857 protein-coding genes, 8 tRNA genes, 3 pseudogenes and 2 riboswitches (2 of these 870 running past the window's edge) are annotated in these 916,169 nt (G+C 71.1%); of the genes and pseudogenes, 508 read left to right on the forward strand and 360 right to left on the reverse strand.

Features of this window, described 5'->3' with window-relative positions:
• The 7 genes from DEI97_RS00805 to DEI97_RS00835 form a co-directional block, all read left to right on the forward strand.
• A protein-coding gene (locus DEI97_RS00805) for an oligopeptide/dipeptide ABC transporter ATP-binding protein (protein WP_111075242.1) crosses the window boundary here: on the forward strand, positions 1-829 show its 3' portion. 1,025 nt of this gene lie to the left of the window's left edge; only the last 829 of its 1,854 coding nucleotides appear in the window; its start codon lies off the left edge, out of view; its stop codon occupies positions 827-829.
• On the forward strand, positions 826-1,680 hold the full coding sequence (locus DEI97_RS00810) for an ABC transporter permease (RefSeq protein WP_111075240.1): 855 nt from the start codon (positions 826-828) through the stop codon (positions 1,678-1,680). The genes DEI97_RS00805 and DEI97_RS00810 overlap by 4 nt, the downstream gene beginning before the upstream one ends.
• Positions 1,681-1,684: 4 nt before the next feature.
• Positions 1,685-2,611, forward strand: a complete 927-nt coding sequence (locus tag DEI97_RS00815) for an ABC transporter permease (RefSeq protein ID WP_111075238.1) — start codon at positions 1,685-1,687, stop codon at positions 2,609-2,611.
• A 66-nt stretch (positions 2,612-2,677) separates the two neighbouring features.
• A complete protein-coding gene (locus DEI97_RS00820) occupies positions 2,678-4,267 on the forward strand; it encodes an ABC transporter substrate-binding protein (protein WP_111075237.1) in 1,590 nt (529 codons plus the stop codon).
• 90 nt (positions 4,268-4,357) lie between these two features.
• Entirely contained in the window at positions 4,358-5,014 is a 657-nt protein-coding gene (locus DEI97_RS00825; RefSeq protein WP_111075235.1) for a GntR family transcriptional regulator, read from the forward strand.
• A gap of 80 nt (positions 5,015-5,094) precedes the next feature.
• Positions 5,095-5,226: a hypothetical protein gene (locus DEI97_RS00830; RefSeq protein WP_258366217.1), complete on the forward strand. Its 132-nt coding sequence runs from the start codon at positions 5,095-5,097 to the stop codon at positions 5,224-5,226.
• Between the two features lie 357 nt (positions 5,227-5,583).
• Entirely contained in the window at positions 5,584-6,636 is a 1,053-nt protein-coding gene (locus DEI97_RS00835; RefSeq protein WP_111075233.1) for a sigma-70 family RNA polymerase sigma factor, read from the forward strand.
• A 108-nt stretch (positions 6,637-6,744) separates the two neighbouring features.
• Here the strand turns inward: DEI97_RS00835 and DEI97_RS00840 are convergent, their stop codons facing one another.
• The gene (locus DEI97_RS00840) at positions 6,745-7,677 is read right to left on the reverse strand and encodes an NAD(+)/NADH kinase (RefSeq protein ID WP_111075231.1); all 933 of its coding nucleotides are present in this window, start codon (positions 7,675-7,677) and stop codon (positions 6,745-6,747) included.
• Between the two features lie 87 nt (positions 7,678-7,764).
• Between DEI97_RS00840 and DEI97_RS00845 the strand changes: the two genes are divergently transcribed.
• Together DEI97_RS00845 and DEI97_RS00850 are read left to right on the forward strand one after the other, a co-directional pair.
• The gene (locus DEI97_RS00845; RefSeq protein WP_111075229.1) at positions 7,765-8,238 is read left to right on the forward strand and encodes a Clp protease N-terminal domain-containing protein; all 474 of its coding nucleotides are present in this window, start codon (positions 7,765-7,767) and stop codon (positions 8,236-8,238) included.
• Positions 8,239-8,390: 152 nt separating this feature from the next.
• Complete coding sequence (locus DEI97_RS00850) at positions 8,391-10,910, forward strand: ATP-dependent Clp protease ATP-binding subunit (RefSeq protein WP_111075227.1); 2,520 nt, start codon at positions 8,391-8,393, stop codon at positions 10,908-10,910.
• Positions 10,911-10,986: 76 nt separating this feature from the next.
• Here DEI97_RS00850 and DEI97_RS00855 read toward each other — a convergent pair whose 3' ends face one another.
• Entirely contained in the window at positions 10,987-11,439 is a 453-nt protein-coding gene (locus DEI97_RS00855) for an SRPBCC family protein (RefSeq protein ID WP_111075225.1), read from the reverse strand.
• 120 nt (positions 11,440-11,559) lie between these two features.
• Between DEI97_RS00855 and DEI97_RS00860 the strand changes: the two genes are divergently transcribed.
• A complete protein-coding gene (locus DEI97_RS00860) occupies positions 11,560-12,102 on the forward strand; it encodes an amino-acid N-acetyltransferase (RefSeq protein WP_181439282.1) in 543 nt (180 codons plus the stop codon).
• Between the two features lie 64 nt (positions 12,103-12,166).
• Positions 12,167-12,862: a hypothetical protein gene (locus tag DEI97_RS00865; RefSeq protein WP_111075223.1), complete on the forward strand. Its 696-nt coding sequence runs from the start codon at positions 12,167-12,169 to the stop codon at positions 12,860-12,862.
• Positions 12,863-12,975: 113 nt separating this feature from the next.
• On the opposite strand, the gene cspE is transcribed toward DEI97_RS00865, so the two are convergent.
• Positions 12,976-13,182, reverse strand: coding sequence for a transcription antiterminator/RNA stability regulator CspE (cspE, locus tag DEI97_RS00870; RefSeq protein WP_065963953.1), 207 nt, complete (start codon positions 13,180-13,182; stop codon positions 12,976-12,978).
• Positions 13,183-13,916: 734 nt separating this feature from the next.
• On the opposite strand from cspE, the gene DEI97_RS00875 reads away from it, so the two are divergent.
• Entirely contained in the window at positions 13,917-14,204 is a 288-nt protein-coding gene (locus DEI97_RS00875) for a hypothetical protein (RefSeq protein ID WP_111045024.1), read from the forward strand.
• 71 nt (positions 14,205-14,275) lie between these two features.
• The gene (locus DEI97_RS00880; protein ID WP_111075220.1) at positions 14,276-14,659 is read left to right on the forward strand and encodes an SseB family protein; all 384 of its coding nucleotides are present in this window, start codon (positions 14,276-14,278) and stop codon (positions 14,657-14,659) included.
• 86 nt (positions 14,660-14,745) lie between these two features.
• On the opposite strand, the gene radA is transcribed toward DEI97_RS00880, so the two are convergent.
• Both radA and DEI97_RS00890 read right to left on the reverse strand, forming a co-directional pair.
• Positions 14,746-16,107, reverse strand: a complete 1,362-nt coding sequence (gene radA, locus DEI97_RS00885) for a DNA repair protein RadA (RefSeq protein ID WP_111075219.1) — start codon at positions 16,105-16,107, stop codon at positions 14,746-14,748.
• Between the two features lie 9 nt (positions 16,108-16,116).
• Positions 16,117-17,085, reverse strand: a complete 969-nt coding sequence (locus tag DEI97_RS00890) for an SGNH/GDSL hydrolase family protein (RefSeq protein WP_111075218.1) — start codon at positions 17,083-17,085, stop codon at positions 16,117-16,119.
• Between the two features lie 142 nt (positions 17,086-17,227).
• Here DEI97_RS00890 and DEI97_RS00895 point away from each other — a divergent pair.
• Positions 17,228-17,317, forward strand: a tRNA-Ser gene (locus DEI97_RS00895).
• Between the two features lie 801 nt (positions 17,318-18,118).
• On the opposite strand, the gene DEI97_RS00900 is transcribed toward DEI97_RS00895, so the two are convergent.
• A complete protein-coding gene (locus DEI97_RS00900; RefSeq protein WP_111075217.1) occupies positions 18,119-19,474 on the reverse strand; it encodes a glycoside hydrolase domain-containing protein in 1,356 nt (451 codons plus the stop codon).
• 188 nt (positions 19,475-19,662) lie between these two features.
• Between DEI97_RS00900 and DEI97_RS00905 the strand changes: the two genes are divergently transcribed.
• From DEI97_RS00905 to DEI97_RS00915, 3 genes are all read left to right on the forward strand, one after another.
• Entirely contained in the window at positions 19,663-19,878 is a 216-nt protein-coding gene (locus DEI97_RS00905) for an HNH endonuclease (protein WP_111075216.1), read from the forward strand.
• A 77-nt stretch (positions 19,879-19,955) separates the two neighbouring features.
• Positions 19,956-20,183, forward strand: coding sequence for a hypothetical protein (locus tag DEI97_RS00910; RefSeq protein ID WP_146248160.1), 228 nt, complete (start codon positions 19,956-19,958; stop codon positions 20,181-20,183).
• Positions 20,184-20,345: 162 nt separating this feature from the next.
• Positions 20,346-22,196 carry an acid phosphatase gene (locus tag DEI97_RS00915; RefSeq protein WP_111075214.1) on the forward strand — a complete coding sequence of 617 codons (1,851 nt, stop codon included), beginning with the start codon at positions 20,346-20,348 and terminating at the stop codon, positions 22,194-22,196.
• A 131-nt stretch (positions 22,197-22,327) separates the two neighbouring features.
• Here the strand turns inward: DEI97_RS00915 and mtnN are convergent, their stop codons facing one another.
• Positions 22,328-23,065 carry a 5'-methylthioadenosine/S-adenosylhomocysteine nucleosidase gene (mtnN, locus tag DEI97_RS00920; protein WP_146248159.1) on the reverse strand — a complete coding sequence of 246 codons (738 nt, stop codon included), beginning with the start codon at positions 23,063-23,065 and terminating at the stop codon, positions 22,328-22,330.
• A 122-nt stretch (positions 23,066-23,187) separates the two neighbouring features.
• Between mtnN and DEI97_RS00925 the strand changes: the two genes are divergently transcribed.
• On the forward strand, positions 23,188-23,901 hold the full coding sequence (locus DEI97_RS00925) for an AmiS/UreI family transporter (RefSeq protein ID WP_111075212.1): 714 nt from the start codon (positions 23,188-23,190) through the stop codon (positions 23,899-23,901).
• Between the two features lie 32 nt (positions 23,902-23,933).
• Complete coding sequence (locus tag DEI97_RS00930; RefSeq protein ID WP_111075211.1) at positions 23,934-25,157, forward strand: acyl-CoA dehydrogenase family protein; 1,224 nt, start codon at positions 23,934-23,936, stop codon at positions 25,155-25,157.
• On the opposite strand, the gene DEI97_RS00935 is transcribed toward DEI97_RS00930, so the two are convergent.
• From DEI97_RS00935 to msrA (DEI97_RS00955), 5 genes are all read right to left on the reverse strand, one after another.
• A complete protein-coding gene (locus tag DEI97_RS00935) occupies positions 25,102-25,770 on the reverse strand; it encodes a signal peptidase I (protein ID WP_181439280.1) in 669 nt (222 codons plus the stop codon). The genes DEI97_RS00930 and DEI97_RS00935 overlap by 56 nt on opposite strands.
• Positions 25,767-27,056: an RICIN domain-containing protein gene (locus DEI97_RS00940; RefSeq protein ID WP_181439279.1), complete on the reverse strand. Its 1,290-nt coding sequence runs from the start codon at positions 27,054-27,056 to the stop codon at positions 25,767-25,769. The genes DEI97_RS00935 and DEI97_RS00940 overlap by 4 nt, the downstream gene beginning before the upstream one ends.
• Positions 27,053-27,634 (reverse strand): hypothetical protein, encoded by a 582-nt coding sequence (locus tag DEI97_RS00945; protein ID WP_111075209.1) that lies wholly within the window; start codon positions 27,632-27,634, stop codon positions 27,053-27,055. Before DEI97_RS00945 ends, DEI97_RS00940 begins: the two co-directional genes overlap by 4 nt.
• 23 nt (positions 27,635-27,657) lie before the next feature.
• The gene (locus DEI97_RS00950) at positions 27,658-28,227 is read right to left on the reverse strand and encodes an alternate-type signal peptide domain-containing protein (RefSeq protein WP_181439278.1); all 570 of its coding nucleotides are present in this window, start codon (positions 28,225-28,227) and stop codon (positions 27,658-27,660) included.
• 352 nt (positions 28,228-28,579) lie between these two features.
• Positions 28,580-29,101 carry a peptide-methionine (S)-S-oxide reductase MsrA gene (gene msrA, locus DEI97_RS00955; RefSeq protein ID WP_111075207.1) on the reverse strand — a complete coding sequence of 174 codons (522 nt, stop codon included), beginning with the start codon at positions 29,099-29,101 and terminating at the stop codon, positions 28,580-28,582.
• 130 nt (positions 29,102-29,231) lie between these two features.
• On the opposite strand from msrA (DEI97_RS00955), the gene DEI97_RS00960 reads away from it, so the two are divergent.
• Entirely contained in the window at positions 29,232-29,570 is a 339-nt protein-coding gene (locus tag DEI97_RS00960) for a hypothetical protein (RefSeq protein WP_111075206.1), read from the forward strand.
• 9 nt (positions 29,571-29,579) lie between these two features.
• Here DEI97_RS00960 and DEI97_RS00965 read toward each other — a convergent pair whose 3' ends face one another.
• Positions 29,580-30,572, reverse strand: a complete 993-nt coding sequence (locus DEI97_RS00965) for a helix-turn-helix transcriptional regulator (protein ID WP_111075205.1) — start codon at positions 30,570-30,572, stop codon at positions 29,580-29,582.
• 156 nt (positions 30,573-30,728) lie between these two features.
• Between DEI97_RS00965 and DEI97_RS00970 the strand changes: the two genes are divergently transcribed.
• The 3 genes from DEI97_RS00970 to DEI97_RS00980 all read left to right on the forward strand — a co-directional run bounded on the left by DEI97_RS00970 (position 30,729) and on the right by DEI97_RS00980 (position 33,245).
• Positions 30,729-32,456 carry an AMP-binding protein gene (locus DEI97_RS00970; RefSeq protein ID WP_111075204.1) on the forward strand — a complete coding sequence of 576 codons (1,728 nt, stop codon included), beginning with the start codon at positions 30,729-30,731 and terminating at the stop codon, positions 32,454-32,456.
• A gap of 35 nt (positions 32,457-32,491) precedes the next feature.
• A complete protein-coding gene (locus DEI97_RS00975) occupies positions 32,492-32,659 on the forward strand; it encodes a hypothetical protein (RefSeq protein ID WP_181439277.1) in 168 nt (55 codons plus the stop codon).
• Positions 32,660-32,783: 124 nt separating this feature from the next.
• On the forward strand, positions 32,784-33,245 hold the full coding sequence (locus DEI97_RS00980) for a BLUF domain-containing protein (protein WP_111075203.1): 462 nt from the start codon (positions 32,784-32,786) through the stop codon (positions 33,243-33,245).
• A 72-nt stretch (positions 33,246-33,317) separates the two neighbouring features.
• Here the strand turns inward: DEI97_RS00980 and DEI97_RS00985 are convergent, their stop codons facing one another.
• Together DEI97_RS00985 and DEI97_RS00990 are read right to left on the reverse strand one after the other, a co-directional pair.
• The gene (locus tag DEI97_RS00985; protein WP_111075202.1) at positions 33,318-34,529 is read right to left on the reverse strand and encodes an FAD-dependent oxidoreductase; all 1,212 of its coding nucleotides are present in this window, start codon (positions 34,527-34,529) and stop codon (positions 33,318-33,320) included.
• Positions 34,530-34,743: 214 nt separating this feature from the next.
• A complete protein-coding gene (locus DEI97_RS00990) occupies positions 34,744-35,043 on the reverse strand; it encodes a Dabb family protein (protein WP_111075201.1) in 300 nt (99 codons plus the stop codon).
• A 153-nt stretch (positions 35,044-35,196) separates the two neighbouring features.
• On the opposite strand from DEI97_RS00990, the gene DEI97_RS00995 reads away from it, so the two are divergent.
• Entirely contained in the window at positions 35,197-35,553 is a 357-nt protein-coding gene (locus DEI97_RS00995) for a VOC family protein (protein WP_111075200.1), read from the forward strand.
• 115 nt (positions 35,554-35,668) lie between these two features.
• Here DEI97_RS00995 and DEI97_RS01000 read toward each other — a convergent pair whose 3' ends face one another.
• Together DEI97_RS01000 and DEI97_RS01005 are read right to left on the reverse strand one after the other, a co-directional pair.
• The gene (locus DEI97_RS01000) at positions 35,669-36,127 is read right to left on the reverse strand and encodes a DUF4383 domain-containing protein (RefSeq protein WP_111075199.1); all 459 of its coding nucleotides are present in this window, start codon (positions 36,125-36,127) and stop codon (positions 35,669-35,671) included.
• A 117-nt stretch (positions 36,128-36,244) separates the two neighbouring features.
• On the reverse strand, positions 36,245-36,571 hold the full coding sequence (locus DEI97_RS01005) for a metal-sensitive transcriptional regulator (protein WP_111075198.1): 327 nt from the start codon (positions 36,569-36,571) through the stop codon (positions 36,245-36,247).
• Positions 36,572-36,667: 96 nt separating this feature from the next.
• Between DEI97_RS01005 and DEI97_RS01010 the strand changes: the two genes are divergently transcribed.
• From DEI97_RS01010 to DEI97_RS01020, 3 genes are read left to right on the forward strand one after another with little or no spacing between them, the layout of a single operon-like run.
• Complete coding sequence (locus DEI97_RS01010) at positions 36,668-36,895, forward strand: heavy-metal-associated domain-containing protein (RefSeq protein ID WP_111075197.1); 228 nt, start codon at positions 36,668-36,670, stop codon at positions 36,893-36,895.
• A gap of 5 nt (positions 36,896-36,900) precedes the next feature.
• On the forward strand, positions 36,901-39,129 hold the full coding sequence (locus DEI97_RS01015; RefSeq protein WP_111075196.1) for a heavy metal translocating P-type ATPase: 2,229 nt from the start codon (positions 36,901-36,903) through the stop codon (positions 39,127-39,129).
• A complete protein-coding gene (locus DEI97_RS01020) occupies positions 39,126-39,596 on the forward strand; it encodes a DUF4396 domain-containing protein (RefSeq protein WP_258376726.1) in 471 nt (156 codons plus the stop codon). The genes DEI97_RS01015 and DEI97_RS01020 overlap by 4 nt, the downstream gene beginning before the upstream one ends.
• A gap of 91 nt (positions 39,597-39,687) precedes the next feature.
• On the opposite strand, the gene DEI97_RS01025 is transcribed toward DEI97_RS01020, so the two are convergent.
• The 3 genes from DEI97_RS01025 to glgX (DEI97_RS01035) are packed head-to-tail and all read right to left on the reverse strand — an operon-like array spanning position 39,688 to position 42,846.
• A complete protein-coding gene (locus tag DEI97_RS01025) occupies positions 39,688-39,858 on the reverse strand; it encodes a hypothetical protein (protein WP_181439276.1) in 171 nt (56 codons plus the stop codon).
• 41 nt (positions 39,859-39,899) lie between these two features.
• On the reverse strand, positions 39,900-40,787 hold the full coding sequence (locus DEI97_RS01030; RefSeq protein WP_111075195.1) for an SDR family oxidoreductase: 888 nt from the start codon (positions 40,785-40,787) through the stop codon (positions 39,900-39,902).
• A 40-nt stretch (positions 40,788-40,827) separates the two neighbouring features.
• Positions 40,828-42,846: a glycogen debranching protein GlgX gene (gene glgX / locus DEI97_RS01035; RefSeq protein ID WP_111075194.1), complete on the reverse strand. Its 2,019-nt coding sequence runs from the start codon at positions 42,844-42,846 to the stop codon at positions 40,828-40,830.
• 126 nt (positions 42,847-42,972) lie between these two features.
• Between glgX (DEI97_RS01035) and DEI97_RS01040 the strand changes: the two genes are divergently transcribed.
• Entirely contained in the window at positions 42,973-43,929 is a 957-nt protein-coding gene (locus DEI97_RS01040) for a helix-turn-helix transcriptional regulator (RefSeq protein WP_146248158.1), read from the forward strand.
• A gap of 86 nt (positions 43,930-44,015) precedes the next feature.
• On the opposite strand, the gene DEI97_RS01045 is transcribed toward DEI97_RS01040, so the two are convergent.
• From DEI97_RS01045 to DEI97_RS01055, 3 genes are read right to left on the reverse strand one after another with little or no spacing between them, the layout of a single operon-like run.
• Positions 44,016-44,768 carry a copper homeostasis protein CutC gene (locus tag DEI97_RS01045; RefSeq protein WP_111075192.1) on the reverse strand — a complete coding sequence of 251 codons (753 nt, stop codon included), beginning with the start codon at positions 44,766-44,768 and terminating at the stop codon, positions 44,016-44,018.
• Positions 44,765-46,303, reverse strand: a complete 1,539-nt coding sequence (locus tag DEI97_RS01050) for a M81 family metallopeptidase (RefSeq protein WP_111075191.1) — start codon at positions 46,301-46,303, stop codon at positions 44,765-44,767. The genes DEI97_RS01045 and DEI97_RS01050 overlap by 4 nt, the downstream gene beginning before the upstream one ends.
• The gene (locus DEI97_RS01055) at positions 46,296-47,480 is read right to left on the reverse strand and encodes an ROK family protein (RefSeq protein ID WP_111075190.1); all 1,185 of its coding nucleotides are present in this window, start codon (positions 47,478-47,480) and stop codon (positions 46,296-46,298) included. Before DEI97_RS01055 ends, DEI97_RS01050 begins: the two co-directional genes overlap by 8 nt.
• A 238-nt stretch (positions 47,481-47,718) precedes the next feature.
• On the opposite strand from DEI97_RS01055, the gene DEI97_RS01060 reads away from it, so the two are divergent.
• The 7 genes from DEI97_RS01060 to DEI97_RS01090 all read left to right on the forward strand — a co-directional run bounded on the left by DEI97_RS01060 (position 47,719) and on the right by DEI97_RS01090 (position 55,485).
• A complete protein-coding gene (locus DEI97_RS01060) occupies positions 47,719-49,515 on the forward strand; it encodes a peptide ABC transporter substrate-binding protein (protein WP_111075189.1) in 1,797 nt (598 codons plus the stop codon).
• Between the two features lie 93 nt (positions 49,516-49,608).
• Positions 49,609-50,568 carry an ABC transporter permease gene (locus DEI97_RS01065; protein WP_111075188.1) on the forward strand — a complete coding sequence of 320 codons (960 nt, stop codon included), beginning with the start codon at positions 49,609-49,611 and terminating at the stop codon, positions 50,566-50,568.
• Between the two features lie 58 nt (positions 50,569-50,626).
• Positions 50,627-51,523 (forward strand): ABC transporter permease, encoded by an 897-nt coding sequence (locus tag DEI97_RS01070; RefSeq protein WP_111075187.1) that lies wholly within the window; start codon positions 50,627-50,629, stop codon positions 51,521-51,523.
• Complete coding sequence (locus DEI97_RS01075; protein WP_111075186.1) at positions 51,520-53,220, forward strand: dipeptide ABC transporter ATP-binding protein; 1,701 nt, start codon at positions 51,520-51,522, stop codon at positions 53,218-53,220. The genes DEI97_RS01070 and DEI97_RS01075 overlap by 4 nt, the downstream gene beginning before the upstream one ends.
• Entirely contained in the window at positions 53,217-54,134 is a 918-nt protein-coding gene (locus DEI97_RS01080; protein WP_111075185.1) for an ROK family protein, read from the forward strand. Before DEI97_RS01075 ends, DEI97_RS01080 begins: the two co-directional genes overlap by 4 nt.
• Before the next feature lie 82 nt (positions 54,135-54,216).
• Positions 54,217-54,963 carry a phosphatase PAP2 family protein gene (locus tag DEI97_RS01085; protein ID WP_111075184.1) on the forward strand — a complete coding sequence of 249 codons (747 nt, stop codon included), beginning with the start codon at positions 54,217-54,219 and terminating at the stop codon, positions 54,961-54,963.
• Between the two features lie 63 nt (positions 54,964-55,026).
• The gene (locus DEI97_RS01090; protein WP_111075183.1) at positions 55,027-55,485 is read left to right on the forward strand and encodes a MarR family winged helix-turn-helix transcriptional regulator; all 459 of its coding nucleotides are present in this window, start codon (positions 55,027-55,029) and stop codon (positions 55,483-55,485) included.
• Here the strand turns inward: DEI97_RS01090 and DEI97_RS01095 are convergent.
• The gene (locus DEI97_RS01095) at positions 55,463-55,921 is read right to left on the reverse strand and encodes an iron chaperone (RefSeq protein ID WP_111075182.1); all 459 of its coding nucleotides are present in this window, start codon (positions 55,919-55,921) and stop codon (positions 55,463-55,465) included. The two genes, DEI97_RS01090 and DEI97_RS01095, sit on opposite strands and share 23 nt — an antisense overlap.
• Before the next feature lie 54 nt (positions 55,922-55,975).
• Between DEI97_RS01095 and mgrA the strand changes: the two genes are divergently transcribed.
• Together mgrA and DEI97_RS01105 are read left to right on the forward strand one after the other, a co-directional pair.
• Positions 55,976-57,019, forward strand: a complete 1,044-nt coding sequence (gene mgrA, locus DEI97_RS01100; RefSeq protein ID WP_111075181.1) for an L-glyceraldehyde 3-phosphate reductase — start codon at positions 55,976-55,978, stop codon at positions 57,017-57,019.
• Positions 57,020-57,186: 167 nt separating this feature from the next.
• Positions 57,187-58,410, forward strand: a complete 1,224-nt coding sequence (locus DEI97_RS01105; RefSeq protein ID WP_111075180.1) for an MFS transporter — start codon at positions 57,187-57,189, stop codon at positions 58,408-58,410.
• A 12-nt stretch (positions 58,411-58,422) separates the two neighbouring features.
• On the opposite strand, the gene DEI97_RS01110 is transcribed toward DEI97_RS01105, so the two are convergent.
• The 8 genes from DEI97_RS01110 to DEI97_RS01145 all read right to left on the reverse strand — a co-directional run bounded on the left by DEI97_RS01110 (position 58,423) and on the right by DEI97_RS01145 (position 67,146).
• Positions 58,423-59,640 (reverse strand): ATP-binding protein, encoded by a 1,218-nt coding sequence (locus DEI97_RS01110; protein WP_111075179.1) that lies wholly within the window; start codon positions 59,638-59,640, stop codon positions 58,423-58,425.
• A 73-nt stretch (positions 59,641-59,713) separates the two neighbouring features.
• Positions 59,714-60,076: a monovalent cation/H(+) antiporter subunit G gene (mnhG, locus tag DEI97_RS01115; protein ID WP_111075178.1), complete on the reverse strand. Its 363-nt coding sequence runs from the start codon at positions 60,074-60,076 to the stop codon at positions 59,714-59,716.
• Positions 60,073-60,483, reverse strand: a complete 411-nt coding sequence (locus tag DEI97_RS01120; RefSeq protein WP_181439275.1) for an MrpF/PhaF family protein — start codon at positions 60,481-60,483, stop codon at positions 60,073-60,075. The genes mnhG and DEI97_RS01120 overlap by 4 nt, the downstream gene beginning before the upstream one ends.
• Entirely contained in the window at positions 60,480-61,061 is a 582-nt protein-coding gene (locus tag DEI97_RS01125) for a Na+/H+ antiporter subunit E (protein WP_111075177.1), read from the reverse strand. The genes DEI97_RS01120 and DEI97_RS01125 overlap by 4 nt, the downstream gene beginning before the upstream one ends.
• On the reverse strand, positions 61,058-62,791 hold the full coding sequence (locus DEI97_RS01130; RefSeq protein ID WP_111075176.1) for a Na+/H+ antiporter subunit D: 1,734 nt from the start codon (positions 62,789-62,791) through the stop codon (positions 61,058-61,060). Before DEI97_RS01130 ends, DEI97_RS01125 begins: the two co-directional genes overlap by 4 nt.
• A complete protein-coding gene (locus tag DEI97_RS01135; protein WP_111075175.1) occupies positions 62,788-63,297 on the reverse strand; it encodes a Na(+)/H(+) antiporter subunit C in 510 nt (169 codons plus the stop codon). Before DEI97_RS01135 ends, DEI97_RS01130 begins: the two co-directional genes overlap by 4 nt.
• On the reverse strand, positions 63,294-66,164 hold the full coding sequence (locus DEI97_RS01140) for a Na+/H+ antiporter subunit A (RefSeq protein WP_111075174.1): 2,871 nt from the start codon (positions 66,162-66,164) through the stop codon (positions 63,294-63,296). The genes DEI97_RS01135 and DEI97_RS01140 overlap by 4 nt, the downstream gene beginning before the upstream one ends.
• Positions 66,165-66,327: 163 nt before the next feature.
• On the reverse strand, positions 66,328-67,146 hold the full coding sequence (locus DEI97_RS01145; RefSeq protein WP_111075173.1) for an SDR family NAD(P)-dependent oxidoreductase: 819 nt from the start codon (positions 67,144-67,146) through the stop codon (positions 66,328-66,330).
• Between the two features lie 51 nt (positions 67,147-67,197).
• Here DEI97_RS01145 and DEI97_RS01150 point away from each other — a divergent pair, with 51 nt between their 5' ends.
• The 5 genes from DEI97_RS01150 to DEI97_RS01170 all read left to right on the forward strand — a co-directional run bounded on the left by DEI97_RS01150 (position 67,198) and on the right by DEI97_RS01170 (position 71,848).
• The gene (locus tag DEI97_RS01150; RefSeq protein WP_111075172.1) at positions 67,198-67,950 is read left to right on the forward strand and encodes an SDR family oxidoreductase; all 753 of its coding nucleotides are present in this window, start codon (positions 67,198-67,200) and stop codon (positions 67,948-67,950) included.
• 94 nt (positions 67,951-68,044) lie between these two features.
• Positions 68,045-68,668, forward strand: coding sequence for a DedA family protein (locus DEI97_RS01155; protein ID WP_111075171.1), 624 nt, complete (start codon positions 68,045-68,047; stop codon positions 68,666-68,668).
• 86 nt (positions 68,669-68,754) lie between these two features.
• A complete protein-coding gene (locus tag DEI97_RS01160) occupies positions 68,755-69,657 on the forward strand; it encodes an SMP-30/gluconolactonase/LRE family protein (protein ID WP_258376725.1) in 903 nt (300 codons plus the stop codon).
• 17 nt (positions 69,658-69,674) lie between these two features.
• Positions 69,675-70,826, forward strand: coding sequence for a 23S rRNA (uracil(747)-C(5))-methyltransferase RlmC (gene rlmC, locus DEI97_RS01165; protein WP_111075169.1), 1,152 nt, complete (start codon positions 69,675-69,677; stop codon positions 70,824-70,826).
• 335 nt (positions 70,827-71,161) lie between these two features.
• Positions 71,162-71,848: a LysM peptidoglycan-binding domain-containing protein gene (locus DEI97_RS01170; RefSeq protein WP_111075285.1), complete on the forward strand. Its 687-nt coding sequence runs from the start codon at positions 71,162-71,164 to the stop codon at positions 71,846-71,848.
• 57 nt (positions 71,849-71,905) lie between these two features.
• Here the strand turns inward: DEI97_RS01170 and DEI97_RS01175 are convergent, their stop codons facing one another.
• Positions 71,906-72,916, reverse strand: coding sequence for an LCP family protein (locus DEI97_RS01175; RefSeq protein ID WP_111075168.1), 1,011 nt, complete (start codon positions 72,914-72,916; stop codon positions 71,906-71,908).
• 55 nt (positions 72,917-72,971) lie between these two features.
• A complete protein-coding gene (locus DEI97_RS01180) occupies positions 72,972-73,409 on the reverse strand; it encodes a MarR family winged helix-turn-helix transcriptional regulator (RefSeq protein ID WP_111075167.1) in 438 nt (145 codons plus the stop codon).
• Positions 73,410-73,496: 87 nt separating this feature from the next.
• On the opposite strand from DEI97_RS01180, the gene DEI97_RS01185 reads away from it, so the two are divergent.
• Positions 73,497-75,641, forward strand: coding sequence for an MMPL family transporter (locus DEI97_RS01185; RefSeq protein WP_111075166.1), 2,145 nt, complete (start codon positions 73,497-73,499; stop codon positions 75,639-75,641).
• Between the two features lie 12 nt (positions 75,642-75,653).
• Positions 75,654-76,304: a GntR family transcriptional regulator gene (locus DEI97_RS01190; protein ID WP_111075165.1), complete on the forward strand. Its 651-nt coding sequence runs from the start codon at positions 75,654-75,656 to the stop codon at positions 76,302-76,304.
• A gap of 63 nt (positions 76,305-76,367) precedes the next feature.
• Here DEI97_RS01190 and DEI97_RS01195 read toward each other — a convergent pair whose 3' ends face one another.
• Positions 76,368-77,204: a YdcF family protein gene (locus DEI97_RS01195; protein ID WP_111075164.1), complete on the reverse strand. Its 837-nt coding sequence runs from the start codon at positions 77,202-77,204 to the stop codon at positions 76,368-76,370.
• Between the two features lie 138 nt (positions 77,205-77,342).
• Here DEI97_RS01195 and DEI97_RS01200 point away from each other — a divergent pair, with 138 nt between their 5' ends.
• From DEI97_RS01200 to DEI97_RS01210, 3 genes are all read left to right on the forward strand, one after another.
• Entirely contained in the window at positions 77,343-78,848 is a 1,506-nt protein-coding gene (locus DEI97_RS01200; protein ID WP_253466354.1) for an LCP family protein, read from the forward strand.
• Positions 78,849-78,909: 61 nt separating this feature from the next.
• Positions 78,910-79,524 carry a sigma-70 family RNA polymerase sigma factor gene (locus DEI97_RS01205; RefSeq protein WP_111075163.1) on the forward strand — a complete coding sequence of 205 codons (615 nt, stop codon included), beginning with the start codon at positions 78,910-78,912 and terminating at the stop codon, positions 79,522-79,524.
• Positions 79,521-80,303 carry an endonuclease/exonuclease/phosphatase family protein gene (locus tag DEI97_RS01210; RefSeq protein WP_111075162.1) on the forward strand — a complete coding sequence of 261 codons (783 nt, stop codon included), beginning with the start codon at positions 79,521-79,523 and terminating at the stop codon, positions 80,301-80,303. Before DEI97_RS01205 ends, DEI97_RS01210 begins: the two co-directional genes overlap by 4 nt.
• A gap of 20 nt (positions 80,304-80,323) precedes the next feature.
• On the opposite strand, the gene DEI97_RS01215 is transcribed toward DEI97_RS01210, so the two are convergent.
• Complete coding sequence (locus tag DEI97_RS01215; protein WP_146248157.1) at positions 80,324-81,118, reverse strand: hypothetical protein; 795 nt, start codon at positions 81,116-81,118, stop codon at positions 80,324-80,326.
• Between the two features lie 128 nt (positions 81,119-81,246).
• Between DEI97_RS01215 and DEI97_RS01220 the strand changes: the two genes are divergently transcribed.
• Together DEI97_RS01220 and DEI97_RS01225 are read left to right on the forward strand one after the other, a co-directional pair.
• Positions 81,247-81,453 (forward strand): hypothetical protein, encoded by a 207-nt coding sequence (locus DEI97_RS01220; protein ID WP_111075160.1) that lies wholly within the window; start codon positions 81,247-81,249, stop codon positions 81,451-81,453.
• Between the two features lie 99 nt (positions 81,454-81,552).
• Positions 81,553-82,464, forward strand: coding sequence for an SDR family oxidoreductase (locus tag DEI97_RS01225; protein ID WP_111075159.1), 912 nt, complete (start codon positions 81,553-81,555; stop codon positions 82,462-82,464).
• A 101-nt stretch (positions 82,465-82,565) separates the two neighbouring features.
• Here DEI97_RS01225 and DEI97_RS01230 read toward each other — a convergent pair whose 3' ends face one another.
• A complete protein-coding gene (locus DEI97_RS01230) occupies positions 82,566-82,886 on the reverse strand; it encodes a hypothetical protein (protein WP_111075158.1) in 321 nt (106 codons plus the stop codon).
• A gap of 204 nt (positions 82,887-83,090) precedes the next feature.
• On the opposite strand from DEI97_RS01230, the gene DEI97_RS01235 reads away from it, so the two are divergent.
• On the forward strand, positions 83,091-83,783 hold the full coding sequence (locus DEI97_RS01235) for a TetR/AcrR family transcriptional regulator (protein ID WP_111075157.1): 693 nt from the start codon (positions 83,091-83,093) through the stop codon (positions 83,781-83,783).
• 161 nt (positions 83,784-83,944) lie between these two features.
• The gene (locus DEI97_RS01240) at positions 83,945-84,139 is read left to right on the forward strand and encodes a DUF2795 domain-containing protein (protein WP_111075156.1); all 195 of its coding nucleotides are present in this window, start codon (positions 83,945-83,947) and stop codon (positions 84,137-84,139) included.
• Positions 84,140-84,257: 118 nt separating this feature from the next.
• On the opposite strand, the gene DEI97_RS01245 is transcribed toward DEI97_RS01240, so the two are convergent.
• Both DEI97_RS01245 and DEI97_RS01250 read right to left on the reverse strand, forming a co-directional pair.
• On the reverse strand, positions 84,258-85,760 hold the full coding sequence (locus tag DEI97_RS01245; RefSeq protein ID WP_111075155.1) for a threonine/serine exporter family protein: 1,503 nt from the start codon (positions 85,758-85,760) through the stop codon (positions 84,258-84,260).
• Positions 85,761-85,872: 112 nt separating this feature from the next.
• Complete coding sequence (locus DEI97_RS01250) at positions 85,873-86,310, reverse strand: OsmC family protein (protein ID WP_111075154.1); 438 nt, start codon at positions 86,308-86,310, stop codon at positions 85,873-85,875.
• Between the two features lie 195 nt (positions 86,311-86,505).
• On the opposite strand from DEI97_RS01250, the gene DEI97_RS01255 reads away from it, so the two are divergent.
• The 3 genes from DEI97_RS01255 (at position 86,506) to DEI97_RS01265 (ending at position 89,059) form a co-directional block, all read left to right on the forward strand.
• Positions 86,506-87,549 carry an NAD(P)-dependent alcohol dehydrogenase gene (locus DEI97_RS01255; RefSeq protein WP_111075153.1) on the forward strand — a complete coding sequence of 348 codons (1,044 nt, stop codon included), beginning with the start codon at positions 86,506-86,508 and terminating at the stop codon, positions 87,547-87,549.
• 35 nt (positions 87,550-87,584) lie between these two features.
• Positions 87,585-88,544, forward strand: coding sequence for a GNAT family N-acetyltransferase (locus DEI97_RS01260; protein ID WP_111075152.1), 960 nt, complete (start codon positions 87,585-87,587; stop codon positions 88,542-88,544).
• Positions 88,545-88,657: 113 nt separating this feature from the next.
• On the forward strand, positions 88,658-89,059 hold the full coding sequence (locus DEI97_RS01265) for a VOC family protein (RefSeq protein WP_111075151.1): 402 nt from the start codon (positions 88,658-88,660) through the stop codon (positions 89,057-89,059).
• Positions 89,060-89,138: 79 nt separating this feature from the next.
• Here DEI97_RS01265 and DEI97_RS01270 read toward each other — a convergent pair whose 3' ends face one another.
• The 6 genes from DEI97_RS01270 to DEI97_RS01295 all read right to left on the reverse strand — a co-directional run bounded on the left by DEI97_RS01270 (position 89,139) and on the right by DEI97_RS01295 (position 96,967).
• Positions 89,139-89,810, reverse strand: coding sequence for a GntR family transcriptional regulator (locus tag DEI97_RS01270; protein WP_258376724.1), 672 nt, complete (start codon positions 89,808-89,810; stop codon positions 89,139-89,141).
• Positions 89,811-89,845: 35 nt separating this feature from the next.
• Positions 89,846-91,495: a dipeptide ABC transporter ATP-binding protein gene (locus tag DEI97_RS01275; RefSeq protein ID WP_111075150.1), complete on the reverse strand. Its 1,650-nt coding sequence runs from the start codon at positions 91,493-91,495 to the stop codon at positions 89,846-89,848.
• A gap of 7 nt (positions 91,496-91,502) precedes the next feature.
• Positions 91,503-93,398, reverse strand: a complete 1,896-nt coding sequence (locus tag DEI97_RS01280; protein WP_111075280.1) for a gamma-glutamyltransferase family protein — start codon at positions 93,396-93,398, stop codon at positions 91,503-91,505.
• Positions 93,399-93,474: 76 nt separating this feature from the next.
• Positions 93,475-94,362, reverse strand: coding sequence for an ABC transporter permease (locus tag DEI97_RS01285; protein ID WP_111075149.1), 888 nt, complete (start codon positions 94,360-94,362; stop codon positions 93,475-93,477).
• Positions 94,359-95,312, reverse strand: coding sequence for an ABC transporter permease (locus DEI97_RS01290; RefSeq protein WP_111075148.1), 954 nt, complete (start codon positions 95,310-95,312; stop codon positions 94,359-94,361). Before DEI97_RS01290 ends, DEI97_RS01285 begins: the two co-directional genes overlap by 4 nt.
• Complete coding sequence (locus DEI97_RS01295; protein ID WP_111075147.1) at positions 95,309-96,967, reverse strand: ABC transporter substrate-binding protein; 1,659 nt, start codon at positions 96,965-96,967, stop codon at positions 95,309-95,311. Before DEI97_RS01295 ends, DEI97_RS01290 begins: the two co-directional genes overlap by 4 nt.
• A gap of 375 nt (positions 96,968-97,342) precedes the next feature.
• Here DEI97_RS01295 and DEI97_RS01300 point away from each other — a divergent pair, with 375 nt between their 5' ends.
• The 6 genes from DEI97_RS01300 to DEI97_RS01325 all read left to right on the forward strand — a co-directional run bounded on the left by DEI97_RS01300 (position 97,343) and on the right by DEI97_RS01325 (position 103,347).
• A complete protein-coding gene (locus DEI97_RS01300) occupies positions 97,343-98,503 on the forward strand; it encodes a peptidoglycan DD-metalloendopeptidase family protein (protein ID WP_111075146.1) in 1,161 nt (386 codons plus the stop codon).
• 37 nt (positions 98,504-98,540) lie between these two features.
• Positions 98,541-99,182 carry a DNA alkylation repair protein gene (locus DEI97_RS01305; protein WP_111075145.1) on the forward strand — a complete coding sequence of 214 codons (642 nt, stop codon included), beginning with the start codon at positions 98,541-98,543 and terminating at the stop codon, positions 99,180-99,182.
• A gap of 79 nt (positions 99,183-99,261) precedes the next feature.
• Complete coding sequence (locus tag DEI97_RS01310) at positions 99,262-100,092, forward strand: cytochrome c oxidase assembly protein (protein ID WP_146248156.1); 831 nt, start codon at positions 99,262-99,264, stop codon at positions 100,090-100,092.
• 189 nt (positions 100,093-100,281) lie between these two features.
• A complete protein-coding gene (locus DEI97_RS01315) occupies positions 100,282-101,481 on the forward strand; it encodes a zinc-dependent alcohol dehydrogenase (RefSeq protein ID WP_111075278.1) in 1,200 nt (399 codons plus the stop codon).
• Positions 101,478-102,503 (forward strand): NAD-dependent epimerase/dehydratase family protein, encoded by a 1,026-nt coding sequence (locus DEI97_RS01320; protein WP_111075143.1) that lies wholly within the window; start codon positions 101,478-101,480, stop codon positions 102,501-102,503. The genes DEI97_RS01315 and DEI97_RS01320 overlap by 4 nt, the downstream gene beginning before the upstream one ends.
• A 115-nt stretch (positions 102,504-102,618) precedes the next feature.
• Positions 102,619-103,347, forward strand: coding sequence for a S1 family peptidase (locus tag DEI97_RS01325; RefSeq protein ID WP_111075142.1), 729 nt, complete (start codon positions 102,619-102,621; stop codon positions 103,345-103,347).
• Between the two features lie 365 nt (positions 103,348-103,712).
• On the opposite strand, the gene DEI97_RS01330 is transcribed toward DEI97_RS01325, so the two are convergent.
• Complete coding sequence (locus DEI97_RS01330; RefSeq protein WP_284158303.1) at positions 103,713-104,180, reverse strand: MarR family winged helix-turn-helix transcriptional regulator; 468 nt, start codon at positions 104,178-104,180, stop codon at positions 103,713-103,715.
• Between the two features lie 207 nt (positions 104,181-104,387).
• Here DEI97_RS01330 and DEI97_RS01335 point away from each other — a divergent pair, with 207 nt between their 5' ends.
• From DEI97_RS01335 to DEI97_RS01370, 8 genes are all read left to right on the forward strand, one after another.
• Complete coding sequence (locus tag DEI97_RS01335; RefSeq protein ID WP_111075140.1) at positions 104,388-105,035, forward strand: COG1361 family protein; 648 nt, start codon at positions 104,388-104,390, stop codon at positions 105,033-105,035.
• Between the two features lie 95 nt (positions 105,036-105,130).
• Positions 105,131-106,015: a S26 family signal peptidase gene (locus DEI97_RS01340; RefSeq protein ID WP_111075139.1), complete on the forward strand. Its 885-nt coding sequence runs from the start codon at positions 105,131-105,133 to the stop codon at positions 106,013-106,015.
• Positions 106,012-106,863, forward strand: coding sequence for a LamG domain-containing protein (locus DEI97_RS01345; RefSeq protein ID WP_111075138.1), 852 nt, complete (start codon positions 106,012-106,014; stop codon positions 106,861-106,863). Before DEI97_RS01340 ends, DEI97_RS01345 begins: the two co-directional genes overlap by 4 nt.
• Positions 106,864-106,994: 131 nt before the next feature.
• Positions 106,995-107,651: a hypothetical protein gene (locus tag DEI97_RS01350; protein ID WP_181439274.1), complete on the forward strand. Its 657-nt coding sequence runs from the start codon at positions 106,995-106,997 to the stop codon at positions 107,649-107,651.
• Positions 107,652-107,729: 78 nt separating this feature from the next.
• Positions 107,730-108,395, forward strand: a complete 666-nt coding sequence (locus DEI97_RS01355) for a pentapeptide repeat-containing protein (RefSeq protein ID WP_111075136.1) — start codon at positions 107,730-107,732, stop codon at positions 108,393-108,395.
• Positions 108,392-108,832, forward strand: a complete 441-nt coding sequence (locus DEI97_RS01360) for a DUF6314 family protein (protein WP_111075135.1) — start codon at positions 108,392-108,394, stop codon at positions 108,830-108,832. The genes DEI97_RS01355 and DEI97_RS01360 overlap by 4 nt, the downstream gene beginning before the upstream one ends.
• 161 nt (positions 108,833-108,993) lie before the next feature.
• Positions 108,994-109,482 carry a fluoride efflux transporter FluC gene (locus tag DEI97_RS01365; protein WP_181439273.1) on the forward strand — a complete coding sequence of 163 codons (489 nt, stop codon included), beginning with the start codon at positions 108,994-108,996 and terminating at the stop codon, positions 109,480-109,482.
• Positions 109,479-109,850 carry a fluoride efflux transporter FluC gene (locus tag DEI97_RS01370; protein ID WP_111075134.1) on the forward strand — a complete coding sequence of 124 codons (372 nt, stop codon included), beginning with the start codon at positions 109,479-109,481 and terminating at the stop codon, positions 109,848-109,850. Before DEI97_RS01365 ends, DEI97_RS01370 begins: the two co-directional genes overlap by 4 nt.
• Here the strand turns inward: DEI97_RS01370 and DEI97_RS01375 are convergent.
• Complete coding sequence (locus tag DEI97_RS01375) at positions 109,843-110,841, reverse strand: NAD(P)/FAD-dependent oxidoreductase (protein ID WP_111075133.1); 999 nt, start codon at positions 110,839-110,841, stop codon at positions 109,843-109,845. The two genes, DEI97_RS01370 and DEI97_RS01375, sit on opposite strands and share 8 nt — an antisense overlap.
• Positions 110,842-110,908: 67 nt before the next feature.
• On the opposite strand from DEI97_RS01375, the gene DEI97_RS01380 reads away from it, so the two are divergent.
• Complete coding sequence (locus DEI97_RS01380; protein WP_111075132.1) at positions 110,909-111,514, forward strand: helix-turn-helix domain-containing protein; 606 nt, start codon at positions 110,909-110,911, stop codon at positions 111,512-111,514.
• 81 nt (positions 111,515-111,595) lie between these two features.
• Here DEI97_RS01380 and xylB read toward each other — a convergent pair whose 3' ends face one another.
• Both xylB and xylA read right to left on the reverse strand, forming a co-directional pair.
• Positions 111,596-113,104: a xylulokinase gene (gene xylB / locus DEI97_RS01385; RefSeq protein WP_111075131.1), complete on the reverse strand. Its 1,509-nt coding sequence runs from the start codon at positions 113,102-113,104 to the stop codon at positions 111,596-111,598.
• On the reverse strand, positions 113,097-114,290 hold the full coding sequence (xylA, locus tag DEI97_RS01390) for a xylose isomerase (protein ID WP_111075130.1): 1,194 nt from the start codon (positions 114,288-114,290) through the stop codon (positions 113,097-113,099). Before xylA ends, xylB begins: the two co-directional genes overlap by 8 nt.
• Positions 114,291-114,542: 252 nt before the next feature.
• On the opposite strand from xylA, the gene DEI97_RS01395 reads away from it, so the two are divergent.
• From DEI97_RS01395 to DEI97_RS01420, 5 genes are all read left to right on the forward strand, one after another.
• Positions 114,543-116,714 carry a phosphocholine-specific phospholipase C gene (locus DEI97_RS01395; protein WP_111075129.1) on the forward strand — a complete coding sequence of 724 codons (2,172 nt, stop codon included), beginning with the start codon at positions 114,543-114,545 and terminating at the stop codon, positions 116,712-116,714.
• 429 nt (positions 116,715-117,143) lie between these two features.
• On the forward strand, positions 117,144-117,542 hold the full coding sequence (locus tag DEI97_RS01400; RefSeq protein ID WP_111075128.1) for a hypothetical protein: 399 nt from the start codon (positions 117,144-117,146) through the stop codon (positions 117,540-117,542).
• Positions 117,543-117,625: 83 nt separating this feature from the next.
• On the forward strand, positions 117,626-119,329 hold the full coding sequence (locus DEI97_RS17700) for a GrpB family protein (protein WP_111075127.1): 1,704 nt from the start codon (positions 117,626-117,628) through the stop codon (positions 119,327-119,329).
• Positions 119,330-119,456: 127 nt separating this feature from the next.
• Positions 119,457-120,707: a Gfo/Idh/MocA family protein gene (locus tag DEI97_RS01415; RefSeq protein ID WP_111075126.1), complete on the forward strand. Its 1,251-nt coding sequence runs from the start codon at positions 119,457-119,459 to the stop codon at positions 120,705-120,707.
• Positions 120,708-120,771: 64 nt separating this feature from the next.
• Positions 120,772-121,809: a LacI family DNA-binding transcriptional regulator gene (locus tag DEI97_RS01420; protein WP_111075125.1), complete on the forward strand. Its 1,038-nt coding sequence runs from the start codon at positions 120,772-120,774 to the stop codon at positions 121,807-121,809.
• Positions 121,810-121,871: 62 nt separating this feature from the next.
• Here DEI97_RS01420 and aqpZ read toward each other — a convergent pair whose 3' ends face one another.
• From aqpZ to DEI97_RS01440, 4 genes are all read right to left on the reverse strand, one after another.
• Positions 121,872-122,663 carry an aquaporin Z gene (gene aqpZ / locus DEI97_RS01425; RefSeq protein ID WP_111075124.1) on the reverse strand — a complete coding sequence of 264 codons (792 nt, stop codon included), beginning with the start codon at positions 122,661-122,663 and terminating at the stop codon, positions 121,872-121,874.
• 58 nt (positions 122,664-122,721) lie between these two features.
• Complete coding sequence (locus DEI97_RS01430) at positions 122,722-122,922, reverse strand: hypothetical protein (RefSeq protein ID WP_111075123.1); 201 nt, start codon at positions 122,920-122,922, stop codon at positions 122,722-122,724.
• Positions 122,923-123,043: 121 nt separating this feature from the next.
• A complete protein-coding gene (locus DEI97_RS01435) occupies positions 123,044-123,499 on the reverse strand; it encodes an Asp23/Gls24 family envelope stress response protein (RefSeq protein ID WP_111075122.1) in 456 nt (151 codons plus the stop codon).
• Between the two features lie 222 nt (positions 123,500-123,721).
• Positions 123,722-123,976 carry a hypothetical protein gene (locus DEI97_RS01440; RefSeq protein WP_111075121.1) on the reverse strand — a complete coding sequence of 85 codons (255 nt, stop codon included), beginning with the start codon at positions 123,974-123,976 and terminating at the stop codon, positions 123,722-123,724.
• 175 nt (positions 123,977-124,151) lie between these two features.
• On the opposite strand from DEI97_RS01440, the gene DEI97_RS01445 reads away from it, so the two are divergent.
• The 7 genes from DEI97_RS01445 (at position 124,152) to DEI97_RS01475 (ending at position 129,774) form a co-directional block, all read left to right on the forward strand.
• Positions 124,152-124,709: an RNA polymerase sigma factor gene (locus tag DEI97_RS01445; protein WP_111075120.1), complete on the forward strand. Its 558-nt coding sequence runs from the start codon at positions 124,152-124,154 to the stop codon at positions 124,707-124,709.
• Complete coding sequence (locus DEI97_RS01450; RefSeq protein ID WP_146248154.1) at positions 124,706-125,308, forward strand: Asp23/Gls24 family envelope stress response protein; 603 nt, start codon at positions 124,706-124,708, stop codon at positions 125,306-125,308. The genes DEI97_RS01445 and DEI97_RS01450 overlap by 4 nt, the downstream gene beginning before the upstream one ends.
• An 8-nt stretch (positions 125,309-125,316) precedes the next feature.
• Positions 125,317-125,688, forward strand: a complete 372-nt coding sequence (locus tag DEI97_RS01455; RefSeq protein WP_111075118.1) for a hypothetical protein — start codon at positions 125,317-125,319, stop codon at positions 125,686-125,688.
• 60 nt (positions 125,689-125,748) lie between these two features.
• Positions 125,749-126,597: a class I SAM-dependent methyltransferase gene (locus tag DEI97_RS01460; protein ID WP_111075117.1), complete on the forward strand. Its 849-nt coding sequence runs from the start codon at positions 125,749-125,751 to the stop codon at positions 126,595-126,597.
• A 143-nt stretch (positions 126,598-126,740) separates the two neighbouring features.
• Complete coding sequence (locus tag DEI97_RS01465; RefSeq protein ID WP_111075116.1) at positions 126,741-127,934, forward strand: Gfo/Idh/MocA family protein; 1,194 nt, start codon at positions 126,741-126,743, stop codon at positions 127,932-127,934.
• On the forward strand, positions 127,931-128,662 hold the full coding sequence (locus DEI97_RS01470) for a ThuA domain-containing protein (protein WP_111075115.1): 732 nt from the start codon (positions 127,931-127,933) through the stop codon (positions 128,660-128,662). Before DEI97_RS01465 ends, DEI97_RS01470 begins: the two co-directional genes overlap by 4 nt.
• The gene (locus DEI97_RS01475; protein WP_111075273.1) at positions 128,659-129,774 is read left to right on the forward strand and encodes a Gfo/Idh/MocA family protein; all 1,116 of its coding nucleotides are present in this window, start codon (positions 128,659-128,661) and stop codon (positions 129,772-129,774) included. Before DEI97_RS01470 ends, DEI97_RS01475 begins: the two co-directional genes overlap by 4 nt.
• A gap of 167 nt (positions 129,775-129,941) precedes the next feature.
• Here DEI97_RS01475 and DEI97_RS01480 read toward each other — a convergent pair whose 3' ends face one another.
• The 3 genes from DEI97_RS01480 to DEI97_RS01490 form a co-directional block, all read right to left on the reverse strand.
• Positions 129,942-131,270 (reverse strand): cation:dicarboxylate symporter family transporter, encoded by a 1,329-nt coding sequence (locus tag DEI97_RS01480; protein WP_111075114.1) that lies wholly within the window; start codon positions 131,268-131,270, stop codon positions 129,942-129,944.
• Between the two features lie 125 nt (positions 131,271-131,395).
• Positions 131,396-131,815: a VOC family protein gene (locus tag DEI97_RS01485; protein WP_111075272.1), complete on the reverse strand. Its 420-nt coding sequence runs from the start codon at positions 131,813-131,815 to the stop codon at positions 131,396-131,398.
• Between the two features lie 117 nt (positions 131,816-131,932).
• Positions 131,933-132,628, reverse strand: a complete 696-nt coding sequence (locus DEI97_RS01490) for a helix-turn-helix transcriptional regulator (protein WP_111075271.1) — start codon at positions 132,626-132,628, stop codon at positions 131,933-131,935.
• A gap of 338 nt (positions 132,629-132,966) precedes the next feature.
• Between DEI97_RS01490 and DEI97_RS01495 the strand changes: the two genes are divergently transcribed.
• The 6 genes from DEI97_RS01495 (at position 132,967) to DEI97_RS01520 (ending at position 141,150) form a co-directional block, all read left to right on the forward strand.
• The gene (locus DEI97_RS01495; RefSeq protein WP_111076341.1) at positions 132,967-133,974 is read left to right on the forward strand and encodes a LacI family DNA-binding transcriptional regulator; all 1,008 of its coding nucleotides are present in this window, start codon (positions 132,967-132,969) and stop codon (positions 133,972-133,974) included.
• Between the two features lie 161 nt (positions 133,975-134,135).
• Positions 134,136-135,440 carry an ABC transporter substrate-binding protein gene (locus DEI97_RS01500; protein ID WP_111076342.1) on the forward strand — a complete coding sequence of 435 codons (1,305 nt, stop codon included), beginning with the start codon at positions 134,136-134,138 and terminating at the stop codon, positions 135,438-135,440.
• Between the two features lie 288 nt (positions 135,441-135,728).
• Positions 135,729-136,631, forward strand: coding sequence for a carbohydrate ABC transporter permease (locus DEI97_RS01505; RefSeq protein WP_181439372.1), 903 nt, complete (start codon positions 135,729-135,731; stop codon positions 136,629-136,631).
• The gene (locus tag DEI97_RS01510) at positions 136,628-137,551 is read left to right on the forward strand and encodes a carbohydrate ABC transporter permease (RefSeq protein ID WP_111076344.1); all 924 of its coding nucleotides are present in this window, start codon (positions 136,628-136,630) and stop codon (positions 137,549-137,551) included. Before DEI97_RS01505 ends, DEI97_RS01510 begins: the two co-directional genes overlap by 4 nt.
• On the forward strand, positions 137,551-139,818 hold the full coding sequence (gene yicI / locus DEI97_RS01515) for an alpha-xylosidase (RefSeq protein WP_111076345.1): 2,268 nt from the start codon (positions 137,551-137,553) through the stop codon (positions 139,816-139,818). Before DEI97_RS01510 ends, yicI begins: the two co-directional genes overlap by 1 nt.
• 144 nt (positions 139,819-139,962) lie before the next feature.
• Complete coding sequence (locus DEI97_RS01520) at positions 139,963-141,150, forward strand: ROK family transcriptional regulator (RefSeq protein WP_111076346.1); 1,188 nt, start codon at positions 139,963-139,965, stop codon at positions 141,148-141,150.
• Positions 141,151-141,186: 36 nt separating this feature from the next.
• On the opposite strand, the gene DEI97_RS01525 is transcribed toward DEI97_RS01520, so the two are convergent.
• From DEI97_RS01525 to DEI97_RS01535, 3 genes are all read right to left on the reverse strand, one after another.
• Positions 141,187-141,432, reverse strand: a complete 246-nt coding sequence (locus tag DEI97_RS01525; RefSeq protein WP_111076347.1) for a hypothetical protein — start codon at positions 141,430-141,432, stop codon at positions 141,187-141,189.
• Positions 141,429-141,755 (reverse strand): hypothetical protein, encoded by a 327-nt coding sequence (locus DEI97_RS01530; protein ID WP_111076348.1) that lies wholly within the window; start codon positions 141,753-141,755, stop codon positions 141,429-141,431. Before DEI97_RS01530 ends, DEI97_RS01525 begins: the two co-directional genes overlap by 4 nt.
• Before the next feature lie 379 nt (positions 141,756-142,134).
• Complete coding sequence (locus tag DEI97_RS01535; RefSeq protein ID WP_258376803.1) at positions 142,135-142,902, reverse strand: glycosyltransferase family 2 protein; 768 nt, start codon at positions 142,900-142,902, stop codon at positions 142,135-142,137.
• A gap of 190 nt (positions 142,903-143,092) precedes the next feature.
• Between DEI97_RS01535 and DEI97_RS01540 the strand changes: the two genes are divergently transcribed.
• The 7 genes from DEI97_RS01540 (at position 143,093) to DEI97_RS01570 (ending at position 148,778) form a co-directional block, all read left to right on the forward strand.
• Positions 143,093-143,938, forward strand: a complete 846-nt coding sequence (locus tag DEI97_RS01540) for a hypothetical protein (protein WP_111076349.1) — start codon at positions 143,093-143,095, stop codon at positions 143,936-143,938.
• A complete protein-coding gene (locus DEI97_RS01545; protein ID WP_181439370.1) occupies positions 143,935-144,384 on the forward strand; it encodes a phage holin family protein in 450 nt (149 codons plus the stop codon). Before DEI97_RS01540 ends, DEI97_RS01545 begins: the two co-directional genes overlap by 4 nt.
• Complete coding sequence (locus tag DEI97_RS01550) at positions 144,384-144,989, forward strand: DUF3618 domain-containing protein (RefSeq protein WP_258376804.1); 606 nt, start codon at positions 144,384-144,386, stop codon at positions 144,987-144,989. The genes DEI97_RS01545 and DEI97_RS01550 overlap by 1 nt, the downstream gene beginning before the upstream one ends.
• A gap of 145 nt (positions 144,990-145,134) precedes the next feature.
• Entirely contained in the window at positions 145,135-145,809 is a 675-nt protein-coding gene (locus DEI97_RS01555; RefSeq protein WP_111076350.1) for an HAD family hydrolase, read from the forward strand.
• Positions 145,810-145,894: 85 nt separating this feature from the next.
• Positions 145,895-146,377, forward strand: a complete 483-nt coding sequence (locus DEI97_RS01560; RefSeq protein WP_253466549.1) for a GNAT family N-acetyltransferase — start codon at positions 145,895-145,897, stop codon at positions 146,375-146,377.
• A gap of 68 nt (positions 146,378-146,445) precedes the next feature.
• Positions 146,446-147,069, forward strand: coding sequence for a TetR/AcrR family transcriptional regulator (locus tag DEI97_RS01565; protein WP_181439371.1), 624 nt, complete (start codon positions 146,446-146,448; stop codon positions 147,067-147,069).
• Positions 147,066-148,778: an MDR family MFS transporter gene (locus DEI97_RS01570; RefSeq protein WP_111076351.1), complete on the forward strand. Its 1,713-nt coding sequence runs from the start codon at positions 147,066-147,068 to the stop codon at positions 148,776-148,778. Before DEI97_RS01565 ends, DEI97_RS01570 begins: the two co-directional genes overlap by 4 nt.
• 72 nt (positions 148,779-148,850) lie before the next feature.
• Here DEI97_RS01570 and DEI97_RS01575 read toward each other — a convergent pair whose 3' ends face one another.
• The gene (locus DEI97_RS01575) at positions 148,851-149,861 is read right to left on the reverse strand and encodes a LacI family DNA-binding transcriptional regulator (RefSeq protein WP_253466551.1); all 1,011 of its coding nucleotides are present in this window, start codon (positions 149,859-149,861) and stop codon (positions 148,851-148,853) included.
• 244 nt (positions 149,862-150,105) lie between these two features.
• On the opposite strand from DEI97_RS01575, the gene uriH reads away from it, so the two are divergent.
• The 6 genes from uriH to DEI97_RS01605 all read left to right on the forward strand — a co-directional run bounded on the left by uriH (position 150,106) and on the right by DEI97_RS01605 (position 155,784).
• A complete protein-coding gene (gene uriH, locus DEI97_RS01580; protein ID WP_253468040.1) occupies positions 150,106-151,077 on the forward strand; it encodes a uridine-preferring nucleoside hydrolase UriH in 972 nt (323 codons plus the stop codon).
• Positions 151,074-152,495, forward strand: a complete 1,422-nt coding sequence (gene uriT, locus DEI97_RS01585; protein WP_111076352.1) for a uridine transporter UriT — start codon at positions 151,074-151,076, stop codon at positions 152,493-152,495. Before uriH ends, uriT begins: the two co-directional genes overlap by 4 nt.
• Complete coding sequence (locus tag DEI97_RS01590; protein WP_111076353.1) at positions 152,492-153,352, forward strand: ribokinase; 861 nt, start codon at positions 152,492-152,494, stop codon at positions 153,350-153,352. The genes uriT and DEI97_RS01590 overlap by 4 nt, the downstream gene beginning before the upstream one ends.
• 34 nt (positions 153,353-153,386) lie before the next feature.
• The gene (locus tag DEI97_RS01595; RefSeq protein WP_111076354.1) at positions 153,387-154,322 is read left to right on the forward strand and encodes a Ppx/GppA family phosphatase; all 936 of its coding nucleotides are present in this window, start codon (positions 153,387-153,389) and stop codon (positions 154,320-154,322) included.
• A 285-nt stretch (positions 154,323-154,607) separates the two neighbouring features.
• Positions 154,608-154,868, forward strand: coding sequence for a hypothetical protein (locus DEI97_RS01600; RefSeq protein ID WP_111076355.1), 261 nt, complete (start codon positions 154,608-154,610; stop codon positions 154,866-154,868).
• A gap of 97 nt (positions 154,869-154,965) precedes the next feature.
• Positions 154,966-155,784: a cupin domain-containing protein gene (locus DEI97_RS01605; RefSeq protein ID WP_111076356.1), complete on the forward strand. Its 819-nt coding sequence runs from the start codon at positions 154,966-154,968 to the stop codon at positions 155,782-155,784.
• A 95-nt stretch (positions 155,785-155,879) separates the two neighbouring features.
• Here DEI97_RS01605 and DEI97_RS01610 read toward each other — a convergent pair whose 3' ends face one another.
• Positions 155,880-156,422, reverse strand: a complete 543-nt coding sequence (locus tag DEI97_RS01610) for a putative antibiotic biosynthesis monooxygenase (protein WP_258376806.1) — start codon at positions 156,420-156,422, stop codon at positions 155,880-155,882.
• A gap of 203 nt (positions 156,423-156,625) precedes the next feature.
• Positions 156,626-157,660, reverse strand: coding sequence for a non-homologous end joining protein Ku (gene ku / locus DEI97_RS01615; protein ID WP_111076357.1), 1,035 nt, complete (start codon positions 157,658-157,660; stop codon positions 156,626-156,628).
• Between the two features lie 94 nt (positions 157,661-157,754).
• On the opposite strand from ku, the gene DEI97_RS01620 reads away from it, so the two are divergent.
• The 4 genes from DEI97_RS01620 (at position 157,755) to DEI97_RS01635 (ending at position 162,240) form a co-directional block, all read left to right on the forward strand.
• Entirely contained in the window at positions 157,755-158,312 is a 558-nt protein-coding gene (locus tag DEI97_RS01620) for a hypothetical protein (protein WP_111076358.1), read from the forward strand.
• A gap of 104 nt (positions 158,313-158,416) precedes the next feature.
• Complete coding sequence (locus DEI97_RS01625; protein ID WP_111076359.1) at positions 158,417-159,307, forward strand: SDR family oxidoreductase; 891 nt, start codon at positions 158,417-158,419, stop codon at positions 159,305-159,307.
• Positions 159,304-161,856, forward strand: a complete 2,553-nt coding sequence (locus DEI97_RS01630; RefSeq protein WP_111076360.1) for an ATP-dependent DNA ligase — start codon at positions 159,304-159,306, stop codon at positions 161,854-161,856. Before DEI97_RS01625 ends, DEI97_RS01630 begins: the two co-directional genes overlap by 4 nt.
• A 171-nt stretch (positions 161,857-162,027) precedes the next feature.
• The gene (locus tag DEI97_RS01635; protein WP_111076361.1) at positions 162,028-162,240 is read left to right on the forward strand and encodes a hypothetical protein; all 213 of its coding nucleotides are present in this window, start codon (positions 162,028-162,030) and stop codon (positions 162,238-162,240) included.
• A 94-nt stretch (positions 162,241-162,334) separates the two neighbouring features.
• On the opposite strand, the gene DEI97_RS01640 is transcribed toward DEI97_RS01635, so the two are convergent.
• From DEI97_RS01640 to DEI97_RS01660, 5 genes are all read right to left on the reverse strand, one after another.
• Complete coding sequence (locus DEI97_RS01640) at positions 162,335-162,514, reverse strand: hypothetical protein (protein ID WP_146248252.1); 180 nt, start codon at positions 162,512-162,514, stop codon at positions 162,335-162,337.
• Between the two features lie 10 nt (positions 162,515-162,524).
• A complete protein-coding gene (locus DEI97_RS01645) occupies positions 162,525-163,472 on the reverse strand; it encodes a sugar phosphate isomerase/epimerase family protein (RefSeq protein ID WP_146248253.1) in 948 nt (315 codons plus the stop codon).
• Between the two features lie 159 nt (positions 163,473-163,631).
• Positions 163,632-164,315, reverse strand: coding sequence for a fumarylacetoacetate hydrolase family protein (locus tag DEI97_RS01650; protein WP_111076364.1), 684 nt, complete (start codon positions 164,313-164,315; stop codon positions 163,632-163,634).
• On the reverse strand, positions 164,312-164,779 hold the full coding sequence (locus DEI97_RS01655) for a GtrA family protein (RefSeq protein WP_111076365.1): 468 nt from the start codon (positions 164,777-164,779) through the stop codon (positions 164,312-164,314). Before DEI97_RS01655 ends, DEI97_RS01650 begins: the two co-directional genes overlap by 4 nt.
• Positions 164,780-164,888: 109 nt before the next feature.
• Positions 164,889-167,363, reverse strand: a complete 2,475-nt coding sequence (locus DEI97_RS01660; protein ID WP_111076366.1) for a phosphoketolase family protein — start codon at positions 167,361-167,363, stop codon at positions 164,889-164,891.
• Positions 167,364-167,572: 209 nt separating this feature from the next.
• Between DEI97_RS01660 and DEI97_RS01665 the strand changes: the two genes are divergently transcribed.
• Complete coding sequence (locus tag DEI97_RS01665; RefSeq protein WP_111076503.1) at positions 167,573-168,256, forward strand: hypothetical protein; 684 nt, start codon at positions 167,573-167,575, stop codon at positions 168,254-168,256.
• Positions 168,257-168,373: 117 nt separating this feature from the next.
• Here the strand turns inward: DEI97_RS01665 and DEI97_RS01670 are convergent, their stop codons facing one another.
• Complete coding sequence (locus tag DEI97_RS01670) at positions 168,374-168,979, reverse strand: DnaJ family domain-containing protein (RefSeq protein WP_111076483.1); 606 nt, start codon at positions 168,977-168,979, stop codon at positions 168,374-168,376.
• A 92-nt stretch (positions 168,980-169,071) separates the two neighbouring features.
• Between DEI97_RS01670 and DEI97_RS01675 the strand changes: the two genes are divergently transcribed.
• Positions 169,072-170,133, forward strand: a complete 1,062-nt coding sequence (locus DEI97_RS01675) for a sodium:calcium antiporter (protein WP_111076484.1) — start codon at positions 169,072-169,074, stop codon at positions 170,131-170,133.
• A 3-nt stretch (positions 170,134-170,136) separates the two neighbouring features.
• On the opposite strand, the gene DEI97_RS01680 is transcribed toward DEI97_RS01675, so the two are convergent.
• The gene (locus DEI97_RS01680; RefSeq protein ID WP_111076485.1) at positions 170,137-171,969 is read right to left on the reverse strand and encodes a glycoside hydrolase family 15 protein; all 1,833 of its coding nucleotides are present in this window, start codon (positions 171,967-171,969) and stop codon (positions 170,137-170,139) included.
• Positions 171,970-172,191: 222 nt separating this feature from the next.
• On the opposite strand from DEI97_RS01680, the gene DEI97_RS01685 reads away from it, so the two are divergent.
• Entirely contained in the window at positions 172,192-173,358 is a 1,167-nt protein-coding gene (locus DEI97_RS01685; protein WP_111076486.1) for an RtcB family protein, read from the forward strand.
• Between the two features lie 84 nt (positions 173,359-173,442).
• Here the strand turns inward: DEI97_RS01685 and DEI97_RS01690 are convergent, their stop codons facing one another.
• A complete protein-coding gene (locus tag DEI97_RS01690; protein WP_111076487.1) occupies positions 173,443-173,865 on the reverse strand; it encodes a hypothetical protein in 423 nt (140 codons plus the stop codon).
• A 64-nt stretch (positions 173,866-173,929) separates the two neighbouring features.
• Positions 173,930-174,403, reverse strand: coding sequence for a hypothetical protein (locus DEI97_RS01695; RefSeq protein WP_111076077.1), 474 nt, complete (start codon positions 174,401-174,403; stop codon positions 173,930-173,932).
• A 144-nt stretch (positions 174,404-174,547) separates the two neighbouring features.
• Between DEI97_RS01695 and DEI97_RS01700 the strand changes: the two genes are divergently transcribed.
• From DEI97_RS01700 to DEI97_RS01720, 5 genes are all read left to right on the forward strand, one after another.
• On the forward strand, positions 174,548-175,405 hold the full coding sequence (locus DEI97_RS01700) for a DUF1206 domain-containing protein (protein WP_111076076.1): 858 nt from the start codon (positions 174,548-174,550) through the stop codon (positions 175,403-175,405).
• Between the two features lie 157 nt (positions 175,406-175,562).
• A complete protein-coding gene (locus DEI97_RS01705) occupies positions 175,563-177,110 on the forward strand; it encodes a protein kinase domain-containing protein (RefSeq protein WP_181439348.1) in 1,548 nt (515 codons plus the stop codon).
• A gap of 55 nt (positions 177,111-177,165) precedes the next feature.
• Entirely contained in the window at positions 177,166-179,511 is a 2,346-nt protein-coding gene (treS, locus tag DEI97_RS01710; RefSeq protein WP_111076074.1) for a maltose alpha-D-glucosyltransferase, read from the forward strand.
• Positions 179,512-179,515: 4 nt separating this feature from the next.
• Complete coding sequence (locus DEI97_RS01715) at positions 179,516-180,391, forward strand: SMP-30/gluconolactonase/LRE family protein (RefSeq protein WP_111076073.1); 876 nt, start codon at positions 179,516-179,518, stop codon at positions 180,389-180,391.
• Between the two features lie 91 nt (positions 180,392-180,482).
• Positions 180,483-181,589 carry an alpha/beta fold hydrolase gene (locus DEI97_RS01720; RefSeq protein ID WP_111076072.1) on the forward strand — a complete coding sequence of 369 codons (1,107 nt, stop codon included), beginning with the start codon at positions 180,483-180,485 and terminating at the stop codon, positions 181,587-181,589.
• Positions 181,590-181,726: 137 nt separating this feature from the next.
• Here the strand turns inward: DEI97_RS01720 and DEI97_RS01725 are convergent, their stop codons facing one another.
• The 5 genes from DEI97_RS01725 to DEI97_RS01745 all read right to left on the reverse strand — a co-directional run bounded on the left by DEI97_RS01725 (position 181,727) and on the right by DEI97_RS01745 (position 185,682).
• Complete coding sequence (locus DEI97_RS01725; protein WP_111076071.1) at positions 181,727-182,923, reverse strand: NAD(P)/FAD-dependent oxidoreductase; 1,197 nt, start codon at positions 182,921-182,923, stop codon at positions 181,727-181,729.
• A 10-nt stretch (positions 182,924-182,933) separates the two neighbouring features.
• The gene (locus DEI97_RS01730; RefSeq protein WP_111076070.1) at positions 182,934-183,734 is read right to left on the reverse strand and encodes an SDR family NAD(P)-dependent oxidoreductase; all 801 of its coding nucleotides are present in this window, start codon (positions 183,732-183,734) and stop codon (positions 182,934-182,936) included.
• 14 nt (positions 183,735-183,748) lie between these two features.
• The gene (locus DEI97_RS01735) at positions 183,749-184,255 is read right to left on the reverse strand and encodes a Dps family protein (RefSeq protein WP_111076069.1); all 507 of its coding nucleotides are present in this window, start codon (positions 184,253-184,255) and stop codon (positions 183,749-183,751) included.
• A 152-nt stretch (positions 184,256-184,407) separates the two neighbouring features.
• On the reverse strand, positions 184,408-184,923 hold the full coding sequence (locus tag DEI97_RS01740; RefSeq protein ID WP_111076068.1) for a MarR family winged helix-turn-helix transcriptional regulator: 516 nt from the start codon (positions 184,921-184,923) through the stop codon (positions 184,408-184,410).
• Positions 184,924-185,124: 201 nt separating this feature from the next.
• Positions 185,125-185,682, reverse strand: coding sequence for an NADPH-dependent FMN reductase (locus DEI97_RS01745; RefSeq protein ID WP_111076067.1), 558 nt, complete (start codon positions 185,680-185,682; stop codon positions 185,125-185,127).
• A gap of 128 nt (positions 185,683-185,810) precedes the next feature.
• Between DEI97_RS01745 and DEI97_RS01750 the strand changes: the two genes are divergently transcribed.
• The 5 genes from DEI97_RS01750 to DEI97_RS01770 all read left to right on the forward strand — a co-directional run bounded on the left by DEI97_RS01750 (position 185,811) and on the right by DEI97_RS01770 (position 192,220).
• A complete protein-coding gene (locus DEI97_RS01750) occupies positions 185,811-187,451 on the forward strand; it encodes a glycoside hydrolase family 13 protein (protein ID WP_258376784.1) in 1,641 nt (546 codons plus the stop codon).
• A 141-nt stretch (positions 187,452-187,592) separates the two neighbouring features.
• Positions 187,593-189,731: a DUF11 domain-containing protein gene (locus DEI97_RS01755; RefSeq protein WP_181439347.1), complete on the forward strand. Its 2,139-nt coding sequence runs from the start codon at positions 187,593-187,595 to the stop codon at positions 189,729-189,731.
• A gap of 116 nt (positions 189,732-189,847) precedes the next feature.
• The gene (locus tag DEI97_RS01760) at positions 189,848-190,489 is read left to right on the forward strand and encodes a DUF308 domain-containing protein (protein ID WP_258376783.1); all 642 of its coding nucleotides are present in this window, start codon (positions 189,848-189,850) and stop codon (positions 190,487-190,489) included.
• Positions 190,486-190,749, forward strand: coding sequence for a hypothetical protein (locus DEI97_RS01765; RefSeq protein WP_111076063.1), 264 nt, complete (start codon positions 190,486-190,488; stop codon positions 190,747-190,749). The genes DEI97_RS01760 and DEI97_RS01765 overlap by 4 nt, the downstream gene beginning before the upstream one ends.
• An 85-nt stretch (positions 190,750-190,834) precedes the next feature.
• On the forward strand, positions 190,835-192,220 hold the full coding sequence (locus DEI97_RS01770; protein WP_258376786.1) for a DHA2 family efflux MFS transporter permease subunit: 1,386 nt from the start codon (positions 190,835-190,837) through the stop codon (positions 192,218-192,220).
• A gap of 33 nt (positions 192,221-192,253) precedes the next feature.
• Here the strand turns inward: DEI97_RS01770 and DEI97_RS01775 are convergent, their stop codons facing one another.
• Positions 192,254-193,129: a LysR family transcriptional regulator gene (locus tag DEI97_RS01775; RefSeq protein WP_181439346.1), complete on the reverse strand. Its 876-nt coding sequence runs from the start codon at positions 193,127-193,129 to the stop codon at positions 192,254-192,256.
• A gap of 82 nt (positions 193,130-193,211) precedes the next feature.
• On the opposite strand from DEI97_RS01775, the gene DEI97_RS01780 reads away from it, so the two are divergent.
• Positions 193,212-194,471, forward strand: coding sequence for an MFS transporter (locus tag DEI97_RS01780; RefSeq protein ID WP_111076061.1), 1,260 nt, complete (start codon positions 193,212-193,214; stop codon positions 194,469-194,471).
• A 399-nt stretch (positions 194,472-194,870) separates the two neighbouring features.
• Complete coding sequence (locus DEI97_RS01785) at positions 194,871-195,521, forward strand: hypothetical protein (protein ID WP_111076060.1); 651 nt, start codon at positions 194,871-194,873, stop codon at positions 195,519-195,521.
• A gap of 49 nt (positions 195,522-195,570) precedes the next feature.
• Here the strand turns inward: DEI97_RS01785 and DEI97_RS01790 are convergent, their stop codons facing one another.
• Positions 195,571-196,485, reverse strand: coding sequence for a cation diffusion facilitator family transporter (locus DEI97_RS01790; protein ID WP_111076084.1), 915 nt, complete (start codon positions 196,483-196,485; stop codon positions 195,571-195,573).
• A gap of 48 nt (positions 196,486-196,533) precedes the next feature.
• Here DEI97_RS01790 and DEI97_RS01795 point away from each other — a divergent pair, with 48 nt between their 5' ends.
• The 4 genes and pseudogenes from DEI97_RS01795 to DEI97_RS01810 form a co-directional block, all read left to right on the forward strand.
• Positions 196,534-197,223, forward strand: a complete 690-nt coding sequence (locus DEI97_RS01795) for a DUF4166 domain-containing protein (RefSeq protein ID WP_111076059.1) — start codon at positions 196,534-196,536, stop codon at positions 197,221-197,223.
• A 19-nt stretch (positions 197,224-197,242) separates the two neighbouring features.
• Complete coding sequence (locus tag DEI97_RS01800) at positions 197,243-198,223, forward strand: epimerase (RefSeq protein WP_111076058.1); 981 nt, start codon at positions 197,243-197,245, stop codon at positions 198,221-198,223.
• A 420-nt stretch (positions 198,224-198,643) separates the two neighbouring features.
• Complete coding sequence (locus DEI97_RS01805) at positions 198,644-199,273, forward strand: glycosyltransferase (RefSeq protein WP_181439345.1); 630 nt, start codon at positions 198,644-198,646, stop codon at positions 199,271-199,273.
• 41 nt (positions 199,274-199,314) lie between these two features.
• A pseudogene (locus DEI97_RS01810) lies at positions 199,315-200,190 on the forward strand (acyltransferase family protein); the annotation flags it as partial.
• Here the strand turns inward: DEI97_RS01810 and DEI97_RS01815 are convergent.
• Entirely contained in the window at positions 200,124-201,143 is a 1,020-nt protein-coding gene (locus tag DEI97_RS01815; RefSeq protein WP_502866671.1) for an EamA family transporter, read from the reverse strand. The pseudogene DEI97_RS01810 and the gene DEI97_RS01815 sit on opposite strands and share 67 nt — an antisense overlap.
• Positions 201,144-201,215: 72 nt before the next feature.
• On the opposite strand from DEI97_RS01815, the gene DEI97_RS01820 reads away from it, so the two are divergent.
• Positions 201,216-202,130 carry a LysR family transcriptional regulator gene (locus tag DEI97_RS01820; protein ID WP_111076055.1) on the forward strand — a complete coding sequence of 305 codons (915 nt, stop codon included), beginning with the start codon at positions 201,216-201,218 and terminating at the stop codon, positions 202,128-202,130.
• A 296-nt stretch (positions 202,131-202,426) separates the two neighbouring features.
• Here the strand turns inward: DEI97_RS01820 and DEI97_RS01825 are convergent, their stop codons facing one another.
• The 3 genes from DEI97_RS01825 to DEI97_RS01835 are packed head-to-tail and all read right to left on the reverse strand — an operon-like array spanning position 202,427 to position 204,572.
• The gene (locus DEI97_RS01825; protein WP_111076054.1) at positions 202,427-202,873 is read right to left on the reverse strand and encodes a hypothetical protein; all 447 of its coding nucleotides are present in this window, start codon (positions 202,871-202,873) and stop codon (positions 202,427-202,429) included.
• A complete protein-coding gene (locus DEI97_RS01830; protein ID WP_111076053.1) occupies positions 202,870-204,021 on the reverse strand; it encodes a hypothetical protein in 1,152 nt (383 codons plus the stop codon). The genes DEI97_RS01825 and DEI97_RS01830 overlap by 4 nt, the downstream gene beginning before the upstream one ends.
• The gene (locus DEI97_RS01835; protein WP_146248231.1) at positions 204,018-204,572 is read right to left on the reverse strand and encodes a hypothetical protein; all 555 of its coding nucleotides are present in this window, start codon (positions 204,570-204,572) and stop codon (positions 204,018-204,020) included. The genes DEI97_RS01830 and DEI97_RS01835 overlap by 4 nt, the downstream gene beginning before the upstream one ends.
• Positions 204,573-204,680: 108 nt before the next feature.
• Here DEI97_RS01835 and DEI97_RS01840 point away from each other — a divergent pair, with 108 nt between their 5' ends.
• Positions 204,681-205,823, forward strand: coding sequence for a geranylgeranyl reductase family protein (locus DEI97_RS01840; RefSeq protein WP_111076051.1), 1,143 nt, complete (start codon positions 204,681-204,683; stop codon positions 205,821-205,823).
• Between the two features lie 95 nt (positions 205,824-205,918).
• On the opposite strand, the gene purB is transcribed toward DEI97_RS01840, so the two are convergent.
• From purB to DEI97_RS01855, 3 genes are read right to left on the reverse strand one after another with little or no spacing between them, the layout of a single operon-like run.
• A complete protein-coding gene (gene purB / locus DEI97_RS01845) occupies positions 205,919-207,304 on the reverse strand; it encodes an adenylosuccinate lyase (protein WP_111076050.1) in 1,386 nt (461 codons plus the stop codon).
• Positions 207,301-207,819 carry a low molecular weight protein-tyrosine-phosphatase gene (locus tag DEI97_RS01850; RefSeq protein ID WP_111076049.1) on the reverse strand — a complete coding sequence of 173 codons (519 nt, stop codon included), beginning with the start codon at positions 207,817-207,819 and terminating at the stop codon, positions 207,301-207,303. Before DEI97_RS01850 ends, purB begins: the two co-directional genes overlap by 4 nt.
• Positions 207,820-207,864: 45 nt before the next feature.
• Positions 207,865-208,266 (reverse strand): phage holin family protein, encoded by a 402-nt coding sequence (locus DEI97_RS01855; RefSeq protein WP_111076048.1) that lies wholly within the window; start codon positions 208,264-208,266, stop codon positions 207,865-207,867.
• Positions 208,267-208,319: 53 nt separating this feature from the next.
• Between DEI97_RS01855 and DEI97_RS01860 the strand changes: the two genes are divergently transcribed.
• From DEI97_RS01860 to DEI97_RS01885, 6 genes are all read left to right on the forward strand, one after another.
• Positions 208,320-209,426, forward strand: coding sequence for a histidinol-phosphate transaminase (locus tag DEI97_RS01860; RefSeq protein ID WP_258376781.1), 1,107 nt, complete (start codon positions 208,320-208,322; stop codon positions 209,424-209,426).
• Between the two features lie 5 nt (positions 209,427-209,431).
• A complete protein-coding gene (locus tag DEI97_RS01865) occupies positions 209,432-210,568 on the forward strand; it encodes a thiamine pyrophosphate-dependent dehydrogenase E1 component subunit alpha (protein WP_111076046.1) in 1,137 nt (378 codons plus the stop codon).
• An 86-nt stretch (positions 210,569-210,654) separates the two neighbouring features.
• Complete coding sequence (locus tag DEI97_RS01870) at positions 210,655-211,614, forward strand: alpha-ketoacid dehydrogenase subunit beta (RefSeq protein ID WP_111076083.1); 960 nt, start codon at positions 210,655-210,657, stop codon at positions 211,612-211,614.
• A 44-nt stretch (positions 211,615-211,658) separates the two neighbouring features.
• Entirely contained in the window at positions 211,659-213,248 is a 1,590-nt protein-coding gene (locus DEI97_RS01875; protein WP_111076045.1) for a dihydrolipoamide acetyltransferase family protein, read from the forward strand.
• Positions 213,249-213,367: 119 nt separating this feature from the next.
• Entirely contained in the window at positions 213,368-213,943 is a 576-nt protein-coding gene (locus tag DEI97_RS01880) for a GNAT family N-acetyltransferase (RefSeq protein WP_111076044.1), read from the forward strand.
• Between the two features lie 278 nt (positions 213,944-214,221).
• Positions 214,222-214,998, forward strand: a complete 777-nt coding sequence (locus tag DEI97_RS01885) for a GntR family transcriptional regulator (RefSeq protein WP_111076043.1) — start codon at positions 214,222-214,224, stop codon at positions 214,996-214,998.
• Positions 214,999-215,854: 856 nt separating this feature from the next.
• Here DEI97_RS01885 and DEI97_RS01890 read toward each other — a convergent pair.
• The 3 genes from DEI97_RS01890 to DEI97_RS01900 form a co-directional block, all read right to left on the reverse strand.
• Positions 215,855-216,082 (reverse strand): hypothetical protein, encoded by a 228-nt coding sequence (locus DEI97_RS01890; RefSeq protein ID WP_146248230.1) that lies wholly within the window; start codon positions 216,080-216,082, stop codon positions 215,855-215,857.
• A 672-nt stretch (positions 216,083-216,754) separates the two neighbouring features.
• Positions 216,755-217,207, reverse strand: a complete 453-nt coding sequence (locus DEI97_RS01895; RefSeq protein ID WP_111076042.1) for a PTS sugar transporter subunit IIA — start codon at positions 217,205-217,207, stop codon at positions 216,755-216,757.
• A complete protein-coding gene (locus DEI97_RS01900; protein WP_111076041.1) occupies positions 217,204-217,440 on the reverse strand; it encodes a PTS sugar transporter subunit IIB in 237 nt (78 codons plus the stop codon). Before DEI97_RS01900 ends, DEI97_RS01895 begins: the two co-directional genes overlap by 4 nt.
• Before the next feature lie 178 nt (positions 217,441-217,618).
• Here DEI97_RS01900 and DEI97_RS01905 point away from each other — a divergent pair, with 178 nt between their 5' ends.
• The 12 genes from DEI97_RS01905 to DEI97_RS01960 all read left to right on the forward strand — a co-directional run bounded on the left by DEI97_RS01905 (position 217,619) and on the right by DEI97_RS01960 (position 228,028).
• Positions 217,619-218,887: a PTS transporter subunit EIIC gene (locus tag DEI97_RS01905; protein WP_111076040.1), complete on the forward strand. Its 1,269-nt coding sequence runs from the start codon at positions 217,619-217,621 to the stop codon at positions 218,885-218,887.
• A 121-nt stretch (positions 218,888-219,008) separates the two neighbouring features.
• Complete coding sequence (locus DEI97_RS01910) at positions 219,009-219,917, forward strand: metal ABC transporter solute-binding protein, Zn/Mn family (RefSeq protein ID WP_111076039.1); 909 nt, start codon at positions 219,009-219,011, stop codon at positions 219,915-219,917.
• A gap of 59 nt (positions 219,918-219,976) precedes the next feature.
• Positions 219,977-220,810: a metal ABC transporter ATP-binding protein gene (locus tag DEI97_RS01915; protein WP_258376785.1), complete on the forward strand. Its 834-nt coding sequence runs from the start codon at positions 219,977-219,979 to the stop codon at positions 220,808-220,810.
• The gene (locus DEI97_RS01920; RefSeq protein ID WP_111076037.1) at positions 220,810-221,730 is read left to right on the forward strand and encodes a metal ABC transporter permease; all 921 of its coding nucleotides are present in this window, start codon (positions 220,810-220,812) and stop codon (positions 221,728-221,730) included. The genes DEI97_RS01915 and DEI97_RS01920 overlap by 1 nt, the downstream gene beginning before the upstream one ends.
• Positions 221,727-222,149: a Fur family transcriptional regulator gene (locus tag DEI97_RS01925; RefSeq protein ID WP_111076036.1), complete on the forward strand. Its 423-nt coding sequence runs from the start codon at positions 221,727-221,729 to the stop codon at positions 222,147-222,149. The genes DEI97_RS01920 and DEI97_RS01925 overlap by 4 nt, the downstream gene beginning before the upstream one ends.
• Positions 222,150-222,159: 10 nt before the next feature.
• The gene (locus DEI97_RS01930) at positions 222,160-222,846 is read left to right on the forward strand and encodes an alpha/beta fold hydrolase (RefSeq protein ID WP_111076082.1); all 687 of its coding nucleotides are present in this window, start codon (positions 222,160-222,162) and stop codon (positions 222,844-222,846) included.
• 382 nt (positions 222,847-223,228) lie between these two features.
• Positions 223,229-223,465 carry a 50S ribosomal protein L28 gene (gene rpmB / locus DEI97_RS01935; RefSeq protein WP_110905118.1) on the forward strand — a complete coding sequence of 79 codons (237 nt, stop codon included), beginning with the start codon at positions 223,229-223,231 and terminating at the stop codon, positions 223,463-223,465.
• Positions 223,465-223,635 carry a 50S ribosomal protein L33 gene (gene rpmG / locus DEI97_RS01940; protein ID WP_110905119.1) on the forward strand — a complete coding sequence of 57 codons (171 nt, stop codon included), beginning with the start codon at positions 223,465-223,467 and terminating at the stop codon, positions 223,633-223,635. The genes rpmB and rpmG overlap by 1 nt, the downstream gene beginning before the upstream one ends.
• 3 nt (positions 223,636-223,638) lie before the next feature.
• Positions 223,639-223,944 (forward strand): 30S ribosomal protein S14, encoded by a 306-nt coding sequence (gene rpsN, locus DEI97_RS01945; RefSeq protein WP_110823155.1) that lies wholly within the window; start codon positions 223,639-223,641, stop codon positions 223,942-223,944.
• Positions 223,945-224,251: 307 nt separating this feature from the next.
• The gene (locus DEI97_RS01950; protein WP_110823157.1) at positions 224,252-224,539 is read left to right on the forward strand and encodes an HU family DNA-binding protein; all 288 of its coding nucleotides are present in this window, start codon (positions 224,252-224,254) and stop codon (positions 224,537-224,539) included.
• Between the two features lie 130 nt (positions 224,540-224,669).
• Positions 224,670-226,706, forward strand: coding sequence for a bifunctional copper resistance protein CopD/cytochrome c oxidase assembly protein (locus DEI97_RS01955; RefSeq protein WP_111076035.1), 2,037 nt, complete (start codon positions 224,670-224,672; stop codon positions 226,704-226,706).
• Positions 226,703-228,028 carry an ATP-dependent DNA helicase gene (locus tag DEI97_RS01960; protein ID WP_111076034.1) on the forward strand — a complete coding sequence of 442 codons (1,326 nt, stop codon included), beginning with the start codon at positions 226,703-226,705 and terminating at the stop codon, positions 228,026-228,028. The genes DEI97_RS01955 and DEI97_RS01960 overlap by 4 nt, the downstream gene beginning before the upstream one ends.
• Before the next feature lie 549 nt (positions 228,029-228,577).
• On the opposite strand, the gene DEI97_RS01965 is transcribed toward DEI97_RS01960, so the two are convergent.
• Positions 228,578-229,219: a DUF4383 domain-containing protein gene (locus DEI97_RS01965; RefSeq protein WP_181439344.1), complete on the reverse strand. Its 642-nt coding sequence runs from the start codon at positions 229,217-229,219 to the stop codon at positions 228,578-228,580.
• An 88-nt stretch (positions 229,220-229,307) separates the two neighbouring features.
• Between DEI97_RS01965 and DEI97_RS01970 the strand changes: the two genes are divergently transcribed.
• Both DEI97_RS01970 and DEI97_RS01975 read left to right on the forward strand, forming a co-directional pair.
• Positions 229,308-230,222 carry a phosphatase PAP2 family protein gene (locus tag DEI97_RS01970; RefSeq protein WP_284158308.1) on the forward strand — a complete coding sequence of 305 codons (915 nt, stop codon included), beginning with the start codon at positions 229,308-229,310 and terminating at the stop codon, positions 230,220-230,222.
• Positions 230,223-230,460: 238 nt separating this feature from the next.
• A complete protein-coding gene (locus DEI97_RS01975) occupies positions 230,461-231,600 on the forward strand; it encodes a CE1758 family FMN-dependent luciferase-like monooxygenase (protein ID WP_111076032.1) in 1,140 nt (379 codons plus the stop codon).
• A 147-nt stretch (positions 231,601-231,747) separates the two neighbouring features.
• On the opposite strand, the gene DEI97_RS01980 is transcribed toward DEI97_RS01975, so the two are convergent.
• Positions 231,748-232,155, reverse strand: a complete 408-nt coding sequence (locus DEI97_RS01980) for a DMT family transporter (RefSeq protein WP_111076031.1) — start codon at positions 232,153-232,155, stop codon at positions 231,748-231,750.
• A complete protein-coding gene (locus DEI97_RS01985; RefSeq protein ID WP_111076030.1) occupies positions 232,155-232,469 on the reverse strand; it encodes a DMT family transporter in 315 nt (104 codons plus the stop codon). The genes DEI97_RS01980 and DEI97_RS01985 overlap by 1 nt, the downstream gene beginning before the upstream one ends.
• Before the next feature lie 89 nt (positions 232,470-232,558).
• On the opposite strand from DEI97_RS01985, the gene DEI97_RS01990 reads away from it, so the two are divergent.
• The 4 genes from DEI97_RS01990 (at position 232,559) to DEI97_RS02005 (ending at position 236,636) form a co-directional block, all read left to right on the forward strand.
• Positions 232,559-233,137: a TetR/AcrR family transcriptional regulator gene (locus DEI97_RS01990; RefSeq protein ID WP_111076029.1), complete on the forward strand. Its 579-nt coding sequence runs from the start codon at positions 232,559-232,561 to the stop codon at positions 233,135-233,137.
• A gap of 221 nt (positions 233,138-233,358) precedes the next feature.
• Positions 233,359-234,378 (forward strand): permease, encoded by a 1,020-nt coding sequence (locus DEI97_RS01995; RefSeq protein ID WP_181439342.1) that lies wholly within the window; start codon positions 233,359-233,361, stop codon positions 234,376-234,378.
• Positions 234,365-235,210 carry a TIGR03943 family putative permease subunit gene (locus DEI97_RS02000; RefSeq protein ID WP_111076028.1) on the forward strand — a complete coding sequence of 282 codons (846 nt, stop codon included), beginning with the start codon at positions 234,365-234,367 and terminating at the stop codon, positions 235,208-235,210. Before DEI97_RS01995 ends, DEI97_RS02000 begins: the two co-directional genes overlap by 14 nt.
• Positions 235,200-236,636, forward strand: a complete 1,437-nt coding sequence (locus tag DEI97_RS02005) for a hypothetical protein (protein WP_111076027.1) — start codon at positions 235,200-235,202, stop codon at positions 236,634-236,636. Before DEI97_RS02000 ends, DEI97_RS02005 begins: the two co-directional genes overlap by 11 nt.
• A gap of 54 nt (positions 236,637-236,690) precedes the next feature.
• Here the strand turns inward: DEI97_RS02005 and DEI97_RS02010 are convergent, their stop codons facing one another.
• From DEI97_RS02010 to DEI97_RS02020, 3 genes are all read right to left on the reverse strand, one after another.
• On the reverse strand, positions 236,691-237,653 hold the full coding sequence (locus DEI97_RS02010; protein ID WP_111076026.1) for a helix-turn-helix transcriptional regulator: 963 nt from the start codon (positions 237,651-237,653) through the stop codon (positions 236,691-236,693).
• Positions 237,654-237,897: 244 nt separating this feature from the next.
• Complete coding sequence (locus DEI97_RS02015; RefSeq protein ID WP_111076025.1) at positions 237,898-238,944, reverse strand: NAD(P)-dependent alcohol dehydrogenase; 1,047 nt, start codon at positions 238,942-238,944, stop codon at positions 237,898-237,900.
• A 241-nt stretch (positions 238,945-239,185) separates the two neighbouring features.
• Positions 239,186-240,283 carry a glycerate kinase gene (locus DEI97_RS02020; RefSeq protein ID WP_111076024.1) on the reverse strand — a complete coding sequence of 366 codons (1,098 nt, stop codon included), beginning with the start codon at positions 240,281-240,283 and terminating at the stop codon, positions 239,186-239,188.
• A 137-nt stretch (positions 240,284-240,420) separates the two neighbouring features.
• On the opposite strand from DEI97_RS02020, the gene DEI97_RS02025 reads away from it, so the two are divergent.
• Entirely contained in the window at positions 240,421-241,263 is an 843-nt protein-coding gene (locus tag DEI97_RS02025) for a formate/nitrite transporter family protein (protein WP_111076023.1), read from the forward strand.
• Between the two features lie 43 nt (positions 241,264-241,306).
• Here the strand turns inward: DEI97_RS02025 and DEI97_RS02030 are convergent, their stop codons facing one another.
• Positions 241,307-242,431 (reverse strand): FAD-dependent oxidoreductase, encoded by a 1,125-nt coding sequence (locus DEI97_RS02030; protein WP_111076022.1) that lies wholly within the window; start codon positions 242,429-242,431, stop codon positions 241,307-241,309.
• Positions 242,432-242,548: 117 nt separating this feature from the next.
• On the opposite strand from DEI97_RS02030, the gene DEI97_RS02035 reads away from it, so the two are divergent.
• A complete protein-coding gene (locus tag DEI97_RS02035) occupies positions 242,549-244,078 on the forward strand; it encodes an MFS transporter (protein WP_349814967.1) in 1,530 nt (509 codons plus the stop codon).
• On the forward strand, positions 244,071-245,066 hold the full coding sequence (locus tag DEI97_RS02040) for an alpha/beta hydrolase (protein ID WP_111076021.1): 996 nt from the start codon (positions 244,071-244,073) through the stop codon (positions 245,064-245,066). Before DEI97_RS02035 ends, DEI97_RS02040 begins: the two co-directional genes overlap by 8 nt.
• Positions 245,067-245,148: 82 nt before the next feature.
• On the opposite strand, the gene DEI97_RS02045 is transcribed toward DEI97_RS02040, so the two are convergent.
• The 3 genes from DEI97_RS02045 to DEI97_RS02055 form a co-directional block, all read right to left on the reverse strand.
• Positions 245,149-246,273 carry an SGNH/GDSL hydrolase family protein gene (locus tag DEI97_RS02045; protein WP_111076020.1) on the reverse strand — a complete coding sequence of 375 codons (1,125 nt, stop codon included), beginning with the start codon at positions 246,271-246,273 and terminating at the stop codon, positions 245,149-245,151.
• 146 nt (positions 246,274-246,419) lie between these two features.
• A complete protein-coding gene (locus DEI97_RS02050) occupies positions 246,420-246,857 on the reverse strand; it encodes a hypothetical protein (RefSeq protein ID WP_111076019.1) in 438 nt (145 codons plus the stop codon).
• Positions 246,858-246,995: 138 nt separating this feature from the next.
• A tRNA-Gly gene (locus DEI97_RS02055) sits at positions 246,996-247,066 on the reverse strand.
• A 205-nt stretch (positions 247,067-247,271) separates the two neighbouring features.
• Here DEI97_RS02055 and DEI97_RS02060 point away from each other — a divergent pair.
• Positions 247,272-248,345 carry a DUF6177 family protein gene (locus DEI97_RS02060; RefSeq protein WP_111076018.1) on the forward strand — a complete coding sequence of 358 codons (1,074 nt, stop codon included), beginning with the start codon at positions 247,272-247,274 and terminating at the stop codon, positions 248,343-248,345.
• On the forward strand, positions 248,335-248,682 hold the full coding sequence (locus DEI97_RS02065; protein WP_111076017.1) for a hypothetical protein: 348 nt from the start codon (positions 248,335-248,337) through the stop codon (positions 248,680-248,682). The genes DEI97_RS02060 and DEI97_RS02065 overlap by 11 nt, the downstream gene beginning before the upstream one ends.
• Before the next feature lie 70 nt (positions 248,683-248,752).
• Here the strand turns inward: DEI97_RS02065 and DEI97_RS02070 are convergent, their stop codons facing one another.
• From DEI97_RS02070 to dcd, 3 genes are all read right to left on the reverse strand, one after another.
• Entirely contained in the window at positions 248,753-249,082 is a 330-nt protein-coding gene (locus tag DEI97_RS02070) for a HepT-like ribonuclease domain-containing protein (protein ID WP_111076016.1), read from the reverse strand.
• Positions 249,079-249,603, reverse strand: coding sequence for a helix-turn-helix domain-containing protein (locus tag DEI97_RS02075; protein ID WP_111076015.1), 525 nt, complete (start codon positions 249,601-249,603; stop codon positions 249,079-249,081). Before DEI97_RS02075 ends, DEI97_RS02070 begins: the two co-directional genes overlap by 4 nt.
• Positions 249,604-249,680: 77 nt before the next feature.
• Complete coding sequence (dcd, locus tag DEI97_RS02080; RefSeq protein ID WP_111076014.1) at positions 249,681-250,268, reverse strand: dCTP deaminase; 588 nt, start codon at positions 250,266-250,268, stop codon at positions 249,681-249,683.
• A 139-nt stretch (positions 250,269-250,407) separates the two neighbouring features.
• Between dcd and DEI97_RS02085 the strand changes: the two genes are divergently transcribed.
• The 3 genes from DEI97_RS02085 (at position 250,408) to DEI97_RS02095 (ending at position 254,021) form a co-directional block, all read left to right on the forward strand.
• Positions 250,408-252,525 carry a bifunctional copper resistance protein CopD/cytochrome c oxidase assembly protein gene (locus DEI97_RS02085; protein ID WP_111076013.1) on the forward strand — a complete coding sequence of 706 codons (2,118 nt, stop codon included), beginning with the start codon at positions 250,408-250,410 and terminating at the stop codon, positions 252,523-252,525.
• A gap of 81 nt (positions 252,526-252,606) precedes the next feature.
• The gene (locus DEI97_RS02090) at positions 252,607-253,185 is read left to right on the forward strand and encodes an RNA polymerase sigma factor (protein WP_111076012.1); all 579 of its coding nucleotides are present in this window, start codon (positions 252,607-252,609) and stop codon (positions 253,183-253,185) included.
• The gene (locus DEI97_RS02095; protein WP_111076011.1) at positions 253,182-254,021 is read left to right on the forward strand and encodes a hypothetical protein; all 840 of its coding nucleotides are present in this window, start codon (positions 253,182-253,184) and stop codon (positions 254,019-254,021) included. The genes DEI97_RS02090 and DEI97_RS02095 overlap by 4 nt, the downstream gene beginning before the upstream one ends.
• Before the next feature lie 169 nt (positions 254,022-254,190).
• Here the strand turns inward: DEI97_RS02095 and DEI97_RS02100 are convergent, their stop codons facing one another.
• The 6 genes from DEI97_RS02100 to DEI97_RS02125 all read right to left on the reverse strand — a co-directional run bounded on the left by DEI97_RS02100 (position 254,191) and on the right by DEI97_RS02125 (position 263,072).
• On the reverse strand, positions 254,191-255,282 hold the full coding sequence (locus tag DEI97_RS02100; RefSeq protein WP_111076010.1) for a substrate-binding domain-containing protein: 1,092 nt from the start codon (positions 255,280-255,282) through the stop codon (positions 254,191-254,193).
• Positions 255,283-255,389: 107 nt separating this feature from the next.
• Entirely contained in the window at positions 255,390-256,682 is a 1,293-nt protein-coding gene (gene mmsB, locus DEI97_RS02105) for a multiple monosaccharide ABC transporter permease (RefSeq protein WP_111076009.1), read from the reverse strand.
• Complete coding sequence (gene mmsA, locus DEI97_RS02110) at positions 256,679-258,202, reverse strand: multiple monosaccharide ABC transporter ATP-binding protein (protein WP_181439349.1); 1,524 nt, start codon at positions 258,200-258,202, stop codon at positions 256,679-256,681. Before mmsA ends, mmsB begins: the two co-directional genes overlap by 4 nt.
• Positions 258,203-258,596: 394 nt before the next feature.
• On the reverse strand, positions 258,597-259,616 hold the full coding sequence (locus tag DEI97_RS02115) for a LacI family DNA-binding transcriptional regulator (RefSeq protein WP_111076008.1): 1,020 nt from the start codon (positions 259,614-259,616) through the stop codon (positions 258,597-258,599).
• A gap of 244 nt (positions 259,617-259,860) precedes the next feature.
• Complete coding sequence (locus tag DEI97_RS02120; protein ID WP_284158309.1) at positions 259,861-261,969, reverse strand: CLIPPER-2 domain-containing protein; 2,109 nt, start codon at positions 261,967-261,969, stop codon at positions 259,861-259,863.
• Positions 261,970-262,022: 53 nt separating this feature from the next.
• Entirely contained in the window at positions 262,023-263,072 is a 1,050-nt protein-coding gene (locus DEI97_RS02125) for a magnesium and cobalt transport protein CorA (protein ID WP_111075833.1), read from the reverse strand.
• Between the two features lie 349 nt (positions 263,073-263,421).
• Here DEI97_RS02125 and DEI97_RS02130 point away from each other — a divergent pair, with 349 nt between their 5' ends.
• Complete coding sequence (locus DEI97_RS02130; protein WP_111075834.1) at positions 263,422-263,916, forward strand: hypothetical protein; 495 nt, start codon at positions 263,422-263,424, stop codon at positions 263,914-263,916.
• 114 nt (positions 263,917-264,030) lie between these two features.
• Here the strand turns inward: DEI97_RS02130 and idi are convergent, their stop codons facing one another.
• Complete coding sequence (gene idi / locus DEI97_RS02135; RefSeq protein ID WP_111075835.1) at positions 264,031-264,582, reverse strand: isopentenyl-diphosphate Delta-isomerase; 552 nt, start codon at positions 264,580-264,582, stop codon at positions 264,031-264,033.
• A gap of 21 nt (positions 264,583-264,603) precedes the next feature.
• On the opposite strand from idi, the gene DEI97_RS02140 reads away from it, so the two are divergent.
• From DEI97_RS02140 to DEI97_RS02165, 6 genes are read left to right on the forward strand one after another with little or no spacing between them, the layout of a single operon-like run.
• Positions 264,604-265,662 (forward strand): polyprenyl synthetase family protein, encoded by a 1,059-nt coding sequence (locus DEI97_RS02140; RefSeq protein ID WP_181439327.1) that lies wholly within the window; start codon positions 264,604-264,606, stop codon positions 265,660-265,662.
• Entirely contained in the window at positions 265,659-266,582 is a 924-nt protein-coding gene (locus tag DEI97_RS02145; protein WP_111075836.1) for a phytoene/squalene synthase family protein, read from the forward strand. The genes DEI97_RS02140 and DEI97_RS02145 overlap by 4 nt, the downstream gene beginning before the upstream one ends.
• Positions 266,579-268,252 (forward strand): phytoene desaturase family protein, encoded by a 1,674-nt coding sequence (gene crtI / locus DEI97_RS02150; protein WP_111075837.1) that lies wholly within the window; start codon positions 266,579-266,581, stop codon positions 268,250-268,252. Before DEI97_RS02145 ends, crtI begins: the two co-directional genes overlap by 4 nt.
• A complete protein-coding gene (locus tag DEI97_RS02155) occupies positions 268,252-268,626 on the forward strand; it encodes a lycopene cyclase domain-containing protein (RefSeq protein ID WP_111075838.1) in 375 nt (124 codons plus the stop codon). Before crtI ends, DEI97_RS02155 begins: the two co-directional genes overlap by 1 nt.
• Positions 268,623-269,072 carry a lycopene cyclase domain-containing protein gene (locus DEI97_RS02160; protein ID WP_181439328.1) on the forward strand — a complete coding sequence of 150 codons (450 nt, stop codon included), beginning with the start codon at positions 268,623-268,625 and terminating at the stop codon, positions 269,070-269,072. Before DEI97_RS02155 ends, DEI97_RS02160 begins: the two co-directional genes overlap by 4 nt.
• A complete protein-coding gene (locus tag DEI97_RS02165; RefSeq protein WP_111075839.1) occupies positions 269,069-269,980 on the forward strand; it encodes a prenyltransferase in 912 nt (303 codons plus the stop codon). Before DEI97_RS02160 ends, DEI97_RS02165 begins: the two co-directional genes overlap by 4 nt.
• 394 nt (positions 269,981-270,374) lie before the next feature.
• Here DEI97_RS02165 and DEI97_RS02170 read toward each other — a convergent pair whose 3' ends face one another.
• Positions 270,375-271,115 carry an MBL fold metallo-hydrolase gene (locus tag DEI97_RS02170; RefSeq protein ID WP_111075840.1) on the reverse strand — a complete coding sequence of 247 codons (741 nt, stop codon included), beginning with the start codon at positions 271,113-271,115 and terminating at the stop codon, positions 270,375-270,377.
• Between the two features lie 57 nt (positions 271,116-271,172).
• Complete coding sequence (locus DEI97_RS02175) at positions 271,173-271,676, reverse strand: MarR family winged helix-turn-helix transcriptional regulator (RefSeq protein ID WP_111075841.1); 504 nt, start codon at positions 271,674-271,676, stop codon at positions 271,173-271,175.
• A 63-nt stretch (positions 271,677-271,739) separates the two neighbouring features.
• On the opposite strand from DEI97_RS02175, the gene DEI97_RS02180 reads away from it, so the two are divergent.
• The 5 genes from DEI97_RS02180 to DEI97_RS02200 all read left to right on the forward strand — a co-directional run bounded on the left by DEI97_RS02180 (position 271,740) and on the right by DEI97_RS02200 (position 275,524).
• The gene (locus DEI97_RS02180) at positions 271,740-272,267 is read left to right on the forward strand and encodes a phenolic acid decarboxylase (protein WP_111075842.1); all 528 of its coding nucleotides are present in this window, start codon (positions 271,740-271,742) and stop codon (positions 272,265-272,267) included.
• A gap of 1 nt (position 272,268) precedes the next feature.
• Positions 272,269-273,048 carry an alpha/beta fold hydrolase gene (locus tag DEI97_RS02185; RefSeq protein ID WP_111075843.1) on the forward strand — a complete coding sequence of 260 codons (780 nt, stop codon included), beginning with the start codon at positions 272,269-272,271 and terminating at the stop codon, positions 273,046-273,048.
• A 173-nt stretch (positions 273,049-273,221) separates the two neighbouring features.
• Complete coding sequence (locus DEI97_RS02190; protein ID WP_146248218.1) at positions 273,222-273,683, forward strand: hypothetical protein; 462 nt, start codon at positions 273,222-273,224, stop codon at positions 273,681-273,683.
• Positions 273,684-273,685: 2 nt separating this feature from the next.
• Entirely contained in the window at positions 273,686-274,729 is a 1,044-nt protein-coding gene (locus tag DEI97_RS02195; RefSeq protein ID WP_111075845.1) for a YihY/virulence factor BrkB family protein, read from the forward strand.
• A gap of 75 nt (positions 274,730-274,804) precedes the next feature.
• Positions 274,805-275,524 carry an SDR family oxidoreductase gene (locus DEI97_RS02200; RefSeq protein WP_111075846.1) on the forward strand — a complete coding sequence of 240 codons (720 nt, stop codon included), beginning with the start codon at positions 274,805-274,807 and terminating at the stop codon, positions 275,522-275,524.
• Between the two features lie 90 nt (positions 275,525-275,614).
• Here the strand turns inward: DEI97_RS02200 and DEI97_RS02205 are convergent, their stop codons facing one another.
• On the reverse strand, positions 275,615-277,261 hold the full coding sequence (locus DEI97_RS02205; RefSeq protein WP_111075847.1) for an ATP-binding cassette domain-containing protein: 1,647 nt from the start codon (positions 277,259-277,261) through the stop codon (positions 275,615-275,617).
• Between the two features lie 278 nt (positions 277,262-277,539).
• Between DEI97_RS02205 and DEI97_RS02210 the strand changes: the two genes are divergently transcribed.
• Positions 277,540-277,872, forward strand: coding sequence for a DUF3140 domain-containing protein (locus DEI97_RS02210; RefSeq protein ID WP_111075912.1), 333 nt, complete (start codon positions 277,540-277,542; stop codon positions 277,870-277,872).
• Between the two features lie 27 nt (positions 277,873-277,899).
• A complete protein-coding gene (locus DEI97_RS02215) occupies positions 277,900-278,322 on the forward strand; it encodes a DUF3151 domain-containing protein (protein WP_111075913.1) in 423 nt (140 codons plus the stop codon).
• Positions 278,323-278,525: 203 nt separating this feature from the next.
• On the opposite strand, the gene DEI97_RS02220 is transcribed toward DEI97_RS02215, so the two are convergent.
• From DEI97_RS02220 to DEI97_RS02240, 5 genes are all read right to left on the reverse strand, one after another.
• On the reverse strand, positions 278,526-281,600 hold the full coding sequence (locus DEI97_RS02220; protein WP_111075848.1) for a glycoside hydrolase family 2 TIM barrel-domain containing protein: 3,075 nt from the start codon (positions 281,598-281,600) through the stop codon (positions 278,526-278,528).
• Positions 281,597-282,532 (reverse strand): carbohydrate ABC transporter permease, encoded by a 936-nt coding sequence (locus tag DEI97_RS02225; RefSeq protein ID WP_111075849.1) that lies wholly within the window; start codon positions 282,530-282,532, stop codon positions 281,597-281,599. The genes DEI97_RS02220 and DEI97_RS02225 overlap by 4 nt, the downstream gene beginning before the upstream one ends.
• Positions 282,529-283,611, reverse strand: coding sequence for a carbohydrate ABC transporter permease (locus tag DEI97_RS02230; protein ID WP_111075850.1), 1,083 nt, complete (start codon positions 283,609-283,611; stop codon positions 282,529-282,531). The genes DEI97_RS02225 and DEI97_RS02230 overlap by 4 nt, the downstream gene beginning before the upstream one ends.
• Positions 283,608-284,966: an extracellular solute-binding protein gene (locus DEI97_RS02235; RefSeq protein WP_111075851.1), complete on the reverse strand. Its 1,359-nt coding sequence runs from the start codon at positions 284,964-284,966 to the stop codon at positions 283,608-283,610. Before DEI97_RS02235 ends, DEI97_RS02230 begins: the two co-directional genes overlap by 4 nt.
• A gap of 158 nt (positions 284,967-285,124) precedes the next feature.
• A complete protein-coding gene (locus DEI97_RS02240; protein ID WP_111075852.1) occupies positions 285,125-286,321 on the reverse strand; it encodes an MFS transporter in 1,197 nt (398 codons plus the stop codon).
• Positions 286,322-286,398: 77 nt separating this feature from the next.
• Here DEI97_RS02240 and DEI97_RS02245 point away from each other — a divergent pair, with 77 nt between their 5' ends.
• Positions 286,399-287,115: a GntR family transcriptional regulator gene (locus DEI97_RS02245; RefSeq protein WP_258376765.1), complete on the forward strand. Its 717-nt coding sequence runs from the start codon at positions 286,399-286,401 to the stop codon at positions 287,113-287,115.
• A gap of 109 nt (positions 287,116-287,224) precedes the next feature.
• On the opposite strand, the gene DEI97_RS02250 is transcribed toward DEI97_RS02245, so the two are convergent.
• The gene (locus DEI97_RS02250) at positions 287,225-287,383 is read right to left on the reverse strand and encodes a hypothetical protein (RefSeq protein ID WP_181439329.1); all 159 of its coding nucleotides are present in this window, start codon (positions 287,381-287,383) and stop codon (positions 287,225-287,227) included.
• A gap of 169 nt (positions 287,384-287,552) precedes the next feature.
• Here DEI97_RS02250 and DEI97_RS02255 point away from each other — a divergent pair, with 169 nt between their 5' ends.
• The 7 genes from DEI97_RS02255 (at position 287,553) to DEI97_RS02285 (ending at position 296,288) form a co-directional block, all read left to right on the forward strand.
• Positions 287,553-288,710 (forward strand): LacI family DNA-binding transcriptional regulator, encoded by a 1,158-nt coding sequence (locus tag DEI97_RS02255; protein ID WP_111075854.1) that lies wholly within the window; start codon positions 287,553-287,555, stop codon positions 288,708-288,710.
• Between the two features lie 92 nt (positions 288,711-288,802).
• Complete coding sequence (locus DEI97_RS02260) at positions 288,803-290,539, forward strand: ABC transporter substrate-binding protein (RefSeq protein ID WP_258376766.1); 1,737 nt, start codon at positions 288,803-288,805, stop codon at positions 290,537-290,539.
• On the forward strand, positions 290,536-291,516 hold the full coding sequence (locus tag DEI97_RS02265) for an ABC transporter permease (RefSeq protein ID WP_111075855.1): 981 nt from the start codon (positions 290,536-290,538) through the stop codon (positions 291,514-291,516). Before DEI97_RS02260 ends, DEI97_RS02265 begins: the two co-directional genes overlap by 4 nt.
• Complete coding sequence (locus DEI97_RS02270; protein WP_111075856.1) at positions 291,513-292,445, forward strand: ABC transporter permease; 933 nt, start codon at positions 291,513-291,515, stop codon at positions 292,443-292,445. The genes DEI97_RS02265 and DEI97_RS02270 overlap by 4 nt, the downstream gene beginning before the upstream one ends.
• Positions 292,442-294,232, forward strand: coding sequence for an ABC transporter ATP-binding protein (locus DEI97_RS02275; RefSeq protein WP_111075857.1), 1,791 nt, complete (start codon positions 292,442-292,444; stop codon positions 294,230-294,232). Before DEI97_RS02270 ends, DEI97_RS02275 begins: the two co-directional genes overlap by 4 nt.
• Complete coding sequence (locus tag DEI97_RS02280) at positions 294,229-295,098, forward strand: alpha/beta fold hydrolase (protein WP_111075858.1); 870 nt, start codon at positions 294,229-294,231, stop codon at positions 295,096-295,098. Before DEI97_RS02275 ends, DEI97_RS02280 begins: the two co-directional genes overlap by 4 nt.
• A 20-nt stretch (positions 295,099-295,118) precedes the next feature.
• Positions 295,119-296,288, forward strand: a complete 1,170-nt coding sequence (locus DEI97_RS02285; RefSeq protein WP_220039237.1) for a glycoside hydrolase family 1 protein — start codon at positions 295,119-295,121, stop codon at positions 296,286-296,288.
• A gap of 49 nt (positions 296,289-296,337) precedes the next feature.
• Here the strand turns inward: DEI97_RS02285 and DEI97_RS02290 are convergent, their stop codons facing one another.
• The 9 genes from DEI97_RS02290 to DEI97_RS02330 all read right to left on the reverse strand — a co-directional run bounded on the left by DEI97_RS02290 (position 296,338) and on the right by DEI97_RS02330 (position 307,913).
• A complete protein-coding gene (locus DEI97_RS02290) occupies positions 296,338-297,312 on the reverse strand; it encodes an ankyrin repeat domain-containing protein (protein ID WP_111075859.1) in 975 nt (324 codons plus the stop codon).
• Positions 297,313-297,426: 114 nt separating this feature from the next.
• Positions 297,427-298,905 carry a tyrosine-protein kinase domain-containing protein gene (locus DEI97_RS02295; protein WP_111075860.1) on the reverse strand — a complete coding sequence of 493 codons (1,479 nt, stop codon included), beginning with the start codon at positions 298,903-298,905 and terminating at the stop codon, positions 297,427-297,429.
• A gap of 72 nt (positions 298,906-298,977) precedes the next feature.
• Positions 298,978-300,243, reverse strand: coding sequence for an oligosaccharide flippase family protein (locus DEI97_RS02300; RefSeq protein ID WP_111075861.1), 1,266 nt, complete (start codon positions 300,241-300,243; stop codon positions 298,978-298,980).
• The gene (locus tag DEI97_RS02305) at positions 300,243-301,562 is read right to left on the reverse strand and encodes a hypothetical protein (RefSeq protein WP_111075862.1); all 1,320 of its coding nucleotides are present in this window, start codon (positions 301,560-301,562) and stop codon (positions 300,243-300,245) included. The genes DEI97_RS02300 and DEI97_RS02305 overlap by 1 nt, the downstream gene beginning before the upstream one ends.
• Positions 301,559-302,401, reverse strand: a complete 843-nt coding sequence (locus DEI97_RS02310) for a CgeB family protein (RefSeq protein WP_146248219.1) — start codon at positions 302,399-302,401, stop codon at positions 301,559-301,561. The genes DEI97_RS02305 and DEI97_RS02310 overlap by 4 nt, the downstream gene beginning before the upstream one ends.
• A 292-nt stretch (positions 302,402-302,693) precedes the next feature.
• A complete protein-coding gene (locus tag DEI97_RS02315) occupies positions 302,694-303,440 on the reverse strand; it encodes a hypothetical protein (protein ID WP_284158310.1) in 747 nt (248 codons plus the stop codon).
• Between the two features lie 131 nt (positions 303,441-303,571).
• A complete protein-coding gene (locus tag DEI97_RS02320) occupies positions 303,572-304,660 on the reverse strand; it encodes a glycosyltransferase (RefSeq protein ID WP_181439330.1) in 1,089 nt (362 codons plus the stop codon).
• Between the two features lie 145 nt (positions 304,661-304,805).
• Positions 304,806-305,252: a DUF3060 domain-containing protein gene (locus DEI97_RS02325; RefSeq protein WP_181439331.1), complete on the reverse strand. Its 447-nt coding sequence runs from the start codon at positions 305,250-305,252 to the stop codon at positions 304,806-304,808.
• Positions 305,253-305,342: 90 nt separating this feature from the next.
• Positions 305,343-307,913 (reverse strand): hypothetical protein, encoded by a 2,571-nt coding sequence (locus tag DEI97_RS02330; protein ID WP_284158311.1) that lies wholly within the window; start codon positions 307,911-307,913, stop codon positions 305,343-305,345.
• A gap of 167 nt (positions 307,914-308,080) precedes the next feature.
• Here DEI97_RS02330 and DEI97_RS02335 point away from each other — a divergent pair, with 167 nt between their 5' ends.
• Together DEI97_RS02335 and DEI97_RS02340 are read left to right on the forward strand one after the other, a co-directional pair.
• A complete protein-coding gene (locus DEI97_RS02335) occupies positions 308,081-310,015 on the forward strand; it encodes an Ig-like domain-containing protein (protein ID WP_111075868.1) in 1,935 nt (644 codons plus the stop codon).
• 109 nt (positions 310,016-310,124) lie between these two features.
• A complete protein-coding gene (locus tag DEI97_RS02340) occupies positions 310,125-310,958 on the forward strand; it encodes an aldo/keto reductase (protein WP_111075916.1) in 834 nt (277 codons plus the stop codon).
• Between the two features lie 64 nt (positions 310,959-311,022).
• On the opposite strand, the gene DEI97_RS02345 is transcribed toward DEI97_RS02340, so the two are convergent.
• A complete protein-coding gene (locus DEI97_RS02345) occupies positions 311,023-312,174 on the reverse strand; it encodes a class I SAM-dependent methyltransferase (protein WP_258376767.1) in 1,152 nt (383 codons plus the stop codon).
• A gap of 142 nt (positions 312,175-312,316) precedes the next feature.
• Here DEI97_RS02345 and DEI97_RS02350 point away from each other — a divergent pair, with 142 nt between their 5' ends.
• Positions 312,317-313,000 (forward strand): GntR family transcriptional regulator, encoded by a 684-nt coding sequence (locus DEI97_RS02350; protein WP_111075869.1) that lies wholly within the window; start codon positions 312,317-312,319, stop codon positions 312,998-313,000.
• Positions 313,001-313,028: 28 nt separating this feature from the next.
• Here DEI97_RS02350 and DEI97_RS02355 read toward each other — a convergent pair whose 3' ends face one another.
• From DEI97_RS02355 to DEI97_RS02375, 5 genes are all read right to left on the reverse strand, one after another.
• Positions 313,029-313,448 (reverse strand): heat shock protein transcriptional repressor HspR, encoded by a 420-nt coding sequence (locus DEI97_RS02355; RefSeq protein ID WP_111075870.1) that lies wholly within the window; start codon positions 313,446-313,448, stop codon positions 313,029-313,031.
• Between the two features lie 117 nt (positions 313,449-313,565).
• Complete coding sequence (locus DEI97_RS02360) at positions 313,566-314,570, reverse strand: DnaJ C-terminal domain-containing protein (RefSeq protein WP_111075871.1); 1,005 nt, start codon at positions 314,568-314,570, stop codon at positions 313,566-313,568.
• Positions 314,571-314,600: 30 nt separating this feature from the next.
• Positions 314,601-315,257 carry a nucleotide exchange factor GrpE gene (locus tag DEI97_RS02365; protein WP_111075872.1) on the reverse strand — a complete coding sequence of 219 codons (657 nt, stop codon included), beginning with the start codon at positions 315,255-315,257 and terminating at the stop codon, positions 314,601-314,603.
• A 3-nt stretch (positions 315,258-315,260) separates the two neighbouring features.
• Positions 315,261-317,126 (reverse strand): molecular chaperone DnaK, encoded by a 1,866-nt coding sequence (gene dnaK, locus DEI97_RS02370; RefSeq protein WP_111075873.1) that lies wholly within the window; start codon positions 317,124-317,126, stop codon positions 315,261-315,263.
• Positions 317,127-317,277: 151 nt separating this feature from the next.
• Positions 317,278-317,700, reverse strand: coding sequence for a pilus assembly protein CpaE (locus tag DEI97_RS02375; protein WP_111075918.1), 423 nt, complete (start codon positions 317,698-317,700; stop codon positions 317,278-317,280).
• Between the two features lie 296 nt (positions 317,701-317,996).
• On the opposite strand from DEI97_RS02375, the gene DEI97_RS02380 reads away from it, so the two are divergent.
• The 16 genes from DEI97_RS02380 (at position 317,997) to DEI97_RS02455 (ending at position 337,595) form a co-directional block, all read left to right on the forward strand.
• A complete protein-coding gene (locus DEI97_RS02380) occupies positions 317,997-320,639 on the forward strand; it encodes a glycoside hydrolase family 2 protein (protein WP_111075874.1) in 2,643 nt (880 codons plus the stop codon).
• 110 nt (positions 320,640-320,749) lie between these two features.
• On the forward strand, positions 320,750-322,237 hold the full coding sequence (locus DEI97_RS02385) for a sugar transferase (RefSeq protein ID WP_181439332.1): 1,488 nt from the start codon (positions 320,750-320,752) through the stop codon (positions 322,235-322,237).
• A 178-nt stretch (positions 322,238-322,415) separates the two neighbouring features.
• Positions 322,416-322,727: a twin-arginine translocase TatA/TatE family subunit gene (tatA, locus tag DEI97_RS02390; protein ID WP_111075876.1), complete on the forward strand. Its 312-nt coding sequence runs from the start codon at positions 322,416-322,418 to the stop codon at positions 322,725-322,727.
• Positions 322,728-322,869: 142 nt separating this feature from the next.
• Complete coding sequence (locus DEI97_RS02395) at positions 322,870-324,303, forward strand: MFS transporter (protein WP_111075877.1); 1,434 nt, start codon at positions 322,870-322,872, stop codon at positions 324,301-324,303.
• Between the two features lie 74 nt (positions 324,304-324,377).
• Positions 324,378-326,552: an ATP-dependent Clp protease ATP-binding subunit gene (locus DEI97_RS02400; RefSeq protein WP_111075878.1), complete on the forward strand. Its 2,175-nt coding sequence runs from the start codon at positions 324,378-324,380 to the stop codon at positions 326,550-326,552.
• 79 nt (positions 326,553-326,631) lie between these two features.
• A complete protein-coding gene (locus tag DEI97_RS02405; RefSeq protein WP_111075879.1) occupies positions 326,632-327,186 on the forward strand; it encodes a DUF2231 domain-containing protein in 555 nt (184 codons plus the stop codon).
• Positions 327,187-327,242: 56 nt separating this feature from the next.
• Positions 327,243-327,896, forward strand: coding sequence for a response regulator transcription factor (locus DEI97_RS02410; protein WP_111075880.1), 654 nt, complete (start codon positions 327,243-327,245; stop codon positions 327,894-327,896).
• Entirely contained in the window at positions 327,893-329,056 is a 1,164-nt protein-coding gene (locus DEI97_RS02415) for a sensor histidine kinase (RefSeq protein WP_111075881.1), read from the forward strand. Before DEI97_RS02410 ends, DEI97_RS02415 begins: the two co-directional genes overlap by 4 nt.
• Before the next feature lie 64 nt (positions 329,057-329,120).
• Positions 329,121-329,651: a hypothetical protein gene (locus DEI97_RS02420; RefSeq protein ID WP_111075882.1), complete on the forward strand. Its 531-nt coding sequence runs from the start codon at positions 329,121-329,123 to the stop codon at positions 329,649-329,651.
• Positions 329,652-329,692: 41 nt separating this feature from the next.
• Positions 329,693-330,193, forward strand: coding sequence for a hypothetical protein (locus DEI97_RS02425; protein WP_146248221.1), 501 nt, complete (start codon positions 329,693-329,695; stop codon positions 330,191-330,193).
• Positions 330,190-331,263 carry an efflux RND transporter periplasmic adaptor subunit gene (locus DEI97_RS02430; RefSeq protein ID WP_111075884.1) on the forward strand — a complete coding sequence of 358 codons (1,074 nt, stop codon included), beginning with the start codon at positions 330,190-330,192 and terminating at the stop codon, positions 331,261-331,263. Before DEI97_RS02425 ends, DEI97_RS02430 begins: the two co-directional genes overlap by 4 nt.
• Positions 331,260-332,027 carry an ABC transporter ATP-binding protein gene (locus DEI97_RS02435; RefSeq protein WP_258376768.1) on the forward strand — a complete coding sequence of 256 codons (768 nt, stop codon included), beginning with the start codon at positions 331,260-331,262 and terminating at the stop codon, positions 332,025-332,027. The genes DEI97_RS02430 and DEI97_RS02435 overlap by 4 nt, the downstream gene beginning before the upstream one ends.
• Complete coding sequence (locus tag DEI97_RS02440) at positions 332,024-333,211, forward strand: ABC transporter permease (RefSeq protein ID WP_220039235.1); 1,188 nt, start codon at positions 332,024-332,026, stop codon at positions 333,209-333,211. The genes DEI97_RS02435 and DEI97_RS02440 overlap by 4 nt, the downstream gene beginning before the upstream one ends.
• A 224-nt stretch (positions 333,212-333,435) precedes the next feature.
• Positions 333,436-334,224 carry a DeoR/GlpR family DNA-binding transcription regulator gene (locus tag DEI97_RS02445; protein ID WP_111075885.1) on the forward strand — a complete coding sequence of 263 codons (789 nt, stop codon included), beginning with the start codon at positions 333,436-333,438 and terminating at the stop codon, positions 334,222-334,224.
• Positions 334,221-335,321, forward strand: a complete 1,101-nt coding sequence (locus DEI97_RS02450; RefSeq protein WP_111075886.1) for a 1-phosphofructokinase family hexose kinase — start codon at positions 334,221-334,223, stop codon at positions 335,319-335,321. The genes DEI97_RS02445 and DEI97_RS02450 overlap by 4 nt, the downstream gene beginning before the upstream one ends.
• A gap of 114 nt (positions 335,322-335,435) precedes the next feature.
• Positions 335,436-337,595: a PTS fructose transporter subunit IIABC gene (locus DEI97_RS02455; protein WP_111075887.1), complete on the forward strand. Its 2,160-nt coding sequence runs from the start codon at positions 335,436-335,438 to the stop codon at positions 337,593-337,595.
• A 242-nt stretch (positions 337,596-337,837) separates the two neighbouring features.
• On the opposite strand, the gene DEI97_RS02460 is transcribed toward DEI97_RS02455, so the two are convergent.
• Entirely contained in the window at positions 337,838-339,523 is a 1,686-nt protein-coding gene (locus tag DEI97_RS02460; protein ID WP_111075888.1) for a beta-N-acetylhexosaminidase, read from the reverse strand.
• 62 nt (positions 339,524-339,585) lie between these two features.
• Here DEI97_RS02460 and DEI97_RS02465 point away from each other — a divergent pair, with 62 nt between their 5' ends.
• Together DEI97_RS02465 and DEI97_RS02470 are read left to right on the forward strand one after the other, a co-directional pair.
• The gene (locus DEI97_RS02465; RefSeq protein ID WP_284158312.1) at positions 339,586-340,746 is read left to right on the forward strand and encodes an ROK family protein; all 1,161 of its coding nucleotides are present in this window, start codon (positions 339,586-339,588) and stop codon (positions 340,744-340,746) included.
• Positions 340,747-340,827: 81 nt separating this feature from the next.
• On the forward strand, positions 340,828-341,541 hold the full coding sequence (locus DEI97_RS02470; protein WP_111075890.1) for a DedA family protein: 714 nt from the start codon (positions 340,828-340,830) through the stop codon (positions 341,539-341,541).
• A 28-nt stretch (positions 341,542-341,569) separates the two neighbouring features.
• On the opposite strand, the gene DEI97_RS02475 is transcribed toward DEI97_RS02470, so the two are convergent.
• Positions 341,570-341,767 carry a hypervirulence associated TUDOR domain-containing protein gene (locus DEI97_RS02475; protein WP_111075891.1) on the reverse strand — a complete coding sequence of 66 codons (198 nt, stop codon included), beginning with the start codon at positions 341,765-341,767 and terminating at the stop codon, positions 341,570-341,572.
• Between the two features lie 222 nt (positions 341,768-341,989).
• On the opposite strand from DEI97_RS02475, the gene DEI97_RS02480 reads away from it, so the two are divergent.
• Both DEI97_RS02480 and DEI97_RS02485 read left to right on the forward strand, forming a co-directional pair.
• On the forward strand, positions 341,990-343,045 hold the full coding sequence (locus DEI97_RS02480; protein WP_111075892.1) for a serine/threonine-protein kinase: 1,056 nt from the start codon (positions 341,990-341,992) through the stop codon (positions 343,043-343,045).
• Between the two features lie 101 nt (positions 343,046-343,146).
• Positions 343,147-343,770, forward strand: a complete 624-nt coding sequence (locus DEI97_RS02485; RefSeq protein ID WP_111075893.1) for a phosphoribosylanthranilate isomerase — start codon at positions 343,147-343,149, stop codon at positions 343,768-343,770.
• A 73-nt stretch (positions 343,771-343,843) separates the two neighbouring features.
• On the opposite strand, the gene DEI97_RS02490 is transcribed toward DEI97_RS02485, so the two are convergent.
• Both DEI97_RS02490 and DEI97_RS02495 read right to left on the reverse strand, forming a co-directional pair.
• Positions 343,844-344,605 carry an HAD-IIB family hydrolase gene (locus tag DEI97_RS02490; RefSeq protein WP_111075921.1) on the reverse strand — a complete coding sequence of 254 codons (762 nt, stop codon included), beginning with the start codon at positions 344,603-344,605 and terminating at the stop codon, positions 343,844-343,846.
• Positions 344,606-344,626: 21 nt separating this feature from the next.
• Positions 344,627-345,217 (reverse strand): nitroreductase family protein, encoded by a 591-nt coding sequence (locus DEI97_RS02495; protein ID WP_111075894.1) that lies wholly within the window; start codon positions 345,215-345,217, stop codon positions 344,627-344,629.
• A gap of 61 nt (positions 345,218-345,278) precedes the next feature.
• Between DEI97_RS02495 and DEI97_RS02500 the strand changes: the two genes are divergently transcribed.
• Positions 345,279-346,202, forward strand: coding sequence for an AEC family transporter (locus tag DEI97_RS02500; RefSeq protein WP_111075895.1), 924 nt, complete (start codon positions 345,279-345,281; stop codon positions 346,200-346,202).
• A 356-nt stretch (positions 346,203-346,558) separates the two neighbouring features.
• Here DEI97_RS02500 and DEI97_RS02505 read toward each other — a convergent pair whose 3' ends face one another.
• The 3 genes from DEI97_RS02505 to DEI97_RS02515 form a co-directional block, all read right to left on the reverse strand.
• Complete coding sequence (locus tag DEI97_RS02505; protein WP_111075896.1) at positions 346,559-348,319, reverse strand: hypothetical protein; 1,761 nt, start codon at positions 348,317-348,319, stop codon at positions 346,559-346,561.
• A gap of 43 nt (positions 348,320-348,362) precedes the next feature.
• Positions 348,363-350,204: a hypothetical protein gene (locus DEI97_RS02510; RefSeq protein WP_111075897.1), complete on the reverse strand. Its 1,842-nt coding sequence runs from the start codon at positions 350,202-350,204 to the stop codon at positions 348,363-348,365.
• 97 nt (positions 350,205-350,301) lie between these two features.
• Positions 350,302-351,138, reverse strand: coding sequence for an exodeoxyribonuclease III (locus tag DEI97_RS02515; protein WP_111075898.1), 837 nt, complete (start codon positions 351,136-351,138; stop codon positions 350,302-350,304).
• A 146-nt stretch (positions 351,139-351,284) separates the two neighbouring features.
• Between DEI97_RS02515 and DEI97_RS02520 the strand changes: the two genes are divergently transcribed.
• Genes DEI97_RS02520 through DEI97_RS02545 form a run of 6 tightly spaced genes read left to right on the forward strand, consistent with a single transcriptional unit; the run spans position 351,285 to position 354,352 of the window.
• On the forward strand, positions 351,285-351,734 hold the full coding sequence (locus DEI97_RS02520; RefSeq protein WP_111075899.1) for an Asp23/Gls24 family envelope stress response protein: 450 nt from the start codon (positions 351,285-351,287) through the stop codon (positions 351,732-351,734).
• The gene (locus DEI97_RS02525; RefSeq protein ID WP_111075900.1) at positions 351,731-351,922 is read left to right on the forward strand and encodes a DUF2273 domain-containing protein; all 192 of its coding nucleotides are present in this window, start codon (positions 351,731-351,733) and stop codon (positions 351,920-351,922) included. The genes DEI97_RS02520 and DEI97_RS02525 overlap by 4 nt, the downstream gene beginning before the upstream one ends.
• Positions 351,919-352,260 (forward strand): hypothetical protein, encoded by a 342-nt coding sequence (locus DEI97_RS02530; protein ID WP_111075901.1) that lies wholly within the window; start codon positions 351,919-351,921, stop codon positions 352,258-352,260. Before DEI97_RS02525 ends, DEI97_RS02530 begins: the two co-directional genes overlap by 4 nt.
• Positions 352,261-352,286: 26 nt before the next feature.
• A complete protein-coding gene (locus DEI97_RS02535; protein ID WP_111075902.1) occupies positions 352,287-352,955 on the forward strand; it encodes a hypothetical protein in 669 nt (222 codons plus the stop codon).
• Entirely contained in the window at positions 352,952-353,533 is a 582-nt protein-coding gene (locus tag DEI97_RS02540) for a hypothetical protein (RefSeq protein WP_111075903.1), read from the forward strand. Before DEI97_RS02535 ends, DEI97_RS02540 begins: the two co-directional genes overlap by 4 nt.
• 3 nt (positions 353,534-353,536) lie before the next feature.
• Positions 353,537-354,352: an aminoglycoside 3'-phosphotransferase gene (locus DEI97_RS02545; RefSeq protein WP_181439334.1), complete on the forward strand. Its 816-nt coding sequence runs from the start codon at positions 353,537-353,539 to the stop codon at positions 354,350-354,352.
• Positions 354,353-354,490: 138 nt separating this feature from the next.
• Here the strand turns inward: DEI97_RS02545 and DEI97_RS02550 are convergent, their stop codons facing one another.
• Positions 354,491-355,849, reverse strand: coding sequence for a peptidoglycan DD-metalloendopeptidase family protein (locus DEI97_RS02550; protein WP_146248222.1), 1,359 nt, complete (start codon positions 355,847-355,849; stop codon positions 354,491-354,493).
• A gap of 126 nt (positions 355,850-355,975) precedes the next feature.
• Positions 355,976-357,661, reverse strand: a complete 1,686-nt coding sequence (locus tag DEI97_RS02555) for a hypothetical protein (protein WP_111075905.1) — start codon at positions 357,659-357,661, stop codon at positions 355,976-355,978.
• A gap of 111 nt (positions 357,662-357,772) precedes the next feature.
• Between DEI97_RS02555 and pyrE the strand changes: the two genes are divergently transcribed.
• Together pyrE and DEI97_RS02565 are read left to right on the forward strand one after the other, a co-directional pair.
• Positions 357,773-358,324, forward strand: a complete 552-nt coding sequence (gene pyrE, locus DEI97_RS02560) for an orotate phosphoribosyltransferase (protein WP_111075923.1) — start codon at positions 357,773-357,775, stop codon at positions 358,322-358,324.
• The gene (locus DEI97_RS02565; protein WP_111075906.1) at positions 358,321-360,264 is read left to right on the forward strand and encodes a hypothetical protein; all 1,944 of its coding nucleotides are present in this window, start codon (positions 358,321-358,323) and stop codon (positions 360,262-360,264) included. The genes pyrE and DEI97_RS02565 overlap by 4 nt, the downstream gene beginning before the upstream one ends.
• Before the next feature lie 98 nt (positions 360,265-360,362).
• Here DEI97_RS02565 and DEI97_RS02570 read toward each other — a convergent pair whose 3' ends face one another.
• A complete protein-coding gene (locus tag DEI97_RS02570; RefSeq protein WP_111075907.1) occupies positions 360,363-361,316 on the reverse strand; it encodes an aldo/keto reductase in 954 nt (317 codons plus the stop codon).
• A 90-nt stretch (positions 361,317-361,406) separates the two neighbouring features.
• On the opposite strand from DEI97_RS02570, the gene DEI97_RS02575 reads away from it, so the two are divergent.
• The gene (locus DEI97_RS02575) at positions 361,407-362,051 is read left to right on the forward strand and encodes a HEAT repeat domain-containing protein (protein WP_111075908.1); all 645 of its coding nucleotides are present in this window, start codon (positions 361,407-361,409) and stop codon (positions 362,049-362,051) included.
• A gap of 13 nt (positions 362,052-362,064) precedes the next feature.
• Here the strand turns inward: DEI97_RS02575 and DEI97_RS02580 are convergent, their stop codons facing one another.
• Positions 362,065-362,760 carry a metal-dependent transcriptional regulator gene (locus DEI97_RS02580; RefSeq protein ID WP_111075909.1) on the reverse strand — a complete coding sequence of 232 codons (696 nt, stop codon included), beginning with the start codon at positions 362,758-362,760 and terminating at the stop codon, positions 362,065-362,067.
• Between the two features lie 77 nt (positions 362,761-362,837).
• Between DEI97_RS02580 and DEI97_RS02585 the strand changes: the two genes are divergently transcribed.
• Positions 362,838-363,737: a CPBP family intramembrane glutamic endopeptidase gene (locus DEI97_RS02585; RefSeq protein ID WP_284158314.1), complete on the forward strand. Its 900-nt coding sequence runs from the start codon at positions 362,838-362,840 to the stop codon at positions 363,735-363,737.
• A 241-nt stretch (positions 363,738-363,978) separates the two neighbouring features.
• Here the strand turns inward: DEI97_RS02585 and DEI97_RS02590 are convergent, their stop codons facing one another.
• The 5 genes from DEI97_RS02590 to DEI97_RS02610 form a co-directional block, all read right to left on the reverse strand.
• Positions 363,979-365,910: a phospholipase C gene (locus DEI97_RS02590; protein ID WP_258376809.1), complete on the reverse strand. Its 1,932-nt coding sequence runs from the start codon at positions 365,908-365,910 to the stop codon at positions 363,979-363,981.
• Between the two features lie 61 nt (positions 365,911-365,971).
• Complete coding sequence (gene efeB, locus DEI97_RS02595) at positions 365,972-367,411, reverse strand: iron uptake transporter deferrochelatase/peroxidase subunit (protein ID WP_258376808.1); 1,440 nt, start codon at positions 367,409-367,411, stop codon at positions 365,972-365,974.
• Positions 367,408-368,598 (reverse strand): EfeM/EfeO family lipoprotein, encoded by a 1,191-nt coding sequence (locus DEI97_RS02600; protein WP_111076468.1) that lies wholly within the window; start codon positions 368,596-368,598, stop codon positions 367,408-367,410. The genes efeB and DEI97_RS02600 overlap by 4 nt, the downstream gene beginning before the upstream one ends.
• Positions 368,599-368,836: 238 nt before the next feature.
• Complete coding sequence (locus tag DEI97_RS02605) at positions 368,837-370,270, reverse strand: phytoene desaturase family protein (protein ID WP_111076466.1); 1,434 nt, start codon at positions 370,268-370,270, stop codon at positions 368,837-368,839.
• Entirely contained in the window at positions 370,267-371,163 is an 897-nt protein-coding gene (locus tag DEI97_RS02610; protein ID WP_258376807.1) for a UbiA family prenyltransferase, read from the reverse strand. The genes DEI97_RS02605 and DEI97_RS02610 overlap by 4 nt, the downstream gene beginning before the upstream one ends.
• A gap of 63 nt (positions 371,164-371,226) precedes the next feature.
• On the opposite strand from DEI97_RS02610, the gene DEI97_RS02615 reads away from it, so the two are divergent.
• Positions 371,227-372,423, forward strand: coding sequence for a glycosyltransferase (locus tag DEI97_RS02615; protein WP_111076464.1), 1,197 nt, complete (start codon positions 371,227-371,229; stop codon positions 372,421-372,423).
• Between the two features lie 6 nt (positions 372,424-372,429).
• On the opposite strand, the gene DEI97_RS02620 is transcribed toward DEI97_RS02615, so the two are convergent.
• A complete protein-coding gene (locus DEI97_RS02620) occupies positions 372,430-373,227 on the reverse strand; it encodes an HAD-IIA family hydrolase (RefSeq protein ID WP_111076463.1) in 798 nt (265 codons plus the stop codon).
• A 191-nt stretch (positions 373,228-373,418) separates the two neighbouring features.
• On the opposite strand from DEI97_RS02620, the gene DEI97_RS02625 reads away from it, so the two are divergent.
• Both DEI97_RS02625 and DEI97_RS02630 read left to right on the forward strand, forming a co-directional pair.
• A complete protein-coding gene (locus tag DEI97_RS02625) occupies positions 373,419-373,997 on the forward strand; it encodes a TetR/AcrR family transcriptional regulator C-terminal domain-containing protein (RefSeq protein ID WP_111076462.1) in 579 nt (192 codons plus the stop codon).
• 117 nt (positions 373,998-374,114) lie between these two features.
• Complete coding sequence (locus DEI97_RS02630; protein ID WP_374107140.1) at positions 374,115-374,789, forward strand: TrmH family RNA methyltransferase; 675 nt, start codon at positions 374,115-374,117, stop codon at positions 374,787-374,789.
• A 465-nt stretch (positions 374,790-375,254) separates the two neighbouring features.
• On the opposite strand, the gene DEI97_RS02635 is transcribed toward DEI97_RS02630, so the two are convergent.
• From DEI97_RS02635 to DEI97_RS02650, 4 genes are all read right to left on the reverse strand, one after another.
• Entirely contained in the window at positions 375,255-376,271 is a 1,017-nt protein-coding gene (locus tag DEI97_RS02635; RefSeq protein ID WP_111076495.1) for a LacI family DNA-binding transcriptional regulator, read from the reverse strand.
• Between the two features lie 904 nt (positions 376,272-377,175).
• Positions 377,176-379,257 (reverse strand): YhgE/Pip domain-containing protein, encoded by a 2,082-nt coding sequence (locus DEI97_RS02640; protein ID WP_111074830.1) that lies wholly within the window; start codon positions 379,255-379,257, stop codon positions 377,176-377,178.
• Positions 379,254-379,994, reverse strand: coding sequence for a hypothetical protein (locus DEI97_RS02645; protein ID WP_111074831.1), 741 nt, complete (start codon positions 379,992-379,994; stop codon positions 379,254-379,256). Before DEI97_RS02645 ends, DEI97_RS02640 begins: the two co-directional genes overlap by 4 nt.
• The gene (locus DEI97_RS02650; protein ID WP_111074832.1) at positions 379,991-380,632 is read right to left on the reverse strand and encodes a TetR/AcrR family transcriptional regulator; all 642 of its coding nucleotides are present in this window, start codon (positions 380,630-380,632) and stop codon (positions 379,991-379,993) included. The genes DEI97_RS02645 and DEI97_RS02650 overlap by 4 nt, the downstream gene beginning before the upstream one ends.
• A 148-nt stretch (positions 380,633-380,780) precedes the next feature.
• Between DEI97_RS02650 and DEI97_RS02655 the strand changes: the two genes are divergently transcribed.
• On the forward strand, positions 380,781-384,461 hold the full coding sequence (locus DEI97_RS02655; protein ID WP_146248134.1) for a S8 family serine peptidase: 3,681 nt from the start codon (positions 380,781-380,783) through the stop codon (positions 384,459-384,461).
• A gap of 153 nt (positions 384,462-384,614) precedes the next feature.
• Positions 384,615-384,782 (forward strand): hypothetical protein, encoded by a 168-nt coding sequence (locus DEI97_RS02660; RefSeq protein WP_181439236.1) that lies wholly within the window; start codon positions 384,615-384,617, stop codon positions 384,780-384,782.
• Positions 384,783-384,876: 94 nt separating this feature from the next.
• On the opposite strand, the gene DEI97_RS02665 is transcribed toward DEI97_RS02660, so the two are convergent.
• A complete protein-coding gene (locus DEI97_RS02665; protein ID WP_181439237.1) occupies positions 384,877-385,035 on the reverse strand; it encodes a hypothetical protein in 159 nt (52 codons plus the stop codon).
• Between the two features lie 171 nt (positions 385,036-385,206).
• On the opposite strand from DEI97_RS02665, the gene DEI97_RS02670 reads away from it, so the two are divergent.
• From DEI97_RS02670 to DEI97_RS02680, 3 genes are all read left to right on the forward strand, one after another.
• Positions 385,207-386,499: an adenylosuccinate synthase gene (locus tag DEI97_RS02670; RefSeq protein ID WP_111074834.1), complete on the forward strand. Its 1,293-nt coding sequence runs from the start codon at positions 385,207-385,209 to the stop codon at positions 386,497-386,499.
• A gap of 2 nt (positions 386,500-386,501) precedes the next feature.
• A complete protein-coding gene (locus DEI97_RS02675) occupies positions 386,502-387,059 on the forward strand; it encodes an arsenate reductase/protein-tyrosine-phosphatase family protein (protein ID WP_181439238.1) in 558 nt (185 codons plus the stop codon).
• Between the two features lie 328 nt (positions 387,060-387,387).
• Positions 387,388-387,720: a hypothetical protein gene (locus DEI97_RS02680; protein WP_111074836.1), complete on the forward strand. Its 333-nt coding sequence runs from the start codon at positions 387,388-387,390 to the stop codon at positions 387,718-387,720.
• 85 nt (positions 387,721-387,805) lie between these two features.
• Here the strand turns inward: DEI97_RS02680 and DEI97_RS02685 are convergent, their stop codons facing one another.
• Both DEI97_RS02685 and pip read right to left on the reverse strand, forming a co-directional pair.
• Positions 387,806-388,783 carry a hypothetical protein gene (locus DEI97_RS02685; RefSeq protein ID WP_111074837.1) on the reverse strand — a complete coding sequence of 326 codons (978 nt, stop codon included), beginning with the start codon at positions 388,781-388,783 and terminating at the stop codon, positions 387,806-387,808.
• A gap of 242 nt (positions 388,784-389,025) precedes the next feature.
• The gene (gene pip / locus DEI97_RS02690) at positions 389,026-390,021 is read right to left on the reverse strand and encodes a prolyl aminopeptidase (RefSeq protein WP_111074838.1); all 996 of its coding nucleotides are present in this window, start codon (positions 390,019-390,021) and stop codon (positions 389,026-389,028) included.
• Positions 390,022-390,199: 178 nt separating this feature from the next.
• On the opposite strand from pip, the gene DEI97_RS02695 reads away from it, so the two are divergent.
• A complete protein-coding gene (locus DEI97_RS02695) occupies positions 390,200-390,691 on the forward strand; it encodes an SRPBCC family protein (protein ID WP_111074839.1) in 492 nt (163 codons plus the stop codon).
• Between the two features lie 66 nt (positions 390,692-390,757).
• Here the strand turns inward: DEI97_RS02695 and DEI97_RS02700 are convergent, their stop codons facing one another.
• Positions 390,758-391,147 (reverse strand): hypothetical protein, encoded by a 390-nt coding sequence (locus DEI97_RS02700; protein ID WP_111074840.1) that lies wholly within the window; start codon positions 391,145-391,147, stop codon positions 390,758-390,760.
• Positions 391,148-391,279: 132 nt separating this feature from the next.
• Between DEI97_RS02700 and DEI97_RS02705 the strand changes: the two genes are divergently transcribed.
• From DEI97_RS02705 to DEI97_RS02720, 4 genes are all read left to right on the forward strand, one after another.
• On the forward strand, positions 391,280-392,260 hold the full coding sequence (locus DEI97_RS02705) for a type II CAAX endopeptidase family protein (RefSeq protein ID WP_111074841.1): 981 nt from the start codon (positions 391,280-391,282) through the stop codon (positions 392,258-392,260).
• Positions 392,247-393,647: a sensor histidine kinase gene (locus DEI97_RS02710; protein WP_111074842.1), complete on the forward strand. Its 1,401-nt coding sequence runs from the start codon at positions 392,247-392,249 to the stop codon at positions 393,645-393,647. The genes DEI97_RS02705 and DEI97_RS02710 overlap by 14 nt, the downstream gene beginning before the upstream one ends.
• Positions 393,644-394,345 (forward strand): response regulator, encoded by a 702-nt coding sequence (locus DEI97_RS02715; RefSeq protein ID WP_258376700.1) that lies wholly within the window; start codon positions 393,644-393,646, stop codon positions 394,343-394,345. The genes DEI97_RS02710 and DEI97_RS02715 overlap by 4 nt, the downstream gene beginning before the upstream one ends.
• A gap of 105 nt (positions 394,346-394,450) precedes the next feature.
• Entirely contained in the window at positions 394,451-396,481 is a 2,031-nt protein-coding gene (locus tag DEI97_RS02720) for a potassium transporter Kup (protein ID WP_111074843.1), read from the forward strand.
• Positions 396,482-396,589: 108 nt separating this feature from the next.
• On the opposite strand, the gene DEI97_RS02725 is transcribed toward DEI97_RS02720, so the two are convergent.
• Positions 396,590-396,928, reverse strand: a complete 339-nt coding sequence (locus DEI97_RS02725; protein ID WP_111074844.1) for a hypothetical protein — start codon at positions 396,926-396,928, stop codon at positions 396,590-396,592.
• Between the two features lie 402 nt (positions 396,929-397,330).
• Between DEI97_RS02725 and DEI97_RS02730 the strand changes: the two genes are divergently transcribed.
• Positions 397,331-397,873, forward strand: coding sequence for a hypothetical protein (locus DEI97_RS02730; RefSeq protein WP_111074845.1), 543 nt, complete (start codon positions 397,331-397,333; stop codon positions 397,871-397,873).
• Positions 397,874-397,979: 106 nt separating this feature from the next.
• On the opposite strand, the gene DEI97_RS02735 is transcribed toward DEI97_RS02730, so the two are convergent.
• The gene (locus DEI97_RS02735; protein WP_111074846.1) at positions 397,980-398,330 is read right to left on the reverse strand and encodes a hypothetical protein; all 351 of its coding nucleotides are present in this window, start codon (positions 398,328-398,330) and stop codon (positions 397,980-397,982) included.
• Between the two features lie 228 nt (positions 398,331-398,558).
• Between DEI97_RS02735 and DEI97_RS02740 the strand changes: the two genes are divergently transcribed.
• Entirely contained in the window at positions 398,559-399,968 is a 1,410-nt protein-coding gene (locus DEI97_RS02740; RefSeq protein WP_111074847.1) for a sensor histidine kinase, read from the forward strand.
• The gene (locus tag DEI97_RS02745) at positions 399,965-400,672 is read left to right on the forward strand and encodes a response regulator (RefSeq protein WP_258376701.1); all 708 of its coding nucleotides are present in this window, start codon (positions 399,965-399,967) and stop codon (positions 400,670-400,672) included. The genes DEI97_RS02740 and DEI97_RS02745 overlap by 4 nt, the downstream gene beginning before the upstream one ends.
• 689 nt (positions 400,673-401,361) lie before the next feature.
• Here DEI97_RS02745 and DEI97_RS02750 read toward each other — a convergent pair.
• The 3 genes from DEI97_RS02750 to DEI97_RS02760 form a co-directional block, all read right to left on the reverse strand.
• Positions 401,362-402,660: a PP2C family protein-serine/threonine phosphatase gene (locus DEI97_RS02750; RefSeq protein ID WP_111074849.1), complete on the reverse strand. Its 1,299-nt coding sequence runs from the start codon at positions 402,658-402,660 to the stop codon at positions 401,362-401,364.
• Positions 402,661-402,814: 154 nt separating this feature from the next.
• The gene (locus DEI97_RS02755; protein ID WP_220039198.1) at positions 402,815-406,660 is read right to left on the reverse strand and encodes a TIM-barrel domain-containing protein; all 3,846 of its coding nucleotides are present in this window, start codon (positions 406,658-406,660) and stop codon (positions 402,815-402,817) included.
• Positions 406,661-406,837: 177 nt separating this feature from the next.
• Positions 406,838-407,560: a CPBP family intramembrane glutamic endopeptidase gene (locus DEI97_RS02760; RefSeq protein WP_111074850.1), complete on the reverse strand. Its 723-nt coding sequence runs from the start codon at positions 407,558-407,560 to the stop codon at positions 406,838-406,840.
• Between the two features lie 156 nt (positions 407,561-407,716).
• On the opposite strand from DEI97_RS02760, the gene DEI97_RS02765 reads away from it, so the two are divergent.
• From DEI97_RS02765 to DEI97_RS02820, 12 genes are all read left to right on the forward strand, one after another.
• Positions 407,717-409,159 (forward strand): tyrosine-protein kinase domain-containing protein, encoded by a 1,443-nt coding sequence (locus tag DEI97_RS02765; protein ID WP_111074851.1) that lies wholly within the window; start codon positions 407,717-407,719, stop codon positions 409,157-409,159.
• Between the two features lie 16 nt (positions 409,160-409,175).
• Complete coding sequence (locus tag DEI97_RS02770; protein ID WP_146248135.1) at positions 409,176-410,120, forward strand: beta propeller repeat protein; 945 nt, start codon at positions 409,176-409,178, stop codon at positions 410,118-410,120.
• Positions 410,114-411,577 carry a sugar transferase gene (locus DEI97_RS02775; protein WP_258376702.1) on the forward strand — a complete coding sequence of 488 codons (1,464 nt, stop codon included), beginning with the start codon at positions 410,114-410,116 and terminating at the stop codon, positions 411,575-411,577. Before DEI97_RS02770 ends, DEI97_RS02775 begins: the two co-directional genes overlap by 7 nt.
• A gap of 55 nt (positions 411,578-411,632) precedes the next feature.
• Positions 411,633-412,463, forward strand: a complete 831-nt coding sequence (locus DEI97_RS02780; RefSeq protein ID WP_111074853.1) for a glycosyltransferase — start codon at positions 411,633-411,635, stop codon at positions 412,461-412,463.
• A complete protein-coding gene (locus tag DEI97_RS02785; protein ID WP_181439240.1) occupies positions 412,460-413,356 on the forward strand; it encodes a glycosyltransferase family 2 protein in 897 nt (298 codons plus the stop codon). The genes DEI97_RS02780 and DEI97_RS02785 overlap by 4 nt, the downstream gene beginning before the upstream one ends.
• A gap of 65 nt (positions 413,357-413,421) precedes the next feature.
• Positions 413,422-414,597, forward strand: coding sequence for a lipopolysaccharide biosynthesis protein (locus DEI97_RS02790; protein WP_181439241.1), 1,176 nt, complete (start codon positions 413,422-413,424; stop codon positions 414,595-414,597).
• Positions 414,594-415,472 carry a glycosyltransferase family protein gene (locus DEI97_RS02795; protein WP_146248136.1) on the forward strand — a complete coding sequence of 293 codons (879 nt, stop codon included), beginning with the start codon at positions 414,594-414,596 and terminating at the stop codon, positions 415,470-415,472. Before DEI97_RS02790 ends, DEI97_RS02795 begins: the two co-directional genes overlap by 4 nt.
• Positions 415,473-415,575: 103 nt before the next feature.
• Complete coding sequence (locus DEI97_RS02800; RefSeq protein ID WP_284158317.1) at positions 415,576-416,127, forward strand: CatB-related O-acetyltransferase; 552 nt, start codon at positions 415,576-415,578, stop codon at positions 416,125-416,127.
• Positions 416,128-416,129: 2 nt separating this feature from the next.
• Complete coding sequence (locus tag DEI97_RS02805) at positions 416,130-417,368, forward strand: hypothetical protein (RefSeq protein ID WP_111074857.1); 1,239 nt, start codon at positions 416,130-416,132, stop codon at positions 417,366-417,368.
• Positions 417,369-417,441: 73 nt separating this feature from the next.
• Positions 417,442-418,452, forward strand: a complete 1,011-nt coding sequence (locus DEI97_RS02810; RefSeq protein ID WP_181439242.1) for a glycosyltransferase family 2 protein — start codon at positions 417,442-417,444, stop codon at positions 418,450-418,452.
• Positions 418,453-418,749: 297 nt separating this feature from the next.
• Positions 418,750-420,570 carry a DUF4012 domain-containing protein gene (locus DEI97_RS02815; RefSeq protein WP_111074859.1) on the forward strand — a complete coding sequence of 607 codons (1,821 nt, stop codon included), beginning with the start codon at positions 418,750-418,752 and terminating at the stop codon, positions 420,568-420,570.
• Positions 420,571-421,020: 450 nt separating this feature from the next.
• Complete coding sequence (locus DEI97_RS02820) at positions 421,021-421,578, forward strand: hypothetical protein (protein WP_111074860.1); 558 nt, start codon at positions 421,021-421,023, stop codon at positions 421,576-421,578.
• Between the two features lie 538 nt (positions 421,579-422,116).
• On the opposite strand, the gene DEI97_RS02825 is transcribed toward DEI97_RS02820, so the two are convergent.
• Positions 422,117-422,458, reverse strand: a complete 342-nt coding sequence (locus tag DEI97_RS02825; protein WP_111074861.1) for a hypothetical protein — start codon at positions 422,456-422,458, stop codon at positions 422,117-422,119.
• Positions 422,455-423,615, reverse strand: coding sequence for a TRAFAC clade GTPase domain-containing protein (locus DEI97_RS02830; RefSeq protein WP_111074862.1), 1,161 nt, complete (start codon positions 423,613-423,615; stop codon positions 422,455-422,457). Before DEI97_RS02830 ends, DEI97_RS02825 begins: the two co-directional genes overlap by 4 nt.
• Positions 423,616-423,734: 119 nt before the next feature.
• Between DEI97_RS02830 and DEI97_RS02835 the strand changes: the two genes are divergently transcribed.
• Together DEI97_RS02835 and DEI97_RS02840 are read left to right on the forward strand one after the other, a co-directional pair.
• Positions 423,735-424,067, forward strand: a complete 333-nt coding sequence (locus DEI97_RS02835) for a DUF4333 domain-containing protein (RefSeq protein WP_111074863.1) — start codon at positions 423,735-423,737, stop codon at positions 424,065-424,067.
• The gene (locus tag DEI97_RS02840) at positions 424,064-424,417 is read left to right on the forward strand and encodes a hypothetical protein (protein ID WP_111074864.1); all 354 of its coding nucleotides are present in this window, start codon (positions 424,064-424,066) and stop codon (positions 424,415-424,417) included. Before DEI97_RS02835 ends, DEI97_RS02840 begins: the two co-directional genes overlap by 4 nt.
• A 42-nt stretch (positions 424,418-424,459) precedes the next feature.
• On the opposite strand, the gene DEI97_RS02845 is transcribed toward DEI97_RS02840, so the two are convergent.
• Positions 424,460-424,999 (reverse strand): VanZ family protein, encoded by a 540-nt coding sequence (locus DEI97_RS02845; RefSeq protein WP_111074865.1) that lies wholly within the window; start codon positions 424,997-424,999, stop codon positions 424,460-424,462.
• Positions 425,000-425,283: 284 nt separating this feature from the next.
• On the opposite strand from DEI97_RS02845, the gene DEI97_RS02850 reads away from it, so the two are divergent.
• Together DEI97_RS02850 and DEI97_RS02855 are read left to right on the forward strand one after the other, a co-directional pair.
• The gene (locus tag DEI97_RS02850; protein ID WP_110904938.1) at positions 425,284-425,607 is read left to right on the forward strand and encodes a hypothetical protein; all 324 of its coding nucleotides are present in this window, start codon (positions 425,284-425,286) and stop codon (positions 425,605-425,607) included.
• Between the two features lie 358 nt (positions 425,608-425,965).
• Entirely contained in the window at positions 425,966-432,787 is a 6,822-nt protein-coding gene (locus tag DEI97_RS02855) for an Ig-like domain-containing protein (protein WP_111074866.1), read from the forward strand.
• A gap of 103 nt (positions 432,788-432,890) precedes the next feature.
• Here the strand turns inward: DEI97_RS02855 and DEI97_RS02860 are convergent, their stop codons facing one another.
• Entirely contained in the window at positions 432,891-433,430 is a 540-nt protein-coding gene (locus DEI97_RS02860) for a hypothetical protein (RefSeq protein WP_111074867.1), read from the reverse strand.
• A gap of 83 nt (positions 433,431-433,513) precedes the next feature.
• Positions 433,514-434,362, reverse strand: coding sequence for a histidine phosphatase family protein (locus tag DEI97_RS02865; protein ID WP_111074868.1), 849 nt, complete (start codon positions 434,360-434,362; stop codon positions 433,514-433,516).
• A gap of 22 nt (positions 434,363-434,384) precedes the next feature.
• On the opposite strand from DEI97_RS02865, the gene DEI97_RS02870 reads away from it, so the two are divergent.
• Positions 434,385-434,864 (forward strand): GNAT family N-acetyltransferase, encoded by a 480-nt coding sequence (locus DEI97_RS02870; RefSeq protein ID WP_111074869.1) that lies wholly within the window; start codon positions 434,385-434,387, stop codon positions 434,862-434,864.
• 49 nt (positions 434,865-434,913) lie between these two features.
• On the opposite strand, the gene DEI97_RS02875 is transcribed toward DEI97_RS02870, so the two are convergent.
• From DEI97_RS02875 to DEI97_RS02900, 6 genes are all read right to left on the reverse strand, one after another.
• Complete coding sequence (locus DEI97_RS02875) at positions 434,914-436,140, reverse strand: MFS transporter (RefSeq protein ID WP_146248138.1); 1,227 nt, start codon at positions 436,138-436,140, stop codon at positions 434,914-434,916.
• A gap of 159 nt (positions 436,141-436,299) precedes the next feature.
• On the reverse strand, positions 436,300-436,878 hold the full coding sequence (locus DEI97_RS02880; RefSeq protein WP_111074871.1) for an NADPH-dependent FMN reductase: 579 nt from the start codon (positions 436,876-436,878) through the stop codon (positions 436,300-436,302).
• A 25-nt stretch (positions 436,879-436,903) separates the two neighbouring features.
• The gene (locus tag DEI97_RS02885; RefSeq protein ID WP_181439243.1) at positions 436,904-437,080 is read right to left on the reverse strand and encodes a hypothetical protein; all 177 of its coding nucleotides are present in this window, start codon (positions 437,078-437,080) and stop codon (positions 436,904-436,906) included.
• Positions 437,081-437,111: 31 nt separating this feature from the next.
• Positions 437,112-437,816: an HAD family hydrolase gene (locus DEI97_RS02890; protein ID WP_111074872.1), complete on the reverse strand. Its 705-nt coding sequence runs from the start codon at positions 437,814-437,816 to the stop codon at positions 437,112-437,114.
• Entirely contained in the window at positions 437,813-438,634 is an 822-nt protein-coding gene (locus DEI97_RS02895; protein ID WP_220039199.1) for an ornithine carbamoyltransferase, read from the reverse strand. The genes DEI97_RS02890 and DEI97_RS02895 overlap by 4 nt, the downstream gene beginning before the upstream one ends.
• 29 nt (positions 438,635-438,663) lie before the next feature.
• On the reverse strand, positions 438,664-439,344 hold the full coding sequence (locus tag DEI97_RS02900) for an SDR family oxidoreductase (protein WP_220039200.1): 681 nt from the start codon (positions 439,342-439,344) through the stop codon (positions 438,664-438,666).
• Between the two features lie 124 nt (positions 439,345-439,468).
• Between DEI97_RS02900 and DEI97_RS02905 the strand changes: the two genes are divergently transcribed.
• Complete coding sequence (locus tag DEI97_RS02905; protein ID WP_220039201.1) at positions 439,469-440,026, forward strand: TetR/AcrR family transcriptional regulator; 558 nt, start codon at positions 439,469-439,471, stop codon at positions 440,024-440,026.
• A gap of 33 nt (positions 440,027-440,059) precedes the next feature.
• On the opposite strand, the gene DEI97_RS02910 is transcribed toward DEI97_RS02905, so the two are convergent.
• Genes DEI97_RS02910 through DEI97_RS02920 form a run of 3 tightly spaced genes read right to left on the reverse strand, consistent with a single transcriptional unit; the run spans position 440,060 to position 442,199 of the window.
• A complete protein-coding gene (locus DEI97_RS02910; protein WP_111074876.1) occupies positions 440,060-440,791 on the reverse strand; it encodes an SOS response-associated peptidase in 732 nt (243 codons plus the stop codon).
• Between the two features lie 38 nt (positions 440,792-440,829).
• On the reverse strand, positions 440,830-441,477 hold the full coding sequence (locus tag DEI97_RS02915) for a maleylpyruvate isomerase N-terminal domain-containing protein (protein WP_111074877.1): 648 nt from the start codon (positions 441,475-441,477) through the stop codon (positions 440,830-440,832).
• A 47-nt stretch (positions 441,478-441,524) separates the two neighbouring features.
• Positions 441,525-442,199 carry a hypothetical protein gene (locus DEI97_RS02920; protein ID WP_111074878.1) on the reverse strand — a complete coding sequence of 225 codons (675 nt, stop codon included), beginning with the start codon at positions 442,197-442,199 and terminating at the stop codon, positions 441,525-441,527.
• 130 nt (positions 442,200-442,329) lie between these two features.
• On the opposite strand from DEI97_RS02920, the gene DEI97_RS02925 reads away from it, so the two are divergent.
• Positions 442,330-442,755: an organic hydroperoxide resistance protein gene (locus DEI97_RS02925; protein WP_111074879.1), complete on the forward strand. Its 426-nt coding sequence runs from the start codon at positions 442,330-442,332 to the stop codon at positions 442,753-442,755.
• A gap of 37 nt (positions 442,756-442,792) precedes the next feature.
• The gene (locus DEI97_RS02930; protein ID WP_111074880.1) at positions 442,793-443,173 is read left to right on the forward strand and encodes a YchJ family protein; all 381 of its coding nucleotides are present in this window, start codon (positions 442,793-442,795) and stop codon (positions 443,171-443,173) included.
• A gap of 159 nt (positions 443,174-443,332) precedes the next feature.
• Here the strand turns inward: DEI97_RS02930 and DEI97_RS02935 are convergent, their stop codons facing one another.
• Positions 443,333-444,205, reverse strand: a complete 873-nt coding sequence (locus DEI97_RS02935; RefSeq protein ID WP_111074881.1) for a shikimate dehydrogenase family protein — start codon at positions 444,203-444,205, stop codon at positions 443,333-443,335.
• A 69-nt stretch (positions 444,206-444,274) separates the two neighbouring features.
• Here DEI97_RS02935 and DEI97_RS02940 point away from each other — a divergent pair, with 69 nt between their 5' ends.
• On the forward strand, positions 444,275-445,288 hold the full coding sequence (locus DEI97_RS02940) for an iron-siderophore ABC transporter substrate-binding protein (protein ID WP_258376703.1): 1,014 nt from the start codon (positions 444,275-444,277) through the stop codon (positions 445,286-445,288).
• A 310-nt stretch (positions 445,289-445,598) separates the two neighbouring features.
• Here DEI97_RS02940 and DEI97_RS02945 read toward each other — a convergent pair whose 3' ends face one another.
• Positions 445,599-446,003, reverse strand: coding sequence for a DUF1304 domain-containing protein (locus tag DEI97_RS02945; RefSeq protein WP_181439244.1), 405 nt, complete (start codon positions 446,001-446,003; stop codon positions 445,599-445,601).
• Between the two features lie 78 nt (positions 446,004-446,081).
• On the opposite strand from DEI97_RS02945, the gene DEI97_RS02950 reads away from it, so the two are divergent.
• Together DEI97_RS02950 and DEI97_RS02955 are read left to right on the forward strand one after the other, a co-directional pair.
• On the forward strand, positions 446,082-446,399 hold the full coding sequence (locus tag DEI97_RS02950; protein WP_111074883.1) for a chorismate mutase: 318 nt from the start codon (positions 446,082-446,084) through the stop codon (positions 446,397-446,399).
• Positions 446,396-447,526 carry a lactonase family protein gene (locus tag DEI97_RS02955; protein ID WP_111074884.1) on the forward strand — a complete coding sequence of 377 codons (1,131 nt, stop codon included), beginning with the start codon at positions 446,396-446,398 and terminating at the stop codon, positions 447,524-447,526. The genes DEI97_RS02950 and DEI97_RS02955 overlap by 4 nt, the downstream gene beginning before the upstream one ends.
• An 89-nt stretch (positions 447,527-447,615) precedes the next feature.
• Here DEI97_RS02955 and DEI97_RS02960 read toward each other — a convergent pair whose 3' ends face one another.
• From DEI97_RS02960 to purS, 4 genes are read right to left on the reverse strand one after another with little or no spacing between them, the layout of a single operon-like run.
• Positions 447,616-448,551, reverse strand: a complete 936-nt coding sequence (locus DEI97_RS02960) for a 2-hydroxyacid dehydrogenase (protein ID WP_111074885.1) — start codon at positions 448,549-448,551, stop codon at positions 447,616-447,618.
• Positions 448,552-448,556: 5 nt separating this feature from the next.
• Positions 448,557-450,938: a phosphoribosylformylglycinamidine synthase subunit PurL gene (gene purL, locus DEI97_RS02965; RefSeq protein ID WP_258376704.1), complete on the reverse strand. Its 2,382-nt coding sequence runs from the start codon at positions 450,936-450,938 to the stop codon at positions 448,557-448,559.
• 47 nt (positions 450,939-450,985) lie between these two features.
• Positions 450,986-451,681, reverse strand: coding sequence for a phosphoribosylformylglycinamidine synthase subunit PurQ (gene purQ, locus DEI97_RS02970; protein ID WP_111074887.1), 696 nt, complete (start codon positions 451,679-451,681; stop codon positions 450,986-450,988).
• Positions 451,682-451,683: 2 nt separating this feature from the next.
• A complete protein-coding gene (gene purS / locus DEI97_RS02975) occupies positions 451,684-451,932 on the reverse strand; it encodes a phosphoribosylformylglycinamidine synthase subunit PurS (RefSeq protein WP_111074888.1) in 249 nt (82 codons plus the stop codon).
• A gap of 167 nt (positions 451,933-452,099) precedes the next feature.
• On the opposite strand from purS, the gene DEI97_RS02980 reads away from it, so the two are divergent.
• Both DEI97_RS02980 and DEI97_RS02985 read left to right on the forward strand, forming a co-directional pair.
• On the forward strand, positions 452,100-452,726 hold the full coding sequence (locus tag DEI97_RS02980; protein ID WP_111074889.1) for a PadR family transcriptional regulator: 627 nt from the start codon (positions 452,100-452,102) through the stop codon (positions 452,724-452,726).
• Positions 452,723-454,369 carry a DHA2 family efflux MFS transporter permease subunit gene (locus DEI97_RS02985; protein ID WP_253467221.1) on the forward strand — a complete coding sequence of 549 codons (1,647 nt, stop codon included), beginning with the start codon at positions 452,723-452,725 and terminating at the stop codon, positions 454,367-454,369. The genes DEI97_RS02980 and DEI97_RS02985 overlap by 4 nt, the downstream gene beginning before the upstream one ends.
• Before the next feature lie 521 nt (positions 454,370-454,890).
• Here the strand turns inward: DEI97_RS02985 and DEI97_RS02990 are convergent.
• Positions 454,891-455,721: a cytochrome c oxidase assembly protein gene (locus DEI97_RS02990; RefSeq protein WP_111074890.1), complete on the reverse strand. Its 831-nt coding sequence runs from the start codon at positions 455,719-455,721 to the stop codon at positions 454,891-454,893.
• A 127-nt stretch (positions 455,722-455,848) separates the two neighbouring features.
• Positions 455,849-457,153 carry an acyltransferase family protein gene (locus DEI97_RS02995; RefSeq protein WP_111074891.1) on the reverse strand — a complete coding sequence of 435 codons (1,305 nt, stop codon included), beginning with the start codon at positions 457,151-457,153 and terminating at the stop codon, positions 455,849-455,851.
• 162 nt (positions 457,154-457,315) lie between these two features.
• Here DEI97_RS02995 and DEI97_RS03000 point away from each other — a divergent pair, with 162 nt between their 5' ends.
• Both DEI97_RS03000 and DEI97_RS03005 read left to right on the forward strand, forming a co-directional pair.
• Positions 457,316-457,783 carry a Fur family transcriptional regulator gene (locus DEI97_RS03000; RefSeq protein WP_111074892.1) on the forward strand — a complete coding sequence of 156 codons (468 nt, stop codon included), beginning with the start codon at positions 457,316-457,318 and terminating at the stop codon, positions 457,781-457,783.
• 30 nt (positions 457,784-457,813) lie between these two features.
• Positions 457,814-459,319, forward strand: coding sequence for a catalase (locus DEI97_RS03005; protein WP_111074893.1), 1,506 nt, complete (start codon positions 457,814-457,816; stop codon positions 459,317-459,319).
• A 220-nt stretch (positions 459,320-459,539) separates the two neighbouring features.
• Here the strand turns inward: DEI97_RS03005 and DEI97_RS03010 are convergent, their stop codons facing one another.
• Positions 459,540-460,106, reverse strand: coding sequence for a GNAT family N-acetyltransferase (locus DEI97_RS03010; RefSeq protein WP_111074894.1), 567 nt, complete (start codon positions 460,104-460,106; stop codon positions 459,540-459,542).
• A 109-nt stretch (positions 460,107-460,215) separates the two neighbouring features.
• Here DEI97_RS03010 and DEI97_RS03015 point away from each other — a divergent pair, with 109 nt between their 5' ends.
• From DEI97_RS03015 to DEI97_RS03045, 7 genes are all read left to right on the forward strand, one after another.
• Positions 460,216-460,494: a hypothetical protein gene (locus DEI97_RS03015; protein WP_146248139.1), complete on the forward strand. Its 279-nt coding sequence runs from the start codon at positions 460,216-460,218 to the stop codon at positions 460,492-460,494.
• A 354-nt stretch (positions 460,495-460,848) separates the two neighbouring features.
• Positions 460,849-461,121, forward strand: a complete 273-nt coding sequence (locus tag DEI97_RS03020; RefSeq protein ID WP_111074896.1) for a hypothetical protein — start codon at positions 460,849-460,851, stop codon at positions 461,119-461,121.
• 245 nt (positions 461,122-461,366) lie between these two features.
• The gene (locus DEI97_RS03025; RefSeq protein ID WP_146248140.1) at positions 461,367-461,720 is read left to right on the forward strand and encodes a hypothetical protein; all 354 of its coding nucleotides are present in this window, start codon (positions 461,367-461,369) and stop codon (positions 461,718-461,720) included.
• 442 nt (positions 461,721-462,162) lie between these two features.
• Positions 462,163-462,573, forward strand: a complete 411-nt coding sequence (locus tag DEI97_RS03030; protein ID WP_146248141.1) for a hypothetical protein — start codon at positions 462,163-462,165, stop codon at positions 462,571-462,573.
• Positions 462,570-463,628 carry a peptidoglycan-binding domain-containing protein gene (locus tag DEI97_RS03035; protein ID WP_181439245.1) on the forward strand — a complete coding sequence of 353 codons (1,059 nt, stop codon included), beginning with the start codon at positions 462,570-462,572 and terminating at the stop codon, positions 463,626-463,628. The genes DEI97_RS03030 and DEI97_RS03035 overlap by 4 nt, the downstream gene beginning before the upstream one ends.
• Positions 463,619-464,221: an ABC transporter ATP-binding protein gene (locus DEI97_RS03040; RefSeq protein ID WP_111074900.1), complete on the forward strand. Its 603-nt coding sequence runs from the start codon at positions 463,619-463,621 to the stop codon at positions 464,219-464,221. The genes DEI97_RS03035 and DEI97_RS03040 overlap by 10 nt, the downstream gene beginning before the upstream one ends.
• A gap of 11 nt (positions 464,222-464,232) precedes the next feature.
• Positions 464,233-465,306, forward strand: coding sequence for a hypothetical protein (locus DEI97_RS03045; RefSeq protein WP_111074901.1), 1,074 nt, complete (start codon positions 464,233-464,235; stop codon positions 465,304-465,306).
• Between the two features lie 34 nt (positions 465,307-465,340).
• Here DEI97_RS03045 and DEI97_RS03050 read toward each other — a convergent pair whose 3' ends face one another.
• Together DEI97_RS03050 and DEI97_RS03055 are read right to left on the reverse strand one after the other, a co-directional pair.
• Positions 465,341-466,270 (reverse strand): VOC family protein, encoded by a 930-nt coding sequence (locus tag DEI97_RS03050; RefSeq protein ID WP_111074902.1) that lies wholly within the window; start codon positions 466,268-466,270, stop codon positions 465,341-465,343.
• Positions 466,271-466,333: 63 nt separating this feature from the next.
• Positions 466,334-467,113 carry an SDR family oxidoreductase gene (locus DEI97_RS03055; protein ID WP_111074973.1) on the reverse strand — a complete coding sequence of 260 codons (780 nt, stop codon included), beginning with the start codon at positions 467,111-467,113 and terminating at the stop codon, positions 466,334-466,336.
• Between the two features lie 106 nt (positions 467,114-467,219).
• Here DEI97_RS03055 and DEI97_RS03060 point away from each other — a divergent pair, with 106 nt between their 5' ends.
• Together DEI97_RS03060 and lepB are read left to right on the forward strand one after the other, a co-directional pair.
• On the forward strand, positions 467,220-467,753 hold the full coding sequence (locus DEI97_RS03060; RefSeq protein ID WP_146248142.1) for a hypothetical protein: 534 nt from the start codon (positions 467,220-467,222) through the stop codon (positions 467,751-467,753).
• Positions 467,750-468,382: a signal peptidase I gene (gene lepB, locus DEI97_RS03065; RefSeq protein ID WP_258376705.1), complete on the forward strand. Its 633-nt coding sequence runs from the start codon at positions 467,750-467,752 to the stop codon at positions 468,380-468,382. Before DEI97_RS03060 ends, lepB begins: the two co-directional genes overlap by 4 nt.
• 157 nt (positions 468,383-468,539) lie before the next feature.
• Here lepB and DEI97_RS03070 read toward each other — a convergent pair whose 3' ends face one another.
• Positions 468,540-468,860, reverse strand: a complete 321-nt coding sequence (locus tag DEI97_RS03070; RefSeq protein ID WP_111074904.1) for a hypothetical protein — start codon at positions 468,858-468,860, stop codon at positions 468,540-468,542.
• A gap of 103 nt (positions 468,861-468,963) precedes the next feature.
• Here DEI97_RS03070 and DEI97_RS03075 point away from each other — a divergent pair, with 103 nt between their 5' ends.
• Complete coding sequence (locus tag DEI97_RS03075) at positions 468,964-470,169, forward strand: SpoIIE family protein phosphatase (protein ID WP_111074905.1); 1,206 nt, start codon at positions 468,964-468,966, stop codon at positions 470,167-470,169.
• 6 nt (positions 470,170-470,175) lie between these two features.
• Here the strand turns inward: DEI97_RS03075 and DEI97_RS03080 are convergent, their stop codons facing one another.
• Entirely contained in the window at positions 470,176-471,054 is an 879-nt protein-coding gene (locus DEI97_RS03080) for a phosphoribosylaminoimidazolesuccinocarboxamide synthase (protein WP_111074906.1), read from the reverse strand.
• Complete coding sequence (purD, locus tag DEI97_RS03085) at positions 471,051-472,337, reverse strand: phosphoribosylamine--glycine ligase (RefSeq protein WP_111074907.1); 1,287 nt, start codon at positions 472,335-472,337, stop codon at positions 471,051-471,053. Before purD ends, DEI97_RS03080 begins: the two co-directional genes overlap by 4 nt.
• A gap of 57 nt (positions 472,338-472,394) precedes the next feature.
• Here purD and DEI97_RS03090 point away from each other — a divergent pair, with 57 nt between their 5' ends.
• Positions 472,395-472,754: a sterol carrier family protein gene (locus tag DEI97_RS03090; RefSeq protein ID WP_111074975.1), complete on the forward strand. Its 360-nt coding sequence runs from the start codon at positions 472,395-472,397 to the stop codon at positions 472,752-472,754.
• On the opposite strand, the gene DEI97_RS03095 is transcribed toward DEI97_RS03090, so the two are convergent.
• Positions 472,710-473,582 carry a DUF4184 family protein gene (locus tag DEI97_RS03095; RefSeq protein ID WP_181439246.1) on the reverse strand — a complete coding sequence of 291 codons (873 nt, stop codon included), beginning with the start codon at positions 473,580-473,582 and terminating at the stop codon, positions 472,710-472,712. The two genes, DEI97_RS03090 and DEI97_RS03095, sit on opposite strands and share 45 nt — an antisense overlap.
• A gap of 576 nt (positions 473,583-474,158) precedes the next feature.
• Positions 474,159-476,747, reverse strand: coding sequence for a helix-turn-helix transcriptional regulator (locus DEI97_RS03100; protein WP_111074909.1), 2,589 nt, complete (start codon positions 476,745-476,747; stop codon positions 474,159-474,161).
• Positions 476,748-476,851: 104 nt separating this feature from the next.
• Here DEI97_RS03100 and DEI97_RS03105 point away from each other — a divergent pair, with 104 nt between their 5' ends.
• Entirely contained in the window at positions 476,852-477,346 is a 495-nt protein-coding gene (locus DEI97_RS03105) for a hypothetical protein (protein ID WP_111074910.1), read from the forward strand.
• Between the two features lie 98 nt (positions 477,347-477,444).
• Here the strand turns inward: DEI97_RS03105 and purF are convergent, their stop codons facing one another.
• Positions 477,445-478,902 (reverse strand): amidophosphoribosyltransferase, encoded by a 1,458-nt coding sequence (gene purF, locus DEI97_RS03110; RefSeq protein ID WP_111074911.1) that lies wholly within the window; start codon positions 478,900-478,902, stop codon positions 477,445-477,447.
• 71 nt (positions 478,903-478,973) lie between these two features.
• Between purF and purM the strand changes: the two genes are divergently transcribed.
• On the forward strand, positions 478,974-480,068 hold the full coding sequence (gene purM / locus DEI97_RS03115; protein ID WP_111074912.1) for a phosphoribosylformylglycinamidine cyclo-ligase: 1,095 nt from the start codon (positions 478,974-478,976) through the stop codon (positions 480,066-480,068).
• A gap of 270 nt (positions 480,069-480,338) precedes the next feature.
• Here the strand turns inward: purM and DEI97_RS03120 are convergent, their stop codons facing one another.
• Positions 480,339-480,545, reverse strand: a complete 207-nt coding sequence (locus DEI97_RS03120) for a DUF3073 domain-containing protein (protein WP_111074913.1) — start codon at positions 480,543-480,545, stop codon at positions 480,339-480,341.
• Between the two features lie 162 nt (positions 480,546-480,707).
• Here DEI97_RS03120 and DEI97_RS03125 point away from each other — a divergent pair, with 162 nt between their 5' ends.
• On the forward strand, positions 480,708-481,913 hold the full coding sequence (locus DEI97_RS03125) for an FAD-dependent oxidoreductase (protein WP_111074914.1): 1,206 nt from the start codon (positions 480,708-480,710) through the stop codon (positions 481,911-481,913).
• A 37-nt stretch (positions 481,914-481,950) separates the two neighbouring features.
• Here DEI97_RS03125 and DEI97_RS03130 read toward each other — a convergent pair whose 3' ends face one another.
• Positions 481,951-482,934, reverse strand: coding sequence for an aldo/keto reductase (locus tag DEI97_RS03130; RefSeq protein ID WP_111074976.1), 984 nt, complete (start codon positions 482,932-482,934; stop codon positions 481,951-481,953).
• Between the two features lie 89 nt (positions 482,935-483,023).
• On the opposite strand from DEI97_RS03130, the gene DEI97_RS03135 reads away from it, so the two are divergent.
• Positions 483,024-483,413 (forward strand): MerR family transcriptional regulator, encoded by a 390-nt coding sequence (locus DEI97_RS03135; RefSeq protein WP_111074915.1) that lies wholly within the window; start codon positions 483,024-483,026, stop codon positions 483,411-483,413.
• A gap of 33 nt (positions 483,414-483,446) precedes the next feature.
• Here the strand turns inward: DEI97_RS03135 and DEI97_RS03140 are convergent, their stop codons facing one another.
• The 7 genes from DEI97_RS03140 to yczE all read right to left on the reverse strand — a co-directional run bounded on the left by DEI97_RS03140 (position 483,447) and on the right by yczE (position 489,887).
• Positions 483,447-483,887, reverse strand: a complete 441-nt coding sequence (locus DEI97_RS03140) for a DoxX family protein (protein ID WP_111074977.1) — start codon at positions 483,885-483,887, stop codon at positions 483,447-483,449.
• Positions 483,888-484,013: 126 nt separating this feature from the next.
• A complete protein-coding gene (locus DEI97_RS03145) occupies positions 484,014-484,262 on the reverse strand; it encodes a DUF3072 domain-containing protein (protein WP_111074916.1) in 249 nt (82 codons plus the stop codon).
• A gap of 102 nt (positions 484,263-484,364) precedes the next feature.
• Entirely contained in the window at positions 484,365-485,153 is a 789-nt protein-coding gene (locus DEI97_RS03150) for a hypothetical protein (RefSeq protein WP_111074917.1), read from the reverse strand.
• A 27-nt stretch (positions 485,154-485,180) separates the two neighbouring features.
• Positions 485,181-487,427: an APC family permease gene (locus tag DEI97_RS03155; protein ID WP_258376706.1), complete on the reverse strand. Its 2,247-nt coding sequence runs from the start codon at positions 487,425-487,427 to the stop codon at positions 485,181-485,183.
• A 218-nt stretch (positions 487,428-487,645) separates the two neighbouring features.
• Positions 487,646-488,242, reverse strand: coding sequence for a PadR family transcriptional regulator (locus DEI97_RS03160; protein WP_111074918.1), 597 nt, complete (start codon positions 488,240-488,242; stop codon positions 487,646-487,648).
• Entirely contained in the window at positions 488,239-489,144 is a 906-nt protein-coding gene (locus DEI97_RS03165; protein ID WP_111074919.1) for a DUF4097 family beta strand repeat-containing protein, read from the reverse strand. The genes DEI97_RS03160 and DEI97_RS03165 overlap by 4 nt, the downstream gene beginning before the upstream one ends.
• A 77-nt stretch (positions 489,145-489,221) precedes the next feature.
• Positions 489,222-489,887: a membrane protein YczE gene (gene yczE / locus DEI97_RS03170; RefSeq protein WP_111074920.1), complete on the reverse strand. Its 666-nt coding sequence runs from the start codon at positions 489,885-489,887 to the stop codon at positions 489,222-489,224.
• A 60-nt stretch (positions 489,888-489,947) separates the two neighbouring features.
• On the opposite strand from yczE, the gene yczR reads away from it, so the two are divergent.
• The 3 genes from yczR (at position 489,948) to DEI97_RS03185 (ending at position 495,759) form a co-directional block, all read left to right on the forward strand.
• Positions 489,948-491,387 carry a MocR-like transcription factor YczR gene (yczR, locus tag DEI97_RS03175; protein WP_111074921.1) on the forward strand — a complete coding sequence of 480 codons (1,440 nt, stop codon included), beginning with the start codon at positions 489,948-489,950 and terminating at the stop codon, positions 491,385-491,387.
• 115 nt (positions 491,388-491,502) lie between these two features.
• The gene (locus DEI97_RS03180) at positions 491,503-492,258 is read left to right on the forward strand and encodes a DUF6518 family protein (RefSeq protein ID WP_146248143.1); all 756 of its coding nucleotides are present in this window, start codon (positions 491,503-491,505) and stop codon (positions 492,256-492,258) included.
• Between the two features lie 96 nt (positions 492,259-492,354).
• Positions 492,355-495,759 carry an efflux RND transporter permease subunit gene (locus tag DEI97_RS03185; RefSeq protein WP_111074923.1) on the forward strand — a complete coding sequence of 1,135 codons (3,405 nt, stop codon included), beginning with the start codon at positions 492,355-492,357 and terminating at the stop codon, positions 495,757-495,759.
• Between the two features lie 19 nt (positions 495,760-495,778).
• Here the strand turns inward: DEI97_RS03185 and DEI97_RS03190 are convergent, their stop codons facing one another.
• Both DEI97_RS03190 and DEI97_RS03195 read right to left on the reverse strand, forming a co-directional pair.
• Positions 495,779-496,054: a hypothetical protein gene (locus DEI97_RS03190; protein WP_111074924.1), complete on the reverse strand. Its 276-nt coding sequence runs from the start codon at positions 496,052-496,054 to the stop codon at positions 495,779-495,781.
• 105 nt (positions 496,055-496,159) lie between these two features.
• Positions 496,160-497,167, reverse strand: coding sequence for an alpha/beta hydrolase (locus DEI97_RS03195; RefSeq protein WP_111074925.1), 1,008 nt, complete (start codon positions 497,165-497,167; stop codon positions 496,160-496,162).
• A gap of 66 nt (positions 497,168-497,233) precedes the next feature.
• On the opposite strand from DEI97_RS03195, the gene DEI97_RS03200 reads away from it, so the two are divergent.
• Complete coding sequence (locus DEI97_RS03200) at positions 497,234-498,088, forward strand: polyphosphate kinase 2 family protein (protein WP_258376707.1); 855 nt, start codon at positions 497,234-497,236, stop codon at positions 498,086-498,088.
• A gap of 308 nt (positions 498,089-498,396) precedes the next feature.
• Positions 498,397-500,571, forward strand: a complete 2,175-nt coding sequence (locus DEI97_RS03205) for a DEAD/DEAH box helicase (RefSeq protein ID WP_111074927.1) — start codon at positions 498,397-498,399, stop codon at positions 500,569-500,571.
• Between the two features lie 150 nt (positions 500,572-500,721).
• Here the strand turns inward: DEI97_RS03205 and DEI97_RS03210 are convergent, their stop codons facing one another.
• Both DEI97_RS03210 and DEI97_RS03215 read right to left on the reverse strand, forming a co-directional pair.
• Entirely contained in the window at positions 500,722-501,231 is a 510-nt protein-coding gene (locus tag DEI97_RS03210; protein ID WP_111074928.1) for a mycothiol transferase, read from the reverse strand.
• 26 nt (positions 501,232-501,257) lie between these two features.
• Positions 501,258-501,788 carry a MarR family winged helix-turn-helix transcriptional regulator gene (locus DEI97_RS03215; protein ID WP_111074929.1) on the reverse strand — a complete coding sequence of 177 codons (531 nt, stop codon included), beginning with the start codon at positions 501,786-501,788 and terminating at the stop codon, positions 501,258-501,260.
• A 259-nt stretch (positions 501,789-502,047) separates the two neighbouring features.
• Between DEI97_RS03215 and DEI97_RS03220 the strand changes: the two genes are divergently transcribed.
• The 4 genes from DEI97_RS03220 to DEI97_RS03235 all read left to right on the forward strand — a co-directional run bounded on the left by DEI97_RS03220 (position 502,048) and on the right by DEI97_RS03235 (position 508,316).
• Positions 502,048-502,641, forward strand: coding sequence for a hypothetical protein (locus DEI97_RS03220; protein ID WP_111074930.1), 594 nt, complete (start codon positions 502,048-502,050; stop codon positions 502,639-502,641).
• A 99-nt stretch (positions 502,642-502,740) separates the two neighbouring features.
• Positions 502,741-504,033, forward strand: coding sequence for a S24/S26 family peptidase (locus DEI97_RS03225; protein WP_181439247.1), 1,293 nt, complete (start codon positions 502,741-502,743; stop codon positions 504,031-504,033).
• Between the two features lie 63 nt (positions 504,034-504,096).
• Positions 504,097-505,266 (forward strand): exonuclease SbcCD subunit D, encoded by a 1,170-nt coding sequence (locus tag DEI97_RS03230; RefSeq protein WP_111074932.1) that lies wholly within the window; start codon positions 504,097-504,099, stop codon positions 505,264-505,266.
• Positions 505,266-508,316: an AAA family ATPase gene (locus DEI97_RS03235; protein WP_111074933.1), complete on the forward strand. Its 3,051-nt coding sequence runs from the start codon at positions 505,266-505,268 to the stop codon at positions 508,314-508,316. The genes DEI97_RS03230 and DEI97_RS03235 overlap by 1 nt, the downstream gene beginning before the upstream one ends.
• A 51-nt stretch (positions 508,317-508,367) precedes the next feature.
• On the opposite strand, the gene DEI97_RS03240 is transcribed toward DEI97_RS03235, so the two are convergent.
• Both DEI97_RS03240 and DEI97_RS03245 read right to left on the reverse strand, forming a co-directional pair.
• A complete protein-coding gene (locus DEI97_RS03240; RefSeq protein ID WP_181439253.1) occupies positions 508,368-508,544 on the reverse strand; it encodes a hypothetical protein in 177 nt (58 codons plus the stop codon).
• Positions 508,541-509,347 (reverse strand): class E sortase, encoded by an 807-nt coding sequence (locus tag DEI97_RS03245; RefSeq protein ID WP_258376708.1) that lies wholly within the window; start codon positions 509,345-509,347, stop codon positions 508,541-508,543. Before DEI97_RS03245 ends, DEI97_RS03240 begins: the two co-directional genes overlap by 4 nt.
• A gap of 134 nt (positions 509,348-509,481) precedes the next feature.
• Between DEI97_RS03245 and DEI97_RS03250 the strand changes: the two genes are divergently transcribed.
• Entirely contained in the window at positions 509,482-509,985 is a 504-nt protein-coding gene (locus tag DEI97_RS03250) for a GNAT family acetyltransferase (protein ID WP_111074935.1), read from the forward strand.
• Between the two features lie 48 nt (positions 509,986-510,033).
• Here the strand turns inward: DEI97_RS03250 and DEI97_RS03255 are convergent, their stop codons facing one another.
• A complete protein-coding gene (locus tag DEI97_RS03255; RefSeq protein WP_111074936.1) occupies positions 510,034-510,990 on the reverse strand; it encodes an EamA family transporter in 957 nt (318 codons plus the stop codon).
• 36 nt (positions 510,991-511,026) lie between these two features.
• On the opposite strand from DEI97_RS03255, the gene DEI97_RS03260 reads away from it, so the two are divergent.
• From DEI97_RS03260 to DEI97_RS03285, 6 genes are all read left to right on the forward strand, one after another.
• Positions 511,027-512,196: a CPBP family intramembrane glutamic endopeptidase gene (locus tag DEI97_RS03260; protein ID WP_146248144.1), complete on the forward strand. Its 1,170-nt coding sequence runs from the start codon at positions 511,027-511,029 to the stop codon at positions 512,194-512,196.
• Between the two features lie 9 nt (positions 512,197-512,205).
• The gene (recQ, locus tag DEI97_RS03265; RefSeq protein WP_111074938.1) at positions 512,206-514,065 is read left to right on the forward strand and encodes a DNA helicase RecQ; all 1,860 of its coding nucleotides are present in this window, start codon (positions 512,206-512,208) and stop codon (positions 514,063-514,065) included.
• Positions 514,066-514,138: 73 nt separating this feature from the next.
• Positions 514,139-514,879: a lysophospholipid acyltransferase family protein gene (locus DEI97_RS03270; RefSeq protein ID WP_111074939.1), complete on the forward strand. Its 741-nt coding sequence runs from the start codon at positions 514,139-514,141 to the stop codon at positions 514,877-514,879.
• Between the two features lie 100 nt (positions 514,880-514,979).
• Positions 514,980-515,411 carry a hypothetical protein gene (locus DEI97_RS03275; RefSeq protein WP_111074940.1) on the forward strand — a complete coding sequence of 144 codons (432 nt, stop codon included), beginning with the start codon at positions 514,980-514,982 and terminating at the stop codon, positions 515,409-515,411.
• A 237-nt stretch (positions 515,412-515,648) separates the two neighbouring features.
• Complete coding sequence (locus tag DEI97_RS03280) at positions 515,649-516,416, forward strand: M23 family metallopeptidase (RefSeq protein ID WP_111074941.1); 768 nt, start codon at positions 515,649-515,651, stop codon at positions 516,414-516,416.
• A 118-nt stretch (positions 516,417-516,534) separates the two neighbouring features.
• Positions 516,535-517,377: an NAD(P)-dependent oxidoreductase gene (locus tag DEI97_RS03285; protein WP_220039202.1), complete on the forward strand. Its 843-nt coding sequence runs from the start codon at positions 516,535-516,537 to the stop codon at positions 517,375-517,377.
• 109 nt (positions 517,378-517,486) lie between these two features.
• Here DEI97_RS03285 and DEI97_RS03290 read toward each other — a convergent pair whose 3' ends face one another.
• Positions 517,487-517,675, reverse strand: coding sequence for a hypothetical protein (locus tag DEI97_RS03290; RefSeq protein WP_111074942.1), 189 nt, complete (start codon positions 517,673-517,675; stop codon positions 517,487-517,489).
• Positions 517,676-517,734: 59 nt separating this feature from the next.
• Positions 517,735-518,241 carry a MarR family winged helix-turn-helix transcriptional regulator gene (locus tag DEI97_RS03295; protein WP_111074943.1) on the reverse strand — a complete coding sequence of 169 codons (507 nt, stop codon included), beginning with the start codon at positions 518,239-518,241 and terminating at the stop codon, positions 517,735-517,737.
• Between the two features lie 208 nt (positions 518,242-518,449).
• Between DEI97_RS03295 and DEI97_RS03300 the strand changes: the two genes are divergently transcribed.
• Positions 518,450-519,340 carry an alpha-E domain-containing protein gene (locus DEI97_RS03300; RefSeq protein ID WP_181439248.1) on the forward strand — a complete coding sequence of 297 codons (891 nt, stop codon included), beginning with the start codon at positions 518,450-518,452 and terminating at the stop codon, positions 519,338-519,340.
• Between the two features lie 54 nt (positions 519,341-519,394).
• Here the strand turns inward: DEI97_RS03300 and DEI97_RS03305 are convergent, their stop codons facing one another.
• A complete protein-coding gene (locus tag DEI97_RS03305; RefSeq protein WP_111074945.1) occupies positions 519,395-520,744 on the reverse strand; it encodes an MFS transporter in 1,350 nt (449 codons plus the stop codon).
• A 5-nt stretch (positions 520,745-520,749) separates the two neighbouring features.
• Complete coding sequence (locus tag DEI97_RS03310) at positions 520,750-521,214, reverse strand: MarR family winged helix-turn-helix transcriptional regulator (RefSeq protein ID WP_111074946.1); 465 nt, start codon at positions 521,212-521,214, stop codon at positions 520,750-520,752.
• A 172-nt stretch (positions 521,215-521,386) separates the two neighbouring features.
• Between DEI97_RS03310 and DEI97_RS03315 the strand changes: the two genes are divergently transcribed.
• Positions 521,387-522,139 (forward strand): SDR family NAD(P)-dependent oxidoreductase, encoded by a 753-nt coding sequence (locus tag DEI97_RS03315; protein ID WP_111074947.1) that lies wholly within the window; start codon positions 521,387-521,389, stop codon positions 522,137-522,139.
• Between the two features lie 118 nt (positions 522,140-522,257).
• On the opposite strand, the gene DEI97_RS03320 is transcribed toward DEI97_RS03315, so the two are convergent.
• The 3 genes from DEI97_RS03320 to DEI97_RS03330 all read right to left on the reverse strand — a co-directional run bounded on the left by DEI97_RS03320 (position 522,258) and on the right by DEI97_RS03330 (position 524,693).
• Positions 522,258-523,199 (reverse strand): acetamidase/formamidase family protein, encoded by a 942-nt coding sequence (locus tag DEI97_RS03320; protein WP_111074948.1) that lies wholly within the window; start codon positions 523,197-523,199, stop codon positions 522,258-522,260.
• A 70-nt stretch (positions 523,200-523,269) separates the two neighbouring features.
• A complete protein-coding gene (locus DEI97_RS03325) occupies positions 523,270-523,539 on the reverse strand; it encodes a hypothetical protein (RefSeq protein ID WP_111074949.1) in 270 nt (89 codons plus the stop codon).
• Between the two features lie 11 nt (positions 523,540-523,550).
• The gene (locus DEI97_RS03330; RefSeq protein ID WP_111074950.1) at positions 523,551-524,693 is read right to left on the reverse strand and encodes an inorganic phosphate transporter; all 1,143 of its coding nucleotides are present in this window, start codon (positions 524,691-524,693) and stop codon (positions 523,551-523,553) included.
• A gap of 79 nt (positions 524,694-524,772) precedes the next feature.
• Between DEI97_RS03330 and DEI97_RS03335 the strand changes: the two genes are divergently transcribed.
• The 3 genes from DEI97_RS03335 (at position 524,773) to DEI97_RS03345 (ending at position 527,318) form a co-directional block, all read left to right on the forward strand.
• The gene (locus DEI97_RS03335; RefSeq protein ID WP_258376709.1) at positions 524,773-525,645 is read left to right on the forward strand and encodes an alpha/beta hydrolase; all 873 of its coding nucleotides are present in this window, start codon (positions 524,773-524,775) and stop codon (positions 525,643-525,645) included.
• 85 nt (positions 525,646-525,730) lie between these two features.
• The gene (gene lplAB / locus DEI97_RS03340; RefSeq protein WP_111074952.1) at positions 525,731-526,780 is read left to right on the forward strand and encodes a lipoate-protein ligase LplAB; all 1,050 of its coding nucleotides are present in this window, start codon (positions 525,731-525,733) and stop codon (positions 526,778-526,780) included.
• Between the two features lie 211 nt (positions 526,781-526,991).
• Positions 526,992-527,318, forward strand: coding sequence for a hypothetical protein (locus tag DEI97_RS03345; RefSeq protein ID WP_111074953.1), 327 nt, complete (start codon positions 526,992-526,994; stop codon positions 527,316-527,318).
• Between the two features lie 61 nt (positions 527,319-527,379).
• On the opposite strand, the gene DEI97_RS03350 is transcribed toward DEI97_RS03345, so the two are convergent.
• The 10 genes from DEI97_RS03350 to DEI97_RS03395 all read right to left on the reverse strand — a co-directional run bounded on the left by DEI97_RS03350 (position 527,380) and on the right by DEI97_RS03395 (position 537,803).
• The gene (locus DEI97_RS03350; protein ID WP_111074954.1) at positions 527,380-527,664 is read right to left on the reverse strand and encodes a GNAT family N-acetyltransferase; all 285 of its coding nucleotides are present in this window, start codon (positions 527,662-527,664) and stop codon (positions 527,380-527,382) included.
• 104 nt (positions 527,665-527,768) lie between these two features.
• The gene (locus DEI97_RS03355; RefSeq protein ID WP_111074955.1) at positions 527,769-530,192 is read right to left on the reverse strand and encodes an MDR family MFS transporter; all 2,424 of its coding nucleotides are present in this window, start codon (positions 530,190-530,192) and stop codon (positions 527,769-527,771) included.
• A gap of 146 nt (positions 530,193-530,338) precedes the next feature.
• Positions 530,339-531,232, reverse strand: coding sequence for a hypothetical protein (locus DEI97_RS03360; protein ID WP_111074956.1), 894 nt, complete (start codon positions 531,230-531,232; stop codon positions 530,339-530,341).
• 32 nt (positions 531,233-531,264) lie between these two features.
• A complete protein-coding gene (pgm, locus tag DEI97_RS03365; RefSeq protein WP_111074957.1) occupies positions 531,265-532,884 on the reverse strand; it encodes a phosphoglucomutase (alpha-D-glucose-1,6-bisphosphate-dependent) in 1,620 nt (539 codons plus the stop codon).
• 256 nt (positions 532,885-533,140) lie between these two features.
• On the reverse strand, positions 533,141-533,389 hold the full coding sequence (locus tag DEI97_RS03370) for a hypothetical protein (protein ID WP_146248145.1): 249 nt from the start codon (positions 533,387-533,389) through the stop codon (positions 533,141-533,143).
• Between the two features lie 121 nt (positions 533,390-533,510).
• Positions 533,511-534,179, reverse strand: coding sequence for a class I SAM-dependent methyltransferase (locus DEI97_RS03375; protein ID WP_111074959.1), 669 nt, complete (start codon positions 534,177-534,179; stop codon positions 533,511-533,513).
• Positions 534,176-534,814, reverse strand: a complete 639-nt coding sequence (locus DEI97_RS03380) for a TIGR04282 family arsenosugar biosynthesis glycosyltransferase (protein ID WP_181439250.1) — start codon at positions 534,812-534,814, stop codon at positions 534,176-534,178. Before DEI97_RS03380 ends, DEI97_RS03375 begins: the two co-directional genes overlap by 4 nt.
• A complete protein-coding gene (locus tag DEI97_RS03385; RefSeq protein ID WP_308118890.1) occupies positions 534,811-535,566 on the reverse strand; it encodes a glycosyltransferase family 2 protein in 756 nt (251 codons plus the stop codon). Before DEI97_RS03385 ends, DEI97_RS03380 begins: the two co-directional genes overlap by 4 nt.
• A 288-nt stretch (positions 535,567-535,854) precedes the next feature.
• Positions 535,855-536,925 carry an NAD-dependent epimerase/dehydratase family protein gene (locus DEI97_RS03390; RefSeq protein ID WP_111074961.1) on the reverse strand — a complete coding sequence of 357 codons (1,071 nt, stop codon included), beginning with the start codon at positions 536,923-536,925 and terminating at the stop codon, positions 535,855-535,857.
• Complete coding sequence (locus DEI97_RS03395) at positions 536,922-537,803, reverse strand: MTAP family purine nucleoside phosphorylase (protein ID WP_111074962.1); 882 nt, start codon at positions 537,801-537,803, stop codon at positions 536,922-536,924. The genes DEI97_RS03390 and DEI97_RS03395 overlap by 4 nt, the downstream gene beginning before the upstream one ends.
• Positions 537,804-537,924: 121 nt before the next feature.
• Between DEI97_RS03395 and DEI97_RS03400 the strand changes: the two genes are divergently transcribed.
• From DEI97_RS03400 to DEI97_RS03435, 8 genes are all read left to right on the forward strand, one after another.
• Complete coding sequence (locus tag DEI97_RS03400; RefSeq protein WP_111074963.1) at positions 537,925-539,181, forward strand: molybdopterin molybdotransferase MoeA; 1,257 nt, start codon at positions 537,925-537,927, stop codon at positions 539,179-539,181.
• The gene (gene moaC / locus DEI97_RS03405) at positions 539,178-539,648 is read left to right on the forward strand and encodes a cyclic pyranopterin monophosphate synthase MoaC (RefSeq protein WP_111074964.1); all 471 of its coding nucleotides are present in this window, start codon (positions 539,178-539,180) and stop codon (positions 539,646-539,648) included. Before DEI97_RS03400 ends, moaC begins: the two co-directional genes overlap by 4 nt.
• A complete protein-coding gene (locus tag DEI97_RS03410) occupies positions 539,645-540,160 on the forward strand; it encodes a MogA/MoaB family molybdenum cofactor biosynthesis protein (protein ID WP_111074965.1) in 516 nt (171 codons plus the stop codon). Before moaC ends, DEI97_RS03410 begins: the two co-directional genes overlap by 4 nt.
• Positions 540,157-540,594 (forward strand): molybdenum cofactor biosynthesis protein MoaE, encoded by a 438-nt coding sequence (locus DEI97_RS03415; protein WP_111074966.1) that lies wholly within the window; start codon positions 540,157-540,159, stop codon positions 540,592-540,594. The genes DEI97_RS03410 and DEI97_RS03415 overlap by 4 nt, the downstream gene beginning before the upstream one ends.
• Before the next feature lie 50 nt (positions 540,595-540,644).
• Positions 540,645-541,283 (forward strand): hypothetical protein, encoded by a 639-nt coding sequence (locus DEI97_RS03420; RefSeq protein WP_111074967.1) that lies wholly within the window; start codon positions 540,645-540,647, stop codon positions 541,281-541,283.
• A gap of 91 nt (positions 541,284-541,374) precedes the next feature.
• Complete coding sequence (locus DEI97_RS03425; protein WP_181439251.1) at positions 541,375-541,773, forward strand: PLD nuclease N-terminal domain-containing protein; 399 nt, start codon at positions 541,375-541,377, stop codon at positions 541,771-541,773.
• Positions 541,770-542,432, forward strand: coding sequence for a hypothetical protein (locus tag DEI97_RS03430; protein ID WP_111074969.1), 663 nt, complete (start codon positions 541,770-541,772; stop codon positions 542,430-542,432). The genes DEI97_RS03425 and DEI97_RS03430 overlap by 4 nt, the downstream gene beginning before the upstream one ends.
• A gap of 554 nt (positions 542,433-542,986) precedes the next feature.
• Positions 542,987-544,840 carry an ABC-F family ATP-binding cassette domain-containing protein gene (locus DEI97_RS03435; protein ID WP_111076452.1) on the forward strand — a complete coding sequence of 618 codons (1,854 nt, stop codon included), beginning with the start codon at positions 542,987-542,989 and terminating at the stop codon, positions 544,838-544,840.
• 50 nt (positions 544,841-544,890) lie between these two features.
• On the opposite strand, the gene DEI97_RS03440 is transcribed toward DEI97_RS03435, so the two are convergent.
• Entirely contained in the window at positions 544,891-545,385 is a 495-nt protein-coding gene (locus DEI97_RS03440; protein ID WP_111076453.1) for a MarR family winged helix-turn-helix transcriptional regulator, read from the reverse strand.
• A 79-nt stretch (positions 545,386-545,464) separates the two neighbouring features.
• Here DEI97_RS03440 and DEI97_RS03445 point away from each other — a divergent pair.
• A tRNA-Gln gene (locus tag DEI97_RS03445) sits at positions 545,465-545,536 on the forward strand.
• A 240-nt stretch (positions 545,537-545,776) separates the two neighbouring features.
• Here DEI97_RS03445 and DEI97_RS03450 read toward each other — a convergent pair.
• Both DEI97_RS03450 and DEI97_RS03455 read right to left on the reverse strand, forming a co-directional pair.
• Positions 545,777-547,600 carry a hypothetical protein gene (locus DEI97_RS03450; protein ID WP_111076454.1) on the reverse strand — a complete coding sequence of 608 codons (1,824 nt, stop codon included), beginning with the start codon at positions 547,598-547,600 and terminating at the stop codon, positions 545,777-545,779.
• Positions 547,597-548,577, reverse strand: a complete 981-nt coding sequence (locus tag DEI97_RS03455) for a site-specific integrase (protein ID WP_146248259.1) — start codon at positions 548,575-548,577, stop codon at positions 547,597-547,599. Before DEI97_RS03455 ends, DEI97_RS03450 begins: the two co-directional genes overlap by 4 nt.
• A 373-nt stretch (positions 548,578-548,950) precedes the next feature.
• Here DEI97_RS03455 and DEI97_RS03460 point away from each other — a divergent pair, with 373 nt between their 5' ends.
• Positions 548,951-549,520: a helicase associated domain-containing protein gene (locus tag DEI97_RS03460; RefSeq protein WP_111076456.1), complete on the forward strand. Its 570-nt coding sequence runs from the start codon at positions 548,951-548,953 to the stop codon at positions 549,518-549,520.
• A 5-nt stretch (positions 549,521-549,525) separates the two neighbouring features.
• Here DEI97_RS03460 and DEI97_RS03465 read toward each other — a convergent pair whose 3' ends face one another.
• Positions 549,526-550,428, reverse strand: a complete 903-nt coding sequence (locus tag DEI97_RS03465; RefSeq protein ID WP_146248260.1) for a hypothetical protein — start codon at positions 550,426-550,428, stop codon at positions 549,526-549,528.
• A 439-nt stretch (positions 550,429-550,867) separates the two neighbouring features.
• Here DEI97_RS03465 and DEI97_RS03470 point away from each other — a divergent pair, with 439 nt between their 5' ends.
• Positions 550,868-551,434 (forward strand): DUF723 domain-containing protein, encoded by a 567-nt coding sequence (locus tag DEI97_RS03470; RefSeq protein ID WP_146248261.1) that lies wholly within the window; start codon positions 550,868-550,870, stop codon positions 551,432-551,434.
• Positions 551,435-551,947: 513 nt separating this feature from the next.
• Here DEI97_RS03470 and DEI97_RS03475 read toward each other — a convergent pair.
• A complete protein-coding gene (locus DEI97_RS03475) occupies positions 551,948-552,265 on the reverse strand; it encodes a hypothetical protein (protein WP_146248262.1) in 318 nt (105 codons plus the stop codon).
• 76 nt (positions 552,266-552,341) lie between these two features.
• Here DEI97_RS03475 and DEI97_RS03480 point away from each other — a divergent pair, with 76 nt between their 5' ends.
• A complete protein-coding gene (locus tag DEI97_RS03480) occupies positions 552,342-552,827 on the forward strand; it encodes a GNAT family N-acetyltransferase (RefSeq protein ID WP_181439382.1) in 486 nt (161 codons plus the stop codon).
• A gap of 8 nt (positions 552,828-552,835) precedes the next feature.
• Here the strand turns inward: DEI97_RS03480 and DEI97_RS03485 are convergent, their stop codons facing one another.
• From DEI97_RS03485 to DEI97_RS03510, 6 genes are all read right to left on the reverse strand, one after another.
• Positions 552,836-553,480: a hypothetical protein gene (locus DEI97_RS03485; RefSeq protein WP_284158322.1), complete on the reverse strand. Its 645-nt coding sequence runs from the start codon at positions 553,478-553,480 to the stop codon at positions 552,836-552,838.
• A gap of 230 nt (positions 553,481-553,710) precedes the next feature.
• Positions 553,711-554,286 (reverse strand): AAA family ATPase, encoded by a 576-nt coding sequence (locus DEI97_RS03490; protein ID WP_284158323.1) that lies wholly within the window; start codon positions 554,284-554,286, stop codon positions 553,711-553,713.
• Positions 554,279-555,136: an alpha/beta hydrolase gene (locus DEI97_RS03495; RefSeq protein WP_111076500.1), complete on the reverse strand. Its 858-nt coding sequence runs from the start codon at positions 555,134-555,136 to the stop codon at positions 554,279-554,281. The genes DEI97_RS03490 and DEI97_RS03495 overlap by 8 nt, the downstream gene beginning before the upstream one ends.
• Before the next feature lie 142 nt (positions 555,137-555,278).
• Positions 555,279-555,929: a GNAT family N-acetyltransferase gene (locus tag DEI97_RS03500; RefSeq protein ID WP_017885572.1), complete on the reverse strand. Its 651-nt coding sequence runs from the start codon at positions 555,927-555,929 to the stop codon at positions 555,279-555,281.
• A 230-nt stretch (positions 555,930-556,159) separates the two neighbouring features.
• The gene (locus tag DEI97_RS03505) at positions 556,160-558,643 is read right to left on the reverse strand and encodes a DEAD/DEAH box helicase family protein (RefSeq protein ID WP_111075736.1); all 2,484 of its coding nucleotides are present in this window, start codon (positions 558,641-558,643) and stop codon (positions 556,160-556,162) included.
• A gap of 264 nt (positions 558,644-558,907) precedes the next feature.
• Positions 558,908-560,070 (reverse strand): IS3 family transposase gene (locus DEI97_RS03510; protein ID WP_111075737.1). Its coding sequence is split into 2 segments (ribosomal slippage): positions 558,908-559,791 and positions 559,791-560,070, totalling 1,164 coding nucleotides; the frame shifts between segments, so codons are not numbered across the junction.
• A 755-nt stretch (positions 560,071-560,825) separates the two neighbouring features.
• On the opposite strand from DEI97_RS03510, the gene DEI97_RS03515 reads away from it, so the two are divergent.
• From DEI97_RS03515 to DEI97_RS03545, 7 genes are all read left to right on the forward strand, one after another.
• On the forward strand, positions 560,826-561,233 hold the full coding sequence (locus DEI97_RS03515) for a peptidase inhibitor family I36 protein (protein ID WP_111075738.1): 408 nt from the start codon (positions 560,826-560,828) through the stop codon (positions 561,231-561,233).
• A gap of 165 nt (positions 561,234-561,398) precedes the next feature.
• The gene (locus tag DEI97_RS03520) at positions 561,399-562,139 is read left to right on the forward strand and encodes a hypothetical protein (RefSeq protein ID WP_146248198.1); all 741 of its coding nucleotides are present in this window, start codon (positions 561,399-561,401) and stop codon (positions 562,137-562,139) included.
• 370 nt (positions 562,140-562,509) lie between these two features.
• Entirely contained in the window at positions 562,510-563,412 is a 903-nt protein-coding gene (locus DEI97_RS03525) for a peptidoglycan-binding domain-containing protein (RefSeq protein WP_181439318.1), read from the forward strand.
• The gene (locus DEI97_RS03530; protein ID WP_111075740.1) at positions 563,409-565,307 is read left to right on the forward strand and encodes an ABC transporter ATP-binding protein/permease; all 1,899 of its coding nucleotides are present in this window, start codon (positions 563,409-563,411) and stop codon (positions 565,305-565,307) included. The genes DEI97_RS03525 and DEI97_RS03530 overlap by 4 nt, the downstream gene beginning before the upstream one ends.
• A gap of 90 nt (positions 565,308-565,397) precedes the next feature.
• The gene (locus DEI97_RS03535) at positions 565,398-565,943 is read left to right on the forward strand and encodes a hypothetical protein (protein WP_111075741.1); all 546 of its coding nucleotides are present in this window, start codon (positions 565,398-565,400) and stop codon (positions 565,941-565,943) included.
• Between the two features lie 119 nt (positions 565,944-566,062).
• Positions 566,063-566,701 carry an AAA family ATPase gene (locus DEI97_RS03540; protein ID WP_181439319.1) on the forward strand — a complete coding sequence of 213 codons (639 nt, stop codon included), beginning with the start codon at positions 566,063-566,065 and terminating at the stop codon, positions 566,699-566,701.
• Positions 566,691-568,895 carry a hypothetical protein gene (locus DEI97_RS03545; RefSeq protein ID WP_146248199.1) on the forward strand — a complete coding sequence of 735 codons (2,205 nt, stop codon included), beginning with the start codon at positions 566,691-566,693 and terminating at the stop codon, positions 568,893-568,895. Before DEI97_RS03540 ends, DEI97_RS03545 begins: the two co-directional genes overlap by 11 nt.
• Positions 568,896-569,007: 112 nt before the next feature.
• On the opposite strand, the gene DEI97_RS03550 is transcribed toward DEI97_RS03545, so the two are convergent.
• Together DEI97_RS03550 and DEI97_RS03555 are read right to left on the reverse strand one after the other, a co-directional pair.
• Positions 569,008-569,982 (reverse strand): nucleotidyl transferase AbiEii/AbiGii toxin family protein, encoded by a 975-nt coding sequence (locus DEI97_RS03550; protein ID WP_111075745.1) that lies wholly within the window; start codon positions 569,980-569,982, stop codon positions 569,008-569,010.
• Positions 569,982-570,587 carry a hypothetical protein gene (locus DEI97_RS03555; protein WP_111075746.1) on the reverse strand — a complete coding sequence of 202 codons (606 nt, stop codon included), beginning with the start codon at positions 570,585-570,587 and terminating at the stop codon, positions 569,982-569,984. Before DEI97_RS03555 ends, DEI97_RS03550 begins: the two co-directional genes overlap by 1 nt.
• Before the next feature lie 349 nt (positions 570,588-570,936).
• Between DEI97_RS03555 and DEI97_RS03560 the strand changes: the two genes are divergently transcribed.
• Positions 570,937-572,066, forward strand: a protein-coding gene (locus DEI97_RS03560; RefSeq protein ID WP_111075747.1) for an IS3 family transposase whose coding sequence is annotated in 2 segments (ribosomal slippage) — positions 570,937-571,216 and positions 571,216-572,066 — 1,131 coding nt in all. Because the reading frame shifts where the segments join, the coding sequence is not laid out codon by codon here.
• Positions 572,067-572,128: 62 nt separating this feature from the next.
• Here DEI97_RS03560 and DEI97_RS03565 read toward each other — a convergent pair.
• Positions 572,129-573,109, reverse strand: a complete 981-nt coding sequence (locus DEI97_RS03565; RefSeq protein WP_111075748.1) for a LacI family DNA-binding transcriptional regulator — start codon at positions 573,107-573,109, stop codon at positions 572,129-572,131.
• Between the two features lie 90 nt (positions 573,110-573,199).
• Between DEI97_RS03565 and DEI97_RS03570 the strand changes: the two genes are divergently transcribed.
• The 8 genes from DEI97_RS03570 (at position 573,200) to DEI97_RS03605 (ending at position 584,295) form a co-directional block, all read left to right on the forward strand.
• Positions 573,200-574,459: a sugar ABC transporter substrate-binding protein gene (locus DEI97_RS03570; protein WP_111075749.1), complete on the forward strand. Its 1,260-nt coding sequence runs from the start codon at positions 573,200-573,202 to the stop codon at positions 574,457-574,459.
• Positions 574,460-574,463: 4 nt separating this feature from the next.
• Positions 574,464-575,504 (forward strand): carbohydrate ABC transporter permease, encoded by a 1,041-nt coding sequence (locus DEI97_RS03575; protein ID WP_258376761.1) that lies wholly within the window; start codon positions 574,464-574,466, stop codon positions 575,502-575,504.
• Entirely contained in the window at positions 575,501-576,412 is a 912-nt protein-coding gene (locus tag DEI97_RS03580; RefSeq protein WP_111075750.1) for a carbohydrate ABC transporter permease, read from the forward strand. Before DEI97_RS03575 ends, DEI97_RS03580 begins: the two co-directional genes overlap by 4 nt.
• A gap of 10 nt (positions 576,413-576,422) precedes the next feature.
• Positions 576,423-577,235, forward strand: coding sequence for a Type 1 glutamine amidotransferase-like domain-containing protein (locus DEI97_RS03585; RefSeq protein WP_111075827.1), 813 nt, complete (start codon positions 576,423-576,425; stop codon positions 577,233-577,235).
• Positions 577,232-579,142, forward strand: coding sequence for an amylo-alpha-1,6-glucosidase (locus DEI97_RS03590; RefSeq protein WP_111075751.1), 1,911 nt, complete (start codon positions 577,232-577,234; stop codon positions 579,140-579,142). Before DEI97_RS03585 ends, DEI97_RS03590 begins: the two co-directional genes overlap by 4 nt.
• Before the next feature lie 111 nt (positions 579,143-579,253).
• A complete protein-coding gene (locus DEI97_RS03595; protein ID WP_258376764.1) occupies positions 579,254-579,664 on the forward strand; it encodes a GNAT family N-acetyltransferase in 411 nt (136 codons plus the stop codon).
• Between the two features lie 314 nt (positions 579,665-579,978).
• The gene (locus DEI97_RS03600) at positions 579,979-582,489 is read left to right on the forward strand and encodes a glycoside hydrolase family 65 protein (RefSeq protein WP_111075753.1); all 2,511 of its coding nucleotides are present in this window, start codon (positions 579,979-579,981) and stop codon (positions 582,487-582,489) included.
• 396 nt (positions 582,490-582,885) lie between these two features.
• The gene (locus DEI97_RS03605; RefSeq protein ID WP_146248200.1) at positions 582,886-584,295 is read left to right on the forward strand and encodes a hypothetical protein; all 1,410 of its coding nucleotides are present in this window, start codon (positions 582,886-582,888) and stop codon (positions 584,293-584,295) included.
• Between the two features lie 72 nt (positions 584,296-584,367).
• On the opposite strand, the gene DEI97_RS03610 is transcribed toward DEI97_RS03605, so the two are convergent.
• From DEI97_RS03610 to DEI97_RS03620, 3 genes are all read right to left on the reverse strand, one after another.
• Positions 584,368-586,152, reverse strand: a complete 1,785-nt coding sequence (locus DEI97_RS03610; protein ID WP_258376762.1) for an IS30 family transposase — start codon at positions 586,150-586,152, stop codon at positions 584,368-584,370.
• A gap of 347 nt (positions 586,153-586,499) precedes the next feature.
• Complete coding sequence (locus DEI97_RS03615; protein WP_111075756.1) at positions 586,500-587,228, reverse strand: hypothetical protein; 729 nt, start codon at positions 587,226-587,228, stop codon at positions 586,500-586,502.
• 487 nt (positions 587,229-587,715) lie between these two features.
• Complete coding sequence (locus DEI97_RS03620) at positions 587,716-588,075, reverse strand: hypothetical protein (RefSeq protein ID WP_146248201.1); 360 nt, start codon at positions 588,073-588,075, stop codon at positions 587,716-587,718.
• 117 nt (positions 588,076-588,192) lie between these two features.
• On the opposite strand from DEI97_RS03620, the gene DEI97_RS03625 reads away from it, so the two are divergent.
• From DEI97_RS03625 to DEI97_RS03640, 4 genes are read left to right on the forward strand one after another with little or no spacing between them, the layout of a single operon-like run.
• Positions 588,193-588,720, forward strand: a complete 528-nt coding sequence (locus DEI97_RS03625) for a hypothetical protein (RefSeq protein WP_146248202.1) — start codon at positions 588,193-588,195, stop codon at positions 588,718-588,720.
• Between the two features lie 50 nt (positions 588,721-588,770).
• Positions 588,771-589,841 carry a peptidoglycan-binding domain-containing protein gene (locus DEI97_RS03630; RefSeq protein ID WP_146248203.1) on the forward strand — a complete coding sequence of 357 codons (1,071 nt, stop codon included), beginning with the start codon at positions 588,771-588,773 and terminating at the stop codon, positions 589,839-589,841.
• Complete coding sequence (locus DEI97_RS03635) at positions 589,832-590,449, forward strand: ATP-binding cassette domain-containing protein (protein WP_146248204.1); 618 nt, start codon at positions 589,832-589,834, stop codon at positions 590,447-590,449. Before DEI97_RS03630 ends, DEI97_RS03635 begins: the two co-directional genes overlap by 10 nt.
• A complete protein-coding gene (locus DEI97_RS03640; protein ID WP_111075761.1) occupies positions 590,446-591,492 on the forward strand; it encodes a hypothetical protein in 1,047 nt (348 codons plus the stop codon). The genes DEI97_RS03635 and DEI97_RS03640 overlap by 4 nt, the downstream gene beginning before the upstream one ends.
• A 1,179-nt stretch (positions 591,493-592,671) precedes the next feature.
• Here DEI97_RS03640 and DEI97_RS03645 read toward each other — a convergent pair.
• From DEI97_RS03645 to DEI97_RS03685, 9 genes are all read right to left on the reverse strand, one after another.
• A complete protein-coding gene (locus DEI97_RS03645) occupies positions 592,672-593,394 on the reverse strand; it encodes a hypothetical protein (protein WP_111075762.1) in 723 nt (240 codons plus the stop codon).
• On the reverse strand, positions 593,391-594,131 hold the full coding sequence (locus DEI97_RS03650; protein ID WP_146248205.1) for a hypothetical protein: 741 nt from the start codon (positions 594,129-594,131) through the stop codon (positions 593,391-593,393). Before DEI97_RS03650 ends, DEI97_RS03645 begins: the two co-directional genes overlap by 4 nt.
• A 968-nt stretch (positions 594,132-595,099) precedes the next feature.
• Complete coding sequence (locus DEI97_RS03655) at positions 595,100-596,203, reverse strand: hypothetical protein (protein WP_146248206.1); 1,104 nt, start codon at positions 596,201-596,203, stop codon at positions 595,100-595,102.
• A complete protein-coding gene (locus tag DEI97_RS03660; protein WP_146248207.1) occupies positions 596,125-596,373 on the reverse strand; it encodes a hypothetical protein in 249 nt (82 codons plus the stop codon). The genes DEI97_RS03655 and DEI97_RS03660 overlap by 79 nt, the downstream gene beginning before the upstream one ends.
• Positions 596,370-597,221 carry an antitoxin VbhA family protein gene (locus DEI97_RS03665; RefSeq protein ID WP_111075766.1) on the reverse strand — a complete coding sequence of 284 codons (852 nt, stop codon included), beginning with the start codon at positions 597,219-597,221 and terminating at the stop codon, positions 596,370-596,372. Before DEI97_RS03665 ends, DEI97_RS03660 begins: the two co-directional genes overlap by 4 nt.
• 52 nt (positions 597,222-597,273) lie before the next feature.
• Complete coding sequence (locus DEI97_RS03670; RefSeq protein ID WP_111075767.1) at positions 597,274-597,549, reverse strand: hypothetical protein; 276 nt, start codon at positions 597,547-597,549, stop codon at positions 597,274-597,276.
• Entirely contained in the window at positions 597,549-598,577 is a 1,029-nt protein-coding gene (locus DEI97_RS03675; protein WP_146248208.1) for a hypothetical protein, read from the reverse strand. The genes DEI97_RS03670 and DEI97_RS03675 overlap by 1 nt, the downstream gene beginning before the upstream one ends.
• Positions 598,570-598,887, reverse strand: a complete 318-nt coding sequence (locus tag DEI97_RS03680) for a hypothetical protein (protein ID WP_058741009.1) — start codon at positions 598,885-598,887, stop codon at positions 598,570-598,572. The genes DEI97_RS03675 and DEI97_RS03680 overlap by 8 nt, the downstream gene beginning before the upstream one ends.
• Positions 598,880-599,473 carry a hypothetical protein gene (locus DEI97_RS03685; protein WP_111075769.1) on the reverse strand — a complete coding sequence of 198 codons (594 nt, stop codon included), beginning with the start codon at positions 599,471-599,473 and terminating at the stop codon, positions 598,880-598,882. The genes DEI97_RS03680 and DEI97_RS03685 overlap by 8 nt, the downstream gene beginning before the upstream one ends.
• Positions 599,474-599,881: 408 nt before the next feature.
• Between DEI97_RS03685 and DEI97_RS03690 the strand changes: the two genes are divergently transcribed.
• Both DEI97_RS03690 and DEI97_RS03695 read left to right on the forward strand, forming a co-directional pair.
• The gene (locus DEI97_RS03690; RefSeq protein WP_111075770.1) at positions 599,882-600,682 is read left to right on the forward strand and encodes a hypothetical protein; all 801 of its coding nucleotides are present in this window, start codon (positions 599,882-599,884) and stop codon (positions 600,680-600,682) included.
• A 306-nt stretch (positions 600,683-600,988) separates the two neighbouring features.
• A complete protein-coding gene (locus tag DEI97_RS03695) occupies positions 600,989-601,141 on the forward strand; it encodes a hypothetical protein (RefSeq protein WP_181439321.1) in 153 nt (50 codons plus the stop codon).
• 315 nt (positions 601,142-601,456) lie between these two features.
• On the opposite strand, the gene DEI97_RS03700 is transcribed toward DEI97_RS03695, so the two are convergent.
• Complete coding sequence (locus tag DEI97_RS03700; RefSeq protein ID WP_111075771.1) at positions 601,457-605,047, reverse strand: NACHT domain-containing protein; 3,591 nt, start codon at positions 605,045-605,047, stop codon at positions 601,457-601,459.
• A 173-nt stretch (positions 605,048-605,220) separates the two neighbouring features.
• Between DEI97_RS03700 and DEI97_RS03705 the strand changes: the two genes are divergently transcribed.
• From DEI97_RS03705 to DEI97_RS03725, 5 genes are all read left to right on the forward strand, one after another.
• A complete protein-coding gene (locus DEI97_RS03705) occupies positions 605,221-606,999 on the forward strand; it encodes a hypothetical protein (protein ID WP_146248209.1) in 1,779 nt (592 codons plus the stop codon).
• A 227-nt stretch (positions 607,000-607,226) separates the two neighbouring features.
• Positions 607,227-608,270, forward strand: a complete 1,044-nt coding sequence (locus DEI97_RS03710; protein WP_111075773.1) for an SHOCT domain-containing protein — start codon at positions 607,227-607,229, stop codon at positions 608,268-608,270.
• A 68-nt stretch (positions 608,271-608,338) separates the two neighbouring features.
• Entirely contained in the window at positions 608,339-609,070 is a 732-nt protein-coding gene (locus tag DEI97_RS03715) for a hypothetical protein (RefSeq protein ID WP_146248210.1), read from the forward strand.
• A gap of 11 nt (positions 609,071-609,081) precedes the next feature.
• On the forward strand, positions 609,082-609,384 hold the full coding sequence (locus DEI97_RS03720) for a hypothetical protein (RefSeq protein ID WP_146248211.1): 303 nt from the start codon (positions 609,082-609,084) through the stop codon (positions 609,382-609,384).
• The gene (locus tag DEI97_RS03725; RefSeq protein ID WP_111075776.1) at positions 609,385-609,663 is read left to right on the forward strand and encodes a hypothetical protein; all 279 of its coding nucleotides are present in this window, start codon (positions 609,385-609,387) and stop codon (positions 609,661-609,663) included.
• A gap of 123 nt (positions 609,664-609,786) precedes the next feature.
• Here the strand turns inward: DEI97_RS03725 and DEI97_RS03730 are convergent, their stop codons facing one another.
• Positions 609,787-610,272 (reverse strand): hypothetical protein, encoded by a 486-nt coding sequence (locus DEI97_RS03730; RefSeq protein ID WP_146248212.1) that lies wholly within the window; start codon positions 610,270-610,272, stop codon positions 609,787-609,789.
• Positions 610,273-610,310: 38 nt separating this feature from the next.
• Between DEI97_RS03730 and DEI97_RS03735 the strand changes: the two genes are divergently transcribed.
• Complete coding sequence (locus DEI97_RS03735; RefSeq protein WP_146248213.1) at positions 610,311-610,829, forward strand: hypothetical protein; 519 nt, start codon at positions 610,311-610,313, stop codon at positions 610,827-610,829.
• A 79-nt stretch (positions 610,830-610,908) separates the two neighbouring features.
• Here DEI97_RS03735 and DEI97_RS03740 read toward each other — a convergent pair whose 3' ends face one another.
• Together DEI97_RS03740 and DEI97_RS03745 are read right to left on the reverse strand one after the other, a co-directional pair.
• Positions 610,909-612,429, reverse strand: a complete 1,521-nt coding sequence (locus DEI97_RS03740; protein ID WP_502866659.1) for a SulP family inorganic anion transporter — start codon at positions 612,427-612,429, stop codon at positions 610,909-610,911.
• A gap of 485 nt (positions 612,430-612,914) precedes the next feature.
• Entirely contained in the window at positions 612,915-613,484 is a 570-nt protein-coding gene (locus tag DEI97_RS03745; protein ID WP_111075780.1) for a TetR/AcrR family transcriptional regulator, read from the reverse strand.
• Positions 613,485-613,599: 115 nt separating this feature from the next.
• Here DEI97_RS03745 and DEI97_RS03750 point away from each other — a divergent pair, with 115 nt between their 5' ends.
• On the forward strand, positions 613,600-614,265 hold the full coding sequence (locus DEI97_RS03750) for an SDR family NAD(P)-dependent oxidoreductase (protein ID WP_111075781.1): 666 nt from the start codon (positions 613,600-613,602) through the stop codon (positions 614,263-614,265).
• A gap of 10 nt (positions 614,266-614,275) precedes the next feature.
• On the opposite strand, the gene DEI97_RS03755 is transcribed toward DEI97_RS03750, so the two are convergent.
• Positions 614,276-614,911, reverse strand: coding sequence for a TetR/AcrR family transcriptional regulator (locus tag DEI97_RS03755; RefSeq protein WP_111075782.1), 636 nt, complete (start codon positions 614,909-614,911; stop codon positions 614,276-614,278).
• A 78-nt stretch (positions 614,912-614,989) separates the two neighbouring features.
• On the opposite strand from DEI97_RS03755, the gene DEI97_RS03760 reads away from it, so the two are divergent.
• Both DEI97_RS03760 and DEI97_RS03765 read left to right on the forward strand, forming a co-directional pair.
• Positions 614,990-616,105: an ABC transporter permease gene (locus DEI97_RS03760; RefSeq protein WP_146248214.1), complete on the forward strand. Its 1,116-nt coding sequence runs from the start codon at positions 614,990-614,992 to the stop codon at positions 616,103-616,105.
• Between the two features lie 127 nt (positions 616,106-616,232).
• Positions 616,233-617,273 carry an amidohydrolase family protein gene (locus DEI97_RS03765; protein ID WP_111075784.1) on the forward strand — a complete coding sequence of 347 codons (1,041 nt, stop codon included), beginning with the start codon at positions 616,233-616,235 and terminating at the stop codon, positions 617,271-617,273.
• Between the two features lie 55 nt (positions 617,274-617,328).
• On the opposite strand, the gene DEI97_RS03770 is transcribed toward DEI97_RS03765, so the two are convergent.
• Complete coding sequence (locus DEI97_RS03770; protein WP_111075785.1) at positions 617,329-618,684, reverse strand: hypothetical protein; 1,356 nt, start codon at positions 618,682-618,684, stop codon at positions 617,329-617,331.
• A 171-nt stretch (positions 618,685-618,855) separates the two neighbouring features.
• On the opposite strand from DEI97_RS03770, the gene DEI97_RS03775 reads away from it, so the two are divergent.
• The 3 genes from DEI97_RS03775 to DEI97_RS03785 all read left to right on the forward strand — a co-directional run bounded on the left by DEI97_RS03775 (position 618,856) and on the right by DEI97_RS03785 (position 621,849).
• Positions 618,856-620,115 (forward strand): FAD-dependent monooxygenase, encoded by a 1,260-nt coding sequence (locus DEI97_RS03775; RefSeq protein ID WP_111075786.1) that lies wholly within the window; start codon positions 618,856-618,858, stop codon positions 620,113-620,115.
• A 34-nt stretch (positions 620,116-620,149) separates the two neighbouring features.
• Positions 620,150-620,617, forward strand: coding sequence for a MarR family winged helix-turn-helix transcriptional regulator (locus DEI97_RS03780; protein WP_220039233.1), 468 nt, complete (start codon positions 620,150-620,152; stop codon positions 620,615-620,617).
• A 119-nt stretch (positions 620,618-620,736) separates the two neighbouring features.
• Positions 620,737-621,849 carry a fatty acid desaturase family protein gene (locus tag DEI97_RS03785; RefSeq protein ID WP_111075787.1) on the forward strand — a complete coding sequence of 371 codons (1,113 nt, stop codon included), beginning with the start codon at positions 620,737-620,739 and terminating at the stop codon, positions 621,847-621,849.
• An 82-nt stretch (positions 621,850-621,931) separates the two neighbouring features.
• Here the strand turns inward: DEI97_RS03785 and DEI97_RS03790 are convergent, their stop codons facing one another.
• Complete coding sequence (locus DEI97_RS03790; RefSeq protein WP_111075788.1) at positions 621,932-622,567, reverse strand: MBL fold metallo-hydrolase; 636 nt, start codon at positions 622,565-622,567, stop codon at positions 621,932-621,934.
• 37 nt (positions 622,568-622,604) lie between these two features.
• Between DEI97_RS03790 and DEI97_RS03795 the strand changes: the two genes are divergently transcribed.
• Both DEI97_RS03795 and DEI97_RS03800 read left to right on the forward strand, forming a co-directional pair.
• On the forward strand, positions 622,605-623,048 hold the full coding sequence (locus DEI97_RS03795) for a MarR family winged helix-turn-helix transcriptional regulator (RefSeq protein ID WP_111075789.1): 444 nt from the start codon (positions 622,605-622,607) through the stop codon (positions 623,046-623,048).
• Between the two features lie 293 nt (positions 623,049-623,341).
• Positions 623,342-623,635, forward strand: a complete 294-nt coding sequence (locus DEI97_RS03800; RefSeq protein WP_111075790.1) for a hypothetical protein — start codon at positions 623,342-623,344, stop codon at positions 623,633-623,635.
• Between the two features lie 27 nt (positions 623,636-623,662).
• Here DEI97_RS03800 and DEI97_RS03805 read toward each other — a convergent pair whose 3' ends face one another.
• Together DEI97_RS03805 and DEI97_RS03810 are read right to left on the reverse strand one after the other, a co-directional pair.
• Entirely contained in the window at positions 623,663-623,980 is a 318-nt protein-coding gene (locus DEI97_RS03805) for a hypothetical protein (protein WP_146248215.1), read from the reverse strand.
• Positions 623,977-624,489 (reverse strand): DUF427 domain-containing protein, encoded by a 513-nt coding sequence (locus tag DEI97_RS03810; protein WP_111075792.1) that lies wholly within the window; start codon positions 624,487-624,489, stop codon positions 623,977-623,979. The genes DEI97_RS03805 and DEI97_RS03810 overlap by 4 nt, the downstream gene beginning before the upstream one ends.
• A gap of 197 nt (positions 624,490-624,686) precedes the next feature.
• On the opposite strand from DEI97_RS03810, the gene DEI97_RS03815 reads away from it, so the two are divergent.
• Positions 624,687-625,379, forward strand: a complete 693-nt coding sequence (locus tag DEI97_RS03815) for a TerD family protein (RefSeq protein WP_111075793.1) — start codon at positions 624,687-624,689, stop codon at positions 625,377-625,379.
• 42 nt (positions 625,380-625,421) lie between these two features.
• Here DEI97_RS03815 and DEI97_RS03820 read toward each other — a convergent pair whose 3' ends face one another.
• From DEI97_RS03820 to DEI97_RS03830, 3 genes are all read right to left on the reverse strand, one after another.
• Positions 625,422-626,444, reverse strand: coding sequence for a helix-turn-helix transcriptional regulator (locus DEI97_RS03820; RefSeq protein WP_284158324.1), 1,023 nt, complete (start codon positions 626,442-626,444; stop codon positions 625,422-625,424).
• A 192-nt stretch (positions 626,445-626,636) separates the two neighbouring features.
• Positions 626,637-628,226 (reverse strand): GMC family oxidoreductase, encoded by a 1,590-nt coding sequence (locus DEI97_RS03825; protein ID WP_111075796.1) that lies wholly within the window; start codon positions 628,224-628,226, stop codon positions 626,637-626,639.
• Positions 628,223-629,572: an alpha/beta fold hydrolase gene (locus DEI97_RS03830; protein ID WP_111075797.1), complete on the reverse strand. Its 1,350-nt coding sequence runs from the start codon at positions 629,570-629,572 to the stop codon at positions 628,223-628,225. Before DEI97_RS03830 ends, DEI97_RS03825 begins: the two co-directional genes overlap by 4 nt.
• A 342-nt stretch (positions 629,573-629,914) precedes the next feature.
• Between DEI97_RS03830 and DEI97_RS03835 the strand changes: the two genes are divergently transcribed.
• From DEI97_RS03835 to DEI97_RS03875, 9 genes are all read left to right on the forward strand, one after another.
• On the forward strand, positions 629,915-630,370 hold the full coding sequence (locus DEI97_RS03835) for an Asp23/Gls24 family envelope stress response protein (RefSeq protein WP_111075798.1): 456 nt from the start codon (positions 629,915-629,917) through the stop codon (positions 630,368-630,370).
• Positions 630,367-630,558, forward strand: a complete 192-nt coding sequence (locus tag DEI97_RS03840) for a DUF2273 domain-containing protein (protein ID WP_111075799.1) — start codon at positions 630,367-630,369, stop codon at positions 630,556-630,558. The genes DEI97_RS03835 and DEI97_RS03840 overlap by 4 nt, the downstream gene beginning before the upstream one ends.
• On the forward strand, positions 630,555-630,872 hold the full coding sequence (locus tag DEI97_RS03845) for a hypothetical protein (protein ID WP_111075800.1): 318 nt from the start codon (positions 630,555-630,557) through the stop codon (positions 630,870-630,872). Before DEI97_RS03840 ends, DEI97_RS03845 begins: the two co-directional genes overlap by 4 nt.
• Positions 630,873-630,884: 12 nt before the next feature.
• Positions 630,885-631,460: an Asp23/Gls24 family envelope stress response protein gene (locus tag DEI97_RS03850; protein ID WP_111075801.1), complete on the forward strand. Its 576-nt coding sequence runs from the start codon at positions 630,885-630,887 to the stop codon at positions 631,458-631,460.
• Positions 631,457-632,020 carry a hypothetical protein gene (locus tag DEI97_RS03855; RefSeq protein ID WP_111075802.1) on the forward strand — a complete coding sequence of 188 codons (564 nt, stop codon included), beginning with the start codon at positions 631,457-631,459 and terminating at the stop codon, positions 632,018-632,020. Before DEI97_RS03850 ends, DEI97_RS03855 begins: the two co-directional genes overlap by 4 nt.
• Before the next feature lie 110 nt (positions 632,021-632,130).
• Positions 632,131-632,304 (forward strand): CsbD family protein, encoded by a 174-nt coding sequence (locus tag DEI97_RS03860; protein WP_111075803.1) that lies wholly within the window; start codon positions 632,131-632,133, stop codon positions 632,302-632,304.
• 86 nt (positions 632,305-632,390) lie between these two features.
• Entirely contained in the window at positions 632,391-633,446 is a 1,056-nt protein-coding gene (locus DEI97_RS03865; RefSeq protein WP_146248216.1) for an Asp23/Gls24 family envelope stress response protein, read from the forward strand.
• Positions 633,443-633,865 carry an MFS transporter permease gene (locus DEI97_RS03870; RefSeq protein WP_253467488.1) on the forward strand — a complete coding sequence of 141 codons (423 nt, stop codon included), beginning with the start codon at positions 633,443-633,445 and terminating at the stop codon, positions 633,863-633,865. The genes DEI97_RS03865 and DEI97_RS03870 overlap by 4 nt, the downstream gene beginning before the upstream one ends.
• A gap of 360 nt (positions 633,866-634,225) precedes the next feature.
• A complete protein-coding gene (locus DEI97_RS03875) occupies positions 634,226-634,495 on the forward strand; it encodes a GlsB/YeaQ/YmgE family stress response membrane protein (RefSeq protein WP_111075805.1) in 270 nt (89 codons plus the stop codon).
• Between the two features lie 143 nt (positions 634,496-634,638).
• Here the strand turns inward: DEI97_RS03875 and DEI97_RS03880 are convergent, their stop codons facing one another.
• Complete coding sequence (locus DEI97_RS03880; protein WP_111075806.1) at positions 634,639-635,001, reverse strand: hypothetical protein; 363 nt, start codon at positions 634,999-635,001, stop codon at positions 634,639-634,641.
• A 108-nt stretch (positions 635,002-635,109) separates the two neighbouring features.
• On the opposite strand from DEI97_RS03880, the gene DEI97_RS03885 reads away from it, so the two are divergent.
• The 5 genes from DEI97_RS03885 (at position 635,110) to DEI97_RS03905 (ending at position 638,895) form a co-directional block, all read left to right on the forward strand.
• Positions 635,110-636,075 (forward strand): AraC family transcriptional regulator, encoded by a 966-nt coding sequence (locus tag DEI97_RS03885; RefSeq protein WP_111075807.1) that lies wholly within the window; start codon positions 635,110-635,112, stop codon positions 636,073-636,075.
• A 236-nt stretch (positions 636,076-636,311) separates the two neighbouring features.
• Complete coding sequence (locus DEI97_RS03890; RefSeq protein ID WP_181432932.1) at positions 636,312-636,479, forward strand: hypothetical protein; 168 nt, start codon at positions 636,312-636,314, stop codon at positions 636,477-636,479.
• 112 nt (positions 636,480-636,591) lie between these two features.
• Positions 636,592-636,852, forward strand: coding sequence for a hypothetical protein (locus DEI97_RS03895; protein WP_111075808.1), 261 nt, complete (start codon positions 636,592-636,594; stop codon positions 636,850-636,852).
• 65 nt (positions 636,853-636,917) lie between these two features.
• The gene (locus DEI97_RS03900) at positions 636,918-638,111 is read left to right on the forward strand and encodes a helix-turn-helix domain-containing protein (RefSeq protein WP_111075809.1); all 1,194 of its coding nucleotides are present in this window, start codon (positions 636,918-636,920) and stop codon (positions 638,109-638,111) included.
• Between the two features lie 145 nt (positions 638,112-638,256).
• The gene (locus tag DEI97_RS03905) at positions 638,257-638,895 is read left to right on the forward strand and encodes an LppP/LprE family lipoprotein (protein ID WP_111075810.1); all 639 of its coding nucleotides are present in this window, start codon (positions 638,257-638,259) and stop codon (positions 638,893-638,895) included.
• A 36-nt stretch (positions 638,896-638,931) separates the two neighbouring features.
• Here the strand turns inward: DEI97_RS03905 and DEI97_RS03910 are convergent, their stop codons facing one another.
• Positions 638,932-639,546 carry a TetR/AcrR family transcriptional regulator gene (locus tag DEI97_RS03910; RefSeq protein ID WP_111075811.1) on the reverse strand — a complete coding sequence of 205 codons (615 nt, stop codon included), beginning with the start codon at positions 639,544-639,546 and terminating at the stop codon, positions 638,932-638,934.
• Between the two features lie 85 nt (positions 639,547-639,631).
• Complete coding sequence (locus DEI97_RS03915) at positions 639,632-641,698, reverse strand: MDR family MFS transporter (RefSeq protein ID WP_111075812.1); 2,067 nt, start codon at positions 641,696-641,698, stop codon at positions 639,632-639,634.
• A gap of 247 nt (positions 641,699-641,945) precedes the next feature.
• Here DEI97_RS03915 and DEI97_RS03920 point away from each other — a divergent pair, with 247 nt between their 5' ends.
• The 9 genes from DEI97_RS03920 to DEI97_RS03960 all read left to right on the forward strand — a co-directional run bounded on the left by DEI97_RS03920 (position 641,946) and on the right by DEI97_RS03960 (position 656,753).
• Positions 641,946-642,485, forward strand: a complete 540-nt coding sequence (locus DEI97_RS03920) for a MarR family transcriptional regulator (RefSeq protein WP_181439325.1) — start codon at positions 641,946-641,948, stop codon at positions 642,483-642,485.
• 90 nt (positions 642,486-642,575) lie between these two features.
• A complete protein-coding gene (locus DEI97_RS03925; RefSeq protein ID WP_111075814.1) occupies positions 642,576-644,417 on the forward strand; it encodes a DEAD/DEAH box helicase in 1,842 nt (613 codons plus the stop codon).
• A 204-nt stretch (positions 644,418-644,621) separates the two neighbouring features.
• A complete protein-coding gene (locus DEI97_RS03930; RefSeq protein ID WP_111075815.1) occupies positions 644,622-644,903 on the forward strand; it encodes a pyrophosphorylase in 282 nt (93 codons plus the stop codon).
• Positions 644,904-645,081: 178 nt separating this feature from the next.
• The gene (locus tag DEI97_RS03935; protein WP_111075816.1) at positions 645,082-650,499 is read left to right on the forward strand and encodes a DUF6531 domain-containing protein; all 5,418 of its coding nucleotides are present in this window, start codon (positions 645,082-645,084) and stop codon (positions 650,497-650,499) included.
• Complete coding sequence (locus DEI97_RS03940) at positions 650,484-650,801, forward strand: hypothetical protein (protein ID WP_111075817.1); 318 nt, start codon at positions 650,484-650,486, stop codon at positions 650,799-650,801. The genes DEI97_RS03935 and DEI97_RS03940 overlap by 16 nt, the downstream gene beginning before the upstream one ends.
• A 186-nt stretch (positions 650,802-650,987) precedes the next feature.
• Entirely contained in the window at positions 650,988-651,353 is a 366-nt protein-coding gene (locus DEI97_RS03945) for a hypothetical protein (protein ID WP_111075819.1), read from the forward strand.
• A 422-nt stretch (positions 651,354-651,775) separates the two neighbouring features.
• Positions 651,776-653,800, forward strand: coding sequence for a glycosyltransferase (locus DEI97_RS03950; protein ID WP_111075820.1), 2,025 nt, complete (start codon positions 651,776-651,778; stop codon positions 653,798-653,800).
• Positions 653,797-654,207 carry an ATP-binding protein gene (locus DEI97_RS03955; RefSeq protein ID WP_111075821.1) on the forward strand — a complete coding sequence of 137 codons (411 nt, stop codon included), beginning with the start codon at positions 653,797-653,799 and terminating at the stop codon, positions 654,205-654,207. Before DEI97_RS03950 ends, DEI97_RS03955 begins: the two co-directional genes overlap by 4 nt.
• Positions 654,204-656,753 carry an OpgC family protein gene (locus DEI97_RS03960; protein ID WP_146248217.1) on the forward strand — a complete coding sequence of 850 codons (2,550 nt, stop codon included), beginning with the start codon at positions 654,204-654,206 and terminating at the stop codon, positions 656,751-656,753. Before DEI97_RS03955 ends, DEI97_RS03960 begins: the two co-directional genes overlap by 4 nt.
• 148 nt (positions 656,754-656,901) lie before the next feature.
• Here DEI97_RS03960 and DEI97_RS03965 read toward each other — a convergent pair whose 3' ends face one another.
• The 3 genes from DEI97_RS03965 to DEI97_RS03975 all read right to left on the reverse strand — a co-directional run bounded on the left by DEI97_RS03965 (position 656,902) and on the right by DEI97_RS03975 (position 659,456).
• A complete protein-coding gene (locus DEI97_RS03965; protein WP_111075831.1) occupies positions 656,902-658,452 on the reverse strand; it encodes an AMP-binding protein in 1,551 nt (516 codons plus the stop codon).
• Between the two features lie 238 nt (positions 658,453-658,690).
• Positions 658,691-658,840: a hypothetical protein gene (locus DEI97_RS03970; RefSeq protein WP_181421545.1), complete on the reverse strand. Its 150-nt coding sequence runs from the start codon at positions 658,838-658,840 to the stop codon at positions 658,691-658,693.
• Positions 658,841-659,006: 166 nt separating this feature from the next.
• Positions 659,007-659,456, reverse strand: a complete 450-nt coding sequence (locus tag DEI97_RS03975) for a MarR family winged helix-turn-helix transcriptional regulator (protein ID WP_111075823.1) — start codon at positions 659,454-659,456, stop codon at positions 659,007-659,009.
• Positions 659,457-659,560: 104 nt separating this feature from the next.
• On the opposite strand from DEI97_RS03975, the gene DEI97_RS03980 reads away from it, so the two are divergent.
• The 6 genes from DEI97_RS03980 to DEI97_RS04005 all read left to right on the forward strand — a co-directional run bounded on the left by DEI97_RS03980 (position 659,561) and on the right by DEI97_RS04005 (position 667,534).
• A complete protein-coding gene (locus DEI97_RS03980; protein ID WP_111075824.1) occupies positions 659,561-660,574 on the forward strand; it encodes a helix-turn-helix transcriptional regulator in 1,014 nt (337 codons plus the stop codon).
• A gap of 88 nt (positions 660,575-660,662) precedes the next feature.
• On the forward strand, positions 660,663-662,078 hold the full coding sequence (locus tag DEI97_RS03985) for an MFS transporter (RefSeq protein WP_111075825.1): 1,416 nt from the start codon (positions 660,663-660,665) through the stop codon (positions 662,076-662,078).
• A 718-nt stretch (positions 662,079-662,796) separates the two neighbouring features.
• Positions 662,797-664,023 (forward strand): alcohol dehydrogenase catalytic domain-containing protein, encoded by a 1,227-nt coding sequence (locus DEI97_RS03990; RefSeq protein ID WP_111076490.1) that lies wholly within the window; start codon positions 662,797-662,799, stop codon positions 664,021-664,023.
• A 197-nt stretch (positions 664,024-664,220) separates the two neighbouring features.
• A complete protein-coding gene (glmU, locus tag DEI97_RS03995; RefSeq protein ID WP_111076489.1) occupies positions 664,221-665,648 on the forward strand; it encodes a bifunctional UDP-N-acetylglucosamine diphosphorylase/glucosamine-1-phosphate N-acetyltransferase GlmU in 1,428 nt (475 codons plus the stop codon).
• A gap of 112 nt (positions 665,649-665,760) precedes the next feature.
• A complete protein-coding gene (locus tag DEI97_RS04000; RefSeq protein WP_111076488.1) occupies positions 665,761-666,738 on the forward strand; it encodes a ribose-phosphate diphosphokinase in 978 nt (325 codons plus the stop codon).
• A gap of 16 nt (positions 666,739-666,754) precedes the next feature.
• The gene (locus DEI97_RS04005; RefSeq protein WP_258376812.1) at positions 666,755-667,534 is read left to right on the forward strand and encodes a putative protein N(5)-glutamine methyltransferase; all 780 of its coding nucleotides are present in this window, start codon (positions 666,755-666,757) and stop codon (positions 667,532-667,534) included.
• A gap of 289 nt (positions 667,535-667,823) precedes the next feature.
• Here DEI97_RS04005 and DEI97_RS04010 read toward each other — a convergent pair whose 3' ends face one another.
• Positions 667,824-669,401 (reverse strand): molybdopterin-dependent oxidoreductase, encoded by a 1,578-nt coding sequence (locus tag DEI97_RS04010; protein WP_349814968.1) that lies wholly within the window; start codon positions 669,399-669,401, stop codon positions 667,824-667,826.
• Between the two features lie 117 nt (positions 669,402-669,518).
• On the opposite strand from DEI97_RS04010, the gene DEI97_RS04015 reads away from it, so the two are divergent.
• A complete protein-coding gene (locus DEI97_RS04015; protein WP_111076436.1) occupies positions 669,519-670,217 on the forward strand; it encodes a hypothetical protein in 699 nt (232 codons plus the stop codon).
• Positions 670,218-670,308: 91 nt separating this feature from the next.
• On the opposite strand, the gene gnd is transcribed toward DEI97_RS04015, so the two are convergent.
• Entirely contained in the window at positions 670,309-671,766 is a 1,458-nt protein-coding gene (gene gnd / locus DEI97_RS04020) for an NADP-dependent phosphogluconate dehydrogenase (protein ID WP_111076435.1), read from the reverse strand.
• A gap of 113 nt (positions 671,767-671,879) precedes the next feature.
• Between gnd and DEI97_RS04025 the strand changes: the two genes are divergently transcribed.
• The 8 genes from DEI97_RS04025 to mfd all read left to right on the forward strand — a co-directional run bounded on the left by DEI97_RS04025 (position 671,880) and on the right by mfd (position 681,672).
• Positions 671,880-672,407, forward strand: coding sequence for a gluconokinase (locus DEI97_RS04025; protein ID WP_111076434.1), 528 nt, complete (start codon positions 671,880-671,882; stop codon positions 672,405-672,407).
• Positions 672,408-672,468: 61 nt separating this feature from the next.
• A complete protein-coding gene (locus DEI97_RS04030; protein WP_181439379.1) occupies positions 672,469-673,464 on the forward strand; it encodes a hypothetical protein in 996 nt (331 codons plus the stop codon).
• A gap of 91 nt (positions 673,465-673,555) precedes the next feature.
• Positions 673,556-674,791 carry a sensor histidine kinase gene (locus DEI97_RS04035; protein WP_181439378.1) on the forward strand — a complete coding sequence of 412 codons (1,236 nt, stop codon included), beginning with the start codon at positions 673,556-673,558 and terminating at the stop codon, positions 674,789-674,791.
• The gene (locus tag DEI97_RS04040) at positions 674,788-675,444 is read left to right on the forward strand and encodes a response regulator transcription factor (protein WP_111076432.1); all 657 of its coding nucleotides are present in this window, start codon (positions 674,788-674,790) and stop codon (positions 675,442-675,444) included. The genes DEI97_RS04035 and DEI97_RS04040 overlap by 4 nt, the downstream gene beginning before the upstream one ends.
• An 8-nt stretch (positions 675,445-675,452) precedes the next feature.
• Positions 675,453-676,424, forward strand: coding sequence for a hypothetical protein (locus DEI97_RS04045; RefSeq protein WP_146248257.1), 972 nt, complete (start codon positions 675,453-675,455; stop codon positions 676,422-676,424).
• Positions 676,425-676,710: 286 nt separating this feature from the next.
• Complete coding sequence (locus DEI97_RS04050; RefSeq protein WP_111076430.1) at positions 676,711-677,343, forward strand: 50S ribosomal protein L25/general stress protein Ctc; 633 nt, start codon at positions 676,711-676,713, stop codon at positions 677,341-677,343.
• 33 nt (positions 677,344-677,376) lie between these two features.
• The gene (pth, locus tag DEI97_RS04055) at positions 677,377-677,961 is read left to right on the forward strand and encodes an aminoacyl-tRNA hydrolase (RefSeq protein ID WP_111076429.1); all 585 of its coding nucleotides are present in this window, start codon (positions 677,377-677,379) and stop codon (positions 677,959-677,961) included.
• A gap of 117 nt (positions 677,962-678,078) precedes the next feature.
• Positions 678,079-681,672, forward strand: a complete 3,594-nt coding sequence (mfd, locus tag DEI97_RS04060) for a transcription-repair coupling factor (protein ID WP_111076428.1) — start codon at positions 678,079-678,081, stop codon at positions 681,670-681,672.
• 89 nt (positions 681,673-681,761) lie between these two features.
• On the opposite strand, the gene nhaA is transcribed toward mfd, so the two are convergent.
• Positions 681,762-682,940 (reverse strand): Na+/H+ antiporter NhaA, encoded by a 1,179-nt coding sequence (nhaA, locus tag DEI97_RS04065; protein ID WP_111076427.1) that lies wholly within the window; start codon positions 682,938-682,940, stop codon positions 681,762-681,764.
• 147 nt (positions 682,941-683,087) lie between these two features.
• Between nhaA and DEI97_RS04070 the strand changes: the two genes are divergently transcribed.
• The 8 genes from DEI97_RS04070 (at position 683,088) to DEI97_RS04105 (ending at position 691,379) form a co-directional block, all read left to right on the forward strand.
• A complete protein-coding gene (locus DEI97_RS04070) occupies positions 683,088-683,861 on the forward strand; it encodes a MazG family protein (RefSeq protein ID WP_111076426.1) in 774 nt (257 codons plus the stop codon).
• 285 nt (positions 683,862-684,146) lie between these two features.
• A complete protein-coding gene (gene hisS, locus DEI97_RS04075; RefSeq protein ID WP_111076425.1) occupies positions 684,147-685,391 on the forward strand; it encodes a histidine--tRNA ligase in 1,245 nt (414 codons plus the stop codon).
• 97 nt (positions 685,392-685,488) lie between these two features.
• Positions 685,489-686,772: a phosphopyruvate hydratase gene (gene eno / locus DEI97_RS04080; RefSeq protein WP_111076424.1), complete on the forward strand. Its 1,284-nt coding sequence runs from the start codon at positions 685,489-685,491 to the stop codon at positions 686,770-686,772.
• 323 nt (positions 686,773-687,095) lie between these two features.
• Positions 687,096-687,653, forward strand: coding sequence for an FtsB family cell division protein (locus tag DEI97_RS04085; RefSeq protein WP_111076423.1), 558 nt, complete (start codon positions 687,096-687,098; stop codon positions 687,651-687,653).
• Positions 687,654-687,688: 35 nt separating this feature from the next.
• Complete coding sequence (locus DEI97_RS04090; RefSeq protein WP_111076422.1) at positions 687,689-688,237, forward strand: DUF501 domain-containing protein; 549 nt, start codon at positions 687,689-687,691, stop codon at positions 688,235-688,237.
• Between the two features lie 44 nt (positions 688,238-688,281).
• Positions 688,282-689,754, forward strand: a complete 1,473-nt coding sequence (locus DEI97_RS04095; protein ID WP_111076421.1) for an NAD(P)/FAD-dependent oxidoreductase — start codon at positions 688,282-688,284, stop codon at positions 689,752-689,754.
• Positions 689,755-689,864: 110 nt separating this feature from the next.
• Positions 689,865-689,938, forward strand: a tRNA-Leu gene (locus DEI97_RS04100).
• A 121-nt stretch (positions 689,939-690,059) separates the two neighbouring features.
• Entirely contained in the window at positions 690,060-691,379 is a 1,320-nt protein-coding gene (locus DEI97_RS04105; protein ID WP_181439377.1) for a threonine/serine exporter family protein, read from the forward strand.
• A gap of 328 nt (positions 691,380-691,707) precedes the next feature.
• On the opposite strand, the gene DEI97_RS04110 is transcribed toward DEI97_RS04105, so the two are convergent.
• Positions 691,708-694,182 carry an Ig-like domain-containing protein gene (locus tag DEI97_RS04110; RefSeq protein WP_284158326.1) on the reverse strand — a complete coding sequence of 825 codons (2,475 nt, stop codon included), beginning with the start codon at positions 694,180-694,182 and terminating at the stop codon, positions 691,708-691,710.
• 282 nt (positions 694,183-694,464) lie between these two features.
• On the opposite strand from DEI97_RS04110, the gene DEI97_RS04115 reads away from it, so the two are divergent.
• Positions 694,465-695,046, forward strand: a complete 582-nt coding sequence (locus DEI97_RS04115; RefSeq protein ID WP_111076449.1) for a LemA family protein — start codon at positions 694,465-694,467, stop codon at positions 695,044-695,046.
• Between the two features lie 45 nt (positions 695,047-695,091).
• Here the strand turns inward: DEI97_RS04115 and DEI97_RS04120 are convergent, their stop codons facing one another.
• Positions 695,092-696,315: a winged helix-turn-helix domain-containing protein gene (locus tag DEI97_RS04120; RefSeq protein WP_111076451.1), complete on the reverse strand. Its 1,224-nt coding sequence runs from the start codon at positions 696,313-696,315 to the stop codon at positions 695,092-695,094.
• Between the two features lie 106 nt (positions 696,316-696,421).
• On the opposite strand from DEI97_RS04120, the gene DEI97_RS04125 reads away from it, so the two are divergent.
• The 4 genes from DEI97_RS04125 to DEI97_RS04140 all read left to right on the forward strand — a co-directional run bounded on the left by DEI97_RS04125 (position 696,422) and on the right by DEI97_RS04140 (position 700,241).
• Complete coding sequence (locus DEI97_RS04125) at positions 696,422-697,675, forward strand: AI-2E family transporter (RefSeq protein WP_253467593.1); 1,254 nt, start codon at positions 696,422-696,424, stop codon at positions 697,673-697,675.
• A 46-nt stretch (positions 697,676-697,721) separates the two neighbouring features.
• Complete coding sequence (ilvA, locus tag DEI97_RS04130; protein WP_111076447.1) at positions 697,722-698,966, forward strand: threonine ammonia-lyase; 1,245 nt, start codon at positions 697,722-697,724, stop codon at positions 698,964-698,966.
• 196 nt (positions 698,967-699,162) lie between these two features.
• The gene (locus DEI97_RS04135; protein ID WP_111076446.1) at positions 699,163-699,744 is read left to right on the forward strand and encodes a hypothetical protein; all 582 of its coding nucleotides are present in this window, start codon (positions 699,163-699,165) and stop codon (positions 699,742-699,744) included.
• On the forward strand, positions 699,741-700,241 hold the full coding sequence (locus DEI97_RS04140; protein ID WP_111076445.1) for a DUF6611 family protein: 501 nt from the start codon (positions 699,741-699,743) through the stop codon (positions 700,239-700,241). The genes DEI97_RS04135 and DEI97_RS04140 overlap by 4 nt, the downstream gene beginning before the upstream one ends.
• 568 nt (positions 700,242-700,809) lie before the next feature.
• On the opposite strand, the gene greA is transcribed toward DEI97_RS04140, so the two are convergent.
• A complete protein-coding gene (greA, locus tag DEI97_RS04145; RefSeq protein ID WP_111076444.1) occupies positions 700,810-701,298 on the reverse strand; it encodes a transcription elongation factor GreA in 489 nt (162 codons plus the stop codon).
• A 102-nt stretch (positions 701,299-701,400) separates the two neighbouring features.
• On the reverse strand, positions 701,401-701,724 hold the full coding sequence (locus DEI97_RS04150; protein WP_181439381.1) for a DUF4307 domain-containing protein: 324 nt from the start codon (positions 701,722-701,724) through the stop codon (positions 701,401-701,403).
• Between the two features lie 231 nt (positions 701,725-701,955).
• On the opposite strand from DEI97_RS04150, the gene mca reads away from it, so the two are divergent.
• A complete protein-coding gene (mca, locus tag DEI97_RS04155; RefSeq protein ID WP_181439380.1) occupies positions 701,956-702,846 on the forward strand; it encodes a mycothiol conjugate amidase Mca in 891 nt (296 codons plus the stop codon).
• Entirely contained in the window at positions 702,843-703,151 is a 309-nt protein-coding gene (locus tag DEI97_RS04160) for a hypothetical protein (RefSeq protein WP_111076442.1), read from the forward strand. Before mca ends, DEI97_RS04160 begins: the two co-directional genes overlap by 4 nt.
• A 110-nt stretch (positions 703,152-703,261) precedes the next feature.
• Here the strand turns inward: DEI97_RS04160 and trhA are convergent, their stop codons facing one another.
• Positions 703,262-703,984 carry a PAQR family membrane homeostasis protein TrhA gene (trhA, locus tag DEI97_RS04165; protein ID WP_111076441.1) on the reverse strand — a complete coding sequence of 241 codons (723 nt, stop codon included), beginning with the start codon at positions 703,982-703,984 and terminating at the stop codon, positions 703,262-703,264.
• Positions 703,985-704,060: 76 nt separating this feature from the next.
• Here trhA and DEI97_RS04170 point away from each other — a divergent pair, with 76 nt between their 5' ends.
• From DEI97_RS04170 to phoH2, 3 genes are all read left to right on the forward strand, one after another.
• Positions 704,061-704,846 carry an isoprenyl transferase gene (locus DEI97_RS04170; protein WP_253467611.1) on the forward strand — a complete coding sequence of 262 codons (786 nt, stop codon included), beginning with the start codon at positions 704,061-704,063 and terminating at the stop codon, positions 704,844-704,846.
• A 232-nt stretch (positions 704,847-705,078) separates the two neighbouring features.
• Complete coding sequence (locus tag DEI97_RS04175) at positions 705,079-706,191, forward strand: aminotransferase class V-fold PLP-dependent enzyme (RefSeq protein WP_111076439.1); 1,113 nt, start codon at positions 705,079-705,081, stop codon at positions 706,189-706,191.
• Positions 706,192-706,733: 542 nt separating this feature from the next.
• A complete protein-coding gene (gene phoH2 / locus DEI97_RS04180) occupies positions 706,734-708,122 on the forward strand; it encodes an RNA 5'-3' helicase PhoH2 (RefSeq protein WP_502866660.1) in 1,389 nt (462 codons plus the stop codon).
• Between the two features lie 497 nt (positions 708,123-708,619).
• Here the strand turns inward: phoH2 and DEI97_RS04185 are convergent, their stop codons facing one another.
• The 5 genes from DEI97_RS04185 to xseA all read right to left on the reverse strand — a co-directional run bounded on the left by DEI97_RS04185 (position 708,620) and on the right by xseA (position 713,084).
• On the reverse strand, positions 708,620-710,032 hold the full coding sequence (locus tag DEI97_RS04185; RefSeq protein ID WP_111075735.1) for a class II fumarate hydratase: 1,413 nt from the start codon (positions 710,030-710,032) through the stop codon (positions 708,620-708,622).
• Between the two features lie 103 nt (positions 710,033-710,135).
• Positions 710,136-710,750, reverse strand: a complete 615-nt coding sequence (locus DEI97_RS04190; protein ID WP_111075720.1) for a carbonic anhydrase — start codon at positions 710,748-710,750, stop codon at positions 710,136-710,138.
• A 66-nt stretch (positions 710,751-710,816) separates the two neighbouring features.
• Entirely contained in the window at positions 710,817-711,455 is a 639-nt protein-coding gene (locus tag DEI97_RS04195; RefSeq protein WP_111075719.1) for a DUF4245 domain-containing protein, read from the reverse strand.
• Entirely contained in the window at positions 711,452-711,715 is a 264-nt protein-coding gene (locus DEI97_RS04200; protein WP_111075718.1) for an exodeoxyribonuclease VII small subunit, read from the reverse strand. Before DEI97_RS04200 ends, DEI97_RS04195 begins: the two co-directional genes overlap by 4 nt.
• A gap of 127 nt (positions 711,716-711,842) precedes the next feature.
• Positions 711,843-713,084 carry an exodeoxyribonuclease VII large subunit gene (gene xseA / locus DEI97_RS04205; RefSeq protein WP_111075717.1) on the reverse strand — a complete coding sequence of 414 codons (1,242 nt, stop codon included), beginning with the start codon at positions 713,082-713,084 and terminating at the stop codon, positions 711,843-711,845.
• Between the two features lie 124 nt (positions 713,085-713,208).
• On the opposite strand from xseA, the gene DEI97_RS04210 reads away from it, so the two are divergent.
• The gene (locus DEI97_RS04210) at positions 713,209-714,273 is read left to right on the forward strand and encodes a 4-hydroxy-3-methylbut-2-enyl diphosphate reductase (RefSeq protein ID WP_111075716.1); all 1,065 of its coding nucleotides are present in this window, start codon (positions 713,209-713,211) and stop codon (positions 714,271-714,273) included.
• The gene (locus tag DEI97_RS04215; RefSeq protein WP_111075715.1) at positions 714,270-715,070 is read left to right on the forward strand and encodes a DUF6264 family protein; all 801 of its coding nucleotides are present in this window, start codon (positions 714,270-714,272) and stop codon (positions 715,068-715,070) included. Before DEI97_RS04210 ends, DEI97_RS04215 begins: the two co-directional genes overlap by 4 nt.
• On the opposite strand, the gene DEI97_RS04220 is transcribed toward DEI97_RS04215, so the two are convergent.
• The 3 genes from DEI97_RS04220 to fbaA form a co-directional block, all read right to left on the reverse strand.
• On the reverse strand, positions 715,052-715,714 hold the full coding sequence (locus tag DEI97_RS04220; RefSeq protein ID WP_111075714.1) for a GNAT family N-acetyltransferase: 663 nt from the start codon (positions 715,712-715,714) through the stop codon (positions 715,052-715,054). The two genes, DEI97_RS04215 and DEI97_RS04220, sit on opposite strands and share 19 nt — an antisense overlap.
• Positions 715,715-715,741: 27 nt before the next feature.
• Positions 715,742-717,013 carry a M18 family aminopeptidase gene (locus tag DEI97_RS04225; RefSeq protein ID WP_111075713.1) on the reverse strand — a complete coding sequence of 424 codons (1,272 nt, stop codon included), beginning with the start codon at positions 717,011-717,013 and terminating at the stop codon, positions 715,742-715,744.
• Between the two features lie 162 nt (positions 717,014-717,175).
• A complete protein-coding gene (gene fbaA, locus DEI97_RS04230) occupies positions 717,176-718,204 on the reverse strand; it encodes a class II fructose-bisphosphate aldolase (protein WP_111075712.1) in 1,029 nt (342 codons plus the stop codon).
• A gap of 156 nt (positions 718,205-718,360) precedes the next feature.
• Between fbaA and glpX the strand changes: the two genes are divergently transcribed.
• Positions 718,361-719,350, forward strand: coding sequence for a class II fructose-bisphosphatase (glpX, locus tag DEI97_RS04235; RefSeq protein WP_111075711.1), 990 nt, complete (start codon positions 718,361-718,363; stop codon positions 719,348-719,350).
• Between the two features lie 142 nt (positions 719,351-719,492).
• Here the strand turns inward: glpX and DEI97_RS04240 are convergent, their stop codons facing one another.
• Entirely contained in the window at positions 719,493-720,752 is a 1,260-nt protein-coding gene (locus tag DEI97_RS04240) for a DNA recombination protein RmuC (RefSeq protein WP_111075734.1), read from the reverse strand.
• 174 nt (positions 720,753-720,926) lie between these two features.
• Between DEI97_RS04240 and iolC the strand changes: the two genes are divergently transcribed.
• From iolC to DEI97_RS04295, 11 genes are all read left to right on the forward strand, one after another.
• Entirely contained in the window at positions 720,927-721,964 is a 1,038-nt protein-coding gene (gene iolC, locus DEI97_RS04245; protein WP_111075710.1) for a 5-dehydro-2-deoxygluconokinase, read from the forward strand.
• Positions 721,957-722,946, forward strand: coding sequence for a class I fructose-bisphosphate aldolase (locus DEI97_RS04250; RefSeq protein WP_111075709.1), 990 nt, complete (start codon positions 721,957-721,959; stop codon positions 722,944-722,946). The genes iolC and DEI97_RS04250 overlap by 8 nt, the downstream gene beginning before the upstream one ends.
• Complete coding sequence (locus tag DEI97_RS04255) at positions 722,943-724,481, forward strand: CoA-acylating methylmalonate-semialdehyde dehydrogenase (protein WP_111075708.1); 1,539 nt, start codon at positions 722,943-722,945, stop codon at positions 724,479-724,481. Before DEI97_RS04250 ends, DEI97_RS04255 begins: the two co-directional genes overlap by 4 nt.
• 7 nt (positions 724,482-724,488) lie before the next feature.
• Positions 724,489-725,418, forward strand: coding sequence for a 5-deoxy-glucuronate isomerase (gene iolB, locus DEI97_RS04260; protein WP_111075707.1), 930 nt, complete (start codon positions 724,489-724,491; stop codon positions 725,416-725,418).
• Positions 725,419-725,438: 20 nt separating this feature from the next.
• Positions 725,439-727,328 (forward strand): 3D-(3,5/4)-trihydroxycyclohexane-1,2-dione acylhydrolase (decyclizing), encoded by a 1,890-nt coding sequence (gene iolD, locus DEI97_RS04265; protein WP_181439317.1) that lies wholly within the window; start codon positions 725,439-725,441, stop codon positions 727,326-727,328.
• 33 nt (positions 727,329-727,361) lie between these two features.
• Positions 727,362-728,315: a sugar phosphate isomerase/epimerase family protein gene (locus DEI97_RS04270; RefSeq protein ID WP_111075705.1), complete on the forward strand. Its 954-nt coding sequence runs from the start codon at positions 727,362-727,364 to the stop codon at positions 728,313-728,315.
• A 43-nt stretch (positions 728,316-728,358) separates the two neighbouring features.
• Positions 728,359-729,429 carry a Gfo/Idh/MocA family protein gene (locus DEI97_RS04275; protein WP_111075704.1) on the forward strand — a complete coding sequence of 357 codons (1,071 nt, stop codon included), beginning with the start codon at positions 728,359-728,361 and terminating at the stop codon, positions 729,427-729,429.
• A 3-nt stretch (positions 729,430-729,432) separates the two neighbouring features.
• Positions 729,433-730,302: a sugar phosphate isomerase/epimerase family protein gene (locus tag DEI97_RS04280; protein WP_111075703.1), complete on the forward strand. Its 870-nt coding sequence runs from the start codon at positions 729,433-729,435 to the stop codon at positions 730,300-730,302.
• Positions 730,299-731,411, forward strand: a complete 1,113-nt coding sequence (locus DEI97_RS04285; RefSeq protein WP_111075702.1) for a transaldolase family protein — start codon at positions 730,299-730,301, stop codon at positions 731,409-731,411. Before DEI97_RS04280 ends, DEI97_RS04285 begins: the two co-directional genes overlap by 4 nt.
• 16 nt (positions 731,412-731,427) lie before the next feature.
• Positions 731,428-732,621: a Gfo/Idh/MocA family protein gene (locus DEI97_RS04290; protein ID WP_220039232.1), complete on the forward strand. Its 1,194-nt coding sequence runs from the start codon at positions 731,428-731,430 to the stop codon at positions 732,619-732,621.
• Between the two features lie 165 nt (positions 732,622-732,786).
• A complete protein-coding gene (locus DEI97_RS04295) occupies positions 732,787-733,194 on the forward strand; it encodes a tautomerase family protein (protein WP_111075700.1) in 408 nt (135 codons plus the stop codon).
• A gap of 55 nt (positions 733,195-733,249) precedes the next feature.
• Here DEI97_RS04295 and DEI97_RS04300 read toward each other — a convergent pair whose 3' ends face one another.
• Both DEI97_RS04300 and DEI97_RS04305 read right to left on the reverse strand, forming a co-directional pair.
• On the reverse strand, positions 733,250-734,008 hold the full coding sequence (locus DEI97_RS04300) for a GntR family transcriptional regulator (RefSeq protein ID WP_111075699.1): 759 nt from the start codon (positions 734,006-734,008) through the stop codon (positions 733,250-733,252).
• A 110-nt stretch (positions 734,009-734,118) separates the two neighbouring features.
• A complete protein-coding gene (locus tag DEI97_RS04305; protein WP_111075698.1) occupies positions 734,119-734,781 on the reverse strand; it encodes an exonuclease domain-containing protein in 663 nt (220 codons plus the stop codon).
• Positions 734,782-734,828: 47 nt separating this feature from the next.
• On the opposite strand from DEI97_RS04305, the gene DEI97_RS04310 reads away from it, so the two are divergent.
• The 4 genes from DEI97_RS04310 (at position 734,829) to DEI97_RS04325 (ending at position 737,574) form a co-directional block, all read left to right on the forward strand.
• A complete protein-coding gene (locus DEI97_RS04310; protein ID WP_146248197.1) occupies positions 734,829-735,383 on the forward strand; it encodes a hypothetical protein in 555 nt (184 codons plus the stop codon).
• A 61-nt stretch (positions 735,384-735,444) separates the two neighbouring features.
• Complete coding sequence (gene ychF, locus DEI97_RS04315) at positions 735,445-736,518, forward strand: redox-regulated ATPase YchF (RefSeq protein ID WP_111075696.1); 1,074 nt, start codon at positions 735,445-735,447, stop codon at positions 736,516-736,518.
• 36 nt (positions 736,519-736,554) lie between these two features.
• Positions 736,555-736,848 carry a hypothetical protein gene (locus DEI97_RS04320; protein ID WP_111075695.1) on the forward strand — a complete coding sequence of 98 codons (294 nt, stop codon included), beginning with the start codon at positions 736,555-736,557 and terminating at the stop codon, positions 736,846-736,848.
• 384 nt (positions 736,849-737,232) lie between these two features.
• Positions 737,233-737,574: a hypothetical protein gene (locus DEI97_RS04325; RefSeq protein ID WP_111075733.1), complete on the forward strand. Its 342-nt coding sequence runs from the start codon at positions 737,233-737,235 to the stop codon at positions 737,572-737,574.
• Positions 737,575-737,635: 61 nt separating this feature from the next.
• Here DEI97_RS04325 and DEI97_RS04330 read toward each other — a convergent pair whose 3' ends face one another.
• Both DEI97_RS04330 and DEI97_RS04335 read right to left on the reverse strand, forming a co-directional pair.
• On the reverse strand, positions 737,636-737,923 hold the full coding sequence (locus tag DEI97_RS04330) for a hypothetical protein (protein WP_111075694.1): 288 nt from the start codon (positions 737,921-737,923) through the stop codon (positions 737,636-737,638).
• Between the two features lie 345 nt (positions 737,924-738,268).
• The gene (locus tag DEI97_RS04335; RefSeq protein WP_111075693.1) at positions 738,269-739,045 is read right to left on the reverse strand and encodes an isocitrate lyase/PEP mutase family protein; all 777 of its coding nucleotides are present in this window, start codon (positions 739,043-739,045) and stop codon (positions 738,269-738,271) included.
• A gap of 162 nt (positions 739,046-739,207) precedes the next feature.
• Between DEI97_RS04335 and DEI97_RS04340 the strand changes: the two genes are divergently transcribed.
• Positions 739,208-740,395 (forward strand): MalY/PatB family protein, encoded by a 1,188-nt coding sequence (locus tag DEI97_RS04340; protein ID WP_258376759.1) that lies wholly within the window; start codon positions 739,208-739,210, stop codon positions 740,393-740,395.
• Positions 740,396-740,801: 406 nt separating this feature from the next.
• On the forward strand, positions 740,802-741,179 hold the full coding sequence (locus DEI97_RS04345; RefSeq protein ID WP_146248196.1) for a hypothetical protein: 378 nt from the start codon (positions 740,802-740,804) through the stop codon (positions 741,177-741,179).
• A gap of 36 nt (positions 741,180-741,215) precedes the next feature.
• Here the strand turns inward: DEI97_RS04345 and DEI97_RS04350 are convergent, their stop codons facing one another.
• The 3 genes from DEI97_RS04350 to DEI97_RS04360 form a co-directional block, all read right to left on the reverse strand.
• On the reverse strand, positions 741,216-741,422 hold the full coding sequence (locus tag DEI97_RS04350; protein ID WP_110823655.1) for a hypothetical protein: 207 nt from the start codon (positions 741,420-741,422) through the stop codon (positions 741,216-741,218).
• A 44-nt stretch (positions 741,423-741,466) separates the two neighbouring features.
• Entirely contained in the window at positions 741,467-742,366 is a 900-nt protein-coding gene (locus DEI97_RS04355) for an SDR family oxidoreductase (RefSeq protein WP_111075690.1), read from the reverse strand.
• 80 nt (positions 742,367-742,446) lie between these two features.
• On the reverse strand, positions 742,447-742,944 hold the full coding sequence (locus tag DEI97_RS04360) for a GNAT family N-acetyltransferase (RefSeq protein WP_111075689.1): 498 nt from the start codon (positions 742,942-742,944) through the stop codon (positions 742,447-742,449).
• Between the two features lie 69 nt (positions 742,945-743,013).
• On the opposite strand from DEI97_RS04360, the gene DEI97_RS04365 reads away from it, so the two are divergent.
• Positions 743,014-743,898: a LysR substrate-binding domain-containing protein gene (locus tag DEI97_RS04365; protein ID WP_111075688.1), complete on the forward strand. Its 885-nt coding sequence runs from the start codon at positions 743,014-743,016 to the stop codon at positions 743,896-743,898.
• A 33-nt stretch (positions 743,899-743,931) separates the two neighbouring features.
• Here the strand turns inward: DEI97_RS04365 and DEI97_RS04370 are convergent, their stop codons facing one another.
• The 4 genes from DEI97_RS04370 to DEI97_RS04385 form a co-directional block, all read right to left on the reverse strand.
• Complete coding sequence (locus DEI97_RS04370) at positions 743,932-744,201, reverse strand: hypothetical protein (protein WP_111075687.1); 270 nt, start codon at positions 744,199-744,201, stop codon at positions 743,932-743,934.
• Entirely contained in the window at positions 744,198-744,680 is a 483-nt protein-coding gene (locus DEI97_RS04375) for an FBP domain-containing protein (protein ID WP_111075686.1), read from the reverse strand. Before DEI97_RS04375 ends, DEI97_RS04370 begins: the two co-directional genes overlap by 4 nt.
• 80 nt (positions 744,681-744,760) lie before the next feature.
• Positions 744,761-745,498 (reverse strand): M56 family metallopeptidase, encoded by a 738-nt coding sequence (locus DEI97_RS04380; RefSeq protein ID WP_181439315.1) that lies wholly within the window; start codon positions 745,496-745,498, stop codon positions 744,761-744,763.
• A gap of 13 nt (positions 745,499-745,511) precedes the next feature.
• A complete protein-coding gene (locus DEI97_RS04385) occupies positions 745,512-745,886 on the reverse strand; it encodes a BlaI/MecI/CopY family transcriptional regulator (protein WP_111075684.1) in 375 nt (124 codons plus the stop codon).
• Positions 745,887-745,998: 112 nt separating this feature from the next.
• A riboswitch (glycine riboswitch) is annotated at positions 745,999-746,106 on the forward strand.
• A gap of 177 nt (positions 746,107-746,283) precedes the next feature.
• Between DEI97_RS04385 and gcvT the strand changes: the two genes are divergently transcribed.
• The 7 genes from gcvT (at position 746,284) to DEI97_RS04420 (ending at position 756,614) form a co-directional block, all read left to right on the forward strand.
• Positions 746,284-747,399 (forward strand): glycine cleavage system aminomethyltransferase GcvT, encoded by a 1,116-nt coding sequence (gene gcvT / locus DEI97_RS04390; RefSeq protein ID WP_111075683.1) that lies wholly within the window; start codon positions 746,284-746,286, stop codon positions 747,397-747,399.
• A gap of 5 nt (positions 747,400-747,404) precedes the next feature.
• A complete protein-coding gene (gene gcvH / locus DEI97_RS04395) occupies positions 747,405-747,782 on the forward strand; it encodes a glycine cleavage system protein GcvH (RefSeq protein WP_111075682.1) in 378 nt (125 codons plus the stop codon).
• Entirely contained in the window at positions 747,779-750,712 is a 2,934-nt protein-coding gene (gene gcvP, locus DEI97_RS04400; protein ID WP_111075681.1) for an aminomethyl-transferring glycine dehydrogenase, read from the forward strand. The genes gcvH and gcvP overlap by 4 nt, the downstream gene beginning before the upstream one ends.
• A 422-nt stretch (positions 750,713-751,134) precedes the next feature.
• On the forward strand, positions 751,135-752,775 hold the full coding sequence (locus tag DEI97_RS04405; protein WP_111075732.1) for a peptide ABC transporter substrate-binding protein: 1,641 nt from the start codon (positions 751,135-751,137) through the stop codon (positions 752,773-752,775).
• 230 nt (positions 752,776-753,005) lie between these two features.
• Positions 753,006-753,935 carry an ABC transporter permease gene (locus DEI97_RS04410; RefSeq protein ID WP_111075680.1) on the forward strand — a complete coding sequence of 310 codons (930 nt, stop codon included), beginning with the start codon at positions 753,006-753,008 and terminating at the stop codon, positions 753,933-753,935.
• A complete protein-coding gene (locus DEI97_RS04415; RefSeq protein ID WP_111075679.1) occupies positions 753,925-754,875 on the forward strand; it encodes an ABC transporter permease in 951 nt (316 codons plus the stop codon). The genes DEI97_RS04410 and DEI97_RS04415 overlap by 11 nt, the downstream gene beginning before the upstream one ends.
• Complete coding sequence (locus DEI97_RS04420; RefSeq protein ID WP_111075678.1) at positions 754,872-756,614, forward strand: dipeptide ABC transporter ATP-binding protein; 1,743 nt, start codon at positions 754,872-754,874, stop codon at positions 756,612-756,614. The genes DEI97_RS04415 and DEI97_RS04420 overlap by 4 nt, the downstream gene beginning before the upstream one ends.
• A 209-nt stretch (positions 756,615-756,823) precedes the next feature.
• On the opposite strand, the gene DEI97_RS04425 is transcribed toward DEI97_RS04420, so the two are convergent.
• The 3 genes from DEI97_RS04425 to DEI97_RS04435 form a co-directional block, all read right to left on the reverse strand.
• Entirely contained in the window at positions 756,824-757,423 is a 600-nt protein-coding gene (locus tag DEI97_RS04425; protein WP_111075677.1) for a PH domain-containing protein, read from the reverse strand.
• 178 nt (positions 757,424-757,601) lie between these two features.
• Positions 757,602-758,081 (reverse strand): peroxiredoxin, encoded by a 480-nt coding sequence (locus DEI97_RS04430; protein ID WP_111075676.1) that lies wholly within the window; start codon positions 758,079-758,081, stop codon positions 757,602-757,604.
• 153 nt (positions 758,082-758,234) lie between these two features.
• On the reverse strand, positions 758,235-759,917 hold the full coding sequence (locus tag DEI97_RS04435; RefSeq protein WP_111075675.1) for an ABC transporter family substrate-binding protein: 1,683 nt from the start codon (positions 759,915-759,917) through the stop codon (positions 758,235-758,237).
• A gap of 144 nt (positions 759,918-760,061) precedes the next feature.
• Here DEI97_RS04435 and DEI97_RS04440 point away from each other — a divergent pair, with 144 nt between their 5' ends.
• The 3 genes from DEI97_RS04440 to DEI97_RS04450 are packed head-to-tail and all read left to right on the forward strand — an operon-like array spanning position 760,062 to position 764,317.
• The gene (locus tag DEI97_RS04440) at positions 760,062-761,045 is read left to right on the forward strand and encodes an ABC transporter permease (RefSeq protein WP_111075731.1); all 984 of its coding nucleotides are present in this window, start codon (positions 760,062-760,064) and stop codon (positions 761,043-761,045) included.
• 1 nt (position 761,046) lies between these two features.
• Positions 761,047-762,057: an ABC transporter permease gene (locus tag DEI97_RS04445; RefSeq protein ID WP_111075674.1), complete on the forward strand. Its 1,011-nt coding sequence runs from the start codon at positions 761,047-761,049 to the stop codon at positions 762,055-762,057.
• Between the two features lie 28 nt (positions 762,058-762,085).
• Positions 762,086-764,317: a dipeptide ABC transporter ATP-binding protein gene (locus DEI97_RS04450; RefSeq protein WP_111075673.1), complete on the forward strand. Its 2,232-nt coding sequence runs from the start codon at positions 762,086-762,088 to the stop codon at positions 764,315-764,317.
• 86 nt (positions 764,318-764,403) lie between these two features.
• On the opposite strand, the gene DEI97_RS04455 is transcribed toward DEI97_RS04450, so the two are convergent.
• From DEI97_RS04455 to DEI97_RS04465, 3 genes are all read right to left on the reverse strand, one after another.
• A complete protein-coding gene (locus DEI97_RS04455) occupies positions 764,404-764,991 on the reverse strand; it encodes a hypothetical protein (protein WP_146248195.1) in 588 nt (195 codons plus the stop codon).
• 86 nt (positions 764,992-765,077) lie between these two features.
• Positions 765,078-766,949, reverse strand: coding sequence for an alpha/beta hydrolase (locus tag DEI97_RS04460; RefSeq protein WP_111075671.1), 1,872 nt, complete (start codon positions 766,947-766,949; stop codon positions 765,078-765,080).
• A gap of 98 nt (positions 766,950-767,047) precedes the next feature.
• A complete protein-coding gene (locus DEI97_RS04465; RefSeq protein WP_111075670.1) occupies positions 767,048-767,797 on the reverse strand; it encodes a CPBP family intramembrane glutamic endopeptidase in 750 nt (249 codons plus the stop codon).
• Between the two features lie 192 nt (positions 767,798-767,989).
• On the opposite strand from DEI97_RS04465, the gene typA reads away from it, so the two are divergent.
• From typA to DEI97_RS04500, 7 genes are all read left to right on the forward strand, one after another.
• The gene (gene typA, locus DEI97_RS04470) at positions 767,990-769,912 is read left to right on the forward strand and encodes a translational GTPase TypA (RefSeq protein WP_111075669.1); all 1,923 of its coding nucleotides are present in this window, start codon (positions 767,990-767,992) and stop codon (positions 769,910-769,912) included.
• 103 nt (positions 769,913-770,015) lie between these two features.
• Positions 770,016-771,209, forward strand: a complete 1,194-nt coding sequence (locus tag DEI97_RS04475) for an amidohydrolase (protein ID WP_111075668.1) — start codon at positions 770,016-770,018, stop codon at positions 771,207-771,209.
• A 132-nt stretch (positions 771,210-771,341) separates the two neighbouring features.
• Positions 771,342-771,890: a hypothetical protein gene (locus DEI97_RS04480; protein WP_111075667.1), complete on the forward strand. Its 549-nt coding sequence runs from the start codon at positions 771,342-771,344 to the stop codon at positions 771,888-771,890.
• A gap of 75 nt (positions 771,891-771,965) precedes the next feature.
• The gene (locus DEI97_RS04485; protein WP_111075666.1) at positions 771,966-773,222 is read left to right on the forward strand and encodes a PIG-L family deacetylase; all 1,257 of its coding nucleotides are present in this window, start codon (positions 771,966-771,968) and stop codon (positions 773,220-773,222) included.
• Positions 773,223-773,261: 39 nt separating this feature from the next.
• The gene (gene fdxA, locus DEI97_RS04490) at positions 773,262-773,576 is read left to right on the forward strand and encodes a ferredoxin (protein WP_110903275.1); all 315 of its coding nucleotides are present in this window, start codon (positions 773,262-773,264) and stop codon (positions 773,574-773,576) included.
• A gap of 3 nt (positions 773,577-773,579) precedes the next feature.
• Positions 773,580-774,698, forward strand: coding sequence for a succinyldiaminopimelate transaminase (gene dapC / locus DEI97_RS04495; protein WP_111075665.1), 1,119 nt, complete (start codon positions 773,580-773,582; stop codon positions 774,696-774,698).
• 179 nt (positions 774,699-774,877) lie between these two features.
• On the forward strand, positions 774,878-776,176 hold the full coding sequence (locus DEI97_RS04500) for a citrate synthase (RefSeq protein ID WP_111075664.1): 1,299 nt from the start codon (positions 774,878-774,880) through the stop codon (positions 776,174-776,176).
• Between the two features lie 85 nt (positions 776,177-776,261).
• On the opposite strand, the gene DEI97_RS04505 is transcribed toward DEI97_RS04500, so the two are convergent.
• Both DEI97_RS04505 and dapD read right to left on the reverse strand, forming a co-directional pair.
• Positions 776,262-778,079, reverse strand: coding sequence for a M60 family metallopeptidase (locus DEI97_RS04505; RefSeq protein WP_111075663.1), 1,818 nt, complete (start codon positions 778,077-778,079; stop codon positions 776,262-776,264).
• Positions 778,080-778,837: 758 nt separating this feature from the next.
• Positions 778,838-779,812, reverse strand: coding sequence for a 2,3,4,5-tetrahydropyridine-2,6-dicarboxylate N-succinyltransferase (gene dapD / locus DEI97_RS04510; protein ID WP_111075662.1), 975 nt, complete (start codon positions 779,810-779,812; stop codon positions 778,838-778,840).
• A gap of 220 nt (positions 779,813-780,032) precedes the next feature.
• On the opposite strand from dapD, the gene dapE reads away from it, so the two are divergent.
• The 4 genes from dapE (at position 780,033) to DEI97_RS04530 (ending at position 783,559) form a co-directional block, all read left to right on the forward strand.
• Positions 780,033-781,115 carry a succinyl-diaminopimelate desuccinylase gene (gene dapE, locus DEI97_RS04515; protein WP_111075661.1) on the forward strand — a complete coding sequence of 361 codons (1,083 nt, stop codon included), beginning with the start codon at positions 780,033-780,035 and terminating at the stop codon, positions 781,113-781,115.
• Positions 781,112-782,359 carry a mannosyltransferase family protein gene (locus DEI97_RS04520; protein ID WP_258376758.1) on the forward strand — a complete coding sequence of 416 codons (1,248 nt, stop codon included), beginning with the start codon at positions 781,112-781,114 and terminating at the stop codon, positions 782,357-782,359. Before dapE ends, DEI97_RS04520 begins: the two co-directional genes overlap by 4 nt.
• A 106-nt stretch (positions 782,360-782,465) precedes the next feature.
• Positions 782,466-782,636: a DUF3117 domain-containing protein gene (locus tag DEI97_RS04525; protein ID WP_017887054.1), complete on the forward strand. Its 171-nt coding sequence runs from the start codon at positions 782,466-782,468 to the stop codon at positions 782,634-782,636.
• A gap of 251 nt (positions 782,637-782,887) precedes the next feature.
• Positions 782,888-783,559, forward strand: coding sequence for an AAA family ATPase (locus DEI97_RS04530; protein WP_253468073.1), 672 nt, complete (start codon positions 782,888-782,890; stop codon positions 783,557-783,559).
• A gap of 228 nt (positions 783,560-783,787) precedes the next feature.
• Here the strand turns inward: DEI97_RS04530 and DEI97_RS04535 are convergent, their stop codons facing one another.
• Positions 783,788-784,420 carry an O-methyltransferase gene (locus DEI97_RS04535; protein WP_111075728.1) on the reverse strand — a complete coding sequence of 211 codons (633 nt, stop codon included), beginning with the start codon at positions 784,418-784,420 and terminating at the stop codon, positions 783,788-783,790.
• 63 nt (positions 784,421-784,483) lie between these two features.
• Between DEI97_RS04535 and DEI97_RS04540 the strand changes: the two genes are divergently transcribed.
• Positions 784,484-784,858 (forward strand): twin-arginine translocase TatA/TatE family subunit, encoded by a 375-nt coding sequence (locus DEI97_RS04540; RefSeq protein ID WP_111075660.1) that lies wholly within the window; start codon positions 784,484-784,486, stop codon positions 784,856-784,858.
• A 45-nt stretch (positions 784,859-784,903) separates the two neighbouring features.
• Here DEI97_RS04540 and DEI97_RS04545 read toward each other — a convergent pair whose 3' ends face one another.
• The 3 genes from DEI97_RS04545 to DEI97_RS04555 are packed head-to-tail and all read right to left on the reverse strand — an operon-like array spanning position 784,904 to position 787,995.
• The gene (locus DEI97_RS04545; protein ID WP_111075659.1) at positions 784,904-786,064 is read right to left on the reverse strand and encodes an Mrp/NBP35 family ATP-binding protein; all 1,161 of its coding nucleotides are present in this window, start codon (positions 786,062-786,064) and stop codon (positions 784,904-784,906) included.
• Positions 786,057-786,617 carry a DUF1003 domain-containing protein gene (locus DEI97_RS04550; RefSeq protein ID WP_258376760.1) on the reverse strand — a complete coding sequence of 187 codons (561 nt, stop codon included), beginning with the start codon at positions 786,615-786,617 and terminating at the stop codon, positions 786,057-786,059. Before DEI97_RS04550 ends, DEI97_RS04545 begins: the two co-directional genes overlap by 8 nt.
• A gap of 46 nt (positions 786,618-786,663) precedes the next feature.
• Positions 786,664-787,995 (reverse strand): magnesium transporter MgtE N-terminal domain-containing protein, encoded by a 1,332-nt coding sequence (locus DEI97_RS04555; RefSeq protein WP_111075658.1) that lies wholly within the window; start codon positions 787,993-787,995, stop codon positions 786,664-786,666.
• Positions 787,996-788,087: 92 nt separating this feature from the next.
• On the opposite strand from DEI97_RS04555, the gene DEI97_RS04560 reads away from it, so the two are divergent.
• Positions 788,088-789,401 (forward strand): general stress protein, encoded by a 1,314-nt coding sequence (locus DEI97_RS04560; RefSeq protein ID WP_111075657.1) that lies wholly within the window; start codon positions 788,088-788,090, stop codon positions 789,399-789,401.
• A gap of 83 nt (positions 789,402-789,484) precedes the next feature.
• Here DEI97_RS04560 and DEI97_RS04565 read toward each other — a convergent pair whose 3' ends face one another.
• The 4 genes from DEI97_RS04565 to DEI97_RS04580 form a co-directional block, all read right to left on the reverse strand.
• Complete coding sequence (locus tag DEI97_RS04565) at positions 789,485-789,958, reverse strand: GNAT family N-acetyltransferase (protein WP_220039231.1); 474 nt, start codon at positions 789,956-789,958, stop codon at positions 789,485-789,487.
• 10 nt (positions 789,959-789,968) lie between these two features.
• Entirely contained in the window at positions 789,969-791,453 is a 1,485-nt protein-coding gene (locus tag DEI97_RS04570; RefSeq protein WP_111075656.1) for an aminopeptidase P family protein, read from the reverse strand.
• A gap of 49 nt (positions 791,454-791,502) precedes the next feature.
• Positions 791,503-791,967, reverse strand: coding sequence for a hypothetical protein (locus tag DEI97_RS04575; RefSeq protein WP_111075655.1), 465 nt, complete (start codon positions 791,965-791,967; stop codon positions 791,503-791,505).
• 110 nt (positions 791,968-792,077) lie between these two features.
• Complete coding sequence (locus tag DEI97_RS04580; protein ID WP_146248194.1) at positions 792,078-792,305, reverse strand: hypothetical protein; 228 nt, start codon at positions 792,303-792,305, stop codon at positions 792,078-792,080.
• Between the two features lie 427 nt (positions 792,306-792,732).
• Between DEI97_RS04580 and DEI97_RS04585 the strand changes: the two genes are divergently transcribed.
• Genes DEI97_RS04585 through DEI97_RS04595 form a run of 3 tightly spaced genes read left to right on the forward strand, consistent with a single transcriptional unit; the run spans position 792,733 to position 794,597 of the window.
• Positions 792,733-793,239: a hypothetical protein gene (locus DEI97_RS04585; protein WP_111075653.1), complete on the forward strand. Its 507-nt coding sequence runs from the start codon at positions 792,733-792,735 to the stop codon at positions 793,237-793,239.
• 11 nt (positions 793,240-793,250) lie between these two features.
• The gene (locus tag DEI97_RS04590) at positions 793,251-793,682 is read left to right on the forward strand and encodes a hypothetical protein (RefSeq protein WP_111075652.1); all 432 of its coding nucleotides are present in this window, start codon (positions 793,251-793,253) and stop codon (positions 793,680-793,682) included.
• A 42-nt stretch (positions 793,683-793,724) separates the two neighbouring features.
• Positions 793,725-794,597 (forward strand): PHP domain-containing protein, encoded by an 873-nt coding sequence (locus DEI97_RS04595; protein ID WP_111075651.1) that lies wholly within the window; start codon positions 793,725-793,727, stop codon positions 794,595-794,597.
• Positions 794,598-794,751: 154 nt separating this feature from the next.
• On the opposite strand, the gene DEI97_RS04600 is transcribed toward DEI97_RS04595, so the two are convergent.
• On the reverse strand, positions 794,752-796,332 hold the full coding sequence (locus tag DEI97_RS04600) for a DEAD/DEAH box helicase (protein WP_111075650.1): 1,581 nt from the start codon (positions 796,330-796,332) through the stop codon (positions 794,752-794,754).
• An 85-nt stretch (positions 796,333-796,417) separates the two neighbouring features.
• Between DEI97_RS04600 and DEI97_RS04605 the strand changes: the two genes are divergently transcribed.
• Complete coding sequence (locus DEI97_RS04605; protein ID WP_258376757.1) at positions 796,418-797,131, forward strand: ferritin-like fold-containing protein; 714 nt, start codon at positions 796,418-796,420, stop codon at positions 797,129-797,131.
• A 73-nt stretch (positions 797,132-797,204) separates the two neighbouring features.
• Here DEI97_RS04605 and DEI97_RS04610 read toward each other — a convergent pair whose 3' ends face one another.
• Positions 797,205-797,501 carry a hypothetical protein gene (locus DEI97_RS04610; protein ID WP_111075649.1) on the reverse strand — a complete coding sequence of 99 codons (297 nt, stop codon included), beginning with the start codon at positions 797,499-797,501 and terminating at the stop codon, positions 797,205-797,207.
• 10 nt (positions 797,502-797,511) lie between these two features.
• A complete protein-coding gene (locus DEI97_RS04615) occupies positions 797,512-797,736 on the reverse strand; it encodes a DUF3107 domain-containing protein (protein WP_111075648.1) in 225 nt (74 codons plus the stop codon).
• Positions 797,737-797,855: 119 nt separating this feature from the next.
• On the opposite strand from DEI97_RS04615, the gene DEI97_RS04620 reads away from it, so the two are divergent.
• Together DEI97_RS04620 and DEI97_RS04625 are read left to right on the forward strand one after the other, a co-directional pair.
• A complete protein-coding gene (locus DEI97_RS04620) occupies positions 797,856-801,032 on the forward strand; it encodes an ATP-dependent helicase (RefSeq protein WP_111075647.1) in 3,177 nt (1,058 codons plus the stop codon).
• Positions 801,029-804,328 (forward strand): ATP-dependent DNA helicase, encoded by a 3,300-nt coding sequence (locus DEI97_RS04625; protein WP_258376756.1) that lies wholly within the window; start codon positions 801,029-801,031, stop codon positions 804,326-804,328. The genes DEI97_RS04620 and DEI97_RS04625 overlap by 4 nt, the downstream gene beginning before the upstream one ends.
• 198 nt (positions 804,329-804,526) lie before the next feature.
• Here DEI97_RS04625 and DEI97_RS04630 read toward each other — a convergent pair whose 3' ends face one another.
• Complete coding sequence (locus DEI97_RS04630; protein ID WP_111075724.1) at positions 804,527-805,525, reverse strand: phosphotransferase; 999 nt, start codon at positions 805,523-805,525, stop codon at positions 804,527-804,529.
• A gap of 81 nt (positions 805,526-805,606) precedes the next feature.
• On the opposite strand from DEI97_RS04630, the gene nudC reads away from it, so the two are divergent.
• Together nudC and DEI97_RS04640 are read left to right on the forward strand one after the other, a co-directional pair.
• Positions 805,607-806,542, forward strand: a complete 936-nt coding sequence (nudC, locus tag DEI97_RS04635) for an NAD(+) diphosphatase (RefSeq protein WP_111075646.1) — start codon at positions 805,607-805,609, stop codon at positions 806,540-806,542.
• Positions 806,539-808,284, forward strand: coding sequence for an ATP-dependent helicase (locus tag DEI97_RS04640; protein ID WP_181439314.1), 1,746 nt, complete (start codon positions 806,539-806,541; stop codon positions 808,282-808,284). Before nudC ends, DEI97_RS04640 begins: the two co-directional genes overlap by 4 nt.
• Here the strand turns inward: DEI97_RS04640 and DEI97_RS17705 are convergent.
• Together DEI97_RS17705 and DEI97_RS04650 are read right to left on the reverse strand one after the other, a co-directional pair.
• Positions 808,238-809,032: pseudogene (locus DEI97_RS17705) on the reverse strand (TOMM precursor leader peptide-binding protein); the annotation flags it as partial. The gene DEI97_RS04640 and the pseudogene DEI97_RS17705 overlap by 47 nt on opposite strands.
• A gap of 119 nt (positions 809,033-809,151) precedes the next feature.
• On the reverse strand, positions 809,152-810,612 hold the full coding sequence (locus DEI97_RS04650) for a zinc-dependent metalloprotease (protein ID WP_111075644.1): 1,461 nt from the start codon (positions 810,610-810,612) through the stop codon (positions 809,152-809,154).
• A 103-nt stretch (positions 810,613-810,715) separates the two neighbouring features.
• Between DEI97_RS04650 and DEI97_RS04655 the strand changes: the two genes are divergently transcribed.
• The 4 genes from DEI97_RS04655 to DEI97_RS04670 all read left to right on the forward strand — a co-directional run bounded on the left by DEI97_RS04655 (position 810,716) and on the right by DEI97_RS04670 (position 816,110).
• Positions 810,716-811,825, forward strand: a complete 1,110-nt coding sequence (locus DEI97_RS04655) for a YlbL family protein (protein WP_253467785.1) — start codon at positions 810,716-810,718, stop codon at positions 811,823-811,825.
• A gap of 194 nt (positions 811,826-812,019) precedes the next feature.
• Positions 812,020-815,058: a UPF0182 family membrane protein gene (locus DEI97_RS04660; RefSeq protein WP_181439313.1), complete on the forward strand. Its 3,039-nt coding sequence runs from the start codon at positions 812,020-812,022 to the stop codon at positions 815,056-815,058.
• Between the two features lie 63 nt (positions 815,059-815,121).
• A tRNA-Met gene (locus tag DEI97_RS04665) sits at positions 815,122-815,198 on the forward strand.
• A gap of 99 nt (positions 815,199-815,297) precedes the next feature.
• The gene (locus DEI97_RS04670) at positions 815,298-816,110 is read left to right on the forward strand and encodes a carbon-nitrogen hydrolase family protein (protein WP_111075642.1); all 813 of its coding nucleotides are present in this window, start codon (positions 815,298-815,300) and stop codon (positions 816,108-816,110) included.
• A 59-nt stretch (positions 816,111-816,169) separates the two neighbouring features.
• Here the strand turns inward: DEI97_RS04670 and DEI97_RS04675 are convergent, their stop codons facing one another.
• Complete coding sequence (locus DEI97_RS04675) at positions 816,170-817,372, reverse strand: aminotransferase class I/II-fold pyridoxal phosphate-dependent enzyme (RefSeq protein ID WP_111075641.1); 1,203 nt, start codon at positions 817,370-817,372, stop codon at positions 816,170-816,172.
• Between the two features lie 260 nt (positions 817,373-817,632).
• On the opposite strand from DEI97_RS04675, the gene DEI97_RS04680 reads away from it, so the two are divergent.
• The 5 genes from DEI97_RS04680 (at position 817,633) to DEI97_RS04700 (ending at position 823,935) form a co-directional block, all read left to right on the forward strand.
• The gene (locus DEI97_RS04680) at positions 817,633-819,618 is read left to right on the forward strand and encodes a S1C family serine protease (protein ID WP_111075640.1); all 1,986 of its coding nucleotides are present in this window, start codon (positions 817,633-817,635) and stop codon (positions 819,616-819,618) included.
• Positions 819,619-819,804: 186 nt separating this feature from the next.
• Positions 819,805-820,848 carry a glycosyltransferase family 2 protein gene (locus DEI97_RS04685; RefSeq protein ID WP_111075639.1) on the forward strand — a complete coding sequence of 348 codons (1,044 nt, stop codon included), beginning with the start codon at positions 819,805-819,807 and terminating at the stop codon, positions 820,846-820,848.
• Between the two features lie 5 nt (positions 820,849-820,853).
• Positions 820,854-821,702 (forward strand): CDP-alcohol phosphatidyltransferase family protein, encoded by an 849-nt coding sequence (locus tag DEI97_RS04690; RefSeq protein ID WP_111075721.1) that lies wholly within the window; start codon positions 820,854-820,856, stop codon positions 821,700-821,702.
• Positions 821,699-822,607, forward strand: a complete 909-nt coding sequence (locus DEI97_RS04695) for a glycosyltransferase family 2 protein (protein ID WP_111075638.1) — start codon at positions 821,699-821,701, stop codon at positions 822,605-822,607. Before DEI97_RS04690 ends, DEI97_RS04695 begins: the two co-directional genes overlap by 4 nt.
• A 95-nt stretch (positions 822,608-822,702) precedes the next feature.
• A complete protein-coding gene (locus tag DEI97_RS04700) occupies positions 822,703-823,935 on the forward strand; it encodes a CDP-glycerol glycerophosphotransferase family protein (RefSeq protein ID WP_111075637.1) in 1,233 nt (410 codons plus the stop codon).
• A 20-nt stretch (positions 823,936-823,955) separates the two neighbouring features.
• Here the strand turns inward: DEI97_RS04700 and DEI97_RS04705 are convergent, their stop codons facing one another.
• The 4 genes from DEI97_RS04705 to DEI97_RS04720 form a co-directional block, all read right to left on the reverse strand.
• A complete protein-coding gene (locus DEI97_RS04705; RefSeq protein ID WP_111075636.1) occupies positions 823,956-824,258 on the reverse strand; it encodes a hypothetical protein in 303 nt (100 codons plus the stop codon).
• Between the two features lie 108 nt (positions 824,259-824,366).
• Positions 824,367-825,137: an ABC transporter ATP-binding protein gene (locus DEI97_RS04710; RefSeq protein WP_111076271.1), complete on the reverse strand. Its 771-nt coding sequence runs from the start codon at positions 825,135-825,137 to the stop codon at positions 824,367-824,369.
• On the reverse strand, positions 825,137-826,006 hold the full coding sequence (locus DEI97_RS04715) for an ABC transporter permease (RefSeq protein WP_111076270.1): 870 nt from the start codon (positions 826,004-826,006) through the stop codon (positions 825,137-825,139). The genes DEI97_RS04710 and DEI97_RS04715 overlap by 1 nt, the downstream gene beginning before the upstream one ends.
• 76 nt (positions 826,007-826,082) lie before the next feature.
• Positions 826,083-826,778, reverse strand: a complete 696-nt coding sequence (locus DEI97_RS04720) for a phosphocholine cytidylyltransferase family protein (protein ID WP_111076269.1) — start codon at positions 826,776-826,778, stop codon at positions 826,083-826,085.
• A 355-nt stretch (positions 826,779-827,133) separates the two neighbouring features.
• Here DEI97_RS04720 and DEI97_RS04725 point away from each other — a divergent pair, with 355 nt between their 5' ends.
• The 3 genes from DEI97_RS04725 to DEI97_RS04735 all read left to right on the forward strand — a co-directional run bounded on the left by DEI97_RS04725 (position 827,134) and on the right by DEI97_RS04735 (position 830,230).
• Positions 827,134-828,345, forward strand: coding sequence for an ABC transporter ATP-binding protein (locus DEI97_RS04725; RefSeq protein ID WP_258376801.1), 1,212 nt, complete (start codon positions 827,134-827,136; stop codon positions 828,343-828,345).
• Positions 828,321-829,892, forward strand: a complete 1,572-nt coding sequence (locus DEI97_RS04730; RefSeq protein WP_111076268.1) for an ABC transporter permease — start codon at positions 828,321-828,323, stop codon at positions 829,890-829,892. The genes DEI97_RS04725 and DEI97_RS04730 overlap by 25 nt, the downstream gene beginning before the upstream one ends.
• Positions 829,893-829,966: 74 nt before the next feature.
• On the forward strand, positions 829,967-830,230 hold the full coding sequence (locus tag DEI97_RS04735; RefSeq protein WP_110823714.1) for a DUF3039 domain-containing protein: 264 nt from the start codon (positions 829,967-829,969) through the stop codon (positions 830,228-830,230).
• Between the two features lie 16 nt (positions 830,231-830,246).
• Here the strand turns inward: DEI97_RS04735 and DEI97_RS04740 are convergent, their stop codons facing one another.
• Positions 830,247-831,533: a nicotinate phosphoribosyltransferase gene (locus tag DEI97_RS04740; protein WP_111076267.1), complete on the reverse strand. Its 1,287-nt coding sequence runs from the start codon at positions 831,531-831,533 to the stop codon at positions 830,247-830,249.
• 140 nt (positions 831,534-831,673) lie between these two features.
• Here DEI97_RS04740 and murI point away from each other — a divergent pair, with 140 nt between their 5' ends.
• From murI to rdgB, 3 genes are all read left to right on the forward strand, one after another.
• Complete coding sequence (murI, locus tag DEI97_RS04745) at positions 831,674-832,537, forward strand: glutamate racemase (protein WP_111076266.1); 864 nt, start codon at positions 831,674-831,676, stop codon at positions 832,535-832,537.
• A 101-nt stretch (positions 832,538-832,638) separates the two neighbouring features.
• Positions 832,639-833,385 carry a ribonuclease PH gene (rph, locus tag DEI97_RS04750; RefSeq protein WP_111076265.1) on the forward strand — a complete coding sequence of 249 codons (747 nt, stop codon included), beginning with the start codon at positions 832,639-832,641 and terminating at the stop codon, positions 833,383-833,385.
• Complete coding sequence (rdgB, locus tag DEI97_RS04755; RefSeq protein ID WP_111076264.1) at positions 833,382-833,993, forward strand: RdgB/HAM1 family non-canonical purine NTP pyrophosphatase; 612 nt, start codon at positions 833,382-833,384, stop codon at positions 833,991-833,993. Before rph ends, rdgB begins: the two co-directional genes overlap by 4 nt.
• 167 nt (positions 833,994-834,160) lie before the next feature.
• Here rdgB and DEI97_RS04760 read toward each other — a convergent pair whose 3' ends face one another.
• From DEI97_RS04760 to DEI97_RS04770, 3 genes are all read right to left on the reverse strand, one after another.
• Positions 834,161-834,838 carry a DedA family protein gene (locus DEI97_RS04760; protein WP_111076263.1) on the reverse strand — a complete coding sequence of 226 codons (678 nt, stop codon included), beginning with the start codon at positions 834,836-834,838 and terminating at the stop codon, positions 834,161-834,163.
• A 133-nt stretch (positions 834,839-834,971) separates the two neighbouring features.
• Positions 834,972-835,051: transfer RNA gene (locus tag DEI97_RS04765), tRNA-Leu, on the reverse strand.
• Positions 835,052-835,134: 83 nt separating this feature from the next.
• Positions 835,135-836,448 (reverse strand): MFS transporter, encoded by a 1,314-nt coding sequence (locus tag DEI97_RS04770; protein WP_111076262.1) that lies wholly within the window; start codon positions 836,446-836,448, stop codon positions 835,135-835,137.
• 41 nt (positions 836,449-836,489) lie between these two features.
• Here DEI97_RS04770 and mnmA point away from each other — a divergent pair, with 41 nt between their 5' ends.
• The 9 genes from mnmA to DEI97_RS04815 all read left to right on the forward strand — a co-directional run bounded on the left by mnmA (position 836,490) and on the right by DEI97_RS04815 (position 849,753).
• On the forward strand, positions 836,490-837,596 hold the full coding sequence (mnmA, locus tag DEI97_RS04775) for a tRNA 2-thiouridine(34) synthase MnmA (RefSeq protein WP_111076261.1): 1,107 nt from the start codon (positions 836,490-836,492) through the stop codon (positions 837,594-837,596).
• A gap of 74 nt (positions 837,597-837,670) precedes the next feature.
• Complete coding sequence (ligA, locus tag DEI97_RS04780) at positions 837,671-840,085, forward strand: NAD-dependent DNA ligase LigA (RefSeq protein WP_111076260.1); 2,415 nt, start codon at positions 837,671-837,673, stop codon at positions 840,083-840,085.
• A 310-nt stretch (positions 840,086-840,395) separates the two neighbouring features.
• The gene (locus tag DEI97_RS04785) at positions 840,396-841,604 is read left to right on the forward strand and encodes an alpha/beta hydrolase (RefSeq protein ID WP_146248246.1); all 1,209 of its coding nucleotides are present in this window, start codon (positions 840,396-840,398) and stop codon (positions 841,602-841,604) included.
• A 201-nt stretch (positions 841,605-841,805) separates the two neighbouring features.
• Positions 841,806-844,184: a transglycosylase domain-containing protein gene (locus DEI97_RS04790; protein ID WP_181439367.1), complete on the forward strand. Its 2,379-nt coding sequence runs from the start codon at positions 841,806-841,808 to the stop codon at positions 844,182-844,184.
• A gap of 176 nt (positions 844,185-844,360) precedes the next feature.
• The gene (gatC, locus tag DEI97_RS04795; RefSeq protein WP_111076257.1) at positions 844,361-844,660 is read left to right on the forward strand and encodes an Asp-tRNA(Asn)/Glu-tRNA(Gln) amidotransferase subunit GatC; all 300 of its coding nucleotides are present in this window, start codon (positions 844,361-844,363) and stop codon (positions 844,658-844,660) included.
• 11 nt (positions 844,661-844,671) lie between these two features.
• A complete protein-coding gene (gene gatA / locus DEI97_RS04800; RefSeq protein ID WP_111076256.1) occupies positions 844,672-846,219 on the forward strand; it encodes an Asp-tRNA(Asn)/Glu-tRNA(Gln) amidotransferase subunit GatA in 1,548 nt (515 codons plus the stop codon).
• Complete coding sequence (gatB, locus tag DEI97_RS04805) at positions 846,219-847,721, forward strand: Asp-tRNA(Asn)/Glu-tRNA(Gln) amidotransferase subunit GatB (protein ID WP_111076255.1); 1,503 nt, start codon at positions 846,219-846,221, stop codon at positions 847,719-847,721. Before gatA ends, gatB begins: the two co-directional genes overlap by 1 nt.
• A 131-nt stretch (positions 847,722-847,852) precedes the next feature.
• Positions 847,853-849,064, forward strand: coding sequence for a type III polyketide synthase (locus tag DEI97_RS04810; protein ID WP_111076254.1), 1,212 nt, complete (start codon positions 847,853-847,855; stop codon positions 849,062-849,064).
• Positions 849,061-849,753: a methyltransferase domain-containing protein gene (locus DEI97_RS04815; RefSeq protein ID WP_258376800.1), complete on the forward strand. Its 693-nt coding sequence runs from the start codon at positions 849,061-849,063 to the stop codon at positions 849,751-849,753. Before DEI97_RS04810 ends, DEI97_RS04815 begins: the two co-directional genes overlap by 4 nt.
• A gap of 108 nt (positions 849,754-849,861) precedes the next feature.
• Here DEI97_RS04815 and DEI97_RS04820 read toward each other — a convergent pair whose 3' ends face one another.
• A complete protein-coding gene (locus DEI97_RS04820) occupies positions 849,862-850,914 on the reverse strand; it encodes a zinc-binding dehydrogenase (protein WP_111076253.1) in 1,053 nt (350 codons plus the stop codon).
• An 80-nt stretch (positions 850,915-850,994) separates the two neighbouring features.
• On the opposite strand from DEI97_RS04820, the gene DEI97_RS04825 reads away from it, so the two are divergent.
• Positions 850,995-851,924, forward strand: a complete 930-nt coding sequence (locus tag DEI97_RS04825) for a DUF3097 domain-containing protein (RefSeq protein ID WP_111076252.1) — start codon at positions 850,995-850,997, stop codon at positions 851,922-851,924.
• A gap of 157 nt (positions 851,925-852,081) precedes the next feature.
• Positions 852,082-852,735, forward strand: coding sequence for a spermidine/putrescine ABC transporter substrate-binding protein (locus tag DEI97_RS04830; RefSeq protein WP_111076251.1), 654 nt, complete (start codon positions 852,082-852,084; stop codon positions 852,733-852,735).
• A gap of 48 nt (positions 852,736-852,783) precedes the next feature.
• Here DEI97_RS04830 and DEI97_RS04835 read toward each other — a convergent pair whose 3' ends face one another.
• The 3 genes from DEI97_RS04835 to DEI97_RS04845 are packed head-to-tail and all read right to left on the reverse strand — an operon-like array spanning position 852,784 to position 854,624.
• Positions 852,784-853,125: a hypothetical protein gene (locus DEI97_RS04835; protein ID WP_146248245.1), complete on the reverse strand. Its 342-nt coding sequence runs from the start codon at positions 853,123-853,125 to the stop codon at positions 852,784-852,786.
• Positions 853,126-853,134: 9 nt separating this feature from the next.
• The gene (locus tag DEI97_RS04840) at positions 853,135-853,572 is read right to left on the reverse strand and encodes a DUF3054 domain-containing protein (RefSeq protein WP_111076249.1); all 438 of its coding nucleotides are present in this window, start codon (positions 853,570-853,572) and stop codon (positions 853,135-853,137) included.
• A gap of 38 nt (positions 853,573-853,610) precedes the next feature.
• On the reverse strand, positions 853,611-854,624 hold the full coding sequence (locus DEI97_RS04845) for a LacI family DNA-binding transcriptional regulator (protein ID WP_111076248.1): 1,014 nt from the start codon (positions 854,622-854,624) through the stop codon (positions 853,611-853,613).
• Between the two features lie 243 nt (positions 854,625-854,867).
• Here DEI97_RS04845 and DEI97_RS04850 point away from each other — a divergent pair, with 243 nt between their 5' ends.
• From DEI97_RS04850 to DEI97_RS04885, 8 genes and pseudogenes are all read left to right on the forward strand, one after another.
• Positions 854,868-856,025 carry an extracellular solute-binding protein gene (locus tag DEI97_RS04850; RefSeq protein WP_111076247.1) on the forward strand — a complete coding sequence of 386 codons (1,158 nt, stop codon included), beginning with the start codon at positions 854,868-854,870 and terminating at the stop codon, positions 856,023-856,025.
• A complete protein-coding gene (locus DEI97_RS04855) occupies positions 856,022-857,047 on the forward strand; it encodes an ABC transporter permease (RefSeq protein ID WP_111076246.1) in 1,026 nt (341 codons plus the stop codon). The genes DEI97_RS04850 and DEI97_RS04855 overlap by 4 nt, the downstream gene beginning before the upstream one ends.
• A complete protein-coding gene (locus DEI97_RS04860) occupies positions 857,044-857,856 on the forward strand; it encodes an ABC transporter permease (protein WP_111076245.1) in 813 nt (270 codons plus the stop codon). The genes DEI97_RS04855 and DEI97_RS04860 overlap by 4 nt, the downstream gene beginning before the upstream one ends.
• Before the next feature lie 26 nt (positions 857,857-857,882).
• On the forward strand, positions 857,883-858,974 hold the full coding sequence (locus DEI97_RS04865; protein WP_258376799.1) for an ABC transporter ATP-binding protein: 1,092 nt from the start codon (positions 857,883-857,885) through the stop codon (positions 858,972-858,974).
• A complete protein-coding gene (locus DEI97_RS04870) occupies positions 858,971-860,596 on the forward strand; it encodes an inositol monophosphatase family protein (RefSeq protein ID WP_111076243.1) in 1,626 nt (541 codons plus the stop codon). The genes DEI97_RS04865 and DEI97_RS04870 overlap by 4 nt, the downstream gene beginning before the upstream one ends.
• Before the next feature lie 124 nt (positions 860,597-860,720).
• Entirely contained in the window at positions 860,721-861,488 is a 768-nt protein-coding gene (locus tag DEI97_RS04875; RefSeq protein ID WP_111076242.1) for a hypothetical protein, read from the forward strand.
• 90 nt (positions 861,489-861,578) lie between these two features.
• Positions 861,579-862,538, forward strand: a pseudogene (locus tag DEI97_RS04880) (ATP-binding cassette domain-containing protein); the annotation flags it as partial.
• Between the two features lie 109 nt (positions 862,539-862,647).
• Positions 862,648-863,514 (forward strand): ABC transporter permease, encoded by an 867-nt coding sequence (locus DEI97_RS04885; RefSeq protein ID WP_258376814.1) that lies wholly within the window; start codon positions 862,648-862,650, stop codon positions 863,512-863,514.
• An 83-nt stretch (positions 863,515-863,597) separates the two neighbouring features.
• Here DEI97_RS04885 and DEI97_RS04890 read toward each other — a convergent pair whose 3' ends face one another.
• Positions 863,598-865,283 (reverse strand): long-chain-fatty-acid--CoA ligase, encoded by a 1,686-nt coding sequence (locus tag DEI97_RS04890; RefSeq protein WP_111076497.1) that lies wholly within the window; start codon positions 865,281-865,283, stop codon positions 863,598-863,600.
• Positions 865,284-865,447: 164 nt separating this feature from the next.
• On the opposite strand from DEI97_RS04890, the gene DEI97_RS04895 reads away from it, so the two are divergent.
• Complete coding sequence (locus DEI97_RS04895; RefSeq protein WP_111076479.1) at positions 865,448-866,434, forward strand: oxygenase MpaB family protein; 987 nt, start codon at positions 865,448-865,450, stop codon at positions 866,432-866,434.
• 660 nt (positions 866,435-867,094) lie between these two features.
• Here the strand turns inward: DEI97_RS04895 and DEI97_RS04900 are convergent.
• The 5 genes from DEI97_RS04900 to DEI97_RS04920 all read right to left on the reverse strand — a co-directional run bounded on the left by DEI97_RS04900 (position 867,095) and on the right by DEI97_RS04920 (position 871,057).
• On the reverse strand, positions 867,095-868,096 hold the full coding sequence (locus DEI97_RS04900; protein ID WP_111076480.1) for an aldo/keto reductase: 1,002 nt from the start codon (positions 868,094-868,096) through the stop codon (positions 867,095-867,097).
• Between the two features lie 175 nt (positions 868,097-868,271).
• Positions 868,272-868,547, reverse strand: a complete 276-nt coding sequence (locus DEI97_RS04905) for a DinB family protein (protein ID WP_258376810.1) — start codon at positions 868,545-868,547, stop codon at positions 868,272-868,274.
• A gap of 141 nt (positions 868,548-868,688) precedes the next feature.
• Positions 868,689-868,838, reverse strand: a complete 150-nt coding sequence (locus DEI97_RS04910) for a maleylpyruvate isomerase N-terminal domain-containing protein (RefSeq protein ID WP_258376811.1) — start codon at positions 868,836-868,838, stop codon at positions 868,689-868,691.
• A gap of 614 nt (positions 868,839-869,452) precedes the next feature.
• Positions 869,453-870,013, reverse strand: a complete 561-nt coding sequence (locus DEI97_RS04915) for a YceI family protein (protein WP_111076481.1) — start codon at positions 870,011-870,013, stop codon at positions 869,453-869,455.
• A gap of 129 nt (positions 870,014-870,142) precedes the next feature.
• Entirely contained in the window at positions 870,143-871,057 is a 915-nt protein-coding gene (locus tag DEI97_RS04920) for a putative endonuclease domain-containing protein (protein WP_146248267.1), read from the reverse strand.
• Between the two features lie 616 nt (positions 871,058-871,673).
• Here DEI97_RS04920 and DEI97_RS04925 point away from each other — a divergent pair.
• Positions 871,674-872,678: an aldo/keto reductase family protein gene (locus tag DEI97_RS04925; protein ID WP_111075924.1), complete on the forward strand. Its 1,005-nt coding sequence runs from the start codon at positions 871,674-871,676 to the stop codon at positions 872,676-872,678.
• A gap of 79 nt (positions 872,679-872,757) precedes the next feature.
• Here the strand turns inward: DEI97_RS04925 and treZ are convergent, their stop codons facing one another.
• Genes treZ through glgX (DEI97_RS04940) form a run of 3 tightly spaced genes read right to left on the reverse strand, consistent with a single transcriptional unit; the run spans position 872,758 to position 879,430 of the window.
• Complete coding sequence (treZ, locus tag DEI97_RS04930) at positions 872,758-874,512, reverse strand: malto-oligosyltrehalose trehalohydrolase (RefSeq protein ID WP_111075925.1); 1,755 nt, start codon at positions 874,510-874,512, stop codon at positions 872,758-872,760.
• Positions 874,509-877,019 carry a malto-oligosyltrehalose synthase gene (treY, locus tag DEI97_RS04935; protein ID WP_111075926.1) on the reverse strand — a complete coding sequence of 837 codons (2,511 nt, stop codon included), beginning with the start codon at positions 877,017-877,019 and terminating at the stop codon, positions 874,509-874,511. Before treY ends, treZ begins: the two co-directional genes overlap by 4 nt.
• On the reverse strand, positions 877,016-879,430 hold the full coding sequence (glgX, locus tag DEI97_RS04940; RefSeq protein ID WP_111075927.1) for a glycogen debranching protein GlgX: 2,415 nt from the start codon (positions 879,428-879,430) through the stop codon (positions 877,016-877,018). Before glgX (DEI97_RS04940) ends, treY begins: the two co-directional genes overlap by 4 nt.
• Positions 879,431-879,642: 212 nt before the next feature.
• Here glgX (DEI97_RS04940) and DEI97_RS04945 point away from each other — a divergent pair, with 212 nt between their 5' ends.
• From DEI97_RS04945 to DEI97_RS04965, 5 genes are all read left to right on the forward strand, one after another.
• Entirely contained in the window at positions 879,643-879,972 is a 330-nt protein-coding gene (locus DEI97_RS04945) for a hypothetical protein (RefSeq protein WP_111075928.1), read from the forward strand.
• A 65-nt stretch (positions 879,973-880,037) separates the two neighbouring features.
• Positions 880,038-880,148: riboswitch (TPP riboswitch) on the forward strand.
• Positions 880,143-880,790, forward strand: coding sequence for an ECF transporter S component (locus DEI97_RS04950; protein ID WP_111075998.1), 648 nt, complete (start codon positions 880,143-880,145; stop codon positions 880,788-880,790). Its footprint overlaps the riboswitch before it by 6 nt.
• Positions 880,787-882,640, forward strand: coding sequence for an ABC transporter ATP-binding protein (locus tag DEI97_RS04955; RefSeq protein WP_258376769.1), 1,854 nt, complete (start codon positions 880,787-880,789; stop codon positions 882,638-882,640). The genes DEI97_RS04950 and DEI97_RS04955 overlap by 4 nt, the downstream gene beginning before the upstream one ends.
• Before the next feature lie 83 nt (positions 882,641-882,723).
• Positions 882,724-883,443: an energy-coupling factor transporter transmembrane component T family protein gene (locus DEI97_RS04960; RefSeq protein ID WP_258376770.1), complete on the forward strand. Its 720-nt coding sequence runs from the start codon at positions 882,724-882,726 to the stop codon at positions 883,441-883,443.
• On the forward strand, positions 883,436-884,071 hold the full coding sequence (locus tag DEI97_RS04965; protein ID WP_258376771.1) for a nucleoside/nucleotide kinase family protein: 636 nt from the start codon (positions 883,436-883,438) through the stop codon (positions 884,069-884,071). The genes DEI97_RS04960 and DEI97_RS04965 overlap by 8 nt, the downstream gene beginning before the upstream one ends.
• Here DEI97_RS04965 and DEI97_RS04970 read toward each other — a convergent pair.
• The 5 genes from DEI97_RS04970 to DEI97_RS04990 form a co-directional block, all read right to left on the reverse strand.
• Positions 884,026-884,370 (reverse strand): metallopeptidase family protein, encoded by a 345-nt coding sequence (locus DEI97_RS04970; protein WP_111075930.1) that lies wholly within the window; start codon positions 884,368-884,370, stop codon positions 884,026-884,028. The genes DEI97_RS04965 and DEI97_RS04970 overlap by 46 nt on opposite strands.
• Before the next feature lie 180 nt (positions 884,371-884,550).
• Positions 884,551-884,626 (reverse strand) — tRNA-His (locus tag DEI97_RS04975).
• Between the two features lie 73 nt (positions 884,627-884,699).
• A complete protein-coding gene (gene orn / locus DEI97_RS04980) occupies positions 884,700-885,386 on the reverse strand; it encodes an oligoribonuclease (RefSeq protein WP_111075931.1) in 687 nt (228 codons plus the stop codon).
• 964 nt (positions 885,387-886,350) lie between these two features.
• Positions 886,351-887,592, reverse strand: a complete 1,242-nt coding sequence (locus DEI97_RS04985) for an MFS transporter (RefSeq protein WP_253461954.1) — start codon at positions 887,590-887,592, stop codon at positions 886,351-886,353.
• Positions 887,589-888,023 (reverse strand): MarR family winged helix-turn-helix transcriptional regulator, encoded by a 435-nt coding sequence (locus tag DEI97_RS04990; RefSeq protein WP_181439338.1) that lies wholly within the window; start codon positions 888,021-888,023, stop codon positions 887,589-887,591. The genes DEI97_RS04985 and DEI97_RS04990 overlap by 4 nt, the downstream gene beginning before the upstream one ends.
• A gap of 129 nt (positions 888,024-888,152) precedes the next feature.
• Here DEI97_RS04990 and DEI97_RS04995 point away from each other — a divergent pair, with 129 nt between their 5' ends.
• Both DEI97_RS04995 and DEI97_RS05000 read left to right on the forward strand, forming a co-directional pair.
• A complete protein-coding gene (locus DEI97_RS04995; RefSeq protein WP_111075934.1) occupies positions 888,153-888,443 on the forward strand; it encodes a hypothetical protein in 291 nt (96 codons plus the stop codon).
• A 123-nt stretch (positions 888,444-888,566) separates the two neighbouring features.
• Positions 888,567-888,830 carry a YbbN family protein gene (locus DEI97_RS05000; RefSeq protein WP_111075935.1) on the forward strand — a complete coding sequence of 88 codons (264 nt, stop codon included), beginning with the start codon at positions 888,567-888,569 and terminating at the stop codon, positions 888,828-888,830.
• On the opposite strand, the gene DEI97_RS05005 is transcribed toward DEI97_RS05000, so the two are convergent.
• The 3 genes from DEI97_RS05005 to DEI97_RS05015 are packed head-to-tail and all read right to left on the reverse strand — an operon-like array spanning position 888,771 to position 891,948.
• Positions 888,771-890,174 (reverse strand): DUF6716 putative glycosyltransferase, encoded by a 1,404-nt coding sequence (locus DEI97_RS05005; protein WP_146248225.1) that lies wholly within the window; start codon positions 890,172-890,174, stop codon positions 888,771-888,773. The genes DEI97_RS05000 and DEI97_RS05005 overlap by 60 nt on opposite strands.
• Positions 890,171-891,049: an N-acetylneuraminate synthase family protein gene (locus DEI97_RS05010; protein WP_111075937.1), complete on the reverse strand. Its 879-nt coding sequence runs from the start codon at positions 891,047-891,049 to the stop codon at positions 890,171-890,173. The genes DEI97_RS05005 and DEI97_RS05010 overlap by 4 nt, the downstream gene beginning before the upstream one ends.
• Positions 891,046-891,948 carry an acylneuraminate cytidylyltransferase family protein gene (locus DEI97_RS05015; protein ID WP_146248226.1) on the reverse strand — a complete coding sequence of 301 codons (903 nt, stop codon included), beginning with the start codon at positions 891,946-891,948 and terminating at the stop codon, positions 891,046-891,048. The genes DEI97_RS05010 and DEI97_RS05015 overlap by 4 nt, the downstream gene beginning before the upstream one ends.
• A gap of 275 nt (positions 891,949-892,223) precedes the next feature.
• Here DEI97_RS05015 and DEI97_RS05020 point away from each other — a divergent pair, with 275 nt between their 5' ends.
• Together DEI97_RS05020 and DEI97_RS05025 are read left to right on the forward strand one after the other, a co-directional pair.
• On the forward strand, positions 892,224-892,784 hold the full coding sequence (locus DEI97_RS05020) for a P-loop NTPase family protein (RefSeq protein WP_111075938.1): 561 nt from the start codon (positions 892,224-892,226) through the stop codon (positions 892,782-892,784).
• 14 nt (positions 892,785-892,798) lie between these two features.
• Positions 892,799-892,871, forward strand: a tRNA-Arg gene (locus tag DEI97_RS05025).
• Positions 892,872-892,933: 62 nt separating this feature from the next.
• Here DEI97_RS05025 and DEI97_RS05030 read toward each other — a convergent pair.
• Together DEI97_RS05030 and DEI97_RS05035 are read right to left on the reverse strand one after the other, a co-directional pair.
• Positions 892,934-894,262, reverse strand: a complete 1,329-nt coding sequence (locus DEI97_RS05030; protein ID WP_111075939.1) for a hypothetical protein — start codon at positions 894,260-894,262, stop codon at positions 892,934-892,936.
• Positions 894,263-894,354: 92 nt separating this feature from the next.
• On the reverse strand, positions 894,355-894,621 hold the full coding sequence (locus tag DEI97_RS05035) for a hypothetical protein (protein WP_111075940.1): 267 nt from the start codon (positions 894,619-894,621) through the stop codon (positions 894,355-894,357).
• A 159-nt stretch (positions 894,622-894,780) separates the two neighbouring features.
• On the opposite strand from DEI97_RS05035, the gene msrA (DEI97_RS05040) reads away from it, so the two are divergent.
• From msrA (DEI97_RS05040) to DEI97_RS05060, 5 genes are all read left to right on the forward strand, one after another.
• Positions 894,781-895,308, forward strand: a complete 528-nt coding sequence (gene msrA / locus DEI97_RS05040) for a peptide-methionine (S)-S-oxide reductase MsrA (RefSeq protein ID WP_111075941.1) — start codon at positions 894,781-894,783, stop codon at positions 895,306-895,308.
• A gap of 39 nt (positions 895,309-895,347) precedes the next feature.
• Positions 895,348-895,575: a methyltransferase gene (locus DEI97_RS05045; protein WP_111075942.1), complete on the forward strand. Its 228-nt coding sequence runs from the start codon at positions 895,348-895,350 to the stop codon at positions 895,573-895,575.
• Between the two features lie 113 nt (positions 895,576-895,688).
• Positions 895,689-896,270: a single-stranded DNA-binding protein gene (locus DEI97_RS05050; RefSeq protein ID WP_111075943.1), complete on the forward strand. Its 582-nt coding sequence runs from the start codon at positions 895,689-895,691 to the stop codon at positions 896,268-896,270.
• Between the two features lie 52 nt (positions 896,271-896,322).
• Entirely contained in the window at positions 896,323-898,008 is a 1,686-nt protein-coding gene (gene ettA, locus DEI97_RS05055) for an energy-dependent translational throttle protein EttA (protein WP_111075944.1), read from the forward strand.
• Positions 898,009-898,013: 5 nt separating this feature from the next.
• On the forward strand, positions 898,014-898,496 hold the full coding sequence (locus tag DEI97_RS05060; RefSeq protein ID WP_111075945.1) for an acyl-CoA thioesterase: 483 nt from the start codon (positions 898,014-898,016) through the stop codon (positions 898,494-898,496).
• 178 nt (positions 898,497-898,674) lie between these two features.
• Here DEI97_RS05060 and DEI97_RS05065 read toward each other — a convergent pair whose 3' ends face one another.
• Positions 898,675-899,538, reverse strand: a complete 864-nt coding sequence (locus tag DEI97_RS05065) for an acyl-CoA thioesterase (protein ID WP_111075946.1) — start codon at positions 899,536-899,538, stop codon at positions 898,675-898,677.
• Positions 899,539-899,654: 116 nt separating this feature from the next.
• Here DEI97_RS05065 and DEI97_RS05070 point away from each other — a divergent pair, with 116 nt between their 5' ends.
• Together DEI97_RS05070 and DEI97_RS05075 are read left to right on the forward strand one after the other, a co-directional pair.
• Positions 899,655-900,356: a DUF8185 domain-containing protein gene (locus DEI97_RS05070; protein ID WP_111075947.1), complete on the forward strand. Its 702-nt coding sequence runs from the start codon at positions 899,655-899,657 to the stop codon at positions 900,354-900,356.
• 60 nt (positions 900,357-900,416) lie between these two features.
• Positions 900,417-901,313, forward strand: a complete 897-nt coding sequence (locus tag DEI97_RS05075) for an NAD-dependent epimerase/dehydratase family protein (RefSeq protein WP_111075948.1) — start codon at positions 900,417-900,419, stop codon at positions 901,311-901,313.
• A gap of 278 nt (positions 901,314-901,591) precedes the next feature.
• Here DEI97_RS05075 and DEI97_RS05080 read toward each other — a convergent pair whose 3' ends face one another.
• The 3 genes from DEI97_RS05080 to pepN form a co-directional block, all read right to left on the reverse strand.
• A complete protein-coding gene (locus DEI97_RS05080; protein ID WP_111075949.1) occupies positions 901,592-902,116 on the reverse strand; it encodes a globin in 525 nt (174 codons plus the stop codon).
• Positions 902,113-903,183, reverse strand: a complete 1,071-nt coding sequence (locus DEI97_RS05085) for a mechanosensitive ion channel family protein (RefSeq protein ID WP_258376773.1) — start codon at positions 903,181-903,183, stop codon at positions 902,113-902,115. Before DEI97_RS05085 ends, DEI97_RS05080 begins: the two co-directional genes overlap by 4 nt.
• Before the next feature lie 77 nt (positions 903,184-903,260).
• The gene (gene pepN, locus DEI97_RS05090; RefSeq protein ID WP_111075951.1) at positions 903,261-905,840 is read right to left on the reverse strand and encodes an aminopeptidase N; all 2,580 of its coding nucleotides are present in this window, start codon (positions 905,838-905,840) and stop codon (positions 903,261-903,263) included.
• A gap of 208 nt (positions 905,841-906,048) precedes the next feature.
• Between pepN and DEI97_RS05095 the strand changes: the two genes are divergently transcribed.
• Positions 906,049-906,612: a mycothiol-dependent nitroreductase Rv2466c family protein gene (locus DEI97_RS05095; protein ID WP_260497637.1), complete on the forward strand. Its 564-nt coding sequence runs from the start codon at positions 906,049-906,051 to the stop codon at positions 906,610-906,612.
• A gap of 154 nt (positions 906,613-906,766) precedes the next feature.
• On the opposite strand, the gene DEI97_RS05100 is transcribed toward DEI97_RS05095, so the two are convergent.
• Entirely contained in the window at positions 906,767-907,285 is a 519-nt protein-coding gene (locus tag DEI97_RS05100; RefSeq protein WP_111075952.1) for a GNAT family N-acetyltransferase, read from the reverse strand.
• On the opposite strand from DEI97_RS05100, the gene DEI97_RS05105 reads away from it, so the two are divergent.
• The 3 genes from DEI97_RS05105 to DEI97_RS05115 all read left to right on the forward strand — a co-directional run bounded on the left by DEI97_RS05105 (position 907,284) and on the right by DEI97_RS05115 (position 909,529).
• Positions 907,284-907,958 carry a helix-turn-helix domain-containing protein gene (locus tag DEI97_RS05105; RefSeq protein ID WP_111075953.1) on the forward strand — a complete coding sequence of 225 codons (675 nt, stop codon included), beginning with the start codon at positions 907,284-907,286 and terminating at the stop codon, positions 907,956-907,958. The genes DEI97_RS05100 and DEI97_RS05105 overlap by 2 nt on opposite strands.
• A 101-nt stretch (positions 907,959-908,059) precedes the next feature.
• Positions 908,060-908,548, forward strand: coding sequence for a ribose-5-phosphate isomerase (locus tag DEI97_RS05110; protein ID WP_111075954.1), 489 nt, complete (start codon positions 908,060-908,062; stop codon positions 908,546-908,548).
• Between the two features lie 51 nt (positions 908,549-908,599).
• Positions 908,600-909,529: an Fpg/Nei family DNA glycosylase gene (locus DEI97_RS05115; RefSeq protein WP_111075955.1), complete on the forward strand. Its 930-nt coding sequence runs from the start codon at positions 908,600-908,602 to the stop codon at positions 909,527-909,529.
• A gap of 7 nt (positions 909,530-909,536) precedes the next feature.
• Here the strand turns inward: DEI97_RS05115 and DEI97_RS05120 are convergent, their stop codons facing one another.
• Positions 909,537-911,033 carry an amidohydrolase gene (locus tag DEI97_RS05120; RefSeq protein WP_111075956.1) on the reverse strand — a complete coding sequence of 499 codons (1,497 nt, stop codon included), beginning with the start codon at positions 911,031-911,033 and terminating at the stop codon, positions 909,537-909,539.
• Positions 911,030-911,677 carry an FMN-binding negative transcriptional regulator gene (locus DEI97_RS05125; RefSeq protein WP_111075957.1) on the reverse strand — a complete coding sequence of 216 codons (648 nt, stop codon included), beginning with the start codon at positions 911,675-911,677 and terminating at the stop codon, positions 911,030-911,032. Before DEI97_RS05125 ends, DEI97_RS05120 begins: the two co-directional genes overlap by 4 nt.
• A gap of 33 nt (positions 911,678-911,710) precedes the next feature.
• Between DEI97_RS05125 and DEI97_RS05130 the strand changes: the two genes are divergently transcribed.
• Entirely contained in the window at positions 911,711-913,117 is a 1,407-nt protein-coding gene (locus DEI97_RS05130) for a serine hydrolase domain-containing protein (protein WP_111075958.1), read from the forward strand.
• Between the two features lie 44 nt (positions 913,118-913,161).
• On the opposite strand, the gene DEI97_RS05135 is transcribed toward DEI97_RS05130, so the two are convergent.
• Positions 913,162-913,821, reverse strand: coding sequence for a hypothetical protein (locus DEI97_RS05135; RefSeq protein WP_111075959.1), 660 nt, complete (start codon positions 913,819-913,821; stop codon positions 913,162-913,164).
• 233 nt (positions 913,822-914,054) lie between these two features.
• Between DEI97_RS05135 and DEI97_RS05140 the strand changes: the two genes are divergently transcribed.
• Entirely contained in the window at positions 914,055-915,659 is a 1,605-nt protein-coding gene (locus tag DEI97_RS05140) for a sensor histidine kinase (protein WP_111075960.1), read from the forward strand.
• Positions 915,660-915,688: 29 nt separating this feature from the next.
• On the forward strand, positions 915,689-916,169 hold the 5' portion of the coding sequence (locus DEI97_RS05145) for a response regulator transcription factor (protein ID WP_111075961.1). 197 nt of this gene lie beyond the right edge of the window; 481 of the gene's 678 nt are visible here — the first part of the coding sequence; it begins with the start codon at positions 915,689-915,691; its stop codon lies off the right edge, out of view.

A 916,169-nucleotide genomic window follows, 5' to 3' on the forward strand; every position in this document is an offset into this window, starting at 1 on the left:
CCGGCCGACAGTGGAGGACCGGCCCACGCAGGCAGACCGGCCCACCACCGTCGCGACCACCGCACCCGGCGCGACCGCCGCACCCACGCCCGCGGACGCGGTCGTCGTCGAGGACCTCGTCTGCACCTACACGACCGGCCGCGGACGCCGCGCCCGCACCGTGGAGGCCGTCCGCGGCGTCAGCTTCCGGGTGCCGGCCGGCCGGTCCCTCGCCATCGTCGGCGAGAGCGGATCGGGCAAGTCCACCGTCCTCCGCGCCGTCGCCGGACTCGTCCCGGCCCGCTCCGGGCGCATCACCGTCGCCGAGGGCGGCGCGCAGATGGTCTTCCAGGACGCCGGGTCCTCGCTCACCCCGTGGATGACGGTCGGCGAGACCCTCCGCGAACGACTCGTCCCCGCCCGCCTCGGCCGCACCGAGACCGACCGACGCGTCGCCGAGGCGCTCGACGCGATCGGCCTGCCCGCCACCGTCGCCCGCCTGCGCCCCGCCGACCTGTCCGGCGGCCAGCGGCAGCGGGTGGCCCTCGCCCGCGCGACCATCGTCCGGCCCGCGGTCCTGCTCTGCGACGAACCGACGAGCGCCCTCGACGCCTCGCTGGCCGCCGTGACCCTCAACACCATCCGTGACATGCGTCGGGAGCTCGCCATGACCGTCCTGTTCGTCACCCACGACCTGGCCGTCGCCCGGCTGATGGGCGACCACATCGCCGTCGTCGAACGCGGCCGGGTCATCGAGACCGGACCCGCCGACGCGGTGATCCACGACCCGCAGGAGCAGTACACCCGGACGCTCGTCGCGTCCGTGCCCGAGATCGCGGTGCCCGCATGAGCGCCGCCGTCGTCGCCCCGCGCTGGACGCTCCGGCCGACCGCGGGCGTGCACGCCGGTCGGCGCACGGCCCAGGCGCTCGTCGGGCTCCTGGTCGCGCTCACCGTCCTGGCGCTCGTCGCCCGGCTGATCGCACCCGACGACCCGATCCAGCCCGTCGCGATGGCCCAGCTGCCGATCGGCACCCCGGGGCACCTGTTCGGCACCGACTCGATCGGGCGGGACGTGCTCTCCCGCACGTTGTTCGGCCTGCAGACGTCGTGGCTGTCGGCGCTCGCCGTGGTGGCCGTCGGACTCGTCGTCGGCGGGGTCGTCGGCGCCACCGCGGGTGTCGCCGGCGGCTGGGTGGACAGCGTGCTCATGCGGGTCACCGACCTGTTCCTCGCACTGCCGTCGACCCTCGTGGCGATCGCGATCGTCGCGGCCCTCGGCCCGGGCCTGACGAACACCCTCGTCGGCATCTCGGTCGTCTGGTGGCCGTACTACGCCCGGATCATCCGGTCCGAGGTCCGCGCCACCGTCACCCGCCCGCACGTCGAGGCCGCCCGGCTCGCCGGTGTCGGTCGTGCCCGACTCGTCCTCCGGCACGTGTTGCCCGGCGCGGTCCCGACCGCGATCGTGACGGCGAGCCTGGACATCGGCAACGTCGTGCTGCTGCTCGCCGGGCTGTCGTTCCTGGGCCTCGGGCAGCCCGCACCCGCGGCGGAGCTCGGCGCGGACACGGCCGCCAACACGCAACTGCTGCTCAGCGCCTGGTGGGTCCCGGTCGTGCCGGGTGCCGCCGTGCTCCTCCTGAGCCTCGTGTCCAACCTCGCCGGCGACGGCGTCCGCACCCTGATCGCTCGGAGGTAGCGCCGTGGTCACGTACGCCCTCCGCCGCATCGGCTCGCTCGCCGTCGTGCTGCTCGTCCTCAGCGTCGTGGTGTTCCTGCTCCAGCAGGTCTCACCCGGGGACCCGGCCCGTGCAGCGCTCGGTGCCAACGCCTCCCGGTCCGCGGTCGACGCCGAACGGCAGCGGCTCGGGCTCGACGACCCGCTGCCCGTGCAGTTCCTGCGGTTCGTCGGAGGCGCCCTGCACGGGGACTTCGGCACCTCGTTCCGGACGCACCGCCCGGTCGCCACCGACCTGGCGTCCGCGGTGCCCGCCACCGTGCAGCTCGTGCTGGCGGCGTTCGCGATCGCCCTCGTGCTCGCCGGGCTGTTCGCCGCGTCGGGGGCCCTGCGCTGGCCGTTCTCCGGCGTGTACCGCGGTGTGCTGCTCGTCGGGGCGACCGCGCCGCCGTTCCTGCTCGCCCTCGGCGGGATCATCCTGTTCTACGCGCAGCTCGGGTGGCTGCCGGCCTCGGGGCAGGGCGACGGCGGAGTCGGGTCGGAGCTGTCGCACCTGGTCCTGCCCGCCACCGTGCTGGCGACCGCACCGGCCCTGGCGATCGGGCGGATCCTGCGCTCCGGGCTCGAGACCACCCTGGTCGCCGACCACGTCCGGACCGCCCGGTCGAAGGGGCTGGGCGAGGAGACGATCCTGGCGCGCCACGTCGTCCGGAACGCCGTCGGCCCGGCCCTGGCGATGTCCGGCCTGCAGCTCGGGTTCATGTTCGCCGGCGACGTCGTCGTCGAGCAGGTCTTCAGCTGGCCCGGCATGGGCAGCTACCTGGCGAACAGCATCCCGACATCGGACTACCCGGCGATCGCCGCGGTGACCCTCGTGCTCGGCGCGGTCTACGTCGTCGTGAACACCGTCGCGGACCTCCTGCAGACCGCCGCCGACCCGCGCCTCGCCTGACTTCCCCCCCCACCCCGCACCCTCACCTGCTCCACCTGTGCCCCACCGCCCTGAAGGAGATCCCCCGTGCAGCTCACCACCCTCCGGCGCCGCACCCGCGCCGCCCTGGTCGCCGCGGCCGCCGTGCCGTTGCTCGTCCTCACCGCCTGCTCCGGTGCCGGTGCCGCGGCCCCGAACGCCGCCCCGACCGACGGCACCCTGACCGTCGGCCTGCTCGGCGACATCGGTCAGCCGCCGGACCCCGACATCTACTACGCGAACAACGGCCTGGCCATCGTGCTCAACGCGTACGAGGGACTCGTGCAGTACGCGAACGACACGGACAAGGTGCAGATCGCACCGCGGCTCGCGACCTCGTGGCAGGTCAGCGACGACAACACCGAGTACACGTTCCACCTGCGGAAGGGCGTCACCTTCCACGACGGCACCCCGTTCACCTCGGCGGCCGTGCAGACGGCGTTCGACCGCCGGATCGCCGTCAAGGGCGGCGCGGCCTACATGGTCGAGGGCGTCAAGAGCGTCGCGACCCCGGACGCGCAGACCGCGGTCGTCACCCTGAAGAGCCCGAACTCGGCCTTCCTGGACTACCTGGCGTCACCGTTCGGCCCGAAGATGGAGTCGCCGACCGCGCTCCGTGCACACGCCGGCTCCGACGACGCCCAGACCTGGCTGCAGACCCACGACGCCGGCACCGGCCCCTACGAGATCAGCGCCGCCGACCCCGGCAGCTCGTGGAGGATGAAGCGGTACGACGGCTACTGGGGCAGCAAGTCGCCGTTCACCACCATCAAGCTGCCGATCTACTCGGACGTGTCCGCGCTGCAGCTCGCGTTCGACCGCGGCGACGTGTCGACGATCGTCGCGGCGCTGCCGTCGTCGAGCCTGTCGAAGTACCAGGACAGCAAGCAGTTCTCGAGCGCGATGCTGCCGACGCTGCAGTCCGCGCTGGTCACGGTGAACCCGACGAAGTCGTTCTTCGCCGCGAAGGAGGCCCGGATCGCCTTCCTGCAGAGCATCGACCAGAAGAAGATGGTGCAGCAGGTCCTCGGCAGCCGCTCCGAGCCGGCGACCACCCTGTACGCCAAGGGCATGCTCTCCGACGGCTCGGACAAGCAGCAGACCACCTACGAGCCCGGGGCGATGAAGGCCTACGCCAAGGGGCTGCCCGCCGGCACCACGATGACGATCGGCTACGCCAGCGGCAACACGAACGCGCAGCAGATGGCGAACATCCAGGCGGCGGCACTGCAGGGTCTCGGCATCAAGGCCACCGCGAAGTCGTACCCGACCTCGCAGGTCTTCGGGTGGATCAACGACCCGACGAGCGGACCGGACGCGTTCTTCGACGGCAACAACGGCCCGGACGGCGGCTCCCCGTACATGTGGGGTCACGTGTTCTGGGACAAGTCCGGCGGCATCAACTACTTCGGGTGCGACGTGCCCGCGGTCGACAAGACCCTGGACCAGGCGCTGCAGACCGGCGACGAGTCGCTCTACGGCAAGGCCGCGCAGCAGTACGCCGCGACCGGCTGCTACTACAACCTGTCCTACAACAAGGACTGGGTCGTCTCGCAGAAGTGGCTGACCGGCATCGCGGCAGCGCACAACATCGGCGCCAACGAGCTCGACTTCAGCAAGCTCGGACTCCAGAAGTGACACGCGGGGCACCGGGGAGCAGCCCCGGTGCCCCGTCCGGTCCCCGCGAACCCCGGTGGACCGCCGCCCGAGTCTGCGAAGGTTGACCCGATGACCACCACCGAGCCCGCACTGTCGCTCCCGCGGCAGATCCACGCGCGCCTCCGCGAAGCGATCATCCGCGGCGAGTACCCCCAGGGGCACAAGCTCGCCGAGACGCGGATCGCCGAGGAGCTCGCGGTGTCCCGTGTCCCCCTGCGCGAGGCCGTGCCGATGCTCGAGGTCGAGGGGTTCGTCACCAGCACACCGCGACGTGGGGCCGTGGTGTCGACCTGGACCTCCCGGCTCATCCACGAGCTGTTCGACCTGCGTGAGGTGCTCGAGGTCGGGGCCGCCGGGCACGCCGCCCGTGCGGTCGGTCGTGGGGTCTCGACGGACGAACTGGAGGCATCGCTCGCCTGGTCGCAGAGCGTCGTCGAGGACGGGGACCCGTACCGCATCGCCGAGGCGAGCACCCGGTTCCACGAGGCGATCGTGGCGATGACCGGCAACAGCCTGCTGCAGGCCTCGATGCGCTCGGTCTCCGGCCGCGTGCAGTGGCTCTTCTACCTGACCAGTGCCCTCGACGTGCACGACGCCTTCCACGACCACGTCGAGCTCGCCGCCGCGATCGCCCGGGGCGACGAGCGGATGGCCGAGGCGCTGGCCTACTCGCACATCGAGCGCGACCGCACCCCGTCGTTCGCGGTGCTGCACCCGCCGGCCTGACGAGGTCCCGGGTGGGGGCGACACCGAGCCGACAGCCCGTGTTCACCCCGCCGACGCCCGACGGTGTGACCATCGTCGGCATGTCCATCCTGCATCCCACCGCGTCCCGCAGCCTCGTCGGTGACATCGAGAGCGAGTACGACGAGTTCGACCGCGACCCGGACCTCGAGGTCTCGAAGAACCGCGACGGATGGCTCGAGCCGTCGTGGTGACAGCGGGGTCATGACCCCCGCACGGGTACTCCTTCGGGGTACGTCAGCTGGATCATCGGATCCGGTGCGACGTACCCCTTTTTCGTTGTCCGGAACGCGTTGCACCCCGGGGTACACGTGTCCCCCTCGGCGCGGAGCAGGAGTCACACCGTTGTGATTCCTCGCCGATCGGCAGCACAGTGCGGATCGAGCGCGAGAGCAGCCGGGGCGAGCTGTACCCCGCACCGATGTCCCCCGATGACGAAGCACGGAGAAGCCTGAGAATCGATCGTGGTGGTTTGTGGGGTACACCCCCGGCCCGCCAAACTCGGTCTCAGCCCACGAAGGACAACACCGTCACAGGCAGGGAGAGTCACCATGGCGATCGCAACGGCCGCACCCAGCACCACCTCGCGCCGCACCAAGAAGGCAGCGACCAAGACCACCTCCGCCGAGGCCACCACGCTCGACGCCGTCGCCGAGGTCGAGGCCGACGAGCAGCTCGCCGGTGTCCGCGGTGCGTCCGTCGACCAGGTCGGCGACTACCTCCGTCACATCGGCCGACTCGCCCTCCTCACGGCTGAGGAAGAGGCCGACATCGCCCGCCGCATCGAGGTCGGGCTGTTCGCCGAGGAGAAGCTCCACACCGAGACCGGCCTCGAGAAGTCGCTCGAGCGCGAACTCCGCTGGCTCGTCCGCGACGGTGAGCGTGCCAAGGAGCGCATGATCACCTCGAACCTCCGCCTGGTCGTGAGCATCGCCAAGCGCTACTCCCAGCGCGGCCTGCCGTTCATGGACGTCATCCAGGAGGGCAACCTCGGCCTGGTCCGTGCGGTCGAGAAGTTCGACTTCACCCAGGGCTACAAGTTCTCGACCTACGCCACCTGGTGGATCCGCCAGGCGATCTCGCGTGGTCTCGCCGACAAGGCACGCACGATCCGCATCCCGGTGCACACGGTCGAGCTGATCAACAAGATCTCGCGCACCGAGCGCGACCTCACCGTCGACCTCGGCCGTGCGCCGATGCCGGAGGAAGTGGCCGCCGAGCTGAGCATGAGCGTCGAGGAACTCGTCGACCTCAAGGGCCGCTCGCACGAGCCGGTCTCGATCCACACGGTCGTGGGCGACTCGGACGACAGCGAACTCGGTGACTTCATCGAGGACGAGGACGCCGCGAGCCCCAACGAGCTCACCGAGACGACGCTGCTGCACCGCGACATCCGCTCCATCGTCGCCGAGCTGCCGAGCGACGAAGCCAACGTGATCCGCATGCGCTACGGCCTGGACGACGACAAGCCGATGACGCTCGACGAGATCTCGAAGATCGTGCACACCACGCGTCAGGCCGTCAGCCGCGTCGAGTCGCGTGCGAAGCTCCGCCTGTTCGCGAAGGCCGTCTCGCAGGACATGCAGCTGTACCTGACCGAGTAGGTCACATGCGAAGGCCCGTCCGGTGTGAACCGGGCGGGCCTTCCGTCGTTCCACGGGCCTCCCGTCCGGCGGTGCGCGCGACGCGTCGGATGGGAGGCGCGGATCGCGTCAGTCCTCGGTCTCGCGGTGCAGCTTCTGCCGCAGGTCGTGCGGGATCAGCTCGATGAGCTGGTCCGGACGGAGCGGCAGGTCCAGGAGGCCGAGCTTGAGGCGGCCGGTCCGGCCGTGGCGTTCGGCGTCGAGACGGACCACGCTGCCGGCGTCCTTCCGGAGCCGGACCTCGAGCTGCGCGCCGGTGGCGACCTCGCCGACGACGAGTCCGTCGACCTCGAGTGCGGCGCTGCGGGTGCCCTCGGCGATGTCGAAGCGGTAGCGCTCCCGGGCGGCGAGGACCACGGAGCGGTCGATCCCGGCCATCGGCGCGACCGGGGTCACGACCGAGCCGGAGAGTGCGGGGGAGAGCACCGGGCCGCCGGCGGCGTAGTTGTACGCGGTGGAGCCCGCCGGGGTCGAGGCGACGATGGCGTCCGCGCGGTAGTAGCCGTACCCGAGCCCGCCGACGCTGAGGTCGGCGGAGACCTGGCCGGCGCCCGGGCGTCGGACGATCGTGATGTCGTTGAAGGCCAGGTAGTCCGTGCGGGATCCACCCCACGAGAGCCGGGCCTCCAGTGCGTGGTGCGGTTCGAGCTGGTACTCGCCGGCCGAGAGCCGTTCGAGCGCGGACTCGAGCTCGGGCGGTTCGATCTCGACCAGGAAGCCGACGTTGCCGTAGTTCACGCCGAGCACCGGCACCGGGCGGCGGGCCACGAGTCGCATGGCGCCGAGCATCGTGCCGTCGCCGCCGAGCGCCACGACCAGGTCGACGGTGTCGGTGAACTCGTCGTCGTCGACGGCGTCGATCGCGCTGCCCAGGCGTGCTGCGTCGATCCGCCGGGCGACCAGACGGCCGGCACCGGACGCGTTCCAACGGTCCAGGACCTCGACGGACTCCTGCACGTTCTTCGACGGGTGGACGACGAGGCCGACGACGGGCTGCTCCATGCACCGGATCGTACCGGTGGCCCCTCGGCGTCGGCGGATGTCCCCACCGCCCTTCCGTTTCGTACTCATATCTCGTATTCTGCATGGATGCAGACTGCCGTGCTCTCCGTCGCCGTGCCCGAAGTCCGACGCGGGCGGGAGATCGCCCTGCTGGCCGAGCACGAAGCCCGCGCCATCGGGTACGGCTTCGTCGACGCCGAGCACCTGCTCCTCGCCGCCGTCGCCCTGTGTGCCGGCATGCCGCGGTTCGGCGCGGTGCTGGCCGACCACGGGCTGTCCGTCGACGCGGTGCGCTGTGCCGCACGCGCGATCGTCGGGCCGCCGCCGGGCGACCGTCACGAGGACCGGATCAGCTGCACGCCCGCCGTCGCCCGGATCCTCGCGCACGCCGCCCAGATCGCCGGACCCCACGAACGGGTCCGACCGCACCACGTCCTGCTCGCCGTCCTGGACGGTGTCGACGACCCGCTGCTCGGTGGTGCCCACGAGGTGCTCGAAGCGGTCGGAGCCGACCCGCGCCGCCTCCGCCGAGCCCTCCGCCGGGCCGGGCGACGGGCGTGACGATCCGCGCAGTGCGCCGGACGACCCGAGGTCACGCCCACGGCGAACAGGGGCAGCCCTGACGGGAAGCGCTGGTTAGTCTCGATGTACGTGACCGGACTCACACGAGTCCGGCTGTCGGCCCCGGTTCGTTCGGGGCCAAGGGAGAGCACATGTTCGAGAGATTCACCGACCGGGCCCGTCGTGTTGTCGTCCTCGCTCAAGAAGAAGCGAAGATGCTCAACCACAACTACATCGGTACGGAGCACATCCTCCTCGGCCTCATCCACGAGGGCGAGGGCGTCGCCGCCAAGGCGCTGGAGTCGCTCGGTATCTCCCTCGATGCCGTCCGCGAGCAGGTGCAGGACATCATCGGGCAGGGCCAGCAGCAGCCGACCGGGCACATCCCGTTCACGCCGCGCGCCAAGAAGGTCCTCGAGCTGTCCCTGCGCGAAGCGCTGCAGCTCGGCCACAACTACATCGGGACCGAGCACATCCTGCTCGGCCTCATCCGCGAGGGCGAGGGTGTCGCAGCCCAGGTCCTCGTGAAGCTCGGCGCCGACCTCAACCGGGTCCGCCAGCAGGTCATCCAGCTCCTGTCCGGCTACCAGGGCAAGGAAGCGGTCGCCGTCGGCGGCGAGCAGCAGCAGAACGCGCAGCAGGGTTCGCAGGTCCTCGACCAGTTCGGTCGGAACCTCACCCAGGCAGCGCGCGACGGCAAGCTCGACCCGGTCATCGGGCGCGAGAAGGAGATGGAGCGGGTCATGCAGATCCTCTCCCGTCGCTCCAAGAACAACCCCGTCCTGATCGGTGAGCCCGGCGTCGGCAAGACCGCCGTCGTCGAGGGCCTCGCCCAGGCGATCGTCAAGGGCGACGTGCCCGAGACGCTGAAGGACAAGCAGCTCTACTCCCTCGACCTCGGGTCGCTCATCGCCGGGTCCCGCTACCGCGGTGACTTCGAGGAGCGCCTCAAGAAGGTCACGAAGGAGATCCGTACCCGCGGCGACATCATCGTCTTCATCGACGAGATCCACACGCTCGTCGGTGCCGGCGCTGCCGAGGGCGCGATCGACGCGGCCTCGATCCTCAAGCCGCTCCTCGCCCGCGGTGAGCTCCAGACCATCGGTGCCACCACGCTCGACGAGTACCGCAAGCACTTCGAGAAGGACGCAGCCCTCGAGCGTCGCTTCCAGTCGGTGCAGGTCAACGAGCCGTCGCTGCCGCACACGATCAACATCCTCAAGGGCCTCCGCGACAAGTACGAGGCGTTCCACAAGGTGTCCATCACCGACGGGGCGATCGTCTCCGCGGCGAACCTGGCGGACCGCTACGTGCAGGACCGCTTCCTGCCCGACAAGGCCATCGACCTGATCGACGAGGCCGGCGCCCGCCTGCGTCTGTCGATCCTGTCGGCGCCGCCCGAGCTCCGCGAGTTCGACGAGAAGATCTCGACCGTTCGCGGGTCGAAGGAAGCCGCCATCGAGGAGCAGGATTTCGAGAAGGCCGCCAGCCTGCGCGACGAGGAGAAGAAGCTCCTCGGCGAGCGTCTCCGACTCGAGAAGCAGTGGCGTGCCGGTGACGTCGCCGCGTCCGGCACCGTCGACGAGGGCATCATCGCCGAGGTCCTGGCCCAGGCCACGGGCATCCCGGTGTTCAAGCTCACCGAAGAGGAGACCTCGCGCCTCGTCTTCATGGAGAAGGCACTGCACCAGCGCGTCATCGGTCAGGAAGAGGCCATCTCGGCCCTCTCCAAGACCATCCGACGCACCCGTGCCGGCCTGAAGGACCCGAACCGTCCCTCCGGCTCGTTCATCTTCGCCGGCCCCACGGGCGTCGGGAAGACCGAGCTCGCCAAGGCCCTGGCCGAGTTCCTGTTCGACGACGAGGGTGCACTGATCTCCCTCGACATGTCGGAGTTCGGCGAGAAGCACACCGTCTCGCGTCTGTTCGGTGCCCCTCCCGGGTTCGTCGGGTTCGAAGAGGGCGGCCAGCTCACCGAGAAGGTGCGCCGCAAGCCGTTCTCCGTGGTCCTGTTCGACGAGATCGAGAAGGCCCACCCGGACATCTTCAACTCGCTGCTGCAGGTCCTCGAAGAGGGTCGTCTGACCGATGGTCAGGGCCGCGTGGTCGACTTCAAGAACACCGTCATCATCATGACCACGAACCTCGGTTCGCAGGGCATCGCGGGTGGCCCGGTGGGCTTCCAGGTCGAGGGCAACTCGGCCGTCGGCTACGACCGCATGCGCGGCAAGGTGAACGAGGAGCTGAAGAAGCACTTCAAGCCCGAGTTCCTGAACCGCGTCGACGACACGATCGTGTTCCCGCAGCTGTCGCAGCCCGAGCTGCTGCAGATCGTGGACCTGTTCGTGAAGCGTCTGGCCGACCGTCTGCTCGACCGCGACATGACCGTCGAGCTGTCGCTGCCGGCCAAGGAGCAGCTCATCAAGGTCGGGTTCGACCCGTCCCTCGGTGCTCGACCGCTGCGCCGCGCGATGCAGCACGAGGTCGAGGACCAGCTGTCCGAGCACATCCTGCAGGGTGAGCTCACCGCGGGCGACCACGTGAAGGTCGACTTCGTGGACGGTGCGTTCACCTTCGAGACCGGGCGTCAGCCGGGCCGCGAAGAGGTCCTCACCGGCGCTCCCTCGCTCGAGAAGGCGCCCGAGGCGCCCACCGGCGAGATCGAGGGCTAATCAGCCAGCCACACCACAGACGGGAGGCCCGGTACCAGCTGGTACCGGGCCTCCCGTCTGTGTGCGGTCCGGCGGATCAGGCCTGGACGTCGCCGCGCCAGCCGTCGGCCGTGGGGGCCGCCTCGACGCGCTCCTTGTAGTTCTGCAGGTCCTTCTTGACGGCGTGGCCGCCGACGCCCACCGCGGACCCGAGCTTCTCGAGGAAGCCGGAGGGCTCCCAGTCGATCTGCACGGTGACACGGGTCTCCGCGTCGGCGAGCTTGTGGAAGGTGACCACGCCGGCGTGCTCGGTGTCGCCGTCCTTGACGGTCCACGCGACGCGCTCGTCCGGGTGCTGCTCGGTGATGAGGGCACGGAACGAACGCTCCTGGCCGGCGACCTTCACGGTCCAGTCGGTCGTGGTGTCGTCGACCTGGACGATCTTCTCGACCTCGTCGAGGAACGTGGGGAACTCCTCGAAGCGGGTCCACTGGTCGTAGGCGGCGCGGACGGGGACGCTGACGTCGACGGTCTCGATGATCTGGGGCATGGTTGCTCCTCCTGCTCGTCGTGCTGGTGTGTCTCGGACGGTAGGCCGGTGCGCCTGTGCAGTGTCCTGGCTGATGTCCCCCGTGACGCCGTGTGACGGTGGCGACGTAGGCTGGGTCGGATGACTGAGCACGGACGGCACGCCTTCTCGGAACGGGACGACCACGGGATCCTGGTGCGCCCGGCGCTGGCGTCCGATGTGCCGCACATCCAGCGGCTCATCGCGCCGTACGTCGACCGGCGGATCCTGCTCGGCAAGGAGAACGTCGTCCTGTACGGGTCGATCCAGCAGTTCCGGATCGCCGAAGGACCGGACGGGACGCCGATCGGCTGTGGCGCCCTCGCCGTGTTCTGGGACGACATCGCCGAGGTCCGGACCCTGGCACTCGACCAGGACTGGATCCACAAGCGCGTCGGGCACCGGATGCTCGAAGCCCTCGAGCACGACGCCCGCGAGCTCGGCGTCGCCCGCATCTTCTGCCTGACGTTCGAGGTCGACTTCTTCGCCAAGCACGGGTACCTCGAGATCGGGGAGACCGTCGTCCCGCCCGAGGTGTACGCCGAACTGGTGCGGTCGTCGGACGAAGGGGTCGCGGAGTTCCTGGACCTCGCCCGGGTCAAGCCGAACACCCTCGGCAACACCCGCATGCTGAAGATCCTCTGACGGGTTGCCCGGCCGCCCGGCGAGGGACCTCGGCCGGTCCCGCACGGGTGTCTACCCTGTGCGCATGTCGTCGTTCCGCCATCCCGTCGGCCCCGAGCGTCCGGGGACCTACTGGCGCCGCCGAGCCCTGGTGCTCGGGGTGGTCCTGCTCGTCGTGGTCGTCGTCGTGCTCATCGTCGTCGGACGGGGCAACGGCGCCCCTGCGGCCGGTCCGACTCCCGGTGGTGGGGCGTCATCGGCAGCTGCTGATGCCGGTGCTGGTTCGGGCTCGGGGTCTGCGAGCTCCGGCGCGTCGGGGTCTGCCTCGGGCGCGCCGTCGAGCTCACCCACACCGTCGGCCGCCGCACGCAAGGACGGCGCGGCCTGCGCCACCGACCAGATCGCACTCACCCCGGTCCTCGACAAGCGCGTCTACGCCGCCGGCGAGGACCCGAAGATCGCGATGTCGATCAAGAACACCGGATCGAACTCCTGCCACATGGACCTCGGGTCCGCCCAGCAGGTGCTGACCATCACGTCCGGCAAGGAGCAGTACTGGTCGTCGAAGGACTGCCAGACCGGCGGCACCGACCAGGACGTCACGCTGAAGGCCGGCCAGCAGCTCACCACGCCCGCCATCGCCTGGGATCGCACCCGGTCCTCGGCGACGACGTGCGACGCCGCACGCGCCTCGGTGACGGCTGGGGGCGCGAGCTACCACCTGCAGGTCGCGGTGGGGGAGATCACGTCGGCGGAGTCGGTGCAGTTCGTCCTGAGCTGAGGGTGCGCTGCCGTCAGGTGCGCATCCGTCGGTGGTGGCTGTCCGACCCCGGGAACGACGAAGCGCCGGGGCCGAGGATTGCTCCTCAGACCCGGCGCTCGCGAAGACCGGTGTTAGCCGATGACGGTGATGTTCTCCGCCTGCGGGCCCTTGCGGCCCTCGGTGATCTCGAATTCGACCTTCTGGTTCTCCTCGAGCGACTTGTAGCCGTTGCCACCGATCGCGGAGAAGTGGGCGAAGACGTCAGCGCTGCCGTCGTCCGGCGCAATGAAGCCGAAGCCCTTTTCGTTGTTGAACCACTTGACAGTCCCAGTTGCCATTTCGGCGTTCCTTACTTTCTTACGTGCGCGGCGAGAGAATTCCACCACCGCGGGTTTCGACGGCATGGCCATCGAGCTTTGTGCGGCACCCGGCATCGAGCGGGGCGACGGAGATCAGAGGTTCAGTGCAATCGGAAGTGCACTCACCATCGGGCAGGTGAACGGGTCGCAGGCTACGAGATCGACCCGGCTGTGAAACCAGGCGACGATCCCGTCGGTGCGGAAGATTGGAGTCTTCGTGTACGGGACCCCGTGTTGTTCGCAATGCTCACACACGAGGGCCTTCGCACAACGCAGGATTGGCCACGCCATGCTCGGGAACAGGTGGAGATCTGCCTGGTGGTCGAGACCGCCCAGCAGGTGGTCCACCCACACGCCACCAGCGATGCTACGCGAAGATCGGCCCTGACGCGAGGGCGAATCCGTCTCGACCCCCTCGATGACGCTCGGAATCCCCGCTTCGGCGGGTGTGGATGAGCCTCCGGACGGGCCCCGCGCGGCCACCGTCCGGCCCGGGCGGAAGGCAGAACCGCGGCCCCAGAGGCATGGCGGCGACGGTGGAGCAGCCCGCGGAGGCCCTCGGCACCGACCGGATCGCACACGCGGTCACCCCTGGTGACGTTGTCTGGGACATCGCTCAGAGGTGCGCCCGCTGAGTGCGTCTACAGGACGACATGCGACTCCGGCACGGCGACCGCGGCGTAGCGTCACGGACATCGACGGAAGGCTGGGCCATGAAGTACCTCATCTACGGGGTCGCCTCGGTCATGACGAGCGACGAAGCGGCGTACGCCGTGCTCGACTACGCGACGGCACTGGCACAGTCCGGACTCGCTGACCGCGTGGACGTCCCTTCGGTCGACGACTACGGCATGGCCGCGACGTCGAGCTTCATCCTCGCCCCCGCGATCGGCGTCCTCGTGCAATCCGCTCCGGACGACGAGCTCGGTCCGGAGACCACCCAGTTCGCCGCCGACCTGCGCATCCGCACCCACGCCGTCCAGGCCGGCCGGGTCCACTGACCGGCACCGTGCCTCCCGTCTCGGCGCCCGACCGGAGCCGCACGCACGCGCGTGCTGCTTGACTAGGGGCGATGGCAGACAAGGAACAGCGCTTCCGGAGCGAACAGCTCGAGGAAGCCCTCGCGAAGCAGGACGTCGCTGCAGTGGCCTACGCGCTGCGCAACGACATCGTGATCGTCCCGCGGCTCGTCACCGGGAAGAAGGACATGCAGGTCCGGGTGTTCGGCCGTGAGGGCTCGGACAAGCGCATCCTGCTGCTGTTCTCGTCGGCGGACGCGTACACGGCGATGGTGCCGGGCGAGAAGCTCCGGCAGGTGATGGTCTACGACGCCGCGCGGCTGGAGGAGTTCCTGGCTGCGCACCTGGACTCGCTCGAGGGTGTGTTCTTCGACATCGCCGGTCCGCACACCATGCAGTCGGAGCCGGCGGACCTGCTGGCGGCGCTGCGCGCCTGACCGGCGCTGACCTGTGCTGTCTGGTGCTGACCGGCACCGACCGGCCTGGAGGCTGTGTCCGGTTCTCCGGGGTGTCGGTGCCTCCGTCAGAAGGCGGCGTCGAGCTCGCGCTCTCGTGGTGACCTCGTCATCGAGAACGCGACCCGCAGCGCTTCGCGCAGGTGCTCGGCGTCGGCGCCGAGGACGGTCGTGAACCCCAGGCGTCCGGCTTCGTTGGCCCGCTGCTTCGCCCCGGTCGCCGCACGGATCTCCCCGGCCAGACTGATCTCCCCGATCGCGGCGAGGGTGTGCGGGTACGGCCGGTCTCGTGCGGCACTGGCGAGGGCGAGCACGATCGCCAGGTCGGCGCCCGGTTCGGTCAGCTTCATGCCGCCGACCGTCGACACGTAGACGTCGGCGTCGGACAGCTTGATGCCGGCACGGCGTTCCAGCACCGCGAGGAGCATCGCCACCCGCGACGCGTCGACCCCGTTGACGACCCGGCGCGGCTGCGGTGCCGAGCTCGGGACGACGAGAGCCTGGATCTCCACCGGTAGGGCTCGGCGGCCTTCCATCGCAACGGTGATGCAGGTGCCCGACACCGGGGCGCCGTTGCGGGACATGAACAGGCCGCTGGGGTCGGGGACCTCGTGGATGCCGTCGCCGGCCATGTCGAAGCAGCCGACTTCATCGGTGGGACCGAACCGGTTCTTCAGGGCGCGGACGAAGCGGAGGGCGGTCTGCCGGTCGCCCTCGAAGTGACAGACGACGTCGACCAGGTGCTCGAGCAGGCGTGGGCCGGCGATGGTGCCGTCCTTCGTGACGTGTCCGACGATGAGGACCGGCAGTGCCGCCTGCTTGGCGACCCGGATCAGCGTCGAGGCGACCTCGCGCACCTGTGACGTGCCGCCCGCGATGCCGTCGACCGAGGCGGAGGAGATGGTCTGCACCGAGTCGGCGATGAGCAGGTCCGGCTGCACCTGCTCGATCTGGCCGAGGATGACGCCGAGGTCGACCTCGCTCGCCAGGTACAGGTCGTCGTGCATCGCCCCGGTGCGCTCGGCGCGGAGCCGGACCTGGTCGACCGACTCTTCGGCGCTGACGTAGAGGACCCGCTTGCCCATCGCGGCTGCCCGCGAGGCCACCTCGAGCAACAGGGTGGACTTGCCGACCCCGGGCTCACCGCTCAGCAGCACGGCCGCGCCGGGCACGATGCCGCCGCCGAGGACGCGGTCGAACTCGCCGATGCCGGTCTGCCAGCGCTGGAACGAACCGCTGCGGGCTTCGGTGATCGGCCGGGCGACGCGGTTGCCGGTGACGGCGATCGACGCGGTGCCACGGGTGCTCGCCGTCGCGGCGGAGGCGTCCTCCACCGTTCCCCACGACTGGCACTCACCGCAGCGGCCGACCCACTTGATGCTGGTCCAGCCGCACTCGGAGCAGCGGTAGGACGACTGGGGGCGGGCCATGGGACGAGGCTAGGCCGCTCCGCCGACATCGGTCGGCTCGCCGTCGTCGGTCCGGCCGGGCAGCGGGAGGGACCCGGTGACGCGCTGGCGCAGGCGGTCGAGCGAGCTCGGGCGGTTCGCGGTGTCGATCGTCTCAGCGCCGTCGGTGTCCTGCTCGGCCCGGGCGTGGGCGACGTCACCGGCCTGGCGTCCGAGGTCCTCGGCTTCCCGCGCGGACAGGTACCGCCGGATCGCCGCGACGGTGTCGACGCGGTTGTCGACCGCCGGCTCGAACGCGCTCGCCCAGATCTCGTACCCACGGTCGTTCGGGTGGAAGAGGTCGCCGTACGTGTTGAAGAAGGTGCGACGGATCCCGACGCGCTTCGTGATCTCGTGCAGCGGTGCCACGGTCAGTCCGAGTTCGCCGGCGACCCGGTGCACGATCTCGTTGGCGACGGCGACCTTGCGCTCACGGTCCGGCACGAACATGCACGGCAGCTCGGCGACGACCGCGTGGGAGGGCACCGCGCCGTAGATCGCCCGGATGTTCCGCTCGAACTTGTCCGGGTGGAAGTCGGCGATGTCGTTCGCCCCGATCGACACCGTGCAGATGTCCGGCGTGAAGTGCTGGAGCTTCGGCAGCTGGTCCTTCTTCGCACCCCACGTCGTCGATCCGGAGACGCTGAGGTTCACGACCCGCACGGTCATCCGCGAGCGGTGTCGGATCCGACGAGCGAGCAGCCCCACGTACCCGCGCCCGGGAGCGGTCGCGCCGACGCCCTGCGCGGCCGAGTCGCCGATCGCCACGTACGTGAGCTGGCCCTCGTGGTGCAGCCGCTCGCGCCACCAGTCGGCGTGCACCGGGAGCATGTCGACCACCCGTTGCGACGCGGCCCGCTGACCCCGGATCCCTGCCCGCGCACCGAAGCCCGCTGCTCCGCTGACGACGGCGGCGCCGGCGAGGGAGGACAGCAGGGCGACGAGGGTGCGCGTTCTCATGCCGGAGACGGTACGCGCGGACCCTCGGATCGAGGTCACCCGCGTGGCGTTCTGTGGACGGAGCGCCGGACGTGCCCACCTGTGGAGGGGGAGGTGTGCTGGGTGTCGCCGGGGGCCTCCCGGATCGTGTAAACTCTTTCCCGGTACCGTGTCCGAGCGGCCGAAGGATCATGTCTCGAAAACATGTGTGGGGGCAACTCCACCGTGGGTTCAAATCCCACCGGTACCGCCACAGAAAACCCCCGTTTACGCGGGGGTTTTCTTGCGTCCCATGCCTGCAACTCAGCTGGCCATCTCGCGGATAGCAAGGGCGAGCCACTGGCGAACGTTCCCGTCATGCCGGCAGGGAACGTCGAGTTGATGTGATGCGAGGACCGACAACGGCCCTTCCGCAGGACTGCGGGAGGGCCGTTCGCCGTTGAGGAGTGGTCGCCAGCACCCGAATCTCATAAGCGTTCGTAGACCCAAACCAGCACGTGACCGCCTCTCGTTCCCGCGAAGACAGACCGATTGCCGGCCGTGCCGCCGTCGATGCGCGTTGCTCCCCGGTTCGTCAACTCGGATGCCTCGGAGTCCGACGCTGGACGGGCTGCGTCCGCCCCCGCGAGTGAAAGCCAGTCGGACGGAGACGATCCCGGCGGGAAGTCGAGCACCGCTTGCACAGCCGCGTGAGCGCCGATTTGAGTGGACGGGTTCGCCTCGGCCGCAAGGAGGTCAACGCCGGGCGGGATGCTCCGCCCGAAGTGCTGCGCGATCGTTGCCGAGGGAACGTCCTTGCACGGCCATGGCAGGTGGTATCCGCACTGCCCGAACTGTTGACTACTCGGGCTCGCGATGGCGTGTGCACCGTCAGCGACGGTCTCGCCCAATCGGCGGACGCCGAGAGCGAAGAGGAGGATGAGGACAGCAAGAAGGGCTGCCACGAGCACGCCCGGCAAGACAGACTGCCAGCGTGCGCTCACGTGATGACGGAACGGCATCACCCGAGTCTCCTCGCTTGATGCCGTCCCGTCATCGATCTAAGGGCTGAGTTTTACTCCTTCGAGAGAAACGATGAGAAAACATCAGCGAAGGCTTTCGCAAAACGCTGAGCCTGCGCCTGCGTAAGCTTCGAATAGCTGCCCAGGAACTTTGCAATAAGCAGTTCGCGGAACCCAACCAGAACTGCGTTGGACGTGTCGAGCATCGCGGATTCAGCCACCTGCTGCAGTACCGTCGGGGTACCCCCGAAGCGCAGCTGGTAAGCAGCCACGAATCGATGTGATGCGTCGCTCGAGTAATAGTCGCGGAACAAGTCACTCGTGCGCGACGCCGGTGCAGATCGAATTCGTGCTCCGAGAACAAGGGCATCGATGTCCTCAAAAAAGTCATCGGTCTTGAAGTTCCGAGAGTCGGGCGTTCCAATTTGGGACACTGCCCAGTCGTAGGGGTCCCCCACAGAGCCGGTCTCCTTCTGCCACTGGCCGACGATGGAGTAGAGGTCGCCAGCCCACCCTCCGCCGTCGCCGATATTCGGCGTCAGGTGCTCTTCAATGCCAAACTTGCGCGCTGAGTCGGTCGATGCGGCGAGGTGCTGCGGATCCAGCTTCGCACCAAAATGACTTGGCTCAATGAAGGAGTCGATTCTTCCCACGCCCTGGTTCGAGGCGAATTCGATCCACTGCACATCGCTGACTCCAGCAACCAAATCCCATTCAAGCGCTTTCACCACGCCACCGTCGTTGCCGCCGACGGAGTCTCCGGCTCCGTAGCTCGGGAATCGCATGTACTGCAGCACCAGCTGACCTGTGGGCAAATCCAGGCTGCCCTGGCCGGACGCCACCCACTCTTCTGCGAGGGCTTGAATGGCATCGAGCCACGCAAAAAAGGGTGCCAACGGCCCGCTTGGCTGTGGAGCCGAGCTGACACCGACGTCCCGCCCCGAGGCGACGTTCTTGTCGACCTCGACGGCCCCGCTCCCAGAGCCGACGGTGAGTGTCTGGATCTGGTTGAACGCCCAGTTCGACGGCAGCGCGAAGCCGAGGTTCCCAGCGAAGCCTGTTGAGAGACCGGCGATGAAGCTAGCGCGGGCCAGGCCGGCAGCACTAATCAGGGAGCACACGTGGCACGCACCGTAGATGCCAACCGCGTACTTCCCACCAAGCTGGGCCATCCGCTGCGCGATGCCCCGGAAGTACGGGATGACAGTCGCGTTGGTCTGGTCGTCCGTGACATCGACGTCGACCGCGAAGTAGATGATTGTGCCGGCGGGGATGCCGAACCCGTTCGCAGCATCGTAGGCACGCTGGGCGTCCTTGGCACCCTGCGCTGCGGAGAACCACGAAGCCTCGTACCCACCTTCCTCGAAGATGGGGAACAGGCGCAGCTCCGCGTTGAAAATCGTCTGCAGCTCGCCGGGCTTGCCGGCGCCGGCGCCCGCGCCTCGGTCCGTTCCGGGATCGGGGGAGACCTCATCCCAGGCAGGTACCGCGACCGCGACGCGCTCCGGCTGGCTTCGGCGGCTGTTCGGGCGCGGCTCAGAAAGCGACCGGCGATGACGTACACACCGCGAGACCTGTTCTTGAGCGGGACGGCTGGGTGTGCCAGATCTGCGAGATCCCGCTCGACCGCCAAGCGCCGCCGTTCGACGATCGCGCGCCGGCGGTCGACCACATCGTTCGCGTGACCGACGGTGGGGGCGACGAACTCGACAACCTCCGCGCGACGCACCGGTGGTGCAATCTGCGGCGCGAGCACTTCCTCTTCGGCGAGGATGACCTCGTTGCGGAGGCCGCGCGAGCGCGCTTCGCGTGACTCGCCCAACCGGAGCTTGTCGATGAACACGACGCCCCGATCAACCCGGGCTTCTCTGAGCCAAAGGAATGAAGAAGATGACTGACTACTCATTCTTCCTCGCGAGCTTCGTCGGAGAGCGAGACGGTATGGCAGTGGAACTGCACGGCAGCGATGACGAGGTCGTTGCAGAGGTGTTTGAGGACGCTGAAAGCGGCGTGTGCATGTTCGCGATGCCGGATGGGGTTTCCGTGCCGGTGCCTCTCATATGGGAACTCCTGAGACGAGCTGTGTTGGAGTTCCCGGGAGCCGCGGGAGAGCTCTGATGATTAGGCCTCTTCTGCTTCCCGTCGCTCTCGGCTGAGAGACCCGCAGTAGGGCGTACGGCAGCGGTTCACGTCCGTGCCACCTCGGGTTCACGAGCCTCCGCAACCCTTCCTCTCTGTGTCACCGGTCCGTGTGACCACGCTCCGAGCGGAGAGGTACCCATGCGCCCGTTCCTGATCGCTGTCCCGAGACGTCGAGCCCGCACGGTGCTGAGCGTCCTGGCCGTGGCCTGCGCCGTGTCGTTGATCGCTCCCGCGGGAGCGTCGGCGGCACCATCGCGGACCGCGCCGCACCCCGGCGCCTACGGGTACTTCGTCGACACCTACAAGACGAACACCCCGGCTGCCACCACGCCGGAGGGGAACGCCGCGATCGGGGTGCTGTCGCAGTTCGGCAACCTGTGGCGCCCTGGATCGTCGTGGGACAACGGGGTCGCCGTCGATGCCGCAGCCCAGCGGATCCTGGACTCGAACATCGCGCAGGCAGCGAAGACCACGCGGACCCGCACGGAGGCGCAGGGGCACGAGGCGTACCTGATCGACCGACGGAACCAGAACTACTCGGCCATCGCGGGTTTCGGTGACCTGTCCGACAGGGTGAAGGCCGCGACGAACGCCGGCACCACGATCCCCGATGAGATCCCGGCGGACGCCACGACGAAGCAGTACGTCGACCAGGGCAACGCGAACGGCGCGTGGGCGGACACCGATTCGGACCTCGGCGACGTCGTGCAGCTGGTGAACACGCTGCGCGGCGACTACTCCTCGGCGAGCAACGCGAAGAAGTACTACCAGTACGCGCGGCCGTACCGGCAGAGCCGCGATGTGCAGGTCCTCCCGCAGCTCGTCCCGGAAGAGTCGCCGACCCCCGCGACCGACGGCGGATTCCCCAGCGGGCACACCAACGCCGGCTACCTCTCGTCCCTGGCCTTCGCGTACGCGTACCCGCAGAAGTACACCGAGCTCCTCACCGAGGGCTCGGAGATCGGCAACAGCCGGATCGTCGCGGGGATGCACTCGCCCCTCGACGTCATGGGAGGGCGGGTCCTCGCGACCGCGCTGGCGGCAGCGGTCCTGAACGACCCGGCCAACACGCAGCTCGAGCAGCAGGCCCACCAGCAGGCCGAGAAGGTGCTCGCCGCCGCCGCCGCCACCCCGACCGCGGTCGATGACGACGACTACGCGGCGGACAAGGCCGAGTACCGCAAGCGGTTGACGTACGGGTTCACGCGGTCCGGCGGGAAGGCGATCCCCGCCACCGTGCCGAAGGGTGCCGAAGCGCTCCTCCGTACCCGCCTGCCTTACCTCAGCGACGACCAGATCCGGGAGGTGCTCCGGACGACCGCACTGCCGTCGGGCTACCCGCTCCTGGACGACGCGGAAGGGTGGGGGCGACTCGACCTCTTCTCGGCAGCTTCCGGCTACGGAGCGTTCGACGGCCCGGTGACGGTCTCGATGGATGCCGCTGACAAGGGCCTGGACGCCGCCGACACCTGGCGCAACGACATCGGCGGCACCGGGTCGCTGACCAAGCGCGGCACCGGCGTCCTCGCGCTCGCCGGCACGAACCGCTTCACCGGTGGCACCACCGTGCGCGAGGGAACGCTGACGGCTGACTCCGCTGCCGCACTCGGCAAGGGGTCGGTGACGACCGTCTCCGGCACACTCGCCGACGCGAGCACGAGGACGGTCCGCATCGGCGGCGACCTGACGCAGCGCTCGCACGCCACGTTGTCGCTGAGCGTCGACGGGCGGCAACCAGCCCTGCGCGTCGACGGCACCGCGTCGCTCGGCGGGACGCTGCAGCTGCACGTCGCCGAGGGCACGGCGCTGGCGAACGACGTCGTCCTGATCAAGGCCGACCGCATCGCCAAGGGGACGGACTTCCGCACCGTCCGTGTCGACGGCCTGCCCGCCGGGTACAAGCCCGTGCTCCAGCGCCACGGCAACGAACTGCACCTGGTCAACGCCGACGCGACGGGACGTGGGCACCACCGGGGCCACGGCGCCTGAGGCACGAGCGGTCGGTCACGTGCTGCTCGCCGAACCGCGTTCCGCTTGCCGAGACACCAGCACGGACGTGAACGGGTCCGCCCACCCGTCCTGACGCCGCACCCGTGCCCGGATGCAGCGGCAGTAGCCGCTCACGCAGCGGGCAGCGAACCAGCCCCCGTCGCCAACCCCACGACGAGCCCGTGCACGACCCGGGCAGCACGTGCGGCCGCGTCGTCGAGGTGCTGCCGGAACTCGTCCCCGTCCGGCGCGCACAGGTCGCTGATGCCCCGGACCGACACGAACGGCATCGCGTGCACGTGTGCGAACTGGGCGACCGCCGCCGACTCCATGTCGACCGCCGCGACGGTCGGGAAGGCCTGACGGAAGTCGCGGGCACGGCCCTCGGTCACGAAGACCTCACTCGAGCCGATCGGCTCGAGCCGGACGACGTCGGGGGTCGGGACCGCCTGCGCGCGGCGGACCAGGTCGACGTCACCGGTGAACCCGGCGGGCATGCCCGGCACCTGGCCGAGCGCGTACCCGAAGGCGGTGGCGTCGGCGTTGAGGTTGACGTACCAGTCGCCGATGACGACGTCGCCGAGCTGGACGTGCCGGGCGAGTCCGCCCGCGGTCCCGACGCTGATGACGGGGATGCCGGAGCCGAAGTCGTGGAAGGCGTGGGCGACGGCAGCGGTGGCGTTCGTGAAGCCGATGCCGCTCCGGCGGACGGCGACCGTGGAACCGCCGACGTCGAGCAGGTGGTGCTCGTCGTGGCCGCCGGTCGGCCCGTCGAGGACCGGCTCGCCGCCGAGCAGGTCGGTGAACGCCGCGACCTCTTCGCTCATGGCGGCGATGACGACGGCTACGGGTCGTCGAGGGGCATCCACCGGACGATCTTCGCACAGCAGCGTGCACGATCCTGCGCCCCCTCGACCGTCACGGAGCGCAGCATTCCGTAAGGGACGGTCATGTTCCCCACCACGTCGACGCTGCGTGGCACCTTCTCGGCATGGCCTCCATCTGCTTGATCCTGTCCGCGGCCGCGCTGCTCCTCAACGGCCTCACCCTGCTCGGACGCGTCCCCGGACGTGACAGCGGGGTCTCCAACGTCCTCATCGGCGGGCTGCAACTGCTGCTCTGCACCGCCGTCGCGATCTCGGCCGACGGGTCCCTCCCGGCGCTGTTCGCGATCACCGGGACGTTCCTGTTCGGCCTGACGTACCTCTACGTCGGGGTAGATGCGCTCGCCGGCCTGGGATCGGCGGGGCTCGGCTGGTTCTGCGGCCTGGTCGCCGTCGCCGCGGTGGTGTTCGCCGGGGTGCACGTCGCGGACGACCCGGTGCTCGCGGTGCTGTGGGTCGGGTGGGCGGTGCTCTGGTCGCTGTTCTTCGTCCTCCTGGCCCTCGGTCGGACCTCGATCGCCACGTACACCGGCTGGGCGCTCGTGCTGGCGAGTCCGCTGACCGCCCTCGTGCCGGCGCTGCTCGCCCTCACCGGCCACTGGCCGACCGGACAGGCCGGGGCCGGTATCGCGGCCCTGGGCGAGGTGGTCGTGTTCGGCGGCGCAGCCGCCCTGACCCGCCGCAGCCCCCGGAACGCAGCCACCTCGCCCGCGGCCGCTCCCGCGCCCGCCGCGGCCACCTCGCCCGCGGCCGCTCCCGCGCCCGCCGCAGCCACCTCGCCCACCGCCGCTCCCGCGCCCGCCGCGACCACAGCCTCCTGACCGACCGCCCGCCACACGAGAACGGACGCACCATGACGACGAACACCGCCACGCACTCCGCACCGGACTACGAGACCCTCGCCGCCCGCTTCCGCCCGCTCTTCGACCGGATCGCCGCCGGCGCCTCCGAACGTGAGCGCACCCACACCCTCCCCGCCGCCGAGATCCGCGAACTCGCCGACGCCGGCTTCGGGGCCCTGCGGGTGCCGGTCGAGCACGGCGGTGCCGGCGCGACCCTGCCGCAGCTGTTCCGGCTGCTGACCGAGCTCGCCGCCGCCGACAGCAACATCCCGCAGGCCCTCCGCGGCCACTTCGCCCTGGTCGAGGACCGCCTGGTCGGCCGGTCCGGGGAGCGGACGCGCTGGCTCGACCGCTTCGGCCGCGGCGAGATCGCCGGCAACTCGTGGACCGAGGTCGGCGCCGTGCAGATCGGTGACGTCATCACGAAGGTCACCCCGCAACCTGACGGCACGTTCCGGATCAGCGGGCAGAAGTACTACTCCACGGGCAGCATCTTCGCGGACTGGATCGACACCTACGCCGAGCGCACCGACACCGGCGAGCGGGTGATCGCGATCGTCGACGCCCACCAGGACGGCGTCACGCACGGTGACGACTGGGACGGCTTCGGCCAGCAGACCACCGGCTCCGGCACGAGCACCTTCGTCGACGCGCGCGTCGAGGCGGACGCGGTGACCCGGTTCGACGACCGGTTCAAGTACCAGACCGCGTTCTACCAGGGGGTGCTGCTGGCGGTCCTGGCCGGCTCGGTCCTGGCCGCAGAACGGGAGGTCGCGCTCGCCGTCCGCACGCGCAACCGCGTCTTCTCGCACGGCAACGCCGACACCTTCGCCGCCGATCCGCAGATCCTGCAGGTCGTCGGCGAGGTCTCGTCCGCCGGCTTCGCCGCCACCGCGATCGTCGACCGGGCAGCGGAGGCGCTGCAGGCCGCGTACGAGGGGGCCGCCCTCGACGAGGCCGAGGACGAACGCCGCAACGACCGCGCCGAACTCGCGACCGCGCAGGCGCAGGTCGCGCTGACCTCACTGGCGACGCAGGCGACCTCGCACCTGTTCGACGCGCTCGCCGCCTCCGGCGTCAGCACGACGAAGAACCTGGACCGGCACTGGCGGAACGCCCGGACCGCGGGCAGTCACAACCCGTGGGTGTTCAAGGCGCGGATCGTCGGGGACCACGCCGTCAACGGCGCGCAGCCGCCACGTGTGTGGGCGATCGGGGCGACGCGGGCGCGGTAGACGCGACCGGTGACGGACGGGAGGCGCGGTGCCGGCTGGTGCCGTGCCTCCCGTCCGTCGCGCGCGCACGTCGCGCGCCGATCAGCGCACGGACCACGAGGACCAGGGCGTACCCGATCATGGCGATGCCCAGCGTCGGCACGAGCCAGGCCTTCGCGTGCCCGGCGACGAAGGTGTTGACGAAGCCGAGCCCGGGGATCGAGTACCAGACGCGCCCCATGACCTGGGCCGCGACCACACGGTCCGGGTCGGCGTCCGTGTTGTTGTCGCCCTTGAAGGTGAAGAGGCGTCGGCCGTCGGCGCCGACCGCGATCGCGATGACGCGGTGCGAGATGACGCCCGGCCGGTCGACGCGGATCTGGTAGGTGACGATGTCACCGACGCCGATGTCGTCCGGGTCGACCGGGCGGACCACTGCCAGGGTGCCGGGCGGCATGCCGGGCTCCATCGAGCTGGTGAGCACGGTCAGCGGGACGGAAGCGGTGAGCCTCGGCACGACGATCGCCAGGGCGGCGACGGCGATCACGGCGAGCAGCACCAGGACGGCGGCGGTCTGCCCCAGCAGGCGGGCGACCGCCGAGACACGCGTGTGGGCTGGGGCCGTGTTCGTCACGAGGTCGCCCGCAGGGTGAACAGCTGCAGCGTGGACGAGCCGCAGTCGGCCACGGTCATCGCGGCGCTCGCGGACGCGGACGACGACGCTGCCGCCGTCAGGCACAGGTCGTTCTTGTTGTGCAGTCGGAACAGGCCGGAGCCGGCACCGACCGCCTCGACGGACCACTTCTGCGCGCTGATGTCGTTGAGCGTCCGCAGCACCGCGGAGCGGTCGCTCGGCGCGTCCCAGTACAGCTGCGGGGCCGACGGCGACGCGATGCGCAACCAGTCGCCGTCGACGCTGAACTGCCAGGTCTGCGCGGTGCTCGTGGTGCACCCGGCGGCGGCGATCGGGCTGCCGGAGGTCGTGCCGCCCGCCGTCACACATGTCCCGGTGGCGGGGTTCCGCAGCGCGTAGCGGCCGGTGGTGGTGAACCAGCCGGTGGCGTGCTGGACGGTCGGCGAGACGGGGGAGGAGTGTCCGGCGGGGCCGGTGGGCACGGCCCGGACGGCGTACGCGTAGTAGGTGGAGACCTGCAGGCCGGTGTCGGTGAACGAGCGGGTCGACGCCGGCAGCGTGGCGATCGTGACGCCGTCGCGGGTGACCACGTAGGAGCCGATGCCGCTGGTGTCCGCGGGGGCGTTCCACGTGAGCGCGATGCTGCTGTCGGTCTCGCTGGTCTTCGTGGGCATGCCCGGTGTCACGGTGGCGGCGACGGCCTGGGTCGCCTGGGCGTGCGCGGTGCCGGTCCAGGATCCCTGGCGAGCGGTGACGAGCGCGTCGAGGGTGGTCGCGCCTCCCGACAGGTCGAAGCGCTGCCCCTGGGTGACGGACGTCCGCACGCAGGAGGTCGTGCTCGCGCCGGCGGCCAGGCTCGCGGTGACGTCGGGGATCGACGAGCCGGAGCCCGAGCGGGCGGTGCTGGACGGGGCGCCCGTGCAGGGGTTGCCGGCCGTCGTCTGCCACACGTCGACGCGCTGTGCGGTGGACAGGGACGCGCCGACGGAAGCGGTCAGGGCGAGCCGGACGTCGGCGGGGACCGTCCCGGAGTTGACGATCGTGACCGTCGCGGCGTGGGCCAGGGCACTCGACGTGTAGGTGCTCGTGAGGTCCTGGACGCCGGTGATCGTGACGGCGACCGAGCCGGTCGACGCGTGTGCACCCACGGTCTGGGCGGGCGCGGTCCACGTCGCCCGGGCGGTGCCGGCGGTGCCGATCCCGAGGGCGAGGAGCGCGACGGCGGTCGAGCCGAGGAGCACCAGGCGTCGACGATCGGTGGGGGCACGGTGTCTGCGTCCGGTCATGCGCTCGCCTGCGTCCCGGTGATCGTCGCGGTGAAGTCGGTGCTGAGGCCCTGCTGGGATGCGGGAGCACTCGACGGCATGGTGAGCCCGATGCAGAGGACCACGGCGACGCCCGGGCGGACGGAGATGCCAGCCGTCGTCGCGGTGTTCGAGTCGAGGGTGCCGGTCCACGTGGTGTGCATGACGCCGGAGCGGCAGGCGGCCGCCGAGGCGGACGTCCCGATCGCGACCCGCAGGTCGGCCGCAGCGGTCGTGCCGGTGCCGGCGGCGCTGGTCGTGCCGGTCGCGCTCGCCGGCGCGGTCCCGCGAGCGGTCGCGATGCTCAGGTCGAGCGGCACGTCCCCGGTGTTGCGCGCGGTCAGCACCCCGAACTCGGTGTCGCCGGGCCAGAGCGCCGTGCTCGGCAGCGCGATGCCGCTCAGGGACAGGTCGGCCGACCCGGCGGTGATGGTCACCGGATCGGTCGAGGCCTGGGCGCTGAGGAGTGCGAAGGTCCCACCGTCGGTGGCGACCGCGACCAGGGCCGCGACGCCGACCACGCCGGCGGCGAGCAGTGTCGCCGCCGGCCAGCTGGTCATCGCGGCACCTCGGCGCCCGCGCTTCACGCCTGGGTCAGGGTGACGGCGATGGCGTCGAGGTCGACGGAACCGTTCTGCGTGCCGTCCTCGACCCCGGCGGTGTCGCTCTTCGGGAAGGTGATGGTGACACCGACGCGGACGTCCTGCTCGTGGCCGGTCTGTCCGGTCACCGTGTAGGGCGCCGACGTCCCGGAGACGCCGTCACCGGTCGCCGTGAGGACGGCGTTCGTCGACAGGTACTTCGCCAGGGCGACGTCGGCGGGTGCGCTCGTGGAGGTCGCCTCGACCGAGGCCGGGTCGACGGCGAGCTTCGCGGTCAGCCCCTTGCCGTTCGCTGACACGATCATGTCCTGCGAGTAGGTGACGACGTCGCCGGGGACGATCGGGTACCCGTCGAGCGTCGACAGCGGGGAGCCGCCGTTCACGGTCCACGACGCCGCCTGGGTGGTGGGCTTGATGGCGAGGGCACCGGCGACGATCTTGCCCCCGGCGGTCTCGGCGCTGGAGTTCCAGAGCGCGAAGGTGCCCGCGCCGCCCAGGAGGAGTGCGACGCCGGCGGCGCCGATGACGGTGGCGGTGATGATCTTCTTCATGGTGTGCCCTCTACGACGTCGAACGTCGATCTGCGTCGACCGCGTCCGGGTCTGACAGCTCGAGGAGCTGACGGCAGCCTGGTCCCGTGGTTGCGGGACCGGCGCATCGACCGGTGGACGTGGTGCTCGACCTGCTGGGAGCGGCAAGTGCAGGAGACGAATCCCTGCGAGCAGTGGTCGGCCGGACGGCCGATCGGGCTGCTTCGCTGAGTATGACATGGGAATCGCCTCTGTGCGGACTGCATCCGCCAGCCAGGCACTCTGCCAGCTTCACCCTGGGCGGGACGACGGACGGGAGGCCCGGTACCACCTGGTACCGGGCCTCCCGTCTCGTCCGTGCTCGCGCTGGGCGTCAGGCCGTGGCGGCCGTCTCGCTGCGCTTCGGGAGCACCCAGTTCGGGCGCACGAAGTGGCACGTGTACCCGTAGGGGTCCTTCTCGAGGTAGTCCTGGTGCTCTTCCTCGGCCTCCCAGAACGGGCCGACCGGAGCGACCTCGGTGACGACCTTGCCGGGCCAGATGCCCGAGGCGTCGACGTCGGCGATGGTGTCGAGGGCGACGTCACGCTGCTCGTCCGAGGCGAAGAAGATCGCCGAACGGTAGCTGACGCCCACGTCGTTGCCCTGCCGGTCCTTGGTGGACGGGTCGTGGATCTGGAAGAAGAACTCCAGGAGCTCGCGGTACGAGATCACCGACGGGTCGAAGACGATCTCGACGGCCTCGGCGTGCGTGCCGTGGTTGCGGTAGGTGGCGTTGGGGACGTCACCGCCGGAGTAGCCGACGCGTGTGCTGATGACGCCCGGGCGTCGGCGGAGCAGCTGCTGTGCTCCCCAGAAACATCCGCCGGCGAGGATCGCGGTCTCGGTGGTGGTCATCGGTACCTCCGTGGTTCGTGACGCTGGCTGCGACAGTACCGGGTGCAACACCGAGGAACCCCTGCGTGTTCCACGACGGGTCGGCCCGAGTCTGGGACCGACCGCATCCGGTGCTGCGTTCACTGGGCCGGTGAAGGACATCCACTACGCCGGCCGGGCGATCCGGACCACCGACGGCGCTGCCGACGCCGTCATCCGGTACGCCGCCGTGCTCGGCGGGAACGGGAAGACCGACACCATCGACGTGCCGACCTTCGACGACGAGGGCCGGCCCGTCGTCGAGACGCTGCTGCTCGGTCCGGCCAGCCTGATCACCGTCGGGCCGGCGACCGACGACGACCGCGACGCGGGAGTCGACGACGCGGGCTTCATCGCGCAGGTACGGCGTCTGGCGGTGCTGGCCGGACCCGTCCGGCCGGTGCACGAGGACCCGGACCTGCAGGCCGAGGGGCTCGACGACTTCGACTGAGACGGGTCGTCAGCGGCGCAGGGTGTTCCGCGGGTACTCGCCGTACGCGTTCCGGTAGGCCGCCGAGAACCGACCGAGGTGCGCGAACCCCCACGCCCGTGCGATCGCCTGCACGGACACGGTGGTCGGGTCGGCCTGCAGCAGCTCCTGGCGGACCCGCTCGAGACGGACGTGCTGCAGGTAGCGGAGCGGGGTCATCCCGATGTGGCGCTGGAACGCCTCCTGGGTGGCGCGGACGCTGAGCCCCGCGGCCCCGGCGACGTCGGCGACGGTGAGGGGTTCGGCCGCGTGCGCGTGCACGTGCTCGACGGCGGCCCGGAGGCGCGCCCGCCTCGGCAGGAGCACGGCCGGCGGCAGGGCGGTCACGGTCGGCGGGTACATCCGGAGGAACGCCGCGGCGGTCTCACGGGTGAGCGTGTGCCACAGGAGGCTCTCCACACCGCCGGCACGCAGCTCACGCGAGAGCAGCGACAGACTGTTCCGCCACTGCGTCACGGCGGCGGGGTCGAGGGTGCGCAGGTGGTCGATGCCGAGGTCGGGGACCGGACCGGTGTGGAAGAGCTCGTCGGCGACCTCGTGCACCAGGCGGCGGGACATGTGCACCAGACGCTGGTCGTAGTCCTCGTACGCGAACACGAACTCGCGGGCGGTCGGGAAGAGCATCGGGACGTCGTCGACCATCGGCACGCGGTCGCGGACGACGTCGGGGATCCCGTTGCCGGCCGTCAGCCACTGCACGACGTAGTCGTCGGACACCGGGATCAGGCCGCGGATCGAGCCGGAGATCTGCGACCGCCGCAACGTGACGTCCGCGTCGCCGACGGCGGTGTAGCGGTACGAGAAGGGCCGGCCGGTGCTGCGCGCTGCCCAGTGTCGCCCGGCGTACAAGCCGCTGAGGTCCACGACGGCCGCGGCCGGGGACCCGCCGGCGGCCTCGAGCCGGACGGTGCTGCGGTCGTCGTCCGCCGCACGGTCGGGCGCGGTGTCGTCGATCGTGGTCATCCGCTTCCTCTCCGTCCGGGCGTGCAGACGGAGCACGCCATCGGAGACCGTACGGATGGCGACGGTCTGTCCGCGAGGGGTTGACTCACGACATCCCGATGCGCTATTCGAGGTGTCCTGCTGTGCATCACGAGCGGGATGGGGAAAGGTCAGAGGATGCGCACCGAACCCGCCTCCGCCTTCCGCGCCGCCCGAGACGTCCTGCTGCACGCCCGCTCCGACAGTGCGGCCGCGCGGCGTGACTTCCGCTGGCCCGACGTCGGCGAGACGTTCAACTGGGCGATCGACTGGTTCGACGTCATCGCGCAGGGCAACGACCGTGAAGCGCTCGCGATCGTCGAGGAGGACGGCCGCGAGTCGCACACCACCTACGCCGAGATGTCTGCCCGATCGGACCGGCTGGCGGCTCGGTTGCACGACCTGGGCGTCGGCAAGGGCGACCACGTCCTGCTCATGCTCGACAACCAGCTCGAGCTCTGGGAGTCGATGCTCGCCGTGATGAAGGTCGGCGCCGTGATCCTGCCGACCTCGACCATGCTCGGCGCCGCGGACCTGCAGGACCGCGTCGACCGCGGTCAGGTGGCCCACGTGGTGACCACGCTCCGCGAGACCCCGAAGTACGCCGGCGTCACGGGCGACTTCACGCGCATCGTCGTCGGCGGCAGCGCGGACGGCTGGACGACCTACCCGGACGACCTCGGCGAACCGGCACCGGCTGACGAATGGCGTCCGGAGGTCGTCACCGCGTCCGACGACCCCTGCCTGGTGTACTTCACGTCGGGGACGACCGACAAGCCGAAGATGGTCGTGCACACGCAGACCTCGTACCCGGTCGGGCACCTGACGACGATGTACTGGATCGGTCTGCGGCCCGGCGACGTGCACCTGGCGATCAGTTCGCCCGGCTGGGGCAAGCACGCCTGGAGCTGCTTCTTCGCCCCGTGGATCGCCGAGGCCACCGTCTTCGTGCACAACCAGGAGCGCTTCGACCCGGCCGCCCTGCTGCACCAGCTGGAGCGGGCCGAGGTCACCTCGTTCTGTGCCCCGCCGACCGTGTGGCGCCTGCTCATCCAGGCCGACCTCGGCGCCCGTCCGCGTGCGCTCCGTGAGGTCGTCTCCGCCGGCGAGCCCCTGAACCCCGAGGTGATCCGCCTGGTCGAGGAGGCCTGGGGTCGGACCATCCGTGACGGCTACGGGCAGACCGAGACCACCGCGATCGTGGGCAACGCCCCGGGCGACACCGTCCGTCCGGGGGCGATGGGCCACGGCCTGCCCGGCATCGCGATCGAGCTCCTCGACCCGGTCACGGGCGAGGCCGGCGTCACCGAGGGCGAGGTCTGCCTCGACCTGACGACCCGCCCCGTCAACCTGATGGCCGGGTACCTCGGCGCCCCGGAGCGGACCGACGACGCCCTGCGGGGTGGGTACTTCCACACCGGTGACGTCGCGACCCGGCACGAGGACGGCTCGCTGACCTTCGTCGGCCGGACCGACGACGTCTTCAAGTCCTCCGACTACAAGGTGTCGCCGTTCGAGGTGGAGAGCGCTCTGCTCCAGCACCCCGCGGTCGCCGAGTCCGCGGTCGTCCCGGCTCCGCACGAGTCCCGGCTCAACGTCGTCAAGGCGTACGTCACGCTCGCGGCCGGGTGGGAACCGACGGCCGAGACCGCGCGGAGCATCCTGGCCCATGCCCGCACCGCGATGCCCGCCTGGCAGCGCGTCCGCCGGCTGGAGTTCGGCGCGCTGCCGAAGACGGTGTCGGGGAAGATCCGCCGGGTCGAGCTCCGCGCCCGCGAGCAGGAGGCCGCCGGTGGTCCGCCGGTCGCGGGGGAGTGGCGCGACGACCAGTTCGACGGCCTGCGCACCGGCCGACGCGAGGACTGACCGGGCGTCCACCGGGTCGGCGTAGCGTCCCCGTCATGAGTGATGCACTGAGTGGAACCGGCCCGGACGGCGTGAGCGAAGAAGACGCACGACGCACGGAGGAGCTCCCCGACGGGTCCGCCTCGGGCAACGCCACCGAGGACCCCCAGCAGGACAGCGACGTGGACTCCGGCGGCGAGCCGGCGGAGCCCGAACAGAGCTGACCCACCGCCGCTCAGCGGACAGCGACGCCCGGCTCCCAGCCGCGCCGGAGTTCGCTGGCATCCGGTTCCTCACCCGTCCTCCGCGGGTGTGTCGGGCCTCCCCGACCGGAAGCGGTGCCCTCTGATGCTGTCGCTGATCTACTCGAGCGTCGCGACGGACTCGTTCGACGACGCCGACCTTGCCGGCCTGCTCTCGCAGAGCCGCACCGCCAACGAGCAGAACGACGTGACCGGGATGCTGCTGTTCCGGAACGGGTACTTCCTGCAGCTGCTCGAGGGCCCGGACGCCGCCGTGCGCGCCAAGATGGCCACGATCAAGACCGACCCGCGGCACACGAAGGTGACGATGCTGCTCGAGGACGTCATCGAGGAGCGGCAGTTCCCGCAGCGGACGATGGCGTTCGCGCCGACCTCCGAGACCGACCTGCAGGACGTGCCCGGCTACCGCTCCACGTTCGACGACGTCGAGTCGATCTCCGCCGAGACCCCCGCCCCGGACGCAGTACCCTCGAACGCCTCACCGGCACTCCGTGAGCTGATCCGGTGGTTCCAGGCGCGACCGGACCGGTTCCGCACCGCCGGCTGACCCGGCCACGGAGGGACGGGAGGCCCGTGGCGACACCGCCACGGGCCTCCCGTCCCTCGTCATCATGCCGGGTCAGGTCGACGGATCGAACCGGTACATCCACGCCGCCGGTCCCACGCGCGCTCGGCGTGCCGCCAACGCAGCGCCGGGCAGGACCAGCCGATCGCGGAGCGCCGACCCCACCACGCCGAGTGTCTTGCTCTTGTCCAGCAGCTCCCCCTGCCGTGTGATGGCATCGACACGGCGGCTCCGCAGCTCCTGCATCCGTATCGCGAGGGTCGTCGCCGGGGCTCCACCGGCGACCAGTGAACCGAGGACGACGGCGTCCTCGAGCGCCAGGGAAGCGCCTTGCCCCGCGGTCGGCGGGATCGCGTGCGCCGCGTCCCCGATCAGGACCACCCGACCGCGCCCCCACCGCACCGGACGCGGGGTGGTCCGGGACGCCCACACGTCGACGCTCCGCGAACCCGCCGACAGCGCCGCGAGCGGGAGGACGTCCCGCCCGACGAGCCGCGGGAGCTCCGCGACCCACTCCGGGCCGCTCATGCCCACGGCGACGTCCACGCCTCCGGCCACCGTGCTGAGGCGTGGGTTCGCGAACCACATGACGGTCGACGCGTCGACCCGCATCGTGCTGACGAAGCAGTCCCTGCCGAACCGGAACTGCAGCGTTCCGGTGGTCCCGGCCTCGGCGTCGGTGAGTCCGCTGCCGGAGTACGTGCCGCCGATGCTGACGACCGGGGCCAGGACCTCCCGCGACGTCGCGGCGTCCGGCCCGGGTCCGTGGCCTCCGAAGGTGCGTCGGACGGCAGAGCCGACACCGTCCGCACCGATGACGACGTCCGCCGTGAAGCGCTCGGACGTCTCGGTGAGCACGCTCGCCCGGTTCCCCTCGTCGACGGCGCTGAGCACACGTGCTCCGGTGACGATCGTGATGCCTCGCCGTTGCACCTCCGTGCGGAGTAGCCGGTAGAGATCGGCTCGGTCCAGCGAACGCGTCGTCGCTCCGTCGTCCTGCAGCCCGAGCGGGAGGTCCGCGGTCAGACGTCCGCGCGGGTCGAACGTCTGCAGTCGCGGCGTCGGGACCCCGATCGCCGACACGGCCGCTCCGAGACCGAGTTCGCGCAACGCTGCGACTCCGTTGCTGGCGACCTGCAACCACGATCCGACATCGTCCGCGAACCCGGCGGTGCGCTCCAGGACGATCGGGTCGGCCCCGGCTCGATGCAGGGCGACGGCGGCGGCGAAGCCGGCGATCCCGCCCCCGACGATGACTGCTTGCATGCGGTGAACCCGTTCGTGTCGGTGAGGGACCAGTCGATCAGCCGTGATCGCGTCGTCTCGCTGCGGCCTGCACACGACCTGCTCGATGCGTGACGCGGACGTTCCGGCAAGACGATCGTATGGCGAAGCGGGACCAGCCGCACTGAGAAGCCGGGCAGTCAGACGGGAGGCCCGTGGCGACACCGCCCCACGGGCCTCCCGTCCGTCCGCCTGGTCAGCCCGCGACGTCGAAGACGACCACCCGCGCACTCCGCGCCCCGATGTGGTCCGCCACCGGCTGGTGCGCCGGGTGGGGCAGGTAGGCGTCCCGGGCGGCGGCGTCGCGGAACCGGACGACGAGCGCCCAGTCGAAGCCGCCCTCGAGCCCCTCGGGGCTGACACTCGGCCCGGAGGTGACGGACACGACGCCGTCGATGGTCGGCAGGTGTTCGGCGACCAGGGCGCTCGCGCGTTCCGGCGCGGTGCCGTCCTCGCCGTCCCAGTCCACGAGCACCACGTGCACGATCTCGGTCATGGTCGTCCTCTCGTCGGGGTCGCGCACCGTCGGCGGCGATCACCCCGAGCCTCCGCCGCCGTGCTGGGCGTACCCCGAACCGGTGCGGGGCTGGGTCGTCGCGGGCACCCGGCGGCCTAGCGTCCAGGGCACACCACGACGAGAGGAAACACCATGGCAAGTGGAGTCGCAGCAGTCTGGGTCCCGGTCAGCGACATGGAGCGCGCCGTCGCGTTCTACCGCGACACGCTCGGTCTCACGGTCACGGACCAGTCCGACGACTGGAGCGAGATCGACGCCGGTGGGCTGATGATCGGCCTCAACGGACGCGAGTCTGCCAGCCAGTCGAGCGACGGCGGCGCGGTCGTCTCGTTCCAGCCGGACGGCAGCATCGAGGACGAGGTGGCCTCGCTCAAGGAGCGCGGTGCGGACATCCAGGGCGAGATCAGCGAGCACCCGTGGGGCAAGATCATCCCCTTCAAGGACAGCGAGGGCAACGACCTGCAGCTGTACTCGCCGCCGCAGGGCTGACGACGGACCGGCCGTGCGACGTCGCACGGTCGGACCGCATGACGGGAGGCCCGTGACCAGCTGGTCACGGGCCTCCCGTCATGCGGTCAGCGCGGTGCGCGGACCGTCACCGCACTCAGCGGGCGGTGCGGGCCCCGGCGCGCGGCAGGACGATGCCGAGCAGGATCATCGCGACGGCGAGGACCAGGTGCAGCACGTTGTCGGCGACGTTCAGCGGCACGAAGTTCGCGGCGCTGGCCATGCCGGCCGTGAACAGGCCGTAGATGAAGAGCACGGCGTAGACGATGCCGCCGATGAGCAGGTACTGGCGGGCGAAGCCGTGCGAGCGGGCGGCGAGCAGGCCGACGATGCCGAACAGCAGGTGGACGATGTTGTGCAGGACGGACACCTGGAAGATGCCGAGCAGCTTGGCCATCGAGTCGTTGCCGCCGACCGACATGGTGCCCATGTCCATCGTCAGGCCGGGGATGAAGCCGGCGATGCCGACGATGATGAAGACGACACCGAAGAGCAGCGCGCCCTTCTGGGTGAGCGTGGTGCCGTAGCCGGAGCGTGCGGATGCGTTGGTGGTCATCAGGGAAACCCTTCGTCAGGAGTCGACGCGGTCGGTTGCCATGCGCCTCGCAGGACATTCGGAGTGGACCAGCAGTCGGTTTGGTGGGAGAACCCAGCAGTACACGAGAAGGGGGTGTCAGGACCGGACCAGGCGCTTGATGGCCAGTGTGGCTTCCTGGATCTTCGCTTCGGCCTCGTCGCCACCCCGGGCGACCGCGTCGGTGACGCAGTGGCGCAGGTGGTCCTCGAGCAGCCCCATCGACACCGCCTGCAGTGCCTTCGTCATCGCGGACACCTGGGTGAGGATGTCGATGCAGTACTCCTCGTCCTCCACCATGCGCTGCAGCCCGCGGGCCTGGCCCTCGATCCGGCGCAGGCGCTTGCGGTAGTCGTCCTTCGCGGAGATGTAGCCGTGGTGGTGCGTGGGCTCGTGGTGCGCGGTCTCCGCTGTCTCTTCGCTCATCGGGAACAGATCCTCGTCGTCGGCGTTACGGTAGGGGTACCCCCTGAGGGTATGCGAGCAGCGTACCCGTCCGACGGGTGACACGAGGAGGACCGGATGACCGACCAGCAGACCGCGACCTACGGCATCGACGGCATGACGTGCGAGCACTGCGTCATGAGCATCGACGAAGCCTTCCGGGAGCTGCCGGGCGTCACCGACGTGCGGGTCGACCTGGTCGCCGGCGGCCGTTCCACCGCGACCGTGACGAGCACCGAGCCGCTGGACGACACCGCCGTGGACGCCGCGGTGGACGAGGCTGGCTACACCCTGGCGGAGCGCTGAGCCCGGTGGCGACGACGACCCCGGCTCCGGTCGAGCTCGCGATCGAGGGCATGACGTGCGCCTCGTGCGCGAACCGCATCGAGCGCAAGCTCAACCGGATGCCGGGCGTCTCCGCGACCGTGAACTACGCCACCGAGACCGCGACGGTCTCGCTGCCCGACGGCACCGCGGTCGACGACGCCATCGCCACCGTCGAGCAGGCCGGCTACGGCGCCCGCCGCCCCGAGCCCGCGCAGCCCGACGTGGACGCCCTGGCGCCGCTCCGCCGACGCCTGGTGGTCTCCACGGTCCTGGCGGTCCCGGTCGTCGCGCTGTCGATGGTGCCGGCGTTCCAGTTCCCGTGGTGGCAGTGGGTCGCACTCGTGCTCGCCGCCCCGGTGGCGACCTGGGGGGCCTGGCCGTTCCACCGCGCCGCAGCCCTGAACGCCCGCCACGGATCCGCGACGATGGACACCCTCGTCAGCCTGGGCATCGTTGCCGCCGGGCTCTGGTCCCTCTGGGCGCTGGTGTTCGGCGGTGCCGGCGGACCCGACATGCACATGACCTTCGCGTTCACCGCCCCCCGCGGTGCCGCCCCGGAGCCGTACCTCGAGGTCGCGGCCGCCGTGACGGTGTTCCTGCTCGCCGGCCGGTACGCCGAGGGCCGAGCGAAGACCCGGTCGAGCGCCGCCCTCCGCGCCCTGCTCGCCCTCGGTGCCAGCACGGCCCGGGTGCTCCGTGACGGCCGCGAGGTCGAGGTCCCGGCCGCGTCCCTCCGCGTCGGCGAGCGGTTCGTCGTCCGCCCCGGTGAACGCATCGCCACCGACGGCACCGTCGTCGACGGCACGAGCGCGGTCGACACCAGCGTCATGACCGGGGAGAGCGTCCCCGTCGAGGTCGGTCCGGGCACCGCGGTGACCGGTGCGACCGTCAACGTCGGCGGCCTGCTCACCGTCGAGGCCGTCCGGGTCGGCGCGGACACCGAGCTCGCCCGGATCGGCACGCTCGTGACCCAGGCGCAGACCGGCAAGGCCGACGTCCAGCGCCTGGCCGACCGGGTCTCCGGCGTCTTCGTCCCCGTCGTGCTCGGACTCGCCGCCCTGACCCTGGTCGGGTGGCTCGTGCTCACGGGCGACGTCGAGGCCGCCCTGACCGCCGCGGTCGCGACCCTCGTCATCGCCTGCCCCTGCGCGCTCGGGCTCGCGACGCCGACCGCGCTGCTGGTCGGCACCGGTCGTGGGTCGCAGCTCGGTATCCTGATCCGCGGGCCGCAGGTCCTCGAGGCCACCCGCCGCATCGACACCGTCCTGCTCGACAAGACCGGCACGGTCACCACCGGCACCATGCGCGTGACCGAGGTCCTGCCCGCCGCGGGCGAGGACGCCGACGCCGTCCTCCGTGCCGCGGCCGCCGCCGAGTCCGGGTCCGAGCACCCGATCGCCCGCGCGGTCGTCACCGCAGGCGCCGACCGCGCCGGCTCCGAGACCCGTCCCGAGTCGTTCGCGTCCACCGCCGGACTCGGTGTCCAGGCACTCGTGGACGGCATGCTGGTCCTGGTCGGCCGCCCGTCCTGGCTCCGCGACGCCTGGTCGGTCACCATGCCCGGGTCCCTGTCCACCGCGGCGACCGAGGCCGAGACCGCCGGACGGACCACCGTCGCCGTCGCCTGGGACGGCCGGGTCCGCGGGCTCGTCGTCGTCGAGGACACCGTCGCGCCCGGAGCCGCCGAAGCCGTCCGTCGGCTGCACGAGCTCGGCCTCGACACCATGCTCCTCACCGGGGACGCCGCCGGGGTCGCGGAGCGCGTCGCTGCCGAGGTCGGCATCGACCGGGTCACCGCCGGCGTCCGACCGGAGGACAAGTACCGGATCGTCACCGAGCTGCAGGCGGCCGGCCGGACCGTCGCGATGGTGGGCGACGGCGTGAACGACGCCGCCGCACTCGCCGCCGCGGACCTCGGCATCGCGATGGGCACCGGCACGGACGCCGCCGTCGAGGCCGCCGACATCACCCTGGTGCGTGCCGACCTGAGGGCCGCGGTGGACGCCGTCCGGCTGTCGCGCCGGACCCTCCGCACCATCCGGACGAACCTGTTCTGGGCCTTCGCCTACAACGTCGCCGCGATCCCGCTCGCGATGGCCGGGCTGATGAACCCCGTCATCGCCGGGGCAGCCATGGCGCTGTCGTCGGTCTTCGTGCTGACCAACAGCCTGCGGCTCCGCCGGTTCCGATCCGTCGACGCGAGCACCCGGTGAGCGGGCACAGCGACGACATGAGCGGCCACGGCACCACCACGTGGTCGATGGCAGCCCAGGCCACCCTGCACTGCCTGACCGGGTGCGCGATCGGCGAGGTCCTCGGCATGGTGATCGGCACCGCGACCGGGCTCCACAACGTCGGCACCGTGGTGCTGTCGATCGTGCTGGCGTTCGTCTTCGGCTACGCCCTGACCATGCGCGGGGTGCTCCGCTCCGGCCTGTCGCTCGGCGCCGCACTGCGGGTCGCGCTCGCCGCCGACACGGTGTCGATCGCGGTGATGGAGGTCATCGACAACACGGTCGTGGTCGCGATCCCGGGCGCCCTCGACGCGCAGCTCGACCAGTGGTTGTTCTGGGGCTCGCTCGCGCTGTCCCTCGCCCTGGCCTTCGTCGTCACGACGCCGGTCAACCGGGCGCTGATGCGCCGCGGGCTCGGCCACGCGAAGGTGCACGCGCACCACTGAGCGCACCACCGCACCGATGACATGACGGGAGGCCCGGTACCAGCTGGTACCGGGCCTCCCGTCATGCGGTCAGCGCGTGTGTGCCGTCCGGTCAGGCGTCGGAGTCGCCGTCGGCGGCGTCCTCTTCCGGGTTGAAGTGCGAGTCGTCACCGGTGAACCCGGCCGCCACACCGCCGGGCTCGTTGGGGACGGTCCCGTCGTCGCCGAGTCCGTCCGGCTTCGGCGTGCCCTCGGGGTCGTGCGCCGTGGTGTCGTTGCTCATCGTGTGCTCCTTCGCAAGTGCTGACCGGACTCGGATCGGGCTCAGAAGGCGGGCGTGCCGCCGGCGACCGTGATCGTGGAACCGGACTGGTAGCTCGATTCTGGACTGACCAGGTGGACGTACGCCGCGGCCAGCTCGGCCGGCTGACCCGGACGGCCGTACGGTGCCTGCTGTCCGAAGGTCGACACCGTCTCGGCGTCGTCCGAACCCGGCTGCAGCGGCGTCCACACCGGACCCGGGGCGACCGAGTTGACGCGGATGCCCTTCGGCGCGAGCTGCTGGGCGACCGCCTCGGTGAAGAGCTTGATCGCACCCTTCGAGACGGCGTAGTCGATCTTGTCCGGCGACGGGGTGGACGCCTGGATCGAGCCCGTCGTGACGATCGTCGAGCCGGGCTCCAGGTGCGGGACCGCGGCCTTCGTCAGCCAGAACAGCGAGTAGATGTTCGTCTTGAAGGTGGAGTCGAACATCGACGTGTCGAGGGTCAGGATGTCGTCGTTGCTGTCCATCCGACCGGCGACCATCACCAGGGTGTCCAGGCCGCCGAGCTCGTCGACGCCCGTCTGCACCAGGTCGATGCAGTACTGCTCGTCCGAGATGTCACCGGGGAACAGCACGATCTTCCGGCCCTCGCCCGCGAGCAGGTCGCGGACCTCCTCCGCGTCCTGCTGCTCGTCGGGCAGGTAGGACAGCACCAGGTCGGCACCCTCCCGGGCGAGACCGATGGCGGCGGCACGGCCGATGCCGGAGTCGGCGCCCGTGACGATGCCGCGGAAGCCCGCCAGCCGGCCGTGGCCGACGTAGCTCTCCTCGCCGTGGTCCGGCTTCGGGTCCATCTTCCAGGCGGCCCCGGGCAGCGACTGCTCCTGCTTCGGGAACGGCGGGACCGGGTACAGCGTGGTCGGATCGTGCTTCTCGTACTGGCTCATGCTCTCACTGTCCTCTCGGGGTGACTGGAGGCCTCTCGGGCTACTGCAGGGCCGTGAAGGAGGCGTCGCGGACGAGCAGCGTCGTCGCGTCGCCGTCCACGGCCTGGTCCTGGTCGCTCGACAGGCCGAGGGACCAGGTGCCGCCGCCCGGACGCTCCGGCAGCGTGAACTCGACGGTCGTCTCGGAGGCGTTGAGGAGCAGCGCGATGCTGTCGTCGCCCTGCGCGAGCACCAGGATCACGGCGCGGTTGCCGCCGTCGGTCCAGTCGCCGTCCTCGAAGCCGTTGGCGTCGGCGCGGAGCACCGACACGGTCGATGGCGAGTCACCGGGAGCGGTGCGGTACCACTCCGGGCGCAGCGCGACGTGCTGCTGGCGGAACGCGATCGCCGCGGTCGTGAACGCGAGCAGGTCCTGGTCCGCCGCGGCCCAGTCGAACCACGAGATCTCGTCGTCCTGGCAGTAGGCGTTGTTGTTGCCGCCCTGCGAGCGGGCGATCTCGTCACCACCCAGGATCATCGGCACACCGGCCGAGAGCAGCAGCGTGCCGAGGAAGTTCCGGCGCTGGCGGTCGCGGTAGTCGTTCACCGCGCCGTCGTCGGTCGGGCCCTCGATGCCGCCGTTGAACGAGGTGTTGTTGCTCTCGCCGTCGTTGTTGTCCTCGCCGTTCGCCTCGTTGTGCTTCTCGGCGTACATGGTGAGGTCGGCCAGCGTGAAGCCGTCGTGCGCGGTGACGAAGTCGACCGAGCAGAGCGGCGAGCGGCGGGAGCCCTCGTAGACGTCGGGGGAGCCGAGGACACGCTGCACGGCGTCACCGAGGGTGCCCTCGTCGCCGCGCCAGAACGAGCGGAGGTCGTCGCGGTACTTGCCGTTCCACTCGGACCAGTCGGCCGGGAAGCCACCGACCTGGTAGCCGGCGGTGTCCCAGGGCTCGGCGATCATCTTGACGTCGCGGAGCACCGGGTCCTGGTGGATGATGTCGAGGAACGCGGAGTGCTTCTCGGCCTCGCCGTCCTGACGGGTCAGGGTCGTGGCGAGGTCGAAGCGGAAGCCGTCGACGTGCATCTCCTCGACCCAGTAGCGGAGCGAGTCCGTGATGAGGCCGAGCGCCGTCGGGTGCGACACGTTGAGGCTGTTGCCCGTGCCGGTGGTGTCGAAGTAGTTCGCCTCGTCGCCCTCGACCAGCCGGTAGTACGACTGGTTGTCGAGGCCCTTGAAGGACAGCGTCGGGCCCATGTGGTTGCCCTCGGCGGTGTGGTTGTAGACGACGTCCAGGATGACCTCGAGGCCCGCGGCGTGCAGCGCCTTGACCATCTCCTTGAACTCCGCGACCTGCTGGCCGGCGGTGCCCGAGGCGGCGTACTCGTTGTGCGGGGCGAAGAAGCCGATGCTGTTGTAGCCCCAGTAGTTGCGGAGGCCCTTGTCCTCGAGCGTGGAGTCCTGCACGAACTGGTGGATCGGCAGCAGCTCGACCGCGGTGATGCCGAGGTCGGTGAGGTGCTTGATCGCGGCCGGGTGCGCCAGGCCCGCGTAGGTGCCGCGGATCTCCTCGGGCACGTCGGGGTGCTGCTTGGTGAAGCCCTTCACGTGGACCTCGTAGACGACGGTGTCGGCCAGCGGGGTCTCGAGGCGGGTGTCGCCGTCCCAGTCGAACGAGCGGTCGGCGACGACCGAGCGGGGCATGGCGGCGGCCGAGTCGGACTCGTCCATCTGCTCCGGCTCGTCCATGTCGTGGCCGAACAGTTCCTGGCCCCACTGGTACCCGCCGTCGATCGCGGTGGCGTAGGGGTCGAGCAGGAGCTTCGCCGGGTTGTGGCGCAGGCCGTTCGCCGGGTCCCAGGCGCCGTGCACGCGGAAGCCGTAGCGGGTGCCGACGATGACGTCCGGCACGACGTCGTGGAAGGTGTAGCCGGTGCGGTTCGTCAGCTCGGTCCGGTGCTCGGTGCCGTCGTCGTCGAACCGGCAGAACTCGATGCGCTCGGCGGTGCTGGAGAAGACGGCGACGTTGGCGCCGCCGTCGACGAGGGTGACGCCGAGGGGGTTCCGCGTGGAGGAGGTCATGACTCCTTCTACCGGTCGGCGACTGTGCCCGGCACCGATCGGCGTACCCCGGCGTCGCCCCCGGTGCCGCCCGACGCGACGCACCGGGTGCTCGCGCACGACGGACAGACATGGGAACATCAGGGCGTGACCCATCTGCGCCCGAGCTCGGGGACCCCCGACGGCTTCCGTGCCGTCCGGTTGGCGGGGACGAGTGCGACCCGACCCGCGAGTCTCAGCGACACGTACGGTACCGGCGGTGGCATCGGCGACGAGCGCTCGGCGTTCCGGTACACCGGCGCTGGTGACGCCGACCTGTCGCTCCGCGGATCCGCGGTCGAGGGCCGCCGGACCGGCACGATGGAGCCCCGCGCCGACCACATCGTCTTCTGGATCGGGGACGGCAGCGCGGTCATCACCGACCAGGACGGTGTCCGCACCACGGTCCGCCCCGGCCAGCCGTTCCTCATCGCCGCCGCGTTCCGCTACGACTTCGAGGCCGCCACCGGCCGTGTGTCGATGCTGCACCTGTCGGACCGGCTCCTGCGGTCGGCGCTCGCCGCCGAGGGCATCCAGGTCGCCGGCCCCCTGCGGTTCCGCCGGACCGAGTCCGACGCCGACCTCGCCGCACTGCGGTCGGTCCTGCAGGAGCTCGGTGCCGCGATCACGGACGAGTCGGTCGTCGGCCGCGAGCGCGCCGAACTGAACGCCCGCGTCGCCCGGACCGTGGTCGCCACGTTCCCGGTGGACGCCCCCGCGACCACGAGCAGCGAGCGACTCCGCGTCGCGCTGACGTACATCCAGGAGCACGCGCAGGGCGAGGTCACGCTCGCGGACATCGCCGCCGCCGCCGGGATGAGCCCGCGCGGGCTGCAGCAGTCGTTCAACCGGTCGGTCGGGGTGTCGCCGCTGGCGCACCTGCGGAACGTCCGGCTCGACGCCGTGCACGAGGCACTCCGGTCGGCCGATCCGTCGACCGCCGCGGTGGCCGAGGTCGCCCGGGAGTGGGGCTTCGCCCACCTCGGTCGGTTCTCCGGCGCGTACCGGGCACGGTTCGGCGAGCTGCCGAGTGCGACGCTGCGGAGCGGCGTGCACGCGGACTGACCGCGAGCTCGCTGCGCGGCCGGGCGCGGCCGGGCGCGACAGGGCGCGGCCGGGAGGCCCGGATCACCCCCGCCCCGCCGCCTCCGTCAGTCGCGGTGCGCGTCCACCGCAGCCCGCGCTGCCCGCACCACCTCGGCGTCGGTCTCGAAGTGCCCGCCCCCGGAGTCCCCGGCGCCCATCGGCACGCCCCCGTGCGCGGTGTCCGCCAGCCGCTTCGCCGAGAGGTGCACGGCGGCGGCCCCGGTCCCGAGCAGCACGGGCACGTCCGCGGGCGTGACGCCGGCGCCGGCCATCACCTGGACGGACCCCGAGGCCGCGACCATCCGTGCGATGGTGTCGGCGCCGGCGAGGGCGGTCGGGGCCCCGCCGGAGGTCAGGACGCGGGTGAACCCGAGCTCGGCGAGCGTGGCGGCGGCGGCGACGGGGTCGGCGGCGTGGTCGATCGCCCGGTGCAGGGTGACCTCGGCGTCGGACCGCTCGGTGCGGGCGGCGGCCACGAAGCGGGCGAGGGCGTCGGTGTCGAGCGTGCGGTCGGGGCGGAGGGCTCCGACCACGACACCGGTCGCCCCGGAGCGCAGCACGGCGACGAGTTCGCGTTCCATCAGGTCGAGTTCGTCCCGGTCGTGCACGAAGCCGCCCGGACGGCAGCGGACCAGGACGTGCACGGGCAGCCCGGTGGCGACGGCGGCCTCGACGAGCCCCTGCGACGGGGTGAGGCCGCCGAGCTCGAGCGCGCTGCAGAGTTCCACGCGGTCGGCGCCCCCGGCCAGGGCGGTCGCGGCTCCCGTCGCCGAGGTGACGGCGATCTCGAGCGACGGGGAGGTGCTGCGTCCGGTCATGCGTGGGCTCCGAGGGGTCGGTCGGACGCCGGGATGACCCGGGCGGTCAGGTCGGGCTCCGGGAAGGTCCGGTCGAAGGGGTACACCGGCCGTTCGATCCGGTGGTGGCCGAGGCGTTCGAGGTCCTGGTCGACACCGCCCGGGGTCAGCGCGAGCATCCAGTCGGCGGCCATGTCGTAGAGCTCCGGTTCGAGGTACCCGATCTTCACGACGACCAGGTCGGCGCTCCGCGGGTCGAGGTCCAGGTCGGTGAAGTCGTGCTCGTGGTGGTACGGCTTCCGCAGCTCGGTGAGGATCGCGAAGACGCTGCCGACCTGCAGCACGACCTCGGTCCGGGCGTCCCGGTCGCCGGTCTTCACCGCGTGCACACGTCCGGTCATGGTGAGCGGTCCGGCGTGCAGGTCGTCGACCTCGGCACCGGCGGTCACGGTGACGGTCGCGCCGACGCCGGCTGCGACGCACGCGGCGACCGCGGCGGGGCCGGGGACGCTGGCGTAGAGGACGACCGGGCCGTCGGCGCTCCGGAACTCGTCGCGCGCGAGCAGCTGCGTCAGTCCCCAGGTCATGTCGCCCGAGCCGCCGGCGGTCGGGTTGTCGCCCGAGTCCGAGACGAAGTAGGGGCGTGCGGCACCCGGGGCGAGGGCGGCGGCCAGGCACTCGTCGAACGAGCCGGCCGGGGCGACGAAGGCGAAGTCCTCGCGGGCGTCCCAGAACGACCGGGCCAGGCGTTCGGCACCGGCACGGACCGCATCCTCGTCCCAGCCGGTGACGACCGTGACGGCGCGGTTCCGCGGCTGGTCGGCCCAGGCGTAGCCGACCCAGATCGCGGCGTCGAGCACGCCGTCGGTCGACTCGACCTCGGCGACCTGCCCGTACACGGACGCGGCCGGCTCGATGCGGGTCGAGGTCTTCTCGCCGGGCAGCAGGACCGGCACCGGGATCCAGGCCATCACCGGGCGCTGTGCCCCGACCGGTCGGGTGGTGAGCACATCGACCAGGTTGCGGACGGCGCGCTCCTTCGTCTCGAGGGCGTCCTCGTGCGGGGCCAGCCGGTAGCAGGTGATGAGGTCGCACTGGTGGGCGAGGCCGCGCGAGACGTTGCCGTGCAGGTCCATCGACGCCGAGACGACGACGTCCGGGCCGATCACCGCGCGGATGCGTTCGAGCAGCGTGGTCTCGGCGTCGTCGAGTCCCTCGACCACCATCGCGCCGTGGATGTCGAACCACAGCCCGTCGATCGTGGTGTCGGCGGCGATCGCGGACAGCCGGTCGGTGATCTCGGCGCTGAGCTCCTCGAAGGCCTCCCGCAGGACGACCCCGCCGGGCAGTGCGTGGCCGATCAGGGCACCCCGGAAGTCGGCGCGCTCGGCGAGCGGTGCGAGGAAGTCGTACCGGGCGACGACCTCGTCGCCACGGTCCGGGTGGAAGGCGGCGGCCGGAGTGCGGGTCGGCGTGAACGTCGACGTCTCGATGGCCAGGCCGGCGATGGCGATGACCGGGCGGCGGGCCTCGGCGGTGGTTCCGGTGTCAGACACGGGTGCTCCTGTTCCTGGTGGTGCGCAGCGGGACGGGGGTGGACAGCTCCTCGAGCGATGCCGCCAGGCCGCGCTGCAGGGCGAACTGGCCGGCTCCGACCAGTCCGGCGTCGGCGCCGAGCGAGGCCCGCTCGATGACGAGGTGCTGCGTCACGAGCGGGTGGCAGCTCTCGTAGAGCTGGCTCCGCACGGCGGCGACGAACGGCTCGAGGGTGGACAGGATGCCGCCGAGGGAGACGGCGTCCGGGTTGAAGAAGTTCACGTTGGCGGCCAGGACCTCGCCCAGGTACCGCCCGGCCAGGCGGACCGCACGGGTGGTCTCCGGGTGCGCCTCGAGCGCCAGCCGGACCACGTCCTGGGTGGTGCTGACGTCGACGCCGGCCTCGCGGAGGATCCGGACGAGCGCCGCCCCGGACGCCACGGTCTCGAGGCAGCCGGTGTTGCCGCACGAGCACGGGGTGTCGCCGGCCGCGTCGATGCGCACGTGCGTGATGTCCCCGGCGGCTCCGGTCGACCCGCGGTACAGGTGACCGTCGATGATGATGCCCGCACCGATCGCCGATCCGGCCTTCACCGTGATCGCCTGGCGTCGGGTGGACGGCTGCACGGTCTGCTCGCCCGCGGCCATGCAGTTCGCGTCGTTGTCGATCGCGGCCGGCACCCCGAAGTGCTCGGTGAGCCACGCGGCGACCGGGAACCCGTTCCAGCCGGGCATCCGGCTCGGCAGGTCGACGACGCCCGCCTCGACGTCGACGGGACCCGGGAGGCTCAACCCGACCCCGCGCAGACCGTCGCGTCCGCGTTCGGTCACCAGGGCGTCGAGGAGCTCCGCCAGGGCGGCGAGGCCGGCCGTCGGACCGTCGGCGAGCGCGAACGGGACGGTCGAGACGGACTCGAGCGCGCCTCCCGGCAGGACGATGCCGATCCGGACGTGACCGCCACCGACGTCCGCGGCGACCGCGTACTCGTCCGAGCCGCCGATCCGCAGGACCTTGCGGGGCCGGCCGCCGGTGGAGACGTCGGTGCCCTCCTCGGCCAGGATGCCGTGGCCGAGGAGCTGTCCGACGACGTGCGACACCGTCGACGGCGCGGCACCGAGGAGCTGGGCGATCTCGGTCCGGCTCGAGGCCTGGCCACTGGCGATGAGTTCGAGCACGCGCGCACTGAGGTCCGGCACGACTTTCTCCAATCGGCGTCACCGGGCGCGATGGCCGCCCGATGTCACCGATCCTACGGGGCAGAAGGACCGGTCCGCGCTTTCCGCCGTTCCGCAGAAACAGACTATTTACACGAGAACGTTTGTTTTTCCAACGACTTCGGCCATTGACTGTGCACGTGCCACCGGGGCCTGGTCCTGGTCACACTCCCGTCCCTCCACCACGCCGACGATGGCGTCCTCGCGCAAGGAGTCACGCATGACCAAGCCCCGTCGCTGGGCCCTCCTCACCGGAGCCGCGCTCGCGGTGAGCGCCCTGCTCGCCGGCTGTTCCGGGGGCGGTTCCGCCACCACCGGCTCGTCGTCCGACGAGATCAACTACGCGCTGCCGGCGAACTTCACGCCGAACTGGATCCTGCCGATCGGCACCGCCGCGCACCTCAACACCAACAACGGCTCGATCGCGCAGTCGCTGTACGAGCGCCTCATCGCCTACGACGGCTCGACCGGCAAGATCGGGTGGGACAAGCCCGGCTCCGTCGCCACCGCCGCCGACTTCGCGTCGGACAGCAAGAGCGTCACGATCACGCTCGGCGACCGGCACTGGTCCGACGGCAAGCCGATCACCAGCCGCGACGTCGAGTTCTGGTTCAACCTGATCAAGGCGAACGCGAAGGACTGGGGCTCGTACTCGGCGGGCAAGGCGCCGGACAACTGGACGTCCTTCAAGACCGTCGACGACACGCACTTCACGATCACGTTCGACAAGGCGTACAACAAGGACTGGATGCTCGCGAACCAGCTGAGCTACATCATCCCGCTGCCGCAGCACGCCTGGGACAAGACCAGCGCCTCCGGCCAGGTGAGCGACGCCGACCGCACCACGACCGGGGCGAAGCAGGTCTGGAAGTACCTCAACACCGCCGCGGGCAAGATCGCCGACTACGACTCGGACGACCTGTGGAAGACGATCTCCGGCCCCTACGGCCTGTCGTCGTTCACGACCGCCGGCAAGGTCCAGCTGACCGCGAACCCGAAGTACGACGGCGGTGAGAAGGCGTCGATCAAGACCGTCAACCTGCTGCCCTTCACCACCGCGGACGCCGAGACGAACGCCCTGCGCTCCGGTGCGGTCGACTACGGCTACATCAACGCCACCGACCTCGACCAGAAGGACTCCTTCACGTCGAAGGGCTACGAGGTCGACCCCTGGACCGGCTGGGCGATCACGTACATGCCGTACAACTTCAACAACCCGGACATGGGCGCCGTCTTCAAGCAGCTGTACGCCCGCCAGGCCGTGCAGATGTCGATCGACCAGAAGTCGCTGTCGAAGGTCGTCTTCAACGGCACCGCCACCTCCACCTACGGTCCGATCCCGCAGGCGCAGGAGTCCGACTACGTCTCCGACGTGCAGAAGGACAACCCGTACCCGTTCAGCACGGAGAAGGCCGCGGCACTGCTGACGAGCCACGGTTGGACGAAGCAGGGCGGCACCATGGTCTGCACCGACCCGGGCACCTCGTCCAGCCAGTGCGGCGAGGGCGTCGCGGCGGGCACGAAGTTCGCCATGAAGGTGCTCTCGCAGTCCGGCTCGACCGTCACCGACAACATGATGAGCGCCATCCAGTCGTCGCTCGAGAAGACCGGCATCGGCTTCTCGATCAAGACGGCCCCGGTGTCGAGCGTCCTGTCGCAGACGCCGACCTGCACCGCCGACGAGTCCAGCTGCGACTGGGACCTGTCCTTCTTCGGCACCGCCGGCAGCTGGTACTTCCCGGCCTACCCGACCGGTGAGTCGCTGTTCTCCACCGGCGGCTCGGCGAACTTCGGCAGCTACTCGAACAAGCAGGTCGACTCGCTCATCGACGCGACGACCACCTCCACCGACGCGAGTGCCGTGCAGGACTACAGCGCCGCGGTCGCGAAGGACCTGCCGGTGATCTGGCTGCCCAGCCCGGACTACCAGATCTCCGTCAAGAAGAGCGGCCTGAGCGGGTTCGACCAGGACTCGCTCGCGAACTTCCACCCCGCGCAGTGGAAGTGGAGCAAGTAGCACCGTGACCACGGACGGCAGGCGCGGCGCGCGTCCGACGCGCACCGCGCCTCCCGTCCGCCCCACGTCCCGGACCCGACCATCGGAAGCAGCATGACCACTGCCCTCTACCTCACCCGCCGCGTCCTGCAGGCGCTCGCGGTGATCCTCATCGTCACGATCGTCGTGTTCTGCCTGCTGCACGCGCTGCCCGGCGGACCCGCCCGCGGCGTGCTCGGCGTCTCCGCGACCCCCGCCCAGATCGCCGCGTTCAACCAGGCGCAGGGCCTCGACCAGGCGCTGCCCGTGCAGTACCTCCGGTTCCTCGGACGGCTGCTCACCGGCGACCTCGGCACCTCGTACACGCTCAACGAACCGGTCTCGCAGCTCATCCAGGAGCGCATCCCGAAGACCCTCGTCCTCACCGGACTCTCCGCCGTGCTCGGGATCGTCATCGCGATCCCGGTCGGCATGTGGCAGGCAGCGCGACGCAACGGCGCGATCGACTACACCGCCACCGCCCTGGCGTTCGTCTTCTACTCGACGCCCGCGTTCTTCCTCGGCCTCGTGCTCATCATCGTCTTCAGCCAGCAGCTGCCGTGGCTGCCGTCGCAGGCACCGAGCGGCACCACCCTCGCCGAGGTGTTCCAGCAGCCGGCCGGCCTCGTCCTGCCGGTGCTCACCGGCGCCCTCGCGATGATCGCCGTCTTCAGCCGGTACATGCGCGCGGCGACGCTGGAGAACCTGCAGGAGGACTACGTCCGCACCGCCCGCGCCGGGGGCTCGTCGACGGCGACGATCCTCCGCCGGCACGTGTTCCGGAACTCGCTGACGCCCGTCGTCGCGATGCTCGGCTACTACCTGCCGGTGCTGTTCGGCGGTGCGCTCGTCACCGAGCAGCTGTTCAACTACCCCGGCATGGGGCTGCTCTTCTGGAACGCGGCGCAGACGTCGGACTACCCGACGCTCCTCGGCTGCGTGCTCGTCATCTCCGTCGCCACCGTCGTCGGCACCCTGCTCGCCGACGTGGCACAGTCCCTGATCGACCCGCGAGTGAAGGCAGGCCGCGCATGACCACCGTCCAGTCCCTCATCGACACGTACCGGACGAGCACCGTGAAGGCAGGCCGCGCATGACCACCGTCCAACTCGCCCCCGAGACGCCCGGCGCACCGGTCACGGTCGCCGCCACCGGCTTCCGGCTGGCCGCCCGCCGCTTCCGGCACAACACCCTCGCCGTCATCGGCCTGGTCGTGCTCGTCGTCATCGTGCTGTTCTGCTTCGTCGGTCCGTTCCTGTACCCGACCGACCAGACGCACACCATGCTCCAGCAGGCGAACCAGAGCCCCGGCGGCGCCCACCTGCTCGGCACCGACGCCGTCGGCCACGACGTCCTCGGCCGGCTGATGTACGGCGGCAAGGTGTCGCTCATGGTCGGCATCGCCGCCGGGATCCTGGCGACCGTCGTCGGCACGCTCTGGGGCTCGGTCGCCGGGTACGTCGGCGGCTGGGTCGACGCCGTGATGATGCGCATCGTCGACGCCGGCATCGCGATCCCGGCGCTGTTCATCCTGCTCGTCATCTCGGCGATCACCACCCCGGGCGTCTGGGGGCTCATCGTGATCCTCGGGTTCGTCTCGTGGCTGGTGCCCTCCCGACTCATCCGCGCCGAGACCCTGACGCTGAAGAACCGCGACTTCGTGCTCACCCTCCGCGCCATCGGTGGCTCGCACGCCCGCGCCATCGGCCGGCACCTGCTGCCGAACTCGGTGTCGACCATCGTCGTCGCCGCGACGTTCCAGGTGGCCGACGCGATCCTCCTGGTCGCCTACGTCTCCTACCTGGGCCTCGGCGTGCAGCCGCCGGCGACGGACTGGGGCGGCATGCTCTCGGCGGGCCTCACCGCCGCCTACTCCGGTCGCTGGTGGCTGATCGTGCCACCGGGACTCGCCGTGATCCTCGTCGTCTGCGCGCTCAACGCCGTCGGCGACGGACTCCGGGACGCATTCGACGTGAAGGGCCGCGGATGACCGCCACCGAACCGATCCTCGCCGTCGACGACCTCGGCGTGCACTTCAGCACCGAGTCCGGCGACGTGCACGCCGTCCAGGGCGTCTCGCTGACCGTCGCACCGGGCGAGACCCTCGCGCTCGTCGGTGAGTCCGGCTCCGGCAAGTCCACCGTCGCGCTCGCCGCGATGGGGCTGCTCTCCGGCAACGCCACCGTCACCGGCAGCGCCGTCGTCGACGGACACCAGGTCGTCGGTGCCGCCGAACCGTCCCTCCGTGCCCTCCGTGGCCGGACCGTCTCGATGGTGTTCCAGGAACCCGCCACCGCCCTCGACCCGCTCACCCGGGTCGGCAAGCAGATCGCCGAGGTCATCCGGAACCACCGGCAGGTGTCCGCCGCCGCAGCCGCAGCCGAGGCCGTCGAACTCCTCCGCCGCGTCGGCATCCCGTCGCCCGAGGACCGCGCGAAGGCCTTCCCGTTCCAGCTGTCCGGCGGGCAGCGGCAGCGCGTCGTCATCGCGATGGCGATCGCCAACGAGCCGGCGCTCCTCATCGCCGACGAGCCGACCACCGCGCTCGACGTCACGGTGCAGGCCGAGATCCTCGAGCTGCTCCGGGCGCTCGCCGCCGACACCGGCACCGGCGTGCTGCTCGTCACCCACAACATGGGCGTCGTCGCGGACTTCGCCGACCGGGTCGCGGTGATGCTGCAGGGCTCGATCGTCGAGACCGGCGGTGTCGAGGACGTCCTGCTCCGGCCGCAGCACGAGTACACCGAGCGGCTGCTGGCCGCGGTGCCGCGCCTCCAGACCGCCGCCTCGTCGGCGGAGCGGCCCGTGGTGACGGACCGACCGACGTCCGCCGACGAACCGGACGGGAGGCCCGCCTCCACCCCGGTGGTCGACCTGCGTGACGTGTCGGTCACCTTCGGCCGTGGCGCCCGCGCGGTGCACGCCCTGCGCGGCATCGACGTCGTCGTGCACGCCGGGGAGACCGTCGGCCTGGTCGGCGAGTCCGGCTCCGGCAAGTCCACCGCCGCCCGCGTCGCCCTCGGCCTGGTCCGCCCCACCGCCGGCAGCGTCCGACTGTTCGGCTCCGACCTCCGCCGCACCCGGGGACGGGACCGCCTGGCCCTCCGCTCCGGCATCGGCGTCGTGCTGCAGGACCCGGTGGCCTCGCTCGACCCACGGATGTCCGTCGGTGAGTGCATCGCCGAACCGCTCGGCATCCACCGTCGACGGACCTCGGCCGCCGACCGTCGTCGCCGGGTGGACGAGGTCCTGGACGCCGTCCGCCTGCCCCGCGCCCTGGCCACCCGTGCCCCGCGGGAGCTCTCCGGCGGGCAGCGGCAGCGCGTCAGCCTGGCCCGGGCGCTCGTGCTCGACCCGCGGCTGCTCGTCGCCGACGAACCGACCAGTGCCCTCGACGTCAGCGTGCAGGAAGCCGTCCTCGAGGTCCTCACCGACCTGCAGGCCGACCTGGGCTTCGCGTGCCTGTTCGTCTCGCACGACCTCGCCGTCGTGCAGCAGTTCGCCGAACGGGTCGTCGTGATGCGCGCCGGTGCGGTCGAGGAGCAGGGTCCGACCGGCGAGACCCTGCTGCACCCGACGACCGACTACACCCGACGCCTGCTCGCCGCCGTCCCCGTGCCCGACCCGGTGGTGCAACGGCAGCGTCGGACGGAACGCCTGGCCTCCCCCGCCGCGGTGACCCCGTGAGTGCGGAGGTCCTCGCCGGCATCGACGTCGGGGGCACGAACACGAAGGTCCTCGTCGCCACCACCGACCTCGAGGTCCTCGACCGGATCGACCTGCCCACACCGGCACACGACGGCGGTGACGCGATCCTCGACGCGGCCGAGGCGGCGGTGCGGTCCCTGCTCGACCGGCACCGGGCCTCCCTGGCGGGTGTCGGGGTGGGCGCTGCCGGTGTCGTCGACCCGACCACGGGCACGGTGCTCGTCACCGCGAACTCGTTCACCGGCTGGGCCGGCTACGGCGTCACCGACGCCGTCACCGCCCGGCTCGGGGTGCCGGCGACGCTCGACAACGACGTCAACGCGTTCCTCCTCGGCGAGGTCGCAGCCGGCGCCGTCGCGGGGGAGTCCGACGTGCTCGGGATGACCCTCGGCACCGGCGTCGGCGGGGCGCTCGTCCTCGGCGGCACCCTGTTCGGCGGCCCGCACGGCGCCGCCGGCGAGATCGGCCACGTCCCCGGGTTCGGCGACACCCCCTGCACCTGCGGGCAACGCGGCCACCTCGAGACCGTCGCCGGCGCCCGCGGGATGGCCGACCGCTACGCCGCGCGCACCGGCCGACGCCTCGGCACCCACCAGGTCGCCGAGGCCGCACGCGCCGGCGACCCCGACGCCCAGGCCGTGTTCACGACCGCCGGGTGGGGCGTCGCCCGGGCCGTCCTGCTCACCACGGGGATCCTCGACGTGACGACGGTCGTCATCGGCGGCGGGGTCGCCCGGTCGTGGGACCTGCTCGCGCCGGCCATCGCGTCGGCGCTCGCGGACGAGCCGCCGGTCAGCGGAGCGGCGATCCGTGTCGAACCCTCCACGCTCGGGCCGGACGCCGTGGCGCTCGGCGCGGCGGCGCAGGTGCGGCGGCTCGTCGTCCCGGTGTGAGCCCCGCGCTGCTGAACGCTCTCTGATCTGCCGGGCAGGACTCCCGGCACGCCAGCAGCACACAGCCTGAGAGGATCATCGGATGACCGACGCGCCCGCCCCGACGCCTGCCCGCCGGGAGTCGCCTGCCCGCCGGGAGCGCACGCCGACCGGCATCCTCGTCCGGACGCCCTACCCGCTCGCGACCATCGCGATCGCCCTCGGCACCGTGATCGTCATCACGATCGTCGGGTTCGTCCTCGGCGACGTCGACTTCGGTCTCGCACACGCGCTGAACTCCCTGCACATCGGGGCGCTCGGCGCGGTCACCACGGCGGTCTACCACGTCATCAGTCCGGCGCCGGCGATCGGCATCACGGTCATCGTCACCGGTGTGCTCTGGGCCGTGCAACGCGACATCCGCCCGGCCGCCGCGTTCGCCGGGACGGTCGCGATCACCTGGGTGCCCTCGGACCTCGTCAAGGAACTCGTCCACCGCCCCCGGCCGGACACCTCGCTGCTGCCGCACCCGTTCGCGACACAGCCCGACCCGTCGTACCCGAGCGGACACACCGTGTTCATCGTCGCCATCGTCATCGCGCTGACGTGGGTGCTCCGCGACACCCGGTGGCACACCCTCGCGGTGACGCTCGGCACCGTGGTCGTGGTGGTGGTCGTGCTCTCGCTCACCATCGACGCCGTGCACTACCCGACCGACACCGTCGCGTCCGTGGTGTGGGCGCTCGCCGTCGCCCCGGCCGCCCGGCTGGTCTGGGTGGACTGGGCGATGCCGCGCATCCCCGTCCTGCGCCGCCCGGCACTGACCGCACGGCGCACCGCACGGCACTGACGGTGCAGCACTGACCCGGCCCGGCCGAGCGGGCTGCCCGCCAGCGGGGGTTACGGTGCGGGGATGACCTCTCCGACCTCCGACGACGCGCTGGCCCGACTGGCGGACGCCGTCCTCAGCGTCGCGCGGGAGCTCGACTCGACCGGACCGCGGGCCGTCGACGTGGTTCCCCTCACCGGCACCGAGGTCCTGGTGATGCGCTGGGTCGACACGAACCCGGGGACGACACCGAGCGCCACGGCGGACGCGACCGCACTCCGGCGGAGCAACCTCAGCGTCGCGCTCGGATCGCTCGTCGCGAAGGGCATGGTCGAACGACGGGCGCACCCGGACGACGCCCGGACCGCACAGCTGTACCCGACGGCGCTCGCGGCCGAGAGCATCGCTCTGCTGCGGGCCCGGTGGGCGGAGACGCTCCGGACCGCCCTCGACGCGCAGGGCATCGACGCTGCGGGCGTGGTGTCCGCCGTCGGCCTGCTCGAGCGGCTGGAGGAGGGGCTCAGGCCGTCGCGCGACGGATGAGCTCGGCGACCGTCTGCTCGTCGGTGTCCGAGAACTCCGGCGTCACCGCGAACGAGGTCGGCCAGAACGACCCGTCGTCCAGCGTCGCCGGGTCCTGGAACCCGAGCGTGGAGTAGCGCGCCTTGAACTTGGCGGCGTCCTGGAAGAAGAACACGACCGCGCCGTCCTTCGTGTACGCGGGCATGCCGTACCAGAGCTTCGGTGCCAGGTCGGGTGCGGCCTCGAGCGCGATGCGGTGGATGCGCTCCGCCAGGCCCCGGTCGGGTTCGGGCATCGCGGCGATCTTGTCGACCACGGCCTGGGCGTCGAGCGCGGCCTTCTCGGCCTTCGTCGTCCCACGCTTCCGGCTCGCCTTCACCTCGGCCGCGTGCTCGCGCATCGCGGCGCGCTCCTCGGCGGTGAACGTGGTCTCGGACGCGTCGTCGCGTGCTGCCATGGTGGGCTCCCTCGTCGGTGCGACCCACGGTAGCGCCGTGGCAGGCTCGGGTCCATGACCTACACCGCGGCCGACGACCGCTACGACTCGATGACCTACCGGCGGACCGGGCACTCGGGCCTGGACCTGCCGCTGCTCTCCCTCGGCTACTGGCACAACTTCGGCGACGACGTCCCGTTCGAGACCCAGCGTGCGGTGAGCCGCCGCGCATTCGACCTCGGCATCACCCACCACGACCTGGCGAACAACTACGGCCCGCCCTACGGTGCCGCCGAGCTGAACTTCGGCAAGCTCATGCGCGAGGACTTCGCGCCCTACCGCGACGAGATGGTCGTCTCGACGAAGGCCGGCTGGGACATGTGGCCCGGCCCCTACGGCCAGGGCGGCGGCTCCCGCAAGTACGTCCTCGCCTCGCTCGACCAGTCGCTGCGCCGCACCGGCCTGGACTACGTCGACGTGTTCTACTCGCACCGGCTCGACTCCTCCACCCCGCTCGAGGAGACGATGGGCGCCCTGCACACCGCCGTCCAGCAGGGCAAGGCGCTGTACGTCGGGATCTCGTCCTACGACGCCGAGCGCACCCGCCAGGCCGCCGCGATCCTCCGCGACCTCGGCACACCGCTCCTCATCCACCAGCCGTCCTACTCGATGCTGAACCGCTGGATCGAGACCGAGGGGCTGCTCGACGCGGCGGGCGAACTGGGCTTCGGCGTGATCGGGTTCACCGCCCTGGCGCAGGGCCTGCTCACCGGCAAGTACCTGGACGGCGTGCCCGAGGGCTCCCGCGCCGCGGCCGGGAAGTCGCTCGACCCGTCCTCGATCACCCCCGAGGTCGTCGAGCACCTGCGCGCACTCAACGCCGTGGCCGAGTCCCGCGGACAGACGATGGCGCAGCTCGCCCTGGCGTGGGCCCTGCGGGACGAGCGCGTCACGTCCCTGGTGATCGGCGCCTCCCGGGTGGAGCAGCTCGAGGACAACGTCGCCGCGCTCGCGAACACGTCGTTCTCGGACGACGAGCTCCGCACCATCGACGAGCACAGCATCGGGATCACCGACGTCGACCTCTGGGCGGGTGCCCGCTCCGGCGAGGTCTCCTGACGGGAGGCCCGGCGCCGGTCCCTGGATGCGCCGTGCGTCCGGCGGGTACCCTGGAAACGCAATCCAGCAACAACCGTGTATCTACCGGACGCCGGCACCCCGGCGGACAGCGGCGGCACCCGATGGGTCCGCTCCACACGAGTGGGCCGAGAAGGCACACCCCCACCATGCTCCAGGCGCGTTCCTCCGGCGCTTCCCTGATCGCCCTCGCCGGGCGGTCCTACTTCCCCATCGCCTTCGTGGCGCGACTGCCCTTCGCGATGATGGTCGTCGGCGTGCTGACGCTCGTCGTCGCCGCACGTGACTCGGTCGCCCTCGGTGGCATCAACTCGGCCTCGGTCGGCATCGGCTCCGCGCTGTTCGGGCCGCTCGTCGGTGCCGCAGCCGACAAGTACGGGCAGCGCGCCGTGCTCGTGCCCGTCGGCCTGGCCAACGCGGTGCTGCTCGGTGCGCTGCCGTTCGTCGTGCAGAGCAGCGCCCCCGACCTGGCCGTCCTGGCGATGTCGTTCCTCATCGGGGCGAGTGCGCCGCAGGTCGCGCCGATGTCCCGCACCCGGCTCGTCGCCATCATCCGGAACCGGATGGAACCGAAGCGGCACGAGCGTGTGCTCAGCGGAACGATGGCGTACGAGTCCGCCGCCGACGAGACCGTCTTCATCGTCGGACCGTTCCTGGTCGGCGTCCTGGCGAGCGCCATCGCGCCGTGGGTCGCCGTCGCCGGCGCCTCGGTCCTGACGTTCGTCTTCGTCACGGCGTTCGCCCTGCACCCGACCGGTCGGCTGACCCTCGGGCACGCGTCCGACCCGCGTCCGGCTCCGGCGCGCCAGCTGCTGCGGCCCCGACTCGTGGTGGTGGTCGTCGGCATCCTCGGCATCGGGTTCTTCTTCGGCTCGACGCTGACCGCGCTGACGGCGTTCATGGCCGACCACGGCGGGTCCTCGCGAGCCGGGCTGCTCTACGGCCTGATGGGCATCGGCTCGGCCGGTCTCGCGCTCGGTTCGGCGGCGTTCCCCCGGGCCTTCCGGCTCGGCTGGCGGTGGCTGCTCTTCGGTGTCGTGCTGCTCGGGTCGGCGATCGTCTTCGCCAGCGCGAGCTCCGTGCTGGCGGTCGGGATCGTCCTCGCCGTGATGGGGATCGGCATCGGCCCCACCCTGGTCACCCAGTACAGCCTGGGGTCCGACCGGTCGCCGGTGGGCCGCTCGGCGACCACGATGACCATCCTCGGTTCGGCGGTCATCGTCGGACAGTCGATCGCCAGTGCGGTCGTCGGCGAGGTCGCCGAACGCGCCGGCACCCCGGCCGCGATGGCGTTCCCGGCGTTCTCGGCCGCCGTCGTCGTGCTGGCGGGTGCGGTCAACCTGGTGCTGTCCCGTCGCGACGCGCTGCGCTGACGGGAGGTTCGTTCAGCTCGGCCGAGGGCGGCGACGGACCTCAGGAACGATCAGATCCGGGATGGCGCGGAGCATGAACTGGTCGAAATCCGGGACGGTGAAGGCCGCGTACCCGTGCTCCGGTGTGAACAGCAGGCCCATGTCGATCAGTTCGGCCCGGGTGGGGCCCAACTGTGTCGACTCGCGGAGCATGACGCGCGCGACTTCAGATGCTTTCTGGGCCTCCGGACCCAGCTCCGCCATTGCGCGCATGTAAGCGGTCTGCAGTGGCGTCGCTCGGTCGAGGCGGACGCGGAAGAACGACGAGTCGAGCTTCGCCAGGTACGCCTCCTTGGCGGTTGAGACGTCATCTGCGGTGATGCTCCCGCCTTCCGCGATCTCCCACGCCTGGTATCCGAGCTCCTGGATGAAGTAGGGGTAGCCCTTCGTGATGGCGAGCGCCTCGGCGACAGCGGCCGGTTCGAATGCCACGCCTTCACGTTCGGCTGGGGCGATCAGTGCCTCGCGTGCGTCGTCGTCGCCGAGGGAATCGATCATGGGGAACCGGAACAACCGTTCCGCGTAGGACTTCGCATCGCCTGCGAGTTCGGCGATCTGTGGGAGCCCTGCACCGACGAACGTCACCGGGAGCTTGCGCTGCACGGTCTTGTGCATGGCCTGGATGAGCGCCTCGAGCTGCGCCTGGTTGAGGAACTGGACCTCGTCGATGAGGATCGCGACCCCTCGTTCCTTCTCCCTGGCCGCTTCTCCGACTGCGACGAGCACGTCGGTGAGGTCGAGTGCGAGGTCCCCGTGGTCGCCGAGACCCTCAGCAGCCTCGACGTCCCACGTCAGAGCCCAGGACCCCTCGTTCGTGACGTTGACGGAGAACGCGGTGAGTACCTCGGCTGCCCGCTGCGCTCGTTCCCCCCACCTCTTGCGCGGCGAGATCTGGAGAAGCGCCGACCGCAGGGAGGACGCGATCATCTGACGGAAGCGATCGTCACCCCGCTTGCTCGCTTCGATCTCCACGACTTCCCAACGAGCCTGACGGGCGAGGTCTGCGAACTCGTTCAACAGGACTGTCTTGCCGACCCCTCGGAGGCCGGTCATGATCATCGACTGTTCCGTCCGTCCGCGCGCGAGGCGCTCGAGGAGGACGGTGAAGGACCTCGTCTGCTCTGCTCGTCCCGCGATGATCTCGGGTGTCGCTCCCGCGTTCGGCGTGTACGGGTTCCTGATGCTGTCCATCGCGACCCAGGTTAGTGACTTTAGAGCGCTTTATCTATGGCTCATAAAACAATCACAACTGCCAAAACCGGCGTCACTCGGTGTCGTCGACCAGCAGGTCCTCATGCCGGTAGTCGCCCGAGCGCAGGCCTGCGCGGGCGATCATGTGCGTGGACACCGGCACGAGTGCGAGCTGGAACACCATCGCCGGGATCACCATCCACAGCACGGACCAGGTCCACACCGCGACGACGACGGCCGCCAGGCAGCAGGCCAGCCCGAGCACCTGCGGCTTCGACATCGCGTGCAGTCGGACCAGCGGGTCGGGGAAGCGGACGATGCCGATCGCCGCACCGAGTGACAGCCCGGCGCCGACGAGCAGCAGGCCGAGCGCGATCCACGCCCGGATGCCGGCGTCGTCGAGGAACGCCTGCAGCATGTCGGTCATCTCGGTCATCGCTGGCCTCCTGCGGTGTGGCCCTCGTCGGTGGCGTGTGCGTCGTCCGCCTGCCCGGCGACCGTGGCCTCGTCGGCGGCCTCGGCGGCGTGCTCGGGGGTGGTGGCGTCCATGCCCTCGTCCTCGGGGTCGGTCGACGGGGTGACGGCGCGGGCGACGGCGACGGTCGCGAAGACGCTCGTGGCGGCGATCACGACCAGGACCGGCACGGCGCTCGGGTCCTGCCGTACGACGATCGCGGCGGCGATGACGAGCAGGACGGTGGTGAGCACCATGTCCGACCCGATCATCCGGTCGAGGATCGTCGGCCCGCGGACGATCCTCCCGACCGCCAGCACGAGGGTGGCACCGAGCAAGGCCAGGACCAGGGCGATCCCGACGGCCAGGACGATCACGGCGGCGCTCACCGGACGACCTCGGGCAGCGGCTCGGACAGCTCGGAGACGTCCTGCGCGGAGCCGATCGCCCGGATCACGAGGGCCTCGATGCGCATGGCCTCCCGGCGGGCGTCGTCGACCTGCTCGACCCGTTCGGTGTCGAGCACGTGCAGCAGCAGGCGTCGGCGGCGCAGGTCCTCGTCGATGACGTAGGAGCCGGGGACGAGCGAGATCGCGATGGTGGACAGGGTGAAGGTCATCTCCGACGTGGTGTGCAACTGGACCAGGACGATCGAGCTCTTCCGGACCCCGCGCGGCCGGATCGCGACCCAGGCGACCCGGAAGGAGGCGACCACGACGTACCCGGCCCAGACGAGCAGGAACCAGAGGACGTGCACGACCGAGAACCGGGCGGACAGCGGCACCGGCGGCAGCGGCAGCGACTGGGTGACGAGCAGGGCGACGACGACCCCGCACAGCAGCGTCAGCGGGGTCCAGCTGCCCCAGAGCAGCGCCCACAGGACGGTGAGCCCGAGCACGAGCGGCACGTCGTACCGCCACGCCAGCGCCATCCGACGGGCGTTCGTGAACCGCTTGACGTCGCTCATCGGGTCGCACCGCCCAGGACGGCCTGCACGTACCGGTCGGGGGACTCGAGCGACTCGGCCGCCCGCGTCGCGTAGCCGTAGAGGGGGCCGGCCAGGACCGTCAGGGCCACCGAACCGAGCACGGCGATCGTGGTCACCGCGACGAGCATCGGCGGCAGCTTCGCCCGTGCCTCGTCGTTGGTCGGTGCGTTGCCGTGGCGGTGGGCGTCCGACCGTGTCGGGTCGTCGAGCGTCGCGACCGAGCCGTCGCCAGCCGGGGCGCGGACGACCGCAGCCGGCGTACCGGAGTCGGACGAGCCTCCTGTCCGACCGTCGGCCTCCGTCTCGGGGACCGTGACGGGCGCGGGTTCCGGCGCGCGCAGGTGCTCGTGCGGCTCGGCGACGCTGGCGTGCGGGGCGGCGGCCTCGGCGGCCGGCTTGGGCCGCCAGAAGGCCGCGTCCCAGACGCGCATCAGGGCGTACAGGGTCAGGAGGCTCGTCACGACTCCGGCACCGATCGTCACGTAGGCGAGTGGGGAGCCGTCCTCGGCTGCGGCGCGGAACAGCCCGAGCTTGCCGATGAAGCCGGAGAACGGCGGGATGCCACCGAGGTTGAACGCCGGGATCAGGTAGAGCGCCGCGAGCAGGGGAGCCGCCTTGAGCAGGCCGCCGAGCGAGCGCGTGGACGTGGTGCCGCCGACCCGTTCCATCAGCCCGGAGACCAGGAACAGGGTGGTCTGCACGACGATGTGGTGCACCGTGTAGAACACCGCGGCCGCGGTGCCGACCACCGACCCGAGCCCGATGCCCATCACCATGAACCCGATGTGGCTGATGAGCGTGAAGGACAGCAGCCGTTTCACGTCGGTCTGCGACACCGCGCCGAGCACCCCGACCACCATCGTCAGGACGGCGACGACGAGCAGGACCCCGTTGAGCTGTGGGCCGGGGAAGATGATCGTCTCGAGCCGGATGATCGCGTAGATGCCGACCTTCGTGAGCAGACCCGCGAACACCGCGGTGACCGGGGCCGGGGCGGTCGGGTACGAGTCGGGCAGCCAGAACGCCAGCGGGAACACGGCGGCCTTGATGCCGAACCCGATGAGCAGCATGGTGTGCAGCAGCAGCTGGACGTGGTCCGGCAGCTCGGCCACCCGCTGGCTGATCTGCGCGATGTTCACGGTGCCGGTCGCACCGTAGACCAGGCCGATCGCGGCGAGGAAGATCGACGACGCGATGAGGCTCGTGACGATGTACGTCGTGCCGGCGCGGACCCGCTGCACGCTGCCGCCGACGGTGATGAGCACGTAGCTCGCCACGAGCAGCATCTCGAACGCGACGTAGAGGTTGAACAGGTCACCGGCGATGAACGAGTCGAGCACGCCCGCCGCCAGCACCAGGTACGTCGGGTAGAAGATCGTGACCGGGGCGTCCTCGTCGTCGTCGGCCAGGCCCTGACCGATCGAGAACAGCAGGACGACGAGCAGCACCGAGCTCGACACCGTCAGGAGCAGGGCGCTCAACCGGTCGACCACGAGCGAGATGCCGTACGGCGCCTGCCAGCCGCCGACCTGCACGACGATCGTGCCGTGCCGGTCGACCAGGACCATCAGCGTGACCGCGACCGCGACGGCGATGACGAGCACCGCGACCGTGATGGCGCGCTGCAGCTGCTGGTGGCGGAGGAGCCCGAGGGCGACGGCGGCACCGAGCAGCGGGACGAGGACCAGGAGCGGGACGAGGAAGGTCACGTGCGGGGCCTGCTCTCGGTCTCGTGCGGGGCGGTGTGCGGTGCGGTGTCGTGCGGTGTCGTCTCGTGCGGGTCGTCGGCGTCCTCGGGGGACTTCGGGTCGTGCCGCCTCGGGCTGTCGTCCTCGGCGAGCTCGGGGTCGTCGTCGGCGGGGTCCTGGCGGTCGGTGCGGATCGCGACGTCGGCCTCGTCCACCTGGACCTCGTCGGCGCGGGACAGCCGCCACGAGCGGTGGATCAGGGCCAGCAGGAACGCACTGACCGCGAAGGTGATGACGATCGCGGTGAGGGCGAACGCCTGGGGCAGCGGGTCGGTGATGCCGTCCGCCGTCTTGCCGATCGGCGGGTTGCCCGCGGCGCCGGACATCGTCAGGAGCAGCAGGTTCAGGGCGTTGCCGAGCAGCAGGAAGCCGAGCAGCATCCGGGTCAGGGAGCGTTCGAGGAGCAGGTAGACGCCGCACGAGAACAGCACGGCCATCGCGATGACGAGGACGAGGGTGACGGTCATGCGGGTCCCTCCAGGGTGTCGGCGGTGGGGACGCGGCGGTCCTCGAGGCGCTGGCGGTCGACCTCGGCCCCGAGCGAGCGGAGCACGTCGAGCACGAGTCCGACGACGACCAGGTACACGCCGATGTCGAAGAACGTGGCGGTGACGAACTCGACGTGGCCGAGGACGGGGACGGTGGCCTCGAAGAACTCGGAGTAGAGCGCGTCCTTGCCGAAGAACATCGGCGTGATCGCGGTGATGCCGGCGGTGGCGACGCCGAGCCCGAGCAGTCGACCGGCACGGATCGGTGCCGCGGCCCCGAGCTCCGCCGGGCCGCCGGCCAGGTAGCGGGCAGCGAGGGCGATGCCGGCGACCAGGCCACCGGCGAAGCCACCACCGGCCGAGTTGTGACCGGCGAAGAGCAGGTACACCGACAGCACGACGAGGCCGTGGAACAGCAGACGGACGACGATGTCGAGCAGTGCCGAGCGTCCGGTCGGGATCGCCGCGCTGGTCGGCAGCCAGGCGCGCGGCTCACCGTCGGCCCGGTCGTCTCCGCTCGCGACCGAGGACGGCATGTCCCGGAGCCGGGGCAGGGTGTCCTCGCGGGAGCGGACGAAGATCAGGCTCGCGACGCCGGTCGCCGCAGCGACGACGACGGTCAGCTCGCCGAGGGTGTCCCAACCGCGGAGGTCGACCAGGGCGACGTTGACGACGTTGAGGCCGTGCCCGAACGAGCTGGTCAGCGCCGGCAGGTCCGGCCAGAGCGGCTCGGCGGTGCGCGCGGACGCGGCGACGACGACCACGATCGCCAGGGTCAGCCCCGCGAGCGCGGCGAACAGTGCGCGGAGCACCCGGAAGCGCGACGGGTTCGCGGTGCCGATCCGCGGGGGCAGCCGGCGCAGCACCAGGACGAACGCGATGAGCGTGACGGTCTCGACCACGAGCTGGGTGAGCGCGAGGTCGACGGCGCCGTGCAGCAGGAACAGGATCGCGGTGCCGTACCCGGTGACCCCGACCAGGACGGCGGCGGCGAACCGGGTCTTCGCGGCGAGGACGGCGATCGCGGCCATCGCCATCACGACGACGACGGGCAGCTGGCCCCAGGTGTCGGCGAAGCGGATGTGGAACGCCCAGGGACCGCCGACGACGAGGTTCGCCAGGGCACCGGCGACGAACACCGACAGGATCACGGTCAGGTAGTAGGGCAGCGAACCGCGCTGCAGGCTGGCGGTCAGCCAGGTCGCGAAACGGTCGAGGCCGCGCATCAGCCGTCGGTAGTTGGCGGAGGCGGACGGCGACCCGGCCAGGCGGTGCTGGACGGCCTCGACCCGGGTACGGAGCAGGAACAGGACGCCACCGCCGACCAGGGTCAGGGCGGAGATGCCGAGCGCCGGCTCGAACCCGTGCCAGAGCGCCAGGTGCGGGACCTCGGCGCTGCCGTGCCGTGCGGCCGTGGCGGCGGACTCGAACCCGTGCGCGACGAACGGGGTGGCGAGGCCGAGCACGAGCCCCGCGACGCCGAGGACGGTGGGGACGACCCAGAGCCCGTGCAGCGCGTGGGGCTCGGTCTGGGCGACCCCGGACTTCCGGGCGAAGGTGCCCCAGAAGAACCGGCACGAGTACGCCACGGTCAGGACCGACCCGACGGTCACGCCGACGAGTGCGACCCAGGCCCAGCCGGCGTCGGTGCCGTGCAGTTCCTCGAGGAAGCCGCCGAGCACCGCTTCCTTCGCGACGAAGCCGATGAGCGGCGGGATCCCGGCCATCGACGCGAGGGCGAGCACCGCGACGACCGCCAGCCCGGGCAGTCGTCGACCGACCCCGCTGAGCTTCCAGAGGTCCCGGGTGCCGCTGACGTGGTCGACCGTGCCGACGACCAGGAACAGCGTGGACTTGAACGTGGCGTGGGCGACGAGCAGGACGACCCCGCCGAGGGCGATCTCCGGCACGCCCCAGCCCGCGGCGAGCACGAGGAACCCGAGCTGGGCGACCGTGCCGTACGCCAGCAGCAGCTTGAGGTCGGTCTGCCGGAGCGCCCGGTACCCGCCGACGAGCATGCCGAGCACGCCGAGCACCGTGATGGTCTCGCGCCACCCGTCGAGCAGCGCGAACGCCGGGGCCAGGCGGGCGACCAGGTAGATGCCGGCCTTCACCATCGCGGCGGCGTGCAGGTACGCGCTCACCGGGGTCGGCGCGGCCATCGCGGCGGGCAGCCAGAAGTGGAACGGCACGATCGCCGACTTGGTCAGCGCGCCGACCAGGACGAGGACCACCGAGACCGTGACCGCCGTGCCGGTCGGGGGCGCGGCGATGATGCCGGAGAGCGAGGTCGTGCCGGCCGCGACCGAGATGACGACGAGCCCGGCGAGCATCGCGAGTCCGCCGGCCGTGGTGACGACGAGCGCCTGCATGGCCGCGGCCCGGCTCGCACGCTTCACGGCGTCGTGCCCGATGAGCAGGTAGGAGAAGACCGTCGTGGCTTCCCACAGGACGAAGAGCACGATGACGTCGTCGGCGATCACCAGGCCGTACATCGACCCGGCGAACGCGGTCAGGACGCTGGCGAACCGACCGAGACCCGGCTCGTCGTCGGCGAAGTACGAGGCGCAGTAGACCAGCACGAGCGCACCCACCACGGTGACCACGAGGGCGAGCACCCAGGACAGGGCGTCCACCCGGAACGCCAGGTCGAGGGCGAGCTGCGGGATCCAGCGGACGCGTTCCGTGACGCCGTCACCGAGCGCCGGAGCGGTCTGGGTCAGCGTGAGGACCGCGGCGGCGGCGGGTGCGAGGGCGGCGACGAAGAAGACGCGACGCCCCAGCAGGGGAGTGAGTGCGGGGACGACGAGTGCGATGACGCCGAACGCGATGAGGACGGTGAACACAGGGGCACCTCCTCGGGGGTCGGGCTGCAGTCCGGCTCTCTTGGCACCTCACAGCCTACGGAGAGCCGCATGGGCAGATCCTGTGCGAGCGGACAGGGTCCGTCGCGATGGACCAGACTGCCTCCGACTCTGCCCGCTCGCCGGCAGGACTGCCCGGCCCGGTTCATTCCTCGTACGCGCGCGACGGGATCTGGGTGGCGAGCTTGCCGCCGGACACGTCGAGCAGCGTCCCCGTCACGTACCCCGCCAGGTCGCTCGCCAGGAACAGCAGCACGTCCGCGACGTCGTCCGGGGTCTCCCACCGCCGGATCGACAGGGTGTCGAGCAGCCGGTCCTGGTCGGCGGTCGGCATGGTCGCGAAGCCGTTCATCGCGGTCGGCACCATTCCCGGCGCGTACGCGTTCACGGTGATGCCCCACGGCCCGAGCTCGGACGCCAGGACCCGGGTGAACTGCACGACGGCCGCCTTCGACGCCGCGTACGCCGCACTGCCGACGCTCGGCACGATCGCCGCGAAGGACGCCGCGTTGATGATCCGGCCGCGTCCCGCCCGCTGCATCACGGGCGCCACCGCCTGGCTCATGAGGAAGGTGCCGCCGAGGTTCACGTCCATGCACCGGCGCCACGCGTCCCACTCCAGGTCCGCCACCCGACCCTCGACGTTGATGCCGGCGTTGTTGACGAGGACGTCGACCGTGCCGTGCCGGGCGACGACCGCGTCGACGGCGGCGCGCACCGACGCCGGGTCGGTGACGTCGCAGGCGAGCACCTCGAGCGCGTGGGCCCCGACAGCGTGTGCGCCGTCGGGGACGGTGGGCGGGCCTCCCGGCTGCTCGTCCGCCGCGCGGTCGTCGAGCGCCGCGGCCAGGTCGAGCGCGACCACGTGCGCGCCCTCCCGTCGGAACCGCTCCGCGATGGTCCGGCCGATCCCGCGGGCGCCGCCGGTGACGACCACCACCCGGTCGCTGAGGTCGAGGTGCATCGTCGCTCCTTCGGGGCGTCCGTCGACGCCGACGCGTCTACTGTCCCACCCATGACGGACGAGCGCACAGCAGACCGGAGCACGACGGACGACCGCGTCCTCTGGGTCACCGGCGGTGGCAGCGGCATGGGGGCTGCGGCCGCGCAGGCGGCGGCCCGGTCGGGCTGGAGGCTCGTCCTCAGCGGCCGTCGCACCGAGCGTCTCGAGGCGGTCGCCGCCGGCATCCGCGCCGAGGGCGGCACCGCGGACGTCCTGCCCCTCGACGCCACCGACCCCGAGGCCGTGACCGCGGCCCGGGACACCCTCCTCGAACGCCACGGGCGGATCGACGGACTCGTGCTGTCCGCCGGGCTGAACTCGCCGCGGCGGCGCTGGGACGACCAGAGCATGACGGACCTCCGCGCCGTGATCGACACCAACCTGACCGCGGTGGTGCAGGTCGTCGACGCGGCCCTCCCCGCGCTCCGACGCTCCGGCGGGGTCGTCGTCGTGGTGTCCTCGTACGCCGGGTGGTCGTCGCAGCCGGGAGCCGGGGTGGCGTACTCGGCGAGCAAGACCGCGCTCGGTCCCGTCGTCCGCACGCTCAACCAGCAGGAGGCGCAGCACGGCGTCCGCGCCACGCACCTGTGCCCGGGCGACGTCGCGACGGACTTCCTCGAGCAGCGCCCGAGCGTGCCGGACGCCGCGGCCCGGGCGGTCATGCTCACGCCCGAGGACGTCGGTCGAGCGATCGGCTTCGTGCTCTGCGCTCCGGCACACGTGCGGATCGACGAACTCGTGCTGTCACCGGTGTCGCAGCACTGACGACCGGGCCGGGGCCCGCACCGGCGCGCGGCCTGCTCGTCGACCTGAGATGATCGACAGCGGCACGTCAGGCTCGTGCCGCGGAGGGTGAGCAGTGGACGCAGCAGAACAGGTGGTGCTGCAGCTCGTCGGCACCCCGTGGGCGTTCCTGGTCGTCGGCCTCGTGCTCGCCGTCGGCAGCATCGCGGTCTTCCTGCCCAGCCAGGCCATGGTCGTCGCGATCGGCACGCTCCTGGTCGGCGGTGACGGTGGGCTGCTGCCGGTGCTGCTCCTGGTCGTCGCGGCCACGATCGGCATGGTGCTCGGCGACCTGGCGCTCTACCGGTTGGCCCGGTCGGTCGACCTCGGCTCGAACTCCTGGTTCGCCCGGCCGAAGGTCCGGAAGGCCCGGGAGTCGATCGACGAGCGGTACCGCGCGGCCCCGGGTCGCATCGCGGTCCTCGGGCGCTTCATCCCGATGGGTCGGCTGACGACGAACCTGGTCGGCGCCGACAGCGGGCTCGACGTCCGTCGGTTCCTGCTCAGCTGCGCGCTCGCCGACGTCGTGTGGGCCGCGTACTGCGTCGGGATCGCCGCAGCGACCGGACACTGGAGCCGGGAGCAGCCGTTCCTCGTGACCGTGCTCGCGGTCGTGGCGTCGGTCCTGCTCGGCCTGGGGATCTCGGCGATCGAGAAGGCCGTGCGGCGACGCAGCGAGGCGGCGGCCGCGGCGGTCTGATCCGGCGATGGCCTGGTCCGTCGAGTGGCCTGGGCTCCGGCCGGTGCCCGCGCACTAGCGTGGTCGCACCGTCCGAAGGAGCACCCGTGCCGAGCCTCACCGACCTCGTCCCCGACCCCACCGCGCTCGAGACCCTGCACACCGGCAGCACCTGGGCCGAGGGGCCGTGCTGGGTCCCCACGACCCGGACACTGCGGTGGTCGGACATCCCGGGGGACCGCGTCCTGCAGTGGTCGGCGGCCGACGGTTCGGTGTCGGTGTACGCCCAGGGCGTCGAGTTCACCAACGGCCGGACCCTCGACCACGACGGTTCGGTGGTGCAGTGCTCGCACGGGCGCCGACGGGTGGAGCGCGACCGGGACGGCGTGGTCACCCCCATCACGACCCGGTGGGGCGCGGTGGCCTACAACTCCCCGAACGACGTCGTCGTCGCCCGGGACGGCAGCGTCTGGTTCACCGACCCGGCCTACGGCATCACCCAGCCGCGCGAGGGGCACCCGGGCGAGCGGGAGTACGGCGACCACTGGGTGTTCCGCTGCGGCCCCAACGGCGAGGACCTGCGCCCGGTCGTCCTCGACGCCGACGAGCCGAACGGTCTGGCGTTCTCGCCCGACGAGCGGGTCCTGTACGTGGCGAGCTCGGACGGCGACCGCCCGGTGATCCGCGCCTACGACGTCGTCACGGACGCTCCGGCTGCGCCCGGCGTCCGCGGGGTGCGGGTGAAGAACGGCCGTGACCTGGTGCGCTTCGCCCCGGGCGAGGGCGTGCCCGACGGCCTCCGCGTCGACGAGGCCGGGCGGATCTGGACCTCGGCCGCCGTCGGGGTGTTCGTGTACGAGCCGGACGGCACCCGGATCGGCGTGGTCCCGGTGCCCGAGACCGTCGCGAACCTCTGCTTCGGCGGCGACGACGGCCGCGACCTGTTCATCACCGCGACCACCTCGGTGCACCGCATCCGGACCACCACCCGGGACGCCGCCCGCCGCTGACGTATCCTGACTCGGCCATGCAGTGCGACTACTTCGACCGCGGGGTCTGCCGGTCGTGCACCCTGATGGGTCAGCCCTACGGAGACCAGGTCCTCGACAAGGAGCTCCGCACCCGCGAACTCCTGCACGACGCCGTCGACGCGGCCGGCGGCCCGGGGGCGGTGGAGTGGCTGCCGGCGGTGACCAGCCCGGAGTCCGGCTACCGCAACAAGGCGAAGATGGTCGTCGGCGGCACGGTGCAGCAGCCGACCGTCGGGATCCTCGACGAGCGGCAGCGCGGGGTCGACCTGCGGCACTGCGGCATCTGCACGCCGGGCATCCAGCACGCGCTGCCGGTCCTGGCCGACTTCATCGCGTCCGCCGGGCTGATGCCGTACGACGTCCGGCAGCGTCGTGGTGAGCTGAAGTACGTGCTCGTCACCGAGTCGCCCGACGGCGAGCTGATGGTGCGGTTCGTGCTCCGCAGCGAGGGGCAGTTGCCGCGCCTGCGTGACCGGCTCGGCGAGCTCCGCCGGGTCCTGCCGCAGGCCGTCGTGGTCACCGCGAACCTGCTGCCCGAGCACAAGGCCGTGACCGAGGGGGACCGGGAGGTCGTGCTCACGGAGCAGCAGACCCTGCCGATGCGCCTGGGGCCGGTGACGATGCACCTGCGCCCGCAGAGCTTCTTCCAGACGAACACGTCCGTCGCGACGCAGCTGTACGCGCAGGCGTCGGCGTGGATCGACGAGGTCGGCCCGGCCTCGATGTGGGACCTGTACTGCGGCGTCGGCGGGTTCGCGCTGCACGCCGCACGTCCGGGTCGATCGGTGACCGGCATCGAGACCAGCCGCGAGGCGATCGTGTCCGCGAAGCAGTCCGCCCGCGAGGCCGGCCTGACCGACGTCCGCTTCGCCGCCGACGACGCCACCGCCCACGCGCTGCGTGCCCGCCCCGGTACCGCCCCGGAACTCGTCGTCGTCAACCCGCCGCGGCGCGGCATCGGCGCCGAGCTCGCGGGCTGGTTCGAGAGGTCCGAGGTCCGGCACGTCGTCTACTCCAGCTGCAACCCGGTGACGCTCGCCCGCGACCTCGCGGTGATGCCCTCGTTCCGGCTGCGGCGCGTCCGCGTGCTCGACATGTTCCCGCAGACGGGGCACCTCGAGGCCGTCACGCTGCTGTCGCGGGCCTGACGGACGGGAGGCGCGGTGCGGGCCCGCCCCGCGCCTCCCGTCCGTCGTCGGGTCGCCGGATCCACGATTGCCAGGGAACTCGGAAGGTCGTGTACCCGGGTACGTGCGATCGCCGCGCCCATGGGCATCGCGACGTACAGGGTCGGTCTGGGGTACATAGCACTACTGGGTAGAACCGTTGGTCTCAGTTTGATAACGAGCGTGAGTTTCCTATGGTGGCCCACCGTGACGCCGGCGCGGAGGCTGCCCCCGGCGACACCATCAGACTGACCGCGATCGGTCGGGGTGGGCAGCCGACGTCGGGAACGACGACGCGACCCCGGTGGAGCAACGACATGAAGAACCACACCCGAACTCGCGCCCTCGTCGGCGGACTCGCCTTCGCTGGCATCGCCGCAACGGGCGTCGGTCTCGCGGCTGCACCGGCCAGCGCGGCCGACGGCTCGACCTGGGACGCCCTGGCGGCCTGCGAGTCCAGCGGCAACTGGGCCGCGAACACCGGCAACGGCTACTACGGCGGACTGCAGTTCACGCAGAGCACCTGGACCGCCAACGGCGGCACGGGCAGCCCGGCCGGCGCGAGCCGTTCGACGCAGATCGCCGTGGCCGAGAACGTCCTCGCCTCGCAGGGCTGGGGCGCCTGGCCCGCCTGCTCCGCGAAGCTCGGCCTGAGCGGCACGAGCGGCGCGGCCCCGGCACCCGTCGCCCAGCCGGCGGCACCGGCACCGGCTCCGCAGGCGGCGGCCCCGGCGGCACCGACCCGTCAGGCGGCTCCGGCACCGCAGGCCACGGCCCCGAAGGCCGTCGCGAGCACGCCGGCCCCGTCGGCGACCGCGACCAAGCCGGCCGCCGTCCCGACCAGCGGCAAGACCTACAAGGTGGCCTCGGGCGACACGCTCGACACCATCGCGACGAAGCTCGGCGTCGAGGGCGGCTGGAAGCAGCTGTGGGCGGCGAACACGTCGACCGTCGACGACGCGAACCTCATCTACGCAGGACAGACCCTGCAGCTCCCGGCCTGACGACCGCGTCTCGCGCCGATCGGAAGCGCCCCACGACCTCGGTCGTGGGGCGCTTCGTCATCCGGCGGCGTGGGTCGCGAGCCAGCCGGACACGTCGTCGGAGCGGAGCGCGATCGTCAGGCTGGAGACGGCCGACCGGTCGATCCGGACGTAGGACTGCCCGTCGTCGCTCGTGCCGCCACCGGCCGACGGCAGCGTCGTGGTGGACAGTCCGGCGGCCCGGAAGTCGCGGAGGGACCACCCCAGCCGGACGAGTGCCGAGAAGTCCAGGCCCGGGTCCACGGCGAGGTACTCGCTGCTCGAGGACACGAACCGCTGGATCGTCTCCGGGCTCGTCAGGGTGTCCTGGGAGACGACCCGTTGGACGACCGCGCGCATGAACGCCTGCTGGTTCCGCACCCGGGTGTGGTCGGCGTCGGCGAAGGCGTACCGTTCGCGCACGAAGGCGAGGGCTGTGTCGCCGTCCATGCGGTTGGGGCCGACCGTGAAGTGGTGCCCCCGGGCGTCGAACGCGGTCGACGAGTCGACGGTGACGCCTCCCAGCGCGTCGGTCATGTCGGCGAGGCCCGCGAAGTCCATCTCGGCCACGTGGTCGACCCGGACGTCGAGGAGCTGTTCGACGGTCTGCACCGTGAGGGCGACACCGCCCCAGGAGTACGCGGCGTTGATCTTCGCGGTGCCGTGGCCGGGGACGTCGACCCAGGAGTCGCGGAGGATCGAGATCAGGGAGACCTGCCGGCGATCCGCTGACAGGTGCGCGAGCATCAGCACGTCCGCACGGCCGCCTGCTGCGCCGTCGTGGTCCGGGTCGAGTCGGGCACGGGAGTCCGAGCCGATGAGCAGGACGTTCACAGCGCCTCCGGTGGCGCTCGGGCGCGCACCCGTCGGGAACGGGGAGTCGATGACGGTCCGCCCTGCGTCGTAGCGGTGTGCCAGGCCACCGATGAACGCGCTGACGACCACGGCGAGGACGATCGTCACGAGCGTGAGCAGCCCGACGGCGATCAGCAGCGCGCGACGGACGGGGCGCCGGCGGTGGCTCCGGGCGAGGGCACGACGGCCGGACATGGGACTCCCTGGGGGCAGGCCGGCCTGGTCACCGACTCACCCAGGGTGACACATCTCACATATCAGGTGCAAGTACCTCGTCGGGATCGGACCGCCGCACGCCGGCCACGATCGCGCCGAGCCGGGCGCGGAGCTCCGGGTCGTCCGGCAGGACCTCGCGCTCGATGTGCCGCGCGGTGTCCCACATCCGGCGCCCGTGCTCGGTCACGGTGACGAGTCGCCGACGGCCGTCCTCTGGGTGGGGACTGCGCTCGATCATCCCGTCGCGCTCCAGGCGCTCGAGGGTGCGCGACATCGTCTGGGGCTGGACGCGGGCGGTGCGGGCGATGACGTCGGCGCTGGTCGGTCCGGTGCGGAGGGCGATGTCGAGCGCGATGAGGGCGGCGTGCTGCAGCCCGATGGCCCGGAGACGCTCGTCCCACTCGCGTTCGACGGCGCGGGACGCAGCGGCGAGCAGGCGTCCGATCGGCCACTGCGCGGACTGGTCCTCCATGCCCCGAGTCTACGGTGGAGCAGTCCACCCGACCGCGGTGTGCCGCAAAGTGTTCAGCATGCTGACGATCGGTGTACGCTCGCCGTCGTGCCCCGCTCCCTCCGCATCGCGATCCCCGCCCTCGTCATCCTCGTCTGGCTGGTCGTCGCCTCGGTCGGCGGCCCCTTCTTCGGGCGGATCTCCGAGGTCTCGACGAACGACCAGACCTCGTTCCTGCCGGCCTCCGCCGACGCCACCGCGGTACAGGACCGCAGCAGTGCCTTCCGGGACGCCAGCGGGGCGCCGGCCATCGTCGTGCTCGAGCGGGACGGCGGGCTGACGTCCGCCGACACCGCCGCCGCTGACCGGATCGCCGAGGCGCTCGGGGACCGGGACGACGTCGACCAGGTCAGCCCGGTGATCCCGAGCCGGGACGGGGACGCGGTCGAGGTCGTCGCCACGCTGACCGCCTCGGCCGAGACCGGGGACGCGGTCGCAGCGATCCGGGCGGACGTGGACGACGCCCTGCCGGACGGGCTGCGCGGGTACGTCACGGGTCCGGCGGGCTTCACCGCCGACCTCACCGAGGCATTCGCGGGCATCGACGGCCTGCTGCTCGGGGTTGCGCTCCTCGCGGTGCTCGTCATCCTCATCGTGGTCTACCGCTCGCCGCTGCTGCCGTTCCTGGTGCTCGCCACCGCAGTGTTCGCCCTGACCGCGTCGATCCTGGTCGTCTGGGCACTGGCGAAGGCCGGCGTCGTCACCGTGAACGGGCAGGTGCAGGGCATCCTCTCGATCCTGGTGATCGGGGCCGCGACCGACTACGCGCTCCTCTACACGTCCCGGTACCGCGAGGCCCTCCGCGACCACCGCACCGGGTGGGACGCCACCAAGGCAGCACTCCGCGGCAGCCTCGAGCCGATCATCGCCTCGGGCGGCACGGTCATCGTCGGCGTGCTGTGCCTGCTGCTGTCGGACCTCAACTCGAACAAGGCGCTCGGCCCGGTCGCGGCGATCGGCATCGCCTTCAGCGTGCTCGCCGCCCTCACCCTGCTGCCCGCGCTCCTCCTCTGCTTCCGGCGTGCCGCGTTCTGGCCGCTGCGTCCCGCGTTCGGCAGCGCCCACCCGGTGCTCACCGGCCCGGACGCCCGGGGACTCTGGGCCCGGGTGGGCCGGCTCGTCGGGCGGCGCTCCCGGTTGGTCTGGATCGTCTGCACGGTCGGGCTCCTGGCGATGAGCACGGGCCTGCTCGGGCTGCGCGCTGACGGGGTGCCGCAGAGCGACCTGGTGATCGGGCAGTCGCAGGCCCGCGACGGCCAGACCGTGCTGGCGGACCACTTCCCCGGCGGCTCCGGCAGCCCGGCGCTCGTGCTCGGCGACGCGGACCGGATCGACCGTCTCGCCGACGCGGTCACCGGGGTGGACGGGGTCGACGGCGTCACCGCGGCCGCGAAGGACGCACCCTCCGGCACCACTCCGGTCGGCGCGGACGCCGCCGGCACGACGACCGGCACTGCCACCGGCGCCCCGGCTGCCGACCCGACCGTGTCACGCGGCCAGGTGCTCCTCGAGGCGACCCTCGCCGACCCGGCCGACTCCGCCGCGGCCGAGCGGACCGTCCGGCAGCTCCGCACCGCGGTCGAACGGGTCGACCCCGGTGCCCGCGTGGGTGGCGTCACCGCGACCGCGATCGACACGAACGACACCGGCATCCGCGACCGCACCCTGATCATCCCCGTCGTCCTGGGCGTGATCCTGCTCATCCTGATGCTGCTGCTCCGGAGCATCGTGACACCGCTCGTCCTCATCGGCAGCGTCATCGTGTCCTTCGCGGCCGCACTCGGCGTCGGCGCGCTCGTCTTCGACCACCTGTTCCACTTCCCCGGAGCCGACCCGTCGGTGCCGCTGTTCTCGTTCGTGTTCCTGGTGGCGCTCGGCGTGGACTACAACATCTTCCTCATGACCCGGGTGCGGGAAGAGACGCTCCGCCACGGTCCGCGCGAGGGCGTCCTGCGCGGGCTCGGGGCCACCGGTGGGGTGATCACCTCTGCGGGGGTCGTGCTCGCCGCCACCTTCGCGGCCCTCGGGGTGATCCCGATCCTGTTCCTCGTGCAGATCGCCTTCGTCGTCGCGTTCGGGGTGCTGCTCGACACCGTGGTGGTCCGGTCCCTGCTCGTCCCGGCGCTCGTGCTCGACCTCGGTCGTCGGGCCTGGTGGCCGTCGCGCCTCTCGCGCCGACCGCGTGACATGTGACACGCTGAGCGCATGCCCGTACCCTCCACGCAGCCGGCCGCCGAGCGCAAGCTCCTCCGTGACACCGTCCAGGACAAGATCCGCGACGCGATCATGGACGGCACCCTGGAGCCCGGCGAACGCCTCAACGACGACGACCTGATCGCCTGGCTCGGTGTCTCCCGCACCCCGATCCGCGAAGCGCTCGCCGAACTGGCCCGCGCCGGACTGGTCGAGATGGCGCCGAACCGGTACACCCGGGTCGCCGCCCCCACCAAGACCGAGCTGCTCGACGCGTACCAGACCCTCGGCGTGATCTACGGCGGTGTCGTCCGGCTGGCGGTCCCGCGCTTCACCGACGCCGAGCGCCGCCGGGTCGTGGCGACGCTCGACCAGGTGCTCACACAACTCGGCAAGGGCGAGCAGGCAGCCCTGGCGCACGACGGCGCCGACGTCTACGCGATGTGGGCGGACGCGTGCGGCAACGCCTCGCTCGCGCAGCTCTGCAAGGCGACGACCGACGGGCTGTCGTTCAAGCTCCGCGTGCCCGAGATCGCCGAGGTCGTGCCCGTGGACGTCGTCACACCCCGGATCGCGGACCTCCGTGACGCGGTGCGTGCGAAGGACCCGATCGCCGCCGAGCTGGCCATGGAGGCCGTGCACCTGCTGCCCGAGCGGAGCTGAGACGTGAGCACCGAGCGGAGCTGAGCGGCGGGCACCGAGCGGAGCTGAGCGGCGGGCGGTCGCTCAGGCCGGGAGCAGCCCGGTCGCGAGCCCCACGCCCCACAGCACCACGATCGCCGCGAGTGCCCCGAGGTGCCACCACCCGTGCATCACGAGCACGGCCGCGAACTCGCGGAGGAACGCGCTCGGCACCGACTGCCTGGCCGTCGGCGCCCCGAGCACCCGGGCGTCGAGGCCCGTCCGTCGCGCCGTCATCGCGGTGCGCATCACGTGGTAGTCGTTCGTGACGACGAGCGTCCGGCCGTGCAAGCCGGCGTCGCGCAGCACGTCGGCGGAGTACCGGAGGTTCTCGCGGGTGTTCGTCGACCGGCCCTCCCGGTGCACCAGTCCGGCGGGCACTCCGTGCGCGACCAGGTACTCCGCCATCGCGTCGGCCTCGGTGCGGTCCTCGTCCTCGCCCTGGCCGCCGGAGGGCACCACGACCGGCGTGCGGCCGGCGGCGACGGAGCGGTGGAACACCTCGAGCGTGCGGTCCAGGCGGGACCGCAGCATCGGCGAGACCGCACCGTGCACGAGCCCGCAGCCGAGGACGACCAGTGACTCGGCCTCCTCCGTGACCCGGACGTGGCCGTACGCGACCGCGGCGCCGAGGAACACGGCGAACACCAGCGCCAGGTACCCCGCCAGTGCCAGGACCAGCACGAGCAGCGCCGTGCTCACCGTGGTCCCGACGGCTGCGAGGACCGCGACCAGGACGCCGAGCGCCAGGACGGCCAGCCCGGCGACGAGCGCCAGCAACCGGGTCAGGCTCCGTGCGCCGCGCCGGAACGCACGGGCCCCGTTCACCAGCAGGGGGACCGCCACGGCGGCGCAGCAGACGGCGACGACGGTCAGGAACACGCGACCGACAGTACGGGGCGAGCATGGGTGGACGGGAGGCGTTGCGCACGTCCGGCACCGGGCCTCCCGGAACGGTGCGTACAGGACGTCCAGGCGGAATCCATGTCATCTGCGCGCTCCACGGTTATGGTTCTCCCCGTGACGAACGCACCCGAGGAGACCAGGCCACGCCGGGCCGATCGCGCCGTGCCGCCCCGCCACGGACGCCGCAAGCGCCACTGGGGAGTCGTCTTCCCTGCGCTCGCCGGCGTCCTCACGATGGCTGTGCTGCTGAGCGGCGGGTACGCGGCGTACGCGTACAACCGCCTGGCCAGCAGCGTCACGAAGGTGGACGCGATCGGCAGTGCGCCGCCCGCGAAGGACGACGTCGACGGCCGCGCGATGAACATCCTGCTCGTCGGCGACGACCACCGTCCGGACAACGCGACGCCGGAGCAGATGGCGGAGCTCAACACCCAGTCCGACGGCGGCGCGACCAACACGGACACGATGATCGTGCTGCACATCGCCGCGGACGGCCGGAGCGCGACGATGATCTCGTTCCCGCGCGACTCGTACGTGGACATCCCGGGCGTCGGCAAGGGCAAGCTCAACAGCGCGTTCTCGTACGGCACGATGAACGGCGGTGGGGACACCGGCGGTGCGAAGAAGCTCATCGCGACGATCCAGGGCCTCAGCGGGCTGACGATCGACCACTACGTGCGCGTCTCGCTGCTCGGGTTCTACGAGATCGTCAAGCAGCTCGGTCCGGTGAACGTCTGCCTGAACCAGGCTGCCCAGGACGACTTCTCGGGTGTCGACCTGCCGGCCGGCGTCTCGGAGCTCAACGCGGCGCAGGCCCTGTCGTTCGTCCGGCAGCGGCACGGTCTGCCGAACGGTGACCTCGACCGCCAGGTCCGCCAGCAGTACTTCCTGTCGCAGGAGGCCCGGAAGATCCTGTCCGCCGGCACCCTGCTCAACCCGGTGAAGACGACGAACATCATCGACGCGATCGGCAGCTCGGTGGAGACCGACCAGGGGCTCGACATGCTGACCCTGGCGCGGCAGATGAGCAACCTGCGGCCGTCGAACATCAAGTCGGCGACGATCCCGATCCTCGGCACCCCGACGATCTACCCGAACGGGTCGGCACTGTCGATCGTCGAGGTCGACACCGCCGGCATGCCCGCGTTCGTGCAGAGCCTGGTCGGCGAGCCGCCGGCGTACACGCAGGCGACCGCGGCTGCGGCCGGGTCGGTCTCGGTGACGGTCTCGAACGGCAGCGGCGTCACGGGTGCCGCGGCCGCCGCTTCCGCGGTGCTCGCGGGTCGTGGCTTCCAGGTCGGCGCCCCGGGTTCCTCGGACACCACGGCGACGACGATGGTGCAGTACCCGGTCGGCATGGAGGCGCAGGCCAAGGCCCTGGTCGCCGTCGTGCCCGGCGCGGTGCCGGTCCAGAGCACCGCCGTGCAGGGGGTCACCCTGGTGCTCGGCACCGACGGCAAGACGCCGCAGGCCGCCGCCCAGCCGGGCACGTCGACGCCCGCCCCGGCGGAGCCGTCGAAGGAGGCCGCAGCGCCGAAGCCGACGACGGCGCCCGCCGAGCCGAGCCCGTCGTCCACCGCCGTCCACGAGTACGGCCAGGAGGGCGTCTGCATCAACTGACGCCGGCCGGTCGGCCACGTCTCGCCGCTGTCATCCAGACTGGCATGTCACATTACGGGACGTGGATGACGAGCTGCGCCGACGACGGGACGAGGAGCGCGCCCTGCTGCTGCGGGTCGCCGCGGGGGACCGGGAGGCCTTCCGCCGGATCGACGAACGGTTCCGGCCGCTCGTCCTGCAGGTCGCCCGGCGCCAGCTGCACGACGCCTGGCTCGCTGAGGACGTCACGCAGGACGTGATGCTCGAGGTCTGGCGGCTCGCTCCCCGCTACGACCCGTCACACCCGGTGATCGCCTGGATCCGGACCATCGCGACCCGGCGGGCGATCGACCGGGTCCGGAAGGCCCAGGCGGACCGCGAGCGGGACCGGCGTCTGGGCATCCGCGACCACGAGGCACTCGACCACAGCTCACTGGACCGCGCCGAGGCCGTGCTCGACCGACAGGCGCTCCGCCGGGCACTGGGCACGCTGCCGGAGCGACAGCGGCACGCGGTGGTCCTGCGCTACCTGGCCGACCTGTCCGGCCCGGAGCTCGGGCGGGCGCTCGGGGTCCCCACCGGCACGGCGAAGTCGCGCGCGCGGGACGGCGTGCTGACGCTCCGGCGGACCCTGGTCGGTCCGGCAGGCGAAGGCAGCGAGGGCTCCGGGCGCCGCCTGGGTAGGTTCGAGGGGTGACCAGCACCGCACGCCCGATCACCCTCATGACCTACAACATCAAGAACCCGGACCCGGTGCACGACTGGCCCGCCCGACTGCCCGTCGTCCTCGACGTCATCCGCCGCCACGACCCCGACCTGCTCTGCGTGCAGGAGGCCTTCGACCACCAGATGGACGCCCTCCGCCAAGGCCTGCCGGACCACGACGCCGTCGGCCAGGGACGAGAGGGCGGTACGGCGGGCGAGCACGCCGCGGTGTTCTACCGGCGCGACCGGTTCCGCCCCGTCGACTCCGGATCGTTCTGGTTGTCGGACACCCCGGACGAGCCCGTCTCGAACACCTGGGACAGCCTGTACCCGCGGATCGCGAACCACGCGCGGTTCCTCGATGCCGAGGGTCCGGCGTTCACGCTGCTGACGACGCACATGGACCACGAGCAGGGCCCGCACGGCGACGAGGTCCGCGCCCGCAGTGCCGCGCTCGTCGTGCAGCGGCTGTCGGTCGTCGACGGCCCGGTGCTCTTCGCGGGGGACTGCAACGAGCCGGCCGGGGCGGGTGCGGCCTCGCAGGTGTTCGCGGACGCCGGCTACACCGACGCCTGGAGCGTGGCGGGGGACCCGGACGACCACACGGCGTCCTACAACGACTGGCAGCCGCCGGTGGCGACCGGGGAGCGCATCGACTGGGTCTTCACGCGTGACGTCACCGCGGTCGACCGGGTGCGGATCGACCACGACGGGCCGGAGACCTGGTTCGCGAGCGACCACTTCCCGGTGATCGCGACGATCCGGGTCTGAACCTCAGAAGCCGCGGGGCCTCAGCAGCCGCGGGCGGGGCGGATCGGCATCGGCGACCCGATCACGGTGACGGTGGAGTCGTCGGTCAGGACCGAGACGCCGTTGGCACCGTCGCCGTTTGCACCGTCGCCCTCGGTGCCGTGGTGGCCGCCGGTCCCGCGGTCGCCATCGTGGTCACTGTCGTCGGTCCACCCGCGCTGCAGCAGGAGCTGCCACGCCTGGGCGTCGTCCGACCCGAGGGACTCGCGGTCGCTCGCCGGTGCGTCGTCGATCTGGTCAGAGACGTCGTCGCCGACCTGGACCCCGTCCGGCCCGGAGAGCTCGATGACCGCGCCGAGACGGGAGCGGACGTGGTCGCGGAGCACGCGGACCTCGACCCGGTTGCCGGCGGTGCCGGGCTCCGCCAACGCGGCGACGCGGATCGCACCGCCCCACGTCGAGGTCGTGCTGGCCGGCACGCAGCGACCGGCGTCGCCGACGGCGGTCTGCGTGCGTGCGGGGGTGCCGAGGATGCGGTTGAGGACCGAGACGGTGTGCTTGGCGTCGCGCATCGACACGGTCGTGACGGTGTGGTCGTCGGAGCGGAACACGATCGACTCGGCGCGGAGCTCGACGGCGTCGACGGACTTCAGCGCGCCGGACGACACCGGACGCCAGGTCGGCACGGGATCGGCGGTGCGGGTCGCGGACGCGGTCGGCTCAGCGGCAGCAGCGCGGTCGGCGTCCTGGCCGGACCAGTGCACGACCGCCTGGCCGTTGCCCACCACGAGGGCGAGCGCCACGGCGCCGATCGTCATCACAGTCCTGGGAGTCACTCGCTCGACCGTAGCGGCCCCTCCCGGGCTGGGCGACGGGTGTTACCGAAACGGGTCCGCACCGTCACCGGACCGTGACATTCCCAGGACGCAGGCCGGACGGGGTCGCGCCGCGTACCGTCGGACCCATGGCGGAGTACGTGGTGGACAGCACGGGAGACAACGCGGCGCACGGCGTCGACCTGATCGACGGCGACGAACCGGCGGTGCGGATGATCGTGCACGGTGACCTGCCGGCGACCATCGACCACGACGGCCGGACGTGGGCGCGCACCGGCGACGCCGAGGACCAGGGTGACGACGCCCCGCCGATCGCGGTGTACCGCCCGGTCTGAGGGCGGCCCACTGCGGGTCCACGCGGCAGCAGCCGGTCTGCGCGGCGGGGGACAGCCTCCTGAACGGGGACCGGAGCGGCCGTGCGTACCGTCGCAGCCATGACGGACCAGCGGATCGACCAGTACACCATGCAGGACCCGACGAAGCTCTACGCCGACAAGAAGCCGGACGAGCAGTACCTCGAGGGCGCCGGCACCGACGCCGAGATGGCGGAGAACGTCCCGGCCGACCACGGCGAGGACACCTACCGCGGCTCCGGCCGTCTCGAGGGTCGCAAGGCGCTCATCACCGGCGGCGACTCCGGCATCGGCGCGGCCGTCGCGATCGCCTACGCCCGTGAAGGCGCGGACGTCGCGATCGGCTACCTGCCCGAGGAGCAGGAGGACGCCGACCGCATCGTCGCCCTCATCGAGGCCGCCGGTCGCAAGGCCGTCGCCCTGCCCGGGGACATCAAGGACCTGGCGTTCTGCGAGCAGCTCGTCGAGACGGCCGTGCAGGAGCTCGGCGGCCTGGACATCCTGGTCAACAACGCCGGCAAGCAGCAGAACGTCGACGACATCACGAAGATCTCCGACGACGAGTTCGACGAGACCTTCAAGACGAACGCGTACGCGACGTTCCGCATCACGAAGGCCGCCGTGCCGCACCTCAAGCCGGGTTCGACGATCATCAACACCACGTCGATCCAGGCGTACGCACCGTCCCCGCACCTGGTGCACTACGCCGCCACGAAGGCGACCGTGAACAACCTGGCGAAGGGCCTGGCCGCGCAGCTCGCGCCGAAGGGCATCCGCGTCAACGCCGTCGCACCGGGCCCGATCTGGACCCCGCTGCAGCCGGCCGGCGGCCAGCCGTCCGACGCGCTGCCGTCCGCGGGCGAGCAGACCTACCTCGGCCGCTGGGGCCAGCCCGCCGAGCTCGCGCCGGCGTTCGTGTTCCTCGCCAGCGGTGAGTCGTCCTACGTGGTCGGCGAGACGCTGCACGTCGACGGCGGCATGCCGACGCCGTAGTCGGTCAACCGGCGGCGACGCCGCGCACGACGGGAGGCCCGTGGCTGCTCAGCCACGGGCCTCCCGTCATGCGGTCGGACCAGCCGCGTGCCGGCGGACCGTCAGTGCGTGCCGCAGGTCCGCGCCATCGACTCGAGCAGCTCGCGCGCTGCGAGGGCCGCGGCCAGCTCGACCTCGACGGGGTTGATGCCGACGGCCTGCTCGAACTGCCGACGCCGGGCCTGCAGCGCGACCGGTACCTCGGGCCGCTGCGGCAGGACGGCGATCGCGGCGGCGGCGGCCTCGAACGCACCCTCCGGGCGGCCGAGGTGCTCCCACATCGTGCGGACGTCGTGCGCCACCTGCTCCGGGGTGCTCGCGAACTCGAACCCGGCGGACGCCATGGTCGCCAAGCCCTGTGCGGTGGAGTCGTTCGGGGACATCCCGGCATCGTCACACACCCCGCCGCGGACACGCCCAGGCAGTGGCCGTCGGACGCCTCCGCTTGTCCCCCATGTTGCCGACCCCCGGACCGGGGATGCGCCGGACCCCCGATCTCCGCCAAGATCGACATGCGGACAGGACGTCCGCACCGCCTGGACGCGACGGCCACGACCTGACCGTGCGTCCCGGACACGGAGGGCACGATGCTCGAGGACACCAGCGCCGACACGATGGCTGCCGCTGCGGCTGCGGCGACCCTGCACCTGCGGATCAGGATCGTGGGTGCCACCGTCGACCTGCTCCGTGACGTGCCCTTCCACGAGGCACGCGCCGAACACGTCGCCGAGCGGCTGGACATCTCGACGCACGAGCTGCAGCAGCACTTCCCGTCGTGGGACGGGCTCGTCCTGGCAGCGGTGGACCGGTGGAACGGCGCCCGGATGGACGAGGTCACCCGCGAGGTCGGCAACGGCAGCACCGTCGAGCTCCTCCGCGCGATCGTCGCCTCGAACGCCGACGACCCGGCACTGATGCGTCTGCTCGTCGCACTGCTCAGTGTCGCCGGCAACCCGCAGCACGCCATGTCGAACTACCTGCGGTCGCGGTACCAGCTGTTCTTCGCCCAGGTGAGGCGCGGTCTGGAGCACGACATCGCGGTCGGACGAGCCCCGCACACGATGGACCCCCGCCGTGGAGCCGAGCAGCTCATCGCCCTGTACGAGGGGCTGCAGCTGCAGGCGCTCCTCCGCAGCGACCTCGACCTGGTCGCGGCCTTCGACCGGGCTGTCGCCCGCCTGGAGCGCGGCTGGATGGAACGGTACGAGGCGACCGCGCAGCGCCGGCTGTCGACCTGGGGCGACGTGTCCTGGTCCGACGACGAGACCTGGTCGGTCTGACGGAGCGGCCTCCGCCGGGACTGTCCCTGCCGGGCCGGCTCCTGCCGGGTCGGCCCCGGCCGGGCAGGGAGGGCCCGTCCGTGCTGGCCGCCGACCGCACCCGCTGGGACGTCGCCGAGGGGAGCCCGGGTACGCCGGGAAGCCCATCGGAAGGAACGATCGTGGCAGCACCGAACCCCATCCAGATCCAGAAGTACCTGAGCGGCATCGACTACCCGGCCTCGAAGGACGACGTCGTGTCGACCGCCGAGAAGGAGAACGCCCCCGACGACGTGCTCGAGGCGCTCCGTGCGATCCCGGACGGCGAGTACGACGGCCCCACCGACGTGTCGAAGGCCGTCTCGGACGCGAGCTAGCGGCTGCGGCTGCGGCTGCGGCCTGCTGCGGCCTGCCGCGGTTCGCGCTGGGCGACACGGCACGCGGCCCCGTGCCCGCGTCGTGTCGCTCAGCGCGAACCCGGGCGCCGCGACCGGCTCACCAGCGCGGGACGCTGCCGTTGCCCGGGTCGTAGCCGGAGTCGCGGATGACCGGCAACGCGGTGGTGTCGCTGTGCACCGAGTGCACCTCGATCCGGCGCCCGCGACGCAGCGCACGCCGTGCCCCGGGGGTCGCGAAGAGCCCGCCGAGCACCAGTCCGGCCCCGATCGCGAGCGCCACGGTCACCGCCGACCCGAAGTCCAGCACCGAGCTCGACGACCCGCTCATCACGTTGAGCAGCGCGTTCGACACCGCGACACCGGGCAGCAGCGCCCCGCAGAACGCCGGCACCGCGATAGCCGAGACGGCCGTGCGCATCCGGACGGCCGCGTAGGTCGAGAGCACGCCGAGCAGCACCGCCGCCAGGAACGTCGCACCGAGCAGCGGCAGGCCGAACTCCTTGAGCTGCCAGAGCGCCGCCCCCGCCGCGACCGAGAACACCACCGCGACCGGGATCACCCGTGCGCTGGCCTGCTGCACGAAGCAGTTCGCCCCGGCCGACGCCACGGTCAGGGACAGCGACGCCCAGAGCGGCAGGGCCTGGGTGACGATGCCGGACGGCTCGACCTCGAGCCGGAGCCAGTGCGTCACGGCGATGCCCGCCGGCACCCCGACGACGATCGCCGCGATGAGCATGCCGATCGTGAACGCCCGGGCGACCGCCATCGCGCGGAACCCCGAGATCGCGTCCTGCGCCCACGTCACGAGTTGCACGTGCGGCAGCAGGAGCACCACGAGGGCCGCGACCATCGTCGCCGCGCCGGTCGGGGTGAGCACACCCGCCCAGATCGCGAGCGTGCCGATCACCGACGCCACCGCCCCCTGCGCGCCGGAGACGAAGAACTGCGGGTACCCGCGGCCGGTCAGCCACCGGCCGGAGACGATGATGCCGAGCATCAGGATGAACGCCCCGACGCCGGCCCGCCAACCACCACCGGCCTGCAGCGCGATCGAGGTCCCGAGCACCGACAACCCGACGTCGGCGAGCCACATCGGCCACCGCGGCGGCATCCGGAGCACCGCCACGAGGGCGCTCACCGCGCTGGTCATGTCCCGGTCGTCGTGGATGACGTCGTCGACGATCTGGTTCGCCCACGTCAGCCGTCCGAGGTCGGCCCCGTCGGAGCGCGTGCTGCGCATCTTGACGAGCGGCGGGCCCTCGGTCGGCGAGTACTGGATCGTCACCGAGCTGCCCGAGAAGTCCAGGTCGAGCGGTGCGAGGTTCCACTTCGTCGCCACCGCGATCACGGCGGTCTCGACGCTCCGGGTGTCGGCACCGGAGGCGAGCATCACCTCGGTCAGGTCGAGACAGAAGTCGACGATCTGCCGGGCCGAGTACTGCTCCCGCAGCGAGCGCGTGTCCGGCGTGACGTGCTCGTAGATCGTGCCGCGCAGTCGCGCGCGGACGTCCCGCATGTCGTGCTGGGCGACGCTCCGGGCCTTCGGGCGCGGACGGGGTGGACGGCCCGGCCGGGGGCCGGGAGGGAGCGGTTCGGCCATCGGACCATTGTGCCTGCCGTCCTCGTGCGCCGCCTGGTGCCGGGTGGGACGACGGACGGGAGGCTCCCCACCGGTCCGGTGCGGAGCCTCCCGTCAGTACGGTGCGCGCTGCTTACTGCTCGAACGTGGCGTGCAGTTCGATGTCGACGCCGGTGAGGGCCTTGCTGACCGGGCAGGTCGCCTTGGCCTCGTCGGCGGCCTTGAGGAAGGTCGCCTCGTCGATGCCGGTGACCTCGCCGTGCACGGTGAGGACGATGCCGGTGAGCTTGAAGCCGGCCGTGTCCGGGCCGAGCGAGACGTCGGCCTTGACGTCGAGGGACTCGACGGTGCCGCCGGCCTCGCCGAGGACGGCGGAGAACTGCATGGCGTAGCAGGCCGAGTGCGCTGCGGCGATGAGCTCTTCGGGGCTGGTGGTGCCGCCGGCCTCGTCAGCGGCGCGCTTCGGGAAGGACACGTCGTAGGTGCCGACCTTCGAGCTGGAGAGTTCGACCTGGCCGGAACCGTCGTTGAGGCCGCCGTTCCAGGCGGTGCGTGCGGTGCGCGTGGGCATGGCCGCTCCTTTCGTTCGGGGTGCGGGCCGGGTGCGACCCTCGGTGCCGAGTCAATCGGAGAACGCTCGTTCTCGCAACCGGTTCCCGGGGAAGACGCAGGCTGACGGCTCCCGGGGTTCAGGTGGTGCGCAAGGCGGACTGTCGCGCGCCCTCCGGTCCGACGGCGATTTCGGCAACAGGTGTAGTTTTGGGCCATGCGTGCAGTCGTCTTCGAGCAGTACCAGACCTCCCCGTCCCTGACCGACGTCGAGAAGCCCGCGCCCGGTCCGGGCGAGGTGCTCCTCAAGGTGGCCGGTGCCGGTGCCTGCCACTCCGACGTCGCCGTCTACCGCGAGTTCCGAGAGGGCCAGCCCGGCGCACAGCAGCCCGCGTTCGTCCTCGGCCACGAGAACTCCGGCTGGGTCGAGTCCGTTGGGGACGGCGTCACCGGGTTCACCGAGGGGGACGCCTACCTGGTCTACGGCCCGGTCGGCTGCGGGCACTGCCGGTACTGCTCGAAGGGGCAGGACACCTACTGCGAGAACGCCGCCACCAACCCGTACATGGGCATCGGCCTCGGGCGCGACGGCGGCATGGCGGAGTACGTGACCGTCCCGGCCCGCAACCTCGTCCCGCTCGGTGACGCCGACCCGATCGCGGCCGCACCCCTCAGCGACGCCGCCCTGACGCCGTACCACGCGATCAAGAACTCCCTGCCGAACCTGGCCGGCGGCGGCAAGTACGCGCTCGTCGTCGGACTGGGTGGCCTCGGGCAGATCGCCGTCCAGATCCTCACCGCCCTCACCGGAGCGACCGTCATCGCGACGGACATGAAGGAGGACGCGATGGCGCGCGCTGCCGAGCGCGGCGCGATCACCGTCCCCGGGGGCCCCGACCAGGCCGACCGGATCCGCGAGATCACCGGCGGCAAGGGTGTCGACGCGGCGTTCGACTTCGTCGGTGCGACCCCGACCGTCAAGCTCGCGCAGGCGTCGATGGCCGTCGGCGGCCGCTTCACCGTCGTCGGGATCGCCGGCGGGACCACCGAGTGGAACTTCTTCTCGACGCCGTACGAGTCGACCATCACGAACACCTACTGGGGCACGATCGAGGACCTGCACGACGTCGTCGCGATGTACCGCGCGAGGCAGATCGAGCCGGACATCGAGCGGTTCGCCCTGGCCGACGCGCTCGAGGCCTACCGGAAGCTCGAGGCCGGCGAGCTCAGTGGCCGCGCGGTGGTCGTCCCGACGCTCTAGCGTGCGCCGGTCATCGGGCCCTAGGGTCGGGTCCGATGACCGACACCGCAGTCCACTCGGCACTCGAGTCCTGGTCCCCGGCACAGCTGCGGGACTGGAACCCGTCCTGGCGACAGGACCTGGCGGCGTCGGCGGCCCCGGCGCTCACCCTGGTCGGTGACGCCTCGTGGGGTGCAGCCGTCCGCGATGCCGTGCAGCTCCCCGTCGCCGATCCACTGTTGTGGGCCAACCGACGCCTCGACCTGTCGTCCGGGCACTGGGCGATCACGGGCATCCGGTTCCGCGGACGGGACATCGCGAAGCCCTTCGTCGACGTGATCGCCACGGACGTGACCCCGGACACCGCCGGCATCGCAGAACTCGCCGAGGTGCTCACCGCCCACCGGGAGTTCGCTCCGCTGTGCCTCCGTGTGCACCTGCCCGGCGACCAGCGGTCGGCGCCGGCGTCGGACGGGTTCACCGCCGTGCCGGACCTGCTCGTGGTGGCGGCCCCGGTCGCGCGAGTGGCCGCCGGCGCCGCGAGCACCGGTGTGGACGTCGAACTCGTCCGGGCCGAGCCGGCCGGCGCCGCGGTCCGAGTCGCCGATGCTTACGACGGGCTACGGCGCTCGGAGCCGGACCTGGACCAGTGGGCGACCGCCGCCGACCAGGACTCGCTCGCCGACGCGGACGAGGAAGGGCTGCTGTTCGACGTGGTGATCGCCGGACGCACCGCCGGGGTCGTCGCTGCGGCGCGGGACGACGTGGACGGCTTCACCGGGTTCACGGTCGAGGAGATCGTCCTGGACGCCGAGCACCGCGGGCACGGGTACGGGCCGCTCGTCCTGCGCCAGCTCGCTCGTGCGCTGCCGGCCGGCCCCTCGGACGTGCTCCGCGGGCACATCCACCCCGGCAACACCCGGTCGCTCCGGAACGCCCTGGCGAGTGGTCGCGAGGTGGTGTCGTCGCTGGTGTGGGTCACGCCGACCGGCTACCCGGGCATGCCGACGATCTGAGGGATCGCAGCGCACGTATGGGCAACATTTGTGTTCATTAGTCAATGCAATCGTTGCATCGCAGGTGCGGTGATGCCTTGACGGGGGACCTCGGCAGCAGGAGTGTTGCGCGCATGACCCTCTTCATCAGCTGTCCGGTCGCGAGCGTCGAGCGTGCGACCGCCTTCTACGAAGCGCTCGGCTGGACGCAGAACGCCGAGATGTCCGGCGACGCGGTGTCCTGCTTCGCGATCGCCCCCGAGCAGTACGTCATGCTCGCCAGTCGGGAGATGTACGCCAGCGTCGGCGGCACCGAGGACCTCATCGGCGGCCCGGACACCCCCTCGAAGACGACGGTGTCGTTCGACCTCCCCAGCCAGGAGGCCGTGGACGAGCTCGTCGAACGCGCGGCCGCTGCGGGCGGCAGGATCGGCGACACCGACGACTACCCGTTCATGTACCAGCGCCAGTTCGACGACCCGGACGGGTACCACTGGTCGCCGTTCTGGATGAAGCCCGTCGCCGCCACCGCCTGACGGCCCGCGCCTCCGGTCGTCAGCCGGCGCGCTCGACCGCAGGCGGACGGCACCCTGGTGCAGGAGGTCGACGGCACGGTCACCGGGCGCGGTCCGGGGTCCGTGCCGCGTACCCGACGCGGCTCTGCTGGACGTGCGCTGCCATGCGCGCGACCGCCGTCTCGACGTCTCCCGCGTCGATCGCCGACAGGATCTGTCGGTGCTCGGGCCAGAGCCGCTTGCCGCGCGAGAAGGTGTCCATCGCGTACAGCCACTCGATCTTCCGCGAGAGCTGGCGGAGCAGCGTGGCGAGCGTGGTGCTGCCGGAGAGCTCGGCGACCAGGAAGTGGAAGCGGTCGTTGAGGTCGACGAGCTGCCCGAGGTCGTCGCGCTCCACGGCTCGGTCCCCGGCGTCGAGGACCTCGCCGAGCTCCCGGCGCACCCGCCACCAGTCCGCCGGTGGGGTGTCGCCGTCGAACAGTGTCCTGGCACGGGTCGCGGCACGCCTGGCGGTGGCGACCTCGAGCGACTCGCGCACCGCGAACAGGTCGTCGGCCTCGTCGAAGGGGATCGCGGCGATGCGCGAGCCGACGTTCGGCTGCGACACGACGAAGCCCTCGCCCTCGAGCCCGCGGAGCGCCTCGCGCACGGGCACCCGGGAGACGCCGTAGCGCTCCGCGAGGAACGCCTCGGTCACCCGGGTGCCGGGCAGCAGGTCGCCCGCGACGATGTCGCGGCGGATCGCGTCGAGGACACCGGCTCCGTTCAGCACGGGGCCAAGCGTCCCACAACCGGCCGGGACGCTCGTCACACCGCGCTCTCCGCGAGGGACCGGCCCGGGATCGCGTCGAGCAGGTCCTTCGTGTACTGCTCCTGCGGGTCGTCGAACACCCGGGCGACCGAGCCCCGCTCGACGACCGCACCGCGCCGCATCACCACGACGTCGTCCGCGATCCGCCGGACCACCCCGAGGTCGTGCGTGATGAACAGGTAGCTCAACCCGAGTCGGTCCTGCAGGTCGTCGAGCAGGGCGAGGATCTGCTCCTGCACGAGCACGTCGAGCGCGGAGACCGCCTCGTCGAGGATGAGCAGGTCCGGCTCGAGCGCGAGCGCCCGGGCGATCGCGACACGCTGCCGCTGTCCGCCGGAGAGTTCGTTCGGCCGCAGCTGGGCGACGGCCCGGGGCAGGGCGACCTGGTCGAGCAGGGTCGCCACCCGCTCGGTGCGCGCGGCCCGGTCGCCGATGCCGAACACCCGGAGCGGTTCGTCGATCACCCGCTCGATGGTGGACGTCGGGTCGAGCGACCCGTACGGGTCCTGGAACACCGGCTGCACCCGTCGCCGGACGCCCCGCCGTTCCGCCCCGCGGGCACTGCCGATCGAGAGCCCGTCGACCAGGGCGCTGCCGGACGTCGGCGCCTCGAGCCCGAGCACGATGCGCGCGACGGTCGTCTTCCCCGAGCCGGACTCCCCGACGACGGCGGTGGTGGTCCCGCGGCGGACCGCGAACGACACCCCGTCCGCCGCCCGGAGCGTGCCGGCACCACGACCACGGATCCGGTACTCCTTGACCAGGTCCGACACGACGAGGATCGGCTCACCGGTGACGGTCGGCTCGGGCGGCAGCCCGGACAGTGCCGGTGCGGCCGCGATGAGCCGCTTCGTGTACTCGTGCTGCGGGTTCCGCAGGATCTCGCCGGGCGCGCCCTGCTCGACGACCTCGCCGTCGAGCATGACGACCACCCGGTCGGTCCGGTCGGCCGCGACCCCGAGGTCGTGCGTGACGAACAGCAGCGTCGTGCCGTGCTGGTCCACGAGCGTCTGCAGGTGGTCGAGGATCTGCCGCTGCACGGTCACGTCGAGTGCGCTCGTCGGCTCGTCCGCGATGAGCAGCTCCGGCTGGCGGGCCAGCGCGATCGCGATGAGGATGCGCTGCCGCATGCCGCCGGAGAACTCGTGCGGGAACTGGTCCGCGCGCCGGCTCGCCTCCGGGATCCCGGCCTCGGTCATCAGGGCGACCACCCGCTGGCGGATCGTGGCCCGCCCGCGCATCCCCCCGGCGCGCAGCGTGTCCGCGATCTGCGCCCCGACCCGCATCGAGGGGTTCAGGTTCGTCGACGGGTCCTGCGGGACGAGCCCGATCCGGCCACCGCGGACGCGCCGCATCGCGGACTCGTCGGCCCCGGTCACGTCGAGGTCGCCGAGTCGGATCGACCCGCCCGTGACGTGTCCGGCACCCGGAAGCAGCCGCAGCACCGCCGCGATGAGCGTCGACTTGCCGGAACCGGACTGGCCGACGATCGCGACGCGCTCGCCGCGGCGGACGTCGAGGTCGACTCCGTGCAGCACCTCGGTACTGCCGAACGCGACCCGCAGGTCACGCACGGAGAGCAGGGGCTCGCCGGGGTCGGACGGGAGGCTCGGCTCGCGTCCGTCGGTCGTCGTCCGGTCGGTCATGGGTGCGTCAGCGTCCTGTGGCATGTCCCTGGGCTCCTCTCGGGTTGGCGGCGGCGCCGAGGACGCCGGTGGCGGGGTCCCGCGTCACGCAGGACAGACGGCCGAGCGACCAGTCGCCGGCGCGGGTGACGACGTGCCCGAGGGCCTCGAGGCCGGCGATGACGTCGTCGCCGAGGCGGTCCTCGACCACCAGGCCACCGGGCGTCCAGGTCCGGGGCCAGAACGAGCCCGGGAAGGACGTGGTGTGCAGCGCGGGAGCGTCGATGGCCTGCTGGGGGGTGTACCCGCCGACGATCGTCCGGAGCAGGAACAGCAGCTGCCACTGGTCCTGCTGGTCACCGCCGGGGGAGCCGAGCGCCGTGACCGGCGCGCCGTCGCGGAGCACCAGGGTCGGCGTGAGGGTCGTCCGCGGGCGCTGGCCGGGGCGCAGCGTCGACGCGGTGCCGTCCTCGAGCCAGACCATCTGCAGGCGGGTGCCGAGGCAGAACCCGAGCTCCGGGATCGTCGGCGAGGACTGCAGCCAGCCGCCGGACGGAGTCGCGCTGACGATGTTGCCCCAGCGGTCGACGACGTCGATGTGGACCGTGTCGCCCCGGGTCTCGCCGGTCGCCATCACGATCGGCTCGCCGCGGTCCTCGGTCAGGGCGTCGTCCTCGGCGGGGGCCGCGACCGCGTTCCCACGGGCACCGGGCACGGTCGGTTCGCCGACACCGGCGACGGGTTCGCCCCTCGGTGTGTACGTCTCGCGGAGTGGCGGGAGCGCCCCGGCGGCGACGGACACCGACCCCGGACGGAGCTCGTGCGAGGCATGCTCGCCGATGAGGGTGCGGCGCTCGTCCGAGTACGCGTCGGAGAGCAGCTCGGCCATCGGGACGTCGCCGTCGCCGTAGTACGCCTCGCGGTCGGCGAGGGCGAGCTTCTGCGCCTCGACGATCGTGTGCGCACCGGCGACGGTGGACGGGTCGAGCAGGGCGTCGTCGAGCGGGTCGAGCAGTCGCAGCGTCTGGAGCAGCGCCGGCCCCTGTCCCCACGGCCCGGTCTTCGCGATCGTGCAGCCGCGGAACTCGGCCGTCGTCGCCGGTTCGTACGACGCCCGGAACGCGGCGAGGTCGTCGGCGCGGATGACCCCGGCGTGGTCGGTGCCCGAGGCGTGACGGTGCGGGGCCCGCACGAAGCGGTCGATCGCCTCGGCGACGAACCCGGTCGCCCACGCCTCCCGGGCGGCGTCGATCCGGGCGACGCGGCCCTCCGCTGCGGCCCCGTCGTGACCGGAGCCGGCGTCGACGAGCCGCTCGAGCACGGAAGCCCACGTCTCGTTCCGGACGACGTCCCCGGCGACCGGCACCGTCCCCACGGGCTCGGCCGCCACGTCGCTCCGCAAGCTCCGCGACGCGTCGGAACCGGCCCGCGTGGGCCCACCTCCCGTCAGCCACAGAGCGGCGGAGGACGGCCAGTGGTCGCGGAACAGGCTCTCCACCGTCGCGATCGTCGCGGCCACGCGCGGCGCGATCGGGTGCCCGTCACGGGCGTAGCCGACGGCCGGCGCGAGGACGTCGGCGAGTTCCCACGTGCCGTGGTCGCGGAGCAGCAGGAGCCAGGCGTCGACGGCGCCCGGGACGGCCGCGGCGAGTGCCCCGGCGCCGGGGACCAGGTCGAGGCCCTCGGCGCGGAAGTGCTCCGGCGTCGCGCCGGCCGGAGCCGGACCCTGCCCCATGAGGACCCGGGGCGTCGGGTCGTCCGCGGTGGCGAAGATCCCGGTCATGTCGCCACCGGGGCCGTTCAGGTGCGGTTCCACGACGTGCAGGACGAACGCGCCGGCGACGGCGGCGTCGAAGGCGTTGCCGCCGCGCTCCAGGACGGACTGCGCGGTGGCGGTCGCGATCCAGTGCGTGGACGCGGCCATGCCGAACGTGCCCAGCAGGTCCGGCCGGGTGGTCTCGGCACTCGGTTCGACGAAGGCGGGGTTGGTGCTCACGGTGTCACTTCCGGTCGGAGGCGGTGGGGTCGAGGGCGTCGCGCAGGGCGTCCCCGAACAGGTTGAAGCCGAGGCAGATGACGGCGATGGCGATGCCGGGGACGACCGCGGCCCACGGCGCCTGGCCGAGGTACTGCTGGGCGTCCGAGAGCATGATGCCGAGGCTCGGCGTGGGCGGCTGGATGCCGAGCCCGAGGAAGGACAGCAGCGCCTCGCCGATCACGGCGACCGGCATGATCACCGTCGCCTGCACGATGATCGCCGACACGCAGTTCGGCAGCACGTGCTGGGCGATGATGCGGGCGCCACCGGCGTCGAGGGTCTTCGCGCTCGTGACGAAGTCGGCACTCGTGATGCGGAGCGTCTCACCGCGGACGATGCGGATCATCGCCGGGACGTGCGAGACGCCGATCGCGATGACCGCGTTCGACAGGCTCGGGCCGCTGATGGCGGCGAGGCCGACCGCGATGATGAGGAACGGGAACGCGAGGGCCACGTCGGTCAGGCGGGAGATGACCGCGTCGAGCCACTTCCAGTACCCGGCGAGCAGGCCGAGCGGCGTGCCGATGACGACGGACACCAGGACGGACAGCGCGCCGACGATCAGCGAGACCTGCACGCCGTAGAGCGTGCGGGACAGGATGTCGCGCCCCAGGTCGTCGGTGCCGAGGCCGAACCCGACCGTGAACGGCACCTGGAACGGCAGGTCGAAGTGCGTCTCGGTGGGGTCGTGCGGGGCGACGAGCGGTGCGGTGAGCGCCGCGAGGACGACGACCGCGAGCATGATGCCCCCGGTCATGCCGAGGCGGTTCGATCGGACCTGCCGCCAGACACGGCCGCGGCTGGAGCCGAGGTCGAACGCGGCGGCTTCGGTCGGGGTGAGCGTGGTCACTTGGTCCCTCCCACGCGGATCTTCGGGTTGATGACGGAGTAGAGCACGTCGACGGCGAAGTTGATGAGCACGTAGCCGAGCGTGATGACGAGGACGACGGCCTGGATCACCGGGTAGTCCCGGGTGAACACCGAGTCGAGCGTGAGCTTGCCGAAGCCGGGCAGCGCGAAGATGCGCTCGGTGACGACGGCGCCCGAGATGAGCCCGCCGAGCTGCAGCCCGACGATGGTGACGACCACGATCATCGAGTTCCGCAGGCCGTACCGGAACAGCACCCGACCGCGGGAGAGCCCCTTGGCCCGGGCGGTCCGGACGAAGTCGGTCTTCATCGTCTCGATCATCGACGCCCGGGTCTGCCGCATGATCACGGCTGCCAGGGACGTGCCGAGGATCACGGCCGGGAGCGTCAGGTGGTACAGCGCGCTCAGCGGGTTCGTCGTCATCGGGACGTAGCCCGAGGCGGGGAACCACCCGAGGCCGGCCGCGAGCCACACGATCGCCAGGATCCCGAGCCAGAAGTTCGGCACCGAGAGCCCGACGAGCGCCGCGGCGTTCGCCATCCACTCGGGCCAGCGGCCGCGGTACCGCTCGGCCAGGGTGCCGAGGGCGACGCCGACCAGCACCGCGACGACGATCGCGTACAGCGCCAGCCACAGCGTGACCGGGAGCGTCGCGCCGAGGAGCTCGGTGACGGGGGTGCCGGTGCGGGTCGAGCGGCCGAGGTCGCCCTGCAGCGCGTTGACGACGAACCGCCAGTACTGCACGACGATCGAGTCGTCGAGGCCGAGCGAGGCGCGGACCGCGGCGAGGCGGGCGGGGCTCGCTTCCTCACCGGCCAGGGCGAGCGCCGGGTCGCCCGGCAGCTGCCGGACGCCGACGAACACCACGATCGACGCGAGCACGAGGGTGAGCGCCGCCTGCCACAGGCGGGTCGTCACGTAGCGGATCACTTGTCGGTCCCTTCCACGAACGCGGCCTGGCTGAGCCGGACCACGCCGTCCGCGTACGTCGAGACGCCCGCGACGTCGTTCCGGAGACCGGTGATGCTCCGGGTCCGGTAGAGGTAGATGATCGGGTCGTCGCGCTGCACCAGCTCGGTCATCTGCCCGTACAGGTCGGCACGCTCCTGCTCGTCGGTCGCCTGCGCGGCGCGGTCGATCAGGTCGTCGACCTCGGGGTTGCTGTACCCGGCGTAGTTGTTGCCGCCGCCGGTCGCCAGGAACCCGCCGATGTTGCCGTGCGGGTCCACGCGGCCCGACCAACCGAGCTGCAGCGCCTGGAAGTCGCCACGGGTCTGGTCGTCGAGCAGCGTCGTGTACTCCACCGGGGTGATCGTGATCGCGAAGCCACCGGCACGGGCCTGCGCCTGCAGGGCCTGGGCGAACCGGACCGTGTCGGGGGTGTTCGTCACCTCCATGTCGATCGGGAACGGCTGCTGCACGCCGGCCTTCCGCAGGATCTCCTTCGCGGCGTCCGGGTCGTACGCGGGGCACGCCTTGCTGGCGTCGCTCGCGAAGATGCTCGTGTCCGGCACCGGGGAGCAGGCGACGTCCGCCCAGCCGTGGAACACGCTCTGCACGAGCTCGGCGCGGTTGATCGACATCGACAGCGCTCGTCGCACGTCCGCACGCTTCGCCAGCGGGGTGTCGATCTGCCGCGGGTCGGTGCCGACGCCGTCCTGGTTGCCGATGTTCACCGTGATGCCCTGGTACCCGAGCGACCCGGTGCGCAGGACGGTCAGGTCCTTCCGCTTCCGCAGGTCGTCGACGTCCTGGGTGGAGATCGTGTCCGCCACCTGCACGTCCCCGGACTTCAGGTTCGCCGCACGGATGCTGGCGTCGGTGATGATCCGGTAGGTGATCGTGTCGAAGTGGGCGCTCGCCGTGTCGTAGTACTCCGGGTCGCGCTCGACCTGGATCGAGGTCTGCGGCACCCGCTTGACGAACTTGTACGGGCCGACGCACACCGGGGCGTCCCCGAACCCGTCGCCTTCCTCCTGGAGCGCGGTCGGTGACATCACCATGCCCGCGCGGTCGGCGAGCGCCGCCGTGATCGGTGCGAACGGGGTGTCGTAGTGCAGCCGGACGGTGTGGTCGTCCACCGCGGTGACGTCCGACACCGGCCCCATCTCGCTCTTCCGGCTTGAGTCGGCTTTGGTGAGGTTCCGCTCGAGCGTCGTGACCACGGCCGCCGCGTCGAACGGGGTGCCGTCGGCGAACCGGACGCCGGTCTTGACGGGGAACGTGACCGTCTTCCCGCCGTCGGACACCGTCGGCAGCGCCGTCGCGAGCATCGGCACGATCGCGCCCTCGTCGTCGATGTCGTACAGCTTCTGGCACATCGTCTCCATGACGTACCGGGTGTACAGCGACGACGAGGTCGTGGGGTCGAGACGGTCCGGCTCCGCGGAGAGGGCCATCACGAGGTCGCCGCCCTCGCGGACCTGGCGGTCGCCGATCGGTGCGGTGGTGACGGTGCCGGCGGTCGTGCCACCGGCCTTCGAGCGTTGGACGGGCACGCACGCGGTCAGGGCGAGCGTGGCGGCGATGACGACCGCGGGCAGGGCGAGGAGCGTGCGGCGGCGACGGGGACTGATCGGGGACATGGGGTTCCTGATGCGGTGTGTGGCGTGGCGTTCCTCGTGGGATCGCGCTCAGGAGCGGGGTTGATTGCATACAATCACGGATGAGGGCCCCCGTTTGTGCACAATCTGTTTCGATCGTGTAAAACCATCGCCCCCGATACGGCCACCTCGAACGCGGTCCCGACTGAGCGCGCATGCGCGCGTCGTGTCTCCGGAACGCCGGGAGCACACGGACCCGCGTCGCGCAACGCCCCCGGACCGGGGGATACCCCAGGCGCGCCCGGCCTGCGACCCTTGACCGTCGAGCTGTACAGGGACCGCTCGACACAGGACACGCACCGCGCTGGCGCTCGGCCGCCCGCGGTGGGCCTCACCACGAGCAGGGACGACCACCACATGATCAGGGCACGAGCACGCTTCGCCGCGGCCGTCACCGCCGTCGCGATCGCGGCCGCGGGACTCGTCGCGGTCGCCGCACCGGCACACGCAGCGACCACCTACACCGGCTCCGCACCGGCGGGCACCTGGCTGCGCGCCGGCGACCAGGTGACCTCCCCGAACGGGCAGTTCCGCCTGGTGATGCAGGGCGACGGCAACCTCGTCGAGTACGGCATCGGCAACGTGGTGCTCTGGGCGTCGAACACCCCGAACCAGTACGGGGCCGCCACGGTCGTCCAGAAGGAGGGGCCGCTGTCGATCATCAAGGACGGCAAGCTGGTGGCGCAGTGGGGCCCGAAGAGCTCCCCGACGAAGGCCCTGACCGTCAGCGGTGACGGCAGCCTGCGCCTGCTCGACACCGCCGGCAAGACCACGTGGAAGCTCGACACGTTCCAGAACCGGGTCCCCGCCGGCACGACGATCCTGCCCGGCACCGTCCTGCGATCCGGTTCCGGCCGGCAGCAGACGTTCACGATGCAGGCCGACGGCAACCTCGTGCAGTACGTCGGGACCGCTGCCGCGTGGTCGTCCAAGACCTTCCGGCACCCCGGCGCGACCGCCGCGGTGCAGGCCGACGGCAACCTGGTGGTCTACCCGAAGGGCGGCGGCAAGGCGCTCTGGGCGTCGAACACGTCCCGCAAGGGCGGCGGAGCACTGCTGGTGCAGCTCGACGGCAACGTCGTCCTCTACGGCAAGGCGGACACCCGGTCCTGGTCGACGAAGAAGGTCACCGGACTGCAGTGGCCGGTCGCCGGCACCACGATCACCGGGCGCTACGGCGACGACCGCGGCGCGGGACACGTGCCGCGCTACCACCAGGGCACGGACTCGCCGGTGAAGGTCGGCACGCCGGTCTACGCCTCCGGTGCCGGTCGCGTGACGACGGTGGTGCGCAACAACGCCAGCTACGGCAACTACGTCATCGTGACCTACGGCCTGACCACGGTGCTGACGGCGCACATGAGCTCGATCGCCGTGACCAAGGACCAGGTCGTCTCGCTGGGCACGCAGCTCGGCAAGTCCGGCAACACCGGGCAGTCGACCGGCCCGCACGTCCACGTCGAGACGCGCGTGAACGGGACACTCAAGGACCCGCTGACGATCCTCGCGTTCCGCTGACGCCGGCCCGCCGAGCCCCGGCCGTAGGGTGGTGGGGATGTCACGCCCCACCGCCGAGGACGTCCTCGTCGCGTTCGCCCGGACGCCCGCGGACGTCGGTGCCGCACGCCGCGTCGCCCGCCGCTTCGCGGACCTGGACCCGGGGGAGCGATCGGCACTGCTCTGGAGCGAGGACCCCGGTGGCCGGCTCGTCGCCGTCGTGCTGCTCCTGCAGGCGGCCCGCGAACGGCAGGCCGCACGCCGGACTCCGGATCCCGACCTGACCGACGAGTACCTGTCCGCACTCCGGGCCGAGCGGATCGACGACCCGGCGCTGGTCGACCTGGCCGCCGAGGACCTGGTCGGCGCCCCGCTGCTCGGCGGCTCGACCGGGCCGCTGTTCGCGCTCGCGAAGTCCGACGTGGCGCTCGTCCGTCGGGCCGCGGTGGTGGCGACCCTGGCGTTCGCGAAGCAGGGCGACGCCGAGGTCCCGCTCGCCGTCGTCGGTCGACTGGTCCGGGAGCGCGGCGACCTCGTGCAGTCCGCCCTCGGCTGGGTGCTGCGCGAGACCGGCAAGCGGGCGTCCGAGGCCGAGCTGATCGGGTTCCTGGAACGCCAGGGCCGGTTCCTCAGTCGTGCGGCGCTGGAGACCGCGACCGAGCACCTGCCGCCGGCCGAACGGGACCGATTGCGCGGCTGACCAGTCGTTGATCCCGGTCGCGCCGAACACAGCGCACCGGTCTCCGACAGGATGGTCGGAACACGACAGGAGCTCATCGGTGCACTCTCACGGCGGCATGCTCGGGACCTTCGCCCTCATCGCCCTCACCGTGGCGGGCGCGGTGTACATCGTCGGCGCGGCCGGACAGCGGCGACGCGGTCACGCCGCCTGGCCCCTGGCCCGCACGGTCTCCTGGATCGCCGGACTGCTCGCCGTCGCCGCGGTCCTGGTCGGTCCGCTCGGCCACGCCGGAGGCCACGACCTCACCACGCACGTCCTCGGGCACGTCGTCATCGGCATGGTCGCCCCGGTGCTGCTGGTGCTCGGCTCGCCGGTGACGCTCGCCCGCCGCACGCTCGAGCCCGTCCCGCTGCAGCGCCTCGGTCGGCTGGCCGGCAACCCGCTCACCCGGGCGCTCGCGTTCCCGGTGGTCGCCGCCGTCCTCGCCGTCGGCGGCTCCTGGCTGCTCTACACCGGCACCACCGCGGCCGACTCGACCCGCGACCCGGCGCTGCACTCGGTCGTGATGATCGGGTTCCTGCTCGCCGGCCTGCTGCTGACCGCGGGCGTGGTCGGCGTCTCGGCCGGCATCCGCCGCACCCCGCGCTGGCTGCGCGTGACCGTCGTCGTGCTGTCGACCGCGGTCCTCTGCGTCGAGGCCGCGCTGATGGGCGCCTCCGGTGTGCCCGGGATCCCCGCCGACCAGGTGCCGTCGGCCTCGGCCGCCCTGTGGATCGGCGCGGTCCTGTACGCGGTCGCGCTCGGCGTCGTCATCGCCGGCGAACGGGCGCGCGACGAGCGGACCGCACACGACGAGCAGGTGGCCGCTGACGTCCGGGAGGCCCGCCCCGCGCCCGCAGCACCCGTCACTTCCGACGCGGCGAGCTGAGCGCACCCCGAGGCGTCCGCTCCGTCGGCGTGTCCGTTCCCCTGCGGCGGCGTGTCCGGCGCGTTCGCTGCCCTCTCGCAGCGCTGAGCGACCCACGCTGGGAAGTCCGCACGAGGCGGAGGCGTACCGATGGGACGACGCGTGCCGGGCCTCCCGTCCGGCCGCGACCGCGACGAGAGGAGCGCACGCATGCGCGCACTGACCTGGCAGGGCACCGAGAAGGTGTCCGTCGAGACCGTTCCCGACCCGACCATCCAGGAGCCCACGGACGCGATCGTCCGGATCACCTCCACGGCGATCTGCGGCTCCGACCTGCACCTGTACCGCGTCCTCGGCCCGTACATCGACAAGGGCGACGTCCTGGGCCACGAGCCGATGGGCATCGTCGAGGAGGTCGGCTCGGCCGTCACGAACCTCAAGGTCGGCGACCGCGTCGTCGTCCCCTTCAACATCTCCTGCGGCCACTGCTACATGTGCAAGCGCGGGCTGCAGTCCCAGTGCGAGACCACCCAGGTGACCGCGTACGGCAGCGGCGCCGCACTGTTCGGCTACACGAAGATGTACGGCCAGGTCCCCGGCGGCCAGGCCGAGTACCTCCGCGTGCCGCACGCCGACTACGGCCCCATCAAGGTGCCCGACACCGGCGCCGACGACCAGTGGCTGTTCATGAGCGACATCCTGCCGACCGCGTGGCAGGCCGTGCAGTACGCGGACGTGCCCGAGGGCGGGACGCTCGCGGTCCTCGGCCTCGGCCCGGTCGGGCAGTTCGCCGCCCGCATCGGCAAGCACCTCGGCTACCGCGTGCTCGCCGTCGAGCCGGAGCAGGTCCGTCGTGACCTCGCGGCGAAGTACGACATCGAGACGTTCGACCTGTCGAAGGACCTCGTCGCGGAGCTCGTCGACCTGACCGACGGCCGTGGCCCCGACGCCGTCGTCGACGGGGTCGGCATGGAGGCGCACGGCAACCCCGTCGCCGGGTTCGCCCAGCGTGCCGCCGGTCTGCTGCCCGACAAGCTCGCGCAGAAGGCCATCGAGACGGCCGGTGTCGACCGGCTCGACGCCGTGCACACCGCGATCGACCTGGTCCGCCGCGGTGGCACCGTCTCGCTGAGCGGTGTCTACGGCGGCATGGCCGACCCGATGCCGATGATGACGATGTTCGACAAGCAGATCACCATCCGCGAGGGCCAGTGCAACGTGAAGCGCTGGATCGACGACATCATGCCGCTCGTCGAGGACCCGTCCGACCCGCTCGGCACCCTCGACCTGACGACCCACCGGGTGTCGCTCGAGGACGCCCCGCACATGTACGAGGTCTTCCAGAAGAAGGAGGACGACTGCATCAAGGTCGTCCTCGACCCGGCACTCGCCGCCTCCTCCGCAGCATGACCCGCATCGTCGTCGTCGGCGCCACCGGGAACGTCGGGACCGCGCTGCTCCGCCGCTTCCGGGACGCCGGCGCCGACGTGGTCGGTGTCGCCCGCCGCCAGCCCGACCTGCGCGCCCAGCCGTACGACAGTGCGCTCTGGCACACGGTCGACGTCGGTGCCCCGGACGCCATCGACCGGCTGACCGCCGTGTTCCGCGGAGCCGACGCCGTCGTGCACCTGGCGTGGGCGCTGCAGCCGACGCACGACATCCCGGCGCAGCACCGCACCGACGTCCGGGGCACCGCGAACGTCCTGGCCGCCGTCGCCGCCGCGGGCGTGCCGCAGGTCGTCGTCGCGTCCTCGGTCGGCACCTACCGCGGGGTCGACGCCGACGGCAAGCGCACCCCGGTGGACGAGTCCTGGCCGACCGACGGCATCCCGACCGCCACCTACTCGATCCACAAGGCCGAGAACGAGCGGGCGATGGACGTCTTCGAGCGCGAGCACCCGGACGTCGTCGTGACCCGGCTGCGCCCCGGGCTGGTCTTCCAGCGGGACGCCGCCGCCGAGATCCGCGGGCTGTTCCTCGGACACCTGGTGCCGATGCGGATCGTGCGCTGGATCCGCTGGGCCGTCCTGCCGCTGCCGTACCCGTTCGTGTTCCAGGCCGTGCACGCCGACGACCTGGCCGACGCCTACTGGCGGGCGATCGACCGGAAGGCCGCGGGAGCGTTCAACATCGCCGCTGCCCCCGTGCTCACGCCACCGCGGATGGCGCGGGTCTTCGGGATGCTCGGCGCGGTCCGCGTGCCGCTCGGCCTGGTGCGCGGCCTCGTCACGCTGACCTGGCGGCTGCGCCTGCAGCCGACCGACGCCGGCTGGGTGGACATCGCCGCCGGGGTGCCGATCATGCGCACCGACCGGGCGCGCGAGGTCCTCGGGTGGGAGGCCCGACACAGTGCCGAGGACGCCATGCGTGACCTCGTGGCCGGGTTCGCCGACGAGCACGGCGTGCCGGCGTCGCCGCCGCTGCGCGGCTGAGGTCGGGCGGCCGGGTCCGCTGAAGAGCGGACTGGCGTGGCCCTCTGCGGCGGGTGAGGATACGAGTCAGTTGCAGTACGCAACTGTCTTGTGCTTCACCGACAGAGGAGTCGACATGCAGAAGTCCATCGCGGCCGCCGCCGTGGCCACCGTCATCGCCGCCGGCCTGTTCGCCGCCGCCCCCGCTTCGGCGCTCACCGCGTCGACCCGCGTGGTCGGCGGCGAGAAGGCCCCGGCGACGGCGTCGATCGTCCAGCTCCAGGCGACGGGCGGCACGATCCCCGCCGGCTACGCCAGCTCGTGCACCGGCGAGCAGATCTCCGCGTCCTGGGTCCTCACCGCCCGGCACTGCATCGACGGCATCGGGGCGATGAACGTCTACCACTCGAACTCGACGGTGAACCGCGGCACCCCGGTCGCCGTCGACCGGATCAGCGCCGCCCCCACCGGTGACGTCGCCCTGGTGCACCTGCGCACCGCGTACGCGCTGTCCTCGTACACGCCGCTGGACCTGGCCGCGACCGCGAAGTCGAGCGGCACCGGCACCATCCAGGGCTACGGCCTCCGCGCGAACGCCGTGCAGTCCGACGGGCTGTACCAGGCGTCCGTGTCCCTGACCGGGGCGAGCACGGACGCGTTCGGCGGTCGGGCGCAGCACGTGACCGGTGTCTCGGGAGCCTCGAACCACGGCGACTCCGGCGGGCCGCTCATCGTCAACGGCAAGGTCGTCGGCGTGTGCTCCACCGGTGACAGCGCCGACCCGGGGGCGAACACCCGTGCCGGGTCGAACTACGCGCTGCTCGCGCAGGCGTCCTCGTGGATCCGGAGCACGGCGGGCATCTGATCCTCTGCCGGACCTCCTGGGAACGACACCGAGCGGGAACGCGGGTTCACGGCGTCGATGTGTCCACCCAGGAGGTCCGACGCAGCTCGGCGTCGCGTGCGCAGGGCCGGCGTGAGCCGGATGGACTGCTCGATCGCGACCCGGACCATCGTCACCGGCTCGACGCTCGTCTCCCGGTCATCTGCGGCGGCTCCTGATGATGGTCACGGCGACGATCACAGCAGCCAACACTGCGACGATCGCCGTGGGGATCGGTTCGAAACCCACGCCGGTGAATGCGGCAGTCAACGTGTCCTCTCGGTGAGCGTGTCGGTGTGCGCTCCCCAGGAACGGTACCCCGACGCCGCTGCTGTCCGGCGGCGGGGTCAGTCCGGGGCGTCCGCCGGTGCAGGGCCGGCCGTCGCGGCCTGCTCGAACAGGCCGGTCGCCAGGTCGTTGAGGACCGCGTGCAGGTCCCCGCGGTGGCCGGAGTCGACGGCGCGGAGCATGGCGGCGTAGCGCTCCCGGTAGTCCGCGACCACGGCCTCGCCCGCCGAACTAAGGCGCAGGAGCGACCCTCGTCGGTCGGACGGGTTCGGTGTGCGCTCGAGGAGTCCCGCCGTCGAGAGTCGGTCGACCATGTTCGTCACCGCGCCGGAGGTCAGGCCGAGGAACCCGGCGACCTCGGTGGGGGTGGAGTAGCCGGTGTCGCTGATGAGCACGAGCGCGCGGAGGCCGCTCTCGTGCACGCCGGCGCGGGCGCTGAGCTGCCCCACCAGGCTCGCGTTGGCGCGCACGACGGCGTCGAACGCGGCCATCAGGTCCGTCGCGTCCTTCTCGTCTCGCGTGCTCACCAGTCGTTCTCCAGATCTCTCTCGTTGCGGGAGGTTACCGGTCCGAGGCGTGCCTGCCGGACGTGGATGCGCCTCCAGTCCGTCGTGTCCCCCGCTCTGGGGGCCACACGGCGGTTCCATCTTGTTGAACCGGTGACTATCTTAATCATTGAGCAATCGGCCAGACGGAGATTGCGAACCAGACCCCCACGAACATCGAGGTACCCCGTGTCCAACCAGCTCCGCACCTCCCCGCTGAAGCGCATCCGTTTCGCACCCGTGGCGCTCCTCGCGGGCATCTTCGCCGCCGTGCTCCTCTCCCTCTCGCTCACCGGCACCCTCTCCGGGTTCGCCGCGAGCATCACCAACAGCAGCAACACCGCTGCCAGCGGCACGCTGATCATGCAGGAGCAGAACGCCAACGCGTCGGTCACCTGCCTCAGCACCGACGGCGGCTCGGTCTCCACCAACGCCGCGACCTGCTCCACCATCAACAAGTTCGGTGGCAGCACGACGATGACCCCGGGCAACACGGTCAACACCCCGATCACCATCAAGAACACCGGCACCGCAGCCGCCAGCACCTTCACCCTGACCCCGGGCGCCGCCTGCACGCAGAGCGCGAACGGCACGTCGAACGGCACCGCGACCGACCTGTGCGCGAAGATGAACCTCGTCGTCACCTCGGGCTCCACCACCGTCTTCTCCGGCACCCTCGCCAGCTTCAAGGGCGGCGCCGCGATCACCCTGCCGACCGCTCCCGCCGCCGGTGCGAGCGTCCCCTTCAACTTCGCGGTCACCCTCGACTCCTCGGCCGGCAACACCTACCAGGGCCTCGCCGCCTCGGTGCCGATGACCTGGACCTTCACCGCCTGATCCGCAGCACCCCAGACCGGCGACGCTCGACCGACCCCCCTACGGTCGAGCGTCGCCAATCCCCGTGACCACGACCGACCAGGACGGAGCAGCACATGAGCCTCACCTCGGCCATCCCGCTCAGCGGTACCCTCCCGCGGCCGCTCCTCGGCGGCCGTGCGATCAGCCGCTCCGAGACCGTCCTCGCCTGGTCGGTCGCCACGATCGCGGCACTGCTCCTCACCGCCGCCGTCCTCTTCCTCACCAACGGCGGCCGCTGGTTCGTCGTCGAGACCCCGTCGATGGGCGAAGCCGCACCCGTCGGCACACTCGTGCTCGACATGCCGGTGCAGGCGTCGTCCCTCCGGATCGGCGACATCGTGTCCTACCAGACGCCCGCGAACCCCGACGTCACCTACACGCACCGCATCGTCGCGATCGACCCCGACGGCGGCATCCACGCCCGCGGTGACGTGAACGGTGCCGAGGACCCGTGGACGCTCACCCAGGAGAACCTGGTCGGCGCCCCGGTCCTGCTCGTCCCGCACCTGGGCTGGCTCTTCCGGGCGGCTCCGATCCTCCTGATCGGCACGCTCCTGATCTGGGCACTGACCAGCGCCTTCACCGACCGGATCACCCGTGGCAGCCTGCGCATCGCGGGCAGCGCGCTCACCGTGGCGTACGCCGCGTTCCTGCTCAAGCCGTTCGTCAACGTCACCACGATCTCGAACACGTCCGCGAAGGGCACCGTCGAGGCGACCGTGGTCTCCTCCGGCATGTTCCCCGTCCGCATCGACGCGGTCGGTGGCAACACCGTGCACCTGGTCGACGGCGAGGTCGGTCGGGTCACCATCCACGAACTCTCCCACCACGGGCAGTACCAGCTGATGTCGAACATCGACCTGGACCCGATGGGCTGGGCCGCGCTCATCGCCGCCTGCCTGCTGCCGCTGCTGTTCTGCATGGCGATCGGCCGCGTCGAGGCGGTGCGTGCCGCGTGAACCTGCACCGACTCCGTGACGGCAAGGTGGTCGCCGTCCTGCTCGTCGTCGCACTCGCCGTCGTCATCGTGCTCAACCAGTTCGCGCCGACCCGGTCCGCGTTCAGCGCGAAGGTGACCAACGGCTCGAACAGCGCCGGCACCGCCAGCTACTTCACCTGCGCGAGCGCCGTCGACGTGGACAACGCCAACGCACTGTTCACCTACCAGCTCACCGAGGCCAGCAACGCGAAGACCGCCGTCGACGACTCCGGCAAGGCCGCGAACGGCACGTACCAGGGGTCGATGACCACGGCGACGACCACCCCCAAGGCCTGCCCGCGGGACACCGGCGGTGCGTACGTGCTGGACGGGTCGTCGAGCTTCGTCTCCACGCCGACGATGTACCGCAACCCGACCACCTTCAGCGAGGAGGTCTGGTTCCGGACCACGGTCGCCGGCGGCCTGCTCATCGGGTTCGGCAGCAACCAGGTCTCCGTCTCGGGGCAGCACGACCGCCAGGTGTACCTCAACACCAGCGGGCAGCTCGTCTTCGGCACGTACAACAACACCACGCAGGTCGTCACGTCGCCCAAGGCGTACAGCGACGGAGCCTGGCACCACGTCGTCGCGACGATGTCCCCCTCGACGGGCATGCGGCTCTACGCCGACGGGGCCTTGGTCGCGTCGAACACCGCCTTCACCACCCCGGAGAACGCGACCGGGTACTTCCGCGTCGGCTACGACACGATCACCGGGTGGCCGGGCGCGGGCAACTACTACTACGCCGGCTCGATGCGGTTCGCCGCCGTGTACAGCTCGGTGCTCTCCGCGACACAGGTCGCGAACCACTACAACGCCGGGCGCTGAGGCGGGCCGCGGTCTTCCGCCAGGCCGTGGCGGTTCTCCGTAGATCGGCTGGCATGTCCATGGTGACCTGCCTGGTCCGGGCGAAGATCGCTGTGGCGTCCGGTACGAGGCCGGGTGCCGAGGGGAGATCCGTGGTGTCGTTGCGCGCAGAAGTGAAGAACGCCGCGTTCGTGCGGTCGATCAAGCTCCGGGGGTACCGCCGGATCGGCGGGCAGGGATGGGGGAAGCCGGTCGGGTCGATCACGCGCACCCTGGGGTGGACGCGGAGCGGGTTCAACGAGTACATCCAATGGGGACTGGTCAACGAGCAAGTGTCGTCGATCATCTGGGAACCGGGGTACGGCAGCAGTGTCGCGTGGTCGTTCATGAGCGGAGTCCTGCGGGACAGCGGTGCGGGTCCGGGCCGGATCCTCTCAGCGATCCTCGGCGACGAACTCGGCGAGATGGACCTCGCGGAGCTGTCGAACGGCATCGGGAACGCGCTCTCAAGCGCCGATGACCTCATGGCACGCTTCGACTCGCTGGAAGCAGTGCGGGACGTCCTGCTGGCGCACGACGACGACGACTTCACCGTTCCTTGGGGCCATCCGGGCGGTCCTGTGCAACGTGTGTTCTACGCGGCAGCCTGCGAGGTCGTCGCGAGTGAGCGACCGGATGAGGAACTCGTCCGGTCGTCGATCGCGACCCTCCGGGGCCGCGGCTACCCGGAGGCATCAGGGCGCGCGAAGCGCCTCGAAACCGCGTTCCTGCGGAAGGTCGGCCAGAGCGCCTCGGTGCTCGACGGATAGGCGTTCCACACGCCGGCGACCGAGCGGATCCCATCACCAGATCGGCACCTCGTCGGTGCCGCGCGCCAGACTGGGGGCATGGCACGGAAGACCGGCGTCACGGCGCCCCGCATCACGCTGACCGAACCGACGGACCTGGAGGACTGGACGCCCGGCCCCGGCGACGTCCTGACCGGCGACCGCATCGAGGGCAAGCGCATCGGCTTCCTCGACCTGTCCGGTGAGCGCCTGCCCGACCTGGAGGTCGAGGAGTGCGTCATCGAGACCCTCCGCGCCGGCGACGCCGAACTCCGTGGCTTCCGGATCCGCGACAGCGTGGTGGAGGTCCTCGATGCCCCTGTGCTCCGCGCCGTCAGCGGTGCCTGGCGGGAGGTCCGGATCGCCGGTGGCCGGGTCGGCTCGGCCGAACTGCACGACAGCTCGCTCGCCAGCGTCGAGTTCGTCGGCCTGAAGCTCGGGTTCGTCAACCTCCGCGCCTCGACGCTCACCGACGTCGTGTTCCGCGACTGCGTCATCGACGAGATCGACATCGCGGACGCCCGACTGCTGCGGGTGTCGTTCCCGGGCAGCACCGTCCGGGAGTTCGCGGGCACGAACACCCGCATCGAGGACGTCGACCTGCGGGGCGCCGACCTCGACCGACTCGAGCGGCTGGACGGTCTGCGCGGTGCGACGATCGGCGGCGAGCAGCTGTTCACGCTCGCCCCGCTGCTGGCCGCCCAGGCTGGCTACCGGGTCGAGTGACCGACGCACTCGCGCCCACCGACCTGCTCGGGCAGTGGGTGCTCGAGCGGACCGTGCACGACCGGCTGGCCGACCTGCGCGGCACCGTCACCGGCACGACCGAGCTCACGACGGTCGACGACGACACCGTGCGCTGGCACGAGGCCGGCACGATGGTCCTCGGCGAGCGCACGACCCCGGTGTGGCGGACACTGACGGTCCGACGCGCTCTTGCCGGTGACGGCCCGGATGACCCGGCCGACCGGTGGCGGGTCTGCTTCGCCGACGGCCGTCCGTTCCACGACTGGGTGTGGGGCATGCAGGTCGAGCACGCCTGCGCCCCCGACGACTACACCGGTCTGCTCGCCGGGACACCCGAGCGGTGGACCGTCCGCTGGCACGCACGGGGCCCGGCGAAGGACCTGCTCCTCGCGAGCACGCTCACGCCGACGGGGTGACGGCCGGTCGGGACGCGATCGCGCGGTGCCCGCTCGGAGGTGCATACTGGTCTCGTCATCCGACCCGGCAGTGGGGCTTGCCGGACCCAACCTCGACGTCCGTCGACAACAGTCCCTATCTCAGCTGGTCGCGTTCTGACGCGCCTGAGGTAGGGAGAGCCATGTCCGAACCCGTGGGGGTCGACCCCGACATCGACGACGCGTCGCTGTCGCCGGCCACGTCCGCGACACCGCGGCCGGTGCACCTGCGCTGGCGGTACCTCGGCCTCGTGGCGGTCGGCGGTACGATCGGCACCGCCGCGCGCGAAGCGATCAGCACGGCGTTCCCGGCGCAGCAGGGGGTGTCGTGGGCGGTCTTCTGGATCAACGTCTCCGGTGCACTCCTGCTGGGGCTGCTGCTCGAGCACCTCGCCCGTCGGGGCGCTGATGCGGGCCATCGCCGTACGGTGCGGCTCCTGCTCGGTACCGGAGTCCTCGGCGGCTTCACCACGTACAGCACCCTCGCGACGAGCACAGCGGTCCTGTTCCGCGACGGCCGCGGCCTCGACGGGACCGGGTACGCGCTGCTGACCGTGCTCTCCGGTGCCGTCGCGACCGGTGTCGGCATCGCCGTCGCCGGCCGGATCCGGTCGAACGGAGCGCGGGCATGAGCGCGGTGGTCTTCCTCGGCGTCGCGGCTGCCGGCGGCCTCGGTGCGGCGCTGCGCTTCTTCCTGGACGGGGCGGTCAACCGTGGGCGGGAGTTCCGGATCCCGGTCGGGACGCTGACGATCAACGTCACCGGTTCGTTCCTCCTGGGCATCGTGACCGGCGCCGCCGGGCACCTCGGTGTCGTGCCGGTCGCGGTCCTCGGCACCGGGCTCCTGGGCGGCTACACGACGTTCAGCACCGCCAGCTTCGAGACCGTCCGCCTGGCCCGCAGCGGCCGCACCACGGCCGCCGCGGTCAACGGGCTCGGGATGCTCGTGGTGTCGGTGGCCGCTGCTGCCGCGGGTGTCGCGCTCGGCACCCTCACCTGACCGGGAGGGGCGCATCGACTGCCTCCGCTGCGCACCCCAGGACCGCGGCCGCGACGTCCGCCTGCAGCAGGTCGCCGTGCACGGCCGCCCCGGTCTGCGACCCCGCCGCTGCCGCGACGACCACGGTGTGCATCGCGTTCGCCGCGTTGCCCGCCGCGTACACGCCGGGCACGTCGGTCCGTCCGACCGCGTCGACCGCCAGCACCCGGCCGATCACCGTGCCGTTGACCTCCTGGTCAACCGGTGTCAGCCCGAGTCCGGCGGCCCACTCGACCCGGGCCTCGACCCGGCTCGCAGCCGCCAGGGCATCGAGTCCGACGATCGTCCCGTCGGCGAGCTCCACTCCGGACAGCGCGTCGCCGTCGGAGCGCACACGGACGATCGGGGTCCGGACCACCCGGATGTCGCGGGCTGCGAAACCGGCCAGCACGGTGTCGTCGAGCAGGTCGGGATCCGCCACGAACGCCGTGACGTCGTCGCTCAGCGCGCGGAACAGCTGTACCTGGTGCGCGGCCGCCGCCATCGTGACGAGGACCCCGATCCGGCGGTCGCGGACCTCCCACCCGTGGCAGAACGGGCAGTGCACGACCCCGCGGCCCCACTGCTCCGCCAGCCCCGGGACGTCGGGCAGGACGTCGACCGCCCCGCCGGCCACGACCACACGGCGGGCAGCGACGACCTCGCCGGATGACAGGGTCAGTCGGAAGCCGACCGGGTCGTCGGCGGTCGCGGGTGTGGCGGACGCGGCCACGATCCTCCCGTCCGTCACGGTGACCCCGTAGCGGGCGACCTCCTGGCGCCCGATCCGGACCAGCTCGCGGGGTGCGGTGCCCTCCTGGCCCAGCAGGTTGTGGACGCCCTCGGCGGGTGCGTTGCGGGGCTCACCCGCGTCGACGACCAGGACGGAGCGGCGCGAGCGCCCGAGGATGAGGGCGGCGGACAGGCCGGCGGGACCGCCGCCGACGACGATGACGTCGAAGTGTTGAGACATGCGGTGATCCTCGGTCGCCCGTGACCGACGTGGCAAGTGCTGTTGCCGGTGTGGCAAGATCGGCCACATGACATCCGGCCGGGAGGCACGCCCCACCGAACCGACGACGGCCGACGTCGTCGACGCGGTCGGCCCGCGCCTGCGGGCGCTCCGCACCCGACGCGACGTCACCCTTGCGGCACTCGCGGAGCGGACCGGGATCTCGATCAGCACCCTGTCGCGCCTGGAGTCGGGGCAGCGGAAGCCCACCCTGGAACTGCTGCTGCCGCTGGCACGCGCGTACCAGGTGCCGCTCGACGATCTGGTCGGGGCGCCGGCGACCGGGGACCCGCGGGTGCACCTCAAGCCGGAGCGACACGGCCGCCGCGTGGTGATCCCGCTGACGAAGCGGACCGGGGGAGTGCGGTCGTTCAAGCAGCTCATCGAACCGAACGACCACGGCTCGGACACGACGCTGAAGACGCACGAGGGCTACGAGTGGCTCTACGTGCTCTCGGGTCGGCTCCGACTGGCGCTCGGCGACGAGGTGTTCGACCTCGGCCCGGGTGAGGTCGCCGAGTTCGACACCCACACCCCGCACTGGGTCGGCAACGTCTCGGACCAGGTGACCGAGGTGCTCTGCCTGTACGGGCCGCAGGGGGAGCGGGCGCACGTGCGGTCGAAGCCAGCCTGAACGGCGCCCGCAGAACGCAACATCGGCGACGAACCACAACGCGATCGCGTTGCGTCTCGCCGCCGACGTTGCGTCTTGCGGTCAGGCGACGGCCGCGCGGTACCGCTCGAGCACCTCGGGGTGCGGGTCCGCCGGGATCGACGTCGTGGGGATCGACCAGCCGGGGAGCTCCCCGGTGACGACCCACGCCGCCTGTCGTGCAGCACCCGCGGCGACGTACTCGCCGGGTTCGGGCACCAGGACCTCGCGGCCGAAGACCTGCGCCGCGACGACGCGGACGGCCTCGTTCTGCGCGGCCCCACCGATGAGCAGCAGTCGCTCCACGATGACACCGGTGCGCTCCACCGCGGCCAGTCCGTCGGCGAGGGCGCAGAGCATGCCCTCCACCGCGGCACGGGCCAGGTGTGCCCGGTCCGTCGTGCCGGGCGTCATGCCGAGCAGTGATGCGGTGGCGTCCGGCCGGTTCGGGGTGCGCTCACCGACGAAGTACGGCACCAGGACGAGCCCGTCGGCGCCGGCCGGAGCGTGCAGCGCCAGCCGACCGAGTTCGGCGTGGTCGACACCGAGCAGGCCGCCGATCACCTCGAGCACCCGCGCCGCGTTCAGCGTGGTGACGATCGGCAGGCGGGAGCCCGTGGCGTCGGCGAACCCAGCGACGGTGCCGGACGGGTCCGCGATCGCGGTGTCGGTCACGCCGAACACGGTGCCGCTCGTGCCGAGGGACACCGCGACGTCGCCGGCGGCCAGGCCGAGTCCGAGCGCGGCGCCGGCGTTGTCCCCGGCGCCCGCCGTGACGACGAGCCCACGGGAGGCCCGTGCACCGCCCGGCAGGTCGACGTCCTGCTCGAGGGTCCCCATCGCCTCGGCCGGCTCCACCACGCGCGGCACGACGACCGCGTCCCCGTCGTCGCCGGTCTCGGCGACCCGGAGCGGGCGGCCGAGCGCGAGCTCGAACAGCTCCGCGTCGTACTCGCGGCGTGCCGGGTCCCAGTAGGCGGTGCCGCTGGCGTCGGAGCCGTCGGTCGCGAGCGCGTCCAGGTCCGGGCCGAGCGGGCTCTCGTCCGCCGGGCCGTAGCCGCGGAGGCGCCAGGACAGCCAGTCGTGCGGCAGCGCGACGGCGGCCGCGCGGGCCGCGTGCGAGGGCTCGGCGTCGCGGAGCCAGCGCAGCTTCGTGGCGGTGAACGAGGCCACCGGGACCAGACCCGTGCGGGCGACCCATGCCTCCCGGCCGAGTTCCTCGACCATCTCGGCAGCGGCGGCCGCACTGCGGACGTCGTTCCAGAGCAGGGCCGGGCGGATCACGCGACCGCCGGCGTCGAGCACGACCATGCCGTGCTGCTGCCCGCCGATGCCGATCGCGGCGACGTCGTCCAGGCCGCCGGCGTCGGCGACCGCGGTGCCGAGGGCGTCCCACCAGGCGGCGGGGTCGACTTCGGTGCCGTCGGGGTGCGTGGCACGGCCGGAGCGGACGACCTCGCCGGTCGAGGCGCGGCGGACGACGACCTTGCAGGACTGCGTGGACGAGTCGACCCCGGCGACGAGGAGGTCCTCGTCACCGGGGTCGGTCGCGCTGGAGGCGAGATCAGCCACGAGCGCCCATGAGGTGCTCGACGGCGAGCTGCTGCAGTCGGACGAAGCCGAAGCCCTTGCCGCCGAAGTAGGCGTCGGTGTCGAAGCCCTCGTACGCCGAGGTGTCGGCGAGGAGCGCGTCGTAGCTCTCGCCCGGGTTCAGCGTCGGCTTGGCGAGCTCGGAGACCTTGGCTGCCTCGAGCGCTGCCTGGACCTCGGGGTCGGCGCGGAAGGCCTGCGCGCGCTCCTTGAGGAGCAGGTACATGCGCATGTTCGCGGCGGCCGAGTCCCAGACGCCCGTGATGTCCTCGGTGCGGGACGGCTTGTAGTCGAAGTGACGGGGGCCGTCGTAGGCGCGGCCACCCTGCGGGGCACCGTGCTCGAGCAGGTCGACGAGCGAGAACGCGTTCTGCAGGTCGCCGTGACCGAAGACGAGGTCCTGGTCGTACTTGATGCCGCGCTGACCGTTGAGGTCGATGTGGAAGAGCTTGCCCGAGTACAGCGCCTGGGCGATGCCGGCCGTGAAGTTCAGACCTGCCATCTGCTCGTGGCCGACCTCGGGGTTCACACCGAAGAGCTCGGGGCGCTCGAGGGTGTCGATGAACGCGATCGCGTGGCCGAGCGTCGGAAGCAGGATGTCGCCGCGGGGCTCGTTCGGCTTGGGCTCGATGGCGAACTTGATGCCGTAGCCCTTGTCGGTGACGTACTGGGCGAGCAGGTTCACGGCCTCGCGGTAGCGCTCGAGCGCAGCCTGGACGTCCTTGGCGGCGTCGTACTCGGCGCCTTCACGGCCACCCCACATGACGAACGTCTCGGCGCCGAGCTCGGCGGCGAGGTCGACGTTGCGGAGCACCTTGCGGAGGGCGAAGCGGCGGACGTCGCGGTCGTTCGAGGTGAAGCCGCCGTCCTTGAAGACCGGGGCGGAGAAGAGGTTCGTGGTCACCATCGGGACGACGACGCCGGTCGACTCGAGCGCGCCCTTGAGGCGGTCGATCTGGGTCTGCCGCTCGGCGTCGGTCGAGCCGAACGCGAAGAGGTCGTCGTCGTGGAAGGTGAGGCCGTAGGCGCCGAGCTCGTCGAGCTTCTCGACCGCCTCGACCACGTCGAGCTGGGGGCGCGTCGGGCCGCCGAAGGGGTCCGAGCCGTTGTAACCGATGGTCCAGAGACCGAAGGAGAACTTGTCGTCGCGGGTGGGCTGCACTGCCATGGGGGTCTGCCGATCGTCGTCGAGCGGATTTGTTGTCAGCGAGAACATATCCCGTCCATCCGGCGTCCGCAACCCCCGTCCGCGCCTCCGACGCTGTGAGGACGGTCATCGGATGGCCACCCGCTGTTCGACCCGACGCCGCGAACCGGACGAGCGCGCGGGGCGGTCCGTTCACCCCGCGCGCGGAGGCTCCTGCCGGTACCGCGTCCGCCACGACGCCGGGACCGCATCCGCCATGACGAAGGAGCCCCGATGAGCCGGCCGAAGCCCGAGCAGCACGCACCCGACGTCACCCTGGGCGCGGCACCGCCGCTCGCTCCCGGCGCCACGCACCCCGCCGCCGTCCGACACGGCGTCAGCCGCCGGACGGTGCTGCTCGGCGGTGCGGCCGCCATCGCCGCGGGTGTCGCCGCCGGGTCACTGACGGGAGGCCCGTCCTCCGACACCGCGCAGGCCGCGGCTCCGCGACACGGTCGGCACCGGTCGATCAAGGACGTCCAGCACGTCGTCGTGCTCATGCAGGAGAACCGATCGTTCGACCACTACTACGGCACCTTCCCCGGCGTCCGCGGCTTCGGCGACAAGCAGGCCGTCGAACTGCCCGGCGGCACCGACGTCTTCGCCCAGCCCGACCCCACCCGCACCGACGGCGGCGTCCTGCTGCCGTTCCCGCTCGACTCCGCGAACCACGACGCCCAGAACGCCGGCGGCCTCGACCACTCGTGGGGCGGCGGACACACCGCGTGGAACGGCGGCGCGTGGAACCGCTGGGTCACCGCGAAGAGCGGGCAGACGATGGGCTACTTCACCGGCGAGGACCTGCCGTTCCACCACGCGCTGGCCTCGGCGTTCACCGTCGCCGACCACTACCACGCGTCGCTCATCGGACCGACGACCCCGAACCGGCTGTTCCAGTGGTCCGGCACGATCAACCCGCAGGGCGGACTCGGCGGCCCGGCGACCGACAACCCCGACGACTACCTGCCCGTCTACCACTGGACGACCTACCCGGAGCGGCTGCAGCAGGCCGGGGTGACGTGGAAGACCTACGCGAACGCCGAGGTCGGCGACGACGGCACCCACCCCTACGTCGGCGACTACGGCGACAACCCGCTCTGGCTGTTCCAGCAGTACCACGACGCCCTGGCCTCGAAGGACCCCGCGGTGCACGACCTGGCCGACCGCGGTGGGCTGCACGACGGGTGGCTGCCGGACTCAGGCAAGGGCCTGGACGTGCAGCACCTGCTCAGCGACTTCGGTCGGGACGCCGCCGCGAACACGCTGCCCGCCGTCTCGTTCGTCGTCGCGCCCTACGGCTGGAGCGAACACCCCGCCGCGAGCCCCGACTACGGCGCCCACTACACGAACGCGGTGATCCAGGCGCTGATGAGCAACCCGGACACCTGGGCCAGCACCGTCCTGCTCATCAACTACGACGAGAACGACGGCTACTTCGACCACGTGCTGCCGCCGCTCGCCGAACCCGGGACCCCCGACGAGTACGTCGCGGGGCTGCCGGTCGGCTACGGCACCCGCGTCCCGCTCACCGTCGTCTCGCCGTGGTCCCGCGGCGGATGGGTCGACTCGCAGGTGTTCGACCACACCTCGGTCATCCGCTTCCTCGAGACCTGGACCGGCGTCCACGAGCCGAACATCTCCGCCTGGCGCCGGACCATCTCCGGCGACCTGACCTCGTGCTTCGACTTCGCGAACCCGGACTTCTCGATCCCCACCCCGGCCGAGGTCCCGCCGCTCAGCGAGACGCAGAAGCTCGTCGCCGCGGCCGACGCCGACCGTGGCAAGCCGAAGGTCACCGAGCCCGCCGTCGGAGCCCAGCGTCGGCCGACGCAGGAGCCCGGCACCTCGACGCGGCACCGTTCCCTGCCCTACCGGCAGTCCGCGGACGTCTCCGTCGACCGGACCCGTGGCGTGGTGACCCTGACGATGCGGAACGACGGACGGCAGGGTGTCTCGCACCAGGTCTTCCCGAACACGGGGCTGCCGTTCGTGTCCAGCCCGCACACCGTCGCCGCCCGTTCGACCGCTGCCTACGAGTGGGACACCGCAGCGCACGACGGCGCCTACGACTTCAGCGTCTACGGCCCGGACCGCTTCCTCCGCCGGTTCGCCGGGAAGGTCGTCGCCGGCTCCGACCGGGACCTGGCACTGCCGGAGGTCACGGCGACGCCACGCACCGGTCGCGACGCCGGACTGCTCCTGCGACTCGGCAACGGCGGGCGGAAGCCGGTGCGGTTCACCCTCACCGCGAACGACTTCGTGGAGCACCACGAGACCGTCGTGCTCGCCGGACGGCACTCGGACGCGGTGCGGTGGCCCCTCGACGCGTGGGGCTACTACGACGTCGTGGTGACGGCCGACGACGGCACCGGGTTCCGGTACCGGTTCGCGGGGCGGGTGGAGTGACCCGGCGCGGGGTGGTGGCCATCAGGGATCAGGGCACGCCCATCGGATGAGTGAGCCACTTCTGACGCGAAGGCGCTCGGGCCGGGCTCATCAGAGACTTGGCAGGGGGGTGTGACGGCCAGCGAAGGTCGTAGTCGCGGAACCTCGTCCAGTTGATGTTCCGCTGCTGACTTGCTCCGACTCGTGTGTTCAGCCAGGCTGGGCAGGGGGTTCGGCAGTCGGATCCACTCGTCGTGGGGGCGAGGGCGAGGGCGAGGGGACGCTGATGACGTCAGTTCAATTCGATCGCCGACGCGCTTCTGCTGCAGACCCTCTCGCGCTGCATGCGGTGTTGCCGTGACGGGGCGTCGAACGATCCGTCGATCTGCCCTCGTTGCAGCACTTGCTGGAGCTGCACTCCTGCTCACGAGCTGTCACCAAGGACCTTCCATGGAACCGAGCGAAGCGAAGACCGCCATACGCACCGTCGTCGACCGCACGACTGCCGCCGTCGGCGGCAACTGGACGGTGCGGAGTGGTCCGGCGTTGAGCATGTGTCCGGGCTCTGCTGACGGCCGCGGCGTCACGTACAAGCTCATCCTCGACCGCGACGGAGCCGGGGACCGCGAGGCCGACCTCGCGGAGGTGCAGAAGTCGTGGGAGGCCGAGGGCATGACCACCCGGCGGTACGAGAGCAGGGGCGAGCACCCGATCACGAGCGTCATCGGCCACGGCGGGCCGACCACGTCCATCCAGCTGCTCACCCGCGAGGACGGGTACAGCCTGACCGGGGTGTCGGAGTGCGCCGACGGCGACTTCGACAAGATGGTGCTCGAGAACGACTTCTGAGATCGTCCTGCCAGCACCGGCACTCATCCACAGATCCGCTGCGCAGCCGCCGGCACCCCGACCCGCCCTGGGATACTCGGCACATGTCCATCGACCCCGCGGAACGGTCCGGCTCGCGCCCCACGCTCGAGGCCATCGCGCGCCGTGCGTCGGTGTCCCCGGCCACCGTGTCGAAGGTCCTGAACGGCCGCCCCGGCGTCTCCGGACCCACCCGGGAGCGCGTCGAACACCTGCTCGCCGCCTCCGGTTACGCCCAGCGCGACACCCCGCCCGGCCCCGGCTCGCTCGTCGAACTCGTCGTCGAGGACCTGTCCAGCGAATGGTCGATCGAGATCGTCCGCGGGGTCGAGTCCGTCGCCCGCGAGCACGGGTACGCCCTGTCGCTCTCCGCCCTCGGCCCGGACCACGCCGTCGGCGAGGACTGGATCACCGGCGTCCTGCACCGCCGACCCGCGGCGATCGTGCTGCAGTTCTCCGCGCTCACCGCGGGCCGTCGCGACCAGCTCCGTGCCCGCGGCATCCCGTTCACGGTCGTCGACCCGGTCGGCGACCCGCCCGCCGACGTCCCCGTCGTGGGCGCGACGAACACCGCCGGGGGAGCGGCCGCGACCCAGCACCTGCTGGACCTCGGCCACACCCGCATCGCGGCGATCGCCGGGCCGCTCGACATGGCCTGCGCGGTCGACCGGCTGGCCGGGCACCGTGCGGCGCTCGCCGCGGCCGGACTGGAGGCCCGCCACGCCGCCGCCACGCCCGTCCCCTCCGATGCGCCCGTCCCGTCCGGTGCGCCCGATCCGTCCGTCGTCGTCGCGCGGTTCAGCCGGGAGGACGGCGAACGCGCGGCCCGCGAGCTGCTGGCCGCCGACCCTCGGCCGACGGCGATCGTCACCGGCAACGACCTGCAGGCCCTCGGCGTGCTCGATGCCGCACGGTCGCTCGGGCTCCGGGTGCCGGAGGACCTGTCCGTCGTCGGCTTCGACGACGTCGCTCCCGCACGGTGGGCACGGCCCGCACTGACGACGATCCGGCAGCCCCTGCAGGAGATGGCGGAGCGGGCGACCCGGATGGCGCTGCGCCAGCACGCCGGCGTGGGTGCGGACGAGCACGCGGGTGACGCGCCGGGCGAGCCGGTCCGGGTCGAGCTCGCCACGACGCTCGTGGTCCGCGACTCGACGGCCGCACCCGCTGTCGGGACGGGGGACGAGCCTCCCGTCCGTGACCACGTGCTGGCCGACGAGCGCCGTGACGTGACCACCGTCGAGATCATCGGCGGGCCCGAGGCGCTGTGTGTCGGCCTGCACGAGTACGACCGGGCCTGGGCGGTGACGTTCACGGAGCACCGGGATCGGATCCTCCGCGCGGTCGGCGCGCTCGACGTGCGGGTCGAGCACATCGGGTCGACCTCGGTGCCGGGGCTCGCCGCCAAGCCGATCGTCGACCTGGTCGTCGTCGTGCCGGACGTCACGGACGAGTCCGCGTACCTCGAACCGCTGCTGGGCGCCGGGTACGAGCTGCGGGTCCGGGAACCCGGCCACCGGCTGGTGCGGACGCCGGCGCGGGACGTCCACGTGCACGTCTACGAACGTGGCGCGACCGCGGTCGAGGACTACCTGCTGCTGCGTGACCGGTTGCGGAGCGACCCGGACGACCGGGCGCTGTACGAGCAGACGAAGCGGGCGCTGCTCGGCGGGACATGGGACGACATGAACGACTACGCGGACGCGAAGACCGACGTGATCCGTGCCGTGATGGGGCGTGCACGGGCAGCGGCTGCGTTACCCGGGTAACGCCAGGTTCCTGCTGATTCGGCAGGGCAAGCGAACCATGGGTTGACACGAGTAAACCCACGCCGTCACACTGACTGCACGCTCCGTCGGACCCGGCGGTGTGCAACGACGCACAGGAGGACAGCACATGACGTTCACCCTCGGCATGGTCGGTGCCGGCCAGTTCTCGTCCCACTTCGCCGCACTGTTCCAGCTGCACCCGGGCATCTCGGCCGTGTACGCCACCGATGTCGTCGAGGGCCGTGCGCAGCGCCTGGTCGACGACCTCGGCCTCGCCGGCACGTACGCCGACCTGGACGCGATGCTCGCCGACCCCGCGATCGACGCCGTCGCCGTCTTCACCCAGCGGTGGACGCACGGGCCGATCGTCGCCCGGGCGCTGCAGGCCGGCAAGCACGTGTACTCCGCGGTGCCGATGGCCGTGACGCAGCAGGAGATCGCCGAGGTCATCGACCTGGTGTCCGCCACCGGGCTGACCTACATGATGGGTGAGACCAGCCAGTACAACCCGGCGACGGTCTTCGCACGCCAGAAGGCCGAGCAGGGTGCGTTCGGCCGGGTGTTCTACGCCGAGGGCGACTACCTGCACGACATGGACCTCGGGTTCTACGACGCGTACAAGTACAGCGGCGGCGACGACTGGAAGGCCACTGCCAGCTACCCGCCGATGTGGTACCCGACGCACGCGATCGGCGGCGTCCTGGGTGCCATGCCCCGGCACGCGACGAGCGTCAGCTGCATCGGTGTGCGCGACGACCGCGACGACGGGGTGTTCGACAAGCAGGTCAGCATGTTCGACAACGACTTCTCGAACATGACCGCCCTGTTCGAGCTCGACGGCGGCGGGTCCATGCGCATCAACGAGTTCCGCCGCGTCGGCTACCCGTCCCCGATCCGTGAGAGCCGCTTCCGCTGGTTCGGCACCGAGGGCAGCTTCGAACAGCTCGCGGAGACCTCGGTCTGGCAGGACAAGGACGGCGTGCAGGACGTCTCCGACCTGCTCGCCTCGGAGCCCGCGATCGGTCTGGACGACCCGTTGTTGGCGGACATCGCGCCGTCCCTCCGCGAAGCCTTCAGCTCCGGGCACGCGAAGGTGCACCAGGCGGAGGCCGAGCGCCTACCGTCCGAGTTCGACGTCGCCCCGGACGGACACGAGGGCAGCCACCGGTTCCTGGTCGACGACTTCGTCCGCGCGGTCGCCGGCGGCACGCTGCCCACCGTCAACGCCTGGGTCGCAGCGCGGTACACGCTCCCCGGCCTGATCGCGTTCCAGTCCGCCCTGCAGGACGGCGCACGGCTGCCGATCCCCGACTTCGGGGACGCCCCGGTGCCCGTCGGGTCGCCGCTGCCGGTCCGGAGCGCATCGTCCGGAGCGTGACCGGCCAGGCGGCGCGACCGCGTGCGCGCCGCCCTAGGCTGGCCTCCGTGCGGAGCAGCAGGGCATGACCGACCGGACGCCGGCGCCACGGAAGGCGACCCGACGGGACGTCGCCCGGCTCGCCGGAGTGAGCGACGCGGTCGTCAGCTACACCTTGAACGGCACGGCGCCGGTCGCCGCCGCGACGGCGGAACGGGTCCTGGCCGCCGTCGAACAGCTCGGCTACCGGCCGAACCAGGCCGCACGCGCCCTGCGCTCCGGCTCGGCCGACACGCTCGCCTTCCTGGTGCCGAGCAGCAGCGACCCCGTCTTCACCAACCCGTTCTTCGGTGAGTACGCGAGCACCCTGGAGGCTGCTGCTCGCGACCGCGGGTACGCCCTGTACACGACGGCCACGTCCTTCCACCCCGACGAGGTGCTCGCCCGGTTCCGCGAGTTCGCCGCGCGCCAGATCGACGGCGTGCTCGTGCTGGCAGGGGACAAGCCGCTCGACAGCACGGCCCTCGACCGTGTCGGCCTGCCGTGGATCGCCCTCAACGTCGCCACCCGGGAACGCGGGGTCGCCAGCCTCGGCACCGACCTCCGCGCGGGGGCGGTCGCAACGACGACGCACCTGCTCGAGCACGGCCACGGATCCGTCGGGTTCGTCGGTCAGGACGACCCGAGCGAGCCGCGGTACATAGGGTGGCTGCAGGCCTGCGCCGCTGCCGGGGTACCGGCCGGGCCGTTCGTCGCGGCCGAGGTCACCCGCCCGGGCGGTCGGGACGCCGGGCACCGGATCGTCGACGACCGGTCAGCGCACCCGGGTCGGGCGCCCCGGGCGTTCTTCGTCGCGTCCGACCGGACCGCGGTGGGTGTGCTGCGGGCCTTCCACGAGCGCGGCGTCCGGGTGCCGGAGGACATCGCGATCGCGTCCTTCGACGGTTCCTCGGAAGCGGAGTACGCCTGGCCGGGCCTGACCACCTTCCGGCAGCCGGTCGACGAGATGGCGCGGAGTGCGGTCACGCGGCTGCTGGCGACCGACCGTGACCACGCGCACGAACTGTTCCCCGGCGAGCTCGTCCTCCGACGCTCGTGCGGGTGTCCCGACGCAGGTCGCTGACGACGGGAGGCGGCCCACCGGACCGGTGACCGCCTCCCGTCATCCGCATGCGGACCGAGCCGTCAGTGCCGGTCGCGCCGACGCACGAGGCGGACGACGATGCCCGCGACGACGCCGCCGACGATCGGCGCCACGATGAACGCCCACAGCTGCCCGAGCGGCACCGCACCGCCGTAGACCGCGGTCGCGATCGACCGTGCCGGGTTCACCGAGGTGTTGCTGATCGGGATGCTGACCAGGTGGATCAGGGTGAGCGTCAGCCCGATGCCGATCGGGGCGAGCGCCTGGTACTCCTGCTTCGCCGTGACGGACAGGATGACGGCGACGAAGACACCGGTGAGCACGGCCTCGGCGAGCAGCACGGACCCGAGCCCGAAGCCGCCGGGGCTCGAGGCGCCGAAGCCGTTCGACGCGAAGCCGGAGTCGACCGCCGCGCTGAACGCGCCCTGCTTGCCGGACAGGACGGCGGCGATGACGCTCGTGGCCGCGAGCCCGCCCAGGACCTGGGACACCAGGTACCCGGGGACGTGGCGGCCGTCGGTGCGTCCGGCCGCGAGCAGGCCGAGGGTCACCGCGGGGTTGAAGTGGCCACCCGAGATGTGCCCGACGGCGGCGATGCCGGCCATCACGGCGAGGCCGAACGCCAGCGCGACACCGAGGAACCCGACACCGGTCTGGTTGTCCGTCGTGCTCGGGAACCCCGCGGTGAACAGCGCCGTACCGACACCGCCCAGGACGAGCAGGAAGGTGCCGAAGAACTCGGCCAGGTACCGGGCACCGGGGGACCAGGCGGCAGCGTCTTCTCGGCGCTGCTCGGAGGTCGACGTGCTGACGGGTTCACGATCGCGGGCCACGGGCGTTCCTCTCGCTGGTCTCTCGGTGCTGTGCGGTGTGGTGTTCTTCTGGGGGCGGTCAGCGGCGGTTGCGGGCGGCCTTCACGAGCTTCTTGCCGAGCTTCTTGCGTCCCTTGCGGGCGCGGGGGTCGTTCCAGATCCGGCGGGCGGTCTCGCGCTTCGACGACCCGCCGTTCTTGACGACCGGTCGGTTGGACCGGGAGCCCAGGAAGAAGCCGATGAGGGTGATCACACCGGTGACGATGAGGCGGTTGCGCATGGGGGTACTCCTTGTCGGTGGTGCTCCGAGCACGGCCGGTCGGCCGGTCCCGCGTCACCCGGTCGCTCGACCGCGGTGGGGGTCGGGGCGGCACCGTCGTGGTGCCGCCCCGCGTGCGCGGCTACTCGACCCGCGATTCCTTCTTGTCGTCGTCGTTGTCGTCGTCACCCGGGATGTGGACGTCCTGGATCGTGACGTTGACCTCGGCGACCTCCATGCCGACGATCTGCTCCAGTGCACGGGAGACCGACGAGCGGACGCCCTCGGCGACCTGCTGCAGCTTCACCGGGTACTCGGCGACGATGGTGATGTCGGCGGCGACCTGCTTCTCGCCGACCTCGACCTTGACGCCCTGACCCAGGTCGCGCTGGCCGATGGCGTCGCGGATCGCGCCGATGGCACGGGCTGCGCCGCCACCGAGCGAGTGCACGCCGTTGACCTCGCGGGCGGCGATGCCGGCGACCTTCGAGACGACGGTGTCGTCGATGACGGTCTTGCCCGTCGCGGCGTGGCTGCCGGTGTTCGCCCCGGACTTGCTGGTGGCGAGGGTGTTGGGGGTGGTCGTGGTGTCGGCCATTGCTGTCTCCTTCCGAGTGGCCCGCCGGGCGTTCCCAGCGGGTGCTGTTCACGGATGAGACGGGCTGGAGAGGACGATCGTCACGGCCGTGTCACGACTTCCAGCAGCGTTCCAGGAAGTGCGTCAACCGGCTGGCTCCTTGTCCCCCGGTGCCCGGATCGAGCCGTACGGACATTCGGGAAGCGGCTCCCGCTCTTCGCCGACCGACGCGACCGAGTGGGGTCAGAGCGCGCTGAGGTCGTGGCCGTCCAGGGCGTCGTTCCAGGTGGTGCGTCCCTTCTGCTCCTCGGCCACGTGGAGTCCGCCGTGCCCCTGCTGCAGCCCGCAGTGCCAGCGGTCGAAGCGGCTCGGGCAGCGCTCGTCGTCATGCGGTGCCGGGCCTCCGAGGGGCGGTTCGTGGTTCGTGGCGTCGGGTGCTTCGTCGGGCGCGTCGCGGGGTGTCTCGAGCCGGGGATCGGCGGTCGAACGGTCGTGCATCGTCTGCTTCCTGTCGTGCGGTCCTCCAGTAGGACGAGTCGAGCGGGCGTTCCGTCACGAACCCGGTGCACGCAGGCGCGTCGGGGGATGACGGTGCATGCTCGGATGCGGCCGTCGACCCGCAACGGACGCGGCCTTGAGGACCTCGGATGGTCCCGGAGACCGGAAGGTGAGGATGACCGACGACGACCCGCTCGGCCGCGCCGACGACTCGACGCTCGTCGTCCGTGCCGCCGACGGCGACGTGCCCGCGTTCGCGGTCCTCGCCCGCCGACACGGGCCGCTGATGCGCGTCTACGCCGAGCAGATGCTCGGGTCGAACGTCGAGTCCGACGACGTCGTGCAGGAGTCGTTCCTCACCGGGTGGCGTCGACTGTCCGACCTCGACACACCCGCCCACTTCCGGCCGTGGATGATGCAGATCGTCACCCGCAAGGCCATCGACCGCCTCCGCCGACGTCGGCACCACGACGACGTCGACGACCTGCAGCAGTCCGCCGACCCAGCACAGAGCCCGGAGCGTATCGTCGAGGCGCGGCTGCAGCTCGACGCGATGTGGGCTGCGCTGGACCGGCTCCCTGCCGACCAGCGTCGCTGCTGGCTGTTGCGGGAGACAGCCGGGTACAGCTACCAGGAGATCAGCGAAGCGCTCGAGCTGCCGGTCTCGACGGTCCGAGGGCTCCTCGCTCGGGCGCGGCAGTTCCTGCTCCGGGAGATGGAGGCGTGGCGATGAGCGACGACGACCAGACCCTGCCCGCTGACGCCATGCCCGCCGACGCCGACCTCGACGGCCACACCTTCGACGAGCTCGCCGACTACCTGGACCGCGGTCGGACCCCGCGTGACCCCGACATCGAGTCCTCGGCCGCCTGCCGTCTGGCGCTGTCCAACATGCAGCGCCTCCGCGAGCTGTCGATCGGCGCCATGCAGCGACGCGGCGACACGGACCCCGACCCCGACCGTGAGAACCGCTGGATCGACGGCCTGCTCGCCACCATCCGGGCCGAGATCACCTCCGGCCGCGACGTCCCCGTCAGCCACCCGGACCCCCGGCTGCGGCTCACCCTCACCGAGGCGGCCGTCCGCAACCTGGTCCGTCGCGCCGGCGACACCACCGGCGGCATCGTGATGGGACGCTGCACCCTGACCGGTGACGTCTCGACCCCGGGTTCGCCGGTCACGGTCGAACTGACCGCGGCGATCGCGTACGGGCAGGTCGCCGACCAGACGGCCGAGCGACTCCGCCGACGGGTCGCGGACGTGCTCGCCCGGCACACCGAACTCGTCATCGAGCAGATCGACGTCACCTTCGACGACGTCTACGTCCCCTAGGAGCACCCGTGTCCGACGACCGCGAGCTGTCCCGCCGCCTGACCGACCTCGCCCGTGCGACCGACGGCGTCAGCCACGTGTTCCCGGCGCAGTCGCTCGTGCAGGTCGCGGCCGACGCCGTCGCCGCCCAGCTGGAGATCCGCGACCCGGGCACGATGGTGGACGTGCACCGCGGCAGCGGTGCGGTGCGGATCACCGCCGAGGTCGCGGTCGACGGCGCCCGCCCGGCGACGGAGACCGTCCGCGAGGTCGGCGAACGCATCCGTTCCGTCGTGGACGCCGAGCCCGGCCCCCGACCGGACACCATCACGGTCGTCGTGCGGCTCGTCGAGGACACCGTCGGGATCACGGCGGACGACGTCGCGGCCGACCTGGTCTGACGACGGACCCACCGAGGGCACGGTCGCGGCCGGGACGCACGGCTCGCTAGGGTCGGGCGCATGAGCACCGACCACGTCGACGTCGACTGGGAGCACGCCCGCGACACGAACCGCGCCAACTGGGACGACCGCGTGCCGATCCACGAGGGTGCCTACGGGCTCGACGCCTACGCCGACCCGGCACACCGTTCCGACGTCGTCCGGCAGGACCTCCCGGTGCTCACCCCGTGGCTGCCGGGTGGTTCGCTCGCCGGACTCGACCTGTGCCACCTGCAGTGCCACATCGGTACCGACACCGTCTCGCTCGCCCGGGAGGGTGCCCGCGTCACCGGCGTCGACTTCTCCCATCCGGCGCTGGTGTCCGCCGCCGCCCTGGCCGAGCGAGCCGGCGTCGACGTCACCTGGGTGGAGACCGACGTCCTCGACGCCCGGGCCGCGGTCGCCGGGGACTTCGACGTCGTCTACACGAGCATCGGCACGATCTGTTGGCTGGCGGACCTCGACCGGTGGGCGGCGCAGGTCGCCGGACTGCTCCGACCCGGCGGCGTCTTCTTCATCCGCGACGGCCACCCGGCCCTGTTCGCGCTCGACGAGAACGCCGACGAGCTGGTCACCCGGCACCGGTACTTCCCGGACGGCACCGCCCAGCAGTGGGACGACGCCAGCACCTACGCGGGCGAGGGCACGGTCGCGCGGACCCGGACCTACGAGTGGCCGCACCCGCTGTCCGAGATCGTGAACGCCCTGCTCGGTGCCGGCCTGCGCCTCCGCCGACTCGACGAGGGCCGCACGCTGCCGTGGCGGTTCAGCCCGCGGATGGAGCAGGCGGCGGACGGCGACTGGGTCTGGCCCGCTGCGGACCGAGACCGCATCCCGACCACCTTCACCATCGTCGCCACCCGCGACTGAGCTGCCGGCAGGACCGCCCTCAGCAGGCCACCCGCGGGCGCGACCCGTCCCACGAAAGTTTTCCGATCCTCCCGTCCGGCTTGTCCAGGCCACCCGCCCGTCCGTAGCGTCGACGGCGGACGCACGATGCGAGGGAGCATGCGATGACGGATGACCGGTTGCGGGTCGCGATGGTGGGCCACGGCTTCATGGGAGCCGCCCACTCACAGGCCTGGCGGGTCGCGCCGCGGTTCTTCCCGCTCGACCGCGAACCCGAGATGACCGTCGTCGTCGGACGCGACCCCGAGCGCACCGAGGCCGCCCGCGCCCGCTTCGGGTGGCAGCGTGCCGAGACCGACTGGCGCCGCGTCGTCGAGGACCCGGACATCGACGTCGTCGACGTCTGCTCGCCCGGCTCCTCGCACGTCGAGGTCGCGATCGCGGCCCTGGAGGCCGGCAAACACGTCCTCTGCGAGAAGCCGCTCGCCAACACCGTCGCCGAGGCGGAGGCCATGGTCGCCGCCGCCGAGTCGGCCGCCGCGCGCGGGATCCGCTCGATGGTCGGCTTCAGCTACCGGCGCGTTCCGGCCCTGGCGTTCGCCCGCCAGCTCGTGCAGGCCGGCCGGATCGGCGAGGTCCGCCACGCCCGCGCGCTCTACCTGCAGGACTGGCTCACCGACGCCGACGGTCCGATGACGTGGCGGTTGGACGCCTCGCTCGCCGGGTCCGGCTCACTCGGTGACATCGGCGCGCACGCCGTGGACCTGGTCGAACACATCACCGGCGCCACGCTCGCCTCCGTCAGCGGCACGCTCGAGACGTTCGTGCACGAGCGCCCGCTGCTCGCCGACGGCGTCGGCCTGTCCGGCACCGCCTCGGACCAGCGCGGACAGGTCACCGTGGACGACGCCGCCTGGTTCACGGGTCGACTGACGGGAGGCGCGGCTCGGCCGGGCGGGACCGTCGCCACGTTCGAGGCCACCCGGTACGCGACCGGGCGGAAGAACGGTCTGACCATCGAGATCAGCGGGTCCACCGGGGCGATCGCCTTCGACCTCGAGGCGATGAACGAACTCCGCGTGTACGACACGACCGCGCCGGCGGGGGAGCAGGGGTTCCGCCGGGTCCTCGTCACCGAGCCGGAGCACCCGTACATGGCGAACTGGTGGCCGACCGGGCACCCGATCGGCTACGAGCACACGTTCGTGCACGAGGTCGTCGACTTCGTCACCGCGATCACCGGCGGGCAGCAGCCCGAGCCGTCCTTCGCCGTGGGGTTGCACGTGCAGGACGTCCTGGACGCCGTACAGCGGAGCGCGGCCGACGGCAGCGCCTGGACCCCGATCCCCACCCGATGACCTTCCCTTCCCCCGATCCGCAAGGAGCACCTCCCGTGCAACGCCAGGCACTCGTCGTCCGCGGCGGTTGGGACGGGCACATGCCCGTCGAGACCACCGAGCTGTTCATCCCCTTCCTCCGCGAGCACGGGTTCGACGTCCGCGTCGAGGAGGGCACCGCCGTCTACGCCGACCAGTCCGTGATGGACACGATCGACCTCGTCGTGCAGGTGAACACCATGTCGACCATCGCGAAGGAGGAGTTCGACGGCCTGCAGCGCGCCGTCCTCGCCGGCACCGGGATGGCCGGCTGGCACGGCGGCATCGCCGACTCGTACCGGGACAACGCCGACTACCTCCACATGATCGGCGGCCAGTTCGCCCACCACGCGGGCAAACACCCGGACGAGCGGGTGGGCGAGCAGTCCGACAACTACATCCCCTACACGGTGCACGTCACCGACCTCGGCCGCGAGCACCCGATCATGCAGGGCATCGACGACTTCGACCTGGTCAGCGAGCAGTACTGGGTGCTCAGCGACGAGTACGACGACGTCCTCGCCACCACCACCCAGGAGGCCCGTGCCTGGGACGCGTGGAACCGTCCCGTGACCTCGCCCGCGATCTGGACCCGGCAGTGGGGCCAGGGGCGCATCTTCGTCTCGGCGCCCGGGCACCGGATCGAGATCGTCGAGTCGCAGCCGGTCCGCACCATCATCGAGCGTGGCCTGCTGTGGGCAGCCCGATGAGCGCCGGGGTCGAAGGTGGTGCCGGACCTCGTGCCACCGCACCGCTGCGGGTCGGGATGGTCGGGGTCGGGAACATCAGCAAGCAGTACCTCGAGCAGTTCCCGTCGTTGCCGGACCTGCGGCTCACCGCGGTCGCCGACCTTGACACCGCCCGGGCAGCAGCCGTCGCCGACGAACAGGGTGTCCAGGCGCTCGGCGTCGACGAGCTGCTGGCGTCCCCGGACGTCGACGTCGTCCTCAACCTGACGATCCCCGCCGCCCACGCCGACGTCGCCACCCGGGCACTCGCCGCGGGCAAGCACGTCTACGGCGAGAAGCCGCTGGCCCTGACCACCGCCGAGGCCGAGCCGGTCCTCGCCGCCGCCCACGCCGCGGGTCTGCGGGTCGGCAGCGCCCCGGACACCGTGCTCGGCACCGGGATCCAGACCGCCCGCGCTGCGATCGACGCCGGCCGCATCGGCACCCCGGTCGCCGCCGCGGTGTCCTGGAGTGCTCCGGGCCACGAACTCTGGCACCCCGCACCGGGCTTCTACTACCAGCCGGGCGGCGGCCCGCTGCTCGACATGGGCCCGTACTACCTGACGAGCCTCGTCACGTTCTTCGGCTCCGTGGTGCGGGTCAGCGGCAGCACGACCCGGTCGACGCGGCAGCGGACCGTCGCCACCGGGCCGAACGCCGGGCAGGTCCTGCCGGTCGACGTGGACACGCACGTCGTCGCGGTCCTGGAACACGAGGACGGCGTCGTCTCCACGATCACGCTGTCGTTCGAGGTGTGGGCGACCGAGTCCCCGCTGTTCGAGGTGCACGGCACCGCCGGATCGCTGTCGGTCGCCGACCCGAACCGGTTCTCGGACCCGACCCGCATCGCCACCGCCGAGGACCGGACCTTCCAGGAGCTCCCCGTCCTCGCCGGTCACCGCGACGCCGGGCGCGGGGTGGGCCTGGCTGACATGGCGCGGGCGATCGCCTCGGGGCAGCCGCACCGGGCCTCGGGCGAGCTGGCGTTCCACGTGCTCGACGTCATGGAGTCGATCGCGACCGCGGGGCGGGAGCGAACCGTCGTCGAGGTGGCGAGTCGGGCCTCCCGGCCGGCGGCGGTCCCGCTGGGGTAGTCGGCGCGCGGTGGCGGCTCCGCGAGGCTCGCGTCCAGCGACACGGCTCGGCCCTGCAGGGGCGCGTCCTGTCGCTGCACGCGAAAACCGTCGGGCATTGACCCGTCGGGCGCTGACCCGTCGGGCGTTGACCCGTCGCGCCGGTCGCGCCTCGACCGCGGCGCGGGTCAGGAGAGCGACGTCGTCTCGGGCAGGAGCGTCCTCGCCGGCGCGCCGTGCTGCGGGCGGAGCACGGCGTCGACCTGCTCACGATCGAGGGCACCCTGCCAGCGGGCCACGACGAGTGCGGCGACGCAGTTGCCGAGCAGGTTCACACTCACGCGCATCGAGTCCATGATCCGGTCCGCGCCGAGCAGCAACGCGACGCCGGCGACCGGGAAGAGCCCGAGGCTCGTCGCGGTGGCCGACAGGGCCAGGAAGGACGACCCCGGCACGCCCGCCATGCCCTTCGAGGTCAGCAGGAGCACCCCGAGGGCCGCGACCTGCTGCTCGAGGGTGAGCGGCACCCCGAACGCCTGGGTCAGGAAGAGCAGCGCGATCGACAGGTAGATCGCCGCCCCGTCGAGGTTGAACGAGTAGCCGGTCGGGACCACGAGCCCGGCGACGCTGCGGGAGACGCCGACGTCGGTGAGGCGCGTGATCATCCGCGGCAGCACGGCCTCGGTCGACGCGGTCCCGAGCGCGAGCCCGAACTCGGCACGCGTGTGCCAGACGAACCGCCAGACGGGGACGCCGGACAGGAGCTGCCCGACCACGAGGAGCAGCACGATGAACACCGCCGCAGCGGCGTAGCAGGCAGCGATCAGCAGCCCGTACGAGCCGAGCGTCGCGACGCCGTACTGCCCGACCACGAACGCCATCGCACCGAAGGCGCCGAGCGGGGACAGCCGCATCACCCAGCCCAGGATCCGGTAGACGACCTCGAGACACAGGTCGAGTCCGCGCACCAACGGGCGCGTCCGCTCCGGTCCGATCGCCGCGATCGCGGCGCCGACGAACACCGCGAAGACGAGCACCTGCAGGATGTCGTTCGTCGCGAACGCGTTGACGACGCTGGACGGGATGAGGTCGAGGATGAACGTGCCGGCGTCCGGGATCTCCCCACCGGCGGTCTTCGCCGTGACCGCGGAGGCGTCCAACGACGACGGGTCGATCCGGAGGCCCGCGCCCGGCCGGACCAGGTTCCCGACCAGCAGCCCGAACACGAGCGCGCACGTCGAGGCGACGACGAAGTACGTCATCGCCTTGCCCGCGATGCGTCCCACGGACCGCAGGTCACCGACGTGGACGATGCCGGTGACCACGACGATGAAGACCAGCGGTGCGATCACCATCTCGATCAGCCGGATGAACCCCTGACCGACGACGTTCAACACCGGAGCCGCAGACGGCACGGTCACCCCGACGACGACGCCGAGGACCACCCCGATCGCGATCTGCACGAAGAGCGAGCGGTACCAGCGAGCGGGGGCACGTTCCGGTGTGGTGAGGTCCATGCCTCCACCCCAGCGTGGGCCCGTTTCGCCCGCGTTACGTCTGTGTTCCCACTCCGGGAACGGCGCCGTCGGCGGAACGGCGACGGCGGTTGAACGGCGCCTCGGTCCGGTCGGGAGGCCCCGGGTCAGTGGGCGAGCTGGGGCGGCCCGCTCGTCCGGTCGTCCTGGGCCCGATCGGCGGCGGGCCTGCTGAACAGGTTCACGACGTTGCCGTCGGGGTCGCGCACCAGTGCGGAGCGGTTGCCCCACGGCATCGTGGTCGGCTCGAGGACGACGTCCTGGCTCCCGAGCTGCAGGTCGGCGAAGTCACGGTCGACGTCGGCGACCTCGAACTCGATGAACACCGATCGGTTGGTCGCCGGCACCAGGGCGCCGCCCAGCATCGCGACGGTCGCGGTGCTGGCGATGGCGAGGTGCGCGCCCGGCCCGCTGAACTGGGCGAAGACCGGCGCGGGGCGCTCGGCCTGCTGTCCGGTGACCCGCTCGTAGAAGGCGACGAGGCCGTCGAGGTCGTCGGTGACGATGCGGATGGATGCGAACGACATGTGGTTCCTCCGGTGGTGCTGGTGCAGTGGGAGCATCAGCTTCACGGGGAGTCGCGACAGCGTCCTGTCGGTGTTTCCCGGAACGTACCCGATGACGGACCAGTCGTCCGTGACGGATCAGTCGTCCATGACGGACCGGAGCCGTCCGTACGGGATCGCGAGCTCCTCTGGGCGGAGGGAGCGCTTCGAGGGTCGTTCGTCGGTGACCTCGACGGAGCGCATCCGGTCTCCCCGGAACGCCCGCACTCCGTCACGCAGCCGACACCAGGCGACCAGGTACCACTGTCCGTCCTTCTCGATGGACCCCAGCGGCTCGACGTCCCGGACGGACTCCGCCCCGCTGGCGTCCTGGTAGCGCAACCGGACGACCCGGTCCGACCGGAGGGCCGCCGCGAACGCGGTCGGGACGACGACGGCGTCGTCGCTCTCGAGGAAGTGCACCCGGGACGCGAGCGCACTGGCCCGTGCAGCATCGCCGTCGGGCATGACCGCGAGCACCTTCCGGGCAGCCGTGCGGGCCGACTGCCGGAACGGGCTGTGCTGGAGCCCGCCCAGTCCGATCAGCACCGCGAGCGCCTCGTCCAGCGTGAACCCCGCTGGGCCGAGCGTTGCCGAAGCGTCGATGACGTACCCGCCGGTGCGGCCGGGTTCCGCCCAGATCGGCAGGCCCGACTGCTGCAACGCGGCGAGGTCCCGCTCGATGGTCCGGACCGACACCTCGAACCGTTCCGCGAGACGTCGAGCGCTCCGCGGACGCGGCGAGACCGCACGCAACTCCTCGACGAGGCCGTACAGGCGGTCGGTCCGGTTCACCGGTCCATCATCCGACAGGTCGTCCTCGCCGCCGGCCGCGGCGCGGTCCGCGCTCAGCGACACGGCTCGGGCCGGCGAGGGCGCGTTCTGTCGCTGGGCGCGAAATCGGCGGGCGGGCGGGCCGGCGGGCCGGCGGGCGGGCGGGCGGGCAGGCGGCCGCGGGGGCCGGACAGCCGGGAGGCCCGTGGCGCGCTCCATTTGTTGGCATCGCAGACAAATGGTTGCGCGAAGCGCTTCGACGCTGTTAGCGTCGCCGTCGCGAGCCGATCGAAGCGCTTCACAGGCGCCGAGGGTCGGCACGGAAGACACGACGGAGACGAGCACGAGGAGGTGCACACATGGTGACGATCCACGAGGTGGCGAAGGCCGCCGGCGTCTCGATCTCGACCGTCTCGTACGCCCTCTCCGGCAAGCGCAGCATCTCCGCCACGACCCGCGCGCGCATCGACCAGGCCGTCGCGGAGCTCGACTACCGGCCGAACGCCGGTGCACGCATGCTCGCCGGCGCCCGTACGAACATCCTCGCCCTGTCCGCCCCGATCCGGCAGGACGCACACCTGCCGACGCACATGCGCTTCGTCACCGCGGTGGTCGAGGCGGCACGGGCCCACGACGACGACGTCCTGCTCCTGGCCCGCGACGACGAGGTCACCGGCATCCGCCGCGTGGTGGACAGCTCGCTGGTCGACGGGGTGGTCGTGCTCGGGGTCTCGACGGACGACGAGCGCGCCGAGGTCGTGCGTCGCTCGGGTGCCGCGGCCGCGTTCGTCGGCGTGCCGGGTGACACCACGGGCCTGAGCTGCATCGACCTGGACTTCGCCGAGGCCGGTCGCGCCTCGGTCCGTGCACTCGCCGCCGCCGGGCACCGCAGCATCGGCGTGATCGGCCACCCCGCCACCTACGTCGAGCGGCACACCGGCTTCATCCGCCGTTTCGCCGACGCGTTCGAGGACGAGTGCCGGGCAGCCGGCATCGCCACCCTGGCGCTGTACCCGTCCCTCGACCGCGCCGACCAGCGTGCGGCGGCGGACGAGCTGCTCGCCGGGCTGCCGGACATGACCGCGCTCGTGTTCCACTGCAACGAGCCCGTCGTCGAGGCCGTCCTCGCGCACCTGGTGGCGCGGGGTGTCCGTGTCCCCGAGGACGTGTCGGTCGTGGCCGCCTGCGCGAGCTACGACACCGACCGGCTCGAGGTCCCCCTGTCCACCATCCCCCTCCCGCTCGAGGAGATGTGTCGCGGCGCCGTGGAGGACGCCGTCCGTCAGGTCGACGGTGCCCGCGAACCGGGCGTCACCCTCCTCCGACCGCGGTTCATCGACCGCGGGTCCATCCGACCGGTGCACTGACCGGCTTCGAACGGTCGATGGACACATCGGCCCGACGCTTTCGTCGCTGCATTGTCGAAGCGCTTCGATCATCCTGACCCACCCCCATCACCCCGACAAGCCATCACCCCCGACAAGCCATCACCCCCGACAAGCCATCCCCCCTACAAGGAAGTAGCGACATGAAGAAGTCACGCCTGCTCGGCGCACTCGCCGGGCTCGCCGCGACCGCCGTCGTCCTCACCGGCTGCTCGGCCGGCGGGAGCGCCGACGACCGCAGCAACGAGGACGGCAAGACCCTGAAGCTCTGGCACTTCGAGTCCGAGGACTCCGCCATGGGCAAGGCCTGGAAGGAGTCCATCAAGGTCTTCGAGAAGGAGACCGGCGCGAAGGTCGAGTTCCAGGAGAAGAGCTTCGAGCAGATCCGGAAGACGGCCAGCCAGTCGCTCAACTCCGACCAGGCCCCGGACCTCATCGAGTACAACAAGGGCAACGCGACCGCCGGCCTGCTCGCCAGCCAGGGCCTCCTCAGCCCGCTCGACGACGCCGTCAAGAAGTACGGATGGGACGACAAGCTCGCCAAGTCCCTGCAGACGACTGCCCGCTACGACGACAAGGGCGTGATGGGCTCCGGCTCCTGGTACGGCGTGCCCGACTACGGCGAGTACGTCGAGTTCTACTACAACAAGGAGCTGTTCCAGAAGTATGGCGTCGCGGTCCCGAAGACGCAGGCCGACCTCGAGCAGGCCATGGCCACGTTCGAGTCGAAGGGCGTCACCCCGCTCGCCGAGTCCGCCGCGGAGTACCCGCTCGGGCAGCTCTGGTACCAACTCGCCCTGTCGAAGGCGGACCGCGACTGGGTGGACGACTACCAGCTGTACAAGAACCCGGTCGACTTCTCCGACGAGGAGATCTCGTACGCCACGAAGACGATCAAGGACTGGACGGACAAGGGCTACATCTCGTCCGACGCCACCGGCATGAAGGCCGAGGACGCGGGCACTGCCTTCATCAGCGGCAAGTACCCGATGTTCTTCTCCGGCTCGTGGTGGTACGGCCGCTTCACCACCGAGATGAAGCAGGACTGGGGAACCTTCCTGTACCCGGGCGCCGAGATGTCGCCGGGGTCCTCGGGCAACCTCTGGGTCGTCCCGACCAAGGCGAAGAACAAGACCCTGGCCGAGAAGTTCATCGACATCACCCTCCGTCCCGACATGCAGGCGATCATCGGCAACAACGGTGGCGTGCCGGTCGCGGCGAAGGAATCCGACATCACGGACGCGAAGAGCAAGGAGCTCATCGCGAACTTCAACACCCTGACCGAGCGTGACGGTCTCGGGTACTACCCCGACTGGCCCACGTCGACGTTCTACGACCAGCTGAACGCCGGTCTGCAGAGCGTCCTCAACGGCAGCAGCTCGCCCAAGCAGGTCAACGAGGAACTCGGCCAGCAGTACGCCGACGGCGTCAAGGCCGTCACCGGCTGACCCCGGCTCACCGGCCCCGGTCGCCGACGCGGTCGACCCGGTCGACGCAGCAGACCCGGCCATCCCGGGCGCGCCCCGCTCAGCAATGACGCGAAGCGTCATGCGGGGCGCGCCGACCGAGCCTGCGAGGGAGGACGGTGCGCGTCCGACCCGCACCGCGCCTCCCGGCCCCCTCACCCGCTCCACCCCACTCCCCGGAAGGGAAGCCCGACGATGGCGTCCAGTCCTCCGATCGCGCCGCTCCGCGGCCGCGTCCCCCGCCCCCGCCGCCGCGACGACGGCGCGATCATGCCCGCCTCCGGCCGCGGCAGCTACTGGTTCTACCTGCTCCCCGGCTTCGTCCTGCTGGCCGCGATCATCCTCGTGCCGCTCGGCTGGAACGTGTACCTGTCGTTCACGAACTACCGCGGGATCCTGCCACCGCAGTTCACCGGGCTGGACAACTGGCGCCGGCTGATGGCGGACGGGCAGTTCTGGATCTCGTTCCGGAACAGCATCGTGATGATCCTGGCGATGGTGATCGTGCCGACCAGCCTGGGCCTCGTCCTGGCCGCCGCGCTGTTCGACGTGATCGGCAAGAAGTTCGGCGGCAAGCTCGCCAGCTTCCTCCGCGCCACGTACTACCTGCCGCAGATCCTGCCCGCGGTGATCGCCGCGATCGTGATCGGGTGGATCCTCCGCCCGGAGAACGGTGCGCTCAACGCGGTGCTCGGCGCGGTCGGGCTCGACGGTCTGCAGCACAACTGGCTCGGCAGCCCGGACACCGCCCTGCTCTCCGTCGCGGTCGTGCTCGTCTGGGTGCAGATCGGCTACCCGGTCGTGGTGTTCATGGCGGCCCTGCAGCGCGTCGACCCGGAGCTGTACGAAGCGGCCGAGCTCGACGGCGCGAACTGGTTCCAGCGCTTCCGTTCCATCACGGTGCACATCATCCGACCCGAGATCTTCGTCGTCGTGCTCACGTGCACGATCGCCGCGCTCAAGGTGTTCGGCCCCGTGTACGCCCTCACCGGCGGCGGCCCCGGCAACGCGACCATCGTGCCGAGCTACTACTCGTACAGCCAGTTCTTCCAGGCGCAGCAGGTCGGGTACGGCGCGACCATCGCCACCGCGCTGACCGTCGTGATCGTCATCGTCGCCATCGGCTTCATCGCCGCCCAGACCCGGGCCGAACGCAAGGAGGAGGCACGATGACCGTGTCCGCACCCGACACCAGGGCGACCGTCACGGCGGACGCGGGGCGGGCCTCCCGTCCGACGGCGAAGCCGCGCAAGCGCCCCGGCGAGGGAGGGCGCAAGCGGCCGTCCGACTGGGTCGTGCTCGCCGGCGGGATCGTCATCGCGGTGCTCATCGCCGCGCCGTTCCTGCTCATCCTGCTCAACTCGTTCAAGACGCCCGCGGACTACGCGGCCGGCGGCCCGCTCGCCTGGCCGACGCAGCTGTCGTTCGACGGCATCACCACGTTCTGGAACCGGGTCGACTTCCCGCTGAAGCTCTGGAACAGCGTGTTCATCAGCGGGATGGTGGCGCTGCTCGCGGTGCTCATCTCGATCCTCAACGCCTTCGCGATCGGCATCGGCCGGGTCCGCTACCGCACCTGGATCGTGGTGCTGTTCATGCTCGCGAACATGCTGCCGCAGGAGGTCCTGCTCTACCCGCTCTACATGATGTTCAAGGGCATCGGGCTGTACGACAACGTGTGGAGCGTGATCATCGTCTTCACGGTGATCCAGTCCGCGTTCGGCACCTACTTGCTGTCGAGCGTCTACGGCACCTTCCCGAAGGAGATCCTGGAGGCCGCCGCCCTCGACGGCGCCGGACGCTGGCGCGTGCTCTGGCGGGTCATCGTCCCGATCAGCCGGCCGACCCTGTCGGTCCTGCTCATCTTCTTCTTCATCTGGACGTGGAACGAGTTCCTCATCCCGCTGACCTTCCTGGTCAGCAACGACAACCAGACGGTCCCCGTCGCGATCTCCCTGCTGCAGGGCGACCGGCTGATGGACGTCACCACCACGAGCGCGTCGGCCCTGCTCGGCCTCATCCCGACGCTCGTGTTCTTCCTCATCTTCCAGCGCACCCTCGCGCGCGGCATCACGGCAGGAGCGGTCAAGTAATGAAGTTCACCGACGGGTTCTGGCAACTCAGGCCCGGAGTCCACCCCGTGTACGCCGCGGAGGCGTACGCCATCGACGCGCGGACCTCGCCGGAGGGTGACCGTCTGGTCGTCACCGCTCCGACGAAGGTCATCGCGTCGCGGGGTGACACCCTCAACCGTCCGACGCTCACCGTCTCGCTGTCGAGCCCGATGGAGGGCGTGGTGACGGTCCGCGTCGAGCACTTCCGGGCACCCCGTCCGGAGCTGTCGTTCGACCTGGTCGGGAAGGAGGCGGGGCACGGGTCCGCCACGGTCGCGGACGGTGTCGGGACCCTCACCTCCGGCGACCTGTCGGCCGTCGTCACGCCCGGGGCGCCGTGGGACCTGCGGTTCGTGACGACCGACGTGGGCGGCACCGAGCGCGTGCTCACCGGCTCCGGCCACAAGTCGCTCGGGTACGTCACCCTCGACCCCGGCGCCGAGGTGTCCCGAGGCGTCGTCGGCAACGCCCGCGTCCAGGGCGCGGATGCTCCGACGTCCGACCGGTTCGTGCACGCGCAGCTCGACCTGGGCGTCGGGGAGCTCGTCTACGGGCTCGGCGAACGGTTCGGGCCGCTCGTGAAGAACGGGCAGACCGTCGACATCTGGAACGCCGACGGTGGCACGTCGAGCGAGCAGGCGTACAAGAACGTGCCGTTCTACCTGACGAACCGCGGCTACGGCGTGCTCGTCGACCACCCCGGACACGTCTCGTTCGAGGTCGGGTCCGAGACCGTCGAGCGGGTGCAGTTCTCGGTGCCGGGGGAGTCCCTGGTGTTCCACGTGATCGGCGGCGGCAGCCCGGCGGCGGTCCTCGAGCGGTACACCGCCCTGACCGGCCGTCCGGCGCAGGTGCCGGCGTGGTCGTACGGCCTGTGGTTGTCGACCTCGTTCACCACGGACTACGACGAAGCCACCGTGACGTCGTTCGTCGACGAGATGGCCGCCCGCCAGCTGCCGGTCTCGGTCTTCCACTTCGACTGCTTCTGGATGCGCGAGTTCACCTGGTGCGACTTCGAGTGGGACCCCCGGGTGTTCCCGGACCCCGCCGGCATGCTCGGACGGCTGCACGACAAGGACCTGCGGGTCTGCGTCTGGATCAACCCGTACATCGGGCAGGCGTCGAAGCTGTTCGACGAGGCGGCGGAGGCCGGGTACCTGGTCCGGAACCCCGACGGCACCGTCTGGCAGTGGGACCTCTGGCAGGCCGGCATGGGGCTCGTGGACTTCACCAACCCGGATGCGACCGCCTGGTACCAGTCGAAGCTCCGCGCGCTCGTCGACCAGGGCGTGGACTGCTTCAAGACCGACTTCGGTGAGCGGATCCCCCTCGACGTCGTCTACGCCGACGGCAGCGACCCCGAGCGGATGCACAACTGGTACACCCAGCTGTACAACCAGGCCGTGTTCGAGGTGCTGCAGGGGACCAAGGGCCCGGGCGACGCCGTCGTCTTCGCGCGCTCGGCGACCGCCGGCGGTCAGCAGATGCCGGTGCACTGGGGCGGGGACAACACCTCGTCGTTCCCGTCGATGGCGGAGACCCTGCGCGGCGGCCTGTCTCTCGCACTGTCCGGCTTCGGCTTCTGGTCGCACGACATCGGCGGCTTCGAGGGCACCCCGGACCCCGCGGTGTTCAAGCGCTGGGTGCAGTTCGGTCTGCTGTCGTCGCACAGCCGGTTCCACGGCAGCAGCTCCTACCGGGTCCCGTGGGCGTTCGACGAAGAAGCGGTCGACATCACCCGGGCGTTCACCGAACTGAAGCTCCGACTCATGCCGTACCTGTACGCGGCCGGGCTCGAGGCATCGGCGCGGGGCCTGCCGGTGATGCGCCCGATGCCGCTGGCGTTCCCCGACGACCCGACCGCCGCGTACTGCGACCGGCAGTACCTGCTCGGACCGGACCTGCTCGTCGCGCCGGTGTTCAGCGAGTCCGGCGACGTCGAGTACTGGCTGCCGGCGGGCTCGTGGACGAACTGGTTCACCGGCGAGGTCGTCACCGGCGGGGTCTGGCGGCGCGAGCGGCACGGGTTCGACACCCTGCCGCTGTGGGTCCGCGAGGGTGCGGTCCTGCCGTTGTCCACCCGCACCGACCGGCCGGACCACGACTACCACGAGGCGCTCGAGTTCCGGGCGTTCCCGGGTGCGGGGGGAGCGGGCTCGCGGGAGGTCGTCGTGACGTCCCCGGACGGCCGCGCGGTCACGTACCCGGTGTCGTTCGCGGCGGACGGCACGGTCACCCCCGCCTGAACCCCGTTCGCCCGTTCGCGCTGAGCGACAGTCCTCGCGGCCTGGACCACGAGCGCTGTCGCTCAGCGCGAACCTCGCGGACGGGCCGCGCCACCCGCCAGCGCGGGCCGCACTACGCTGGCGGGACGGACGATCGGAGCGGACATGTCGGAGGCGAGCACTGCCTCCCGTCCGGTGCGCACCACGGACGTCGTCCGCCGCCGCAACCTGGCCCGGGTCCTGCGCCTCGTCCACGAGCGCGGGCCGATGCCCCGCTCGGCGCTCACCCGTGAGACCGGCCTGAACCGCTCGACGGTCGCCGCTCTGGTGGGGGAGCTCGTCGACCTCGGCCTCGTCGTCGAGGGGGACGCCCCACCCGCGACCGGCGTCGGCCGTCCGAGCGCCACCGTGTCCGCGTCCGCCCAGGTCGTCGCACTCGGCATCGTGCCCGAGATCGACGCCGTGACCCTGGCGGTCATCGGCCTCGACGGCACCGAACACGAACGCCGGACCGTCCGCACCACCTCGGTCTCGACGCCCGGCGAGGCCCTCGCCATCGCCACCGACCTCGTCGCCGCGGCCACCGATCAGCAGCGGGACGCGGGCCGTCGGGTCGTCGGCATCGCGGTGTCCGTCCCCGGGATCGTCCGCGTCGGCGACGGCGTCGTCCGGTACGCCCCGCACCTGGCCTGGCGCGACGAGGCCTTCGCCGCACCGCTCGCCGACCGCACCGGCCTGCCGGTCCGCGCCGCGAACGACGCGAACCTCGGCGTCACGGCCGAGTTCCTCTACGGCGCCGGCCGCGGCGCCACCGACGTCGTCTACGTCAACGGCGGCGCGAGCGGCATCGGTGGCGGCATCATCACGGGCGGGCGGCCCCTCGCCGGAGCTGCCGGGTACGCGGGGGAGCTCGGCCACACCTTCGTCGCCGCGAACGGCATCCGCTGCCACTGCGGTGCCGTCGGGTGCCTGGAGACCGAAGCCTCACAGGCCGCACTGCTCGACGCGGCGGGGCTCGGGATCGACGAGGCCGACCGGCTCGGCGACGTCCTGGCCGACGGGCCCGCACCGGCCCTCGCCGCGGTCGTCGACCGGCAGGTCACCGCGCTCGCCGTCGCCATCCGCAACGTCGTGCACACCGTGAACCCGGACGTCGTCGTCCTGGGCGGGTTCCTCGGCACGCTCCTCCGGCACGTCGGGACCCGGCTCGAGGACGCGGTCCGCGCGCAGACGATGACGGCGATGGGCGAGGACCTGCGGATCGTGCCGGCGGAACTCGTCGGCAGCGTGCTGTTCCGCGGTGCGGCCGAGCTGGCGTTCGCATCGGTGCTGGCCGACCCCACGGCGGGCTGAGCGGCGCCGCCGACCTTCGATCGGTGGCATGAGTCCTCACTGGTCGGTGTGCGTCCCCTGCGCTCGCCGCTGCCGACGTCGAACTGCCCAACCGAGGTTGCCGCCCCCGAGCGCCAGGCCGGCGGCACTCGCGACCATGCTCAGCACAGGATGTCCGTCCTCCCGGAGTCCGACTGACAGCGCAGTGCCGGCGAGGAGCGTGCACAGCGCGAGGAACGCTGCGAACCCGATGCTCGAGACGACTCCGACCACGGCGGTGACCACACGGTTGAGCCCGATCACGCGCAGAACGGTGCCGGCTTGCCGGAAGCGTGGACCCGCAGGACTCTCTTCCCGCACTTGACACCACCGTTGTTGCTGATGGCAGTGAATGCAAGCAGGACGACGACGTTCGCGATGACACACACCGCCGGACCGAGCGCGCACAGCCCTTCGGCCGCGATGACTCCGCCTCCGCCGATGATGACCTGCTGATCGAACGAGTTGAAGTCGACGAAGACGCCGTTCTTGTCCTTTCCTGCTCCGAGTCGTCGGTCCCGACCGGGCACGGTCAGATGGAGGTCCAGGTGCCCCGCGGAGATCGTCGTGCTCGGGCCCGATTCCATCGTTCCTCCTGGGTGAGTGGTTGCGCGTCGCAATGACTCGACCGTAGGAGACTCTCGGTCGTCTTGCAATGAGGAACATGAAATTGGAATACCGACAGGCTGTCGGCTGCTGAAGGCGAGCCTGCAGGCCGGCGGGCGGCCGAGAGGGATCGCGGACGCCCGCCGCCGTTCGGGTCAGGGGCGGGCGTCCACGGCCTGCGCGTGCCTCCGGGAGTGGCAGGCGCGTGTCGTCGCTCCACGAGGTCAGGGTCCCTCGGGCGCCTTGCGGCAGGGCGACTGGGGTGACGCTACGCCGTCCGTCCGGACTGTGTACAGCCTGCGCCGAACGGATCACGCCGTCGACCGGTGGTCCCGCCGACAGCTCGTCGGTCGGAACTCGTCAGCGGCCGCTCCACCACGCGTGGGCCTGGTCGCGGTTCCGCCAGTCCGTCCGCAGCCGTCGCGCCCACCGCCGCGGCGGCGACCCCCGCCGGCCGTTCACCCGGAACGTGTGGAACGCACGCCGGGCACGTCGGACGGCGGATGGGAGGCTCGCGAACGGTCGCGCGGACACCCGCACCGTGAGCGCGGGGTCGGCGATCACCCGCCACTCCGGGTCGAACTGCATGCTCAGGTCGATGTCGTCGTGCACCTCGGGGTCATCGCGGTGCACCCGGTCGCGGACCGCGAGCCACGTCGACCGGCGGAGGGCCATCGCGGACCCGAACAGCGGCGGGCGGGAGAGCGCGCCGCGCATGAGCACGAAGTACGGCCGCATGTAGAGGACCGGCCAGACGACCCGCACGAGTGCGCCGGCGTCGGACGGACGGCCGGGCCCGGTGACCGCGACGACGTCCGGGTCCTCGAGCAGGTCGAGGGCGGTGGCGATCCAGTGCGGTGGCGGGACGGAGTCCGCGTCGAGTCGGACGATGACGTCACCCTCGGCGGTGTCGTAGCCCCGGGACGAGGCCCGGGCGATCCCGCGGACCGGTTCGGTGCAGACGACGGCGCCGGCTGCCCGGGCCACGGCCGCGCTGTCGTCGGAGCTGCCGTTGTCGACGACGACCACCTCGTCGGCGGGCCGGGTCTGCGCCTCCAGGGCGGTCAAGCAGCGGCGGAGGTGCGCGGCGTCGTCCAACACGGGGACCACGACGGACACGGACGGCATGGCTCGAGCCAACCGGAGCGCCGCTGTGAGGGGTGTCCGTTTCGCTCCTGCTCTGGCGTTCCGGGGAGGGTGCGCACGGGATCCGCGCAGATCGGCGTTCCTGGAACCCGTCCCAGAGGTCCCCGCGCAGGTTCAGGTCCAACGCAGCGGGTGCACCGCCCGCCGCGACGAGAAGACCGGAAGGCCGACCATGACCACGAACCCACCCGGGAACGACTCCGGGACGCCCATCCACGACGCCACGGCTGCCGCCGAGGGTCACGAGACCCACCCCGGCGTCACGGTCCCGTCCTACGCGAGCGGTACGCCCGTCGAGCGCCCCACCGGTTTCGACGACCTCGAACCGCTGGACGCCATCCCCGCCGACGAGCAGCTGCCCGCCGGCACCGTCCCCGCCGGCAGCCTGACCGCGACCGGCAGCGGCACCGGCAGCTCCGACTCGGGCAGCTTCGACTCGGGCAGCTCCGGCTCGGGTAGCTCCGACTCGGGCAGCTCGGGCGGCGGCACGGCCAAGGCCGACGCTGCCAAGAGCGCCGCGTCGGACGTCGCCGGGGACGCCAAGGAGCATGCCGCGAACGTCGCCGGCACCGCCAAGGAGCAGGCTGCGAACGTCGCCTCCGAGGTGTCGGACCACGCCCGCCAGCTCTTCGGCCAGGCGTCCGGCACCCTCAAGGACCAGGCCGCCGACCAGCAGCAGAAGGCCGCCAGTGGTCTCCGCACGATCGGCGACCACCTCGGCAAGATGGCCGACAACGACGACGAGCAGGGCCTGGCGGCGAAGGTCGTCCGCGACCTGTCGAACCGTGCCGGGTCCGTCGCCGGGTACCTCGAGGGCCGCGACCCGGGCTCCCTCGTCGACGAGGTGAAGTCGTTCGCCGCACGTCGTCCAGGCACCTTCATCGCGATCGCCGCCGGCGCGGGCATCCTCGCCGGTCGTCTCGCGAAGGCGCTGACGACGGAGATCAAGCACGAGAAGGAAGCCGAGGCGACCGGCACCGGCACGACCGGCACCACCGGGACGGGGCCGCTCGTATGACCGATCCGTTCCCCGGTGCGACCGGTCGGACGGTGCCCGGGCGGCCGAGCGCCGAGGAGCGCGCGGCGTCGACGCCCCTCGGTGAGCTCCTCTCCGAGGTGTCCCGTGACCTCTCCACGCTGTTCCGGCAGGAGGTCGCGCTCGCCAAGGCCGAGCTGACCGACTCCGCGAAGAAGGCGGGCAAGGGCGCGGGCATGTTCGGCGGCGCAGGCGTCGCGGGGCTCTTCGCCCTGCTGTTCCTGTCGATCGCCGCCTGGTGGGGGCTCGGGTACCTCATCGGCAACGCGTGGTCCGCCGTGGTCATCGCCGTGGTCTACGCCGTCGTCGCCGCGATCCTCGCGATGCGCGGACGCAAGGAGATCAAGCAGATCGACGGCGCCCCCCAGACGGTCGCGACCGTCAAGGAAGTCCCCGAGACACTCAAGCCCAACACCGGGAGGAACTGATGAGCACCCCAGACGAGATCCGCGCCGACATCGAGCGCACCCGTGGAGAACTCGGTTCGGACGTCGACGCCCTCGCCGACAAGGTGAACCCGTCCGCCATCGCCCACCGCCAGACCGAGAAGGTCAAGGGCCGCTTCCAGGACGTCCGCGAGTCCGTCATGGGTGCCGCCGGCAGCGCCCGCGACTCCGTGATGGGCGCCGCCGACTCGGCACGCTCGAGTGTCTCGGGCTCGAGATCGAGCGCCGCGGGCTCCGTGGAGGACACCGCGTCGCGCGGCGTCGAGAAGGCGAAGGGCAACCCGCTCGCCGTCGGCCTCATCGCCTTCGGTGTCGGCTGGCTCGCGTCGTCGCTCCTGCCCTCCTCCACGAAGGAGGAGGAGCTCGCCGGTGAGCTGAAGGACAAGGCCGCTCCGCTCGTCGACAAGGCGAAGGAGCAGGCGAAGGACGCCGGCGCCCCGCTCCTCGACGCCGCCAAGGAGCACGCGCAGGACCTCACGGGCACCGTGCGGGACGCGGCCCAGACGGTCAAGGACGAGGTGCAGGGCGCCGCGTCCGACGTGCAGGACAACGCGCAGTCGTCCGCGGACGACGTCCGCAACGCCTGAACGCGTCGGCACTGACGTCAGCACCTGACGGACGGGAGGCCCGAGACCAGCTGGTCCCGGGCCTCCCGTCCGTCTCGTGCACCGTCCACCGCGCCCTCCGGCGCACCTGAGGTGCCGGTCGTCGCCCACGGAGCAGGGTGGAGCCATGTCCGACACCCCCACCACCGCCGTCCTGTTCGACATCGACGGCACCCTGGCCGACTCGAACTACGCCCACATCGACGCCTGGTGGCGGGCCTTCCGCGCGGCGGGGGAGTCCGTCGACGCCTGGCGCATCCACCGGGCGATCGGCATGGACTCGTCGAAGCTGCTCGAGTCGCTGCTGCCGGACGCCTCCGAGGAGACCCGGGACACCGCGAAGCAGTTCCACACCGCCTTCTACTCCGAGCACATGCCGCAGCTGCGCCTGCTGCCCGGTGCGCGGGACCTGCTCGAGGCGGTCGCCGGTCGCGGGCACGCCGTGGTGCTCGCGACCAGTGCCCCGCAGAACGAGCTCGGCCGGCTGCTCGAACTCCTCGACGCCGAGCAGTGGATCGCCGCCGTCACGAGCAGCGAGGACGTCGAGCAGGCGAAGCCGGACCCCGGGATCATCGAGGTCGCGCTGCAGAAGGCCGGGGTCGATGCTGACCACGCCGTCATGGTCGGCGACGCGATGTGGGACGTCGAGTCGGCGGAGCGCGTCGGCGTGACGTGCATCGGTGTGATGACCGGCGGGATCGGCGGCGACGAGCTGCGCGGTGCCGGTGCCGCGGCCGTGTACGACGACGCGGCGGCGCTGCTCGAGGACCTCGACGGCAGCCCGATCGGTCCGCTCGGCTGACGCTGCCCGTCCCACGGCGCCGCGTCGGCCGGAGCGCGCACCGGCGTGTGGGCGCCGTCGTCGGTCCGTGTCAGGATGGACGACCGTGATCACCATCGAGCGCGTGCCCTGGGAAGACCCGCGCGGAGTCGCACTCCGCGCGACCATGGACGAGGAGATGCACGAGCGCTACGGCGACGGGAACCCCGGTGAAGCCCCCGAGGTCTCGGCCGAGCGCAGCCGCGTGCTGTCCGTCGACCCGAGCACCGTCGTGACGTCCCTGCTCGCCGTCGACGAGGACGGGACGGTCCTCGGCCACATCGCCGTCCGACGGCTCGGGGACGAGATCGAGCTGAAGCGCCTCATCGTCCTGGCCGCCGCCCGGGGCAAGGGCGCCGCCACCGCGCTCCTGGACGAGTGCGCCCGGGTCGGCCGCGAGCAGGGTGCCAGCCGTCTGATCCTGCAGACCGGTGACAAGCAGCCCGAGGCCGTGGCGCTGTACGAGAAGACCGGGTGGGACCGCATCGACGTGTACGAGCCGTACGCCGAGACGATGCCGTGGTCGTACTGCTTCGCGAAGGGGATCTGACCCAGACGTCACTGGGAGTTCACCACCGGTGAATTGCACTCTTGCAGAAGGAGTGCAAGTATCACCCGGTGACCACCGCTGAACGCACCCGTGCCCTCCGGCGCAGCATGGTGTCCGAAGCGCGCCGCGCGGTCGTCGACGGCGGGCTGCAGGGCTTCACCATCGAGCAGCTCTGCGAGCGCGTCGGCGTCTCCCGCCGCACCTTCTTCAACCACTTCGCGTCGAAGGAGGACGTGGTCCTCGGCATCGAGCTCAACGCCGACACCGCACTGCTCGCCGCGTACGCCGAGGGCACCGTCGTCCCGACGGCCCTGGCTCCGCTGCCGTCCGTCATCGCGCTCATCATCGAGCAGCTGCACGTCGCCGGCATCGACCGCGCTGACGAAGCCCTGGTGCGCCACGTCTTCGAGCGCGAGCCGGCGCTGACCGCCCGGTTCCTGTCCGCCACGGACACGCAGATCCAGAAGGTCGCCGACGCCGTCCGCCAGCGCTTCGCCTGGCACGACCCGGCCGACCCGCGCGCCCGCCTGGTGGCCGAAGCCGCCGTCGGCGTCATCCGGGTCAGCGCCGGCACCTACTTCGCCGACGACTTCGACGAGGCGTCCGGACCCCGGTTCGACGAGCTCCTCGACACCAACCTCCGTCTCATGACGGAAGCCATCACCATCCCCGCCCAGGAAGGCACCTCATGAGCGCATCCGCGCCGAGCACCACCCGCCGGGGTCGCCAGCAGGCCGACGGGCCGCTGCTCCTGACCCAGCGCCGCATCTGGATCATCTTCTCGGCGCTCATCGCCGGGATGCTGCTGTCCAGCCTCGACCAGACCATCGTCTCGACCGCCATGCCCACGATCGTCGGCGAGCTCGGCGGCGTCGCACACCAGGCGTGGATCACGACCGGGTACCTGCTCGCGTCGACGATCGTGATGCCGATCTACGGCAAGTTCGGTGACGTCATCGGTCGCCGCAACCTGTTCCTCGTCGCCATCGCCCTGTTCACGCTGGCGTCCCTCGGCTGTGCACTGTCGACCGACTTCTGGCAGTTCGTGGTGTTCCGCGCGCTGCAGGGCCTGGGCGGCGGCGGGCTCATGATCCTGTCGCAGGCGATCATCGCCGACATCGTCCCGGCCTCGCAGCGCGGCAAGTACCTCGGCCCGCTCGGTGCGATCTTCGGCCTCTCCGCCGTCGGTGGCCCGCTGCTCGGTGGGTTCTTCGTCGACCACATGACCTGGAACTGGGCGTTCTGGATCAACATCCCGGTCGGTATCGCGGCCTTCGCCGTCGCGTGGTTCGCCCTGACGCTGCCGAGCAAGAAGGCGACGAAGCGGATCGACGTGCTCGGTGTCGCCCTGCTGTCCGCCACCACCGCGTGCCTGGTGTTCTTCACCGAGTTCGGCGGCAACCGCCAGCACGGCTGGGGTGCGCCGGAGACGTGGGCGTGGGGTGCCGGCTTCCTCGTCGCGGCCGCGTCGTTCGTGCTCGTCGAGTCGCGGGCGCAGGACCCGATCATCCCGCTGTCGTTCTTCCGCAACCGCACGTTCGTCATCGCGACGGCGATCGGCTTCGTGCTGGGCCTCGGCATGTTCGCCGCGATCGGCTTCGTCCCGACGTTCCTGCAGATGGCCTCGGGCACGTCCGCCGCGGTCTCCGGGCTGCTGATGCTGCCGATGATGGTCGGCCTGATCGGCACCTCGATCCTGTCCGGCACGCTCATCACGAAGACCGGCCGCTACCGCGCGTTCCCGATCATCGGCACGATCGTGGTCGGCATCGCGATGCTCGGCATGACCTCGCTGGCCGCGAGCACCCCGATCTGGCTGATCTGCGTCTACCTGTTCGTCTTCGGCGCCGGCCTCGGCCTGATCATGCAGGTCGTGGTCCTGGTCGCGCAGAACGCCGTGCCGCCCGAGCAGGTCGGTACCGCCACCTCGACGAACAACTACTTCCGCGAGGTCGGCGCCTCCCTCGGCGTCGCCGTCTTCGGAGCGCTCTTCACCTCACGCCTGACCGATGCGCTGACCGACGTCTTCCGCGGTGCCGGGGGCAGCGCGACCGACGCGGCCAGTGCCAGCTCGAGCATCGACCCGACCTCGCTGTCGAAGCTGCCGCAGGCGGTGCAGGACGGCATCGTGAACGCGTACGCCGACTCCCTGTCGCCGGTGTTCTGGTACCTGCTGCCGTTCATCGCCGCCGCGCTCGTGCTCGCGCTCTTCATCCCGCAGATGCAGCTGGCGGACGTCGCCGGCATGGTCGCCCGTGGTGAAGCGGTCGGTGGCGACGAGGCCGACGCGCTCGAGCGGGCACGACGGGACGGGACTGCGCCGGCCGCCGCGTCGGCGGACGCACCCGAGCCGGTGGGCTCGCCGACGGGGTCGGTGTCGACCACCCGGCACGACGAGTAGTCGCGACCAGGTGACGGACGGGAGGCGCGGTGCCAGCGGGTGCCGCGCCTCCCGTCCGTCGTGTGGGTCGGGTCAGGCGCCCGTGCTCGCGCGGGGGACCAGGCGGGTGGGCAGGGCCGGGTCCGGCGCGTCGACGCCGTCGAGCGTCGCGAGGAGCCGGAGTGCCGCTGCGCGTCCGAGGTCGGCGCCGGGGAGGGCGACGCTCGTCAGGCTCGGCGCCGTGACCGAGGACGACGGCAGGTCGTCGAAACCGGCGACGGCCAGGGACGTCGGCACCGCGATGCCCCGCTCGGCAGCGACCCGGAGTACCCCGTAGGCCAGGGTGTCGGCGGCCGCGACGACGGCGGTGACCCGGTCCGCGAGCCAGGCGTCGACGACCTGCCCGACGGCGCTCGCGGCGGCGTCGATCGTCAGGTCGGCCTGTGCCTGGACGGGTGACACCGTGATGCCGGCCGCGGTGCACGCCTGCCCGAACAGCGTGCGGCGGACCGCGAACGTCGTCGCACGTGACGTCCCGTCGAGGTAGGCGACCCGACGGTGTCCGGCGGCGGCGAGGTGGGCGACCAGCGCCTCCACGCCGGCGGTCAGGTCGTAGTTGACCGCTCCCGGACCGCCGGGGGCGTCGAGCAGGACGACGGGGACGCTCGCGGCCATCGACGCGTGCTCGGCCGGGGCGTCCACCAGGATGCCGGCCGGACGGAGTCGCTCGAAGCGGCGGACGTCGGCGTCCACCGGCTGCTCGCCGCGCTCGGTGACGGACAGCACGAGCTGGAAACGGTCGCCGATGGTGTCGCGGACGCCGCGGATGACCTCGGCGAAGAACGGGTTCGACAGGTCGGGGGCGATGAGCACGACGAGGTCGCCGCTGCCCCGCGCCAGTGAGCTCGCCGCGTGGTCGACGACGTAGCCGAGCTGCTCGACGGCGTCGCGGACCCGGTCGGCGATGGGCGTCGAGACGCGTCCGCGGTCCTTGCCGTTCACGACGAGGGAGACCGTGGCGATGCTCGTGCCGGCGCGTTCGGCGACCATCGCGGCGGTCACGCGACCGGACGGAGCGGGGCGACTGCGCGGGCTCGTGGGCACAGGTCGATGCTAGCGACGGCCGTGCATGCAGAATCCCGGCGACTTGACGTCAAGCGCTTGATGCTGTGTGATGTCAAACGCTTGACGCGGCGTGCATGGCGCGTCAGGCCCTGACCTCCTGCCGGCCGCCCGCACCCCGGGCACCCGGCTCCCCGACGAAGTGGAGCACCCCGTGTCCGACGCCCCGCGCACCCCCGCGAAGATCATCCTCGACTGCGACCCCGGCCACGACGACGCCGTCGCGATGCTGCTCGCCCACGGCAACCCGGACATCGAGCTCCTCGCCGTCACCACCGTCGTCGGCAACCAGACCCTCCCGAAGGTCACCCGGAACGCGCTCGCCGTCGCCCGCATCGCGGGGATCACCGGCGTGCCCTTCGCCGCCGGTGCCGCCCGACCGCTGCTCCGCCAGGTCGAGGTCGCCCCCGAGATCCACGGCGAGAGCGGCCTCGACGGACCCGTCCTACCGGAGCCGTCGTTCGAGCTCGACGAGCGGCACGCGGTCGACCTGATCATCGACACCGTGATGGCCCACGAGCCCGGCACCGTCACCATCGTGCCGACCGCCGGCCTGACCAACATCGCGCTCGCCGTCCGCAAGGAGCCGCGCATCGTCGAGCGCGTCAAGCAGGTCGTGCTGATGGGCGGCGGCGTCCACGTCGGCAACTGGAGCCCGGTCGCCGAGTTCAACATCGTCATCGACCCCGAAGCCGCGTCGATCGTGTTCGACGCCGGCTGGGACGTCGTCATGGTCGGACTCGACCTCACCCACCAGGCGCTCGCCACCCCCGAGGTCGCCGCCCGCATCGCCGCCGTCGGCACCGGGCCCGCCGCCTTCGTCGGGGAGCTCCTCGACTTCTTCGGCAAGGCGTACCAGGACGTACAGGGGTTCGACGCCCCGCCGGTGCACGACCCCTGCGCCGTGGCGTACGTCATCGACCCGACGATCGTCCGGGCCGTGAAGGTGCCGATCCGCGTCGAGACCCAGGGGACCCTGACCCTCGGCATGACCGTCGCCGACTTCCGCTCCCCGGCGCCCGCGGACTGCCGGACGAGCGCCGCCTTGGAACTCGACCACGGCCGGTTCTGGGACCTGGTCGTCGACGCCCTCGAGCGCATCGGCGAGACGCCCGACACCGGCTGGACGCCCCGCGCCGCCGCCGACGGCATCGACGCCGGCCTGACCACGCAGCCGACCGCCGCGACGGAGGCGTGAGCGCCGTGAAGTCGATCGGTGCGCTCACCGCGGCGCTGCTGGCCGCGTGCATCGCGTTCCAGCTCAACGCCAGCATGCTCAGCCCCGCCCTCGTCACGATGGCGCGCGAACTCGATACGGACGACGCCACGATCGGCCTGTCCCAGACGCTGTACTTCACGCTCGCCGCGCTGTTCTCGCTGTTCCTGCCCCGACTGTCGGACATCGTCGGCCGCAAGCGGGTGCTCGTCGCCATGCTCGCCGTGATGTTCGTCGGCAGCGTCGTCGCCGCCCTCGCGGTGAACGTCCCGATGCTGTTCACCGGTCGCATCATCCAGGGCGTCACCGGCCCGGTCGTCCCGATCAGCCTGCTCGTCCTGCGCAACGAGATCAGCGACCCGAAGCGCTACGGCGCCGCCCTCGGGCTGCTCACCGCGGTGAACGGCGGCATCGCCGGTATCGACGCCCTCGCCGGTGGGTGGATCGCGACCCACTTCGGCTTCCGCGGGATCTTCTGGGTGATCGCCGTCGTCACGGTCATCGCCCTCGCACTCGTCGCGAAGTGGGGCGTCGAGTCCCGCCCGTCCGCCGGCACCCGGATGGACTGGGTCGGCGTCGTGCCGCTCGTCGTCTCGGTCGGTGCCCTGCTCACCGCCTTCAACGAGGCCGGCAAGCTCGGCGACGCGGACCCCGTGCTCGTGGTCGGTGGCGTGGTCGTCGCACTCGCCGCCTTCGCCGTGTTCTGGGCCGTCGAGTCGCGTGTCCGCGAACCGCTCGTCGAGACCCGGTTCCTCAAGCGCCGGGCCACCTGGGCACTGCTCGCCACCACGTTCCTCACGATGACCGGGGTGTTCGCCGTCGTCAACGGGCTCGTCACCTCGCTCGCCCAGAACGGCGACGCGGGCTTCGGGATGGAGGCCGACCTCGCCTCCCTCGTGTTCCTCACGCCGTACGCACTGGTCGGCTGGGTCGTCGGACCGTTCGCCGGCCGGCTCGCGCCGACCCTCGGCTACCGCGCCGTCCTGCGCGTCGGCCTGGTCGGCAGCATCGTCGCCACCGTCCTGATGGCGCTCGTCGGGGTGCACTCGCTGCCGGTGCTCGTCACCGCCACGGTGCTGATCGGCATCACCTACGCCGGCATCGCGAACATCATCCTCAACGGCCTGGGCATCGTGCTGTCCCCGGACTCGAACCCCGGCTTCCTGCCCGGACTCAACGCCGGCGCGTTCAACCTCGGCGCGGGCGTCAGCTTCGCCGTGCTGCCGGCACTGCAGATCGCGCTCGGGGTCGGCGGTTCCTCGGGCACCGCCGGGTACTCCGGTGGGATGCTGCTCGGTGCCGTGATCACCACCGCTGCCCTGGCGACCTCGTTCCTCATCCCCCGACCAGAGGCCGCCGAGACCGGTACCGCCGTCCCGCAGAAGGAGTCCGTCCGATGACCGACACGATCGTGATCGTCGGGTCGCTCAACGCGGACCTCGTCGTCCGCACCGAGCGCTTCCCGCAGCCGGGGGAGACCCTGCACGGCTCCGACCTGGCGACCCTGCCCGGCGGCAAGTCCGCCAACCAGGCCGTCGCGGCCGGGCGGCTCGGGGGCACCGTCCGCATGGTCGGCGCGGTCGGTGACGACGGCAACGGCACGCTGCTCCGCGACTCCGTCGCGGCCTCCGGGGCGGACACCACGCACGTCGTGGTCCGGCCCGGCACCGCCACCGGCACCGCCGTCATCACCGTCGACGGCCGCGGCGAGAACACCATCGTGATCTCCGGCGGTGCCAACGCCACGCTCGCACCCGCGGACCTGCCCGCCGACGTCTTCCACGACGCCGCCGTGCTCGGACTCTGCCTCGAGGTCCCGATGGACGCGGTGCTCGCCGCCGCCCGGGCCGCACACGCCGCGGGGGTGACCGTGCTGACGAACCTGTCCCCGTTCGGCGCCGTCCCGCCGGAGCTCCTCGAACTGACCGACGTCCTGCTCGTCAACGAGCACGAGGCCGCCGCGCTCGGGGACCACGGCGTCCGACGCTCGATCGTCACCCGGGGCGGGGACGGCTCGGTCGTGCACGACGGGGACGCCCGGCCGGTCGAGGTCCCCGCCGTGCCCGTCGAGGCGGTCGACACCACTGGGTGCGGGGACGCCTTCATGGGAGCGGTCGCACTGCGGCTCGCGGCGGGGGACACGTTGGTCGAGGCTGCGCGGTTCGCCGCCGGGGTCGGCGCCTACGCGGCGACCGGTGCCGGCGCACAGGCGTCCTACCCGACCACCGCACAGCTGGAGGCGTTCCTCGGGACGTGATCCGGGCCTCCCGCCCGACCGCTACCGTGGGCGCATGCGCGTCGGAGTCCTCGACATCGGTTCGAACACCGGTCACCTGCTCGTCGTCGACGCTCACGGGGGTGCTGCCCCGCTGCCCGCGTCGTCGTTCAAGCGCCCGCTGCGGCTCGCTGAACACCTGGACGACCAGGGCGCGGTGACGCCGGTCGGCATCGACGCACTGACCGACTTCGTGGCGGAGTCCGTCCGCGTCGCCGAGGACCGCGGCTGCGAGGACATGCTCGGGTTCGCGACGTCCGCCGTCCGCGACGCCGTGAACTCCGAAGCCGTCCTCGCCCACGTGCAGGAGCAGACCGGGGTGGAGCTCGCCGTGCTCTCCGGGTCGGACGAGGCCCGGCTGACCTTCCTGGCTGTGCGCCGCTGGTTCGGCTGGTCCGCCGGACGACTCGCGGTGTTCGACATCGGCGGCGGCTCGCTCGAGATCGCCGGCGGCGCGGACGAGGCGCCCGACGTCGCCTGGTCGATGCCGATCGGAGCCGCACGGCTGGCCCGCACGTACTTCGCTGCCGGCACCCCCAGCCCGGACGAGCTGCGCCGGGTCCGGCACGAGGTCCGCGTCGAGATCGCCCGCGAAGCCGGCCGGCTGCTGCGGTCCGGAGCGCCGGACCGTGCCGTGGCCACCTCGAAGACGTTCCGCTCCATCGCCCGGATCTGCGGCGCAGCGCCCTCGGCCGCGGGGCCGCTCGTGCCGCGCGTGCTCGACGGGGCGGCGCTCCGGGACCGGCTGCCGGCGCTCCTGACCATGTCGGTCGACGAGCTCGGCACGCTGCCCGGGGTCTCGCCGAGCCGGGCGCACCAGGTCGTGCCGGGGGCGCTCGTCGCCGAGGCGTGCCTGGACATCTTCGATCTGCCGGCGCTGGAGATCTGCCCGTGGGCGCTCCGCGAGGGTGTGATCCTCGAGCGGCTGGACCAGCTGTCGGTCCTCGGCTGACCCCTCGCAAAACGCAACCTCGGCGTTCCTGCGGCACGGTACTGCGTTGCGGGTCGTCGGCGACGTTGCGTCTTGCGGAGGCGTGATCCTCGAACGGCCGGACCAGCTGTCGGTCCTCGGGGAATCTCGCCGCGCAGTCGCGATCGGCAGCGACATCCGCCCAGTGTCATGCTGGATTCTGCTGCCAGGTATGAGCAATACGAGCGTCTCATCGACCGCTACGGTGTCTTCCGAGGGCAGCCGAACCGCGGGTGTCGAGGCCCCCGTGGCCGGAAGGGATCCCCGATGATCGATCTCCTCATCGCACTCTGTGTCGCCGCGTTCTTCGGAGCCGCCTGGTCGGCCGGCCGGTACCTGCCGAAGGCCGTTGCCGCCTGCTTCCCCGTTGCGGTCCTGACGGCCGTCATCGTCGTCGCGGCGGTCGGCGGTCTGGGCGCGGTCCGCGACTGGTTGATGGCGGGCGTAGTGGTCTGCATCACCGCGATCATCACGTTGGCCGGCCGTGGCTCACGGCGGCGACGCAACGGCCAGGCAGCCCGGTCCTGACGGCGCGCTCGCTGAGCAAGTCCTCGTCGGGCGTCTACCGCCGTCCCAGACCGGTGCACCACGATCGAGCGACAGCCCAGCCACCGAGAGGACCACGATGACCGGACTCGCCCCCACGACCACCCTGCTCGCCACCGTCGACGGACCGGACGGCAGCACCTACGAGGTCCGGCACGCGGTGTTCCCGCCGGGGTCCACGACCGGGTGGCACCGGCACGACGCCCGCCAGACGGGTCTCGTGGTCCGGGGCGAGCTGACGCACGCCAGCCCGGAAGCGACGCATGCCGTCGGCCCGGGTCACGCGCTCGTCGAGGAGCCGCGCATCGTGCACGAGGGCCGGGCCACCGGGACGGACGACACCGAGCTCCTGTACGTCGCACACCGCCTGCCCGGGACCGAGATCGCGACGCCGGCCGATCCGCCGGCCGCCGTCGGCCCGGTGCGCGGCTCGCACGTCACCGTCGCCCTCGGACTGCCCGTGTTCGTGCACGCCCTGCGCTACACCGCCATGTACGGCCCGAAGCCGTTCGCCGAAGCGCTGCTGGTCTACCGCGACAACGGGACGTACACGATCCTCTCCCCAGGAGAGGACCACCACGGCTGCTACGTCTCGGCCACCGCCATCGACGCGGGCACCCCGCCGCGCCACGTCGCCTTCATGTCGTGGCCGTCCGCGGACTGGGACAGCAACGTCGCCGCGCACACGCTGACCTTCGCCGCGGACACCGGTGCGTTCACGCAGGAGCTCCGGCTGCCCGGGGACGCCGTCCCCCGAGCACAGCACGGGTTCGCCGCACCGGTCGAGGGCCAGGAACCGATCGACGTGACCGCGGGCTGGACTGCCCTGCGGCAGACCCACGACGACACGTTCGCCGGGCTCGCTGCCCGGGCTGCCGCCTCCGGCACGGCGCGCTGACCCGGCGCGCTGGCTCGGCGCCCCCGAAACGAAACGTCGGTGACTCCTCGCATCGGTATCTCGTTGCGGGCAGCCGCCGACGTTGCGTTTTGCGATCAGGGGCGGCGGGGCGGGGCCAGCAACCAGGGGCGGATCAGCTTCGTCACGAACGGCAGCACCCAGAACGTCATGATCGGCGTCAGCACCAGCGTCGTGATGAGCACCCGGGGCAGCGCTGCCAGGTGCGCGAAGGACGGCAGCAGCCAGCCGACCAGGACCGTGAAGACCAGGTTGACGGGGAAGAACCCGAGCCAGATGCTCACCGCCTGCTTCCAGCGTGGCGGGGCGCTCGAGGCCGGAGCGTCCTGCGGGACGTCGAACCACCCCTCGATGCCGGTCCGCTTCTCGACGCGGGACTCCACGACGAGGTCCCGCCCCAGGTCGAGCCAACGCAGCCGGTCGTCGGAGTTCTCCCACGTGGACAGCGAGTCGTGGTCGGCGAAGCGGTAGAGCATGTGCCACTCACGGGACCGGGCGGTGGAGCGGACCCACCCGGATCCGAGGAACCCGGGGTAGCGGTTGGCGAGGTTCACGCCGGACTGCACCCAGCGGGTGACCTCGGGGATCCGTTCGGGTTCGACCAGGCGGGTGATGGACACGGTGACGGGTGGGCCAGCGATCTCGGGTGATGATGGGGCCCCCGTCGCCGGTTCCTGACCGACGCGCCAGCGGCGGTCAGGCCGTGCCGATGGGGACAGGCTGCCAGGCTCTTGTGGAGTCATCCGACAAGTGTCGCGCTCCACGTGTTACACGCGCATGACGGCCGGACGGTGAGCGCAACGGCAACCGTGACGGGAGGCCCTCAGCTCGCCTTCTTCTTGGCGGGAGCCCGCTTCGCCGCCGGTTCCTTCGCCGCGGGTTCCTTCTTCGCCGGTTCCTTCTTCGCGGGTGCCTTCGCTGCCGCAGCCCGCTTCGCCGCCGGCTTCCGGTCGCCGGAGCCGTTCGCGTCGTCGCCCGAGCTGTCCGCGTCCTCGTGGGAGCCGGCCGCGCGCGATCGCGAGCCGCCCGAGGAACGCGACCCAGAGCCTCCCGACCGGGACCCACCGCCACGGTTCTTGTCCACCGACGCGCGCAGGGCGGCCATCAGGTCGATGACGTCACCGCCCGCGTCGTCGTCGTCCGACGAGGCCTGCTCGCCGAACGTCTCGGCGGTGTCGACGTCGTCGCCCGCCTCGAGCTTGGCGTCGATGAGCTGCTGCAGTTCCTCCTGGTACTCGTCCGTGTAGCGGTCCGGGTCGAAGTCGGTGGACATGCTCTCGACGAGCGAGGACGACATCTTCAGCTCGTTCGCGCTGACCTTCACCGAGGTGTCGAGTGCCGAGAAATCGGCGGCGCGGACCTCGTCGCCCCAGAGCAGCCCCTGCAGCAGCAGCACGTCGTCGTGTACCCGCAGCACACCGAGCCGTGTCTTCTGGCGGAGGGTGAACTGCACGATCGCCAGCCGGTCGGTCTGCTCGAGCGTCTTCCGGAGCAGCACGTACGCCTTCGGGGAGCGGGAGTCCGGCTCCAGGTAGTACGTCTTCTCGAACATCATCGGGTCGACCTGGTCGACGGGGACGAACTCCAGGACCTCGATCTCGTGCGACTGCTCCTGCGGCAGCTGCTTGAAGTCGTCGGGCGTCAGGACGACGGTCTTCTCACCGTCGTCGTAGGCGCGCTGGATGTCGCCGTACTCGACCTCGTGCCCGAGCTCGCAGACCCGCTTGTAGCGGATGCGGGCTTTGTCCTCGTCGTGGATCTGGTGCAGGGAGACGTCGTGCGTCTCGGTCGCCGCGTAGACCTTGATGGGCACGTTGACGAGCCCGAACGCGATGGAGCCCTTCCAGATCGACCTCATGCGCTCATGATGCTCGCAGGCGCGCGAGGCGACCCCCAGTTCTGAGCGGATCGGCAGGTGCGGTGGGGAGCAGACGGGCGTATCGTCCCGCCTCATGACGGGGGAACGCAGTGTGACGGAGCAGGCGACAGCGCAGACGTCGGCCACGACGGGGGATCGACTGGACGCAGCCGGGTGGGCGCAGCTCGCGTTCGGAGCGGCGGCCGGGCTGGCGACGGGTGTCGGGGTGGGCCTGTCGGCTCACGGCCCGTTCCCGTGGGTGACGGTCGTCGTGCTCGGGGTGGCGCTGGGCGTGGTGTTCCCCGTGGCCCTGTTGCGGGCGTGGTGGGCTCGTGGCGGCCGGAACACTCTCGTCGAGACGCGAGCCTGGGTCCGGTCCGGCCGCGTGCCGGACGAGGTCCCTGACACCGTGTGGCGTCCGCGGGTCCGCCAGCTGCTCGGCGACTCCTCACGGCAGCTGTTCGGCGCGTGGGCCGCCGCGGTGGTCGCGTGCCTGTGGGCCGCCCTCGCGATCTCTGGAGAGACACGCGACTGGGCGTTCGCCGCGGTGTGGGCGGTCCTGGCGGCGGTCCAGTTCGTGCAGGTGCGCAAGGTGCGCCCGTCGGCGCGACGGCTGCTCGACGCACCGGCGCGCGTGGTCGCGTCCGTCTGACGTCGGCCGGTCCTCTCCTGCACAGCCGGGAGGCCCGCCCCGCGTTCTCCACGGACCTCACCGCTCCTGTGTCGCCGGTCCGGTACCGCGAGCACGATGGGGCCATGAGCCAGCTCGACAAGCAGGACCCGCGGGACCAGTACGCGCGGCCGCCGTTCCCCGCGCAGACGCAGCAGGGGTCCGGACGGGCGGCGGACCTCGACCCGCCGGCCGACCACGGCGAGACGACCTACCAGGGGACCGGCCGGATGCGCGGCTACCGCGTCCTGGTCACCGGGGCGGATTCCGGCATCGGTCGGGCGGCCGCGATCGCGATGGCCAAGGAAGGGGCCGATGTCGCCCTGAACGCCCTGCCGGAAGAGCTCGACGACCTCACCGAGGTCCGCGACGTCATCGCCGACGTGGGGCGGAAGGCGGTCATGCTGCCGGGGGACCTGACGGACGAGTCGTTCTGCACCGAACTCGTGCGCACCGCCGTCGACCTGCTCGGCGGACTCGACGCCCTGGTCCTGGTCGCAGGCCACCAGCAGGTGCACGCCGACATCACCGAGCAGAGCACCGAGGACTTCGACCGCACCATGAAGGTCAACCTGTACTCGCTGTTCTGGCTCACCCGCGCTGCGGTCCCGCACCTGGCCCCGGGCAGCGCGATCGTCACCACGAGCTCGGTGTCGGCGTACGAGCCACAGGACCGGATGATCGACTACGCCGCCACGAAGGCCGCCATCATCACCTACACGAACGGACTCGCACGGCAGCTCGCGCCGAAGGGCATCCGGGCGAACACCGTGGTCCCCGGTCCGGTGTGGACCCCGCTGCAGCCGATCAGCTACCCGGGTGACGAGATCGCGGCGTACGGCCAGGACACCCCGTTCGGCCGGCCTGCGCAGCCCGTCGAACTCGCCAGCGCCTACGTGCACCTGGCCGGACCCGAGTCGTCCTACACGTCGGGCACCACCCTCACGGTCGGCGGTGCCACGGGGGTCGCGTTGTGAGCCCGGTCGCGAAGAAGACCACCGTGCAGGTGGGGGACCGGCGGCTGGCGCTGACGAACCTCGACAAGGTGCTCTACCCGGAGACCGGCACGACGAAGGGGCAGGTGGTCGCCTACTACGAGCGGATCGCCCCGTGGATGATCCCGCACGTCACCGGCCGCCCGATGACCCGGAAGCGCTGGGCGAACGGCGTCGACGGCAAGGTCTTCTTCGAGAAGAACCTGCCCGACTCCGCCCCCGAGTGGATCCGGCACCACACCATCCACCACGAGCACCACGACGTCGAGTACCCGGTCGTCGACGACTTGCCGACCCTGGTGTGGATGGCGCAGCAAGCGTCGCTCGAGCTGCACGTGCCGCAATGGCGCTTCGGGCCGCGCGGGGGACACCAGAACCCGGACCGGCTCGTGCTCGACCTGGACCCGGGCGACGGCGTCGGGCTGCCCGAGTGCGTCGAGGTGGCGGTGGCGGCCCGCTCGGTGCTGCAGGGGATGGGACTCGAGCCGTACCCGGTGACCTCCGGGTCGAAGGGCATCCACCTGTACGCGGCCCTCGACGGCACCGCGACGGCGCAGCAGGTGTCCGACGTCGCCCACGAGCTGGCGAAGGCGCTCGAACAGGACATGCCGGGCCTGGTGCTCTCGTCGATGAGCCGTGCCGAGCGAGCCGGCAAGGTGTTCGTCGACTGGTCGCAGAACAACGGCAACAAGACCACGATCGCGCCGTACTCGTTGCGTGGCCGGTCGCACCCGACGGTCGCGGCACCCCGGACGTGGAAGGAGCTGACCGAGCCCGGGTTGACCCACCTGACCCTCGACCAGGTGCTCGAGCGGATGCCGGACCTCGGCGACCTGCTGCACTCCGTCGCCGCGGCGTCGCTCGGTGTCGGGCGTGCGGACGCCGGGCACTGGGACGGGGCGCGGACCGAAGCGGTGAACGAGCGCGAACGCCAGGAACGACAGGAGCTGCAGGACCGCCTGACGACCTACCGCGCCAAGCGGGACGCGTCGAAGACCCCGGAACCCGTCCCGCAGGGCTCCCCGACGGTGCGGACGGACGGCACACCGACGTTCGTCATCCAAGAACACCACGCCACCCGCAACCACTACGACTTCCGTCTCGAGCACGATGGGGTCCTGGTGAGCTGGGCGCTGCCGAAGGGCGAACCGACCGACCCCGGGGCGAACCACCTGGCCGTCCACACCGAGGACCACCCGCTGGAGTACGGCGGCTTCGAGGGGATCATCCCCGCGGGCGAGTACGGCGGCGGCACCGTGACGATCTGGGACGACGGCACCTACGAGCTCGAGAAGTGGCGCGAGGACGAAGAGGTCATCGTCACCCTGCACGGTCGGACCAACGGCGTCCGACGGCTCGCACTCCTGCACACCCGGGGCCGCGGCCGTGGCCGATCCGGGGACGAGAAGAGCTGGCTCATCCACCGGACGAAGGACCAGCCCGATGCCAGCGGCGACGGCAGCGGTGCCGGGAGCGCCGCCGCTGCCGGTTCCCGCGCCGGCCAGCGTGACGGGCACGGCGGCGGCCGTGCGCACACCGCCGTGCGGATCGAGCACGCCGCCGAGTCGGACACCGCGCCGGACCAGCGCCACACCATGCAGGCGTCCCTGCGAGAGGGCGAACCCGCGCTGGACCCGGAGCAGTGGGCGTTCGAGATGAAGTGGGACGGCGTCCGCGCCCTCGCCACCGTCCACGACGGCACTGTCCGACTCCGCAGCCGGAACGGCAACGACCTGACCGACCAGTACCCCGAGCTGCAGGCGCTCGCCGAGCACGCCGGCGTGGACGGGGTCTTCGACGGCGAGGTCGTCGCGCTCGACGAACACGGCCGGCCGTCGTTCCAGCTGCTGCAGAACCGGATGGGGCTGACGAAGCCGCGCGAGGTCAGCGCTGCCCAGGCCACCACCCCCGTGCACCTGCTGCTGTTCGACGTGCTCGAAGCCGACGGGCACGAACTCACCCGGCTCGGGTACACCGCACGGCGCGAAGCCCTGCTGACGGTCGTCGAACCCGGCGGTCCGATCGACGTCCCACCGGAGTTCGACGGTGACCTCGCCGCCGCGATGACGGAGTCCCGGAAGCGCGGGCTCGAGGGGATCGTCGCGAAGAAGCGGTCCTCCCGGTACGCCGAGGGCCGTCGCTCGGAGTCCTGGCTCAAGCTCAAGCACCACGCCACACAAGAGGTCGTCGTCGGCGGCTGGAAGCCCGGTGCCGGTCGACGCGAGGGCGGGATCGGATCGCTGCTGCTCGGGATCCCGGGGGACGACGGGCTGGAGTACGTCGGCAAGGTCGGCACCGGGTTCCGTGACCGGGACCTCGACGAGATCGGAGCGCTGCTCGGCGATCTCGAGCAGGACGGCTCCCCGTTCGTCGACGTGCCACGGCCGGACGCCCGCGACGCGCACTGGGTCCGTCCGGAACGCGTGGGCGAGGTGCAGTTCGCCGAGTGGACGGGCGACGGACGACTGCGGCAGCCCTCGTGGCGGGGGTGGCGCATCGACAAGGAGCCCGACCAGGTCGTCCGAGGATGATGCGTCCGGCGTCAGCGTGATGCGGGCTCCGGAATCCGCATGCGTGAGCATGAGGTCCGCCCGGGGCGAACTTCCGTCCCCCGTTGTCGGCCCGGGCGGGGGACGAATCCGGTCGTGACCGTCGTCGCGCAAGGGCTGGCTGTTACGTTCCTCGGGACGGAAGGACGCGACATGGACGCGAGCAAGTACCTCCCGCCGTTCGCTCAGGGGCAGCGTGGGGACGCGACCGCAGACCAGCGGGACGACCAGGACGGCTCGACGGGATCAGGCCCGGACGGCCGGACCGGCAGTGGACGGACGGGCGATCGCCAGATGGTGGGTGCGGGCGCCGAGCACGAAGCGACCTACGCCGACTTCCTCGGCGACCAGGTCGACGACGACTGACCCATCGCCCGGCGAGCCCGGCGGCCTGAGCAAGACGCAACGAGCCCAGCGGTCTGAGCAGGCCTCGTCGAGCCCGGCGGCCTGATCGAGACGCTCAGGCCGCGGGTGCCGGACCGTCCGCGGGCGCCCCGCCGGACTCCAGGGGCAGTTCCTCCTCGGCCGCAGCGCGCTCGTCCGCGTGCCCGGCGTCAGCGGCAGCCGCCTTCGCCTCGTCGATGGCCTCCTGCGAAGCCTGCAGTGCGTCGTCGTTGCCGGGGTGTGCCTGATCAGTCATGGCCGCCACGCTACGCGGACGTCGCTGGATCGGCTCGACGGGCTCCCGACCCGTCGGCGGCCCCCGGCCCGTCGTAGTCCACGGCCGAGGTCGGCGCGGCCGAGGTCGGCATCGCCGGCGCCGGCGGTTCGTCGTGCGCATCGGCAGCGTCGAGCACCGCCCGGGTCGCCGCAGCCGCCACCCGGAGCGCGTCCGGGAGCGGCATCGCCCGGAGCGCCGGGGTGCGCACCTCCACACCCCAGGGCTCGGCGAAGCCCAGGCCGCGGACGGTGCGGACGAACCCGGGCAGGTCCCACGCTCCGGTGCCGGGCAGGTAACGCCCGTTCCGGGACTCGTCCGCCAGCGTCATGCCGTTCGCGACGTGCAGCAGTCCGTCGCTGAGCTCGACAGCGGCGAGGGTGGGCGGGACGACCCCCTGCCCGATCGAGGCCAGGGTGGAGCCGCCGCGGAGCGCGTGCATCGCGTCGAGGAGCAGCCCGCCGTTCGGGTGTCCGGCGGCGACGAACCGCGAGGCACGTTCCACGGTCGCCAGGTTCGTCCACGGTTCGGGTTCCAGGACGAGCCGCGCCCCGACGCCCTCGGCCTGCTCGGCGAGCTGGTCCCATGCTGCCGCCATCGCGCCGAGCGGTACGGCCGGTACGGAGTGGTCGGCGCGGACGACGACCTGCCACGCGCTGAGGCTGGCGGCGGCCTCGAGCACCACCCCGCGGTCGGCGTCGTGTTCGGCGCCGGCGGCCCACCAGTTGCCGAGCGTGCCGACCTGGACCCAGACCACGCCGGCGTCGTCGAGCATCCGTCGGAGCTGGGCGAACCCGGTGGTGGCGCGGACCTCGTGCAGGTCGTCGACCGAGAGGCCGAGCCCGGCGAACCCGGCTCGCCCGACGGCGCGGATGCGTTCACCGACGGGCTCGTCGCCGGACCACGTCCACGACGTGGCGAGCAGGTCGTGTTCCTCCACCGGATCACCTCCATGATCCGGACGTGCTCGACTGCGTCGTTGCAGTTGCCGCACACCCTGGCTGCCGACACCGTCGAGCCGGGCCCCGTTCCCCGTGCGCCCCACAGCGTCAGGCACGGTTCTACGCCCGCTGGCTCCGAGGACTCCCAGCCCGCCGGGTCAGACGATGCGCGTCTCGACCGTGCCGACGCCGTCGATCGTCCCGCGCAGCACCGAGCCGCGGGACACCGGTCCGACGCCGTCCGGGGTCCCGGTGAAGAGCAGGTCGCCGGCCTCCAGGCGGACGGCACGGGAGAGCGCGGCGATGGTCTCGGCGACGGACCAGATCTGGTCGGCCAGGTCGCCGGACTGGCGCAGTTCCCCGTCGACGTGCAGCGTGATGCCACCGGTGGTCGGATCGACGGAGCCCGCCGGGACGACCGTGCCGATCGGCGCCGAGTGGTCGAACCCCTTGGCCAGGTCCCACGGCCGGCCGAGCCGCTTCGCCTCGGCCTGCAGGTCGCGCCGGGTGAGGTCGATGCCCACCGCGTAGCCCCAGACCAGGTCGAGCGCGTCGGCCACCGCGACGTCCTGGCCGCCGGCTCCGAGCGCGACGACGAGTTCGACCTCGTACTCGAGCTGCTCGGTCAAGGTCGGGTACCCGGTGTCGCGACCGTCGGTGACGATCGCGTCGGCCGGCTTGCCGAAGAAGAAGGGCGGCTCGCGGTCGGGGTCGTGGCCCATCTCGCGCGCGTGGGCCGCGTAGTTGCGGCCGACGCAATGGATGCGTCGGACCGGGAACCGACCGCCGGTGGCGGTGGGGACGGTCGGGAGGCCCGGGGCCGGGACGACGAGGTCGGTCACGCGTCCAGGGTGGCAGCCCGGGCCGGGAACACGAAGCGGTTCATCGCCCAGTAGCGGAAGCCCATCGCGATGAGCGTGCCGATCACGGGCCCGCTGATGAAGTCGGCGAGTTCCTGGCCGGCGAGCGACACGTTGGGGACCTCGAGGCCGAAGACGTACCGGGAGATCCAGAGCGGGGCAGAGTTCAGCGCGACCCCGATCACGCTGACGACGAGGAACAGCAGCAGTTCGTGTCCGGTGCGGAGTTCACCGCGGTCGCCGAACGACCACTTCTTGTTGAGGAAGTAGGAGAACACCGTCGCGACGATGATGCCGATCGACAGCGCGGTCACCGGGTGCTGCGGCATGACGAAGAACTTCAACCCGTAGTTGATGCCCATCGTGATGACGAAGCCGAGACCACCCACGACCAGGAACCGGAGCGCCGGGTGTTCGACGAGCGACCGGACGGAGAACGACTGCACCGGCCAACCCTAGACCGGCGTCGCCGGACGTCCGCTGACCGGCACGCCTTCCGGACCGGCAGTCCGTTCAGCCGGACGTCCAGTCGCCGGGAACCCAGCCGCCGGACGCTCAGTTGCCGGGTGCCGCACCCTCGGTCTCCCCGCGTCCCGGGTCGCCGCCCGTCCCGCCGTCGGACGGCTCGTCCTGGGGCCAGCCGGTGAACTCCCACCCGGAGACCGCCTGGTGGTCCTCGCCGTTCGTGTACGCGAAGGCACGTGCCGCGGTGCGGGCGTCGGTGAGGGCGGTGAGCAGGTCGGCGAACCGGTCGGATCCGTCCGCGACGCGGGTGAGCGCGTCGTGGGCCAGGGCGTACCGGTCCATCTCGTTGCGGATGAGCATGTCGAACGGCGACGTCGTGGTGCCCTGCTCGAGGAAGCCGTGCACGTGCAGGTCGTCGTGCCCGTGCCGGCGGTAGGTGAGCTGGTGCACGAGCGTCGGGTACCCGTGGAAGGCGAACACCGCGGGGGTGCCGGGCAGGAACAGCTCGTCGTAGCGGTCGTCGCTGATCGGGTGCTCGTGCTTCCGCGGGTCCCCGATGGCGAGCAGGTCGACCACGTTGACGACGCGGACGCCGACGTCGGGGGCGTGCTTCCGGATGATGTCCGCGGCGGCGACGGTCTCGACGGTGGGGACGTCACCGGCGCTGACGAGCACGACGTCGACGTGGCCGACCTCCTGCTCGGTGCCGGCCCAGTCCCAGGTCCCGACGCCGGCGTCGGCATGGGCGACGGCGTCCTCGAGGGACAGGAACACCGGTTCGGGGTGCTTGCCGGCGACGATCACCTCGATGCGGTCCGTGGTCTCCAACGCGTGCGCGGCGACGGCGAGGAGCGTGTTGGCGTCCGCGGGCAGCTTGATGCGGACGAGGTCCTGCTGCTTCGACGCGACGACGTCGAGGAACCCGGGGTCCTGGTGTGAGAACCCGTTGTGGTCCTGGCGCCACACGTGCGACGACAGCAGGATCGTCAGGTTCGACACCGGCGCTCGCCAGTCGATGTCGGTCGCGGACTCGAGCCACTTGGCGTACTGGCCGACCATCGAGTCGATGATGTGAGCGAAGGCCTCGTACGTGTTGAGGACGCCGTGGCGGCCGCTCAGCACGTAGCCCTCGAGCATGCCCTCGAGCAGGTGTTCGGAGAGCACCTCGATGACACGACCGCGGGCGGACAGGTGCTCGTCGCCCTCGGCTCGTCGGGCACGCCAGACGCGGTTCGTGACGTCGAAGACCGCGTCGAGCTTGTTCGAGATCGTCTCGTCCGGGCCGAACAGCCGGAAGTCCTGCGGGTTCCGCTGGATGAGTTCGGCCATCCAGGGGCCGAGCGTGCCGGTGGCTGAGGCCGGCTCGCCCACGGGCACCCCGAACCGCTCGAGTCCGGGCCGGTCGAGGGCGGTGCGGATCCGGCCGCCGTTCGCGTGCGGGGTGGCGCTCATCCGGGTGTCCCCGGTCGGCCGGATGGTGTCGAGGATGCCGATCGGACGGGCGTCCTCGTCGAACAGCTCCTCCGGACGGTAGGAGCGCATCCACTCCTCGAGCTGCCGGCGGTGGCCCTCGTCCTCGCGGACGTTCGGCAGCGGGACCTGGTGGGCGCGGAAGGTGCCCTCGACCTGCTGGCCGTCGACGACCTTCGGCCCGGTCCAGCCCTTCGGGGTCCGGAGCACGATCATCGGCCAGCGCGGGCGGAGGTCGGCGGCACCGGCCATCTCGCCGGCGGCGGCGCGGGCTGCCTGCGCGCGGGCGGCGGCCTGGATGTCGTCGATGGTCGCCAGGGCCCGACGGAGCGCACCGTCGAACAGGGCGTGCACGGCGAAGGGGTCGTGGTCGACGCGACCGGAGTCGACGACGATCGGCTCGTACCCCAGGCCGCGGAAGTAGGCCTGGAGGTCCTCGTCCGGGATGCGCGCGAGGACCGTCGGGTTCGCGATCTTCCACCCGTTGAGGTTGAGGATCGGCAGCACCGCCCCGTCCGACACCGGGTCGAGGAACGTGTGCGCCTGCCACGAGGCGGAGAGCGGTCCGGTCTCGGCCTCGCCGTCCCCGACGACGCACGCGACGACGAGGTCCGGGTTGTCGAGGGCCGCGCCGTACGCGTGTGCGAGGGAGTAGCCGAGCTCGCCGCCCTCGTTGATCGACCCGGGGGTCTGCGGGGCAGCGTGCGAGGGGATGCCACCGGGGAACGAGAACTGTCGGAAGAAGCGCTGCAGTCCGGCCGTGTCCCGCGTGATCTCCGGGTAGAGCTCGTTCCAGGTGCCCTCGAGCCAGGCGTTCGCGTTCATCGCGGGACCGCCGTGCCCGGGGCCGCAGATGTACAGGACGTCGCGGCCGGTCTCGCTGATCACGGCGTTGAGGTGCGCGTACACGAGGTTCAGCGCGGGCGAGGTGCCCCAGTGCCCGAGCAGCCGCGGCTTGATGTCCGAGGGCTCGAGCGGCCGCTCGAGCAGCGGGTCGTCGAGCAGGTAGATCTGCCCGACGGTGAGGTAGTTCGCGGCGCGCCACCAGGCGTCGATCGCGCGGATGCGGTCGGTGGAGGAGTGCGTCGAGGACATGCTCCACAGGCTACGAGGACGCCGATCCGGGGAATCCAGAAATCTCTCCAATCCGATCCGTGGACGGCCCCGAATCACTGTCACAAGCCGGGAAACACCCGCAAGCGCTCACCAGCAGCTCACCGCTGGTTCTCCACCCCCACCGCCGGGGTGTGTTCGGCGCGCTGTCACCAACCGCGCCGAGCGCGTTCAAGCAAAGGAATGAAGACATGCGCAAGTCCCTGAAGAACACGATCACCCTCGCCACCGCCGGCGCGATCGTCCTGGGCGGTGCCGGCTTCGGCATCACCGCCGCCAACGCCTCCACCCCGACCGTGCACACCGTCTCCTCCAGCTCCGCGTCGAAGATCCCCGCACCGGTCGCCTCGGTCCCCGAGGTCCTCGGCGGCAACACCTCCGTCGCCCTCGACAAGGGCTTCACCGACGCCCTCACCTCGCTGAAGCTGACCCCGGGTGTCTCCGGCAACGCCAAGCTCGCCGACGGCGCCGTGTCGTTCCCGATCACCTCCGGCTCGGTCACCTACTGGAGCCCGGACGGCAAGTACCGCCCCTACGTGCAGGGCCTGCTGAACCACGACGACTCCGGCCTGACCCTCAAGGCCGGCGACACCACCGTCACCCTCGAGAACTTCGTCGTGAACCCCGGCTCCTCGAAGCTCTCCGGTGACGTCCTCGTCAACGGCAAGGTCGCCGTCGCCAACGCCTACCTCTTCTCCCTCCACGGCGGGACGCTGAAGCCGCTCCAGCTCGAGGGCGACAACGCGATCCTCACCGGCACCACCGTCCACATCTCCGACGACGCCGCGAAGCTGCTCAACAGCACCTTCAAGACCGACGCCGTCAAGGGCGGCCTGCTCGTCGGCACCGCCACCATCACCGCCCAGATCAAGTAACACCCGGCGCGTCACCAGACGCACCAGCACCACGAGAACGCCGCCCCGGCACACACCGGAGCGGCGTTCTCGCGTTCCCGGACCAAGCCGCCACACGGACGGGAGGCCCGGGTCACCTCACCCGCGTCGGCGCCACCACCGGTGCGCTCGCGTCCCGGCCGCCTGCGCGGCCGCAGCCGACGCGGCGGCCGCAGCACGGGCCTCCCGGCGGTCCCGCCAGCGGGCGACCTCGACCTCGACGTCCCGCATCGGCGTGACCACCGGCGGTCCGCCGAGCAGCTGCCGGCGGGCCTCCTTCACACGGGCGTTGAAGTCCACCAGGACGTCGCGGACGTCGGACTCCACTGAGAGTGCGTCCAGGTGGTCGTCGAGCTCGGCGTCCTCGGTGCGCAGGGCGAGGGCCGGCGGCGCGATCCCGCGGATGTCCTCACGCTCGATCTTCGACTTGATCCACCAGTCCGGGTCGTGCTGCCCGTCGATGCCCGGCAGCGGCTTGCCGTGGTACGGATTGCCCTCGAACACCCCGCGGCGCTCGGCTTCGGCGATCCGTGCCCGGGCGTGCGCGGCGACGTCGGCGGCCTTGAGCAGCTGCTGTTCCTCGCGCTCCGCACGGACCTCGTCCGGGTCGAGCGAACCCCGCTCGACCTCGCTGTCCACGAGCTGCTGGTACCGGTACCGCGCGGCCTTCCGCAGGCGGTCCATCCGGGCGTCGACGTCGTTCATCGTCCGTCCATGATGCCCCTGGCGCCCGACAGGGGCACCCAGCGGCCCCGGACCGGAGACGGACCCAGCCGCCGGGGTCCATCGTCACCCTCGTGGAATCCCTGCCCCTCTGGTTGCTCGTCCTGGTCTTCGTCGCGGGTGCCGCCGTGATCTGGATCGCCGGCATCCAACTGTCCAAGACGACCGACGTCCTCGACTCCCGCCTGCACCTCGGCAGTGCGCTCGGCGGGCTCATCGTGCTGGCCGTCGCGACGAACCTGCCCGAGATCGCGATCACCGTCAGCGCCGGGCTGTCCGGGTCGATCGAGGTCGCGGCGGGCAACATCCTCGGCGGCATCGCCCTGCAGACCGTCGTGATCGCCGTGCTCGACGCGTTCGGCAAGCGCGGGAAGGGCGTCAAGCCGATCACCTACCGCGCGGCGTCGCTGACCCTGGTGCTCGAAGCGGTCGTCGTCGTCGCCGTGCTCGCCGTCGTGATCGCCGGCAGTCAGCTGCCGCCGGACCTGGTCGTCGCCCGACTGACGCCCGACGTCGTGCTGATCGCGGTGATCTGGGTGATCGGGCTGTTCCTGGTGCAGCGCGCGAGCAAGGGCCTGCCGTGGCACGAGAGCGGTCACGCCCCGGACGCCAGCCCGCACGCCTCCGGGCACCGGACCCGCAAGCAGGACACCACGCCGATGAGCACCCGGAAGGCGGTGGTCGTCTTCGCGGTGTCCGCCCTCGCGACCCTCGTCGCCGGTGTCGTGCTCGAACGCGCCGGGGACGCGGCTTCGAATCAGATCGGGCTGTCGGGCGTGCTCTTCGGGGCGACCGTCCTGGCCCTCGCGACGAGCCTGCCGGAGATCTCCACGGGCCTCCAGGCCGTCAAGCAGGGTGACGACAACCTGGCGGTCTCCGACATCTTCGGTGGCAACGCCTTCCTGCCCGTGCTGTTCCTCGTCGCCACCGTGCTGTCCGGCAAGGCGGTGCTGCCGCAGGCGAACGCCAGCGACGTGTACCTGACCGCCCTCGCCGCGCTGCTGACCCTGGTCTACGCGGTGGGACTCGTGTTCCGGCCGCAGCGTCGCATCATCGGGATGGGCGTCGACTCGTTCGTCGTCGTCGTCATGTACCTGGTCGGCGTCGCGGGTCTGGTCGCGATCTCCCTGGCCTGAGGGTCAGTCCTCGTCGGCACCGTCCTCAGCGGTGACCTCTTCGATCGTCAGCGCCGCCTGGATGAGCGCCAGGTGCGACAGCCCCTGCGGGATGTTGCCCATGAACTCGCCGCCCTCGCTGATCATCTCGCTGAACAGGCCGACCTCGTTCGCCTGGTCGACCATCTCGTCCATCAGGTGGCGTGCGTCGTCGTGGCGGCCGACGCAGGCCATCGCCGCGGCCAGCCAGAACGAGCACGCCACGAACGGGGACTCCTCGTCCTCGATGCCCGAGTAGCGGTAGACGAGCGGGCCGCGCTGCAGCCGCTCCTCGATGGCCCGGATCGTCGACTCCATCCGGGGTCCCCGGTCGAAGGCCGACATGGCGTGCAGCAGGATCGAGGTGTCCAGGGCGTCGGAGCCCGGGTACATGACGTAGTACCCGCGTTCCTCGTCCCAGCCGTTGTCGCTGACCCACTGCTCGATCAGCTCGCGGTTCTCGATCCACTTGTCGCGGGGGCCGTCGATCATGCCGGCGTCGTGCAGTTCCGCCGCGGCGTCGAGTGCCTGCCAGCAGCCGATCTTGCTCGACACGTAGTGCTGGGTGTCCTCGAGCTCCCACATGCCGGAGTCCGCTTCCTCCCAGCGGTGGCAGGCGTCGTCGGCGAGCTGCTGCAGCACCTTCGCGGTCTTCCGGTCCAGGACGTTGCCGGCACGGACGTACTGACGCATGATCTCGAAGACGTCGCCCCAGACACCGAGCTGCAACTGGTTGCCCGCCCGGTTGCCGACCGTGACCGGGCCGATGCCCTGCCACCCGGGGACGTCGCGCTCCTCGACCTCGTCGGTCTTCGAGCCGTCGAGCCGGTAGAAGATCGGCATCGTCTCGTCGTGGTCGGCGATGGTCCGCATCACCCACGAGACGGCCGCGTGGGTCTCCTCGCGCAGGCCGAAGCGGGTCAGCGCGTGCACCGTGTAGGACAGGTCGCGCACCCAGGCGAAGCGGTAGTCCCAGTTCTTGCCGCCGGTCCGGTCCTCCGGGAGGCTCGTGGTCGGGGCCGCCGCGATGGCGCCGGTCGGCGAGTAGATGAGCAGCTTCAGTGCCAGGGCGCTCCGCTGAACCGCCTCGGCCCAGGGCCCGTCGTACGAGAACTCCGACGACCACTGCGACCAGTTCTCGATGGTGCGGTCGATGCCCGCCATCGTGCGCTCCGGTTCGGGCATGAAGATCGGTTCGTCGTGCGTGCCGACGATCGTCAGGATGTGCTTCGAGCCCTCGGTGGTGTCGAAGCGGCCGGAGAACCGGGGACCGTCGTCGTGCACCGGGTCGAACCCCTGCTCGACGATGGCGATGGTGACCCCGTCGATGCCGATCACGGTGCCGTTGGCGGTGTCCAGGCGCTTCGGCTCGGCGGTGTTGAGCAGCGTGCCGGGCACGACCGCCCACTCCATCTCGACCGAACCACGCACGCCCTGCACGCAGCGGCCGATCTCGGCCCAGGGCAGGCGTCCGGCGACACCGGTCACCATGGCGTCCGTGACGGTGACCTGGCCGGACGGCGTGGTCCAGGTCGTGACCAGGACGTTCGTCCCCGGCAGGTACTGCCGCTCGACCTCGGCGCCGCCGTCGGCCGGGCGCAGGGCGATGTGTCCGCCGTGCTCGGCGTCGACGATGCTCGCGAACACCGGGGGTGAGTCCATGCCGGGGATCGGCAGCCAGTCGATGCGGCCGTCGCGGGCGATGAGCGCCACGGTCCGACCGTCGCCGATCGCGCCGTAGGAGCGGAGCGGGACGGACCCGTCGGTGCGCTCCTCGTTCTCGGTGGCGTCGGGGGTGTCCCGTGTCCGTTCGGTCATGGCTCCATCGTGCCCGCACCGGCTCGACGTGCCGCGCACGGCACGTACCCCGGCCGTCCGCGGCGGGGCCGGGCCGTGCCTGGCCGGGCTGGGCCAGGCCGGGCTGGGCCAGGCCAGGCCAGGCCGTGCCGGCTTGCGTCGGGTGCCGCGACCGCGCTACGGTGCTCGGTTCTGCCCGGACGGGCGGACCGTCACCACGACGTCGTCCGACAGGGACCCACCATGCAGAAGATCACCAACCGACTCCTCTCCTGGGCATCGATGCTCGAGGAGCAGACCGAACAGCAGGCGCGCACGACCTCCCGGATGCCCTTCGTGTTCCCGCACCTCGCGCTGATGCCCGACGCCCACCTCGGGCTCGGCGCCACCGTCGGATCCGTCATCCCCACCCTCGGCGCGGTCATGCCCGCGGCCGTCGGGGTCGACATCGGCTGCGGGATGATCGCCGTCCGCACCCAGTTCTCGCGCGCCGACCTGCCCGAGGACCTGCGGCCGCTCCGCGAGGCGATCGAACGGGCGATCCCGCTGTCCGCCGGGGCGACGAACCAGACCGTCGTCGCGACCGCGGCACCGCGGATCGCGGAACTCGAGGCGCTGGCCGTCGATGCCGGCTTCGACCCCGCGGAGGTGCTCGGCGGTTGGCGGAACCAGCTCGGCACGCTCGGTTCCGGCAACCACTTCATCGAGGTCTCCCTCGACGAGGAGGACCGCGTCTGGCTGTTCCTGCACTCCGGGTCCCGCGGGGTCGGCAACAGGATCGCGCAGCGACACATCGCGGTGGCGAAGCAGGCGATGGAGCGGTGGTGGATCGCGCTGCCGGACCCCGACCTGGCCTACCTCGTCGAGGGCACCCCCGAGTTCGACCGGTACATCGCCGAACTGGGGTGGGCGCAGCACTTCGCCCTGCTCAACCGCGAGGAGATGATGGACCGCGTCGTCCGGCAGCTCGCCGAGGTCGTGGACACCGAGGTGCAGGAGCTCGAACGCATCAACTGCCACCACAACTTCACGCAGCGGGAGACGCACTGGGGCAAGTCGGTGTGGGTGTCCCGGAAGGGGGCGATCCAGGCGAAGGCCGGGCAGCCGGGGCTGATCCCGGGGTCGATGGGCACGGCGTCGTACGTGGTCGAGGGGCGGGGGAACAAGCCGTCGCTCGAGTCGTCTCCACACGGGGCCGGCCGCTCGTACTCGCGGTCGGCGGCACGTCGGACCTTCACGCACGAGCAGCTGCGCGAGGCGATGGCGGGCATCGAGTACCGGGACACCGATGCGTTCCTCGACGAGATCCCGGCGGCCTACAAGCCGATCGACCAGGTGATGGCGGACGCCGCCGACCTGGTGACGGTGCGGCACACGCTGCGGCAGATCGTGAACGTCAAGGGGGACTGACCCGGCGGGACGACGGACGGGAGGCCCGGGCCGACTGCGCCCGCACCTCCCGTCCGTCACCGGGTGGCCCCGGTTCCTGGTGGGTCAGGACACCGGGACGGCACCCCAGGCTGCCTGGTAGCTCTTCGCGAAGATGTTCGCGGTGACGCGCTTGCCGATCTGGAGGCTGTAGTCGCCCACGTTCGCCGCCGTGACGGTCACGTGGAAGGCGCCCGTGGCGTCGGTCTTGCCGACCGCCCGGTACCCGGCACCGGCGGCGATCTCGATGTCCTTGTTCGCGAACGCCGACTTGCCGGTGACGGTGATGACCCCGTCGTGGATGGTGCTCGAGGTGATCTCCAGCTTGCCGCCGGAGAACTTGTGTGCGCCGATGCCGGTGGTGACCGCGCTGCTCGACGTGGTCGGCGCCGGCTGGACGGCGGCGTTCGCCGCGGTCGAGGCGACGAGCGGAGCGCCGAGCGCGAGGGCGAGGCCGGCGGCGGCGACGAGGGTGGAGGACTTCTTCATGTGTGGTGCTTCCTGTTGCTGGGGGACGGGGGGGGGGGGGGGGGGGGGGGGGGGGAATCGGGGCTCAGTACTCGACGACGTAGAACGTGCGGGACCCCGAGCGGTTGCCCTGGTCGTCCGTGGCGAAGAGGCGGTACTCGCCGTACCCGTCGTCCTGCGGGACGGTCACCTGCAGCTGGCCGCGAGCACCCTGTCCGGCGACGCTGAACGTGGCCACCTCGCGCCACTCGCCGTCGATGCGCTGCTCGGCGTGCACGAGGCCACCGGCGCCGGGGACGAGGACCTCGGCGGTGTGCGAGGCTCCGTGCCCGTCGACGGTGAAGAGGTCGGCGTCAGCGCCCTCTTCGTCGTTGGTGGACTCGGCCCAGGCGCCGTCGACGGTCCGGACGAAGGGGGTGAAGAGGGTCTGGGTCTGCGCCGCGGACACGGACGACGGGGCGGACACGGTCGCGGCGTTCGCCGGGATCGAGGCGACGAGCGGGGCGCCGAGGGCGAGGACGAGACCGGCGGCGGCCGCCAGGGTGGTGCGCTTCTGCATGATGCTCCTGAGAGAGAGGGTGGTCGACACCGGCCGGTGTCGCTGCGGTCCCGTAAGCGTCCGCCATCCCTCTGAATACATTCCGCATGTGATATAACGACAGCTGCTCGGACAGGAGGGTCCGGACCGGGCAAGCTCGGAGCCGTGACCGACGCAGCCCAGGACGCAGCCCGAGAGACCGGACGACAGGCGCGCCGTGTCGCCGACAGCCGCTGGTTCGAGACCACGGCCCGCGCGGGCTTCGTCGGGACGGGCGTCGTGCACCTGCTCATCGGCTACCTCGCCGTCCTGCTCGGCATCGGCAACGCCACCGCCGGCAGCGGTGCGCAGGGATCGCAGTCCGGCGACACCGACCAGTCCGGTGCGCTCGCGCAGATCGCGTCCGTCCCCGGCGGCGTGTTCCTGCTCTGGGTCGTCGCGATCGGCACCGCCGCACTGACCGTCCGCCTGGTCGTCGAGGCCGTCGTCGGCGGACGGACCGACGATGCCCGCGCCTGGCTCGCCCGGGCGAAGAACGCCGGCAAGGCGGTCGTCTACGGCGCCATCGCGTACTCGTCGGCCAGCTACGCGCTCGGTGCCGGCAAGAGCTCCACCGGTTCGAGCCGCAGCGCTGCGGCGACCGCCCTGGCCACGCCCGGCGGCGTCGTCCTGCTGGTGCTCGTCGGCGCGGTGGCGGTCGCCATCGGGGTCGGCCTCGTCGTGATCGGCGTGCGCGGCTCGTGGAAGAAGCACCTCCGGCCGCAGCCGGAGTCCGTGCGCCGCACCGTGGCCGTGCTCGCCACGCTCGGCTACGTCGCGAAGGGGATCGCCGTGGTCATCGTCGGCGTCCTCATCGCCGTCGCCGGCATCCGCAGCGACCCGGACCAGGCGACCGGGCTCGACGGGGCGTTCGACGCCCTCCGGTCGATGCCGGGCGGTTCCGTCGTGCTCGTCGTGGTCGGACTGGGCTTCGCGGCCTTCGGGCTCTACAGCTTCGTCCGGGCCCGGTACGCGCGCATCTGAACGAACGGCATCCGGTCGCGACGCGCGGTCCCGATCGCGCAGAGGGGATGGTGGCGGCCCGCGACGCCCCGGCGATGCGAAGATGCATCGTCGCGTCGGCGACACGCCCGATGAGTCGTCACGCCACGCGCGACGCCCCCACCGAAGACGAGGAAGCATGGCCCCGACGGACGCACCCCGGGAGCACGCCGGACTGCTGGCCGGCCGGTACCGGCTCGAGCAGGTCATCGGTCGGGGCGGCATGTCCGTCGTGCACCACGCCTGGGACGAGAGCCTGGATCGCCCCGTCGCCGTGAAGCTCTTCCACCCGGGCATCGTCGACATCGCCCGCCAGGAGGCCGAGCAGGGCGTCCTGGCAGCGCTCGACCACCACAACCTCGTCAGCCTGCTCGACGCCGGGGTGGTCGAGGACCAGCACGGGTCGCTGCAGCGCTTCATCGTGATGGCGCTCGTGCACGGCCAGGACCTCGAGGAGCGGCTGGCGCTCGGGCCCCTCGCGTCGCGGCACATCGCCGAGATCGGCTACGACATGGCCGAGGCGCTCGACTACATCCACGCGCAGGGCGTCGTGCACCGGGACATCAAGCCGTCGAACATCCTGCTGGTCGACTACGGCAACGGCTCCGACCGGGCACGCGCACGGCTCACCGACTTCGGCATCGCGCTGGCCGCCGGCGTCGAACGGCTCACCGCGGACGGCGTCACGACCGGCACGGCCGCCTACCTCAGCCCCGAGCAGGCCCGCGGCGCGGAGGTCGGTCCGGCGAGCGACGTCTACTCGCTCGGCCTGGTGCTGCTGCAGTGCTTCACCCGGCGGCGTGAGTTCCCCGGGTCGCTCGTCGAGTCCGCCCTCGCCCGGCTGTCCCGCGACCCGGTCGTCCCCGAGCCGCTGCCGGAGCACTGGAAGCACGCCCTCGCCGCGATGACGGCGCAGGACCCGCGCGAGCGCCCGGTGGGTGCCGACCTGGTCGCGCTCCTCCGCCACGTCGTGATCACCGACACCGCGGAGGCTCCTCCCGCCGACCCGACGTCGGCCGGCGTCGCGCACGGGCCCGGGCCCGACACCGTCGGCTCAGCCACGTCGTCGACCGCAGCCGGTCCCGTCACCGGTGGGGGCGCCTCCAGGACGACGCCGGACGAGTCCCGGACCGACGCGTCGCGCCCAGCGACCCTGGACGTGCTGCCCGAGGAGGCGCTGCAGCGGACCACCAAGATGGCCGCGCGCTTGTTCGACGCCCCGATCGCCCTCATCGAGGTGCTGGACGAGGACCGCGAGTGGTCCCAGTCGTACGTCGCCGACGGTGTCGACAAGTCCGCGCGGAGCATCAGCTTCCGGAACGGCTTCGCGCCGGTGCCGGTGCCGGTCGTGATCCCGGACGGGTCCACGCACCCGGAGATGCGGAACAGCCCGCTCGTCACCGGACCGCTCGGCATCCGGTTCTACGTCAGTGTCCCGCTGGTCCGCCACGACGGCGTCACCGTCGGCACGCTCGCCGTGCTCGACTCCCGGCCCCGGACGGCCGACGAGGCCGACATGGCGAACCTGCGCGACCTCGCCGCACTCGCCGTCACCCAGCTCGAACTCCGCCAGGAGTCCCTGCGCACCACGAGCGACTCGGTGCCGATCCTCCGCACCGGGCAGGGCGCCCACGCGGCTCCGGTGACCGACGGCGGTGCCGCTGCCGGATCCGAACACGCCGTCTGAGTCCCGCACCCGGCACCCTCCCCGGGGACGCGTGACTAGCGTGTGGGGCGTGGACATGGACGACGACGCACCCCGGACCGACGAGCGGATCGCTGACGAGTACCTGACCGGCGAGCGGCTGCCCGTCGGCGGTGTCCCGGAGCAGGGCGACGACCACGGCGACGCCGCCGTGGACGAGGACGAGGTGACCCCGGTCGCCCCTGACATCACCTACGACGAGCAGCTCTACCCGGCCCGCCCGCGTCGCCTGCGGCCGCGGGTGAACCTGCGCGGCGGCAGCCTGCAGCGCCGGTTCTCGGACCCGCGTGCCGCCAACGGCGAGAACCCGGCGTACATCGAGTGGCTCGTCCGGCAGTCGATGCTCAAGGACGCCGACGTCCTCAGCCGCCAGCTCTCCGGCACGCCGGCCATGTGGCGGAACCCCTACGCCCGGCCCGACGCCCGCCGTGCCGTGTCGACCTCCGACGTGTGGTTCACCGCGTACCCGATCTCGCTCATCACCCGTGAGGGCGAGTCCTTCCTCACCGCGCTCGCCGACCCGCAGCTGTGGTCCGCGTTCGAGCGCATCGGCATCAACGGCGTGCACACCGGCCCGGTCAAGCGTGCCGGCGGCATCCGCGGGTGGCAGGAGACCCCGAGCGTCGACGGCCACTTCGACCGGATCGGGACCCAGATCGACCCGACCTTCGGTGACGAGGAGACCTTCCAGCGGATGACCGACGTCGCCGAGGAACACGGCGGCAGCATCATCGACGACATCGTGCCGGGCCACACCGGCAAGGGTGCCGACTTCCGGCTGGCCGAGATGGCCTTCAAGGACTACCCCGGGATCTACCACATGGTCGAGATCCCGCCGGAGGAGTGGTACCTGCTCCCCACCGTGCCCGAGCACCGCGACTCGGTGAACCTCGACCCGGCGACCGAGTCCGCCCTGGCCGAACGCGGCTACATCATCGGCGAGCTGCAGCGCGTGATCTTCCACCAGCCCGGCGTCAAGGAGACGAACTGGAGCGTCACCGCGCCGGTCGTCGGCGTCGACGGCACCACCCGGCGCTGGGTGTACCTGCACTACTTCAAGGAAGGGCAGCCGTCGGTCAACTGGCTCGACCCGACCTTCGCCGGCATGCGCCTGGTGATCGGCGACGCCCTGCACTCGCTCGGCGACCTCGGCACGAGCGCGCTCCGACTCGACGCGAACGGGTTCCTCGGCGTCGAGAAGAGCGCAGAGGGCGCACCCGGTTGGTCGGAGGGCCACCCGCTCTCACACGCGGCGAACCACGTCATCGCCGGGATGGTCCGGAAGGTCGGCGGCTTCACCTTCCAGGAGCTGAACCTGACGATCGAGGACATCCGCGACACCGGGGCCGTCGGTGCCGACCTGTCGTACGACTTCATCAACCGACCCGCGTACCACCACGCCCTGGCCACCGGGGACACCGAGTTCCTCCGCCTGACGCTCCGCACTTCGCTGGAGCTCGGGGTCGAGCCGGTCAGCCTGGTGCACGGCATGCAGAACCACGACGAGCTCACCTACGAGCTCGTGCACTGGGCGACCCTGCACCAGGACGACCTCTACACGTTCCACGGCGAGGAGACCCGCGGCGGGGCGCTCGCCGAACGCATCCGCGCCGACCTCACCGCGGCGCTGACCGGCGACGCGGCGGACTACAACCTGGTCTTCACGACGAACGGCATCGCCTGCACGACGGCCTCGCTCATCGCCGCGACGCAGGGGCACACCACCCTCGACGCCGTCACCGACGAGCACGTGCCGCAGATCCGCGACGCCCACCTGCTGCTCGCCGCGTTCAACGCCTGGCAGCCCGGCGTCTTCGCGATGTCCGGCTGGGACCTGCTCGGGTCGTTGACGGTGCCGCAGGAGACCGTGGCGGACCTCATCGCCGAGGGCGACACCCGGTGGATCGAGCGCGGCGCGCACGACCTGCTCGGCGTCGCACCGGACACCGAGCGTTCGGCCTCGGGCATGCCCCGGGCCCGGTCGCTCTACGGTCCGCTGCCGGAACAGCTCGAGTCGCCCGACTCGTTCGCGTCCCGCCTGGGCGAACTGCTGCGGGTGCGGACCGAGTACGGCATCGCCTCGGCCCGACAGGTCGACGTCCCCGAGGTCGCGCACCGCGGGATGCTCGTGATGGTGCACGAACTCGAGTCCACCGACGAGACGGGCGAGCCGGTCGTGCAGATCACCGTGCTCAACATGACCGACACCCCGTTGGACGGCACCATCCGGTCCGAGTCGCTGCCGCACGGGGCGACGGTGGTCGACGCCACGGACCACAGCGAGCTCGGCACCGTCGACGACCTGTGCAGCTTCCCGCTCCGCATCGACGCGTACGGTTCGCGGTTCCTGGTGCTCCGCCGGAACGTCGAGCAGGGGGCCTGAGACCGTGACGGCGAGCGCGACCTCCGGCCCCGCCCGGGTGTTCAGCGACGTCCGGGCGACCCTGGCGGAGAGCATCGTCTGGGACCGGGCGCAGGGGGTCGGCCGCTGGGTGGACATCCCGAACGGCACGCTGACCACCGCGGACGCCGACGGTCGGGTGCTGCAGACCACGCAGCTCGACCCGCCCCTGCCGTCGTTCCAGCCGCGTGCCGGGGGAGGCTTCATCGCCGCCCAGGACGACACCGTCGTGCTGACCGATGCCGACGGACACGTCGAACGCGAGCTGGCCGGTGTCACGCACGCCAACGACGAGATGCGCTTCAACGAGGGCAAGTGCGACCCGTTCGGCCGGTTCCTGGTCGGCAGCATGGACCCGACCGACGGGCCGCCGGCCGGCGCGCTCTACGCCTTCTCGGCGGACGGGTCGGTCGCGGTGCTGCGGAGCGGGTTCGGCACGACCAACGGCATGGAGTGGAACGACGACGGCTCCGAGATGTACGTGACGGACACCGACACGAACACGGTCTACCGGGCCTCCTACGGACCCGACGGTCTGCTCGGCGACCTCGAGCCGTTCATCGACGGTGCCGCACACGACGGACTCGTCCGCGACGACGAGGGCTGCTTCTGGGGCGCGATCTACGGCGAGAGCAAGGTCGAACGGTACGGCCCGGACGGAGCGCACCTCGAGACGGTGGAGATCCCGGCGCCGAACGTGACCTCGGTGGCGTTCGGCGGGACGGACATGTCCCTGCTGCTCGTCGGGACCGCGCGGGAGGACCTGACCGAGGACCAACTGGCACGCTCCCCGCACTCCGGCTCGGTGTTCGCGGTGCCGACCCGCGTGCACGGACGCCCGGCGTTCCCCTTCGCCGGCTGAGGGTCCTGCCGGGCTGGCGACGCGCGCCGCGGCCGGAGCGGAGGACGCCCGCGGTAGCCTGGGCGACCGCCAGCCACCGCGAGGAGCGCCCATGAACGACGAGCACCACCCGGGTCACCCCGTCCCGACCGGCGCCCCCGACCCGGCCGGCGAACTCGCCCAGGCCGAGGACGCCGACGTCGAGGTCCGCGTCGACCGCATCGCCGTCGACCACACCTACGTGCGCGTCAGCTCGATCGGCGAGCCCGGTGAGCGCGCCTTCGTCCTGGTCGCGGGGCTCGGCATCGCGTCGACGTACTACGAGCGGCTCGCCCCGCACCTCAACGAGAACGGCCCGGTGCACGCGCTCGACCTGCCCGGTTTCGCGGGGGTCCCGCGGTTCCGCGGCGGCGTGTCCATCGAGCGGTACGCCGACGCCGTCGAGAAGGTCATCGACGACCTCCGCCTGCACGACCCGGTGCTCATCGGCCACTCGATGGGGACGCAGGTCGTCGTCGAGGTCGCAGCCCGCCGCCCGGACATCTCCGACCTGGTGCTCATCAGCCCGGTCCTCGACCCGGCCGCGCGGTCGATCCCGAAGGCCGCGCTCCGCTTCCTCCGGTCCGCCGTGCACGAACCCGCCGCGGTCCGCTGGCACGCGGTCACCGCGTACGCGCTCTGCGGGTGGCACTGGTTCCGCAAGGTCCTGCCGAAGATGATCGCCTACCCGATCGAGGACCGCGTCGCCGACGTCCGGGCGCACACCCTGGTCGTCCGCGGCGAGCACGACGCACTCGTGCCGCGCTCGTGGGTCCGGCAGCTCGCCCGCGCGCTGCCCTACGGCGTCCTCCGCGAGGTCGTCGACGGCGCACACTCGGTCATGCACGCCCAGGCCGACGCGGTGGCGCAGCTCGCCGTCGCCCACGTCGACGGTCGGCTGCCCGACCGTGGCGTCTCGTCGTTGCAGCGGGTCCGGGACGACTCCACCGCGACGGACCTGGACCGCCTCGGCGCGACCGACCGCTGGCTGGTCGTGAAGTCGCGGTTCATGGAGGTGTTCGGCATGGCGAAGGGCGACGACGAGCAGCTCGAGGCCGCCAAGTCCGCGCACGCGGTCGCGATGGCCGACCACGACGGCATCCCGGTCGACCCTGACGAGCGCGACGAGGTCGTCGACACGGTCGCGCCGGAGCGCGGCGGGGACCGACGCCCCTTCTGACCACGACCGTCGGGCGGACGGACTGGAGGCCCGTGACCGGTTCCGCAGAACCGGGCACGGGCCTCCCGTCGGTCACCGCCGGATCAGGCGGTCGACCCTGCCCGAACGACCCAGCCTGGTCGACGGGCTGGGGGCGTTCAGTCCGCGCTGATGAGACCGGGCAGCGCGTCCGGCGTCAGCGCGTGCGCCTCCGCCAGGACCTTCCGGGCCTCGTCGGTCTTGCCGGAGACGTTCCAGAGCAGCACACCGGCGACCAGGTCGTCGTCACCCAGGTGGTAGACGACGCCGGTGACGTTCGGCTCGGCCCAGTCCTCGACGGTGCGGAGCGACGAGGACACGACGCCGACGGCCTCGTACCCGAGGTCGAAGACGTTCGAGTAGAACATCGGCGTGTGGTCGTACGTCTCGCCGGCGCCGGCCAGGTTGCGACCCGCCTGCCGGCCCTGCTGCTGGGCGTTGTCGACGTGCTCGACGCGGCGGGTGCCGAGCAGACGGTCCGGGTAGGACGCGACGTCCCCGGCGGCGAAGACCGCGGGGTCGTCGGTGACGAGCGTCGACGACACCGTGATGCCGTCGTCGACCGCCAGGCCGGCGTCCTCGGCGAGCTGCGTCGCGGGCTCGATGCCGAGGCCCGCCACGGCGGCGTCCGCCGTGATCGTGGAACCGTCGTCGAGCGTGAGCGTGACGCCGTCCGCGGTCGCCTCGCCGGACTCGACGCGGCGGCCGGTGCGGACCTCCACGCCGGCGTCGACGAAGCGCTGCTGGAAGGCGGCGGCGAGGCCGGCCGGGAACATGTGGCCACCGAGCACGTCGTCGGGGGTGACGAGCGTGACGCGGGCGCCGTTCTGGACGAGCCCGGCCGCGACCTCGGTGCCGATGTAACTGCCGCCGACGACGACCACGTGGGCGTTCGCGTCGGCGTGCCGGCGGAGCGTGCGGTAGTCGGCGGCGCTGCGGTAGCTGAGCACGCGGTCGGACGGCGCGAGCCCGGGCAGGTCACGCGGGTGGCCGCCGGTCGCCAGGAGCAGCCGCTCGTAGCCGACGACGGTGCCGTCGTCTGTCGTGACGGTCTTCGCGTCCCGGTCGATCGACGCGACCCGGGTGCCCAGGACGAAGGTCGCCCCGGTCTCCTCGGTGTGCAGGTCGACCTTGTCGTCCCAGCTGAAGTCCGGGTCGGTCCAGAGCTTCTTGGACAGTGCCGGACGGGCGTAGGGGCGGCCGACGTCCTCGCTGATGATCCCGATCGAGCCGTCGGGGTCGAGCTCGCGGATGCCGCGGGCAGCGGAGTCGGCGACCATCCCGCCGCCGACGATGAGGTAGCGGTGGTCGGTCATGGTTCCTCCGTCAGATGGTGGCGACCGAGCCGGAGTCGACGCGGTAGTTCGAGCCGTTCACGAAGCTGGCGAGCTCGGAGCACAGGAACGCGACGACGTTCGCGACCTCTTCCGGCTCCCCGCGACGCTTGAGTTCCATGTACGGACGCTGCTCGTCGAGGAAGCTCGAGATCGCCTCGTCGAACGAGGTGCCGAGCTGCTTCGACCGCTTGTCCATCATGGCATCGGTCATCGGGGTGTGGATGAACGCGGGGGAGACCGTGTTCACGAGCAGCCCCTCCTTCGCGTACGAGCGCGACAGGCCCTTGGCGAACGAGAGCACCCCGGCCTTGGCGGCGCAGTAGGGCAGCTCGTCGTCGTACGGCTGCGAGGCGTCCTCGGACACCAGGTAGACGATCCGACCCCAGCCGCCGTTCCGGAGGTCCGCGATGAACTCGCGGGTGATCCGGACCGGGCCCATCAGGTCGACGTCGAGCGTCTCCTGCCAGCCGGCCTCGTCGATCTCGTGGAACATGCCCTGGGCGCCGGTGACACCGGAGGACTGCACCAGGATGTCGATCTCGCCGACGGCGTCCCGCACCTTCTCGTGCAGCGCCGCGAGGCTCTCGGCGCTGCGGACGTCCGCGGCGAACGCGTGCAGTCTGCCGACCGGCGCTTCGAGCTGGTCGGCGCTGGTGTCGAGCCGACTCTGGTCGAGGTCGGTGACGACCACGGTCGCGCCCTCGGCCAGGAGGATGCGTGCCGTGTTCCAGCCGATGCCGGAGTCACCACCGAAGACGAGTGCGGTCTTGCCCTGGATCCCGAGGTCCACGTGCGACCCGCGGCTCAGGAGTGCGCGGACGCTTCGGCGGTCGCCGGGCTGGTCGCGGCGGCGAGCGGCGTGCGCGGCGTGCGGTTCTCGGCGGAGACCATCCAGGCGAGCTGCTCGAGGCGCTCGATGAAGCCGTGCAGCAGGTCGGCGGTCGTCGGGTCTTCCTCGTCGACCTCGTCGTGCACGTCACGCATGGTGCCGGTGGCCTGGTACAGGCGGAGGGTCACCAGGTCGATCGCGTCATGCGTGGCGACCTCGCCCTCGGGGAACGCGTCGAGGTGGCTGGTCGCGGAGACCGTGGCCGAGCGGCCGTCCGGCACGGCGTACAGCGCGCGCATGCGCTCCGCGGTGTCGTCGGCGAACTCACGGGCGGCGTCGACGATCTCGTCGAGCTGCAGGTGGAGGTCACGGAAGTTGGTGCCGAGGATGTTCCAGTGGGCCTGCTTGCCCTGCAGGTGCAGGTCGATGAGGTCGACGAGGACCTTCTGCATGTTGGCGGCGAGCTTGTCCGATGCGTGCATGTGACGACTCCTTCTTCGCGGGACCGGCCCGTCACGGGCCCGACCCTTCGCTGGACTGACCACTCCGGTCTACGCGCTCCGCGGCGGGGTCTTCCCAGTGGGTGTCGAGGAACCGTCCCCCGGCAGCGGTCGGGCGTCGATCTGGTCCGTCGTCAGTGCCCGACGACGGGCGGGTCGACCTGGTCGACGGCGACGCGCATCTCCTCGAGGAACATCGCGACCACCCGGGCGTCGGTCGCGGACAGGCCCTCGGCGATCTGCATCATGCGGCGGTGCATGATGCCGAGCGTGGCCCGGACCTCGGCGTCGGTCTCGACGGTCGGCACGATGATGAGCCCGCGTCGGTCGGTGGGGTGCGGCTCACGTCGGACGTGCCCGCTCTTCACCAGGCGGTCGACCAGGATCGTCGTCGACGCGGACGAGATCCTGAGGTACGCGGACAGGTCCTTCGGGCTGACCGAACGGCCCGCGCGCTGGGCCTGCAGCAGGTGACGGACGGCGAGCAGGTCGGTCTCGCCCATGCCCATCGAGTCGCGGGTGCGACGGCGCATCGCCGTCTCGGAGGCCCGGTAGCGACGCAGGGCGTTCAACACGGCGACACCGCGCTGGGTGGCGTCGTCGTCCGGGAACCAGTAGCCGGACGGCTCCGTGATCTCCTGCGTCGTCATCGGATGATGATAAGCCGTCAGGTGACCAGGCTGTCGAGTGGTCCGGACGGAGTGCGGTCCCGGGGACGCGACGGACGGGAGGCTCCCCACCCGCTGGTGGGGAGCCTCCCGTCCGTCATCGGCCGGGTCGTGTCGGTTCGGGCCCGACGCGATTCCGGGGGTGCGACGCGATTCCGAGGCGCTCCGCGACGGCGGGCGTCGTTACGCGGCGACCGGCTCGGCGGCTGCGTCGGCCAGCGCGGTCAGGGCGCCGCGGACGAGGCCGACGACCTCTTCGTCCTCACGCGGGTGCGTCTCGGCGAAGCGGACGACGGACTGCGGGATCGCGACCTTGACGTCCTCCAGGACCTTCGCGCCCGCGATGCCGGCGGCCTTGCGGGCGTCGTCGTGTGCCCAGACGCCGCCGTACTGCCCGAAGGCCGAACCGATGACGGCGAGCGGCTTGCCGGAGATCGGCGAGGCACCGAACGGACGCGAGGCCCAGTCGAGCGCGTTCTTCAGCACGGCCGGCATCGTGCCGTTGTACTCGGGCGTGACGAGCAGGACGCCGTCGGCGTCGGCGATGGCCCGGCGGAACGCGACCGCGGCCTCGGGCGGGGTGTCGCCGTCGATGTCCTCGTTGTAGAAGGGCAGGTCGACGATGCCGTCGAAGACCGAGAGCTCGATGCCCTCCGGAGCGTGCTGGGCGGCTGCCTCGGTGAGCTGGCGGTTGATGGATCCGGCGCGGAGGCTTCCCACGAGCGCGACGATCTGGGTCATGGCGTTCCTTCCTGACAGTGATGGTTTCAGCGACAACCAATGGTTCGGGCGTCGGATTCCCCCGCCGACGAGGCGGGCGTGTCACGGGCCTCCCGCCGTGCGGAGCCGCCGTCGGTAGTGTCGGCGACGTGACCCCGAGACGCACGCCGAGCGACACGCCCCGCACCCCCGACCCGAACTGGTGGCGGCAGGCCGTCGTCTACCAGGTCTACCCGCGCAGCTTCGCGGACTCCGACGCGGACGGCATCGGCGACATCGCCGGTGTCACCAGCCGGGTGCCGTACCTGTCCGAGCTCGGCGTCGACGCGATCTGGCTGTCGCCGTTCTACCCCTCGCCCCTCGCCGACGGCGGGTACGACGTCGCCGACTACCGCGACGTCGACCCCAAGCTCGGCTCGCTCGACCGGATCGACGAACTCATCCACGCGGCCCACGAGCACGACTTGCGGGTCGTCGTCGACCTGGTGCCGAACCACACCTCGGACCAGCACGAGTGGTTCCGCGCCGCGCTCGCCGCCGCTCCCGGTTCCCCGGAACGGGCCCGCTACGTGTTCCGCGAGGGCGCCGGACCGGACGGCGAGCAGCCGCCGAGCGACTGGGTCTCCAACTTCGGCGGCAGCGCCTGGACCCGGGTGCCGGACGGCCAGTGGTACCTGCACCTGTTCGCGCCGGAGCAGCCCGACCTGGACTGGACGAACCCGGAGGTCCACCAGGACTTCGAGCACACCCTGCGCTTCTGGTCCGACCGCGGCGTCGACGGGTTCCGGGTGGACGTCGCACACGGGCTCGCGAAGGACCTGTCGGAGCCGTACCGCCCGTCGAACGAGCAGGACCTGCCGCTCGACGGCTCGGACCCGCTGTACGACCGCGACGAGGTGCACGAGATCTTCGCCGCCTGGCGGAAGGTGCTCAACGGCTACACTCCGCCCCGCGCCGCGATCGCCGAGGCCTGGGCGCCCGCGCCCCGCCGGGTGCTGTACGCCCGGCCGACCGAGCTCGGACAGGCCTTCAACTTCGACCTGCTCGAGGCCCCGTTCGACGCGACCGAGTTCCGCACGCTCATCGCGCAGAACCTCGAGGGTGCCGCGACGTCCGGCGGCTCGAGCACCTGGGTGCTGTCCAACCACGACGTCGTCCGGCACGCCACCCGGTACGGACTGCCCGACGGCACCGACACCGACGAGTGGCTGATGTCCGACGGCGAGACCCCGCCGCTCGACCGGGAGGGCGGACTCCGACGCGCGCGGGCGGCGACCCTGCTCGTCCTCGCACTGCCGGGCTCGTCGTACGTCTACCAGGGCGAGGAACTCGGCCTGCACGAGGCGCCCGCCATCCCGCACTACCAGCTGCAGGACCCGAAGTGGCTCCGCACCGGGCACACGGTCAAGGGCCGGGACGGCTGCCGTGTGCCGATCCCGTGGACCGAGGACGGGCCGTCGTTCGGCTTCGGCGATGCCGCACCGCACCTGCCGCAGCCGTCGGACTTCGGTTCGTCGAGCGTCGAGGCCGAGGACCGCGTGCCCGGCTCGACGCTGTCGTTCTACCGCGAGGCGCTGTCCGCCCGCAGCCGTCTGCAGCAGGGCGAGGAGCTCGAGTGGATCGAGACGGCGTCGCCTGAGGTCGTCGCGTTCGCGCGGCACGACGGGTGGCGGTCGTACACGAACTTCGGTTCTGCGCCGGTGCCGATGCCCGAGGGTGCGGTCGTCGTGACGTCGGCCCCGCTGACGGACGGCGAGCTGCCCGGGTACACGACGGTCTGGGTGGCGTAGCCGATCCAGCCCTGCCCCGGTTCCGCCGGTCGGGCCGTCGGTGCCCCGGGCTTCCCTGCACAGTCGGGAGGCCCGGGGCATCGCTCCACAGGTCGGCCTCCGGTCCGCTCGTGCGGGCGCCTCGATCGCGACGATCGTGGCATGACACACGACACGAAGCGCCTCCGACCACCCGCCGTCGCCACCCGGGGTGCCCCTCCCGGCCGACGGCGGCGGCTCCCGCGATGGGGTGCCGCCACCGCGGTCCTCGTCGCCCTGGCCGCGGCGACCCCGCTCGGCGCCGAGGCACCGGCGGCCGCGGACGACCTCGCCTTCCCGTTCTCGACCGGGTTCGCGACCGCCGCCGGCGGGACCCTCAGCGGTGACGCCCGCATCGTCGACGGACGCCTCCGCCTGACGGACGCCGTCTTCCGGGCCGCGGGCGCCTGGGCGATGGACGACTCGTTCCCGTCGGACCGGGGGCTCGACATCGAGTTCGACTACGCGATGTACACGCCGGACGAGCAGGGGGCCGACGGCCTGCTGCTGTCCCTGGCGGACGGTTCGGTGCCGCCCGGCGTCGGGGCCTTCGGCTCGGCCCTCGGTTACTCGTGCCGCGACGAGGTGTCGCAGGGGCAGTCCACCTGCACGCTGCCCGGCCTGCCCGGGGCCTTCGCCGCCATCGCGCTCGACCAGTACGGCAACTTCTCGTTGCCGTTCAACGACAGCGGCCCCGGTCGGACCCCGGAGACCGTCACCGTCCGCGGCTCCGGCAACGGGCTGACCGGGTACCGGTTCGTCCAGCACGCCGAGATCGCCGGCGGCGTCGCGACCGGCACCCGGACCACGCGGAAGGTCCACGTGGTCCTGCAGCCCGAGGACGACGGCCTGACCGTCACCGTCCAGCTGTCCGCTGCCGGCGGCGAGCTCCGGACCGTGCTCGACCACGTGCAGCTGGCGGGCCCGGGACAGGCACCGCTGCCGGCGACGCTCCGCCTGGGCTTCACCGGGGGCACCGGCTCGTTCCGGAGTGTGCACGAGGTCGACGCCCTCCGGGTGGCGGCACCCGCGGACCTCCGCATCGAGCACGACATGCCACCCGTCGTCGCCGGGGACCGCGTCCGCTACACGGTGACCGCGTCGAACGTCGGCGGCAACGCGTCCGATCCCAGCGCCGTCACCGTCGACGTCCCCGACCAGCTGCGGGACGTCCGGTGGACCTGCAGTGTGCCGGGTCCGTCGTCCTGTCGCGAAGCCTCCGGCACCGGGGACGTCGCCACCGCGGTCGCCCTCGAGCGCGGAGCGGCCGCCACGTTCACGATCGAGGGGCTGCTCGACCCCGGCGCCTCCGGTCAGATCGAGAGCGCCGCGCGGATCGCCGCCGCCCCGGGGCTGTCCGACACGAACCCGGCGGACAACACCTCGCGGGCTGCGGCGCCCGTGACCGCGATCGCCCAGGTGACGACGGGCAAGAGCGTCAGCCCGGAGCGGGTCTCGCCGGGCGACGAGGTCGAGTACACCGTCACCGCGCGGAACGCCGGCCCGTCCACGGCCCGTGACGTCGGGGCGGTCGACGACCTGCCGGCACAGCTGGCCTTCGTCGACTCGGGCGGACCGGGCGGCTCGGGCGGTGCCTGCTCGGCGGCGGGGCAGCGGGTGACCTGCAGTGGCGGCGGGGACCTGGAGCCCGGGCAGGAGCACGCGTTCCGGTTCCGGGCACGGCTCGACCCGGGGTACGCGGGCGACGGGTCGGACGTGGTGAACGTCGCGACGGCCACCTCGCCCACCGATCCGGACGGCGGTGAGCAGTCGCCGGAGGTCCCGATCAAGACGATCGACCCTGGTGACCCTGGTGACCCTGGTGACCCTGGTGACCCTGGTGACCCTGGTGACCCTGGTGACCCGGGCGATCCGGACGGGCCGGGCGCGACGGCGACACCGAGTCCGACGGCGACACCGAGCGCCAGCGCTGTGCCCGGCGGCGCGGGCGATGCGGGCGGTGCCGGCGGCGCGGACGCCGGGGGAGCCGGGTCCGGGAACGGCGGCCCCGGGGACGCGACGCCACCGCGCACGGGGGCGCTCGCCTACACCGGTGCGCAGGGCCTCGCACTCACGGGGCTCGTCGCCCTCCTGCTCGCAGGTGTCGGGACGACCGTGTGGCTGCACCGTCGTCGGTCTCGCGCCGGAACGGACCCGGCGCCGCAGAGTCGGGGGCCAGTGACGGCCGAGAGTGCCACGGCGGACTCCTCGGTCGGAGCGGGCCTGTTCGCTGACCTGGCCGGACCGACCGGACAGCGGTAGCCGGACGGGCGGGGTGGGCGCGGTGCCCACCCCGCCCACGGGCACCCTCCCGGACGGGTGCCCACATCGACGGCGGTAGGATCGACCGTACGAACCGACAGCCCGAGAGAGGTCCCGTGTCCCACTCCGTGGACGACGCCGAGCAGCGAGCACGGTACTGGCCGGTCCCGGTCCTCCGGGCCGTCCCCGCCGCCGTGATCGCGATGGTGATCACGTTCTCCCCGAACCACTCCGCCGGCTTCGGCCTGGTGCTGTTCGGGGTCTTCGCCCTCGTCGACGGCGCGGTCCTCGCCTGGGGCAGTGCCGCACGGCTCCCCGGTGACGACCGTTCGCGGCGCTCCGGCCTGGTGCAGGCGGCACTCTCGATCGTCGCCGGCATCGCCGCGCTCGCCTGCACCGGACTCGGACTGCCGGCGTTCATCACCCTCGTCGTGGCGTTCGCCCTCCTGACCGGCGCACTCGAACTGTCACAGGGTGTGCGGGCCCGTCGGCGCTCGCCGTTCGCCCGTGACTGGACGACGATCGGCGGCCTCACGCTGTTGCTCGCGATCGCGTTCCTCCTGACACCGCCGGACTACTCGCAGCAGCTCGGCGGGGTGGAGAAGGTGACCGGCACCCTCGACGCGCCGATCGTCCTGGTCGGGCTCCTCGGCGCCTACCTCGCCATCGCGGCGGTCTTCCACCTGATCGCCGGCCTCTCGCACAAGTGGGGAACGGCTGCCCCGGCGGCCACCCCGGACGGAGCACCACACGCATGAGCACCTCCACCCGCCGCGACCGTATGCGTCCGGCCGAGCTCCTCGGGATCTCCGCGGTGATCGCGGTCGTCGTCGGGCTCGTCGTGCTGATGTCGACGCGTGAACTCACGCTCTCGCTGGTCTTCCTCGGGGTGAGCTTCGTGGTCGTCGTCGTGGTGATGGCCATGCTCCAGCTGACCTCGACCACCGACCAGGACGACAACGACATGCTCGGTGGCCACGAGACCCCCGGACGAGGAGACGACGACGGCTTCCACTGAGCCCGCGACCCGACGAGCCACGTCGGGGCCGCACCGACCCGAGCAGGGTGACCCGGGCCTCCCGGCTCGCTACCGGCACCGGTACGTGATCCTCGCGGTCTGCTGCATGAGCCTGTTCATCGTCTCGATGGACTCCACCGTGGTGAACGTCGCACTGCCGTCGATCGGCCGTGAGCTCCACAGCACCATCTCCGGCCTGCAGTGGACCATCGACGCCTACACGCTCGTCCTCGCCAGCCTCCTGCTGCTGTCCGGTTCCACGGCGGACCGCATCGGTCGACGCACCACCTTCCAGGTCGGACTGGCGCTGTTCACGGCGGGTTCGCTGCTGTGCTCCCTCGCTCCGAGCGTCGGCTGGCTCGTCGTCTTCCGCATGGTCCAGGCCGTCGGCGGCTCGATGATGAACCCAGTCGCGATGAGCATCATCACGGCGACCTTCGACGACGCCCGGGAGCGGGCCCGGGCGGTCGGCGTCTGGGGTGCCGTCGTCGGTGTCTCGCTGGGCGTCGGGCCGCTCGTCGGCGGTGCGCTGACGGACACCGTCGGATGGCGGGCGATCTTCCTCATCAACGTGCCGATCGGCATCGCCGCGGTGGTCCTGACGTTCCTGTTCGTGCCGGAGTCCCGCTCGCCGAAGCCGCGGAAGCTCGACCCGCTCGGACAGGGCATCGTGATCGTGTTGCTGGCGAGCCTGGTCGGCGGTCTCATCGAGGGACCACGTCTGGGGTGGGTGTCGCCGGGTGCCCTCGCACTGTTCGTCCTGGCTGCGGCCGCGCTCGTGGCCCTCGTGGTCGTCGAGGGGCGCACCGCCGAGCCCCTCATCGACCTGCGGTTCTTCCGGAGCATCCCGTTCTCGTCCGCCGTGGGCACCGCACTCGTGGCGTTCGGCGCGAACGGGGCGTTCCTCTTCCTCATCGCGCTCTACCTGCAGGAGGTCCGGGGGATGACCCCGTTCCAGGCCGGCCTCTGGACCCTGCCGTCCGCGGTGATGACGATGCTCGTGTCGCCGATCTCCGGCCGGCTGATCGGCACCGTGGGCACCCGGGTGCCGCTCGTCCTCGCCGGCATCGGGATCGCCGGAGCCGGGGCGGTCCTCACGACCGTGCAGGCGTCGACTCCGATGTGGGTGCTCGTCGCCGCGTTCGTGCTGTTCGGCTTCGGGTTCGGCATGGTGAACGCGCCGATCACGAACACCGCCGTGTCGGGGATGCCCCGCGCGCAGTCCGGGTCCGCGGCCGCCGTCGCCTCGACCAGCCGGCAGACCGGGGTGTCGCTCGGCGTCGCCCTGGCCGGCACCGTCACCGGAGCGAGCGCGGTGGCCACCGTGGGCTCCGGGTTCGCGGTCGCCACGCACCCGATGTGGTGGATCGTCGTCGGCATCGGGGCGGCGATCGTCCTGGTCGGCTTCCTGTCCACCACGGCCGCCGCCCGACGGTCCGTCGAGAGCATCGCCCCGCTGCTGCGCGGCTGACCGCCGCGCCGCACCTCGGCGCCGCGCGTCACCTCAGCGCCGCGCGGCCACGATCGCCCGGGCCAGCGCCTGCGTCGCCCGGTTCGGCTCCGGGTCGCTCCGCATCGCCAGCCCGATCCGCAGCGGTTCGACCGCGTCCTCGAGCTCCAGGACGGCGCCGTCGTGGCGGACGCCGGAGTCCGGCACGACCCCCACGCCGATGCCCGCCGACGCGAACCGCACCACGGCGGGCATGTCGTTCATCTCCGCGACCACCCGACGCCGGATCCCGAGTCGGTCGAGCACGCCGTCCAGGATCATCCGGTTGCCGAACCCGTGCGCGGTGTCGACGAAGGACTCGTCGGCGAGTTCGGCGAGCGACACCGACGTCCGACCGGCGAGCGGGTGGTCGGCGGCCACGAACACCCGGAACGGCATCTCGCGGAGGGGCTCGACGACGACGCCGGACGGGCTCACCGGCAGCCCCGTGTACGCCAGGTCGAGCCGTCCCGCGACGAGGTCCTGCACCAGTCCCGTGGTGCCGCTCGGCGAGGTCATCAGCTCGACGGCGACCAGCGGGTGGCGCTGCCGGAACCCGCGCAGGACGCCGGTCAGGTCGACGACGTCCATGCTGGTGAAGATCCCCAGACGCACGCGTCCGCGCAGTTCGGCGTCGGACACCGCGGCCAGGTCGCGCATCCGGTCGAGGGACTCGAGGACGGCGCGGGCGTGGGGGAGCAGGTCCTCGCCGGTGGCGGTCAGGACGAGCCGACGTCCGCCGCGCTCGAAGAGCCGCACGCCGAGGGTCCGCTCCAGGCTCGCGATCCCGGCCGACACGGTGGACTGCGCGGCCCAGAGCCGCTCTGCCGCGCGGGTCACGCTGCCCTCGGCGGCGACGGTGACGAACTGTTCGAGCAGCCGGGTCTCCATACGGCCCATCATCGATCCGATCGATGGTGGGCATCAAGACGATCCGTTTGACCCGATGGGTGCTGCGCGGGAGCATCGGAGCATGTCATCCGTCATCGAATCCCCGGCGACCGGCTCGACGGCCACCGCTCCGGCCCCTCGCGGCCGTCGTGCGCACACCCGTCGGCGCCACGGCTTCGGCTTCTGGGCCGTCGCCTTCGCGTTCACCGCGGTGATGGCCTTCGCGACCGTCCCTGCGCCGCTCTACGTCATCTACCAGGCGCGCGACGGCTTCCCCACCTTCACGACGACGATCGTCTTCGCCGCCTACGGCCTCGGCGTCGTCGGGTCCCTCTGGCTCGCCGGACACCTCAGCGACGTGCACGGTCGCCGGCCGCTGATCCTCGTCTCGATCGCCATCGAGCTCGTGGCCGCCGTGCTGTTCCTCGTCTGGAACGACGTCAGCGGTCTGATCGTCGCGCGGCTCGTCACCGGGCTCGGCGTCGGTACCCTGACCGCCACGGCGACCGCACACCTCGGGGAGCTCAAGGTCCGGGCGACCGGTGACGAGTCCTCCGCCAAGGGTGCGAGCGTCGCCGCGGGGGTCGTCAACCTCGGCGGGCTGTCGCTCGGAGCCCTGATCGGCGGTGCGCTGGCCGAGTTCGTCGGGCAGCCGCTGATGGTGCCGTACGTGGTGTTCGTCGTCGCCCTCGTGATCGCGTTCGTGGTCGTCCTCGCCGTCCCCGAGACCGTCGACCGCCCGACCGAACCGGTGCCGTACCACCCGCAGCGGCTGCGGGCCCCGGAGGGTCAGAGCGCCGCGTTCTGGGCCGCCGGCACCGGAGCCTTCGCCGCTCTCGCCGTGCAGGGGCTCTTCACCTCGGTCGCGCCGACGTTCCTCGGCACCACCTTCCACGTGACCGACCGGCTGGCCGCCGGCGCGACGACGTTCGGTGTCTTCGCCGCGAGTGCGCTGTCCCAGGTCGTGTTCGCGAAGCTGCCGCAGCGCACTCAGATCCGCCTGGGTGTCGTCCTGCTCGTCGGTGGCCTCGCGGTCCTGGCGGTGTCCGCGGTGGTCCTCCAGGTCGCCGGCTTCATCGGCGGCGGTGTGGTCGCGGGTGCCGGCGTCGGGCTCCTCTTCCGCGCCTCGATCGGCAGCGCCGGTGCGCTCGTCGGACCGGAGGAACGTGGTGGGGTCCTCGCCGCCACCTTCCTCATCGCGTACGCCGGGCTCACCGTCCCGGTCGTCGCCGTGGGTGCGGCGTTGCTCGTGCTGCCCACCCTGCCGGTCCTCATCGGGTACGTCGTGCTGGTCGCCGCGCTCGCGGTCTTCGCCGGAGCGCGCCTGGCCGCACGCGCCTGACCGGCACGCGCCTCCCGTCCGAGGCGGGCCCGTCTGCGCGGGACGGGCCCGTCCGCGTGAGACGGGCCCGTCCGCGTGGGACGCCGCCTTCTGCGCGCGACGCCGCGGTGTTCGGCGGCGTCTCGGGCAGCCGGCGGCGTCGTACCCGAACGGTGCCGCCGCCGGCGCGCACGGGCCCGTCTACGCGAAGCGGGCACGTCTGCGCGAGACGCCGCATTCCACGCGAGACGCCCCGGAGTTCGGCGGCGTCTCGCGTACCCGGCGTCGTCGTACCCACACGGCGTCGGGACTCCGCCGACCCCTCCAGGCCGGCGGCACACCACGCGGCACCCGCCCGTCACGCACCCGACCGTCACGCCCCCGACCGGGAGGCCCGCCCCCCTCCGGCATACTGGCCGCATGCCCGCCAAGCGCTCCCGCTCCACCCTGACCGGCATCGCCGCGGCGGTCGCCGCCGTCGTGGTGATCGGCGGCTTCGCGCTGACGAACGCCCGGGAGGGCGACGACACCGTCCGGTCCGCGGCCCCCTCGGCCACGGCGACCGACCCGAGCGAGCAGGGCACCGGCACCGGCGGCACCGGCAGCACCGATCACACCGGCAGCACCGAGAGCACCGTCGCGGTGATCGCCCGGTCCGGCCCGGATCTACCCGGCTCCGCGGTCCTCGACCGGTGCAACTCGGACGGCCGTGCCGCGGTCGCGCGGTACGACACCGCGGCGCTCGGCGACGTCGTGCTGCAGTGCGGCACCTCGGCGCAGGGCTACGAGCACATCCGCGTCCGGCACACCCGCGACTGGCAGGACGTCCTCTCTGGTCACACGACGCAGCGGGACTGGGACGACGCCATGCTCACGGCGGTCCGGACGGCGCTGACGAACCCGCAGAAGGGGCTGCCCGTCGACGCCGGGGACGGCAAGGTCTGCTATGCCGCACCCGTCCGGTTCGACGACGGCAGCGCGCCGAGCCCGGACGGGTTCGTCAAGGTCATCGTGTCGGCGACCACCGAACGCGTGATCACGGCCTACCCGACGCGCGACTCCGACTGCTGAGCAGCACCAGCACCAGCACCAGCACCAGCACGACCCGGACCGGCACCGGTCAGACGTGCACCTCGTGCTCGTGCCGCTGGTGCGACGCGGGTTCGAGCTGGAACGTGGAGTGCTCGACCGGCACGTCGAAGTGCTCGGCCACGCACTGCTGCAGCTCGTCGAGGATCGCCGGCGCGTGCGCGGTCGTGAAGCAGTGGTCGTCCACCACGACGTGCGCGGTCAGGTTCGGGACCCCGGTCGACACCAGCGTCGCGTGCAGGTCGTGCACGGCGATGACGTGGTCGAGCTGCAGGATGTGGCCACGGACGGCGTCCAGGTCGAGGCCGCGCGGTGTCGCCTCGAGCAGGACGTCGGCGGTCTCGCGGAGGAGCTTGACGGCGCGGGGCATGATGAGCAGGCCGATCAGCAGTGCCGCGACCGAGTCGGCGCGCTGCCACCCGGTCAGGAACAGCACGACGGCCGCGGCGATGACGGCGACCGAGCCGAGGGTGTCGTTGAGCACCTCGAGCCGGGCCGCCCGCGAGGTGAAGCCCTCGCCCGAGGCCCGCACGAGCACCGCGAACGCGACGAGGTTGCCGATCAGCCCGACGAAGCCGAAGACCAGGAGGGGGCCGGCCTCGATCTCCTCCGGCACGAACAGGCGCTGCACGGCGGAGATCACCACGTAGACGCCGACCGCCAGCAGGATCGCGGCCTGTGCGGTGGCACCCAGGACCTCGGCGCGCTGGTACCCCCAGGTCCGTCGGGCTGTCGGGGTGCGGCGGGCCAGTCGGGTGGCGACCAGGCCGATCCCGAGTCCGCCGGTGTCGACGACCATGTGCCCGGCGTCGACGAGCAGCGCGAGGGACCCGGTGACGACCGCACCGACCACCTCGGCCAGCAGGATCCCCGCCGAGATGCAGAACGCGATCAGCAGCGCCCGCTCGGACGCGTGTCCGTGCGAGTGGCCGTGGTCGTGTCCCATGTCGTCCATCGTAGGAGCCGCGTCCGACGCCGTGCCAGGATCGGGAGCGTGACCCGGTCGCCGTACGAGCTGAGCGCGTCCGACGACGTCCTGGCGGCCCTGCACCCGAGGCTCCGCGCCTACTTCGGTGCCGTCCCGCCCGGGCACGTCGGCCGGGGCTCCGGCGTGTTCGCCGTCGTCGGGACCCCGCGGCGCTGGCTCTGGCCCGTCCTCGGCGTCCTCGCACGGGATGCGGTGGTGTTCCCGGTGTGGGAGCACGACGTCCCGTTCACGGTCGAGAACTGGCCGGTCCACGTCCGGCGAGGCCGGTCCGGCAGGTCCGGCCGGTCCGGCGGGAGCACCGACCAGGAGGCCCGCCCCGCGGTCCGCGCGCACCGCACCTTCCACTTCGCGAGCGGCGACCGCACCATGGTCGACGCGATCACCGCAGAGCCCGAGGGCCTCGTCGACCACCTCGGCCGGCACGGCCGCGTCAGCGCGCTCCTCGCGGTGACGGTCCCGGCGACCGGACCCGACGCCGGGGCGCTCCGCCTGGTCTCCACGCGGGTGTCGGTGCACGCCCTGGGACGGGAGTGGCGCCTCCCGGCCGCCCTGTCGCCCCGTGTGGTGCTGACGGAACGATTCGATGACGATGCCGACGTGCAGCGCGTGTCCCTGACGCTGTCCGCGGTCGGGCTCGGCACGCTGTACCGGTACGAGGGGGCGTTCCGGTACAGCGTCGTGCCCGACGACGTGTGACCGGAGCCGAGAGGACAGCATGGACGAACAGCAGCAGCGGCGCGTGGTGGTGGCGGGAGCGAGCGGCTTCGTCGGCCGGTACCTGCAGGACGCCTTCCGCGCCGAGGGGTACCAGGTCGTCACGGTCGGCCGCACCGGCGACGCGGTGTGGGGCAACACCCTGCGGATCCGCGAACTCGTCGACGGCGCCGACCTGGTCGTGAACATGGCCGGCAAGAGCGTGAACTGCCGGTACGGACGGCGGAACCGGGCCGAGATCCTGCGCTCCCGTGTCGACACCACGCTCGAGCTCGCCGAGGCGATCCGGACCGCCGAGCACCCGCCGCCGCTGTGGTTCAACGCGTCGACCGCGACCATCTACCGGCACGCCGACGACCGCCCGCAGGACGAGGTGACCGGCGAGCTCGGCGAGGGCTTCTCGGTCGGGGTCGCCCGCGCGTGGGAGGACGCCCTCTTCAGTGCCGATCTGCCCGGCACCCGGCGTGTGGCGCTGCGGATGGCGATCGTGTTCGGCGACGGCAGCGCACTGCTCCCGCTCCTACGGTTGGCACAGGCCGGACTCGGCGGCCCGCAGTACGACGGGCCGTGGTTCCCGACCCGGGCGCGTCTGGCCGCCGGCACGTACCACCACGACCGGCACACCCGAGGACGGCAGCGGTTCAGCTGGGTGCACATCGACGACGTCCTCGGGGCGATCCGGTTCATCCGCGACCACGAGGACCTCGACGGCCCGGTGAACGTCACGAGCCCGGAGCCCTCCGACAACCGCACGGTGATGGCGACCCTGCGGGACGCCGTCGGACGCCGCTTCGGCCTGCCGACCTGGCGGTGGATGCTCGAACTCGGGTCGTTCGCGATCCGCACCGAGACCGAACTGGTGCTGAAGAGCCGGTGGGTGGTGCCGACGCGGCTGACCGAGGCGGGCTACGAGTTCCGGTACCCGCACCTGCGTGGGGCGCTCGCCGGGATCATCGCGGAACGGCGTCAGCACCGGGGTTGAGCTCGCGACGACACTGAGCGAAATACGGTGTGCTGTACGAGATACTGTTGCGTACAGCAGCCTTGAAGTATGCAGAACTCGCGCACTGACCGTGTCCTCGTCGGAGCCGGTCCGATCTCACCGGAGGCCAGAACCGTCTGGCTCGCCCAACCCGGTATCAGCCACATCGTCCGCCACGGACAGGCCGTCAGCAGCGGCCGTCGTCTCGGGTCGCGGGTTCTGGGCATCGGGCTCGACGGCTGCCTGGCCGCGCTCAAAGCGCTCCGACGACATCCTCGGGGACAGTTCATCGCCAACAACCCGTGGATCGCGGTTCCACTCGTGTTGCTCGGTCGTGATGTCTGGACGACGGGGATCTACGCGGAGGCGGGAAGCCGTTCATGGCGCGTGCTCAGACGCGTACTGGGTGACCGCCCCGTGGTGGCCACCGCTCAGGTCGAGGTCGAGGAATGGAACGTGGACGGCGGTCGATCGGAGTTCGTCCGGTACGGCGCGTCGTTCGGAGGTCGCCTCCGCATCGAGCGGTCGGGCCCGATCCGGGTGTTCGTCGGTGGCACGTCCGACCGGGACGGCGCCGTCATCGACAGGCTCATTCACGACGTCGCGGAGGCGCGAGACGTCGAGTTGGTGGTGGCCACCGGCGAGTCCGGACCCGCTCATGTGCTCGCGTCCGGCGTGCACTACCCCGGCTGGGTCGATCAGGGCACCTTCGTGGACCTCATCCGCGACAGTGACGTGGTCTTCCTGCCGTTGCGTGCCGGTACACGAGCCGCGGGGCACATGGTGACCGTCGCCGCGCTCGAGTGCGGCGTCCCCGTCATGACGACCCGCTCACGAGCGATGGACGGGTACGTCGATGGGCAGGCGGTTCGAGAGCTCGACGACACCGAGCCGATCCTCCCGGCACTGATCCGAGCGGCGCAGGAGGGGCGGTCGCGCGGGGCCACATTCTTCAGGGAACACTGGCGAGCACGTCACGCTCCGGAAACGAACGCGACGTCGGTCCTCGCCGCGTTCGCGCGCCTGTCAGAGGGCCGTGCGCGAGCGTGACGGTTGAACGTCACGGGAACGCCTTCGATGCCCTCCGCCTGATGGCTGCGGTGCTCGTCGTGCTGCAGCACAGCGCGCAGCCGTTCGGCGACGAGGGGCTCGGACGTGCAGTCAGCCTCCTCGACGGAGTCGGCGTGTTCTTCGTGATCAGCGGGATGTTCGTGTTCCGATCCGCCCAGCGCGCGCTGCGCGGCCGGAAGTGGGGCTCCTATGCCCGGAGTCGGTACTTCCGCGTGGTGCCGGCGCTCGTCCCGTTCGTACTCCTCGCGCCAGTGATCGCCGTCATCTCCAGTTCCCAACCGACGAGGTCGACCGTCGGCGAGACCGTCTGGTGGTTCGTCGGTCCGTTCGTAGGGGTTCCGCTCGCCGAGCCTGGTTTCTTCGGCGACGCGCGGGTCAACGGGCAGCTCTGGACGATCCCGGTCGAGATGAGCTTCTACGCGGTGCTCCCACTCCTGGCGATCCTCACCGCACGCTTCGGAACCAAGCGCGTGATCGCGGTCTTCATCATCACCTGCAACCTCGGTGAGATCGCTGGGCGGTGGATCGGCTCCCCGGTTCCGAGTGTCACGCATCACCTGTTCGTCGAGCGGGGTGCGTTCTTCGGGGTCGGGATGTGGTTCGCGGTTTCGCGGGTGCGCGGGTCATGGCTGTCGGCTTCCTCTGCGCTGATCGGCTACGTCGCCGTGCGGTTCGCGCGCGACCTCGAACTGTTGTCGATCGTGGCCACAGACCTGACGGCGCCGCTCGTGTCGTTGATCGAAGCGGTGCTGCTCGGGTACGTCGTCGTGTTCGTCGGGTCGCGAGCCGGGTTCGTCGAGGGGGCGACCTCGCGGATCGGGGACCTGAGTTACGGCGTGTACGTCTGGCACGGGGTCGTCATCGCCGTGTTCCTCTCGTCCGGGGCGTCGGGAAGGGTCGGCGTCTTGCTCGCCGTCGCGATGACACTCGCCGCCGGAACGCTGTCGTGGTGGTTGGTGGAGCGACCCGTGCTCCGCCTCATCCGACGGCTCGGCCGCGACGACCACAGCACCGCGCCCACGACGACCGCCCCCGCGAGCACCTCGACCAGGTCCGGGACCTCACCGAACGCCGCCCAGGACGCCAGCACCCCGACGACCGGCACGAGCATCGAGAACGGTGCGACGGTGCTCGACGGGTACCGGCCCATCAGCCGCGACCAGATGCCGTAGCCGACGACGCTCGCCGCCAGCACGATGTAGAGCACGGCCAGGTCGGCGGGCAGCGCGTCAGCGGTGAACGCGGTGCCGAGCGCCTGCCCGATCCGGTCCGGTCCCTCGACCAGGAACGACAGGACCGCCATCGGGATCGGCGGCACCACGGCCCACCACAGGGTGAGGTGCAGCGGGTTCACCGGTCCGGCCTTGCGGGTCGCGACGTTGCCGATCGCCCAGCCGAGGGCACCGCAGAGCACGAGCACGACGGGCAACAGCGCGGCGGTCTGGGCCCGGTGCAGGGCGATCACGGCGAGGGCCGCCACCGCGACCGAGACGCCGACCACCTGCCGCGCGCTGAGGCGTTCGCGGAGCAGGACACCGGCGAGCAGCACGGTGAACGGCGCCGACGCCTGCACCACGAGCGAGGCCAACCCCGAGGGCATGCCGGCCGCCATGCCCAGGTAGAGGAACGCGAACTGCAGCACTCCGAGGGTCGCGCCGACCAGGACGATCCACCGGAACGGGATCGGCGGCCGCGGGACGAACAGCAGCGTCGGGATGGCGAGCAGCGTGAACCGGAGCGCGGCGAGCAGGAACGGCGGGTAGTGCTCGAGGGCGATCGCCGTCGCGGGGAAGTTCAGTCCCCAGGCGACGGCGACGACGAGGGCCAGGATGCGGTCGCGGAGCAGCACCGGACGATCGTCCCGCACCCCCACGCGGTAGCACCAGCGAACGTTCCGACAGCGTCGTTGTAGGGTCCCTGCATGGTCGGCTTCGACATCGCCCTGCTCCCCGTCCTCCGCGAACTCGCCGAGCGGGGCAGCGTCACCGCGGTGGCGACGGCCACGCACCGGACGCCGAGCGCCGTGTCCCAGCAGCTCCGCACCCTGCAGCGCCAGGCCGGCGTCCCGCTGGTCGAGCGCGTCGGCCGCGGCGTCCGGCTCACCGAGCACGGTCGGGTCCTGGCCGGCCTCGCCACCGGCGTCGCCACCGCCCTGGCGACCGTCGAGTCCGCGTGGAGCGAGCACCTGGCCGGGGCCACCGGCACGGTCGACCTGGCGGTGTTCCCCTCGGCCGCCGAACTGCTGCTGCCCGGCCTGCTCACGCGGATGCGCGCACACCCCGGCATCGCCCTGCAGCTCTCCGACGTCGACGTCAGCGAGGGGGAGTTCGCCCCGCTCACCGCGGACCACGACGTCGTCATCGGTCACCGCCCGGACGGTGCCCGCGGCGCGGACCGCCGGAGCGTCGAGACCGTCCCGCTGCTCCGGGAACCGCTCGACGTCGCCCTGCCGCTCGACCACCCGCTGGCCGGTCGGCAGCGCGTGGGGATCGAGGACGTGGTCGGCGCGACGTGGATCGGCGTGCCGGAGGACTACCCGATCGACCGGGTGCTCACCGCGATGGCCGCCGCGACGGACGCGCCACCCGAGGTCGCCTTCCGCACCATCCACCTGCCCGTGATCGAGAACCTGGTGGCGGCCGGGCACGGCATCGCACTCGTGCCGCGGTACACCTCGCGGACGCGTGCGCCCGGCCGGTTCCGACTGGCGACCCTGGCCGACGTGCGCGCCGGTCGGCGGATCGAGGCCCTCGTCCGCCCCGACCGGGCCGTCCGTCCCGCGGTCCGGGTCGTCCTGGAGGCCCTGGTCGCCGAGGCCACGTCCGTCACCTCCTGAGGCGCCCCCGGCCCGCACCCCGTCGCTACGCACGATGCGTATTGCCGTGTTCGCCAGGAGCCGCTACGCTTCAGGCGTAGCACGGGGGGTGTTACGGGGCGACCGGTCGTCCGGAGCGTGGTTGAGGGGGTCGGGTGATCGGGCTGCATCGTCAGCCCGATCGCGCGAACGACGCGACGACCGGCCCGCCCCGCCCTTCCGGCTCGACCGTGGCCGTTCGTCCGCGCGCGCTCGACCGTGCCCACTCGACCGTGCGCGACCGCCGGGGCAGTGCCCAGGACGGGCCGACCGGCGTCTCAGGGCCGGCCGCGCGCCTCCTCGATCTCCCGCAGGAGCGCCGTCAGGCGGTCCAGGTGCTCCGCCGTCACGTCCTGGTTGAGCGTCCGCGCCGCGTAGAGGCTGACCGGGCTGGTCCGCTCCGCCAGCGTGAACCGCAGTGCGGCGTCGATCGTCTCCGTGAGCTGGCTCTCCGGCCCGGTCAGGTACGACGGGTCGATCTCGAAGTACTCCGCGACGGCCCGCAGCAGTCGCTCGTCGTCGACCACGTACCGGTTGCCCAGACGCATGTACTCCCACCGAGAGCGGCTGAGCTTCACGTCCCGGTCCGCCAACCAGTCGCGGATCTTCGGGTACGTCACCGGGCCGCCGTCGGGCGCGGTGACGGTGCTGCAGAGCAGGTGCAGCTTGCGGGCGAGCTCCGCGCGCTGGGTCTGCTGCGCGGCGGTGAGCTTCTCGTGACTCATGGGGTGGACTCGATCCGTTCCGGGTCTCGTGCGGGGTGCTCGTCGTCGGGCCGGTTGAGGTCGTCTGGCCGGCCGAGATCGTCGGGTCTGCTGAGGTCCTCGATCAGCGAGTCCGTGACGCCGGTCGTCGCGGCGACGCCCATCATGCGGATGACCACACGTTCGTACCCGCGTGGCCGGAACTGACGCAACCGGATGTTGTCCTCCAGCTCTGCCCACCGCTGGTAGAGCGCGACCTCGGCCTCTTCGCCCCGGCTGCGGAACGCATGCCGCCGTCGGACGCTCCGCGGGTACACGCTGAACTCGGGGTGCGCCTCCATCGCGCGGTCGGTGATCGGCAGGCTCACCAGCAGGAGCAGGCGACGCCAGACCGGCACGACGACCGGGCGGGCGGCCGCGAACACGACCCCGGCCGCGGTCAGGCTGGCCATCGACACGACGGCCACCTCCCACAGCGGGTCGACGATGCCCGACATCGCGAAGTCCCGGTCGACGAACAGCCGCACCGCTCCGGCGGCCAGGCTCTCGGTGATCCAGGCGAGGTCGACGAGCGCGGCGAGGCCGATCAGCCAGACGCCCCAGCGGGTCGTCCACTCGCCGTACAGCGGCAGCCCCCGGAACGCCACCGCGGCGACCTGCACGCCGTACAGCCCGACGCAGACCGGCAGCACCGCGGCGAACAGCTCGCGCGTGGGCTCACCCGTGTACCGACCGAGGAACGGGTCCGAGACGGCCCAGTCGCTCATCGCGAAGAGGACGACCTGCAGGGCGACGGCCACCAGGACCAGACCCCAGGTCAGACGCTCGCGGACCGGGCGGCGTTCGCCGTGCTCGGCGCGGATGACCATCACCTGCAGGCAGCCGAGCGCGACGACGACCGCGGAACGGTAGAGCAGGTTCGTGACGTTGTGCCCGCCGAGCAGACCGTCCACCCACAGGTAGACGAACGGGGCCTGCAGCGTGCAGCCGAGCGCCCAGACGAGCACCCCGGGGACGAGCATGGAGCGGGGACCGGTCTGGTCCGCGGCGTCCGGGTGCGCCGGCAGCGGCTGGCGCACGTTGGGGGAGAGCATCGACAGTGCGGCGAGCCCGACGGACACCACCGTCACCACACCGGCCACGAAGACCCAGTCGTCCAGCACGTTCATCCGCCGAACACCCGCCCGAACTTGACGTCCCGGCCGCGGCCGCGTGCGTACCGCATCACCCGGACGCTGAGCTCCACACCGACGAGCTCCGCCAGGCGTTCCTCGTCCTCGGAGAAGTCCGTGTGGCCGTAGAGGAACTCGAGGTCGGGCGTGTACTCCTGCTCCAGGGTCTCGCCGGAGCGGACGAGCCGACCGCTCGGCACGAACCCGTCGACCTTGTCCTCGACGAACCGCGCGAACCGAGGGTCGATGCCGCGGGACTCCAACGGTCCGTCCGGGCTGATGAGCATGTGACCATGTTCGTGGTTGATCACCACGAGCTGGGTGCCGGAGGGCGCCGGTGGGTAGGAGACGACCGCGGTGCCGTCGTCGTACCCGGCCCAGAGCCCGTGCACGTCCTGGTGCGCCAGCCCGCGGACCAGACGGTAGGTGACCTCACGCCCGGTCACCTCGCGCACCAGCCGGCGGATCGCGGTCATCGACACCGCGCCCGGCAGCCCGTGGTCGTCGACGATCTGCACGGCGGTGTCGCGGTTCACGTCCCTGGACACGGATCCCGCTCCCCACTCCTGGCCCCGGCGGGGCAGCCTGCACTCCCGACGCAGTCAGCGTAATCGTTCCCGTCGTCGGCAGGGGCTGCGCCGGTAAGCTCGGTCCCCATGCAGGACACGAACGCCGAACAGCCCTGGGACGTCGTGGTCGTCGGTGCCGGCCCCGCCGGTGCCACCGCCGCCCGACACGCGGCGCTCGGCGGTGCCCGCGTCCTGCTCCTCGACAAGGCCACCTTCCCGCGGTACAAGACCTGCGGCGGCGGCATCATCGGTCAGTCCCGGCGGCGGCTCAACGACCGTGCCCTGGCGACGATCGAGGCGGACCTGCCCGAGGTCGGTTTCTCGCACCGCATGGGCCGGGTGACCCGGGTGCGCACCGAGGCCCCCTTCGTCGCCATGGTCGACCGTGAGCGGTTCGACCAGGCGAACGTCGACGCCGCGAAGGAGGCCGGGGTCGTCTTCCGCGACGGCGCCAACGTCCGCGCGCTCAGCGACGAGGACGGTCACACCCGCCTGACGCTGGCCGACGGGGACGAACTCGTCGCCCGCGTCGTGATCGGCGCCGACGGCTCGGGTGGCCGGGTCGGCCGCCACGTCGGTGCCGTGATGGCCGTCACGGACCTCGGTCTCGAGGTGGAGGTCCCCCGCCGCCCGGAGGACGCCGCCACCGGCGTGCTCCTCGACTGGGGCCCGCACCCGGGCACGTACGCGTGGGTCTTCCCGAAGACCGAGACCCTGACCGTCGGCGTCATCGAGCAGAAGGGGCACGCCGACCAGACCCGTCGCTACCTCGACGACTGGATCGAACGACTCGGCCTGCACCCGACCGACCAGGACCGCAGCAGCGGCCACCTGACGCAGTGGCGCACGAGCGACTCCCCGCTCCGCCGCGGGACGGTCGTGCTCGCGGGGGAGACCGCGGGCCTCCTCGAGCCGTGGACGCGCGAGGGGATCTCGTTCGCACTGCGGTCGGGGGAGTGGGCCGGCACGGCGGCCGCCGCGTACACCGCCGGCGACCGCGCGGCGCTCGACCGGTACGAGTCGCAGGTGCGCGCCGAGTTGGTGCCCGAGATCGACGCCGGTGCGCAGCTGCTCCGGGTGTTCACGCGGTTCCCGGCCGGCTTCCACTTCCTGATCTCGAAGACGCCGTTCGGCCGCGGCTACTTCATCCGCTTCTGCCGCGGCGAGACGACCCTCGCCCGGGCCTTCCGGCACCGCTGGGTGCGGAAGATCACCGCCTGGCTCGCCTGAGCGGACCGGCCTGGTCGGCCGGACTGACCTGATCAGCCGGACCACCTGACCAGCCCGACCAGCCGGACCACCTGGTGGTCCGGCCGCGTCGCGGCTCAGACCTCGAGGTGGTCGACCAGCTCGTCCGCCAGGCCCGTGTAGGTCGCCGGGGTGAGGTTCGTCAGCCGGGCCTTCGCGGCGTCGGAGACGTCGAGCCCGTTCACGAACGCCACGAGCTCCTGTCGCCCGATGCGCTTGCCCCGGGTGAGCTCCTTGAGCATCGCGTAGGGGTCCTCGATGTCCGACTGCCCGGCGGTGACCTCGGCGCGGATGACGGTCTGGATCGCCTCGGCCAGGACCTCCCAGTTGCGGTCGAGGTCCTCGGCCAGACGGGGCTCGTTCACCGCGATCTCGCCCAGGCCGCGGCGGAGGTTGTCGAGCGCGAGCAGTGAGTGCCCGAACGCGACGCCGATGTTGCGCTGCGTGGTGGAGTCGGTCAGGTCGCGCTGCAGCCGGCTCGTGACGAGGGTCTCGGACAGCGTCGAGAACAGTGCGGACGAGATCTCGAGGTTCGCCTCAGCGTTCTCGAACCGGATCGGGTTGATCTTGTGCGGCATCGTCGAGGACCCGGTCGCGCCGGCGATCGGGATCTGCGTGAAGTACCCCATCGAGATGTAGGTCCACACGTCGGTCGCCAGGTTGTGCAGGACGCGGTTCGCGTGCCGGACCCGGTCGTAGAGCTCGGCCTGCCAGTCGTGCGACTCGATCTGCGTCGTCAGCGGGTTCCACGTCAGGCCGAGGCCCTCGACGAACTCCTTCGACAGCGCGGGCCAGTCGGCCTCCGGGTCCGCCGCCAGGTGCGCCGAGAAGGTGCCGGTCGCGCCGGAGAACTTGCCGAGGTACTCGCCGCGCTCGACCTGCGACAGGATCCGCTCGAGCCGGTAGACGACGACCGCGATCTCCTTGCCGAGGGTGGTCGGCGTCGCGGGCTGGCCGTGGGTGTGCGAGAGCATCGGCACGGCGCGGAGGCTCGTGGCCATCTCCCGCAGGCGCTCCACGACCGCGCGTGCGGACGGCAGCCAGACGTGCTCGACGGCGTCGCGGACGGTCAGCGCGTACGAGAGGTTGTTGACGTCCTCGCTGGTGGCGGCGAAGTGCGTGAGCTCGGCGACGGCGTCGAGGCCCAGGTCGCTGAGCCGGCGGCGGACGAAGTACTCGACCGCCTTGACGTCGTGGCGGGTGGTCGCCTCGATCTCGGCGAGCTCCGCGATCTGGTCCTGGCCGAAGTCGTCGACCAGGGCACGCAGCGCGGCCTTGTCGTCGACGGACAGCGGGGAGGTGGTGAACATCGCGTGGTCGGTGAGGAACACGAGCCACTCGACCTCGACCCGGATCCGGGCACGGTTGAGCCCGGCCTCGGACAGGTGCTCGCCCACCGTGTGCACGATCGGGTAGTAGCGCCCGTCGAGCGGGCTGATCGGCTGCGGGGGAAGGGGGGTCATGGGGCTCCCTGGCGGACTGCCGGCTCGAGCTGGTGGAAGAGCGCCCGGCAGGCCCGTTCGACCGTGCTGAGCACCCGGTCGAACTCGTGTCGGTCCGCGTAGTACGGGTCCGGCACGTCGGCCTGCTGAGGCCAGGCGTCGTCGTACCGCAACAGGAGCGTCACCTTCGCGGCGTCGTCCATGGTCGGGGCCCACGAGCGCAGGATGCGTTCGTGGGAGCGGTCGAGTGCGACCACCAGGTCGAGGTCCGGGAACCGGTCCGGGTCGAACTGACGGGCGCGATGCCTGCTGCCATCGTATCCGCGTGCCGCCAGCGCTGCGATCGTGCGCTCGTCGGCGGGTTCCCCGACGTGCCAGTCCCCGGTGCCGGCGGACTCGACCACGAACCGGTCGGCCATGCCGGCGTCGGCGGCGATCTGCGCGAAGACGATCTCGGCCATCGGGGAGCGGCAGATGTTGCCGCTGCAGACGAAGGAGACACGGAAGGTCGACGGGGCGCCGGCGTCCATGGTCATGGGGACATCATGGCGCAGCCGGGGGCCGGACGCGATGCCCGGCGCTCAGGCGCGACCGCGGCTACCCAGGACCGGGCGGGCGACCAGGCCGACGAGCCAGGCGAAGACCGCCAGCACGAAGGCCCCGACGATGCCCCAGCCGAAGGACTCCACCGACAGGCCGAAGCCCAGTCCGGTCGAGATCCCGGCGACGATGAGCAGCAGGACCGCGTTCACCACGAACGAGATCAGCCCGAGCGTCAGGATGTAGACGGGGAAGGCCACGATCCGGATCAGCGTGCCGATCACGGCGTTCACGATGCCGAAGACCAGCGCCACGAGCAGGTAGGTCAGGACGGTCTCGACCGGACCACCGTCCCCGAAGGAGTCGACGGTGACACCGGTCACGATGAGCGTGGTGAGCCAGAGGGCGACGGCGTTGACGATGAGCCGGACGAGGAACCGCATGGCCACCATGATGCATGCCCTCCCCGCGAACGGGCCGCCGGTACGCTGATCCGGTGACCGACCAGCCCGCGCAGACCGTGCACATCCGTCCCGAGATAGCCGTCCTGCCGCCGTACAAGCAGGGACGCCAGGCCGCTCCGGACGCCCTCAAGCTCTCGAGCAACGAGAACCCCTTCCCGCCGCTGCCCGGTGTCGTCGAGGCGGTGCAGGCCCAGACGGCGTTCAACCGCTACCCGGACGCCACCGCGCTCGCGGTCCGTGCGGTGCTCGCGAGCCGGTTCGGCACCACCGTCGACGAGGTGCACGTCGCCCCGGGCAGCGTCGCGATCCTGCACGAGCTGGCGAAGGCGACCTGCGCCCCGGGTGACGAGGTCGTCTACGCCTGGCGGTCCTTCGAGGCCTACCCGGGCGTCGTCACGGTCGCCGGCGCCACGAGCGTGCAGGTGCCGAACCGTGCCGACGGTGGGCACGACCTCGACGCGATGGCCGACGCGGTCTCCGAGCGCACCCGGATTGTGCTGGTCTGCACGCCGAACAACCCGACCGGGCCGATCGTCACCGGGGCCGAGTTCGCGGCCTTCATGGAGCGCGTGCCGTCCTCGGTGCTCGTCGTCCTGGACGAGGCGTACGCCGAGTTCGTCACCGACGTCGACGCGGTCCGGGGGCCGGCGCTGCTCGAGCGGTACCCGAACCTGGTGGTGCTCCGGACGTTCTCGAAGGCCTACGGTCTGGCGGGCCTCCGCGTCGGGTACGCGCTCGGACCGGCATACGTCCTCGACGCCGTCCGTGCGTGCGCCATCCCGCTGTCCGTCACGGCGCAGGGGCAGGCGGCCGCACTGGCCAGCCTCGAGCGCGAGGACGAGCTGCTCGGACGGGTCGCCGAACTGGCCGAGCGCCGGGACCGGATCCGCGCCGGACTGCTCGAACAGGGGTGGGACGTGCCGGAGGCGCAGGGCAACTTCGTCTGGCTGCCGACGGGGGAGCACACCGCGTTCGCCGCCGAGGCCTTCGAACACGCCGGGCTGATCGTGCGGGCGTTCGCCCCGGAGGGCATCCGGATCTCGATCGGCGAGCACGAGGCTGTCGCAAAGCTCCTCGAAACCGCAGGTGCCGTTGTGGAACGTGTCACAACGACGGCTCCTGAGCGGCCGGTACGCTGACGAACATGTTGTTCCGCGCCGCGGCTCCTGCGACGACCCCCGTCCAGCTCCTCGATCCCGAGGGCCGGTTCGTGGAGACCGACGAGAACGCCGAACTCGCCGCCGTCGCCCGGGCCCTCCCTGATGAGACCCTGCTCGCCATGCACCGCCAGATGGTGCTCACCCGACGCTTCGACCACGCTGCCGGCAACCTGCAGCGCACCGGTCAGCTCGGGCTCTGGGCGCCGAGCCACGGGCAAGAGGCGGCGCAGGTCGGTTCCGCCTTCGCGCTCCGCCCCCAGGACCACCTCTTCCCGTCGTACCGCGAGCACGCCGTCGTGATGCAGCGCGGGGTGGAGCCGATGGAGATCATCTCGCTCTTCCGCGGTCAGGCCCACGGCAACTGGGACCCGGACGCCCGCGGCAACACGCACATCTACACGCTCGTCATCGGCGCCCAGACCCTGCACGCCACCGGCTACGCGATGGGCCAGGCGCTCGACGGCGTCGTCGGCACCGGCGACCCGGACGTCGACGCGTGCTCGATCGTCTACTTCGGTGACGGTGCCACCAGCCAGGGCGACGTGAACGAGGCGTACGTGTTCGCCGCGTCGCACTCGGCCCCGGTCGTCTTCTTCCTGCAGAACAACCACTGGGCGATCTCGGTGCCGGTGTCGGTGCAGTCCCCGACCCCGCTCGTCGACCGCCCGCGCGGCTTCGGCATCCCGAGCATCAAGGTCGACGGCAACGACGTGCTGGCCTCGTACGCGGCGAGCCTCGTCGCGACCGACCACGCCCGCAGCGGTCAGGGCCCGGCGTTCGTCGAGGCCGAGACCTACCGCATCGGCGCGCACACCAGCTCGGACGACCCGACCCGCTACCGCGGCGACGACGAGCTCGCCGGCTGGGTCGCCCGCGACCCGATCACCCGGTCCGAGACGTACCTCCGCAGCAAGGGCGTCACCGACGCCCAGTTCGCCGAGTTCGACGCCGAGGGCGAGCAGATCGCCGCCGACATCCGCACACGCACGAGCGCCCTCCAGGACCCGCCGATGGAGGCGATGTTCGACAACGTGTACCGCGAGCCGCACCCGCGCATCGACGAGCAGCGCGCATGGCTCCGGGACTACGAGGCCGGCCAGGACGCAGGAGCCCACGCATGAGCACCACCGAGCAGCTCTTCGACTACACGCTGCGTTCGCACCCCGGTGCGGGCGAGGTCCCCGAGGACCCGACCCCGACCCTCCCGATGGCGAAGGCGCTGAACGCCGGCCTGGCGAAGGCGATGGAGTCCGACGACAAGGTCCTGCTGATGGGCGAGGACATCGGCCGTCTCGGCGGCGTCTTCCGCATCACCGAGGGCCTGCAGGACCGCTTCGGCGCCGACCGCGTCCGGGACACCCCGCTCGCCGAGTCCGGCATCGTCGGCACCGCGATCGGCCTGGCGCTCCGGGGCTACCGACCGGTCATCGAGATCCAGTTCGACGGCTTCGTCTGGCCCGCGTTCAACCAGATCACCTCGCAGCTGGCGAAGATGGCGAACCGGCTGCCGAGGCACATGTCGCTGCCGATCGTCATCCGCATCCCCTACGGCGGGCACATCGGCGCGATCGAGCACCACCAGGAGAGCCCGGAGACGTACTTCGCGCACACCCCCGGTCTCCGCGTGGTCAGCCCGAGCACGCCCAACGACGCCTACTGGATGATCCAGGAGGCGATCGCGTCGAAGGACCCTGTCGTCTTCTTCGAGCCGAAGTCGCGCTACTGGCCGAAGGGCCAGGTCGACCTGGTCGACGGGCACGTCCCGATGCACACCACCCGTGTCGCCCGCACCGGCACCGAGGTCACCCTCGTCGGTCACGGTGCGATGGTCGCGACGCTCATGCAGGCGACCGACATCGCCGAGGCCGAGGGCACGAGCTGCGAGGTCGTCGACCTCCGCTCGATCTCGCCGATCGACTGGGAGCCGCTGCTCGCCTCGGTGCGCAAGACCGGCCGCCTGGTCATCGCGCAGGAGGACTCGGGCTTCATCAGCGTCGGCAGTGAGATCGCCGCGACCGTCGCCGAGCGGGCGTTCTACACGCTGCAGGCGCCGCCGCTGCGGGTCTCCGGGTTCGACATCCCGTTCCCGCAGTCGAAGCTCGAGCACTTCCACCTGCCCGACGCCGACCGCGTCCTCGAGGCCGTCGACCGCGCCCTCGCCTACTGACCCGCACCACTCCCGTACGACCGAACCCTGCTGAAGGAGCCGACGTGGCCGTCGCCGAATTCCCCCTGCCCGACGTGGGGGAGGGCCTGACCGAGGCCGAGATCGTCCAGTGGCGCGTCGCCCCCGGTGACGAGATCGCCGTGGACCAGGTGCTCGTCGAGATCGAGACCGCGAAGTCGCTCGTCGAGCTGCCGTCGCCGTTCGCCGGCACCGTCACCGGTCTGCTCGTGGCCGAGGGGGACACCGTCGAGGTCGGCAGCCCGATCATCCGCGTCGAGTCCGACTCGGCCGCCGCGGGCCAGTCGGGAGGCACGGCTCCCGTCGCCGACGCCGCTCCCGTCGCGCAGGCCCCGGCTCCGGCCGTCCAGGCCCCGGCAGCGCCGGCCCCGACTCCCGCAGCGTCGGCCCCGGCAGCGCAGGCACCCGCGCCGGCTGCCGCCGCCCCGGCACCGGTCGCCGCTCCGGCACCGGCTGCTCCGGCACCCGCCGCCGCGGCACCCGCCCCGGCCCAGGTCGCGGTGGACGCCGGTGTCGTCGGCGCCGACGAGGGCTCCGGTGCCGTGCTCGTCGGCTACGGCTCCGCCACCTCCGCGCCCTCCCGCCGGAAGCCGGGCGCCCGCCGGGCCGCCGCCGCCGCTGCCGAGGCGAGCCGCGCCTCCAGTCGTGAGGTCGACCTGTCCTTCGAGACCGACGAGGGCGAGGCGACCACCGCCGACGCCGTCGCCGCGCAGGGACGTCGTCCGGCGCGCCCGTCGATGCCGAGTGCCTCGGCGCTGCAGGTGATGGCCAAGCCGCCGATCCGGAAGCTCGCGAAGGACCTGGACGTCGACCTGACCACCGTCGTGCCGACCGGCCTGGCCGGCGAGGTCACGCGTGACGACGTCATCCGGCACGCCCAGCAGGCCAGCGTCTTCCGCAACATCGAGACCCCGGAGTGGGGCGACGTCCGCCAGGAGACCATCCCGGTCAAGGGCGTCCGCAAGGCCATCGCGACCGCCATGACCACGTCGGCGTTCACCGCGCCGCACGTGTCGCTCTTCGTGGACGTCGACGCGACGCGCACGATGGAGTTCGTCAAGCGCCTCAAGGAGTCGCCGACGTTCGCCGGGGTCAAGGTCAGCCCGCTCCTCATCATGGCGAAGGCCGTGATCTGGGCCGTTCGCCGGAACCGCTCGGTGAACTCGTCGTGGACCGACCGCGAGATCATCGTCCACCACTTCGTGAACCTGGGCATCGCGGCGGCGACCCCGCGCGGTCTGATCGTGCCGAACATCAAGGACGCACAGGACATGTCGCTGCTCGAGCTGGCGAAGGCCCTCGAGGAGATGACCATCACCGCCCGCGACGGCAAGACGAGCCCCGCGCAGATGGCCGACGGCACCATCACCGTCACGAACATCGGTGTCTTCGGCATGGACACCGGCACGCCGATCCTCAACCCCGGCCAGGTCGCCATCGTCGCCATGGGCACGATCAAGCCGAAGCCGTGGGTCGTCGACGGCGACGTGCGCTCGCGCATGGTGACCACCATCGGCGCCTCGTTCGACCACCGGGTCGTCGACGGCGACGTCGCCTCGCGCTTCGTGCACGACGTCGCCTCGGTCATCGAGGAGCCGGCGCTCCTGCTCGACTGAGCGGTTCGCGGTTCGCGGCGACCGGTCCCGGGTCCGGGTCCGGGTCCGCCAGGGTCCGGGTCGCGCGGTCTTGGTGTGCCGTTCACGTCGATGTCGGCGGAGCGGAGGATGATCGAGTCATGGTCCACCAGCTGCTCGTCCCGCAGCAGGAGATCCGGACGGGTCGCCTGGTGCTCGCGCCCGTGACGCCCGCAGACATCGACGCGGTCCACGAGCTCTTCTCGGACGCCCGGACCTGGACGCACCTGCCGACCGGACGCCACACCTCGCGCGCCGAGACGCAGGACCTGGTGCAGCGCAAGATCGGCGGCCGCGTGCGCCACGGACTCGGCTCGTGGACGATCCGAGCGGCGGACTCCGGCGTCTTCCTCGGCATCGGTGGCGTCGACCGCACCGCCGACGGCGTCTGGAACCTCGGGTACCGCCTGGCGCCGGAGCACCACGGGCACGGCTACGCGACCGAGGTCGCCCGGGCCGCGGTGGACGCCGCCCACGCCCTGCTGCCGGACGTGCCGGTCACCGCGCGGGTGCTGACGAACAACCCGGCCTCGGCGCGCGTGCTCGCCCGGGTGGGCCTCACCCAGGTCTGGCAGGGACCGACCCGGACCACGGCGCCCGAGGGTGTCGAGTGCCAGGCGTGGAGCGACCGGACGCTGACCCCGGCGCAGCTGGACTGGCTCGTCGCCAACGCCTGACCCGCCAGCTGTCGGGTGGCCGCCGCCCGCCCGCCGAGGTCGCACGAACGGCCGTCGGCCGCCTGTCGAGGTCGCACGAACGGCCGGGTGCCGTCCGACGAGCCGGCACTTCGCGCGACCTCGACGGACGCGAGCGGCCTGTCGTGCGACCTGGGCGAGGGGCCACCCGGCGTCCCTGCAGGTCTCCCGCCGGGCGGTTGCACGCGCGTGCCCGGCCGGTACTGTGGGTGAACTGGTCATGTCCGCACAGGACCACCTGATCCACACGAGGAGTCCGCTTGCCGAGCCGCATCACCGAGGGTGCTGAACCGAAGCACCAGCAGCTGCGGCGGATCCTGCTCGACCAGATCACCACCCGGCTGGCGCCGGGGGCCGCGATCCCCTCGGAGCGGCAGCTCATCGCCGAGTACGGCGTCTCGCGCATCACCGTGCGGGAGGCCCTGGGCCAGCTCGTGAACGAGGGTCACCTCGAGCGCGTCCGCGGCAAGGGCACCTTCGTCGCGAACCGTCCGATGCAGTCGACCCTGCACCTGGCCTCGTTCACCGAGGAGATGCGCGCGATGGGGCACGTGCCGACGACGGTCGTGCTCGTCCGGGAGGAACGCGTCCCGCCCGCCGCGACGGTCGCCGCCCTGCACCTCGGGGACGGCGAGACCGCACTGCACCTCAAGCGCCTGCGGATGGCTGACGGTGCCCCGGTGTCCGTCGACGACGCCTGGCTCGCCGCAGACGTGTTCCCCGGCATGCTCGACCACGACCTGTCCGGCTCGATGTACTCGATCGCCGACCAGGTCTACGGGCACCCGATCGACCGGGCGCAGCAGACCGTGGCCGCCAACCCGGCCACCGACGACGTCGCGACGCTGCTCGGCACGAAGACCGGGGCGCCGCTGCTCGAGTTCGACCGGGTGTCGTACTCGGGGACGCGCGCGGTCGAGCACGCCCGTAGCTGGTACCGCTCGGACCGCTACCGGGTGCAGATGGAGGTCACGGCCTCCCCAACGGGTGCGGGACGCACGCCACGCGCAAACCTCCCCTCGCATTCCGCTCACTGAGTAACCAGCCGGACGTGGTGGCTGGCCCATATCTGGTCTTTCTCGACGTTGATTCAGCATCGAGGTTGCCATTGAAGACACACCGATTTGACCAGTTGACAGAGCGGGATCTAAGTCGCCATGATCTTGGCAATGCCACGGACACGCCGTGCTGATTGAAAGGGGGCGCACATGGGTGTGCGCGAGATCATCATGAATTCGACGATGAGCAGGAATGCGGCATTCGTCGGGGCGAGTGCAGCGCTCATTGCAGGTGGGGTCTTCATCGGGCCGACTGCTAGCGCCTCTGCTGCTCCGAACGTCACAGCATCGGCATCGCTGGCGAAGGTGTGCTCACTGGCACCTGATGCCCGAGCGGCCAACCACACCAAGCGGTGCGGGTACTCCCAGATTCACTACGGATACAAGTCGAACCGCGTTGTGGGGAAGAAGCGCTGCTACTACTTCCTTGCGACGGCCTGGAACCCGTGCTCGACCCCGGTCCAGTACAGCGCCCAAGCATGTAAGGCCATCTGAGGTCATGTCTACCAGCGAAGCGACGCACCTCGTCGGCGCTGTCCTCGCAGGAGAGCGTGGCGACGCTGACAGGTGCGTCGGTTCGTTGGTTCGATTCGGGATCAGAGTCGAAGTGTTCGATACGACGGAGGATCAGCGGCACGCGCGTCTCACGCAAGCGGGTGTGACGGTCACTCCGTTGGCGTGGCTCGATTCCTTCGCGGATGCTCGGAATCGCGCTCTCGACGTCCTCCGCGCAACGGGGGATGCGAGTTCTGTGCTCTGGCTTGACACGGACGAACGTCTCGTGAAGCGGCCAGATGATCGCTTGTTGCGAAGCCTTCGCATCGGCGAAGCCGGCTCAGCTGTTTTCTGTCCCAGCATCCGCGATGCACGCCTCGAAGTGCAGGGCGTCGGACGCCTTCATTCCCTTCGTACTGCGACCAAATTCGTCGGGCTCGTCCACGAGTACCTGACCGACCGGGATGGCGGATGCCTGGTGTATCGTCCCTGCGAAGCGCTCATCGAGCACGACGGGTACGATTCTTGGAGCCGAACAGAGCGCAACAAGCGACTGCTCGAACTGCAAGTCGTCACCGATAGTGAGAATCCGCGATGGTGGGCGTTCCTTGTCAGAGATGCAGGATCGGTACTTCCGCCTCTCGAACTCACGCGGGCTATTCGTGCTTTTGCTGCGTTGTGCCCTTATTTCGACGTGATCGGTGGTATCACTCCGGCAGATTACACTCGGATGACGGCGTGGCATGGCGCCTGGAACCTCGTGTGCAAGGGCGGAGCGGCAATGGTGGAACCAGCATTGCGACGCTTACGGGTTCGCGGAGATGACGATTTACTGTCCGAGATTCTGTACCTTCGGCTCGTTGCGAGCGTCATTTCCGGTTCAGGGGTTGCGGATCTCCTTGAAGAAGCCTTCGAGTGCAGGAGACGATCAATCGCACTGGGACGGGAGCAACCGTGGCTCGATGCAGGGATATCCGTCGGCCTCGAGAGCGAGGGGCGGAGGGGCGAGGCGAACGCGTACCGAGCTGAAAGCCGGCCGTTCACCGATCCCTTCTGCGTTGATTCCGAGCTCAGGCCAGAGTTCCGGCCGGCTCAGCAGTCAGCCTTGGGTGGACCAGGCAAAGTTTCACGCCTTCGCGGTGCTACGCGATGGCGTTCCCCCGAACTACCGTGATGTGTAGACGGCCGGCGAAGAGCCCTGTGCTCTCGTGTGCCGTTGCTCGCCGTTCAGTTCGGTCGTTCAGACCTCGAAGAGCGCGTCACCCTCGGCGACGGTGGTGCCGACGGTGTCCTGGGGGACCGAGTCCGGCGTCGAGCCGAGCACGACGACGGGGACGACGGGGGAGTACCCCGCCGCGGTGATGGCCGCCGGGGTGAAGCGCACGACCGGGTCACCCGCGGCGACGGTGTCGCCCTCCTTCGCCAGGAGCGTGAACCCCTCGCCCTTGAGCTTCACGGTGTCGATGCCGACGTGCACGAGGACGTCGGCGCCCGCGGCCCCCTGCAGGGCGAAGGCGTGCGGGTGCAGCTTGACGATGGTGCCGTCGACCGGGGCGACCGCGGTGACCTCACCGGTGGTGCCGGTCGGGTCGACGGCGACGCCCGCGCCGACGAGCTGCTCGGCGAACACCGGGTCCGGCACGTCGGAGAGCCCGACGACCGGCCCGGCGAACGGCGTGCGGACGACCGTCACAGTTCGTCCTGGATGTCCTGCGCCAGGTTGTCGGCTACGGGTCCGACGATGACCTGCCAGCCGGTGCCGCCACCGACGACGGCCTGGGCGCCGGCGGCCTTGAGGGCGTCCTTGTCGACGAGGTCGCCGTCCTCGACCTCGACGCGGAGGCGCGTGATGCAGCCCTCGACCTCGTCGATGTTGTCGGTTCCGCCGAGTGCGGCGATGATGTCGGCAGCCTTGATGTCAGCCATCTGTTTCCTCCTCGTTACGGGTTCGCTCACAGGTTGACATGCAGTCCACGGTCATCGACACTACGAACTGGTCATGACCGGACAGGACCGGACCTGGCGACACTGCCGAGGGTACCTGCGCCGTCCACGCGACTCAACTCACCCCGAACAGCTCCACCCGATGACGAGAGGAACTCCGATGAGCACCGCTGCCACCACGGACGTGCCGGAGAAGAAGACGCCGAAGAAGCAGTCCCGCTTCTTCGCGAACGCCCAACGGCTGGGCCGGAGCCTGCTGCTCCCGATCGCGGTCATGCCGGCCGCGGGCATCCTCAACCGGATCGGGCAGCCCGACCTGCTCGGTGCGATCCCCGGCTTCGAGACCGGTGCTGGCGTCATCTCTGCTGCCGGTCAGGCCATCTTCACGTGGCTGCCACTTCTGTTCGCGGTGGGCATCGCAATCGGTTGGGCGAAGAAGTCGGACGGCACGACAGCATTGGCCGCCGTCGTCGGGTACATGGTGATGTACCAAGTCTTCGCGGTGATGTCGCCGATCGTCCTGGCGGGCGTGAAGGACGCGAACGGCGAGCAGGCGACGATCAACTTCGGCGTTCTCGGTGGCATCGTGATGGGTCTCGTGGCCGCCGGGCTGTGGACGAAGTTCCACCGCACGAAGATGCCCGACTTCCTCGGGTTCTTCTCGGGTCGCCGCCTGGTGCCGATCCTCACCGCGGCGGCCGGCCTGGTCATCGCCGTGCTGATGTCCTTCGTCTACCGGTACTTCGACATCGGCCTGACCTGGGTCGGCGAGCAGGTCACGTCGCAGCCGGTCATCGGCGGCGGGATCTTCGGGTTCGCGAACCGCATGCTCATCCCGGTCGGCCTGCACCAGCTGCTCAACTTCTTCCCGTGGTTCCAGCTCGGCAGCTTCAACGCCAACGGAACCATCTGGCACGGTGACATCGCTCGCTTCCTCAACGGCGACCCGACGGCCGGCATCTTCCAGACCGGCTTCTTCCCGATCATGATGTTCGCCCTGCCCGCCGGTGCCCTGGCGATCTGGCGCAACGCCCGCCCCTCGCAGCGCAAGCTCGTCGGCGGCATCATGCTCTCCGCCGCGCTGACGTCCTTCGTCACCGGCATCACCGAGCCGCTCGAGTACTCGTTCATGTTCGTGGCCTGGCCGCTCTACGTGATCCACGCCGTGCTCACCGGCACCTCGCTGGCCCTGGTGAACGCCCTCGGCATCCACGACGGCTTCTCGTTCTCGGCCGGCGCGATCGACTACGTGCTGAACTTCGGCAAGGCGAAGGGGGCGATCTGGCTCATCCCGATCGGCCTGGCGTACGCGGCGGTCTACTACTTCCTCTTCAGTTTCGTCATCAAGAAGTGGAACCTCCGGACCCCGGGTCGCGAGCCGGAGGACGAGATCGCCTCGGCCTCGGTCGACGACCTCACCAAGGCGTAGTCACGTCGCGACGCGACCGGACGCACGACGGGAGGCCCGGTGCCAGCTGGCACCGGGCCTCCCGTCGTTCCGTCGGTAACGGTTTTGACAATCGTTCTCATGTGGCGCTAGCGTCGTCACCATGCACACCCGCCTCCTCGCCCTGCCGCTCGTCGTCGGCGCCGCCGCGCTCGCCCTCACCGGGTGCGCGACCTCACCCGCCTCGTCGGACTCCGGAGACGGCAAGGTCCGCGTCGTGGCATCGACCAACGTCTACGGTTCGATCGTCGAGCGCATCGGCGGCGACCACGTCGACGTCACGAGCATCCTCGAGGACCCGTCGCAGGACCCGCACTCGTTCGAGTCGAGCGCGAAGACGCAGCTCGCGGTGTCGAAGGCCGACCTGCTCATCGAGAACGGTGGCGGCTACGACGACTTCATGACGACGCTGTCCAAGGCCGCCGACACGAAGGCGCCGACGATCAACGTCGTGCAGCTCTCCGGCCTGCAGAAGTCCGGCGACACCGAGTTCAACGAGCACGTGTTCTACAGCTACCCGACGATGGTGAAGCTCGTCGCGGACGTCGCCGAGCGTCTCGGCAAGCTCGACAGCGCGGACGCCAGCACCTTCCAGGCGAACGCGAAGACCCTCACCGGCAAGCTCCAGGAGCTCGAGTCCCAGGTCGCCTCGGTCGAGAAGACCGTCGACGGCGAGAAGGTGGCGTACACCGAGCCCGTGCCCGGGTACCTCTTCGACGCCATGGGCCTCGACAACGTGACGCCGGAGGCCTTCTCCGAGGCTATCGAAGAGGGCGACGACGTCCCGCCGGCCGCACTCAACGACACCCTCAAGCTCTTCACGAGCGGCGAGGCGAAGCTGCTGGCCGTCAACGAGCAGACCTCGAGCGCCGAGACCGAGCAGGTCCAGAAGGCCGCCGAGAAGGCGGGCATCCCGGTGGTCGGTGTCACGGAGACGCTCCCGAAGGGGGAGGATTACGTCTCGTGGCAGCAGGCGAACATCGACGCGGTGACGGCGGCACTGAAGCAGTGACGACGACCCTCCAGGATCCGGACCGAGCCGCCACTGCCGAGCGCAGTGGCGGCTCCGCCGTGCTCGCGCTCCGGGACGCCGGGCTCGCCTACGGCAGCCGTCGGCTCTGGGACGGGCTCGACCTCGACGTCCAGCCCGGCGAGTTCGTCGCCGTCCTCGGACCGAACGGCGCCGGCAAGACCTCGCTGCTCCGCACCGTCCTCGGCCAGCAGCGCCTGACGAGCGGGTCGATGTCGTTCCTCGGCCGTCCGGTCCGTCGCGGCCACCGGAGGATCGGCTACATCCCGCAGCAGCGGCTGATGGACTCGGGCACCCCGTTGCGCGCCCGCGACATGATCGCGCAGGGCGTCACCGGACACCGCTGGGGCATCCGACCCGAACGCCGTGCCGAACGCGAGCGCATCGACCGGATCGTCGACGAGGTCGGCGCGACCGCGTTCGCCGACGCCCCGGTCGCCGAGCTCTCCGGCGGCGAGCAGCAGCGCACCCGCGTCGGACAGGCCATCGCCGCCGACCCGGCCCTGCTGCTCTGCGACGAACCCCTCATCTCGCTCGACCTCCGGCACCAGCGCGGCGTGACCGAACTGATCGACCGGCAGCGTCGACAGCAGGGCGCCGCGGTGCTCTTCGTCACCCACGACGTGAACCCGATCCTCGACGTCGTCGACCGGGTCCTCTACATCGCCGGCGGACGCTTCCGGATCGGCGCCCCCGACGAGGTCCTGCGCGCCGACGTCCTCAGCGACCTGTACGGCACGCCCGTCGACGTCGTCCGGACCATGGGTCGCATCGTCATCGTCGGTGCGAGCGACGCCCACGACACCGCGGGCGACGGGCACCACCACTGCGAGCCCGGTCCGCACGCCACCACCCCGGACGAAGGACGGATCTGATGGACATCTGGTCGACCGTCTTCTCGTTCCAGGACTACGGCGAGCTGCTCGTCCTGGTGCGCAACTCGATCATCGCGGGCGCGGTGCTCGGCGTCGTCGGCGGGCTGATCGGGCCCTTCGTCGTCGCCCGGAACATGCCGTTCGCCGTGCACGGCATCAGCGAGCTGTCGTTCGCCGGGGCCAGTGCGTCGCTGCTCCTCGGCGTCAACGTCGTCAGCGGGTCGGTCGTCGGGTCCCTCGTCGCGGCGCTGCTCATCGGCCTGCTCGGCAGCCGGGCCCGCGACCGGAACTCGATCATCGCCGTGCTCATGCCGTTCGGGCTCGGCCTCGGCATCCTCTGCCTGGCGCTCTACAAGGGCCGGGCGGCGAACAAGTTCGGACTGCTGACCGGGCAGATCGTCTCGGTCGACAACCCGCAGCTCGGCATGCTCGTCGCGATCGCCGCCGTCGTGGTCCTCATCCTCGTGGTCATCTGGCGTCCGCTGATGTTCGCCTCGGTGGACCCCGACGTCGCCGCGGCCGCCGGCATCCCGGTCCGGACGCTCGGGCTGGTGTTCATGCTCGCGCTCGGACTGGCCACCGCGGTGTCGGTGCAGATCGTCGGAGCGCTGCTGGTGCTCTCGCTGCTCGTGACGCCGGCCGCCGCCGCACTGCGGGTGACCGTGAACCCGGTCCTCGTGCCGGTGCTCTCCGTCGTCTTCGCGGTGACCTCGGTCGTCGGCGGGATCCTCCTGGCCCTCGGCGGCGGCCTGCCCATCAGCCCGTACGTCACCACCATCTCGTTCCTCATCTGGGTCGTCTGCCGGGTGCTCGGCGCCCGGAAGGAGCGCCGTGGACGCGACCGCGTGTCGGCGCGGGAGCAGCACGTCGACGGCGGGACGAGCCTCCCGACCGCACCGAAGCAAGGAGTCGCAGCATGAACGCCGTCCAGAAGCCACGACGCAACACCTGGCAGCGCGAAGCGGTGCGCGGGGCCCTGACCGAGACCGAGGGGTTCGTCAGCGCGCAGTCGCTGCACGCGCACCTGCGGGACGGTGGCTCCACCATCGGCCTGGCGACTGTCTACCGGGCGCTCTCCGACCTGGCGACCGAGGGCGACGCCGACTCGCTGCAGCAGGACGGCGAGTCCCTCTACCGGGCCTGCACCACCGACAAGCACCACCACCACCTGATCTGCCGCGTCTGCGGTCGGACCGTCGAGATCCAGGCCGACCCGGTCGAGGAGTGGGCGCGTGCGACCGCCGCCGCGAACGGTTTCTCGAACGCCAGTCACGTCGTCGACGTGTTCGGCGAATGCGCCGAGTGCACCGCCCGTGCCGCTGTCCGAGGTGGCGCGTAGTCTCCGCGACATGCACGTGATCCTGGTCCCCGGGTTCTGGCTCGACGCGAGCGCGTGGGACGACGTCGTCCCGGTCCTCCGAGCGGCGGGGCACACCGTCGACGCCGTCACCCGCCGGGGGTCGACGCTCGACGAGCAGGTCGCGGACCTGGTCGCCCGGGTCGACACCGCCCCGGAACCCGTCGTGCTCGTCGGCCACTCCGGCGCTGGTCCGATCGCGTACATGGCCGCCGACCAGCGGCCGGACCGGGTCCGGCACCTGGTCTACGCCGACACCTTCCCCGGACCGGACGGTGGCTGCGTCAACGACGAACTGCCGGTGGTCGACGGACAGGTGCCGCTACCGCCGTGGGACATCTGGGAGGCGGCGACCCTCCGCGGCATGACCCCGGAGATCCGCGCCGACGTCGAGCGGCGGGCGGTCCCCGAACCCGCGCGGGTCACCTCGGACCGGTTCCACTACGCCGACCCCGCGCGGCACCGGATCCCGGCGACCGTCATCACGTGCGAGATCGCCCCGGACGAACTGGCCGGCATGGTCGCGGACCACCAGGTGTGGGCGGCCGAGCTCGTGGCGACCGAGGAGCTCGAGATCGTCGGGCTGCACACCGGGCACTGGCCGATGTTCACGGCGCCGCAGGAGCTCGGCGCGCTGATCGTGCAGGCGCTGGCGCCCCGCCCGCCCGACGGGGTCTGAAGCGCCGGCATCGCTCCCGGCTCCCGGCTCGCGTCCTCTGACGCCCCGCCCGGTCGGGAGGCCCGGCTTGCGACGCGCCCGGCCGTCGCGTAACGTGGGCCGCTGGTTCTCCGCGCCTGCGCGGAGTGCCCGTTGTTCTGCCCTCCGATCGTCGCGAACGCCGCGGTCGCGTGGTACCGGATCCGAGCCTCCTGGCCCGGATGTGCTGACCCAGGTCGACCTCGTCGATCCGGACCGCCGCCGGTCTGGGCGGTGCGCACACCCCCTCGCCGGGCTCCTCGCCCAGACGATCCGTCTGGTGCCGACTGTCCAGCGCGTGTGCACCAGGCAAGTGACCTTGGGTGCAGCCGATCGGCTGCACGGTATTCATCAGGAGGAAACCATGGCTGCAGTGTGCCAGGTGACCGGCGCCGTTCCCGGCTTCGGTCACAACATCTCGCACTCGCACCGTCGGACGAAGCGTCGCTTCGACCCGAACGTGCAGAAGAAGACCTACTACGTGCCGTCGCTGCGTCGTAACGTGACGCTCAACGTCAGCGCCAAGGGCATCAAGGTGATCGATGCTCGCGGTATCGAGTCCGTCGTGGCGGGCATCCTCGCCCGTGGGGAGAAGATCTGATGGCGAAGCGCGGTCAGGACATCCGTCCGATCATCAAGCTCCGTTCCACTGCGGGCACTGGGTTCACGTACGTGACCAAGAAGAACCGCCGGAACAACCCCGACCGTCTCGTGCTGAAGAAGTACGACCCGGTGGTCCGCAAGCACGTCGACTTCCGTGAGGAGCGCTAGGCCATGGCGAAGAAGAGCAAGATCGCGAAGAACAACCAGCGCGCCGTCATCATCGAGCGCTACGCCGAGCGTCGCCTCGAGCTGAAGAAGGCCCTCGTCGACCCGAACGGCACCGACGAGTCCCGCGAAGCGGCCCGCGTCGGCCTGCAGAAGCTGCCCCGCGACGCGTCGCCGGTCCGCTACCGCAACCGTGACGCCATCGACGGTCGCCCTCGTGGCCACCTCGGTGAGTTCGGCATCAGCCGTGTCCGCTTCCGCGACATGGCCCACCGTGGCGAGCTCCCCGGCATCACGAAGAGCTCCTGGTAAGCACCAGTCCCACCGACGCCCCCGCGACCTCTCGAGGTCGTGGGGGCGTCGTCGTTGTCCGGGGGGCGTCATCCGCCGACTCCGGGCAGCACCACGGTCGTCACATCCGTCACATCAGCCACTCCTGTCCCTCGGGAGGCCCGGAAAACCGGGCGAGTCGACCGGAAACCCCGGAACCGGCTGGTAGGTTCATCAGCGGTTCCCCGGGCCCTCGGTCCGGTCGGGCCCACCGCTCGGGGCAACCGTCCCGCAGCATCCGGACGTTCCGTGTCCGACCCATACGCAAGAAGTCCGAGGAGGACATCCAATGGCTGACAAGTCACTGAACCGCACCGAGCTCGTCGCTGCCGTCGCCGCCGAGTCCGGCCAGAGCCAGGCCACCGTCAACGGCGTCGTCGACGCGCTCTTCGCCGTCGTCGGTAAGTCCGTCGCGGACGACACCAAGGTCACGATCCCGGGCTGGATCGCCTTCGAGAAGACCCACCGTGCCGCGCGCACCGGTCGCAACCCGCAGACGGGTGAGGCCATCGAGATCGCCGCGAGCGACTCGGTCAAGGTCAGCGCCGGCAGCAAGCTCAAGGCGTCGGTCAAGTAAGACCACTCAGCTCCACGGAAGGGACGGCGTTCGCGCCGTCCCTTCCGTCGTTCCCGGGAGGCCCGTGCTCTGTCCACAGGTCGGCCCGCGCGGTTGCGGTGGCGCGCTTGCCAGCGCCTAGGCTTGACGGGTGAACCGCATCGCGCGCATCGCCGGCCCCGGCGTCCTGCTGCTCGCGGCGTTCGTGTCCCTGCTCGTGGCGCTCGTCGTCGGCGGTGGTGCCGACGCCGCGCTGATCGCGGACCCCGGTGCCGTCGTCCGCTTCGGGCTCCCCATCGCGCGGATGCTCGTCGACCTGTCCGCCGCAGCCGCCATCGGTGGGCTCGCCCTCGCGACGATCGGGCTCTCCCGCACCGCGCCGGAGTGGGACCGTGCGATCGACGTCGCCGCGGCCGCAGCCGGTGTCTGGACGGTGACCTCGGCGGTCACGACCTTCTTCACGTACCTCAGCGTCGCCGGCGGGGCGGTCAGCCTGGACGCCAAGTTCGGGCAGTCGATGGGCGTCTTCCTCACCGGCACGGACCTCGGGCTCGCCTGGCTCACCACCGTGCTCGTCGCCGCGGCGGTCACGGTCCTCTGCTTCGCGGTGCGCTCCCGTGGCATGGTCGCGCTGACGACCGGCGTCGCGCTGATCGGCCTCGTGCCGTTGACGCAGCAGGGCCACGCGGCCGGCACCGCCAGCCACGACGCCGCCGTCACCGCGCTCGGGCTGCACCTGGTCGGCGCCGCGCTCTGGGTCGGCGGACTGGTGATGCTCGTCCTCATCCGCGACGTCGTCCCCGGGGCGCGCCTGGCCGCCGTCGTCGGTCGGTACTCGAGCATCGCGCTGGGCTGCTTCGTGCTCGTCAGTGTCTCCGGGGTGGTGTCGGCGCAGATCCGCATCGGAGCGTGGGCGGAACTCGGCAGCCCCTACGGCGTCCTCGTGCTCGTCAAGGTCGGGGCGATCGTCGCGATGGGCGTCATCGGCGCCGCGCACCGGAAGCGCGTCATCTCCGCCCTGACCGCGGCGCCCGCGAAGGCCCGTCCGTTCTGGACGCTCATCGTCGTGGAGCTCGCCGTGATGGGCGTCGCCTCGGGCTTCGCCGCCGCACTCGGCCGCACCGCGACCCCCGCCGGACAGCTGGCGCTGAGCAAGACCAGTGACCCGACGTCGGCCGAGGTCCTGACCGACGACTCGCTGCCGGCCGCCCCGGGTTCCTGGGGCTGGCTGACGAACTGGAACATCGACCTCTTCTGGCTGATGGCCGCCGTGCTGCTGGTCGCCGCCTACGCCGCCGGGGTCATGCGCCTCCGCCGACAGGGACGGTCCTGGCCGGTCCGTCGCTCGGTGGCCGCCGGCGTCGGGATCGTGGCGCTCGTCGTCGCGACCTCGGGCTCGTTGCACACCTACGACCGGTACCTGGTGTCCGCGAACGTCGGCGCACACGTGGTGCTGGGGCTCGTCGTCCCGGCGCTGGTGTGGGCTGCGGCGCCCGTGCAGCTCATCCGGGCCGCGGTCCACCGGCGCACGGACGACAGTGCCGGAGTCGCCGAGTGGACCACCGTGTTCGTCGACAACGCCGTCGTGCGGTACCTGGTCCAGCCGTTCCCCGCGTTCCTGCTGCTCGCAGGGCTCTCGTGGGGGCTGTACGCCACCGACGTGCTGCGCTGGTCCGTCAGCGACGCGATGGGTCGTACGGTGGTCGACCTCGTCTTCCTGCTCGTCGGACTGCTGGCGCTGCCGACACTGTTCACCCCGATCGCCCTCGGCGCCCGCCGTCCGTCGACCGCGGCGTTCCTGGTGCGTGCCGTGGGTGCGGTCGTCGTGGCCGCGGGCACCGTCTCGCTCGGGATCGCGATGCAGGGGCCGCTCGGGTTGCTGCAGGCGTCCTGGTTCGGAGCGATGGGCCGCACGTGGGGTCCGGATCCCCTGGTCGACCAGGCCCGTGCGGGCACGGTGCTGATCGTCGCGGGCGTGCTCGTCGTCGTCGCGGTCGTCGCCGTCGGTCTCGTGCGGCTGCGGAGCGCGGCCACGGGCCTCCCGGCTGGCAGCGGGGCGACTGTCGGCGACAGGGCGACTGTCGGCGACGGGGCGGCGGTCGGCGACGGGGCGGCGGTCGGCGACGGGGCGGCGGTCGCCGACGACGGCATCGCGAGCGGTGTCAGCGGCGGATCGAGCGCCCGGTGAGCGTCGAACTCTCCGCGGAACAGCGGGCGGTCTTCGAGTACATCGAGTCGACGCGCGACCACGTCTTCATCACCGGACGCGCCGGCACCGGCAAGTCGACGCTGCTCAACCACCTGTCCTGGAACACCGAGAAGCAGGTCGTCATCTGCGCCCCGACCGGCGTCGCCGCGCTGAACGTGGGTGGGCAGACGATCCACTCGCTGTTCCGGCTGCCGATCGGCCTCATCGCGGACGCCGAACTGCGGCAGGGTCCGGACACCCGGAAGCTCCTCAACACCATCGACACCCTGGTCATCGACGAGGTCTCGATGGTCAACGCCGACCTGCTCGACGCGATGGACCGTTCGCTGCGCAAGGCCCGCGGGCGGCAGTTCGAACCGTTCGGTGGCGTGCAGGTCGTCATGTTCGGCGACCCGTACCAGCTGCCCCCGGTGCCGGGCGACGGTGACGAGCGGGCGTACTTCACCGACCACTACCGGTCCATGTGGTTCTTCGACGCCAAGGTGTGGCTCGAGGCCCAGCTGCACATCATCGAGCTCGCGACCGTGCACCGGCAGCGGGACGACGCGTTCGCCGCCATGCTCACGGCGGTCCGTCACGGCCGGGTCACCGCCGACGTGGCGCAGCAGCTCAACGAGGCCGGCGCCCGACCTGCTCCCGACGACGCGATCACCCTCGCCACCCGGAACGACACCGTCTCGCGCATCAACAAGGCCGCGCTCGAACGGTTGCCGGGCAAGCTCAAGACCGCCAAGGCCGACGTCAACGGCGACTTCGGCGGGCGGAACTACCCGGCGGACGAGGCCCTCGAGCTGAAGCCCGGCGCACACGTGATGTTCCTGCGCAACGACCCGGACCAGCGCTGGGTGAACGGCACGCTCGGCATCGTCCGGAGCATCCGCGACACCGTGTGGGTCAGCGTCGACGGTGAGGACTTCGAGGTCCAGCCGTCGGTGTGGGAGAAGTTCAAGTACTCCTACGACCCGGACAAGAAGGAACTCAAGAAGGACACCGTGGGGGAGTTCCAGCAGTTCCCCCTGCGCCTGGCCTGGGCGGTCACGATCCACAAGTCGCAGGGCAGCACCTACGACCGGGCTGTCGTCGACCTCGGCAACCGGGTGTTCAGCGCAGGGCAGACCTACGTGGCGCTGTCGCGGCTGACGTCCCTCGACGGGCTGTACCTGACGCGTCCGCTGCGGCCGGCGGACATCATCGTGGACCTCGACGTGCGCCGCTTCATGTCCGAGTCACCCCGGGTCGTCGCGACCCAGCTCGAGGCCCCGAAGCCCGCGGCCGACGCCCCGGACGATCCCGAGGCCTGACGCCGACGCGGACGGCCGTCGCTCGACCGACCCCTCCTGCTCCTGCCGAGGTCGCACGACGTGCCGCTCGTGTCCGTCGAGGTCGCACGATGTGCCGGCTGGGCGGGCGGCCGGCGGCCGTTCGTGCGACCTCGGCGGTGGCCCGGCGGCGGGTTGTGCGACGTCGGCAGGCGGACGGGGCAGCTGCCGCTCGCGTCGCCCGGTCGCGCGACGCGCCGCTCGGGTCCGCCGAGGTCGCACGATGTGCCGCGGGGGCGGGCGGTCGGCGGCGGTTCGTGCGACGACGGCAGGCGGGCGGGGCAGCTGCCGCTCGCGTCGCCCGGACACGCGACGCGCCGCTCGGGTCCGTCGAGGTCGCACGATGTGCCGCGTGGGCGGGCCGCCGGCGGCCGTTCGTGCGACCTCGGCGTCGGGCCGGCGGCAGGTTGTGCGACCTCGGCGGGGCGGGCGAACGGCGGGCAGAGGGCGGCAATGCACCCCACCGCATGCACCCCACGCACGACGACGCCCGCCTGCCGGAGCGGCAGACGGGCGTCGAGGGGGAGCAGGTCAGGCGCGCGCGCCCGCTGCCCGCAGTGCGCGGAGGTTCTCCTTGTCGGCGCCCAGCGCGGTGAGCAGCAGGACGACGGCGACGATGGCGTGGAAGACGTTGTCGGTGGTGTTCAGCGCGAAGACGTTCGCCGAGGTGTTCGAGAACACGAACCCGTAGACGGCGAGCACGAGCAGGACGACACCGATCACCAGGTTCACCGCGCGGGACCCGATCGTGTTGCCGAGTCCCACGATGAAGAACGCCGCGGCGAGGATGGTCCACAGCCCGCAGAGCGCCGGGTTCAGCCCGAACGAGTTCCAGAGGAACCCACCGGAGCGGCTGAAGAACGCGCCGCCGCCGTCCTGGGCGAAGAAGAAGCCCAGGATGCCCCAGATCGCGAAGAGCGTGCCGGCGGTCATCGCCAGTGCGCGGTTCGGCGAGGCGGTGATGCTCGGTTCCTTGACGGCCACTTGGGTCTCCTCTTCCTGCGCGACGATCGCGCTGTACGACTGCCCGCCGTCGCGCTGGTCACGCACACCACCGGCGGCACGCGTCCCGGTGCTCGACCGACCTGTGTCACGCTGTCCGGAGACCTGCTGCAGGACGGCCGTGGCCTTGCTGCGGAGGCCCGCGTTCCCAGCTCCCGACGAGTCGCCCAACGGTATCGTGTCGGACCCCGAGCGACCGAATCGCTTCCCGCTCAGCAGACGGATGACGAGGCCGACCACCATGACCCCGAGGAGGACGATGCCCGTGACACGGACACCGGCGCGCACCGCTCCCGAGTCCTTCGACGAGGGGCGTGGACCGAGCGTCTCCCGGAGGCTCCGGTGGGCTCTGCTCGCGGCTCTGGGGTTCGTGATCGTGCCTTCCGTCTACGCGGTCGCCGTGTTGACGCCGTTGGGGCAGCGGGTGGAGGACGCCGCGCTCGGCGGTGTCCGCGAGTCCGACCTGTTCGGGTCGGACACCGCCCTCAACGTCATCTCGGTGCCGGTGATCCTGCTGTTGGTCGTCGTGATCGCCGCCGTCGCGTTCGCACGCAGGCGGCTCGCCGTGGGGCTCGGAGCGGGTTTCGTGGTGCTGGCGTCCGCGGCCACCTCGACGTTGCTCAAGCGTATCGCCGAGCGCCCGGAGATCGCCCAGTCGACGACGCCGAACTCGTTCCCGTCCGGACACGCGACGATCGCCCTCGCGGCACTGTTCGCCGTGCTGATGGTCACACCCCGTCGGTTCCGCCCCCTGGTGCTGCTCGTGGGCGCTGTCTACGCGGTGTTCGTCGCCAACCAGACCGTCGTCTACGGCTGGCACCGGGTGAGCGACATCATCGGCGCCTGCGCGGTCGCACTGTTCTGGCTCGGCTTGGTCCGGGCGCTGGGGCCGCAGGTGGACCGCGGGGTCCGAGGCGACCGTGACGGACGCCGGGGACCGCGGCGGCTGGTGACGGTGCTGCTGCTCGTCGCCGTGGGCGCGGCGCTGCTCGTCGGTGTCGTCGCGCTCCTGGTCGGCACCCTCGGGGACGGCGACCACGGCGCGATGCTCCTGGCGGGTCGGCTGGCGTCGTCCGCCAGCGTCCTCGGCGTGATCACCGCGGTCTGGCTGGCCGACGGCATGCACCACGCGCCGCCGACGACCAGCGCGGACGCGCCTCCCGTCCGCATCTGACGGCACCAGCAGCCGCGACGACCGCCGCGGCAACGCCAGCAGCCGCGACGACCGCCGCGGCAACGCCAGCAGCCGCGACGACCGCCGCGGCAACGCCAGCAGCCGCGACGACGACCGCAGCAGCCCAGCAACGCACCGCCGGTGGCGGGAATGCCCCGGCCTGCGCTACGTTGTACTCGTCAGTTCGATGCAAACGCATGGAACCGGAACGAGCCAGCGACAGACGAGGCGGCACATCATGCAGTTCGGGATCTTCACGGTCAGTGACGTCACGACCGACCCCACCACCGGGACCACGCCGGACGACACCCAGCGCGTCCGGGACATCCTGACGATCGCGCAGCACGCCGACCAGGCCGGCCTCGACGTCTTCGCCACCGGCGAGCACCACAACCCGCCGTTCGTCGCCTCGAGCCCGACCACGATGCTCGGCTACCTGGCGGGCGTCACGAAGGACATCACCCTCTCGACGTCGACGACCCTGGTCACCACGAACGACCCGGTGCGGATCGCCGAGGAGTACGCGATGCTCCAGGTCATCTCCGACGGCCGCATGGACCTCATGATGGGCCGCGGCAACACCGGCCCGGTCTACCCCTGGTTCGGCAAGGACATCCGGCAGGGCCTGAACCTGGCGGTCGAGAACTACGCGCTGATCCGCCAGCTCTGGGAGAACGAGGTCGTCAACTGGCAGGGGCAGTTCCGCACGCCGCTGCAGGGGTTCACCTCGACCCCGCGTCCGCTCGACGGCGTCGCGCCCTTCGTCTGGCACGGCTCGATCCGCACGCCCGAGATCGCCGAGCAGGCCGCCTACTACGGCGACGGCTTCTTCCACAACAACATCTTCTGGCCGATCCAGCACACCGAGCAGATGGTCGGCCTCTACCGCCAGCGCTACGAGCACCACGGCCACGGACGTGGCGACCAGGCGATCGTCGGCCTGGGCGGGCAGTTCTTCGCACGGAAGAACTCGCAGGACGCGGTCGACGAGTTCCGCCCGTACTTCGACAACGCCCCGGTCTACGGCCACGGCCCCTCCATGGAGGACTTCACCACCCAGACCCCGCTCACCGTCGGGTCGCCGCAGCAGGTCATCGACCGGTACGCCGCGATGAAGGACCACGTCGGCCACTACCAGCGCCAGCTGTTCCTCATCGACCACGCGGGGCTGCCGCTCAAGACGGTGCTCGAGCAGATCGACATCCTGGCCGAGGACATCGTGCCGGAGCTCCGCCGCATCAACGAGTCCGACCGGCCCGCGCACGTGCCGTCGAACCCGCCGACGCACCTGGAGCGCGTCGCCGCCGCACACGCGGCCGGCACGGCCGGTGTCGACCACGTGGCCGCGGTCGACGAGTGGACCGGCGCGTCGGTCTGACCGGTCGCGTGACCCCCTGACGGACGGGAGGCCCGGTGTCAGCTGGCACCGGGCCTCCCGTCCGTCTCGGCGCGCGTCCCGGGACTCGGCGCCTGTCCCGGGACTCGGCGTGCGTCCCGAGCCACGGCGCGCGTCGCGAGGCTCGGCTCAGCGGACGGGATCCGTCTCACGGTCGGGCGAATGTGTCCGCTCTGCCGAGCCTCGGCCAGCGGCGCGCGGGGCGCGCTGCGCCGCCGGGCGCGCGGGCACCAGCTTCAGGCCGACGACGCAGCCGACGATGCCCGCGATGAACAGCAGGCGGAGGAGCGTGACCGGCTCCGCCCCCGTCCCCATGCCCCAGAGCACGGTGAGCGCCGCTCCGGTGCCGGTCCAGACGGCGTAGGCGGTGCTGATCGGGATGTGCTTGAGCACGTACCCGAACGCGCCGAGGCTCAGCACGATGGTGACGGCGAAGACGAGTGTCGGCCCCGGACGGGTGAACCCGTCGCTGGCCCCGAGGGCGGTGGCCCAGACGGTCTCGAACGCGGCGCTGACGAACAGCACGACCCAGGCCATCAGCTGACCACCTTGAGGCCGACGACGCACGCGACCAGCCCGAGGACCAGGCCGAGGCGGGCGAGGGACGCGGCCTCCTGCCGCCGCAGGACCGCGACGACGACGGTCAACGAGGCACCGATCCCGACCCAGACGGCGTAGGCGGTGCCGACCGGGATCTCCTTCATCGCGAACGCGAGCCCGACCATGCTCAAGGCCATGCCGGCGACGAAGACGATCGTCGGCACCACCCGCTTGAACCCGTTCGACGCCCCGAGTGCGGTGGCCCAGACGGCTTCGAGCACGCCCGACAGCACCAGGATGACCCATGCCATGGTGTTCCTCCGATCCGAAGTCGTACGACTGTGCGACTTCACGAGACCAGTTCTAGCACGAACTCGTACGACCGTGCGACAATTGCCGGATGGCGCGCAGCATCGACCTCGAGGAACGCCGCCGTACCGTGTCCGCGGCGGCCTGTCAGGTCCTCGCCCGCGACGGCCTCGGTGCCCTGTCCGTGCGGAACGTCGCCGCCGAGGCAGGGCTGCCCCCGAGCACTGTCCGGTACGCCTTCCCGACCCAGGCGAGCGTCCGGGAGCACGCCATCGCATCGGTGTTCGACCGGACCCGCGAGCGCATCGAGGCGATCCCCGCAGACCTGCCGACACGGCAGTGGGCGCGGGCGGTGCTGGTCGAACTGCTGCCCCTCGACGACGAGCGCGTGGTCGAGCTCGACGTCTACCTGGCCCTGGGCAACGCCGCACTGACGGACGCCGAGCTCCGCCCGACGCTCGACCGGGTCGTCGTCGAGATGCGCCGGTGGTGTGAGCGGGTCCTCGAGGTACTCGGGGTCCCGAGCGCTGACCTGGAGTACGAGGCCTGCCGGCTGCACGCCCTCCTCGACGGCCTCGCGATGCACGTCGCCCGGCTGGCCCCCGGGGAATCGGGGGACTGGGCGATCGACGTCCTCGAGCGACACGTCGACGGGGTCGCCCGGGCCTGACACACGGCGAGCCGGCCGGTGCCGACCAGAGCCGGCCTGTGCCGGCCAGCGCCGGCCTGTGCCGGCCTGTGCCGGCCTGTGCCGACCCGCGCCGACCCGACCCGCGCCGACCCGTGCCGACCGGTGCCGACCGGTGCCGGCCAGAGCCGGAGCCGCCACGGTCTACCGGGCGTGGGACGAGCCTCCAGGTCGACGCCCCGGACGGCCTCTATCCTGTCCCGGTGACGAGCACCCCCGCCCGCCCCGTCACGACGCGCCCGCGCAGCCTGACCGGCCCCGGTCTGGTCCTCGCCGCCGTCGTGGCGCTCCTCGCCGTCCGCGTGCTCTCGCCGGCCGTCGGGACCGCCGGCCTGCCCGACGTGGTGCAGGACTTCCTGACGCTCGCGATCAGCGTCGTCGTCGAGTCGCTGCCCTTCGTGGTCCTGGGCATCGTGCTGTCGATCGTCGTCGAGGTCTGGGTGCCGCACGGGGTCCTCGAGCGCATCCTGCCGACCCGGCCGCTGCCCCGGCGCGCGGTCATCTCGCTCATCGGCATGCTGTTCCCGGTCTGCGAGTGCGGCAACGTCCCGCTCGCCCGCGGCTTGATGCTCCGCGGGTTCACCCCGGCCGAGGCGGTCACGTTCCTCGTCGCCGCACCGATCCTCAACCCGCTCGTCATCATCAGCACCGCGCAGGCCTTCGGCTGGTCCGGCTGGATCCTGCCCGCCCGGATCGTCGGCGGCTTCGTCGTCGCGAACCTGGTCGGCTGGATCGTCGACGCCCACCGCCGTCCGGCGGACCTGCTCCTCCCCGCGTTCGAGGCCCGCTGCCGCGCAGCCGTCGGCGCCCCGCCGGTGCGTGACAAGTGGCGCGAGAGCGCGTCGCACTTCGGCGGCGAGACCGCGACGATGATGCCGGCCCTGTTCGTCGGCGCCGGGCTGGCCGCCGCGATCCAGGTCGCTGTGCCGCGGAGTGCCCTGGTCGCGGTGGGGTCGAACCCGGTGCTGTCGGTCGTCGCGATGATGCTGCTGGCGATGACGGTGTCGCTCTGCTCGAACGTGGACGCCTTCTTCGCGCTGTCCTTCGCGTCGACGTTCCTGCCCGGGTCGATCACCGCGTTCCTCATCATCGGGCCGATCATCGACGTCAAGATGATCGCCCTGCTCCGCACGACGTTCCGCGCCCGCTTCCTGGTGCTGCTCGCGGTCGTCTGCGTCCTGTTCGCCGCGACCGTCGGATTGGTGATGAATGTCTTCGTCTGAGCAGCACCCGGTCGAGCACGAGCACGAGCACGGGTCGGCGAGAGCCGTCAGCCGGGCCGACCGCACCGCGGTGCGCCGCGCCCTGCTCGGGCTCGGGTCCGTCCTGGCCGTCGCCCTCGGCACCCTCTGGCTGGGCCTCGCCGACCACCTCGACCTCTACATCAACCCCCGGTACGCCGTCTTCACGCTGGTGCTCGCCGCCGTCGCGGTGCCCGCCTCGGTCGCCGGACTCGTCGTGGTCGCCCGCCACGGCAGCCACGCCCACGACGGGGACCCGGAACCCCGGCCGGGAGGCGGTGGTCGCCTCCTGCACGTCGTCCTCGGCTCGGTCGCAGCGCTCGTCACGATCGGCACCGTCGTCGCGATGCTCGTCCTGCCCCCGACGACCCTGTCTGCCCGGACCGCGCAGCAGCGGAGTGTCGGGTCCGCCTCGCTGTCCGACGCGACGGGCGCCGGGGCACCGGTGTCGCTCCTCGGCAGCGAGTCGGTCGACACGTCCGGCTACGGCGTGAAGGACTGGGCAGCGCTCATCCGGCAGAGCACCGACACGACCGCGCTCGTCGGCCGCAAGCTCACCCTCACCGGGTTCGTGGTGCCCGCGTCGGACGGCTCGTTCACCCTGACCCGCTTCGTCGTCAGCTGCTGCGCGGTCGACGCCCAGCCGGTCGGCATCGGCGTGACGACCGACGGCACGCTGCCGACGGAGAACCAGTGGGTCCGGGTCGAGGGAGCCCTCGCCGCGAACCCGGACACCGCCTCGGACGCGCGGCTCGTGATCCGCGCGGCGACCGTCACCCGGGTCAGCCAGCCCTCGGACCCGTATGAGTACTGACACCGACACCGACACCGACATCGACGCCGTCCGTCCCCGACGTCCGGTCACCCACCGCTTCCGCCGCCGGTTCACGGCCGTCGTGGTCGTGCTGGCCGTGGTCGCCGCGCTCGCCGCCGTCGCCGGGTCGCAGCAGGGGCCCCGGCTGCGGTCGGTGTCGTACGACGCCAGCGACCTGGTGACCCGGCCCGCGCAGCGCGTGATCCTCACCGCGAACCAGGCCGTCCAGCGCGTCCCGGCGTCGGCGGTCCGGGTCAGCCCCGCGGCGGCGTTCTCGGTCACCTCGAGCGGCAACACCGTCGCCGTCGAGTTCGCCGGCCCGCTCGACTACGACCGCGACTACACGCTGAGCATCCGCGGCGTCCGCGCTCCCGGGCAAGCGGCGGCGTCGCAGCTGCGCACCACGATCCGGACCGGCAGCACCGACGTCCTCGCCGTGGTGCCGGGGCGGAACGGCGGAGCCGACCGGATCGTCCGCCGGGACCTCGGCGCCGCCGGCATCCGCACCGTCTACCGGGCGGCGGGCATCGCCGAGTACGCGGTCCTCGCCCGCTCCCTGGTCGTGCTCCGCAACGACTCGTCCGGGCACTCGGCGATCGACATCGTGCCGCTCGCCGGCGGGGTGCAGGACCCGTCGGTCCCGGTCGAACGGCTGTCGATGCCGAGCCCGGTCGGCACCGCGAAGGCCCTGCACGCGGCCGACGACGGGGCTTCGTTCGGGTTCGTCTACGCCGACACCTCGTCCGGCCGGTCGGAGGACGTCGGCCTGTACGACGTCGACCTGACGGGGACGCACCAGCCCGAACCGGTCGGGGCGGACGGCAAGCCCGCGATCGGCGCGACCCCGCTGTCGGTCGCCCAGTGGGCGTACGTGCCACGCACCGAGAGCGCCCTGGTCCGGACCGGCACCGACGACCTGGTGCTCGTCGACATGGGCGGCCGGAACGCCCCCGTGCGGCTCGGGTCCGCCACCTACCTGCACGGCTTCGTCGGCTCCGGCACGACCGCCGTCGTCGAGACGGGCACGGGCATCGTGCAGCTGGACCTGACGAACGGCCGACGCACCGCGCTGCCCACACCGGCGGCGAGCACCGACCAGCCGTACCTCGGTCGCATCGCCCCGCTCGCCGAGGGGCGTTACCTGCGGCTGGTCGGGTCGACCCGGACGGACGGCACCCTGGCGGCCCGCATCGTGCGGGTGGACGGGGCACGGGCCTCCCGGCTGGCGGTGACCATCCCCGACGACGCGAGCGTGACCGCGGTCTGCCCCTCGCCGAACGGGCAGTTCGTCGCCCTGGCGACCCGCTCGGCGGACGGCGCGCTCGTCACGGTGGTCGATGCCACGTCGGGGGCGCTCGAAGCGTCCCTGGCCGGCACGGCGATCGACTGGTGCACGGCGCTGCCGACGGGCGACGAGGTCGGCTGAGCGGGCCCGGCGCCGCCGAGCCGCCGCCGGCCCGTCGTCGCCGGGCCGGCGCGGCTACTGGCGGAGGGTCCGCCGCGGGTACTCGCCGAAGCGCCGCAGGTACTCGCCCGAGAACCGCCCCATGTGCGAGAAGCCCCAGCGCGAGGCGATCTCCGCCACCGACGCGGTCCCCGGCTCCGCCGCGAGCAGGTCGGCACGCACCTGGCGCAGCCGGACCTCGCGCAGGTAGTTCATCGGCGTGCGGTCGAGCGTCCGCTGGAACGACTCCTGCAGCGCCCGGACGCTGAGGTCCGCCGCCTGGGCGATGTCCGTCACGGTCAACGGTTCGCCGGCGTGCTCGTGCAGGAACTCGACGGCCTTGCGGACGCGGGTGTTGCGGCGCTCGCCGTAGCCCTCGGGCTGGACCTCGGCCTGCAGCCGGTACAGCCCGAAGAGCGAACGGACGACGTCGCGCTGCGCCTCGTGCCACGCGAGCGACTGCCGGCCCGCGGTGCGGAGGGACTGGACGGCCCCGGCGACGGAACCGCGCCACACCTGCACGGCGGCGGCGGTCGGCGGGGTCGAGCGGTCGAAGCCGAGCGTGCCGTCGACGATGTACTGCTCGCGGGCCACGTCGAGGACCAGGTCGCGGTCCAGGTGCACGAGCCGCTGATCCCAGTTCTCGTACTCCATCTCGAAGCGTCGCTCGATCGGGAACAGCGTCGGGACGCCGGGCTCCATGCGGACCTCGTCGCGCCCGACGTCGACCCGGGCGCGGCCGGCGTCGAGCCACTGGACGACGACCTCGTTCTCGACGGCGACGTCGCCGCGCAGGTACCCGTGCATCTGCGACCGGCGGATGCTCATGCGGTCGTCGCCGACGCCGACGTACTTGTACCAGTAGTCGTGGTCGACGGGGGAGGAGTACCAGGTCCGGCCCGCGTACATGCCCGCGAGGTCCTTGACGGCGCCACCGGTGTCGGTGCCCGACACGGCGACGATCGCGCCGTTCGGTGCCGAGTTCTCCGGATTCGTCATGACTCCACCTTCCCTCGCTCGGGATCGTGACGCGAGTCGCTGCGTGCGGTGCCGTCCCGGGACGGCGTTCCGCGGACCTTGTCTGGGAGACGTTGAGGTCCCGGCCAGGTTCACGCCCGGATCGGGGGACAGCGGGTGTGGACGGGGGGACCACACGACGGGAGGCCCGTCACCAGCTGGTGACGGGCCTCCCGTTCGCGGTGTGGACCGGCGGGACGACGTGCGTGACGTCGTGCGCAGGTCGTTACGCGAGCGTCGCCGCGTCGATGACGAAGCGGTAGCGGACGTCCGAGGCGAGGACCCGCTCGTAGGCCTCGTTCACCTGGTCGGCGCTGATGAGCTCGGTCTCCGGCAGGATGCCGTGCTCGGCGCAGAAGTCGAGCATCTCCTGGGTCTCCTGGATGCCGCCGATCGCGGAACCCGCCCAGCTGCGGCGGCCCGGGATCAGGGCGAAGGCCGGGACCTCGAGGGGCTCGGACGGCGCACCGACGTTGACCATCGTGCCGTCGACCTTGAGCAGGTTGAGGTAGGCACCCATGTCGACCTTGGCCGACACCGTGTTGATGATGAGGTCGAACGAGTTCGCGAGCTTCTCGAACGTCTCGGCGTCCTTGGTTGCGTAGTGGGCCTTCGCGCCGAAGCGGAGCGAGTCCTCCTGCTTCGAGGTGGTCTGCGACAGGACGGTGACCTCGGCGCCGAGCGCCGCGGCGATCTTGACGCCCATGTGACCGAGGCCGCCGAGGCCGACGATCGCGACCTGCATGCCGGGGCCGGCCTTCCAGTGGTGCAGCGGCGAGTACAGCGTGATGCCGGCGCAGAGCAGCGGGGCGACCTTCTCGATGTCGAGCGACTCGGGGACGCGGAGGACGAAGTCCTGGTCCACGACGACGGCCTGCGAGTAGCCGCCCTGCGTGATCGTGCCGTCGGCGGGGTCGACGCTGGCGTAGGTGCCGATGTTGCCCTTCAGGCAGTACTGCTCCTGGCCGGCGAGGCACTGCTCGCACTCGCCACAGGAGTTGACCATGCAGCCGACGCCGACCAGGTCGCCGACGGCGTACTTCGTGACGTCCGCGCCGACCTCGGTGACGTGGCCGACGATCTCGTGGCCGACGACCTGCGGGTACTGGATGGGGCCCCACTCGCCGCGGACGGTGTGGATGTCGGAGTGGCAGATGCCGGCGTAGGCGATGTCGATCATGACGTCGCCGGGCAGGAGGTCGCGGCGCTCGATGGTGGTCTTGACGAGCGGTTCGGTCGCGGACGGTGCCGCGTACGCGTTGACGGTGCGCAAGGGTCTCCTCGTGGGGTGGGGATGTCGGGCCGGGTGCGGCCCGCCCACGATCCTGCTCCGGTTGCGCGACACGTGACAGGTACGGCTGGAACACCCTTCGGGTTGCCCGGAGGCGCGTGGCGTGCTGCTTGCCAGCGGCAGCGGGCGTGCTGCTTGCCGGCGGCATCGGGCGTGCTGCTTGCCGGCGGCGTCGGGCGTGCTGCTTGCCGGCGGGCATCCGGCGTGCTGGCCGCGAGCGGCGTCAGGCGTCCTGCGCCCGTGCGAACCGCGCGCCGGCGATCCGGGCGAACCGCACCGGGTCCCGGAGGGCGTCGTCGGGCTCGCCCGCCGTCTGCGTCGCGATGACCGTGAGCGAGGCGGCCAGCGCGAACCCGTCGACCGACGTCTCGACCACTCCCGCGACCAGCGCCGTGGGGATCCCGCGTGCCTCGGCGAGCGCCCGGACCACCGTCGGTGCCTTGCCGGCGGCGCTCTGGGCGTCGAAGCAGCCCTCGCCGGTGACCACGAGGTCGGCCCCGGTGACGGCGTCGGACAGTCCGATGGCGTCCGCGACGGTCGCGGCGCCGCGCGCGAGGACGGCGCCCCAGGCCAGGAGGCCGAAGCCCGTCCCGCCCGCGGCGCCTGCGCCCGGGGTGGTGAGGTCGACGTCCGGGAAGCACGCGGCCCAGCGGCTGAGCCGCGCCTCGTGCACGGCGAGACGGTCCGGCGTCACGCCCTTCTGCGGTCCGAACACGGTGGCGGCACCGTCGGGTCCGAGGAGCGGCGAGGTCACGTCGGTCAGCACCACGGCCCCCAGCGGCGGCAGGGACCGGAGCGTGCCGGTGTCGACGGGAGGCACGTGGTCGAGCACCGCCCCGCCGGTCACGCCCGCCGGCACCGCCGTCCCGAGCGCGAGGCCCAGCGCCTGCAGCGCACCGACGCCGCCGTCGGTCGAGGCGCTGCCGCCGATGCCGAGGAGCAGCCCGGTCGCTCCGGCGTCGAGGGCTGCGGCGATCGCCTGCCCGAACCCGGTGGTGTGGGCGGTGTCGGGGCGGAGGTCGTCGAGGAGCGTCAGCCCGCTCGTCGCCGCCAGCTCGACCAGGGCGCGGCCGTCCGGCAGTCGGAGCCAGGCCGTCTCGACGGGCCGGTCGTCCGGTCCGGTCACGGTCACCGGGACGCGTTCGCTGCCCGGTACCGCGGCGGCGACGGCGTCGAGGGTGCCCTCGCCGCCGTCCGCCATCGGCAGCAGGACGAGGTCGTCGTCCGGTCGTTCGCTCCGCCAACCGACGGCGACGGCGTCCGCGATCTCGGCTGCCGACGCGGTGCCCTTGAACGAGTCCGGTGCGATGACGACGCGCATCCGCACACGCTACTGGCTTCCCCGGAACGCAACCCCGGCGGCGTCACACCACGGAGTACCGCTGCGCGATGACGCCCCCGTTGCGTTTCGCGGACCCACCCCGGGGGGCCCGGGCGGGGCTGAGTACCGTCCGGACGATGACCGACGACCGCCGACGCGAACTGGGTTCCACCGACGCCCCCGTGGAGGACGAGCTCGCCGAGTCCTTCGACGCCACCATCGAGGAGGGCGCCGAACGCCTGCACCGCACGACCCGGGCGATCGTCATCACCGGGTTCTTCGGCGGCCTCGAGGTGGGCCTCGGCGTGATGGCCTACCTCGCCGTGCTCACCGAGACCGACAGCCACCTGCTCGCCGGTCTCGCGTTCGGCATCGGCTTCATCGCCCTGCACCTGGCGCACAGCGAGCTGTTCACCGAGAACTTCCTCATGCCCGTCGCCGCGGTCGTCGCCCGCGAGGGGACGGTCCTGCAGCTCGTGAAGCTCTGGGGCGGCACCCTGCTCGCGAACCTCGCCGGCGGGTGGGTCTTCATGTGGCTGGTGGTGCAGGCGTTCCCGCAGTGGCACGCCACCCTCGCCGAGTCCGCGTCGCACTACATCGACGCGCCGTTCGGGCTGCAGAGCATCGTGCTCGCCGTGCTCGGCGGCAGCACCATCACGCTGATGACCCGGATGCAGCAGGGCACCGACTCGGACCCGGCGAAGCTCGTCGCCGCCGTCGCGGGCGGGTTCCTGCTGGCGGGCCTGCAGCTGTTCCACTCGATCCTCGACTCGCTGCTGGTCTTCGGCGCGATCCAGTCGGGCGCGCCGATCACCTACGGCCAGTGGCTCGGGTGGTTCGGGTACACGCTGCTGTTCAACGTGCTCGGCGGTCTGGTGCTGGTGACGGCGCTGCGGCTGCTCCGCACGAAGGAGCTCGTCCAGGACCGCCGCGACGACGCCGAGGACGATCCCGAGCGCGCGGCGACCGAGCAGGACTGAGACGGGGGACGGGCGCGGCTGCGGTGCGCCGGGCGCGCCCGCGTCAGAGGGCGAAGCGCGGGTGCGGCTCGCCGCCCATCGCGAGGTCCGCCAGCATCTCCCCGACGAGCGGCGCGAACTTGAACCCGTGCCCCGACGACCCGGTCGCGACGGTCACCGGCCCGCGCCGGTCGAGCACGAAGTCCTCGTCCGGGGAGTTGTCGTACAGGCAGCTGATCAGCGTCGGCCGCGTCGCGTCCACCCCCGGCACGAACCGTTCGACGTACGCCTGCAGCCGCGCCACCTCGGCCGCATCGGGCGTCCGGTCGCGGTCGTCCGGGTCGACGACCGGCCCGGTGCCGTGGAACCCGACCTTGACGCCCTCGCCCGGCGTCAGCAGCCCGTAGACCCCGCCGCCGTCGGCCGGGTGGTGCACGAACGACGGCCACGCCTCGTCCGGCAGGTGGCTGGGGAAGTGGGCGGGCTGCTCCTGGGTGACGCGGATGGCCGGGAGGCTCGCCCCCCGCCCGGCGAGCAGCGCACCCACCAGCGTGGGCGCCCAGGCACCGACGGCCGCGACGACACTGCCGGTGCGGACCGTGGTGCCGTCCCCGAGGGTCAGCGTCACCGTGTCGCCGGCGTCCTGCACCTCGGTCACCCGCATCCCGAAGCGCAGGTCGGCGCCGGCCGATGCTGCCAGGTCGAGCAGGGCCTCCAGGGCGTCCGCGGCACGGATCCGGCCCGCGGTCGCGTGCGTCAGGACGTGCCCCTCGAAGGCGATGCCGGGCCACCGGGCAGCGGCCTCGGCCGGGGTCAGGCGCTCGGCGGCGATGCCCGCCGCGTCGAGAGCGGCGGCGATCGCGTCGACGACCTCGGGACGTCCGTGGTCGACGGCACCGGTGTGGTCGAGCAGGGTCCGGCCGGACGCGGACTCGAGCGCGGCCCACGCGTCCCAGGCGTGCAGCGTCAGCTCGACGTAGTCCGCGTCGGGGTAGCCCATGCGGAAGATCCGACTGCCTCCGTGCGAAGAACCGTGCACGTGTCCGCGGTCGTGCTGTTCGAGCAGCAGGACGCGCTCGCCGCGGGCGGCCAACGACCGCGCGGTGGCCGCGCCGAGGATCCCGCCGCCGATGACCACGTGGTCGAACGCGTGCGTGGTCGGTCCGTCGGTCGAGGGTGCGGTGGCCATGACGACACCGTATGGGTTAGGGTTCGACGCAGAGGGAAAAACCCGCTCTGCTCCGGCAGACGGAACCGCGTACGCGTCTCACGGGAGTCGCCACTTCTTCATCGAAGGAGTGCGCCCGTGCACGAACGAACCTCGTCAGTACGAACCTCATCAGCACCGACCTCATCAGCGCCGACCTCTCCGGCGCCCACGACGGGCTCGCCACCCGTTGGGCTCCGCGACGCCTGGCTGCCACTCGCCGGCCTGTCCGCGGTGTTCCTGTTCGAGATGCTCGACAACTCGGTCCTCAACGTCGCGCTCCCCACCATCGCCCGCGACCTGGCCGCCTCGACGACCGCGCTGCAATGGGTGTCCGGTGCCTACTCGGTGGCCTTCGGCGGGCTGATGCTGCTCTTCGGTTCGGTCGCCGACCGCGTCGGCCGTCGTCGCACGATGCTCGTCGGCCTGGTGCTCCTGGCCGTGGCGAGCCTGGCGACCGTGTTCGTCACCTCGGTGGAGCAGCTCATCGTCGTCCGGGCGCTGATGGGCGTCGCCGCCGCGATGACGACCCCCGGCTCGATGGCGCTGGCGTTCCGGCTGTTCGGCACCGAGGACCTGCGCGTCCGGGCGTTGACGGTGATCTCCACCGCCGGGTTGGTCGGCCTCGCCGTCGGACCCACCATCGGCGGGTTCGTCCTGGCCGTGGCACCGTGGCAGGTGCTGCTCGTCGCGAACGTGCCGATCGCGCTCGTCGCCGTCGTCGGCATCCGCGCCGGCATCGCCGCCGACCGCCCGGCGGACCTGCACCGCGACCCGGTCGACGTCATCGGAGCGGTGCTGGGCACCGCGAGCATCGTCGGCGTCCTCGTCACCCCGACGCTCGTCGTCAGCGGCGCTGCCGGCTGGGCCGGGTGGGGTGCCGGAACGGCGACCGTCCTCGTGGCCGCCGGCTTCGTCGTGCGGGAGCGCACCGCACGCCACCCGCTGCTCGACCTGCAGCTGATCGCCCGACCGCTGGTCTCGAGCGGGCTCGCCTACAAGGCCGCCGCAGGGCTCGCGATGGCCGCCCTGTCGTACCTGGTCACCCTGCAGCTGCAGTTCGCCTGGGGCTGGCCCCCGGCGCTCGCCGCGGTCGGGACGCTGCCCCAGGTGGTCGTCCTGCTGGCCAGTGGCCGCTTCGTCGGGCCGTTCGTCCGACGCGTCGGGCTCGACCGGGCCGCACGCCTCAGTGCCGCCGCGGTCGTCGTCGGCCTCGCCGTGTTCGCCCTGACCGCACGACTCGGCTACCCCGGTGTCCTGGTCGCCCTCGTGCTCGTCGCGGCCGGCATGCGCGTCGTCGGCGCCGTGGCCGGCAACAACGTCCTGCAGGGGCTGCCCGCCGACCGGACGTCGATCGGTGCCGCGCTCGTCGACACCGCGAGCGAGGTCGCCACCGCCGTCGGCATCGCTGCGACCGGCACGATCCTCGCCGCCCTCGTGCCGGGCAGCCTCGGTGCGACGCCCTGGACACCGGACCGGACCGCGGCGTTCGACGGTGCCGTCTCGGTCGCAGGCGTCGCCGTCACGATCGTCGCCGCCGTCCTGGTCGTCGTCGGCGTGCTCCGCGCCCGCACCACCCTCGCGAACACCCCCGCAACCACCACCGCTCAGGAGGAATCCGATGTCTGACGTCATCACCCGCCCGCCGTTCGACCCCGAGTTCGCGCCGTTCCTCGACGCGCTCGCCGCCCGCGGACCGTTCCGCCTCACGCCCGAGATGCTGCCCCGGATGCGCCAGCTCGACGTCCCCCTCGAGACGCTCGACGACGGACTGCGTGCGCGCGGTCTCGAGCGTCGGAGCATCACGGTGCCCGGGTACCTCGGCGACCCGATCGAACTGGCGGTCATCCAGCGCATCGGCCGCACCGGTCCGACGACCGGGGTCTACACGATCCACGGCGGCGGCATGATGTTCGGCCACCACCTGGGCAACCTGGACTCCTACGACGACTGGCTGCTCGACCACGACGTCGTCCTCGTCAGCGTCGACTACCGCCTCGCCCCGGAACACCCGGACCCCTACCCGGTCGAGGACTGCGCCGCCGGCCTGGTGTGGGTCGCCGAGCACGCCGACGAACTCGGCATCGACCCGGACCGCATCGTCATCGCGGGGCAGAGCGCCGGCGCGGGACTCGCAGCCGGGACCGCGCTCCTGATGCGCGACCGGGGCGGCCCGGCCGTCCTCGGCCAGATCCTGGTGTCGCCGATGCTCGACGACCGCGACCGCACCGTGTCGACGCAGCAGATCGACGGTGTCGGGGTCGCCGACCGTCAGATGACCCGGTTCGGCTGGGACGCCTACCTCGGCGAGCGCCGGGGTACCGACGACGTGTCCGAGTACGCCGCCCCGGCACGCGCGACCTCCCTGGTCGACCTGCCGCCGACGTACATCGACTGCGGCAGCGCCGAGGTGTTCCGCGACGAGACCGTCTCCTACGCCAGCGCGCTCTGGGCGGCGGGCGTCGACGCCGAGCTGCACGTGTGGCCCGGGGCCTTCCACGGCTTCACGAGCATGGTGCCCGACGCCACGGTGTCGCGGCGGGCGGTCTCGGCCTTGGCCGACTGGACCCGGCGACTGCTCGGCGAGCCGCACCCGGTCCGTGCTGAGCGCGGCTGAACACCGTCACGCCGTGGTCGAGAAAGACCGGGTCCGCCGACGCAGAGCGCGTCGGTGGACCCGGCCTCACCCGTTCGGTCGATCAGCCGCGCGTGTGACCGTGCGTCCGGGTGATCGCGGCGATGGTCTGGTCGCGCAGGTACGCGACACCGGCAGCGTTCGGGTGCAGCGACCCGAAGAGCAGGCCGTAGCCCGTGTCACCGAGCTGCGTGCTGTTCGCCGGGTCCGGGTGGTCCGTCAGGGTGAGCCCGGAGATCCAGGCCGAGCCGGCCGAGGCGCACGCGGTGTGGGCCGCGGACCCGTCGAAGGTCGAGACGTAGGTGAACCCATGAGCCTGCGCCGCTGACTGGATGGCGCCGTCGAGCTCCGCCTCGGTCTTGTGGAAGTACGCGGTGTCGGTGCTGGTGAACGGGAACGAGTTCTGCGGGAACGGCGGCTCGAGCCCGGAGTCACCGATGATGCTCGAGAAGCAGCCCTTCGGGGACTGGGCCGCGTCCGGCGCGATCATCGGGTACCCGACGACGAACACCTTCGCCCGAGGTGCGCGCTGCGCGATCGTCCGGAACGTCTGTGCGAGCCGCGGCGCGACCGTGTTCTTGATGCGTGCGGCGAGACGGTCACGCTCGACACCGTGCACGACCGGGGAGTAGTGGTCCTTGCAGTGGTCGTAGCTCACGCCGTTGATGTCGGAGAACAGCGGACCGTCCTGGCCGAGCGCGATGCAGTTCGTGACCACGTCGGTGAAGCCGAGGTCGTTGCCGCCGATCGAGATCGTGACGACGTCGGTGCTCGCGGACAGTGCAGCGACCTGCGGGGCGGCGGTGACCTTCCCCGCACCGGTCGGCTGCGGCACCCGCGTGACGTTGGCGGTCGTCGCGCCGGCGCAGCTCCGATCGTCGAGTCGGAGGCCCAGGGACGATGCGACCTGGTGCGGGTAGTCGGTCGTGGACTGCGCGCAGCCGGCCGCCGGACCCGAACTGTAGGGCGCCACGCCGAACCCGGAGGCGTACGAGTCCCCGAGCGCCACGTAGTGCAGGCCACCACGGGACGACGAGGACGCGGCCACGGCGGAGCCGACCGACGTGCCGGTGTCGGCGTGTGCTGCGGGGAGCGGCCCGGCGGCTCCGACAGCGAGCGACGCGGCCGTGAGGACTCCACCGGTGACCAACAACGCCGTGGACCAGCGGGGGCGAGGAGCATGACGCATGGACGGGTTCCTTCCCAGAACTCGATTCGCCAGACGATCGTCTGGCGAATCGAGGCTAGGGCCGGCAGCGCCTGAGGGCCATGAGAGGGCTGCAAGCTCCGGGAGCCGGGCCCTTCAGGAGCGTCGGCTCGACGAGCCCGCTCGAGTCACTTCGAGGACGCACGCACGAAGAGGTAATCCGGGCGGGGAGCATCGAGTGTCCCGACGTAGAAGGCGAGTCCGCCGCTGTCCACGTAGCCCTGGCGCACGAACCGATCGGCATAGTAGAAGCGGATCCCGGGCGAGCTCCCCTCTGCCACCTTCCAGTGCCCGGAGAAGTTCGTCGGGTACACGCCGTCCGCGCAACCCGGAGGGCTCGTCGCGGCGTTCCCGGTCCGGCATGCGAGGTTGATGGGGATGTTGCGCGCCGTGTAGGTCCGGTCGGCGGACACGGTGAACTCGGCGGCGCGGTCGCCGCTCTCTCCCTGGAGTCGCCAGGTGCCGGTGTAGTCCTGGGGCTCCGGCTGTGCCGGGACGACGCACCCGGTCAACGCGACCGACAGCAGCGCGATCAGAGTCGCGACGCCTACCCGTCGTCCTGTCACCGTCGCACCTCCACCGTCCGCGTACGTCCGATCCGTGCCTGGGGGCGCACGGCGGGATGAAGCCGGTGAGCGTCCTGGCCAGCACACCGTCGGCCAGCGAACCAGCGGCCAGCTCGCCAGCAGGAGGAGGGGAATCGGAGCGAGTGACGGGAATCGAACCCGCGCTACCAGCTTGGGAAGCTGGAGTTCTACCATTGAACTACACTCGCGCATCCCGTCGAACGGGACCGCACCAGCCTAGCGGAACTTCCGCTGGATGCCAGCCGGACGCCCGTGGCGGACGCACGCCGGGCCTCCCGACCGCCCCTGTCTCTCCGCTGTGAGCCGCGCTCTCCGACGGACATCGCCAGGGGGCCGTGTGTACCGTCCGAGGGGATCACCGAGCTCGCACGACCGACCCGAGGAGGAACCGGAATGGTCCGACACCCCCTCATCGACGACGTGGTCGGCCCGGCCATCGTGGTGGACTCCAGCGCCCCCGTGGTGTGGCTCACCGACTCCCTCGACTCCCTGTTGCGTCGTGCCGAAGCGGCCGGTCGCACGGTCGTCCTGCGGACCGGCCAGGAGGCTGCACTCACCCCCGCCCTGCGGCACGCGCTGGGTGCGCACGGCGCCGCGTGGGCAGTCCGCGGACCCGACGGAGCGCTCCGCGACGGCCGCACGGGTGTGCCGGCCGCGAGCCTCGGCGACTTCGTCACGCACGGTCCGGAACTGCTCGGCGACCCCTCGCCCGAGCACCGTGACGCGGTCGGCTCGGTCCGGCAGATCAGCATCGACCTGACCCTCCGCCACCACGACGAGCGGACGGTCGACATCGGCTCCGCGATCGAGGCGCTGTGCGAGACGGTCGGCACCTGCCCGACGCGGTGGGGCACCTCGGAACCGCTGACGTCGACCTGGGACCGCTGGGTCGTCACGCAGTACGCGATGCACGAGTCGCCCGGCATCAGCACCTCCTACGCGATCGGCGACGGATTCGCCGCGACGATGACCGCGCACCTGACCGGCGGGGTCGTCGTCGAGACGATGTCCGCCGTCCTCACCGTCCCCGAGGGCGGCTCCGACCCGCAGCTCGCCTCCCGCCTGCTCGACGCCGTGCACCGGGTCGCCAGCGACGTCGAGCCGGTCTTCGGCGTCGTCATGCAGCGCCGCGGGGACGCCGACCACCTGGTCCGCGCGGTCGGCTACGGCGAACCCGAGCCGCTCGCGGTCATCGTCGGCCCCGAGGCCACCCGCTTCCTGGACCGCCGCGGCGAATGGCCGCCGGTCCGCACGACCACCGACACCTTCGCGGGCGAGGTCGGTGAAGGCCTGGTCGTCCGGTTCGAGGACGGCTGGACCGCGCTCGAGTCGTTCCTCGACCGCATCGACGAGGACCGCTTCCTGCAGCTCGTCGGCGGTGCGCCCCTCGACGCCGCCCACGACGACGGCGCACTCGGGCCGCACGCGATGCAGCACGGCGGTCAGGGGTCCCCGGGTGCCGCGTGACGTGACCCTCCTCTGCCGCGGCGAGGTGCAGGTCCGTGACGTGGCCGAGGCGCTGCTGCTCCACGACGACGCGTGGGGCGTCCGGGCGCTCGACGACGGGCCGATGCTGCAGGTCTGCCGCGACGCCACGCACCCGGTCATCACGGTGCTCGGCGTGCGTCGGGTCGACGAGGTCGACGAGGTCGCCCGGCTGCTGCCCGACGCCCCGGCGCTCCCGGTGCCGCTGTGGTGGGTCGACACGGTGACGCCGTTCGACGAGGACGGCGAGCGCGGGGTGACGGCGGCGCTGGAGGCGTCGCTCGACCTCGACGCCATCTGCATCGTGCACGGGGACTGACGAGCGGTCGCCGCTCGGCGCGGGCGGCCCTGCCCGACGCTGCCGCTGCCCCTGCTGCTACTACCGCGCCTCAGACGCAGCGAGCGCGCATCCGGCGAGCCGCGGCACAGAGGACCGGCACGTCGGTCCGCGCCGTGCCGATCAGCACGGACGCCGGAGTCTCGATCGCCCGCCGTGTCAGCCGTTCCGCGAGCGCGGACACCTGCGACCACGGCACAGCCGGTTCCTGCTCGGTCATCGTCGGCGGGAGGCGCTGCACCGCCGCGGCGATGTCGACCAGGCGCATCCGGACGGCGTCGTGCACCAGCTCCTCGGGCAGGGCCGGGTCGGCGACGTAGGTGCGGATCCGGTCGCAGGACGCGATGACGTCGTCCAGGGACTGCCGGACGGGCGCCGTCACAGCGGGACCGCCCGCTCGAGCACGTCGTCCGGCAGGGCGTCGGCGGCCAGGACGTCCACGCGGACGCCGAGCAGGGCCTCGGCGTCGTCCTGCATCCGCATCAGCGCGAACATGCCGGTGGGCGGGGTCAGGTCCACGACGAGCTCGACGTCGGCCGGCCAGTCGTCCTCGCGGTGCGGTCCGGAGGCGCCGACGAGCAGGCGGACGGCGACGGCCCCGTGCTGGGCGAGGGAAGCGCAGAGTTCGTCACGGTGCCGGTGGACCAGCTCGCGCAGGGGGAGGGGTTCGGAGACGGGCTGCAGGTCGATCGACGTGCGGAAGCCCGCGGCGAGCAGCAGACGTTGCAGGGCGGCGAGCGAGGGCTCGCGGCGCCCGTTCTCGTAGGTGCTGATCACGCTCTGGGTGACGCCCGCCCGTCGGGCGAGCTGCACCTGGGTCAGGTCGGCGCGCTGCCGGGCGTCACGGATGATCGCGGCGGCGGAGAGCGTCGTCGTCGACGCACGGGCGTGTCCAGGCGGCATGTTGGCAACGATACACAGGATTCCGTATTTCGTTTCGCATTGCGCTGGCGGCTCGGCGAACCGACCGGGAGGCCCGTTCAGCGCGGCTGGGACACGTCCGCCCGGTGGAAGTTCAGTGCCGACCGTGACGCCGTCGGTCCGCGCTGCCCCTGGTAGCGGGACTGGTAGTCCGCCGACCCGTAGGGCTTCTCGGCCGGGCTCGACAGCTGGAAGAAGCAGAGCTGTCCGATCTTCATCCCCGGCCAGAGCTTGATCGGCAGCGTCGCCACGTTCGACAGCTCGAGGGTCACGTGGCCGGAGAAGCCCGGGTCGATGAAGCCGGCGGTCGAGTGCGTCAGCAGCCCGAGCCGTCCGAGCGAGCTCTTGCCCTCGAGGCGGGCGGCGATGTCGTCCGGCAGCGAGACGACCTCGAAGGTCGAACCGAGCACGAACTCGCCCGGGTGCAGCACGAAGGCCTCGTCCGGGTCGGTCTCGACCAGGCGCGTCAGGTCGGGCTGGTCCACCGCGGGGTCGATGTGCGGGTACTTGTGGTTGTCGAACAGCCGGAAGTACTTGTCCAGCCGGACGTCGATGCTCGACGGCTGCACGAGGGCGGCGTCGTAGGGGTCGAGGCCGATCCGGCCCTGGTCGAGCTGGGCGGTGATGTCGCGGTCGGAGAGCAGCACGGGGGAAGCCTACTGGCCGACCCGGGCGGACGTGGCTGGTCGGGTGCGGACCAGGGGGTGGATCCACATGGTGGGCCCAGAGGGGCGCGCCTACGATGGAGGGTCCGCGGACCGCGGACGGAACCGACCCGAGACAGGTATGGCCGTCACGTCTTCTCAGCCCCAACCGGACAGCGCCACCGGGACCGACAGCGCCCACCGTCCGGACAGCACGCAGCGTCCGGACACTGCCACCCGGACGGGAGGCCCGGCACCGGAACACGCGCCCGTCACCACCCGCACGTCCACCGTCGCGACCGTCCTGGTCATCGCCCTGCCCCTCGTGGTCGCGTGCGCGGTCCTCGGCATGACGATCACGGGCGCGTTCACCGCGAACCAGCAGCTGGAGTCCGCGGGTGACCTGGTGCAGTTCGGTCTGGTCGCCGCGCGCGGGGTCCACGACGGCGTCGCGGCGTTGACCGTCGGCCTGCTCATCGTCGCGGCGTTCGCGTTGCCGGCGCAGAAGGCCGACCACGGTGCGATGTCCTCGGTGCAGCACCGGGCCGCACGCTGGGCGGCGATCGCCGGGTCGATCTGGTTCCTGGCCGCCGTCGTGGGCATCGTGCTCACCGGGGCCAACACGCTGGGCGTCCCGCTGACCAGCCCCGTCTTCGCCCGCAACTTCCTGCTCTTCGCGTTCCAGGTCGAGATCGGGCAGTCACTGGTCGTCTCCGCCGCTGCGATCCTCATCGCGACGGTGTTCGCGGCACTGGCCACCCGCGCCACCACCCTGGCGTTCGCGACCGTTGCGGCGCTCTTCGCGCTGCTGCCCCTCGCCCTGTCCGGCCACGCCGCGGGGTCGCTCGAGCACGCCAACGCCGTGAACTCCCTCGCCGTGCACCTGGTCGGGGTGTGCGTGTGGGCTGGCGGGCTCGTCGCCGTCGTGCTGCTCCGCACCCGGATGAAGGGCGCCACCGGACGCGTCGTCGCCCGCTACTCGACGCTCGCCGGGTGGGCGTTCGGTGCGGTCGCGTTCTCCGGCATCGTGAACGCGCAGCTCCGGCTGACCGGGCCGCTCGACCTGTTCACGACGCCCTACGGGTGGCTCATCACGACCAAGGCCACGATCCTGGTGCTGCTCGGCATCGCCGGGGTCGTGCAGCGGCGGAAGCTCGTGCCGGGGCTGCTCCGCGCGCCGACCGACCGCCGCCTGTTCGTCCGGTTCGCCCTGGCCGAGATCGTCTTCATGGCCGTCGCGATCGGCGTCTCGGTCGCGGTGTCCCGCAGCCAGCCGCCGATCCCGCAGACGCCGGAGACCGGGGCGGACACGCGCTCAGGGCTCATCGGCTACGCGTACCCGCCGGTGCAGACCATGCAGACGTACCTGTCGCAGTGGCACATCGACTGGATGTGGCTCGCGCTCGCCCTGGTCGGCGCGGGCTGGTACCTGTGGAGCGTCCGCAAGCTCCGGCAGCGCGGTGACTCGTGGCCGGTCGGCCGGACCATCGCGTGGCTGCTCGGCTGCGCCGTGTTCATCTGGACGACCTCCGGCGGCCCGGCGGTCTACGGCATGATCCACTTCTCGTCGCACATGGTCCAGCACATGCTGCTGATGATGTTCGTCCCGCTGCCGCTGGTCCTCGGCGGTCCGGTGCTGCTGGCGCTCCGCACCTTGCCGGTCCGCAACGACGGGTCCCGCGGCGCCCGCGAGTGGCTGATGCTGTTCGTGCACTCGCGGTGGATGCAGTTCCTCGGCAAGCCCGCGGTCGCCGGTGTCATCTTCGCCGGGTCCCTCGTGGTGTTCTACTTCACGCCAGCGTTCGAGTACGCGATGCAGTCGCACGAGTGGCACGTCGTCATGGTCGTGCACTTCGTGTTCAGCGGGTACCTGTTCTTCTGGGTCTTCGTCGGCATCGACCCGGGCCCGGCTCGCCCGCAGTACCCGATCCTCATCATCGCCCTGCTCGCGACGCTGGCCTTCCACGCGTTCTTCGGGGTGGCCGTCATGACGTCGCAGTCGGTGTACGCGATCGACTGGTTCCACGCGCTCGGGCAGACGAACGACCGCGCCCTGCTCGACGACCAGCACGTCGGCGGCGGCATCGCGTGGGGGGCGTCCGAGCTGCCCATGGTGTTCGTGGCCCTGCTCGTCGTCCGCAACTGGGTGCGCTCCGACGAGCGCATCGCCAAGCGCAAGGACCGCCAGGCCGAGCGTGACGGGGACGCCGAGCTCAAGGCGTACAACGAGCGCCTGACCGCCATGCAGCGCCGGGATTGACCGGACCGCAGAAGGGGCACCGCTCCGACACGCGGGTACGACCAGGTGGAACCATCCGGGCGGTGCCGGACACTCCAGGACATGAGAACCGGAAGCGGCGACGACGCCGAGGACTGGGCGGCCGCGGGCCGCGGTGACGGCGAGGCCTACGGCCGCGTCTTCGACCGCCACCGTGACCGTGTGCACCGTCATGCACTCCGGCTGGTGCCGCCCGAGGTGGACGTCGACGACGTCGTGGCGGTCGTGTTCCTCGAAGCCTGGCGGCGACGACGGAGCGCCCGGCTCGTCGACGGCGACCTGCTGCCGTGGCTGCTCGTCACCGCGACGAACGTCGCACGGAACGCGACGCGGACCACGATGCGGTACCGGCGCCTGCTCGCCACGCTCCCGCCCGCCGACCACGCTCCGGACCCGGCCGACCGACACGACGACGGCGCTGCCGTCGCCGCGTTCCGGAGGCTCTCCCCGGCCGACCAGCAGGTCCTGGCCCTCTGCGTGATCGCCGGGCACCGCGAGGCCGAGGCCGCCGAGGTCCTCGGTATCCCGATCGGGACCGTCAAGTCCCGCCTCTCCCGCGCCCGGAAACGCCTCGGCAGACAGTTCGCCGAGCAGACGGCGGCCCCCACAGCACCCGCGACCACCACCGGAGGACCACGATGAACACGACCTCCCGAGACGACGCCCTCCGCGCCCTGCTCGTCGACCGCGTCGGTCGTTCCGCCAGGCGGCGTCGCTGGCTCGTCCCGACGATCGGCGTCGGCGCGTTCGTCGCCGCCGGCGCCCTCACCGCCGGAGCGCTCGTCGGCACCGGGTTCCTGCAGCAGACGCTCGCCCCCGAAGACGCCACAGCCCTCGTCGAGACCGGTGCAGCCGGGGACGTGACCCTGCTCGGCGCACCGGTCGTCCGCGTCAGCGACGGGGCGACGAGCCTGACACTGCCCGACCGGCCGTCCGGCGCGCACCACGTCGCCGTCGGGCTGCAGTGCGCGCCGCCCGAGACCGCGACCGTCACCGTCGGGGCGGACGAGGGCGATGGTGAGCCGACGACCGCGGACTGCGGGACGTCGGTCACCCTGCCCGTGGGGTCGAGTGCGGGGGAGCGGCCGGTCGTCCGGGTGGACCACGCCGGGAGCCCGATGACCGTCTGGGCTGCGTGGGCACGTCCGGACCCGGTGCCGGGTCCGTCGCCCGAGCAGCAGGACGCCGTCGAGGACGGGGTCGTCACGAGGCCGGAGTACGTCGCGGCGTGGGACCGGTACGTGGGGTGCATGCGGGCGTCCGGGCACCCGGTCGACCTCGGTGACGAGGACCCGGTCGTGTTCGCGATCGCGGTTGCTGCCGAGTCGGCACAGGCCGACACCCGGTGTGGGGCGGTCGAGCTGGGGCAGGTCGGCGCACTGTGGCAGGCCGAGCACCCGGACGCGCAGGAGTTCACGAGCGCGGCGGGAGCGCGGTACGACCCGGCGGCGGACCCGCGGTACGCGGGGGAGCGGTAGCGGGAGCGCTGGCCGTGCGGGGCGCAGCCGGACGACGGACGGGACCGGTCTGGAGGCGCGGGGCGAGCCTCCAGACCGGTCACCACGCGGTCCCTTCCGCTCCCTGCCGGAACGACGGAAGGGCCCCGTCGCTGACGCGACGGGGCCCTTCCTGCTGGGTCGGGGAGACTCAGCCCTTCTTGGCGAGTGCCTCGAGCGTGTCGTCGTTCGAGTACGCCTCGACGGCGTTGTCCTTGGTGACGAGGACCGGGGTCAGCTCGACGGTCGGGACGATCTTCTTGCCGTTGTCGTTGTTCTTGTCGCTCACGGTCTTCGGCTTCTTGCCGTCGGCCAGGTCGGACACCAGGTCGATCGCGGCCTGGGCCTCGTCGGTGGTGTTCTTGTAGATGGTCGAGTACTGCGTGCCCTGCATGATGAGCGGGATCGACGCGGTCTCGGAGTCCTGACCGGTGACGACGGGGTTGTCCTTGCCGGCGGCCTTGGTCGCGGTGAGGATCGCACGGGCGAGCGTGTCGTTCGGCGAGAGGACGCCGTCGAGCTCGGTGTCACCCGTGTAGTACTGCGCCAGGAGGTCGGTCATGCGCGACTGGGCCTTCTGTGCGAGCCAGCCCTGCGTGGCGACCTTCTGGAACGAGGTCTGACCGGAGACGACCTTGATCGTGCCGTCGTCGATCTTCGGCTGCAGGACGTCCATCGCACCGTTGAAGAACACGGTGGCGTTGGCGTCGTCCGGCGAACCGGCGAAGAGCTCGACGTTGTACGGCTTGTCGCCCTTCTTCTCCTCGAGGCCCTTGAGGAGCGCCTGCGCCTGGAGCTGGCCGACCTTGAAGTTGTTGAACGCGACGTAGTAGTCGACGTTCTCGGTGTTCAGGATGTTGCGGTCCCAGGCGATGACGGTCGCACCGGCGGCCTTGGCGGCCTTGACCTGCGAGCCGAGCTGCGAACCGTCGGCGGCACCGACGATGATCGCCTTCGCGCCCTTGGTGACCATGCCCGAGATCTGCGACTGCTGGTCCGGGACCGGGCTGCCGGCGTTGGCGTACTGGATGTCGGCCTTGAAGCCGGCCTTCTCGATCGACTTCTTGAACGCGGCGCCCGCGAGGACCCAGTTCTGCGAGGTCTTGGCGGGGAGGGCGACACCGATGAGGTCACCCTTCTTGATTGTCGAGCTCGAGCCCGAGTCGCCACGGGCCGAGCAGCCGCTGAGGGCGAGGCCCGCGATGAGCGCCAGGCTGACGCCGGCGACGATCTTCTTGCGCATGTGATTGCTTTCTCTTCGTTGAGGAGTTGGGGCCGGGGCCCCGCTGTGTGGATGGGTCGTACCGGGTGGAGCGGCGGTCGGTCACCCGACCGCCGCGGTCGCCCGAGCTAGGGGAGGGTGGGCTTCTCGGGCTGGTCGTCGATCGAGCGGGGCTGCTGGGCACCGACGGTGTTCTGCTCGGTGTCCTTCCGCTGGAACTGCCGCATCATGCCGCCGATCAGCGACGGACGGCCCTGCGACTTCGAGTAGACGTCGAAGGCGACGGCGACGAGCAGGACCAGACCACGGATGATCTGCACCTTGTTCGACTCGAGCCCCATCAGCTGCAGACCGTTGGACAGCAGCGCCATCACGAGACCACCGATGATCGACCCGGAGACCGTGCCGACACCACCGGCCACCGCGGCACCACCGACGAACACGGCGGCGATCGCGTCGAGCTCCCAGCCGGTGCCGTCCGCGGGGCCCGAGGCACCCGAGTAGGCGACGAACACCATGCCGGCGATCGCGGCGAGGATCGACATGTTCATCATGACGAAGAAGTTGACCTTCTTCGCGGAGACGCCCGACAGGATCGCGGCGTTGGCGTTGCCACCGACGGCGTAGACCTGGCGACCGAAGATGGTGTTCTTCGTGACGAAGCCGTAGATGATGACGAGCACGCCGAGGATGATCGCGACGACCGGGACGGACGTGCCGACCGGACCGGCGGCGAACAGGTACGTGGCGAAGAGGGTGACGGCGACCAGGACACCGGTGCGGACGATCGAGACCCACAGCGGCGGGACCTCGGCCTGCATCTTCTTGCGGCGGGCACGGCCACGCGCCTCGATGATGATCAGGGCGAGCACGGTCGCGAGACCGATGATCAGCGTGCCGTTGCTGAAGCCGAAGTCCGGACCGAAGTCACCGAGGAAGCCGGCACCGATCGGGGTGTAGGCCTCCGGGACGGGGACCGACGTCGAGGCGCCGATGATCTGGTTCGCACCGCGGAAGATGAGCTGCCCGGCGAGCGTCACGATGAAGGCCGGGACCTTCACGAACGCCACCCAGAAGCCCTGCCAAGCACCGATCAGGGCGCCGATGACGAGGCCCAGGATGATCGCGGCCCACACCGGGAAGTGCCAGACCGACATGGACTGCGCCACGACGATGCCGACGACCGCCGCGACCGAACCGACCGACAGGTCGATGTGGCCGGCGATGATCACCATGACCATCCCGAGCGCCAGGATCAGGATGTACGAGTACTGCAGGAACAGGTTGATCACGTTCGTGGGCTCGAGGACCAGCCCCTGCGTGGTCCACGCGAAGAAGGCGAGCAGCACGATGAGCGCGATGATCATGCCGTACTGGCCGATGGAGTTGCCCTTGCCGAAGAGCAGCTTCAGGTTGTTCATGAGACGGGGGCGCCCTTCCGCGCGGACGTCATGCTGCGCATGAGCGTTTCTGGATCGGCCTGGTCGGCCGGGAGGTCAGCAGTGATCTGCCCCTCGAAGATGGTGTAGATGCGATCGGAGAGACCGAGGAGCTCGGGGAGCTCGGACGAGATGAGGATGATGCCCTTCCCCTCGGCCGCGAGCTGCTGGATGATCCCGTAGATCTCGAACTTCGCGCCGACGTCGATGCCGCGGGTGGGCTCGTCGAGGATCAGCAGGTCGGGGTCGGTGAACATCCACTTCGACAGGACGACCTTCTGCTGGTTCCCGCCGGAGAGCTTGCCGACGTTGTCCTCGACGCTCGGCACCTTGGTGCGGAGGAGCTTCCGGTACTTCTCGGCGACCGAGTACTCCTCGAGGGAGTCGACGACGCCGCCCTTGGCGATCTTCTTGAGGTCCGCCGCGACGGTCGAGCGCTTCACGGTGTCGAGCAGGTTCAGGCCGAGGGCCTTGCGGTCCTCCGACACGTAGCCGAGACCGTTGTTGATCGCCTGCTGGACGTTGGTGACCTTGATCTCCTGGCCGTCCTTGATGATCTGCCCGTCGAGCCAGGTGCCGTAGGAGCGACCGAACAGGCTCATCGCCAGCTCGGTGCGCCCGGCGCCCATCAGACCGGCGAAGCCGACGATCTCACCCTTGCGGACGTGGAAGTCCGAGCCCTTGCAGACCAGACGCGACGAGTCGATCGGGTGCTGCACGGTCCAGTTGCGGACCTCGAAGAAGGTCTCGCCGATCTTCGGGGTGCGGTCCGGGAAGCGGGACTCGAGCGAACGGCCGACCATGCCGCGGATGATGCGGTCCTCGTTGACGCCGTCCGCCTTGACGTTGAGCGTCTCGATGGCCTTGCCGTCTCGGATGATCGTGATCTCGTCTGCGATCTGCTCGATCTCGTTCAGCTTGTGGCTGATGATGATGCTCGAGATGCCCTTGGCCTTCAGCCCGACGATGAGGTCGAGCAGGTGCTGGGAGTCGTTCTCATTCAGGGCGGCCGTCGGCTCGTCCAGGATGAGGAGCTTGACGTCCTTGTGCAGGGCCTTGGCGATCTCGACCAGCTGCTGCTTGCCGACGCCGATGTTCTTGATCTGCGTGTCCGGGTCGTCGGACAGGCCGACGCGGGCCAGCAGGTCCTGGGCACGGAGCTGCGCGGCGGTCCAGTCGATGCGGCCGAAGCGGCCCGGCTCGTTGCCGAGGAACAGGTTCTCGGTGATCGAGAGTTCCGGGATCAGCGCCAGCTCCTGGTGGATGATGACGATGCCGGCCTGTTCGGACTGCTTGATGTTCGAGAAGCGGACCTCTTCGCCCTCGTAGACGATCTGGCCGTCGTAGGTGCCGTACGGGTAGACGCCCGACAGCACCTTCATCAGCGTGGACTTGCCAGCGCCGTTCTCGCCGCAGATCGCGTGGATCTCGCCGGCGCGGACACTCAGCGAGACTTCCGAGAGCGCCTTCACACCAGGGAACTCCTTGGTGATGGAACGCATCTCGAGGATCGTCTCGGGAGCGGTGATCGAACGGGTCTCGAGCCCGCTTGCGATCGGGTCGTGACCCTGTGGGGTTGACGCCACGGTGCATCTCCTTCTGCCGCTGCGATGCGGCAGTCCTTCGGTGGTTCAGCTACGGCATCCGAAGGGCACGAGGGTGCGTGCGGACTTCGTTGTCGCGTCCGGGTGATCCTCGTGTGACAGCCGATGTGAACGGTCACATCGAGGAACGGAGGTAATGTTACGCACACGCTCAGCAGGGCTGTCAATTCGGATCGGTCACGTTTCGGTGACGCTGCGGGCAGTTTCCGCGCAGGGCGGAAGCGCTGTCCCTCGGGTTGGGGTCAGGGCCCCGACGCGCCCGGGACCGGCCCAGACCCGGGCCTGCGGTGCTTCAGCGGCGTCGTGGAGCCGACGTGGAGCCGCGCACGACCAGCTGCGGGACGATGTCGATCGGCCTGAGCAGGTCGTCGCCGCTCGGCAGCAGGATGTCCACGCTGCGCCGTCCGAGTTCGGCGAAGTCCACCTGCACCGTCGTGAGCGGCGGCCAGAAGTGCTTCGCCTCGGGGATGTCGTCGTAGCCGACCACCGACAGGTCGCCGGGGACGTCGAGCCCGTACGACCGCGCCGCGTGCATCACACCGAGTGCCATCGCGTCGTTCGAGCAGAACACCGCCGTGCAGTCGCGCCACCGCAGCAGCTCCCGTCCGGCGTGGTAGCCGAAGTCGGCCGTCCAGTCCCCGAGGATCGGCGGCTGCACCGGCATGTCCCGGTCCGACATCTCGCGGAGGAACCCCTGCATCCGAGCGTCCGCCTCGATCCAGTCCTGCGGCCCCGCGATGTGCCGGACGTACTCGTGGCCCAGGTCCAGCAGGTGCGCGGTCGCCAGCCGGGCGCCCTCCATCTGGTCGACCCAGAGCGCGGTCGGATCCTCGTTGATGCTCGAGCGCAGCGTGACGTACGGCGTCCGGACGCCGAGCTCCTCGATGATGTCGAACACGCGCTGCTGCGGGGCGATCACGATGATGCCCTCGACGTCCTGGTCGAGCAGGTGCCCGAGTCCGTCGCGCACCGCCCCGTCCGTCGGCACCGCGATGTTCGCCGTCGTCACCGAGTACCCGCGGAGGACCGCGGCGTCCTCGATCGCCTGCAGGGTCACGGTCGGCCCGTAGTGGGACCGCTGCGCCGTCAGCACCCCGATCGTCCGGGTCTTGCTCGTCACCAGTGCACGTGCGGCCCGGTTCGGCCGGTACTGCAGTTCCTCCATCGCCGCGAGGACACGGTCACGTGTCTCGGCCCGGATCGCGTCCGAGTTGTTGAGGACTCGGGAGACGGTCTGGTGCGAGACGCCCGCGACCCGCGCGACGTCACGGATGCTGGGGGACCGCGGCTGCTCTGCCCGCGTGGTCGCCATCGTTGCTCTCTCCCGCCCGGGGCCGCGGCACGCCCATGTGCACGTTCACATCCCGAGCCAGATCATTATGCACGCCTCCGGGGTCGGTGCCACCTGGACGAGGTGCGGACAGCAGCCGCCCCCCCCCCGGCGCCCTGGCCTGCTGGTGGCGCGCCGGCGCGGGAACGACGGACGGGAGGCCCGTGGCGGTGTCGCCGCGGGCCTCCCGTCCGTCGTCCGGGCGCGTCGGCCCCGGATCCGTGCTTCAGCTCCCGCCGTCACCCCGCTGCACGCGCGTGTCCCGGCGGCGTCGGAGCAGGACGAGTCCGGCGAGGAGCGCCACGACGGCGGCGGCGCCGAGCCCGGCGAGGCCGACCGTCGGGCCGGTGAAGGCGAGCGAGCCGCCGGGTCGACCGGCGTCCATGCCGCTGCCGGCATGGGTGCCGATTCCCGTGCCCGGCACCGTTCCGGCGACCGGCGTCGGATTCGTCGTCGGAGTCGACGTCGGGGGAGCGGTGGGGTCGGCCGTCGGGTCCGGTGACGGCGTGGGATCGGGGGTCGGGGTCGGGGTCGGGGTCGGTGTGGGGGCGGGCGTCGGGCCCGGGTCCGCTGCGGCCGGGACCACCACGTCCACCGACTCCGACACCGGGTCGGCGGCGCCGAGGCTCCCCGCGGGGGTGGCGACCACCGTGACCGGGACGGTCGCCGGCTCGTCCGTCAGGGGCACGACGACGGTCGTCTCCTCGGTGGTACCCGGCGCGACGTCCGGCACGGTGACGGGGTCGGAGTCCGGGATGCTGACCTCGACGTCGGTGAGCGGGACGGTGCCGGGGTTCGAGACCTCGACCGCGACCTCCAGGCCGGCGGGCGTGACGCCCTCCGGGGTCGGGTCACCGGGGGTGGCGACGACGGCGACCTCGGCACGTTCGGTCGCGACCGTCGCCGTGGCGGGGTCCGAGCGGACGGTCGACGTCGTCCCCGTCACCGCGGCGGTCGCCGTGGCGGTGTCCGTCAGCGAGCCGGCGTCGACGTCCGCAGCGGTGACCGTGGTGGGCGCGTCCGTGCGGCAGGTGGTGGTCGCACCGACAGCGAGGACGGTCGCGTCGCACGTCACCGTGCCGCCGCTGGGGTCGTCGACGGCCACCGCGGACAGCGGGACCTGCCCGGTGTTCCGCGCGTCGAAGGTCCAGGTGACCCGGTCGCCGGTGTCGACGAGCCGGTCGCCGTCGACGTCCGTCACGTCCGCGCGCTTGGTGAGCGTGATCCCCGCGGGCAGTGCGGTGTTCGTCACGGTGCAGGCGATCGCGTCACCGACGCCGACCGGGATGTCGGTGCTGGTGCCGACGCCGGTCCCGCTCGGCAGGTCCGTCGCGGCGGCCCCGTTCCGGGTGCAGGCCCACGAGGGGTCGCCGTAGCGGGATGCGTCGGTACCGCCCGAGGGCTGCTCGGAGAACGTCAGTGGGTTGCCGTCCGCGGCGACCAGGATCGTGACGTCCCCGGTCGTGGCGGTCGTGCCTCCCGCGGTGTCGGCACGCGCGACCGTCCGACCGGCGGCGTCGGTCACACCGACCGTGAACGCGTCACCGCCGAAGCCACCGACGACCTGCTTGGTGATCGAGACGCGGGAGACGAGGACACCGAAGGCCACGCCCTCCCGACCGCCGCGGCTCACCATGGTCTGGCTGAAGGTCGTGGGCTCGCGGGTCGCGACGATCGCGGTGCCGGTGTGATTGCTGCCCGTGCCCCTGCACGTGACGGTGGTGGTGCCGATGCCGGTGAAGCCGCGTCCGCAGGCCGTCCCGCGCTCGTCGGTGCCGTCCGGACGCACGGTCAACGACGTGAACGGCGAGCTGGAGGTCCAGGTGATGCTCTCGCCGCTCGCGGTCTCCTCGGCATCGGCGCCGACGAGCGACCAGCCGGTGACACGGGCACCGGAGGCGTCGGTCACCCGGACGTCGCTGAGGGTCGCGGTCGAGGTGGTGCCGCTCGCCTGCTGGTTGAGCGCTGGTCGGACCGCGGGGTCGATGCCGGTGTAGTGCCCGCCGTTGCCCAGCCAGGAGCCGATGTAGGTGGGCAGTGCGACGGCGGCGACCGGGCCTCCCGAGACGGTCACGGTCGCCTGCAGCCGGTAGCCGCCGGGGAGCTCGAGGGCGAGCGGCTGCCCGGCGGTCGTGGCGGCGACGGCCGGGTCGAGTCCGGACAGGTCGAGCCAGCACAGCGTGTCCGCGTACGTGCCCGTCCCGCTGTCGGCGTAGTCGCAGCCGGGGGCGGCCGGGGCGGCGGTGGCCGGGGTGGCGCCCAGGCCGGCTCCCGTGCCGAGGGCCAGCACACCGGCGAGCAGGGCGGCGGCGGTACGGAGTCGTGTGATCCTCACGGAAGCGACCGTACCGACGGTGGACCGCCCTGTCCGCCCTGTCCGGTTCGCGCCTACAGCCAGTTGCGCTTCCGGAAGACGACCCAGAGCACTCCCGCCAGCGCGAGCATCGCCAGGAGGGCCACCGGGTACCCGTACCGCCAGTGCAGCTCCGGCATGTGGTCGAAGTTCATGCCGTAGACGCCCGCGATCAGCCCGGGTGCGAACAGGATCGCCGCCCAGGACGAGATCTTCTTCACCTCTTCGCCCTGCTGGTGTGCCGCCCGTGCCAGCTGCCGGCTCTCCTCGCCCTGCGCCAGGCTCGCGCTCGTCATCCGACGCATTGCCTCGTTCTGCTCCTGCGACACCAGGGTCGCGTGCAGCGTCAGGGCGTTCTCGAGCAGGGCCCGGAACGAGTCGACCCGCTCGGTGACCCGCAGGGCGTGGTCGAGCACGTTCCGCAGCCGGTGCTGGACGTCGTCGTCCACGCCGTACTTCTCGGCACCGCGGAGGAGCCCGCGCACCATCGCGGGCACCGGCTTCGTGGCCCGCTGGAAGGCCAGGACCTCGCTGAGCAGCTGGTAGATCCGCTTCGACACCCCGGGGTCGACCTGGCCGGCGAAGAGCTGGTCCTCGATCTCGTCGATCTCGTCCTGCAGCACCTCGACGACGGGCGCGTAGCCGTCGACGACCTCGTCGAGCACCGCTGCGGTGACCGCCTCGGACCCCTTCGCCAGGAACTCGGGGTCGGCTTCGCACCGGGCCCGGAGCGACGCCAGGTCGGGTCGTTCGGCGTGCCGGACGCTCACCACGAAGCGGGCGCCGACGAACAGGTGCACCTCGCCGAACTCGACCGTGCCGGTGTCCGGCCGGTACCAGGCCGGTCGGAGCACCACGAACAGGGTGTCGCCGTACCGCTCGAGCTTGGCGCGCTGGTGCCCCTTCTGGGCGTCCTCGACGGCGTTCTCGTGCAGGCCGAACTCGTCCGCGACGGCCGCCAGCTCGTGCGGGTCCGGGCGGAGCAGCCCGATCCACGACAGGTCGCCACTGGTGCCGAGCGCCAGGCTCTGCTGCGACGCCACACGTCGGCCGTCGACGTACACCGCGTTGTCGATGAGTGCCATGCTCTGCTCCCTCGGTCGGGAGGGCGAGCGGGCGCGACGCCGGCCGGGACGGACCCCGGCGGCAGGGAGATCAGGACACGGGCTCGGCGACGACCACGAGGGACGGCCGGCCCGTGTGGTGATGGTCACCCGACATCGCGCCTCACCTGCCCTTCGTCAGTCCGTGGCCGTGCGCTGCGCAGGGCCGACGGTGACCATACTCCGGTCCGTGAACGGCGTCGAGCGACCCCGGTGGCGCCGAGGTGGACCGGGAGTGAACAGCTCCGACAGAGCCCTTGTGCCCGGCTGGTGTTCCTGATCTGATGTTCTGGATGGCAGTTGCCATCGACCCCAGAACGAAGGAGATCTGATGTCCGCGACCACCTCAACGACCACCACCCGTCGTCGATCGACCGCTGCGGTCCTGGCCACCGCGTTCGTCGTCGGCGGACTCGCCGTGACCGCCGTCGCCGGCCCCGCCACCGCCGCCACCGCCGCCGACCGGGGTGCTCCGGCGTCCGACGCCGCCACCACCGCCACCGGCGAGCTCTTCGCCAGCTGCCAGTACGGCAACGTCCGTGGGACCTGGGAGCGCTCGGGGACCACCTTCACGGCCCACGTCACCCAGTACGGGCTGCAGCCGAACGACTCCGCGGTCGGCTCGCGCACCGGGGCGATCGCCGTGACGCTCAACGGCGGGACACCGGTGGTGCGAACGGATCTCCTGACCGACCGCAACTCGCACGCGATCGACCTCCGTGCCACGACGCAGGTCCCGACCAGTCAGGCGGTCGAGGCGGAGTTCACGATCCGGGCCTCGGGCTTCCCCTCGTACCCGTCGTGCACGGTCACGAAGTGGTACTGACACGCCCGGAGCGACGTCCGAGCGCTTCCATCAGGATCTGACGCAGACGACCCGTCGGACAGCAGGCACCCGCCTGGTGTCCGACGGGTCGGTCAGGACTCGGTCGGGACTCGGTCAGCGCTGGACGCGCTCGGCGCCGAGGGCGTCGAGCGGCAGTTCCGCGAGCTGCCACCCGAGCCACGGGCTGAACGCGAAGGGCGCGGCGGTCACGGCCTGGCGCAGGTCCTGCTCCGACAGCCACACCCACTCGGACACCTCGTCGTCGGCGGGCTTCGGGTCGGCATCGGCCACGGCGCGGAACACCGGGCAGACCTCGTTCTCGACGATGCCCGAGGCGTCCACCGCGCGGTAGCGGAAGTCCGGCAGCACCAGGTCGACACTGTGCAGGGTCATGCCGAGCTCGCGCTCGGCGCGCCGGGCGATCGCGTCCTCGAAGGACTCGTCCGGGCCGGGGTGCCCGCAGAAGGAGTTCGTCCACACGCCGGGCCACGTCTTCTTCACGAGGGCGCGACGGGTCACGAGGAGGTCGCCGGCTGCGTTCTGCACGTGGCAGCTGAAGGCGAGGTGGAGGGGCGTCTGGTCTGTGTGCACCGTGAACTTGTCCGCCGTACCGATCGGGGTACGGTCATCGGCCAACAGGACAACGGTTTCCGGGAAAAGGCTCATCTGCCTCGATAGATTAGGCCAATGACCGAGGAAGCGGCCACCGTGGCGCACATCGACCTCGCGCTGGTGGATGAGTGCCTCGAGCGCTTCTTCACGGTGTCGAGCGCCCGAGCCCAGGCCTTCGGCCGACCGTCCGAAGAGCTCTGGCGCGTGCTGCGCAAGGCGAGCATGGGCGGCAAGCGCTTCCGACCGCGCATGGTCCTCACCTCGTACACCGCCCTCGGCGGCCAGGACGTGCACGCCGCGTCACAGGTCGCCGCCGCCTACGAGCTGCTGCACACCGCCCTCGTCGTGCACGACGACGTCATCGACCGGGACTGGTCCCGCCGCGGCCGCCCGAACGTCGCCGGCGCGTTCCGCGACAACGCCACGACCGGGGGACTGCCGCTGCCGACCGCCGAGCACCGGGGCACCAGCGCCGCCGTGATCGCCGGGGACCTGGCGCTCGCCGCCGCCCCGCGCTTCATCGAGGCCAGCGGCGTCACCGGGGACCGTCGTTCCCGACTGCTCGACCTGTTCGACGACGCCGTGTTCGCCAGCGCCGCGGGCGAGATGGCCGACGTCGACCTCGCCCTCGGCGTGATGCCCACCGTCGCCGAGGTCCTGCAGATGGAACGGGCGAAGACGAGTGTCTACAGCTTCGAGGCGCCGCTGCAGTCCGGTGCGGTCCTGGCCGGTGCGCCGGAGCCCGTCGTCGCGGCGCTCGGGGCCTTCGGCCGGGAGATCGGCATCGCGTACCAGATCGTCGACGACCTGCTCGGGGTCTTCGGGAACGAGGGCTCGACCGGCAAGACCGCGATCGGCGACCTCCGCGAGGGCAAGCGCACCATGCTCATCGCCTACGCGGCGACCACCGACTGCTGGCCGGACCTGGCGCCCTACCTCGGCGACCCGGACCTGACCGAGGAACGTGCTGCGGGCCTCCGCGCCCTGCTCGTCGAGTGCGGTGCGCGTGACGCCGCCCTCGACCACATCCGGGAGCACACCGCCCTGGCCCGCGCCGAACTCGCCGGCCTGCCGTACGAGCTCGGCTCCCGGCTCGAGGGCCTCGTCACCGAACTCGTGGAGCGCGTCCGGTGACCTCGAGCACCACCGGTCGTCGCCTCCCGCTCTACGACGCCACCGCCGAGGCGGCCTCGAGCGTCGTCATCAGCCGCTACTCGACGTCGTTCGGGCTCGCCAGTCGCCTGCTCACGAAGGACACCCGCGAGCACATCCGGAACGTCTACGCCCTGGTCCGGGTCGCGGACGAGGTCGTCGACGGCCCCGCCACCGAGGCCGGCCTCGACCCGGAGCTCGCCCGGACCGTGCTCGACGAGCTCGAGCAGGACACCGAGCGGGCGATGACGTTCGGCTTCTCGGTGAACCCGGTCGTGCACGCGTTCGCCCGGACGGCCCGGACCGTCGGGTTCGGCAGCGAGCTGACGGCACCGTTCTTCGCCTCGATGCGGATGGACCTCGAGCAGACGGAACACGACCAGGCCTCGTTCGACGCGTACGTGTACGGCTCCGCCGAAGTCGTCGGGCTGATGTGCCTGCGCGCGTTCGTGTACCGCGCCGGCCGCCCCACCTTCGACGACGCGGTGCTCGTCGACGGTGCCCGTGCCCTCGGCGCCGCGTTCCAGAAGGTCAACTTCCTGCGCGACCTGCACGCCGACTTCGAGGTGCTCGGTCGCTCGTACTTCCCGGGCGTCGACGTCCGCAGCTTCGACGAGGCCACGAAGGACCGGCTCGTCGCCGACGTCCAGTCCGACCTCGACCGGGCCGCCGTCACCGTCCCGCTGCTGCCGAAGGACGCCCGGCCCGCGGTCGCCCTCGCGCACGCCCTGTTCCAGGAGCTCAACGACCGGATCGCCGCCACCCCGGCGGACCGCCTGGTCACCTCCCGGGTCCGGGTCCCGAACCCCGTGAAGGCGCGGCTCGCCGCGCGTGTCCTCAGCCGTCGCGGCACCCTGCCCGCGCGCACCGTCACCACCCCACAGACTGGAGGCTCGTCATGAGCCCGACCCACGCCTCCCGTCCGACCGACGCACCGACCACTGCCGCCGCGGCAGCAGCACCGACCAGCGGGCGGGCCGTCCCGGTCCGCCGTGCCGTCGTCATCGGCGGCGGCATCAGCGGCCTGGCGGCCGCCGCCCTGCTCGCCCGCGACGGCTTCGCCGTCACCGTGCTCGAGCAGCGCACCCAGCTCGGCGGCCGGGCCGGCACCTGGGAACAGGACGGCTTCCGGTTCGACACCGGGCCGAGCTGGTACCTGATGCCCGAGGTGTTCGACCACTTCTTCCAGCTGCTCGGCACCAGTGCGGACGAGCAGCTCGACCTCGACGTCCTCGACCCCGGGTACCGCGTGTACACCGAGGGCCGTGACGAGCCGATCGACCTGCGGTCCTCGCGTGAGGCGAACATCGCCCTGTTCGAGTCGATCGAACCCGGTGCCGGTGCGAAGATGGCGAAGTACCTCGACTCCGCCGCCGACACGTACGACATGGCGGTCCGGCGGTTCCTGTACGGCACGTTCCAGGACCTCACGAAGCTCGCCGCCCCCGACGTCCTCAAGCGGATGGGCAAGCTCGCCCGTCTGCTGCTCCAGCCGCTGTCCTCGTTCGCGTCGAACGCCGTGAAGGACCACCGGTTGTGGCAGATCCTCGGCTACCCGGCGGTCTTCCTCGGCACCAGCCCGTACCAGGCGCCGAGCATGTACCACCTGATGAGCCACCTCGACCTGGCCGACGGGGTGCTGTACCCGAAGGGCGGCATCACGCAGGTGATCGCCGCCGTCGAGCGCGTCGCCGAGGCCGAGGGCGCCGTCATCAGCACCGGCGCCACCGTCACCCGGATCGTCGTCGAGGACGGGCACGCCACCGGTGTCGCCTACCGCGACGAAGCGGGGGACGAGCACGTCGTCGACGCCGACCTCGTGGTGAGCGCCGCCGACCTGCGACACACCGAGATGGAGCTCCTCGAGCAGGAGCACCGCACCCACGACGCCTCGCACTGGGCGAAGCGCGACCCGGGCCCCTCCGCGGTGCTCGTGTACCTCGGCGTCGACGGGCCGGTCCCCGGACTGCTGCACCACACGCTGGTGTTCACCGAGGACTGGAAGGAGAACTTCGGCGCCATCTTCGGCAAGGACCGGCACGTGCCGGACCCGGCGTCGATCTACGTCTGCGCGCCCTCGTTGACCGACGACTCGGTCGCACCCGAGGGGCAGAGCAACCTGTTCGTCCTCGTGCCGCTGCCCGCCGACGTCTCGATCGGCAAGGGCGGCGTCGACGGAGCGGGTGACGCCCAGGTGGAGGCGATCGCCGACCGCGCCATCGACGTGATCGCCGAGCGGTCGGGCGTGCCGGACCTCCGTGACCGGATCCGCGTCCGTCGCACGATCGGCCCGCAGGACTTCGCCGACGACCTCAACGCCTGGAACGGCTCGATGCTCGGCCCGGCCCACACCCTGGCGCAGAGTGCGTTCTTCCGTGAGAAGAACGCCTCCACCAAGGTCGACGGGCTCTACTACGTCGGAGCCTCGACGATCCCGGGCATCGGGCTGCCGATGTGCCTGATCAGTGCCGAGGTCCTCATCAAGCGGATCCACGGCGACACCTCGACCGAGCCGCTGCCGACCCCGCTGCGGCGGTCCGTCGACGCGCCGCCGGTACGGACGACGGGCTGATGCCGGGGCTGTACCTCGTCGGCCTCCTCATCGCGATCGCCGGCATCGCGGTGCTCGACGCCCGGTACCGGCTGTTCTTCTGGCGCGCCCCGGTGCGGGCCGCCGTGGTGATGGTCATCGGGCTCGTGTTCTTCCTGGTCTGGGACGTCGTCGGTGTGCACCTCGGCATCTTCTTCATCGGCACGAACGGGCTGCTCACCGGGGTGCTTCTGGCGCCGGACGTGCCGCTCGAGGAGCTGTTCTTCCTGGTGTTGCTCTGCTGGACGACGATGGACCTGTTCGGTGCCGTCCGGCCGGTGGTCGAGCGGCTGCGTGCCCGTTCTGTCGACGGGCCGGAGCAGAACGAGCCGGAGCACCACGAGGGCCGGGCATGACCGGCTCCGCCACGTACGCGCTGCTCGCGGTGCCGTTCCTCGGGGCCGCCGTGCTCGTCGCGGTCCTGGCCGGCGTCGTGTCGGCGCGGCGACGACGAGGCGATCGCCCCGGTGCCCGTGCCGGTGCGCGAGGTCCCCGGTCCGCCGTCCTCGCCGGGGTCGTCGCCGGCGTCGCGCTGCTCGTGATGACCGGCGTGTTCAACAACGTGATCGTCGGACTCGGCATCGTCGCCTACGACCCGGCACGCGTCCTCGGCGCGCGCGTCGGGCTGTTCCCGGTCGAGGACCTGGCGTACTCGATCGGGGCGGTCCTGCTGCTGCCGAGCTGCTGGGTGCTGCTGGAGCGTCCGGGCCCGCGTCCGGGTCCGGGTCCGCGACCGTCTTCGCGACCGGTACGGTCGGACCGCCGGACCGAGCCGTCCCGCAGACCGGAGGAGACCCCATGACCGTGAGCCGCGCCTCCAGGCCGTCGACCCTCCGTGCGCTGTTCGTGTCCTCGCGCCCCATCAGCTGGGTGAACACGGCCTACCCGTTCGCCGCCGCGTACCTGCTCGGCAGCGGGGTCGGCGTCGCCGGGGGTGGCGGGTTCTCGTTGGCCGCGTTCCTCGTCGGGGTCGTGTACTTCCTCGTGCCCTACAACCTGGCGATGTACGGCATCAACGACGTCTTCGACTACGAGTCCGACCTGCGCAACCCGCGCAAGGGCGGCGTCGAGGGTGCCCTGCTCGACAAGAGCGTGCACCGCGCGACCCTCTGGGCCGTGGTCGTCACCAACGTGCCGTTCCTGCTGGTGCTCGTGCTGCTCGGGGGGCCGTGGTCGTGGCTCGCCCTGGCGGTCAGCGTGTTCGCCGTCATCGCGTACTCGGCGCCCGGGCTCCGGTTCAAGGAGAAGCCGTTCCTCGACTCGATCACCTCGTCGACGCACTTCGTGTCCCCGGCCCTGTACGGGCTCGCGCTCGCCGGCGGGCACTGGACCGGGCAGCTCGTCGCCGTCTGCATCGCGTTCTTCGTGTGGGGGATCGCCTCGCACGCGTTCGGTGCCGTGCAGGACGTCCTCGCCGACCGGGCCGGGGGGATCGGGTCCGTGGCGACGGTCATCGGTGCCCGCGCGACCGTCCGGCTGGCGTTCGTGGCGTACCTGGTCGCCGGTGTCACGCTGCTGTTCTCGGCGTTCCCGGGGCCGATCGCGGCGGTCGTCGTCGTGCCGTACGCGCTCAACGTGCTGCCGTGGTGGAACCTCACCGACGCCGGGGCCGAGGCGGCGAACGCGGGGTGGAAGCGCTTCCTCTGGATCAACTACCTGGCGGGCTTCATCGTGACGATGGCACTGATCGGCTTCGCCTTCACGCACTGACGCCCCTGCCGGGGGCTGGGCGGGCACTCAGCGCCGGCGGTTCCGGCGCGCCCCGCTCCGATGGCCGGAGCGCCGAGGTCGCACGACGCGCCGCCGGTGCGCCGCCGAGGTCGCACGAAGTGCCGGACGGGAGGCTCTGGCCCGGCAGATCGTGCGACCTCGGGGACGACGAGGGTGAGCTCCTTCAGCGGGGCCGAGTTCGGGCCGCCGCCGCCGAGGTCGCACGACGCGCCGCCGGTGCGCCGCCGAGGTCGCACGAAGCGCCGCCGGTGCGCCGTCGAGGTCGCACGAAGTGCCGGACGGGAGGCTCTGGCCCGGCAGATCGTGCGACCTCGGGGCACGGGGCCACCCGGCGCACCGGACCCACCCGGCGCACCCGGGCGCCCCGCGCGCGTCAGGCCGCGCCGGCCGCCCGCCGCGCCTGCGCCACCGCGGCCCGCACCCCGCCCGACCAGGCCGGCCCGTGCCCCGGCAGGACGTGCTGGGCCTCGGTGTCGACGAGCAGGTCGAGCGACGCCACCCCGGTCGCCATGTCGGCCGTCGCCGCGGGCGCCACGACCCGCGGCCCGATCCCGCCGGTGTAGGGGTCGAAGGTGACCAGCGCGTCGCCGGCGATCACGGCGTCTCGGTCGGCGAAGTGCAGCGCCACGTGCCCGTCCGTGTGCCCGGGCGTCTCGATGATCCACGGGTTGCCGGGGACGTCGGCGCGGGATTCCAGGGGCTCGACCTCCTCGATGCCGTCGACGGTCACCGCACCCGCCAGCAGCATCCGCCCGAGGGGCCGCAGACCGCCGGGGTGCGCCAGGACGAACCCGAACCGGTTCTGCTGCGGCCGGTACGAGTAGGGGTGCGCCGCCAGCTCCCGGTCGCCCGGGTGCACGAACACGGGCGTGCCCCACTCGCGGTGCATGCGAGCGGCGGTGCCGACGTGGTCGAAGTGCCCGTGCGTGAGGAGCAGTGCCTCGACCCGGTCGGGGGAGTAGTCGAGGTCGTGGACGGCGAGCAGCAGGTGCGGCCAGACGGCGGGCAGCCCGGCGTCGACGACGAGCAGTCGGTCCCCGGTCTCGACCAGGTAGGTGTTGGTGTGTGCGAGCTCGAGGCGGTGGATGCCCTCGGCGACGTCCCGGAACAGCATGCGTCGGACGCTAGGCCGGGCCCGCTGGGCGGGCGTCCGGGATGCTGGCTCGGTGCGTCAGGGACGCGGCTGTCCGGCGGCGTCCGCGATCGCGGCCTGGAGGCGCGTCAACACCGGCACCGCCGCCACCAGCACCGCACGGTCGGCCTCCGGCAGCCCGGCCAGGGCGCTGAGCAGCAGCCGCTCGGCCGCCGCGTCGTACACGCGGAGGCGCTCGCGGGCCAGGTCGGTCAGCCCGACCTCGGTGCTGCGACCGTCGCCACGCGCGAGTCGGCGTTCGACCAGGCCGTCCCGCTGCATCGCGGCGACGAGGTTGCTCACCGTGGAGCGGGCGAGGCCGAGTGCGCGGCCGAGGGCGGTCGGGCTGGCCCAGCCGTCTTCGTCGAGTCGGCGGAGGACCTCGATCTGGGCGTCGGGGACGGCGGGCAGGTCCCCCTCTGACCGGGAGGCGTTGAGGAGCGTCCGGCGGAACGGCCCGACCAGGGCGCTGAGCCGTCGGGCGGCGTCGCGGAGCCCGCGGTCTGCGGACCTGGCCGCGGGGTCACTCGCCGGGGTGCGCACACCCTCAGGGTAGTCGCAGCAGAAGCGATTGCAACAAACGTAGTTGTGGAGCAGGATCGACACATGGACATCACCACGAGCGTCGAACACCCCGAACCCCAGCAGGACCTCTCCGGCATCGTCGGACACCGGTTCATCTACACGTACGCCAACGGCTGGCAGTACGAGATGTACGTCAAGAACGCCACGACGATCGACTACCGCATCCACACCGGCATGGTCGGCGGCCGCTGGGTCAAGGACCAGACGGTCGACCTGGTCGTCCTGACCGCCGGCGTCTACAAGGTGTCCTGGAACGAGCCGACCGGCACCAGCGTCGTCGTGAACGTCGTCCCCGGTGAGCGGGTGCTGCACGGCACGATCTTCTTCCCGCACTGGGTGGAACTCGACGGCAGCAAGACCGTGCTGTTCCAGAACGACCACCTCGACCTGATGCGCGAGCACCGCGACGCCGGCCCCACGTACCCGATCTACGTCGTGCCGGAGTTCGCCCACATCACGCTGTTCGAACACGTGGGCGAGGACGACGAGACGATCGTCGACACGGCTCCCGCGGACCTCCCGGCCGGGTTCGCCGACCGGACCAACTGACGTGACGGCCACGACGGGCCCCGCGCCGATCGCCCTCGACCACCACGGTGCCTCCCTGCGCGGGTGGCAGTGGAACGCGGTCGACGGCGGGACGGACGCGCCCCTGGTGCTGTTCGTGCACGGCTTCGGCAGCAACGCGACCGGCTCACAGCAGCTGTTCGTGCAGGCCGCCCGCGCGCTCGCCGCCCGCGGCGCCGGGGTCCGCTCGTACGACCGGCTCGGCCACGGGTTCAGCGACGGGGACTTCGCCGACATCACGATCGGCGACGAGGTCGACCAGGTCGTCGCGATGGTCCGAGCCCTGGCGACGGACGCGGGATCGCGGCCGGTGCACCTCGTCGCCCACAGCCTGGGCGGGGTCGAGTCCGTCCTCGCCGCGGCCCGGGTGCCGGACCTCGTCGCTTCGTTGACGCTCTGGTCGCCCGCCGGCGTCGTGGTGGACGACATCGTCGGCAAGGACGAGATCCAGGGCCAGCCACTCGCCCCGGCCCGCGAGCGTGGCTGGTTCGACTTCGGGGGCATGGCCCTCGGCACGGCGTTCCTCGACGAGGTCCGCGCCGGCCTCGACGTCTGGGGTCCCGCCTCGGACTACCCGGGCCCCGCCGTCGTCGTGCACGGCACCGGCGACACGATCGTCCCCGTGGAGTACGGCCGCCGGTACGCGGCACTGCTGCCGGGAGCGACGTACGTCGAGGTCGACGGCGCCGACCACGGCTGGTCCTCCGTGCCGTGGCGCACCGGACTGGTCGACCGCCTGCTCCGGACCGTCGGGCTGGCCTGACGCCGCGGGCCTGACACCGGGCCCCGACGCCCGACACCCGGCGACGGCTGTCCCGCAACTGCCCGACACGCCGGGTGCGTCCGCGGGACAGTCGGGTCCCGCACGCGGGACAGCCGGGTCCCACACCCGCGCGCCCGCGGCGGCACACACCGCCGAGCGTGTACTCAGGGACCATGCCCAACGACTCCATGCCCGAGCTCGAGCTCCGGAACGTACGGACCCGGGAGCGCATCGTCGACACGGTCGCGCGCATCCGGCAGAAGTCCGACGTGCCCGCCCGCACCCGGCTCGCGCTCGCGAAGACCCGTCAGCGCTGGCACCGTGACCCCACGCCACTCGTCGCCGTCGCGATGACCGCCGCCGCGGGACTCGCCGCGATCGTCGTCGGCACCCGGATCCGCAACCACCCCGCCGGTCGGTTGGGTGCACTCCGCGAGCCGGCACCCGTCCCGGTGTTCAAGCCGGTGAAGGTCGGCAAGGACGGCCAGTCGAAGGGTGTCCCCGTGTTCGCGCGGAAGGACCCGACCGGCAACCCGGTGTTCCAGGAGCGCCAGGCTGCCGCGAAGCGTCGCAAGAAGGACGCCGCGCGGGCGAAGAAGTCGATCAAGCAGATGACGAAGGCGATGAAGGGCTGACCATGGCGAAGGCATCGCAGAAGCCGTCCCCGGACGACCCCCGGAAGCCGGACAGCCCGACGGACCTCACGAAGCCGTCGTTCACGTACACGCTCAAGAAGACCCTGCGTGAGTTCACGAGCGACCAGTGCACCGACCTGGCTGCGAGCCTGACGTACTACACGGTCCTCGCGCTCTTCCCCGGACTGCTGGCGATCGTGTCCATCCTCGGACTCGTCTCGAACCCGAGCGACACGATCAACACGCTGCTCCAGGTCATCCGGAACGCCGGCGGTGGCGACGTCGCGAAGCTGCTGGAGGAGCCGATCAACGGCCTGGTCCGCTCGCCCGCCGCCCCGGTGACGTTCATCGTCGGTCTGCTCGGTGCGCTGTGGTCGGCGTCCGGCTACGTCGGTGCCTTCGGCCGGGCGATGAACCGCATCTACAACGTCCGCGAGGGGCGCCCGATCTGGAAGCTCCGCCCGACGATGCTCGGCGTCACCGTGACCACGGTGGTCCTGCTGGTCGTCGGCCTGTTCGCCCTGGTCTCCGGCCCCCTGGCACGCAGCTTCGGTGACCTCATCGGCCTCGGCGACGCCGCCGCCCTGGTGCTGTCGATCGTGCAGTGGCCGATCCTGCTCGTCATCATGATCGTCATCGTCGCGGTGCTCTACTACTGGTCGCCGAACGTCCGGCAGTCGAAGTTCAAGTGGGTCAGCGGCGGTGCGATCGTCGCGATCGTCATCTGGATCCTCGCCAGTGTCGGCTTCGGCTTCTACGTCGGCAACTTCTCGAACTACAACGCCACGTACGGCTCGCTCGGTGGCGTGATCATCTTCCTGCTGTGGATCTGGATCACGAACAACGCGCTGCTGTTCGGCGCCGAGTTCGACGCCGAGCTCGAGCGCGGCCGCGAACTGCAGGCCGGCATCCACGCCGAAGAGGACATCCAGCTCCCCGAGCGCGACACCCGCCAGATCGAGAAGCAGGACGAGAAGCGCGCCGAGGACGTCCTGCAGGGCATCCGCATCCGCGAGAGCGCCGGCCGCACCAAGGACGACGACTGATCGACGGCGGCCGCGCGACGCGCGCACGCTCCACCCGGACGGGAGGCGCGGTACCGGTTCCGTAGGCTGGCCTGCGTGACCGACACCGCGCCTCCCGTCTCCGCCCCCACCCCCGACAACGACCGCCCGGTCGCCCTCGTCACCGGCGCGACCCGGGGGATCGGCCGGGCGATCGCCGAGGACCTGGGCCGGACGCACCACGTGCTCGTCGGCGGACGCGACGCCGAGGCGGTCGCCACGGTCGTCGCCGCGCTGCCGAGTGCGGAGCCGTTCGTCGGCGACCTCGGGGCCGGCGACATGCCCGCCGTGCCGAGCTGGGTCGACGTCCTCGTGCACTCCGCCGGCGTCGAGCAGGGCACCCGCGTCGCGGACACCCCGCGCGACACGTGGGAGGCCGTCTTCGCCACCAACGTGTTCGCGGTCGCGGAACTCACCCGGGTCGCGCTGCCGGGGCTCCGGGCCGCGCGGGGGATCGTCGTGACGATCAACAGCGGGTCCGGGTTCACCGCCGGAGCCGGGGGCGGCGTGTACGCGGCGTCGAAGTTCGCGCTCCGGGCGTTCACCGACGCGCTGCGCGAAGAGGAGCGGGCGAACGGCGTCCGGGTGTCGAGCGTGCACCCGGGCCGGACCGACTCGGACATGCAGCGTGCCCTCACCGAGAAGCTCGGCGAGGACTACGACACCGACTACTACCTCGCGCCGTCCGACGTCGCCGATGCCGTCCGGACCGTGATCGACCTGCCGGAGCGTGGCACGGTCGAGATGCTCTCGATCCGTCCGTCCCGCCGGCGCTGATGGCGGGACGGACGGGGCTCGGCGCCGAGCCTCGGCCCCGCGGACGTCCTGCGGCGACGCGGAGCCGAGTCGTGTCCGCCCAGCCGAGCCTCAGGTGAGCTCGATCCGGACGTCGAGGCCGATCCGGTCCAGGAACCCCTCGTCGTGACTGACCACCACGAGGGCACCCCGGTACGCCCGGAGCGCTGCCACGAGCTGGTCGACGCTCGTCAGGTCGAGGTCGTTCGTCGGCTCGTCGAGCACCAGCAGCTGCGGCGGCGGGTCCGCGAGCACCAGCCCGGCCAGCGCCACGCGGAACCGCTCCCCTCCGGACAACGTCCCGACGGCCCGGTCGACCACGTCCCCGCGGACCAGGAACCGGGCGAGTCGGTTCCGCAGTTCTGCCGGTGCCACGTCGGGCGCGGCACGCCGGACGTTCTCGAGCACCGAGGCATCGTCGTCGAGGGTGTCCTTCCGCTGCGGCAGGTAGCCGACCCGATCGGTGTGCGCCTCGGCGGACGTCCCGGGCAGCGGGTGCTGGCGCGCATCCGGCAGCCCGACGAGCTGGTCGAGGAGCGTCGACTTCCCGACCCCGTTGTCCCCGGCGACGGCGACGCGCTCCGGCCCCTGGACGACCGTCGCCCGACCGCGGACCGTGATCGTCGCGATGCGCCGGGAGGCCGGGACGCCCGGGTCCGGCAGGTCCACGCTGATCTCGTCGTCGGACCGCAGCCGGCGGCCGGCCTCCTGCGCCCTCGTCAGCGCAGCCGCCTCGGCCGACGCCGAACCGGAGCGCAGCCGTCCGGCCGTGGCCTCGGCCCGCTTCCGCCGCTCGTTCGCCAGGATCTTCGGCACGGACGACGCTGCAGCCGCCCCGGCCCTCGCCCGGCGCGCGATGGTCGTCTCGGCGTCGATCCGCTGCCGCTTCTCGACGCGGTGCCGCTGCTCGGCGACCCGGACCTCGCGGGCGACGGCGGCCTGCTGCACGGCGAGGTGCTCCTCGAACGCCGAGTACGTCCCGCCGAACACGGTCGCGTCGCCGTCGCGGAGCTCGACGACCTCGTCGACGTGCTCGAGCAGTTCGCGGTCGTGGCTCACCACGACGAGGGTGCCGCGCCAGGAGTCCACGAGGTCGAGCAGCACCGCCCGGGCGCGACGGTCGAGGTTGTTGGTCGGCTCGTCGAGGAACGCGATCGGCCGGCCGCGGAGCCGGATGCCCGTGACCGCGACGAGCACCGCCTGACCGCCCGACAGGGTCTGCACCGGCCGGTCGAGGTCGTCGGCGCCGAGTTCGGCCCCGGGGCCGAGGTCGAGCGCCGCCAGCGCCGCTCCGGCCCGCTCCTCCACGTCCCAGGCGTCGCCGACGGCCTCGAACTGCGCGGGGGTTGCGTCCCCGCCGAGGACCGCGCGGAGCGCCCGGACCTGGGAGCCGACCCCGAGCAGGTCCGCGACCGTGTCCGGGGTGGTGGGGCGTGCCTCCCAGCCGGCAGGTGGGGACGCGACGGACGGGAGGCGCGGCACGGCCCCCTGGACGCGCTGCGGCAGGTGGTCCACCGGTCCCGTCGTCGTGACGGTGCCGCTCATCGGCGCGAGCTGGCCGGTGACGAGGCGGACGAGGGTCGACTTGCCGGCGCCGTTCCGCCCGACGAGCGCGGTCCGACCGCGGCCGAACGCGGTGCTGAGGTGGTCGAGCGCAACGGTGCCGTCGGGCCAGGGGAAGGAGACGTCGTGCAGGACGACGGAGGGGGTGACGGGCATGCGGGTGCCTTCCGGTGGTCGTGCGGGCGCACGACACCGTCAGCCGCGAGGGCGGCGGTCCCACCGGTCGGCGGGCGAGGTCACGGTGTCAGCGCAGGGACAACGGCTGCTGTGGCGCAGTGCCGGTGGTCTCGCGCAATGCCGGATCCGTTCCCGTCGGGAGGCCCCGTGGCCGCCACCCGTGCCGCCGGTCGGTCGTCCCGCACCGGGGCCACGCGGTGACGACGGGGTACGACCCACCGTACGACCGCGCAGTCGTGCCGCGCAAGATGTCGGACATGGCTGACGACGAGAAGCAGACCCGGGACGACTTCGCCGACGCGGTGAACATGACCGCCTCGCAGCTGGAGGACTGGCTGGACTCCGACGAGTCGAAGGAGGTCGGACAGAAGTCGTCCGGCGCGTCCGAGTCGACCGGGCACGAGTCCGGGCGGCACATCGTGCGGATCCTGCGGAAGAAGCAGGGCGAGTACACCGACGACGACTACGCGCACATGCGGAAGGTCGTCGGGTACGTGGCGCGGCACTCGTCGCAGCGACCCTCCGGTGACGTCGAGGACACCCGGTGGCGGTACTCGCTGATGAACTGGGGCCACGACCCGCTGAAGTGAGCAGTCTGCTCAAGTAGCGTGGCGGGCATGCCGGACAACCTGCTCCCGAACCCCTCGACCAACCCCGAGACGCTGCTGGCCGCCGAGCCCGAGGTGGACGCAGCCCTGGCGGCGGACGCACCCGTCACCTCCGTGGTGGTGTCGTACCCGGCGTCGAGCCTGGCGTGGGCGCTGCTCGCCGACGAGGCGTGGGCGCGCGGTGCGACCGTCGAGTCCTACGCGTACGCCCGCGTCGGGTACCACCGCGGCCTCGACGCGCTCCGGAAGGCCGGGTGGCGCGGTGTCGGGCCGGTGCCGTGGTCGCACGAGCCGAACCGGGGCGTGCTGCGCTCCCTGTTCGCCCTGCGTCGGGCGGCCGAGGCGATCGAGGAGCCGGGCGAGGCCGAGCGGCTGACGCAGTTCCTCGACGGCGCGGACCCGTCGGCCGCCGAGGCCATCGCGCGCGGCTGACGCGCGGCGCGGCTGCGGCGCGCCGCGCTTCGGCGCGCTTCGCATGCGCACAACAGAAGCCCGTCCGAACCGGGGGATCCCCCGGTTCGGACGGGCTTCTGTTGTGCGGCGCCTGCTGGCGCCAGCGCCAGCGCCAGCGCCAGCGCCAGCGCCAGCGCCAGCGCCAGCGGCGGCGGCCGGCCGGCCGCCGCCCGCGCCCCGGCCTACGCCAGCAGGACGCTCCAGCTCCGCGCACTCGGCCACAGCTGGTGCTCCGGCAGGACGTCGAGCCCACACGCCCGGCTGCCGAGCCCGTGCTGCGCGTCGTCGAGGTACAGGTACAGCGCGTCCGGCTCCGGCAGCTCGTGCGGGTGCCCGGCACGCCCGACCTGTTGCGCGGTCCACGGCGTCAGGGTGAACCCGGCGCGGTGCCCCGAGCCCGGCGCCGGCACGGTCGTGACCGTGAAGGGCCCCACCGTCAGCGACCGCAACGAGGGCCGGTGCCCGGTCTCCTGCGGCATCGAGTAGCGCGTGGTCATCGCCGAGACCGGAGCCTCGAACCGTCCGACCCGGGCCGCGTGCGATGAGTCCGCGTAGGACTCGTCCGGCCCGGTCCCGAACCACGAGGCCGTCTCGGACAGCAGCGCGGCGGGCAGGTCGATCCGCACGCCGACCCGCGGCCAGGTGACGTCCCAGCCGCCGAACGGCACGGCGTCGGTCCGCAGCAGCAGTCCGGCGTCGGTCAGGGTCCACCGGTGGGTGACCTCGACCCCGGCCCCGCTGTTCGCCGCCCCGACCCGGACCCGCTGCACGAGCCCGTCGTCGGTCCGGTCCACGGACACGAGCCGGTGGGTCAGCCGGTCGAGACCACGGGCCTCCCACTTCGACGCCGACGAGGGCGCCATCGGGTCGCCGACACCGAGCGTCAGCTCCGGATCGGCGGTCTCGTACCCGCCCTGCGAGGCGCCACGGTCGTTGTCCGTCGGCGCCCGCCACAGCTCGAGGCGGGGCCCGGCCACCGCGTGGCCCTTGAGCGTCGCCAGGTCACCGCGTGCCGTGAACGTCGCGTCACCGAGACGGTCGCCCTGCCACCCCACTCGGGAGGCCCGCACCACCTCCGCCGCCCGGCTCGCCACGAGCGTCTGGGTGCGTGCGACCACGTGCCCGGTGTCCGCCCAGGCGGTGGGCCCGGCGAGCTCCGCGACGACGTCGAGCCACAGCTCGTCGCCCGGCGCCAGGGCGTCCGCATCCGCCCGCGCTGCCGCGAGCACCTCGTCGGGCACCGGCACCGTGGCGGACTGCCGTGCGGCGACGATCCCGGGCGCGAACCGTCCGGACGCCTCGACGACGCCGTTCCGGCAGAGGGTCCAGCAGAACCGCAGTCCCGCGGTCGACGCCGAGTGGTACCGGTTCTCGACCAGGACGGTCCCGCCGCCGGCGATGCTCGAGCCGCCGAGGGGTGAGACGGACAGACGCACCGGGGCGACGACGGCGGCGAACTCGGCGAGCCCGGGCGTCGGGGTGTCGTCCGGCAGCACCAGGCCGTCCATCACGAAGTTGCCGTCGTGCACGACCTCGTGGAAGTCGCCGCCGTACGCGTGGTACGGGGTGCCGTCGGGCGTGTGGGCCAGGAGTCCGTGGTCACGCCACTCCCACACGAAGCCGCCGTGCAGCCGGGGGTAGCGGTCGACCAGGGCCTCGTACTCGGCGATCTGCCCGGGGCCGTTGCCCATCGCGTGCACGTACTCGCAGTGCAGGAACGGCTTCGACCGCTGCCGTGCCGCTTCGGCGGGGCCGCAGCCGAGCAGGGGAGTGGCCGGACCGCCGCCGATCGACTCGGTCTCCTGCAGCGTGGGGTACATCCGCGAGTAGACGTCGGTGTACTCGCCCGTGTAGTCGCCCTCGTAGTGCACCGGACGCTCGGGGTCTCGGGCGTGCACCCACTGCGACATCGCCGCGAGGTTCCGCCCGGTACCGGACTCGTTGCCGAGCGACCACATCACGATCGAGGGGTGGTTCTTGTCGCGCTCGACGGTGCGGGCGATGCGGTCGAGGTACGCGTCCTCCCAGGCGGGGTCGTCGGAGGGGTTGCCCTGCCAGCCCTGGAACTCGAAGCCGTGTGTCTCGAGGTCGCACTCCAGGATCACCCAGAAGCCGAGTTCGTCGGCCAGGTCGAGCACGCGGGGATGCGGCGGGTAGTGCGAGGTGCGGATCGCGTTGACGTTCGACCGCTTCATCAGCGCCATGTCGGCGCGGGCGTGGGCCTCGTCGAACACCCTGCCGCGCACGGGGTGCGTCTCGTGCCGGTTGACGCCGTGGAACACGACGCGCTCGCCGTTGACCAGGAACCGGTCGCCGACGATCTGCACGGTCCGGAACCCCAGGCGGAGCGACACGGTCTCCCCGGCAGCACCGCCGCCGGCAGCGCCGCTGCCCGACGTCAGCGTCGCGTCGTACAGCCGCGGCAGCTCCGCGCTCCACGGCTCGACGCCCTCGACCGTGATCGGGGCGACGTCGTCCGCGGAGTCCCACACCACGGACACGCCGAGCTCCGGGACGGCGAAGCGCACCGGGAACACCGCGTCGAGCGTCGGCACCGAGATCGTGCCCGTCCCGGTCGAGGGCCGGCCTGACGCAGCGGTCCCGGCGGAGGCCGCGTCCCCGAGCGTCGCGGTCCACCCGGCCCGGACGAACACGTCGTCGATCGGGGCGGCCGGACGGGCGAGCAGGGTGACGTCCCGGAAGATGCCGGGCAGCCACCACTGGTCCTGGTCCTCCAGGTACGAGGCCGCCGACCACTGGTGCACGCGGACCCGGAGCTCGTTCGACCCCGGCCGGAGCATCGACGTCACGTCGAACTCGGTGGCGAGCCGGGACCCGGTCGACCACCCGACGAGCTCCCCGTTCACCCACACCCGGTAGTGCGACTCCACCCCGTCGAAGCGGAGCAGCACCCGCGCGGCCCCGTCGAACGAGTCCGGCAGCGTGAAGGTCCGGCGGTGGTCACCGGTCGGGTTCTCGTCCGGCGGGTGCGGCGGGTCGACCGGGAACGGGTACTGCACGTTGGTGTAGCTCGGCGCACCGTGACCGTGCAGGACCCAGTGCGACGGCACCGGGAGTGACCCCCACCCGTCCGGGTCCTCGAACCCGGGGGCGTCCGCCACCGGGGACCACCGGAAGTCCCAGTCGCCGTTGAGCGACAGTGACGGAGCGTCGGTGTGCAACCAGGCACGTGGTGCCCGGCGCGATGCCGATCCCGGTGTGGTCGAGTGCAGGTCGTCGAGTGCGGCAGAGGTCAACCCTTGACCGATCCTTCCGTGAGGCCCCCGCGCCAGAAGCGCTGCAGGACGATGATGGCGATGACGAGCGGGATGACCGAGACGAGCACCCCACCCGTGGTGAGCTGGTAGAACTCGGGCAACCGGTCCACCTGGGCTCGCCAGTTGTTGAGTCCCAGTGTGATCGGGTACAGCTTCTGGTCTGCCAGCATGATGAGCGGCAGGAAGAAGTTGTTCCAGATCCCGACGAGCTGGAACAGGAACACGGTGACGAGCGCGGGTGTCAGCTGGCGCAGCGCGATGGTGTGGAAGATCCGCAGTTCACTCGCCCCGTCGAGCCGTGCGGACTCCATCAGCGCCGTGTCGATCGACGCCGAGGCGTAGACCCGGCACAGGAACAGCCCGAACGGCGAGACCAGGCTCGGGATGAGCACGCTCCAGTACGTGTCGGTCAGGCCCATCGTCGAGAACAGCAGGAACAGCGGCAGTGCGGTCGCTGTGCCGGGGACCAGGACGCCGCCGAGGATCGTGCCGAACACGAGCTGCCGGCCGCGGAACTCGTACTTCGCCAGGGCGTACCCGCCGGCCGCGGCGAAGTAGGTCGCCAGGACCGCCCCGACGCCGGAGTACAGGACGCTGTTCGCGATCCACCGGACGAAGATGCCGCCGTCGTAGGTGAAGACCGCCTGGATGTTGCTGAACAGGGCGAAGTCACCGCCGAACCAGAACCCGTTCGTGGCGAACAGGGCGCCCGTCGTCTTCGTCGCGGCGATCACGACCCAGTACAGCGGCACCAGGAAGTACAGCGCGACGACGACCAGGATCCCGGTCACCACGATCTGCGACCGCGGCGAGCGGTCGAGCTTCCGTCGCTGGTGCGCGGTGATCGACGTGGTGTCGACCGGCACCGCGGTCTTCGCCGTGGCTGGCGCTTCGACGGCTTCGCTGGTCATCGTTCAGTCCCTTCGGTCGTCGCGACACGACCGGCCGGGAGGCTGCGGTCGGCTTGTGTGGTGACCGTGCTGCCCGCCGCAGCGCGCGTCTGGAGCGCGCGCCGAGCCTCCAGGCCGCCCTTGCGGGCCCGCTTGCGCTGGTCGCGCTCGTCCTTCGGCCGCCGGTTCGTCAGCGCCAGGAACGTGAACGACAGGATGAACGCGGCCAACGCGATGATCACGGCCTGCGCGCTCGCGACGCCGTACTCGTTGAAGGCGAACGCGTTCGTGTACGCGGCGTAGTTCGGCGTGTACTCGGTGTCGATGGCGGGGGCGACCGTCGACAGGATCTGCGGCTCGGCGAAGAGCTGCAGTGTGCCGATGATCGAGAACACCGTCGTCAGCACCAGGGCCGGCGCGATGAGCGGGATCTGGATCCGCCAGGCGACCTGGAAGGGTCCGGCGCCGTCCATCTTGGCGGCCTCGTACACCTCGCCGGGGATCGACTTCAGCTGCGCCACGATGATGAGCATGTTGTAGCCGGTGTAGGTCCACGTGACGATGTTCGCGATCGACCACAGCACGCTGTTCGCGCCGAGGAAGTCCGGCTGCAGCCCCATCGACTGCAGCAACGACACGATCGGCGACAGCCCGGGCACGTACAGGAACGACCAGAGGATCGTCGCGATGACGCCGGGGACCCCGTACGGCATGAAGTAGATGGCCCGGAAGAAGCCCGGCCAGCGGGCGCTCGCCGACTCGAGCAGCAGCGCCAGGATCGTGCAGGCGATGATCATCACCGGCACCTGGACGATGCCGAACAGCAGCATCCGGCCGATCGAGGCGACGAAGCCGTTGTCGTTCAGCGCCGTGACGTAGTTGTCGAAGCCGGCGAACCGGCCGGTGACGCCGTCCTCGCCGAACAGGCCCTTCCGGTCGACGGTGGTGAAGCTCTGGAACAGCGCGCTGATGATCGGGATGACGAACGTCAGCGCGAAGAGCGCCAGGAACGGTGCGAGCAGGATCCACGGGGCACGCTTCTGCGCGCGGGTGGCCTTGGTGCTCGTGCGGAAGGCGGGGGGTGTCTGCTGCGTGGTCATCGTGCCGTCCTGACGCTGAGGCCCTTTTCCTTGAAGGACTGCACGATCTCGGCCTGGGCGAGCTCGACGGCGTCCGAGAGCTTCAGCTTGCCGGTGATCTTGCGGCGGAACTGGTCCTGCAGCGACGTGAAGGCCGACTGCGTCACCGGCGACCACGACCAGTCGATGTTCTGCTCCTTCGCGGCGGGGGCGAAGACCTCTTCGTTGTAGTTCTGGCCGGAGAACCACTCCGACGGCTGCTCGCGCTGGGCGCCGATGTAGTCCTTCGCGGGGGACCAGCCGATGCCGCAGTACTTGATCATCGCGTCCACCCCTTCCTTCGAGGTGGTCATCCAGGTGATGAACTCGAGCGCTTCCGCGGGGTGCTTCGCGTTCGCCAGGACCGCGGCGCTGGACCCGCCGATCGCACTCGAACCGAACCCGGACGCGTCCCACTTCTGCATCGGTGCGACCTTCCACTTGCCCTTGCCGCCCTGGATCGACTCGATCAGCGCGTCACCCCAGCTGGCACTCGTCACCGCGGCGATCCGACCGCTGGCGCAGGCCGCGTACCAGCCGGGGGAGTACGCACCGGCGCTGGTGTCGACCAGGTCGTCGTCGATGCAGCCGTCGAAGAAGTCGGCGACCCGCATAGTGGCGTCGTCGGTCATGTCGACGACCCACTCGTCACCGTCGACCTTGAACCAGCGGGCGCCGGCCTGCTGGGCGTAGGCGGCGAAGGGCGAGGCGTCGGCGACCGGGAACACCTCGAGGAAGTTCCGCTTGCCGGTCTTCCGGACCTTGTCGGCCAGCACCTTCCACTCGTCCCACGTGGTCGGGGGTTCGCCGCCGGCCTGCTCCAGGATCGCGGTCTGGTAGTAGAAGCCCATCGGGCCGGTGTCCTGCGGGATGCCGTAGACGCCGTCGACGAACTCGACCTGGGCCCAGGCGGCCTCGTCGTACTCCGACTGGAAGTCCTTCGCGCCGTACCGGGCCAGGTCGACCAGGCCGTTCGCGAGCATGAACTCGGGGATCTGCCGGAGCTCGACCTGGCCGATGTCGGGGCCGCCGCCGGCCGCGAGCGCGGAGTACATCTTCTGGTACCCGCCGGCGGTGCCGCCGGGGATCCAGTTCGCGGTGACCTGGATGTGCGGGTGCGAGGCGTTCCACACGTCGCACACCTTCTGCAGGTCCTTGAGCCAGGCCCAGTAGGTGATCTGGACCGTCTCCCCACGTGCGGCGGCCGGCACCAGTGCCGACCGGTTCACGTTGGTCGAGCCCGGCACCGCGCACCCGGCGAGCAGACCTGCTGCCGCCGTGCCGATGCCGAATCCCAGCAGGGATCGTCTGGACAGTGGTGTTGGTGATGGCGTCATTGCCGTGCACCTCCGGTTCGTCGTCGGATCGGGGTTGCACGACACCCAACCACAGAACCGAACGACGGTGGGGATTCGTGCCGGATTCGTGACCGGACGGGAGACCCGTGGGGACGCCGCCACGGGCCTCCCGTCCGTTCCGGGTCGCGCCGGGCGTCTCAGTCGTGCGAGCGGTCCGACCGCGGCACGAGCGGCAGCGCGAGCACCGGCAGCGCCGCGACGAGCAGGAACGACCCGGCGAACCCGACCAGCCCGACCAGGGCGCCGATGCCCGGGCCGACGATGCTCGCCGCGATGAACTGCCCGGTGTTCTGCGCGCCCAGGGCCCGGCCGGACCAGGCGGGGCCGGCGGCCTCGGCGACCGACGTGTACGCCAGACCGTTGTCGGCGACCGTGACGCTCGTCGCCACGACGAGCACCACCGCGGCTGCGGGCAGGTGCGCGGCGTCGACCAGGGCCAGCACCGCCATCACCACGGCGGCCGACACGGCGACCACCCGCAGCGGCCCGACCCGGGAGCCGACGTGGTCGCTCCACGAGCCGACCAGGATCCGGCCGATCGCACCGACGAACTGGGCGGCTCCGACCAGCAGTCCGGCTGCGGACGTCGACCAGCCGAGGGTGACCAGCCAGACCAACCCGTACGTCGACAGGGTGAACTGCGGCACCACGAGCAGGATCGAGACCGCGTGGATCCGCCAGAGGAAGCCGGTCGCGCGGTAGGGGTTCGTGGTCGCGCTGGTCGGGTTCGACGTGTCGGCGGTGGTGGAGCGCTTCCGCGTCGGTCGTGGCGGGTCGGCGATCCCGAACGCGCACGACACCGCGAGCACCGCGCACAGCAGCACCGGCAGGACCAGCGCGCTGCGGATGCCCGACGCCTCGGCGAGCTGCGGGACCGTGACGGCCGCCAGGGTCACCCCGAGCGGCTGCGACATCTGCCGGATCCCCATCGCCAGACCGCGCCGCTCCTTGGGGAACCACCCGACGACCACCCGGCCGCTCGCCGCGTTCGTCGAGGCGCTGGTCATGCCCGCCGCCAGGAACGCGACCCCGAGCAGCACGGTGTCGTCGCCGGCCAGCCACGCGCCGGCGACCGCGAGGGTGGTGAGCACCAGTCCGCCCGCGATCACGATCCGCTCGCCGATCCGGTCGGTCACGGCGCCCCAGGCGATGAGCGTCAGGACCATGCCCGCCGTCGGGGCCGAGGCGAGCAGTCCGGCCTGCGCGAGCGACAGGCCGTTCGCGTGCAGGTACGGGATGAGCAGGGCCGGCGCCGTCACGACGAGGGTCCCGGCGGTCTGCGCCAGGACACCCAGTGCGAGCACCACCCAGGCGCGTGCAGGTGTCCGGACCACGCGCTCCCCGTCTCGACTCGGCTGGTGTACCGGAACGGTATACCAACACGCGTCGGACGGCACTACGCTGGATGCCCGTGACCGAACCGACCGACGCAGCACCCGTGTCGCAGACGGCCCAGCTCTACGACAACCTCCGCGCCGCGATCCTGACGCTCGACATCGCGCCCGGGGAACGCATCTCGGAGCGCGGGCTCGAAGCGCGTTTCCACGCCTCGCGCACCCCCGTCCGTGCCGCCTTGTCGCGCCTGGAACGCGAGGGGCTCATCCTGCACGAGGGGCGTTCGTGGACGGTCACCCCGATCGACCTCGACGAGATCGCCTCGCTCGCCGAACTCCGCGGTGTCCTCGAACCCGCCGCCGCCCGGCTCGCCGTGGCCCGTGCGCAGCCGGAGGCGCTCGCCGAGGTCCGTGGGCACCTCGATGCCCTCCGTCCGACGCCGGACCAGCAGGCCGGCATCACGATGGGGTCGACGTTCCACCTGGACCTGGCAGCCCTCGGCGGCAACCGGTTCGTCACCGACGCGGTGGCCGACGCCCTGACCCGACTCGAGCGCACGCGGTGGATCGAGGTCCGCACGCCCGAGGCCCGCGACGCCGCGTGGCAGGAGCACAGCGACATCCTCGACGCCGTCCAGCAGGGCGACGCCGACCGTGCAGCGGAACTGGTCGCCGCCCACGTCGCGGGGACGAACGACCGGCTGCTGGGCTTCATCGCCCAGGAGCGGCGTCGGCTCCGCGGCGCGGGCATGGCGATCGTCGGCGCGCCGGAGCGGCTGGCCGCCGGCGCCTGACGGGCTGGCCGCCGGCGCCTGACGGGCTGGCCGCCGGCGCCTGACGGGCTGGCCGCCGGCGCCTGACGGGCTGGCCGCCGGCGCCTGACCGGCTGCTGGCGTGCGCTCGCTACTCGACGAGCGGACGCTCCTCCGTCCCGTCGAGCTGGGCGGTCACCCACGACAGGTGCGAGTCGTGGTCGTGGTCGAGGAGCGCGTCGCGCACCTCGGCCTCGTCGGTGGAGAGCCGGTACGCGTCCCTGCGTCCGGACGGAGTCGACTGTGACATCTGATCGTCCTTCCCACTGCTGGTGTGCAGGACCTGCCGACAGGGCAGGCCCTGCTGATCCGGCTGACCGATCGACCGGCCAGTCCCGGTTGGTCGGGCCAGTGTCGTCCTGCGCGCCCCGGTGCGCAAGACCCCGCCGTGGACCTGTGCAGAACCGACGCTGCCTAGGATGGTCGGCGTCGCCGGGCAGGCCGCCCGCGGCTCCGACCGCGACGGGAGGCACGGCGTGACCACGCAGGGCACCGCACCTCCCACGGTCTACGACGTCGCCTCGGCCGCGGGCGTCTCGATCGCGACCGTCTCCCGCGTCCTCCGTACGCCCGACGCCGTCCGCGAGGGCACCCGCGACCGCGTGCAGGCCGCGATCCGCTCCCTCGGCTACGTCCCGTCCGGCAACGCCCGCGCCCTGGCCGGACGACGGACCGGCGTGGTGGGGCTGCTGCTGCCGGGGTTCGACGTCGTGCCGGACGAGCGGCCGGACGTCGTCACCGACGGCGGCGTCCGCATCGTCGACGACCGTCGGCACGTGACGCAGCCGACGTCCTCGAACCTGTACTTCGACGAGGTCCTGCGGGGCGCCGAGACCGAGGCCTGGCAGCGCGGCCTGGCGCTCATGGTCGCGGCCGGACGTGGTCCGTCGCGGGACGTCATCGTCAACGACGTCGCCGGCCGGGTCGACGGGTTGGCGGTCCTGGCGCAGACCGTGCCGGACGAGCTGCTCGAACACGTCGCCCGCCGGATCCCGGTGGTGGTGCTCGCCGACGACCGGCGCTCGCGCGGCTTCGACTCGATCAGCGTCGACAACGCCGCGGGCATGCGGACCCTCGCCGCCCACGTCATCGGTCGGCTCGGCATCCGGTCGATCGCATACGTCGCCGGGCCCGTCGACTCCCCGGACGACCAGGAGCGCACCGCCGGGTTCAAGCGTGCGCTCGAGGACCACGGCCTGGCGTCGGCCGCGGTCCGGACCGTGCACGGCGACTTCGGCCGGGTCCGGGCGCGGGAGCTCGCCCGCACCCTGCTGGACGAGCGGGTGCCGCGGGCGATCGTCTGCTCGAACGACCAGTCGGCGCTCGGCGTGCTCGACGCGGTCCTGGCGCGCGGGCTCCGGGTGCCGGACGACGTCGTGGTGACGGGGTTCGACGGCATCGATGCCGGGCGGTACTCGGTGCCGCGGCTGACCACGGTGCACCAGCCGATGGGGGACCTCGGCCGCGCAGCCGTCCGGGCGATCGTCGACCGACTGGACCGCCGTGACGGTCCGCCGCGGGCCGTCCGGCTGCCCGTCGAGGTGCTCCTGCGCGAGAGCTGCCCGCCGTCGATCTGAGGCACCACGCGCCGGAACCGATGACTTGCGCCCGGCGATGTAAGCGCATACATTGCTCCTCGTACCCACTCGACACGGAGGTCGACCGAGCAATGACGCTTCCCCCACAGCGCACCCCGCGGCGCACTCCGCGGCGCACCCCGCGGCACGCCCGGCGCACGCGCCTCGCCGTTGCCCTCGCCGGCATCGCGGTCGTGGCCCTCGCGGCGTCCGGCTGCAGCATCCAGGTCCGGTCCCAACCGGACCCGAGCATCGGCAAGGACACGATGCTCATCAACGCGGACCACGGCAACCCGCTGTTCGACCGCAACTTCAACCCGTACATCACGAACGCCCGCACGGCCTCGAAGTGGATGTACGAGCCCCTCATCGAGGTGAACCCCCTCGACGGCAAGCGGAACCCGTGGCTCGCCAGCTCCTGGGCGCAGCCGGACGCCAAGACGATCGACATGACGATCCGCAGCGGCGTCGAGTGGTCGAACGGTGACCCGTTCACGGCGAAGGACGTCGTCTTCACGTTCGACCTACTGAAGAAGTTCCCCGCGATGGACGTCAAGGGCGCCTGGCAGCACATCGACACCATCGAGCAGCAGGGCGACCACGTCGTCTTCCACCTGAAGTCCGACGACGTCCCGAGCCTGACGATCATCGGCCAGACCTACATCCTCGGCGAGCAGCACTGGGGGAAGGTCAAGGACCCGACGACGTGGCGGGACCCGAACCCGGTCGGCACCGGCCCGTTCGTCCTCGGCAACTACACCGACCAGCAGTACTCGATGGACAAGAACCGTCGGTACTGGCAGGCGGACAAGATCGCGATCAAGCACCTCATCCTGCCGGCGACGAACACGCAGCTCGACACCGTCACGCGCGGCTACGACTGGTCGTACTCGTTCATCTCCGACGTCAAGGGCACCTGGGGCGCCGCGTCCCGCACCAACACGTGGTGGTTCCCGCCGGGGGGTGTGATCGGCCTCATCCCGAACCTGACGAAGGCGCCGTACGACGACGTCAACGTCCGCCGGGGCATCTCGCTCGCGCTCGACCGCGACGACATCGCCGAGACCGCCACCGAGGGCAACCTCAGCGCCGCGGCCCAGACCGGCCTGATCCTGCCGAACCAGGAGCGGTACGCCAACCCGGACATCCCCGACAAGGGCATGGTGAAGCAGGACGTCGACGCCGCGAAGGCGTCGTTCGCGAAGTCCGGGTGGGTCGAGCAGGGCGGCAAGATCGTCAAGGACGGCAAGCAGCTCGCCATCACGATCACCACGGCGAACGGGTACGCGGACTGGCTCCGAGCCGCGCAGGAGGTCCGCCGCGACCTCACCGCCATCGGCGTCTCCGTCACCATCAAGGCCCCGCAGCCGGCCGGGTACCAGCAGGCGATCAACAACGGCGACTTCGACATGGCGATGGGCGGCATGGGCAACGGCGACGTGTACCAGGCGTTCAACTCGCTGATGTCGACCGAGTTCTACCAGCCCGTCGGCAAGCCCACCGTGAACAACTACGAGCGGTACCGGGACCCGGCCACCCAGCGCCTGCTCGACGAGTACAAGGCGACGACCGACACCGCCCGCCAGCAGCAGATCCTCGACCAGCTGCAGACCATCGTGTACGACCAGCTGCCGGTGATCGGCATGTACCACGGCGGACTCTGGGGCCTGTTCAACACCGGCAAGTTCGTCGGGTGGCCGAGCGCGGAGGACCCCTACATGGCCCCGCAGAACTACGACTCGGCGCCGCTGCTGATCTTCACGAAGCTGCGACTGCGTGACAGCGCCGCCGGCCGGGAGATCCTGAAGGAACAGGACGACGCCAAGTGAAGTACATCCTGCAGAAACTCGTCCTCTTCGTCCTGACCCTCTGGGCCGCGGTCACGCTGAACTTCGTGCTCCCGCGCCTCATGCCGGGCAGCCCGAGCGACGCGGCCCTGGCGAAGCTCAGCCAGAACGGCCCCGTCACCGACGCCACCCGCAAGGCCATCGAGGCGCAGCTCGGCGTCCCGACCGGCAACCTGTGGGACCAGTACGTCAGCTACCTGCACCAGGTCATCACGCTCGACTTCGGGACGAGCTACACGTTCTACCCGCAGCCGGTCGGCGACCTCGTCGGCAAGGCCCTGCCGTACACGCTGATCCTGGTCGGCGTCGTGACGATCCTGGCGTTCGTCCTCGGCACCCTGATCGGTGTCGGCGCCGCCTGGAAGCGCGGCACCTGGCTCGACTCGCTCCCCACCCTGTCCGGCTCGTTCATGTCGACGTTCCCGTACTTCTGGACGGCGCTGCTCCTGCTGTTCTTCCTCGGCTACGTCCTGCACTGGTTCCCGACCACCGGCGCGTACTCGGCGACGACCACCCCGGGCCTCTCCGGAGCCTTCGTGGGTGATGCCCTGCAACACGCGGTCCTGCCGGCGGTCACGATCCTGGTGACGAGCCTCGGTGGCTGGATCATCGGCATGCGCAACGCGATGATCAACACCCTCGGTGACGACTACGTCACCTTCGCCGAGGCGAACGGCCTCCGCGGTCGCACCGTCGCGATCCGGTACGCCGCCCGCAACGCGATCCTGCCGAACCTCACCGGCTTCGGCCTCGCCCTCGGCGGGGTGGTCGGCGGCTCGGTGCTCGTCGAGCAGGTGTTCGGCTACCCGGGCATCGGCTACCTGCTGTTCAACGCCGTCATCGGGCAGGACTACCCGCTCATGCAGGCACTCTTCCTGATGATCACCGTGTCGGTGCTCATCGCCAACTTCATCGTGGACGTGCTGTACGGCGTCCTGGACCCGAGGACGCGCCGATGACCACGATCGCAGTACGCACGCAAGAACCCGAACAGCAGGCCCCGTCCAAGCTCCGGTCCGCCGCCCGCCAGTTCGGCGTCGTCTGGTCGAACACCAAGGCCCGGATCGGCATCGTCATCCTGGCCGTGTTCGTCCTCGTCGCGATCCTGGCACCGCTCCTCGCCCCGTACGGCGCCAGCCAGAACGGTTTCGCCCGGTCCGCCGACGCGACGCCCGACCACTGGATGGGCACCACCGCCGCCGGCGAGGACGTCCTGTCCCAGCTCATCTACGGCGCCCGCATCTCGGTGATGGTCGGCGCGGTCGCGGGCATCCTGTCCACGCTCGTCGCCGTCGCGATCGGCCTCAGCTGGGGCTACGTCCGTGGGTGGATCGCCGAGGTCATCGGCTTCGTCGTGAACCTGTTCCTGGTGATCCCGGGCCTGCCGCTCATGATCGTCATCGCGGCCTACCTGCAGAACGGCGGGATCGCGGTCATCATCGCGGTGATCGTCGTCACCGGCTGGGCCTGGGGCGCGCGCGTCCTGCGCAGCCAGACGCAGTCCCTCCGCGGTCGTGACTTCGTCACCGCCGCCCAGTTCTCCGGCGAGGGCGCGACCCGCATCGTGTTCCGCGAGATCCTGCCGAACATGACGAGCCTCATCGTCGGCAGCTTCTTCGGTGCCGCGACGAGCGCGATCCTGGCGGAGGCCGGCCTCGAGTTCCTGGGCCTCGGCGACTCCTCGATCGTCAGCTGGGGCACGATCCTCTACTGGGCGCAGAACTCCAACGCGCTGCTCACCGGCCAGTGGATCCTGCTGTTCGCACCGGGTCTCTGCATCGCCCTCCTGGCGATGAGCCTGACCCTCATCAACTTCGGCGTCGACGCCGTGTCCAACCCGCGGCTGCGCGAGGGCGCGCGCCCGAAGCGCAAGGAGGCGACCGCATGAGCGGCTCACGTTCCGCACCCCAGGACGGACTGGAGGCGCGCACCGGCGCCGCCACGGTCCTCCCGTCCGACGGTCCCACCGGATCCGCCACCGACGTCCTGCTCGACGTCCGCGACCTGTCGGTCGTCTACGAGTCGTCCGGGCAGACCGCCGTCCAGGCGGTCGACCACGTGTCGTTCTCGCTGCGGAAGGGCGAGTTCGTCGGCCTGGTCGGCGAGTCCGGGTCCGGCAAGTCGACGCTCGGCTACGCGCTGACACGGCTGCAGAAGCCGCCCGCGCGGACCAACGGCGGCAGCATCGTGTTCAACGGCCACGACATCCGCGACCTCGGCGACGAGGAGCTCCGGCAGCAGCGCCAGGGCGGCTTCGCGATGGTGCTGCAGTCCGGCATGAACGCGCTGAACCCCGTGCGGACGATCCGCAACCACTTCATCGACGTCTTCAGGGCCCACGGCCACGTGCCGCGCGAGCGGTGGGACAGCCGGATGCGGGAGCTCGTCGGCAAGGTGAAGCTGCCCGACTCGATGCTGGCGCGGTTCCCCGGCGAGCTGTCCGGCGGCATGCGGCAGCGCGTGTCGATCGCCCTGGCGCTGTCCCTCGAGCCGCAGCTCATGGTGTTCGACGAGCCGACCACGGCGCTCGACGTCCTGGTGCAGCACGCGGTGATGGACACGATCATCGAGCTGCAGCGTGCCGAGGGCTTCACGGCCGTGCTCATCAGCCACGACCTCGGCATCGTCCTCGAGGCGACCGAGCGTGTCCTCGTGATGCACGAGGGCCGGATCGTCGAGGACGGCGGATCGCGCGAGATCCTGCGCGACCCGCAGGACGAGTACACGCAGATGCTGCTCTCGCACTACGCCGACCCGCGCGCCGCGGTCGTGAGCCTGCCGGGCTTCCCGGACCGCTCGCTCCGAGCCGAGGCCGGTGAGAAGCGACAGCAGGCGACGTCGTCGTTCAGCACGGTCGGGTCACGGGAGCGCAGTGCCGCCCGGAACCCGATCGTCGTCGACCACCTCGTCAAGACGTACCCGGCGCCCCGTCGTGGCGAGCAGCCGGTGCAGGCGGTGCGCGACGTGTCGTTCACCCTCGAGCCGGGGCAGTCCCTGGCCCTCGTCGGTCAGTCGGGCTCCGGCAAGTCGACCATCGCGAAGGTGCTCACCGGCGTCGAGAAGCCGACGGCCGGCACCGTCCGGTTCGGTGACCTCGACGTCGCGAAGCTCGGGCGGCGGGGCATGCGGGACCTGCGCTCCGAGGTGCAGATGGTCTTCCAGGACCCGTACTCGGCGCTCAACCCACTGCACACGGTGGAGTACACGCTGACCCGTCCGGTCGTGAACTACACCGGGCTCCGCGGTCGCGATGCCCGACGCCGTGTGCTCGAGCTCCTCGAGACGGTGGGCCTGACGCCCGTCGAGCAGTTCGCGCAGAAGCTCCCGCACCAGCTCTCCGGTGGGCAGCGGCAGCGCGTCGTGATCGCCCGGGCGCTCGCGAGCGACCCGCAGGTGATCATCGCCGACGAGCCGGTCTCGATGCTCGACGTGACGCTCCGTGCCGGGGTGCTCGCGCTCCTCGAGGACCTGCGCGAGCAGTGGGGCGTCTCGCTCCTCTACATCACGCACGACCTGCTCAGCGCCCGACTGATCACCGACGACATCATGGTGCTGCACGACGGCGCGGTCGTCGAGCGGGGACGGACGGCCGACGTGCTGCAGCACCCGCAGGACGACTACACGGTGGCGCTCCTCGACGCCGTGCCGAACCCGCGGCGCAGACTGACGGCATGAACCTGCACGCGTTCCCCACCGTCCCGCCGTTCGGCCACCTGCCCACACCCGACGGCGTCGACGTCGTCGGCATCGACCTGCCCGTCGGCCGGCTCACCGCCTACCGCGTCGTCCCGACGGGGGAGTCGAAGGGCACGGTCCTCGTCGTCCCCGGGTACACCGGCTCGAAGGAGGACTGGCGCACGTTCATGCCGCTCCTCCGCGACGTCGGCTGGACCGCGGTGGCGATCAGCCGCCGCGGCCAGGCCGACTCGGCAGCGCCGACCTCGCCGTCGGACTTCGCGCTCGACGAGGAAGCCGCCGACGTGGTCCGGGTCGCCCGACTGCTCGACGACGGCGCGCCCGTGCACCTCATCGGGCACTCGCTCGGCGGGGTGATCGTCCGTGCCGCCGCGATCCAGGACCCGAGCGCCTTCCGCGACGTCGTGCAGTTCTGCTCCGGGCCGTACGGCTGGCCCTACCGCAAGGTCGCCGAGCTGACGATCCTGCACGACACCGGCGGCAACCTCCGCCAGCTCTTCGACTCGACGAACCCGCTCTGGGCCTACCGTCCGGACGAGGAGCTGCCCGACGACGTCCGGATGGTCCGCGACCGCTTCGACGCCACGAGCCCCCTGAGCGTCGTCGCCGGCGGGCACATCCTCGAGGACCACACCGACAGCTCCGCCGAACTCCGCGCCACCGGGCTCCCCGTCCTCGTCACGCACGGGGAGTGGGACACCGCCTGGCCGATCCCGTGGCAGCGGACCATGGCCGAGGACACCGGCGCCGAGTACGTCGTCATCCCGGAGAGCTGGCACGGCCCCCAGGTCGAGAACCCCACCGGAACCGTCGAGGTCTTCGACACGTTCCTCAGCAAGCACTGAAAGGCACCATCATCACTTCGCTGCACTTCCCCGACGGCTTCCTCTGGGGCGCCGCCACGGCCGCCCACCAGATCGAGGGCAACAACGTCAACAGCAACTGGTGGGTCCACGAGCACGAGCCGGACACCACGATCGTCGAACCTTCCGGCGACGCGGCCGACAGCTACCACCGGTACCGCGAGGACATCCGGATCGCCGCCGACCTCGGGCTGAACTCCTACCGGTTCAGCATCGAGTGGTCCCGCATCGAGCCCGAGCGCGGGTCCGTCAGCCGCGCTGAGGTCGACCACTACCGCCGCATGGTCGAGGCCTGCCACGAGTTCGGCATCGAACCGATCGTCACCCTCATGCACTTCACCGTGCCGCGCTGGTTCGAACGCGACGGCTTCTGGCGGGCACCCGACGCCGCCGACCTGTTCGCCCGCTACACCGAGGCCGCGCTCCCCGTCGTGCAGGACGGCGTCCGGTACGTGTGCACGATCAACGAGCCGAACATCGCGGCGATGCTCGCCGGTGGTGAGGACGCCGCGAACCTCGTCGCCTACGGTCTGCCGAACCCGGACCTCGGCGTCGCCGACGCGCTGCTGGCCAGCCACAAGCGGTCGCGCGAGGTCCTGGGACAGGTGTCGGGCCTCCAGACCGGGTGGACCATCGCGACCCAGGCGTTCAAGCCGACCGACCAGCCCGGGTCCACCGAGATGCTCCGCGAGTACGGGTACCCGCGCGACGACTGGTACCTGGAGCAGTCCGCCGGCGACGACTTCGTCGGCGTCCAGGCCTACACGCGCACGTTCATCGGCACCGACGGCCCGCTGCCCGTCGCGGACGACGTCGAGACGACGCTGACCGGCTGGGAGTTCTACCCGGAGGCCGCCGCCGACGGCATCCGCAGCGCGTGGGAGCTGTCCGGCCACGTGCCGGTCATGGTCACCGAGAACGGCATCGCCACCGCCGACGACACCCGCCGGATCGCCTACACGCAGGGCGCGCTCGAGGGCATCCACCGCTGCATCGAGGACGGCATCGACGTCCTCGGCTACCAGCACTGGTCACTCCTCGACAACTACGAGTGGGCCTCCGGCTTCCGGCCGACGTTCGGGCTCGTCGCCTGGGACCGCGAGACGTTCGAGCGCACACCGAAGCCGTCGGCACACTGGTACGGGCAGGTCGCGCGGGCGAACGCGCTCTGAGTCGCGGCGGGGGCCGGCCGGGAGGCGCGCCCCACCACCGACACCCCGGTCACGTCGTCGACGTGGCCGGGGTGTCGTGTTCCGGTGACTCGTCGTGTTCCGGTGACTCGTCGGGATCCCGTGCCTCGTCGGGATCCCGTGCCTCGTCGGGACCTCGTGTCTCGTCCTGGCCCGGTCCTCGTCGCCGCCGCGGCACGTCCGGGGCTGCATGCGCAGTCAGGAGGGCCGCGACACGGGCGGATCCGCGCTCGCGAGCGAGGTCCAGCGCCGTCCGGCCCTCGGAGTCCGGCAGGTCCACCAGGGCACCGCGGGTCAGGAGCAACTCGGCGGTCGCCGGCCGGTCGAACCACGCGGCGGCGTGCAGCGGTGCGAAGCCCCAGCGGGTGTCGACCTCGTCCAGTCCGGCCGGCTCCCCGACGAAGCCGTCGAGTGCCATCGCCAGGCCGCCGACGTCCCCGTGTGCGGCGGCCCGCACCGCGGCGGAGGCCCACTCGGCCCAGCCGTCCGCCAGCGGGCCGTGCCAGCCGTGAGCGGACCGCTCCTCCAGGTCGGTCCAGGTGGTCTCGTCGACACTGTGGACCTCGACGGCGACGTCCTGGAAGACGATCGCGAGCTCGCCGGTGGGGGAGACCAGCAGGCGGAGTTCCCAGCCGTCCGGCCCGACGTGCGCGAGTTCGCCGCGGAGGACGTGCACGTCACCGGCGAGCAGATCGAGCGGCCCGGCGTCCGACGGGTCGAGTGTCACGCCACGGAAGCGCAGCGTGACGCGGGCGTGGTTCCACCGCCGCCAGAGCCCCTCCGGGGTGTCGAGCACCTCGTCGTTCCGGACGACGACCACGACGCTGAGGGTCTGGTCGTCCGCCTCCCACGACTCGAAGCGGGCCTCGTCCCACTGCACGGAGGCGAGTGCCGCGACCGTCGGTGGGGCGTCGAGGACGAGTCGACCGAGGTGTTCGCGGTGGCCGTCGACGTCCTCGAGGGACACGTACCCGACGCTCGGCCAGTTCACGTGACTCCAGCGCATGAGCTGACGATACCGGGCAGGACGACGCTGCGAGCCCGCGTCCACCGGTGGTCAGCACGGTGTTCCGGTCGCACGGGTGCGTGGTCGATGCCGACGACGGACCAGACGTTCCCGTCAGGACCCGTTCCGCGCAGAGGCGTCGGCCCGTCGTCCCTGTTCGAGGATCGCCCTCCGCCGCATGGCCTTGGCCTCGCGGCGGGACCGCTTCGATCGGCGGCCGTCGCCGTCGGCTCCGTAGCCGTAGTGCTGCCCGTAACCGTACCCGTACGGAGCCGGCCCCTTGTGCTGCGCCATGGTCAGGACCGTGCCGAGCACGCGCGCGCCGAGGCTCTCGAGGTCGGCGATGGCACGTGCGAGCTGCGGTTGACGCGTCCGGCCCTGAGCGCTGACGACGATGGCTCCGCCGGTCAGCTTGCTGAGGACCGCTGCGTCGGTCACGGGGAGCAGTGGTGGTGTGTCGAAGAGGACGTAGTCGTAGCTCTGTTCGAGGTCGGCGACGAGCGCGCGCATGGCTTCGGAACCCAACATCTCACTCGGGTTCGGAGGCACCTGCCCGGCCGGGATGAACACGAGGCTGCCCTCACCCCAGGGCTGCGCGACATCGCCGATCTCGGCCTGGCCGATGAGGAGATCCGCGAGCCCGACGGCACCCTCGACGCCCATGGTGGACGCGAGACGTGACCGGCGCAGGTCGGCATCCACGAGCGCGACGGATGCTCCGCTCTCAGCCAGAGCGATGGCGAGGTTCGCGACCGTGGTGGTCTTCCCCTCGTTCGGCATGGCGGATGTGAGAACCAGGCTCTTCCGGTGCCCGTCGAGCCCCACGAAGAGCAGGCTCGTCCGCAACGCACGGTAGGACTCGGCCAGCGGGCTCCGGGGATCGGCGTGCACGATGAGCGGGCGGAGTTCTGCTTCGCCGTCGAAACGGATCTCGCCCAGGACGGCGGCGGAGGTGACGGCCTCGATGTCGGTCTTGCCGCGGACCCGGGTGTCGACCGCCTGACGGGAGAGCGCGAGGGCGATGCCGCCGATGACGCCGCCGAACACGCCGAGTGCGATCGCCACCGACGGTTGCGGGGCGGATGGCGTGCCGGGTATGACCGCTGGCTGGATCGTCTCGACGCGGACGAGGCTCTGCCCACCGGCGATCGGCTTCTCCAGACCGTTCGTGATCAGGGACCGGAAGCTCGCACCGATGGCGTCGGCGATGCGTGCCGCCGCTCGAGGATCCGGGTCGACGACGCTGATGTCGATGAGCACCGAGTTCTGGGCCGCCGAAGCAGAGACACGCTGGGCGAGTTCGGATGCGGTCTCGTGCAGGTGCAGCTTCTCGATCACCGGGCCGAGTACGGCTTCGCTGCTCACGACCTGCGGGTACGACCGGGTCTTGGCCTGCGCGGCTGAGCTTCCCTGCCCCAACTCGGTTGCCGATCCGGCGCTGCTCTGTACGGCGATGTACAGGGTCGTCGACGCCGTGAACAGCGGGGTCGTCGAGGCGATGACCGCGATGGCGGCGCCGACGCCGATGGCGAGCATGGACACGACGCTGAGCCACCGGTTGGAGACGACGCGGAGGAGTTCTCTGAGCGACATGTCCCTGCTCTCTCGAAGAAGTACGGAATATCAGTGTACCAGTATTAATAGCAGAGACTATCCAAACGGCGGTCACGGTCGTCGCAGCAACCGGAGGTCGCCGGAACGGACTCCGAAGAAGTCGCGTGCCGGAACTGAGCCGGTGCGTTGGAGGAGCGCCAGGTTGAGCCCGCCGGAAACGACGTTGCCGAGCACGGTGGCGACCGCCGCGCCGAACGCGCCGAACGGCCCGACGAGTGCGAGCAGCGCTCCGATGTTGACGACGCAAGCGACCGCGAGTGACATGCTCTTGAACCCAGGACGTCCGCGCGCCGACAGGCCGACCCCCGCGATCGAACCGGGGTTCCCGATGACCACTCCGGCCAGCAGGATGAAGCAGACAGGGAGGCTCGACGTGAACTCCGCGCCGAACAGTGTGGGGACGACCCACGACGCGATCGATGCGACAGCGATCGCGCTCACGACCGTGGCGAGCGTGGAGATCCGGCCCGCGCGAGTCAACGACGCGCTGTCCGTACCGGCCGAATCGGACACGAACATGACCTCACGGATCGCGCTGTTCACGATCAACGGCATCTCGCTCAGACTGACGGCGACGACGTAGAGCCCGAGTTCCGTCGTGCCAGCGAGCGGTGCCATCAGCACCTGGTCGATCCGGGACAGGACGACTCCGGACAAGGTCCCGAGCCAGACGCGCCCCCCGTAGCTCAGGAGCGCGCGGTGGTCTACCGCAGGCGTCGGAGGGGCCGACCGGGCTCGCTGCACGAGGCCGGGGACGTAGACGATGGCTCCGACCACGGGCGTGATCGCGAGCACCGCGACGCAGGAGCCGACGGTGAGCTGGTCCATGCCCGCGAGGACCGAGATCGCCGCGAGCTTGGACCCGTTCACGATGAGGCGCTCGGTCGCCACGGTCCCCCATTGGTGCAGGCCCCCGGCCACGGCCGACAGCAGCGCTGTGCACATGCTCGGGACGATCGCCAGAGCTGAGCAGCACAGCAGGATGCGGAGTTCATGCGATCCCGCAGACAGGAGTCCGGCACTGGCGACGACCGTTCCTGACGCGAGCGCGCCGAACAGGCAGGTGTACACGGTCGCTGGTCGGAGGACGCGGTGCGCGAGTGCCGGGCTCTGAGCGACGAAGAAGGTGACGGCGATGGGAAGCCCGAAGGCGGCCAACGTCGTCGTGAGTAGCAGTGGTGCGACCGACGCTGCGACCGTACCTCGGCCGGACGCGCCGAGCGCGTGGGCCATGATCGGCATGGTGAGCAGGGCTGCGAGCGGCGCGATGCTGTTGCCGAGGGTGCCGATCACGACGCGCCGGACCGTCGCCGACATCACGGGACGGTGCTCCGAGACCTGCTCGGAGCGCTCGCAGCTCGATGCTGTCGCCGAACTCCGGGACGCTCCCCCTCTGGGTCCCTCCGCGCGAACGGGGGTGCACCCATCGCCACGGTCATCCAGAGCAACGTCCCGAGGCCGGTCACGAAGGCGACGGAACTGAACGTCATGACCGCGACCAGCGCGAGCGCCCCGGCGAGCCGCCCTCCTTCGACCGCCCTCGGTCGGACACCGGGAGCGAGGAGTGACCCGGTCAGGACGCCGAAGTAGCACCCACTCGCCAGGACACCCCAGCAGAGCCCGAGCATCAGTGCGGGGTTCTCGAAGCTGGTTCCGAGCCTGAGATGGACCGCGGTGGTGACGGCGTTCTCCGGTCCGCCGCCGAGCAGGACATACCGGGTGAGTTCCGGTAGTCCCTCAGTGAGCGCGATGCTCCGTGCTCTCGAGGAGCCGTCGTCGTCCCTGAGCTTCTCTGACAGTCCTGCCCCGAGCTCGGGCAGGGCCAGCAGGGTCGCGATCGTGAGGGCGAAGGAGAGCAGCGCGATCGTCGCTGCGGGGACGAACGGCACGCGTCGCGCGACGAGCATGGCAACGAGCGCCACGACGGAGAGCGCGAGAGCGGCTCGCGCCTGCGTCGCGAAGAGGGTGGCGATGAACAGCATCGCGCACGGCGCGATGATCGCAGCGCGACGGATGGATCGCAGGAGGGCGACCGCGACGAGCACCACCACTGCCAGCTCGAGGAAGCTGTCCGCGGTGCCGAGGGCCCTGCTCTGGTCGTTGATGTCGAACCAGTAGTAACGCGCCGCGTACTCTGCGGCGAACGGCTGCGGGAGTGCTCCCGACCAGATGAGGAGGGCGACGATGCACTCGACGACGACCACTGCCACGAAGATCTGCGCCAGCCTGGTGCCGGCACGTGGGGCATCGCTGATCGCTCGACGGACCAGAGCGAATCCCGCTGCCGAGGGTGCGAGCGAGTCGATCAGGAACTGCTGCTCACCCGAGGTCCCGGTCGCCGACGACGTGAGGACCACCGCAGTTCCGAGTGTCAGGATCGCGAGTGTGGTCGGCAGCGCGTCGAGAGCATCCTGCAGGTAGGTCCGTGTCCGCGTGGCGAACTGCGCGGAGGCGACGACACCGATGAAGACCGTGCCGAGGTTCAGGCTGCCGACTACGGGGATCCCGATGACTGGCGCTGCCACCTGTGGGATGAGGACGAGCACGGCGATGATCGCGCCCGCCGCGATCCAGAGGTGGCGAATCGTGAGCAGTGCCACGGTGATCATCACGACGAGGGCTCCGAGCCCGATCATGCGCGAGAGCCTTCGATGAGCGCTGTCCAGCCCGCGGCTGCAGCGTCGACCGCTGCCGCTGCAGCCGCTCGCAGGACGTCGTCAGGGAGCTCGACTGCGCTCTCGATCGCGGTCACCCACGCAGACACCCGCGCCGTCGTGTCCAGGTCCACGTCGATCAGGAGGTCGGGGAGGTCGGTGTAGAGGGCTTCGTGCGCTGATACACGAGGGCCGATGAAAGGGGTCCCGAGCTCGAGTGCCCGCACGGCGATGCCGCTCTGGAAGACTCTACGGTACGGCACGAGAACGACGGAGGCCGTCGCGACCAGCTCGTCGAACTCCTGCTCGGAGAGGAACCGGTCGGCCACGGTCCAGCCGGGGATGGACGGCCATCCTCGACCGTGGACCTCCAGGTCGAGCCGTTCGGACATGAGGACGCCGAGGGCCCGGAGGACCTCCATGTCGCGGTCCTCCTTCCAGGTGCCCAGGACGCGCACGATCGGTCGAGCGGGCGCGGGACGTGCGTCGTCGGTGTGCCCTCGGCGCTGCACGGGATGGAGGAGCATCGATGCGCGGTCCGCGAGGCCGTGTCGGTTCAGGGCAGAGAGGGCTTCGTGGCCATGAACGAGGAGGCGCGGCTTCGGTCCGACTCGACGAGCGACGACGCGGCCGACGGCACCGTGCCCGATCGACGGGACGAGGGGTTCGGGATCGTGGATGACGAGCACGGTGTCACCGGCGCGGTTGCGGAACAGGCGGAGGAGCGCGAGGTCGAAGTACCCGAGGACCGGCCAGGTGACGATCGTCAGGACACTGTGTTCGGTCCGCGCTCGACCGAGCACCCGGATGTACTCGCGCAACCACCGGTACCTGCTGCTTCCGGAAGAGCTCGGCTCCGTGATCTCGTACCGGACGACGCGAGCGCCGGCAGCAGTGACCACTTCGACCAGTGCGTCGGTGTAGTGCCGGAGAGCGCCACCCAACGGATTCACGACACACACCCGGCTCTCGTCGGGGGTCGGGACACGGCCGTCGTCGGTTCGGGGTCGAGGACGACGGCCGGTCCGAACGGGCACTCGGGGCGCTTCGCTGCAAGGAGCAGGCTTCCCAAGACATCTCACCTTGAAAGTATAGCATCTGATATTTTTCCAGTCAAGCTGGTTTGTGTGCTTCGCGGAGCTTCGTGAGGACCTCCTCGTCGTAGGTGGCGAGCGCTTGCTCGTCGTTGCCGGCGTTGAAGACGTTGTCCTCGTGAAGGCCTCCGCTGCCGTGCCAGCGAATCGGCACGGCATCCCCGTCGGTGAGGGCGCCGACCGGTACGACGATGAAGCCGGCTCGGACCGCGAGTGCGTGGAGCCAGATGTCGTCTGCGCGCGGCGCGACTGCCATGAACCGTGTCCCGGCGGACCGTATGTGCGGAAGGAACGACGGTGGGTACAGGACCCCGCCGACCCCGAGGCCGATCGTCCGTGCGTCGTCATCGGTCGGAGCGGCGGCCTCCCATGTCGCGTACGGGGCCAGGCGGCCGGATGCAGTGAGGCGTACGCGTCGTGCGCGGTGAGCCACGACGGCACCCGGTGTCGCCGCCGCTGCATCGACGAGTGTCCGGAGCCAACGCCGAGGGTGCATCATGTCGTCATCCGCGGTGACGAGCGGGAGCTCCGAGTCTTCCGCGAGCACGACCTGCGGGTAGTACTTCGTGTGGGGTCCGATGTGGTCGGGTGCGTTCCGGATCTCGAGTCCGCGGGTCGTGAGCCTGCGCAGGGCGGGAGTCGGTCTTTCCGCTCTCGGATCATCCGGGTCGAGCCACAGCACCAGGCGAGACGGTCGGAGCGACCCCAGGCCGATGCTCTCGATCGCGAGGTGGGCGAATCTGACCCGCCGTCCGTGGGATGTCATGGACACGACCGGACCGCCAGGCGCAGTGATCGGTTCGTGGCTGACCCGATTCCGGAACGAGAGCGCGGTCATGAGTCCTGCCGTGATGAAAGGGCGGCGGGAAGGTCGTGGTATCGACCGTTTGCGGCTCGTCACGACGCATCCTCCTGACGAGGTTCGTGGAGCCAGGCGTCCGACGCGATGCGACCGTCGATCAGCGGCAGACTCGCGCTGACGGACTCCGGGTCCAAGGGGCGCTCGATGGCACGGGCCAGAGACTCCGCGAGACGGCCGACCAGGTTCCTGTCGACCGGAACGACATGGTGTCCGTTCGCCAGGAGCCAGTCGGACAAGCCCGTCTGACGTGTCGTGACGATGGTTGCACCAGCAGCGAGCCCTTCCTTGATCGGGAGCCCGATCTGCTCGCGCCAGCGCCCGTGCGGGACCGACGGCGCGACGAGGACCCTCGTCTGCGCGACGATGTCCAGCGCCGTCGAGCGAGGCAACGGTCCGGTCGTCGCTCGGGTCGTCGGGCGTTCCGCTGCCCACTGCGCGACCGTGTCGAGGAGTGGTCCCCCACCGACCAGCGTGAGTCGAGCCTCCGGGATGTCCCGTTCCACCCGCTCCCACGCGCGCATGAGCTGGTGGACCCCACCGCGATCGGACAGTTCTCCGAGGTACAGGACGGCGGGTCGTCGTGCCGGCTGTGGGCTGACCACCGGCTCAGGGAGTTCGAGGATGGTCCGGTGGGGAACGGACGCCACGCCCGGCAGGCTCGTGTACAGGTCAGCGCTCGCTGCGGAAGCGAAGCAGATGCGGTCGACGACCGTGCGGATCAGGAGCCCGATCATCGTCTTGCCGAATGCGGTGACCAGCCGCGGTGTCTTCTGCCCACCGGTGAGCAGGATCGGAAACGGGGTGAGTTCCATGGCGTAGACGACGGTCCGCCGAGGCCGCCCGTGTACCAGGCCCCCGAGGTGCCAGGCGGCTGCGAGTGCGATCCAGCGCGGCAGGAACCGCATCCACAGTGGCTCTGGGAGTTCGAGCACCGTGTGCGAGGCGGAGAGCAGGCGCTTGATCGCCGAGGCGAGCGTCGTCCGGTGGACGGTGGCTGGCAGGTCGACGCCGAGCATGTCGTACTTCGTCGCGAAGTACAGGTTCACCGCGTCGGTCATCCGTGGGAGTCGCTCGAGGTGGACGGCGCGGAGCTCGGGGAAGATGCGGAGGACGGACACCGGCATGCTGTCCGTCGGGCGTGTGCGCGGCTGCATCACGCGTGGCGCGAAAGGCATTCGGACAGAGTTCCGTTCGGGGTCGGGGATTCGAGGACGTACGCAACAGAGCCGGCGGAACGTACCCGAGCACACACCGCCGGCTCTGTCGGCGTCATTCCTTCGCTGCCTCGGCGGAGTTGCCGTCTCCGAGCTCATCCGTGTTCGGAGCGTCTCCGACGTAGGTGACCTCGTTGCCGGTGCCCATCGCGTGGACCGCCTTCATGGTCGATCCGTGGACCGTGTTGTCCGATCCTTCGATGTTGAGGACGTCGACGGGGCCGATCTCGACGTCGGCGTCATCGGTGAGGAAGGAGATCGTGGCGCATCCGGCCGCCATCGCCTTCTTCGCTGCTCGCACGTCGGTCACGGTGAGGTGGTCGTCGACACACCGGTTGCTCTCGAGGGCGACGGCACTCGGCGTCGACGTGGCCGTGGGGGTCGGGTCGTCCTGTCGGTCGTGGCCGTTCGAGCAGCCGGCCAGCGTCATGACGGCCGCGAGGGCGACACCGGGGATCAGGAGGAGGGAGTGCGAGCGCATGTCGGCTTGTCCGTTCTTCAAGTGATGGGTCAATCTAGTATATCGCATGACAGGGAAAACGGAAGGGCCGCGCTCGTGTGAGCGCGGCCCTCCGGTGATCCTCGTCCGACGTCAGCGAGCGCTGTCGGTGACGGTGATCGTGCGGGTCTCGGTCTGCATGGCTCCACCCGGGACGGTGTACTCCACGAGCAGGCCGTACGCCGTGTTCTGGTTGTTCAGCGTCGCGACGGTCTCCCACTCGCCGAGTGCGTTGACGGTGACCGGGGCGGCGACCTGGCGATCCTTACCTGCCCAGTTCCAGATCTTCACCTCGGTACCGGTGGTTCCCTTCCCGGAGATGCGGACCTGCTTGTCGGCAGCGACGACCGTGCTGCCCTCGGCGGGGGTGTCCACGGAGAAGGGCTGGGTGACGGTTTCGCTGTTGGTGACGGTGATGGTGCGGGTCTCGGTCTGCATGGCTCCACCCGGGACGGTGTACTCCACGAGCAGGCCGTACGCCGTGTTCTGGTTGTTCAGCGTCGCGACGGTCTCCCACTCGCCGAGTGCGTTGACGGTGACCGGGGCGGCGACCTGGCGATCCTTACCTGCCCAGTTCCAGATCTTCACCTCGGTACCGGTGGTTCCCTTCCCGGAGATGCGGACCTGCTTGTCGGCAGCGACGACCGTGCTGCCCTCGGCGGGGGTGTCCACGGAGAAGGGCTGGGTGACGGTTTCGCTGTTGGTGACGGTGATGTTCCGGGTCTGCGTCGTCGTGACGCCGCCCTTGGTGTACTCGATGTACAGACCGTACTGAGTGCTCTCGTTGTTCAAGGTGGCGACGGTGTCCCACTCGCCGGACCCGTTCGCAGTCACCGTCTGCGCGACCTGACGGTCCTTACCTGCCCAGTTCCAGATCTTCACCTCGGTGCCCGTGGTGGCGGTGCCGGAGATGGTTACCTGCTTCTCCGGCGCGACCACGACGGCGTTCTCAGCCGGCGTCACGACGTTCGAGTCGGCGACGGTCTCCCCCGTCACGTTCTTCACGTGGTAGAGGCCGGTCACCGGGTCCTGGCCCGGCACGGTGTAGATCGTGTCGAGGGTGTAGGCGACGTCGTGCGCCAGGTCCCCGGAGGCGTCCCAGGTGCCGTCCGGCCGAACGGTCGTGTCGATGACCGTTCGCGGATTGCTGCCCTGCGTCCGGATCTGGACGCGGGCGCCGGCCTCACCCGTGCCCGCGAACTGCACCGTCTTGGTCGGGTTGACCGTGATCGAGCCGTCTGCGGGACTCGAGATGACCAGCGGGTCCACGTCGGACTTGCCCGGGTTCACCGTCACCTCGGCGGTGGTGACGTTGTTGCCCTTCGAGACGCCGGCGACGACGAGCTGGTACTCGCGGTCCTCGAGGTCGTTCAGCACGATGCGGTAGCCGTTGGTCGCGGTCGCCTGGCCGAGGACGACCCGGGGGTTGCCCTTCTCGTAGACGCGGATGAGCGAGTTCGTCTGGGCAGTGCCCGAGACGACGAGCGGCTGCCCGGCGTCGAGCTCCGCTCCGTTCTCCGGGCTCGAGACGGCGACACCGGCGCCGTAGGGGATCGTGACGTCCTGCGGGGTCGCGTCCTCGTCGCGGATCTCCTGCGTCGCGGTGAGTTCGTAGTCACCCGCGGCGTTCGGGGCGTTGACGGGGACCTCGAAGGAGCCGTCCTCACCGGTCATGGTCGTCGCGACCTGCTTGGTGCCGCTCTTGACCTTGATGGTGGTGTTCTTGCTGGCCGAACCGGTGAGCTTCGCGACCGCTTCGACGTTCGCTTCGGAGAGCTCCGGCTGGACCGACAGCGGCGTGACCGGCAGGTCCACGTCGACGTCGCTCTCGGCGATGAGCTCAGCGCCGTTGTAGGCCTTGAGGTGCACCGACGTGTTGCCCAGCGCGAGGGCGCTGAGGGCCTGCGACCACTTGCCGTCCTTCGCAGCGGCGTTGTAGGTCTTCTTCTTGCTGTCCTTGTCGAGGTAGGAGACCTCGACGTCGGTCGCGTCGGCCGGCGCCGTGCCGTCGAGCAGGGCGGTGCCGGCCTCGAGGTCGACGTCCTGCACGTCGGCACCGAAACCGGCGAGGGTGGTGGGCAGGCCGACGAATGAGTGCGATGTCGGCGCGTTGGACATCGCGAGCAAGTTGCCGTAGTTCGAGTTGAGCGGCACCGCGTCAGAGGTCAGCCACAGCCATCCCGCCTTGGAGTCGTTGACCTTGCTCTTGAACGAACCGTCCTCAACGGTCCACTTGGTTCCCTCGCCGTAATTGCACGTGTAGAGGTAGGCGATCGGAGTTCTCTGGGACGTTCCGCCCGCGACCAAGCACTGGTCACCCCAAGAAGGCTGTTCTGCGTGGAGCTTCCAGTAGTCAGCGCCATTGGCCGTTTCCGCGAAGTACGCAGTGATCGGGATCGCGTCCTCCTTCGCTTCTTCCAGGGTGCTCGATGTCTTCACCACCCCATAAGTCCCGCCCACAGCGAGGTAGCTGTACCCGGTGTCGGTCTTCGAGATGAGCTGGAAGTGCGCTCCCTCCTCGCCGACCTCGTACTCGTGCGTCGACGACGCCTTGGTCTCGGTCGCGGCGCCGGCCGGCATGATGCCGAACCCGAGTCCGCTGATGACGGTCGTCGCGGCCAGGACGCCAGCGCCCAGCTTCCCGACGGTCTTCTTCTTGGCCATCTGTGTGGTGTCTCTCTGTTCGTGACGGGACATCCCGGACCCCACAGCTGCGGAGTGTCGGGAGCGGATCAGGCCGCGACTCCGCGGCAGAGGACAAATATATCACATCTTAATACGGAATAGCACTAGCGTCCTCCTGACCACGTTCCCCGAGGAAGAGGACATCGATGCACCGTCCACCCCTGATCCGCACCGCGGCGCTCGCCGCGGTCGGCCTGACGATCGCTGCGCTGCTGACACCGGCGGCAGCGACAGCAGCGCCGACAGACCCGACGGCCCCGACCGCGCCCGCAACACAGGCACCCGCCCCCCAGAGCCGCACCGTCGCCAACCAGCCCACCGGCGTCAGCCTCACCGCGATCGACTCCCGGACGTACCGCGTCACCGGCACGCCGCGCTGCGGCCTGTTCGAGTCGCCGTGCCAGGTCCACGTCGGCAACGTCGGCGGCGACTACCACTGGGACGGCGGGACCTCGACCGCGGTGTTCGCCAACTGGCGCTACGGCGAAGCGAAGACCCCGGAGTTCTGGACCTACGGCTGCACGCTGTTCGGCTGCAAGGACTCTGCGCACGTCCGGGGCAACCCGGTCGTCCGTCCGTTCCCGGACCAGAAGCTGACGGCGAGCGTCGTGCGGCAGGACGACGCGCAGCGGACCGTGACGGTCAGCGGCAACGCGACCGGCGGCGCCGAGGTCCGCCGGAACGACAACCGGATCGCGACGGCGACGTCGGCCGACCCGGGGGTCTGGAGCGCGACGGTCTCCGGGCTCTCGGTCGGCTGGAACACCCTCGTGTTCGAGCAATACGTCCGCGGCACCTACAAGGGCCAGGCGCTCGTCTCGGTCCAGATCGCTGCGCCGACCCAGCCGGAACGCATCGTGGGGGACAGCGGCAGCGCCACCCTCGAGCGGGCCGCGACGACCCCTGTGTCGGCGTCCTTCACCCCGCGCTCGGCCTTCTCGACGCCGTCCGGGTCGATCGAGTTCCACGCCCCGGCGGGCACCACCTTCGCGACGGGCCAGGACCGACAGCGCGGGCAGCGGTTGTCGGGCGGCTCGTGGTCGGACTTCAGCGGGGACACCCTGGTGAGCGGTGTCCGGTCCGCGGACGGTCGGACCTACCGGTACTCCCTGGCGAACCGTGACTGGGGTGTCGCGAACGGCCAGCGGTTCCGCTTCACCATGGGTGTCGAGACACCACTGGGCATCACCCAGACCTCGAGCTCGATGACGGCTCGCCTGGTCGGGTCGATCGCCGCCGGGTCGTTCGACACCACGGCGACGGTCCGGACGACGGTGAACGACAAGGCCCTCACCGCGCGGGTGACGGACGTCGACCAGTCCGCGCGCAGTGCCACGCTCGAGGGCACCACGCCGGCCCGGACGACCGACCTCGAGATCACCTGGACACGCAACGGCCAGCAGACCACCCGGCGCATCCAGCCGACGAGCCCGGGAGCCTGGACGGCCGCGCTCGACGGGCTCGAGTACGGCGCGAACACGGTCCGGGTCGAGGCGTTCGCCAACACCACGTCGATCGGCTCGACGGACGTGCAGGTGGCGGTCCCGCGTCCGGACTTCAGCGCCACCGCCCGGTTCGATGACGACGTGGACGTCCCGGTCGTGGTCGGCGGCTCCGGTGCCACCGGGTCGACCGTCGAGTTGTCCGACGGGCAGACCAGCGTCGCCGTCGTCCCGGTGCGTGACGGACGCTGGGAGGTCTCGCTCCCCGCTCCGGACCGCGGTGGTGTGCGGACGCTCCGCGCCGAACAGCGCCAGGGCGGCCAGGTGACCGACCGGGCCGACGTGTCGATCGACTACGGAGCCGCCGTGCGGATCACCTCGCCCGGGGACGGCTTCATGGTCTCGCCGGTCTTCCCGGAGGTCCTGGTGACCGGTCGCGCAGCTGACGGGGCGATCGTCACCCTGACCGACCGGAACGCGCCGGGCGTCGTCCTCGGTCGGGCGGTGGCCCGTGATGACGGCACGTGGGCGATCAGGACACCCGCCCTCGACGACCAGGACCACCTGCTGGTGGCTACGGCTCGTTCCCGTGGCGCGAACACCACGACGACGACGCTCTCCATCGTCGGTACTCCCTGACCGGAGGCCGTCACCAGGGTGCGCCGACCGGCTCCCGCGGGACCGGTCGGCGCACCCTGCTGGGAGCTCTCGGAGCGCTCGCTGAGGGGCGAGGAGTTGGATGGACGGCATGACCACCGTTCCGAACATCACGCTCAACGACGGACGCACGATCCCCCAGCTCGGCTTCGGCGTCTACCAGATCGATCCCGCCGAGACGAAGGCCGCGACCCTGGCCGCGCTCGAGGTCGGGTACCGCCACATCGACACCGCCGAGATGTACGGCAACGAGAAGGAGGTCGGCGAGGCGATCGCGGAGTCCGGCATCGACCGCTCCGAGATCTTCGTCACGTCGAAGCTCAACAACGGCTTCCACGCCCCCGAACTCGCTGCCGAGAACGGCAAGAAGTCGGCTGACCTGCTCGGCGGCTACACCGACCTGTTCCTCATCCACTGGCCCCTGCCGACCGTCTCGGACTTCGTCCCGACGTGGAAGGCCCTCGAGGAGCTCTACCACGCCGGCACCAGCCGCAGCATCGGTGTGAGCAACTTCCAGGCCCACCACCTCAACCGCCTCGCCGCGGAGACGACCGTCACCCCGGCCGTCAACCAGATCGAGGTGCACCCGTACCTCGCGCAGGAGGAGCTTCGCGCCTACGGCCGCGAGCACGGCATCGCAACCGAGGCCTGGTCCCCGATCGCACAGGGCCTCGTCCTCGACGACGAGACCATCGTCCGCATCTCCGGTGCCACGGGTAAGACCCCGGCACAGGTCGTCCTCCGCTGGCACATCCAGCGCGGCGACATCGTCTTCCCGAAGTCGGTCACCCGTTCGCGCGTCGAGGAGAACTTCGCGATCTTCGACTTCGAGCTCTCCGACGAGGACATGACGGACATCACGGTGCTCGACAAGGGCCACCGCACCGGCCCGGACCCCGACACGTTCGACTACGTCCCGGCGTAGTCCGATCCGACACGACGAAGCCCCCGCACCGATCGGTGTGGGGGCTTCGTCGTGTCGAGCAGTGTCAGCCGGTGGCGACCGAGGCGGTCACCGTGAACTTCGCGGTGCGCACGACCTGTCGGGTCGGGCCGACCAGGCGTTCGAGGACCGGGCGGTACCGCAGGTGCGAGTTCCAGACGCACCACAGTTCGCCGCCGGCCTGGAGGATCGTGGCCGCGTTCCGGAACATCGCCTCGGCTGCGTCGGTACTCACCGTGGTGCCCTCGTGGAAGGGTGGGTTGCACAGCACGAGCTGGGCGCTGCCGGCGTCGATCTCGTCCCCGGCGTCACTCCGGAGGACCCGGACCCGGTCGGCGACGCCGTTCGCCTCGGCGGTCGCGGTGGTCGAGGCGACCGCGGTCGAGGTGACGTCCGTCGCGATGACCCGGACGGCCGGCCTGCGACGTGCGAGCTCGACCGCGATGACGCCGTTCCCGCTGCCGAGGTCCACCGCGGTCCGGGCCGTGGGCACCGCGTCGTCCATCGCCTCGAGCAGCACCCGCGTCCCGAGGTCGAGTGATGCCCCGGCGAACACCCCACCGTGCGCAGCGATCGTCATGCCGAGTTCGTCGAGGTGCACGCGCCGGGGCCACGGAGCGGTGACGGCAGCGCGGGCAGCAGCGGCGGCGAGGGGGTCCTGCGCGACGAGCAGTCGGCTCTTGCCCCGACCGCGCGAGGCCGTGACGTCGCCGAAGTACCGACGGAGGACGTCGTTCTGCGACAGCGTCATGTGCTTGTTGACCCCACCGCAGAGCAGCACCACGTCGGGGGCGGCCCACCGCGCGACGGCCCGGGCGACCTCGTCCAGCCGGTCGTTCGACTTCGGCAGGCGGAGCAGCACGAGTCGGACGTTCCGGAAGGCGTCCTCGAGGCTCCGGGGGTGGGTGAAGCCACGGCGCCCGAACGTGCCGGCGGCGGCGCCGAGGGCTCGCTCGCTCGTCAGGGAGTCCTGCACGACACGGATGCCGTCGGCTCCGTGCAGGGACAGCAGCCCGAGGGTCAGGACGCCGTACCGGTCGTCGACGACCGCGACCTCGCCGGGCTGCCGGAGTGCGTCGCCGTGCACGTGCGGCGCCTCGTCGAGCAGGAACCGGTCCGTGCCGTCGATGGTCATCAGGTCCGGACCGCGGTCGGCGGGGGAACGGCGGAAGTGGTCCGCGAAGTCGAATGACGGCACGGTCCGAGGGTAACCGGGCCGGACTGGCATCCGGACCACACCACGGGGAGCAGTGGTATGTCACACGCGACACAGACCGTTCTGGACCCTACGCTCGTGAGTTCCCGGACCGTCCGGGCCTGGTCGAGCAGCGAGAGTGCCGATGTTCCCACCGCGACACGACACCAGGCCGCTGCTGCGCGACCTCGCCCGTGAGCGTCTGCGTGCCGAGATCATGAGCGGAGCGGTCGTCCCCGGGCAGCGGCTCGACGACCAGGAGCTCGCCGCGCGCCTCGGGTGTTCGCGGACTCCGGTGCGCGAGGCCTTGGCCGACCTGGCACACCTCGGGCTCGTCGAGCTCCGGCCGAACCGCTACACCAGGGTGGCGGTCCCCGCGCAGGAGGACGTCGTCCCGGCACTCCAGGCCCTCGGGCTGCTCTTCGGCGGTGTGGTCCGGATCACCGTGCCGCGACTGGGTGACCGGAGTCGCAGTGCGGTCTTCCGGCGACTCGGCGTGCTGCTCGACTGCCTCGAGGCGCCGTCGTGGCAGCCGGCTGCGGACGCGGCGACGCCGATCTACCGCACGTTCATCGACGAGTGCCGGAACCCGATGGTGACGGCGGCGCTCCGCGGCTCCCTCGACGGGCTGGTGTTCCGGCTCCGGCACCGCGACCTGCAGTCGGCTCTGCCCTGGCCGGACATCCGGAACAGCCTCATCGCCCTGCGCGTGGCGATCGACGTCCGCGACGGTCGACTCGCCGAGCGGGCGACCTGGTCAGCGCACCTGCTGCCGGACCCCGCCGGTCCGGATCCGGACCGGGACGACGTCAGGTGCGATCGTGTGTGAGACGTGTCTGCGCGTGACCGGCGGGTGCTCAGCGCTGCGGACGGTAGAGCACGACCGCGTTGTTGCGCTGCGGGCGGGCACCGGCGCGGAGGGAGACGGCGGCGCCGGTCGCGGTCGCCGCGAACACACGGGCACCCGGCCGGCTGATGAGCTGGTCGGCGAGGGCGCGTTCGAGGTCGCGGACGCGGGCCCGCAGCAGGGTGTTCTCGTTCTCGAGCTCGAGCACCCGGCGGATCCCCTCGAGGGACACCCCTTCCGAGCCCAGTCGCGCGATCTCCCGCAGCTGGGTGATGTCGCGCATCGAGTACCGCCGGGAGCCGCCGCGGGTCCGGCCGGGGACGACCAGCCCGAGCCGGTCGTACTGCCGCAGCGTCTGCGGGTGCATCTCCGCGAGCTCCGCCGCGACCGCGATCGCGAAGACGGGGGAGTGCTCGTCCAGGTCGGCCATCGGGCGCTCCTTCCGTCGGGTGTCGCAGGTGTCGGTGTCGATGTGGGCCGGCCGGGAGGCTCGGTGCCGGTTCCTGACGGAGCCGCACCGTGCCTCCCGGCCGGGTCGGACGCGACGCTAGCCGCGTGCCTTGGCGAGGAGGTCCTCGCGGGGGTCCTCGTCGGGCAGGGCGGCCGCGAGGGCGTCGAGCGCCTCGCGTGCCTTGTCCGACAGGTGGGACGGGACAGCGACCTGGACGGTGGCGAGCAGGTCGCCGGTGCCGTTCTTGGTCGTGACCCCGCGCCCCTTGACGCGCAGGACGCGCCCGGACGGCGTGCCCGGGGCGACCCGCAGCTTGACGGTCGGACCGCCGAGCGTGGGGACCTCGATCGTGGCGCCGAGCGCGGCCTCGACGAACGTCACCGGCACGTCGATCCGCAGGTTCAGGCCGTCGCGCTCGAACACCGGGTGCTTCCGGACGGTGACGGCGACCACGAGGTCACCCGCCTCACCGCCGTCGGGACTCGGCTCGCCACGCCCGCGCAGCCGGATCTTCTGGCCGTCGGCCACACCCGCGGGGATGCGGACGTTCACCTGCCGGCCGTTCCCCTGTGCGAGCTTGACGGTGTCGCCGGCGATCGCGGTGGCGAAGTCGAGGGTCGTCGTCGCTGTGACGTCGCGCCCCTTCGTCGGGCCACCGAAGCCGCGGAAGCCGCCGGTGTTCTGGCCGAAGCCGCCACCGCCGAACATTCCGCCGAGGATGTCCTCGAAGCCGCCGGCACCGCCGCCGCCCTGACCGAACCGGACGCGCTGTCCGCCACCGCCCTGGCCGCCGCCGAACATGCCGCCGAAGACGTCCTCGAAGCCGCCCTGGCCGCCCGGACCACCCGCGGTGAAGCGGGCGCCGGAGCCCATGGCGCGGACCTGGTCGTACTCTGCGCGCTGCTCCTTGTCGGAGAGCACCGAGTACGCCTCGCTCAGTTCCTTGAACTTCGCCTCGGCGGCCGCATCACCCGGGTTGGAGTCCGGGTGGTACTGCCGCGCGAGCTTCCGGTACGTCTTCTTGAGCTCAGCTTCGGATGCGTCCTTCGACACTCCGAGCACGGCGTAGAAGTCCTTGTCGAACCAGTCCTGACTGGCCACGGCTCACCTCCCTTCTTTCGTCGCCGGCGCTCAGGCCGGGACCGCCACCGCGACCTTGGCGGCACGGATGACGCGGTCGCCGAGCTTGTAGCCCGGCTCCACGACGTCCGCCACGGTCTGGCTGGTGGCGCCCGGCGTGGGCAGCTGGACGATGGCCTCGTGCACGTTCGGGTCGAAGGACTCGCCCTTCTCACCGATCTGCACGAGCTTGAACCGGTCGAAACCGCCGCGGATCTTCTGCGCGATGACGTGCATCGGTCCGTCGGTCAGGTCACCGTGCGCCTCGGCACGGTTCAGGTCGTCGAGGGCGGGGAGCAGTGCCCGCACGACCTCGGCGATGACGACCTCGCGGTTGGCGTCCCGGTCACGCTCGACGCGCTTCCGGAAGTTCACCAGCTCGGCCTGCGCACGGAGCATGTCCGTCCGCATCTCGGCGACCAGGTCGCGGTCGGACGGCGAGAGCCGGTCCTCGGCGATGCCGGAGGCGGCATCGGCGAGGAGGGCTTCGTCCTCCGGGCTGAGGTCGTCGGCTGGGCCACCGGCCGCGGGGCCGTCGACCGGGACCTCGACGTCGGGCCCCTCGGCCTCGATGAGGTCCTCGGGCTCGGTCGCGTTGGTGGCGTCGCCCTCGACCTGCGGGTCCTGGGCGTCGTCGACGTTGCCGTTGTCGTTGTTCGGGTCAGCCATCGGTTACTTCTTGTCCTTGTCGTCCTCGTCGTCCACGACCTCGGCGTCGACGATGTCCTCGTCGTCACCGGCGGCCTGGCCTTCGGCGCCCGACTCCGGACCGGCGGCAGCGGCCGACTGGTCCTGCGCGTAGATGGCCTGGCCGATCTTGCCCTGGGACTCGTTGAGCTTGTCGAAGGCGGTCTTCACCGCGTCGTCGTCGTCACCCGCGAGGGCCGACTTCAGCGCGTCGACGTCGGCCTGCACCTCGGACTTGACGTCCGCGGGGAGCTTCTCGTCGTTCTCCTTGATGAGCTTCTCGATCGAGTAGGCGAGCTGCTCGGCCTGGTTGCGACGCTCGCTGGCTTCGCGACGGGCCTTGTCCTCGGCCGCGTGCTCCTCGGCTTCGCGGACCATGCGCTCGATGTCCTCCTTCGGCAGCGACGAGCCGCCGGAGATGACCATCGACTGCTCCTTGCCGGTGCCCTTGTCCTTCGCGGACACGTGCACGATGCCGTTGGCGTCGATGTCGAACGTGACCTCGATCTGCGGGATGCCCGCGGGTGCCGGGGCGATGCCGGTGAGCTCGAAGGTGCCGAGCGGCTTGTTGTCGCGGGTGAACTCGCGCTCGCCCTGGAAGACCTGGATCGCGACCGACGGCTGGTTCGAGTCGGCGGTGGTGAAGGTCTCGCTGCGCTTGGTCGGGATCGCGGTGTTGCGGTCGATGAGCTTCGTCATCAGGCCGCCCTTGGTCTCGATGCCGAGCGAGAGCGGGGTGACGTCGATGAGCAGGACGTCCTTGCGCTCGCCCTTGAGGACGCCGGCCTGCAGCGCGGCACCGACGGCGACGACCTCGTCCGGGTTGACGCCCTGGTTCGGCGACTTGCCACCGGTCAGCGACTTGACGACCTCGGCCACGGCGGGCATACGGGTCGAGCCGCCGACGAGGACGACGTGCGCGATGTCGTTGACCGACACGCCCGCTTCCTTGATGACGTCGTTGAAGGGCTTCTTGGTGCGGTCGAGCAGGTCGGAGGTCATCTGCTCGAACTGTGCGCGCGAGATGGTCTCGTCGAGGTTCAGCGGGCCCTCGCTGGTGAGCGTGAGGTAGGGCAGCTGGATGTTGGCGCTGAGCTGGCTCGACAGCTCCTTCTTCGCCTGCTCGGCGGCCTCCTTGAGGCGCTGCTTCGCGATCTTGTCCGTGGAGAGGTCGACGCCGTGGTCGGCCTTGAACTTCTTGACCAGGTGGTCGACGATGCGCTGGTCCCAGTCGTCGCCGCCGAGGCGGTTGTCGCCGGAGGTGGCACGGACCTGGATGGTCGAGAAGTCGTCGTCCTTGCCCACCTCGAGCAGGGAGACGTCGAACGTGCCGCCACCGAGGTCGAAGACCAGGATGAGCTCGTCTTCCTTGCCCTTGTCGAGGCCGTAGGCCAGCGCGGCCGCGGTCGGCTCGTTGATGATGCGGAGGACGTTGAGGCCGGCGATCTCACCGGCGTCCTTCGTGGCCTGGCGCTCGGCGTCGTTGAAGTACGCCGGGACGGTGATGACCGCGTCGGTGACGTCTTCACCGAGGTACTGCTCGGCGTCGCGCTTGAGCTTGCCGAGGGTGCGAGCCGAGATCTCCTGCGGCGTGTACTTCTTGCCGTCGATGTCGGTCGTCCAGTCGGTGCCGATGTGGCGCTTGACCGAGGCGATGGTGCGGTCGACGTTCGTGACGGCCTGGCGCTTGGCGGTCTCGCCGACCAGGACCTCGCCGTCCTTCGTGAAGGCGACGATCGACGGCGTGGTGCGGAGGCCCTCGGCGTTCGCGATGACGGTGGGCTCACCGCCCTCGAGCACGCTGACGACCGAGTTGGTGGTTCCGAGGTCGATTCCTACTGCGCGTCCCATGGGACTCCCTTTCGGTAGTGGAGCAAAGTCTGCTCGGACTTGCGTCCGATGGACTCAACTCTACTCCGGGCTGGCTGGGCGTCAAGGTGGGCAGCTGGGAAGTTGCGCCGAGTCGACTCAAGTGCTGCTCGGTGGTCGCGTCGGCCCCGGATCAGTCGAGCGCCGCGGCGATGTAGGCCGCCAATGCCTCGCCGTACGCGATCGCCGGGTCCGCCGCGGCGAAGGACCGCTCGACGCCGTCGATCCGGGCGGTGACCGTGTGCACGACCCCTGCCGCGGGCGAGGTCGTCCGGGTCAGTCCGACGAACGCGGGCCCGAGCAGTTCGCGGAGCTGGTCCTCGCGCGGCAGCCAGAGCGACTCCTCCGCCGTCACCGAGTCGAGCGCCCACTCCGTCGTCCCGTTGAAGCCCAAGATGGTGCCGGTCGGGTGGTCGTGACGTTCGACGGTCATCTCGGACACCGTGTAGACGTCCTCGTCGATGCCCGGCTTGTCGATCACGAAGCGGTCGCCGGTGTCCGGGTGCCAGCGGAGGCCGGCGTCACGCAGGGAGCGGGCGAGTTCGACGCTGATCATGCGCTCCACCCTGGCACTCGCGGTTCCGTCCCGGCCGGGAGGCCCGTGGCACGTCAGCCCACACCTCGCGCCCCGTGGACCGCGCGTCCACACCTCGGACCGGGATGCCGGGCAGCCGTACTAGCATCACCGAGCATCCCCACGTGCGACCGCCCGCCGGTCCGCGTGCGCGACGTGACGACGCCCGGGCGACCGGTGCCGTGCCTCCCGGCCGTGGCCGACGAGGCGGCGGCGAGTCGGACGACGTCCCGGACCGCGCTCGACGCGGTCCGATCCGCCAGCAGAGAAGGACCCGCATGACCCTCGAACGCGAGGAACTCCGCGACGACTGGACCGTTTCGGCGGCCGAGGAGGGCGCGCGTGACGACCTGCCGCAGGCGGTGCGTGGCCGGGTCCTCCCGGCGACCGTGCCCGGTCAGGTGCACACCGACCTCGAGCGCGAGGGACTGCTGCCGGACCCGACGTTCGACCGCAACGAGTCGTCGACCGCGTGGGTCGGGCAAACCGACTGGGTCTACCGACGGGTCGTCGACGTCGACCCACGCGGGTTCGAACGCGTCGACCTGGTCTGCGACGGCCTCGACACGGTCGCCACCCTGACGCTCGACGGCGTGCAGGTCGGGACCACCAAGAACATGCACCGTCGCTACCGCTTCGACCTGCTCGACATGACCGACGGGACGAACGCGAACACCGACCGCGAGCTCGAGGTCCTGTTCGAGTCGCCGTACCGCGAGGCCGAACGGGTCGCCGCCCGCGCCGGCACGATGCCCGGCCCGTACGACGAGCCGTTCCCGTACGTGCGGAAGCAGGCCTCGAACTTCGGCTGGGACTGGGGCCTGACGGCGGTCACGAGCGGGCCGTGGCGTCCGGTCGCGATCGAGCGGTGGTCGACGGCTCGGCTGCGGGACGTCCGGCCGCTGGTCGACGTCGAGGCGGGGGAGGGCGTGCTCGACGCCCACATCGCGTTCGAGCGCTCCGGCATGAACGACCTGGACCAGGACGGCGAGGACGACGACCTGGTGCTCGTCGTCACGGTCTCGGGCCACGGCACGAAGCAGCGCTCCCGGGTCAACGTGACGCCGAAGGAGGACGAGGCCGTCGTGACGGTCCGGATCCCCGAGGCCGAACTGTGGTGGCCGCGCGGGTACGGCCCGCAGCCGCTGTACGACGTCGAGGTGCACCTGCAGACGGTCGACGGCGACGTCCTCGACCGCACGTCCTTCCGCACCGGCTTCCGCTCGGTGCACGTGGACACGGCCGAGGACTCGGTCGGACGGCCGTTCGCGATCCGGGTGAACAGCACCCTGATCGACGTCCGCGGGGTGAACTGGATCCCGGACGACGTCATCGTCTCGCGCGTGACGAAGGAGCGGTACGCCGAACGGCTCGACGCTGCCGTGGCGCTCAACACGAACCTGGTGCGGGTGTGGGGCGGCGGGGTCTACGAGTCGCACGACTTCTACCAGCGCTGCGACGAACTCGGGCTGCTGGTCTGGCAGGACTTCCTGTTCGCCTGCGCCGCCTACCCGGAGATCGAGCCGATCCGCAGCGAGGTCATCGCCGAGGCGCGGGACAACGTCGGCCGGCTGGCCCGACACCCCTCCCTGGTGGTCTGGAACGGCAACAACGAGAACATCTGGCTGCACGACGCCGACGGGTGGGGCGAGGAGCTCGGCGACCGCGGTTGGGGCCTCGACTACTACCTCGACCTGCTGCCGACGATCGTGGACGCGGTCGACCCGTCCCGCTTCTACACCGTGGCGTCGCCGTGGTCGGGGTCGGAGGCGCTCGCCGCGAACGACGTGGACCACGAGACGCACCACTCGTGGGACGTCTGGAACCGGGTGTCGGACGAGCACTACCGCGACTCGGTGCCGCGCTTCGTCTCCGAGTTCGGCTGGCAGGCGCCGCCCGCGTGGCGGACGCTCCGCGAGGCCGTCACGGACGACCCGATGACGCCGACCTCGCCCGGGGTCGTGCACCACCAGAAGGCCGACGACGGCATGGGCAAGCTCGCCCGCGGTCTCGAGCCCCGGTTCGGCGAAGGCTGGGACGGCGACCTCGACCGGTGGCACTGGCTCACGCAGCTGCAGCAGGCGCGCGCCATCGCGACCGGGGTCGAACACTGGCGGACGCACTGGCCGCGCACCACCGGCGTCGTCGTGTGGCAGCTCAACGACCTGTGGCCGGTGTCGTCGTGGTCGGCGATCGACTCGGCCGGACGCCGGAAGCCGCTCGCGCACGAGCTCCGTCGCCTGTACGACGACGTCCTGGTGGCGATCCGGCCGGTCTCGACCGTGGTCACCACGGTCACGCCGCTCGCGCCGGGCGCGGAGCGCGAGGACCCGACGGGAGGCGCGCACCCGCCGACCGCGCAGCTGCCGGTCCCGCAGTCGTCGGACCTCGACACCCCCGCCTCCCCGGTCGAGGTCGCCGTCCGATCGGCCCGGAACGGCATCGACTCGGTGGTCCGGGTCCGACGGGTCGACCTCGCCGGGCAGATCCTGGCCGAGGAGTACCTGCCCGTGGTGCTCGACGGCCCCGGGGTCGCCGTGGTCCGGCTGCCGGCCTCCGTCGGTGTCGTCGCGGACCCGCGGAGTGAGCTGATCGTGGCGGACATGGACTGGCGCCGTGCGGTGTGGACGCCGGCTCCCGACCAGGACATGCGCTGGCAGCCGGCGCACTACCGCGTGACGGTGTCGGACGAGCCGGACCGCTCCGGCGTGCGGATGGTCGTCGAGGCGGAGTCGCTCGTGCGCGACCTGCTCCTGCAGCCGGACCGAGTCTCGCCGACCGGCACGGTCGACCGTGGCTTCATGACGCTGTTGCCCGGTGAACGGGTCGAGTACCGCGTCGCCGGTGTGACCGAGGCGGACGCGGCGGCACTCACGGCAGCGCCGGTGCTCTGGACGCTCGACCGGGTCCTCGCCGACTGACGCTGCTTCTGGCATGTGATATCTGAAAGAGGTATGCTGGCTCCTCGAGCGTCGGTCCGTCCGTCGTTCGCGGCGGCTGGATGACGGGTCGCCCCAGATCAGGAGGCCCGATGTCCCAGACCCTTCCCCGGTCGACGCGGTCCCGTGCGGTCGCCGTCGTCGCCGCCGCCGCACCCGCACCAGCGCCCGCACCGGAGCGTCTCGTCTCGGTCCGCTGGGTCATGGCCCTGACGGACCTGGTGGCACTCGTGGTCGCCTTCGCCGCCGCGCACGTCGTGCGGTTCCCGGACGGCTCGCTGGTGCGTGCCCCCGTCGGTGTCGACTGGCTCGCCGGGCTGGCGACCATCGTGTTCTGGGCGGTCCTGCTCGTGACGATGCGGACGCGCGACCCTCGTGTCGTCGGGGTCGGCGGGGACGAGTACCGGCGGCTGCTCTTCGCGTCACTGACGGCCGGCGGCACGCTGGCCGTGACCGCGTTCCTGCTCGACCTGCAGATCAGCCGCGGGTACGTGGCCGTCGCGTTCCTGCTCGCGTCCCTGCTGCTCGCCGTCAGCAGGAAGGCCTGGCGGACCGCGCTCGTCCGCCGTCGAGCCGAGGGGCGCCACCTGGTCGACGTCCTGCTCGTGGGCGACCTGGGCGACGTCGAGTACGTCGGGGACCGCATCGAGTCGACGCCCGCGGCCGGGTACCGCGTGCGGGGTGTGCTCGCAGACGGGTGTCCGGGCGGGCGCTTGGCCCTCAACGGGACGAACCGGGTGCCGGTGCTCGGCGGTGTCGACGACGTCCTCGACGTCGCGCGGCGGTCCGGCGTCGGGGCGGTCGTCTTCGCCGGCGCGGTCGCCGGCGGACACGAGCGTCTGCGGCGGCTGGGCTGGGAACTGGAGCGCGACGGCGTCGAGCTCGTCGTGTCCTCGCCGCTCGTCGACGTCGCGGCCGCGCGGGTGCACCACCGAGCCGTCGACGGTCTCCCGCTGATGCACGTCGAGACGCCGGACTACACACGACGCCCGAGCAAACGGGTCTTCGACGTCGTCGGCGCGCTGTGCGGGCTGGTGCTGCTGACGCCGGTGGCGGTCGTCGTGGCGGTCGCGATCCGTCTGGACGACGGCGGGCCGGTGTTCTTCCGCCAGCAGCGCGTCGGGCGCGGTGGCTCGGAGTTCTCCATCCTCAAGTTCCGGACCATGTCCGTCGACGCCGAGGACCGGAAGGCGCAGCTGCTCGCGGCCAACGAGGGCGCCGGGCCGCTCTTCAAGCTGCAGGTCGATCCCCGGGTGACGCGCGTGGGGTCGTTCCTCCGTCGGACGTCGCTCGACGAGCTCCCGCAGCTCTGGAACGTCCTGACCGGGTCGATGAGCCTGGTGGGCCCGCGACCGGCGCTCCCGGCCGAGGTCGCCGCCTACGCGGACCACGCCGAGCGCCGTCTGCTCGTGACCCCGGGGATCACCGGGCTCTGGCAGGTGAGCGGACGGTCGGACCTGGACTGGGCCGAGGGGGTCCGGCTCGACCTGCACTACGTCGAGAACTGGTCCTTCCTGCACGACCTCGTCATCCTGGCCCGGACGGTGCCGTCGGTCCTCCGGTCGCGTGGCGCCTACTGAGGGAGTGCGCGGGGGCGGGCTGGTGCAGGCGGGTACACCCTGAACGAACGGTGTCCGTTGCGCCGCCCGCCTGTGATTCTCCGGCCCCGGCGGTTAGCATGGGTGGACCGCGGGACACCGCCGCACCGGTCGACGACGACCGGACCACGCGATCAGTCCCAGTACCGAAGGAGTCATCATGTGGCAAGGCCTCACCGGAATCCACCTGGTGATCATCCTGGGCATCGTGCTGCTGTTGTTCGGTGCGACCAAGCTGCCGGCGCTCGCGAAGGGGCTCGGCCAGTCGATCAACATCTTCAAGAAGGAGATGGGCACCGACGACCGCAAGGCCTCGACCGCGCCGGACGCGACTGACGCGGCGTCCTACGGTGCGACCGCACAGCAGGCCGCTCCGGTCCAGCAGCCGGTCGTGAACCCCGGTCCCACGGTGCAGACGAACACGGTGCAGCCGAACACTGTGCAGCCGAACAACGACTCGCGCACCCAGTAGCGCCTCCAGACCGCCGATCCATCGGCATCCCGGCCCCGGGACCGACAGCCCCCGCGCACCTGCTTCATCGCAGACCGCACGGGGGCTGTCGTCGTCCCGCCCACCGCCACCACGGGCTGGCCGAGCGGCGCATGATGGCACCATGACGTCTGCCCCCGCCGCCGACCGGCCGGGAGGCACGGCACCCCTCCACGACGACCGCCGACTCGTGCTCGTGGTCGCGATCCTGTCCTCGTTCGTGGTCGGCCTCGACTCGAGCGTCGTCAACGTGGCCCTGCCCGCCATCCGCACGGAGCTCGGCGGCGGCCTGGTCGTGCAGCAGTGGACGGTCGACGCCTACCTCGTGACGCTCGGGTCGCTGATCCTCGTCGCCGGCTCACTGTCGGACCTGTTCGGCCGGGTGCGCATCATCACGGCCGGGCTCGTCGTGTTCGGCATCGCCTCGGTGGTGTGTGCGATCGCCCCGACCGGCGAGGTGCTCGTCGTCGCCCGTGCGTTCCAAGGCGTGGGTGGGGCGCTCGTCACCCCGAGTGCGCTGGCCCTCATCGTCGCGGCGTTCCGCGGGGCCGTGCAGGCGAAGGCGATCGGCACGTGGACGGCCTGGTCGAGCGCGGCGTCGATCCTCGGCCCGGTCGTGGGCGGGCTCATCGTGGACGGCATCGGCTGGCGGTGGATCTTCGTCGTCACGGCGGTGCCGATCGCGGTGACGATCCCGCTGGTCCGGCGGATCTCGGGTGACGTCGTCGCGGGGGACCGGCCCCGGGTGGACGTGGTGGGCGCGGTGCTCGCAGTGGTCGGGGTCGGCGGGGTGGTGCTCGGGCTCATCGAGCAGGAACGCCTGGGGTGGGGCGCACCGGTCGTCGTCGCCGCGCTGGTCGTCGGCGCGCTGGCGCTGGTCGCCTTCGTGCCGTGGGAGCGCCGGGTGACGCGGACCTCCGGGTCGCCGCTCGTGCCGCTCGCGCTGTTCCGGGCCCGGAACTTCGCGGTCGGCAACCTCGCCACGCTGTCGATCTACGGTGCCCTCGGCATGGTCTTCTTCGTCGTCACGCTGTTCCTGCAGGAGGTCTGGGCCTTCCCGGCGTGGGTGGCCGGCCTCGCGACCCTGCCGCCGACCGTGGTGCTCCTGCTGCTCTCGACGACGGTCGGGGGACTGGCCGGGCGGTTCGGTCCGCGGTGGTTCATGGCGGCGGGCCCCGCGGTGGCGGCGGTCGGCGCGCTCCTCATGCTCACGGTCGGCGAGGACCCGAGCGGCTACTGGACGGGTGTGCTGCCCGGGCTGGTGCTCGTCGGACTCGGGATCACCCTCATGGTCTCCCCGCTGACGAGCGCCGTGCTCGGCTCGGTGCCGCAGCAGGAGGCCGGGGTCGGGTCTGCCGTGAACAACGCGGTCGCCCGGATCGCTGGCCTGGTGACGGTCGCGCTCGCGGGGGTCGTCCTCGGCGGCGAGGTCAGCGTCAGCGGCGTCCACCGGGCGATGGTGGTGATGGCGGTCCTGCTCCTGGCCGGTGCCGTGGTGAGTGCCATCGGCATCGTGAACGTACGATCACCGGAAGCGGAAGAAACCAGCCCGTTGTAAAGTTGAGCCAGAAGGACTCAAGTGAGTCCGACGACTTCGTGACCACACGACCGACGCAACGGAAAGGACACCGCATGGCGAACCTCCAGGGCGCCCCTGACTCGCAGGAGAAGCAGAAGACCGCCCTCGAGCAGTACGGCGTCGACCTCACCGCGGTCGCCCGCAGCGGCAAGCTCGACCCGGTGATCGGCCGCGACGCCGAGATCCGACGGGTGTCACAGGTGCTCACCCGCCGCACCAAGAACAACCCCGTGCTCATCGGCGAGCCCGGTGTCGGCAAGACCGCCGTCGTCGAGGGGCTCGCGCAGCGCATCGTCGCCGGCGACGTCGCGGACTCCCTCAAGGACAAACGGCTCGTCTCGCTCGACATGTCGGCCCTCATCGCCGGCGCGAAGTACCGCGGCGAGTTCGAGGAGCGGCTCAAGGCCGTCCTCAAGGAGATCGACGACTCCGACGGCCAGGTCATCACCTTCATCGACGAGCTGCACACCCTGATGGGCGCCGGGGGTGGCGAAGGGTCCGTCGCCGCGTCGAACATGCTCAAGCCGATGCTCGCCCGCGGCGAACTCCGGCTGATCGGAGCGACCACGCTCGACGAGTACCGCGAGTACATCGAGAAGGACGCCGCCCTCGAACGACGGTTCCAGCAGGTCTACGTCGGGGAGCCGAGCGTCGAGGACACCATCGCGATCCTCCGCGGGCTCAAGGAACGCTACGAGGCGCACCACAAGGTGACGATCAACGACTCCGCCCTGGTCGCGGCGTCGGCCCTGTCCGACCGCTACATCTCCGGCCGCCAGCTGCCCGACAAGGCGATCGACCTCATCGACGAGGCCGCCAGCCGCCTGCGCATGGAGATCGACTCCAGCCCGGTCGAGATCGACGAACTCAAGCGCAGCGTCGACCGGCTGCGCGTCGAGGAGTTCGCGCTGAAGCAGGAGAAGGACGACGCGTCGAAGGCCCGGCTGTCGACCCTCCGCGCCGAACTGCAGTCCCGCGAGGAGCGGCTCCGCGAACTCGAGACCCGCTGGCAGGCCGAACGGGCGTCCCTGAACCGGATCGGCGAGCTCAAGCAGCAGCTCGACGAGTTGAACATGCGCTCGCAGCGTGCCCAGCGTGAAGCCGACTACGAGACCGTGTCCCGTCTGGAGTACGGCGAGAAGCCCCGTATCGAGGCCGAACTCGCCGCCGCCGAGCAGGCCGGGTCCGCCGACCGCATGGTGAACGACAGTGTCACCGACGAGGACATCGCCGCCGTGATCGCGCAGTGGACCGGCATCCCCGTCGGCCGGCTGCTGCAGGGCGAGACCGAGAAGCTCCTGCACCTCGAGAGCGAACTGGGCCGCCGGATCATCGGGCAGCGCACCGCCGTCGCCGCCGTCTCGGAAGCCGTCCGACGCACCCGCGCCGGCATCTCCGACCCGGACCGGCCGACCGGCTCGTTCCTGTTCCTCGGACCCACCGGCGTCGGCAAGACCGAGTTGGCGAAGGCGCTCGCCGAGTTCCTGTTCGACGACGAGAAGGCCCTCGTCCGCATCGACATGAGCGAGTACGGCGAGAAGCACTCCGTCGCGCGGCTGATCGGCGCCCCGCCGGGCTACGTCGGGTACGAGGCCGGCGGGCAGCTCACCGAGTCCGTCCGCCGTCGGCCGTACTCGGTGATCCTGCTCGACGAGATCGAGAAGGCCCACCCGGAGGTGTTCGACGTCCTGCTGCAGGTCCTGGACGACGGGCGGCTGACGGACGGTCAGGGTCGGACGGTCGACTTCCGGAACACGATCCTGGTCCTCACCTCGAACCTCGGCTCCCAGTTCCTCACCGACCCGGCCCTGACGCCCGAGCAGCGCGAGAGCGGTGTCCGCGAGCTCGTCCAGCAGGCGTTCCGGCCGGAGTTCCTCAACCGACTCGACGACATGGTCGTGTTCCAGGCGCTCAGCCCGGAGGACCTCGGCCAGATCGTGTCCCTGTACGTCGACCGTCTGGCGCGGCGGCTGTCCGGGCGCCGGCTCGACCTCGCGGTCACGCCCGACGCCCGTGCCTGGCTCGCCGAGCGCGGGTACGACCCGGCGTACGGGGCCAGGCCGCTCCGCCGGCTCATGCAGCGGCAGATCGACGACCAGCTCGCCCGGGCCATCCTGGCCGGGGACGTGCGCGACGGCGACACGGTGCGCGTCGACGTCGCGGGTGACGGGCAGGCGTTGACGGTCGAGCCGTTCGCGCTGGCCGAAGGCGAGCTCGTCGAGGAGTAGGCGCGGTCGGGCGTCGGACGGGAGGCCCGTGGCCGGTTCCTGGGGGCCGGCCACGGGCCTCCCGGCTAGCGTCGGCGACATGCCCGAGATCAAGGCCCTGCGCCGCGTGACCGAAGCCATCGAGCACGCGAGCGTGCTCGATGCAGCCGTCGACTTCGACCGGAAGGTCGTCACCGCGTTCGCCCGCCCGCGGGCCGTGCGGCAGCTCCTGCACGGGGTGCCGTTCGGGCACCCGATCCACCCGCTGATGGTGCAGGTGCCGCTCGGTGCCTGGATCTCGGCCGCCGTCCTGGACCTGATCGGCGGGAAGGGCAACCGGAAGGCCGCGACGACCCTGATCGGCGTCGGTGTCGCCTCGGCCGGCAGTGCGAGCGTCGCCGGGTACGTCGACTGGTCGGAGCTGGACCGCGAACAGCTCCGGACCGGGTGGGTGCACCAGGCCGTGAACTGGGTCGGCATCAGCCTGTACGGGCTGTCCTGGCTGCAGCGGAAGCGCGGCAACCAGGCGTCGGGGAAGCTGCTGGCCTTCGCCGGACTCGGCGTCGTGAGCGTCGGCGGGTACCTCGGCGGACACCTGGCGTACCGGCAGCGTGCCGGGGTCAGTGACGCTGGCGAGGTGCCGTTCGACAAGTGATCGACCGCGCCTGACCCTCTCAGCCGATCCACCGGTACATCACATGCAATAGGAGCATGCGCGTACTCGTGGTGGACGATGAACCCGCCCTCGCTGACCTCGTGGTCCGAGGGCTCCAACGGCAGGAGATGGCCGTCGACGTCGCGTACCGGGGCGATTCGGCCGACGAACTGCTCAGCGTCAACGACTACGACGTCGTGGTGCTCGACCGGGACCTGCCCGGACTGCACGGGGACGAGGTCGCCCGGCGTCTCGCGGCCCGGGGGTCCCTGACCCGCATCCTGCTGCTGACCGCGGCGACCTCGTTGACCGACCGGGTGAACGGACTCGAACTCGGTGCGGACGACTACCTGACGAAGCCCTTCGAGTACCCCGAGCTGGTCGCCCGGGTGCGGGCACTCGGCCGGCGGGCGGTCGCCCCGGTCGCTCCGGTCCTCGGGCATGACGGTCTGGTCGTGGACACGAACCGGCGGATGGCGACCCGGGACGGCAAGCCGCTCGACCTGACCGCGAAGGAACTCGGGGTCCTCGAGGTGCTGCTCCGCGCGGACGGCCGGGTGGTCTCCGCCGAGGAACTGCTCGAGAAGGTCTGGGACATGAACGTCGACCCGTTCACGACCGCGGTCCGGGTGACGATGTCGAAGCTCCGTCGGAAGCTCGGCGCACCCGACCCGATCCGGACGGTGCCCGGGCAGGGGTACGCCCTGTGAGCCGAGTCTGGAGCCTCCGGACCCGGACGGCCCTGGCCTTCGCGGTGACGTCGATGGCGCTGACGGCGGCGGCGATCGTGTTCGTGACGTTGGGCTCCCAGCACGCGATCGCAGAGGTCGTGGTGGCGGATGCCGCGGGCGGTGTCGCGATCTCACCGGATGCCTCGGGTGGCCCCCGTCGGGCGACCGGGCCAGCACCCGACGGTGCCGCCGCACCCGGTGGGATCGCGATCGTCTCCCGCGTCGCCGCACTGCAGTGGCAGTGGTCGGCACTGGGCATCGCCGGCGCCGGGGTCGTCGCCGGGCTGACCGGGTGGCTGCTCAGCCGTCGGATGCTCGCGCCGCTCGACCGGATCGCCGGAACGGCCGAACGGATCTCGGCGTCGACACTGCACGAACGGATCGACCTGCGCGGTCCGGACGACGAGCTCCGTCGGCTGTCGCGGACCATCGACGGACTGCTCGACCGGCTCGAGACGGCCTTCGCCAGCCAACGACGCTTCGTGGCGCAGGCGTCGCACGAACTGCGCACCCCGATCGCCGTCCAGCGTGCGGCGATCCAGATCGGGCTGCACGACGACGCCGACGCGGTGGACGTGGCCCGGGCGCGGGCGGAACTGCTCGAGCAGAACCGGCGGACCGAGCACCTGGTCGAGTCGTTGCTCGTCCTGGCCGAGGCGGAGCGCGGGCTCGACGGACGGACGGCGGACGTCGACCTCGGCGTCCTGGCCGGTGCGGTCGTCGACGAGGCCCAGGCGGCGGCACGCGAGGCGGGCGTCCGGCTGCACTGCAAGGTATTCGGTGCCGGTGCCGGTGCCGGTGCCCGTGCGGTCCGGTGCGAGCCCGTGCTCACCCGGCAACTCGTCCACAACCTGGTGGACAACGCGATCGAGTACAACGTCCCGGGCGGTCACGTCGACGTCGAGGTCGACGGCACGGTGCTCCGGGTCCGCAACACCGGGCCGGAGCTCGACGACGCGCTCGTCCCGAACCTGACCGAGCCGTTCCGACGCGCGAGCGCTGCTGCCGGTGGACGGCGGCACAGCGGGCTCGGCCTGTCCATCGTCGAGGCCGTCGCGCAGGCCCACGGCTGGCGGGTGTCCTTGACGGCTCGACCGGGCGGCGGACTCGTCGCCGAGGTGGACGTCTCGCCGAGGTGAACGTTTCGCCGATGTGACCTGCGCGGTACGCCCGGCGAAACACGGTGTCCGGTGTCCTGGATGCATGCACACCACGACACGCACACGAACCAGCGCGAGGACCCGGCTGCTCCTCGCGACCGTCTCCGGAGCCGTGCTCCTGGCCGGACTGACCGCCTGCTCGGGCGGGACGCCGCCGAACGGTGACGGGGCAACCGCAGCGGACGGTCCGGGCATCGGCGCACAGTGGGGCTCCTGCATGCGCGCCGCGGGCTTCGACGTGCAGGACCCCAGCGACGACCAGGTCCGGTCGGGCACCGCCCTGGCCCCGGAGACCGGCGACCGCGAGGCCTTCGCGACGGCGGCGTCGACGTGCTCCGCTGACCTCGGCGTCGAGCAGGTGGACTCCGCCGAGAAGGACAGGTGGACACGGGAGTACGCCCGCGTCGCGTCCTGCATCCGCGACGAGTACCCCGACTACCCGGAGCAACAGCCCGGCGGCCTGTCGTTCAACCCGGAGGACTACCCGCGGGCGCTGGAGGACGGGTTCCAGGAGCGCGCCGACGAGTGCCTGGCGGAGTTCTCGCCCGACACGAAGTCCCAGCCGGTCGGCTGACCGCCGCCCGCCACGACCATCACGACCACGAGGAACACATGATGACCAGACGACCCACCCTGATCGCCGTCACCGCGGCGGTGCTGCTCCTGCCGGGGCTGCTGACCGCTTGCTCGTCCGGCTCCGACGACTCCACGACGACCGGCGCGGCGCCGACCCCGGTCAGCGAGCGTGCCGGCGAGGTCGGCTCGTGCATGCGGGACAAGGGGTACGACTTCGACGACTCTGCGCTGACCGGCGGCGACTTCACACTCGCTGCCCCGGAGGGTGTCGATCCCCAGCAGTACGCCCAGGACCTCGGTACGTGCAGCGGCAACCCGGACACCGGCGGCGTCGACGTCGGCGACGTGCCGCCGGGGCCCGAGGACCTGGCGTTCGCGAAGTGCATCCGGGACAACGGCTTCGACGACTACCCGGACGGCGCAGAGGCGCGGCGTGACTACCACCCGCGTGACGAGTCCGCCTTCTCCCAGGTCGAGACCACGTGCGTCACGACGGCCTACGGCGACCAGTCGGAGCCCCAGAAGGCGGGTCCGCGGTGAACCGGCGCCGCACCACCCGGATCACGGTCACGGCCGCGTGCCTGGTCGCCGTCCTCGGCGCCGGAGCCGCGACCTGGGCGCTCCTCGACCCGCCGACCTCGAGCCAGGCGGCCGAGACGGACACGAGCACGGACGCGGGAACGTCGACCGGTACGGTCACGAAGGGCGACCTCGTGGCGTCGAAGACCATCGCCGGCACGCTCGGGTACGGGGCCCCGGTCGCCCTGCCCGGCGCGGCCTCCGGCACGCTCACCTGGTTGCCGAAGCCCGGGCAGGTCATCCATCGTGACGACCCGCTGTACGCCGTCGACGAGCGACCGGTCCGGGCGATGCACGGCAGCACTCCGCTCTGGCGCCCACTCGCCGTCGGGACGACGGGCGCCGACGTCCAGCAGCTCAACGAGAACCTGGCCGCGCTCGGCTACGACGTGGCGCAGGACGGCGTCTTCGGGCGCCGGACGCTGGCCGCCGTCCGGCAGTGGCAGCGGGACCGAGGGCTGCCCGTCACCGGCCGGATCACGGCGGACCAGATCGCCTTCGTGGACGGGGACGTCCGGGTGGCCGCGGTCACCGGGCAGCTCGGGCAGCCGGCCGAGGGGGAGACCGAGGTGCTGCAGACGACGAGCACGAAACGTGTCGTCACCGCCACCGTGCCGCAGCGCGACGCCGAACAGGTCGCCGTCGGCACCGAGGTCCAGGTCGTCGTGAACGGCGCCGGGGGTCCGATGCCGGGCGAGGTCGTCGACGCCGTGCCGACCGAGTCCGACGACGGTGCCCAGGACGTGGCCGTCACGGTGGCGTTCGACGCCGGGGACCGGAAGCTGCCGTCCGCGGCCTCGGCCCAGGTCACCGCTCGGAGCGAGACCGCGCACGACGTGCTCTCGGTGCCGGTGTCCGCGCTCGTGGTCGACGGGGGCGACACCGGGTCCGCCCCGCAGTACGCGGTCGACGTGCTCCGGCCCTCCGGTGAGCCCCACCGGGTGCGCGTCGAGGTCGGCCTGGTCGCCGACGGTCGCGCCCAGGTCACCGGCGACGTCCACGAGGGCGACGAGGTCGTGGTGCCCTCGTGAGCGTCGCAGCCGTCCTCACCCCGGACGACCGGGTGCAGCCGGTGGGCGACGTGGTGCTGTCCCTCGACGACGTGTCCCGGAGCTACGGGGACGTCCAGGCGCTCCGCGGGGTCTCGCTCGAGGTCCGTCGCGGGGAACTCGTCGCCGTCGTCGGGCCCTCCGGCTCGGGGAAGTCCACGATGCTGAACATCGTCGGCACCCTCGACCGCCCGAGTTCCGGCACGATCGCGATCACCGGCCAGGACGTCGGCACGATGCGCGACGACGACCTCTCCGCCCTGCGCGCCGAGCACATCGGGTTCGTCTTCCAGCACTTCCACCTGCAGGCGGGAGCCACCGCGTGGGAGAACGTCGCGGACGGCCTGCTCTACTCGGGTGTCCCGCGTCGGGAACGGCACGACCGAGCCGTCACCGCCCTGGGCCGGGTCGGGCTGGGGCACCGGGTCGACCACCGCCCCGGGCAGCTCTCCGGCGGTGAGAAGCAGCGCGTCGCCATCGCCCGTGCCCTGGTCGGGGAGCCGACCGTGCTGTTGGCCGACGAGCCGACCGGCGCGCTCGACACCGCGTCCGGTGCGGCGATCGTCGCCCTGCTCCGCGAACTCAACGCCACCGGGACGACGGTGCTCGTCATCACGCACGACCTGGACCTCGCGGCCTCCCTGCCGCGGCGGGTCCGGATGCGCGACGGGCAGCTCGAGAGCGACAGCGCGGACCGTGCCAGCGTCCGCGGCGGCGGCGGCGCACCGACCGGAGTCGGCCGGTGAGCGCGCGGCGCACCCTCGGCCCGGGTGACCTGCTCCGGCTCGGCGTCTTCGGCCTCCGCACCCGGCCGACCCGCGTGGTCCTGTCGGCCCTCGGCATCGCGATCGGCATCGCGGCGATGATCGCGGTCGTCGGCATCTCGTCCTCGAGCAAGGCCGCCCTCGACCGGGTCCTCGACACCCTGGGCACCAACGTCCTGACGGCGACCCAGGCGCAGGGCTTCACCGAGGTCCCACCCCTGCCGGAGACGGCGGTCGCCTCGGTCCTCCGGCAGGACCCGGTGCTCGACGCGGCCGGGGTCGGCGCGGTCACCGACGGCCGGGTCTACCGCAACCCGTTCATCCCCGCCGCGGAGTCGAAGGGCATCGGCATGCTCGCCGCCTGGGGGGACGTGCCCGAGGTGCTCGGCGGGTCGGTCGCCTCCGGCCGCTGGCTCGACCCGGCAGCAGATGCACCTGCCCAGGTCGTGCTCGGGTCCGCGGCGGCACGCAACCTCGGCATCGAGCGGGTCGACGCGAGCACCCGGGTGTGGACGGGGGACCGGTGGGTGCAGGTGGTCGGGGTGCTCGAGCCGTTCGGCCTGGCCGCCGACCTGGACAACCAGGTGTTCGTCCCTCGCGGGTTCGCGGCAGCGCTCGGCTTCGACGGGCACCCGACCGCCGTCTACACCCGGGTCGACCCGGACGACGTGGCACACGCCCGCGAGGTCCTGGCCGACGCGATCAGCCCCGGCACACCACAGGACGTCGGCGTCACGCGTCCGTCGGACGCCCTGGCCGCCAAGAACGCCACGGACGACTCGTTCACCGGCCTGCTCGTCGGGATCGGCGGGGTCGCCTTGCTCGTCGGCGGCATCGGCGTCGCGAACACGATGGTCATCACGGTGCTGGAACGCCGGGCCGAGGTCGGTGTCCGACGGGCGCTCGGTGCGCGGCGGGCCGACGTCCGCAACCAGTTCCTGGTCGAGTCGCTGCTGCTGTCCTTCCTGGGCGGGGTCGCCGGGGTGGTGATCGGCCTGGGCGTGACCGTCGCGTTCGCGCTCAGCCAGGGCTGGCCGGTGGCGACTCCGCTCTGGGCGGTCGCGGGTGGCCTCGCCGCCACCGTCGTGATCGGTGGGGTCTCCGGCCTCTACCCGGCCAGCCGGGCGGCGAAGATCCCCCCGACGAGCGCGCTGGCCGCGGTGTGACGCGAGCGCGCTGGCCGCGGTGTGACGCCAGCGCGCTCGCCGCTGTGTGAACGCGCGGACGGGAGGCCCGCAGCCGGTCCGCCGGACCGGCTGCGGGCCTCCCGTCCGGCCCTTGCGCGCCGGCGCGCACCTGGGATCGTGTTGGTTCGAGCGCGGAACAGTTGCGTTCGTGTGGGGTTCGGACGTACAGTTCTCGAAACCCACGCGAACGAAGGAGTTCGGGCATGTACGCAACCGAGCGGCACGAGGCCATCGCCGCCGCCCTGCAGTCCGCCGGGCGCGTCTCCGTCGCCGACCTGGCCGACCACTTCGACGTCACGACCGAGACCATCCGTCGTGACCTCGGCGCCCTCGAGACCGCCGGCCTGCTGCGCCGGGTGCACGGCGGAGCGGTCCCCGCCGAGCGCTCCAGCCTGGTCGAGCTCACCGTCGCCGAGCGCGAGGGCCAGCACGGCTCCGAGAAGACCGCGATCGCCCGGGCCGCCATGCGCCTGGTGCCGCCGACCTTCACCGGATCGATCGCCATCGACGCCGGCACCACCAGCGGCGCCGTCGCCACCGAGCTCGCCCGCTGGGAACCGGCCACCGCGGGTGCCACGATCACCGTCATCACGAACTCGGTGCCGATCGCAGCCACCCTGCAGCACAGCGAGCACGTCGAACTGCACCTGCTCGGCGGCCGGGTCCGCGGGGTCACGAGCGCCGCTGTCGGCACCGCGACCGTCGACCAGATCGGCGCCCTCCGCCCCGACGTCGCCTTCATCGGCACGAACGGCCTGTCCGCCGGCTTCGGGCTGAGCACCCCGGACGAGTACGAAGCCGCCGTCAAGGCCGCGTACGTCCTGGCCGCGCGTCGCAGCGTGGTGCTCGCCGACGCCGCGAAGCACGGGGTCGAGGCCCTGATGCGCTTCGCCCGCCTCGACGAGATCGACACCCTCGTGACCGACCAGGTGCCGCCGGCCGACCTCGGCGGAGCACTCGCCGACGCCGACGTCGAGGTGATCGTCGCATGAGCACCCCGACCACCCCGCAGCCCGGGCGCCCGATCGGCGGCCGCATCGTCACCGTCACCCCGAACCCGTCGCTCGACCGCACGATCGAGCTCGCCGGCGAGCTGCAGCGCGGCGCCGTCCAGCGCGCCACGCGCTCCACGGCCGAGCCCGGCGGCAAGGGCGTCAACGTCTCCCGGGTCGTCGTCGCCAGTGGTGGGGACACCGTCGCGGTCCTGCCCGGCGACGAGCTCGACCCGGTCCTCGTCGGCCTGGCCACCCGGGGCATCCCGACCGCCGCACTGCCGATCGGTGCCGCACTGCGGTCGAACGTCACCGTGACCGAGCCGACCGGCACCACCACGAAGCTCAACGAGCCGGGCCCCTCGCTCGCCGGACGCCTGGACGACCTCGCCGACCTGGTCGCCACGACCGCCGGACCGACCCCGACCGGCCCCGCCGCACGCTGGGTGGTCCTCGCCGGGTCCCTGCCGCCCGGCCTGCCCGACGACGCCCTCGCTGTGCTCGTCCGGGCCGTCCGGCAGCGCCACGGTGACGACGTCCGGATCGCCGTCGACTCGTCCGGCGTCCCCTTCACCGCGCTGCTGCAGTCCGGCGAACGGATCGACCTGGTCAAGCCGAACGCCGAGGAACTCGCCGAGGTCGTCGGCGGCGACCCCGAGCAGTACGAGCAGGACCCGGAGCGCGCCGCCGCCGCAGCCGCGCGTCTGCGGGAGCGTGGCGTCGACACGGTCCTGCTGACCCTGGGCAGCGCCGGGGCCGTCCTGGTCGACGGCACCGGTTCGTGGACCGCAGCCGCACCGCGGATCACGGCCCGCTCGACCGTCGGTGCGGGGGACTCCTCGCTCGCCGGGTACCTGCTCGCCGAGGTCGCCGGCGCCACACCTGAGCGCCGACTGGCCCAGGCCGTCGCCACCGGAGCCGCCGCCGCCGGACTGCCCGGCAGCGACGTCCCGGCCCTCGACGCCACCGATCCGGACGCGATCGTCGTCCACCGCCTCGGTCCACCGGCCAGCCCGGTCGGGCCACCGCCGACACCGCCCGGTGCATCCGCACCGACGCCGGTCGGCGAGACCGTCCCCGTCCCGCACGGCGCCTGACCACCCGGTCCGTCGTCCCTCCCGATCGTCCCGGTGCCACCCGTCCCGGTCCGACCGTTCCGTCCCCACCAGCACCGCCCCCGGCGCCCCGCGCCACTTGCGAAGGAGCAACCCATGTCCGCAGCGCACAGCACCGGCACCAGTGCCGGCAACGGCGCCGACCTGATCGGCGTCGACCTCGTCGGCCTCGACGAGGACCTCGGTGCCACCTCGGCCGACGTCATCCGCGTCCTGGCCGACCGCATCGCCGCGACCGGTCGAGCCGCCTCCGGTGACACCCTCGCCGCCGACGCGATCAAGCGCGAGGCGAGCGTCGGCACCGGCGTCCCGGGCGGCATCGCCATCCCGCACGCCCGGTCCACCTCGGTCACCACGCCGACGCTCGCGTTCACGCGCCTGGCCCGGAAGGTGCCGTTCGGCGCCCCGGACGGCGACGCCGACGTCGTGTTCATGATCGCGGTGCCGGACGGGGCCGACAAGGACCACCTCACCGTCCTCTCCACCCTCGCCCGTGCGCTGATCCGCGACGACTTCACCGCAGCCCTCCGCGCCGCCGCGAGCCCGCAGGAGATCGTCGACCTGGTCGACCGCGAGGTCAGCGGCGAGGTCGCCGCAGCCGGCGTCGGGACCGGGGGACGAGCCTCCAGCCCGTCGACCACGACCACTGCCGGTTCCGACACCCACGTCGTGGACAGCGACACCTCGGCCGCCGGCGGCCGCCGCAAGGTCATCGTCGGCGTCACCGCCTGCCCGACCGGCATCGCGCACACCTACATGGCCGCCGACGCCCTCGTCGCCGCCGCCCAGCGCGCCGGTGCCGAGATGCACGTCGAGACGCAGGGGTCCTCGCAGGTGGAGCCCCTCGACCCGGCGCTCATCGCCCGCGCCGACGCCGTCGTGTTCGCGGTCGACGTGGACGTCCGCGATCGCAACCGCTTCGCCGGCAAGCCCCTCGTCTCCGGACCCGTCAAGCGTGGCGTGGACGAGCCCGACGCGATGATCGCCGAGGCCCTCCGTGCCGCCGACGACCCGAAGGCCGCGCGGGTCTCCGGCTCCGCCGCCGAGGCCGGCACGAGCACCGCCAAGGACGAGCACTTCGGGCAGTCCCTCAAGCGCTGGCTGCTGACCGGCGTCTCCTACATGATCCCGTTCGTCGCGGGCGGTGGGCTGCTCATCGCGCTCGGCTTCCTGCTGTCGGGCTACGGCATCGCGCTCACGCACGGCAGCGACGGCGTCAACAACGCGGTCTGGGCGCTGCAGCACTACACCCTGGTCGACCTGCCGCCGCAGGGGCTCGGCTACTACCTCGGCGCCGCCGCGTTCCAGATCGGCTCGGTGTCGCTCGGGTTCCTCGTCGCCGCCCTCGCCGGGTACATCGCTTACGCGATCGCCGACCGGCCGGGCATCGCGCCGGGCTTCGTCGCCGGGTCGATCGCCGTGTTCATGAACGCCGGGTTCCTCGGTGGCCTGGTCGGCGGTCTCATCGCCGGTGCCGCCGCCTACTGGATCGGACGCATCCCGACCTGGCGCTGGCTGCGCGGTCTGATGCCGGTCGTGATCATCCCGCTGTTCGCGTCGATCATCGCCTCCGGCCTGATGCTGCTCGTGCTCGGCGGTCCGATCGCCTGGGTCATGACCGAGCTCACCGCATGGCTCAACTCGCTGTCCGGGGCCTCGGCCGTCCTGCTCGGCATCATCCTCGGCCTGATGATGGCGTTCGACCTCGGTGGTCCGGTCAACAAGGTGGCGTACGCGTTCGCCGTCGCCGGCCTGGGTGCCGGCAGCGCCACCAACGTCGTGCCGTTCGAGATCATGGCCGCGGTGATGGCCGCCGGCATGGTCCCGCCGCTCGCCCTGGCCCTCGCCTCGACCGTCCTGTACCGCAATGGCTTCACGAAGCCCGAGCGCGAGAACGGCAAGGCCGCGTGGCTGCTCGGCGCCTCGTTCATCTCCGAGGGTGCGATCCCGTTCGCCGCCGCCGACCCGCTGCGGGTCATCCCGGCGTCGATGGTCGGCGCCGCGGTGACGGGAGCGATCTCGATGGCCGCCGGGGTCACCTCGCGGGCACCGCACGGTGGGATCTTCGTCTTCTTCGCGATCGGCGGCATCGGGATGTTCATCCTGGCGATCGTCACCGGGACGATCGTCTCCGCCCTGGTCCTCGTGGCGCTGAAGAAGTGGGTGCGTCGGGCTCCGGCCGCGACGGACGCGGCAGCCGGGCAGGCGGCGTCGGCCGGCGAGACGGTCGGGCAGCGCGCGCCGGTCGCGGTGTAGCCGCACCACGTGACGGACGGGAGGCCCGGTGCCAGCTGGCACCGGGCCTCCCGTCCGTCGTGGGCCGGGTGCGGCCCGTCAGGCGTCGGGACGCGCCCGGGGGCTGACGCCGAGCGGTTACGAAGCGTCGTTCTGGAGGCGTGGGACCGACAGTTCGTGACCACTCGGCGGAGGTGAGCGGGGTGTCGTGACCGGTCGGGGTCACGCGGCGGACCCGGCGGCGGGCGGCCGACCCGGCGCGACTACCCGGCGATGTTGGCCGTCACCGCGTCGATGTAGGCGGCGCGCTCCTCGCGGGAACTCGGGCGACCCGGCACGCCCGGCCGCTCCTCCCACGGCAGCGGCCCGGACTCGTGGCGGTACTCGATGCCGAGCGCGTCGAGCCGCGCCAGGTGCTCGGTCAGGCGCTCCCGGAAGTCCGCGACGTCGCGCGGGCCGGCGACGTCCGCGGACCAGAGCGCCTCGGACAGGGCGACCACGCGCGGGAACAGCTGGTAGTCGAGCCGTCGGACGGTGTCCACGTGCTCGGTCCACATGTTCGCCTGCCCGCCGACCACGTGCGCCCGCTCGGACTCGGTCAGGGACTCGGGCACCGGGTCGAACGCGTAGACGTCGTCCACGGTGAGCACGATCGACACCGGGATCGGCTCGTTCGGCAGGTCGCTCTGCCGGTAGTCGAGGTACACCTGGTCGTCCGGGGTCGAGATGACGTCGTGTCCCCGACGGGCCGCCGTGACTGCTCCGCGCATGCCACGCCAGGACACCACGGTCGCGGACTGGGAGAGCGTGCCGCCCTCGAGGATCTCGTCCCATCCGAACGCCCGGCGGCCGTGCGACTCGATGTGGGCGGCGAGCTGGCCGACGATCCAGGCCTGCAGCTGCTCCTCGTCCTCGAGCCCGAGCTGCCGGATCCGCTCCTGCGTGCGCGGGTCGTCCTCCCACTGGTCCTTCGGGCACTCGTCGCCGCCGAGACCGATGTACGCCGAGGGGAACAGCGCGATGACCTCGTCGAGCACGTCCTTGAAGAACTGCACCGTGCTGTCGTCGGCGTTGAGGACGTCGTGCGCGATGCCCCACTCCGTCCAGACCTCGACCCGACGCTCCGGGTGCACGCCGAGCTCCGGGTAGGCGGCGAGGGCGGCGCGGACGTGCCCGGGCGTCTCGATCTCCGGCACGACGGTCACGAAGCGGTCCTGGGCGTAGGCGACGATCTCGCGGATGTCGTCCTGCGTGTAGAAGCCACCGTGCGGGCGGCCGTCGTACCCGGCGACCTGCAGCACCCCGTCGGCGTCGGGGACGTGGGCGCCGACCTGGGACTCGCGGCGCCAGGAGCCGACCTCGGTCAGGCGCGGGTACTTCGTGATCTCGATGCGCCAGCCCTGGTCCTCCGTGAGGTGGAAGTGCAGGCGGTTGATCCGGTGCGCGGCCAGTTGGTCGACGACCCGCAGGACCTCGGCCTTGGTGCGGAAGTGCCGGGCCACGTCGAGCATCACCCCGCGCCAGGCGAACGCGGGGGCGTCCTCGACGACCGTCGCCGGCAGCGTCCACGCCGCCGTGCGCACCTGCCCGCGGCGGTACACGTCGGCGGGCAGCAGCTGCAGCAGGGCCTGGACACCGTAGAACACCCCGGCCGGGCCGCCGCCCTCGACGGTGACCCCGTCCGGCGTGACGGTCAGGCGGAAGGACTCCTCGCGGCTGTCACCCGGCCCGGCGGGCAGGTCCTCCGGCATCGTGGCGATCGTCAGCGCGATCACGGGGGCGTCGGAGTCGCCCGCGCCGAACAGCGGCAACCGCGTGGAGGCTCGGAGCACCTGCTGCAGGTACTGTGCGGTCGACTCGGTGGCGGGCTCGGCGCGGACGCGCGTGCGCTCGTCGATGGTGAAGGTGCCGGACGAGTCGTTCCGGGATCGCGGTCGGGGGATCAGCATGTCGGTTCCACCATTCCTCAATGGTCTTTCGTAATGTGGAGATTATGGCGACGCACTCGAGCATGTCAACGATCGGCAGCTCCCCGGCCCTGCTCCGCAGGATGAACTCCCGCGCGGTCCTGGTCGAGCTGTTCCGGGCCGGACCCGACGTCGGGGACCCGGGGCGGGCCTCCCGGACGGTCACCGAACTCGTCGCCGCCGTCGGGCTGACGCGCCCCACGGTCGAGGCCGCGCTGACCGACCTGGTCGCCGAGGGCTGGGTCGAGGAACTCAAGGCCGTCGCCACCCCGAACCGCGCCGGACGCCGCGCCCGCCGGTTCCGCATCGACGCGCGATCCGGACTGGTGCTCGGCATCGACCTCGGCCTGCACGCCGTGGTCGGCGTCCTCGCCGACCTGCACGGTGACCCGGTCGCCCGCACCGAGCAGTTCGCCCCCACGCTGGCCCCGGTCGAGCAGGCCGTGGACGCCGTCCGCGAGGTCGTCGACCGCCTGGTCGGCACCCTGCCGCCCGGACGACTGCTCGCCGTCACCGTCTGCGTCCCGGCGATCATCGACCGCGCCGGCCGCATCGTGCACTCCGTCGCCGCGCCCGAGTGGCAGAGCGGCGGCATCACCGACCGCATCGCCGCGCTGGTCCCCGACGCGGTCACCGTCTTCGAGAACGACGCGAAGGCCGCCGCCCGCGCCGAGGCCGCCTGGGGGCGCCTGCACGGCGTCCGCGACGGCCTGCTCCTGGTGATGGGGCGACAGATCGGCGCGGCCCTGGTGGTCGGCGGCACGGTCGCGCAGGGCGCCCACGGCGCCGCCGGTGAGGTCGGCGGGATCGCCGCGACCGGGTGGCCGGCTGCGGCACGCGCCCTGGAGGCCCGGACCGGCTCCGGCGTGGACCTCCCGTCCGCCGCCGGTGACGGCCGTGCCGCCGTGCGGGCGCTCGCCGCGGACGTCGCCCCCGGGGTCGCGCAGCTCGTCGCCGCGGTGGACCCCGAGGTCGTGGTCGTCGGCGGCGAGGTGCTGCCCGACGGCGAGGAGTTCTGCACCGCCCTGGCCGGTGAACTCGAGCGGACGCCGGGTCTGGGGCTGCCGGGCGCCGCCGGGGTGTCGGTCGTGCCGTCGGGCCTCGGGCGGGACGCGGTGTCGCGCGGAGCGGTGGCGCGGTCCCTGGCGACGGCTCGGGCGGAGCGGCTCGGGCTCGGGGCGGAGCTGCGCACCGGCGTCGTCTGACGGTTGCGGGCGGGCGTGGGGCGCGTCCCGCAGCGCGCTCGCACACCGGAGTCTGTCAGCCCGCTCAGGCAGGGTGGGCGGATGACGACTGCCGTGTCCTCGACCGTCGCCCACACCGGCGTCCTGACCGCATCCTCCGGCTCCGGCGGTGGACCGGACCCCGACATCGGTGGGCTGACCGGCCTGGTGCTGCAGGTCATCGACGCGATGGGGGAGTGGGGCGTCGCCCTGATGCTCTTCATCGAGACGGTGTTCCCGCCGATCCCGTCCGAGGTGATCCTGCCGCTCGCCGGGTTCCTCGGAGGTGCCGGCCGGATGGACCTGACGCTGGTGCTGGTGCTGGCGACCGCCGGGTCGTACCTCGGGGCGCTGGTGCTCTACTGGCTCGGCGCGGTGATCGGCTTCGACCGGACCGTCCGCTGGTTCGGCAAGCTGCCGCTGGTCGACGAGGACGACTTCCGGAAGGCCGCGTCCTGGTTCCACCGGCACGGCAAGAGCGCGGTGTTCTTCGGTCGCCTGGTTCCCGTGGTCCGCAGCCTGATCTCGCTGCCCGCCGGCGCCGACCGGATGCACCTCGGCACGTTCACGCTCTTCACGGTGCTCGGCAGCGGGCTGTGGAACTCGGTCCTGGTGCTCGGCGGAGCGGCCCTCGGCACCCAGTACGAACGCATCGAGGCCTACACGGAGTGGATCGACCGCGCGGTCTCCGCGGCGGTCGTCGTCATCGTGGTGGCGTTCGTCGTCCGCCGGGTCCGACGAGGCCGGGCCGCAGCGCGGTCGACCGCGTCGGAGTAGCGGACCGACCGCGTCGCGGTAAGGAGCCCTACGCCTTCGTCAGCGCCGACTCCTTGTGGGCGGCCTTCTTGCCGGACTTCTCCGACTCGATGATCCAGTACGGGTCGTCGTCGGTCGGCTTGAAGTGCTGTCCGTCGAACTCGAAGTCCGCGGTCTTCTTCTCGACGAGCTTGCCCGTCGTCTTCCCCTGGGACGTGTTCCAGTGGACTTCGTCGCCCTTGCGCATCTCGGCCTCCTGCCTCGTCCGGACCGGCTGTCCGGAGCCCGGACGGTACCCGGGCACCCCCGGCAGTCGCCGACACCATCCCGGTTACGCACCGGGGACGCGAAGACGGGTCACATTCGCGTAACCCCGCCTCGGATCGGCAGGCCCGCGCGTACCGTGGCAGAGGAGTCAGACTGCGATCACCGACGCGGTCCCCGAACTCCCAGAGGATCGAACGACACCATGAGCATGGCCATCGGCAGCGCACGAGCGGACACCGTCCTGGCAGGACGCTACCGCCTCGTCAAGCTGATCGGCACGGGCGGCATGGGCTCCGTGTACGAGGCTCGCGACGAGCACACCTACCGCGCGGTCGCCGTGAAGATGTTCGCGACCCCCGAGCGGATGACCACTGCCGACCGGATCCGCCAGGAGCGCGAGATCCGCCTGCTCAGCATGCTCTCGCACCCCGGCCTCATCCCGCTCTACGATGCCGGCACGCACGACTTCGAGGACGGCCCGCACCGCTACATCGTGATGGAGCTCATCGCCGACGCGACCCTGCTGCGTCGCCTGGCCGAGGGACCGCTGCACAACTACGAGGTCGCCGACCTCGGCGCACAGCTCGCCGACGCCCTGGCCTACGTGCACTCCCGCGGGATCGTGCACCGCGACGTCAAGCCCGCCAACATCCTGCTGAGCGACGAGGGCGCCTCCGGGTTCGTCCGGACCGTCAAGCTCACCGACTTCGGGGTCGCGCACTTCGTCGACGGCTCCCGGCTCACCAACGACGGCACGATCATCGGCACCGCCGCCTACCTGTCTCCGGAGCAGGTCGCCGGCGAACCGATCAGCTACGCCACCGACGTCTACTCGCTCGGCCTGGTGCTGCTCGAGGCGTTGACCGGCGACCAGGAGTACTCCGGCACCGTCATCGAGGCGGCCCTCGCCCGGCTCCGCCGCGACCCGCAGGTCCCCGACTCGGTGGCGTCCGAGTGGCGGGAGCTGCTCACCCTGATGACGTCCCGCGACCCGGAACGCCGGCCGACGGCCGTCGCCGTCGCACGTGCTCTCCGGGGCGGGTCGACGCAGGTCACCGGGCCGGTGCCGCTGGGGCCCGAACGGGAGGTCCGCCGCCGGGAACACCGCATGCACCGGGCGGCTCACCGGCACGCCCGGCGCGGGACGTTCGACGTGGTGCGGCGTTGGCGCCGACGGAACGTCCTGGCCGCGTCGGCCACGGCGCTCGCCGTCGCCGCGGCCTGCGTCGGCTGCTACATCGTCGGCGCGCTGCACTGACCCAGCCCGGACCAGACCGGACCGGACCAGACCGGACCGGACCGGACCGGACCGAGCATGGTCGGGCTCGTCGGCTGCGGCCGATCAGGCAGGATGGGTGCATGAGCGACCAGCGATGGATCAAGATCTGCGGCCTCTCCACCCCGGAGACGGTCGACGCCGCCGTCGAGGCCGGTGCGGACGCCGTCGGGTTCGTCTTCGCCGCCGGCAGCCCCCGCACCGTCACGGCCGACACCGCGAAGGAGCTCGTCGAGCGCCTGCCGGAGGGCATCGACGCCGTCGGGGTGTTCCGGGACCAGCCGATCGACGAGGTCGTGGGCATCGCCTCCGCCGTCGGGCTCACCACCGTCCAGCTGCACGGCCGCGAGTCCGCCGCCGACTTCGCCCGTGCCCGCGACGCCGGCTTCTTCACGATCCGCGCCCTGGCCGCCGCCGACTACCTGGCCGAGACCGCCGACCAGCGCGCCGCGTTCGACCACGACCTGCTGCTGCTCGACGCGGCCGTCCCCGGCAGCGGACACCTCGTCGACCCCGCGACCCTGACCGGCACCGTCGACGAGGCCTGGATCCTGGCCGGCGGCCTCACCCCGGAGAACGTCGCCGGGCTCGTGCAGCGACTCGACCCCGACGGCGTCGACGTCTCGAGCGGCGTCGAGTCCGAACGCGGCGTCAAGGACGTCCGCGCGATCCGGGCGTTCGTCGAGGCGGTCCGCAACATCCCCTGAGGCGGGCGGTCTCTGAGACGCGGGGCGGGCCTCCTGGCCGTGTCCGTACTCGTCAGGCCGTGCGGAGCGCTCGTCAGGCCTTGCGGAGCGTCGGGATGAGCTCACGGAGGAACGCGTCGGTGTCCTCCCAGCCCTCGACCGCGTGCGTGGGCACGCCCAGGGCCTTGACCGGGTAGTCGTTGCCCTCCGGGTCGAGCCGGTCGCCGACGAACAGCATGTCCGACAGGGCGATGCCGGTCAGCTCGGCGAGGCGCTGCATGCCGTACGCCTTGTCGATGCCCTTGCGGGTGATGTCGATGCTCGTGGAGCCGCCGGAGCGGACCTCGAGGTCGGGCAGCTCGGCCTGCACCAGGCGGCGCAGGTCGTCCTTCTTCGCACCGGTCGGGTCCCAGCGCTTCTTGACGTCCACCGGAGCCGACTGGCCGAGGGCCGAGAACGTGATCTGCGATCCGCGGTCCTCGAGGATCGCGCCCCAGGTCTCGGACTCCCAGTAGCCGGCGGCCTTCGCCTGCGCCTCGACCGCGGCGAGGGCACGGGCCTTCTCGTCCTCGGTGAGGTCCTCGGCGTACTGCAGGGTCCAGTCCAGTTCCCACGCGTAGTACCGGGTGCCGCACGTCGGCATGAGGTGCAGGTCGTCGAGGCGCAGCCCCGGTCGCTTCCGGAGCGGCGTGACGAGCTGCTGCTCGAACTGCTGGAAGTTCCCGCCGCTGATGACGGCGACGGGGACGACCTCGAGCAGGGCCGCGAAGGTCTCGAGCATCTGCGGATCGAGCGGGGACTTCGACGGGGCGAGCGTGTCGTCGAGATCGAAGGCGACGAGGCGAGGTGCAGGCATGCCCTCGATCATGCCAGGCGGCTACTCCTTGACGAGCACGACCTCGTCGAGGGGGATGCGGGTGCGCGGGGCGACCTCACGCTCGGCGGCCTTCTCGTCGAGGACCGACGGGTCGGCGACGGTGCCCACCGCGGTGACGGTGAACGGCACGAAGCGCTCGGGCAGGTCGAACGCGGCGGACAGGCCCGCGGCGTCGATGCCGGCCATCTGGTGCACGTGCAGGCCCTCGGCGTGCGCCTGGACGGTCAGCGCAGCGAGCGACTGGCCCAGGTCGTACTCGGCGAAGCGCAGCGGCTCGCCGTCCTCGTTCGTGGTCTCGAGGATCCCGACGACCAGCGCGCTGGCGCGGAACGCCCACGCGGCGTTGAAGCCGAGCAGGTTCTCGGTGACCTTGCGGAACGCGTCCGTGCCACGGCGGGCGGCGACGAAGCGGCGGGGCTGCAGGTTCATCGCGGACGGGGCCCAGCGGGCGGCCTCGAGGACGGCGTCGAGCTGCGCGTCCGTCATCGTCGCGGTCTCGTCGTAGGAGCGCGGGCTCCACCGTTCCTCGAGCAGGGGGACGAGGGGCTGGCTGGAGTCCGTGGAGCGGGAGAGCGTCGTCTGCGTGGTCATGGTTGCCGGAACAACCGCCTGCGCGCGGCTATTTCCGTCCGGGCCTGCGAAGATGGGCAGGATGAGTGGCGTCCTGATCGGCTTCGCGATCATCGCCGCCGTCATCGTCACGGGCTACGGCGTCGGTCGCGCCGGACTCCTCGGACCCCACGCGCAGTTCGTGCTGAGCCGGCTGGCGTTCTTCGTCCTCATGCCGTGCCTGCTGTTCCACACGATCGCCACGGCCGACGTCCGGACGCTGTTCTCGCCGATGCTCGCCGTCTCCGCGATCACCGCGCTGTCGGTCGCCGCCGGCACCGCCCTGGTGTTCGGACTCGTGCTCCGGCGTCCACTCACCACCACGACCGTCGGAGCGCTCGCCGCCTCGTACTCGAACGCGAACAACATCGGACTGCCCGTCGCCGTCTACGTGCTCGGGCAGGCGACCGCGGTGGTGCCGGTGATCATGCTGCAGCTCGTCGTGATGGCACCGATCGCCCTGACCGTCCTCGACGCGGCCACGGCCTCCGGTGGCGGGTGGCGACGCCGCGTGCTCGGGCCGGTGTCGAACCCGCTCATCATCGCGTCGCTGCTCGGGCTGCTCTGCTCGGTCACCGGCGTGCAGCTGCCGGATCCGGTCCTCGAACCCTTCGCCCTGGTGGGCGGCGCGGCGGTCCCCGTCGTGCTGCTCTCGTTCGGGATGAACCTGCACGGCGCCGCTCCGCTGCGGGACGCGGCCACCCGGGTCGACGTGCTGCTGGCGAGCGGGGTGAAGCTCCTGGTGATGCCGACCGTCGCGTTCCTGCTCGCCCGGTACGCGTTCGGGTTGGACGCCGAGCACGTGTTCGTCCTGACCGTCCTGGGCGGGCTGCCGGCGGCGCAGAACGTCTTCAACTACGCCCAGCGGTACGGCGCCGCGGTGCCGGTGGCGCGGGACGTGGTGCTGCTCACGACCGTCGGGTCGGTGCCGGTCCTGGTCGGGATCGCGGCGTTGCTGCACCCGTAGGGGCGTCCGGCGGGAGGCGCGTGGCGGAGCCGGGGCGCGCCTCCCGTCCGCCTGACGTGCCGTCGGGTGACGCGTCGTCGGGCGACGTGCCGTCGGGCGACCGCCGGCCGTCTGACGCGCCGTCGGGCGACTGCCGAGTGGTCACGAAGTGTCGGTCTCGGCCGGCCGGAGCGACAGATCGTGACCGCTCGGCGGAGGTGAGCGGGGTGTCGGGGCGCCGGAAGCGGCGCCGAGGGGGCGGCGCCGACCGGGCGGAGTCGAGACGGCCGGCAGACGCGACGGGAGGCGTGCACCCGGCTGGTGCGCGCCTCCCGTCGCTCGTCGGTGCAGTCCAGTGCACCGCGGTCGCGTCGCGGTCAGCGTCCGCGCTCGGCACCCTCGATGCTGACGGCGGCGCCGTAGTCGAGGTCGACGGACCGGTCCGGACCGACCGCGATGCCGTCGAGGAGCTGCTCGACCGTCACGGTGTGCACGCCCCCGGCGTTCGGGGCGGGCACGTCGACCGTGAACGCGCCACCCGCTGCCTCGTCGCCCGCGATGACCGGGGTCCCGACCGGGGCACCGTCGCGGAGGAGCTGGACGGTCGCGCCGGGGACGGCCGTGCCGGTGACCTGCGCGGGCCGGGTCACGTCGTCGTCGAAGTGGTCGGCCACGTCGGCGAGGTCCGTCGCGTCGAGCTGGACGGTGCGCTCCTCCTGGCCGACGATCGAGCTGCCGACGAGCTGTTCGATGACGAGCGTCTGCTCCACACCGACCGGCAGGTGGCGCAGCGTGGTCGTCCACGTCGAGTCGTCACCCGCGGCACGGGTGGCGACGGACTCGATCGGTGCGCCGTTGATCGTCACGGTCGCTCCGGGGATCTTCGTGCCGGACAGCGTGATGCTCCGGTCGGCGACGTCCGCCACGGGGTCCTCGACGGACCACGAGTCGGAGTAGTCGTCCTCGGCGGCGAGCTGGGCCGCGTCGTCCGACGAGCCGACCACGACACGACCGTCGTCGCCGAGTGCGAGGTACCAGTCGCGGTTCGACCGCGACTGCAGGACGGTGCCGCCGGTCCGCTCGACGGCGGTGAACTGCTGGACCCGGTCGCTGGTGCGGCAGGTCGAGAGGATGACCCGTCCGTCCAACGCCGCGCTGCTGGCCGGCTGGACGCAGCGGTTGCCGTTCACGACGACCTGCGCGGTCGTGCCGGTCTTCGGGACCGCCCACGAGAGCGTCTTGGCGGTGGCCTCGTCAGTCGGCTTCGAGTCCCACGTGATCTCCTGCAGGAGGCCCTCGCCGGAGCGGACCGGCTCGAGCGCGACCGCTTCGCCGGCCGTGGCGCTCGCGAAGAGGGCGCGGCCACCGCGGAGGTCCTTGTCCTCGATGATCGGCCAGGCCAGCGTGGGGTCGGTCGGCCCGACCGGGGCCGCGCCCGCCTGCTGCGGCGTCACGACGATCTCGTCGTTGCCGACCGCGATGGTCACCGTGGCGATGGAGAACTCGCCGGCGAACGAGACCCCGAAGAGGCCGTCCGGACGTGCCGTCGTGCGGTACTCCTTGTCGTACACGTCGACGACGCGGATCCGTGCACCCGGGTAGGTGGTTCCGATCACGGTCTGGCGGCGGTTGCCCGCGCTGCCCTTCTGCCAGATCTTCAGGTCCTCCGGTTCGGCGAGGGCCTTGCGGACGGTGGCGTGCGCGGGGCTGGTCTGGCGGTCGTCGTCCGTCACCACGAAGGCGTCGATGTCCCACCGCCCGTCGTCGACGGTGAAGTCCACGTCGGTGGTGCCGGCCGTGACGGCGGTCGTGGCGACCACCTCGTCGTCGTCGGCGTTCCACGGGTCGTTGCGGTCGACGACGGTGAGGGTGCCGGCGGCGCTGGACTCGACCGTGGCGGTCACGTCGTTGCGGTCGACGTCGAAGCGGGGCCGGTCGCCGGAGGCGCCTTCGGGTGCTGCACCGTCGACGGCGGTGATGGTGGTGCTGCTGCCCGGGATGACCGGGAGCTGGGGGATGGTGGCGCTGGTCTGAGCGCCGGTGGTGTTCGCGGTGGCGGTCTCCTGCGCCGTGGCGGTCCCGGCGCACAGGGCGGCGGTCAGCACGGCGGTGCCGAGGAGGAACGGGCGGTACTTCACGGAAGGCCTTTCGAGGTGAGGGGGAGCGGTGTCGGCCGTGGGGTCAGGACGCGGTGGGCGCGTCGACGGTGACACCGGCGCCGTAGTCGATCGTCACCGTGGTCGGCGTCCCGACCGCGGCGCCGTCGAGGACCTGCACGACCGCGAACTCGTGCGGACCGGCTGCGTTCGGAGCCGGCACGTCGAGCACGAAGGAGCCGGCGGCGTCACCGTCGGCCGCGGCCGTCGTCGTGGCACCCTCGACCGGGACCCCGCCGTCGAGCAGCTGGATCGTCGCCCCGGGTTCGGCGTCGCCGGTGATCTGGGCCGGGAGGGTGACGTCGTCGCGGAACGCGCTGGTCACGCCCGAGAGGTCTCCGGCGTCGATGCGGACGGTCTGCTCGCTCTGGGCGACGACGACGCCGTCGATGAGCTGCTGGACCTCGAACGTGCGGGCCTGTCCGATCGGCAGGTCGTGCAGCGTCGTGCTCCAGGAACCGCCCGCGGCGATCGCACGCGCGTCCTTCGCCGACCGGGCGCCGGTGCCGTTGTCGACGGGGGTGCCGTCGACCGTGACGACGGCACCGGGGATCGCGGTGCCGGACAGCCGGACCGAGCGGTCCGCCACGGACGGGGCGGGCTCGTCGACCGACCACGAGGACTCGTACTGGTCGACGTAGGCGAGCACCGCCGCGTCGGCCTCGTCACCGAGGATGATCATGCCGTCGGCGCCGAGGGTCAGGTAGCGGGACTCGTCCGATGCCAGGCGCAGCAGCGTGTCGCCGTCGCGCAGGACCGCGGTGAAGGTCTGGCTCGGGTCGCCGTCCTCGGCACGGATGCAGGCCGCGGAACGGAGCGAACCGTCGTCTCCGGCGGTGACGCAGGTGTTGCCTTCGAGGATGATCGGTCCGGACACGTCGACGTTCGGGATCGACCACCCCACGGCGTTGTTGCCCGCGATGTCCTCCGGGCCGAGACGCCACTGCAGCCCTGCGCTGGACGCAGTGGTGAGGTACGCGCTCTCACGCCCCTCCTCGCCACCGACGAAGAGACCGAACAGGGAGCGGAGGTCCCCGAGGTCCACGATCGGCCAGACCAGGGACGGGTCACCCTCGCCCGGCTCGACCTGTTCGAACGGGACGACCTGGGCGCCGTTGGTGAGCTGGTTGTGCTCGACGATGACCTGGGTGCGGCCGGTCGACCCGAAGTAGCTGATGCCGAAGCGGCCGTCCTCACGCGAGCGCGTGGAGTACCGCTCGCCGTCGTCGGTCACGATCTCGACGCGCTCGTTCGCGTAGGTCGAGCCGGTGACCGTGATCCGCTGGTCCGAGCTGCCCGCCACGTCCGAGTACGTCCCGGCGAGGTCCTGGACGTCCTGACCGCCGACGGCGAGCGTGAACTGCTCGGGTCGGGTGCGCTGCCCGTCCGCCGTGACGACGTACATCGAGTAGTCCCAGTTGCTGTCCGGCACCGCGAACGAGACGTCGCTCGTGCCGGCCTCGACCGGGGTCTCGAGGACGACGGCGTCGTCGGTCGGGTCGTACGGGTCACCGTGTTCGACGATCGTCAGGGTGCCGTCGTGGCTGGAACGCAGCGAGATGTCGATCGGGACGTCGTTGTCGATGTCGTCGTCGTCGTCCGGGACGACCCAGAGCGGCAGGTCCTGCCCGTACTCGGTCTCCCACTCGCCGTTGACGGTGTAGAGCAGGGTCGTGGAACCCGGGATGTCCGGGTACTCGGGGATGATCTCGCGCTGCGCTCGGGAGTCGTGCGCCGCGGTGGTCGTCGTCGCCTTCGTCGCGGTGGAGTCGGCGGGGGCGGCGTCGGCGGTGCCGGCCAGCACGAGTCCGGAGGCGATGGTCGCGACGAGGGCGGTGGCGCCCGCGAGGGTGGGTCGGTTGTGCACTGTGGTCCTTCCCGAACAGCTGGGGTGCTGGTCGTCAGGATCACTACTGTCTCATGTCAAATGTAAAATACATCGACGGTGAGGGAATCGACGCCGATCAGAAGATCATCGGGCGGTCGTCGTCGAGCACCGTGTCGAGGTCCAGGTCGACCGACACCGGCACGTGGTCGCTGGGGGCGTCGCCCTTGCGCTCGTCACGGTGGATCGTGGCCGCCACGGTGACGTCCGCGAACGCCTGCGAACCCATCACGAAGTCGATGCGCATGCCCTCGTTGCGGGGGAAGCGCAGCTGCTTGTAGTCCCAGTACGTGTACCCGGTCGGCACGAGGGGGCGGACGACGTCCTGCAGCCCGCGCTCCTCGAACGCCCGGAACGCCGCGCGCTCGGGCTCGCTGACGTGGGTGGAGCCCTCGAAGACCCGGACGTCCCAGACGTCGTCGTCGAAGGGAGCCACGTTCCAGTCGCCCATCAGTGCGAGGGGCAGGTCGGGCTCGGCCTGCAACCACTCCGTCGTCCGGTCGGCCAACTGCGCCAGCCAGTCGAGCTTGTACGTGTAGTGCGGGTCACCGAGCTCGCGGCCGTTCGGGACGTAGAGGCTCCACAGCCGGACGCCCTCGACCGTGACGCCGATGGCACGGGCCTCGACCGGCAGGTCCGGACCCTCCTGCCCCTTGAGGAAGCCGGGCTGGCCGGGGAAGTCCCGGGTGACGTCCGCCATCGGCAGGCGGCTGGCGAACGCGACGCCGTTCCACTGGTTCAGGCCGTGCGCCTCCACGGTGTAGCCGGCGGCCTCGAAGGCCTCGACCGGGAACTGCTCGGGCTTGCACTTGATCTCCTGCATGCCGAGGACGTCGACGTCCTCACGCACCAACCAGTCGACGACCCGGCCGACTCGGGTGCGGACGGAGTTGACGTTCCAGGTCGCGACGCGCATGGGATCGAACCTACCGGGAGCGGCCGACCGCCCGCCCCGACAGCAGCGGGGCACCCACCCGGGAGGCCCGCCCCCTGTCCGCGGGCGCGCTCCGGTGGCAGGGTGTTCCCTGGACGCACATCCGACCAGCACCACAGGAGGCACTCATGGCAACGACGGCGAACTCCGACCGCGTGGACGGCACCACCACCGGCAGCACCACGACCCAGGTGACCGCGAAGGGCCGCACGGTCATCGAAGACGCGGTCGTCGCCAAGGTCGCCGGCATCGCCGCCCGCGACGTCCCCGGCGTGGTGGCCCTCGGCGGCAACACCGCGCGGGCCTTCGGCGCGATCCGCGACGCCATCGGCTCGAGCGACCTCGGGCAGGGCGTCCGCGTCGAGGTCGGCGAGACCCAGGCCGCGGTCGACCTGACGCTCGTCGTCGCCTATCCGATGCCGATGCAGGAGGTCGCCTCCGCCGTCCGGCAGGCCGTGACCGACGCCGTCACCGACCTCGTCGGGCTGCAGGTGACCGAGGTCAACATCGCGATCATCGACGTCGACATCCCCGCACTCGACGCTCCCGCCGCCGCGCCCGAGACGCGCGTCCGGTGAACACCACCGTCGTCGGCATGGCCGTCGGGGCGGTCCTGGCGGTCGTCGCCCTGACGCTCGGGTTCTGGGCGTTCGTCGTGGTCGCCGTCGCGATCGCACTCGGTGGATTGATCGGGCGGATCGTCAGCGGTGACGTCGACGTCCGTCGTCTCCTCGACGTCCTCCGCGGGCGTCGGAGTTCCTCGTGAGCGCAGCCGCGCTGCCCGGCACCGACCGGATCGCGACGCCTGCCCTCGTCCACACCGCGCAGGCCGTCGCCGCCGAGGCGCTCCGGGCACCCCTCCGGGAGGTCCGTGCCCGGGTCGTCGACGACGGTCGCGGTGCACTGGCGGTCGAGGTCACCAGCCCGCTGACCCTGCCCGCGCTCGGCTCGCACGCGGTCCCCGACGAGCCCGTCCTCGCGACGGCGCACCGGGCCCGCGCCGCGATCGCCGAGCGGTTCCGGACGATCACCGGACGGAAGGTCGAGCGCGTCTCGGTGACGTTCTCGTCCGCCGTGCTGGACGTGCCGCGGAGGGTCCGGTGAGCCCGGCAGGCACGAGTCCGGCAGACATGCGTCCGGCAGACACGCTTCCGTCGAGCACGAGTGACAGGAGCAGTGCCGCGCCCGGGTCGGGGCCCGTCACGAAGGCCCCACCGGCAGACGCGGATCGCTTCCTGCGCCGCATCGTCCGTCGCGAGACCTCGGCGCCCCGGACCCCCACCGTCGTCGTCGCGATGGTCCTGCTCCTGGTGGTCGCCGCGGCCGTCGGGACCGCCGCGGTCGTGGCGCTGCTGGACGAGCGCATCGCCGGCGTCGACCCCCGTGCCGTCGTGGACGCCGCAGTCCGTGTCCCGGCCGGTCTGCTCGACGCGGTGGTCGTCGCCATCGGTGCAGTGGTCGCCCTGCTCGGCCTCTGGTTCCTGCTGCACGGGGTCCTGCCCGCGCGTCGACCCCGGCACGCGATCCGCTCCGCCCGGCTCGGCGTGGTCGTCGACGACGAGGTCCTGGCCTCCGCCGCGGCCCGCGCCGCACGCTCGGCCACCCGCCTGGCACCGGACGCGGCCGTCGGCTCGGTCGGCCGACGGACGCTCGACGTCGTCCTGTTGCCGGCCTCCGGCGTGGACGTCGCCGTGGTCGCCGCCACCGAGGCCGTCGAACGCGAACTGGCTGCCGTCGACGCCGTCCCGCCGCTCGCTGCCCGGGTGCGCGTCCGCTCGACCGGTCGGATCGACGGATGAACGGCACGAACCGCACGCTCGGCCGCGTCGTCCTGGTGCTGGTCGGGCTGGTGTTCCTGGCGCTCGGCACCGCCGCCGTGCTGGTGCAGACGCTGCCCGCCGCGGCGGACGTCTGGCGCACGGCAGCGGACCGGACGCTCGGCGGCCTCCGCACCGGTGCGGCCGACACCTCGGCGTGGTGGTGGGCGCTCGGCGGTGCCGTCGTCCTGGGCGTCCTCGCGCTCCTCGTCCTCGGTTCGATCGGGGGTGGCCGGACCGGCACCGTGCTCGAGGACGACGGGCCCGACGGCGGGCTGCCCGGGCAGGTCCGGATCGAGGCGGCAGCCGTCGAGCACGCCCTCTCGGCCGCGATCACGCCGCTGCCGCAGGTCGCGTCCCTGGCGGTCGACGTCCGCCGCGTCCGCCGCCTCACCGCCGTCCGGATCGTCGTCCGCACCCGCCGCGGGGCACCACCCCGGGAGGTCGTCGACCGGGTCGAGGACGTCGTCCGCGACCTGGACGCACTGCTCGGGCAGCGACTGCCGGTGCTGCTCCGGATCGTCCGCGGCGGATCGTCGCGGCCCGACCGGGTGCGCTGAGCCGTGGCGCCGACCGACGACCTCGCCGGCCGCGGCGGGCAGCCGGATGCGCCGGTGACCGTGCCGGATGCCGTCGCCGAACTCGCCGCCGGCCGGACCCTCGTGCCGGTGTGGGTGAACACCGCGGGTGGGAAGACCTTCCGGATCGGACCGTCCCCCGACCGTGCCGAAGGGTACGTGAAGTGGGTCCCGCCGCACTACGCGCCGTGGGTCGCCGCGGAGGTCGCGCGCCTGCAGTGGGCCGGCCGATGGCTCACCGTGCCGGATGTCGTCGAGCACGGAGCGGACGGGTCCGGCGCCTGGATGGTCACCCGGCCCGTCGTCGGCTGGAGCGCGGTCGACCCGCGGTGGCACGACGACCCGCGCACGGCGGTCATCGCGGTCGGTGAGGGGCTGCGGGCGCTGCACGAGACCCTGCCCGTGGCCGCCTGTCCGTTCTTCTGGTCGACCGACGAACGGGTCGACCGTGCACGGGCAGCGGGGCGGGACGTCGACGCGATGGGGTCGACGCCGGAGACCGACCAGCTGGTCGTCTGCCACGGGGACGCCTGCACGCCGAACACGCTGGTCGGCGACGACGGCCGGTGGGTCGGGCACGTGGACCTGGGCGACCTCGGGGTCGCGGACCGGTGGGCGGACCTGGCGGTGGCGTCGATGAGTCTCGGCTGGAACCACGGACCCGGCTGGGACGACCTGTTCCACGAGGCGTACGGGGTGCCGCAGGACCGGGACCGGACCGCCTGGTACCGGATGCTGTGGGAGCTGGACGTCGACGACGTGGACGACCCGCGGGGTGCGGCAGGAGCCTCCCGGCCCTGACCGGACGACTGGCCGCGACGACGGGCCGGGCCGCGGTGACGGGCCGGGCCGCGGTGACGGGCCGGGCCGCGGTGACGGGCCGGGCCGCGGTGACGGGCCGGGCCGCGGTGACGGGCCGGGTCGAGCCGCCGACGCGGTCTAGAAGCCGACGCCCCGTGCGGCCATGAAGCCGACCGGGTTCACCGTGCCGCCGCCGACGTGCGTCTCGAAGTGCAGGTGGCACCCGGTCGAGTTGCCGGTCGAGCCGACGAGGGCGACGAGCGCACCCGCCCCGACCTGCTGCCCGGGGGAGACCCGGAAGCCGCCGTCGACGATGTGGCCGTACGCGGTCTTGACGCCGCCACCGTGGTCGATGCGGACGTAGTTGCCGTACCCGCCGTAGCGGCCGACGTACTCCACCGTGCCGGCGGACGCGGCGACGATCGGAGTGGAGCAACCGCTGCCCAGGTCGAGGCCGTCGTGCATGGCGACCGCGCCGGTGTAGGGGTTCACACGGACCCCGTAGCCGCTGGTGATCCAGCCGCCGGCGGGACGGACCCAGCCCGACCCGGAGCCCGAGCCGACGGGGGCGCCACCGCCACCACCGGAGGACGAACCGCCACCGCCGCCGCCGCCCTGGTTCGCGGCGGCTGCGGCGGCCGCAGCCTGCTGGGCACGGAGCTGACGGGCGATCTCGGCCTCGAGCGCCTTGCGCTTGCGCTCTTCCTCCGCCTTGCGGATCCGCTCGCCCTTCTCGTACTGCGCCTCGGTCGTGGCGCGACCCGAGGTCAGCGAGGTGAGCTGCGCTTCGAGCCGGGACTTGTTGCCCTCTTGCTCGTCGGTGGCGGCCTGCGCCCGGTCGGAGGCGGCCTGCGCCTCGCCCATCCGGTCCTGCGCGGCCTGGGCCAGGTCGGCGAGCTTCAGCGCTGCGCGGTCGGCCTGGGCGGTGAGGGACCGGGCGACGGAGGCGTCGGTGGTGGCCGCGGTCTCGACGCGTTCGGCCTGCTCGGACAGCTTGCTCAGCGCCCCGAGGTCGTAGAGCAGGTCGCGGGAGTCCTCGCCGCCGGTGATCACGCTGGTGGTGACGTCGGCGCCGCCGGAGCGGGCCATCTGCGCGGCGAACCGACCGGCCTGCGCGGCGCTGGCCTCGGCGATCTCGGCGTGCTCCTCGGCGTCGTCGCGGAGGGCCTGCTCCTTCTCTGCCGCACGGAGGGCCTTGCGCTGCGCGGCCTCGAACACCTGCCCCAGCCGCTCGGCCTCGGCCTTCGCAGCGTCGGCTCTGTCGGACAACTCCGCGATGAGGCCGCGGATCTCGACGATCTGCGACTGCTTCGCGGACTCCTTGCCACGGGCCGCGACGACGTCGTCCCACGACGGGTACGAGGCCGCCTGGGCGACCGGCGCGTCGAGGACCAGCGAGCCGACCAGGCCGACGATCGCGAGCGCGGTGGCGAGCAGGCGTCGGCGGCCCGGCGAGGCGGAGCGGGGACGGGGAGCGGGGACCACGGAGCGAGACATCGGAACGGAGCCTATACATCCACACAGGTGGAACCCTGCGGCGACGCTCCGCTGTGGAGGACTCGGGCACGCAGGTCGGCCTGTGGAGGACGAGTACCCCGCTGCAGAGCCCGCTGGCCGCCGGGCTCAGAACCCCCGGTCGCGCAGGATCTGCTCCGCCGACCCGACGACCCGCTGCCGCAGCACTTCCGCGCCCCGGGTGCCCGCGTAGTCGTAGACGTCGTACCCGGTGCAGTGCGTGATCGTCGCCGGGCGGCCGAGCGAGTCCTCGACCGGCGTGGTCCAGACGTCCCCGGACCCGATCACGACGTAGTCCGGTCGCGCGTCCCGGTAGGCGCCGAGGTCGACGAGCCACGGGTACGTGTCGAACGAGTCGCGGACCTGCAGCAGCCGGACGTCCTGCTCGGCGTAGGCGGCGAGCGGACGCACGGTCCAGAACTGGCCGACGCCGACCGGGTCCCGCCCGTCGCTCCGCTGCGCGTCGACCCAGCGGTCCAGGCAGGTCACCGGTGTGTACTGCGCCACGGCGACGGCCCGGACGGTGCCCGGTGTCACGGCGACGCCGAGGACGAGCACCGCTGCGGCCGCGACCGCCAGCGCGGTCCGCAGGCCGCGCACCGGTCGGTGCACCCGGGTACGGCGGACCGCGGTGCGGGTGAGCTCGCACACCGCGACGACGGCGAGCAGCGGCATCGCGACGACCGGCTCGAGGTAGCGCGGCGTCTCCGACCCGGCGACGACCACCCCGACGGACACCGCCACGATGGTCACGAGGGGCAGCGCGGTCGCCACGAGCACCGTCCGGGAGGTCCGTGCACGCCAGGCCCAGACCGTGCCGCCCGCGCTGAGCAGCACCCCGAGCAGCATCAGGAGCAGCCCGGCGTCCCCAGCCGCCGACGCCGCCCGGTCGTCGGTGAGCGACGCGAAGAAGGCCGCGGTCGCCCCGGCCTGCTCCGGGTGCACGTAGGTCGAGGGGTCGAGCGAGACGAAGGGCCGCAGCGGGATCCGCAGGAGGTACCCGACGACCGCCCCGAGCGTCAGCGTCGCCGCCACCCAGACTGCCGGTCGCCAGGGCACGCGGCGGGCGAGTGCGAGCAACGCCAGCGTGACGACGACCGGTGCCGCCGACCACGGCACGTACAGCGGGTTGGAGGCCGTGCTCAGCGCCGCCACGAGGCCGAGCGTCACGAGGACGGGGACCGACGCACGCCCGGTCCGGACCGCGCGGAGCACCAGGACGGCGGTCCCGAGCATCGCGAGCACCGCGCCGTAGTAGTAGGTCGTGGTGAGGAGGAGCGAGGCCAGCTCGAGCGAGGTCGCGGTCGCCGACGACTCCGTGAGCACGAGCATGGTGAGCAGGACGACGGCGATCACGGACACGGCGACGCGTGCCGGACGCGCGGCCGACGGCATGAGTTCGTTCGCAGCCGCCCGCACGAGCGCGTACACGGCGAGCAGCACGAGCACCCCGTTCAGCGCCAGCGCCTGCTGCGGGGTCGTCGTCACGGCCGCGGTCGCCAGGTACACCGGCAGCTCGGGGAAGAAGAACAGCGCCGGGGACATCGCCCACTCGAACGGCTGCCCGAGTGCGATCGAGCGTGCGACCAGCGGCAGGAGCACCGAGTCGCCGTCGTACCAGAGCAGCGTGACCCGCGCCGTGGCGAGCACGTGCCGCAGCGCCACCATCGCGAGCACCAGGGCAAGCACGGCTCCGACGGCCTCGTGCGCGACCGCCCGGGCGAGGGCGGATCGCGGGCGGCGGTCGCCGGCCTCGATCGGTCGGACGCCGTCCCGCGGACGGGCGAGGGGCATGACCGGAGCGTACCGGCGTCGGCATCGGAGCAGCCGGACAGTGCGCCCTGCGGGAGTGCACAGCACAGCCGGGTGGGCGCGGAACGGCGGTCGCCGCTACCCTTGACCCTCGTGACCCACGCGCGCGAGCAGTTGATCGAGCACATCAAGGCCGATGCGGTCTTCCACGGCGACTTCACGCTGACCAGCGGGAAGCAGGCGTCGTACTACATCGACCTCCGCAAGGTGAGCCTCGACCACCGCGTCGCGCCGCTGATCGGCCAGGTGATGACCGACCTCATCGCGAGCATCCCGGACGTCGACGCCGTCGGTGGTCTGACGATGGGCGCCGACCCGATCGCGAGCGCCGTGCTGCACCAGTCGGCAGCGCGCGGTGGTTCGTACGACGCCTTCGTCGTCCGCAAGGAGCCGAAGGACCACGGCCGCGGCCGCCAGGTCGAGGGCCCGGACGTCCGCGGCAAGCGCGTCATCGTGCTCGAGGACACCTCGACCACCGGCGGCTCGCCCCTCAAGGCCGCCGAAGCACTCGAGCGTGAGGGCGCCGTCATCGCCGCCGTCGCCGTCGTCGTCGACCGGGACACCGGCGCCAAGGAGAAGATCGAGGCAGCCGGCTACCCCTACCTCGCGGCGATCGGGCTGGCCGACCTGGGGCTGTCCGCGTGACCGAGGAGCGTCCGGAGGGGCGCGACGAGTCCGACCGGTCGGTCGCGCCCGAAGACGGGGGCGACGGACAGGAGGCTCGGCGCGGTCCCGATCCGGACGCTCCGTTCCACGGTCTCCGCAGTGCGGCCGACATCTTCGGTGCGCCGATCACGGAAGAGGAGTGGCCGTCCCGCCGCGAGCGTCGGGAGGCCGAACGGGCCGCCCGGCAGGCGGGGCAGCCCGAACCCGAGCCCTTCACCGCCCCGGCCTCCGTGCCCGCGTCAGCCCCGCAGGCGGACCACGAGCAGGCCGACCACGAGCCGCACGCCGACGAGACCGATGAACCCGATGAACCCGCTGCCGCGGTCGACCCTGCGGCGACCCAGGCGATCTCGATGCCCGAGCAACTCGCCCTGCCCGGTGGCGTCGCCGGCCGGGTACCGCCGCCTGCTGCCGTGCCGCCGGTGTCGAACGCGCCGGACCCCCGTGCCATCACGCTGCCGACCGCGCGCTCGGACCGCGACCTCCGTGCTGCCGAGGCCCGGGCGATCGAGGACGAGCGCCGCCGCACCGACCCGGACGGCGTCGGCCGTGACGACGTCGACTGGCTCGGCCGGGCCCGTCCGTCCGCGACACCGCTGCCGCCCGAGTCCGTGCAGTCCGCGCCGGTGCCCCCGTCGTTCCGCGGCGGTCCGGACGCGCAGCCGCTCGGGGTGCAGGACGCGCTGCCGCCGACGTCCGAGCCGCCGACCTTCACGGAGCTCCTCCGCCTGGGCGACGACGTCGACGCCGCTCCCCAGGCTGACCGTCCCTTCGACTGGTCCCTGCTGGACGACCAGACCGGCGAGGTCCCGACGACCCTGACCCGCGACGCGTTCGACACGAACCTGGTCGCGGCGGAGTCCTGGGCGACCGGCACCGGCCTGGGCGCCGAACCCGTCGAGGAGTCGGCGAGTGCGTCCGCCGCACCCGCTGCCTCGGTTCCCCCGGGCGCTGTCACCCCGACGGCGGGCACCGTGCCGGACCACGACTGGGCCGACGAGCGGACCACCCCCTCGGGCTCGAGCTGGTCCCTCAGCGACGACGCGGCCCGTACCGGCGAGGTCTTCCCCGGCGACGTGGACGTCGTGGTCCCTCGTGACACGACGGTCGACGCGCCGGACGCCGACACCCGCGCCGCCGACGCCAACGACGACGCCGACGACGACCTGGCCGACGACGGCGGTTCCGCCCCGACGGCTGCGTTCTCCCCGCGGTCCGCCGCCGCGGTCCCGCCGCCCGCAGTCCCGTCGCCCTCGGTACTGCCGACCCCCGAGGTGCCGTGGTGGGAAGCCGACGACGACGGCACCGACCGACGATCGGCCGTCCCACCGCTCGTGGAGCCCGCACGGCAGGAGCCGGCACGCCAGGACCCCGCACGCCAGAGCGCCGCACCGCAGGACCACGCCGCCGCGTGGCCGATGCCGGACTGGCAGACGCCGACGGCAGCGGGCCCCGCCGGTGACGACGACGGCACGCCGGGCCCGCGCGGCCTGGCGCCCGAGGACATCGACCAGTCCGAGTGGCAGGGCCGCGAGACGAGCGACACCGGCGTCATCAAGGACCTGTTCGGCACCGAGGCGATCCAGCAACTCCGCGACGCCAGCCCCCGGGAGGACACCAGCACCCGGATGATGCCCGCCGTCGCCCGACCCGAGCAGCCCGCAGCAGCAGGCCCCGGAGCGAACGCGGCCGATCGCGACAACTTCATCAACGAGGGCTTCGCCCGCCTGCAGAACGAGGGGCGTCGCGGCAAACAGCTCCTGGTCTACGGCTCGATCGCGATCATCGTGGTGCTGCTGGTCCTCGTGCTGCTCATCACCACGTGGATCCGCGGCAACACCATCGACGACCACCCGGCGTCCCCGTCGAGCAGCCCGGCCGCAGCGCTCTCGGTGCAGCCGCCCGGCAGCGGCGGCTGACGGTCACCGACGCACCACGTGACGGACGGGAGGCTCCCCACCAGCTGGTGGGGAGCCTCCCGTCCGTCAGTCGGTCGCGATCCGCGACCGTGCCCTGGTCAGGAGGACGCGGGGACCGCTGCCGACACGTCGGTGAGCGTCTGCAGCTCCTCGGCGCTGAGGTCGAGCTCCGCCGAGGCGAGGAGCGCCGGCAGCTGCTCGGTGTTGCGCGCCGACGCGATCGGCGCGACGACGTCCGGCTGCGCCTGCAGCCAGGCGAGCGCGACCGAGGCGATCTCGGCGGAGTGCGCCGACGCGATCTCGGACAGGGCCTCGACGACGGCGAGACCCTGGTCGGAGAAGTAGCCGGAGACCTGGCCCTCGCGGTCCTTGCCCGCGAAGTCCTGCTTCGTCCGGTACTTGCCCGTCAGGAAGCCGGCGGCCAGTGCGAAGTACGGCACGACGCCCAGGTGCTCGCGAGCGGCGAGCGGTGCGATGTCGGACTCGTAGGGCTCGCGGGTGACGAGGTTGTAGTGCGGCTGGATCGCGACCGGCACGGCCAGGTCGTGCTCCTTCGCCAGGCGGATCCACTCCGCGGCGCGCTCGTCCGAGTAGTTCGAGATGGCGGTGTAGCGGACCAGGCCTTCGCGGACGAGCTGGTCGAACGCGCGGACGGTCTCCTCCAGCGGGGTGTCCTGGTCGTCGAAGTGGGCGTAGTAGAGGTCGATCCGGTCGGTGCCGAGGCGCTGCAGGCTGGCGCGTGCGGCCTTCGCGACGTTGTCCGCCGACAGACCGGGGAACTCGGGGTGCTGCGACACCTTCGTGGCGATCGTCACGTCGTCACGCTTGCCGGACGCGGCGAACCACGAGCCGATCACGGTCTCGGACTCGCCGCCGGAGTTGCCGTCACCCCACGCCGAGTACACGTCCGCGGTGTCGATGAAGTCGCCGCCGGCACCCGTGTAGGCGTCGAGGACCCGGTGCGAGGTGGCCTCGTCCGCGGTCCAGCCGAAGACGTTGCCTCCGAGGGCGAGGGGGAAGACGGTGAGGTCACTGGAGCCGATGCGGGGCATGCTGCAGTCCTTTCAGGTCGGTACGGACTGCTCCACGCTATGCCCCTCGCCGGGCTGCCACTCAGGTGCGCGGGGTGAGGTGGAGGAGCCATGCCGACGCTCTCCTCGTACCTCACCGACCCCCGCCCCGCCGTCCGTCTGCGGGCGGTGATGGCCGCCGGGACCACCCCCTCGGTGGACGAGCTGGACCTCCTCGTGGCGCAGTGCGCCGTGGAGCCGGACCTGCAGGTGCGGGAGATGCTCACGTGGGCGTTGGTGCGCCTCCCGGCCGACGTGGTCGTCCCGCGCCTGCTCGACGAACTGGACCGACCGGAGGCGCAGGCGCGGAGTCAGGCTCTGCACACCCTGTCGAAGATCCGCGACGGGTCGGTGTACCCGCAGGTGGCGCGGCTGCTCGGTGACGTCGACCCCGGGGTCGCGCGGACGGCGTGGCGCGCTGCGGCGCTGCTCGCCCCGGAGGACGGCAAGCCCGCGCTGGCTCGGACCCTCGCGGTGCAGCTCGGCCACGGGGACGAGGAGACCCGGCTGGCACTGAGCCGCGCGATCGCCGGGCTCGGGGCGGAGACCGCCTCGCCGGTCCTGGACGCGGCGGCGTCGCACCGGAGCGCGGCCGTCCGGGAGCACGCGGCCGAGACCGCGCGGTTGCTGGAGGACCCGGACGCCGGGTCAGCGCTGGCGCTCGCCCGGGCGCGGCGTGAGGTCGCCCTCGGTCGGACGCGTTCGGCGAAGGGCTGACGCGGCCTGCCGGTCAGTGCGGGGCGTCGGGGGTCAGCCAGATGGCGGTCGCGGCGGCGGCCGGGAGGTCCACCATCGCCTCCGCCCCGCCGGCGTCACGCCGCGAGACCGCCACAACCCCCGCGTAGTCCCGCACCTGCTCGACCCGCAGGTGCGTCCCCAGTCCGACACCGAGCTCGTCGAAGTACCGCAGCAGCGCCGGGTCGTCGTCGGACACCCGCTCGACCGTCCCGCAGACGCCAGGGTCGACCGTGCCGAGGAGCGAGCCGGGGGAGTCCGGCACGACGCCGTCCGCGCTCGGGATCGGGTCGCCGTGTGGGTCGTGCGTCGGGTGGCCCAGGTCGGCGTCGACCCGGTCGAGGAAGGTCTCCGACACCGCGTGCTCGAGCGCCTCGGCCTCGGTGTGCACCTCGTCCCACGAGTAGCCGAGCCGCTCGACCAGGAACGTCTCGATCAGGCGGTGTCGGCGGACCATGGCGACGGCGGCCTGCTGCCCGAGCGGGGTGAGCACCACGCCGCGGTACAGCGTGTGCTCGATCAGCCCGTCGCGGTCGAGCTTCCGGAGGTTGCCGGACACGGTCGAGGCGGACACGTGCAGGGCTGCGGCGATGTCCCGCGTGGCGAGACCGCCGTCGCCGCCGCGCTCGGAGGCCTTCCAGACGAGCTTGACGTAGTCCTCCGCCATGGTGCTGAGCGAAGGCAGACGCATGGGGCAATCGTACGACCGACACCGCTCCGGTCGACACCGGGACGGTCGACACTGGTACAACCGTCAGGGTGACCCCCGTGCAGCCTCCCGCCGTTCGTCGCCGCAGACGGTGGTGGCCGGTCCCGCCGTCGTTGCTCGTCGGCATCGCCCCGCTGGTGCTCTTCGCGACGTACAGCATCGTCCGCTCGCGCCCGAGTGACGACTACGACTCGCTCGGCCTGACGACCGACAGTGTCCTGCACGACCTGGTGCTGCCGGAGTCGATCGTCGCCGGGGTGATGGTCGTGCTCGTCACCGCGCTCGGCTGGTGGCGGATCGCGACCGTCGACCCGACCCGCGGGCGCCCACGGTGGACGCTGCTCGCGCCGGTCCTGATCCTGGCGGTGTGCATCGGACGGCTGCCGCTGGTCGACTGGGCGGGGAAGTCGGTGGACTACTTCCTGCTCCTCACCGTCGGGGTGCTGCTCGTCGGGGTCTTCGAGGAGCTGCTGACCCGCGGTGTCCTGCTCGTCGGACTGCGGCGGCGCCTGCCCGAGTTCGGGGTGTGGATCGCGTCGTGCGTGCTGTTCGGGCTGCTGCACTTCGTCAACATCCTGGCCGGGGCGCCGGTGTCCCAGACGGTGGTGCAGGTGGTGTTCGCCGCCTCGTTCGGATCGACGCTCTACCTGGCGCGGCGGCTGACCGGCAACCTGCTCGCCCCGGTGCTGCTGCACGCGTTCTGGGACTTCGGTGCGATCGCGGTCAGTGCCTCGCGGGGCGCCGGGCTCGACTTCTTCCTCGTCGGGCTGCTCGGCCTGGCGTCGTTCGCGGTGCTGCTGCTCGGTGTGGTCGCCGGCGCGTTGGTCGCCTGGCGGGATGACCGTGCCTGGCGACAGGGGCGCCGGTGGCGGACCGTGCCCGCGATGGACCGCACCGGTGTCGACGGGGGTGGGGCGGGCCTCCCGGCCGGGGTGGGACCGGTGCCGCTCGCGCGCTGACGGGGGCGCGCGCTGGCCCGCTCGCGCGCTGGTCCGCGCGCGTGCTGGCCCGCTCGCGCGCTGGCGGAGACCCGTGCTGGCGGGGACGCGCGCTGGCCCGGTCGCGTGCTGGTCCGCGCGCGTGCTGGCCCGCTCGCGCGCTGGCGGAGACCCGTGCTGGCGGGGACGCGCGCGCTGACGGAGACGGGGAGGCGGTGCCCCGGAGCGCAGGACGCTCCGGGACACCGCCGGTGCGGACCCGTCAGGCGCGACGGCGGAGCTGGCGACGACGCAGCACGATCAGGCCGATGCCCGCCAGCAGGAACACGATCGTGGCGATCGAGACGCCGGTGAGCTGCGCACCCGTATAGGCGAGCCGGTTCGCGTGCGCGCCGGTCTGGGGCGGGTCGGCGACCGTCCGTCCGCCGGTTCCGGTGCCGGTGCCGGTGCCGCCCCCGGTTCCCGTGGTCGGGCTGGTACCCGTCCCGGAGCCCGTGCCGGTGCCGCTACCGCTGCCGGAACCGGGCGTGCCGGTCGGCGTCCGCGTCGGGGTGGGTGTCGGAGTCGGGGTCGCAGCCGTCGACACGATCCGGCTGACCGCGCCGGTCCTGGTGTCGAGCAGCACCTCGCGCTGCTGCGGGTGGGCGAAGTCGAGCATGCCCCGGATCGATCCGGCGCGTGCGTCGAACGACTGGTCACCGATGCGGCCGGTCGACCAGTTGTCCTCGATGAACTTCGTGGTCGAGGTCTGCTCGATCGCGGTGTGGTCGACGGCGTTCTGCTTGGCGAACGGCGAGATGACCAGGTACGGCAGGCGCTGCGAGGGACCGCAGCGGTCCAGGTAGCCGCCGGCGACGCCGACCTTCGTGGCGGCCGTCGTGCAGACCGTGGTGTCGGTCGACGAGTCGGTCGACCCGTTCAGGACGGTCGGCGCGACGTGGTCGTACCAGCCGTCCGAGTCGTCGTAGTTGATGACGATCGCGGTGCTCGCCCACTCGGGGGACTGTTCGATCTCGTTGATCTTCGATGTCAAGAACTCCTGCTCGTCCAACGGGTCGGAGTACGCGGCGTGGCCGTCCTGGGCCTCGGGGGCCTTGAGGAAGGAGACCGCCGGCATCCGGTGCTCGGCGAGCGCGGTGTCGAACGCGGTCAGGTCGTACTGGTGGTTCGCCCGGTCGGTGTACCCGATCATGCTGTCGCTCGTCGGCGCGAGGTGGTGCGGGTTCGACGTCGAGGCGTAGTAGGCGAACGGGTTGTGGTGCGGCGAGTAGTCGGTGACGACGGTGCCGCCGACGTTGGTCCGAGAGGCGTCGCACTTGGCGAACGACCCGGCTCCCGCGGCGGCCGTGGTCGGTGCGAAGCCGCCCTGGAACCAGCCCCAGGTGACGCCCTTCGCGTTGAGCAGGTCGCCGATGTTCTTCCCCGACATCTTCACCAGGTTCGACGTCGACGTGTGGTCCTTGTCGGAGCAGTCGTCGAAGGCGGGGTCCGGGTCGGCGATGACGGTGCCCTGGCCGGCGGCGTCCTTCCCGACGACCGCGGTCGAGGTGACGACGGGCGCTCCGGTGACCGAGTCGACGCCGGTGCCACCGTGGGTGTTGCCGCTGATCAGGTTGAGCGCACCGGGGGTGGACGGGCCGAAGCCGGTGTCCCAGGCGTTGTCGCTCATCGCGTAGTTCTGGGCGTAGTTCCAGAGCCCGGTGGTCGTGTTGCCGTCGTAGTGGTCCATCGTGAGGCCCGGCGAACCGTACAGGCCGGTGCAGGTGTCGACCGAGGTGCTCTCGACGAACTTGTCCATGGCACCGGCGTCGACGGCCTTCTGCTCCGGCAGGTAGTTGTGGTTCTGGTCGCAGGTGAGCGCCTGCGCCGGGCTCAACCGTGACGGGGCGTAGGCGTTCGGGTTCTTCGTCAGCGTCCCGGACGACGCGAGCGTGTTCGCGGCGGGGGTCCCGGCGGCGGCGGTGAAGGGCGTCCCGTCCGTGTTCGCGGCCTTCGGGTAGGTGCCGAAGTAGTGGTCGAACGACACGTTCTCGTCGTACAGCACGACGACGTGCTTGATCGGCGTGGTGGTGTTCAGGGAGTTGTCGGCGGCGGACGCCGACTGCGGGACGGCGAGGGCCGTCGCGGCGACGGCCGCGAGGGCCATCACGGCGAGCGCTCCCTGTTGGAGACGTCGCTCGGAAGGTCGGAACACGTGGGTCCTCTTTCTGGGTGGGGCGTTCGGTGTCGTGGGTGACGTGCCGCTGGGAGCGGGTCTAGGTCCGGGCGAGGAGCCCGCGCCCCAGCCAGTCGTCCGCGTGCCGGACGCCGGGGAGGGCGAAGTAGTAGCCGCCGCCGACCGGCGAGACGTAGTCGACGAGCGGCTCGTCGACCAGGCGCTTCTGCACGGCCACGAACTGCCGGTCGAGGTCCGCCTGGAAGCACGCGAACAGCAGCCCCATGTCGAGGTTGCCGTTCGCGTCGGTGCCGTTGTCGTAGTTGTACGGACGACGGAGCATCTGCTGCTTCCGGGCCTCGGCCGTGCGCGGGTTCGCGAGCCGGATGTGCGCGTCCATCTGGATGACGTCGCCGGTGGGGTCGTCCTGGTAGCGCGGGTCGTCGAACTCGTCGCTGCGGGTCAGGGGCGCCCCGGAGTCGCGGTGGCGGCCGATCATCTCCTCCTGCTCCTGGATCGAGACGCGGTCCCAGAACTCGACGAACATCCGGATGGTGCGGACGACGTGGTAGCTGCCGCCGGTCACCCAGGCGGGTTCGCCGTCCCGGTCGCCGCGGGTCCAGACGAGCTCGTCCATCCGGTCCCGGTCGGTGGTCGACGGGTTCCCGGTGCCGTCCTTGAAGCCGAGCAGGTTGCGGGGTGTGCCGGACGGCCGGGGCGGGGAGCCGAAGCCGTCCTGTCGCCACCGCACCTGCATGCCGCCGCGGGTCGCGCGGGCGATGTCGCGGACGGCGTGCAGGACCGTGTCCGTGTTGTGGGCGCACACCTGCAGGAGCAGGTCGCCGTCGCAGATCGACCGGTCCAGGTCGTCGTTCGGGAAGTCCTCCATGGTGCGGAGTCGGGCCGGCCGCTGTCCCGCCAGGCCGTACCGGTGGTCGAAGAGCGACGCGCCGACGCTGGCGGTGACGGTCAGGCCGTCGGCGGGGACGTCCGGGCCGAGGACCCCGGAGTCGGCCGGCGGTGCGGTGATGCCGACGTCCGCCGGTGTCCCACCCCGGGTCAGGGCCCGGGCACGCTCGGTGATGGTGCGGAGCAGGTCGGCGAGTTCCGCGCGGCTGCCGACGGTCGTGTCGAACGCCAGGAACGCCGACTGTCGCTGCGCCGGCGTGGTGATCCCGGCCTGGTGGGCGCCGTGGAACGCGTACGACGTCCGGGCGCTCGCGTCGTCCGCGCGGGTCGCGGCGGCTGCCTCGGTCTGGAGGCCCGGAACCCCTCCGACGGTCAGGCCCACCGCCGCAGCGGCTCCCGCTCCGGCGCCGACCGCGCCCGTCAGGAACGCCCGGCGGCCGAGTGGGCGGCGCGGTGCCGGTGTCTTTGCCGATGCCGGCACCGGCACCGGGTCTGCGGGCGCCGGCTCGGTGTCCGCGGTCGGGACGCCCGCGGGGCAGACGGTACCCGCCGCGGTGAGCCCGGCTCGTGCGTGCGCCTCGACCATCAGGCGGTGGGTCGCAGCGTCCATGCCGTGTCCGGGGGTGGTCACGAGGTCCTCCTCGGTTGACAGATGGCGGCGACGGGGGCGAGCAGTTCGAGGGCACGGTCGAGCGCGGCGTCCAGGTGCTCGCGCGCCGAGCCGTCCAGGTCGTCGAGCGCCGCCCAGCTGCCGTCGGACCGCCGGTGCGACTCGACCTCGGTGCGGAGGGACTGCAGGGCACGCTCGGTCTCGGCGAGCTCCGGGTACCGCGTCCGGAGGATCCCGTGCAGGGGGTCGAGCGCGTGCTCGGTCCCGGCGATGTTCGCGTCGATCGTCGCCAGTGTGGTGTGGCTGCCCGCGTCCGACCGCCCGGTGACCTCGAACTGCAGCGCGTTCTCGAGGATCTCGTGCGAGCGCAGGCCGACGTCGAGCGGGTCGACGCGGGAGTCCGGGAAGACGCGCTGGAGGTGCGTGACGGCCGCGACCAGCGCGTCGGCCGGGGCGAGTGCCCGGGTGACCGGTGCGCCGGACCAGAGGAGGGCCTCCAGGCGGTGGAACCCGGTCAGGTGCGGGTCGTCGGGTGCCGTCCGTCCGGAGGCAGGCAGGCCGTCGATCGCGGTGTCGTCGTCGCCGAACGCGCCGTAGGCGGCACCGAGCTGTTCGTACTCGCGGTGTCCGGTGAGCCAGTCGCGCTCGGCCGCGGCGACGTCCCCGGCGTGCACGTCCGCGTCGAGCGCGCGCACGTCGGCGAGCAGGACCGGCAGGCGTCCCTCGATCCAGTCGCCGTACGACTTCGCGGCGGGGATCAGGTCGGCGCGGGTGACCGGGACGATGCCCGGCGCAGCACCGGCCACGTGCGTGGCACCGCGCACGTGGACCACCGGGCCGGTCTCGGGCTCACCGTCGGCGGGCAGGCAGCGGAAGCGGTAGTCGCCGCGGGCCAGGCGGACGCGGTAGGTCTGGGCTGCGCCGGAGCCCAGGCCCTCGGCGTCGAGGAAGACCGCACCGTCGGCCGGGTCGACGAGCTGGACCTCGATGCCCGCCACGGACGTGTTCTCGATCCGGAGGGTCTGGGTGCCGGACCGGGCCCCGGCGTCACCGGGCCAGCCGGACCCGCACGTGTCGGTCCCGACCCGGACCGTGTACCGGGTCGGCGTCGGGGCGCTCGCCGGGGTCAGGTGGGTGGCGACGAGGGCGGCTGCGACGACGGCACCGAGCACGCCGACGACCGCGGCCGTCGTGGCGCGAACAGACATCGACACGGCTGGTCCCAACTGAGCAGTTTCACAGAAATCCCTGGTCAGAGGCTGGTTCGCCTCGATCACGGGCAACCATAGAGTCGCTCGGGGGCCAGTTCGCCTGCCGTTCACCGCAGGGCGGTTCTGTTCACCGGATGGTCATCAGCGCCCTCGACGGGGTGGCGTCAGGACAGTGGCGCGTCAGGCCGGGGTGTCAGAGCGGGGGCGTCAGGACGGGCGCGTGAGGCCGGGTGCGTCAGGACGGGTTGCTCTTCAGCAGCCGGGTCACCGCGATCATCGCGCCGCCCACCACCGCGGGGATGCCGCCGCCGGGGTGCACGGACGCGCCGACACGCCACAGCCAGGGGCGCCAGGGGTCGTTGTAGGAGGGCCGGTGGAACGGGCCGCTCAGCCACGGAGGACGTGCCGCCCCGTAGAGCGCCCCGCGCGGTTCGCCGCCACCGCCGTAGTACTGCGGATCGAGCACCATCTGCTCGTCCAGGAGGTCGGTGAGCGGCCCGTCGAGGCCCATCGCTGCCGAGACGCGGTCGACCTCGCGCCGCACGAAGGGGTGCTCGACCGTGTAGTGCCCGCCGTCGGCCGGGGCGGTGAGCAGGATGCCGACGGTGCTGCGCGCGTTCGGGTAGACCTCGCCCGCGCGGTACTGGTTGACGAACACCATCGTGTCCGCCGGCTCGTCGCCCGCCTCGAGGCTGCGGTGCAGTGCGGCCGGCTTCGTCGGCAGCACCACGCTGTGCGTCGCGATCCGGGGTGGCAGTTCCTGCTGCAGCACGCCGTACACGGCGATGGCCGAGCAGGAGAGGGTGCGCGGGCGACGGCGGGGGAGCGCCGGGACCCGCGACGGAGCCATCAGGGCGGCGAGCCGGTCGGCGTCCAGAGCACTGACGACGAGGTCGGCCGAGTGGTGCCCGACGTCGGTGGTGACCGACCCGCGCTCGATGCGGCTGACGGCCTCGCCGGTGCGGATCTCGACCCCGGCCGCCTCGGCAAGCCGGCCCAGCGCGAGCACGATCTCGTACACGCCCCCGCGCGGCACCCAGGCCCCGGTCTCCGCCATGATCGCCGGCATGCTCGCGTAAAGGGCGGGGGTGCGGGACGGCGAGACGCCCGCGTTCAGCGTGTGGATCGCGATGATCTCGCGCAGCCCGTCCGGCAGCCACGGCAGGCTGTCGAGGTACGCGCGCGTGGTGAGGCGCGAGCCGTAGACGGCCAGCAGGCGGCGGAGCGCCGGCAGCGCCGCCCGGTCGAGCGGATCGGCGAGCAGCAGCTCGGTCACGTCGTCGGCGAGCGGCGCGTGCAGGTCGGAGAAGCGTCGCCAGGCCGGGTACCACGGGTGGTCGGGTGCCACCGGCAGGGCGGTCTCCTCGCCGTCGTGGTAGTACCGGCCCACTTCCGGCATCCGCACCAGGTCGAGGTGGCCGTCGTCGTCGGTGCGGTCGGACGCGCGTCCGCCGTCGCCGAGTCGCCGCAGCAGTTCGTCCCACACCGCGGGGAACGTCACCAGCGACGGCCCGGTGTCGATGCGGTCGTCGCCGAGGTGGATGCGACGGCTCTTGCCGCCGAGCTCGGTGGACGCCTCGAGCAGGGTCACCCGGTGTCCGGCGTGCGCGAGCAGCGCGGCGGCGGTCAGCCCGCCGATCCCGCCGCCGACCACGACGACGCGGCTCACGAGGCGCCTCCGAGCACGATCGAGACCATGAGCAGCACCCCGGCGAACGACCCCGCGATGTAGGGGAACGCGACCGACAGTCGGTAGAGCCGGTGACCGGTCTCCGGCGTCGGGTGCCGCAGCAGGCTCACCACGAGGATGCCGGCGATCAGGAGGTTGACCGCGGCGACGGGCAGGCTCACCACCGCGAACAGCACGGTCGAGACGATCCACCAGGCGCCGCTCCACAGGGCCGTCCCGCGCGCGCCGAGCCGGACCGCGGTGGTCTCGATGCCCGCATCACGGTCCTCCACGATGTCCTGGACCGCGTCGAAGGCGTGCTTTGCGACGCTCCACGCCATCAGCCCGATCGCGGCCGGCCACACCGGCGTCACCCCGAGGGCCAGCGGCACGATGACGAGCGGCAGGGCGTAGGCCGCGTTGCTCAGCGAGTCGAGGAACGGCCGCGCCTTGAAACGCAGCGGCGGTGCCGAGTAGAAGACGAAGACGCCCACGTAGAGCAGGATCGCGGCGTTCGCGAGCGGCGGCAGCGTGACGAGGAAGAAGACCAGGAACGGGACGTTGACGATCGCGACGGCCCAGGCGATGAGCCGGACCTCGGACTGCCGGATCCGCGCACCCTCGATGGAGCCCTTGCGCGGATTGGCCGCGTCGGTGTCCTGGTCGTAGATGTCGTTGACGCCGTAGATGAGCAGGTTGAACGGCAGGGTGAGCCACAGGATGACCGGCAGCGCCCGCAGGTCGAACAGCGCCCCGGTGAGCCAGACGGCGACGAGGCCGGAACCGATGGTGTTGATCCACAGCACCGGGCGTGAGATGTGCACGAGGCGGCGCACGGCCACGCCGATCCCCGACGGCGTGGTGCGCGACATCCGCTCACTGCCGTCAGTCACGGGTCCGAGCGTACCCGGCCCACCTCGACGACGGGCCGCGGCTTCCAGGCCAGACTGTGGGGCATGCGCCTGATGCTGCTCACCGCCGGCACCCGTGGCGACGTCGAACCCTTCGCCGCCCTGGCACGGCACGCCGCCTCGCGCGGTCACGACGTCCGGCTGGCGCTGCCCGACGACGCCCCCGCGCCCGACGGGGTCGACACGGTGCCCCTCGGTCTCGACGTGCGGCGTGTGCTCGCCCCGGCCGGCCGCACACCCTGGAGGCTCGTCCGTCACGTCCGCGCTGAGGTGCGGCCCGCGATGCGCCGGATGTTCGCCGCCGCGGTGCGGGAGACGATCGCCTTCGACCCCGACGTGGTCGTGCACCACCCGCTGGTCCTCAGCGCGCCGATGGTCGCGGACGCCCTCGGAGTGCCCCGCGTCCTGGCGGAGTTCGCGCCGGTGGCCACCCCCAGCGAGCGCTTCCCCGCGGCCGGTGGTCCCACGGCCACCCGCGACCTGGGCTCGTACAACCGGTCGACCTATACCGTGCCGCGCACCGCCGCACGCCTCTTCGACGCCGACGTCGCGCGCGCCGCCGCCGAACTGCCGAGCGGGCGTCGTCCCGACGGGCGCTCGCCGTCGCGCGCGACGCTGATGGCCGTGAGCCCCACGCTGCTGCCCCGACCCGACGACTGGCCGGAGCGGGTGCACCAGACCGGCGCCTGGTACGAGGACGCGACGGCGGCGGCCCTCGACCCCGCCGTCGCGGACTTCCTGCGCGCCGGCCCGTTCGTCGTGGCATCGTTCGGCTCGATGGCGACGGGGGACGCGTCGGCCCGGGGGAGCGCGATCGTCACGGCCGCCCGTGTCCACGGTCTGCGGGTGCTGCTGGTCACCGGGTGGGGCGGGCTCGCGCTGCCGGGAGCATGCGCCGGCCCCGACGTGCTGGCCGTGCGCTCGGTGCCGTTCGACGCGGTGCTGCCGCGAGCGGCGCTCGCCGTGCACCACGGTGGGGCCGGCACGTCGCACGCGGTCGCCCGGGCCGGAGTGCCCGCCGTCGTCGTGCCCGTCACCGCCGACCAGCCGTTCTGGGCGGCACAGCTGCACCGACAGGGTGTGGCCGCCGCCCCGGTCCCGCTGCGCCGTCTGTCGGTCGACGCCCTGGTGCCCGCGATGGCGGACGCCCGGTCACGGCAGGAGCGTGCCACCGAGGTGGGCGGGCTGATGCGGCAGGAGCACGGGGTGCAGCGGGCGGTCGACGTGCTCGAGTCGCTCTGAACCGGCCTAGATCTCGACCTCGTACGGCTCGGTGTGCAGGAGCTCGTGCACGCCGGCGATGACCTCGCTCGGACGGAACGGGTACCGGTCGATCTCGGCCTGGTCGCTGATGCCGGTCATGACCAGGACGGTGTGCAGCCCCGCCTCGATGCCGGCCTGCACGTCGGTGTCCATCCGGTCGCCGATCATGCCGGTGTTCTCGGAGTGCGCCCCGATCCGGTTCATCGCCGAGCGGAACATCATCGGGTTCGGCTTGCCGACCACGTAGGGCTGCTTGCCGGTGGCCTTCTCGATCATCGCGGCGATCGCGCCCGTCGCCGGCAGGACGCCCTCGGCGCTCGGGCCGGTCGCGTCCGGGTTCGTGACGATGAACCGTGAACCGTCGCGGATCAGACGGACCGCCTTGGTGATCGCCTCGAACGAGTAGTTGCGGGTCTCGCCGACGACGACGTAGTCCGGGGCGGTCTCGGTCATGATGAAGCCGGCCTCGTGCAGGGCGGTCGTCATGCCGGCCTCGCCGATCACGAACGCCGAGCCGCCGGGCATCTGCGACTTGCAGAAGTCCGCCGTCGCCAGGGCGCTCGTCCAGATGCGCTCCTCGGGCACCTCGAGACCCGACCAGCGCAGCCGTGCACTGAGGTCACGCGGCGTGAAGATGGAGTTGTTCGTCAGCACGAGGAACTCGGTGCCCTGGTCCTGCCACTGCCGGATCAGCTCCGGGGCACCGGGGAGCGCCTGGTTCTCGTGGACGAGCACGCCGTCCATGTCCGTCAGCCAGCACTCGACCTCGTCGCGGGATGCCATGCGGTCAGCGTAGTGCTCCTGGCTGCGCGGGAGCGGTCGTGCCGTAGGCTGCCGGGAACGCGTTCCCGTACGCGTACCGGAAACCCGAGGAGGACGCCGTGCCCGATGCCGAGCCTGCTGACGCCGAGCCTGAGGATGCAGCGCCTGTCGCTGGCGAGCCCGAGCCGCGTCGCCGCGGGCGACCCCGCGCCTTGACCCGCGACCAGATCGTCGACGCGGCCACGGTGATCGCGAACGAGGACGGCCTCGACCGCCTCAGCTTCCGCGCCCTCGGCCAGGCACTCGGCGTCGCCCCGATGACCGTGCACCGCACCATCGGCGGCCTCGACGACCTGCACGCCGAACTCGTCCGCCGCACCGTCGACGAGTTCACCGACACCTTCGTCTGGCCCGAGGACTGGCGTGACGTCGTCCGGGTCTTCGCCACCACCTTCCGCGACCTGCTCGTCCGGCACCCGCTGGTCCTCGAGTCGCACAGCAGCCGGGCACCGCTGGCCTCGACCGAGTCGGACGCCGTCGCCGCCACCGTCGTCCGGGCGCTGTGTTCCGCGGGCCTGTCGGAGACCGAGGCGATGTACGCCTTCTTCGTCGTCTACGACTTCGTCGTCGGGCACACCGCCGTGCAGGTCGGGCGTGGGGACTCCGAGGCCGGCCGGCCCGAGCGACACCGGCTGGTCAGTGAGATCCTCGGCCAGCACTCGTACGAGGCACGCTTCACGATGGGGCTCGACGTGCTCCTCGACGGGATCGCGGCGCGCGCGGCACGCTGAGCGGTCGGGCGGGCTGGGTCGGGCTGGGCCGGGCCGGGCTGGGTCGGGCTGGGCCGGCGTGGCCGGCTGCGCGGCGTCCGGACGGGAGGCGCGGCGGACGCACCGTACGCTGGTCACGTGACCCAGGGCCTCCCGTCCGGCGACCTGCCGGAGCCGACGCCGGCGCTCCCACCCACCCATGAGGCGACGACGCACGGCGTCGGACCACACCCGCGGCCGTGGCCCGAGGGCCCGCAGTACGACCCGGAACTGCTCGAGCACGGCGACACCCGCAACGTCGTCGACCGCTTCCGGTACTGGAGCATGGCGGCGATCGTCGCCGACCTGGACACCCGCCGACACGGCTTCGACGTCGCCATCGAGAACTGGCAGCACGACCTGAACATCGGGTCCATCGTCCGCACCGCGAACGCGTTCCTCGCCGGGACCGTGCACATCATCGGCCGACGCCGCTGGAACCGTCGCGGGGCGATGGTCACCGACCGGTACCAGCACGTGCGGCACCACGAGGACGTCGCCGCGTTCCTCCAGGTCATGCGTGCCGAGGGGCGGCCGGTCATCGCGATCGACAACACGCCCGGGGCCTCGCGGATCGAGACGGCGGAGGTGCCGGAGCGCTGCGTGTTCCTGTTCGGGCAGGAGGGGCCGGGGCTGACGGACGAGGCGGTCTCGGGCGCGGACGGGCACCTGGAGATCACGCAGTTCGGGTCGACGCGGAGCATCAACGCCTCGGCGGCTGCGGCGATCGTGATGCACAGCTGGGTCGTCCGGCACGCGGAGCTCCCCGCCTGACGGGAGGGGCTGGCCGGCGCTGGCCGGTGCTGGCCGGTGCCGGTGGTCGGTCGCGTGCGCCGAGGTCGCACGACGCGCCGTCGGCCTCCCGCCGAGGTCGCACGTTCTGCCGGTCGGGGAGCCCCGGGGCGGCAGATCGTGCGACCTCGCCGGACCGGGGACGGCGGGTCGTGCGACGTCGGCGGAACGGGGGCGGGCAGGTCGCGCGACGTCGGCGGAGCGGGGCGGGGCGGGCAGGTCGTGCGACGTCGGCGGAGCGGGGCGGGGCGGGCAGGTCGTGCGACGTCGGCGGACCGAGGGTGGCAGGTCGTGCGGCGCGCCGTCGGTCTTCCGCCGAGGTCGCACGGTCTGCTGGTCGGACAGCCCCGGGGCGGCCGATCGAGCGACGTCGGCGGAACGGGGGCGGGCAGATCGTGCGACCTCGGCGGACCCGGGCGGACCGGAGGGGACCCGGGACGGGCCGGACTAGCGCTGCGCGGTCGTCCGGCGGGCGACGAGCCTCGGCTCGACGAGCACCTCTGTCGTGGGCAGCGCCGGGTCCGCGATCCGCTCGAGCAACCGGGCGCCCGCACCGCGGCCGATGTCGATGCTCCGGTCGTCGATGCTCGTGAGACCGACGTACCGAGAGGCCGCGATCGGGGTGTCGTCGTACCCGATCACCGAGATGTCCTCGGGGACGCGGAGTCCTCGCTCGGCGATCGCGGACATCGCACCGAGCGCGGTCACGTCGTTCGCGGCGAACACCGCCGTCACGTCGGGGTGCTCGTCGAGCAGGCGGTGGGTGCCGGTGACGCCGGTCTCCTCGGTGACGTCGGCGGGCAGGACGACCGCGACCCCGGTGACCGACGAGCCGCCCGTGCCTGCTCCACCGGCGGCGTCGATGCCGGCGCGCCAGCCCTCGAGCCGGGCGTCACTGGCTGCCGACTGTCCGCCGACGAACCCGAGCCGCACGTGCCCGAGCTCGATGAGGTGCTCGGCCGCCATCCGGCCACCGGCCAGGTCGTCGTTCGCCACGGTGTCGGCGCGGGGCAGCGCTGCCCGGCCGCCGGCGACGACGACCGGGGTGCTGGTGGGGACGACGAGGTCCGGATCGGGTTCGCCCGCGATCACCAGACCCTCGACACGCATGGACAGGAAGCCCTCGACGGGGGAGACGTCGAGCCCGGTGTTGAGGAAGCGGTCCGCGACGACGAGTCGGTGCCCCTGGTCCTGCAGTGATTCGCGCAGACCGGTGAGCAGGTCGACGAACCACTGGTTCCGGAAGTCGTCGAGCACGACGCCGATGGTCCGGGAGCGGGTGCCGGCGAGGGACACCGCCGCGGTCGAGGGGCGGTAGTCGAGCTCCTGGATCGCCGCGAGGACTGCTGCCCGACGCTGCTCGCTGACCCGGGGAGATCGCTGCAGCACAAGGGACACGAGTGACTTCGACACCCCCGCGCGAGCGGCGACGTCGTAGATCGTCGCGGGCTTGGTGTTCCCCATCGTCATCCTCGACCTCCGGCTGCGCACCCGCCGGGTGCGTCCCGACGATCGTACCGCTGTCGCGCTCCACGCCCGGGCCCGGGCCGAACCGGAGCGGGCCGGACCGGGCCGGACCCGACCTGCACGTCGCGCCCGCAGCCTCCCGTCCGCCGCCTGCCGCCCGTCGCCCGCTGCCCGCCGCCCGCCGCCGGTTTAGTTCGGCTGCGCGCAACGGAAGTCCGTCCGAACCACGGCATGCCACGGTTCGGGCGGGTTCCTGTTGGGCCCAGGCGAGTAGGAGCCGAACGGGCCGCCGGGCCACCGGAGCCGCCGAGGCCGCCGGGCCGCCGTGCTGCGGGCGCCGAACGAGCCGCCGGGTCGCCGTGCTGAGGGCCCCTTGACCTGCACGGCGCGCCCGCAGCGTCCCGTCCGCCGTCCGCACCCGCTGCCGACGGTGTCGTTGGGCTGCGCACAACGGAAGCCCATCCGAACCACGGGATGCCGCGGTTCGGATGGGTTCCTGTTAGGCCCGTGGGGCCTCGGGGCCGCTATGCCGCCGGGGCGGTGGCGGTCCGCTCGCTGCCCCCGCCGCCGGTGTCGTTCGGTTGCGCACAACGGAAGCCCGTCCGAATCACGGGATGCCGCGGTTCGGGCGGGTTCCTGTTGGGCCCAGGCGAGTCGGAGCCGAACGGGCCGCCGGTGCCGCCGGTGCCGCCGGGCTGCCGGCGGCCCGACCTGTACTGCGCCCCCGTAGCGCCCCGTCCGCCGGTCGACCGCTGCCCCCTACCCCCTACCCCCTACCCCGCAGACGGTGTCGTTCGGCTGGGCACAACGGGAACCCGCCCGAACCGCGGGATGCAACGGTTCGGACGGGTTCCTGTTGGGCCCAGGCGGGGCGGAGCCGCCCGCCCGGGCCGCGCCCGGCTCAGCCGATCAGGCTCGGCCGCAGGTCGCGCAGTGTCCGCGTCCGGGTCTGCCGCGCCGTCACCAGGTACGACACGAGCAGCGCCCCGAGCAGCCAGCAGAGCAGGACGCCCGCGTCGCTCCAGGCCGTGGCGAGCGAACCGCCGTACATCGTCTGCCGGATCGCATCGACGGAGTACGTCATCGGCAGGGCGAAGTGCAGCGCGGCGAGCGGCCCCGGCAGTGTCTGCCACGGGAAGGTGCCGCCCGCGGTGACGAGCTGGATGAGCATGAGCACCAGGCCGAGGAACTGTCCGACCGAGCCGAGCAGCACGTTCAGCGTCATGATGATCGCCGCGAAGGTCGCCGACGCCAGGATCATGATGCCGACCGTCCCGCCGGCGTGCACCACGTCGAGGTCCAGGGCGTACCGGACGATGAGGAACAGTGCCGCCATCTGCACGACGCCGAGGAGCGCCGGGGTCAGCCAGCCGCCGAACACGACGCGCAACGGGCGTCGGACCGCGGTGATCGCCCGCTTCGAGATCGGCTTGAGGATGAGGAACAGCGCGTACATGCCGATCCAGGCGGCGAGCGAGATGAAGAACGGTGCCAGGCCGGCGCCGTAGTTCGACGCCGCGGCGACGTTGTCGTCCCCGACCTTCACCGGGTCCGAGATCACCTTCGCCTGCTGGGCGCGCTGCGACGCGTCCGAGGCCGGGATCTTCGTCCGCCCCTTGTCGAGCTGGGACGCCAGTTCCGAGGAGCCGGACTCGAGCGAGTGCAGTCCCTTGGCCAGGGACGTCGCGCCCTGGTCGGCCGAGGCCGCACCGGTCGCGAGCTGCGACGCTCCGGAGGACAGCTGCGGCGCTGCGGCGGCGAGCTTCTGCGTCCCGCCGGCGACCTGCGCGGCGCCGTCGGACAGCGTCGACGCCCCGGAGGCCGCAGTCGCGATGCCGGAGGACAGCTGCGGTGCCGCGTTGGCGAGCGTCGTGGCGCCGTCCGACACCTGCTGCGCGCCGCTGCTCAGCTGGTCGATCTTCGCCGTGGTGGCACCGAGCTGCTGCTTCGCGTCCGCACCGGAGCTGTTCGCCCGCTGCACGGCCGAGTCGACCGTGGCGGTGAGTGCCTGCTGCTGCTCGGGCGTCAGGGTGACGCCCTCCGGCAGGTTCGCCGTGATGTCGGCGATCACGGTCTTCGTGTCGAGCGGCTGGATCGCCTGCACCGTCTTGTTGGCCGTGTCCACCTGCCGTGCGAGTTCGGCGTTGCCGGCGGCGACCTTCGCCGCCCCCTGCGCGAGCTGCTGCGTCTGCTCCGGCAGCGCGGCCGTCTGCTGCTGCGCCGACCGGAGGCCCGTGGCCAGCGACCCCGCACCGGTCGCCACCTGCTGCGCGCCGGAGTTCAGCGTCGCGGTCTGCGACGGCAGCGCGGCCGTGCTCGACGCCAGGGTGGAGGCACCCGAGGAGAGCTTCGCGGTGCCGGCCTCGAGCGAGTCTGCCCCGTTCGCGGCGGTCGTCGCTCCGGAGGCGAGCTTGCCCGCCCCGTCGACGGCGTCGCCCAGGCTGTCGCGGACGTCGGCGAGTCCGACGAGCAGCGTGCTCGCGGCTTCCTTGCCGACGCGTTCGGCGACGGCGGTCCGCATGGTCTTGCCGGCCTGCTCCGCGATGGTCGAGGCGAGGTACGAGTTCGTGTCCGCCGTGGTCATCACGAGTTCGGCACGCTTCGGGTCGTCGGACTGCGCCGAGGCCAGAGACTCCGAGAAGTCGTGCGGGATCGTCACGACGAAGTCGTAGGTGCCGTTGCGGACACCGGAGCGGGCGTCGGCGGCGGTGGTGCGCTTCCAGTCGAAGGCGCCGCCGTCGATGGCCTGCTTCGCGACGTCCTTGCCGTAGTCGACGTGTTCGCCGTCGAGGGTGGCGCCGCCGTCCTGGTCGACGATGGCCGCCGGGATCTGGTCGAGCTTGGCGTACGGGTCGCGGTTGGCCCAGAGGTACGCGCCCCCGTAGAGCAGCGGCACGCACATCAGCGCGATGAACGCGAGACGGGCGAGGGGGGTGGCGGTCAGGCGCGCGAGTTCGGCGCGGACGAGCGAGGGGATGGTCACGAGCGGGTCTCCAGGGGAGCGGTTGCGTCAGTGGTGTCGGTCGGGAGGCCCGTGTCGGCCCCGCCGGTCCGGGTCGCGTCCTCGGGACCCTCGGTGGTGGTGGTGTCCGCCGCGTCGTCGCGCGGCTCGTCGGCGATGGTGTCGAGCAGGGCCGAGGCCGTCTCCGCCGCGGCCTTCGAGGTCACGAGCACGACGGTCACCCCGCGGCGGGCGATGTCCCGGACGACGGCGAACCACTCGGCGACCACTCCGCCGTGCCGCTCGGGAGCGGTGATCACGAGCCCGGTGACGTCCGGCCGCAGGAGTGCCAGCTCGGCGAGCAGCCGCACGCGGACGTCGGTCGGTACGCGCTGCACGTGGGTGTCGGCCCAGCTCGTCATGCCGAGTTCGTCGAGCACGGTCGCGACGTCGCTGCGGGAGGGGCGACGCCCGGCGAACGCGAGCTCTTCGTGCACGATCCGCTTGAGGCTCATCACCGGGAACGGTTCGGCGACGCCCGGGGTGTCGACGAGCGCGAAGGCCCGTCGGATGCCCGCGGGGTCGTCGTGGCCGTCGAGCAGGACGCGCCCGGTGTCGGGCTTCATGCGCCCACCGGCGACGAGCGACGCCAACACCGGGGCCTGTTCGGTCTCGACGGCGACGATGCCCGGGTGGCCGGGGGCTGCGACGGCGCTGACGGCGGGGAGCGCGGCGCCGGGTTCGGTGCCGATGCCGACGGCGGCGAGTTCGAGCGTCATGCGGGGTCCTCCGGGAGGGTGGCGGGGAGAGCGAGCAGGGCGGTGCGCCAGTCGACGCCCGCCATGCCGAGGGCGGACAGGACGACCATCCGGCGGCCGGCGTCGTTCGGGGTGGCGGAGCGTGTGGCTTCGTCGAGGACGGCCAGGCAGGCACCCTCGACCAGGCGGCCGAGCGTCGCGGCGTCCACGTCGTCGCGCAGGGTGCCGTCGGCGATGCCGAGGGCGCAGGCGTCGCGGACCTGTTCGCGCAGCGGGGCGAACACCGTGGCGACGGTCTCGACGAGCGGGCCACGGACGGCGATGACCGCCATCGAGCGGACGTGCGACACCTCGGTCCAGAGGGTCACGGCGATCGCGGCCAGCCGGGAGGCCGGGGCCAGCCCGGCGAGGGCGGCTCGGCTGGGCATCGCGGCCAGGATGCGTTCGGCTCCGCCGGCCACGACCTCGCGCATGAGGTCGTCACGGGAGGGGAAGTGTCCGTAAATCGCACGTCGGGACAGTCCGGCGTGTGCGGCGATCGATTCGAGCGACGCGTCCGGGTCGGCCTGCAGGAGGGTCCGGGCAGCCGCGACGAGGGCGGCACGGTTCTCGGTGGCGTCCCGTCGTGGCGCGCGTGCGGGCCGATCGGTGGTGGTCATGCAGCCATCGTAATAACCTGCACACCGGTGTGCAACTTCGAGGAACCACAGGTTCTGTCCCCTGAACTGCCGACTCCCCGTGCTGGGAACGAGCACATAGCTTCATCTGGACTTCACCCGGAGTTCGGACAAACCAGGAGTGTGCTGCGTGGCACGTGCGACACCACCCACCAACCCTTCCCGTCGGTACCGCTCCCCGCGGCTGCTGACCTCGATCGTCGCCGTGGCGGCACTGGCCTGCGGCGGCCTCGCCGTCGGCGGTGCGGCCTCAGCGGCACCGGCCAGCACCGCCTCGGCCGGCCTCAAGCTCTCCGCCCCGCTGCGGAACGCGTCCCCGACCAAGACGGTCAGCGCGTTCGTCCGCACGACGGGTGCCGGCGCCCTCGAGGTCGACGCGCAGGCGAAGGGCGGCGACCTGACCCGCTCGAAGACGCCGTCGTCCGCCGCGAAGAGCCGGGTCGCGACGATCCGCTCGACCAACGCGAAGGTCCTCAGCGCCGTCAAGAGCGCCGACGGCAAGGCTGCTGAGCTCTACTCGACCGAGTACACCGTCCCCGGTGTCGCGGTCGTCGCCGACGTCTCGGCCTTCACCGCGATCGCGAAGCGCTCCGACGTGCTGAGCATCGTCCCGCTGCTGCCGAAGAAGATCGTCGACCCGAAGCGGAACGCCTCGGCGGACGCCGCACCCTCGGGCGTCGACCCCGACCTCGTGCAGCCCGGCGCCGACGGTGTCACGCCGAAGAACGCCGCGAGCGACCTCTACACGAAGGCCGTCGACGCCTGGACCCAGACCGGGCACACCGGCAAGGGCGTCAACGTCGCGGTGATCGACACCGGCCTCGACTACACCCAGGCCGACTTCGGCGGTCCCGGCACCACGGCCGCCTACCAGGACGCCCTCGCCAGCACCGGAGCCCCGGCGTCGAGCTGGTACGACCCGTCGAAGTTCCTCGGCGGCTACGACTTCGCCGGCCCCACGTACAACGCGGACCCGTCCGACCCGGACACCTACGACCCGGAGCCCGCGCCGGACGCCAACCCCATCGACGGCGAGGGCGGCGACCACGGCACCCACGTCGCCGGCACCGCGGCCGGGTTCGGCATGAACGCCGACAAGTCGACCTTCCGCGGCGACTACTCGACCCTGACCCCGCAGCAGGTGCAGGACATGTGGGTCGGCCCGGGCAGCGCCCCGCAGGCCGGGCTCTACTCGCTCAAGGTGTTCGGTGACGGCGGCGGTTCGACCGACCTGACCGGTGCCGCGCTCGACTGGGTCGGGCAGTCCCTCACCGAGGGCAAGAGCATCAACGTCATCAACCTGTCGCTCGGCTCCGACTACGGCGCAGCGGACGACCCGGACAACGCGAAGATCGACGCGCTCACCGCCCGCGGTGTGCTGCCCGTGATCGCCGCCGGCAACGCGGACGACTTCACCGACATCGGTGGCTCGCCGGGCAACTCGGCCGGTGCCCTGACCGTCGCCGCTGCAGCGACCGGGCAGAGCCTGTTCGACGGCGTCGAGGCGACCGCCCCGGCGGACGTCGCGAAGACCTGGCGCGCGCAGTACTCGCAGGACTACCAGGGCGCACTGCCGGTCGAGGGTGACGTCGTCGTCCCGACCACGGACATCGACGGCTGCACGGCGTTCAGCGCCGACCAGGCAGCCGCGATCGCCGGCAAGGTCGTCTGGCTCAAGTGGACCGACGGCGCCCTCGAGTGCGGTTCCGGTGCACGGTTCAAGAACGTGGCGGCTGCCGGCGGCATCGGCGTCCTCCTCGCCGGCACGGTGAACACCTTCGACTCGGGCATCGCGGGCAACGCGACCATCCCGGGTGCCGAGCTGACCCGTGACAGCGTGACGGGCCTCCAGGCCGCGGCGAAGGCTGGAACCCTGCACGTCCGGTTCGCCGACGAGCTCCGCGGTTTCCAGCTCGCCACCGACGCCGAGACGGTGAACACCCTGGCGTCCTTCAGCAGCCGCGGTGAGCACGGGTCGTACGGCGACGTCGTCAAGCCGGACATCGCCGGCCCCGGCGTCAACGTGATCTCGGCCGCCAACGGCACCGGCAACGACCGGCTGTCGCTCAGCGGCACCTCGATGGCCACCCCGCACGTCGCCGGCGTCGCCGCGCTCGCGTTCGAGGCCCACCCGGGCTGGAGCGCACCGGAGATCAAGGCAGCACTCATGAACACGGCCACGCACGACGTGCGCCAGAGCGCGAAGGACAGCCAGTCCGCCACCCTGCTCCGCCAGGGCACCGGGCGGGTCGACGCCCTCCAGGCCGTGCAGGACGGCACCACCGTCCGCAGCCAGGAGAACGGACAGCTCGTCACCGCGTCCTTCGGGGTCGTCGAGGTCGGCGCGGCCACCACCGAGAAGCGCACCCTGCTGGTGCGCAACACCTCGGCCACCGCGCACACCTACCGCGTCGCCTACGAGTCGCGCATCGCCCAGCCCGGCGTCGCGTTCACGCTGAGCGCCGACACGGTCACCGTCGCCGCGGGCGGCACCGCCACGGTGACGGTCACCATGACGATCGCCGACCCGACGCTGCTGCGGAAGGTCATCGACCCGACGCAGGTCGCCGTCGAGGGCGGCACACCGCGGGAGTTCGTCCCGGCCGCCACCGGCCTGGTCACGTTCACCCCGGCCGCCGACGGCGTCACGCCGCTCCGACTCGGCGTCTACGCCGCGCCGGAGCCGGTCAGCGCCCTGCACGCCGACGACGTGGTGTTCTCCGGTGCGGCCCGCACCAGCGTCATCACGATGGCGGGCCGCGGCCTGTCCCAGGGAACCGGCACGACCGGGTACCAGGCACTCGTCGCACCGTTCCAGCTCGGCGGCACGGACCCGAAGGAGTCGTTCCCGGACGGCACCGCGAAGCAGACGCTCGGCGGCGCGGACATCCGTGCCTACGGCGCGAACTCCACGGCGCTCGGCCTGGCCGACAAGTCGAAGGGCCTGGTGTCCTTCGGGGTGCAGACCGACGGGGCCGAGTCGAACCCCGGCCAGTCGAACAACGTCGAGGTGCTCATCGACACGAACCGTGACGGCGACCCGGACTTCCTGACGTACGACACGAAGTCGGCGACGGCGGACGTGACGATCGTCAAGACGATGGACCTGCACCAGAAGGACCCGAAGAAGCAGATCGTCGACACGCGGCCCCTCGGTGGTGTCGCAGCCGGCGTCGACGTCAACACGTTCGACTCCGCGGTCAAGGTGCTGCCGGTGTCGCTCGCGGCGCTCGGCTACACGGCGAAGTCGACGTCCGGTGTCTTCGACTACTCGGTCGTGACCGAGTCGTCGTACTCGCCGACGCTGCCGACGGCCGCGTCCTCGGTGGTCGACGAGACGAAGACCGCGACGTACAACGCCTTCCAGCCGGCGGTGTCGTTCACGGCGAACGGGACGTCGAACCTGACCTACCCGGACACGTCCGTCAAGGTCATCCGGGCCTCGGCCAGCTCGACCACGGCGAAGGTGCTGCTCCTGCACCTGCACAACGCCCCGGGCGACCAGGCGGACCTGCTCAGCACGACCTCGGTGACGCCGAAGCTCGCGCTGGTCTCCAGCCAGGTCAAGATCACGGGTTCGCTCAAGGTCGGGACCAACATGCGCGGACGCACCGGCAACTGGAACACGGACGGCATCACGTTCACGTACAAGTGGCTCCGTGACGGCAAGGACACCGGCTCGAAGGCGTCGACCTACAAGACGTCGACGAAGGACGTCGGACACAAGCTGTCGCTCACCGTGACCGCCAAGAAGTCCGGGTACGAGAGCACGTCGATCACCTCGGCCCCGACCGGCACGATCACCAAGTAGAGAGGTACGAGCTACGGCACGAGCGGGCGGTCCGGCAACGGGCCGCCCGCTCCGTCGTGCGGTGCACGGCAGTGCCCCCCCGTTCGCGGGCGGGATGTGCGCCAACGGGACAGGTAGTTAGACGAACTAGGTACTTTGTGACAGTGTTGCCACATGCGAACGAACACCCTGGTGCAGCTCCGGCAGAACCCGATGGAGTGGCGACGACGCGGCCTCACCCCGCCGGACGCCATCCGGGCAATGGTCGAGGAACGGCTCGCCGAACCGGGCCACACCCAGTCGTTCGGGGATCCCTCGTACGCCGACTTCTTCCGCGGCTGACACCGCGAGGTCGCGACGCGACCACCTGACGGACGGGAGGCCCGGTACCAGCTGGTACCGGGCCTCCCGTCCGTCAGTGCGAGCGGGTGTCTGCTCAGGCGTCGGGACGCTCGTCCGCGGCTTCGCGGCCACGGTCGGTCTCGGGCATGACGTCGGAGGGGGCGCCCTCGACCGAGCCGATGCCGCCGTCGGTGAGCTCCTCGGCCTGCTGCGTGTCGAGCAGACGGTTCATGTCGTCGATGGGGTCGCTCATGGTGGTTCCTCTCGTCGTGGTCGTGGTGCTGTCCCCAGCGTGCTCCGGTGGAGCCGGGTACTCCACAGGTGGCGGCACCCCGGTGACGCGGAGATGACCAGCCGATAGACTCGGGTGGACCACCGGCCGGGACGGCCGTGTGCGGTCCTCCGCCAACGTGAGGAGAACCAGATGCCCGCAGCAGTCATCATCGGCGCCCAGTGGGGCGACGAGGGCAAGGGGAAGGCCACCGACCTCCTCGGTTCCCGCATCGACTACGTCGTGAAGTTCAACGGCGGCAACAACGCCGGACACACGGTCGTCGTCGGCGGCGAGAAGTACGCGTTGCACCTGCTGCCCTCGGGCATCCTGACGCCGGGCGTCACCCCGATCATCGGCAACGGCGTCGTCGTCGACCTCGAGGTCCTGTTCCAGGAGCTCGACGCGCTGAAGGCCCGTGGCGTCGACGTCTCGAAGCTCCGCGTCTCGGCCAACGCCCACGTCATCACGCACTACCACCGCACCATCGACAAGGTGACGGAGCGCTTCCTCGGCAAGCGCCAGATCGGCACCACGGGTCGCGGCATCGGCCCGACCTACGCCGACAAGATCAACCGCGTCGGCATCCGCATCCAGGACATCTTCGACGAGAACATCCTGCGGCAGAAGGTCGAAGCGGCCCTCGACCAGAAGAACCACCTGCTGGTCAAGGTCTTCAACCGCCGGGCGATCGACGCCGAAGAGGTCGTCGAGTCGCTGCTGTCCTTCGCCGACCGGCTGCGTCCGATGGTCGCCGACACCGCGCTCGAGATCCACCGGGCGCTCGAGCGCGGCGAGACCGTCCTGTTCGAGGCCGGCCAGGCCACCATGCTGGACGTCGACCACGGCACGTACCCGTTCGTGACGTCCTCGTCGGCGACGGCCGGCGGCGCCGCGACCGGCTCGGGCATCGGCCCGGGCAAGCTCGAGCGCATCATCGGCATCGTCAAGGCGTACACGACCCGCGTCGGCGCCGGCCCGTTCCCGACCGAGCTGTTCGACGAGTCGGGGGAGTTCCTCCGCGCCAACGGCTTCGAGTTCGGCACCACGACCGGTCGCCCGCGTCGCTGTGGCTGGTACGACGCCCCGATCGCCCGCTACACGGCACGCATCAACGGCGTGACCGACTTCGTGCTCACCAAGCTCGACGTCCTGACCGGACTCGAGACGATCCCGGTCTGCGTCGCGTACGAGGTCGACGGCGAGCGTGTGGACGAGGTCCCGGTGTCGCAGTCGGACTTCCACCACGCCAAGCCCGTGTACCAGGAGTTCCCCGGCTGGTCCGAGGACATCACCGGCGTCCGCGAGTTCGACGACCTGCCGAAGAACGCGCAGGACTACGTGCTGGCGGTCGAAGCGATGTCCGGCGCACGGATCTCCGCGATCGGTGTCGGCCCGGGCCGTGACGCGATCGTCGTCCGGCACGACCTGCTCGGCCAGGGCTGAGCGTGCGGATCCTCTTCGTCTGCAGCGGCAACATCTGCCGGTCGCCGCTCGGCGCCCAGGTGCTCCACGAGCGCCTGGGCCCGGCGGCGTCGGTGCACGTCATCGAGTCGGCGGGCACGATCGCCGACGACGGTGCCGTGATGGACGGTGCCGCGGCCGAGCAGTCCGCGCGCCTCGGGGGACACCCGGACGCGCACCGTTCCCGGTACCTGACCGAGCGGATCGCTGGGGCCGCTGACCTGGTGCTGACGGCCGAGCGCTCCCACCGTGCCGCGGTCGTGCAGCTCGCGCCGCGGGCCGCCAAGCGGGCGTTCACCATCAAGCAGTTCGCGCGGGTGCTCGACGGCCTCGAGCCCGGGGACCTGGCGGACGTGCAGTCGCCCGAGGCCCTGGTCGAGCGGGTCGCCCGGCTGCGGGGGACCGTGCCGCCGCCTGCCGACCCGGCAGACGACGACGTGGACGACCCCTACCGTCGCTCCGAGTCCACGCACGTGCGGGTCGCGGACGAGATCGACGCCGCGCTGAGGACGATCGCGGACGCCCTGCGCGCGGTGTCCTGAGGCCTGGCCGCCCCCGTTCACGCGAGACGACGCCCCCGTTCACGCGAGACGCCGCCGAACCCGGCGGTGTCTCGGCAATTCGGCGGCGTCTCGCGTCGACGCCGGCGTCTCTCGTCGTCCCCCGACCGGCCGTCGTCCGGATGACGAGTACCCCGATCGCTCCGGTTGTACCCCGAACGTCGGGGGACGAAGCCCGGAGTTCCGGGCTTCACGGATGAACATCCGGGGCTGAACCCGTGAATCGACGGGCCTCGCTGTCGACGGCGACGATCGGTGTCGTAGCGTTCACGTACTGCACCACGTACCCCGAACACGACAGGAGAGCGCGATGACCACGACCATCAACCGGACCGCAGCCGGGACCGACGTCACCCTCGACACCGAGACCGTCGACATCGTCGCCGTGCTCGAGGCCCAGGCCGCCACCAGCGCCCGCGCCTCGCGTGCCAAGCTCACCTGGACGCTCGAGGGCGACGACGAGTGGGTCGCCAACTACGGCGGCTACTTCGGTGGCTCCGTCGACAAGCGCGACAGCCGTTACGTCGCCTCGGACACCTTCGGCCTGGTCGTCGGCGAGTTCGCCTCGCTCGAGGACGCGCAGACCGCGCTCGCCGGGCACCTGCACGTGATGCTGCCGTCGGTCATCCGCCCGACCGCGTAGCGCTCTCCGCTCCGTCGACGACGCCCCGCTGGCCACTGGCCGGCGGGGCGTCGTCGTGCGTGCGGCGTGCACGCCAGCAGCGACGTCACTCCGGCAGGCGGTAGGACCCCACCGTGATCGCGTGCGCACCCTGCCCGGCGAGCACCCGGACGACGGCGTCGGCGCGGGCCCGGTTCGGTACCGAGTCCTTCGCCGCCCACGACGCCAGGGCCGACTGCAGCTCGTGGTCGTTCGTCACGATGCTCGTCGTCACGGTGCCGCTGCGGTCCTCCGGCTGCACGAACGTCGCCGCCGAGGGCGCCGAGTAGAAGACGCACGTGTCGAACCACGTCCGCGAGACCCCGGTCTGCTCGTCGACGAACCGGGCGAGCCGTCGGGCCTGCTGCCGGACCTGGTGCGCCGGCGACGCCCCCTTCGCCTGCACCCGCACCTGCCACCAGTTCTCGGCCTGCTCCTCGCCGTTGAGCACCGTGCGACTGCGGACCTGCACGGCGAACGGCGGCACCAGGGACGACTCGTCCACCAGGTTCCGGAACGCCGGGTGCACCTCGCTCGGCCGACGCCCGTCGAACACGATGCCGCCCCAGCGCTTGTTCTCGATGACCAGACCCCGGCCGGACTCCGACACGAGCACGTGGTCGGCCTGTGCGACGAACTTCCGCCACGGACCCTGCTCGGTCTCGCCGAGGGGCACGAACACGACGTTCGTCATGAGCACGCCGCTCACCCCGGCGGCACGGCAGGCCCGGAGGATCGCCTGCTCGGACGCCTCCTCCCACTGCATGCCACGGCGGGCGAGCGCGCGGCTCTCCTCAGCCTCGGAGAGGGCGTCGCGTCGAGCGGCGTCAGCGGCCGCCACCTGCGCGGCGCGGTCGGCCTCGAGGCGTGCGGTGGCATCGCGGTGCGCGGCCTCGCGCTCGGCGAGCTCCGCGGTCCGCGCCCGCTCGGCAGCGTCGAGTTCGGCACGGGCAGCGGTCTGGTGTCGCCGTAGGAGGACCACCAGGACGACCACCACGACGGCGAGCCCCCCGGCGACCAACCACGGCACGAGGTCGTCGGTCATGGCACCACCCCACCACGGGCACCGGCCTGGAGGCGCGTGGTGCGTCGGCGCGTCCCCGTCGCCTCCGCCATCAGTACGGTGGGCGCTCGGCGCAGTCCTGCTGGTCGGCGGGTTCAGCCTGAGCCTCGTGCGTGCGCGCCGGTTCAGCCGTCGCGAGGTCGACGCCGAGATCGAGCGCCACCGCGCGGAGCAGCGGACGTCCGACCCCGCCTGACCCGCAGCCAGACGACGCGGCCGGGTCGTCAGCCCACCGAGGCCGCTCCCGAGCCCGAGCCCGACCCGGCGAACCGGTCCGTCGTCTCGAGCAGCGCGTCGAGGATCCCCGGCTCGTCGAACGCGTGCCCGGCGTCGTCGATCAGCCGGAACTCCGCCGACGGCAGCGCCCGGTGCAGGTCCCACGCGGTGACGGCCGGCGTGCACATGTCGTAGCGCCCCTGCACGATGACGGTCGGGATGTCCCGCAGCCGGTCGGCATCGCGGATCAGCTGGCTGTCCTCGAACCAGCCGTCGTGCGTGAAGTAGTGGTTCTCGATCCGGGCGAACGCCAGCGCGTACGTCGGATCCGCGTACCGGGCGACCAGGTCAGGCCGGGGCAGCAGTGTGATCGAGGCCGCCTCCCAGCTGGCCCAGGCGACCGCGGCCGGTCCGTGCACGGCGGGGTCCGGGTCGGCGAGCAGCCGTTCGAACACGCGGACCAGGCCGCCGGGCTGCCGTTCCTCCGGGGCCAGGGGAGCGAGGTACCCCTCCCACAGGTCGGGCAGCACGTTCGCGGCACCGCCCTCGTAGAACCAGTCGATCTCGCTCGGCCGCAGCGTGAAGATCCCGCGGAGCACGAGTTCGGTGACCCGCTCCGGGTGCGTCTCGGCGTACGCCAGGGCCAGGGCGGACCCCCACGAGCCGCCGAACACCTGCCACGCGTCGATCCCCAGGTGCTCGCGCAGCTGTTCGATGTCGCCGACCAGGTTCCAGGTCGTGTTCGACGACAGGTCCGTGGTCGGGTCGCCGGCGTACGGCAGGCTCCGGCCGCAGTTGCGCTGGTCGAACAGGACGATCCGGTAGCGCGCCGGGTCGAACAGGCGTCGGTGGTCGGGGGAGCAGCCGGCGCCGGGGCCGCCGTGCAGGAACACGACGGGCTTGCCGTCGGGAGCGCCGCACTCCTCCCAGTACACCTGCTGGCCGTCGCCGACGTCGAGCATGCCGGTCCGGTTCGGTTCGATCGGTGGGTGGAGCTGGCGCACGGGCGTCCTCTCGGCGGTGGCGGGAGCGGGTGGTCGCTGCCACCGTACCGCCGCCCATGACGTGACCGGTCGGCGGACGGGAGGCCCGTCACCAGCCCGCCCCGCGCCTCCCGTCCGACTGCCTGCTCGCCCGCCGGACCACCGGACCGCCGAGGCGGGCCCGTGCCACGATGGGCGCATGCCCGTCGTCGAGTCCCGCTGCGTGATCCCCGTCGAGGTGGCGGTCGCCTTCGCCGTCTCGCAGACCCAGGGTGCGATCCGGAAGCGGTGGGACCCGTTCATCCGCCGCCAGCACCTGGTCGGCGGCGCGACCGTCCCCGGCAAGGGTGTCCGGACCTGGACCGTGCAGCGGTTCGGGTTCGCGATGGAGAGCGAGTACGTCTCGTACAACCCGCCGTCGAACGTGGGTATGAAGATGACGAAGGGCTCGTGGTTCTTCGAGCGGATGGGCGGCGGCTGGCGGTTCAGCGAGGCCGAGGGGCAGCCGGGGCACACCCTGGCGGTCTGGCGCTACAACTTCACGTGTCGGCCGAAGTGGCTGGCGCCGCTCGCCGAACGGATCGGCGTGCTCGTGCTGCAGCGCGACATCGACCGACGCATCGCGGGCTTCGCGCGCGGCTGCTCCGACCCGGTGGTGCTGGCGCACGTGGCGGGGAGCACCGCGGCCTGAGTCGCCCGCCCGGCGATGTCGAGCGTCGCGGTGCCCGGGCGGCGCCGGCTGCCTGCCGCCTGACGGTCAGAACCAGCGCAGGACGAACTGTTCGAGCACGTTGCGGGCGACCGCCACCGGGCCGCGGGCCGGTTCACCGCTGTCCTTGCCGATCGCCCGGAGCAGCGCGGTCTGCGCCTGCTCGTAGTCGCGCCGCTGTTCGCCCGAGTAGTCCTCCGGCGGGGTGGTCCGGCTCGTGGCGACCGACTCGAGCTGCCGCATGCCGTACCGGAAGCCGACCGGGCGCGGGGCGGAGTCGATGAGCTGCGCGAGCCGCATGTGCGGGTAGCGAGCGGGGGCGCCGGACGCGGCCGCGATGCAGTCCGTCAGTCCGCGCAGGCCGGCTTCGGCACCGCCGGTCCGCAGGTGCACGAGTCGCGCACGGCTGCACAGGTCGTAGAGCACTGCCTCGTCCATCCGGCTCCTCCCGGTCCTCGGACAGCGTGGCACAGACACCGTCGCAGCGGGGTTCCTCCTTTCGATGCAGGTCCGGCAGGTGCGTCCCTCCGCGGGTCGTTCCGGGCCGGCGGAGTTCCTAGCGTCGACGTCATGACGAACACCATCGAAGCCCGGTCGACGACCGGCACCGCGCAGCAGGAACGCCGCGGCGTCCCGGGGGTCATCACCCGGCATCCGCTGCTGACCTTCTTCACCCTCGCCCTCGGCCTGAGCTGGCTGGCGTGGGTGCCGTACATCCTGTCGCCGCACGGCATGGGTGTGTGGGACATCCACTTCCCCGAGGTCCTGGGCAGCGCCCAGTTCACCGGGGTCCTGCCCGGCGCCCTGCTCGGCCCGCTGGGCAGCGCGTTCATCGTGACCGCGGTCGCCGACGGTCGCGCGGGCCTCCGCCGCTGGGTGGGACGCCTGTTCCGCTGGCGGGTCGCCTGGTACTGGTACGCGCTGGCGCTCGTCGTCGTCCCGGCGCTGATCGTCCTGTCCGCGGTGCCGTTCGCCGGCGGTGACGTGCACGCCCCCTCCGCCCTGGCGCTGTCGGCCCTGGTGCCCGGACTCGTCATCCAGCTGTTCTCGACCGGCCTCAGCGAGGAGCCCGGCTGGCGCGACTTCGCCCTGCCCCGACTGCAGCACCGCTTCGGTGGTCTCGGTGCCGCAGCGGTCCTCGGTCCGATCTGGGCGCTCTGGCACATGCCGCTGTACCTCAGCGACTGGGGCGGGTGGCCGAACGCGCACTGGAGCGAACCCGTCGTCTTCGCCCTCTTCACGATCACGTTCAACGTCGTGATGATCCAGGTGTTCAACAAGACCGGCGAGAGCCTGCCGCTCGCCCTGCTCCTGCACGTCGGCGTGAACAACACGATCTCGTCGCTGTTCCCCGAGATGTACCCGAGCATGACCGCCGGCACGCTGATGATCGGACTGACGATCATGTCGACCGTCGCCGCCGTGGTGCTGCTCGTCGTCACCCGCGGTCGTCTCGGCTACGACCCGGCACGTCGGGCGCTGCCGATCGACGCCCCGATCCCGTCGCGTGCCACCACGAGCCTCGTAGGATCGCACGATGGCAACCGCTGAGCCGCGCCCCAGTGCGCCCGGATCGGCGCCCGGGTCGGCGCCCGCGTCCGCGCCGGGTGTGACCGCTCGCCAGCGACGCACGGACGTGCTCATCGCGCTCGGTACCGCAGTGGTCGGGCTCGGACTGCTCCTCGGCCTGCCGCCCCTCGACGCCGCCGATCCCGACGTCATCGTCAAGGTCGGTGCCTACCCCGCCGTGGCCAGCGGCCCGTGGCTCGTCCTGGCCCTCGCACTGCTCGTCCAGTCGGCGGTCCTGCTCGTCGCCCGACGCGCACCCCGCGCGGTGCTCATCGCGGTCAGCGCCGTCCCCGTCGTCGCCGTCGCCGCACCGACGACCCTGCACGGGCTCCTGCTGCTGCCGGTCGTCGTCGCCGTGGTCCTCGCCGTCCTGCGGGCTCCGCTCGCACGGATCTGGCCGACGCTCGTCGCCACTGCGGTCCTCGTCGTCCTCGCCGAGGGAACGGTCTGGTACATCGCCTCCGGCGCCGGACGTGACGGAGTGGGTCTCGGCCTGACCCGCTCGGCCGGACAGGGCTTCCTGCAGGCCTTCGGCACGGTCGGACTGCCGGTGCTCATCACCCTCGTGGTCCGGGCCCGCCGCGAGGTCCGCGCCGCCCGCACCGCCGAGGCCACCGCCGTCGACCGCGAGGCCGACGCCCACATCGACGCCGCCGTCTCCCGCGAACGCGCCGCCATGGCACGGGAGCTGCACGACATCGCCGCCCACCACCTGTCCGGCATCGCCCTGATGTCCGCCGTCATCGACCGCCAGATCGACACCGACCCCGAGCGTGCCCACGAGGGGGTCCGCCAGGTCCGGGAGCAGAGCACCGCCGTGCTCGAGGACCTGCGCCGCCTGGTCGGCCTGCTCCGCGACGACAGTCCCGCCGAGCGCGCGGTGGAGACCGTCACCGGCATCGTCGACCTGGCCGAACGGGCCCGGTTCCGCAGTGACGTCCGGCTCGACGTCCGGCCCGCAGCCGGCGTCGGAGACGCAGCGGTCGCACCCCGCCCGCTCGGCGACGGCGTCGGCCCGCTCGCCCAGCTCGCCGCCTACCGCACCGTCCAGGAGGCCCTCGCCAACGCCGCCCTGCACGCCCCGGGAGCGCCGTGCACCGTCACCATCGACGACCGCGCCGACGACCACCTCGCGATCCGCGTCGAGAACGGGCCGGCCACCGTCCCCGCACTCGGCAGCACGCCGGCCGGGGGGAACGGGCTGCGTGGCATGCGTGAGCGGGCAGAACTGGTGGGGGCGAGCCTCCAGGTCGGTCCGACGGATGCCGGCGGCTGGACGGTCAGCCTGCGTCTCGGCCGGGAGGCCCTGCCCACCCCCGCCCCGCCGGTCGCGACCACGCAGCCCGACCCCACGGAAGGCCCACGGTGACCGACACGACGTCCGACGGCCCGACCATCCGCGTCCTGGTCGCGGACGACCAGCCGCTCGTCCGGGCCGGCGTCTCCGCGCTCCTCGACGCGGAACCGGACATCGAGGTCGTGGCCGTCGCCGCCGACGGCGGCCAGGCCCTCGAGCTCGCCCGGAGCACCCGACCGGACGTGGCGGTCCTCGACATCCGGATGCCCGTCCGGAACGGCATCGAGGTGGCGCGCGAACTCTGCCGCCCCGACGCCGACCCGGCCGTCCCCGCGCTCATGCTCACCACGTTCGACATGGACGACCTGGTGTTCGGTGCCCTCGAGGCCGGCGCGTCCGGGTTCCTCCTCAAGGACGCCGAACCCGACGTCATCATCGGGGCGGTGCGTCAGGTCGCCGCCGGCAACGGCACCCTCGACCAGGCGCTCACCCGACGGGTCCTGCGTGAGTTCGCCTCACGCCGGAGCCTGCAACCCGTCACCGGGGACCGGGTCGACGGCGTCCTCACCGCCCGCGAACGCGACGTGCTGCTCCTGCTCGCGCAGGGGATGTCGAACGAGGAGATCGCTGCATCGCTCGTCGTCGAGGTCTCCACGGTGAAGTCACACCTGGCACGCATGCTGCCGAAACTCGGCGTCCGGTCCCGCCTGCAGGCCGTCGTCTGGGCCTACCAGAACCGGATCGTGACGGTTCCGGACGGCGGCGCGTAGAGCCGATCGGCGCAGGCGAGCGTGCGCCGCGCGCTCGGCTGTCACTCCGCGGGTGCATGATGAGCGCGGCCGTCGTCCGCACGGCCCGGACTGGAGAGCACCACCGTGACCGAGACCCGCGCCTCGTCGCAGTCGTCAGACCACCCCTCGGGTGGGCACGACGCCCAGCCCGGTGACGCCGGCCCAGGCGACGACGCCACGCACCCCGCGAAGGCCGCGCAGCGCCCCGCCAGCCGGGAGGCCCGTGGGCACCGTGGCAAGGCTGGTCTCGCCCTCGCTGCGCTCGGCGTCGTGTTCGGCGACATCGGCACCAGCCCGCTCTACTCGATGCGCACGGTGTTCTCCGTCGACGGCGGCATCGTGCGGCCCGTCCCCGAGGACGTCTACGGCGTCATCTCGCTGCTCTTCTGGTCGATCACCATCGTCGTGTCGATCAAGTACGTCCTGGTGCTCATGCGCGTCGACAACCACGGTGAGGGCGGGGTGATGGCGCTCGCCGCACTCGCCCGACGCCTGCACGCCAACCGGCCCGGCGGCACGACGGTGTTCCTGATCATCGGCATCGTCGGCGTCTCGCTGTTCTACGGCGACTCCGTGATCACCCCGGCAGTGTCGGTGTTGTCTGCCGTCGAGGGCCTGGGCACCGCAGCCCCGTCGGTCGAGCACCTCATCGTGCCGATCGCGGCCGTGATCCTCATCGGGCTGTTCATCGTGCAGCGCTTCGGCACCGCCAAGGTCGGCGCCTCGTTCGGCCCGGTCATGCTGCTCTGGTTCGTCGTCATCGCGGTCGCCGGCATCCCGCGCATCGTCGAGCACCCGGGTGTCCTGCAGGGGCTGTCCCCGACCTGGGCGATCGCGTTCCTGTTCGCGCACCCGTTCATCACCTTCATCGCGATGGGCGCCGTCGTCCTCGCCATCACCGGAGCCGAGGCGCTGTACGCCGACATGGGCCACTTCGGGCGGATGCCGATCCTCCGCGCCTGGTTCTTCGTGGTGTTCCCCGCGCTCGTCTGCAACTACCTGGGCCAGGCCGCCCTGGTGCTCGAGGACCCGACCGCCACGAAGGACCCGTTCTTCCTGCTGTTCCCGAACTGGGCGCAGCTGCCCGTCGTGATCCTGGCCACCGCGGCGACCGTGATCGCCAGCCAGGCCGTCATCTCCGGCGCGTTCTCGCTCACCCGCCAGGCCGTGCAGCTCGGACTGCTGCCGCCGCTGACCATCCGCCAGACGTCGAAGCGCGAGGGCGGCCAGGTCTACCTGCCGGCCGTCAACCTGCTGCTCTTCATCGGCGTGATGGCGATCATGCTGGCGTTCCGCTCCTCGGCCGCCCTGGCCACCGCGTACGGCGTCTCGGTCACGGGTGCGCTGGTCGTCGACACCCTGCTGCTGCTCGTCGTCGTCAAGCCGCTCTGGCGCTGGGCGACCTGGAAGCTCGTCACCGTCGCCGTGGTGTTCGGCGGCCTCGAGCTGACGTTCCTCGCGGGCAACCTGTCGAAGGTCCTGCACGGTGGTTGGGTGCCGCTGCTCATCGCCCTGGCCGTGATCACCCTGATGACGACCTGGCACCGCGGTCGGCAGCTCGTGCAGATCGAGCGTCGGAAGCGCGAGGGCTCGCTCGCCGAGTTCATCGGAACCGTCAACGCCGACCACATCCCGCGCGTCCCGGGCATCGCGGTGTTCCCGCACCCGAACAAGGAGACGACGCCGCTGGCACTCCGGGCGAACGTCGAGCACAACGGCGTCGTGCACCAGCGCGTCATCATCGTGTCCGTCCTCACCGCCAACGTGCCGCACGTGGCGCTGGAAGAGGCCTTCCGCCGCGACGAGCTCGGTTACGACGACGACGGCATCGACCACATCACCATCACGTTCGGGTTCTCCGACGACCAGGACCTGCCCGCCGCGATGCGTGCCGCGTGCACCGCCGGCCTGATCGACCTGTCCCAGGAGGACATGTCGAAGGCGTCGTACTTCATCTCGCGCGGGGCACTCCGGACCGGGGCGGGCAAGGGCGGGATGGTGTCGTGGCGGCGGAAGCTCTTCGTCGCGATGGCGCACAACGCTGCCGACCCGGCCGCGCGGTTCGGGCTGCCGCTCCGCCGCACGGTGACGATGGGCAGCGACGTCGAGGTCTGACGGGCGGCTGCGCGCCGGCGGCGGCGCGTGCTGAGGTTCGCGCTGAGCGACACCGTTCGCGTGCCGACGGCCGCGGGTCGTCGCTGAGCGCGAGTCTCGCGGCGGCGCTCAGGCCGGGAGGCGCTCGGCGGCACCCGGGACGACCAGCTGCCACGGGCCTCCACCCCGGACCCGCGTCAGGTACAGGCGGTAGCTGCCCGGCTCGGCCAGCGGGTCGCCGTCGACGTACTCGACGGGCTCGCCGCTCGACGTGCACTGGTCGGAGGTCGCGATCACGTCGATCCGATCGCCAAGCGTCCGGCCCTTGCACACGTCGGTGATCGCCGCTTCGTGGACGCGGTAGCGGCCGGCCACCTCGACCGTTCGGTCCGTCGACCGGACGTCGGCGTCGACGACGAGGGACGCTTCGCGCGTCTGCTCCGCCGGGGTGAGTGAGACGTAGTCCACACACTGGCCGCTCCTTATCCCAGCGCACCCGGCGAGGCCGCCCCCGAGCATGCACACGATCCCGATCGCCAGCGCGCTCTTCCCCCACCCCATGCCGTCAGTGTGCTGCACGCGTCCGGCGCCGTCCAGGTCCGCCGAGCCTCGGCGGGGCGGACGAGGCTCGCGTCCCGGAGCCCGCAGAGTGTCCGTCAGGCCGAGGCCGGGCCGGGCCGGGCCGGGCCGGGTTCGCGCTGGGCGACACGGCTCGCCTGCGGTCGGCCGCGCGGTGTCGCTCAGCGCGAACCTCGGCGTCGCGCGCGCCCGGGTGCGAGCCGTCCGCGCCCCGGTGATGTCGTAGCCTCAACTGAGCGGGCCGTGAACCGGCGGGACCGCTCCGCGCCGAACAGCCTCCGGAGGACCACGATGGACCGCCTGCGACGACTGCCGCTGCGGGCACTGCTGCCCATCGTCTTCGTCCTGGTGGGCGCGCTCTACTTCGGCATCGGACTCGCTTCGGACCCGGACGGGTCGTCGCTCGTGGCGCGGGCCTACAGCGCCCTGGCCTACGCGGTCCTGATGACGATCTTCTTCGGCCTGGTCATCCGGTACCGACGCCGGCGCGCGGGCGGAGTGGCGAACGCCGCAGCGATCCAGCAGGCGGTGCGCTCGGGGGAGATGCCCGGATCGGTCGACCACGTCGTCTGGGTCCGCGAGCTGGAGTCGACCCGCAAGCGCTACCGGAACAACCGGGTCCTCGTGCCGGTCATGGCCGTTGTGTTCGCGGCCTTCTCGGTCTGGGCTGCGCTGACCGTCAGCCCGTTCTGGTGGATCCTGCTGGTGGTGTTCCTGGGCTTCTGCGCGTACTCCGTGTGGGAGACGCGTTGCGCACTGCGGAACATCGACAGCCTGCTCGGCCGACTGCGGGGGACGTGGCCGGTACCGGGCGACGGCGGGTCCGCGGCCTGAGGCCGGGCCGACGTTCGCGCTGGGCGACATGGCTCGCCTGCGGTCGGCCGCGCGGTGTCGCTCAGCGCGAACCTCGTGCCTCGTGCCTCGCGCCGCGCCGCAGGACCTACCGGCGGAGACGCGCCAGCTCGCCCCGGTAGCCGCTCAGCTGCCGGACGAGCCCCTCGCTGGCCCGCGAGCCGCTGAGGTCCCCGAGCAGCCGGTCGACCCGCCGCAGCACCGCCTGCTGGTCCGACCGCGAGAGCCCCCGGAAGCGGTCGGCGTCCGGCAGCTGTCCCGGCCAGCCGTCGTCGTCCGACGTGGCGACCGTGGTCTGCACGACGGTCGACGTGGTCGCGGGGCGTCCGACGTCCGACGAGGCGTCCGGGCCCCCGATGGTCGCCGCCGCGGCGCCCGTCCCCGCGATGGCCAGGATGAGCGCCAGGGTGGCCAGGCTGACAGCGGTCTTCTTCTGCATCACGTGCTCCGTTCGACGGCCGCGGGCTGCGGCGCTGCTGCGGGCTGCAGCGCTGCCGCGGACTGCGGCAGACCGCTCACTGCGGCAGGACCAGCTTCTGACGAGGCGGGCGTCAGGCGCATCGGCGGAAGGTGGTGGGCCTCCCGTCCGTTCGACTGATCGTCCGGACGCGCGCGCTCCGTCGTTCGGGGGAGGCGCGGAGTCGCCTCGGGCGGCTAGCCTCACGCCATGCGTCCAGTCTCGATCCCGCCGTGGGTGCGCGCTGCCGTGGCCGGGGTCGTGTTCCTCGCCCTCGCGCTCCTGACGATGGAAGGGCTGCACCGCGCCGGCTGGTACCCGACGAGCCTCGACGACTACCGGGTCACCGCGGCCCTGGTCGCGCTCTGCATCGGCGTCGGCCAGCGGCTGCCGTACCCGCTGCTCGTGGTGGTCGCGATCGTCGTCGGCTGGCCGCTGTGGACGTTCGGCGTGCTGACCGTGCGCCTCATCCCGCTCGTGATCGCCGTCTACCTGGCGTGTGCGGCCGGACGACGGGTGCTCGCCGTGCTGGCGGTCGTCACCCTGCCGACCCTGTCCGCGCTGTTCCTGCCCCTCGCGTTCGCGCCAGTGGAGTCCTGGGTGCTCGCCGTCCACCGGTGGCCGCTCGCACTGCTGCTCGGCAAGTCGCTCCTGGCCATCGCCGACTGGTCGACGATCGTCCTGATGGGGATCCTGCTCGTGGCGTCCGCCGTCCTCGGCCGCGCCACCGCCCGTCGCCGTCGGTCCGAGCTCGTGCTGCAGCGGCGCAACGAGGAACTCGTCCGCCTGCGCGAGTCCGACCAGGCCCGCATCGCTTCCGAGGAACGCACCGCCGTCGCCCGCGAGGTCCACGACGTCGTCGCCCACCACATGGCCGCCATCGTCGTCCGCTCCCAGGCGCTGGTCCGGGTCGGGGTCGCGGACCAGGCCGAGTTCGCCGAGTACGCCTCGTGGGTCGCGGGCACCGGGCAGCAGGCGCTGTCCGAGATGCGGAAGGTCGTCCGGGTCCTCCGTGCGGGCGGGGACGGCGGCACGACCGACGCCCCGGTGTCGCTCCGGGGCGCCCTCGAGGCCGCCGTCGACCGCGTCCGCGCCACCGGTGTGCGGGTCGACACCGACCTGCGCGTGCCCGGGAGCCTGGGCGTGATGCAGGACTTCGCCGTCCTCCGCGTCTGCCAGGAGGCGCTGACCAACACCCTCGTGCACTCCGACGGCTCCTCGGTGCGGATCAGTCTGGCCGCGTCCGAGGACCGCATCCGCCTCGAGGTCCTCGACGACGGCGGCTCCGGCGGCAGCCCCCGGGTGCCGGAACTCGCCGTCGGTGGCGCCGGGATCCGCGGGATGCGGGAGCGCGCCGCGTCGATCGGCGGGGTCCTGGACGCCGGGCCGGCCGCGGGTGGCGGATGGCGCGTCACGCTCGAGGCACCCCGGGAGGCGCGTGTGCCGACGGCGGGCAGCGTCCGGCCCGGTGCGGGGCCGGGTGGTGCGGGGCCGGGTGGCGCTGCCGGTCGGGCGGCTGCCGGTGCTGCGGGTCCCGTCGGCGTGGCTGGGCTGGCTGCCGCCGCTCCTGCCGCTTCGGCTCCGGCCGGCGCTGCCGCTCCCCGGGTGGTCGCGTCGTGATCCGCGTGGTGATCGTCGACGACCAGGCCGTGGTGCGCACCGGCCTCGGCATGATGGTCGACGCCGAACCCGACCTGACCGTCGTCGGGCAGGCGCCGAACGGAGCCGAGGCGATCGCCGTCTGCGCCGACCTCCGCCCTGACGTGGTGCTCATGGACGTCCGGATGCCCGTGCTCGACGGCATCTCGGCCACCCGCTCGATCGTGTCCGACGGCACCGCGGGCGCAGTGGTCATCCTCACCACGTTCGACGACGAGGAGTACCTGCTCGACGCCGTCCAGGCCGGCGCACTCGGGTTCCTGCTCAAGGACGCGGGCCCGGACCTCATCGCCGCCGGGGTCCGTGCGGCACACACCGGCGACACCCTCATCGCACCGTCGATGACCCGGGCGCTGCTCGAGAACCGGCTGCTCGGTGCCCGGTCCGGTGGCGCGGGCGGTGGCGCTGCGGGGTCGACCGCGCCCGCTCCGCCTGCCGAGCACGCCCCCGCGCTGGCGTCGCTGAGCGCCCGCGAGCGGGAGGTCCTCACCGCCCTGGTCCGCGGCGCCAGCAATGCGCAGATCGCGAAGGACCTCTGGATCAGCGAGGCCACCGTGAAGACCCACATCAGCAGCGTGCTCGGCAAGGTCGGGGCCGCGAGCCGGGTGCAGGCCGTCGTCTTCGCGTACGAGAGCGGCTTCGTCCGGCCGGACTGGTCCGCGTAGTCCCGCGGGCCGGCGAGGTCCGCGCTTGGCGACAGCGCTCGCGCTGCTCGCCGCGTGCGGTGTCGCTGGGGCCGAGCCCCGGCCTGGCGGACGGTTTGCGCCTGCCGGACGACGCAAGTTGTCCGCGTGGCCGAGTCTCGGGCGGGAGGCGCGGGGCGGGGCCGGGACGGGCCTCCCGGCCGGCGTGGTTCGCGCTGGGCGACAGGGCTCGCGCTGCTCGCCGCGTGCGGTGTCGCTGGGGGCGAGCCTCGGCCTGGCGGACGGTTTGCGCCTGCCGGCGGCCGCAGGGTGTCCGCGTGGCCGAGTCTCGGGCGGGAGGCGCGTGGCGGGGCTGGGACGGGCCTCCCGGCCGGCGAGGTTCGCGGTGAGCGACAGCGCTCGCGCTGCTCGCTGCGTGCGGTGTCGCTGGGGGCGAGCCTCGGCCTGGCGGACAGTCTGCGCCCTGCCGGACGACGCAAGTTGTCCGCGTGGCCGAGCCTCGGGCGGGAGGCGCGTGGCGGGGCTGGGACGGGCCTCCCGGCCGGCGAGGTTCGCGATGGGCGACAGCGCTCGCGCTGCTCGCTGCGTGCGGTGTCGCTGGGGCCGAGCCTCGGCTAGGCGGGCAGTTCGCGCCTGCCAGGCGGCGCAAGTTGTCCGCACAGGCGAGCCTCGGCGCCCGCCCGCCCGCGAGCGGCGCGGCCCAGCGCCCCTCAGGCGGCGCGGGAGCGGGACAGCGGCGCGGCCGCGACCTCGGTCGGCTCGGCGGACGCAGCCTCGCGGCGGATCGCGATGACCGTCACGTCGTCGTCGTGCGGCACCTCGGCCGCCCGCTCGGCCAGGGCCGCGACGATCGCCGCCGGCGTCCGGTCGGCGCGCGCCAGCTCGGCGACCGAGTCCACCGCGTCGTCGCGTCCGCCGAACAGGTCGAGCACGCCGTCGCTGAACGAGATGAGCAGGTCGCCCGGCTCGAGGGTGCCGATGGTGGTCGCCCACTCGTCGCGGAGGCCCATCCCCAGCGGCAGGTCGACCGAGCGCAGGCGCTCCACCCCTCCGGCAGCACGGAGGATGAAGCTCAGCCCGTGCCCGGCGTCGGCCCACTGCAGCCCGCCGTCGTCGTCGATGCGGGCGTGGAACAACGTGGTGAAGGTGACGTCGGTGCCGGCACCCTCGGCAGCGAGCCCGTCGGAGGCGCGGCGCAGGGCCTCGGACGCGTCGTCGACCGTCCGGGCGCTGCGGATCGTGGCACGCACGGCGGCGGCGATGAGTCCGGCGCCGACGCCCTTGCCCATCACGTCGCCCAGTCCGACGGCGATGCCGTTCTCGGTGCGGTACCAGTCGAAGAAGTCGCCGCCGACGCTCTTCGCCGGCATGCAGGTGCCGGCGACGGTGACGCTCTCGCCCAGGCCGTCGCTCGAGGTGGGCAGCAGGGAGCGCTGCACGGCGGCGGCGCGCTCGATCTCGGCGCGGACGCGGACCTCGCGGTCCTCGGCGGAGCGGACGGAACGGCGGGCGCGGCGGGAGAGCTCGTGAACGATGACGGCGACCGTGCCGAACACGACGACGGTGATGCCGAGGCGCACCAGCTCACTGGCGCGGATCACGGAGCCCGGCTGCAGCAGGTACGGCGCCAGGATCACGATCGTGACGCCGAGGATCGAGTACAGGATCGTGCGTCGGCCGTCGAGCGACGCCCACCACACCACCGGCAGGACCACGAGCGAGGTGAACACGGACGCGCCGGCACCGGTGCCCGTCCGGAACAGGGCAAGGGACACGAAGTCGACGGCCAGCAGGATCGGCACGAGCGGGACCGCGCGCGGGAAGTGTGCGGCGAACGCGGCGAGCAGGGTCGCGACGCCGACGGAGACCAGGCTGGCGAGGAACATCGTCAGGTCGCTGATCTCGAGCGTCGGCAGCGTCACGGTCAGCAGCGCGCCGAGGGCCAGCAGGCCGCTGATCGGAGCCTGCCGGACGAGGGGGTTGTCGATGACGCTGGTTGGGCGAGACATGCTCAGCCGAGGCTACTGGACAACGGGGTGGACCGACGGGGTGTCGACCCGAAGAGGGGCCACGCCGGACGACAGGTGTCGGGCTGTGCGGACGGCGGGACTCCCGTTCCCGGGTGCCCCGCCGTCGTCTGCATCGTGGTGCCGTGCCGCGGACCTACTCGGCCCGACGGTGGCGTCGTCGCCGCTGTGCCAGCAGCAGCCCGCCGGCGGTGAGCAGCACCAGGGCGAGGACCCCGATGGGCACGACGTTCGCACCCGTCCAGGCGAGGGCGCCGTCGCCGGCGGGGGACGAGCCTCCCGGCTGGGTGCCCGCACCGCCGGAACCCGGGCCGGCACCGGCGTCGGCACCCGGCGCGGGAGCAGGCGAGCCCGGCGCGGGAGCAGGCGAACCCGGCCCGGGCGACGGCGAGGCCGTCGGCGGAGCGGTCGCCGCCGCCGCCGTCACCGTGAACCCGACCCGAGCCAGCACCACGCCGCCCACCGACGCGGACACCGTGACTCGCCCGGAGGCCGTGGCCGGCACCGCCAGGTCGCTGCGGAACGTGCCGTCGGCACCGGTGCGGACGGTCACCTGGCCACCGAGCGCCGGCGTCGTCGACAGCGTGACCGTCGCCTCCGCCGGGAACCCGGAGCCGGTCACCGTCTGCGTGTCACCGGCGGTGACCGTCGGCGCGGCGACCTGGAGGCTCGGCACCGCAGCAGCGACCCTCGAGTACCGCACGATGGTCCGGTCCGTCACCGAGCGCTCGGCGACCGGCACGGTGATGGTGCGGCTGTCGGCGTCGTACGTCCATTCGGACGCGGCGACGGGAGTCCCGTCGATCGTGACGGAGGCGGGGCGGTCGGCGTCGGTGAACGTCGCCGTCCACGAGCGGTCGCGCACCTGGCCGGTGAACGAGCCGTCGGCCGGGGCGATGTCGAGCGTGCCGCCGTCGGCCTGCTGGGTGAACCGCATCGTGGTCGACGCGGAGTTGCCCGCGGCGCGAGCAGAAGAGGCCGCCGCGGTCGGCTGACCCTCGCCCGAGTCCTCGTGCAGGGCGAAGGTGCCGTCCGCGCCGGTCGCGACCGTCACCGTGACCGCGTCGAGCGGTGCGGCGTCGTTCGCGACGTGGTGCGAGCGGGTCGGGACGATGCCGCCGCTGCGGACGAACACCGGCATGGTGGTCAGGTCGGTCGTGACGTCGGCCGTCGTGCCGCCCTGGTAGGTCGTGCCGGTGAACCAGTCGGTCCACGAGTCGCCGGCCGGGAACCAGACCGAACGCGTGGCCTTCCCGGTGTCGTCGTTCGCGGTGGTGACGGGCGCGACCAACACGTCCTTGCCGTAGAGGTACTCGGAGCCGGCCTGGGCATAGGACTCCTGCGCCTCCGGGTACTGCAGGTAGAGCGGCTGCAGCATCGGGGTGCCGGTCGCCGAGGCGTCGGCGGCCAGGGTGTACGTCAGGGGGAGCAGGTCCTCGCGGAGGTTGAGGAACTGCTTCGCCGACGCGTTCGCCTCGGCCGGGTACTGCCAGGGCAGCCGGTCGCTGTGGTTGCTGTGCAGGCGGTCGATCGGCTGGAACGCACCGAACTGCACCCACCGGGCGTACATGTCGGCCGGCAGCTGGGTCGTGCCCGGCTCCTTGCCCTCGATGCCGTACTGCGCACCGTTGTGCCCGCCGATGTCGTGGCTGATCGCGGACAGGCCGGTCGCTGCCGACTCACCGGGCGTGTAGCCGACCTGGGCGGCGAGCTCGTCCCACGAGGACGTGGTGTCCCCGGTGAAGTGCACGGTGGTGCGCTTGTCGGCCCAGGGTCCGGTCGGCACGGCCTGCGGGTTGCCGTAGCCGCCCGCGGTCAGCGAGCCGTACGCGCGGGAGAACGCCAGACCGCGGCCCTTGAGCTGCTCGTCGGTGTACTTCGCGTACTGCTGATTGATGAACGCGTCCGGCGTCACACCGTTGGCGGAGTACTTCGAGTTCTCACTGCAGCACCAGTCGAGCCACCACATGTCGACGCCCTCCGGCTGTAGCGAGGTGTGCAGGTCGAAGTAGGCCTTGAGTTGGTCGGGGTCCGACCAGTCGAACAGGTAGCGGTCGCCGTCGCCCTTGGTGAGCTTGCCCTTCGCGGTCGCCTGCGCTGCCGCGAACTCCGGGTCCTTGCTGGAGATCGACGGGTGGATGTTGAGGGTGTTGTGGATGCCCTCGGCGTGCCAGTCGGCGAGCAGGCTCGTCATGTCAGGGATCCGGGCCGGGTCGACCGACCAGCCGTCCCACTTGCTCTCGCCCTCGTTCGTCGGGCTGCCGGTCTTGTAGTCGGTGTCGATCGCCATGACGTCGACGGGGACGCCCTCGTCCTGGAAGCGCTTCGCGATGTCCAGGTAGTCCTGCTGCGACCGGTCGTAGTACTCGGAGTACCAGACGCCGTACGCCCACTGCGGCAGGAGCTTCGAGGGGCCGGTCAGGGTCGCCAGGTCCTTCAGCGCGGTCGTGTACGCGGTGCCGTACCCGAAGACGTAGCCGTCCTGGTAGCCCTCGCCACCATGGTCGCCGCGGGGCGTGGTCTGCTCGGTCGCCGGGTCGTACAGTGCCGAAGCGGTGTCGTCGAGCAGCGACCAGCCGTCCTGGTAGAGCAGGCCGGGGTTCGTCTTCGCGGCACCGTTGGCGGTGTCGAGGTCACGCCGGTAGCCACCGAGCGGAGCGTGCGCGGCGAGGACGGGCGACGCGGTGTCGACGACCGCGATCGTGTCGAAGTTCACGTTGCAGTTGGCCGCCACGGTCGGACAGCCGATCGCGATGTCGTTCGCGCCGGCCGCCAGGTGTACGGGGACCGTCACGGTGTTCCAGTAGTCCCAGCCGCTGGTGCGGGGGAGCTCACCGGTCGTGGCGGTCTGGCCGACGGGAGCAGCGGTCAGTGTGGGCGTGCCGGCCGACCCGTTGGCGTACCGGACCTGCAGCGCGTAGTCGCCCGCGGCCGGGACCCCGGTGACGTGCGCGGTCATCTGGGCGCCGGCGCGCTCGAACCCGGCGACGAAGCCGTCCCCGGCGAAGCCGTTGTGGTTCGTCGCCACGGTCGCGGGGTCGCTGCGTGCGGCGTCCTCGGCCTGGCAGACGACGCCGAAGGCGCAGTCCTGGCCGGCGGACGCTGCGGTCGGCGCCGGGTAGGCCGCACCCGAGGGGACGATCGCCAGGCTGTCGACGTTCACCCGACCGGAATCCGCGTCGCCACGGACGACCTTCACGGTGTGCGGACCGGCGGTCAGGTCGAGGGCTGCGGTGGTCTGCTTCCACTCGTCCCAGTTCGCGCCGGCCGGCAGGCTCAGGGTGACCGGGGCCCGGTCGTCGACGACGATGCTCAACGTTCGGGTCTCGACCTTGCCGTCGCCGCCCTGGTTGTTGGCGTACCGCATGGCCAGGTCGTACGACCCGGCCGTCGCGACTTCGGTGCGGAACGTCATGGAGTTGCCGACGTTCTCGAACCCGGCGGCGAAGCCAGCGCCCGTGTACCCCTTGTGGTCCGTCGCGTTCGCCAGGCCCTGCAGCGCGAGTGCCTCGCCCTCGCAGAGCGTGCCGATCGCACACGAGGGCGTCCGTGCCGTGACCCACGGGGAGCCGGTGACGGCCTGGCCCGCGGAGATCTTCAGCGTCACCCGGAGGTTGTCCTGGCTGAAGTCGCCGGTGCCCTGCCGGTACTGCACGGTCATCGACCCGGTGTCGAGCGTCAGCCAGCCGTCCTGCACGGTCTTGGTGAACGGCGTCGGGGCGAAGTCGTCACGCCCGACCACGTTGAACGTGCCCTGGTCGGTGAACTGCCCGTCGCCCGCGTACTCGGTGCGGATCAGGGTGGGGGAGAGCACCTGGAAGCGGGCCTCGCCGGACACCACGGTGCGGGCGTCGGGAGCGGCGGCTGCCGGCAGGGCGGAGATGCCGAGCCCGCCGAGCGCGAGCGCTCCGACGACGGCTGTGGCGAGTGACGACCCGAGGAAGCGACGGCGCCCCCGGCTCGAGATGAGAGTGGGACGCAAGGGATGGGCTCCTCGTGGACGACGTCGTCCGGTCTGATCGGTGGCGCGGGCGCCCCCTAGGCGCCCGCGTTACAACGTGGGAAACTGTAGGGCCTCATAGCTCCTGCATGGAAGACCGCAAGGAGGATGGCCGCCGTCGACGGCGCTCAGCGGATCAGACGGGAGGCGCGGGTCGGCTCAGCGAGGCCAGGTCGCGACGACCGCCACCGCGTTGAAGAGCACGTGCGCCATGATCGCGCCGCCGATGCGGTTCGTCATCGCGACCAGGGTGCCGGTCAGCGACCCGAGCACGAAGATCGTCAGGAACACCCGGAAGCCCTCGAGCTGCGTCCCGCCGGCACCGAGCAGGACGTGCAGGACCGCGAACAGGAACGCGGTGAGGAACACGGCCAGGAACCGCGTGCGCGGGGTGAGTTCGGCGGCCATCCGGCGCTGGAAGAGCCCACGGAAGAAGACTTCTTCGAGGAACGGACTGACCAGCACGATGCCGATGGCCGACACGATCAGCAGCGTCTCGTCCGGGGTCCCGAGCGTCGGCGCCGGGGTCAGGCCCGTCGAGCCCGTGAACGCCAGGCCGAGGAACACGTCGAACACCCGGCACAGGATCACGATGCCGATCGCGAAGATCGCGTCCCCGAGTCCCAGTCGCAGGCGAGCGGCACGGTCCGTGCTCGCCGATCGGCGCAGCACCCAGACGATGCCCGCGACGAGCGGCAGCCAGACGGCGAAGTCGGCCACCAGGACCTGCATGACGGGCGGCTGGATCTTGCCGGCGGTGTTGAACCCCGACGCGACCCGGGCCAGGATCACCGCCACCCCCAGCGCGACCAGCAGGATCACGAGGTCCCGCTGACGGCTGGTGTCGGGCTCGGCGTGGGTCACGTCGGACTCGGTGCTCATGGGCTCACCGTAGAGGACGGGAGGCCCAGAACGGCCGATACAGCCGAGCGTTGCTCGATCATGTGGCACTATTTGAATGCCGTACACCGGGACATCCCCGGGCACTCGTGTTGGGACCACGGGCGAGCGGCGGGATCGTCGGGGAAGGCGGGCCGCGTGGAACTACGCGACTACATCACCGTGCTACGTAAGGGATGGGTCCTCATCCTGGTCTTGGCACTCGTCGGAGTTGCCGCTGCCGCGGGCTTCTCCCTGCTCAAGAAGCCGGTGTACTCCGCTTCGGCGCAGGTCTTCGTCTCGACGGAGACCTCGGGCAGCGCGAGTGACTTGGCTCAGGGGAACACCTTCACCCAGCAGCGCGTCCTGACGTACTCGAACCTGGTGTCGACGCCGATCGTGCTGCTGCCGGTCATCTCGAAGCTCCAGCTCGACATGAACGCCGACCAGCTCGCGACGATGGTGTCCGCGACCGCGCCGACGAGCACGACCCTGATCTCGATCAGCGTGAACGACACGGACCCGGTGCAGGCGGCGAACATCGCGAACGCGACGTCGCAGAGCCTCACCAACGTCGTCGAGGACATCGAGGCCACCGACGCCGACGGCAAGAGCAGCGTCAAGCTCACCCGCGTGAAGCAGGCCGACGTGCCGAGCGTCCCGGTCAGCCCGAACGTGCCGGTCAACGTCGCACTCGGCCTGCTCGTCGGGCTCGCGCTCGGTGTCGGCATCGCCGTCCTCCGCGAGACGCTGGACAACCGCGTGCGTACCGAGCAGGACGTCGAGAAGATCAGCGACAAGCCGGTCGTCGGTGGCATCGCCTTCGACAGCAAGGCCTCGGAACGTCCGCTGATCGTGCAGGTCGACCCGCGCAGCCCGCGTGCCGAGTCGTTCCGCACGCTGCGCACCAACCTGCAGTTCCTGGACATCGGCACCGGCGCCCGAACCTTCGTGATGACGTCGTCCGTGCAGTCCGAGGGCAAGAGCACCACGGTCGCCAACCTGGCGATCGCGCTCGACAGTGCCGGCTTCCGCGTGATCCTCATCGACGCCGACCTGCGCCGTCCCCGCGTCGCCGAGTACATGGACGTCGAGACCAACGCCGGTCTGACCGACGTGCTCATCGGCCGTGCCGAGCTCGAGGACGTCGCCCAGCCCTGGGGCCGCGGCAACCTGGTCGTCCTGCCGGCCGGACAGATCCCGCCGAACCCGTCCGAGCTGCTCGGGTCCCGCGCCATGCAGGACCTCATCGAGCGGCTCGAGGGCGAGTTCGACTACGTCCTGTTCGACGCCCCGCCGCTGCTGCCCGTCACCGACGCGGCGATCCTGGCGAAGAAGGCCTCCGGCGCGATCGTCGCCGTGGCCTCGGGCAAGACGCACAAGGGCCAGTTCGCCGCTGCGGTCTCCGCGCTCGAGAGCGTGGGCGCGCCGATCGCCGGCTTCGTCATCACGATGATGCCGGTCCGCGGCCCGGGTGCCTACGGCTACGGCCGGTACGGCTACGGGTACGGCTACGGCATCGAGGACGAGGACACACCGAAGGTCAAGCCGCCCAAGCGCGGCGGGAAGAAGCTCGGCGCCCTGAGTCGCGCCGAGCGCTGAGACGAGGTCGGGGGACATGGACACTCGCCGGGGGACCCGAAACCTCGGTTCGTCGCTCACGCGGACGACCCTGGTCTGGGTCGCCATCGTGATCGTCGTGCTGGTCGTCATCGACATCGCACTCGTCACGCTCGCCCTGGGGCGCACCGCACCGAACTCCGGTGACCCGGCGGGCCCGATCCCGACCTTCTCCAGCTCTCCGCGCTCCAGCGAGAGCGCGTCCCCGACGCCGAACGCGTCGGCAGGTGCGGCAGACGCTGCGTCAGCCCGACGTCTGCTGTCCGCCATCGACGGCAAGGAGGCATGGCGAGCCTCCAGTACGTCGTGTTCCGTTGACAAGCCGGTGCTGGAGCACTCGGTGGACGGCGGGGCGACCTGGGTCGCGGTCGCCCTCGGCGACGACGTGCGCACCCTGACGGGGCTGCGTGCCACCACCAGCGGCGTCTCGATCCTGACAGGGGTCGGCGACGACTGCGCCATGACCGTCCGAACGAGCACGGACGACGGTGCCACGTGGTCAGCCGGTCAGCCGGGCGCCGCCGGTGCCGGGGTCAGCGACGCCGCCCTGCAGCTGCAAAGCGGCCGCTCCGACTCGCCGTGTGCCGACCCGGTCGACGTCTACCAGGGGCAGTACACGACGCTCGTCGCATGCGCGGACGCCATCGCTTGGCGGAGCGGGACCGGGTCGTGGGTGACGGCACCGATCGGCGGGATCCACTCCATCGCCGACGCCGGCAACACCTACACACTCGCGCGCACCGGCGGTGCGACGTGCGCCGGCGTCGAGATCGCGAGCCTGGCGGCCGTGAAGGTGACTGCCTCGTCGACGGTCAGCCCCGTCGGATGCTGGACGGGGGGCGCGAGCAGTGGGCCGGTCGCGATCGGTCTCGCAGACAAGAACCTGTGGGCCTGGTCGGGCGACACGGTCGCGGTGTCTGCGGACGGTGGTGCTTCGTGGTGACGGTGACCGAACGGACCGCTCGACCGGAGCTCGGCTGGGAGAACACCTACGCCCGTCGATTGGTCATCACCGACGCGCTTGCGCTGATCTGGGTGGCGTTCGGCGTGCAGATCGCGTGGTTCGGGTTCGACAGCCGGCAGGTCGCGGGCAGTTCGGCCGACCTGGCCGTCGGGTACTCGGCCGTCTCGATCCTGATCGTCGTCGCCTGGCTGATCGTGCTGGCGCTCTACGACACCCGTGATCCGCGCTACATCGGCACCGGCGCCGGTGAGTACCGACGAATCGTCGACTCGGCAATCCGGTTGTTCGCACTCGTGGCGATCGTCGCGTATGCCTTCAAGCTCGAGATCGCCCGCGGGTACATCTTCATCGCGTTCCCTCTCGGCGTCCTGCTCCTGCTGCTGACGCGTTGGATGTGGCGCCAGTGGCTCAACGCACAGCGCCGGAGCGGCCGCTACTCCGCCACGGTCGTGCTCGTCGGGTCCACCGGATCAGTCGAGCACATCGCCCGCGAACTGATGCGGCACCCAGAAGAGGGCTACCGCGTCGTCGGTGCCTGTGTCCCGACCGGTCCCGTCGGCGGGACGCTCGGCACGACCGGGGTCCCCATCCTCGGACGGATCAGCGACGCTGTCGTCGCACTGCGCAGCATCGGTGCCGACACCGTGGCCGTGACGAGTTCGGACGACCTGGGCGCGCAAGCGGTGCGTGAACTGAGTTGGGAACTTGAGGGCGGGCGCGAGCACCTGATCGTCGCTCCGAGCCTGACCGAGATCAACGGCCCGCGCATCCACACGCGTCCCGTCGCCGGCCTGCCGCTGATCCACGTCGAAATGCCCCGTTACGAAGGCACCACGCTCTTCATGAAGCGTGCGTTCGACGTCGCCGGATCGGCGCTGCTGATCATCGCCCTGTCGCCGCTGTTGATCGTGTTGGCACTCGCCGTGCGGTTCACCAGTGCGGGCCCGGTGCTGTACCGCCAGGAGCGCGTCGGCCTCAACGGCCAGCCGTTCGACATGCTCAAGTTCCGGTCCATGCGCGTCAATGCCGACGACGAGCTCGTCGCGCTCCTCGCAGCGCAGGGCAAGGGAGACACTCCGTTGTTCAAGCTGGAGAACGACCCGCGCATCACCTCGATCGGTAACGTGCTCCGCAAACACTCGCTCGACGAGTTCCCGCAGCTGTTCAACGTGCTGTTCGGCTCGATGAGCCTGGTCGGACCGCGGCCCCAGCGCGAGGGCGAGGTCGCGCTCTACGACGCCGCAGCACGCCGTCGGCTGTTGCTCAAGCCCGGCATGAGCGGCCTGTGGCAGGTCGGCGGACGGTCGTCGCTCGGGTGGGAAGACGCCATCCGGCTGGACCTGTACTACGTGGAGAACTGGTCGCTGACCGGGGACATCGTCATCCTGTGGCGGACGGTGCGAGCGGTGTTGGCGCCGGGGAAAGAGGCCCATTGATGATTGAAGCCGGACCGGTGTGCGCGATGGTCTCCGACAGTGATGAGGCCAGCCAGTGACGCGTCCCTTGAAGTCGGTCAGATGGCACATCGTCACCGTCTCCTACAACAGCGCACGAGACCTCGGCGACCACTGGGCAACCGTCGCCCTCCCGGACGGGGTCCGCTGGACAGTCGTGGACAACGCTTCGAACGACGATTCAGTCGAGATCGCCCGCAACCTCGGTGCGACGGTGATACCGCTGGAGCGGAACATCGGATTCGGTGCGGCGAACAATGTCGGGGCGCGCAGTGTCGAAGCCGAGTACATCGTGTTCGCTAACCCGGATGTCTTGGTGGACACATCGACCCTGTCATCGTTCGAGACGACGTTTTCCACAGGGGATGACCTCGTCCTCGCCCCGCAGCTGCTCAATCCGGACGGATCCGCTCAGCCGTCCGGGCGAAGCTTCCCGACACTCGCTTCAAAGCTCAAGAATCGGCTTCCTGACGCAGCAAGGCGGGACTACCAGATCACGGCTCGCGAAGGTGAACAACGGTACGTCTCGTGGTTCATCGGGGCTGCCGTTGTAATGACCATGAAGACCTACCGGCTGCTTCCGTGGGACGAACGCTTCTTCGTCTACTACGAGGATTCGGACCTCGGGCTCCGGGCATGGAAATCAGGCCATCGGGTGGTTCTCGACGGATCCATTCGATGGATCCATGCGTGGGCCCGCGAGACTGCCGGCTTCAACCCTCGGGCCTGGAAGCTGGAGATCGCGAGCATGGCGAAGTTCTACTCGCGATACCCGCATCTCTTGCTCCCGAACAGGATCGCAGCATTGTTTCACCCCGAGCGTCGTTACGTTGGCCGTCTCGTCGGCGACGTCGAGGTCGGCCGATGAGCGGGTACCCAAGACCGCGGCTCACGATTGTGTCTGTCCTTTTTGGCGGTGCCGACACACTTCGAGAGACGCTTCCCACGTGGCGCGAGTCCCTGACTGCGGACGTCGAGGTCGTGTTCGTCGACCACAGCGCGCGGGCCCTCGATGTCGATCTCGGTCTCGCCCGCTGGGCTCGCTACGAATGGAACCCTGAGAACCCCGGGTTTGCCGCTGGTGTAAACCGCGCTGTTCACTTGGCCAGGTCCGACCGGGTGTTCTTACTCAATCCGGACGTCTTTCTCACCGAGGAAGCGCTCCGCGCGGTGGTCGAGGAGCAAAGCGATGGCTTGCTTGCCGTGGCCCTCCGTACTGACGGTCAGGTCCACGTTGGCATCGAGTACTCGTGGTGGGGCTTCTGCCGAGATCGTACGAATCTCGATCGACATCTGGTCGGTCCGAGCGGTGGGGCAGCAGTCTTCCCGAGCGATCTCGTCCTGCGCAGTCACCCGTTCCCTGACCATCTCTTCGCCTGGGGGGAGGACGCCGAGTGGGGACTAGGACTGTGCGCGAGCGGCATCATCACGCGAGAGCTGAAAGGCGTGGTGCTCGAACACGTAGGTGGTCACTCAGTCGACAACCCGCGCGGTCAGCAGCTCAAAGCAAGGCTGCTCGTCCGGAACCGCATCGCGACGTTTCGGCGGGTCCTCGGGCTTCGTACCAAGCTGTCCATCGGCGCACCCTTCTTCGCCGCGATCGTTGTCAACCTGGCGCGGAAAGTGATGCAGGGGACCGCTCGGGCATACATTCGAGGAGTTCTCGAGGGCCTGCGGCTTCCGTTGCCACCATTGGACGGCCCGAAGCTCAGTTGGGCGCAGTGGAAGCGTTTCACGGCTGATGGCGGTGAGCGAGGATGAGTAATCGCGACACGTCGCTAGCGGAGTCCGCGCCCGTTCGTCGGGGGCCGGTGAGCCGTCAGGTCGTGATCCTCATCGGATCACGGGGTCTGGCCGCCGTGCTCCAATCGGTCTCTTTCATGCTGCTGAGCAGGGCCGTGGATCTGCGGACGTTCGGCGTGATCGGTGTCGTCACGGCCATTGCGGGCTTTGCGTTGCTCGTCAGCGACCTCGGAGTGACCGCCACCCTCTCGCGAGCACGGGCCCGTCAAGACCACGCGCTGGTTCGTGGAGCGCTGCAGCTCAACGACGTCGTCACGGTGGTCAGCGCCGTACTGTTCGGCGTTGCAGCTGGTTTCGCGGCTGCACCCGGCGTTGCACTTGCGATCTTGGCGGTCTCGCTGACCGTCGAGCGCAACGTCGAGACGCACCTCAGCGTCTTCTACGCGGACGGTTCGCGCTTCGTTCCCGCGGTGTCGATCCTCGGTCGCCGCTTGCTCATGCTGGCCGTATTCTGGGGTTCGCTCCAAGCATCCGTGGACGGCGCACTCGCATTTGCGATCGCGCAACTTGCCGGGGCGACGTTCAGCCAGGTGCTGCAGCGCATCACGCTTGCCCCATTGTCGCGAACCGCATCTCCGCTCGGCCTGGGCACGGTGTTCAGAGGATCGTGGCGGTTCTGGGCGAGCTCAGTACTCAACCAAGTTCGTATCCTCGACTCCGCCATCGTCGGCGCCTTCGCTTCGGTTGCCAGCGCGGGCCTGTACGCAGCAGCCCAAAAGCTGGTGAACCCGTTGCTCCTGTTGCCCGCATCACTCTCTCAGGTCATCTTGCCTGCGGTGGCTCGGGATCGCAGCAACGTCCGGCGGATCACGAAGCGAGTCTGTGGCCTGTTCCTCGGCACATACGTCGTGATCGTCCCTGTCACGTTCTTCGCACGCGGTCTCCTCGATCTTCTCTTCGGTAGTCCCTACGGAGACGGCGCATCGATCCTCGTCTGGGCAATGCTGGGCTTCCCGATGCTTGCGCTCTCTGGCCCTCTTGCAGCAATCCTCCAAGGGCTTGGCGACGAGGGGTTCGTGGCGCTCAACGGCGCGCTCTTCGCGGTCGTAGCACTCATCGCGATGGTCGGGGGCGCCATCATGTTCGGCCCCACCGGTGTAGCCGCCGGGATGACGATCGCCTACACGCTCCGTACGCCGGTCCTCGTCGTCCGGATCTTCCGGTCCGATCTTCGCCGTTCAGAAAGCGTTCAGCCGTGATGGAGAGAAGCGTCGAGAGCGGCAAGCCTGTCACTGGTCCTCAAAGGGCAGGCATCTCCCTGGCAGTTGTTGTCGTCCGTTACAAAAAAGCCATTCGCGACATGCCCGTTGTGCAGTATGCCGCAGCGCTTGAGTCGGACACGAAGATCAGGTGGATCATCGTGGACAACTCGCCGGCCGAGGCAACGATGGATGACAGGGCGGGTCTTCCCGCCAACTCGCGGTACATGTGGCTCGGCGCGAACCGCGGGCTGCCCAAGGCCTACAACGCTGCACTCACGCATCTCGACGAGTCGACGACCCACATCTGTTTCCTCGACCAGGACACCAAGGCGGTCGGGACGTACCTACAAGCCATTCTCGACCGAGGTGATTGCGGCAGCGACATCGTCCTGCCTGTCGTGGTGTCCGGGGCCGTTATCCTTTCTCCCTGCAGGAGAACTGGCCCCTGGTACAGACCTGTCAGATGGCGGGGTGCGATCCCTGGCCCAATGAGCTGGATCAACAGCGGCATGGTCGTCAGCGCCAAGGTGTTCGCCTCCACGCGATTCGACGAGCGGTTGTTCCTCGACTACGTCGATCATCGGTTCGCGCTCGACGCTCAGCGTGCCGGTGCTTCTGTGGACGTCCGGTGGGACCTGGCGCTCGAGCAGGACTACTCCCGTGAGACTGATGACGTCGATGCTGCTTACCGTCGGTACTTGATCTTTCGTGATGACTTGCGAACGTTCTATGGTCCGGGCGTCTCCGGGCGTCTTTGGGCGATGGGGCTCACGCTTCGCCGCGCACTGGTGGCTACGAAGAAGTACCGGACAAGGCGGTTCCTCGCCGCTTGGACCTCAGGAAGGCGGACGGCGGATGCCGCGGAGCGGTAAGAGTGCGTTGTGGAAGACGAGTAGACGCCTTCTCCACCACATGAGATTGGAATCGCACCGATTCCGCTGGTACGGATCGAACCGGCACAACGAGACCTTCGCTGTGAATCAGTTCCGACGCGACCACGTCGAGGTCGGGAACTTCACCTACGGGCCGCTCAGAGTCATCGACGGTGCTGCTTCGAGCAGACTGCGCATTGGCTCCTTCTGCTCCATCGCTGAGGACGTCACGTTCGTGCTCAACGGGGACCACCCTCTCGACCGGCTTTCGACATTTCCGTTGCGCGCCTTCGTCCTCGGGGAGCAGGAGACTGTGCAGTCTCGCGGAGACATCGTCCTCGGAGACGACGTCTGGATTGGACACGGCGCTGTGATTCTCTCTGGCGTGACACTGGGTCGCGGAAGCGTCATCGCAGCAGGATCGATCGTGACACGTGACGTCGCGGACTATGCGATCGTCGCCGGCAGTCCTGCGCGTGTAGTCCGTTCTCGATTCGGAGCGGACGTCCTCGAAGCTGTACGGAAGGTGGACATGAGTCGCCTGAACGAGCCCTTCATCCGTCGGAACCTCGAGATGCTCGAGGCATCTGTCGATGCGGCGTCGGTCGACGAGATCCTTCGTGCTCTCGGTTCAGGGATGGGTGGAACGACATGAGGGTGATCTCGAACTTCCACTTCTGGTACGCCATCACATGGACGATGTGCCTGATCGCGTACAGCTGGGAATGGTCCGAACTGAACCAGCCACTGCGGCCGGATCTTCTGACGTTCTTCTGGCTGTCCATCGTGATGTCAACGCTCATCCTGGTCGTGCAGCTGGGGCGAGGGGCCGCGAACGACGACCGAGACGTCGTGCTCAGGTCCGCACGTGAGGGCAAGCGCGACGGGCGCAGTGTCACGGTGATGTTCGTCATCGGGTTCGCCCTCGACTTTGCCTACCAGGGGGCGATCCCGTTCTTTCGCGGGGGCTACACCGGGTTTGACATCACAGCACAGATCCAGTCAACGGTTGGAATTCCTGTTCTCCACGTCGTCCTGATCGGCGGAGCAATCTTCTTTGCCCTAGAGCGTTCCGACCGTTTTTTCGTGCAGAGGTCTCGCTCTTACGCCCTCCAGTTCGTCGTCATCCAGATACTGCTTCTGCTCAACAACAGTCGCGGATACATCACCTTTTGCGTAATCGGTGCACTATTGTTGTTCGCGCTACGGAAATTCTCGGACGAGGGCAGGATGCGTCCTCAGATCCTCGTTTTGGCAGCGATCGGTGGCGTTGTGGTCTTGTTCGGTATCGGAGTGTTCGGGAACATCCGCTCTGGTTCATCCTGGTGGGATTCGAGCCACATTTCGCACTTGGGTCGATATCAAGATAGGTACCCAGGCTGGTTGAGCGAGCAGTTCCAGTGGGCCTATACGTACTTCACGAGCCCACTCGCCAACCTCAATCTTAACCTTTCGGTGAGGCCGGTTGATGGCTCATTGACTCAAGTATGGCTGGCGTTCTTGCCCGACACCTTCGGTAAGTACTTCGTGGCTGAACGGGTCAATGTTGTGTATCTGGTCTCGTACCTGAATGCGTCGACCGGCTATGTCGTGCCGTACTACCTCGGTGGCGGAGTGCCCGCACTGTATGTCTTCTACATCCTGCAAGTGGTGTTGCTCGAACTGGGGGCGTTCCTTGCGCGAAAGATCGGCACCGCCGTTGCGCTGTTTCAAGTTTGTGCGTCAGTCATCGTCATCGTCTTCGTCTTCTACAACTCCTTCTCCGACGCCGCAACCTGTTTTCTGATCCCGCTAGCTCTAGCTGTCGGACTGGTAAGACGGCGCCGGGTCGAGAAGAAAACTGCCGGTGGTCAACAGGTCGGCCGTGCTGGGGCATCGCCTCTACGTCGAGCGTGACCTGGGCTCGTCTCGCTATCCGATTACTTGAGTAGATGGGCCCGGTAAGTCATTGGAACAGTCAGTCCCTCGTTTGAGCGTAGTCATCCCAGCGTTCCAATCAGCACATGTCATCCTCGATGCAGTGACGAGCGTGCTCGACCAGGCAGTAGCCGGTGTCGAGGTCGTCGTCATCGATGACGGAGGTGCGGATGACATCGTCGGAGCCTTGGCATCGCTGGCTTCAGATGAGCGCCTCAGGCTCATACATCAGGATCGCGCTGGAGTGTCCGTGGCTCGGAACCTGGGAGTGCGCGAGTCGCGCGGAGCGTTCCTGATGTTCGTCGATGCGGATGACCGCCTCACGCCGGGCTCCCTGGGTGGGTTCCTGGAGTTCGCGATCGAATCGAGGTCGGACGTCGTGATCTCAGACTTCTTCCTCACCCGGGGTGCAGAAGGCGAACTGGTGAAAGCCGTCAACTCCGATCTCACGAGTTTCAATACATCCGATCGCGCGGTCCTGCAGTGGCTGACGCTCGCTCGGGTGGGGTTCCAGAACAAGCCGAACGTCGGGCTCCTGGGTGCGCCGTGGTCGAAGATATACTCGCGGACCTTCCTCGAAGAGCGATTCAGCCGCGAGAACCTCTTCCTCCCTGGGCTAACACGGGGTCAAGACGTGTTGTTCAACACCGAAGTCTTCGGCGAAGCCAGTCGAATCGGTTACTGGCCATTCGCGACGTACTCCTACTCGGTCTCAAGCGACTCGTCGTCGCATCGGCCAGCGCATGACTTCGCGGACAAGATCGCTCTGCTCGAGGCAAGTCTGCTGCAACTCATCTCGTCGAAGGGGTGGGGTCATCTCCGCCCTGCTGTGGCGAAGATGGTCGTCACCTTGTTCGAAGAGTCGCTGCTGCGGATCGGGAGCGGACTCTCACCCGCGAAGGTCCGCGACTTGCGCTCGCGACCGCCTGTCCGAGCGGCTCTGAAGAGCGCGCGTCTTAGAGACTTCAGTCTTGCGGGCAGGGTGAAGCTGGTGGCCTTCCGCGTTGGTCCACGCTGCACCGCATTGCTGATGCGCGCATTGCGCCGGATATCTCGGCGGTGACTGCGCGTCTGGGCGCGCTCGGAAGCTGTGGTCAGGTAGCCGGTGAGTGTGAAGAAGGCAACGACGCCGATTGCTCCTGCTGTCCCGGCGAGCTCTGGCCACGAGTGCCGAACGAGTACCGAGAGGATCCCGACGCCCCAAGGAGCGTCCAGCCATTGATCCTGCGCTCAACGCACCTGCCGGCACGGAGACGGGTATATCGCGCTTGGCGGCAAGCGCGATCGGATACTTCGAAGCCGAGAACGGCAATCTGCGTGGTCGGCTTGTCGCGACGTGGCACAACCCTAGGATTACCTCATGTCCGACCAGCCCGAGTCTGGACGCACTGCAGCACGTCGCGGGTCTGGGGCCCGCGTTGTCCTGTGGGTCGTCCTCGCCCTCGTCCTCCTGCTGATCCTCGCCGTGGCGTGGATAGGCGTCCGTGGTTTCCTGGCAAGGGGGCACCTCGAACGCGCCGTGGGTGACGTCAACACGCTGCGATCGCAGCTCACCGGCGGCGACACTGCTGCGGTGCAGGGGACTGCCAAGCACCTGCAGGACGAAGCGGGCGCTGCCCGCTCGCTGACCGGTGACCCGATCTGGGGCGCCTCGCAGTACATCCCGTTCTTCGGGACGAACCTGCGAGCCGTGCGACAGGTGTCCGTCGTTGTCGATGACGTTGCCCGGAACGCCGTCACGCCGGTGTCAGGCGTTGTCGGGAAGTTCAGCACCGACAGTTTCGCGCCCAAGAACGGCAAGATCGATCTGCAGCCGATCGAGGACGCCCAGCCAGCGGTCGCGAAGGCTACTTCGACCTTGCAGCGGGCCGAGCGCGATGCGCAGACGATCGACACGAGCGCCACGCTGTCGCCCGTGACCACAGCGGTCGGGCAGCTGCGAAACGCGCTGCAGTCGGCCTCGGCCCAAGCCGGGACCGCCAACCGCATCGTTCAGCTCGCCCCGGCGATGCTCGGTCACGACGGCGACCGGAACTACCTGCTGTTGTTCCAGAACAACGCCGAGCTGCGCGCAGGCGGGGGAATACCTGGCGCCGTCGCGCGCCTGCAGGTCGATGATGGGCACATCAAGCTGGCGGCACAGGCGTCGAGCACGGACTTCGGGAAGTTCGATCAGCCCGTCTTGCCGCTCGACGAGGACACGAAGAGCCTGTACGGATCGATCACCGGCGAGTACATCCAGGACGTCACACTGACCCCGCGGTTCGACGTGTCGGCGAAGCTGGCGCGGGAGATGTGGAAGCAGAAGTTCGGCGAGCAGGTCGACGGGGTCCTCGCCATCGACCCCGTCACGCTGAGCTACATCCTGCGGGCGACCGGGCCGGTGCAGCTGCCGACCGGCGACACGCTGACCTCGGACAACGCCGTCAAGCTTCTGCTCAGCGACGCATACAGCAAGTACGCGGACCCGAAGGTGCAGGACGCGTTCTTCGCTTCTGCAGCGAGTTCGGTGTTCGAGAAGGTGTCGAGCGGCACGTTCGACACCAAGCAGTTCATCGCCGCGCTGACCCAGGGCGCCGACGAGGACCGTCTCCGGCTGTGGAGCGCGGACAACGGCGAGCAGCAGCTCATCAACGGCACATCTGTGTCGGGCGCATTGCCGAGTGCGACCAAGGCCACTCGGCAGTTCGGCGTCTACCTGAACGACGGCACCGGCTCGAAGATGGACTACTACCTCGACAAGAAGGTCTCCGTCGGTGGCTCGGTCTGCCGGAAGGACGGTCGGCCGACGTCCGTGATCCAGGTCACGCTGAAGAACACTGCGCCCGCCGATGCGGCCACGAGCCTGCCCGAGTACGTGACCGGCGGCGGGGACTTCGGGACAGAACCCGGCAAGATCAAGACGCTCATCGCGGTCTACGCGCCGTCCAATGCGATCTACCTCGGTGCGTCCCAGGACGGCAAAGCCACGGGCCTCCAGACCACGGTCGACGGCGACCACCCGGTCGTGCAACTCCGAACGCTTCTCGCTCCCGGGCAGAGCACCACGTTCCGTGTGGCGTTCCTCGGCGAGGCCAAGTACGCGAAGGCCGGCGTACAGGTGGAGTCGACTCCCGGGGTGCGGGAGTCGAAGGTCCAGCCGCTGCAGTTCGACTGCGCGAAGCCGGTCCCGGTCGGCTGAGCCGCGACCGGCGACGACGGTGACGCGAACTCTAGGGGCAGAAGACGCGGTCTCGTGCGCAGGCCTGATCGGTGAGTCGCCGCATACCGCGGTGTCGCGGGACCCCCACTCCGGGGGGCAAGAGCCGACCTGAGTGGCCGTCGAGCCTTCCCATCTCGTGGCAAGATCCCCGCTGTCGCTGGTCGATCTGCCCGCTGAACTGGGCTTTCAGTCCGTGATGGCTGATGTGTGACGGGTTCGTGCTCCAATCCAGAGCTCAACCTGGGAGCGAATCCAGCCCGAGTTCACGCATTCGTTGCACAAAGGGTGGCAACAGACTGTGAAACTCCGCTAGATTGAGGGAACTTCGCCAATCGCACTCGCCATCACTGGTCGTGGGGGATTGACATCTGCGGAGGCAGGGCTCTGGTATCAGGGTCTGTCAGATCAGATCACTAGGGGAACTACTTCATGAAGAAGCTCATCGCCGCGGTCGTGCTGGCTGGCGCCGCACTGCTCGCAACTCCGGCCGCCGCCAACGCCGCTGGTTACGCACCCGACTCGAACGTCTCCATCTCGGGCAACTACGTCGCCGGCGGCGTCGTCGTCGTCAACTTCAGCCCGGGCGCGTTCCAGAACAACGAGACCGTCAACGTGCAGATCACCGGTGCCGGTGTCTCCTCCGCGACCCTCGGCGCTCTGCCCGTGACCACCGTCTCGAAGGCGTACACCGCCGGCGCCGACGGCTCCCTCCCCGTCCGCGTCACCCTCCCCGTGGGTGGCTCGGGTTCCTACAACCTGACCGCCACCGGCGCCACCTCCGGTGTCGTCGGCGTCGCGTCCTTCACCCTCGCGCCGGCTGACGCCGCTGCGGTTGCTGCGGGCTCGAACGGCACCAACGGTTCCCTCGCATTCACCGGTTCGACCGTCTCCGCCCTGGCCCTCTGGGTCGCCGGTGGCGCAGTCGTCCTCGGTGGCGGCCTGCTCGTCGTGCGCGGCTCGGTCCGTCGCCAGCGCGAGACCGTCTGAGCTTCAGCTCACTGAACGAAACCCCCGGGGCCGAGAGGCTCCGGGGGTTTCGTCGTTCTGGGGGGCGTACGTCAGGTCACGACGAGCAGGACGGCGACCACTCCGATGACGAGGAGCGGGGCGACCACCCAGAGCCACCATGGAAAGGCGGACGGGCGACGGTACTGGTGGGATTTGCGATTCGGGTTCACGTGCTGACCGTAGGACCGCGAGGTGTCCGCCAGATCACCGGCTGCGCGACCCGGCAGTGAGTTTCGGCGGATTCGCGGCTTCCCGTAACACGAACGTCGTGGCTGACCCCGCGGTGTCCTCCTCAGAGGGGACTCGGTCCATGGCGTCAGGTCGCTCGTCCGTGCCCCGTTGTGCCTCGGAGCAGCCCTCAGGAGAGAGCGATGACGCCGCCGACGATGACGATGACCGTCAGTGACGAGAGGACCCAGGTCCACCAGGGGAACAGGGGTGGACGGCGGAAGACTCTCTGCGGGGCGGACATCCCGCAATGATAGATGAAATACCAGCGGACGCTGATAAAGGGTCGTCAGTCGCGCGGAGCCTTCGGCAGCTCCCACACCTCCGCGTACCGCTCTCGCACAAGCGGCCAGACCTGCTCGACCGCGTCCTCGACCGAGCGCACCGAGTCGCTGAGCGGTGGGGTGAGCACGAACTCGTGGGGGATTGGCCGTCCCGAGCGGTCGTGCCGCCCCTCGGGGTCGGGGAACCGCACGGCGAGCATCCCGGTCCGTCGACGGATGGTGGCGGGCACGTCACGGACCCCGGCGAACGCTTCTTCGTAGCGGGCCAGGGGGTCCTGCCCGGGCTGCTCGGTCGCCAGGAAGCGGAAGCCCCACGTGCGACCGCGGGTGGCCCAGATGAAGCTCATGCGTCGTCTCCTCGGCGGAGCACCCGGTCGTCGACCCCGCGCTCCAGGTCCTCGGCGAAACGGGCGAGCACCCGGGTGGTGAACTCCCGCTCGGCTTCGGCCTGGTCCTTGACCTTCGCCACCTTCTTGGCGGCGAAGCTGACGGCCTTCGAGCCGAGCCCGCCGCCGATCATGCTGACGGCAGCGCCGACCAGGTTCGACTTCACGAACTTCGACGTGCCGAGGAACCCGACGACGGGTCCGACGAACTTCAGCAGCTGCTCGGCGACCTGGGCACCGCGCTGCCGGGTGGAGGCCCACTTCGCGAAGCGCTCGAACGGCAGCATCGCGGTCATCGGCAGCAGCAGGTCGACGCCGGTGCGGGTGGTGACGTCGATCGCGCCGGGGGTGAACTTGGCGGAGGACAGCAGCAGGAAGTCCTCGCCGACGTCGAGCGCGTCGGGGTCCTCGACGAAGCTCTGCAGCACGCTCCGCAGCTCGTCGAGCTCCCCGCCGGCCTTGCCGATGACGAGCTCGCGGAACTCCTCGACGTCCAGGTCGGGCAGCAGGTCTGCCTTCGACAGTGCGAGGGTCCAGATGCGGGGGAACCGGGCCAGGCGTCTGCCGTCCTCGAGCACGTCGTCCCGCAGGGCGTAGAGACCGGTGTGGAAGTCGGTGAGCAGGGCCTTGAGGTACCGCTCCTCTTCGCCGACGTTCTCGGCGAGCAGCTGGCCGTCGACGAGCACGACGGCGACGTCTGCGCTGAGCAGGGACCGGAAGGTCTCGACGCGTCGGGCTTCCTCGTCTGCGGAGCTCGGGTCCTCCTCGAACCACTCGCCGGGGTAGTCGTGCCACACGATGCCCAGGGGCTTCGCCGCCTTCTGCTTCGAGCGGCCCTTCGGCAGGTCGTCCGCCGACGGTTCGATGACGAACCGGTACGACGTGGCGCTGAACCGGTTCGCGCTCGGGACGGTGGAGCTGTCCCGCATCCCCAGGTAGTTGCGGTGCAGGGCCCGCCCCTGTGCGCGGTCCTCGGCGGTGACCGCATACCGGTTCGCGCGCCGGACCTTCGGCTCCTGCGCGGCGCCGTAGAACGACGAGAGCAGGACGGTCTTCCCGCTGCCGCTGCCTCCGAAGACGGCGATGTGCTGTTCCATCGTGGTGCTGGTCGAGGCCATGATCCGACCGTAGGCGGGTGCACCTGCGCGCTCCGCCCGCCACCCCGGACCTGAGCAACCACGAAGGATAGGTTCGACAGAAGCTCGACATCGGGTCGGCAGCACGACGGGGGACGCAGATGCAGATCAAGCACGTGACCGGGGCGGCCCTCGGGGCGCTGGTGCTCGCGACGACACTGGCGGGGTGCTCGGCCTCGGCGTCGGTGTACCGCACGGTCAGTCCGGAGAGCTTCGAGTCGACGGTGGTCAAGGCGCTGCAGAAGACCTCCGACGCCACCCCCGAGGTCGACTGCGGTGACGAGCAGATCGCGCTGAAGGACGGCGACCAGGTGCACTGCGACGTCAACGCCAAGGGGTACGACGTCATCTACGACTCAGTCGTGACGATCAGCGCGAAGAGCACCAAGACCTACAGCGTGCACGTCGAGGTCGACGAGCAACCGAAGTCGTGACCGACGGACGCGAGCCGGCGGATCCGCCGGCCACGGGCCTCCAGGTCGGCCTGTCGGTCACCGCGGTCGTGGTGACGGGCCTGCTCGGGCTCGTGTTCTCGGTGGTCGACCTGGTGCTCATGCTGTTCGTCGGGGGGATCGACGTCTCGAACGGCCGGACCGACGTGACGGCCAGCCGGATCTCCATGGGGCTGCTGCTGCTCGTCGCGACGGCGCTGTGGTGGACGGGCGTGGTGATGACGACCCGGGCGGTCGGGCGGAAGCGCACCGGGTTCGGCCCGGCACTCGGTTTCGGACTGGGCAGCCTGCTGCCGCATCTCAGCATCTGGGGCATCGGCAACGGCTCCTGAGGCGGTGGCCCTTGGATGGACGAAGGGGTCGGTGGCGTGCGGTCAGGCCCGCCGCCGCGCCGCCGCCCCGAGCAGCACGACCCCGAGCACCGCTCCGAGGACAGCACCCATCGTGTTGGCGACGACGTCGTCGATGGTCGCGAACCGCGCCGGCAGGAACAGCGCCTGTCCGGTCTCGATCGTGGCGCTGACGAGCAGGCCCGCGCCCGCGCCGGCCCACCACCAGCGGGCCCCGGCGAGCAGGACCACGAGCAGCCCCAGCGGCACGAAGAACGCCACGTTCGCCAGCGACTCGATCATGTCGTAGCCGAACCAGCTCGGCGCCCCGCGCCGTTGGGCAGCGGCGACCAGTCGGATGATCAGGGGGTACGCGCCAGAGTCGACGGGGGTGCCCCAGAAGCCGATGAGGACCACGCCCACCCCGTAGGCGACGGCCAGCGCGCCGGCGACCCGGCGACTCCGGCCGGTCGCGTGGGCGCTCGTGCCGCCACGGCGGCGGAGCGCGCGTCCGGAGGCGACCACCCGTCGGACCGCAGCCGACGTCACGTCGCGCACGTCGGGCTCGGGTCGGTCGGGGGTCACGGGAGCGACGCTACCGGGGCGGGCCTCCAGGGCGGATCCACCGCTCGGCGGACCACCGGACGGGAGGCCCGCCCCACCCACCTGGATTCCGTCCAGAAAGCGAGTACCCCGGTTTGTCCCCTGTACCCCGGAAACGTGACGTTCCGTCCCGGTTTTCCGGGGTTCGATACCGGAGCGGATCAGGAGAACCCGTGAATCGACGCGGCTGGCTGGTGAGGGAACCGGTGCGCGCCGTAGCGTTGTCCCGCAAGCAGATGTACCCCAGAACGTGAAGGAGCAGGGCCATGACGATCATCAGCCACGACGTGCACCAGGTCGAGGTGACGCTGGACACCGACACGGTGGACACGATCGCCGTCCTCGAGGCCCAAGTGGCCCACACTCCTTCCCGCGCCTCCCTCTCGTGGGCCGAGGTCGAACCCGGCCTCTGGTCCGCCAACTACGGCGGCTACTTCGGTGGCACGGTCGACAAGCGCGATGGGCACTACTTCGTGTCCGACACGTTCGGCCAGTACGTCGGGGACTTCCGCTCGCTGGAGGACGCACAGTCGCGTCTCGCCGAGCGTCTGCACATCGTGCTCCCGTCCGTCATCCGCCCGGTCGACTGACCGGCTTCGACGGACTGATCACGGTCACCCGACCACGAGGGTTCGAACGCAGCAGCGAAGCACCACCCGGAGCATGACCTCCGGAACAGCATGACCGAGGCCCCGCCGGAACACCGGCGGGGCTTTGACGTTCCTCGGACAATCGGCTCCGCCCGGCACGTCCGGACGGGGCCGGAACTGTCCCCAGTGTGGGGGTGTGTACCCCGAAATCCCGGGAGAGGTCCCCCCTACTGGGGACCTCTCATGTCCCCGTGCGTGATCGGCCCACTGCCAGGATCGGGCTCGGCGTGAACGGTCGTTCTCCGATTCCCTCGGGTCCTCGAGCGCCAGGTTCGCTGTCTCGACCCGAAAGTGACTCATGCTGCCTGCTCCCCAGGGCACCGCCCTGCCTCGCCGCGCGTTCGGCCTCCGTCCCCTCGCCATGCTCGGCGCCGCGCTGCTCGTCGGCGCCGGCCTGAGCACCGCCGCCGTGGTCTCCGCCGCCCCCGCCTCCGCCGCGGTGCAGGCGACGCAGGACAGCCACTTCGTCTGCGACCAGAACACGCTGTACGCGACGAACAGCGCCGGCAAGGTCGTCGCGATCGACATCACGACGGGCGCGAGCAAGGGCACGACGGTCGACGTGGCTGACCTCGGCACCGGCGCGAACAACGGCCTCGGGATCTCCCGCGAAGGCACGTCGATGTTCGCGGCCGGCAACAACACCACCGCCACGCTGCGGTCCTTCGACCCGAAGACGAACACCGCGTCCGGACCGGTGGCCACCGACAAGGTGCGCCCGGTGCTCCGCGGTGCGGTCAACCCGGTCACCGGCATCTACTACTACGGCGACAGCTCCGGCGCGCTGCTGGCGTACGACCCGGCGACGAAGAAGGCCATCGGGCAGGTCGGGACGATCCCGAACCTCAAGCCCGGCAACGGCGACTTCGCGTTCAGCTCCCGCGGCCTGTTCTTCGTCGTCGCAGCCGACAAGGTGTACCGCGTCGACACCGAGACCGTCCCCACCACGGCGGGCACCACGGCGCTGACCACCACCGAGATCGCCACGCTGCCGTCCGGCACGGACAGCCCGGGCATCGCGTTCTCGTCCGACGGCTACCTCTACGTCTCGAACACGACGACCGGTGGGACGACGCAGAACCCGGTCTCGACGACGACGCTCATGCAGCTCGACCCCACGTCGGGCGCCCAGGTCCGGAGCTTCCCGGTCGTCGGCAACTACAACGCCAGCGACCTGGCCACCTGCAACTACGCCGACACCGTCACCGGCCGGGCGAGCGTCGACCAGCGGTGGAAGGCGACCGACCAGTTCGGCCTCGCGATCACCGGCGACGGCATCACCGCGGCGAGCAAGGGCACCAGCGCCAGCACCACCGGCAGCGCCACCGGCCTGCAGGACCAGAAGGCCGGCGCGATCCTGACCACGCCGGGCAAGAAGTACACGGTCACCCAGACCGCCGCCGGCACCACCGACCTGGCGAACTACACGACCACGTGGAAGGCGGTCGACGTCAACAGCGGCACCGCCGTGGCGGCCGGCACCGGGCAGACCGCGGCGTTCACGTTCCCGCAGGCCGTGGGCACCGACGGCACCGACGTCGTCGTCACGTTCACGAACACGCTCAAGCTCGTGCACGCCTCGACCACCGCCGACACGTACTCGACCCCGGTCGACACCACCCTCACAGTCCCGGCCGCCGGCGTGCTGGCGAACGACGCGGGCACCGCGCTGACGGTCACGAAGCACACCGACCCGACCTCCGGCACGCTGACGATGACCGCCACGGACGGCAGCTTCACGTACACACCGGACGCCGGGTCCTCGGGCACCGCCCAGTTCGACTACACCGCGACCGACGGCAGCGGCCAGACCTCGACCAGCACGGTCACGATCACGGTCACCCCGACCGCCACCGACGACGCGTTCAGTGTGCACGCCGGCTCGACCGCCACCGTGGACGCCGCCCACGGCCTGCTCGCCAACGACCACGGCTCGCGCCTGACGATCACCGGCAACACGACGCCGACCCACGGTTCGCTGAGCCTCGCGGCCGACGGCTCGTACACGTACACGCCCGACGACCGCTTCTCGGGCGCCGACAGCTTCACGTACACGGCGAAGGACGGCTCCCGCGCGACGATCACCGGCACCGTCAGCATCACCGTGCTGCCGACCGCGAAGGCCGACACCATCACCGCGACCGCCGGTCAGACCACGACCGTCGCCGCTCCGGGACTGCTCGGCAACGACCTCGGCTCGGGCCTGACCGTCACGGACACCACGACGCCCGCGCACGGCACGGTCACGGTCGGCACGGACGGCACGACCACGTACACGCCGGCGCCGGGGTACTCCGGGCCGGACGGCTTCGACGTGACGATCACCGACGGCAACGGCGAGTCCGACACCGTCACCGTCACGGTCCGGGTCGCCCCGAAGGCCGTCGACGACACCGCGACCGTCGACGCCGGCAGCTCGGTCAGCACGACCACCCGTGCCACCGGCGTCCTGGGCAACGACTCCGGCACGGCCCTGACCATCACGAACTCCACGGCACCGGGCCACGGCACGCTGGTGCTCGACGCCACCGCCGGCACGTACACGTACACGCCGACCGCGGGCTTCTCCGGGACGGACCGCTTCGACTACACCGCGACCGACGGGTCCGGTGCGGCGACGTCCGCCACGGTGACGATCACGGTCCGCCCCGTGGCCACCGCCGACACCGTGACCACGCCCGCCGACCACCCGGTCGTCATCGACGTGCAGGCGAACGACTCCGGTACCGGCCTGACCACCACGGTCGTCGGCCAGCCCCAGCACGGGGCGGTCGCGGTCGCCACCGACGGCACCGTCCAGTACACGCCCGCCGCCGGTACCTCGGGGACGGACTCCTTCACCTACACGGCGACCGACGCCGCGGGGAGGACGACCGCCCCGGTGACCGTCTCCGTGACCGTGACCCCGGTCGCGAACGGTGATGCCGCATCGGCGCAGGCCACGAAGACGCTGACGATCCCGGCCGCGACCCTGCTCGGCAACGACTCCGGCACCGGCCTGACCATCACGAAGGCCACCGGCCCGTCCCACGCCGACGTGACGCTCGGCACGGACGGCACGATCACGTACACCGCGACGCCTGGCTTCTCGGGGACCGACACCGTCACGTACACGGTGACCGATGCCTCCGGGCAGTCGACCACCGCGACGATCACGGTCGTCGTCGGGCCGATGGCGAAGCCCGACACCGCGACCGCCACCGCCGGCACGACCCTGACCGTGGCCAAGGCCGACGGCGTGCTCGCCAACGACCAGGGCTCCGACCTGCGGGCGAGGACCGACCGTGCGCCGGCGAACGGCACGCTCGACCTGCACGCCGACGGCTCGTACGCCTACACGCCGGCCGACGGGTCCTCCGGCAGGGACACCTTCACCTACACGGCGACCGACGGCTCCGGTGGGACGTCCACCGGGCTCGTCACCGTGACCGTGCGGCCGAAGGCACAGGACGACCGCCTCACCACGACGGCCGGCAGGCCGCTCGTCGTCACCGCGGGCACCCTCACCGGCAACGACGCGGGCACCGGCCTGACCGTCACCGCGGTCACCGACGGTGCGCACACCACCGTCGTCCTCGGTACCGACGGCTCGATCACGATCACCCCGGCCGACGGGACCTCGGGCACGGACTCGTTCACGTACACCGTGACCGACGCCGCCGGGAACACCAGCACCGCCACCGTCCGCGTCCTCGTGGCTCCGGTCGCGACCGACGACGCCGGCAGTGTGCGGGCGGGGGAGACCCTCGCCCGCACGACCCCCGCCACCGGGGTCGTCGGCAACGACCACGGCACCGGCCTGACCATCACCCGGCACACCGAGCCGGGCCACGGCGTCCTGGTGCTCGACGACACCACCGGCGCGGTGAAGTACACGCCCGTCGACGGGTTCTCCGGCGACGACTCGTTCACCTACACGGTGACCGACACCGCCGGCACACCCGCCACCGCCACGATGACGCTCGTCGTCACGCCGGCGACCGCGGAGGACCGGGCGACGACCTCGGCGAACTGGCCCGTCACGATCGACGTCCAGGCGAACGACTCCGGCGTCGGCCTGCACACCGAGCTCGTCGGGGCGCCCGCACACGGCAGCGTCGTCCTCGAGCGGGACGGCACGGTCACCTACGCACCGGCTGCCGGGACCTCGGGGACGGACACGTTCACCTACCGGGTGACGGACGCGAGTGGACGCCCGAGCGGGCTGTCGACGGTGACCGTCACGGTCCTCCCGGTCGCGATGACCGACACCGTCGGGACCGCAGCCGGCAAGCCCGTGTCGATCCCGGCGGCGACGCTGCTCGGCAACGACTCCGGCACCGGCCTGGCCGTGACGAAAGCGGGCGGTGCCGACCACGGCGACGTCACCCTCGGCACGGACGGCACGGTCCGCCACACGCCGACGCCCGGCTTCTCGGGGACCGACACGATCACGTACACGGTGACTGACGCGTCCGGGCAGTCCGCCACCGCGACCGTCATCGTGGTGGTCGGCCCGATGGCGACGCCCGACACCGTGACCGCGACGGCCGGCTCGACACGAACCGTCTCGACGGGTGACGGCGTCCTGGCGAACGACCGCGGCACCGACCTGACCGCGACCGTCGACCAGGCGCCCGCACACGGCACGCTCGACCTGCACGCCGACGGCTCGTACTCGTACACGCCGGCCGACGGGTTCTCCGGCACCGATCGCGCCACCTACACGGCGACCGACGGCGCGGGCGCGAAGGCGACCGGCACCGTCACGATCACCGTGCGGCCCGCTGCCGGCGACGACAGCCGTACCACCAGCGCCGGGCAGCCGGTCACCGCGACCTCGGCCGCGCTGACCGCCGACGACGCCGGCATCGGCGTGCACGTCACCGACGTCACCGACGGCGCGCACGGCACCGCCACGGTGGACGCCGACGGCACCGTCACCTACGTCCCCACCGCCGGCTGGTCCGGCACGGACACCGTGACGGTCACCGTGACCGACGCGATCGGCAGCACCGCGACCAGCACCCTCACCATCACGGTGATCCCGGTGCTCGCCGTGCCCGACGCCACCGCCACCGCGGACGGCCAGCTCGTCGTCCCCGCCGGACAGGGCGTCCTCACCGGCTCCACCGGCATCGACCTCGAGGTCACCGGCCACGGCACCCCCGACCACGGCACCGTCGAGGTCGGCAAGGACGGCTCGTACACGTACACCCCCGCGCCCGGGTACTCCGGCCCGGACGGGTTCGACGTGACCGTCACCGACGGCAGCGGCGGCACCACCACCGGCACCGTGACGATCACCGTCGCCCCGAAGGCCGTCGACGACACCGCCACCACGACGGCCGGCAGCCCGGTCGCCGTCGCCGTCACGGGCAACGACTCCGGCACCAGCCTGCGCGTCACCGCTGTCGGCACGGCCACGCACGGAACGGTGAGCACCACCGGCGCCGGGACCGTCACGTACGTCCCGGCGGCCGGGTTCTCCGGCACGGACACGTTCCGGTACACCGTCGTCGACCCGACCGGCGGCACCGCCTCGGCGACCGTCACCGTCACGGTCACGCCGACGGCCACGGCCGACGTCCTCCGCACCGCCGGCGGCCAGGCGCTCACCATCGCCGGTCGCACCCTCACCGGCAACGACTCCGGCACCGGCCTCACCGTCACCGGACACGGCGACGCCCGACACGGCACCGTCACGACCGGCACCGGCACCACCGGCACCGACGGCGGACTCGTCTACACGCCGGCCGCCGGGTCCTCCGGCACCGACCGCTTCACCTACACGGTGACAGACGCCGCCGGGCAGACGACGACGGCCACCGTCACCGTCCTGGTCGGCGCCGTCGCGGTCGACGACTGGAGCACCACGACCACCAACGGAACCGTCCGGATGGCCCGCACGCACGGCGTCCTGTCCGACGACTCCGGCACCGGACTCTGGGCCTCGGTCGACCTCCACCCGCAGCACGGCACGCTCCGGCTCGCGAAGGACGGGTCGTACGTGTACGCCCCGTCCGCGAACTGGTCCGGCCGTGACTGGTTCACCTACACGGCACACGACGCCGAGGAGAACACCGCCGTCGCCCTGGTCGCGATCGACGTCACCCCGACCGCGACCGCCGACACCGCCCGCACCACCGCAGGCACCGCCGTCACCGTCCGCGGACCCGGCGTGCTCGGGAACGACCGCGGCACCACGCTGCGGGTCGTGTCCGTCGGGACGGCCGCCCACGGCGCCGCGACCATCGCCGCCGACGGCACCTTCGTCTACACGCCGGCCGCCGGGTTCTCCGGCACCGACACCGTGCCGTACACGGTGCGGGATGCCAGCGGGCAGACCGTCGACACCAGCGTCACCGTGACCGTCGGGATCGCCGCGGCCGACGACACCGGCCGCACGATCGCCGGGACGGCGCTCGCCGTGGACGCCCGCCACGGGCTGCTCCGCAACGACTCGGGCACCGGGCTCACCACGAGCCTCGCCCGCGCGGCGGCACACGGCACCGTCCGCGTGCAGTCCGACGGGTCGTACGTCTACACGCCGGCCGCCGGGTTCACCGGACGGGACACGTTCACGTACACGGTGACCGACGCCTCCGGGCAGACCACCCGTGCGACCGCGACCATCACGGTCGTCGCCGCAGCGGTCGCCACCGACGACCGGGGCACCGGCCGGACCGGACGCACCGTCACCGTCGAGCCGCTCGACAACGACAGCCCGACCGGTGGTGCGACGTTCGACACCGACACGCTGCACCTGGTCGACCCCGCCACCGGGCACATGACCGACCGGGTCACCGTGCGCGGCTCGGGCAGCTGGCACGTCGAGGACGGGGTCGTCACCTTCACGCCCGTCCGCGGCTTCCACGGCACCGAGAAGGTCGACTACACCGTGCAGGACAGCGCCGGGCAGGTCGTCACCGCGACGATCACCGTCACCTACCCGGTCGGGATCGCAGCCGTCGCCCACGTGGCGCAGCTCGCCTTCACCGGCAGCACGGGCCTGGCAGGGCGCGGGCTCGGGGCGCTCGCACTGCTGCTGGCCGGGGCAGCGCTGCTGCTCCGGCGGCGGATGCTGGCCGACGGATCGGTCGAGGAGACCGGGCCGATCGGACCGCGCCGACGCCGGTAGGCGTCGTCCGGAGTTCCGTGACAGCCGGGAGGCCCGGATCACGTCAGCCGATCGGCTCACGTGATCCGGGCCTCCCGTCCGTGTGTGGCGCGGGCGCGGCCCGTCAGTCGGTGCGGAGGGTGTCGTTCTCGTCGGAGGCCACCGGCTCGACCGGGGTCCAGCCGTACCAGCGGCCGTCGACCTCGGCCGTGAGGCGTCCGTCGCCGCAGGTGACGAGGGACGTCGTCGGCAGGCGGTCCGGCAGGAAGCCGGCGGTCATCGCCGGGCCGCCCTTCGCGTCGTCGACCGACTTGCACGCGCTCGTGTCGACCCCGTCGGCCGACGTGAAGCCGATGACGTAGCCGGGCTTGCTCGTGTCGAGCCGGACGTCGATGTCCTCTGCATCCGTCGGCACCCACTTCGGCATGAACCAGGCGAGGTCCTCGGAGTTCGCCGTCGACGGGGCATCGGCGTAGGTGGCGAAGTGCTCCTGCTGCTCGGGCAGGTACGGCTTCACCACGCTGCAGCCGGCGAGGGCCAGGACGATGACGCCCATGCCGAGGACGCCGACCGCGGAGGTGAGGGCCGAACGCTCGGATCGGGTGGTGGTCTGGGTGGTGTCGGCTGTGGTGTCGTTCGTGGTGCGGTGCTGCGTCGAGGTCATGTGTCCATCGTCTCGACGGGGTACCTACCGGGGAATGTGGCCACCTGCCGGAACGGGGTGGGGCTGACCCCCGGGTTGCCGGGCTACTGTGCCGGGATGGCTGACGACCCGATGCGCGCCCTGTTCTCGAGCGCGATGACCGCTGTTCCGGGCGGCGGCGACGCCGGACGGGCGGCCGGACTCGTGGGGCTCCTCGGGCTGCTGACCGCGCTCGTCTCGCTGGTCGGTGCCGTGGTGGTGGGGATCGGCGCGTTCGTCGTCGTGCTCGCACCGCTGGTGGTCGGGTTGGGTGTGGGGCTGCTGCCCGGCTTCACTCCGGGGCCCTGACCGGGGACCGTCGCCGGTCGACCCGTCGTGTCAGCCGACCCGCTGTTCCAGGCGATCCGTTGCCAGGTGGACAGTGCCTCCCAGCGCGTCGGGTCGAACCGGAACATGCTGCCCATGCCCGGCTGGTCGAGCTCGGGGGTGATCGGGACCCGGGTGAGGCTCGCCAGCAGGAGCGCCCCGACCCCGCCGTGCGCCACGAACACGATCGACCGCTGCGGCGTCTCGGCGACGAGCTGACGGACCGCCTGCTCGATCCGGCGCTGCGCATCGACGGCCCGTTCCCATCCGCGGACCGACTCCAGAGGCCGGGCGAAGAACGCATCGACGGTCGGCTCGAACTCCTGCGGATCGAGGTAGCCCGTGGCGCTGCGGTCCATCTCGCCCAGTCGCGCGTCGACTTCGGCGTCGAGCTGCCACGACCTGGCGAGCACCGCGGCGGTGTCGAGCGCCTTCCGTTCGGTGCTGCTGACCAGCCGCTCCGGCCGGGGCAGGACAGAAGCGGCACGTCCGGCGCGAGCAACTCCCTGCGGTGACAGGCCCCAGTCCTCGATCGGCACGGCGGGGTCCACGACGACCTCGGGGTGGGTGAGGAACGTGCAGTGCATCCGACGACAGTACTGTCGGGGTGTGGTCCTCGTCGGTGGTCGAACCGTGCTCGACGTCATCTCGCCGGAGCTCGCGCGCCGCATCGTCGCGCGTGACGAGCAGCCGGGGGACGACTGGCATCCGGAGTACCCGTTCGCGGACGAGCTCGACCCGCTGCGGTCACTCGCGGCCGCGTCGAGCACCGACCCGGTCTTCACCATGTACCTGATCCGGCGGCGATCGGACGGCTCGGCGGTCGGCGGCATCGGGTTCTTCGGGCCGCCGGACGGCACCGGGACCGTGGAGTTCGGGTACGGGCTCGTCCCGTCGGCCCGGGGCGCAGGAATCGCGACCGAGGCCGTCGAGCTGGCACTCCAGCATGCGGCTGACAACGGGGCACGGGCGGCCGTCGCGGACACCGACGTCGCGAACGTCCCCTCGCAGCGGGTCCTCGAGAAGAACGGCTTCGTCGAGGTCCGGCGCGGCGCAGCGCTCGTGTTCTACCGACGTGAGCTCGTCTGACGGACGGTTGCAGCGCCTCCCGGCTGGTGCTCGTCCCCCTCGGATGGAGTCAGCGGCGTGCCGCCACGACGGCGGACGCCACCGCGATCAGGACGAGACCGGAGACGCCGATCGCCGCAGCGCCGACGCCGGAGTGCGCGACGAGCGCGCCGGTGAGCGCAGCGCCGAGGGCGATGCCCGCGGCCGATGCGGAGTTGATCCAGGTGAACCCCTGTGTCAGCGCCGCAGCCGGCACCGTCGCCTGCACGATCTGTGACGACGACGCGACGAGCGGAGCGATCGCCGTCCCGCCGACGAGCAGCATCACCATCAAGCCCGCGAGCGTCGGCCACGCGGCCCCGATCAGGACGGCCACGGCGAGCACGATCGACGCGACCAGCTGGACGACCTGTGGCCGCGGACTCGTCCGGAGTGCGCCGTACGCGAGCCCTGCCACGATGCTCGCCGCACTGGACAGGGCGAGGACGACTCCGATGAGGGGTTGCATGCCCCGGGCGGCGGCGACGGCCGTGACGAGCAGCGGAACGGCGCCGAAGAAGCAGCCCAGCCCCAGGTTCACGCCGAGCGTCCAGCGGAAGCCCGGCACGGCGAGGACGTGCGACGGCTCCCGGGTGTGAGACGCCCGCGGCCGGTGCGGTCGCGGGGCCGTGTGCCGCTGCAGCGACACGACGCCGCAGCCGACCGCGACGAGCATCGCCGCCGCGGCCGACCCGGCCCAGGGGGCCAGGAGCGAACTCGCGAGCGTCGCGAGGACCGGTCCGACCAAGAACACCGCGTCGTTGACGGTCGCCTCGAGCGAGAACGCGACGCGGAGCGCCGTCGGTTCGGCCAGGAGGCCCGCCCACCGTGCCGCCGACAGCGCGCCGGGCTGCGGCATCGCGGCACCGGCGAGGACGACGGCCGCCAGCGTGACCGCGACCGGAGCCGACCCGGCGAGGAGGACCGCGGCGATGACGGCCACGACGTGGACGACGGTGACCGCCGGCACCGTCACCGACTGTCCCCAACGGTCCACGAGGCGGGCGACCTGCGGTCCCACCGCTGCCTCGGCGACGGCGAACGAGCCCGTCGCGGCGCCGGCGACGGCGAAGGACCCCGACGCATGCTGGACCGAGAACAGCAGGCCGAGCCCGGTCATCGCGACGCCGAGACGGGCGAGCGCCGCTGGCAGGAAGAACCCGAGCGCGCCTGGACGGCGGAGGACGCCCCCGTAGCGGGAGCGTGCCGAGCGGATGGCTCCGAGGAGAAACGACGAAGGAGCATGCGCAGTCGCCATGGACGATGCCTCCGACGCGGTGCGAGCTGTCAGTCGGCAGACAAGTCGGCCTGGGCTTCGACGATCAGCATCGGCACCGCGGTACCTCGCCATGATGGCGGGGCGGAGGGCCGTGGCGCAAGGCTCCCGGCGGTCCGGGCGACCGGTCCGGGCCGAACGTCAGACCTCCCAGTCCGACGAGTACGTCCTGCCCTGCAGCAGTTGCGCCAGTTCGACGTGGACCGACACCGTCTTGTCGAGACGATCGGCGCGGTCCGGCCGCAGCTGGTCGCCGTCCCAGTCCCGCTCGGAGAAGTACGCCGTGTAGGGGTTCACGATGCATTTGAAGTCCAGCATCAGTGATTGCGCGAGTGGTCCGGTCGCCATCGTGCTGTGCGGCAGACCGGCAGCGCAGACGAACGTGACGACCTTGTCGAACCATGCCGCACGCCGACCTGCACCGGTCGCGCCGGTGGACTCGATGAGCGACTTCACCGTCGATGACGGCGCCCAGTTGTAGATCGGGAAGGCGAGGACGACACCGTCCGCTTCGTCGATGACGCGGTGCACGGCGCTGAACACGTCGCTGTCGAACACACCGTCGTTGTCGAACGGCGGCAGCGAGACGTCCGCTAGATCGACCACCGTGCTCCGATGTCCCTGCGAGGAGATGGCGTCAGCCGTGTGCTCGGCGAGTCGGCGGCTCACGCTCGCCGGGTCGAGGCTGCAGGAGAAGACCGGGAGGTTCAGCGACGACACACGAGCACGGTACCGAAGCGACGGGTCATCCGACGCGACGGCTCCGCTGCCGTCGGACCTGCACGAGCATCACCATCAGCGCGAGCCCGATCAGCACCGGGATCCAGACGGATCCGGATGCGGCCGGTGCCACGACGACTCCGAGCACCAGGCAGGTCCCCGCACAGACCGCGATGACGACGTCACTGGCTGTCCACTTCATGGTCGTTCCCCTCGTTCGACTTCCTGACACGCTACGACTCTGCTGCGCCGGTGTCACCCCGGGAAGCCATGGTCGAGAACACGAGGTCCCTGACGGTCGCCGCGTCCTGCGTCGCGCGGTCGATCAGGACGCCTGGCATCCCGGCAGATCGAGCGCCGGCTACGTCGCGGACGGGATCGTCGCCGAAGAAGACGCAGTCGGCGGGGCGGACTCCCACCTCGGCCGCGAGTGCCACGAACGCACGAGCGTCGGGCTTCTGGAACCCGATCCGCTCCGAGACGCACACGACGTCGAACAGCTGGTCGATCCCGGTCTGCGCGAGCTTGTCGAGCTGCTGTTCCTCGGACCCGTTGGTGAGGAGCCCGACGCGGTACCCCTGCGCACGGAGGTCTCGCAAGAGGTCCGCGACGTCGGGGAACGTCCGCCACGCAGCCCGGTACGAGCGGAGGTAGTCCGCGAACATCGCGTCGACCCCCGCGTCGTCTGCGGGGATGACACAACCGAGCGGCGGCAGCACGGTCCGGAGGCGCTGCCGACGTTGCTCAGGGAAGCTGACCTCCCCGAGACGCCACCGTTCGAACTGCTCCTCCTCCGCGGCGAACCAGGAGGCGAGCGTGGCCTCCGTGCTCTCCGCTCCCTGGCGCTCGAGGAACGCCGCTGCCCCGAGCCGAGCTGCACCGACGTGGTCGAACAGCGTGCCGTCCAGGTCGAAGCAGGCTGCCCGCGGGGTCGTCATCCGAGGTCCAGACAGAACGCCATGACGGCCTGCTGCACGGGGAGCAGCGGTGCCTTGAAGGCGTGCCCGACGAAGGCGGGGTGGTCGATCGCGTCGGCGCTCACCTCTCGGCCGCGGATGAACGGCGGGCAGGGCGCGAAGCGGACTCCGGTCGGCGCCAGGTCGAGCAGCTCCGCGGTGACGCGGAACGGCGCGAGCGCGTCGGCATGACGGCCGGGTCCGTCGGTCAGGACCACGTCTGCTGACCGCACCGCAGCCTCCAGGTCGTCGGTCCAGACCGCACCCGGAGTCGCGAGGTCAGCGGGGCAGCACTGCACCAGGTCGAGCTGCAGGACGCGAGCGGCCTCTTGCCAGGCGCGGGCGATGTTGCCGTCCGCGCCCACGAAGAGGAAGCGGAGCGCGGTGATCTCGCCGTGTCGGCGCAGCGAGAACAGGTCGGCGAGCACCTCGCACGGATGGTTCTCGTTGGTCATTGCGTTCACGACGGGCAGCGCCTGCGCCGCGGCCAGCTGCTCGATGACCGCCAGGTCCGGGTGCCGGGCCACGACGATGTCGGCCCAAGGAGCCAGGTACTCGGCGACGTCCGCGAGCGCCTCCGGTTTGTCGAGCGTCGTGTCCGGGAACACGATCGGCTGCAAGCCCATCAGGGACGCTCCGCGTTCGAACGTCACACGCGTGCGCAGGCTCGTCGACGGGAAGAAGAGGACGGCTGCGCCATGCGTCGTCGGACCGCGGCCCTGGTCGTAGGCGTCAGCGAGGGCGAAGACCGCTTCGACGTCGTCTGCCGACCAGGCGTCGAGGGTGGTGAGGGACCGCATGGCACCACCGTAGACAGTGGCGAGTCTGCTCATCGTGCCGCGGAGTCCGCTGCCTCCTGGCTCCCCAGCCACTCTGTGAACCGCGGACCGATGACCTCGGCGTCTGCTCCGGGAACCAGCGCCCCGTTCCGGAAGGCCCGCCCCATCGAGCCCGGGATCGGCACCGGGACCGCGACCACACCCCGGTCGGGCAGGGACTGCGTCATCTCCCAGAGTGTCATCGTCTCCGGGCCCGCAACGTCGACCGCTGTCTCGGTCCGGAGGCCCGTGGCGACGTCGGCGACGACCGTTGCGACGCTGTCGAGTGCGACCGGCGCGATGGTCATGCCGGGCACGAGTGCGAACGGCCCGGTCCGCATCCGCTCGAGGTGCTGTCGCGCGAACTCGAACCACTGTGTCGAGCGCACGATCGTGAGTCGCGGGCTCACGTCCCTCGCGATCTGCTCCTGAGCGGTCTTGCCGGCGAAGTACCCGTAGCCCTGCACCGCGGGCAGCGTGCAGTTGACGATCGACAGGAGCACGTGGTGCGCCTGGAGGTCCGTCGCGGCTGCGGCGATCGCTCGTGTCGAGTGGCCGAAGAAGTCGGTGGCGCGCCGCCGGCTCGTGGTGAACATGCCGGTCGCCTCGACGATGACGTCAGCTCCCGCCAGTCGCTTCGTGGCGTCGTCACGGAGCACGTCGAAACCGGTCGCTCGCGAATGTCGCGTCACGTCGCACCCCCGTGCCTGCAGCGCCCGTTCGATCGCGCGTCCGGAAGCGCCCCCACCCACCACAGCAACCTGCATGCCGTCCCCCTCGTGACTCTACAGATGTAGAGGATACTACGATCGACTGGTGTCCGAGCGGCGGAAGTCCCTGGCAGACGCTGGTCTGCGGCTGGTCGCACGCGAGGGCGTGCGCGCGCTGACGCACCGGGCGGTCGACGCAGAGGCCGGGGTCCCAGCGGGATCGACCTCGTACTACGCGCGGAGCCGGAACGAACTCACGGCCCTCGTGGTCGCTCGGATCTCCGAACGCCTCGCGACCACGCTCGAGACCGTGGCCGTGCCTCCCGTCCTCGACGTCGATGCCGCGACCGGCATCGCGGAGGGGTTCCTCGAGACACTGGCGCGCGAGCACGATGCCCAGGCAGCGCGACTGGCGTTGCTCACCGAACTGCGGGCCGACGATGCGGTGCGGACGCCCCTGACCGCGGCGGACCCCGTCCGCGCCGCACTCATCGCCACCGCAGAGCAGATCCTCCGGGCGCTGGGCGTGCCCGATGCCCCTGCGGCCGCGGTCGACTTCGTCGGCCTGGTCGACGCGCTCCTGCTCTACCGCATCGCTCGCGTCGGCCCGATCGACTCACGTCGCGTCCTCACCGCCTACCTCGGAGGTCTCGCATCGCGGTGACGGAGAGATCGATCCCTAGGGATGGTTCAGCGATCAGAACAGCGGCTCGATGAGGTGCGGCCCGTCGTTCCGCACGCTGTTCACCGTCCGCGCGACCTCGTACTGCTCGAGGCCCGCCGCGACCTCCAGCGACTCCCGGTCGAGCAGCGCGAGCAGGTCGTCGGTGCCGGCACCGTCGCCGAGCCAGGCGTCGTAGCCGTCGGGGGTCAGGAACGCCGGCATCCGGTCGTGCACCTCACCCGGAGCGACGTGGGCGTCCCGCGTGATGATCGCGAGCGACAGTCGCCACTTGTCCGGGTCGTCCTCGGGCTTCGTGGGGTCGGGCCAGGCACTGACGACACCGGCCATCGCCAGCGCTCCGCCGGGCTCGTGGACGAAGTGCGGCTCCTTGCCGTCCTCCCGCACGACCCACTCGTAGTAGCCCTGCGCCGGCACGATGCACCGGTTCGTCGCGAACGCCCGCTTGAACATGCCGCTCGTGGCGACGGTCTCGATGCGGGCGTTGATCGGCTTCGGGCGCTGCTTCTGGAAGTCCTTCGCCCAGCTCGGTACGAAGCCCCAGCTGATCTGCGGCAGTTCGCGCTGCCCGTGCCGCTGCCGGACCGCGTACACGGGGTCGGTCGGCGCGACGTTCCAGCTCGACGCGAGGCCGGCGTGGACCTCGCCGGTGTCCTCGTCGACGTGCTCGGTGCGCGCCGCGAGCTCCCCGACGAGTTCGGGCAGCAGGTCAGCGGTGGTGTCGGAGACGACGAAGCGGCCACACATGAGCCCAGTGTGCACGGAGCCGCTGACGTGCGCGCTGGTCACAGTGCGCTGTAGCCCGCTGGCAGCGCCCCGCGGCCCGACAGCGCCCGCAGCAGCAGCGGCCCGTCCCCACGCCGGACCGCCGCCTCGGCGAGCAACAGACTGGAGGCCCGCACCGCCTCCACCGGCACCGCGACGTCCACGACGTGGCCGGCTCCGGCGACCGCACGCACCAGGTCGTCTCCGTGCACGACGAGTTCCAGCACCCGGGTGCGGAGGTACTCGTCCACGGGGAGACGGAGGCCGCCCACGACGGTGATGCGGGCCTCCCGGCCGGCGGTGTCGACCGCAGCGAGTGCGCGGTCACGAGCCAAGGCCACCGCAGCTGCCGGTTCGGAGCCGAGCGCAGCGCCGGCGGCGACGCCCCGGGCGGCGACGTCGTCGGGGTCGGCGACGGAGCCCGCGGTGGCGCGGAGGTAGCCGACGGCGTCCACGACGTCGTGGGACTCGTCGGGGGAGTCCTTCGCCGACAGGTAGGCGGCGACGGTCAGCAGTGCCCGGTTCGTGTGTCCGACGAGGGCGCGGACGTCCCAGACGCCGAGCGCCGGGGCGGTCCAGAGCGGGGGGTCGTCCGCCGGCGTCGGCAGGGCATCGACGACCTCGACGAACCAGGCCGCAGTCGTGGCGAAGAGCTGGCGGGGGACCATGCGCTCATCCTGTCCCGAGTGACGCCTGGCGTCACCCGTCTCCCGGGTCAGTCTCCGGGCAGCCCGATCTTCGATCCGGACGGGAACCGGTTGCGTTCGGTCGGGGGCGTGGCCGGGGTCTCGGACGGCGGTGACGCAGCGGCGGCGCGGTGCGCACGCTCGGTCCGGCCGAGCTGCCAGAACGTGGCGGGGAGGGTCCAGACGACCAGGAGTGTCATCGTGAAGCCCACCGTGGCCCGTTCGCCGGTGGTGAGCAGCGCGATGCCCGCGAGCGAGCAGCCGATCAGGACCGCTGCGGCCCGTGCGACGTCGACCACGAGTGTCCGCCGCACCAGTGCCGTGTCGTGCAGGACGTCGGTGCGGTCCTCGGGTCGCATCTCGGGCGGCTGCCGGACCAGGTAGCGCTGCACGGAGGCGCGGGCCAGCCGCATCGTCTCGGGCCGGACCGTTTCGTTGTCGATCGTGGCAAGCGGCTCCTGGGTCTGCGCGAGCGGGAAGCACCCGACGGTGACCAGGCCGGCCGCCAGCGAGGTGAGCACCACCACGATCGTCGCCCGGACGGGTCCGGAGTCGATCCAGCCGGTGTTCACGGCAGTGAGGCCGAGCACCAGGGCTGCGAGGAGCCCCACGACGATGCCCCCGATGACGGCTCGTCGGAAGCGCTTCGGCGAGACGTCCTCGCCGAACCGCGCACGGAACACCTGCCACCCCAGTCGGAACACGGCCCCTGTCTACCGGCTCCCGCTGAGGATCGCTCGGACACGCCCGGCCATCTGCGGTGGTGCGGCGCCCCGGTCGCGCGACCCCGGGCCTCCACAGCGATCGTCCAGCGACGGTCGATCACCTGGCGGCATGAGTCTCGACATCGTCTACACCGCAGCCGCCCACGCCACCGGAGGCGGCCGCGACGGACACGTCCGCACCGAGGACGACCGCATCGACCTCGACACCCGACCGCCGAAGGAGATGGGCGGCAGCGGCGAGGGTACCAACCCCGAACAGCTCTTCGCCGCCGGGTACGCGGCCTGCTTCCTCGGCGCGCTGCACGCCGCCGGCCGTGAGCTGACGCTGGACACCACCGGCGCCGAGGTCTCCGCCGAGGTCAGCATCGGCGGCAACGGCTCGGGCGGCTTCGGCCTGGCCGTCGAGCTCGACGTCTACGCACCGAGCGTCGCCGGACCCGAACGACAGCGGCTGGTCGAGCTCGCGCACACCATCTGCCCCTACTCGAACGCCACGCGCGGCAACATCACGGTGACGCTCTCGCTCGTCGACTGACGCGCCCGCGGTGCTCACCGCTCCCTAGGCTGGAGCGGTGAGCCCCGACCGCTGCCCCTGCCTGAGCGGCAACCCCTACGACGAGTGCTGCGGCCCCCTCCATGCCGGTGCGCCCGCACCCACCGCCGAACGGCTGATGCGGTCGCGGTTCTCCGCCTTCGCGCTCGGCCTGCCGGAGTACCTGCTCCGCAGCTGGCACCCGCGCACCCGGCCGGAGTCGCTCGACCTGGACCCCGGGCAGCGCTGGACGCGGCTCGACATCGTCGGCACCCGGTCGGGAGGCCCGTTCGACTCCGCCGGCACCGTCACCTTCCGCGCATGGTGGCGCTCCGACACCGAGCGCGGGACGCTCGAGGAGACGAGTGACTTCGTCCGCGAGTGCGGGCACTGGTACTACGTGGACGGTGTTGTGGTCTGACGGCGGTGGGCGGGGCGTGTGCCGTCCGTCTGGGCGTCCGCCGAGACGCCGGTGTCTCGGTGAGACGCCGCGGTCTGCCCGAGACGCCGCGGAAGTCGGGGGCGTCTCGGGCGCTCGGCGGCGCCGGACGGAGACGGGGGCGTCTCGCCGTGGCCCGCGTCAGCCGATGGTCTCCGGCAAGCCCACGGCAGCGCGCATGGCCCGGCGGACCTCGGCCTCGGCGGGCAGCAGTTCGTCCTCGTCCCCGGTCAGGAAGAAACGGATCTGCCCGATCGCCTGCTCGCTGAGCATGTCGAGGCCGTTCAGCACCCGGCCGCCCGCCGCCGTCCACGCCGTGGCGGCCCGGGTCGGCCACGGCTCGTACGCCACGTCGAACAGCACCGCGTCCGGACCGGACGGCACGAGGGGCAGTTCGTCCGCCGCGCCCCCCGGCAGCGTCGACACCACGAAGCCCATCGGGTCCGCCGAACCGAGGTCCTGCAGGTCGTGCACCTCGAGCGTCACACCGAGTCGAGCCGCCAGCAGCACCAGGTCACTCGCCTTGGCGGTGTCGCGCAGGAACACCCGCACCAGTGAGGCGCCGAGTCGCAGTGACGCGGTGAGGGCGCTCGCCGCGGTCGCCCCGCCGCCCAGGATGGTGGCCTCGCCCGGCACGTGACCGAGCGCCGCGACCGGGCGGACGATCCCCTCGACGTCGGTGTTCGCACCCGCCAGGACGACCGACGAGCCCTCGCGGCGGAACGCGACCGTGTTCGCGACTCCGAGCTCGTCGACGAGCGGGGTCATCCGGTCGAGCAGGGGGAGCACCTCGCGCTTCAGCGGCATCGTGAGACTGAGGCCACGCCACTCGGAGCCGAGCCCCGCGACGAACGCGGCGAGCCCACCGGAGGCGACCTCGTGCCTCCCGTACGAGAACGGCACCCCGAGCACGTCGTAGGCCGCAGCGTGCAGCGTGGGGGAGAGCGAGTGCGCGATCGGGGAGCCGAGAACGGCGAGTTCCGTGCGGTCGGCGTCAGGGAAGGTGAGGGCCACGCGCGCAGCCTATCCAGGCAGGCCCCGGCGCCCACCCGGGCTGCGAACCCTTAGGTTAGGCTACCCTTCGTGATCCGATCCTCCCTCTCCAAGCGCCGTTCCGGGCGTGTGCTCGCCGCGGCCGGCGCCGTCGTCGCAGCCGCGCTCGTGCTGGCCGGGTGCTCCTCGTCGAGCCCCTCGTCCTCGTCGTCCGCCGCCGGCTCGTCCGACGGCGCCTTCCCCGTGTCGATCACGACCGGGCTCGGCACCACGACGATCGACTCCGCCCCCAAGCGCGTCGTCGCCCTCGGCTGGGGAGACGCCGAGACCGCCCTCGAACTCGGCGTGCAGCCCGTCGGCGCCAGTGACTGGCTCGCCTTCGGCGGCGACGGCGTCGGCCCGTGGCTCAAGGGGGCGTACAAGAAGTCCCCGAAGATCATCAAGACGCTCGAGCCCAGCTACGAAGACATCCTCAAGCTCAAGCCGGACCTGATCCTCGACGTGAAGTCCTCGGGCGACAAGGACCGCTACGACAAGCTGTCCGCCATCGCCCCGACCGTCGCGATCCCGAAGGGTGGCGAGAACTACCTCACCTCCACCACGCAGCAGGTCGACATGATCTCGAAGGCTCTGGGCAAGGAGTCCGAGGGCAAGAAGCTGCTCAGCGACCTCGACGACTCGTACGCCGCCGCACGCAAGGCGCACCCCGAGTTCTCGGGGAAGACGGCCGCGATCGGCGCGTACACGTCCGAGGGCTTCGGCGTCTACGCCTCCCGCGACAGCCGCGCGACGTTCATGCAGAACCTCGGCTTCACGATCCCGTCCGCGATCGACAAGGCCGCCGGCAAGGAGTTCTCGGTCTCGCTGTCGAACGAGAACCTCGATCTCCTCGACGCCGATCTCACCGTCGTGCTGCCGATCTACGTCGACGCGTCGAAGGCCACCGCGGACCCGCTGTTCCAGAAGGTGCCGTCGGTCGAGGCCGGGCACTCCATCGTCGTGGACGACTCGGACGTCTCGAACGCGTTCTCGCTCGGGACGACCGCCGCGATCGAGTGGGCGCTGAAGCGGCTGCCGGACGAGTTCGCCTCGAAGCTCGGCTGAGGCCGGGGGGCGCCGGGCGCCGGGCCGCCGCGGGCGCTGCGGGCGCCGGAGCCGCTGCGGGCGCCGGAGCCGCTGCGGGCGCTGGGGCGCCACGGCGCTGCGCCTGGCGGGCGCTGCGCGGCGCGAGCGGGACCCGCACAACCGGAACCGGCCCGCACCACGGGATGTCGTGGTGCGGGCCGGTTCGTGTTGTGCGTGGGTGCCGCGGCAGCGGGCGGCGCGCCGGTGGGGCGCCGGACGCGGGCCGGTCCGCGCGGGGTGGGGCGGGCCTCCAGGCCGGGCGCGTCGCGTGCCGGACGGGAGGTGCGGGTCAGGATCCGGCGAGCGAGCCCACGAACGCGAACAGGAGCGCGAGCAACGGGAAGGCGCCCTGCATCGACGCGGACCGCAGGTACTTGCGGCCGGTGCCGACGAGGACGACGGCAGCGCCGAGCATGCTCGCGCACGAGAAGACGACGAGCGTCCAGCCGGTCGCACCGTTGCCGGCGAGCACCATCACGACGCCGAGGATCGCGCCGATGGCCAGGAACAGGTTGTAGAAGCCCTGGTTGAAGGCGAGCGAGCGGGTCGCCTGCGCCTCGGCCTCACTCGAGATGTTGAAGATGCGTCGAACCCGGGGGCTCGTCCACGCCACCGACTCGAGGAAGAAGATGTACGCGTGCACCAGGCCCGCCAGGACCGCGAAGACACCGGAGATCGCCAGCAGAACCGTCATGATGACCATCCTCCCAGCATCGGGACGATCGTGCGGTCACATCTCGTCCGTGACCCCCTCGATCAGTAGGCTCTGACCATGAACGAGGCCCGAGGGACGACCGATGACGACGCCGTGGCCGAGCTGCAGGGCATCCGGCAGAGCATCGACAACATCGACGCTGCCGTGATCCACATGCTCGCCGAACGGTTCAAGTACACGCAGCGGGTCGGGTACCTCAAGGCCGCAGCGGGCATGCCGGCTGCGGATCCCTCGCGCGAGCAGACTCAGGTCGCCCGGCTCCGGGCCCTGGCGGAGGAGTCGCACCTCGACCCCGCCTTCGCCGAGAAGTTCCTCAACTTCATCGTCGCGGAGGTCATCCACCACCACGAGCGCATCGCCGTCGGTGAACTGTGACCCTGCCGCCGCTGCACCTGCTGATCGGCTCGTACACGCCGACCGGGGGCGGCAACGCGACCGGCATCTCGATCCTCGACGGTGACGTGGTGTCGACCGTCGCGGTGCTCGACGACCCGTCGTTCCTGGCGGTCGACGGGGACCGGGTCTACGCGGTCTCCGAGACGATCGACGGCGGGGTCCACGCGTTCCGCCGGTCCGGGTCCGCGCTCGAGCACCTGTGGGACGCCCCCGCCGGTGGGGACGCACCCTGCCACGTCCGGGTCGACCCCTCGGGGGCGCTCGTCGTCACGAACTACGTCTCCGGGACGGTGACCGCGGTGTCGCTGCAGGTGGCGGAAGCGTATGCGGCGTCGTCTGCGGGTGCGGTGCACGGCGGTGGCGCTGGCGCTGGGGCTGGCGTGGACGCCGGCGCGAGCGCTGCGGTGCACGGCGTCGCGGGGCAGGGCGCCGGTGTGTCCGCCGTGCTGCCCGACGCTGCCCTCGCGACCGAGGTCCTGCCCGACGCCACCGGCCCCGACGAGGACCGACAGGAAGGCCCGCACGCCCACCAGTCGATCGCCACACCGGACGGCACCGTGCTGGTCGCCGACCTCGGTGGGGACGCCCTGCACGAGTTCCGGATCAGCGCCGACGCCGGCTCGGTCTCGATCGAACCGCTGCGGGTGCACCACGTCACCCCGGGCGCCGGACCGCGGCACATGGCCTGGGTCGACCGGGACCTGATCGTCGCGGGCGAACTCGACGGGCGGGTGTACCGCCTCCGCCGCGACGAGTCCGGGTCGTTCCGGGATGTCTGCGCCACCTCCGTCCTGAACGGCCCCGATGTGCCCTCGCTCCTCAGCCACATCGAGGTCGACGAGCGCGGCCTGGTCACCGTCGCCGTCCGGGGCCGCGACCAGATCGTGGTGCTCGACACCGCGGACGACGGGCTCCACGTGGTCGGGGCTGCCTCGGCCGGCGGGGTGTGGCCGCGCCACTTCGCCCGGGTGCCCGGCTACCTGCTCGTCGCGAACCAGATGTCGGACGCGGTGGCGGTGCTGCCGGTCGGGGACGACGGCGTGCCGGGGGAGGCGGTCGGGCAGATCGCCGTCGGTAGCCCGGCCTGCATCATCCCGCTGGGGTAGCCGGTCTGCGTCCCGGGTGACCAGCCTTCGCTGTCCGCTCCGGCGCAGTGGTCAGGCCTGGTCCAGGCCGTGCCTGCTCGACCGCCGGGTCAGGCCTGTTCGACCGGCAGGTCGATGACGTTCTCGAAGGCCCGGCCCTCTGCCAGTGCTGCGACCTGACGCCGGATCAGGTCGAGCGACCGCGGGATGCTCAGATCCGTGTTGCCGCCGACGTGCGGCGTCAGCACGGTGTTCGGTGTCGTCCAGAGCGCGTGGTCGGCGGGCAGGGGTTCCGGATCGGTGACGTCGAGCGCCGCCGAGATCCGGCCCGAGCGGAGTTCCGCCACCAGAGCATCCGTGTCGACGACCTTGCCGCGCGCGACGTTCACCACGAGCGCGCCGTCGGGCAGTGCGGCGAGGAGGTCCGCGTCCACCAGCCCCTCGGTCTCGTCGGTGAGTGGCGCGATGAGCACGAGGACGTCCGTCGTGCGGGCGAGTTCCGGCAGTTCGCCGAACGCATGCACCTGCCGACCGTCCTGCTCACGAGCGGTCCGGGCGACGACGGTGACGTGGGTGCGGAACGCCTCGAAGCGCGTCGCGATGGCCGAGCCGATCGCGCCGTAGCCGACGACGGTCACCCGGCGGTCGGCCAGCGACCGTGTCTCGCGGGCGTCCCACCGCTGCTCGGCGCGGTCGAACTGGAACGCGGCGATCTCACGCAGCGAGGTCAGCGCCAACCCGACGGCGAGCTCGGCGGTCTCGTCGTCGTGGATGCCGCGGCCGTTCGCCAGCCGGGCATGACCGGGCACGTGCGGGGTCGCCCACTCGTACCCGGCACTCGGCAGCTGCAGCAGCTCGAGGTTCGGCAGGTCGTGCACGAACTGCCACCGGTGCCGTCCGCCGAAGTAGAACGGCAGGAACGCGATGGCGACCTGGTCAGCCCGGGCGTACGGCGCCTCGACGTCCCAGACGTCGAGCTCGATGCCGTCCGGCGCCGGGCCGAAACCGTCGACCAGTTCCGGCAGGGGCAGCGTGACGATCGGCACCGGGGTCAGGAGTCCGTGCGCGGAGAGAAGGAGCCGTGGTCGTCGAGCGGCCCGCGACCGACGTAGCCCTCGGTGACGTTCTCCTTGATGACGTCGCCGAAGTACGACGGCAGGGTCGCGCCGTGTGCACCACGGAGCTCGTCGATCGTCGCCTCGAACGCACCCTGGACCTCGAGCGAGCCCGACGCGGCGTCGGTCACACCGATGCGCAGCACCGGGTAGCCCCGGCCCGTGCAGAGGCCCTGGAATCGCACGTCGTCCTCGCGCCGGACGGTCACGATGACGCGGCCCGTCGACTCGGAGAACAGCGCGGTCGCGGTGTCCACGCCGTCGCGGGACTCGAGCTCGTCGAGCACGACGCGGGCGCCGAGCCCGAAGCGGAGCACCGACTCGGCGAGGGTCTGGCCGAGGCCGCCGTCCGCCAGGTCGTGCGCGCTGGTCAGCAGCTGCTCGTCGGCCGCGGCGGCGATGAGCTCCGCGAGCGCCTTCTCGCGCCCGAGGTCGACCATCGGCGGACGCCCACCGAGGTGGTCGTGCACGGTGCCGGCCCAGGCCGAACCGTCCAGCTCGAGGCTCGTGGTGCCGAGCAGGTAGATGTTGTGGCCGTCGTCCTGCCAGCCCGAGGGGATGCGCTTGGCGACGTCGTCGATCACGCCGAGGACACCGACGACGGGCGTCGGGTGGATCGGGGTGCCACCGGTCTGGTTGTAGAACGACACGTTGCCGCCGGTCACCGGGATGCCGAGTTCCATGCAGCCGTCCGCCAGGCCTTCGACGGCCTCGGAGAACTGCCACATGACCTCGGGGTTCTCCGGCGAGCCGAAGTTCAGGCAGTCGGTGACCGCCGCGGGGACGGCACCGGTGACGGCGACGTTCCGGTACGCCTCGGCCAGGGCCAGTCGGGCGCCCTGCTTCGGGTCGAGCTGGCAGTAGCGGCCGTTGGCGTCCGTGGCGATCGCGACGCCGAGGCCGGTCTCCTCGTCGACGCGGATCATGCCGCCGTCGTCGGGGAAGGACAGCGCGGTGTTGCCGAGGACGTACGTGTCGTACTGGTTCGTGACCCAGCGCTTGTCGGAGAGGTTCGGCGACCCGAGCAGCTGCAGGAACTGCGCCTTGAGGGCCGGGCCGGTCTCCGGACGGTCGAGCGACTCGGCGCCGTCGGCCTGCAGCGCGTCGATCCAGGTCGGGTAGGCGACCGGGCGGTCGTACACGGGGCCGTCGACGGCGACGGTGCGCGGGTCGACGTTGACGATCTCCTGGCCCTGCCAGTCGATGACGAGACGGCCGGTGCCGGTGACCTCGCCGAGCACGCTGGTCTCGACCTCCCACTTGCCGACGACCTCGAGGAAGGCGTCGAGCTTGTCGGGGCGGACGACCGCCATCATGCGCTCCTGGCTCTCCGACATGAGGATCTCCTCTGCCGTGAGCGACGGGTCGCGGAGCAGGACGTCGTCGAGGGAGATGTGCATCCCGCCGTCGCCGTTGCTGGCGAGTTCGCTCGTCGCGCAGGAGATGCCCGCGGCGCCGAGGTCCTGGATGCCCTCGACGAGCTCTTTCTGGAACAGCTCGAGGCAGCACTCGATGAGGACCTTCTCGGCGAAGGGGTCGCCCACTTGGACCGCAGGACGCTTGGTCGGGCCGCCCTCGGTGAAGGTGTCGGACGCCAGGATCGAGGCCCCGCCGATGCCGTCGCCACCCGTGCGGGCACCGAAGAGCACGACCTTGTTGCCCGCGCCGGAGGCGTTCGCCAGGTGCAGGTCCTCGTGACGCAGGACGCCGACCGCCAGTGCGTTCACCAGCGGGTTGCCCTGGTACACCGGGTCGAAGTAGGTCTCGCCGCCGATGTTCGGCAGACCCAGGCAGTTGCCGTAGAACGAGATGCCGCCGACGACCCCGTGCACGACGCGTGCGGTGTCCTCGTGGTCGATCGCACCGAAGCGGAGCTGGTCCATCACCGCGACCGGACGGGCACCCATCGAGATGATGTCGCGGACGATGCCGCCGACACCGGTGGCCGCGCCCTGGTACGGCTCGACGTAGGACGGGTGGTTGTGCGACTCGACCTTGAAGGTCACCGCCCAGCCGTCGCCGACGTCGACGACGCCGGCGTTCTCGCCCATGCCGACCATCAGGTTCTTGGTCATCTCCGGCGTGACCTTCTTGCCGAACTGCCGGAGGTAGTTCTTGCTCGACTTGTAGGAGCAGTGCTCGGACCACATGACCGAGTACATGGCGAGCTCACCCGAGGTGGGGCGGCGGCCGAGGATCTCGCGGATCTTCGCGTACTCGTCGGCCTTCAGCCCGAGTGCCGCGTAGGGCTGTTCCTTGTCGGGCGTCTCGGCGGCGTCCTGGACGGTGTCGGGCTTCGGGCGGACGGGCGTGGTCACGGTGTTGTCGTTCCCTGTCACTGGAGTCGCGGGCGCTGGAGTCGCGGTCACTTGACGAGCGCGCGCTCGATCACGGAGGTGAAGAAGGTGAGGCCGTCCGTACCGGAGGCCATGGCCGCGCGGGTGTCCGGGCCGAACCCGGGCTCCGTCGCGTGCTCGGGGTGCGGCATCAGGCCGACGACGTTGCCGCGCTCGTTCGAGACACCGGCGATGTCGTCGATCGACCCGTTCGGGTTGACGCCGACGTAGCGGAAGACGACCTGACCGTTGTCCTCGATGCGCTTGATCTCGTCCGCATCGGCGACGAACCGGCCGTCGGCGTTCTTCAGCGGGATGGTGATCTCCTGCTGCGCGTCGAAGCCCGAGGTCCAGGCGGTGTCGGCGTTCTCGACGCGGAGCACCTGGTCGCGGCGGATGAACTGCTGGTGGGCGTTCCGCGTGTGTGCGCCGGGGACCAGACGGGCCTCGGCGAGCATCTGGAAGCCGTTGCAGATGCCGAGCACGGGCATGCCCTTGCCGGCGACGTCGATGACCTCGGCCATGATCGGTGCCTTGGCGGCGATGGCACCGGCACGGAGGTAGTCCCCGTACGAGAACCCGCCCGGCAGGACGATCGCGTCGACACCCTGGAGGTCGTGGTCACCGTGCCAGAGCGCCACCGGCTCCGCCCCGGCCAGACGCACGGCACGCTGGGCGTCGCGGTCGTCGAGCGAGCCGGGGAAGGTGATGACCCCGATGCGCATCGTCACTCGACGACGCTCACGGAGACGACGTCCTCGATGACTGCGTTCGAGAAGACGTCGACCGCGATCTCGCGGACCTCGGCGAGCGTGGCGTCGTCGACGGGACCGTCGACGGACACCTCGAATCGCTTGCCGATGCGGACGTTGGTCAGGTCGTTCTTGCCGAGGCGGGCCAGGGCGTTGCCCACGGCCTTGCCCTGGGGGTCGAGGATCTCGGCCTTCGGCATGACCTCGACGACGATCGTTGGCACGTGTTCACTCCAGCACAGGGGTCGGGTGGGGACGCGTCCAGTCTAGGTCCAGCGCACGGCGCGTCGGGCGCTTGTGGAGAACTGGTCCACGACGTACTATTCCAAGTCGAACATTCGGCTTCGACCGTTCGATCCACTCGCACGTCCACACACCCCCGGGAGGCACGGTGTCGGAACTGACGCCCCTCGCCTACGCGGCACTCGGGCTCCTGAACGAGGGGCCCACCCACCCCTACGAGATGTTCCAGACGATGGTGCACCGACGGGACGCCCGGAACGTCAAGGTCCGGCCCGGCACGCTCTACCACCAGGTCGGACGACTCGTCGAGCTCGGTCACGCCCAGGCAGTGGGTACCGAGCGCGAGGGGAACCGGCCCGAGCGCACGACGTACGCCATCACGGACCAGGGCAGGACGGTCCTCCACGACGGTCTGCTCCACCTGCTCACCGAGCCCGCGGACGAGTACCCGGTCTTCCACCTGGCCGTCGCCGAGATCGAGAACATCGCGCGCGACGAGGCGGTCTCCGCCCTGTCCGCACGTGCTTCCGCCCTCGAGCGCAAGCAGGCCGAGACGGACGAGATCCTCGACGTCGTCCTGGCCAAGGACCTGCCCGAGCGGTACTGGCTGGACGTGTCGTACGTCCGTGCCATGCTCGCCGCGCAGATCGAGTGGTTGCACGCCACCGTCGCACGCATCGAGCGTGGCGACGTCCCCTGGGGCGGTCCGGATCCCGGACCCCACGCCCCCGCAGACAACACGATGAACAGCAACAGCAAGGACACCACTCGATGACATCCGCATCAACCGCCGCCGACCTGGAGCACGGCAAGAAGCCGTGGCCAGCGCTCTGGGCACTCGTCGTCGGCTTCTTCATGATCCTCGTCGACTCGACGATCGTCTCGGTCGCGACGCCGACCATCGCCAAGGCGCTCGACGCCGACATCAACGCCGTCATCTGGGTGACCAGCGCCTACCTGCTGGCGTACGCCGTGCCCCTGCTCATCACCGGGCGTCTCGGTGACCGCTTCGGCCCGAAGGTGCTCTACCAGGTCGGGCTCGTCGTCTTCACCCTCGCCAGCCTGTGGTGTGGTCTCGCCGGGTCGATCGAGATGCTCATCCTCGCCCGCGTCGTGCAGGGCCTCGGCGCCGCGATGATGACCCCGCAGACGATGTCCGTCATCACGCGGATCTTCCCGCCGCAGAACCGTGGCGCGGCCATGGGCCTCTGGGGTGCCGTCGCCGGTGTCGCGTCGCTCGTCGGCCCGATCGTCGGCGGCCTGCTCGTCGACGGCTTCGGATGGGAGTGGATCTTCTTCGTCAACGTCCCCGTCGGCATCGTCGCGTTCGTCCTCGCGCAGAAGTTCGTCCCGTCCTTCGAGCGCCACGGTCACCGCTTCGACTACCTCGGCATCGTGCTCTCCGCCGTCGGTCTGTTCTTGCTCGTCTTCGGCATCCAGGAGGGCGAGACCTACGACTGGGGCACCATCACCGGCCCGATCTCGGTCTGGTCGCTGATCATCGCCGGCATCGTCGTGCTCGTCGCGTTCGTCGTCTGGCAGGGCGTGCAGAAGGGCGAGCCGCTGCTGCCCCTCGGCCTGTTCAAGGACCGCAACTTCACCCTGGCGAACATCGCGATCACCGCGGTCGGCGTCGCGATCTCGTCCTTCGCGCTGCCGATCATGCTCTGGGCGCAGGACGTCCTGCGCTTCTCGCCGACCCAGGCCGCACTGCTGCTCGTGCCGCAGGCGGTCATCTCGGCCGGCCTCGCGCCGTTCGTCGGCAAGAAGCTCAACGTCTGGAACCCGCGTTGGGTGGCGTCCTTCGGCCTCGCCTGCTTCTCCGGTGGCCTGTTCTGGTTCGGTGCGCTGATCGCAGCCAACGCCGACTGGGGCTGGGTGCTCCTGCCGAGCGCCCTGCTCGGCCTCGCCAACGCCTGCATGTGGGGACCGCTGTCCGTCTCCGCCACGCGCAACCTGCCGCCGCGTCTGGCCGGTGCCGGCTCGGGTGTCTACAACACCACCCGTCAGATCGGTGCGGTGCTCGGTTCCGCCGGCATCGCCGCCCTGATGGAGGCCCGCATCACCGCCGAGTTCCCGCAGCAGTCCGGCGGTTCCGGCGCTGGTGCCGAGCAGACCGGGTCGCTGCCCGGGTTCCTGCTCGAGCCGTTCTCGCGAGCCATGGGCCAGTCCCTCGTCCTGCCGGCCGTCGTGCTCATCGCTGCGATCGTGGCCGCGCTGTTCCTGGCGAAGCCGAAGCAGACCGTCGCCTGGAAGCAGACCGGTTCGGTCGCCACGCAGCCCGACGGGTCCGCCGACGCGGCTCCGGCCGACGGCGAGCGGGAGCACGTCGGTGCCCACGCCGCGGCCGCCGCACCCGCGACCGCCGCGGACGAGCTCGCCGCCGGGCAGCACCCGGGCAAGCACGTCGAGGCGTAGTCCGAGCGTCCTGCACCACCGGAACCCCGGTCCCTCCTCGAGGGGCCGGGGTTCCGTCGTGTCGGGGGGCCTGGTGTCTGGGGGTCTCGCGGGTCCAGGCCGGTCGGCGTGGTTGCCGAGCGGGCGGAAGTGCGCCGCTGGCGTCCGCGGAACCGGGGGATTCCGCCCGCTCGCGGGGTGCGCGGCCCGTGGACCGTCGCCGAGGCGGGCGGAGGCCAGCGAGCGGGCGGGAACGCGCCTCCCGGGTCGCCCGCCTCAGGCGATTCCGCCCGCTCACCCCGTCACGCGCACTTGCCGGCCAGCCCGGGAGGCCCGCCCCGCGTCGAGCGGGCGGATTCTCACCCCCTGTGCTCGCGGCACCCGGTTCTTCCGCCCGCTCGCGCGCAGCGGACGCCCGGCGCGGGTCGAACGGGCAGATCCGCGCGGCTCGAAGCCCTCAGACCCTTGTGTTCCGCCCGCTCGCGCCGGCAGGCCGGACCTCCGGGCAGCCCGCGCTGCCCACGCCGCGCGCGCCCCACCCCTCAGGGCCGACGCTGCAGGTGCTCCCGCGTCAGCGCGTCCATCTGCTCGTCCGTCAGGTCGTCGACCTCGCGGGCCTCGCGGCGGTCGGAGCGCTGCCACCGGATGAAGAGGGCGATGAGCACGGGGACGTCCGCCACCTCCGCGATGAACCACAGCAGGTCGCCCGCCAGGTGCTGGTCGCGCAGCGGCGACGGCGCCCACGGCACGTGCAACGCCACCCGTCCGGCTCCGTCCAGCACGTGGTCGCTGACGCGCATCACGACCGCTGGTACCGCGTCGAGCACGAGCTCCACGAACGCCAACAGGAACTCGGCGGTGGCGAAGGCAGAGGAGCGGAGCACCCCGACCTCGGACAGCGGCGCGAGCAGGCCGAAGCCCAGGACTGGCACCAGGACGGTGATCCCCACACTGCTCAGCAGGGACTGCCGGAGCACGGCTGCCAGCGGGGTGAGCATCACGCAAAACAGCGCGAGGGCGACCAGCGGCGAGACGATCGCGTTGCCGAGGAACCGTGCCGGGCGCGACCGCAGGACGGCGTCGGCGGATTCGGCGAGGTGGGTCGGGCCTCCCGTCCGCAGCAACGCGAACGGGCCGGACAGCGCGGCGAAGGTGGGGACCGCGAAGAAGAGGACGGCGATCCGCAGGACGAAGGCCCACCGCAGCTGGCGGTCGTACTGGCCGACGATCCCGAACTGCACGACGGCGAACAGGGCGAGTGCGGCGACGAACGCCAAGGTCCGCCACCACGGCCAGCGAGCGCCGCGGCGGCGTGCGGCGACCAGGCCGGCGCCGTACGCGACGGCGGCGACGACGAGGAGCGCCGCCGCCAGGGGGTCGACGTGCCAGGTGCTCCAGAACTCGGAGGGTGACGGCGTGGGGTGCCTCCCGGTGGTCGCGCTGCGGGAGACATCTTCCTCCGGCCGGGAGGCGCGACCCGGCTCCGGCAGATGAGGATCCCTACATGGTCCGCACGCCCCGGGCCGCGACCGTCTTGCTCAGCAACCCCGTGCCGACCGGGATGGCGACCGCTCCGAGGAGCGCGAGCGGGAACGAGAGGTGCAGCTGCATCACCGCGAACGCCGGGCCGATCGTGCAGAGCGCCGCGACCGCGAGGACCGGCCAGGCCGGGCGGTCCGCACCGGGGACGAGGCGGGGGAGCGGGCGGTCGAAGCGCCGGACGGCCCGGGCGACGCCGAGGGTGGCGGCGAGCAGGACGACCACCGCGATCACACGGGTGGCCCACCAGGTGCGCGAGCCCGGGTCGGGGAACGGCAGCCCGACGAGCAGCCCGATGCCGTTGAGCAGGATGAAGAGCGGCAGGTGCCACAGGTAGATCGTCATGCCGTCGCGGCCGAGCAGGAACACGACGGCCTGCGCGGGACGGGTGTGCATCAGCCGTGTCAGGGGAGCGTGCACGAGCTGGACCAGGCAGGCCTGCCCGACCGCGAGCAGTGCCAGCGGCAGCATCGGCGGGTTGAGGTCCTGCAGCATGTCCGGCGCCCAGAGTCCGACCGAGGTGAGCGGCACGAGGACGGCGTAGGCGACGACCGCGACCCCCGCCAGCAGGAGCTTCGAGCGTCGGGCGAACCAGCCGTCGGCCCAGAGGAACCCGAGCTGCTGGGCGAACAGCCACACCGGGCCGAGGTTGAGCAGCCCGACCTCGGCGACCCCGGTGGCGAGCCGGACGCCGTCGACCGCCGCGGCCAGCAGGAGCAGCACCGCCAGCGTGCGCCACGGGGCGGTGGCGTGCAGCCGGGCCATCAGCGGCACGCAGCACTGGGTGATGCCGTAGGCGGCGAGGAACCAGAGCGGCGACCCGATCCCGAACGCCAACTCACCCAGCAGGTCCGCCGGTGTGCCGAGGACGGTTGCGATGCCGAGCCCGACCGCGAGCACCGCGAACAGGGGCACCGCGGGCCGGTACAGCCGCACGAGCCGGGTCGCCACGTAGTCCCGCGCCCCACCACCACGCGCGACGGTGCTGCGCCAGCCGACCGCGCTCGCGAAGCCGCCGACGACGAAGAAGAGGGGCATGACCTGGCCGATCCAGGTCGCCGCCACGTACCAGGGCAGTTCCTGCAGCGGGCTCGTCACCCGGAGGCCCGCGGCGTCGGAGCCGACGCCGACCATCGTGACGTGCACGAAGACGACGAGGACGACGCAGGCCGTCCGGATGAGGTCGACGACCAGGTCCCGCTGCGCGATGGCCCCCCGGACGTCCTGAGCGGTGTTCGCCGACGTGTCGGCCTGCTGCATGGACATGGCAGGACGCTACCGGTCGTTCCACCCCTCCCAGGCAGGGTTCAGCCGATCGCGACACGATCGTGACACATTGCATTCCGGGAGGCGCATGTGTCGCCTGCAGGACCGCCTCCGCCGTGTACAGTGGGCGTTGTCTTGAATCCTGCAAGAGAAGGGCTCCGCATGGTCGACGACACCGAACTGCTCCGCGGAGCCGGCCTCCGCGTCACCGCGCCGCGTCTCGCCGCCCTCCGGGCCATCGAGACCCGACCGCACACCACCGCCGACGACCTGGTCACGGCGCTCGCCGCCGAACTCCCGACCACCAGTCACCAGGCGGTCTACGGCGTCCTCGGCGCACTGACCGGCGCCGGACTCGTGCGCCGCATCGAACCGGCGGGCAGCCCCGCCCGCTACGAACGGCGGACGGGCGACAACCACCACCACATCGTCTGCACCATGTGCGGTGCGATCGGTGACGTGGACTGCGCCGTCGGACACGCGCCGTGCCTGACGCCGTCCGAGACCCACGGCTTCGCCGTCACCACCGCCGAGGTCACCTACTGGGGGATCTGCGAGCAGTGTGCGGCAGCCGAGCAGAGCGGCATCGACACCGATGCCGTAGCTGCGAATCGACCCGAGCCATCCTGACCGAACCTACGTTCCACCTGAGGAGGAACCGTGTCCGACCAGAACACGCCCACCACCACGACCAACAGCGGGGCCCCGGTCTCCAGCGACCAGCACTCCATGGGAGTCGGGGCCGACGGCCCCCTCGCCCTGCACGACCACTACCTGGTCGAGAAGCTCGCCCAGTTCAACCGTGAGCGCATCCCGGAGCGTGTCGTCCACGCCAAGGGCGGCGGAGCGTTCGGTACCTTCACCGTCACGCACGACGTCTCGCAGTACACGCGTGCCGCGTTCCTCCAGCCCGGCCAGACCACCGAGATGCTCGCCCGCTTCTCGAGCGTCGCCGGTGAGCAGGGCTCGCCCGACACCTGGCGCGACCCCCGTGGCTTCGCGCTGAAGTTCTACACGTCCGAGGGCAACTACGACCTCGTCGGCAACAACACCCCGGTGTTCTTCATCCGTGACGGCATCAAGTTCCCGGACTTCATCCGCTCGCAGAAGCGCCTGCCGGGCTCCCACCTCCGCGACCACGACATGCAGTGGGACTTCTGGACGCTGTCGCCCGAGTCGGCGCACCAGGTCACGTGGCTCATGGGCGACCGCGGCCTGCCGGCCAGCTGGCGGAACATGGACGGCTTCGGTTCGCACACCTACCAGTGGGTCAACGCCGAGGGTGAGCGCTTCTGGGTGAAGTACCACTTCATCACCGAGCAGGGGCACAAGACCCTGACGCAGGAGGACGCCGACCGCATCGCCGGCGAGGACGCGGACTTCCACATCCGCGACCTCCACGAGGCCATCGAGCGCCAGGACTTCCCGCGCTGGACCCTCAAGGTGCAGGTCATGCCCTACGACGAGGCGGCCGAGTACCGCTTCAACCCGTTCGACCTGACGAAGGTGTGGCCGCACGCGGACTACCCCCTCATCGAGGTCGGCACGATGGAGCTCAACCGCAACCCGGAGAACTACTTCGCGCAGATCGAGCAGGCGACCTTCGCCCCCTCGAACTTCGTGCCCGGCATCGCGGCCAGCCCGGACAAGATGCTCCTCGCGCGCATCTTCAGCTACGCGGACGCCCACCGCTACCGCGTCGGCACGAACCACGCGCAGCTGCCGGTCAACGCCCCGAAGAACGAGGTGCACTCGTACTCGAAGGACGGCGGAATGCGCTTCGACTTCCAGAAGTCGGAAGTCCCCGTGTACGCGCCGAACTCGCTCGGTGGCGCCCACGCCGACCCGACCGCGACCGATGACGCCCCGGGCTGGGAGTCCGACGGTGCGCTCCAGCGCTCCGCCGCGACCCTGCACCCCGAGGACGACGACTTCGGCCAGGCGGGCACGCTCTACCGCGAGGTCCTCGACGACGCAGCGCGCGAGCGTCTCGTCGGCAACATCGCCGGCCACGTCTCCAAGGTGACGCGCGACGACCTGCGCGAGCGCGTGTTCGCCTACTGGACGAGCGTCGACCCCGACCTCGGTGCGCGCGTCCGTGCGGCCGTCGCGCCGAGCGCGCCGGGTTCGAACGAGGACCCGCAGAAGGTCGCCGTCGAGGCGTAGCAACTGGGTCACAGACGGGAGGCGCGGTGCGAGTTCGACTCGCACCGCGCCTCCCGTCTGTGGTCTGTCGGCCCGCCTGCTCGGCGCAGGCGGCGCGCCGAGCGGTCGAGACTGCCCGCTCAGTTCCGTCGAGTGGTCAGCAACCGTCGTTCCGGGAGGCCCGGTGCGACCGTTCCTGACCGCTCGGCGACCGCAGGCGGGCGCGTCGGGATCGGGTCTCTCAGACCTGCTGGCCGTTGAGGAGGATCGGACCCTCCGGCCAGTCCTCGAGCCGGGCCGTCACCGGCCGGACCATCCAGCCGCCCTGCTCGGTCTCGACGACGCCGGCGCCCTCCGCGGTGAAGGCGCTGAAGGTGCCGATTGCCTCGGGGAACTCGTGCCAGCCCAGGTGTGCGTAGAAGGGGATCCGGTCCTCGCCAGCACCCAGGAAGCCGTACGGCACGCGGAGCCCGTCGAGCACGTCGTGGACACGTTCCATCAGCTCGCGACCCACCCCGGTGCCCTGCAAGCGTGGTGAGACACCGACCAGGCCGGTGTCGCCCACCAGGACGTCCTCGCCGCCGACCGTGACGAACATCCGGCGGATGCCGACGTGGGCCAGGACGACGCCGTCCTCGGTCCGGCCGAGCACGCGGCGCTCGGGTTGCATCCCGGACCAGCTCCGGCTTCCGACGTACCAGTGCGACCAGCTCGGGAACGCCTGCGCCAGCATCGCTGCGATCGCCTCGTGGTCGGTGAGCGTCAGTGCGCTCTCCTCGACCACCTCCCACCGGATGTCTTCGCTCATGTTCCCATCTTGGGCTATTCGAGATGCGACATGAACAGTTGCGTCTGCCGCTGAAGGGTAATACGTTGCACATCACTGCGAGGGGCTCGCAGAGATGGAGGGAATGGACATGATCACGAAGTTGATCCTCGGCGCAGCCGTCGTCGGCACGCTCGTCAGTGGCACGGTGGCGCTCGACGCCGCGACCGCACCCCGGGCAGAGGCGGCGGCCTGCTACGGCTCGGTCAGCATCTGGAAGGGCAAGAACAACACGTGTTCGTCGGCCCGGCACTGGGATGCGATCAGGAACAGCGACCCGCGGTACGGCGCCTGGGTCGGGCGGGGCAAGTACTCGACGCAGAACGCCTGTTGGGCGAACGTCGTGTCGTACGGCATGACGGCCAAGTAGATGAGCGGGCGTGATCGCGGTCGTGTCTGCAGGGCTCTCGTCGGCGCGGCCGTGGTCTCGCTCGTCGCCGCGGGGTGCTCGAGTGCGAATGCTGGGCCGATACCGACGCCCGAGATCGACGCGCCACTCGGATCTGCCGGCCGGTGGGAACCTGAATTTCGCGAGGCGCTGTCACTCGGCGTCTCAGATTACGAAGCAGGCGTGTTGAGTGACGGGAGGGTCACAGCCGCTGAGCTCGAGGAAACTCACCGTCGCGTTGACCGATGCCTGGCCGATTCCGGGTACTCGATCTCCTATGCAACTGATGGCGGATTCGAGATCGGCAGCCTGAAGGGGCCACCGCCGAGTAACGACATGAGCAAGACGAACCGTGTTCTCGAAGCCTGCGAGAAGCAGTACGACGAGAGCATCACCTTCCTCTACGAGTCGACGCGTCGGAACCCGCAGAAGCAAGACGAAGCGGCGATCACCGTCAGGTGCCTACAGAAGGCCGGGCTGGTCGGCAAGGACTACACCGAGCGGAAGTGGCGGTCCGAGTACGACGCGGGGGTGTTCTCGTTCCCGGAGTACGACACGGCAGCGAGGCAGTGCACGCTCGATCCGCTCGGGCTGTGGCGGACCCCGTGAGGCGGCGGCGGCGGTGCGTGGCATGGGCGGTGTCCGCCTTGGCCCTGAGCGGATGCGCCCAGTCGGCTCCAGGTCCCGTCGAGCCGACCCCTCATCGGATCGACCCAGCTGTCTTCGCTGCCGCCGGTCCATGGGCGGTGGAGTTCGCGGAGGCAGTGGTGGCTCCGTACCAAGTGGGGATCCTGTCGGACGGGGTGATCACCGCCGACGAACGCGCTGATGCACGAGCACGAACGAGCAAGTGCATGCGGAGCCACGGGTACCGGTACGAGGAACACCGTGACGGTGCTGCCGACATCGATCCGTTGCATCGTCAGAGCGAGAGCATCGAACAGGTCGCGTCGTACCTGGCTGACTGCTCGCGGCGGTTCGACCATCACATCTCGATGCTGTTCGACGCGGTCCGACGGAACCCTGAGCACCGGGCCGAGGCCACGATCCAGGTGGCATGTCTGCAGCGCTCGGGAGTCGTCGGCGCGGACTACACACAACGGCGATGGCGAAGTGAGCAGGCCGACGACCACTTCTCCTTCGAGCAGTGGTCTCCGGAGGCCACCCAATGTCGGCTGGACCCGCTCGGCCTCGGGAGGCAGGGATGAGCTGGCGACGCAGTGGAAGGGGTCGCCAGGGGGCGGCTCTGCATTCTGCTTCCGACATCACTTGCGTGGAGGACCGCCACGAGGTCCGTGGCGAACAGAGAGAAGAAAGATCGTGAAGAAGTTGGTCATCAGTACCGCGCTCGTCGGCATCGTCATCAGTGGATGCGTTGCTTGGTCGTTCGAGAAGCTCTGCTACCTCAACGTGACGCAGTACGGGATGGTCCGAGCCTGATCGGCGCACGAGTTGTTCTCGCTACCGACGGCGGTTCGGTTCCTCGCCGTGATGCTCGCGACTGGAGCCCTCGCTGGCTGCACATCCGGTCCAACCGATGCTCGTCACGACACTCGCTCTGCACTGGCGGACGATCCATGGGGCGCGGAGTTCGCGCAGGCTCGAGACGAGGGCTCGCCCTACGAACGGAACGTGTTGGCGGACGGTGTCGTGACCGCTGCTGAGGTCATTGAATCGCACCGTCGAGTGCAGACGTGCATGCGCGGCGGCGGCTTCGACCTCGAGTGGACCGAGGAGAACACCTACGAGGTGACGGCCTCGGACGGAAGCGAACTCACGAAGGACGTGGACGCCGCGCTCGAGCAGCTGCGGCTCGCGTGCCTCGACAGATGGGACCACAGCATCACGTACCTCTTCACCGAGACTCGACGGAACCCTGAGAAGCAGGACGACGCGAAGATCACCGCCGCGTGTCTGCGGAAGTCCGGGCTCGTCGGCGCTGACTACACGGAACGCCGATGGCGGTCCGAGAACGACACCGGCAGCTTCTCGTTCGACGAGTACGACCCCGCTGCCGTGCAGTGTCGACTCGACCCACTCGGCCTCTGGCGGCAGGGATGAGCGGGCGGCGCAACAGCATGCTGTCCGGCTCGCTCCTCGGTCTCGGCAGCCTGCTGGTCGCTGCAGCCGCCGGTGTCGGCGCGGTCGTCGCGCTCCCGGCCGATCCGCCCGCGGCCCTGCGGACGGCGACCCCGGTCGAGACGGTGGCGGTCACCGAGCGGTCGGACGCCGACGAACACCAGGTGCAGCTGGCGCTCGACACCGGTGCGCCCCGCGCTGTGGTCACGAGCCGGACCGGGATCGTCACGGCGTCGTCGTGTGCGACTGGTGGGGTGGTCCGGAGCGGTACGGAGATCGCCCGGATCGACGACCTACCGGTGATCGCGTTCGCCAGTGGGACGCCGCTGTTCCGAGACCTCCACGACGACGACCGGGGCGAGGACGTCCGCGGACTGCAACAGGAACTCGCTCGACTGGGTTCGAGGATCACCGTCGACGGGATCGTCGGACCGGGGACGCTCCGGGCAGTGCGGTCGTTCCTCCTGACCCACGACGTTCCCCGTGCGGCGCTCTCGGACGACACGATCGAGCGCTCGGCCTTCGCGTGGATCCCCGCGGCAGAGGCAACGGTCCGGACCTGCACGGCGGTGGTCGGGGCGCCGGTGGACGCCGACGGCACGCTCGTCGAGCTGCCCGCCGAACTGCGCGGAGCACGGATCGAGCAGCTCCCGGCGGACGTCGTGGCCGGCCCGCGTGCGATCACCGTCGGACAGTTCCGCAGCGCCGTCGACGACCACGGAGTGGTGACGGACCCGGCAGCACTCGCGCAGATCGGCGCGCTGCCGGAGTACGCCGCCACGGTGGCGTCCGCCGACGGCGTCCCCACGCTGCCGGCGACGTGGGCGCTCGCCGAGCCGCTCACGGTCCAGGTCGTCCCCCCGACCGCACTCTGGGACCTCCGGGACGACCACGCGTGCGTCCAACCGGTGACCGGGGATCCCGTCCCGGTCGAGGTCGTCGGATCGGAACTCGGTCAGTCCTTCGTCCGGGCCGGATCGGGGACCACACTCGACCGCATCCGCGCGACACCCGAAGGTGGTCGGCCGTGCCGGTGAGCCTCAGCGCTGTCGGGCACCGGTGGCCGAACGGCACCGAGCTGTTCCACGACGTCGAGCGGACCTTCGACGAGGGCACCGTGACGGCCTTGGTCGGCCCGAGTGGGTCCGGGAAGTCGACGCTGCTCGCGATCCTCGCCCGGATGACCACGCCGACGTCCGGACGGGTGGAACTGCCCGATGACGCCGCCGTGCTGTGGGTGTTCCAGAACCCGCACGGGGTGGCGCGCCGGACCGCCCTCGACCACGTGACCCTGCCGTTGCTCGCCCGAGGGATGCGTCGACGTGCGGCTGAGGACCGGGCGATGGTCGTCCTCGAGCGTTTCGGTCTCGCGGGCCGGGCCACAGCGCGGTTCCGCGAACTCTCGGGTGGCGAGGCACAGCGGCTGATGCTCGCGCGGGGCGTCGCCGCGGCCCCGACGCTCATGCTCGTCGACGAACCCACCGCGCAACTCGACCGGACGACCGCGGCCGAGGTGAACGACGTGATCGCCGAACTCGCAGCCGCCGGCACCACCGTCGTCGTCGCGACGCACGACGACGCCACCCGGGCGGCGTGCGGGGCGGTCCTGGACCTCGGGGCGTTCCGGTGAGACGGCCCCGCATGCGGACGATCGAGGTGCTCCGGGAAGCCTGGCGGGACCTCAGCTCGGGTGCCGGCGCCGGGGTCGTCTGCGCGGTGGTCCTGGCGGTGCTGCTCGCCGGAGTCGTCGGCAGCCGGACCGTCACTGTCACAGCCGACGTCCGCGCCGCCGCCCAGTGGGTGACGTCCGGTGCCGCAACGCAGGTGTTCACGGCTGCCGGACGGATCGACGGGCGAGCGTGCGCGGCACTGGCCGACGAGCCGAACGTGCTGGCCGCCGGGGCCTTCCGGAAGACCGAGGACGGCATGGTCGTCGCGGCGCTCCCGGGAAGCTCGATCCCGACCTACGAGGTGACCGGCGGAGCGACCGCACTGTTCAGCGTCACAGGGTCCACGGCCGACGCGGGTGTCGTCGTCGCCCCCGAGGTGGCCGACGTCCTCGGCGTCCGGGCGGGCCAGCGCATCGCCACCCCGGACGGCCCGGTCCCGGTCGCCGGGGTCTACGCCTACCCGGACGACGGCCGCGACCCCGAGCTGTCGTACGCGGTCCTGGCACCCGCCGCTGACGACGGTGCGCCCTTCGATACGTGCTGGGCGACGATCTGGCCGGCGGACGAGTCCGCCGTCGCCGCGCTCCGGCGGACGCTGCTGCCGGCGAGCGGTTCCGAGGACGGCGAACGGTCGACGCTCGGCCAGCTGAACCCGCGATCCGGCACGACGTTCCTCCCGAGCGAGCCGCCGACCGTGGGCTTGCTCGAGTCGGTGGCGCTCGGACTCGGACTGGTGGTCGGGTGCGCCGCGGTGCTGCGTCGGCGGTTGTCCATCGCCTCGGACCGTCACGTCGGGGTCGGTGTGGCGGCGCAGGCGCTCGGCATCGCGGTCCAACACCTGGCGTGGGGCTCGGTGGGCGCGACGCTGGCGCTCGCCGTGTCCGTCGTGATGGTCCGGGGCCTGCCGGCCGGCGACGGTCTGCCGATCCTCACCGGTGCCGCAGTGCTCAGCGCGCTCGGACTCGTCGGTGTCGTCGTCGGGGGAGCCGCGAGCGTCGCGCTGATCCGGGAGCGTGACCTGCACCGGTACTTCCGCACCCGATGACGGTGACCGGGAGACGCGGCACACGCCCGACGGGTCAGCCCCGACCGGCGGTGGTCACCTCGATGCGGTTCGCCCACGGGTCCTCGAACGCGACCGACTGCCCGTCGTCCGCGGTCTGCACCCCGGCATCGCGCATCCGCGTGGTCAGCGCCCCGAGGTCGTCGACGGCCGGGACCTCGATCCGGACCAACCCGAGGCCGAGCGCCTGCTGCCGACGACCGGCTCCCCGGGAGTTCCACGTGTTCATCGCCATGTGGTGGTGGTACCCGCCGGCGCTGACGAACAACGCCTGGCTGCCCATCGCCGCGGTGGTCGCGAAGCCGAGCGTGTCGACGTAGAACGCCTTCGCTGCGGCCACGTCCCCGACCGACAGGTGCACGTGGCCGACTCGGCCGGGTCGGGCGTCCGCGTGCTCGAGCGCCTCAGGGGTGAGGTGCTCCTGCAGGAACGCGTTCGGGTCGATGTACACGGTGTCCATGTCGATCGACCCGTGCGTCCACGACCACTCGGTGCGGTCGCGGTCCCAGTACAGCTCGACGCCGTTGCCCTCCGGGTCGGTGAAGTAGAACGCGTTGCTGACCAGGTGGTCGGCGCTGCCGGTGAACGACTGCGGGTACCGCGTGGCGACGGAGTACAGCGCGGCGGCCAGGTCCGCACGGTCGTCGAACACGACGGCGGTGTGGAACAGGCCGGCCTGCCCGGGGCTCGCGTGCCGGAGCGCGGGCTCGTGCTCGAGCACGACGACGGGCACGTCGAGCGCACCACCCGCCGGCACAGCACCACCCGCCAGCACCGTGCCCCCGCCCGCCGCCGGCCGCCCGAGCACGACCCGCGCCCCCTCCTGCACGAGCACCGTCAGCCGCACACCGTCCCGGTAGAACGCCGTCATGGCATCGAGGTCGGCGACCCGGAGCGTGACGGCGCCCATCCCGGTGTCCGCGGCGAGGAGGTCCTGCGAGTTCATCCGCTCAGTCTGCGCCGAGATCGTTGACGCGTCAACAAAACGAGCCCGAGCGCCCCGACACCCTCACTTCGCGCTGAACCCACCGTCGGTCTTGAGCAGCTGCCCGTTCACCCACCCGCCGTCCGGCCCGCACAGGAACCCGACGAGCGCGGCGGTGTCGGTCGGCATCGACGGCCGTCCGAGCGGGGTCTGGTCGACGGCGGACTGCCGGATCTCGTCCGTCATCCACCCGGTGTCGTTCGGCCCCGGGTTGATGGTGTTCGCGCTCACCCGCACGTCGCCGAGCTCGATGGCGGCCCCGACGATCAGCCGGTCGAGGGCTCCCTTGCTGGTGCCGTACGGCAGGTTGAACCCGACGTGGTCGCTCGTCAGCGCGATCACCCGGCGGCGGTCGAGCGGCACGGCGGCACCCTCCCGCAGTCGTCGCGCGTAGGCCTGGACGATGAGGAACGGCGCGCGCACGTTCACGGCCAGGTGCTTGTCGAACGACTCGACGGTCGTCGTCGCGAAGTCGGAGTCCGCCGACTCGCAGTGCGACATGACGACGGCGGTCACCGGTGCGCCCGCCTCTGCCTCGGCACGGCCGACGAGTGCGGCCGCCTGCTCCGGATCACCCAGGTCGACCGGGAGGCGCGTCACGGCAGCTCCCGCTGCCACACACTCCGCGACGACCGCGTCCACCCCCGCCGGGTCGGCAGCCCCGTGCACCCGCTCGTCGTACGGACCCCACCAGCTGATCGCGAGATCCCAGCCGTCGGTCGCGAGGCGGATGGCGATCGAGGCGCCGATGCCGGCTCGTCGGCCGACCCCGGTCACCAGGGCGAGTGGTCTGCGGTTCGTCATGCGGGCCTCCATCCCGACCGTGCGGCGGTGCACGGTCCTGACCACCTTGGCATCACACCCGGTTGCTCGTCAGCCGGACCCGGCCCGGACGGGCCAAGATGGACCGATGCCCCCTGAACGCCGAGGTCGCCGCCCGCGACCCCAGGACCTGCCGGTCGAGCAGGCCCGCGACCGCATGTCGTCGTACATCTACGGCAACATCACCGTGCTCGCCGTCGCGATCGCGGTCTCACCGGAGCAGATCGAGCACGGCGCCGCGGTGCTGACGGTGCTGGCGACCGCGGTCCTGACCTACCTGGCGCACGTCCTGTCGCACCTGGTGGCGCACTCGATCGGTGCCACCGAAGACGAGGACGCCCGTCGCGAGACCGTCGCGGTGATCACGCGCAACGCGAACCCGATCGCCACCTCCGGGCTGATCCCGGCGGTGCTCTACGCGGCCGCGTGGGTCGGGTGGCTGCCGGCAGAGGGCGCGCAGATCGCGGCGGTCGTCATCCTGGTCGTCCGCATCGGCCTGGTCGGGGTGGTCCTGCAGCGGTTCAGTGGGAAGCGCCCCTCGTTCCTGGGGCTGTGGGGCGGGATCGTGCTCGCCGCGGTCGCGCTCGCCATCTCGCTGGTGAAGGTGGTGGCGACACATTGAGCACCGAGGCACCCGAGGCGAGCCCCGCGGACGAACGCCGCAGGTCGACGAAGCGGTTCATCCGCGACCTGGTGGTCATCGTCGTGCTGGCGCTGCTCGCCTCGTTCCTGGTCAAGGCGTACCTGGTGCGCTCGTTCTACATCCCGTCGGAGTCGATGGAGAACACCTTGCTCGTCGGCGACCGCGTGCTCGTCAACGAGCTCGTGCCGCACGTGATGCCGCTCGAGCGCGGGGACGTCGTCGTCTTCCGCGACCCGAACGCGTGGCTCGGCCCGGGGCAGGGCGACGACCTCATCAAGCGGGTCATCGGGCTGCCGGGGGACCGGGTGCAGTGCTGCGACGCCCAGGGCCGGCTGTCGGTGAACGGGCACGCCGTCGACGAGCCGTACGTGCGGCTGCCGGCGGACGTGAAGCGGGTGTCGGGTGACGACTTCTCGATCACGGTGCCGAAGGGGCGGATCTGGGTGATGGGCGACAACCGCTACAACTCGGCCGACTCGCGCATCCACGGCAACGTCCCGCTGGACGACGTCGTGGGCCGCGCGTTCGTCATCACCTGGCCGGCCGACCGGTGGTCGGTGCTGTCGCGCTACGGCGCGGAGTGGGACGCGGTGCCCGAAGCGAAGTGACGCAGCGCGGGGTGACGCAGCGCGAAGTGACGCAGCGCGGGGTGACGCAGCGCGGGGTGACGCACCGCGGGGTGACGCAGCGCGGGGTGACGCACCGCGACGTGACGTACCGCGGGGTGACGGGGCGGACCCGCACCGCGCCTCCCGGCCGGGAGGCTCAGCACCCGACGGTCGTCAGCGTCACCTTCGCGACCTGGTCGGCTCGGACCTGAGCCCGCTCCGGGCACAGGTCGCCGGCGCGGACGGTCACCTCGCCGAGGGGCACGCCCGCGAAGTCGGCGGTGTCTCCCGGGTAGACCTGCTGGTGCGACGACGGTTCCCCGTTCGGCAGGAACACCTTCACCTGGTACGGGTGGTCGGCGGCGTTCTGCGACACCGTGACGGACACCTGCCCGGTCGGGTTCTGCGCGCCGCAGCCGGTGAGGGCCAGGGTCGCGCCACAGACCAGGGCGAGGACGGGGGCGACACGGCGGAGCACCGCCCCAGAGTACGCGGCGGCGGCCGGGTGACCCGTCCACTGGGGGCATGCGTTCTGGACACAGGACGAGGGCGCTGTCCGGTATCCGCGTTAGCGTGGAGACATGAGCATCGAGCACGCGGAGCAGCATGCGGATCAGGCTTCCGCTCCCGAAACCGCTCGTCGTGCTGCCCTCCTGGCCGCCCTGGACGTGGTGCAGGGCGGGCCCGAGGAGCGCTTCGAACGCATCACCCGGATCGCACGCGAGGCCTTCGGCGTCGCCGGTTCCTTCCTCAACCTGGCGGGCGACGACCTGCTCTTCCACAAGTCCCAGCAGTCCGACGCGGTGTTCCCCGGGTCGACGCCGCTCCGTGACACCTTCTGCGGACGGACCCTGCACCAGGACGGTCCCGTGGTCGTGGCGGACGCCCGCGACGACCAGCGGTTCTCGGACCTGCCGATGGTGAACGACGACCCGAACGTCCGCTTCTACGCCGGGGTCCCGCTGCACGTGGGCGCCGACGCGACCAAGGTCGGCACGCTCTGCCTCATCGACCCGCAGCCTCGGACCCTCACCGCGGACGACGTCGTCCTGCTGCAGGAACTCGCAGTCTGGGCGGAGCGCGAGCTCGCCACGGGGCTCGACGACGACCGGATCCGCGCCGTCCTGACGGGGCTGCAGCCGCGGACCGTCGACCTGCCGGGGTGGACGATCGGCGGCACGTCGATCCCGCACGGCATCGTGTCGGGTGACTTCCACGAGTGGCGTGTGGCCGGCGACACGGTCGACCTGACCGTCGCGGACGTGATGGGGAAGGGCATGGCCGCCGGCCTCCTCGCCGCCGGGATGCGCGGAGCACTGCTCGCCCGGTGCAACGAGGTCCCGCCGACCGCCGTCGCCGCGCTCGAGGAGCAGGTGGCGCCGGACCTCAGCGCCGCCGAGGCCTTCGCCACGCTCTTCCACGGCCGACTCGACACCACCACGGGCCGGCTCGACTTCGTCGACGCGGGGCACGGCCTCGTGCTGCACCTGCACGCCGACGGAACCGAGACCGTCCTGCGCTCCGTCGACCTGCCGATCGGCCTGCACCCGGTCGGCATCGACCGTGCCGTCGGGCAACTCGTCCTCGAACCGGGCGACTCGCTCGTGCTGGTCAGCGACGGGGCGCTCGAGCTCTGGGACTCGACCCTGGCGTCGCTGTCCCGCCTCGGTGCGCTGTACCGGAAGTCGTCGGACCTCGGGGCGTTCCTGGCCGGCGTCCGCGGGCGTGCGATCGAGCACGACCCGGGCGACGACCTGACCGTCGTCGTGGTCTCCCGCGACGCCTGACCCGCGTCAGGCGCCGAGGCGCTCGATGAGTTCCTGGTACCGGGCGGCCGTCCGGGCGACGACCTCGTCCGGCAGCACCGGCGGCGTGCCGGTGCGGTCCCAGTTGGCGCCGAGCCAGTCGCGGACGATCTGCTTGTCGAACGAGTCCGTGCGGTTGCCCGACTCGTACGCGGCGGCGTCCCAGTAGCGGCTGGAGTCGCTCGTCAGGACCTCGTCGGCGATGCGGATCAGCCCGTCGGCGTCGCGCCCGAACTCGAACTTCGTGTCCGCGATGACGACCCCGCGCTGCAGGGCGATCGCCGCCGCGTCGGAGTACACCGCGAGCGACAGGTCACGGAGGGCTGCCGCATCGGCCGCTCCGACGAGCTCCTCGGTGCGCTCGAACGAGATGTTCTCGTCGTGCTCACCCTGCGGCGCCTTGTACGCCGGCGTGTAGATCGGCTCCGGCAGGCGGTCACCGTTCGACAGCCCGGCGGGCAGGGCGACACCGCAGACGCTGCCGGACTGCTGGTACTCGGTCCAGCCGCTGCCGACCAGGTACCCGCGGACGACGCACTCGATCGGGAACATCCGGAGCGGCATGACGTGCATCGACCGGGCCTCGACGTCGGCCGGGACCGGGGTCGTGGTGCCGCTCGGCGTGAGCAGGTGGTTCGGGACGTCGCGCAGCTGGTCGAACCAGAAGCGGGACAGCCGCGTCAGCAGCTCGCCCTTGCCGGGGATCGGCGGCTCGAGCGCGAAGTCGTACGCGCTGACCCGGTCCGAGGCCAGCAGCAGCAGTTCGGTGGCGCCGGCGACGTCGGCGGTGTCGGCCGGCACGTAGAGCTCGCGGACCTTGCCGGACGAGACGTGACGCCAGCCATCGACGACGGGTGCGGTGCTCATCGGACGACCTTCGTGGCGATGTCGGTGCGGAACTGGCCGCCGGGCAGGGTGATGTCGTGCAGTCCCGCGTACGCGCGGTCGCGCGCCTGGGCGAAGTCGGACCCGGTCGCGACGACACTGAGCACGCGTCCGCCGGTGGCGACGAGGTCGCCGTCGAGGGTGCCGGTCGCGGCGTGCAGGACGGCGACGCCGTCACGGGCGTTCGCGGCGTCCACCCCGGTGATGACCCGACCGGTGACCGGGTTCTCCGGGTACCCCTCGCTGGCCAGGACGACGGTGACGGCCGCCTGGTCACGGAACTCCGGCCGCGGGGTGCCGCCGAGCTGCCCGGTGGCGGCGGCCAGCAGCAGGCTGCTCAGCGGGGTCGCCAGGCGGGTGAGCACGACCTGGGTCTCGGGGTCGCCGAACCGTGCGTTGAACTCGATGACCCGCACGCCCTGCTCGGTGACGATGAGCCCGCAGTAGAGCAGGCCGACGAAGGGCGTGCCCTCGTGTTCGAGCTGTCGGACGGTCGGCAGGGCGACGAGCTCGGTGACCTCGTCTACGAAGGCCTGCTCGGAGCCCCATCGCTCGTCGAGCCACGGCAGCGGCGAGTAGGCGCCCATGCCACCGGTGTTCGGCCCGAGGTCGCCGTCGCCCAGACGCTTGTAGTCCTGCGCGGGGGAGAGCGGCCGGACGTCGTGCCCGTCGCTGAGGAAGAACAGCGACACTTCTTCGCCGTCGAGGAACTCCTCGACCACGACGTGTCCGTGCTGCAGCCAGTAGGTCGCGTGGTCGAGCGCGGCCTGACGGTCCTCGGTCACCAGGACGCCCTTGCCGGCGGCCAGTCCGTCGGCCTTGACGACGTAGGGGGCGCCGAGGTCGTCGAGTGCCGCCGCGGCTTCGTCCACCGTGCCGGCGTACACCGGGCGTCCGGTCGGGACGCCCGCTTCGGCCATGATCCGCTTGGCGAACGCCTTGGAGCCCTCGAGCTGCGCGGCGGCCTTGCCCGGACCGAAGACCGGGATGCCGCGGGTGCGCAGCGGGTCGGCGACACCGGCGATGAGCGGGGCCTCGGGCCCGACGACGACCAGGTCGACGTCGTTCTCGAACGCGTACTCCGCGACGAGGGCGCCGTTCGACGGGTCGAGCGACACCGTCTCGACGTCGGCGGCGATGCCGGCGTTGCCCGGCGCGGCCGTGATGACGTGACCGCCACCTTCCGGGGACGCGGCGTGCTCCGCCAGGAGGGCCGTGATGATCGCGTGCTCGCGGGCACCGGAACCGAGGACGAGGATTCGCACGCGATCACCCTACCGAGCCCGACTCGCCGCCCGCAGTGCACCGGCTAGCCTGTGGAGATGCCGCCGAGGACCATCGAAGACGCCGTCGGGCGGGCTGCCCTGGAGGCCGTGACCGCCGGCGCGACGGACCGCACCTCGATCGCGACCGCCGTCCGCTGGACCCTGCAGCGCCTGGCCGAGGACGTCCCCGGCAACAGCGTGGAGGTCCGGGTCCCGCCGTTCGCGGCCGTGCAGGCCCTGCCCGGCCCGCGGCACACTCGCGGGACCCCGCCGAACGTCGTCGAGACCGACCCGGCGACGTGGCTCGCGCTCGCCACCGGCCGACTGCGCTGGGACGACCCCGACACGGCCCGACGCGTCAGCGCCTCCGGGTCACGGGCGGACCTTGCCGCGTTCCTGCCGGTCCGTCTGTCCTGAGTCCGTCTGCCCTGAGTCCGTCTGCCCCGACCGGTCCGCCGACTGCGCGCGTCGCACCAGCAGCAGCACGAGTGCCCCGACGACCAGCGTCACCGCGACCGTGGGTGGCAGCACGAACGCCTCGCGGACGACGAGCGACCCGACCCCGCCCCCGCGGCCGAGGACCGACCCCGCGGTCACCAGCGCGACCAGCAGGACGGCGGCGAGGGCGGCGACCGGGGTGATGCGAGCCTCCCGGCCGGACGCCGCGGTGGTCGCGCCGGACCGCTCCGGACGGGAGGCCCGCCCCACCCCCGCCACGTCGCCGGCGGTGGCCGCATGGCGCGTCCACCGCAGCAGCAGCACGAGGAGCAGCAGCAGGCCACCGGCGCTCGACGCGTCCTGGACGAGGGAGTACACCGGGTGCCCGCCGACATCGGAGCGGAGCGCCGCCACGTGCCGGACGACCCAGCCGTGCGGGTGCGACCAGGCGTCCCAGACGACGTGCGTCACGCTGCCGAGCACGCAGGCGACCACGACGAGCGGGACCCGCGCCGGCGGGACCCGCTCGGGCCGGTGCCAGCCGGGCAGCTGCGCGCGGTACCGGGCGGGCAGGACCGGTGTCCATGCGGGCCGGACGAGGAACCACCACGCGGCGAGGACGACGAGCGACACCGCGAGGTCGATCGTGACGACGCCGACCCACGAGTGCGTGAAGCCGTACGGCGGCAGCGCGGGCACGAAGAGCACGGCGTCGGGGGCCATCGAGCCGACCGCGACGGCCGCGGCGGGCAGGACGGTGTGGCGGAACGGCAGGGCGACGACCGCGTGGCTGATGGTGAACGGCACCCGTCGAGCCTGACGGCAGGCGGGACGCGGGCACATCGGCCGGAAGGTGGAGACGACAGCCGGCCCTGGCGCTGGCCGGGCCGATACCGGCGGGAATTAGGTAGGTCCTACCGATGTGGACCGTGCACCTGGTTCTCTAACCTGGCTGAAGTCGCCGGGATTCGGACCCGACCCGAACGGGTCCGAACCCGGCGACACACGCAACGCTACGCGAAAGCGGGCCCGCTGTGTCAACGAGAACGGCGAGTCGTGCTGCATCCCGCAACTTCTTGCGGTTGATCCGTCGCGCCCGGACGCGGGCGGCACCGTCCGGACGAGGACGGCTGCCCGGTCGCGGGCTGCTGGCGGGACGCGTGCCCGGTGTCCGGTGTCCGGCGTCCGTCCGGCGTCCGGCGCCCGGTACCCGGCGCCTGGTGCCCGGCGCCCGGCGTCGAGACGGGCCCGTCTCCGTGAGACGCCGCGGTGCGCTCGAGACGCCGCAGGATCAGGGGGCGTCTCGGCCGGATGGCGGCGTCTCGGACTGACCCCGGCGTCTCGGCGGGGCCGCGGGGCCGGCGGACCGTCCGGAAGGGCGGGTCAGACCATCTCGGCGAGCTCGGACCGCGAGCGCAGGTCCCACTTCGCGAACACCCGCGACATGTGCGCGTCGATCGTCCGCACCGACAGCCCGAGGTGCTCGGCGATCCGCCGGTTCGAGAACCCCTGGGCCGCGAGCTGGGCGACCTCGTACTCCCGCTTCGTCAGCGGCTGCGTCCGACGTCCAGCGGTCACGGCCATCCCGCACGCAGCCAGGTCGGCCTGGGCGCTGGCGATCCACCCGCGGTCGCCCGAGCGCAGTGCGTCCGCGTACTGGGTGATCGCGCTCGCCAGGGGCCCGTCGACCCGTCCCGCCGCGTCCTGCAGTCGGTCGAGCGACGACGTGGTGTCCCGACCGGCCGCGATGTCCATCACGTAGTGCAGCGCCTGCCCGTAGAGCACGTGCGTCCAGGCGCCCGAGGCGGTCCCGCGGGCGATCAGCTCGTCGGCGCGGTGGAGCCCGGCGGGGTTGCCGAGCAGCGCCTCGGCCCACGCGATGGTCATCTCGATCTGGTCGCCGAGGATCCGCATCGCCCGGAGCGGAGTCGTCCGCGCCCGCTCGACGGACTCGGCAGCCGCGTCGGTCATGCCCGCGTACGCCTGCGACATCGCCAGACGGGACCACGCGTAGGCGGCGAACCCACCCGGGTCGTCGACGGCGTACCGCTCGCACGCGGCCGTGAACGCGGTGACGGCGTCCGACCACCGGCGTTGTCCCAGTGCCTGGTTGCCGATGCCGAACAGCTCGAGCGTGAAGTCGTACTTCAGGAACGGGTCCGACCGGCTGACCGGCACCTGGGTCACCATCTCGGCGATGTCGCCCCGCCACACCTGGACCTGGTGCATGACGGACACGATCTCGCCGACGCTCCAGGGGGAGTCCTCGAGGTGCACGGCGGCCGTGGCCAGGCACGCCTGCGCGAGCCGGATTGCCTCGTCGAGTCGCCCGCCGGTGCCGAGGGCTGCGACGGCACAGGCGGCGATCGGCAGGAAGGACCGCGGGATCGCCGGGGCGTGCAGGACGCCGGTGCGCTCGATCTCCTGTCGGACCTCGGTGAAGTCGCCACCCCAGCCGAGGTGTGACAGCCGCAGGAGCCGGAGCTGCTCGGCCGTCTCGAGGTCCACGAACTGCATCGCGGACTCGGTGAGGGCGACGGCCGCCGAGGTGTCGTCGTCGTGGAACTGGCGGAGGTTCGCGAGGGTCTCGCACGCCTCGACCACGGCGACGTCGTCGACCCGCGGGCCCGAGGTCACCAGGCCCCAGGCCGCTTCGGCGTCGAGCCGGCCGGCCTCGCGCCCGCTGCTGTACCCGTAGGCCAGGGACCGGAGGCAGTGGGTGCGCACCCGGTCGGTCGGGGTGAGGCCAGCGTCGGGCCCCGCGTTGAGGGCCGCGGTCGTCAGGACGATGGCGCTCTCGTGCTCCTGCAGGCCGCCGGCGACCCGGGCCGCGTCGAGCAGCTGGTCGACCGGGGGCACGATGCCGCACTCGAGTGCCCAGAGGGTCGAGCGGAGTCGGGCTGCCGGTGGTGCCCCCTCGGGCCGGTCGGTGCGGAAGGCGTTGGCGCGGGCGAACAGCGAGGTCCGGCGTGCGACGGGCACCAGGGCGCGGACGACCTCGCCGATGAGCGGGTGCGAGGAGCGCGCGACCGGGCTGCCGGTGTCGGTCGAGTCGATCCGGACGAAGCCGAGCCCCACCATGCGGTCGAGGTCGCGTCCGTCGACCAGGGCGATCAGGCGGGACAGCGGGATCGGTTCGGCGAGGGCGACGATCTCCACGACGTCCCGGAGCTCGCCCGGCAACGCCCCGAGTTCGGTGCGGTACATGTCCGCCAGGCTCATCGACGCCGTGACCCGTCCGCGCCAGTACCAGCTGAGGGCGGTGTGCTCGAGCGAGCCCGAGGACAGGCCGGCCCGCACGACCTCGCGCAGGTACAGCGGGTTGCCCTGCGTCGCCCGGTGGACCTGCTCCACCGACGCCGGTTCGAGCGGGGCGCCGAGCGCGCGCTCGATCAGGGACGATGCCTCGGCCACGTCGAGCGGTTCCAGGTCGATGCGTTCGAGCAGGTCGTCCTGCCACAGCGCCCGCAGGGGTTCGGCGAGGGCCGTGAAGTCCCGGCAGGTCAGCACGAGCCGCGCGTGCTGGTCCCGCACGAGCCAGGCGACGTAGCGGGCCGACAGGGCGTCGAGCAGGTCGGCGTCGTCGACCCGGAGGAGCAGGTCGCGTCCTTCCGCCTCGGCGGCGTCCCGGAGGCGCGCCTCGGCCGGCACGGGTTCGGTCAGGTCGTCGCCCAGGACGTCCCCGAACCGGTCCGACACCGCGCCGAAGGGCATCGACGACCCGGCGGCCACGGCGGTGATCGGCACGACCAGCGGGTCCGTGTCCCGCTCCTGCGCGGCGACCCGGTCGGTGACGCGGGCAGCGACGGTGGTCTTGCCGAGCCCGGCGGCCCCCACGAGGGCGACACTCCACCGGTGCTCGCCGACGACGGCGACCGCGCGGTCCTCTTCGTCACGGGTGATCACGGGCCAGGACAGGCGGGCGGGGGCGGTCGTCGGACGGCGCTCGCTCGACGCGGCCTCCTCGGCCATCGCGCACCTCCGTCCTCGACGGTGTTCCGTCCTGCACCATCATCTCGCGTCCACCGGACGAACTGCCGGGCGTGGATCCTCCCAAGGTGGGGGACAATGGGGACGTGAGCAACACCGATCGACCCGACGAACGCCCGGTGCCGGCGCCGAACGCGGTGACCAGCCCGGACCAGGTCACCATCCGACGCGCCCCCCGTTTCAGCGTCTTCATCCTCGGCGGCGCCGTCCTCGGCTTCCTCGTGACGGTCGTCGTCGTCGCGCTCACGATGGGCATCGACCGGGGCAACCAGCAGGAGACCACCGGTTTCGCGGGCCTCGTCGGCTACTTCAGCCTGTACGGCGTCTCGATCGGCATGCTCGTCGGCGCGGTCATCGCCGTCGTGCTCGACCAGGTCTCGTCCCGCCGTGCGGCCCGGCTGACGGCCGAGCGGGTCGCCGTCGACCCGGCTCCGGAGACCGTCGACGGCGAGCTCGAGGACCACAGGGCACCGGATGTCCGGCCCGCCACCGACGTACCAGCCACCGACGTGCCCGCCACCGACGTGCCCGACACCGACCGCACGGTCGAGCCGGAACCCCGGGAACGCCCCGAGCGCTGAGGCTGCGGTCGCGGACGCGACCACAGAACGGACTGGAGGCCCGTCACCAGCTGGTGACGGGCCTCCAGTCCGTTGGTCCGCACGGTGCGGAACCGGCGTCAGCTGAGCTGGTTCGCCTCGACCCAGGCCAGGTACTCCGGCGACACCAAACCGGTGACGTACTCGCCCGTGAAGCAGCTCATCTCGAGGTCCGTGACGTCCGATCCCTCGATGATCGCGTCGCGCATGTCACCGATCTCCTGGTAGATCAGGTGGTCGCTGCCCAGCACCCGGTTGATCTCCGGGATCTTCCGGTCGTGGGCGATCAGCTCGGCGCGCGTCGGCATGTTGATGCCGTAGACGTGCGGGAACCGGACAGGGGGCGCCGCGCTCGTGAAGGTGACCTCGTTCGCGCCGGCGGCCCGCGCCATCTCGACGATCTCGCGGCTCGTCGTACCGCGCACGATGGAGTCGTCCACGATCAGGATGTTCTTGCCCTTGAACTCGGACGACATCGCGTTGAGCTTCTGGCGGACCGAACGCTTGCGCTCCGCCTGCCCCGGCATGATGAACGTGCGGCCGACGTAGCGGTTCTTGTAGAAGCCCTCGCGGTACTCGATGCCGAGCTTCTGCGCGACCTGCATCGCGGCAGGGCGGCTGGAGTCCGGGATCGGCATCACGACGTCGATGTCGCCGGTCGGGGCGTACTGCTCGATCGTGTCCGCCAGGCGGTTGCCCAGGCGGAGACGGGCGTCGTACACGGAGATGCCGTTCATCACGGAGTCCGGACGGGCCAGGTAGACGTACTCGAAGGAGCACGGCACCAGGCGCGGGTCCTTCGCGCACTGGCGGGCGTGCATCGTGCCGTCCATCTCGATGAAGACGGCCTCGCCCGGGGCGACGTCGCGGACGATGTCGTAGCCGCCGGACTCGAGCACCAGGGACTCGGACGCGACGACCCACTCGCTCTTGCCGGCGTCGTCGAACTTGTGCCCGAGGATCAGCGGCCGGATGCCGAACGGGTCGCGGAACGCCAGCAGGCCGTGGCCCGCGATCGTCGCGATCGTGGCGTACGAGCCCTCGACCCGCTCGTGCACGCGCTCGACCGCGTCGAACACCTGCCCGGGGTCGAGGTGCGTGCCACGGACCTGGCCCTGCAGCTCGTGCGCCAGGACGTTCACGAGCAGCTCGGTGTCCGAGGTCGTGTTGAGGTGCCGGCGGTCGATGTCGAACAGCTCGCGGGTGAGTTCCCGCGTGTTCGTCAGGTTGCCGTTGTGCACGAGGACGATGCCGTACGGCGCGTTCACGTAGAACGGCTGGGCTTCCTCTTCGTTCGCGGCGGCGCCGCGGGTGGCGTAGCGGACGTGGCCGAGGCCCATCGTCCCGAGGAGTGCCCGCATGTCACGGGTACGGAAACCCTCGCGCACGTGGCCGCGGGTCTTGTGCATGTGGTGCACGTGCCCGTCGACCGTGGCGATGCCCGTGGAGTCCTGTCCCCGGTGTTGCAGGAGGAGCAGGGCGTCGTAGATGGATTGGTTTGCAGGCCCCTGCGCAACGAGGCCGACGATGCCGCACATTCGCGGGGTGCTCCAGACCGTAGGATCGGGTGGTACCGAACAAGTCTGCCATGCCCTGCGGAGGACGACGTATGCCCAACCCCTACGCCGAGGCCGGCGTCGACACCGCTGCCGGTGACCTGGCCGTCGAGCTCATGAAGTCCGCCGTGTCGGCGACGCACAACGCGTCCGTCCTGGGCGGGGTCGGCGGCTTCGCCGGTCTGTACGACGTCTCGTTCCTCAAGGACTACGAGCGGCCCCTCCTCGCCACCTCGACCGACGGCGTCGGCACGAAGGTCGCGATCGCGCAGGCCATCGACAAGCACGACACGATCGGGCAGGACCTGGTCGGCATGGTCGTCGACGACATCGTCGTGGTCGGCGCGACGCCGCTGTTCATGACGGACTACATCGCCTGCGGCCGGGTCGTCCCGAACCGCATCGCCGACATCGTCGCCGGCATCGCCCGCGGCTGCGCGGCCACCGGCACCGCCCTGGTCGGCGGCGAGACCGCGGAACACCCGGGCCTGCTCGGACCGGACGACTACGACGTCGCCGGTGCCGCGGTCGGCGTGGTCGAGGCCGGTTCGCAGCTCGGCGCCCACCTGGTGCAGGACGGCGACGTGGTCATCGCGATCGAGTCCTCCGGGCTGCACTCGAACGGGTACTCGCTCGTCCGGCACATCCTGGGCCAGCGCGGCATCGGCTACACCGACACGCTGCCGGAGCTCGGCGGCCTGGTCGGCGAGGCCCTGCTCGAACCCACCCGCCTCTACACGACCCCGCTGCTCGAGCTGATCGACGGACACCCGGGCGACGTGCACTCGCTGTCCCACGTCACCGGTGGCGGCATCGCGGCGAACCTGGCGCGCGTGCTGCCCGTCGGCTCGTGGGTCGAGGTCGACCGTTCCACCTGGCAGCCGCTGCCGGTGTTCCGCGTCCTGGCGGAGCTGGCCGGAACCCCGATCGAGGACACCGAGAGCACCTGGAACCTGGGCATCGGCATGTTCGCGGTCGTCTCGGCAGCGTCGGTCGACGGGGTCACCGCGACGCTCCGGTCGGCCGGGCTTCCGGCGTGGGAGGTCGGGACCGTGTCGATCGGCACGCGTGACCTGACCGGGTTCGAGCAGGGCGCCAAGGGCGTCGACGGCGGGGCCGTGCGCCTGGTCGGGGCCTACGCGGGCTGAGTCCCGGCGCGCTGGTCGGCTCCTGCCGGCGTGGTCGAGGTCGCACGACCTGCCGCCTGCGCTCTGTCGAGGTCGCACGACGTGCCGCCTGCGCTCTGTCGAGGTCGCACGAACTGCCGCTCGGGGCTGCCCGGGGCGGCAGTTCGTGCGACCTCGGCGACCGGCGACCGGCGACCGGCGAGCCGGCGACCGGCGAGCCGGCGGCCGGTCACGCCCGGGGACGACGAACGCCGCGCTGCCCGAGGGCGCGCGGCGTGATCGACCGGGAGGTCAGGCGGACTTGTTCGTGTCCGTCTGGTTCTCGAGGTCTCCTTCGTCACCGAACTCGTCGCCCCAACGGTCGACGTAGTCCGGCTCGTCCGACTGCTGTGCGACGGAGAGTTCGCGTTCGAGAGCACCGTAGTTCGTGTCCGGGCTGAAGTACTTCAGCTCCCGGGCGACCTTGGTGTGCTTCGCCTTCTGACGGCCGCGCCCCATGCGTGACCCCCTCTGTGTCGGCTCGTGTCCGGTCTCGGCGGGCAACGAGTGCGCACCCGGGAAGAACAGACGGTTCGTGGTTTGAAATCTGTCCGTCACTTTACCATGTACCCCGTTGCCGACTTCGCCCGGCGCGTCCCGAGCACAGCAGAATCGAGGGTGATGATCCGCCCAGCAGAACGAGCCCGCGTCGTCGTCATCGGTGCTGGTCAGGCCGGACTCTCGGTCGCGTGGCACCTGCAGCGCGCGGGCCTCGTCGCGGGCCACGACCTGGTGGTCCTGGACCGTGCTCCGGGGACGGGAGGCGCGTGGCAGTTCCGGTGGGACGCCCTGCGGCTCGGCATCGCCCACCGGGTGCACGACCTGCCCGGGATGCACGAGATGGGCCTGCGGTTCGACGACGCAGACCAGTCGCGGCCGGCCCGGGAGGTCGTGGCCGAGTACTACCGCCGGTTCGAGGAGCACCACGACCTCCGCGTGCGTCGGCCGGTCGGGGTGACGGCCGTCCGGCACGGTGACGGTCCCGGATCGGACACCCTGCTGGTCGAGACCCGCGACGAGCACGGTGTCGCGGGGACGATCCGGGCCGAGGCGGTCGTCAACGCCTCGGGCACGTGGGGCACCCCGTTCGTGCCGTGGGTCCCCGGGCGCGATGCCTTCCGTGGCCGGCAGCTCGACACGACGGGCTACCGCGACGCGAGGGAGTTCGCCGGGCAGGACGTGGTGGTCGTCGGCGGTGGCACGAGCGCGATCGGGTTCCTGCTGGAACTGGACGGCATCGCCCGGTCGACCCGGTGGTTCACCCGGCGTCCCGTCGTCTGGTCGGACGACCCGGCCCTGGCGACCGGCGCGGCCGTGGCGGCGGTCGCGGACCAGGACCGCGCTGCCCGGGCCGGTCGCACCCTGCCGAGCATCGTCAGCGGGACCGGGTTGCCGGTGTCCCCGAGGATCCGCCGTGGCCTGGCCCGGGGGCTCCTCGAAGCTGAACCGATGTTCACACGACTCGACGGCGACGGGGTCCTGACGGCCGACAGCGAGCACGTCCACGCCGACGCCGTGATCTGGGCGACGGGCTTCCGCGCCGACCTCAGGCACCTCGCGCCGTTGCGCCTCCGGACCGAGGCGGGCGGGGTCGTCGTCGAGGACGGTCGGTCCACCGCCGAGCCGCGGCTGTTCCTCGCCGGCTACGGTCCCCAGGCCTCGACGATCGGGGCGAACCGGGCCGGCCGCCGGATCGCGCGCCAGGTGCTGGCCGTCCTGGCCGACGACGACGTGGCCCACACCCACACCGACACCGACACCGCCGGTGCTGCTGCCGCCGCTGACGATGACGCTGCTCCCGACGGGCAGTCCGCCGCCGGCGCCTGACCGGATCGGCGGGAGGGGGCGGACACCGTCGACCCGTTCAGCCGCGATCGCGCGCCATCCCCGCCGCGGTGTTCCGCGCGCCGGTGGCCGCGCCGTGCGGTGACGCGGCGTCGATCCGCGCGAGGTCGTCCGCCGTCAGCTCGACGTCCAACGCGGCCACGTTCTCCTCGACGCGGGCGGCCTTCGTGGTGCCGGGGATCGGGACGGTACCGGCCCGGACCACCCAGGCGAGAGCGAGCTGCGCCGGAGTGATCCCCTTCTCGTCCGCGATGGTGCGGAGCGCCGCCACGATGCGGAGGTTGGCCGCGATCGCGTCGTCGGAGAACCGCGGCAGGTCGCGTCGGGCGTCACCCACCGGCAGGTCGTCCCTTCGGGTCAGAGTGCCACCGAGGAACCCGCGACCGAGCGGTGAGAACGGGACGAAACCGACGCCGAGTTCGCGCGCGGTGTCCAGGACGCCGTTGTGCTCGGCATCACGCTCGAACAGGCTGTACTCCGACTGGATCGCCGTGACGGGGAAGGTCGCATGTGCCCGGCGGAGGGTGTCGGCTGCGGTCTCGGAGACGCCGAGGTACCGGGCCTTGCCGGCGGTCACGGCTTCGCCCATCGCTCCGACGGTGTCCTCGATCGGGACGGCCGGGTCGACGCGGTGCAGGTACCAGAGGTCGACGTGGTCGGTGCCCAGGTGCGACAGGGACCGGTCGATCGCTCGTCTGGCGTGCTCGGGGGAGCCGTCCAGCCCGATCGGGACCCCGTCGTCGGTGAAGTCGGTGGCGAACTTCGAGGCGATGACGGCTCGGTCGCGGTCGGCACCGAGGGCGCGGCCGAGGAGTTCCTCGTTCGCGAACGGCCCGTAGGCCTCGGCGGTGTCGAACAGCGTGATGCCCAGGTCGAGCGCCCGCCGGATCGTCTCGACCGACCCGGTCTCGGTCGCGCCCCCGTAGAAGGCGCTCATCCCCATGCACCCGAGGCCCATCGCCGAGGCGGTCAGGCCCTGCGAGCCCAGTGTCGTCTGTTGCACGGTGTCGTCTCCTCGTCGTGTCGGTGTGTCCGACACGAGCAGAGCCTGGACCCTGGTGCGCACACCATGTCAAGTGGCAGCATCGGGGGATGCTCCTGCCGACCGTCCCGATCACCGACCCCGTGACGATCAGCGCTGCCGCTGAGCTGCTCGGGATCACCGTCGACACGATCCGGTACTACGAGAAGGAGGGCATCGCGCCCGCGCCCGATCGTGGGCCGGACGGCTGGCGCCGCTACGACGAGCGCGACCTCGCCTGGCTGGCGGGTGTCGTCATGCTGCGCGGGACCGGGATGAGCGTGGCCGAGATGCGCGAGTACGCGGCGGCGTACCGCGCGGGCGCCGACGACGAGCAGCGGTTGGCTCTCCTGCGGAGCCACCACGAGACGGTGCTCGCGCGGCAGGCGGAGGTCCGCCGGCACCTCGACGCCCTCGAGCGGAAGATCGCGGCGTACGAGCAGCAGCTCGACGGCCGGTAGACCCGCCACCGGCCGTCGACCCAGGGCCGCTGGTCAGGCGGCGACGGGCTCCTGCGTGCCGCGACGCCCGCGCGACCGCCGCACCACGACGGCGTCGACCGAGTACCGCCCCGGCCCGGTGAGCGCGACGGCCAGGGAGCCGGCAGCGAGGACGAGCACGTACTCGAACCCGCCGTCCTGTGAGAAGAACCCGGCGGGCAGGTGCGCCAGTGCTCCGGCCACGACCATGTCGACGGCGAGCAGGACGGCGACCACGCGGGTCGCGACGCCGAGCACCAGGAGTGCACCGCCGATCAGCTCGAGCCCGGCGACGAGGGGTGCGGCGACCTCGGCGAAGGGGACGCCCATGCCGGCGAAGCCCTGGGTGACGCCGGGGATCCCCTGGCTGAACTTCTGGGCACCGTGGGCGATGAAGACGACGCCGAGGACGACGCGGAGCACGGTCAGGCCGATGGAGGTCGATGTGGTTCGCATGCCCACGACGCTAAGTGGTGACGTGTCATCCAACCGGGGCACCGGGGTGACTACCGGGGGTCTGTCAGGGGGATGCCAGACGGCGGTCCGCAGAACTGCGGACCGCCGTACAGCAACGACTGTTGCTCAGGAAGAAGCGCCGCGTCCGGTCTTCTCCTGCAGGCGCTCGATGTGCTCCGACGCCTCGGCCTTGGTGAGGTCGGCCGACAGTTCCTCGCCGGCTTCACGGGCGAGGGTGTCGAGGTAGCTGCGCTGCGGGCCGGTCATCGGCTCGTCGCCGGTGACCCACTGCTCGGGGTCCTTGCTCGCGGTGGTCGAGGGGTCCGGGCGTTCTCCGCCGAGGGTCTCCGGCTGGTTCTGGTCTGCATCACTCATGCCCCGGACCGTACGCCGCACCCCCGACCAGCGGCGCAGTCCGGCGTCCCCCGCAGGCCGTGAGCGGACAATGGGCATCCAGACGCAGCGCCCGGACAGTACTCAGACCGGCGTCGCCGTGTACCGCACCAGGTCGCCGCCGACGTCGCTCGCGGCCACCGGCACGACCCGGCCACCCCGCTCGATCCAGAGCGTGTTCGCGGGCTCGTCCAGTCGGTCCACCCGGTGCATCGACCCGTTCAGCAGGACCGCCGCGGCGACGAGGACCCGCCCCGACGCCGGACGCGGGGGCAGCCCCGGGACGTCGTCGGCGTACACCGGGTACTCGCCCGGCGACAGCACGGGGGTGACGGGCGTCGTCACGATCTCCACCCCGGACGCTCCGGTCAGGGTGTCGGCCACGCCGGCCGACACGACGACGAGGCGGACCACCTGGTCCATCGGCAACGGCACGTCCGCCTTGGGCGCGTCCGCGGTGCCGGCCAGTGCACGGAACGCGGGCCGACCGTCGGCGGCGAGGTGGGCCTCCCGGCCGTCGATGCGGACGCGACCGCGCCCGCGGGAGTCGGCGAAGACGCCCGGCTCGAGTCCGGACCGCCGGGCGTCCAGGAGGCTCACCACGACCCGGTCGGGTCGGTACCAGTCGCGGAGCGTGGCCGGGTCCACCCAGCCGATGCTCGCGACACCGCGTGCCAGCTCGGCGGAGTCGTCCGCGGCGCGCTCGTCGAGGGCGCCGATCGGGTGCTCGCCGCGCACGGCGACCAGGCCGTCGTAGCGGCCGTCCGGCGACACGGGCGGCTCGTGGTCGAGCACCTCGACCCGCTTCGACACCTTGCCGCCGTGTCCGTCGAAGGTCGCGAAGGTGCGCAGGGCCTCGGGAGCGGTCGTCATGGGGTCACATCGTACGACCGGGCACCGTCACGCATCGTCATCGTGCGGACGGGGGACCGGCGGGGTGGCTGCGACCAGCGAGCGGACCTCGCCGGTGCAGAGCGCCGGGTCGACGCCCTCGGCGGGGCCGGCGGGGCGGGTGGCACGACGGGAGGCTGGCGACGGCTGGTGCGCGAGCTTCTGCGGCTCCAGGCTGTTGCGCTGGGCGGAGCGGATGAGCCGGTCCTCCTCGGCCTCCGAGCGGAAGACGCCGTGCGGGGAGCGCCGGAGCGCCGGCCGGACGGGCTCGCCACGGCGGTCCTGGCCCGGGAAGGGTCGGGAGCGCTTGCCGTAGAGCAGTTCGGAGGAGTCGAGCAGCCACGGCACGAGCGCAACCGTGACGCCGTGCGTGAGCAGCAGCTTGCGGCGGATCCGACGACCGCGGTGGTTGTGGAGCAGCCCCTCCCACCAGTGGCCGACGATGAAGACCGGCGTGTACACGGTGACGACCTCGGAGCCGTGCTCCAGCCGGTGCGCCTTGATGTACTTGATGAGCGGCATCGAGATGTCGCGGTACGGGCTCGGCACCATCGTCAGCGGGACCTCGATGCCGTGCTCGGCCCACTGTTCGCGCAATCGGGCGGCGTCGGCGTCGTCGATGGCGACGTGCACGGCCTCGAGTCCGGCGTGCTCGGCGGCGATCGCGTAGTCGAGGGCCTTGAGGACGGGCTTCTGCAGCTTGTTGACCAGGACGATCGCGTGGTCACCGGTGGCACCGAACTCGGTCTCGACGTCGGCCTGGATCTCGTGCGAGACGTCCCGGTAGTAGCGGTTCACGCCGAGCATCAGCACGAACAGCACGGGCATGATCACGAAGACCAACCAGGCGCCGTGCGTGAACTTCGTGATCGTGACGATGACGAGCACCACGAAGGTGAAGGTCGCGCCGATCGAGTTGATCGTCAGGCTCCGGAGCACCTGCCCGCGGTTCACCGGCTCGTCGGCGGTGCCGGCCCGGTCGGCGCGGAGCAGGCTGACCCAGTGCTTGACCATGCCACTCTGCCCGAGCGTGAAGGACACGAAGACGCCGATGATGTAGAGCTGGATGAGGCTCGTGACGTTCGCCCGGTAGACGATGAGCAGCGCGGCCGCGACGAGCGCGAGCAGGATGACGCCGTTCGAGTAGATCAGGCGGTCGCCGCGGGTGGACAGGGCCTTCGGGGCGTACGAGTCGCGGGCCAGGATCGAGCCGAGCAGCGGGAACCCGTTGAACGCGGTGTTCGCCGCCAGGAGCAGCACCGCCGCGGTCGTCGCCTGGATGACGAAGAACAGCACCGAGTTGTTGCCGAACGTCGCCGCCGCGATCTGGGCGATCAGGGAGCGCTGCGGCGTGGTGCTGCAGTTCGCGAAGCCCTGCAGGTCACAGGCGCTCTCGGCGTAGTGCACGCGCGACACCAGGGCCAGCGTGATGAGGCCGATGAACAGCACGATCGCGATGCCGCCCATGAGCACGAGGGTCTGCTGGGCGTTCTTGATCTTCGGGCGACGGAACGCCTGCACGCCGTTCGCGATCGCCTCGACGCCGGTCAGCGCGGAACAGCCGGACGCGAAGGCACGGAGCAGCAGCAGGATGAAGGCCGCCTGGGTGGTGTGCTCGACGTTCTGCACCGTGTACGCAGCGGACTCGGCGACGGGGGCGTCGCCCGCGGCGACCCGGACCAGGCCGGTGACGACCATCACGAAGACGCTCGCGACGAACAGGTAGGTGGGGACCGCGAAGGCCTTGCTCGACTCGCGGACACCGCGGAGGTTCGCGGCCGCCAGCAGCACGACGAACAGGATCGCGAGCTCGACGCGGAACTCGTTGAGCATCGGCAGCGCCGAGATGATGTTGTCCACGCCCGAGGCCACCGACACGGCGACCGTCATGACGTAGTCGACGAGCAGGGCACTGGCCACGACCAGGCCGGCCCGTTCGCCGAGGTTCCGGTGCGCGACCTCGTAGTCGCCGCCGCCGGACGGGTACGCCTTGATGAGCTGCCGGTAGGACGCGACGACCACGACGAGCAGCAGGACGACCATCGCCGCCACCCACGGGGCGAACGTCAGGAACGCCATCCCGCCGAGCAGCAGGATCATCAGCAGTTCCTGCGGCGCGTACGCCACAGAGGACAGCGGGTCACTCGCGAAGATCGGCAGGGCCAGGTGCTTCGGGAGGAGCTGTCCCTCGAGTTTCTCCGAGGGGAGTGGGTCGCCGATCAGTCGGGCTTTCAACGACCGGGTCTCGTTGGTCACGAGCGACGAACTTACTCAATCGGTGGGCGAACGCAACACCGCGAGCCCGAACGGTATTCCGCCGTGACCGAACGGGATTCGACGAACCCCTCCGATCCGCGATGCGGCGCGGATCGGAGGGGTTCGGGGTGCTGTTCCTGAAGGAACGGACAGGGTGAGCCGACGCACCGGCTCCAGCCTGGAGGCGCGGCTCGCGACCGCCCCGTCGGCGCGGCCCGTCAGAGGGACTTGCGCAGTGCCTCCAGACCGTCCCGCAGGCGCTGGACGGCCGCGTCGTCGAGCGTGCCACGAGCGGCACGGCGGCGGAGGTCGGCACGGAGTTGCTGCCGGAACACGGCGACGGCCATCTCGGCGTCGCGGAGGGACCGGACACCCGCTGCCGGCACCGCGGTCGGACCGGCGTCGGTGGACCCACCGGACCCACCGGACCCGCCGGGCTCGGCGGCTGCCGCCAGGTCGGCACGGAGCGACTTCATCGCGGCACCGACCGAGGCGCGGACGCCGTCGGCCAGGGACTTGACGCTGTCGGTGACGCCGTTCTCGAGCTGGGCGACCTCGTCCGCACGGGCGTCGAGTTCGGCCCGGCCGGCGTCGGTGATGGCGTAGACGGTCTTGCGGCCGTCGGACGTGCCGGTGATCAGGCCGTCCTCCTCCAGCTTCGCCAGGCGCGGGTAGACGGTGCCGGCGCTCGGGACGTAGGTGCCGCCGAAGCGGTCGCCGAGGGCGGTGATGACCTCGTACCCGTGCATCGGGTGGTCGGCCAGCAGGACCAGCAGGTAGAGGCGCAGGTGGCCGTGCGCGAAGACCGGGCTCATGCGACGGTCCCGCCCTGCTCGTCGAAGGACGGCGCGGTCGGTGCCGCCGGGGCGGGCGGTGCGTCGGGCGTCGTCGGGGCCGTCGGTGCAGCGGGTGTGCTCGGCGCGTGGCCGTGCACGATCGCGACGTCGCCGGAGACCGAGTTGATGCGGACGTCGACGTAGGACCCGGAGAGCTCACCGTCGGTCCGCGTGTACGACCCACGGGTGCCGCGGATCTCGGCGTCGTCGAACTGCAGACGGCCGGTCGCGGTGGTGATCGTGCTCGTGTAGGGCGTGCCGTGCTCGAGGCGGACGTCGACCGAGCCGGACACCGTGTTCACCTTCACCTGGTCCGGGGAGCCGTGCAGGTCGAGGACGACCGCCGAGGACACCCCGTCCGCGGTGAAGCGGCGGATCTCACCGGTGGCGACGACGTCTCCGGAGACGGTCCGGAGCGCGACGGCGCCGACCTGGTCGCGGAGGGTGGTGGTGCCGGAGACCGCGTTGACGACGACGTCGCCGATCACGCCGTCGAGGACGACGTCACCGGAGACACTGTTGAGCGTGGCGCCCCGCTCGGTGCCGGAGAGCAGCACGCCGGCGGAGACGACGCCGATGGTCACGGTGACGTCGCGCGGGACCAGGATGCTGACGTCGGCACGGGCGCCGCCGCCGCGGAAGGACTTGAGGAACCCGAGGACGTCGTCCCAGCGCATCTGCGGGTGGTCGACGGTGAGGGTGTCGCCCTCGATCTCGACCTTGATGGGCTTGCCGGAGACCTGGTGGATCTCCACGCGGGCGGTCGGCTCGTCGTGCGTGACGACGTCCACCTGTCCGCCGACCAGGCCGATCCGCAGTGCGCGGACGATCCCGGTGTCGATGACCTTCGGCTCGTCGACGAGCCACTTCTCCTGTGCCATGACGTCTCCCTGTCCAGACGCGATGTGTCGCGTTCTGCTTCGACACGATACATCGCGTCTCCACGGCACGGCCAGGGTCAGAGCCGGATGCTCGGCGCAGGGTCAGGAACCGGCGTGGCGGGGGTGGGACGGGCCTCCCGGACCGGACTCCACGGGAACCGGCGGAAGTGGCGCATCAGCGGCTGGACCATCGGGCCGATGGCGAAGGCGGCGACCACCGTGCCGACCCCGACGTCGCCGCCGAGCAGCCAGCCGACGACGACGACCGTGACCTCGACGCTCGTCCGCGCCACCCACAGCGGCCAGCCGAGGCGCTCGTGCAGCCCGACCATCAGGCCGTCGCGGGCGCCCGTGCCGAAGCCGGCGCCGATGTAGCAGGCCGTGGCGACCGCGAGCAGGACCAGACTGCCGACGAAGAGCAGGACGCGGCCGACCAGGGTGCCCGGCTCCGGGACCAGCCAGAGCACCAGGTCGGCGGCCGGCCCGATCGCCAGCGCGTTGCAGAGCGTCCCGATGCCCGGCTTCTGGCGCAGTGGGATCCAGAACAGCAGGATCACCAGGCTCGACACCGTCGTGATGACGCCGAACGACCACGGCAGGACGTTCTCGAGGCCCTGCGTCAGGACCGTCCACGACGAGACGCCCACGACCGCGCGGACCTGCAGTGCCACCGAGGCGCCGTAGAGGAAGAGGCCGACGGCGAGTTGCACGAAGCGCAAGGTCAGGGCGGTGGAGCGGGGCATGGCTCGATGTTCGCGTAGATTGGCCTGCTGTGCGAGAGCCAATCCGGCTACCGTGGACCCATGACGCCCGTCCTGCTCAGCGCCCGGTCCGTCGCCCTGCTGCTCCGCCACTGGCGCGCCGGGTCCGACGCCGCCGCCTACGAGGCGCTCGCCGACGCCGTCCGCGTCCTCGTCATCGACGGCCGGATCCCGCACGGAGCCCGGCTGCCCGCCGAACGCGGGCTCGCGACCGCGCTCGGCGTCTCCCGCACCACCGTGGCCAACGCCTACGCGCGCCTCCGCGAGGACGGCTACCTCACCTCGCTCCGCGGCTCCGGCAGCGTCATCCGCCTGCCGCTCGAGGGCCGGCCGGACCCGGAACACCTGGCCGGCGTCGTCCCCGACGACCTGCTCGACCTGCGGAAGGCCGCGCTCCGCAGCGCGCCCGGCGTCGCCGAGGCCGTCGAACGGGCGATGCGGCACCTGCCGGCGGCGCTCGCCGGGATCGGGTACGACACCGTCGGTGACGCCGGTCTCCGTGCCGCGATCGCCGACCGCTACACCGCACGGGGCCTGCCGACCACCCCGTCCGAGGTCGTCGTCACGATCGGCGCGCAGCACGCCATCGCCCTGCTCGCCCGGGTCCTGGTCCGCCGCGGGGACCCGGTCCTGGTCGAGTCGCCGACGTACCCGCACGCCCACGAGGTCCTCCGCGAAGCCGGCGGCCGACTCGTCTCGGTGCCCGTCGACGTCCGCGGTGGCTGGGACGAGACGGTGCTCGACGCGACGATCCGGCGGTCGGCCCCGACGCTCGCCTACGTCATGCCCGAGCTGCACAACCCCACCGGCGCCACGATGGCCGACTCCGCCCGTCGGGTGCTGCTCGAGGCCGCCGCCGCGGTCGGCACGGTCGTCGTCGCCGACGAGACGATGGGGGAGCTGCGCATCGACGGGGTCCCCTCGCGGCCCCTCGCCGCGGACGCGCCCGGTCAGGTCGTGATGGTCGGGTCGGCCGCCAAGGTCTTCTGGGGCGGGCTGCGGATCGGCTGGGTACGCGCCGCCCCGGAACTGCTGCAGCGGCTGCTCCTCGCCCGGCCGACCGGCGACCTCGGCACGCCAGTCCTCGACCAGCTCGTCGCGCGCGAGCTCGTCCCGCAGACCGAGGCCGTCCTGGAGGCCCGGCGTCACGTCCTCCGCGACGGTCGCGACGGTCTCGTGGCCGCGCTCCGGGCGCGACTGCCGGAGTGGGACGTGCCGTCACCGGCGGGCGGGCTGACGCTGTGGGTCGGGCTCGGGGAGCCGGTGTCGAGTGCTCTCGTGCTCGCCGCACGGTCCGAGGGCGTCGTGCTGGCCTCGGGCGGGGTGTTCGGGCCGGACGGTGGGTTCGAGCGGTCGCTGCGGGTGCCGTTCACCGTGACCGGGGCGGACCGGGAGCGGCTGGTCGGGGCGTTGGCGCGGTCGTGGGAGCGGGTCGGCGGGGCCGCGGTGGCGACGCGGGGGTCGGCGGCGGCGGTGGTGTGAGGCGCGTGCGACGCGCTGCGTCTGATCGTCCCTTCTCCTTCTCACTCTCGCGGGGGATGCGGGTGGCCCTGGCGGGTGACGCGGTGACCGGTGCGGGCACGGCAGCATCGGGACCATGAACAGCACCCTGTCCTCCTCGTCCGCCGCACTGCCGGGTACGTCGTCGGGCGCGGGCTCGTCGGGTTCGTCTGGTTCGTCGGGTTCTCCTGGTTCGTCGGGCACGGACCCGTCGCACGCGGTGCCGCCGCTGGCCCGGGTCACGATGGCGTTGACGGGTGCACTGCTCGCCGGGGTCGCCACGAGCTTCGGGCAGGCCGTGCCCGGACTCGGCACGGTGTCGAACTCCGCCGGACCGTGGTTCGTCGTCGCGGCGCTGCTCGTCCTCGCTGCGGGGGTCGGCCGGGGGAGTCGTGTCGACAGCCGGACCAGCAGGCTGCGGGTGGCCCTGGCGATGGTGCTCGGGGTGGTGCTGCTCGAACTCATGCACATCGGGTACTGGGCGGCCACGAACCTGCGCGGCTTCGTCGACACCCTCTCGCTCACGAACTTCTGGGTCGTGATGGCACTGCCGGCCGGACTGCTGGCCGGCGCGGTCGCCGTCGCCGTGCGGTCCTCGGACGGCCGCTGGCGGGGTGCCGCCGCCGGGGTCACCGCCGCCGTGCTCATCGGCGAGGGGGTGCGTGGGCTGCTGCAGGTCGCCGCGACCACCGGTTCGACGACGTGGATCGTCCAGATCGCCGTCGGGGTCGCCGTGGTCGTGGTGGGGATCGCGCTGGCCCGGACACCGGTCGGCCGGGTGGTGGCGCTGGGTACCGGGATCGTCGGGTCCGTCGCCGTCGCCGTCGTCTACGTCGGGATCGCCTGGCTCTGAGCGCACCGCTCCTGCACGGCCTGCCGAAACTGCACGTTCGTCCACAGAGTGCACCGGCGAGGCGCGCGCGGGCTCTGCGGCTGCGAGGATCGAGACGTGCACCTCCTCTCCGTCTTCAGTCTCCGGAACCGCGCCCTCATCGCCCTCGTGACGATCGTGGTCGCCGTCTTCGGTGGCGTCGCCCTGTCGAGCCTGAAGCAGGAACTCATCCCCAGCGTCGAGTTCCCGCAGGTCGCCATCGTCAGCGCCTACCCCGGAGCCACGCCAGAGGTGGTGTCGAACGACGTCTCGACCAAGATCGAACAGGCGATCCAGGTCGTGCCGGACCTCGAGTCGACCAGTGCGACCTCGTCCACCGGGCAGAGCGTGGTGTCGGCCTCGTTCCAGTACGGCTCGAACCTGGCCAGCGCCGAGGACAAGATCCAGACCGCGGTCAACGCCCTGTCGCTGCCCGACTCCGTGCAGACCCAGATCGTCACCGGGTCGTTCGACGACCTGCCGGTGCTGCAGGTCGCGGTGTCGGCCTCCGGCAACCAGGAGCAGCTCGTCGACCGGCTGCAGGCCTCGGCGATCCCCGACCTCGAGAAGCTCGACGGCGTGCGCCAGGCCGACGTCTTCGGCAACCCCGGCCGACGCGTCGTCATCACGCCGAACCAGGACGAGCTCGCCGCACGTGGGCTCAGCCAGACGGCCATCTCCGACGCACTCGACGACAACGGCACGCTGATCCCCGGCGGCACGCTGACCGAGGACGGCTCGACCCTGTCCGTGCAGACCGGTGAGCGGATCGCGTCGCTCAAGGACATCCGTGACCTGCCCCTCACGAGCTCATCGTCGGGGTCGAGCTCGTCGTCGGGGTCCGGCTCCTCGGGCTCGACGTCCGGCGGCGGTGCCACGGGCGGTCCCGCCACCGGTGCCGGTGCGGCTGCCCCCGGCGCGACCGGTGCGACGGCGACGGGTGGCACGACCACGACCGCCCCGACCGACGGCACGGCGACCGGCGGCGCGACCACCGCGGCCACCCCCACCGACACCACGCTCGGCGACGTCGCCACCGTCGCGATCAAGGAGTCCCCGCGCACCTCGATCAGCCGCGTGAACGGCCAGCAGGCGCTGACGATCTCGATCACGAAGACGCAGGAAGCCAACACCGTCGACGTCTCGAAGACCGTGCGGGACGCCCTGCCCGGCATCGAGAAGAAGATCGACGGCGACCCGCGGTTCACCGTCGTCTTCGACCAGGCGCCCTACATCCAGCAGTCGATCGACTCCCTCGCCGAAGAAGGCCTGCTCGGCCTCGGGTTCGCGGTCATCGTGATCCTGGTGTTCCTGCTCTCGTGGCGCTCCACCCTGGTCACCGCGATCTCGATCCCGACCTCGGTCCTCCTCGCCGCGATCGGGATGCGCGCCGCGGGGTACACGCTCAACATCATCACGCTGGCGGCACTGACCATCGCGATCGGTCGCGTGGTCGACGACTCCATCGTCGTCATCGAGAACATCAAGCGGCACATGGTGCCGGGCGTCGACCGCGGCCGGGCGGTCCTCGACGCCGTGCGTGAGGTCGCCGGTGCCGTCACCGCTTCGACCCTGACCACCGTCGCGGTCTTCCTGCCGGTCGCCTTCGTCGCCGAACTGGTCGGCGAGCTCTTCCGGCCGTTCGCGGTGACCGTCACCCTGGCGCTCATCGCCTCGCTGCTCGTGTCGCTGACGATCGTCCCGGTGCTGGCGTACTGGTGGCTCCGGCCCGCGAAGGCGAAGCAGGGCGAGGCAGTGGCCTCGGCGGCGGAGACCGACCCAGCCGCTGCCGATGCAGCCGCTGCCGACCTCGACACCATCCGTCCGGGCTCAGAGGGCGCGCTCGCCTCGGCCGACGACCTGCACGACGCCGGTACCTCGGACCGGTTGCGTCGCGTGTACCTGCCGGTGCTCCGCTGGGCCGTCCGCAAGCCCGTGGTCGTCGTGCTGCTCGCCGTGGTCGTCCTCGGCGGCACGGTCGCCTCGCTGCCGTTCGTCACGACGAACTACCTCGGCGACTCCGGGCAGAACACGTTCACCGTCACGCAGGACCTGAAGGCCGGCTCGAGTCTCGCCGTGCAGTCCGACTCCGCACGCAAGGTCGAGCGGGCGCTGCAGGACGTCGCGGGCGTCGACACCGTGCAGACCACCATCGGCACGAGCGGCCAGTCCATCCAGGCGGCGTTCGGCGGGGGCGGGACGGCCTCGGTGCAGTACGCCGTCACGACCGACGCCGACGCCGACCAGACGACGATCCAGGCCGACGCCCGGAAGTCGCTGAAGCGGATCGACGGCGTGGGTGAGATCACCATCGCCTCCTCGGGCGGGGGCTTCGGCGGCAGCAGCGACATCGAGGTCGACGTCACCGCCCCGACCCAGTCACAGCTCGAGACCGCGTCGCAGAAGGTCTTGAAGACCATGCAGTCGGTCAAGGACACGACGGCCGCGACGAGCAACCTGTCGGCGGCGGAGCCGTTCCTGGCCGTCCGCGTCGACCGTGCGAAGGCCGCGTCCCTGGGGCTCACCGAGACCCAGGTCGGCGGCCTCGTCGCCGCAGCGGTCTCGCCGCGGGACACCGGCAGCATCGAGATCGACGACGCGACGCTCGACGTCTACATCGCCGACGCCGAGCCGCCGACCACGATCGCGGCCCTCCGTGACCTCGACGTCCCGACGAGCACCGGCACCGTCAAGCTGACGGACGTCGCGACCGTCGAGAAGTCCGAGGGACCGACCACCGTCACCACGACGAACGCGGCCCGCACGGCCACGATCACCGTGACGCCGGACGCGTCGAACCTCGGTGCCGCGGTGCAGTCCGTCACCAAGGCCGTCGACCAGCTCGACCTGCCCCGCGGCGCGACCGCGTCGATCGGTGGTGTCGCCGCCAGCCAGTCGTCCGCGTTCTCGCAGCTCGGCCTGGCACTCGTCGTCGCCGTCCTGATCGTCTACGTGATCATGGTCGCGACGTTCCGCAGCCTGCTCCAGCCGCTGATGCTGCTCGTGTCGGTGCCGTTCGCCTTCACGGGCGCACTGCTGCTGCAGATCATCTCCGGGGTGCCGCTCGGTGTCGCGTCGCTGATCGGCCTGCTGATGCTGATCGGCATCGTCGTGACGAACGCCATCGTGCTCATCGACCTCGTCAACCAGTACCGCAGACGAGGGCTCCGGGTCCGCGACGCCCTGCTCGAGGGTGCGGCCCGTCGTCTCCGGCCGATCCTCATGACGGCGACCGCGACGATCTTCGCGCTGCTGCCGATGGCGATCGGGCTGACCGGCAAGTCCGGCTTCATCTCGCAGCCGCTCGCCCTCGTCGTGATCGGCGGTCTGGTGTCGTCGACGCTGCTGACGCTCGTGGTGCTGCCGGCGCTCTACGCCCTGGTCGAGGGTGCGCGCGAGCGTCGGGCCGAGCGGAAGGCAGCGGGGCTGCCACGGAGGAAGTTCTTCCGGTCGCTCTTCCGTCGGAACCGGACGCAGTCGTAGCCGCCCGCCGGTCGGGGGCTCAGCGGTCGCTGGGCTCCCGGTCCGCCGGACGGAACCACGACACGACCGCGCACGTCAGGGTGACGAGGAACACGAGCGCTCCGAGCTGCGCGACGACGGACACCTGCCCGACGGCGGCCCCGTAGCCGCCGAAGGACACGGCGACCAGGAACGACAGCCCGAGCAGCAGCTCCACCGAGGTCCGGACACCGGTCAGGGGAGCGGTGAACGGGCGCGGTGCGCGGGGGACCGGCGTCTGGGCAGCGGGCATCGGGGCGGAGGGCGTGGAGGTCACCCCGGAAGTCTGGCGACCCGGCCGGTCCGCCGGCAGTCCCGTTCCGGGGGCCACCCACCCGGGGGCGTCAGCGCAGACCGGGGGAGTCAACGCAGGCCGGGGGAGTCAGCGCAGGCCGGCGCGGAGGAAGTCGGTCACCCGTCGACTCATCGCCTGGTCGAGCTGCGCGATCGAGTGCGCCGAGCCCTGCACCGCCACGAACGTCACCGGCACCCCGTGCGAGCGCAGCGTCGAGGCGAACCGCTGTGACTCCCACAGCGGGATGAACTCGTCGGTCGAGTGCCCGATGAAGAACGGCGCCGTGGCCTTCGTCACGTGGTACTCCGGCGACGCCCGCTCGGCGGCCGGGCAGGCGCGGTAGGACGCACAACCGAGGTAGAGCAGCTGCTTCCGCTGGAACGCCGCCGCGACACCGTCCGACCCGGTCGAACGGGCCGTCAGATCAGTCGGGCCGCTGAGGTCGACGACCGCCCGGATCCGGAAGCCGTCGGCGTACGCGGTCGACTCGTGGTCCTGCACCGCGAGCATCGCCGCGAGGTTGCCTCCCGCGCTGCCGCCGAACACGCCCACGCGTCCCGGGTCGACGTCGTACGTCTGCAGCGTGGACTGCCGGAAGACGAAGTCCAGGGCACGGCGGACGTCGTCCAGTCCGGCGGGGAAGGGGTCGGTCGGTGCCAGGCGGTAGTCGACGTTGAAGGTCACGAAGCCCTCGGAGGCGAGGTACTGGCACACCGACCGGTACGCGGCAGTCGCCTTGTCGCCGTGCGACCAGCTGCCGCCGTGGATCATCATCACCGCCGGACGGGAGCCGACCTCGACCCGGTCGGGGGCCTCCGTCGGCGCGGCCGTCGGCGTCGCCGTCGGAGTGGCGGTGCTCTCCGGCGGGCTGTCGGCCGGCAGGCACACGTCGAGCTGCTGCAGCGGATCCCGCCCGTAGGGGACGTCCTGGACGACGTCGATGCCGTGGTACCGCAGCGACAGCGGGTAGATGACCGGTCCGGCGGTGACCGTCGAGTTCCGGTCGCCCGTGCCGTCGGCGCTGCAGGACGCGGCGGCGCCGACGATCGCGACCGCGGCGACGAGCGCGAGCAGGAGACGACGGCCGGACTTCATCGCCAGCCACGCTACATGGGGTGGCCGCGGGTGCCAGGATGGTGGTCCCACCCGCAGGAGGATCCCGTGAGCCGTCAGAAGTCCTGGAACGCCGATCCGGAACCGCTCCTCCGCGTCGGTCCCGGGTTCCGACTCGACACCGTCGACCCCGACGGCACGCCGGGGTTCCCCGGCCGGAAGATCGACGGGCTCGAGGCGCTGGCCGCCGGTGCCTCCCGGCTCACTGCCCTGCAGGAGCGTCTCTGGGCGGCGGCGACCGCGGGCGACCAGCGGCGCGTGCTGCTCGTCCTGCAGGCGATGGACACCGCGGGCAAGGGTGGAATCGTCTCGCACGTCGTCGGCGCTGTCGACCCGAACGGCGTCCACTACGCCGGCTTCAAGGCCCCGACGGCCGAGGAGCGCGAGCACGACTTCCTCTGGCGCGTCGAACGACAGCTACCGGATGCCGGACAGCTCGGGGTGTTCGACCGGTCCCACTACGAGGACGTCCTGATCCAGCGCGTCCGTGGGCTGGCGGAACCGGCCGAGATCGAGCGGCGCTACGGCGCGATCGTCGACTTCGAGTCGCGCTTGGCCGAGCAGGGCACCACGATCGTCAAGGTGATGCTGCACATCTCGAAGGACGAGCAGCGCGAACGGCTCGGTGACCGGCTGGACCGGCCGGACAAGCACTGGAAGTTCAACCCCGCGGACATCGACGAGCGTCTGCGCTGGGACGAGTACCAGCAGGCGTACCAGGTGGCGTTCGACCGCACGTCGACCGAGCAGGCGCCCTGGTACGTCGTGCCGGCGAACCGCAAGTGGTACGCCCGCCTCGCCGTGCAGCAGCTCCTGCTCCGCGCCCTGGAGGACATGCACCTCTCGTGGCCGGCCGCTGACTTCGACGTGGCCGAGCAACGACAGCGGCTCGCCGCGTCCTGACCGGCTGCGGGTCCGGGCCCGCGGCGATCCGGACTGGAGGCCCGGCGCACCCTCGTCACGGCGCCGCCGTCCTCGACGGGGCTGGCCCGCGTCCACCGACGGGGCTGGCCTTCGTGCACACTGTCGCGTAGACTCGCTCGGTCGGCCTTCGACACCGTGGCTCGCGAGTCGCGGACGTGTTTGGGTGTTGTGTAGTTCGAGGGCTGGAATCACGTCGATCGACGACGCGATGAACCCCCTCTCCACGAACCGCCCCCGCCGATGTCGCTGCCGGGCCGCGTGGTACGTCTGCACCCCGGAAAGAACCCATGGCCCCGTACGACAAGGGCGCGAACTCGCGCGCCGACCGCTCCGACCGTGCTCGTCACCCGAACGGCACCCCCGCCGCTCGCAGTGCCAAGCACCGCGGCTTCCGAGCCCCTGAGCCCACCGCCCCGCGCCAGAAGCAGCGCTGGGACGCCGAAGAGCGGCGCTCCCGTCCGTCGTCGGGCGAGCGCCCGAACTGGGAGCCCCGCGACAGCCGCGGCAGCCGTCCGGCGTGGGAGCCCCGCGGTGCGGGTCGGCCCGCACGCGGTGACGACCGCGCCCCGCGCAGCTTCGACCGCAACGACCGCGGCCCCCGTCGGGACGACGACCGCGCACCCCGCCGCGACTCCGGCGACCGTGCCCCGCGCAGCTTCGACCGCAACGACCGCGCGCCCCGTCGGGACAACGACGCCCCGCGCTCGTTCAACCGTGACGACCGTGCCCCGCGCAGCTTCGACCGCAACGACCGCAACGACCGCGCTCCCCGTCGTGACAACGACGACCGCCCGCGTCGTTTCGACCGTGACGACCGCGCTCCCCGCAGCTTCGACCGCAACGACCGCGCGCCCCGTCGTGACAACGACGACCGCCCGCGTCGCTTCGACCGGGACGACCGCGCCCCGCGCAGCTTCGACCGCTCCGACCGCGCGCCCCGTCGTGACAACGACGACCGCCCGCGTCGTTTCGACCGGGACGAGCGCGCTCCGCGCAGCTTCGACCGCAACGACCGCAACGACCGCGCGCCCCGTCGTGACAACGACGACCGCCCGCGTCGCTTCGACCGGGACGAGCGCGCTCCGCGCAGCTTCGACCGCAACGACCGCGCTCCCCGTCGTGACAACGACGACCGCCCGCGTCGTTTCGACCGTGACGACCGCGCTCCCCGCAGCTTCGACCGCACCGACCGCCCCACCGAGCGCACCCCGTTCGTCCCCGCGGACGACGTCAAGCTCGAGAAGCTGCAGGCCGAGGCGACCATCGCCGCCGACGTCGACGGTGTGACCTTCGGCGACCTCGGCATCGGCGGCAACATCTCCCGCGCCCTCGCCGAGCTCGGCGCAGCGAGCCCGTTCCCGATCCAGGCCGCGACGATCCCCGACGTGCTCGCCGGCAAGGACGTCCTCGGCCGCGGCCGCACGGGCTCCGGCAAGACCATCGCGTTCGGCGCCCCGCTCGTCGAGAAGCTCATGGAGCACGGCGGCGGCACGAAGCGCAAGATGGGCCGCGCCCCGCGTGCGCTCATCCTCGCGCCGACCCGCGAGCTCGCCCTGCAGATCGACCGCACGGTGCAGCCGATCGCCCGCTCGGTGGGGCTCTTCACGACGCAGATCTACGGCGGTGTCCCGTACGGCCGTCAGGAGGGTGCGCTCGAGCGCGGCGTCGACATCATCGTCGGCACCCCGGGTCGCGTGCAGGACCTCCTGAACAAGGGGAAGCTCGACCTCAGCGAGGTCGTCATCTCCGTCCTCGACGAGGCCGACCACATGTGCGACCTCGGGTTCCTCGAGCCGGTGCAGGAGATCCTCCGCGCCACCGCCGAGGTCACCCCGCAGGGCAACCGCGCGCAGAAGCTGCTGTTCAGCGCCACCCTCGACACCCAGGTCGCGGCGCTCGTCGAGCAGTTCCTGCAAGAGCCGAGCGTGCACGAGGTCGCGGGTGAGGACCAGGCGTCCTCGACCATCGACCACCGCGTGCTCGTGGTCGAGCAGCGCGACAAGGACCGGGTCCTCGAGGAGCTCGTCGCCGGCGAGGGCAAGACCATCGTCTTCGCCCGCACCCGCGCCTACGCCGAGCGGCTCGCCGAGCAGTTCGAGGACGCCGGCATCCGCGCGACCTCGCTGCACGGCGACCTCAACCAGTCGCGCCGCACGCGCAACCTGTCGCTGCTCACCAGCGGCCGGGTGAACGTGCTCGTCGCCACGGACGTCGCCGCGCGCGGCATCCACGTCGACGACATCTCGCTGGTCGTGCAGGCCGACGCGCCGGACGACTACAAGGCGTACATGCACCGCTCCGGCCGCACCGGTCGTGCCGGCAAGGAGGGCACGGTCGTCACGATCGTCCCGCGCAGCCGTCGCCGGAAGATCGAGGGCATCCTCGAGCACGCCGAGATCGAGGCGGACCTCGTCGAGAGCGGTCCCGGCGATCGCATCCTCGCGGAGCTCGCCGCGCGCTGACCCGCGGACGCACCACGTGACGGACGGGAGGCCCGGTACCAGCTGGTACCGTCCCTCCCGTCACGGCCGTCGTGCCGCTGGCGCGTCACGCCGGTACCGGCGGGTGGGGCCCACCTCCCGTCCGTCGTCCGTCGCGTCGAGCGACCAGCGTCAGCGGTTGAAGAACAGCACCCCGCGCGCGTAGCCGGCCTGTCCGGCGTGCTGGACGCAGTCGTCGAGGATGCTGACGAGGCGGACGCCGACGGTCACGGGCGGGTCCCAGGCCTCGTCGACGACCGTCTCGAAGTCGTCTGCCGACAGGGTCCGCAGGTAGGCGACCGTGCGCTCGTGCACCGCGCCGAGGTAGCCGTTCAGAAGCTCCGCGGACGCCCGCACCCGACCGACGTCGTCTCGGGACATGCCGTACCCGAGCGCCTCGGCCGGGAACGGCAGGCCGAACCGCTCGACCCAGCCGTCGGCCGTCCACACCTGCTCGGAGTCGGCGAGGGCGGCGATCTGGGAGTCCTGCCCGCGCGCGATGTGCCAGGCGAGCCAGGCGAGCGTGTTCGCACCGGCGGCCGGGCGGGAGGCGAGCTGGTCCTCCGACAGGCCGTCGACGGCACGCCCGACGGTCTCGGGGACGCGGGAGAAGGCTTCGACGAGGAGTTCGGCGGGGGTCATGTCCCCGACGCTACGCCCGCCCGGGTTCAGATGCTGGTGGCTCCGGAGTGACGCTCGAGTGCCGCGCCGAACAGCGAGAACTGCGTCGCCAGTCGAGCGCGGTCGGCCGGGGCGACGACCTCGCGGACCGCAGCCGACCAGACCGCGCTGATCTGCTGTGCGACGGCCGCACCCGAAGGGGTGAGGTGCAGCAGCACGCTCCGGCGGTCGGTGGGGTTCGGGCGCCGCTCGAGGTGTCCGTGCCGCTCCAGACGGTCGATGAGCGAGGTGGTCGCTCCGGTCGAGAGCCCGAGGTACTCGCCCGCCTGCTTCGGGGTGGCGCCGCCGGTGGCCGTCTCGAGGAAGAACACCAACCGGGTGTCGGTGGCGTTGAGTCCCCGGGCGGCGCTCTCGCGGGTGAGCACCCGCGCGTTCTGGGTCTGGAAGCGACGGAACGCTGCCATCAGGTCGGTGAGGTCGTCGCCGTCCCCGGTCGCCGCGACCACGGGTGAGGTGGGGGCCGCACCGGGGAGCGGGGCGGCGAGGAGGAACGGGGGCTTCGAGGGGGTTTCCGACATGCGGGGGAGGAGCTCTTCTCGGGCGAGGGCGAGGGCGAGTGCGGGTGCTGACGGAGGGCCGAGGGGCGGACGCCGTGCTCGTCATCATCCGCTCGGGCCGGTGCACCGTCCACCCCCAGGAGAGGGGGTGTCTCTTTTCTTGTGAGCAGCACGCCGGCAAAGTAACTTGACCGTCGTACCACCTCGGCACGTAGCGCGACCAACCACCGCGGGCCCGGCCGGACCACCGATCAGACAACTTCTCCTCAGGAGCACCGCCATGTCCTCTGTCACGCCTCGTGCTGCCCGCCTCGCCGCCTGGATCGCCATCCCGGTCGCCCTCATCGCCTCCGGCGCCGTCGTCTCTACGGCCTCGTACTCCGCCTTCTCGGCGACGACCGTCAACCCGACGAGCAACTGGAACGCGGGCAGTGTCGCCCTCTCCGACGACGACTCGAACACCGCGCTGTTCAACGCGACCGCGCTGAAGCCCGGGTCGACCGGCTCCAACTGCATCACCGTCACCTCCACCGGGACGCTGCCGTCCGCGGTGAAGCTCTACGGCACCGGTGCGGCGACGACCAACGCGCTGTCGGGCTCCATCAACCTCACGGTCGAGCAGGGCACCGGTGGCGGCTTCGGGTCGTGCACCAACTTCGTCGCCGCCACGACCGGCGGCACGGTGTTCTCCGGCACCCTCGCGTCGTTCGGCTCGTCGAAGACCGACTACTCGACCGGGGTGGGCTCGTGGGCGCCGAACGGTGCCGGCACGCAGGTCTACAAGATCACGTACACGGTGCCGACCAGCGCGCCGAGCTCGGTCATGGGCGGCACCGCTTCGCTCGGGCTCACCTGGGAGGCCCAGAACTCCTGAGGGGCCCCGAACTCCTGAGGGGTCCAGAACTCCTGAGGGGACCGGCGCCCCGGCGTCGGACCCCGCACCACACACAGGCCCCGGTCGGAGGCAGTCATGGTGAGCAGCGAAGTCAGCGGTGGGTCCACCCCGCAGACCCGTGCCCGTGTCGCCCTCGACTGGGGCCGTGTCGTCGTCGCGACCTGCGCACGCGGCGTCGTCGTCACCCTGCTCGGACTCGCGCTCTGGGCCGCGGCACCCGCCGCCATCGGCTGGTCCCCGACCACCGTGATGACGGGCTCGATGGCACCGCGGCTGATGCCGGGCGACGTCGTGGTGTCCCGCCCGGTCGCGTCCGACCAGGTGAAGGCGGGGCGTGTCCTGCTCGCGGACGACCCGGACCAGGACGGGCTCCTGCGGATGCACCGGTACGTCAGTGACGGCCCGGAGCGCACGATCATCACCAAGGGTGACGCGAACCCGCAGTCCGACTCGACCCCCCTGCACCGCTCGGCCGTGCACGGGGTCGGGTACCTCCGGATCCCGTACGTGGCCGCGCCGATCGTGTGGGTCCGGACCGGCGAGTGGGCCCGGGTCGCGGTCGTCGTCCTCGGCTTCGTCGGTCTCCTCGCCCTCTGCCGGGCCGACGGGCGGATCCGGCGACGCAGCGAGGCAGCGGCCGTCGGCAGCGACGAGCCGGACGGGCCCGGTGGGCCGGACGGCCCTGGTGGACCCGCAGGGCCTGGTGACGACGCCGGCGGACCGGGCACGCGCGCACGGGGCGGACGGGAGGCGCGGCACCGCGCCGCCACGGGCCTCCCGTCCGGCGAGTCCCACCGGACCGCGACCGTCGCCGGCTCCGGTGCCGCCCGGGGGCGGCGGGCGGCACGGGTGCAGGCCGCGGCGCAGCAGCGGAAGCGACAGCGACACTTCCGCCGGGGCGGAGGCGTCGCCGTGGTCGTGACGGCAGCGGTGGTCGCGGCGCTCCTGCCGGGGGCCGCGGTCGCCGCGCCGTGGACCGCACGGACGGTCAACCCGGGCATGCAGCTCGCGACGCTCCGTCCCACCGTCCTCTCGTCGTTGAAGTGCACCTCGAACACCTCGCCCCTGGGCGTGAAGACCGCCACGGTCTCCTGGATCGCGACCGGTGGTGATGCCCCGGTCCGGACCGAGCTGATGAGCGGCTCCACCGCCGTGGCCGGCGTCACCGGGACCACCGCGTCAGCGTCGGGGACACCGCAGTCGTTGACCCTGACGGGCGGCAGCGGGCTGTCGCTCGGGGGCTCCACCGTCCTGACCCTGCGCGCGGACTACGGCGCCGGATGGACGGTCGCCGCTCAGGGCACGACCACGGTCACGGTCCGGACCTTCACCATCGCCGGCATCGGCGCCGCCGCGGAGTGCGTCGCCTGACCGTCCTCCACCGGTCCCGCACGGCGTCCCGGGATGTCCGCGGGGGCCGTTACCGTGGCTCGCATGCGGATCCTGCACACGGGCGACTGGCACCTCGGACGCACGCTGCTCGGTGCCGACCTGCTCGAGCACCAGGCGGTGTTCCTCGACCACCTCGTGCGGGTGGTCCGCGAACGCGCGGTCGACCTCGTGGTCGTCGCCGGCGACGTCTACGACCGGGCGATCCCGCCGGTCGAGGCCGTCCGGATGCTCTCGCACGTGCTCGAACGGCTGTCCGAGACCGCGACGGTCGTCGTGACGCCGGGCAACCACGACTCCGCGGTCCGGCTCGGGTTCGGCGCCGGGGTGATGAGCGACCGCGTCCGGATCCTCGCCGAGCCGTCCCGGCTGGCGGAACCGGTGCTCGTCGACGCCGGTGACCCGAGCGGTCCGGTCGCCGTGTACGGCCTGCCCTACCTGCAGCCCGACATGGTCCGGTACGCGCTCGCGCCGGTGCCGGACGAACCCCTCGCCCGCTCGCACCAGGCCGTCGTCGGAGCCGCGATGGACCGGGTCCGCGCCGACCTCGCGGGCCGTCCGGGCACCCGCTCGGTCGTCGTCGCGCACGCGTTCGTCGGCGGCGCCCTGGCCAGCGACAGCGAGCAGGACATCCGCGTCGGCGGGGTCGACCGCGTCGCCGAGTCCACCTTCGACGGCATCGACTACGTCGCCCTCGGCCACCTGCACGGCCCGCAGCGGGTCGGGGCCGGGGACCGGATCCGGTACGCGGGCTCCCCGCTGGCGTTCTCGTTCGGGGAGCGGAACCACACCAAGTCCGTGACGCTCGTCGACCTGGGGGCAGACGGCACAGTCACGGTCGAACTCCTGCCGACCCCGGTGCCCCGACCCCTCGTCGACGTCCGCGGCAGCATCGAGCAGATCGAGTCCGGGGTGTTCGCCGAGCACGTCGACGCCTGGGTCCGGATCGCCGTCACCGACACCGTGCACCCCGAGCGGTTGTACGCCCGCGTGAAGGACCGCTTCCCGCACGCGCTCGCCATCACCCACGAGCCCGCCGACGCCCCGGAACGCTCCGCCGCCCGAGCGGTGAGCGCGACCAGCGACCCGGTGGAGGTCGCCGCGGACTTCGTCACCTACGCCACCGGCGGTGCCCCGGACGACGTCGAACTCGCGATCCTCCGCGACGCCTACGAGTCCGCGGCCGCCGCCCTGGCCGAGCAGGGAGCACGCTGATGTACCTGCACCGCCTGGAACTCCGTGCCGTCGGACCGTACCCGGACCTGGTGTCGATCGACTTCGCGTCCCTGGCCGCCTCCGGGGTGTTCCTGCTCGAGGGACCGACCGGATCGGGCAAGTCGACCATCATCGACGCCGTCGTCTACGCCCTGTACGGCGGCCTCGCGGGCAGCGACGCCAGCACCGACCGTCTGCACAGCCAGCACGCCGACCCCGCGGTCGAGCCCTTCGTCGAGCTCGTGTTCGAGACGAGCGCCGGCGTGTACCGGGTCCGCCGCACCCCGCCGTACGACCGCCCGAAGCAGCGGGGGACCGGCACGATCCGGCAGCAGTCCTCGGCGCAGCTGGTCCGCCTGGCCGATCCGTCCGACCTGGTCGGCGAGCCGATCTCGCACCGCGCGCCGGAGATCGGCGTCGAGATCGCCCGGGTCATCGGGCTGAACCGCGACCAGTTCCTGCAGACCGTGGTCCTGCCGCAGGGCGAGTTCCAACGGTTCCTCCGCGCTCCGGGCGAGGACCGTCGGAAGCTCCTGCAGTCCCTGTTCGGCACCGCGATCTACGACCGGACCGCGGACGAGCTCGCCGCCCGACGCCGGACGGCCGTGGCGGAGGTCGAGGCCGCGGACGCCCGGGTGCGCGACGCCCTCGGGCGCTTCCAGCAGGCGTCCGGGGACGACGACGCCGACGAGTCGACCGCGCCGGACGTCGTCGCGGGACTGCGGGGGAGCGCCACCGCACTCGAGCAGGCCCGTACCCGGGCACGTGCCGACGCCGAGCACGCCGTCGCCCACCTGCACGACGTGACCACCCGGCTGGCCGCCCTCGACCGGCGACGCGGACTGCTCGCCCGGCAGGACGCCCTGGCGGCGGACGCTCCGACGATCGCCGGACACCGGACCGCCCTGGGCCTCGCCGACCACGCCGCCGTGGTCGTGGCCGTCGCGGACGGCGCCGCCGCTGCCGAGGACCGCCTGACCGCCCTGGTCGGGGAACGCTCGGCCGTCCGCGACCGGCACGACGTGACCGACCACACACCGCGGGACACCTCCGACCGGCTCGCCGCGGTCCGGTCCGAGGTCCGCCACCTGGTCGACCTCGAGCAGTCGCTCGACCAGCGTGCCGCCGCCGTGCAGTCGGCGACGGTGGACCTCGAGCGGACGCAGACGCGGCTCGCCGAGGCCGCCACCGCCCTCGCGTCGCGTCCGGACGAGCGTGCCGCGATCGTCCTCGACGCCGAGCGGTCCGCCGAGTCCGCCGCCGACACCGGCGCTGCCGAACGCGCGGTCGAGACGGCCCGAGAGCTGGCGGATCTGCTCGCCGCGCGTCGGGTCGCCGCTGAGCGGACGTCGGACCGAGCCGCCGCGGTGACGACGGCCGCCACCCACGCCTCCGCCGCCCTCGCCACCGAGAACGACCTGCGCGCCCGACGCATCGCCGGTCTCGCCGGTGAGCTCGGTGCCGCGCTCGTCCCCGGTGACCCCTGCCCGGTGTGCGGCGCCGTCGAGCACCCCGCCGTGGCGCGACCGCAGGACGACCACCCGAGCGCCGAGCAGATCGACACCGCCGCGGTGGCACGCGCCGACGCCGAGCGGGCCCTCGCCGCCGCGACGGCCGACCACGCCGTCGCCCAGGCCGAACTCGTCCGGCTGAGCGAGGCGGTCGGGGAGCACGACGACGACTCGGTGGCCCGGCAGCGCGCCGAGGCCGACGCACGCCTGGCCGCCGCCCGCGCCGCGGCTGCCGCGGTGCAGGAACACGGACGACGGCTGCAGGCCCACGACCTCGCCACCCGTGCGCTCGAGGACGACCACACCGAGCTGGTCACCCGGAGCCGGCTGCTCGCCGACCGGATCGAAGGGGACCGATCCCGCCTGGGCGAGGACCGAGCCCGGGTCGACGAGGCCCGGGAGACCGTCCGCGCTGTGCTCGAGCACGCCGTCACCGCGGGTGCTGGCGTCGAGGCCCGGGCCGCGGCGGACCTCGACGCCGAGCCGACTGCCACCCTCGCCGAGGTCGTGGCGCGGGTCGACGTCCTCGTCACGGTCCTCCGCACCGTCGCCGACCTCGACGATCGGGTGACCGCCGCCGAGCGGGACGTCGCCGACCGCAAGGCCGAGGTGGACGCCGCACTGCAGGCCCAGGGGTTCGCGGACGTCACCGCTGCACGGACCGCTGCGCTCCGGCGCGCCGACGCCGACCGGTTGCGGGCACTCGTCGCGGCGGCCGACCGTGAGCAGGCCGTCGTGGAGGCGGGGCTCGCCGAACCCGCGGTGGTCGCAGCCGCGGCAGATGCAGACGCAGCAGCCGCTGCCGACGCGCCAGCCATCCTCGACCGGGACGCCGCGCAGGCTGCACGGGACGCCGCAGCCGCCGCCCTCGACGACGCGACCCGGGCTGCTGCCGCCGCAGCCGACCGGGCGGCCGCCGCCGACAAGTGCGCCGCAGACCTGTCTCGGGCCGTCCGCGCCCGGGACACCACGAGCGCCGAGAGCCGGGCCGTGGTCCGCCTCGCCGACATCGCCGCAGCGGCCACGAACGTCAACCCGACCGGCATCACCCTCGGCACCTACGTGCTGATGCGCCGCTTCGAGGACGTCGTCGCCGCGGCCAACGACCGGCTGCGGGCGATGCTCGCCGGCCGGTTCACCCTCGAGACGTCCGACGAGCGGGAATCCGGCACCCGGGCCCGTCGGACCGGCCTCGCACTGGCCGTCCGTGACCACCTGACCGACAGCACGCGAGACCCACGCAGCCTGTCGGGCGGCGAGACCTTCACGTTCTCGCTCTGCCTGGCGCTCGGGCTCGCCGACGTCGTGCAGGCCGAGGCCGGCGGGGTGTCCCTCGGCACGCTGTTCGTCGACGAGGGGTTCGGCACGCTCGACCCGGAGACGCTCGACGACGTCATCGGCCAGCTGTCCCGCCTGACCGCCGGCGGGCGCCAGGTCGGCATCGTCAGCCACGTCGAGGAACTCAAGCAGCGGATCCCGGAGCGGATCGCGGTGCGCCGGACCCCCGAGGGTGGTTCGCGCGTGACGACGACGGTCTGAGCACCGGGAGCGGTCAGACCGTCGTCACACGGCACGTCGGCAGCCGGGGCGTCAGGGGTGTGGCGTCGAGTCCACGGTGCCGTCGGGCGGCGGCAGGATGTCGGCCGCGATCCACGGGAACACCCACGTGAAGAGCACGAACACGATGGCGACGAGCAGCACGAGCAGCTCGAGCACCTTCAGTGCGGTGGGTCCGGGCAGCACGCGCCAGACGAGGGGGAAGATCACTTGGCGGCCTCCGTCAGTTCCTTCGGCGTGCCGTCGGACGCCTGCATCCAGTAGTCCATCTTCGCGTGCACGATGTACCGCTGGGCGGCGGACCACATCGGGTGGCAGGCGGTCAGGGTCAGCCAGCGGTCCTCGGCGGACGGCTCCACGCCGGGCTTGTTCGGGACCGGGGCGATGGTCTCGATGTGGTCGGGCGTGACGATCTGGCTGTCGGTGACCTTGTAGACGTACCAGACGTCGAACTTCGTCTTGGCGTCGGTGACACGGACCACGATCGGGTCGCCGGGCTTGAGGTCGGCGATCTGGTTGAGCGGCTTGCCGTACGTGACACGGTGGCCGGCGACGGCGAAGTTGCCCTCGGCGCCGGGCATCGCGGTGTCCTGGTAGTGGCCGAGTCCGATGGTGTTGAGGACCTTCTCGCGGTCGGTGCCCTCGCCGATGGGACGGTTGTAGTCCGACCCGAAGCGCGGGATCTGCATCGTCCCGAACACCGTCGACAGCCCCGGCGGTTCGCTCAGGACGGGAGCGGCGTCACGGCGCTCGGTGCCGACGATCTTCTTCGGCTCCGGCTGGTCGAGCGTCTGCACGAGCTTCGACTGCTCGTTCACGGCGACGACGTCGGTCCACCAGGCGGTCCACACGACGTACAGACCGGTGCCGGCACCCGCGATGATGAGGAGTTCGGCCAGCAGGGCGACGAGCGCGCCCCCGACCGTCTGCCGTGGTCGCCGACGTCGGGGCCGTTCGGTGCCGTCGTCGTCGCGGGCATCGCGCCGCGACGGCATCGTGTCGTGAGAGGTCACAGGGGCTCCGGATCGGTGAGGTCGGCGCAGTAGGTCTATCAGACCACGACGACGGCCCGCTGCGGGCGTCTTCCACAGCCCGGTCCCGAATCGGTGATCGATCCTCAGCCGTCGTCCTCGCTACCGTGGTGCGGATGGAGACCGTGATCCGTCCGTTCCGCCCCACCGACACCGAGGCCGTCGTCGCGCTCTGGGAGTCGTGCGGCCTGGTCCGCCCGTGGAACGACCCCCGCCGCGACATCGCGCGGAAGGCCACGGTGCAGCCGGAGCTCTTCCTGGTGGCGACCGACCGGGAGGCCGTGGTCGCCGCCGGCATGGCCGGTTTCGACGGGCACCGGGGCTGGGTCAACTACCTGGCGGTGTCGCCGGACCGGCAGGGTGGTGGGCTCGGCCGGCGGCTGATGGCCGAGTTCGAGCGGCTGCTCACCGACCTCGGGTGCCCCAAGGTCAACCTGCAGGTCCGCGCCGGCAACGAGCAGGTCATCGCCTTCTACGAGGCGCTCGGCTACGCCGACGACCGCACGGTCTCGCTCGGCAAACGCCTCATCTCGGACGACGGTGCCGACGCCCCCGATGACGCCCCCAGTGACGCCCGTTCCGACGCCCGCACCGGCCCCGGGACCGCTGCCGCGTCCTGAGCCGATCCGCAGGAGGACTGTCAGGCACCTCTCGATGGACCCGGTCGGTCAGGACACCGCGAGCCCGACGGACGCGGCGAACGCCAACACGATCCCGGTGGTCTGCAAGGCGGTCAGTCGTTCGCGCAGCACGATGCCGGCGAGCACCACGGTGCCGATCGGGTACAGCGCGTTGAGGACGCTGATCACCGGCAGGGTCGACGGGACGTCGCTCGAGTGCAGGCCGGCCTGGATGAACACGTTCGCCATCGCGTCGAACACCCCGCAGCCGATCACCACGAGCACGAGGGCCCGCGCGGGCCGCACCCGCCCAGCGTGCACCCGACCAGGCCGCACCCGCCCGACCACGGGGCGGACGTCCGGCGTCGTCGTGGCGGCGGGCGTGCCTCCCGGCCGTGTGCCGACCCGGCCACCCAGCCGCAGGGTGACGAGGGCCGCCGCACCGAGCAGCACGACCTGCAGCGTCCGGGCGACCAGCAGGGTCGCGACGCCGGAGTCGGGCGGCGAGGCGTCGTACCCGAGCACGACCCCGCCGAAGCCGCACCCGGCGACCGCCGCGGTGACGACCCCGCGGAGGGTGAGGCGGGCGCCTCCCGGATCGGGGACCGCGGCGACGAGCACCACGGCGACCACCGCGACCACGAGCGCGACCACGCCGAGCGGGGACAGCACGGTGCCGCGGACGAGCGCGACGACGACCGGGACGACCGCGGAGAAGACGGCGGTGAGCGGGGACAGCACGCTCATCGGGCCGATCGCGAGCGCGGCGTAGAGCAGCAGGACGCCGACGCCGCCGGAGACGCCGGCCACCACCCCGGCGACCGCGGCCTGCTCGGAGAACCGACCGCCGAGGACCGCGAAGCCGACGAGCAGCGGGACCAGGCCGACCAGGGCCGCGACGGCCGCGACGCGCACCGGCCGGACCCGACGGGACGCCAGCCCACCGAGGAAGTCGGCGGCCCCGTAGACGAGGGCGCCACCCAGGCCGAGCAGCACGGTGATCACGGGTCCCATCCTGCCCGCACCGGTACTCTGCACGGCGTGAGCGTTCCCTACCACCGGTTGCCCCGTGTCGATGCGAACTGGCGGTGGTGGCGGCCACTGGTCGCCGTGGCGGTGTTCCTCGGCTTCTACCTGGCGTCGCAGATCGTCATCGCGATCGCGTACTTCGTGCCGATCGGCGCGCAGCGCGGACCGGCCGGGCTCACCGACCTGACGGAGAAGCTCTCGTCTGGCGCGCTCGACCCGACCGACCCGCTCATCCTGTCGCTGACGCTGGTGTCGCTCGTGGTGCTGCTGCCGGCGATCATGCTGTCCACGAAGATCGCCGGGCTCGGCCCCTACGGGCTGCTGTCGTCGGTCCGGACCCGGGTCCGCTGGGGCTGGCTCGGCTGGTGCCTGCTGCCGCTCCTGGTGCTCGCGGTCGTGATGTTCCTGTTCCAGGGCGCCGGGTACGTCGCGACCGACGGCGGCCTGCACTGGAACACCGCGGAACTCGGGCAGTCGACCGTGACCCTGCGGACGCTGACCCTGACGATCCTGCTGGTGGTCCTGCTGGTGCCGTTCCAGGCCGCGGCCGAGGAGTACGTCTTCCGCGGCTTCCTCATGCAGACGATCGGCTCGTGGATCCCGCTCCGTGCGGTCGGCGCCGTCGTCGCGGTCGCGGTGTCGACCGTGCTGTTCGCCGTCCTGCACGTGCCGAACGGCTACAACATCTGGGGCATCCTGGACGTCGGCTCGTTCGGACTGGTCGCAGCCGTCATCGTGCTGCGGACCGGCGGGCTCGAGGCCACGGTCCTGCAGCACGCGCTCAACAACATCATGATCTTCGTGCTGCAGGCCCCGGGCTGGTCGCAGGTCGACCTGACCGGCGAGGGGTCGCAGGGCAGCTGGCAGGGGTTCGTCGTGACGCTCGGCACCTCGCTGCTCTACTGGGCACTCGTCGAGCTGACGGCGTGGTGGCGCAAGCTCGACCGCCGGTTCCCCGGGCAGGAGGCACCGCGGTTCCGTGGGCAGACGCCGCTCTGGGCGGGTGGCCGGCAGTGGCTCCGGCCGGGAGGCGCGGGCTGGTCGGGTGCGCCGGCGCGCGGCCACGAGACGGGCGCCTCCGAGACGGGCGCGTCCGGCGGCCCGGGGCTGGTCGGGGCGGGTGCGGGCGGGCCGGTGGCGTCGGCTGTGGACAAGTCCGGTGGTGTCGGCACGCGGCCGTAGGCTCGTCGCATGAGTTCGAGTGGTGTCGCTGCGCCCGGAACCGAGGCAGCTGGGCCCCGGTCCGCTGCGCTCGACGTGCTGCACCGGGTCTGGGGCTACGACGCCTTCCGCGGGGAACAGGCCCAGATCATCGACCGAGTGGTCGCCGGTGGGGACGCTCTCGTCCTGATGCCGACCGGCGGCGGCAAGTCGCTCTGCTACCAGGTGCCCTCGCTCGTCCGCGACGGCATCGGGGTGGTCGTCTCCCCGCTGATCGCCCTCATGCAGGACCAGGTCGACGCCCTCGCCGCCAACGGTGTCCGAGCCGCGTTCCTCAACTCCACGCAGGGACCGGACGAGCGCGCCCGGGTCGAGCGGGACATCGTCACCGGCCAGGTCGACATGCTCTACCTGGCGCCCGAACGACTGAAGATCGAGTCCACGCGCTCCCTGCTCGACCGGGCCCGGATCGCGCTCTTCGCGATCGACGAGGCGCACTGTGTGGCGCAGTGGGGGCACGACTTCCGCCCGGACTACCTCGAGCTCAGCGTGCTCCACGAACGCTGGCCGGACGTCCCCCGGATCGCGCTGACGGCCACCGCGACGCCGCAGACCCACCGCGAGATCTCGGCCCGGCTCGGGCTCGACGACGCCGCGCACTTCGTCGCCGACTTCGACCGGCCGAACATCCAGTACCGGATCGAGCCGAAGACCGGCGCGATGCAGCAGCTGCTGACGTTCATCCGCACCGAGCACAGCGGCGACGCCGGCATCGTCTACTGCCTGTCCCGCAACTCGGTCGAACGCACCGCGGCGGCCCTCGTGCAGCAGGGCATCGCCGCGCTGCCGTACCACGCGGGCCTCGACGCCCGGGTGCGGGAGCGGAACCAGGCCCAGTTCCTCCGCGAGGACGGGATCGTCATGGTCGCCACCATCGCGTTCGGCATGGGCATCGACAAGCCCGACGTCCGCTTCGTCGCGCACCTCGACATGCCGAAGTCGGTCGAGGGCTACTACCAGGAGACCGGGCGTGCCGGGCGTGACGGGCTGCCCTCCACCGCGTGGCTCGCCTACGGGCTGAACGACGTCGTGCAGCAGCGCCGCATGATCGACCAGTCCGAGGGGGACGCCGCGCACCGACGGCAGCTCAGCGCGCACCTCGACGCGATGCTCGCCCTGTGCGAGACGATCGAGTGCCGCCGGGTGCGCCTGCTCGCGTACTTCGGGCAGGAGTCGTCGGCGTGCGGCAACTGCGACACGTGCCTGGCGCCGCCCGAGTCCTGGGACGGCACCGTGCCCGCTCAGAAGCTGCTCTCCACCATCGTGCGGCTCGACCGCGAGCGCGGCCAGCGCTACGGCGTCGCACACCTGGTCGACATCCTCACCGGCAAGCAGTCGCCCCGCGTGACCGAACTCGGGCACGACTCGCTCGCCACGTTCGGCATCGGCCAGGACCTGTCCGACGCCGACTGGAAGGCCGTGGCCCGACAGCTGCTGGCGCAGGGGTACGTCGCGGTGTCCGGCGACGGGTACGGCACGCTCGTCCTCAGTCCGACGAGCGCCGAGGTGCTGGCCGGTCGTATCGAGGTCCGGATGCGCCGCGACCCCGTGAAGACCCCGCGAGCCGGTCGGAGCCGTCGCGCCGCCGTGGTGTCGGACATGCCGCAGGAGGCGATGCCGCTGTTCGAGTCGCTGCGGCAGTGGCGTGCCGGGCAGGCTCGCGAGCAGGGGGTCCCCGCGTACGTCGTGTTCAACGACGCCACCCTGCGTGGGATCGCCGCGGTGAAGCCGGCCGACCTCGACGAGCTGTCGGAGATCTCGGGCGTCGGTGCGGCGAAGCTCGAGTCCTACGGGCGGGCCGTCCTCACCGTCGTGGCGGCCGCCGTCTGACCCATGCCGCTCGGGGCATGTCGCCCCCGGGCCCGTCATTACACTCGGTACCTCCCGCCCACCAGGAGGCCGTGTGTCCCGTTCGACGAAGCCCGCCACCGTGCTCGGGCGCGCCGTGGTGGCGCCGCTCGCACGACTGCTGTGGCGGCCCGAGGTGGTCGGTCGGAAGAACGTCCCGAAGCGCGGACCGGTGATCCTGGCGAGCAACCACCGGTCCTTCATCGACTCCCCGACGATCACGCTCCTGGCGCCGCGCAAGGTGTCGTTCCTCGCGAAGCAGGAGTACTTCACCGGCACGGGCTTCCGCGGTGCACTGTCGCGCGCGTTCTTCTCCGGCATCGGTGCGATCGGCGTCGAGCGGGGTGCCGGAGCCGCCGCGCAACAGGCCCTGGACCTCGGGCTCGCACGACTCGAGGCGGGCGAGGCCTTCGCGATCTACCCCGAGGGCACCCGGTCGCTCGATGGTCGGCTCTACAGGGGCCGGACCGGGGTGGCGTGGCTCGCCCTGACGAGCGGGGCGCCGGTGGTCCCCGTCGCCCTCACCGGCACCGAGCACGTGCAGCCCGTCGGGTCGCGGATGCCCCGGCTGGCCCGGGTGCGGATCGAGTTCGGGGAGCCGATGGACCTGTCCGGCTTCGGCGCTGCGAGCTCGGGCCGTGCGCGGCGTCAGGCGACGGACGCGGTGACGGCGGCGATCCAGGCCCTCAGCGGTCAGGAGCCGGCCGGCGTCTACAACGAGCCGCCGACGACGATCGTGGAGCGGGTCAAGCGGATGCTGCACCACGACGACCGTGGGGACGCGCAACCCGACTGACGCGCACTATTGCATATGTGAAATACGCATACTATGCTCGATCCGGCTCGTCGGGATCAGCATCGACGGGTCGCCCGAATCCGCCAGGGAAAGGCCCGTCATGTCCTCCACGCCCCTCTTCGACGCGATCGCCCGCCGCAGTGCGCAGTCCGGCGCTGCTCCGTCTTCCCCGATCGCCACGCCTGCCCGGAACGCCGCGCCCACCACGATCGCTCCGTCGGCCTCGACCGCGCCGGCTGTCCGTCTCGACGCACCGGCTGGTCTGAGCGTGCCCAGCGCCGACCTGGCCGCGGTCCACGGTCCCGCGACCTCCGTCCCGTCGTCGCCGCTCGCCGTCGTCCCCGCGGACCTGGTCGAGATGATCGACGGGATCCCCGCGAGCCTCCGCGCCTCCCTCGCCCGTGAGCACGTCGTCTGCCAGGAGCAGCTGCCCCTGGTCGAAGCGGTCGTCGACGCCGTGACCCGCGCGGTCGTCGACGCCGTCGCGATCGAGGTCGAGCGGATCGTCGCCAGCGGCGTCGTCCGCGGCTGAGCCGGAGACGTGTCGTCGTCCATCCCGGTGCAGTACGGGTCCCGTCGGGCCCGTCGCACCGCAGAGGCCCTCCCGGGCACCCGTCGATCGCACGCCGGTCGATCGGACGCCCATCGACCGCACGCCGGCCGACCGGATGCCAGCCGGCCGCAGGCCCACCGATCCGATGCCAGCCGACCGCAGGCCCACCGATCGGGCGCCCGTCGTTCCAGCCTCCGTCCACCGCGACGGTCGGCGGTGAGCGCCGCGCACCGGCCGACGAGCCGGCCGCACCGCCGGTTCCGGCCCGGGGTCGCGCTGACGGTCTCACTCGTCCGGGCGTCGATCGTCGCCGCGGCGCACGACGTCCGACAGCACTGCTGGGCCCGTCGTGGCCTCGCACTGACGTCGATCGCCCTCGCGGCCTGCCTGGTCGTCACCGACACCGCGCCCCGGTCGGCGATCGCCGCCCCGGTCGAGGCCCTCGCCCCGGGCCCGCCGAACCAGGACTTCCGGGTGCACGGGACCGCCCCGGACACCACGGCCCGCGCGGACTTCACCGTGGTGGGACGGACCACTGACGGGGTGCTGCTCGCCCGGACGCCCGGGTCGACCGTCGCCGCTGCCCGTCCGGTCGCGGGCACGATCCCCTCGGCCGGCAACTTCGGTGGTCGGAACGTCGCCGGGTGCGCCGCGTGTTCGACGAGTCACCAGGGGACGGACTTCGCCGCCGCGAGCGGGACACCCGTCGTCGCCGTGATGTCCGGCACCGTCGAGTCCGCCGGGGTGTTCGGCGGCTACGGCAACCAGGTGCTGCTCCGGCACCCGGACGGCACCGAGACGCGCTACGGCCACCTCTCGGTCATCGGCGTCCGACCCGGTCAGACGGTCGGGGTCGGGGAACGCATCGGCGCGGTCGGCAGCACCGGGGTCTCGACCGGCCCGCACCTGCACTTCGAGGTGATCCTGGGCGGCCGTCCGGTCGACCCCGAACCGTGGCTGGCCGCGCGGGGTCTCCTGCACTGACGGGCGTCGTCTGACTTCTCTCCACAGGTGCTCCGCTGCTGCGTCGGCGTCCCGGGAAGCCGCGTAGCGTCAACGTCGTCGTGGCAGAGAGCCACGCGGTGAGGAGACCACGGTGCGTGTGTCGGTGTTGGGAACCGGAGCGATGGGAGCAGGCGTCGCACAGTCGCTGCTCCGAGCGGGGCACGACGTCACGGTGTGGAACCGCACCGCAGACCGCGCCCGGCCGCTCGGCGAGCACGGTGCGACGGTCGTCACCGACGCTGCCGAGGCGGTGTCCGGGGCGCAGGTCGTCCTGCTGACCCTGTTCGACACCGACGCGGTGGTCGACGTCCTCGAGCACGCCGCCGGTGACGCTCCGGAGGACGCCGTCTGGGTGCAGGCGTCGACGATCGGGGTCGCCGGCACCGAGACCGTCGTCCAGCTCGCCGCGAAGTACGGCATCACCCTGGTCGAGGCGATGATGCTCGGCACCAAGGCCCCGGCCGAGCAGGGCAAGCTCACGATGCTCGTCGCTGGTGCGGACGACCCGGTGTCGCTCGTCGGCCCGGTGCTGGACGCGGTCAGCGCGAAGGTCGTCCGGGCGGGCGACCAGGTCGGGCAAGGCACGGCGCTCAAGCTCGCCGCCAACGCCTGGATCGCGTCGATCACCGCTGCGACCGGGCAGTCGCTCGCCATCGCCCGCGCGCTCGGACTCGACCCGCAGCTGTTCCTCGACGCGATCGACAGATCGGCCAGTGACTCGGCGTACGCGCACACCAAGGGTGCGGCGATGATCGCGGGGGAGTACCCGGCGCAGTTCGCACTCGACGGCCTCCGCAAGGACATCGGTCTCATCACGGATGCGGCACGTGGCGCGGACGTCGACACGACGCTGCTCGACGCCCTCGGACGCGTCTACGCCGAAGCCAGCGCGGCGGGACACGGCGGCGACGACATAGCGGCGGTCGGCACCGCGTTCTGACCGACGCCGGTGCGGACCGGAGACGGTCCGCACCGGCGACGACGGGTTCGGGGAGAGGACAGGTCCGGGGAGACGACGGGGTCGGAGAACCGTCCGGTCCGGGGTGGGGTCAGGCGCGGCGGAACAGGTCGCGCAGGCGCCGGGCGAACCGCCTGACCGACTCGTCGTTCAGCGTGTTCGCGAGGTCGAAGGCCTCCCGCGTCGGATCCGCTCCGTCACGGATGCGCCGGAGCGCGGCATCGGCCCGGGCGCGGGCGTCGAGCTCGGCCGCGGGCATGTCGTCCTCGGGCTCGCGCATCGTCTCAGCGTACGCCGGGGTCCTCGGCGGCCGGCCTGACGGAGAGTTCGCGCTCCGGCTCAGTCCTGGTCGAGGTCGGTGTCGTCGACCGCGCCGGCCATCTGCTGCAGGAACGCCACGACGACGGCCATGTCCTCGGGCGGCAGGTGCTGGGCGACCTCGACGGCCCGGGAGTCCAGGTCACCGATGACGGCCAGGGCCCGACGCATCGACTTGCCGGTCGCGGTGAGGATGACGCCGCGCCGGTCGCCCGGGTCCGCGTGCCGCTCGACGTGGCCGGAGCGGACGAGCCGGTCGACGAGCGCCGAGGTCGACGCTGCGGTGATGCCGAGGCGCTCCGCGAGTTCCTTCGAGTTGACGGTCCGGCCGGAGGTCTCGGCGTCGACGAGGACCCGCAGGGCCATCAACGCGTTCTCGCCGATCCCGAGTTCCTCACGCACGCGACGCTGGGCAGAACTCTCGGCAGTGCGGTACCGACGCAGGGCGTTCAACACGTCCACTGCGTCGACCCGGGAGTCCTCGCCGTACCAGAACCCCGGGGCTGCTGTCGTCACCTCGGAAGTCATACGGACAATGCTAGACGGTCTAGTTAGTTTGTCTAGCGAGCGTGATGACTTGCACGCTCAGCGTCCAGGGTGCGGCCAGGCGGCGTCCCCCGAACGGCCACAGGACTGACTTCCGCTCATCGTCGTGGACCGCCGCAACACCGGTGACGCGGCTCGGAAACACCCCGGCAACGAGCCCTCAGTAGGTTCGCCGCATGCAGGAGTCGCCGTGCTGAACCGACTCGCCAGGAGCGTCCACAGTGTCGGGGGCGCGGTCGAGCGGACGGACGTCGTCGCGCGCCTGCTCGACGTGCACCTGGCACGGCGGGACCCCTCGGCGGACGACCCGGGTCTCGGCCGGGACCTCCGGACCGTGGTCGGGGCGGCGGTGCCGCCGGATGCCGACCTCAGTCCGTCGGCGACCCTCGACGCCCTGGCCCTCGACCGCCACGAACCGGCGTCGATCGCCGCGGCCGTCGCCGTCGCACGGGACGACGCCCGTCGGGCACGGGACGTCGTGTCCACCGAACTCTGGGACTGCCTCAACACGACGCGCTCCCGGCTGCCGCGGAAGATCGTCGGCGAGAAGGCGCACGAGTTCCTCGGCTGGGTCCGCGAGCGCAGCGCCCTGGCCGTCGGCGTGGTCGACGGGGACGTCAGCCGCGACGAGGTGTGGGAGTTCTTCACGCTCGGCCGCTCCCTGACGCGGTTGACCGTGACCGCGCGGATGCTCGCCTCGGACCTGCTCGACCCGGGTTCGGTGACGTCGTGGTCGACGGCGCTCCGTGCCTGCGGGGCGGGCGAGGCGTTCCACCGCGAGTTCCGACACGGCAGCACCTCGGCGGACGCGGCCGCGTTCCTCCTGCTCGACGAGCACAGTCCTCGATCGCTGCTGTTCCTGGCCCGTCGCAGTGAGGGATGCCTCGACGACCTGGTCGGCGTGCACCTGGCGGACGAGGTCCGGGCGTTCGGCGCGGCCCGCGCCGAGCTCGAGACGGTGACGCCGGAGACCGCCGTGGACGCTGCCCGGACGGCCGGCTCCCGGCTCGCCGCGGCCGCGGAGGCGATCACTGCCGCCCTGGACCGCCGGGTGTTCACCGCACCGGAGCCCGCCCACTGACACGGGCCCGCTCACCGGAACGAGACCCGGGTCCTCGACCGGAAGCCCCGGCGTCTAGACCGGACTCGACCGTTCCACCACGGCCTCGTCGTGCTGCAGGTCCCGCCGGACGGCTGCCCGAGCGGCCCGGGAACCCGCTGCCGGCACGACGACGGGCAGCGACCGGGTGACCGCCAGGTGCAGGCGGTTGTCCGCGTCGTAGCGCAGCCGGACGTGCTGGAACCGGACGAGCCAGACGAGCGCGATCGCCAGCGCGACGAAGCCCGACAGTGCGCCGACCCCGATCGCCCACCGCGGACCCCAGGCATCGGCGACCGCGCCGACGATCGGGGCACCGAGCGGGGTGCCGCCGGCGAAGACCGCCATGTAGAGGGCCATCACCCGGCCGCGCATCGCGGGCTCGGTGGTGGTCTGCACGAGGGCGTTCGCCGTGGTCATGAAGGTCAGCGAGGCGAGCCCGAGGAAGGCGAGCAGGATCGCGAACGTCCAGTACGTGGGCGCGAAGGCCGCGGCGGTGCAGGCGAGTCCGAACCCGCCCGCCGCGATGGTCAGCGTGCGCATCCGGGGGACCTCGCGCCGCGCCGACAGCAGGGCGCCGAGCACCGATCCGACCGCCATCACCGAGTTGAGCAGGCCGAACTCGCCGGCGCCGCGGTGGAACTCCACACGCGCCATCGTCGAGGTGAAGATCGCGAAGTTCACGCCGAAGGTCCCGACGACGAAGATCATGCAGAGCACCACGATGATGTCCGGTCTGGTGCGGACGTACCGGAAGCCCGCGATCAGCTGCCCCTTGCCGCGTGGGGCCCGTGCCCGGTCGGCGAGCTGCTCCGGGTCGACGAACCGCAGCGCGATGAGGACGGCCAGGAACGACCCGGCGTTGATGACGAACACCCACCCGGAGCCGATCGCCGCGATGAGGACACCGGCGACGGCGGGGCCGATGAGCCGGGCCGCGTTGAACGACGCCGAGTTCAGTGCGACGGCGTTCGAGACCTGCTCGCCCGTGACGACGTCGGACACGAAGGCCTGGCGCACCGGGGTGTCGAACGCGGCGACGACCCCGAGTGCGAGGGCGAACCCGTAGAGGGACCAGAGCGTCGCGGTGTCGGTGAGCACCATGACGGCGAGCCCGAGGCCGAGCAACCCCATCAGCCCCTGCGTCAGCATGAGCATCCGGCGTCGGTCGAAGCGGTCGGCGACGAGCCCGGTCCAGGGGAGCAGGACGAGCTGGGGTCCGAACTGCAGCGCCATGGTGACCCCGACGGCGACGGCGTCGTCATGGGTCAGCTGGGTGAGGACGAGCCAGTCCTGGGCGGTGCGCTGCATCCACGTGCCGATGTTCGACACGAGGGCACCGGCGAACCAGATGCGGTAGTTGCGTCCCGAGAGGGACCGGAACATGGCACTCACTGGGCGGCGAGCCTCCGGAGGATGTCGGTGGCGGCGGTGAGGGTCTTCCGCTCCGCCGGGGTGAGGGCCGCGAGGCGCGGGGTGAGCCAGCCGTCGCGACGCTGCCGGGTCTCGGTGACCAGGTCGTCGCCGTCGGCGGTCGGGCAGAGCAGGACCTTGCGGCGGTCGTCGCCGTGGCCGTCCTTCGTGAGCAGGCCGCGGTCGAGGAGGGCCGTGACGGTCTTGGTCATCGAGGGCGGGGTGACGCCCTCGCGGCGGCTGAGGTCGGCGAGGCTCATCGCGCCCTCGCGGTGCAGCAGGGCGAGGGCGGAGAACTGGGCGTCGCTGACGGTCGTGTCGGCCTTCTGCGCCCGCAGGGTCCGGGACAGCCGGTTCACGGCGATCCGGACGTCGCTGGCGAGCGAAGGATCCGGCGACGGGCGACGACGCGCGGCGGTGGGGGGCGGGTCGGTGACGGTCACGAGTCGTTAGCCTAGCTCATTAGTTCAGCGAACGAACCGGTTCAGCCCGATCGTGCAGCGAATCGTCCACAGCCCGCCGACGAACCCCCGGTCGACGGGCGTAGAGTGAGAGCCTGGGCAACAGGTGTTGCCCAATCGACACGGGCCGGAAGGCACGGGAGGAGCAGGACAGATGAACGGGTTCGAGGGCAAGGTCGCCATCGTCACCGGTGGTGGCAGCGGCATCGGTGAATCGATCGCGAAGGAGCTCGCGGCAGCGGGAGCCTCCGTCGTCGTCACGGACATCAAGCAGGAAGCCGCCGAGCGCGTCGTCGCCGAGATCGAGCAGGCCGGTGGCACCGCGGCCGCCGTCTCCGCGAACTCGTCGATCGCCGCGGACAACGAGCGAGCCGTCCAGTTCGCCGTCGACACCTACGGCGCCCTGCACCTGGCCGTCAACAACGCCGGCATCGGCGCGGCACCCCAGCCGATCGGCGAGTACGACGTCGCAGCCTGGGACCGCGTCCGTGCCGTCGACCTCGACGGCGTCTTCTACGGCCTGCGCTACGAGATCCCGGCGATCCTCGCGGCCGGTGGCGGCGCGATCGTCAACATGTCGTCGGTCCTCGGTTCGGTCGGCCTCGCGAACAACGCGGCCTACGTCGCGTCGAAGCACGCCCTCGTCGGCCTGACCAAGGTCGCCGCGCTCGAGTACACGGCGAAGGGCGTCCGCACGAACGCCGTCGGCCCGGGCTTCATCGACACCCCGCTGGTCCGCTCGTCGCTGAGCGGCGACGAACTCGCCGGCCTCGAGGCGCAGCACGCCGCCGGACGCCTCGGCACCGACGCCGAGGTCGCCGCGCTCGTCCTGTTCCTGCTCAGTGACCAGGCGTCGTTCATCAGCGGCAGCTACCACCTCGTCGACGGCGGGTACTCCGCGCACTGACCGGGAACCCGCGCGACGCGGGTCCGGACGGGAGGCCCGGCGGACGTGAGCAGACCCGCTCACGTCCGCTGGGCCTCCCGTCCGTCAGCCGACCGTCTGCGTCAGCTGGCCGCCCGCGTCAGTCCGCCGCTCGCGTCAGGATCGCGTCGTGCGGGAGGAGCGCGTGCACACCCCAGGTGCGGTTCGCGACCTGGGTGACCCGCATGCTGACGGCGACGCTCGCCATGCCGAGTGCCTCGGCGCGTGTGATGTCGTACGTGCCGGCGATCCAGTCGACCATCCGGTCGAGCGCCGTCGTCGTGGCCGCGTTGAGGTCGGCGTCGAACCCGAACGTGATGCGTCCCGCCGGGGTGTCGGCGTGGATGCCGTCGACCGGGGCCTCGTCGAGCAGGGTCAGCGTCATGGTGGTCGTCATGCCGCACTCGACGGCGGTGCCGGAGACCTCGCCGTCGCCCTGGGCCGCGTGACCGTCACCGACCGAGAGCAGCGCCTCCGGGACGGTGACCGGCAGGTACAGGGTGGCGCCGGCGACGAGCTCCCGGCAGTCGATGTTGCCCCCGCCGAGCGGTCGCGGTGGGATCGTCGAGTGCTCACCCGTCGGCTGCGGCGGCAGTCCGACCAGGCCGAGGAACGGAGCGGTCCGCACACCGAGGCCGAGCTGGTTGTGCGCCGTGCCCGTGGTCGGGTCGACGTCCCAGAGCAGCGGGCCCCGCGTGGACGGGTCGGCCAGACCGAGGGCACGGTTCAGCGGGGTGTCCACGCCGCCCGAGCCGGTGTAACCCCAGTCGTCCGGCACCAGCTCGTCGAACCGGACCGCGAGCACCTGCCCGGGCCGGGCGCCGGTGACGGCGATCGGACCGAGCAGGCAGTGGCCGCGGCGGGAGGCGATGAGCGTCGGTGCCTCGGCTCCCGGCTCCGACAGCCGTTCGGTGTACCCGGCGGCGCTGAGGGTGTGGACCGTGACGGTGTCGCCCGGTTCGACGGTCAGCACCGGCGCTCGCTCGGCGGTGAGGACGTCGACGGCGGTGTCGGAGGTGGTCTCGATGCGGTGGTGGGTCACCGGCCGATCATCCCAGGCGCGGCTCCGGGCGGGTGGAGCCGGACGCCGGACGCGGCGCCGGACGCCGGTGTCAGTGGAACTGGGGGATCGTCATCCAGATGCCGTAGAGGACCGCCGCGACGCACAGCGCGAAGCAGACGCCCGCGCCCAGGTACGCGACCGGCGGCGTCGTGCCGGACCGCTGCGTCTCCTCGGAGTACTGCGTCTTCTCGCCCGCGGCATCAGCGGGCTGACCGGTGCCGAGCAGCCGCAGCCCCAGCGTGTAGAGCAGCACCACGCCGACGGCGGCGACGAAGCCGACCCCCGCGACGGTGCCGATGGCGGTGAAGTCGATGTCCATCGGTGTCCCTCTCAGTTCCCGGCGGCCACGGGCTCGCGCTCCGCGGCGCCCTCGTGGACGTCGTCCGCGCTGATCGGCTTGCGCCGGGCGAGGAAGTAGAACGTGAGTCCGCCGGCCAGGGCCAGCAGTGCCACGACGACCAGGCCGATCGACGAGGTCGAGGCCAGCCAGGTCGCGAGGCCGCCGACGACCGCGGCCGACGGCAGCGTGATGACCCACGCGATGACGATCTTGCCGACGACGCCCCAGTGGACGTCCGCCAGCTTCTTGCCGAGGCCCGAACCGATGACCGACCCGCTCGTCACGTGCGTGGTCGACAGCGCGAAGCCCAGGTGCGAGGAGACCAGGATCGTCGCGGCCGAACTGGTCTCCGCCGCGAAGCCCTGCGGGGACTGCACGTCCGAGATCTTCTTGCCGACGGTCTGCATGATGCGCCAGCCGCCCATGTAGGTGCCCAGGGCGATCGCGAGACCGCAGGCCAGGATCACCCAGAGCTCCGGACCGGTACCGGCGCCCTGGTAGCCCGCGGCGATCAGGGTCAGCGTGATGACGCCCATCGTCTTCTGCGCGTCGTTCGTGCCGTGCGCCAGGGACACCAGCGACGCGGAGATCGTCTGCCCGTGCCGGAAGCCCGTCGCGGCACCGTGCGTGGTTGCGTTCTTGGTCAGGCGGTAGGCGAAGTACGTCGCGACCAGGGCGATCACGCCCGCGATGACGGGGGAGAGCAGCGCCGGCAGCACGACCTTCGAGACCACCGTGGTCCAGTCGACCGAGTTCAGCCCGGCCCCGATGATCGACGCCCCGATCAGCCCGCCGAACAGCGCGTGCGTGGACGACGACGGCAGCCCGAAGTACCAGGTCGCCAGGTTCCAGAGCACCGCCCCGACCAGTCCCGCGAAGATCATCGTCGGCGAGATGTGGATGCCGTCCTGACCCTCGCGGATGATCCCCTGCGAGACGGTCTTCGCCACCTCGGTGGACAGGAACGCACCGACCAGGTTGAGCACGGCGGAGATGATGACGGCGGTGCGGGGCTTGAGGGCACCCGTGGCCACCGAGGTGGCCATGGCGTTCGCGGTGTCGTGGAACCCGTTCGTGAAGTCGAACACGAGGGCCACCACGATCACCAACACGACTGTGACGAGGACGTCCATGCGCGAGACGCTATGCCCCGGGGAGGCGACCCCGGGTGAACGCCGGGTGAACAGGTCCGGGGTCTGCCAGGATGCTGCCGTGCCCACGTTCTCCGCCGCCCGCGGCGACTCCTCGTTCGTCGACGCCCACGGTGTCGAGATCGTCTACTCGACCTGGCGTGCCGGCAAGCCGCGGGGCGTCGTGCAGATCGCCCACGGTGTCGGGGAGCACGGCCTCCGGTACGAGCCGCTCGCGCAGGACCTGGTCCGCGCCGGGTGGACCGTCCACGTCAATGACCACCGCGGGCACGGCCGCACCGGCCTGGCGCAGTGGGACGGCGACCACACCAAGCTCGGTCGTCTCGGGCCGGGCGGGCTCCGGGCAGCGATCGCCGCCGTCGAACAGATGACCGCGGTCGCGAAGGCCGACGACCCCGGCCTGCCCGTCGTGCTGCTCGGCCACTCGTGGGGCTCCCTGATGGCGCAGCGGATCGTGAACACGTCGTCCGAGCAGTACGCCGGCGTGGTCCTGTCGGGCAGTGCGCTCCGCGTCCCGGGGCTGATGAACGGCGGGGACCTCAACCGGCGGCACGCAGCGTCCGGCCCGACGAAGCACGAGTGGCTCACCCGGGACCGCGCCGTCATCGAGGCGATCGGGCTCGACCCGCTGGTCGTCGAGGCGGACGTCATCGGGCTGTTCGGTCTGCCCGACACCCTGCGGCTGCTCGGCCTGCCGCGCCGACGGATCCCGAACGACCTGCCGGTGCTGCTGCAGGTCGGCTCGGACGACTCCCTCGGCGGGCCCCGCTCGGTCGAGCTGCTCGCCCGCGCGTACCGGCGGCGTGGGCGGCTCTCCGACGTCACCGTGCAGGTCTACGACGGGGCGCGGCACGAGGTCTACAAGGAGACGAACCGGGACGAGGTGGTCGCCGACCTCGTCGCGTGGCTCGACCGGGCCGTCCCGCGGCGCTGAGTCCGTCCGACGGTGCGTCCGTCCGACGGTCGGACGGGAGGCCCGTGTCGGGCCCGCCACGGGCCTCCCGGAATAGGGTGGCGGCATGCACGGTGAGTACAAGGTCCCCGGGGGCAAGCTGGTCGTCGTCGACCTGGAGGTCGTCGACGGCAAGATCGACCAGTTCCGCCTGGCGGGTGACTTCTTCCTCGAGCCCGACGACGCGCTGCCGCTGATCGACCAGGCGGTCGACGGCCTGCGCGCCGACACGGACGCGGCCGGCATCGCCGCCGCCGTCCGGCACGCACTGCCCGAGGACGCCGTCCTGCTCGGCTTCACGCCCGAGTCCGTCGGGGTCGCGGTCCGCCGGGCGCTGTCGCGGGCCTCGTCGTGGCGGGACTACGAGTGGCAGGTCATCCACGAGGGGCCGATCAGCCCGAACGAGCACCTGGCGCTCGACCAGGTCCTCACCGAAGAGGTCGGGGCCGGACGCCGCGGGCCCACCCTGCGGATCTGGGAGTGGGACCAGCCGGCCGTCGTGATCGGGTCGTTCCAGTCGCTGAAGAACGAGGTCGACCCGGCCGGTGCCGAGAAGTACGGCGTGCAGGTCGTCCGCCGCATCTCCGGCGGCGGCGCGATGTTCATGGACGCCGGCGCGATCATCTCGTACTCGCTGTACGTGCCGACCGAACTCGTGCAGGGCATGACGTTCGCCGACTCGTACGCGTACCTGGACGAGTGGGTGATCGAGGCGCTGAAGTCCCTCGGCATCGATGCGTACTACCAGCCGCTCAACGACATCACCTCGACCAAGGGCAAGATCGGCGGCGCCGCGCAGAAACGCCTGGGCACCGGGTCGCTGCTGCACCACGCCACCATGAGCTACGACATGGACGGCGAGAAGATGGTCGAGGTCCTCCGGATCGGTCGCGAGAAGATGAGCGACAAGGGGACGACGAGCGCTGCGAAGCGGGTCGACCCGCTGCGGTCGCAGACCGGACTGAGCCGGGCGGAGATCATCGACCGGCTCGTCGGCACGTTCACGACGCTGTACGGCGCGACCGAGGGGCACGTGACGGACGCCGAACGGCAGAAGGCGCAGGAGCTCGTCGACACGAAGTTCGCGACGCGGGAGTGGCTCGAGCGCGTGCCCTGAGCGCGCGGGGCCGCCGGTGCGCGGCCTGCGGCTGGGGCCGGCTCGGCGCCGAGCCTCGCCCTGGCGGACACTATTCGGCGCCCGAGTGCGGCATTGTGTCCGCAGGGGCGAGCCTCGGTGCCTCGGCGCCGACCGGTGCCGTCCGTGCGGATCACGAGGATCAGCCGCGCGGCGGATGTCCTCCGCCGGACGGCCACGTAACGTCGCTGCCGTGAACTGGTTGATCTTCCTGGGGGCGGTGGCCGCTGCGGTCGTCGTGATGTGGATCGCCGACCGCGTGGGCTGGATCGACCTGTCGAACAAGTCCACACGCGGGGGCGGATCCGGTGGCGTCGTGTCGATGATGGACGAGGTGTTCGCGCCGACCCGACACGAGACGCAGGCCGAGTACGAGCGGCAGGCGCGCCTCCCGCGAGAGGCGCCGACGCCGTCACGCGACGACCACGACCTGCTCAGCGGCACCGTGCTCATCCGGGTGCCGTCGGCGCGGGCCGGCAGCGGCGCACACCGGGCCGGCACGCACGACCGCTCGTACTGAGACCTCGCGCGACCCGCCGGGCGTCGCCGGCGGAGGCCGTCGGGCTCGCTGCCGACGCTGCTCAGCGCGTGAGCAGGTCCTGGTGGTCCGGGTGCCGGTCCAGCCACGCTGCGACGTAGCTGCACCCGGCGACGACCCGGCGGTCCGAGTTCGCCCGCACGTCGTCCAGGGCGTGCTCGACGAGGATCGAGGCGTGCCCGCCACCCCGGTGTTCCGGGTCGACCTCGGTGTGCACGAAGTGGATCGCGTCGCCGTCGATCTCGTACGCGGCGAGGCCGATGACGGTGCCGTCCTCGACGAGGGAGTACTGGTTCTGGTCGGTGTCGTTGCGGACTTCGAGACTCATCCTCCGGACGCTACGCCGGACACCTCCCGCAACACGCAACGTGGGCGGCTGCACACCGCGGAGTACCGCTGCGTGCAACCGCCCACGTTGCGTTCCGCGAAGGGCTAACCGGCCGTGTGCCGACCGTGCGGGTGCTCGTCGGCCGGCGGTTCGGTGTCGCCGGCGGCGTGGGCGCCGTGCTGCGTCCGGATCGCACCGGTCGCCGCGGGAGGCTCGTCCACCGGTGTCGACGACGAGTGCGCTCCGTGGGTGGACGCGTGGGGCAGGGGTGCCCGGGTGTCGTCCGTCGACGTCGCGCTGGTGGTCGACGTCGCACTCGTGGTCGTCGTCGGCAGGACCGAGACCGTCGAGCCACCAGCCGATCGGGCCGAGCGCGGCTGCGCGGGCACGTCCGGCGAGGTCGGCACGATCGACATCGACCCGGTGTCCGGCGAGACGAGCGAGCCGGAGCCGGCCGCTGCCTGCTGGGCGTCGACGGTCAGACGGTCGTCGTCGGCGGTCTTCCGCGCGGCGTCGGCCTGCTCCTGCAGCGCCGAGGTCTTGCGGAGCGGCGGCACCTTGAAGAACCAGGTGAGGACGAATGCCAGCAGGATGACCGCGAGGCCGACCCAGTAGACCGTGACCGCCGAGTCGCTGAACCCGACCAGGAACGGACGGCTCAGACGCTTGTCGGAACCGTTGAGGAACGACGTGTCGTTGGTGGACGACGTGCTCGTCGAGGTGCCGCCCTTGCCGTCACGCAGCTGGTCGACGAGCTTCGGTGCGACCGTGTCGACGATGTTGCTGCGCTGCGAGGCGTTCGAGTAGTCGACCTGCAGGGTGCCGTCGACGACGTCCGCCCCGACCTTGGCGGCCGCGGTCTGCAGTGCCTTCTGCTCGGCGTCGCCCTTCGCGTCGGCGACCTGCTGGGCGATGACCGTGTCGGCGGCCGCGGCGGGGATGGTGCCCGCGTCGACCTGCTGCTGCACGGCGGCGGTCACCTGCTTCGTCACGGCCTGGTCGGCTGCCTGCTTCGCCTGCACGGCACCCTGGTCGAGGCCGTCCTGGACGTTCTTCTTGATCGGGGTGACGATCGGGTCCCAGATCTGGTTCATCACGCCCTTGTTCGCCTCGGCGTTCGCCACCGCGGGGTTCAAGGCGGCGTTCAGGGCGCTCTTCAGGTCGGACTCGTTCTGCAGCGCACCGGTGATGTTCGTCGGCATCAGGCTGAACAGCACCGACAGCAGCACCGCGGTGCCCATCGTGCCGCCGATCTGGCGGAAGAACGTGGCGGCACTGGTGGCGACGCCGATGTCCCGCGGCGAGACGGAGTTCTGCGCGGCGAGGGTCAGCGTCTGCATGAGCTGACCGAGGCCGAGACCGATGAGGAACATGCCGGTCATCAGGAACCAGAGCGGGCGGTCCGCAGTGAGGAAGGTCAGGACCGTGTAACCGACGGCGGTGAAGGCCGTACCGGTGACCGGGAAGATCCGGTACTTGCCGGTGCGGGACACGATCTGACCGGACGCGATCGACGAGATCATCAGGCCGAGGACCATCGGGAGCATCGCGAACCCGGACTCGGTCGGCGTCACGCCCTTGACGATCTGCAGGTACAGCGGGATGGTCAGCATCGCGCCGAACATGCCGAAGCCGATGAGCACCGACAGTACGGCCGCCATCGAGAACACGTGCGAGCTGAAGAGCTTCAGCGGCAGGATCGCGTCGTCGCCCATCGCCCGCTCGACGATGACGAACGCGATCAGCCCGAGCGCACCCACCCCGTAGCAGGCCAGGGCACCGGGGGAGCCCCAACCCCACTCACGACCCTGCTCGGCGATGAGGAGCAGCGGCACGAGCGTCACGATGACGAGGGACGCCCCCCACCAGTCGATGCGGGGCTTGCGGCGCTCGCCGTACTTCGGCAGGTGCAGGAAGGTCAGCACCATGAACAGCGCGATGATGCCGATCGGGACGTTGATCAGGAAGACCCAGCGCCATCCGGAGATGAAGAGGAGCTCGTTCGCGCCGGCGAAGACACCGCCGACGAGCGGGCCGATGACGGACGAGATGCCGAACACGGCCAGGAAGTAGCCCTGGTACTTGGCACGCTCACGCGGCGCGAGCATGTCGCCCATGATCGCGAGCGGCAGGGACATCAGGCCACCCGCGCCGAGACCCTGCAGGGCACGGAACCCGGCGAGCATGAGCATCGACGTCGAGAACGACGCGGCGAGCGAGCCGAGGATGAAGATCGCGATCGCCGTGATGAACAGCGGGCGTCGACCGAAGAGGTCGGACAGCTTGCCGTAGATGGGCGTCGTGATCGTCGAGGCGATGAGGTACCCGGTGGTGACCCACGCCTGCTGGTCGAGACCGTGCAGGTCGTCGCCGATGGTCCGGATCGCCGTGCCCACGATCGTCTGGTCGAGGGCGCCCAGGAACATACCGGCCATCAGGCCGTAGATCACGAGCAGGATCTGGCGGTGGTTCATCACGACGTTCGACGACGTCGTGGGGGCCGCGGGTGCGGTCGCGGTCTGTGTCATGTGCGGGACTCCCGAAGATTTTGCGCTGCGTGCAAAGTTACAACTCGGGCAACGGCAGCGCGCACCGGGAACGCGTTCCTGTGGAGATCGGCAGCCGTCCACAGCGTGATGTGGGGCAGACCTCCGGGGTGACCAGCGGGGACCCGTCAGGCGACGGCTTGCTCCAGGGCCTCTTGGAACCGCTCGTCGACCTCGATGCGGAGTTCGCCGGTCTCGGGGTCGAACGACGAGACGGTGGACACCTGGTCGTGGCGGGAGAACAGCAGGTGCGGGCTGAGGAGCCCACCGGGTAGCCCGGCGTCCTCGTCGCCGAGGATCCGCACGAGCAGGCCGGCGAGTGTCTGGATCGCCTGCAGGCTGTCGGCGTCGCGGATCGGGACGGCGAGCAGCAGGTGCCGGTGCGGGACGGCGAACACGGTGCCGAACGGGGCGGCACCGAACAGGGCGGGCAGGTTGACGGCCTTCGACGCGGTGAACAGCGACTCGCCCTCGACGAGGTGCACGCCCGGCGCGAGCTCGGCGTTCGCGTCCACCGGTTCGGCGTCCGTGTTGAAGCGGGCCATCGCCCAGAGTTCGTCCGCACCGATCGCGAGCTTCGGCAGCGTCTGCGTCGCCAGGGTGCTCACCATCGTCGGGTAGTCGACGCAGAGCCCGAGGACGAGCCCCGGGGCGAACGGTCGCGCGTACGTCAGGTCGGTCGGGTCGGAGCCGTCCTCCGCGAGCAGACGGAGCCGGACGCGGTCCCGCAGCTCGTCGGCGCTGAGCTCTTCGGGCGTCGGCTCACGGTGCGCCTGCAGCATCCGGTCGAAGTGGGCCCGGACGATGGCCGTCCGTCGCTCGTCGTTCTCGCCGCGGACCTGGGCGGCGAGGTTCGCGAGCAGGTAGACCTGCCCGTCCGCCCCGAGCAGACGCACGTGTGCGGGGTCGTCGCCCGGCCCGTCCACCGTCGTCTCGACACCGCGCTCCGCCAGCGTGCGCTGCGCGAGCACGACGAGGGGCAGCGGCTCCGCCACCGGCTTCTTCCGTCCGAACAACGCCATGCTGCTCAGCCTTCCACGGAACCGAGCGCCTGTCAGGACCCGAGGGCGGCGTCGACGATCTCCTTGGCTTCGCGCTGGACCTGCTCGAGGTGCTCCTGCCCGACGAAGCTCTCGGCGTAGATCTTGTAGACGTCCTCGGTACCGGAGGGGCGAGCGGCGAACCAGGCCTTGTCCGTGACGACCTTGACACCACCGACGGCGGCGTCGTTGCCCGGCGCCTTCGACAGCTTCGCGGTGATCGGGTCGCCCGCCAGGGTCTCGGCGGTGATGGCGTCGCCGTCGAGCTTGGACAGGCGGGCCTTCTGCTCCTTGCTGGCGGCGGCGTCGACGCGCTGGTACACCGGGTCGCCGAAGCGCTCGGTGAGTTCGGCGTACAGCTGCGACGGCGTCTTGCCCGTGACGGCGACGATCTCGGACGCCAGGAGCGCCAGGATGATGCCGTCCTTGTCGGTCGTCCACGCGGTGCCGTCCATGCGCAGGAACGACGCACCCGCGGACTCTTCACCGCCGAAGGCCACCGAGCCGTCGATCAGCCCGGGGACGAACCACTTGAAGCCGACCGGGACCTCCCACAGACGACGGCCCAGGGACTCGGCGACGCGGTCGATGATGCTCGACGACACCAGGGTCTTGCCGATCGCGGCGTCGTCGCGCCACTGCGGACGGTGCGCGTAGAGGTACTCGATCGCGACGGCGAGGTAGTGGTTCGGGTTCATCAGACCGCCGTCGGGCGTGACGATGCCGTGCCGGTCGGAGTCGGCGTCGTTGCCCGTCAGGACGTCGAAGTCGTCCTTGCGGGCCACGACCGACGCCATCGCCGAGGGGCTCGACGGGTCCATCCGGATCTTGCCGTCCCAGTCGAGCGTCATGAACGACCAGGTCGGGTCGACGTCCGGGTTCACGACGGTGAGGTCCAGGCCGTAGTGGTCGCGGATGAGGTTCCAGTACGGCAGCGAGGCGCCACCGAGCGGGTCGGCGCCGATCTTCACGCCGGCGCGCTTGATCGCGGCGATGTCGATGATGTTCTCGAGGTCGGCGACGTAGTTGTGCAGGAAGTCGTAGCCGTCGTGGGTGGCGTGTTCGGCGCGCCGCACCTCGGCGTTGCCGCCGGCGATGATCGCGTTGGCACGGTCGGCGATCCACGAGGTGGCGTCACTGTCGGCGGGGCCGCCGTGCGGGGGGTTGTACTTGAAGCCGCCGTCGCGGGGCGGGTTGTGGCTCGGGGTGATGACGATTCCGTCGGCGGTGTCGTCGTGTCCGGCCGTGTTGTAGGCGATGATCGCGTGGCTCAGCGCCGGCGTCGGGACGTACCCGTTGTCGGCGTCGGCGAGGACGTGCACGCCGTTGGCGGCCAGGACCTCGAGCGCGGTGCGTTCGGCCGGTCCGGACAGCGCGTGGGTGTCGCGGCCGATGAAGAGCGGGCCGTCGGTGCCCTGCGCGGTGCGGTACTCCACGATCGCCTGCGTGATGGCGGCGATGTGCGTGTCGTTGAACGCACTGTCGAGCGAGGAGCCGCGGTGCCCCGAGGTGCCGAACACGACCTTCTGCTCGGGGTTCGTGACGTCCGGGACCCGGTCGTAGTACGCCGCGGTGAGCGCATCGAGGTCGACGAGGTCGTCTGCGGTCGCTGGGGTTCCGGCACGGTCGCTCATGACCCCATCCTGGCATCGCCGTGGTGGATGCGCCCACGGTTGTGGAGAACTGTGCGGAGCCGTTGCGGGGAACCACGCGGGGGACTGCCGGGACGAACGCGAGCGGCCGCCTTCCTCGGGCTGGGGGGAAGCCGAGGAGTGCGACCGCTCGCGGTCTGGCTGCTCGCCGCGCAGGCGAGCCGTTCTGGGGGCGGGCCGAGGCGACCTGCCGACGGGGGCTGAGCCTCCCGAAGGGGGGCTGAGCCTCCCGACGGGTTCAGGCCGTGCGGAACGACCCGGTCGCGGTGCGGACGGACCCGGTGACGGTCCGTGTGCTCGAGGTCGCCGTGCTCGGACGACGGAACTCGGTGTCGACGAACCGACCCACGTGTCCGGCGGGGACGCCCGTGTAGGTGCCGATCGCCGCGTCGACGCGCATCGCACGGCCGGTCGAGGCGTAGGTGCCGAGCTCGTCGTGCTGACGGAGTCCGCTGACGAAGGTCCCGCCGAGGGGGAAGGTGCTCATGGTGCTCTCCTCGCTGTCGTGCCGGGGTGCCGCGACCATCGAGCCGATGGGTCCGCGACACCATCGACTGCTGCGCACCACTCTACGTCGTTCTCTTGCATGATGCAAAAGAAGACGGGAGTCAGGCGATGAGCTCGCAGAAGTGCCGGCCGCCGTCGGTCCAGCTCTGCCGGGCGGTGAGCCCGGCCGTGGTGGCGTGGGCATGCAGTGCAGTGAGCCCGACCTCGGCCCACGGGAACGCGGAGCTCGCGTGGCCGTCGGCGTCCGTCACGGTGGCGACGTAGGTGCGGTCGGCGTCGGCGTCGCGGTTCGTCTCGACGACGACACGGCCGCCGTCCCGGACGATCTCGGCAGCACGGGCGAGCAAGGCGACCGGGTCGCCGCCGATGCCGATGTTGCCGTCGATGATGAGCGCGGTGTCCCAGTGGCCCTCGTCCGGAACCGGCTCGAAGACCGATCCCTGGACCGCCCGACCGCCGGAGCGGGTGGCGATCGCGACCGCTTCGGCCGAGACGTCGACACCGAGTGCCGGCAGCCCCATCCGCAGTGCCGCGACGAGCATGCGCCCCGGCCCGCAGCCGAGGTCGATGACCGGACCGTCGGCGCCCTCGAGCAGGGACCGGTCGACCCGGTCCGCCGCCGCGCTCCAGCGTCCGACGTCCATCGTGACGACCTCGCCCGGACGCTCGGCGTCAGTGAGACGGAGTCGGCCGTCCGAGCGCAGGGCCCGTGCGTACGGTTCGTCGCCGCCGGCCCCGAAGGCCTGCAGGGTGCTCGTCGTGTCGGTCATCGGACACCTCCGGTGGTCGTCGTGGTCTCGTCGGCCAGGGCCGCCGCGAACCGTGTGGTGGGGGCGAGGGCTGCGACGCGCTCGGCGTCCGGCAGCGTGTCGACGTCGAGCAGTTCGGTCAGGAGGCCCGTGTCCAGCCCGGCGGTCCGCAAGCGTTCGAGTTGCACGGCCCCGGTGTCGTCCTGCGACATCGGGACGCCACGGATCAGGTCGCCGGTCGGCTCGCGCATGAACAGCGACCAGAAGCCGCCGTCTTCCGCCGGACCGAACCACGCGTCACGCTCGGCGCTGTCGAACACGGGGGCGAGGGCGTCGACCGAGACCTGCGGGGTGTCCATGCCGACCAGCAGCAGGGGCTCCTGCACGGTGTCGAACAGGAAGCCCAGGCGCTCGTCGAGTCCGCCGCCGGGCTGGTGCAGGACGTCGAAGCCGTCCGCGCCGTCGGGCAGGACGTCGCCGTCGTAGAAGAGGACCCGGCGTGCTGCCGGCAGCGCCGACACCGTGGCGAGCGTGTCCGCGAGGCTGGCGGCGGCGACCCTGGCAGCACCCTCAGGGGTCAGGGCCGGGGTCAGGCGTGTCTTCACCTTGCCGGGCAGGCACTCCTTGGCGACGACGGCCACCGTGATGCCGGTCACGAGCGCACCTCGGCGGTGGTGGGTTCCGCAGCCGCGGAGGTGGCGGCGACCCGCTGGCGGACCGACACGGGCGCGACGGTCCGGGTGCGGGCCTCCCGTCGGTAGGCGCGGAGCAGACGTGACATGTCCTTGACGGCGTTGACGGTGCCGCGGAGCGTGCCGGTGACCTTGCTGTCGCCGATGCGCTGCGCGTAGCCGATGTCCGACTCGTCGACGCGCCAGCCGGCGGCGTGTGCAGCGAGGACCATCTCGAGCGGGTAGCCGCTGCGGCGGTCGCGGAGGTCGAGGGCGACGAGGTCCTCGCGACGCATCACGCGCATCGGGCCGAGGTCGGTCAGGCGGTAGCCGGTCGCGCGGCGCATCAGGACGGCGAGGACGCGGTTCGCGAAGCGTGCGTGCGGTGCCCAGGCCCCGCGGCTGGTGGGGACGCGGCGGCCGAGGGCCAGGTCGACCCGGCCGTCCGCGACACGCTGGACGAGGGCGGGGAGCTCGGCCGGGTCCATCGACGCGTCGGCGTCGCAGAAGGCCACGTAGTCCGCGGTCGCGGCGGCGACACCGGCGGCACAGGCCGACCCGAAGCCGCGGACCGGCTCGGTGACCACGAGGGCGCCGTGCGCACGGGCGACGTCGGCCGAACCGTCGGTGGAGCCGTTGTCGACGACCACGGCCCGGTACCCCTCGGGCAGGCGGCCGATGACGGACGGCAGCGCGTCCGCCTCGTCGAGGCAGGGGAGGATCACGTCGACGCTCATGGAGACCATTCGGTGCGGGTGCTCCGAGCGATGGGTCGCGGTGGTCGCCTCGTCAGTCGGGCGCGTCGGTTCCGGCCCGACGGCGTCCGCTGCGGGGTGTTGTGTCATGCACCCAACACAACACGAGGTTGCTGACCGGGGTACGTGTCGGCGCGTCCGGCTGGCCGTTCTCCGCACCGCGGCGGTGGTCGCGACAGTGTGTCGGACGGGAGGCGCGCCCCGAGTGGGGGACGTGCCTCCCGTCCCGCGGGTGGCCGGGTCGGGACCGGGTGGCCGTGGGGCGTTCGGTCAGCGCACCGCGGCGCGGAGCGGGGCCGTCGCGAAGTCGCGCATGCCCGCGGTGAAGTCGACCTGCGCGTGCCAGCCGAGCTCGTCGGCGATGCGGGCCGAGGACGCGGTGACGTGGCGGACGTCGCCCAGGCGGTACTCACCCGTGACGACCGGCTGCGGGCCGTCCGGACCGGCGATCGCGGCCGCCATCTCGCCGATCGTGTGGACCGTGCCGGAACCGACGTTGAACGCCCGGAACGACTCGGCCGGGGCGGACTCGGTCGCGGCGATCGCCGCGATGTTCGCGCCCGCGACGTCGTCGACGTGCACGAAGTCGCGACGTTGCGCGCCGTCCTCGAAGACCCGGGGGGCCTCGCCGCGGGCCAGGGCCGAGCGGAACAGCGACGCGACGCCCGCGTAGGGCGTGTTCGCCGGCATGCCCGGACCGTAGACGTTGTGGTAGCGGAGCGCGACCGCGCGACCTCCGGTGGCGCGGGTCCACGACGAGGCCAGCTGCTCCTGCGCGACCTTCGTCTGGGCGTAGACGTTCCGCGGGTCGAGGGCTGCCGACTCGTCGATCAGGCCCGGCAGCAGCGGGCGGCCGTCGGGGCCGATCGGGTCGAACTGCCCGGCGTCCAGGTCCTCGCGGCGGCGGGCCGGCGGGCGCAGCGGCTCGCCGTCCGCGGTCGTGTACGCGCCCTCGCCGTAGACGACCATCGAGCTGGCGACCACGAGGCGGCCGAGGTCCAGCCGGTCCATCGCGGCCAGCACGTGCGCGGTGCCGGCGTCGTTGCTCGACACGTAGTCGGGCGCGTCCTGGAAGTCGACGCCGAGCCCGACCTTCGCTGCCTGGTGGCAGACCACGTCGACCTCGTGCAGCGCGGCGTCGAGCGCCACCCGGTCGCGGACGTCGCCGTGCACCAGCTCGATGCCGGCGGTGCGGTGGGCGGTGACCACGGCCTCCGGATCGCCGTGCACGTCGGTGCGCAGGGAGTCGAGGACGCGGACCTCGTACCCGGCGGCCAGGGCCTGCCGGACGATCGTCGAGCCGATGAACCCGGCGCCGCCGGTGACGAGCAGGCGGGTCACGGGCGGAGCTCCAGCACGCGGGCGGAGGCGCTCGCCGGCACGAGCTCACGCGGGGCGTAGTCGTCGGGGATCGCGGCCACGATCGAGCCGATCGCGCGGACGATCACCTCGTTCGCGCGGGCCAGGCGGTCCATCACGGCCTGGTGGGTGACCGGGGCGTCGGTGCTGGCGGTGCTCTCGGTGCTGCCGGTGCCGGTGCTGGTGCTGGTGGTCTCGTCCGTGGCCGGGGCCAGGCCCGCGTCGGCGTCGGTGACGAACGACAGGTTGACCGTGCCGATGCCGAGCTCGGCGGCCAGCGGGACCTCGGGCGACATCGTCATGTTGATCGTGTGGCCGCCGGCCTCGCGCATCCACACCGACTCGGCGCGGCTCGAGAACCGCGGACCCTGGATGACGACGCACGTTCCGGTCGGGCGGAACGGCACGTCCAGGGCGGCGATCGCGTCGATCGCCGCACGACGGAGCACCGGGTCGAACGGATCGGCGAAGGAGAGGTGCTGCACCTCGTCCTCGAAGTACGTGTCGGCGCGGCCCCATGTCCGGTCGATCAGCTGGTCCGTCACCACGAAGGTGCCGGGAGCATAGTCGGGGTGGAGGCCGCCGACGGCGCTCGAGGACACCACGGCCCGGACGCCGAGTGAGCGCAGCGCCCAGAGGTTCGCGCGGTGCTCGATGCGGTGCGGGGCGACCGAGTGCGCGCGGCCGTGGCGCGTCAGGAACGCGACCCGGCGGCCGGACATCGTGCCGACGCTGATCGGGCTCGAGGTCGCACCGAAGGGCGTCGGGACGTCGATCTCGTCGGCGGTGCCGGGCTCGAACAGCTCGTACAGGCCGGATCCACCGATCACACCGATCGTTGCCGTCTTCTCGTTGTCCACAGGTCCTCCGGTCGTCCTCGGCGCTGGTCGGCGCCGTCGTTACGCTACAGATGCAGGCCAGGAACGGCCCGCGAGCGGTGCGTCGTCCGATGCGCCGCGTCAGGACCATTCGGAGGCGCGCGTGCGAACGATCGGTCAGCACCGGGAAGCAGTCCAGGCGCTCGTCGAGCCGGCCCTGCCGGGTGGGCGGGGAGACGCCGAGTCAGTGCCGGTCGTCGACCTGGCCGTGGCGTCCGGCGCCGGACGCGGGTACCGGGTGCTCGCGGCCTCCGTGCCCGCACCGACCCCGCTGCCCGCGTTCGACAACAGCCAGATGGACGGGTTCGCCGTCCGCGCTGCCGACGCCGGTACCACCCTGCGCGTCGTCGCTCCGATCCCCGCTGGCCTCGTGCCCCCACCCCTCGAGCCGGGTACCGCAGCCCCGATCATGACCGGGGCGCGGATCCCGGACGGTGCCGATGCCGTCTTCCCCGTGGAGTCGACCCCCGCCGGTGCCTTCCCCGCCGCGCTCGACGCCGAGGTCGTGCCGGTGCCGGACGACCTGGTCGCGGGCACGTTCGTCCGCGTCGCAGGTTCGGACCTCCGCGCCGGGTCGGCCATCGCCCGCGCCGGACAGGCCGTCACCCCCGCCGTCCTGGGCGCCCTCGCCGGGGCGGGGGTCGCCACCGTCGACGTGTTCCGTCGTCCGCGGGTGCTCGTCGTGTCGACCGGCAGCGAACTGCTCGACGACGGCGGTGCCGCCGCGGCCGGTGACCTCCGCGCCGGGGCGGCCATCGGCGACGCGAACGGTGTCGCACTGTCCGCCGCGCTCGCCGAGGTCGGCGTCGAGACCCGTCGCGTCCGGGTGCCCGACGACGCCGAACGGTTCGTCGGCGCGCTCGACCAGGCCGTGGGGGAGTGGGCGGACCTCGTCCTCACCACGGGCGGCATCAGCGCCGGGGCGTACGAGGTGGTCCGCCAGGCGCTCGAGCCCCGGGGGCTCCAGGTGACACCGGTCGCGATGCAGCCGGGCGGTCCGCAGGCCCTCGGCAGCGTGACGATCGCCGGTCGGTCGGTGCCCGTCGTCGCCTTCCCGGGCAACCCCGTCTCGGCGCTGGTGTCGTTCGAGGTGTTCCTACGCCCGGTGCTCGCCCGCGCCGCCGGACTGCCCGAGGGTCGTCCGAGTGCCGACCTGCCGAGTGCCGACGCCGCGACCTCGCCCGCAGGCAAGCACCAGGTCCGGCGCGGGACCATCGTGGACGGCCGTGTGCAGTTCGTCGGCGGGCCGAGCTCGCACCTGCTCTGGCACTACGCGGAAGCCACGCACCTCGTCCACGTCCCGGTCGGCACCAGCCAGGTCGACCCGGGCGACGTCCTGACCGTCTGGAGCATCCGATGACCGACCTGTCCCACGTCCGCGCCGACGGCAGCGCGCACATGGTGGACGTCTCCGACAAGGACGTCACCGCACGCTCCGCCACCGCGACCGCGACGCTCGTCACCCGACCGGACGTCGTCGCCCGGATCCTCGACGGCTCGCTGCCCAAGGGCGAGGTGATCGGCACCGCCCGCATCGCGGCGATCATGGCGGTGAAGAAGACCGCCGACCTCATCCCGCTCTGCCACCCGCTGCCGATCGCCGGGGTCGAGGTCGACATCACCGGCGTCGAGGACCGCGTCGTCGTCCACGTGTCCGTCCGCACGACTTCACGCACCGGCGTCGAGATGGAGGCCCTGACCGGCGCCAGCGTCGCCGCCCTCACCGTGTACGACATGGTCAAGGCCGTCGACCGCGCGGCGTCGATCACGGACGTCCGCGTCCTCGAGAAGCACGGCGGACGTTCCGGTGACTGGATCGCGTCGTGACCCTCGACACCCCGGACCGCGGTCGCGCCGCCGTCCTCGTGGTCTCCACCTCGGCCGCCACCGACCCCGCGCTCGACCGCACCGGACCCGTCATCGCCGAGTGGCTCCGCACCCGCGGGTTCACCGTCGGCGACCCGGCGATCGTCCCCGACGGCGGCCCCGTCGCCGACACCCTCACCGCAGCCGTCAGCGGTGGTGCCCGCGTCGTCATCACCACGGGCGGCACCGGCGTCACCCCGACCGACCGCACCCCCGAAGCCGTCGCGCCGCTGCTCGACCTGGAACTCCCCGGCATCGTCGAGGAGATCCGCCGCCGCGGTCTGGCCGGTGCCGGACCCACGGCACTCCTCAGCCGCGGAGTCGCCGGGGTCGTCGGCGGTCAGGCGTTCGTCGTCACGCTGCCCGGGTCCCGCGGCGGAGTCGCCGACGGGCTGGCCGTGCTCGACGGGCTCCTCGACCACCTGCTCGCCCAACTGCACGGCGACGGGCACGCCCCGCGGAGCGCCTCGTGAGCGGCACCGCAGCCGAACGGGTCGTCGTGGCCGACGTCGTCGACCGGGACATCACCGTCGACGAGGTCTCGGCGGTCGTCGCCTCGGACCAGGACGGAGCCGTCGTCACCTTCGCCGGGGTCGTCCGCGACCACGACGGCGGCAAGGGGGTCACCGCCCTCGAGTACGAACGGCACCCGAGCGCCGGTGACGTCATCGCCTCGGTCGCTCGCAGCATCGCCGAACAGCACCCCGAGGTCCGCATCGCCGTGCTGCACCGCGTGGGCGCCCTCGGCATCGGGGACGTCGCGCTCGCTGCAGCCGTGGCGTCCGGGCACCGGGCCGAGGCGTTCGCGGCCTGCGGTGCCCTGGTCGACCTGGTGAAGGAGCAGGTGCCTATCTGGAAGCACCAGCGCTTCACCGACGGGTCGGACGAGTGGGTCGCGGCGCTCTGACGGTGGGCGATACGTCCTCTGAGGTCGCGGACGGTGTTCGATCGGGAGACGTGAGCATCGACCAAGACCTGGTGTCCCGACGATGGGCGGCGGCTGCCCACGACGCGGAAGCGGTGCTCGCGGACGAGGGCTCGCTCCTCCGGGTCAGTGCGTGGTCGCGGTGGAGTCTGTGCCTCGGCGTCCTGGCACTGCTCGTCGTGACGGTCGGGTTCGTCGTCCTGCCCCGCGGAGACGACGACGCCCCGCACCTCGTCGTCGGACTGTCGGTGGTGGGCGCGGCCCTGGTCGTCCTGGTCGTCCGCACGATCCAGGGCAACCGGGTCCGCGAACGCCTGGGAATGGCGTACCCGACGGTGACGACGGTGTTGACCAGCCGGGAACGCCAGGCCGTGCAGCGAGCGGTCACCGGTCGGAGCCCGGTACCGGCCGATCGGCGGCGGGTCGTGCGCGCGGCAGCCCTGCTCCGTGCGGACCTCCTGCGCGTCGAACAGCCGCTCTGGTACGCGACGGTCTGGAGTGCCCTCGTCCTGGGGGCCGGGTCCTCGGACTTCCCGCTCGGGGCGTTGTACGCGGTGTCCGCCGTCCTCGTCCTCGTCGGAGCCGGGGTCGTCGGGGTTGATGTGTTCCGCGTGCGCCGAGTGCTCCGAGCCGGGGCGACCCCGGAGGACGCCCCCGGCTCATCTGCGTGAGCCCGTCGGCGGCGGCGATGGGTGTGCGCCAGCCCGGATCACGACCGCGGGTGTAGCGGGAGAACACAGCGGACCCATAGGATCCGAGGCCATGGGAATCCTGCTGTCCGGCGTGAGCGTCGTCCTGCTCGTGTTCGCGTTGATCGACATCATCACGCGGACCGACAGCGAGGTGCGTGGGCTGCCGAAGGTCGCGTGGATCATCCTCGTGATCCTGCTGCCCGTCGTCGGCAGCATCGTCTGGTTCGCGATCGGGCACGACTGGGCGGCCGGACCGCGGAACCACGGCCGGTACCTCGAGCCCGCGCGTCACGAGGACCGGTACGCCACCCTCGGCGCCGCGAAGAGCGCGCACGGGGACAAGCGTGTCTCGAGCACCGAGCAGGAACTCGCCGAGCTCGAGCGAGAGATCGAGTACTGGGAAGCGCAGGCACGCTTGAAGCGGGCGAAGGAAGCGGCCGGCGAAGGCGACACGACGGCGGCGACGTGAGTCGGGCCTCCCGTCCGGACGCCTGGGCCGACGTCCCGCCGCTCTCGTTCGACGACCGGCGCTGGGAGTTCGTCGACCAGCGCTCCGCCTTCCTGACGGACGGTGCCGAACCGCGGGAGGTGCAGCGCAGCGGGCGACGTCTCCGCAGCCGGTTGGTCGCGGCGGCCGCACTGGTCGTGCTCGCCGGTGCGCTCGGGTGGTTGCTGGCCGTGCAGACGACGGTGCCCGCTCGGCAGCCGTCGGACACGTCGTCCCTGATCGGCACCGGCGCCTTCGTGCTCGCACTGGTCGTCTGGGTGGTCGGGGTCGTGCGTATCAGCCGCGCGCGCTCGTGGCGGACGATGTGGTCCGATCCGCTGTCGGGGATGACGATGCGGGAGCGACGCGGGATCGAGCGGGTCCTCAGCGGTCGCGCGCCGGCTGAGCCGCACCGCGTCCGGGTGCTCCGACGGCTGGCGCAGCTGCGACTGGTGCAGAGCGAGTGGACCCTCTGGTTCACGGCGGGGTGGGTGCCGCTGGCGGTGGGGCAGTCCCTCGCGGCGGGCAACGGCGTCATGCTCTGGTTCGAAGCCGTCCTCGCGCTCGTGTTCGGGGTGATGTTCTTCGTCGTGACGAGGCAGCGGGAGCGGTGGCGGGCGTTCCTCGAGCGGACGGCGTGAGCCGAGCCTCCAGGCCGGCCTGACGGGCGGCGGGCTCGCGCTCCTGGGCTCCCGGGCTCCCGGGCTCCCTGGCTCCCGGGCTCGGCCGCGGGGCGGACCCGGCGCGGGTTGGACGTGGCGCCGGCCGGACCCGCCCAACGACAATCCGTTCGCGCCACGGGATCAGCCGGTTCGAGCGGGATCCCGTTGTGCTCAGCCAGCCGGAACCGGCGGAGCCCCGTGCGCCCCGCGCCCCCCGGGCGACCGCCGAGGCACGGCGACGGCTGAGCCCGGCGAACCCGGGGCGGCCCGGACCGGGTGCCGCCCGAGCCGGCGCGAACCGGACCCGCACAACCGCATCCGGCTTGCACCGTGGGATCCCGCGGTGCGAAGGGGATCCTGTCGGGCGCAGCCGATCGGAACCGGCCGGCGCCCGCCGGCCCGCCTGCCCGCCGCCCGCCGCGCTCAGCGCCGCCCCCACGCGCTCCGCCCCCGCCCCCTGGCACCCTGCACCCCCGCGACCCGCCCGCACCCCCTGGCACCCCGCACCCGCGCGACCCGCCTACCCTGGTCAGGTGGCTCATCTCCTCGGCGCCGAGAACGTGCATCTCGAGTTCCCCACCCGTGTCGTCTTCGACAGCGTGACCATCGGCCTCGACGAGGGCGACCGGATCGGCGTCGTCGGCCGCAACGGCGACGGCAAGTCGACGCTGCTCGCGCTCCTCGCACAGCGCCTCGAACCGGACGACGGCCGCGTCACGCACCGACGCGGGGTGACGATCGGCTACCTCGACCAGCGCGACATCCTGCCCGAGGGCATGACCGTCGGGCAGGTCGTCGTCGGTGACCTCGCCGAGCACGAGTGGGCGGGCGACGCGAAGATCCGCGACGTCATCGGGGGCCTCGTCTCCGACATCCCGTGGGACGTCACGGTCGACGAACTGTCGGGCGGGCAGCGACGTCGGGTGGCGTTGGCGCGCCTCCTGGTCGGCGACTGGGACGTGCTGTTCCTCGACGAGCCGACCAACCACCTGGACGTCGAGGGCATCCAGTGGCTGGCCGAGCACATCAACCGCCGCTGGTCCGCGAACCAGGGCGGCATGGTGGTCGTGACCCACGACCGGTGGTTCCTCGACGCGGTGTCGACCGACACGTGGGAGGTGCACGACGGCGTGGTCGAACCCTTCGAGGGCGGCTACGCGGCGTACATCCTGCAGCGCGTCGAGCGTGACCGGCAGGCGGCGTCGAGCGAGCAGCGCCGCCAGAACCTGGCCCGCAAGGAGCTCGCCTGGCTCCGCCGCGGCGCCCCCGCACGGACGAGCAAGCCGAAGTTCCGCATCGACGCGGCGAACGCCCTGATCGACGACGTGCCGCCGATCCGTGACACCGTCGCGCTGTCGCAGATGGCGACGGCGCGCCTCGGCAAGGACGTCGTGGACCTCCTCGACGCGGGCGTGTCCTTCGACGGCACGATGATCATCGAGGACATCGAGTGGCGGATCGCCCCGGGTGAGCGGACCGGCATCCTGGGCCCGAACGGTGCCGGCAAGTCGACGTTGCTCAACCTGGTCTCCGGCAAGCTCCAGCCGACGACCGGCCGGGTGAAGACCGGCAAGACGGTGCAGATCGCGGTCCTCGACCAGCAGCTCGCCGACCTCGCCCAGTTCGCCGAGGACCGCGTGCGCGAGGTCGTGGCACGCAAGAAGACGAGCTACGTCGCCGACGGCAAGGAGATGACGCCGTCGCAGCTGCTCGAGCGCCTCGGGTTCACGTCGGAGCAGCTCTCCACCCCGGTGAAGGACCTGTCCGGCGGGCAGAAGCGTCGCCTCCAGCTCATGCTGATCCTGCTCGACGAGCCGAACGTGCTGATCCTCGACGAGCCCACGAACGACCTCGACACGGACATGCTCGCCGCGATGGAGGACCTCCTCGACACCTGGCCGGGCACCCTCCTGGTGGTCAGCCACGACCGGTACCTGCTGGAGCGTGTCACCGACCAGCAGTACGCGGTCCTCGGTGGGCACCTCCGTCACCTGCCCGGTGGCGTCGACGAGTACATGAAGCTCCGGGCCGCGGGCACCGGTGGCGGGACGGCTTCGGCTGCTGCCGCGGCATCGGCCGGGAGGCCCGACACGGCCGGGTCGTCCGCCGTCGCCGCCGCCTCGGGGCTGCGTCCGGCAGGGACGGCGGCTGCGCCGACGCTCTCCGGCGCGGAGCGTCGCGTGGTGGAGAAGGAGATGTCGGCGCTCGACCGCCGCATCAGCAAGCTCGCCCTGGACCGGAAGAAGCGGCTCGAGGCGTTCGGCGCGCACGACCAGTCGGACTACGAGGGGCTCGGCAAGCTGCAGGCGGAGCTGACCGCGCTGGACGCCGAGGTCGAACAGCTCGAGGAGCGGTGGCTCGAGGTCGCGGAGCAGCTCGGGGTGTAGCGGGGTCCGGTCTGCGGGTTTGGTGGACGTGCTCCTGCCGGAGGCTGGCGCTAGTCGCCGAGCCCCAGGATGAGCCGGCGCAGCAGTCCCGCCAGCTGGCCCTGGTCGGCGTCGGACACCCCGGCCAGGATGTCCCGCTCCGCCCGGAGCAGGTCGGCGATCGCGGCGTCCACCGCCTGACGCCCCACGGTCGTCAACGACACGAGGATGCCGCGGCCGTCGCGGGGATCGGTCCGGCGTGCGACCAGCCCGCGTGCGGCCAGCCGGTCCACCCGGTTCGTCATCGTGCCGCTGGTCACCAGGGTCTGCTGCAGCAGGGCCTTGGGGCTCAGCTCGTACGGGTCACCCGCGCGCCGCAGTGCCGACAGGACGTCGAACTCCCACGGCTCCATGCCGCCCGCGTCGAACGCCTGCCGCCGGGCCCGGTCCAGGTGCCGGGCGAGCCGGTCCACCCGGGACAGCACGTCGAGCGGCGCGAAGTCCAGGTCCGGACGCTCCCGGCCCCACGCCGCGACGATCCGGTCGACCTCGTCCTCTGGCGGCATCCGTCCATCATGGCGTGGATCGGCGGCGCACGACCAGTGTCGGGCACATGGGAGGATGGTCGGGCTCCTCCGGGGGCGTTCCGCCTTGGTGTAATGGCAGCACGACGGCCTTTGGTGCCGTTAGGTCCGGGTTCGAATCCTGGAGGCGGAGCTCCGGGGTGTTCGGAGTTTTCGGCGATCTCAGTCGGAATATTCGGGCGTGACAGCAGGCCGAGGTGGAAAACCGCGCTCAGCTCCGCTCCCAGGGTCGCTCGTCCTGTCCCGACGACCGCTGGGGAGCGGACCGCGACGCGTGCCTTGGTCTGCGTTCGCTTCGAGGAACGACGAATACCCCCTGCCGGACGTGGCGAGGGGGAGTTCAGGGTCTATGAAGTTTGGAGGCGCGGGCTCGTCAGTCCAGTAGTTGGAACTCTGGTAGCTGCGCGATTGCGTTGAAGCCGTTTCGAGAGTCGTGCTCGTCGAGGGTCAGGGTGCTCAGGCCGGCCTCGAACAGGGCGGGGCTGGTGTTGTTCATGCGGTTGATGGGCGCGAGGCTCAGTCGCTCCTTCAGCCACTCGATGATGCGAGCGAGGTTTGCGCTTGCAGCTGCGAATGCGGCAGCGAGCTCGACAAACCAGGGTCCGCGGACGCGACGCTTCATAGCCACTCCGAGGGCTTCGCGATCGGCGTCTTTGAGGCGCGAGTTGCCGTTCTCGACATTGTTGCGCTGGCCGAACCAGGCACGCTGCTCGTCGGAACCGTACTCGAACTCCTGGTGGTACTTCAGGTGGCGCTGATTCAACACACCCGGGCGATTGCTGAGGTTGCCCGGGACCTTGACGGTCTTCCCAGGCACTTTGAGTTCCACGACTTCGCCGGATTCGGGATCGAACTCGACCTCATCGCTCTTGAACGTGGGATAGGTGTACTGCCGGGCGCCCGTCTGGTCGAAGTTGCTGCGCGGCTTCAGATGGTACTTGCTGCGCGAGTTTCGACGCTTCGTCGCGAGTGCCTCGGCCTCAGCGCGAGCGGCGCTTTGCGCTTCTTCCGGTAACTCTTCAATGGCGGCAAGTCGTGCCTGGTGAGTTTGTTCGAGGAAGACGAGGGTTGAGGGCATGCATGCCATATACCAGTTGCCGCCCACCATGATGAGCTTGTGACGGCCGTCTTTGCTGTTGTAGGACGCCTGGATGCCGAGTTCGGTCGTCTTGTAGTCCATAACGACCTTGACGCCAGCTTTCGCGAGCGGCCCTTGGAGGTCCTGAACTCGGGCGCCGGGGAAGTACGCGCGGTCGCCGATGAGTGTCTTGACGTCGATTCCGCGCGAGCGCATCGAGTTGTAGAGATGCAGCCCGTGTCCGCGAGTCTTGCCCGGCTTGTGCCCGCTGGTCGCGAGGAACAGGAGCGGGTATGTGAAGTCGCTTTCAGCAGGGTCGCGAGTCATGACCGCGAACTCGACCTCCCAGCCGAACTTGCGCTTGCTCTTCTTGACTCCGGACCCGTCGTGATCGCCATCGCGCGTGTACCACCCGCAGTCGAAGTTTACCGAAACCGTATCGTTCGGGCCGATTGTCTTGTCGCCCTTCTGGCTGCCGGAGACCTCCGCAAAGGTGGCGTCGATGGCGACAGCGCCCTTGAACCGTCGGCGGACGTCCCTCGGCAGGAAGTTGACCGAGCCGTCAATGAGGAGGTTCGTGAGCTCGAGCATTCGCGCGTGCCGTTTGGCCATCTGCTTACGCTCTCGACTGGCGACGAGGAGGTCGTATTCCTTCTTCAGCATTCGCTCGCCCCGCTTGCCGGGGTGTCGGTCAGTGAGGGTTCGCAGGCGCTGGATCGCCTCCCAGAGGCGGCGGTACTGCGTAGCCTGGTGCGGAGAGAAATGAAGGATGCCAACGGCTTCGCGTTGCCGAACGGTCAAGGACATCGCGACTTCGGTCATCTTCTTGATGCTGACGCTTCGTCGAGCTCGCATCGTCACGAACATCAACTTCAGAAGGCTTGCTTCTGAGAAGAGTGCGCGTCGTCCTCGATTCGAGCGACGTTCCTCACGCCGCCACTCCATCACTCGTTCTTCAATCGGTGCGCGGCTGAACAGGAGGACCGCCTCGTGGACAGCGAGTTCGAGTGGAACCACTTCGCCGACGCGCATGTACTTCCCCATAGGCACACCGAAGGCTTCGAGCATGAATCGCTCAGCATCTTCGTAGTCGTGGTGCTTGGGAAGCGGCGCGGTCATCGTGCCACCTCCGCGCGGAGCTGGCTGCGGTAGGAGTCGGTGTCCAGTGCCGGGACATGGGCGACGAGTTGGTCGAGGTGTTCGAACTTCGTGACGCCGGCGGCGGTCATGAGAGCGCGCATGTCGGTGCGGGCGATGAGGTGGGTGATGAGCCAGGTGTTCCGCATGCGGGTGGTGACGGGACCTGGTTCGTTGCCGCGGTCGGTGTCGTAGAGGAACGTGGTGAGCGTACTGATGCCGTGCTTGACCCGCTTCGGCGACCCGAATACCCAGTGCTCCGGCTCGACCTCGGCAATGGAGTTGAGCAGGAGCGTCTCAAATCGGGCCAGGAGCGGAACGGTCCGGGCTCCCGCCGAGACGGTGACGAGGACACCCTCGGCGTCAGCGACGATGTCGCGGCGGCGGACCTGGAGGAGCTCGTTCGCTTTGAGCCCCGCTCCAGCGCAGAGCGCGAGGACGACGCCGGCGCTGCGCCGTCGTGCCGCGGTCGACTGGCCCGTCGCCCAGCTCTCAAGGAGGTGCAGGTCGAGGTCGTCGTACGGTGCTGCGGTGTTCTGCGGAGCCGTCGGCGCGAACTCCAGCGGCACCTCGCCGACGAGGACCTCGGACATGCGCATCAGAGCGGACCGGTACGTGCGACGCGTGGTGTCCGACCAGGTGACGTCGGTCCGGGTGATGTAGCGCCGGATGATGACGGGGTGGAAGACGACGGCGGTCTTCGCCGGGTATCCGCTGACGTTGATGACCCAGTCGACGAACGGTGCCGCGACAACGATGAGCCTGTCGGCTGGCTGAGCGATGGACGCTGCCGCCTCGGCGACTGCGCCGACGACGAAGTCGCGGACAACGCTCCAACGGTCCTCCGCGAAGTTTGGAACGTACTTCACTGGTGTTCCTCCTCGAGTGAGGAACGACAGGATGGCGCGCAGCATCGCGGCGACGTACTGACGCGGTGACCGGAGGATCTGGCTAGGCATGCCCGGCCTATGCAGGCGAAGAGAGATGAGCTGTGGGAACGCGTCCCAGATTCTGATCTCGCTGCTGATCGATCCGCATACCTGCGCGGATCGGCGGGGGCCGCCGCCGATGCGAACGGACGCGCCCTGCCGGGCGTGTCGCCGCTTGCCCGCGCATACGACGGTGACGTCGGCGTCGTACGCGTGACGCTCGCGATGTGCATGCGATCCGGGCGGCTCTCTGCTTCGGGGACTCAGAAAACGTAGTGATCTTCGCGTCCGGATTGGTCCTGTTTGCGGACCCCGCTCGTCCGCGACCCGCGCGTCCTCCAAGATCACGCCCGTTCCGCGCATACCCCCTCCGAGGCCGACCGCCGGCCTCGGAGAGGACCACATGCCCACCCCGACCACGGCGCTCGCAGCGCTCCACGCCGAGTACTCCGACCACGCAACGCAGCCAGCCCTGACGCTCACCCTCGACCAACGGCGCGGCGTCGCGTTCTACCTCGCCGACACCGATGACTCCGTCGAGGTTGAATCCTTCGTACGACGCTGGACCGACCGAGTGCACGACCTCGACGACTTCGTCTACAAGCACGGACGGATGCCCCGCGCCGACTCGACCCGTCCCCGCCCTGCGACCGCCGAACAGACCCTCGTTGACACCCTTACGTACTTCCGGCAGGTCGGCGCTGCGGGCGGCTACTGCTCGTACCAGGTTCGACGACTTGAAGCGGTGCCGGGCTTCGCATGGAACCCCCGGGACGCTCAGTGGTCCGCGATGCTCGCCGCGCACCAGCAGTTCTGGATTAGTCATCAGCGACCGCCGCGTCGTCGCGCGACCGACCTTGCCGAGGTGACGATCGGACGGTGGGTCGCCCAGCAACGCGCCCAGCACGCCCGCGGCCGCCTGCTGCCCGAACGCGAACAGCAGCTCCGGGCAGCACGGTTCCGGGTCCTCTGACGGCGTTACCGAACTTCGCGAGCCTCAGCGAGGATCCGTCGACGATGCTCGGAAGCGTCCATCGTCGGAATGTGCCGCAGAGACGTGACCAAGTGCTCCGGCTTGCGCAGTCCGCCGGCAGCCATGAGCTCCCCGACGTGCGTGCCGCCAGCGAGGTGCGTAGTGATCCACGTAGCGCGCATTCGCGTGGGGACTGGCTTCGGCTCGTTGCCGAAGTCGGTGTGGTTGATGAACGGCGTGACGAAGTTGTAGGTCGCCTTTCTGTCCTCCCCGCCAAGCACCCATGCGTCGTCCGGCACGTCCGCGAGGGAGTCGATGAGGAGCTGTTCCCATCGTTCGAGCACAGGTACCGACCTCGGCCTTCCGCCCTGGACGTCGACGAGCGCTCCGTCACGGTCAACGCGCACGTCGCTCCGCCGCAGTTGCTGCATCTCCCACGGGTCAAGCCCAGCACCTGCTCCCAGGGCGAGGACTGCGCCAGCACCTCGACGTCGCAGTGCCGTCGACTGCCCAAGTGCCCAGGTCTCGAGCAGGTTCATTTCGAGGTCGGTGTACGGGGCAGTGACAGACTGCCCGTTCAACGGTGCAAACTCGATCGGACCCTCTTCGGGGAGGACGACCTCCGAGATCCGGAGCAGGAAGGAGCGGTAGTCGCGGAGCGTCTTGTCCTTGAGGTTTAGGTCGTCGCGGGAGATGTACCGGCGGATTAGCACCGGGTGGAACACGTTCGCGACCTTCTGCATCCCGTTGACGTGAACGACCCAGTCAACGTACGGCGTTACCGCGACCATCAGCCGCTCAGCAAGGTAAGCACACGCGGGTGCGACGAGCGCGACAGCGTCCAGTACGAACGGCTCGATGTCGGCCCACCGGTCGGCGGGAACCGACTGGTTCCGGTACTTCCGCATCGCGTGGAGGGGTTCTGGGCGAAGCTGCGGGACAAGCGTCCCCTTGTCTACGTTCGAGCTTCGGGCCCCGAGCGTTGAGTCCCCGAGGATGAGCGGCTCGGGTTCCCAACATTGGACGTGCGAGCAGTGCTCGACGAGACCTCGACGTGGGAACGGACGACCGAAGGCGGCGCCCATCGGCCGCCCCAGGGCAGCCGCAGACGTGACGGTCTCCTGGTGCGGCACGACGCGGTGCTCGGTAGAACGAGGTGAGCGGAGCGCCGCTCGAACGGCGGCAGGGAGCGAAGGCATGCCACGGCTATGCCCGACGGCCGGACCCTGACGTGAGGAACGCCGAGAAGTAGACCGACACGGCCCTCAAGGACCGCTCCTAGCCAACTTCCCCAGCTGGTTCGGGCGTGCCGGCATAGCTCCAGGACAACGACTCCTGGAGGACCCCTTGGACTACCGCACCGCTACCCGTGAAGAACGAGCCGCCGAGTTCATCGACTTCGCGACGAAGCTGCACGACGGCCGATACGACTACGCGCACGTTCCGCTCGGCTACGTCAACGGCGACACCAAGGTCACCATCATCTGCCCCGACCATGGGCCCTTCGAGCAGACCCCGCGCGAGCACCGCCGAGTCCGCGAAACGCCCTGGGGCCCACAGCGTGGCCAGGGTTGCCGAGACTGCAAAGGGTTCAACGCTCAGGCGGAGATTCGTCGCGAGCGATTCGTTGCGAAGGCTCTGGCCACGCACGACGACCGGTACGACTACACCGATGTCGTGTACTTGGACGCGCGAACCGACGTGACCGTGAACTGTAGCGAACACGGAGCATTCTCAGTCCGCCCAGACAACCACACCTCCAAATACGCGACCGGCTGCCCCAACTGCGCCCTCACATCTCACCGCTCGGCACCGCGGTCAAAGAAGAAGTCAGAGGAAGGCCAGTGGCGGAACCGCCCGGCAGGGACGACCACCGGACGGAAGCGGACCCCGCGCAGCGCGGAGACCCGCTAGCTGCGCCGTCGACCGCAGCCCCACTACTCGTTCGCCTCAACGTGTCAGCACCGGGCTCGTCGTGAGCGACGGCGAGGCTTGCAACCAGCCGCCAGCGGGGGAGCGGCTACCCGAATCGGCTGCGGGCAGAGCGATCTGTCGGCCCAACCCACACCATCGCGATGGCGTTCCACGGGATGTTCTCGCGGTTCGTCGGCTTGCGGCAGCAAGCAGGGTTGTTGTTGTTGTGAAGAGGGGAGCGAAAGTGTCTCGAAGTGCCTCAAACTGTCTGTTCCGCTCCTTGTTTGTCTGCCGCCAAGGCTTCCGCGACTCGGCGAGTGCTGTCGGCCGGCGGCGGAAATGGCAGCCGCTGATCTGCCTAGAAGCCCACGGGAGTGTGGCCGCCCCGCCCCGATCTGGATCAGTAGTGCGCTGATCGTGATCGGCCTGGTGTGCTGGATCGTCGAGGGCGTTCTAAGCAGTCGCACGACAGGCGGCGGACCGTCTCACTAGCCGATCGGCTACCGGGCGCTGTCACTCCAGGAGCGACTGCACTGCGTTCCAGAGGTCCATCTGCTTCCCGCCAGCGAAGAGAGCTCCGGCCTTCTTGAATCGGTAGGTCGTAGCGCCCGGCATGCCCGGCCCGAGCAGACGCACGTGACCCACTAGGCGGCCGTCCTTTGCGCTGGACACATCCCAGTCCGACGGTGAACCAACAGGAGGGCCCTGACACACGACGACGTACCTGTGGCCAGCGTCCGTCTCAACCTCGAACTGTTGCACATGATCGAGGTCCGCATCGCGGCCCAGCTGCTCGCCTTGAACGGTCACCAGCCGGATGTTCGCCTGCATAACGGAAGGATCTCACCAATCCCGATGCGCGCCCGGACAGCGATCTTCTACCGGAGCCGCCCTCTACGCTCCATTTGTGTTCACGATCGAAACCGTCGACCCAAGTGACCCCGTGGCCAACCGGATCATCCGTGCCTACATCCTTGACGTCGCGTCACGCTGGTACGGGCGACCGGCCACGACGGAAGAGGTGGACGAAGCGCTCATCGACGAGTCCTACGACGATCTACTGGGCCTCTCCGGTGCCCTGCTCGTCGCGCTCGACGCAGGCCACGGCATTGGCTGCGCCGGCGTGCGATTCACCGGCGACTACGCGGAACTCACGAAATTCTTCACGCTGCCCAACCACCGCGGCCGCGGCGTCGGGTCACGGCTGCTCCGAGAGATCGAACGAGTCTGTGGCGCACGAGCGATCGGCACGATCCGGCTCGACACGCGCGCAGAGTTGAAGGAAGCGTGCGCGCTCTACGAGCGGTTTGGCTTCGAGCGGGTCGACGCCTTCAATGACGAGCCATACTCCGACCGCTGGTACGCCAAGGCGCTGGACCAGCGCGTCCGGTAACCGATCGTTCAGCGGAAAGCATCGACCACGTTGATGGTCACGATGACCACGGCAGCGATCAGTCCGAGGACGGCGAAGATGATGCCCTGGATCCGCATGCGGCGCTTCGTGTAGGCCCGCTCAGCCCACGCGCGACCGAAGAGGCCGCTACCGACCGCGCGGGACTGTCGGGCGCCTTCCTCTGCGGTCAAGAACATGACCACCCCGACGAAGATCGCGAACAGCGGAATCAAGAGCGCCTGCCACGGGATGTGCACGGTCCGAGCCTGCCTCATCGCATGCCCGATGTCCGTCCGGTGGCCGATCGGGTGCCGGACGGGGCGATATACTGTCAGCGACGAAACCTCCGCCGACCACGGCGGAGGTTTTCTTGTATGAGCACCCCAACGCCCCTGACCATCACCACCGCCGACGAACGACACCGCCCTCAGCTCGAACAGCTCTGGACCATGTTCCGGCACGAAATGTCCGCGTTCACCGGCACGCTCCCCGATGAGCGCGGCCGCTTCCGCCAAGAACGACTCGACGCCGGCCTTGCGGAGCCGGGCTGGTCGGCACACGTATTCCACCTTGGACCGCACCCGGTCGGACTCGCGGTCCTCCGCGGACTCGACGAAGAGGAACACATCATCAGTAGCTTCTTCATCGCGCACGGAGCACGACGCTCTCGCATCGGACGTGCCGCCGTGACGGAACTGACCGCGGCGCACCCGGGGAGATGGGCGGTGGCCTACCAGGACCGCAACGAAGTAGCAGCGAAGTTCTGGCGCACGGTCGCGACCGAAATCGACCCGACGTGCACGTTCAAGCACCACGCCGTCCCAGGCCAGCCGGAGCTACCCGCCGACTCCTGGGTCCGATTCGGTGTCCGATAGCCGATCGGCTACCGGACGCTGCTGTCGGAGCTGACGATGGCGACCTGTTCGAGGATCGTCCGCATCGTCTGTTCACCAGTGAGGTCGGCGCTGTCGATCCACTGACCTTGATCACCGAAGCCTACTCGCATGGTGGCGTCGAGCTCGCGGTAGCCATCGAAGTCGAACTGCTCATCCTCGCTGCGTGCGGCGTTGCGGTCGCGGCAGGCTGCTTCGCCAGGGGCGAGGACGACCAACCGTGCGCGCTGCTGAGGGAGCTGCCGGAGGAGGCGATCGAGATGATCTCCGTCGGGAAGAACGCAATCGACGATCGTCGTGAAACCGCTCGCCGTGAAGTTGTGCGCCAGTGCCCCGAGATTGCGGTAGCAGAGCTCAACCTGTCGTTCTGCTTCGTCGGCGGGGTGGCCGAGTGGCCAGACCGCGCCGGAGACGATCATCGCGTTGAGGTCATCGGCACCGATCCGCACGGCACGAGGGAGCGCCGCGGCAACGAGACGGCTCACCGTCGACTTGCCGGCACCCGGCATCCCTGTCACGATCCAGGCCACCTCGTCGGCTGACGAGTCGAGTCCGCCTTCACGCATCGGTGCGACCCGCCGCCCAGAGCCAGCGCAGCGCATCGGGCAGCAGCACCCCGCCGTGGTTCGGGGAGTGCGACCCGTCGCCGACGACGAGCCGGAAGTCGTAGCCCGCTCTCGCGAGTGCGGACGCGGTGTCGAGGCTCTCGGCGAACCAGTTCGCCGCTCGCTCGTTCCAGTGCAGATCCCGGTGCGCAGCATGCAGGAACACACGTGTGGGTCGGCGCGGTTCGGTCGCGAGGAGCGTCGGGTACGGGTTCCCGCCCGGCATCTGCGCGAAGCTCGGGTTGAACGCGATGACCCTCCCGAACCCGTCGGGCCGAGTCCATGCTGCTGTCAGGGCGGCGTTGCCACCACTGCTGCCGCCGCAGATGCCACGGTTCATCGGATCAGCCAAAACGCCGTAGCGGGACTCGACCTCTGGTAGGACCTCCTCCATCAGGAAGCTCGCGTAGGTGTCATCGAACGCGTCGTACTCGGCGTTCCGGTGCTTCGTCGGTACGCCGTCGACGTCCATCACGCCGGGGTCGACGAACACGCCGACCATCGGCGGAAGGACACCGTCGGCAGCGAGGTTGTCCAGCACGGTCCCAGCCCGCACCGCGCCGGCTGGATCGAGGTACCACCAGCCGTCGTTGAACACCATGACCGCGCACTCGGCATCAGCGAGATGTCCTGCGGGGCGATGAACCCAGACCTTTCGAGACGTCCCCGGGTACCGTTCGCTCGAGTCGAGGTGGAGTTCCTCGATCGTGCCGGAGGGTACGTCCGGCCGGACCGCTGAGTCGGGTCCGTACTCGTACGAGATGTCCTGCTGCTCGATCGGGAGAGCGGCGAACGGCACTGTCGGAGACACGAATCGACTCTAACGACGAACCTCACGAGCAGACAGCCGCCGTCATGCTCCGTCCCGGTAGCGTCCGGGCAATATCGGCTACCGGACGGTCATGGCTCCGCCAGCGAGCTCGCTCCGACCGCCGCTCCGCGGCGCGGTCGTCCTACGACGCAGTGATCCCGAGCTGTGCGAGAACGGGTTGATCGCCGATGGTCTGCAGGTTCCACTTCGGGCGCTTGAAGGCACCGCGGGAGAGTCGCACGCGCTGTTCGTCGACCGGCTGCCCGGCCCGAGGCGATACCTGCGTGACCCCGTTCGGCTCGTAGCCGAGCTTGTACGAAACGGTCAGCGACGGGGTGTTCCAGGCCGCAGCACTTGACTCTGCCCATTCGGCACCCAGAGTGTCGAAGGCGAACAGCAGCAGGGCCGCGCGCATCTCGGTGCCGACGCCCTTGCCTTGGGCGCGTCGGGTCAGCCAGGAACCGGAGTTCACAGTCCGGCGGTCCGCGAAGTTGAACGCGGCGAGGTCCTGCGCCCCGATCACCTCGTCGTCAAGGATGACGGCGAATTGGATCGTCCAGTTCTGCGGCGAGACCTGGCGGAGGCTCCACTGATACGTCGCGAGGTTCCGCGGCAGCTCCTCCGGAGACGCATCGGTCCATGGGAAGCCAAACGGCATGCGGTCCGAGTTGTGGATGCCATCAAGAGCAGCCTGCGCCAGGGCAGGGAGGTCCTGGTCCCGCACCGGACGCAACACCAGCCGTGGGGTTCGGAGTTCGAGTCCGAACAACGGCCACAGCTTCTCCAGTTCCATACCGGGACGCTACCTGTGCCGGTCACCGCAGCGAGGCGTGTTACGCGCCCAACCGCTGAGTAGCGACCCTCGCATCTGTCCTCTCGCAGCGCCCGGTGATCGATCGGCTACCGGACGCGCGCAGCCCAGATCCCGCGCTTCTCACGGTGCAGGATCCCTGCGTCGGCAAGCGCCCGGAGGTGGGACGGTCGGCTGAGGCAGAGTGAACGGCCCCTGCAGCGACAGCGCGGTCAATTCTTGACACCACGCTGTGGTGTCGTGAAGTCGACCAGTTTGCTGGCGGAAAGCCCGTGCCCTTCGAGCAACTTGGCGACCGCTTGCGGGTCTGTCCAGACGCCTTCGGCCAGCGCGGTCGCGAAAGCGCGCAGTGCCGCCGCAAGTTCACCTAAGCCCCTTCCCGTGATGATGCGCATCCCTGTTACTGGAGTTGCATCCGAGTAGGCAGCGACAGCGCGATGCACCATGATCGGCACTGGCCGTGCGGCGGGGTCGTAACGCTTGCCGAACCACAGCATGGAGGTCGCGAGCTGTCCCATGTCGCGTTTCGCGATCGCGGCGCTTTTAGCTCCTGTTTTCGCTTCGATGACCCAGAACTCGTTATCACCAAGTGCCCAGAGATTGTCAGGACCGGTGTTCGTATCGTGCTCGGGGCGCTGAGACCCGAGCCCGATGAATTCGCCGCAGCGTCGCAACGCCTCTTCGGTCTGGTCTGTGCGGTATTCATCGAAGACGAGGTCCTCGATGATGGACTCTACGTCGAGGCGAAGTCCTGCGGCGGTCGAGTACTTCTGCCCGAGACGGCGCGCGCATGTCGCTGCTTGCGGAGAGTGAGCCTCTAGAGCGACGAATGTCAGTCCGGCCAGGGGCTTGGTGACATTGGTATTCAGGGCGCGAGCTTGCGTGAGGATCTGCTGGCCAAGTTCAGGGTTGGTCATATCGGCGTAGGTCGCTTGCAGCTCCAGGAGCCTGCCTGCGGACGCCTCATCCTGTTCCGCCTCGGCGGCGCTGCCGATGCGGTCGCGCGCGGCGACGAGGTTGCCGTTTTGGGCCAGTGCGTAGGCCTCGCGCTCTGCCACCGCAGCATCGGAGACGTGGCCGGGCGCAGGTGCGATGTTGCGTAGTGTCCTGAGTGCGAGTTCGACCCAGCTCTTGTCCCGTGATAGCGCTTGTTTGACCGTTTTGATGATGCCACTCATCGGGAGGTTATCCATGTTCGAGGCGACCTGCCTGGAGAGCTTGAGCTGTTGCTGGGTCGCAGGACTGAAACGCGTCACGGTGCGTGGGTCCACGGTCAGTTGTGCGAGTCGGGGCCCGAGGAGGAACACCACGCAGTGGTCCTCGTTGCTACGCACGCCGCGGCCCATGCCCTGCTCGATGCGTTGCACCTGGCGGTCGTCAATTCCTGAACTGGAGCGCGTGAGGGTAGAGCTGATGCGGTCTTCGGGGCTGAACGCCTCGGGTAACCCGTCGAGTACCAGCACGCGACAAGCATCGTCGGGGAGGTCGATCCCGTCATACCGATTGACCAGCACGACCAGCCCGATGTGCTTCCTGCCGCGGAGCTTCTTCACGGCATCTTCGATATCGTCCTTCGTCGCGACTATTGCTGCGTGGGCTTTCCACTTCTCTGCCCATGGGGTGCTGGGCACGAGGACTACGGTGTTGACCATTTTGCTGAGATCGACAATCTGGGAGCGGATCTCCTCCGCGGAGAGTGCAGGATTGATCTCTTGTGGGGCGAGGATCATTCGCTCTCCGATATCACCAGCGGTCAGTGGGGTGATCGGTGATTGAACGCTGGCTGGAGCGGCGCCGAAGTCGGTGACGAGGACGCTGTCGTCGGCGAGCGTCGCTGTGAGGAACACGCGGTGCTTCGCTTCCATGAACGACGTCACGTGGTCGATGGGCGGGCAGTGCGGCGTGATCGTCAATTCATGGTTTGCGAAGGCGGCACGGCACAGGGGCAAGACTTCGGCAACTGCCGGCCAGTCGTAGAACAGGTCCTGTTTCTCGCCTGTTTGTAGGCGGAGGAGCTCTCGTACCTGCTCGACTTTTGACCGCCACGCCCAGAACGGCACGCGCACTGGAGCGCCTCGCCGGTCGTCGCGCACGTCGAGGTACGAGTCCGAGGACTGCGTCTTCAAATCCTCCGCGAACAGCTCCAGAAGCGGCATGAATGCAGCGTTGCTGCGAGGCACGGTCAGCGACAGCTTTTCTCGTGTCGTGGCGATGGCAGCGTGCACGTCGTCGATGACCACCGCTCCGATGGGGACGCGGGGTCGCGTGGGCCGGCGGTCTGAAAATACCGTCCGACCGTTGACGAGTTTGTGTGCGTTGATGATGCCTATGGCTTCGCTGTTGAGGTAGGACGCGCCGTCGACGTTTGTTGTGACGGCGATGCCGATTTTCTCTGCCTCTGCGATGACCTGCGTCACGAGGTAGTCACTGGGGGCTACGAAGAGCGCGGGGCCGGCGTTAGCGTTCAGGTAGCTCTGAAGAATGATGAGGCCATCGATAGTCTTGCCACCGCCGGTATTGACTTTGATGATGATATCGCGATCGTCGCGGCGCTCGTGCCACTTCGATAACACCTGCCCCTGAACGTCGCGGAGGTACCCGTAGCCGGGCGCTTTGGTCAACTGACTATGCAGTTCCCGCGGCTCGATAGGAGCGTCATCCGCCCCGCTCGCCAGCATTGCTCCGAAGTCCACCATCGGCCTGCTCCATCGCTCGCGGGGTGTGCAGCTTCCTGCCTCCGGCCACGGCGGCCGTCCCCATGCACACTCTAGCGAAGTGTCGAGAATCGCTCATCCCCGCCGATGCGGCCGTCAACCTGCGCACTGCCACCGTGCTTGCGCTCTCCGATAGCTGCCGAGGTCGCCTAAGCGCGGTGGGCCCACTCAATGCTCCCGAAGCACGAACCATCGTCTCGATAGCCGGTCCTTCGGGACTGCTGCAGGATTGGTTGACTCGTTCGTTTAGGCCGCGAGTGCGACCTGTGGGTTGATGATCGTCTCGTACTCGATCGGGGTCAACTTCCCCAGACCTCGTTGCCGTCGTTTCCGGTGATAGGTCGCTTCGATCCAGGTGATGATCGCGAGCCGGAGCTCTTCCCTGGTCGCCCAACCTTTCCGGTTCAGGACGTTCTTCTGCAGGAGCGCGAAGAACGATTCCATTGCGGCGTTGTCGGCGCACGCACCGACTCGCCCCATTGATCCGAGCAGGCCGACATCACCCAGCGCGCGGACGAACTTCTTCGACCTGAACTGGCTGCCCCGGTCCGAGTGGACGACGGTTCCTGCCGGGTTCCGGCGATGCACCGCCATTTGCGGGGCCGCGACGGCGAGCGAGGACCGCATCCGGTCGCTGATCGAATAGCCCACGATCCAGCGCGAGCAGGCGTCCTTGATCGCGCAGAGGTACAGCTTGCCCTCTGCCGTGTTGTGCTCGGTGATATCGGTCAGCCAGAGCTTGTCGAGGTCTGGCACGGTGAACGCACGGCGGACACGGTCATCGTGCACCGGCGGCCCAGCCTTGCGATTCAGGCCGCGCTTCTTCGCGTGCAGTGACCAGAGCCGCTGCTGCGAACACAACCGCCACACTCGCCGTTCCGACACCGTATGACCGGACGCAATCAGGTCGTCGGCGATGAACCGGTACCCGAACGTCGGATCGTCCCGGTGCGCATCGATCGCTGCGTTGGTCAGGTGCGCGTCCTCCCAGTCCCGCTGAGAAACCGGGTCGGCGCGCCACCGATAGAAGGCCTGCTTCGAGAAACCCAGCACCCGGCAGGTCACCGCGACGGGGACACCATCGTCGGCGAGTTCGAGGACCAGCGGGTAGATCATTTTGGGAGTTGCGACTGGGCGAAGTACGCCGCTGCCCGGCGGAGGATCTCGTTTTCCTGCTCGAGCAGCCGGATCCGTTTCTGCGCGTCCCGCAGCTCGGCCTGCTCAATCGCCTTCACGGATGGCGACGCAGCAGCAGGGACGCCGTCATCACGGTCCGCGAGACGCAACCAGCGGGCCAGGCAGGACTCGGACACACCGAAGTCCTTCGCGACCTGCCGCACCGACGTCTCACCCTTCCGGGCGACCGCGATCACATCGCAGCGGAACTCGTCCGGATACGCCTTCACCACGGCACACATCCTTCCAGCAGGAGCCCATGCCCCTACCTCTCAGGAGTCAACCGAACCTGCAGCAGTCCCATGTGAGGCAACTTGCGATTGTGGTGACCGATTCGAACGAGGGCCTCCGCGGGCCAGGGAAGCATTCCCATGACGTGCCCCTTCCCTTGCCATGGACATCTCCGTGGCTGCATGCTTGGGTGGTGGCGAGTGGCCGGGGCCCGACACCTCGGGCTGTCAGTTTCGATCATCGGAACTCGCGCGAATCGACCGACAGTGCGCGTTCTGCGTCTCACCACGGGGAAGAAGCGGTGCGGTTGGTGTCCGCTACCACCACAATTGGTGCATGTCCTCCGCCGAGTACCCACCCGTGACGGCGTCGACGATCCGCAGCCTGTACGGCGCGGCATACCGGTGCGCGCATCCCGAGTGCCGCCGGCCCCTGTATAACGTCGACGGGGAGAGCGGCGATCGCGTCCTGAACAGCCGCGTTGCTCACATCCATGCGCGGCGTCGCGGTGGACCTCGCTGGATTGAGATGCCCGCATCGGGCAGGCCCTCGCCGTCGCGCTGCGCAGTTCCCAGCTCCGCCCGTCGCGATGCCCGACACCATCGGAACGGCAGAACGGCCGCCCGCGTGAGCCGAGTTGCGCTCGACGATCGCCGTCCGATACGTTTGCTGTGAGCACACTCAGATGCTCTTGCGCAGGGGGCCGCGCTAACTCGGGGGGGTCTTCGTGGTGCAATTCAACTCGAAGGAGTAAAAAATGCGTTTCAAAAAGCACTTCGCTTCCGTGGCTGTCGTCGCGGCGGTTGCAAGCGGGGCATTGTTCACTGCAGCACCTGCGTCCGCGGCACCCGCTGGCTGCGAGTCTGGCCGGGGCTGCACGTACGAAGACGCAAACTACGGCAAGGGTCACATCAACTTCTTTGAGAATGTGAAGGACTTTTCGCAAGTCGGCTATTGGGTGGGCACGCTGCACACCCTGACGGACAATGCTGCATCCTCAGCCTTCAACAACGGCACCACCGGTCGCAACGCCACCTGGTACGACCTGAAGAGCTACCAGGGCCCTAAGAAGACACTTACTATGGGCTACGGCACGACCAACCTCGGATACGCTGACCTGAACGACAAGGTCTCGTCAGCCTGCTTCACCGGATACTGCAACTAGCTCATGAGTAGTGCTCTCCGATCTGGCGGCGTAGCGCTCGCTGCGCTTTTCGCGCTGGGGCTCGCCGGATGCTCCGGTCAAAATGCTCAGTCAGAGCTCCCACAGAAGAACGAAGCACAGTGGACGCTCCCACTTGACCAGTACCAGTCGCCCCTGGTTGACACCGTGATTGACGCAGAACAGTTGCTCATCCAGTCCTGCATGCAGGACGCAGGATTCAACTGGTCGGTGCTTGTGACGAGCGTGGACGGCCGCCCCGGTGAATCGTGGAATCCGGTGCACCGCAAGCTCTTCAACGCTGACCTTGCCGAGAAGTACGGTTACAGCAACTCCCACGAGTTGGCACTCTCAACGGATGACGCTCAACGATGGGCGGACTACGAAGAAGCGAACCGGACCGTCGGTGGATCAGCGCAAGGGCAGGTAACGAAGTGCATGGGCTCAGCGCGTCGCCAGATCGGAGAGACCGGGACCCGAAGCCCATACGACCTCGCGGAACAGCTCGCGAATGTAGCATTTGCCGACGCGCGGGACGTCCCGTCAGTGAAGGAAGCCGATTCCGCCTGGCAGAAGTGCATGGCGTCAGCCGGCGTCCCGGACTTGCCGAATTCGCCGATGGAAATGCCGTCTGCCTCGGTCAGCGCCCTGCGCCCCAGCGTCGACGGGGCCGTTGGCCCGGATGGAACCGTTTCGGTACCTGATGAGGAACGACGAGTTGCGGTGGCTGATGCAAAGTGTCGAGAAACCACAGGCTATTCGAAATCGCTGTACGACGCCGAGTGGGAAGCGCAGGTGAATGTCATGCAGGACCGAGGTGACGATCTCGAGCGTTACGCCTCTGAGGCAAAAAAGAGACTTCAGGCCGCAACGCAGATCGTGGCGAACAACGCCCCGCGCAACCGATAACGTAGAAGCGCCGACAGCTAAAGCTGTCGGCGCTTCTCGGCGAAAGGCCGCAATGACTAAAAAAAGTCGGAACAGGAAGCTCCTCATTGGGGGTGCCACGGCGGCTCTCGTGGTGGCCGTCGCTGCGGCTAGTTGGGCGATGGCATTGCGCTTCGAGTCGCCGGCGCAGCGGGAAGCGGCTGCAGCCGCCCCTTCGCCCGGGGCGATCACGGCGCAGGTGCGCAAGGGTGACCTCGTCCGATCAGTGTCATACCGTGCGAAAGTCGTCCGCGACTCTACGGTCGAGATAAGCCTGAGCGCCGCCTCCGCACCCTCCGTCGTCACCGCTGTGCCCACCGCACCTGGGACACGGATGCAAGCGGGAACCGTCGTGACTGAGATCAACGGTCGGCCGGTATTCGCGATCCCAGGCGGATTCGCCTTTTACCGCGTCCTCCGTGAGGGTGACCACGGGCCGGATGTCCGCCAACTGCAACACGCGCTGACAGCAGCAGGCCACGTTGTCGCCGAAGACGGCCGCTTTGGCAGTGGAACGAGTAGCGCCGTGAAGGCGCTGTACAGAGCCGCAGGGTACGAGGCTCCGACCGAGCCCGGAACAGCCGACCAACTTGGACGAGGCAAGTCAGCTACAGCAACGGGCGGCTCAGGGACGACGAAAACCGACTCCTCTACCGCTGAGTCGTCGGTGATTGACGGTGGTGGCACAGCAGACGTGCCCGGTTTCGTGATTGCTCCTGGGGAATTCATTGTGCTCCCGACCCTGCCCGCGGTGTTGAGCTCAGCGCCGGCCATCGGTTCCGCCATCGGTGAAGACGCAAAGATCGCTGTGCAGAGTGGTTCGCTGCGTCTCAGCGGCGACGTGCCGCCCCTCTCGGCGAATCTGCTCACAGCTGGGTTGCCAGGATCGGCTGACATCGGCGGAGCAGTCCCGGTTCACATCGAATCCATCGGTACCGCGAAAGAGGACGGCGCAGCCGCTGTGCCGGTCGTCGCCACCGCTGACGACGGTCAGATCGCGGAGGACAAGATCGGTGAAGAAGTCACCGTAACCGCTCAAGTGCAGGTCGTGGCAGGCGACGCTCTCATCGTCCCCTCGATCGCAGTCGCATCCGGGGGGTCAGGTCCGGCGCATGTCCTCGTCGAACAGAAGGACGGCACTTTTGCGAGTGTGGCCGTACGGGAGATCGGCCAGCTGAACGGCGAGTCCGCGATCCAGCTCGATGGGAGCGGTCGGCTCGCAGCCGGTGACCGTGTTCGGGTAGACGGCCCATGATCTCGCTAAGAGGGCTCACCCGTGTGTTCCCGGCGCCAGCGACCGGCGCTGCGCTTTCTGGTGTCGACCTCGACATCCTGCCGGGCGAGTTCATCGCTATCGTCGGCCCATCCGGCGGGGGGAAATCGACGCTACTCAACATGATCGGTCTGCTCGACAAACCCACTGCCGGCGCCTATCAGCTCAACGGAATCGACGTCGGCCTGCTCACAGAGAAGCAGCTCGCTGGTCTGCGGGCGTCCCAATTCGGATTCATCTTCCAGAACTTCCATCTGCTCGATAACCGCCCCGTCGTTGACAGCGTCGAACTCGGGCTGCTTTATCAGGCGTCGCCTCACCGCCAACGGCGCGAGACAGCGCTCCGAGCTCTTGACCGCGTGGGGCTTGCAGACTTCGCAGACCAGACCGCGTCACGTCTCTCCGGCGGGCAACGTCAGCGCGTCGCAATCGCCAGAGCACTGTCCAGCGATGCGCCGGTGATTCTTGCAGATGAGCCCACCGGCAACCTGGACAGCGCAAACGGGACTCAGATCCTCGAACTACTGAGAAGCCTCTCGCGGCAAGGACGGACCATCGTCCTCGTCACCCATGACGAGAAGATCAGCGCGATGGCGGACCGGGTCATCCGCATACGGGACGGCCGTGTCGACCAGGTGACCGAGATGTCCGCCGCCCGAAGCGAAGCCAACGGACTACCAACGGCCACACCTACGCAGCGAACGCGCGACTCATCACGGATACGCAGCCGCGACTTTATCGTGGACGCGCTCGCGACGATCGGTTCTCGCGCCAGTCGCTCCGCCGGCCTAATCGCCGCTGTCGCGACTGCAGTCGCTCTCGCAGTAACGACACTCGGTCTCTCCGATTCCGCCGCAGCGCAAGTGAGTGATCGGTTCAATGCCCATACCAACCGGGACGTCTCCGTCACCTGGCAGATGGAAAAGGACGGCCAGGACAACGCGCCGAGCGCCGAAAGCGCGCTCCGTGGTAGCGAGCAGGTGGTTGGCGTTGACGCGCGCGCTGTTCTTCTCGAGCGTGGCAGCACTCAGATACAGGTAACGGATAAACGTACAGCCCTGCAGGCAAAAGCAGTTTCAGCGTCGGACGGAATACAAGCCGCCGCCGGACTGAAGATTCGATGGGCGCCCAACCACAGGGCCTTCCTCAAACCTGATGAGGTTCTCGTCGGCGAGTCGCTGGCACACCAACTCCTGCTCGGACCCTTGGCTGGTTCGCCAGCGGTAATGCTCGACGGGGTGACGGCAAGAGTCGTTGGCGTCGTCAAAGACTCGCCCCGCGAACCCTCGCTACTCGGGGCCGTTTTGAGCGGAACAGACGAGCAACTCGGGCTGCCCGACGCGGCACAAGGAATGCTGATGCTGAAAACCCACGCCGGCGCAGCGCAGCAGGTGGCCCGCCAGATCCGAGTAGCCGTCCTACCGACGGACCCCGACCGGTTGGCTGTGAACGCTCCGGCAGACCCGACGACTCTCCGCGGTGAAATCGAGTCGGACGTCAAAACTACGCTCGTGGCCTTCACCGTCGTAGCCCTACTCGCGGCAGTCGCAGCGCTCGGGAACGCCATGGTCCTGGCCGTCTTGGAACGCCGTCGCGAATTCGGCTTACGCAAGGCGCTCGGAGCCCGGCGCGGCCAGGTGGCCGGACTGGTCCTGTTGGAATCATCGATCATCGGACTCGCAGGCGGCGCGGCCGGCTTCGTGATGGGTATGGTAAGTGTGCTTGCAGTCACCGTCGCCCGCCATTGGATTCCGGTTTTCGACTTCCGCATCGCGCCGATCGCCGTCGCAGGTGGAATGGTCGCCGGTGGTATCGGCGGGATCTTGGCGGCACTACAAGCGGTACGGGTGCAAGCCCAAGACGCGCTCCGCGGTTGAACGCAAATGAGCCACGGCAGGACCCGGGTCCTACGAGTCGTGGACCATAGGTTCCAGTCCCCTGCTGTTCGAGCATGGCAGTGTGGCGGCATGGAACTCGACGCGCTGCGGGCGCTGCCACCCTCTGACCAACGGGTGTTCCTGCTGGGCAGGATCACCTCGGAGACGACGAGCCTAGACGCGGCACTCCGATTCGTGCACGCGGCGCTACGCGGGCGTCACGAGATCGATGCGTTCCTTGATGCGCCGAGGTTCATCACGACCATCGTCAAGGAGTGCAAAGCGCTCCTCGCCCAGCATGATCGCATCGACGACGTCGGCCGGCGAGCAGTCAACGCGACACTCACCGCCGCGAACAAGCTGTACGCGACGAGGAACCGGTTCGTCCACGACATGCTCCGCGCCGACCTGCTCAGCGGCAGATGGGAACTTGCAGAGCTCGAGCGTCAGCCAGACGGCGAGCAGGACATCACCGCGACCACATTCGACGGCATGGTTGGACTTGTTGAAGATCTCGTCGGCGTGACCTGGCGGCTCCGAGGCGCGGCGTTCTACATCCTGAACGGCTCCTGGAGCGGACTCGCGACCGGAAAAGTCCACGGGCGATGGGACGGCAGTGCCGACTACGTGAGCTGACCGATACCGAACCAGCGGGTGCTGCCACAGGGAGCACCCCGCGTGATTCCTACGGTCGGGGGCCATCTAGGGAGCCGTGTCTTCACCAGTTGGACGAGCCGGCACGGGAAGATAAGCACGTGCACTCCGCCTCACTCCATGGCCGCGACCCCGACGTTGCCTTCACCGTTGAGAAGCCCGGGGTAATCATCCTTGCCGGCGACTCCGGTATTGGGAAGTCGGCGCTGCTGCACGCGCTCCCAGACCGGTGGCCGACTCCTGCCCTGTTCGGCACGGTGCAATCTGTCAGCCGTGTCGATGGTGCCTTCCAAGAAGCCGTCGCCGAGTCGCTCGGACATGTTGTCGTGGCGCACCGAGATGCACACCCCGGTGACCTTGAGATCTGGACGCGGCTCACCACAATCGTCACCAACACCGGTGATGCAATCCGCACCGAAGGCGGGGCACTTGCGGTCAACGCACTCTTCGGCTTCGTGGAGTCGAAGCTCGGAGCAGAGACAGGAAAACTGATACGGTCCGCGCTGACTGCGGTCGTGGACAGTGCGGCGGATACCTTCCATCACCGCCTCAGTGCACTCGCAACGCGCCACGCTGCGCGGGAGCTTGTTGACCTCGCTTCTCAGATTCAGCGATGGGTCGGAGTGCCCATAGTGATTCGTATCGATGACGCTGACAAGCTATCGACGAACGACGCTGCGATTCTGGAGGAGATGGCGACGGTCGATTCGCCAGCCGTCCCACATCGTCGTGGGCGTTAGCACAGCGGAAGGGTCCGGCCAAGCCCTCCTACACGTCCTGAAGGTCGGCAACGCACGGCATCGTGAACTCGATCCGTTGCATCGCTCCGACATTGACCGGTGGCTGGCGGCTGCGGCAATCCCCGTCAACCAGTGGGACGGAGTAGCAGACCTCTCCAGCGGCTACCCGTTGTTCATCCAATCGGCGATCGACCTCGTCAACGACGGCGGAGACATCACCGCACTCCGCGGCAGCGAAGCGTTCGTCGAACTGCTCAACGCCGCATGGAAGCGACTGCCGCCGCACGTGCAAGACGCTGCGAAACGCCTCTCGGTGTTCGTTGACTCACCCGACACGGAATTCCTCGTTGCGTACCTCGACGTCGATCTGCTCGAAATCGAAACCCTCCGACAACAACTCATCGACGTGCACGTCTTCGTCGAATCCGCCGATGGTGACGCGTGGTTCCATGACCGTCGCCGAGCACACGTTTGGGAACGAATCCTGACCCGTGAATCACGTCGCGTCGTCGCGACATCGGCGCTGAATGCCGTCCAAACCTGGCTGGCAGAACACTCCGCGGTCGAGCATTGGTTGCACGGCAGTCTCGCGCACATCCTTGATGAAGCACCGCACGACGCCGTTGATGCGCGCACTCGCCGGCTTCTTGGCCTCAGCCGTGACGAACTAGCATTGTTGTGGGCAATGATCGAGGTCGTCGACCCAGCGGGGCGCTTTGAAACCGCAGCGCCGACCGCGCTGGTCGTGCGATGGGCAGTCCTCCGAGCGGGACACCTCGATGACCCGCTCGGCGCGATGCAGCGCCTCGTAGAACAGGAACTCATCGTCAGCGTTTCGGACGAAGACTTCTCGGTGTCCGGCTTGTTCGTGCCATCGACATTCGTATTTGCGGTAACGGTCGCCTTGATCCGACGTACGTTCGCCGTCAGTCCGCTGCAATCAGTGACGTCGCTGGCGGTGCAGCAGTTCGTCCTGTCCGCCATCGCCCGGTACAACACCATGGTCGCGCGGCTCGGTCGGGCAACGCTCCGCAACCATGGCGACACCGTGCAAAACATCGGCAAGGAGCTGTCTCCGCGTCGATCTGTCGCGAAGCTGCCTGCCCTCGCCGTGGACTTCACGTTCGAAGGCTTAGCGATGAATGCAACGGTGACCTTCGACTCGGAAGCAGATCGGGATGCGGCCGCGGCAGCACTCGGCGCACTGAACACGCATCCCCGGTTTGCGGTGACCTCGTTGTTCAAGTTCCCGCCTCAGAAAGTCCGATGGAAGCGCCTGACCGACGCGCTCGATCGTGTTGCGCCGACCGGTCGTGTCACCGCCGGTGACGAAACCGACGTCCTCGCGCTTTACCAATCTCGGGCGCAGTCGGAGGCAGCAGTGTACGAGCAGACTGGCGTGGAAGAGACTTCCGCCCTCGGCTTCGCGCGGCCACGGCGATACCTGATCCACGTCACGCCGGGCATGGTCGCGATCACCGTCCTCGAAGTCGTCGACGCGGAACGCTTCGGAGCCGACCTCCTTCCACCCGACGTAGCGCTTCGCGACCCCCTCATGTCCGTTCGACTCCGCGCCAACGGCGTCCTCGGCCCCGACGAACACATCGGAACTATCCACTCGAACTACATCAGCGATTCCCTATTCGAGCACCCGACACGATCACTGATGACCACGCTCGAGCATGCCGGGACCCACTTCAACGTGCCCCTTCCCGCGTTCACGCTCCCCGAGGAACTCAGCGAGCTGGAAACGCTGCTGGAGACGTCGTTAGCCGCTCGGCGTCGGCTTCACGACGCGCTGAGCGCGGGCAGTGATGCTGCGAACTCGCACTACATCACGGTCGACAAGTCACCTACGGGCGGACTTCGCACCTTCCAGTGGAGCGTGACGGCAATCGAAGTTGCCGACGGGCTCGGACGAGTACAGCTGCTCGAGCTGGCGCGGACGACGCAGACCGCATTCGATCAGATGATGACAGAAGAAGAAGCGAACCGCTTCGGCGTAGCGGATCCGAGCCGTGCCATATCCCGGCATGGTGGAGACGCGGCGGGGGTGTTTGCGCCATTACTCGGCTACCACCGCAACGACGTCCGCGCACCGTGGCCGCCGGAGTTACTTGCACGAGCGGCAGAGCAGAAGCGCCGCCTTCAGGAAAGCACCGTCGCTAGCGAAGACGACACTGATCCCAGCTGATCTTCCACAATCGATAGGAACCGTCCAGCCTTCCGACTGGCCGGCGGTCGCCGCCGACGCGAGGCAACGGACAGCATGCAACCGCTAGGCCGTGCGGTGCGCGGACGTAAAGTCAGATGACGTCGGTGTACGAGCCGACCACTTCGACACACGCTGCGAAGGTGGGCGCGTCCCCGTAGATCATCGGCGCTGCACGCGCGTAAGCGGCTGCGAGAGCGTCCGACGAGGCGCTTCCGGAAGTGAAGCAGTCCGCTGCCGCAATCCAGCCCTCGTCCGGGCGCGCCACGCTCGACCAGTTCGCTGCGATACTCCGGTCGTGCACGTCGGTGGCGACCGCTCGGATCCCGTCGTCGCCCAGCAGGGCGATGTTTTCCTTCGTGTCCGAGTCGTTCAACAAGGCGTGCACATCGTACAAGTGCCGTCCAAGGCCCTCGAAGGCGGTGCTCTCTCCTGCCCGGTATCGGGCGTCCCGATTCGCCAACAGCGCCACCTTCTCGATGAGGGTGCGCTCCGTTACGAGCACGTGCGACTGCACCGGCGTCAACTCGTCGAAGTCAGCCGGTGTCAGTCCTTGCCCCACGAGGTACTCGGCGGCGAAGGAAAGGATCGAAACGCTCTCGTTCGGCGTTGGAGCTCCTCGACTGCCGATCTCCAACAGAACTTCGGGTTTGACCTCCAACGAAGCCGCCGGGTGCAGGATCGGGTAGGTGACGAACACGTTCCTCGCGACAGCGCGTGTCTGATTCGCGGACCGGTAAGCGCCCGCCCCCAGGCCAAGGTGCGCGTCGACGGCGTCAGCGACGCCCTTCAGTAGCCGCTCCCGTTGCCCTTTACTCATGTCGTCGGGGAAGTCGAGGACGATGTCGATGTCTTCGGAGAAGCGTTCCGTGAGCTTCCACGCCTTGCTGAGGCTCGTGCCACCCTTGAAGATCGCCGGCGCTCCGGCACCGTCGGCGTACTCGGTCAACGCTCGGAGCGCCTCAGTAGCCCAGAAGTCCTTCTCCACGTAGGCCTCGGGAATGCTGAGCGCGTCTGAGACGGTCGGTATCAGGGCGGCAAGGTCGGCGCTGCCCCGAAGCTGAGCCATCAGGCCACGCCCATGTCAGCGAACAGCCGGCCAGCGTTCGTATGAGTCGCCCGCGAGTGCTCACTGTCGGCCGCCGCCCGGAGCGGCTCAACACGAACGTCGCCGTCGGAGACACGAGAGCGGACCGCGTCTACCAAAGAAGTCCACCCCCGCTCAACGAAGTTCCCCGGGTCGCGGAGGACTTCCAGCACGGCGATCTCCGAGCGGTTCAGGTTCAGGCGAGCGCGGTTGCGTCGCGTGTGCACTTCGACACCCTTCACCAGTGAATCCGGCGTGTGGCCGACCGTTGCAACATGCACTGCCTTCGGAACCTGCGTCGTCAATCCGAGGTAGCGAGCAGCGCTGTATTCGGCCGGCCCGGTGCCGGAGGTGCCCAGCACGGCGAAGGCGATGTCCTCCAGCCGTGGCCGTGTCATCCCGAACCGTGTCCGCTCGCCCTTGAAGTACAAGCCGGCGTGGAGGCGAACGAGGTCGCCGGAACGAACAGCGTGCGAAAGCGCACTGCGCTTCGCAGTTGGCGACCCGTGGCGCAGATCCGCGATCCGGACGTACGAACCGACCGGCAGCGCGCGCAGCTCAGCTCCAGGGCTCGATACTTGGCTCATGACGCAAAATCGTACCGGATTTGTGGCAAGGTGCCAATGGGGGCGCGAGAGTCGCACGCCCACGCCAGTCGTGCGGTCGGTAGCGAGTTCGTGCCTCGACGAGTGGATTCCGGAGCGACGATGGCGGATGTCTTAGGGCGGCACGCAACGCTCGCGGACGAGTGCCGTTGCGCTCTGGCGTGGTGTCGACGCCGCTCGCGCGGCGTCGTTGCTGCCATGGTGGTCAGAGTCTGCCGGCGGTTCGGATGACCTCTATCGCTTCGGATAGCACTTCTACGCAGGGACTGCTGCAGCTTCGGTTGACTCCTGACAGGTAGGAGCATTGGCTCCTGCTGGAAGGATGTGCGCCATGGTGAAGGCGTATCCGGAAGAGTTCCGCCGTGATGAGATCGCGGTCGCCCGGAAGGGCGAGACGTCGGTGCGGCAGGTCGCGAAGGACTTCGGTGTGTCCGAGTCCTGCCTGGCCCGCTGGTTGCGCCTCGCAGATCGCGACGACGGCATCAGCGCTGCTTCGGCTCCGGCGGGGAAAGCGGTCGAACAGGCGGAACTGCGGGACGCGCAAAAGCGGATCCGGCTGCTCGAGCAGGAGAACGAGATCCTCCGCCGGGCGGCCGCGTACTTCGCCCAGTCGCAGCTCCCCAAACGATCTACCCGCTGGTCCTCGAACTCGCCGCAGACCGGATCCCGGTCGCGGTGGCCTGCCGGGTGCTGGGTTTCTCGAAGCAGGCGTTCTACCGGTGGCGTGCCAGCCCCGTGACAAACCGGGACTGGGACGACGCGCACCTGACCAACGCTGCGATTCGGTTCATCGCCGACGACCTCCAAACGGCCGGCCACCGGGTTTCGGAACGGCGGGTGTGGCGGCTGTGCTCACAGCAGCGGCTCTGGTCATTGCATGCGAAGAAACGCGGCCTGAACCGCAAGGCCGGGCCACCGGTGCACGACGACCGGGTCCGGCGTGCATTCGCGGCGCCAGACCTGGATCGGCTGTGGCTGACGGACATCACGGAGCATCCGACCGGTGAGGGCAAGCTCTACCTCTGCGCGGTCAAGGACGCCTGCTCCCGGCGCATCGTCGGCTACTCGATCAGTGACCGTATGCGGTCATCGCTCGCCGTCGCCGCTCTGCAGATGGCAGTGCAGCGCCGGAGCCCTGTCGGGACGGTCGTGCACTCGGACCGCGGCAGCCAGTTCCGGTCGAAGAAGTTCGTCCGCGCCCTGGCCGATGCCGGGCTGCTTGGGTCGATGGGGCGGGTCGGTGCGTGCGCGGACAACGCGGCGATGGAATCGTTCTTCGCGCTTCTGCAGAAGAACGTCCTGAACCGGAAACGTTGGGCGAGCCGGGAAGAGCTCCGGCTCGCGATCATCACCTGGATCGAGGCGACCTATCACCGGAAACGACGCCAGCGAGGTCTGGGGAAATTGACCCCGATCGAGTACGAGACGATCATCAACCCACAGGTCGCACTCGCGGCCTAAACGAACGAGTCAACCCAACCTGCAGCAGTCCCTTGCGTCAGGGCAAGTTGGTCTGTTCCCGGCTAGCGCCAGACCACATGAGGTTTGAGGAGCTTGCTGATTCCGGCATGTGCAGCGTCGACTCTCGATGCCGAGAGGAGCTCGACGACCGCTGCCGCGGCTTCGACGAGCGGCTGGGCAACGCTGGAGATCCCGATCGCCGCGGCTACCGGTGTGTCGTCGTAGCCGATGATCGGCACGGTCGATGCAAGGCGGAGGCGGGCTCCAAGTGCGAGTGTGTCCGAGGCGCAGACAAGGGCGTCGATCGGGGGCCCACCGGCTTCTGCCGTCGTAACCGTCTCAGCGGCCAAGCTGACGTCGTCTTCACATCGGAGGTCGACTTCGGCCGGAATGCCAGCTGCCGTCATTGCGTCTAGCCAGCCCTGACGGCGCTCATCGCCTTGACCGGAGTGATCTGGCCAACCGAGGAAGCCGATGCGGCGGTGTCCGAGTGTGAGGAGCTGCTCGGTGGCTGCGTGCGTGCCACTCCGTCCGTCGACGTCCACCCATGGGTGGGTTGCTTCTGCAAGATTCTCCAGTTGCCACGGGCGCCCGAACGTCACGAAGGCAATGCCGCGATCCTCGAGCCACTTTGGGCGGGGATCCCCGTACCCGGTGGATGTGAGAACGAAGCCATCGACGTCGGACCCCTCGATCAGATTCTCCATCTGAGCCAGCTCATCGTGGTCGTCGTTGGCAGTGAAGAGCAGGACCCGGAGCTGGCGCTTGTCGGCGCTCTCCACGAGCGCGTGAAGGAAACGGTCCAGCACCGACCCGGAGATGCCTTGCACCGGTTCCAACCGCATGCCGATCGTCGAGCTCTGCCGCGTCCGGAGACGCCGAGCGGCCCCGTTGGGGCGATAACCCAGCGACTCGATGGCGGCCTGCACGCGTTGCAGCGTCGCAGGTCTGACCCGCTCGGGGCTGTTGAGGGTGTTCGAGACGGTCTGGCGCGAGACGCCCGCGGCCGCGGCGACATCGACGACGGTAGCGGGACGCGACATGAGCTTTACCGTAGCGCGTCGAGCGTGTATGTTGTGCATGTTTGATCGATCAAATGGAACGATCAAGTAGATCCGATGAGGAGTCCTCTGATGCAACGACGCACAGCCCGTCAGCTGACCGCGGGAGCCATCGCGCTCACAGCAGCACTCACCCTGTCCGCCTGCGGCTCCGGCTTCAATAGCTCCGGCGGCAGCACTGGCGATGCGAGCAAGCTCACCTCGAGCAAGTCCGCCCTCAACATCCTGATCGGCTCGTCCGGTGACGCGGAGTCCGCGGCCGTTAAGGAAGCGGCGGCGTCCTGGTCGAAGTCTTCCGGTATCGGCGCGAACGTACAGCTGGCCAACGACCTCGACCAGCAGATGGCGCAAGGCTTCGCGTCCGGCAAGCCGGCGGACGTGTTCTACGTCAGCACTGCTGCGCTTCCTGGGTACGCGTCCAACGGGTCGCTCCTCGCCTACGGCAACGACCTGAAGAACAAGAGCGACTTCTACCCGACCCTGACGAAGTCCTTCACCGAGGACGGACAGCTGTACTGCGCACCGAAGGACTTCTCCACGCTGGCGCTGTTCATCAACACCGACGACTGGAAAGCCGCCGGACTCACCGACTCCGACATCCCGAAGACGTGGGACCAGCTGAAGAGCGTCTCCGAGAAGCTCACCCAGGATGGTCGGGTTGGTCTGGCGATGAGCCCGCAGTGGGAACGGCTCGGGGCCTTCATGCAGCAGGCCGGCGGTGGGTTGACCAACAGCGACCAGACGAAGGCGACGGTGGACTCCGCCGCGAACGCGAAGGCGCTCAACTACGCGAAGGGACTCCTCAACGACGGGTCGATGAAGTTCTCCAGCGACCTAGGCGAGAGCTGGGGCGGTGACGCGTTCGGGAAGAACAAGACCGCGATGACCGTCGAAGGAAACTGGCTCACCGGTGCGATGGCTTCGAGCTACCCGAGCGTGAAGTACAAGGTGGTTGAGCTCCCGGAGGGTCCGAAGGGCGCAGGCACCCTGCAGTTCACGAACTGCTGGGGTATCGCGAAGGCATCGAAGAACCAGAAGGCCGCGCTCTCGTTCGTCGAGAAGATGACCAGCACCGATCAGCAGCTCACCTTCGCGAAGGAGTACGGCGTGATGCCGTCCGTGCAGTCGGCGGCATCCGAGTGGAAGAAGCAGTACCCGCAGTACGCCGCGTTCCTCGATGAAGCGGGCAGCGCACGAGGCATCCCGAACAAGCCGGGGACCGCGGACGTCATCGCCGACTTCGACTCAAAGCTCGGATCGTTGAAGACGACCGACGTGAACACGCTGCTCGAGGGTGTTCAGAAGAACATGACCTCCGCGCTGAAGGGCTGACCCAGTGTCCCGCAAGAACCGAGCCGAGAACATCTCGGGCTGGCTGTTCACCGCTCCGACGGTGATCGTCCTCGGACTGTTCCTCGCCGTCCCAGTCCTCATGGCAGCTTGGGTCAGCGTCTCCGACTGGCATGGCGTTGGCAGCCCGTTCTCCTCGGACGTGAACTTCGTCGGGGCGCAGAACTACGCCAAGATCCTCGGCGGGGGAGGGCTCGACGAGCAGAACTTCGGCACGGCTCTGCGGAACAACTTCTACTACGTCCTCTTTGTTGTCCCACTCCAGACCGCGGTTGCGCTCGGCCTGGCCGTTCTTGTCAACGGCCGGGCCCTGCGCGGGCGGGGGTTCTTCCGCACCGCGTTCTACTTCCCGTCGGTCACCAGCTCAGTGGCGATCACCGTCCTGTGGCTGTTCCTGTTCTCCTCCACCGGAGCGGTGAACAAGATCCTCAGCTGGATCGGCGTCAACGGACCGAACTGGTTCAATGAACCCACTGGCATCTTCCACATCGGCGCGGGCAACCCGCCGGCGTTCATGGCGAACAACACCCTCCTGGGGATCTCCTGGTGGGAGTGGACCGCCGGACCATCGGTTGCGATGAGCGCGTTCATCATGCTCGCCATCTTCACCACCAGCGGCACGTTCATGCTGCTTTTCATCGCAGCCCTGCAGAACCTCTCGGCTGAGGTGACCGAGGCCGCCATGATCGATGGCGCTGGAGCGTGGGCGCGGTTCTGGCGAATCACCCTCCCGCAGCTGCGACCGACCCTGTTCACCGTGCTGACCCTCGGATTGATCGGCACCTGGCAGATCTTCGACCAGATCTACACCGGCACGAAGGGTGCCCCTGCGAACACGACACTCACCCCGGCGTACCTGTCGTACACGTCGGCGTTCACCAGCCAGCAGTGGGGCGTCGGCGCAGCGATCGCGTTCATCCTCTTCGGGATCATCGTGATCTTCACCCTGCTGCAGCGCTTCGTGCTCCGTGAGCGCCCGGTGTCCCGGCGTCGGATGCGATGGATCGAGAAAGGAACCGTCCGATGAGCACGAGCACCTTCCAAGAAGACGCAGGACCGGACCTCCGCACCGTCGCCATCGTTCAAGGGCCACGGGCTGACCGAGCTCGCCGCCGTCTCACTGGCCGCGGGATGCTCCTGATCGCCATCGGTGCTGTGATCGCAGCGATCTACTTGCTGCCGTTCTACGTCGCCATCGCCAACTCGTTCAAGACGGATCAGGACGCGTCCATCCACCCGTTGTCGTTACCGACGACCTGGACTGCAGCGGCGTTCGAGACGCTGTTCTCGAACTCGGACTTCGGGATCTGGGCGATGAACTCCGCGATCGTCGCCGTATGCGTAACGGCGGGCCGGATCTTCTTCGACTCGCTCGCCGGTTACGCGCTCGCCAGACTCAGCTTCCCCGGCCGGAAAGCCGTCTTCGCCGCGCTGATCGCCGTCATGGCGGTCCCCGGAGTCGTCCTGCTCATCCCGACCTTCCTCGTCATCAACCAACTGGGGATCTACGACTCCTACGCCGGCATGATCGTCCCGCTGCTCGTCGACGCAGCAGGGGTGTTCATCATGAAGAACTTCTTCGAATCAATCCCAGCCAGCGTCGAAGAGCAAGCAAAAATCGACGGCGCCGGCACGTTCCGGACGTTCTGGTCGATCGTGCTGCCGATGGCACGCCCAGCGGTCGTCACCATCACGATCCTGTCGTTCCAGGGCTCCTGGAACGAGCTGTCCCACTTCATCGTGTCCGCATCCTCGCCGAATCTGACGACCTTGACCAAGGGCGTGGCCTCACTCGCATCCGGCGCGCTCAGCGCCGGGAACCAGTACCCAATCAAGCTCGCGGCGGCGTTCGTCATGACGATCCCCGTCGCGGTCGCGTTCTTCATCTTCCAGAAACGGATCATGAACTCCAGCGACGGCGCGGTCAAGGAATGAAGTGGCGACGATGACCGCGTCAGAACCGACCATTCTTGCCACCTGTGGAGGTTTACTCCCCGGCGAGTGGGACGAGTCGGTGTACGGGCCGCTGCTCTTCGAAGCCATCCGCCACGCACGGGTCCCGGCGGGCCAGGCCCCTCGGGTCTTGCATGTCAACACGGCCGGCGGCGACCAGCGAACCATCGAGGGCGCGGAACTCGCCGCAGCCCGAGCCGTTGGCGTCGACGCGCGGCACCTTCGCCTCTTCGGCCGACCGAACGTGCCGTCGTTGCGGGACACCGTCCTCGAAGCGGACGTTGTATGGGTCTCCGGCGGGTCACTCGTGAATCTGCTGGCGGTCTGGCGCGCTCACCGGCTCGACGACGTCCTCCGCGAAGCGTGGGAAGCCGGGGTCGTCCTCGCGGGCGGCTCAGCAGGAGCGCTGTGCTGGCACACCGGCGGGGTAACCCAGAGCTTCGGTCCGACGCCCACTGCGGTTGCCGACGGCCTGGGATTCGTCTGCAACTCCCTCGGCGTACACACCGACTCCGACCCGAACCGCTCGCCCGCGTTCCACGCTGCGATCGCTGACGGAACGTTAGCGGAGGGCATCGAGATCGACGAAGGAGTCGGCGTCCTCTACCGCGGCCACCCGGCGACCTTCGTAGAGGCGGTCAGCGACCACGACGGCGGCCGGGCGATCCGGATCAGCCGCGACTCGAATCGCTCGCGAGCTACACCTCTCAACGTGCGCCGCCTGCCCGACGCGCCGACCCTCCAGCCCACGTGGCGCCCCACGTGGATCTCGTCCCCCGACCTCACCGACGAGGAGACCCCATGACCACCGTCCTGAGCACCACCACCGAGCACGCCGCCCCGACCGTCCCACTGCAGCCGCTTCTCCACGACGAAGTCGCCATCATCGCGGCTCCCACACAAGCGTGGTCGGGCCAAGACGGTGGTATCGGTGCGAACCCCGTCCACGGGTATTGGACTGGCGATCAACGGTTCGTCTCAGCGATCCACATCGAGATCTCCGGGACGGAGATCGAATCCATCGTTACTGTCCCGAGTTCCGCACGCGAGGCCGTGTTCAGCAGTCTCCTCCGCGGCCTCGACCAAGCCGGAGCAGATCCCGACGTCCGCCTCGACCGTCGTCGCAGCGTCCGCATCGACGGGGTCACCGAGCAGCTGCAGATCACCGACCGCCACACTGAACCCAATACCGTCGGCGACCCACTCACTGTGACGGTGCGGCTGACGCCCGACGCCGCGAACATGGACGCTGTTAAAGCTGGCGCCGGCCGCGAACCAGTCCACGCGAATACAAGCGGTATGGGAGCCTCCTGGAACGCGGGGTCCGCCCGCATCTGGTTGGACGCGCCGGGCGCCGTTACCACCGTCGATGGCGACGACATCGTCCTCGAGTGGGAGATCCGACGCGGACGCACCATCGAAGTGCGATGGGACTGCACCATAGAAGCACCCGACGCGGTGGTCGCTGGTGTCACCACACCACGACCGTTCGACGCCCCCGAAGGAGTCGAAGACGACCGCCTTCGCCGCTGGCTTGACCGCGCAACCGACGACCTCGACGCACTGCGCCTTGCGCGCCCCGAAGGCGAGTTTCTCGCCGCGGGATCTCCGTGGTTCTTCACGCTCTTCGGACGCGATTCCATCTGGGCTGCCCGTTTCCTGCTGCCCGTCGACACCAGCATCGCTGGCAGCACATTGCGTGTTCTCGCAGCCTTGCAGGGACAGAAGTCTGACCCGGCTACGGCTGAGCAGCCCGGCAAGATCATGCACGAACTCCGACAGGCATCCCTCCCCATCGACAACGAAGAGATCTCCCTTCCGCCGTTGTACTACGGCACCGTGGATGCGACTGCGCTGTGGATCTGTCTCCTCCACGACACCTGGCGCGCAGGCCTTCCCGACGACGAGGTGCGTGCACTCCTACCGTCGCTTGAAGCGGCCCTGGCCTGGATGCGGGACTATGGAGACGCAGACGGGGACGGCCTGCTCGAGTACGTCGACGAGTCCGGTCGTGGTCTTGCCAACCAGGGCTGGAAAGACTCCGGTGACAGTGTGCAGTGGCGCGACGGACGGCTTGCAGACGGGCCGATCGCGCTCTGCGAAGTGCAAGGCTATGCGTACGAAGCGGCCGTGCACGGTGCCGACCTGCTGGACGCCTTCGGCGTTGACGGGGGTGCCGATTGGCGTGCATGGGCGCAGCGGCTCGCTGGCCGCTTCCGGGACACGTTCTGGGTGTCGGACAGCATCGGGTCGTATCCCGCTATCGCACTCGACGTCAACAAGCAGCCGGTGGATTCGGCAACCAGCAACATCGGTCATTTGCTCGGCACAGGGCTGCTATCCGAGTCGGAGGAGGCCGTTATCGCCGCGCGAGTCATCGCACCCGACATGGCAAGCGGTTATGGGCTGCGCACCCTGTCAACGACGGCGGCCGGGTACTGGCCCTTGAGCTATCACGGTGGCTCGGTTTGGACGCATGACACCGCCGTGGTCATCGCCGGTCTGACACGGTCAGGGCACCACGCGGCAGCGCGTGAGCTTGCCGGTCAGCTGCTCGCCGCCGCCGTGGCGTTCGACTTCCGGATGCCGGAGCTGCACGCGGGCGATGCTGCAATCGACGTCGCTCGGCCTGCGCCCTACCCGGCGGCGTGCCGACCCCAGGCGTGGAGCGCCGCCGCAGCGTTCCCAGTCTGGATTGCGCTGCAGCACTAACAAGCTCGCTCGCATATGCCGCAGCCCGCAGTTCAACCCCTTCAACCCCGACAGGAGCACCCCACGTTGGCCATCCGTGACGGCGGACTCGAGACTCTGCCCGTGCAACAGATGCTTGCCGACCACCTCGCCGATATGAACGCGACATCACCCGCCGAATCGATGCATGCGTTGAACCTTGATGCGCTCCGCGGTCCAGGGATGCGCTTCTTCTCGGCGTGGGACGGCGGCACCGTCCTCGGCTGCGCTGCACTGAAGACGCTGAACGATGACGCCGTTGAGTTGAAGTCGATGCGCACCGCGGAGGTAGCTCGCGGGCAAGGGGTCGGTGGGGCCATGCTGCAGCACGTGATCGAGCAGGCTCGTTCCCGAGGCGCTAGGCGGATGCTGCTCGAGACGGGCGCACCCGACTTTTTCGCTCCGGCACGCCGGCTTTACCAGCGGCACGGGTTCACCCCGCGTGGACCATTCGCCGACTATGTCGACGATCCATTGGCGTGCTACTTCGAACTGACGCTCTGATCTGCTCGTGCGGAGACGTAAGCGATGTGTCGAACGAACGTTCCTTCGTGTGCTGCGAACCAGTGAAACGATGCGCGCATCACCGATGGTGTACCTGGTTACGCAGCACACGGTCAACGTGTGGCCCTTGACCGCCTCTTTGCCTGCCGGCCGCTTGCCACCCGGTCGTGCACCGGTGCGCGTGCGGAAGTCTCGGGCTGAAAGGCAGATCGCAACAGCCGAGGCCATCGCCCGAATCGGTTCGAAGCCCCAGCACGGGGATCTGCAGTTCTACTGCGTATCCCCGTTCGCGTTGTAAGACAGAGGAAAGCCACATGCGCTCGATTACCTCGGACCCGCTCGACCGCGTCCGCTACCCGATCGACGAGTGGGCGCTCGTCGAGACCGAGTACGCCCCCGACGAGCAGGGCGTCGCGGAGACGAACTTCGCCGTCGGCAACGGGTACCTGGGCCTCCGCGGCAACCTCGACGAGGGCCGTGGCGGCGTCCAGTACGGCACGTACGTCAACGGCTTCCACGAGACGTGGCCGATCCGGCACGCCGAGGACGCGTTCGGGTTCGCCAAGACCGGGCAGACCATCATCAACGCGCCCGACGCGAAGGTCATCCGCCTGTACGTCGACGACGAGCCGCTCGTCCTGGCCGAGGCCGACATCCTGTGGCACACCCGGCGCCTCGACTTCCGCGGCGGGTACCTGTACCGCGAGACGGAGTGGTCGACGCCGTCCGGCAAGCGGGTGCTGATCCGCTCCCGCCGGCTGGTGTCCTTCACCGACCGGCACCTGGCGGTCATCGACTACGAGGTGACCGTGCTCGACGCGGACGCCTCGCTCCTGCTGTCGAGCCAGATCCTGAACCGCCAGGACGTCCAGGACGAGTACCACGCGGGCATGCGCGCCGCCGCGAACGCCTTCGACCCGCGCAAGGCCGAGGCGTTCACGGAGCGGGTGCTCGAGCCGAAGCTGAAGCGCAGCACCGGCGGCCGTTCCCTGCTGGGCTACCAGGCGGCGAGCTCGGGCATGACCATCTGCGTCGGCGTGGAGCACCACCTCGAGACCGACAACTCGTGGGACGAGTCGTCCTCGATCGAGGACGACCTCGCCAAGCACGTCTACCGCGTGCAGGCGAAGGCCGGTGTGCCGATCCGGCTCGTGAAGAACATCGTCTACCACACCTCGCGCGGCGTCCCCGTGCGGGAGCTCGCGGACCGCTGCGACCGCACGCTGGACCGCGCGCACGCCGAGTCCGTCGACGAGGTCTTCGCCGCGCAGCGCGCGTGGATGGACGACTACTGGGCGCGCAGCGACGTCGAGGTGGCCGGCAAGCCGGACGTGCAGCAGGCGGTGCGCTGGAACCTGTTCATGCTCGCGCAGGCGACGGCCCGGACCGACGGGCACGGCATCGCGGCGAAGGGCGTCACCGGGTCCGGGTACGGCGGGCACTACTTCTGGGACATGGAGATCTACGTCCTGCCGTTCCTGTCCTACACGGCACCGATCGCCGCCCGGAACGCGCTGCGCTTCCGGTACAACATGCTCGACGCCGCCCGCTCCCGGGCCCGCGAACTGAACCAGCGCGGGGCTCTGTTCCCGTGGCGGACGATCAACGGCGAAGAGTCCTCGGCGTACTACGCCGCCGGTACCGCGCAGTACCACATCGACGCGGACATCGCCCACGCGCTCATGCAGTACGTGCGCGCTTCGGGGGACCGCGACTTCCTCAAGCGCGGAGCGATCGACATCCTGGTCGAGACCGCCCGGCTGTGGGCGGACCTGGGCTTCTGGCGCTCGAACGGCGACAAGAAGTTCCACATCGACGGTGTCACCGGGCCGGACGAGTACACGACGGTCGTCGACGACAACCTCTACACGAACGTCATGGCCCGGGCGAACCTGTGGTTCGCCGTCAACGCCTGCCACGAGCTCGCCGCCGACGACCCGGAGGAGTACGGCCGCATGGTCCGGCGCACCGGACTCGACCCGGCCGAGGTCGTCGAGTGGGAGCACGCCGCCGAGTCGATGGAGATCCCGTGCGACCCGCACCGCGGCATCCACCCCCAGGACGCCCAGTTCCTCGACAAGGAGCTCTGGGACCTCGAGAACACGCCCGACTCCAAGCGCCCCCTGCTGCTGCACTACCACCCGCTGGTGATCTACCGGTTCCAGGTGCTCAAGCAGGCGGACGTCGTGCTCGCGCTGTTCCTGCAGGGTCACGAGTTCACGGCAGCCGAGAAGCGCCGCGACTTCGACTACTACGACGCCCTGACGACCGGCGACTCGACCCTGTCCGCGGTCGTCCAGTCGATCATGGCGGCCGAGGTCGGGTACCACGACCTGGCGGCGCAGTACTTCCAGACGGCGCTGTACGTCGACCTCGCCGACCTGCACGGCAACACCGCGGACGGCGTGCACATCGCCTCGACGGGTGGCATCTGGGGTGCGCTCGTCAACGGCGTCGGCGGCATGCGCGACCACGGCGGACGGATGTCGTTCAACCCGCGGCTGCCGAAGGACTGGGACCGCCTGACCTACCGCCTGACGGTGCACGGGTCGCGGATCCGGGTCGACCTCGAGCAGGACACGCTGACGTTCACGATCGAGCACGGTGAGGGCTTCACCGTGTGGGTCCACAACCAGCAGTGGGACCTCTCCGCCGACCAGCCGACAGTGGTGCCGCTGCCGCACCAGGGGCCGCGGATGAGCGGGTACGCGCCGACGACCAGCGACATCCAGGGCACGCTGCGGGCGGACGGCTCGGTGATCACCGCGTCGATCCCCACCATCTTCATCGAGCATGAGTACGAGGTAAATCAGACGAGCGCGTAGCCGTTTCAACAGGCGCGATCCGGCTGAGGGCGCAGATTGCATGAGCCCGTCAGCCCACGACACCGCAGATAGCTACCGTGACGGTTACTCCGCGAGCACGCGGACCACTTCCACGACACCCTGCAACCACTCCTGGTCGGCAGCCTCGCCCGCATCGGCCTCCGACCCACTGTCGACCCGGCACTCTTCACCCGCGCAGTCGTGGCAGCACACGTCGGCCGCCGTGAGCCAGAGCGTGCTCCACGACGACACCGAACGGGTCCCATTGCCGCGGTCGAGGGCTGCATCCGTGGCCTGACCGAACCGATCCACCCGTAGGAGATCGCCCGCGCCACCATGAGGTCGGCACCTCTCTTCAGCTATCACCACGACCAGCACCATCGGAAGGGGAACGTCATGACTGCCTACCAACAACAGATCGACCGGCTTCGGGAACTCGGCCCGCGCACCTCCGGCAACGACGCCCACCGCGCCCTCATCGAAGACGTCGCAGCCGACCTCAAGGAGCTCGCCTATAACGTGCACCGCGACACCCACACCTTCGACCGGTGGGACGCCACCAGCGACCAGGTCGGGTTGCAGATCGGCCAGCAGCAGATTCCGCTGTCCTCGGCATGGCCGTACTCCGGCAAGACCGGCCCGGAGGGCGTGACCGGAGAACTCGTCCTCGTCCACGGGCTTCGAAAGAACTGGCGCGCCGCCGCGGGCAAGATCGCCGTCATCGAGGTGCAGAACCTCGACGTGCCCGCCCGCCTCCTCCTCGACAGCTGGGAAGGCGACTTGCCCTTCGAGACCGTCGCGAACCCGGTGATCGGTTCCGAGCTCGCCGGAACCGACCTCACGAAAGCACGCGAAGCCGGCGTCCTCGGCGTCGTGGCCGTTTGGCACGGTATAGCCGACGCCGCCGCGCACGGCCAGTACCTGCCCTTCACCCGCGACTACCAGGACGTCCCGGCGGTCTGGGTGCCCGAATCCGCCCGGCGGGACGTCCTCACCGCGGCCGAGAACAGCGCGACCGCCACCCTCACCCTCAACGCGCAGAAGACACCCGCGTCGATGGACACCCTCTGGGCTGTCTCTCCCGGAACAGGCCCCCACGCGAACGAGTCAGTCCTGGTCGTCACGCACAGTGACGGCGGCAACGCTGTCGAAGAGAACGGCCACCTCGGCCTGGTCGCGCTCGCCCGCGACGCAGCCGCAACTGGCCACGACCGCACGATCGTGTTCGTCTACGCTGCTGGGCACTTGCGCATCCCCGCGGTCACCAAGCACGGCCAAGCCACGACCGCCTGGCTGGAAGCGCACCGCGACCTGTGGTCCCCGGACGCCGGCGGGCTGACAGCCGTCGCCGGGCTCGGGATCGAACACCTCGGCGCCCGCCACTTCGCCACTGACCCCACCACCGGCGAGTACGCCGCCGACGGCACCCTCGAACCGGAACTGCTGTACGCGACCACGACCGAGCTCGCGGGCCTTGTTCGCGAGACCTGGCACGGCGCGACCGAGATCGCCGCCCCGGTCAAGCCCGGTGCGCTCGTGCACCTCGGTGAAGGCGAACCGCTCTACGAAGCGGAGATCCCCGCTGTCGCGCTCGTCACCGGCCCGCTGTACCTCCTCGCCGAACTCGACGACGACCTCGTCGACATCAACGCGCTCACCCGTCAAATCGACAGCTTCCGCCGGCTCCAGACACACCTCGCCGGCACCGCTGACCCGACCTCGTTCGGCACCGTCAGCATGCCCGGGAAACCCAAGAGGCTCGCCTCAACCACCCGCGCGCTCGCATTCATCGCCACCCACCGGTAGCTACAAGCCGTCTCGATTGATGAGGGCGGATTCTGATGGTCGACGCGACAGTTGGTCGATTTGGGGCTGGTTTCAGGGTAGCTGGAGGGCAGTGATGCGGCGCTTCTCGGCGTTGAATCGTTGGGTTGGAGTGTCGTAGTCGAGGCGCTTTCGCGGGCGGTTGTTGAGATCGTTCATGACGGTGGTGACGTGGCTGGGGCTGTGGATGGCGAGGTTGGTGCCTTTGGGGAAGTACTGCCGGAGGAGCCCGTTGAAGTTCTCGTTCGCGCCGCGCTGCCAGGGGCTGGAACGGTCGGCGAAGAACACGGGGACTCCGGTCGTGGCAGTGAGTTGTTCGTGGGCAGCCATCTCGACGCCCTGATCCCAGGTCAGCGACCGTTTCAGGTGCTTGGGGAGCGCAGCGAACGCTTCCGTGATCGCGGCGTTGACGCTGCGCGCAGTGTGATCGTTCGGGAGGTTCAAGACGATGCCGTAGTGGGTGGTGCGTTCACGGAGGGCGGCCATCGCGGACACGGAGCCGACACCGACGATGAGGTCGCCTTCCCAGTGGCCGGCGGTCTGCTTGTCGGCTGCGTCAGCGGGACGCTCGGTGATGCTGGCCATGTTCCGGATCCGGGATCCTCGACCGATGGGGTTGTTCCACCTGGTGCGTCGGACTCGACGTCCGGTGCGGAGTTTGCCCGTGTAGCGCTTGTGCAGGCCAGCATCTTCCCGGAGGAGCAGGGCTCGGTAGATGGTCTCGTGACAGACGCGCATGGCCGCGTCGGTGGGGTAGGTCTTTCGCAGCCAGCCGCTGATCTCTTCCGGTGACCAGAACCGGTTCAGCTTCCGCTGCACCAGCCGCCGAAGCGCGGCATCGGCGACGAGGCGGTGCGGTTTCGGACGAGCGCGTTGGCGCCTGGCGTCATCGTCAGCAAGATGCGGCAAGTAGTCCCCGCTTCCCGTCCGGTGCCGTCGGAGCTCGCGACTGATCGTCGAGGGGTGCCGGCCCAGACGGACGCTGATCTGGCGAATCGAGAGCCCCAGTCGGCGCAGGTCGGCGATCTGGAGTCGTTCCCGCAGCGCCAGGTAACGTCCCGACGACGCCGGCTCGATAGGGCTCGCTGGCGGGAAGCGGTAGCCGGCTCGTTGGCGAACCAGGGTGCCGGAGCGTCGAGACATGCCAAGCAGTCTGCAGGCGTCGGTGTTGCTCATGCCCTGCCGCATCAGCTGCCAGTACTCGTCCTCAACGCCACGGGCTTTTCGCCCTCGCCGCGTCGTCGTCAGTGACAGCTCAGCAACGCGCGCCGACGCTGCCAACGCCTTCCGCAGCGCCGCTGTGGCGGCGTTCTGGTCGCGGCGGATTCGGCTCTGCCGTTCTCGTTCGAGCAGGTCAGCGCGCTTCCCGCTCATCCGAAGCGTGACGGCGGCAGACGCGACGGAGCTTCCCTCCCGGAGCTCGTCGAATCGTCGTCGTAGGAGCCGGTAGCCGGTCGCGCGGCCCAACCCAGATTCCACCGCGGCGTCTTCCACGGATGCGCCCGCGTGGAACGCCGACCAGAACCGCTCCTCGACGCTCAGCTCGACGCGCAGATGATGCCTGCCGTCGAGGTTCAGACGCGCTTCCCACGAGGCCACGCGACTGCTCGTCACACCGACGACGGTCAACGCTGCTGCAGGATCAGAACCGGAACGGCGCAGCTGCAGATACCGCTCGCGAAGGAACCGGTACCCGGCCTCCTTGCCGATGCCAGCGATGCGGGCGGAAGGTTTGAGACCGCGCCCCTCCCGGATCAGGGCGAGAAACCGGACAGCTTGCGGAGACGACAGGGACAAGTACAAGGGCAACACCTCGGAGGAAGGTGTTGCGTCGATCAAGTGAATCCGGGGCCCCTTCTGCGAACGTCGGTGCGGGCTCCTACTGTCGCGGTCATGGGTCGTCGTCGTTCGGATCGTTGGGTGCCGGGGTCGCCGTTCTCGCTTGAGGAGGATGCGCGCGGAGTGGAGGTGCGCGAGCTTCCCGAGCCGTTGCCTGTGCGCGCGTGGTTCCAGTTGCCTGACCGGCTGATTCGTCGAAGTGACGCCCGGGCGTACCGCCTCACCCGAGACGCAGTTTGGGTGGAAGCAGGTCGCGGCGAGACCAAGCTGGCTGCTTGGGTTTGGCGCAGTTCGGTGAAGCACCGACAGCAAGCCGGCGGGGTATCGGCCTGATTGGTCGGTCTTCGTCAGCTGGGCAGGTTGTGGCGGAGGTCGTAGCCGCTGTCGGCGGCGAATTGCAGCCGGTCCCGTACTCCTTGCAGCGATGCTGCGTCGTCGGCGTTGCGGTAGTCGGCGCGGAGGAGTGTGTTGGCGGTGATGATGTCGTCGGTGCGGTCCGTGTATCCGGCGGCCGCTGCGGTGAGGAAGATCGTCGGGTCCGCGGGGCGGACGAGTTCGGTGCCAGCGAAGCCCATCGTGTCTTGTTCGAAGCCGAGCGCGGCCATGTCGACTTCCTGCTCGGTGAACGCGACGAGCCGATATGGCATCTGTCGCTTGCGGATCGCTGGGTAGCCGGGACGCTCGGAACTGGCACGGCCGGAGATGCGGCATCCGGCACTGATGAGCCGTTCCGCCTGCTCGACGAGCGTCAGGTCGGACGTCCACCGGGTCCTGACGCCGCCTGGTCCGGGGTAACAGGCGATGGCGAAGTCCACGAGCCCATCGACTTGCCGTGACTCCCATCCGATGTCGGTGCGGTGCACGCGCTTCCCGAGGCGTGCGAGCGCGTCATCCACTTGCCCGGCAGTGAGCCCGGCCCGCACCAGTCCGTCAAAGGTGGAGCCGTTGACGGCGAGCATTCGCGCGACGGCGAACGTGACGTAGATCGGTGCGGCATCCTTCCACCGCTCGCGCACTCCAAGGACTTGCTGCCCGTCGATCCACACGCGGCGCCGGTCGACGTCGACCAGGAGCACGTTCGCGGTCTGTTCAGCGAGCGCGATCTGTGTCGTGCGACTCCACGACCGCGGCCAGACCGGCGAGTTTGAGGACGGCGAGGGCGTCGGTGAGGTCAGTGGTGTCGCCGAGCCCGTACGCTATCGTGATCTGCGGCCGACCACTGTAAGCGGCGCCCACCCATTCGAGTCCTGGCCCCATCAGCTGCGTTCTTTTGGACCTGTTCGATGCTGGTCTGCAGCGCGGCTGCCGTTTCCGCTTCGACGAAGGTCGAGTCGAGCACGTGCCTCGACGGCGTCATGATCACGAGAACGAGCTGATGCCCAGTCGCAAAGTTTGGAAAGTCAGCGGGCGGCCGAGCCCGTAGTGCTGTTCCAAGGCGCTCCATGAGGTGCGGCTACGCGAAGCGCAACTAAAGACCAACTGTCGTGGAGCGTCCTAAGATGCGCTAAGCCCTGACCGGCTGAGGGCGGAGCCGCTGCAGCGGCTCCGCCCTGCCTTGTGCAGCTAGTTCTTGAAGGTGTGCACGTTCGGGAAATCCGATGCCTTGTGCTGCGACTGGTCGTCGGTGTTGTACCCCGGCTTGATAAGGGCATCCGTGGAATCGGTCTTCCACGTCGACCACGTCGCATAACCCGTCGTCGGCACGGTATAGTGCACGCGAACCGACACCGCGCCGCATCCGCCCTTGACGTTCAGGCTCTCCCCCGATGCCTTGCTGGTGATCGCCTTGTACCCATCGAAACCAGTCGGCGTCTGGTAACAGGTGTAAAACGTCGTGAGCGCGCTTGCCGGAGCGGCAGTCATCAGTGCCATTCCCCCTGCGAGTGCGGTACCTACAACGATCTTGATCAACTTCGACTTCATTTACGTCCCCTTTGAGTGAACTGAACTGCAACCTGAGTCAATCTTGACTTTGGCGAGTGCTCCAGTCGGCATTAAAGGGGACAAAGTGATCGGGCCCCTGTCTGCTAGCTTGCCTGCATGGGAAGCAGACGAAGCGGTCTCCTCGGGATGGCCGCGCTCGGGATCGCGATCGCAACCACGCTCGCCGGGTGCAGCGACGGAACGCCTGGCTCGGATCGCACGCCGGTGATGGCGTCGTCACCGTCTCCCGCAGCGAAGATGTCGGCCGATCAGAAGGCTGCGCTGTCCGACAAGAGGGTCTCCTACGACGAGTATCTTGACGGGTGGAATCGTTACGTGGCGTGTGAGGCCGACGCAGGTTACACGGTGACCAAGACTGACGAGACGAACCAGGTGATCATGGGGCAGGTGCCTGATGGGGCCGTAAGGTCTGGTGTGGACGCGAGATGTTACGACGCCGAGTTCGCGCAGATCGACACGATCTGGCAGGTCTCTCGTGAGGACACGTCACCTCAGGCGAACGCGTTCCGAGAGTGCCTCGAAGCGCACGACGTGAAGCCGGCAAAGACCGAGCGCAAGATGATCGAGCAGCTCGAATCCAACGGTATTGATCGCGACGCTTGCCGCGACCGGTACATGCCGTGACCCTGGGTCGCTCTAGACTGCGCGGGCGTTCGTGGGGCGTTCGCTACGTCTTGCCCCTGATTGGTATCTGGTTGGTCGCGGCGCTGATCGCCGCTGGAACTATCTACGTAGCGCCGATTGTTCAAGCTCGGGACGTCGACCAATCAGGTCCCACCTTCGTGCGTGTTGGGTTACGCGAGGACGCAGAACGCACCAGCGTCAATGTGAAGGTGACGCCGCGGGCTCCTGAGGAAGTGCATGGATCCGTCGACGGTGTGGTGACCGCGGTGAAGGTCGCTGTCGGCCAGGCGATTTCGACGGGAACGCCGATGGTGACTGTCAGTGGGGTTACCGTTATCGGTTACGTCGCCGACGCTCCCTTGTATCGCCCCCTCGCCATGGGTGACACTGGCCCAGATGTAGTCCAGCTCTCCGGAATTCTCCACCAGATCGGTTACTTGACCGAGGCCGCAGCGGGATCCTCAACCTACGGCGCACCCCAGGTAGCCGCGGTGAAGCTTCTGCAGAGGGCCGCCGGCGCTCCCGTTGACGGGACCTTCACGTTGTCGCTCGTCGCCTGGGTCCCGACTACGAGTACCACGGTAAGCGAGATTCGTGCCGGCGTGGGCTCATCGGTGGCGGACGGAGCCGCTTTGGTTACGACGTCGGCAGAAGAGGACGCGGTCGCGGTGACGACCGCCGACGATCAGGCGGTGACCCCGATGTTCAGTGCGGGTGCGCTTGAGTTCAGCGCCGGAAGTCATCACAGCACCGTTAAGAGTCTCGACATGACGGGCGACGAAGTAACGGCCCTCGCTGCCGAACTGCGGGCCGCCGCCAATGCGAACGAAATCTCATCGCAGGCTCAAGGCAACGGCACTGTCTTCAACGGCGTAATTGTCTCCCTCGCAGATCCCCGCCGTGTGGGTGTGGTCCCGTCCAGCGCGCTTTTCGTGGCGCGCAGTGGCGGGTTCTGCGTATTCGAGCAGAAGGGAAACACTGTGCGGGCGGCCAAGGTGCAGGACCCTGGGAGTGTTGACGGGGAGCTAGGCAGCACAGCCGTTTCGGCCGACCTCTCCGGGCAGGAGATCGCGCGGTACCCCAATGCGCTCACGTCCTCGGAGCGCTCGAAGTGCATGTGACGGTCGCGGACGGGTCTTTGCTTTTTGGTGATCGAAGCGTTTTCCAGGACGTCCAAGCACGTTTCGATTCCGGGATGGTGTCGGCGATCGTAGGCCCCTCAGGGTCTGGCAAATCGAGCCTCCTCGCCTGCATCGCCGGCGAGATGGCATTGACGACCGGCACGATTGAGGTGGCCAGGGACGGGAACAACGAACCTCCGAACCCGACGGATGTGGTCTGGGTCCCTCAGGGTTCCAACGCGTTGGGTTCACGGTCGGCGATGGACAATGTCATGATCGGACCACTTGCGGAGGGCCGTTCTCCCGAGGCGGCGGCCCAGCTCGCGCAAGATGCGCTGCACCGGGTGGGCTTGGCGTCCGTCGCCTATCAGCGAGCACGGACTCTTTCCGGCGGCGAGTTGCAGCGGTTGGCATTTGCGCGGGCGCTTTCGACGAATCGGCCCATCATCCTCGCCGATGAACCCTCCGCGAGTCTCGACGCGCAGAACACTCACGCCCTCGCCGGCCTCCTCGCTGAACTCCGACCTGCAGGGATCATCATCGTTGCCACCCACGATCCGATCTTGATCGATAGTGCCAGCCGCGTACTCGATCTGAGACGCGCATGAGACTGCGCCGCGATAGCTGGACATTCGCTGCCCTCGCGCGTGAGGCTTGGAAGACGTTGGTCGACGGGAGCTCGATTTTCTACGTGCTGCCTCTTGTCGCGGTCCTCGCCGGTATCACCGGCGGTGTCCTCGCACTGCATGCCTCAGCCGGCCTCGACCATCAACTTGTCGTGGCTGACCGCGCTGGCGCTAACGTCCTGACGGTCCGGTCCGCGAACCAACGCGACAAAATCAAGATCGGCAGACGTTCCTGCGAGGCGCTCGCGGCTTCCCCGGACATCGACGCAGCAGGCCTCGCCCTGCCGCTCCGCGACGTGTACGTCCCACAGCTCGGTAAGACGGTGCCCGTGATCGGTGCGAGCGCCTCGCTACTTCCCCAGCTGCAGTCCGCAGACGCCGTCGTCGGTTCGGCCATCACGAAGTCGAGCGCACTCACGCGGCTCAGGATCCCCGGAGCCGGACAGGCCCTACTGAGCATTCGAGGGAGGCCCCAGCCAGACGCCATCGGAACAAACTCGGCGATCGTCGTTCCCCTCAGCGTCCGCGTGCAGTCCGCGTCGACGTGCTTCGTGGTCGTGAACCCCTTGCGGAACGCTACCCGCGCAGCGCCAGTCGTGGTCGCAGAGCTCGACGTTGTCGGCGGCCCGGTCATCGCTCAGCCGGGGAGTGTTCCGACGTTCAATCCGGTAGACACCTTCACGGCGAGGCAAGACCAGTTCCTGCCGTTGGTGTTCGGCGGCGCCGGCGGGCTCATCTCCGCAGCACTAATCGCGACTCAGGGTTCGGCGTGGGCCGCCTACCGACTCAGTGGCACCTCCCGACGGTCACTCGCGACGATCTTCACGCTCCTATCCGCGATCCCCGGGGGCTTCTACGCAATTGCCGGGGTCGCCTTTACTGCGGTCGGAATGAGCGCCATGCACTCGCCAGGTGCTGTTGCCCTCGAGGTACTCGCTGGCGGGTGCGCCTGGACCCTCATTGGAGCTGCAGCTTCCCTGCTCGTCGTCGCGCGCCAGCCCACGAACCTCGCGAGGGACCGATAGGTCCGAGGTCTTCACACGCCCTCCTCTATGACTCCAAGTCGCACTGACTGCCGTGCCTGTGCGGCAGCCTGATCCTCGGCTGTGCAACTCGCGTCAACCGCAACCTCTGATCCGGTGTGCGTCTCTCCCTCAGTTGGGCGGCGCAGGCCGCCAGCGGACGTAGCCGGACCACAGGCGGCGGTACCGAAGGACGACGGAGGAACAGGCGTGGTTCAACCAAGATTGCCGATCGTCGGCGAATCCATCATCGATTCCGCCGTCTCCGTCAAGCTCGTGTGTGGCGCGCACCCCGAATACCTCAGCCTCAAATCCCGTGAACTACGCTGCAGCTTTAGCCGAGCTGAAGCACCAGGTGAGGGATGCGCAGTTCACGGCACAGCGGAGGCTGAACCCCAAGTTTGTGCGCCTGTATCGGCCGATCGGGTCATCGATTCCGCAGCGGCAGGAGGTTCAGCGGGGGATCAAGGTCATCGACGTGTCGCCGAGGATCTGCGTGCGGACTTCCGGGGATGAAGGGTTTCTCGCGTGCGAATTTCTTCTACATGCTCCGTGTCGCTGCGGCTTAGCCGAGCGAGCAACTTGTGCAACAGCTTGTTGAGTAGCTTCCCCGGGGGCATCACGGTGCTCCTCAACCGTCTCGATGACAGGGGATCCTGGGAGTGATACGCCGAGCGGGCCGTGCACCATGGGTGGTCTTGGAACGTCCTCGAGCACCACATCCGCACTGACGCGCATAGCCGCTGGGAGGCGGCGCCGTCGAAGTTCGCCGCGACGCTGCCTGCAGGGGAGTCGGATCTGTGCAGCAGATCACGAAGGACCCGTGCGTCCTTTGACGGGTAGTTTCCTTTTTCAGATAGTTTGTTTGCAAACGCCGCTGACGGCTGACCCTCGAACGACGCTCGGAGGCGGACAAGAAAAAGGAGAGACGCGCTCAAAGGCGCGCCTCTCCGATCTCTTCAGCTATGAATGGTCCGCCGTTCGTTGCGCCCGACGTTCGCGCGCTTCGGCGTCCTGACGCTTCTGTGTCGGTCCCTTCTTGAGGGATCCCCACACTGCGGTGCCGATCAAAATGAACGTAACAACAAGCACGATCGGGATGAAGCCCGGGAGCAGCAGCATTAGGTTCCCCTCGAGACCACGTTTGGGTCTAACTCTACCGATCCTACTCCGTCTGGGTGATCAGTAGTTGGTCGTCCAGGCCCTCGACGTCGTCACCCGGAGAGAGACGTAGAGGTCCTCGCTTGAGCCGAGGCTAGTTGACTTGTACAGGGCGTGCTCCTGTGCGTAAGCCTCGATGGATCCGTTCTGCTTCTTCCGCTTGATGCTGACAGTCGGCGCTGCGACGAGGTTGCCGTACTTGACGACTGCGTTGGGCTTGTTCGCGGTGTCGATCTGGGCACCACCGGTGTAGCGCTCGTAGGTTGCGTTGAACCAGAGGTCGTACGGCCCGGTGGCAATCTCGACCTTGCAGTTGGACTCGACGACGTAGCCCCCACCGTTGGACTCCTTGCAGCCTGTGATCTGCTGCGGCTGGAGCGAGCGTGTGCCCGCTTTCGCGCCTGCGCTGGTGGTTTCAGGCGTCTCGAGCGAGGTAACCGCGACGGAACCGTCTGGGTACACGGAACGGCTCACGAGCTCCGTCGACGTTTCCACGCTAGTGCTACTCGTCGGCTGGACGGATTGTGACATCGAATCCAGGAGCTTGCCGCTGTCGAGCTTGGCGATGAGCGCGTCTTGTGTTGCCGAGGAGATGCCTTGGCTGGTGAACCAGTCACGGAGCGCGGTCTGGTCTTGACCGGAGGTTGCGGCGGTAGCGGGAGCTGCGCTGAACATGCCGACGACGAGCGTGCCGGCGATGGCGGTAGCGATGGCGATCTTCTTGGTTCGGTTCGTCGTGTTCACCAGGAGCCTCCCTTGGTGCTGATCGCCTTGTTGCTGCCGACCTTGAGGGAGAGGCTTGCCGTAAACGACCCGCCGCCCCTTGAGGAGTTGTAGACCGTGGTGGCGGTCGCAGTTGCCGGTCCCGACGCGTTCTCGTTCTTCTTGGTGATCTTCAGAGATGGTGTCGGTGCCGTGCCGGCAATCGCGTACGCGTAGGGTGCGGAGACTTCGTTGATGAGATCGTTGTTGCTGCCCTGCACGATGTCGTACGTGGCGTGGAAGGCGACCTGCAGGAAGCTGTTGTCCGCCGCTACGACACAGTTGTTATACCGAGTGTCGTAGTGGCTTGGTGTGGTGCTGGCGCACTGCCCCACCGACTGAGCCGTCACGGCTCGACGGGAGACACCGGCGCTGTTGCCGGTGTTCGGGTTCTGGATTTCCGTCTCGGAGATCGAACCATCCGCGAAGACCGACTGTGTGACGGTGAAACCGTCACGCTGCAGGGTCGTCATCGAGGTCGGTGTCTGACCTTCACGCATCGAATCCATCAGCGTGCCGCTGAGGAACTGGTCGATCAGCGGGTCGTAGGTCGTTTCGGGGACGCCGCGTGCGGCGTACCAGTCGCGCATGTGTGCCGAGACTGCAGCGTCATCGCTTGCAGCGGAGGCGGAGACGGCGGGAACGAGCGTGAGGCCAGCGACGGTACAAACCGTTGCCGCCGCGACGCTCAAGCGCTTCCAACGTGACTTCAGAACCATTCGGAACTCCTATTCGCTTGGCGGGTTGCCCCGCAGGAACCAGTATTTGATTGCGTCGCGTTCGGGAGCATCAACCTCTTGGCCGTAGACAGAGGGGTCTATTTGCGTTACCGTAGGGTTGGTATGCCCGCGTTGCGCGGGCTCTTGGGTTGGGGGGTCCAGTGTCAGGAACGACAACGATGCGAAGCGCACAGCGACGTGTATCGCTTCTGGCGGTTGCAGGGCTTGTTCTTGCCTTCCTCTTCGCACCGGCAGGTCTCATAGTCAGCGTCGTCGCGCTTGCGCGGCTCCGGCCGACAGGAGGGCTGGCATTCGTCTTGGTGTTTGTCGGACTCGTTGTCGGAGCCGTTGGCTCCATGCTGCTGCTTTGGTGGTGGGCGACCCAAGGTCAGTTCCTTGTTAGTCCACCCCGTTATGCCAACTACTGACCGGTGTCGGCTTTCCGCGCTCTCGAAGACGGCTTTGCGCTAGCGGCGACTGTCGGGGCACTGCATCGTATTGCGAACTTCATTACCGGTCAGGACCACGAGAAAGCGCTTGAACTGCGCGACGAAGCGATTCGGCTAGCTGGCGCGCACCTCTCCGCACACAAGCTCGCGGACACCGCAGGAGTCCCGCTAGAACTCGTCATGGCGGTTCTGTGTAGCTGAGGCCCATGCGTGACGGAAGGAGCGTCTTGTGAAGAACGGCTGGCATCCATCGGGGGGGGGGTCCCTTGCGTTGCAACGGTAACGCGCATGGGTAGTGTCTCTGTGCTCATCGGCGTCGCCGACAACGCGCCCTCGGCAGGCTCACCCCGGTGCCGTTTGAGATGATTTACACCGCCGCAACGCGGCGTAATCGCTACAACCCCAACCGTCAACCAAAGTCGGGGCAGACCCGACCAAGCTCGCGGCTTGGCTTTGGCGGGCCTGGGTGAAGCGCAGACGGCAAGCTGGTGGGACAGCGACCCGATCGGCCGGTCGTGTTCAGTTGGGCAGGTTGTGGCGGAGGTCGTACCCTGTGTCGGCGAGGAACTGGAGACGGTTTCGCACTTCCTCGAGGGACGCTGCGTCTTCGTCGTTGCGCAGGTCGGCGCGGAGGAGCGTGTTGGCGGTGATGATGTCGTCGGTGCGGTCTGCGTAGCCGGCGGCTGCTGCGGTGAGGAAGATGGTGGGGTCTGCTGGCCGGATGAGTTCGGTGCCGGAGTAGCCGACGGTGTCGGGTTCGAACCCGAGCGCTGGCATGTCGAGTTCCTGTTCGGTGAACGCGACGAGCCGGTACGGCATCGCACGTTTGCTGATCGCCGGGTAGCCGGGCCGTTCCGAGATTCCGCGGCCGGAGATGCGGCAGCCCGCCTCGATGAGCCGTTCTGATTGCTTGATGAGTGGCAGGTCGGATGTCCACCGGGTCCTGACACCGCCCGGTCCCGGATAACAGGCGATCGCAAAGTCCACCAGCCCACCCACCTGCCGTGACTCCCACCCGATCCGGGTGCGGTGCACGCGATTGCCGAGGCGTGCCAGCGCGTCGTCCACCTGCCCAGCAGTTAGCCCGGCCCACACCAGTCCGTCGAAGGTGGAGCCGTTGACCGCGAGCATTCGTGCGACTGCGAAGGTGACGTAGATGGGGGCGGCGTCCTTCCATCGTTCCTTCGTCCCGAGTATCTGCTTGCCGTCGATCCATACGCGGCGGCGGTCGACGTCGACCAGCACCACCGATGCGGTTTGTTCCGCGAGCGCGATTTGCGTGGCGGTGACGGTCCGTGGTGCCAGGAGGAGCAGTTCCGCGTCGTTCGGGTCGTCGTTGCGGGGGCGTTGGGTGAGGGTGGGGAGGCGTGCGCGGCGGCCGTCGGCGAGGCGGATCGTGTCGTGCGACTCCACGACCGCGCGAAGCCCGGCGAGTTTCAGGACGGTGAGGGTGTTGGTGAGGTCGGTGGTGTCGCCCAGCCCGTACGGCAGCGTGAGCTGCGGTCGGCCGCTGTATGCGGCGTTGACCCATTCGAGCCCAGGCATCAGCAGCTGCGGCCCTCCGAGGTGTCGGGTTGGGTGAGGGCGATGAGCCAGCGGGTTTCTTCGAGGAACGGTTCCCACCCGTCGCGGGTGTCGCCGTGGGCTGGTTCGCAGATGTTGCCGGTGTCGGTGCTGCGAATGATGACCTGCCGCAGCTCGCTGCTGGGCGGGTCGCGGAAGAACACCTGCCCGTGCACCCCGGTCACGTCGTAGGCGACGTTCAGGAGGAACAGGTCCGGGCGGCTGCTCATGGTCGCCACCGTCGTCCGCGGAACAGGGCGATGATCGTCGTCAGCGGTCGTCCTTCCCGCATCCAGTCGAGCGGTGTCAGGATCCGGTTGTCGACGGTGAGGAAGTCGAGGGGTGTGGTCATGAACTCGGTCATTGCGGCCGCGTCGAGGAGTGGTTGGGGTGCTGCCGCGTAGAGGACGTCGAGGCCGGGCAGCAGTGAGGACGGGTCACCGAACTCGGGGAGTGCGGGTCGGACGAGTTGCCAGTCGGGGATGCGTTCTTCCCCGTCGAGGTCGAAGCTCGTCAGCCGGTTCGCTTCGAACAGCTCACCGACCTCGTCGATGCTGATCTGCAGTGCGGCAGCGACTTCTGGTTCGGTGAGGGTGGTGTTGAGGAGGTTCCGGCGGATCCGGGCTTGCGTGGTCTGCCACCAGTCCTCGGGAACGTCCGCCGGACCGACAGCACTGTGTGCGGGTTGGCGCGGGATTTGTCGGCCTTCGTCGGCGTAGGCGCTGAGTTGTTCGCGGGTGACTTCTCCGCGGGCGTACATCCATAGCTGCGACTGCCACGGCATGTCGTCCGGGAACCCTTCCAAGTAGCCCGAGTGAATGACCGCCCGAACCGCTTTCTCCCGTCGCGCAATCTCGGAGGCGGGGATGAGGAGGGTCTGCACGATGCGGTTCGCTTCCCGCACCGCCGGCACCGTCAGGTCGGACAGGACCGTGTTGTTCTTGTCGTAGAGCTCGTACCCGGGCTCGACGTCGGTGGGGCGGACGAGGATCTGCGCCAGGTGCGCGTCCGGATTCTCGGTGTCCTCGAGGAGCACGTGCCCCCAGAGGATCCGGTCGTTCGACAAGTGCAGGGACACCAAACGCATCATCAGCAACTACCTCCAAAGCAATGGGCGTGAGCAGGGCAGGTCAGGGCTGCGGGAACTCGGCCCCGGTGCGGCCGATGCGCTCCGGTGTGTAGCGGAGGAGGAACCGCATGATGCGATCCGCCTCGACCATCGCCAGCACCGCCGGATCCTGACCGTGCGGGTCGACATTCGTGAGCCGGAACCAGGGCGGTTCGTCGACGTTGTCGATGAGGACCGTCGGCGGTGGAGCGCCGGTGTGGTCGGGGTCGGTGAACATGACGGCGCCGAAGAACCGCGCGTCGTCGTAGGCCAACGTCAGCGACAACAGCTGCAGCATCAGCCCACCCCGCCCTCACCGCTGCCGGGGTGCCACCGAAGGTCGTGGGCGAGATCGGACCGGAAGTGCAGCAGCTGCCGCAACCCGTTCACCGCATCCGTGTTCGCGGTAACCCAGCTGTCCTCGTAGAGGACGTGCGCGGTGATGAAGTCGTCCGTGCAACATCCGTCCGCGCCGGTCAGGACGGTGGTGTCCTGCGGGATGACGACCGACACCGTCGCCTCGTTCACGGTGGCGGGCTCGTAGCCGAGCGAGGCCATGTCGGGGTGGTGGGCGAAGAACGCCGTCAGCCGGTTCGGCGGGACGATGACGCCGGACTGCTGCGCCGCCCACCGATCCGACATCACCCCACCCAGCGCAATCAGCTGGTCCGCCTGCTCGTCGATGGTCGTGTCGCGGCGCCAGCAGGTTCGTACGCCGCCGTAACCCGGGTACGCCGCGAAGGCCCAGTCGCACAGGGCGGCGCGGTCGGCTGCTTCCCACCCGATCGGCGTGAAGAACACGTGTGTCCCGAGAGCAGGCATCGCGGCACGCACAACATCAAGTGGAATGCCGATGCGGTCCGCAATAGCGCGGCTGCCGCCGCCGTGGAGGGCGATGGCGCGGGCGATCGCGAACACGGTCCGCCACCCTGGGGTCGCTTCCCGTTGCATCGACGTGCTGGACAGCTGCCGCCCGTCAGCCCACACCCGCCCGCGTTTCCCGTTCACGACCACCAGGTCGGGGTATCGGCGCACCAGTGACAGCACCCCGCCCTCGGACCTGCCGGGCAGGAGGATCACATCATTCACCCGGCCCTCGCCGCCGTCGCCGTCGGTGACGGTGGTGGTCGGGTCCGGGGTGGCGAGAAGCGCCGTGCGGCCGTCGTCGAATCGGAGCCGGTCGAACGTCTCCACGCGTGCGGTCAGCCCGGCAGCAGCGAGGGCGGTGAGGGTCTCGGTGATGTCGATCGTGTAGCCAAGCCCGAACGGCAGCGACAGCATCGACTGCTCATGCCGGATGGTCCGCACCCACTGCCGGTCAGACATCAGCCGCACCAGCCGCTTCAGGACCACGCCCCACCGCACGAAGCTTCGACAGTGCGTCCATCACTTGAGTCGCTGCCTCACGCAGCGGGTCCGCAGGATCCGACAATGGTGTTCCGTTCAGGAGCGTGAACACCCACCCGTCTTCGCTGGTGCGGACGTTGACGGTCCGCTGCAGGATCTTCGGCCCGGTGGAGTTCGTGAACGTCATTCCGGCCAACGTCGGCCAGATCCCGGCGTCGAACTGCGCCGACAACGACAGCAGCCGCAACGGCACCGGCTCGAATCGCAGCGCCGCCCCACGCTCAGGCATCGCCAGCCAACCGTGGGTCGTCTTCGGAGAGCCGCTCGAACCCGAGCCCTGATGCGTCGAGGATGGCGTTCTCTGACTCTTCGGTGGCTACGAACGACCCGATTTGCGCGTTGATCGCGACAAGAGTCCCGATCCGACTCCGCGCGTCCAACACGACCGCGGCGACCTCCTCAGCCGTGCAGTCAGACGTGAGCTCCGGCTTCGATGGGTGCAGGGCAGGGAACTCGAGTTGCTGCACCGGCGGGTGCCACTTCACACCGATGCGCAGCACACGGCCGTCGGTGTCGTTGCGGTAGAACATCGACCCGAACGGGTGCCCCATGTCGAGCGTGAGGTCCGCACCGTACAGCGTCCAACCCTTGGCCGCGTAAGCGGGATCCCAACGCTGGACGGTGAGAGCACGGAGCCCCATCTTTAGGCCCGGGATCAGCGCCTGGCCGTCCTGCAGTTCGGCGTAGAGGGCCTGGAGGTTCGGGGGACTCTGGTCGCGCAGGTCCGATAACGGGATGCGCGCCATGCCACGAATCGCGGCGAGCTGCTGACGCTGCTTCGCGGTCAGCGCCGTCTCGTCGGGGCTGCCATTCACGAAGCAGACCCGTCACCGGTCTCGGCAGTCCTCTCGGGACGCCCCGACGGACTGGTGATGGCACTCCTGGTGTGACTCGCGATGCGACGCATGTTGCGCACGCTACGAGGCCCGCGCCACTCATAGGGCCGATCGAGCGGCGCCGAGTCCACCAGCAGGAAAACCCGTCGCCGCCATGCGCTTCAGCGACTCCCGAGTCCCGGTCCGAACTCCCGGCCCGGACTCCCCACTCCTGGGGTCAGAAAACGCCGAACAGGCAACATTCTGGCCCACGAACGAGGGGCAAAACGGCTCCTAGAGCCCCAAATCAGGTCCGCGAACAGTGTCGGCGCCCCGCTCGCAAGCACGAGCTCGCATAGGGGTGGCACAAGCGAGCAACCGCCTCGCTCCGACCTGAAGGACACCACCGTGGACCGCAACCTCACCATCAGCAACACCCCCATCACGACCTGCACGCAGACGACGCACCACATCCACAGCGTCGAGGAGCTGCAGCAGCTGCGCATCGCCCTCCGCCGAGCCGACCGCCGAGGCCGGCAGGAGTTCACCTGCCCGATGATCCGTGCCTGGCGCCGTCAGTTCGTCGACACCTACGCGGTGGACGCCACGTTCACCCCGAGCGATGCGTCGCAGTCGGACAAGACGGAGCTGCACGGCAGCCGCGTGCTGGAGGCCGACATCCAGGTCGGCAACGTCCTGGTGCGCTGGCACTGCGACGGATGGCCCGTCGCCACGCCCCGCACCGCGGGGGAGACCAACCTGGACGGAGATGCGCTGCAGCCGGCCCCGACGCCAGCGCCGAACGACCCGAACTGCTTCGGGTACGCGCACCGTGTCCCCGCCGCGATGCTTCCGCCCACCCGCAAGTACGACCACCTCGAGGGTGCCCAGTGGCGCTCCACGCGGAACCTCATCGAGCAGCAGAACGCCGACCAGCAGAGCGTTGAACACTGGGCCTCGAACGCGTCTACGCCGAGTCAGTGGAGCTACCTGCCGGGTGTCAGCCAGCGCGTCCAGCTCGACGCGACCCCGTCGCACGCTGCGGACAACTCGACCGGCTCCCGCGAGTCGAACTACAAGCCCGGCTGGTACGACCAGCGACCGGCGACGGCGTTCCGACACGCGCCTTGGGTCATCGAGCTGATCGTCATGAAGCGCGACGCGTCCGAGTCTGAGCCGAGCCTCCTCGACCCTGACCTCCTCGACTGAGTCTCGTCGCCAGCGACGACCGCCTGCGGTGACGGTGTGGCCGCTGTCGGCCAGCCGCGCAGGGCCGTCGAAGCGCCGCTCACCATTGGTGAGCGGCGCTTCGTCATGCCGGCGACGCGTTACGGCCCGGGCCTGGTTCCCCCAGCTGAGAGTGCAAGATTGAAAGGAGGAGACGTCTGCTCTCGTGGTGATCCTCCAGCTGCTGCACCGACGTCGGTTGCAATGGCGGTGAGATCGACCAGAGATCGCCAGCTTGCGACGTTCCGCGTCGAGCGCACTTAGTTGAAGGATCCACCCGCGGCCAGCATGTCACTGCCCATCACCCTGACGCAGCATCTCGCTGACATGCTGTGGCACACCGGCACCACGAGCACCCAGATCCTCCGGGAGCAGCGAGACCGCTTCGAGAGCGACCCCGCCTTGTCCGACCCAGACGACCCGATCTTCGCCGACGCGTAGCTGCGCTGGTGCCGCACCGCCGCCGACGCGGTCCTCCTCCTCGCCTACGAGCAAGCCGCCGGCCACGCCGCCACCATGCTCTGGGACCTCGACCAAGACGAGCGCGTCGTCCTCAGCACACGCAGTCACGAGTAGACGTCGACGACCAAGCGGGAAGGGCTGCGCCTCGAACCGCAGCACGAGTCCGATGAACCCGACTGCCTGTATGGGCCCGCTGGACCCTGCGCGTGCGGCCACCGCCCGGTTGACCGAATGAGCGTTATCGGCGCCGACTGCTGATGAAGTGCGTTTGCGCCGACGAAGTCTCGTTGAAGATCACTGGTGCCGCGTGCGGATGTTAGGCCGCCGATGTGTGAGGCAGGCGGAGCAAGGCAAAGCGCTCACACCGTCGTTCCGGTACTCGCAGTTCGGACAAGACCACCACCTTGCTCCTTCCGCTGTCTCGAGGTCGGCGCCCGCCGCAACGCGAATCGACCAGTCGTCGTCCTGAAAGCATCTTGCGAGCAGTTCGTGAGCGTTCGGGCTCCCCGCCAAGACGAACGCCGCATGCGCAGCCGCGAGGCGCACCGCTGGGCGTTCCCGGGCAAGCATGTCGACAGCTGTGCGCGCTTCGTCTGTTGAAGTTCCAATGACGGACAGCGCGACGTTGTGAGCAGCGTCGGCGCTCAGATTGGCGTCTTCCATGTCATCTGCGATGGCCAGCCCGTGCTCACCGCGGAGGACGTACTTGAGGGCCGCGTTACTGAAGTGCGGGATAGGTGATCGCAGCAGCTTTTCTACGCGCCGCCGGTCGTCGTCGGTGAACCGGCCTGGGTCAGCTGTTGGTGATTTCGTGTCGCGGCAGAGCAAGAATAAGGCTCGAGTCAGGTCGTCCCAGTCAAGGCTCAGCGCGTAGCAAGCGTCGGATCTGATCGCGGACCAGTCGGCCCCCGTGGCGGTGACCGCGAGGTCGAGCCAATCGTGCAGTTCGACAGGGTCCGCGTCGACAAGTTGCGAGCTTTCGGGGAGGCCGAGTTCACCGACCGTTGTCGATTGTAGAAGAGCGGCCAATGCACTGAGACGCCATCGCTCCGAAGTGATCGGGCTTGCATTGGGTGCTGCGATCGGGAGAAGTAGCCACTCGAATGATAGGTACGCATCGTGTGACCGCAGCCCGCGCAAGTCGAACCCATTCGTGTGACGTTCTGGCTCCGGGTCGACGTACCCACGCGCTTTGAGCGCGGCTGTGCCGCGTTCGTAATCGTTGGACGCACTGCGCCACAACGCATCGAATACCCAGGAAACTTGCGCTGGACTCAGCACAATGTTCGATTGAGCGATCCGCGTGGCAAGCGCATCGATACCGGCTCCGAGACGATCGGACCCATCGATCATGAGCGCTCCGGTTCGCGTGTCGTATTGTGCTGGACCGGAGGGCTTGCGAGCGACCGCGGTAGCGTTCATCGTTTGCAAGACAGCGTCAGGCAACTCCGTCTCAGCGTCAGCGTCAGCATCTGCGACAGCGGCGATGGCTGCGAGGACTCGGCGATGTTGCATTGCCGGCACGAGGGCATCGAGCGCTGCATCTCGCTGCTCTCGTTCTGACGGGTCGACGGGAAGCGAGGCGGCCGATTCGATGATGTCGTCCCTGAGCATCCCGGCCCGTCGAAGCTGCTCCGGCAAAGTTCCCCCTCCGATATGGGACGGCATGGACGGTGCCGCGGTGAGGAGGTCCTCCTGGAGTGCCGCGATATCAAGCATTCCGACACCGCGCTCTCTGATCCATGTAACGAGTACCCGCGTCGCTTCAACGGTTGTGTCTGTCGGGCTTCGGAGACGTTCCTGGATGGCACCGAGGAGTCCGGGTACCAGTGCTGCGGCGAGAAGGACCGCTTCGCGTCGTCCTTCTACCTGCAGGGCCGTGTCCAACCATTCGCCGAAGCGGTCAGGCGCGCACCCGTTCAGCCAGAGTGCGTCGGTGACGTCGGCCCAGCGTCGCGATCGAGCGCGGAGGTCGTCGCCTTCGCGGGTTAGGACGGCGGCTCGTTCGTCCCAGAACCAGATGAGCTGTGGAGCGATCGCGGACCGGATGGGCTGCGGTAGCTCCCACCGTTCAAGCGCGCTGACAGCGATCTCCTCGGCGGTGGCGAAGGGGAGCCTCTCGTCTGTGGCGAGCGCATGCCCCAAAGCAACGATGACGTCCAAGGCCATCTCGTCCCGGACTGCTGCATCCCAGCCGCCGGGGGGAGCGCCGGCGGTCCGCACGTCCCGTTGCAGGTGTGCGCGTTCTTGGATGACGACAGGGAGTAGGTCGCTGATTGAGGCTTCTATGATGCCGTGGCGAGCGACGTGGGAGGCCAGCAGGGACACGTGCATGGGGGTGTCGAGCAGTGCATCGGAGCCGCGGCCAGCGCGAGCCCCCTTCAGATACCACTCGGACCGCTTCGCAATCCATGCGCCGCGCTCGCTATCGGGGACGTTCTGCCTCCGGGCCTCATAGGACAAGATCGCGTCGACCGCCCGTTGCGCTCCGCCGCTGAAAACGAGGGTCGTGCGTTCGAATCCGAGTTCCTCGGCGTCAAAAACTGCCGCCGCTCCTGGCCGCGAGGTGACGACCCAGCCCACCTGGTTTGGTATCTGCTCGACCAGACGGCGCAGATCCGAAAGCACGCGCCCGAGCATTGCGAATGTTTCGTCCAAGCCGTCGATGAGGAATACCGCGTGACCACGGTGTACCGCCTCGACGATCGCGTCGACGACGTCAGAGTGATGTTCCGAGTTGGCGGCGGCCGCGGCAAGAGAAGCCAAGAGCTCAAGCGACAACCCTTCTCCTGTCTCAATCCGGTGAGCGACCGCCGCAAACCGGACCAACACGGGCAGAGGTGCTGAGGAATCGGATGACCAGCGCGCCGCCAGCTGCTCAAGCATCGTGCTTTTGCCCATGCCTGGGAGCCCACTGACCAGGAGCCGGCGTACCCGACGGGCGACCAGCGAAGCATCCTGCGGCAACGTTCGGTCCTTCACCTGGGGCCGATCGAGGTCCCAGTCCGAAAGTAAGTCGTCCACCGGAACCGTGGGCATACCTGGAACGAGCGTGGCCAAGTCGAGCAAGTCGGTACGGGCTGACAAGGCTGCTCGATAGCTTTTCTCGCACCTAAGTCGTAGCGCTTCTCGGCGGCCAGGTGGGCCGTTACGATCGGCGACGACTTCGAGGCCAGCGTCCTCCAGTGCGGTGACCCAGTCCTCTAGCGTGGTCCGTTCTTGCCGACGCGCTGCGACGGCGAATCTGCGTGCCAGTACCTCGAAGGCCGCCGCACCGCGTCCGTGCCCAACAAGTTCTTTGAGACGCTCTTCGGTGACCGTCCGTTGCAGGCCGTCGTCACCTGTGTCGCATGTGAAAAAGCGAGCCTGGCGGCGAAGCCGTTCGCGCAGGGACGTGTCCACGAGTTCAGCTACGTGAAGCACTTTCTCCGCGTTGGCCTGCGCTGCCTGGTTTGGGCGCTGTCCTCGAGAGCTCCGGTCGTAAGTGAAGACTGCTTGCGCGTCGACGATCGGACGGCTGAAGTGGGCCGACGCCATTACAACCTCGTCGCCGTCGTCAAGGACTTGTCGAGCCCACTGGGCCGCGGTCTTTCGGAAGGGCTCAGCGAGAGTCCCGCGAACCTTTGCCTGGATGAACCAGGTCGTCCCGTCCGACATCTCGCATCGGATGTCGTCCGTGGCGTCGGTAGTTTCTAGGTCGATCGCCGTCGGTACCGCTTCTAGGTCCGGAGCGACTTTCTCGGCGTACATCCCTGCGACCGCGAGATACGCGGCGACTCCCGCGCGGTGGTCACTACCGAGTTCGTTGCTCGCGCCCCCGCTCATACCTTGCCGTGCAGGCGCTTGCGCCGTTGGCTCACGCGAGACCCGCGCCCCGGTTGTCATCTCCTCACCCTAAGGCGCGGTCCGGCGCTCTCACCACCCACGCATGCGAACGGCGCGCGACTGGTTAGCCAATCAGGGAGACACTGACCGACCGATCGTTCCGGGATGACAGCGGCCGCGAATACCCTTACAGGTATCAGCACACGTCGGAAGTCTTCAAGGATGGGAACCTAATGGGCTACACGTACTGCAATGGCGACGAACGAGCTCTGATTGCCGGGCTTGGTCCGTTGTTTGAGGCGCACGTTGATCCGCTCAATGTTCAAATTGCGGCACATGAGAACGGGGCGTGGCGCTGCTTGGTGAGGCCAGATCTTCAGGTTGCCGGGAATCGGCTGCTTCGCCTGGAGTTGAACGAGGACGGGCAAGCAGCTTCCAATGTCATACTTACCGAGCCTCGCGGCCCTGATGACGTTGGGCTGACTCGTCCGACCGTGGATGAGGAGATGCTGTGGAAGTCGACTCTTTCAGCACCGGACCTTCCTGTAGCTCTCGAGGTCCTCGCGCGTGACCTTCTTCTCGCCACTCGTGTGGACGCGACGCCCGCGAACGCGAGGAGAGTCGTCGCGCTTTACCGCGCTGTTGCGCAAATCGACGACGATTCGCTGCATGTGACTCTAGCCATACTGAGAGCGAATACCATTGCGCGTCAGCGGAGGATGGCTGAGGAAGGAATCATTCGCGACGAGCTGCTGAGCTTCGCGGAACGTGCGCTTACGACGCAGGTCTTCCCCGGAATCTCATTGCGATATGTGGGCGCAATGGTTGATGCACCGCGAGCAGCAGTTCGGGGTGCTGATGAGCTGAGTAGGCTACGCGCGGTCCTCGAGGCGGTTGAGTCGCAACATCGGGACATTTCGACCCTTGGTTGGGTGGCGAGTTACCGCGTCGCTGTCGCGGTGGACGATGAGGAACGCGATAAGGCGAGGCGTCGTCATGTGCAAACTATTCTCGATCTGTCAGCCGGAGATGACAGCGGTTTGCGAGCGATGATTTGGGCCGAAATGGCTGCCGGACTTGCCGTCGGATACGGCATCCAGGACCTCCATGATGCGGCCGTCGTCCGCATGCAGAAGCTGTCTAGGACCGACCTTGGTTGGACCCGCAAGTCTCTCGAGTTCAGTGTCCCTTCTGCCGTGCTCAGGCAGCGCGCACGGAGGACCCTGCGCTTGAGTAGTTGGGAACAGGCGCTGGCCGCGTTCCTGGCGGGGGACTCGCCGTCCGGAGATGCTGAGCGCAATCGGCAGCTGGCGTCGCGGCGGCGGAGCGGCATCCTCGACTTGATCGGAGGTCGCAGCTTTGGTGGCCACCAGCTTCCGGAGCGAACGCATGGAACGGCGAATGAAGAGCACTTGAAGAGGCTGGAGCAAGGGATCCTGGGCGCCGCCGCTGCCCAGCTACAGCTCGACCTCACCGCTCTTGCCGATCGCTTCGGTGTGCCTGAGGAGCAGCACGTTGTCGCGTTCCTCACCACAGTTTACGGGGCCAGCGCCACGCTGGTGCAGCCTTGGGCCGAGGCACTCGACCTCTTTTGGCGTGGAGACTTTAGCAGCGCAGCACGACTCGCAATTCCATTCATCGAAGCGTCCAGCCGCGAGCTTCTCGTCCTAATGGATGAGCCGCTCTACCGGATGGAGCGTGGCGCCTCACCGGGCCGCTTCCCGGCAATGGATTTTTACGTGGACAAACTTGAGAAGTTGGGACTAGATGGCGACTGGGTAGTAGCGTTGCGAAGCGCTTTGTTGAGTGGGGGGCTCAATCTACGGAATCGCTTGGCGCACGGGTTTCAGCTTCACTTCTCGGCTAGTGAGGCTGCTCTGGTTATCCGCCTCGCAGGGCTCTTTGTCGCGATGCCGGTCGGGTCAAGTGTGATAGACGACGAACGAATCAAAAATCCGCTTGGCGCCCCTCGACGCCGAGTTCGGCGTCGGCTCGGATGGGTGTGGAGCTGATATCTACGGAATGCTGCATCTCAGCGTCACTGTGAACGAGTTAGGGTCCGAAGAGGTGGGGCATCCCGAGGTCGCTCAACACTGTCGCGTGTGATCTGGGCGGCGAGTGCCTGGAGCCGGGGGGGCCGTCTTGGTGTAGAGGCATTCCCGTGGGATGCTCATCTTCGGCCACACGCGTTTCGCTCGTACGTGTAGCCAAAGCCAACCCGAGGGTAGAGGACCAGGCCATGACTGAATACACGACAAAGTGGAAGCCCGCCAAGGCGGAGAAGAGGGCCGCAACCGCGCGCGAAGCGCTCCTCCCGGGTGAGGACGTCTGGTTCCTCGGTGTGTGCAACAATCTCCGACCCTTCATGTCGGAGGTCGCCCTGACCTCGCTCCGAGTGGTCGGTCTCCAGGACCGCTCCATCAACTTCGAGTTGCGGTACGACGACATCGCGAACGTCGTGTTCGATCCCAAGAAGGAAACCGTCGAGGTCACGTCACGCGCGGGAGTTCGCACCGTCCTGAAGATGGTGCCTAAGGCTGATCATGACGTGATGTCGCGGTTCGTGGGCGAAGGTCGGTCATCGACACCCCCCGCAGAACTGATGCACGCCGCTGACGCAGCTGCGGATGAAGCCGCTGCGTCCACCGCTCGCCTCGAAGCAGCGAAGGGGGCAGAGTGGCCCAACTCGATCGTCAGAGGAAAGCTCGGACGGAAGGCGAGTGAAGCAATCCTGCGCCAGTGCCACGACGATGAGCAGCCCTGGTTCATCCTCACCTCCTCAGTCGGCGCTGGCACGCTCGCGGCGTTCGATGACAGAGCAGTCATCATCAAGACAGGTGCCCTGACGAGCTTCATGGCTGGCTCGCTGGGAGGCGAGCGCTCGGCGACCTTCCACTTCACCGACATCACGGGCATCGAGTACAACTCCGGCTTTGTGAATGGCGTGCTGGAGGTGCTCACGCCTAGCTACAGCGGCACGGCGAACCACGACTTCTGGAGCGGTGCCGGCAAGTCCCGCAACTCTGCAGCGTCCGACCCGTACACGCTGAGCAACGCTCTGCCCTTCGCGAAGTCGGAGTACAACGCCTGCCTCGGGGAGATCAACGAGCTGAAGGCTCGCATCAGCCGAGCAAAGGCGCCCGCCGTGGTCGTCGCCCCGGCCCCGGCGCCGGCGACCGATGGGCTGGCCGAGCAAATCCAGAAACTCGCTGACCTCCGAACCGCCGGAGTGCTCTCTGACGACGAGTTCGCCAGCGCGAAGGCTCGCTTGATCGGCCAGTGACAAGCAGCCGCTGGCGCCTTGCGTCGCGAGTGGAAGAGGACAGTTGATCGTGAGCAAGGAGACAGTCGTTGAACGACGAACACGTGGGGTACGAAACGAAGACCGTGCACGCCATTCGCGGTCGTGAGGGGAAGACGCGGTCGAAGATGGAACAGGACGGGTGGGAACTCGTCCAGCAGGACCCGGGAGCGCTCCGGTCGAGTCTCGTCTTCCGCCGCCCGAAGAAGCCGCTTCCGCGGAAGGCGCTGATCATCGGCGGTTCCGTGGCTGCTGTCGCCGTCATCGGGATCATCATCGGAGCGAATACCGAGGGTGAACCTGCGCCGGTTGAGACGGCAACCGCGATCGCGAGGCCGGAAGCTTCCGCGCGTGCATCCGACTCTGCCGTGGTGACACCTTCGGCCACTGTAACTACAGGAGTGGGAGCCGCCTCCGCCGCGGCTGGTGCCTCAGCTGCGACGGACGCCGAGGTGCTCCAAGTCTTCAACGACTACTTCGCGGAGCGTTCTGCGAAGGGGGTCGTCCTCGCCAAAGCCGTGTCTGACGTGCGGTTTGAGAGTGGGACCGTGCGAGTGACGTTCGACCCCGCGAAGGCCGGGATCACGAAGGATCAGTTCGACTACATCAACCCGTTTCTAAACCTCGCGAGCTTCGTCGCCAGCCCGATCGCCTTCAACGACGACGTCGGCAACCGAATCAGGCCCTCCGTGCAGTCGATCGACACAGTGGCGTCAGATGGAACGTCTCTTGGTTCCTTCACGCACGACCAGATTCTGGCTCTCAACGAGCTCGAGCGCTGAGGGTGCTCGCGATGACACAGGTCTCAGCGGTAGCGCAACTGGCGGCGCTCCTCTCCATCGTCGTCACGGTCGGGCTGTTCGCGTACACGCAAGTCTCGACGATCCGCGCAAGTCGCTCGCACGCGCGGGAGGCGGCGGTGCTTGAGGTGCTCAACGCTCTCGACCGGATCACGAGGCGTCGCACTTGGCCGACGGTGGCGAGGCTCTGGCATAAGCCTGAACTGGACTACGCCCTACTCGTCCCGCGACTCCTCGTCGGACTGCCAAAGCATGACAGGGTCATCGCGACGTGGCTCTCCACCCAAGTGAACTGAATGAACGCCGCGCCCACCCACGGCCAGGTCTTCAAGATCGCCCTCGAGGCGAGCAGTCGCATCGCGAGCTGGCATACCGGCGGGGTGCCGACAGCGTGGTTTGAAGAAGCGGTCCGGGCGCACTCGCCGCGCAAGGCACGCGGAACTCTCCGAGTGTTCGTGACCAGCACCGGAGCCGCAGCTGGGCTCGTGCTGACCGGCCTGACCGCCAGCGCGGTAGCGGGAGTCGACGCCAGCGTGGCGCATCTACGGGTAGAGAAGGCAGCCGGCGACACCTGACCGAGCGAGGGCGTGGAACAGAATCCCGAAACCCGTGGAACGCCCGTCGGTACTGGGATCGGCGATCCGCGCGACCACTGGCATCCGCGAAAAAGCCGAACACCTCGCTCCTCGACGTGTCGATCACTCCACCGAGGAGCGCGGGCGAGCGCTCATCTCGTGGGCGGTCGCGTCTGCTTCGGTCTCGTAGATCTCGCCCCACGCGATGCTCGTGGGCATGGCATCGACGCGCAGTTCCACGTCAGGCAGACAGATCTGCACGAAGTGCGGGAACGCGGGGAACGTCCACAGGTCTTCGTCCGCGAACCGACTCCAGAGCAACAATCCTCCGATGCCGAGCGGGTAGCCGAGTTCTTGACCGTTCAGCGGCGGATCGCAGCTGACCATCAGCGCATGGTGGCCGTTCGGCAGCTCGATCGCTCGTTCCACCTCGCACCGGAAGACGGACGAGAACCGCTCGCTGTCCATGGACGAGAGGAAGAAGACTTCTTGCATGTCAGGACGCCCCGTTCCGATGCCGTGCGGGACGACGTACTCGTCGAGACCGACTCGTTTGCCGTCCGGGGCAAGCGCTGCCTCGTCTCGTGGTTCGATGAGCAGTATGCCCACCGTCAGCCCCCTGTGTGACACGTGCGGGTGAGGAGACGATGATCCGCAGGACCCTCGCGGTGAGCGCGGCCCTCGCAGCCACGGCAGTCCTCCTGACGAGCTGTGCAGGAACACCGGGGCGACCGGACCAGACCGGCGCGACCTCGATCACACCTGATGCGGCGAAGCAGTCCGTCACCACGTTCGTCGACCGCTCGACGGCGGCGCTCGGCGGGGACTGGACACCCCGGGGAGGCGCCGGGCTCAGCCCGTGCACGACGGGCGACGGCGACGACGGCGTCTCGTGGGTCCTCATCGTCGACCGCCCGGCAGGGGACGATCCACACGCTGACGTCGACGCCATCGAACGGATGTGGAAGCAGCGGGGCGTGACAACTGAGCGGTACCAGAGCGGCGGTGCCGATCCGATCGTGGGTGCCCGCGGCGCCGGTGGTCCGACGGCTTCCGTCGACTTCTATGCCGACCCTCGTGGGTACGCGCTGACGGCGGAGTCCGAGTGCGCCGAGGGTGACTACGCCGACATGGTCCGACGCCAGGGTGACGCGACCGCGGGGTGACGTGCGCGAGGGGTGACGTGACCGCGGGGTGACGCGAGCGGCGTCTGTCGGCGTCCCCACGGTCCTCCCGTGCAGGAGATCAGTGGCCGGCGCCGAGGTTCCCGGCGAGGCGGCCGTGGAATGCCTGGCTGGCGTCGTTCATGCCGCGGATGTCGACCCGCTTGCCGTGCTGGTGGTACTTCGTCTCGATCGCGTCGAGCGCGGCGACGGTGGAGGCGTCCCAGACGTGTGACTTCGTCATGTCGATGACGACGAGGTCGGGGTCGTCGACGTAGTCGAACTGCGTGGTGAGGTCGTTGCTCGAGGCGAAGAAGAGCTCACCCTCGACCGTGTAGAGGGCGTGCTGCTCGCCGCTGTCGGTCGCCTCGATGCTCCGGGTCACGGAGGTGAAGTGCGAGACCCGTCGGGCGAAGACGACCATCGCGGCGGTCACGCCGATGATGACGCCGATGGCCAGGTTGTCGGTGGCGACGACGATGACGACGGTGAGGACCATGACGATCGTCTCCCCGACGGGCATCCGCTTGAGCGTCGAGGGCTTGATGCTGTGCCAGTCGAAGGTGCCGACGGAGACCATGACCATCACGGCGACGAGGGCGGCCATCGGGATGATGGCGACCACGTCACCGAGCCCGACGACGAGGACCAGCAGGAACACACCGGAGAGGAAGGTGGAGATGCGGGTGCGGGCACCGGAGGCCTTGACGTTGATCATCGTCTGGCCGATCATCGCGCAGCCGCCCATGCCACCGAACAGTCCGGAGGCGATGTTCGCCACCCCCTGCCCGAGGGCTTCGCGGGTCTTGCGGGACCCGGTGTCGGTGACCTCGTCGACGAGCTTCGCCGTCATCAGCGATTCGAGGAGTCCCACCAGGGCCATCGCGAGGGCGTAGGGAGCGATGGTCGTCAGCGTCTCGAGGTTCAACGGGACGTTCGGGATGAACAGGGTCGGGAGGCTGTCCGGCAGCTTGCCCTCGTCGCCGACGGTCGGGATCGCGATGGACGCGAGCACGGTGACGAGGGTCAGGACGACGATCGCGACGAGCGGTGCGGGGACGGCCTTGGTGAGCCGGGGCAGGATGACGATGATCGCGATCCCGGCGGCGCCGATCGGCCAGACGAGCCGGTCGACGCCGATGATGTTCGGCAGCTGCGCGGTGAAGATCAGGATCGCGAGCGCGTTGACGAACCCGACCATCACCGACCGTGGGACGAAGCGCATCAGCTTCGCCGCTCCCAGCCCGCCGAGGACGAGTTGGAAGACCCCGCCCAGCAGGACGGTGGCGATGAGGTAGTCGAGGCCGTGGTTCTTCATGACCGGGGCGACGACGAGGGCGATGGCGCCGGTCGCGCCGGAGATCATCGCGGCACGTCCGCCGACGAACGAGATGACGACGGCCATCACGAACGCCGAGAACAGGCCGACGCGGGGGTCGACGCCGGCGATGATCGAGAACGAGATCGCTTCCGGGATCAGCGCGAGGGCGACGACGAGGCCTGCGAGGACCTCACGGAGCAGGATCCTCGGGTTCCGCAGGGCGGACAGGACGGTGGGACTGTGGTGCACCTGGACGGGCACGGACTGCGTGACGGTCGTCACGGTTCTCCTTCGGTGAGGGAAGCGGACGCTCGGTGCCCGCGGGGGAATGTCGTGGGGCGCTTCGTCGCGCATGCCGATCGCAGGAGGACCAGCGGGATCTCAACCCTTCCGTCACGAGAGGGTTGACTGGCTCCGACTCTAACGCAACGGAAGGGTTGGTGCACAAGTGGGCAACGAAGACGCGACGGCGACGAGTGGGCTGTTGATGTACCTTGGCGCGGTCGCGGAGCGCGCATCGGCCTCTGCGTCCCGGGGACACGACGTACCGCGGCTGCCGTCCACAGCGCTTCCACGAGTCGCTGAACGACGGATGCTGCTCGTCTGCTCAGGAATGTCAGTGGCGTCCGGCGTCATGGACACCAGTTCGCGAAGCCCGTTCGGGTCGGGCCAGCGAGCACCCCGGAGCTGGTACCTGTAGGGCAGGTACCAGCTCCGCCCAACTCCGTGATCGGTGCGGCGCCGGTCGGTCGGTCAGCGACCAGCCGTCATCCCCCGGCGGTCCACGCGGCGGCGACGCTGCGATCGACGGCCCGGCGCCAGCCCTCCGGAGCGCCAGGGTCGTGGCAGGCCATCCCCGCCATCCAGAGCACGGTCATCAGGTCATCGGCGGTGAAGTCCGGGGAGAGCACTCCGGCGGCGTGGGCGTTGTCCACGAGTTCCGCTCCGAGTGCCATCGACCGTTCACACGCGTTGATGAGGAGGACGGCGTCGGGGTACCGCCGGAGCATCGCGTCGTTCATGGCTGGGTCGCTCCGCTGCAGGTCGATCATCTCGGCGATGAAGGTCTCGAGCTGCGCGCGCGGAGTGTCCTGGGCCAGTGTCCGTTCCCGGAGGGTCCGGAGCTTCGCGCCCGCGATGTCCGGCACGACGGCGTCGATGAGGTCTTCACGCGAGCCGATGCGGTTGTAGAGCGTCCCGATGCTCACACCGGCTTCGCGGGCGATGTCCTCCAGCGGCGCGGAGAGCCCTCGCTGTGTGAAGACCGCGATGGCGGCGGCGCGCAGCTTCTCGACGTTCGCCTGCGCATCTCGACGCAGGCGGGGGGCGGTGCTCACAGCGACTCCGAAGGATCTTGAGGGCGTCCTCAACATAGGCTCAAGTGGATTTGAGGACGACCTCAACTTACCGCACCGACACGAGGTCCCCCAGCGGGCCGCGGAAGGACGCACCATGCCCCTCATCACGATCATCGGAGCAGGACCCGGCCTAGGGCTCGCGATCGCCCGGGCATTCGGGCAGAAGGGCTTCGATGTGGCTCTCGTGGCCCGCGACCGATCGAAGGTGGACGCCCTCGCCGCACAGCTCACCGCGGAGGGCATCCAGGCTCGCGGGTTCACGGCCGACGTCGGCGCGCCCGACACGATCCGGGCCGCACTCCGCTCCATCCGGGAGACGCTCGGCCCGATCGACGTCCTGGAGTTCTCCCCGGCCGACCGGACTCTGGAGTCGGTCGATGCCGTGGACGTGACGATGGAGAACCTGCAGCCGCAGATCGACTTCTACCTCGGAGGCGCCATCGCGGCCGTCGGTGAGGTCCTGCCGGACATGGTCGCCGCGGGTTCCGGCACGGTGCTCGTGACGACCGGCGGCGGTGCACTTGCGCCGACGCCGGTCCGCGGGAACGTCAACATCGCCGCGGCGGGGCTCCGCAACTGGACGCTCAACCTCAACGCGGCCCTGGCGGAGAAGGGTGTCTACGTCGGCTTCGTCGCCATCACCGCACTGATCGGAGGTGGGCGACCGGATGCCGAGCCGGCGGTCATCGCGCAGTCCTACGTGACGCTCCACGACGAGCGGCGGGACGCCGAGCTGCACTACGTCGCGTACGACGGCTGACGCCTGGTGATCACTCGCCGCGGCTGCCGCTGTCGCCTCCAGCGCCTGCGGCGGCCGCGGCGAACGACCGGAGCGTGGCGACCTGCTGCGCGGTGCTCGGCGGATCGGCTGACATCTGCCACGTCGACACCAGCGCGATCATGCCGCCGATCGTGAACGTGCGTGCGTCCCCGGTGAGTGCGATCTCTGGTCGGTGACGACCGTGGTCCGACTCGGTCAGCCACGTCGTCATCGCCGACGCCAGCACCTCGGCGACGCGCTCGCCGCGTGGGATGGCGCGGAGCTTGTCGAAGAACTCCCGATCCGCTCGCCCCGCGGTGAGCAACGGTTCGATGCCGCGCGCCCGGACTGCGTCGGTGAGGGCCTGCGGGAGGTTCGCCGCACTCTGGTCGAGCGGCAGCCAGTCATCGAGCAGCCGGCTGATCCAGAGGTCCGTGGCCAGGTCCCCGACGTTGCCGTAGTGGTTGTGGAGTGCCTGTCTGCTCAGGCCGGCTCGCTGCGCCACGGCGCTCATCGGGATCGTCTCGCCCTTCGGTGCCTCGGACACCAGGGCCGCCAGTGCCCGGATCAGGGCCGCGCGGGTGCGGGTGACACGCGGGTCCACGCGCTGGGCCCCGAGTGTCGCCGTCTTCGTCGGGTCGGGCATGACTCCATCTTGCCAGAGCTCGACCACTGATGTACGTTCGTCATCTATTGGACAACTGTAAAGGAAATGATGACGCACGTGACTGAGACGGCACCTCGCCGGGGAGACGTCCCGCAGCACCCCGAGTTCGAAGCGGCGGTCGCCGGCGGTTCGCTCGGCTCCGAAGGGCCGGGGTCGGCCCATCGCTACCGCAACCTGGTCCTCGGTGGGATCGCGATCCTGCTCCTGGCGATGGCGATGCTGACGAGCTACTCGAGCGCGTTCGGCAACCCGACGCCGAACAACGTCCAGCTCGCGGTCACCGGCGACGCCGACGCGATCGTCGCGCTCGAGCAGCAGGGATCGCTGGACCTGACGGTCGTGGCGTCCGCTCGACAGGCGCGCGCCGCAGTGCTCGACCGTGACGTCGACGGCGCCGTCGTCCTGCCGGCACCCGGCAAGGGAGGCGTCACCACCTACATCGCCAGTGGTGGTGGGCGCGGCCTCGGCCAGGCGATCTCCGGTGTCGGCGACTCGATCGCGGCGAAGCTGCAGACCACCAACACGGCCACCGACCTCGCACCGCTGCCGAAGAAGGACCCGGTCGGATCGGTCGAGTTCTACGCGATCCTCTTCGCGGGGCTCGGCGCCGCCCTCGGCGCGACGGTGTTCGGACGCATCCTCGGCACGGTCGACACGGCGACGAAGTTCGTCGAGCGCAGTGTGGTCCTCGTCCTCTACGCCGGTCTGCTCGCCGGTCTGATCACCCTCTGGATCGACTCCGGTCTCGGGGCGGTCACGGTCGGTCCCTGGGCCGTGTTCGGCGTCCTCTGGCTGACCGGGGTCGCGATCGGGGGAGCGGTCACCGGTGTGGCCGCCCTGGGCGGGACCATCGCGGCACTCGCCATGACACTCGCCCTGGTGATCCTCGGCAACACGTCCTCCGGCGGTCCGCTCGGCATCCACGTCCTCAACGACTTCTTCCAGACACTCTCGTACGTCTTCCCCCAGGGCGACGCGCTCGACCTGCTCCGGTCCGTCCAGTACTTCGACGGCGCGGCCGTGGCCGTCCCGATCATCCGGCTGGGGATCTGGGCAGGAGCGGGCATCCTGCTCACCCTGACGGCGATGCTCATCCGGACCCGGCGAGAGGCTGCGGCGCGTTCCGGAGCCGGTCGCGGGACGGTGGTCCTGCCGTCGACCTCGTCGTCCTGAGGCCGGCGGGACATCAGCGTCCCCGACCGCTCGGACAGCTTCCTGGCCGAGCGGGAGGGGCCACCAACACCACCACTGCAGAACCGCAACCAGCCCTCGTCACCGAGGACGATCGGAGGACCGAATCATGCCAGGGAAGATCGACGTGCACCAGCACCTGCTCCCGCCCCGCTACTTCGAGGCGCTCGCCGCGGCAGGATCGCGAGCGATGGGCGTCGGCGCCCCGGGGCAGGCGCAGCCCGCGACGGGCGGGAGCGCCCAGTGGGATCCGTGGGGGGACAGCGGCGGGACGGCACCGCGTCGTGGTCCTCGGGCGATCGGCGGCTGGTCGATGCCGGAGTGGAGCCCCGGGGCGGCGATCGCGATGATGGACGAGGCGGGCATCGAGACGGGCATGCTGTCGATCAGCGCCCCGGGTGTCCACTTCGGTGACGACGCCGCGGCCCGCGAACTCGCCCGCGAACTGAACGACCACCAGGCCGAACTGGTCCGGGAGCAGCCGGACCGCTTCGGGCACTTCGCGGTGCTGCCGCTGCCGGACTTCGACGGTGCCGTCGCCGAAGCCGTGCGTGCACTCGACGAGCTCCACGCCGACGGTGTGCTCCTGCTGTCGAACGCGCACGGGCGGTACCTCGGCGATCCCGCGTACGAGCCGCTGTGGACCGAGCTCGCGGCACGCTCGGCCGTGGTCTTCGTCCATCCCACCGCTCCGCCGATCCAGCAGTTGCCCGGCATGCCCACGGCACTGCTCGACTTCCCGTTCGACACCACCCGGACCGCCGTCGACCTCGTCGCCCACGGCGTGTTCGACCGGCACCCGGAGCTCCGAGTGATCCTCTCGCACGCCGGCGGGTTCCTGCCCTACGCCGCGAGTCGGTTCAGCGCCGCCGCGATGTTCAACCCAGGCACCACGCCGGAGGGCATCCAAGCGGGGCTGCGCAAGTTCTACTTCGACACGGCCCTGTCGGCGACACCCGCGTCTCTGCCGTCACTCCTGGCCTTCGCGGAGCCGGGTCACGTGCTCTACGGCAGCGACTTCCCCTACGCGCACCCGGACTGGACCGCTCGTTTCGACCACTGCCTGGAGACCTACGACGGTCCTGGCGCGGAGCGGCTCGGGGACGTGCACCGTTCCGCGGCCGAGCACCTCTTCCCCCGCTTGGCGTGAGCTGACGCCACGGCCGCACGGGCCGTCGCCGCGCTCGGCGACGGCCCGGCGGAGCTCAGCGCCCGCTGAGGTCGTACGGCGTCGCCGTCGAGTCGACCGTCGTCAGGTACCCGCCGTCCGACAGGTCCGTCGGCAGGGTGATGGTGCGGGTCACGGACGGCTTCGCGCCCGCCGTGTCGACCTGCGTGATCGTGCCCTCACCACCGCGCGTGACGAACACGCTCGTGCCGTCGTCGGTCGCCGCGGCGAAGCGCACGGCCGTCCCGGTCGCCGACTGTCCGGCGACCGGACCGTGTCGCAACGGCTGGAGTGCGACGGACGTCCTGCGGCCGTCGTAGATGCCGTCGGCCTGCTTCTGCACCAGGACGAGCGAGTCGCCGGAACCCGACGTCAGCGCGACGGCGGCGAACCGCGACGTGACGACCGCGCGGGTGAACAGCCCCGTCCCGAGTGCGACGCTCCGGATGCTGTCCGACGACGTCGACGACGCGGTGAGGTACGCGGGCACCCGGTCCCAGCTCGTGCCCGCGGCCGTGGTGCCGGCCTGTGCGCCGATCGCGGTCGTGCCGTCGGGGGCCATCCGTGGGCGGTAGCTCTGCACGCTCGGCTGCGGGTAGGCGGCGGAGCTGGAGCCCGTGAAGCCGTTCTTCGTGACCCGGACCGTCTGCACGCCGGTGGCGAGGTCGGAACCGATGACGGTGCCGGTCGCGTTGACGACCGGGCCGTGCGGGTACGCGCCCAGCGGTGTCGTCGCGATCCGGTGTGGCCGCGTCGCACCCCGCATGATGTCGGACACGGAGTAGGCGTCGAGCCGGCCGCCGGCGGTGACGACCAGGCGCAGGGGGCTGCCGACCAGGAAGGTCTCGACCTCCTCGGTGCCGCGCTTGCCGGTCGTGGCCAGTGTCACGGCGGAGGTGGTGATGTCGGCCGTGTGGGCGACCTCCCGTCCGAGGTCGATGACGGTGACGCGCTGGTGTGTGGAGCCGTCGAAGTCGGAGCCGACCGCGAGGTGGCGGCGGGAGGTGTCGGTGGCGAGCCAGCCGGCGCGTTCCCAGCGGCCGTCGGCGTTCGGGACGGCGTAGTGCTGGACGATCCGCGCCGTGCCTCCGGAGCCGATGGCGAGGACGTCGAGCTGTGGCTTCGACTCGTCCATGAACGCGATCCGCCCGTGGCCGAGCTGGACGGTGCCGGCGTGCGTCCCGAGCGTGACGCCACGGAGGGTCGCCGTGCGTCGGCCCGTGACGGTGTCGTTGACGTACAGGCGTCCGGCGTGTGCGTCCGCGGTGACGAGCCAGCTGTGGTGCGCCCTCGGCGCCGCGACGGCCGGAGTCGCGGGGGTGACGGTGGCGACGAGGGGCAGGACGCCGGCCAGGACGAGGGCGGGGACGAGGAGGGTGTGGCGGGGCGACATGGAACTCCTGGAGATCGGGATGGGCAAGGTCTAGATGATAACCGTTATCAACAAGCCCGACCCCCGATCGGCCAGGGAGCAGAACATTCAGCTTTGCAGCGAAGTCATATCACTGTGATGCTATTGTTCGAACCGGGAGACACACCTCTTCCCCGGATCGAAGGACACCCCATGTCGACCACCCCGCACCACCGCCCCCGCGTCCTGGTCACCGGCGCGAGCATCGCCGGCCCCACCGTTGCCTGGGGCCTCGACCGCTCCGGGTTCGACGTCACGCTGCTGGAGCGCTCGCCGGAGCAGCGGACCACCGGCCAGAACATCGACATCCGCGGCCTCGGGCGGGACGTGCTGCGGAGCATGGGGCTCCGCGACGCCGTGATGCAGCACCTGACCGGCGAGCAGGGCACCCGCTTCGTCCGCGAGGACGGGACGCCCTACGCGGTGTTCCCCCGGACCGAGGGCGAGGACGGGCCCACCGCCGAGATCGAGATCCTCCGCGGGACGTTCGCCGGCATCCTGGTCGACGCGCTGCCGGACTCGATCGACCGACGCTACGGCGACTTCGTCGTGGGCGCCGAGCAGGACGACTCCGGTGTGCGGGTCCGCTACGACCACGGGGCTCCTGAACGCTTCGACCTGGTCGTCGTCGCCGAGGGCCGCAGCTCCCGCACCCGGCGCATCCTGTTCGCGGACGAGACCGAGTACCGCGACTTCGGCGTGAGCATCGCCTACGGCACGATCGACCGCACCCCGGACGACGTCGACCTCTGGGACTGGTACACGGCATCGCGCGGTCGGGTCGCCTCGATCCGTCCGGACAACGAGGGCACGATCCGGGCGAGCCTGTCCTTCGAGTCGGAGCCGATGGGCTTCGAGCGCCTGCCGGTCGACGTGCAGCTCTCGATCCTGCGCGAGCGCTTCCGCGGCGCGGGATGGCAGTCGGAGCGCATCCTCGACGGCTTCGCGGCGCGTCCCGACGAGTTCTACACACAGCGCATGGAGCAGGTCGTGGTCTCGCGCTGGAGCAAGGGGCGGGTGGTCCTGCTCGGTGACGCCGCGTGGGGGTCCGGCCCGACGGGCATGGGCACGACGCTCTCGTTGGTCGGCGCGCACGTGCTGGCCGGTGAGCTGGCCGGCGAGCTGACCCGAGCCGCGCGGGGCGGTGACGGCACCCTCGCCGCGAGCGCGGTGCGCCGAGCTGCCGGACGCTACGAGGGCCTCCTGCGCGGGTACGCCGACAGCGCGCAGGGGCTGCCGCGCGGCGGCGCGAAGCTCATGCACCCGTCGTCCCGTCTCGGAGTCCGCGCTGTGCAGACCGCCCTCCGGATCGCTGCGTCCGCCCCGGTGCGGAGGTTCGCGCAGGCGAACCTGCTGACCAGCGAGAAGCACGTGCCGGTGCTGCCGCACTACCCGACCCTCCAGAAGGTGTGACGGTCGCCCGCCGGGATCGGCCAGGATTGCGGACATGAGCGAGCTGCGGACCCAGACCCTCGAAGCCCTCCGCCACTACGCGGTCCGCTACCAGGAGTCGGCGCACCGCTTCGCGGCCTGGATGGACCTGCCGATGTCGGACGGCGCGGCGCTGGGCGAGGTGATCTGGGCGGAGAACGAGGGCGACCCGCTGTCGGCCGCGCGCCTCCGATGGCGGATCGGCATGACGTCCGGGGCGACCAACGCGCTGGTGAAGCGACTGGAGGAACGTGGCCTGGTCACACGCACGCGCGAGAGCGTGGACCGACGGATCGTGACGCTCCGCGCCACCGACGCAGCCCGTCGACGAGCCGACGGTTTCTTCGGGACGCGGGTCCAGGGTCTGGAGGTCGCGCTCGGCCAGTACGACGACGGAACGCTGGAGGTCGTCCGTGAGTTCCTGGACCGCCTGGCGGCGGTGTTGCCCGGAGACCCGGGCAGGACCGGGGATCCGGACGCCTGAGAGGCTCGATCTGAGAAACGGGCACGTTTGCGGTCGGTGTCGCGTCCTCAGTAGCGTCGCTCAGTACACGATGCGAGACGTTGCCGAGGGACGGTGCCGTCGTCGACAGGAGCACCCGAATGACCACCGAATCCGTGATCACCAGCCCCTACCGGAAGACCGGAACCGCGACCGGCCCCCGCACCGGCGGCACGTCGACCTACTCGTCGTTGCTGCAGCAGGTGAAGGACGCCGGGCTGCTCAAACGCCGTCGCGGCTTCTACTGGTCGATGTTCGTCGCCCTCGTCGTCGCGACCGCGGCGTGCTGGGTCGTCTTCGCGCAGCTCGGTGACTCCTGGTTCCAGCTGATCGTGGCCGGCGCGCTCGGCGTGCTGTTCACCCAGTTCGCGTTCCTGTCGCACGAGGCCGCGCACCGGCAGGTGTTCGACTCCCGCAAGTGGAACGACCGCGCCGGCCGCTGGCTCGGCACGTTCGTCGTCGGGCTGTCGTACTCGTGGTGGATGAACAAGCACACCCGTCACCACGGCAACCCGAACACCGTCGGCAAGGACCCGGACATCGCGCCGGACGGCGTCGTGTTCATCCCCGAGGACGCTGCCGCCACTACCGGCCCGATGCGCTGGCTCGTCCGGCACCAGGGCTGGCTGTTCTTCCCGCTCCTGACGCTCGAGGGCATCAACCTGCACCGCCACGCGGTGACCTCGGTGCTCCGTGGGGTCGAGGGCAAGAGCGACCGCCGTGACCGTGTGGTCGAGGGCGTCATGCTCGCGGCGCGCTTCGCGATCTACCTGCCCATCGTGTTCGTGTTCCTGCCGTTCGGGATGGCGTGTGCGTTCCTCGGGGTGCAGCTGGCCGTGTTCGGCGTGATGATGGGCGCCTCGTTCGCCCCGAACCACAAGGGCATGCCGACGATCGCGCACGACGCGAAGGTCGACTTCTTCTCCCGCCAGGTCCGCACCTCGCGCAACATCCGCGGCGGCTGGTGGGTGTCGTTCCTGATGGGTGGCCTGAACTACCAGGTCGAGCACCACCTGTTCCCCTCGATGCCCCGCCCCGCGCTGAAGCAGGCACGGCTGCTGGTCCGCGACCACTGCGACAGCCTCGACGTGCCCTACACAGAGACCACCCTGCTGCGCTCCTACGGCATCGTCGTCCGCTACCTCAACCGCGTCGGACTCGCAGCACGCGACCCGTTCGACTGCCCGATGACCAGCGAGCTCCGCATCAGCTGACGCCGACCAGCGCACCAGCGCAACGGACCGCGGGCCGACTCGATCTCGAGTCGGCCCGCGGTCCGATCGTCGTCCGAGGTGCTCAGACCGTGATCGTCTCACCGTCGGCGACCGTCACCAGGTCGATGCCGGTGAGCTGCCCGGCGAACTGCGCGAACGACCCCTTGCCGACCTCGCTGAGCATCAGGTCGTGGATCTGCACCGCCCGCGTCGGCTGCACGGCACGCACGAAGTCGACGAGCTCGCCGAGCTTCGCCCACGGGCCGGAGGTCGGCACGAGCAGCGTCTCCACCGGCACACCCGGCGCCGAGTACGCGTCTCCCGGGTGGAACACGCGGCCGTCCACCAGGAAGCCGACGTTCGTCATCGGCGGCAGGTCGGCGTGGATCACGGCGTGGTCGCCCCCGAACACGCGGACCTCGAAGCCGCCCGCCGTGACCGTGTCACCGGGGGAGACGGCGACCACCCGGCCGTCGTGCGCACCGAGCGCGTCCACGACGGAGGCCGGCGCCCAGACGCGGAGCTCGGGCTGCGCGTCGAGTGCTGCGCTGAGGACCTCGGCGTCGAAGTGGTCGGGGTGGTCGTGGGTGACGAGCACGGCATCGGCTGCGGCGACGAGGTCCGCGGACGCCGACGTGTAGGCACCCGGGTCGAGCAGGACGCTGCGGTCGCCGTCGCAGAGGACCACGGTCGCGTGGGTGTGCTTGGTGAGTTCCATGACCGGAAGTGTACAGCCGACCTGTACACTTTCGCCCATGGCCCTGCGCGACTTCACGCTCGACGACGCGAACGCGCTGCGCCGCGCGATCGGCGACAGCACCCGTGCCGTCCGCCGCACCGAGACCACACCCGAGGGCCAGGTCGAGACGCTCGGCTTCCTGGCCCGCGACGGCGCCCAGAGCATCGCCGCGCTGGCACGGCTCCGTCGCGTGCGGCACCAGTCGATGCGGGTGACGGTCGCCGACCTCGAGGCGCAGGGGCTCGTCGAGCGCTCACCCGACCCCGCCGACGCCCGCGGGGTGCTCGTCTCGCTCACCGCGGCCGGCCGGACCACGATCGACGACCTCCGGGTCCGGCGCTCGGCCCGTGTCCTGGCCGCTGCCGAGCGAGCCCTGACGCCGGAGGAGCGCGCCGTCCTCGCGCACGCGGCCGACGCGATCGTGAAGCTCACCGCGGCGCTGGAGACGGACGGCAGCTGACCGGAGACGGACAGGAGGCGCAGTGCCGGCCCGCACCGCGCCTCCCGTCCGTCCCACCAGCTGCCGGCGGCCCCCACCGTCGCTCGGGTGGACGCTGGGCGCCCGCCGCCGGTGACCCGGTACCAGCGGTGTACATTGAGCCACGTACGGACCATCCCGATGCGTGCGTTCCCGACGAGACCGTTGCCCTGACTCGGTTGCGGGTGCCCCGCCTCTCCCTGGGGGTCGACACCTGTGCACACCACCGCCGGCCTCCGCCGTGTACGCATCGAACTGGTCAGAACCGGTTCACCATGAAGTACGTCGTCTACGGACTGACATCCGTCCTCACCAGCAGTGCCGCCGCCTCCGCCGTGATGCGGTACGCGGTCGCCGTCGGACGGGCCGGCACCAGCGACCTCGTCGCGATCCCGGCCGTCGACATCGCGGGCGTGCCGATCGCCGTCGAGGTCCTCCTCGGCCCGGGGATCGCCGTCCTCGCCGAGCCCGCCGCAGACGACCTGCTCGAGCCCGAGCACCAGGAGTTCGTCGACCAACTGGCCGAGCGCACCCGGCTCCTGACGGGACGGCCGTCCGAGCGAGCCTGACACCGGCCCGGCCCGGCCCGGGTCGGGTCAGCTGCTCCGGAGGACCAACGACCCGGCGCCGAACGGCAGCGCCCCGGCCCGGTACTCGAGCACTGCACCCGCAGCACTCGCTGCGTCGACCCGGACCGAGGCCGCACCGAAGCGCCAGCTGCGGTTGATGCAGAACACGGCGAACTCGACGCTGCCCTCGTCCGGCAGCACCCACGTGCCGGCGCCCCACTGCGCGGGCTGGCCGACGCCGTCCACGCTGACGGTCGGCCGCGCACCCCAGGCGAACCACGGTTTCTGCAGGCGGAGTCCGACCCGGCGGCGGGTGGTGCCGGACGGCAGCGGAGCCTCGGTCACCACCCGAGCGTCCCGGGCTCGCCCTTGAACGGCCCGACGATGTCCGCGGTGATCCAGCCGCCGTAGAAGTCGCCCTCCTGCGCGCGGACGCGTTCGCCGGCGACCTCGCACGAGTCCATCTGCGACGGGTACACGGCCACCAGGTCGCGCAGTTCGCCGTAGCCCTGCCACGGCGTGCGGTAGGTCCAGGCACCTCGACCGACGACCTGGTCGCCGCCGTGTACGTCGAAGTACGAGGCGCTGCCCTTGAACTCGCACATGCTCGACCCGCTGGTCGGGACGAGGGCGTCGGGCGCGAAGTCCGCGATCGGCAGGTAGTACACCGGCGGGTGGCTCGTCTCCAGCACGCGCACAGCACCGGTCGTGTCGGCGATCACCTGTCCGCCGAGCCGGACGACGACCCGGGCGGGGGTCCGTTCGACCCGGGGTGGGCGCGGGTAGTCCCACACCGACTCCTGCCCGGGGCCGGGGACGTCGGGGGTGGGGTGGCCGGGGCTGCGTCGGGTCATGACACCAGTTCTACCCGTCGGGACTGACGGACTGGAGGCTCGCCACCAGCTGGCACGTCGACCCACCCTCCACAGGTGGTCGCGTCCGGACGGTTCTGCACAGCCCGTGCCAGATGCTGGCCGCGCGCGCGCATCCGCGGCACGATGGTCAGCGGCGGACGACGCCGACGGCAACCACCACGACGACGGGGGACGACATGTTCGGGATCGGTAAGAAGAACAAGCAGGACGACGCAGCCGGCACGGCGGCACCGGCACCTGCGCCGGCGGCGGCCGGGCCCGTGACCGACCTGGGCGTCGTGTCGGGACGCATCAGCCTCGAGAAGCGTCAGACGGTCAGCCTGCGCAAGACCCAGAAGACCACGGTGACGATCTCGTGGCCGAACAGCACCGACTACGACGTGTACGCCCTGGTGCGCTACCGGGACGGCCACGTCGAGACCGTGTCCCAGTTCGGGACCAAGACCGACCGTGCGTTCACCCCGCGCACCGCCGACGGCGCCGTGGTGCACCTGGGGGACCAGCGGCGCGGTGCTCGGGGCGCGACGACGATGGCGGACGAGGTCGTCGAGATCACCCTGACGCCCGAGATCGACCGCATCGTGCCGGTCGTCTACTCGGCGCAGTCGAACGGCACTGGGTCCTTCCGGCGGTACAGGGTCGGCATGACGATCGACAACGGTGCGGGCGACGTCGTCGAGATCGCGGCGCGTGACGCCGACAGCAACGACAAGGTGTACTCGTGCGTGCCCGGTGTGATCACCAACGGCGAGCAGGTGCACGTCGAGAAGGTCGAGCTGTACTCGGCGCCGAAGTCCGAGCGGCGGCCGGTGGTGAACGCGGACGGCACGGTGACGATGGACGCCGGTCCGGTGAACGCGTACAAGTAGGGGATCCGGCGGCGGCGCTGACCTGGCCCCGGCCCGTGCGGGTCAGCGCCGGAGCGTCGCCCGCGGGTACTCGCCGAACTCGTTCCGGTACGCCGCCGAGAACCGGCCGAGGTGCGCGAACCCCCAGCGTCGGGCGATCGTCTGCACCGAGGTGCCGGTGACGTCCGCCTGCAGGAGGTCCCGACGGACGCGCTCGAGTCGGGTGCGGAGCAGGTACGTCATCGGGGTCTGGTCCAGGTGTCGCTGGAACGCCTCCTGGGTGGCCCGGACGCTGAGCCCGGCGGCACCGGCGATGTCCGACACGCTCAGCGGCTCGGCGACGTGCTCGTGGACGTACTCGACGGCGGCACGCAACCGGGCCCGGCGGGGCAGCAGCACGGCAGGCGGCAGCGCCGTCACCGTCACCGGGTACATCCGGAGGAACGCGGCCGCGGTCCCGCGGGTCAGCGTGTGCCAGAGGAGGGTGTCGACCCCACCGGTCCGGAGCTCCCGCGAGAGCAACGACAGGCTGCTCCGCCACTGTGTGATCGCTGTCGGGTCGAGGGGCCGGAGGTGGTCGATGCCGAGGTCCGTGACCTGCCCGGTGTGGAACACCTCGTCCGCGACCTCGTGCACGAGCCGGCGGGACATGTGCACGAGCCGCTGGTCGTGGTCCTCGTACTCGAAGACGAACTCCCGGCACGTCGGGAAGAGCATCGGCACGTCGAGCTGGAGCGGCACCCGGTCCTGTGTGACATCAGGCACGCCCTCTCCGGACGTGATCCACTGCACGACGTAGTCGGGGAGCGGGGGAGCGGGGGAGCGGGGGATGGCCCCCCGGATGTGGCCGCCGATCTGGGACCGGCGGAGCGTGACGTCGTGGTCACCGACCGCGCTGTAGCGGTAGGCGAACGCGTGGTCGGTGGTGCGGGCCTGCCACTCGCGGCCGTCGTAGAGACGTCCGATGTCCGCGACGACCGCGTCGCTCGAGGTCCCGGAGGCCTCGATCCGGACCGGTCCGACCGCATCGGCCGACCTCGCGGTGGTCTGGGCGCGTCGGGCGGTGACGTCGAGCGTGCTGGTCATGATCGTCTCCCTGTCGACCGTCGACGTGACGGTCGGGTCGCAGCTGTCCCTGTCAGCGCTCCTCCGGCGTTCGAGGAACTGCACGCCGAGCGAAGCTCGCTGACGGGGACGGTACGCAGATGTCCGTCAGACGTTCAGGGGTCGACGTTCTCGTCACGGAAGTGTGGGGCGAGTCACCAGACGTTGCTCGGTTCAGGCAGCGACCACCAGCCCCGCCGCGCGGTCCGCAGCGGCGTCGCCGCGGAGCATCCGGTCGGCAGTCCGCAGGGACAGCGCCATGATCGTCAGCGCCGGGTTCGCGATGACGGCGCTCGGGAAGACCGAGTTGTCACAGACCCACAGGTTCGGGACGTCCCACGATCGTCCGGCCGCATCGACGACCGAACTGTCGGCGTCCGCGCCCATCCGTGCGGTGCCGATGGTGTGCGCGGTCCGTTCGAGGACCCGGACGTCCTTCCCCCCGGCCGCCTCGATGATCGCGGTCATCGTCCGCACCGCGTGGCGACCGATCGCGTCCTCGTTCTCGCCCGGGGTGAAGGTGATCGTGGCCTTCCGGATGCCGTGCTCGTCGACCTCTTCCCCGAGCACGAGCCGGTTGTCCTCGTACGGCAGGCACTCGGCGTTGATGCCGACCCCGGCCATCTGCGGGTAGTCGCGCATCGCCTTCACCAGGGCGGCACCGCGCAGCCCGCCGCCACGGACCAGCGAGGTGGCGAAGGTCAGCGGCTGCACGCCGAGGCTCTGGATGAGGTACCCGCCGGCGAAGTCGGCGTCGGACGGACGGACGAAGTCCTCGGTGATGATCGACGACGGGTACCCGCGGTAGGAGCGCATCGACTCGTCGAACCGCGCCCAGACCTGGGTGGCGCCGTGCGCGGTGAAGTTGCGGCCGACCTGGTCGCTGCTGTTGGCCAGACCGGTGTGCAGGAGCAGGCGCGGGGTCTCCACGCCACCGGCGGCGAGCACGAGGGCCCGGGTGCGCTGCCGGTGGTCACGGCCGTCCTGGCGGTAGACGACCGCCTCGACCTCGCCACGGGCGTCGAGCTCGATGCCGTGGACGAACGCCTCGGGACGGATCTCGGCGCCGAAGGCGACCGCGGCCGGCAGGTACGTGGTGTCCATCGACACCTTCGCGCCGTTCCGGCAACCCTGGTGGCACGAGCCGCACGACACGCAGGCGTGCCGGAGACCGTGGTGCTCCTGGTGCCGGTCCTCGGTGGTGAGGGCGACCGGGGCGTCGGTGGCGGTGATGCCGACCGCCGCAGCGCCGCGCATCATCATGTCGGACGACGCGTTCCGGCCCGGCGGGCGCATCGAGTACCGGCGGGACGGGTCCCACGGGTAGTGCTCGGGGCCGGCGACTCCCACGTCGTGCTCGACCTGCTCGATGTACCGGATGAGCTCGGCGTGGTCGATCGGCCAGTCGTGTCCCTTGCCCGACTCGGTCGCCAGGTGCAGGTCGTGGGCACTCGGACGGGGCGTGAACGCTCCCCAGTGCAGCGTCGAGCCGCCGACTCCGGTGCCGCTGTTGTTCGGACCGAAGGCGGTCGGGGCGCCGCCGCCGCTGATCCGCTCCTCCATCCAGTTGATGTCCGCCGGTGCCTCGACCTCGTCGGGTAGGTGGTCGCCCGGTTCGGTGTTGCGGCCGGCTTCGAGGGCGACGACCCGGAGGCCCGCTCGCGCCAGACTGGCGAGCAGCGGTGCGCCGCCCGCTCCGGTGCCGACGACGACCGCGTCCACGATCTCGTCCTCGCCGTAGCGACGCTGGTGTTCGAGCCTCATGGTGTTGCTCCGTCCGGTTCCCATGCTTCGCGTTGGTCGGCTCCCAGCAGCTGGAAGCCCTGTTTGCGCACGCCGTCCCCGCCGTTGGCGAAGCCGTCGTAGTCGATCGCGGCCATCGTGGCCGGGTGTGCGAGCCACTGTTTGACGAGGTCGACGCCGGCGTCCTCGAACCAGGCGCGGAGCTGCCCGGCGTCGAGGATGCTGTCGGCGGGCTCGTGCGTGCCGTCGTCGACCGCGTCGAGGACGTCGGCCAGGTGCTCGTCGGAGACCGCGGCCTCCGGAGCGAGTGCGTCGAGCGCTGCCCGGTAGGCGTCGGGGTCGGTGGGCAGGCCGTCGACCCGCCAGCCGTCGCCGAGCCCGTCGGCGAGCTGCGCGTCGACACGGAGCGCCAGGTCGATCTGGCGCTCGGCCGGCTGCGGGACGACGACGCGGGCCACGGCCCGGAGGGTGTCGAGCTGCGCCACGGAGAGCGCGCGGGGCTCGGCGGCCGGGTCGTCCGGCAGCGCGCGGGCCGCCAGGACCCCGCGGTTCTTGGCGCTCACCCGGGGCGAGGCGATGACCCGCGCCGACGCGGTGGGGACGACGGGGCCGTGGTCGACCCGTCGTTCCCAGAAGGAGCGGATGCGGTCGGCGACGGCGTCGGGCTGCTCCCATGGCAGCAGGTGCGCGGCACCCGGGACGACGTCGAACTCGCCCCGCGGCCAGTGCGGCAGGTTCAGCCCCCGCTGTGCGTCCGGGCCCAGGTCGCCGTCCTCGGCGCCGGCGAGCACGAGTGCCGGCACCGGGCTCGGGGCGATGGTGTCGGACCAGTCCTCGCGGCTGCCGCGGGTCAGCCACGCGGTCCAGGCGCCCGGATCGGCGCGCTGCACGTCGTGGACCGCCATCGCGTACGGCTCGGGAGCCAGTCGGTCGGCGGTGTTCGCGTCGACGAACTCGGCGGCTTCGTCGGGTCCGATCTCGTGGTCGGCGGCCCACGCCAGCATGGACGCGCGGCGCTCCTCGTCCATCGGTTCGGGGGAGAGCGGCGAAGCGGCCAACAGCACGACGGCCCGCAGCCCGAACAGTCCGTTCGCACCGCTCATGGTGCGCCCGGCGACGACGGAGGCGACCTTGCCGCCCATCGAGTGGCCGACGAGGGCCCACTCGGTGGCGCCGCTCGTGCCGATGGCCCGCTCGACGAGCACGGCCATCTCCTCGACGGTCGTGCCGGTCGCGGCGGAGCTGGAGCCGAAGCCGGGGAGGTCGATGCCGACCAGGTCGAGCGTGCCGCTGAGTCGGGCGCGCAGGGCGGCGAACTCCTCGGAGCTGGACCCGAGGGCGTGGAGGCAGAACGCGGTCGCCGTCATGCCTCGTTCCTACCGGTCGAGCCGTCCTGCCCCTCAGCCCGCTGTACCCCTCGTGCGCGCGAGGGGCGTCTGCGAGGCGTCCCAAACTGGAGGCCCGCCGCACCTCGATCGGCACCGGTACGCCGATCTCGGGGCCAGTCCGGTTCACGCGGTCCGCGCACGACCGGAGCCGCTATCGGCACCGGGAACGGTTCGGGGTACAAGTCCAGCCCCGGAAACGACGCGTTCCTGGAATCCGGCTGGAAGTCGTGACGCGGCCGTGACGATCGTCCTCTCCAGCCCGTCTCATCCGTGAACAGCACCCGCTGGGAACGCCCGGCGGGTCACTCGGAAGGAGACACCATGGCCGACACCACGACCACCCCGAACACCCTCGCCACCAGCAAGTCCGGGGCGAACACCGGCACCCACGCCGCCACCGGCAAGACCGTCATCGACGACACCGTCGTCTCGAAGGTCGCCGGCATCGCCGCCCGCGAGGTCAACGGCGTGCACTCGCTCGGCAACGGCGCAGCCCGTGCCATCGGCGCGATCCGCGACGCCATCGGCCAGCGCGACCACGGCCAGGGCGTCAAGGTCGAGGTCGGCGAGAAGCAGGTCGCCGCCGACATCACCATCGTCGCCGAGTACCCGGTGAAGCTGCAGCAGGTCGCCGAGGGCGTCCGCTCGTCGGTCTCCCGCGCCCTCGAGCAGATCGTCGGCATGGAGGTCGCCGAGGTCAACGTCACCGTCCAGGACGTCTTCATCCCGGGCGACGACGACGAGGACGACGACAAGAAGGAGTCGCGAGTCGCATGAGCACCACACTGAGCGGCGCCCTGATCGGCGCCATCCTGGCAGTCGTCGCACTGCAGTTCGGCTTCTGGGGCTTCGTCCTGGTCGTCGTGTTCGCCGCGATCGGAGCACTCGTCGCGGCCCTCGTCACCGGTCGCATCGACCGGAACGCCCTGACCGACGTGCTGACCGGGCGCCGGAGCTCCCGGTGACCGGCGGCCCGGGCACCGTTCCGGGCCGTGTCGAGATCACCACCCGTGCCCTGACCTCGTGCGCGCGCGCCGTCGCCGCTGAGCGGCTCGGAGCGCCCGCGAAGCGGGTTCGGGTGGAGCTCGGCGACGCCCGCGGGGCGTTGGCCCTGGAGATCACCGGCCCGGTCGCCGCCGGCACCGACCTGGTCCAGGCGGCGACCACCGCAGCGGCCGAGGTCCGCAGCCGCGTCAGCGCCCTCACGGGACGTCGTGTCGGATCGGCACGCATCGAGTTGACCGGGATCGTGCGCGAGCGCGACACCCGGGTCCGGTAGGAGGAGAACACCATGAGCAGCAGTTCCGTCGAACGCCGGCTGCGTCGCCGCAGCGTGCACCGTTCCCGGTCCACGGCAGTGTCCGTGGCGTTGGTGGTGCTCGTGCTGGTCGCGGCGTGGATCGGCACCGAGTCGGTCCTCCGTGCGGTCGGTGCGGCGCCACTGCTGGCCGACCCGCAGACCGCGGTGGACGCCGCACTCAAGCCGGACGCCACCTTCGTCACCCTGGTCGAGGTCATCGCGGCGGCGCTCGTCATCGCCGGTGTGGTCCTCGTCGTCCTGGCCCTCAAGCCCGGTCGGCAGCACCGCTCCGTGGTGCCGCACGACCGCGGTGCCGTGGTGATCGACTCGTCGATCATCGCCTCGACCGCCCGGAACGCCGCCGGCCTGGCCGCCGGTGTCCCGGACGCGCACACCACCGCGAGTGCCCGTGGCGCCCGCACCGAGGTGCACGTCGTCCCGATGTCCGGCGTCCCGGTGGACTCGGCAGCCGTCGAGCACGCCGTCGCCGAACGTCTCGGCCGTCTGGACGACCGGTTCGGCCGCCACGTCACCGTCCGTGTCAGCGAGAAGGGCACCCTGTCATGACCTCGAGCAACCGCACCCTGAACCGGATCATCCTGTTCGTGCTCGGCCTCGTCGCCGTCGTGGTCGGCCTCGCCATGGGCGCCGGTGTCCTGCCGGCCGTCCGTGACGCGCTCAAGCCGTACCTGACGTTCCCCGACCGCGTCGAGGTCCCCGCGACCTCGCTGTGGATCGTCGCGGCGGTCTGCCTCGTCGTGGTCGTCCTCGCACTCGTCTGGGTCTTCACGCGTGGCCGTGGCGGTACCGCCGTCGCCGTCCGTGAAGCCCAGGGCGACGACGAGGTCACCGTGAACGTGGCCCTCGTCCGTGACGTCATCGACCACGAACTGGCCGGCGTGCACGACGTCGTCTCGTCGAAGGTCGACATGTACACGGTGCGCAAGCACCGTGCGGCACGGCTCCGTGTCGCGGTCCGCCGCGGCGGGGACGCCGTCACGGTCCTCGACGCCGTGGACTCGGCGATCGCCACCCTCGACCGGACCCTCGGTCGCGAGGTGCCGGTCCTGGTCCACCTCACCGGCGGCACCCGCTCGGCCCTCTCGAAGGCCAAGCGCGTCGCCTGACGGACGTGCCACGGGCCTCCCGGCCGGCGGCACCGCCCAGTACCACCAGCACGACCCACACCACACGACCGCGGTCGAACCCTCGTCCGCACGACCGGAAGGAGCCCGTCATGGGACTCGACGACAAGATCAAGAACGCTGCACAGGACATCGCCGGCAAGGCCAAGGAGGCCTTCGGCAACGCGACCAACGACGACTCCAAGGTCGCCGAGGGCAAGAAGGACCAGGCCGCCGCGAGCGCGAAGCAGACCGGCGAGGACGTCAAGGACGTCTTCCGCAAGTAGCGACCAGCAGACACGACGGGGCACGCGCGCGTTCGAGCGCGGTGCCCCGTCGTGCGCTCACGGCACGCTCGACCGAGGAGGAAACCATGCAGCACGACACCCAGACCGACACGCAGGTGCAGCACGACACGCACGCGCACACGCAGCTCACCCCCGTTGACCTGCCGGCGTCCCTGACCGACCCGCTCCCCGAGGACGCCGCGGCCGTCACCGTCGCCGCCCGCACCGCAGCGGTCACCGCCCTCGGTGTCGACGGGGTCCACCACCTCGGCGGGCTCGCCGAACGGGCGGCCGACCAGGTCCGCAGCCGACTCGGACGCAGCGGCAGCGCCCTCGGCGTCCGCGTCGACGACACCGACGGCACGCTCGACGTCGCGGTCGCCGTCGTCGTCAGCTACCCGCACCCCGTGATGGAGGTCGCCGCCGAGGTCCGCTCGCAGGTCGGAGCCGCCCTCCACCAGCTCGCCGAGCTGCCCGACCACGTCGAGGTCGACGTCCGGGTCCTCGACGTGCACGGCCCGTTCGACGACGAGCCCTCGAAGCTCGACGAGGCCGTCGACTCCGTCCGAGGCGCTGCCGCGACCGCGGCGGACACCGTCTCCGACGCGGCGGAGTCCGCAGCGGACGGCGCGCGATCGGCGGCGGACACGGCGGGGTCCGTCGCGTCGGACGCCCTGGCCGCGGCGTCGGCGACCGCTTCGGACGCCGCCGCCTCGGCACGTGACGCGGCCGGGCACGCCCGCGACGCGATCTCGGACGCGGCCGACGCTGCCGGTGCGGCGACCTCTGACGCGGTGGCGTCGGCGCGGAAGACCGCGTCGGACGTCGCAGACCGTGCGGGTGATGCGGCCGACGCTGCACAGGAGGCGGCGACCGCTGCAGCCGAGCAGGTCGGCGACGACGTCGCGGACGGCGTGGCGGAGGCGCGACACGGGGCCGACGCGGAGGACGCGGCCGGCGAGGCCGCTCCGTCGGACGCCGCTGAGCCGGCTGTCCACGCCTCCACCGTCTCCGGCTCGGAGGCCGCGGCCGACGCACTCGAGGACGCGGCGGACGACGTGCGCCGCGCCGCCGAGGCCGTCCGCGGCAGCACGGCCGACGACACCGCCACGGCCGACGACACCGCCACGGACCGACCGTGAGCGCCTGGGCCGAGCGGCGGATCCGCCGCCAGGTGGCCGCCTCCCGGCCCAGGTCGCGCAGCGTCTGGGTCGCGAGCGGCATCGGACTGGTCGCCGTCCTGTTGCTGGCGTTCGGCGCGTTCCTGCCGCTCGTCGGCTTCCTCGCCGGCATCACGGGGACGACGGCGGGACTCGTCCCGTTCCCGTTCCTCCGCGTGACGCTCGTGACCCTCGTCGGCGCGGTCGTCGTCCTGGCGCTCCTGCTCCTCGCGGTGACGCGGCGACACGGAGCGACCGCGTGGACCGCCGTCGTGCTCGCACTCCTCGTCACCGTCGGCGTCACGGTCTTCCCGCTCGTCGCCGTCGCGATCGGGTCGGCAGACCGGGCGGGTGACGTCTGGCCCGTCATCTCCGGCCTGTGGACGCGGTTCGTCGGCTGACCTCCCTCGGGATTGTCCGCATAGCGCAACATCGACTGTGTAGTGTGCCTAACTACTTTTCGGCGGGCACAGTGGAGCGGTACATGCAGCACCTCGGAAGGACCGGTCAGATGCACTCGACGCCCGCGAACAACGCATTCGTGGACGGGGACACCCCGACCGAAGCCATCGACATGACCGCTCTGTTCGCAGAGCAGTCGCGTGACGGTCTGCTCGACAGCATCTGATCGGCACAGCCGGTCAGTTCCTGACCGGTACTGCCCATCCGGGAGCGTCGAACTCGACCGCTCCGCCGCCCCTCGGGGTGGCACACCTGCTCCACAACGGCACCTCGCGGTGCCCGTCCTGAAAGGCACTCCCATGAGCTTCCTCGGCTTCATCCTCCTCGGCCTCATCGCCGGCGCCATCGCCAAGCTGATCCTCCCCGGTCGCCAGGGTGGCGGCTGGATCGCCACGCTCGTCCTCGGTGTCATCGGCGCCCTCATCGGCGGCTGGCTCGGCGGCCTCATCTTCAACGTCGGCTACGACGGCTTCTTCAGCATCCAGTCGTGGATCATCGCGATCGTCGGCGCGATCATCGTCCTCCTCATCTGGGGTGCGATCACCGGTCGTCGCGGCGCCCGCGCCTGACCGAACCCCACCGGCGTCCGACGCCGGGAACACGGAAGAGCCCCGCACCGACTGGTGCGGGGCTCTTCCGTGTTCCCGGGTCTCTCGTCCGGCCTCGCGATCCCGGCCCGGGCCGCGAGACTGCGGCGACCCGGGCGGGATGATCAGTCGCGGTGGGGTGCTGGCGGGTCGGTGCGGAGGGTCTTCGCGGCCGGCTCGTCCGAGTGCGACGACGCCGCGTCCATGAACCGTCCGCCGCCGACCTCTGCCGTCCGGCGCTGCAGTTCGGCGACCAGTTCCTCGTCCTCGGGTTCGAGTTCGTCGTCCGGCGCGGTCTCGACCATGATCTGCGATGCGGGCCCGAGCAGGATCTCGGACTTGACCCCGGTCCCGTCCTCGTCGGCGGTCGGGACCTCGACGATGTCGGTCGTGCCGTTCTCACCGAGCGCCGCCGCGTAGGCCAAGGTGGCCTCTGCGATCGCGTCGCCGGTCATGATCCGGTTCTCGCCGTAGACGATGTACTTCATCAGATGCTCTCCATGCATCCAGCCAACCGGACGGACCGTGGGCCCGCCTCAGCCGGTCGGTCGATCCGGGGTACGGATTGTCGGTGGTCTGCGTGAGACTCGGAGTGCATGGACTCCGTCGAACAACCCCTCCAGCACGTCGACCGTCACGGCACCGCCGTCGACGAAGCGGTCGCGTTCTACGAGCACGTCTACGGCAGCCAGGACATCCACATCGGGGACGCCGCGACCGAGGGGTTCTCGTGGCGGTACCGGGCGGTCGGCGACGGCGACGTCACGGTCGGGACCTCGTCCGTGGCCGCACGGCGTTGGGGCACGATCGACCCCGCTGACGACTACGTGCTGGCCTGGGCCTCCGCGCCGGGCATCCGCCTCGACACCGGGTCGTCCGCGCCCGTCGACATGCTGCCCGGGGTCCCGGTGATGTACCCGGCGGGGCGGGACTTCACGTTCAGCGCTGCTCCCACCGTGCAGCACCTGATCCGCTTCGACCGGTCGTTCCTCGAGTCCGTCGCCGCGGCTCGCCAGGGCGACCTGCCGGCGCCGCTGCAGTTCGCCCGGCAACCGGACCCCGATGCGCTCAGGCAGCTCCGTGCCGTCATCGCCACGGCGGCCGGGGCGCTGCTCGACCCGGCGACCGACCGCGACCGGCGCTCCGTCCTCAACACGACCGTGGCCGAAGCGGTCGCCGCCACGTTCGACGCCCGCCCTGTGCCGCCGTCCGGACTGCTCAGCGACGGGCCGGCGACCATGCGGCTCGCGCAGGAGTGGATGGTGGCGAACGCCCGTCGGCCGATCACGATCACGGACGTCAGCGTCGCTGCGGGGGTCGCCGTGCGGTCGTTGCAGGCGTCCTTCCGGCGGCACACCGGGTCGTCGCCGATGCACTTCCTCCGGCAGGTCCGCCTGCACCGGGTGCGCGCCGAACTGAGTGCGGCCGACCCGGACACCACCACGGTGGCGCAGATCGCGGTCGGCTGGGGTGTCGGTCACCTCGGGCGATTCTCCGGTACCTACGCGGCGACCTTCGGGGAGCCGCCGTCGGCGACGCTCCGCCGGCGACGGAGCGCGTGACGGCCCTTCCGTCGGGATCGCCGTCGGTCCGTCACGCGATCGAGCGACCCGTCCGGTGTGTCCGCTCGCACCCGTCGTCCGACGTCCCCGGGCCGCGCTCGTTGCGCGGACCGGACACCGTGTCCAACGGGCGTACTCGGGGCTCGTCCGGGCTTGGCCCCGCGCAGTCCGCGGGGGATGCTGGTCATGCGCCTCCGAACCCCTCGGGTCGGGCGCACCAGCAGGAAGAGCGCACCGTGAACGAGCGCGTCCGACCCTCCCTCCACGAACTCCGGCTGCAGGCCGACGAATGGCACCGCCGCGGGCTCAGCCACCCGGACGAGATCGACGCGATGGTCTCCCGTCGCACGGCCGGGTCCACGCCCGCCGAACCCACCTACGCGGACTTCTTCACCGTCGTCTGAGCACGGCGGACCCCACACGGAGGACCGCACGCCGCGGACCGTGCGTGGAGGACCACGCGCGCCAGCCGGCCGCCCGACACCGCCCCACGGCGGCGTGCGTAGGCTCGACGGCATGTCCGACTTCTCCGCAGACCAGGCCGCCGTCGTCCGCATCGAACGCTCCGAAGAGGGCCGCTGGGACCTCACGCTCATCAGCGACAGCGGTGTCGCGATCGGCCACGGCGTACACCTGTTCGACCGCTCGGAGGACGACGGGGTCGACGAGCTCACCGCCGCGCAGGACTTCGCGGGCGGGTACGGCTGGCGGTTCGAGGGCGACGCGGTGCAGCAGGACGGCCCGGATGCGTTCTGGGCACCCCTCATCCGCAACTGAGCGGACCTCACCCCAGTCCGGGTGAACCTCGGGCTTCCGCGTTCCGTGGATGAGAAGATGGCCGCGTGCCACCGATCCACCACGACAACGGGTTCCGCAAGCAGCGGTTCACCGACGCGGGCGGCTCGGACTACACCGCGATCTTCCGCACCGAGTACTCCGGGCAGGACCTCCGCCGGGACACCACCACCGCCACCGACACCTTCGCCAGCCAGGGCACCCGGTACGAGTACTTCGTCATCGGCGACGACGACCTGACGCTGCGGACCATGAACGCCCGCGGCGGTCGACGGGGCGGGGTGATCGGCCCCAGGGACGACCACGTGGTGTTCTGGCTGCAGCATGGCCGACTCGAGATGCACTTCGCGGACCGGTCCCGCGTGATCGAGCCCGGCAGCCCCTACATCGCCTCGGCGTCCGAGGCGTACCGCTTCGAGTCCGAAGAGACCGTCTACAACGGCGTGCACATCTCGGACGCGTTCCTCCGCAAGACCGCCGGGGAGCTCGGCTACCCGATGCCCGACGGGCCCGTCCTGTTCGACCAGCAGGACGAGCGGATCGCCCGGCGCGAGCCGCTCCGTCGTCTGCTCGGCGAGGTCAGCCCCACCCTGATGGACGACCGGGTGCGCGGTGCGATGCGGACGGCGCTGAACCGCCGCCTGGCGACGGTCGTGCTCGACACCTTCCCGCTCCGCGACCGCGGGGACGACGTCCCGACCGCCAGCCGACTGCGTGACGCGATCGCCTTCGTCGAGGAGCACGCGCGTGACCGCCCCTCGGTGCCGGCCATCGCCGCCGCCGCCGGACTCAGCGAGCGCGGCCTGCAGGAGGTCTTCGCCCGCACGCTCGGTGTCACGCCGAACGGCTTCCTCCGCGACCAGCGCCTGGACGAGGTCCGGCGCGAACTGCTCCGGGGGGAGTCGCCGAACAGCGTGCTCGAGGTCGCTCGCCGCTGGCGCTTCACGAACCCGAGCCGCTTCGCCACCGCCTACCGCGCCCGGTTCGGCGAGGACCCCTCGGCGACGCTGCGTGCGGCCACCTCGCAGCGGCCCGACGGCCGGTCCTCCTGGCGGATCCGTCAGGCGGTCGCCTACATCGAGACGCACCTCGACGAGGTCTGCACCGTCGCGGACATCGCCGCGGCCGCCGGTCTCCGGCCCCGGCGACTCCAGCAGCTCTTCAAGGAGGAGCGGGGCACGACGCCGACGGCCTTCCTCCGCGACCTGCGTGCGCTGCGGCGGTCCGGCGACCGCTCCTGACCGGCTCGTCGGTGGTGGTCCGCCATGTGATCAACGGCCGGACGGGAGGCGCGGATCCGGCCCGCCACGGGCCTCCCGGCTGGGTGGTCTGCCGACCTCAACGTCCTCTGTGGATGCGTCGGACGCGCCCGGCAGGATGTTCCACATGGGAACCAGTTCGCGACTCCGTCCCGCCGTGCTGCGCGGCCTCGTCCCGCTCGGGCTCGTCTCGATCGCCCTCACCGGGTGTTCGACCGGGTCGGGTGACCCGGCACCGACGCAGACGGTGACGCAGACGGTCGCGCCGTCGGCGGAGTCGACGGAGACCCCGACGTCGACCCCGACCGCGACGCCGGCACCGGTGCAGACGCCGCAGCCGACCGCCACCCCGACGTGTGGCAGCGAGGACCCGACCAGCGCGATCCAGCAGGCGGCCGCCCGACTCGGCGCACCGGCCGGCATCGAGGGGGCGGAGTGGGACACCGCCGGGGCCGCTCGCGGCGGGTACGACCCGTGCGCGGCCCTGTCGTGGGTCGTGTTGCGCCCGACCGACTCGACCGGCAGCTCGCCGTCGGCGATCCTGCTGTTCCACGACGGCACGTACCTCGGCACGGCGACGAAGGTGCAGTACCCCTTCACGCCGGAGGTCACGCGCACCTCGGACGCTGCCGTGTCGGTCACGTACCGGTACGCGCGTGACGGGGAGTCGAACGCCGAGGCGAGCGGTCGCGTCGACGCGACCTACCGCTGGGACGACGCGGCCGGACGGGTCGTCATGACGGGGGACGTGCCTCCCGTCCCGTGACCCGCTGGGCGCCTCGGCCGGTCAGCGGCTGACCGGTCAGTGGTCGGTGACGAGCGCGACCATCTCGGCGACGACGGCGCGGAGGCGCGTGGCCAGGTCCGCCTGGTCCTGCACGCTGAAGCGGTGGGCCGCCTCGGTCAGGGCCGCCATCACGAGGGCGACGGCCGTGCGGGCGGTGTCCTCGTCGGTGCGGGTGCTGACGGCGGCGATGAGGGACTGCCGGGACTCGGCCATCCACCGCATCACCATCGACGTCATCTCCGGGCGGCGGACGAGCAGCTCCTTCGCGCGGGCGCGGTCCGAGGAGAGCGGCACGGTGTGGGCGACCAGGTCGCAGACGTCGTCGATGAGCGGCCCGCCGGCGGTGGCGAACCGGTCGCGGACGGCGTCGGGTACCTCGACGGTGTCCAGGCCGATGGCCGCGTGGGCCTTCGACGAGAAGTAGTTGAAGAACGTGCGCGGGGAGACGTCGGCGTCGGCGCAGATCTGCTCGACCGTGACGCCGTCCAGGCCGTGGTCGGTGATGCGGGTCAGCGCGGCGTGGTGGATCGCTTGCCGGGTCTGCTGCTTCTTCCGTTCGCGGAGCGTGCAGGGCTCGGTGCTGCCGACGGCGCTGTCGGGTGCGGGTGCGGGTGCTGCCGTGGTGGTCACGGGCGACCTCCGGTGGGGGAGTGGTGGGACGGGCCGCCCGCACGCTGCCGACGGTGGTCGGCGGACGTGCGGGCGGCCCGGGTGGTCACCGACGCTGGGTCGGCGTGGAACCGGTCATCGGACCGGTGAAGGAGCCTGCCTCGGCCGCGGCCATGCCGGCCTCGGCTTCGAGCTGTGCCTCGGCGGACATGTCCGCCTGCTCCTGCAGGGCCGAGCGCTGGCGCAGCGGCGGCACCTTGAAGAACCAGGTCAGCACGAAGGCGAGCAGGATCACGGCGAGTCCGACCCAGTAGATCGTGACGGACGAGGCGTTGAAGCCGGCCATGAACGGACGGGTCAGGCGCGGGTCGGCACCGGTCAGGAACGAGGTGTCGTTCGTGGCCGAGGCGCTCGAGTCGTCGTTCGCACCCTTGTCGATCTGCTTGACGAGGTCCGGGACGACCTGGTCGACCCAGTAGCCGCGCTGTCCGGCGTCCTTCCAGTCGACCGCGAGCTGTCCGTCGACGACGCTGGCGTGCGCCTGGTCGGCGGCCGTCGCCAGAGCGGTGGTCTCGGCCTGCGGGGTGGCGTCGGCGACCTGCTGGGCGATCACGGTCTCGGCGGCGGCGGCCGGGATCGTGCCGGCGGCGACCTGCGCCTGGACGGCAGCGGTGACCTGCTGGGTGACCGCCTGGTCGGCGGCCTGCTTCGCGGCGGTGGTGCCGCGGTCGAGCCCGGAGTCGATGCTGTCCTGGATCGGGCCGACGATCGGGTCCCAGTTCTGGTCCATGACGCCCTGGTTCGCCTTCGCGCTGGCGACGGTGGGGTTCAGTGCTGCGTCGAGGGCGTCGGTCAGGTCGGCCTTGTCCGCCGTGGCGTGCACGATGTTGGCGGGCATCACCGAGAACAGGATCGACAGCAGCACGGCCGTGCCGAGCGTTCCACCGATCTGGCGGAAGAAGGTCGCCGAGCTGGTCGCGACGCCCATGTCCTTCGCCTCGACCGAGCCCTGCGACGCGAGCGTCAGGGACTGCATGACCGAACCGAGTCCGAGACCGATGAGGAACATGCCGATCATCAGGAACCAGAGCGGCTTGTCGATCGTCATGAAGGTCAGGACGACGTAGCCGGCGGAGACCAGGGCGGTGCCGATGACCGGGAAGACCCGGTAGCGGCCGACGCGGGCGACGATCTGACCCGAGGTGATCGAGGCGATCATCAGGCCACCGACCAGGGGCAGCGTGGCGAAGCCGGACTCGGTCGGGCTGAGGCCGACGACGATCTGTAGGTAGAGCGGGATGGTCAGCATGGCGCCGAACATCGCGAAGCCGACCAGGAAGCCGATGACCGTGGCCATCGAGAACGTGCCGGAGCGGAAGAGCTTGAGCGGGATGATCGCCGCGTCGCCCATCTTCGACTCGATGATCAGCAGGGCGACCAGGCCGACGGCGCCGATGACGTAGCAGGCGAGTGCCGCGGGGGAGCCCCAGCCCCACGTGCGGCCCTGCTCGGCGACCAGCAGCAGCGGGACGAGGGTGACGATGACCGAGGTCGCGCCCCACCAGTCGACGACCGGCTTGTCCTTCTCGTCGTGCACCTTCGGCAGGTGCAGGAAGACGATCACCATGACGAGCGCGGCGATGCCGATCGGCACGTTGATGAGGAGCACCCAGCGCCAGCCGGTGATGAAGAGGATCTCCGAGGCGCCGGCGAGCAGGCCGCCGATGAGCGGGCCGATGACGGACGAGATGCCGAAGACGGCCAGGAAGTAGCCCTGGTACTTGGCACGCTCACGCGGGGCGAGGATGTCGCCCATGATCGCGAGCGGCAGCGACATCAGCGCACCGGCACCGATGCCCTGCACGGCGCGGAAGGCGGCGAGCATGAGCATCGACGTGGACATCGACGACAGGACGGCGCCGAGGATGAAGACCACGATGCCGAAGATGTAGAGCGGACGACGGCCGAAGATGTCGGAGAGCTTGCCGTAGATCGGCGTCGCGATCGTCGACGTGATCAGGTAGGCGGTGGTGACCCACGCCTGCTGGTCGAGCCCGTGCAGGTCGTCGCCGATGGTGCGGATCGCGGTACCGAAGACCGTCTGTCCGAGGGACGACAGGAACATGCCCGCCATCAGCCCGTAGATGACGAGCAAGATCTGACGGTGGGTCATCAGGGGTTGCTGACCGGGCGCACCGGTGGTGGCGCTCCGGCCCGACACCGGCGTCTGTGCGGTGGCTGTTGACAATGCGGGTCCTTCTGGTTCGACGTGCCGGACGGCGAGTGCGTCGTCGGGCGGAGGCGAGGCGGGTGCGGGGGCCACCGAGGGGCCGCTGCGCAACCTGAAACCTTGCAGGCTCCGCAACTTTACATCCATTGCGTTCTGCAAGCAACTAGTTGGCGCGTCGTACGATGGCGCCGTGCCCGAGGACCAGCGCCCCGACGACGACGACCGCCCGGACGACGACCGCCCGGACGACGACCGACCCGAGGCCGAGCGGCTGCTCCGTCGGCAGCTCGACCGGCTCTGGGTGCGCCAGACGCTGCGCACGGTGCTCATCGAGCAGTCCGGCGGCCTCGACCCGACCGCCCGGGTGATCCTGCGGGCCGTCGAGCGCCTGGGTGCGGTCCGCTCGACCGCCGTCGCCGAGCGCACCGGCCTGTCGCGCCCGGTGGTCAGCCGGCGGATCGCGGGGCTCGTCGACGCCGGCTACGTCCGCACCACCCCGGACCCGGACGACGGTCGCGCGGCCCTGCTCGCACTGGCCCCCGCCGGACGTGCCCTGTTGGACGGCCTCGACGCGCAGGGGGACGCGGTGTTCGACGACGTCACGAGCGTGTTCGACGGGCAGGAACTGCGCGACCTCGCCCGGCTCCTGGCCCGGTTCAACGACCGTGCGGCGGAGGTGCTCGGCGCCGGCGGCGAGGACGCCGGAGCGGGTGGAGGGGTCCCGACCTGACCCGGTGACGGACGGGAGGCACGTGGTGACGCCGCCACGCGCCTCCCGTCCGTCTGGGGTCCAGCCCGAAAACGGGATACCGTTCTCCCCATGAGCACCGAGAACACCACCCCCGCCGAAGCCGTCGACGAGGAGCCCGTGATCACCTTCGCCGACCTCGGGCTCAGCGACCCCGTCCTCAAGGCCGTCAAGGACATCGGGTACGAGACCCCCTCCGCGATCCAGGCCGCCACCATCCCGATCCTGCTCGAGGGCCGCGACGTCGTCGGCCTCGCCCAGACGGGTACCGGCAAGACCGCCGCGTTCGCGCTGCCCGTGCTGTCCCGCATGGAAGCCGGCTCGAAGCTGCCGCAGGCACTCGTCCTGTCCCCGACCCGTGAGCTCGCGCTCCAGGTCTGCGAGGCGTTCGAGCAGTACGCCGCCCACATGAAGCACGTCCACGTCCTGCCGGTCTACGGCGGCCAGGCGTACGGCGTGCAGCTGTCCGCCCTCCGTCGCGGCGTCGACGTCGTCGTGGGCACGCCCGGTCGCATCATGGACCACATCGCCAAGGGCACCCTCGACCTGTCCGAGCTGAAGTACCTGGTGCTCGACGAGGCCGACGAGATGCTCAAGATGGGCTTCGCCGAGGACGTCGAGACGATCCTCGCCGAGACGCCGGACACGAAGCAGGTCGCGCTCTTCTCCGCGACGATGCCCGCGCAGATCCGTCGCATCTCGAAGCAGTACCTCAACGACCCGGCCGAGATCACGGTCAAGGCGAAGACCACCACCTCGGCGAACACGACGCAGCGCTACCTGGTCGTGTCGTACCCGCAGAAGGTCGACGCCCTGACCCGCATCCTCGAGGTCGAGGACTTCGAGGGCATGATCGTCTTCGTCCGCACGAAGAGCGAGACCGAGACCCTGGCCGAGAAGCTCCGCGCCCGCGGGTACGCCGCCGCCGCCATCAGCGGTGACGTCGCCCAGGCCCAGCGTGAGCGGACCGTCAACCAGCTGAAGTCCGGCAAGCTCGACATCCTGGTCGCCACCGACGTCGCCGCCCGCGGGCTCGACGTCGACCGCATCACCCACGTGGTGAACTTCGACATCCCGATCGACACCGAGTCGTACGTGCACCGCATCGGCCGCACCGGTCGTGCCGGCCGGTCGGGTGCCGCGATCAGCTTCGTCACCCCGCGTGAGCGTCGCCTGCTCACCGCGATCGAGAAGGCCACCCGTCAGCCGCTCACCCAGATGCAGCTGCCGAGCGTCGAGGACGTCAACTCGACCCGCCTGACCCGCTTCGACGACGCGATCACCGCCGCCCTCGGGCAGGAGTCCCGCGTCAGCGCGTTCCGCGACATCATCGCCCACTACGTCGAGCACCACGACGTGCCGGAGTCCGACGTCGCCGCAGCCCTGGCCGTCGTGGCGCAGGGGGACACCCCGCTGCTCCTCGACCCCGCGGACGACCGCGCGCGCCAGCAGATCGAGCGCGACGAGCGTCGCAGCCGCGACGACCGTCCGGCCCGTGATCGTGACCGTGACGGCGACAGCGGTGGTGGCGACCGCCGCCGTCGCTCGGTGCCGATGACCGCGTACCGCATCGAGGTCGGCCGTCGCCACCGCGTCGAGCCGCGCCAGATCGTCGGTGCACTCGCCAACGAGGGCGGCCTGCGCCGCGACGACTTCGGCGCGATCCAGATCCGTCCGGACTTCTCCGTCGTGGAGCTGCCGGCCGACATGGACTCCGGCGTCCTCGACCGTCTGCGCGACACCCGCATCAGCGGCAAGCTCATCGAGATCCGTCCGGACAGCCGGGGCGGTGTGCGTCGCGAGAGCGGCACCCGTCGTGACGGCGCCCGCTACGGCGACCGCGACGACCGCGGCTCGCGTGACGACCGCGGTGGCTACGGCGACGACCGCAAGCCGCGCCACACGCGCGACTGACGCAGTGACGTCCGAGCCGGTCGCGTGGTGACGCGCGAACCGGTCTGACAGGAGGCCCGACACCAGCTGGTGTCGGGCCTCCTGTCATGTCTGTGGAGAACCTGGCCCGTCGGCCCGGTGACCCGGTATGGTTGACGACGTCAGAGCCTCCGGGGGATCTTCTGCGCGGGGGTGCAGGTACGAAGAGAAGAAGAGGGGTTCACCATGTCGCGTGTGCTTTCGACCGAACAGGCGAAGACCGCCATCCGCCAGATCCAGTCCATCGTGAACGGTGGCTTCACGGACCAGATCTCGCAGCTCGACGCCCAGGGGCGCGTGCTGTCCGACTCGAACGTGTGGGACGGCCCGCTGGCGTCGAACTTCCGTGGGTCGACCTGGCCCGAGACGAAGGCTGCGCTGGACAAGGCGAAGACCGAACTCGAGCAGCTCCGCACGCAGCTCGACAAGATCTCGCAGGACATCTTCACCGCGGGTGGCGGCGCGTAAGCAGCCGTTCACGCAGCGCCCGGGCCGTCGACCAGTTCGACGGACCGGGCCGCTGTCGTCTGTGGGGGCGGGCTGAGCTCCCGGGACGACCAGCACGACAAGTACGACAAGTACGACAAGTACGACAAGTACGACAAGTACGACCAGCACGACCAGGACGACGACCGGGGGACGGGACATGAGCGACTTGCACGGGGCAGCACCACTCGAGTTCGACAACGCGACGGCCGACGCGCTCGTCGCCGAGCTGACGTCGACGGCGGACACGATCGAGGGGCAGTCCGCCAGTCGAGCGTCCTACGTCACGACCGCCGCCACGGACTTCCGCGGTCACTTCGCCGACCTCTTCGGCCAGAACGCGACGACCGCCGCGACCGACGCCACCCGGCTGACCGGGACCCTCCGCGAGGTCGCGGGATGGGTCCGGATCCTCAAGACCGCTGCCGAGCAGGAGAACGCGCGTCGCAAGCGCGCCCGCGACTGGCAGAAGGAGCACGACGACCGCAACTTGCTCGAGGTCGGTCACGACTGGCTGTTCGGCGAGGACAAGCCGCCGTCGGAAGCGCCCGAACCGGAGCCGGTGTTCCAGTCCAGCACGCCGCCCGCGGGCACGCGGCAGACGCCGACGCCGGGCTCCGGTGGCGGCGGGGGCGGTGGGACGTCGTCGGCCCGTCCCGACGACCTCCGGTCATTCGCCACCGGGTCCGGGGACCTGAACGGGCAGCTGACCGGACGTGGTTCGGCGCTCCGCGGCAAGCTCGACGACTTCGCGTCCCGCTGCAAGTGGGGCTCCATCAGCGCGCACGGCGTCGCCAGCGCGATCGACGGCTGGCTGACCGCGAACGACGCCGACGTCACGTGGGCGAACACCGTCGCCGCCGCGTTCGAGGCCGCCGGTGGCAGCGGAACGGTGTCCACGGTGTCCGACGTCGCCCTCGCCGCCGCGCTGCAGGGTGCCGGGGTCTCGGCCGATCGGTCCGGGCTGACGATCGAGCCGCCGCAGGCCTTCGGCGCCCCGCCGACGACCGGCTACTCGCTCGACCCGGTGAACACCGCGACCGGCAACTTCCTCGAGTCGGAACTCGACCTCGGGTTCACCGGGGCGTCCGAGCAGCTCCGACTCACCCGCATGTACAACTCGCTCGACGACCGCGTGGGCGTGTTCGGGCGCGGCTGGGCGTCCGTGCTCGAGACCGCGCTGGCCGTCGACGACGAGGGCGCGACCCTGACGCAGGCGGACGGCCGCGTGCTCCGGTTCCCGCGGAACGGCGACGGCTGGGACCAGGCCGTCGGCGAGTACGCCCGACTCGCGCAGGAGGGCGAACGCCTCGTCGTCCGCGACTCCGACGGCGGCTGGTGGGCGTTCACGCCGTCCGGTACCTGGCTGGCAGCCGGCACCGGCCCGGGCACGACGGTCCGGGTCGAGCGGAGCGCCGACGGGACCGTGTCGCGGCTGGCGCACGAGCGAGGTCGCTGGATCGACGTCGAGACGCTCGACGGCCGGGTCGTCGTGGCGCGCGGCTCGGACGGCCGTCGCGTCGAGTACGAGTACGAGTACGACGACGCCGGACAGCTCACCCGCGTGCACGGTCCGACGGGCACCCGCTCGTACGAGTGGGACGACGACGGCCTGGTCGTCGCGGTGGTCGACGAGCACGGCGTCGTGGAGGCCCGCAACACCTACGACGGCGACCGTCGCGTCGTCGAGCAGGTCACCCCGCACGGCCGCACCGTCCGGTTCGCCTACCTGCCCGGCCGCGTCACCGTGGTCTCGGACCCGGACGGCTCCCGGTCGAACACGTGGATCGCGGACGCGAAGGGCCGGCTCGTCGGCGTCGTCGACACGGATGACGCACGACAGTCGATGCACTACGACGCCCGTGGTCGCCTCGTCTCGGTCACCGACCGCGACGGTTCGGTCACCGTGCACGCCGTCGACGACCGCGGCCGGCGGACCCGGACGGTCACGCCATCGGGTGCGGACATCACCTACGGGTACGACGACCAGGACCGCGTGACCACCGTCGTCACGGAGACCGGCTCCGTCGTGACCTACGAGTACACCGGCGACGAGCGTGACCCGTCCGTCGTCGTCGACCCGGAGGGCGGGCGAAGCGAACTCACCTGGGAACGCGGACTGCTCCGACGCGCGGTCGACCCCACCGGCGTCACCGTCGAGCTCGAGCACGACGAACACGGCGAACTCGTGGCGACCCGGAACGCCCTCGGCGACGTACTGCGCGTCGAGCGGGACGCCGCCGGACGACCGACCGCGGTGACCGCCCCCTCCGGAGCCCGCACCGAGTACCGGTACGACGCCGCCGGCCGCCTGACCTCCCGACGCGACGCGGACGGCGCCGAGTGGACCTTCGAACACGAGGGCTCCCGGATCGTCGCCGTGACCGACCCCACCGGCGCCCGCACGGCCTACGGCTACGGGGCGAACGGGGAAGCCGAGCGCACCACCGACCCGCTCGGACGCACCGTCACCCGCACGTTCGACGACCTCGGCAACGTCGCCGCGCTCGACCTGCCCGACGGCGGTCGCTGGAGCTTCGTGCACGACCCGCTGTCCCGGCTGCGCGAGACCGTCGACCCCGAGGGCAACGTCTGGCGACGCGACCACGACCGGAACGGTGCGCTCACCGGGGTCACCGACCCGACCGGTGTCCGGGTCGAGGGCGACACCGACGTGACGACGGGCGTCGCGACGCTCCGGGACGCCTTCGGCACCACGATCGTCCGCCACGACGAGTACGGCCGGCCGATCGAGTCCACCCGTGACGACGGCCAGGCCGAACTCATCACCTACGACCGCTGCGGCCGACCCGTGGAGCTGGTCGACGGCGAGGGCGGTCTGACCCGTTTCGAGCGGGACCTCGCCGGCCGTGTCCTCGCCGTCGTCAGCCCGTCCGGCGCCCGGACGACCTACGAGTACGACGTCTGCGGACGCCCGTCCGCCAGCACGGACCCCCTCGGCGCGCGGACGGAGCTCGGGTACGACGCCGACGGCCGCATCGTCACCCGGACCCTGCCGACCGGTGACGTCGAGCGCACCGCGTACGACGCCGTCGGACGGGTGACCACGCGGAGCACCCCCGGTGCCGGCACGGCCCGCTACCGCTGGGACGCCGCCGGCCGACTCGTCAGCGCCCAGGACGTCCGCTTCGGACAGCGGCGGTTCCGCTACGACGCGGCCGGGCAGCTCGTCGAGGCCGTCAACGGACTCGGCGGCGTGACCCGGTTCACGCACGACCTCCGCGGCCGGGTGACGAGCGTCACCGACCCGCTCGGCGGCGTGACGACCTACCACTACGACGGTGCTGACCGTGTCGTCGTCGTGACCGATCCGCTCGGTCGTGCGACCTCGGCGACGTACGACGCCGCGGGCCGCCAGACCGGGCAGACCGACCCCGACGGGCACACCACCACCTGGTCGTTCGACGCATCCGGGCGACAGCACACCGTCGCGGTCGACGGACGGACCGTGTCCGAGGTCCGCTTCGACCGCGCCGCCCGCACCGTCGTGGTCACCGACCACAGCGGTGGCGACGGCCGCGCGTTCGACCACGAACTCCAGCACGACGGCCGCGGACTGCTCGTCCGCCGCAGCCGCGGGGACCGGTCCGTCACGTGGGAGTACGACGCCGACGGCAACCGCACCGCCCGGACCGAGCCCGACGGCACCCGCACCAACTACCGTCGCGACGCTGCCGGTCGGCTCGTCGCCGTGGAGCGGGTGGGCCTGCCGGTCGTCTCGTTCGTCCTCGACCCGGCCGGACGCCCCGTCCAGGCCGCGGCCGGCGACGTCGTGCACGCCTGGAGCTGGGAGAACGGCCGTCTGGTCGCCCACACCACCACGACCACCGACGGCGCCGACACCACCCGGATCGAGCACGACGCCGAGGACCGCATCCGCGCCGTCGTGCAGGGAGGGGCGACCACCACCTACGAGCACGACGAGGCCGGTCAGCTCGTCCGTGCCGGACACCCGGACGGGTCGTCCTCCACGTGGGCGTACGACGCCGCCGGTCGCCTCGTCGCCGAGCACGTCGGTGACACCGGGCGCCGGCACGAGCACGACGCTGCCGGCACGCTCCTCGCGAGCACCGACGACGCGACGGGCGAACGCGTCGAGTACGTCTCCGACGGGCTCGGTCGCCGCGTCCGCCGGACCGCCGCGGACGGCACGACCACCGAGTACGCGTGGGACGACCTCGGACACCTGAGCGCGGTCGTCGACCGCGACGCCGCGTACACCGAGACAGGCGCGCACCGCCTCCGCGTCGACGTGCTCGGCGAACCGCTCGAGGTCGACGGCGCCGAGACGTGGTGGGACACCGCGTCCCCGACCCCGTCGCTGCTGTCGATCGGGAGCGTGCACGTCCTCGGCCTGCCGGGCGGGATCACCGCCGTCGGCGACGACTGGGCCCGGCCGACGTGGCGAGCTGCCCGCGCCACCGACACGGCGGACCCGTGGAGCGCGCTCGACGCGGCCACGGGCCTCCCGGCCGGGATCGACCTGACCGCCACCGGCGGGCTCGCCGTCGCGGGGCTCGAGTGGCTCGGTGCCCGCGTGTACGACCCGTCGGCCCGTGGGTTCCTGTCGGTCGACCCGTTGCCGCCGGTCATCGGTACCGCCTGGTCCGGCAACCCCTACGCCTACGCGGGGAACGACCCGCTGCACGCTGTCGACCCGCTCGGGCTCCGACCGGCGACGGACGCCGACCTGCAGGCGTACCAGGACGAGCACGGCAGTCACTGGGAGTACGTCGTCGCTGGGGCGGCGGTCGTGGCCGGCGTGGCACTCATGTTCACCGGGGTCGGCGGTCCGGCAGGGCTCGCGCTCATGGCCGCCTCCGGTGCGCTCGTGAGCGGTGGCATCTCCGTGGCGTCCCAGAAGGCGTCGAACGGCTCGGTCGACTGGGGCAAGGTCGGCGTGGACGCGGCGATCGGCGCCGGCACCGGCGCGCTCGGCGCAGGGACCGGAGCGGTCTTCGCGGCCCGTGCCGGATCGAGCATCGCGGCACGAGCAGCAGCCGCAGCGGGGAGCGGGGCCATCGAAGGTGGCGCCGGGAACGTCGCTGCCTACGCCGCCGGGCCAGGCCCGCACACCGTCGCCGGCTACGCGCAGGCCGGAGCGGAAGGTGTCGTCGTCGGTGGTGCGACGGCCGGGATCACCGGCGCCCAGCCACGCTGGCTCAACCACGAGGTGGCGTCGACGTTCAAGTACGGGATCTACCGGTCCGGGTACTCCCACGAGGAGATGGTCCTCAGTCGTGCCGGTGACACCGGACCGCGCTCGGAGTTCGGTGGCTTCTGGTCACACGACAAGCCGACGAGTGTCGCCCAGGCACGCGAGGACAAGGCGATCCTGCCGGACTGGTACGACAAGCGGACCGGGGCGATCACGGGATCGAGCCCCCTGTCCAGCGGCTACTCGGCGCGCTTCGACACGGGCACCCCGATGTACCGCGGTCAGGTCGCGCCGCAGACCGGACTCGACGGACACGTGTACCGCGGTGGTACCGAGCAGGTGCACATCCCGCAGTCCTGGAACCACGGGACGATCGTCGACCAGTGGCCGCTCCCGTGAGCAGGAGGCGTGAGATCGAGCTCGCGGCCCTGCTCGAGCGGTTCGCTGTGCTCGTCGACGGGGTCGGGGAACCGGCGTTCGCGGACCTGTACCGGCAGCACGCCGCGAGCCTGCGGGCCGAGCCGTCGCCCGACGACCGTCGCGCCATCGCCGAGGACGTGGTCGCCACACTCCGGGTGTCGCCGGGCTCGCTCGCGGACCGCTACCTCGTCGACGACGCCGGTCAGCCGGACCGTGTGCGGTCGGCGGAGTACGTCGAACTGGTCGACGCCGTGCGGAAGCGTGCCAAGCACCTTGCCTGACGGTGTGGACCGACGGCGCGGACGACGCCAGCACACCGTTCACCTCGCCTCGGCCGGTTCTCCGCCGGTCGTCGTGCTGCGCCGGTCGCCCTCGCCCTCGGAGGGTACGGACCTCGGACTGTTCGGCGGCGTCACGGGCTTCGACACCGTGCACCACACGCTCGAGAACAACGGGTACCACGCAGGATGACGAAGGCCAGGCGCTGGCTCGGACAGCGACAGCATCCGGTGAACCTGATCGCGGCGGCGTGTCTGCTGGTCGTGGCGATCGGCGTCCCGATCGGCATAGCCGGGGAACACGCCGGCGTTCTCGTTCCGTACCTGACGGTGGGTTCCGTCGCCGGACTCGTCTGGGCAGGGAGCGTCTTCGCGCTGCTCCGACCCGTGACGGCGTCGTCGCTCCTCGTCGTCGGGATCTTCGGCGCGATGTTCCTCTTCAGCCGTGTCCTCGACGGGTGGGATGCGGCCCTCCTGCCCTTCGCGATGTGCAGTCTGGCGGGATCGGTCTTCGGTGCGCACCTGCGGTGGACGGTGGAACGCCTCCGCGTCTGACATGAGGTCAGCGCGGGAGCGTGTGGACCCGCTGTCGGAACGAGACCAGTGCCGGTCCCAGCAGCTGCACCGCGCGCACCGCGGACACCGGTGCGGCCTCACCGAGCTGGTCGCGCGGATCCGCTCGCAGGCCTGGTGGCTCCGGCACCTGCCGTTCTGACCGCCGTCCTGCACAGCGTCGAGCAGCACCTCCGGCGTCCCCAGATCGGGGCATCCTGCTGACAGGTGTCGCCCCGCTGCGGTAGACAAGACAGCACGCCGGAGTCGACCCGAACGACGCCGAGCGGACGGCGCCGCCCGTGGACCCTGGATCCGCCGACGGCACCGGATGGGACACCCGTGCGCGGCAACCGCGTGCGCGGGACTTCGGGGATCAGGAGGGACGCCGTGCACCGCAGCGACGGGTCAGCAGGGGTGCGCCGATGACGGCGCTGGACGTCGGTCGACGCGACCGTCGTCGACTGACCGTCGGCACGCCCCGCCGCCGACTCCTGGCCGTCCGGACCGTCGCCGTGCTCGCGGCGGTGTCCGGCCTGAACTACATCGGCTGGCGCTGGATCGCCTCGGTGAACTGGCACTCGTGGTGGATCGCCGTGCCACTGATCCTCGCCGAGACGTACAGCGTGATCGACTCGGTGCTCTTCGCGTTCGGGGCGTGGAGGCTCCGCGAGCGCGGCGAACCACCGACGAAGCCGAGCACCGACGTCACGGTCGACGTCTTCATCACCACGTACAACGAACCGATCGACCTGGTGATGCGCACCGCCCTCGCGGCGAAGGCGATCACGCACCCGCACACGACCTGGGTGCTCGACGACGGCAACCGCCCCGAGATGCGTGCGGCCGCCGAGGCCGCGGGGCTCGGCGTGATCACCCGCGGCAAGGACTGGGTGGACCGTCCGCGGCACGCCAAGGCCGGTAACCTCAACAACGCCCTGCTCGCCACGCAGGGGGAGTTCCTGCTCATCCTCGACGCCGACCAAGTGCCGGAACCCTCGATCCTCGACCGCACCCTCGGCTACTTCAAGGACGAGCGGATGGCGCTCGTGCAGACCCCGCAGTGGTTCGAGAACGTGCCCGACTCGGACCCGCTCGGCAGCCAGGCGCCGCTGTTCTACGGACCGATCCAGCAGTCGAAGGACGGCTGGAACGCCGCGTTCTTCTGCGGCTCGAACGCGATCCTCCGGCGCGAGGCGCTGATGCAGCTCGGCATCACGCGCTACGTGCGGGAAGTCGAGACGAGCGTCCAGCGCACCATCAAGACCGCGAAGAAGCTCCTGGGCCGGGCACGCGAGACCGAGACGGACGAGCGGGTCCTGGTCGCCCTCGACGACGCCGAAGCGGTCGTCGACCGGGCACGGGACGAGATCGCGTCCGGCGAGCCGCTCGGTGACGTGACCTACCGCTTCCAGCGTGGTATCGACGCGATCGCGTTCCGGTTCGCCGCCGCCGACCTCGAGTCGGTCCGCGCGGACCTCCAGGAGCTCGCGGCGATGTCGACCGACGCGAACACGTTCGCCGGCCTCGACGACGCCGCCCTCGACGTCCTCGGGCAGCGGGGTGCGTCGCCGGTGGCCGCGATCGAGTCGATCGCGGTGCTCGCCCGGGCGCTCGACGTGAACCGCGACGACGAGGCGCAGGCGATCATGCCCCTGGCCACGATCTCGGTGACCGAGGACATGGCGACCGCGATGCGTCTGCACGGCCTCGGCTGGCGCTCGGCCTACCACGACGAGATCCTGGCGAAGGGGCTCGCGCCGGAGGACCTCGAGACGATGCTCGTGCAGCGGCTCCGCTGGGCACAGGGCACCATGCAGGTCTTCTTCCGCGAGAACCCCCTGGTGCAGAAGGGCCTGTCGTTCGGGCAGCGACTGATGTACTTCTCGACGATGTGGAGCTACCTGTCCGGCTTCGCCGCCGTGGTGTACATCGCCGCCCCGGTGCTCTGCCTGTCGTTCGGCGTCGTGCCGGTCCAGGCCTACAGCACCGACTTCTTCGCCCGGCTCATCCCGTTCCTGGTGCTCAACCAGCTGCTGTTCTGGGTGGTCGCCGCGGGCAGACCGACGTGGCGCGGGCAGCAGTACTCGCTGGCGCTCTTCCCGGTGTGGATCGAGTCGGTCACCAGCGCGTTCGAGAACGTCTTCCGCGGCCGGCCGCTCGGCTTCCGCGTGACGCCGAAGGTCCGCGACGCCAGTGCCGCCAAACCGCGCTGGGACCTCGTGAAGCCGCAGCTCATCGCGATGGCGGCGCTCGCCGCGGCTCTGGTGATGATCGGCATCCGGTACCTGACCGGTCAGGCGGAGGGGATCGCGCCACTGGTGAACACCGCGTGGGTCGTCTTCGACCTCTTCATCTTCAGCATCGTGATCCGGGCGGTCCGCTACAAGGGCCCTGACGCCCCGGTGGCCCTGGAACACGAGTCCACGACGGTCGGAGGACCTCTGTGAGCACGCACGCGAGCATCGACGTCCCCGCGGTCCCGGCGTCGCTCGACACCGTGCAGGACACCTTCGCCGCGTGGTGGGACGGCCAGGGGATCGACGACCCGACCTTGCGGTTCCGACTGGAGACCGCCCTGGTGGAGGTCGCCGCGAACGTCATCGAGCACACCCGCCGGTCGGACCCGCACGAGGGGCGTCGGTTCGTCCTCGACCTGACCGCCCACGACACCGAGCTCGTCGCGGTGCTGTCGGACAACGGCATGCCCGTGGACATCGACCTCAGCGCCGTGACGATGGCCGACCCGGAGGACGAGGGCGGGCGCGGCCTGGCCCTGGCGATCGCGGCGCTCGACCGCCTTGAACACCACCACGAGGGTGGGCGGAACGTCTGGGTGCTGGTGTGCGACCGGTGAGGCAGCTCGGGGCGCGGGTCGTCGCCTTCCTCATGGTCATCGGCGTGCTCCTGCTCGGCGGAGCCCTGCCGGCGAACGCCGCGACGAGCACCCCGACGGCCGCCGCGACGAGCACTCCGACCAAGGCCCCGAGCACGGCTCCGACCGGCGCCGTCGACCCGCCGACCGGCCGGACCTGGTTCGGCCCCGACCTCGACTGGGGCTCCGACGCTCCGGACGGCTACGAGGGCCGCCTCGGTGCGACCCCCTCGATGTACGGCGTCGAGATCGCCTACCCCGTCGACGGGCGGGCCGAGCAGCAGTTCCTCCGCTCCACCCGGGCCGCCGCCGCACAGGGTGCCGTGCTGGTCGTCAGCCTGGTGCCCGACGAGTCCCTCGGGTCCCTGACGACGGCCGATGCCCGTCACGCGAACACCCTGTTCGAGCGGGCCCACCGGCAGTACGACACCCAGCTCCTGGTCCGCTTCGCCCCGCAGATGAACGGCACGTGGGTGCGCTGGGGGCAGCAGCCGACGCAGTTCGTGCGGGCCTTCCGGACGGTCGCGAAGCAGGTGCACGCCGGGGACTCGGATGCCCGCATGGTGTGGTCGCCTTCCTACGGCGCCGGCTACCCGTTCGGTTCGTCCGCGGGCCGTCTGGCGGACCTGTCGGCGACCGACACCGAGAAGCTCGACACCAACGGCGACGGCCGGCTGACCGCCGCCGACGACCCCTACGAGCCGTACTGGCCCGGGGCGTCGTCCGTCGACTGGGTCGGCCTGTCGATCTTCTTCTTCGGCAAGGGCAAGGCGACCGAGGCAGCCGGCCGTGACGTCCCGCTGACGCGCAACGACGTGCCGGCGTCGGACGAGGTCGCACAGCGCTTCGCCGAACGCTGGGGCTACGACCAGCAGCAGCCCCGGTCCTTCGTCGACCGGTTCGCCGTCGACCGCGACCGCCCGATGCTGCTCGACACGGGCGCGCTCTACGACCACTCCCTCGGTGGTGCCGGCGAGCTGCAGGTGAAGCAGAGCTGGTGGCGGCAGGTGTTCGCCGAGGTGCGGGAGACCCCCGAGATCCGCGGGGTGACGTACATCGAGGCGAACCGTCGGGAACCCGAGGCCGGCAACCGCGTGGCCGACTGGCGTTTCGCGAAGGCTCCGGGGATCGCCGGGTCGTTCCGCACGGACCTGCAGGACGCCGACCAGTTCGTGTTCGGGCCGGTCACCGACCGGGTCACCCCGCAGCAGGGGGCCGCCGCGACGAACCAGCAGCTCGACACCGGTGGCGACCAGATGGCGTGGATCGTCTGGCTGGCGGCGGGCCTGGCGCTCGTGTTCGTGGTCAGCGGGCTGGTCGGACGGCTCGTGCCCAGCTGGCGCTACCCGGACGACGGCAAGCCGGGGCGCGATCTGCGACTCGACCTGTTCCGCGGGTTCATCATCCTCGCCGTGGTGATCACCCACATCGAGGTCTCCGGCCCGTACTCGTACCTGACGCTGCACGCGGTCGGCGCGATCACCGGTGCCGAGATGTTCGTGTTCCTCTCCGGCATGGTGCTCGGCATGGTCTACCCGCTCGGCATCGCCCGGTTCGGCGAGTGGGCGTCCGCGATCGGGGCGTGGAAGCGTGCCCGGAAGCAGTACCTCGTCACGCTCGCGGTGATCCTCATCGTCTTCGCGCTGAGCTTCGTCCCGCTGTTGAACACGGACGCGATCACGACCTTCACCGACCGGGGCACGGGTCTCGACGGCGTGCAGGCCGAGGGTCGCGTCTACGACCTGTACCCGAACGCGATGCAGCTGTTGGCGTACCCGCCGCCCTGGTACGCGATCCGGCAGTTCCTGCTGCTCGAGATGGGCCCCTGGCCGTTCAACATCATGGGCCTGTTCGTGGTGCTCAGCCTGTTCATCCCGGTGTTCATGTGGGTGATCCGACGCGGCTACTGGTGGGCGCTGCTCGTCGTCAGCTGGGCGCTCTACGTCTTCCAGGCGGTGAACCCCGACTTCAAACCGCTGAACTCGCAGTTCGACGCGGTGTTCCCGCTGCTGACCTGGCAGGTGGTCTTCACGCATGGACTGGTCCTCGGGTACTACCGACGCCAGATCACCCGGGCGCTGACCGGCCGGCTCGGCAAGGTCCTGATCGGCGTGCTGATCTGCGGGTACGCAGCCTTCCTGGTCTACGTCTGGGCCGGCGACCGCTTCGACTTCACGCCGACGCCGTTCCCGGCGACGATGTACCAGGACCTCTACAACACCGCGTACCAGCGGGTGGACCTGCAGTGGGGCCGTCTGATCGACATCGCGTTCTTCGCGATCGTGTCGTACGCGATCCTCACCGTGTTCTGGAAGCCCGTGAACGCCGTCATCGGGTGGCTGTGGATCCCGCTCGGCCAGGCCAGCCTCTACGTGTTCGTCTGGCAGGTCTTCTTCGCGCTCGTGATCGCGTCGCTGCCCCTCGACTACGGCAACGTCTGGATCGGCACCGCCGTGCACACCGCGCTGATCCTGCTCAGCTGGTACATGATCCGGCGGAAGTTCCTGTTCTCCGTCATCCCGCGCTGACACCCGGCAGCGGCTGGCGACCGCCAGCAGCTGACGACCGGTAGCAGTCCGGCACCAGCCCGGCCCCGACACGGACGGGAGGCTCGTCACCAGCTGGTGACGAGCCTCCCGTCCGTCGTGTGGTCCGGTCCTGCGCCGGGCCCGGCGCTCAGCCGCCGTACTGCCGCGTCAGCTCCCGCCGCAGCACCTTCCCGCTCGGCCCGAGCGGCAGTGCCTCGACCACGTGGTACACCCGCGGGTACTTGAACGAGGCGATCCGCTCGCGGACGAATGCGTCGACCCCGTCGGATCCGGTGGCGCCGTCGCGGAGGACGACGGCCGCGTGCACCTCCTGCCCGTGCACCGGGTGGTCGACGCCGAACACCGCGGCCGAGGCGACGTCCTCGTGCCGGTGCAGCACCGCCTCGACCTCGGACGGGTAGACGTTGTAGCCGTTCCGCAGGATCAGGTCCTTCTTGCGGTCGACGATGCTGACGTACCCGTCCTCGCTGAGCACGCCGATGTCGCCGGTGCGGAGGTACCCGTCGGCCATCGCGGTCGCCGTCGACTCCGGGTCGTCGAGGTAGCCGAGGAACAGGTTGTGCCCACGGACGACGATCTCGCCCGGCTCCCCGACCGGCAGCGGCACGATGCGCCCCTCGACCTCGGCGTCCGCCACGACGACGTCGACGCCCCAGACCGCAGGGCCGACGCTGCCGGCGCGACCCGGGACGCCGCGGGGGACCACCGAGACGACGGGCGAGGTCTCGGTCAGGCCGTAGCCCTCCTGGATCGGCGCCTGGAAGGTCGACTCGAAACGCTCCAGCACGGCGGCGGGCAGCGCGGCGCCGCCGGAGACGCACCAGCGGAACCGCGGTCGGGCGTCGTACTGGTCGGCCGCTCCGAGGAGTGCGATGAACATCGTCGGGACCCCGAGGAACGCCGTGACCTGCTGCTCCGCGCAGAGCTGCAGCGCGGTGGCCGCGTCGAAGCGGGGGAGCAGCACGATCGTCGCGCCCCGGCGGAGCGTCGTGTTCATCACGACGGTCTGGCCGAACGTGTGGAACAGCGGCAGGCCGCCGAACACGACGTCCTCCTCGCGCAGGTCGAACACGTCGATGATGCAGACGTTGACCTGCTCGACGAGCGCGAAGTGCGACCCGACCGCGCCCTTGGGCTGCCCGGTCGTGCCGCTGGTGAACAGGATGGTGGCGGGGTCGAGGGGGTTCGTCGCGACGACGGCGTCGAGCGGCTCGCCCTCCGACGCCAGCGCGGTCAGCGAGAGGACGTCCTCGCCGGCAGCCACGCCGACGACGAGCGCCCCGGTGTCGGCCGCGGCGGGTCCGGCCTCGCCGAGCACCGACCCGGCGGCGATGAGCACGCGTGCGCCGGAGCTGCTGAGGACGTGGGTGATCTCCTCGCGCTTGAACAGCAGGTGGATCGGCACGACGACGGCGCCCATCGCGAGGACGGCGAAGTACGCCACCAGGAACTCGGGCACGTTCGGCAGCATCACCGCCACCCGGTCGCCGCGCTCGACGCCGCGGGCGCGCAGGCCGCCGGCGGTCTGACGGACCCGCTCCCACAGGTCGCCGTACGTCAGTTCGTGGACGCCGTCGGGCAGCGCGGTGACGACGGCGGTCTTGATGCGGTGCCGTCGGGCGCCCTCGGCCACGATCGTGGCGACGTTCAGTGTTCCCAGTCCGGTGGTGGTGGACATCGTGCCCCTCTTCGTCGGTTCGGGCATCGTCGCCCTCGGTGGGGTCGCTGGTGGGACGACACCCGCGCGGTCGTCGGGTGCGTCCGCCCTCCTGACGCTACCCAGCGCGGACGGTCCGCATGCAGCCCCCGTTCGGCGGGCACGGGTGCGTCTCGGCACGACGACGGACGGGAGGCCCGTGGCGATCCCGCCACGGGCCTCCCGTCGGTGTGGACGCAGCTGCGTCCGAGGTGCAGTGTCAGCGCTGCTTCGTCGTCGCCACGAAGAGGTCGTCGAACAGTCCCTGGTCCTCAGTGGGCTGCTCGCCGTGCTTCCAGCGACGGCGCAGGCGGCGGATGGTGGTGATGCGCACCGGATCGACGCCCGGTTCGGTCTCGTACAGGCCCATGGTGTCCCTTCCCGTCGGCGGTGACCCCCGTGCGAGGGGAGTCCCGGTCGATTCCGACGGTACGGCCGCGTTCGGAGCCACGCCCGCGCAAGTAGGTAGAGAAGTTACCCATCCGCGCTGCGTGGACAATTCCTTCGCCCACGAACCGAGAGGCCCCTAACCTGCCTTACGACGTGGGCGGCACCCCGCCGTCGAGCGCCACGACGATGCGGTCGACGATGCGGACGAGGCGTCGGCGCTCTCGTTCCGAGAAGGAGGACAGGAGTTCGTGCAACTGCTCGTTGGTGCTGTCCAGCGCCGCTGCGAACACCTGCTCCTGGCCGGGCGTCAGCTCGATGAACCGGCTCCGACCGTCCTCCGGGTTCGGCACGCGCTGCAGGATCCCCTGCCGCTCCAGCCGGTCGATGATGCCCGTCACCGCGGGGCCGGTCAGCCCGAGGTGCGACGTCAGGTCCTTCACCCGGACCGAGCGCTCGCCCGACTTCGCACGCCACACGTACTGCAGCACCGACAGGTCGGTGCCGGAGACGCCGGTCCGGTCGCGCAGCCGGTTGCGCAGCGCGGTCGAGGCCTGCTCCAGACGGGTCAGGGCACCCATCACGTCGAGGTCGCTCACCGGGTGCCCTCCTCCGTGCGTCACGGCATGCCGGAGTGGGGACCGGCATGCTCGCGGCAAGGATATCCAGATACCGCTGGTTCCCGACTCAGTGCGGTGACCCAGTGAGCGAGCCGCTGGCACCCGAGCCCGAGGAGACCCGGGAAGCCACCGGACGGGAGGCGCTCGCCGACTCCGCGGTCCCCGTGCGCTTCGAGGTGGCCGGCACCGACCCCGACGCCGCCGCCCGTGACCTGGCCGGCGTCTACTCCGGCAAGCACTGGCTGTCGCGCCGGACCGAGGGGGAGTTCTCCTACCGGTACACGGCGGTCGGCGACTCCGACGTCTCGATGCGCCGGTCCACCATGAACGGCTTCCTCCGCGGAGCGTCCGTGCCGAGCGAGGACCTGGTGATGAGCTGGCTCACCGCGGGCTCCGGCACGCCCGACACCCTGCGCGACCGTGTCCCGCTGCGCATCGGCCACCCGATGCTCTTCCCGGCGCACCGCGACGTCGTGTTCGTGGCCACCGACTACGACCAGCAGCTCGTCCACCTGGACCGCGGGTTCGTCCGGGACGTCGCTGCCGAACGCTTCGACGTCGGCGCCCGTGAGATGCGCTTCGACCACCTGCGGCCCGCGGACGCCCTGGCCGTCCGGCAGTGGCGCGACTCCCTCGGTGCCCTCGCCCGCGCACTCCGGGAGGGCGGCACCGGCTCGCTCGTCTGGCACGAGGCCAAGCGGCAGGCGGTCGACGCCTTCCTCCGGGTCGTCCCGCCGCAGCTCGACCAGTTGCCCGCGGAGCTGCTGCACCCACGGCAGGCGAAACTCCGTGCCGCGGTCGAGCACATCCACGCGCACGCCGACGACCCGATCACGATCACCGACCTGGCGCAGGTCGCCGGGCTCAGCGTCCGCAGCGTGCAGGAGGCGTTCCGGCGCACGTTCGGCCTGTCGCCGCTGAACTACCTGCGGCAGGTCCGGCTGGACCGGGTCCACGAGGAGCTGCTGGCCCGCGACTCCCGGACGGTCTCGGTCGGGCAGGTCGCCACGCGCTGGGGGTTCGCGCACCTCGGGCGGTTCTCGGGGGCGTACGCGGAGCGGTTCGGCGAGTACCCGAAACAGACGTTGCGGCGGTGAGCCGGGCCTCCTGTCCGTGCCAGCGGACGCTGCGGTGTCCGTGGCGGCGGACACCTCGGCGGACACCCGGAGGCGCTACGGTTCCGCCATGACCGGTACGCCGACGACCGCCGAGGCACCGCCGACCCCCGTCCGGCGTCGGGCACTGCTGTCCTGGGCGCTGTGGGACTGGGGCTCCGCCGCGTTCAACGCCGTCGTCACCACGTTCGTGTTCAGCACCTACCTGGCGAGCCGGGCGTTCGTCGACCCGGCCCTCGTCCGGGCCGAGGGCTCCTCGGCCACCGCAGCTGCCGCCGTCGAGCGTGAACTCGCCCACAACGCCGCGACGGTCTCCACCGCGCTGACCATCGCCGGCCTCGTCGTCGCCCTGGTCGCGCCCGCGATCGGCCGGCTGGCGGACACGTCCGGCCACCGGAAGCGCTCGGTGTTCATCGCCACGATCGGCATCGTCCTGTCGATCGTCGGCATGGTCTTCGTCGCCCCCGAGCAGCCGTACCTGGTGCTCGGCGCCGCCCTCATCGGCATCGGCACGGTCGCGTACGAGATCGCCTGCGTCGGCTACAACGCGATGCTCGGCCAGGTCGCCACCGGGCCGAAGACCGGGCGGGTGTCCGCGATCGGCTGGGCCGCCGGGTACTTCGGCGGCATCGTGCTGCTCATCGTCCTGCTCGTGCTCTGCATCCAGGACTTCGGCGTCGAGGGCAAGGGCGGGCTCCTGCAGCTGCCCGCGACCGTCGCCTCTGGGCAGTGGGACGTGCGGGTCGCGATCGGCATCGCCGCGGTCTGGCTCGCCGTCAGCTCGATCCCGCTGTTCGTCGTCGTGCCCGAGGCGCCCGCCGACCCCAGCCGCCGCGGGTCCCTCTGGTCCGCCTACGCCGACCTCGGACGGGACATCGCGCGGCTCTGGCGCACCCGCCGGAACGTCCTGGCCTTCCTGCTCGCCAGCGCCGTGTTCCGCGACGGTGTCGGTGCCGTGTTCACCTTCGGCGGGATCATCGCCGCGCAGGTGTTCGGCTTCAGCCCCTCCGGCGTCATCATGTTCGCGATCGTGGCGAACGTCGTCGCCGGTATCTCCACCGTCGTCTCCGGACGGCTCGACGACCGGTTCGGGTCCCGCCCGCTCATCATGGTGTCCCTGGTCGGCCTGTCGGTGTTCGGCACCGCGGTGCTCTTCGCCGGGTCCGCGCAGGTGTCGTTCTGGGTGCTCGGGCTCGGGCTCTGCATGTTCGTCGGGCCGGTGCAGTCGTCCTCCCGGGCGTACCTGGCGAAGCTCGCGACACCCGGCCGCGAGGGCGAGCTCTTCGGCCTCTACGCCACCACCGGGCGGGCGGCGTCGTTCATCGCGCCGGCGCTGTTCGGGGTCGCGGTGACGATCGGTGGGTCGACGCGGTACGGGATCCTCGGCGTCGTCGTGGTCCTGATCGCCGGGCTGGTGCTGATGGCGTTCGTCCGCGACGAGCCGGCGGAGGCTGCGCCGGGCGGGTCCGGCGCCCCGGGCGCCTGACGCCTGACGCCCCGGCCTGCCGTCTGCCGCCGAGGTCGCACGACCCGCCGCTCACTTCCGCCGAGGTCGCACGAACTGTCGCTCCCGCGCGCTCGGAGCGACAGTTCGTGACACCTCGGCGACCGGCACCCGGGGGTGTCGCGGCCGCGAGCCGGGCGGGAGGCGCGGTGCCGGACGCGGGGTGTGCCTCCCGTCCGCGGGCTGCCGAGGTCGCACAACCCGCCGCTCACTTCCGCCGAGGGCGCACGACCTGTCGCTCCTAAGCGCTCGGAACGACGGTTCGTGACACCTCGGCGACGCGCACCCGGGGGTGTCGCGGCCGTGGGGTGTGCCTCCCGTCCGTCGGCTACCGGAGTCGCACGACCCGCCGCTCACTTCCGCCGAGGTCGCACGAACTGTCGCTCCCGCGGGCTCGGAGCGACACTTCGTGACACCTCGGCGCCTCGCCCCGGGGGTGTCGCGACCGCGGGGCGGACGGGAGGCGCGGTGCCGGACGCGGGGTGTGCCTCCCGTCCGTCGAGCGGTCACGACACCCCGCTCACCTCCACCGAGAGGTCACGAACTGTCGCTCCCGCGCCCTCGGAGCGAAACTTCGTGACCACTCGGCACCCGGCCCCCGCGCGCGCCGGGACCCCCTGTCCGCATCCCGCCCGCCCTCCGCAGCCACCGAGACCCCCGCGCGTAGCGTCCGCCCGGACGACCCACGAGGAGGAACCCCATGAAGGCAGTTGTCTGGCACGGCATCGGCGACATCCGGCTCGACGAGGTCCCGGAGCCCACCATCCAGGACCCGCACGACGCGATCGTGCACATCACCCGCTCCGCGATCTGCGGCACCGACCTGCACTTCGTCCGCGGCACGATGGCACCGATGGTCGAGGGCACGATCCTCGGCCACGAGGCGGTCGGCGTCGTCTCCCAGGTCGGCGACGCCGTCCGCGGGTTCAGCCCGGGCGACCGCGTCGTCATCAACTCGACCATCTCGTGTGGCGCCTGCCGGTACTGCCGCATGGGCCAGACCGCGCAGTGCGACGTGGCGAACCCGAACGGGCCCCAGGCGGGCACGAGCTTCTTCGGCGGCCCGCAGTCGACCGGCCCGGTGGACGGCCTGCAGGCCGAGTACGTCCGGGTGCCGTGGGCGCAGAACACGATGCACCCGCTGCCCGAGAACGTCAGCGACGAGCAGGCGATACTGCTCTCCGACATCTTCCCGACCGGCTGGTTCGGCGCCGAGCTCGCCGGGGTCCGCCGCGGCGACGTCGTCGTGGTGTTCGGCGCGGGGATCGTCGGCCAGTTCGCGGCCGCCTCGGCCTACAAGCAGGGTGCCGGACGCGTCATCGTCGTCGACGGGCACGAGACCCGGCTCGCCGCGGCCCTCGCGCAGCACTGCGAGGTCGTCGACTACAACAAGGAGGACCCGGTCCAGGCGATCCTTGACCTCACCAACGGCATCGGTGCGGACGCCGTCATCGACGCGGTCGGCGTCGACGCGGAACGCCCGAAGCGCGGCCCCGCGGCGGTGTCCGACGAACAGGCCGCCGCCTTCGACGCCGAGGTGCAGCAGGTCGCACCCGACGCCTCGCCCGACGGGTTCGGCGAGCAGCAGCAGTGGAAGCCGGGCGACGGGCCCTCCCAGGTCGCCCAGTGGGCGGTCGCCTCGGTCGCGAAGTACGGCCGGATCGGGATCATCGGCGTGTACGGGCCGACCGCGCAGTCGTACCCGATCGGCGAGGCGATGAACAAGAACCTCACGATCCGGATGGGCAACTGCGACCACCACTCGGTCACCCCGCCGCTCATCGACATGGTCGCGGCCGGGCAGTTCGACCCGACGGCGCTGATCACCGAACACGAGGGCATCGGCTCCGCGATCGAGGCCTACGAGGCCTTCGACCGCCGCGAACCCGGCTGGATCAAGGTCGAGCTGACGGACCTGACCGCCTGATCGGGCCGGCGCTGCGCGCCACGCGGTGTCGGCCTGGAGGCCCGGTGCCGGTCCCACGGGCCGGCACCGGGCCTCCAGACGGTCACGCCGCGACGGACGGTGCGGCTTCTCCTGCACCGATGCGGTTCTCCGCGGAGTTCCCCACACGTCGGCCCCACGGTCGTCCGAGGCGGGGACGGTGGGCCAGGATGGGACGCATGACCGACCAGCGGATCGCCGTCGTCGTCCTCGCCGCCGGGCAGGGCACACGCATGAAGTCCTCGCTCCCCAAGGTGCTGCACCGGCTCGCCGGCCTGCCCCTGATCGCCCACGTGCTCCGGACCGCCGAGTCACTGTCGCCGGACCACGTCGTCGTGGTCGTCCGGCACGAACGTGACCGCGTCGCCGCCGAGATCACCGAGCGTGCTCCCGACGCCCTGGTCGTCGACCAGGACGACGTCCAGGGCACCGGCCGCGCGGTGGAGGTCGCAGTGGACGCGCTGCCGGTCGACTTCGACGGAGTCGTCGTGGTGCTCTCCGGCGACGTGCCGCTGCTCGACGCGCCGAGCCTCCGCACCCTCGTGACCGCGCACGGCGACGGCGGACACGGCGCCACGTTCGTCAGCGCCATCGCTCCCGACCCGACCGGGCTCGGGCGCATCGTGCGCGACGCCGACGGAGCGTTCGCCGGGGTCGTCGAACACAAGGACGCCACCCCGGAGCAGCTGCAGATCACCGAGGCGAACGCCGGCATCTACGCGTTCGACGTCACCCACCTCCGTGCCGTCCTGCCCTCGCTGACCACCGAGAACGCCCAGGGCGAGAAGTACATCACCGACGTCCCGGCCCTCGTCGCCGCCCGCGGTGGTCGGGTCGACGTCGTCACGCTGACCGATCCGTGGCTCGTCGTCGGTATCAACGACCGCGCGCAGCTGTCCGACGCGGCCCGAGAGCTCAACGGCCGGATCGTCCGTCGTCACCAGCTGGCCGGCGTCACCGTGCAGGACCCTGCTTCGACCTGGATCGACCTCGACGTCACGATCGAACGCGACGCCGAACTGCTGCCCGACACGCAGCTGATCGGCGCGACGGCGATCGCCAGCGGTGCCGTCGTCGGGCCGGGCACGACCCTGCGCGACACCGAGGTCGGCGCCGGCGCCACCGTGAACCGCGTCGACGCGACCCTGGCGGTCATCGGCGACGGCGCCTCGGTCGGACCCTTCGCCTACCTGCGTCCGGGCACCATCCTGGGCGAGCGCGGCAAGATCGGCACCTTCGTCGAGACCAAGAACGCCGTGATCGGCCGCGGCAGCAAGGTCCCGCACCTGTCGTACATCGGCGACACCGAGGTCGGCGAGGACTCCAACATCGGTGCGAACACCATCACCGCGAACTACGACGGCGTCCACAAGCACCGCACCGTCATCGGCTCCGACGTCCGGACCGGATCGCACAACGTGTTCGTCGCCCCGGTTAGGATTGGCGACGGGGCGTACACCGGTGCAGGCACGACAGTCCGCAAGGACGTGCCGGCCGGGTCGCTCGCGATCAGCTACGCCCCACAGCGCAACTCCGAGGGATGGGTCGAGGAGAACCGACCCGGTACCCCGGCGGCCGAGGCAGCTCGGCGCGCGCGAGGCGAATGACACCTTCGACGGTCCCCGTGGCCGTCAGCGGTGGGCCCCGACCGGAGCCCAGGACATCGGCCCCGGCGGGTCAGATCGACCCCTTCACGGGGTCAGGGAGTGAGCACCACACGTGTCCGGAATCAAGACAACCGGCCAGAAGCGACTCGTCCTGGTCGCAGGGCGAGCGCACCCGGAACTGTCGAAGGCGATCGCGGAAGAGCTCGGTGTCGACCTCGTCCCGACCGACGCCCGGACCTTCGCCAACGGTGAGCTCTACGCCCGCTTCGACGAGTCGGTGCGCGGGTGCGACGCCTTCGTCATCCAATCGCACACCGCCCCGATCAACGAGTGGCTCATGGAGCAGCTCATCATGGTCGACGCCCTGAAGCGCGCCTCGGCCAAGCGCATCACCGTCGTCGCCCCGTTCTACCCGTACGCCCGGCAGGACAAGAAGGGCCGCGGCCGCGAGCCGATCTCGGCCCGCCTGGTCGCCGACCTGTTCAAGGCCGCCGGCGCCCACCGCATCATGAGCGTCGACCTGCACGCCCCGCAGATCCAGGGCTTCTTCGACGGCCCGGTCGACCACCTGTTCGCGATGCCGGTGCTCCTCGAGCGCTTCCGCGAGATGCTCGACCCCGCGACCCTGACCGTCGTGTCGCCCGACATGGGCCGCGTCCGCGTCGCCGACATCTGGTCCGAGAAGCTCGGTGCACCGCTGGCGATCATCCACAAGCGCCGCGACCCGCTCATCCCGAACCAGGTCTCGGTGCACGAGATCGTGGGCGACGTCTCCGGCCGCTGGTGCCTGCTCGTCGACGACCTCATCGACACCGGCCGCACGATCGCCAAGGCAGCCGAAGCGCTCAAGGCCAGCGGCGCCAAGGGCGTCGTCGTCGCCGCCACCCACGCCGTGTTCTCCGACCCGGCGACCGAGCTGCTGCAGAGCGAGTTCATCGACCGCGTCGTCGTCACCGACACGCTGCCGGTCCCGCACGAGAAGCGCTGGGACAAGCTCGAGGTCCTGCCGATCGCACCGCTCATCGCCCGCGCCATCCACGAGGTGTTCGACGACGGTTCGGTGACGTCGATGTTCGACGGCGCCGCCTGAGTCCTCGGACACCAGCGTGGCCCTGACTCCGCGAGACGCTCTCGCCGCCCGGCTCCGGGCGGGCGGGAGCGTCTTCGCCGAGGACGAAGCCGACCTGCTGCTCGCTGCCGGTGACGGCGACCCGACGCGCCTCCGCGGGCTGCTGCAGCGCCGTCTGGCGGGGGAGCCGCTCGAGTACGTCCTCGGTTGGGCGGCCTTCGACGGACACCGGGTGCGCGTGACCCCCGGGGTCTTCGTCCCGCGGGCCCGGACCCGGGTCGTCGTCGTCGAGGGCGCTCGACGCCTGCACCGCTACGACCGGGTCGTCGACCTGTGCTGCGGTGCCGGGGCGATCGGGATGGCGCTGCTCGAACGGATCGGCGCGCTCGACCTCGTCGCGGCCGACATCGACCCGGACGCCACCGAGGTCGCGGCCGAGAACCTCGGCGACCGGGGGATCGTCGTCACCGGCGACCTGTTCGCGCCGCTGCCGACCCGGTTCCGCGGGCAGGTCGACGTCCTCACCGTGAACGCCCCCTACGTGCCGACGGACGCCATCGGCTCGATGCCGACCGAGGCCCGCGACCACGAGCACCGGGTCGCCCTCGACGGCGGCGCGGACGGCCTGGACGTGCACCGGCGAATCGCAGCCAGTGCGGCCGAGTGGCTCCGGCCCGGCGGCGCCGTCGTGATCGAGGTCTCAGGCGTCCAGGCGCCGGTGTCGGCGGGACTCTTCCGCGCTGCGGGATTCACGGCGGAACTCGCCCGCGACGATGAGGTCGACGGCACCTGTGTCGTCGCCACGCTCCCCGGCTGACGCTTGCCCGCCGGACGCCGGACGCCGGACGCCGGACGCCTGACGCTTCCCCGCCGGACGCCTGCCCCCTGCCCGCCCGACCCCTGCGAGCCGAGACCCGGCCGCCGGAGCCCCGTCGTTCGCCCCAGACGCGGCGGAGTCGCCGAGACGCGGCGGAGTTGCCGAGACGCCGGAGAGTCGTTGAGACACCGCAGAACTCGGCGGCGTCCGACCGCCCCGGCGGCGCCGAGTGCAGACGGGGGCGTCTCGCCGACGGGACAGCCCCGTGGGCGGTGACCCGCGCCTCCCGTCAGGACGCGGAGATGGTGACCCCGTGCCAGCCGGTCGCACCGTTCGGAGCCGGCGGACGCTGCACGCTCGTCTGCACCTCGCCGTCGGCGCTGACCGCGCGGACCTGCACCTCGTGCTGCCCCGCGACGGCCGTCCACCGGTACACCCACTGCCGCCACGTGTCAGCCGAGACCGAGTCGGCGAGCTCGGCGTCCTGCCATCCGGCGGAGCCGACCTTCACCTGCACGGCCTTCACGCCGACGTGCGGCTGCCAGGCGACGCCCGCGATCGGCACGCGGTCGCCGACCTTGACGGAGGTGCCGTCGCCGGGAGTGTCGATCCGCGACTCGAGCTTCACCGGGCCGCGCTCGGACCAGCCGCGCGGTGTCCAGTAGCCCTGCGCCTTCGCGAACCGGGTGACCTCGAGCTCGGTGACCCACTTCGTCGCGGAGACGTACCCGAACAGCCCCGGGACGACCAGTCGCGCCGGGAACCCGTGTTCGGCGGGCAACGGCGAGCCGTTCATGCCGACCGCCACGAGCGCCTGCGTGCCCTCGTCCTGCAGCACGTCGAGGGGGGTGCCGGCGGTGAACCCGTCGATGCTCCGCGACAGGACCATGTCCGCGCCGGACTTCGGCCGGGCGCGGGCGAGGAGCGTCCGGATCGGGTAGCCGAGCCAGAGCGCGTTGCCGATGAGGTTGCCGCCGACCTCGTTCGAGACGCAGCTCAGCGTCGCCATGTGCTCTTCGAGGGGGAGGGCCAGCAGCTCCGCCCAGGTGATCTCGATGGTCTCCTCGACCTCGCCGTGGATCTTCAGCGACCAGTCGGCGGGGTCGATCGACGGCACGCGCAGAGCCGTGTCGATCCGGTAGAAGTCGGCGTTGGGGGTGACGTAGGGCGTGATGCCCGTCACGTCCAGGCTCGCACCGGTCGGCACCGGCGGCGCGGTGGTCGCCGGCGTCGGCAGTCGCACGGCCCGGCGGACCGCGGCTGCGGCCTGCAGGGACGCCGACCCCAGCCGGGAGGCGCTGCCCACCACCGCCGCGACGGCTGCGGTGGTCACCGCCCAGCCGATGAACGAGCGTCGCTGGACGCCGCCAGCGCGCTCGGCGTCGGCGGTGGGCACCGTGCGGGCGTCCTCCCACCGGCGGAGGCGCTGCAGCAGGAGCCGGAGCACGATGATCGACGCGGCCACACCGAGCACCGTCGGGGCGCCGTCGAAGGTGCCGCTGCCGGAACGGGTGGTGACCGCGAGCAGCGCGAGCACCCCGCCGGCGGCGAACACCAGCGCGCCCCACGGCGGCCGGCGACGTTCGAGGATGCCGGCACCGGCCGTGATGACCACGAGCAGGACCGTCATGAGTGCGAACAGCGCGACCTTGTCGCCGGTGCCGAACAGCGACACCATGAGGTCCTTCGCGCCTCGGGGTGCGAGGTCGATGACCGCGGAGCCGACGGCCACGAGCGGACTGCCGGCGCCGCCGAGCAGCAGCGCACCGAGCTCCGCGACGGCGAGGAACGCGAGCATGGCGATCACCCCGACGAGCGCGGCGGCCCAGCGACGGTGCGGGAGGAGGCGCGGGTCAGGCTCGGTCACCCACGGATGGTAAGTCAGCGCCGCTGGGAACGGGCGGTCCGCTGCGCGGAACGGGTTGGGGGAGCGTTCATCCCCGGTCGTGCCGGTGGATGCCGTCGTCGTGGCAGGATCGTCACCGTGCCGAGGCGACCGATCCGTGTTCCGGGTCCTGGTCGTGCCCGCGGGGACCGGCAGCGCTGGTCGCCGTACCGCCGACTCCTCGCGCTCCGGTGGGCGATCGTCGGGCTCTGGGCCGCTCTGGTGACGGCACGGATCCTCGTCGTGAACGCCGATCCGGACGCCGACCTGACCGCGTTCGGCATCGCCGAAGTCGCCGCCGTCGTCATCGGGGTGACGGTCATCGTGATCGCCGTCCTCCGTGCCCGGTCCATCAGCCGACGACGAGCGGACGACCTGCTCGCCACGGCCGTCCGTCGGGTCGACCCGACCGTCTGGCTCGTCCCGGCCTCGGCGACTCCGGAGCTCCGCGGGACGCTGGAAGCGGTGCGCCCCGAGGTGCCGCTCGCACGGCACGTGACCTGGGCGTTCGGTGCGACCGAAGCGTCGCTGTGGGAACTCGACGAACGTCGGGCCACCCGGTTGCTCGTCATCCGGTGGACCCGCGTGGTGCACGTGGGCGTCGAGGACGTCCTGGTGCCCGGGGCCGGACGACGGACCGCGCCCGCGATCGTCGTGCACTACGTGCGGCCTGACGACACCACCGCGGTCGCGACGTTCTTCGTGCGTGCGGCACCCGGTTCGGACCGCCTGCTCGGCCGCGGCGACCGGCTGGACGAGCTCCTGGCCCGGCTGGCCCGCGAGCGCATCGTCGCCTGAGACAGACGACCCGGCCCGACCGCACCCCGCGGCCGCAGCACGCACCGAGGGCCCCGTCGACGACGAGGCCCTCGGGTCGGAACGGTCGGGATCAGTGCGTCGACGGCTCCTGCTCGACCTCGGGACGCCCGTCGTCGGACCACAGCGTGTGGAACGTGCCGTCCTTGTCGGTGCGCTGGTAGGTGTGCGCACCGAAGAAGTCGCGCTGCCCCTGGATCAGGGCGGCGGGCAGTCGCTCGGACGCCAGCGAGTCGAAGTACGACAGCGCCGACGAGAACCCGGGCGCCGGGATCCCCGACGCAGCCGCGATGCCGACGATGCGCCGCCAGGCTGCTTCACCCTCGGCCACGGCGTCGGCGAAGTACGGGTCGACGAGCAGCGACGCGAGCTCCGGGTCCTTGTCGTACGCCTCGACGATGCGGTTCAGGAACTGGGCACGGATGATGCAGCCACCGCGCCAGATCTTCGCCATGTCGCCGAGCGCGATGTCCCAGTCGTACTCCTTGGCCCCGGCGATGATGAGGTCGAAGCCCTGCGCGTACGCGACGACCTTCGAGGCGTAGAGCGCTGCCCGGACGTCGTCGGCGAAGGTGTCCGGCACCTCGGCGATGTCGGGGCGCTTCGTGACGGACTTCCGGACCGCTTCGCGCTGCGTCGGCTTCGACGACACCGCACGGGCGAACACCGCCTCGCCGATGCCGGAGACCGGGATGCCCAGGCCGACGGCGTTCTGCACGGTCCAGACGCCGGTGCCCTTCGAGCCCGCTTCGTCGCGGATCAGGTCGACGAGGGGCTTGCCGGTGTCGGCGTCCTGCTGCTTGAGGACCTCGCCGGTGATCTCGATCAGGTAGGACTCGAGGTCGCCCTTGTTCCACTCGTCGAACACCTGCACGAGCTGGTCGACGCTGTAGCCACCGACGCGGCGGAGCAGGTCGTACGACTCGGCGATGAGCTGCATGTCGGCGTACTCGATGCCGTTGTGGACCATCTTCACGAAGTGGCCGGCACCGTCGGTACCGACGTGCGTGACACAGGGCTCACCCTCGGCCACGGCCGCGATCGACTTCAGGATCGGGCCCAGGGTCTCCCACGCCTCGTCCGATCCGCCGGGCATGATCGACGGCCCGTGCAGGGCGCCCTCTTCGCCGCCGGAGATACCGGTGCCGACGAAGTTCAGACCCTTCTCCTTGAGGTCGTGCTCGCGACGGATGGTGTCGTGGAAGTTGGCGTTGCCGCCGTCGACGATGATGTCGCCTTCCTCGAACCGGTCGGCGAGCTGCGAGATCACCGCGTCGGTGCCCTTGCCGGCCTGGACCATGATGATCGCGGTGCGCGGCTTCGACAGGGACGCCACGAACCCGTCGATGTCCTCGGACGCGATGAAGCCCATGTCGCCGTGCTCGTTCATGAGCTCTTCGGTGCGGGCGTAGGTGCGGTTGTAGACCGCGACGGTGTTGCCCTCACGCGACGCGAGGTTCCGCGCCAGGTTCGAGCCCATCACCGCGAGGCCGATGACCCCGATGTTCGCCTTGTCGTTGTTCTCTGCCACGTCGACTCCTTCGTGTCTGGACGGCCACCGCCAATCTATGCAGCCGCCCGTGTGACCACCCAGGTCTTCCGCATCCTGTGGACCACGAGGCCCCCGGTTCGTACTGTGGAGGAATGGCCGATGCGACCGTCCTCCCGCCCGTGCTCGTGATGGGGGTCTCCGGATCCGGCAAGTCGACGGTGGGTGAAGCGCTGACGTGTGCCCTCGTCGAACGGGGACAGGCAGCCGAGTTCGTCGACGCTGACGGACTGCACCCGCAGGCGAACAAGGACAAGATGCACGCTGGCGTCCCCCTGACGGACGAGGACCGGCGCCCGTGGCTCGACGCCTGCTCGGCACGGATCGCCGAGGTGCAGCGATCCGGCTCCCGGTGCGTGATGGCGAACTCCGCGCTGAAGCGCGCCTACCGCGACCGTCTGCGCGAGGACGCCCCCGACCTGTTCATCGCGTTCCTCGACGGCTCGCGCGAACTCATCGCCGAGCGGCAGAGCCACCGGCACCACGAGTACATGCCGAACTCGCTGCTCGACTCGCAGTTCGAGACGCTCGAGCGTCCCGGATCCGACGAGGCATCGGCCGCGGTCCCGATCCGCGGATCGGTGGACGAGACCGTCGCGGCCATCCTCGCGATCGTGCCCTGAGCCTCCAGACCGGAACCGAACCCGCCCTGAACCAGACCCTGCTCTGACCCGCACCCGGCCCGTGGACCACGAAGCGCTCGCCGAGGTCGCCAGGACGCTCCTCCGCAGCACCCCGGCCGACTTCGTCGCGCACCGCACCACCCGACAGCGCGCGCTCCGCGGGGAGGACCGCGAGCTGGCCGCCGCCGTCGGCGCGCTCCGCAAACCCGCGCCGGCCGCCTGGGTCGTCGACCTGCTCGCCCACGACGAGACACACGGCAGCGCCCTCGACGACGCCGTCGCCCTCGGGCCGTCCCTCCGCGCCGCGCAGGAGCACGCCGACCCGCACGAGATCGCCACGCTCCGGAAGCAGCGGACCCAGGTGGTCGAGGCGCTCGCCGCAGCGGGCGCCGACCTCGCCCAACAGGCCGGACACGTCGTCACGAGCGCGGTGCTCGACCAGGTCCGCGCCACGATCGAGGCGGGCATGGCGGACCCGCACGCCGGTGCCGCGATCCGTTCCGGCCTGCTCGTCCGTCCGCTCGAGGGCGTCGGCTTCGACCCGGTCGACCTCGACGACACGCTCGCCGTCCCGGATGCGGTGCCGGACGCCTGGTCCGGCAGCGACGCGCCTCCCATCCCGATCACAGCCGGGAGGCGCGGCGCACGTCGGTCCCGCAGGTCCGGACCCGCAGACCCCGCCGAACGCGACCACGTCGACACCGGGACGGACGAGGCGGGGGCAGGACGGGCCTCCCGTCCGGCTGACCGTGACCCGGCGGCCGATCGTCGCGCCGCACGGGAGGCCGATCGCCGGGCCCGCCAGGTCTCCCGCGACGCCGATGCCGCCCTGGACGACGCCGAGTCGGCCCTGGAGGACGTCGAGGAACGACGGACCGACCTCGACCGCCGCCGCCGCGACCTCGAGCGCCAGCTGGACGCGCTCGAGGGGGAGCGGACCGACCTCGACGCCGAGGCCGAGCGGCTGGGTCACGAGCGTGCCGACGCCGAGCGGGCGAGCGACCGTGCGCGGGAGGACCTCGTCGCGGCCCGACGTCGGCGTCACGAGCTGGACTGACGTCGTCCACCAGCCTCGCCCCTCATCCACTCGGATGAAAGCCGATCCAGCGGCTCGCTCCGCCCGTGCCGGCCGCCCTACGCTCGGCGCCATGCCCTTCTCCCTCCGCCGGCTCCGGCACGCCGCAGCGCCCGCTGCTGCGGTCGCGTACCTCGTGTCCTGGGTCCTCGTCGAGGCGGGACGACCCGACGTCGACGGCATCCTGGTGGTGGTCCTCTTCGCCGGAGCGATCGGCCTGGCGAACTGGATGCCGTCGCTGAGCCTCGGGCTGGTCGTCGCGGTCCCGCTGCTGCAGGCCCTGCGCCTCCTCGTCCGGCCGGGCAGCACGACCTGGCCCGAGTACATCGCCATCGCGATCGTCGTCGGCTTCGTCGGTGCCGGCCGTTCCGGAGCGCTCCGCTGGTCGGCCGTCCCGGTACTCGGGCTCGCCAGCGCAGCGGCGGCCTGGGCGATGGCCGTCCCGAGCTCCGCGGAACAGGACGTGTGGGCGTCATGGTCGGGGTCACGCTCCGGCACGCGCTCTGACCTCGCCTTCCTGGCGCTCGCGATCGCCGGCGCGAGCGGGATCGCCTGGGCGGTCGGCGTCGCGGTCGGTGCGGCCTGGCGGGTCGGTCTGGCCCGGGTGCGCGTCGTCGAGGCCGAGCGGGAGACCGAGGCGACGACCGCCGAGCTCGTCGCAGAGCAAGAGCGTGCGCGGATCGCGCGGGACGTCCACGACTCCCTCGCGCACTCGCTCGCCGTGGTCGTGTCGCAGGCGCAGGGGGCCGCTGCCATCACTGGCGCCGACGGGCTCGCGGCTGCTGCCCTGCGGGACATCGCCGAGGTCAGCCGCACGGCGCTCGGCGACGTCCGGTCGCTCGTCGAGCGGATCCAGGGCTCCGGCCAGGAGGCTCGCCACGGCCTGGCAGACGTCCCGCACCTGATGGAGGACATGCGGGAACTCGGGATGGACGCCGATCTCGAGCAGCACGGGAAGGTCGGGACCCTCGGCACGGCGACCGCGGGTTCGGTGCACCGCATCGTGCAGGAGAGCCTCACGAACGTGCTGAAGCACCAGGGCAGGACGGCATCGGTCCGCGTGGTGTTCGACTGGCGAGGTCCGGGACTCGGCATCGTCGTCAGCTCCCGCGGAGACGCGCCGCTCGTCACCCTCGACGGACCCGGCTCCGGGGTTGCCGGGATGCGGGAGCGCGCCCGGCTGTCCGGCGGTTGGCTCCGCGCTGGAGCTGGTGACCAGCCGCACGAACACGTCGTGACCGCCTGGGTGCCGACCCGACCGACCGGCGCGGACGACCAGACCGTCGAGACAGTGGGAGCGGACCGATGAGCCCGATCCGCGTCGCGGTCGTGGACGACCAGCGCCTGTTCGCGTCGGGCATGCAGATGCTCGTCGACGCCCAGGAGGACATGACCTGCGTCGGCATCGCCGCTGACGGAGCCGAGGCGCTCACGCTCTGCGCCGACACGGATCCCGACGTCCTGCTCCTCGACCTCCGGATGCCGGTGCTCAACGGCATCGCGACGCTGGCCCGGCTCGCCGCGCTGGGCGGTGACCGGCCGAGGGTGATCGCCCTCACGACCATCCGTCGGGACGACGCCGTCCTCGCGGCACTCCGCGGCGGGGCTGCGGCGTTCCTCACCAAGGACGCCCGCCCCGAGGTCGTCACGAGCACCATCCGGGACGTGCACGAGGGCCGCCCCGCGCCGACCGAGACCGAGGCGCTCGACCTGCTCCGCGCCGAGGGGACCCTCGTCGAGACCGACCGGAGCGACGAGGTGCTGGACGCGTTGACGGCTCGGGAACGCGAGGTCTTCCTCCTGGTCGCGAAGGGCCTCAGCAACGCTGAGATCGCGACGTCGGTGTTCCTCAGCGAGGCCACCGTGAAGACCCACATCCGCTCGGTCCTGCAGAAACTCGGGCTCCGCAACCGCATCCAGGTCGTCATCACCGCACACGAACGCGGCCTCGTCCGCGCCTAGGGGGAACCATGCGCATCACCACCCGGGTCGCCAAGACCGGCACCCTCGTCCTCGTCGCCGCCGGCCTGGGCGGTGCCGTCCTCCACGGCCTGCCGGAACCCGCCGACCACGCCGTGGAGCCGACCACGACGAAGGACGTCGCGTCGTGGGCCATGCCGCTCGACGGCTGGGTCGCTCCGGGCGGTCACGAGCAGGACTACGTCGAGATGCTCGTGGAGTTGCCGTGCTTGCGAGCAGCCGGACTCGACGTCCCAGCACTGCCGTGGGCCACGGTCGACGGGCTGCACGCGGCCGATGACGCGATGGACTCCACCGCCCGGGCGAACCCGTCACCCGCGCTGGCCACCACCCGCCCGCTCACGGCCGAGCAGGCGGAGTCCCGCGGGTACCACGGTCCTTCGACCGCTGGCGCGAACCGCGACGGCTGGGAACGGTGGGCGTACGCGCCGGGGTTCAACGATGCCTTCGCCGCTCTCCCGGCCGGTGCGTCCGAACGCTGCCTGGAACGCACGCGCCGGTCACTCGGCACCGGTGGCGGTGGGCAGGAGGCGTCCGAGACGGCGCAGCGTCTCACGTTCCTGGCGTCGGTCGCCGCCCGGCAGGACCCGACCGTGGCGAGGGCCGCGACCGCCTGGCGGACGTGCATGGCACCGAGCGGTCTGACGGACCTCCCCTCCGGGCCCGAGGGCATGCCGACCGGGTCGATGCGGGTGCTCAAGGTCGACGGTGACCAGGTGTCGCCGCTCTCGGACGAGGTGGGCGCCGCCGAGGTCGCGGTCGCCGAGCGGGACGTCCGCTGCCAGCGCTCGGCGGGGTACCGTCAGGCCCTGTACGACGCCGAGTGGTCGCGCCTCCTGCACGTCACGGCGCGCGATGCGGCCGTCCTGGCGGCGACGGAGCCCGACCAGGCGACCCTCGCCGCCCGGCTCGACCGTGTCGTCGAGCGGCTCGCGCCGGACGCGCCGACGGACGTCGACTGACACCGCGAGCGACGGAAGACGACGAAGGGGAGGCCCCGCGCACGACCCGCGCCGGGCCTCCCGTCCGTCGTGCGCCCGATCCACCGCGCGTGCGACACGCCCGGGCCGGTACTGGTAGGCTTGACCACGACTTCGGCGAGGGCCGCGTACGCGCGGCCGTGATCGACGCAGTGGGAGACCCGGCCAGACTCTGGGACCGTTCCTCACGCGTGCACGCGTTCGAGTTGCAACACCACAGACCCCCGATGCCGGCACTCCGGCGTCGTCCCCGACACCAGGAGGCATCATGGCTGACTACACCAAGCTCGCGGCGGAAGTCCGCACCAAGTTCGGCAAGGGTGCGGCGCGCAAGCTCCGCGCTGCCGACAAGATCCCCGCCGTCGTCTACGGCCACGGCACCGAGCCGAAGCACATCAGCCTGCCGGGCCACGAGACCATGCTGCTCGTCCGTACCGCCAACGCGGTCGTCGACCTCGACATCGAGGGTGCGGCCCAGCTCGCCCTCGTCAAGGACGTCCAGCGTGACCCGGTGCGCCAGATCATCGAGCACATCGACCTCGTCGTCCTCCGCCGTGGCGAGAAGGTCACCGTCGACGTCCCCGTGGTCGTCGAGGGCGAGTCCTTCTCCGGCACCATCCACGTGCAGGACCTCAACACCGTCTCGCTGCTCGTGCTGGCGACGGACATCCCCGAGCACGTCGTCGTCGACGTCGAGGGCCTCGAGGACGGCAAGCAGATCGTCGCCTCCGAGCTGACCCTCCCCGAGGGCGCCGAGCTCGAGACCGACCCCGAGGCACTCGTCGTGCAGATCGTCACCCCGCGTGGCACCGCTGACGACGAGGCCGCTGACGAGGCCTCCGCCGAGGCCGGCGCCGAAGCCGGTGCCGAGGGCGGCTCCGCCCCGGTCGACTCCGAGTAAGCAACACCCCGAAGAGGCATCTGGTCGACGCTGATGGCAGATCGTTCGTTCGTCGTGGTCGGGCTCGGGAACCCCGGGCCCGACTACTCGGGCAACCGCCACAACGTCGGCCAGATGGTCCTCGACGAACTGGCCGCCCGCATGGGTGCCACGTTCAAGAAGCACAAGACCCCGAACCAGGTCGCCGAGGGGCGCCTGGTGCCGGGTGGCCCGAAGCTCGTCCTCGCGAAGCCCGGGTCGTTCATGAACACCTCCGGGGGACCGGTCTCGGCCGTCCTCGGGTTCTACTCCGCGTCGCCGGAGGACCTGATCCTGGTCCACGACGAGCTCGACCTGCCGTTCGACACCGTGCGCCTCAAGGGCAACGGCGGGCACGGCGGCCACAACGGCATCCGTGACGTCATCAAGGCGACGAACACGAACGAGTTCGCCCGGGTGCGGGTCGGCATCGGCCGTCCGCCCGGTCGCCAGGACCCGGCCGACTACGTGCTGCGTGACTTCGCCGCAGCCGAGAAGAAGCTGCTGCCGAACCTGCTGGCCGACGCCGCCGACGCGGTCGAGGCGATCGTGACCGACGGCCTGCTCGCCGCGCAGCAGCGTTTCCACGCGCCCGCCTGACCGCAGGTCCTGACACCGGACCGGACGGGAGGCACGTCACGGCCCCGCCACGCGCCTCCTGTTCGCCCGTCGCGCACGGGGCGACCGCTGTCGGGGGCCGCCGGTACCATCGTGTGAGTGACGATCTCGGGCCTCATCCCTGCGCTCTCGCGCGCCTCCTCCTTCGATCGTGCGCTCCGTGCCGCTCCTCGTGACGCCGACTTCTCGGTCGTCGACGGGCTCCGCGTGCCGCTGTTCGCCGCGCTCCTGGCCGCTCGCACCGGCCCGCAGTGCGCCTTCGTCATCACCGCCACCGGCCGTGAAGCCGAGGCGGTGCGCGACGCCCTGAGCTGCACGATCCCGGACGCCGACGTCCTCGAGTTCCCGGCGTGGGAGACCCTGCCGCACGAGCGCCTCAGCCCGAGCCCGCAGACCGTCGGCACCCGCATCGCCACACTCCGTGCACTGCAGCGCTGGCAGGACACCCCGGCCGACGAGCGTCGCACGACCGTCGTCGTCGCCAGCGTGCGTGCGGCCCTGCAGCCGATCGCCGACAACCTCACCGAGCTCGCCCCGGTCGTCCTGCACACCGGGTCCCGTGGCAACGACCTCAGCCGGCTCGCCTCCCAGCTCGTCGACCTGGCCTACGCCCGCGTCGACCTGGTCACCCGTCGTGGCGAGTTCGCCGTCCGCGGTGGCATCCTCGACGTCTTCCCGCCGACCGCCGTCCACCCGGTCCGTGTCGACTTCTTCGGCGACGAGATCGACGGCGTCAAGGCGTTCTCCGTCGCCGACCAGCGTTCGACGGAGGACGACCTCGGCTCGGTCGAGCTGACGGCCTCCCGCGAACTGCTCCTCAGCGACGACGTCCGGCAGCGGGCGCGCGAGATGCTGCACGAGTTCCCGAACCTGTCCCAGATGCTGGCCAAGGTCGCCGAGGGGATCCCGGTCGAGGGCATGGAGTCCCTCGCACCCGCACTGGTCCGCAAGCTCGTCCCGGTCACCGACTACCTGCCCGAGGCAGCGACGATCGCGGTGTTCTCGCCCGAGCGGGTCAGCGGTCGCGCGCACAGCCTGGCCGAGACCAACCAGGAGTTCCTGCAGGCCGCCTGGAGCGCCGCGGTCGCCGGGGCGCAGGCGCCGATCGACCTCGACGCCGGCAACTTCATGACGGTGCAGCAGCTCAAGAACACCCGCGGGCAGCGCACATGGTGGACGGTGTCGCCGTTCGACTCCGGTGCCGACGAGCCGATCACCGACTCCGACGCCGTGGCCGAGGCGGGGGAGTACATCCGCGTGCCGGGCGAGTCGATCCCGAGCTTCGCGGGCAGCGCCGACGGAGCGGTCGCCCACGTCAAGGAGCTCACCGCCGACCAGTGGGCCGTCGTGGTGACCGCCCAGGGCCAGGGGCTCGTCGAACGGGCGGTGCAGGTGCTTGCCGACGCCGGGGTGGCCGCGCGCGCCGGGGCGTTGGACGGGCCTCCCGAACCGGGTGTCGCCATCGTCACGACCGCCAGCGTCGAGCACGGGTTCGCCGTCGCCGACCCGCGCATCGCGCTCTTCAGCGAAGCCGAGTTCTACGGCCGGAGCGTCCAGCAGGGCGCCCGGACGGTCAAGAAGCTGGCGAGCCGCCGGAAGAACGTCGTCGACCCGCTGCAGCTCAAGCCGGGCGACGTCGTCGTGCACGCGACCCACGGCATCGGCAAGTTCGTCGAGCTCGTCAGCCGAGAGGTCTCGAGCGGCGGCCGGAACGCCGTGAAGCAGCAGCGTGAGTACCTGGTGCTCGAGTACGCGCCGTCGAAGCGGAACTACCCGGGCGACAAGCTGTTCGTGCCGACCGACCAGCTCGACCAGCTGTCGCGGTACGTCGGTGGCGAGAACCCGACCCTGTCGAAGATGGGCGGCTCGGACTGGTCCGCGGCGAAGTCCAAGGCGCGCAAAGCCGTCCGTGACATCGCCGTCGACCTGGTCAAGCTGTACTCGGCTCGGATGGCGTCGAAGGGGCACGCGTTCGGCCCGGACACCCCGTGGCAGCGCGAGCTGGAAGAGGCGTTCCCGTTCGCGGAGACCGCTGACCAGTTGACCACCATCGACGAGATCAAGCGCGACATGGAGAGCCCGATCCCGATGGACCGGCTGCTCTCCGGCGACGTCGGCTACGGCAAGACCGAGGTCGCGATCCGTGCGGCGTTCAAGGCCGTGCAGGACGGCAAGCAGGTCGCGGTCCTCGTGCCGACCACACTGCTGGTCCGTCAGCACATGGAGACGTTCCAGGAGCGCTTCGCCGGGTTCCCGGTGAACCTCCGCGCCCTCAGCCGGTTCCAGACCGAGAAGGAGTCGAAGGAGACGCTCGCGGGCCTCGCCGACGGCACGGTCGACATCGTCATCGGCACACACCGGATCCTGTCGCAGAACGTGCAGTTCAAGGACGTCGGACTCGTCATCATCGACGAGGAGCAGCGGTTCGGCGTCGAGCACAAGGACCAGCTGAAGAAGCTCAAGACCAACGTCGACGTCCTGGCGATGTCCGCGACGCCGATCCCGCGCTCGCTCGAGATGGCGGTCACCGGCATCCGTGAGATGTCGACCCTGGCGACCCCGCCGGAGGACCGGCACCCGATCCTCACCTTCGTCGGGCCGCAGTCCGACCTGCAGGTCGCCGCGGCGATCAAGCGCGAGATGCTCCGCGAGGGGCAGGTGTTCTACGTGCACAACCGCGTCAAGGACATCCAGTCGGTCGCCTCCCACCTGGCCGAGATCGTGCCGGACGCCCGCATCGGCGTCGCGCACGGGCAGATGGCGGAGGGCACGCTCGAGCAGGTCATGGTCGACTTCTGGGAGCGCCGGTTCGACGTCCTGGTGTCGACGACGATCATCGAGACCGGCCTGGACATCGCGAACGCGAACACGCTGATCATCGACAAGGCCGACAAGTACGGCCTGTCACAGCTGCACCAGCTGCGCGGCCGGGTCGGTCGTGGCCGGGAGCGCGGCTACGCGTACTTCCTCTACGACGCCGAGAAGCCGCTGTCCGAGACCGCGCAGGACCGCCTCGAGACGATCGCCGCCAACAACGAGCTGGGCGCCGGCATGCAGGTCGCGATGAAGGACCTCGAGATCCGCGGCGCGGGAAACCTGCTCGGTGGCGAGCAGTCCGGCCACATCGCGGGCGTCGGCTTCGACCTGTACCTCCGCATGATCGGTGAGGCGGTGTCGCAGTTCCGCGGTGACGTCGCCGAGGGGCAGACCGAACTCCGGCTCGAGATCCCCGTCGACGCGCACATCCCGGACGACTACGTCGAGTCCGAGCGGCTGCGCCTCGAGGCGTACCAGAAGCTCTCCGCCGCCTCGGCCCCGGCCGCGCAGGCCGAGGCGATCGACATGGTCCTCGACGAGCTCACCGACCGCTACGGCACCCCGCCGCAGGCGGTCCTCACCCTCATCGAGGTCTCTCGTCTCCGCCGGATGGCGCAGCAGGTCGGCCTGTCCGACGTCGTCGTGATGGGGTCGAACCTCCGGGTCGCCGGCAAGGAACTGGCCGATTCGGCGCAGGTCCGGCTGAAGCGGATGTTCCCGGGGGCGCGCTGGTTCCCGCAGCAGGACGCGGCGAGCATCCCGGTGCCGAAGCCGCACGGCGAGACCCTGCCCGACGACGCGCTCATCGGCTGGGTGGAGAGCATCCTCACCGCCGTCTACGGCGCTCCGGCGCGCGAAGAGGCGTCGACGGTCTGACCGGCGATCCGACGTGATCGTCGCTCGCACCTGACGGACGGGAGGCCCGTGGCGGATCCGCCACGGGCCTCCCGTCCGTCAGACGGTCGCTACTCGGTCGCCTCGGCTTCGGAGAGCTCGCGACGCTGCCGGTAGCGGCGGGCGCGGACCGACACGACGACCGCGGAGGCGACCATCGCGATGCCGGAGCCGACGAGCACGGCGAGGACGCCCTCGTCGACGATCTCCTCGTTCGCGGCGAACGCCAGCTCGTTCATGAGCAGCGACACGGTGAACCCGATGCCGCCGAGGACCCCGACGGTCATCACCGAACCGAACGACAGGGTCGACCGGCCGGGCCCGCGGAACAGCCGACCCGCGACCGTGCCGAACAGGGTGATGCCGATGACCTTGCCGACCGGCAGCGCCAGGACCACACCCCAGAACGTCGGCGAGAGCTCAGCGATCCCGACCGCGGGGATGACCACCGCGGCGGAGACGAAGGCGAAGACCGGCAGGACGATGGCGTTCGACCACGGCTCGACGTGCTCGTGGAGCGTGCCGCCCGGACGGCGGGGGAGCACCAGGCCGAGCGCGACGCCGGCGATCGTCGCGTGCACCCCCGAGTGGTACACGAGCCACCAGGTCACCAGGCCGATGATGACCATCGCGACGATGAGGAACGGCTGCGCCCGGCTGCCAGGGCGCAGCCGTCGGCCGAGGACCGCGAAGACCACGAGCAGGACCGCCGCACCGCCGAGCGCTAGGAAGTCGGTGCCGTGCGCGAAGACCACCGCGATGATGACGATCGCGATGAGGTCGTCGAGGACGGCCAGGGCCAGCAGGAACACCCGGATCGTGGAGGGCAGGCCGCGACCGAACATCGCCAGGACTCCGAGTGCGAACGCGATGTCCGTCGCCGTCGGGATCGGCCAGCCGTGCGTGTACGGGGTGCCGGAGGTGACGAGCAGGTAGACCAGCGCCGGGACGAGCACACCGCCGACCGCTGCGATGGCGGGGACCACGGCGGTCTTGGGGTTCGCGAGTTCGCCGGCGACGAGTTCGTGCTTCAGCTCCACGGCGACGAGCAGGAAGAACACCGCCAGCAGGCCGTCGCTGACCCAGTGCGCGATCGACAGGTCCAGCCCGATCGCACCCCACGGGGTGTGCCAGTCGAGGCCGCGCTCGAGGCCCGGGCCGAGCGCGGTGTTCGCGATGACCAGGCCGAGGACGGCGGCGGACAGCAGCGCGATGGCGCTGAACCGGGGGGAACGGACGAAGGAGGGCATGCGACTCCGGAGGCGATTCGGGTACGGGGAACGGATCGTCGACCAGACTTCCCGACACGCCTCGACCATCCTACCGGCTGCACCCGCTGTCCGATCGGCGCCCGACGAGTCCGATCGGCGCGGAGCCGACGGTGGCAGCATGGCGGCATGACCTCCGTTGACGAACTCGTCGCCGTCGTGGACCGCCTGCTCGACCCCGAGCACGGATGCGTCTGGAACCGCGAGCAGACCCATGCGAGCCTCGCCCGCTACGCCGTCGAGGAGACCTACGAACTGGTCGACGCCATCGACGGCGACGACACCGACGAACTACGCGAAGAACTCGGCGACGTGCTCTATCAGGTGGTGTTGCACGCCGGGATGGCCGCGCACCAGGGGCGCTTCGACCTGGACGACGTCGCCGACGGTGTCCGCGAGAAGATGCAGCGCCGCCACCCGCACGTCTTCGGGGACGAGGAAGCGCACACCGTCGAGGACGTCGTCCGGGTCTGGCGTGCCGCGAAGGCCGCCGAGAAGGCGGGACGCAGCAGCGTGTACGCCGGAGTGCCGCGGGCGATGCCGCCGCTCGAGCGTGCGGTGAAGCTGTTCGAACGACTGGAGGAGCGTGGGGACCTGCACGCAGCGGTCGCCTCGGTCGCGGACGGCAGCGTCGTGGAGCAGGTCGGGGCGGACGTCGGGGTGGACGTCGGGACCGCTGGTCTGGCCGTGGACGAGGCGGTCCAGCAGCCGTTCGGCAGCCGTGTCGACGTCGCCTGGGGAGCGGGGATGCTCGCCGAGGTGGCGGTGGTGCACGAGCAGGGGATCGACCCGGTGGCCAGCCTGCGGGCGGCGGTGACGCTGCTGGAGGCGGCAGCTCGCCAGGCGGAGGAAGAGTCGGCGGTGGCACCGGACACCACGGCACCGGACCCCGCAGCGGAGTAGGGCGCCGTAGCGGTGCTGGACTCGGCGCCGGAGCGCGCGCACGGAGACGAAGAGCGGGCGTCCTCCTAGCCCGAAAAAGGAGGACGCCCGCGAGCGGGAGAAGACGCCACCAGGGAGCAACGTCGTCAGGGGATCCCGCTCGAACCGCGTGGGCGTTTGCAGCACTTGCCCTCGCTGACGACCGATGCGTGGATCAGGCACCCACCGGCCGAGGTTCTGGATGAAGCATATCAGCGGACACCAGCGGTCTGCAACCGCCCCCGGTGCTCTGCGAGAATCGACCACATGGCGACGACCGTGACGGCCCCCCGGGGCATGCGAGACCACCTCCCGGCCGACAAGGCGCGGCGCGAGCACGTGCTCGGCGTCATCCGGGGTGTCTACGCGCGCCACGGGTTCGACGAGATCGAGACTCCCGTGCTCGAGGACGCTGCTCGCCTGCACTCGGGACTCGGCGGCGACAACGAGAAGCTCGCGTTCGCGGTCATGAAGCGCGGCCTGGGCGTCGACGACCTGCACCGGGCCGAGGCTCCGCTGGAGCTCGCCGACCTCGGCCTCCGGTTCGACCTGACCGTGCCGCTCGCCCGCTTCTACGCGTCCCACCGCGCCGAGCTGCCCACCGTCTTCCGTGCCGTGCAGATCGCGCCGGTCTGGCGGGCCGAGCGACCGCAGAAGGGCCGCTACCGCCAGTTCGTGCAGTGCGACATCGACATCCTCGGCGAGCCCGGGCAGCTGGCCGAGATCGAACTGATCCGTGCGACCACGGCGGCGCTCGACGCCCTGGGCATCGCCGGCACGTCGATCCGCATCAACGACCGCCGGATCCTGCTCGCGCTCCTCGCCTCGTGGGGGATCGCCGAGCAGGCGGCCGCCGACCGGGCGCTCATCACGGTCGACAAGCTCGACAAGATCGGACCGGACGGCGTCGCGAAGGAACTCGGCGAGACGCTGGAGATCGACGGCGCCGGGCTCGCCGACACGATCCGCGCGCTCGAGTCCGCCGACTGGGACAGCGTCCGCGGCGCCGCGTGGTTGGACGCCGAGGCCTTCGCGGACCTCGAGCGCCTGCGGGCCGCGCTGCCGGGCGTCGACCTGCGCTTCGACCCGACGCTCGTGCGCGGCATGGGGTACTACACCGGGACGATCTTCGAGGTCGCCCACCCGGACTTCGGCTACAGCCTGGGCGGCGGCGGGCGCTACGACGGCATGATCGGCCGCTTCCTCGGCCAGGACGTGCCGGCGGTCGGGTTCTCGCTCGGGTTCGAGCGGCTCGTCGACCTGGTCACGCTGCCGGACGCCGACGCGGACGACGCCGTCGTGCTCGTGTACGACAAGGACATCGACCCGGTGCGCCTCGCCGCACTCAAGACCGAGGCCCTCGGGTCGCACCACCGGGTGCGCCTCGAGAAGCGCACGAAGAACATGAAGAACCTGCTCGCCGGCCTGGTGGAGCAGGGCTTCGGGTCGTTCGCGACGGTGGACTCCGACACGACGACGCTCGACGGCGTCGTGTTCCGGTCGCTCGCCTGATCGACGCCCACCGGTCATCCACAGGCCGCCGTCGGCAATGACCGGCGTCGCTAGGATCGACCGTGAACCACAACAACCCAACGACAGGGAGTACCCAGTGGCAGTGATCGATGCCGTAGGCGCACGCGAAGTCCTCGATTCCCGAGGCAACCCGACGGTCGAGGTCGAGGTCCTCCTGGATGACGGCGTCGTCTCGCGCGCGCTCGTTCCCTCCGGTGCCTCCACCGGCGCCTTCGAAGCGTACGAACTGCGTGACGGCGACGACTCGCGTTACGGCGGCAAGGGCGTCCTCAAGGCCGTCGAGGCCGTGCTCGACGAGATCGGCCCGGCGCTCGAGGGCTTCGACGCCACCGACCAGCGCCTCGTCGACGCCGCGCTCATCGAGCTCGACGGCACCGAGAACAAGTCCCGCCTCGGCGCGAACGCGATCCTCGGCGCCTCGCTCGCCGTCGCCCGTGCCGCGGCCGACTCGGTCGACCTGCCGCTGTTCCGCTACCTCGGTGGCCCGAACGCGCACACGCTGCCGGTCCCGCTCATGAATGTCGTCAACGGCGGTGCCCACGCGGACACCAACGTCGACATCCAGGAGTTCTTCCTGGTGCCCTACGGCGCCGAGTCCTTCTCGGAAGCGCTCCGCTGGGGCGTCGAGACCTACCACGCGCTCAAGGGCGAGCTGAAGAAGCAGGGTCTGGCGACCGGCCTCGGCGACGAGGGCGGCTTCGCTCCGGAGCTCGCCTCGAACCGTGCAGCGCTCGACTTCCTGCTCGCCGCCATCGAGAAGGCCGGCTTCACCCCGGGCAAGGACATCGCGCTGGGCCTCGACGTCGCCAGCACCGAGTTCTTCCACGACGGCAAGTACGCGTTCGAGGGCAAGCAGCTCTCCAGCCAGGAGTTCACCCAGTACTTCGTCGACCTGGCACGCGACTACCCGCTCGCCACGATCGAGGACCCGCTGGCCGAGGACGACTGGGAGGGCTGGACCCACCTGACCGCCGAGCTCGGCTCGAAGCTGCAGATCGTCGGCGACGACCTCTACGTCACGAACCCGAAGCGTCTGCAGCGCGGCATCGACGAGAAGGCCGGCAACTCGATCCTGGTCAAGGTGAACCAGATCGGCACGCTGACCGAGACCCTCGACGCGGTCTCGCTCGCCCAGCGCCACGGCATGACGGCGATCCTCTCCCACCGCTCCGGCGAGACCGAGGACACCACCATCGCCGACATCGCGGTCGCGGTCGACGGCGGCCAGATCAAGACCGGTGCGCCGGCCCGTTCGGACCGTGTCGCGAAGTACAACCAGCTCCTCCGCATCGAGGAAGAGCTCGGCGACGCCGCGGTCTACGCCGGCCGCTCGGCGTTCCCGCGCTCGGCCTCGCTGTAACCAGCACCCTCGGAACGCCGTCCTCCCCGCTGGGGAGGGCGGCGTTCTGCCGTGTCCACGAGCCGGGGGCGTACCCGGGGAGGTGCGGCGGGCCTCCCGACCGAGACGCCCCCGTCTGCGGATGGCGCCGCGCTCTGGGTGAGACGCCGCGGATCACGGCGGTGTCTTGCGAACTTCGCGGCGTCTCGCGGACTTCACGGCGTCTCGCCGTCAGACCGGGAGGCCCGTGGCGCGCCTCCAGACCGGCTTGCCGTCCCTGAGAGGGTCCGGCACACGCGCGTGCCGCAGGTGGCGGACCCCCGGCGCCGCGTTATCGTCGAGACGTGCCCAGCCAGAAGCCCCGTGTCCGCCGCGTCCCCGTGGCGATGCCCGAGGGAGCCGCCGCGGAGCAGCCCTGGTACCGTTCCCTGCACTTCTCCGGCTTCAGCCTGCTGATGCTCGCCATCATCGTGCTCTTCGTCGTGGTCCTGGCGCCCTCGCTCCGCACCCTGGTGCAGCAGCAGGAGCAGATCACCGGCATGCAGCGACAGGTGGCGGCGCAGAAGGCCGACGTGGCGCAGAAGAAGCACGACCTGGCGCGCTGGGACGACCCCGCCTACATCGAGGCGCAGGCCCGCGACCGCCTGCTCTACGTGTACCCCGGCGAGGAGAGCTACCTCGTGATGGGTGCCGAGAAGGGCACCACGGCGACGCCGGCGCCCACCACGGACTCCGGGACGCCGGTCAGCTCGAGCGTGCAGACCCCGAAGGTGGACTGGGTCCAGTCGATGCTGTCCTCGGTGCTGCAGGCCGGCCTGTCCGACGAGACCCGCAGCGAACTCGAGCGCAGCGGCAGCACGGACAGCACGGACAGCACGGACAGCGGCTCGTCATCGAAGTAGGGCCGACGCCGGGATTCCGGTAGGCTCACGTCCCCGTGACGACCCCTCCGTTCGACCCGCCGACCGCCCACGACGTCCGGGTGGTGTCCGCCCAGCTCGGACGTCCCGCTCGTGACGTCATCGGCATCGCGGCGCGCTGCGTCTGCGGCAACCCGACGGTCGTGTCCACGAAGCCCCGCCTGGGCAACGGCACCCCGTTCCCGACGCTGTACTACCTGTGCCACCCCGCTGCCACCGCGGCGGTCAGCACCCTCGAGGCGAACCAGGTCATGCCCGAACTGGCCGCCCTCCTCGAGGACCCCGACACCGCTGAGCAGTACCGCCGCGCACACCAGGCGTACCTCGACGACCGCGAGTCGATCGAGCACGTCGAGGAGATCGTGGGCATCAGCGCGGGCGGCATGCCCACCCGCGTCAAGTGCCTGCACGCGCTCGTCGGTCACGCCCTCGCCGCCGGCCCCGGAGTCAACCCCATCGGCGACCTCGCGCTGGAGCGCGCGGACTGGTCGCCCTCCCGGTGTGAATGCCGGGCATATGATGAGGATGCAGACGCCGGAGTCGGGGCGGGTGGCGGCGAGAACTGACCAGCCTCCCAGCAGCTCACCCCACCCCAAGGAGAACACGAACCGTGCCCAAGATCCTCGTCGTCGGCGGCGGTTACGCCGGCTTCTACACCGCCTGGAAGCTCGAGAAGCACCTTCGCAAGGGCGAAGCCGACGTCGTCATGGTGGACCCGTTGCCGTACATGACGTACCAGCCGTTCCTGCCCGAGGTCGCCGCCGGCTCCATCGAGCCGCGTCACGCCGTGGTCTCGCACCGCCGTCACCTCAAGTCGACGCGCGTCGTCACCGCGAAGGTCACCAAGGTCGACCACGCGAACCGCACCGCGACGATCACCCCCGAGCTCGGCGAGCCGTGGGAAGAGTCCTACGACCAGATCGTCATGACGGCCGGCGCCGTGTCCCGCACGTTCCCGATCCCGGGCGTCGCGGACGAGGCCATCGGCCTGAAGACCATCGAAGAGGCCGCCGCGATCCGCGACAAGATCCTCACCAACTTCGCCAAGGCCGCCAACATGCCGGCCGGCCCCGAGCGGCAGCGTCTGCTCACGGTCGTCGTCGTCGGTGGTGGCTTCGCCGGCATCGAGGTGTTCGCCGAGCTCCGCTCCTTCGTGTCCGACCTGCTCAGCAGCTACCCGCAGATCGCCTTCGAGGACACGCACTTCCACCTGGTCGAGGCGATGGGCCGCATCATGCCCGAGGTCTCGCTCGAGACCTCGCACTGGGTGCTCAAGAACCTCGCCGAGCGCGGTGCCACGGTGCACCTCGAGACGCAGCTGGCCTCGGCCGTGGGCGGCGTCTGCCAGCTCAAGGCCAAGGACGAGTCGATCGAGGTCATCGAGTCCGACCTGATCATCTGGACCGCTGGCGTCATGGCGAACCCGATGGTCAAGGGCACCGACTTCCCGCTCGAGCCCCGCGGCCGCATCACCGTGCAGCCCGACCTCCGCATCGTCGACGAGGACACCGTCATCACCGACGCCTGGGCCTGCGGTGACGTCGCGGCGGTCCCGGACCTCACCGGCGGTGGCGTCGGCGGCATGTGCGTCCCGAACGCCCAGCACGCGGTCCGTCAGGCCAAGCAGCTCGCCAAGAACCTCGTCGCCACCATCCGCGGCGAAGCGACCGTCGACTACAAGCACGAGAACCTCGGCGCCGTCGCGGGCCTCGGTCTCGGCATCGGTGTGTTCCAGTCCGGCAAGTTCGCCATGAAGGGCTTCCTCGCCTGGGGTGCCCACCGCGGCTACCACGGTCTGGCCATGCCGTCGTGGGAGCGCAAGATCCGCGTCGTCGGCGACTGGGTCGGCAACTTCTTCCTGGGCCGCGACATCGCGTCCCTCGACGACCGCGAGACCCCGCGTGCGGCGTTCGAGGCCTGGGCCTCCCGCCCGAAGCCGGCCGTCGAGGCCGCTCCGGAAGCGGAGTCCCCGGCCGCCGGCCAGCCCGCGGATGCAGCGGGTCCCGCCTACGCGACGCCCGCCGAGGACGTCTCGAAGGAAGCCGCGCCCGTCGGCGCCGGTGAGTCGGCGAAGACCGAGTAAGCAGGCCGAGCGGACAGCTCGAGCACGTCCGAGAGCGGGCGGTCACCCCATGGGTGGCCGCCCGCTCCCGCGTCGGTAGGCTGATCGGGCCCGACCGGCCGCGGTCGTGCGCCCCCGTGGCCCAATCGGTAGAGGCACGCGACTTAAAATCGCTGAGTTGTGGGTTCGAGTCCCACCGGGGGTACGAGAACCGGACGGGCACCCGACTCAACATCGCTGAGTTGTGGGTTCGAGTCCCACCGGGGGTACGAGAACCGGAGGGGCACCCGAACCGGACGGGCGCCCGGACTCGTTACGCTGACCCTGTGGTCGGGATCGGGAGCGCGCTGACGAACCTCCGGGACGCCCTCCGGCGCCCCGAGGCCCACGTCGAGGTCATCGACGGCGAGACCGTCCCGATCGGCATGCTCCTCGGCACGCTCGGCGCCCTGCTGCTGGACGCCGGGAGCTCGGTCACCGACGTCCGCTCGGCCCTCGAGAAGACCCGCGACGCCGCCGGGGTCGACGGCCTGGCGATCGGCGTCCTGCCGGCGCTGGTGATCGTCAGCGAGGCGGCCACCGGTGCCGCCACCATCGTGAACGCCGAGGGCATCGAACTGTCGTTCCGGCAGTCCGCACGCGCGAACCGCCTGGTCCTCGGACTCGAACGGGGCGCCATCGCCCTGGCCGAGATCCCCGCACGGGTCCGCAGCATCCGGCAGGGCACCCGTCCGCCGGCGCCGCTGCCCTGGGTGCTCGGCAACGCGCTGACGTCGGCTGGCCTGGCGGTCGTGTTCCGCTGCCCGTGGTGGGCGGTCCTGGTCGCGCTGGCGGTCGGCGCCCTCGTCGGTGTGATCGGTCTGCTGCTCCGGCGCTTCCGGGAGGCCATCGCCGTCGTCCCGTTCCTCGCGGCGTTCTGTGCGACCGCGGTCGTCGGGCTCGTAGCCGCGAGCACCGGGTTCGACCACGTCCCCCTCTACGCCGTCTGCGCCCCGGTCGCGGTGTTCGTGCCGGGAGCGCTGATCACCAACGCCCTGCTCGAGCTCACCGCGGCGGACATCGTCACCGGCTCGGCCCGGCTGATGCAGGGCCTCATCATGCTCGGCTTCATGGCGGCGGGCATCGCGGCCGGCAGCGCCGTCACCGGTCTGCACGTCGACCCGACCTCGGCGGCCCTGGTCGGTGAGGTCGCCGGCATCGGCACGGACCGCGCCGGGTGGGAGGCCGTGCCACCACTGTGGGCGTCCTGGGTCGCCGTCGTGGTCCTGGCGACCGGCATCAGCCTGGTCTTCGGGTCGGGCTGGCGGCTCACCGCGGCCTCGGTCGTCGTGATGGTCACCGCCTACGCGGTCGTCTCGTGGCTGACCCCGTTCAGCGGCAGCGTCGTCGCGACTGGGTTGGCCGCCGCACTGCTCTTCGTCGCGACGCGTGTGCTGGAGCGGATCGTGCCCGTCATCCCGGCGACGGTGTCCTTCCGTCCGGCGTTCCTGCTGCTCGTCCCGGGCACGGTCGGGCTGGTCGCGCTCTCGACCTTCGACGCCGGGGCCCTCGCGACGCCGCTCGCGACGTTCATCAGCCTCTGCGTCGGCACGAAGATCGGCGGCCTCCTGCCCGGCCTCTTCGCCCGCTCGGCCCCGACGCACTGACGCATAGGCGCGCGGACGCCCCAACGCCCGATGCACTGATGCACTGACGCGCTGACGCGCTGATCGGCGGAAGCATCGGCGTGCCAACGAGGTGGCGACCGGGCCGGGCCAGGCCGGGCCGCGCCCGACGGCGGTCCGGCGCACCCCGGCCCGCTCCGGTCGCCGGACACGGATCGGTGACGGTGCCGACGACGGACGGGAGGCCCGGTCGGGTCGCCGGACACGGATCGGTGACGGTGCCGACGACGGACGGGAGGCCCGTGGCGGGGCCGCGTCGAGCCTCCCGGCTGGTCGGACCGTCCGGTCCACCGGCCGCGCCGGACCCGGGTCAGGACCGGACGGCGGGCCCGTCGAACCGGAGCCATGCCCAGGCAGCAGCTGCCGCGACCAGGACCACGCCGACACCGGTCGCCATCGCGGCGACCGGGACGTGCGTGCCGGCCGCACCGGAGTAGACCGCGGCGGCGAGACCGACGCCGACCGCCGCGAGGGCCGCGTACCGGGGCCGGGAGACCGAGGCGAGTGCGGCGCCCGCCGTCCCGCGGAGGGGCAGCAGCGTGACGACCAGCGAGCCGAGGCCACCGACGCAGAGGGTGCTGGCGAACTCGGAGACGAGCGATCCGGCGAAGCCGACGGACGGGGTGACGCTGTGCAGGACCCAGCCGACGACCGCGAGGACGAGCAGCGCGACCGATCGCCAGGTGGCGCTCCGCGCGCAGGCGGCGACGCTGCGGCCGAGGTGCAGGGCGGCGGTGTCGAGGTCGGTCCGGGCCACCGGCACCAGCAGGACGCCGACGACGAGGGCGGGGGAGAGGTCGCCGGCACGGGTCAGCCCGCTCGCCAGGACCGCGGCGAGGAGCAGGCCGGGGGAGAGCCGGTACGTGACGGTGTGGCGGTCCTCGCCCGCGGTCCAGCGGGTGGCGAGGACGACGGCCGCACTGAGCACCGCGACTCCGGCGACGACGCCGATCGCGAGACGGACGTAGCGGGCCTCGAGGGCGATGCCGGTGCCGAGGAGGGCGAGCAGACCGGCGACGGCGATCCCGATCGTGACGGTGACCCAGCTCGCCACGGCGTCGTCACCGCGGCGGCGTTCCGAGCGGGTGCGGTTCCGGCCGGTGAAGCGGGCTGCACCGAACGGGATCCGTCCGCGCAGGGCACCGGCGAGGACCCGCCCCGGGCCGGCGACGAGCAGGAGGAACGCGGCGGCGACCCCGCCGGCGATGGCGAGGGTGCGCCACGAGAACGCGGACTGGATGGTGGGGACGGCGTGGTCGTACCCGGTCGCGACGGTCCAGTCACCGGCGGGACCCGTCCAGTCGGGGCCGCCGGCGTGGCTGCTCGGGCCTCCACCGGGCAGTGCGCTGCCGGGGGTCCCGTCGCCGCTGGTGCCCGTGCCGGTGCCGTCCGTCGGTCCGGTGCCGCCGGTCGGGCCTGCGCCGGACCCGCTGGTCGGGCCGGTGGTGCTGTCGGCGCTGCCGGGTCCGCTGCCGTGCGTCCCACCGCCGTGCGTCCCGCCACCGGGGGTGCCGCTGCCGGCTCCGCTGCCGGGGGTCGCCCCGGGCGTGCTGGTCGTCGGGGTCGCGGACGCGTCGCCGGTGACCCGGAAGGTGGTGGCGCTCGCGGCCGCCGAGGTGTTGCCCGCTTCGTCCTGTGCGACCGCCCGGATCTCGTGCGTGCCGGCGCGGAGGCTGTCCGCGACCCGGCAGGACCACGTCCCGTCCGCAGCGACCGACGCCCGGCACACCGCGGTCGAGTCGACGTACGCGGTGACGACCGTCTGTGGTTCGGCGGTCCCCGCGATGCGCACGCGCTGAGGACCGACGGCGCCGGATCCGGCCGGCGCGGTGATCCGTGGCGCAGCGGGCGCGGTCCGGTCGACGACGAGGGTCCGCGCGGCGGAGGCGGCGCTCCGGAGGTCCGACCGGTACCCGGTGGCGGTGCTCGCGGTCTGGGTGGCGCTGACACTGACGGTGCCCTCGGCCGGGGCGCTCGCACCGGATCCCCACCGGGCAGTCCATGTGCCGGCAGCGGTGACGACGGCGGTCAGCACCGCGGTGGAACCGGACCGGCTGACGGTGACCGTGGCGCCGGGGTGGCCCGTCCCGGTGACCGTCCCCGTGGTGGGCCGTCGGGCGTCGATGGTCGGCGGCACGATGACGTCCGACGGAGCGGCGTCGGCACTCGGCAGGGCGGAGGCCGTCGTGTCGAGGACGGTGAAGACCTGCGCGGGGCCGGAGCGCACCGTCCCGACGCAGGACCACGAGCCGGCGGTGCTCGTGAGGGCACGGCAGACCGAGGCCGAGGGGACGGCGGGTTCGGCGACCCGCACCTGGTGCCCGGGGGTCGCCCGTCCGGAGAAGCGGGCGAGGGCGGTGGTGATGTCCCCCGGGTCGACGATCGTCGGCGCGGTCGGGGTACTGCCGGAGGGCGGGGTGGGGGAGGGCGTCGGGGCGGGGCTCGCCGCGTCCCCGGCGCCGGGGGCCGGCACGGGGTTCGAGAAGACGGGGGCGGGCTTCGCGGCGTCGCTGTTGCCCGGATCGGTGCCGGTGCCGTCTTCGGTGGAGGAGCCGGTACCCGCGGTGGTCCCGCTGCCCGTGGTGCCGGTCGCCGTGGCGGTCCCGCTGCCCGTGGTCGTGTCGGCTCCGGGGAGCGTGGTCGCGAGGGCGGGCACGGATGCCAGGGGCAGGAGCGTCAGACCGAGTGCCGCGACCAGCAGGCGTGCCGCGGTCCTCCGGGGTCGTCGACGACGGGCGTCACCCCTGACGTCCTGGTGCTGCACGTTGTCCCCGGCCGTGTCCATCCTGTCCATCCCACGCGATCCGGGCGCTCCGGTCAACACCCCGCGCGGAGGAAGGCCCCGCTTCCGCGCCTCCGCGGCCGTTCCGGGTCGTTGTCCGGGTCCGTTCCGGATGCGCCCCGCGAACCGGGTGTGCATCACTCGGGAATCGGCCGTGAAGATCGGTCCTCAGCGAGGGCGCTCAGAGGCGCTCGGTAGGATCGATCCGGACCGCTGAGGTCCCACCCAGCGGGCTGCGGAGGTCCGCATGCAACTGCGGCCCGACGCGCAAAGGAGTACGCCCGAATGGACACCGGAGTCGTCACGACACTCATCGTGATCGGCGTTGTGGTCGTCGTCCTCGTGGTGATCGGGATCTGGTTCTGGTCGAGCCAGAAGTCCCTCACCGCGCTGCAGCACCGCGTCGACACCGCCTGGGCCGAGATCGCCGCCCACCTGCAGGAACGCGCCGAACTCATCCCCACCATCGTGGACACCGTGCAGGGTCATGCCGCGCACGAGAAGTCGGCGATCACGGCCGTGACCGACGCCCGCGCCGAGACCCTGGCCGCGCGCGATGCCGTCGCCGCTTCGGCTGCGGAAGGGCACATGCAGAAGGCGCTGAAGGGTGTGTTCCGCATCGCCGAGGGGTACCCGCAGCTGCAGTCCAGCCAGTCGTTCCTCGAGCTCCAGTCGCGGCTGGTGTCCACGGAGGACAAGATCCAGTCCGCCCGCCGGCACTACAACGGCGGCGTGCGCGAGCTCAACACGAAGGTGCAGTCGTTCCCGGCCTCGAGCATCGCGAAGCGTCGCGGTGTCGGCCAGGCGCCGTTCTTCGAGACCGCCGAACCGGCTGCGATCGCCGAACCGCCGCGGGTGCAGTTCTAGCGAGCCGCCCCGCAGGGAGCTGGTCGGTAGTCACCCGATCGGCCGTCACCCGATCGGCACGACCCCGAGCGCTGCCCGCAGGGCCCCGGCCGCTGTCCCGCGGTCGGTGACCTCGACCCCGTCGAGCCCCTGCCACGCGGCCGTCCGCCGCAGCAACGCGGCCAACCGCTCGACGTCGATCCGCGCTCCGGGCTCGTGCCAGGCCGTCCGGACGTGCAGCACACCGCGCTGCCGGTCGCTCTTCAGGTCGATCCGACCGACCAGGGCGTCGTCCTGCAGCACCGGCAGCACGTAGTACCCGAACACCCGCTTCGGTGCCGGTGTGTAGATCTCGATCCGGTAGTGGAAGCCGAACAGCCGCTCGGCCCGGGGACGGAACCACACCACCGGGTCGAAGGGGCTGAGCACGGCGTCGACCTCGACCCGGCGGGGCACCCGGGCGTCCACGTGCATCCATGCCCGGTCGCGCCACCCCTCGACCGACACCGGCACCAGTTCGCCGGCGTCCTGCAGCTCGGTGATCGCGGCAGCGGTGTCGTCGGAGCGCAGCCGGTGGTGGTCGGCCAGATCTGCACGGGTGCCGACACCGACGGCACGGGCCGAACGGCGGACGAGCTCCCGCACGGCGTCGGCCCGGTCGGGGGCGGCTGCGAAGTACCCCGACGGCAGCACCTGCTCCGGCAGCGCGTAGACCCGCTCGAACCCGGCGCGTCCGGCACTGACGACGTTACCCCAGCGGAAGAGCTGTTCGAGCCCGTGCTTCACGTCGCTCCAGCCCCACCACGGACCCCGTCGGACGTTCGACTCGTGTTCGACGGCGCTCGCGGGCATCGGCCCCTCGGCGGCGAGCAGGGTCAGCAGCTCGGTCCGGACCCGAGCGGTCTGCTCGACGCCGGCGATGCGCAGTGGGTTCGTGGTGTCGCGCTGCCGGTACGCGTCCATCCGCCACCGGAACAGCCGGAGGTCGTCGCGGGGGACGAAGGCGGCCTCGTGCGCCCAGTACTCGATCCACGGGCTGCGCTGCGTCAGCGTCAACCGGTCGAGGGCGCTCTTGTCGTAGGGACCCAGGCGAGCGAAGAGCGGCAGGTAGTGACTGCGCTCGAAGACGTTCACCGAGTCGATCTGCAGGACCCCGAGTCGGGCGAGGCCGGCCGACACCGCCCGGGTCGGCGCGAGGGCGGTCGAACCGGTCGTCGGCGCCCGGCCGAACCCCTGCGCGGCCAGGGCGACCCGGCGGGCCTCGGCGGCGGAGAGCGTGGTCCTGACCATGACGGGAACGCTACCGAGCCCCGCCGACGCCCGGATCAGCCCGGCGTCGGACGTCACACATGCCGCGACCGGCACCTCCCCGGTTCCGCGTGGATACAGTGGCGGAATGGCATGGGGAAAGAAGACTCATCCCGACCCCGTGGTCGAGGACTCGGTACCGCTCGGCATGCGCATCGCGGGGGCGTTCTCGTGGCGCGTGCTCGTCGTCGCGGGCGTCATCGCCCTCTTCATCTGGCTGATGACGATCTTCAGCGAGATCCTCGTCCCCTTCCTCATCGGCGTCGTGATCTCCGCCCTGCTCGTGCCGATCTCGAACCGGCTGCAGCGCTGGCACGTCCCGAAGTGGCTCGCGGTGATCATCAGCCTGCTGGGCGGGCTCGCCGCGGTGGCCGCCCTGGTGTGGCTCGTGATCGACCAGATCATCGCCTCGTACCCGTCCCTCCGCGACCGCACGGTGTCCCAGTACGGCAACGTGCGGCAGTTCGTGCTCAACTCCGGATTCGGGATCTCACAGAAAGACGTCAACCAGTGGCTCGATGAAGCCACGAAGTGGGTGCAGGACCACTCGGGCACGATCCTGTCCGGCGTCGCGAGCGCCGGGTCGAGCGCCACGCACGTCTTCGAGGCGCTGTTCATCATCCTCTTCACCACGATCTTCCTGCTCATCGACGGCAAGAACGTCTGGCGCTGGACCGTCCGACTCTTCCCGCGCAAGGCCCGCGCGACCGTCGACGGTGCGGGTGTCGCCGGCTGGATCACCCTGACGAGCTTCATCCGGGTGCAGATCTTCGTCGCGTTCGTCGACGCAGTCGGCATCGGTCTCGGCGCCTTCATCGTCGGGCTGTTCTTCGGCGGCATGCCCCTGGTGATCCCGATCGCCGCGATCGTGTTCCTCGGCGCGTTCATCCCGGTCGTCGGTGCGATCGTCACGGGCTTCCTGGCCGTCTTCGTCGCGCTCATCTTCAACGGGCCGCTCGCCGCCGTCCTGGTGCTCGGCGTCGTCCTGCTCGTCCAGCAGATCGAGGGCCACATCCTGCAGCCGCTCGTGATGGGCAACGCGGTCAAGGTGCACCCGCTGGCCGTAGTGCTCGGCGTGACCGCAGCCTCCGGTCTCGCCGGCATCTCCGGTGCGTTCTTCGCCGTCCCGCTCATCGCCACCCTGAACGCCATGGTCACGACCATCGCGAGCGGGCGCTGGCGGGGGCTCGACTCCGACCACGTCCTCGAGGCCACCCCGAAGCGCGGCCAACACGGGCGCATCCAGCTGCGGCGACGGCGGCACCAGGTCGGCGACGACGTCCCGGCGCCGGGCTCCGACGACGGTCCGGCCGCCGAGCCGGGCACCGCCAGCACCAACTGAGCGTCACGTGACAGCCGGACGCTCCGCGACCGACGATGATGGGACCGTGACCGACACGACTGCATCGCCGATCCCCACGCTCGCCGACATCGAAGCGGCGCGCGAGACGATCGCCGGCGTCGCCCGGGTCACGCCGATGGAGACGTCGAAGTTCCTCGAGGGGCTGCTCGGCTCCCCGGTGCACCTGAAGTGCGAGAACCTGCAGCGCACCGGCGCGTACAAGGTCCGCGGCGCCTACAACCGCCTGTCGACCCTGTCGGCGGCCGAGCGGGAAGCGGGGGTCGTCGCCGCCAGCGCCGGCAACCACGCCCAGGGGGTCGCCTTCGCCGCCCGCGAGCTCGGCATCCCCGCCACGATCTTCACCCCGGTCGGGGTCGCCCTGCCGAAGCTGCAGGCCACCCGTCGGTACGGGGCCGACGTGGTGCTCCGCGGCCACTCCGTCGAAGAGGCACTGTCCGCCGCGAAGGAGTTCGCGGCCCGCACCGGAGCCGTCTTCATCCCGCCGTTCGACCACCCCGCCGTGATCGCCGGCCAGGGCACGCTCGGGTTCGAGATCCTCGACCAGGTGCCCGACGTCGACACGGTCGTCGTCCCGATCGGCGGTGGCGGGGTCATCTCCGGCATCGCGATCGCCGTCAAGGGCCTCGCCGAACGCCAGGGCCGGACCATCCGGGTCATCGGCGTACAGGCCGAGAACGCCGCCGCCTACCCGTCGTCCATCGCCGCGGGGGAGCCGCTGACGATCACCACCTCGCCGACGATCTCGGACGGCATCGCGGTCGCGCGTCCGGGCGACATGAACTTCCCGATCATCCGGGACCTCGTCGACGAGGTCGTCACCGTCTCGGACGACGACACCGCCCGGGCCCTGCTCGTGCTGCTCGAGCGCGCCAAGCTCGTGGTCGAGGCAGCGGGCGCGGTCGGCGTCGCCGCGATCATGTCCGGCGCCGTGCACGACACCGGCCGGACCGTCGTCCTGCTGAGCGGCGGCAACATCGACCCGCTCATGATGGAGCGCATCATCACCCGTGGGCTCGTCGCCGCGTCGCGCTACATCGGCATCCGGATCATGCTGCCGGACCGTCCCGGGCAGCTCGCCCGCGTGTCCCAGATCATCTCGGACGCCGGCGCGAACGTCGTGGAGGTCCTGCACACCCGGCACGGCCAGGGGCTCGTCATCAACGAGGTCGGACTCGACCTGTCCATCGAGGCGCGCGGCCCCGACCACGCCGACGAGGTGATGGCCCGCCTGCAGGAGGCCGGGTTCCGTCCGGAGCAGCTCATCAACTGACGGGTCCTCCGCGCGCGGTCCCGAGACACCCGGAACGTCCTGGAGGCCCGCCACGGCTCCGACGTTCGGCGCGCGTCGGGCGCACCACGCGCCTCCCGGTCGGACGCGTCAGCGCAGCGCACGGATCCGCGCGCCAGGCGTCAGCGAGCCGTGAGGAGTGCCCCGCACGGGTGCTGCCGGGGCGAGGCTCGTCGGCATGACCTTGACCGCCATCCTCCCGTCGCTCCGTGCCTCGATCCCCGACCCGCTCGACCCGTCGGCCTGGCCGGCGCACACCGAGCCCACGACCGACGACGTGCGCGTCAGTGCGGTGTCGATGGCCCGGTTGGCCGACGTCGCCGGCACCCCGTGCGTGCACACGGCGGAGGAGGCACCGCCCCGCTACCGCTCGCGGGACTGGACCCCGCGCGGGATGAGCGTCGCGGTCGCCGCCGTGACCGGGGTGCGGCGGACGGACGGCGGCCTGGTGCTGGAACTCGACGCGGTGCTGCCGGCGTGCGCGGTGCTCGACGAGGCACGGTTGATCGGACGACGGACGACCGCGCCCCGGGCGACGGCGGTCGTGCGCGATGCCCTGGCGGACGGCGAGGGCGCGGACGCCGCGGTGCTCGTCGTGCCGGCGGACGTCGAGGTCGGGGACCTGGTGTGCTTCCCGTGCGGGCGGGCGCTGACCCACCGGGAGGTCGTGGTGACCCACCATGTCGCGCCGGTGTCGACAGCGTCGCCCGTCGTCCCCGCTCCGTTCTCAACTCCGGCCTCCGTCGGGTCGTCGCGATGACCGCCGTCGAGGGCGTCCGGACCCGGATCGTCGACGGCCCACATCGCTGGGGTCGGCTCGACGTCCGACCGGTCGGCCGCACGATGTGGGAGACCCGGACGCTCGTCGTCTACCCGCCCGGCACCGACCGACACGAACGGCTGCTGTTGCGCCTCGCGCACGCCTGGCCGCTGGCGGGCGTCGTGGTGGCGGGAGCGGCCACGGTCGCTTGGACTTCGGCGCCCGTGTTCGGTGCGCTCGTCGGGTTCGCCCTGTACGCGCTCGGGTTCCTCGTGCTGCGGTCGGCGACGCGGCGGCTGCGTCCGCTCGTCCGGTCGCTCACCGTGACGACGTTCCACGGCAGCGGCCGACCCGAGGTGCACGGCCAGGTGCACCTGTTCGCGGTGTCGCTCGACGCGCTGTCGGCGTTCGAGGACGCGCTGCGTGCGGGCAGGGTGGACGCGGTCGCGTTCGAGGCGGCCTGGGGTCACGTCTGGAACGCCCTGCCTGCGCGCTGACCGCCGCTTCCTCTCGCTGTGGAGGCCGGGCTGAGGCACACCCGCCGCGCGTCCGCTGCCGACCGTCGCACCCGCCGTGCGTTCGCTGCCGACTCTCGGACCCGCCGTGCGTGCGGTGCCGACTGGTCACGTTCCGTCGGTCTGCAGAGCCCGGACCGACAGAACGTGACCAGTCGGCGGCCTGTCCGCGGTGCGTCGTGACCGCTCGGTGCAGGCCCGGTCCGGCCTGGCCCCGCGGTCTGGACGGGAGGCGCGTGCCGACCTGGCGGACGCTGGTCGAGCCTCCAGACCGTCCCGGTCCCTGGTCCCCAGCCCCCGGGTGCCGACCGGCGGGGGACTCGCTTAGCCCGGGCTGCCGACTGGTCACGTTCCGTCGGTCTGGGGCGCGGAGAACGACGATTCGTGACCAGTCGGCGGAGGTGAGCGGGGTGTCGTGACCACTCGCGCGAGCGCGGGCTGGCCAGTGCGCACGACCCCGAACGCGCAACAGCCCGGCGTGTGCGCGAGGCGCCGCACGCCGGGCCGGAGTGTCCGGTGCCGTCCGCCGACGAGGCGGGACGGCTCGTGCCTACGGCTCGTAGCGCTCGACGTTCGTCACCTGGACGGCGATCTCCTTGCCGTTCGGCGCCGTGTAGGTCGTCGAGTCGCCGGCGCGGAGGCCGACGATCGCGGCACCCACCGGGCTGACCGGGCTGTACACGGTGAGGTCCGAGCCCTCGGCGACGATCTCGCGGTTGCCGACCAGGAACGTCGACGAGTCCCCGGCGATCGTGGCGGTGACGACGGTGCCGGGCTCGACAGTGCCGTCGAACTGCGCCTCCGTGACGGTGGCGTGCTTGAGGAGCTCGGTGAGGGCGCGGATGCGGGCCTCGATCTTGCCCTGCTCGTCCTTGGCGGCGTGGTAGCCACCGTTCTCCTTGAGGTCGCCCTCTTCACGTGCAGCTTCGATGCGGCTCGCGATCTCGATGCGGGCCGGGCCGGAGAGCTGCTCGAGCTCGGCGGTGAGACGGTCGAACGCCTCCTGGGTCAGCCAGGTGCCCTGCGTGTCGTTGCTCATGTCGTTTCCCTTCGGCCGTGGCGGTCGGGACCGGTCACAGCGTGTGGCGCAAAAGAATCGAGACCGGCCAGCGGCCGGTCTCGATCCGTGATTCCGAGCAGTCTAGGGAACCCAGCACGAGTGGATCAACCCGGTGACGGCCCGGGTCGTCGTGTTCACCTGCGTGGAGATCGAGCGGTCACGCTGCTCCTCGGCCGGCAGCGTCACGACCCGCCAGCCGACGATCGTGTACGACTTGTCGAGTGCCTGCACCGCACACTGCACGCTGGTGCCCGGGTCGACGGCGACCTGGGTGTGCACGACGACGCTGTGGTCGGACAGGACCTCGTACCCGACGTCGTCGGTGTCGAGCCCGTGCGTGGTCTGACCGGGGCCCGCCCAGATCACCCAGACGGCGAACACCACCGCGATGGCGACGGCGATCACGACGGCCAGCAGCTTGCCGCGGCGCCGGGTGTCCGCACTGCGTCCGTACCGGTCGTCGAGTGACGTCCGGCCGTCGAGGACGGTGGACGTGCCACGTGCGGTTCCGCCTGCTGGGGCGTGGTGCTGATCGGACAGTTCGGGGCTCCCGGGGTGATTATCCTGATCCCAGGGTAGTTCACGCTCGCCGTGCGCCACCCGCGACCGCAAGTCCGTGAGCTGTGAAGGATCGCCGTGCCCCATCGTCTGCTGGCCGTGCACGCCCACCCCGACGACGAGTCGAGCAAGGGAGCGGCCACGGCGGCGAAGTACGTGGCCGACGGCGCCCAGGTCCTGGTCGTCTCGTGCACCGGTGGTGAAGCGGGGGACATCCTCAACGAGCAGCTCTCCGACACCGCCAAGGCCCGGGCGCACCGGGACATGGCGGGGTTCCGACGCACCGAGATGGCCGCCGCGCAGGCAGCCCTCGGCATCGACCACATCTGGCTCGGTTACCACGACTCCGGTCTGCCCGACGCCGAGAAGGGCGAGACCGTCCGTCCCGGCACCTTCTCGACCGTCCCGCTCGAGTACAGCACCGAGGCGCTGGTCCGCGTGATCCGGCGCTTCCGTCCGCACGTCCTGGTCACCTACGACGAGAACGGCGGCTACCCGCACCCCGACCACATCCGGACGCACGAGGTCTCGGTCGCCGCCTGGCACGCCGCCGCCGACCCCGAGCAGTACCCGGACGCCGGCCCGGCCTGGTCGGTCGCGAAGCTCTACTACGAGCGCACGATGAACCCGCGTCGGTTCTCCGCCTTCCACGACGCCCTGCGCGAGCGTGAGCCGGAGAACCCCCTGCTCGAGCAGCTCGGCGAGTGGGTGGCCCGGTTCGCGGACCGGCCGGACCTCGCCACGTCCCACGTCGACGTGCACGAGTACTTCGAGGCCCGTGACGACGCCCTCCGTGCGCACGCCAGCCAGGTGCCGCCGGACAGCCCGTTCTTCTACTGGCCGAACGACCTGCTCGCCGAGGTCTGGCCCACCGAGGACTACCAGCTCGTCGAGTCCCGGGTCCCCACCGAGCTCCCCGAGTCCGACCTGTTCGCAGGCATCCCATCCGAAGAGGACGCGCACGCGTGAGCACCATCGCTGCAGTACTGGCCGCCACCACCCCCAGCCCGAGCCCGACCGGCGTCCCCGACGTCGACGTCACGCCGGGGGTCGCCGGCTTCGTCGCGATCGCCCTGGTCGCGATCGTGACGATCCTGCTCGTCGTCGACATGACCCGACGTATCCGCCGGACCCGCTACCGCGCCGAGATCCGCGAACGCCTGGAGGCCGAAGTGTCCGGCGACTCCACCGACGGCCCGGTGACGGACGAACCGCGCCGCCGCGCCGACGAGGACGGCCGGGCGGACGTCGGCGACGACACCGAGCGCGGCTGACGCGACCGGGAGGTCGGCCCGACCACACGACGGACGGGAGGCTCCCCACCAGCTGGTGGGGAGCCTCCCGTCCGTCGTCCGGTCCGGCCCGCCACCGGCGGTGACGAGGGTTAGCGGACGGGGTGCAGCGCGATCACGAGGATGCCCGCCCACTGCGCCGCGAACGCGACGACGGTGAGGGCGTGGAAGACCTCGTGGAAGCCGAAGAACGTCGGCGAGGGGTTCGGCCGCTTGAAGCCGTAGACCGCGGCACCGAGGATGTACGCCAACCCGCCGGCGAGCACGAGCACCGTCATCGGGACGCTCGCGGCGAAGAGCTGCGGCAGGATCAGGAACGCCGCACAGCCGAGCGCCAGGTAGAGCGGCACGTACAGCCACCGCGGAGCGCCGATCCAGAAGACGCGGAACGCGACACCGAGCAGTGCGCCGCCCCACATCACCCACAGCACGATCACCATCAGCTCGTGCGGCAGCGCGCAGACCGCGACCGGCGTGTACGTGCCGGCGATGAGCAGGAAGATGTTGGTGTGGTCGATGCGCTTGAGCACGCGCTTCACGACCGGGCGCCAGGGGAAGCGGTGGTAGGTCGCCGAGACGCCGAACATGATGAGCGACGTCGCCATGAAGACCGCGCTGGCACCCTTCGCCGCCGGGGTGGCCGCGAGGGTGACGAGCACGATCCCCATGGCCGCGGCGAGGGGGAACGTGCCGGCGTGGATCCAGCCGCGCCATGCCGGGCGGGTGTCGGCGGCGCCGACCATGGTGGGGGTGGTCTCGGCCTCCTCCGTGAACGGCACGTGCGGGAGGGCCGGTGCGCCCTGGTCTGACTGCATGCTCCGACCGTACGGCCGGGGGACGGGGCGGTGGCTGAGAGTCGACACGAGGGGTGCTTGCACTACAGTCGACGCCGTGACGGGCAGGCTGGGATGGGCGGGGCGTGGGCTCCTCTACCGCGCCTACCAGAAGCGCATCCGACGCGAGATCGACGGCGCGCAGAAGCCCCGCCACGTCGCGATGATCGTCGACGGCAACCGGCGGTGGGCGCGGCAGCTGGGCCTCGAGACCGCGGCTCACGGACACCGGGCGGGCGCGGCGAAGATCCCCGAGTTCCTGTCCTGGTGTGAGGACCTCGACATCCAGGTCGTCACGCTCTACCTGCTCTCCGCCGACAACCTCAAGGGTCGCGGGGGCGAGGAACTCGACCAGCTCGTCGGGATCATCGCGGACCTGGCCGAGCGGCTGTCACACCACCGCACCTGGCGCGTCCAGCACGTCGGCTCGAACGACGGCCTGCCCGCGGAGCTCGTGGCTGCGCTCGCGGCCGCCGAGGCCCGCACCGCCGACCACACCGGGCTGCACATCAACCTCGCCGTCGGGTACGGCGGGCGCCGCGAGATCGCCGACGCCATGCGGAGCATCGTCCGCAGCCATGGTGAGGGCGGCGGAACGCTCGACACCCTGGCCGAGGTGCTCACGCCCGAGCTGATCGGCGACCACCTGTACACGCAGGGGCAGCCGGACCCGGACCTGATGATCCGGACCTCGGGGGAGCAGCGGCTGTCGGACTTCCTGCTGTGGCAGAGCGCGCACAGCGAGTTCTACTTCGTCGAGGCGTTCTACCCGGACCTCCGTGAGGTCGACTTCCTCCGCGCGGTGCGTGACTTCGGGTTGCGGTCGCGGCGCTTCGGAGGCTGAGGTCGGGGCGCGTCCACGCTGCGTGTGGCGTTCCCGCTGCGCTGGCTGTGCAGTTCGCGCTGCGCTGCCTGTGTTGTCCCGTCTGCGTTTCCTGTGCCGTTCCACAGGAAGCGAGTTCTGCTCAGGGCTTGCCGAGGGCCCGTTCCCGCTCCTGGCGCTTCCCGGACTGCATTCGCCCTGACCCCCGGGTCCCAGTAGGCTCACAGGGTTCTGCCCACTGGAAGGTGTCCCCGTGACCACGATCGACGAGTACGTCGCCGGCTTCGCCGAGGAGCCCGGTTACCTCGACCACGCTGCCTTCGGTCCCGTGCAGACCGCCGTCCTCGAGGAGCAGCGCGTCCTCGGCCACATCCAGGAGCACATGCGCTTCGGGGCGATCGAGACGCTCGACGAGCAGGACGCCCGCGTCCGTGCCGTCGCCGCCCGACTCGTCCGTCGCCGCGAGGACCAGGTCGTGTCCCAGACCGCCACCACCCCAGGCCTGCTGCACACCGCGTTCGGCCTGACCGGAGGCGTGCTCGTCGCCGCGGACGAGTACCCGTCGCTGCCGCTCGCCCTTGCCAGCGCCGCCTCGGCCACCGGCGGTCGCGTGCAGCCCGTCGTCATCGAGTCCGGCGCCGGCTGGCTCACCCCCGACCTGATCCGCGAGCGGCTGTCCGACGACGTCACCGCGGTCGCACTGTCCCTCGTCGACTGGCGCACCGGCTACCTGGCCGACCTCGCCGCGATCCGCGACGTCATCGGCGACCGCCTGCTCATCGTCGACGCCATCCAGGGCTTCGGCATCATCGACGCCCCGTACGAGGTGGCCGACGTCGTCGCCACCGGCGGGCAGAAGTGGCTGCACGCCGGATGGGGCACCGGCTTCACTGCGTTCAGCGACCGGGCCCTCGAGCGCGTCAAGCCGGCACTGTCCGGGCCGCACGGCACGACCGGCTGGCCGACCGAGGTGCCGAGCGTCCGCCCGGCCGCCGCCGCCTTCGCCATGTCACGCGTCGACCCCGTGTCCCAGGCACGCATGGCTGTCTCGCTCGAGCGCCTCACCGCCGTCGGGGTCGCCGCCGTGCAGGACCGGATCGCCGACCGGATCGACCGGGTCATCGACATCGCGGACGAGTTCGGGCTGCCCGTGGCGTCCAGCCGCGACCCCCGGGAGCGTGCCGGCATCGTCGTCCTCCGACCTGCTGCCGGCCGGCTCACGGCGCTCACCGCGGCGATGCACAACCACGGTGTCACGGCGACGGCCCGCCTGGGCGAGGTCCGGGTCTCGGCGTTCGCCTCCACGACGGACGAGACGCTCGGCATGTTCCGCGACGCGTGCATCTCGTACGCCACGATGGGCTGACGCCGGCTCGTCCTGCTCCTGCTCCTGCTCCCGGCTGGCGCGGTCCGGCTCCCGCCGAGCGGTCACGACGCCCCGTCTGCGCCTCGCCGAGCGGTCACGAAACGTCGCTCCGGAGGCGCGGGAGCGACGTTTCGTGACCGCTCGGCGCGGGGCGCTTGGGCGTGGCGGGGCAGGCGGGAGGCTCGTGGCGGGCTGGTGCTGCGCCTCCCATCCGCCCCGCCGAGCGGTCGCGACGCCCCGTCTGCGTTTCGCCGAGCGGTCACGTCCTGTCGCTCCGGGGCGGCGGGAGCGACGATTCGTCACCGCTCGGCGCGGGGTGCGCGGGCGTGGCGGGGCGGCACCGCGCCTCCCGGACGTTCAGCGGGACGACACACGACCGTAACCGCCGGAACAGGCGTGTCGCTGGTGCCGTTCGCTCGCGGGTCGTAGCTTGGCGACATCGGGCAACGCGCCCGGTCGGAGCGGCCACGGTCGGTGCTCCGGGACCGCTCCAGTGGCCGCGTCGAAGGACATGACCAGGCCGAGCGCGGCCTGGGGATGGAGTGGTCGTGACCTCTCAGAACGTCTCTCGCGGAACGTCTTCCACCTCGCCGCAGCCCACCGCTGCGAGCAGCCGGGCCGCGGACTCGTCCACGCCGGTCGCCCAGCGCACGTACGTACTGGACACGTCCGTGCTGCTCAGCGATCCGCGCGCACTGTTCCGGTTCGACGAGCACGCCGTGGTCCTGCCCGTCGTGGTCGTCAGCGAACTCGAGTCGAAGCGCAACGACCCGGAGATCGGGTACTTCGCCCGGCAGGCACTCCGGATCCTCGACGAGCTGCGCATCGAACACGAGCGCCTCGACTTCCCGGTCGCGGTCGGTGACGGCGGTTCCCTGCGCGTCGAACTGAACCACTCCAACCAGTCCGTGCTGCCCTCGGGTCTGCAACTCGGCGACAACGACTCGCGGATCCTGGCCGTGGCGTCGAACCTGGCGAACGACGGCCTCGACGTGGTCGTGGTGTCGAAGGACCTGCCGCTCCGCGTGAAGGCCGCGTCGATCGGCCTCGCCGCGCAGGAGTACCGCGCCGAACTCGCCGTCGACAGCGGCTACACGGGCATCACGACCCTGCAGGTGTCCGGGGACGAGGTCGCCGACCTCTACGAGAAGGAGGAGATCCGCACCCCGGATCTCGACGGCGTCCCGGTCAACACCGGCGTCGTCATCCACTCCGAACGTGGCTCGGCACTGGGCCGCGTGCACGCCGCCGGCGCGGTGTCGCTGGTGCGTGGCGACCGCGAGGTCTTCGGCCTCCGCGGCCGCTCCGCCGAACAGCGCCTGGCGATCGACGCGCTGCTCGACCCGGAGATCGGCATCGTCTCGCTCGGTGGCAGCGCCGGCACCGGCAAGTCGGCGCTCGCCCTGTGCGCCGGACTCGAGGCCGTCCTGGAACGCCAGCAGCACAAGAAGATCATGGTGTTCCGCCCGCTCTACGCCGTCGGTGGGCAGGAGCTCGGGTTCCTGCCGGGCGACGCCTCGGAGAAGATGAACCCGTGGGCGCAGGCGGTGTTCGACACGCTCGGCGCGCTGGTCTCGGAGAACGTCCTGGACGAGGTCGTCGAACGCGGCATCCTCGAGGTCCTGCCCCTCACCCACATCCGCGGACGCTCCCTGCACGACGCGTTCGTGATCGTCGACGAGGCGCAGTCCCTCGAACGGAACGTCCTCCTCACGATGCTGTCGCGCATCGGGCAGAACTCCCGCGTGGTGCTCACCCACGACGTCGCGCAGCGCGACAACCTCCGGGTCGGTCGGCATGACGGGGTCGCTTCGGTGATCGAGCGGCTCAAGGGGCACCCGCTGTTCGCCCACGTGACGCTGACGCGGTCGGAGCGCTCGGCGATCGCGGCGCTCGTGACCGAGATGCTGGACTCGCCGGACCTCGCGTAGCGGGGCGGCCGCGGCGCCGGGCGGCGCGGTTGGCGCGGCCGGCCGGTGTCGGCCGGACAGGCACAACGGAAAGCGCTCCGAACCACGGGATGCCGTGGTTCGGAGCGGTTTCCGTTGTGCGCCGCCGCTTCGCACCGGGGCACGGGGCGCGGTGGCGACCGGGGGACGGACGGGAGGCGCGGTGCGGGCCGGTGGCGCCGGGCCGGCGGCGGGCGGACAGGCACAACGGAAACCGCCTCGAACCAGGGGATCCCGTGGTTCGAGGCGGTTTCCGTTGTGCGCACCCGCTTCGCGCGGGGGCGGTGGGCGACCGGGGGACGGACGGGAGGCACGGTGCGGGCCCGCACCGTGCCTCCCGTCCGTCCCAGTGCGAGCCGGGTGGGCGAGGCGCCGCCGGGTGGGTGAGGCGCCGCCGGGCCGGCGAGGCGCCGCCGGCTGGGCGAAAGGCCGCCCCGCGGGACGGCGTCTCGGGCGGACGCCGGTGTCTGGCGGACGGATCAGTTCGGGTGCGTCATGCTCAGGACGTCGAGGGCTGCGTCGAGCTGCTCCACGGAGACCTCGCCCCGCTCGACGAAGCCGAGGGCGACGACGGCCTCGCGGACGGTGAGGCCCTCGGCGACGGCGTACTTCGCGACCTTCGCGGCCGACTCGTAGCCGATCACCCGGTTCAGCGGCGTCACGATCGACGGCGACGACTCGGCGTACGCGCGGGCCCGCTCGAGGTCCGCCCGCAGCCCGTCGACGGTCTTGTCGGCGAGTACCCGCGTGCTGTTGGCGAGGAGCCGGATCGACTCGAGCAGCGCGGTGCCCATGACCGGGATCGCCACGTTGAGTTCGAAGGCCCCGGAGGCGCCGGCCCACGTCACGGTGGCGTCGTTGCCGATGACCCGGGCGGCGACCATGAGGGTGGCCTCCGGGATGACCGGGTTGACCTTGCCGGGCATGATCGAGGAGCCCGGCTGCAGGTCCGGGATGTGCAGCTCGCCGAGGCCGGTGTTCGGCCCCGAGCCCATCCAGCGCAGGTCGTTGTTGATCTTCGTCAGGCTGACCGCGATGACCTTGAGCGCACCGGACGCCTCGACCAGGGCATCACGAGCCCCCTGGGCCTCGAAGTGGTCGAGCGCCTCGGTGATCGGCAGCCCGGTGTCCTCGGCGAGCTGGGCGATGACCTGCTGTGGGAACCCCTTCGGCGTGTTGATGCCGGTGCCGACGGCCGTGCCGCCGAGCGGGACCTCGGCGACGCGGGGGAGCGTGGCGTTCACCCGCTCGATGCCCAGGCGGACCTGGCGGGCGTAGCCGCCGAACTCCTGCCCGAGGGTCACCGGGGTGGCGTCCATCAGGTGCGTGCGACCGGACTTCACCGCGTCGGCCCACTCGACGGCCTTGCGCTCGAGGGCCTCGGCGAGGTGCTCGAGCGACGGCACGAGCGACCGGATGAGGGCATCGGTCACGGCGACGTGCACCGACGTGGGGAACACGTCGTTCGACGACTGCGACGCGTTGACGTGGTCGTTCGGGTGGACCTCGGCACCGGCGACGCGGGAGGCCAGGGTGGCCAGGACCTCGTTCATGTTCATGTTCGACGAGGTGCCGCTACCGGTCTGGTAGACGTCGACCGGGAAGTGCTCGTGGTGCTCACCGGCGATCACGGAGTCCGCCGCCGTGGCGATGGCCTGCGCGACGCTGTCGTCGAGGATGCCGAGCCGGCCGTTCACGAGCGCCGCAGCGCGCTTGATGCGGGCGAGGGCCACGATCTGCGCCGACTCGAGGCCGGTCCCCGAGATCGGGAAGTTCTCCACGGCCCGCTGCGTCTGCGCACGGTAGAGGGCCGACGCGGGGACCCGCACCTCGCCCATCGTGTCGTGCTCGATGCGGAACTCGCCGTCAGCGGGGGTGGTGGTGTCGGTCACGTCGTCGTGGTCCTTCCTCGTGGTGCTCACACCGGGTCGCGGTCGCGGCGGTGTCGGTGGCGCTCCGGCGACTCGTCGCTGCCGGAGCGGTCACGTCATCGGGTCAGGCCTGTCCGACGACGGTGTCGATCGAGACCTCGCCCGTGGTGAGGTCGTAGGTCGCGCCGACCACGGCCAACCTACCGTCCGCGATCGCGTCGGAGACGGCCCCCGACCGGTCGAGGATCGACTTCAGGCTCGACTCGAGGTGCGCGGCACCCACGGACTCCTGTGCGACGTCCGGGTCGGTGGCGCGGACCCGCTCGACGCTCGGGGCGATCGCGTCGACGAGGGCCTGCAGGTGCGGGGCGGGGACCGGCTCGCCGGAACGTGCGGCAGCGACGGCGCCGCACTTGGTGTGGCGGAGCACGACGACCAGCGGGGTACCGAGCGCGACGACGGCGAACTCGATGGAGCCGAGGACGACGTCGTCGACGATCTGCCCGGCGTTGCGGATCGCGAAGACGTCGCCGATGCCCGCGTCGAAGACGTGCTCGAACGGCACGCGGGAGTCCGAGCAACCGAGGACGGTCGCGAACGGCGCCTGGGACCCCTGCAGCTCGGAGCGGCGCTCGGGGTCGATGCGGCCGGTGCGGCGCTTGTCGGCGGCGAAGCGGGCGTTGCCCTCGACCAGGAGTCGCAGGGCGTCGGCGGGGGTGGAGGCGGCGCGGTCGGTCATCGTGTGTCGTTCCTCGGGCTGATCGGGTTCGCGGAGTGTTCGGGTCGTAGGTGCTGCTGGTGCTGGCTAGCGGTCGAGTTCCTCGCCGACCGCCGTCGCCACCGTGGTGAACGACTTCTGGTCGGCGGTGCCGGCGAGCACCACGGTGTCCTTGCCGGAGGTCGTCACGAGTGCGTAGAGGTTGTTGCCGGCGCCCTTGCCCTCGTCACGTCGGTCGTACACGGTCCACTTCGTCCCGGCGATCGTGCGGGAACCGGTCGCCTGCTTCTGGTCGAGCTGGTCCGCGACCCAGGTGTCGTTGGCGTCGATGCCCTGGTGCATGCCGATGTACTGCTTGTCCGGCGTCAGGAGACCGATCGTCCACACGGCCACCCCGCGAGCCGAACCGGACTGGTACTCGGCGTTGTTCGAGGTGTACGACGACGGCAGGTCGGGCACGAGCAGTTCGGCCCCGGAGACGTCGGCCTGCTGGGCGACCTGCCGGTAGTCGACGGAGCGGTCGACGGCCTGGTCGGGTCGGACCACGACGGCGACCAGGAAGAGCACGATGCCGAGGGAGGCGATGAGTGCGAGCACGAGGTTGAACGCCGTCTGGTGTTCACGACGGGCTCGGCGCGCGGTGTCCTTGCGTGCCCAGGTCTCCTCCGCCGTCTCGGGGCGACCGAGTTCGGCGACGATCGGGCGGCCGGTCTCCGGGTCGCTCATCGGACGTCGCCCGCGGCGGTCGGGTCCGCGCTGCCGTTCTCGGTCGCAGCGCGTGCGGCATCGAGACGGGCGCGGGCGCCGACGAGCCACTCTTCACACCGGGCGGCCAGGGCTTCACCGCGCTCCCAGAGGCCCAGGGAACGCTCGAGGGTCGCCGACCCCTGCTCGAGCTCGGAGACGACACGGACGAGTTCGTCACGCGCCGCTTCGTAGCTCAGCGAGCGGACGTCGGGCTGCTCGGACTGCTGCTCGGAAGACACGATCCGATCCTACCGAGCCGCCACCGACGCGACCGCTGTGCCGGACGCCTGTGGAGAACACCGGAAGGCGCAGCGCTGGTGGAGGACGAGGCGAGGCGACCTGCCGGGGCGGGGACGGGCCTCCCGGCTAGGAACCCGACCCGTCCGGGCCGGGCCCGTCCGCCTCGAGCGTGCCGACCGCGGTCCCCGTGCCGAGCGTGACGTGCACCGGCGTCGCGTCGTCCAGCTCGTCCGCCCCGCGGACCACCGCGCCACTGCTCGTCTGCACGATCGCGTACCCGCGGCGGAGGGTGTCCCGCGGCGACAGCGCGCGCAGCCGACCGGTCAGGTGACCGACCTCGGAGTGGGAGCGTTCGATCTGCCGGTCGAGGAGCTCCCGAGCGCGCGAGAGGTCACGGGCGACCTCCTCCGCACGGGTGTCGACGAGCCAGGCGGTGGACGCCAGCGCCGGACGTGAGCGCAGCGCCGCGATCCGGTCGGCCTCGACCGAGAGCGTGTGCGAGAGCCGCAGTCCGAGCCGTGCCCGGGCCTGCCGGACGTTCGCCAGTTCCTCGGCCACGTCCGGCACGACGCGCTTCGCGGCGTCCGTCGGGGTGGAGGCGCGGAGGTCGGCGACCTCGTCGAGGATCGGCCGGTCGGCCTCGTGCCCGATGGCCGAGACGATCGGCGTCGTGGCGGCGGACGCTGCCCGGACCAGTCCCTCGTCGCTGAAGCCGAGCAGGTTCTGGAAGTCGCCGCCGCCGCGCGCGACGATGATGACGTCGACCTCGGGGTCGGCGTCGAGCTCCTGGATCGCCGCCGTGACCTCGGCCACCGCGCGGTCGCCCTGCACCGCGGTGTGGACGGTGCGGAACTCGACCTGGGGCCACCGGAGCTGCGCGTTCCGCTTGACGTCCTTCTCGGCGTCGGAGTCCTTGCCCGTGATCAGGCCGATGCGATGCGGCAGGAACGGCAGACGCTTCTTGCGGGCGGGGTCGAAGAGTCCCTCTTCCGCCAGGCTCCGACGCAGTCGCTCGAGGCGTTCGAGCAGGTCCCCGAGCCCGACGTGCTTCATCTCGACGACCTGCATGGTCAACGAGCCGCCCTTGACCCAGTAGTTCGGCTTGACCGCCGCGACGACCCGGGCACCCTGCTTGAGGTCCGCCGGCACCCGGGAGCGCACGCTCGACCAGATGGAGAAGGAGACGGTGGCGTCGACCTCGATGTCCTTGAGCTTGCCGTAGACGTTGCCGCCGGCGACGTTCCACTGCGTGATCTCGCCCTCGACCCAGGCGACCCCGAGCCGGTCGATCCAGTCGCGGAGCTTCGCGCCGAGCAGCGCGACGGGCCACGGGTCCTCTGCCGTTGGCGGCCCCTGTTCGATCGCCATCGTGCCCCTCTCTCGTCGTGCGGACCATGCTGCCGGACACCGGTGACATCCCGGATGGCGACGCTCCTCCACAGGCTCGTCGGTGCCCAGGCTGCGCGGGTCCCGCTCACCTATCATCGGGGACGTGACGATCACCAACGGCCACTCGGTCCCGCTTGCCCCGCCGCGGGTCCCCGCAGCGCGCGGTCGGCTGCGCGACGTCCCGGTCAGCGGGCCCAAGCGCGTCCTGCTCGCAGCACCCCGTGGGTACTGCGCGGGCGTCGACCGGGCCGTGGTCGCGGTCGAGAAGGCACTCGAGCAGTACGGCGAGCCGGTCTACGTCCGCAAGCAGATCGTCCACAACGTCCACGTGGTCTCCACCCTCGAGCAGCGCGGCGCCGTCTTCGTCGACGACGTCGCGGAAGTACCTCGCGGCTCCCACGTCGTCTTCAGCGCGCACGGGGTCTCGCCGGCGGTCGTGGCCGGCGCCGCGGACCGCGACCTGCACGCCATCGACGCGACCTGCCCGCTCGTCACCAAGGTGCACCGCGAAGCCACCCGGTTCGCCAAGGCCGAGCGCACGATCATCCTGATCGGCCACGCCGGTCACGAAGAGGTCGAGGGCACGATGGGCCACGCGCCCGACCGCACGATCCTGGTCAACGGGCCGGCCGACGTCGCCGCGCTCGACGTCCCCGACCCGGACAACCTCGTCTGGCTGTCGCAGACCACCCTCAGCGTCGACGAGACGATGGAGACGGTGCGGCTCCTGCGCGAGAAGTACCCCTCGATCGAGAACCCGCCCTCCGACGACATCTGCTACGCCACCCAGAACCGGCAGGTCGCCGTCAAGAAGGTCGCGCCGGCTGCGGACCTGGTCATCGTCGTCGGCTCGGCGAACTCGTCGAACAGTGTCCGGCTGGTCGACGTCGCTCTGGAGTACGGCGCGAAGGACGCACACCGGGTCGACTACGCCGAGGAGATCCGCCAGGAGTGGCTGGACGGCGTGCGGACCGTCGGCGTGACGAGCGGCGCCTCCGTGCCGGAGGTCCTGGTCGCCGAGGTCCTCGAACAGCTCGCCGACGCCGGGTACGGCTCCGTCGAAGAGGTCGTGACCGCCCACGAAGACCTCATGTTCTCGCTGCCCCGCGAGCTCCGCACCGACGCCGACGGCAAGTCGACGCGTCCGCTCGGCGGGCGCAGCCGATGACCGCCCCCGATCCGCAGACGGACGGCTGGACCGGGGTGCCGCCGCGGGCGACGACGTCGGTCGACGGCCTGGAGGCCCGGATCACCCCCGACGGGTCCGTGGACTCGGCAGATGGTGGCGCCGGTTCAGGTGCGGGCAGTGCTGGTGCGGGCAGTGCCGGTCCTGTCGGTCGTCCGGCTCCGCAGTACGGGGAGTACGCGCCCGAGGGGTGGGTCAACCCCGTCCTCGCCGAGCAGGAACGGCAGGAGCAGCGGGACCGCGAGCACGCCGCTGCCTCGGCGGTCGCCTCCGCCGCCCGCTCGAACGGCACGGCGGAGCGCACGAACCGGACGACGGCTCGCACGAACCGCACGGCGGAACGAACGCCGCAGGGGGACCGTCGTGGGGCGCCGACCCCGCACGACGGCGCGCCGATCCGCCGACTCGGTGCCTCGCCGGTCGACCTGCTCCTGACCCTCGTGCTCCTGGCGATGGGCCTGGTCAGTGTCGTGCAGTCGCTGTCCATCGGCGCGGTCGCCTCCACCGTCCGGCAGACCCTCGAGACGAACTACACCGAACTGCAGGACCCCGGATCGCTGAACGGTGCCGCGATGATCAGCGCCGTCGGCATGCTCGTCGTGTTCGCCCTCGTGCTCTGGCGGTCCGTCGTCCGGCTCCGGGCCGGCAAGCGGACGTTCTGGGTGCCGCTCCTCGGCGGGGCCGTCGCGACGCTCTTCAGCTCGGTCGTGTTCGTCATCGTGGTGTTCCAGGACGACGGCTTCGTCGCCGCGATGATGCGTCAGGCCTCCGGCGGCTGACTTCCCGCCGGTGCCGGTTTCGGTGCCGGTGCCGTCGTCGGCCCTGGTGCGGCCTCGGGTTCGTGCGGCCGCCCGGTCCACTCGCGGGCGAGCACGGACATGACGACCTCGTCATGGAAGCGTCCGTCGTGGAACGTCGCGTCCCGGCGCACGCCCTCCTGGCGGTACCCGATCCTCCGGTAGACCGCCTGCGCTCGGTCGTTGAACGCGTGGACCCGGATCTCGATGCGGTTCAGGCCCATCTCTCGGAAGCCGTAGTCGGTGAGCACCCGGACGGCGTCGGTGCCGAAGCCCTGGCCGACGTGCTCCGAACCGATCATCACGGCGAGGGTCGCGGCCCGGACCGGCAGCGCCCCGCCGAACAGGGTGACGTGTCCGACCAGCACGCCCGACTCCCGGTCCACGACGCTGAACCCGACGTCGCCGCTGCGCTCGCTGTTGCTCCACGACCGGAACATCTCCGTCACGGGCACGTCGGGCCGCGGACGCACGATCATCTGCTGCAGCACCGACCACTCCGGGTCCCGCCACCACCGGACGAGATCGGGCAGGTCGCGGTCCTCGAGCGCACGGAACCGGACCCGGTCGCCCTGCAGGAGCGTCGATCCGTACCGTCGGGCGTCAGCGCTGGTGGTCCAGGTCATGCTCCGACCCTGGCACGTCCTCCGGGGTCAGGCCAGGAAGGCCGCGACCGCCGCGTGCAGGTCGGCCAGGTCGTCGACGTGCACGAGCTCGCGCACCGAGTGCATCGACAGCAGGCCGACGCCGATGTCGATCGTCGGGATGCCCAGCCGGGTCGCCGCGATCGGCCCGATGGTCGAGCCGCCCGGGATCGTGTTCACGTTCACGAACGGCTGGTGGTCGACACCGGCCGTCTCACAGGCGGCAGCGAACACCGCGGTGCCCTTCGCCTCGGTCATGTACCGCTGGTTCGCGCTGATCTTCAGCAGCGGGCCACCGCCCGGTCGGGGTCGGTTCGTCGGGTCGTGCTTCTCGGTGTAGTTCGGGTGCACCAGGTGTCCGGCGTCACTGGAGAGCAGCCACGAGGCACGGAAGGCGCGGGCGGACTCGGAGCGGCTGGCACCGAGGCCCTCCTGCACGCGGGCCAGGACGTCCTCGAGGAACGGCCCACCCGCCCCCGACGGCGAGGACGAACCGATCTCCTCGTGGTCGAACGCCGCGAACACCGGGATGTGGTCGCCGTCGCCCGGGGCCTCGATCAGGCCGCGCAGTCCGGCGTGCACGCTCGTCAGGTTGTCCATCCGGCCGGAGGCCAGGAACGCCCGGTCGATGCCGATCCGCGACGGTGCCTGGGTGTCGGCGAAGAACAGGTCCCACGAGACGGCCGTCTCACCGAGGCGGGAGCGCAGCCACTCCATCGCGTCGCTGCCACCCGTGCCGACACCGGCGCTGCCGTCGGTCCCGACGATCGGCAGGGTGTGCCGCTGCTTGTCGAGGGCCGGGCCGTCGTTGACGCCCCGGTCGAGGTGGATCGCGAGGTTCGGGATCCGGGCGACCGCGTCGACGGTGTCGAACAGCGAGGTCGTGCCGTCGCGGTGGACGACCCGGCCGGCGATGCGCAGGTCACGGTCGAACCACGTCGACAGGACCGGTCCGCCGTAGACCTCGACGTTGAGCTGCTCCCAGCCGCCGACGCGGACGGTCGGGTTCGGCTTGATGCGGAACCCGGGGGAGTCGGTGTGGGCACCGAGGATGCGGAACGGCGTCGTCGCCGACGCGCCCTCGGGCAGACGCCAAGCGATCACCGCGCCGTCACGGACGACCACGTACGCGCCCGGCTCGGTCGGCCAGGCCTGGGTCTCGTCCAGGTCGGTGAACCCGGCGGCCACCAGGCGGTCACGGGCGACCGAGGCCGCGTGGAACGCGGTGGGTGACTCCGTGACGAAGTGGGCGAACTCGCTGGCGATGGCGTCGACGGTCATCCGACCATCGTGGCACGTCGTCGCGGTCGGACGTGCCGTGGGCGTGCGCCCAGGCGGACGGGAGGCCCGGGGCGCGTCCGACGGACGCGACCCCGGGCCTCCCGTCCGGTCTCAGTGCTGCATTGAACTCAGCGCTGCGCTGGTCTCAGTGCTGCGCTGGTCTCAGCTCTGGGACTGTCCCGCGGACCCGAGGACCTTCGTGGCCTCGACGACACGAGCGGCCATCGCGGACTCGGCGACCTTGCCCCAGGCACGCGGGTCGTACTGCTTCTTGTTGCCGACCTCGCCGTCGAGCTTCAGGACGCCCTCGTAGTTCGAGAACATCGAGCCGGCGATCGAGCGGGTGAACGCGTACTGCGTGTCCGTGTCGATGTTCATCTTGATGACGCCGTTGCGGACGGCCTCGTGGATCTCGTCGTCGGTCGAGCCGGAGCCGCCGTGGAAGACGAGGTCGAGCGGGTTCTGACCGGTGCCGTGCTTCTGCGCGATGGCGTCCTGGATCTCGCCGAGGAGCTCGGGACGCAGCTTGACGTTGCCCGGCTTGTAGACGCCGTGCACGTTGCCGAACGTCAGCGCGGCGATCCAGCGGCCGTGGTCGCCCATGCCGAGTGCCTCGACCACGCGCTCGACGTCGTTCGGGGTCGTGTAGAGGGCGTCGTTCGTGCCCTCGTGCTGCACGCCGTCCTCTTCGCCACCGACGACGCCGATCTCGACCTCGAGGATGGCGTTGATGTTGCGCGTCTTCTCGATCATCGTCTTGGCGATCTCGATGTTCTCGTCGAGCGGCACGGCCGAGCCGTCCCACATGTGCGACTGGAAGATCGGGTTGCGGCCCTGACGGACCTCTTCCTCGCTGGCCGCGATGAGCGGCAGGACGAAGCCGTCGAGCGCGTCCTTCGGGCAGTGGTCCGTGTGCAGCGCGACGGTGATCGGGTAGTTCTTCGCGACCTCGTGCGCGAAGGCCGCCATCGCGAGGGCACCGGCGGCGCGGTTCTTCACGGTCTGGCCGGCGAAGTAGTCGGCACCGCCGGTCGTGACCTGGATGATGCCGTCGGAGCCCGCCTCGGTCAGCCCCTGGAGGACCGCGTTGATGGTCTGCGAGGACGACACGTTGACCGCGGGGTAGGCGAACTTCCCGGCCTTCGCGCGGTCGATCATCTCGGCGTACTGTTCCGGCGTTGCGATGGGCACTGGGATCTCCTTCGACTTCTTCGGTGATGTCCTGTTCGATGCTAGTCAGGGCCGGTCGGTGCGCGTTCGGTGTCGCGGGTGCCTGTGGACGGATCACGTTCTGCACATCCGTCCGCCGGGGAAGCCGGACGGTCGGCGCTCGGTACGCTGGGGGGTGTGACTCCCACGACTGAGACCGGCTCCCTGTTCCTCCAGCCCGACCGCAACCTCGCGCTCGAGCTCGTCCGCGCGACGGAGGCTGCCGCGATCCGTGCCCAGCCGTGGGTCGGCCGGGGTGAGAAGAACCTCGCCGACGGCGCCGCGGTGGACGCGATGCGCAAGTTCCTCGGCACCGTGAACTTCGACGGCGTGGTCGTCATCGGCGAGGGCGAGAAGGACAACGCCCCGATGCTCTACAACGGCGAGCACGTCGGCAACGGCCACGGCCCGGCCTGCGACATCGCGGTCGACCCGATCGACGGCACCTCGCTCACCGCCGCCGGCCGCCAGAACGCCATCTCGGTCATGGCCGTGTCCGACCGCGGCTCGATGTACGACCCGTCCGCCGTCTTCTACATGGACAAGATCGCCGCGGGCCCCGAGGGTCGCGGTGTCCTGGACCTCGACAAGCCGATCGGCGACAACATCCGTGCGCTGGCGAAGGCCAAGGGCAAGGACCTCGAGGACATGGTCGTCGCCGTGCTCGACCGTCCGCGTCACGACGAACTCATCCGCGCCATCCGCGCGACGGGTGCCGGCACCCGACTGCTCCTCGACGGTGACGTCGCCGGCGGCATCGCGGCGGCACTCCCCGGCTCGGCCATCGACATGTGCGTCGGCGTCGGCGGCACCCCGGAGGGCATCATCACCGCGTGTGCGATCAAGGCGCTCGGTGGGGTCCTGCTCGGCAAGCTGCAGCCGAAGGACGACGAAGAGCGCGAGCGTGCCATCGCCGCCGGCCACGACCTGGACAAGGTCCTCGACCAGGACGACCTGGTGACCGGCGACAACACGTTCTTCGTCGCCACCGGTGTCACCGACGGCGTGCTCGTCGACGGTGTCCGTCGGTCGCGGGGCGTGATCCACACCGACTCGCTCGTGCTGCGGTCGCGCTCGAACACCATCCGTCGCATCCAGGCGGACCACCGCGCCGAGAAGTGGTTCTGATCCGCTGAGCTGACGGCGCCCGGCACCCGGCACGCGGTGCCGATCGGCTGCGCACAACAGAAACCCGCTCGAACCACGGCATCCCGTGGTTCGGGCGGGTTTCTGTTGTGCGGGACCCGCTGACGCAGCGGGGCGGCCGCGCTCAGTCCTCGGTCGCGCTGACGAGCTCCGGCGCGATCAGCAGCCGCGGCTCGTCCTCGATGCTCGCCGGGTCCGCGATCACCTTCGACTCGTCGAGCAGCGACAGCCGCCGTGCACTCGGCAGCACCTGCCGCTCGAGCGACCCCACGAAGCGGTTGTAGTCGACGACGCTGCCCCGGATCGAGCGGCCGAGCTTGTCCACGTGAGTGGCCATCGTCGCCAGGCGACCGTGCAGTTCGCGGGAGATCGTGAAGAGCTCACGCGCTTCCTGCGTGACGACGTCCTGCTGCCACGAGAACGCGACGGTCTTCAGCACCGACCACAGCGTGACGGGGGAGGCGAGCGCCACACGCTTCCGGAACGCGTGGTCGAGCAGCCCCGGATCGGCGGCGAGGGCGCTGGCGATGAGCGACTCGGACGGGATGAACGCGACCGTCAGCTCCGGTGAGGCGTCGTAGCCGGACCAGTACTCCCGCGCAGCCAGGGCGTCGACGTGCGCCCGGAGCGCCTTGACGTGCTGCGCCATGAGCTGCTCACGACGCGCGGCTTCGGCCCCGGTGGCGCTCGCCGGGATCTCGGAGGCCTGCAGGTACGCGGCGAACGGCACCTTCGCGTCGACGGCGATCGACTTGCCGCCGGGCAGGTGCACGATCATGTCCGGACGAGCGGCGCCGGCGGAGGTCGTCACGGCGGACTGCACGTCGAAGTCGACGCGTTCGAGCAGTCCTGCGGCCTCGACCACGTTGCGCAGCTGCGTCTCGCCCCAGACCCCGCGCGTGCTGTTCGACGACAGGGCACCGGCGAGCGTCTCGGCCGTGGCGCGGAGACGCTCTTCCGATTCGGCCGCGGACCGGAGCTGGGCGGAGATCGCGCCGTACTGCTCGCTGCGGGACCGTTCGAGTTCCGCGATCTTCTCGCGCATGACCTGCAGGGTGTCGGCGACCGGGCTCAGTGCCGTCAGGACCTTCGATTCGTCCTGCGCCCGAGCGGACTCTGCGCCGTGCAGACGCTGCACCAGGTGCTCGAGCTCGGCTGCGCGGCGTTCGAGGGAGTCGACCTGCCGGCGGTACTGCGTGTCCTGCGCGTCGAGCCGTCCGTCGGCGTCGTTCCGTGACTCCTCGAGCTGGGACCGGAGCGCCTCGGCCGTGGCTCGGGCGACCGCGGCGTCGACCCCGGCGCGGGACTTGGCGAGTGTCCACGCGACGAGTGCGCCGACGAGGGCGCCGAGCACGAGGCCGATGACCAGGGCGAGGATCTGCATGACGCGACCCTGGCAGGACCCACCGACACCGCGCCTCCCGTCCGTGACCGCGCCGAGCGGGGACAGACCACCGCGCCAGGACGGCCGATCGAACCATGTCATGACATTAGGCCAAGCGTCGTGTACAGTCGTGCTCGTCCGACGATGAAGCCGCACGGAAGGTCCTGCTGTCGCATGACGATCGAAGCACCGCACGCCTACGACGTGATCACGATGGGACGCGTCAGCGTCGACATCTACCCGCAGCAGACCGGCCCCCTCGAAGACGTCGAGACGTTCTCGAAGTCAGTGGGTGGCAGTGCCACGAACGTCGCGATCGCGGCGGCCCGGCACGGTGCCGACACCGCCGTCATCACCCGCACCGGCAACGACCCGTTCGGCCGGTACATCGCCCGGACGCTCCCCGAGTTCGGCGTCGCCAACGACTTCGTCGCCACGGTCGACGGCCTGAACACGCCGGTCGCGTTCTGCGAGGTCTTCCCGCCGGACGACTTCCCGCTGTACTTCTACCGCGCTCCGAAGGCGCCGGACCTGATGATCACGGCGAAGAGCCTGCCGCTGCACGAGATCGAACGTTCCCGCGTCTTCTGGACCACCGTCACCGGGCTCAGCGAAGAGCCGAGCCGGACCGCGCACCACGTCGCCTACGCGGCCCGGAGTGCCTCCGAGCACGCCACCAAGGTGCACACCGTGCTGGACCTGGACTACCGCTCGATGTTCTGGTCGACGCCCGCCGCCGCGACCCGCGAGGTCGCCGTCGCCCTCGAGCACGCGACCGTCGCGGTCGGCAACCGCGAGGAGTGCGAGGTCGCCGTCGGCGAGACCGACCCGGTGCGCGCCGCCGACGCGCTGCTGGAGCGCGGGGTCGAGATCGCGATCGTCAAGCAGGGACCGAAGGGCGTGCTGGCGAAGACCCGTGACGAGTTCGTCGAGGTCCGCCCGCACCGCGTCGACGTGGTCAACGGCCTCGGTTCCGGCGACGGGTTCGGCGGGGCGCTCACGCACGGGCTGCTGCAGGGCTGGGGACTCGAGCGGGTCCTGTCGTTCGCCAACGCGGCCGGCGCGATCGTCGCCACCCGCTTCGAGTGCTCGACGGCGATGCCGACGAGCGACGAGATCGACGCCTTCCTGCGGAGCAACCCGACGCAGGGCCCGGCGACCGAGGGGACCGACACCGAGGGAACCAACGCCGAGGAGGCGCTCCATGCCTGAGCTGACCAGTTCCGACTTCGACCGCCTGCGCGACACCCGCGCTGGTCACCCCGAGCGGATCGCCTCGGTCCTCGCCTCGCGACGGAGGCGCCCCCTCCTGGGCGAGGACGGCAAGCTCTTCATCGTGGCTGCGGACCACCCCGCCCGTGGTGCCCTCGCGGTGCGGGACGACCCGTCCGCGATGGCGAACCGCTACGACCTGTTGGAACGACTCGTCGTCGCCCTCGGTCGACCCGGTGTCGACGGGGTGCTCGGGACGCCCGACATCCTCGAGGACCTGGCGCTCCTCGGCGCGCTCGACGACAAGGTGGTCGTCGGCTCGATGAACCGGGGTGGACTCCGCGGTGCGGCGTTCGAGATGGACGACCGGTACACGGCGTACTCGGCCGCGTCGATCGCCGACTCCGGGTTCGACTTCGCGAAGCTGCTCATCCGCGTGGCCCTGTCCGACGCCGGGACTGCCCCGACGCTCGAGGCCACCGCCAAGGCCGTGACCGAGGCCGCCGCGCGCCGGCTGCCGATCATGCTCGAACCGTTCATGTCCGAGCACCGCGACGGCAGCGTCGTGAACGACCTGTCGGCCGAGGCCGTGATCACGTCGATGGCGATCGCGGCGGGCCTGGGGGAGTCGAGCGCCTACAGCTGGTTGAAGATCCCCGTCGTCGACGACATGGAGCGCGTGATGGCCGCGACGACGCTGCCGACGCTCCTGCTCGGCGGCGACCCGGCGTCCCGTCCGCTCGAGACGTACGCCAAGTGGGCCGATGCCCTCGCGCTGCCGGGCGTCCGTGGGCTCGTCGTCGGTCGGACCCTCCTCTACCCGTCGGACGACGACGTGGCGGGTGCGGTCGACGTGGCCGCGGGGCTCGTCCACAGGGGGACGCCCTCCCGCGATCTGTCCACCGACCTGCACGACGCCACCACGGGCCCCGTCGGCTCCGCGAGTATGAACGAGCCCGTCTCGGAAGGAAGCAACGCATGACCACCACGAGCGCACCCACCACGACCACCGGCGACCCGACCGACGGCGCGACCGTCGGGCACTGGATCGACGGCGCCCACGTCCCCTCGACCTCCGGTCGGACCGCGCCCGTGTACGACCCCGCCCGCGGGATCGTGACGAAGCAGGTCGCGCTCGCCGACGAGCGCGAGGTACAGGCAGCGATCGCCAGCGCCAAGGCGGCGTTCCCGGCGTGGAGCGAGCTGTCGCTGAGCAAGCGGCAGCAGATCATGTTCTCGTTCCGCGAGATCCTGAACCGCGACAAGGCCGAGCTGGCCGAGATCATCACGAGCGAGCACGGCAAGGTCGTCTCCGACGCCCTCGGGGAGATCGCCCGCGGGCAAGAGGTCGTCGAGCTGGCGACGAGCATCCCGCAGCTGCTCAAGGGCGAGTTCTCCGACCAGGTGTCGACCGGCATCGACGTCTACTCGATCCGCCAGCCGCTCGGCGTGGTGGGCATCATCAGCCCCTTCAACTTCCCGGCGATGGTGCCGCTCTGGTTCCTGCCGATCGCCATCGCCGCCGGCAACACCGTCGTGCTGAAGCCGAGCGAGAAGGACCCGTCCGCGGCCATCTGGCTGGCGTCGAAGTTCACCGAGGCCGGACTGCCGGCCGGGGTCTTCACGGTCCTGAACGGCGACAAGGTCGCGGTCGACGGACTCCTGACCAGCCCCGACGTCGAGTCGATCTCGTTCGTCGGGTCGACGCCGATCGCGCAGTACGTCTACGAGACCGGGACGAAGCACGGCAAGCGCGTGCAGGCCCTCGGCGGTGCCAAGAACCACATGCTCGTGCTGCCGGACGCCGACCTGGACCTGGTCGCGGACAACGCGATCAACGCGGGATTCGGTTCCGCCGGTGAGCGCTGCATGGCGATCTCGGTCGTCGTCGCAGTGGAGCCCGTCGCCGACGAGCTCATCGCGAAGATCGCCGAGCGGGCCGCCACGCTGCGCATCGGTGACGGTCGCCGCGGCTGCGACATGGGGCCGCTCGTCACCGAGCAGCATCGCGACAAGGTCGCCTCGTACATCGAGGTCGCAGAGCAGGACGGTGCGGTCATCGTGGTGGACGGCCGCACCGTCCGTCCCGACGGGGACGAGAACGGCTTCTGGCTCGGTCCGACGCTGATCGACAAGGTGCCGACGTCGAGCCGCGTCTACACCGAGGAGATCTTCGGCCCGGTGCTGAGCGTCGTCCGCGTGGAGTCCTACGAAGAAGGACTGGCGCTGATCAACGGTGGCGCCTACGGCAACGGCACGGCGATCTTCACGAACGACGGCGGGGCCGCCCGACGGTTCCAGCGCGACGTGCAGGTCGGCATGATCGGCATCAACGTCCCGATCCCGGTGCCGGTGGCGTACTACTCGTTCGGCGGGTGGAAGAACTCGCTGTTCGGTGACCACAAGGCGTACGGCGCAGACGGCGTCAGCTTCTTCACGCGGCAGAAGGCGATCACCTCCCGGTGGCTCGACCCGTCGCACGGCGGCGTCGACCTCGGCTTCCCGTCGAACGGCTGATCCGACGATGACCGACAACTGGTTCAACCCGCGGGGGTCCCGGCCGGAGGACGGCTGGACCGACGTGATCGACGGGCGCGTGCCGGGCTGGGCGCACACCGGGCTCCGGACGGGCGAGCTGCGCGACGGCGGATCGCTCCGCCTGGCCGCCGGCGCCGTCGAACGGATCGTGGTGCCGCTCGCCGGCAGCTTCACCGTGACGTACGACGATGCTGTGGCGGACGACAGCGCGGGGACGGCGGGTGGCGCCGTGCAGGAGCTCGAGGGACGCGCGGGCGTGTTCGAGGGCCCGACGGACGTCCTGTACCTCGGCTCCGGCACCGCCGCGGTGATCACCGGCGTTGGCCGGGTCGCGGTCGCCGAAGCCCCCACCGACACGGTCAAGCCCACGACGTACATCCCGCGGCAGGACGTGCCCGTCGAACTGCGGGGTGCCGGGCAGTCGAGCCGGCAGGTCCACAACTTCGGCACCCCCGCGGCACTCGACGCCGCGCGGTTGATCGTGTGCGAGGTCATCACCCCCGCGGGCAACTGGTCCTCGTGGCCGGCGCACAAGCACGACACCGAACGGCCCGGTCAGGAATCCGAGCTCGAGGAGATCTACTACTACGAGTCCGCCGTCGCCCGCGGCTCCGAGCACGTCGCCCCGGACGCCGCCGACCCGTTCGCGCTGCACCGGACCTCGGCCTCGGACGACCGACCGATCGACGAGTTCCGCCAGGTCCGGACCGGCGACGTCGCCCTGGTGCCGTACGGCTGGCACGGCCCCGCGGTCGCGGCTCCGGGCTACGACATGTACTACCTCAACGTGATGGCCGGCCCCGGACCGGAACGCGTCTGGAACATCACCGACGACCCCGCCCACGGGTGGGTCCGTCAGCTCTGGGAGTCCGAGTCCCTCGACCCCCGCCTGCCCTACCTCAAGGAGGACGTGTGACCACCCCCACGACCCGTCGCATGACCGTCGGCCAGGCGCTCGTCGAGTTCCTGGCCAACCAGTGGACGGTGGACGGCGACGTCCGCGAGCGAACGATCCCGGGCATCTTCGGCATCTTCGGGCACGGCAACGTCGCCGGACTCGGGCAGGCGATCAAGCAGCTCCACGTCGAACAGCCCGGACTGCTGCCGTACCACCAGGCCCGCAACGAGCAGGCGATGGTGCACGAGGCCGTCGGGTTCGCGCGGATGCACCGCCGTCGCGCGACCTTCGCCGCCACCGCCTCGGTCGGACCCGGTGCCGCCAACATGCTCACCGCAGCAGCGCTCGCCACGACGAACCGGCTGCCGGCGCTGCTGCTGCCGTCGGACACCTTCGCCACGCGCACCACGGACCCGGTGCTGCAGCAGATCGAGATGCCGCACGACACCTCGATCCAGGTGACCGACGCGTTCCGACCGCTCTCGCGCTTCTTCGACCGGGTGGTCCGCCCGGAGCAGCTCTTCTCGATCGCACTCCAGGCGATGCGGGTCCTCACCGACCCGGCCGAGACGGGTGCGGTGACGATCGCCCTGCCCGAGGACGTGCAGGCCGAACAGCTCGACGTCCCGGTCGCGTTCCTGCAGCCCCGTGAGTGGCACATCCGCCGTCCACTGCCCGAGACCGGTCCGCTCGAGCGTGCCGTCGCGGCGATCCGGCAGGCGAAGCGTCCGGTCATCGTGGCGGGTGGCGGTGTCCTCTACTCCGGTGCCGAGGACGAGCTCCGCCGCTTCGTGGAGGCCACCGGGATCCCGGTCGGCACCTCGCAGGCCGGCGGCGGATCGTTGGTCTGGGACCACCCGCAGTACCTCGGCGGCATCGGCGCGACCGGCACGGCCGCCGCCAACGCCGTCGCGGCGCAGGCCGACGTCGTGATCGGCATCGGCACGCGCTACAGCGACTTCACGACCGCGTCACGCACGGCCTTCCAGGACCCGGACGTCACCTTCGTCAACGTCAACGTGGCGTCCTTCGACGCGTACAAGCACGGCACGCAGCTGCCGGTGATCGCCGACGCCCGGGAGGCCCTGGTCGCCCTGACGACGGCGCTCACCACCGATGCGTCGTACGCGGTCGACGCCGGCTACGCCGCCGAGGTCCGGGACCGGAAGCGGGAGTGGGACGCCGTCGTCGACGACGCGTTCACGCCGTCGAGGGCTGAACTGCCCGGACAGGCCGAGATCATCGGCGCCGTCCAGGCGGCCAGCGACCCACGTGACGTGGTCATCCAGGCCGCAGGGTCGTTGCCTGGTGACCTGCACAAGCTCTGGCGGGTCCGCGATGCGCTCGGGTACCACGTCGAGTACGCGTTCTCGTGCATGGGCTACGAGATCGCCGGCGGCATCGGCGTCCGCCGTGGGGCCCCGGACCGCGACGCGATCGTCATGGTCGGTGACGGCTCGTACCTGATGCTGCACACCGAGCTCGTGACCGCGGTCGCCGAGGGCATCAAGATCATCGTCGTGCTCATCCAGAACCACGGGTACGCGTCGATCGGCCACCTGTCGGAGACCGTCGGCTCGGAGCGCTACGGCACGAAGTACCGCTACCTGGACGAGACCCGGTCGTTCGAGGACGGCGAGCCGCTGCCGGTCGACCTGGCAGCCAACGCCCGGTCCTACGGCGTCGACGTGATCGAGGTCCAGCCCGGCCCGGACAGCATCGCCGACCTCACGGCAGCGGTCCGTCAGGCGAAGGCGAACGACCACACCACCCTCGTCCACATCAACTCCGACCCGTTGGTCTACGCGCCCGAGGGCGACGGCTGGTGGGACGTGCCGGTCGCGCAGACCTCCACCCTCCCCAGCACCCAGGCCGCCCGCGCCGAGTACGAGCAGCAGGTCGCCGCGCAGCGTCCGCTGCTCGGCTGAACCCGATCCGAGACAGAAAGCGACAGCGACGTCATGACCGACACCGCCACCCCCATCGGCACTCCCGCCACCGACGCGGCGCCCGCCTCGATCCGCATCGGCACCGCCCCGGACTCGTGGGGCGTGTGGTTCCCCGACGACCCGGACCAGGTCCCGTGGCAGCGTTTCCTCGACGAAGCCGCCGCTGCCGGGTACGAGTGGATCGAGCTCGGACCGTACGGGTACCTGCCGACCGACCCCTCGCAGCTGTCCGACGAGCTCGAGTCCCGCGGGCTCAAGCTCTCGGCTGGCACCGTGTTCACCGGGTTCCACAAGGGCGAGGACCAGTTCCAGCGCGCCTGGGACCAGGCGGTCGCCGTCGCGGGCCTGGCGGCGAAGTTGGGCGCAGAGCACCTGGTGACGATCCCGGACCTCTGGCGCTCCGACGCCACCGAAGAGGTGCTCGAGGCCCGCACGCTCACCGACGAGCAGTGGGAGCGACTCGGCCGCGGCCACGACCAGCTGGGCAAGGCGCTGCTCGAGGAGTACGGCGTGCACCAGCAGTTCCACACCCATGCCGACAGCCACGTCGGGACCTACAAGGAGACGGTGCGGTTCCTGGAGGTCACGAACCCCGCGTACACGAACCTCTGCCTCGACACCGGGCACTTCGCCTACTACGGCGGCGACAACCTCAAGCTCATCGCCGCCCATCCGGAACGAATCGGCTACCTGCACCTCAAGCAGGTCGACACCGACCTGCTGTTCGACGTGCTGAAGAACGACGTGCCGTTCGCGACCGCCGTGGCGCAGGGCATCATGATCGAGCCGCCGCACGGCACCCCGGAACTCGCCCCGATCATCGAGGCAGTGGCCGCGATCAACCCCGAGGTCTTCGGGATCGTCGAGCAGGACATGTACGGCTGCTCGGTCGATGCTCCGGGCCCGATCGCCGAGCGCACCTTCCAGCACATCTTCGGCTCCACCTCCGCCGCGCGCGCCTCCTGACGCGCCGTCCACGCAGCGTCAGCAACCCCAGGAGAAGAACACCATGACCACCACGCAGAACCTCCGCGTCGCCGTCGTCGGCGCCGGCATGATGGGCGCCGACCACGTCCGCCGCATCACCGCCAAGATCTCGAACGCCGACGTCGTCGCGGTCGTCGAACCGGATGCCAGCCGGGCTGCTGCCGCTGCCGCACTGGCGCCGGGGGCGATCACCGCGGCCTCCTTCGAGGAGGCGCTCGCCGCCACCGAGATCGACGGCGTCATCATCGCGACCCCCGGGTTCCTGCACGAGCCGATCCTGGTGACCGCACTCAAGCGGGGTCTCGCCGTCCTCTGCGAGAAGCCGCTCACGACCAGCGCCGAGGACAGCCTGCGCATCGTGGAACTCGAGCAGGAGCACGCCAGCCGGCCGATCATCCAGGTCGGGTTCATGCGCCGCTTCGACAGCGGGTACCAGGAGCTCAAGGCCCTGCGCGAGTCCGGCGCGAACGGCGCGCTGCTCGCCCTGCACCACGCCCACCGGAACCCGACGACCCCGCCGAACTTCAGCGAGTCGATGCTCATCCACGACTCGGTGATCCACGAGATCGACATCATCCCGTTCCTCACGGGCGAGGCGATCACGAGTGTCGAGGTCAAGAAGCCGCGGAAGAACTCGCTGGCCCCGGCCGACCTGCCGGAGCCGCAGTTCGTGCTGTTCACCACCGAGTCCGGGACGATGGCGATCGTCGAGATCAACGTGAACGCCCAGTTCGGCTACCAGGTCACGACCGACGCCGTGTTCGAGTCCGGCGTCGCCTACATCGGCCGCGACACCTCGCAGACGATCGTGTCCGCCGGGGTCTCCGGGCAGGGCGTCACGCCGTCGTTCAAAGAGCGGTTCGCCGCGGCCTACGACGAAGAGGTGCAGCGCTGGGTGGACGCGGCCCGCGATGGCGGCATCGACGGCCCGAGCGCCTGGGACGGCTACACCGCGTCCGTCGTCGCCGAGGTCGCGGTCCGCGCGCAGCAGTCCGGCGCGACCGAGCACGTCGAGTACGCGGTGACGAAGCCGGCGTTCTACGACCTGACGGCAGCGGCCGACGCGACGGCCGACGCGACGGCCGGGGTGTAGTCCGTGCCGAAGATCGCGCTCGACCCGACCCCGTTCCACCACGACCTGGGTCTGCTGGAGTTCCCGCGGAAGGTCGCCGACCTCGGCTACGAGTACCTGCAGCTGACGCCGCACCGGGACTTCATCCCGTTCCACCGGCACCCGAAGGCGGACGACGACCTGGTCGACGCGTTCGCGGCCGCCTGTGTCGACGCCGGGGTCCAGGTGGCGTCCGTCCTGCCGGTGCTCCGCTGGTCCGGGCCCGACCGTGAGACGCGTGAGACCGCCGTCAAGCAGTGGAAGCGCGTCATCGAGATCACCAAGCGACTCGGCGTGGACACCATCAACACCGAGTTCTCCGGTCGTCCGGAGCGGGCCGAGGACTCCGAGGCGCAGTTCTACTGGGCGATGGAGGAACTGCTGCCGATCATCGAGGACGCGGACCTCCGGGTGCTCATCGACCCGCACCCCGACGACTTCGTCGAGGACGGGCTCGAGGCACTCCGGGTGATCCGCGGGCTCAACTCGAAGAACATCGGGTTCGTCTACGTCGCCTGCCACACCTTCCACTACGGCGGTGACATGGACGCGGTCATCGACGCCGCCGGTGACTCGCTGCAGTTGATCCACGTCGCCGATGCGTACGACCACCGTCGTTCGCACGGCCTCCGCTACATCACGAACCCGCCCGGCAACCCGGTCCGGGTCCACCAGCACCTGCCGGTCGGGCAGGGCGACGTCGACTTCGACGCGTTCTGGCGTGCGCTCGACCGCGTCGGGTTCTCGGGCCGCGACGACACCGTCGCCGTGTCCAGCGTCTTCGCCGAGGACGAGAACGCCGACGCGGTGTCGCGGTTCCAGCTCGACCAGATCACGAAGGGACTCCGCCGATGACGAGCACACTCGAGACCCGAGGGGCGGGCGTGGTCGACACCCGTCCGGTCACCCTGCAGGCCACGGAACAGACCCCGACGGCACTGTGGAACGACTCGGCCGACCCGCACGAGCTGGCGACGGCGATCTCGGAGTACGGAGCCGTCGGGGCGACCTGCAACCCGGTCATCGCCTACACCTGCATCCAGCAGGACCCCGAGGTGTGGGTACCGCGCATCCGACAGCTCGCCGAGGAGCACCCGACCGCGGGGGAGTCGGCACTCGGGTGGATGGCGGTCGAGGAGCTCTCGGTCAACGCCGCCGCGCAGCTGCTGCCGGCGTTCGAGGCGTCGGGCGGCCGCAACGGTCGGCTCTCGATGCAGACCGATCCGCGTCTGCATCGCGACCGTGACGCCCTCGTGGAGCAGGCGGTGCGCTTCTCGGGCCTCGCGCCGAACATCATCGTGAAGATCCCCGCGACGAAGGTCGGCATCGCGGCCATCGAGGAAGCCGCGTACCGCGGCGTCTCGATCAACGCGACCGTCTCGTTCACGGTGGCCCAGGTCGTCGCCGTCGGTGAGGCCATCGAGCGCGCCCTCGACCGCCGCGCCGCCGATGGTCTGCCCGAGCAGGAGTTCGGACACGTCGTCACGCTGATGGCCGGTCGGCTCGACGACTGGCTGAAGACCGTCGTCGCGCGTGACCACGTCATGATCGACCCCGGGTACCTGGAGTGGGCCGGCGTCGCCGCGGTGAAGAACGCGTACCGGGTGTTCCAGGAGCGCGGGTTCCGCTCGCGGGTCCTCGTCGCGGCCTTCCGCAACGCGCTGCAGTGGTCCGAGTTCCAGGGCGGTGACCTCGTCGTGTCGCCGCCGTTCCAATGGACGAAGGACATCAACGACAACGCGTTCCCGTTCCGCCCCGACGCCATCGACGACGAGGTCCCGGCACACGTCGTCGACGCCCTCCGCCGGGCGACGCCGGAGTTCGCCCGCGGCCACGACGTCGACGGCATGACCATCGACGAGTTCGACCGGTTCGGCGCCACGGTCAAGACGCTGCGGCAGTTCCTCGACGCCGACGCGAAGCTCGACGCCCTCGTCCGCGACATCATCGTCCCGGCCGAGTAGGGCGGCGCCGATGGTCATGGACACGATCGGGGTCGGCCTCATCTCGGTCGGGTGGATGGGGCGCCTGCACTCCCGCGCGTACCGGGCGCTGCCGGACCACTTCCCGGAACTCGGGCTCCGCCCACGCCTGGTGGTCGCGGCCGATCCGGTTCCGGAAGCCCGCGAGCAGGCCACGGAACGGCTCGGGTACGAACGTGCCGTGGCCGACTGGCACGAGGTCCTCGCCGACCCGGACGTCGACGTCGTCTCGATCTGCTCACCGAACTTCCTGCACCGCGAGATGGCGGTCGCCGCGGCGCAGGCCGGCAAACCGTTCTGGATCGAGAAGCCGATGGGTCGGTACGCCAGCGACTCCCGCGACATCCACGAGGCCGTCCAGCGGGCCGGGGTCGTCACGAGCGTCGGGTTCAACTACCGGCACGCACCCGCGGTCGAACGTGCCCGTGAGCTCGTCCGCAGCGGGCGACTCGGACGGATCACGAACGTCCGCGGCTCCCTGCTCGCCGACTACTCGTCCGACCCCGCTGCCCCGCTCACCTGGCGGTTCGAACGGGAACGCGCCGGTTCGGGGGTCCTCGGCGACCTGCTCTCGCACGGCCTCGATCTGGCGCAGTACCTGGTCGGCCGGATCGCGAGCGTCACCGCCCTCGGCGAGACGTTCATCACCGAGCGACCGCTTCCCGGCGCGGGGATCGTCGACCGCAGTGCTGCCGCGACCGGCGACCGCAAGCCCGTCGAGAACGAGGACTACGCCGCCCTGCTCTTCCGGTTCGACGACGGCGCGGTCGGCACGATGGACTCCAGCCGGGTCATGCACGGGCCGCACGCCGAGTACACGATCGAGGTCTACGGCACCGCCGGGTCGATCCGCTGGGACTTCCAACGGATGAACGAACTGCAGGTCTGCCTCGACGGGCAGGAGGCCGCCGGCTACACGACCGTGTACGTCGCGCCCGGGGACGGCGAGTTCGCCCGCTTCCAACCGGGAGCCGGCACCGCGATGGGCTACGACGACCTCAAGACGATCGAGGCAGCGCAGTTCCTGGCGAGCGTCCGGAGCGGCCGGCAGCTCGCGCCGTCGGTGGCGGACGGGCTCGCCGCCGCGTCGATCGTGGAAGCGGCCGAAGCGTCGCTCGCCGACGGGGCGTGGCATGAGGTGGCGCGCGTCGACGGACCGCTGACCTCCGACGCCCCGACTCCGGTGATCTGACCAGACGGACCACGGACCACCGACCACACGACGGACGGGAGGCGCGTCACCAGCCGGTGACGTGCCTCCCGTCCGTCGTCTGGTGGCGCGTCGCTGTCCGGATCGCGAGCACCACGACTGGCACGGTAGTATGTCCTGACAAAGTCACCACAAGCAGGAGGCACCATGCCGCTCGTCCGATTCGACCTCGCCACCGGCCGCACCCCCGAGGCGGTCCGCGCGATCGCCGACGCCACGCACCAGGCGATCGTCGACGTCTACGGGATCCCGGAGCGCGACCGCTTCCAGATCATCACCGAACACCCGGCGACGCAGATCATCGCGCAGGACGCCGGCCTGGGCTTCGAGCGGACCGAGGGCGTCGTCATGATCCAGGTCTTCACCCAGCGCGGCCGGTCCGACGAGGCGAAGCAGGCGCTCTACGCCGCGATCCACGACGCGCTCGCCGGGGTCGGCGTCGCGTCCGAGGACGTCTTCATCGGGTACGTCGAGAACGGTCCGCAGGACTGGTCGTTCGGCTTCGGTCGCGCCCAGTACCTGACCGGCGAACTCGGCGTTCCCGACGCCAGCTGAACTCGGCGTCCTCGACGCCAGCTGACCGGCGCGCCGGACGCCAGCTGGCCGGGCCCTACTTGTCGACGAGCGTGACCTCGAACGAGTACCGGTCCGGCCGGTAACAGTGCAGGCCGTACTCGACCGCGCGACCCGAGGCGTCGTACGCCGTGCGGCTCATCGTCAGCACGGGGTCGCCGTCCTCGATCTCGAGCAGGCCGGCCTCGTCGTCCGTCGCAGCACGAGCACCGATCCGCTGCTTCGCGACCCGCATCGTCACCCCGCGGGACCGGAGCAGCTGGTACAGCCCGTGGGCGCGGAGGTCCTCGTCGGTGATGTCGGCGAACTCCGGCGGCAGGTAGTTCTCGAGCACCGCCATCGGCACGTCCTCGGCGAACCGGACGCGAAGCACGTGCACGACGGTGGTCCCGACCTCGACGCCCAGGGCCTCGGCGACCGCCTGGGTGGCCGGCACGTCGGAGCGGTCGAGGAGCTTCGTCGTCGGCTGCTGCGACCCCTGCGTCAGGTCGTCGTACAGGCTGGTCAGCTCGACCTTGCGGGTGACCGGACCGTGCACGACCTGGGTGCCGATGCCACGACGGCGGACGAGCAGCCCCTTGTCGACGAGGTCCTGGATGGCGCGGCGGATCGTCGGGCGGGACAGGCCGAGGCGCTCCCCGAGGGCGATCTCGTTCTCCAGGCGGGCACCGGGCGGCATCGCGCCGTTGCGGATCGACTCCTCGATGCGCGAGGCGACCTGGTGGTAGAGCGGCATCGGCCCCGACCGGTCCAGGTCCATGAACAGGTCGGACGGCAGCTGGCCATCGTTGGTCATCGCGGTCCTTCGCAGGGGAGAACGAGCCCGAACACCTGCCGGGCGGATTGTCGTGACAATACCACCGGGCGTTGCGGCGGCCCGGACCACCGGGCGTGGACAGGACCGCGTCAGTCGGAGAAGACCATCGGACGACGCGAGAGCCGGGGCTGTGCGGCCGACTTCGGCTTCTCGACACGGGCGCGCACGGGGTTGATCGTCACCCGGGTCACCGCACCGAGCGCCTCGACCGTCGGCACCCCGTGGAAGCCGGCAGCGTGCACGACGATCGCGGCGCAGGCCTCGGCGTCGGCAGCGGCGTCATGGTGTTGGAAGCCCGAGAACCCGGCGGCCATCGCGGCCATCGGCAGGCGGTACGAGTCGAGCGTGTAGGTCTTGCGGGCGACCTGCAGCGAACACATCGAGTGGTGTTCGGCGATCTCGATGCCGGTCGCCGCACACCCGCCGGCGATCACGCCCATGTCGAACCGGGCGTTGTGCGCGACCAACACGTCACCCTCCGCGAACGCCACCAGGTCCGGGTACTGCTGCTCCCACGACTTGGCGTGCGTCACGTCCGACTGGACGATCCCGTGGATGCGGGTGTTCCACTCCAGGAAGTCGTCGTGCCCGGCCGGCGGGCGGATGAACCAGGAGGCCCGGTCGACAACACGACCGCCGCGCACCTTGACGAGTCCGACCGAACACGCGCTGGCGGGCGAGTTGTTCGCGGTCTCGAAGTCGATGGCGGTGAAGTTCAGCACGCCATCGATCGTTGCACGGAGAACCGACATCACCGGAACCGGCCCCGGCGTGGTGCCCCCGCTCCTACCCTGAACAGATGGAGCACCCCGCGCAGATGGAGAACCCCGCGCCGCGCAGCCCGCTCGTCCTGGTCCTCGCAGGTACGGGCTACGGCCAGCAGGCGCCCCTGCTCTGGTGGACGGACGCCATCGCCCGGCAGGCTGGCTGCACGGTCGTCGCACCCAGGTGGACGGTCGACGACAGCGCCGCAGCCGACCCGGTCCGCTTCGTCGAGCACGAACTGACGACCGCGCTCACCGGACGCCGACCGGACCTCGTCATCGCCAAGTCGTTCGGCTGCGCCGCCCTGCCGTGGGCGCTCGCCGAGGGCGTGCCCGGCGTCTGGCTCACGCCGGTCCTCACCGACGACGCCGTCCGCCAGGCGCTCGCCGCAGCCGACGACACCCACGTCGCGCTCGGCGGATCAGCCGATCCCGTCTGGCGGCCGGAACTGGTGCGTGGGACGCGGGCGCGCCTCCAGACCGTCGACCGAGCCGACCACCGGCTCGAGGTGCCGGGCGACTGGCGGGCGTCCCAGCGCCTCCAGGCCGACGTCCTGGCCGTCGTCGAGGAGCGCGTCGCGGCAATCTGACGGTGCCGGACTGGAGGCCCGGGTCGGCCCCGGCGGGCTGCCGCCGGTAGGCTGTCCTCCCGTGGCTCTCACCATCGGAATCGTCGGTCTCCCGAACGTCGGCAAGTCGACCCTGTTCAACGCCCTGACCAAGAACCAGGTGCTCGCGGCCAACTACCCGTTCGCCACCATCGAGCCCAACGTCGGCGTGGTGAACCTGCCCGACCCGCGTCTCGACCAGCTCGCCGAGCTGTTCCACTCCGAGAAGACCGTGCCCGCGCCGGTGTCGTTCGTCGACATCGCCGGCATCGTCAAGGGTGCGAGCGAGGGTGAGGGACTCGGCAACAAGTTCCTCGCGAACATCCGCGAAGCCGACGCCATCGCGCAGGTCGTCCGCGGGTTCACCGACGACGACGTCGTGCACGTGGCGAACAAGGTGTCCCCGAAGGACGACCTCGAGGTCATCAACACCGAGCTGATCCTCGCCGATCTCGAGACCATCGAGAAGGCGCTGCCCCGCTACGAGAAGATGCTCAAGCTGAAGCAGGCGGAGCCCGCCGTCCTCGAGGCGGCGAACGCCGCGAAGGCCGAGCTCGAGAAGGGCGTCCTGCTCTCGGCGAGCAAGGTCGACCTCGAGCCGATCAAGGAACTCGGGCTGCTCAGCGCCAAGCCCTTCATCTTCGTGTTCAACGTGGACGAGGCGATCCTCACCGACGACGCCCGCAAGGCTGAACTCGCCGCCCTCGTCGCACCGGCGCAGGCCGTGTTCCTCGACGCCCAGGTCGAGTCCGAGCTGATCGACCTCGACCCGGAGGACGCCAAGGAGCTCCTCGAGTCGACCGGTCAGACCGAGTCCGGCCTCGACCAGCTCGCGCGCATCGGATTCGAGACCCTCGGGCTGCAGACGTACCTGACGGCAGGCCCGAAGGAATCCCGAGCGTGGACGATCGGCAAGGGGTGGAAGGCTCCCCAGGCTGCTGGCGTCATCCACACGGACTTCGAGAAGGGCTTCATCAAGGCCGAGGTCATCTCGTTCGACGACCTCGTCGCCACCGGCTCGATCGCCGAGGCCCGGTCGCAGGGCAAGGCCCGCATCGAGGGCAAGGAGTACGTCATGCAGGACGGCGACGTGGTGGAGTTCCGCTTCAACAACTGACGCTCCGGCACGTGTCGCGCTCCTAGGATCACAGGCGTGGGGGAACGCGGAGCTGCAGCCGGACGCTCAGACCAGTCGGACGAGTTGCCGACGGTCTTCCGTGCCGTCGCGGAGATCCGTCCTTCGCGATGGCTCCGTCGGCCGAAACGTGTCATCCGCTACGACGCCCGCTGGCCCGACGGCCGTGTCGAGACGGACGTCCACCTCGTCACGCTGATGTACCGCCGCGCTCCCGCGGACTACTCGGTGGTCAAGCGGGTGATGGACGAGCAGTGCCCGGAGACCGGTGCCGGCCCGTGGGTGCTGTACCCGACGGGTGACCTGCTCTGACGTCAGCCTGACCTGACAACTGAGCACTCCTGCCACCCGCGCAGGGCGGCGGTTCGGCTAGAGTGGAAGCAATTGACCCCCTCCCAAGCCTCTCCACGATGCTCAAATGGGAGGGGCCTTTTCGTTCCCGGGGGGATGCGCGTGAAGCCGAGTCTGTCTTGGACTGAGCAGGTTGCCCTTCTCCTCCGACGGGGGCTCGCGATCGGCGACGAGCCAACTTGTCGCCGATTCCTGGCGGCATCGAGCTACTGCCGTTCATCGCGCTACCGAACTGTGGTTGAGGCCGACATGCGCCGCCAGTTGTACACCGCCCGCGCCTCCCACCCGATCCTGTACTGCGTGCTCCACCCCGGTGCCTACCCTCGGCACGAGGGAGGTCGACACGTGAAGTACATCCACTACGACGGCACGGACATCCTCACGGGGGACCGGATCGCCGACGCGGTCGCGGACTACGCGGCGGTGCTCGGGGCGAACACCCGGACGGACACGATCGCGGTGCCGACGGTGGGGGAGGACGGCTCGGTCGAGCGGACGACGATGCTCGTCGGACCGTCGAGCGAGATCGTGGTGCGGCAGGCGCCGGACGACGAACTCGAGCCGGAGGACCCTGCCTTCATCCGCCGCCTCCGGGACGCAGCAGCGCTGTGCGGCGGGCGGCAGCCGGTGAACGCCGACGGCGGGCGACGGTTCGTCGGCGCGGCTGAGGGCGACCGGGAGCACTAGGCCCGCCCAGGACGACGGAACGCCGCCCCCGAAGGGACGGCGTTCCGTTGTGCTGCAGAGGTCAGGCGGCCAGGGCCAACTCCGGAGCCTGCACGGCGCGAGCCTGCAGGATGGTGCGGCTGGCCTCGCCCCGCCAGGAGCGGCCGGGCACGACCCAGCCCGCTTCGCCGTCGACGGCGACGCGGACACCGGGCGTCAGGAACAGCCCGAGGTCGTCGGCCGGCATGCGCACGAGGTACTCGCGCTGCGAGCGGTCCTCGCGGACGGGGAACTCGGCGATGCGGTCGGGGGAGACGGTGGGAGCCGCGATGGCGGTCCCGGTGATGATGGTGCGTTCGTTCGTGGTCATGGTGCTGTCTTTCTTCAGTCATTCGGCGTCGCGCTGGGCCGGACGGACTCCGTGGTCTCGTCGGCCGCAGGAGCGCGGACGCGCACGTCGGCATTCGACGTGCATGCTCGCCAGTCGGGGAGCGGTGGTCTCGCTGGAATGCGACCCAGGGGGATCGGTTCGAGACGGTCGGTGTGCGCGAGTCAGATGGGTTCGCTGCAATGCACCAAAAAACTACAATACGCCACGATCGCCGTTTTGTCCACCTGGCGTCGGCGGAGGCGCTCCGACGACGGACGGGAGGCTCGGTACCAGCTGGTACCGGGCCTCCCGTCCGTCAGGTGGCGGGTCCGCGACCGCTGCCGTTCAGTTCAGCGTCGGGGTGTCCTCCGGCACGACGCCGCCGAGGTAGAGGTCCGCGGCGAGGTCGCGGAGCGCACGCAGGGCGACGCGCTGCGTGAGCGGGCCGTACGAGATGCGGGCGACACCGAGCGCCTGGTACTCGGACGCGGGCAGGGCGCCCGGCAGGCCGATGACGCTGAGCTTGCCGCGGCCGAGGCCCTCGACCAGCTGCTCGACGACCTCGCGCTGGTGGCCGCCCGGGACGAAGACGAGCGGAGCGCCGGCGTCGAGGAAGGCCTTGCCGCGTGCGATGGCGTCCGCGATGCTCTCCTGGATCGGGCGGTCGCCGCCGCGGGCGATGGCGTCGGTGCGGGCGTTCAGCTGGAAGGGGACGCCCTCCTGCTCGGCGGCACGCATGATCGCGGCCACGCGGGTGACGGACTCGTCGAACGGACGCAGACGGTCTTCGACGTTCGCGCCGACCACGCCGATGCCGATCGCGCGGCGGATGGTCTCGGCCGGGTCCTCGTAGCCGTCGTCCAGGTCGGCGGTCACCGGCAGGTCCACGGCGTCGACGACGGTCTTCGCGCCGGCGAGGGCGAGGTCGAGCGACATGCCGCCGTCCTCGTAGCCGTACATCGCGGCGATCGAGTGCCCGGCGGTGGCGATCGCGCGGGTCTCGGGCAGCGCGGCGACGGTCTTCGCGCTGATCGCGTCCCAGACGTTCACGACGCGGAGGATCTCGGGGGCGGAGTGCAGGGACTGGAGGGTGGTCGCCTTCTCGGCGGTGCTCGTGGTCATGTCGCCGACAGTAGGCGGGTGCTGCCGTCAGGGTTCGCGCTGAGCGACAGCCCTCGCGCACCAGCGGCCGAGGACTGTCGCTCAGCGCGAATCCGGGCCCACACGACGCAGGATGACGCGCCGACTCGCCCCGGGCCTCCCGGCCGAGGCATGCTGGGACGCATGGCGAGCGACGAACAGGACCCGGTCGGCACGCTCCGCGGGGTCCGCACGAGCATCAAGTGGACGCGGTACGCGCCCGACGTGCTGCCCCTGTTCGTCGCCGAGATGGACCACGAGGTCGCGCCGGAGATCCGACAGGCCCTGGTCGAGCGGGTGCAGCAGTCGGACCTCGGGTACCTCGACGGGCCCGGGCCGCTCGCTCCCGCGTTCGCCGGGTTCGCCCGCGACCGCTGGGGCTGGGACGTCGACCCGGCGCGCGTGTACCTGGCGACGGACGTCAGCGTGGGGATCGTCGAGACGCTGCGGCTCGCGCTGCCCGACGGCGGGCGGGTCGCGATCACGCCGCCGGTGTACCCGCCGTTCTTCGAGCTCGTCGACGAGGCCCGATGTCAGGTCGAAGAGGTACCGCTCCGTGAGCAGTGGGGTGTCTACCGACTGGACCTGGACGGCCTCGAGCGGGCGTTCGCCGACGGGGTCCGGGTCTTCCTGCTCTGCAACCCGCACAACCCGATCGGTCTGGTGCACGACCGTGCCGACCTCGTCGCGCTGGCGGAACTCGCGGCGCGGTACGACGTCCTGGTCATCAGCGACGAGATCCACGCACCGCTGACCCACCCCGGCGTGCAGTTCACGCCGTTCGCGATGATCGCCGAGCCGCTCGGGGCGCGGAGCGTCTGCGTGACCTCGGCGAGCAAGGGCTGGAACCTGGCCGGTGTGAAGTGCTCCGTCATCGTCGCCGGGGATGCCCGCACCGCCGCGCTCCTCGACACGTTGTGGGAGGAGGTCGCGTGCCGGACGAGCATCCTCGGGCTGCACGCGAACCTGGCGGCGTTCACCCTGGCCGTCGGCTGGCTCGACGACGTCATCGACCGGATCGTCGCGAACGACCGGCTGCTCGCGAAGCTCCTGGCCGAGCACCTGCCCGGTGTCGTCTACGCGCGGCCCCGTGCGGGCTACCTGGCGTGGCTCGACTTCCGGGGGCTCGGGCTCGGCGAGGACCCGGCGGTGCCGCTCCGGGAGCACGCGTTCGTCGCGCTGAACTCGGGGCTGCCGTTCGGGGCCGAGGGCAAGGGGTTCGCCCGGATCAACCTGGCGTGCTCGCCGGAGACTCTGCGCGAGGCGGTGTTCCGCATCGCTGCGGCCTACCCGTCGAGCACGCAGGAGGGGGTCGTCTGGCACGTGGCCTGACAGTTGCGCCGTCAGGCGCACCGAGCGACGGGACGCCGTCCTCCACGATGACGGCCCGGCGCCCGCTCGTCCACAGGCATCGGTGCCGGCGACGACCGGGCCACGGCGAACAGCGATCGTGCTCGTGAGCCCCGCCGAACGAGACACCATCGGACTGTCCAACATCGCTGGACAAACTTGTCCAACCCGCATTGGACTCCTATCGTGAAGCGTGCGGACCTCATCCGCGACCTCCGTCGACGGGCAGATCGACTCGGCGTCCCCTTCGTGCTCCTGCGGCACGGCGGACGACATGACGTCTTCCGCTTCGGCGGTGAACGCATCGAGATCCACGGCACCGGGAGGTCCGGGAGATGCTCGCTCGCGCGATCATCCGCGCGTGTGACGACGGGAAGGACTGACGATGATGACGACACACACCGTGCGCGCACAGCGGGACGGGCGCTACTGGCTCGTCTGGATCGACGGTGCACTGCGGACCCAGGCGCGGCGGCAGAGCGAGATCGAGCCGATGGCGCGCGACTGGCTGGCGAACATGCACGACCGGCCAGCCGTCGACTTCACGGTGCGGATCGAGATCGTGCTGCCCGACTCCGTGCGGGCGCACCTGGACCGCGCGGGCGAACTGCGTGCCGACGCGGACCGCGCTCGGCGGGCAGCCGGACGCGAGACCGCGGCCGCTGCGAAGGAACTCCACGATGCCGGTCTGACGCTCCGCGAGATCGGCCCGCTGTTGGACGTGTCGTACCAGCGGGCGCAGCAGCTGGTGGCCGCCGCCGACTGACAGCTCCGGTCGGAGCTGCGCAGTCGGGACCTGAGCTCAGGCGACCGGAGCGAAGTGGTTGCGACCGATGACGGTCACGTGCAGGTCGACCTCACGCGAGGGCACCTGGTCGGTCAACGAGATCCACTCCCGCGCCACGAAGGCGACCGACGGCCACCGTCGGACCTCGGTCACGGGGAACCCGTCGATGAACACCTGCCACATGCCCTGTTCGCGGACGGCCTGGACCTCGTGCGTCGCCATGCCGTGAGCGTAGCAACGCGACGCACGAGGAACACCCGAGCGCGTCAGGGTGTGACCATGCCGCCGTTCACGTTGAGGGTCTCACCGGCGACGAAGCTCGACTCGTGCGAGGCCAGGAACACGTACGCGGGCGCCAGTTCGGCGGGCTGCGCGGGTCGGCCCATCGGCGACTCGCTGGACCCGAAGTCGGGCAGGGTCTCCGGGTCGACCCCGGCGGACACCTGCAGCACCGACCAGGTCGGCCCGGGAGCGACGACGTTGACCCGGATGCCGCGGCCGATGAGCTGCTGCGCCAGGCCCTTCGAGAAGTTGTTGATCGCGGCCTTCGAGGCGGCGTAGTCCAGACGGTCGGGGGCGGGCTGGTACGCCTCCATCGACGCGGTGGTGATGATCGTCGACCCGGGCTCCAGGTGGGGCAGAGCGGCCTGGACGAGGCGGAAGAGCGAGAGGACGTTGACCGTGAAGGTGTCGACGAGCTGGTCGTCGCTGATGTCGGTGATCTCGGCCTGCCAGTGCTGCTTGCCGGCGCAGGCGACGATCGCGTCGAGCCCGCCGAGTTCGGCGACAGCGCGTTCGACGAGCACGGCGGGGTAGTTCCGGGCGGTCAGGTCGCCGGGGATGGTGACGGCCTTCCGGCCCTCGGCCTCGATCAGGGCGACGATCCGCTGGGCGTCCTCTTCCTCGTCGGGCAGGTAGGCGAGGGCGATGTCCGCACCTTCCCGCGCGTACGCGATGGCGACGGCTGCGCCGATGCCGGAGTCCGCGCCGGTGATCAGTGCGCGGCGCCCGGTGAGCCGTCCGGTGCCGCGGTACGAGTCCTCGCCGTGGTCCGGCTTCGGGTGCATCCGCGACTCCAGGCCCGGTTCCGGCTGCTGCTGCGGCTCGGGGCTGGTGTTGGGGTACCGGGTGGTCGGGTCGCTGAACTCGTACTGGTCGCGGGGCATGCGACGGACGGTACGCGGACCGGCCGGGAGGCCCGTCAAGCGGTGCGCGCTCCGGCCTGGCCCGACAGGTGGCCGCGTCGTCAGAGGTCGAGTGCCATCACCACGTCCGCTCGGACGTAGGGGCTCGGCGGGTGCTCGTCGGCGCCCAGGTGCCGGAACCCGGTCGTCTCGTACAGGTGGATCGCGCTGACGAGGGAACTGTTCGTCTCGAGCAGCACCCGGCGGGCGCCGAGCGTGCGAGCCCGGTCGATCGCGGCGCGGATGAGGCGACGGCCGGTGCCGTGTCCCTGGTGGTCGGGGTCGACGGCCATCTTGACGAGTTCGAACTCGTCGACCCCGTGCGGGGCGAGTCCGACGCACCCGACGACCTCGTTGCCCAGTCGGGCGACGAGGACGACGCCGCCCGGGTCGACGATGTGTTGCACCGGGTCGCCGAGCAGTCGACGGTCCTCGTCCTCGAGGGTGAAGAACGTCGTGATCCACCGCTCGTTGAGCGACTGGAACGCCGCGGCGTCGGCGGCGGTGGACAGGTCCTCGACGACGACCTGGTCGCCGGTGGTGCGGGTGGTGGTGGGCATGGGTCCATCCTCGGGACACGGATGCAGTGCTGTCCAATACTCGTTCGGACGGATCGATACGATCAGTGCATGGATCGTGCACCCGAGGTCGACCTCCGGCAGCTCCGGGCGTTCCTGGCGCTCGCCGACGAGCTGCACTTCGGCCGGGCCGCGGCGGACCTCGGCATCGCGCAGCCGGCCCTGTCGCAGCTCATCCGCCGGGTCGAGGTCGCCCTCGGCGTCGACCTGTTCGCCCGGACCTCCCGGAGCGTCGCCCTCACCCCGGCCGGTCAGGTGCTGCAGGGGCGGGCCCGGTCGCTGCTGGCCCAGGCTCGGCGGGACCTCGACGAGACCGTCCGCGTCGGCCGGGGTGAGGCGGGTCGGCTCGACGTCGGGTTCGTCGTGTCGGCCCTGCCGCTCGGACCGATCGAGCGGGTGCAGCGGTTCCGGCAGCGCTACCCGCTGGTCCGGGTGGAACTGACGGAGGGTTTCTCGTCACGACTCGTCGCGGCCGTGCAGCGTGGGGAGCTCGACCTGGCGGTGGTGCGCGACCCGGACCCGGTCGACGGGGTGCGCTTCGCCCGGTTCCGCAGCGAACCGTTCGTCGCCGCCGTGCCGCGGGACCACCGCTTCGCCGGCCGCTCGTCCGTGCGCGGGCCGGAGCTGCTCGACGACCCGTTCGTGTTCTTCCCCGCCGAGGCCGGCACGCTCGCCACCGAACGGAACACCGCGCCCGTGGCCGACGGCGGTCGACGGCCGCGCATCGTGCAGGAGGCGACGACCTGGGCGACCGTGCTGCACCTGGTCGGTGTCGGCCTCGGCGTCACGGTCCTGCCGGAGAGTGCGGCGCTCGCCGCCCCGGACACCGTGGTGCTCCTGCCGCTCGAGGGCAGCACGCACCGCAGCGAGCTGGTGTGGGCGTCACGGGCGGACGACGACCGAGAGGTCCTCCGCAACTTCGCGGCCGCCGACTGAACGGCGGGCCGGTCCGGTCCGGGCGTCAGCGCATCAGGTTGTCAGGGCCAGCGGCAGCACCGGCGCCCGCTGGTCACCGAGCTCGTCCGGACGCCACGGCCGCGCACCGGTCAGCGCGAGTCCGACCTGCGTGAGCACGAACCCCACGTGCGGTTCGACGTCCGGGTCCCACGGCCCCTCGACACCCAGGCCGAAGGAGCCGAGTTCGTCGTCGGCCTCGTCGCGGATCGTCAGTCGCCAGCGGCCGTCCCCGAGTTCCTCGACGGCGGCCCAGCGTGCCGAGCGGAACCGGTCCGAGCTCACGCCGTCTTCATGATGTCGGCCGTGAAGTTGTGCAGACGTGCCAGCAGCGACTCGGAGCGCATCGCGATCGTCGCCGGCGGGTTGAGGTGCGGCGGCGCGGTGCGGATGAGCATCGGGCACCCGAGGTCCTCGCAGATGTACGAGCCGATCGTGTTGCCGTTCCGTCCGGCTTCCCCGGCGCGCGCGGCCGAGAACAGCCGAACCTGCGTGGCCGGCTGCGGGGAGTGGCAGAACGAGCACATCGCGGCGATGCCCGGGCGGAGGGACCCGCCGGCCGCGCGGACGACGATGCCGACCGGCTTGTCGTCCATCCACGACACCATGTAGCCGCGGCGGGCGGCCTGCGGGTCGCGCCAGCCCAGGAACTCGCGTTCGTTCCACAGGGTCTCGTGCAGCCCCGGGATCGGGAGCTGGGCGAGTTCGTCGGGCATCGCGTTGACGAAGGACGATCGGATGTCGGATTCAGTGAGCGGCTGCACGGTTCCCCTCGCGGTGGCGGACCGGACCAGGCTAGCCCCGTGCGCCGACAGGCGGGCGCAGGGCGGGCCTCCCGTCCGGTTCAGGACAGCCTGGAGGCCCGGACCGCGCCGAGTGCGCCCGTCCCGTCCGCCACCAGGACCGCCCGGCGCAACGCGTCGCGGCCGACCCGACGAGCGGCGGCGTCGTCCGCGGCGAACTCGACGAGGACGCGGGTCGACCGGGCCATCGCCCGCGCTCCCGGCACCCACGGGACGGCACGTTCGACGGACTCGGCGAAGCCGACCACGGCCGTGTGGTGCTGGCGCAGGTGGGCGCGTTCGTGGGCGACCACGGCCTCCAGTTCGTCGGTGCGCAGCTGTTCCGCGAGCCCGGTGCTGACGAGGACCCCGCCGGAGCGGCCGGGGACCGCGCAGGCCAGGGCGGTGTCGGCCTGCAGGACGGCGACCAGGGTGCCGTCGACCTCGCGGTGCGGTGCGGCACCGGTGCGGATCGCCTCGCGGACGGCCTCGTGCTCGGGGCCTGGGCGGACGCGGACGGCGACGGCGAACGCGATGACGGCGAGGACGGCGACCCCGACGTTCAGGCCGTGGCTGGGGGAGTCGTCGATGCCGAACGGGTCGGTCAGCGGCCGGCCGGCGAGGACCACCAGGGCGATCCCGACGACGAAGCCGGCGACCCCGACGACGACGGCTGCCTGCCAAGCGGCGATGGCGGTCAGCGGGCGGTCGATCGTCCAGGCGGCCCGGGTGAGTACCCGTGGGGCGAACGCGACGACGGCGAGGGCGAGGACGACGAGGCAGACGCCGGTGACGACCACGGGGCCGGTCCGGTCAGGGACGCGTTCGGGAGTCGATCGCGCGGCGGAGGACCTCGAGGTCCCCGGAGGCGAGCGAGCCGGTGAACTGCAGGAGCGCTGCCTCACGGTCGGAGGACGCGGCCAGCGCGTTCGCCATGAGGGAGGCGGTGTGGTCCTCCCGCGAGCGCGCGGCGTGGAAGGTGAGCGGGGCGTCGTCGTGCTGCTCGCGGACCACGGTGCCCTTGCGGCCGAGCCGGTCGAGCACGGTGAGGACGGTCGTCAGGGCCGGGCGCGGTTCGTCGAACACCTCGAGGACCTGACGGGCGGTGAGGCCGGCGTCCGCGGTCCAGAGCGCCTCGAGCACCGCCTGCTCGAGCTGCCCACGGGGGCGCGATCGCTGTCCTGCCACGGCGCCACTCTACGTGATGTCGAAGGACTTCCTGGTCGTTGCCCGCAACCGTGACACATGCCCGTAACGCGGGCTCGGTATGCTCGCCGGACAACAGAACACGTACGGCCGACCACCCGCCGCGGGAGAGCCCTGTGACCCGGACGCAGTCCATCCGGGTCTGGGCACCGAAGGAGCAAGCTCCCCGCCAATCTCTCAGGTCCAACACCGCAGCGGGCAGGCCACTCTGAAAAGCAGACACGAGCCGTGGGCGCATCCCACGGAACCGTCGTCTCGCCCACGGTGAAAGCCGCCGGACCTCACGGGCCGCGGTGAAACTCTCAGGCCCATGACAGAGGGGGAGTTCCGCACCCGACGATCGCCGTCGGGCCCTGCCGATGCCAGGAGAACTCCGTCCATGTCTGAACCGCTGCGTTCGTCGCCGCTCGAAGCCGCGCACGAAGCCGCCGGTGCCACGTTCACCGACTTCGCCGGCCACCGCATGCCGGTCCGCTACTCGTCCGACCTCGCCGAACACCACGCGGTGCGCGACGCGGCGGGCGTGTTCGACCTGTCGCACATGGCCGAGATCGGTGTGCAGGGGCCGGACGCCGTCCCGTACCTCGACGCGGCGCTCGCCGGGTCCTTCGGCGCGATGCCGGTCGGCCGGGCCAAGTACTCGCTGCTCCTGACCCCGGACGGCGGGATCCTCGACGACCTGGTCGTGTACCGCACCGGCGACGACGTGTTCCTCGTCGTGGCGAACGCCGGCAACCGGGACGTCGCCGTCCAGGCCATGCAGGAGCGGGCGGCCGGACACGACGTCACCGTCACGGACGACTCCGACCGGACCGCCCTCGTCGCGATCCAGGGTCCGGCGGCCGCAGGCACGCTCGACGACCTTGTCGTCACGGACCGCCTGCAGCCGGAGACCCCGCTCGACGAACTCCGCTACTACCGGGTCCTGCACGCGCTCTTCGACGGCCGCGAGGTCCTCATCGCCCGCACCGGCTACACCGGCGAGGACGGCTTCGAGCTGTACTGCGACACCGACACCGCGCCGGCGATCTGGGACGCCCTGCTCGCCGCCGGTGCCGAGCGCGGGGTCGTGCCCGCCGGACTCGCCGCCCGGGACACCCTCCGGCTCGAAGCGGGCATGCCGCTGTACGGGCACGAGCTCGACACCTCGGTGCGCCCGGCTCAGGCCGGACTCGGTCGGGTCGTCGCCACCTCGGGCTCCTTCGTCGGGGACGCCGGTGTCGAGCCCGCCGCCGACGCCCGCGTGCTCGTCGGCATCACGATGGACGGCCGCCGTGCCGCTCGCGCCGGGTACGCCGTGCTCCGTGACGGTGTCGTCGTCGGCAGCGTCACGTCCGGCGCCCTGTCACCCACGCTCGGCCACCCCGTCGCGATGGCCTTCGTCGACCCGGACTGCGCCGACGGGGGACAGGTCCTCCACATCGACGTCCGCGGTACCGCCATCCCCGGAACCGTCACCGCTCTCCCCTTCTACCGTCGCGCTTCGAGAGGCTGATCCCCATGACCGACCAGACCGCACTGCAGTACACCAAGGACCACGAGTGGATCCTCGTCGAGGGCGACGTCGTCACCGTCGGGATCACCGACCACGCGGCCGAACAGCTCGGTGACGTCGTCTACGTCGAGCTCCCCGCCGTGGGCACCACCACGACCGCCGGCGAACAGCTCGGCGAGATCGAGTCCACCAAGAGCGTCGGCGAGCTCTTCGCGCCGATCGAGGGCGAGGTCGTCGAGGTCAACGACGCCGTCGTCGCGACGCCCGACACCGTCAACCAGGACCCGTTCGGTGCCGGCTGGCTCGTCAAGCTCCGCGTCGAGGGCACGTCCTTCCCCGAGGACCTGATGGACCACGACACCTACCGGGCGTCCATCGCATGACCAGCATCCTGCGGCAGGACGACAACCTGCAGACCACGTTCGCCGACCGGCACATCGGGACGACCCCGGCCGACCAGCGCGCCATGCTCGACGTCGTCGGGCAGCCTTCGCTCGACGCCCTCGTCCGTGCGGCCATCCCGGAGTCCATCCACGCCGCCCCGGTGACCGACTCGTCGATCCCGACCGCGGTGGGGGAGACCGAGGCGCTCGCCGAACTCCGTGCCGTCGCCGGCCGCAACACGGTCCGCCGCGCGATGATCGGCCTGGGCTACGCGGACACCCACACGCCCGCCGTCATCCAGCGGAACGTCCTCGAGAACCCGAGCTGGTACACCGCTTACACGCCGTACCAGCCGGAGATCTCCCAGGGCCGCCTCGAAGCCCTGATCAACTTCCAGACGATGGTGTCCGACCTCACCGGCATGGCCACCGCCGGAGCGTCCATGCTCGACGAGGGCACCGCCGTGGTCGAGGGCATGCTCCTGGCCCGCCGCGCCTCGAAGGTGAAGGGCGACGCGTTCCTGGTGGACGCCGACCTGCTGCCCCAGACGGCGGCACTCCTCGGCCACCGCGCCGACGCGGTCGGCATCGCCCTGCGCGGTTTCGACGCCGCCGACGGCCCCACCGACGAGCAGCTCGACGGCGCGTTCGGCGTCGTCCTGCAGTACCCCGGTGCCTCCGGTCGCATCGTCGACCCCACCCGCACCATCGAGCGCGTCCACGCCGGTGGCGGCATCGCCGTCGTCGCGGCCGACCTGCTCGCGATGACCCTGCTCGCCAGCCCCGGTGACCTGGGCGCCGACGTCGCGGTGGGCACCAGCCAGCGCTTCGGCGTCCCGCTCGGCTTCGGTGGCCCGCACGCCGGGTACCTGGCGGTCCGGGCCGGCCTCGAGCGCCAGCTGCCCGGTCGTCTCGTCGGGGTGTCCTTCGACGCCGACGGCGGCATGGCCTACCGCCTCAGCCTGCAGACCCGCGAGCAGCACATCCGCCGCGAGAAGGCGACGTCGAACATCTGCACCGCGCAGGTGCTCCTCGCCGTGATGGCATCGATGTACGCGGTCTACCACGGGCCCGAGGGGCTGCGCTTCATCGCGCACCGGGTCGCCCGGACGACGACGGCACTCGCCGACGTCGCCCGTGCCGCGGGCGCCGAGGTCGTGCACGACGGCTTCTTCGACACCCTGACGCTCCGGTTCGCCGGCCGCGCCGAGTCCGTCGTCGCCGCCGCACACGACGCCGGGTACCTGCTGCACCTCGTGGACGCCGACACCCTGCAGGTGTCCGTCGACGAGACCACCGTGCCGGAGGACGTCGTCGCCCTGGCCGCCGTCTTCGGTGCCGCGGACGTGACCGTCCCGGGCACCGAGACCGCCGTCCGTGACGCGGGCACGGGCCTGCCTTCCGGCCTCGACCGCGAGAGCGCGTTCCTGACCCACCCGGTCTTCTCCGCGCACCGCAGCGAGACCCGGATGATGCGCTACCTCAAGCACCTGTCCGACAAGGACTACGCGCTCGACCGCGGCATGATCCCGCTCGGCAGCTGCACGATGAAGCTCAACGCGGCGACCGAGATGGCCGCCGTCACCTGGCCCGAGTTCGCCCGCCTGCACCCGTTCGCCCCGCGCGAGGACGTGCAGGGCTACCTCGACATGATCGGCGATCTCGAGACCTGGCTCGCCGAGGTCACCGGGTACGACACCGTGTCGGTCCAGCCGAACGCCGGCAGCCAGGGTGAGCTCGCCGGGCTCCTCGCGATCCGCGGCTACCACCGCTCGCGGGGCGACGAGGCCCGCACGGTCTGCCTCATCCCGTCGAGCGCGCACGGCACGAACGCGGCGTCGGCGGTCCTCGCCGGCATGCGGGTCGTCGTCGTGGCGTGCGACGAGGACGGCAACGTCGACCTCGACGACCTCCGCGCGAAGACCACCGAGCACGCCGACGCCCTCGCCGCGCTGATGATCACGTACCCGTCGACGCACGGCGTGTACGAGCACGACATCACCGCGATCTGCGACGCCGTGCACGATGCCGGCGGCCAGGTCTACGTCGACGGCGCCAACCTCAACGCGCTCCTCGGTCACGCGCGCTTCGGCGACTTCGGCGGGGACGTCTCGCACCTCAACCTGCACAAGACGTTCTGCATCCCGCACGGCGGCGGCGGACCGGGCGTCGGTCCCGTCGCGGCCAAGGGACACCTCGCGCCGTTCCTGCCCGGGCACCCGATGGCGCAGGACGCTGACCGTCGTACCGGTGCGGACGCGAACGCCGACGGCGGTCGTCTGGCCCACGCCGGCGGCCCGGTCTCGGCCGCGCCCTACGGCAGCCCGAGCATCCTGCCGATCACCTGGACCTACGTCCGGATGATGGGCGTCGAGGGGCTCACCCGCGCGACCGAGGTCGCCGTGCTCGGGGCGAACTACCTGGCGGCACGCCTGCGCGAGGCGTTCCCGGTCCTCTACACGGGCGAGTCCGGGCTGGTCGCGCACGAGTGCATCCTCGACCTCCGTCCCCTGCGTGAAGCCACCGGCATCACGGTCGACGACGTCGCGAAGCGCCTCATCGACCACGGCTTCCACGCGCCGACGATGTCGTTCCCGGTCGCGGGCACGCTCATGGTCGAGCCGACCGAGAGCGAAGACCTCGCTGAGCTCGACCGCTTCGTCGACGCGATGCTCGCCATCCGTGCCGAAGCGGACGCCGTCGCCCGGGGTGACTGGCCGACCGAGGACAACCCGCTCGTCAACGCACCGCACACGGCCGCGTCGGTGATCACGGGGGAGTGGCAGCACGCCTACACGCGTGAGCAGGCGGTGTACCCAGCGGCCGGACAGGTCGGCCGGAAGTACTGGCCGCCGGTGCGCCGGATCGACCAGGCGTACGGGGACCGCAACCTCGTCTGCGCCTGCCCGCCGGTGGAGGCGTTCGCGTAGGACGCCAGCTGGCAGGCCGGCAGGCTGGCCAGCAGGTCGGCAGAGCACGACGGACGGGAGGCCCGTGGCGGGATCGCCACGGGCCTCCCGTCCGTCTGTGGTGCGGTCGTCACGACCGACGATCGCGCATCATGCGGGGTGGAGCGCTCCGAACGCAAGCGGTTGCGGACAACACCTGTGGTTCACCCGGGCGTCACCTCCACGCTGCACGGACGTTGATGCAAACGCAACGGATCTGCGGCGCTCGGTCCCAGACGCGGGGATGTTGCAGGATGCCGCAACGATCCTGCAACTTGGTTTCGGGCGTGTAACCGATGGGCCCAGGGTTTGGTCGGTCCTCTCTGCACTGCCTACAGTTCAGGAGTCAAACGTGCCGGGAGGGACCTCTGTGCCCGGCGCGTCCCATGCACCAGGAGGAACTCTTGATCAAGAAGCGCGCTGGGCTCACTGCCCTCGCCGTGCTCGGGGCCACAGCAATTGCCCTGACCGGCTGCTCCGGCAACGGTGGCGGAAGCGGCTCGGGCTCCGGCTCCGGCTCCGGTTCGGCCAACGCCGCCGGCATCGTCACCACGAACGGCAGCGAACCGCAGAACCCGCTCATCCCGTCGAACACCACCGAGACCGGTGGCGGCAAGATCATCACGTCGCTGTTCGATGGTCTGTTCACCTACGACGCCGACGGCAAGCCGGTGAAGGAACTCGCCAAGAACGTCGAGACCACCGACTCGAAGACCTTCGACATCACGATCAACTCGGGGTGGAAGTTCACCAACGGCGAGGCGATCACCGCCGAGTCCTTCACGAAGGCGTGGAACTGGGCAGCCCAGAAGTCCAACGCCCAGGGCGCGAGCTACTTCTTCGAGAACATCGAGGGCTACGACGCCGACAAGGACTCCGAGCTCACCGGCCTCAAGGTCAAGAGCGACGACGAGTTCACGGTGACGCTGAAGTCGGCGCAGTCGGACTTCCCGCTGTCGCTCGGCTACAACGCCTTCGTGCCGCTCCCCTCGGTCTTCTACAAGGACACGAAGGCCTTCGGTGAGAACCCGATCGGCAACGGTCCGTACAAGCTCGACGGCAAGAGCGCCTGGACGCACAACCAGGACATCAAGCTCGTCACGAACAAGGACTACCAGGGCAAGCGCAAGCCGAAGAACGGTGGTCTGACGATCACGTTCTACACGTCCCAGGACACTGCGTACTCCGACGCCCAGGGCGGCAACCTCGACGTCCTCGACGCCGTGCCGGACGCCGCGTTCTCGACCTACAAGTCGGACTTCCCCGACTCGAACGTCAACCAGGCCGCCGCGATCTTCCAGGCGATCTACCTGCCCTACTACCTGGACCACTGGAAGGGCGAAGAGGGCAAGCTCCGTCGCGAGGCGGTCTCCCTGTCGATCAACCGCAAGCAGATCACCAACAAGATCTTCCAGGGCACCCGTACCCCGGCCAAGGACTTCACCTCGCCGGTGATCGACGGCTGGACCGCGGACCTCAAGGGCTCCGACGTCCTCGACTACAACAAGTCGGAGGCCAAGAAGCTGTGGAAGCAGGCCGACGACATCTCGCCGTACAACGACACGCTCACCATCGCGTACAACGCTGACGGTGGACACGAGGCCTGGGTCACCGCGGTGACCAACTCGATCTCCAGCACGCTGGGCATCAAGGCCGAGGGCAAGGCCCTCCCGACGTTCGCCGAGGCGCTCGCGCTGCAGACGGACGACAAGCTCACGGGCGGTAGCCGCACCGGTTGGCAGGCCGACTACCCGTCGCTGTACAACTTCCTCGGCCCGACCATGGGCAAGGGCTCGTCGAACAACTACTCGCGCTACGACTCGTCCGAGTACAACGAGCTGCTCGCCAAGGGCCGTTCGGCCTCGTCCGTCGAAGAGGGCAACAAGTTCTTCGACCAGGCTCAGGAGCTGCTGCTCAAGGACCTGCCCGAGATCCCGCTCTGGTACTCCAACGTGACCGGTGTCTGGTCTGCAGACAACGTGAAGAACGTCAAGTTCGGTTGGGACTCCGTCCCGCTGTACTACGACGTCGAGGTCACCAAGTAACACTCGGTCTCCTCGGAGACACATCGCGGACAGGTATCCTGCTCCGCGGCCAACCGGACGGGGGTTCGGGGACCACGGTCCCCGAGCCCCCGTACCACGGCGGTCAACACCTTCCCCCACGAACGCGGGCGCCGCCGCCCGCACCGGACACCCGTGCCGACCCTCGGACCGTCCACCCCTCACGACATGAACCTGAACGACATGCGCGCTGTGAACCAGGCAGGGATCTGATGCTCTGGTACCTCGGCAAGCGCCTCCTGCAGCTCATCCCCGTCTTCTTCGGGGCCACGTTCCTCATCTACTTCATGGTGTTCTCGTTGCCCGGGGACCCCGTCGCCGCACTGTTCGGCGACCGCCAGCCGTCACCGCAGGTGATCGAGGCGATCCGGCAGCAGTACAACCTCGACAAGCCCTTCTTCGTCCAGTACCTGCTCTGGGTCGGCGGCCTGTTCCGCGGTGACCTCGGCACGACGTTCTCGGGCCTGCCGGTCAGCCAGCAGCTCGCAGCGGCGTTCCCGATCACCGCGCGCCTGGCGATCCTGTCGCTCGTCTTCGAGGCCGTCGCCGGCATCGTCGTCGGTGTCATCGCCGGTCTCCGCAAGGGCAAGCTGTTCGACGCGACGGCCCTCGTCGTCTCGCTGCTGCTCATCTCGGTGCCGACCTTCGTCGTCGGGTTCCTGCTGCAGTACGTCCTCGGCATCAACCTCGGGCTGTTCCGCGTGACGGTCTCCGGCCAGGCGCCCTGGTCGGAGCTCGTGCTGCCCGCCATCGTGCTGGCCTCGGTGTCGTTCGCGTACATCGTCCGACTGACCCGCGCGAGCGTCGCCGAGAACATGAGCGCCGACTTCGTGCGGACCGCGACCGCGAAGGGCCTGTCCCGCCGGCGCGTCGTCGGGGTGCACATCTTCCGTAACTCGCTGATCCCGGTCGTGACCTACCTGGGTGTCGACATCGGCAACCTGATGGTCGGCGCGATCGTGACCGAGGGCATCTTCAACATCCACGGTGTGGGTGGCACGGTGTTCCAGGCCGTCAAGCTCGGCGAAGGCCCCACGGTGGTCTCCTTCGTCGCCGTGATGGTCATCATCTTCATGCTCGCCAACCTCCTGGTCGACCTGCTGTACGCCGTCCTGGACCCGAGGATCCGTTATGCCAAGTAACACCGAACCCCGCTCGGCGACGCACTACGTCGCGCCGATCGAGGAGACTCCGCTCCTGGCGGTCGACCAGGTCAACGAGGACGAGAAGACCCGTTCGCTGTGGACCGACGCGTGGGAGTCCATGCGCCGCCGTCCCACGTTCTGGATCTCGTCGATCCTCATCCTGCTGATCATCGTCGTCGCGATCGCACCCGGGCTGTTCACCCACCTGGACCCGCGTGCCGCGAACCTCAACGACAGCAACGAGGGTCCGCGCGCCGGCCACCTGCTCGGCTTCACGCGTCAGGGCTACGACGTGTACGCCCGCGTCATCTGGGGCGCGCAGAACTCGCTCATCGTCGGCCTGCTCGCGACCGTGCTCGTCACGATCGTCGGCATCGTGATCGGTGCCCTCGCCGGGTTCTACGGCGGCTGGCTCGACACGATCGTCTCCCGCATCGGTGACGTGTTCTTCTCGATCCCGACCGTCCTCGGTGCGATCGTCATCATGTCGGTGGTGCCCGCGCGGAACGCCGTGACGGTGTCGCTCGTGCTCGCCGTCTTCGCCTGGCCGCAGATCGCGCGCATCATGCGCGGTGCCGTGCTCAGTGCGAAGCAGGCCGACTACGTGACCGCGTCCGCGGCGCTCGGCGTCAGCCGGTTCACCACGCTGGTGCGCCACGTCATCCCGAACTCGCTGGCACCGGTCATCGTCGTCGCGACGGTCTCGCTCGGCACGTTCATCGTCGCCGAGGCGACCCTGTCGTTCCTCGGCATCGGTCTGCCGCCGTCGGCACTCAGCTGGGGCCTCGACATCGGAGCCGCGCAGTCGTCGATCCGCACCAGCCCGTCGACGATCTTCTGGCCCTCCGCCGCCCTGTCCATCACCGTGCTCGCGTTCCTCCTCCTCGGTGACGTGGTCCGCGACGCACTCGACCCGAAGGCGAGGGCCCGCCGATGAGCGAGACACTCACCTCGCCGAACGCCAAGGCGTCCGGCACCCCCGGCGCCCCGCTGCTGGAGATCACCGACCTGCACGTCGGGTTCAAGACGCAGAGCGGTCTCGTGCAGGCCGTCCGCGGCGTGAACATGACCCTCGAGCAGGGCGAGCGCCTGGCCATCGTGGGGGAGTCCGGTTCGGGCAAGTCCACCAGTGCCCAGGCGATCATCAAGCTGCTCCCCGGCACCGGCCAGATCACCGGCGGCTCGATCAAGCTGAACGGGCGCGAGCTCGTCGGCATGAACGAGAAGCAGATGGCCGAGATCCGCGGCACCGAGATCGGGTACGTCCCCCAGGACCCGATGTCGAACCTCAACCCGCTCTGGAAGATCGGGTTCCAGGTCGAAGAGGCCATCAAGGCGAACGGCATGGCGACCGGCAAGTCCGCGATCCGTGCCCGCGCGATCGAGGTCCTGCAGGAGGCCGGACTCGGTGACGCCGAGAGCCGCCTCAAGCAGTACCCGCACGAGTTCTCCGGCGGCATGCGCCAGCGCGTGCTCATCGGTATCGGTCTGTCGAGCCGCCCGAAGCTGCTCATCGCCGACGAGCCGACCTCGGCCCTCGACGTCACCGTGCAGCGCGTCATCCTCGACCACCTCGAGAGCCTGACGCGTGACTTCGGCACCTCCGTCCTGTTCATCACCCACGACCTCGGCCTCGCCGCCGAGCGCGCGGAGAAGCTCGTGGTGATGTACAAGGGCCAGGTCGTCGAGGCCGGTCCGTCGAAGGAGATCCTGGCGAACCCGCAGCACCCGTACACGCAGCGTCTCGTGGCCGCGGCACCGTCGCTCGCCAGCCGTCGCATCCAGTCGAAGGTGCAGCACCAGTCCGTCGCGATCGCCGACAGCGGCAGCGAGGACGACGAACTCCTGGCCCGCGCCCACGCTCGTGAGAGCGCGCCGGCGAAGGACCTGATCATCGTCAAGGACCTGCAGAAGGTCTACAAGCTGCGTGGTCAGGGCATCGCGACCCGCGAGCTGAAGGCCGTCGACGGCGTCTCGTTCGCGATCCCGAAGGGCACCACCACGGCGCTCGTCGGCGAGTCCGGTTCGGGCAAGTCCACCGTCGCGAAGCTCGTCCTGCAGCTCGAGTCGATCACGTCCGGGTCGGTGCAGTTCGACGGCATCGACATCGGCGCGCTCAAGGGCAAGGACCTGTTCGACTTCCGTCGTCGCGTCCAGCCCGTGTTCCAGGACCCGTACGGCTCGCTGGACCCGATGTACAACGTCGGGAACACGATCGCCGAGCCGCTCAGCACGCACAAGGTCGGCGACAAGGCCTCGCGTCGCGCCCGGGTGCTCGAGCTGCTCGACCAGGTGGCCCTGCCGAAGTCGATGGTCAACCGGTACCCGAGCGAGCTGTCCGGTGGGCAGCGACAGCGCATCGCCGTCGCACGCGCCCTGGCGCTCAAGCCCGAGGTCATCGTCCTCGACGAGGCGGTGTCCGCCCTCGACGTGCTCGTGCAGGGCCAGATCCTGGACCTGCTCACGGAGCTGCAGTCGGAGCTCGGCCTGACCTACCTGTTCATCACCCACGACCTGGCGGTCGTCCGGCTCGTCGCCGACAACGTGTGCGTGATGCGCAAGGGCCAGATCGTCGAGAAGGCGACGACCGACGAGGTCTTCGCCAACCCGCGTGAGCAGTACACGAAGGACCTACTGGCCGCCATCCCCGGCGCCGGCTTCGAGTTCGGTCGCTGACCCGCACCACCAGCGACACACGGAACGCGCCGCCCCGGCTCCGGGACGGCGCGTTCCGTCGTTGCGGGCGGCCGGACGGGAGGCACTGCCCGCGTCGCGCAGGACGGCACTGGTCCGACCTCAGGCTGCGCCGGGGGTGGCGTGCTGCGCCGGGCTGCGCCGGGCTGCGCCGGGGGTGGCGGGCTGCGCCGGGCTCCGTCAGGAGCGGATCAGAGGCGTGCGCCGGCCATGCTGCCGGCGATGCCCAGGACGACGAGGGCGACGACCGCCCAGCCGTGCACGCGGTGGACGATCGGTGCAGCCGTCACGGTCGCCGGGGGAGCGCCGTCGTACTCGAGCGGTGCGGGCACCCGCGCACGCATCTCGTCGGCCGCAGCGGCGACGGTGACCGGCACCGTGCCTCCCGGCCGTTCGAGGGCGAGCCGTGCCGTCGGCCGCGGCGCGATCCAGACCCGCTGCTCACCCTGGTCGGTGACGACCTCGAGGCCGTACTTCGACCGCACGTCCTGCACGCGCCGCCAGGCGAAGCGGGTGGTCCGGCGGACGTCGACCACGACCAGCTCGTCCTCGGTCAGTTCGATGCGCGGACGCCAGAGGACCACCCAGGCGAACCAGGCGGTGAAGAGGGACGGCACCGGCACCAGCAACGCGGCGCGGAGGCCGTTCGTGAGGAGTCCGATGACGACGAGTGCGACCGCCACGACCCAGAGGGCGACGGCGAAGCGTCGGAGGTTCGTCGCGACGATCCGGACGGGCTCGGTCGGCCGGACGGGCACGGTCGGCCGGACGGGCGCGGTCGGTTCGGGCATGGGGGCAAGCCTAGGAGACGGCAGGTGCCCGATCGACGAGAGCGCCTCTCCGGGACCACCCACCGAGCGGACCAGACAGGCCGAGCGCGTACCGGCAGGAGACCCGATGTCCCGGAGAGGCGAACCCGGAGGTCTCAGGGCGTCCATCGTCACCCCGTCGGCCGCTCCTGTCAACGCCTCATTCGACGAGGAGCTCGATCTGGGCCCGGATGACCTCGGCGCGCGGGAAGCGGAGGCCGACCAGGCCGACGTGCCGCCACCGCACCAGGCCGTCCGGACCGATCACGAAGACCGATCGACGGAGTCCCAGCCCGGGCACGTGCACGCCGTAGGCCCGGACGACGTCGCCGGCGACGTCGGAGAGGAGGGGGAACGACAGCGAGGCGTTCCGGGCGAAGCCCTCGTGCGAGTCGAGGCCCTGCGGGCTGATGCCCCAGACCACGGCACCCAGGTCGCGGAAGTCGTCGAGCTCCTGCTGGTACGAGCACAGTTGTGCGGTGCAGACGGGGGTGGCGTCGCCGGGGTAGAAGGCGAGCACCACCGGGCGACCGAGTTCGGCGGTGAGTGCGTACTCTGCGTCGGTGCGCACGCCGTCGCGGACGATCATGCCGGGGAGGGTGAAGTCCGGCGCCGCGGTGCCCGTCTCGGGGATGGCCATGGGGCAACAGTACGGTCCGCGCAGTCGATGTGACGGGGACCGCACCGTCTGTGTCCTGCGAGAGCGCACACCGGCTGGCCGAAGACGCACGGTTCCGGACGCACGGAGGGCCGGACGCAACGCGTCCGGCCCTCGGTGTCTGTCCGTCGGTGGCTACTTGGTGAAGCCGACCTTCGTCCAGTCGATGTTCTGCGCACCCGCGAACGCGCCGTAGTTGGCGAGCTTCGGGTTCTGGGCGACCAGCGCGGGCTTCGCGGTGATCGGCATCGAGTGTCCGATCGACCAGACCTGCTTGTCGATCTTGTTCCAGATGACGTTGGCCTTGTCCGAGTCCGGCTCGGACAGTGCCTGCTTCGTCAGCTTGTCGATCGCATCCGAGCTGACACGGCCGTAGTTCTGGCCGGTCGCACCCGAGGTGTAGATCGTCGCCGAGCTGGAGTGGAAGCCGGTGCCGCCCCACACGAAGATCGTCATGTCGTAGTTGCCCGGGGTGACGTACTGCTCGAAGAAGTCGTCCGTGGCGACCGACTTCAGGGTGAGCTTGACGCCGATCTCCTTCAGCTGCTGCTGCATGACCTGGGCCAGCTGCTGCGAGGTCGGGGCACCGGACGGGATCGTGATGGCGATCGCCAGCTGCTTGCCGCCCTTCGAGCGGTAGGTGCCGTCGGTCTTCCAGCCGTCGTCGTCCAGCAGCTTCTTCGCCTTCTCGACGTCGAAGGTGGCGTTCGGCTTGACGTTCGACTTGTAGCCCTTGTCCGTGGACAGGAACAGGTGGTTGTCGAGCGTGCCGAGCTTGTAGGGCAGCGTGCCGCCGATGACCTGGGCCAGGGCGTCACGGTTCACGGCGTGCTGGATCGCCAGCCGGAGCTGCTTGTCCTTGAGCAGGCCGTTCGTCGAGAAGTCGACGTGCGTGTACTGGGCCGACGTCGACGCGAGGATCTTCGTGTTCTTCGCGTTCTTCACCCGGTCGAAGCGCTCCGACGTCGTCGTGAGGACGGAGTCGATCTCCTTGTTGAGGTACGCGTCCACGTCTGCGTTGCCGTCCAGCGACCGGAAGATCACCTGGTCGAGCTTCGGCTTGTCGCCCCACCAGTTCTCGTCCGGCTTCATGGTGACGGTGCCTGCGGTCTCGTTCAGGTCCGTGATCTTGTACGGACCGGACGACACCGGGACCTTGCCCTTGTAGCCGTTGTTGAACTGGTCCGGCGTGCTGGTCTGGCTGGCCGGGTACAGCGGGCTGAACAGGGACTTCCAGTCCGAGAACGGGGTGGAGAACTTGACCACGACGTCCTTGTCGGTCGCGCCCTTGGTCACGGAGGAGATGTCCTCGTAGCCGGTGGAGCCGGCGATGAGGTAGGCCTTGTCCGTGCCGTTGGTGGTCTTCCACTCGTTCTCGAAGTCACGCCAGGTGATCTCCGAGCCGTCGTTCCACTTGGCCTTGTCGTTGATCGTGTACGAGATCGTGAGCGGGTCGTCGCTCGTGACCTCGGCCTTCGACACGTAGTCGGTGTCCAGGGCGGGGGCGCCCTTGCCGTCGATCGTGTAGACGTACGGCATCGTCGCCTGCTCGATCGTCGCCGCGTCGACGAGCGGGCCGTCGACCTGGTTGTAGTTCCACTGCGAGATCCACTGCTGGATCGGCAGACGGAGCGTGCCACCGTCGGCGAGGTCGGAGACGGGCTTCGGGTTGATCTGTGCCGAGGTCGGCAGGGTCTTCTTGCCCGAGTCGTCGGATCCGGACCCGCCGGATCCACCTGATCCGCCCGAGCAACCGGTCACGGCGAGCGCGATGCCGGCGAGGGCCGCCGTCACTGCGAGGACTTTCCTGTGCTTCATTTCGTTCCCCTCTGGAAGTTGTCGCTGAGCCTAGGGCCCCCGAGCGGGGGCAACGGGCATTTTCCGTATCCGACGTACTTTCGTTACGAGCCCGGCGGGGCGACGACATGTACCGGAAACAAACGAGGCCCTATGGTGGCCTCCATGATCCGCTTCCTGGCGCGTCGATTCGTGTACTACGTCGTGCTCGTGTTCCTCGCGACCTCGCTGACCTACTTCCTCGCGTCAGCGACGTTCAGCCCCCGTTCCGTCTACGCCCAGCGGAACCCTGCGCCGTCGGCACAGGTCATCGACGCCAAGCTCGACGACATCGGCGTCAACGACAAGACCCCCGTGGTGATCCGGTACGGGCACTGGCTCGACGGGGTCGTGCACGGCGACCTCGGCCAGACGATCCAGGACCGTTCGGTCAACGACCAGTTCTTCCCGCGGCTGGGGGTGAGTCTCCGGCTGCTGGTCGTCGGATCGATCGCCGGCATCGTGCTCGGCGTCCTCGTCGGCGTGTGGAACGCGATCCGGCAGTACAAGATCTCGGACCGGGTCAGCGCCGCGATCTCGATCGTCCTGTTCTCGACACCCGTGTTCCTGACCGCGGTCATCCTGAAGATCAGTGCAACGAAGCTGAACCAGGACGCCGGCAGCCAGCTCATCAACTTCACGGGCGAGGCGACCCCAGGACTCGACGGGTCGGCGTGGACGCTGCTCGTCGACCGCGGCGCGCACCTGCTGCTCCCGACGATCTCGATCGCGCTGGGCCTGATCGCCATCTACAGCCGGTACCAGCGAGCAACGATGCTCGACGTCCTGGGTTCGGACTTCCTCAGGACCGCCCGGGCGAAGGGGCTGACGCGGGGACGGGCCACGTTCAAGCACGGCCTGCGTACCGCGCTCATCCCGATGACCACGCTCTTCGCCTACGGGTTCCTCGGCATCCTGACCGGCGCGACCCTGACCGAGAAGATCTTCGCGTGGAACGGGCTCGGCTCGTGGTTCATCGACGCGGTGAACGGCAACGACGTCAACGTCGTGACGGCGTACACGCTGTTCGCCGCGGTGGTGGTGCTCATCTCCGGGTTCCTCGCCGACGTCGCGACCGCAGCGCTGGACCCGCGCGTCAGGAGGGCATGACATGACCGACACCCGGATCGAACCCGTCGACCCCTCGCTCATCGCGAAGAGCGACACCCCGGCCCGCCCGAAGCGGCAGGGCAACCGGTTCCTGCAGACAACACGACGGCTGTTCATGAACCGCGGCGCGGGCATCGGCGTCATCGTCATCGTGCTGCTGTTCGCCTTCGCGTTCCTCGGCCCGCTGGTCAGCCCCTGGCAGTACTCGCAGATCGACTACACGGCGTTCACCCGGCCGCCGAGCGCGACGCACTGGTTCGGCACGAACGGCATCGGCCAGGACGTCTTCTCCCAGACGGCCCGCGGCATGCAGAAGAGCCTGCTCATCGGCCTGCTCGTCGCCGTGTTCTCGACCGCCATCGCCGCGATCACGGGCGCCGCCGCCGGGTACTTCGGCGGCTGGGTCGACCGGATCGTGATGTTCTTCGTCGACATGCTGCTCGTGCTGCCGTCGTTCCTCATCATCGCGATCATCAGCCCGCGCATCCAGAACGCCGGATGGATCGTCCTGGTCGTGCTCATCACGCTGTTCGGCTGGATGATCACCGCTCGCGTCGTCCGCTCGATGACCCTGTCGGTCAAGGAGCGCGAGTTCGTCCGCGCCGCCCGGTACATGGGGATCGGCCCGTTCCGGATCATCTTCCGGCACGTCCTGCCGAACGTGGCGTCCTTCCTCATCATCGACGGCACGATCCAGGTCGCGACCGCGGTGCTCGGTGAGACCACCCTGAGCTACTTCGGCTTCGGCGTGCAGTCGCCGGACGTCTCGCTCGGCACGCTGATCGCCCAGAACCAGGACAACGCGCTGACCAGCCCGTGGCTGTTCTACTTCGCGGCCGGCGCGCTCGTGGTCTTCGCGATCGCGGCGAACCTGATCGGCGACGGGCTGCGTGACGCCCTCGACCCGACCTCGACGACCGGCAAGCGTGAGAAGCGCAACCGCCGTCGTGACCAGAACCAGGCGGCCGTGGACGTGGCCGCGTTGAACACACAGGCCGGTTCCGGCGCATGACCGCCGCACTGACGACCGGGGAAGCAGCATGAGCACCATCACGAACGGGTCGGCCGCGACGCCGACGACCAGCACCGAGCCGATCCTGCGGGTCCGTGACCTGCACGTCCGCTTCCCGACCCCGCGGGGGACCGTGCACGCGGTCCGCGGCGTCGACCTGGAACTCCGCCGTGGCGAGGTCCTGGGCATCGTCGGCGAGTCCGGGTCCGGTAAGTCGGTGACGAGCCTGGCCGTCCTCGGCCTGCTGCCCGACACCACGAAGGTCACCGGCTCCGTCCAACTCGACGGCGATGAACTGCTCGGTCGCTCCGACAAGCAGATGAGCCGCCTGCGCGGTGACAAGGTCGCGATGGTCTTCCAGGACCCGCTGTCCGCGTTCACGCCGGTGTACACGATCGGCGACCAGATCGCCGAGACCGTCCGCCTGCACCGCGGTGCCTCGAAGGCCGAGGCCCGGGCCCGGGCCATCGAGCTCCTCGGGCTCGTCGGCATCCCCGAGCCCGCCCGCCGCGTCGACGCCTTCCCGCACGAGTTCTCCGGCGGCATGCGGCAGCGCGCCATGATCGCGATGGCGATGGCGAACGACCCGGACGTGATCCTGGCCGACGAGCCCACCACGGCACTCGACGTCACGATCCAGGCGCAGATCATCGAGGTGCTCCGGACCGCCCAGCGCGAGACCGGCGCCGCCCTGGTGTTCGTCAGCCACGACCTGGGTGTCATCGCGGGCATCGCCGACCGGATCGCCGTCATGTACGCCGGTCGGATCGTCGAGACCGCGACCGCCGAGGAGCTGTTCGCCCGGCCACGCATGCCGTACACGATCGGGCTCATCGGGGCGCTCCCGCGGCTCGACGCCACCGACCGGTCGCCGCTCGTGCCGATCCCCGGGTCGCCGCCGTCGCTCATCGGCCTGCCGGACGCCTGCCCCTTCGCGGCGCGCTGCCCGCTCGTCAGCGAGGTCTGCCGGTCGACCGAGCCGGTCCTCGCACCGCCGGTCGGCATCGGGGTCACCGCCGTCGACGCCGCTGCGGGCCTCGACACCGCCGACGCCGCAGCTGCCGGCCTCGGCGCGGCCGCCGCTGGGGCGCCGTCGCACGCCGCCGGCCACACCGCCGCGTGCCACCGCACCGCCGAGGTCGCCGCCGCGCACGCGGACGCCGGCCGGATCTTCTCCCTGCCCGTCATCCCCGAGCACGCCGCCGCGGTGGCGGCGTCCCGCACCGACCGCGAGCCCGTCGTGCACGTCGAGGGCCTCACGAAGACCTTCCCGCTCGTCAAGGGCGCCGTCTTCCGCCGCAAGGTCGGCGAGGTCTTCGCCGTCGACGGTGTCGACCTCGACATCCGCCGGGGCGAGACCCTCGGCCTGGTCGGCGAGTCCGGCTCCGGCAAGTCGACGACCCTGCACCAGCTGATGGACCTCGAGCGTCCGGAAGCGGGCACCGTCGAGCTGTTCGGTGAGTCCCTCGCGGACGCCACCGCACGCGGCGTGGCTGGAACCCGGGCACTGCGGCAGCGCATCTCGATGGTCTTCCAGGACCCGTCCGCCAGCCTCGACCCGCGCATGTCGGTCTACGACGTCGTCGCGGAGCCGCTCCGGGCGATCGGCGCTCCGGCCTCCCGGATCGACGAGCGCGTGCCGGAACTGCTCGGCCTGGTCGGACTGCGGGCCGCCGAGGCCGACCGCTACCCGCACGAGTTCTCCGGCGGGCAGCGGCAGCGCATCTCCATCGCCCGAGCCCTCGCGGTGGAGCCCGACCTGATCGTCCTCGACGAGCCCGTCTCGGCCCTCGACGTGTCGATCCAGGCCGGCGTGCTCAACCTGCTCGCCGAACTCAAGGCGCGCCTGGGGCTGTCCTACCTGTTCGTCTCGCACGACCTGTCCGTCATCCGGCACGTCGCCGACCGCGTCAGTGTCATGTACCTCGGCCGCACCGTCGAAGAGGGCGCGGTCGACGAGGTGTTCGAACGCCCGATGCACCCCTACACGGCAGCGCTCATGTCCGCCGTGCCGGTGCCGGACCCCGTCGTCGAGCGGGCCCGCACGACGATCCTGCTGCCGGGCGACCCGCCCAGCCCGACCGAGCGGCCGACCGGCTGCCGGTTCCGCTCGCGCTGCCCGCTCTTCGCGATCCTGCCCGAGGCGGAACGTCGCCGCTGCGAGACGGACGAACCGGAGAAGGCGCCCCGTCGTGGCGAGGACGTCGACCACCGGGCGGCATGCCACTACCCGGAGAAGGTCGCCTCGATCGCGGCGTAGCCAGCGGCGGACGGGAGGCGGTGCGCACGTCGTGCGCACCGCCTCCCGTCCGTCCGTGGTCGGGTGCCGTGCGTCCGTGGCGCTGCTCAGATCTTCGGTGGGCTGATGATCGGCGAGTCCCACGTCGGCGGTTCCGGGTACTCGCCGGGTCGCGAGGACGACGGGTGCCGTCCGCCGGCGCGGCCGCCCACGGCTTCGGAGAGTGCGTCGGCGTCGTTCGTCCAGAACAGGTCGCTGAAGACGTCGAGCGAGTAGTGACCACTCGGTTGGACGAGGTACTGGATGCGCCAGCCGTCGTCGGTGTACCCGTCGAGGTAGTAGGTGTCCGTGATCCGCTCGACGTGGTGGCCCCAGCCCTTCGCGGCGAAGTGGTCGATCAACGGCTCGAGATCGGACCGTGATCCGTGCGCACCGTCCGGGTCCCAGGACCGGCCTGACTCCAGCGCGTACGTGTTGTGCGTGTCGGCCCCGGCCAACGGGCGTATCCCGTCACCGCCGATCTGCGGGATGGCATCGCCGCCGTTCCAGTGCCACTCGCCAACGGAGAGCTGCCGTTGCGCGTCCGCGAGGACCTGCTGCATCGTCCGGTAGTGCTCGCGGTACCGGTCGAACTCCTCCTGCAACGAGAGCGCGGCGACCTCCTGCCGTGTGAGTCCTCCGGCGTCGTGCTCCATGGTTCCTCCTCCGGACGTGCACCCGGCAGCCAGTCCGACCGTCAGGACGACGGCGACGATCGTGCGGACCGTCCTGCTCCAGGCCGTCATCCGGGCCTCCCGGTCGCGATGATCTCGATGATGTGACGCTGCGCCGTGGCGTCGGGTGACAGGTACCCGACGCCGGTCGGCGGGTACATGTCGTGGCCGGTGACCGATTCCGTCCCGGGCCCGGCCTCGGACGAGAAGACGTGGACGCCCGGGAGGTCACGAGGGTCGGTCCGGCCGATCCGGCCGAGGCGCGCCGTGTGGTCCTGTTCGCCCTCCGTGGCGAAGACCTGGCGGACGTTGAGGTGCTCGGGCCGCGTGTCGTCCGTGAACCCGACCGAGCCGTAGGTGACGACGGCGTCGACCCGGTGCCGCGTCTGCGCAGCCGCTTCGACCGCCACCGCAGAACCGTACGAGTGTCCGAGCACCGTGAGGCGTCCCGGAGCGTTGCCGTGCCGGCTGTCGCGGACACCGTCGACGAAGGACGCGAGCTCGACGCCGCCGGTGACCGCGCGTCGGTGCGCGGGGACCTCGACGAGTTCCGGTGCCCGGTAGCCGATCCAGGAGACGACGGCGAAGGACGACGCCGGGGCGAGCCGAACAGCGCCGCGCAGCAGACCGGCGGCGGCACGGACCTGCCCGTCCGTGCTGTCGAGCGTCGTGGTCGCGCCCGGCACGTTCACCGTGACGTTCGAGGCCGTGTCGAGGTCCCCGAGCGACACCGCCGCCACGAGTGCGCCGTCCGTGGCGCCGAAGCCGACGAGCTGCGCGACCGCGGCGGAGGGTGACTCCAGCTCCTGCGCGAGACGGTCCGCCCGCCGCACGCCCTTCCACAGCGCCGCGACCTGCTGCCGGAACTCGTCCATCGTCACGGCGCCGTGCGTGTACCGCAGGCCGAGCATCCGGTACACCCGCTCCGGGTTCCCGAGCGCTGCTCGCAGCACCGCGCGCGAGGCGATGTCACGCGCCGCAGCGGGGACACCGTCGAGGTTCGCGATCTGCAGCGTCGTGGTCAGGGGGAGTGCGCGCAGGTCGTGCTCGGACAGCCCGAGCTCCGACCACGCCGCCGCGACCTCGGCCGAGGTGACTGCCGGGTCGAACACCCGCTGGAGTCCGGTCGGCAGCGTCGACGTCCCGGCGACGTCGAGCACGCCGTCCGCCAGGGACACCCCGCTGCCCGCGGCCGCGAAGGCGTTCGCGATCCGACGCACCCAGGCGGTGTCCTCGACGTCCTCGGCGAGGTGGTCCCCGAAGCCGGCGACCAACGTGGCCTCGTCCACCGGCACCCAGGCGCACCGCGCGGTGAAGCCGGCCCACGCGTTCCGGACTCGGTGGAGGTCCTGTTCGGTCGCAGCGTCCTGCACGCCGGCGGAGACGCTGAACTCGCGCAGCCGCCGCGGGTCAGCCCCACTCCGACCACCAGCGCCACTCCGGCCGCCGCCCGCGTCGCCGCTGCCGCTCTCGCTGCCGCTGCCGCTGGCGCTGCGCTGCCGTGGCCGTGCGCGGAAGGCCGCGGACACCGGGGTCGGGCGCACCGGGGTCGCCGACGGCTCGGGGTCCCAGGCGCCGCTCGCCCAGTCCAGGACCGACCCAGGCGGGACGCCGACGGCGACCAACGCGTGGTCTCGTCGCCGTTCGCGTTCCTGCCAGGCGACCCGGGCCTCCAGTCGGTGACGCTCCTCGTCAGCCTGTCGGGTGACGACGTGGAGCTGGACCGTCAGGTCCTCGAGCGCCCTCGTCAACCGGCCCCGGTCCTCCGACTCGATCGTGCGCGCCGCCGCGAACAGCCGGGCGTACGCACCGTGGAAGTCCTGCAGCGCGCGCTCGGCGCTCGCTCGTCGGCCGGCGCCGCTGGCTCGGAGGCGCAGCGCCACGTCCGTCAGGCACGCGATCAGCCGTGACACGGCCACGTCGTCGAACTCGATCCCCATCGTTCCCCACATCGCTCGGAGCAGTGTGTGGAACGTAGCATTTTATCCGGGCGGCCTCGAAGCCGTCAGGATGTCTGTGGAGAAGTCGGTCCCCGGTGTCAGGAGAAGAGGGACGGGAACGCGCGCGCGACGAACGGGTACCCGACGAAGACGGTGGCGTCGAGGAGCACGTGCGTGATGACGAGGGGCAGCAGGCGTCCCCACCTCGTGTAGATCCAGCCGAAGACGACGCCCATCACCGCGTTGCCGACGAACGCGCCGAAGCCCTGGTACAGGTGGTAGCTGCCGCGGAGGACCGCGGTGGACAGGATGACCTGCCACCGCCCCCATCCCAGGTCGCCGAGGCGCGAGTACAGGTAGCCGACGACGATCACCTCTTCCTGCAGCCCTGAGCGGACGGCGGACAGCAGGAGTACCGGGATCGTCCACCAGTACGAGCCGAGGGCGGCCGGGTCGACGGCGACCGTGATGCCGAGTGCCCGACCCGTGAAGTACAGGGCGAGTCCGGGGATGCCGATGCCGAGGGCGATGAGCGCCGCGCCGCCGAGGTCCGGACGGACGCGGAAGCGGTCGATGCCGAGTCGGCCGAGGTGCGGGCGTGACGAGCTCCAGAGCAGCATGCAGACCAGCGCGACCGGCGCCAGGTCGGCCGCGATGCCCAGCAGCTGGCGGGCGAGGTCGACGTACTGCACGGTCGTCGTCGAGGTGTTCAGTGCCGTCGACTGCTGCCCGAGCGGTGTCGTCTGGGACAGGTCGTCGATGATCTGCAGGACCGAGTAGAGCGCACTCGCGCCCAGTGACAGCATGAGCACGATGGTGATCTCGGTCCACGTTCGCCGACGGCTCATACGCTGTACTCCCTCTGCTTGCGAACTACCGGTAGACTGGCGAGTCGGGCATGGTCCCGAAATCCGTCGGGCACGGTCCCGCACCTCGGGCTGGTCCCGAGAACACCTCGGGCTCGGCCCGGGAACCCTCGGGAACGGCCCGAACCCCGGGCACTCGCCCGATCATCTTCCGAACACAAAAGGATGTCCTGTATGGCGCTCGCCACTCGGTCCGACCTGCGCAACGTCGCCATCGTGGCACACGTCGACCACGGCAAGACCACCCTCGTCGACGCGATGCTGACGCAGACCAACTCGTTCGACGCCCACTTCGAGGGCGAAGACCGCATGATGGACTCGAACGACCTCGAGCGCGAGAAGGGCATCACCATCCTCGCGAAGAACACGTCGGTCCTCTACAACGGCAAGCACGCCGCCGAGTTCGGCGCGGGCGGCCCCATCACGATCAACGTGATCGACACCCCGGGCCACGCTGACTTCGGTGGTGAGGTCGAGCGCGGCCTCTCCATGGTCGACGGTGTCGTCCTGCTCGTCGACGCGTCCGAGGGCCCGCTGCCCCAGACGCGCTTCGTGCTCCGCAAGGCGCTCGCTGCCAAGCTCCCGGTGATCCTGCTCGTCAACAAGACGGACCGCCCGGACTCCCGCATCGACGAGGTCGTCTCGGAGAGCCAGGACCTGCTCCTCGGTCTCGCCTCCGACATGTCGGACGAGGTCGACGACCTCGACCTCGACGCGATCCTCGACGTCCCGGTGGTCTACGCCTCCGGCCGAAACGGTGCCGCGTCGCGCAACAAGCCCGAAGACGGCACGCTGCCCGACAACGACGACCTCGAGCCGCTCTTCGAAGCGATCCTCCAGCACGTCCCGGCCCCGACGTACGACGACGAGCACCCGCTGCAGGCGCACGTCACCAACCTCGACGCGTCGCCGTTCCTCGGTCGTCTCGCCCTGCTCCGCATCTTCCACGGTGAGATGAAGAAGGGCCAGACGGTCGCCTGGGTCAAGCACGACGGCACCGTCGTCAACGCCCGCATCACCGAGCTCCTCATCACCAAGGCACTCAACCGCTTCCCGGCCGAGTCCGCGGGCCCCGGTGACATCGTCGCCGTCGCCGGCTTCGACACGATCACCATCGGTGAGACCCTGAGCGACCCCGAGGACGTCCGTCCGCTGCCGACCATCACGGTCGACGCGCCGGCGATCTCGATGACGATCGGTACGAACACCTCGCCGCTCGTCGGCAAGGTCAAGGGCCACAAGCTCACCGCCCGCATGGTCAAGGAGCGCCTGGACCGCGAGCTGGTCGGCAACGTCTCGCTCAAGGTCGTCGACATCGGCCGCCCGGACGCCTGGGAGGTCCAGGGTCGTGGCGAGCTCGCACTCGCCATCCTGGTCGAGCAGATGCGTCGCGAGGGCTTCGAGCTCACCGTCGGCAAGCCGCAGGTCGTCACCAAGCGTGACGAGAACGGCAAGCTGCAGGAGCCGTACGAGCACATGACCATCGACACGCCGGAGGAGCACCTCGGCGCCATCACCCAGCTCATGGCCGCCCGCAAGGGCCGCATGGAGAACATGGTGAACCACGGCACCGGCTGGATCCGCATGGAGTTCATCGTGCCGTCGCGTGGCCTCATCGGCTTCCGCACGTCCTTCCTCACGGAGACGCGCGGCACCGGCATCGCCAACGCGATCTTCCACGGCTACGACGAGTGGGCCGGTGCGATCCAGACCCGCATCAACGGTTCGATCGTCTCCGACCGCTCCGGTGTGGTCACCCCGTTCGCCATCACGAACCTCCAGGAGCGCATGTCGTTCTTCGTCCAGCCGACGGAAGAGGTCTACGAGGGCATGGTCATCGGCGAGAACTCGCGCGCCGACGACATGGACGTGAACATCACCAAGGAGAAGAAGCTCACCAACATGCGTTCGGCCAACGCCGACACGTTCGAGTCGATGACGCCGTCCCGGCAGCTGTCGCTCGAGGAGTGCCTCGAGTTCGCCCGCGAGGACGAGTGCGTGGAGGTCACCCCGGACGCGGTCCGCATCCGCAAGGTCGAGCTGGACGCGTCGGCTCGCCAGCGCTCCTACGCGCGCCTCAAGCGCCAGGACGCGTAAGCCACACCCTGGAGGCCCGTCCTCCGTCCCACGGCCCGGTCACCGCTCGCAGGTGGCCGGGCCGTCGGCGTCGGGAGACACGGTCGGGAGATACGGTGGACGGGTGACTCTCGACCTGCTCTCCATCTACCAGGACCTGCACGCCCACCCGGAACTCGGCTTCCAGGAGCACCGCACCGCGGGCGTCGTCGTCGACCGCCTGACCGAGATCGGCGGCATCACCGTCACCACCGGTGTCGGCGGGACCGGCGTCGTCGGGGTCCTCGAGAACGGTGACGGACCGGTCGTCTGGCTCCGCGCCGACATGGACGGGCTGCCCGTGCAGGAGCGCACCGGCCTGCCCTACGCCAGCACCGCCCGCGCGACGGACGAGGACGGCAACGAGGGCCCGACCATGCACGCCTGTGGGCACGACATCCACGTGACGTGGCTGCTCGGCACCCTCGAGCGCCTGGTCGCGACCCGCGCGGACTGGAGCGGCACCGTCGTCGCGGTGTTCCAGCCGGCGGAAGAGGTCATCTCCGGCGCCCGCGCGATGATCGACGACGGACTGGTCGAGCGCTTCCCGAAGCCCACCGTGGTCCTCGGACAGCACTCGGCCCCGGCTCCGGTCGGCGTCGTCGCCGTGGGGTCCGGCGCCGTGATGGCGTCGAGCGACCGCTTCACCGTCACGTTCAACGGCCGCGGTGCCCACGGGTCCGCGCCGCAGGCGTCCCTCGACCCGATCGTCACGGCGGCGTCGGCGGTGGTCCGACTGCAGACGATCGTCTCGCGCGAGGTCGGCCCGAGCGACGCGGGTGTCGTCACCGTGGGCTCGTTCCACGCCGGCACGCGGCCGAACATCATCCCGGACACAGCCGTCATCGAGATCTCCACCCGGGCGCGCAACGAGGAGACCCGCGCCGCGATCATCGCCTCGATCGAACGGATCGTCCGCGCCGAGAGCGACGCCGGGGGACTGGCCGCCCCGACGATCGAGCGGGCCCCGGGCGCCGACGTCCTGGTGAACGACGCCGACCAGGCCGCGGTCGTGCTCGAGGCCGTGCGGGCGGTCGTTCCGCACGCCGTCGACATGGAGTCCGGGCTGGCGATGGCGTCCGAGGACGTCGGCCAGCTCGCCACCGCCGCAGGGGCCCCGATCGTGTACTGGTTCACGGGCATCACCGACCCGGAGCTGTTCCGTCGCGGCGAGGACATCCCGAGCAACCACTCGCCGTTCTACGCGCCGCAGGCCGACACCGCGATCCCGGTCGGGGTCGACGCCCTGGTCGCGGCAGCCCGGGCGACGCTCGACTGACGGGCCGCGGCGTCGGGCTGCCCCCGGCGCGGATGACCCGGCGCCGATGACCCCGGCGCCGATGACCCCAGTGCGGGTCATCACCCAGCCGATGCTCGACCAGTTCGAGGTCGGGGCGGTTACGGTACCGGCATGCGTCACCCGATCCGCACCTCCCTGACCGCCGCCGTCGCTGCCGGTGTCGCCCTCGCCGGCCTGAGCGGCTGCTCCACTGAGACGCTCACGCAGGCGACCGACCTCGGTTCGTCCGTGGCGTCGAGTGTCTCCGAGTCCGTGCAGGGCATCGACGGCGCCGCCATCCAACAGGGCATGGCGAAGGTCGCCGGTGGCATCGACGGCGCCCTCGACACCGCGCTCAAGGGCACGAAGGTGACGAGCGACGGACAGGTGCCGCAGGGCTTCCCGTCCGCGGCCGTCCCGCTCGTCGACGGCACCGTGCTCGGCGGGGGAGCAGGACCCGCGGGCTCCGGGTGGGTCGTGCAGGTGCACACGTCCTCGGTCGACGACTTCGCCCGGGCCGCGCAGCAGCTCGCGGACGCCGGTTTCACCAAGTCGGCCGAGCGTGCCGACTCGTCGAGCGCCTTCGGGCTGTTCCGGAGCGACGACCACCGCGTCGTCGTGACCTTCTCGTCCGACCACGACGGTGGCGCCACCGCGACGTACATCGTCACACCCCGCTGACCTCCGCTCCGTCCGACCGCTCACCTCCGCTTCGTCCGGCCGCTGCCCGGACGACGTCCCGTACGCTTGCAGGTGATGTCCACGGTCACACGCCCCGAGCGCGTCCTCTTCGTCCACGCGCACCCCGACGACGAGACGCTCGCGTCCGGCGGCACCATCGCGACGCTGCTCGAACTCGGTGCCCACGTGACCGTCCTGACGGCCACCCGTGGTGAGCGCGGCGAGATGCTCACCAGCGAGCTCGCGCCGTTGGCGGGGGACGGCCTCCGGGTCGCCGCGCACCGTGAGACGGAGATCGCCGCGGCCCTGGCTGCCCTGGGCGGGCCTGCGCACCTCTGGCTCGGCGGTCCTGGTGCCCGGCCCACGGACCTCCCGGCACGGCGCTACACGGACTCCGGCATGCAGTGGGGGCCGGACGGCCGGGCCACCTCGGCCGGCGACGCCCCCGCGGACTCGCTCACCCGCGCCGACCTCGGCGAGGTCGTCGACGACGTCCGCGCCGCCATCCGCTCGACCGGCGCCGACGCCGTCGTCAGCTACGGCGACGACGGCGGGTACGGCCACCCGGACCACCTCCGCATCCACGCCGCAGCCCGGTACGCCGCGCAGGCCGAAGAGGTCGCGTTCTCGATGATCGTGGACGCCGACTCCGGGCTCGCCGACCTCACCGTCGACGTCCTGCCGGTGCGCGGGCGGGTGCGAGCGGCGCTCGAGCAGTACCGCAGCCAGGTCGCCGTCGACCCCGCCGACCCGCAGGACCCCGCGTCGCTGTCGTACGTCATGCCGCACGGCGTCCGGCACCAGGTACCCGCGGTCGAGGCCTTCCGGCACGACGCGCCCCCGGCTCCGGCCGCCCCGCAGACCTACGCCGAGATGTCCGGGCAGGGCAAGGCCACCGCGGTCGTCGTGGCCGCCGTGGTGGGTGTCCTCGTCGGAGCCCTCGGCACGATCACGCACCAGCAGACCGTCGAGATCGGCTCGTGGAGCACCGCCCCGATCGGCATGGTCATCACCAGCCTCATCGTGATCGGCATCGTCGTCGGAGTCCGGCTGCTGTACCGGTCGCGGTTGCTCGTCGCGGCGGTCGGCATCGGGATCATCCTCGCCACCCAGGTGCTCGTCGCCGTGGCCGGACCGACCTCCCCGCTGGTCCTGGCGAACGCCGCCGGCTACGTGTGGACGTTCGGTCCGGCGGTCGTCGCGATGCTGGTCCTCGCCTGGCCCGACCTCACCGGGCTCCGTGCCCACCCGCCGACGAACGGGCAGCGCCCGACGGGCGGACAGCAGCCGTCCGACGGGGCGCGGTCCGTGGTCGCAGCCCCGCACGAGTAGGCTGGCAGTCGCTCAACCCCCGGAAGGGAGCACTCGCTCGTGACCTACGTGATCGCCCAGCCCTGTGTCGACGTCAAGGACCGCGCGTGCATCGACGAATGCCCCGTGGACTGCATCTACGAGGGTGACCGGTCGCTGTACATCCACCCGGACGAGTGCGTCGACTGCGGTGCCTGCGAGCCGGTCTGCCCGGTCGAGGCCATCTACTACGAGGACGACCTCCCCGAGCAGTGGGCCGACTACTACAAGGCGAACGTCGAGTTCTTCTCCGAGATCGGTTCGCCCGGTGGTGCAGCCAAGGTCGGCGTGATCCACGCGGACCACCCGGTCGTCATGGCGCAGCCGCGGGCCTGACCCGTGCCGCTCGACCTGCCCGACTTCCCCTGGGACCAGCTCGCCCCGTACAAGCAGCGCGCCGCGGCGTACGACGGCGGCATCGTCGACCTCAGTGTCGGGTCGCCGGTCGACCCCACCCCGGACGTCGTCCGACGCGCCCTGGCAGACGCCACCGACGCGCATGCCTACCCGCAGGTGGCCGGCACCCCGGCCCTCCGCGAAGCGATCGCCGCCTGGTACGGCCGGCGACAGGGCGTCGAGCTCACCGCCGACCACGTGCTGCCGACGATCGGGTCGAAGGAGTTCATCGCGGGCCTGGCGCTCTGGATGGGCCTCGGCCCGGGTGACACGGTCGTGTTCCCGGAAGCGGCGTACCCGACCTACGAACTCGGTGCCGCCCTGGTGCGCGCCGACGCCCTGGCGGCCGACGACCCCGCCGCGTGGCCGTCGAGCACGAAGCTCGTCTGGCTGAACTCGCCGGGCAACCCCGACGGACGCGTGCTGTCGATCGAGCAGCTGCGCGCCGCGGTCGACCGCGCCCGTGAACTCGGCGCCGTGATCGTGGGCGACGAGTGCTACGCCGAACTCGGCTGGGACGCCCCGTACGACACCACGCCGACCCCGACCATCCTCGACCCCCGTGTCGTGGGCGACTCGTTCGACGGCGTCCTCAGCGTCTACTCGCTGTCCAAGCAGTCGAACCTGGCCGGCTACCGCGCCGCGTTCGTCGCCGGCGACCCCGCCCTGCTCGCCGACGTCCTGGCGATCCGCAAGCACACCGGCATGATGCCGCCGCTGCCCGTCCAGCACGCGATGATCGTCGCGCTCGAGGACACCGCCCACGTCCACCAGCAGAAGACCCGGTACCGCAACCGGCGGAACGTGCTGCGGACGGCATTCGAACGCGCCGGCTTCCGCATCGACGCCAGCGGTGCCGGCCTCTACCTCTGGGCGACCCGCGACGAGTCCGCGCTCGACACCGTCGCCTGGCTCGCCGAGCACGGCATCCTCGTCGCCCCGGGCACGTTCTACGGGGCCGCCGGCGCCCGCCACGTGCGCGTCGCGCTGACCGCGACGGACGACCGGATCGCCGCCGCAGCCCAGCGTCTCGCCAGCGCAGGCCGGGTCGCCAACGGCTGACGGGCCTCCCGTCCGGCCACCCGCCCACCGGCGACGCCTGTGCACAACAGCGGTTCCACCCAAACTCCTGAGCAGCTGCATGTACCGGACCGACAGTCGCCGCGATTAGGCTGTCCAGCGTGACTGACACTGCCAACGACGCTCAGAAGACGGCCACACCGCCCACGACGCCCGTCCCCGTGAGCCCCGGCGCCGAACAGGCGACCGAGACGGCCACGCTGACGTACCCGGGGGGAACGGCGGAGTTCCCGATCCTGCAGAGCGTCGACGGCGCCTCCACGATCGACATCTCGACGCTCAAGAAGCAGACCGGGCTGAACACGCTCGACTACGGCTTCGTGAACACCGGCTCGACGAAGAGCGCCATCACGTACATCGACGGCGACCAGGGCATCCTGCGGTACCGCGGCTACCCGATCGACCAGGTCGCCTCGAACTGCACCTTCCTCGAGGTCGCATGGCTCCTCATCTACGGCGAGCTGCCGAGCCCGAGCGAGCTCGACGCGTTCGACAGCCGCATCCGCCGGCACACGCTGCTGCACGAGGACCTGCGCCGACTGTTCGACGCGCTGCCGCACTCGGCGCACCCGATGTCCGTCCTGTCCAGCGCGGTGAGCGCCCTGTCCACGTACTACGAGGACGACATGGACGTCGACGACCCGGAGAAGGTCGAGCTGCAGACCGTCCGGCTCCTCGCCAAACTGCCGGTCATCGCCGCGTACGCCCACAAGAAGGCCATCGGGCAGGCGTTCCTGTACCCGGACAACTCGCTGTCCTTCGTCGACAACTTCCTGCGGCTCAACTTCGGCACGATGGCCGAGCCGTACCAGCCGAACCCGGTGCTCTCGAAGGCGCTCGACCGGCTGCTCATCCTGCACGAGGACCACGAGCAGAACGCCTCGACCGCGACGGTACGCCTGGTGGGGTCGACGAAGGCGAACATGTTCGCCTCGATCTCCGCCGGCATCAACGCCCTCTACGGTCCGCTGCACGGCGGCGCGAACGAGGCCGTGCTCGAGATGCTGCAGCAGATCAAGGACTCCGGCGAGCCCGTCACGCGCTTCGTCGAGCGGGTGAAGAACAAGGAGCGCGGGGTGAAGCTCATGGGCTTCGGACACCGCGTGTACAAGAACTACGACCCCCGCGCGAAGCTCGTGAAGGAGTCCGCGGACGAGGTCCTCGAGGCCCTCGGCGTGCAGGACGACCTGCTCGACATCGCGAAGGAGCTCGAGCAGATCGCGCTCGAGGACGAGTACTTCGTCAGCCGCAAGCTCTACCCGAACGTCGACTTCTACACGGGCATCATCTACAAGGCGATGGGCTTCCCGCCGCGGATGTTCACGGTGCTGTTCGCCATCGGCCGGCTGCCCGGGTGGATCGCGCAGTGGCGCGAGCTCAACAACGACCCGCTCAACAAGATCGGCCGCCCGCAGCAGCTGTACGTGGGGTACCCGGAGCGGGACCTGCCGCAGCGCTGAGGCGGTCACCGTGCGCGTCGCCGTGCGCTGACTAGCGGGAGGCCCGGGGCCGGTCTGCGTGACCGGCCACGGGCCTCCCGTCCGTTCAGTCCAGGGCGTCGAAGTCGTCCCAGATCGGCGTCTCGAGCGCCGGGTACTCGGCGAGGTGCGGGCGGAGGTCGTCCTCCACCTGGACGCCCCACTGCTCGAAGAACGGGGTGAGGTCGTGCCCCGCGACGTGCGTGGCCTGCAGGACGAAGGCGCGGCGTGCCTCCCGGTCGCTGCCCGCCGCGACGTCCGAACGCACGCGTGCGGAGACGGTCGCGATGAAGTCGTCGCCGTAGGCGCGGCGGAGCTGGTCGAAGACCAGGTGCCGGGTCATGCCGTTCATCTGGTTCGACCAGAAGTCACGCTCGTCGACCGGCTGCTGACGGAACTGCTCGACCTTCGCACGCCACGAGTCCAGCGGGTTGCGCTGGTGTACCTGCTCTTCGAGGACGAAGCTGGCGAGGTCCTGCGAGATCGTGCCGTCGGTCTGACCCCGGTCGTTCGTCCACCGCAGCGCGTCCTGCTGGAAGACCCGACCGACGGCGTTCCGGAGCGCCTGCTCGCCCGCCGCGGAGCCGTCGCTCGTGAACAGGTGGTGCGGCGACGCGTAGTCGGTCGGGAACGCCACCCAGCCCGGGTGGACGTTGGTCGGCGCGTTCGCACCGGCGACGCCGTAGCTCGGGGTCTCGATGTGCACGCGGTGTCCGGTGTCCTCGACGCCCCAGAACCGCTCGTTCGCCCGGACCGTCGCGTCCCAGCGGGCCATCCGGACGTCCAGGTCGTCGCCGGCGATGAGCTCCTCGTTCTGGTCGCTCCTCGGCGAGGTGGCGTCGGCACGGAGGACGTCCGCCTGCACGCGCTCGCCGATCAGGGAGAAGAACGGCGAACGGTCCCAGTTCTGCAGCTGCGTGTCGAAGTCCGCACGTGCCGTGACCCCGGCGACGAAGGTCGGGACGGGTGCCCCACCACGGACCACGATCGTGCCCCGGTCGCTGGCGCTCCGGTCGATGATGCCGACCAGACCGTCGTGCGGCGCGGTGATCAGGTTCTGGCCCGGGTGCAGCGCCTGGGTGGCGACGCCCACGTCGCGGCAGCCGTTGACGCCGAAGTAGGCGCCGTGCTGCCCGATCGCGACCTCGGCGTCCGTGACGCCCTCGGGGACCTCGACGACGAACGTCTGGCGTGCGCGGATCCAACGGCCGGCCTGGCGGAGGTCGCTCCGTGCCGCCTGGGTGCCGTCACGCTCCTGTGCGGCGGCGGCGCTGCCGAGGGGGATGACGGGGACGTCGGTGTGGCCGCTCGTGACGGTGGGCCAGGTGTGCTCGGGGGTGGGGAGCTGGGTGTCGCCGTCCTCGGGTTCGGCGGGGGTCTCGGTCTCGGGGGTCTCGGTGCCGGGGGTTCCGGTTTCGGGCGTTTCGGTGCCGGGCGTCTCGCTCGCGTCGTCGGCCGAGCACCCGGTCACGGCGGCCCCGCCGACGGAGCAGTGCTCCGGCAGGGCACCGGCGGCGTTGAGCAGGTACAGCGGCACCTCGACCGTCGAGCCCGGTTCGAGCGTTCCCGAGGGCGCGATCCGCACGTGCGTGCCGTCCGTTGCCATGTCGACCCGGGCACCGAGGCGGTTGTGCACCATCCCCGTCGCCAGGTCGAACTCGACGGACGGGGTGGCCGGCGTCGATCCGGCGTTGTGGAAGGTGAACACCGCGTCCGTGACGGCGGCGGAGACGACCGAGGTGCGGAGCGACGCGGTGACGTCAGCGGAGGGTGCGGCCTGCGCGGCTGCCGGGACGAGGACCGTGCCGAACACAGTCGAGGCGAGCACGAGTCCACAGGTGCCGATGCGAGCGGCGCGGCGGGAGGTGGGGGAGGACGGGGTCATGACGACTCCTTCGGTCGGGACAGGGCCGTCGGGAGCCTGTCACGGGCCGTCCGCCGCGGGACGTCTCCGATCGGTGACACTGCGTGGTCCTGGGGTGGGGGCGTGCCGGAGCTTCGGACCGCGCGAGCGGGCGGAACACCAGGGTGAGGAGACGTGGTGCCCTGGCATTCCGCCCGCTCGCGCTCCGGGAGGCACGCCCCGCGCTGCCGGCGTCGCCAGCGTCCGCCCGTCGGCTGTCCGGGATGTGGGGCTGGTGGGTGCGCGAGTGGGCGGAACACCAGGGTGCGGTGGCGTGGTGCCTTGGCATTCAGCCCGCTCGCGCTCCGCGAGGTCCGCTCCACGCTGCCGGTGTCGCCTGCGTCCGCCCGTCGGCCGTCCGGGGAGCGGGGTTGGTGGGTACGCGAGCGGGCGGAACACCAGGGCTCGGCGGCCCGGTGCCTTGGCATTCCGCCCACTCGCGCTCCGGGGTGGGGGCGTCCCGTTCGTGAGTGCGCGGGTGGGTACGAGCGGGCGGAACACCAGGGACCGGCGGCGCATTGCCCTGGTGTTTCGCCCGCTCGCGCTCCGGAGGGCGTCCGTTCGTGCGGTGCCTTGGCATTCCGCCCGCTCGCGGGAGGGCGCGCGGCTCCCGCTCGGCGCGCGTCAGGTGCGCGGACGGACGGGAGGCCCGTCACCCGCCCGTTGGACGTGTGACGGGCCTCCCGTCGGTCGCGCTGGTACGCCCGAGACCGACGTGCGGTCCTGCTGGGCGCCCCCGGTCAGGCGTGCAGCGCCGTGTTGAGCTGGATCCCCTCGCCCTTCCGCTGCAGCGCCTCGACCGCACCGGTCAGGGAGTTGCGACGGAACAGGACGTTCGGCGCGTCCGACAGCTCGGCGGCCTTCACGGTGCGCGGGGTGCCGTCGGGGTTCGGGGCCGCACCGACCAGGACGACCTTGGTGCCGGCGGTGACGTACAGCCCGGCCTCGACCACGGAGTCGTCGCCGAGCGAGATCCCGAGTCCGGCGTTCGCACCGAGCAGGGCCCGCGCGCCGAGTCGGACGCGGTGGGTGCCGCCGCCGGAGAGCGTCCCCATGATCGACGAACCGCCGCCGACGTCGGTACCCTCGCCGACGACGACGCCCTGGGACACGCGGCCCTCGATCATCGCGTCGCCCAGGGTGCCGGCGTTGAAGTTGACAAAGCCCTCGTGCATGACCGTGGTGCCTGGCGCCAGGTGGGCGCCGAGGCGGACGCGGTTGGCGTCGCCGATCCGGACCCGGTCCGGGACGACGTAGTCGAGCAGGCGCGGGAACTTGTCGATCGCGTGCACGGCGATGCCGGCGCGCTGCAGGCCCGGACGCAGGCGTGTCAAGGAGCCGGGGTGCACCGGGCCGGCGTTCGTCCACGCGACGATCGGCAGGTGGCCGAAGACGCCGTCGAGCGAGATCTCGTTCGGGCGCACGTGCAGGTGGCTCAGCAGGTGCAGGCGCAGGTACGCGTCCGGCGTGCTGGCGGGAGCGTCGTCGATGACGATCTCGACGGTGGTCGTCTCGATGCGGACGTCACGGCGGGGGTCGTCGCCGACGGCCGCCGTGAGCTCGGTCGGGACCGCGGCATCGGACGGCAGCGGCCCGAGGGAGGTCGCGGGGAACCAGGTGTCGAGCACGGTGCCGTCGGCGGCGATCGTCGCGAGGCCGTGACCCCAGGCGTGCGTGGGGCGGGGCGGGGCAGGCTGCGGAGTCGTCTCGGTCACCCTCCGAGGGTACCGAGCGGTCCGCTCCGGAGACCGTCCACCCGGACTCCTGTGGAGAACACCGACCGGAGCAGGACTCGTCAGGAGAACTCCGACCGGAGCAGGACTCGTCAGGAGAACTCCGACCAGAGCACGAAAGGAGGAGAACGGATGACGGGAAGCGACCTGTGGGCCTGTGCAGAACCGCCGACCTGCGGGGAACGATCGGTAGGCTGCCCGCATGCCGCAGCCGCTCGACCTCTCTGCCTCGTCCATCGACATCACCCGCGCGATCTGCGACATCGAATCGGTGTCCGGCAACGAAGGCGCGCTCGCCGACGCGATCGAGGCCGCCCTCGCCCCGCTCGACCACCTCGACGTGGTCCGCGACGGGGACGCCATCGTCGCCCGCACGCAGCTCGGCCGTGACCGCCGGGTGGTCATCGCGGGCCACATTGACACGGTGCCGCTGAACGACAACCTGCCGACCGAGTTCCGCACCACCGACGACGGCACCGAGATCCTCTGGGGCCGGGGGACCGTCGACATGAAGGCCGGCTGCGCGGTGCAGCTCAAGCTCGCCGTGGACCTGGTCGCGCCGAACGTCGACGTGACCTGGGTCTTCTACGACCACGAAGAGGTCAGCGACGCACTGAACGGCCTGGGGCGTCTGGCCCGCACACGGCCGGAGCTGCTCGCCGGTGACTTCGCGATCCTGGGGGAGCCGTCGGGCGCGCAGATCGAGGGCGGCTGCAACGGCAACCTCCGCGCCGAGGTCCGCACGTTCGGCAAGCGCAGCCACAGTGCGCGCAGCTGGATCGGCGACAACGCGATCCACAAGACCGCCCCGATCCTGGCCACCCTCGCCGCGTACGAGCCGCGCACCGTGACGGTGGACGGCCTCGAGTACCGCGAAGGACTCAACGCCGTCGGCATCTCGGGCGGCATCGCCGGCAACGTGATCCCGGACGAGGCGATGGTCCACGTCAACTACCGCTTCGCACCCTCGCGCTCCGCCGACGAAGCGGTGGCGCACATCCGCGAGCTGTTCGACGGCTACGACGTGACGATCGTCGACCTGGCCGCCGGTGCCCGCCCGGGCCTCGACGCCCCGCTCGCGCAGCAGTTCGTCGCCGCTGTCGGCGGCCCCGAACCCCGCCCGAAGTACGGCTGGACCGACGTCGCCCGCTTCTCGGCGCTCGGCGTGCCGGCGGTCAACTACGGCCCCGGCGAGCCGGTGTTCGCGCACCACGACGACGAGCAGGTGCCCGTCGCCCAGATCACGGCCGTCGAGGACGGACTGCGGCGGTGGCTGACGGCGTGACCACCGCCTCCTGGGCCGCGCAGCGTGCACGGTCGTCAGGAGCGGCGTTGACGTGGGTGGTCGTCCGGTGGCGGCTGCTGCCCTGGTGGTTGCGGATCACCGTCGTCTACACGCTCTCCCGCGTCGTGACGACGGTGCTGATGACCGGCTTCGCCCAGATCCAGACCGCGAACTCGTTCACGGTGCAGCGCCCGTCGTACCTGTCGTTCGCGTCGATCTGGGACGGCGCCTGGTACCGGGTGATCGCGGCGTCCGGCTACCCGTCGACGCTGCCGGTGGACGCGGCGGGGCACGTGACCGAGAACGCGTGGGCGTTCATGCCCGCGTACCCGTTCACGGTGCGGGCACTCATGACGGTCACGGGTGCCTCGTTCGAGCTCGTCGCCGTCGCGGTGTCGCTCCTCGCCGGCTGGGGTGCGGCGCTGGTCTTCCGTCGGCTGATGGGGCGCTTCCTCGATCCCGCGCGGGCGACCTTCGCCACGGTGCTGTTCTGCTTCGCGCCGGTCTCGGTGATGTTCCAGGTGGCCTACGCCGAGGCGATGGGGCTGCTGCTCCTGCTGGTGGCGCTGCTGCTCCTGGTGCAGCGGCGGTACTGGGCGATGCTGCCCGTGGTCCTGCTGCTCGGCATCACTCGTCCGACCGGTCTGGCGTTCGCCCTGCTGATGGGGCTGTTCGTGGTCGTCGGGGTGCTCCGCCCGGCCTGGCTGCGGATGCCCGAGCGACTGACGCTGCGGACGGCGGTGGCCCCGGCGGTCGTCGCGGTGGTGTCCGGGCTGGTCGGCCTGGCCTGGCCCGCCATCGCCTGGGCCGCCACCGGTGTGCCCCGCGCGTACACCGACACCGAGCTCGCCTGGCGGTCGTCCTACATCGGCTGGGGCGAGCTCGTGCCGTTCGCCCCGTGGGTGCAGGGGTTCGGGTGGTGGTTCCACCAGCCGGCAGGCACGATCCTGTTCGTCGTGGTGCTCGTCGGCTTCGTGGCCGTGGTGTTCCAGCCGGCTGCTCGGCGCATCGGACTCGAGCTGCGGCTCTGGGGTCTCGCCTACCTGGTCTACCTGCTGGCGGTCTTCTTCCCGCAGTCCAGCACGTGGCGGATCCTGCTGCCGATCGCCCCGCTGCTCGGTGTCGTCGCCCTGCCCCGATCGCGGGTCTACCGGGTCTCGATGGTGGTCCTGGCGGTCGTCCTGCAGTGGACCTGGCTGTACTACTGCTGGTGGGTGGACGGGTACGACTGGACCCCGCCGTGACCCGTCCGGCTGTCCACGGCGAACACCCCCGAGCTGGGCGGTTTCGCAGTCACGCCTGTCTACGGGATAATGGCCCCTGTTCGTACTGCACGAAAGGGGACATCTGATGGCAGCAATGAAGCCGAGGACCGGCGACGGGCCGATGGAGGCTGTCAAGGAGGGTCGACTCATCATCGTGCGGGTTCCGCTCGAAGGTGGAGGCCGCCTGGTGGTCTCGGTCAACGACGCCGAGGCCAAGGAACTCCACGACGCACTGGCAGAGGTCGTCTCGGCCTAGTTCGTCGACGCACCACCACGGAAGGCCCGGGACGCGTACGTCCCGGGCCTTCCGTGCGCCTGCCGGCCCGTCCCTGTGCTCCTGCAGGCCCGTCCCCGTGCGCCTGCAGGCCGGTTCGGTCCGCAGGGCGGTCGCCTCGCACGGCGGACTGGAGGCTGTCGGTCCCGCCCGGCATGATGGGTCACGTGCCCCGCGACCGCGTCTGCAACCAGCCGGTCCGCCGCATCGAGGAGTACCTCGACCCGGACCCGATGCCGCGCGACGAGTGGCCGGCGACGCTCGCCCCGGTGCGGCAGCTCCTCGACGACGGCCTCGAACTCGGCCCGGTCACGGTCCTGGTGGGCGAGAACGGCGTCGGGAAGTCGACGCTGGTCGAGGCGATCGCGCTGGCGTTCGGTATGGCCCCGGAGGGCGGATCGACCGGGTCCGGGCACACGACACGCCCGTCCGAGTCGGATCTCTGGCGACACATCCGACTGGTCCGCGACTTCGGCGCAGCACGCAGCGGGTTCTTCCTGCGCGCCGAGACCATGCACGGCTTCTTCACCTACCTGGAGCAGAACCCGAACCCCAAGCGTGCCGAGCCGCAGTTCCACGAGCGCAGTCACGGTGAGTCGTTCCTGGACTTCGTCATCGACCGGGCGCGGTGGCCCGGGCTGTGGCTGCTCGACGAACCCGAGTCGGCGCTGTCGTTCTCGGGCTGTCTGGCGCTGATCGCGCTCCTGCAGTCCATCGTCGAGGACGGTGTCGGGCAGGTGATCCTGTCGACGCACTCGCCGGTGCTCGCCGCGTTCCCGGACGCCACCGTGCTGGAGGTCGGCGAGTGGGGCATCCGGCGGAGCGACTGGGCAGACCTGGACCTCGTGCGGAACCAGCGGGCGTTCCTGGAGGCCCCGGAACGGTACCTGCGGCACCTGGGGTGAGTCGTGCCTCCCGGCCGGCACCCGGGTGAGGTCGCACGAACTGCCGCCCGACCCGGCGAGGTCGCACGAACTGCCGCCCGAGGGCGCCGGGGACGGCACATCATGCGACCTGGCCGAACCGCCGGCGGCACGTCGTGCGACCTCGGCGCCTACTCCGGCGAAACCCAGGCCGCCCGGCGCCCCACCACGACGAACCCAGGCCCGCCGACGGCACCCGGGAGACCAGGGTCAGTCGGTGAGCTTCGTCATCTGCAGCAGCCCGTCGCCCGCGGGGGACAGGGCGCTGCGGACCGCACCGGAGGTCGACACCTCGGTCAGGAGCAGCCGGAAGTCCGTCGTCGCCCGGTCGCGCTTGACCGGGTCCGCGACCTTGCCGCGCCACAGGGCGTGCGGGACGAGGACGGTGCCGCCGGTCTTCGCCAGCCGCAGCCCGTGCTCGACGTACTCGATGACGTGCTCCGGGTCGGCGTCGATGAGGACGACGTCGTACGATGCGTCGTTCATCCGCGGCAGGACCTGCGCCGCACGGCCCGGGATCAGGCGGACCCGTCCGGGTGCGGTGCCGGCGGCGAGGAAGGCGTCGCGGGCGTCCTGCTGGTGGTCGATCTCGACGTCGATCGTCGTCAGGGTCGCATCCGGTGCACCTGCCAGGAGGTACAGGCCGGAGACGCCCAGTCCGGTGCCGATCTCGATGATGCTCGTCGCGCGCGAGGCGGCGGCGATCACGCTCATCTGCGCACCGATGGCGGGTGAGACGGCTTCGACCCCGAGTTCGAGGGAGCGCTCACGAGCACGGGCGACACCATCGGGTTCGGAGACGATGTCCTCCGCGAACTTCCAGTTCGAGTCTTTCTCTGACACGCACACTCCTCGTCGGTCAACTCTACGGGTGACTCGTCGACTCCACGCGTTAGGCTCGCTCCCGTGAACATCCAGCTCGACAAGATCCTGCTCATCGGGATCATCGCCGTGCTGTTGCTCGGGCCGCAGCGGCTGCCCCTGTACGCCCAGAAGCTCGCCGACTTCGTCAAGGCGGTCCGCCGGTTCGCGGACACCGCCAAGGACCGGATGCGCGAGGAGATGGGCCCCGACTTCGACGACGTCGACTGGCAGAAGCTGGACCCGCGACAGTACGACCCGCGTCGGATCATCCGCGACGCCCTGCTGGACTCCCCGTCCTCCGGTGCCGAGGCGGCTGCGGCCGCTGCGACCGTGACGGCGGCGAAGGTCCGGGCTCCCGCGCCGATCGTGCCGCTGGCCGCCGGCGAAGCCGCACCGTACGACGCCGAAGCGACCTGACACCGACCCGACCGGACCCGACGCCGAGGCGACAGACGCCGACCGTCAGGACAGCGACAGTCCGAGCTTCCGGCCGGCCAGCCCGCGCCCCATCGCGGTGAGCCGGTCCGCCACCGCGTCGAGTGCGACCGCTGCGGCGTCCGTCGGGTCACCCAGGACGACCGGGAGGCCCGCATCGCCCCCGGTACGCAGCGGCACCGAGAGCGGCACCCGGCCGAGCACCGGCACGGGGGAGTCCTGCCCGCGGGAGAGCCGCCGGGCGGTCTCGTCGCCCCCGCCCTCGCCGAAGAGGTGCAGCACGGTGCCGTCCGGCTGCACGAGCCCCGCCATGTTCTCGACGACGCCGATCACCCGCTGACCGGTCTGCCGGGCGACGATCCCGCTCCGCTCGGCCACGTCTGCCGCAGCCGCTTGCGGGGTGGTGACGACGAGGACCTCGGCGTGCGGCAGCAGCTGGCCGACGGAGATCGCGACGTCGCCGGTGCCGGGCGGCATGTCGAGCAGGAGCACGTCGAGGTCGCCGAACCACACGTCGGAGAGGAACTGGTTGACGGTCCGGTGCAGCATCGGCCCACGCCAGGACACCGCCGTGGAGACGTCGTCGACGAACATGCCGATCGAGACGACCTTCACCTCGTGGGCGACCGGCGGCAGGATCATGCTGTCGACGCGGGTCGGGCGTGGCGCCACACCGTGCTCGTCGGTCAGGCCCATCAGGCCGGGGATGCTGAAGCCGTGCACGTCGACGTCGACGATGCCCACGCGCTGCCCGCGGCGGGCGAGGGCGACCGCCAGGTTCGCCGTCACCGTGGACTTGCCGACGCCGCCCTTGCCGCTCGTCACCGCGATCACGCGGGTCAGCGAGTCCGGGGTGAACTGGACGCCCTTCGGCCGGCCCTCGCGCAGCCGCGCCGTGAGGGCACGACGCACGGCGGGGTCCATCACGGACACGTCGACGTCGACCGCCGCGACACCCGCGACGGAACCTGCGGCGGCCCGGACGTCCCGTTCGATGGTGTCGGCGGCCGGGCACCCCACGATCGTGAGCTGCAGGTCGACGCGCACCGAGCCTCCCGGCTGGACGTCGACGCCACGGATCATGTCGAGCTCGGTGACGGGGCGGCGGATCTCCGGGTCGATGACGCGGCCGAGCGCAGCGAGGACCGCCGTGCCGAGCGCGTCCTCCGGGTGGGAGGCGTCAGCCACGCGTCACCGAACGGTCGTGGCCGCGGTCACGGCCACGGTCGTGCACCTGGCTGCGCGCGCGGTCCCGCTCGCGGTCGTCCAGTTCGTCGAGGTCATCGGGGTCGCCGTCACGGCGGTCGAGTTCCTCGAGCAGGGACCGCAGTTCCGCGCGGATGAAGTCCTTCGACGCCATGTCGCGCATCGCCAGGCGGAGGGCGACGACCTCGCGGGCGAGGTACTCGGTGTCGGCCAGGTTCCGCTCGGCGCGCTGCCGGTCCTGCTCGAACTGCACGCGGTCACGGTCGTCCTGCCGGTTCTGCGCGAGCAGGATCAGCGGCGCCGCGTACGAGGCCTGCAGCGACAGCACGAGGGTCAGCGCGGTGAAGCCGATCGCGGCGGAGTCGAACTGCCACGACTTCGGCGTCAGGATGTTCCAGCCCATCCAGAGCACGCAGAAGAGCGTCAGACCGATGAGGAACCAGGGGGTGCCCATGGCGCGTGCGATGCCCTCGGTCGCACGACCGAACGCGTCGCCACGACCCCGGCGTCGGGTCGGCAGGACGCGGGTGCGCATGCCCTTGGGGGAGTCGAGACGTTCCTCGGGTCGTTCCCTGCGGTTCTCATCCGTGCGTGCCACGAGTCGTCCTCCTTCCCGGGGTCACCGGTGCTCTGCGGGTCAGTGAGCGTGGGCGCGAGACCGCGCCAGGGTTGGCGTCGGCCTCGTCCTGACTCCGCCAGTCGTCCGGCAGGACGTGATCGAGGACGTCGTCGATGGTCACCACCCCGACGAGTCGGTGGGCGTCGTCGACCACGGGGACGGACAGGAGGTTGTAGGTCGCCATCACGCGCGTCACCTCGGCGGCACTCGCGTCCACCTTCACCGGTTCGGTCTGCTGGTCGATCAAGGTCCCGAGGCGCTCGTTCGGCGGGTACCGCAGCATCCGCTGGAAGTGCACCAGGCCGAGGAAGCGTCCGGTCGGCGGCTCGTACGGCGGCAGCGTCACGCAGACCGCGGCGCCGAGCACCGGGGCGAGTTCGTGGCGGCGGACCAGCGCGAGGCCCTCGGCGACGGTCGAGTCGGCGGAGAGGATCACCGGTTCGGTCGTCATCAGGCCACCGGCGGTGTCCGGCTCGTACTCGAGCAGCATCCGGACGTCCTGCGCCTCTTCCGGCTCCATGAGCTCGAGGAGGGCCTCACTGCGCTCGTCCGGCAGCTGTGCCAGGAGGTCGGCGGCGTCGTCGGGCTGCATCTGGTCGAGGACGTCGGCGGCGCGGGAGTCGCGGAGCGCCGAGAGGATCTCGATCCGCTCCTGGTCCGGCATCTCCTCGAGCACGTCGGCGAGGCGGTTGTCGGGCAGTTCCTCGGCGACCTCGAACCGACGCTCGGACGGCAGGTCGAGCAGGGTCGAGGCGAGGTCGGCGGGCAGGAGGTCCGAGTAGGCGGCGATCACGTGCTCGGCGGACTGGGACTCACCGGGCAGCTCGTCCTCGGTGACCTCGTTCCAGGCGGCGAACGTGGTCGGGCCCTTGCCGAACGGGGACGGCGTGGTCTTCGGCTTGCGGAGGAAGAGCTGCGCGACGGACCAGTCGCCCTGGCCGTGGTCCTCGATCGCGACGTCCTCGATGGTCGCGCGGATCTGCTCCTTCTTGATGAGCACCTTGCGGCCGAGGATCTCCGCGATCACCCGGACCTCGCCACCGCGCTGCTCGAAGCGGCGCATGTTGACCAGGCCCGTCGTGATGACCTGCCCGGCACCGATCGAGGTGATCCGGCCGATGCTGACGAAGATGCGGCGCTTGCCGGGGACCTCGACGATCAACCCGACGACCTGTGGGGCATCGACCCGGCGGTAGACGACCAGGACGTCGCGGACCCGACCCACCCGATCGCCCGCGGGGTCGAAGACGGAGCACCCGGCCAAGCGGGCGACGAAGACCTTCGAGGCGCTCACCCATCCAGCGTAGTCGTTCGCCCCGGCGCACTCGCCGCGCCTTCCCTGGTGGTTCTCGTGTGATCGCAAGGAGCCCGGTGGATGATGACTGTGTGAGCACTCAGAGCCCCTTCGGCGGCCGCACGGCACAGGCGTTCCCCACGCTGCCCCGCGGTGACGTCCTCGGCACCTACGACAGCTACCCCGAAGCACAGCGCGTGGTCGCGAAGCTCGCCGAGGCGGACTTCCCGGTCGCGAAGCTCGCCATCGTCGGCAACGACCTGAAGACCGTCGAACGCGTCACCGGCAAGATGACCTACGGTCGCGCGGCCCTCGCCGGCGCCCTGTCCGGCCTCTGGCTCGGGTTCTTCTTCGGCATCGTCCTGACCCTGTTCTCACCTTCGGCCGGCGGCCTCTTCGCTGCCGCCGCGGTCATCGGTGCCGGCTTCGGCATGCTGTACGGCATCGTCTCGTTCGCCATCACGAAGCGTCAGCGGGACTTCACGAGCGTCCACCAGGTCCTCGCCACGAACTACCAGATCGTCGTCGAGCCGCAGCTCTCCGGGCAGGCCCAGCGCATCCTCGGGCAGGCCGGCGCGATCCAGCACACGTCGTGGGACCAGCCGGGTGCGGGCAGCGCGAAGCAGGGCGGCCAGCCGGGGCAGTACGGCCAGCAGGGCCAGGTCGGGCAGTACGGTCAGCAGGGCCAGATGGGGCAGCAGCCGTGGCGTCCGAGCTCCCCGCAGGGCGGCCCGGGCCAGGGCGGCGCGACTCCGGGGCGTCCGCCGCAGTACGGGGAGTACGGCCAGCAGGGCCAGGCGCCGCAGGGCCAGCCGCCGCAGGGTCAGCCGGGTCAGTACGGTCAGCCGGCCGGGTCTCCCCGGTACGGGCAGCAGGCGCCGCAGGGTCAGCCGGGCCAGTACGGTCAGCCGCCGCAGGGCTCGCCGTACGGCGGGCACGCCACCCCGCACCAGCAGCCGGGCTCCGGCTCGCCGGCGGCGCCGACACCGGACGGCCGTCCCCGCTACGGCACGAACGACGGCCCCCGCTACGGCGCCGACGACGACTCCACCCGTCGGACTCCCGACGACACTGCTGGCCGCGACGCGACGGGAGGCCCGCGGTACGGCACGAACGACGGTGCGGCCCGCGACGCCTCCGGTGACCGCGGTGCGAACCCGCCCCAGCGTCCCGAGGGCACGACCCCGCGGTACGGCACGAACGAGGGCGGCCCCCGTGCGGCGTCGACCACGGACGGTGCCGGGTCCACGCCCGAGCGACCGGACGCCGCGCCGCGCTTCGGCACGACCGACGGCCCCCGCTACGGGGAACGGGCGACCAGCCCCGAACCTGAGCAGCAGCCCACGGACGAGTCGACGGCGGACGGACCCGAGACACCTCGCCGGGAGGACGGACACCGCGACTGAGCGCGGCCGGCGACACTGATGACGAAAACGGGGGCTCCCGGACCAGATGGTCCGGGAGCCCCCGTCGTCGTCAGCGCTGCTGGTCAGAGGATCTTCGAGTAGCAGACCGAGCGGTCGGCGCCCACGTACGGGCCGAAGTTCGCGATGCGGCTGAAGCCCTCGCGCTCGTAGAACGCGATCGCCCGCTTCTGCTCCGTGCCCGTCTCGAGGACGAGGGCCGGCGAACCGAGGTCGAGCGCGGCCTCCTCGAGTCGACGCAGCATCGCCGCGGCCACACCCGACCCGCGGGACTCCGTCCGGACGTACATCCGCTTCACCTCGGCGATGCCGTCGTCGACGATCCGCAGACCACCGCAGCCGACCGGGGTGCCGTCGCCGTCGCGCGCCACGAAGAACACCGCGATCGAGTCGGCCGTGGGCTTCGGTCCGGGCTCGGTGTCCGCGCCGTACGTGCTGTCGATCTCGATGCGCTGGGCGGCACGCAGCCGCTGGGCATCGGGCGAGTCGAAGTGCTCGACGTCGATCAGGAAGGTGCTCGAGGGGGCTTCAGCGCTCACGAGGCCCAGGCTAGCGCGGAGTGCGGGCGATCCACCCCTCCACTTCCGAGGGGGTCCGGGGGATGTGCACGGACAGGTTCTCGGCGCCGTCCTCGGTCACCAGGATGTCGTCCTCGATGCGGACGCCGATGCCGCGGAACTCCTCCGGCACGGTCAGGTCGTCCTGCTGGAAGTACAGTCCGGGCTCGATGGTGAAGACCATGCCGGGCTGCACGATGCCGTCGAGGTACATCTCACGGCGGGCCTTCGCGCAGTCGTGAACGTCGAGCCCGAGGTGGTGGCTCGTGCCGTGCACCATGTACCGGCGGTGGAACTGGTTCTCCGGCTCCAGCGACTCGTCGGCCGAGACCGGCAGGAAGCCCCACTCGGCCGTCTTGCGGGCGATGACCTGCATGGCGGTCGCGTGGACCTCACGGAAGGTGATGCCGGGCTTGACGATCGCGAACGCCGCATCGGCAGCCTCCAGGACGGCCTCGTAGACCATCCGCTGGACGGGCGAGAACGTGCCGCTGACCGGCAGCGTCCGGGTGATGTCGGCTGTGTAGAACGAGTCGACCTCGACCCCGGCGTCGATGAGGATGAGGTCGCCCGGCTGCACGGCACCGTCGTTCCGGGTCCAGTGCAGGATGCAGGCGTGGTGGCCGGCGGCCGCGATCGTGTCGTACCCGACCGTGTTGCCGTCCGCGCGAGCACGGCGGTTGAAGGTGCCCTCGACGATGCGCTCGCCACGGGGGTGGGCGAGGACCGCGTCGAAGTCGGCGATCACGTCTTCGAACCCGTGCTGGGTCGCGTCGACGGCCTTGCGGAGTTCGCTGACCTCGAACGCGTCCTTCACCAGGCGCAGCTCGGACAGGTCGCGGGAGAGCACGTCCGCCGTCGCCGGGGTGTCGTCCTGCTCCTCGGCGCCACCGACGGTCGTACCGAGCCGCTCGTCGAGGGCGCGGGTGAAGTCGGTGTCGGCGTCGCGGACGACCAGCACCGAGGCGTCGAGGCCGTCGAGGACCCGGTCGAGCTCGCCCAGGTCGGCGGTCGCGAGGCCCAGGTCGGCGGACACCTCGGCCAGCGAGGGCCGCGGTCCCACCCAGAACTCACCGATCTCGGGGTTCGCGTAGAACTCCTCGGAGTCACGGCCGGCGGTCGCACGGAAGTACAGCGTGGCGTCGTGCCCGCTGCCGTTCGGCGTCAGGACCAGGACGGACCCGACGACGGTGTCCGTGCCCCAGCCGGTGAGGTGCGCGAACGTGGAGTGCGGGCGGAACGGGTAGTCGCAGTCGTTCGAGCGCACCTTCGCCTGCCCGGCGGGGACGACGAGCGTCCGACCGGTGTGCAGCTCCGAGAGCCGCGCCCGACGCTCGGCAGCGAAGGCGGACTGCTCGCGGGGCGCCGGGAGCGGACGCTCGCGCTCCGCCCAGTTCGACGCGATGTGGTCCTTGAACACGGACGAGCCGGGAGTGGTGGAGCGGTTGCTCGTCGCGCGGGGAGTGGTGTCGGCCATGCGTCCCATCATCGCACCGTGCAGCTTCCGACCACCGCGCGCTGTGGGCTCAGCAGCCGACGTTGAGACCGTTCCCGCCCGGAGAGGTGTAGCGCAGCTCGCGCACGCTGCCGTTCGCTGGTGCGTACTGGGCGGTCGCGGTCGCCATCGCGACGGGGTCGGCGTCCTTCGTCGGCCGGTACTCGATGCAGACCGTGCCGATGCTCGCACCGGTGGCGTCCGGCTTGCCGATCTCCCACTTGCCGAGGTGGTGGTGGTCGGCGAGCGGGTGCGCCGCCACGTACTCCGAGCCGGTCTCCGTCCTGCCGTCGGCCATGGCGTCGACCATGCCCTCGGCGACGGTGGTGGCCTCCTTCTCGAGGTCCGGGATCGTCGCCTTCCGCTCGGACTGGGACATCTCGGGCTGGGCCGCGGTCGTCGCGGTGTCGCCGCTGCCGCCACCGCTGCAACCGGTCAGTCCGGTGAGGACGACGATCCCGAGAACGAGTACCGCTGCGCGCTGTGCTGTGGACATGACCGTTCCCCCTGGTTGCTCGATGGTGGGCGATCCGGCCGGCCCCGGCCTCGCGAGATCATCGCGCGCCCAGCGTACCGGCGGGCGCGTCGCCCCCGGCGTCGCCCGCGTCAGTGCTCGAGTCGTCGTGCGGAGATCGCGGTGGCGACTCCTCCGATCACGAGCACCAGACCGAGTGCGGCCGACACGTACATGGGCCCGTACGAGTAGCTCCCGGCGACGTCGACCTGTCTGCCGAGCCACATGCCCTCGATGAGCACCTGCCACGCCATCAGCAGGACGATGACCGCGCCCGCCATGCTCGTGACCCAACCCCAGATGACCTGTCCCCGCTGCATGGGTCGGATCATCCCACCTCGACGGCACGCAGTCCACACCACGGTGACGGGGACGTGCCTCGCGATCGGTGGGCCGGACCTCAGGCCACCTGCGCAGCGGCAACCGGCATCGCCTGGCACACCTCCGCCCACGCCGTCGCCCCCCGGGCACCTGGGTCGTCAGACTGTGCTCGGGAAGGACTCGAGGCGGTTCCGCAGGTGTCCGGCGGCACGAGCCGCCTCGAGATCGCGGCGCAACGACTGCGCGCGTTCCGCTCCGAGGATGACCATCACGCCCGCCTACCGCTCACAAGGCCTGATCCGGTCTCGGTGCATCCAAGCACGGTGTGCACGCGCCGGACATGGGTGCAGGCCGCGTATCTGCAGCTCGGGGGCGAGTTCGCAGCTGGCCGGCGGCCGGCGACGCTGCTCGCGCTAGCATCCAGCCATGGCCGACTGGCAGCAGGTCCCACCGATCGCGCTCCGTCGTCCGCCGGGCGGAGCGACCTCGGGCCTCGCGCTCGTCTGGCTCGCGCTGCCGGTGCAGGTGGTGCTGACCGGCGCCCTGACCTACGTCGTGCTCGCGGCGTGGTCGATCATCGGTGGTGCGTTCACCGAGGCGCTGCAGCTCTTCGGCTTCGCACTGGTCTCGACGCCGCTCACCGTCCTGGTGTTCGTCCTCGGGCTGCCGCTCCGCATCGTCTCCCGGGCACGAGGGTGGTGGATCCGTCGAGCCGGCTGGACGTTCGCGGTGTTCGGGGTCGCCGTCGCGGTCCTCTGCCTGTCCTACGTGGTCGGAACGGCCGGCCCGGTGCACAACGAGGCGTACGCCGACCAGCCCGCGACCGACGGCTACGAACCCGACCCGCGGGTCTTCCTGCCCGCACTCGGCGTGTTCGCCTTCGCGTCGATGCACCTGCTCCCGCCGCTCCGCCGCGCGCGGGACGTGCGGTGACGAGGACACACGTGGGACGAGACCGAGGCGTCACCGCGACCCTCGTGGCGGGCGTGGCCACGGTCCTCCTGGCCGGGTGCGCCGTCCACAGCACGCCGGCCGACGTCGGCGGCGAGCCGTCGACGGCGTCCGGGCTGCACGCCCGGCGCGCTGCCGTCGACGGGCTCCGGCACCACGACGAGCGTCGCTTCGACGCGGCGGTCAGCCGGGGACAGCGGGCGACCGCGGCGACAGCGTGGCGCACGTGTGCTCCGGCACTCGCCGTGCGGCCGGACGCGGAGGCGCGGGTGACGTTCGACGACGCCGTCGTCCCGGAGACCATCGGCGTCATCGACCACCCCGTCACACGTGGAGCCCCCGGATGCTGGGTGACGCTCTCCTGGTCCGCGGGGCACGGCTGGTCCGCAGCGGCCGAGCGCACGGCCGGCGAACCGCGTCTGTGAACGGCGTCCGACCGGCTGGTGACCTGTCGGTAGCATGACGGGGTGCCTGATCCGTTCATCGACCTGCACGCTCACTCGAGCGTCTCCGACGGCACCGAGCGCCCGGGGGAGCTGGTCCGGGCCGCTGCGGCCAGCGGCCTCGACGGCGTCGCCCTGACCGACCACGACACCACCGCGGGCTGGCACGAGGCCGCCGAAGCCGTCCGGCAGCTGCCGATGACGCTGGTGCCCGGGCTCGAGCTCAGCACCCGGATCGGCTGGCGGAGCGTGCACGTGCTCGGCTACCTGGTCGACCCGGAGGACCCGGGTCTCGTCGCCGAGACCACCGCGATCCGTGACGGCCGCCTCACCCGCGCCCGCAGCATGGTCGACGCGATCGGCCGCGACCACCCGATCACCTGGGACGACGTCCTGGCCGAGTCGAGCGAGGGGGCCACCATCGGCCGCCCGCACATCGCCGACGCGCTGGTGCGGCTCGGCCTCGAGTCCGACCGCAGCGCGGCGTTCCGCGGCATCCTCCACCCGTCCTCCGGCTACTACCAGCCGCACGACGCCCCGTCGCCGCTGCGTGGCGTCGAGCTCATCCGTGCCGCCGGTGGGGTGCCCGTGATCGCCCACCCGGCAGCGTCGTCCCGGGGGATCGTGATCGACGAGCCGATGCTCCGCGAACTCGTCGACGCGGGTCTCGCCGGCCTGGAGGTCGACCACCGCGAGAACCAGGCACACGGCAAGCGCACCCTGCTGGACTGGACCCAGCAGTTCGGTCTCTTCGTCACCGGGTCGAGCGACTACCACGGCGAGGGCAAGCCGAACCGCCTCGGCGAGCACCGCACGTGCCGCCGGTCGTTCGACGCGATCGTCGAGCAGGCCACCGGCAGCGAGCCGGTCGTCGGGCCGGGGTCGCGGCTGTCCTGAAGCGGCGGGCCTGACCCGGCTGGGCACGACCCGGGCTGGCCGGACGCGGTCCTGCGGGCCCGGCCACGGGCCTCCCGTCCGCACGACGCGGACCGGACCGTGGCACGACGACGGCCCCGTCACCGAGGTGACGGGGCCGATCGACCTGGAGGTGCTACTCGCCGTCCGCGGAACCCTGCGGTGCCGAGGCGGTCGCCTCCGACGATCCGCTGCCGCCACGGCGGCGACGGCGGCGACGACGCTTCTGCGTTCCGTCACCCGACTCGTCACCGGCGGCGGGAGCCGGAGCACCCTCGACCGTGCCAGCGGCGGTGGTGACGTCCTGCGCGTCCTCGGCGGGCGCGGTGCGCTCCGCTGCCGGACGGTCACCGGAGCCGCGACGCGAGCCGGACGACTCCGACCCGGCGGACCGGGTGCGGTTCCGCGACCGGGAATCGCCGGCGCTGCCAGAACGCGAGCCGGAGTCGGAGCGCGAGTCGGAGCCCGAGCGCGAGCCCGATCGCGAACCGGCCGACGACTTCTCGGTGCCGGCGGTGGCGGCGTGCGAGGTCGTGCCGGGCAGGCGGCCCTTGGTGCCGACCGGGATGTCCAGGTCGGTGAACAGGTGCGGGGACGACGAGTACGTCTCGACGGGCTCGGGGATGCCGAACTCGAGCGCCTTGTCGATCAGCGTCCACTTGTGCAGATCGTCCCAGTCGACGAACGTGACCGCGATGCCGGTCTTGCCGGCACGGCCGGTGCGACCGGCGCGGTGCAGGTACGTGTCCGGGTCGTCCGGGATCGTGTGGTTGATGACGTGCGTGACGTCGTCCACGTCGATGCCACGGGCGGCGACGTCGGTCGCGATGAGGACGTCGCGCTTGCCGGCCTTGAAGGCGGCCATCGCACGCTCGCGCTGCTCCTGGTTGAGGTCACCGTGGACGGCGGCGGCGTTGAAGCCGCGGTCCTTCAGCTCCTCGACGATGCGGGCAGCGGCACGCTTGGTGCGCGTGAAGATGACGGTCTTGCCGCGACCCTCGGCCTGGAGGATGCGGGCGATGACCTCGTCCTTGTCCAGGGAGTGCGCGCGGTAGATGACGTGCTTGATGTTCGCCTGCATGAGACCCTCGTCGGGGTCCGTCGCGCGGATGTGCACCGGACGCGACATGAAGCGGCGGGCCAGCGCGACGATCGGTGCCGGCATCGTCGCCGAGAACAGCATCGTGTGCCGCACCTCGGGCACGGCCTGGAAGATCCGCTCGATGTCCGAGAGGAACCCGAGGTCGAGCATGCGGTCGGCCTCGTCGAGGACGATCTCCTGCACGTGCGAGAGGTCGAGGAGACGCTGGCGCTGCAGGTCGATGAGACGACCGGGCGTCCCGACGACGATCTGCGCGCCGGCCTTGAGCTGCTCGACCTGGCCCTCGTACGCCTTGCCGCCGTAGATCGAGACGAGCTTGGTCGGACGGTTCACCATCGCGGACTCGAGGTCCTCGCTCACCTGCACGGCGAGCTCGCGGGTGGGGACGACGACGAGCGCCTTCACACCCGGTGCGGGGTCGGCGCCGATGCGCTGGATCAGCGGCAGGCCGAACCCGAAGGTCTTGCCGGTGCCGGTCTTGGCCTGACCGATGATGTCCTGGCCGGTCAGGGCGAGCGGGATCGTCTGCTGCTGGATCGGGAAGGGCTCGATGATGCCCTTGCTCGCGAGCGCATCGACGATGTCCTGCTCGATCTGGAGTTCTGAGAAAGTCAAAGAAGTTCACCCTGTTCGTGGGGAGGAGTCCGGGCCAGTCTACCGACGTGCCGGAGGGGTATCACCCGACCCGTATGCTGGGCGGGTGGTGTCGTGGTGGAACCGGAAGCGTGCTGGGCAACTCGCTGCAACCTGGCTCGCGTCGCGGAACCCGCGCAGCGGGACCGTCGAGCGTCTGCAGTTGGACAACGTCAGCCCTGAGCTGGACGTCTACCTCGGCCAGGCGGCCTACCTGCAGCTGTCGCTGTACGAGACCATGGGCCGTGCCGGCGCCGGTGCGCCGACGCTCTCGGGCCGTCTGGTCACCGGGGTGCTCGCGACGACCGCTCTCGAGCGGCACCGTGCCATCGTGGCCGAGATCGAGCGTGGCGGCAAGGAGCCAGCCGATCTGATGGCCCCGCACCGGGACGCGATCGATCGTTTCCTCGAGCGCACGAGCGGTGCCGACTGGTACGAGTCGATGCTTACCGGGTACGTCACCGCCGGCATCCTCAACGACCTGTTCGCCAACCTGCTGCGGTCGCTGCCGATCGACGTGCGGCAGCGCCTGCGCACGGTGTTCGACACCCGCGAAGAGCCCGCGGTGGTCGAGGAACTGACCGCCCGCATCGACGAGGACCCGGTCGTGGCGTCCCGTCTGGCGATGTGGGGCCGACGGCTCGTTGGCGACACGCTGCTCGTGGCCCGGTCGGCGCTGGCGTCCCACGCCCGGGAGGACCAGGAGCGGCTCGAGCCGGTCTGGACCGAACTCATCGCGGCGCACACCCGCCGGATGGACGCCCTCGGGCTGACCGCCTGACCGCCTGACCGTCTGATGGCCTGGCCGTCCGATGGCCTGGCCGAGCGCCGGCGGTGTCGTGGCCGCAGCTGCGCTAGGCGCCCTGCTTGACCATCCGCTCGTAGTGCGCGTCGTCCGCTGCGGTGCGGCGTCGGCCCAGCACCACCTCGACGACGAGCGCGGCGGCGGCGGCAGCCACCAGGGCGACGACCCAGATCCAGGTCCCGCCGTACGACCAGCCGGCCCAGGTCAGGGCCTCCCACAGGACGGCCGCCACGATGCCGCCGACCACGGGGCCGATCAGCACCCCACGGGTCATGCGCCAGGGCACGACGACGTGGGCGACCGCCCCGAGGAGGATCCCGCCGAGCACGGCGAAGAGGAGCTCCATGCGGGGAGCGTCAGGCGAAGAAGCCGATGCGGCGCGACTCTTCGGCGCCCACCTCGACGTACGCGAGCGATCCGACCGGCACGATGAACCGGCGGCCCTTGTCGTCGGTGAGGGAGATGTGCGTCGCCTTGGCCGCGAGCGCGTCAGCCACGGCGGTCTCGATCTCGTCGGCGGTCTGCGCCGTCTCGAAACTGATCTCGCGGGGGCTGTTGATGATGCCGATCTTGATGTCCACGACCTCACCCTAGTCGAGCGTCCCCGGGCGGCCCGGAGCGTTCGCCGCGGGCGCACGGCCGCGTCCGCACCCCGGCGCGGGCGGCCCGGGATGTCGGCTGCGGTGGGTACCGTACGACCGTGCCACCGACCACCCTGACGCCCGCGCCGGACCTCGGCTCGGTCGCGCGCGCACTGGTCGACGACCCGGCGCAGCAGGCGGTGCTCGCCCTGCCCGACGGGGTGCACGCGGCGGTCATCGGCGCTCCGGGGACCGGCAAGACGAGCACGTTGACGCGGCTCGTGGCCGACCGGTCCGCCCGCCCCGGCGCGATCGACCCCTCCGGGCACGGCACCGTCCTCGCGCTGACCTCGGCGCGTGTCGCCGCGACCGCACTCCGCGACCGTCTGGCGGCCGCCGTCGACCGGGTCACGCCGGGCGCCCTGGCACGGACGGTCAACTCCCTCGCCTTCCAGGTGGTGGCGCACGCGGCCTCGGTCCAGGGGCAGGAGGCACCGACCCTGCTGACCGGCGGCGAACAGGACCGGATCATCGCGGACCTCCTGGACGGCCACGAACTCGACGGCACCGGACCGGACTGGCCGGCGCCGATCACCGAGGTGGTCCGCGAGCGGGCCGGCTTCCGCACGGCGCTCCGCGACCTGATGATGCGCGCGGTCGCCGCCGGCATCGAACCCGACGACATGCGCGAGCTCGGCGACGACACCGGTCACCCCGAGTGGCGGGCGGTGGGCGACTTCGTCGACGAGTACCGCGCGGCCGTCACCGCCTTCCGGTCGACCAGCCTGGACGCCGCCGAACTCGTCGCCTTCGCGACCGCGGCAGTGCTCCGGGGGGACCTGCCGCCCGCCGTCGCCGCACTCCGTCTGGTGGTCGTCGACGACGTGCAGGAACTCGTCGAGGGCGAGATCGCCCTGCTCGGCGCCCTGGCCCGCTCCGGCGTGCAGGTCGTCGCGTTCGGGGACCCGGACATCGCCGCCTCCGCCTTCCGCGGCGGCGTCCCGGACGTCCTCGGCCGCCTCGGGCCACGGCTCGGCGTCCCGCAGGTCCAGGAGATCGTCCTCGGCACCGTGCACCGGCACGCGGCCCCGATCCGCGCGCTGGTCACCGGCATCACCGGGCGGATCGGCACCGCGGCTGCCGGTCGACAGCGGGCGGCCCTCGCCCGGGAGGCCCGTGGCCGCTCCGACGCCGTCCTGCACCTGGAAGCCCCCAGCCGTTCCGCGATGGTGGCCGCCGTGGCGAGACGTCTCCGCGAACACCGGCTGCTCGACGGCGTCCCGTGGCACCGCATGGTCGTCGTCACCCGCAGCGGTGCCGCGATCCCCGAACTGGTCCGGGCGCTCTCGGTGGCCGAGGTCCCCGCGACCGCCGGTGCCGCACCGACCCGCCCGCGGGACGACACGGCCTCCCGGACCCTGGTCGACGCCGCGGCCGTCGCGCTCGGGGTGCTCCCGCTCGACGCCGACCTGGCGACGTCGTTCGCCACCGGACCGCTCGGCGGGCTGGACACCCTGGCGATCCGTCGGCTGCGGCTGGCCCTCCGGCGGGAAGAGCTCGCCGGCGGTGGGACCCGGACGGCCGACGAACTGCTCGTCGACGCGCTCGGCGCCCCGGAACGCCTGGCCACGATCGACGCCGCCTTCGCCCGCCGTGCGATGCGGCTGGCCACGAGCTTCGTGACCGCCCGGCAGGACGCCGAGTCGGGGGCGAGCATCGAGGAGATCCTCTGGGGCCTCTGGGAACGCAGCGGCCTGGCCGGGGTGTGGCGCTCACAGTCCGTCGCCGGTGGGGTGGGCGCGGCCGAGGCCGACCGGCACCTCGACGCCGTGGTCGGGCTGTTCACCGCCGCGAAGCGCTTCGTCGAGCGGACGCCGGACGCGCCGGCGCGGGTGTTCGTCGACGACCTCCTCGGCGCCGACCTGCCGGAGGACTCGATCGGGCCGGACCGGACCGCCGGACGGGTCCGCGTGCTGACCCCCTCCGCCACGGTCGGACTGGAGTGTGACGTCGTGGTGGTCACGGGCCTCCAGGACGGCGTCTGGCCGAACTCGCGGGTGCGCGGCAGCCTGCTCGACCCGGACGGGCTGGTCCGGGCGGCGGCGGGGATCCCGCACTCGCCCACCGACGACCGGGCGGCGGTGATCGGTGACGAGCTCCGGCTGTTCGTGCGGGCGGTGTCCCGCGCGACGACCCAGGTGGTGATCGCGACCGTCGCGAACGACGACGAGTCACCGTCGCCGTTCGTGCGGCTGGTGCCGGTGCCGCCGGACCGGCAGGCGTCCGCGCACCCGCTGTCGTTGCGCGGGCTGGCCGGGTCGCTGCGCCGTCGGGTGGTGGCGACCGGGGACCACGAGGCGGCCTCGGCGCTGGCCCGTCTGGCGGCCGAGGACGTCCCCGGTGCGTCGCCCGACGACTGGTACGGCATCGTGGAACCGACGACCGACGCGCCCCTGGTCGACCTCGACGCGGAACCGGTCGTGCCCGACGTCGGCGAGGACGAGGACGGGGCCGCCGCCGAGCCGGTGCCGGCGACGGTGGCGGTGTCGCCCTCCCGGATCGGCACGTTCGAGGAGTGTCCGGTGCACTGGTTCGCGCAGACGTTCGGCGGCGGTGCCCCGAGCCCGGCGATGGGCATCGGGACGATCGTGCACGAGGCGATGGAACACGCGACCGACGTCGACGTCGAGTCGCTGTGGCACCGGGTCGAGGAACGGTGGGACGAGCTGACCTTCGAGTCGCCGTGGGTCGCGGACCGTGAGCGTGCCCGCACCCGGCGGATGATCGAGGGGCTCAGTGACTACCTGCGGACCTTCGCCAGCGCCGGCCGACGGGTGCTCGGCGCCGAGGCATCGTTCGCCCTCGTGACCGGCCCGGCGCGGGTGCGGGGGAGCATCGACCGCATCGAGGTCGACCCCGAGGGCCGGATCAGCATCGTCGACCTGAAGACCGGCCGCGTCATGCCGAGCGAGAAGAACGACATGCCCGCACACCCGCAGCTCGCCGCGTACCAGCTCGCGGTCGCCGACGGTGCGGTCGAGGGCGTGCCGGAGGGTGCGGACACCACCGACGCCCGACTCGTCTTCGTGCAGAACCCCAAGGGCGCGCACGCCTACTCCGAGCGGACGCAGCGGGCCCTCGACCCGGAATCGCGCGAGGCCTACCGCGAACGCCTGCACACCGTCGCACGCGGCATGGCCGGACGGACGTTCCTGGCGAACGTCGACGACCACTGCGACCGGGCCCGCACCGGCACCGAGTGCCGCATCCACGTGGTGGGCGAGGTGACCTGGTGAGCGACGAGACCACGGTTGCGGCTGCGGAAGTCGCCCCGACGGGAGGCGCGGTGCCGGACGAGCGTCCGGCCCGCCGCCGGTACGGGGCCGACGAGATCGCCGACGCCCTGGGCAAGCCCCGACCGACCGCGCAGCAGCGTGCCGTCATCGAGTCCCCGCTCGCCCCGGCCCTGGTGGTCGCGGGCGCCGGCAGCGGGAAGACCGAGACGATGGCCTCCCGGGTCGTCTGGCTGCTCGCGAACGGCTTCGTGCAGCCCGACCAGGTGCTCGGGCTGACCTTCACCCGCAAGGCCGCCGGTGAGCTCGGCGTCCGCATCAACGACCGGATCGGCGCGCTCGAGGACGTCGGGTTGATCGAGACCGGCGACGCCTTCCTCGCACCCACCGTGTCCACCTACAACGCGTTCGCGAACGCCGTCTTCCGCGAGAACGCCCTGCTCGTCGGGCGGGACGGCGAGTCCCAGGTGCTCACCGAACCCTCGGCGTGGCAGCTCGCCAGACGGGTCGTCGTCGCCGCACGGGACGACCGGCTCGCGGGCCTCGACCGGAACGTCGACACCATCACCGCCGCGGTCGTCGCGCTCGCCGGGGCCGCCTCCGAGCACCTCGTCGACCCGGCCGACCTCCGCCGGTTCGCGATCGACTTCGGCGACCTGCTCGAACTGCCGGGCTCCAGCCGCGGCACGCCCTACAGGGCCGTCACCGACGCCGTCGCCGCGATCGGCTCCCTCGAACCGCTCGCCGACCTGGTCGAGGAGTTCCGCCGCCAGAAAGTCGACCGCGGCTTCGTCGAGTTCTCGGACCAGATCGCCCTGGCGCTCGCCGCCGCGGACGCAGCACCGCGGGTGGCCGACGACCTGCGCTCCCGGTTCGCCGTGGTGCTGCTCGACGAGTACCAGGACACCTCGGTCGTGCAGACCCGCTTCCTGGCACGGCTGTTCCGCGACCACCCGGTGATGGCGGTCGGTGACCCGCACCAGTCCATCTACGGCTTCCGCGGGGCGAGCGCCGCGAACCTCGCACGGTTCCCGGCCGACTTCGGCGATGCGGCCGGCGAACCGGTCGTCACCTACGCCCTGTCGACCAGCTGGCGGAACCCGATCGACGTGCTGGCCGCCGCGAACGCCGTCGTCGAGCCGCTCTCGAGCGCGTCCGAGGTCCAGGTGGAGCGCCTCGAACCACGCCCCGGCGCCGACCGCGGGACCGTCGGCGTGGTGTTCCCGGAGACCCTGCCCGAAGAAGCCGACGCGGTGGCCGCCTGGTTCGCCGACCACCGGACCCGGAACCCCGGCGGGTCGATGGCGCTGCTGCTCCGCGCCCGGAAGGACCTCTCCGCGTTCACGGCGGCGCTCGGTGCCCGGGCGGTGCCGTACCACGTGCTCGGCACCGGGGGTCTGCTGCAGCGGCCGGAGATCGTCGACCTGGTGGCGTGCCTCCGCGTGCTGCACGACCCCGCCGCGGGCAACGACCTCATCCGTCTGCTCGCCGGGGCACGGTGGCGGATCGGCGCGGCCGACATCGTCGCGCTGCACGGCCTGGCCCGCTGGCTGTTCGGCCGCGACCACACGCACCGACGCCTCGACGACGAGGTCACCGCGGCGTTCCGGGCCTCGGTCGCCGCGGGGGAGCACGGGTCCGTCGTCGACGCGCTCGACTTCGTCACGACCGCGCCCGACGACCACTCGGCGCTCGACGCGATCAGCCCGGCCGGCCGGGAGCGCATGCGGGCACTCGGTGCGCAGCTGTCCTCGTTGCGGTCCCGTGCCGGCGGCGACCTGGTCGACTTCGTCACACTCGTGGTGCAGGAGATGCGGCTCGACATCGAGGTCAGCGCGCACGAGCAGGGCGGCTCCGCGTACCTCGACGCCTTCGTCGACGAGCTGAGCGGGTTCGTGCAGACCGACGACCGGGCCGACCTCGGCGCGTTCCTCGGCTGGATCGACGCCGCCGCGCGCCGCGACGACATGGGGCCGCGCTCCGAGGAACCCGAGGGCGGCACCGTCCAGATCCTCACCATCCACGGGTCGAAGGGGCTCGAGTGGGACGCGGTCGCCGTGCCCCGGATGGTCGAGGGCGGACTGCCGGCCCGGCCGCAGGAGGGCTCGACCGGCTGGCTCGGCTTCGGCCGGCTGCCGTACGAGTTCCGCGGTGACGCCGACGAGCTGCCACGCCTGGCCTGGCGGGGACAGGAGACCCAGAAGGACGTCGTCGACGCGATCGACGCCTTCAAGGACGAGGTCAAGGCGCGGAACGAGGACGAGGAACGCCGGCTGACCTACGTCGCGCTGACCCGGTCGAAGCACGAACTGCTCGTCAGCGGATCGTCCTGGTCGACCGGCGTGAAGCCCACCGCGCCGAGCCGGTACCTGCACGACCTGGTCGAGGCCGGGGTGCTCGCCGCGGACCGGATCCCGGACGGCACGACCCACGAATCGAACCCGCTCGGCGACCAGGGAGCGTCGCAGACCTGGCCGCACGTGCCCTTCGGCTCCCGCGGGCCGCGGGTGCTCGCCGCGGCGGACCGGGTCCGGAACGCGAACCCCGGTGCCGCCGGCCGGTACGCCGCCGACATCGACCTGCTGCTCGCGGAACGACGGGCCTCGCGGTCGGCCGCCCACCAGGTCGTCGTCCCGCACCGGGTGCCGGCGTCCGGCTTCAAGGACTACCTCGGTGAGCCCGACAAGGTGGCCGAGCGGCTGCGCCGACCGATGCCGGAACGCCCCTACCGGGCGACACGTCTCGGCACGCTGTTCCACCAGTGGGTCGAGCAGCGCGCCCGCGGCGAGGCCCCGGCAGCGCTCGGCGGCTGGGACGGCGGGTTCGACGCGTGGGCCGGCGAGCTCGACCTGGATCCCGACGAGACGACCGAGGGTGGTCCGGCCGCGGCCGGCGAGGTCCCGGTCAGCGACGACGACGCCCGACGGCTGGCCGACTTCCAGGACACCTTCGCCCGCTCACGGTGGGCAGGGCTCACCCCGGTCGAGGTCGAGCGCGAGATCCACATCCCGTTCCTCGGCCACAGCGTCGTCTGCAAGCTCGACGCCGTGTACGAGATCGACGGGCGCATCGAGGTCGTCGACTGGAAGACCGGCAAGGCCCCGAGCGGCGCCGACGACCTCGACCGGCGGCAGTTGCAGCTCGCGCTGTACCGGGTCGCGTACGCCGAGTTCACCGGGCGGCCGATCACGGACGTCGACGCGGTGTTCTACTTCGTCGCCGACGACCTGGAGGTCCGACCGTCGGCGCTGCTCGACCGTGCCGGACTCGAGCGCGCATGGCGGGAGGCGATCGGCTGACGCGGGTCGTGCCTCCCGACCGGCGCCGTGCCGCGCGCACGCGTCGATTCGCGGGACACCGGTGTTCGTCGAACGCACCGCGTGTTCCCGCGATGTATCGGACGAACACCGGTGTTCGTCGAACGCACCGCGTGTTCCCGCGATGTATCGGACGAACACCGGTGTCCCGCGGGCCCGGCCGACCTCCCGGCCGGCGTGTCAGCTGTGGCGGCGCTCGGTCGAGGAGAGCAGCTGCTCGACCTCGCCGATCTCCATCGTCTCCGGCGACACCGCCTGCAGCGGCGCGGCCGTCGGGGCGTGCACGGCCTCGGCGAGGCGGTGCATCATCGCGACCGCGTCGTCGACGACCTCGGTGCTCTTCACCTGGACGCCGTGCAGCAGCCACTGTGCGGTCTCGAGTTCGTGGTGCACGCGGGCGCGCTGTCCGAGCTGACGGTCACGACCGCCACCACCCGCGGTGTAGGCGCTGAGCACGGTGTCGAACGCCTCGCGGCGGCCGGCGAGCACCCACGCCAGGTCCTTGGCCGGGTCGCCGAGCCGCAGTTCGCCCCAGCCGAGGACGCCCGTGACGTCGTCCCCCTGGACGAGGACCGAGTCGAGACCGAGCGAGCCGTGCACGACGGTCGGCGTGAACTGCCAGAGCTGCTGGTCGCGAGCGGCGCCCTCCCAGCGTTCCTGCAGTGCGTCCGGCACGAGCTTCGTCGCGACGGCGCGGTCCATCACGGACACGGCCGAGCGGAGCACCTCGAAGGGCGTCAGGGACGGCAGGCCGGCATCGGTCACGAAGCTGGTCGGCAGGGCGTGCAGTGCGGCGATCGCGCGACCGACGCTGGTGGCCAGCTCGGGCCGGTCGGTCAGGTCGCGGAGCGCGGGGTGCGCGCCCTCGACGTAGGACGTCAGGATGGCGCGGGTCGACCCGATCGGCGCCTGTCCGCGGTACTCCGGCACGGCGAACGGGAGGCGCGTGCGGATCCCGGCGCTCAGGGCGCGGATCGCGACGAGGTCGGCGGACTGGCGCGCTTCCGCGCGCTGGTTCCGGGGACGACGGATCGCCGAGGAGCGGCCGTCGGCGTCGCGGACGACAGCCGACTCGTAGTCGCCGCCGGCCACCGAGCCGAGCGTGCGTGTGCCTGTCAGGACCAGCCCGGGCACGGCCGTGGTCGCCAACGCGGCTAGAGTGAACTGCGATCCCGCCATGCCCAACAGGGTAGGTCCGCGGCGCATCCGATCGGTGCGCGCCACGCTGACCCGGGACGTGTCGACCACCAGGAGATCCGTGTGACCGTGGAGTTCGCCGCCCGGCTGCCGCTCGCCCGCAACGAGCTCGACCGCGACGCGGAGCACCGTTCCACGCCCGACCTCGAGCGGGTGCTGCGCGACGACCCGACCACCCGGTTCCTGCCGGTCCACCGCGGCGCCATGCTTCGGAACGCCGACGGCACGCTGCGCTTCGTCGACGCCGACCAGGTGCCGGACGATGCCACCCTGCTCTACCTCGGTCGCGCGGTCAGCGACGCCCCGGACGCCACGGCGGGCACCCGCTTCGTCGCGGCCCTCGTCGACGACGCGGCGGCCGCCCGGATCGAGCCGGACACCGACGTGTGGGAGAACCTCCGCATGTTCGGCACCGAGCTCTCCGCGCGTGACCAGGGCCTGGCGGTCGAGGCCGTGGCGATGGCGAACTGGCACGCCGTGCACGGGTTCTCGCCGCGCACCGGTTCGCCGACCGAGTCCACCGTCGGCGGCTGGGTCCGCCGGGACCCCGAGGGCCACCAGCACTTCCCGCGCACCGACGCCGCGATCATCGTCGGGATCACCGACGGGCAGGACCGGATCCTGCTCGGCTCGAACGCCGCCTGGGACGCGAACCGGTACTCGCTGCTCGCCGGGTTCGTCGAGCCGGGGGAGTCCCTCGAGGACGCCGTCCGGCGCGAGGTCTTCGAGGAAGCCGGCGTCACCATCGAGGAGCCCGAGTACCTCGGCTCGCAGCCCTGGCCGTTCCCGGCGTCGCTGATGGTCGGCTTCCGAGCCCGCGCGGTCGACGGCGACCCCTCCTCCGCCCGCCCGGACGGTGTGGAGATCATCGACGTCCGCTGGTTCTCGCGCGACGAGATCCGCGAGCAGGCCGGCGACACGGTGCTGCTGCCCGGCCGGACCTCCATCGCCCGCGTGATCATCGAGGAGTGGTACGGCGGGCCGCTCGACCTGCCGTGACCCCCACAGCCGGACCCGTCGACCCGACGACGCCCTCGCCGGACGCCCTGCTCGCCGCGCTCGACGCCGAGCAGCGCACCGTCGCCCGGACGCTCCTCGGCCCGGTCGCGGTCCTGGCCGGTGCCGGCACCGGCAAGACCCGGGCGATCACGCACCGGATCGCGTACGGCGTCGCCACCGGCACCTACTCGCCGAACCACGTCCTGGCGCTGACCTTCACCACCCGCGCCGCCGGTGAGCTGCGCTCCCGGCTGCGTGCCCTGGGCGCCGGAGCCGTGCAGGCCCGGACCTTCCACGCGGCGGCGATGTCGCAGCTCGGGTACTTCTGGCCGGACACCGTCGGCGGGCACGCGCCCGGCCTGGTGGAGTCGAAGGGGCGGGTGATCGCGCACGCGGCCGACACGATCGGGCTACGGGTGGACACCCCGGTGCTCCGCGACCTGGCCGGCGAGGTCGAGTGGCGGAAGGTGCAGCGCCTCACCTACGACGAGTACGAGGCCGCGGCGTCCGAGCGCACCATGCCGCGGGACACCTCGCCGTCGCGGGTCGTCGACCTGATGCGCGCCTACGAACGGCTCAAGGACGACCGTCGGCAGATGGACTTCGAGGACGTGCTGCTGCTGACGCTCGGCATGGTGGAGTCCGAGCCCCGGGTGGCGTCCTTCGTGCGGCAGCAGTACCGCTTCTTCGTGGTGGACGAGTACCAGGACGTCTCGCCCGTCCAGCACGACCTGCTCCGGGCGTGGCTCGGCGGACGGGACGACCTGTGCGTCGTCGGGGACGCCAGTCAGACGATCTACTCGTTCACCGGTGCCTCGAGCCGCTACCTGCTCGGGTTCGGTTCGGAGTTCCCGCGCGCGGCGGTGCTCCGGCTGGAACGGAACTACCGGTCCACCCGGGAGGTCGTGCTCGCGGCCAACGCCCTGATGCGCGGCCAGCCGGGGGCGCTGGACCTCGTCGCGCAGGAGACCACCCCCGGCCCCGAACCGGTCGTGCTGCCCTGCGTCCACGACGGTGACGAGGCGGCCACCATCGCCCGACGCATCGCCGAGCTCGTGACCGGCGGTGCCGCGTACGGCGACTGCGCGGTGCTGTTCCGCGTCGGCGCCCAGTCCGCCGCGATCGAGTCGGCGCTCGCCCGCAACGGGATCCCGTACCGGGTGCAGGGCGGCAAGCGGTTCTTCGACCGACCGGAGGTCAAGCTCGCCGTGCACCACATGCGTGGCGAGGCGGTCCGGCAGACCGACGACGAGCTGCTGCGCCGCGTGGAGCTCGTCCTGCAGATCAGCGGGTGGACCCGCACCGCCCCCGAGGGCACCGGCGCCGTCCGCGAACAGTGGGAGGCGCTGCAGGCGATCATGCAGCTCGCCGAGAACGCACCCGCCGACACGACGATGCAGCAGTTCACCGCGGACCTGGTCGACCGCGCGGCCACCCACCACGAGCCGGAGCTCGACGCCGTCACCCTCGCGACGCTGCACTCGTCGAAGGGCCTGGAGTGGCCGCACGTGGTGCTCGCCGGCGTCGCCGAAGGGCTGCTGCCGATCTCGTACGCCACCACCGACGACGGCATCGACGAAGAGCGCCGCCTGTTCTACGTCGGCATCACCCGTGCCCGTCGTTCCTTGACCATGACGTGGTCGGCGCAGGGCTCGTCACGGGGCGGACCCCGGGTGGCGAGTCGGTTCCTGGCAGCGATCGGCACGCACACCGCGGATGCGGAGCGACCCACCGCCGGGTGACCGACAGGTCGGCCCGGTCGAACACCAGCTGCTCGGCGTCCGGCCGCTGCACGACCAGCGGCAGCCGGTCGAGGACCGTCCGGGCCACGGTGGCCGCCAGGCTGGCCGCACGCCACGGGGACAGCGCCGCGGCCGGTCGTCCCCACACCTGCGCGGCGATCGCCGGCCAGGCCGGGTCGGCGTCGGTCCGTTCCAGCTCCACGCACTGGAGGCACGGCCCGGCTCCCGGCACCAGGAACGGTCCGACGCGGACCCGGCCGTCGCCGACGACGACCGGCAGGTGCGGCACCGACCGCCGGGTCCACGCGGACCGGACGACCGGGTCGGTCACGTGGTCGGCGACGAGGACGGCCAGCGCCGGCGGTGGGTCCGGCTCGGGCACCGGGCCACCCCGCGGAGCGAGCGTCCGGACGACGGTCACGCCGTCGCCGGTGAGCATCCGGTCGAGTTCGTCGGCGAGGGGCCCGACGCCAGCGACCTCGACCCGGGCGAGGGGCTCCGGCAGCATGTCGACGACCGCGGCGGCGGCGTCGCCGAGGACCCGGGCGGCCGCGGCCGGTGCGCAGCCGACGCTCCGTGCCAGCCCGGCCATCACGTCCCGGGCGGTCTCACGTCGGAGCGCGCAGAGGAACCGCTCCTCGGCCGTGGTCGGGACCGGCACCACGGCACGCGGCGGGTCGACCCCGAGCTGCACGGTGCACGGGTCGCGCCACACGAATTCGAGCGTCGGATCGATGCGGATGCCCATGGGGCCAACGCTCGCGCATCACCGGTGTCGGCCGGAGGCGGACGGCGTGATCTGTGGACAACCCCGGGGCGGGCCGGCAGGTGTGGACGGGAGGCGGGGCGCGCCTCCCGTCCGGACGACTACTGCTGCGGACCGCCGGCCGGGCCGGCTGCCGGGCCGGCTGCCGGGCCGCCCGAGGGACCGGTCGCGGGGCCGTCGGACGGACCGTCGGTGCCCGGGTCCTCGTCGATCCCGCCGGACTCGTCCTCGTGCGGACGGTCGTCGGTCGCGTCGTTGAGCAGGTCCTCGAGCGCACGGTCGAACGCGTCGTCCTCGGCGGACTGCGACGGGTCCCGCAGCCGGGCGACGAGCGACTCCGGTGCGTCGATGTCGTCGGAGCCCGGCACCAGGTCGAACGCGGCCCACAGCGCGTCGCGCTGGTCGGCACCGAGCTCGTCGGTCACGCGCTGCCACATCGCGGCGGCCTCGCGCAGCCGGCGGGGGCGGAGCTCCAGACCGACGAGCGTCGCGAACGCGGACTCGGCCGGCCCGCCCGCGGCACGGCGGCGGCGGACCATCTCGGCGATCGCCCCGGCACGGGGGAGGCGTGCGGTCGCGGCGGCCGTGACCGTGTCGACCCAGCCCTCGACCAGGGCGAGCATCGTCTCGAGGCGGGCCAGGGCGGCGTCCTGCTCGGGCGTCCGCGGCGGGATGAGCGCCCCGGAGGCCAGGGCGTCGCGCAGCTGCTCCTGGTCGGTCGGGTCGATGCCGGAGAGCGACTCCTCCACCCGGTCGAACGGGATGTGGACGCCCTTCGCGTACTCGGTGATCGAGGAGATGATGTGCAGTCGGAGCCAGCGGGCCGATCGGAACAGCCGCGCGTGGGCGAGTTCGCGGACCGCCAGGTAGATGCGGACCTCGTCGACCGGCACGTCGAGCCCGTCGGCGAACTCGGCGACGTTCTGCGGCACCAGCGCGGCGACCTGCTCGTCGAGCAGCGGGATGCCGACGTCGCCACCGGACACCACCTCCTTCGCGAGCTGTCCGACGACCTGGCCGAGCTGGATCGCGAAGAGGGCTCCGCCGACGCCGCGCATCGCCTTCGAGACGTCGCCGAGCATCGCCTTGAGCTCCTCGGGCGCGCGCTGGTCGATCGCCTCGGTCAGGGCCGTGGCGATGCTCGAGGCCACGGGTTCGGCGATCTGCGACCACACCGGGGCCGTCGCCTTCGCCCACTGTTCACGCGTGTAGACGCTCGGCGTCGCGGTGAGTTCGGCGACGGTGGTGACCTCGTCGAGCCACAGGGCCGCGACCTGGAACGCCTGCGTCGACGCCTGGGCGGTGGCGGGGTCGAGCGGCTCGGCGCCCTCGCGTGCGATGGTGGCGGCGCGGTCGGCGGTCACCGTGAAGTCGATGCCGTCCGAGCCGGTCTGCGCGGCGCGCTGGAGTTGGCTCATGAGTTCGGCGACGGCGGCCGGGTCGTTCGGCAGGCCGGCGGCACCGGCCAGCTGCGACGGGTCGATCTGCCCCTCGCCGGACAGGAGTTTGCGGAGCATCTCCTGGAAGTCGTCGTCCGGCCCCGGCTGCGGTTCATCAGGCATGCCGACTACGCTAACCGCTGCCCGCGGGCCCGGACCTGGGACCGGCCCGGGCATCCGCCCGGACGGCTGCGCCGTGGGCGAACAGCCTCCGGAAGGACCCTGCGTGACCCTCTTCGCCCCCGCTCCCCGTCGTCGCTCGCGCTCGCGGACCGTCGGGTGGGTGTTCGTCGCCGGAGCCGTCGTGCTGGGACTGGTGGCGAGCGTGCTGCCGAGCCCGTACGTCATCGAGATGCCCGGACCCGTGTTCAACACGATCGGTACCCAGCGGCAGGGGACGGGCAAGGACGCGAAGGACGTCGAGCTCATCGACATCGACGGACACCGCACGTACCCGACCTCCGGCGCGCTCGACATGCTCACCGTCAGCGTGCAGGGCACCGCCACCGAGCGGCCCTCGTGGACCAGCGTCGTCCGCGCCCTGTTCACCAAGTCGCAGGCGGTCGTGCCGGCCAGCGCGATCTACCCGCCCGGCACCTCGACCGACCAGGTCAACAAGCAGGACGCCGCCGACATGACCAACTCCCAGCAGTCCGCCGTGGCCGCCGCGCTCATCCACCAGGGGTACCGGATCCCGACCGAACTCGAGGTCGGCAGCATCCAGGACGGCTCCGCAGCCGACGGCGTGGTCCGCACCGGGGACGTCGTCACCGCCTTCGACGGCACGTCGCTGCGCACCAACGCCGATGCGACCACGCTCCGTGAACTCGTCGCGAAGCACGGCACCTCGTCGCCCGCGACGGTCACGGTGGAGCGCGGGGGCGCGAGTCGGGAGCTGTCCCTGACCCCCCGGTCCGAGCAGGGCACCGCGCTGATCGGCGTCGGCGTCGTCGAGCACTACGACTTCCCCTTCGACGTCGACATCACGCTGCAGGACGTCGGCGGCCCCTCGGCCGGCATGATGTTCGCGCTCGGGATCATCGACGAGATCACGCCGGGCAAGCTCAACGGCGGCGAGCACGTCGCGGGCACCGGCACGATCACCGCGGCCGGCGAGGTCGGCCCCATCGGTGGCATCCGCCAGAAGCTCTACGGCGCCGAGGCCGCCGGCGCGAAGGTCTTCCTCGCCCCGAAGACGAACTGCGACGAGGTCGTCGGCCACGTGCCCGCCGGCCTCGACGTCTACGCCGTCTCCACCCTCGACCAGGCCGTCACCGACCTGCAGACGATCGCCGCCGGCCGCAGCACCGCCGGACTCGAGCGCTGCACGCGCTGAGTGCGGCTCGGCCTGGGCGCCGTCCGACCGGACTGACGGGGCGGACGGGGGACGGGCCTCCCGGCCGGACTGGAGGCCCGAGCCGGCTTCCTGAGACGCAGCACAGGTTGACTGTCGGCCGGGGCGAATAGGATCGACGCACTGACGGCTCGGCCTGCCGGCGCCGCCGGTCCGACACGTCTGGAGCACAACAAGTGACGAACACCTCGTCCACCGCGGGACGGCGCTCGCCGCGTGTCCCGATCGTGGTCACGATCATCGTGCTGGCCGCACTGGTGATCGGCTTCTTCATCTTCGCCAGCCTCTACACCGACTACGCGTGGTTCACGCAACTCGGGTTCGAGCGGGTCCTCACCACCAGGTGGCTCGCCGGGACGGCGATGTTCGTCGCCGGGTTCCTGGGGATGGCCGTCCCGGTCTGGCTGAGCATCACGCTCGCCTTCCGGTTCCGCCCCGTCTACGCGAAGCTCAACTCGCAGCTCGACCGCTACCAGCAGGTCATCGAACCGCTGCGCCGCGTCGTCATGCTCGGCATCCCCGCGGTGCTCGGCGTCTTCGCCGGGCTCGCGACGGCGCCGCGCTGGAGCATGGTGCTCGAGTACTTCAACCGCACCCCCTTCGGCAAGACGGACCCGCAGTTCGGGCTCGACATCGGGTTCTACGTCTTCGAGCTCCCGTTCTGGCGTGCCGTCGTGGCGTACTCGTCCGCGGTCGTCCTGATCGCCGGACTCGCCGCCCTCGCCGCCACGTACCTGTACGGGGCCCTCCGCTTCGGCGGGCGCGAGGTCCGCATCTCGCGGGCCGCCCGCATCCAGCTCGCGGTCACGGCCGGCCTCTACATCGCCCTGCAGGCCGCCAGCCTGTGGCTCGACCAGTACGCCGCGCTGACCAAGGACAACTCGCTCATCACCGGTGCCCAGTACACCGAGGTGAACGCGACCATCCCGGGGCGCGAGATCATGGCGGGCATCGCCGCGATCGTGGCGATCCTGTTCATCGTCACCGCGGTCATCGGCCGCTGGCGGATCTCGATCGTCGGCACCGGCCTGCTCCTGGTCGCGGCGATCGTCATCGGCGGCATCTACCCGTGGATCGTGCAGCGCCTGCAGGTCGCACCGAGCGAGCGGTCGTTCGAGTCCGCGTTCATCCAGCGGAACATCGACGCCACGCGTGACGCCTACGACGTCGCCGGGGTCAAGGAACGCGACTACGACGCGACCACCACAGCCAGCTCGGGTGCCCTGTCGGAGGACGCCCAGACCACGGCGAACATCCGCATCATCGACCCGAAGATCGTGGCCGACACGTACAGCCAGCTGCAGCAGTACCGGCAGTACTACAAGTTCCCCGACCAGCTCGACGTCGACCGGTACCAGGTCGACGGCAAGACCGAGGACACCGTCCTGGCCGTGCGCGACATCGACCTCGACGGCCTCGGCGCGTCGGCGACGCAGTACAACCGCACGTTCGTCTACACCCACGGCTACGGCGTCGTCGCGGCGTACGGCAACCAGCGTGCGAGCGACGGCAAGCCGGTCTTCATCGAGTCGGGCATCCCGGCCGGTGGCGATCTCGGCAAGTACCAGCCGCGCGTGTACTTCGGCGAGAACTCGCCCGCGTACTCGATCGTCGGGGCACCGAAGGGCACCAAGGACGTCGAGCTGGACTACCCGTCCGGGTCCGACGACAACGACGGCAACGCGACCACGACCTACGCGGCCGACGGTGGGCCGAAGATCGGCAACTTCTTCAACCGCCTGGTCTACGCGGCGAAGTTCCAGTCCGAGCAGATCCTGCTGTCGAACGCCGTGAACGCCAACTCGCAGATCCTCTACGACCGTGACCCGGTGCAGCGCGTCAGCAAGGTCGCGCCGTACCTGAAGCTCGACAAGGACGCCTACCCGGCGATCGTCGACAACCGCATCCAGTGGGTCGTCGACGGGTACACCACGAGCAACGCGTACCCGTACTCGCAGAGCCAGAGCATGACGGACAGCATCAACGGCACCGACACCGGCAGCTTCCGCACCGACCAGGTGAACTACATCCGGAACTCGGTCAAGGCCACCGTCGACGCCTACACCGGCAAGGTCACGCTCTACGCCTGGGACACCACCGACCCGGTGCTGAAGACCTGGCAGAAGATCTTCCCGACGTCGCTGCAGCCGGTCTCCTCGATGAGCGCCGACCTGTTGGCGCACGTCCGCTACCCGACGGACCTGTTCAAGGTCCAGCGGAGCATCCTCGGCACCTACCACGTCACCAACGCCAACTCGTTCTACTCGGGCGACGACGCATGGACGACCCCGGTGGACCCGACTTCGACGTCGACGAGCGCGGGGGACTCCGACTCGGCCGGCTCCGGTTCGGGGACGAACACGACCACGACGAACGCCCTGGGGACGCAGACCACCGCGACGAACCCCGACCAGCAGGACCCGTACTACCTGACGATGAAGGTCCCCGGCTCCGGGACGGCGTACTCGCTGTACAGCACGTACATCCCGAAGCAGAACTCGTCGTCGAACGCGCGCAACGTCCTGACCGGCTACCTGGCCGTCGGGTCGGACGCCAGCGGGGCCGGCAAGGGCAAGAAGGGCAAGGGGTACGGCAAGCTCACGCTGCTGACCATCCCCAAGACCGACAGCATCCCGGGGCCGTCGCAGGTGCAGAACCTGTTCAACTCCGACCCGACCGTGTCGCAGGAGCTCAACATCCTGAAGCGCGGCAACAGCACGGTGAAGCAGGGCAACCTGCTGACCCTGCCGGTGGGTGGCGGGTTCCTCTACGTCCAGCCGGTGTACGTGCAGTCCACCTCGAGCGGCTCCTACCCGCTGCTGCAGAAGGTCCTGGTGGCCTTCGGCGACAAGATCGCGTTCGAGGACACGCTCGACCAGGCGCTCGACAAGCTGTTCGGTGGCAACTCCGGTGCGGCCGCGGGTGACTCCGGTGCGGCGTCCGGCTCCGGCTCCGACTCGGGTGACTCCGGGTCGGGGACCTCGACCGGCGGCGCTACGGGCGGTGCCACGGGAGGCTCCACGGGCGGCTCGTCCGCGGGCAGCAGCAACCCGGACGTGCAGCAGGCGCTGTCCGACGCCGACAAGGCGCTCCGGGCCCGCGAGCAGGCGTACGCCGACAACGACCTCGTCGCTGCGGCCGAGGCCGACAAGCAGCTGCAGCAGGCCATCGAGGCCGCCATCGCAGCCGAGAACAGCACCGCCTCGAAGGGCTGAACACGCCGAGCGGGGTGCTCGATTTGGCACCCCGCTCGGGTCCGTGTAGTGTTTTCCATGTGCCGCGGGGTGGAGCAGTTCGGTAGCTCGCTGGGCTCATAACCCAGAGGTCGTAGGTTCAAATCCTGCCCCCGCAACCAACGCGACACGAGAAGCCCCGGTCCTCACGGACCGGGGCTTCTTCGCGTTCCCGGGCTTCTTCGCGTTCCGGGGCCGAGCGCGGCTAGCCTGGCACCGTGATGACCCTGACCATCGCGGCAGCCCAGTTCGCCCCCGTCGACGACACCGCCGCGAACCTCCGCTCCGTGGCCGATGCTGCCCGGACCGCGGTGGAGCGGGGCGCACAGCTCCTGGTCACGCCGGAGTACACCTCGTACTTCACGCCCGAGATCGACGACCGCTTCGTCGCGGCAGCGCAGCCGCTCGACGGGTCCTTCGTCACCGGCCTCCGTCGGATCGCCCGCAGCACCGGCATCGCGCTGGTCGTCGGCGTGGCCGAGACGGGGGAGACGGCGGAGCGCTTCCGGAACACCCTCGTGGCGATCGGTGCGGACGGCTCGGTGCTGACCACGTACCGCAAGGTGCACCTCTACGACGCGTTCGGGTCGCGGGAGTCCGACCGCATCGAGGCCGGCGATCCCGCACAGCTGCCGGTGGTCGAGGTCGCGGGCGTCCGGGTCGGCCTCGAGACCTGCTACGACCTGCGTTTCCCGGAGGTCACCCGCCGCCTGGCCGCGCCCGAGCACGGCGCTGCCGACGTCGTGGTCCTGCCGGCCGAGTGGGTCCGGGGTCCGGGCAAGGAACACCACTGGCGGACGCTGTTGACCGCACGGGCGATCGAGAACACCGTGTGGGTCGTCGGCGTCGGGCAGGCGCCGCCCGTCGGCATCGGTGGCACGGTCGCGCTCGACCCCACGGGGACGGCGGTCGCCGCGCTCGGGGCCGAGCCCGGACTGCTCGTCACGGCCGTCGACACCGCCGTCACCGAGCGGGTGCGGGCCGTGAACCCGTCGCTGTCCCTGCGCCGGTACGACGTCCAGCCGCGCGACTGAGGCGCACCCGCCGCGCGCGACGCACACCGCCGCGCGGCGCACACCGCCCTGCGCGCGGCTCAGACCGCCGTGGCGAGCCCTGCCAGCCGGGCCACGGCCTCCTCGAGCACCGACCGCTGCTTGCAGAAGGCGAACCGGATGAGCGACCGGTACCCGTCGACGTGGTCCGGGCGGACGAACGCCGACACCGGCACCCCCACCACGCCGGCCAGTCGTGGGAGCTCCAGGCAGAGCGCCCGGGCGTCCGCGTGCCCGAGCGGAGCCGCGTCCGCGATGACGAAGTAGCCCGCGTCCGGCCGCAGCACGTCGAAGCCGGCGGCTGCGAGCCCGGTGGCCAGGATCTCCTGCTTCGCCCCGAGGTCCGCCGCGATCCCGGCGAAGACGGCGTCGGGCAGGCGGAGTCCGGTGGCGATCGCCGGCTGGAACGGCGCCCCGTTGACGAAGGTCAGGTACTGCTTGACGGTCGTGATCGCCTCGACCAGGGCCGGGGGAGCGGTGAGCCAGCCGATCTTCCACCCCGTCGTGTTGAAGGTCTTGCCAGCACTCGAGATCGAGACCGTGCGCTCGCGTGCCCCGGGGAGCGTGACCGGGGGGACGTGGGTGCCGGCGAACGCCAGGTGTTCGTAGACCTCGTCGGTGACGATGACCGCGTCGAACTGCTCGGCGAGCTCGACCACGGTGCGGAGGACTTCGACCGGCAGCACCCGGCCGGTCGGGTTGTGCGGTGTGTTCACCAGCACGACCCGGGTGCGGTCGGAGAAGGCGGCGCGCAGGTCGGCCTCGTCGGGCAGGAAGTCGGGGGCCCGCAGCGGCACGGTGACGTGCGTCGCACCGGCCAGCCGGATGAGCGCCCCGTAGGCGTCGTAGAACGGCTCGAAGGTGACGACCTCGTCACCGGGCTCGACGAGCGCGAGCAGGGTGGCGGCCAACGCCTCGGTCGCGCCGGCGGTGACCAGGACCTCCCGATCGGGGTCGACGTCCAGGCCGTACCAGCGCGCCTGGTGCTCGGCGACGGCCGCGCGCAGGTCCGGGGTGCCCCGACCCGGCGGGTACTGGTTCGCGCCAGCGCGGATCGCCGCCACCGCGGCGTCCAGGACCTCGGCGGGCCCGTCCTCGTCGGGGAAGCCCTGCCCCAGGTTGATCGCTCCGGTGGCCGCCGCCAGGGCGCTCATCTCGGCGAAGACGGTCGGCGCGGGCACCCCGTCGGGTCCCAGGAGCATCGCGCCCTCGGCGGCTCGCAGCCACGGACCGGTCTGCCGCATGAGCGACCCCTCTCGACGTCGAGGCACCGGCCGGGAGGCGCGGCGCACGCTGGCCCCCAACCTAGCGTCCGCCCCGTCCCGGCTCCGGCGGTCGCCGCCGCCGTGTGCAGACCCCGTTCGTCGAGCGGCCCTCGTCCGTCGTGTGCGGACCGGGCACACAGCTGACGCATACGATCGGCTTGGCCAGCTCGCAGGTGCGCCATCATGACCGCCCAGGTCGGTGGTGGAGACTGCAGGAGCTTGAAAGGAGCACGTCCAACATGAGCGACACCACGCCCAACGGGCACGGCGACGACGACCGTCGCGACGAGACCACCGGTCCGGACGAGTCGAACGGCACCCAGTACGGGCACCGTGACGCCGACGACACGGACGTGGTGGGGACGACTCCGGCAGCGGAGGGCGAGCACACCGTCGCCTCCGACCACCCCACCGAGCAGTACACGACCCCGTACCCGACGTTCGGCTCCGGGTCCTCCGCCGACGCCGACGCGACCGAGACCGCTCAGTACGGCCAGTACGGCCAGTACTCGCAGCAGGGGCAGTCCGGCCAGCAGAGCCAGTACGGGCAGGACGCGCAGTACGGCCAGGACGCGCAGTCCGGCCAGGGGCAGTACGGGCAGACGTCCCAGTACGACCAGACCTCGCAGTACGGGCAGGGCCAGTACGGGCAGCAGGGCCAGTACGGTCAGGCAGCGCAGTACGGCCAGCAGAGCCAGTACGGGCAGGACGCGCAGTACGGGCAGCAGGGCCAGTACGGCCAGGGTCAGTACGGGCAGCAGGGCCAGTACGGCCAGCACGCCCAGTACGGCCAGGGGCAGTACGGCCAGGGAAGCCAGTACGGCGAGCAGAGCCAGTACGGCCAGGACCGCCCCCGCTACGGCGAGTACTCCGGCGCCGCGGCCCCGACGCCGTCCGCCGACCAGGCACCGTCGTCGACGAGCTCGTTCGGTGACGCCGCCGACCAGCAGCGCGCGAACGGCCACTACTTCTCCGGCGCCCCGGCCACGACCGGCACCGCCACCCGCGAGCGCTCCGGCCGCAACAAGCTCATCCTGCCGGCCGTGGCGATCGCGCTGGTCGGCGGCCTCATCGGTGGTGGTGTCGTCTGGGCAGCTGACTCGGCGACCGGCGGCAACGTCACCTCGAGCGGCGGCGGCACCTCGCAGAGCGGCGGCAACCTGACCGTCAACGACTACGACTCCGCCACGGTCGTCACCGCGGTCGCCGCGAAGGCCACCCCCTCGGTCGTCACGATCAACGTCTCGGCGAGCAGCGAAGCCGGCACCGGTTCCGGCGTCATCCTGAACAAGGACGGCTACATCGTCACGAACACCCACGTGGTGACGCTCGACGGTGACAGCTCGAGCGGCACCATCTCGGTGACGACCTCGAACGGCCGTGTCTACAAGGGCAAGCTCATCGGCACCGACCCGACGGTGGACCTCGCGGTCATCAAGATCGACGCGCCGGACCTCACCCCGATGTCCTTCGCCGATTCGTCGAAGCTCAACGTCGGCGACACCGCCGTGGCGATCGGTGCTCCGCTGGGCCTGTCGAACACGGTCACCGACGGCATCGTCTCGACCCTGAACCGCAGCATCCAGGTCACCTCGAGCGACCCGAACGCGGGCGGCGACTCCAATGAGGGTCAGGGCAACAACGGCAACGGTCCGTTCGACTTCTGGGGCAACGGCGACAACGGCAGCAGCCCGTCGGCGGGCACCACGGTGTCCCTGCCGGTGATCCAGACCGACGCGTCGATCAACCCCGGCAACTCGGGTGGTGCGCTGCTCGACGACAAGGGCCGGCTCATCGGCATCAACGTCGCGATCGCCAGCGCCGGCAGCTCGAGCTCGTCGAGCTCCCAGTCGGGCAGCATCGGTGTCGGGTTCTCGATCCCGTCGAACCTGGTCAAGCGCGTCGCCTCCGAGATCGTCGACAACGGCAAGGCCACGCACGGTCTGCTCGGCGCGTCGGTCGGTGATGCGACCGAGGACGCCAACGCCTCGCAGGTCGGCGCGCTCATCAAGTCGGTCGTCTCCGGTGGCGCCGCCGCCAACGCCGGGCTGCAGAAGGGCGACGTCGTCACCAAGCTCGGTGACGCCACCATCGCGGACGCGACGGACCTCACCGCGCAGGTCCGCTTCTTCGCCGGTGGCGCGACGACGCAGGTCACCTACGTCCGCAACGGGGAGACCCGGACCGCCGACGTCAAGCTGGGGACCTACGACAGCTCGAAGTGACCCGACCATCCCCATGACGGGAGGCCCGCCACCAGCCGGTGGCGGGCCTCCCGTCCGTCCGGGGCCGGCTCCAGGAATCGGCTCCAGGGGTCGGCCAGGTGCCCATCGCGGGTGCTTGATAGGCTCGGTCCGCTCTGCGGGGCGGCCCCACGGGTCGCCTCGTGCCCGCCGGACCCCGAGGATCACATGCAGCACGACGGACAGGCCCTGCCAGGTGTCTCCTACGTCATGCCCGTCCTCAACGAGGTGACCGAGGTCCGCGCCGCGGTGGGCAGTCTGCTCGAGCAGGACTACGCCGGGCCGTTCGAGGTCATCCTGGCCCTCGGCCCGTCGATCGACGGCACGAACGAACTCGTCGCCGAGATGAGCGCCGCCGACCCACGCATCCGTGCGGTCGACAACCCGGTCGGCTCGACGCCCGCCGGTCTCAACGTCGCGATCCGGGCCTCCGAGCACCCGATCGTCGTCCGTGTCGACGCACACAGCGTCCTGCCGCCCGACTACACGCGCATCGCCGTCCGGACCCTGCAGGAGTCGGGCGCCGACAACGTCGGTGGCATCATGCGCGCCGAGGGCCGGACGCCGTTCGAGCAGGCCGTGGCCCTGGCCTACGGCAGTCGCGTCGGCCTGGGCGGGACCCCGCACCACGTCGGTGGCCAGGCGGGCCCGGCCGAGACCGCGTACCTCGGGGTGTTCCGACGCGAGCGCCTGTTCGCGGTCGGGCTCTTCGACGAGGGCATCAAACGCGGCCAGGACTGGGAGCTCAACCGACGCCTCCGCACCACGGGCGGCACGGTCTGGTTCACGCCGGAACTCGTCGTCACCTACCGGCCGCGGCCGAGCCTGAAGCGTCTGGTCCGGCAGTTCGTCGCCACCGGCCTCTGGCGCGGTGAACTGGCACGCCGGTTCCCGGCCGGCAACGGCCTGCGCTACTTCGTCCCGCCGCTGATGGTCCTGGCCGTCGCCCTCGGGCTCGTCGCCGGACTCGTCGGTGTCGTCGGGGCGGTCCTCGGCTCGCCGCTCGCGTGGGCGATGACCGGGTTCGCGGTGCCGGCGGTCTACCTGCTCTTCGTCGTCGTCGGTGCCCTCGCGGTGTCGCGGCGATCGGTGCCGGCGACGCGGGCGTGGCTGCTCGTCGTCCTGCCGTGCATCCACGTCGGCTGGGGTGTCGGCTTCATCATCGGGTTCCTGACACGGACCTCCGATCTGACCACGCACACGGGACGGTGACCGACATGGCCGATGACGACCTCGGGAACGGCGGCGGACCGGACCCCCGGGACGGCCGCGGGTTCACCCGACCGACCTCGATCGCCGAACTGCGGGCGGTGGCCCAGCCGGACGAGGTCCGGGCGCGCGCCAACGCCGAGCACTGGACGGCCTCGCTCTACCTGCGGGACATCTCGCCGTACCTGACGTCGCTGCTGCTGCGCACCCGGGTCAGCGCGAACCAGGTCACCGGCCTGATGATCCTGGTCGGCTGGTCCACCGCGGCCGCCCTCCTGATCCCGGGCATCTGGGGCGCCTTGCTCGCGCTCGTGCTCGGGCAGCTGCAGATGCTCGTCGACTGCTCCGACGGTGAGGTCGCCCGGTGGCGCGGCACCCGCTCGCCGGCCGGCATCTTCCTCGACAAGGTCGGGCACTACACGACCGAGGGACTCATCCCGATCGCGCTCGGCGTCCGGGCGGCGACCTGGCCGATCCACGGGGCCGACTGGATGTGGACGACGATCGGCTGCGCCCTCGGCCTGGTGATCGTGCTCAACAAGGCGCTCAACGACATGGTGCACGTCGCCCGTGCGCACGGTGGCATGGCGAAGCTCGCCGACCGGCGCGACGGCGTCACCGCCCCGTCCGGTGCGCGGCTCGCGACGCTCCGACGCATCGCCCGCTTCCTGCCCTTCCACCGGCTGTACCACTCGGTCGAACTGACGATCATCACGTTCGTCGTCGCCCTGCTCGCGCTCGTCATCGGGCACCCGCTGGCGGACCGGATCCTGGTCGGGGCGCTCCTGCCGCTCGCCGTGCTGGCGACGGCCGGGCACTTCCTGGCGATCATGTCGTCGAAGCGGGTCCGCGCGTGACGCCCGGCACCCGCCGTCGTGGCGCGGTCCCGCACCGTGAGCGACCGCGCGTCGCCGTCGTCAGCCTGTCGCAGGGCACCCGACCCGACGACCTACGCCGTGGCCTCGAGAGCGTGCTCGCCCAGCAGGACGTCGACCTCGACGTGGTCTGCGTCGGCAACGGGTGGCAGCCGGTCGGCCTGCCCGACGGCGTCCGGGCGCTCGCGCTGCCGGAGAACCTCGGCATCCCCGCCGGCCGGAACGCCGGCGCCGCCGAGGTCGACGGCGACTACGTCTTCTTCCTCGACGACGACGCCTCGGTGCCGTCGCCGACGTTCCTCCGCGACGCGATCGCCCTGTTCGAGCACGACCCGTCGCTCGGCCTCGTGCAGCCCCGGGTGGTCGACCCCTCCGGTTCGGCCAACCCCCGCCGCTGGGTGCCCCGGATCCGCAAGGGCGACCCGGAGCAGAGCTCACCGGTGTTCTCCGTGTGGGAGGGCGCCGTCGTCCTGCCGATGGACGTCTGGCGCGCGGTCGGCGGCTGGGGAGCCGAGTACTTCTACGCCCACGAGGGCATCGAACTCGCCTGGCGGGTCTGGGACGCCGGACGTCGGACCTGGTACGCGGGGGAGCTCGTCGCGAACCACCCGGCGATCGACCCGGCACGCCACCGCGAGTACGTCCGCCTGAACGCCCGGAACCGGGTGTGGCTCGCGCGGCGCAACCTGCCCGCCGTCCTCCGGCCGCTCTACGTCGGCAGCTGGGCCGCGATCCAGGTGCTGCGCTGGTGGCGGTCGCCCCGGCGGCTCGCGACCTGGTTCGGCGGCATCGCCGAGGGGTGGCGCACCGACTGCGGACCGGTCCGCGTGATGGGCTGGCTCACGATCGGTCGGATGACGCTGGCGGGCCGCCCACCCGTCGTCTGAGAGTGTCGAGACGGACGGGAGGCGCGCCTCCCGTCCGCAGCACACGTCCCGTCCGCACCGCACGACCTGTCCGAACCACTGCCCAGGAGCACAGCATGGCCCTCGTCAAGGACGCCCGAACCGCGATCCGGCTCGCCGGCCGGCTGTGGCGGTCACGCCAGACGCGGTCGCAGCTGGCCCGCCGACTGCCGTCGGTCCCGACGCCCGCGCCGGGCACGATCGAGATCGCGGTCTACTTCGCCGACGGCCCCGTGAACATGTACCAGATCCGCCAGTGGTACGCCCCGCTCGCCGCCCTGGCCGAGCACCGCGGGGTGGCGATCCTGTCCCGCAGCCCCGGCGCGATGCTGGCGCTGGCGGACGAGTCGCCCGTCCCCGTCGTCTACGCCCGCCAGGTCGTCGACCTCGAGCGCTTCGTCACCGAGCAGGCGCCGAAGGTGGTGCTGTACGTCAACCAGAACGCCCGCAACTTCCAGATGATGCGGTACGGGCGGATGTGGCACGTCTTCGTCAACCACGGCGAGAGCGACAAGATGTACATGACGACGAACCAGTTCAAGGCCTACGACACCGCGCTGATCGCCGGGGACGCCGCCCGGGACCGGCTCGCCGAAGCGCTCTGGGACTACGACCTGGACGGCCGGACCATCGCGATCGGCCGACCGCAGGCGGACCACTTCGCCGGGGAGCCGCCGTACCCGGCCGACGGACGCACCGTCGTGCTGTACGCGCCGACCTGGGAGGGCGACCGCGCCGCGGCCGCCTACGGGTCGATCGCCAGCCACGGCACGACCATCGCCGAGCAGGTCCTGGCGTCGCCGCGACACCGGCTGGTCTACCGGCCGCACCCCCGCAGCGGGGTGCTCGACCCCGCCTACAAGGCGGCACACCAGCGGATCGTCGCCGCGGTCGAGGCCGCGAACGCCGCCGACCCGTCGGCGCACCACGTGTACGACGACGGGCCGACGCTGGGCTGGCAGCTCGCCGGGGCGGACGTCGCGATCACCGACATCAGCGCGATGATCTACGACCGTCTGGCCGTCGGCAAGCCGCTCATCGTCACCCGTCCGGTGTCATCCGAGGCGGACGTCGACGAGCGCGGCTACCTGGGGGACGCCAACTGGCTGCTGGCGGCGGACGCCGGCGACGTCGTGGCCCGGGTGGACCGGGCCGTGACGGACGCCGACGAACTGGCCCGACTGCGGCACTGGGTGCAGCGGTACTTCGGGGACACCACGCCGGGTGTCGCCACGGCTCGGTTCCACCACGCGATCGACCGGTTGGTCGCCCGCTGGCACGAGGTCGCCCGCGAACGCTCGGCCGACTGACCGTCGGTCCGCGCAGCCCGTCAAGGGGCGAGCCCGGGGCCGGCCAGCGACATCCGCCACAGGAACTCCCCGCGGTCCGGTCGCCGCCACCGGACGATGACGACGCCGGTCTCGTCGGCACCGGCGCCGAACACGGCCAGGGACAGCCCGCGCCCCGGCTCGAGCCGGCGGACGACGAGCGGCGGGGAGTAGCCCGTGCCGAGGTGGGTGAGGGAGATCCCGTCGAGGGTCTCGGTGCTGGTGTTGACCAGCTCGTAACGGCGGGGCGCCGCTGATCGGTCGATGGTGAACGGTACCGGGTAGGCGGTGATGGGGTCGCGCATGGGGAGCACGTTAGGGGTGGGGTCCGACGTCGGGGCCCCCGGGGAGCCGTCGGGGGACCGGGGCTGTGGAGCGTGGCGCGGGGGTGCTCGGTTGTGGAGGAGTGGACGTCAAACGCCGTGGTCGGCGTTGTACCGCTCCAGGGCCTCGTCGATCGGCCCGTCGAACAGCAGTCGTCCACCGTCGAGGTACAGCCCGCGGTCGCAGAACCGGCGCAGGTCCTTGTCACTGTGCGAGACGAAGAACAGTGTGCGACCACCCGCCAGCAGCTCGTCGATCCGCCTGTAGCACTTCTCACGGAACTTCTTGTCGCCGACGGCCAGGACCTCGTCGACGAGGATCACCGGCTCGTCCAGGCGGGAGATCACCGCGAAGGCGATCCGGACCTTCATGCCGCTCGACAGGTGCTTGTACGGGGTGTCGACGAAGTCCGCGATCTCGGCGAACGCGATGATCTCGTCGAAGGCCGCGCGGATCTCCGCCCGGGACATGCCGTGCAGCCCCGCGGTCAGGAAGACGTTGTCGCGCACGGTCAGGTCGCCGACGAAGCCACCGGTGATCTCGATCAGGGGAGCGACGCCGGCACCCACGTGGACCCGGCCCTCGTCGGGCAGCATCACCTGGGCGACGAGCTTGAGCAGCGTCGACTTGCCCTGGCCGTTCCGGCCCACGACACCGATCGCCTCGCCCGGACGGACGTCGAACGACACGTTCCGGAGTGCCCAGAACTCGTCCGCCTTCCGACGACGCTGACCCCGACCGAAGAGGTCCTTGAAGCTCCGGCTGGCGCGGCGGTTCCGCTTGAACCGGATGCCGGCGTCGGTGACGGAGATGACCGGTGTGGTCGTGCTCGCCGTCGTCACGGGTTCGGTCGTGGCCATCACAGCTCCTTGAGGACGCGGTGCTCGCTGCGGCGGAACACGACGACACCGACGACGAGGACGATGCCCGTGACGACGACCGACGCGAGCACTTCCTTCCAGTCCAGCTGGCCGGGGAAGAACGCCGAGCGGTAGATGCCGAAGATCCCGCTCAGCGGGTTGATCGCGGCGATGTCGTGCAGCGCCTTCGGCAGCGCCTGCGTGCCGTAGATGATCGGAGATGCGTAGAACAGGAAGCGCAGGACGAGCTTCACCGCGCGCTCGAGGTCGCGGAAGAACACCACGAGCGGTGCGACGATGAGCCCGAGGCCGTAGACGAGCGCGGCCTGCAGCACGATGGCGAGCGGCCAGAGCACCACCTGCCAGTGCAGGTGCGCGCCGGTGGCGATGACGAACACCGCGAGCACCGGGATGCTCAGCAGGAACTCGATGGCCTTGGACGCGTCGATGCGGGCGACCCAGATGCTGCGCGGGATGGTCGTCGAGCGGATCAGCTTGGCTTCCTTGATGAAGGCCCGGGTCGAGTCCGAGACACCGCCGGTGAACCACATCCAGGGCAGCAGCGCCGTCAGCAGGAAGACGATGTACGGCTCTTCGCCGACCTTGCCGCGGTGGAAGACCTGTGTGAAGACGAACCAGTAGATCGCCGACATGACGAGCGGGTCGAGGATCGACCAGAAGTACCCGAGCGCCGAGGTCGAGTACCGCACGCGCAGGTCGCGGACCGTCAGCAGCCAGAGCGCCTGGCGGTACCGACGTGCTGAGCCGCGGGCCGCCGGCGGTGCCGAGGCGAGGCCTGCGGCCGCAGACGGTGGCGTGGTCGCCGGCTGCGTGCGCTCAGGCTGCGCGGTCGGGTGCGCGTCAGTCATGGGTTCCCTCCGGCCGGGACCGCACCGAGGGGCGGCCACCCGGGCCGGTGGTCCGGATCAGGGGATCCTGACCCGTTCAGGCGAACAGGTCGTTCGCGCGCTGCAGGTCCTCGGCGAAGTCGATCTCGACCGCGTACAGGTCGGAGATGTCGATCGGCGTCCAGCGTAGTCCGTCCTCGGCGATGGCAGCCTCGATGCCGCCCTCGAAGTACTCCTGGTCGTCGACCCGGCCGAGCTGTCGGATCAGTGCCTGCTTGTCGGCTGCCGAGACGTGGTTGATGCCCACGGCCTCGCCCAGACCCCCGACGACCTTCTTCGAGAGCTTCGCGATGAAGCCCTCGGCGTCGACGGTGTACTTGACCTCTTCGTCGGAGACCTTCTCGGTGTTCACGCTGACGAACGACCGACCCTCGTCGATCATGTCGGCGGCGCGGACGAGGGCCATCGGGTCGAAGACCACGTCGCCGTTCATCCAGAGGACACCGCTCTTGCCGGTCGCCTTGAGCGCACGGAGCAGGCTCTTCGAGGTGTTCGTGGAGTCGTAGGACTCGTTGTAGACGAAGTTCGCCTCGGGGAACGCCTCGACGATGTACTCCGACTTGTAGCCGACGACGATCGTGACCCGCGCGCTGGACCCGAAGGCGGCGCGGATGTTGTCGAACTGCTGCTGCATGATGGTGCGGCCGTCGCTGAGCTCGGTGAGCGGCTTCGGCAGGCTGCGCCCGAGGCGGCTGCCCATCCCCGCTGCGAGGATGACGATCTGCGTGGTCATGCTGGTCCCTTCCGGTGTCCGCCGCGTCCCGTCCGCCCCGGAGGGTGGAGGTCCACACTGGAGGACACGTCGAGCGTGTCCTGACGGGCACTTCGATACGGCTTCCTCGGATACTGCACCCACCGCGTTCGAGTTGGCCGGGAGTCGCGTGGTCCGGAGCGACGAACGCCCCGGTCAGCAACCGCTCCGGGAGCGCTGCGGGCAGGTTTCCGAGTGGTGAACACTCCGTCGTGTCTCGGTGAATGATACGGAACCGGGCGGTGTCGGGGTACGGGTCGAGCGGCATCGTGTTCAATTCGTGACCCGGTCCGACACGGCTCAGCGAGCGGTCGGAACCGTTGGTACGGTTGGCCTCGTGTCGGCAGGAACAACGGGAAACGACGACGTCTACAGCACGTCGGACGCTGCGTGGACCGTCGACGCGGACGACGACGGCACGACCGTCGCCCAGGGGACGGGCGACGACGACCACGACGACACGGGGGACACGGGTGCGTACGGCGCAGCCGCGGGTGACGACATGACGGACGACAGGACCGGCTCGGAGACCGAGGCAGGGGCGGACACCCGCCCCGCCGGGTCACCGACGCAGGCGAGCGCAGCCACACAGGCCGGGACGGCCACGCCGCCGCGTCCGGGGAAGAAGCGGGACAAGCGTTCCGGGCGGGCGACGCGGCCGCAGGGCGCGGCGTCGCGTCCGGGTGACGGCCGGGACGACGCGGACGGCCAGGAGGCCCGGAGCGGCTCCGGCACGCCGGCCGCGTCCACGACGAAGCGGCCCACCGGCCGCCCCAACGTGCCGCAGCAGCCCGTCGTGCTCCGTGCCGACGGCCTGGTCAAGCGCTACGGCCAGACCCTGGCGGTGGACGACGTCGACCTGGAGATTCGGAAGGGCTCCATCTTCGGCGTCGTCGGTCCGAACGGCGCCGGCAAGACGACGACGCTCTCGGTCCTCACCGGCCTCCTGCGTCCGGACGCCGGCACCGTCACCGTGCTCGACCACGACGTCTGGGCCGACCCGACCGCCGCGAAGCGGGCGATGGGTGTGCTGCCGGACCGGCTCCGCCTGTTCGACCGGCTGACCGGCGCGCAGATGCTCTTCTACTCGGCCACGCTCCGCGGGCTGGACGGCAAGACCGCCCGGAGTCGCAGCACGGACCTGGCCGAGGCGTTCGGCCTCGGTGACGCGCTCGGACGTCCGGTCGCCGACTACTCGATGGGCATGGCGAAGAAGATCGCCCTGGCCGCCACCCTCATCCACTCGCCGCGCGTGCTCGTGCTCGACGAACCGTTCGAGTCCGTCGACCCGGTCAGCGCGACGACCATCACCGACATCCTGCGGCGCTACACCGCGGGTGGCGGCACCGTCGTGCTCTCCAGCCACTCGATGGAACTCGTCCAGCGCACGTGCGACTCGGTGGCGATCATCGTCGGCGGCAAGGTCCTGGCCGCCGGCACCATGGCGCAGGTCCGCGGCCGTCGCTCCCTGGAGGACAAGTTCGTCGAACTCGCCGGCGGACGCCCCGTCGCAGAGAGCATGGAATGGTTGCACAGCTTCTCCGGCTGAGGGCCGACCTGCTCGCGGGCGAGGTCCGTGGTGGTGCGCGCCGCGCGGTCGCCGTGGTCCTCGGCAGCCTCGTCGCCCTGGTCGCCGTCCTCTGGGCCGCGTCCGTCCTCGGTGGGCTCCGGACCGCCGACCCCCTCGTGGCCCGGACCGTCGTGGTCCTGGTCGGCACGGCGGTGGCCCTCGGCTGCACACTGATCCCGTTCGCCGTCGGTGTCGCCGATCAGCTCGACCCCCGGCGTTTCACCGCGTTCCGCATCGGGCAGCGTGACCTGGCCGTCGGCCTCGGCCTGGCCGGACTCCTCGGCATCCCGGTCGTCGCGATCGCCGTGCTCGCCGTCGCGCAGGTCGTCACCTGGAGCCGCGGTGCCGGTCCGGCCCTGATGGCCGTCGTGGCCGCGGTGCTGGTGCTCGCCACCACCGCCCTGCTCATCCGGGTCGGCAGCACGCTCGGAGCGCTGGCGTTCGCGGGGCACCGACCCCGAGAGGCCACCTGGCCGGTGGTCCTGGTCGGCATCGTGCTGGTGGTGCCGTCCGTCGCCCTGCTGCTCCGTCCCGACTGGCTCGACCTCGCCGCACCGGGGCTCCAGCGGCTGACCGACGTCGCCGGCTGGACGCCCTGGGGTGCCGCGTGGGCCGTGCCCGCGGACGCCGCGGCCGGTCACGTCGGCGCGGCCGTCGCCCGGCTGCTCGTGGCGCTCGTCGTCGTGGGTCTGCTCGGTCTCGCCTGGTGGGCACTGGTCGGTCGGGTGCTCGTCGCCGTGCCGCACCCGGAGCGCGTGCACCGGCACCGCACGCTCGGCTGGTTCGACCGGCTCGGCGCGACCCCGTTCGGCGCCGTCGCGGCCCGGGCGCTGACCTACTGGACCCGCGACCCCCGGTACCGCAGCTCGTACCTGATCCTGGTGTTCGTGCCGCTCGTGGTGCTGCCGCTCGGCATCGCCGGGGTGCCGTGGGCGTGGACGGCCCTCGTGCCGCTGCCGCTGATGGCCCTGATCGCCGGGTTCCTGCCGCACAACGACGTCTCGTACGACAACACGGCCGTCTGGCTTCACGTCGCCTCGGGGGCACCGGGCTGGACCGACCGACTCGGCCGCCTGGTGCCGCTCATCGTCGTCGGTGTCCCACTGCTCGTCGCCGGAGCCGCCGTGTCGGCTGCGCTCTACGGCGACATGGACGCGTTCCCGCTGCTCGTCGCGGTCTCCGCCAGCGGCCTGCTCGGCGGCCTCGGGTTGTCGAGCATCGTCTCCGTCGCCCTGCCGTACCCGACCGTCCGCCCGGGCGACCACCCGTTCCACCAACCCCAGGCCGCGGGGGCGACGGCGACGTTCGCACAGACCCTGATGGTCGTCGGGACGGTGCTCTGCATGGTGCCCGCCGGGTGGTTCGCGGTGCGCGCGCTCATCGGGGCGGAGGACCCGTCGACGGCGCTCGTCCTCGGCGTCGGGATCGGTGTCGGCGTCGTCGTCCTGGCGATCGGTGTGGCCGTCGGCGGGGCGGTGTTCGACCGACGCGGGCCGGACCTCCTGGCCGCCGCCCAGCGGAACTGACGCCCGGGGCCGCGTGCGCCCACAGCGTGACCGATCCGCCGACGGACCGGGTCGTGACGACGTACCCTGGTGACATGAGCACGACGGAACCCGGCGGTGGCGGCCTCGACGTGATGGACCGCGAACTCGAGAAGCTCCTGGAAGAGGAGGCGATCGAGCCCGGCGACCACGAGCGCTTCTCGCACTACGTCAAGAAGGACAAGATCCTCGAGTCCGCCCTGACCGGCAAGGCCGTCAAGGCGCTCTGCGGCAAGAAGTGGATCCCCGGACGCGACCCCGAGAAGTTCCCGGTCTGCCCGGACTGCAAGGCCATCTACGAGAAGATGAAGTCCGAGTGACCCCCGCCGACGCTGCTCACACGAGCAGCGTCGGGATGGCCGGGTCGCCGCGGCCGATGCGCTCGGCGTCCGCCGGCAGCTCCGCCTTCGCCCGCTTGTGGTGCGCCCGGGCGGCTTCGACACCGGCGGGACCGAGGAACGCCGGATCGACCTCCCCGTGGGTGACCACCGGCACGAGCAGGTCCCGCTCATCCGGGCCGACCGACCCCGAGGTCAGCACGACCTCGGCGGTGGCGATGCCGTTCCGGAGGCGCCGACCCGCTTCCTTCCGACCGCCGACGGAGGCCTTCTCGGCGGACTTCTTCGCCACCGGCACCCACTCGCCCGCGGGGGAGTGGTGCGCGACGAGCTTGAAGACCATGCCGGCGGCGGGGTGGCCCGAGCCGGACACGACCGAGGTGCCGACGCCGTAGGAGTCCACCGGGGCGGCACGGAGAGCGGCGATCGTGTACTCGTCGAGGTCGTTCGTCACGGTGATCTTCGTCGCTGTCGCGCCGAGCCGGTCGAGCTGGGCACGGACCGATGCCACGACGGAGGGCAGGTCGCCGCTGTCGATCCGGACCGCGCCGAGCTTCCCCTCGGTCAGGCGGACGGCCGTCTCGACTGCGGCTTCGATGTCGTACGTGTCGACGAGCAGGGTGGTGCCGCTGCCGAGCGCGTCGAGCTGGGACCGGAACGCGGCTTCCTCCGAGTCGTGCAGCAGCGTGAAGGCGTGCGCAGCCGTGCCCATCGTCGGGATGCCCCAGGTCCGGCCCGCCTCGAGGTTGCTCGTGGCGCCGAAGCCCGCGATGTACGCGGCCCGGGCAGCGGCGACGGCGTTCCACTCACCGGTGCGCCGGGATCCCATCTCGGCGAGCGGACGCCGGTCGGCCGCGGACACCATGCGTGCCGCGGCGGAGGCGATCGCCGAGTCGGCGTTGAACACGCTGAGCGCCAGCGTCTCGAGCATCACGGCCTCGGCGAAGGTGCCCTCGATCTGCAGCACGGGGGAGTTCGGGAAGAACACCTCGCCCTCGCGGTAGGCGCGGACGTCCCCGGAGAACCGGTAATCCGCCAGCCAGCGTGCCGTGCCCTCGTCGATGACGCGCCGGTCGCTCAGGAAGCCGATCTCCGCGTCCCCGAACCGGAACTCGGTCAGCTGCGTGAGGAAGCGTCCGAGGCCCGCCGCGACGCCGTAGCGGCGCCCGTCCGGCAGCCGGCGGGCGAACACCTCGAAGACGCAGCGGCGGTCGGCGGTGCCGTCCTTCAGCGCGGCGTCGACCATGGTGAGTTCGTACTGGTCGGTCAGGAGTGCGGTGGTCACGTCTCCGACCCTAACCAGGACCGGGCGCACCGGACCGGATCGTGTCCCGGAACGGTGGACAACGGCGGTGCCGGGGCGATCTGTGGACGGGAGGCCCGTGCCACGTCCCGCGGTCGGCGCGCGTCGGTACGCTGGTCACCGTGACGGATGCACCGATCGGAGTCTTCGACAGCGGCGTCGGCGGACTCACGGTGGCCCGCGCGATCATCGACCAGCTGCCGCGCGAGAGCATCCGCTACGTCGGGGACACCCGGCACTCGCCGTACGGGCCGAAGCCGATCGCCGACGTCCGGCGGTACGCGCTCGAGGTCATGGACGACCTGGTCGACCAGGGCGTCAAGGCCCTCGTGATCGCCTGCAACACCGCGAGCTCGGCCGTCCTCCGCGACGCCCGGGAACGCTACGAGCAGGCGTACGGCATCCCCGTCGTCGAGGTCATCCAGCCCGCTGCCCGCGCCGCCGTCAAGCAGACCCGCACCGGCCGCATCGCGGTCATCGGCACGATCGGCACCATCGCCAGCCGCGCGTACGAGGACGCCTTCGCCGTCGCCGCCGACGTCACCCTGACCACCGCCGCGTGCCCCCGCTTCGTCGAGTTCGTCGAGGCCGGTGACACCTCGTCCGCCCAGCTGCGTGAGGTCGCCGCCGGGTACCTCGCACCGGTGCGGGACGCCGGCGTCGACACCCTCGTCCTCGGCTGCACGCACTACCCGCTGATGTCCGCCGCGATCCAGTACGTGATGGGGCCCGACGTCACGCTGGTGTCGAGCGCCGAGGAGACCGCGAACGACGTCTACCGTCGGCTCGTCGAACACGGCCTCGAGCGCACCGGCACCGAACCGCCGAGCTACGCGTTCGAGGCCACCGGCGCCGACGAGGCCGGCTTCGTCCGCCTCGCCCGCCGGTTCCTCGGGCCCGAGGTCGCCTCCGTCGGGCACCTCGAGACAGGCGCCATCACCCTGCCCCGCGGGCGCGACGTGTCGGCGACCAGCCGCACGACCTGACCCGCCGCACGACCTGACCCGCCGCACGACCTGACCCGGCGCACGACCTGACCCGCCCCGACCACCCGCACCGTGCCTCCAGGCCGGACCGAGAGGAACCCATGAACGCCACCGACGGCACCGTCCGCATCGACGGCCGGACCACCACCGACCACCGACCCGTCACCATCGAACGCGGCTGGAGCACCCAGGCCGAGGGCAGCGCGCTCATCTCGTTCGGCAACACGAAGGTGCTCTGCACCGCGTCGTTCACCAACGGCGTCCCGCGTTGGATGGCCGGCAAGGGGACCGGCTGGGTCACCGCCGAGTACTCGATGCTGCCGCGGTCCACCAACGAGCGGATGCAGCGCGAGTCGATCAAGGGCAAGGTCGGCGGGCGCACGCACGAGATCTCCCGGCTGATCGGGCGGTCGCTGCGTGCCGTCGTCGACATGAAGGGCCTGGGCGAGAACACCCTCGTGCTCGACTGCGACGTGCTGCAGGCCGACGGCGGCACCCGCACCGCCTCGATCACCGGCGCCTACGTGGCGATGGCCGACGCGATCGAGTGGGGCCGCGAGCGCGGGTTCATCGGCAAGAAGGCGACACCGCTCACCGACAGTGTGCAGGCGATCTCGGTCGGGATCGTCGGCGGCGTGCCGATGCTCGACCTGGCCTACGAGGAGGACAGCCGCGCCGACACCGACATGAACATCGTCACCACGGGGTCCGGCAAGTTCATCGAGGTCCAGGGCACGGCGGAGCACGCACCGTTCGACCGCGACGAGCTGGACGCGCTGCTCGACCTCGGACTGGCCGGCAACGCCTCGCTCGCGGCCGTGCAGCGCTCGGCGCTGGGACTCGCATGACCGACACCGCCCGCACGGTCGTCCTGGCGACGCACAACCAGGGCAAGGTCGTCGAGCTGCGGGACATCCTCGGTGACGCCCTGGGCGGGATCGAGCTCGTGGCGTACGACGGGCCCGAGCCGGTCGAGGACGGCGACACCTACGCCGCGAACGCGCTCATCAAGGCGCGGGCCGCGGTCGCCCACACCGGGCTGCCGGCACTGGCGGACGACTCCGGGATCGCGGTCGACGCCCTCGACGGGGCACCCGGCATCCACTCGGCCCGGTACGCCGGCACCCGGGTGGACGCGGACAACATCGCGCTGCTGCTGCAGAACCTGGACGGTGTCGTCGAGCGGACCGCGGCGTTCGTCTGCGCGGCCGCGTTCGTCACGCCCTCCGGGGTCGAGCACGTGTTCGAGGCGGTCTGGAACGGCGAGGTCCGCACCGAGCCGATCGGGGACGGCGGGCACGGCTACGACCCGGTGTTCCAGCCGGACGACGCCGACCGCTCGGCGGCGCAGCTGACCCGCGCGGAGAAGAACGCGCTGAGCCACCGGTCGAAGGCGTTCCGGGGCATCGCGCCGATCGTCCGCGAGTGGTTCGCCGGCGAGGCGCCGCAGGCCTGAGGCCGGCGCGGGCGCGGGCGCGGGCGGCCGCCCTCCCGCGCTGCGGGCCGGCCGCGGTGCCGATCGGCGTCGCACAACAGGAACCGGCTCGAACCACGGCATGCCGTGGTTCGAGCCGGTTTCCGTTGTGCGGGTCCCGCTCGCGCCGGGTCGCCGACAGCGCCGGCCTACGGCTGCTCGGGCTCGCGCTGCTTGGCCTTTCGGGCGTTCCGGAAGTAGGTGATCGCGGCGGGGACCACGGTGACGACGACCGCCGCGAGCAGGATCACGTCGATGTAGTTCCGCACGATGTACGCCACCGCGGGGATGTACCCGAGGAAGTACCCGAGGAACGTGACCCCGACACCCCAGATGACCGCGCCGACAGCGTTGTACAGCGAGTACTTCTTGTAGTTCATCCGGCCCACACCGGCGGCGATCGGGGCGAACGTCCGGACCACGGGGACGAAACGCGCCAGGATCACCGCGAGGGCGCCGTACTTGTGGAAGAACGCGTTCGTCCGGTCGACGTTCGCCTTCGAGAACAGTCCGCTGTCCTTGCGTTCGAAGATCGGCGGCCCGGCCTTCTTGCCGATGTAGTAGCCGAGCTCACCGCCGAGGAACGCCGCGGCGCCTATCATCAGCGCGACGACCCAGATCAGGATCCCGCCGATTTGACCGTCGCGGTCGAAGGCGAACAGGCCGGTGATGACGAGCAGGCTGTCGCCCGGGAAGATGAACCCGATCAGCAGCCCGGTCTCGGCGAAGATGATGGCGCACACGACGAGCACGGCGAAGGCCCCGAAGTGGTCGAGGATGTACTGCGGATCCAGCCAGGGGATCAGGGCGAGTGCGACGGAGTGCATGGTTCTTCCGGTCGGCGGGCGAGGGCGGATGGAGCACCCGCCGGACCGAGGGTACCGTGCGGGCGTGTCGGGGCCGTCCGTCGGAGGGCTGACGTCCGACGCGACCCGGTGCGCCAGCCCGCAGGCCGTCCGGTGCGGAAGGAGGGACTCGAACCCTCACGCCGGAGCACAGGAACCTAAATCCTGCGTGTCTACCAATTCCACCACTCCCGCTGGCCGACCCAGTGTACGCAGCGGGGCGGGTGGCGGAGGTGGGGCGGGCCTCCCGGCTGGTGGGCGACCCCGGAGCGGGCCGGTCAGCGCAACGTGCGCGGGAGGTACCGCGGCACGTACCGGAGCAGGATGCCCGCGCCGACCAGGCCGAGCACGCCCATCACGCCGCTGGCGACCGCGATGGTCGCCAGCGCCGTGACGCCCGAGATGACGAGCGGTGCGGCAGCCGACCCGAGGTCCCCGGTGAACCGCCAGGCGCCGAGGAACGGAGCCGGCCGGTCCGCGGGTGCCAGGTCGGCGCCGAGCGTCATGAGGATGCCGGAGCCGACGCCGTTCGCCAGGGACATGGCCATCGCGACCGCGATGAACCAGCCGACGCGGGCGTCGAGGTGGTCGCTCCAGGCGAGCAGGAAGTAGCAGATGCTCAGGCCGAGCATGCAGGGCAGCGCGCTCGCCAGGCGTCCCCAGCGGTCCATGATCTGCCCGCTCGTGTAGAACAGCGCGAAGTCGACGGCACCGGCGATGCCGATGACCAGGGCGGCGGTGGAGTCGTCGAGCCCGACGCTGACGGCCCAGAGCGGCAGGATCACCTGCCGTCCGGCGCGCATGGCGCCGATCAGCGCGGCGCCGCTGCCCAGGCGGACGAGGACCCGGTGGTGGGCGCGGATGGTCTGGAAGAGGCCCTGCGACTCATCCTTGACGAACTGCTCGCCCTCGAGCGCGGCGGTCGCGGGGTCCGTCGCGTGGTCGGCTGCGGTCGCGGTCGCGGTCGCGGTCGGCCGGGAGGCGCGGGTCGGCCGCTGCAGACCGCGCACGCCCGTCGCGGGGTCGCGGATGACGAGCAGCACGACGGCGGCACCGAGGCAGCAGACGACGTGGACCCAGAACGCGCTCTGTGTCGTGCCGGTGAGGTGGATGACGCCGGCCGCGAGGAACGGACCGACGAAGTACCCGAACCGGAACACCCCGCCGAGGCTCGAGAGCGCGCGGGCCCGGATCCGCAGCGGGATCGCGGTCGTCATGTACGCGTGTCGGGCGAGCGCGAAGACCGCGGTGGACAGGCCGACCAGGAACACGCCGAGGGCCAGGACCAGGGGGTTCGGGGCGACCGTGCAGACGAGCAGTCCGACCACCGAGACGACGGCGGCGCCGATCATCGCGTTGCGCTCGCCGATCCGCGCGACGACGACGCCCGAGGGCACGTCGCCGATGAGCTCCCCGACCAGGATCAGCGAGGCGACGAACCCGGCGATCGCCAGGCTCGCCCCGAGGGAGTCCGCGGCGATCGGGATGATCGGGATGATCGCGCCCTCGCCGATCGCGAAGAGCGCGGCGGGCAGGAACCCGGACAGCAGGACGCCGCGGAGGTCGAAGGCGTCGTTCGTGGTGCTCGTCATCGTCGAGCAACGGTACGCCGTGTCGGAGTTACCCTGGACGCATGCGTGTTCTGGCGGCGATGAGCGGTGGGGTCGACTCGGCGGTGGCCGCGGCCCGGGCGGTGGACGCCGGCCACGACGTCGTCGGGGTGCACCTGGCGCTCAGTCGGATGCCCGGCACCCTGCGAACGGGCAGCCGTGGGTGCTGCACGATCGAGGACTCGATGGACGCGCAGCGCGCCGCCTCGGCCCTGGGGATCCCGTACTACGTGTGGGACTTCTCGGCGCGGTTCAAGGAGGACGTCGTCGACGACTTCGTGGCCGAGTACCAGGCCGGCCGCACCCCGAACCCCTGCATGCGCTGCAACGAGCGGATCAAGTTCGCGGCCCTGCTCGAGAAGGCCCTGGCCCTGGGGTTCGACGCCGTCGCGACCGGGCACTACGCCTCGATCGTGACCGCGCCGGACGGCTCACGTGAACTGCACCGCTCGGCGGCGTGGGCGAAGGACCAGTCCTACGTGCTCGGTGTGCTGACGGCGGAGCAGCTGCAGCACGCGATGTTCCCGCTCGGAGCCACCCCGTCCAAGGACGAGGTCCGTGCCGAAGCCGCCGCGCGCGGGCTCACCGTGGCGCAGAAGCCGGACTCGTACGACATCTGCTTCATCCCCGACGGCGACACCCGCGGCTGGCTCGCCGACCGCGTGGGCAGCGAGACCGGTGACGTCGTCGAGCGTGACGGCACGGTCGTCGGCAGCCACGACGGCGCCCACGGCTACACGGTCGGGCAGCGCCGGGGTCTCGCGCTCGGACGCCCCGCGGCGGACGGCAAGCCCCGCTTCGTGCTCGAGATCCGCCCGAAGGACAACACCGTCGTCGTCGGGCCGAAGGAAGCGCTCGACGTCGCCTCGCTCTCCGGCACCCGGTACACCTGGGCCGGCGCGGCACCGGCGGATCCGTCGACCCCGTTCCGCTGCGACGTGCAGATCCGGGCGCACGCCGACCCGGAGCCCGCGACCGCACACGTCGAGGACGGCGCGCTCGTGGTCGTCCCGGACGAGCCGCTGTCCGGCGTCGCCCCCGGGCAGACCGCCGTCGTGTACGTCGGCACCCGGGTGCTCGGCCAGTGCACCATCGACACGACGGTGTCTGCAGCGCCCGTGCCGGCCTGACGACCCCGTCCCGGCCTGACGACCCTGCCTCGGCCGCTGCGACCGGGGTCGGTGGCGCACGGTAGAACTGACACATGAGCGACACCGACGCGACCTTCGAGACCATCGACCCCGCAGGCCTCGACGCCGCGCAGGCCGCTCGTGAGGTCGACCGGCTGCGCGCCCGACTGAACGAACTGCGGCACGCCTACTACGAAGGCAACGGCTCGCCCGCGTCCGACGCCGAATACGACACGATGATGCACCGGCTGGACGCGATCGAGCAGCGGTTCCCGGAACTCCTGACCGAGGACAGCCCGACGCAGACGGTCGGCGGGCAGGCGCAGACCACGCAGTTCGCCCCGGTCGAGCACGCCGAGCGGATGCTGAGCCTCGACAACGTCTTCAGCCCCGAGGAACTGACCGACTGGGCGCTCAAGGTCCAGCGGGACGCCGGTGCCGAGCGGGTCCGCTTCCTGTCCGAGCTGAAGATCGACGGGCTCGCCATCAACCTGCGGTACGAGCACGGTCGGCTCGTCTCGGCGGCCACCCGTGGTGACGGTGTGGTGGGCGAGGACGTCACCGGCAACGTCCGGACGATGGGCACGATCCCGGACCGGCTCGCCGGCAGCGGGCACCCGCCCCTGGTGGAGGTCCGTGGCGAGATCTTCTTCCCGGTCGCGCAGTTCGACGAGCTGAACGCCCGGCAGCGCGACGCCGGCGAGCGGGTGTTCGCGAACCCGCGGAACGCCGCCGCCGGGTCGCTCCGCCAGAAGGAGGAGGGCAAGTCCGCAGGCAAGCGCGAGCTGATGGTCGACCGCCTCCGACGCCTCCGGATGCTCGTGCACGGCATCGGGGCCTGGCCGGTCGCCGAACTCGAGCGCGACACCGACGTCCGCGCCCAGTCCGAGGTCTACGAGCTGCTCCACGAGTGGGGCCTGCCGACCGGCACGCACCACCGCGTGTTCGACTCGGTGGAGGAGGTCCTGGGCTTCGTCAAGGACTACGGCGAGCGTCGCTCCGCGGTCGAGCACCAGATCGACGGCATCGTCATCAAGGTCGACGACCTCGGGCTGCACGAGGAACTCGGGTCGACCAGCCGGGCCCCGCGCTGGGCGATCGCCTACAAGTACCCGCCGGAAGAGGTCCACACGAAGCTGCTCGACATCGTCGTCAGTGTCGGCCGTACCGGTCGGGCCACCCCCTTCGCCGCGATGGAGCCGGCCGAGGTCGCCGGGTCCGTCGTCCGCCAGGCCACCCTGCACAACCAGCAGGTGGTGAAGGCGAAGGGTGTCCTGATCGGCGACACCGTCGTGCTCCGCAAGGCCGGCGACGTGATCCCCGAGGTCCTCGGCCCGGTGGTCGAGCTCCGCGACGGCACCGAGCGCGAGTTCGTGATGCCGACCGACTGCCCGGAGTGCGGCACCCCGCTCCGCCCGGCGAAGGAGGGCGACATCGACCTCCGCTGCCCGAACGCCGAGAGCTGCCCGGCGCAGGTGCGCGGCCGGGTCGAGCACATCGCCTCCCGCGGTTCGCTCGACATCGAGGGCCTGGGCGAGGTGGCCGCCGCCGCGCTCACCCAGCCGGTGTTCCCGGAGACCCCGCCGCTGGTGACCGAGGCCGGGTTGTTCGACCTGACGCTGGAGGACATCGTCCCGATCGAGGTCGTCGTCCGGGACGCCGAGACCGGCATGGAGAAGACCGAGGACGGCGGCGCCCCGAAGCGCGTGACCCCGTTCAGCCGGGCGCGGAAGAAGACCGACCCGCCGTTCGACCCGGAGGCCCGCGGTGCGGACTACACGGGCGAGCCGAGCCGGTACCCGTCCAAGAACGCGTTCGAGATGCTCGCGAACATCGACGCCGCGAAGACGAAACCGTTGTGGCGCATCCTGGTCGGCCTGAACATCCGCCACGTCGGACCCGTCGCGGCCCGGGCGCTCGCGAACCACTTCGGGTCGCTCGACGCGATCCGGTCGTCCTCGCGCGACGAACTCGCCGCGGTGGACGGGGTCGGCGGGATCATCGCCGACGCGCTGCTCGACTGGTTCGAGGTCGACTGGCACCGCGAGATCATCGACCGCTGGACGGCCGCGGGCGTGCAGCTGACGACGCCCGGACACCCCGGGCCGGGGGCTGCGACCGAAGCGGGCGGTGTGCTCGCGGGGGTCACCGTCGTCGCGACCGGCTCGCTCGAGGGCTTCAGCCGCGAGGGCGCGCAAGAGGCGATCATCGCCGCCGGTGGGAAGGCCGCGTCGAGCGTCAGCAAGAAGACGGACTTCGTCGCCGCGGGCCCGGGTGCCGGCTCGAAGCTGACGAAGGCGGAGCAGCTCGGACTGCGGATCATCGACGCCGAGCAGTTCGCGCTGCTCGTGACCGAGGGGCCGGCCGCGCTCGGCGATCCGGCACCCGCCGAAGCCGAGCCCGCTGCCGCGCCGGACGCCGCCCAGCCCGAGCCCACGCCGGACGCCGCCCGGCCTGAGCCCGCGCCGGACGCCGCCGAGCCGCAGTAGGGTGCGATGCACGGCCGCGCGCGAAGCGGCCCCTGCGACGCACCCCGGTGTGACCCCAGTTCGGGGGTCATGTTGCATCCCGCATGACCCCCGAAGGGCCGGATCTCCCTAAGCTCGACAGAGCATCACCTGTCGTCTGCAGGGGAACGACAGGCTGGCCTTCCCGGGGGAGACCCGTTTGCTGATCATCGCCGCGGCTCTGTTGACCGCCTCGATCCACTCGCTGGGAGTCGTCGAGGCCCCCGCCGTGCCCGCTTCCGTCGTCGCGTCGACCGCCGTCGGGACTCCTGGACCCCGAGCGTCCGACCACGTGTCCGGACCGGCCGTCGAGGCGCTCGCCGTCGCCTCCGGGCAGCGCTGGTTGGACGCCCTCGAGACCGCGGCACCGCTCACCCTGCAGGCCGCCGATGACGACTCGCGTGTGACCGCGACCGCGATGGACGACCCGCCCAGCACCAACCTCGTGGCGAACTGGTGGCGCGGGTTGTCGCCGGCGTCGCAGACGGTCCTGACCGACGACGCCCCCGTCGTGATCGGCAACCTCGACGGCGTGCCGTACGACGTCCGGGACGTCGCGAACCGGGCATCCCTCGCCGCCGGACTGGCCGACCCGGGCACGTCGACCTCGCTCGCGTCGATGCTCGGGCAGGTGCGGCAGTCGCTGGAGCAGACCCCGGACGACCCGCGGAAGTACCTCGTCACGCTCGACACCCGGGGCAGCGGCCGGTGCGCGATCTCGGTCGGCGACCTGGACACCGCCGGCGACGTCTCGGTCGTGGTGCCCGGCATCTTCTTCTCGGTCAACGGCCAGATGGTGGACTTCACCGCGACGGCCGGGGACGTGTTCCGCGAGCAGGCCACCCTCGCGCCGGTGGCCGCCCCCGCGAACGGCCCGGGCATCGCGGTCGTCGCGTGGATGGGGTACCGCACGCCCGGCATCTCGAACTTCATGTCGCTCGAACTCGCCCACCTCGGCGCCGACCGGCTGGTCCGGACCCTCGACGGCATCCGGGCGGTCCGGAACGACCACGAACCGCGGCTCGGGGTCGTGGCGCACTCGTACGGGTCGACCACGGCGATGATCGCGCTGTCGTCCGGACGCACCCGGGTGGACAGCCTGACCATGCTCGGTTCTCCGGGCAGCGCCGTCACCTCCGTCGACGAGCTCGGTGTCCCGCACGGTCAGGTCTACGTCGGTGGCGCGCACTGGGACCCGGTCGCGGGCACCGGCTTCTTCGGCACCGACCCCGGGCGGACCTCGTTCGGCGCGGCGGCGCTCGACCTGGCCGGCGGGAGCGACCCAGCGGACGCCGGGGACGTCTTCCGGCAGCCGTTCGGGCACAACGACTACCTCAAGCCCGGCACGGCGTCCCTGCACGACGTCGCGCTCATCGCGGTGGGTCGGGGCGACCTGGTCAGCGGTCGGCACACGCCCGGCGACACCCCGGGTGACGGGGTAGTCCAGGCGACGCCGGACATGTACCTCGTCCGACCGCAGGACCTCCAGCCGCGCGACTGACCACCGTCACCGGCGGCGGGACGGGAGGCTGCCCAGACGTGACCGGATCGTGACCGGACCGGCGCAGGGCCGGTGATGTGGGCCTCCAGGCCGTGTCGGACCACGTGGCGGAGGCGAGACCGTGAGCATCCTGTGCGGCTGTGCAGTCGCGCGACCGCGCGCAGCAGTGTGAGTACAGCCCGTCTCCTTACCGTGCTCGACATGCGAGTCGTGCGGTGGCCGGGTGCCCTCCTGATGTTCGTCGTCATGTCGGTCCTCGCCGGCCTGCTCGTCGCCGTCGCGGTGACCCCGGCGGTCGCCGTCGCGGGGGAGGGCGCGAGCGGCGCGGCCGAGTTCTTCGAGGACCTGCCGAGCTACCTCGACATCCAGACGCCGCAGCAGGTGTCCACCGTCTACGCGAAGCAGGGCGGACAAGAGGTCCCGATCGCGTCGTTCTACGCCGAGAACCGCACCAACGTGCAGTCCGGACAGATCGCCGACACCCTCAAGCAGGCGGCCATCGACACCGAGGACCCGCGCTTCCACACCGAGGGCGGGATCGACGTGGTCGGGACACTCCGCGCGACGATCGCCGACGCACTCGGCAAGGGCGTCCAGGGCGGCTCGAGCATCACGCAGCAGTACGTCAAGAACGTCCTCGTGCAGCAGTGCGAGCAGCTCAACGGCAAGGACCCGGCGTCCACGAAGAAGAAGGTCGACGCCTGCTACGACAAGGTCGCCGGCCAGTCGAAGGCACGCAAGCTGCAGGAGATCCGGTACGCGATCGCCGTCGACAAGAAGTACAGCAAGGACCAGATCCTCACCGGGTACCTCAACATCGTCGGGCTCGGCGGCCGTGTCTACGGCGCCGAGGCCGGTGCCGAGTACTACTTCGGCGTCCACGCGAAGGACCTGTCGCTCGTGCAGTCGGCGACCCTCGTGGCGATCCTCAACAACCCGTCGGGCCTGCGCATCGACCAGCCGAGCGACAAGGCCAACGGCTCGGCGAACGGGTACGCGCTGACGAAGGTCCGCCGCGACTACGTCCTCCGCCGCATGCACGCCCACCACGCGATCTCCGCGGCCGAGCTGACGAAGGCGATCGCGACACCGATCACGCCGAAGATCACCGCGACCGCCAACGGCTGCTCGACGGCAGCATCGAAGTACGACGCCGGCTACTTCTGCGACATGGTGCGTTCGCAGGTGCTCTCCGACCCGGCCTTCGGCAAGACGGCCTCGGACCGGATCGCCACCCTCGACACGAAGGGCCTGTCGATCCACACCTCGCTCGACCTCGACCTGCAGGACCACGCGCAGAACGCACTGTCGTCCTACGTGCCGACGACGATGGCCGGCGTCGACGCCGGTGGCACGAACGTCACCGTCGAACCCGGCACCGGCCGTGTGGTCTCGATGGTGCAGAACACCACGTACACGCAGTCCGACGCACCCACCCCGGGTGCCACCGCCGTGAACTACAACGCCGACCAGGCCGTCGGCAGCTCGAGCGGCTTCCAGACCGGTTCGACCTACAAGGTCTTCACCCTGGCCGACTGGCTGGCGAACGGGCACACCCTGTCCGAGTCCGTCGGGACGACCGAGAACACGTTCCCGCAGGACGAGTTCACGAACTCGTGCGCACCCCTCGGCGGGCAGCCGTGGAGCGTCGCCAACGCCGAGAAGGTGCCGTCGTCGATGACCGTGCTCGACGCGACCGTGGAGTCCATCAACACCGCCTTCGGCGCGATGGCGAAGCAGCTCGACCTGTGCGGGATCCAGAAGACCGCCGTGGGCATGGGGATCCACCAGGCGGACGGCACCGCACCGGACTCCAACCCCGCGTCCGTCCTCGGGACGAACCCGCTCGCACCGATCGACCTCGCCGAGGCCTACGCCGGGTTCGCGAACGGCGGCATCGCCTGCACCCCCACCACCATCGACTCCGTCACGACGGCCAGCGGCGCGACGATCCGGCCGACCCCGGCGACCTGCAACCGCGGGGTCAGCGCCGAGGTCGCCGGCACCGTCGACTGGGCGCTGCAGGGCGTGCTGAGCGGGAAGGGCACCGCGGCCACCGCCAACCCGGGCGACTCCGTGCCGAAGTTCGCCAAGACCGGCACGACCGACGGCGACCAGCAGAACTGGCTGGTCACGTCGTCGACGAAGTACACGAACGCGACCTGGATCGGCAACGTGCAGGGCCACGTGCGGCTGGCGAACTGGCCGTTCCTACAGGGCACCACCGGGTACAGCGCCAAGTTCCAGGTCGGCAAGCAGCTGATGACGTACCTGGACGGCGCGTACGGCGGCGGCACGTTGCCCGCTCCGGACCAGGCGATGATCGGGACGCCCACCAAGGCGAAGACCGCGACGCCGTCGGGCGGGTCGGACGCGCAGCAGGGGACGCAGCAGCAGACGCCGGGGACGGATGCGTCGGGCGCGCCGGCGCCGGCGACGTCGAACCCGACGACGTCGAACCCGGCGGCGCAGGCACCGGCGGCTGACGGCGCGGTCACCGGGGGCGGGGCTCCGGCCGGTGGTGCCGCTGCGGGCGGGGCTGCCGCTGGTGGGGCTGCTGCTGCACCGCCGGCTGGCTGAGTCGCGTCGCGTCGTGACGGTCTGGAGGCCCGGTGCCGGTCCGACGGGCCGGCACCGGGCCTCCCGACCGTCCTGCACAGCGGAGTGCCCGGCGCCGACCGTCCACAGCCGTCCGACCCCCGCGCGGCCCGCCCAATAGACTGGTGCGCATTCCACGAACCGATCGACGGAGCACCATGCCTGACATCACGAGCGAGCAGGTCGCACACCTGGCGAACCTCGCACGTATCGCACTCACGCCCGACGAGATCGAGAAGATGACCGAGGAGCTGTCACTCATCGTCGACAGCGTCGCCAAGGTCACCGAGGTCGCGACCCCGGACGTCCCCGCGACGAGCCACCCGGTCCCGCTCGAGAACGTGTCCCGCCCCGATGTGGTCGGCGAGACGCTGACCCAGGAGCAGGCGCTCTCCGGCGCCCCCGACTCGGACGGCGAACGCTTCCGGGTGACCGCGATCCTCGGCGAAGAACAGTAGGCGGAAGAACAGTGACCCACGACATCACCACGCTGAGCGCTGCCGCGCTCGCCGACGCCCTGGTGGCCCGCGACGTCTCGAGCGTCGAGGCCACGCAGGCCCACCTCGACCGGATCGCCGCCGTCGACGGGGACGTGCACGCGTTCCTGCACGTCAACCAGAACGCGATCGCCGCCGCGAAGGCCATCGACTCCCGCCGTGCGGCCGGGGACGTCCTCGGCCCCCTCGCCGGTGTGCCGATCGCCGTCAAGGACGTCCTGTGCACACAGGACATGCCAACCACCTCGGGCTCGAAGATCCTCGAAGGCTGGGTGCCGCCGTACGACGCCACCCCGGTCGCCAAGCTCCGCCGTGCCGGCCTGGTGCCGCTCGGCAAGACCAACATGGACGAGTTCGCGATGGGCTCGTCGACCGAGTTCTCGGCGTACGGTCCGACGCACAACCCGTGGGACCTCGACCGGATCCCCGGCGGGTCCGGCGGTGGCTCGGCCGCCGCGGTCGCCGCGTTCGAAGCCCCGCTCGCGCTCGGCTCGGACACCGGTGGGTCGATCCGGCAGCCGGGTGCCGTCACCGGCACCGTCGGCGTGAAGCCGACCTACGGTGGCGTCAGCCGCTACGGGGCGATCGCGCTGGCGTCGAGCCTCGACCAGATCGGACCGGTGTCCCGGACCGTCCTCGACGCCGCGCTGCTGCACGACGTCATCGGCGGGCACGACCCGAAGGACTCCACCTCGCTGCGACAGGAGTGGCCCTCGTTCGCCGCTGCCGCGCGTGACGGTCTGCAGGCCGACTCCCTCAAGGGCGTCCGGATCGGCGTCGTCAAGGAGCTCGCCGGGGGCGACGGCTTCCAGGCCGGCGTCACCCAGCGTTTCCAGGAGACGGTCGCGCTGCTCGAGTCCGCCGGAGCGGTCGTCGTCGAGATCGACGCCCCGTCGTTCGCCTACGCGATCAGCGCCTACTACCTGATCCTGCCGGCGGAAGCGTCGTCGAACCTCGCGAAGTTCGACTCGGTCCGATTCGGCCTGCGTGTCACGCCGGAGAACGGTGCCACGGTCGAGGACGTCATGGCGGCCACACGTGAAGCCGGCTTCGGACCCGAGGTCAAGCGGCGCATCATCCTCGGCACCTACGCCCTGAGCGCCGGGTACTACGACGCCTACTACGGCAGCGCGCAGAAGGTCCGCACCCTCGTCCAGCGCGACTTCACCGCCGCGTTCGAGCAGGTCGACCTGCTCATCAGCCCGTCGGCGCCGACCACCGCGTTCAAGATCGGTGAGCGCATCGACGACCCGCTCGCGATGTACCTCAACGACCTCACCACGATCCCCGCGAACCTGGCGGGCGTGCCCGGCATGAGCATCCCGAACGGCCTGGCGCCCGAGGACTCCCTGCCGACCGGCGTGCAGCTGATGGCCCCGCAGCGCGAGGATGCCCGGCTCTACCGGGTCGGCGCCGCGCTCGAGCGTCTGCTCGAGCAGCAGTGGGGTGCCCCGCTGATCTCACGGATCCCGAACCTGGACGCCGCACAGCAGTCCGCCGCAGAGGAAGGTGTCATCTGATGGCCAAGGACGCACTCATGGACTTCGAAGAGGCGATCGAGCGGTTCGAGCCGGTGCTCGGCTTCGAGGTGCACGTCGAACTCGCGACGGCCACGAAGATGTTCTCGGACGCGCCGAACTTCTTCGGCGGCGAGCCCAACACGAACGTGACGCCGGTCGACCTCGGGCTGCCCGGGTCCCTGCCGGTCGTCAACGAGCAGGCCGTGCGCTACTCGATCCAGCTCGGGCTCGCGCTCGGCTGCTCGATCGCCGAGAGCTCGCGGTTCGCGCGGAAGAACTACTTCTACCCGGACAACCCGAAGAACTACCAGATCTCGCAGTTCGACGAGCCGATCGCCTTCGAGGGCGAGGTCGAGGTCGAGCTCGCCGACGGCACGATCTTCCAGGTTCCGATCGAGCGCGCCCACATGGAAGAGGACGCGGGCAAGCTGACGCACGTCGGCGGTGCCACCGGCCGCATCCAGGGCGCCGAGTACTCGCTCGTCGACTACAACCGTGCCGGTGTCCCGCTGGTCGAGATCGTCACGAAGCCGATCGTCGGCGCCAAGGAGCGCGCACCCGAGCTCGGGGCCGCGTACGTGCAGGTCATCCGTGACCTCGTCCGCGCGCTCGGCGTCTCCGAGGCCCGCATGGAGCGTGGCAACCTGCGCTGCGACGCGAACATCTCGCTGCGCCCGTGGGGCCAGGAGAAGCTCGGCACCCGCACCGAGACCAAGAACGTCAACTCGTTCCGCGCCGTCGAGCGTGCCATCCGCTACGAGATCCAGCGCCAGGCCGCGATCCTCGCCGACGGCGGGACGATCACGCAGGAGACCCGGCACTGGCACGAAGACACCGGCCGCACCTCGGCCGGCCGTCTCAAGTCGGACGCCGACGACTACCGGTACTTCCCGGAGCCGGACCTGCTGCCCGTCGTCCCCGACCCGGCGCTCATCGAAGAGCTCCGCGCGAGCCTGCCCGAGGCACCGGTGGCCCGCCGCCGTCGCCTCAAGGGCGAGTGGGGCTTCGCCGACCTCGAGTTCCAGGACGTCGTCAACGGCGGCCTCCTCGACGAGGTCCAGGCGACGATCGACGCCGGTGCCGGCCCGCAGGCCGCCCGCAAGTGGTGGACCGGCGAGATCAGCCGTGTCGCGAACGCGCAGGACGCCGCGCCGGGTGACCTCGTCTCGCCGCAGCACGTGGCCGAGGTCATCGCGCTCGTCGAGTCCGGCGACCTGACCGACCGACTCGCACGCCAGGTCCTCGAAGGCGTCATCGCCGGTGAGGGCTCGCCGGCGCAGGTCGTCGAGTCCCGTGGGCTCAAGGTCGTCTCGGACGACTCGGCCCTGACCGCGGCCGTCGACGAAGCCCTCGCCGGGCAGCCGGACGTGCTGCAGAAGATCCGCGACGGCAAGGTCCAGGCGGCTGGCGCGATCATCGGCTCGGTCATGAAGGCGATGAAGGGCCAGGCCGACGCAGCCCGTGTGCGCGAGCTCGTGCTGGAGCGCGCGCAGCAGCAGTAGGACCCAGCACCAGCCGGCATCAGCCGGTACGACGAGCGCTGGACGTGCATGACGGGAGGCCCGTGGCGAGATCGCCACGGGCCTCCCGTCCATCCTGGGGACACGTCAGCGATCCGGTGACAGGATGGAGCGTGTCAGCAACGATCCGAGCCATCGGTACCGCCGTCCCGCGGACCACCCTCGGGCAGGCGTCGGTCCGTGACCTGTTCGCCGCCCAGCCCGGCCTCGGGAGGCTCGCCTCGCGGCTCGTCCCCGCTGCCTTCAACGCCTCCGAGGTCGAACACCGCCACAGTGTCCTGCCGGAGCTGGACTCCGCTGCCGGGCCTGGCGACTTCCGCGACGCCGACGGTGTCCTCACCTCGCCGAGCACCGGCACCCGGAACGACCGGTTCCGCGAGCTCGCCCCGCCGCTGTTCGTCGGTGCCGCGCGGGACGCCCTCGAGCGTGCCGACGTCACCCCGGCGACCGTCACCCACGTCGTGACCGTGTCCTGCACCGGCTTCACCCAGCCGGGCCCGGACCTGGCGATCGTCGAGGAGCTCGGCCTGCCGCGGAACGTCTTCCGCCAGCACGTCGGCTTCATGGGGTGCTTCGCCGCGTTCCCGGCGCTCCGGATCGCCGACGCGTTCGTCGGCGCCGACCCGAGCGCGGTCGTCCTGGTCGTCTGCGCCGAACTCTGCACGCTGCACGTGCGGAACTCCGAGGACCCGGACCAGATCGTCGCGAACAGCGTCTTCGGCGACGGTGCCGCAGCGGCGGTCGTGACGGCGGACGGCCCCGGCCTCCGCCTCGATGCCTTCACCACCATGGTCCTGCCCGAGGGCGCGAGCGAGATGGCGTGGAACATCGGTGACGAGGGCTTCGAGATGGTGCTGAGCACGCAGGTGCCGAAGCTCATCGGCGTGCACGCGGCCGAGGCCGTCGCCCCGCTCCTCGACCCGCGCGGCTGGACGCCGGACGACGTGCCGGTGTGGGCCGTGCACCCCGGCGGCCGGGCGATCCTCGACCGGACCCAGGATGCCCTGCACCTGCCGGACAGTGCGTTGACGGCGAGCCGCGCGGTCCTCCGTGACCACGGCAACATGTCGAGTGCGACGGTGCTGTTCGTCCTCCGGGAGGCCCTCGAGGCACGTCCCGCAGACGGCACGCCCGTCGTCGCACTGGCCTTCGGGCCGGGGTTGACGGTCGAGGCTGCGTCCCTGACGGTGGTCGGCAGCCCGGTCGCCGCCGCTGCCGCGAGTGGTGCGCCCGCCGCGGTCGAGACGGCTGCGGCCGCTGCCACCACGTCCGCCCCCACCACGTCCGCCCCCACCACGGCCGCTCCCGTCGGGGTCGGGGCGTGACCGGGCCGATCGACCTGTCCTCCCGCGCCGTCGACCTGCGCGAGCTGATGGACGACCCGGACTGCGACCCCGCGACGCTCGACCGGACGCTCCGTCGCTTCGCGCTGGTGAACGCGGCGGTGTCCGGCTGGCGGTCGGTGTGGCGCACCCACGTCGTGCCGGCACTGCCGCCGACCGGTCGGGCCCGTGTGCTCGACCTCGGCTGCGGCGGCGGTGACCTCGCCCGGTCGTTGGTGCGGTGGGCACGGAGCGACGGGTTCGACCTCGAGGTCGTCGGCGTCGACCCGGACCCGCGCGCGATCGCTGCGGCCGAGCGGCAGACGACGGCCGGCGTGACCTTCCGGGCGCAGTCGAGTGGCGACCTGGTCGCGGCGGGGGAGCGGTTCGACGTCGTCGTGTCGAACCACGTGCTGCACCACCTCGACGACGCCGAGCGTGGAGCGTTCCTCCGGGACTCGGCGGAGCTGGCTGTCGGGCGCAGTGTGCACTCCGACATCCGACGCTCGGTGTCCGCCTACCGGTTGTACGCGATCGGGGCGTCGTTCGTGTCGGCCGGCACCTTCATCCGCGAGGACGGCCTCCGCTCCATCCGCCGGAGCTTCACGGTCCCCGAGCTGGCCGCGGCCCTGCCGTCGGGCTGGCGTGCCGAGCCCGCGTCCCCGCACCGCGTCCTCGCCGTCCGCGGCTGACCCTCCGCGGCTGACCCGGCGTGCGGCCTTCCGCGAAACGCAACGTGGGCGGCACCACGCAACGGAGTACCGCTGCGCCGGACCGCCCACGTTGCGTGTTGCGAGGAGCTACGGGCGCAGGAGCACCTTGATGGCGCGGCGCTCGTCCATCGCGGCGTACGCCTCCGGGGCCTCGTCGAGGGGCAGCTCGAGGTCGAACACCTTGCCCGGGTCGATCGCCCGCGACAGCACGTCGGGCAGCAGCTCCTCGATGTATGCACGTGCCGGGGCCATGCCGCCGCCGACCGTGATGTTCTTCGCGAACAGGAACGGCATCGGCAGCTCCGGGTCGCCCGCGGGGACGCCGACGTAGCCGACCGCACCGCCGGCGCGGACGACGCGGAGCGCCTGGTCCATGCTCTCCGCTGTGCCGACGGCCTCGAGAGCACAGTCGGCGAGGTCCCCGCCGAGCAGCTCCCGCACGGCCGCGACGCCTTCGTCACCGCGGGTCTCGACGACGTCGGTCGCGCCGAACTCGCGTGCCAGGGCCTGACGGTCGGCGTGCCGGCTCATCGCGATGATCCGCTCGGCACCGAGGCGCTTCGCCGCCAGGACCGCGGACAGCCCGACCGCTCCGTCGCCGACCACGACGACGGTCTTGCCCGAGCCGACCTCGGCCGAGACGGCCGCGTGGTGTCCGGTGGAGAACACGTCCGACAGGGTCAGGAGCGACGGCACCAGGTCGTCGTCGACCGGACCCGGCACGACCACCAGGCTGGCGGCGGCGTCCGGCACGCGGACGTACTCGGCCTGGGCACCGCCGAGCGGGTGGCCGTATGCGTCTGGCGTGACGCCGAACGTGGAGCCGTGGTCGCAGCCGCTCGTCATGCCGTGGGCGCAGGCCTGGCAGGTGCCGTCGTTGGTGGTGAACGGGGCGATGACGAAGTCGCCGACGTGCAGGTCGGTCACGCCGTCGCCGACCTGGTCGACGACACCGACGAACTCGTGGCCGATCGCCCGCGGTTCGGCCGTGTCGCGGACGCCGCGGTAGGGCCAGAGGTCCGAGCCGCAGACGCACGCGGCGACGACACGGACGACGGCGTCGGACGGGGTGAGGATCGTGGGGGCGTCGCGCTCCTCGACACGGATGTCGCGGGGGGCGTGGATGACTGTTGCGCGCACGGGGTGTGCCTTCCGTCGGGATGAGGGGGGACCGGCCGGTCGACGTTGTCCGGACGCCCGTCGACAGTACGCTCGTGCGGGTGGACGAGGACCGGTACGGCAGTGACGTGCTCTCGGGCGACTGGCGCTCGCGGGGTGTGCAGAAGGTGCGGCAGGTGCCGCTCGAGCGCGACATGGTGCTCGAGGACCCGGACTCCGGTTGGGCCGGCGCCGTGGTCGGGCTCGAGGCCGGCAACGTCTCGCTCGAGGACTGGAAGGGCCGCGTCCGCGCCTTCCCCTTCGTCGGCCAGTTCCTGCTCGAGGGTGAACTCGTCACCCTGAGTCGCCCGCAGGCTCCGGTCGGTCGGTCCGCCGCGGCCGCCTCGCCGGCTCGGTCCACCGCCACGGCCGGGAGGCCCGGTGCCGCCCCGGCGGTCCGGCACGCCTCCGACGGTGGTCGCCTCCGCACCGCGTCCGGGTCGTTCGCCGTCGAGCAGCAGCGCGCCCGGGTGGCCCTGCCGAGCCGGATCATGGTCGAGGGCAAGCACGACGCCGAACTCGTCGAGAAGGTGTGGGGTGCCGACCTCCGAGTGGAGGGCGTCGTCGTCGAGGAGCTGTCCGGCGTCGACAACCTGGCTGACGTGCTCGACGACTTCCGGCCGACCCGGGAGCGCCGCGTCGGCGTCCTGGTGGACCACCTCGTGCCGGGCTCGAAGGAGTCCCGTTTCGCCGACGCCGTGATGCGCGGGAAGTGGGGCGCGCACGTCCTCGTCGTCGGGCACCCGTTCGTCGACGTCTGGCAGTCGGTGAAGCCGGCGCGCGTCGGACTGCAGGCGTGGCCGACGATCCCGCGGTCGATCGAGTGGAAGGCCGGCATCTGCCAGGCGCTCGGGTGGCCGCACGCCGAGCAGGCCGACATCGCCCGGGCGTGGCAGCGGATCCTCGGGCAGGTGCGGACCTTCGCCGACCTCGAGCCGCAGCTGCTCGGTCGTGTCGAGGAGCTGATCGACTTCGTGACCGAGCCGGCCTGACGGGCGCGCCCCGCGCCTCCCGTCCGCCCTGCCCGCCCGTACCGCCCGCCCCGCCGCGCCTCGGCCAGGCGGACAGGATCCGTCCTGCATCCACCGAGTTCTGTCCGCTGCCCCGAGCCTCGGGCTGGATCCCGGGCGCGCCGCCTACGCTTGCAGGATGGACGGCATCGACGGACGCGTGCGGAACGCCGTCGACGTCTGGCTGCGCTGGCTGCCCCGCTGGCAGATCGGCACCGCACGCCCTCGCACCCGGATCTGCCGGCGCTGCACCGGTTCCCCGATCGCCGCGGCGGCCGGGTTCGGACCGGACGTGCCGCACCCGGTGCAGCACGCGCTGATCGGCCGGATGTCCGCCATCGTCGAGGACGCCGTCGACGACTACACCGCCAAGAACCTGCCGCTGCTGCAGCGTGAGCTCGAGCGGGCCGCGGCACGCAAGCGACGCTCGGGGTACCAGCCGGCCGAGGGGCTGTCGCCGGAGTTCCAGGGCCTGGACATCGACCCGCAGCCGGAGCCGGGGGAGCCGTTCCTGTTCACCCTCGGTGAGCTCGCGGGCACCGGGGCGGACGCCCAGGAGCCCCGCGAGCCGTTGTCGGACGAGGCGAAGGCCGCGCTCCGCCACGAGATCGAACTGTCCGACGAGGCCGCGCGGTCGACCGGCACGGCGGTGTGCCTGGCGCTGCTCGACCACCGGGAGCGCATCGCCGAAGCGGTCGAGCGGCTCGTCGAACCCCAGATCGCCGCGCTGGTGTCGGACATGTTCCGCGGGCTCGACGGTCCCGACGAGGGTCCGCGCGGCGGCCTCTTCTAGCGGACGGGCCGAGCAGCCTCCGGAGCCGTCACAGGGGGAGGCCGTCGGTCACGCCACGAGCAGCGCCGGAACGCCGAACCAGAGCGCTGCCGGAACCACCAGGACGAGGATCGCGCTGATGCCGATCACCGTGTCCGTGGACGCCGTCGGCCATCCGCTCCGCGCGACCAGTCCGAGGACGAGCGCAGCGACGACGGCACACCACGGGCCCAGCGCGAGGACCAGGACCACGGGCCACAGGACGAGGGAAGCACCTGTCCCGGTCGCGAGGACGGGGAGCCACATGACCAGCCACAGGATGAGCAGGACCCCGGCCGCCGATGACAGGAGGGCCGTGGCCACCACGAGCGGAACGGGGCGGCGGCGGCGGTGGTCGGCGGGCGTGGACACGCTCGGTCCCTACTGGGAGGAGTGTTCGGCGGCAGACGGGCTGCGCGTCTCGGACCGCCGAGACGACCGGACCCGCAGCACCAGTCGGGCGAGGAGCCGCCAGCCGACCAGGAACACGCCGAGCACGATCGTCGCCACGATGAGGAACGAGATCGGCAGCGGGTTGCCGTCGACGACGCCCTGCCCGGTCGCGACCCGGATCGCCATGCCGACGAACACGGTCAGGATCCACGCCACGACGCCGGTCGGCCAGATCGCGAGCGGCCGTGCCCAGGCCCCGGAGGTCACGTACGCGATGGCCCAGCCGGCCAGGAACGGGTACGCGGTCGTCCAGAGTCCGAGCGGCGCGAACGCCTCGCCGTGCGACGAGCGTCCGATGACGGCGAACGCCACGATGAGCACGACGTCGATGACGGCCGCGAGCCAACCCCAGGTACGAGTCTCCACGGCCCCATCCTCGCAGGCTCCGGCGGTGGTGCCCCTGGTCACCGCCGCAGGAGCGTCCGGCCGGAGACGACCGTGCCCCGCAGCGACCGGTGTTCGACGGCGCTGGCCGGGTCGTCGATGCGGGCGACGACGAGGTCGATGGCCTCGCGGCCGATGCGCTCGATGGGCTGCGCGAACGTCGTGAACCCGATCCAGTCGTCGGCGAGCGGACGGACCCCGTCGAACCCGGTCACCGAGACGTCCTGCGGCACGCGGACCTCCCGACGGGCGAGGGCCCCGCACAGGTCGAGCATGAGCCGGTCGGTCGGGCACATCACCGCGGTGGCCCCCGACTCGCGCATGACGTCGACGACGTCGGCGGCCAGGTCCTCGGGCGGACGCACGAAGCTCGCGTCGATGTCGATGACCCGGATGCCGCGTGCTCGGAGTCGCTCGACCATCGCTCGCGACCGGGCGTGCTGGGTGATCGCGTCGCCGATCGGCACGGTGAGCACGACGACCGCGGTGTGCCCGGCGTCGGCGACGGTGTCCGCGATGACCGCCCCGCCGTCGACCTCGTCGCAGTAGACGCTGGACAGTGCCGGGTGCAGCTCCGGACGGCCGGCGACCACGGTGGCGATGCGCGGCGCGAAGTCGGCGATCTCGGCCGCGGGCATCAGGCCGCTGCAGACCACGAGTCCGTCGACCCGCATCGAGACCAGGGCGGCGAGTGCGGACTTCTCGTCCTCGACCCGGCCGACGCCGGTGGTCGTGACGACGCGGTACCCGAGCTCGGAGGCCCGGCGCTCCATCACGGCGTGCAGTGCGGTGTAGACCATCGACGACGCGTCGCGCATGAGCATGCCGATCGTGTGCGTCCGACCGCTGACCAGTCCTCGTGCCATGGCGTTGACGACGTAGCCGAGTTCGGCGGCGGCCCGCTCGACCCGTTCGCGGGTCTCGTCGGAGAACCGTCCGGTGCCGGAGAGGACCCGGCTGACGGCCGACTTCGAGACGCCGGCGCGGGCGGCGACGTCGAGGATCGTCGGCTGTGCGCCACGGCCGCCGTTCACGCCGCCGCCACCGACGTCGGCAGGGAGAGGAGGACCATCTGGCCATCCTCGCAGCAGCCCGAGCCGGAGGCCCACCGACCGCTCGGCCACGACTCGGCAGCCCGCTGCCCGGAGTTCACCTCCCGGCGACGAGCGCGGTACCTGGAGTTCACCCGACCGCACCACACTCGACCCCGGTGCGGGAACGTTCCCACACCTCCTTCCCCCGAAGTACTGCCCCCACGAACCAGGGAGACCTCCGACGTGAAGACCCGAGTCCTCGCCGGCGTCGCCATCGCGGCCGCCGCATCCATCGCCCTCTCCGGCTGCGTCCAGAGCGCGAACGCCTCGAACGGCGCCGAAGCCACCCCGGGCTCGACGAGCCTGAACGTGTTCATCAGCGGCGACACGAACGTCCAGGACCTCTGGGACAAGTCGCTCATCCCCGCCTTCGAGCGGATGCACCCGAAGATCACCGTCCACACCAGCATCGACCTGCACGGGGAGCACGACGCACAGACCCAGGCGAACCTCGCCACGGCGGTCAAGGCGCACAAGACGCTGCCCTACGACCTGGTGGACGCGGGCTTCGTCACCACGGCGGGCAAGGCCGGCCTGATGGCGAAGACCGACGCCCGTGCGATCCCGAACCTGGCCCACGTCCCCGCAGCCACCCGGGAGCAGGGCGGCGACCGGGCGATCCCGTACCGCGCCTCCAGCGTGCTGCTCGCCTACGACACGAAGAAGGTCACGAACCCGCCGAAGACCCTGGACGACCTGCTCGCCTGGATCACGTCCAACCCGGGCCAGTTCGCCTACAACTCGCCGTCCTCCGGTGGCTCGGGCGGCGCGTTCGTGATGACGGTGCTGGCCAAGTACCTGTCGAAGTCCGAGCAGACCCAGATGCAGACGACGTACGACAAGTCGCTCGAGTCGAAGTGGGACGCGGGCTTCGCCGCGCTCAAGGACCTCGGCCCGTCGACGTACCAGAAGGGCGTCTACCCGAACGGCAACGACCAGGTGCTGCAGATGCTCGGCTCGGGCCAGATCCAGATGGCCCCGGTCTGGAGCGACCAGTTCATCACCGCGCAGAAGGCCGGCACCATCGGCAAGGACGTCGCGTTCACGCAGATCTCCGACCCGTCGTTCACGGGCAGCGCGAGCTACCTCGGCATCCCGGCGACCGAGCCGAAGGCCAAGAAGCAGGCCGCCGACGAACTCGCCGACTTCGTCCTGTCGTCCCAGGGGCAGCAGCTCGTCGCGAAGGCCGTGTCCGGCTACCCGGTCGTCCCGCTCAGCTCGCTGCCGTCGAGCGTCGCCGAGCAGTTCTCGAAGGCCGACCCGTCGAAGCTCCGCCTCGGCTTCCAGAGCGCGTTCCAGGCCGACATGAACGCGGCGTGGGACGCGAAGGTCCCGCAGTGACCCAGACCGTCCCGAACGGCCCGGCGCTCGACCGGGAGGCCCGTGGCGACACCGCCACGGGCCTCCCGGCCGTCCCGTCTCCAGCCCAGGGCCCCCGTCGGCCGACCGGCCGCCGCACCACCCAGGAGCGTCTGGCGCGCCGCCGACGCGTCCAGGGCCTCGCGCTCGTCACCGCACCGGTGCTGGTCGTCGTCCTGTTCGTCGGCGTGCCGGTGGTCAACGCGGCGCTGTTCAGCCTCGGGTTCACCGGCGGCCTGAACCAGGCACTCGCCGACATCGGCCAGGACACCGTCAGCGGGTTCTCGTTCGCGGTCTACGGCACGCTGCTCGGCAACCCGACGTTCCTCCGCGACCTCGCGGCCACGATCGGGGTCACGCTCGCGTCGACCGGGCTGACGATCGCACTCGCGGTGGTCGTCGCCGTGATCCTGCGGCTGCGCGGCGGGTTCCTCGGCCGGACGCTCAGCGTGCTCGCCGTCGTCCCGATCTTCGTGCCGGTGGTGATCGCCAGCTGGTCGATCCTGACGTTCACCGACGCGCAGGGGTTCCTGCGGAGCGCCGGTGCCCAGGTCGGCATCGACGTGCCGGTGTGGGGCTACACGCTCGTCGCGGTCGTGTTCGGCAGCGTCTGGACGAGCCTGCCGTTCGCCGTGCTGATGATCGCCGGGGCGCTGCAGGGCACCCCCGACGCCCTGATCGAGGCCGCTCGGGACGCCGGTGCCAGCACGTGGCGCGTCGTCTGGCAGGTGCTGCTGCCGATGGCCGCGACTCCGATGGTCATCGCGACGACGTTCACCGTGATCGGCGTGCTCGGGTCGTTCACCGTGCCGTACTTCACCGGCCCGAACGCCCCGACGATGCTCGGCGTCGACATCTCCAAGTACTTCCAGTCGTACAACCGTCCGCAGCAGTCCACCGCGATGGCGTTCATCGTGTTCGCGTTCGCCGCGGCCGCCAGTGTGCTGTACCTGCGGTCGACCGTGCGCTCGAACGCCCGCGAACTCGGGAAGGGACAGCGATGATCAAGCGCCTCACCGGCACCGCCCTGGTCTGGGCGACCGCCGTCGTCCTGGCCGTGTTCATCGCCGGACCCCTGCTGTGGTTGGCCGTCCGGGCCTTCGCCACGAGCTGGACCTACCCGAACCTGCTGCCCGACGGGTGGACCCTCAAGTGGTGGGGGACCGTGTTCCAGGACCCGTCGCTGGCCGTCGCCGTGCAGAACTCGCTCGTGCTCGCCCCGCTGACGGTCCTCATCGCCGCGGTCGTCTGCCTGCCGGCCGCGTGGGCGATCAGCCGCATCGAGTTCCCCGGGCGTCGGGTGGTGCTGGTCGGCCTGTTCGCCACGAACGCCTTCCCGAAGATGGGGCTGTTCGTCACGATGTCCGCGATGTTCACGGCGTTGAACCTGATGAACACGGTCACGGGCATCCTCATCGTGCACGTGCTCGGCTGCGTCGTGTTCATGACGTGGTTGCCCGCGGCGGCGTTCTCGGCGGTGCCGCGCTCCCTCGAGGAAGCCGCACGCGACGCCGGTGCCGGACGCTGGCGGACGTTCTGGTCGGTGACGTTCCCGATCGCCTGGCCGGGGATCCTCGTCGCGATGGTGATGAGCTTCCTGGCGTCCTTCGACGAGGCCCAGGGCACGTACCTGGTCGGCGCTCCGGCGTACATGACGATGCCGACCGCGATGTACTCGCTCGTCCTCAACTCACCACGCCAGGTGTCGGCGGTCTTCGCGATCGCGCTGAGCATCCCGTCCGTGGTGCTGATGACCCTCGCCCGGAAGCACATCATGGGCGGCCGTCTGGCGGACGGGTTCCAGATCCGATGACCACACGCAGCACGAAAGGCGACCACATGTCGGACGCAACGCTCCTCGCGGACCCCGCACCGGACCTCCAGGCCGACGGCCGGTCCACCGACGGCCGGACCAGCGACGACCGGACCAGCGGCGGCCTCGTCCTGCGGGGAATGACCAAGTCCCTCGGCGGACGCGACGTCGTCGCCGGCATCGACCTCGACGTGGCGAAGGGCGAGCTCGTCTCGCTGCTCGGCCCGTCCGGCTGCGGCAAGACCACCACGCTCCGCATGGTGGCCGGCTTCCTGCCCGTCGACGGCGGCACGGTGACGATGGGCGGCGCGGACGTGACCGACCTGGGACCCGAGCGCCGACCGAGCGCGATGGTCTTCCAGAACTACGCGCTCTGGCCGCACATGACGGTGACGCAGAACGTGGCGTTCCCGCTGCGGACCCGGCGGGTGTCGAAGGCCGAGACGACCCGGCGCGTGCACGAGGCGCTCGACCTCGTCGGCCTGACCCACCACGCGACCTCGAAGCCGACCGCGATCTCCGGCGGCGAGCAGCAGCGTGTCGCCCTGGCCCGCGCGATCGTCCAGGAGCCCGACGTGCTGCTCCTCGACGAGCCGCTGTCGAACCTCGACGCCAAGCTCCGCGTCAGCGTCCGCGACGAGATCCGGCGCATCCAGCAGCGCCTCGGCATCACGACCGTGATCGTCACCCACGACCAGGACGAGGCGCTGAGCATCTCGGACCGGATCGCGGTGATGCACGACGGGCGGATCGAGCAGGTCGCGTCGCCCACCGACCTCTACGCCCGCCCGTCGACCCGGTTCGTCGCGTCGTTCATCGGGTCCACGAGCACCGTCACGGGTGCGTTCCTGGCCGCCGTCCGCACCCCGGTCCCGGCCGGCGACGAGGTCCTCGTCCGCCCCGAGGAGGTCGTGCTCACCGACGACGGCCCGGTCCGCGCCACCGTGTCCCGCGTCCTCATGCGCGGGCACTTCGCCGAGCTCGTCCTCCGCTCCGGCGACGCGGAGCTGCGTGCCTACGTCACCGGCCCACCGCCGCCCCTCGGCACCGAGACCGGTGTCCGGATCGGTGCGGTGCTCGTGTACCGCGACGGCGTCCTGACGGAGGTCGCACGATGAGCGCCCCGGAGGTCGCCGTGGCCACGCCCGCGCCCACGCCCGCCAGCACGCCCGTGCCCGCGCCCACGACGGACAGCGGCGGCGCCACGGTCCGGATCCCACGGCTCGTCGCGCACCGCGGTGCCCCGCGGGTCCGGCGGGAGAACACCCTGCCGGCCATCGCGGTCGCCGAGGCGCTCGGCGCGGACACCATCGAGGTCGACGTCCGACGCACCGCGGACGGCGTCGCGGTCCTGCTCCACGACGAGACCCTCGGTCGGATGTGGGGCGACGCCCGACCGGTGTCCGAGGTCCGCTGGTGCGACGTCGCCCGGCTCGGCAACGGCCTGGACCGGATCCCGCGCCTGGACGCCGCGCTCGAACGACTCGACGGCTGCGGCGCCACCCTGCTCGTGGACCTGACGGACGCGGCCGACGCGGTCGTCGCCGCACGCACCGTCGCCGGCGCCACCGGGACCACCAGCGTCGCGTGGTGCGGGGCGCCCGCGGCGATGGCGGCCGTCCGGACGGAGTTGCCGGACGCCGACGTCTGGCTCGCCTGGCAGTCGCTCGAGCCGCCGACGGCCACCGACCTGCTCGAACTGACGCCCTCGACGCTCAACCTGGACGTCGCGTTCCTCACCCCGCGCACCGTCACGGCCTCGCACGCGCTCGGGCTGCGCGTCGCCGTCTGGACCGTGGACGACGTCGAACCCGCGCTCTGGGCGGCACGCCTCGGTGTCGACTCGATCACGACGAACGACGTCGCCGGGGTCCAGGCCGCCCTCGCCGCCGCCGAACGGGACGGCTGGCCCGAGCGGGACCGTGAACCCACCGAGACCGAGGTCGCCTCGCGCGCTCAGGCTCTCGCCCACCGCATCGCCCACGAGGTGATCGCGTTCACCCGCGAGCACCCCGTCAGCGAGGTCACCACCAAGGCCGACCCGGCCGACCTCGTCACCGACGTGGACCGGCTCGTCGAACAGCACGTCCGCTCCCGGGTGCGGACGGTCTTCCCGACGCACGGCTTCACCGGTGAGGAGTACGGCGACGCACCGGGCGACCGGCACCGCTGGTACCTCGACCCCGTCGACGGCACGACGAACCTGGTCAACGGGGTGCCCTGGACGTCGATGTCGCTGTGCCTCACCCGCGGCGGGCGTCCGCTGGTCGGAGTGGTCGCCGACCCCTGGCGAGGCGAGGTGTTCGAAGCCCGACGCGGCCGCGGGGCCACCGTCCGCGACCGCGCACTGCGACTCGACGACGTCCCCCGGGCGCTCGCCGGAGCCGTCGTGGGGACCGAGCTCGACGGACACCGGCCGTGGCCCGGGTTCGGCACGTTCCTCGACGCCCTGGCCGATCGCTCGTGCACGCTGCGGGTCCAGGGGTCCGGCACGCTCACCATCGCGCAGGTCGCCGCCGGTCGGGGGATCGGCGGATGCGTCTCCGCCTTCAACCCGATCGACCACGGTGCCGCGGTGCTGCTCGTGCACGAGGCCGGCGGGGTCGTGCTGACCCTCGACGGGCCGGTGCAGGACTTCCCGCCGGTCGGCGCACCGTTCCTGGTCGCGCACCCGGGGGCGGCGGACGAGCTGTTCCAGGTGTGGACCGCGGCGGTCACCGGGGGCGGGCCGGCGTCCTGACGGGGGACGGGCCTCCTAGCCGGGAGGCCCACGGCGGCTTCTGAGCGCACGCACAGTCAGTCTCGGCCACCGGTGCCTACCGTGGGCGGCAGCGGGCACGGTGCCCGCGACGAAGGAGCACACCATGGGATTCCTCGACCGTCTGCTCGGCCGCGAGGAGCGTCCGGAGCAGCCCCGCAACGGGACCGGTGGGGCACCGCAGCCGGGGTACCAGTACGGGCAGCAGTCGTACCAGCAGGCGACGGCGGCACCGGCCGCGCCGTACGGTGCTCCCGCGCAGCCCGGCCAGCAGGCCGGGGCCGAGGACCAGCGCGCCGTCGAGCGGTACCGCTACCTGCTCCGGACCGCGCCGCCCGAGCGGATCGAGGAGGTGCACGCCGAGGCGTTCGCCACCCTGACGCCCGAGCAGCGTCGGATGGTCTACGACGAGTTCACCCGCTCCGCCCCGGCCGGCGAAGCCCCGCGTGGCGACGACCCGCGGTCGCTCGCCCAGAGCGCGACCCGGTCCGAGCTCCGGCAGCCCGGGTACATGGAGCGCTCGCTCGGTGGTCTCGGTGGCGGTGGCGGTGGCTTCGGCGGTCGGCAGGGGCCCGGGTTCGGGAGCATGCTCGGTGCCTCGCTGCTCGGCACCGTCGGCGGCTACGTGATCGGCTCCGCCCTGATGAGCGCCTTCCTGCCGGACCCCGGGTCGTTCGACGGTGGAACCGATGCGAGTGGTGCGGATGACGGTGGATCGGGGGACACTGGGAACGGATCCGGCGACGGCGGCGTGGCCGACGGTGGCGGGTACGACAACGCCTCGTGGGGCGACGGTGGTTCCGACTTCGGCGGCATGTCCGACGGCGGGTTCGACCAGGGCTCCAGCGACTTCGGCGGTGGCTTCGACGTCTGAGTGACGTCCGTCGCTCCCGCCGACCCCGGTCGATCGGTGCACGTGTCCGGTCGACCCCCCGAGGGACGCAGCCGGTCACGAAGGAGCGACATGGCCATCATCGAGGCCTCCGGCCTCACCAAGACGTACCGTTCGAAGTCGGGGCCCGTGCACGCACTGGCGGGTCTCGACCTCGTGGTGCCCGAGGGCACCGTCACCGCGCTGCTCGGCCCGAACGGCGCCGGCAAGACCACGACCGTGAAGGTCCTCACCACCCTCGTCGAACCGGACGCCGGGTCCGCGACGGTCGCCGGCATGGACGTCGTCCGCGACCCGCAGGGCACCCGACGAGCGATCGGCGTCTCCGGGCAGTACGCCGCCGTCGACGAGAACCTCACCGGGTTCGAGAACCTCGAGATGATCGGGCGGCTGTACCACCTGGGTCGACGGGCCGCCCGCGACCGGGCGCGCGAACTCATCGACGTGTTCGGGCTCTCCGAGGCCGGCGACCGCCCCGTCAAGGGGTTCTCCGGCGGCATGCGACGACGCATCGACCTCGCCGGAGCGCTCGTGATGAACCCGCGCGTGCTGTTCCTCGACGAACCGACGACCGGCCTCGACCCACGGAGCCGCCTGGCGCTCTGGGGCATCATCGAGGACCTCGTCGCCCGCGGGGCCACGGTGCTCCTCACCACGCAGTACCTCGAGGAGGCCGACCAGCTCGCCGACGACATCGCCGTCATCGACGACGGACGGGTCATCGCCGAGGGCACATCCGACGAGCTCAAGGCGCAGGTCGGCGGCCACCGGGTCGTCGTCACCCTGGTCGACGCGGCCGACGGGGACACCGCCACCACCGTCCTCCGGCGTCACGGCACCGGGGACGTCGAGACGAGCGGCGACGGACGCACCCGGGCGGTCGCCGTCGACGCCGGACCCGCGGCACTGCAGCGGGTCCTCGCCGACCTCGGCACCGCGGGCGTCGCACTCCACGACGCCGGGATGCGGCGGCCGACCCTCGACGACGTGTTCCTCCGCCTCACCGGGCACGCCGCGACGGACGACGCCGGCGGGGACGGTGGGGACGGCGGCGGGGACGGCCGCCGGGGTGGAGGCGGGGACGGGACGGGCGCGGGCGGACCGTCGGGCGCGGGGGGCCTCCCCGGCAGGAGCTGGTCCGATGACCGTCACCAGCACGACGACCGGCACCGACGGCGCACTCGGCCGGCAGCTGCCCGTCGTCGTCACCGCACCGCTCGCGGTCTGGTTCGAGGACGGCTGGACCGTCACGAAGCGGAACCTCGTCAAGATCAAGCGGTCGCCGGACCTGCTCGTCTTCGCCGTCCTGCAGCCGATCATGTTCGTCCTGCTGTTCAGCCAGGTCTACGGCGGCGCGATCAGCGTGCAGGGCACCGACTACACGCAGTTCCTGATGGCGGGGATCTTCGCGCAGACCGTCGTCTTCGGGGCCACGTTCTCCGGGTCGGCGATGGCGCAGGACCTCAAGGAGGGGCTCATCGACCGGTTCCGGACCCTGCCGATGTCGGCGTCGGCGGTCCTGGTCGGGCGGACGAACTCCGACCTCGTGCTCAACGGCATCTCGATGGTGATCATGATGGCCACCGGTCTCGCCGTCGGTTGGCGTGTGAACTCGTCACCGGTCGAGTTCGTCGGCGGGATCGCGCTGCTCCTGCTGTTCAGCTACGCGTTCAGCTGGGTGATGGCGCTGCTCGGCATGAGCGTCAAGACACCCGAGGTGATCAACAACGCCTCGTTCATGATCCTGTTCCCGCTGACGTTCATCTCGAACGCCTTCGTGCCCAGCGAGACCATGCCCCTCGTGCTCCGGGTGTTCGCGGAGTGGAACCCGGTGTCCTCGCTCGTGCAGGCCGCGCGGGAGTTGTTCGGCAACGCCGGGTCGGCGCCGGTGCCGGACATCTGGACCATGCAGCACCCGATCACCACCGTGCTGATCGGGATCGCGGTGATGCTCGCGGTGTTCGTGCCCTGGGCGGTCAACAAGTACACGCGGATCAGCAGCAAGTAGGAGCTGGCTGCTGGCTGCGGGTGCTGGTGCTGGTGGTGGTGCTGCTGCTGGTGCTTGTGATGTTGGGCCGGGCGGCCGGGCGGCTAGCGGTGCAGGATCGCGTCGCGCACCTTGCGGCGCAGGACCTTGCCGATCATCGACCGGGGCAGGTCCTCGACCACCACCACCCGACGCGGCACCTTGTACGCGGCCAGGTGGTCGCGGGACCACGCCCGGAGCGCCTCCGCGTCGAACGTCGCCGGGTCTGTCGGGATCACGGCGGCGACGACCTGCTCGTTGCCGCTCTGCACGATGCCGACGACCGCGACCTCCTTGACGCTCGGGTGCTTGAGGAGCGTGTCCTCCACCTCGGACGGCGCCACGTTGAAGCCACCCGTGATGATGAGCTCCTTGAGCCGGTCGACGATCCGCACGAAGCCGTCCGCGTCGATCGCCACGATGTCGCCGGTGCGGAACCAGCCGTCCGAGGTGAAGACCTCGTCGGTGGCCTCGGCCTTGCCCCAGTACCCGCCGAAGACCTGCGGGCCGCGGACCTGCAGCTCGCCGGACTCGTCCGTGCCCAGCACCCGCGACTCGTCGTCCGGGTCCACCACACGGCACTCGGTCGACGGCAGCGGCAGGCCGATCGCACCCAGACGTCGGGCGTCCGACACCGGGTTCGCCATCAGCACGGGGGAGCACTCGGACAGGCCGTAGCCCTCCACCAGGAAGCCGCCGGTGCGCGCCTCCCACGGCTCGATGACGTCCTGCGACAGCGGCATCGCGCCCGAGATGCCGATGTCGATGCCCGCCAGCGAGACCTTCGTCGAGTCGGCGGCGTGCTGCAGCCGGGCGTAGATGGGCGGCACCGCCGGCAGGAACGTCGGCGGACGCTTCTTGATCGCCTTGAGGACCAACGCGGGGTCGAACGCCGGGAACAGGACGAGCCTCCCGGCGATGCTCATCGCGAAGGTGAGGCACAGCGTCAACCCGTACGCGTGGAACATCGGCAGCACCGCGTGCACGACGCTGCCGTCACCCGCGCTGATCTGCGGTATCCAGGCACGCGCCTGCGCGGCGTTCGCCAGCAGGTTCCGGTGCGTCAGGACGGCGCCCTTCGGGGTGCCGGTCGTGCCGGAGGTGTACTGGATGAGCGCGACGTCGTCCGTCTCCGGGCGCGGGTGCCGCTTCGACAGCTTCCGGGTCGACACCAGGTCGTCCCAGCGGGTCGTGCCGGACACCGAGGTCGTCAGCTTCGCCCGCGACTCGCGGGCCTTCGCCACCGGCAGCGACAGCGCCAGACGGGTGGTCCGGGGCATCGCGCGCGTGAGGTCCACCGACACGATCGCGCGGAGGGCGACGTCCGCCGGGAAGTCCTGCAGTGTCGCGACCGACTTGTCCCACGCGATCGCGACCGTCGCACCGTGGTCCTCGAACTGGTGGCGCAGCTCACGCGGCGTGTAGAGCGGGTTGTGCTCGACGACGATGCCGCCGAGGCGGAGGACCGCGTAGAACGCCACCACGTGCTGCGGGCAGTTCGGCAGGACCAGCGCCACCCGGTCGCCCTTCGTCACGCCGAGCTTCCGCAGGCCGTTGGCTGCGCGGGCGATCTGGTCCTCGAGCTCGGCGTACGTGGTCTCGCGCGTGAAGAACTCGAGCGCCACCGCCTTCGGGAAGCGCCGGGCGGACTGCTCGACCAGGTCCGGGAGGGACCCCGTCATCGGTTCGATGTCGTGCGGCACCCCTGGCGCGTAGGAGGCAAGCCAGGGACGAGGCGTGTCGGTGCTCACGTGGTCCAACCTAGCGGGCGGATCCGAGGGGTTGTCAGGGGGGGGGGGGGGGACTGGGTGCTGGTGCTGGTGCTGGGTGCCGGTGCGCGGGTGGTGCGTGCGTCGGGCGCGGTTTCCGGAGTGCGGCCGGGCGCGCTGTCAGGGGACCGACGGAGCATGAGGCCATGTCGTTCGTCACCGATGCGTTCCGCACCCGTCTCCAGGCCACCTTCACCGGGAGCACCCAGGGCAGCCCGGAGTGGGTGGACGCGCTCGAGCAGGGCACCGACGCCGGCTTCTTCGGCCCCGGCTCCGCCACCTGGTCCGTGCACGGCGGCAACCAGACCATCGTCGCCGGTGTCCGCGCCCTCCTCGTCCAGGCCCTGCACCCCGGGGCGCTCGCCGGGGTCGCCGACCACTCGCGGTACAAGGAGGACCCGTTCGGACGCCTCGCGGGCACCATCCGCTGGATCTACACCGTCACCCACGGCGACACCGCGACCGCGACCTCCGGCAGCGAGTGGGTGCTGCGGCTCCACGAACGTGTGCGCGGTCAGTACGTGGACGGCCACGGCACCGGACGGCCCTACACCGCCAACGACCCCGACCTGGCGCGCTGGGTGCACCTCGCGTTCACAGACGCGTTCCTCCGCACCGCCCAGCGTTGGGGGGAGCCGATCCCCGGTGGCGCCGACGCCTACGTCCGCGAGTGGGCGATCGCCGGCCGCCTGATGCACGTGCACGACGCCCCGGAGACCGAGGCCGAGCTCCGCGCGCAGATGGACGGCTACCTCGACCGCGGCGAACTCGCGGTGACGCCCCGGACCCGGGAGGTCCTGCGCTTCATCAAGAACCCGCCCCTCGCTGCGATGCTCCGACCCGGGTACCGCGCGCTCTACCAGGGCGCCGTGTCGACCCTCGACTCGAGGCACCGGGCGCTGCTCGGCATCCGAGCGCCGATGCTCGGCCCGATCGAGCTGCCCGTGGACCGCGCGACCGGGTTGGTCCTCGACGGCATCACCGGGGTGCTCGGCAGTCAGTCGGGCAGCGAGCGTGCGGCGTTGCGGCGGATCGAGCGGCTCGAGCGTGAGGCCGCCGAGGCGCGCGCGGCGGGTGCGGTCGGAGCGGACGACGGCGCGGGCGCTGCGGAGCGGGGTCTCGGCGCGGTCTGAGGCACACTGCGTCGGCGCGCGCTGTCCGACGTGCGACGCGCGCGCGTGCGGCTGCTGCGCTGACGCTGCGCAGGCGCAGGCGCAGGCGCAGGCGCAGGCGCGGCGCTGCGCTGCGCTGGCGCTCGACCGGCCGCCGTCATCTCGCATCGCCGAGCGCGAGCGGGCGAATTCGTCCCCGGTCTCCGTCGTCGCCCCGGGCATTCCGCCCGCTCACGCCGCAACTCAGTCCCGATCCGTCCGACTCCGACCCGACATCCCCGCTGCGTCGAGCGGGCGGATCTGACCGGTCCCACGCCCGGGCACCGCGGTGTTCCGCCCGCTGGACCCCTGACCGGTCAGCAACGCGATCGTTCGAGGACCCCGCCGAAGCCCTCGTCAGCGAGCGGGCGGAAACGAGCGAGTTCCGGCGCGCTCAGCCTGGTGTTCCGCCCGCTCGCCTTCAGCGGGGCCGCGGTGCGAGGGACGGCGGCCGGTCGACGCTTGCCGCGCCGCTCTCGTCAGCGAGCGGGCGAATGCGTGGCCGTCTGCGCCGAGGGACCGGGGGATTCCGCCCGCTCGCCGAGCGTGGCACTCGCGGCTCGCTGCGGGGAGCCAGCGGGGGACATGACGGACGGGAGGCGCGGAGCCAGCTGGCACCGCGCCTCCCGTCCGGATGGTGCGTCAGAAGCCGGACGGCACCCGCGGGGTGTACGCCTGCTCGAGTCGCGCGACCTCGTCGGACGTCAGCTCGATCGCCGTCGCAGCGACTGCGTCGTCGATGTGGTGCTCCTTCGTCGCGCCGATGATCGGCGCGGAGACGGCGGGCTTGCCGGCGACCCACGCGAGGGCGATCTGCGCCATGCTCGCGCCACGCGCCTCCGCGACCTGTCCGACCGCCTCGACGATCGCGCGGTTCGCATCCTCGTCCTGGCGGTACAGCGTCTTGCCGAACTCGTCCGTGTCGGAACGGGAGCCGGAGCCCTGGGCATCCCACGGGCGTGTGACCTTGCCGCGGGCGAGCGGGCTCCACGGGATCACGCCGACGCCGGTGTGGGCGCAGAAGGGGTGCATCTCACGCTCTTCCTCCCGTTCGAGGAGGTTGTACTGGTCCTGCATCGCGACGAACTTCGTCCAGCCGTGCCGCTCGGCGACGTGCTGCATCTCCGCGAACTGCCACGCCCACATGCTGGAGGCGCCGATGTAGCGGGCCTTGCCGGACTTGACGACGTCGTGCAGGGCCTCCATCGTCTCCTCGACCGGGGTGAGCGGGTCGAAACGGTGGATCTGGTAGAGGTCGACGTAGTCGGTACCGAGGCGCGTCAGGGAAGCGTCGATCTCGTGCATGATCGCCGCGCGGGACAGCCCGGCGCCGTTCCGGCCCGGTCGCATGCGGTTGAAGACCTTCGTGAAGACCTGGACCTCCTCGCGCGGGGCGAGTTCCTTGAGGAGTTCGCCCGTGATCTCCTCGCTGCTGCCCGCCGAGTAGACGTTCGCGGTGTCGAAGGTGGTGATGCCGGCGTCGAATGCCCGGCGGACGAAGGGGCGCGCTTCGTCGATGCCGACGCTCCAGGCGTGCGAGCCCATGGTCGGGTCGCCGTAGGACATCATGCCGAGGATGACGCTCGAGATCTCGAGGCCGGTGTTGCCGAGGCGGACTGTCGGGACGGTGGGGGTGTCGGACATGCGGGGTCCTTCCGTGGCGGGTGGTGCGGGGTGCGGGGTGCGGGCCTTCTCGACGGGTGCGTCAGAGGGCCTTCCTGCGGGGCGGGCGTGAGCGGGCGTTCCTGCGCGGTGTTGAGCGGGTGTGTGGCGTGGGCGGGTGTGTGGGGTGCGTGAGTGGGTGTTTCTGCGGGGTGCGTCAGGCGGGGACCCGGGCATCTCGCCCGGTCACCGCGAGCAGCCGGACTTGCAGGGGAGCATCGTCGTCCACCTGCACTGGAGCCGCGTACAGCCCGGTCGCCGCGAGGGACTGGATCTGCGGCTCGAAGTGCGTCCACACCGCATCGACGAGCTCGTCCGGCAGGTGTTCGTCGCTGCCGGTCGCGCGGGCCAGGTCCCACGTGTGGATCGTGATGTCGCTGGTCTGCTCCGCGAGGTACTCGCCAGCCTGCACCACGTCCGTCGACAGGTGCACCGGCGTGTCCTTCGGAGTGCGCTGCCACGCTTCGATGGCGGTGCTGGAGTGCCGTTGCCACTCGGCGAGGAGGTCTTCACCGATCGGTTCGAGGTCGGCTGCGGCCTGTTCGTGGTCGCTACCGGTGAGGAGCTTCGGGATTCATCGCTGCTCGTCGACCACGTGTGCGACGAGGTCGCGCGTCGTCCATTCAGAGTCCGGGGTCGGCGCGTCCCAGTCGGTCACCGCGGCGACACGGCGGCCGAACTCGGCCACGGCGAGGGTCTGCAACGTGATCCAGTCGGTGGACATCGGGGTGCTCCTGTTCGTCGGCGGGCGACGTCTCGACCTCAGTGTCGGACGTGCTCGTGTGCAGCGGTGATGCGTGCAACTCCGCGGCCAGGGGGCGGATTCCCTCGGGTGCGCCGGAGCGATCCTCACGGTACCGCTCGGCGTGACGGGAGGCGCTGGTGACGGACCACGCTGACGTCCAGTTCCGAGGTGGTGCGGTCGCGCGTGGGCCCGGTGGTGTGGGCGAGTGGGCGACATACCGCGGAGACGGGTGTGATCGCCCTGGTGTTCCGCCCGCTCGTCTGGACGGGGCGTCGCGTGGCGGTGGCTGGCGATGGCTGGTGGCCCGGGGGCCGGTGCGTGGCTGGTGACCGGGTCGGCGGTGGGCGAGTGGGCGACATACCGCGGAGACGGGTGTGATCGCCCTGGTGTTCCGCCCGCTCGGCTGGGAAGAGAGCGCACGGAGCGTCGCGGGTACGGCTCACGCGCTCGGCTGGAGGCGGTCGGCGGACGGCGGACGGCGAGCGCCGCTCGGAGTATGAGCGGCGGGATCAGGGGTCGTCGTCGGGTCAGCGTTGCCCGGACAGCACGAAGCCCCGACGCCGAGGGCGCCGGGGCTTCGTGTGGGGGAGAGGTCAGGCCGCCTGGAGGACGAACTGGACGTCGAGGTTGATCGTGACGTCGTTGCCGAGGGTGAAGCCGCCGGCCTCGAGAGCCGCGTTCCAGTTCACGCCGAACTCGGTGCGGTCGATCTTGGTGGTGGCCTCGGCGCCGAGCTTGGTCTGGCCGTAGCCGTCGGTGGTGACGCCACCGAACTCGGTCTTCAGGGTCACGGGCTTGGTGACGCCGCGCAGCGAGAGCTCGCCGTCGATGAGCATGTCGTCGCCGTCCTCGCGGATGCCGGTCGAACGGAAGACCATGTGCGGGTGCTCTTCGGTGAGGAAGAAGTCGCCGGTGGCGAGGTGCTGGTCGCGCTGCGCCTGGTTCGTGTTGATGCTGGAGACGTCGATGGATGCCTCGAGCTTGGTGTCGAGGGGGTTCTCAGCGGTCACGAGGGTCGCGTCGAACTGCTCGAACTTGCCCTTGACCTTGCTGATCGCGAGGTGGCGGACCGAGAAGCTGACCTCGGAGTGGGTCGGGTCGAGCTTCCAGGTGCCGGTGACGTAGCCGGGGATGGCGGAGGCGTTGAGAGCCATGGTGTGTCCTTCTTCGAGCGATGAGTCATGGGGCGGGCGCGGCATTGCATGCGCCTGCATCGAACCTGATCGTAGCCCATTCTGCATCGCTTTGGTTGAAGCGTCAACCATTGTTCACTGAAGTGTCGCTCATGGGCGATGTGGACCCGCTCTCCCCACGGTGAGGAGTCGGTGGATCCTGCCGACGAAACGGTCGACCGCAGGTCCGACGTCGTCCGCGGTCGCTCGGACCAGCCACCAGTCGCCGTCCTTGAGCAGTTCACCCCGAGTCAGGTCCTTCCGGAACGTCACAGGGTCGGACCGGTGCAGATCGCTCTCGTACTCGATCGCGACGCGGGCGTCCGGGTACGCGAGGTCGACGCATGCCACCCACCGCCCGTCCACGACGACGTCATGGTTCAACGCAGGTTGTGGAAGCCCCGCCCGGGTCAGCACGAGGCGCGTCCGTGTCTCGCCGGGGGAGCGGGAGCCGGTCCGGATCTCAGCGATCGCTGCGCGGAGCTTCACGACGCCGCGGCACCCTCGACGTCGGCGGACCGCTGCCACGAGCTCAGGGACCGTCACCCATCCGAGCCATCCCACGAGGGCGTCTCCGGCGACGATGAGTTCGTCCAGCGAGAGCGACGAAGCAAGAGCGGTGAAGGTGTCGGCAGGGTGCGTCAGCCGCACACCCCGGCTGTGGACGACGCGGACGGATCCGGCGCGTGCACGATGGCCGACCGACCCGCGGACCCGGAGCGCCTGGTCCGTCCCGATCGTCGTCACGTGGAGGCGTGGGTCGCGCTCGAGTCGACGGGGCAGGGGGACGCCGAGCAGCATGGCGGCAGTGGTGTGGCTGAAGACCTGATCGCCGCGCAGTCTCGGAGCGAGTGCCCGGGCGAGTTCGTCCGGTGTCCGGGGCTGGGTCGCGCATCGGATGCCGTGGAAGGGCCGGCGGAGGTCTCGGGCATCGAGTCGGCCGCGCGGCACACCCATGTGGAGCGCGCGGCGCACACGGAACGGCGTCCGGCGCAAAGCCTGGGGAAGCGGGGTCTTCGGAGACATGCCGTCCATGCTGGAACCGCACCAGCACGGCGGGGGCGGGGCGTGCCTCCAGTGTGGATTCATGTGGAGGGCGGCGAGATGTGCAGGAAAGGCCGCGCAACGCGAGCGGGCGCAATCGTGGGCGAGCAGGCCTGATCGAGTCCGCTTTCCGCCCACTCGCCGGTGGGGCACCCAGAGGGAGCGTGCGGTCTCGCCCGATAGCGACCTGGTCGAGCCCGCGCCCGGTGAGTGGGCGCACGCGGCGACGCGGCGAGCGGGCGACGCGGTGAGTGGGCGAGAACGTCCTCTCTGCGGCGGGTTCGCTCTGGTATTCCGCCCGCTCGACGGGGACGGGAGGGACGGGAGGGACGAGAAGGACGGGGCGCGGGGGACACGTGGGACCGGAGGGACGGGTGGGCTGGGGCCCGGGGGTGCACGGTCTGGCATCTCGCCCGTTCGCCGACCGGGCTCGCCCGTTCGCCGACCGGGCTCGCCCGTTCGCCGACCGGGCTCGCCCCTTCACCGGCCGGCCCGAGTGGAGCCGGCCGGAACCACACGGCGCGGGCACCACTGTCTGCTGTCCACAGGTACTGCCACGGCCTCCCGCGTGCGCGCTCACTCCAGTAGCGTCGACACCATGGAATTCAGGTACCTCGGCAACTCCGGTCTCAAGATCTCGGAGATCACCTACGGCAACTGGCTGACGCACGGCTCGCAGGTCGAGAACGACGTCGCCACCCAGTGCGTGCGGGCTGCGCTCGACGCCGGAATCACGACGTTCGACACCGCGGACACCTACGCGAACACGGCAGCCGAGACGGTCCTCGGCGAAGCACTCAAGGGCGAGCGCCGTCAGTCCCTCGAGGTCTTCACGAAGGTCTACTGGCCGACCGGCCCGATGGGGCACAACGACGTCGGCCTCAGCCGCAAGCACATCATGGAGTCGATCAACGGCTCGCTCGAGCGTCTGCAGACCGACTACGTCGACCTCTACCAGGCACACCGCTTCGACTACGAGACCCCGCTCGAAGAGACCATGCAGGCCTTCGCGGACGTCGTCCGCCAGGGCAAGGCGCTCTACATCGGCGTCAGCGAGTGGTCCGCCGAGCAGATCCGTGCCGGCGCCGCCCTCGCGAAGGAGCTCGGCTTCCAGCTCATCTCGAACCAGCCGCAGTACTCGATGCTGTGGCGCGTCATCGAGGGAGAGGTCGTCCCCGCCTCGAAGCAGCTCGGCCTGTCGCAGATCGTCTGGTCGCCGATCGCCCAGGGCGTCCTCACCGGCAAGTACAAGCCGGGACAGCCGCTCCCCGAGGGGTCGCGCGCCACGGACGAGAAGGGCGGCGCGGACATGATCAAGCGGTTCATGCGCGACGAGGTCCTCGAGGCCGTCCAGCGTCTCCAGCCGGTCGCCGACGAGTCCGGGCTCACGCTCGCGCAGCTCGCCATCGCCTGGACCCTGCAGAACGAGAACGTCGCGTCGGCCATCGTCGGCGCCTCGCGTCCGTCGCAGGTCACCGACAACGTGAAGGCAGCGGGCATCACGCTCGACGCCGACACGATGGCGCGCATCGACGAGGCGCTCGGGGACATCCCGGAGCGCGACGCGTCGAAGAACGTGTCACCGGCCAAGCGCCCCGCCTGAGCGGAACCCACCGCCTGACGGACGGGAGGCCCGGTACCAGCTGGTACCGGGCCTCCCGTCCGTCACGGGGTTGCGCAGGTCAGCGCACCACCACGAGCCCACGGCCGGCGAAGCGGACGCCGTCGGTGTCGAAGTCGGCGTCACCGAAGCTGAACAGCACCTCGCCGGTGGCGCCGACGAGCGGGACCTCCGCCGGGTCGTCGGACAGGTTCACGACGACGTGCACCGGTGCTGCCGTCGGGCCGAGCAGACCGCGGGTCAGCACGAGCCACCGCTCGTCCTCGCTGAAACGGACCGCGTTCGCCTCGTACCGGTGGTCCACGAAGGCCTCGTCGGTCCGCCGGAGGGCGACGAGAACCCGGTACGCGTTGAGGATCCGGGCGCCACGCTCGGAGTCGACGTCGGACCAGTCGAGCTTCGAGTTCGTGAACGTCGTCGGGTCCTGCGGGTCCGGCACGGTCGACTCGTCCCAGCCGTGTTCGGCGAACTCCTTGATCCGACCCTCGGCGGTGACCTTGCCGAGCTCCGGCTCCGGGTGCGAGGTGAAGAACTGCCACGGGGTAGTGGCGGCGAACTCCTCGCCCATGAAGAGCATCGGCGTGAACGGGCCGAGCAGGGTGAGCGCCGCGGCGATGACCAGGCCCTCGTCGGACACCGTCGCCGCCAGGCGGTCCCCGGCGGCGCGGTTGCCGATCTGGTCGTGGTTCTGGTTCGCCACGACGAGAGCGGTCGTCGGCGAGGTGCCGCGGTCGATCGGACGGCCGTGACGCTTGCCACGGAACGACGACCAGGTGCCGTCGTGGAAGAAGCCCTGGTCGAGGACCTTGGCCAGCGCGGTCAGCGGTGCGAAGTCGGCGTAGTAGCCGTTCGTCTCGCCGGTGACCGCGACGTGCACGGCGTGGTGGAAGTCGTCCGACCACTGACCGGCCAGCCCGTAGCCGGCGGCTTCACGCGGCCGGAACATGACCGGGTCGTTGAGGTCGGACTCGGCGATCAGGGACAGCGGCTTGCCGGTGAAGGACGAGAACGCGTCGGTCTCGCTGGCCATCTCCGCCAGGATGTGCGGGCGGGTCGTGTCGCGGATGGCGTGCACGGCGTCGAGTCGCAGTCCGTCGACGTGGTGGTCGCGGAACCACATCCGGACGTTGTCCAGCACGTAGCGGCGCACCTCGGGCTCCTCGACGTTGACCGAGTCGCCCCACGTGTTGGCCAGACCCTGCACCAGGTACGGACCGTAGAGCGGCAGGTAGTTGCCGCTGGGTCCGAGGTGGTTGTAGACGACGTCCTGGATGACACCGAGGCCGAGCGCGTGCGCGCGGTCGACGAAGCGGTCGTAGGCGTCGGGGCCACCGTAGGGCGCGTGCACCGCATACCACGCGACACCGTCGTAGCCCCAGTTCCACTCGCCGTTGACACCGTTGACCGGCAGGAGTTCGACGAACTCGACACCGAGCTCGACCAGGTGCTCGAGCTTGGCGGCCGCGGCGTCCAGGGTGCCCTCTGGGGTGTACGTGCCGATGTGCATCTCGTAGATGACACCGCCGCGGGCCGGACGACCGGTCCAGGCATCGTCGGTCCAGCGGAAGCGCTCCGGGTCCACGACCTCGGACGGGCCGTGCACGCCCTCGGGCTGGAAGCGGCTGCGCGGGTCGGGTCGGACGGCGTCGTCCCCGTCGATGCGGAAGCCGTAGCGCGCTCCGACGACGGGCAGGACGTCGTCCGTCGTCCACCAGCCGTCGTCCCCGCGTGTGAGCGGGTGCTCGGTGCCGTCGACGACGAGTCGGACGTTCTCGGGTTCGGGGGCCCAGACGCCGTAGCGGTCGGGACTGGTCATGCGTGACCCTCCAGGATCTCGACGTCGGCCTGCGCGTCGGTCTCGGTGTCATCAGTGCTGGTGCTGGTGCTGCTGCTGGTGCTCGTGCTGCTGGTGCCCGATGCCGTGCCCTCCGCCGCGTCGTGTCCGGCTCCGTCGACGACGTCCGCCGGTACGAGCAGCGCGACGGGGAAGTCGGTGAGGACCTCGTCGAGCAGGAGGTCCCGGTCAGCCGGGAAGCGCCTCCCGGTCAGCAGGTCCACGCGTTCCGCCGGAACGACGTGCAGGAGCGTGTCCGCCCACCCACCGACTGCGTCGAGGCCGACGGGCAGGCGCGTGGCGACCGTCACGGCTCCGCCACGGTCGAAGGCGACCACGTGGTCCGCAGCGGGGCCGGTCGCGTCGAGCGGGACGTACCGGGTGAACAGCTCCGGGTGGTCCCGACGGAGTCGGAGCGCGCGGCTCGTGACGAGGGTCTTCGCGGCGGCACCGAGGTCGATGCCGGGCAGCCTGTCCGGGCCGTCGTCGTCGGCGCCGTCGAGCGAGGCGAGGACGTGTCGGCGTTCGGTGTAGTCCACGGGTCGACGGTTGTCTGGGTCGACGAGTGAACGGTCCCACGCCTCGGTGCCCTGGTAGACGTCCGGGACACCGGGAGCGGTGAGCTGCAGGATCTTCGCGCCGAGGCCGTTGGACCAACCGGCAGCGTCGATCCGCTCGTCCAGCGCGTCGAGTTCAGCGACCACGTCGGGGTCGTCGAACGCGGCGTCGACGAGGGCGTGCATCTGCTGCTCGAAGGACTCGTTCGGCTCGGTCCACGTCGTGCTGTCACCGGCTTCACGTGACGCCTTCTCGGCGTAGGCGTGCAGGCGCTCGCGGGAGGCGGGACGCGCTCCGACGATCGCCTGCCAGAGCAGGTCCGCGAAGACGCCGTCCTCGAGCGGCGCCAGTGCGTTCAGACGATCGAAGGCCGCCGTCCACTCCTCGCCGAGTTCGGCGAGGACGGCGATGCGGGCACGGGTGTCCTCGCTGCGCTTCGTGTCGTGCGTCGTCAGCGTCGTCATGGCGTGCGGCCAGCTGGCGAGCCGCTCGCGCTGGGCGGCGTGGAACTCGTCGAGAGTGACCGAGAACACGCTCGGGTCGCCGCCGACCTCGCTGAGCGACGACAGACGCGAGGTCCGGTAGAACGCCGTGTCCTCGACGCCCTTCGCCATCACCATGCCGCTGGTCTGCTGCAGGCGGATGGCGGCCGCGTCGTCCGCGTCGGAGAGCGCCGGCGCGATGCGGTCGATGACGTCGGCCAGGTCGGGGCGGGACTCCGCCGCGACCTCGAGTGCCTCGATGAGGTGGTGGATGCCCTCCGGCAGGTAGGTGCGGTACACCTCGAAGCTCGCCACGATCTCCGCCACGGCATCGACGATCCGGTCCTCGGACACCGGGGCGCCGTCGGCCTGGACGGTCGGATCGACGACCAGGAGGCGCGCCAGACGTCGGACTTCACTGTTCAGGATGCCGTCGGCGATGCCACGACGGGTCCCGTGGATGAGGTCCTTCCAGGCGACGTGTTCGCCGCGGAGCCGGTCCTCCAGAGCCGTGAGGGGGCCTTCGCCGGCCGGGTCGACGAACACCCGGTCGATGAACCCGAGTGCGTCGTACCCGGTGGTGCCGTCCACCGGCCAGGACGACGGCAGCAGCTCACCGGGCTCGAGGATCTTCTCGACCAGGGTGTACGCGCCACCGGTCAGGTCGGCGAGGTCGTCGAGGTACCCGGCCGGGTCGTACAGCCCGTCCGGGTGGTCGATGCGCAGGCCGTCGACGAGACCGTCGCGGAACCAGGAACCGATGACGCTGTGCGAGGCGGCGAACACCTCGGGCTCCTCGACGCGGATCGCGGCGAGGGTGTTCACCGCGAAGAAGCGGCGGTAGTTCAGCTCCGAGTCGGCACGCTTCCAGTGCACGAACTCGTAGTGCTGTCGGGCGTGCACGGTCTCGACGTCGTCGCCGTCGCGCACGGTGCCGGGCGCGGTCGGGTACTCCGTCTCACCGACGAGCAGACGCGGGGGCTTGCCGTCCGGAGTGCCCGCGTCGAGGGTGACGGCGTCGAGCAGCCGGTCGTCGAGCACCGGGATGCGCACGCGGCCGTCGCCTGCGGCCCAGTCGATGTCGAACGCCCAGGCCACGGGCGACTCCTGGCCCTGCTCGAGGAGCGACCACCACCACGGGTTCACCGCCGGGGTCGCGACGCCCACGTGGTTCGGGACGACGTCGACGAGGACACCGAGCCCGGCCGCGTGTGCTGCCTCGGCGAGGGCTCGGAGTGCGTCGTCACCGCCACGCTCGGTGTCGACGTGGGTGTGGTCGACGACGTCGTACCCGTGACCGGAGCCGGGCTCCGCCTGCAGCACGGGCGACAGGTACAGCCAGTCGGCTCCGAGGTCACGGACGTAGTCGACGACGTCCTGTGCGGCGCTCAGGTCGAAGTCGGCGGTGACTTGCAGACGGTACGTCGAGGTCGGGTTCCGGCGGGTCATGCGGCACTCCCAGGGGTGTCAGAGTCGGGCGTCCCGGGGTCGGACGTCTCGGGTGCGGTGGTTCCGGTCGTCGCGGTGACGTTGTCGGGACCGGTGGTGCTGGCGGGGCTCGTCGTTTCCGGGAGGCTCGTCGTGCTCGGGACACCGGAGGCTCCGGGGGTCCCGGCCGCGCTCGGGGTCGCCGAGGCGGCGGGGTTCGCCGGAGTCGCCGCCGGGTGGTCCGGGTCGGACTGCTCGGCTGTGTCGGAGGACGGGTCGGCGGCGGTGTGCGCCGTGGTGTCGACGGGCGTCCGCTGGATCTCGTGCTCGGGCTCTGCTCGGAGGACGATCATCGAGCGGGCCGGGACGTCGAGGGCGTCCCCGGCTTCGAGGACCTCCTCACGCGCTCCGGGTTCAGCCGTGTCGATGCGGACCGTCCACCCGGGGGAGTACTCCTCGGGCGGCAGCGTGAACGTCACGACGCCGTCGTGGGCGTTGAAGTACGTCAGGAAGGCCACGTCGGTGACGCGCTCGCCGCGGGCGTCGCGTCCGCGGATGCCCTCGCCGTTCAGGTACATGCCGACGCTCTTGCCGAAGCCGGAGTCCCATTCTTCCGGCTGCATGGCGTCGCCGGCCGGCGTCAGCCACACCACGTCGGGCAGCGGCTCGCCCTCGCCGCGGCGGACCGGGCGTCCGTTGAAGTACCGGGTCCGTCGGAACGTCGGGTGGTCGTGGCGGAGCTTCACGACGTCGGCGGTGAACTGGATGAGTTCGTCGTCGGCGGTCGCCCAGTCGATCCAGCTCAGCTCGGAGTCCTGCGCGTAGACGTTGTTGTTGCCCTGCTGCGTGCGACCGAGTTCGTCACCGTGGGCGATCATCGGCACGCCCTGGCTGAGCAGCAGCGTGGCGATGAAGTTCCGGCGGCGCTGCAGCCGGAGGGCGTTGACCTCGGCGTCGTCCGTGGGGCCTTCGGCACCCGAGTTCCACGAGCGGTTGTGGCTCTCGCCGTCGTTGTTGTCCTCGCCGTTGGCGTCGTTGTGCTTCTCGTTGTAGGCGACCAGGTCGTACAGCGTGAAGCCGTCGTGGGCGGTGATGAAGTTGATGCTCGCCTTGGGCGTGCGGCCGTCGTGCTCGTACAGGTCGGCGGACCCCGAGATGCGTGACGCGAACTCCCCGAGGGTCGAGGGCTCGCCCCGCCAGAAGTCGCGGACGGTGTCGCGGTACTTGCCGTTCCACTCGGACCACTGCGGCGGGAAGTTGCCGACCTGGTAGCCGCCGGGGCCGACGTCCCACGGCTCGGCGATGAGCTTCACCTGCGAGACGATCGGGTCCTGCTGGACCAGTTCGAAGAAGGCGGAGAGCCGGTCGACCTCGTAGAACTCCCGGGCGAGGGCGGCGGCCAGGTCGAAGCGGAAGCCGTCGACGTGCATCTCGGTCACCCAGTAGCGGAGCGAGTCCATGATGAGCTGCAGCGAGTGCGGGTGCCCGACGTTGAGCGAGTTGCCGGTCCCCGTGACGTCCATGTAGTAGCGCTTGTCGTCGTCCATCAGCCGGTAGTACGCGGCGTTGTCGAGGCCGCGGAAGGACAGCGTGGGACCGAGGTGGTTGCCCTCGGCGGTGTGGTTGTAGACGACGTCGATGACGACCTCGATGCCGGCGCGGTGCAGCTCCCGCACCATCGTCTTGAACTCCTGCACCTGCTGCCCGCCGTCGCCCGAGGACGAGTAGTGCGAGTGCGGCGCGAAGAACCCGATGGTGTTGTAGCCCCAGTAGTTCGACAGCCCCTTGTCCTGCAGCGTCGAGTCGTTCACGAACTGGTGCACCGGCATCAGCTCGAGCGTCGTCACGCCCAGACGCTGGAGGTGCTCGATGACCGCCGGGTGCGAGACGCCGGCGTAGGTGCCGCGCTGGTCCTCCGGCACGTCCGGGTGCGTCTCGGTGAGGCCCTTGACGTGTGCCTCGTAGATGACGGTCTCGCCGTAGGGGATCCGGGGAGCCCGGTCACCCTGCCAGTCGAAGAACGGGTTGATCACCACGCCCTTCACCATGTGTGCGGCCGAGTCCTCGTCGTTCGTGGAGTCCGGGTCGCCGAACGTGTACGAGAAGAGCGACTGGTCCCAGTCGATGTCGCCGCTCGTCGCCTTGGCGTACGGGTCGAGCAGGAGCTTCGCCGGGTTCGACCGGACGCCGTTCGCCGGGTCGTACGGCGCGTGGACGCGGAAGCCGTACTCCTGCCCGGGGCCGACGGTCGGGAGGTAAGCGTGCCAGACGTGCGCGTCGACCTCGACGAGGCGGACGCGCTCTTCGGTCCCGTCGGCATCGAACAGGCAGAGCTCGACCCCTTCGGCGACCTCGCTGAACACGGCGAAGTTCGTGCCGCTGCCGTCGTAGGTCGCGCCGAGCGGGTAGGGGTTGCCGGGCCAGGTGTGCAAACGTGCCTCCAGGAGAGATGAACTGGGCCAACGTATCGGCGCACCCCTGTGATGTCCGCCGTTCAGGGGCGCACTGTGGAGCGTTCCCACTCTCCACAGCCCCTCGTCGGACAGGTCGGCTCCTCCCTCCACAGGCTGGACGACGAGCGGGTCCCTCCACAGTTCGTCCCCGCCCGTCCGTCAGCCAGTGCTGGCGGAGTAGCGTCGCCGCCATGACCAACATCGTCACGCAGATCGCAGACAAGGTGCGGCCCGTCGGCGTCGCCTCGAACTACGGCGACCCGGTGGAGGTCGGCGACAGCACGCTGATCCCCGTCTCCGTCAACTGGTACGGCTTCGGTGGGGGCTCCGACTCCGACGAAGACGGTGCTGGCGGTGGCGGCGGCGGGGCCGTCTCGCTCCCGGTCGGCGCCTACGTCCGCCGTCCCGGCCAGGACCTCGCGTTCGAGCCGAACGTCATCTCGCTCCTGACGGTCAGCATCCCGGTCATCTGGGTCGCCGGCAAGGTGCTCGTCAAGCTCATCCGCGCGCTCAAGAAGTGACCGCCTGACGGACAGGAGGCCCGTGGTCACGTGACCACGGGCCTCCTGTCCGGTGGGTACACTGCTTAGACACACACGGGAGTCCGCCAGAGCGGGCTGAGAGGGAGCGAACCGCGCTCCGACCGTCGAACCTGATCCGGATCATGCCGGCGCAGGGAGGAGTCATCGCGATGTCCACTGGTGCACCCACCACAACGTCCACCGAACGTCCGGTCGTGAAGCGCTCGCTGCGCTGGCGGGTCGTCGACATCGTCGTCGCCGCGGTCCTCGCGGTGGCCGTCGGCGTCGTCTTCAAGCTCTGGGACGTCGCCTACGAGCCGATCGGAGCCGGGCTCGGCCTGGTGCTCCCGGGCTCGCAAGCCCTGGTCGGCGGCGTCTGGCTCCTCGCAGGGCCCCTCGTCGCCATCGTCGTGCGGAAGCCCGGCGCCGCACTCTTCGGCGAGATCGTCGCGGCCTCGGTCGAAGCGATGCTCGGCACGCAGTGGGGCTGGGGGACACTGGTCTCCGGTCTGGTGCAGGGCATCGGCGCCGAGATCGTCCTCGCGCTGTTCCTCTACCGCGTGTGGAAGCTGCCGGTGGTCATGCTCGCCGGAGCTGCGACCGGGCTCGCACTCGGGCTGAACGACGCATTCCGCTACTACGCCGGTGCGACGGCCGCGTTCCAGGTGACGTACGTCATCTGCGCGATCATCTCGGGCGTCGTCATCTCCGGTCTCGGGTCCTGGCTGCTCGTCCGCGCCCTCGCCCGCACCGGCGTGCTGTCGTCCTTCGCGGCCGGACGGGAGCACGGGCGGCGACCTCGAGCCTCCGCAGCGTGACGACCGTCCCCGCTCGGATCACCTTCTCCGGCTGGGGCTGGCGCTATCCCGAGCGGCGCACCTGGGCAGTCCGCGGCGTCGACCTGGTCATCGAACCCGGTGAGCGCGTCGCCGTCGTCGGGCCGTCCGGTGCCGGGAAGTCGACGCTCCTCCGCGCCGCGGCAGGTGTCCTCGCCGATGATCCGGACGATGCGGACGACACGGCAGCAGCAGTCGAGGGGACGATCCTCGTCGACGGAGTCGCACCCGTGTCCGTCCGCGGGCGGGTCGGCCTCGTCATGCAAGATCCCGAGGCCCACACCGTGATGTCCCGGATCGGCGACGACGTGGCCTTCGGGTGCGAGAACCTGGGTGTCGAGCGCAGCGACATCTGGCTCCGGGTGCGGCATGCGCTCGACGTCGTCGGACTCGACCTGCCGCTCGACCGCTCCACCACGAGGCTGTCCGGCGGTCAGCGACAGCGGTTGGCGCTCGCGGGGGTGCTCGCGATGCGGCCGGGTGCGCTGGTGCTCGACGAGCCGTGCGCGAACCTCGACCCGAACGGTGTCGTGCAGGTGCACGACGCGGTCCGAGTCCTCCTCGACGACACCGGGGCCACGCTCCTGGTCGTCGAGCACCGCATCGGCACCTGGCTCGACCTGGTCGACCGGCTGGTGCTCCTCGAGCAAGGTGGCGGAGTCGTCGCCGACGGGGCGCCCGACGTCGTGCTCGCCGAGCACTCCGACGCGCTCGAACGTGGCGGCGTGTGGGTCCCGGGATCTGAGCCCACCCGCGGTTCGGCTCGGAGCGCGGGCCGCGACGCCCTCCGCGCTGCTGCACTCCGTGGCGCTGCCCTGCCCGACGCTGACCCCCGTGGTCCGGCCCTGCCCGGCGCTGCGCGAGCGGGCGGAACACCAGGGCTGCAGACGACTGGGGCGGGGGAGTTCCGCCCACTCGGCGTCGGCGCCGGCGTCGGCGTCGACCCAGACCCCGACGATGCTCGCCCGTCGCGAGCGGGCGGAACACCAGGACCGCCCGCCCGCGCGACCCCGGCATCTCGCCCGCTCGGCGCGGGTGAGGGCGAACGGCAGGCCCCACCCGCCCCCGGGGGAACGCTGCTGCTCCGAGCGATGGGCCTCGCGACGAGCCGGAGCGCCGGCCGGACCGCGAAACGGCGCGGCAGGGACCGGATGCAACACATCGGACACGACATCGACCTCGAGGTCCGGAGCGGCGAGGTGCTCGCCGTCACCGGGCCGAACGGCGTGGGCAAGAGCACGCTCGGCCTCACCCTCGCGGGACTCCTCCGTCCCGCTGGCGGAACACTCGAAGCCAGCTCGGACCTCCTCGGAACGAAGGGCGCGGCTCCGACCGATCCCGCTCCGCACTCCTGGTCCAGTCGGGAGCTCGCCGCCCGCATCGGCACCGTCTTCCAAGACCCCGAACACCAGTTCATCGCCGCCTCGGTCCGCGAGGAACTGGCCGCCGGGCCCGCCGCGCTCGGGATGCCCGCCGCCGCGATCGACGAACGGGTCACGGAACTGCTCGACACCTTCCGGCTCGACCACCTCGTGGACGCCAACCCGTTCACGCTCTCCGGTGGCGAGCAGCGGCGGCTCGCGATCGCAGCGGTCATCGCGACACGCCCGCCCGTCCTCGTCCTCGACGAACCCACTTCGGGGCAGGACCGGGCCACCTGGAGTGCCGTCGTCGAGCAGCTCGGGGCACTGGCCGACGCCGGGACAGCCGTCGTCGTGGTGACGCACGACCGCGATCTCGTCCGAGCGCTCGACGCCGACGAGGTCGTCCTCCACGCGGACGGACTGACACCGGCCGTGCCCGGCGTCCGGTCCACCGGGGAGTCACGGTGACCGCCCCAGTCACCGCAGCGAGCGGACGGACCGGAACCGAGCCTCCCGTCCAGCCCGGGCGTGGCGCGGGGAGTGTGCAGCCGGTGGCGTCGTTGCTCGGAGTGATCGCCCTCGGCGTCGTCCTGGTCCTCAGTCTCGACCTGGTGTCGGCCGCGACGGCACTGCTGCTGGAACTCGCGCTGTTGCCGGTGCTCCGGATCCCGGTCCGGACCCTGCTCCTCCGGACGTCGCCGGTCCTCGTCGTCGTCCCGCTGACCGGGGTGAGCATCGCCCTGTACGGGCAGCCGTCCGGGCGTGTCTGGTTCGACTTCGCCTTCGCGCACGTGACCGACGGATCGTTGCAGCTGGCACTCGCGACGATGCTGCGCGTGCTCGCCGTCGGCATCCCGGGCATCGTCCTGTTCATCCGATCGGACGTCACGGACCTGGCGGACGGGCTCGCGCAGATCCTGCGACTGCCGGCGCGTTTCGTCCTCGGCGCCCTCGCCGCGATCCGCATGATGACCCTGCTCGGCGACGACTGGCGTCAGCTCGCGATGGCACGGCGCGCCCGGGGCGTGGCGGACAGCGGGCGCCTCCGTCGCGGCCTGTCGATGGCCTTCGGCCTGCTCGTCGTCGCGCTGCGTCGAGCGACCACCCTCGCCGTCGCGATGGAGTCCCGCGGCTTCGGCGCGCCCGGCCGGCGCACGTGGGCGCGTCGCGTCCGGTTCGCCGGACCGGAGTGGGCGATGTGCGGCATCCTGCTCGGCATCGGCGCGGCGGCGGTCCTCGCCGCCGTCGCCGCAGGGACCTGGCGTGCCTGAGACGGACGCATCGGCCAGACCCGAGACCACCGGTGACGGACTGGAGGCGCGCATCGCCTCCGCCCGCACGCTCGCCTCCCGCGCGCGGTCCGCGTTCCGAACCGCTCGGAACAGCCGTCTCATCGTCCTCGTCGATGGTCGCTCCGGGACCGGCAAGACGACGCTCGGGAACGCACTCGCGGCGGAACTCGACGCGACCCTGGTGCATCTGGACGACATCTACCCGGGATGGGACGGCCTCCAGGAAGCCGCCGACGCCGTGGTGCGGGACGTGCTCGGGGTCCCCGCCGGCTACCGGCGCTGGGACTGGGGGAGGTCCGAGCCCGCCGACTGGGTGCCGGTGGATGCCTCTGCTCCGCTCGTGATCGAGGGCTGCGGCGCGTTGTCCCGTGCGTCGGCACCGCTGGCGACCTTCCGGGTGTGGCTCACCGCGGACGAGGGGGAACGGCGTCGTCGCGCACTCGACCGCGACGGCGAGGCGTTCGCGCGGCAGTGGGAGCGGTGGGCCCGGCAGGAGGAGGCGTTCATCGCCGCCGAAGCGCCGCAGACCCTCGCCGACGAGGTGCTGCGTTCGGAGGAGGACTACGCCCAGCCGAGCTCGTGCAGCCGTTCGTCGTCGATGCCGTAGAAGTGCCCGATCTCGTGCACGAGGGTCGTGTGCACCTCGTCCTTGAGCTCCTCCAGGGTGTCGCACTCGAGCAGGTGCTGTTTCCGGAAGACGACGATCCGGTCCGGTAGTTCCCCGAAGCCGTACTGGCCGCGCTCGGTCTGGGCGACGCCGTCGTAGATGCCGAACAGGTCCGAGCCGTCCTCGGGCTCGTCCTCGACCACGAACACGACGTTGTCGAGCCCGTCGACCATGTCGTCCGGCAGGAGGTCGAGTTCGTCGGTCACGAGCTGCTCGAAGTCCTCGGTCGACATCTCCATCACGGGAGGATCGTGGCACAGCTGACCGGACGTGTCCTGGTGGGCAGATGGCACCGCAGGTGTCGCCTCGGCTGGCAGCTGCTCTCCGCAGACGCCCCGCGGTCGCCCCGCGCGGATGCGCTGGGCCGATGCTCCGCGCATGACGAAGGCCCCCGTCCATCGGACGGGGGCCTTCGTGGATGGGGTGAGTAACGGGGCTTGAACCCGCGACCTCCTGGACCACAACCAGGCGCTCTACCAGCTGAGCTATACCCACCATGTGTCAGTCCGGCGAGCCGGAGCAACCACTCGATTGTAGTACATCCGGACGCCGGCCCGGACCACCATCGCTACTCGGTGACTTGGGCGGTGGTTTGAGGGGTCGCAGCGGACACCGGCTCCGGGCCGGACTGCGGCGCCAGGCGGGACTCCCACTTCGCGACGACCTCGGCGGCGATCGCCTTGACGTCGTCGCTGGCGGGCCCGGGCTCCGGGGTGAACCCGGCGCGGCGGTAGTACTCGAGCTCGCGGATCGACTCGAGGATGTCGGCGAGCGCGCGGTGGCCGCCGTGCTTCTCGGGGGAGTTGAAGTACACGCGCGGGAACCAGCGGCGGCAGAGTTCCTTGATGCTCGAGACGTCGACGCTGCGGTAGTGCAGGTGGTTGTCGATGCGCGGCATGTACTTCGCCAGGAACGCGCGGTCGGTGCCGATCGTGTTGCCGGCCAGGGGAGCGGTGCCCTCGGCGGGGACGTGGGCGAGGATGTACTCGAGGACCTGGTACTCCGCGTCGGCCAGGCTGACGCCGTTCGGGATCTCGTCGATGAGGCCCGACGTCGTGTGCATCTTCGTGACGAAGTCGTTCATGTTGTCGAGCGCCGACTGGTCCGGCTTGATCACGATGTCGAACCCAGGGTGGACCGGGTTGAGGTCGAAGTCGGTGATGACCACCGCGACCTCGACGAGTTCATCGACGTCGACGTCGAGCCCCGTCATCTCACAGTCGATCCAGACGAGGCGGTCGTTCGCGGCAGACATACGGCGATCCTACTTCCGTGGACCGACAGCCCGCGGCTCCTGTGGATCGGCAGCGCTGGTGCTCCGGGGCCGGCGCGCGGTGCCCGCTGCCCCGGGTCCGGGTCCGGGTCCGGGTCCGGGTCCGGGTCCGGACCCGGGTCGGCGTCGGGTCCGGGCGCCGTCGGCGCGCGAGAGGGCGGAACACCAGGGGACACCCACGTGTGCCGCTGCTCTTCCGCCCGCTCGCGGTGGGTGCAGGTTCGAGCGCCCGCACGGGAGGCCCGCAGCCGGTCCTGCGGGCGGTCGTCGGGCCTCCAGTCCGTCCCGGCGCGCGAGCGGGCGGAACACCCGACGCCCGGCGTGGCCCGCCCTGGCATTCCGCCCGCTCGACGGCTCCGGAGCGGGGATGCGTGAGGGACGCGTTCGAGAGGGTCGTGCCCGGACTGCCCGGACTGCCCGGACTGCGCGGCGGCTCAGGCGCCTCTCGCCCGCCCTTGCGCGCGAGCGGGCGGAATCCCGGCGGGCAGTCGCGGCGCACCCTTGTCTTCCGCCCGTTCGTCGCTGCTGCGCTGCGCCCGGGAGGCCCGCATCCGGTCCGTCGGGCGGGTCGCGTGCCTCCCGCGCGGCCAGCGTCCGCGAGCGGGCGCAATCGCGGCAGGCGAGCGCGCAGCGCCCTGGCATCTCGCCCGCTCACCGGGACCCGGGAGCGGGCGCGTAGCGGACTGCGCCCGGGAGGCCCGCAACCGGTCCGCCGGGCGGGTCGTGTGCCTCCCGCTCGGCCAGGGTCCGCGAGCGGGCGGGATCGCGGCAGTCGAGCGCGCGGCGCCCTGGCATCTCGCCCGCTCACCCCGCCCCGTCCCGACCGTGCCGCGCCCCGCCCCGCGCCGAACGCGCCCCGCGCCGAACGCGCCCCGCGCCGAACGCGCCCCGGATGCGCCGATGGCCGGGCCCGCACCGCGGGCCCGGCCATCGGCGACCGGAGGAGCTACGCCATCTCGCCCGCGGTGATCGCCTCGGCCTCGACGCGCTCCGGCTCGACCCCGTCGTCGACGCGCCGCAGCACCTTCGTGGTGAGCACGACGACCAGGAACGCGACGGCCACGGAGATGCCGGCGAACACGTACGCGGCGCTCGGCGAGTACGCGTCGGCGAGGAGCGTCGCGACGGGCGGGGCGATGGCGCCACCGATGAAGCGGACTGCCGAGTAGGCGCTGGAGGCGACGGAGCGGGGGAGGTCGGTCGCCTCCATGACGCACTCGGTGAGCACCGTGTTGAGGACACCGAGCACGAGTCCGCCGATGACGACGCAGACGATGAGTCCGGCCTGGGACCGCACGACGACGGCCGCGGCGAACAGGTCGAGCGCGAGCAGGGGCAGCGCGAGCTTGAGGACGCTGGTCCGACGCATCCGCGCGGTGAGCATCGGCGCGACCCACACCGAGGTGATCGCGAGGCCGACACCCCAGCCGAAGAACGTGAAGCCGATGCCGAGCGCTCCGAACCCGAGCGGGAACGGCGTGTAGGCGAGGAGCACGAAGAAGCCGATGTTGTAGAACAGCGCGGTCGCGGCCAGGGCGGCGAGGGCCGGTCGGCCCAGGGCGCGGAACGGTGCGGAGAGCTTGGTCGGCGTGGGCTTCTCGAGCGTGCCGGTCTTCAGCAGGACCACGATCGCGATGAACGCGACGGCCATCAGGGTGGTGACGCCGAAGAACGGGCCACGCCAGCTGACGGAGCCGAGCAGACCCCCGACCAAGGGTCCGACCGCGATGCCGAGGCCGAGTGCGGCCTCGTAGAGGATGATCGCCGACGCGGTCCCACCCGATGCTGCGCCGACGATGGTGGCCAGTGCGGTCGAGATGAAGAGCGCGTTGCCGAGTCCCCAGCCGGCGCGGAACCCGATGATCGTCCAGACGTCGTTCGACACGGCGGCGAGCACCGAGAACAGCACGATCAGGGCGAGCCCGATCATCAGGGTCTTCTTCGCGCCGATCCGGCTGGACACCCAGCTGGTGAAGAACATCGCGACACCGGTGACGGCGAGGTAGCTCGTGAAGAGCAGTTCCGTCTGCGCGGGCGTGGCCTGCAGCGACTCGGCGATCGCAGGGAGGATCGGGTCGACGAGGCCGATGCCCATGAAGGCGACGACGCAGGCGAAGGCGATCGCCCACACCGCCGACGACTGCTTCAGGATCGAACCGGACTGTCCGGCGGGTGCGTGCGCGTTCACGCGGTGGTCTCCGTTCTGGTCCTCGCTGCGATGAGGGCCGATGCGTCGTGCAGGATGTTCCAGTCGTCGTCGGTGAGGTCCTCGAAGAGGGGCCCGACGGTCCTGGTGAGTGCGGCTCGCCACGCGACGAGTCGTTCGCGTCCGATGTCGGTGATCTCGATGCGCTGCCCACGCGAGTCGTCGGGGTCGACGGTGCGTGAGACGAGTCCGTCGGCGGTCATGCCGGCGACCAGGCGGGTCATGGTCGGTTGCGACACACGTGAGGCGCGGGCGAGTTCGCCGAGCCGGAGGGCGTCGTCGGCCTCGAGGATGCCGAGGGTCCGCCAGACGGCGGTGGACGTGGTGTGGCCGGTGGCCTGGAGCGCGGACCGGATGAGCCGGTTGACGGAGACGAGGAGCGTCTCGATGGTCTGTTCCCGCGCTTGTTCCACGGTGGAACTATATAGCGTTGCTATGGATCCGGCAAGGAGGCCCGGCACACCTCCGCCAGGACACGGACCTCCGCCCTCCGGTCACGATGCGCTGGACGGCGGTGCCCCCTGCCCTGGTAGAAGGGAGACATGACCGACATCACCATCCACGAGGGCGACGAGTTCACCGCCATCTTCCACGAGGGCCCCTTCGACGGGACCACGGACACCCGCACCGCCACGAGCGACGCGCTGGACGACGAGGTGACGGTGTTCGCGGACGTCGAGGGCCTGCAGACGGCCTTCACCTACAAGGCCACCGGCTCCCGCCAGGTCCTCGACCAGATCTCGGTCGACTACACCTTCGCGCCCGACCAGTCCGACCCGGTCGACGACCTGCAGGACCGCGGCGACCGCTCCGGCGAGTTCGACCGCGAGTAGCAGCCACTGACAGTGCCCCCGGTCGTCGCGGACGACCGGGGGCACTGTCGTTCAGGCGCTGTCGGCCGGGGCATCGTCGTCCGATCGGGAGTGTCCTAGCCGCAGTCGTCGTTGCACCACACCATGCAGGTCGATCTCTGGACGTCCGCGTTCTGTGCGCCGTGTGCCGCCGCTCGTCGGGTCGTCGGCGACGCCGCGCGTCTCGTGCCGGGCCTCGTCGTCACCGAACGGGACATCGCGAACGACCCCGAGCGCGTCGAGGAACTCGGCATCCGGTCGACCCCGACCGTCCTCGTCCGTCGCGACGACGGCACCGAGGTGTTCCGCTCAGCGGGCGTCCCGACCCGTGACCAGTTCCTCGTCGCGGTGGCGAAGGCGCTCGACTGACACCGGAGCGACGATCGGCGTCGAGGTCGGCCGCATCACGCGTCGGACCTGTCGTACGGATCGCTTGACCGCACGGATCGGCGTCCCGATGAGCGCCGCCACCCGGCCGATCACCGACCGGTCGTGGTCGCCGAGTGCGTTCCGCCGCTCCCACGCCCGCCGCAGCGCACCACCCCGACTGCGCCGGGCAGCGGGACGGTCGACCAGCCGTCCGGCGTCCCGGAGGCGCATGAGCTCCTCGGCACGGTCCGCCCAGTCGTCGTCGGCAGCGTGGTGGAAGTAGTTGTCCGCCATCCACTCCGCACGCACCGTCCCGAACCGGCCCTGCACCAGGTCGTCGGCCGTGCCCTCGAGCCCGCTGTCGACGAACACCTCGTTGATGAGGGAACGCGAGGTGCCGAAGTCCGTCAGCGTCAACGCGGGCACACCCCGAGCAGCGGCTTCGAGGACCGCCGTCGAGCTGATCGTCACGAGCGCCACGGCCCGGTCGAGGTGCACCGACATCGGACCGGCCTCGACCACGAGGTTCGACGGCGCATCGGTCGGCAGCAGATCGGCGTACGGGAAGGTCTCGCGGTGCGTCTGCTGCTCGCCGGCGGCCGCGCGGGTCTTCACGACGACGCGCCACTCCGGGTGTGCGCGGGCCGTGTCGGCGAGCCAACCGACGACGCGGCGGCGGTCGTCCTCCTCCGCGGGCACGCTCGGCTGCGCGGCGAACACCACGGAGTCGCGCACCACCCCGGCGCGCGGCGCTCCCGTCGACCGGGCGAACGGCAGCGTCGCGAGGGCGAACGACGGCTCGACACCGCCGGCGGTCGCCAGGCTCCGGTACTCCCGGACCTCGCGGTGGCTGTGCAGCACGAACAGGTCGGCGCGCGCCCGCAGGAACACGCCCTTCCACTTCGCCGGGAACGAGATGCCCGGCAGCCCGGTGAACAGCACCGGCCGCCGCGGGACCGACCGGAGGACCTGGTCGATGAGGACCTCCGCAACGGGGCCGATGCAGGACACCAGGACCGCGTCCGGCGGGTCGGCCTGGAGGCGCGCCACCACCTCGTCCACGCTCAGCGGCTCGGGAGGTGCGAGGTCGATCGGTCCCAGACGGGCATCGACGTCACGGAACGCCGCCCGCAGCTGGGCCGGACTCGCCGACCGTGGCGTCGCCACCGTCAGCAGTTCCAGCGACCAGTGCGCCGGTGCCGCCGAGAGGAGGTGGGCGCCCCACTTCGCGAACGAGTCCGTGTCGACCAGGCCGACCACCCGTCGGCGGCGAGGCGGCGTGCCGGCGGGGTGGCGTGCCTCCCGGCCGGCAGTCGCCCTGTCGTCGTTCGCCGCAGCGCTCACGCACCCACCCGACGGAGCTTGGCGAGGGGCGCCTGCTCGCCGGGGAAGATGCGCTTGACGCCGTCGCCCATGGCCGTCTCGATGATGCGGATGTCGCGCACCAGCGTGCGGAGACCGTGCGGCTCGAGCGATGCGGCGTGGTCCGAGCCCCACATCGTGCGGTCGAGGGTGATGTGCCGCTCGACGGCCGTGGCGCCGAGGGCGACGGCCGCGAGGGAGATCTGGAGGCCCGGCTCGTGACCCGAGTACCCGACCGGCACGCCCGCGTAGGCGTAGCGGTTCGCGAGGGTCTCGATCATGCGGAGGTTCGCCTCCTCCGGGGGGAGCGGGTACGTCGAGGTGGCGTGCAGGATCACGAGCCGTTCGGTGCCGAGGGTCGAGACGGCGCGGTCGATCTGGTCCATCGTCGACATGCCGGTCGAGAGGATCACGGGCTTGCCGGTCGCGGCGACGGCGGCGAGCATGCCGAGGTCCGTCACCGACGCCGAGGCGATCTTGTAGGCGACGACGTTGAGGTCCTCGAGGAAGGCGACCGACGGCTCGTCCCACGGCGACGCGAACCAGTCCAGGCCACGGAGGGTCGCGTGGTCACCGATCTCGATGTACTGGTCACGGTCGAACTCGACGCGGTAGCGGTAGTCCAGGTAGGTCATGTCGCCCCACGGGGTGCTGCGCGGCATCGCCTTCATGTGCTCGGGCGTCGAGATCTCCGGCGTCCGCTTCTGGAACTTGACGGCCTGCATGCCGGCGTCGGCGGCGACGTCGATGAGCTGCTTGGCGATCGCGACGTCGCCGTTGTGGTTCAGGCCGATCTCGCCGATGAGGTAGGCGGGGTTGCCCGCGCCGATGGTGGAGAGGCCGATGCGGACGCTCATGGTGCTCCGTTCTCCGCTGCGGAGGACCGCGCGGGGTGAGGGTCGGTGGGGCGGGGTGCGGGGGTGCTCGTGCGCGAGCGGGCGGAAGCGCTGGGTGCGGTGGCGGTTGGGGCTGGCATTCCGCCCGCTCGCGGGGTGGGCGCGGCCGGGGACGCGACCGCGGGCTGGTCTGCGGGGGCGGCCTCGGCCTCGACCTCGAGGAGGGGTGCCAGCGCGGACGCGAGGGCCAGGTCGTGCGGCTCGTCGATGTCGATGGCAGTCGAGGCCGGGACGACTGCCAGCTCGACGCGGCCCACGAAGCGGTGGCGGGCCTCCCGGAAGGCGGCGACGCGGACCGCGTAGAAGGCGCCGGTCTCGCGGAACTCCGGTGCCCGGTCCTGGCGGCGAGGGCGCGTGGCGGCGTCGTGGTTGACCGCGACGGCGGAGCCGTCCTCGGCGAGGCGCCAGAGGAAGGCGTGCGAGGGGGCGGCGGCGAGCACGGAGTCGGCCGCACCCTCGAGGACACGGTTCGCGGCCCGGTCGAGGTCGGCGGGATCGATGAACGGCGAGGTCGCCTGGAGGAAGAGGAGGACCTCGGGGCCGCGGCGCGCAGCCCCGTCCGGGTTCCGGGGCGCGACCGTGTCGAGTGCGTGCAGGAGCGCGGACTCCGACGAGGCCTCGTCACCCGCGAGGTCTGCCGGACGCCGGACGACCCGTGCTCCGGCCTCGACGGCCTCGGCAGCGATCGCGTCGCCGTCCGTGCTGACGACGACCTCGTCCACCGTCTCGGCGGCGAGGGCTGCCGTGACCGCCCGTGCGACCAGCGAGCGGCCGGCGACCTGGCGGAGGTTCTTGCCCGGGATCCCCTTCGAGCCCGCTCGTGCTGGGATCACCGCGATGACACGGGGCTCGGGGCTCATGGGGGAAACGTAGGGAGCGGCGGTGACGCTGAGAGGAACGGCAGGGAGACGGGCGGCGAACCGTTCCGGAAGGGGACGCGGGCGGGCGGCCGTGCGGCTAGCCGGGAGGCGCGTGGTGCGTGAGTGGGCGGAGTACCCGGGTGCGGTGGCGCCGGGAGGCGCGTGGTGCGTGAGCGGGCGGAGTACCCGGGTGCGGTGGCGCCAGGCCCTGGTGTTCCGCCCGCTCACGCCGGGCGGGCTGGTACGGGCGAGCGCACCTGTCCTAGGGTCAGGGGATGCTCGGCGCCGACGACGTCCTCGATCCTCCGCCTCGACGGGTCCTCGTCGCGGGGACTGCCGGCGTCGGCAAGACGACGACGGCGCAGCGCATCGCGCGGGCGATCGGCGCTCCCCACACGGAACTCGACGGGATGTACCACGGGCCCGGGTGGACGGCGCTACCGGACTTCGAAGCTCGGGTGGACGAGGTGACCTCCGCTCCGACCTGGGTCTCCGAGTGGCAGTACCGACAGGTGCGGCAGCTCTTGGTCGAGCGCGCGGACACCCTCGTCTGGCTCGACCTGCCGAAGCCGGTCGCGTTCGTCCGTCTCCTGCGACGGACGATCCGACGGCGCCTGCACCGCACGGTCTTGTGGAACGGCAACGTCGAACCGCCGCTGTGGACGTTCTTCACCCGCAGCGAACACATCCTGCGCTGGGGCATCGCGAAGCGGAACGAGATGCGGCAGCGGGTACCGGTGCTGGCTGCCGACACCCCGCACCTCCGTGTCGTTCACCTGCGATCGCAGCGGGAGATCGAGCGGTTCGTCGGGCGGCTGCGCACGCGTACCGAATAAGATCGTCGGCGTCCGCCCCCGTAGCTCAGTGGATAGAGCAGGTGGTTTCTACCCACCGTGCCGCGGGTTCGATTCCTGCCGGGGGCACCGACGACGAAGGCCGCCACCCGGTGATGGGTGGCGGCCTTCGTGGTGTTGCTGGTGTCAGCTCACTCGTCGTCGTCGGACCGGCGGCGGAGCTCGCTCGCGCTGACCGGGTTCGAGTACGGGGACTCGGACGTCTCGTTCGCATCGGCGGGTTCGGCGGGAGCGTCGGCGATCCGGGTCGGGATCGACATCGTGTTGGTGCCGCCGGCAGCATCGACGTCGACGCGAGAGTCGCCACGGTCGTTGCCGCGAGCGTCGCCACGGTCGTTGCCGCGAGCGTCGCCACGGTCGTTGCCGCGAGCGTCGCGGCTGTCGTCGTCGCGGGAGGCGCCGCGCGCTGTCCAGGACGCCGGGAGGTCGTTCCGACCGTTCCGCTCGTCGCGGACGATCGGCGCGCGGTCAGCAGAGCTGGGGCGACCCGAGCCGACCGGGACGTCGTCCACCGCATCGGCGTTGTCGGCGTCGGTCGTGTCGGCACCGGAGCTGCGGGAGGCGGACCAACCGCGGTTCGGCGATCCGAACGCGGGGGAGCCGAGCGCCGGTCGGATCGGGGTGGTCTCACCGTCGGAGTACGGCCGCGTCGCGTTGTCCGAGATCGGCACCGTACTGTCCGAGATCGGCACGGTGGCGTCCGAGCCGTACGAGGGACCGGCGGGGCGACCGGCCGGTGCGGCGTTCGTGTCCGGGTAGGCCTGCGTGGGGGCGGCGGCCGCGGAACCGGCTCCGGCGGCCGGAGTGGCCCGAGCGCTGGTGTCCACGGTGGGCGCGACCGTCGGCTGCGCAGGGCGGAGCGACGTCGTGGTCGGGGTGGGCGCCGGTTCGGGGCTGCGGGACGAGTCGACCTTGTCCGCGTTCCAGTCCTGCTGGCGCTTGATGAGCTCGGCGTCGGGGTCCGGGGAGTCGAACTTCCAGCGCTCGAGATCGCTCTTGAAGAGCTTGCGTGCCCGAGCCGGCCGAGCCTGCCACTCGAGGATGCGGTCACGGAACTCGCTCAGCGACTGCTCCGCCTGGAAGCTGAAGGTCGAGGAGTTCTTCTTGATGTCCGCGATCTCGTGCTGTGCCCAGTTCGCCGCGATCGGTGCACCGGCGACGGGCAGCAGGCGGAGGCGGATGTCCGCGTCCTCGGCGAGGTGGTCGGCGTACGAGCGTTCGTCGTGCCCGAGGGAGCCCCAGTTGGCGGCCTTCCGCGCCGCGGACACGAGTCCGGCGACGGCGGCGTTCTTCGCCTCGCGCTCCTGGAGCGCGACGACGCGCTTCGTCGCCGCGCGGCCGATCAGGGCTGCGACGATGCCCGCGACGACGATCGCGACGAAGGGGATGATCGCCCCCGACAACACGCGCCAGCCCGCATCGGACGAGGTCCAGTCGTTCAGGTCGTTCCACCACTGCATGCGCGCACCATACGTCGGGATCGGTCAGGGTCTGGGGATGACAGGCGGAGGAACCGCACATCCATCGCATCTGATTCCGATGTGGAACATCATCACCAGCGGAGGGTGTCGACGGCGTCGTCGGCGTCCCAGACGTTGGGGAGCTCGACGAAGCGGCGTTCGGCAGCGACGTACCGACGGGCTCGGTACGCGGTGTCCCCGGCAACGTCGACGCGGTCCACGTACCCGACGATCTCGCCGTTGGCGCGTGTGACGCGGCTCAGGTCGTCGCGCACGTCGAGGATGCGGAGGTCCCCGCGGGACCGGGCCACCGGTCGAGGCGAGTGGATGCTGAGCCGGGCGTCCGTCGTCGTCTGCATGGGGGCCTCCTGGTCGTGGGGTGTGTCTCGAAGGTACGTTCGACCACCGACATGTCATCGGGCCGCGTCCCGACCTGGGGAAGACGCACGGGCCTCCCGGCGTTGTGGAGGACAGTTCTCGCAACGGCTCTCCCGAGCCCCGGAAGGCAGGTCCTGACCATGACCACGTTCGTGCTCGCAGGTGGGTGTTTCTGGTGTCTGGACGCGGTGTACCGCACGCTGCAGGGCGTGCAGGACGTCGTGTCCGGCTACGTCGGCGGGCGCGACCCGCACCCGACGTACGAGCAGGTGTGCACCGGGACGACCGGCCACGCCGAGGCCGTCGCCGTCACGTTCGACGAGTCCGTCCTGCCGGCGCAGGTCGTCCTCGACGTGTTCTTCACCCTCCACGACCCGCGCCAGCTGAACCGTCAGGGTGCCGACGTCGGGACCCAGTACCGCTCGGCGATGTTCCCGGCGGACGACGAGCAGCGCGCACTGTTCGAGCAGGCGATCGCGCGTGCGTCCGACGTCTGGGACGGCGGGATCGTGACCACGCTCGAACCGCTCGGCGAGTTCCACCGTGCCGAGGAGCACCACCAGGACTTCTTCGCGAAGAACCCGGGGCAGGGCTACTGCCTGGCGGTCGCGCTCCCGAAGGTCAACAAGGTGCGCAAGGCATACAGTCGGTACATCCTGGCGTCCTGACACGACGGGGCGTCGGGGCCACGAGGAGGTGGTCGCACGATGACGAACGACACGCTGCAGAACGCGGACGCGACGACGGGGACCTGGGTCGCCGTCGGACCGGCAGGCGCGGTGGGCACCATCCACCACGATGCCGACGGGTTCCGTGTGGAGCTGTACGGGCGACGTGGCCCGGGCGGGACCTACCCGTCGCTCCAGTCCGCCAAGGGCGCGGTGCACAAGGCGATGGGTCCGCTCGCGGACCGGCCCGAGTTCCGCGCACACTGATCCGGACTGGAGGCTCCGATCACCTTCCTGCACAGGGAGCGTGATCGGGGCCTCTTCTCCACATCGTCGTCGACGACGGCCCGCAGGCGTCTGCGCTGGCCGACGATCGACGCATGAACGACACGATCACGGTCTGCGGCATCGTCGCCACCGAGCCCCGCCACCTCGTCACCGAGACGGGCATCGCCATCACGAGTCTCCGGCTCGCCTCGCCGTCCCGCCGCTGGGACCGCCAGACGTCGACCTGGGGCAACGGTCCGACCAACTGGTACACCGTCACCGCCTTCCGGTCCCTCGCCGCCAACGTCAACCGGTCCCTGAGCAAGGGGGACCGGGTGGTCGTCACCGGGCGCCTCCGCATCCGGAACTGGGAGCGTGACGGCCGCGGTGGGACGAGCGTCGAGATCGACGCCGAGGGCATCGGCCACGACCTGGCGTGGGGGATCAGCAACTGGATGCGGCTCCCGCGGCACGTGACCGAGGCGACCGCTGCTCCCGGGACGTCACCGCGGGTCGATCACGAGACCGGCGAGGTCCACGACGACACCCCGGACGCCGCGCATCCGCCGGTGGACGCAGCACCGGACGACACCCACCCCGACGACCACCAGGGCACCGACGACACCGTCGCCGCACTGCTGCACCCCGATGCCGACGAGCCGCCGGAGCACCCGCTGGGGCTCGACGCGGCCTGATCTCGACACCGCGCCCACGGGGACCCGGTGTCGTCACTACACTTGGAGCGATATGGCTGAGTACATCTACCAGATGGTCCGCGCCCGCAAGGCGGTCGGTGACAAGCTGATCCTCGACGACGTCACGATGTCGTTCCTGCCCGGCGCCAAGATCGGCGTCGTCGGGCCGAACGGTGCCGGCAAGTCGACGATCCTGAAGATCATGGCGGGGCTCGACCAGCCCTCGAACGGCGAGGCGAAGCTGACCCCCGGCTTCACCGTCGGCATCCTCATGCAGGAGCCCGAGCTCGACGAGACGAAGACGGTCCTCGAGAACGTCCAGGAAGGCGTCGGCGAGATCCACGGGAAGCTCGCACGCTTCAACGAGATCTCCGCGCTGATGGCCGAGCCGGACGCCGACTTCGACGCGCTGCTCGCCGAGATGGGCACCCTGCAGGAAGAGATCGACGCGGCCGACGCGTGGGACCTCGACTCGCAGCTCGAGCAGGCCATGGCCGCGCTCCAGTGCCCGCCGAGCGACGAGCTCGTCACGCACCTGTCCGGTGGTGAGAAGCGCCGCGTCGCACTCTGCAAGCTCCTGCTGCAGAAGCCCGACCTGCTGCTCCTCGACGAGCCCACCAACCACCTGGACGCCGAGAGCGTGCAGTGGCTCGAGCAGCACCTGCAGCAGTACCACGGTGCCGTCCTCGCCGTGACCCACGACCGGTACTTCTTGGACCACGTCGCCCAGTGGATCGCCGAGGTCGACCGTGGTCGTCTCTACCCGTACGAGGGCAACTACTCGACCTACCTCGAGAAGAAGCGCGCTCGTCTCGAGGTCCAGGGCAAGAAGGACGCGAAGCTCGCCAAGCGTCTGACCTCCGAGCTCGACTGGGTGCGCAGCAACACGAAGGGCCGTCAGGCCAAGTCCAAGGCCCGTCTCGCTCGTTACGAGGAGATGGTCACCGAGGCCGAGCGCACCCGCAAGCTCGACTTCGAGGAGATCGTCATCCCCGTCGGCCCGCGTCTGGGCTCGCAGGTCATCGACGCCGAGAAGCTGCACAAGCAGTTCGGTGAGCGCGTCATCATCGGCGACCTGTCGTTCACGCTCCCGCGCAACGGCATCGTCGGCGTCATCGGCCCGAACGGCGTCGGCAAGACCACCCTCTTCAAGACGATCGTCGGCCTCGAGCCCCTCGACGGCGGCACGCTGAAGATCGGCGACACGGTCGACATCTCGTACGTCGACCAGAGCCGTGGCGGCATCGACCCGAACAAGAACCTGTGGGAGGTCGTGTCCGACGGACTCGACTACATCCAGGTCGGCAAGACCGAGATCCCGTCCCGTGCGTACGTCTCGCAGTTCGGGTTCAAGGGCCCGGACCAGCAGAAGCGCGCCGGCATCCTCTCCGGTGGCGAGCGGAACCGCCTGAACCTGGCGCTGACGCTCAAGCAGGGCGGCAACCTGCTGCTCCTCGACGAACCGACGAACGACCTTGACGTCGAGACGCTGGGCAGCCTCGAGAACGCGCTGCTCGAGTACCCCGGTTGCGCCGTGGTCATCACCCACGACCGGTGGTTCCTCGACCGCATCGCGACGCACATCCTCGCCTGGGAAGGCCTGAACGAGGACGGCACGCCGAACTGGTACTGGTTCGAGGGCAACTTCGAGGCCTACGAAGAGAACAAGATCGAGCGCCTCGGGGCCGACGCTGCGAAGCCCGGCCGCGCGACGTACCGCAAGCTCACCCGGGACTAGTCCCGGTGGCACGCCTGCACGCTCCGATCCGCATCCGCTGGAGTGACATCGACGCCTACGGGCACGTCAACAACTCGGCGATGCTCCGGCTGCTCGAAGAAGCACGCGTGCTGGCGTTCTGGGCGCCGGACCCCGACGAGGTCGACGAGTCGGGGTCCGCGCCGGAGCCGGTGATCGACGGCCGGCCCGGATCGGGGACCATGACGGTGATCGCGGCCCAGCGCCTCGAGTACCTCGCCTCGACGCCGTACTTCCGTCGACCGCTCGACATCCAGCTGTGGATCGGGCGGATCGGCGGCGCCAGCCTCGACATCTCGTACGAGGTCTGGTCGCCAGTCGGCCACGAGCCAGCCGAGCTCTACACGCGAGCCACCACGACGCTCGTCCTGGTGGATGCGGACACCAACCGGCCGCGGCGCCTCACCGACGTCGAGCGTGCCGCCTGCCAGCAGTACGTCGAGCCGCCGGTCTCGTTCTCGCGGCCCTGACCGGTCCAGACCGGCCCTGAACTGAGCTGAACGGACCGGCTTTGCGCCGACAGGTCCGGCCTTGCACTGACAGGTCCGGTCCCGCCGACCGCACCGGCCATCGGGTCTGATCGACCGCGGTCCGCCAAGCTTCGGTCAGTCGCCCGCCAGGTTCGGTGAGTCGCCCGGCCGGTCTCGGTCAGTCGTCCGCGGGGACGCGCATCATGCCCTCCTGCGCGACCGTGGCCAGCAGCCGCCCGTCGCGGGAGAACATCCTGCCCAGCGCGAGGCCTCGGCCGCCCTGCGCACTCGGCGACTCCTGCACGTACAGCACCCACTCGTCGGCCCGCCCATCGCGGTGCCACCACATCGCGTGGTCGAGGCTCGCGAGCTTCACGCCCGGCGTCCCCCAGGCCATCCCGTGCCGACGCATGATCGGCTCGAGGAGCGACAGGTCGCTCGCGTAGGCGAGGACTGCGCGGTGCAGGGCCGGGTCGTCCGGCAGGTCGCGTTCGACGCGGAACCACACCGCCTGGTGTGCGACCCGCGCGCCCTGCACGTCGACGTAGACCGAGCCCTCGACGTGCCGCATGTCGATGGACCGTTCCGCCCAGGCCTGCGCCGTCGGGTGGTCGATGGACGCGAGCACGGACGCGGCCGACGGCAGCGACTCCGGGTCCGGGACGTCAGTGGGGAACAGGTCCTGGTGTTCGGCGCCGACGTCCGGCGTCTGGAAGGACGCGATCATCGAGAAGATCGGGACGCCGTTCTGGTACGCCTGCGCTCGGCGGGTGGCGAAGGACCGGCCGTCGTGGATCCGCTCGACGCCGAACGTGATCGGGACGTCGATCGCGCCGGGCCGGAGGAAGTACCCGTGGACGGAGTGGATGTCACGCCCCTCGATCGTGGCCTGCGCCGCGACGATGCACTGCGCGAGGACCTGCCCTCCGAACACGCGGCCGCCCGGGGACCAGTGGCTGGCCCCCGTCAGGATGGTCTCGCGGGTGCTGGCTCCGGTGTCCTCGAGTCGCAGCGTGGAGAGGAAGTCGGGTTCGCGGTTCACGCCGTCAGTCTACGAACGGGCAGGTGGCGTCGTCACGGACGTCGAGGTCGGGGGAGCGGACGGGGACGCCGTGGCCAGCGAGCGCGGAACCGCCCCCGGCTAGGATCAGACGCGACATGAGCAGCTCGTTCACCCTCCCTGACGCCGCGTCGCTCGGCGATCTCCGCACCTACCTCGGGCGGGCCGCTCGGATCGAGGACGGGTCGGTCCGTCTGATCGCCGACTCCGGCGTCCTGGCCGTCTACACGGCGATCCTGTACCCGCTCGGACTGCTCGACGAGTTGCCGACCGTGCTCGGGCTCCGGACGTTCGCGTTGACGCAGCCGGAGCACATCGACGTCGTCGTGCCGCTGCGGTCGTTCCAGGAGCGCCTGCGCCTGCTCGCCGAGGCGCAGGACGCTGCCGACGTCGAGAGCGCCGACCCGACGCGGGCCACGCCGATCGAGGTCGAGCTGCCGCTCGAGGTCCACACCGTCACCTGGGCAGCGATCTCGCCGCCCCGCGGGGGCTGGGCGCCGCTGCCCGACGTGTCCGCGGAACTCCTGCACCGTGCAGCGCGGCAGGGCATCGACGAGGTCGCGGCCGCGGTACCGGCGAGCTCCGGCGAGTCCATCGTCCGGCGTGTCCGCTCCGAGGTGTGGGGTCGGCCGATCGACGGTGTCGAACACCTGCCCGCCGGCGCGGGGTTCGCTGCGGAGAGCCTCGGGTTCCTCGGCACGGAGCCGGTGCGGCTGTTCGAGACCGGTCCGTGGAGTCGCCTCACCACCTCCCGCGGGCACGTGCTCGTGAAGCGTCGCGCCTGGACCCTGAGCTCCTAGACCCTCGTCGCCGCCGGAGCAACCAGCGCGCCAGCAGATGACGGTGGTTGGCTGCGGGGCATGCACGTCTTCCTCACCGGCGCGTCCGGGTACATCGGCTCCGCCGTCCTCCGCGCACTCATCGCCCATGACCACACCGTCACGGCCGTCCTCCGCTCGGACGAGAAGGCCGCCCGAGCCAAGGAAGCCGGCGCCACCGCGGTCGTCGGAGACCTCACCGACCTCGCGCTCGTCGCCCGGCTGGCGGAGCAGGCCGACGCCGTCGTGCACACCGCCTCGGCCGAGGACGTCGACCCCGACTTCATCGCGACCGTCCTGACGGCACTCGAGGGCACTGCGAAGCCGTTCGTCCACACCGGCGGCATCTTCACCTTCGGGGCGTCCGGCGACATCACCGAGGCGTCGCCCGTGGCGCCGCCGGCCCTCACCGCGTGGCGGGCAGCGAACGAGGCTCGCGTCCGGACGAGCGCCGTGCGAACGACCGTCGTCGCGCCGGGCATCGTGTACGGCAACGGCGCCGGCATCCCGACGATGTTCGTCCCGGCGAGCGACGCCCCGACCCCGGTCCGTCTGGTGGGTGACGGCACGCAGCGCTGGACGACGGTGCACGTGGACGACCTGGCCGAGCTCTACGTCCTCGCCGTCGAGCGCGCCGACCAGGACGGGTACCTCGTCGCGGCGTCCGGTCACAACCCCACGGTCCGTGAACTCGCCCAGGCCGGCGTCGAGGGACAGGCCCGTGTCGAGGGACAGCCCGGCAGTGACGGACACACCGGCTCCGCTGTGTCCGTGGTCTCCGAGTCCGCCGACGAGTCGCGCGCACGACTGGGCACCGACTTCGCGGACGCCCTGCTGCTCGACCAGGCGGCGACCGGCGCGTACGCCCGCAGCCTCGGTTGGCAGCCGTCCCGGCCGACCCTCGTCGAGGAACTCCGGAACGGCTACCGCGCCGACTGACCCGACGACACCCGGTCACCGCGCCCAGTGTGGAACTGACGAGGAGACGGACGGGAGGCCCGTGGCAGATCCGCCACGGGCCTCCCGTCCGTCTCACGGAACGTCAGGACCCGCCCGATCGGCGGGCGGCCCGGTCGTGGACCGCGCCACCGTCACCGCGCAGAGGAACCAGGCTGGCGCACCACCACGCGACTACCGAAGCGGTCCGGTCAGGCCGTCGGACCGCGCCGACTGGGCAGTCCGACGCACCACGCCGACGAGCCTGGCCAGCGCCGAGGTCAGTCGAACGAGTTCGTCATCGCGTGGGCTGCACGGTCCAGGTAGCCCCACAGCTCGGCCTCGTCGAGCGGGGCGAGGCCGAGCGACTCGACCGCGTCGTGCATGTGCCGTAGCCAGTGCTCGCGGGCCTCGGGCGTGATGTGGAACGGGTTGTGCCGCATCCGCAGCCGGGGGTGCCCGCGCTGCTCGCTGTACGTCGACGGTCCGCCCCAGTACTGCTGCAGGAACTGCGACAGTCGCCAGATCGCGCCGTCGAGGTCCTCGGCCGGGTACATCGGCCAGATGACCTCGTCCTGCTGCACACCCTCGTAGAAGCGGCGCACCAGGCGGTCGAAGGTCGGGGCGCCGCCGATGCGGTCGAAGAGCGAGCCGCTCGCCGCCGCACCACCGAGGCCGACGCGGAGCGTGACGGGCTGCGCGGGCACGCCGCCGACGCCACCGGCACCGGCAACGCCGCCGAGGCCAGACCCACCGGTCCCAGGCTCACCGGTCGGCGGGCCGATGGGCAGTGACGGTCCGGTCATGGTGAGTCCTCGTGGTCGGTGCTGGGTTCGTCCCCGGTGCGGATGGGACGCCCGAAGACGTTCCGCCGTTGGCTGCGTGACCTGGTCGGCGCCGGGACGGGTGCGGTCCGCACCGGGCGCAGGCCGTTCACCGACGTGGCGTTCTCCCACCCGGCGGGCATGATCATCGACATCGCCGGCAGGGTCACGCCGAGTTCGTCGACGCTGTGCTTCAGCCGGATCCGGAGTTCACGGCCGACGACGTCGAGTTCGGAGGCGCGGGTCTTCACGACGAGACGGAACACCATGCCGGTGTCGGTGATCGACTGCAGCCCCCAGATCTCGGGCTTCTCCACGATCCGCTGGCGCCACCGGGGCTCCTGCGACATGGTGACGGCCGCGTGGAGCAGGGCGTCCTGCACGGCGTCGATGTCCGTGTCGTAGGGAACGGTGATGTCGACCAGGACGCGGGACCAGCCCTGGGACAGGTTGCCGACGCGGAGGATCTGGCCGTTCGGCACGAACCAGAGGATCCCGTTGACGTCGCGGATCTGCATGACGCGCAGCCCGACGCTCTCGACGATGCCGGTGGCCTGCCCGGTGTCGACGACGTCGCCGACGCCGGCCTGGTCCTCGAGGATCATGAAGATGCCGGACAGGATGTCGCGGACGATGCTCTGCGCACCGACCGCCAGGCCGGCGGCGACGACCGAGGCGCCACCGACGATGCCGACGGCGGCGGTGGGGAACACCGTCGAGATGACGATGGCGAACGCGATGACCGCGACGACGACCGTCGCCAGGTTCTCGAGCACGCTGCCGAGGGTGCGGGTGCGCTGGACGACCCGGGCGGTCTGCAACGGCGAGGCGACGAGCGCCTGCGTGTCCGCCGCACCCTGCCGCTTCTTGACGCCGTTGACGATGCGGTCGACGACCTGCTTGATGGTCCGGCGCAGGATGAGTCGGAGGATCACCGCCGCGAGCAGGACGACGACGATGGTGATCGGGACGTGCCAGGTGTCGACGAACTGGGTGAACGTGTTCGACGCCCACTTCGAGACGTCGGGGGAGTCTGCAGCCAAGAGCATGATCCGGTCGATGCTAAGCGGCGAGGCCTCGGTGTCCCTGGAGGAACGCCGAGGCCTCGCCGCCGGTCACATCAGGCTCAGACGTCCGACGCCTGGACGCGGAGGGCCCGCTCGGTGCCCGCGAGGTTCTCGGTGACGATGCGGCGCAGGGCCGGCGTCTCCGGGTGTGCCTCGAGCCACGCCACGGCCGCGTCGCGCAGCTCGGCCGACGCCAGCGGCGCGGGGTAGAGCCCCGTGACGACGGTGTCGGCGATGTGGTAGCTGCGCTCGTCCCAGATGCGGGTGATCACGTCGAAGTACCGCGACACGAGCCCCTCGAGCACGACCGGGGAGTTCACGTGCTGGAACCCGATCGTGGTCTGTCGGACGATCGCGTTCGGTGCGTCGTCGCTGTCCACGAGGGACGAGAACGCCGCCAGCTTGCCCTCGGCGGTCGGGATCGTCGCCCGGGCACGCGCGGCGGCCTGCTCGCCGGAGGCCGTGCGGTCGGCGGCGAGCTCGGTGTCGATCTCGTCGTTGCCCGCGGCGCCGGCGAGGACGAGGCCCTCCAGCAGCTCCCAGCGGAGGTCGGTGTCGACCTCGAGCCCCTGCAGCGTCACCGAACCGTCGCGCAGGCCCTGCAGCGTCGCCACGTGCTCCGGCGTCGACGGGATCTGCGCGAAGAACTTCACGAACTGGAACTGCGCGTCGGAGCCGGACTCGGCCGACGACGCGAGCTGCCAGAGGGTGTCGCCGACGGTGCGGACGGTGCTGTCGGACTTCGCCGGTGCGACGTAGTTCCGCGCGGTCAGCAGGAGCTGCGACAGCGTGGTCCGGATCGTCGTGGACTCGGTCTCGGTCGCGATGTTGCCGAGTGCCAGGGACACGTAGTCGCTGGCGGGGGACTCGGCGTCGCGCGTGGCGTCCCAGACGGCGCCCCAGACGATCGAGCGGGCGAGCGGGTTCGCGATCGCGGCGAGGTGCTCGATCGCGGTGCGGCGGGACTGCTCGTCGAGGCGGATCTTGGCGTAGGCCAGGTCGTCGTCGTTGAGCAGCACGAGGTCGCCGCGGTGCACGCCGACGAGCTCGGGCACGTCGGTGCGGGGACCGTCGACGTCGATCTCGACGCGGTGTGCCCGCTCGAGCTTGCCGCCGGAGGACGCGGTGTCGGCGCCGAACGGGGCCGAGGCGTCGTTCGTGAACGAGTACACGCCGATGGCCAGGCGGTGCGGGCGCAGCGTCGGGTGGTCGGCCGGGGCTTCCTGCAGCACCGCGAAGGACGTGATGACACCGTCGGCGTCGGTCTCGATCTCCGGGCGCAGGGTGTTCACGCCGGCGGTCTCGAGCCAGAGCTTCGACCACTCGGACAGGTCACGGCCGCTGGTGGACTCGAGCTCGACGAGCAGGTCGGCCAGCTCCGTGTTGGAGTGGTGGTGCTTCTTGAAGTACGCCGAGACGCCCGCGAAGAACGCGTCGATGCCGACCCACGCGACGAGCTGCTTGAGGACCGAGCCGCCCTTCGCGTAGGTGATGCCGTCGAAGTTGACCTGCACGTCTTCGAGGTCGTTGATCGTCGCGACGATCGGGTGCGTCGAGGGGAGCTGGTCCTGCCGGTAGGCCCAGGACTTCTCCATCGCCTGGAACGTCGTCCAGGCCTCGGTCCACTCGGTGGCCTCGGCCGTGGCGATCGTCGACGCCCACTCGGCGAAGGACTCGTTGAGCCACAGGTCGTTCCACCACTTCATGGTGACGAGGTCGCCGAACCACATGTGCGCGAGCTCGTGCAGGATCGTGACGACCCGGCGCTCCTTGATGGCGTCCGTGACCTTCGAGCGGAACACGTAGGTCTCGGTGAAGGTCACCGCGCCTGCGTTCTCCATCGCGCCGGCGTTGAACTCCGGCACGAAGAGCTGGTCGTACTTCTCGAACGGGTACGCGACGTCGAACTTCTCCTCGAAGTACGCGAAGCCCTTGCGGGTGATGTCGAAGACGTAGTCCGGGTCGAGGTACTCGGCCAGCGACTTCCGCGCGAACACCCCGAGCGGGATGGTGCGGCCGTCGCGGCTCGTGAGCTCGCTGCGCACGACCTCGTACGGGCCGGCGACGAGGGCTGTGATGTAGCTCGAGATCTTCGCGGTCGGCGGGAACGTCCACGTGGCGTGGTCGCCGTCGACGTGCGGCTCGGGCGTGGGGGCGTTCGAGACGACCTGCCAGCGCGCCGGTGCGGTCACGGTGAAGCGGAACTCGGCCTTGAGGTCGGGCTGCTCGAACACGGCGAACATGCGGCGGCTGTCCGGGACCTCGAACTGCGAGTAGAGGTAGACCTCGTCGTCGACGGGGTCCACGAAGCGGTGCAGGCCTTCGCCGGTGTTCGTGTACAGCGCGTCGGCGACCACGACGAGCTCGTTCTGCTCCTGCAGGTCGGCGAGCTGGATGCGGACGCCGTCGTTCACGGCGGCGACGTCGAGGGCCGTGCCGTTCAGGGTGACCGAGTGGACGGTCTTCGTGATGGCGTCGATGAACGTGCTGGCGCCGGGCGTCGCGGTGAAACGCACGCGGGTGGTGCTGCCGAAGCTGTCGGCGCCGCGGGTCAGGTCGAGTTCGACGTCGTACGTCTGGACGCTGACGATGCCGGCACGTTCCTGGGCTTCGGTTCTGGTGAGGTTCTCTCCGGGCACGGACGCTCCATCTTCGCTGCGGACGCGGACGATCGATGTCCGCGTGTCGGTGGGTCCCGCTCGGCGTCGTGCGTCGGCGGGACGGCTCGTGACCAGCCTAGCGAGCGGGCGTACGCTGCGATCCGTGACTGACACGACTGTGGAGAACCCTCATGCGACCCGGACTGCTGTGGAGTTCTGGTTCGACCCGACCTGCCCCTGGGCGTGGATGACGAGCCGCTGGGTGGGTGAGGTCGAGCAGCACCGCGACCTCGACGTCACCTGGAACGTGATGAGCCTGTTCGTCCTCAACGAGCACAACGAGGACATGCCCGCCGAGTACCGCGAGGCGATGGAGCGCAACCAGGTGTACTCGCGTCTGGTGACGGCCGCGAAGGCCCGCCACGGACAGGACGTCGTGAAGCGCCTCTACGACGCCCTCGGCGAGCAGATCCACCACCGCCAGCAGAAGGACCCCGAGCAGGTCGTGCCGGCCGTGCTCGAGCAGCTCGGCCTGGAGGCCGACCTCGCCGACGCCGCGTGGACCGACGAGACCGACGCCGCGATGCGCGAGAGCCACCGCGACGGCATCGAGCGGGTCGGCCAGGACGTCGGCACGCCCGTCATCGCCGTCGACGGCGTCGCCTTCTTCGGTCCCGTCATCTCGCCGGCGCCGAAGGGCCAGCAGGCGCTCGACCTCTGGGACGGCGTCGTCGCCGCGGCCCGCTACCCGGGCTTCTTCGAGCTCAAGCGCTCGCGCACGACCGGCCCGGTCTTCGACACGGTCGACTGACGGGAGGCGCGGCCCGGCCCCGCCACGCAGCCCGCGCCCGCCGAGCCTCGGCTCCGCGGACACCGCGCGCCTCCACGACGCCGCAGAGTGTCCGCTGGGCCGAGGCTCGGCCCCGGCCGGGCGGGCCGGGCGGGGCCCGGCGGGCCGGCCCGGCTCAGCCGAGCGGCAACCGCATCAGGGTCAGATCGAGCCACCGGTCGGCCTTGCGACCGACCTCGGGCACGACGGCGACGGTCGTGAAGCCGAGCCGTTCGTGCAGTGCGATCGACCCGGTGTTGGCGCTGCAGATGCCGGCGATCATCACGTGTCGACCCTCGGCGGTGGCCCGGGCGACGAGCGCTGCCATCAGCGTCGAGGCGATGCCCCGTCCGCGGAACGACTCGACGACGTAGACGCTGTGTTCGACGGTCAGCCGGTAGCCCTGGTGCGGCCGCCACTGGGAGTAGGTGGCGTAGCCCGCGACGACCCCGTCCACCTCGGCGACGAGGACCGGCCAGCCGTCGCCCTGCCGCTCGGTGAGCCAGGTGTCGAACCAGGTGCGGGGGTGCGGGACCTCCTGCCAGATCGCGGTCGAGTGCAGGACCGCGTCGACGTGGAGTGCGTGCACGACGTCGAGGTCGGCCGGGGTGCAGTCGCGGACGCGGACGGCATCCGTCGCATATGCTGTCGCCATGTCTCACATCGTAGACGAGCCGGAGGGCACAGGCGCAACCCCCGACGCGGATCACCCTGATGCGGAACGCGGCGGTCCGGAACACCCCGACGACGCCGACCAGCGCCGCCTGGGGGAGCGCCTGCAGCGCCTCCGTACCGAGCGCCGCTGGAGCCTCACCGAGCTCGCCGAGGAGTCCGGCGTGTCCCGCGCCATGATCAACCGCGTCGAACGAGGCATCTCGAGCCCGACCGCGACGATCCTCGGCCGCCTGTCCGGAGCGTTCGGCCTCACCGTCTCGCAGCTCCTCGACGAGGCCCTCGAGCACGAGGTGCCCCGCACCAGCGACCCGGACGAGGCCCGCGGGATCCAGCGCGCCGCCTCGGCCGACTCGTGGACCGACCCGGAGACCGGGTACCGCCGCCGTCCCCTGTCGAGCGCGGACTTCCCCGCCGACGTCACCGAGGTCCGCCTGCCCGCCGGCCGCGAGGTCGCCTACCCCGCCAGTGCCTACGCCTTCCTGCGGCACTGCATCTGGGTCGTCGACGGCACCCTCGAGCTGCAGGTCGGTGAGGCCACGACGCGGCTGGGCGCGGGCGACCGGATCGAGCTCGGCGAGCCCGCCGACGTCGTGTACCGCAACGCCGGCGACGAGCCGTGCCGGTACGTCGTCGTCGTGGTGCGGCAGCGCTGACGGGAGGCCCGCCCCGGGTCCGGCACCGCGCCTCCCGTCCGCCCGTCGGCCGGGTCGTCGGACCGGTCCGTCCGCTGCGGACGCGGGAATAGGATCGGTCCATGCGCATCCACCTCGGAACGGACCACGCCGGCCTCGAGTTCAACAAGACCCTCGCCACGCACCTGACCGGAGCGGGCCACGAGGTCGTCGACCACGGTCCGACCGCGTACGAGCCGCTCGACGACTACCCCTCGTTCTGCATCAACGCCGCGCACGCCGTGGTGCAGGACCAGCGGGCCGGCGTCCAGGCGCTCGGCGTCGTCTTCGGTGGGTCGGGCAACGGCGAGCAGATCGCCGCGAACAAGGTCGAGGGCATCCGGGCCGCACTGGTGTGGAACGAGTCGACCGCGGTCCTCGCCCGCCAGCACAACGACGCGAACGTCATCTCGATCGGGGCGCGCCAGCACACCGAGGAAGAGGCCATCCGCTTCGTCGACCTGTTCATCGCCGAGCCGTTCTCGGGCGAGGAACGGCACGCCCGCCGCATCGCGCAGCTCGCCGAGTACGAGCAGACGGGCACGATCGCCGGCAAGCAGGTCGACGCGTAGGAGCCGGCCGGGGGACACGACCCGTCAGCGGTACCGGGTAGAACTGGATCCATGCCCGAGGGTCACTCCGTCCACAGGATCGCCAACCAGTTCACCCGCCACTTCGTCGGCAAGCGCTGCGAGGTGTCCAGCCCCCAGGGCCGGTTCGCCGCGGGGGCCGCACAGCTGGACGGCAAGCAGTTGATCGCCTCCCGGGCCGTCGGCAAGCAGATGTTCCTGGAGTTCGAGGACGACCTGTTCCTCCGGGTGCACCTGGGCCTGTACGGCGCATGGGACTTCGCCGGCGTGATCTCCACGGCCGAGGCGCTGTCGGACGACGACGACCGCGAGGAGTCGCTGTCCTCGATCGGTGCCCCGCGGCTCGCCCGCTACCGGATGGCCGAACAGGAGAAGAACGAGGACCCGATCGAGGCGTTCCCGCCGGACCCGGTCGGCCAGGTGCGTGTGCGGCTGCTCACCGAGGACACCGTCGCCGACCTCCGCGGGCCGACCGCCTGTGTCGTCGAGGACCCGGCCGGCGTGCAGCGTGCGCTCGACAAGCTCGGTCCGGACCCGATGAACGACGACGGTCCCGAGGCCGAGAAGGTCTTCGTCGAGAACGTCCGGAAGCGCAACGTGGCGATCGGGCAGCTGCTGATGGACCAGTCCGTGGTGAGCGGCATCGGCAACATCTACCGCGCGGAGCTGCTGTTCCGGCAGCGCCTCGACCCGTACAAGGTGGGGAAGAAGATCACCGTCAAGCAGGCGAAGGCGCTCTGGGCGGACTGGTCGAAGCTGCTGCACGACGGCGTCCGCGACGGCCTGATGCTGACGATGGACGGGCTGTCCGACGCCGACCACAAGAAGGCCCTGCGCTCCCGCAAGGACCGCCACTGGGTCTACCACCGCCAGGGGGAGCCCTGCCGGGTCTGCGGCACCGAGATCCGGATCGCCGACATGGCCGGCCGCAAGCTCTACTGGTGCCCGAAGGACCAGAAGTAGCCAGGACCTACAGCGCGCGGTGGGTCCAGCGGCCGGCGACGGCCGTGGCCAGGACCGGCATCGTGCGGAGCGCGGCCGACGTCGCCGTGAGCGGGTCGGACGGCACCAGGACCAGGTCGGCGACGTCACCGACGGCGACGCCGACGCGCCCGTCGGTGCTGCCCCGCCACGCGGCGAGCGCCGACATCCGCTGCTCCGGGTGCCACGGGCTGCGGCCGTCGCGGTCCCGCCCGACGGCGGCGGCGAGCGCCACCCACGGGTCGAGCGGCGCGACGGGGGCGTCCGAGCCGAGCTGCATCCGGGCTCCGGCGCGCTCGAGGGACGCGAACGGGAACGCCCGGTCGGTGCGGCCCGCCCAGTGGTGGTCGGCGATGTCGCGGTCGTCCATCGCGTGCTCGGGCTGCACCGAGGCGACGACCCCGAGCTGCGCGAACCGGGGGACGTCCTCGGGCAGCAGCAGTTGGGCGTGCTCGATCGTGCCGCGGGTGCCGACGGTCTCGAACGCGTCGAGGGCGAGCGTGACGGCGCGGTCGCCGATGGCGTGCACGGCGGGGACCAGTCCGGCGGCGACGGCACGGCGGAGGACGGGGACCAGGTCCTCGGGGGTCCAGGTGAGGAGCCCCGCGCCGTCCGAGGTGGCGGCGGTCCGGGTGCCGAGGGATCCGTCGGTGATCACCTTGAACGGCCCCATCGTCAGCAGCCCACGGGTGCCCGGGACGACGTCGCCGGTGCGGAGGCCGCGGGCCACCACGTCGTCCAGCTCGCCCGGGTAGACCCCGGAGGCGACGCGGATGCCGTCCGTGCCGGCGGCGATCCGGCGCGCCCACCGGTCGAGTCCGAAGACCATCTCGAGGTCGACGACCCCGGTCACCCCGCGCTGGGCGGCGGCGTCGACCGCTTCCTCGACGGCGGCGTCGAGCAGCTCGTCGGGGACGCGGGACAGTGCGCCGGTGACGTCGAACGCGTCCTGTTCGCGGAGGACGCCGTCCGCCCCGGCGGGCAGGGCACGGCCGAGCAGACCGGCGAAGTGCGCGAGGGCACGCGTGTTGCACCAGACGGCGTGCAGGTCCGCGGCCACGACGACGACCGGGAGGCCCGCGGCGGCTCGGTCGAGCAACTCGCGTCGTGCGGGTGCGGGCCAGAGCCCGTCCCGGTAGCCGTGACCGACGAGGACGTGGTCCGGCAGCGCGGTCTGGGCGGCGTCGGCGAGGCGGTCGGCGGTCTCCTCGGCGGAGGTGCAGTCCTGGACGTCGACACGCTGCCGCATGAGCGCCCACTGGTCGAAGTGCACGTGGTGGTCGCGGAGGCCGGGGCCGAGCCAGGCGCCGTCGGCCTCGACGACCTCGACGTCGAGCACGGTGCCGGGCGGGACGTCGGCGGCGCGCGGCACGTCGACCGTCCCGGCGGGCCCGATCGCGGCGATCCGCCCGTCGACGACGAGCACGTCGGCCGGGGCGCCGGACGTCCCCACCCGCCGGACGGTGCGGAGCAGGACGACCGTCACCGTGCCTCCCGCCCGTCGGCGTGGAGGTCCCCAGAGCGCACCCGCTCCATCTCGTCGGCCAGTGCCGGCGCCGCGTACGGCCCGTCGGCACGGAGGCCCGCGATCACCCGGTCGACGACCTCGGGTGCCTTGTTCTGGCTGAGCTTCGCACGCGCGTCGAACCGGGTGACCCGCAGTCGGATGCCGACGGTGCCGCGGGCGATGCGCCGGGCGGTGTCCTCGTCGACGTCGAGCGACACGGGGGACGGCATCGCCCGCTCGAAGTGGTCGACCAGGTCACCGAGGACCCGGAAGTTCTCGTCGTCGGACAGGATCTCCGGCGTGCCCCACAGGTGCGCGGTGGTGTGGTTCCAGGTCGGCACGAACTGTTCCGGCGGGTACCAGGCGGGGGAGACGTAGCCGTGCGGGCCCTGCACGACGACCAGGACCTCGTGCTGCCCGAGCTCGTGCGCGACCTCGTCCGGACGGCCGACGTGGGAGACCAGGAGGAGTTCGTCGTCGGCGCTCGGTTCGAGCAGGAACGGGTAGTGCGACGCCACCAGCCCCGCGGCCGTGTGCGACACGATCGTCGCCCAGGGGTTCCCGTCGATGAGCCGTCGGACCTCGTCGACCTCGGTCATCAGGAAGGAGGGTGTGTGCCGCATGCGACGAGCGTGGCACATGCCAGGCTGTCCGGCATGGAGAAGCGCGCTGCCTACGAGTCCGTCCTGCCCTACGTCCGCGAGTGGATCGCCTACAAGGTGTGGCAGCTGCGGTTGCCGGGCGTGCAGGTCGCCGTCGGGTTCGAGGGCCAGGAGCTCTTCGCCGACGCGTTCGGGTACGCGGACGTCGAGGCCGGCCGTCGGCTGACGAACGCCGACCTGTTCCGGATCGCCTCGCACTCGAAGACCTTCACGGCCACCGCTCTGCTCCAGCTTGCCGACCAGGGTGCCCTGCGCCTCGACGACACCGTCGGCACGTTCGTTCCCGCCCTGGTCGAGGCCGCTTCGCCGATCGCCGACGCCACGGTCCGTGAACTCATGGAGATGGGCGCCGGCGTCGTCCGCGACGGGGCCGACGGCGACCACTGGGCGCTGGCACACCCGTTCCCGGACGCCGACGAACTGATCGCCCTCGTCGTCGCGGGTGGCGCGAAGGTGCCCGTCGGCTCGGCGTTCAACTACTCGAACCTGGGCTACGGCCTGCTCGGCCTGGTCATCGAGGCGGTCACCGGCACCAGCTACGCCGACCACGTCCGCACGGCGATCGCCGAGCCGCTCGGCCTCACCGGCACCGGCGCCGAGTTCGACCCGGCGCGCGAGGACGAGTACGTCGTCGGCTACACCGGCCTGCACACCGCCCGCACCCGGCAGCGTGTCCCGCACGTGACGACCGGGGCGCTCGCCGCGGCCACCGGGTTCCACGGCACCGCCTCGGACCTGGTCCGGTACTTCTCCGCACACGTTCCCGGCCGAGGCTCGCTGCTCTCCGACCACGCCAAGCGCCTGGCCCAGCGGAAGGCGTGGAGCGCCCTGGACAGCGACCCCGCCGCACGCGGCTACGGCGCCGGGTTCGTCGTCGACCGGATCAACGGCCGGGAGGTCCGTGGCCACTCCGGCGGGTTCCCCGGGCAGATCACGCAGTCCGTCTTCGACCCCGCGTCCTCGCTGGTCGTGTCGGTGCTGACGAGCAGCGCCACGGGTCCGGCGACGATGCTGGCGTACGGCATCGTGCACCTGCTCGACGCCGCCGCGGACGAGCACGCCCCCGGCACACCGGTGACGGCCGACGTCGACACCGACCGCTACACCGGACGCTTCACCACGTTCGAGGGCATCACCGACATCGCCCGCGTCGGGGACCGGCTGCTGGCGATCGACCCGACGCAGCCCGTGCCGACCGAGTCGCCGGTGCGCCTGGACGTCGTCGACGCCGACACGCTGCGGATGGCGTCGGGGAACCGGTTCGGGTCGATCGACGAGGACATCGTGTTCACCCGTGACGACTCCGGTGCGATCGTGTCGGTCCGGGGCGACAGCGGCATGACGCAGCGCCCGTGGTCGGTGCCGGCGGAGTCACCCGAGGTCGCCGCGGCGCTCGTCTGAGCCCCGGGTCCACCGGTCTGCCGGAGTGGGCGGGGTGGTCGGCGTCAGCGGACGTCGGCCGTCTCCCACAGCCGTCGGGCACCGTCGCGGACCGGGCGGACCAGCGGCGGCACGAACACCAGCACGGCGCCGACGAACGCCACGAACTGGCCGGCCTGCGGGATCGCGAACAGCCCGGTGAGCGCGTCCTGCGGCGGGATCCAGAGCGTGAAGAGGACCGGTTCGACGACCGTCCACGCGAGCCACACGCCGGCACCGACGAGCACGGCCCAGGCAGCCACGCGGTGCACCCGCCCGCCAGCCGGACCCGTGCTGGTGGTGCTGGTGCCAGCTCCGGCTGCGGTGTCGGCCCTGGTGCGCAGCACGAGCAGGACCCCGAAGACGAAGAGCAGCGCCCGAGCCGCGATGAACAGCACGGTGCCCACGGGCCACGCGCTGCTGGGCACGAACCCGGCGAGCGACCAGGTGAGCACGGCGAGGGCGAACCCGAGTAGGACGCGGTCCTGACCGCGGAGGGCCCGGACCGCCACCAGGGCGGCGGCGACGATGCCGACGGCCAGCACGGTCCGGAAGCCGAGCACGTACCGGTCCTCCTGCAGGTCGAGGGCGAACTGCAGCCAGTCGGACACGACGGCGAGCGCCGGGACGAGTGCGGCGACGACCGCGGCGAGTGCCGTCAGTCGGTCGCGTGTGGTGTCGTGCATGGTTCCCCCTCGAACTGTCCTGCCCTCGAACTGTCCTGCGTCGTGCTGTCCCCGGTGCGGTGCGGTGCGGTGCGGTGCGGTGCGTGCGGTCCGGTGTCGGAACTCTACACATCACCGGTCGCCGCGGCCAGAGCCGTTCTCGGGCTGTGGAGAACGGGGGTAGGGACAACCCCACCACGGGTCCGGGAGGCGGCAGGATGGGACCGGGCCCGCTCCTGGGCGAGGCTCGATGCATGACCGACACCGACCGGCTCGACCTGGCTCGCACCGTCCCCCTGGACGACGCCGTGCCCTCGCCCGACCATGCCGAGACCGTCCCGCTCGACACCACGACACCGGAAGCGACCATCCCGATGCCCTCCGCCCCTGCACCCGGTCCTGGCGGGCCTCCCGGCGGCTGGGACGCGACCCCGCCCGTGACACTGGCCCCGCCGTCGAAGCCGACCGGGTCGACGCCCGGCGGGCGCGGTCCGGACGCCCCGATCCGCTCCGGCAGCGGAGGCAACGGTGGCAGTGGTGGCCGGGCGAGCGCCGGTGCCTTCTACCGAGAGGCCTGGCGTCGGTCGCCGCGGGACTTCGGCTACATGGCCCTCACCGCGGTGCTCCTCTGCACCCTGTACTTCGCGTTCCCCGCGATCCTGGGCATCGGTGACCTCGGCTCCCGTGACGTGTTCAACCCGTTCACCCTGCTGCTGTTCTTCGTGGCGCTGTTCGTCGCCCGGTGGCTCGGCCAGTTCGAGAAGCTCCGGATGAGCTGGGCCGACCCACGGCCGATCCGCCCGGTGGACTGGACGCCGAAGTGGCAGCAGAACTGGTGGACGCGCACCGGTTCGGCCGTCGCGAACCCGCACTACTGGCTGTACCTGCTGCACGCGGTCGTCGTCTACCCGCTCGCCGCCGTCGTGACCGTCGGTGCGGGGCTGCTGCTGGCCGTCGGGTTCCTCTGGCCGGTCGTCGTCGTCCTGGCCTACGTCATCGGCGGTCGCTACCTGCTCGACCCGAACGACATCGGCTCCGGTGCGGGCGTGCTCTTCCTCGCCCTGCTGTCGATGGCGGCGAGCGTCGTCCTCTTCCCGCTCTGGCTGCGCGGCTCGGTGCTCGCGCACTACTGGATCGATCACGGTCTGCTCGGCGGCTTCCGGGCCGAGGTGCTCGAGGAGCGTGTGGCGGGCCTCCAGGCGTCCCGGGCCGGTGCGGTGACGGCCGAGGGGCAGGCGCTCCGGCAGATCGAGCGCGACCTGCACGACGGACCGCAGCAGCGACTCGTCCGACTGCGGATGGACCTGGCCGCGGCCGAGCGGTCGTTCGAGAAGGACCCGGAGCGGGCCAAGCGACTGATCGGCGAGGCCTCGGGGCACGCGCAGGACGCGCTCGACGAACTCCGGGCGCTGTCCCGCGGGTTCGCGCCGCCGATCCTGCTCGACCGTGGGCTGGTCGCCGCACTCGAGGCGCTGTGCTCCCGCTCGCCGATCCCGGTCGGACTCGACATCCGCCTGCCTGACGGGCTGGAGCTCGCGACCGAGATCCAGCGGAACGTGTACTTCACGGTGAGCGAGCTGCTGACGAACACCGCGAAGCACGCCGGTGCCTCGGTGGCCGGGGTGTACCTCGGGCTGCTCGTCGACACCGCCGGCACCTGGTTCCTGACGGTCAGCGTCACGGACGACGGCCGCGGCGGAGCGACTGCACGCGAGGGGCACGGCATCGAGGGCCTGATGGGCCGGATGCGGGCCCTGGACGGCGAGCTGACCGTGTCCAGCCCGCTCGGCGGACCGACCGAGGCGACCGCGCGGATCCCGCTCGGCGCCCTGAACGGCGTGCCCACCCCGCGCACGTGAGCGGACCACGTCGCCGCTAGGCTGACCGCATGACCGACGGCCCGGATGCAGCACGCATCCGGGCCGTCCGCATCCGGGCCGTCGTCGTCGACGACGCCGTCCTGCTCCGCGAAGGCCTGGCCCGCGTGCTCGACGAGGCGGGCATCGACGTCGTCGGCCAGTTCGGCGACCCGGCCTCGTTCCTCGCGGCCCTGCCCACGCTGACACCGGACGTCGTCGTGATGGACGTCCGGATGCCGCCGACCTTCACCGACGAAGGCGTCCGCGCCGCCGTCGAGGCCCGGCGCATCGCACCCCGGACCGGCATCCTGCTGCTCTCGCAGTACGTCGAAGCCGCCTACGCCGAGGACGTCCTGGCCGCCGGCAGCGCCGGCATCGGCTACCTGCTCAAGGACCGCGTCACCCGGCTCGACGAGATCGACGACGCGGTCCGCCGGGTCGCCTCGGGAGGCACGGTGCTGGACCCCGAGGTCGTCACCCAGTTGATGAGTCGCCGCCGTGACCCCCTGG

Origin of the sequence: Curtobacterium sp. MCLR17_032, from assembly GCF_003234795.2 — a bacterium.
Taxonomy (GTDB): domain Bacteria; phylum Actinomycetota; class Actinomycetes; order Actinomycetales; family Microbacteriaceae; genus Curtobacterium.

Bases quoted from the DNA above. Each gene is read 5' to 3' on its own strand.
- DEI97_RS02305 (WP_111075862.1), bottom strand. From the start codon at position 301,562: ATGATCGGGCTCGGAGCCCTCGTCGTGATGATCACCGTGGCACTGCTC.
- DEI97_RS04720 (WP_111076269.1), bottom strand. From the start codon at position 826,778: ATGACCACGCAGATCGTCATCCTCGCAGCGGGGATGGGCAGCCGCCTC.
- DEI97_RS02375 (WP_111075918.1), bottom strand. From the start codon at position 317,700: ATGATCAGCGTCGAACTCGCCCGCTCCCTGCGTGACGCCGGCCTCCGC.
- DEI97_RS01785 (WP_111076060.1), top strand. From the start codon at position 194,871: ATGCCCGCCAAGCGCTCCCGCTCCACCCTGACCGGCATCGCCGCGGCG.
- DEI97_RS03750 (WP_111075781.1), top strand. From the start codon at position 613,600: ATGCCCCTCATCACGATCATCGGAGCAGGACCCGGCCTAGGGCTCGCG.
- DEI97_RS03250 (WP_111074935.1), top strand. From the start codon at position 509,482: ATGGAGACCGTGATCCGTCCGTTCCGCCCCACCGACACCGAGGCCGTC.
- DEI97_RS04040 (WP_111076432.1), top strand. From the start codon at position 674,788: ATGAGCCCGATCCGCGTCGCGGTCGTGGACGACCAGCGCCTGTTCGCG.
- DEI97_RS03680 (WP_058741009.1), bottom strand. From the start codon at position 598,887: ATGCCTGAGCGTGGGGCGGCGCTGCGATTCGAGCCGGTGCCGTTGCGG.
- rpsN (WP_110823155.1), top strand. From the start codon at position 223,639: ATGGCGAAGAAGAGCAAGATCGCGAAGAACAACCAGCGCGCCGTCATC.
- DEI97_RS03725 (WP_111075776.1), top strand. From the start codon at position 609,385: ATGAACGCCGCGCCCACCCACGGCCAGGTCTTCAAGATCGCCCTCGAG.
- DEI97_RS02825 (WP_111074861.1), bottom strand. From the start codon at position 422,458: ATGAGCTTCATCTGGGCCACCCGCGGTCGCACGTGGGGCTTCCGCTTC.
- DEI97_RS03710 (WP_111075773.1), top strand. From the start codon at position 607,227: ATGACTGAATACACGACAAAGTGGAAGCCCGCCAAGGCGGAGAAGAGG.
- DEI97_RS01530 (WP_111076348.1), bottom strand. From the start codon at position 141,755: ATGGAATCGGGCCCGAGCACGACGATCTCCGCGGGGCACCTGGACCTC.
- DEI97_RS04585 (WP_111075653.1), top strand. From the start codon at position 792,733: ATGGCCGACTGGCAGCAGGTCCCACCGATCGCGCTCCGTCGTCCGCCG.
- DEI97_RS01255 (WP_111075153.1), top strand. From the start codon at position 86,506: ATGCGTGCAGTCGTCTTCGAGCAGTACCAGACCTCCCCGTCCCTGACC.
- DEI97_RS01060 (WP_111075189.1), top strand. From the start codon at position 47,719: ATGACCAAGCCCCGTCGCTGGGCCCTCCTCACCGGAGCCGCGCTCGCG.
- DEI97_RS03795 (WP_111075789.1), top strand. From the start codon at position 622,605: ATGGCCCTGCGCGACTTCACGCTCGACGACGCGAACGCGCTGCGCCGC.
- DEI97_RS00840 (WP_111075231.1), bottom strand. From the start codon at position 7,677: ATGGAGCAGCCCGTCGTCGGCCTCGTCGTCCACCCGTCGAAGAACGTG.
- DEI97_RS02620 (WP_111076463.1), bottom strand. From the start codon at position 373,227: ATGGCATCCCGCGACGAGGTCGAGTGCTGGCTGACGGACATGGACGGC.
- DEI97_RS03580 (WP_111075750.1), top strand. From the start codon at position 575,501: ATGAGCACGAGCACCTTCCAAGAAGACGCAGGACCGGACCTCCGCACC.
- pgm (WP_111074957.1), bottom strand. From the start codon at position 532,884: ATGAGCGACCGTGCCGGAACCCCAGCGACCGCAGACGACCTCGTCGAC.
- glmU (WP_111076489.1), top strand. From the start codon at position 664,221: ATGACCGACCAGCGGATCGCCGTCGTCGTCCTCGCCGCCGGGCAGGGC.
- DEI97_RS03790 (WP_111075788.1), bottom strand. From the start codon at position 622,567: ATGGAACTCACCAAGCACACCCACGCGACCGTGGTCCTCTGCGACGGC.
- DEI97_RS04945 (WP_111075928.1), top strand. From the start codon at position 879,643: ATGACCAACATCGTCACGCAGATCGCAGACAAGGTGCGGCCCGTCGGC.
- DEI97_RS00850 (WP_111075227.1), top strand. From the start codon at position 8,391: ATGTTCGAGAGATTCACCGACCGGGCCCGTCGTGTTGTCGTCCTCGCT.
- DEI97_RS01070 (WP_111075187.1), top strand. From the start codon at position 50,627: ATGACCACCGTCCAACTCGCCCCCGAGACGCCCGGCGCACCGGTCACG.
- DEI97_RS01500 (WP_111076342.1), top strand. From the start codon at position 134,136: ATGAAGAAGTCACGCCTGCTCGGCGCACTCGCCGGGCTCGCCGCGACC.
- DEI97_RS03505 (WP_111075736.1), bottom strand. From the start codon at position 558,643: ATGGTGGACTTCGGAGCAATGCTGGCGAGCGGGGCGGATGACGCTCCT.
- DEI97_RS04690 (WP_111075721.1), top strand. From the start codon at position 820,854: ATGGCCGATGACGACCTCGGGAACGGCGGCGGACCGGACCCCCGGGAC.
- rdgB (WP_111076264.1), top strand. From the start codon at position 833,382: ATGACCGACACCGCCCGCACGGTCGTCCTGGCGACGCACAACCAGGGC.
- DEI97_RS03860 (WP_111075803.1), top strand. From the start codon at position 632,131: ATGGGACTCGACGACAAGATCAAGAACGCTGCACAGGACATCGCCGGC.
- DEI97_RS03755 (WP_111075782.1), bottom strand. From the start codon at position 614,911: ATGCCCGACCCGACGAAGACGGCGACACTCGGGGCCCAGCGCGTGGAC.
- DEI97_RS05100 (WP_111075952.1), bottom strand. From the start codon at position 907,285: ATGGCGACAGCATATGCGACGGATGCCGTCCGCGTCCGCGACTGCACC.
- DEI97_RS02815 (WP_111074859.1), top strand. From the start codon at position 418,750: ATGTCCGACCAGCCCGAGTCTGGACGCACTGCAGCACGTCGCGGGTCT.
- DEI97_RS02680 (WP_111074836.1), top strand. From the start codon at position 387,388: ATGACCACGACCATCAACCGGACCGCAGCCGGGACCGACGTCACCCTC.
- DEI97_RS01605 (WP_111076356.1), top strand. From the start codon at position 154,966: ATGACCGGACTCGCCCCCACGACCACCCTGCTCGCCACCGTCGACGGA.
- DEI97_RS04430 (WP_111075676.1), bottom strand. From the start codon at position 758,081: ATGGCCATCCCCGAGACGGGCACCGCGGCGCCGGACTTCACCCTCCCC.
- DEI97_RS02535 (WP_111075902.1), top strand. From the start codon at position 352,287: ATGCGTCCGGCAGACACGCTTCCGTCGAGCACGAGTGACAGGAGCAGT.
- DEI97_RS02195 (WP_111075845.1), top strand. From the start codon at position 273,686: ATGGCGAAGGCATCGCAGAAGCCGTCCCCGGACGACCCCCGGAAGCCG.
- DEI97_RS04525 (WP_017887054.1), top strand. From the start codon at position 782,466: ATGGCAGCAATGAAGCCGAGGACCGGCGACGGGCCGATGGAGGCTGTC.
- DEI97_RS02235 (WP_111075851.1), bottom strand. From the start codon at position 284,966: ATGACGCCATCACCAACACCACTGTCCAGACGATCCCTGCTGGGATTC.
- DEI97_RS01900 (WP_111076041.1), bottom strand. From the start codon at position 217,440: ATGGCTGACATCAAGGCTGCCGACATCATCGCCGCACTCGGCGGAACC.
- mmsB (WP_111076009.1), bottom strand. From the start codon at position 256,682: ATGAACAACCTGAAGCTGCTCTTCGGCAAGGGCAACTCCATCGGCCAG.
- DEI97_RS03835 (WP_111075798.1), top strand. From the start codon at position 629,915: ATGGCCGACACCACGACCACCCCGAACACCCTCGCCACCAGCAAGTCC.
- DEI97_RS03020 (WP_111074896.1), top strand. From the start codon at position 460,849: ATGAGCAAGACGAACCGTGTTCTCGAAGCCTGCGAGAAGCAGTACGAC.
- DEI97_RS02420 (WP_111075882.1), top strand. From the start codon at position 329,121: ATGCACACCACGACACGCACACGAACCAGCGCGAGGACCCGGCTGCTC.
- DEI97_RS01510 (WP_111076344.1), top strand. From the start codon at position 136,628: ATGACCGTGTCCGCACCCGACACCAGGGCGACCGTCACGGCGGACGCG.
- DEI97_RS04050 (WP_111076430.1), top strand. From the start codon at position 676,711: ATGGCTGACTACACCAAGCTCGCGGCGGAAGTCCGCACCAAGTTCGGC.
- DEI97_RS04455 (WP_146248195.1), bottom strand. From the start codon at position 764,991: ATGGAGCACGACGCCGGAGGACTCACACGGCAGGAGGTCGCCGCGCTC.
- gcvH (WP_111075682.1), top strand. From the start codon at position 747,405: ATGACCGACCAGACCGCACTGCAGTACACCAAGGACCACGAGTGGATC.
- DEI97_RS01640 (WP_146248252.1), bottom strand. From the start codon at position 162,514: ATGACTGATCAGGCACACCCCGGCAACGACGACGCACTGCAGGCTTCG.
- DEI97_RS01145 (WP_111075173.1), bottom strand. From the start codon at position 67,146: ATGCACCTCGACCTCAGCGACCGGGTGGTGGTCGTCACCGGCGGCGCC.
- DEI97_RS02985 (WP_253467221.1), top strand. From the start codon at position 452,723: ATGACATCCGCATCAACCGCCGCCGACCTGGAGCACGGCAAGAAGCCG.
- DEI97_RS05110 (WP_111075954.1), top strand. From the start codon at position 908,060: ATGCGCATCCACCTCGGAACGGACCACGCCGGCCTCGAGTTCAACAAG.
- DEI97_RS02395 (WP_111075877.1), top strand. From the start codon at position 322,870: ATGACGTCTGCCCCCGCCGCCGACCGGCCGGGAGGCACGGCACCCCTC.
- DEI97_RS03075 (WP_111074905.1), top strand. From the start codon at position 468,964: ATGAGCATCGAGCACGCGGAGCAGCATGCGGATCAGGCTTCCGCTCCC.
- DEI97_RS04885 (WP_258376814.1), top strand. From the start codon at position 862,648: ATGACCGTCACCAGCACGACGACCGGCACCGACGGCGCACTCGGCCGG.
- DEI97_RS02020 (WP_111076024.1), bottom strand. From the start codon at position 240,283: ATGCGCGTCGTCATCGCACCGGACTCGTTCAAGGGCACCGCGTCGGCA.
- DEI97_RS02160 (WP_181439328.1), top strand. From the start codon at position 268,623: ATGACCGGCTCCGCCACGTACGCGCTGCTCGCGGTGCCGTTCCTCGGG.
- DEI97_RS01075 (WP_111075186.1), top strand. From the start codon at position 51,520: ATGACCGCCACCGAACCGATCCTCGCCGTCGACGACCTCGGCGTGCAC.
- DEI97_RS03990 (WP_111076490.1), top strand. From the start codon at position 662,797: ATGAAGGCAGTTGTCTGGCACGGCATCGGCGACATCCGGCTCGACGAG.
- DEI97_RS01800 (WP_111076058.1), top strand. From the start codon at position 197,243: ATGGACGAACAGCAGCAGCGGCGCGTGGTGGTGGCGGGAGCGAGCGGC.
- DEI97_RS03850 (WP_111075801.1), top strand. From the start codon at position 630,885: ATGAGCAGCAGTTCCGTCGAACGCCGGCTGCGTCGCCGCAGCGTGCAC.
- DEI97_RS02515 (WP_111075898.1), bottom strand. From the start codon at position 351,138: ATGCGCGTCGCGACCTGGAACGTCAACTCCGTCCGCACCCGAGTCGGC.
- DEI97_RS03045 (WP_111074901.1), top strand. From the start codon at position 464,233: ATGCGGACGATCGAGGTGCTCCGGGAAGCCTGGCGGGACCTCAGCTCG.
- DEI97_RS02950 (WP_111074883.1), top strand. From the start codon at position 446,082: ATGAACGAGGCCCGAGGGACGACCGATGACGACGCCGTGGCCGAGCTG.
- DEI97_RS04650 (WP_111075644.1), bottom strand. From the start codon at position 810,612: ATGCCTGATGAACCGCAGCCGGGGCCGGACGACGACTTCCAGGAGATG.
- DEI97_RS03060 (WP_146248142.1), top strand. From the start codon at position 467,220: ATGCCCCCTGAACGCCGAGGTCGCCGCCCGCGACCCCAGGACCTGCCG.
- DEI97_RS01620 (WP_111076358.1), top strand. From the start codon at position 157,755: ATGACGGGGGAACGCAGTGTGACGGAGCAGGCGACAGCGCAGACGTCG.
- DEI97_RS01175 (WP_111075168.1), bottom strand. From the start codon at position 72,916: ATGTCCGGCCGTCGTGCCCTCGCCCGGAGCCACCGCCGGCGCCCCGTC.
- DEI97_RS02445 (WP_111075885.1), top strand. From the start codon at position 333,436: ATGTACGCAACCGAGCGGCACGAGGCCATCGCCGCCGCCCTGCAGTCC.
- DEI97_RS03530 (WP_111075740.1), top strand. From the start codon at position 563,409: ATGATCTCGCTAAGAGGGCTCACCCGTGTGTTCCCGGCGCCAGCGACC.
- DEI97_RS01485 (WP_111075272.1), bottom strand. From the start codon at position 131,815: ATGTCGTTCGCATCCATCCGCATCGTCACCGACGACCTCGACGGCCTC.
- DEI97_RS01925 (WP_111076036.1), top strand. From the start codon at position 221,727: ATGAACGCCGTCCAGAAGCCACGACGCAACACCTGGCAGCGCGAAGCG.
- DEI97_RS02500 (WP_111075895.1), top strand. From the start codon at position 345,279: ATGAGTGGCGTCCTGATCGGCTTCGCGATCATCGCCGCCGTCATCGTC.
- DEI97_RS04355 (WP_111075690.1), bottom strand. From the start codon at position 742,366: ATGCCCCGCGACCAGTACGAGTTCAGCGACCCGACCACCCGGTACCCC.
- DEI97_RS02215 (WP_111075913.1), top strand. From the start codon at position 277,900: ATGCCGGACAACCTGCTCCCGAACCCCTCGACCAACCCCGAGACGCTG.
- DEI97_RS02705 (WP_111074841.1), top strand. From the start codon at position 391,280: ATGACGAACACCATCGAAGCCCGGTCGACGACCGGCACCGCGCAGCAG.
- crtI (WP_111075837.1), top strand. From the start codon at position 266,579: ATGAGCCCGACCCACGCCTCCCGTCCGACCGACGCACCGACCACTGCC.
- DEI97_RS00930 (WP_111075211.1), top strand. From the start codon at position 23,934: ATGACGACGAACACCGCCACGCACTCCGCACCGGACTACGAGACCCTC.
- DEI97_RS02750 (WP_111074849.1), bottom strand. From the start codon at position 402,660: ATGTCTCGCCCAACCAGCGTCATCGACAACCCCCTCGTCCGGCAGGCT.
- DEI97_RS04875 (WP_111076242.1), top strand. From the start codon at position 860,721: ATGGGATTCCTCGACCGTCTGCTCGGCCGCGAGGAGCGTCCGGAGCAG.
- DEI97_RS02290 (WP_111075859.1), bottom strand. From the start codon at position 297,312: ATGCGCTGGAGTCACGTGAACTGGCCGAGCGTCGGGTACGTGTCCCTC.
- DEI97_RS01790 (WP_111076084.1), bottom strand. From the start codon at position 196,485: ATGGGACACGACCACGGCCACTCGCACGGACACGCGTCCGAGCGGGCG.
- DEI97_RS00990 (WP_111075201.1), bottom strand. From the start codon at position 35,043: ATGACCGAGATCGTGCACGTGGTGCTCGTGGACTGGGACGGCGAGGAC.
- DEI97_RS01430 (WP_111075123.1), bottom strand. From the start codon at position 122,922: ATGCGCAACCGCCTCATCGTCACCGGTGTGATCACCCTCATCGGCTTC.
- DEI97_RS03765 (WP_111075784.1), top strand. From the start codon at position 616,233: ATGCCAGGGAAGATCGACGTGCACCAGCACCTGCTCCCGCCCCGCTAC.
- DEI97_RS02205 (WP_111075847.1), bottom strand. From the start codon at position 277,261: ATGCCCGTCACCCCCTCCGTCGTCCTGCACGACGTCTCCTTCCCCTGG.
- greA (WP_111076444.1), bottom strand. From the start codon at position 701,298: ATGAGCAACGACACGCAGGGCACCTGGCTGACCCAGGAGGCGTTCGAC.
- DEI97_RS04705 (WP_111075636.1), bottom strand. From the start codon at position 824,258: ATGCGCGACCCCATCACCGCCTACCCGGTACCGTTCACCATCGACCGA.
- DEI97_RS03490 (WP_284158323.1), bottom strand. From the start codon at position 554,286: ATGCGTGAAGGCGGACTCGACTCGTCAGCCGACGAGGTGGCCTGGATC.
- DEI97_RS02520 (WP_111075899.1), top strand. From the start codon at position 351,285: ATGGCAACGACGGCGAACTCCGACCGCGTGGACGGCACCACCACCGGC.
- DEI97_RS04830 (WP_111076251.1), top strand. From the start codon at position 852,082: ATGGACGGCATCGACGGACGCGTGCGGAACGCCGTCGACGTCTGGCTG.
- DEI97_RS03735 (WP_146248213.1), top strand. From the start codon at position 610,311: ATGATCCGCAGGACCCTCGCGGTGAGCGCGGCCCTCGCAGCCACGGCA.
- DEI97_RS04730 (WP_111076268.1), top strand. From the start codon at position 828,321: ATGGTTGCACAGCTTCTCCGGCTGAGGGCCGACCTGCTCGCGGGCGAG.
- DEI97_RS01440 (WP_111075121.1), bottom strand. From the start codon at position 123,976: ATGCACGACCGTTCGACCGCCGATCCCCGGCTCGAGACACCCCGCGAC.
- DEI97_RS02910 (WP_111074876.1), bottom strand. From the start codon at position 440,791: ATGTGTGGCCGCTTCGTCGTCTCCGACACCACCGCTGACCTGCTGCCC.
- DEI97_RS04485 (WP_111075666.1), top strand. From the start codon at position 771,966: ATGTCCACGGTCACACGCCCCGAGCGCGTCCTCTTCGTCCACGCGCAC.
- DEI97_RS03945 (WP_111075819.1), top strand. From the start codon at position 650,988: ATGACGAAGGCCAGGCGCTGGCTCGGACAGCGACAGCATCCGGTGAAC.
- DEI97_RS02465 (WP_284158312.1), top strand. From the start codon at position 339,586: ATGTCAACGATCGGCAGCTCCCCGGCCCTGCTCCGCAGGATGAACTCC.
- DEI97_RS03370 (WP_146248145.1), bottom strand. From the start codon at position 533,389: ATGAGCACCTTCCCCCTCGGCGGGACCTTCGTCAGCGGACTCCGTCAG.
- DEI97_RS01990 (WP_111076029.1), top strand. From the start codon at position 232,559: ATGGCGCGCAGCATCGACCTCGAGGAACGCCGCCGTACCGTGTCCGCG.
- typA (WP_111075669.1), top strand. From the start codon at position 767,990: ATGGCGCTCGCCACTCGGTCCGACCTGCGCAACGTCGCCATCGTGGCA.
- DEI97_RS01590 (WP_111076353.1), top strand. From the start codon at position 152,492: ATGACCGACACGATCGTGATCGTCGGGTCGCTCAACGCGGACCTCGTC.
- DEI97_RS05105 (WP_111075953.1), top strand. From the start codon at position 907,284: ATGTCTCACATCGTAGACGAGCCGGAGGGCACAGGCGCAACCCCCGAC.
- tatA (WP_111075876.1), top strand. From the start codon at position 322,416: ATGTGGCAAGGCCTCACCGGAATCCACCTGGTGATCATCCTGGGCATC.
- DEI97_RS03775 (WP_111075786.1), top strand. From the start codon at position 618,856: ATGTCGACCACCCCGCACCACCGCCCCCGCGTCCTGGTCACCGGCGCG.
- DEI97_RS01010 (WP_111075197.1), top strand. From the start codon at position 36,668: ATGACCGACCAGCAGACCGCGACCTACGGCATCGACGGCATGACGTGC.
- DEI97_RS02555 (WP_111075905.1), bottom strand. From the start codon at position 357,661: ATGCCCCTCGCCCGTCCGCGGGACGGCGTCCGACCGATCGAGGCCGGC.
- DEI97_RS04575 (WP_111075655.1), bottom strand. From the start codon at position 791,967: ATGTCCACAGCACAGCGCGCAGCGGTACTCGTTCTCGGGATCGTCGTC.
- DEI97_RS02170 (WP_111075840.1), bottom strand. From the start codon at position 271,115: ATGCTGTTCCGGGACGTCGCCGAGGGCATCCACCGCCTCGAGCTCGCA.
- DEI97_RS04920 (WP_146248267.1), bottom strand. From the start codon at position 871,057: ATGTCTCCGAAGACCCCGCTTCCCCAGGCTTTGCGCCGGACGCCGTTC.
- DEI97_RS03820 (WP_284158324.1), bottom strand. From the start codon at position 626,444: ATGACCAGCACGCTCGACGTCACCGCCCGACGCGCCCAGACCACCGCG.
- DEI97_RS01545 (WP_181439370.1), top strand. From the start codon at position 143,935: ATGACCGATCCGTTCCCCGGTGCGACCGGTCGGACGGTGCCCGGGCGG.
- DEI97_RS02580 (WP_111075909.1), bottom strand. From the start codon at position 362,760: ATGCGTCTGCCTTCGCTCAGCACCATGGCGGAGGACTACGTCAAGCTC.
- DEI97_RS02385 (WP_181439332.1), top strand. From the start codon at position 320,750: ATGTCCCAGACCCTTCCCCGGTCGACGCGGTCCCGTGCGGTCGCCGTC.
- DEI97_RS01400 (WP_111075128.1), top strand. From the start codon at position 117,144: ATGGAACCGAGCGAAGCGAAGACCGCCATACGCACCGTCGTCGACCGC.
- DEI97_RS00985 (WP_111075202.1), bottom strand. From the start codon at position 34,529: ATGCAAGCAGTCATCGTCGGGGGCGGGATCGCCGGCTTCGCCGCCGCC.
- DEI97_RS02480 (WP_111075892.1), top strand. From the start codon at position 341,990: ATGAGCATGGCCATCGGCAGCGCACGAGCGGACACCGTCCTGGCAGGA.
- gcvP (WP_111075681.1), top strand. From the start codon at position 747,779: ATGACCAGCATCCTGCGGCAGGACGACAACCTGCAGACCACGTTCGCC.
- mmsA (WP_181439349.1), bottom strand. From the start codon at position 258,202: ATGCGTTCCATCACCAAGGAGTTCCCTGGTGTGAAGGCGCTCTCGGAA.
- glgX (WP_111075194.1), bottom strand. From the start codon at position 42,846: ATGACCTCCTCCACGCGGAACCCCCTCGGCGTCACCCTCGTCGACGGC.
- xseA (WP_111075717.1), bottom strand. From the start codon at position 713,084: ATGGCGATCGAACAGGGGCCGCCAACGGCAGAGGACCCGTGGCCCGTC.
- DEI97_RS02570 (WP_111075907.1), bottom strand. From the start codon at position 361,316: ATGCCCCGCATCGGCTCCAGTGACCTCACCGTCTTCCCCCTCGCCCTC.
- DEI97_RS03605 (WP_146248200.1), top strand. From the start codon at position 582,886: ATGACTGCCTACCAACAACAGATCGACCGGCTTCGGGAACTCGGCCCG.
- DEI97_RS03660 (WP_146248207.1), bottom strand. From the start codon at position 596,373: ATGAGCAGCCGCCCGGACCTGTTCCTCCTGAACGTCGCCTACGACGTG.
- DEI97_RS02255 (WP_111075854.1), top strand. From the start codon at position 287,553: ATGGTCGGCGTCGCCGGGCAGGCCGCCCGCGGCTCCGACCGCGACGGG.
- DEI97_RS00995 (WP_111075200.1), top strand. From the start codon at position 35,197: ATGGCAAGTGGAGTCGCAGCAGTCTGGGTCCCGGTCAGCGACATGGAG.
- DEI97_RS01030 (WP_111075195.1), bottom strand. From the start codon at position 40,787: ATGAGCCAGTACGAGAAGCACGATCCGACCACGCTGTACCCGGTCCCG.
- DEI97_RS04700 (WP_111075637.1), top strand. From the start codon at position 822,703: ATGGCCCTCGTCAAGGACGCCCGAACCGCGATCCGGCTCGCCGGCCGG.
- DEI97_RS17700 (WP_111075127.1), top strand. From the start codon at position 117,626: ATGTCCATCGACCCCGCGGAACGGTCCGGCTCGCGCCCCACGCTCGAG.
- purQ (WP_111074887.1), bottom strand. From the start codon at position 451,681: ATGCGCATCGGGGTCATCACCTTCCCCGGCTCGCTCGACGACCGCGAC.
- DEI97_RS01150 (WP_111075172.1), top strand. From the start codon at position 67,198: ATGACGGACGAGCGCACAGCAGACCGGAGCACGACGGACGACCGCGTC.
- DEI97_RS05020 (WP_111075938.1), top strand. From the start codon at position 892,224: ATGCTCGGCGCCGACGACGTCCTCGATCCTCCGCCTCGACGGGTCCTC.
- DEI97_RS04305 (WP_111075698.1), bottom strand. From the start codon at position 734,781: ATGTCGGTTCTCCGTGCAACGATCGATGGCGTGCTGAACTTCACCGCC.
- DEI97_RS03290 (WP_111074942.1), bottom strand. From the start codon at position 517,675: ATGCGCGAGCCCGAGGACGACATGCCCGCGGCCGAGCTCGACGCCCGC.
- DEI97_RS03770 (WP_111075785.1), bottom strand. From the start codon at position 618,684: ATGTCGCCCCGCCACACCCTCCTCGTCCCCGCCCTCGTCCTGGCCGGC.
- DEI97_RS02130 (WP_111075834.1), top strand. From the start codon at position 263,422: ATGTCCGCGACCACCTCAACGACCACCACCCGTCGTCGATCGACCGCT.
- DEI97_RS03385 (WP_308118890.1), bottom strand. From the start codon at position 535,566: ATGAGCGTCGACGTGATCCTCCCCTGCCTCGACGAGGCGGACGCGCTG.
- dnaK (WP_111075873.1), bottom strand. From the start codon at position 317,126: ATGGGACGCGCAGTAGGAATCGACCTCGGAACCACCAACTCGGTCGTC.
- DEI97_RS04195 (WP_111075719.1), bottom strand. From the start codon at position 711,455: ATGAGCGACCCGGAGACCGGCCGCCCGATCGTCGCCGAACTCGGTCGC.
- DEI97_RS00830 (WP_258366217.1), top strand. From the start codon at position 5,095: ATGTCCATCCTGCATCCCACCGCGTCCCGCAGCCTCGTCGGTGACATC.
- DEI97_RS03455 (WP_146248259.1), bottom strand. From the start codon at position 548,577: ATGCCTAGCCAGATCCTCCGGTCACCGCGTCAGTACGTCGCCGCGATG.
- ku (WP_111076357.1), bottom strand. From the start codon at position 157,660: ATGAGGTCGATCTGGAAGGGCTCCATCGCGTTCGGGCTCGTCAACGTG.
- DEI97_RS01985 (WP_111076030.1), bottom strand. From the start codon at position 232,469: ATGGCATGGGTCATCCTGGTGCTGTCGGGCGTGCTCGAAGCCGTCTGG.
- DEI97_RS02600 (WP_111076468.1), bottom strand. From the start codon at position 368,598: ATGTCTGTTCGCGCCACGACGGCCGCGGTCGTCGGCGTGCTCGGTGCC.
- DEI97_RS00855 (WP_111075225.1), bottom strand. From the start codon at position 11,439: ATGCCCCAGATCATCGAGACCGTCGACGTCAGCGTCCCCGTCCGCGCC.
- DEI97_RS03700 (WP_111075771.1), bottom strand. From the start codon at position 605,047: ATGACAACCGGGGCGCGGGTCTCGCGTGAGCCAACGGCGCAAGCGCCT.
- DEI97_RS04120 (WP_111076451.1), bottom strand. From the start codon at position 696,315: ATGGTCAGGACCACGCTCTCCGCCGCCGAGGCCCGCCGGGTCGCCCTG.
- DEI97_RS03815 (WP_111075793.1), top strand. From the start codon at position 624,687: ATGTTCGGGATCGGTAAGAAGAACAAGCAGGACGACGCAGCCGGCACG.
- DEI97_RS03015 (WP_146248139.1), top strand. From the start codon at position 460,216: ATGATCACGAAGTTGATCCTCGGCGCAGCCGTCGTCGGCACGCTCGTC.
- DEI97_RS02470 (WP_111075890.1), top strand. From the start codon at position 340,828: ATGACGACTGCCGTGTCCTCGACCGTCGCCCACACCGGCGTCCTGACC.
- DEI97_RS02365 (WP_111075872.1), bottom strand. From the start codon at position 315,257: ATGGCTGACCCGAACAACGACAACGGCAACGTCGACGACGCCCAGGAC.
- DEI97_RS02155 (WP_111075838.1), top strand. From the start codon at position 268,252: ATGCCGGGGCTGTACCTCGTCGGCCTCCTCATCGCGATCGCCGGCATC.
- rph (WP_111076265.1), top strand. From the start codon at position 832,639: ATGAACGCCACCGACGGCACCGTCCGCATCGACGGCCGGACCACCACC.
- DEI97_RS01260 (WP_111075152.1), top strand. From the start codon at position 87,585: ATGACCGACACCGCAGTCCACTCGGCACTCGAGTCCTGGTCCCCGGCA.
- DEI97_RS00890 (WP_111075218.1), bottom strand. From the start codon at position 17,085: ATGAGAACGCGCACCCTCGTCGCCCTGCTGTCCTCCCTCGCCGGCGCC.
- DEI97_RS01855 (WP_111076048.1), bottom strand. From the start codon at position 208,266: ATGCGGTTCCTCGTCCGGCTCATCGTCAACGCCGTCGCCCTCTGGCTC.
- DEI97_RS02000 (WP_111076028.1), top strand. From the start codon at position 234,365: ATGTCTTCGTCTGAGCAGCACCCGGTCGAGCACGAGCACGAGCACGGG.
- DEI97_RS04115 (WP_111076449.1), top strand. From the start codon at position 694,465: ATGGACACCGGAGTCGTCACGACACTCATCGTGATCGGCGTTGTGGTC.
- DEI97_RS03970 (WP_181421545.1), bottom strand. From the start codon at position 658,840: ATGGGCCTGTACGAGACCGAACCGGGCGTCGATCCGGTGCGCATCACC.
- DEI97_RS01635 (WP_111076361.1), top strand. From the start codon at position 162,028: ATGGACGCGAGCAAGTACCTCCCGCCGTTCGCTCAGGGGCAGCGTGGG.
- DEI97_RS05050 (WP_111075943.1), top strand. From the start codon at position 895,689: ATGAACGACACGATCACGGTCTGCGGCATCGTCGCCACCGAGCCCCGC.
- DEI97_RS05045 (WP_111075942.1), top strand. From the start codon at position 895,348: ATGACGAACGACACGCTGCAGAACGCGGACGCGACGACGGGGACCTGG.
- DEI97_RS04450 (WP_111075673.1), top strand. From the start codon at position 762,086: ATGAGCACCATCACGAACGGGTCGGCCGCGACGCCGACGACCAGCACC.
- DEI97_RS01365 (WP_181439273.1), top strand. From the start codon at position 108,994: ATGTCCGAACCCGTGGGGGTCGACCCCGACATCGACGACGCGTCGCTG.
- DEI97_RS03800 (WP_111075790.1), top strand. From the start codon at position 623,342: ATGAAGTACGTCGTCTACGGACTGACATCCGTCCTCACCAGCAGTGCC.
- DEI97_RS03210 (WP_111074928.1), bottom strand. From the start codon at position 501,231: ATGACCCCCGCCGAACTCCTCGTCGAAGCCTTCTCCCGCGTCCCCGAG.
- DEI97_RS02400 (WP_111075878.1), top strand. From the start codon at position 324,378: ATGGCGAACCTCCAGGGCGCCCCTGACTCGCAGGAGAAGCAGAAGACC.
- DEI97_RS02315 (WP_284158310.1), bottom strand. From the start codon at position 303,440: ATGACATCCCACGGACGGCGGGTCAGATTCGCCCACCTCGCGATCGAG.
- DEI97_RS02300 (WP_111075861.1), bottom strand. From the start codon at position 300,243: ATGTCGGCGACGGTCCGGCGCGTCGTGATCGGCACCCTCGGCAACAGC.
- DEI97_RS01680 (WP_111076485.1), bottom strand. From the start codon at position 171,969: ATGACCGAACGGACACGGGACACCCCCGACGCCACCGAGAACGAGGAG.
- DEI97_RS04860 (WP_111076245.1), top strand. From the start codon at position 857,044: ATGATCAAGCGCCTCACCGGCACCGCCCTGGTCTGGGCGACCGCCGTC.
- DEI97_RS01355 (WP_111075136.1), top strand. From the start codon at position 107,730: ATGGCACGGAAGACCGGCGTCACGGCGCCCCGCATCACGCTGACCGAA.
- DEI97_RS02340 (WP_111075916.1), top strand. From the start codon at position 310,125: ATGACCACCGTTCCGAACATCACGCTCAACGACGGACGCACGATCCCC.
- DEI97_RS02405 (WP_111075879.1), top strand. From the start codon at position 326,632: ATGCCCGAGATCAAGGCCCTGCGCCGCGTGACCGAAGCCATCGAGCAC.
- DEI97_RS02190 (WP_146248218.1), top strand. From the start codon at position 273,222: ATGCCCAACGACTCCATGCCCGAGCTCGAGCTCCGGAACGTACGGACC.
- DEI97_RS04630 (WP_111075724.1), bottom strand. From the start codon at position 805,525: ATGGCGGGATCGCAGTTCACTCTAGCCGCGTTGGCGACCACGGCCGTG.
- DEI97_RS01380 (WP_111075132.1), top strand. From the start codon at position 110,909: ATGACATCCGGCCGGGAGGCACGCCCCACCGAACCGACGACGGCCGAC.
- DEI97_RS03875 (WP_111075805.1), top strand. From the start codon at position 634,226: ATGAGCTTCCTCGGCTTCATCCTCCTCGGCCTCATCGCCGGCGCCATC.
- DEI97_RS04220 (WP_111075714.1), bottom strand. From the start codon at position 715,714: ATGACCTGGACCACCAGCGCTGACGCCCGACGGTACGGATCGACGCTC.
- DEI97_RS03010 (WP_111074894.1), bottom strand. From the start codon at position 460,106: ATGAGCGAAGACATCCGGTGGGAGGTGGTCGAGGAGAGCGCACTGACG.
- DEI97_RS00945 (WP_111075209.1), bottom strand. From the start codon at position 27,634: ATGACCAGCTGGCCGGCGGCGACACTGCTCGCCGCCGGCGTGGTCGGC.
- DEI97_RS02460 (WP_111075888.1), bottom strand. From the start codon at position 339,523: ATGCTGATCCCCCGACCGCGATCCCGGAACGACTCGTCCGGCACCTTC.
- DEI97_RS05135 (WP_111075959.1), bottom strand. From the start codon at position 913,821: ATGCACGACACCACACGCGACCGACTGACGGCACTCGCCGCGGTCGTC.
- DEI97_RS04045 (WP_146248257.1), top strand. From the start codon at position 675,453: ATGCGCATCACCACCCGGGTCGCCAAGACCGGCACCCTCGTCCTCGTC.
- treS (WP_111076074.1), top strand. From the start codon at position 177,166: ATGGACGACGACGCACCCCGGACCGACGAGCGGATCGCTGACGAGTAC.
- DEI97_RS00910 (WP_146248160.1), top strand. From the start codon at position 19,956: ATGACTGACTACTCATTCTTCCTCGCGAGCTTCGTCGGAGAGCGAGAC.
- DEI97_RS03305 (WP_111074945.1), bottom strand. From the start codon at position 520,744: ATGTTCCGGTCCCTCTCGGGACGCAACTACCGCATCTGGTTCGCCGGT.
- DEI97_RS03650 (WP_146248205.1), bottom strand. From the start codon at position 594,131: ATGGTTCTGAAGTCACGTTGGAAGCGCTTGAGCGTCGCGGCGGCAACG.
- DEI97_RS03780 (WP_220039233.1), top strand. From the start codon at position 620,150: ATGAGCGAGCTGCGGACCCAGACCCTCGAAGCCCTCCGCCACTACGCG.
- DEI97_RS02495 (WP_111075894.1), bottom strand. From the start codon at position 345,217: ATGACCACGCAGACGACGCTCTCCCGCTCCACGGACTCCAGCCAGCCC.
- DEI97_RS01975 (WP_111076032.1), top strand. From the start codon at position 230,461: ATGCAGTTCGGGATCTTCACGGTCAGTGACGTCACGACCGACCCCACC.
- DEI97_RS02835 (WP_111074863.1), top strand. From the start codon at position 423,735: ATGCAGATCAAGCACGTGACCGGGGCGGCCCTCGGGGCGCTGGTGCTC.
- DEI97_RS04435 (WP_111075675.1), bottom strand. From the start codon at position 759,917: ATGAAGCACAGGAAAGTCCTCGCAGTGACGGCGGCCCTCGCCGGCATC.
- DEI97_RS04340 (WP_258376759.1), top strand. From the start codon at position 739,208: ATGGCGAGCGACGAACAGGACCCGGTCGGCACGCTCCGCGGGGTCCGC.
- msrA (WP_111075207.1), bottom strand. From the start codon at position 29,101: ATGACCACCACCGAGACCGCGATCCTCGCCGGCGGATGTTTCTGGGGA.
- DEI97_RS01370 (WP_111075134.1), top strand. From the start codon at position 109,479: ATGAGCGCGGTGGTCTTCCTCGGCGTCGCGGCTGCCGGCGGCCTCGGT.
- DEI97_RS03355 (WP_111074955.1), bottom strand. From the start codon at position 530,192: ATGACACAGACCGCGACCGCACCCGCGGCCCCCACGACGTCGTCGAAC.
- DEI97_RS02820 (WP_111074860.1), top strand. From the start codon at position 421,021: ATGAAGAAGCTCATCGCCGCGGTCGTGCTGGCTGGCGCCGCACTGCTC.
- DEI97_RS02380 (WP_111075874.1), top strand. From the start codon at position 317,997: ATGACCCTCGAACGCGAGGAACTCCGCGACGACTGGACCGTTTCGGCG.
- DEI97_RS05080 (WP_111075949.1), bottom strand. From the start codon at position 902,116: ATGACCGGACCGTCACTGCCCATCGGCCCGCCGACCGGTGAGCCTGGG.
- DEI97_RS01740 (WP_111076068.1), bottom strand. From the start codon at position 184,923: ATGACGACGCAGGAGATCACGGAGCCGTCCGGCTACTGGTTCCCGGAC.
- pth (WP_111076429.1), top strand. From the start codon at position 677,377: ATGGCAGATCGTTCGTTCGTCGTGGTCGGGCTCGGGAACCCCGGGCCC.
- DEI97_RS02785 (WP_181439240.1), top strand. From the start codon at position 412,460: ATGAGCGGGTACCCAAGACCGCGGCTCACGATTGTGTCTGTCCTTTTT.
- DEI97_RS01435 (WP_111075122.1), bottom strand. From the start codon at position 123,499: ATGGCCGACACCACGACCACCCCCAACACCCTCGCCACCAGCAAGTCC.
- DEI97_RS01340 (WP_111075139.1), top strand. From the start codon at position 105,131: ATGAGCCTCACCTCGGCCATCCCGCTCAGCGGTACCCTCCCGCGGCCG.
- DEI97_RS02085 (WP_111076013.1), top strand. From the start codon at position 250,408: ATGGCCGTCACGTCTTCTCAGCCCCAACCGGACAGCGCCACCGGGACC.
- DEI97_RS04870 (WP_111076243.1), top strand. From the start codon at position 858,971: ATGAGCGCCCCGGAGGTCGCCGTGGCCACGCCCGCGCCCACGCCCGCC.
- DEI97_RS00860 (WP_181439282.1), top strand. From the start codon at position 11,560: ATGACTGAGCACGGACGGCACGCCTTCTCGGAACGGGACGACCACGGG.
- DEI97_RS01265 (WP_111075151.1), top strand. From the start codon at position 88,658: ATGACCCTCTTCATCAGCTGTCCGGTCGCGAGCGTCGAGCGTGCGACC.
- DEI97_RS05030 (WP_111075939.1), bottom strand. From the start codon at position 894,262: ATGCAGTGGTGGAACGACCTGAACGACTGGACCTCGTCCGATGCGGGC.
- DEI97_RS03720 (WP_146248211.1), top strand. From the start codon at position 609,082: ATGACACAGGTCTCAGCGGTAGCGCAACTGGCGGCGCTCCTCTCCATC.
- DEI97_RS04415 (WP_111075679.1), top strand. From the start codon at position 753,925: ATGCCAAGTAACACCGAACCCCGCTCGGCGACGCACTACGTCGCGCCG.
- DEI97_RS01480 (WP_111075114.1), bottom strand. From the start codon at position 131,270: ATGGACCTCACCACACCGGAACGTGCCCCCGCTCGCTGGTACCGCTCG.
- DEI97_RS04675 (WP_111075641.1), bottom strand. From the start codon at position 817,372: ATGCGGCAGACCGGTCCGTGGCTGCGAGCCGCCGAGGGCGCGATGCTC.
- DEI97_RS03930 (WP_111075815.1), top strand. From the start codon at position 644,622: ATGTCGCGTGTGCTTTCGACCGAACAGGCGAAGACCGCCATCCGCCAG.
- DEI97_RS01625 (WP_111076359.1), top strand. From the start codon at position 158,417: ATGAGCCAGCTCGACAAGCAGGACCCGCGGGACCAGTACGCGCGGCCG.
- DEI97_RS03855 (WP_111075802.1), top strand. From the start codon at position 631,457: ATGACCTCGAGCAACCGCACCCTGAACCGGATCATCCTGTTCGTGCTC.
- DEI97_RS01670 (WP_111076483.1), bottom strand. From the start codon at position 168,979: ATGAACGACGTCGACGCCCGGATGGACCGCCTGCGGAAGGCCGCGCGG.
- DEI97_RS02740 (WP_111074847.1), top strand. From the start codon at position 398,559: ATGCGTCCAGTCTCGATCCCGCCGTGGGTGCGCGCTGCCGTGGCCGGG.
- DEI97_RS02450 (WP_111075886.1), top strand. From the start codon at position 334,221: ATGAGCACCCCGACCACCCCGCAGCCCGGGCGCCCGATCGGCGGCCGC.
- DEI97_RS04255 (WP_111075708.1), top strand. From the start codon at position 722,943: ATGACCACCACGAGCGCACCCACCACGACCACCGGCGACCCGACCGAC.
- DEI97_RS04310 (WP_146248197.1), top strand. From the start codon at position 734,829: ATGGAGCACCCCGCGCAGATGGAGAACCCCGCGCCGCGCAGCCCGCTC.
- DEI97_RS01325 (WP_111075142.1), top strand. From the start codon at position 102,619: ATGCAGAAGTCCATCGCGGCCGCCGCCGTGGCCACCGTCATCGCCGCC.
- DEI97_RS04570 (WP_111075656.1), bottom strand. From the start codon at position 791,453: ATGGCCGACACCACTCCCCGCGCGACGAGCAACCGCTCCACCACTCCC.
- DEI97_RS04290 (WP_220039232.1), top strand. From the start codon at position 731,428: ATGGACACGATCGGGGTCGGCCTCATCTCGGTCGGGTGGATGGGGCGC.
- DEI97_RS02075 (WP_111076015.1), bottom strand. From the start codon at position 249,603: ATGCCGCCTGGACACGCCCGTGCGTCGACGACGACGCTCTCCGCCGCC.
- DEI97_RS03585 (WP_111075827.1), top strand. From the start codon at position 576,423: ATGACCGCGTCAGAACCGACCATTCTTGCCACCTGTGGAGGTTTACTC.
- mnmA (WP_111076261.1), top strand. From the start codon at position 836,490: ATGCGTGTTCTGGCGGCGATGAGCGGTGGGGTCGACTCGGCGGTGGCC.
- DEI97_RS01125 (WP_111075177.1), bottom strand. From the start codon at position 61,061: ATGAGCGACGTCAAGCGGTTCACGAACGCCCGTCGGATGGCGCTGGCG.
- DEI97_RS04190 (WP_111075720.1), bottom strand. From the start codon at position 710,750: ATGACCGACCGCGCCGCCTCCACCCCCGCCGACGCCCTGCGACTCCTG.
- DEI97_RS04950 (WP_111075998.1), top strand. From the start codon at position 880,143: ATGTCCACTGGTGCACCCACCACAACGTCCACCGAACGTCCGGTCGTG.
- DEI97_RS02490 (WP_111075921.1), bottom strand. From the start codon at position 344,605: ATGCCTGCACCTCGCCTCGTCGCCTTCGATCTCGACGACACGCTCGCC.
- DEI97_RS02575 (WP_111075908.1), top strand. From the start codon at position 361,407: ATGCCGACGCTCTCCTCGTACCTCACCGACCCCCGCCCCGCCGTCCGT.
- DEI97_RS03275 (WP_111074940.1), top strand. From the start codon at position 514,980: ATGTCCTCCACGCCCCTCTTCGACGCGATCGCCCGCCGCAGTGCGCAG.
- DEI97_RS01105 (WP_111075180.1), top strand. From the start codon at position 57,187: ATGCTCCAGGCGCGTTCCTCCGGCGCTTCCCTGATCGCCCTCGCCGGG.
- DEI97_RS04135 (WP_111076446.1), top strand. From the start codon at position 699,163: ATGACCTTGACCGCCATCCTCCCGTCGCTCCGTGCCTCGATCCCCGAC.
- DEI97_RS04025 (WP_111076434.1), top strand. From the start codon at position 671,880: ATGGCCGATGCGACCGTCCTCCCGCCCGTGCTCGTGATGGGGGTCTCC.
- DEI97_RS01735 (WP_111076069.1), bottom strand. From the start codon at position 184,255: ATGCACGCATCGGACAAGCTCGCCGCCAACATGCAGAAGGTCCTCGTC.
- DEI97_RS02615 (WP_111076464.1), top strand. From the start codon at position 371,227: ATGCGCCTGATGCTGCTCACCGCCGGCACCCGTGGCGACGTCGAACCC.
- DEI97_RS03440 (WP_111076453.1), bottom strand. From the start codon at position 545,385: ATGCCGCCAGAGGACGAGGTCGACCGGATCGTCGCGGCGTGGGGCCGG.
- DEI97_RS01280 (WP_111075280.1), bottom strand. From the start codon at position 93,398: ATGGCCGCGTCCACGCACTGGATCGCGACCGCCACCGCGCAGTCCGTC.
- DEI97_RS01775 (WP_181439346.1), bottom strand. From the start codon at position 193,129: ATGGAGACCCGGCTGCTCGAACAGTTCGTCACCGTCGCCGCCGAGGGC.
- DEI97_RS04440 (WP_111075731.1), top strand. From the start codon at position 760,062: ATGATCCGCTTCCTGGCGCGTCGATTCGTGTACTACGTCGTGCTCGTG.
- DEI97_RS01685 (WP_111076486.1), top strand. From the start codon at position 172,192: ATGCAGAAGATCACCAACCGACTCCTCTCCTGGGCATCGATGCTCGAG.
- DEI97_RS03905 (WP_111075810.1), top strand. From the start codon at position 638,257: ATGGGAACCAGTTCGCGACTCCGTCCCGCCGTGCTGCGCGGCCTCGTC.
- DEI97_RS01595 (WP_111076354.1), top strand. From the start codon at position 153,387: ATGCGCGTCGGAGTCCTCGACATCGGTTCGAACACCGGTCACCTGCTC.
- DEI97_RS01535 (WP_258376803.1), bottom strand. From the start codon at position 142,902: ATGCCGTCCGTGTCCGTCGTGGTCCCCGTGTTGGACGACGCCGCGCAC.
- iolD (WP_181439317.1), top strand. From the start codon at position 725,439: ATGACCGTCGGCCAGGCGCTCGTCGAGTTCCTGGCCAACCAGTGGACG.
- DEI97_RS01315 (WP_111075278.1), top strand. From the start codon at position 100,282: ATGCGCGCACTGACCTGGCAGGGCACCGAGAAGGTGTCCGTCGAGACC.
- DEI97_RS01705 (WP_181439348.1), top strand. From the start codon at position 175,563: ATGGCCCCGACGGACGCACCCCGGGAGCACGCCGGACTGCTGGCCGGC.
- DEI97_RS01550 (WP_258376804.1), top strand. From the start codon at position 144,384: ATGAGCACCCCAGACGAGATCCGCGCCGACATCGAGCGCACCCGTGGA.
- DEI97_RS03830 (WP_111075797.1), bottom strand. From the start codon at position 629,572: ATGACGGCGACCGCGTTCTGCCTCCACGCCCTCGGGTCCAGCTCCGAG.
- DEI97_RS04790 (WP_181439367.1), top strand. From the start codon at position 841,806: ATGCGAGTCGTGCGGTGGCCGGGTGCCCTCCTGATGTTCGTCGTCATG.
- DEI97_RS04225 (WP_111075713.1), bottom strand. From the start codon at position 717,013: ATGACCGTCGACGCCATCGCCAGCGAGTTCGCCCACTTCGTCACGGAG.
- DEI97_RS02660 (WP_181439236.1), top strand. From the start codon at position 384,615: ATGCGAACGAACACCCTGGTGCAGCTCCGGCAGAACCCGATGGAGTGG.
- DEI97_RS04285 (WP_111075702.1), top strand. From the start codon at position 730,299: ATGACGAGCACACTCGAGACCCGAGGGGCGGGCGTGGTCGACACCCGT.
- DEI97_RS02865 (WP_111074868.1), bottom strand. From the start codon at position 434,362: ATGCACTGCACGTTCCTCACCCACCCCGAGGTCGTCGTGGACCCCGCC.
- DEI97_RS01005 (WP_111075198.1), bottom strand. From the start codon at position 36,571: ATGAGCGAAGAGACAGCGGAGACCGCGCACCACGAGCCCACGCACCAC.
- yicI (WP_111076345.1), top strand. From the start codon at position 137,551: ATGAAGTTCACCGACGGGTTCTGGCAACTCAGGCCCGGAGTCCACCCC.
- DEI97_RS01235 (WP_111075157.1), top strand. From the start codon at position 83,091: ATGCTCGAGGACACCAGCGCCGACACGATGGCTGCCGCTGCGGCTGCG.
- DEI97_RS01520 (WP_111076346.1), top strand. From the start codon at position 139,963: ATGTCGGAGGCGAGCACTGCCTCCCGTCCGGTGCGCACCACGGACGTC.
- DEI97_RS02045 (WP_111076020.1), bottom strand. From the start codon at position 246,273: ATGCGTCATGCTCCTCGCCCCCGCTGGTCCACGGCGTTGTTGGTCACC.
- DEI97_RS01820 (WP_111076055.1), top strand. From the start codon at position 201,216: ATGGTCGGCTTCGACATCGCCCTGCTCCCCGTCCTCCGCGAACTCGCC.
- DEI97_RS01660 (WP_111076366.1), bottom strand. From the start codon at position 167,363: ATGTCCTCGACGCACTCCTCCACCGACCGCATCCGCGCGATCGACGCC.
- DEI97_RS01905 (WP_111076040.1), top strand. From the start codon at position 217,619: ATGAGCACCGCTGCCACCACGGACGTGCCGGAGAAGAAGACGCCGAAG.
- DEI97_RS03090 (WP_111074975.1), top strand. From the start codon at position 472,395: ATGCCGCCGAGGACCATCGAAGACGCCGTCGGGCGGGCTGCCCTGGAG.
- DEI97_RS00810 (WP_111075240.1), top strand. From the start codon at position 826: ATGAGCGCCGCCGTCGTCGCCCCGCGCTGGACGCTCCGGCCGACCGCG.
- trhA (WP_111076441.1), bottom strand. From the start codon at position 703,984: ATGCAGTCAGACCAGGGCGCACCGGCCCTCCCGCACGTGCCGTTCACG.
- radA (WP_111075219.1), bottom strand. From the start codon at position 16,107: ATGGCCCGCCCCCAGTCGTCCTACCGCTGCTCCGAGTGCGGCTGGACC.
- DEI97_RS04465 (WP_111075670.1), bottom strand. From the start codon at position 767,797: ATGAGCCGTCGGCGAACGTGGACCGAGATCACCATCGTGCTCATGCTG.
- DEI97_RS01395 (WP_111075129.1), top strand. From the start codon at position 114,543: ATGAGCCGGCCGAAGCCCGAGCAGCACGCACCCGACGTCACCCTGGGC.
- DEI97_RS01570 (WP_111076351.1), top strand. From the start codon at position 147,066: ATGAGCGCATCCGCGCCGAGCACCACCCGCCGGGGTCGCCAGCAGGCC.
- DEI97_RS04715 (WP_111076270.1), bottom strand. From the start codon at position 826,006: ATGACTGACGCGCACCCGACCGCGCAGCCTGAGCGCACGCAGCCGGCG.
- purM (WP_111074912.1), top strand. From the start codon at position 478,974: ATGCCCAACCCCTACGCCGAGGCCGGCGTCGACACCGCTGCCGGTGAC.
- DEI97_RS01170 (WP_111075285.1), top strand. From the start codon at position 71,162: ATGAAGAACCACACCCGAACTCGCGCCCTCGTCGGCGGACTCGCCTTC.
- DEI97_RS04330 (WP_111075694.1), bottom strand. From the start codon at position 737,923: ATGACCACGAACGAACGCACCATCATCACCGGGACCGCCATCGCGGCT.
- DEI97_RS00940 (WP_181439279.1), bottom strand. From the start codon at position 27,056: ATGACCGGACGCAGACACCGTGCCCCCACCGATCGTCGACGCCTGGTG.
- DEI97_RS01445 (WP_111075120.1), top strand. From the start codon at position 124,152: ATGACCGACGACGACCCGCTCGGCCGCGCCGACGACTCGACGCTCGTC.
- DEI97_RS05000 (WP_111075935.1), top strand. From the start codon at position 888,567: ATGCAGGTCGATCTCTGGACGTCCGCGTTCTGTGCGCCGTGTGCCGCC.
- DEI97_RS02635 (WP_111076495.1), bottom strand. From the start codon at position 376,271: ATGGGGAACACCAAGCCCGCGACGATCTACGACGTCGCCGCTCGCGCG.
- DEI97_RS03620 (WP_146248201.1), bottom strand. From the start codon at position 588,075: ATGAAGTCGAAGTTGATCAAGATCGTTGTAGGTACCGCACTCGCAGGG.
- DEI97_RS02335 (WP_111075868.1), top strand. From the start codon at position 308,081: ATGCACCGTCCACCCCTGATCCGCACCGCGGCGCTCGCCGCGGTCGGC.
- DEI97_RS01275 (WP_111075150.1), bottom strand. From the start codon at position 91,495: ATGACCGACCGGACGACGACCGACGGACGCGAGCCGAGCCTCCCGTCC.
- DEI97_RS02095 (WP_111076011.1), top strand. From the start codon at position 253,182: ATGAACACGACCTCCCGAGACGACGCCCTCCGCGCCCTGCTCGTCGAC.
- mgrA (WP_111075181.1), top strand. From the start codon at position 55,976: ATGACCTACACCGCGGCCGACGACCGCTACGACTCGATGACCTACCGG.
- DEI97_RS02885 (WP_181439243.1), bottom strand. From the start codon at position 437,080: ATGAAGTGGACAGCCAGTGACGTCGTCATCGCGGTCTGTGCGGGGACC.
- DEI97_RS03140 (WP_111074977.1), bottom strand. From the start codon at position 483,887: ATGCGAACCACATCGACCTCCATCGGCCTGACCGTGCTCCGCGTCGTC.
- DEI97_RS02040 (WP_111076021.1), top strand. From the start codon at position 244,071: ATGTCTGACGTCATCACCCGCCCGCCGTTCGACCCCGAGTTCGCGCCG.
- DEI97_RS03330 (WP_111074950.1), bottom strand. From the start codon at position 524,693: ATGGACGTCCTCGTCACAGTCGTGTTGGTGATCGTGGTGGCCCTCGTG.
- DEI97_RS04530 (WP_253468073.1), top strand. From the start codon at position 782,888: ATGCCGCGCGACGAGTGGCCGGCGACGCTCGCCCCGGTGCGGCAGCTC.
- DEI97_RS01600 (WP_111076355.1), top strand. From the start codon at position 154,608: ATGATCGATCTCCTCATCGCACTCTGTGTCGCCGCGTTCTTCGGAGCC.
- DEI97_RS02270 (WP_111075856.1), top strand. From the start codon at position 291,513: ATGACCACGATCGCAGTACGCACGCAAGAACCCGAACAGCAGGCCCCG.
- DEI97_RS01930 (WP_111076082.1), top strand. From the start codon at position 222,160: ATGCACGTGATCCTGGTCCCCGGGTTCTGGCTCGACGCGAGCGCGTGG.
- DEI97_RS03350 (WP_111074954.1), bottom strand. From the start codon at position 527,664: ATGAGTCTCGAAGTCCGCAACGACACCGACCAGAACCAGTACTCCCTC.
- yczE (WP_111074920.1), bottom strand. From the start codon at position 489,887: ATGCCCCGCTCCACCGCCCTGACCTTGCGCTTCGTGCAACTCGCCGTC.
- DEI97_RS00865 (WP_111075223.1), top strand. From the start codon at position 12,167: ATGTCGTCGTTCCGCCATCCCGTCGGCCCCGAGCGTCCGGGGACCTAC.
- DEI97_RS00845 (WP_111075229.1), top strand. From the start codon at position 7,765: ATGCAGACTGCCGTGCTCTCCGTCGCCGTGCCCGAAGTCCGACGCGGG.
- DEI97_RS02645 (WP_111074831.1), bottom strand. From the start codon at position 379,994: ATGACGCTCGAACTCGCCGCCGTCGGCATCGGCACCGAACCCGGCGCC.
- DEI97_RS02735 (WP_111074846.1), bottom strand. From the start codon at position 398,330: ATGCAGAAGAAGACCGCTGTCAGCCTGGCCACCCTGGCGCTCATCCTG.
- DEI97_RS04865 (WP_258376799.1), top strand. From the start codon at position 857,883: ATGTCGGACGCAACGCTCCTCGCGGACCCCGCACCGGACCTCCAGGCC.
- DEI97_RS03050 (WP_111074902.1), bottom strand. From the start codon at position 466,270: ATGAACTCGCAGGACCTCCTCGCCGCGGACACCGGGATGGGCGCCGTC.
- DEI97_RS02695 (WP_111074839.1), top strand. From the start codon at position 390,200: ATGCCCGTCGTCGAGTCCCGCTGCGTGATCCCCGTCGAGGTGGCGGTC.
- DEI97_RS02330 (WP_284158311.1), bottom strand. From the start codon at position 307,913: ATGGCCAAGAAGAAGACCGTCGGGAAGCTGGGCGCTGGCGTCCTGGCC.
- iolC (WP_111075710.1), top strand. From the start codon at position 720,927: ATGACGATCGAAGCACCGCACGCCTACGACGTGATCACGATGGGACGC.
- DEI97_RS01870 (WP_111076083.1), top strand. From the start codon at position 210,655: ATGGCGAAGGCGCTGAACGCCGGCCTGGCGAAGGCGATGGAGTCCGAC.
- DEI97_RS04275 (WP_111075704.1), top strand. From the start codon at position 728,359: ATGACCACCACGCAGAACCTCCGCGTCGCCGTCGTCGGCGCCGGCATG.
- DEI97_RS02350 (WP_111075869.1), top strand. From the start codon at position 312,317: ATGTTCCCACCGCGACACGACACCAGGCCGCTGCTGCGCGACCTCGCC.
- DEI97_RS05085 (WP_258376773.1), bottom strand. From the start codon at position 903,183: ATGCTCTTGGCTGCAGACTCCCCCGACGTCTCGAAGTGGGCGTCGAAC.
- DEI97_RS05035 (WP_111075940.1), bottom strand. From the start codon at position 894,621: ATGCAGACGACGACGGACGCCCGGCTCAGCATCCACTCGCCTCGACCG.
- DEI97_RS03840 (WP_111075799.1), top strand. From the start codon at position 630,367: ATGAGCACCACACTGAGCGGCGCCCTGATCGGCGCCATCCTGGCAGTC.
- DEI97_RS01950 (WP_110823157.1), top strand. From the start codon at position 224,252: ATGGCTGACAAGTCACTGAACCGCACCGAGCTCGTCGCTGCCGTCGCC.
- DEI97_RS01300 (WP_111075146.1), top strand. From the start codon at position 97,343: ATGATCAGGGCACGAGCACGCTTCGCCGCGGCCGTCACCGCCGTCGCG.
- rlmC (WP_111075169.1), top strand. From the start codon at position 69,675: ATGCAGTGCGACTACTTCGACCGCGGGGTCTGCCGGTCGTGCACCCTG.
- DEI97_RS03555 (WP_111075746.1), bottom strand. From the start codon at position 570,587: ATGAGCCAAGTATCGAGCCCTGGAGCTGAGCTGCGCGCGCTGCCGGTC.
- DEI97_RS02250 (WP_181439329.1), bottom strand. From the start codon at position 287,383: ATGTCACAGTCGACTCCGTCCGGACGCAGGGACGCGTACCGGCTCTCC.
- DEI97_RS03230 (WP_111074932.1), top strand. From the start codon at position 504,097: ATGCGGATCCTGCACACGGGCGACTGGCACCTCGGACGCACGCTGCTC.
- DEI97_RS03215 (WP_111074929.1), bottom strand. From the start codon at position 501,788: ATGTCGGAAACCCCCTCGAAGCCCCCGTTCCTCCTCGCCGCCCCGCTC.
- DEI97_RS05070 (WP_111075947.1), top strand. From the start codon at position 899,655: ATGAGCAGCTCGTTCACCCTCCCTGACGCCGCGTCGCTCGGCGATCTC.
- DEI97_RS05075 (WP_111075948.1), top strand. From the start codon at position 900,417: ATGCACGTCTTCCTCACCGGCGCGTCCGGGTACATCGGCTCCGCCGTC.
- DEI97_RS03950 (WP_111075820.1), top strand. From the start codon at position 651,776: ATGACGGCGCTGGACGTCGGTCGACGCGACCGTCGTCGACTGACCGTC.
- DEI97_RS01320 (WP_111075143.1), top strand. From the start codon at position 101,478: ATGACCCGCATCGTCGTCGTCGGCGCCACCGGGAACGTCGGGACCGCG.
- DEI97_RS05010 (WP_111075937.1), bottom strand. From the start codon at position 891,049: ATGAGCGTCCGCATCGGCCTCTCCACCATCGGCGCGGGCAACCCCGCC.
- DEI97_RS01025 (WP_181439276.1), bottom strand. From the start codon at position 39,858: ATGAGCAACGACACCACGGCGCACGACCCCGAGGGCACGCCGAAGCCG.
- DEI97_RS03205 (WP_111074927.1), top strand. From the start codon at position 498,397: ATGGCCCCGTACGACAAGGGCGCGAACTCGCGCGCCGACCGCTCCGAC.
- DEI97_RS03885 (WP_111075807.1), top strand. From the start codon at position 635,110: ATGGACTCCGTCGAACAACCCCTCCAGCACGTCGACCGTCACGGCACC.
- DEI97_RS03550 (WP_111075745.1), bottom strand. From the start codon at position 569,982: ATGGCTCAGCTTCGGGGCAGCGCCGACCTTGCCGCCCTGATACCGACC.
- DEI97_RS03825 (WP_111075796.1), bottom strand. From the start codon at position 628,226: ATGAGGCTCGAACACCAGCGTCGCTACGGCGAGGACGAGATCGTGGAC.
- DEI97_RS01000 (WP_111075199.1), bottom strand. From the start codon at position 36,127: ATGACCACCAACGCATCCGCACGCTCCGGCTACGGCACCACGCTCACC.
- DEI97_RS02165 (WP_111075839.1), top strand. From the start codon at position 269,069: ATGACCGTGAGCCGCGCCTCCAGGCCGTCGACCCTCCGTGCGCTGTTC.
- DEI97_RS04345 (WP_146248196.1), top strand. From the start codon at position 740,802: ATGACGACACACACCGTGCGCGCACAGCGGGACGGGCGCTACTGGCTC.
- DEI97_RS02030 (WP_111076022.1), bottom strand. From the start codon at position 242,431: ATGGCCACCGCACCCTCGACCGACGGACCGACCACGCACGCGTTCGAC.
- DEI97_RS02475 (WP_111075891.1), bottom strand. From the start codon at position 341,767: ATGCGCAAGGGCGACGAAGTCCACTGGAACACGTCCCAGGGGAAGACG.
- DEI97_RS04240 (WP_111075734.1), bottom strand. From the start codon at position 720,752: ATGCAGATCCTCGCCCTGGTCATCGGCCTCGTGCTCGGCGCCCTCGTC.
- DEI97_RS03220 (WP_111074930.1), top strand. From the start codon at position 502,048: ATGTCCTCTGTCACGCCTCGTGCTGCCCGCCTCGCCGCCTGGATCGCC.
- DEI97_RS02230 (WP_111075850.1), bottom strand. From the start codon at position 283,611: ATGACCACGCAGCAGACACCCCCCGCCTTCCGCACGAGCACCAAGGCC.
- lplAB (WP_111074952.1), top strand. From the start codon at position 525,731: ATGCACGGTGAGTACAAGGTCCCCGGGGGCAAGCTGGTCGTCGTCGAC.
- DEI97_RS01980 (WP_111076031.1), bottom strand. From the start codon at position 232,155: ATGGCCTGGGTCGTGCTGTTCGTCAGCGCCGCGTTCGAGACCGTCTGG.
- DEI97_RS01180 (WP_111075167.1), bottom strand. From the start codon at position 73,409: ATGGAGGACCAGTCCGCGCAGTGGCCGATCGGACGCCTGCTCGCCGCT.
- DEI97_RS04460 (WP_111075671.1), bottom strand. From the start codon at position 766,949: ATGGGGATCGAGTTCGACGACGTGGCCGTGTCACGGCTGATCGCGTGC.
- DEI97_RS01725 (WP_111076071.1), bottom strand. From the start codon at position 182,923: ATGACCGACCACCGCTACCTCATCGTCGGCGGCGGGATGGTCGCCGAC.
- DEI97_RS02830 (WP_111074862.1), bottom strand. From the start codon at position 423,615: ATGGCCTCGACCAGCACCACGATGGAACAGCACATCGCCGTCTTCGGA.
- DEI97_RS01225 (WP_111075159.1), top strand. From the start codon at position 81,553: ATGACGGACCAGCGGATCGACCAGTACACCATGCAGGACCCGACGAAG.
- DEI97_RS01745 (WP_111076067.1), bottom strand. From the start codon at position 185,682: ATGACCCAGATCGTCGCGCTCGTGGGAAGCCTCCGCGCCGGATCCATC.
- DEI97_RS03235 (WP_111074933.1), top strand. From the start codon at position 505,266: ATGTACCTGCACCGCCTGGAACTCCGTGCCGTCGGACCGTACCCGGAC.
- DEI97_RS02115 (WP_111076008.1), bottom strand. From the start codon at position 259,616: ATGGCGACCACGCGGGCAGAGCAGCCGCGGTCCCCCAGCATCCGTGAC.
- DEI97_RS02425 (WP_146248221.1), top strand. From the start codon at position 329,693: ATGACCAGACGACCCACCCTGATCGCCGTCACCGCGGCGGTGCTGCTC.
- DEI97_RS03120 (WP_111074913.1), bottom strand. From the start codon at position 480,545: ATGGGGCGCGGCCGTCAGAAGGCGAAGCACACCAAGGTCGCCCGGGAG.
- DEI97_RS04550 (WP_258376760.1), bottom strand. From the start codon at position 786,617: ATGCGCACCCGCGTCCTGCCGACCCGACGCCGGGGTCGTGGCGACGCG.
- DEI97_RS03035 (WP_181439245.1), top strand. From the start codon at position 462,570: ATGAGCGGGCGGCGCAACAGCATGCTGTCCGGCTCGCTCCTCGGTCTC.
- DEI97_RS02685 (WP_111074837.1), bottom strand. From the start codon at position 388,783: ATGACCGACGACCTCGTGCCGTGGTTGGTCGCCGGGGGGCTCGCCGTC.
- DEI97_RS03865 (WP_146248216.1), top strand. From the start codon at position 632,391: ATGCAGCACGACACCCAGACCGACACGCAGGTGCAGCACGACACGCAC.
- DEI97_RS01495 (WP_111076341.1), top strand. From the start codon at position 132,967: ATGGTGACGATCCACGAGGTGGCGAAGGCCGCCGGCGTCTCGATCTCG.
- gcvT (WP_111075683.1), top strand. From the start codon at position 746,284: ATGTCTGAACCGCTGCGTTCGTCGCCGCTCGAAGCCGCGCACGAAGCC.
- DEI97_RS01305 (WP_111075145.1), top strand. From the start codon at position 98,541: ATGTCACGCCCCACCGCCGAGGACGTCCTCGTCGCGTTCGCCCGGACG.
- DEI97_RS00880 (WP_111075220.1), top strand. From the start codon at position 14,276: ATGGCAGACAAGGAACAGCGCTTCCGGAGCGAACAGCTCGAGGAAGCC.
- xylA (WP_111075130.1), bottom strand. From the start codon at position 114,290: ATGGCAGTGCAGCCCACCCGCGACGACAAGTTCTCCTTCGGTCTCTGG.
- DEI97_RS01765 (WP_111076063.1), top strand. From the start codon at position 190,486: ATGAGCACCTCCACCCGCCGCGACCGTATGCGTCCGGCCGAGCTCCTC.
- DEI97_RS03425 (WP_181439251.1), top strand. From the start codon at position 541,375: ATGGGAATCCTGCTGTCCGGCGTGAGCGTCGTCCTGCTCGTGTTCGCG.
- DEI97_RS02995 (WP_111074891.1), bottom strand. From the start codon at position 457,153: ATGTCCATGCAGCAGGCCGACACGTCGGCGAACACCGCTCAGGACGTC.
- DEI97_RS03895 (WP_111075808.1), top strand. From the start codon at position 636,592: ATGTCCGACTTCTCCGCAGACCAGGCCGCCGTCGTCCGCATCGAACGC.
- DEI97_RS01720 (WP_111076072.1), top strand. From the start codon at position 180,483: ATGAACGACGAGCACCACCCGGGTCACCCCGTCCCGACCGGCGCCCCC.
- DEI97_RS03810 (WP_111075792.1), bottom strand. From the start codon at position 624,489: ATGACCCGACGCAGCCCCGGCCACCCCACCCCCGACGTCCCCGGCCCC.
- DEI97_RS02850 (WP_110904938.1), top strand. From the start codon at position 425,284: ATGACGATCATCAGCCACGACGTGCACCAGGTCGAGGTGACGCTGGAC.
- DEI97_RS04420 (WP_111075678.1), top strand. From the start codon at position 754,872: ATGAGCGAGACACTCACCTCGCCGAACGCCAAGGCGTCCGGCACCCCC.
- DEI97_RS04970 (WP_111075930.1), bottom strand. From the start codon at position 884,370: ATGGAGATGTCGACCGAGGACTTCGAGCAGCTCGTGACCGACGAACTC.
- DEI97_RS04910 (WP_258376811.1), bottom strand. From the start codon at position 868,838: ATGTCCACCGACTGGATCACGTTGCAGACCCTCGCCGTGGCCGAGTTC.
- DEI97_RS00875 (WP_111045024.1), top strand. From the start codon at position 13,917: ATGAAGTACCTCATCTACGGGGTCGCCTCGGTCATGACGAGCGACGAA.
- DEI97_RS04410 (WP_111075680.1), top strand. From the start codon at position 753,006: ATGCTCTGGTACCTCGGCAAGCGCCTCCTGCAGCTCATCCCCGTCTTC.
- DEI97_RS04250 (WP_111075709.1), top strand. From the start codon at position 721,957: ATGCCTGAGCTGACCAGTTCCGACTTCGACCGCCTGCGCGACACCCGC.
- DEI97_RS03640 (WP_111075761.1), top strand. From the start codon at position 590,446: ATGAGACTGCGCCGCGATAGCTGGACATTCGCTGCCCTCGCGCGTGAG.
- DEI97_RS01460 (WP_111075117.1), top strand. From the start codon at position 125,749: ATGAGCACCGACCACGTCGACGTCGACTGGGAGCACGCCCGCGACACG.
- DEI97_RS02320 (WP_181439330.1), bottom strand. From the start codon at position 304,660: ATGCCGGTGTCCGTCCTCCGCATCTTCCCCGAGCTCCGCGCCGTCCAC.
- DEI97_RS01665 (WP_111076503.1), top strand. From the start codon at position 167,573: ATGCGCAAGTCCCTGAAGAACACGATCACCCTCGCCACCGCCGGCGCG.
- DEI97_RS01230 (WP_111075158.1), bottom strand. From the start codon at position 82,886: ATGTCCCCGAACGACTCCACCGCACAGGGCTTGGCGACCATGGCGTCC.
- DEI97_RS03675 (WP_146248208.1), bottom strand. From the start codon at position 598,577: ATGTCTGACCGGCAGTGGGTGCGGACCATCCGGCATGAGCAGTCGATG.
- DEI97_RS04295 (WP_111075700.1), top strand. From the start codon at position 732,787: ATGCCGCTCGTCCGATTCGACCTCGCCACCGGCCGCACCCCCGAGGCG.
- DEI97_RS03150 (WP_111074917.1), bottom strand. From the start codon at position 485,153: ATGACGACCGCTCCCGAGGCCCTGCGCACCTTCGCGACCTTCGACGGA.
- DEI97_RS03450 (WP_111076454.1), bottom strand. From the start codon at position 547,600: ATGACCGCGCCGCTTCCCAAGCACCACGACTACGAAGATGCTGAGCGA.
- DEI97_RS04505 (WP_111075663.1), bottom strand. From the start codon at position 778,079: ATGACCCCGTCCTCCCCCACCTCCCGCCGCGCCGCTCGCATCGGCACC.
- DEI97_RS04760 (WP_111076263.1), bottom strand. From the start codon at position 834,838: ATGCACTCCGTCGCACTCGCCCTGATCCCCTGGCTGGATCCGCAGTAC.
- DEI97_RS04070 (WP_111076426.1), top strand. From the start codon at position 683,088: ATGACCTCCGTTGACGAACTCGTCGCCGTCGTGGACCGCCTGCTCGAC.
- DEI97_RS01970 (WP_284158308.1), top strand. From the start codon at position 229,308: ATGCCCGTGACACGGACACCGGCGCGCACCGCTCCCGAGTCCTTCGAC.
- DEI97_RS04445 (WP_111075674.1), top strand. From the start codon at position 761,047: ATGACCGACACCCGGATCGAACCCGTCGACCCCTCGCTCATCGCGAAG.
- treZ (WP_111075925.1), bottom strand. From the start codon at position 874,512: ATGACCAGTCCCGACCGCTACGGCGTCTGGGCCCCCGAACCCGAGAAC.
- DEI97_RS03055 (WP_111074973.1), bottom strand. From the start codon at position 467,113: ATGACGAACCGCAGACCACTCGCCCTGGTGACCGGGGTCGGCCGACGA.
- DEI97_RS02730 (WP_111074845.1), top strand. From the start codon at position 397,331: ATGGACCGCCTGCGACGACTGCCGCTGCGGGCACTGCTGCCCATCGTC.
- DEI97_RS03465 (WP_146248260.1), bottom strand. From the start codon at position 550,428: ATGCGGAAGTACCGGAACCAGTCGGTTCCCGCCGACCGGTGGGCCGAC.
- nhaA (WP_111076427.1), bottom strand. From the start codon at position 682,940: ATGCCCTCCTTCGTCCGTTCCCCCCGGTTCAGCGCCATCGCGCTGCTG.
- DEI97_RS01920 (WP_111076037.1), top strand. From the start codon at position 220,810: ATGGACATCTGGTCGACCGTCTTCTCGTTCCAGGACTACGGCGAGCTG.
- DEI97_RS03785 (WP_111075787.1), top strand. From the start codon at position 620,737: ATGACCACCGAATCCGTGATCACCAGCCCCTACCGGAAGACCGGAACC.
- DEI97_RS01250 (WP_111075154.1), bottom strand. From the start codon at position 86,310: ATGCCCACGCGCACCGCACGCACCGCCTGGAACGGCGGCCTCAACGAC.
- DEI97_RS01850 (WP_111076049.1), bottom strand. From the start codon at position 207,819: ATGACCATGGACGCCGGCGCCCCGTCGACCTTCCGTGTCTCCTTCGTC.
- DEI97_RS02540 (WP_111075903.1), top strand. From the start codon at position 352,952: ATGAACGGCACGAACCGCACGCTCGGCCGCGTCGTCCTGGTGCTGGTC.
- DEI97_RS04895 (WP_111076479.1), top strand. From the start codon at position 865,448: ATGTCGTTCGTCACCGATGCGTTCCGCACCCGTCTCCAGGCCACCTTC.
- DEI97_RS02280 (WP_111075858.1), top strand. From the start codon at position 294,229: ATGAACCTGCACGCGTTCCCCACCGTCCCGCCGTTCGGCCACCTGCCC.
- DEI97_RS01830 (WP_111076053.1), bottom strand. From the start codon at position 204,021: ATGAACGTGCTGGACGACTGGGTCTTCGTGGCCGGTGTGGTGACGGTG.
- DEI97_RS01780 (WP_111076061.1), top strand. From the start codon at position 193,212: ATGTCATCCGTCATCGAATCCCCGGCGACCGGCTCGACGGCCACCGCT.
- dapE (WP_111075661.1), top strand. From the start codon at position 780,033: ATGCCGCAGCCGCTCGACCTCTCTGCCTCGTCCATCGACATCACCCGC.
- msrA (WP_111075941.1), top strand. From the start codon at position 894,781: ATGACCACGTTCGTGCTCGCAGGTGGGTGTTTCTGGTGTCTGGACGCG.
- DEI97_RS03315 (WP_111074947.1), top strand. From the start codon at position 521,387: ATGAACGGGTTCGAGGGCAAGGTCGCCATCGTCACCGGTGGTGGCAGC.
- DEI97_RS01415 (WP_111075126.1), top strand. From the start codon at position 119,457: ATGACGTTCACCCTCGGCATGGTCGGTGCCGGCCAGTTCTCGTCCCAC.
- DEI97_RS03325 (WP_111074949.1), bottom strand. From the start codon at position 523,539: ATGGACATCGACTTCACCGCCATCGGCACCGTCGCGGGGGTCGGCTTC.
- DEI97_RS05095 (WP_260497637.1), top strand. From the start codon at position 906,049: ATGACGAGCCGCTGGGTGGGTGAGGTCGAGCAGCACCGCGACCTCGAC.
- DEI97_RS02180 (WP_111075842.1), top strand. From the start codon at position 271,740: ATGGACATCACCACGAGCGTCGAACACCCCGAACCCCAGCAGGACCTC.
- DEI97_RS03100 (WP_111074909.1), bottom strand. From the start codon at position 476,747: ATGGCCGAGGAGGCCGCGTCGAGCGAGCGCCGTCCGACGACCGCCCCC.
- DEI97_RS00980 (WP_111075203.1), top strand. From the start codon at position 32,784: ATGCTGTCGCTGATCTACTCGAGCGTCGCGACGGACTCGTTCGACGAC.
- DEI97_RS03570 (WP_111075749.1), top strand. From the start codon at position 573,200: ATGCAACGACGCACAGCCCGTCAGCTGACCGCGGGAGCCATCGCGCTC.
- DEI97_RS04900 (WP_111076480.1), bottom strand. From the start codon at position 868,096: ATGTCCGACACCCCCACCGTCCCGACAGTCCGCCTCGGCAACACCGGC.
- DEI97_RS02890 (WP_111074872.1), bottom strand. From the start codon at position 437,816: ATGACGACCCCGCGGGCAGCCTGCTTCGACCTGGACGGCACGCTGTTC.
- DEI97_RS00835 (WP_111075233.1), top strand. From the start codon at position 5,584: ATGGCGATCGCAACGGCCGCACCCAGCACCACCTCGCGCCGCACCAAG.
- DEI97_RS01475 (WP_111075273.1), top strand. From the start codon at position 128,659: ATGAGCGCCGGGGTCGAAGGTGGTGCCGGACCTCGTGCCACCGCACCG.
- DEI97_RS01470 (WP_111075115.1), top strand. From the start codon at position 127,931: ATGACCTTCCCTTCCCCCGATCCGCAAGGAGCACCTCCCGTGCAACGC.
- DEI97_RS02770 (WP_146248135.1), top strand. From the start codon at position 409,176: ATGGACACTCGCCGGGGGACCCGAAACCTCGGTTCGTCGCTCACGCGG.
- DEI97_RS02895 (WP_220039199.1), bottom strand. From the start codon at position 438,634: ATGCGGTCCCTCACCACCCTCGACGCCTGGTCGGCAGACGACGTCGAA.
- moaC (WP_111074964.1), top strand. From the start codon at position 539,178: ATGACCGACCTGTCCCACGTCCGCGCCGACGGCAGCGCGCACATGGTG.
- DEI97_RS04995 (WP_111075934.1), top strand. From the start codon at position 888,153: ATGACCGACATCACCATCCACGAGGGCGACGAGTTCACCGCCATCTTC.
- DEI97_RS02295 (WP_111075860.1), bottom strand. From the start codon at position 298,905: ATGTCGCTCAGAGAACTCCTCCGCGTCGTCTCCAACCGGTGGCTCAGC.
- DEI97_RS02710 (WP_111074842.1), top strand. From the start codon at position 392,247: ATGGCAACCGCTGAGCCGCGCCCCAGTGCGCCCGGATCGGCGCCCGGG.
- DEI97_RS02225 (WP_111075849.1), bottom strand. From the start codon at position 282,532: ATGACCAGCGAAGCCGTCGAAGCGCCAGCCACGGCGAAGACCGCGGTG.
- DEI97_RS02210 (WP_111075912.1), top strand. From the start codon at position 277,540: ATGGCTGACGACGAGAAGCAGACCCGGGACGACTTCGCCGACGCGGTG.
- DEI97_RS02260 (WP_258376766.1), top strand. From the start codon at position 288,803: ATGACGCTTCCCCCACAGCGCACCCCGCGGCGCACTCCGCGGCGCACC.
- gatC (WP_111076257.1), top strand. From the start codon at position 844,361: ATGCCTGACATCACGAGCGAGCAGGTCGCACACCTGGCGAACCTCGCA.
- DEI97_RS02665 (WP_181439237.1), bottom strand. From the start codon at position 385,035: ATGAGCGACCCCATCGACGACATGAACCGTCTGCTCGACACGCAGCAG.
- DEI97_RS02455 (WP_111075887.1), top strand. From the start codon at position 335,436: ATGTCCGCAGCGCACAGCACCGGCACCAGTGCCGGCAACGGCGCCGAC.
- DEI97_RS04215 (WP_111075715.1), top strand. From the start codon at position 714,270: ATGACCGCCCCCGATCCGCAGACGGACGGCTGGACCGGGGTGCCGCCG.
- DEI97_RS01110 (WP_111075179.1), bottom strand. From the start codon at position 59,640: ATGGACAGCATCAGGAACCCGTACACGCCGAACGCGGGAGCGACACCC.
- DEI97_RS04685 (WP_111075639.1), top strand. From the start codon at position 819,805: ATGCAGCACGACGGACAGGCCCTGCCAGGTGTCTCCTACGTCATGCCC.
- DEI97_RS00950 (WP_181439278.1), bottom strand. From the start codon at position 28,227: ATGAAGAAGATCATCACCGCCACCGTCATCGGCGCCGCCGGCGTCGCA.
- DEI97_RS01095 (WP_111075182.1), bottom strand. From the start codon at position 55,921: ATGGCAGCACGCGACGACGCGTCCGAGACCACGTTCACCGCCGAGGAG.
- DEI97_RS03935 (WP_111075816.1), top strand. From the start codon at position 645,082: ATGAGCGACTTGCACGGGGCAGCACCACTCGAGTTCGACAACGCGACG.
- DEI97_RS02275 (WP_111075857.1), top strand. From the start codon at position 292,442: ATGAGCGGCTCACGTTCCGCACCCCAGGACGGACTGGAGGCGCGCACC.
- DEI97_RS03595 (WP_258376764.1), top strand. From the start codon at position 579,254: ATGCTTGCCGACCACCTCGCCGATATGAACGCGACATCACCCGCCGAA.
- DEI97_RS03025 (WP_146248140.1), top strand. From the start codon at position 461,367: ATGCGGAGCCACGGGTACCGGTACGAGGAACACCGTGACGGTGCTGCC.
- DEI97_RS04670 (WP_111075642.1), top strand. From the start codon at position 815,298: ATGACCCTGACCATCGCGGCAGCCCAGTTCGCCCCCGTCGACGACACC.
- DEI97_RS03535 (WP_111075741.1), top strand. From the start codon at position 565,398: ATGGAACTCGACGCGCTGCGGGCGCTGCCACCCTCTGACCAACGGGTG.
- DEI97_RS01555 (WP_111076350.1), top strand. From the start codon at position 145,135: ATGTCCGACACCCCCACCACCGCCGTCCTGTTCGACATCGACGGCACC.
- ettA (WP_111075944.1), top strand. From the start codon at position 896,323: ATGGCTGAGTACATCTACCAGATGGTCCGCGCCCGCAAGGCGGTCGGT.
- DEI97_RS03160 (WP_111074918.1), bottom strand. From the start codon at position 488,242: ATGAGCCCGGTCTTCGCGCACGGCCACCTGCGCCTCTACCTGCTGGTC.
- DEI97_RS01295 (WP_111075147.1), bottom strand. From the start codon at position 96,967: ATGTCCCCGATCAGTCCCCGTCGCCGCCGCACGCTCCTCGCCCTGCCC.
- DEI97_RS04915 (WP_111076481.1), bottom strand. From the start codon at position 870,013: ATGGCTCTCAACGCCTCCGCCATCCCCGGCTACGTCACCGGCACCTGG.
- DEI97_RS01245 (WP_111075155.1), bottom strand. From the start codon at position 85,760: ATGGCCGAACCGCTCCCTCCCGGCCCCCGGCCGGGCCGTCCACCCCGT.
- DEI97_RS03000 (WP_111074892.1), top strand. From the start codon at position 457,316: ATGGTCGACGACACCGAACTGCTCCGCGGAGCCGGCCTCCGCGTCACC.
- DEI97_RS01910 (WP_111076039.1), top strand. From the start codon at position 219,009: ATGCACACCCGCCTCCTCGCCCTGCCGCTCGTCGTCGGCGCCGCCGCG.
- DEI97_RS04300 (WP_111075699.1), bottom strand. From the start codon at position 734,008: ATGACCAACGATGGCCAGCTGCCGTCCGACCTGTTCATGGACCTGGAC.
- DEI97_RS03915 (WP_111075812.1), bottom strand. From the start codon at position 641,698: ATGACCCACCGTCAGATCTTGCTCGTCATCTACGGGCTGATGGCGGGC.
- DEI97_RS04140 (WP_111076445.1), top strand. From the start codon at position 699,741: ATGACCGCCGTCGAGGGCGTCCGGACCCGGATCGTCGACGGCCCACAT.
- DEI97_RS03925 (WP_111075814.1), top strand. From the start codon at position 642,576: ATGAGCACCGAGAACACCACCCCCGCCGAAGCCGTCGACGAGGAGCCC.
- DEI97_RS00825 (WP_111075235.1), top strand. From the start codon at position 4,358: ATGACCACCACCGAGCCCGCACTGTCGCTCCCGCGGCAGATCCACGCG.
- DEI97_RS02025 (WP_111076023.1), top strand. From the start codon at position 240,421: ATGACCGACGACCGCCGACGCGAACTGGGTTCCACCGACGCCCCCGTG.
- rpmB (WP_110905118.1), top strand. From the start codon at position 223,229: ATGGCTGCAGTGTGCCAGGTGACCGGCGCCGTTCCCGGCTTCGGTCAC.
- DEI97_RS03670 (WP_111075767.1), bottom strand. From the start codon at position 597,549: ATGCTGCAGCTGTTGTCGCTGACGTTGGCCTACGACGACGCGCGGTTC.
- DEI97_RS02140 (WP_181439327.1), top strand. From the start codon at position 264,604: ATGACCGAGGAAGCGGCCACCGTGGCGCACATCGACCTCGCGCTGGTG.
- DEI97_RS01695 (WP_111076077.1), bottom strand. From the start codon at position 174,403: ATGCAGAAGCGCACCACCCTGGCGGCCGCCGCCGGTCTCGTCCTCGCC.
- DEI97_RS01450 (WP_146248154.1), top strand. From the start codon at position 124,706: ATGAGCGACGACGACCAGACCCTGCCCGCTGACGCCATGCCCGCCGAC.
- DEI97_RS01465 (WP_111075116.1), top strand. From the start codon at position 126,741: ATGACGGATGACCGGTTGCGGGTCGCGATGGTGGGCCACGGCTTCATG.
- rpmG (WP_110905119.1), top strand. From the start codon at position 223,465: ATGGCGAAGCGCGGTCAGGACATCCGTCCGATCATCAAGCTCCGTTCC.
- DEI97_RS03295 (WP_111074943.1), bottom strand. From the start codon at position 518,241: ATGACTTCCGAGGTGACGACAGCAGCCCCGGGGTTCTGGTACGGCGAG.
- DEI97_RS04735 (WP_110823714.1), top strand. From the start codon at position 829,967: ATGAGCACGACGGAACCCGGCGGTGGCGGCCTCGACGTGATGGACCGC.
- yczR (WP_111074921.1), top strand. From the start codon at position 489,948: ATGACGCCCGTCCTGCTCAGCGCCCGGTCCGTCGCCCTGCTGCTCCGC.
- DEI97_RS01065 (WP_111075188.1), top strand. From the start codon at position 49,609: ATGACCACTGCCCTCTACCTCACCCGCCGCGTCCTGCAGGCGCTCGCG.
- DEI97_RS01090 (WP_111075183.1), top strand. From the start codon at position 55,027: ATGACCTCTCCGACCTCCGACGACGCGCTGGCCCGACTGGCGGACGCC.
- DEI97_RS03880 (WP_111075806.1), bottom strand. From the start codon at position 635,001: ATGAAGTACATCGTCTACGGCGAGAACCGGATCATGACCGGCGACGCG.
- DEI97_RS02860 (WP_111074867.1), bottom strand. From the start codon at position 433,430: ATGACCTCGACGCAGCACCGCACCACGAACGACACCACAGCCGACACC.
- DEI97_RS02410 (WP_111075880.1), top strand. From the start codon at position 327,243: ATGCGCGTACTCGTGGTGGACGATGAACCCGCCCTCGCTGACCTCGTG.
- DEI97_RS02650 (WP_111074832.1), bottom strand. From the start codon at position 380,632: ATGACCACCACCGATCGGCCCGCACGCGCGCCACGACGGGACGCCACC.
- DEI97_RS02760 (WP_111074850.1), bottom strand. From the start codon at position 407,560: ATGAGCACCGAGTCCGACGTGACCCACGCCGAGCCCGACACCAGCCGT.
- DEI97_RS01540 (WP_111076349.1), top strand. From the start codon at position 143,093: ATGACCACGAACCCACCCGGGAACGACTCCGGGACGCCCATCCACGAC.
- DEI97_RS03705 (WP_146248209.1), top strand. From the start codon at position 605,221: ATGGGCTACACGTACTGCAATGGCGACGAACGAGCTCTGATTGCCGGG.
- DEI97_RS02700 (WP_111074840.1), bottom strand. From the start codon at position 391,147: ATGGACGAGGCAGTGCTCTACGACCTGTGCAGCCGTGCGCGACTCGTG.
- DEI97_RS03475 (WP_146248262.1), bottom strand. From the start codon at position 552,265: ATGCAGGCGAACATCCGGCTGGTGACCGTTCAAGGCGAGCAGCTGGGC.
- iolB (WP_111075707.1), top strand. From the start codon at position 724,489: ATGACCGACAACTGGTTCAACCCGCGGGGGTCCCGGCCGGAGGACGGC.
- DEI97_RS01420 (WP_111075125.1), top strand. From the start codon at position 120,772: ATGACCGACCGGACGCCGGCGCCACGGAAGGCGACCCGACGGGACGTC.
- idi (WP_111075835.1), bottom strand. From the start codon at position 264,582: ATGAGCCTTTTCCCGGAAACCGTTGTCCTGTTGGCCGATGACCGTACC.
- DEI97_RS04365 (WP_111075688.1), top strand. From the start codon at position 743,014: ATGGATCGTGCACCCGAGGTCGACCTCCGGCAGCTCCGGGCGTTCCTG.
- DEI97_RS02010 (WP_111076026.1), bottom strand. From the start codon at position 237,653: ATGACGAATCCGGAGAACTCGGCACCGAACGGCGCGATCGTCGCCGTG.
- DEI97_RS01190 (WP_111075165.1), top strand. From the start codon at position 75,654: ATGCCCGTACCCTCCACGCAGCCGGCCGCCGAGCGCAAGCTCCTCCGT.
- DEI97_RS01375 (WP_111075133.1), bottom strand. From the start codon at position 110,841: ATGTCTCAACACTTCGACGTCATCGTCGTCGGCGGCGGTCCCGCCGGC.
- DEI97_RS04770 (WP_111076262.1), bottom strand. From the start codon at position 836,448: ATGACGAGCACCACGAACGACGCCTTCGACCTCCGCGGCGTCCTGCTG.
- purB (WP_111076050.1), bottom strand. From the start codon at position 207,304: ATGACCCCCCTTCCCCCGCAGCCGATCAGCCCGCTCGACGGGCGCTAC.
- uriH (WP_253468040.1), top strand. From the start codon at position 150,106: ATGCTGCTCGCCCACGGCAACCCGGACATCGAGCTCCTCGCCGTCACC.
- hisS (WP_111076425.1), top strand. From the start codon at position 684,147: ATGGCGACGACCGTGACGGCCCCCCGGGGCATGCGAGACCACCTCCCG.
- DEI97_RS02925 (WP_111074879.1), top strand. From the start codon at position 442,330: ATGAGTCTCGACATCGTCTACACCGCAGCCGCCCACGCCACCGGAGGC.
- DEI97_RS04925 (WP_111075924.1), top strand. From the start codon at position 871,674: ATGGAATTCAGGTACCTCGGCAACTCCGGTCTCAAGATCTCGGAGATC.
- DEI97_RS03600 (WP_111075753.1), top strand. From the start codon at position 579,979: ATGCGCTCGATTACCTCGGACCCGCTCGACCGCGTCCGCTACCCGATC.
- DEI97_RS03515 (WP_111075738.1), top strand. From the start codon at position 560,826: ATGCGTTTCAAAAAGCACTTCGCTTCCGTGGCTGTCGTCGCGGCGGTT.
- DEI97_RS04125 (WP_253467593.1), top strand. From the start codon at position 696,422: ATGGCATGGGGAAAGAAGACTCATCCCGACCCCGTGGTCGAGGACTCG.
- DEI97_RS01755 (WP_181439347.1), top strand. From the start codon at position 187,593: ATGACACACGACACGAAGCGCCTCCGACCACCCGCCGTCGCCACCCGG.
- DEI97_RS05115 (WP_111075955.1), top strand. From the start codon at position 908,600: ATGCCCGAGGGTCACTCCGTCCACAGGATCGCCAACCAGTTCACCCGC.
- DEI97_RS05125 (WP_111075957.1), bottom strand. From the start codon at position 911,677: ATGCGGCACACACCCTCCTTCCTGATGACCGAGGTCGACGAGGTCCGA.
- DEI97_RS04480 (WP_111075667.1), top strand. From the start codon at position 771,342: ATGCGTCACCCGATCCGCACCTCCCTGACCGCCGCCGTCGCTGCCGGT.
- DEI97_RS02090 (WP_111076012.1), top strand. From the start codon at position 252,607: ATGAGAACCGGAAGCGGCGACGACGCCGAGGACTGGGCGGCCGCGGGC.
- DEI97_RS02005 (WP_111076027.1), top strand. From the start codon at position 235,200: ATGAGTACTGACACCGACACCGACACCGACATCGACGCCGTCCGTCCC.
- DEI97_RS02915 (WP_111074877.1), bottom strand. From the start codon at position 441,477: ATGGTCCCCCGCCAGCTCTTCGCCACGACTGCGGCCTGGTTCGTCGAG.
- DEI97_RS02485 (WP_111075893.1), top strand. From the start codon at position 343,147: ATGAGCGACCAGCGATGGATCAAGATCTGCGGCCTCTCCACCCCGGAG.
- recQ (WP_111074938.1), top strand. From the start codon at position 512,206: ATGAGTTCGAGTGGTGTCGCTGCGCCCGGAACCGAGGCAGCTGGGCCC.
- DEI97_RS04035 (WP_181439378.1), top strand. From the start codon at position 673,556: ATGCCCTTCTCCCTCCGCCGGCTCCGGCACGCCGCAGCGCCCGCTGCT.
- DEI97_RS03080 (WP_111074906.1), bottom strand. From the start codon at position 471,054: ATGAGCACCGCACCCGTCGTCGATGGCTGGCGTCACGTCTCGTCCGGC.
- DEI97_RS04350 (WP_110823655.1), bottom strand. From the start codon at position 741,422: ATGGCGACGCACGAGGTCCAGGCCGTCCGCGAACAGGGCATGTGGCAG.
- DEI97_RS03195 (WP_111074925.1), bottom strand. From the start codon at position 497,167: ATGAAGTCCGGCCGTCGTCTCCTGCTCGCGCTCGTCGCCGCGGTCGCG.
- DEI97_RS02060 (WP_111076018.1), top strand. From the start codon at position 247,272: ATGGTCCGACACCCCCTCATCGACGACGTGGTCGGCCCGGCCATCGTG.
- DEI97_RS00970 (WP_111075204.1), top strand. From the start codon at position 30,729: ATGCGCACCGAACCCGCCTCCGCCTTCCGCGCCGCCCGAGACGTCCTG.
- DEI97_RS03145 (WP_111074916.1), bottom strand. From the start codon at position 484,262: ATGAGTGATGCAGACCAGAACCAGCCGGAGACCCTCGGCGGAGAACGC.
- DEI97_RS05015 (WP_146248226.1), bottom strand. From the start codon at position 891,948: ATGAGCCCCGAGCCCCGTGTCATCGCGGTGATCCCAGCACGAGCGGGC.
- DEI97_RS01505 (WP_181439372.1), top strand. From the start codon at position 135,729: ATGCCCGCCTCCGGCCGCGGCAGCTACTGGTTCTACCTGCTCCCCGGC.
- DEI97_RS00965 (WP_111075205.1), bottom strand. From the start codon at position 30,572: ATGACCACGATCGACGACACCGCGCCCGACCGTGCGGCGGACGACGAC.
- DEI97_RS03695 (WP_181439321.1), top strand. From the start codon at position 600,989: ATGTCACTGCCCATCACCCTGACGCAGCATCTCGCTGACATGCTGTGG.
- cspE (WP_065963953.1), bottom strand. From the start codon at position 13,182: ATGGCAACTGGGACTGTCAAGTGGTTCAACAACGAAAAGGGCTTCGGC.
- DEI97_RS04360 (WP_111075689.1), bottom strand. From the start codon at position 742,944: ATGCCCACCACCACCCGCACCACCGGCGACCAGGTCGTCGTCGAGGAC.
- DEI97_RS03375 (WP_111074959.1), bottom strand. From the start codon at position 534,179: ATGACCGACACGACGAGCACCCTGCAGGCCTTCGGGGCCGGCGGCGAC.
- DEI97_RS00915 (WP_111075214.1), top strand. From the start codon at position 20,346: ATGCGCCCGTTCCTGATCGCTGTCCCGAGACGTCGAGCCCGCACGGTG.
- ligA (WP_111076260.1), top strand. From the start codon at position 837,671: ATGAGCGACACCGACGCGACCTTCGAGACCATCGACCCCGCAGGCCTC.
- orn (WP_111075931.1), bottom strand. From the start codon at position 885,386: ATGTCTGCCGCGAACGACCGCCTCGTCTGGATCGACTGTGAGATGACG.
- DEI97_RS01865 (WP_111076046.1), top strand. From the start codon at position 209,432: ATGTTGTTCCGCGCCGCGGCTCCTGCGACGACCCCCGTCCAGCTCCTC.
- DEI97_RS03500 (WP_017885572.1), bottom strand. From the start codon at position 555,929: ATGGAACTGGAGAAGCTGTGGCCGTTGTTCGGACTCGAACTCCGAACC.
- DEI97_RS03985 (WP_111075825.1), top strand. From the start codon at position 660,663: ATGACCGGTACGCCGACGACCGCCGAGGCACCGCCGACCCCCGTCCGG.
- DEI97_RS04270 (WP_111075705.1), top strand. From the start codon at position 727,362: ATGACCGACACCGCCACCCCCATCGGCACTCCCGCCACCGACGCGGCG.
- treY (WP_111075926.1), bottom strand. From the start codon at position 877,019: ATGACCCGCCGGAACCCGACCTCGACGTACCGTCTGCAAGTCACCGCC.
- gatB (WP_111076255.1), top strand. From the start codon at position 846,219: ATGGCCAAGGACGCACTCATGGACTTCGAAGAGGCGATCGAGCGGTTC.
- DEI97_RS03360 (WP_111074956.1), bottom strand. From the start codon at position 531,232: ATGGCGTTGTTCGGACGGAAGAAGCCGGTGGCGGAGCCGCTGCCCCTC.
- DEI97_RS01840 (WP_111076051.1), top strand. From the start codon at position 204,681: ATGCAGGACACGAACGCCGAACAGCCCTGGGACGTCGTGGTCGTCGGT.
- DEI97_RS02875 (WP_146248138.1), bottom strand. From the start codon at position 436,140: ATGGCGACTGCGCATGCTCCTTCGTCGTTTCTCCTCGGAGCCATCCGC.
- DEI97_RS03565 (WP_111075748.1), bottom strand. From the start codon at position 573,109: ATGTCGCGTCCCGCTACCGTCGTCGATGTCGCCGCGGCCGCGGGCGTC.
- DEI97_RS03165 (WP_111074919.1), bottom strand. From the start codon at position 489,144: ATGGCACAGGAGAAGTGGCTCGTCGACGAGCCGAAGGTCATCGACACC.
- DEI97_RS03965 (WP_111075831.1), bottom strand. From the start codon at position 658,452: ATGTCCACCACCACCGGACTGGGAACACTGAACGTCGCCACGATCGTG.
- DEI97_RS00925 (WP_111075212.1), top strand. From the start codon at position 23,188: ATGGCCTCCATCTGCTTGATCCTGTCCGCGGCCGCGCTGCTCCTCAAC.
- DEI97_RS02100 (WP_111076010.1), bottom strand. From the start codon at position 255,282: ATGCGCAAGAAGATCGTCGCCGGCGTCAGCCTGGCGCTCATCGCGGGC.
- DEI97_RS01045 (WP_111075192.1), bottom strand. From the start codon at position 44,768: ATGACCGGACGCAGCACCTCCCCGTCGCTCGAGATCGCCGTCACCTCG.
- DEI97_RS02125 (WP_111075833.1), bottom strand. From the start codon at position 263,072: ATGGCACTCATCGACAACGCGGTGTACGTCGACGGCCGACGTGTGGCG.
- DEI97_RS02855 (WP_111074866.1), top strand. From the start codon at position 425,966: ATGCTGCCTGCTCCCCAGGGCACCGCCCTGCCTCGCCGCGCGTTCGGC.
- DEI97_RS01690 (WP_111076487.1), bottom strand. From the start codon at position 173,865: ATGAAGAAGTCCTCCACCCTCGTCGCCGCCGCCGGCCTCGCCCTCGCG.
- DEI97_RS01220 (WP_111075160.1), top strand. From the start codon at position 81,247: ATGGCGGAGTACGTGGTGGACAGCACGGGAGACAACGCGGCGCACGGC.
- DEI97_RS03125 (WP_111074914.1), top strand. From the start codon at position 480,708: ATGATCCGCCCAGCAGAACGAGCCCGCGTCGTCGTCATCGGTGCTGGT.
- DEI97_RS05130 (WP_111075958.1), top strand. From the start codon at position 911,711: ATGGAGAAGCGCGCTGCCTACGAGTCCGTCCTGCCCTACGTCCGCGAG.
- DEI97_RS04580 (WP_146248194.1), bottom strand. From the start codon at position 792,305: ATGCAGCGGGGACAGGTCATCTGGGGTTGGGTCACGAGCATGGCGGGC.
- DEI97_RS00975 (WP_181439277.1), top strand. From the start codon at position 32,492: ATGAGTGATGCACTGAGTGGAACCGGCCCGGACGGCGTGAGCGAAGAA.
- DEI97_RS03625 (WP_146248202.1), top strand. From the start codon at position 588,193: ATGGGAAGCAGACGAAGCGGTCTCCTCGGGATGGCCGCGCTCGGGATC.
- DEI97_RS01825 (WP_111076054.1), bottom strand. From the start codon at position 202,873: ATGAGTCACGAGAAGCTCACCGCCGCGCAGCAGACCCAGCGCGCGGAG.
- DEI97_RS04610 (WP_111075649.1), bottom strand. From the start codon at position 797,501: ATGGAGCTCCTCTTCGCCGTGCTCGGCGGGATCCTCCTCGGGGCGGTC.
- DEI97_RS04110 (WP_284158326.1), bottom strand. From the start codon at position 694,182: ATGGACACGGCCGGGGACAACGTGCAGCACCAGGACGTCAGGGGTGAC.
- DEI97_RS04335 (WP_111075693.1), bottom strand. From the start codon at position 739,045: ATGACCACGAGCACCGCCGAGAAGGCGACCACCCTCCAGTCCCTGCAC.
- DEI97_RS02945 (WP_181439244.1), bottom strand. From the start codon at position 446,003: ATGACGGTTCTGCTGGCGATCTCCGGTGTCTTCGCGGTCCTGGCGGGC.
- DEI97_RS02670 (WP_111074834.1), top strand. From the start codon at position 385,207: ATGCCCGCAGCAGTCATCATCGGCGCCCAGTGGGGCGACGAGGGCAAG.
- DEI97_RS01880 (WP_111076044.1), top strand. From the start codon at position 213,368: ATGGTCCACCAGCTGCTCGTCCCGCAGCAGGAGATCCGGACGGGTCGC.
- DEI97_RS02550 (WP_146248222.1), bottom strand. From the start codon at position 355,849: ATGTCTCGCTCCGTGGTCCCCGCTCCCCGTCCCCGCTCCGCCTCGCCG.
- purF (WP_111074911.1), bottom strand. From the start codon at position 478,902: ATGTGCGGCATCGTCGGCCTCGTTGCGCAGGGGCCTGCAAACCAATCC.
- DEI97_RS04425 (WP_111075677.1), bottom strand. From the start codon at position 757,423: ATGCCCGAACCGACCGCGCCCGTCCGGCCGACCGTGCCCGTCCGGCCG.
- DEI97_RS01135 (WP_111075175.1), bottom strand. From the start codon at position 63,297: ATGACCGTCACCCTCGTCCTCGTCATCGCGATGGCCGTGCTGTTCTCG.
- DEI97_RS03590 (WP_111075751.1), top strand. From the start codon at position 577,232: ATGACCACCGTCCTGAGCACCACCACCGAGCACGCCGCCCCGACCGTC.
- DEI97_RS04680 (WP_111075640.1), top strand. From the start codon at position 817,633: ATGAGCGACACCACGCCCAACGGGCACGGCGACGACGACCGTCGCGAC.
- DEI97_RS05140 (WP_111075960.1), top strand. From the start codon at position 914,055: ATGACCGACACCGACCGGCTCGACCTGGCTCGCACCGTCCCCCTGGAC.
- DEI97_RS03460 (WP_111076456.1), top strand. From the start codon at position 548,951: ATGCCCACCCCGACCACGGCGCTCGCAGCGCTCCACGCCGAGTACTCC.
- DEI97_RS03180 (WP_146248143.1), top strand. From the start codon at position 491,503: ATGAACAGCACCCTGTCCTCCTCGTCCGCCGCACTGCCGGGTACGTCG.
- DEI97_RS01085 (WP_111075184.1), top strand. From the start codon at position 54,217: ATGACCGACGCGCCCGCCCCGACGCCTGCCCGCCGGGAGTCGCCTGCC.
- mnhG (WP_111075178.1), bottom strand. From the start codon at position 60,076: ATGACCGAGATGACCGACATGCTGCAGGCGTTCCTCGACGACGCCGGC.
- DEI97_RS04710 (WP_111076271.1), bottom strand. From the start codon at position 825,137: ATGGCCACGACCGAACCCGTGACGACGGCGAGCACGACCACACCGGTC.
- DEI97_RS03135 (WP_111074915.1), top strand. From the start codon at position 483,024: ATGCTCCTGCCGACCGTCCCGATCACCGACCCCGTGACGATCAGCGCT.
- DEI97_RS02355 (WP_111075870.1), bottom strand. From the start codon at position 313,448: ATGGCCGACCTGGACGAGCACTCCCCCGTCTTCGCGATCGCGGTCGCG.